The following is a 922,746-nucleotide window of genomic DNA, read 5'->3' as shown; positions in this document are numbered from 1 at the left end:
TCTCCCAGGGCTTTTAGTGCCCCGGCGGTCGGCTCTATGCCATTATTTTTTAGCGCCATAAAAGTTTCTTTGGCGGCCTCGAATCCCATAACCGGGTTATCCCTGGAAAACTGCAGCAGCCACCGGAAACGCTCTTCACCCTCCGCCGCTGTGGTATACATCGACTCAAGAGTGATCTTCGTATCCTCCATTTCCTTCGCGGTATGGACAAACTCGGCACCCAGTTCCTTTGCCATCTCTGCCCCTTTTTCAAAAGCGGACGACAGCAAATTCGCAGCGGTGATAGTTTTAAGAAGTGATCCCCGGGTACTTTCTCCATGATCTCCGATTTGCTGTAGCTGTTCATCGAATGCCTGGCCGCCACGGAGATCAGCCTGAAATCCAAGCGCATAGAGAAATTCATCAATTAAGGCCATAACTTTATTCCAGCTAAGGTTAGCCCCGGTCATAAACCGGGGTTATTCTTCATCCAAATCAGCCTGGCGAGCTTCATCAAACTCACCGATCGCGTCATGCAGAGCCAGCAAATCACTCAGCGTGTAGACGGTTTTCAGTTCGGTGAACGTGGCGAATCGTCGGACGACGGGTGTCCAGATGAGCCAGTCTGTGCCGGTTCCGTCTCCATCCCGGATAATGGGACTTCCCCCACCGCCTCCCGCGCCTTGTTCAGGAATTCCAGCACTGCCCCCATCCCCGGAAACAAACTTCCCAGCGTGGCGCGGATACCAGTAAAAAAATCCTCAAACTGATACAGAGCCCCCTCCACCAGCAACTGCGGGAGGTGTGCCCGCCAGGTATTGAAATGGGTTTCGGCCTGGTCCACCAGCTTAAACGGCATCGCGCCATCCGCTTTTACAACGGTGCTTTCCAGAACCATACGCTGAAGCTCCGCCAGTTCCTTACCGTCCATGACGGAGAACGCCAGCGCGATAGCCGTTGCCATCGAGCCATCGCCGCCGTTCATCATCTTACTGCGGCCAATGGCCCCCAGCATTTTCTGGAGATTGGCCCACCCCTGCACCGCGTTTACCGGCGTCATCACGTATTCCACCCCGTCGAGGGTGATAATTTTTCTGGATTCCATCAGTTATCAATCCCCGGCATCAGATTCATCGAGCCCGTTTCAAACGCGATAGTAAACACGTTCGCGTTATGCTGGGCGCCACGTGTGTACGCAGGCAACGCGGTAAAGAAGCCTCGCGAGCCTGTCGCCACATCGGCGTTCATCAGGTCGGTAATAATCAACGCCATTGGTGTGAAAGATTTCAAATCCTTTCGCTGTAGCGCCCGCTGCTGGCTCAGCCAGGCATTATCCGGGTGATGCTGTAACAGCCTGATCGTCAGAATCGTGGATTCGTTCGGGTTGGCAACAAATACCCCTGCGCCGTGGGCGCCGATAGCGTATTCCCCTGCGTCATTCGCATATTTGTAATCAATGGCGTTATTTTCGGAAGTAAAGCCGGTGATCACGCGCTCATTCAACATGAGGTGAACCTGTTTGATATCAAAACGTGACACGATTAACGCTCCGTATTTACTGTGATCTGCACCGAATGAATAGCACCAGCCAGAATCGCGCAGACTGTGATCGGCGGGCACTTACGATTTTTTTTATCGTCGGCTGACAGGGATGAAACCGGTTCGGCATAGATGTAATAGCCGTTTTCCAGGTAATCGCCGGTGGCAACCTCTCCGACTGCACCACCGGCCCATTCTCCGGGGCCGACCAGGCCATTATTCACGGCCAAGCGCATAACCTTATCGATATAGCCGCACACGGTAGCCACACCGGCATCGGAAAGCGGGATTTTTGGCAGAATTGCCAGCGCGTTAAACACGTTGGTCTGGATTTTATTCTGGAGCCAGTCCAGGCCGATTACCTCATCAGCCCAGTAAACCTGTCCCAGCATCCAGCCCTCGGCCAGCATCGACTTCGTACCGTAATCCGTGTAGTAGTTGATCCCCAGCGCATCGAGTTTCGCCGCAATCGACGAGGTAACACTGGTATCAGAGGTCACGCCAGGCAGGGATTTAAATTTCAGGGTGATCATGGAATTCTGCGCGCTGAAATTAATAGAGCACAGCAGCGCAGCGACAGACACCACACTTTGCACGGCTGGCGCTATTTTCGTACTGTCGGCCAGGACCAGAGTACGGTAATACTGCGTTTCGGCCAGCGTCTTAAACGACTCCAGCGCTTCGTCGCTGATATCGTTCAGCGTGATAGCCTGGATTTTCCCGGACGCCTGAATCCATGAACAGGCATCTTCAAGGTCCATACTGTCGAGCGATACCCCGACAGGCACGCCGCAGTACCATCCAGACCATTCGGCATTCAGGGTTTCATAGGCATCAGCCAGGGGGATCGGATCACCACTGGTGTCCGTGTCCCAGCGAGCAACGTACAAATATTGTGGGCGTGAAGTCTGCTGGAAAAAAATCTCGGCGGTTCCCGTCAGCGTATCCGACACTTCAGGAAAATCCGCCTGAAATGCCTTCAGAGAGCCGTACTTTCGGTACGTATCCCCGCCCAGCCTTTCCGATTCCGTTGTGAATAAAACCACCGTGCCAAAATCCGCAGCGGAAACCACATCCGCGGGCGGATTCACAATCACGGAAATAACGTCACTGATATTCAGGGACATGATTACCTCTCAATTTCAAAATTAATCGATCCCTCTGCGGTAGCAATACAGACGGGGACGGTTTCGATAATGGGTAGCGCTACGGCGTACCTGGCCGAGTATGTCAGGGTGATTTCCATAGCCGCCCGCTGTTCCCAACCGGACGGAACGGCACCGGAAATATTGCGCGGTAGCGTGCAGGTGGGTGAGCTGGTATCAATGGACGCCAGCGCCTCCATACCTGGCGTGGAGGCCAGCCAGGCCGACAGGGCATTGAGTACGGCCATTGCACCAGGGCCATAGGCCTGAGCGCTGACCAGTAGCTGGTTATGCTGGCGAATTTCCTCTTCGGTGTCTGAAATCTGGCGCCGCTCAGGAATCCCCAGTTCCACGCTGGAAATTTCCCGCAGGGTAATAAATGCCCCCTTCGGGATTTTGTGGCCAGTATCCCCGAGCAGCACATCAGAAATTCCCAAACCCTCCGCTATCAGGACTCGCAGGCGCTCCAGCTCGAACCGCGACCGCATAGTAATAGCCATAATCGCTGTAATCCTGTGCATGAGTTACGCGCCAGTTCTCGCCGTGCCAGGGCACCACATCGCCAAAACTCAGGCGACGGGCGGCCATAATCACGATCGCGTCCTGAATCCGCGTTCCTTCGGGTAAAAATTCCAGGGCGTCATTATCTGCAGGATGGATAACGCCCCGATTACTACTCTCTCCGCCGCTGCTCCAGTCATTCGTTCCCGGGTGGGTGACAGTGAAGCGTCGGCTCATTGGGCCGGTAACGACCCGTCGAACATCCGGTATCATCCGCTGCCCTCCCCGGTCAGAATGAACGTGATAGCCTGGCGCAGACTGCCGGTGTCAATCAGTGGCTTACTGGAGCCTTTACGCCGTATCGTCGAAGGCGCATTCGGCGTCATGTGTCCGTCAGTGAATGCCCCACGCAGTTTCCCCTGTGCATACGCCCCCAGACGATTTAATGCCGCATTCCGGGATATTTCCCCACGCATAACCTGACGCGCCAGACGGCGCATCTGCTGGTTAAAATATTTCTGCTGGTGGAATGTGTAACGGAAAACGGAACGCTCCGGGATCGTGATGGTGTGAGCCGGTATCAGGTGGAAGCTCTGAAAATTTCCCTTTTTCCGGAAACGGCCACTATAGGAAAACGAACCATCGGCACGGATTTGCCGGGTAATGGATGCCTGACGCGCTGGTACATTGATGGTCGCCCCGTACTCATGAACAGCCATCAACGCAGCATTCCCCAGTGGGGAATCATCCTGGCGTTTTCTGGCGTTCGCGGCGCGGGGAATTCCCACCCGAACCTCAGCACCACGCATTGAGGCCATCCGTTCCATCAGCGCGGCCAGTTTCTCCCTCCCCGGTCGGTCAGAATCCCCCACAACAACCTCCCCGGAATCCCGGCACAACCATCGCCCCCATCCCGGCCAGTTTTCGCAGCGCCAGGTACCGGAGGCCATAGGTTGACGTAGACAGCCAGGCATCGAATTCATCACCGCTGGTATTCGCTGGGGCCGCCGTCTGGAACGACACCTTTCCGGCTGTCTGCTGCGTCACCGGTAGTGTGCTGGCCGTTCCGCCCTCTCCGCTACCATCGTCACCGCTGGCCTGCGTCATACTCAGCAAAAAGGCAGCGGCCAGGTTGGCCCAGCCCTGCTCAAACGTGGCGCCGAACCGGCGTTTGTTCACCAGTGGGCGGGCGTCATCCATCGCTATCTGCACCATCTCATCCGGTGCAGCGCTGAATTCCGGGAATCGCGCCCGAAATCGTGAAATAGTCAAATCAGCCATAAGCCACCCATAAAAAAGCCCTCATTACGAGGGCTGTGATTATTTCTTCGTGTCTTCACCGGCTTTCAGGGCTTCCACGCGCTCCTGGCCTTCTTTGTTCAGCTTGAGGTTATAGGCTTGAGTAGCCGCCCCAAGAATGCCATCCACATACACGGCGGTGTACGGCTGAACAAATACCGCGCCAGTGCAAGCGAAACGCCCCGGCACTTTGATGTTAAAACCATCCCACTGAGGCGCGATAAAATCCAGGGCACGGGTCAGTGCCGCATAGATAAATTCCTCATTGTTGGAATAAAGCAGAGCACGGCCATTTTCGCCCGCAGTATCCAGACCGGGAGCGGCGCGGAACTTCAACGGCTTGCCAGACTGGAGCGTGGCGATATTATTTTTCGACACCCAGGACAGGATAGAATCGCTGGAGCCGTCGGAAATCTGGTCCCCCATCACAGAGAGCGCCGCAGTCGGCATAGGCATATAATCCGGCAGATAGGACACATCACCGCCGGTACGCTTCATGATGCTACCGATAGCCCGGTTAATGGTCCCCAGAATTGCCTTAGCGTTACCGGTGCCGTCTTCATTCAGCCAGCCCCCCGACGCTTTGACGACTTCAACATCCGGCGAGTTAAACAGGCCACAATAAGCGCGATCGTTCTTCTTGTTGCCCCAGCCGTAAAGCATGGTCTGGTTCATGCTCTGTTCGGAAACGGTACGCGCCGCTTTTGCACTGCGGGTATCAAGCTGACCGCCAAAGCGTGCGGTGGCCTCCAGTTCGTCCAGCGTGTAACTGTACGAAACGGTGTCTTTTTTCACCTGAATAGTTTCAGGCTCAAATTTCACCTGCACGCGGTTAATTGCCGATGCGCTGGAGCCTTCACCGGTATTTGAACTCCCGACCATTTTTGCGATGTGGAACTGAATGGCGTCAACACCAGGACGCTGGGTAGTGTTAATCGGCACCAGCTCACGGAACAGCAGCGGCATAACCGGCTGCTCATAGATTTTGGATTCCACATCAGTGAACAGATCCAGCATGGAATCCGCCCCGTACTGGCGCAGAACCTCGTTAGCACCCGTAATCTGAGACAGAACGGAATCAAACGCCGCCTTACGGGCAGCGTCAAAAGCATACTTAGGCATAATTTATCCTTGAAAAAAGAAACGCCCCGCAGGGCGCCAGGGGAAACGGGGAATTACAGGAGGATGCGGATCGGGACTTCTTCACCGGCGGCAGCATCGTCCAGAAAAATGCAGTTCGGGCCCAGTGCAAAATAGCTGCCGGAGGAACCACCACCAGATCCGGTTTCACCATCAGCCGCGCCAATTTTGCCGGTGGCGTCATAACCGACCAGATCGCCGGCAGTAACGTCCGTCTGCGCTACAACACAGATAAAACCGTCTCGTAGTACCGGGACAGGGCCAAACTGACGATATTTGCGCATTCCGGAACGGGCATCTGCCGTTACAATCCCGGCAATCGGAGTCTGGTCACTGAGTTCCTGCGCCGAGCGTCCGTTATAGCCACCTGCCGAATCGTCCGGCACTGTGCCAACCACAGTCCCCGGTTCGATCGTCTCATCCATCAGCATTCCATCGTTGTACTGGCCGCCCGCCTTCAGCACCATGCCAGCAAACATTTTTACTGAGCCATCGTTAAATTCAGTAATCATTTCGCACTCCGTTCAAAACCGTTGATATAGCTGTCGCGGGCCGATACGGTTTTTTCCGCATCGTTCGCCTGAGTAAACGCCTTGCCGAAATTATCCGGCTGTGTGTCGGTCGCTTTTTTCTGCTGTCCCTGCTTCCCCTTCACTCCCTGGGCATCCAGGACGCGCAACGCGGTACGAACGGCAGAAATATCGGCGTCCTCGGCTTTTTTGTCGCCGATCACCGCTTTAATCACCGAACCGGCCGCAGCATCCTTAGCCAGTTCAGCGAGACGGCTACGATCCGTTTTTTCTGCCGCCAGTTCGGTCGCTCGCTGTTCCAGGGCTTCATCACTGGATTTTGCTTTCAAATCGGCGACCTCTTTTTTCAGGCTGGCAATTTCCTGATCCGCAGCGGCCAGTTTTTGCGAACTGTCACCCACCTGCCCGATCAGTTTTTCCACTGCGGCGGCGGCCTGTTCTTCCATCTCGAACGGGATTCCGTCGATAGCAATTTTCATGAGGTGTTTTCCTTCTGGTGAATGGTCTGAAACTCGCACTGTCGGGCCAGCACGGCCCTTGCGCACCAGGGCAACATGATTACCCCGGATAGTGGTCTGGGCCGTGTCAGCGGCCACGCCCTGCGGATACTGATATTCAAAATCGAATTCGAACTCATAGCCGCCGGACAGCTCCCCCTTCTCGCCGCGCTCTATCGCGTCAATCGCGGTTTTGTCGGTAAACAGCAGGTCGGCGGCCACATAGTCACCATCACGGCGGGGATTCGAAACGTGACCGATGGCGTACTTTTTCCAGTTATCGGCCGTGACCAGTTCCCGGGGGTGATCGTTGGTAATGGGGACACCGTCAAACGACGCCAGCGCGTCAGTGGCGAAAACTTCATCCGGTGGCCGGTAAACCTTGATCACTTCGTTCGGGTTGCCGTCCAGGCCGAATTCCCGGCGGTAATACTCCTGTACGCCCGTCCGTGCTATCCGGCACGGCACGGATAAAAAACCCTGCGGCGTTTTCTTTCGTTGAGAGAAAACCGCATCCAGCGCGAAAAAATGTTTCATTGTCAGATCTCGATCAGCAGTCGCTTAACACAGCGGCATTGCACATCATGGCCGGGGTGGCCGGTTATCGGGGGCGGCGTATCAAGGCGAAAATATTTGAGATCGTTAAATGCATGCGTTTTGCGCACTCGTTCATCCTCAACCGTCCGCCACTGGTATTCCTCCACCCCCATATCCCGCCCGCGCACCAGATCCAGCGAATTAACCACTTTCTGCATCTGGTCACGGGCGATAACGCGACAGCGCCGACGGCTCTGGCCGTGGATTTTTTGAATTTCCCCTTCGATATCCGTCGCACGGTTGCCGGCACGAACGCCAGACATAACCACCCGCTCGACCTTGTCTAGGTACTGCGAGGGGATGGATTTAATCAGGCTGATGTTTTCTTCCAGTGCGACGGCCAGTTCGTCCTGATATTTTTTATCGAACGTCTGGCCCAGCAGCAGCGAAGAAACATCAACGCCGAACGTACTGCGGAACGCTTTACGCATCGCTGCGGATTCGGATTCCGAGGCGCCGTCGATAAACCGCCCTGCGGTGCTGCGGGCAAACCGTGCAATCTGCCCCGTAACGCTTTCCTGTAGCCCCTCGAACACGCTGCGTAGCATCCCCATCATGCCCGCATCATCCAGCGCTACACCGTCCGCTGCGCGCCGGTATCCGGTAGCAAGCACGGTATTAATTCGCTGTTCTGTCGTGGCGGCCAGGGTGTCGATATAGCGCTGCAGATCGCGCTGATAGGTATTACGGGGTTTAACTGAGGGCTTTACGAACCTAAGAAGTCGGGTCTTTGCTCCCGGCTTCTGGGTCAGGATGTAGCGGGCTATTTTCGTTTTGCCCCTCATCCCCGTCAGATGACCGGTTATCATCATTAATATCGTCCATCTCTTTAGCGGCCTGCTCGTCGTCTTTGCCTATCGTCGAGTAGGATTCTTTAGCGATCAGATCGCCGGTGACGGTCGCCACGCGCACGGCCCCCATATCAACGTAAATCTGGTCAGCCTGGGCGTTATTGAGTTTCGTCTGGGCCTCGTCTTTCGGGTCTGTTTGCCAAAGTGGGTGGAAATTAATATCCAGATCGTCCGGCGCCTTTCCGAACAGTGAGAGACACAACAGACGGTAAAAATGAATCAGGTGGGGCTTGAGGAAAATCCCCTGTCTGAATCCTATCATGTCGTAGTAATTACGCAGATCCGCCTCTCCGGTTGAGTTCATACCACCGGGAGACTGGCCGAAAAAACGGGTTAACGGGATATCGGCGGCCCCGGCAGTGTCACAGCGAAACGAAGTCAGAATGTCGTTGATACCGGCGAACGAGATGGCCTTGCGGTCATACTCATCGTTCGAATCCATCAGGAGCATATTTACCGTGCTTTTCATCAGTGCAGTCAGGGAAAAACGTTTCCTGATCGTCTTTTCGCCCTCTTCTGTTGACAGCATTTTTGTAAAATCTTTGATGCGCATTACATCGTTGTTCGACTCATGCAGCAGACTGTTAATAATTGTCGCCGCCGTGTCGTAACGCATAATCGCGTCCTGCGAATCCTGGTAAACCGAATCATGCCAGTAGCCGTTTTTCTGATACTCCTGGTACGGGAGCGCCTTACCAATAAACCCCATCATGCGGGAACGGTGCACTTTCACCATGGAGTTATTCAGGGTGTACAGCAGTGGCTCCCCGAACGTGGGCGAACCGGGGTCAGTATCAATCTGCGTCGTTTCCGGCGACAGCATTGTTTTATCCAGCAGGGCCAGCGCGAGCGTATCCCCGGTGCGAATTTCGCGTTCGTCAAACGGATCTTCGCGGTTGGTTTCCCCTGCCTTTCCGGCAAACAGGAAAGCACCGCCATAGGCACGCCCGAATGCGACGGCGTTCATGACCTTTTCCGGCAGCAAAAGGCGACTGGCGGCTTTGTTGATGTCGGCCACCTCTTTATCGCCCAAGGCGGCGCTTGAGATATACCAGCCTTCTCGCACCATATCCTCGCCAGGTATGCGCGCCATTTTGCCAGCGGCCCAGCTTCCTCGCATCATATTTCCGCATTTGTCATCAGTGAGGCGCGTCACTGTTTTATAGCGGGTGTGGGCCTGCTTATCCCCCAGCGTATTCAAACCGCTGATCAGGTTTTCCAGACCGTCAGATGCCACTTTTTTTTCAGTCGTTGCCGGTGCGCTATCCGCAGCACCCGACCAGAATTTTAGTTTCATGCCCAGCCGCTCCAGTCCGGCACAATAATCGGTGAAAAACACATGATCCCGGCGTCCGCAATGTTCGGTGACTTGATACCGCGTTTCGCCAGGTCGGGTTTGGCCTCAACCTTTACGCGCCCGTTGCCGTCGAAATCCCGCTTCGGCGTACAGAGTTCCGTGATTAATTTCTGGTAATACGGGATATTGCTGTCGATGCTGATCAACTGGTCGTCGCGATAAACGCCACGCCGATTATTTTTCACGGCGTCGAACGTATTGCGGAAACGGTCGGCCACACCCCACCAGGTTTGAGCCTTGAGGTTTGCGAACATATCCCCGTTAGTAATATCGTCCTGGTATATTTCGTCAGGCTCCCAGACGCCGCCCCCGGCGTTAAATTTCTGGTACTCGACTTTCCAGCCATCGGATGCCGCATTCAGTTCAGCGAATTTAGAGCCGCTACCGGCCCCCACGCCGATACTGTCGTAGGTGACCTGCGCGTGACGTTCGCGGGCCGCCCGCCATGTACGGGAGCAGCTTTTCATCAACTCATCCTCGCCAGCCTGCCATTCGTCAGCCCAGGAGATAACAGAGCCATGCGAATACACGTTCGCGCATTTGTCGTCGCCGCTGTCGGCCACATCGAAGCCGATGCGTTTTTTTCCTGACGGTTTGAAATCCAGTTTGATATGCGCATCTGTGGCCGCCAGTATCCAGGACATTTTGATAACAGAGCTATCGTCATTCGCCCGGGGGACGCCCAGATAAACGTGTTTGAAGTTTTCCGGGTCACGCATTTTTGCGGCCCTGATAACCTCCGTGGCTGTATTACTGAGAAACGGATTTTCGTCGAAATTTATTTTTCGTATCAGCGTGGACGGCGGCGGGTTGATCACAAAATTCTGCCAGACAAAATCCTGAATCATTCCCGGGTTGAAGATAAACCAGCACTCCGAACCCTCTTTACGGAAAGTGGGCTCCAGAACTTCCCATTGCGCCGCCGTTAAGCCGTGGGCCTCTTCACACCAGAGAATGTCGATACTCTCCAGCGATTTGATCTCATCCACATGCCGGTTCAGGCCGTAAAAGATAAACTCGCTGCCCGTCACCTTGTTGATGATTTTATTTTTCAGTATACGAAACCGACTTTGCAGCCCGAATCGCTCAATCTGGATTTTCAGCAGGGCATAAACCGATTCCTCGATTTTGTTCTGGATCTGACGAACGCACAGCACACGAATCCGATATTTGTTTGCAAGATAAATAGAGAATCCGGCAGCATCCCACGATTTAGAAGAAGCGCGGCCACCGTATAAAACCTTATTCCTCGCCTTCGTCATCCAGAAGTTTTTTAATGCCGGGTTCAGGCTCGGTCGAAATGTTGTCATCATAGAAATCATTAAACCCAGACGGGATATTTGCGTCGCCCTTGCGGAGCGCATCAGTACGGGTCAGAACCTGCAGCAGAGTCCGGCGGGCGGCGTCCTGGTCGTGCATCAGTACCTGTAATCCCTCTTTGGTCTGCTTCACGCCAGCAAACAGCCACCGGGCAGGGCCATCTATCATGCCTGTGTCAGCGATGAATACCTGGCCCCGCCCCTCTCCCGAACACTTGGGGCAATCGGGATTAGGTAGCGCGTTATCGACAAATCCCAGTCCGCCATATTCCGGCTCCGGGTTTCCTTCCTTTGTTGCCATAGCCGCCGCTTTGTCGTATTCGGCAATATCCCGCCACTGGTACAGATGGTTTTCGCCCCAGCAGTAACGACAGTTAACCCTGCGGTACTGTGTCAGCTCATTCGGATCTGCGGTGGCGATAGCCATTAGCTGGTGTACGAGTTCGTCCAGGTCAGCCGCGTGGCGTTTCTGGCGCCTGTCCCTGAGCCAGCGAATTGCACGGGATACCCTGGCATTTCTCACCAGCCGGCTGGCGATAGAATTTGCTGTCGCTCCCTGTCCTTCATATCCCGCAAACCGGTATGCCTCCGTCAGGTTTTTCCCCATAGCGACGTACTCAGCGAAACGAGCCTGTTGCTCAGAAATTCCGAATTCCTGCGGGTCCAGACTCAGGTCAGAAAAATTATCCGCAGATTTTTTTTCTTCCTGTTCTGATACCCGGTCATCGCGAATTTCCGGGGCAATTTTTTTTAGGGCAGATTTTTTTTTGCCCTCGTTTTTTTGCCCCGTTTTTGCCCCAGTTTTTTTCTGATTTTTTTTGGCCCCTTTTTTTCGTACCCAACCCATTTTTCCGGCCAGGTAACGTAGAGCCTTCAGCGTGATTCCGTACTTATCTGCAACAGCCTGTTGAGAAAGCACGCCAGCACAGTAATCACGCTCTATGGCTTTCTCATCCGGCTTGCTCATTAATCACTGTCCTGTTTTTCGCGCCTTACCAGTTCACTGTATGCTGCTGTGTCTCCGTTTCTGGCTCGCCGGTACAGCACACCGCGCAGTTCTGCTTCCCCTTTCGCCCTTCCCTTTCTGATAGCTTCACGGAAGCGCCGTATACGCTCCCTGTCGGTTTTCAGCTCGTCCAGGTCAATATCCAGTACGTCAGCTATCTGTTGCTCACTGAGACGGCGAGCGGCCAGCACCTGGATTTTTTCGGCGGGTAGGTTCATGCATGCCCCCGGTTTCTCGATTACGTAGCGTCATGCCGTAGTCGTTCGTTCCCTCGGGGAGAGTTACGCCATCGCGGAGCCGCAGGCGCAGATTTTTAAATGGCCGGTAATCAACGTAATGATGTACCCGGCCAAATCGGTACATCATGCGGGCAACGTCAGGATGCATCTCTGCCAGCATCCGGCTTTTGTTATACGTCCCCTCCTTTGCGTAAAACTCTGCCGTGTTGCCGCCTTTAATTTTTTGGGTATTGATTTTTTGTTGCAAAAACGCGTTGAACTGGATAGTGCACCACCCCGCCTTCAGCATACGCAGCGATAAATCCGTGTCCTCGTTGTACCGGCCGCGCCAGCGGAACGGTACATCGTTGCGTATCAGATTGCAGGAATAGATCCTGGTGTTGGTGATGAACGGCGGCAGCTTATCGCGCTCTGCGGCAAACATGGCATAGTTCGGGCCCGCCATCCCAACATTGGCATAGCGCAATACGAAATCTTCCATGCAGCGGAATACCGTCCCGTCTGCCACCATGTGGCGCTTATTGCAGTGGAGGCGCATAAAATGCCTGATGTTGTCATCCATCACCCAATGCCAGGCATAGCCACCAGCCACAGCATGATCCCAGGCGAAATTTCTGGCTGCGCCGGGGCCAACGCTTTTTTCCAACCCCAGATCGTCGCAGGTCTCATAATCGCGCTGGTATTTTTTATCGAGTACCAGGATTTTTTTTCGGTCAATGACCGCAGCGTACTGGCCGTATTCCTGTTCCTCTATCACGATGAGGAACGGCACCCGCATACTTTCCAGCGCTTTCGCCGTCAGACGTGAGTCAGCCCGCCCCTTGCTGACGATATACAGCGGGAATTCAGGATTCATCGCTCGCGTACACCTTGCTTTTCTTATCCTCCCGCTCTTTGGGCGGATACCAGATGTATTTGGTTTTGTCCGTGATTTTTGCCCCTACCAGCTCAGCAAAATTCTTCACGTCAGCGTCCGTCTCAAAATGTACGATCAACTGCCGGACTCCGTTTGCATCAGACTGGTCGAAATCAGGCATTCCGATCCAGTGATCCGCAGGGTTATCCGCTTCCGTTTCAAAAATTTTGCTCAACTCATAATCATTGAAGCCAAGCAGATCGATATTAAATCCCTCGTCCTGGAGCGTCTCCACTTCCAGCGCCAGCAATTCCTCGTTCCATCCGGCGTTCAGCGGCAGACGATTATCGGCCAGTCGGTATGCCCGCTTCTGGGCACCCGTCAGTCCAGCCAGGGTGATACAGGGCACGGTATCCATGCCCATTTCCTCAGCAGCCATCACGCGGCCATGCCCCGCGATAATCACACCGTTTTCATCAACCAGCACCGGGTTCGTCCATCCAAATTCCCGGATGCTGGCGATTAATTGCCCTACCTGCGCTTTATCATGGGTGCGGGCGTTCCTTGCATACTGCGTTAGCTCCGTTAGCTGTCTATAAACGATCTCCAGCTTTTGCATTACCAAACCCTCTCAGACTCGTTTAAAGGCGTAACTGTTTATCCCCTCCCGGCCCAGGCGGCTTTCTTCCCGGTTGCACTCGACACAGGCAAATCCCATGCGCTCAAACCAGGCGATCAGGCCTTCATGGGTGAAATACCAGATATGTTCATCAGGCCGGAAATGCCGCGATGACAGCACATCTTCCGCCCCCGAGAAAATCGGAATGGAAACAAAGACACATTCGCGCGCCCTGCTTACAGCCTCTTCGGGATCATCGATATGCTCCAGCGAATCCCAGAACGCCAGCGCGTCATATTCGCCTGCGTACAGATCCGCCCATTTGCCCCGCTCTTTCAGCCAGGCAATACCTGCGGCGTTAACGTCATATCCGAGGGTGTCAGGGCGGGAATCGACAAACTGGCCGGCACCAATCCCCACATCCAGCAATGACCCGGAATAATGGCGGGCAACCAGGGCAATGCGTGCTTTCGTCAACGCCCTTCCCATTTCGGTTTCTGCCATCCCCTGGTAGCGCAGGAAATAACCGTCATCATATGGCCGTTCAGGAGGCACCGGGTAGCGGCCAACACCGAGTTGCGGCAACCACACCAGCCCATCATTCATCGCCCTGGTAAAATCCCTCATGCCGCCACCCCTTTCGATATTCCAATGCGATCGATAAACGGCGTTATTTTTTCGGCCAGATCGCTAATCCGCTTATCGCAGTGATGTAGCATTTCCTGGCAGTGGCAGTAATTATCCGGGTAGACAAAAAGCGCACGGCTCAAATCGGAGCAGCGCAGATCGGTAATTTTGGTGTGATGGTTATTTCCGCCGTTTCCACCCTGAATGCAGATCATCGGCTTGCCGTATGCCATGGCCGCATGAAAAATAACGCAGGCGCCGGTCACAACGATGTCGGCCCGCTCCACCAGCGCCAGCATCTGAGTAATCGTCAGCTCGCCGTTGTGCAGCTTCTGATGGGCGAACGGCTCAATGTCCGGTATCCACTCCTGCCCTGGCTCACAATCAGCAATGCTCACAACGTGATATCCCCTGGCTGCCAGCATGCGCGCCGCCTCATCGATATAGATGTTCAGGGGGCCACGGCTGGCGTTATGCCATTCTGTACGCTCTATCGTGGGGCGCACGACGGCGATCGGTTTATCTGCCGGCAGACCAATATCGGGCAGACTAAAACTCGGGAGATCCATCTGTGCCGGCGCAATGCCGAACTGCGATTCCATCGCATCAAACACGCTGCCATTTTTTAAGTGCTGATTACCGTAAAAAATACGCTTGCGCGTGAAAGTGCTGAACGGCAGCGGCTCATATTTTATTTTTGTACGCTGCTCATTTTTTCGCTGAGTGCGCAATTTCGTATTGGCCCGAACAAAATGGACATTCGGAATACCTGCGTAGATTTCCGGTAGTGGCGTCCGTAACCAGATTTCATTCCCCTGTTCGGCCAGGGCCTTTATAAATGCGCGCTGGTTGATATTGTCGCCAATACCTTCCATGCCCTGGAAAAAAATTCTTTCAGGCATAAATTCATCTCAAGCAGGTTAACAGGTGAATCGCTCTATATCCCCTCTCGGGAAACAGGTTAATTCTGTATATCGTGAGCAGTTGATTATTTCCGCATTACCGGCCAGCCTGTCGGCCAGATCGGAAAATGCATGGCGCCAGCTTTCCAGCGCCTGAGGTGTCGGGTTCTTGAGGCTCCCCTCATGGCTGCCGTGCCAGTGCAGCCCATTCCGGGTACTGCAATCAAAACCCAGTAGCAGAACGCGGCGGGCACCCAGGTGATCAACGGCAAATTCAACAGACCGGGAGCCGGAGCAAAAGCCGTTGTAGTATCGGGGGCGGTAGAGATTTATTCCGTAGCGGTGGCTGGCAATTATTGACGTCGTCCACCTGCTCGCATTAACAGATATCTGATCGTGATTCGCCTCCCACCAGGCCAGATCAGACGCAAAAATAAACCGGCATCGTCTGGCTATCTGCCATGAGTTATTTATCGCGATAACAGGAAAACCAGAGGATGCCGCCAAATCACAATCTGAACGCGTCAGAGATGGGCCCGACGCAATACAGATCACAGTGTCAGCCGTCACCGGGGGATTTCGCCTGTTCCTGTTTAAGCCGCTCCTGTACCAGGGCCTATTTCCCATAATGTTTTCCTGTCAAAAAAAGAAGGCCGTCTTTCCGGCTGTCCGCACACCCCGTTTCACAACGCGAATAAATCGCGCAGAGGAGCATAAACTGATGCGCTGCGGCTGTTATTCAACGCCCCACCTGCCGCTGTGGGCGTCCTCTACCAAGAATTAGCATTATCGCGGCCACTCTTAGAATGGCCGCTGTAATACTGCTTACTGTCGTTTTTCGAGCTTATCCTGCAGCTCTTTCAGTTGCTGCACGATAGCGTCGCCCTGTGCCGAATGTTTGCGATACACCAGGGCACCGGCAATAACCCCGACAACAGCACTAATAACTGCGATAATTGCGTATTCCATTATTTTTTCTCTCTCACTGCATCATAGATTCGTTCACATGATTGTCCTGCGATAAAAGCTCTGTCAGCCTCTGTTGCATAGATACCCGCTCTTTTGCCAGATTCGCTAAGCAACTCGGCAAGCACTCTGGCGGTCTCTGCTTTTGCCTCGCTTGCGCTGGCAAGGGCGGAGAGGCGGCCGGTTTCACTCCGCCCGTATCTGGCTCGTATATCGGAGAGCTGCTGTTGCAAGCTGTAGCCAGCACGCCGAGCAGCATCAACATTGGCCTGAGCCTTCGCCAGTTCATCATCTGCACGTTTCTGTTCCTCGTTAATAACACTCTGGCGCCTCTGTTCCTCGGCCCGCTCTGATATATCCCGGTGCAGCGCAGCGGTTGAATCAGACAAGTCACGCTGCGCCCATCGCAGCTTCCATGCCGTATCTGCTGAGTTGAACCCGGTGCTGTACGAACGCCATAACAAAAAAGCCATCAGCAAAAATATCGCTAATGGCTTCCAGTATTTTTTCAGCAGAACCAGGAACGCGGTCATACCAGCACCGACTTCACTGTTTCGTAACGGTCCCGTCGGTCATTCAGACCGTTGGTGCCGCCGTTGATGATTTTCGTCACCGCCGCAACATCACCGCTGAGCTTCAGACACCCTTTTGAGGTATAAAACCACGCCGCCGAACGAGCCGCATATTCATCCTGCTCCAGCAACTGAGGAACCAGTAGTAAATCGGCACCCAGGCCAGCACCGCAATCCCGGTAATTGTCGTGCCCGGTAATCTGAATCAGGCCACGACCGCGATAATTCCAGCCGTCGCTTTCTGCGATATTCCCCATACGGTGTGCGTAAACAATATTTGCAATTGCTTTTTGATCCGCCGGATGATCAGCTGTGCGGCCGTATTGTTGAGCGGTGTCGCCGGGGAAATACTTTCCGAAAGTTGCTTTTAAGCCATCAGCAGAATAATTCAGGCTTTCCACCAGCCGAGTAAATCCTCCAGACTCATGCCCCACCTGAGCGATAAACATCGCCTGATCATCGGAGGAGGTTATGCCAAATTCACTCATCGCCGCATCAATTGGCTGAAACCAACGCGCAGCTAACTCGGCGCTGATATTAGCCGCCTTCTGAAACTGTGATTTATTCATCTTTACTTTTTCCTTCTTTTTCAATTTGCGTGTTGGTTCTCATGCTTGCGAACACGTTCATGATCGCCAGGCAGCGCTCAACACCAATGCCGCCGACAACCACGCCCACCAGCAGGGCGTGATCTTTATCCCAGCCAAAATATTCGAGGGAATTAATTACGCCGAGAGCAATCAGCAAGCATATGGCGCCCGATAAAATCGCTTTGCTCCACGATTTACCATCACGCAACGTAATCATCGTCGCCATGCCACACGCGGCCAGCGATCCATAAATTGAAGGGGCATTGGTTTTCACCCACAGCAGGGTGACCGTCCAGAATCCGGGCGGTAAGTGTTGGTTGTCCATCCATTCCGGCTCCGGTCTGGTGAGAATAAAAAATCCCCGAAAATCTAGGAGCGGAAACGGGGAAAGGCGTTGCACTAAATGACCTGTCAGCGGCCTTTGATACGAAAAAGCCCCGACAAAATGCCGAGGCCTTATTTTTGAGCACCAGAGACGACAAAACCCGCACAAAGGCGGGTTCTTATAACTCTGGCAAAATATCAGAATTGCATTAAATATGGATTATTTCGTTGCATTTTGCAATAGCGTCCATTCAACCTCTTCTGGAAGCACCTCACAATGGTGGTCAAGGGTATGCTGCAAAGCCTCTGTGTCCAACTCGTCGAATGCACGCTTGAAGTGGGCCCAATGAGGCGCATAGACGCGAAGCCATGTTGAAGGGTTTATACTCATTAACCTGGCTAACGCCGCTCCAGCGTACTCTTTGTATGTGTCATTGTTTCGAGTGGCGGCAACGTCCTGCGCGGCAAGCCAGATCAGCGAAATTAACCGCTTCTTAGTTTTATTCAACAGGCCTGACGGCAGATATTTTTGATGTCCGTTCCAGATTACTTCGCATATGAGCGTCTGATAACGGAACGTCAGATCGAAGCCGTAGCAATACTTTAGCCAAGCCTGCTCGTACTCTGGCAGGAAATTCACTGCGCGGCGCCACGGTGCTCCGGCAAACTCATAATCGTTAATCGGTGGTAATGGCCTGCGGCGGCTACGCGTCTCCAGCACGTAAACAGCACTATTTTCAGCTTTTACGCACTGAACCCCTCCCCGACCATTGTCCAGCTCGACGACATGAATCGGCTTGCGTGGGCTACGGTCTTTATCCGCAGGAGGATGCTCACAAAATGCCTGCAACTGCCCTTTTGTTTTACCTGAGTTATCCACTAATGCACGGGTTAGTTCTATACGGGCGTATTCGAGTAATTGAGGTGTCATTTCGTAATCACCTCATTCTGCCAGAGGGGTAAAGGCTCTTTACACCCTGCCCGGCGGATCCTTGACTTCGCGTTGCGCTCAATTTGGATAAGTTTTTCGATATTCTGGCGCCGCTGTTTTTCTTCACGGCGGAGATAATCAACGGTGTCTGCCAGTTGCACCTCTCGCCGAGCAATAGACAGCAGATAATCAAACGGATCCAATACGCTATCGCAACGACGGCAACGAACCTGTCGCTCGGACTCATTAACAAAGACACCGGGGTGAAAACATCGGACCTTTTCGCCCTCAGGCAAAAATTGTAGATCGCTTTTTTCCACCCCTTCTTTCGCCGGGAATGCCACAACGTTCAGCAGTTCGGTTTCTGTTTCAGTGCTCATAACTTGCCTTCACTTCTGAGAATTGATTGCGTACGGAAAACGGCTTCGGCGTGAAATAAGCGAAGCTCATCGCGGGAATAAGGTGTTTTTATGCGTCCATCGACAGCGGAATGACAGGCGTCGCAGCCCCACGCGCCCTGTGCATCATCAGGTTTACATCCGGTTCCACACGTGCCAGCAAGCCGGTAATGAGCCAGCACCGTAGTTTCCGGGTTGTGATTGCACACCGAAGGAATTCGTATTTGACACTCTCTCCCACGAGCTTCTTTTCTGAGATTTTTCATTCGATGTGCTCCCAGGTTTCCCCTCTGACAACACACCCAACAGCGCCACGACCAATGCAGAGAGCAGCAGCGATCGCTAATTGAGTCATTCCTCGTGCATGCATTTGCCTGATGTTGATAACATCTTCGCGGGTTAATTTGGCGTTATGATGCTTCTCCCCTTTGAGCGTTCTGCCATGTCGGGCTTTATCGTTCTCATTGTCCTGGTAACTTCCCCAGGCAAGATTATCCGCATGGTTATTGAGCGAATTACCATCCAAATGACGAACAACTTTTCCAGTACCGGCAACGAAGGCTTCAGCAACAAGACGGTGGATTGTTTTGGTCAACTCCACACCATTGTTACAGAGACAAACATTTTTATACGCGCCCTTGATTGAGATGGTTAATAGCCGCCCTTCACTCAACCGCCGCCCCTTGCCAAAATCAACCCAGCGGCTTACCGAACGTACTCGACCAAAATTACTAACTTCGTACAGCCCTTCGAAATTAACCACAGGACGCCAGCGCTCACTTTTTTCGCAAAAATTAATCATGCTGCCACCCCGACTAACTTCATCGCCGCCCGATGAATCTGAGTCAGGATCATGCGGCCTGTGGATTCAAGTTCTTCACGGCTGATGTAGCTTGTCGCCGGACCTGTCCATGTTTTATCGAATATCGCAATTGCCATACCGAAACCGGCAGAAGATTCAGACGGCTCTCCCTCTGCGGGAATGTACCAGTCAGGAAGGTCAAAGCTGATGCGGCCACGGACGAAGGCTATGTGATCAGCATTCTCCGGCCACCAGCTTTCACTCGTGGCGACTTTAATGAAAAACACATACCGGCCACCCTTTTCCCGCATCGCTGCGGCATGCTGCATGATTGGCACCATTCCGGTGATGTACTCGCCTTCGAATTGTTGAGCACGGCTGTATGGCGGGTTAGCGTACGCAGCACCACCGAGGACTCCGAGACGAGCGGACCAGTCCTGTGTTAATGCATTGTTTTCTGCCGTGTAATAAGCATCACATTTGGCGTTATGGTCGTCGGCAAACAGGTCGAGAGAGAACGGACCGTATTTTGCGTTAATGCCCCACCAAAGTGCTTCAGGTGTTCGCCACTGATCGCCAATTTCTTTAAGTTTGTGTGAGGGACGTTGCTGTAGTTCTGTCAACGCCCGACAATACGGATTAATTTTTGTTGGTTCAGGTGCGTCAAACTGCTCGTTCTCTCCCTCATCATCGTCATTGTAAATATCACAACTTTCAGAGCACGAGCCTGAGTCATACCCGCCGCCACCTTTGATAGTTGATGCAATATCTTCCCGGCTATGCTCAGAAAAAAGAGCAATAATGCTCTCCAGTGAGTTATTCCCCCTGTACATGATTTTATTTTCTTGCTGCCTGCGCTCAACGACTCGTACCGATGGATCATTAATAAGCTGCCAGAAGTCAGCGGCGAGCGCTGGCTCGTCGCGAGCGGCGAGCGCAAGTTTATTTATGCTTTTTTTTACACAGAAAACACAGTTGCCCAAGTGTCCCGGAATTTGCAGATCGAAGGGTTGCTCTTTCCACCAGTCCAGAACATCCTGTTTTTCGAATGGGCTGATATCAGCCAAGTAGCTTACGCCAGAACGATCTTTCAAGCGTTTTGGTTCATCAGCACGAATGCCAAGCCATGTGCGGTAGTTGCCTTTACCAAACATATCACGGCAATAACGCTCGAAAACTTCTGTTTTCATTGTTCGCGTACAGAAAGGGCCACCTAAGTACGGCGTACCATATTTTTCGCAAATATCTCGCCACGGCTTCAAATCCGGGCCAATTTCATCCACTGAAATAACCCGATAACTATTCCCCTGCCCCAATTCTGGATTGACAACAACACGCAAACAGATCAGCGGAATATCCCAATGTTTCACCATATCGCGAACAAACTGATAAGTGCCCGGATGCTCCGCTCCGGTATCCATAAAAAGAAAATGAATGTCTGCGCCTTTCAGTCGTTCCTGATTTTTCAAGTAGACCAGATGACCCGATGTACGCCCACCGGAGAAACTAATAACCTCAGGTATCTGAATCATGCGGCATACTCCAAAAGCTGAGCAGCGACATTTTCGACTTCGGCTGGCGATGAAAATTTACGGAACAGGATCCAGTTCCATAAAACATTCAGGGTGGATTTATAGAATTGCTGGAATTCAATTTCGTCCATTTTTGCAAAGGAAATCGACTTTGCCCGGCGGTTGCGACTGCCATCAGGGTAAATGTGCTCAGTGTAATAGCCAGCCTGAATAGTCACCCATTCGCGATAGGCTTCGAAGGATTTGAGCAGGGCAATATCACGCGTACGAATATGGGCTGCATCAGCGAGGTACTTTTCTGCGGCGTCGGAAAGCGCAACACTATGCTGCTGGCCCACCTGCCGGCAGAGAAAATCGACGAAGCCGTTAACCAGCTTTTGCTCTTCAGGAAGAATAGCGCCGCCGGTGGGTGTCCAGTAATCAAAGCCAAGCTGAAGGAGTTTGAAAAAGCGTTTGTGAAACTGGTAGTTGCGCACACGCTTAAAGTCAGCGTGAATCCACTCACCGATTTTGATGCGTTGCAGAAATTCGCTGGCCTCGGGCGTTGCCGGGATCAGGGTTTCGGGGCTAACTTTTTGTAGTTGAATCTGTGCCATCGGTTTTCTCCGGTGACACAGTGGTTTCTCAGCAGGTTGTTCAGACCTGTGTATAGATTATAGTGGATTATCAGCATCATCAACAGCCGATATTCCGGCAGTTTTCCGCGCTTCAGCCATCTGCTGCACACTGGTTACAAATTCATCAGGGCGCAGCACAAAGCCATAAACAACATCGCCGTATTCGTTCCTGTAAAGCACAACGGGTCTTGTGCTGTTGTTCAGGCCACGAATTAAGTGGTCAGGTATGATCATCACTTTGCTCCAGCATGTTTTTGGGAATCCTTTACTTTCCTTCGCGCGTCCCGATAGTTAAGCCGATGCATACGCTTATCTCAATCAACATGTCAGAGCTGTTTGAGATAAGTGGCATCAATATACTGTATATAAAACCAGTATCATTCTCCAGTACCTATCGATTTATTTTTGATCATGTCGATAAAAATCAATTAGTTGTGTGTTTTTCGAACAATGTAATAGAGAAACAGTGGGATAACGAATTACGCGACAGGATCAGGACTAAACGAGAGGGAATGGGTGCCTGGGAACGCCTCAGCTAAACACAGCGGTGGCGGGGATTTCTCCCCGCCGGTTGCCCTTACTGGTTGGACTCACAAGACATGACTGCCGCAACCTCCCTGCTACCGTCCCGTATTCGCAGTTCGTAAAGCGAATGGCGAGTCAACAGAGTGAATGCCAGTATCGTCAGACAGACGATAACAAGGCACCAGATAACAGGGTTTTGTGGCTTCATGGCTGCTTCTCCTTGACCTTTCGGTCTGTAAGAGGCTAACCTGTACGTGTCTAGCATACGAGGGGCCTCGGGTTGATTCATCAGCTCGGGGCTTTTCTCTTTCTGCTTCGTGTATGCCTGAAACAGAAAGTCTCAAGCACCCGGCATTATTCTCTTCCATCGCCGCATTTTTTCAAAGAGTTATCTTTCTCTGATACCAGCAGCAAAGCGCGATCACGTAATTCTTTCCAGATACCCATCTCATTCGCAGCCGCTTTAACCGCAGCGTGAAATGTTTCCTCGTTAGCATCACGCTTTCGTTGCTTCTCCAGCCTGCCCCTTATGTTGCGAGTTTCATTTCTTGCAACATTGAGTCTTTTGGCTGCGCGGTTGCGACGCTCACGAAGCAGCCTATTAAGCTGTGTAATATTTTTCAGCTTTCCCGCCTGACGGCGAATGATTGCGTCCTTACTCTCTGCCGTTCGGCGCATTTCATCCCGCAATTGCTCGCCTCTCTCAATAATCGACACCAGTTGTTTTGTGTCTACCATCCTCGCAAGTGCTCATCAATACGAAGTGCCATTGCAGATGCTATCCGCTTCACACGATCAATGCGCTCCTGATCTGCCGGGTACTTTCCACTTGAGAGTGATAACTCAGCATTCAAACGAAACAATGTCTCTTTTACATTTTCAAGAAGGGCTAAATCTTTGTTCTCAACATCCGAAGTCATTCTCATTTCCTCATTATCATTTTGATTGAATTTTGTGCATTCGCTTATGCAAATCATCCATCTTAAACCAGCCCGGCAGCCTTGCGCCGCTTGTACTCTTCCAGCAATAATTGCGCTGGCGTCGGACCAGATGGGTGCCGCGGTGCCGCTATCTGCTTTCTCACTGGGGGAATAGGCTTTCCCTCAGTCAGATGCTTTTCCCATTTCGCTAGTTGCCTTGCAGCCAACCCCTCCATCTCGCCCTGGGTCAGTTGTCGCTCAACACCTGTTCGGCGCATCTCCGTGCAAATCTGATACAGAACCGGATGCCGCCACGGAAAAGCCTCAGAGCTGTCATAGCGGTAAGATTCATTACGCCAGCGAGTATACTCAGCCATGATATCAGATGTTGTCAGCCCTAACCGCCCACCACCAGCATCAGCAACCAGCGCGACAAATTCAGCCAGGCTCGGAGGCCACGAATTACCACCCGCGCAGCGGTTTACCAGGGAGTTGCAAACGTTCGTCATTTGGTCGCTGGTCAGGCTGCCTATCTGTGCCATCCAGAGTTCGTCCGGTATGGCTCCATTCTTCGCAATCCACTGCTGGCCGTATATCTTGCCCATCACCTCCCAGAGCCTCCTCGCCGTCGCCCTGCTCCCAGCGGTCGAAGGCTTCGCGAATTTGCCTGGTAGCGTTTGATTCTCCGGTGTCCCGATCATGCTGAGGTTCTCCTGCGTTGAATTTCGCCGTCAGGGTGTCCCACTTCTCGCGGAGCTTTGACGGGCAAAGTACGTTGGTGCGCCAGAACTTATCCTGATTGGCATGCTTGAATAACTTGCAAATCTGCTTGTGGGTAAAACCGTCGATCTGGCGCATCAGCCGAATGTCATTCGCCCATGCCGTCCAGTTCGGCTCACGCTGTGTGGGGTTGATAATTTTCACCCGTTCAAAAATCCAGCCTGCGCAATCCAAATCACTTTGAGATCCCCATGACTTTCCGCTAGGGGTGTAAATCGCCGCGTCAGGATGAGCCGATAAAAATTTCCGCAAACGCTCGTCAGGAGATTCGGAAGAATTCCTGGACGAAAGGGTTTTAGTATTTTTGTATTTTGTAGTTTGTCTTTTGTGTTTACCTGATTCGGGTAAACTCTTTTTACCTGATTTGGGTAAACTTGCACTTTCAACATTACCCGAATCAGGTAATGTTGTGCTTTCACTAAAAGATTCATCTTTACCCAATTCAGGTAAACTTTCTTTACCTGATTCAGGTAATATTCCACCGTCAAAATTACCTGATTCGGGTAATGTTTCTTGGTTTTCAGCCTGCTGTTTATTACCCGATTTGAGTAAACTTTTCTTACCTGATTCGGGTAAACTTACCCATACGCTAATATCTTTATTTATCCCGATGGAACGTCCATCCTGAATAAATATGTGACGCTTGACCAATGCGCTTCTTGCCGCCGAGCACTTATGCGGCAAAATGCCTGTAAGTTGAGATAGCTGCTCATTACTGACCCAATCAGCTTTTTTATTAAAGCCGTATGTTTTTCGCATAACAGCCATGCATACCAGCAACTGATGCTGCGTTAATCCCGCCAGCATTACAGCCTCCAGAAGATCATTAGCAATGCGCGTATAACCATCTTCAATTTCTGCCACGCGAACCGCCTGTTACGTTGTAGAATTCACAAATGAATCAATGCACTTTGGACAGGACCACCGCCTGAAAAAAGTTCTGGTGAAATCCAGTTCTACGATTGCTCTCTTTAATGTCACACATAATATTCCCGATATACTTTTTGCGTATCAACACAACAAAGCGGCTCGATCACCGACTTCATCGCCATAAACGCAGATATAGCTTCGTTAATTTCTTTCAATGCAACGGCTGGTGCGGCGCGAAGGTGAACAGCATTTACCGCCTCAATACTTTCTTTTGCTGCGACCGTAGCCAACAGCGCAGGATCCCGAGGCGACTCAATACGGGCTCGCCGTGCGGCAGGCAATACGGACAACGCAACAGGCTTCAATTCGACCGCTAGCGATGCATAGCGAGGGCCATCAAATCCCCTGAAAATACGCTTTACACGCTGAATTGCGTTTCTAAGCCCGTCTCCGGTATTGACCGCCGGAAGAATATCGCCACCACCATCGGCGTGATATTGATCCGCTATGGCCATCCCGACCGCTTTCCAGCCATCTTCAAGCGCCCAAGCTTCCAGTTCAGATGCGACAACATCAATCGGAGGACTGATTTTCATGATTCAGTTCCCCTTCCCTTTTTGCTTTAGCATGACTGTCGTAGCATCTTGGGTCATAAACTAACGATCCATTGGAAGCTGTCTGGAGGCGCATCGCTCTACCTTCCGGAACGAGTTCACCCCATTTGTAAATTGATGGAAGTCTTACTCCTGCTGCTGATGCCAGCTTACTTTTACTTCCAAAAAACTTGAGCGCATCCCTTGTGTACATACTTCAACCTCATAAATTAGCCATAGCTAATAAGATATACACAAGCCATAACTTGATCAAGGGATATTAGTATTAGCTAACTATGACAATACAAGATATGACTATTGGAGAGCGTATTCGCTCTCGCCGCAAAAGCCTTGGTCTAACACAAAAATCCCTCGCAAAAGCCTTAAAGATCTCCGACGTTTCGGTATCTCAGTGGGAAAGGGATACCAGTGAACCGACAGGGAAAAACCTGCACGCGTTATGCAAAGTGCTAAGGTGCCCTGCTGCTTGGATTCTTTTTGGTGATGAGAGTAAAACCCCAGAGGAACCGAGTGACCAACTAGTCCAACTGGACGAACGCCAGCAGGAGTTGCTTGATCTGTTCAATGCGATAACTGATACAGAGCAAGATGAATTTCTTAACGAGCTTCGAGCCAGAGTCGTAAACAACCAAAATCTACTTGAAGAACTCTTAAAGGCGAAGAAACGCAGCCAAAAAAAATAACGCAATAACTTTCAATGCGTTATGTTTTTTTTCGTCTTTTTTTCAAGTTATAACTTAATTTTGTGTTGATCTAATTCTTAGCAATGGCTAATCTCATCCCATCGAAACCACACAGTGATTTCTCAGATAACACGTTCCGCCAGCCTGGCGACAAGGGCATAACACAGGAGATAGGCAATGGTTAAGCAATATCAGGATGTGAAAGTTAGCGATCTGCAATGTATCTACGAAATTCAGGGCGATGAAACCGTTTGTGATGCGGACAAACAGCAGGTGGTCATCAAGTCTTTAACCTACAAATGGTTAACAGGTGCTATATGACTGGTCCCCTGTTCGCTCTGGTGCTGACCACTTATCTTACAACCGGGGAAGTTCAGGAAAGCGTAATTGACATATTCCCGACTTATACCGAATGCATGAAAATTGCGGCTCAGCAAAAAATTGAAGGCAGTTGCTACCCAGTTGAAAAAATAATTCATCAGGGAGAAGAAAAACCAGCAGGATATTAATAATGGAAACCATATTAATAATTACTGGATTCATTTTTATCATTCTGTCACCAGTGTTAATTGGCGTTATTGTTCCATATATGCTTTTGGTAGATTTAAGCAGTTCTGACACAAACCGCGATTTATAGTTGTTAGTTTCATTTTTTAATATGCCGTTAATCCGGCAGGTAAATCCACAATCTTTTTCAGGAGTATCATTATGTTTAATTCCATCGAAGTTAAAACCACAGAAATAAAATTGTCAGAAATCAATCCCGACCTGGCATCATTTAAATGTAACTCAGCAGTATCAGGTTTTATTCATCTACCAAAGAAAAACGCGGTCACAGTAGTTCTTGATGGCGGCTATAAACTTGGTGCCTTTCATTGTCCAACCTGTGCCATTAAAGCAATTTCTTTCCTTTGTATTGAAGTTGAAGAAGCCGATAAGAAGTCTGGAATGAACTATCAGGCATATAAATCTGTTTTTAACGCAGGTTCGGCAACACGGATGCACTAATTGCAACGCCCCGTTAGTTCGGGGCATTAATTCAGTGCGTAATCTGTCAAGTGAGGAGCCATGAATTGGATATTACTCTCGCGTTCAAAAAGCTATCACTGACGAACGGTGATGAAATCACATTAAGCATTGCTCCAAGTGCAATGCAAAAAATGATTATCGAGTTAATCGCTCAGGGTTATCTCACCACAGAGGAAATGGCGACTTACGTAATAAGCCAATTAAAGATTTGCGATAAACAAAACCTTCCATACGTATTACCTGAAAACGTATTGAAAAAATTAAATGAAACTTATCAAACCGTAAATAACGGGGGTGAAAATGTCTAAATATGTTGGCTGTTGGTTTGGCCTTGAGGAAGCCGCTGAAGAAAATGGCGAAATGCGAATCGCCCATGCTTTTGAGGCCGTTAATGATAAGCAGGCGAAAGCGAAAGCTGCGCTTTTATTCATGGAAGCCTTTCCGGACGGCGACGATTCTCAGTTCGAATTTCGTATGTATGCCGAAGCGGACGGTATTCCCAGCCCTACCGAAGAATGGGATGAAACTTTTTTATTCGATTACGAATGGGACGACGATTTGGGCCACCCTGTGGCAAACGTCCAGACCAGCCCTGTTGATTTTGACAAACTACAGCCATCAGTGCGCGTCGCCGTACTGGTGAAATACAACACGACTGAAATCACCAGTGATCAGCTTGGTGCAGCGATTGAATTGCAGCAGGGCGACTCTTCAACGTTCGACAGCCATATTACCGATGCTATTTCCAAGATGCCGGCCATCGTGTCCATGTACCCGGAACGCATTCTGGAAGCTATCCAGTATGTCCGTGTTAACTGCGTTCCTAATAAGAAGTGGCCGGAAATTAAAGCGGCACTTGCTGGATGGCTGAAGAGTCACGAAGAAGAACGAAAAGAAGGTGCAATCGACGCCATTGATACAGATGTGGATGAATCATCTGCTGTCGTGGTACCGCGCCCCTACAAACACACGCATAGCACTCTGGACGTTGAAATTGCCACGGCACTTTGGGCGGGTGATGTAGATCCAAACGCCCCGCAACCCTCTGTAACACGTTGGGCGAATGGCATCATCAAAGAGGATCGCGAGGATTTTAAACGCTGGTCAATTCAGCTTCGCACCCAGGACAACATTCTCAAATACGATCGCCCTACTATTTTCGGCGTAGTTCGCAATGTGCCGGCAGTCGATACATACCGCTTCCCGGAATCACATAAACGCTACATCACCGAATACCTCAAAGCCCACGGGAAAATGGAGAACGGCAACGATGAAACCGAACAGAACACGGCGGCATCAACTGACCCACTGGAATCTAAATCGACAGAAACTTCTACAGTGGCGCCGCAACACTCTGATGATGTGCCAGCAACGGGGACGGTGGAAACTGCGCCACCTGTAGAGCGTACCGGGCCATTCTACTATCGCACTGCCGATGGTCAGCCAGGCCGTGCTAACAAGCTGGCAAAACTCGAAGCCGTTATTGAACAGGGCTGCATCGAGATCACGAAAGAAGAATATCAGGCGCTGAAAGAGGCACCGCCAGTTCAGCAGCCGACCAGCAGTGATCAACCCGGTATCAATAACCTCGGTAATGGCCGTTTCAGCATTGAAGGGCTGGCGCCAGAGCAGCCGCAAACCGATGAAAACAGCGCCTCAAATGAAGTTGAAAAAACGGAAGTAGTACCACAGGCAGCCCCAGATTCTGATGCTTTCGTGCTTCGGGCAGATGAGCTTGAAAAAGAACTCGGTGACAGCGAGAACCTTTCACTCTGGAAAAGCGTTATGCGCACCAACCCTCGTTACACGAAGGATATGGGCGACCTCGGGTTCGGTGGCACTTCCATTAATGCCGAATACATGTTTATGCGAGCCACCGAATCTTTTGGCCCTGCTGGCACCGGTTGGGGATGGACGATCCTCGAAGACAAAATGGTTGAAGGCGCACCACTTACAGAAAAAATCTTTGAGGGTACCAAGTTTGTTGGGAAACGCATTCTTCGTGATGCCGACGGCTCCCTGCTTTTCGAGCTGAACCACTATGTGCGCATCGCGCTTTGGTACATCAAAGACGGCGAAAAAGGGACGGTCGAAAACTTTGGCTCAACACCATACCGCCAAACCACCAAAAACGGCATTTATTGCGATAGCGAGGTGCATAAGAAGTCGCTCACCGACGCAATAAAAAAATGCCTGTCAATGCTCGGCTTCTCCGCTGATGTCTGGCTCGGTCTTTACGACGACGCCGCATATAAAGCTGAAAGCGTGCTTGAGTTCGGCATTAAGGATGCCGCGGAAAAAGCGGACGACTCCTCCCGGATCCGCGAGGAACTGGACGAGCGCTTTAAGCAGAACGTCGAAACGATGCGTAAAGCTGTTTCCCAGAATGAAGTTTCGAAAATTGCCAGCAGTCTGACCCGTACAGTTGGTATTCACCTGAAATCAGCCAAAGAAATCAACAATCAGGAATACGCCAAATATCTTGAGGGCCGTCTGCGCCGCCTCGAAGAAGTTAAATCCGAATGCCTCGCCAAATTGCAGGAGAAAGCAGCATGAGCAACCGTACTATCGATCTCGCTTTAGAGATCAGCAAGCTTGAATCCCTCGCCGCCGAAGGCGGGGATCTTACCCCCGAAATGATTGCTGACACGTTGGAAGGCATAGAGGGAATGCTGGAAGACAAATTCGATGCAGTAATGGCTAAAGTTCGTGAATTCGATACCAAAGCGGAAGCCTGCAAAAAAGAAGCAGCGCGGGTTAGCGAAAGGAAAAAGCACTGGGAACGCCAGGTTTACGCACTCAAAAGCTACTTACTGCAATGCCTGCAAGCCAGCAACCGTACCACCTTCAAAACCACTCTCAACACCTTTACGGCCCGCAAAGGCGGTGTGAGCCTGAAGATCGACAATGTGGATTTATTGCCAGATGAGTTTGTCGAGTCGCATACGGAGGTGGTCACAACCCCGAAGAACGACGAACTGAAAAAAGCATTGCAGGAGCTGGCTACCAAAATCGAAGCGGCCCGCGCTGCCGGCGAAGAACCAGACCCGGAATTGCTCAAATCAATACCCGGCGCTCACCTCGAAACAGGTTCACCAACTTTGCAGGTGCGTTAACCCGGATGCGGCCAGCAATGGCCGCTTACTGAGACAGAGATATGAGCGACGAATTCAACAGCCTTTTGTTCCCCGGGAGAACGGAACCCGATGACTTCAAAGACCACACCGCCGAAATTATCTGGCACATGCGGAACGGGTACCGGCGGCACCACGGAATAGTTGAGCAGCCCCCGGCAGTGATAAAGCGAAACGAACGCAACGAAATTAAAACGGATAGCAAAAAATGGCCTGTAACTGTTTTGAAAAAATAAGTAACGACTTTGACCAGCATTTTCGCGATGCGGTTAAAGAAAATTGTTCAGAAGTCGAAGAATCCGGCTTCCAAAATCAAGGTTTTATTCTTGTGCCTGGCGACTGGTCACCTGTTTCCCTGAAATACGTTTTCCGCTATCGCAAGGTAAAAAATAATGGTGATCCAGAAGTTCGGTGCACAAACCTAGAAAACAGTGTGCTGATGTCTTATTGCCCTTTTTGCGGCACAAAGTTTGAAGGGAAAAAGGAGTCCAGCGATGCCAAATAAAATTGAAGCATTAGAAGTTCAGCGTGACGAATATGGCTGTTGGACTCACCCTGAGTACGAAAAATTCTGTAATGGCCGTGAACACGTGCCGGATGAAGAATTTAACGATTGGGTTAAGGCTAAAGGCCTGGAATGGGATTACGAGCTTCACGCTGACTCGTTTGATTATTTAGACGATACACCGTACGACCCCGACTTTTCAGAATGGCAGCCAGAACCACCAGCAGGTGAAGGCTGGTTTATCGGTTCGATTCATGATTCCGAAGAGGGTCCAGTATGCATCTGGCTCCGCAATGCTGAAGGTGACGCTCATGAATAACCAAATCGTATTTGTTAACGGCAAATCAAAATGTGGCTGCGTTATGGAATATAGCGACGGCGGCGGTGAATATTCAGACGTTCACAAAATTACCCCATGTGCTGAACATTCCAGGCCTGAAGCATCGCTTCTTCAGCGCATAGCAGAACTTGAACGTAGCGAGACCCAACTCATAGGCGAGCGTGATAACGCCGAAGCTGCATTGGCTGATATGTATCAGGCCGCAACGGGTGAGCGTCCCGAGTGGAGCAACATGTTCGGTTTCGCTGATGCTGTTGATGCGGTGGAGGAACGACTTGGCGAACTGGAAGCCAGCCAAACCACACCTGAAGGTATGCAGTTTCTTACCGAGGCGATTGGCGCTCACGGCTACATCGTTGGTTGCTTACAGCAAAACAGGCCGGACTTAGCCCTAGAAGAATCACTGAAGTGGGTGCAAGTGATTGGACAAGCCGCTGACAGCATTAAAGGGAGTGAGTGATGTTGCGACACCATACCCAAACCATGATCACATTTACCAGAGAGCAGTTAATCGAACATGCGCAGAAACACATCGCGCATGGTGCATGGTTGAAGGAGAACTTTCCCGACGCTCATAAAACTCCAGCAACCGTAGATCTGGCGCGTATCGCGCTGGCTGCCATGCAGCAGGAACCGGTGGCGTGGGACTACGAATGGGCATCATGCATTACCTGCGAGGGGCCGCAAGACTTTAGGCGCATCATTGAGCGAGAAGCGCCTCCAGAATGGGCTATTGATGAAGGTCAGGCCCGGAACATCACCCCACTCTATCGTCATGCGCAGCCAGCGCCAGTAGTGCCACCAGAGCGCCCGGCTGATTCGTCGAACGGTGATGATGTCGAGGCATGGTTTGATGAGGAATGGAACGCCTGCCGCGCCGCAATGCTCAACGGGGGTGATCGTGGGTGAAGTTGCAGAAATCCTCTACGGAGAACTATCTGATGGAGCGTTTTTCGCCCCTGCATCCTCCGACCTGGTTGATTCCCTGATCGGCCAGTACAAGCAACTCCGGGCCGACATAGAAATGATGTCCGGGTTAATTAACACGCACCATTCATCCGTACACCATTTTCTGGAGGGTAACCAGGATCATGATCGCCGCCATTATTTCGGCGGCGTCAGCAACCTGTTCAAAATCGAAGGCGCTATAGCAAGTCTGAACTCAACATTCTGGCAAAAAGCCCTGAACATGACTGATGTGTACGAATACATGCCAAATAATCGCCGCACAGAGTGGGACGAACAGATCCGGGAAATGAAAACCCCAGATTTTGAAGAGGACACCGTGCGGGCAACAATCATGGAGCTTCTCAACTCACGACAGAAATTTTTCTCCGAGCGTGTGGACGGTATTTTCCGCGCTCTTTCCGGCGACCACGTTACCAACAGGCCGGAAGGTTTCGGCAAACGCATGATCCTTGCCCGGGTGTTCACCGATTACGGCATGACGAATCACGATATGAGTGGTTATATCCAGGACCTACGGCAGGTGATCGCGAAATTCATGGGCCGCGACGAACCCCGCTGGCGTGTAACCGACGACGCACTACAGGAAGCCCGCTGCCGACACGGTGAATGGCTGGTGCTGGATGGTGGAGCGTTACGTGTCCGGGCCTATCTGAAAGGTACAGCACACCTCGAAGTACACCCGGATATGGCCTGGCGGCTCAACTGCATTCTGGCGCACCTGTACCCGCTGGCGATCCCGCCACAATTCCGCCAGAAACCAAAGAAAAAGCTCAAAGATTTTGTGCTGATGAGCAAACCACTGCCGTTTGCCGTTCTGGAAGTGCTGGCGGGCTTAAAGGCAGAGCGTCACCTGCCGATTCAACGCAATCGATGGGACGACTGGACACAACCGCTCACCACCAACCCATTTAACCGCCGATTTGACTGGCGCGACGAAGATAAAGCGATCCGGGGCCAGGCGGGGAAAATACTGGAAACCATCGGCGGCGTGCTGATCAAAGCTGGCCCAAATAAGAATATCAATATCTGGGAGTTCGATTACGATCCTTCCCGGGTGCTGGGCGAAATTATCGCATCGGGCTGTATTCCTGACCATCAGTCACATCAGTTCTACCCCACTCCAGAATCACTGGCCGACTGGGCCGTATCCGAAGCTGACATTCAACCTGGCGATAAGTGCCTGGAGCCAAGCGCTGGCACAGGAAGTCTTGCCACTCTTATGCCAACAGAGCAGACCCTGTGCGTGGAAATCTCTTCACTGCATTGTCGGGTGCTTGAAGCTAAAGGTCTGGCAGTCGAACAGGCCGATTTCATCCAGTGGGCCCAAACCACCGCCAGCCGCTTCGACAAGATAGTGATGAATCCCCCATTCAGTGAAGGCCGCGCCCAGGCTCATTTAGTCGCTGCTGCTGAACTGGTTAAACCCGGCGGCCGTCTTGTAGCGATCCTGCCGGCAGGTATGCGCAAAAAAGCCATTCTGCCTGGGTGGGCCTGTAGCTGGTCGGGGTTAATCGATAACGAATTTGATGGTACCGGCGTTTCGGTAGTCATGCTGAAAGCCGACAGGAAGTGATTTTTAAGAATCAGTTTTAATTCGGCCTGCATCGTAAATTGCTGGCCGCAGTACGAGATATTGCGCATGTACGAATTGACACTATCACCGGCTGAAATTCAGGAGATAACTGGCTACAAACGATATACGGAGCAGCAGCACCAGTTGCGTTGCCACGGGATCCCATTTATTCCGGGGCGTAATAACGCGCCGATCGTTCTCCGGCGGAATTTACAGATGCCGGTAGAACCATTGCCGAACGTATCCGAATACGTATCTCCTGAGCCCGATTTTGGAGCACTGGACAATGGGAAGACCGAGAAAAAATCCTAAAGATAATCGCCTGCCGCCACGCGTCAGAGCCAATAAATACAGCTATGTCTGGAAGCCAAAAGGAACTACGGCCACCGTTACACTGGCGCCAATAAAAGGCACCAGCATGTCAAAGCTGTGGGAGAAATACGAAGCGGCGAAGGCGAAGCGCCACGATATCATGACGGTCGCTAAACTGTGGGGGCTATTTCTGGAGTCACCGGCGTTCACAGAACTGGCCCCCAGGACACAGAAAGACTATCTCCAGCAGCAAAAAAATTTAATTAAGGTGTTCGGGAAAATGCGGGCTGATGATGTGAAAACCGAGCAGGTTAGGGTGTATATGGATAAGCGTGGGCTGGAAAGCAAAACCCAGGCTAATCACGAACTGGCGAGCCTGAGCCGAGTGTACGGGTGGGGATACGAACGGGGATATGTGAAAGGGAACCCATGCAAAGGGGTGAGGAAGTTTCCGGCTAAGGCCAGAACCGTCTATATCACTGACGAACAATATGCGGCGATATATGCCGAGGCTATCCCGGCACTTCAGGTGGCAATGGAAATTTCCTATCTTTGCGCAGCGCGTCTGGGTGATGTTCTGGCGCTACAGTGGGATGAGATCATGGATAAGGGCATTTATATCGAACAGGGCAAAACCGGAACAAAGCAAATAAAGTCTTGGTCCCCTCGCCTGCGCTCTGCTATCCAGTTGGCGAGAAATACCCTGGCACAAATCGGCCCCCACGTTATCACAGGGAAAGACGGTTCGATAACCGCAAAAACGCTGAACACCTGGTGGAACAACGCCAAGCGGGCAGCAGAGCAAAAAGCCGGTATGCCGTTTGGGTGCAACTTCCATGATCTTAAAGCGAAGGCAATTTCTGACTATGAAGGTAGCAGCAGGGACAAGCAACTTTTCTCCGGACACAAGACTGAGAGCCAGGTTCTGATATACGATCGAAAAGTGAAAATTACGCCATCTCTGGACGTCCCGCTGATGGAGAAAACGGCCAGTTAATTACAAAAAATTCCCGTTTCGGCGGGATTTTTTTCGTTCTGGCGATGATGAAAGCAGCCCGAATATACCAAGTGAATATACCAACAGTATACCAACCGCCCCAAAAGCAAAGGGGCTGCCATTCGGCAACCCCTTGTTTTATATGGCGGAAGCGCAGAGATTCGAACTCTGGGAGGGTTTCCCCTCGCCGGTTTTCAAGACCGGTGCCTTCAACCGCTCGGCCACACTTCCTGATGACGCGAACTATAAACATCGCCAGAGTGGTTGTAAAGCCTTAGCGCTATCGTTTGACGTAAAAATCATCAATTCTCGCTCATATGACTGAAATGACAGCACTTTGTTTATAAAACCATCATACTAATGCTCATATAGGCCTTAAGATCCTGGCTTTTCCCAGGTTTCAGCTTAGTAAATACTGTCAAAGACGCTGAGGTTGACCAAAACTGCCTCGCTGATTTCCACTTTCCGCTTTTAATGTCCATAGCACTCTTTTTAATGCCGAAATTCTCTGCGCATTAGTTTATGAACAGTAACAAGGGGTCATCGCTTTTAACGAACGAGATTTCCGGAAGCATTACCCCGGCTTCTGAATCAGAATAAACTCGCTAAAAATTGATCTACTAATAATGGCATTATCAATGCATAAACCTATATAAAATAACATGTTACTAAAGAAGATAGCACTTTTTGCGTAAAGATGGGTAAACCACCTTCACCTCATTCATCCCTGTCTTTATGCTCGGTACTAACAATACCTGTAAATAAGAGAGTATGAATAATGGATCGTACTATTGTTTCTTCACGCGGCCATTCATCGCTATTAAGTTCGCACAAGGTGCTGCGCAATACCTATTTCCTCCTTGGTTTGACGCTGGCTTTTTCTGCCATTACTGCAACGGCCAGTACCCTACTCGCTTTACCTGCCCCCGGGTTTATTTTAACGCTGGTCGGCATGTACGGCCTGGTGTTCCTGACATACCGACTGGCTGACAAACCTCTTGGCATTTTGGCCGCTTTCGCTTTCACCGGCTTCCTTGGCTACATTCTGGGTCCGCTATTAAATAGCTTTCTCTCTGCGGGGATGGGAGATGCCATCGCTCTGGCGCTTGGCGGTACTGCGGTAGTTTTTTTCTGCTGCTCCGCTTATGTTTTGACGACCCGCAGAGATATGTCTTTCCTGAGCGGCATGCTGATGGCCGGTATAGTTATCGTGCTGGTTGGTATGGTGGCAAATTTATTTTTGCATCTGCCCGCGTTGCAGTTAGCCATCAGCGCATTGTTTATTCTTATCTCTTCTGGCGCCATTTTGTTTGAAACAAGCAATATTATTCACGGTGGTGAAACTAACTATATTCGCGCAACGGTGAGTTTATACGTTTCACTGTATAATATATTTGTCAGTCTGCTGAGTATTTTGGGCTTTACCAGCCGCGACTAATAGATTTCACGTTTAAATACCGTCTTCCTTTTTTACCGGCAAGGCGGTTTTAAATCAAAGCATAGAGACCTACTATAGGAATAATGCTAATTACATGCATCATTAACTGATATTCCCTATAGCTAGACGCCCATGTTTACACTATTAAATTCATATAATTATCATACAATTGACTTATATTAATTCATACCAAATAACGCTGAATTTGATTAGCAAAACGTCTTACAGGTATCTTTACAGATTATATTTAAGCTATCCCAAATCCGGCAGAGATAATATTTATGATATTTGATACTAAAATACCCACGACTGAAAGCCTGGCGCATATTAGTCACCTGTAATGCAACTATTTCATCATTAAGGCAATCCCAAAATATTAAATAAGTTTTGATAGCACCAATCATAGCGTCATACGCTTCAATGCATATGAGAGTGGCCCTATAAATCTAGCCGGCCGTCTTTTTTAAGAACTGCGCTTTTGTTACACTTTCTCTTTTCCTTCCTGGGGATCGCCATGCTCATATTTCAAGGCCGGGAAATTGAAACCGACGCCGACGGGTATCTTAAAGATAGCGCGGACTGGAGCGAAGCATTAGCCGAAGCCATTGCTATAAATGAAAATATTATTCTCACGCCCGAGCACCGTGAAGTTGTGCATTTTGTACGTGAATTTTATCTGGAATTTAATACCTCACCGGCCATTCGTATGCTGGTTAAAGCGGTAGCTAAAAAACTGGGCGAAGATAAAGGCAATAGCCGCTATCTGTACCGCCTGTTTCCCAAAGGGCCGGCTAAGCAGGCTACAAAAATTGCCGGCCTGCCTAAACCTGTAAAATGTATTTAGCGGCGGATCTCAAAGCGATCCCAGCGCTTATCCGAGTGATAGGGTTCGCTATCTACACGTTCAACGCGGGCGCTTGCGGGGCCACCGGCTTTGAGCCAGGCAATAAGCTGGTCGATTTGTTGTTTCTCACCGCAGGCCAGCACTTCAACACTGCCATCATCCAAATTGCGCGCATACCCGGTCACACCTAATCTTTGTGCCTCACGCTGGGTGCTATAGCGAAAACCAACCCCTTGCACCCGGCCATAAATCCAACTCATCATACTGTAAGCCATACACGCCTCCCACTCAGTCAGAGCGCCGTTGCTTTTCTTCAGGGAACTCGGGAGAATGGCGCTCCTTTTGTCATTCTCTTCGCAGCATAGCAAATTATGAGCGTACGTTTAGTGTTAGCCAAAGGGCGCGAAAAATCATTACAGCGCCGTCATCCATGGGTTTTCTCCGGAGCCGTCGCCCGCATGGAAGGGAAAGCCAGCCCTGGTGAAACCGTAGATATCGTCAGCCATCAGGGCGCCTGGCTGGCGCGCGCGGCGTTATCTCCCGCGTCACAGATCCGCGCCCGAGTCTGGACGTTCGATCCGACGGAATCTATCGATATTGATTTTTTTGAACGTCGTCTGCAGCGCGCGCAGCAGTGGCGCAGTGAAATCGCTCAGCGTGACGGACTGGACAGCTACCGGTTGATTGCCGGAGAATCAGACGGGCTGCCTGGGATCACTATCGATCGTTTTGGACAATTTCTGGTATTACAACTTTTATCTGCCGGTGCCGAATATCAGCGCCCGGTATTAGTCAGCGCATTACAAAAACTTTATCCAGAGTGTTCTATCTATGACCGTTCAGATGTCGCCGTGCGCAAAAAAGAAGGCCTGCCGTTAACACAGGGTTTAGTCTGCGGTGAACTGCCGCCAGAGTTACTGTCAATAGAAGAGCACGGAATGAAACTCTGGGTCGATATAAAATCCGGCCATAAAACCGGCTATTACCTTGACCAGCGTGATAGCCGTTTTGCGAGCCGACGTTATGCGCAGGATAAGCGCGTGCTAAACTGCTTTTCCTATACGGGCGGTTTCGCCGTCTCCGCATTGCTGGGGAATTGCCGTGAAGTTATCAGTGTAGACACCTCTCAGGAAGCATTAGATATTGCCCGCCGGAACGTCGAGCTTAATCAGCTTGATGTCAGCAAAGCCCAGTTTATCCGTGATGATGTATTTAAACTGCTGCGCCGCTACCGTGAGCAAGGCGAAACATTTGACGTTATTATCATGGATCCCCCGAAGTTTGTTGAAAATAAAAACCAACTGGCTGGCGCATGCCGTGGATATAAAGATATTAATTTATTGGCTTTCCAGCTGCTTAACCCGGGTGGAGTATTGCTAACGTTTTCCTGCTCAGGATTAATGAGCGGCGATTTATTTCAAAAAATCATCGCCGATGCCGCCGTGGACGCCGGTCGCGAAGTGCAATTTATAGAGCAGTTTCGCCAGGCTGCCGATCATCCGGTTAATGTCGCCTACCCGGAAGGGCTATATCTTAAAGGTTTTGCCTGCCGTCTAATCTAAACTGGCGCCCGTCTTGAAAAAAACGCTTTCGCCCATATATATACGGGCATAAAGCGTTTTTGGGAGGTCATATGATTACCAGCAAATTTAATATTGGACAGCAGGTCCGCCATCAGCTTCTTGGCTATTTGGGAGTAGTGGTAGATATCGATGCCGGATATGCGCTGGAAAAACCGTCAGCCGACGAACTTGCCGTCAGTGATGCCTTAAGAGCCGCTCCCTGGTATCACGTGGTGATGGAAGATGATGAAGGAAACCCCGTTCGCACGTATTTGGCCGAAGCCCAGCTGAGCGGAGAGATAGCGCAGGATCATCCGGAACAGCCTACGCTTGACGATCTTGCGCGATCCATTCAGCAGCAGCTTCAGGCTCCACGCCTGAGGAACTGATCTTTCGCCTCGCCAAAATATGTCTACGTCGGTGGCAAAGAAACTATTTTAGTCAGAAAAAGTGATTGATTACGCGCGTTAAGCGCTTCAGCTTAGCGCGCGTTTACTGATGAAAAATTTTGCCCCCACCGACGACAATATTTATCGCTCAGCTCTCAGAATATACGGCCTCCCATAGAAAAGATTGCGCGCGCGGCCAGTCTAAATTTATCGTTAAGCAAATCTGTCAAAAATCACAGTAGCCTAAAATACCCGCTTTTATGCTTCACAAGGGTGTATTAAAAAATAAATAGCGCTAACAGCGCCTTATACAGGCTTAACCCTATTTCGTTGAATAAACTTTTTTTTAAAATAGGGTTACTCAGAAATCTGGATAACGATTCGGCGGGCGCAGCTAATCAGCAGCAAGGGCGGGGTTTAATCCGAGTTTTGCTGGCTGCGCAATAATCGATTGCGCGGCCTAATATGCATTTGCGTTTTAAAAGACGGCCAATTACTCACGTTATGCTCGCGCTAAATTCAGGCGGGGGATTTCAATTGCGGGGCATCGGTCCATTACCACGCGCAAACCGGCATCTCGCGCCAGCGTTGCTGCCTGTTCATTAATCACCCCAAGCTGAAGCCAGAGTGTTTTCGCGCCGATGGCGATAGCTTCCTGCGCCACGTCCCAGGCAGCCTCGGCGTTACGAAATACATCCACCATATCGACAGGCTCAGGGATCTCCTCCAGGGTGGCATACCCTTTTTGCCCCAGGATATCGGTGTTTGCCGCTTTCGGTGATACCGGAATAACCCGAAATCCCTGCGCCAGTAAATATGCCATCACCCGATAACTGGCCCGGTCAGGTTTATCGCTGGCCCCGACTAAGGCTATCGTGTGCGTATTGGTTAAAATGTTGCGAATCTCACCGTCTTGCATCATTGTGTCCTCCTCAACGTCCTAATAATAAACCTATTGTATCCACTTCAACGCAATTAACTTAGTATGGCATTTTCCCCGCACTGCGTTATTGTTTGCAGTCTTGAAAGACTAAATTAGAATCCATTGGCCAATTCGTTACAGGAAATAATATGGAACTCACTACTCGCACTTTAGCGCCGCGAAAGCATATCGCTCTGGTTGCCCACGATCATTGTAAAACTATGCTGCTGCAGTGGGTTGAACGCCATAAAGAGCGTCTTTCTCACCATAAATTGTATGCCACAGGCACTACCGGCAATCTTATTCAGCGCGCCAGCGGTCTGGATGTTAAAGCAATGCTAAGCGGCCCGCTGGGTGGCGATCAGCAGGTTGGCGCACTGATTTCCGAAGGAAAAATCGATATCCTAATATTCTTCTGGGATCCGCTTAACGCCGTACCGCACGATCCCGACGTAAAGGCGCTGTTACGCCTGGCCACCGTTTGGAATATTCCTGTTGCAACCAATGTTTCAACCGCTGATTTATTAATTCAGTCGCCGCATTTTAAAGATAGCATGGAGATTATTATTCCAGACTACCCGCGCTACCTGGCTGAACGCCTGAAATAATCACGGTTTACGTAATACCGGCACACCGAGTTGCTTTAATGTATCGACAAAAATGGATGGCCGCTGCGAGTGATATAAAAGCCATACCCGATGCTTCGCACGCGTCAATGCCACATACAATAAGCGCCGCTCCTCAGCGTCAGGAAAATCTTCCTGCGGCGGCAACAATGCTTGTTCTATAACTGATTCACGCGTTTTTGCGGGAAAAGCGTCTGGTTCATTCTGCAACCCAAGAATAATGACATAATCAGCCTGTTGTCCTTTGCTGGCATGAATAGTCAAAAAATCAAGACAAAGCTTTGGCCAGCGCGTGGCAGCTTTGTCCAGCACGGCGGGGCGCAAATAGTGGTACCGCGCCAGAATTAGCACCCGCTGGCCATTCTCAACGTAGCCGCTAAGTTTATCTAATAGAGCCTCAAATTTATCCTCACCAAGCAGAGCCACCGCGTTTTTATCACCAAGTGTCAGGCTATTTAGTGGTTTTTCTAACTGGCCGGGATTTTGCTGAATAAAACGGCTAGCTATCTCCCCAATACGACGATTAAAGCGGTATGTCGTATCCAGCGCGACATAATCGCCACCGCCAAACGTTTGCTCAAATGCGGTCGTAAGCGATAATTCCGCGCCGCTAAATCGATAAATCGCCTGCCAATCATCGCCAACGGCAAACAGCGTCGTTTGCGTGTTTTGCCGCCGAAGCGCTTCCAGTAAAGCCGCGCGCTGAGGAGATATATCCTGAAATTCATCCACCAAAATGTGCTTCCAGGGGCTGATAAAACGCCCTTTATTCAGCGCATTAATCGCTTGATGAATAAGTCCCGAAAAATCGACTGCACCTTCTTCTTTTAGCGCACTTTTCCAGGCCTTCAGTAGAGGGGCCATTAATCTGATGCGTTTTTGGAAAGTCGCCCCGATCTCTTCCGGGCAATCGGCAATCATTACCGCCTGAGAACCACCGTGCATGCGCATCAACCCTAACCAACGCTCCAGACGTGGAGCCAGGCGGCAAGCAAGTTTTTCATCCTTCCAGAACTCACCCTCAGGCAACGCCCAACCCAATTCGTCGCTTAACCACTGTCGCCAGCCGACGGCCTGCGTTTTTTTATTCTGGCATTGCTGCTGCCAGGCCTCGATAAGGAGGTGCTGACGCGCAGCACTGCCTGTTTCGAGCTGGCTAATACGTGGGATCTTCCCTCCACTTTGCTGAAGAATATACAGCGCTAATGAGTGAAACGTCCGGGCCGTGATAGCCTCTGCGTGCAGGCGTTGGGCTATTCGCTCGTCTATTTCCCGCGCGGCATTGCGCCCAAAAGCCAACAGCAAAATTTGTTCAGGTAGTGCCTCCTGGCGCAATAAAAGCCAGCCGGCGCGCGCTACTAGTACGGACGTTTTTCCGCTACCGGCGCCGGCCAATACCAATAAAGAAGATTCACCGTTAACCACCGCCCGCGCCTGTGAAACATTCAACGGGGCGCTTTCTATCGTTTCAAAAAAATCACGGTGTTCCTGCAGCATTTGGTGCGTCCAGGCATCATTTTGCTGCTCCCGGTAAGTTTCGCCTTCCTTCAGCCATGCCTGGCACCGTCGCCACAGTGTTCGACAGTGTTCAAACTCATCAAGGCGCGCAGCTGGAAAAGGAAGCGCCTGGCAGGCCTCGCGAATACCGCCCTGTATTACCGCCAAATCCTCACGCCTTAGCCAATGCTGATTGCCTGCTATTAACGCTACAGCCTCCAGTTGCTGACGCAATACGCTGGCGGCAATTTCACTCATCTCTGCGCTCCAGCGCTGCCAGCATTGATTGAGATGATGGAAAAAACGCTGCGTGGCATTCCATTCCGTGCCATGCAGACGCACAACCTGATGCTGCGGCAGTTCAAACTCCAGCTCCCCCCATACCAACCCACGCTTACAGTGAATGGCTAATAGTTGATTGAAAGGAATAAGGTACTGATGCCGTTCGCCTGAAACTTCAACGCCTGCATTAAGCATACGCACGCGATTGTACGGATGTTGTGCTAAATGTTTGCCTATCGCGGTTGCTTTTAATTCCATGCCAGTCACAGCCCTGCCCGAGTGATTTTTTGAAATATTGAGTTTACCCGCCGTAGAACCCCCGCTCCAGACAAAAACACGGTACAATCATTTCTCTCATCGCTCCGGATACGTTTTATTATACTTGGGTAATTTATGCGCACCGTACTGAATATCCTTAATTTTATTTTGGGCGGTTTTTTAACCACCGCTTCATGGCTGTTGGCCACAATCGTCAGTATCATCCTAATATTTACATTACCGTTAACGCGTTCATGCTGGGAAATAACAAAGCTATCTTTGCTGCCCTACGGTAACGAAGCTGTTCATGTGGACGTTTTGTATCCCGCACGAAAGAATGCACTCATGAATACCGGCGGTACGCTGCTAAATATTTTGTGGGTTATCTTTTTTGGCTGGTGGCTTTGTCTACTCCACATTGGCGCAGGGATTGCCCAGTGCCTGACGCTAATCGGTATACCAGTCGGTATCGCCAATTTTAAAATAGCGGCAATTGCACTTTGGCCCGTAGGACGCCGCGTAGTGTCTATTGAAACGGCCCGCGCCGCCCGTGAAGCGAACGCGCGTCATTCTTTCTCCCAATAAGCGGTCAACCTGCGTGGTGAAACTTAGCCCATTGCTGCAACGCTATACCGGTAATAGCGCCTGGCTTTACAATGTTCGCATACTTATCGCTCTAAGCGGATGCGCAGCATTTCCCTGGTGGCTTAATGAAGTTAAATTGACTATCCCGCTAACGCTCGGCGTTGTTGCCGCCGCGCTGGCGGATTTAGACGATCGTTTAGCCGGGCGCCTGCGCAATCTCATTATTACGCTAATCAGCTTCTTTGTCGCTTCAGTGTCCGTAGAGCTGCTTTTCCCTATGCCAGTCTTTTTTACCGTGGGGTTAATGTTATCAACCAGTGGCTTTATTCTGTTAGGCAGCCTGGGACAGCGTTATGCAACTATTGCATTCGGCGCACTGCTGATTGCTATCTATACCATGCTGGGCTTTTCCTTATTTCATACCTGGTATCAACAGCCTTTGTTATTGCTTGCGGGGGCTATCTGGTACAATCTGCTTACCCTTGTCGGGCACCTCATATTTCCCATACGCCCGGCACAGGATAGTCTATCCCAAAGCTATGGCGAACTTGCGCATTATCTTGAGCTTAAGTCCCGGCTGTTTGATCCCGATATTGAAGATGATAGCCAGGCATTATTACTCGATCTGGCTATGGCTAATGGCCTTCTGGTCGCCACACTTAATCAGACAAAAGCGATTTTACTCACCCGCCTGCGCGGCGATCGCGGACAGCGGGGAACGCGTCGCGCGCTTCACTACTACTTCACAGCTCAGGATATCCACGAGCGGGCCAATGCCTCACATATCCAGTATCAGGCGCTGCGCGATAAATTTCGCCACAGCGATGTAATGTTTCGTTTCCAGCGGTTGTTATCAATGCAGGCCCAGGCTTGCCAGCAGCTATCCCGTGCAATTTTATTACGTACGCCATACCGCCACGACGCACGTTTTGAACGTTATTTCACGCATCTGGACACCGCGCTGGAGCGTTTATCCCCGCTTGATATAACCACCGCTGAACGCGAAGCTATTCGCTTTCTTATCAGAAATCTGCGAGCTATAGATACGCAACTCGCCACAATTGAGTCTGAGCAGTCTGCAATAGTTCAACGGGTTAGCGATCCTGAAAACCAGCTCGCAGATGATAGTTTAAACAGTATCCATGATATGTGGTTGCGAATAAAACATACGATTACGCCTGAATCAGCGCTTTTTCGTCACGCGGTGCGGATGTCTTTAGTGCTGTGTCTTGGGTATATTTTTATACAGTTAACGGGGCTAAAACATGGCTACTGGATATTGCTTACCAGCCTGTTTGTCTGCCAACCCAACTATAATGCAACTCGCCACCGTCTAAAACTGCGTATAATAGGAACGCTGCTTGGGGTAGCTATCGGCATTCCTATATTACTTCTGGTGCCTTCAATTGAAGGGCAATTACTTTTAATTGTTCTGAGCGGCGTCCTTTTTTTTGCATTTCGCAATATACAATATGCTCACGCAACATTATTTATTACCCTGCTGGTACTGCTGTGTTTTAACCTTCTGGGTGAAGGCTTTATTGTTGCAATACCGCGCATTATTGACACACTTATTGGATGTGCTATCGCATGGACTGCGGTTAGTTTTATTTGGCCAGACTGGCGTTTCCGGCGCCTCCCTTCGGTCGTTGAACGCGCCTTTCAGGCAAACTGCCGCTACCTCGATGCGATTATGGAACAATATCACCAGGGACGTGATAACCGTCTGGATTATCGTATTGCCCGGCGTAATGCTCATAATCAGGATGCTGAGTTCGCCTCTGTGGTATCTAATATGTCCACTGAACCCAATGTTAAACCTGAAATACGTGAAGCAGCATTCCGCTTACTTTGCCTGAATCATACTTTTAATAGCTATATTTCAACGCTGGGAGCTCATCGGGAAAAACTCTGCGATGCCGAAACGCTCACACTTCTGGATGAAACGGTATGCTATATCGATAGCACGCTAAATTTCAGCACTGATGTAAACAATGAAAATATTCAGCACACACTTAAAGCGATAATTCAACGCCTTGAGCACAGTGCTTTCCGGGTAGACAACAAAAAAACCCTGGTCATACAGCAGATTGGATTGCTGGTATCACTGATACCTGAACTATCTCAGTGCCAAAAACAAATTTGTCATTTGCCGGAATAATTATCATCCTGGTGCATTTGATCTGCCGCCCATTCCAGTAGCTCCTGCTTTAGCTGAGCCGGAAGCGCGGCGGCATGCTGCCCGGTTAAAGCGCCGGCAAGGGCCAGCAGAATTCTAATTCCCGCAGTTTTATTTATTTTGCGTAACCGTAACCACCCTTCGCGTGCGCCCGTCGCCCGTAAGGTTTCAACATCATGTATACCTGCCAGCCACAGCATATTTTCAAGACTATAATTGAGATTCGGTAAATCTTTCAGGCGGCCACCGGCGGCACGCTTTTGTTTTTCATTTTGCGCGCCTTCTAATGCCAGCTTTGAAAGTGATAATAATTGCTTTTCATCTTGCCAAAGCGCCTCATCAACTTTGTAATAATTCAGGCAAACATCACGACCATGACGAGTAAATGCCAATGCTGGTGCCTGGCGTTTACGAAAATATTCCACGCACTCTTCGCTTGCCCGTAAATAAAGTTCCCCCTTAGCGACCATCGCAAAAACAGTATCCTGCACGGCAAGGCTATATCCCCCAAATAGCGCTTTATGTTGGATATCACCTAATGGTGCAAGACAGGATCGCGTCTTATAAATTTTTGCGTAGCATGAGTCCTTCATATTTTTATCCTTTAAAATCAAATAATAGAAAACAGGCTTCATTGATGGTTCAGCTAACGGGAAAATAGGCAACTTCTTTGGAAAGCGCAATCGGAATTGGCACTTCATGATGACGCTTTTTGCAAACTGCGATGTGCTTTCAAAAATTGGGTTGATCTTTGCTCATGCAAAGGATACTGTACATTCATACAGTAATATTACGATGGAAGGCACTATGAACACACTCACTTATCGCCAACGCATGCCTCAATCTTCTCATCGCATTCACGGCACTCAAAGTTTTGTATGCGAGGCGCAATACGTACAGGGCATGATCAGCGAAATTGTTTATAGTGCAGAGCGCCCACAATTAACACAAATGCTGTTATTACCCTTATTACAGCAGCTTGGTTTACAATCTCGCTGGCAACTGTGGCTAACGCCGCATCAGAAATTAAATCGCCAGTGGGTAGAGGAAGCTGGACTACCTATCGACAAGGTAATGCAGGCAAACCACACCAGTTCAGAAACTATGGTAACAACCATGGCAAAAGCATTACAGACCGGAAACTATAGTGTGGTCGTTGGCTGGTTATCGCGAGAGCTTACATTGGCAGAACACCATTTGCTCGCATCCGCAGCAGAAACAGGGACTGGCGTTGGGCTTATTTTACGTCCAGTGGGTCACATAATTTCCTCATCCAGACCACGAAACGATATTAAAATTCACACAAGTTTGTATCATTAAGTAAATTTAGGATTAATCCTGGCATTTTTTTTTGAACTTCGCCAGGTTACTGGAAAAAGTGGTGAAACCTTGACTGGCTATGCTTCTCCAGCGTTACTGATAAAAGTTACTCGATGAAATTTTAAGCTTTTTTGTGACTAATTATGTCATCAATTCCTTTTTTTCTATGTATCTGATGGACTTCACACTTGTAAGTTTTCCACTACGTTGTAGACTTTAGCTCGCCGGGGTTGCTCACTATAAACCGCCTTAGCGGTAGAGTTACAACTGAGCACCTACCCGGATGAAGGATTTAACCGTGGGCTTTAATGGCTTTAAGGCCTGTGGCCTTTTTGGATGATAACGAGGCGCAAAAATGAAAAAGACAGCTATCGCGATTGCAGTGGCACTGGCTGGCTTCGCTACCGTAGCGCAGGCCGCTCCGAAAGATAACACCTGGTATGCAGGTGCAAAACTGGGTTGGTCCCAGTATCATGACACCGGTTTCTACGGTAATGGCTACGACTCTGGTATCGGCAATGGCCCGACCCACGAAAACCAGCTTGGCGCTGGCGCATTCGGTGGCTACCAGGTTAACCCATATGTTGGTTTTGAAATGGGTTATGACTGGTTAGGTCGTATGCAGTACAAAGGCAGTGAAGAAAACGGCGCATTCAAAGCGCAGGGTATTCAGCTGACCGCTAAACTGAGCTACCCGATTCTGGACGATCTGGATATCTATACTCGTCTGGGTGGTATGGTATGGCGTGCAGATTCTTCAGCGAAAAACGCATTGGGTAAGCGTCTGAAAGATCACGACACCGGTGTTTCTCCGGTCTACGCCGCAGGTTTCGAGTGGGCTCTTACTCAAGATATCGCAACTCGTCTGGAATACCAGTGGGTTAACAATATCGGCGATGCACACACCGTCGGCACTCGTCCGGACAACGGTATGTTGAGCCTGGGCGTATCCTACCGCTTCGGTCAGGATACTCCTGCTCCGGTTGCACCGGCACCGGCTCCGGCTCCTGAAGTACAGACTAAACACTTCACTCTGAAGTCTGATGTTCTGTTTAACTTCAACAAAGCTACGCTGAAAGCAGAAGGCCAGCAGGCGCTGGATCAGATGTATACTCAGCTAAGCAACTTGGATCCGAAAGACGGCTCCGTTGTAGTTCTGGGCTTCACGGACCGTATCGGTTCAGATGCTTACAACCAGAAACTGTCTGAAAAACGCGCACAGTCTGTTGTTGACTACCTGATTTCTAAAGGTATCCCGGCAGATAAAATTTCTGCACGCGGTATGGGCGAATCTAACCCGGTTACTGGCAACACCTGTGACAACGTGAAACGTCGCGCTGCACTGATCGACTGCCTGGCACCCGATCGTCGCGTAGAAATCGAAGTTAAAGGCGTTAAAGATGTAGTAACTCAGCCTCAGGCTTAAGTTATTACCTTTTAATGTTAAGACCCCGCTTAGGCGGGGTTTTTTTATATTTCCGAATGAATTAAAAACGCCTTCCGCCTTCCGCCTTCCGCCTTCCGCCTTCCGCCTTCCGCCTTCCGCCTTACAGCCCAATATAACTTCGCGCCGCTATAACAACATCAATTAGAAGTGCTTATCTATAGCAATCCTTCTGTAATTTAGGCAAATAGCAGAGAAGCAATATGGCTATAGTTAAAATCGGATAGCGTTAAAATGAATTATCTGCCGGACGATGAGGAAGTTAAATTCGGCACAAATAGGTATTTTCACTTATAAATAGTGCCATGGCATTTGTGGCAACCTTAATCCACGCCTGCGGCTATAGAAATATCGCAAACCGGCACCTGCCTTCCCGGTTATAAAGTTACACGGTTTCTCCGGAAAATAACCGGCCCGGATAGAATATTCACAGTTCTCAGCGCACCGCTATTTTTTACTTAACAGTGCCTGTATATCTTCTTTCAGGGACGACATCTGCGTTGCGTATTTTTCCTTGCGTTCTGCATCTTCAATCAGTTGTACAATAGTTTCCGAAAGCGTTTGGTTCCTGCGACGTGATAACCCGGCAAGGCGTTGCCACACCATAAACTCCAAATCAATGGACTTTTTACGCGTATGCTGGTGTTCTGCATTAAAATGGCGCTTACGGCGTGCTCGAATGGTCTGCTTCATTCGATTTTCCAGCGCAGGATTCATATGTTGCGCGATCCACGCCAGTACATTTACCGGTTCATTTTCCATCGTTAGCAGCAAATCAACGGCGCTCTGGGCTGCGCTGGCTTCCACATAGCGCGTGATCAGCTCCCCTTCGCGATGTTTTTTAACCAGATACTTCCATTTCCAGCCGCTTTCGAGATTTTTCAGTTGTTGATATTTCATAGTAATCTCAGTGTGACCGCGTAACATTATTCAGATTATCAGTTTTCCAGTGCATTACTGTAAGAGATTATCGATTCTTCCCACACCTTTTATGCACGATCTGTGTGAAGCGCAACGACATACTGTATAATCGCTCTTTTAATATTAAGCGATTGCAGATTATTTTGACCATAAATCAACTTCCATCGCATCACCTGGTGCCCGATGCCAGCCTGTTACAGGCACCTTCAGCCGCTTTATTAGAACACAGCGCCTCAGTCTTTGAGCGTGTTCAGCCGCGTTTATGTAATGGGCTTCAGCAATTAATGCAAGTTAACCCACCGGCGGATATTCTGCTGGTCAAAAATACGCAAACCTGGTCATCTTTAACCATGATTGGCGAGGCGCTGAAGGATATTTACGTATCGGGCTCATCGCTTTGCGGTGGTCATTATACTGTGCAGGGAAATCAGGTTGATTTACAGCCGGCAACTTCAGCGCAAGATAATTTTGCTGCTCAGGGAGATATCGTTATAGCCGACTGGGTTGAAGAACCGCAGCTATTCGGCTGCGTTCGTTTTCATCAGGATACACTAACGCTGGAACCAGGCCTTATTCATAAGGCCAATGGAGGCGTATTAGTGATGGCGTTGCGCAGCGTCTTATTACAACCCCGCCTCTGGCTGCGTCTGAAACAAATGCTGGCACAGCGGCGCTTTGATTGGCTATCGCCCGATGACAACCGCCCTTTACCCGTTTCCATTCCTTCTTTACCACTCTCCGTCAGGCTCGTTCTGAGTGGCGATCGAGAGGCGCTGGCCGACTTTCAGGAGCTAGAGCCTGAACTGTCTGCGCTGGCAATATACAGTGAATATGAAGACTGTTTGCAAATCAATACGCCGGAAGCAGCAGCGCTTTGGTGCAACTGGGTTAGCCACCTTGCTAAAACCCAGCGGCTACCCGCTATTCAGAATGACTTTTGGCCTGAGCTCATCCATGAGGGCGCACGCTATACGGGAGATAATCAAACTCTGCCGCTATCAAACGATTGGATTATTCGCCAACTAAAAGAAGCGGCGCTTTTTGGTAACGAAGACGCGATGGGCTCTGAGGCGTTTGCGCACATGGTAAATCAGCGACAGTGGCGAGAAGATTTTCTGCCAGAGCGTATGCGCGAGGAGATTCTATCCCGGCAAATTTGGATAGAAACGGATGGCGCACGTATCGGTCAGGTCAATGCCTTATCTGTCATCGAATTTCCCGGTCATCCGCGCACGTTTGGCGAGCCATCCCGGATAAGTTGTGTCATCCACTTTGGCGACGGCGAGTTTACTGACATTGAACGTAAAGCGGAGTTAGGCGGCAATCTTCACGCCAAAGGCATGATGATTATGCAGGCATTTTTACTGGCTGCATTAGATCTCGATCAGCAACTTCCTTTTACTGCCTCGCTCACCTTTGAACAATCTTATAGCGAAGTCGATGGCGATAGCGCCTCTATGGCAGAACTGTGTGCGCTTATTAGTGCGCTGGCAAGCGCCCCCATTAATCAAAGCATCGCCATTACCGGCGCCGTTGACCAGTTTGGGTATATGCAACCCATTGGCGGGGTCAACGAAAAAATTGAAGGGTTCTTCCACATTTGCGCTGCCCGCGGGCTCACCGGTCAACAGGGCGTTATCATACCCAAAACAAATATGCGTCATCTTGCCTTAGAGCGCGACGTCGTTAAGGCGGTTGAACAGGGTACTTTTTCTATTTGGGCTGTCGATAATGCCGCCGACGCGCTTACATTATTAACAGGACTCACCTGGAGCGATGATACTCAGGATTGTCTGTTAACTATTATGAAAGAACGCATTACCCAGGCTAACCAACAAGACTATCGTCACCGCTATCCGTGGCCGCTTCGCTGGTTGAACTGGTTTAACCACAACTGATCGGAGTTGTTGAGCGTACACGTGTAAGCTAATCTGCGTGCTTCACTAGAATAAGGCTTATTGTAGACATGGTTGATAAACGCGAATCCTATACGAAAGAAGATCTTCTTGCTTCCTCACGCGGAGAACTGTTTGGTGCCGAAGGCCCGCAGCTCCCCGCTCCTAATATGCTGATGATGGACCGCGTGGTTAAAATGACGGAAACCGGCGGCAATTTTGATAAAGGCTATGTGGAAGCCGAGCTGGATATCAACCCGGATATGTGGTTCTTTGGCTGCCATTTTATCGGCGATCCTGTTATGCCAGGCTGTCTCGGTCTTGATGCTATGTGGCAACTGGTCGGTTTTTACCTTGGCTGGCTTGGCGGTGAAGGAAAAGGCCGCGCACTCGGCGTTGGCGAGGTAAAGTTTACCGGTCAAATTCGTCCAACGGCAAAAAAAGTGACTTACCGCATTCACTTCAAGCGCATCGTTAATCGCCGTCTAATTATGGGGCTGGCCGACGGTGAAGTTTTAGTCGACGGGCGAGTCATTTACACCGCGAGCGATTTAAAAGTAGGTCTGTTTAAAGATACCTCTGCTTTTTAAAGCGTAAATCAACCCAATCAATTGAATGATATAGTAAAAATACTGTAACTCATTCGATTGGGCTGAACGCCATCGCAAAACCTCCGCAGGCGCGGAGGTTTCTTTTAAAGAGACACTATTAGGCGGTAAGCGCCCTGTCCTCCATGGCATCTCGCCAGCCTCCCATCCAGTGCGATCGTTGATTTAACGACTGATAGGGACACATTTCTTTAGAGCGCCCGGTAATACCCGCCTGATAACCTCGTTGATGAGCCCGTGACAGGCGATCGCGTTTTTGTCTCTTCATGCCTCGTTTCCCTCATTTTGATTTGTGGAAAAAGAAAACAGTGATTACAAAATGAGCAATCACCCCTAATCAATACCTGCTTCAACTGCGTCCGTCAAGCCAGAAAACGCGCATTTTTTCAGCATCTCAAGGTATGAAGGCGTTATTTTACTGATTGCTATCGCTTAATTTTTTCAAGCGCGGAGAGCGAATAAAAAGCCCGTAAAAGCGCTTTGTAAGCCAGAGAGACAAATTATTCGGCTATTGAAGACCTCGGCAGCAGCCTGTCTTCTATCTGCAAAAGATGGCAAACATAGTCAAAAGTATTGCTGTCGAATAATTAACGCCTGATTAATACCGCGCGCCAGCGTTATTTGTAGCACGCGTCGGGCCCACGGCAGCGCTCAGCTAACCCAGAACCCATAGTCGGTGCAGGAGAATGGCGGCAGAGATACAAAGCCATATAAAGGAAGCGGGCGTAGCCGTAACTACACCCGCGGGATAGGTAACGCCGGCGGTGCATCGAGATGATTCCGACGCGCCCCTATGCTTTAAGGTAAACGCTCAAGCTGTGCGGCTATCTGTGTCGCTGCCTGTTGCCAACCCTGAGCCAGTACTTTCACCATTGCGTCGTACCCGTCCTGCTGCTGCTTTAAATCAATATAGAAAGGTCGTTTAATTAATGTTCCCTGCTGATTCAGCAACCATTCGCCGCTAACGATAACGTGCCCATCGTAACGACCATAAAAATCCGTCACCTCCACGCTTAATACACTCTGCTCGTTGCCCAACGGCTGGGAAGAAACTATCCAGCCGGGCAGGCGGGCGCTCAAATTAGCCGCCAGCGTACTGCGCAATTGCTGATCCAGGGGGCTGGCCCAGAGATTTTGCGTTGCAATTGAGTATTGGACATCCGTGGTTTGGTATACCAGGCCATTCTCAGCCAGATAGTCAGGTATCCGAACCTGATCAATCCAAAGCTGAGGCGCCCCAGCCTGCGAAGCGCTTTGCAACACCGCCTGCACCGGCGTTGGCAATTGATAATACGTGAGTTCGCTTGTACTGCTGCAGGCGCTCAGCGCCAGCGCCAGGCACAGCGGTAGCCATTGTTTCATTGTTTCGCCCTCTTCGGCTGGGGATCCTTTTTGTCTTTCGCTTCGAACACCAGCGCATTACTTTTCGCATTCAGCGTGCGCAGGACTGGCTGTAATTCCCTCAGCACCTGATCGAGACGCTGCATATCCGCAACCATTTTGTTATATGCCGCCGAACCAGGCTGCAGCCCTTTCATGCTCCTGTTCAGTTCCTGAAGCGTTTTTTGCATATCTTCCGGCAATTGCTGCATCGATTTGCTGCCAGTAAACTGGTTGAGATTATTCAACGTTTTCTGCAGTTCCTGCATTGTCCGCTGGCTTTCATTCAGTGTATTAGTTGCCTGCTGAACCATCGGATTAAGCGGCAAATTATTGATTTTATCCAGCGTCTCCATCAGTTTTTGTTGGATTTGCGCCAAACCACCGGTCACCGTTGGAATAATGGTATAGCCACCAAAATTGCGGATACCTTTAAACGGCGGTGCTTTCGAATAAAAATCTAAGTCGACGTACAGAGCACCAGTCACGATATTGCCAGTCTTTAAGGAACCGCGTAGCCCGCGATCGAACAGCTCATCGAGGTGCGAACGAAGATCGGGGTCTTCACCCAACTGATCTTCTACCCGTTTAGGATCGATGCGAATCAGTACCGGTATCCGGTAATCGGTATTAAGTTTTTGGCTCAGGCCAGGAACCGAGAACGGCACCTGAGACACGCTCCCCAGGCGAATACCGCGGAATTCAACCGGTGCACCGGGTTTCAGACCGCCAACGGAATCTTTAAAGAACATCAAATAATCTACGTGCTGCGTATACAGCGAATCCTGAATGCTACGGCGATCGTTATATAAATGAAATTCGCTGCGGTTCTCCACTGGCTCGCCCCAGGTCGATCCTTCCGGCACATCAAAACTAACGCCGCCGCTAAACAGCGTAGTCAGCGATCCCATTTCCACCCGCATCCCGGATGACGACATATCGACGGCGATACCGCTATCCTTCCAGAAGCGCACGTTGCTGGTAACCAGCCGGTCATTCGGCGCGCTAATAAAAAGCTGATAATGAATTGAGCGGCTGGTGGCATCGAATTCGCTAGTTTCAACCGATCCCACCCGATAGCCGCGAAATAAAACCGGATCGCCGGGGTTAAGCTGCCCCGCTTTATCGCTGTCCAGCGTAATACGAATACCTTTGGCATCAGGCGGCGCCAGCGGCGGCGAGTCTAATAATTCATATCGCGCCGGCTTTTCACCTTTTTTCCCGGGCTGGAGTTCGATATACGCCCCGGACAACAGGGTGCTTAACCCCGTTACCCCTTCACGGCCAATCTGCGGCTTCACGACCCAGAAGACGGAATCATTGCGCAGAAGTTTATCCATACCCGAATTCAAACGCGCTTTGATTTCAACGTGATGCAAGTCATCGGTTAAGACTACGCTCTCGACTTTACCGACATCAACGCTGCGGCTTTTAATGGCGGTTTTACCGCCGACAATCCCTTCCGCATTTGTTGTAATCAGCGTAACCATTGGCCCCTGGTGGCTGTAATGATAAAACAGAATCCATGCGCCAATCAGCGCCGTAATAATGGGGAAAATCCAAACGGGGGACCAGCTTTTCACTTTTTTCACCCGGGCCTTTCCGCGCTCATTTTCCATGTCCATCAAACTCCTCATGGTTGTGTTCCTGCGCGCGATCCCAGGTTAAACGGGGATCGAACATCGACGCGGAAAACATCGTCACAATAACCACCAGCGCAAACATCAGCGCCCCCACTGCGGGATAAATACTCATTAACGCCCCCATACGCACCAGCGCAGAGAGTACGGCAATCACAAAAACGTCAATCATCGACCAGCGGCCAACGAATTCGACCACCTCATAAATCTTATGCATCCGTTCGCTATTTGCGCGCCCGTGCCCGTGCGCATCCCAACACAGCCAGCCGATAGCAATCATCTTAAGCGTCGGAACCATAATACTGGCCATAAAAATAACCATTGCGACGGGATATGACCCCTCGCTCCAGAGCAAAACGACTCCCGCCAGAATCGTAGACGGCATTTTGTCGCCTAACAGGTCGGTTATCATAATCGGTAATAAATTCGCGGGCAGATAAAGAATTATCGACGTAATAAGCAGCGATAACGTCCACTGCAGGCTATGTGGGCGCCGCGCGGCGCCATGAGTATGACAACGCGGGCATTCGCGCAGCTCTGCAGGAACTATCGCGGTGCAGCAGGAGCAGGAGCGCAGCCCCTGTCGAATACCAGCGATCCCAGCTTTCGGAAAATGCGGCAAGGCCGGCGCTGGCGCAATGTCATCCCACAGCCAGCGTCGGTCAACGCATTGAAATACGCGCAATTGCAGCAGGCAAAACAGGCACCAGGGTGCAAAACTGGGGCCAATGCCAATATCACCGTAGGCCATAAGTTTCACGAAACTCACCAGTACGCCCGCCAGAAAAATTTCCGCCATCCCCCAGCTTTTTAGCTGAAACAAAATGCGAGCCAGCACGCGAGCCAGCCCTGGCGTCATACGAACCCGATTAACCAAGAGCAGAATCGACACCAGGCAAAACGCGGGCACTAACTGAACAAATAGCAAAAAGAATGTTCCGAGACTCGCGTAATCTTCTGAAAACATTACTTTCGGGATTGCCAGCAGCGTAATCTCGCTGGTCAGGCCCGCCACTTTCATATTTACAAAGGGGAATAGATTAGCAAGAAACAGCATAAACAAAGCCGCCAGCGCATAGGCCGTTGGACGCTGGCGCGGCGCGCGCCACGCCGTGGTCAGCGTCGTTGAACAGCGCGGACAGCACGCTTTCTCGCCCGGCTTCAGATCGGGCAGCGCCACTGCCATATCGCACTGGGGACATAAGATATGCCGCGCGGCGCGGTGAGATTCACACATGCCGCTTTTCTCCTTTACCGACCATTTTTTTGCGACTCAAGATATTCCCAGCGCTCAAAAGCACTTTCAAGCCGCTGTTCCGCCGCAGCCAAATCGGATAACACCTGTTGCGTGCTATCATGCGGTTGATTGAAAAATGCGGGGTCGCCAACCTGTGCCTGCAGCGACGCAATTTCCGCCTCCAGCGTTTCGAGTTGCTGCGGCAATTGCTCCAGCTCACGCTGCAGTTTATAGCTGAGTTTCCCGCCGCCGGTGCGTTTCGTCACAGAAGCCGACGTGGTTTCCACCTCGGCTGGTACTTGCACCTTCGACGCAGCGGTTGTTTTTAGCGGCTGAGTCTGAGATTGCTGCTCACGTGCATCGTGATAACCGCCAATATAGCGGCCAATACGCCCCTGCCCTTCAAAAATCCAACATTCAGTCACGGTATTATCTACAAACTGCCTGTCATGGCTGACCAAAAGCACGGTGCCCTGGTAGTTATCGATAAGCTCTTCCAGCAGCTCTAGGGTTTCCACATCCAGATCGTTAGTCGGTTCATCGAGGATGAGCAGATTGCTGGGTTTTAAAAATAGCCGCGCCAGTAATAAACGATTACGCTCACCGCCGGATAAAGCACGCACCGGCGTCATCGCCCGCTTAGGATGGAAGAGGAAGTCCTGCAAATAGCCCAGCACGTGGCGCGGCCTGCCGTTCACCATGACTTCCTGTTTCCCTTCGGCTAGGTTATCCATCACCGTTTTCTCAGGATCGAGCGCCGCCCGGTGCTGATCGAAATAGGCGACCTCCAGTTTGGTACCAATGTGCACGCGCCCGCTATCAGGCGCTAAATCACCCAGCATTAACTTCAAAAGCGTGGTTTTCCCGCAGCCATTTGGCCCCACCAGCGCGATTTTATCGCCACGCTGCACCTGAGCGCTAAAATCCCGTACCAGCGGCCGGTCCTTCAACGCGTAGCTCACGTTCTCCAGCTCAAAGACAATTTTTCCGGAGCGGGTCGCCTCTTCAACCTGCATTTTGGCGCTGCCCATCACTTCTCGCCGCTCTCCTCGCTCACGGCGCATTGCTTTCAGCGCGCGTACGCGCCCTTCATTGCGGGTACGGCGCGCTTTAATTCCCTGACGGATCCACACCTCTTCCTGCGCCAGCTTGCGATCGAACTCCGCATTTTGCATCTCTTCAACCCGGAGCGCCTCTTCTTTCGCCACCAGGTAAGCATCATAATCGCCTGGCCACGAAACCAGTTTTCCACGGTCAAGATCGACTATCCGCGTTGCCATATTGCGAATAAAAGAGCGATCGTGGGAGATAAAAATAATCGTGCCGTTAAAGGTTTTGAGAAAGCCCTCCAGCCAGTCGATGGTTTCTATATCCAAATGGTTGGTCGGCTCATCCAATAATAGGACGTGCGGCGCACTAACCAGCGCCCTGCCCAGCGCCGCTTTACGTAACCAGCCACCGGATAGCGCAGAAAGCGCGCTATTCGCATCCAGGCCAAGCTGTAGCAGCACTTCGTTAATGCGGTTTTCCAGTTGCCATAGCCCCTGATGCTCCAAGGTTTCCTGAACCTGCGCCAGCCGGTCGAGATTCTTTTCGCTGGGATCGCTCATAACGAGCTGCGATAGCACATGGTAACGCTTTAGAATTTCAGCCTGTTCCTCAACCCCTTCGGCAACAAAGTCATAAACGGTGCCGGCCACATCGCGCGGAGGATCCTGCTGCAAACGCGCGACAATCAAATCTTGTTCATAGATTATACGCCCATCGTCCAGCGGTATTTCGCGGTTGAGGATCTTCATCAGCGTCGATTTTCCTGCCCCGTTACGCCCCACCAGGCAAACGCGTTCATTATCTTCAATGTGCAGTTCGGCGTTATCAAGCAAAGGAGCGTCGCTATAAGATAGCCAGGCGCCGTGCATACTGATTAATGACATTGCAAATTATTCCTCCACTGCGTGGGTGATGAGCCAGCAGTTATGTATTTGTCGGTTGCGGGCGAAATCCTGCGACAGGGTCTTTTGTGTGATCTCGCGGGCGCGAAGCCCAAGCGCCGCCAGACCATCAAGATCCATACGGAAGCCGCGCTTATTATTAGAAAACATGATAGTGCCTCCCGGGCGCAGCAGCCGCTTCAAATCGCGCATTAGCTGAAGATGATCGCGCTGAACATCGAACGCCGACTCCATACGTTTCGAATTAGAAAACGTCGGCGGATCGATAAAAATAACGTCAAAACGCTCTTCGCTTTCCTGTAGCCAGCTCAGGCAGTCAGCCTGTAGTAGCCGGTGCGCGCGCCCCGTCAGGCCGTTCAGGCGCAGGTTACGCTCAGCCCATTCAAGATATGTGCGCGACATATCGACGGTGGTTGTGGTACGCGCACCACCAAGCCCCGCATGAACGCTGGCGCTACCGGTATAGGCGAAAAGATTCAGGAAGTCCTTCCCGGCACTCATTTCCCCCAACATACGGCGCGCAATGCGATGATCGAGGAATAGCCCGGTATCCAGGTAGTCCGTTAAGTTCACCCACAGGCGCGCATTGTATTCGTGTACTTCGATAAAATCGCCTTTCTCCGCCAGCTTTTGGTACTGGTTTTTGCCTTTCTGCCGCTCGCGGGTTTTTAACACCAGCCGATTTGGCGCAATATTAAGCGTCGCCAGCGTCGCAGCGATAATATCAAACAGGCGCTGACGGGCTTTTTGCGGATCGATGCTTTTTGGCGGGGCGTATTCCTGAATCACAACCCAGTCCGCGTAGCAGTCGACCGCCACGTTATATTCCGGCAGGTCGGCATCATACAATCTCCAGCAGTCTATTCCCTGTTGGCGCGCCCATTTATCCAGCTTTTTCTGATTTTTGCGCAGCCGGTTAGCGAAGTCTTCGGCCATATCCGCAGGCGCGGTGTCTCCAGCATGCTCGGCCAACTGGTAGTTCTTTTGAACGCAGTCCAGCGGGCCATTTTTAGCTTTAAACTGCCGCGACGCACGCAATTGTAAACAGCTAAGCAACTCGGGCGATGCGCTGAATAGCGAGAGATTCCAGCCGCCAAAGCGCGATTTTAGTATGCGCCCTAACACTGAATGCAGCGCAATCAGCGCCGGTTCGCTTTCCAAACGTTCGCCATAGGGAGGATTACTGACGATAGTGCCACAGGGACCGTCCGCAACCGGATTGCTCAGTTGAGTAGCATCTCCAACGTCGAAACGAATTAATTCCGCCATCCCCGCGCGGCGTGCGTTATTACGGGCGCGTTCAATCACAATCGCATCGCAGTCCCTCCCCCAAAAGCGCGAGGTATAAGCCTGAGCACCAAGGCGCGCCCGGCGCTGCGCTTCTGTGACTACGGTTTTCCAGGCATCTCTGTCATGCCCTTGCCAGCCGGAAAATCCCCAGCGCGTGCGTCGTAAACCCGGCGCGCGGTCGGTGGCTATCATGGCTGCTTCAATCAGCAGGGTGCCGGAACCGCACATGGGATCGATAAGCGGCGTTCCCGGCTGCCATCCGGAGCGCAGAATAATCGCCGCAGCCAGGTTTTCTTTTAAAGGCGCCATACCTGCCGCTTCCCGATAGCCGCGCTGATGAAGTCCGTCTCCACTGAGATCTAATGCAATACTGGCAACCTCTTTGTGCAGCCATACGTTAATGCGCACATCAGGTTCATCCCGGCTTACATTTGGACGCGGCAGATTTTTGCGGGTGAATGCGTCGACGATTGCATCCTTAACTTTCAGCGCACCGTATTGCGTATTGCGTATCTCATCGTTCATTCCGCTGAAATGGACAGCGAACGTTGCGCCCGGCGCCATCAGCGTTGTCCAGTCGATGGCCTGAACGCCCAAATAGAGGTCGAGATCGCTATAGACATTGCACTCTCCCAGCGGCAGCAAGATGCGCGATGCCAGTCGGCTCCACATCAGGCTACGGTACATGAGCAGCGCATCTCCCTGATAGCGGACGCCACCGGGCACAATCTGGCAATCGTGGGCACCCAGGCGTTCAAGTTCAGATTTGAGCAGTTCTTCAAGCCCGCGTGCCGTGCTGGCGAACAGAGAATTCATAGTGTCACTTCATCATTACGGAAAATTGCCGCGCATTATAGCTAATCCGCACCGCATGTCATAAAGTTGCCGTGTATTTCCTCTGATGGCGGTTTCGTGTTTACGCTAACCCGGCTGCAAATTTATCCTGTAAAATCTATGCGCGGCATCGGTCTTTCTCATGGGTGGGCCGATACCAGCGGCCTGAGCGGCTATCGTATTTTTATGCTTACGGAGCCAAATGGCACATTTATTACAGCGCGCCGTTACCCGATGCTATTGCTATTTACACCCGCGTGAGTGCCTGACGGCGTGATTGTGAATGCCCCTGACGGCTCCGCCATGCTGATACGCTATAGCGATTTTCTCCCCACGCCGGCACCGCCCCAGGTGTGGGGCGACTGCTTCAGCGCATTTATTGCGCCAGATAATGTCAATCGCTGGCTCAGCGGCTATTTTAACGGCGAAGTCCAACTACGCTGGGCCGGCGTCGACAAAACGCGCAGTGTAAAACAGTATTCTTACGTACCGCCGGGGGCGCTGGCAGTCTTCCTTACCTGATGGTCACCGACGCTTCTCTGCGCGATATTCAACGCCGCTGCCCGCCAGGCGTAGATAGCACTCAGCTGCGCGCTAATTTTACCATTGCCGGCGCTCAGCCCTGGGAAGAAGACACCTGGCGTCTGATACGTATTGGCAGCGTGGAATTTGTCGTGGCTAAGCCCTGCAGTCGCTGCATTCTTACTACGGTTCATCCTTACAGCGGAAAGCCTCACTCTGGTGGGGAACCTATGCCGACGCTGCGTAACTTTCGCAGCACCGCCAGCGGTGATATCCATGTGGGGCTCAACTTAGTCGCCCGGAGTTCGGGACTAATGCGCGTCGGCGATCGCGTTCACATTCTGAAAAGCGGCAATGCACCTTCCCATGGCGCAGGGAGTTCTGTAGCGAATCACTTTCCTCGTTCAGACAAAAATCAAAGGCAGGTTGTGCTGTTATGGGAGGGGAAAAACTCACGGGAAATAATCAGGAAATAGTATTGGATCAACTGGAACACCACGGCATTCCCGTATCCTGGTCGTGTCGTGCAGGCATATGCGGCAGCTGCCGCGTTCGTTTACTGGAAGGTCGCGTGACGCCGCTGCGTCAAAATGCCGTCAGCCAGGATGGTACTATTCTTAGCTGTAGCTGCATTCCTGCCGGCCCACTGCGCCTGAGCGCGGTTTAATGCTAAACGGCCGCGCGCGTCAGCAGCGGCTGAGGCATGGGTTTTAGGCGATCGTTCATAATTTTTATCGCTTCCCCTAACTGCATCATTCGCCCGGCCAGGCATAGTGAAGGCTGTGCCAGCAGGCAAAGCGACGCGCTGTCTCCGGCTTCAATCACCAGAAGGTTTACCTGTTCACCGGACTCGCTGAGCCATACGCTCACGGCATCACCCGGTACCGGCAAATGCCCTTTTTCACGGTGGGTAATAAAGTGCCAGCTTTTTGGCATTTGCGGTTTTAGAAAACGAATAGCGACCAACGCATTAAGCACCAATTCAGCTCGCTGCTCGCCGCTTAATTCAAATTCACGGGCGCATTCATCAAAAGAGAAATAACACGCTGCATCATCTACGCAAAAATCCGCTTCATTGAATGCATCCGGCGTCAGCATCTTACGCGAAAAACGAGAGCGGAATATCATACCATCAGCTAAATCCAGCATCATACGATCGTGCTCATCGTCAAAATACCAACGCCAGTTATCGTCCGGCTTAATCCGCATAATCTTTAACCCTATCGTTTCGTTACTAACGTATTAACGTCCATGCTACGCTTCGTTTTTATTGCCCCATTAAGAAAAGACTATAATGTCTAAATAAGCAACAATTACGCAAAATATAAAACAAGCAGGGCTAAAAATAAAGCCCTGCGCTGCACGCCTGGTGAAAGTTCAGATATTGCTAATAATTTCTTTAATTAAACCGGGTCCTTTGTAAATAAATCCGGAATAAATTTGCACAAGTGTAGCGCCTGCAGCGAGCTTCTCGCGTGCAGCAATTACGGAATCGATGCCGCCTACGCCAATTATTGGCAGGCGCCCTTTTAATTCTTTTGCCAGTAGCCGGATAATTTCACTACTTTTATGCTGCAATGGGCGGCCGCTTAATCCACCTGCTTCATTACAATATTTCATTCCCTGAACTAAACTTCGATCTAATGTCGTATTAGTTGCGATCACACCATCAATATTATGGCGAACTAAACTGTCTGCAACTTGGATCAATTCCTCTATTGAAAGATCCGGCGCGATCTTTACCGCGATCGGAACATATTTATAATGTCGCCTTTCAAGTTCCTGCTGCTTATTTTTTAAAGCTGAAAGCAATTCATCCAGCGCATCGCCATACTGCAGCGTGCGTAATCCTGGCGTATTCGGAGATGAAATATTAATCGCGATATAGCCCGCGTATGGGTAAACTTTATCCATACAAATCAGGTAGTCATCTTTACCCTGCTCAACCGGAGTATCTTTATTCTTCCCGATATTAATTCCCAGTATCCCGTCGAAATGCGCTTTTTTCACATTCTCAATAAGATTATCCACACCCGCATTATTAAAACCCATCCGGTTAATTAGCCCTTCAGCCTCTACCAGACGAAAAAGCCGCGGTTTGTCATTTCCCGGCTGCGCGCGTGGCGTTACCGTTCCCACTTCAATCGCACCAAACCCCATCGCGCCAAGCGCATCAATACATTCACCGTTTTTATCAAGCCCGGCGGCAAGCCCCAAAGGGTTTTTAAACGTTAAGCCCATACAGGTCACCGGGTTAGCGGGGACATTTTGACGGATCAAGCGCTCAAGAGGCGTACCTGTAATGCGATGTAATTGCTGGAAAGTTAATTCATGCGCACGCTCAGGGTTGAGCTGAAAGAGCGCTTTACGAACGAAAGGATAGTACATGGATGCTCCCTGGTTCCCGGTATATATCAGCCGGAGCAGTATTATTCAGGATCTCAGTCTGAAAAGAAATTCACTGACAACAAAAAATGGTATCCGTTCTCATTTCTATTCCGCTATATCGCGGCCAGCCGCAGCGCTAATTTGCCTGATGGCTACAGGTGCCACACCCGCCGCAGTCTCCTTCAACGCTATTTTTCTTTCTTCTGTTAACGTTAGATTTCCTGAAAGGAGCTTTTGCCGCTCCCCCATGCCTTCTCTCTCAAATTAGCAAAACCAACGAACAGTAAAGATGCCCTTGCACCCGACGAACAAAGGCGCGGTAAACAGCGTAATTATTTGATTTTATGGTGGAAATATTATAAATGAAGGTAAAAAGGGAAAGCGTTTAGCTTTCCCTTTTTGATGTTCACAAAGTCAACCTGCCGATATACCGCCGCGCGTAGCATCTTATTAATGCAGACGGAGTTTTTACATCAGGCCAGCGCTTTTGTGATTTTCTCGTACAGGTCGCCGGAAAGCTTATTCAGCGCCTTAAGCTGCTCCAGCGCCTCCCGCATCTTTTGCTGGCGCTTTTCATCGTAGCGTTTGAAGCGAATAAGCGGCTCGATCAGGCGTGAAGCTACCTGCGGGTTCCGCTGATTCAGATCGCTTAATATTTCAACCAGGAAAGCGTAGCCACTGCCATCAGCGGCATGAAACGCCGCTGGATTTCCGCTGACAAACGCGCCAATTAGCCCACGGATGCGATTTGGGTTATTCATTGAAAACGCGCGATGCTGCATCAGACTGCGAACATTGTGCAATACGTTCGGTGCCGGACTGGTGGCCTGCAGCGCAAACCACTTATCCATCACTAACCCATCCTGGTACCACTTATTATCAAACTCGGCCATTAGTGCATCACGGCAAGGCAGGCCGGCCGCGACGGACGCCGAAAGCGCGGCCAGCGCGTCGGTCATATTATCCGCCCGCCGATATTGAGCACTCACCAGGATATCTGCCTGCTCCGGCGCACTGAACGCCAGATAGCGCAGGCACACATTGCGCAGCGCGCGCTTACCAATATCAGCATGCTCAATACGGTACGTAGCCTGCGCCATAGCGTGATATATAGCCAGAAATTCATCTTCAAGCTCAGTCGCCAGCGCGCGCGTTAACGCTTCGTGCACCGCAGCTATCGCCGCAGGATCGATAATTGAAAACAGTTCGGCCATTTCATTCTGCGTTGGTAGCGTTAAGATCTCCGCTGCCAGCGCAGGATCAATATGTTCATCCAGCAGGATAGCCCGGAAAGCGTCGGCGACGTGCTGCGCCAGCGACAGCGGCTGGCCCTGCTGATGGCGGGCCACGTTCAATTTTATCCAGATAGCCAGCAGGCTTTGCGCCGCGTCCCAGCGGGAAAAGTCATTGCGCGCATGGCGCATCAGAAACGCCAGTTGACTATCGCTCCAGGCATACTCAAGCTTCACCGGTGCCGAAAACTCACGCAGCAGTGAGGGCACCGGCTGAAAATAAACATTATCAAACACAAAGGTTTGCTCTGCCTGGGTGACATTTAACACATGATGTACAGGATGTCCGTCGCGCTGCAGTGGGATCGCATTGCCATCGTTATCGTAAAGTTCAATGTCGAACGGGATATGCAGCGCTGTCTTTTCCTGGCCGTCTGCGGTCGCCGGAGTGTACTGGCTTATTGTCAGGCGATATTCTTCGGTTTCCGGATTATAGTCATCGCGTACGCTGACTACCGGCGTGCCAGACTGACTATACCAGCGGCGGAAATGCGATAAATCAACGTTCGACGCATCTTCCATCGCCTGAACGAAATCATCGCAGGTGGCTGCGCTACCGTCATGACGTTCGAAATAAAGATGCATCCCCTTCTGAAAATTAGCTTCTCCCAGCAGCGTGTGCAGCATCCGGATCACTTCGGACCCCTTTTCATACACGGTTAGCGTGTAGAAATTATTCATTTCGATGACTTTGTCCGGACGAATGGGGTGCGCCATTGGGCTGGCGTCTTCGGCAAACTGCATACCGCGCATAATCCGAACGTTTTGAATACGGTTCACCGCGCGCGATCCTAAATCAGAGCTAAATTCCTGATCGCGAAACACCGTTAGCCCTTCTTTCAGGCTAAGCTGAAACCAGTCCCGACAGGTAACCCGGTTGCCGGTCCAGTTATGAAAATATTCGTGCCCGATTACGCGCTCTATATCGAGATAGTCTTTATCCGTGGCCGTGGCCGCACGCGCCAGCACATACTTTGAATTAAATACGTTGAGACCTTTATTTTCCATCGCCCCCATATTGAAGAAGTCCACCGCAACTATCATATAAATGTCGAGGTCATACTCCAGCCCAAAGCGCTGTTCATCCCAGCGCATGGCGCTTTTTAAAGAGGCCATCGCCCAGTCAGCGCGATCGAGATTTCCGCGATCGACATAGAGTTCCAGCGCCACGTCACGACCAGAGCGCGTAGTGTAGGTATCACGCAGCACGTCAAAATCACCGGCGACCAGCGCGAATAAGTAGCTGGGCTTTGGAAAAGGATCCTGCCACTGAACCCAGTGTCGCCCATCGCTTAAATCACCCTGACTCAGGCGGTTGCCATTAGAAAGTAAGAAAGGATAGCGCTGTTTGTCCGCAATGATTTTAGTGGTAAAGCGCGCTAATACATCAGGGCGGTCCAGATACCAGGTAATATGGCGAAAACCCTCCGCTTCACACTGCGTACATAGCGCCTCACCAGACTGATAAAGTCCTTCCAGCGCGGTGTTGGCCGCAGGATTAATTTCATTAATGACGGTAAGCGTAAAGCGATCCGGTACATTGTTAATGACCAGCGCCCCTGCTTCTTGCTGGTAATCCTGCCATGGCGTGCCGTCTATTTTTAACGCCATCAGGGTTAATTGTTCTCCATCAAGGCGCAGCGCAGAGGCGTGATTCCCCTGGCGTTGAACCTGACTTACGGCAGTTACCGTGGTTTTTTCAGCATCCAACTCAAAAGTGAGATCGATATCGGTTATCGAGAATTCCGGCGCCTGATAATCGCGACGGTATTTGGCCTGTGGCTGTTGAGTCATAAAAACCTTCTGTAGCGTCCGTAAGTTATCGCGAACCAGTCTATTCCTGTTGCCGTAATGTTGCCAGAGTACAGCGGTGCAATGTTCGCTTTTCCCGGTAATTTGCTACATTAAATTAACAGCGGCACAAAATGCTCTCGCATCATAGCTGCGGTTGTGTTGTGATTCTGGTTCAATAAACGGATAATCAGGTTATACTCCTGCGTCTTTATCTACATAAGCACTGATGGAAACGCTCCTGTGAGAGGATGCTGTTACGCACCATGACACGATACGCTTCCCCAATACTGCAAACGCTGCTAGACACCGATGCCTATAAGCTTCATATGCAGCAGGCAGTTTTTCATCACTATTATGATGTCACCGTTACGGCGGAATTCCGCTGTCGCGGCGACGATCTGTTGGGCATTTATGCCGATGCCATCCGCGAGCAAGTAGACGCAATGCAGCATTTGGCGCTGAGCGACGTCGAATTTAACTGGCTATCCGCCCTGCCATTTTTTAAACCCGACTATTTGGCATGGCTGCGCAACTTTCGCTACGACCCTACCCAGGTCGATATTCGCAATCACAACGGTAAACTGGATATTCGCCTCAGTGGTCCATGGCGTGAAGTGATTATGTGGGAAGTTCCGCTGCTGGCAGTCATCAGCGAGCTGGTCCACCGCTACCGCTCTCCGGACGCATCGGTTTCTCAAGCGCTGAAACATCTGGAACACAAGCTTGACTCTTTGAAAGCGCTGACCGCAAATCTGGATATGCACCAGTTTAAAATTATGGATTTCGGTACCCGTCGCCGCTTTTCCCGCGAAGTTCAGCAGGCAATCGTTGAGCGTTTACAGCAGGAGACCTGGTTCACCGGCACCAGTAATTATGATTTAGCGCGCCGTTTGAATTTAACGCCGATGGGCACGCAGGCGCATGAATGGTTCCAGGCCCATCAGCAAATCAGCCCGGATCTCGCCAATAGCCAGCGTGCCGCATTACAGGCATGGCTGGAAGAATATCCCGACAGGTTGGGAATTGCGCTGACGGACTGCATTACGATGGATGCTTTTCTACGCGATTTTGGTCCGGAATATGCGACTCGCTATCAGGGATTACGCCACGACTCAGGCGATCCGGTACAGTGGGGTGAAAAAGCTATCGCACATTACGAAAAGCTGGGTATTGATCCGCTCACGAAAACGCTGGTTTTTTCTGATAATCTCGACTTTCCAAAAGCCGTCGAGCTATACCGCCATTTCGCACCGCGAATTCATTTAGGATTCGGCATTGGCACACGGCTGACTTGCGATATTCCGGGCGTAACGCCTTTGAATATTGTTATCAAACTTATCGAATGTAACGGTAAACCTGTGGCTAAGCTCTCCGATAGCCCTGGGAAAACCATTTGTGAAGACAAAGCTTTTGTGCGGGCACTGCGCAAAGCCTTCGATATACCTCAGGTAAAAAAAGCCAGCTAGTATCAGCAATACTCATCCCCGAGCGCGGGGCTTGTCACATTTCCCCGCGCTTTCAAAACCCAATACAGCACGCGTTTTGGCACCGTTTGCAGTCTATTGGCGAATACCAACGTCACGGCATATCCCACTTTTTCATTTAAAATATGATTTCTTCTATTACAGAGGCGAATTCTGCTTGTCTGACGCCCGCCACCAGGTAACATAGATACCCTCCGTTAGGAGGGTAATTTATCGTTATTGACCACATAAGAGAGAAAAATATGAGCGTTGTGCCTGTCGTTGACGTACTCCAGGGCCGCGTCGCACTTGATAGTGAAGTCACGGTGCGTGGATGGCTGCGGACGCGTAGAGATTCAAAAGCCGGTATCTCCTTCCTCGCCGTTTATGACGGCTCCTGCTTTGATCCCGTACAGGCCGTTGTCAATAATACCCTGCCGAATTACAGCGAAGAGGTCTTGCGCCTGACGACCGGATGCTCTGTCATCGTTACGGGCAACGTGGTCGCCTCCCCTGGTCAGGGCCAAAGCTTTGAAATCCAGGCAACGCGCGTTGAAGTTGCCGGTTGGGTTGAAGATCCTGATACATACCCGATGGCCGCCAAAAGACACAGTATCGAATACCTGCGTGAAGTAGCGCATTTGCGTCCACGCACCAATCTTATTGGGGCCGTCGCGCGGGTGCGCCATACTCTGGCTCAGGCATTACATCGTTTCTTTAATGAGCAGGGATTCTTTTGGGTATCTACTCCGCTCATTACCGCCTCTGATACTGAAGGCGCCGGAGAGATGTTTCGCGTATCGACACTGGATATGGAAAATCTGCCGCGTAACGATAGAGGCGACATTGATTTCGACAAAGATTTCTTTGGCAAAGAAGCTTTCCTGACGGTTTCCGGTCAGCTTAACGCGGAAACGTATGCCTGTGCACTATCAAAAGTTTATACTTTTGGCCCTACCTTTCGCGCAGAAAACTCCAATACCAGCCGCCATTTGGCTGAATTCTGGATGCTAGAACCGGAAGTGGCTTTTGCCGCGCTTGACGATGTCGCCGCACTGGCGGAATCTATGCTGAAATATGTGTTCAACGCCGTTTTGGAAGAGCGTATGGATGACATGCAGTTCTTCGCCGAACGCGTTGACAAAGATGCAGTTGAGCGCCTGAAACGCTTTGTAGCCGCTGACTTCGCGCAGGTTAACTACACCGATGCTATCAGCATCCTGGAAAACTGTGGGGAAACCTTTGAGAACCCGGTTTACTGGGGAGTGGATTTAGCATCGGAACATGAACGTTATTTAGCGGAAAAACACTTTAAAGCGCCGGTCGTGGTAAAAAATTATCCTAAGGATATCAAAGCGTTTTATATGCGCCTGAACGATGACGGCAAAACCGTTGCTGCCATGGACGTTCTTGCGCCGGGAATCGGTGAAATCATCGGCGGCTCCCAGCGTGAAGAACGTCTGGATGTGTTAGACAGCCGTATGGAAGCACTCGGTCTGAAAAAAGAAGACTACTGGTGGTATCGCGATCTGCGCCGCTATGGCACTGTGCCCCATTCTGGCTTTGGTCTGGGGTTTGAGCGCCTGGTTGCCTACGTTACCGGCGTGCAAAATGTGCGTGACGTTATCCCGTTTCCACGCACGACTCGCAGCGCCAGCTTCTAAGTGCAGTAAATCTTCGTTTAAGCCGGCCAAAAGCCGGCTTTTTTCAACCCGTAATTTCTTAATACAACCGGCTTAATCAGGCGTCGATAGATTATATATAGTTAAAAGTCTGTGCTGCACTGCTGTACCAGCGTTAGTCCTCGCAGTCGCGAGACAATACCATTTTTACCAACCCGCCATTTATACCAGCACGCAAGGCAAGGCAAGGCAAGGCAAGGCAAGGCAAGGCAAGGCAAGGCAAGGCAAGGCAAGGCAAGGCAAGGCAAGGCAAGGTGACACTAACCGAAACGACTTGCCAGCTAAAAAAGCAGGCATTTAGCTATATGTAATTCCCTCTCTCTGTCCATACATAACCCCCCTCGATATCTACTTACGGATGACAACCTGTCCAGAAAATTCTTTTTTGCAAGAGAAAATAAAAATATGACGTAACTAATTATGTCCAAATAAGAAACATTTTTAAAACAATAACCCTAATATACGCTCTTAAATGACAACAAAAAATTAGCACGATTAATCAAAAAAATGCGTATGGAGATTTTTTTTCAAAACATAATTTCATTTTTATAAAACAGGATGCATATCACATCCACGAATAAAGATAAGATATAAAAATCATCTAAATCAAATGATTACTGGTTAAGTTTGTATGCTATAGCCACACTTTTTGCAAATTTTGAGGTACTTCACAAAGTTCCCCTAAATACACATAAAGTTTCTTATATTTTCATTTTGAAACATTTAATAGAGATATGTAGCATTTTCACGCTGGTAGAAGCCCCCTCAGGAATGGAAATATGCAGCCAGACATAGAAAGACACCAAACTTTCATCAAGCATTCTGTAAAGGATTATTGGCGGCAGTGGCAGGTGTCATAAAAATCTAATGAGGGTAATGAGTAATGATGAAGCGTAATTTCCTGGCAGTAGTTATCCCTGCACTGTTAGCGGCTAGTTCAGTTCATGCCGCAGAAATCTATAATAAAAACGGCAATAAGCTTGATCTGTACGGAAAAGTTGCAGCAGAGCACAACTGGATCACCAGCGGTGATACTACTAATGGCGACGGCACATACGCCCAGCTTGGTTTCAAAGGTGAAACCCAGATTAACGACCTGATGACGGGTTATGGTCAGTGGGAATACCGTATTTATGCCAATAAAGCTGAGCCGGAATCTGATGCGCGCACGCGCCTGGCTTACGCGGGTCTGAAGGTTGGAGAGTACGGCTCTCTGGACTATGGCCGCAACTACGGTATCGTCTATGATGTTGAAGCCTGGACCGACATGTCCCCCTCTTTCTCCGGTGAAACTTGGGCGGGCAACACTGATAACTTCATGACTAACCGCACCACCGGTGTTCTGACTTATCGTAACAGCGATTTCTTCGGACTGGTCGATGGCCTGCACTTTGGCGTGCAGTATCAGGGCAAAAATGAAGGCAACCACGACGGCGATAACGTTAAAAAACAAAACGGCGACGGCGTTGGCTTCTCTTTAGGATATGACTATCAGGGTTTTGGCATTATCGGCGCGTACAGCAAAGCCGATCGCTCTGACCTGCAGGCTCTGGACGGTAACGGCGATAATGCCGAAGCCTGGGCTACCGGTCTGAAATATGATGCCAACAATATCTACCTGGCAGCGGTTTACTCCGAAACTCGTAACATGACTTACGTATCTAACAGCACGAATTATACCGTTGCAAATAAAACCCAGAATATTGAATTAATCGCTCAATACCAGTTCGACTTCGGCCTGCGTCCCTCCTTCTCTTACGTGAAGAGCAAAGGAAAAGATCTGCCGGTGGGCCGTAATGGCTACAGCGACGCCGATCTGGCTGAATACATCACCGCTGGCGCCTCTTACTACTTCAATAAGAACTTCAGCGTCTATGGTGATTACCGCTTCAACCTGCTGGATGAAAGCGACTTCACGCGCACTTACGGCAGCTTTGTCGGCACCGACAATCAGGCAATGCTTGGTGTGGCCTACCAGTTCTAATTTTTATTATAACGATATGTTATCCACCTCATTTAACAGGGCTTCGGCCCTGTTTTTTATTGCCAACTGAAAACTACGTCCTGTGGGCGTGGTCATCAGCAGGTTTTGGCTCTGCCCTGTTGTTTTGGGATTCAAATCTCACAAGACTGGCGGAGACTTTTTTTAAGGAATTCGGTATGCCCCTCCGGGGCATCAAAGCAATGCCGCCTTCTATGAAGGCGGATTTTTACTTCGATAACACTCGAAGTTATTTGATATTCACCGCGCTTTTTCCCGCTAACGGTTGGCAATTTAATTTTCTACCGTTACTCTGGTTGTGAATCCTTTCTGCTTGCAATGGAACCTCGTCATGTTTGAAAACATCACCGCTGCGCCCGCCGACCCTATCCTGGGGCTGGCCGAACTGTTTCGTGCCGACGAACGCCAAAATAAAATTAACCTCGGGATTGGGGTGTATAAGGATGAAACGGGTAAGACGCCGATTTTGACCAGTGTCAAAAAAGCGGAGCAATACCTGCTGGAAAATGAAACGACTAAAAATTATCTGAGCATTGATGGCATTCCTGAATTTGGTCTTTGTACTCAGGAATTACTGTTCGGCAAAGGCAGCCCTATTGTAGAAGCAAAGCGTGCACGTACGGCACAAACGCCGGGCGGCACTGGCGCTCTGCGCGTAGCGGCCGACTTCCTGGCTCGTAATACCGCTGTAAAGCGCGTTTGGGTCAGTAACCCAAGCTGGCCAAACCATAAAAGTATTTTTAACGCCGCCGGGCTGGAGGTATGTGAATACACCTGGTACGACGCCCAGGCCCACGAGCTAGATATGCCAGGCCTATTAAGCAGCCTGCAAAATGCTCAGCGCGGTGATGTGGTACTTTTTCACGGCTGCTGCCATAACCCTACCGGCATTGATCCCACCCTGGAGCAGTGGCAACAGTTAGCCACTCTTTCTCAGGAAAAAGGCTGGCTGCCGCTATTTGACTTTGCCTATCAAGGATTCGCCCGAGGGCTGGAAGAAGACGCCGAAGGGTTACGCGCTTTTGCCGCTACTCACACCGAGCTACTGGTAGCCAGCTCTTATTCTAAAAACTTTGGTCTGTACAATGAGCGCGTGGGCGCCTGCACGCTGGTTGCCTTCGATGAAGAACAGGCAGGGTGCGCATTCAGTCAAATGAAAGCCGGGATCCGCGCCAATTACTCCAATCCACCGGCCCACGGCGCCTCTGTGGTCGCCGCTATTCTGAGTAATGACACGCTGCGAGCGATTTGGGAGCAGGAGTTGAGCGATATGCGGCAGCGCATTCAACGCATGCGCCAATTATTCGTTAATACCCTTTCAGAAAAAGGGGCCAGCCAGGATTTTGGATTTATCACTCGCCAAAACGGCATGTTTTCTTTTAGTGGATTAAGCAAAGATCAGGTCATGCGGCTGCGCGACGAGTTCGCCATCTACGCCGTCGCTTCCGGGCGCGTAAACATTGCCGGTATGACACCGGATAACATGTCCCCGCTCTGTGAAGCCATTGTTGCTGTACTGTAATCTCTTATTGCGCTGGCTGCTATTTGCACCAGCGCACCTCTCACTCATCTCTCCAAATACTCAATGTTTCGTATTTTGTAGGCCTGTTTTTTTGCTGCCAAAGCCTGTCGCGCGTTGTCTAATCCTTACGTTAAGACACTCAAGTTATACGCAGAGGCTAGCTACCCCGGCAACCGGCCTCTTCTGCCGTAAATAAATATCTTCATTAAAATCGAAAAATTAGGACATCATAGAGTAAGGGGAGAAAACGGCGGGCAAAACGCATGTAAGGGGTAGAAAGAATCACTGACCCCGTTCCGAAGAGGGGCCGATATTCAAAAACTACCCCTCTTGGAGGTAGCCTCGATATTTTTTAGCCGTCAAGCCGGGCATTATTCGGCCGACGTTAGCCCCTGTAAAAAAGGGTTGTGCCGACGTTCATCGCCCAGCGTTGAGTTCGGCCCATGGCCTGGGATAAAAATTACGTCATCCCCAAGGGGTAATAACTTATTGCAAATGGACTCAATAAGCTGCTGATGGTCACCGCGAGGAAAATCGCTACGACCCACTCCGCCTTTGAAAATCACATCGCCAGAAAACAGCAGCCGGGAATCGTCATGGAAAAACACGACGTGGCCGGGCGTGTGGCCTGGGCTGTGTAGAACGCGCAGCACAATATTACCCAGAGTGATCCTATCATCTTCGTCCAGCCAGCGGTCAGGCGTCAATGGCGGACAATGCGCCAGCCCAAACATTTGGCTCTGCTGTGGCAGCCCCTGAAGCCAGAACGCATCTTCTTTTTGCGGGCCAACAATAGGCACGCCATAGTGAGCCGCAAGTTCTGCCGCAGCGCCAACGTGATCAAGATGTCCGTGCGTCAATAAAATTTGATTAACGGTAACCTGCTTTTCCGCCACGACCTGCTGAATTCGCTCAGCATCACCACCGGGGTCAACCAGCGCCGCAAGACGGGTTGCATTACACCAGATTAGTGAACAATTCTGGGCAAAGGCCGTTACCGGAATGATGTGATAGTTCATAGAGCTCCTTTAATCTGGCTACGGCCACTGATTTATCTATTACCAGTGCCTGACAGGGCCAGTATCAATATGCACAAAGTTACTTCGTGGGTAATATCCTACACCACCGGCGCGCATAGACAGAGCGGCTTTGCGTATCTGCGTGAGCGCAACCCCTTCAATATGAAAATCCATCGCCTGCCCTTTCGTGTGATAACTATGTTTCGCCACACCCCGACTTTGGGAGCGAAGATGGCTATTTGTTACCGGCGAACGATAGCCTGAAATCAACTGAATTTGTTTACGGGTGCCTAATAAGCCCTGCAGGCGAAAAAGCTGATCAAACAGGCGGGGATCGATATTCCGGGTTTTATTTGCGCGAAAATCGCGGAAGAAATAATTCAGGCGGGCTAGCTCATCTTTAATATAGCGCTTGCCATCAAAGAACTCCGCCTTAATGATTTCGCCCGTATGAAGATTATTAAGCGTCAGGATACGCGGGCGTGGCGTAGAGAGCATTGCGAAAGACGGCGTTGGTAACATAGCCGCGCCCAAGGCCATTCCCCCCAGCGTCAAGAGTTTACGGCGGTTAGCGTCGAATTTATCCATGATAGTCAGGTCTGCAAGGTAAAATAGTCAAACTTCCCTTCACTCACTGCGAATACCCGGCGCTCATGGCGCGCGTAGCTCATAAAAAATCACTGAACGAAAGCATTCTTTGGCCGGTTTTACCGACTCAACAAGTGGCAAAGGTATAAATATGCACATCTGGCGCACTGTGCGAACATTAACCGCCAAAAAAGGATGCGTCAAGGCACGGCTGTAGGCCAGAATGCACGTTAATACATTATTCAACGTACATTCTGGACGACCATGTTGACGTTAATTATTTAGAATTACTACATTACTGAATGAGTTGCCCGGCTTTAGCCAATATTTTAACGCCGCTGCGGGCAGTGAGATCGTAATTGTAAATATCTGTACGATACTGTATCTGTCCGTCTTTACCGACAAAAGCAGTCAGGTAATAGAGGCTGACGGGAATATGCTGGCGTATATTCACATAGCGCGTATTCCCCTCTTTTAGCGTCGAAGAAATACGCGCATCATTCCAGCCGGCATCCTGCAATAAAATATTCGCTAAGTCCGAAGCTTTATTTACCCTGACGCAACCAGAGCTTAACGCCCTGGTACTTTTATTAAACAAATTATGATTTGGCGTATCGTGCAGATAAATAGCATCTGAACTGGGCATATTAAATTTATAGCGCCCCAGTGAGTTAGTCGGTCCAGGCGCCTGCTGAAAACGAAATGGTATATTGGTAGGGCTGATACTTGCCCAATCAACCCCCCATGGATTTACCGTATCGGCATTACTGCTCCAGCCGCGTAATACGCGATAATTATGGCGCTCCAAATAGCCAGGATCATTGCGAAGTTTCGGTAAAATATCGTTACGCGCCAGCGTCGGTGGAACATTCCACGGTGGATTGAGCACGACATTATTTAGGGCGCTGCTCATCATCGGCGTTTTACGGTCGGGCCTCCCGACAATCACGCGCGATGCCAGCGCCTGATTACCGTTTAGGTAATAGACCAGTGAAAAATCAGGAATATTTACCAAAATAGCGGTTTGCGTATTACCGGGCAGCAACCGTAAGCGCTGTATATTTAGCGCGATCAGTGCCGCACGCTCCTGGGGTGTAACATTAAGCCACTGGCGCGTGGAAGGGCCAATAGAACCGTCCGCGCCAAGTCCCTGCCACGCCTGAAAGCGCTTCACCCCCTCCACTAGCCTGCGGCTATAAACCTGCCGCCCCGGGGATGTAGTCTCGCTTTCACCGGGCAAAGCAATCGAATCCCCTTTTTCAAGCATGCCGGTACGTTGAAGAATTTCACGCAGTGCAGGTACATCCGCGCTAACCTGCCCGGGGCGCAAAGTCGCCGTTGCCCGCAGCATTGGCCATGGCCGCGTATCTGCAGCCAGCTCAAGCAATGACTGATGCAATGTCTGATATTGGGGATTTTGCGGTGCCAGCGTTGCGATAAACGCCGCCGCATTGCCGCGGTCGACCGCCAGCTGCCATTGATTAATCACCGCCAGCGGGGGCATTACAAGCGCGTAGGGCCGGGTGCTGTACAGCCAATTATTGCCGTGTACCGGCAATGCTGCCACGTACTGCAAATAACCCATCATTGCATCAGACAGCACGATATCACGCGCGATGCCGTTAATATTCGGATCGGTAAGTAACTCTACCCATCGGGAAAATTGCGGTTGAAACCCCGCTATCGCCACTTCCGCCAGTTGCTGCTGAAATGCGCGCACCGCATCGCGATCCTCCCACATAGGCTGCATATTGCGCGCGCCATAGAGCAGAGAAAGCGCGTTCATATAAACCGGCGTATATCCGGAAGGCAGCGAGGCTTGTAGCTGTGAACGACTCTGCGCGACGCCCATATTGCCTTCGGCAGGCGGCATACCAAACAGCGCCGCCATAGCAGGCGACGGCGCTTCTGGCTGCGCTAATCCTTCTGGCTGCGGCGATATGGTAGAAGCGCCATCGGCGGCAAGAGCGGCGGGTTCATCTGCCCACGTCAGCCCCGATAACGTGAGACTTAAAAGTACGCTCGCGGCTAGCGCCCGGCGTCGAAAACATCTTAATTTCGTAAGCAACATCCCTTGCCTCCTGGTATTTATAGTTGCTATATGCCAACGGGCGACTGCGGTATGAAGGCCTTATTCGCCCCCTTCACGGGACCGGTACAGTCTTCGCCACGGCGCTGTGCTTTTACGCACGTCCATGTACGCCAGGCTCATTTACGCCAGAGACGGCGTTAAAATTAGCGATAGCTAATAGTTACACCGTTTACTCCCAGTATATAAAAGAGAAAAAATCCGTGCCTGTGTAAGTGTAAAGAAAATTCAAACCGGAAAATCGTATTAAATGCGGTTAGCGCACTCACCTGCCACATCAGAGGGCACCCATGTGATTACGCACGGCTCGTGCTCAGAGCCAGCGACTCGCCGCTATTGCCGATGCGATATCCGTCAGATGAATAAAAAGTGCGCTGGGGCGATACTTAGCCTCAGCGCACTTTTCAAGAGAACTTACGCCCTCAGTGCACCGAACGTATATCAGGGTAAGGTCGCATCAGCGGCCTGGGTTTCGCCGCTGGTTACGCTGCCGGGAAGCGGCGGCGCGGCAAAACCGCGTAAACCCACAACGTGCACGTGTTCATGATTATTATGCACTTTACGCACCAGCTTGTAGGTAGTCCCTTTCTCGGGGCTGATATTTTCGGGCGCAGCGATAACCAACTGCATTTCAAGCCGCTCACACAGTTCGAACAGCGTATTAATAGAGCGTGCATCAAGGCGCGCCGCTTCATCAAGGAATAGCAGCCGACACGGCGAAATATCCTTTCCGCGCAGCCGATGCGACTCATCTTCCCACGACTGTACAACCATCACCAGGATAGACATCCCGGTACCGATCGCCTCACCGGTTGAAAGCGCGCCGCTTTCAGCCCGCAGCCAGCCGTCTGAACCGCGATTGACCTCAACCTCCATTTCCAGATAGTTGCGATAATCCAGCAGTTCTTCGCCGATAGTCTGTGGAGTGCGATTTCCCATATCAATCTGCGGATTCAGGCGCTGATAGAGCTTCGCCAGGGCTTCTGAAAAAGTCAGGCGCTGGCTGTTAAACAGATCCTGATGCTGTTCATGCTCCTCAGAGAGCACTTCCAGCAGCATCGCATGCGCTTCGCGTACATTAACGTTAAGCCGCACGCTTTTTACCTGTCCGAAAGAAACGCTTTGCAATCCCTGGTTGAGCATCCGAATGCGGTTCTGCTCACGCTGAATGGTTTTACGAATAATATTCGCCACGCTGCGCGAGCTGATAGCCAGCTTCTGCTCACGCGCAGTCAGCTCTTCCGTTAAACGATTAAGTTCAATTTCCATCTGCTCGATAGCTTCTACCGGGTCATCGGTACGAATAATATCCTGACGAATACGCTCGCGCAGATGCTGGTACACCGCGACAAAAAACTGGATTTTACGTTCCGGCCGTTTGGGATCTTCCGATAAACGCAGTACGTCACGCAGATGCTCGTTATCAGCCACCGCCAGACGCAGCGCACCCAGCGCTTTATCCGACATTGAGCGTAGATCGTCTCCTGACTGGTACGCCAGTTCGCGGCGATGCAAACGGCGCTCAACGCCATTTTCTTTCACCATGCGCATCACAGCGCACCAGCCCGCTTTCGATACCACTACCAGTTCGCGTTTCTCACAATATCCACGCTCAAGGCGCTTCAGTGAGCGGGTCAGGTTGTCCATTTCCGCTTCGCAATAAGTAAGCTGTTTTTCAAGCTGATTACGTCGGGCGCGATTATTACTGAGCATTGCATGTAACTCATCGCGCCGCATCCGGGCGCGTTCCTCTGCGCCAACATCGGCGCGAACGCCGATATCTTTTAACTCACGATGCAAATCCGCCAGCAGTTCGCGTTTGGTATCAAAAGAGCTTTTTAACGACGCCAGAAGCTGGTTTCCCTGATTAAGCTGCGCCACGTGGCCCCGCAGTGCATCGCGCGCGTGGGAGCGCTCCGTTTCGGCCTGCTCTAGCCGGCGACGAAGTTTTTCGTTCAAATCGCTATTGCCGCTGAGCATTTCGGCCGAATCCGTATAGCTGAAATGCGCGCGACGCTGTACGACTTCCGTCAGCGCAAAGGCCTGCTGGCGTGCTTCACGCTGCGCCTGCTGCGCCCAGGCATAATCCTGTTTAAGCTGCTCAAACTGTTCCGGATCGCTTTGCAGCACCGCAGCGATTTGCTCCAGTTTACTCAGGGAATTGCCGTGCTGCTGAATAAAGCGCGCATCTTCCTGCGCCTCATCGAGCCGCTCTCTCACTTCGTCACAGCGATCGGCCAGCGTTTCATCAGTAAGCAAATCCAGCCGCGGAAGCAGGCGGTTAAGCTGTGAAACGCCCTCTTTCGCCTGCTCATACTGGGCGCGCTGCTGCTGATTATCGCTTTCGTGCGTATTTAGCGCGCGCTCAATCTCGCTACGCCGCCCGTTAAGCTGACGTATCGCCGCTTCCGGATCGTCTTCAAAGGCGACCGACAAATGTTGGCCGATAAAACAGCTGAATGCCTGATGCAGACGCTGGGTTTTCTGTACGTCGAAAGAGAGCGTCGCATAGCGCTCCGCCAGCGTTTCGCGTTCGCCATGCAGTGATTCAATCCGGCTTTCGCGCGCCGCGCGCCCAAACAGCGGCAGCGCCGGGAAGCGCGAGTAACGCCACTGGCGATCGGCGACTTTCACCACCACCGCTTTCTCCAACTCTTCGGCGCTGAATACACTGTCATCAAACGACTGGGGATCGCCTTCAATTAAATAAAGATCTTCCGGGCAATCCTCCAGCCCCTCCAGCAGATCGCGAACCCGGGAAAGGTCAGGTACCACGATCGCATGGCGGGAAGGCCCGTATAGCGCGGAGTAGTAAGGCGCATCTTCCAGTCCGACATCATCGTAAATCTCAGATAGCAGCACTCCGCCAAAACGTTCAGCCAGCGCGCTCAGGCGCCCGTCCTCCGCGCCGCCGGGCTGGCTCAGCCGCTCAATTTCTTCATCTACAGCGCGCTTGCGGGCACCGACCTCATCGCGCTCGACCGTCGCTTCACGCTCGCGCTCCAGCAGCTGCTGCAAATACCCGGTCACTTCAGCGCCCGAAGAGAATGTTTCGCCGCTTTGCTCGCTAATCTGATTGAGGCTATTTTGGGCTGCAAGCCAGACCGGCGCACGTTGGGTGAGGGTTTTAATCGACGCCTGCAATTGCTCCAGTTCCTGACGCAGCGACAGACGCTGTTCGCTCGCCGCCGCAACATCGTCCTGCAGCGCGGCAATGCGCGCTTCAAGCTCACCGTGCAAGGCGTCAAGTTCATCTGGCAGGTAATCACGCCCTTGCCGCTTACAGAACTCGCTGAGCAGCCGCTCCGCATCCTGCTGTTCGCGCAGCCGCTGTTCAAGTTCGTTTAGTCGCGCCTGCAGCCCCTGAAGCTGCTGGGCGCTATGGCGCCTGTCGTTCGCCTCGCGCAGTAATTCGCGAGCGGTATTCCAGGCATCGCCGCGCGCCAGCGGGCCATTAATCGCCACAACGAGTTGATATGCCTCCTCAAAACGCGCATGCGCCGCCTGGGAGACATTCATTTTCTGCTCCAGCGACAGAAGATTTTCCGTCGCCTCACGCTCTTTGGTCTGGAAAGTATCCAGCCACTGCTCCGCGCTTTCCGCCGTTAAATCAGGCAGATGACAAAGCTCCCGCGCGCGCTCAAGCGCCTGCAGTGCCTGCTGGTATTGAATAGCTCGCGTCTGCTGCACATCCAGTGCCTGCTGATAGTCGGCAAGCTGGCTCTTTAGCTCGTCGACTTCCAGCTCCGCTGCCTCGGCGCGCGCTTCATTTTCTTCCTGCCGCTCCTGGGCTTCGGCGACGATTTCACTCTGCTCTTCAAGACGCATCTGCAGCTCTTCGAGGTCGCCCTCATAGCGCTCGATTTTTTCCTGCTGTCGCAGCGCCGTCTGCACCAGGTTCAGATGATCGCTGGCCGCCTGATAATCCGTTTCTAAATCGCTTTCTGCACCGGTGTGTTCAGACAATTCGCGGGCCATCTCTACGTGTTTAAACTGCTCAGAAGCCAGGCGCTGTCGGCCGGTAAATAGCTCACGGCGCAGCGCGATAGCCTCATCGAGATGGATGCGCCGCTCATTGGCGTGACGCATATAATCCGCGGCTACATAGTCCGTCGCTTCGGAGATCAGATGCTTAAACAGGTCGCGATCTGATTGCGTGACTCTGATAGCCTCAAGCGTCATGCGGTTTTCCCGCAGCGCTGCTTCCATATCCTGGAAGGCTTTGCGCACACCGCCGTTCTCCGGCAGCAAATAGTCGCGCAGAGAACGCGTTATCGCGCTGGAAATCCCGCCGTATAGCGAGGCTTCGATCAATTTATAGTATTTGCTGCGATCCGATGCCGAGCGCAGACGACGTGCCACCACGCCTAAATCGAACATCAGAGAGTGGTAGTCGGTGATGGAGTTAAACTGTTTGAACTGAACGCCCTCAATCGCCTCCGCTTTATCCTTCAATTCCTGCAGAGTTAATACACGCGCCTGACGTTCGTTTAGTGTTTCAGTGAGTAGCTGAGTCGGCAGTATCGCCGTCGGCAGCCCCTGAATAGCGAAAGGTTTGATATCGACTTTACGGTCGCGCCCCGCCACCTGCTGCAGCCGAACGCCAACCAGCACGCGCTGGTGCCGCGAGTTTACGACGTCGAGTACAGAGTAACAGACGCCCGCTTTGAGTTTACCGTGCAGCCCTTTATCGCGCGACCCACTGGTTGCGCCAGCTTCAGTCGTGTTACGAAAGTGCAGCAGGGTTAAATCCGGGATCAGCGCCGTAACAAACGCCGCCATGGTCGTTGATTTCCCGGCGCCGTTTCCGCCGGAAAGCGTGGTCACCAGTTCATCCAGATCAAACGTTCTGGCGAAGAAACCGTTCCAGTTAACCAGCGTCAGTGAGCGAAATTTTCCGCGTTCAATCATTATCGTCCTCGCCCTGTTCCTGGTGTGTATCGTCGTCGCTGTCTTCGTCGTTTAATTTCAAATGGCTTTCCACCGGCATCGCTTCACCATCGCGGATCATGCGCAGCTGCGCCTCACGCGCATCATCACCGGAGCGCACATCTGCGCCAAACCGGAACACCGACTCAGTGATTCTGAATTTACTACTGTCATGACCGGTAAACCACACCATGCCCAGCCGGCGCAAGCGGCTGAGTGAAGAGCGCATTTTTTCCTGCAGCTTTTGTCTGTCAAGGTCAGAGCCGGTAGAACGGTTATTCACCAGTTTCAATAATTTGCTTTCGTCCGCCAGCGCCAGCAGTTCATCGTACAGCTCCTGCTGGGTAAAAATACCTTCGTTCGCCAGGCGCTCCGGGCTGAGATAGAGATAACAGAGGATTTTTCCGACCATCATATCCAGCTCGGACAGCACCGAACGTGAAATTAATGTCGTAGAGCGCGGGCGCAGGTAAAAAAAGCCTTCAGGTGCGCGAATCAATTCGACGTTGTAACGCGCATAAAACTCTTCCAGCTGCTCCTGGAAGTCCATTAAAAAGGCATGGTTATCCAGCTCGTCCAGGCCAATATGGCGGCCCGCCCGAAGCTGACTATCGAGTGCCGGAAAAAGCGGGTTCGCCAGCGCCTGTGCCAGCTTTACCGGCATGATGTGTTCAATATTGGTCAATGACATGCGCCTGTACTCTGGCTCCGTAATCGTTTATGGGCTGCCACGGAGCGGGTAACCCAATGAAATCAGACTGCGCCACGCCCAGGCGTACCGCCTGGTCAACGATGATTCTCGCGACGTCAAAATGGCGCGCGCGGGGATATTCCACCAGATAATCGCGCATCACGATGCTTAAATCTAACGGCTTGTTCTGTGCCTTATAGTCCTGTAATGACATTTCAATGATGGCCGCAAGCTGTTCGCGAATCGCATTAAACTCTTCATACTCAAGCTCTACCGGCAGTTCGCCGGTAACTTCTTCATCGCGCAGCGCCATTTCTTCATCGCGCATATCCAGCAGGCGATCGGCGCTGGCGTGCGTTAGAGCCCACGGGGCATCAAAATAATTTTGCACCGATTGGCGCAGGCGCTGAGCGAAGACGCGGTTTTTATCCATATCAATCGCGGTACGGATAAATTTATGTACGTGGCGATCGTAACCGATCCACAGGTCGATAGCCTGCTGTCCCCAGCTAATAATGCGATCGAGTTTACTCTGTAAATCAAAAATCAGACGATCGATAAAATGCAAATCGTCCCTGCCAAGCAGCGTTTCCTGAATCAGTAGCAGATTTGCCTGCAGCTTATCGCCTGCCGCCTCCAGCGTATCCTGCAACTCTCGCAGCGTACCCGAAGTTTCCGACAACAGCACCTCACAGCTAGAAATCGCGGCGCGCCAGTCTTTATTCAGCAATTCAGCGATATCGTCTTTAACCTGCTGTTGCTGTTCATCCATGATGCGCTGCGTAATATCGATACTGTCGAAAATTTCCGCAACCGAGTATTTTAACGGCGCAAAAACATTGCGATGCCAGTGTAATTCATCGCCCCCTTCTTCCGCCGCGCTGGCGGCGCTTTTAAGTTCGCCGGCGACCACTGAAAGCTGCATTGACAGGCGCAGCGTTGAGAATTCCCGCTGGCGAATATAGTAGTCAGTGATCCCCATACCCAGCGGCGTAAGGCGATAAATGGAGTTGCCTTCCGTAATTTCGCTAGTAAAGCGATTTAGCAAGCGCTGGCGCACCATATCATTAATCGCATTATTGGCGCGCATCGCGATAGTTTCACTACTTTGTTCGTAGACATCGCTAACGTGGCGAAACGCATCGACCAGTTCGCCTTCGCTAAGCTCGCCGTCCAGCCGTTCGCCGTTAAGAGTGGCGATAGCCAGTAAAAACGCCAGCCTGTCTCCCGGCAGTGAGATCGAGAAATCATTTTTTCTGGCCCAGGCTACCAGTTCCGGCACCGTCTGGGAAAAATCGCTCATAACTTATCCTGATTCTCCGGCTTATGCGCAGTCACATGAATATAACGCCCAAGACTTATCCAGGGTTCCTGACGGCAGTAACGCGTTTCCAGCGCTAAGAGCTGGTCATAGTCATCCCGCTGGCGCTGCTTTTCGCGTAAATAATCGTGAAATACGCGCACGCCGGTTTTACCGGTGATACGCCCGCCAATTTGCTCCAGCCAAAGGTAAACCTGCTCTGGATGTAGCGGATTATCGGGCGATAGCGTCCGTTTTTTACGTTTAGGCATGCCCTGTTCGACATAGTCGAAATTCCCGGCCACCATATTATGCAGCAGCAGCCCGTTGGCATTGTAGAACATCAGCGACAACACGCCGCCGGGCGCCAGATGGTTCCAGAGCGAAGCAAGCGCCGCGCGCGGATCGCTTACCCATTCCAGCACGGCATGAAACAATATCAGATCTACCGGGCTTTCCAAATGCTCACCGAGCGCCTGTAGCGGAGAATGTACAAAATGCATACGTTCACTAACGCCGTTTTTATCGGCCGCCAGGCGCGCGCGCTCCACCATTTCAGCCGAAATATCGCACAATGTGACGTGGTGCCCCTGTTTTGCGAGGCGGCAGGCAATTTGCCCTTCGCCTCCACCGGCATCGAGTATTCTCAGCGGACGCGCTGGCAAAGCGGCCAACTCTCGCTCCAAATCCTGCCAGACAATCGCCTGTCGCAAACGGCCTTTACTGGTGCCGTAAATATTACGCGCGAATTTATCCGCTATATCGTCAAAATTACGATCGTTCATTGCCCTGAGTTCCGTTTGCGGCCAGGCACGATATCTGGCAAAGGCGCTATTTTGTCATACCCGGGCGTAGAAGGAACCCTTATGATGTAATATCAGAGCACTTTCTCCGCTATATGGTTAAAAAAGGAACCGAACGTCATGCTGTTCGCTTTAAAAAAATACGTCGGAGGCCTGATGATGCCGCTACCTTTATTGCTGTTGCTAACCGGTATCGGCCTTGTCATTTTGTGGTGCACTCGCTGGCAGCGCAGCGGGCGAATTCTGATAACCGTGAGTTGGTTATTACTGCTGTTATTGAGTCTTCAGCCTGTCGCTGACCGTTTACTGTATCCAATAGAAACGCACTACCCCACGTGGCAGGGCGGAACGCAGGTTAATAATATTGTGGTTTTGGGCGGCGGTTATACGTGGAACCCCGCCTGGGCACCCAGTTCCAATCTGGTGAGCAATAGCTTGCCACACGTAGCGGAAGGAGTGAGACTGTGGCGAGCAATGCCGGATGCAAGGATGATTTTTACCGGCGCGGCAGCACCGTCTAATCCGGTAAGCACCGCTGAGGCTGGCGCCCGCGTTGCGCAAAGCCTCGGCGTGCCGCGCAGCGCAATCATTACGCTCGATGCTCCCAAAGATACGGAAGAAGAAGCCGCTGCCGTTGCTGGTCTTTTGGGGCAACAGCCCTTCATTCTGATTACCTCAGCCTCCCATTTACCGCGCGCCGTACAATTTTTCCACGCCAGAGGCCTGCATCCTATTCCCGCGCCGGCTAATCAGTTGGCTATTACTTCCGCGCTCCAGCCGTGGGAATATGTGATACCGGCGCCGATATGGCTTATGCACAGCGATCGCGCGGTTTATGAACGCCTGGGCCGCCTGTGGCAATGGCTTAAGGGCATCTCATACGAGCCAGGGCAATAATTCACGCGCCGCAGCATCAAACGCGGGCGCGTTTATCGCGCCCGTCATCACCAGCCGTCTGGCTTCATGCCACAGTAGGTAAAGCCAGCGGCGGGCGACAAAAGCATCATCCACCGGCGCCCGTTTTAAATAAGCGCTCAATAGACTTGCTGGCGCACCGGCTTCCCACAATTGGAATAGTTCATATTCTCGCGGCGCCCATAGCATCACACCGGGGTTAAGAATAGCGGTGAGTTTATCGGTGCGCGTGTCTTTCAGCATATTACGTAGCGTAATATTGCCATGCACCAGCACACAGTCATTACTGAACCCGCGAAACAGCGCGTGCAGTCTGTCGCGGGAGCGAAATAGTACGCGCCGGCGCTCCATATTCATTTCACTGTTTTTCAGACGACTGATGGTGCTCCAGATCACTTCCACTCGCTGCTGGTACCAGTGCGGCCAACTATTTTCCTGTGTACTATCCACATCTCCCACACAGCCGTCACTGCCAACCTGATGCCAGGTTAATAGGGCCTCCACGATTTGATCATTGAGCGCCGCCCAGCGTTCCGGCGTACGCGCCGGCGCCTCGGTGGAAACACCGCGTAGCCGCTCAAGTAGCAGAACATCGCCGCCGTCTTTATCTTCATGTGTAATCACGCCATAAACATTCGGCATACGAACCGTGCTATAGCGCGCCAGCAGCGCTATTTTCCAGGCGATACGCGCCGCCACGCCCGGTGCGGTAAAGGTTTTTGCCAGCAGGGGAAGCGCGAGACCGCTTTTGTCATAGAGAGACCAGAGTGCCGTTTCTGGATGGGCGTTAACGCATTCCAGTCGGCTGAGGTTTTCTCCCAACAGATGACTTAGCTCCTTACGCAGACGTTCCATAATAACGATTCTCTTACACAATCCAGGCCTTTTATAATGCGCTACCCTTTCTTCGTTGTCATGCGCGATGGTACCCGGCAAAGAGGCTAAGTTATAATCCACTGCCCGAGTCCGTCTGTGTGAAATAAGCGGTTTGAGGAAGGTAAGGGAAAGAGCCTGCCGGCCGACAAAATTTAGGCGCCATATCAGGCCGTGCGTTATCGCGGCTCAAAAGCCTCGCCCAGGCATAATCAACTACCCGCGAAAATGGGCGAAATCAAATATCGCTGCCTGACGGAGAGACAGCCAGGCAGCAGAAAGGAAAAACCAGCAAAAATTAAGCGCTACTGCCCATTGCCATGCGCACGCGTTCGAGATCTTCCGGCGTATCGACACCGGTGCCAGGAACCTCTACGGCCACATCTACATGAATTTTTTCCCCGTACCATAACACGCGTAATTGCTCGAGTTTTTCGATATGTTCCAGCGGACCGGGCGCCCAACGCACATAGCGGCGAATGAACCCTGCGCGATAGCCGTAAATACCAATATGGCGCAAAAGGGTATCGCCAATCTCAGCCTTACTAAGCGCAAAGCGATCGCGGTCCCAGGGGATCGTGGCGCGTGAGAAATAGAGCGCAAACCCCTGCGCGTCACGCACAACTTTCACTGCATTAGGATTAAAAGCCTCCTCGGCATCGTGGATCGGTACGGCGAGCGTGGCCATACCGACCTGGCTGGTTTCCAGATTCGCGGCGACCTGGCGGACTATCGTCGGTGGGATCATGGGTTCATCCCCCTGGATATTGACAATCAGCGTATCGTCGGCAAAACCGCATTTTTCTACAACCTCTGCCAGCCTCTCAGTACCAGATTCGTGATCCGGGCGCGTCATACAGACCTCCCCGCCGGCCGCTTCTACAGCCCGAGCGACCTCCGGGTGATCCGTGGCAACAATGACGCGCTCTGCGCCGGCTTCCCTGGCACGCTCCAGCACGTGAACAATCATCGGCCTGCCATGAATATCTTTTAGGGGTTTACCCGGTAACCGCGACGACGCATAGCGGGCCGGAATAATCACAACAAAGCTCATGAGTTCATCTCTTCTGCATCAAGAGCGCGCGCCTCGCTTTCCAGAAGTACAGGAATACCGTCGCGCAGCGGGAAAGCGAGAGCATCTGGTTTGCAAATTAGCTCCTGGCTTTTTTGGTTAAACCAAAGTTTTCCATTACATACCGGGCAGGCAATAATTTCAAGTAAGCGGTGATCCACAAAAGCCTCCTGACAGGCCAGCTAAAAAAGAGCGTCAGCATAGCACAGAGGAATTGGGAATTTCCCACCCTTTCCCCCATTTCGCCGCCAGTTGATGCGGTAACCTGTTGATTCGAATGCGGCTGGCCCCCTGCCAACGCGCAAACGCATTTAACGCCTGCGCCAGGCCGTTTAGCATTCGGAGGCCTGGCTTAACGCCCTCTTCCAGCCACAGGTCAATAATTTCAAGTTCACCCGTTTTGCGGTGCATTTTGGCATCCATGCGCCCTATCAGAGCGCCGCAGTGCAGCAGCGGCAGCGCAAAGTAGCCAAACTGCCGTTTGGCGGCCGGCGTGTAGCATTCCAGCCGGTAGCGGAAATCGAAGAAAGCCTCGACGCGTCTGCGATCCCATACTAAGGGATCAAAAGGGGATAATACCGCTGTGTGCGTTGCGCGTAGTTGGTTTTTTTGAGCTGCCGGCAGTAAAGGAAGTAGAGAATGATGCAGCCACATTCGCCCCAATCGTTCAACTTCAACCGGCGTGATAACGCCTTCATGCTGCCATGCATCTAACTGCGGCCCGATGGTAACGTGCCGTAAACGGTAGTAGTCCGCCAGCCATTCAGCGCGAAAAATCCCCAGGCAGCGTGCACTGTTTGACAGCATAGCCAGTTCAGCCTGCTCTTTCGGCAACGCGTCTCGCGTATCACACCATTCTGGCATCACGCGCTCAGTGAGATCATAAATGCGCTGAAAGTTATGCCGCGCCGTCACCATGAGTTTACCGGCAGTAAACAGCCCCTCAAGATGACGCTTATGCGGTTTCCACTGCCACCAGCCGCCGGCTACACCGCGCGGCGTGCTAAGATCTGCGGCGCGTACCGGCCCTTTATATTCAATAACGTTCAGGAGTTCAGCAATTTGCTGGCGGTGCTCATCCATCCATTCAGCGCTGTATTTCCAGCCCATTTTTTCAGGCGCCTGCATGCGGTGGCGGACTAATGCAAAATCGGTACGAGGCAAAAAACAGGCCTCATGCGCCCAATACTCGATAAGTTCGCCGCGTGCCAGCGCTTCATCCAGCCACCGCTGGGGAAATGCGCCTAAGCGGCTAAACAGCACCAAATAAGGGCTGCGGGCCACCACATGAATAGTATCTATCTGAAGCAGGGATATGGACGCAACGGTCGCGGCAATATCTGCCGGAGAGGCGCGACGCCGGGGTTTACGTAGCAGGCCAAGAGCCGCTAAATGCAAATGGCGTGCGGCCCGCAGAGAAAGAGATAGAGTTTCTGCCACCACAAACTCCTTATTGATACAGAGATGCGCGGGTATTAGCGGCTATTGTCCGCTACCGGTGGCCAGTGCCTGCAAATCGTCCAGTAGCCGTTCAGCCTGCTTATCTTCAAAGTTGGCTTCTACCGGCAAGTACCACCAGTTTTCCTGCGCAACGGCGCGATACTTAACCGCATCTTTTTCCGTCATTAGCAGCGTTTGCCCCGGCTGGTACAGTTGGCTTAATTGCTGTACATCCAGTGTCTGATGATCGGCGAGCGGCACCGTTTTTTGCGGGGTAAGCCCAGACTGCTCCAGAGTAGTAAAAAAACGTGGAGGATGCCCGATACCGGCTATCGCGACCACATTTTGCAAGTCAGCAACCGAGCGTTTTTCACCGTTCAATAGGTTGACTGCCAGGCCCGGGCGCAACCGCATGCTAATTTCTCCGGACCGTGCCACTCCGCCATTCACGATAACGGCATCTACAGAGTTCAATCGCCCGGCTCGCTCGCGCATCGGCCCTGCCGGCAGCCACCACCCGTTGCCAAAGCGGCGAACGCCGTCTACAACTACAATTTCTCTATCCCGCGCCAGCGCATAATGCTGAAGGCCATCATCGGTGATAATTATTTGCGGTTTCCCCGCCGCCAGCAGCGCGCGTACTGCCGCACTGCGCTGCGGCGCTACTGCAACCGGCGTGCCGGTACGCTGAAATATCAGAACAGGTTCATCGCCTGCCTGCGCGGTTAGTGTTTTCGCATCTAATAATAGCGGATAGTGCGGCGCTTTCCCGCCATAGCCCCGTGAAACCACGCCTACACGCACGCCCCGCTGCTGCAGGCGCTCGACCAGCCAAATAACTACCGGTGTTTTACCGTTACCGCCCGCCGTCAGATTACCGACTACGACAACCGGCACCGGCGCTCGCCACGCTTTGCGCAACCCCACCCGATAGGCTAACTTTATCGCACCGCTCACCAGCCCGTACAGGAAGGAGAGCGGCAGCAGTAACAGCCACAGTGGGGATTGCCCGGACCAGATGCGTTCAATCATTGGCTAAATTGCATTTTGTGCAACTGTGCGTAAGCGCCATTTTGCGCCAGCAGTTCACTGTGGCTTCCGCGCTCAACAATGCGTCCATCCTCAACAACGACAATTTGATCGGCTTGTTCGATGGTGGACAGGCGGTGCGCGATAACCAGAGCGGTACGATTTTTCTGCAGTTCATCAAGGGCGGCCTGAATGGCGCGTTCAGATTCAGTATCCAGCGCCGAGGTAGCCTCATCAAGGATCAGGATAGGACAATCTCGCAACAGCGCGCGCGCAATCGCGATACGCTGCCGCTGCCCGCCCGATAGCAGAACGCCGTTTTCACCGATAACGGTGTCCAGGCCGTGGTCCATTTTCTCAATGAAGTCCATGGCATGCGCCATACATGCCGCTTTTTCAATATCTTCACGGCTATATTGTTCGGTGCGGGCATAAGCGATGTTATTGGCGATGGTATCGTTAAAGAGATGAACGTTTTGCGACACTAACGCCACCTGATTACGCAGTGATGCCAGCGAATAATCACGGATATCATGCCCATCCAGTACAATTTCCCCGCAGTCGATATCGTAGAAGCGCGTAATCAGACTGGCAATCGTGGATTTACCTGACCCGGAACGGCCAACCAGCGCCACCGTTTTACCTGCAGGAATTGAAAGATTTATCTCCCGTAAGGCGGGCGTATCCCTGCCAGGATAGCAAAATGTCACATTACGAAAATCAATATCGCCATTGGCGCGTTTAATCGTAAGCGTTCCACTGTCCTTTTCCTGTTCCGTATCCAAAATAGAGAACAGCGTTTGGCAGGCGGCCATACCGCGCTGGAATTGCGCGTTTACGTTAGTTAACGATTTCAATGGCCTCATAAGCGCAATCATTGACGAGAAGACAACGGTAATCGTCCCAGCGCTAAGATTGGCCATTACGCTTGGAAAGCTGGCGGCATACAGCACGAACGCCAGCGCCAGCGACGCAATCAACTGAATCAGGGGATCGGAGATGGAGGATGCAGATACCATTTTCATCCCTTGCAGACGCATGCGGTTGCTGACTTTGTCAAAGCGACCGGCCTCAACCTGCTGCCCACCGAACATCAGCACTTCTTTATGGCCTTTCAGCATCTGCTCTGCGCTGGTCGTTACCTGCCCCATTGTGTTCTGCATGCTTTTACTGATGCTGCGAAAACGCTTCGACACAATGCGGATCGCGACAGAAACAATAGGTGCTAACACTATCAGGATTATCGATAACTGCCAGCTATAGTAAAACATCATAATAAACAGGCCGATAATTGACGCCCCTTCGCGCACTACGGTAATCAGCGCGCTGGAAGAGGAGGACGCCACCTGCTCAGAATCATAAGTAATGCGTGAAAGCAGCGTACCGGTAGATTGTTTATCGAAGAATGATACGGGCATGCCCATCATATGGCCAAACAGACGGCGGCGCATCGTCATAACCACTTTGCCAGACACCCAGGAGATGCAATAGCTGGAGATATAACTCGTTACTCCACGTAGTACCATTAACCCAATAACTACTAGCGGCATCCACATCAGTACAGAACGGTCCGTCTTACCAAACCCGTCATCCAATAACGGTTTAAGAAGCGATAACATAAACGTATCGCTGGCTGCGTTGAGAATTAAGGCTACACCAGCCACGATCAGTCCCAGTTTAAACGGCGCGATCACCGGCCAAAGTCGGCGAAAGGTCTGCCAGGTGGAGAGATCTTTATCGTTATGCATTAAGTCGAACCAGCTTGTAAGGAAATAGCCGCATATTCTACCTGTTAACCGGGATGACGCCAAACCACTGATGGTACCAGCGAGGTGAAATCTGCGAGCGGAAGCCCAGCACTCTTCTCCTATCTCCATGAAATTCTATTGAAATTTGCCCATGTCTCGCCGTATCCAGCCATTGGATATTACTGTCAAAATAGCGGCGAACTATCCCTGTTGCAGGTAAACGCCATGGGTTATACCGCGCGACGGAGATCAACGCCAGGGACGGTGATACCTGATGAATCAGTGCGGGCGTGGATGAGGTTCGACTGCCGTGATGCGGAACGACCAGCGTTTGCGCATGCAGCGCACGCCCAATCTGACCAATCATCGCGCGCTCCGCTTTTGCTTCTATATCTCCGGTTAAAAGCACCCGGTGCAAACCATCTGATATTATTACTACGCAAGAGCGATTATTCCCCACTCCCTGCCAGTCTGGGGGAGGCCAAAGCGCGCGCACTTCCAAACCCTGCCATTGATAGTTCATCCCCTGCCGACAGGGAGCATGCCCTTTTTCTCCCAGCGAGCTGTCTATTTTTAAGCCAGGCCACTCAGATATCAGACTTTTCAGACCGCCAATATGATCGAGATGCTCATGACTGATAATGATGCGCTCTGGCACCAAACGATGCCAGCGTAGCCAGGGAATAATCGTCTGGCGTCCAGCGTCGCCGCCCGGCCAGGCATTACCGCTATCGTAAAGCAAAGCCCGCCCGTGACGTTCAACGACGATTGCCAGGCCATGCCCGATATCCAACAGGTGTAGCCGCCAGCTTACGCTGTTATCCATGCGCCAGAAAGGCACACTCAGCGCAACGAGCAGGCTTATCATACAACCGCCCCAGTAGCGCCATCCCTGAAATTGCCAGGCTATTAGCATTGCCCATGGTACCAGCGATACGCCTACAAACCGCGCATCCACCTCCAGCCAACCCGCAGGCAGCCAGCGTAGAAAAGTAAATACGCCTTCTAATGTTCCATCCGCCATCTTTAATAAGGTATGTGCAACAGGGCTTACGGATGTGAGGAGCATCGCGAAGAGAATGAGCGGTACGGTAATGAACGTGATGACGGGAACTGCCAGCATATTCGCCGGCAGTGATGTGAGGCTAACCCCATGGAATATCCATACCTGAAGAGGAAGTAGCAGCACCATCATCCCTGCCTGCAAATGCCCAAGGCCCACTATTTGACGAATAGCCCATTGGCGAGTTTTTAGCGTTACAGGAAACCACTGATACCAAAATAGCAGTCCGCCCACGGCAAAAACAGAAAGTAAAAAGCTGTCGGATAACACTGAAAGAGGGTCGAGAAAGAGCATAATCGCCACACACGATAACAGAATCTGCCAGCCGCTCCAGCGCTGGCCGCTGAGCTTAAGTATTCCACTGACTATTAATGCTGTTAATGTTCTGAATGCCGGAGGCTGTGCGCCTGCAAGCCAGGTGTAAATAGCCGCCATCATCAAACTAAATATCAGCGGGAAACGCCATCCAATATATCGTGCTGGCATAAGTCTCTGCAGCAGGCGAGCAAATGCCCATCCCATAATGGCGGACAGCCCAATGTGTAGGCCCGAAATCGCCATTAGATGCGCCGTTCCCGTATCACGCAATAGTTTGCGATATACATCATCCATACCGGCGCGCTCTCCAAATCCTAACGCCAGCAGAACCTCTTGCCATACCAGCCCTTCACTCTGCCGTCGAATATGTTTAATCAGATGCCAGCGTAGACTGCATGAAAGGTCCATCGGCTCCGCGCGTAAAATTCGTGCTCGCAAAGTAATGCCCTGAGCCAACATAAAACGTTGAGCATCAAATCCACCGTTATTGAGCTGCCCATGGATAGGGGATAAACGCAGCGTCATGCGCCAGCGCTGCCCCGGGCAAGTTTGCATACCGGGCGGGCTGTGAACTACCTGTACACGTAAAGGTGGAAATAGCCACTGTGAATGTATTTTTTGTATTAGAAGGTGGTATGGCTCTCCCTCTTTCTTTACCGATGCGATTTCCACGCTTTCTACATCTAAAGATTGATGAGACATAGTCTCCATCGGCAAAAGCATTTGTCTGGCGGCTAATAACCCCCAGCACAGCATACATAATGTCAGCGCAGCATAACGCAATGCACGTACACCGCGTAAAGCCAGCAGCAGTGCGATTATTAATAAGCATAGAATTGTTTTTATTGCCGGGATCTCCGGAAGCCATATCAACGGCGTGATACCGATTACCGTGGCCAAAGCGCTTCCCGTTAGCGAAAACATTCACTCCTCCCTATTTTTTGGTCAGTATGCGTAATCCTGGAAGTGAGGTCTTTGCCCTTTGCCGGTTATTAGGGATTGTGTTCAGTAATAACTCTCTTTGTTACGAAGCGTTGCGCCGCTGAACGTAACCGGATCGCATTTTTAAATTTGGAGTGTGAGTAATAAAATTAATTATCAAGCGGGTGGGAAATGACACCAAACTTAATGCCCGTATTGCCCATTTCTGCAAAAAGACGGTTCAAGAATCATTAAATATTGACCCGCAATATGTTTATCCAATCACTGGAGGCCAATACGGGCACTTTATCTACGTTAACAAGATATTGTTCACGCTATTAGATATGCATAAAGCCACAATCCGCTTTCCTTGTCAGAGGCGTTGATAAAGGCATATGTTATAAAAATTGAACTATTTTTGCCGGGGAAAGCATTAAAGCTGTAACTTCAACTTAGTCAAAAAATCCTTTGAATTTAATAGACTATTTAAGCCGTTAAGGGAGAATTTAACGCTCTAAAAGAACGTTGCCAATTCTTTATCTTGAACGCTAAAAATAATAAGGCTGAGCTAAAGGACAACGCTGTTTACATAATGCGGCCTTTTTGCAGTAAAAATCCGCCTTCATAAAAGTCGGCATTGATAACACCCTAAAGGGATGTACCAAATCCCTCAAAAAGAGGTCTCTGCCAGTCTTGCGAGATGTAAATCCCAAAACAACAAGGTAGAGCCAAAACCAGGTCGATAACAACGTCGTCCACAGGACGTGGTTTTCAGTTGGCAATAAAAACGGCGCCTAAAGGCGCCGTTCATCAGTTAAGTTAATAATAACTTAACCGTAAATATTGGCGCGATCGCGCAGCTCTTTACCAGGCTTAAAGTGTGGAACATATTTACCTTCCAGCTCAACTTTATCGCCAGTTTTCGGGTTACGGCCTACGCGCGGTGCCCGATAATGTAAGGAGAAACTACCAAAGCCCCGAATTTCAATGCGTTCGCCCTGGGCCAGGGTTGAGGCCATGTGCTCCAGCATCTCTTTCACCGCGTCTTCAACGGCTTTGGCCGGAACGTGCGACTGCTGGCTTGCAAGCCTTTCAATCAATTCTGACTTGGTCATGTTTCCTCCGGTTTCCTTAAGAAATAAATGCTTACGGCGCTCATCGAACAAGGGCGGCCGTAGCCGCCCTGATAACGTATCCTACAATGTAGGATTATTCGCCTTTAGCTGCTTTGAATGCTTCAGCCATTGCATTAGTGAAGTTGCCTTCTTCCTGTTTGTTATTAACAGTAGCAATAGCGTCTTTCTCATCAGCTTCGTCTTTCGCACGAACAGACAGGCTGATAGCACGGTTCTTACGATCAACACCGGTGAATTTCGCTTCAACTTCATCACCAACGCTCAGAACCTGAGTTGCATCTTCAACGCGATCGCGAGAAGCTTCAGAAGCACGCAGATAACCTTCTACGCCGTCCGCTAATTCAACTGTAGCACCTTTCGCGTCAACTGCAGTCACTTTACCAGTGATGATGGCGCCTTTCTTGTTCAGTGCAACCCAGTTGTTGAACGGATCTTCTGCCAGTTGCTTAACGCCAAGCGAGATACGCTCACGCTCTGCATCAACCTGCAGGACAACGGCTGCAATTTCGTCGCCTTTTTTGTACTCGCGAACTGCTTCTTCGCCAGCTACGTTCCAGGAGATGTCAGACAGGTGTACCAGACCGTCGATGCCACCGTCCAGGCCGATGAAGATACCGAAGTCAGTAATAGACTTGATTTTACCTTCAACGCGATCGCCTTTGTTGTGGGTTTCAGCAAACTGCTGCCACGGATTGGCTTTGCACTGTTTCAGACCCAGTGAGATACGACGACGTTCTTCATCGATATCCAGGACCATAACTTCCACAACGTCACCAACGTTAACAACCTTGGATGGGTGGATGTTTTTGTTAGTCCAGTCCATTTCAGAAACGTGTACCAAACCTTCAACGCCCTCTTCGATTTCAACGAAGCAGCCGTAATCAGTCAGATTGGTCACGCGTCCGGTCAGTTTAGTACCTTCCGGATAACGCTTAGCGATAGCGACCCACGGATCTTCGCCCAGCTGTTTCAGGCCCAGAGATACACGAGTACGCTCGCGATCGAATTTCAGGACTTTAACTGTGATTTCATCACCGACGTTCACGATTTCGCTTGGATGCTTAACGCGTTTCCAGGCCATATCGGTGATGTGCAGCAGGCCGTCTACGCCGCCCAGGTCCACGAAAGCACCGTAATCGGTAAGGTTCTTAACGATACCTTTAACTTCCATGCCTTCTTGCAGGTTTTCCAGCAGCTGATCGCGCTCTGCGCTGTTTTCGGATTCGATAACCGCACGACGGGAAACAACCACGTTGTTACGTTTCTGATCCAGCTTGATTACTTTGAATTCAAGCTCTTTGCCTTCGAGATGCAGAGTATCGCGCACCGGACGCACGTCTACCAGAGAACCTGGCAGGAACGCACGAATACCGTTTAGCTCAACAGTGAAGCCGCCCTTGACTTTGCCGTTGATGACACCGGTAACGGTTTCCGCTTCTTCGTAAGCTTTTTCCAGCATCAGCCACGCTTCGTGGCGTTTTGCTTTCTCACGAGACAGCAGGGTTTCACCGAAGCCGTCTTCTACTGCATCCAGAGCAACGTCAACTTCGTCACCAACCTGGATTTCCAACTCGCCGGCTGCGTTTTTGAACTGTTCTGCCGGGATAGCAGATTCAGATTTCAGGCCCGCATCAACCAGAACTACGTCTTTGTCGATAGCAACAACGACGCCACGAACGATGGAACCCGGGCGGGTTTCGATTTCTTTCAGGGACTCTTCAAAGAGTTGAGCAAAAGATTCAGTCATATTGATAATCTTAGGATTCTTCAATTTAACGTCCACCTGACCTCACTGTCGGATGGGGTTGTTTCACATGCCTGCTCACAATCCATTGCAGCAGGTACTACTAAAATCTGGCCTGTAATCAGGCGAATTAGCTCAGCGCTAATTTCTCGCGTGCATAGTGTAGCGCTTTTTCGATCACCTGCTCGATACTCATACTGGTTGAATCCAGAATTAACGCATCGACGGCGGGAACTAAAGGCGCTATCGGCCGATTACGGTCACGCTCGTCGCGCTCCACTATCTCGGCTAAAAGACGTTCAAAGTTAACATTAAAGCCTTTTTCCTGCAACTGCAGCATGCGGCGCCTGGCCCTTTCCTGTGCTGAAGCATCAAGAAAAATTTTCACGGGTGCATCAGGGAAAACAACGGTGCCCATATCACGCCCATCAGCAATCAGCCCCGGACTCTCACGAAATGCCCGCTGTCGGCGTAGCAACGCTTCGCGCACGCGAGGAAATGCGGCAACCTGGGATGCCGCATTAGCGACCTCCTGAGTTCTGATTTCACCGCTGACGTCCTCTCCCTCAAGGATGACTTCCAGTTCGAGAGAATTAGCAACAAAACGCACGTCAAGGTGTGCTGCCAAAGGTGCCAGCGCCTCTTCACATACCAAATCGACCTGGTGATGCAGCGCAGCCAGAGCCAGCACGCGATAAATAGCCCCTGAGTCAAGCAAATGCCAGTGCAATGTTTCAGCCAGCGCCTTGCATAAGGTGCCTTTGCCTGCCCCGCCAGGGCCATCGACTGTGATAACCGGAACGGTTGTCGTCATCGTTTTCTCCTTTTCGCCGCTTTTGCCAGCGAACAACATAGATAATCTCTTTCGTCATGGCTGAAGTGCACGCATTGTCGGCTGCTTATTACGCCATAACCCGAAAGAGTAAATGCGGCGCATTATACGCATCAACGTTCGGGACCGTTAACCTTGTATGAAAAAATTCACAGTCAGGAACACACGCCCACGTTGAGCTGGGATTTACGGTAATTGAGTATGGCACGTTAGCGGCGCGCCCGTTTGTGTAAAAAGGCGCGCCGAAGCAAACTTAGGCAGGAACGCTTAAACGCGCCAGTTGCTCAAAATAATCGGGGAAAGTTTTTGCGGTGCAGCCAGGGTCGAGAATCGTCACCGGCGTATCGGAAAGCGCGACCAGAGAAAAACACATCGCTATTCGATGATCGTTATACGTGGCAATTTTTGCCGGGGTTAAACGCTCAGGCGGCGTAATAGAAATATAGTCATGTCCTTCTTCAACCTGAGCGCCCACTTTGCGCAACTCTGTCGCCATGGCGAACAAGCGATCAGTTTCCTTTACCCGCCAATTATAAATATTGCGCAGGCTGGTGGTTCCCTGAGCGAAAAGCGCGGTAGTGGCAATCGTCATTGCGGCGTCCGGTATATGGTTCATATCCATATCAATAGCATTGAGTTCGCCGCAGGTGCAGGCAATATAATCATCACCCCAGGTAATCTCGGCGCCCATGCGCTCCAGCACATCGGCAAATCGAATGTCTCCCTGAACGCTGTTTCGCCCAATGCCTGTCACTTTTACCGTCCCCCCCTTAATGGCGGCAGCGGCCAGAAAATAGGACGCCGACGATGCATCGCCTTCAATGAGATAGGCGCCCGGAGAGCGATATTGCTGGCTACCGCGGACAAAGAAACGCTGATAGCCGTGATTATCTACCTTCACGCCGAAGTCTGCCATCAGGTGAAGCGTAATATCTATATACGGTTTTGATACTAAATCGCCGTCTATAACAATAGTAGTATCCTGCTCTGCAAGCGGAGCTGCCATTAATAGCGCAGTCAAAAACTGGCTGGAGACGCTACCGTCAACCGATATTTCGCCACCGACAAAGCCGCCCTGCAGGCGCAAAGGAGGGAAATCTGGCTGCTCCAGATAGTCAATTTTCGCCCCGCCTTGCCGCAGTGCATCCACCAAATGGCCAATCGGGCGCTCTTTCATTCTGGGTTCGCCGGTAAGCGTTACGGATATATCGCTTAAGCACAGCGCTGCCGCCAGCGGGCGCATCGCTGTGCCTGCATTTCCAAGAAACAGCTCAAGGGCTTTTGTCGCTCGCAGCGGCCCACCCAGTCCTGTGACTTCACAGCATCGGCGATCTTCCGACAACCGGTATGAAACACCCAGCGTCTGCAGCGCATTTAGCATATGGCGCACGTCATCGCTGTCCAGCAAGTTATTAAGCACCGTAGTGCCTGATGCCTGAGCAGCCAGAAGCAGTGCGCGGTTTGAAACGCTTTTTGAGCCGGGAAGATTGATGGTGCCTTCGATATGGGCAATGGGTGCCAGTGTCAGGGATTCCTGCATGTAAAAAATACTCTTTTTAGCAAAATGAACCGCGCTGCAGCGCGGCGTAATAAACATTAGCCATGTCGGCGTTCAAAATCGCGCATAAAATCAACCAGCACCTCAACGCCGGCCAGCGGCATTGCGTTATAAATAGATGCGCGCATGCCGCCTGCGACCCGATGCCCCTTCAAAGCGTGTAGACCTTCGGCAAAGGCCTCTGCCAGAAACACGTCATCCAGAGCGCTATCGGCAAGCTGAAAAGGCACATTCATACGCGAGCGATTGTCCGCGGCGACGTTATTCCGATATAAATCGCTATTGTCCACCGTGCTATACAGCAAATCTGCCTTTTGTTGATTCCGCTTATCCATTTCGCTAACGCCGCCCTGCGCTTTCAGCCATTGAAAAACCAGCCCGGAAAGATACCAGGCAAACGTTGGCGGAGTATTAAACATGGAGTCGTTTTTATTGAGTACCGTATAATCAAGAATGGATGGGCAGTAACGGCTGGCTTTCCCCAACAAATCCTCGCGTACAATCACCAGCGTTAATCCAGCAGGGCCAATATTCTTCTGCGCGCCAGCGTAAATTACGCCATAGCGACTCACATCAATCGGAGCAGATAAAATTGATGAGGAGTAATCGGCAACTACCACGGTTTCATCGCCAAATGCGGGCGTTTCATGCAGCGCCAGCCCATCGATGGTTTCATTGGGACAATAATGGAGATAGGCGGCCCCTGGCGTTAATTGCCATTCACTCATCGGTTTTAGCGCTCGCTTTCCTTCGCGCGTAATTTTTGCATCAATGGTATGTGGAGTCAGATATTTTTCGGCTTCTTTAATGGCGCTCGCCGCCCAATACCCCCCGTCCACATAATCCGCGCAGGCGCCCTTGCCCAGCAAATTCAGCGGCACAGCGGCAAACTGCCCGCGACCGCCGCCGTGGCAAAATAATACGCGATAGTTGGAGGGAATATGCATCAGATCGCGAAGATCCTGCTCTGCCTGTTCGGCAACCTGGATGAACGCTTTGCCCCGATGGCTTATCTCCATAACGGAGGTGCCAAGCCCATTCCAGTTTCGTAATTCTTGCTGCGCCTGCTGCAGCACATCGGCCGGCAGCATTGCCGGACCAGAGCTAAAGTTATAGACCTGCGTCATTTCCCTCACCACGCTTTATAAAAGTAAATCATTGTGATTACCGGTTTTATCACTCAGCAGAAGCACCTGCAATGGATAATCCCGATTGCCTCCCTCTTACGCCCGCCATCCAATAGAATATTTATCTAACACCAAAGTAATATGAGAAATTTATCGCTGTTAGTTCGCCCACTGCCTCCACTCGCGATTCTTCACTTCTTCCCTAACCGCCATCGCGGGTTTCCTACGATAACCTCATGCGCGACGATGGCGTACCTCTGCGAAAATCCGTATCATGCGCGCCTTAACGCACTACAAAAGTGAACAAAACATGAGCCAAACGTTTATTCCTGGTAAAGACGCCGCCCTGGAAGCCTCTATTGAACGCTTCCAGCAACAGCTCAACAATTTAGGTTTCCATATTGAAGAAGCTTCCTGGCTAAACCCTGTTCCAAACGTTTGGTCAGTGCATATTCGCGACAAAGAATGTGCGCTTTGTTTTACTAACGGGAAAGGTGCTACGCGCAAAGCGGCGCTGGCTTCTGCTCTTGGCGAATATTTCGAACGCCTGTCTACCAACTATTTCTTTGCCGATTTTTGGCTGGGTAAAGCACAGGCTGATGCGCCATTTGTACACTACCCTAACGAACGCTGGTTCCCTGTCCCTACTGACGACGCGCTGCCTGAAGGCATACTTGATGAACAGCTGCGCGAGTTTTACGACCCGGATGGCGAACTCCGCGCCAGTATGTTAATCGATCTGCAAACCAGCAATGCGGCGCGGGGCGTGTGCGCTTTGCCGTTTACGCGTCAGTCAGACAATAAAACGATTTATATCCCGGTCAATATTATCGGTAACCTTTATGTTTCAAACGGCATGTCAGCAGGTAATACCCGTAATGAAGCACGCGTTCAGGGTTTATCTGAAGTGTTTGAGAGATACGTAAAGAATCGGATTATTGCTGAATGTATCAGCTTGCCGGAAATACCCTTATCAGTGCTACAACGTTATCCGGCCGTGGTCGAAGCCATTGAGAAACTTGAAACGGAAGGTTTCCCTATTTTCGCTTATGATGCTTCTCTTGGCGGCCAGTATCCTGTCATTTGTGTGGTGCTGTTTAACCCAGACAATGGCACCTGCTTCGCCTCTTTTGGCGCGCACCCTGATTTTGGTGTCGCACTTGAACGCACCGTCACTGAATTATTGCAGGGAAGAAGTCTGAAGGATTTAGATGTGTTTACGCCACCGACGTTTGACGATGAAGAAGTGGCTGAACATACCAATCTGGAAACTCACTTTATTGACTCAAGCGGCTTGATTTCATGGGATCTGTTTAAACAAGACGCTGATTATTCGTTTGTAGACTGGAACTTTTCTGGTACGACTGAGGAAGAATTTGCCACGCTAATGGCTATTTTCGAAGACGAGCTCAAAGAAGTTTATATCGCTGATTACGAACATTTAGGGGTTTACGCCTGCCGGATTTTAGTGCCTGGTATGTCAGATATCTATCCGGCAGAAGATTTATGGTTGGCAAACAATAATATGGGCGGCCATTTACGCGAAACTATTTTTAACCTACCGGAAAGCGCCTGGGATAAAGCGGATTATCTGCAGCTTATCGAACAATTTGATGATGAAAGCCTGGATGATTTTACTCGCGTGCGCGAGCTACTGGGCCTGGCTACCGGGAAAGATAACGGCTGGTCAACGCTGCGCATCGGGGAGCTCAAGGCTATGTTAGCGCTGGCCGGGGGCGACCTGGAACAAGCACTTATTTGGACCGAGTGGACCATGGAATTTAATGGTTCAGTGTTTTCTCCTGAACGCGCGCGCTATTATCGCTGCCTGCAAACACTCCTGCTTCTGGCCCAAGAGCCAGATAGAAAGCCCGAGCAATACTACTATGCTTTTGTGCGTATGTTTGGCAAGGAAGCGGTGGAAGCTGCAAGCGCCGCAATAAGTGGAGAAGCACCATTCTATGGCCTGGTCGCGGTTGACGACGAATTCACCGCTTTCCCGGCGCATCGTGCGCTACTGGGCGCATGGCAGAAACTACAGCGCGCCAAATCTGCCGCACAAGAAGCATAGAATCAGCACAAATACCCCCTTAGGGTTAGCTTCTTTTTTTGATATATTTCGGGACAGCGCGTCCCGTTTTTAAATTAAAAATTAAAATCAACAATTGTCATAAATAAGTTAAATAATAGTAAATGCAATATTTTATATAAAATTTAATTGTTGATTTTATTTATTTAAAAACCGCTATTGATTAACTTATTCGGAGGTAAAAACAATAATAATTCAACTTAATCAATAAACTTTAAAATTTATTTTTTACATAAAAATCAATAAATTATTCTGGAGTAGGGTAAAAATCAAACTATTCCCAGGCCTATTAGCCAGGCGAGATATGATCTATATCAAATTCTCATCTATAATGCTTTGTTAGTATCTCGTCGCCGACTTAAATAAAGAGAGAGTTAGTGTGAAAGCTGACAACCCTTTTGATCTATTGCTCCCATCTGATATGGCGAAAGTCGCCGAAGAAGCGGGTGTCTATAAGGCAACAAAACATCCGATGACCACGTTTTATCTGGCCATTACGGCAGGCGTGTTTATCTCCATCGCATTCGTTTTTTATATTACCGCTACAACCGGTACTGCCGAGATGCCTTATGGTATCTCAAAACTTATCGGCGGTATCTGCTTCTCCCTTGGTTTAATTCTCTGCGTCATTTGCGGTGCGGATCTATTTACCTCCACCGTGCTGATTGTTGTCGCCAAAGCCAGCGGGCGTATTAGCTGGGGCCAACTGGCGAAAAACTGGCTGAATGTCTATGTAGGTAACCTGCTGGGTGCACTGCTTTTCGTGCTGCTTATCTGGCTGTCCGGAGAATATATGGTGGATAACGGTCTCTGGGGGTTGAATGTTTTACAAACCGCCGATCACAAACTTCACCATACCTTTATTGAAGCCCTGAGCCTCGGTATCCTGGCGAATCTTATGGTTTGCCTCGCCGTCTGGATGAGCTATTCCGGGCACAGCTTAATGGATAAGGCGTTAATTATGGTGCTCCCTGTCGGCATGTTTGTCGCCAGCGGCTTTGAACACAGCATCGCAAATATGTTTATGATCCCAATGGGGATTGTCGTACGCCACTTCGGCTCGCCAGAATTCTGGCACGCTATCGGCGCATCGCCGGAGCAATTTTCGCATCTGACCATTATGAATTTCATCACCGATAATCTTATACCCGTTACAATAGGTAACATTATCGGCGGCGGTATTTTGGTTGGATTGACATACTGGATTATTTACCTGCGCCGCAGCGACAAGCACTAATATTGTTGCCTAAGGCGCAGTAAATCGGAACTTCCACATTAGAAGGTAGGTGTTACATGTCCGAGCTTAATGAAAAATTAACCGCAGCCTGGGAAGGGTTTGCTAAAGGCGAATGGCAGGGTGAAGTCAACGTTCGCGACTTTATCCAGAAAAACTATAGCCCATATGAAGGCGATGAAACCTTCCTGGCCGGTGCGACCGACGCGACGAGCCGCCTGTGGGATAACGTAATGGAAGGCATCAAAATTGAAAACCGCACGCACGCGCCGGTTGATTTTGATACTTCTGTTCCTGCTACCATTACTTCACACGATGCCGGCTATATCATTAAAGACCTCGAAAAAGTCGTAGGTCTGCAGACGGAAGCACCGCTTAAGCGTGCTCTGATCCCGTTTGGCGGCATCAAAATGATCGTAAACTCATGTAAAGCTTACGATCGTGAAATCGATCCAGAAACGCTGAAAATTTTCACCGAATATCGTAAGACGCATAATCAGGGCGTATTTGATGTTTATACCCCGGATATCCTGCGCTGCCGTAAATCAGGTGTACTGACCGGCCTGCCGGATGCCTATGGCCGTGGTCGTATCATCGGTGACTATCGTCGCGTAGCGCTGTACGGTATCGATTACCTGATGAAAGATAAATTCGCTCAGTTCACCTCTCTGCAGTCAAAACTGGAAAATGGTGAAGATTTAGAAGCGACTATCCGTCTGCGTGAGGAAATTGCTGAACAGCATCGCGCACTGGGTCAGATTAAAGAAATGGCGGCTAAATATGGCTGTGATATCTCTGGCCCGGCAACTAACGCTCAGGAAGCAGTACAGTGGACCTATTTCGGTTACCTGGCCGCAGTTAAATCTCAAAACGGCGCCGCCATGTCCTTCGGTCGTGTTTCCAGCTTCCTGGATATCTACATCGAACGCGATCTGAAAGCCGGTAAAATCACTGAACAAGACGCTCAGGAACTGATCGACCACCTGGTGATGAAGCTGCGTATGGTTCGCTTCCTGCGTACTCCTGAATATGACGAACTGTTCTCCGGCGACCCAATTTGGGCTACAGAGTCTATCGGCGGTATGGGTTTAGATGGCCGTACTCTGGTTACCAAGAGCAGCTTCCGTTTCCTGAACACCCTGTACACCATGGGGCCGTCTCCGGAACCTAATATGACCATTCTGTGGTCAGAAAAACTGCCGTTGAACTTCAAGAAATTCGCTGCGAAAGTGTCTATTGATACCTCATCTGTACAGTATGAGAACGATGACCTGATGCGTCCGGATTTCAACAACGACGACTATGCTATCGCCTGCTGCGTAAGCCCAATGATAGTTGGTAAGCAGATGCAGTTCTTCGGCGCACGCGCCAACCTGGCGAAAACCATGCTGTATGCAATCAATGGCGGCGTGGACGAAAAACTGAAAATGCAGGTCGGCCCGAAAGAAGCACCTATCACAGACGACGTGCTGAACTTTGATACCGTAATGGCTCGTATGGATCATTTCATGGACTGGCTGGCTAAGCAGTATGTCACCGCCCTGAATATCATTCACTACATGCATGACAAGTACAGCTATGAAGCTTCTCTGATGGCGCTGCACGATCGCGATGTCATCCGTACTATGGCTTGCGGTATTGCTGGTCTGTCCGTTGCGGCTGACTCTCTGTCCGCAATTAAATATGCAAAAGTGAAACCTGTTCGTGACGAAAACGGTCTGGCCGTAGACTTCGAAATCGAAGGCGAATACCCGCAGTTTGGTAACAACGACCCGCGCGTTGACGATTTAGCCGTTGATCTGGTTGAACGCTTCATGAAGAAAATTCAGAAGCTGCATACTTATCGCAACGCAATTCCAACGCAGTCAGTGCTAACCATCACCTCTAACGTCGTTTATGGTAAGAAAACGGGTAACACTCCGGATGGCCGCCGCGCAGGCGCTCCGTTCGGCCCCGGCGCTAACCCGATGCACGGCCGCGATCAGAAAGGCGCAGTGGCTTCTCTGACCTCTGTTGCAAAACTGCCGTTCGCCTATGCGAAGGATGGTATCTCCTATACCTTCTCTATCGTGCCGAACGCGCTGGGTAAAGACGACGAAGTTCGTAAGACTAACCTTGCCGGCCTGATGGATGGGTACTTCCACCACGAAGCCAGCATTGAAGGTGGCCAGCACCTGAACGTCAACGTGATGAACCGCGAAATGCTGCTTGACGCGATGGATAACCCGGAAAAATATCCGCAGTTGACTATCCGTGTATCTGGTTACGCAGTGCGTTTCAACTCACTGACGAAAGAACAGCAGCAAGACGTTATCACTCGTACATTCACGCAAACCATGTAATTCACGATTTGCCTGAAAAAGCGTAGAATAAAGGCTCCACTTCGGTGGAGCCTTTTTACCAATTGTTCTCCTGTACAAGCCTGCTTTGTCAGTTATCTTTTTTATTAAGGCAACTGCTAAAACAGACTATCCGACACGGCCGCTGAGCTGTGCGCAAACAAGCTCGAAATGGGCAATATCTGGAGATAACACCGCAATGTCAGTCACTGGTCGTATTCACTCCTTTGAGTCTTGTGGCACCGTAGACGGGCCTGGTATTCGCTTTATTACCTTCTTTCAGGGCTGCCTGATGCGCTGCCTGTACTGCCATAACCGGGATACATGGGATACCCATACCGGTAAAGAAGTAACGGTTGATGAACTAATGGCAGAAGCCGTGACTTACCGTCATTTCATGAATGCTTCCGGCGGCGGTGTAACGGCTTCTGGCGGCGAAGCGATTTTGCAGGCAGAGTTTGTCCGTGACTGGTTTCGCGCTTGTAAACAGGAAGGTATTCATACCTGCCTTGATACCAATGGCTTTGTGCGTCGTTACGATCCGGTTATTGATGAGCTACTGGAAGTTACCGATCTGGTTATGCTTGATCTAAAACAAATGAACGATGAAATACACCAATTGCTGGTAGGCGTATCTAATCAGCGCACGCTGGAATTCGCGCGCTATCTCGCTCAAAAAGGTATTAATACCTGGATTCGCTATGTCGTAGTGCCGGGATGGTCGGACGACGACGACTCCGCGCACCGGTTAGGTGAATTTACCCGTGATATGGGCAATGTAGAAAAAATTGAACTGCTGCCCTATCACGAGCTGGGGAAACATAAATGGGTGGCAATGGGTGAAGAGTATAAATTGGACGGCGTAAAGCCGCCGAAAAAAGAGACTATGGAGCGAGTAAAATCCATCCTTGAGCAATATGGTCATAAAGTCATGTACTGATCGTAATGCGCAATCCCACCGAGAATCCGCCTCCATTATTTATTAGCCGGAGTGAGGTGGCCTAAGTGTTCATCGCTATATCTTAAGCCGCCCCACCCATCTCCTCGTCAAACGGCATCAGCAACCCGGTTCTCGCCATCAGGCGAATGTGTTTATAGCAGCCGGACATCTGAATAACATCAGCAAAAAGAAAGTATGGCATTGCCAAAGCATCCTCAAAAGAAGGTGTGGCCTTTTAGGTCATGAGCTTACAGAAAAAGAGAAGGTGCAACAAACCCTGCGCCGTTAATTGAGCCTGAACGCCCCAATTAGATTTTTCGGATTAATAAACAAAAACGCGGCCGGTAATAACCGACCGCATTGGAAAGTCCACCAGCGTGTATATCAGGCATGCGCCACTGGGGTTGGATGCTGTCCCGCTTTGCGCAGTAGCATCATGAGGTATACAAAAGAGACGCTGGCAATCATGATAAATAGCAAATTATCAGAGTAGCGCTGCATCAGCATTGATGTCAGCGACGGCCCGGCAAGGCTGCCGATAGTATAACTGAGCAACAGAGCCTGATTCATTGCAACCAGCTGATGGTGCCCGACTTTTTCGCAGGCCCAGGCCATAGCTACCGGATACAGCGTAAACCCGGCCGCGCCAAGGATAAACAGCGATGGCCCCATCGCCGCATTGCCTAGCATTGCAAGTGCCCCCAAAATCACAACAAACACCTGCACACGCAGAACCAGTAAACGCCCATAGCGGTCAGCAAGTCTGCCAATTGGCCACTGCCCCACAATTCCGGCACTAACCATTACCGCCATCCAGAAGCCAATATGCGCATCACTGATCCCCTGGTGATTTAACCAGAGCGGCATCAGGCCGTATAACGATCCTAAAACAATACCGGAAATAATACAGCCGTTAACACCCAGCCGAGCCTCACGCAGACGCAGCATACTCCACATATGCGTAGACTCATGACCCTCGCCGTGCATATTCACTATGTGGGTAAAAAGAAGCGGTAGAATTCCGGCAATCACCATACCACTTACCCACGGCAGAATATTCAGCAATTCCGTAGATACTTTACTGATAAGTAACTGCCCGGCGACGGTACCTAAATAGTAAACCATCATGTAGGCCGCCAACAGACGGCCGCGATTGCGCGATGTTCCGCTACTCATGAGCGCACTTTCGACAACAACCCAGATCATAGCGCAGCCAACGCCTGCGATAAATCGCCAGGCAAGCCAGCTCCAAAACCCTGTCATTATGCCAAGCCCAAGGCACGCCACCCCAAAAATCGCTGACGCCAGATAATAACTGCGATTAAAGCCCCACTTTTTAATCAATACTCCGGTAACCAGCGTTCCCGCCAGGTTGCCGGTAAAATAAGAGGAGCTTACCATCCCTACTTGCCAGGTTGGCAGTTGATCGTGGGCAAGCCACAGCGGCACTAATGTATTCATTACCGCGATAGCCAGAGTCAGCAAAAGTAGGCCACAGAGCAGAAAAAGCACTGGCCGGGTCCAGACAGACATGTATTTTTGAGCCGTTAAAGATGGTGGAAATTAAGCGCATCATGCCATTGGCAAAAACATTGTCAATCTACTCTTTTCGGGTATAAACACATTTTGCTACTCGTCGATTGACAAAACTAATCTATCCGCTTCGGGATATAAAGCAGGACAACGATAATCAATTGATTCTAAAAAAATTAAATTAAACCCCGCCGTCGCGTTTACGCTAAAAATTTCATCGATTATTTTATTTCCACACGGAGTCGCTCAGGGAAAAATATAATTTCTGTTCTTCGGATAAGTAAAATTTTTAATAAATGCAGTGAACAAATAACATTCAATTAACGCACGAAGAACATTATAAAAATGCTTTATTTTATTAACTCAATATAACTTATGTACACCAACCTTATATCAGAGTTAAAAATAGCTCTGTTAATAATTACGCAACACAACTAATCGATGACAATTCCCGGCTTAACCGTGGTGCAAAGCGGCGTTAATTCTCTCAGTCAGGAATATCCACTTCGATACAGCGAGGTGAATATTCAAAGACAACAAAATAGGATATAGCCTGTTAATGATTTAACTGTCAGTATAAAGTTTTCAGCGCCTCATCAAAGTAAGCGCATTTTAGAGAGCATTGCCTTCCCTCCAGGCACCGGCGGGTTTACTGTTTAAAAAAACATCGACCACCTTTGATGGATTTACCTGCAGAAGCGAATAGAAAAAATATCACCCATTGCCGATCGGGCCGATAGAAAGTGTCTCAGTGAACGATGCTGACACTCATATCAATGCGTACGAAGCCACTGTAATGGCCTTCCCCACACAGATTGCCTGAGAAACGTCAACACATAGAAAATAGGCGGGAAATATTTTATTCATGAGGCAATGCCGCACGCGGCAACGTGCGGCATTAAGATACAAAAGATTAGCCGGCAACCGCCATTCCAACGGTCATGTGCAATCCATAAAACACGCCACGGCCGATGAGCTCTGCCACAACGACAAGCACAAACGCACAGCTTAAGGTCGCCACCGCAGGCTGATTCCCTTTTAACTGCGGCCATGCCCAAAGCGCCAGCGCGCAGGCCAGTAGCACAATGCGCCATGAGGATAGCACACCGTAGCCAGGCACCAGCGCACTCGCCTGCTGGACCGAACTGTGAATATCAGGTAACGCAGCCCCCTGCATCACAATAGCGATTGCACTGACCAATACACCCAATAGCGCAATTACTGGCAGAAAGCCCGGTGCGCACCCGCGCACATCCGCATTGCGCAGCAGTATATAACCCAGAAGCGATCCGCCAATAAACATTGTCATAAAAAAGTTTAACGGCGTCCAGATGCTATACCAGGTTGGGACGGTGTCTATCGTGCTGTAAACCCGGCTCATCAGCCAGACAAAAACTATGCCCAGCGCCATAGTGACCACCAGCCAAATCTTACCCAACGCCGTCGGCATCTTTTTAACAACGCTAATTAACCACCAAAAACCGCCAACGGCAAAGAAAATTGAACCACCGGCAATTTCATTGCTCAACCCCGACTGCCCTATGCGATTCAGAGAATTAAATGCTCGCAGCGGCGACCCCAGGTGCATTATCGAAGCGATAAACGCAATCCCCATAAGAACCCACAGCACTATCATCGAAAGAGTCAGGCGATACCGCTTTTCTTCCGACATTTTGCCTGCCAGTAATGCGCCGCCAACAACCAAAACTGCACCGGCAACGCATTGTCCGAGGACGGTAAAAATCATTAACGGCCACTCATGCCATCCGCTGCCCATCTTAGACCTCCTTCGGATTTGCCAGACGGCCCGTGGTATCCCCGGTCGGGCGGCTATTGGCGTTAGGTTTAATTACAATATTGGGACGCGTAAAGTGCGAGGCCGGGAGCGGAGCTACCTGCGCCAGATCGCCATGACGAGCCCGAAGATCCTCAATTGGGCCAAAATCCAGCGCGCGCAGCGGGCAGGATTCCACACAAATAGGCTTATGCCCTTCTGCAACGCGCTCATGACATCCATCACATTTAGTCATATGGCCTTTTTTAGCGTTGTACTGAGGCGCGCCGTATGGACAAGCCATATGACAATACCGGCAACCAATGCATACTTCTTCGTTCACTACCACAAAGCCATCTTCGCGCTTGTGCATCGCCCCGCTTGGGCAAACTTTCGTACAGGCAGGATCGGCGCAGTGATTACAAGAAATAGAGAGGTAATAGGCAAAGACATTTTGATGCCAGACGCCATTATCTTCCTGCCAGTCCCCTCCGGCGTATTCATAAATACGGCGGAAACTGACATCCGGCGTGAGATCTTTGTAGTCTTTACAGGCCAGTTCACACGTTTTACAACCAGTGCAGCGACTGGAGTCAATATAAAATCCATATTGGGTTGTCATTTGTTACTCCTTACGCCTTTTCCACCTGGACAAGGTTGGTGTGCGATGGGTTACCTTTTGCCAGCGGCGAAGGGCGCTGCGTGGTCAATACATTAATACAGCCTGCGCGATCTATCCGCTGCTTATCCGGGTCATACCAGGCGCCTTCTCCCAGCGCTACAACGCCCGGCAAAATACGCGGCGTGACTTTTGCAGCAATGTGCACTTCGCCACGGTCATTGAAGATACGAATTGCATCACCATTTTTAATGTCGCGTTCGCGTGCATCGAGAGGGTTAATCCACATCTCCTGACGACAGGCAGCCTTCAGTACATCCACATTGCCGTAAGTTGAATGCGCGCGCGCTTTATAGTGGAAACCGGTAAGCTGCAGCGGGTATTTTTTCGCCAGAGGATCGGTGATATGTTCAAAACCGGGGCTATAGACCGGTAGGGGATCGATAACGTCATCCTTTTCCAGCGTCCAGGTTTTCGCTATTTCAGCGAGCTGGGCAGAATAGATTTCAATTTTGCCAGAAGGGGTTGTTAGTGGGTTTGCCGCAGGGTTTTCCCGGAATGCCTTATAGGCGATATGGTGCCCTTCCGGATCGCGTTGCTTAAAGATGCCTTGCTTACGGAATTCTTCAAAAGAAGGCAGCGCAGGGATAGCTTCACGCGACTGCTCATAAAGATGCCGGAGCCACCCTTCCTGAGTGCGCCCTTCAGTAAAGCGCTGCTCAACGCCCATACGTTTTGCAAGTTCACTGGTAATGTCATAGATATTTTTGCACTCAAAACGCGGCTTAATCGCCTGATCGGCAAAAATGACGTAGGCCATGTTGCCGCATGAAGCATCCAGAGCGAAGTCCATCTGTTCTGAAGCCGTGCAGTCCGGCAAAAGGAGATCGGCATATTTTGCCGAGCTGGTCATATGGTTATCAATGACCACAATCAGCTCACACTTCGTGTCATCCTGCAAAATATCATGCGTGCGATTTATCTGTGAATGCTGATTGATCAGACAGTTGCTGGCATAGTTCCAAATCATCTTGATAGGGACATCCAACTTCTCTTTTCCGCGTACGCCGTCCCGAATGCGAGTCATTTCTGGGCCGCGTTCAATAGCATCCGTCCACATAAACATAGAGATGCTGGTGGCAACCGGGTTTTCCAACGTAGGCATCCGCACAAAAGGTAGCTCGTAAGAACCTTCACGCGCACCGGTATTACCACCGGCGATACCTACATTCCCGGTAAGAATGGCCAGCATTGCTATCGCGCGGGACGCCAGTTCACCATTTGCATGGCGCTGCGGCCCCCAGCCCTGTGAGATACAGGCGGTTTTAGCACCGGCAATCTCCCGCGCCAGCCTGATAATCCGCGCGGCTGGAATGCCCGTGATTGCTGCGGCCCACTCCGGTGTTTTAGCCGTGCTATCAGCGCCCTGGCCCAGAATATAAGCTTTATAATGACCATTCGCAGGGGCACCAGCCGGCAATGTTTTCTCATCATAGCCGATGCAGTAAGCATCCAAAAACGCCCGATCAACGAGGTCTTCTTTGATCATCACCCAGGCCAGCGCCGACACCAGTGCCGCATCGGTGCCCGGGCGGATAGGGATCCATTCGTCTTCACGACCAGCGCCGGTATCGGTATAGCGCGGATCGATAATAATCATTCGCGCCTGAGAGCGTTCGCGCGCCTGCTCCAGATAATATGTGACGCCGCCACCGCTCATTCGCGTCTCGCCCGGGTTGTTTCCGAACAAAACCACCAGCTCACTATTTTCTATATCTGAAGGGCTATTGCCATCGGCCCAGCCGCCATAGGTGTAGTTAAGCCCCTCGGCTATCTGCGCCGTAGAATAATCGCCATAATGATTAAGGTAACCGCCACAGCAGTTCATCAGTCGCGCAATCAGGGTATTTCCCGGAGGCCAGGAACGCGTAATAGTGCCCCCCAGCGTTCCGGTGCCATAATTAAGGTAAATAGATTCGTTGCCGTACTCTTTAATCAAGCGCTGCAGGTTGGAAGCGAGTGTGTCGAAGGCTTCTTCCCAGGAAATACGCTCAAACTTACCTTCACCGCGTTTGCCAACGCGCTTCATCGGGTATTTCAGGCGATCTGGGTTATATACGCGCCGCCGCATTGAGCGCCCGCGCAGGCAGGCACGCACCTGATGCAGGCCTTCATAATCGTCATCACCGGTATTATCGGTTTCAACATATTTAATTTCACCGTCAACGACGTGCATCCGCAGCGGGCAACGGCTTCCACAGTTTACAGTGCACGCGCTCCAGACAACTTTTTCCGGAGAGGAGCCTGCGGCTTTTTCAGCGGCAAATACCTGGTGTGAGAAAGGTAAACTTAGCGCCCCGCTAGCGGCAGCAAGCCCGCACAGCGCTGTATTTTTAACCAGCGCTCTGCGACTTACCTCCGCAGCCAGTATTGCTTCGGGGGATTCTTTCATAAAAATCACTCATTGCTTATTTAATAAACGGCAGACTTGCGTCTGTACCGGAAAGCAGGAAGCTGTAAAACGTTTCACCTGAGGCGAATTATTGTAAAAAGCGGATATGTACTCCCTGGTAGCCAGAAGAATACTTATTTGGAAGTAATGAATATTGTCAGATGTCAAATGTGGGTAAGAAAACCGCCACTGGCAGTGATTTTGTTTAGGTGAGTATTCTCCCCTTCGGTAAGCGAAATGGCGCGTTTTTATCTTGTAAATATCATGTATTACCGCCTCTGCGCAGAATTTCACATGCCATTTTTATCGCCAGCGGGAATTGAACCTTTTGATGGAAAATATGCCGCCTGGCTGCCTTCGCTGTAAAATCTGGCGTTTAACAGCACCCGCCTCAAAGGCCGCTTTTGACTTGTAACTCTGATTAATATGCTTCTGCGCAGCCTGCAATATGAGCGACAATGGATTGTCCCGACTGTCGCATCAGGCTCGGCCAAAATAAGTACTACTGTACTCCAAAAGGAGGGTATCAATTTTCTAAAAGAAAGCCCCGGCAGATTACTTAACCCAGGAGCCGCATGCGCTTGAAGAGAAACGCTTAACTTTATCCTCTTAGTCGCATTCCATGGCTATCTCCCACGTATAGAGGTAGTGCGGTAACAGGCATGTCTACCGCGCCGAATTATTTTGATGATGGTTTCAACCTTATGATTTAGTCAGCGGCCAGGATATTCCTGGCGGATGGAATCGTCACAGAAATGCTCCGCAAAGTTTACCGGTCAAGCACGATCAGCGGTAAGTTATTGGATGAATCATTTAACACTGTGATATCGGCCCCGTAGAGCACGTTTAACGCCGACTGTTTCAATACCTCCAGCGGTCTACCATTATCAATAACTCTGCCTTTATCCATCAGCACTATGCGATCGGCGTAGCGTGCGGCAAGGTTGAGATCGTGCAGTACGCAGCAAACATTGAACTGCCGCTCGTTTACCAACTGGCGTAATAAACGAAAAAGATGCTGCTGGTGGTGAATATCCAGCGCAGAGGTCGGCTCATCAAGAAACAGCCACTTAGGTGAGGGGATGGTTTCCCACAGCTGGGCCAGTAAACGCGCTAACTGTACCCGCTGCTGTTCGCCGCCAGATAGCTGTCGGTAGTCACGAGAAGCCAGTTCCCGGCAATCGCACAACGCCACGATCTGCGCAATTTCATCATGGGGATGAGGTGTACGATGAGGATGCCTGCCCATTCGAATTACTTCCTGTACGCTAAACGGGAAGGCCATATGGCTGTTCTGACGCATCACCGCGCGGGTTTTTGCCAGCTCAGTGATTGACCATGCATTTAGCGGCCTGCCCAATAATGTGCATTGCCCGCTGTGTGGTTTCAGATACCCGGTTAACTGGCGTAACAGCGTGGATTTTCCTGCGCCATTCGGCCCTAAAATGGCCACAATTTCCCCGCCTGGAAAACTCAGCGAAACGTCATCCGTCAGGCGCCTTCCCCGGAGGCTATAAACTAAATTTTCAGCGCGGATCATAATATCCTCCGACTGCGTAAAATCAGCCACAGAAACCAGGGGCCGCCAATCAGACTGGTCAACAAACCCACGGGCATTTCGGCGGGTTGAACCAGCGTGCGGGCCAGAGTATCGGCAATCAGAAGCAAACAGGCTCCGGCCAGCGCGGAATATGGGATAAGCCAGCGATGATCGGCCCCGGTAGACATTCTGATGAGATGGGGGATAACCAGCCCGATAAAGCCGATAACACCGCTCACCGAAACCGCAGCGCCGACAAGAAGTGAACTGAGTAGCAGCAACTGCTGGCGTTTACGTTTTACATTTACACCGAGGTAATGCGCTTCTTCATCGCCAAGTTGCAGCAGATTCAACGTTCCGGCGAGATAAATTGTTACCGCAATACCCGGCAGTATAAATGAACTGGCGACCAGCAGCGTAGACCACTGCGCCTGGCCAAGATGTCCCATCATCCACAGGGTAAGCTGCCGAAGCTGCTGATCATCGCCAATATAGCTCAGCACACCAATTGCGGCGCCACACAGCGCGTTGATGGCGATTCCGACCAACAACAATTGCATCATACCGCCGTGACGATGGCGCTGGCCAATCAGGAAAATAATGGTGCAAATAACCATGCTGCCCGCAACGGCAAAAATCATCTGTTCATACAGCACCAGCACAACCGGCAGGGATAATGGGAGGACGATTGCCACCCCGACCATTAACGCAGAACCGCTGCTAACACCAAGAAGCCCGGGGTCAGCCATCGGATTGCGAAAAAGCCCCTGCATGATAGCGCCTGCCGTTGCCAATGCAGCGCCTACCAGTACTGCCAATAACACGCGCGGCAGACGAATGTTCAACCAGATGTCTCGATACTCTTTATCAAAAAGAGCGCTGAAGGTGATATTCAACGCCCCCTGACTGGCGCCGAGAAGCATCAGAGCAATTAGCAGGAGTGAAAGGCCCGTCAATATGCTGACGGAAGAGAGTGAATCCTTGAGCACGCAAGACTCCATTGCAACTTTGCGGCGCGGGTACCCCGCGCCGCGAGGGGATTACCCCGGATTAAGTTCAGGTTCAACCAGACTGTAGATCTGATTATTCAGGGCCGGCATATGAGCCAGTTCATGGATATGTGCAGCAACATCGGCACGTCGCACAAAGCCATGACACTCCTTATCTTGTATCCGCCGTGCTTTTCCTGTCGCATTACCATTGAGCAGCCCGCCAGGACGAAGAATGGCATATTCCAACCGGCTGGTTTGTAGCCAATTTTCTGCCAGCGATTTTTCTCGTACGGCTTGACCAAAAGCGGCTTTCGCACGCGGTGATAAAAAACGCCAGCTATCGCCGCAGCCCAGCGATGTCACCAGAATCATCCGCCTGAGACCCGCATTTTCAGCCTCATCAATGACGGTACGGTGTGCAAGATAGTCCCGATCGCCGCCCATAGAGGAGATGGCAATAGCATTAGGCCCAGCGGCACAACAGGCGCCGGCAACAACGCTGCTATTACATGCGTCGCCTTTGAAAACCCGTACGCCCTTTTTTTCCAGTTCAGCGGCAGCTTGCGCGCTGCGAACAATAGCAATCACGGGGCGTTTTTCCGCCAATGCCAGCTTAAGTGTTTCTGCGCCAACGCCGCTTCCGCCCGCACCGAAGAGTAGCCACGGCGTCATCGGGCATCTTCCTTAAGCGATGCGACCAGCGCGTGGAAAAGCTGAACCTGTTCACTCAGTAACTGACGGTGTTCATCCCGGCCCAGGAAAATTTTAAACATGGCGCTACCGGCTTTGTTAAAGAACAGAATAGATGCGGTGTCCATCCCCATAAATTTACGTTCAATCAAGGCGATATGTGTGCAGTTCTCGGCCTTGATGTGCCCCGTCATCCCTTTTTTACCCCGCAGATTGAAGTAGCCGTGGCGGTGAAATCCGGAAGGTAGCTCGCCGGTAAATTCGAGGATAACATCCGCGGTATGAACCAGCGTGGTTACCTTGCCCCACTCGCTGACGCTCTCCCATACGCGGTCAAACTTATCGCCCGAAACAACCGTTGGAGCGGGCAAGTTTTGTACTACATCCAGCAGCGTAGTGGTGTAGCGCTCGGCGATGGCTTCCAGCGTACCTTCCGGCTCAGTCTTCAAAAAAGCCTGTAAAGAGACATGACTCATAATTACTCCTGTTATGGTTTCTCAACCGCAATACACGGTGCGTTAAGTTCCTGAATCAGTTCATCAAGAGACTGCAAAATATTGCTTGCCCAGAAGCGGCCTTCATTGGTCAAACGCAGGCACGTTGAGGAATCCCTGGTCAATCCCGCCTGATGCCATTGGGACAGTAAAGGGGCTAATTTTTCGGCATGAGGCGTCAGTTCATCCAGCGGAATGCGCGCCGCTTCAACACCGGCCTGGAGGATATGCCGCCACTGAAAGCCAGCCTCAGCGGTGCGCATCATCATCATTAATGGCTTTTTCCCAACCGCGATTGCCTCATGCCAGGCAGTGAGGTTACGTTCAACCATCCAGGAATAGCCGTTCACCGAGCCGCCTGCTCCTGAACCAAATGCCAGACAGTCTGCCCCCTGTTTAATCAGGAGGTTATACAGGTTGCGCTCGCGCGTTGTACGCGCCCAGTGGCTGTTGCTGATACAGCGCCAGCCCGCCGCGTCCATAAAGTCACAGCCCTGAAGGTAGAGATCGCGACGCTCCGCCGGAGAAGGAACCTCCGCGCGTCCATTTTCTACGGCTTTGCCCAGCGGGGTATTGGGGAGCAGATTAAGGGCATAGAGGTCAACACCGTCGAGGCCAATATCACGCGCGATCGCCAGATCTTCGCCCCATAGTTTCGTATCTTGCCCCGGCAAACCAAAAAGGAGATCGCACACTACCGCCGCGCGATCTCTTTTCACCAGCCCTTGCATAAAAACCCTGGCCGTTGGGCCATCTGACGTTCGGGCCATCTTCTTACGAATTTTGCTGTTAAAGGATTGAATGCCAATGGAGAAACGATTTGCACCCGCATCCAGACAGGCGTCAATTCGATTATCGTCAAAGTTAAGAACCCGGCCTTCAATCGTTATCTCACAGTCCGGTGCCAGAGGGAGCCTGTTCTTTAGCACTGTGATTATCTTTGCCAGATCCAGTGCCGACAGCGCTGAGGGTGTACCGCCGCCAAAGTAAACGGCGTGAACAGGGGCTGACTGATGTAAAACGCTATCCGCTTCCATTTCGATTTCGCGAATTAGAGCGTCGGTGTAGCGGGTACAGTGGTCCTCCTTGAAAGGGTTTTGATAAAAACCGCAGAACGTACAATGCGTCGCACAAAAGGGAATATGCAAATACACCAGCCTTTTGCGAGAAGAGACGCACTGGCTGATGACACTTTGCCAGGTTTGCGACAGTTGCTCGTTGGCGACAGGGATCGCACCACGCCACGGCATCGTGGCACGGCGATCTTTAAATGGCTGATTTCCCTCCAGCGCGAAATGCGGAGTAAGATCCAGCGCGTTTTTTATATTCATAGGTCTACATCAAATCCATTTATTGGGGCAAAGAATTGCTGGTGCAGGTACTCAACCGCGTCAACAACGCGAGGCCCCATGCCCAGAATCAGTGCTTGATCTACGATAACAATGCGTTGATTTTTCCAGGCGGCGGTGTGGGTGATTCCGGCAATAGCGCGTAGACGATTCAGATCGCCATCCACCATCTGTGAGGTCACGACAATAAACTGCGGATTTGCTGCAATCAGCGATTCTGCGCTATAGCTTTGGTATTGCTGATGAGTTGCCACATTTTCCGCACCGGCGAAGCTCAAAATGGCATCAGCAACGCTGCCTTTACCGGCCACCTGCGGTGCACTGCCGCCAGCAGAGAGAATAAATAGCGCTTTTACCGGCGTATTTTTCGATTTAACGCTGCGTTGAACGCGTTCAAGCCGCTGATGTATACGACTCACCAGCGCATCGCCTTGCTCAGGGATCTGCAGCGTATTTGCCAGTTGACGAATGTTGGCATACATCTGCTCAACCGTCGCAGGAACGCGTGTCAAGGTCACAACGTTAACTTTTTGTCTACGTAGCTGATCCAGAACGAGCTGCGGCCCGGCGTCCTGCCAGGTGATAAAACCGCTCGGGTGCAGGGATAAAATGCCTTCGCTGTTCAGCTGCTTCCAGTAGCCAATGTGCGCGAGCGCGGCCGTTTCTGGAGGATAAGAGGTGGTTTCATCCACCCCAACCACGCGGTTGCCCGCCCCCATAGCAAAAATAAGTTCGGTCAGTGAACCACCTGCGACAACCAGCCTTTCGGTAGCCTGAGTACTGAAGGCACAGGTGAGAATGATTAAGCCCGCGATGAGTTTCTTCATTTTCAGAAATTCCATGCAAAACCTACTGCGGCGTTGAAGCCTGCTGCAGGAATAGATTCATGGGCGGTCTGGTAACGTTTGTCGGTCAGGTTATTCAGCGCAAGATTGACCTGATACCGATCCTGCGGGCCAAATTCAGTATTGAATGCGAGGTTGAGAGTCGCCCAGCCCGGATAGTTAATTTCTTTACTACCGGTTTTGTCTTTAGCGCTGGAGGCAGCGCGGATAAAGAAATCTGAGGTAATGTTGATGCTATTAAGCAGCTGCGTATGTTTCAGACCGGCTCTTCCTGTCAGGATAGGTTCTCCAGTATTCCAGGTTTTGATATCACCCCCTTCGTACTGGCGGCGGATAAGGTTGCCGCTAAGGTAAGGAGAGATAGCCCAGCCGTTGTACTCTGCGGTGAGTTCCATTCCCCAGTTTTTAGCCCGGTCAATGTTGTTATAGTAATAATATCCGCCCCGGGAAGAGGTGCGGTTACCCTGGCAAGCGGTTTGCCCGGCACAGGTCAGGCTGGCGATATAATCTTTGGCCTCGGAGTAGTAAATCGCGCCATCAATCAACCACATATTGCCATTGTAACGGGCACCTAGCTCATAGTTGTTGGAGTGTTCTGCCTTCAGGTTTGGATTGCCATAGGTAACGCTACCACCCGCAGAAGTCTGCATAAATAGCTGGGTCAACGTCGGAAAGACATATCCCTGGGCATAGGCGGCACGCAGTTCAATATCTTTGAAGCCGGAGTAACGCAGGCTGGTAGAGGTGACTAATTCATCATCATGCGCCGCATTCCTTCCGGATGACTGCCAGGCTGTACCACTCAGGCTATCGCTGCGGTTCAGTTTGGAAGAGAGCCAGTACTGACGTGCACCAGCGGCCCACGTCCAGTTATCAGCGAAGTGCCAGTCGTTTTGTGCAAATAGGGAGGCATTACTCTGTTCGGCCTCAATATGCGACAGGGTATTGGTTTGGGTATCAAAGAAGCCAGTGGCCGCAGTCTGGCGCGTACTACTTTTGGTATCCTGTTTTACTTTATCGTGCTGATACTGAGCTCCGATAACCAGCTCGTTATTCGCCGGAAGCGCGAAATTGTTCTGTAGCGTCACTCCCTGGGTATACTGTTTATCATTGGTATGAGTCTGATTGCTGACCGTCAGCGCCCGGATCAGCGGGCTGGGAATAACCTGGGTGGTTTTAACCCGGTTTTCAAATTTACGTTCAATGGTCTGGCTATAAGCATCAAGGTGGATTTTTTTCAGGTAATCCCCCCCTACATCATAATCATAGAAAATACCGACTTTTTCGCGCTCAAGTTTCGGAATACGGACGCTGAATTCGTCATACTGGTTGTCTGCATCACTGAGCCAGGTTTGCGTGGAAATCCTGTAACGATCGAGCGACAGACCCAGCTTATGGGGACCGAAGTTATAACCCAGCCAAACCCCCTGCCCGTTATTGCGGAAGCTGGTATCAGGCAACCGGCCATCCGGGGTGTCACGATTACCCTGGTCGGAGTAGCTGCCGTTGATTCGATAGTCAAAGTTGCCGATGCTGCCCCAGGCGGCGGCTGATTCCTCCCACCCGGCAGTAGCTGAGTTATAGACAGCCTTGATACTGCCCCCAAGCGGTTTATTTCCGCCTTTTTTGGTAATGAAGTTCACCACACCGCCAATGGCCTGCGAGCCGTAGAGAACCGAGTATGGGCCCTTTACAACCTCAATACGTTCCAGTGAAGACTCATCTATCAGCAAACCAGCGCCATAGTTCTGACCCGCACGCTGATAGCTGACAACCTGGCCGTCTATCAAAATCAGCACGCGTGAAGAGGCTTCACCTCGAATACGAATTTGTTTACGGCCCGCCAGCGAGTTGTCGGCAACCTCAACGCCAGGAATATCCTGCAAATCGTCGGCAATGGAAACGCTGGTTGAGTTTTGCAGAGTCTGACGGTCAATCACGTGAATTGTTGCCGGGCTTTCCCAAAGACTGCTCTCTGTCCGGTTGGCGGTAATGATTAACGTGTCATCATTAGAGGGTTTAGATTGCGCTGTGGTATTGGCTGCAGAAACAGCGCCCGATACACATAATGTCAGGGCTGAAAGAAAAAATGGTCTGTTGTTAGTCCGTATCAACATATGTAAAACCTTATGAGTGTGTAAATGATCATTATTATCATTCGCATTTATACAAGAGTTGTCTCCATAAGTTCAATATGAAAGATGTGGGAGCAATGCATTTTTTGATCTCTGTCAACCTGCCGACCAGCGTGAGTGCCATGCAATGCCTGCCAATTGCTTATGTAATAGTAACTATCTGTCTACTAAGCATATTTAAGTCACAGCTAAATATTTACGATTAAGCATGAATGCAGGAAGGGCTTGTTAAGAAGCCAATAATCTCTTAAAAAAGTCGGCCAGTGAATTTCAGTGATGACACCAGGTAATTAACCGATTTTTTATAAAGAACCGGTCACGGCCAGGGGAAGCAAGAAATTTACTGATGCAGAACATTCAGCGCATGAGTCAACCGCTTCGGGCAACTTGTATTGGATTACGGCGTTCGGGGGTCTCTCATCCGGCTGCCTGCGGCGCCGCCGCCTGAGCGGATTTCTGGATTTTTATCGTGGCAAAACAGCGCGGGCGTTACAGCTGTCTCTCGTAACGATTCTATCGCCTGGAAAACGATGCCCGTACAAAACGCCATCATCGATGGCGAGGCAATCAGCCGGTGGTCAACGCGCTTTCCGACATGGATTAAACCTCTACGCTGGCGGCAACTGTGGCGATAAAATGCGATACCTTGCCTCTGACAGAGCCATTTGTGGTGAAGCCGAACAAAAAGTTCCCTTCAAGGTTGAGTATAAAACTTCACGCCAAGCGGCCCGGTTACACCTCGGCGGCATTTCAGGGAGCGGCTGAAGGTTAACCTGCGTATTATCTCTATAGCCAGAAAAATGAAAATCCGATGCCAGCCGCTGGCGCGTACGGTGCTGGCGTGGCTAAATGCTTTTCTTTGTAGTGCCAGCATTATTTCTCTGCCAGCACAGGATGAGCGTAATGGCCTCTCTGCGTATAGCAATCAAGCAACAAGAACTCCGCTTCAGGGCATTCACGTAAAGAGAAGGCGGCTTTAAGCTCTCTCTATAGAGTGGGAAGAAAACCTTTGCCAATCAATTACAAATAAAACAATGAAACAGGCTAAGGGCCGATGGTAACCATACCCAATAAATAGGACGTAATTTTTAACAGGCAATAAAAAAAGCGCCCATTATATAGAGCGCTTTTTATAACATTATGCCGGTTAGCCGATATATTCGAGGCCGTTCATGTAAGGCCGTAAAACCTCTGGCACTTCAATTCGGCCGTCTGCCTGCTGATAGTTTTCCAGAACGGCTACCAGAGTACGACCTACCGCAAGCCCTGAGCCATTCAATGTATGAACCAGCCGCGGTTTTTTCTCTGTTTTACTGCGACAGCGCGCCTGCATACGGCGCGCCTGAAAATCGCCGACGTTAGAACAGGAAGAAATTTCGCGATAGGTATCCTGCGCGGGGAGCCATACTTCAAGGTCATAGGTCTTACAGGCTGAAAAGCCCATATCCCCGGTGCACAGCACAATTTTACGATATGGCAGGCCAAGTAATTGTAATACCTTCTCCGCATGGCCCGTCAGTTCTTCAAGCGACGCCATTGAGGTGTCCGGATTAGTTACCTGCACCATTTCTACTTTATCAAACTGGTGCATACGGATAAGCCCGCGGGTATCGCGACCATAGCTGCCTGCCTCGGAACGGAAACAGGGCGTATGCGCGGTCATGCGTAGCGGCAGCGCCTCTTCATCCAGTATTTCGTCACGCACCAGGTTAGTTAACGGAACTTCCGCCGTAGGGATCAGAGCATAGTTACTGCTATCGGCTTCTTCTTCCAGCGGACGCGTATGGAATAAATCCCCCGCGAACTTAGGCAACTGGCCGGTGCCATAAAGCGTTTCGTGATTAACAAGATAGGGAACATACGCCTCGCTATAGCCGTGCTGTTCGGTATGCAGGTCAAGCATAAACTGCGATAACGCGCGATGCAGGCGGGCAATTTGCCCTTTCATCACCACAAAGCGGGAACCTGTTAATTTAACCGCAGCGGCAAAATCCAGGCCGCCGTGCATTTCACCCAGCGTAACGTGATCGCGGATATCGAAATCAAATGCCCGTGGGGTGCCCCAACGGCTAACCTCAACGTTGTCACTTTCATCTTTGCCAACCGGTACGCTATCGTCCGGTATATTCGGAATGGTCAATGCATAGTCCCGAATTTCGGCCAATAGCGCATCAAGCTCGGTTTTCGCCGCATCCAGCTCTTCACCCAACTGATTCACCTGCTGGCGCAGCGGCTCAATATCTTCTCCGCGCGCTTTCGCCTGGCCGATGGATTTCGATCGCGCATTGCGCTCGGCCTGCAGATTTTCTGTTTTTACCTGGAGCACTTTGCGGCGCTCTTCAAGCGCACGTAATTTTTCTACATCCAGCGTAAAGCCACGGCGTGCCAGTTTTTCAGCGACTGCGTCTGGCTCATTACGCAGCAGATTGGGATCGAGCATGCTTGTCCTGTGCTTATCGAATTGAAACAGAAAAGCGGCCGCCTGAGCGCAACCGCGTGAAATTTACATTAACCCCGAGCCCTGGTTATGCTGCCAATACTTACCGACACGTGCATAAACGCGGGTTTACAGAGATAAGACTGCTAACCTTACCGCAACGCCTGGGTTATCGGTAGCGTTTTGTGGGGCTATTTTGATCCTGTTCGCTAAGCCAGGCGAGCTTTTCACCAATCTTACTCTCAAGCCCGCGCGATGAAGGATGATAGTAGCGAATTGGCCCCATCTCAGGCGGGAAATAGACTTCACCGGCCGCATACGCATTGGGCTCATCGTGCGCGTAGCGGTATTCATCGCCGTAGCCCATTTCTTTCATTAATTTCGTCGGCGCATTGCGCAAATGTGCGGGCACATCATAGTCCGGTTTGGTTCGGGCATCATTCAGCGCCGCCTTAAATGCAACATAGACAGCATTGCTTTTCGGCGCACAGGCCAGATATACCAAAGCCTGGGCGATAGCTCTTTCACCTTCTGCCGGCCCGACTCGGGTAAAGCAGTCCCATGCGGCAATAGCGACCTGCATGGCGCGAGGATCCGCATTCCCTATATCTTCAGAGGCAATCGCCAGGCAACGACGCGCGACATACAGCGGATCGCCACCAGCTGTAATGATACGCGCATACCAGTAAAGTGCCGCATCGGGTGAAGATCCCCGCACGGATTTGTGTAGTGCGGAAATAAGATCGTAGAAACGATCGCCTTTATTATCGAAACGCGCGCTGCGCTCGCCGGCAATTTCCGTCAACAGCGCCGGCGTCAATACGCGCATTCCGGCGTCATTTGTTTCCGCCATATCCGCCATCATTTCGAGCGTATTCAGCGCACGGCGCGCATCGCCGTTCACCAGCTCAGCGATTGCAAGCCGCGTCTCATCCGGCAATACAATATTCTGATTACCATAGCCGCGCGCAGGGTCCAGCATGGCCTGCGCCAGCACTTGCTCTATATCTTCAACGGTTAACGATTTCAGCAGGTAAACACGCGCTCTGGAAAGCAGAGCCGAATTTAATTCAAACGAGGGATTTTCTGTCGTGGCACCGATAAAGGTGATGGTGCCATCTTCGATATGGGGCAGGAAAGCGTCCTGCTGGCTTTTATTAAAGCGATGCACTTCATCGACAAACAGTACGGTGCGACGCCCGCCATCCCGCCGCTGGCGGGCTCGGTCTATGGCTTCACGAATCTCTTTTACGCCTGACGTCACCGCAGAAATGCGTTCCACCTCAGCGTCCGCATAACGCGCGATAACTTCTGCTAAAGTCGTTTTGCCAGTACCCGGCGGTCCCCACAGGATCATCGAGTGCAAATGCCCGGCCTCAATCGCTTTGGGCAGCGGTTTACCAGGCGCCAGCAGGTGCTGCTGCCCAATATATTGGGCGAGATCCGCAGGCCGCATACGCGCAGCCAGCGGCTGGAATTGATTATCAGAAAAATCGAGCGACAGGTTGCTCACTCAAACCTCTATTTGCGTTGATCGTCCACCGTCACGCCTTTCGGCGGCGTAAAAGTAAACTTACTCATATCAACCGCACCGTTCTGTTGAGCGGTAAGCTGATAGTTGCTGCGCTGCCCGTCTTGTTCGATAGCGCTAAACTGCCTGATAGTGCCGCTGGCAGTCACATCAATAGTAAATTGTTTGAGATTGCCGCCCTCTTTTTTAGGCGTCAGCTCAAAACTATCGCCCTGCTGGCGGATATCATATTGCTGCCAGTCTTTAGTTTGATTGCGGGCGATGAGCATAAACGGTGTATTACTGGTCGCCTCTTTAAGCCAGCTCGCGCTTACCTGTTCAACAAAAGGATTGTAAAACCAGAGCGTTTTACCATCGGATACCAGCACACTTTCGTCCGGCTGTGTCATATGCCAGTTAAACAGATCCGGGCGCTTAACCCACAGTTCCCCTTGCCCCTCCTGCACTGCTGCACCACCGGCATCGGTAACTTTTTGCGTGAAGCTGGCATGGAAGCTGGCAACCTTATCCAGACGACTTTTCAGCGCACTGGCACCATCGGCCCAAACCGGGGCAGCTATAACAGTAGAAACTAGCGCGGTGGCAAAAATGACCTTTTTCATCATGTTCCCTCAATGTAGCAGCCCTGATTCGGACCTGTATCGGTAACTGTGACCTGATGTCGCGAAATCGAACAGCAGAAAAAACTGATTCTGCATTAATTAATAATACATTATATACACAATGCGCTATTCAAACGGCGGTGGTGCCAGAACTTCGCGGTTACCGTTGTGACCCTGAGGGCTGACGATCCCCTGCGCCTCCATCTGTTCCACAATACGCGCAGCGCGGTTATAGCCGATTCTGAATTGCCGCTGCACGCCGGATATGGATGCCTTACGTTTTTCAACGACAAACGCGACGGCCTGGTCAAATAGCTGGTCGAGTTCTTCATCGCCGTCGATTCCCCCCGCGCCGCTTTCACCGCCTTCATCGGAGGTAATGCCTTCGATATATTGTGGGCGACCGCGCGCTTTCCAGTCCTGTACAACGGCATGGACCTCTTCATCGCGCACAAAGGCACCGTGAACCCTGACTGGAAGCGTGGAGTTTGGCCCTGAGTAAAGCATATCTCCCATGCCTAGCAGTGACTCGGCTCCGCCCTGGTCAAGAATAGTCCGCGAATCAATTTTGCTCGATACCGTAAAGGCGATTCGCGTAGGAATATTGGCTTTAATCAGGCCGGTTATCACGTCGACCGACGGCCGCTGTGTAGCAAGGACCAGATGGATGCCCGCTGCACGCGCTTTCTGCGCCAGGCGCGCAATAAGCTCTTCCACTTTTTTGCCGACTGTCATCATCAGGTCGGCAAATTCATCCACCATCACAACAATGTAGGGCAATTTTTCCAACACGGGATGCGTGGTGTCCATGCTATCCCCGGGTTTCCAGAACGGATCGGGAATCGGGCGACCCATGCGCTCTGCCTGGATAATACGTTCGTTGTAGCCCGCAAGGTTACGTACACCAAGCGCCGACATTAGTTTATAACGACGCTCCATTTCATTGACGCTCCAGCGCAGCGCATTTGCCGCGTCTTTCATATCCGTTACCACCTCGGTTAACAGATGAGGAATGCCTTCATAAACAGATAGCTCCAGCATTTTGGGATCTATCATAATAAAGCGCACCTCTTCCGGCGTCGCTTTATAAAGCATGCTGAGGATCATCGCATTGACCCCCACAGATTTACCTGAGCCGGTAGTCCCGGCGACCAGCAAATGCGGCATCTTTTGCAGATCGGCGACGATAGGATCGCCCGCAATATCTTTTCCTAATACCACCGTCAGCGGGGACGCGCTATCGCGGAATTTCTGACAATCAAGCACCTCTCGCAGATACACCGTCTGGCGTTTTTTGTTCGGTAATTCCAGCCCTACATAGGGTTTGCCAGGAATAACCTCCACTACGCGCACGGCCACCGTTGATAAAGAGCGCGCTAAATCACGGGAGAGGTTAGAAATACGCGCCGCTTTCACGCCAGGCGCTAAATTTAATTCAAAACGCGTGATAACCGGCCCTGGAGAATAATTCACAACATCGGCTTTAATGCGAAAATCGGCCAGTCGGGCCTCAACCAGACGCGCCATTTGTTCAAGCGCGAAAGTATCAACGGGTTCCACTTCTGACGGCGGAGCGGTGAGCAAATCAAGGGTCGGTAACGGCGTTGACGGTTTCGCAAGCGGGCGATGATCGCCGTTTCTCATCAGGAAAGGATGAATAAGGCTTTCTTGCTGAGCTGCACTCTGCTGTGTCGGTGCCTGAGGCGCATGCTGCGGATAATTACCCTGCGGCTGCGCCATATGCGGCGCTACCGGTGCCTGAGGCGCTTGCTGCGGATAATTGCCCTGCGGCTGCGCCATATGCGGCGCTACCGGTGCCTGTGGCGCTTGCTGCGGATAATTGCCCTGCGGCTGCGCCATGTGCGGCGCTACCGGTGCCTGAGGCGCATGCTGCGGATAATTACCCTGCGGCTGCACCATGTGCGGCGCTACCGGTGCCTGAGGCGCATGCTGCGGATAATTACCCTGCGGCTGCCCCGCGTGCGGCGCTACCGGTGCCTGAGGCGCATGCTGCGGATAATTACCCTGCGGCTGCCCCGCGTGCGGCGCTACCGGTGCCTGAGGCGCTTGCTGCGGATAATTATTCTGTGGCTGCGCCAAATGCGGCGCTACCGGTACCTGAGGCGCTTGCTGCGGATAATTGCCCTGCGGCTGCATGGCTGGCGGTTGTGTCACTTCGTGTTGATAATCGTTGCCATAACGCTGTTGCTGCGACGCGGCGAATTGACGCGCCAGTTCTGCCTGCTCTGCAGGCTCTTCATCTTCGGCAGGTTCAGCGTTACCGTAAACACTTTGCTCATTTTCATAAGCCGCACCGTAGCGTTCGCGCTGGGTATTCTCAAACTGGCGTGCCAGCTCATCCTGCTGGAGCGCCTGCGCGGCTTCGTCGTCTTCTGCTATAGAATGATATGCGTGACTCTGCTTTTGTAATGCCTCAGCGCGGGCGCGCTCTTCAGCCTCGCGCTGAGAAGGCAATTTAATTCCGTATGAGGCTAATTCGCGGCGGGTTGGAACCCTGACGCGGTTAGGACGCGGTAATTGAGGCCCAATACCTTCTTTAACCTGAGCTCGCGGGGCTTCTGTCGCTAAATCAAATATCGGCGCTGCGGTAGGTGCCACCTGCCCTGCGCCAGGGATCGCCGAAGCGGTCGCCAACCCATATGACGCGGCGCTATCTCCGAACGGAAGTGCGGTAGTAGAAGCAGAGGCAATCGCATCATCTGACGGAGCGGAGGGTGATAACGAATACTCGCCGCCCGGCTGCGCTGTTTCTCTGGGAAGCGGCGCTTGCTCAGCCTCCCATTGCGGGAATGAAGAATGATCAATCTCGGCCCTGCCATCTGCTACATTCTCTAATTCTAATGTAGATATCGCCTCAGAGCTGGATGATGCGGGTGCCGTCATGTCGTGTTCACGCCCGTGAGCAGGGAGGTTTTCGTAGCCACTTTCGGCATAAGGCGCCTCACTGGCATGCAGGCCCGGCCCATTATTTTCAGATACTGGCACGACACTATGAGTCAATGCATCAGACGCGTAGGGCTGCTGCTGGGGAATTCCTTCAGCCTGTGGCGCTAACGCTGGTTCTGCCGTCGTTGCCTCCGGCATGGGTTCCCACTGTACAGCGGGTGTTTCCGCCTCCGGTAGAGGAACGGTGATATTCGGGTCAGCAATGATAGCCTGCGCAGCGATTTCTTCAGACCATTCGGCGCCCATGGCCGGTTCAGCTATCGAAACCGTAGCTATACTGGTGCCATTGAGTAGCGGATCATTATAATCCTGACGTTCTTCCGTCACTCGCTGGCTGGAAAACAGCACGTCATCCGGATCAACGGCTTGCCCGTTAGCAAAAATCTGAGGTTCGTCATCCATACGCCTGCCGGAAAATAGCGCATCGTCCGTATGGCGCCCCACCGGATTAGAAAATTTTTCTGCGGCATGTCTGCGACGTAGCACCTTTTTGAATCGTGAAGGGTGAGCACTGGGCGCTTCATCGTCTTCTTCATCGCGCCAGGTATTGTCCCGACGCGTGCGATTGCTGGCAAAAGTCAATACGCTCAGGACGGCGCCGCCGATTTTTTCAGCAATATTCACCCACGACCAGCCGGTGAAGAGCGTTAACCCCGCAGCCCACACGCACAGCAGCGCGATAGTACCGCCGCTGCTGTTCAATAGCGGCATCATGGCGGTACTCAATAAACTGCCAATTACGCCACCAGAGGCGAAATACCAAATATCATCAGCGTTGATCGCCGCCAACCCGCAAGACGTAACAATAATTGCCAGCGCGCCAATCAGACGCAAAGATAGCGCGAAATAATCAATATAATCATCGTTTTCGCGACGCTGCCATGCAAACCAGCAGCCGCCGAAAATTATCACCGGCACGGTATACGCCATAATCCCAAAAATAAAAAATAGCGTGTCGGCAAGCCAGGCGCCCGGCGCACCGGCCAAATTATGGATAGGCTCATGCCACGCCGTTTGCGACCAGCTCGGATCGGAAGGGTTAAAGCTAAGCAACGCCACCATAAGGTATATGGCAAACAGCGAAATGAGGAGCAACAGCGCTTCATACAGACGGCTGCGGTTGCTAAGCCTTGTCAGTGTGATGTCTTTATCTTCGGTGTATTCCTGGCTCAAGAAAAACTCTCCAGGGTTTGGGTTGTATTCCACGGTAGCGCGCTACGGGGGACAATAACGGTTAACGGGCTCATCGCCAGACCTCTTCTGAACATTGTATAACAGTGCATACCCGGCACCTGCTTCAGAGATAATCGGCGTTATGATGCTCCGGATGACGTAATCATCGACGCAAAACGACGCGGCAGCCGCAGGCTTACAGCCTGATAATTAAACGGCAGCAGCATCGGTTCCCCGATCCTGCTGCTGTATGGATTAACAGGAGTGTAAACAAACTATATCGATTTTGCACCTGTTCCGTGTTTAGCGCGTTTTAATCACCAGACGATTGCTCTGTTTTACTTCTTCCATCACAACATAAGTACGGGTGTCGTTCACACCGGGCAAACGCAGCAGCGTTTCTCCCAACAACTTACGGTATGCAGACATATCAGGCACGCGGGTTTTCAACAGGTAATCGAAATCGCCAGAAACCAGATGACATTCCTGAATTTCTTCCAGCTTCTGCACCGCCGTATTGAATTGCTCAAATACATCCGGCGCACCGCGATTTAATGTGATCTCAACGAAAACCAGCAGGGACGCGTCGAGGTATTGTGGATTAAGCAACGCCGTATAGCCTTGAATAAATCCCTGTCGCTCCAGGCGACGCACGCGTTCCAGGCAAGGCGTGGGAGAAAGCCCTACACGCTTAGAAAGCTCAACGTTGGAAATGCGCCCATCCTTTTGCAGTTCATTCAATATATTTCGGTCAATGCGGTCGAGATCTTTACCCGGACGCTTTTTACTATCTACCATTATTATTGTCTCTCAGTATTCCTTCCTTCACTTGCCATCCCCCCGAAACGCTCACTGTTCCCGGGCACGCGTAAGTGGACCGTTACCAGCCGACAGCCACTGATATAACGCATGATGTCTGTCCACATCATGCCGGAATTCCATGGCCCGATAGTGCATTCGCTTTCATACCAGAGGACGTCGCTTTTGCACCTATCCCTGAAATGTTTTCGCAAATGCACAGGGGATTGTCAAAGTAAAACATCTTTTTTTAGTGAAACGTGCCAGATTCTTCTCATTAGCCCGATAATCCCTCATCATATCGGTTCCTGCAAACCCACTTTTTGCGAAGTTAATGCAGAATTTCCTTACTTAAAGAGAGCGCGTTTCATCGCGTTTATCTATCACACATATCGTTAACAAAATTGCCATCCTCTTTTTTTGCTGTCACAAATTCCCTACAATCCTGCAGATTGTCCGCCAATAAATTGTTGAGGAACTCATGGGTACGGCTAAACACACTAAGCTGTTAATTTTGGGCTCAGGCCCGGCGGGTTATACGGCCGCCGTCTACGCCGCACGCGCAAATTTAAAACCGGTGCTTATTACCGGTATGGAGAAAGGCGGCCAACTTACCACCACGACCGAAGTGGAAAACTGGCCTGGCGATCCGAGTGGGCTTACCGGCCCCTTATTGATGGAGCGCATGCATGAGCACGCCGCGAAGTTTGAAACGGAAATTATCGTCGACCACATTACCCAAGTTGATTTGCAGCAGCGCCCGTTCAGGTTGACCGGCGACAGCGGCGAATACACCTGCGATGCGCTGATTATTGCCACTGGTGCATCCGCCCGCTACCTTGGCCTTCCCTCGGAAGAGGCATTTAAAGGGCGCGGCGTTTCGGCCTGTGCGACATGCGATGGTTTTTTCTATCGTAACCAAAAGGTTGCCGTGATCGGCGGGGGGAATACCGCCGTTGAAGAAGCGCTTTATTTGTCGAATATCGCCTCAGAAGTTCATCTGATCCACCGTCGTGATACCTTCCGCGCTGAAAAAATATTGATTAAACGCCTGATGGATAAAGTTGAAAGCGGCAACATCGTGCTGCATACCCATCGCACTCTGGAAGAGGTTACCGGCGATCAAATGGGCGTAAGTGGGCTGACGCTGCGCGATGTTCGTTCGCCGGAGCATACGGAAAATCTGGACGTTGCCGGCTTATTTGTCGCCATTGGGCATAGCCCCAATACCGCTATTTTCGAAGGTCAGATCGCGCTGGAAAACGGCTACATCAAAGTTCAATCCGGCAGTCATGGCAATGCGACACAGACCAGCATTCCCGGTGTATTCGCCGCAGGGGATGTTATGGATCATATCTATCGGCAGGCCATTACCTCTGCGGGTACCGGCTGCATGGCCGCTCTGGATGCAGAACGCTATCTGGATGGGCTAACAGATAAACGCGATTAATCGCGATACCGCATTGCGAAGCGCTATTATCGCAATGCGGTTTCTGCTCTGGTACCACACTAACCGCCGGTCTTTACATCGCTCTAAAATTCCCGGACCGCGCTTTCACGGCAAAGATAACGTATTCCACGCCACCTCTGTTGCACTATTTTCAGAAACGGCACGCCCTTTCTACCAGAAGTTCGCCTTTCTTTTTCCTGCGAGGTAACATTGCGCTTAGCATCTTCCTTTTGAAGAGGCATACATCAACTCTTTGCATGGCTCGCAATGAATAAAACCCATCAACACGCGCTCTCTCGCTGGCTAAAACAACAAAGCGTCACCGCACGCCGCTGGATACTTTTTTCCCGTCTGCTAGGCATTATCAGCGGCTTACTCATTATCGCGCAGGCATGGCTACTGGCGAGTTTGCTTAATCATATGATCATGGAAAAAATTCCGCGTGAGGCGCTGTTGTTGCCTTTTGCGCTACTGATCCTGGTGTTTGTGCTGCGCGCCTGGGTAACCTGGCTACGCGAGAAAGTAGGGTTTCAGGCGGGAATGCTTATTCGGCAAGCGCTGCGCGCCAGGGTTTTGGATCGCCTCCATCTCGCAGGGCCTGCGTGGATTCAGGGGAAACCGGCGGGGAGCTGGGCGACGCTTGTGCTGGAACAAATTGAAGATATGCATGATTTCTACGCGCGCTACCTGCCACAAATGACGCTGGCGGCTACGGTGCCTGTCATGATTGTTATCGCGATTTTTCCCATTAACTGGGCCGCTGCGCTCATATTGCTGGTGACAGCACCGCTGATACCCTTATTTATGGCGATGGTTGGGATGGGTGCCGCTGACGCAAACCGGCGTAATTTCGATGCTTTATCGCGCCTGAGCGGACACTTTCTCGATCGCCTGCGCGGCATTGATACTTTACGCATTTTTCATCGCGGCGCTGCAGAAACTGCAAATATTGAGCACGCGTCACAAGACTTCCGTCAGCGTACCATGGAAGTCCTTAGGCTGGCGTTTTTGTCCTCCGCCGTGCTGGAGTTTTTCGCCTCATTATCGATTGCGCTGGTTGCGGTTTATTTCGGTTTTTCTTATTTGGGGGAGCTGAATTTTGGCCATTTTAGCGCCGGCGTTACTCTTTTCGCCGGTTTCCTCGCGCTAATACTTGCGCCAGAGTTCTTCCAGCCGCTGAGAGAGTTAGGCGTGTACTATCACGCTAAAGCGCAGGCTATCGGCGCTGCGGACAGCCTGCAGCGCTTTCTAAATGCTCCTCTCCAGGCACCTGAGCGCGGCACTTTATCGCTGAATAAAGAGGACAAGCTAGCCGTCACCGCGCGCGACCTGATAATTCTTTCGCCAGAGGGAATCCCGCTCGCCGGGCCGCTGACGTTTCAGCTTCCCGCCGGGCAGCGCATCGCGCTGGTTGGCCACAGCGGCGCAGGGAAAAGTTCATTGCTGCGCCTGCTGTCAGGCTTTTTACCTTATGAAGGCTCGCTGCTCATCAATGGCATTGAATTACGCGAACTGGCACCGGAAAGTCTGCAGGCTTCACTGAGCTGGCTCGGGCAAAACCCGCGGCTTCCTGCCGATACGCTACAAAGTAATATTCTGTTAGGCGCTTCCGCCAGTTCGCTTCAATTGGCCGAGGTTATCCGGCAGGCGCATTTGGATGAAGTCGTTAATCAGTTACCGGAAGGGCTGGATACCGCTATCGGCGAGCACGCTTCACGCCTCTCCGTCGGTCAGGCGCAGCGCGTTGCGCTGGCGCGCGCCCTTATCTCACCTTGCGCTCTGTTATTGCTGGATGAACCGGCAGCCAGCCTGGATGCTCACAGTGAGCGCCAGGTTATGCAAACGCTGGAACAGGCTTCCCGTCGCCAAACTACCCTGATGGTCACGCATCAGCTTGATATATTGAAAGAATGGGACGCTATTTGGGTGATGGAGTCCGGTAAATTGGTGCAACAGGGCGATTACACCACGCTATCACAAACGCCAGGCACGTTCGCCAATCTGCTAGGCCATCGCAGGAGGGAAATTTAAATGCGTGCGCTTAAACCTTATCTGGCGCTTTACCGTCGCCATATCGGCCTGATGACGCTCGGCATTGTCCTCGCGATTGTAACCCTGCTGGCAAGTATTGGGCTGCTCACACTTTCGGGCTGGTTTTTATCAGCTTCTGCACTGGCGGGCATCGCCGGATTATATAGTTTCAACTACATGTTGCCCGCCGCCGGGGTGCGCGGGGCAGCAATAATTCGCACCGCCGGACGCTATTTTGAAAGGCTGGTAAGCCATGATGCGACGTTTCGCGTCTTGCAACATCTGCGCGTATTTACTTTTCGCGGGCTGTTACCTCTTTTTCCGGCAGGATTAAAGCACTTTCGCCAGGCGGATTTACTGAATCGGCTGGTTGCTGACGTTGATGCCCTTGATCATGTATATCTTCGCGCCGTTTCGCCGCTTATTGGCGCGCTCGTCACCATCGTGGCTGTAACCTTTGGTCTTAGCTGGCTTAGCCTGCCGCTGGCGCTAATTTTAGGTGCTATCCTGTTACTGACGCTTCTCCTGCTCCCCCCTCTATTCTGGCGCGCCGGGAAACCTGCAGGAGAAGCATTAACTTATCAGAAAAGCGTCTATCGGCAGCAGCTCATTGGCTGGCTTGACGGTCAGGCCGAACTGGCCATATTCGGTGCAGAAAAAGCGTGGCGCGATCGGCTGGAACATACGGAGCGGCGCTGGTTTGCCGCCCAGCGAGCGCAGGCAGGCCTATCGGCGCTGGCACAGGCGCTGATGCTACTCATCTCGGGGCTGACGGCCGTTCTGATGCTGTGGCTGGCCGCAGGATACATTGACCTATCCAGCAATAGCGGAGCATTGATAGCTTTATTTGTTTTCTGCGCGCTAGCCGCGTTTGAGGCACTGACCCCAGTGACGGGGGCTTTCCAGCATTTAGGGCAGGTTATCGCCTCTGCTCAGCGTCTGACACAAATTCTTCAGCACCCGATAGCAATCACCTTTCCACAGCGAGGCGCGCCGCATTCCACTCACGTGACGCTTTCTTTACACGATGTTTCATTTAGCTATCCGGATGAATTCAGACCGGTGTTGCAGCATATTTCACTGCGCATTGCGCCCGGCCAGCGCATCGCCATTTTAGGCAGTACCGGCTGTGGAAAATCGACGCTGCTCCAGTTAGTCACCCGGGCCTGGGATCCAACAAGCGGCGTTATCATGCTTAATGAAACTCCGCTTTGCGATTACGATGAAGCGACTTTGCGCGCAATGATGACCCTGGTACCGCAGCGAGTACATCTGTTTAGCGCTACGCTGCGCGATAACCTGCGATTAGCAGCACCTCAGGCCAGCGACGCCGCCTTCCAACGGGCGTTAACCCAGGTCGGCCTGCAAGGGCTTTTAGAGAATAGCGGGCTGGATGCGTGGCTTGGAGAAGGCGGTCGCCAGCTTTCCGGCGGGGAACTAAGGCGAATTGGCCTGGCCCGGGCGCTTCTGCACGCTGCGCCTCTTATTCTGCTGGATGAACCCACAGAAGGTCTGGACGCTGAAACGGAAAGCCAGATTTTGGCGCTACTCCAGACGCTGGAAGCTGATAAATCGTTGATCATGGTTACGCACCGCCTGACCGGGCTTTCCCTGTTTGATAACATCATTGTGATGGACGACGGCCGCATTCTTGAACAAGGCAGTCATGACGCATTACGGCAGATTAACGGACGCTACGCGCAATTCTTGCAGCGCCTGTAATTTTATCGCTATGCTTAATGCACTGTGTTGCAGGAGAGCCTTTTAACTTATGCGTTTGACGCAGCTTTCGCGCCATTCTCTGGCGTTCCCGGCGCCGGAAACTGCGCTTAGTGAGCCTAATGGCCTTCTTGCGCTGGGGGGCGATCTTAGTCCTGAACGGCTGTTGCAGGCCTATCAGCACGGCATTTTTCCCTGGTATTCGCCGGGCGATCCTATCCTTTGGTGGTCGCCAGATCCCCGCGCAGTTCTCGATCCGAGTGAGTTTCACGTTAGCCGCAGTTTTGCGCGATTTCATCGCCGCTCTCCGTTCACCGTGACGATGAATAATGCGTTTGCTGACACCATCGCAGGCTGCGCGTCAATGCGTGAAGAAGGTACCTGGATTACCCGCGATGTCATTGCAGCCTGGTGCGAGTTGCATCAGCTAGGCTATGCGCACTCTGTTGAAGTCTGGCAAAACGACCTGTTGGTTGGAGGCCTGTACGGCGTGGCTATGGGCGCACTTTTTTGCGGAGAATCCATGTTTAGCCGCTGTGAAAATGCCTCTAAAACCGCGCTGATGGTTTTCAGCCGCCACTTTATAGCACAGGGTGGCAAGCTGATTGATTGTCAGGTTTTGAATCCGCATACGGCCTCGCTTGGCGCGAAAGAAATTCCGCGCAGCGACTATTTGCAAAAGCTTGGCGTCCTGCGTCAGCTTGCCTTACCGCCGCAGAGCTGGAAAGCCGGGACGTTATCTCATCCGGTTAAATAATGTTTTGCGCATCTGCGGGCGGTACATGCTATAATTGCGCCCGCAGAATGGCTGCGGCCAACTGCCTCTGCTGCCATGTGGGATCTGCCCGATAAACGCCCTACGCTTATCCGCCTTATTTCCCTGCTGTGTCGATAGCTGTCTGGATCCCATCCGGTTCCGGGCGTGCGGTATGCAGAAATGACGTTGTCAGCATCACGCCGGCAATTCTTTACATAATTCGTGAACTTCGGCATTATCTTGCCGGTTCAAACTATGGTAGTGATATCCCGAGGATTAGATGGCCAAAGAAGACAATATTGAAATGCAGGGCACCGTTCTGGAAACGCTGCCTAATACTATGTTTCGCGTAGAGCTGGAAAACGGGCACGTAGTTACCGCGCACATCTCCGGTAAAATGCGTAAAAACTATATCCGTATTCTGACGGGTGACAAAGTAACCGTTGAGCTAACTCCATACGATCTGAGCAAAGGCCGCATTGTCTTCCGTAGCCGCTAAGCGCATTATCAGCCGCCCGTAGCGGTACGCTGAGGCAGGGTCGGGATCTTTCCCGACCCGCTGGCATTCTGGTTCCTTTCCCGTATTTTCTATCGCTCACTCGCCAGTAATATCGCTTCCTGTCATCCAGTATTCACCGATATGCCACGGGGCTGATATTTTCATTGCCTGCGCTCACGCAGAATAGAATCCTGTTAAAAGAGAGTCTGCAAGCTTTCATCCCCGCAATGATGAAATGAGAAATCTCGTCAGAAGCTCTGTCACCCCGGCAGCTGTACCCGCATAGCGCCCGTTTTGCCAAAATGTTTAATTGCCGCGTCCGGTTGATATAATTTTAGCGGGACATAAGAAAGCGCCTTCATAAAAGTCAGCACGGCTTTTCCCCCACCGAGGCGCACTAAATGCTAACCCGCAGGATCTTCATTTCACATTCCATGCAGATTTATCGAGTTCTCTTCCGGCTCGCGTTTCTCTTGATACTTTAAGTATTTGCAGAGCATTTTTGCATTTATTCCTGCGGTACCGATGCGATATCCCTTCGCCCAAATGTGATTTCTCACAGTTTATGTTTTCTCAACCCCTGGAATTTATTGAATAGTAGTATCGCTTTTTTGTACCTTTAGGTGCCTCATCGCTTCCGATACCGGCAATCTTGGCGGGATATTTACCCGCAAATACGCATGGCTTTACCGAACATTTAGCTCCACAATTTCACTATGAAGCTGCTGACTTAATATTCCTGCATGTCTGTAAACTTCTTCCCTACGCTGTTCTTCACTGTTTGAGCAGGCGGATTAGCAGTGCCAAAGCGCATGCGAAGCTTTTTCTAACCGGCTCAGGGTAAAGTTCTTGTCCGTTATGGTGATAACAGATTGGGATTGGGATTGGGATTGGGATTGGGATTGGGATTGGGATTGGGATTGGGATTGTTTCATGAATAACATGACTGGCGGAGCCAAAATGCCGAAAACCACGCCCATAAATAGAATGTAGTCTTCAGTTAGAGGTAAAAATCCGCCTTCATAGAAGGCGGCATTGCTTTGATGCCCCAGAGAGGCATACCAAATTCCTTAAAAAAAGTCTCTGCCAGTCTTGTGAGATTTAAATCCCAAAACAACAGGACAGAGCCAAAACCTGTTGATGGCCACGCCCATAAATAGAATGTGGTCTTCAGTTAGAAGTAAAAAAACGGGCCTGCGACACCAGGCCCGTTATTAAAAAAATAACGCAAACACGAATCAGTGCGCGGCTTCAGGCTTGTGTTTCTGCGCCCCCTGGAAATCATATTCCAGACCATCTTGCGCCTGATTTAGCGTAACAATCACTTGCCCGCCGTTCACCAGGGAGCCAAAAAGCAGTTCATTCGCCAGCGGTTTTTTCAGGTTATCCTGGATAGCGCGCGCCATAGGGCGTGCGCCCATTGCGCGATCATAACCTTTCTTCGCCAGCCAGTTCCTTGCCTCCTGGCTAACCTCCAGCGAAACGCCTTTCTGGTCTAATTGAACCTGAAGCTCGACAATGAATTTATCGACAACCTGCTGAATAACCTCAGTGGACAGATGATCGAACCAAATAATATTGTCGAGTCGGTTACGAAACTCCGGTGTAAAGACCTTTTTAATCTCTTCCATCGCATCGGTGCTGTTATCCTGGTGAATAAGCCCAATGGATTTGCGTTCGGTTTCCCGGATCCCGGCGTTAGTCGTCATGACCAATACCACATTGCGGAAATCCGCCTTGCGCCCGTTATTATCCGTCAGCGTCCCGTTATCCATTACCTGCAGCAGCAGGTTGAAAACGTCGGGATGCGCCTTTTCGATTTCATCCAACAGCAGAACGGCATGGGGGTGTTTAATCACGGCATCGGTCAACAGACCGCCCTGATCGAACCCAACATAGCCCGGCGGCGCACCAATTAACCGACTGACGGTGTGGCGCTCCATGTACTCAGACATATCGAAACGCAGCAGTTCAATACCCAGCGCTTTCGCCAGTTGAACCGTTACCTCTGTCTTACCCACGCCCGTCGGCCCGGCGAACAGGAAAGAACCTACGGGTTTGCAATCGTGCCCCAACCCGGCGCGGCTCATTTTAATCGCCTCGGTCAGCGCCTCAATGCCTTTATCCTGACCGAATACCAGCATTTTCAGGCGATCGTTAAGGCTTTTCAGGGTATCCCGATCGCTGGCAGAAACGCTTTTTTCAGGAATGCGTGCAATACGCGCCACCACGGATTCAATATCCGCAACGTTCACCGTCTTTCTGCGCTTGCTGGCAGGCATTAAGCGACAGCGAGCGCCGGCCTCATCGATAACGTCAATAGCTTTGTCCGGCAAATGACGATCGTTAATATATTTGACCGCAAGATCAACGGCTGCACGCATCGCTTTCGAGGTGTAACGAACGTCGTGATGTGCCTCATATTTGGGCTTCAGCCCATTGAGAATTTGAACGGTTTCCTCTATGGAAGGCTCTGTAACATCAATCTTTTGAAAACGCCGCGCCAGCGCCCGGTCTTTCTCAAAAATGTTGCTAAATTCCTGATAAGTGGTGGAACCTATCACGCGAATTTTGCCGCCAGAAAGCAGAGGTTTGATCAAATTAGCCGCATCAACCTGCCCGCCTGAAGCCGCCCCGGCGCCAATAATGGTGTGGATCTCATCGATAAACAGAATGCTGTCGCTATCCTGTTCAAGCTGTTTCAGCAATGCTTTAAAGCGTTTCTCAAAGTCGCCGCGATATTTAGTTCCGGCCAGCAGCGAACCGATATCTAAAGAATAGATAGTGCAGTTGGCCATAACTTCCGGCACATCCCCGCGCACAATACGCCAGGCAAGCCCCTCGGCTATCGCCGTTTTCCCTACCCCGGACTCGCCCACCAGTAGTGGATTATTTTTCCGGCGGCGGCACAGAACCTGCACCGTGCGCTCAAGTTCCTTATCACGACCAATAAGCGGATCAATACCGCCCACGCGCGCAAGCTGGTTCAAATTGGTAGTGAAGTTTTCCATCCGCTCTTCACCCCCGGCAGACGGCTCCTCGCCGCTGGATGACGCGCCTTCTCCACTCTGCCCTGCATCCTCATTTTTACGCGTGCCGTGAGAGATGAAATTAACGATATCGAGACGGCTGACTTCATGTTTACGCAGCAGATAAGCAGCCTGGGATTCTTGTTCGCTGAAAATTGCCACAAGGACATTCGCGCCATTGACTTCACTTCGGCCCGAAGACTGAACGTGAAAAACCGCACGCTGCAATACGCGCTGGAAACTCAGCGTCGGCTGTGTATCGCGCTCTTCCTCGCTGTGCGGCAAAACGGGCGTGGTTTGTTCAATAAAGGCTTCGAGCTCCTGACGCAGTGCGACTAAATCGACCGAACAGGCTTCCAGCGCCTCTCGGGCCGAGGGATTACTGAGCAACGCCAGCAGCAAGTGCTCGACGGTCATAAACTCATGTCGGTGCTCGCGCGCTCTGGCGAAAGCCATATTTAAACTGATTTCCAGTTCCTGGTTGAGCATAGGCACCCCCTCAATTATCTGCCTGAATCAGGCTAATTCCAGCGTACACAGCAACGGATGCTCGTGTTCCTTTGCATAGCGATTAACCATCGCTACTTTTGTTTCAGCAACTTCGGCGGTAAAAACGCCGCAGGTCGCTTTTCCCTGGTAATGCACGGTAAGCATCAACTGCGTTGCACGCTCTACATCATAAGAAAAGAACTTTTGCAGCACGTCAATAACAAATTCCATCGGCGTGTAGTCATCATTCATTAATATAACTTTATACATAGATGGCGGTTTTAGCGCGTCACGCACCTTATCTGCCGCCAACTGGTCATCATCGAGCCAGTCGTTTGTCTTACCCATTGCCTGTTTTCATCGTTAGTGAATACTCTGACGGAACGCTTTCCGCCTCCGGAATACTGCTATTTTGCACTGCCAGCGCGGATCCAATATCTCTTTAAACCCTGGTTTTGACAGCGCTCAGATTATTTTCAATAGCGTTAACTGCTTCAAATTTTGATTCATTTCAAGCCCGCCGTCAGCGGCGGGGTCTTGACGCTATGGCGAATTTATCTACATTGTACAAACGTGAGTTGGCGAGATTTTAAGCACTCCTCGCTTTCTCATCGGTTCATTCCATCTTACTCAAATTAAGCGATGAAGGATGACGAAGCATGGAAACGGGTACTGTAAAATGGTTCAATAACGCCAAAGGCTTTGGTTTCATCTGCCCTGAAGGCGGCGGCGAAGATATTTTCGCGCATTATTCCACAATCCAGATGGACGGATACCGAACGCTTAAAGCCGGCCAGGCCGTTAAATTCGATGTGCATCAAGGCCCGAAAGGCAACCATGCCAGCGTAATCGTGCCCGTCAGCGCAGAGGCTGCGGCTTAGCGACATCCTGTAATTGTGTACACCCCCCAGTAAAATGCCAGCCCGCAGGCCGGCATTTTTATTACTGATTCTGCACGCGCCTCAATCAGCCGTTTAAACGCTGCCTAAGCGCATTCAGCGTGAAAATCCTCCCAACAGCAAAACTTCTTGTTTAACGCGGCTATTTCCAGAACGAAACCCCGGCCGCCTCGTTACCAGGGCGAAACTTTACTTCAGCCCGGGTAAGCTCAGCGCTATCGGCGCACTTTACGTTTCCGATACACAAAGCCTGGCCAACTCCCTTTGGGCGGAAACGCATTCTGCTCGTGCGTTACTCACGAGCCAGTGCATCGATAGGGTTCATCTTCGCTGCACGTCGTGCGGGCAGCCAACCAAACAGCACCCCGGTCAGCGTTGAGCACAAAAACGCCATTAACAACGCCATTGGGGAAAATCCTATCTCCCAGCCGGGTAAAAAAAGCCGCAGAGTGAAGGCAATCGTCAGCGTTAACATCATACCAATCGCGCCCCCAACGAGGCAGACCAAAACTGCCTCAATGAGAAACTGCTGAAGTACATCGCTGGCTCTGGCACCAACGGCCATACGGATCCCAATTTCACGCGTACGCTCTGCAACGGAGACCAGCATAATGTTCATGACCCCAATCCCTCCTACCAGCAGAGAAATAACGGCCACCAGCGTTAAAAAGAGCTGTAGTGTACCTGTGGTCTTTTCCGCCGTTTTCAAGAGCTCGTCCATGTTATAAGTAAAAAAGTCGCGCCTGCCGTGCCGCAATTCAAGAAGCTGCGTGAGCCGCTGTTCCGCCAGGGCGCTGTCAAAACCGTCATTAACGCGCACGGTTATGGTATCCAGCCAGCTCTGGCCGCTGATCCTGCCGGTGATGGTACTCCACGGCATCCAGACACTCAGCGTTTTGCTGCTGCCAAACATGGAGGATTTATCTTTAGCGACGCCGATAATCGTGGCCGGCGTATTGCCCACCAGCAGCACCTCACCCACCACCTGCGCTTTATCCGGAAACAGCTGGCGTCGGGTATTTTTATCAATAACCACTACCTGCGCGCGGCTGTCTATCTGGGTTTGATTAAATCCACCGCCTTCACTAAACGCCATTCCGTACACGCTAAAATATTGCCCATTCACCCCCGTAACGCTTGCCGCTGCGTCCCGGTTACCATAGCGCACGCGCAGGCTCTTCGAGATACGCGGGCTGGCGGAGTGCACCCACGGCTGATGCTCAATTGCCGTCATATCATCAAATTTCAGCGCCTGCCGGTATTGCGGTTCGTCATCGCCGAAATCTTTACCGGGATAAATATCGATAGTGTTTGTTCCTATCGCCCGAATATCCGACAGCACTTGCTCCTGCGCCGCTTCCCCCACAATCACAATGGAAGAAACCGATGCAATCCCAATAATAATGCCGAGCATCGTGAGCAATGTGCGCATTTTATTGGCCATCATTGCCAGCCCGGCCATGGTTAACGCCTCGCGAAAAGCGCCCAGTTTTTGCCGCCATGAACCAACGCGTTTTTCAGAAGGCCGCGTAAACGACTGTGCGGCCGGGTGCGATACCGGCGGAGGATTGCTAATTATCTCGCCATCGCGAATTTCAATGATCCGTTCAGCCTGTGCGGCAACGCTTGCATCATGCGTGACGATAATTACCGTATGTCCCGCAGCGCATAGCTGGCGCAGCGTCGCCATCACTTCCTCGCCGGAATGGCTATCCAGCGCGCCGGTGGGTTCATCGGCAAGAATCACCTGGCCGCCGTTCATCAGCGCACGCGCAATACTTACGCGCTGCTGTTGCCCGCCGGAAAGCTGCCCGGGACGATAGGTTAATCGCCCTTCAAGCCCTAGCCGCGACAGCAATTCACGCGCTCGCGCCTGCCGCCTTGCCAGCGGAATACCGGCATAGACTGCGGGCACCTCAACGTTCTGAGTGGCGCTGAGATGGGATAACAGATGATAGCGCTGAAAAATAAAGCCGAAATGCTCACGGCGCAGCTGTGCCAGCTTATCGCTGTTTAGCTGAGAGACATCTACCCCTGCGACGCGATAGCGCCCGGCGCTGGGTTTATCAAGGCAGCCAATAATGTTCATTAACGTTGATTTACCGGAGCCAGAGGCGCCAATAATCGCCACCATCTCACCGGCCTCAATCTGCAAACCGATCCCTTTAAGCACTTCGACCTGCTCATCGCCGGAGGGATAGCTGCGCCGGATATTTTCCAGCTCAAGCAGAGCGGCCATTAAGATGCACTCTCCGAGTCAGTCCCTGTCACTACTTCATCTCCTTCGTTCAAACCTTTGGCAACTTCTGCGTGCGTATCATTGCGCTGTCCCAGCACTATTTCCCGCTCGCGGGTCTCTCCGTTACGCAAGACTTTCACTTTATAACGGTTATCGCCAATGGGTTCACCCAGCGCACTCAGCGGGATCATCAGGACATTTTTCTTTCCGGAAAGCTGGATATGTACCTGCGCCGTCATTTCCAGCCGCAGGACGCCCTGCGTATTCGGCACTTCAAAGCGGGCGTTATAGAAAATCGCGTCATTGACTTTTTCCGGCGTAGGCAAAATATCCTTCAGCTTGCCCTCATAGCGCGTTAGCGGATCGCCCAGCACGGTAAACCAGGCCTTTTGACCCGGCTTAAGATGTATCACATCGGCTTCGGATACCTGAGCTTTAACCAGCATCGTACTGAGATCCGCCAAAGTGAGGATGTTTGGCGCCTGCTGGGCGGCGATTACCGTTTGCCCTTGCTGCGTGGTGATTTGCGTTACTTCACCGGCCATCGGTGCCACGATGCGGGTATATTCAAGGTTGGTTTTAGCGGTATCCAGCGTTGCCTGATTGCGCTGGATTTGAGCGTCGATGGTACCAAGCTGAGCGCGCTTCACGGCCAGCTCCGTGCGCGCGGTATCTAAATCCTGACGCGATACCGCCTGCGTGTTGGCCAGCGCCTGCTGACGCCCAAGCGTAATTTGCGCGAGCTTTGCCTGCGCCAGCGCCTGCTGACGCTGCGCCCGCAGCTCTTTAAGCGTCGCTTCCTGCTCTTTTATCTGATTCTCAGCCTGTTCAGGATCAATGACGCCTAAAAGTTGATCTTTTGTCACGCGATCGCCGATTTTTACTAACAGGGTTTTTAACTGACCGCTAACCTGCGCCCCCACATCTACTTTACTCAGCGCGTCCAGTTTCCCGGTCGCCAGTACGTTTTGCTCAAGATCGCCATGGCGAACAATAAGCGTTTGGTAACGCGGAGCTGGCGCACTCAAAACGCGCCACACAATAATGCCGAACACAATCACAATCGCCAGCAATAGCCAGTAACGCTTTTTAATCTTTCCCTTCATATCTTCTTTCCTGACTATTTATCTAAATCGTTTTTCAACAAGGTATAGAGTCTGCGCCGGGTAATCACCTCGTTGCAGCATGGTTGAAGTCGCCGATGTATTAATCGATATACGCTTAATTAATTCTGAGTCCATGCGATGCCCTATTCCATTCTTTCTCCATTACAGAACTGTGTACCGAACAGCGGCTGGTCCCTTTTTCAGGCGCTAAGCTCTGGGCTCTATCAACCGGGGCCAACCTGGCACAAAGCGGCCTGGCGCCGCAAGTTTATGCTACGCACACTGGCGATGCCACTGCCGACATTCCGATTGCTGCAGCGGCTGACGCGTTTACCTCATTATGATGCATTGCTTCACGCCCAGCCCTGCTTACCCTGCCGCCTGCATCGCCCGTGGCTGGCGCATCGCTTTTCGCGGCGCAGCGCCGCAGCTGCTATCCTGCAACATTATACGCTACTGCATCAGCAACTTTCCGCAGCGGCAATGCTGGGCTATCTTTCAGCATCCGGCTGGACCTTGGCATTTATTGATGGAAAAAATGACGCCCGGTATCAGCTAACGCTGCGGGCAGACTGCGATCTGGATAAAGAAGGCGAAGCCACTTTGACGCTTTATAACGCACAAAAAATCGCTCTTGGTCAACTTACCTTTACATTATTTGATTTTGACGGCGCAAGGACGCTGTTTATTGGCGGATTGCAGGGCGCAAAGGCGCGCATTTCTCATCAGGTGATTCAGGATGCCACCAAGGCCTGCCACGGTTTATTTCCTAAGCGAATATTGCTTGAGGCCGCGCGCCAGGTCGCGCAGCAACTGGGAGCATCTCGCATACTGGCCGTAGGCAACCGAACCCATATCTATCGTAGCTGGCGCTATCGTCTGAGTAAAAAAGATAAATTCCACGCCGATTACGATGCTTTTTGGCTAGAGTCAGGCGCCAAACTGCGGCACGACGACTATTTTGAATTACTTTGCCACTCACCGAGGCGGCCTCTGGAGGCCATTCCCAGTAAAAAACGCGCCGAATATCGGCGCCGCTATGCCCTACTGGATGCGCTATCAGTCCAGCTTGATCGGGAATTCAGAGCACATTAATCGGCGCGTTCCCGTGCCAGTTTCGTCACTCGTAAAAACATGTGCCGCAACTGTGCGGGAATCGCCTCTACGCCGCGTCGACCGGCTTCCATCGCTACCTCCAGCGCCAGGTCAGGCTTTGAAGTACGGTGAATAGCTTTCACGATAACGCGCCGCATAGTGATTTTAGCGTTTTGCGGAATTTGCGCCACGCGGTGATACACATCGGCAAAGCCCTGCCGGTACATGAAATGTTCCATATCCCGCGCCGGAAGCTGCGTCAATCGGGCGTGCTCGCTCTGCGTGCCCGCCAGGCTGCGCGCCGTGGCCGCATATTTTTTCCCCGCCTCGTCGCCATCGGTCAATACATGCCATTCAATCCCCATTCGTTGAGCAAACTTCACTAACGGACGCAGCCCGCACTGCGCAAACTCAATGACTTTGACGCCCTCGGCGTCAAAATGGTAGCCGCACTGACGCGCCAGTTCATTAATCACCCAGACTTCCGTTTCTCCTTCCACCAGCAGCCAGCAGCGCGCAAATAAAGAGGTCGGGCGGTTAAAGCGGATGTGAAAAGAGATGCGTCGGCTATCTTCCGCACTCATGCCCTGCGGCCCAAGGCGCCACGCTGTTACCCGATCGGGGCCACGTACCAGCCGACACACGCCTCCAACCGGCGTTAATGAAAGCAGTTCACCAGAATTGGTAGTAGTTATTTTTTGTAGAGGAAGCTGATTCAATAAATGCCAGGCAACCGACAGCATGATCGGATGTAAACGCGTTTCCGGATCTTCCACCAGCAATAGTGGACGCGCCTGTGCAGACAATGGTGTCGCACCCCGGCGCTGCAGTAACGACGCAAAAATAGCCAGCAGCAACAGCTGTCGCCCCCGGCCATGCGTTTTATCCAGCGTGCGATTAATTAAATCGAGATAGCGCCAGCTCCGCCCGTCGCCGTGTCGGCCATGTATCGACGCGCGCGGCTGAGCTTCCGTCATGCTTTGTTCGCTAAAGTAATGTTCCAGTAGCTGTACCATCGCCTCCAGCCCCTGCTGCAACCGGCCGTCTGTTAAATCTGGCTCGGGCGCGTCAAGCCGGCGAAACAGCAGGGCTAACTGGCGCTCATTGATCTGCGCGGATGGCGCAGTAAGCATACTTTTCTGCGAAAGCCGCCGCATAAAACGGGCGTCACGTAATCTCAATACCGGTTTTAAGCGGATAAGATGCCGCGCCAGCGCGTCAATATCGCTATCACTAAGCGCCAGCGGCTCGCCGCTGGCGCTTAAAAAACCGCGCTGCGTCGTTACCGTCCCATCAGCATGCAATATTCCCTGTACACAATAATTAACGCGCCGGTAGCCGTCTGGCGAGGCATCCCAGGCAGGTGCCAGCGCCTGATAGCGCCGGTGAATCACTTTTGCCGCCCTATATTCACGAAAGGTGAGTATCACCCGTAAACGATGACCTCCGGCACTTTCCGTTTGCGCCGGTACGTAAAAATCACCGGGCGTAAATGCATAAAGTTTCCCGTCGGGCGCGAGTATCAGGGTTAATACATCCAACAGGCTGGATTTCCCCCAGGCATTTTCACCAATTAAAACGGTATCTTGTTCCAGCATGAGTGAGAGGCGATTAATCCCCCGAAACCCAGCCACATCCACTTTTTCCAGAAACATTCGAGTTTCTCCGGCGAACGCATAACTATTCCAGGTGCAAGTATAGCGATGCACTTACATTTCGAGTAAGTAACCCTGCGCATCCAATAAGAATTAATACCATCGAGAACCGCGATTAATTACCGGTCAATCTCATGGTTTTTTCTGAATATAGTTTTTATTGAAACAGAAATAATCTTTCATCTTGACTTAATCCCTTCATTAATGACTCATTTATTATTGATTACAGACACAATTATCCATCTTTGCTATTTATTTTTTTCCAGCAAGATATTTTGTTGGTGCAAAATCTACGTTGCTTTAAAATACCGCGCTTTGTTTTATCGGGTGCTCTAAGCATCAAAAGCCCGAATATATAAACAATATCGATATATTTGCCGTGTCTTCATGCAATAAATTAATAATAGAGGGAACTTATGTTCAGGAAATTAGCGGCCGAATTCTTCGGCACGTTCTGGTTAGTTTTTGGCGGTTGTGGCAGCGCCGTGCTGGCGGCAGCCTATCCGCAACTGGGTATTGGATTCGCTGGCGTGGCGCTGGCATTCGGCCTGACGGTGCTGACTATGGCCTATGCGGTCGGCCATATTTCTGGCGGTCATTTTAACCCGGCGGTAACGTTAGGCCTGTGGGCAGGTGGACGTTTCCCCGCCAAAGATATTATTGGCTATCTCATCGCGCAGGTTATTGGCGGTATCGCCGCTGCGGCTATTTTATGGCTTATCGCCAGCGGTAAAGCCGGCTTTGACGCCGCCGCCAGCGGTTTCGCCTCTAACGGCTTCGGTGAACACTCCCCGGACGGTTATTCAATGCAGTCGGCTATTCTGATTGAAATTGTATTAACCTGCGGTTTCCTGCTGGTAATTCTCGGTGCCACGGATAAATTCGCAGCGGCAGGCTTTGCGCCTATCGCAATTGGGCTGGCGCTCACACTTATCCATCTCATCAGTATCCCGGTGACCAATACGTCCGTGAACCCGGCGCGCAGTACAGCCGTTGCGCTGTTCCAGGGCGGCTGGGCATTACAGCAACTTTGGCTGTTCTGGGTCATGCCAATTATCGGTGGTTTGCTGGGCGGCGTACTCTATCGCACGCTTCTTGAAAAACGCGCATAATTGCGCCCTCGGGAGCGACCCTGTGCGGTTCCGCTCCCATTTTCCCCAGAACAAAGCGTTCCCCCCCCACACAGTTAGCCCCGCCGCCAGCCCGTTGACAGCGCTTTGCCATGTCCAGGCTCCCTGCTGCCAGTCAGTTTTATCTCAACTGAATTTTCACCTTGCAGACGATGCCCCTTCGTTAACTTTATATCGCCGAAGTATAAGCACATAGCCAATTCAGCCAACGCATACCCACTGGCCCCTTTCAGACGCGGCCAGGACATAACTGCCTGATGAGCACCCCCTGATATTACCGCTTATTATTCACTCACGGCTTTCTACGCCACTGCGATTTCCCCACCAGAAACATTGAGATGGCTTTACTTGCGGCCGGGCTTTCAGTAGTGTCTTGGCGCCGTTTCGCCACAGCGCAAGGAGCGCCGCCATGTTATCCAGCCTATTGATTATTCTCGCACCGCTACTGATTGGCTATGCCATTGTGCTGCGTCAGCGGGGATTATTAGCGCGAATAAACCAGGCGCTCAGCGCGATGGTGTACCTTATCCTCTTTTTGATGGGGATAAGTCTGGCGCTGCTGGATAATCTTGCCACTAATCTGCTGACTATCCTGCATTATTCTGTAATAAGCATCATCACGATCTTGCTATGTAACGCGGGTGGTCTGGCGCTGCTGGAGCGCGTTTCACCCTGGCGCCATCCGCATCGCCAGCAGGCATTACCCTCCCGCTTAGCCATGGCGCTGGAGTCGCTCAAGCTGTGCGCGGTGGTTGCAGGTGGCTTCGCGCTGGGCCTGACGAAATTACCGTTACTGGAGTACGCGACCCGGCTGAGTGAATACACCCTGCTGCTATTGCTGCTGCTGGTAGGGCTTCAGCTTAGAAACAGCGCTATGACGCTGAAACAAATCCTCTTAAACCGTCACGGTATGCAAATCGCCATCGTAGTGGCGCTCACCTCACTGGCTGCTGGCGTAATTAATGCGCTGCTGCTGGGCCTGCCGGTAAAAACCGGAATGGCAATGGCCTCTGGCTTTGGCTGGTATTCTCTTTCCGGTATTCTGATGAGCGATGCCTTCGGCCCGGTTATCGGTAGCGCCACGTTTTTTAACGACCTCGCCCGGGAGTTGCTGGCTATTATGCTTATTCCCGCTCTGATGCAGCGCAGCCGTTCCACGGCGCTCGGTATTTGCGGCGCGACGTCAATGGATTTTACGCTTCCGGTGCTTCAGCGCAGCGGCGGGCTTGATGTAGTGCCAGCGGCCATCGTCCACGGGTTTATCCTGAGCCTGTTAACTCCTTTATTAATGGCGTTTTTCTCCGCATAACGGCGCAGCGCGTCTGCGCCTGGATGAAGTTAAAATTGCGCTAAATCAATTTCAAGTGAACTTATTATAGAAAGCGCTTTTCTCCCGGGCGACACAGTCTTACCCTTAAACATGTATATTAAATATAACTTTAAGGTGTGAACATGTTTTGCGTGCAATGTGAACAAACTATCCGCACTCCGTCCGGTAACGGCTGCTCTTATGCGCAGGGAATGTGCGGGAAAACGGCTCAAACCTCCGATCTGCAGGATCTGTTGATCGCCGCGCTGCAGGGGCTTTCCGCATGGGCGCTTAAAGCCCGGGAATACGGCATTATCGACCACGAAGTTGATAGTTTTGCGCCGCGCGCATTCTTTGCGACGCTGACCAATGTAAACTTTGATTCTCCGCGTATTGTCGGTTACGCGCGTCAGGCCATCGCCCTGCGCGAAGCAATGAAAGCGCGCTGTCTGGCGCAGGATGCCAGCGCGCACGTTGAACATCCGATGGCAGAACTACAGCTCGTCAGCGACGACCTCGGTGAACTTCAGCGCCAGGCCGAGGCTTTCACGCCTAACCGCGATAAGATGGAAATCGGTGAAGACCTGCTCGGCCTGCGCCTGCTGTGCCTTTATGGCCTGAAAGGCGCTGCCGCTTATATGGAACACGCGCACGTACTGGGCCAGTTCGATAACGATATTTATGCCCACTATCATAAAATGATGGCGTGGCTCGGCACCTGGCCTTCCGATATGAATGCGCTGCTGGAATGCGCGATGGAAATCGGCCAGATGAACTTTAATGTTATGCGTATTCTGGATGCCGGCGAGACGGGAAAATACGGCCACCCTACGCCCACTCAGGTCAATGTGAAACCGGTAGCCGGCAAAGCTATCCTCATTTCCGGCCACGATTTATTCGACTTATATAACCTGCTTGAGCAGACCGAAGGTACCGGCGTTAACGTGTATACCCACGGCGAAATGCTGCCGGCGCACGGTTACCCACAATTGCGTAAATTTAAGCATCTGGTCGGTAACTACGGCAGCGGCTGGCAAAATCAGCAGACGGAATTCGCCCGCTTTCCTGGCCCTATCGTAATGACGTCAAACTGTATTATCGATCCTACTGCTGGCGCCTATGATGACCGTATCTGGACCCGCAGTATTGTAGGCTGGCCGGGCGTTAGCCATCTGGAAGGGGATGATTTCTCTCCCGTCATCGCTCAGGCACAGCAGATGTCCGGCTTCCCGTATAGTGAAATCGAGCACAAGATCACCGTCGGTTTTGGGCGCCAGACGCTACTCAGCGCGGCGGACTCCCTGATAGACCTGGTGAGCCGCGAAAAATTGCGCCATATCTTCCTGATTGGCGGCTGTGACGGCTCCCGCGATGAGCGCAGCTACTTTACCGATCTTGCTACCAGCGTGCCGGATGACTGCCTGATACTGACGCTGGCCTGCGGTAAATATCGCTTTAATAAACTGGAATTTGGCGATATCGAAGGGCTGCCGCGGCTCATTGATGCAGGTCAGTGTAATGACTCCTATTCAGCCATTATGCTGGCCGTCACGCTGGCGGAAAAACTGGGCTGCGGCGTGAATGACCTGCCGCTGAGCCTGGTACTCTCCTGGTTTGAACAAAAGGCAATTGTGGTGCTGCTGACGCTGCTGTCACTGGGCGTGAAAAATATCGCCACCGGCCCAACCGCGCCGGGCTTCCTGACCCCTAATCTACTGGCCGTGCTTAACGAAAAATTCGGCCTGCACGCCATCACTACCGTAGAGCAGGATTTGCAGAACATGCTGGGCACCGCGTAAGGAGAAATAAACAGAATGACCATGCCAACGCCGCTGTGTCCGTATCGGATGCAGGTACATCATATTAAGCAGGAAACGCCGGATGTCTGGACCCTGTCTCTTTTTTGCCACGACGACTATCACTATGAGGCAGGGCAGCACGCGCTCATCAGCATCCGCAACGGCGCTGATACGCTGCGCGCGTATACGATATCTTCCACCCCGGGCGTAAGCCCGTTTATCACGCTTACCGTGCGCCGTATCTCAGGCGGCGCAGGCTCCGAATGGCTGACGCGGGAAGTAAAACGCGGCGATTATCTGTGGCTCTCAGAAGCACAAGGGGATTTCACCTGTACCGCGCATCCGGCAGGACGCTATTTATTTCTGGCCGCCGGCTGCGGCGTTACGCCAATCGCCTCCATGCGGCGCTGGCTGGCGAAATTCAGCCCGCTGACCGACGTCCAGGTCATTTACTGTGTGCGATCGCCGCAGGATGTCATTTTCGCCGAAGAGTGGCGCAATTATCCGGTAACGCTGATTGCGGAAAACGGCGCGGCGCCGGGCTTTATTCCAGGCCGCCTCACGCGCGAACAGTTAGCCGCTGTGCCCAATCTGGCCAACCGCACCGTCATGGCCTGCGGCCCGGCACCGTGGATGGAGTTTGTTGAGGAACAGTGCCGCGCGCTGGGCGTAAGTCGGTTCTGGAAAGAGAAATTCTTCACGCCCGCCGCTGCCCCGGCAGCCAGCGGCCTGAAAATTTCCACGCTCCAGCCGGTACGTGAATTTTACGCCCCGGCCGGCACCACGCTGCTTGAAGCGCTCGAAAGTAATCGCGTGCCGGTCAATGCGGCCTGCCGCGCGGGCGTGTGCGGCTGCTGCAAAACCAAAGTGCTGGCCGGTGAGTATTCTGTCTCCAGTACCGCCACGCTGACGGAACAGGAAATAGCCGATGGCTACGTGCTCGCCTGTTCCTGCCATCCCGAGAGCGATCTCACGCTCGCCTGAGTCTTTCTTACTATACGCCGCCTGCAGCCAGGCGGCGCTTTCTGCCCTTCGAACTCTCCGCAATCGTCTATGCTTGATGGCATATTTAAAACGAAACAAGGAGATGTGATGAAACAGACCGTTGCCGCATATATAGCCAAAACGCTGGAAGCCGCGGGAGTCAAACGCATTTGGGGCGTTACGGGCGATTCGCTTAACGGGCTAAGCGACAGTCTTAATCGCATGGGCACCATACAATGGATGCCGACGCGACACGAAGAGGTCGCCGCCTTCGCCGCCGGCGCAGAAGCGCAGCTTACCGGTGAACTGGCCGTTTGCGCTGGTTCTTGCGGGCCCGGCAACCTCCATCTCATTAACGGTCTTTTCGACTGTCAGCGCAACCGCGTTCCGGTCCTCGCTATCGCCGCGCATATTCCTTCCAGCGAAATTGGCAGCGGCTACTTCCAGGAAACACATCCGCAGGAACTGTTTCGCGAATGCAGCCACTATTGTGAGCTGGTCTCTTCACCCGAACAAATCCCCCAGGTTCTGGCAATTGCAATGCGTAAGGCCGTGCTTAACCGCGGCGTTTCCATCATCGTGCTACCGGGCGATGTCGCGCTAGACTCGATCCCGGACGGCGCCAGTACGCACTGGTATCCGGCGCCGCAGCCGGTTGTGATTCCTGAACAGGCGGAACTGGAAAAACTGGCGCAGGTTTTGCGCTACGCCACCAATATTACGCTTATGTGCGGCAGCGGCTGCGCTGGCGCACACGACGAACTGGTCGCCCTGGCACAAAAACTGAAAGCGCCGGTAGTACACGCGCTGCGCGGTAAAGAACACGTTGAATATGACAATCCCTATGATGTAGGCATGACCGGGCTTATCGGTTTTTCTTCCGGTTATCACGCCATGATGAACGCCGATACGCTGTTGCTGCTCGGCACGCAGTTTCCTTATAGGGCGTTTTATCCGGAAAATGCGAGGATCATCCAGTTAGATATTAATCCGGGTAGTATTGGCGCGCACAGTAAAGTGGATATGGCGCTCATTGGCGACGTGAAAGCAACGCTTAACGCGCTGTTACCGCTTCTGGAAGAAAAAACTAACAGCCAGTTCCTGGATAAGGCCGTTGATGACTATCGCAGCGCGCGCAAAGATCTGGATGCGCTGGCGCAGCCCAGTAATAAAGCCGTGCATCCACAATATTTAGCGCAGCAAATTAGTCGCCATGCCGGTGAAGACGCCATTTTTACCTGCGATGTCGGTACCCCAACCGTATGGGCGGCCCGTTATCTGGCCATGAACGGGAAGCGTCGCCTGCTTGGATCGTTTAATCACGGCTCAATGGCGAACGCCATGCCGCAGGCGCTAGGTGCTCAGGCCACCGCGCCGGATCGCCAGGTCATCGCCATGTGCGGTGACGGCGGTTTTAGCATGCTGATGGGAGACTTTTTGTCTATCGTGCAAATGCGCCTGCCGGTAAAAATCGTGGTGTTTAATAATAGTGCGCTCGGATTTGTTGCCATGGAGATGAAAGCAGGCGGGTACCTGACCGATGGCACCGAGCTGCATGCCACTAACTTTGCGCGGATTGCCGAAGCCTGCGGCATCCCCGGTATTCGCGTCGAGAAATCTGAAGACGTTGAGGCGGCGCTGCAACAGGCTTTCAGCACGCCAGGACCGGTGCTGGTGGATGTTACCGTCGCGAAAGACGAGCTGGCGATGCCGCCGCAAATTAAACTGGAACAGGCGAAAGGCTTTAGCCTGTATATGATGCGCGCGATAATTAACGGACGCGGTGATGAAATCGTGGAGTTGGCCAAAACCAATTGGTTCCGTTAACCTGCGCGCCGTTGCTAAATAGTCTCTACGGGCGCCCGCTACGCGCCCGTTTGTCTTTCAGTTTTTTCGCACACAATGCGCACTCCCCGCGCTGGTGCAGCTTGGTTATAGTCGCGATAATGCCGTTCACAGGACGTTACGCACTCGCCGATTATGCCGGCACCGCGCGTTTTACATGCCTACAGAGAGAGTGTGAATGGAAACACCGCAAACGATTTTAGTACTGGGTGCCAGCGGCTATATTGGGCAGCGCTTAACCCCGCGCCTGAGCGCCGCAGGGCATCGGGTTATTGCCGCCGCGCGCCGTAAATCCTGGCTCGAAAAGCAGCAGTGGCCTGGGGTACGTTGCCGCCACGTTGATTTACAGCGCCCGGAAACCCTGGAAGGACTGCTGGACGGCGTCGATACACTGTATTACCTGGTGCACAGTATGGGCGACGGGGACGATTTTATCGCCCGTGAACGCGAGTCAGCCTGCCATTTGCGTGACGCGCTGCGCCGACATCCGGTTCGGCAAATTATTTTTCTCAGCGCGCTTCAGGCCGCTGACGGCGATACCAGTTCCGATCATCTGCGGGCGCGACAAATTACCGGCGATATTTTACGCGAGGCCGCAGTCCCTGTGACCGAGGTGCGCGCCGGCATTATCGTCGGTGCCGGCTCAGCGGCCTTCGAAGTGATGCGGGATATGGTGTATAACTTGCCGGTATTAACTCCGCCGCGCTGGGTACGTTCGCGAACTTCCCCGATTGCGCTAGAAAATCTGCTGGTTTATTTACAGGAATTACTCACTCATCCCGACGCGGAGCACCGCATTTTCGAGGCAGCCGGGCCAGAAGTCCTGAGCTATCAACAGCAGTTTCAGCGCTTTATGGCCATTAGCGGCCGCCACCGTCCCTTGATCCCAATCCCGCTCCCGACTCGCTGGATTTCCGTGTGGTTCTTAACAATGATCACTTCCGTGCCGCCCACGATTGCGAAGGCGCTGATCCGGGGATTGAAACACGACCTGTTAGCCGACGATCGCCCTTTGCGCGCGCTGAGCCCACAAACACTTATCACCTTCGACGACGCCGTGCGCGCCACGCTCGATGAAGAAAAAGAGTTAGTTAATTCCCAGGACTGGGGATATGACCCACAGGCGTTTGCACGCTGGCGCCCTGAGTACGGTTACTTTCCAAAACAGGCGGGATTTTCAGTTAAAACCTCGGCTTCTCTGGCATCGCTCTGGGCGGTAATTAATGAAATCGGCGGCCCACGGGGCTACTTTTACGCCAATATTCTCTGGCGAACGCGGGCGATGCTAGATCTTCTGGTGGGTCACCGGCTGGCAAAAGGTCGCACTCAGCGCGCCTGGTTACAAAAAGGCGACTGCGTCGATAGCTGGAAAGTGATTGTGGTGGAGCCTGAAAAAGAGCTTACGCTGCTGTTTGGCATGAAAGCGCCCGGGCTAGGCCGTCTTTCTTTCACTCTCCAGAACGAAGGCGATGTTCGCCGGCTGGACGTACGGGCCTGGTGGCATCCCCATGGGACGCCGGGCCTGCTTTACTGGCTCCTAATGTTCCCTGCGCATTTGTTTATTTTTCGGGGTATGGCGCACCGTATTGCAAAGCTTGCTGAGCAGAGGCCAGGCAAACGCGCATCTGAGCGCTAATTGAAGCAGTTTTTCCATTGCATGCGTGGGCAATTCACGAAAGAATGCCCCGCGAAACAGTGATAGCAGGGTGAGTTAACATGAAAGTACTGGTCACGGGAGCCACCAGCGGTTTAGGTCGCAATGCGGTGGAATATCTGCGTCGACGCGGCGTTAGCGTGACGGCTACCGGGCCAAACGCGGCTATGGGCGAACTGCTTCGCAAGCTGGGCGCGGAGTTTATTCACGCAGATTTAACCAACCTGGTTTCCTCACAGGCCCGCGCCATGCTCGATGGCGTCGATACGCTGTGGCACTGCTCCGGGTTTACCGCCCCCTGGGGCAGCCGGGAAGCATTCGATCTCGCCAACGTTCGCGCCACGCGCCGCCTTGGCGAGTGGGCCGTTGCATGGGGGGTAAACACATTCGTGCATATTTCCTCGCCATCGCTCTACTTTGACTATCACCACCATCGGGACATACCGGAAACCTTCCAGCCGGTGCGATACGCTAACGAATTCGCACGCAGCAAGGCGGCAGCGGAAGAGGTTATCGGGCATCTGGCTCAGGCCAATCCACGTACCCGGTTCGCTATTTTGCGCCCGCAGAGCCTTTTCGGCCCTCACGATACGGTATTTTTCCCGCGTCTGGCCCAGATGATGCGTCATTACGGCAGTATTTTGTTGCCTCGGGGCGGCAGCGCGCTGGTGGATATGACCTATCAGGAAAACGCGGTATACGCGATGTGGCTCGCCAGCTTGCCGGAAAACGCACATTTGCCGTCAGGGCGCGCGTGGAATATTACCAATATGGAATCCCGCCCGCTGCGCGAAATTGTGCAGACGTTGATAGACGCGCTGGGCATTCGCTGCCGCATTCGCTCAGTGCCCTGGCCAATGCTCGATATGGTCGCCCGCAGCCTGGAGCGTCTGAGTCACCGCACCCATAGCGAACCCGCACTCACCCACTATGGCGTTTCCAAACTTAATTTTGATTTTACGCTTGATATCCGGCGCGCTCGCGAAGAGCTGGGCTACCAGCCGATTATCACGCTGGATGAGGGCATCGCCCGCACCGCCGACTGGCTGCGCGACCACGGGCGGCTGCGCCGCTGATGCTGCATAAGTGACTGGCAGAGGATACGATCCTCCGCGTTATTCTGGGCCGAAGCGCAGATAATAATTCTGCGCTTCGGCACGTTTATGCCGACCGCGCGCGAATCGACTAAAAATCACCCAGAATGTGTGCCTACTGCAGCGCCGCCGTCATGAAAACCAGCGAAATTCCCCTGCCGGGCTAATTTTGCCCGTATTTTTCCAACAGCGCTTCAGCGATAGCCTGCGTCTGCGCATCGGCTACGCCGTCATAGCGCGCGGGGCGAAAATGCATTTGAAAGGCGGCGATAACGCGCCGGCGCTGCGTTTGCGTCATATCCGGCGGCGTTTCATAGCCATAACGCGCCAGTAAATCCAGCACATCCGCTTCGTTAACCGGCGCATAGGGGTCGCGTCCGCTCAGATAAAATGCGACGCGTGCGGGCTCGGGCCAGGCACCAATCCCCGCCAGTGCAAGCTGGTGCCACGGAAATAGCGGGCCGGGATCGACTTTACGCTGCGGCGCGATATCCGCATGCGCGACCACATTCTGCGGCGCAATGCGGTGGCGCTGAATGATATCGCGAGCAAGAGGGATAAGCGCGGCTATTTGAGCGTGCTCAAAGGGATAATAGCGCTTTCCCATTCCTACCTTCTGATACCCCTGATTGACCAGTTCGATGCCAATGGACGTATCGTTCAGGCGCGAAGTTCCACGCCAAAAGCTTTTACCCGCATGCCAGGCTATCTGATTTTCCGGCACCAGCGCCCAAATCAATGGTTTATTGCGCTGCACCGGCGGGCGCTCAGGAAGCAGATAATGTACGCTCACATCGCGCCCGGTTAACATCGCCAGCGAGCCGTCGAACTCATCCGCAGTATAGTGAATCACTAAGAAGCGCTCGCGCGGAAAAGCGTTCGGCGCCCGCTGGCGCGTTTCTACCCGATAAGTTCCGCGATCGACGATCCCCGGCTGCGTGGCGCAGCCTGCAAGAAAAACGATTAATAACAGCCAAATCCCTTTCATTGCACACCGGATCCTTAGCGGGTTTTCACTGCGGTCCCGCTGACGCTTACCATCAACATGCTGCTATCCTTGCCAACGGTTTCATAATCAATATCGATTCCCACGATCGCATCCGCGCCCAGAGATTCCGCCTGCGCCTGAAGCTCCTGAAATGCTATTTCACGCGCTTTACGAAGCTCTTTTTCATAGGCGCCGGAGCGACCGCCCACGATATCGCGGATGCCGGCAAAAAAATCACGGAAAATATTGGCGCCCAGAATCGCTTCGCCGGTGACAACGCCGCAGTACTCCACAATGCTATGGCCTTCCAGAGTAGGGGTGGTAGAAAATTTCATCTTAAGCTCCTTTTTGTCGAACAATGCGTCAGGCAAACGCCCGAGAGCGCATTTTATTTTGTACCAGGCTATGCTAACGCTCTACTATAAGCGTAGTTATCCTGAGAAACATAAGGAAATCATCATGCGAAGCTCAGTCAAGACGCTGATAGCGTCATGCGCCTTACTCCTCAGCGCCTGCACCACTGTGACACCCGCCTACAAAGATATTGGCGTCCGCAACGGCCCATGCGTGAACGGCGGCCCCGATAGCGTCGCACAGCAGTTTTATGACTATCGTCTTGCCCACACCGGCCAGGACACCGCCGGTCTTCGGCCTTACCTGAGCGATGCTCTGTGGCAGCAATTAGAGCAGTCAAAGCGTAACAGTACGGCGCAGCAATTAATCCCGTTCGACAGCCACAGTAGTGGATTCGATAGCGCAAGCGTAAACAGCGCGTCAACCATTCCGAATACCGATGCACGTAATATCCCGCTGCGCGTCACGCTTAAAAAAGGCGATCGCCAGTGGCGTGATGAAGTACTCATGATCCGTGAGGGAACCTGCTGGGCGGTAGACGATATACGCCATCTGGACGCGGATGGCCAAACGCCTTCAGCGACCCTGCGTGAATCGCTGGCCGCAACGCGCTAACTCAACGATAGTGACGTGTTACGCGCAGGTTCAATCCTGACCTGCGCTTTTTATCGCCCACCGGTGGCGATATCTTGTGCTAAATTTAACCGGCGGCACCGCCCATTTTCAATTTTAACGCACTTATATTGCATAATTATTCCGCCGGGAGTACCATTTGCCCCTTCAAACGTTATCTAATGGCTTCGCATGAGTATTCAATTAGACGGCATTAATTGCTTTTACGGCGCACATCAGGCGCTGTTTGACATTACGCTCAATTGCCCTCAGGGAGAAACGCTGGTGCTGCTCGGGCCGAGCGGCGCGGGGAAAAGCTCCCTGCTGCGCGTGTTAAACCTGCTGGAAATGCCGCGCTCAGGAACGCTGAACATCGCCGGTAACCATTTTGACTTCACTAAAACGCCGGGCGATAAAGCCATCCGCGAACTGCGTCAAAATGTCGGCATGGTGTTTCAGCAATACAACCTGTGGCCGCATCTCACCGTAATGCAAAATCTGATTGAAGCACCCTGCCGCGTACTGGGGCTGAGTAAAGACGCCGCGCGCGATCGCGCCGTCAAATTACTTGAGCGTTTACGCCTTACCCCCTACGCCGATCGCTATCCGCTGCATCTCTCCGGCGGCCAGCAGCAGCGTGTTGCCATCGCGCGGGCGCTAATGATGGAACCTCAGGTGCTGCTGTTTGATGAGCCGACTGCCGCGCTGGACCCGGAAATTACCGCGCAAATTGTTAGCATTATTCGGGAGCTGGCAGACACTCACATTACGCAGGTTATCGTCACACATGAAGTGGAAGTGGCGCGCAAAACCGCAAGCCGCGTGATTTACATGGAAAATGGGCGCATTGTCGAGCAGGGCGATGCTGGCTGTTTCTCACAGCCGAAGACTGACGCATTTAAATCGTATCTTTCACATTAATTAAGCCGGGGTATATGACAATGAAAAAAGTAATTCTTGCCGCGCTTTTCGCCAGCATCAGCCTGTCCGCCAGCGCGGCGCAGACGCTGCGTTTTGCGACCGAGGCGTCCTACCCTCCGTTCGAATCGATGGATGCGAATAATCATATCGTTGGCTTTGATGTCGATTTAGCCAACGCGCTGTGTAAAGAAATGAACGCGACCTGCACATTTTCAAATCAGGCTTTTGATAGCCTGATCCCCAGCCTGAAATTTCGCCGTACAGACGCCGTAATGGCAGGCATGGACATCACGCCCGAGCGGGAAAAACAGGTACTGTTTAGCGCGCCGTACTATAACAACTCCGCGCTGTTTATTGGCGTGAAAGGCAAGTACGCTGAAATCAGCCAGTTGAAAGGTAAAAAGGTCGGCGTGCAAAACGGGACCACCCACCAGAAGTTCATTAATGATACGCACCCGGAAATTACTACCGTGTCTTATGACAGCTATCAGAACGCGCGCCTAGATCTGCAAAACGGGCGTATCGACGCCGTCTTTGGCGATACCGCGGTGGTCACCGAGTGGCTGAAAAACAATCCAAAACTGTCCGCCATTGGCGATAAAGTTACCGATAAGAGTTACTTCGGCACCGGTCTGGGTATCGCGGTGCGTAAAGGTAATACTGACCTGCAGCAGCAGCTTAACAGCGCGCTGGAGAAAGTGAAGAAGGATGGAACGTATGAAACCATCTACAGCAAATGGTTTCAGAAGTAATTAACCAATGAACGAAATTTTCCCCCTCGCCAGCGCCGCCGGAATGACCGTCGGCCTTGCCGTTTGCGCGCTGGTCGTCGGTCTGGCGCTGGCAATGTGTTTTGCGGTCTGGGAATCAGCGAAATGGCGCCCCATTGCCTGGCTTGGCTCCGGGCTGGTCACGCTGCTGCGCGGGTTGCCAGAAATTCTGGTTGTTCTGTTTATCTATTTCGGCGCTTCGCAGCTTTTACTGATGCTTGCCGATGGGTTTACGCTGCATCTGGGTTTGACTCAAATTCCGGTTCAACTGGATATTGAAAACTTTGACGTTAGCCCGTTTTTTTGCGGGGCGCTGGCTCTGGCGCTGCTTTATGCCGCTTATGCGTCGCAAACGCTGCGCGGCGCGCTGAAAGCCGTGCCACACGGGCAGCGTGAAGCGGGTCAGGCGCTCGGCCTCAGTAAAAGCGCTACCTTTTTTCGCCTGGTGATGCCGCAAATGTGGCGCCACGCGCTGCCCGGTTTAGGTAATCAATGGCTGGTGCTGTTAAAAGATACGGCGCTGGTATCCCTGATTAGCGTCAACGATTTAATGCTGCAAACCCGCAGCATCGCAACTCGCACGCAGGAACCCTTTACCTGGTACCTTATTGCCGCCGCTATTTATCTGGTTATCACCCTGCTTAGCCAGCTTTTGCTGACGCTAATTGACCGCCGGGCGACGCGCTTTGAACGGAGGGCGAGCTGATGATGGATTATTTCCCGGAATTGCTGAAGGGGTTACATACCAGTCTGACGTTGACGCTCGCTTCGCTGATTGTAGCTTTGATTCTGGCGCTCTTATTTACGGTTATCCTGACGCTTAAAACGCCCATACTTGCCTTTCTTGTACGCATCTGGATAACCTTATTTACCGGTACGCCGCTGCTGGTGCAAATATTCCTTATCTACTATGGTCCCGGGCAGTTTCCCTCTTTGCAGGCAATTCCCTGGCTATGGCACCTGCTTTCTGAGCCCTGGCTCTGTGCGCTCATCGCGCTGTCGTTGAACAGTGCGGCCTATACCACCCAGCTTTTTTACGGAGCGATACGCGCTATCCCGGACGGCCAATGGCAGTCTTGTCAGGCGCTTGGTATGAGCCGTAAAAGTACGCTGGCTATTTTATTGCCCTACGCTTTTAAACGTGCACTCTCATCGTATTCAAATGAAGTGGTTCTGGTATTCAAAAGTACGTCCCTCGCTTACACCATTACGCTGATGGAAGTCATGGGCTACGGACAGTTGTTGTACGGACGCACTTACGATGTGATGGTGTTCGGCGCAGCCGGCGTCATCTATTTGGTAGTAAACGGATTACTTACCTTAATGATGCGCCTAATTGAACGACGCGCGCTGGCGTTTGAGCAACGTTAGCCTGGCGGCACTATCGTTATTACCAACGGGCCATTCGGCCCGTTTTGCCTGTCTTTGCAAACAAACTGACTCTCTTTGCCACAGGCCATCTGACGCACATAGTGAGTAAGCGCATTTAACCACCCAACGCTTTCCTTATTATTTGCAAACCTGTCGATACCGATGATTAATTCGTTTCCAGCCGCTTATCCACTGCAAGGCCTCTGAGACTTATACCTCATCAAATCACTAATAAAAATGGCTAAAAGCGGCGCTTTTCTTTCTCTTTTCTCTGCCCTGAATCATTTCATCCCGGCTCTAAAACCGATTTACCGTTTAAGTTAAAAGTGGAAAAATGTTTATTTATGCTTTTTTATTGATTAAATATTCAATAAATGGCATGGTAATTCTTACGCCATAAACGGTATAAAAAAAGAATGACGACGGGAGCTCTGATGAAAAAGTTACTTTTAGCTGTGACCCTGGCCACAATCGCCTATAACGCCAGCGCGGGCGAAAAGATTCGATTTGCCTCTTCAGCCACCTATCCTCCATTTGAATCCATGAGTGCGAATAACCAGATTGTGGGTTTTGATATCGATGTAGCTAAAGCTTTATGTAAACAGATGCAGGCGGAGTGCACATTTACCAATCAGGCGTTTGACAGCCTGATACCAGCGCTTAAATTCCGCAAATTTGACGCAGTTATTTCGGGTTTGGATATCACGCCAGAGCGCAGTAAACAGGTGACGTTTACCAGCCCCTACTTCGCCAATTCAGCGCTGGTTATCGCTAAAAAAGGTGCCTTTAGCGACTTTAGCGCCCTAAAAGGGAAACGCATCGGGATGGAAAACGGAACTACGCACCAGAAATATCTGCAGGATAAACATCCGGAAGTGAAAACTATCGCCTACGACAGCTATCAAAACGCCATTATCGACCTGAAGAATGGGCGCCTGGACGGCGTTTTTGGCGATAGCGCCGTAGTCAGCGAGTGGCTGAAAACCAATCCACAGCTTGGCCCGGCAACGGAAAAGGTCACCGATCCCGAATATTTTGGCACCGGGCTGGGCATTGCCGTTCGGCCAGGAAATACAGCGCTACTCAATAAGCTGAACGCCGCGCTTGTCGAAATCAAAAAAGATGGGACCTATCAGAAAATCAGCGCCGCCTGGTTTTCGCAATAAACGCCTTTCCCAAAATAATCCAGGGCATTAACAGATGCGCATATCTACAGGCGCCTATTCTCTCTCTAGCAGCGCCAGCGTTTCATAATGCGCCGTATGCGGGAACATATCGAACAGGCGCATTCGCAGAATGCGCCATCCTGGAAGGCTGCGAATATCAACCGCCATCGTCTGAGCGTTACAGCTTGAATAAATAATATATCGCGGCGCCATGCGCGCCAAATATTCACACAGGGAGCTACCAATGCCGCGCCGTGGCGGGTTAACCAGAACTAAATCAGGGACTTCCCGCTGCGCCAGCGCAAAATCCGTGGAATCCAGAGCCTGAAACGCCAGCCGCTCAAGCCCGAGCGCCTCAGCGGAACGCCGCGCGCAGGCGATGGCCTGGGCCGATATTTCAATACCCGTCAGATGCATTTCCCGCGTCGCGCAGTGCAGCCCAAAACCGCCAACCCCGCAGAATAAATCCCACATGTGCTGTACCGGTAATTCCTGGACCCAGGCACGGGCCGTGGCATACAGCCCCGCAGCGACCTGCGGGTTGGTTTGAAAAAAACTACGCGGGCGCAGCCATAGCGGTACATCATTAAGGCGCTCTTCGAGAGTTTGGTTTTCCGTCAGTGGAATTTCCTGCTCGCCTTCAATAATTGCCATGGGTATCGGTTGAATATTAGCGGAAATACAGCTTAGCTGGGGTAGCTGTGCCTGTAGCCATGGCAGTGCCGCGCGCAACTGCGGCAATTTTCTCTCACTGCGTAACACAAAGCGCAGCATCATATTGCCGCTGGAACGGCTTTCCGTCAGCAGGATATATTTAAGCTCACCGCGCCGACGCTCAATGTGATACGGCGTAAGCCCGGCGCGCGCGATAAACGGCTTAAGAACTGAAAATACCGGCGCAAACGTTGAGGGATAAAGCGGACACGCGCACAAATCCACCGGCGTTCCGTCACGCTGTAGCATCCCCAGCACCGGGCGCTCAACGCTGCCGCTGACAACCATTTTCGCTTTATTACGAAACGCCTGCGCCGCGCCAGTATAGGGTTCCTGCCACTCATCTACAGCCAAACCGCTAAAAAGTTCGCGCAGGCCGGCCATTTTGGCTTCGATTTGCTGTGTTTCACAGAGCGTTATCCATTGGCAGGACTGACAGCGGCCAGCGTTATAAAGTGCGCATTGCATACAAAAACCTTAAGAAAAAAACGCGCTGATTGTATCACTCCAGGCCATTAACGCACTCGAAAATAGCGGCGACTTTTAGGCGGTATGAATAGCAGGCACAGCACCAGCGCATCCGGTAACTTTTGCAAAAATAAAGAGCGCAGAATGTCCCGCTTAGTATCGCCGGCGATACTAAAAAGTTCCGGATATCCCCAGCCGAGCGAAGCCAGCCATAAATAGCCCGTTATCGCTATCTGTATGCACAGATACAGCCAGCGTCCCCAGTTGCGACCGCGCACGATAGCAAAAGCACAGCGGAATTCAATAAACAGCAGCGCCAGGCTGATAAAAAAGATGAATGTCAGTGTCCAGGTTTGCGCGCTGCGGTGCAAAAAATCCACTATGCCGCGCATCCCCAGCAGATTAAAAAGCAGTAACAGATCGAGGCAGCGTATCGCTACAATCGCCGTGGCAGCAATAAGTACCAGCGTCGGCGCATTCAACCGTGCGTGAGAGATATCATGTCCACTTTGCATATCCTGTTAAAATCCCTGAATACCTGCCGCCTGGCCGTGCGGCTTTCGCCCTTTATGATGGCAGATTTCATCTTATTCAACCAGGTACGGGCGCTATTCAGTTTTTGCAGGAGGGCTACCCTGTCAGGAAGCGGTTATATCGCGCAGCTTCCGACGTTAATACCGCCGGTAAAATGGCAACAGCAGAACGAATAGCGGAGCGCTGACCTCGCTTCTGGCGCTGACGCCCGTGGGATTTATACGCTCAAAACAAGCAGGCGGGAGAAGAGAATCGATGCGCCATCTATGGCGCGCAGGCAATCAGCGGCGTGCGTTTCGACCCGCACGCCGCAATATGTTAATGCAGCGTCGTCGCCTGAGAGATGTTATCGCTGCGATCTTCACATTCCGGGGTATAGAGCAGATCCTGCGCCTGCGCTTCCAGAATAACCATCGATACCTGCTCTTCGCTTTGACGCAGGAACCAGGCAAACTGACTGGGCGTTATCCCCACACAGGCGGAAAGCGACTGGCATACCACCAGCTTCGGCAGATTATCGTCCTGAATATCGATAAACGCTTTAACGGTCAATGAACTGGCGTTAATCGCGGACAAATCAGCTCCCAGTGCCAGTAGCGCGGAAGGTTTAACTTCCGCCAGCGCGGAGAAAAGCAGTATGTTGTCCACTAAATCGATCTTCGCATCAAATACCCCGTTAAAATCCTGCATATGGGGTAAATGTAATGCCTGACACGTGTCGCACTCAAAAAAGCTGACGCTCAGCTCATCCAGCCAGCGGCGCAGCGTATCCAGCGAAGGGACGACGAGTGAATCCATAAAGAGCGATGCCTCTTAAACAATTTTATAAAGCGCATAGCTTACGCAAAAAGCATGCTGCGCACCATGTTGATGAACGGAAATCATTTTAGCCGCCGGTTTTCAGACAAAAGCCCGGTCTGGCATGCTGCTCTATCCAACGTATCATTTGCCCGGCAATATCAATACCGCTGGTCGTTTCGACGCCCTCAAGCCCCGGCGAGGCATTCACTTCCATCACCAGCGGCCCGCGCTGCGATCGCAGAATATCCACGCCCGCGACCTCAAGCCCCAGGGTTTCAACGGCTTTAAGAGCAACTTCGCGCTCGCGCGGGGTTATCGTGACGTTACGGGCCATGCCGCCGCGATGCAGGTTGGAGCGAAAATCCCCCTCTTTAGCCTGGCGTTCAATAGCCGCAACCACGCGATCGCCGATAACCAGGCAGCGAATATCGCGACCTTTGGCTTCTTTTATATACTCCTGCACCAGAATATGCGCTTTTAAACCGCGAAACGCATCGATGACGCTTTCCGCCGCCTGGCGCGTCTCTGCTAAAACAACGCCAATCCCCTGAGTTCCTTCTACCAGCTTCACCACCAGCGGCGCGCCGCCGACCATATCGATTAAATCGCTGGTATCTCCCGGCGAATGGGCAAATCCGGTAATCGGTAAGTCGATTCCCTGGCGCGCCAAAAGCTGCAGCGACCGCAGTTTATCCCGCGCGCGCGTAATCGCAACCGATTCATTCAGCGGCCAGCTGCCTAACATCTCGAACTGACGCAGTACGGCGGTTCCATAAAAGGTGATAGCCGAACCGATGCGCGGAATAACCGCATCATAATGGGGTAACCTGCGCCCTTTATCATGAACAGATGGGGATGCCGGATTAATATTCATATAGCAGGTTAGCGGATCGACAATATCCACTAAATGGCCGCGCTGGATGGCAGCTTCGCGCAGGCGCCGGCAGGACCAGAGCGAGGCATCCCGGGATAAAATCGCGATTCTCATCCTACACCTCGTAATAGACAGAGCAATCAGCAAGGCGCGCATCATAGCATCGCCGCAGCCGCAGAACGAGATATGCGATACGGATTTTAACGGGTCGCCCACCCTTGTTTATGCAGGTAATCGAGAATAAATGGCCGGCTCTCTTTTATCAGTGTACGGCGAATATGAGCGCTCCAGGTATCGCGCCGCGTGTGGGTGTCGCGCGTCAGGTAATAATCTTCCATTTGCGCGTCATAGCGCGCCAGCGCTTCGTCTTCGAGCGGGCGATAGCGATTTTCATGCAACACGATATCCATCGGTAAACGCGGCTTTAAATCAGGTGTTTCAGCGGGCCAGCCGAGGCACAAACCAAACAGCGGCAATACATATTTCGGCAACGCCAGGAGCGCTGTCACTTCTTCTATGTGATTGCGGATACCACCGATATAAACGCCCCCCATTCCCAGCGACTCAGCGGCAGTAAGCGCGTTTTGCCCCATCATCGCCGTATCAACCGCGCCCAGAAGCAGCTGCTCCGTCCATCCCAATTGCGCATCGGGGCAAATGTGAAAATGCCGATTAAAATCGGCGCAGAACACCCAGAACTCCGGTGCCTTAGCGACGTGTTGCTGCCCACCGGACAGCGTGACCAGCGCTTCGCGCTTCGCTTGTTCAGTAATACGAACAATCGCACTGCATTGTAAAAAGCTCGAACTTGAGGTTGCCCGGGCTGCGTTGAGAATTGCGGTACGCTGCGCTTCGCTAACCGAGCGCTCGGTAAAATGGCGAATAGATCGGTGGGCGCATAAGAGATCAATAGTCGGCGTCATCTTCAGTTTCCTTAATCACAAACCAGGCGTTCTCTCGCCAAAGTAATGAATGTGACAGAGGCCGGAATACTATCGCCCGGCGTTGATAGATTAAGCCGCCCGGAGCCTGTAAATCAGCCCTATTCCGACCCAGCGTCTGTCACCAACCGGCGAGTATATCTCAGGAAACCGCATATTGATTTAGCCAAAGCGGGTGCGATGACGACGGCAGCGGCGAACGTGGCGGCGCATCGCGCGTATAAATGGAACCAGTAAAGCACCAACGGAGCACCAAAATACCGCACTGCACAGCCAGGCCAACTCCTGAAACAGGGGGCGCGCAGGAAGAAGGTGAAGCTGGGCAACCAGAAAGCATACGGGCAGGGCCATAAATGCGCCTGCGAGCGAACGCGTTACCTGCCCGCGACGAGTTAACAGCCCCGCAATCATCCCCGGCAGCATAAACCAAAGCAGCCCGGGTTCAGCCTCATTGCCCTGCACAGGCTCGCTAACAAACGGTGATTTAAGCAAAAGGAAAACGGCAATAAAAAGTATAAAACAGCAGGCAACTCCGCTACATAACCGCCGATGTATCACCAGCACTCCCTCCCGACATAAGTACCGCCCGCGCAAATACACCCACTCAACGGGCTTTTGTCAGATATGCGTAAGGGTACTAACGGTTAAAACGACGTAGAATTTACCGGCTATTCTCGCTGGTCGTTGTTTATCAATATGATTAAACTGGCGGTTGGAATAGCAGTATTGTGGGTAATCTTTTTTTAATGCGGTAGAATTACCCTGAACGCTGTCTTTCTGTTCGGACAGTAACGCATAAAACCATCCTTTTCAATCATTTACTAGTAAACAAAAAGTTATCCTTCGTGAATATAAACGTCGCAGATTTGTTAAACGGGAATGACATCCTGTTATTATTTGTTGTACTTGCTCTAGGATTATGCCTTGGGAAATTACGACTTGGCTCAGTACAACTGGGTAATTCTATTGGTGTTTTAGTGGTTTCCTTATTATTAGGTCAGCAGCATTTCACGATGAATACCGATGCGCTGAACCTGGGTTTTATGCTGTTTATTTTCTGTGTCGGCGTAGAGGCGGGTCCTAACTTTTTTTCTATTTTTTTCCGAGACGGCAAAAATTATTTTATGCTGGCGCTCATTATGGTCAGTAGCGCGCTGGCGCTGGCGCTCATTTTTGGTAAAGTTTTTGGCTGGGGTATCGGCCTGACGTCGGGCATGCTGGCCGGGGCAATGACCTCCACGCCGGTACTGGTGGCCGCCGGCGATACGCTGCGTCATACCGGGCTGGCGCAACCGGAACTCGATCGTGCGCTGGATACGCTGAGTCTCGGCTATGCGCTGACCTACCTGATAGGCCTGGTCAGCCTGATTATCGCCGCGCGCTACATGCCGCGCCTGCAGCATCAGGACTTACAAACCAGCGCCCAGCAAATTGCTCGTGAGCGCGGGCTGGATACCGATAGCACCCGCAAAGTATTTCTCCCGGTGATCCGCGCCTACCGCGTTGGGCCTGAACTGGTCGCCTGGGCTGACGGTAAAAATCTGCGCGAGCTGGGCATTTATCGCCAGACCGGCTGCTATATAGAGCGCATCAGGCGCAATGGTATCCTGGCAACGCCGGACGGTGACGCGGTCCTCCAGATGGGCGATGAAATCGCGCTGGTCGGTTATCCCGACGCTCACGCGCGCCTCGACCCCAGCTTTCGCAACGGTAAAGAGGTCTTCGATCGTGACCTGCTGGATATGCGCATCGTCACCGAAGAAATCGTGGTGAAAAACCACAATGCCGTGGGCCGCCGCCTGACGCAGCTCAAGCTCACCGATCACGGCTGTTTTTTAAACCGCGTGATCCGAAGCCAAATTGAAATGCCGATTGATGACAATATTGTCCTTAACAAAGGCGACGTACTGCAGGTTAGCGGCGATGCGCGACGCGTTAAATCCGTCGCCGATCGCATCGGATTTATCTCGATTCACAGCCAGGTCACCGATCTACTGGCGTTTTGCGCCTTTTTTATCGTTGGTTTGATGATAGGGATGATCACCTTCCAGTTTAGCTCCTTCAGTTTCAGCATCGGCAACGCCGCCGGGCTGCTGTTCGCCGGCATCATGCTGGGCTTTCTGCGCGCAAACCATCCTACATTCGGCTACATCCCGCAGGGCGCTCTGACCATGGTAAAGGAATTCGGGCTAATGGTGTTTATGGCGGGCGTAGGGCTAAGCGCCGGCGTCGGCATCGGCCACGGTTTGGGTAATATCGGCTGGCAAATGCTGCTTTCCGGTATTGTGGTCAGCCTGCTTCCCGTCGCGCTCAGTTTTTTGTTTGGCGCCTGGGTGCTAAAAATGAACCGCGCGCTATTATTCGGCGCAATTATGGGCGCACGCACCTGCGCACCCGCCATGGAAATCATAAGCGACGCCTCACGCAGTAACATTCCGGCGTTAGGCTACGCGGGGACTTACGCGATTGCTAACGTGTTACTCACGCTCGCGGGAACGCTCACCGTGATCATCTGGCCGGGCGTGCACTGGTAACCGCTAATTCAATCGCTTTAAAAAAACAATGAACTTTCTTATCCGGGCACAGTCCTAAAGAATGCCACTGCTTTTCTTTGATGTCCCCAATTTGTGGAGCCCATCAATCACGCCGTTTCGGTTCAAGATTGATGGGTTTTTTATTGCCTGAAATTTATTACTCCCTTAATCGGACCGTTACGTAGCCTTTGTCCCTTAGATAGCGACAATGGAAATATGCTGGAAGACCAGACACTTAGCTACCATCTTTCGTTACTATGACTTTCAAAACTAACGCTGTTGGCATAACAAAAACCATCAATATCAGGAAAAAGTGTAAATTGCCTAATATCAAACACATTCTCCAGCAAGACTAGACATTCCTTTTTCAATTCAGGCGTGATGGCAATCATGTTGAGATGATTTGGACTCTCACATAAAATCAAGCTGCCAGTTCGTTCATCTGCGACTCTGCTATAGAGGAATTGTGCACTCTGCGCTGCGATCCTCCTGGTCAAGACTGGCGGCTGCCAGAGTCTAGGGAAATTCTCCAACTCGTCATCGGCATTGGGATCTCCTGAGCCAAATAGTTCATTATAAGTACGAAGTTCAGGCCTTCCTTCAAAACCCCTGACTCCTGCCCAGTACATACCTAACAACAAGCCTGTTTTATCACTCTCGGAGTTACAAGCAAACCATAGAGCTATAAGCATGTTCCTTGAAAAGTCCACTAGCCGCGTTGCTGCGCCATGATGTTGTAGCTTTGCCAAAAGTTCAAAGTCAGCGAGCGTACGTCCATTTTCGTAGTGGTAGCCTTGGTGTTTAGCGTTAAGTAGAAGTTCCCTCTCATAATCACGCATAGTCACTTCTGTAGGGGGGAGGTTTTGTCTTTCTTTAATCGTCTATAAGCCGAACTATGAATTGGCCAAGCTATATTGCCCTGTCCTCTCCATAGGTAGATATTTTTTGTTTCGCATTCCCCCATTGAAGCAAGTTCGATAATTTGCCAAAACTCATCTGGTGCTACTACAAAGCCGAATAAATCGGTTTCAAATATCTTCACTGATATCAATCACTCCCTTTGCCCTTGGTGGAGCAAGCGCTCCGAATTCAGATACTTAGAATATAACAGGTAGTAGCAAGACAGCATTTATCTTTCGCCACGAAGCTAACAGCCTCGTCAAAAAACACAGTCCGCCAGGTGAGGTTAAAAATACAGAACAGTAGCTTTAGATAAAACGCCGACTACCCGAGCGGCAATCAATCTCCGTTTTGCGATGGTTAGAGGCCGTGAGCCTGCACCGAATCTGCGAAGTTGCTGTACGCCGGGGCCGCCTGCCAGCGCCGGGCATGGAACGTTGCCGTGAGTGCATTTTATTCCCTCTTCGTTGAATTAACCGCACGGATATACGCACATCCCTTCAGACACCGCTCTACCGGGTGTACAAACGGCTTCGCGCCTGGTAGTGTTGCCATTCTTTTTTCGCGCATATTCCGGATTGTTATGACTGCTGTTTCGCCACGTAAGGCTTTGCTGTACCGCACATGGGCGCTATGCGCTTTCTTTTTCCTGCCAGGGCTACTGATGGCGTCCTGGGCAACGCGAACGCCCACTATTCGCGATATCCTGCAGGTTTCTATTGCCGAAATGGGCGTTGTATTGTTTGGGCTGTCTGTCGGTTCAATGGGCGGCATTTTGCTGTCCGGCTGGCTGGTTAAGCGTTTTAGCACTCGCCCGGTTATCTATGCCGGAAGCATGCTGGTGGTCGCCGGTATGTTGTTAATGAGCTTCGCGCTCTGGCACGCTTCTGCTGGCCTGTTCGCACTGGGCCTGGCCGGCCTCGGCGGCGGCATGGGCGGCGCCGAAGTTGCTATTAATGTCGAGGGCGCCGTAGTCGAGCGCCTGCGCCACAAAACATTACTCCCCATGATGCACGGTTTTTATAGCCTCGGCACGCTGGTCGGCGCAGGCATCGGCATGGCGCTAACGCGCGCGGGCGTTAATGCAGATATTCATTTGCTCGCCGCGGCGCTGGTTACCGTGATCCCAGCCCTAATCGCTATTCGGGCAATCCCGGGCGGAACGGGGCAGCGCTCAGAAGCGGCAGCCTCGCACTCGCTCCATCAACCCCATCCTCCTTTCTGGAAAGACGGTAAGTTATTGCTGATCGGTTTTATCGTGCTGGCCATGGCGTTTGCCGAAGGATCGGCCAACGACTGGCTATCGCTGCTGATGGTTGACGGGCACGGCTTTAGCCCCTCTTCCGGCTCGCTAATTTATGCAGGCTTCACGCTTGGCATGACGCTGGGGCGTTTTGGCGGCGGTTGGTTTATCGACAGATACAGCCGGGTGCACGTAGTGCGTGCCAGCGCGCTACTTGGCGCTATCGGCATTGCGCTGGTGGTTTTTGTTGATAGCGCTTTTGTTGCCGGAATGGCGGTCATTTTTTGGGGACTCGGTGCCTCACTCGGCTTCCCGCTAACGCTTTCTGCCGCCAGCGATACCGGGCCGGATGCGCCCGGGCGCGTTAGCGTAGTGGCCACAACTGGCTATATCGCCTTTCTGGTTGGGCCACCGCTACTCGGTTTTCTGGGGGATCGGTACGGCCTGCGCAGCGCCATGATGGTAGTTCTTACGCTGGTTGTACTCGCGGCGCTGGTCGCCCCCGCCGTGGCTAAACCGCCGCCAGAGGCCGTATAAAAATTTAACGCTGGCAGAATAGACTAAAAAGCAGTGAAAAAGGCGCTTAATCGGTAAGCGCCTTTTCTGATATACCGCTAAGGCTGCAGTTTGCCGCCTGTGCGTCTGTCTCGTAAAAAGAGCGCCACGAGAATTAGCCACAGCGCGCCGCCGGCCAGATTGAACAGGCTGAATAGCCCGTTGCCGCCCTGTTGCCAGGCGTGCTTACTTATCTCAATACCCGCCGTGTAAATAGCCATTTGCAGCATGCCCATCGCAGCGGAAACTGTCCCTTTACTCATTTCACTGGCGAACAGCGTCAAACGCACCAGCCCCGCATTCGAAATGCCAATACCAAACGCATAGAGACTCAGCCCGGCGGTCATCCACAGCCAGGCATGGGCAGATACTAATGTTGCCAGCGCGGCCAGTGCGAGCCCCAGAATAATCGGCCAGCCGCCCAGAATGATTAATGCCCGCACTGAGCGACGTGAGGTCAGACGCGCCAGGGTAAGGTTGCCGGCAATCAGTGCGCCGAAGACGGGCACTTGCAGCAGGCCATATTGATAACTGCTCAACTGCTCACCGCGGATAATAATGACCGGTGACTGGGCTATCCAGGCCAGTAGCGGCAGACTGGCAAAGCCCGTTGCCAGCGCGCCTGCCACAAAGCGCCCGTTTTTCAGCACGGCTAAATAGTCATGCCCTAACTGTTTCAGTGATAATTTTTCACCAATGCGCGTTGCAGTTTCTGGCATAGCGCGCCACAGGCCACCCAGAGAAATGAGCGCCAGCATCGCAAACAGCACAAACATGCTTTGCCACGGCGCGACGTGCACCCAACCGGCGCCCACTAATGGCCCTAATAGCGGCGCGATGAGCGCCACATTCGCCATTAGTGCGGTAATTTTGATGCATATCGCTTCTTCAAACGATTCCTGTATCGCCGCATAGCCAACGGCACCGATAAAGCACAGGCTCACCCCCTGTAAGAACCGCAGCGCAGTAAATTGCTCAATGTTTTGTGCCAATAAGATAGCAAGGCAGGTTACGATAAACCATATAACCCCCGCCAGCATCACGGGACGCCGCCCTATGCGATCGGAAAGCGGCCCCAGTAGCCACTGTAAAAACATACCCCCCGCCAAATAAGCGGTCATTGAGGTCGGTACCCACTCTTCACCAGCCTGGAATTGATCGACCACGGTCAACATTCCCGGCTGAATCATGTCATTGCCGATATATGTAGAAAATTCATACAGCACCAGGCAGAGAGGGAATAATAGCGCTCGGCGACCCAGCGGTTTTGCAGAAACGGTTTGCATGTAAAAACTCAATAAGAAAAGAACGCGCAGAGTGTAAAGAAATTGCCTGAAAGGACATAGCGAAATATCATGCCGCCTTTGTCTCGTTAGTGTAACGCTCAGGGCCTTTGTCCGCGTGATTTTTGCGCATTTGCGCGCATAAGAGATAAAACTCGGGAACCATTCGCTATTGTGGCCCTCAGAGTAATGACTCTTCGCCCCATGCCAGCTGCGATATCCCTGGATTTATCAGGAAACATCGTCGGAGTTATCTGAAAAGAAAGAAAAAATGTAGTACGAGACTGTGTATTACCGCAGGCTAATGTCTTCACCAAGCGACAATAGCGCAGGCCATTTAAACTGCGGCTGCGTTTATATCTAAGAAAGGAAAAGCTGTGACATGTTAGAAAGCCTGAATCGCATTTGGTTTTTGCTTATCAACGCCACCCCCGCCTCGCCTGAATGGCTGATTAATAGCGCATTATTTATTGCCCGGGATCTGATTTATATTATGCCGACGCTGGTCGTCGCGCTTTGGTTTTGGGGGCCGGAACGCGAAGTTGATGCCTGTCGTCATACGGTGATTAAAACGGCGATGGCGCTGCTGATAAGCCTTGCCATTTCCTGGCTACTGGGTGCACTTTTCCCACACGCGCGCCCGTTTGCAGAAGGCATTGGCCACCGGTTTCTCGCGCACGCGCCGGATAACTCTTTTCCAAGCGATCACGGTACCAGCAGTTTTACTTTTGCGCTGGCATTTTTATGCTGGTATCGGGTATGGTCCGGCGTGCTCCTGTTAATTACCGCGCTTTCCATAGCCTGGTCCCGCGTCTACCTCGGCGTGCACTGGCCGCTGGATATGGTCGGCGGGTTACTGACCGCTATGTGCGGCTGTCTTGCCACTCAAATGCTCTGGCACCACTGGGGAAAAGCGCTGCATCAGGCGCTCTCAAAAATCTATCGCTTTTGCTTCGCGATGCCCATCCGTAAGGGCTGGGTGCGTGACTAACCCTAATCCGGGCGGTACGCTATCCGTTATTGTATAAACCAGCGAACCGAGGCGCGTTATCTATGGTAACTCGTCGGGAAATGCGGGCAGATAAGCTGATGCAGGCTCTGCGCCAGAGCGATAGGCTGCATCTCAAAGAGGCCGCCGCGCTGCTCGGGGTTTCTGAAATGACCATCCGCCGGGATCTGCACGGCCAGCGCGCGCCGTTATCACTTCTCGGCGGTTATATCGTGCTCACGCGAAGCGCCAGTCCCCATTACCTCCTGAGCGATCAGCAACAGCGCCATGTGCATGAAAAGCGATGCGCCGCACGACTGGCGGCGGCAATCGTCGAACCACATCAAACGCTTTTTTTTGATTGCGGAACCACGACCCCGCTGGTGATTGAAGCGCTGGACGACGCGCTGCCGTTCACTGGCGTATGTTATTCGCTGAATACGTTTTTAGCCCTCAGGGAAAAACCCGCGTGCCGAGTTATTTTGTGCGGCGGCGAATTTCATGCCAATAACGCCGTATTTCAGCCGCTAAGTTTTCAGGAAACGCTGGGGAACCTTTGCCCCGATATTGCGTTTCTTTCCGCCGCAGGCGTGCATGCGCAGCAGGGAGCAAGCTGCTTTAATCTTAATGAGCTGCCGGTAAAGCAGTGGGCGCTCAAAATGGCTCAGCGACGCGTGCTGGTTATCGATAGCAGCAAATTCGGGCAGGTGCGTCCGGTATGCATGGGGCCGCTGGCATCATTTAACCTGCTAATCAGTAATGCCGCACCGCCGGCGGATATCATCCAGACTGCGCGCCTGAGCAATGTCGCGTTGCGGTATTAACCCCTGCGCCTTGAAAGAGATAAACAACCTCACAGCCGACGCGCGCGCGCCGGTCCCCTCCAGCGGCTATTATGACCGGCTGGCCGCTGCGAAAATACCGGCCTGCCTTTGCAGGCGCGCTGAAGAAACAGATCGCGGGTAACGTAGCGTAATTCTGGCGTCTCTACGCCCCATTAGTCGCTCATTTTTTCATCTGCATCCTGAACCTGTGCTAAAAATAATAATCCCGGCCCTTATCAGTGCCGTCCGCGCAAAAGCAGGAGAGGAGTAACCATTATCGTCGTTTGGGGTAGAAATAATTCAACGAATGTGAAAAAAGTGCTGTGGTGCCTTGAAGAGCTGGAGCTGCCGTATCGCTCAGTCGCGCTCGGCGGGCAGTATGGCGGCAATCAGGACGCCGACTACCTGGCGATGAATCCTAATGGTTTAATCCCCTGTCTGCGCGACGACGGTAGTGATTTAACCCTGTGGGAGTCCAACACTATCGTGCGCTATCTGAGCGCGCAGTATGGGCAAGCCACGCTGTGGCTGAGTGATGCCACCGCGCGGGCGCAGGCTGAAAAGTGGATGGACTGGACGCTGGGATTACAGGGAGAACCGTTTCGCGGCGTTTATCTTAGCCTGATGCGTACACCGCCCGAGCGGCGCGACCCGGCACTCATCGAGCGCTGCACTCAAACCTGCGACGCTGCGTTTGGTATCGTAGATAATGGCCTGGCACAGCAGCTCTGGCTGAGCGGAGAAACATGTGGCATCGCAGATATTGCTTTTGGCCCCGTTGCCTATGCGCTACTGAATTTAGAAATAGCGTGGACCCCGCGCCCGCATTTGCAGCGCTGGTACCAGCAACTTACCGCACGTCCGGCGTTTAAAAAAATAGTGATGATCCCACTCAGTTAGCGACCTACTGAATATGACCCGGACGGTCGCGCCGGGGCTTTATGCATTATAAAAAGCTGCAGCCAAAGTACCGGTACTGCGTCTATTCGCACCTGCCATCCTCACACCCGGCGCGGCTTTAGACAGCCGAAAACGGTTGATTTTGGCCGCAGGCGTGGCCGCTCCGCGCATTTTGCTTCATGTTTGAAATACCCACCGGCCCGGGCAAAACGCAAAGTTTGCGCACGCCGGTCTATTTCGGATATTTTTTCACCAATAAAGACAATAGCGGTGTCAATCGTCGCGCAATGCCATTAAAATCCGCCCCCATTGATGCAATGTGAGTAAATGTCGCTATGTCCCAAACCAAAACGCTATCTACGCCGCCAAAAATTGGCTTCGTTTCCCTTGGCTGCCCGAAAAACCTAGTCGATTCTGAACGTATCCTGACTGAGTTACGCACTGAGGGTTATGACGTCGTGCCCAGTTACGATAATGCCGATATGGTGATTGTTAACACCTGCGGATTTATTGATAGCGCGGTACAGGAATCGCTGGAAGCCATCGGCGAAGCGCTCAGTGAGAACGGCAAAGTCATCGTAACCGGCTGTCTTGGTGCGAAAGAAGACGCAATCCGCGAAGTGCATCCAAAGGTACTGGAAATTACTGGCCCTCACAGCTATGAACAGGTGCTGGAACACGTGCATCATTACGTGCCAAAACCCCGGCATAACCCTTACCTCAGCCTGGTGCCGGCGCAGGGTGTCAAATTAACTCCGCGCCATTACGCTTATCTTAAAATTTCCGAAGGCTGCAATCACCGCTGCACGTTTTGCATTATTCCGTCGATGCGGGGCGATCTGGACAGCCGCCCTATCGGAGATGTACTTTCCGAGGCCAAACGCCTGGCGGATTCTGGGGTTAAAGAGCTGCTGGTGATTTCTCAAGATACCTCGGCGTACGGCGTGGATGTGAAGCACCGCACCGGCTTTTACAACGGCGAGCCGGTTAAAACCAGTATGGTTAGTTTGTGCGAGCAACTGTCTCGTCTCGGTGTCTGGACGCGTCTGCACTATGTCTATCCCTATCCGCACGTAGACGACGTTATTCCGCTCATGGCCGAAGGTAAAGTCTTGCCCTATTTGGATATTCCGCTCCAGCACGCCAGCCCGCGTATTCTCAAACAAATGAAGCGCCCTGGCGCGGTAGAGCGTACGCTGGAGCGCATCAAACGCTGGCGTGAAATCTGCCCTGAGCTAACCCTGCGTTCGACGTTTATTGTCGGATTCCCTGGCGAAACCGAAGAGGATTTCCAGATGCTGCTGGATTTTCTGCGCGAAGCGCAGCTCGACAGAGTCGGCTGTTTCAAATATAGCCCGATTGAAGGCGCCGCCGCGAACGCGCTGCCAGATCAGGTGCCGGAAGAGGTAAAAGAAGAACGCTGGAATCGCTTTATGCAGCTTCAACAGCAGATCTCCAGCGACCGTCTGCAGCAAAAGATCGGGCGCGAGATTATGGTGATTATCGACGAGGTTGATGACGAAGGCGCCATTGGCCGCAGTATGGCCGACGCACCGGAAATCGACGGCGTAGTTTATCTTAACGGCGAGACGTCGCTGGCACCCGGCGATATACTGCGCGTGAAAGTTGAAAACGCCGACGAGTACGATCTCTGGGCAAGCCGGGTATAACACTACGGCGGCCGTCTCTCAGCCGGGAGATGGCCATAGTACGTTATCAGAACTCACGTCAGGCTGGCACCTCAACGTTATAGCTCTACTGCTTCGCCGCTGCCTGGCTCCTGCGCATAAATACCGACGCTTGGCGCATCACCCACGTATGCCATGGCGCGATACATCCCTGCGCAATTAAACGGCATTGCAATATTACCCTGGCAGTCTATAGCGATTAAACCGCCGCTGCCGCCCAGCGCCGGTATTTTTTCCATGATGACGCGCTCTGTCGCCTGCTGGAGACTCAACCCCCGATATTCCATCAGTGCCGTAATATCATAAGCGGCGAGCGTGCGAATAAACCAGTCGCCGGCCCCGGTACAGACTATCGCGGCGTTTGCATTATTGGCGTAACAGCCTGCGCCAATCAGTGCGGCATCGCCCCCCCTGCCCGACGCCCCGAAAGCGACGCTGCCTGCAGAAGAGGCGGCGGCCAAATTGCCCTGCATATCCAGCGCGACCGCGCCCACTGCGCTCAGCGCTGGCACCGCCAGACCTTCAGGCGTGGACATGGACGACGACGCTGTCACAGGCGTGCCCAAGTGTGCGGCAAATTGTTCCGCGCCCTGGCCCGTCAACAGCAGATGAGGGCTGTGCTCCAGTGCCAGGCGCGCCGCCAGCACCGGATTGCGCAGGCGATAAATATTGGCAACAGCGCCGGCTCGCAGCGTATTACCATCCATTATGCACGACTCCCGCGCAGAAAGTTCTGCCTGGGGATCACCCGTGCCAGCGCCGGCATGAAAAAGCGAAGATTCTTCCAGCAGACGCACGGCTTCCGTCACCGCATCCAGCGCACAGCCCTCTTGCGCTAACAGGCGCTGCCCGGCCTCGGCGATGTCCGACAGCGTTTGAATATAGTCGCGCTCTTGCTGCACGCTCATATGCTCGCGCGAAATCGCCCCTGCGCCGCCGTGAATAACGATCGCCGCTCTTGCCATAATACCACCACCTGATTAAAGGTTTTTCTATAGATATCATTAAGATGATTATACTTTCACCGTAATGACTATAGGAATGTACTTTTTCTTTGTAAAGCATCTCTGGCTTAGGGCTAATCGACGCTATCTATTGAGTACCCGTTCAGCCGCGCCCTATTCTCTGCCATAATAGCGGTTTCCACTGTTAGATCTCTGCGCAGGAGCTATTCATGAACTTTGCCGCCGGATTGCTGCCCCTCGATGCCGCGCTGGAACAAATGCTCGCCCAATTAACCCCCATCACCGATAACGAAACCATCCCGCTATTACAGGCGTTTGGGCGCGTTACCGCACAGGCGGTTATCTCACCGCTTGACGTGCCGGGATTCGATAATTCCGCTATGGATGGATATGCCGTGCGCTGCGCGGATGTGGCTCCGAATGTTACGCTGAGCATCGCCGGTAAGGCCTTTGCGGGCCAGCCATTTTGGGGCAACTGGCCCGCGGGTTCCTGCGTGCGGATTATGACCGGTGCGCCAATTCCTGAAGGATGCGACGCGGTGGTTATGCAAGAAGAAACCGAAGAGGTAGACGGCGGTATTCGTCTGGTCGCTGGGGTACAGACCGGTCAAAACATTCGTCGCCGTGGGGAAGATATTGGTAAAGGCAATTCCGTACTGAACGCCGGGTGTCGGCTTAGCGCCGCAGAGCTCCCCTTACTGGCATCGCTCGGCATCGCCGATATTTCGGTAGTACGCAAACCTCGCGTCGCCGTATTTTCAACCGGCGATGAGCTGCAGTTACCCGGCCAGCCGCTGGGCGCAGGGCAAATTTATGATACTAATCGTCTGGCAGTGCATATCATGCTGGAACAGCTTGGCTGTGAGGTAATAAACCTTGGGATTGTTCGCGACGATCCCACTGCCCTGCGTGAAACCTTCCGTCGCGCAGATAGCGAAGCCGACGTCGTGATAAGCTCCGGCGGCGTCTCCGTCGGTGAAGCGGACTTCACAAAACAAATCCTGGATGAACTGGGCGAGATAAGCTTTTGGAAACTGGCGATTAAGCCAGGTAAACCCTTTGCCTTTGGCCGCCTGGCGCAGAGTTGGTTTTGCGGGCTGCCTGGCAACCCGGTCTCCGCCGCGGCAACGTTTTATCAACTGGTGCAGCCGCTGCTAACGAAACTCAGCGGCTGCGCGGGCAGCGGCCTGGGCCCGCGCATGAAAGTCCGCTGTGCGCAAAACCTGAAAAAGACCTCCGGCCGCCTCGATTTTCAGCGCGGAATACTGCGCACCGGCGCTGACGGCCAGCCAGAGGTCGTGAGCACCGGGCATCAGGGCTCACACATTTTCAGTTCCTTTAGCCAGGGCAATTGCTTCATTGTGCTGGAGCGCGAGCGCGGTAACGTCGCCGCCGGGGAATGGGTCGACGTTGAATTGTTTAATCACTTATTCGGAGGCTAGCGTGGACATTGAACTCAGCGACGCTGAGATGCTGCGTTACAACCGCCAAATCGTGCTGCGCGGATTTGATTTCGACGGCCAGGAGCGTTTAAAAGGGGCGCGCGTGCTGGTAGTCGGGTTGGGTGGCTTAGGCTGCGCCGCAGCCCAGTACCTGGCCGCGGCGGGAATCGGTCATATGACGCTGCTTGATTTTGACACCGTCGCGCTGTCTAATCTGCAGCGCCAAATATTACATCACGATGCGGATATCGGGCGCCTGAAAGTCGATTCCGCCCGCGATGCGCTGGCGCGCATTAATCCTCACGTTTCGCTTTCAACGTTGGACAGCGCGCTGGACGACGATGAGCTGCAGCAGCAGGTTAATCATCATCACATCGTGCTGGACTGCACCGACAATGTGGCAATTCGGCTGCAGCTTAATCGCGCCTGCCACCGCGCGCGCGTTGCACTGGTATCCGGCGCCGCAATCCGCATGGAAGGCCAAATTTCAGTGTTTACCTGGCAGCCGAACGCACCCTGCTATCAGTGTTTAAGCCGCCTGTTTGGTGAAAATGCATTAACCTGCGTCGAGGCTGGCGTCATGGCTCCGCTAGTGGGTATGATTGGCGCAATGCAGGCAATGGAAGCGATTAAAGTCCTCACCGATTATGGAAAACCTCTTGCCGGGAAAATTTTACTGGTTGATGCGATGACGGGCCAGTTCCGAGAAATGGCGCTACCGCGCAATCTTCAGTGCCCGGTGTGCGGCGATAATGCTGAAGCTATGCGCTAGTGGATTAGGCCAATCGCATCGCGTTATCTCAGCGGTATACCCCGCTAAATTTGTCTATAAACCGCGCCTTCGGGCGCGTTTCTATTTATTCCCGACGTACTATTATTGATAAGAAATCATAATACGAAGGCGTGATTTGTAAGCCTGATGGCAGTGCCTGGCTGTTGCTGGATGGAAAATATTATGAAAAGCGGCGGCCGATCTTTACACTTTCAGCAATCTATTTCAGGGGCTTTCAGGACGGGCAAAGCCGCTCCGGGTAAAGTAATACCGCATAATTAAGAGTATCAGGCGTGACGGGCTATCCGCAGCCGGCTTCCTGCCGGCGAATTTTTATGGCTGAAGCGCCAGGGTTCTGGTTGTTGATATGCGGCCGGACGCAAGGTGAAACAGGTCTAACCATTTGAAAAAATCACATAAAATTCAGCATAACTCACCTATTAAGAAAAAAAGCACCGACGATGCAACCGTGCGGTGCTTTCTATCCCGTCCAATACGCGTTCAGCGTTAAGTCACCGGGGCCTAACTGACGGCATGTAGTCAGGTACAGGAGGTCAAATTAACTCAGGACTCAACGCCTTTGCTGCGCAGATAATCTTCATAACCGCCGCCAAAATCAGTGACGCCCTGCGGCGTGATTTCCAGTACCCGCGTCGCCAGAGAGCTAACAAAAGCCCGGTCATGCGAAACAAATATCAGCGTCCCCTGGTAGAGTTCCAGCGCCGAGTTCAGGGATTCAATAGATTCCATGTCCAGGTGGTTGGTCGGCTCGTCCATAATCAGGATATTCGGACGTTCCATCATCAACTTACCAAACAGCATGCGCCCTTTTTCGCCGCCGGAGAGTACCTTGACCGGTTTCTTGATATCTTCCTGACCGAACAGCAGGCGCCCCAGTACGCTGCGCACCGCCTGTTCGTCATCGCCTTCCTGTTTCCACTGGCTCATCCAGTCGAACACATTAAGCGGAGAATCGAATTCTGCCGCATGATCCTGGGCGTAATATCCGATGCGGGTGTTTTCCGACCATTTTACGCTGCCGCTGTCCGGCGTTAATTCGCCGAGCAGCGTCTTGAGAAACGTGGTTTTACCGACCCCATTGGTACCCAATACCGCAAGTTTCTCACCTACTTCCAGCAGCATTCCAACCCCGCTGAACAGCGGCGCTTCGCCAAATCCCTTACTTAACGCTTCGACTTCCAGCGCGTTGCGGAACAGTTTCTTTTCCTGCTCAAAGCGAATAAATGGATTCTGACGGCTGGAGGCCATCACCTCATCCAGTTTGATTTTGTCTATTTGGCGCGCGCGCGATGTCGCCTGGCGCGACTTGGAGGCATTAGCGCTAAAGCGGCTGACAAACGCCTGCAGTTCGGCAATTTGCGCTTTCTTCTTCGCATTATCCGCCAGCAGCCGTTCGCGGGCCTGAGTCGCGGCCGTCATATATTCATCGTAGTTGCCGGGATAGAGCCGCAGTTCACCGTAATCGAGATCCGCCATGTGCGTGCATACCATATTCAGGAAATGCCGATCGTGCGAAATGATAATCATGGTACTGTCACGCTCGTTCAGCACCTGCTCCAGCCAGCGAATAGTATCAATATCCAGGTTGTTGGTAGGTTCGTCGAGCAGCAGGATATCCGGATTAGAAAACAGCGCCTGTGCCAGCAGGACGCGCAGTTTCCAGCCCGGCGCTACGTCGCTCATCGGCCCATAGTGCTGTTCCAGCGGAATACCCACGCCAAGGAGCAACTCGCCCGCGCGCGATTCGGCGGAGTAACCGTCCATCTCGCCATACAGCACCTCAAGATCGGCGACTTTATAGCCATCTTCTTCACTCATTTCCGGCAATGCATAGATGCGATCGCGTTCCTGCTTCACATCCCAGAGCTCAGTGTGCCCCATAATGACCGTATCCAGAACCGAGTACTGTTCAAAAGCAAACTGATCCTGACGCAGTTTGCCGATCCGCTCATTAGGGTCGTAAGAGACATTTCCCGCGCTCGGCTGAAGATCGCCGCCAAGGATTTTCATTAGCGTCGACTTACCGCAGCCGTTAGCGCCGATAAGCCCATAGCGATTACCGTCGCCGAATTTAACGGATATATTTTCAAACAGCGGCTTGCTGCCGAACTGCATGGTGACATTGCTGGAAACTAACAAAGAACTACCCCGGTTATTGATGTGCGAAACCGCTCATTATGCCATAAGTGCGGCGGCAGATCGCTTCCCCTGTAAAAAGTCCTACACTTGAAATAGAGAAAGTTAAGATTTAAGCCACATCCGAATTCACTGTTGTCCGGATTGCACCTATAATGCGCTCCAGCATGATTATCAGATTTTTAACAAACGGCCTCCATGGCATATAACAAGTGCGCGACCCAACTATGAAATTACGTACGCTTTTACTGGCAGCCTTTTCCGTTATTGGTTTTTGTAAAACCGCCTCTGCTGTGACTTATCCACTTCCCAGCGACAGCAGTCGCCTGGTGGGGCAAAACCAGGTTATTACTATCGAAGAAGGCAGTAAGCAGCCGCTGGAATACTACGCGGCTAAATATCAAATGGGGCTTTCCAATATGATGGAAGCCAACCCCGGCGTCGATCCATACTTGCCGAAACCGGGAACAATTCTGAATATTCCTCAGCAGCTTATCCTGCCGGATACGCCGCACGAAGGCATTGTGATAAATAGCGCAGAGATGCGGCTTTACTATTATCCGAAAGACAGTAATACGGTGATTGTACTGCCTATCGGTATCGGCGAGCTGGGGAAAGATACTCCTATTAGTTGGACGACAAAAGTCGAACGTAAACGGGCAAATCCCACCTGGACGCCTACGGCGAAAATGCACGCGGAGTACGCTGAGCGCGGTGAGCGCCTCCCGGCGGTGGTCCCTGCCGGCCCTGATAATCCTATGGGTCTGTATGCGCTATATATCGGGCGCCTGTACGCTATTCATGGGACCAACGCTAACTTCGGCATTGGCCTGCGCGTTAGCCACGGCTGCGTGCGCCTGCGTAATGAAGACATTAAATTCTTGTTTGAGAACGTTCCCGTCGGGACGCGCGTTCAGTTCATTGATGAGCCGGTGAAGGCCACAACGGAAGCGGACGGCACGCGCTATATTGAAGTCCATAACCCGCTGTCAACGACGGAAGCGCAATTTAAAGGGCATGAAGCTGTGCCGGTAACGCTAAATGACAGCGTTAAAGCGATAACCAGCAGCGATGATGTAGATCAAGATGTGGTCTCTCAGGCCATTGAAAGCCGCTCGGGAATGCCGGTCCGTTTGAATTAATGCTGTTTAATTGACTATCAGAACAATAAGGGAGCCTCCATAAGGCTCCCTTTTTATTTGTAACTAAAATCTGCGTTCTGTGAGCGTTGTCATCAACAGGTTTTGGCTCTGCCTTATTGTTTTGGGATTTAAATCTCACAAGACTGGCAGAGACTTTTTTAAGGAATTTGGTATGCCCCACTGGGGCGTCAAAGCAATGCCGCCTTCTATGAAGACGGATTTTTATTTCTAACTAAAGCCCGCGTCCTGTGCACGTAGTTATCAAGCTGGTTTTGGCTCTGCCGGTAAAAACCTACCCATGTCAAAGCCCTTTTCGTTGTCCACGTAGCTGACAGGGAAATTAAATATGAGCGGGTTGCCAAAAACTTCTCGCATGCAATGGCATTGCTAATGCCACATAGTCCGTGGCCGATTAACATATTGAAAACCATGGAGGAACAGAAGATTACAAGTAAGTGCACATTAGACCTTCTTGCCATTGGGTTTTGGCCGTGGCCCGCTGCCTTCGCATTTACGTTTAACATCTGAACAAAGACTTGATTTAAGCGCTGAATAAGCTCCCGGCGGGTGAAATCTGGCCGCCCTCAATAAAGGCGGATTGTTATTGCTGGCTGCTCCGGCGTACGGTTTGATGTCAGCGTGAAAAAAACCACAGCGCCTGTCAGGACGCGCTGTCTCCCGGCTCCGCGCAAAACGCCCTGAATCGTGCCAGTGTCTCTTCGCTGACGTGGTGCTCCATACCCTCAGCGTCACGGCGGGCAATATCTGCAGGAACGCCTAGTGCCAGCAGAAAACTCTCTACTATTTGATGCCGTTCCCGGCTGGCTTGCGCGAGCGCTGCGCCTTCCGGGGTTAAAAAAACCCCGCGCCAGGGAATTTGTTCAATCACGCCCAGCGTGGCAAGCCGTTTGAGCATTTTTGCTACCGTTGGCTGCGAAACTCCGAGCCGGGCGGCCATATCAACCTGCCGGGCCTCACCCTGCTCGCGAATCAAATCATCAATAAGCTCGACGTAATCATCAATGAGTTCCCGACGATGTGCCTCTCTGACCTGACGAAACCCTTCAACGTGCTCTTCAACGTTCACCAGTGTTGTCGCTTTTCCGCTTCGGCGCCTGTTACCTGCACGTGAATTCATGCCTGGATCTCCCGGTATTATTTTGTGGGCCATTGTAAACCACTTGCCTGGTTCTACAAAAAAAGGAGAAATAGCCATAGCTAACAAACATAGCCTGTGCTATACCTGTATATATTACAGGCAAACGAATGGACGCCAGCGGGCGCTATAAGGTGTCTGAGAATGAATGAAATGAAGAGGTATATAACTATGCTAACTCGCTCTCCTTTACGGATCCGCTTAATGCTGCTGGATATACTCTGTGAAAAAGCCCGGCCGAAACGCCGCACTGAAGATAAATCTGACCGCTAACGCGCGAGGCAATACCTCGTGCGATTCCTTTTGCCCTAACCTTCCCGCCCTCTGCCTGCCATAAAGATAGTTTTCGCACCGTAAGCGTTTTATTTCTGGTTTCCCCCAACCAGGTTCTTTGAAGCTCCCTAACCTTAGTGATGCTAATTAAACGCCGCGCCCGTTTTTTACCCCTGGTTCTTCCTGCGCAAGACAAAAAAATCCGCCCCTAAAGGCGGATTTCATTTTTACCTTAAACGGAAAAATTAGAAGCGATAACCAACGCCGGCAATCCAGGTGCCAACGTCTACGCTGCGAATGCGGCTCTGCTCATAAGAGAAGTCCAAAGCAACATTTTCCATCGGGTTGAACTGAACACCGGCACCGTAGGCAACGCCAACGTCGCTGGTATCAGATTTGTTCGGATAATCGGTCTGCTGGAATTTACCCACGCCAAAACCGATTACGCCGTAGATGCTTGCCCAGTCGGTCAGACGATAAGCAGGGCCAGCGGTAAAGCCATAGTACTGACCTTTGTTGTAAACGCCTTCACCGGTAGTACGATTTTTTTCGGTGTAGGTAAAGGAGCCGATTACACCCAGCGGTTCGCCGTCAAACTCATAGCGATATTTCAGGTTGAAACCGTTAGCTTTGTTAGCAATACCCTGCATATCGCTTTGGGCATAACCACCGGAAACGGTAGCATCACCAGCGAAAGCGGAACCGGCAGAAACGGCCAGAACACAGGCCAGAGCTGAAAGACATGCAATTTTTTTCATAACCACCTCAAATGTGCTTCAAGTAAGTCCTAAGCGTTAAATATATCAAATAAATTTAAGAAACTCTGCGGAATTTGCGTTGTCTAAGGCGCCATTTCCTGTAACAGAACATTTCCAGAATTGACCATCCTTTATCACAAGACACATAAACTTGCAGGCGGATGGTCATTATGAACCCCATTTCAGCAGGCAAATATACAGAATAGTCCTAAATTCATTTTTATCAGGGAACTTCTTAATCGCCACAATAGTAACGTCTGAATTACCGCTTTTTTTCAACAAATGCTCAACCAGCCTTCGCTAATCCTTTAGACTTCTCCGTATTTTTCAGCCGCCTTCAATTTTCATAATGGGATGTTTCATGTCAGTACATTCATCTAAAGCGCCGGCCTGGGTGCCCGTATTACTTCTCCTTGTGGCAATGACCTCTATTCAGAGCGGCGCTTCGCTTGCGAAATCACTGTTCGCAGTGACAGGCGCTCCCGGCGTTACCGCCCTGCGTTTATTGCTGGGAACCCTGATTCTGGCGACCGTGTTCAAACCCTGGCGCCTGCGCTTTCGCCCTGAGCAGCGCGTGCCGCTGCTGTTATACGGCCTTGCACTGGGCGGTATGAACTATTTCTTTTATCTGTCGCTGAGCCGCATTCCGCTTGGCGTCGCCGTAGCGCTGGAATTCACCGGGCCACTCTGCGTCGCGTTATTTTCATCCCGTCGCTTGGTTGATCTAGTGTGGATCGCCCTCGCCACCTGCGGTCTGGCATTTTTATTACCCCTGCGCGCCGGCATGGGCCATATCGACCTGACGGGTGCCACGTGGGCGCTTCTCGCCGGCGCGTGCTGGGCCGTTTATATTTTGTCCGGCCAGCGGGCGGGCGAGGAACACGGCGCGGCCACGGTTGCATTGGGTTCCGTTATCGCCGCGCTGGTATTTGTGCCGCTGGGCGCGTGGCACGCTGCAGAAGGGTTATGGCACTGGTCCGTATTACCGCTGGGGTTTGCCATCGCCATCCTCTCTACGGCCCTGCCTTACTCATTGGAAATGATTGCACTAACCCGCCTGCCAACGCGCACATTTGGCACGTTGATGAGCATGGAACCCGGCGTGGCGGCGCTGTCCGGCATGCTTTTTTTAGGTGAACGTTTAACGTTGCCCCAAACTCTCGGCCTACTGGCGATTATCACCGCTTCAGTTGGCTCCACGCTCACTGTAAAACGCAAAGCGCGAATTAAAAAAGTCGATATATCCTGATGATATAATTTAAATTATTTTAATAATTATTCAGATGCGGCGAGTTGAGACTCGCCAGATGATTTTTAACACTCATCTATGCACTGCGCTGTATCTTATTCGTTGAAAACACAAGCATCTCTTTGTTTTACAAAAAATTAATCTAATTTGTTTCTTTCTATTTGACCGATAGGTAAGACCCTAAGCGGCAACTTTGTTATGCGGTGCTATACTTATTCGCGAAAAGTTAGCAGGACATTAACATCAAGAGGATATGAAACTATGAGTACCGCTAAGCTGGTGAAAACAAAATCTTCTGAACTGCTGTATACCCGTAATGACGTTGCGGAAAGTGAAAAGAAAGAGACGATTGAACTACTGAATCGCCAACTTATTCAGTTCATCGATTTATCTTTGATCACCAAGCAGGCCCACTGGAATATGCGCGGTGCTAACTTTATTGCCGTTCATGAAATGCTTGACGGCTTTCGTACCGCACTAACCGCGCATTTGGATACTATAGCCGAACGCGCCGTTCAGCTTGGCGGCGTTGCGCTGGGCACCACGCAGGTGATTAACAACAAAACGGCACTGCCAAGTTACCCGCTGGATATCCATTCCGTCCAGGATCATTTGAAAGCGCTCGCCGATCGCTATTCCGTCGTGGCAAATGATGTGCGTAAAGCCATCACCGAAGCGAAAGACGAAGATACTGCCGATATCTTTACTGCAGCCTCACGCGATCTGGATAAATTCTTGTGGTTTATCGAAGCGAATATTGAATAATTCGCTTTATCCCCCCGTGAGCGGGGGGATGTCTTTTCCTCTCCTGATATCGTTACAATCCGTTCTTAGGCGTTATCCACTTCCCCCGCCGCACTCCATTTGTCGCATCCGTGTCACACTATCTCTGTGATGCGTTATCACTTTCCAGAAACCTGGGCTACACAAGATAGAGACCGCTGTGCTGCGTATAAAACGCAATAGCATGACGTAAGCCACGGTCGCTCACTACATGAGGCCATCCTAGCCGGCCGCCCTTAAGGTACAGACGGCGCCGCCACGGGTGGCATTAAGACATAGCCCAGATTTTATTTCCGACAGGAAGGAAACCAACCCCATGAAAGCGACGTTGAAAACCGCACTGACCGCGCTCGCACTAGGCTTCGCACTGACTGCGTACGGCGCCAACGAAAAACTCACCGTTGCCACGGATACGGCCTTCGTTCCCTTCGAATTTAAACAAAATGGCCAGTATGTCGGTTTCGACATCGAGCTATGGGCGGCTATCGCCAAACAACTGAAGCTGGATTACACCTTAAAGCCGATGGATTTTAGCGGCATTATTCCCGCACTGCAGACCAAAAATGTCGATCTGGCGCTGGCGGGAATTACCATTACCGACGAGCGTAAAAAAGCCGTCGATTTCTCCGACGGTTATTATAAAAGCGGCCTGATGGTGATGGTAAATGCTAAAAATAATGAAATTCATGGCATCGACGACCTGAACGGGAAAGTTCTGGCCGTTAAAAGCGGTACCGGCTCGGTCGACTACGCAAAAGCGCATGTTAAAAGCAAAGCGCTACATCAGTTTCCTAACATCGATAATGCCTATATGGAACTGGGCACCGGCCGCGCCGATGCAGTACTGCACGATACTCCTAATATTCTCTACTTTATTAAAACCGCCGGGCGCGGGCAGTTTAAAGCCGTAGGTCAGTCGCTGGAGGCACAGCAGTATGGTATCGCGTTCCCAAAAGGCAGTGATGCGCTACGCGAAAAAGTGAATGGTGCATTAAAAACGCTGCGCGACAACGGCACTTACGACGCGTTGCATAAAAAATGGTTCGGCACAGATCCGCAATAACCGCGATACACCGCCGGTATTTTCCGGCGGTTTGTTTCACTTTTACCCGGGGTTACGCTTATGCAATTCGACTGGAGCGCCATCTGGCCAGCGATTCCGTTGCTGCTCGAAGGCGCCAAAATGACGCTGTGGATTTCGGTATTGGGGCTGGCAGGCGGTGTGATAATCGGGGGAGTTGCCGGCTTTGCCCGCGCCTTCGGCGGCTGGTTCAGCAGCCATGTCGCGCTGGTGTTTATCGAAATTATCCGCGGAACGCCCATTGTCGTACAGGTAATGTTTATCTATTTTGCTCTACCGATGGCGTTCCCCGGCCTGCGCATCGATCCGCTGACAGCGGCTATCACCACTATCGCTATCAACTCCGGTGCCTACATTGCCGAAATTACCCGCGGCGCGGTGTTATCGATACATAGCGGATTTCGTGAGGCGGGGCTGGCTCTCGGGCTGTCTCGCTGGGAAACAATACGCTACGTAATTCTACCGCTGGCCCTAAGACGTATGCTGCCACCGCTCGGCAATCAGTGGATAATCAGTATTAAAGACACGTCACTGTTTATTGTTATCGGCGTCGCAGAACTCACGCGCCAGGGGCAGGAAATTATCGCGGGTAATTTTCGCGCGCTGGAAATCTGGAGCGCGGTCGCCGTTATCTATTTGCTCATCACGCTGATATTAAGCTTCGTTTTACGTCGCCTTGAAACAAGGATGAAAATCCTGTGATTGATTTCAATAATGTCTCCAAAGCCTTTGGCTCCACTCAGGTGCTGCACAATATTAATCTGCATATTTCCCAGGGCGAAGTGGTCGTTATTATCGGCCCCTCCGGATCCGGGAAATCCACCCTATTACGCTGTATCAATAAACTGGAAACAATATCCGAAGGCGAGCTGACGGTTGACGGCATGAGTGTAAACGACCCGCAGCTCGATGAACGCCTGATCCGCCGCGAGGCGGGAATGGTGTTTCAGCAATTCTATCTGTTTCCGCATTTAACCGCGCTGGAAAACGTGATGTTTGGCCCACTGCGCGCGCGTAAAACCGGTAAAAAAGAGGCGCGCCGCCTGGCTGAGCAATTACTCGATAAAGTCGGGCTAAGCGCGCGGGCGCATCACTATCCGGCGGAACTTTCCGGCGGCCAGCAGCAGCGCGTCGCCATCGCCCGCGCCCTGGCGGTAAAGCCAAAGCTGATGCTCTTTGATGAGCCCACTTCGGCCCTCGACCCTGAGCTACGACATGAAGTGCTTACCGTTATGCAGGGGCTGGCGGAAGAAGGGATGACCATGGTTATCGTCACCCATGAAATCGGCTTTGCGGAAAAAGTGGCCTCTCGTCTGATATTTATTGATAACGGACGCATTGCTGAAGACGGGCCGCCGCGCGCGCTGCTCGAATCACCGCCCGGCCAGCGGCTGCGAGAGTTCCTGATGCACGTAGCATAGTGGAGAACATCGTGCTGCAAACAAATGCCCGCGCCACGCGTTGGCTACAGGCGCGAAGCAGCCCGCGTATAGCGCGAACCCCAGGACCGCATAATGGCCTCCGCAGCCGCACACGGTCTGAGCCCGTCGTGTGGGGGAGGAATCATTTTGATACTACTCGGACATACCTCAAGCAAGCCGACAACCTTTGACTGGCGCGGCATTGATCGAAATCTGGGGTTTGATACTCGTCGAGAAAAAATGATTCAAAACTGATTTTTTCGAACGGTATTTGATACTCGAATGATTTTGACTTGTGTGAGTTTGAACTGCGTTTAAATCGTTTTGAATTTAGTTTTACAAAGTGGCTAAGCTGTTGATCTGGCTCAATGTACGCATAAGCTTATGAAACTACATCTAACCGAAGCGCAGTCTATGATTACTTAGCCTACTTTCTTACTGGATGCTAGGCTCTGGGGGAGCGCTTGGCCAGGATTATCGGCACCACACTCTCTAGCCTCAGCGTTATCATGAGCCATATCCTCTGGCGTTCTAGGCTGAATGCCTAATATCTTCTCTTTCACCACACGATCCATCTTCAACAACTTAATATTATCTTCGTCAAGCAGATAAAGGGCTGTTTCAATGCCTTTACGGGCCAGAACCTCAAAGAGAGCCTGCTTTTCATCTGATGATAGCGTCCCAATCAGAGCTAGCAGCTTTAAATCAATATCGTTCACAAATGAGTTTTCACGTTCAATTTCTGAGTTCTTTGTGTTCAATTTTGGGGTATCACCTTCACCGCGAACCAACCAGCGAAAGCTAACCCCTTCGCGCTCCGCAATCTTCCTTAGTAGCATTTCTCTAGGCACAGGTGCCTGCTCTCTTCGCTTGTAATAATTTTGCAGGGTATTAATGTTTATCCCCCATGCAGCTGCCGCTTCTGCTCTGGAGCCATAACGCTCAACCAGCTTGAAAATTCTCTCAATGATAGGTTCTTTTGCATCATTCACAAAAGAACGTTCAAGTTCTTTACTCATGAAACGTTCCTTTCTTTCTATCCTATTGAATACATTCGGAAAAACAAAATGAACACAAAAACATAAAAAGAACGTTTGACAGGTTCTTTGTAAGTTCTTATGCTTTATCCGTAGAGATAACCACGCGGTTATCCGCACGAGTAACTTTTTAGGATAGATGAATGATGAATCGAAAAGAAGAGCGGGTTGTCGATTGGCACCCTGAAATCATCAAAGCGGAGATCCACCGACGCGGATTGTCGTTCCGTACTCTGTCTCTCCAGGCGGGTTACAGCAAAGATTCACTCAAAAGCGTTTTGCGCACGCCATGCAAGCCTTATCAGCAGATCGTCGCAGATGCACTGGGGGTGACACCGCAAGAGATCTGGCCCAGTCGTTACCAGACTGAAAGTTATATTCAGAGGGCTTCGTAACCATGTTTGTTGTTGCTAAAGAGTTAGTGGGCATCCCCGGACTTCCCGCAACAACCAAAGGGGTACGGGAAGCACTGTTTCGGTTATCCAGTGGCCATCCTGATTTTGTGCGAAAGCGTGAAGGCACTAAAGCCTTCGAGTACCACGTAGATTGCCTGCCGGACGCTGCACGTCAAGCCGTTCAGGCCCGTTTAGCTCGTCAGCTGCTGGCGCAGTCTGCTTCCCTTCCGGTCAAAGCGACCGCCAGAAGCGAGCTGGTAGCAGGAGCCGGTGGCGAGAAAGTGCAGCGCGAGCTGGCGCTGTACCGTAAATGCCCGGCCCTGCAGGAGAAGAAGCTGCGCGAGCTGACCGACAGCCAGAAAGCAGTCGGTGATGCGAGGATGGTGCTGGTTCAGGAGGTGTTACGCCTGATGGACAGCAGCGAAAATGGCGGTCTCAACATGAAGCGCAAACAGGCGGTCGAGTTTATTGCCGACGCTTCTGTCGCCGGGACGCTGCCAGATTATGTGCAGCGGGCCGCAGATATCGCCAATGCCCGCAAGGGTGCCACCCGCACCGGGGTAAGCGTGCCCACGCTTCAGCGCTGGCTCTCAGCCTGGATGGCTGCGGATACGGTGGGTGAACGCATGGTGCTGCTGGCACCTGGTAAGGTCAGCAAAAAAGAGGTATTCCAGTATTCATGGATGCCGGACTTCATGCGCTTCTGGCGCGATACCAATAAACCCACCGTTATGATGGCATACGAGAAGTTTGCGAAGTGGTGGGTTGAACAGTACGGAAACAACGAGATCATGTTATCCATGCTACCGAAGGTCGATACAGTACGCTATGCGCTGGACAAGCTGCCCGTAGCCGAGCGCGAGCGCGGACGTGCAACCGGCTCCGATTATAAGAAGTATCTGCCGTTCGTGCGCCGCGACTGGTCAGTTATCCCGGTTAACGGCGTGTGGGTCGGCGATGGTCACGGCATGAAGATGGAAGTGATTAACCCTGAGACAGGCAAGCCGTTTCGGCCTGAGATTACGCTGGTGATTGACGCCCGCACCCGCGTGGTGGTCGGCTGGAGTCTGGCCATGTCCGAGAGCCAGGTCGCCGTAGGCGATGCCATCCGTAACGCAGTATCACGCTACGGCGTACCGCTGATGTACTACTCCGATAACGGCGGTGGTGAAAAGAACGCGGTATTTGACGCCGATATTACCGGTATTTTCTCCCGCCTCGGTATTGAGCACCCCACAGGTATTCCGGGTAATCCACAGGGGCGCGGTATTATCGAACGTCTTAACCAGGAAATACCGAAGCGTGCCGCGATGGCCTTTGGCTCCTGGGTGGGTAAATCTGGTGACCGGGAGGCGCAACGTAAGTACCGAAAAGCGGTGGATTCAGCGGTCAATGCGCTGGAGAAAGGTAAGCCCCTGAATGAAGTACAGGCCTCAGCCATGCGCAAGGTGCCGACGATGGAGCAGCTGGTTGCAGAGATTGAGCGGCAGATAGAGCGGCATAATAATCGCCCCCACAGCAGCCTGCCAGAGCGTAACAACGGGCAGCACTGGTCTCCGCTGGCCTACCGTAATCACGTTATTAAGCAGGAAAAGGAAGAAATTCAGTTCCTGACCAATTCTGAACTGCATGAAATGTTCAGACCTGAGCAGATTTGTATAGCGCGACGCGGCGAAATTAAGCTGTTTAAAAATATCTATTTCAGCACCGAACTGGCCAGTGTCGAAGGCGAAGAGGTACGTGTCTGTTTTGATATTCATGACCCCCACAGCGTTATCGTGCGGCGTATGGACGGCACCTGGATATGTGATGCCATCTGGAACGGCAACAAAGTCGATGCCTTCCCGAAAGCCCGTATCGAGCAGCTTAAAGAGAAGCGCGTTAAACGCAGCGTCAAGAATCTGGAAGACAAGGTGCGTCGCAAGCAGGAAGAGCTGCGACCTGCGCTTGAACAGCGACCGGAGATTGACGTTACGATGTTCGCGCCAGTGCGAAATAATAACGAACCCGAAAAGGTTTATTTATTCGAATCGGAATTTGAAAGCGATTTAAAGAAAGCCAGTAATCATCAATAAGGTTATTTAAATGAACATCAAAGATAAATTAATCCACTTGCTGGAGGGGACTGGCTACACCCAAAAAAAGGTGGCCACTAAAACAGGGCTAAGTACTGCGGTTATTTCTCAGTATCTGAAAGGCGTCTATAACGGCAATATCAGTAATGTCGAGTCGGCTATCGCTGACTTTATCAGCCGCGAGGAAGAACGCGCCCGCCGCCGTGAAGTTAAAGAGCGTTTTGTTCAGACCCAACTGGCCGGGCTGGTGCTGGGCTTGATTAACAATACCCATATGGACGGCGATATTGGTGTGATCTACGGCCCGGCAGGCATGGGTAAAACAATGGCGCTGAAGCGCTATGTGGAGATGAATAAGGGCGCGATCCTGATTGAGGCTGACCCCGGCTACACCGCCAAAGTGCTGCTACAGGAGCTGTGCGCCCGCCTCGGCGTGAAGAAGAACGGCAATATCCATGAGTTAAGCGAGGAGTGCATACAGGCGCTGACGGGCACCGGCTGGGTTGTCCTGGTGGATGAAGCCGAACTGCTTCCCTACCGTGCGCTGGAAGTCCTGCGCCGCATCCACGACCGTTCTGGCGTCGCCATCGTGCTGGCGGGCATGCCACGCCTGCTGATTAACCTCAAGGGGTCTCGCGGTGAATTCGCACAGCTTTACAGCCGTGTAGGTATGGCGCTGGACCTTGAGGTGCATAAGGGGAAATCTGAAATTGATGATTTTAATGCCATTTTAGCCAGCTTATTGCCCACACATGACGGCAGAAACGTTATCTCAGCTCAGGGGGTCGCAGAGGCCTTTCTGAAATATTCGAAAGGTAATTATCGTCGAATGTTCAAACTGGCGCGAGGCGTGGTTCGCGCTAGCGCTATCGGTAATCAAGGTATCAGTGTGAAGCTAATTGAAACCTATGCACAAATGCTAATTCATTAATAGAGGGTAAAAATATGGATAGAACAGCGATGTCAGCGGCCCGCTCCCGCGCAAAAATGCAAATCCAGACCCACGGTGGGCGTGTTACTGGGTGGCACCGTCACCTACCGGTAGTGTACGCCTTACCCCCGCTCAACGGCCCTGTGTGGCCCGTCAGTGAGGTTTTGGAAGTTTCAGACGGTGTTCGACAAATGACTCGGACATCCTATATCGGCGGCTGTACGGTTATCTGGAGTTGAATAAATGGCTGTAAAATTAATTTTGACGCTTTCAAGTAATAATAATGGCATTAATTTTAATGCTGAAATCGACAATGCAAATAAAAATGAAGATATAGAAGAAACGCTCATTCAATGTTTATTAGCAGCCTGTTTGGGTGAGTTAAATCGTTTAAAAAAAGAAAGTCATGATGGAGATAGTTAAATGGCGATAGTGATGAAAGTCTTTATTGAGCAGGATGATACTGGTGTTGGTACGCTTATTCAAGCTAGTGGTCCCTGCACGGAACAGGAGGCGGCACATGCCGCATTTATTCACCAGTCAATACTGACCGCGATGGAAACGATGAACGGGTTTAAACATATCGACACCAGCATTTGTGAAACAAAAGAAATCATTAAATCCACTACAGAAGGAAATAAAAATGTCCATTAATAATCAAACTGCGGTTGTTCCTGAAGGTTATATGAAAGACCGTAAAGGTCGCTTGGTGCCGATTGAGCAGGTTTCTGATTATGATCGTGAAATGGATGCCTTTGTCCGTTCTCGTGTTGCTGAAGCTAAAGCAGAGAGCCAGCGTATAGCCACCTTTAAACATAACTCATTTGGGGATTGTTATGCGTGGTTGGAATTATGTGCTGAGAAATTCGGGCGTAAGCTAGGTGGCGTCAAAGGCAACGTGACCTTCTCAAGTTTCGATGGAAGTCAGCAAATTAAGATAGCCGTACAAGATAGGCTGACATTTGGTCCTGAACTGCAGGTTGCCAAGGATATGATAGATGACTGCCTAAAAGCTTGGTCTAAGGGCGCGGATGAGAAGCTACTGACGATTATTACTGATGCTTTCGATGTGGATAAGGAAGGCAAGCTGAATACGGGCCGTATTATTTCTTTACGCCAGCTTAATATTCAGGACGAACTCTGGCAGCAGGCGATGGAGGCGCTAAATAAAGCACTGGTCGTTTCCGTAACATCGACTTATATCAACTTCAAAGAGCAAGATGAAAACGGAAAGATGGTCAATATTCCTCTAGATATTGCTGGGGTATAAAAGATGAATATGAACGTCGAGAATGCCGCGCGTAATAACTATGGGCTGTATGCGGTTGGGGCGGGACGCGCAGAGCGTAACGGGGAATGGGGTAAGGCTGCTGAACTATGGCAATCCGCCCTGAGATATGCCCGCACCAGTCACTGTCGCCAGTGGGCTGAGACCCGTATCGCTTACTGTTCTAATGCTGCTGCACGCGGCTGGGGCGGGGTCAATGAAAGCTAAGGCTTTTAATCAGGCGCATGCGGTAGGAAGTCATTTTATATACCAGCCATGCAGAGCGCTCAGGGGCGGTTATCCGGTCAGAACCAGAGATAAAGCGCGGGATTTTAAATGTGGTTGTATTGTTGAAATAGATCGCGCTCCTTATTTTGTTAAAACAGAAACACTGACGCCTGCGGGCTGAATTTAAACCGAAATTAATCATCGTTTAATTATGGCGTAAACCGTCAGGGGACTGCTTACGCCTGAAACAAGGTAATTCATATGAAGATAGTTAATTCCGAATTCGCTGAATTTATTCAGGATTTAACGTCCTGGCATGAGCAAAAAGTCGCCGACCTGCAGCTCGTCCTGGCTAAACCTGATGCATCCATATCTTTAGGTAACGGGCTGCCAGATATTCAGGCCGGTAGCGAAAAAGCAAAGGGTGTTCGTATCGGTATTATTTTGGCATTGAGTGTATTAGGTGAACTGCCATTTTCATTTGATGAGGATGATGACGATGGCGATTACTAAACCGCAATGGACTGGTATCGAAAATACGCTTAAATCTGGTGCTCCTGTGCGCTTCCTGTATCAGGGGCATGAAATTGAAGTGATGAAAATCACCGTTCGCGAAACCAAAATGGCCTACATCGTCGCGGAGGGCGGCCATGCTCTGGTGGGTTTTCTGAAAAAGGATGATAAGGCTTATAACCCTCTTTCTGAGGTGTTTCTTCGCAAGAAACTGATTAACCCTCACGCGCGAATCACGCGGTCTATTGCTAAGGAGCGCGGCGGTAAGGCTTACCTTAAGCGCAAAGAGAACCGATATATGACGGAGAAAACGCTGGAGGTAACAGATACGTTCTTCCCTACGGCGCGGACGGTGGTAACACACTTTCGCAAAATAAAAGGGCTTGAGCTGGCTCCCGGTGGGTTCGTCAGCGCTGATGTAGTTAAGGGGGGCGATAGTGCTGCTTAGAGTCACCGAAGCAATTTACCCTCAGCCCGGCGAACGGCACGAGTATTGTCTTAATGATGGAAGTTCTGTCGTCGAGTGCCCGGCTCTGCCAGCCGTTTCGCGTTTGAGGTTCTACGACAACCGTAATCACCGGATTCTGAATAAAACAGTCCAGGCATCAATGAAGGCTGCTGTTAATCAGCACAAGAAAAGATGGGGTGGAAGTCATGGCCAGCGCTAATCCGTATGCTGAACACGTTAAAACCGCCCGCAGCCACCTGCGTCGTCTGGCGACGATCGAACGCCATTTGCTCGAAATGGCAGAGTGCTGGGGTGAGCTGGATACCTGGGTGATGTCACTGCTGGAAAGACAGTCGGAACAAATTGGTGAATTATCGAAAGAGCTGGACGGTTCAGTGGATGACTGGAAGCGCGGCACTGAATGGGAGGAAAGTTAATTATGGGTAAGGCTACTTATCTCGATGAACTAAATAAAGCGTGGCAGAAGGAATACCGTTTCCGCCGGAAACGTTGTCACTCCCCGTATAAAAATAGCGATAAAAACCGCTGGATTGAAGTCTGTAATGCGCATAATCGACGCGTTATGCGTAAAGCTCGCCGTTCGGTTGGTAAGTCCAATAAGCTTGGTTGCCGGAGAACGGTGCGAGGTATGTGCGCATTTCTCAATGAGATCCAGATGTGGTCGACAATATGCCGCCATAACCGCAAGGTGTCATCCGCTAAGGAGAACTGTCATGGGTAAAATGACGTTCGTGGTCGATTATCCTGATGGTCAGGAGCCACCAGTAAGCGCTGGTAGCGATATCTACGGTGGAACGTTGGTATCCGCGTCGTTTCATGATGCTATTGAGTCTGGGGATTATATCGCCTCGTTCTTGAGTTATCTTCAGGGCGGATTGTTTTGGCTTGAGGCATGGCTTGAGGTTGCAGAGGATAATGGCTGGAAATTCCAGGAGATTACCCGAAGTTACGCTAAAATCGTCGTCCCTGAGGATCAGGTCTGTAGCGTAGAGAAACTGGTCAAAGTCAGTGTCCCTGTTTTATTCCAGATGGATGTTGTAGCGTCGAAAGCACCTAGAATAGTGGAAAATTTCCGTTAATAGCATAATGGCCTTCTTCGGAAGGCCTTTTTTTGAGGGGTTTTTATATGTCTGATGGATTAAAAACGTTTAGAAATTGTGCGATTGGGGGCGTTCTTTTCTCGACCGTGACATCTATGATTCGTGGGGCTTTTGTCGAAAATCAGTTAGAGAGAATTGCCAACGGCATAGAACTTATAGCCGGAGTTGCCGTGGTGTGTGTGATTGTCTGGTTATACTCGCTAAAGTATCAATACCCTGAATTTTTCAGGAAAGCGGATAAAGCTCCTCGCTCGCACCTGACGCCCCCGAAACGTGAGCCGGAGCAGAAAACCCTATCAGCCGTTGAAAAGGCAGAAAATGCAGAGCTATGGGGCGGTAAAAAGTGATTCTGTTTAATTGACGCCATGCTGTTTTTGTGATCCAATCAAATTGTTAAAACTGTTCACCACAATTTGAAACTGGCTCAAGCCCCGCCCTGTGCGGGGTTTTTTCGTTTGAATCCCCGGAGAATTTCCCATGACCAACTATGCCAAACTCGGCGAGTACACCGCCTATAAAAAACAGGCTCAGGACGCGGCAGATCGTCGTCGCCTCAGTCTTGCCATGCTGGAACGTAAAGCCGGTGATTTGAAAAACCTGTGTGCTGTGACTATTGATGTGCCGGAATTGACCGCTCTGCAGCAGGATGCCGTCAGGGCTGAAGAGGAGATGCGGGCCGCAGTCGAGGCGGCTAATCAGGCTGCACCACTGTGCGGTGAGCACAAGATTGATCTCAAGCTTCTTATGGACATCTGACGGTTACGGGATACCAATGAAAGCAAATCTGATCCGCATTATTCACACAGGCAAATCATCCCTCGGCTGGGACGATGACACTTATCGCGATGTGCTGGCCCGCCAGACCGGCAAACGTTCGGCGCGTGACTGTACCACCGCCGAACTTGAAAAAGTGGTGCTGTACATGCGCACTCAGGGCTTTGCGCCGTCTTCCCGTGGTCGCCGTCCCCGCGTGGCGACGGGTCGTAAAGCTATGCTGGGTAAGATTGAGGCCATGCTGGCGGAGGCTGGCCGTCCGTGGGGTTATCTCGATGGTATTGTGGAGCGCATGCTGGGCGAGGCGAAGCCGGTAGAGTGGCTGAATGACGATCAGGTGCGTAAGCTGATGCAAATGCTGATTGTTGACGCGAAGCGTCACGGGAGGCTGTAATATGCGCGAGTTTGACCTTGAATCTCTCGAAGCGCTGTTGCCGGATACCGCCCGCCAGATAGCCGATGTGATTGGCTTCCCCGCCACGCAGCGGCTGATTGAACGCTTTGGCGGTGCCTGTTTCCCGGTCGGTCGCGGCCTGCGCGGCACTGGCGAGCGTCGTCTGGCCATGCTGCGGGAGGTTATCGGCGAAGAGAACACCCGCCAGCTGGTTAAGCGTTTCGGCGGTGACAGTTCGCTGGTGATCCCCCGCTGTGCCGACGCGCTGCGCGAGTGGCGCAACCGCTGTTTTCTTGCTGAGGTTGACAGCATGCTGGCTGATGGCGAATCATTGCGTATGGCGCTCACGGTACTCGGCCCCAAATACGGCATCGGTAACACCCGTGCATGGGCCATTGTGGCAAGCCGCCGTCAGGCTGTTTCTCCCCCGGCACAGGGGGCACTGTTCTGATGGTATACCGCTTCACCCCCGTATCATGCCCTGAGTTACGCCACCCATCACAATAACCCTCACAAACTTTGTGAGGGTTTTTTATGTCTTCTTTCCGCTTCAGTCAGCGCAGCGAATCCCGCCTGCAGGGTGTTCACTCTGACCTGGTGAAAGTGACCCGCCGTGCGCTGGAACTGTCTCCCGTTGATTTTGGTATCACCGAAGGCCTCCGCTCTCAGGAGCGTCAGAAACAGATGGTCGCTCAGGGCAGTAGCCAGACCATGAACAGCCGCCACCTTACCGGGCATGCGGTTGACGTGGTGGCGTATGTCGGTAGTGATATTTCGTGGGATATGCCGCTCTATCAGCAGATTGCGCAGGCGTTCAAACAGGCTTCAGTTGAGCTTTCCATCCCCGTTGAGTGGGGTGGCGACTGGAAAACGCTGAAAGATGGCCCGCACTTCCAGCTTCCCTTTGCACAGTATCCGGCTACAGCCGCGTGATGTTCCGGGGGATCGTACTGATGGCGCTCCTTAACCGTCTCGCTGAGTTAATCACTAATCCGCAGGGACGATTGTCCACCACCGATACGGCCACCATGGTGGCGTTGGTTGTCAGCTCGCTGGCGCTGCTTATCTGCGTGGTGATGGACAGGCAACCTGATGCTGCGTTGGGCCTGTATCTCGGTGCCTGGGTAACACATGCAGGCGTGCAGGTTCACCAGAAGCTGAAGGTGCCTGTTGCCCGGCCTGCGGGAGGCAAGGATGAATAGCGCAGCTAAATGGCTTTTAACCCGCCTTTTACCCGGCGTCGTGCTTTGCGCGGCGCTGGCCGGAGCAGGATGGTGGCTGCACAGCACCGGCTATGACTCCGGGCATAAAGACGCTAAGGCGGACGGTGATACCGCGCTGGCCAAAGAGAAACAGGCCCGTGCTGATGAACGCCAGCAACTGGCACAGGCCGGGCAGCAGGCGCTACTGCAGGCAAGAGATGACGAGCGCCAGCAGCGTGAGCGGGCTGACCGGCTTGCCCAGCAGCTGGCTGATAAAGAATTTGAGCTGAAGCAGACCAGCAGTCTGCTGCAGCTGAATATCAGTAAGGTGGTCAGCGATGACAATCAGGACAAGCAGACTTCTGGCTGTGGTTATAACGGGATTGGCCCTCACAGCCTGCGGCTCTACACCAAAGCCCTCGGATACCCCGGTGGTGGTAACGCCAGCGCCGGTGATAGTTCAGGACAGTAAACCACCGCGAGCGATGGTCACGGTAGCCCCGATGCCGCCCGCACCGTCAGCATATGCCGGTGGCTCACAGGGGCTACCCCCGGATGCCCTGTTGCGACATGCCACCGACTACGGTGCCTGGTGTCAGACGAACGCCGCAAAACTCAAGGCTCTTGAGGCGTTTTTCTGGCCAGGCAAGGAGGACCAATAAATGGACGCAGGACACATTGTGGAATTTTGGCAAACCGCGTTACTGGGCGTTTTTTCGTTCGGCTTTACTTTCTGGATAAAGAATCTGCACTCCACAATTAACCGCCTGTGGGAAGAGAACCGACAGATGTACACGGTGTTTCAGCTCAAATCAGATGCACTCCGCGATCAGGAGCAGATTATGACCATGCTCTCGGAAATTAAGCAGTCGATTGAGCGCATGAACGACCGTATAGACCGCCGCACCGATGCCACGGGGGGCCGCTAATGGCGCACCCGAAAGCGGTAAGGGATGCCGTCAGGCGCGATTACATTGCGCAGGGGATCGCCCCCGAAGTGCTGGGGCCGATGCACGGGGTCAGTGTGGCGTCGGTTATCCGCTGGCGGCGTGAGTCGCGGGAGAACGGCGACGACTGGGACAAACAGCGTGCGGCCCGTCGCCTGTCGTCCGGCGTGCCGGAGGATATCACCCGTGACCTGCTGCTGGAGTTCCTTGAGCACCATAAGCATGCGATGGAACAGCTGCGCAAGGCCCGTGAAGGTGCAGACGGTCAGGCCGCACTGCCAGCCGATGATTACGCCAGCCTGCTGGCAAAGCTGCAGGACGGCTTTAACAAGATGATAGCCGCCAGTAAGCGCATTTTGCCGGAGACCGACCGTCTGATCGTCGCGGCGGGCGTGGTGGAGGATTTAGCCGCCTTTCTCAGCGATAAGCACCCGGCGCTGATGGCGGGCTTTCTGGACGTATTACCTGAGTTTCAGCAGATAGTGGAGAAAAAATATGGCTAACCCAATGATTGAGCTTGATGATCGCCTCTCGGTTCGCGCCGGAGATATCACCCGCCTCATGCTCTCAGGGGCAAATGTTATCGTCACTCTCAATGGTTGTAGTGATTATTTCGTCTGTACGAAGGATGAAGCCGCTGCCCGTAAGGTGAAGTCCGGGATTATTGAAGCACTTAACCGCTGCCAGCCCCGAGAAATAGCATCAACCACCGTGGCCGATATGAAATGCGCCGCCAGAGCCTGCACAGAAAAAGCGCCGCTGGCCTATGGTCAGGCTCAGGTTAACCGGATTGTCGATTTGCTCCGGCAGGAGTTTGGCGACGGCCTGAAGCACACGGGGTTTATGGATGACCTGTGGGTGGCACTGCAGGTGGTATACGGCCCCGGTGGAGCCGTAGATTTCATTACCGATCGTCTGAATTACCGGCGATAGCCGTTTCCAGTGTTTGATAAATGTGCTGAAAGTCAGTCCGTATGTCGTGCAACTTTTGCTTCTCGACGGCGATTTCCAGCACATCGCTCGACATCTGGTTTGTTTCGGCTCTGCTTAGTTTTGCCGCTGAGTGATTATGCCCGGACTGGTATTCCGTCATATAAATCTCGGTCGCCAGACGGGCAATTTCAATCTTCTGTTCGATGGTGAGTTTTTCTGTATCAGACATAAAGCCTCTCTGTTTGAAGGGTCATTGTTGGCAGCAGTATCCTGGCACAGAGGGGCTTTCTTTTTAAGAGGTTAGTTATTTGTGGCATCAAAAACTTCGCTTAAAGCCTTTCGCGAGAAGATAGCCCGCATTCAGGGGGAACTGCGCGACCGCATAGAGAGCGCAAGCTGTGGTCTGGACAGCAGCCCGGAGGCGATACAGGCTCGCCGGTTACAGGTCAGCGATCCGGTGACCGGGTTTCGCTTCTTCGTAAACACCTACTTTAAGCATCACCTCCATCACCCGGAAACCAGTGCGCTGCACGAGTATCTGTATGAGCGCCTGCCGCAGATTGTCTCCAGCCCTGAGAGTGAGAATGACGTTATTGCCGCCCCGCGTGGTGAAGCAAAAACCACCCTCGGTCAGCAGCTGTTCGACCTGTGGTGCGTCGTCCTTGAGCTGAAGAAATTCATCATTATCGCCTTCGACACGTCCGCTCAGTCGGCGGAGTCTCTGGAGGTTATCAAGGCCGAGCTGCTCTATAACGCCGGTCTGGCGCTGGACTTCCCGGAGGCCTGCGGACAGGGCCGGGTGTGGCGTATCGGCTGCATTTTGACTGCGTCGGGCATCAAAATTGAATCGGCTGGTCAGGGGCAGAGTCTGCGTGGCCGTAAGCATGGCGCATATCGTCCTGACCTGGTTCACCTCGATGACCTTGAGAACGACGAGAACGTGGTAACGCCAAAGCAGCGTGACAAGCTGGAGAAGTGGCTTAACAGCACGGTGCTGCCACTGGGCGGGGCCGGGGTCAAGCTCGATGTTATCTATGTCGGGTCAATCCTGCACTACGATTCCGTGCTGGCCCGCACCATGAAAAACCCGCTGTGGAACGCGAAGCGCTTTCAGGCCATCCTCGCCTGGCCAGAGAATCTGGCGCTGTGGGATGAGTGGGAAGCGGTACTGCGTGGTAAGGGCAAGAATGCCGCGAAGGCGTTCTATAACCGCCATGAAAAAGCGCTGCTGAAAGGCTCCCGCGTTTCGTGGGCCGCTCGTCCACTGCTGGCGCTGATGTTGATCCGTGTGCGCGTCGGCACCCGCGCCTTCGACGCCGAATACCAGAACGACCCCGTCAGCGGCGAGCATGCCATCTTCCACGGCTGTATCCATGAGTGGCGGGAGCTTGAGCCTGACCTGATTTACTTTGGCGCCTGCGACCCGTCGCTTGGCAAACATAACAGCCGGGGCAACGACCCCAGCGCTCTGCTGATTGGCGGCTGGCACCGCATTAAAAAAGTGCTCAAGGTCGTCCGGGCTGATATCCGCGTGCGCCGTCCCAAAAAGATTATTACCGATGTTATCCAGCTGCAGCGCGAGTTCGGCTGCGTCGCGTGGGCGTTTGAGTCGGTGCAGTTCCAGGACTTCCTGCGCGAGACGCTGATAGAGGAGTCACTGAAAGCCGGTGTGCCCGTTCCGGCCCGTTCGGTTATTCCCTCGACCGACAAGGCCGGACGTATTGAGTCCCTGCAGCCCTTTATGGAGAGCGAGCATATTCTGATCGCACGTGCGCTGGCCACGTTGCGCGAACAGCTGATGCATTTTCCGATGGCCGATCATGATGACGGCCCGGATGCCCTGCATATGCTGTTTGCCATCGCGTCAACCAGCGTGGGCAACTTTGAATTTATTTCAGTCAGCCAGCTGGAGGCCGTGGAGTCTGACTCATCCACGCGCCGCAGGCATGACGATGATGACGACTACGGCTCTGACGGGTTCGGATCGGGAGGATGGTAAATGGACATTAAAACCGCGTTTAAACGCTTTTTCAGCCGCGATAAGACTCAGGACATGCAGAGCAGTGGCGATGATTTTCTCTGGAGTGATACCGCCAGCCACCCGTCCACCGGGCTGGATATTCAGCGGGTGTATGCCCTGTTCAGCGCTGCCGAACAGGGCGACATTCAGGCACAGAGCGACCTGTTTACCGATATGGAAGAGCGCGACGGCCACCTGTTCGCTGAGCTGTCCAAGCGTAAGCGTGCGCTGCTGACGCTGCCGTTTTCCGTCAAACCGCCCCCGGATGCCACCGGGGCGGAAAAAAAAGTTGCGGCGGAGGCCGACTGGTGGCTGCGCCATTTGCCGGGCTTCCGCGAGATGCTGATGGATATGCTGGATGCTATCGGCCACGGCTTTTCATGTATCGAGATCGAATGGGGCCGCAAAGGCTCGCTCTGGCTTCCGTCAGCGTTCCATAAGCGACCGGCGCGCGCCTTTACCATGCCGCAGACTGACCTGGACAGTATCCGGCTGAACCGGGGCAGCGTTGACGGCGAGGAGCTGTGGGACATGGGCTGGATAGTGCATAAGCACAAGTCCAAATCCGGCCCGGTGGCGCAGAGCGGCCTGTTTCGCGTACTGGTCTGGACATACCTGTTCAAGAATCTGTCCGCCCGCGACTGGGCGCAGTTCCTGAATCTCTACGGCCTGCCGTTCCGCATCGGTAAGTATGATTCTTCCATGACCGACAAAGAGCGCCTGAACCTGCTACGCGGTATCCGTATGTTGGCCCGTGAAGGCGGCGGCATCATTCCGTCTAATGCTGAAATCCAGCTGGTCTCTCCGTCCGCAGGCCAGAGCGCGCCCTTCTTCGATATGGTGAGCTGGTGCGAGAAGGTACAGTCAAAGGTCATTCTCGGCGGGACGCTGACCAGTCAGGCCGACGGCAAATCGTCAACCAATGCGCTCGGCAATGTACATAACGAAATCCGTCACGATCTCCTCGTCGGTGATGCCTGGATGTCGGCAGAAACGCTGACGCAGCAGCTGCTGTGGCCGGTGCTGGCAATGAACGGGCGTTTTAACCCGGAGCGGGCACCCTGCCTTGAGTTTGATACCCGCGAAGCGGTCGACCTTGAGCGTCTGATGAAAGTGGTGAACAGCGCCCAGCAGGCGGGCTTTGACATTACTGCTGACTGGGTCTCGGCGAAAAGCGGTATCCCGCTGCCTCAGGAGGGGCAGACCATCCTGAAACCGCTGGCCCGCCAGCAGGCTGGTGACGCCGCGCTGTCTCAGGTAATGCAGGCCCGCCTTGCTGCCCTCTCTGTGCCGCAGAGTGGAACTGACAACGTACAGTTGCAGCTGGATGCCGCTCCGCAGCTTCTGGCCATTCAGGCCACTGCCGCTGCTGAAGCAATGTTGAAACCGCTTATTTCGAAGGTTAAAGCCGCCCGAAGCCCGGATGAGGTTTACGAGCTTCTTGCAGCCAGCTATCCAGCGCTGGACGATATGGCCCTGCGCGAGCTGGTTGGTCAGGCGGTCTTTGTCGCAGACTTCATGGGGCAGCAGAATGCCTGAGATTAATGCAGGTTTTGCCATGACCCTGCCACCGGCGCGGGCGATAGCTTACTTCCAGTCAAAAGGGTTAACGCCCACCATGAGCTGGAAGGATATGCAGGACGAGGCTCACGCGGTAGAGTTTGCGGTGGCCGGCATCACAAAGCTGGATGTTCTCAGCGATATCCAGAACAGCCTGACGCGCTCGCTTACGGAAGGGATGAGCTTCCGCCAGTTCCAGGACGAACTGGAGCCGCTGCTGCAGCGTAAGGGCTGGCTGGGGCGCGGGCTGGTTGCCGATGATGATGGCGTGCTGCAGGGCAAAAAGCTGATGCCGTATCGGCTGGATACCATTTTTCGCACCAATATCCAGTCGGCGCATGCAGCGGGTCGCTATCAGTGGATGGTAGCGAATGCGAAAGAGCGCCCTTACTGGCAGTACAACGCCATCATGGACGGTCGCACCCGGCCTGCGCATGCAGCCCTGCACGGGCGTATATTCCGCTGGGACGATCCTATCTGGAATGTGCTGTTTCCGCCGAATGGCTATAACTGCCGGTGCTTTGTCAGGGCGCTCACGCAGGCTCAGGTTGATGCGCATCCGATTGGTATTGAATCCTCGGAAGCGTACATGACAACAATCCAGCAACCTTACGGCACTGACGGGGAAATGCGCCCGGTGACAGCGTTTCGTGATCCGAAGACCGGGCGGATGATGGTGCCGGATGCAGGTTTTAACCTCAATCCGGGGCGTGGGTATCTGGCCGGGCTGGGTCAGTCCCTCCTGGAGAAAAGCGTTGATGCCCCTCCACGCCTTGCCGCGCAGGCAGTGTATGAAACGCTGCGCAATAACCGGCTGGCCACGGCAATGAACCGCGATCTTGATAGCTGGGTGCGCTCGCTGCCTGCGCGACCCGGCAGGGATTTTCGCCGCGCCGGTGCATTATCACCGCTGGTGCTGGCGGCAATCAGTGACAGTGCGACTCTGCCGTCGCCGGTTATCACCTTACCGGCGCAAACGGCTGTCAGCCTGCGGGAAGCCGGTGCGTCGTGGCTTGGACGTCTGGCATCGGCATTTCGTTACCCGGTGGCCGTGCTGCAGCGCGGCGAGGCTCTGCTGATGGTGGTGGAGGATTTAGCCGGTTACAGCGTGGTCACGCTTGCCCGCAGCGCTGATGGCTTCGAACCGGTATCCTCGGTGCCGTGGTCACCTGCAGCCGTCGCACGCGCCCGCCTGATTGACGGTACGCTGCCGGAGGGGAATGCATGAAGCTCGATATCGATATTTCTGACGAGTTCCGCGACTGGCTCGACAAGCTGGCCGCACGTTGCCAGCACCGTGAGCCGCTGATGAATAAGGTCGCGGGTATCATGCTCGATGCGGTGGATGAGAACTTTGTTCAGGGCGGGCGTCCGGCGTGGAAGCCGCTTAAATATCGAGACGGCAAGCCGCTGATGAAGACCGGACGCCTGCACGGCTCAATTGAGCCGTTCGCCGATAACGATCAGGCGGTGGTGGGCACCAATGTGGTCTATGCCCGAATCCACCAGATGGGAGGGAAAACGCGCCCTCACATCATCCGCCCCCGCAACAAAAAAGCGCTGTACTTTAACGGACGCTTTGCGAGTCAGGTCAACCACCCTGGTTCAGATATTCCGGCCCGTCCTTTCCTCAGCCTGACGGATGATGATAACGACGCCATCCGCCAGGCGGTCATTGACCATCTTGGCGGGGAAGACTGATAAGCCCACAAAAGGCCGTTGTGGCGTTTTTTCGCTTTCGGGGGTAACGTATTACCCCTGCATTGTTTTAACGCCATTCTGCGCGATTTAAACGGGTTTTAAACGGGGTTGCGCCATGCAGCCACGGTGTTACTGTCTTAATCCCCTGATTCCTCCCCCTGTTATTACCGCTTCACCCCTGTAACTGTCGGGCATTTAGCCTGCCGCCTATCCTGTCCTCACTTTGACAGTTTCAGGACGCAATACACCGATGTGGAAGCTCGCCACCGCCTCACTTTCAGGCATCAACAAGGACAACACCGCCCGCATTCAGCTGTTTCCGGCTGGCTGGTTTGGTGCGCCGTCAGGTGGTCAGCGCTGGTTCCTGGACGCCTCACTGGCACAGCGTCTGATTGATGCCGCCAACAGCCGGGTGAATGACTACCAGTTTGACTATGAGCACCAGTCCCTGAATGCCCCACAGGCCAGTGGCCCGGTGCCTGCGTCAGGCTGGTTCAAGTCTCTGACCTGGGTGGAGGGTGAAGGCCTGTTTGCTGACGTAAAGTGGACTGAACGTGCCGCCTCGCTGATTCAGGCTGATGAATACCGCTATGTATCGCCGACCTTCCGCTATGACGAGCAGGGAAACGTGCGGGAGCTGGTCAACGCCGCGCTCACCAATATGCCGGTGCTGGACGGGATGCGTCAGGTGGCGGCGTCCTTAATGTTTTTTGATAACGGAGAAAAACCGATGAACGAAAATTTGCGTCTCGCCCTCTGCGCCATCATGGGGCTGAAGCAGGAGGCTGATGAGGCGGCTATTCAGACCGCACTGGAAGACCTGCAGAACAATCAGCTCAAAGAGGCCAACTGCTCCAGCATCGGTGCGCTGATTGACGCTCACAAGGCACAGCTGACCGCAAAAGACCAGGCCATTCAGGAAGGTCAGACGAAGATTGCCGCCCTGTCTGCCGCGCAGACCGGTGCGCCTGACCCCACCAAATTTGTGCCTGTGGCCGTGGTGGACGATCTCCGTAATGAACTGGCCTCTCTGTCCTCTCAGATTCAGGGAGACAAGGTCGAGACCCTGCTGACCGCCGCCCTGAGTGACGGGCGCGTGATGAAAGGTGCGGATGAAGACAACCTGCGCGAGCTGGGCAAGAGCAACTATGCGCTTATGGAAAAGATGATCGGCACCCGTAAGCCCATCAAGGCTCTGTCACAGCTGCAGTCTGACGGTATGACGTTTGAGGGTGGCCGGGACAATAGCGTCGAACTGAACGCCGAGCAGCTGGCTATCTGCAGCCAGTTCGGTAATACCGCTGAAGACCTGACCGGAGAGAAAAAATGACCGCTATCACTGAACCCCGCGACACGGCATGGCGCGACTGCATTCTGGTGCCGGTGCCCGTTGCCAAAGGCGAAGTTATCCCGATGGGAGCCATCGTCTGTGTAAACGCGACCGGCTTTGCCGTCAATGGCAAGGAGGATGCCACCCTGAAATATGCGGGCTGTGCCGACGAGTCCGTGGATAACAGCGCCGGTGAAGACGGGGCGCAGCTTATCAACGTTCGCGCCAACAAAGCGTTCAAGTGGGCCAGCGATGGCACCATCACTCAGGCCAGTCTGCTCAGCCGCGCTTACATCGTCGATAACCAGACGCTGTCTGCTGAAAACGGCGGTACGCCTGCTGAAGGCGAGACGCCTGCAGGTGAAGCGACACGCAGCAGCGCCGGGAAAATCATCCTGATCGAAAGTGACGGCGTCTGGATTTACTGATTTATAAGGAAAATATTATGGCTGCAATCAACAAAGCCAATCTCAGTGTGCTGTTTCTGAACCTTAAAAAGTCGTTTCAGAACGGTCTGACGCTGGGTAAACCCCAGTGGCAGCGCGTGGCAACCCGCATCCCTTCCACGGGGGCGGCGAACTACTACGCGTGGCTTGAGATGTTCCCCAAGATGCGCGAGTGGATTGGTGAGAAGCAACTGACCAAGCTGCTGAAACAGGACTTTACCGTACCGAACAAGGATTTTGAGGCCACGGTTGTCGTCAAGCGCAACCACATCAAGGATGACCAGCTGGGTATCTACGGCATTCAGGCTGCGGGTGCAGGTGAAAGCGCGGCGATGTGGCCGCATGAGATTGTGTTTGAGTTACTGACCAAAGGTTTCACCGAGAAGGCTTACGATGGTCAGCCGTTCTTCAGCGACAAACACGTTATTGGTGACAAAACCTACAGCAACATGGGCAAGGCACCGCTGTCCGTTGCGTCTCAGGCTGAAGCGAAAGCGTCCTTTGGTGCGGCCCGCACCAGTATGAAAAAGCTGAAAGACCGCCACGACCGTCCGCTGAACATCACCCCGGATGTACTGGTTGTCCCTCCGGCGCTGGAAGATGTCGCCAGGACGCTGATGACCGCTGAACGCCTGGAAGACGGTAAGCCGAACCTCTACAAAGGCTCTGCGGAAGTGCTGGTGATTCAGGATCTGAAAACCGACACCGAGTGGTATCTCCTCGACACCACCAAAGTGCTGAAGCCGCTTATCTTCCAGGAGCGTGAATCCCCGGACTTTGTCTCCCAGACCAATATGGACTCGGACGACGTCTTTATGCGGGCTGAGTATAAATACGGCGTTGAGTCTCGCGGTGCCGCTGCGTTCGGCTACTGGCAGATGGCTTACGGCTCCACGGGTAAAGGAAACTGACCATGAGCTACGCCACCCCGGAGGACTACAAAACCTATTTCACAGAGCGTGATGCGGTCAGCGTGTCAGCGCCATGGAACAGTGATGAGGCGGATGATGAGCGTCTCGCCCGCCACCTCCGGTCGGCGAGCGGCAGGATTGATGCGTATATCGGTGCCCGCTATCGCCTGCCGCTGCGGCAGGTGCCCGATGCGCTGCGTGATTACTGCTGTGATATCGCCCGTTACCTGCTGACCGGTAACGAGCATACCTGCAACGAAGTGATCCGCCTGCGCTACGAGGATGCTATCAGCTGGCTGGATAGTGTTTGATGTTCAGGCGCGTTCGATAGCGTTTCAAAAACGCCAGAATCTGACGCTAACCACCTGATATTGCATTTAATAGCTGTTCGATGCTGCTTCATGCCGTTTTATACGGTTTCATGCTTTATTGGGTATCAGAAACAAAAATACCCACTAATACCCAGTGAAAAAACGGGGTAAGGGCAAAAAAAATACCCATATTGACACCCTGCACACCCTCTCAGGCCACGGAATACGCGGCTTTCAGCGATTCGGTTAATACCCATAAAAAACCGGATTGAGGGCAAGGGTAATCCCTAACGGAGACTCATCATGTCACTCACAGACCGCAGAATACGCAGCCTGCAACCATCCGGTAAAACATACAAAGCCTATGACAAGGACGGCTTGCTTATTCTGGTAACACCGCAGGGAAAAAAGACGTGGTATTACCGCTATCTTATTGATGGTAAAGATAAAAGGATAAAAATAGGCGCTTATCCACTGGTATCACTGGCGGATGCCCGTGAGCGGGCAATCGACATGCGCCGCATGGTTCTGGCGGGGACTGACCCCATGACTCCACGGAGGGAGAAAAAGCAGCGCGAGGCCAGCGCCCGGATAAACACGCTGATGGCGGCGATTGAGGAGTGGGAGCGCCTGTACTGTGGCGAGATGGCGGAGCGCACCCGGCAGGCGCACGCCCGGAACATCCGTTACATCGGGGCTTACTTTGGAAACCGTCCGGTAGCGGAACTGACCACGCCGGAACTGTTTGAATTCATCGTCAGGGTGCGGGATAAGCGTGGCTCGCATGTTTCCGGGGCGGTGCTGTCCGTTCTCTCGCGCTCTCTGCAATGCGCCGTTCTGCGTGGTCTTATCGCGTTTAACCCGGCGCGGGAGTTATCTGGTGCAGTCCCCCGTCAGAAAGCAGTTAACCGCCCGGCGTTACCCGTGGGTCAAATCGGCGCGTTCCTGCGTAACCTTGAGCAGTACCGGAAAATACACACCTACACACGGCTGGCGCTGGAACTGCTTATGCTGACGTTCGTCAGACCGGGGGAACTGTGCGGGGCGGAGTGGGCGGAAATAGACCTGAAAGCGCGGCGCTGGGTTATTCCCGCTTCCCGCATGAAGATGCGGCAGGAGCACGTTGTGCCGCTGTCCTCGCAGGCGGTGGGGATTCTGGCGGCGTTACACAAGCTGTCAGGCCGTAACCGTTATGTGTTTCCCTCGTCGGGTAAGCAACGCTGTCTTGCGCCCAACACGCTTAATCAGGCCATGCACCGAATGTGTTACCGGGGTATCGCCTGTCCTCACGGATTCCGGGCGCTGGCAAGCTCCACGCTCAACGAGAACGGATTCAGGCCGGACGTGATAGAGCGCCAGCTTGCGCACTCAGAGACGAACAAAATCCGCGCCGCCTACAACCGGGCGGAGTACCTTGATGAACGGGCGCGGATGATGCAGTGGTGGGCGGACTTTATCGACGACCAACGCCGGAAGTGATTTTTTTTGTGCGTTTTATCAGGCCAGCTAAAAAGCTGGCCTTTTTCTTGCTACGCGCAGGCGCACACGTGAGAAAACCCGTATTGATGTGTAACCGTGTAACCATTGTATTTATTAAGAGATAACTTACTAATATATATAACTCTATTTTGGTTACACAAGCGGTTACACATTGGTTACACATGGTGGGTTATGTGTAACCATTTCCGCCCGGTGCTACACCCCTGTAGCTGTTTCATGCTGTCTGATGCTGTTTCACTGCGTTTCGTTACCCCACAGGAGACACGCAGATGAACACCACCTTCACCCTTCCCGAAACTGGCCTTGTCCGCGAGAAAGACGTACTCAGGCACATCGCCCCGGTTGCCCGCTCCACGCTCTGGCACTGGCGCAGACAGGGGAAATTCCCCGCCCCGTGCAAAATGGGCGACAACACCAACGGCTATCGCGTGGAAGACCTGCGCGGCTGGCTGGCGGGACTGGAGGCGGCGAACACATGAAAAACATCACCCTTGACGGTAACGCCCTGCGCCTGATGGCGGCACACCTGCCGGAAAGCGTCCAGCAGATGGCGGAGATTGTGGGCTGGGAGGCCACCGCCAGCCTGATAGCGCGGTTTGGCGGCTCCTGCTTCCCTGTGCCGCGCGGCCTGCGTCCGGGCGGGGATGAACGCCTGTCCCTGCTGCTGGAAGTGCTCACGCCTGCACAGATGCAGCGATTTATGCACACCTTCGGCGGCGAAAGCTCGTTTGTTATCCCCAAATGCGACCATGCCCGGCGCGAATGGCGTAACCGGCTCTTTATCCGCGACTTACAGGCGGCGATAACAGCCGGGGAATCCCGCCGCATGGCGCTGTCATATCTCTGCCCCCGCTACGGCATCGGCAACACATCCGCATGGAAAATCATCCGCGAATACGGGCTTTCGGGAGGCGACAAACGTGAATCTTTGCACTGATTTTCAAAAATCCGTTGACGGATGCGCGGCGGCAAATTATTTTGTTGTTGCTGACGCAAATTCGTCAGCCGGGTTTGACAGCCTGACAGATAGAGCGGGTAGCCGCTTATTTTCCGTAATAGCGGTATTTTTACGCCCGAAAACCATCCATACCCCCGATTTATGGTGGGACGTGGTGGGGAGGCTTAACGCCTGCTGGTTACTCTATCGCCAGTCTGTCAACCCCGCCACGTCTCGCCACCCATGTTTGACAGCATCTGGCGAGACTTCTCAATTCGATAGAGGAGTTGCCAGCATGACCAGCCTTTCCCTGTCTGCGCCGCAGACCTACGTTTTCAAATTTGCCGCATTCGACCGCAGCGCCGATGTTTTTCCTCCCGTTACCGTCTCCGTGATTGCCGCCAGTGAGCGCGAGGCACGCCGCGCGTTTGCCCGTGATTATCTGCTGCTCATGACCGCCCGCCTGCCGTTTGCGGACACTGCCAGCCGCCAGATTGCGGAGGTTTCTCATGCTGAATAATCCCGTTTACCCGGCAACCACCGTGATGGAACTCGCCAGCATGGCGGCGCGTGAACACACCGCAGGCAACCAGCGCAGAGCCACCACGACCAACGCCTATCTGCTGCTCAAGGGGCTGACCGATGCGATGGAACTTATCGCGCAGCTTGCCCCGCATGGTCACGCGTGGACGGCGGAGCAAAAATACCTGTACGGGAGTTTCAGCAAAGCCGCCAGCGAACTGGCGGACGGCCTGACCGATATTGTCAGTCTCACCACTGACGGGGAGGTGCATCATGCTGAGTGATCCAATTCGCGAAGCCTACACCACGCCCATGATTGACCTGCTCGCCCGCCTGATGGCGGAGGGAGACAGCGCCCTTGCCCGTGAGATTTTCGAAGAGGCCGACCAGTATTCCCGCGCCATGCTGGACAGTATCGCCGGGATAGGTCACATGATGGCGGGCGTGACCGACGACACGCCGATTGACCCCACGCCGGAGGAATGGCGCTCAATGGGTGACAGCCTGCGCAATCTGGCGGTGCTGGGTAAGGGGTTTTATGCCCTCACTGAGCAATACCGCTGGCGCTTAATCAACGGCGACCAGCCGATGCAGGCGGGGAAAAAACATGCGCAGCGATAACACCCGCGAGCGCGTCCGGGCGGTGCGTGCCGCCGCTGTCGGGCGCTGGGATGTGGTGCTTGCCCGTGTTGGCCTGCCTGAAAAATCCCTCACCAGACGTAACAAGCCCTGCCCGGTCTGTGGCGGTACTGACCGTTTCAGCTTTATCGACGACGGGCGCGGGGCGTTCGTCTGCCGGGGGCTGGACAGTCAGGGCGGGGACGGCTTCGCGTTGGTCATGCACTGGCTGGGCTGCGACTTCATGACCGCGCTGGATGCGGTGGCGGACGCGCTGGGGATGGGTGGCGCTGCGCCATCCTTTACCCCGGATATTCGCCGCCCGGCGATAGCCGAAACGCCGCGCCCGGTGCCACGCGAGAACGGCGGCGCACTGGCGGCATGGAGCAAGGGCAAGCCGCTGACGGAATGCAGCCCTGCCGGGCTGTACCTGAAACGCCGTGGCCTGCTGCTGCCGCAGACCGGTGAACTGCGCCACATCCGCATACTGAACTACTGGCATGAGGGCGCAGTGCTGGGGCGCTGGCCTGCCATGCTCGCCCGTGTCACCCGCGCCGATGGCGGTTTTGCGGGGATTCACCGCACTTACCTGAACCACGCCGGAAACAAAGCACCACTGTCGGACGGTGACGGCGTGGCGCTGCCCTGCAAAAAACTGGCGGTAGTCCGTCAGGGCATGATGCGCGGTGCGGCGGTACGGCTGTTCCCGCCTGAGTCCGGGCGGCTGGCGTTCGCGGAAGGTGTCGAAACGGCGCTTGCCGTGCGTCAGGGTTCCGGCCTGCCCGTGTGGGCGTGCGTCTCTGCTTACGGGCTTGAACACATCACCCCGCCAGATGGGGTACGGGATGTGTTCATCTTCGCAGACAACGACGCCAGCGGCACAGGGCAGCGGGCAGCGGAGCGTCTCAGGCGGCGCTTATTGCGCACAGGATGCGCCGTGCGCGTTTTCACGCCCTCAACGGCGGGTTGTGACTGGCTGGACGTGTTAAACGATTCTGGCGCGATTTAAACGGGTTTTAAACGGGGTTAAGCGTGAGCAACAAGACCACAAACGACACGGACACACTGAAACGCGCCGCCAGTGCGCCAGCGGAGCCGATGCGCCCGTACTATGACGTTGAAAACGGCGCTCTGGTGTACGTGGGCGTGATAACTGACCGCCGCAGCGGGGCGACCTCGTGGGCGGCTCCCCTGCGCCTGTGTGACGCGCTGGACGTCACCGGGCGCGGCGTGGACGATACCGGGATGCACTTTCGCGTGCTGCACTGGAAGGACTCGCGCAATGACGATGTCACCCTTGCCCTGCCTGCCGCAGACATTGGCGACCGGGAGGGCTGGCGCGTGCTCAAGGGGCGCGGCCTGTCCCTGTCCGCACAGCGCCACAGGCTGGAACTGCTGGCGGATTATCTTATGATGCACGGGAGTAAAAAACTCTGGCACATCACCCCCGCTGGCGGGTGGTGTAACGGGGCGTACATTCTGCCATCCGGGGAGATTATCGGCGAGCCGGAACGCCCGACACTCTACAACGGCGACCGCAGCCACGCCGCCAGCTACCGACCATCCGGGACGCTGGCAGACTGGCAAAACCACGTTGCGGCGCTGGCGCAGGGAAACAGCCGCGCGATGTTCGCCATTGGCTGCGCGTTCGCCGCCCCGCTGATGTGGCTGGCTGACCTTGAATCGGGCGGCTTTCACCTGTTCGGGGATTCCAGCAGCGGCAAAACGGGCGCTGCCGCCATCGGTGCCAGCGTGTGGGGCGAGCCGGACGGGCAAAAACTCAGCTGGGACAGTACACCCTTTGCGCTCACCAATGCCGCCGCCGCGCGAAATGATGGCCTGATGTGGCTGGATGAAATCGGTCAGGGGAAATCCTTTGATATTGGCCTTGCGGCCTACCGCCTGTTTAACGGCGTGGGACGTATGCAGGGCGCACGCGAGGGCGGCAACCGGGCAATGAGCCGCTTTCGCACGCTGGTACTGTCCACCGGGGAAAAGGCGGTCAACACCTTCATGATGGCGGACGGTCAGGCCATCCATGCCGGGCAGGAAGTCCGGCTTCCCGATGTGCCCGCCGATGCAGGCGCAGGCATGGGGGCATGGGAACACCTGCACGACCACGCCAGCCCCGGAGAGCTAGCCGAAGCCATCAACCGGGAGGCAAAACGCCACCACGGCACGGCGGGGCTGGCCTTTCTGGATGTTATCACCCGCAACCGCGAGGCCATCACGGAGGCCATCAACGCCACGCTGTACCGCTGGCGCGACAAGCTGCCCCCGGAAGCGTCCGGGCAGGCGCGGCGGGTCACGTCCCGTTTTGGTCTGGTTGCCGCCGCGCTGGAACTGGCAACCCGTCACGGTGTAACCGGATGGAAAGCCGGTGACGGTGAGCGGGCGGTGGAAAAGTGTTTCTCCGCATGGCTGGGGCGCACCGGAACGGGCAAACGTGAAGATTTGCGCATCACCGAGCAGGCGGAGGACTGGTTCGCCATCAATGCGCTGGGGCGCTTCATCCGGGAGGATGAATACAGGCGACTGGTTGGCGTGGTGGTGGCGCGGGAGACTGCCGGGCGGTACATTAAGCGCGAGGGCGCGGATATTTATTACGTGTTCCGGGGCGTGTTCAATGACGAGATAGCCGCAGGGTTTGACCCCGCCAAAGCCGCGCAGGTGCTGCACGATGCGGGAATGCTGGCGAAAGGCAGTGACGGACGTTTTCAGCGGGTGGCAAAGATGCCCGGTCATAATGGCGCGGTGCGCGTCTACGAGTTTCTCCGCACCACGCGCAGCGGTGACGAATCAGCGGAAGAGTAACCACAAAAAAAAGCGCCGGAGACTATCCGGCGCTCTGCACTTTGATAACGGTGGTAAAATAAAACCGTTCCTATCAGATCACGCGCTTAACACCCTGTCAAGCCCTGCCGTGTTCGCATCCCTGCGCGGCCTGTGACGAGGGTTAATCAAGATACGGCGTGACCCACACGTCAACCAGCCCGTAATTCGGGTTCGGAGCCTGCCCCGCCAGCGTTTGCGCCTGCGCGATATAAAACGCCGCCTCGCGGTTAGACTCGCCAACCAGCAGCACGGACGGCGCAATCCCCAGCATATTTCCCGCGCTGTTACGCTGGCTGACCATACGCTGACGCAGCATCGTGAAGTTGGCGGCGTTCAGTTCAAGATTGCTCATAAACGCCATCTGCCAGAAGCCGTAACCCATGCTGCCACGCCCGCGAATGCCGTAGAGATATTCATCCCGCATGAATACCTCATGGCTCTGCCGTGGGTCAGTCAGGGCATCAATGCGGTATTTTTCGCGCTCCTGCCAGATGAACGGGCGCAGGGCGCGGCTCAGGTCAAGCAGATACCACGGCGCTTTGGTGTCGTCCTTACTGGCGGCAAGCAGTGCATTACTCAGCGTACCGCTGGCGCTGGAGCCTTTCGCCACCCTGTGTTCACCAAAGAACGGAACGCCGTCATAGCCTTTCGCTGACGCACCGCTGCGCAGCAGTTCAAACAGCAACTGGTCAGGGTGCTGCGCCGCCTGCTGCCCCATTTCGGCGGTGATGTTGTTGTACATCGCAAGCTGATTATCCGCGATTTTATCTGCAGGTATCACAATCGTGGATTCGAACTTGCGGTTTTTAATCGCGTATTCGTATTCCGTGAGCTTGTGTAACTCCCTTTCGCCAATCCACTCCCGCACCGCAGGGAAGTCCGTCGCCCAGCCGTAGACCTCAGCGGCGGCGGTGGACGGTACACGGGTAGTCAGCGCCGGATAAAGCGGCTTAACGCCGTCAAAGGCGTTCTGAAAGGCTTTTTTCAGGCAGAGATACAGGACATCAAGATTCTGTTTGTTAACTTCAATGCTCATTAATTTTTACCTCGTCACAATGTTGTTACACACCCCGTCCGGGGATGCGGCGGGGTCAGTCCTGCCCCGCAACGGCATCATGAGGAAATCGCGCCCCGCGAATCAGTGTCAGGAGTGAAGCGGCAATGTGAGCAAAAAACAGGCTGGTTACACGAAAAAGGCCAAATGGTTACACATGATGGCGTTTTATGTGTAACCATTTTTTGTTATTTAAATCATAGTATTGCGCGAAAGGTTACACGGTTACACAGGTTACACGGATTTTTGGGGTCACAGGTGCGGGCGTGCGCGTGATACACCCATAAATAAAAACCGTCAATACCGGAAAGAAAATATATGCGGATTTTCATGCGGTGGCCGGGTCTGCACCCAAAAAATCATTGGGGTGGGGGTAAAGTCATTTTGGGGCAAAAATCGGGGAAAATGTGAACGTCATAATTTACACATTTAACACAAAATTAACGCAGTCTGAAAATGACCGGAAAATGATTTTTCTGGAATCAAAACTGACCGGAATGATTCGGGTTTAAATCATTCTGGCGGGGAAATAATTATTTTTGCGGTAACGAACAAAAAACCATCAAAGAAGCCGCATGGGATAAACGCCATTGGGACAGTTATGGGTATTACTTGCAAAGAGTGATTTGTATTTTCCTTTAAAAACATCGCGTTAAATAAAGATATTGCATTTGCTGGCTGAAGCTGGTTGCCAGCGGCAAAGCCGGTATCGGCTCAAACCCGGAGAACGGCGGCACCGTCGACGCCTCGACGCCGACCGTCGAGTTTTATTCCGGTGGCGACGATCTGTGGAGCCGTAACCGCACGGGTGGAGGGGCGTACTGATGATTACCACCATCGAAAAAGCGTTGTGTGAACGCCTGCAGCAGGGGCTGGGCCGGATGGTCAACAACCCTGTAGTGACATGGAACGTGCTGGCCACGGATATCGGCGTGGCCCTGCGGCAGCTACCCGGCGTGTGCGTGGTGTTTTCAGGCATCACTAACAGCCGGGCACATGACACCTCCCGCCGCCGCTTCCTCGTCACCGGTCGCTTCAGCGTCTTTGTCGTGGATTACAACCTGCGCAGCAATGAGGCGCTCCGCCACGGCGGGCCGGGGACTGAAGAGCCGGGATGCTATCGCCTCATTCGCAGCGTGCGCCGCCTGCTCACCGGGCAGGATTTGGGGCTGAAGATTGATTATCTGAAGCCTGAAGGCGTGCGCCCCGTAGCCGGGCAGGCGTTTAACGATAAAGGCGTGGCGGTCTACGAGTGCGTATTCAGCACGCAGTGGATGGAGGATGCACTGGATAACGGCCACTGGCCTGCACCGGAGCTGCCGACCGATGACGACGCTGACTTTGTTCGCTGGAAGGGGCGCATCGAAAAACCGCTGCCGTGGCATGAAAGCACCCGCATGGCCTACCTCCAGCCCGGCGTTGCTGACCCGGTCGCCGAAGATATCATGCACAACAGGACTGACAACGATGATTAAGGTAATTGCCCGCCAGGGTATTCAGGTGCCGGTGGAAGGCCGTCCTGACCGTTACATCACGGACAAAGAGGCTGTGGACGTACCGGAGACGGCCTACTGGCTGCGCCGTCTCAGGGATGGCGATCTGTTGCCGTATGCCGGGCCAGCTAAACCCGCTGAAACTGAGGCTGCTGACGCAAAACCGTCCGATAAAACCGCAGATAAACCTGCTGCTCCGGCAGCTAAGGCGGATAAATGACTATGGATATTACAACTATTCCGAACCCGATTTATAAGCCCGGCGCTTATTTCGCGTTCAACACTACGCTGGCCTCACGTGCGCTGGCCACCAACGACCAGAAGCTGCTGATTATTGCCCAGCGTCTGACGCAGACAACCGCTGCTGAAGTTCTCACGCCGGTGAATGTCTTCAGCGACGATGAGGCGGCGCTGTACTTCGGGCGTGGCTCACAGGCGCATCGTATGGCCCGCGCGGCGATCAAGGCAAACCAGTACATTCAGCTGACGGTAGTCGGGTTGGATGATGCTGAGGCGGGCGTGGCGGCAACCGGCTCGGTGGTGGTTAACGGCACCGCCAGCGGTTCCGGTCAGGTTCGTCTGGCTATCTGTGGCACCACCGTTGCTGTTGCTGTCAGCCAGGGAGACAAAGCCGATGACGTGATGGCCTCACTGGCCAGCGCAATAACGCTGCAGGACGATCTGCCCCTGAGCGCCACCGTGGGTGAGATTGATGGCCCTGACGACGGTGAAGGTAATCCCACGAAAATCAAGGCGCTGGTGCTGACCGCCCGCAACAAGGGCAGTACCGGTAATGAGTGCGGCCTGACCTGCACCATCACCGCCAGTGGTCTCACGGCCACGCTGACGCCTATGAGCGGTGGTCAGGGCGACCCGTCTCTCGATGCGGCATTCAGCGCGGTATTCGCCTCCGGGCACACGATGATTATGCTGCCGTATACCAGCGATGATGCGCTGGCGAAGCTGTCCGCGCATCTGGATAACGTCTCCGGGCCGCTTGAGCAGCGCGGGGCTGTAGGTGTTACCGGCTGGAACGGGACGCTTGCCAGCGGCACTACGCTGACCAGCAAGGTTAACGCAGCGCGTATTACCTGCGGCTGGCATGCCGGTTCGGCACTGCCGAACGGCGAGCTGGCGGCAATTTACGGTGCGGTGATGGCCAGTGAATCCGATCCGGCCCGCCCGCTGAACACCCTGACGTTACCGGGGCTGGATATCACGCCGCAGGACAACTGGCCGGGACGTACCGAGCAGGAAAATGCCCTGATGAACGGCCTGACGCCGTTTGAGGTGGACGGCAGCGTGGTGCGTATCGTGCGCGCGGTCAGCACCTTCGTGAAGAACGCCGCTGGCGTGACCGACCGGTCGCTTATGGATATCACCATTATCCGCTCGCTCGACTATGTGCGTCTGGCATGCCGCACCCGCTATACCCAGCGTTTCCCGCGAGAAAAGCTCACGGACGCCCGGCTGGCCCGCATCCGCTCCGAACTGCTTGATGTGCTGTATTCGCTGGAGCAGCTGGAGATTGTGGAGAACGTCGACGCGCTTAAAGACCAGCTTACCGTCACCCGCAGCCTTCAGGACGACACGCGGGCGGAGGCCACCATTCCGGCAGCAATCGTGCGGGGTCTGCATGTGTTCGCCGCCGTCATTTATCTGATGTAAGGAGACGACAATGGCCCTTGAATACGTAGGCTCGATTGTCCTGGACGTTAACAGCGTGGAGGTTGAGGTCACTGACTTCAACCCCACCGAGACAACCGGGAAAAAGCTGGTCAAGACCATGAACAGCACTGGCCGCGCGAAAGGTTATACCCAGGGTATCGCCACGTGGGAGCTGGCCATCACGGCAGTGGTGCCAAAGGATGCCACCGTCAACTGGGCGCAGATTGCCGGGGCAAAACTGACCCAGACGCCGCTCGGCAGCGGCAAACGCACCACCTATCAGGATGTGTTTGTCACGCAGGTCGGTGAGCAGTACACCGTGGATAACGAGGCGCGTATCAACATCACCGCCTTTGCACTTAACAAAATTGAGGAATAATGATGTCCGGGAACATTACCTGCACAGGTTCACTGCCGGTTGGCATTCTGTTTGATGGCAAGCTCCACCAGGACGTGGAGCTGGGTCTGGCAACGGTCGGAGACGAGATTGCCGTGATTGAAGACGGCGTCTCTGACGCTGGCGTGCCGATTGCGGTGCTGGCCCGCACGCTGACGAAGATTGGCGACATTCCCGCTGAGAGCATCACCTACCAGTTGCTCTGCGACAATCTGGTCTCCGAGGATTATGCCTACCTGCGCACCCTGCGCGATGAGGTGAAAAAAAAGCTCAAATCCATGAGCAGCGCTTTACCGAATACCGGTACACAGTCATCCGGCTCGGACGATACGGCATCAGAGAAGAGCAAATCCGACGCGCCAGCGCTGTAGAGCTGGCCGGATGGCTGGATGCCATCACCCGCCGGGAAAACCCCAAAGCCTGGCAGAAAAACCGCACCGTTATCAGCCTGCGTCGCCCCCGTAAAAGGGCACGCAGCGCTGCTTCCCGCTAAGAGGACTGCCCCGTGGCCCGTGATTTTGATACTCAGATTAAATTTGGCGTGCAGGATAACGCCACGCCCAAAATCCGGTCGTTGTCCGAAGAGTTCCGCCGCATGTCCAGCGCCCGTGAGTCGCTGGGAATACGCTCAGAGCATAACATCCAGCGGGAAATCAGCCGCACGGTCGCGGCCTATAACCGACTTGAGCGTAGCGGCGTTCTGTCGGTCAGGGAGCAGGAACGGGCTTACCAGCGCATGCAGTCAACGGTCTCCCGTCTGCGACAGGAGATGGGCGAGACGCTGCGTGTCCAGGAGAAGATGAACCCGGCCCTGCAGGAGTACCGCCGACAGGCGCAGGCCCGCGAAACGCTGGGTATTCGCTCCGAGCAGTCCATCCGCCGCGAGATTAACCAGACGCTGGCCGCGTACAACCGTCTGTCCCGCAGCGGCACCATGAGCGCCAGCGAACAGACCCGCGCATGGAACCAGACACAGGCGACCGTTGCCAGGCTCAAACGCGAGCTGGGCGAAACCGAGCGCAGCTATCAGCGCCTTGCCCGCGTGGGCAAAACCGTGGGTGCCATCGGGGGCGGTCTGGTTGCCGGTGCAATGGTGATGCGCAAGCCCATCGAGAATCAGATGGAGTACGATTCCGAACTGCGCAAGGTGGCCAACTTCGCTTACAAGCATGACAATCTGGCCGGACGACAGTCGGGGATGACAGATATCGACAGTGCGATCAAAGCCGCGTTGCGTGACGGTGGCGGCGATATCAATGGCGCTTTTCATGGTCTGGAGGTGATGCTCCGCTCCGGCACCATGACCAGAGAGCAGGCCTATCGGGCGTTGCCAGGCGTCATGAAGAACGCCACCGCAACCGAAACCGATGCGGCCTCTGTCGCCAGCCTGCAGTCCAGTGCGTTTAACTTCGGGCTTAACGAGAAGGATGCGCGAGCAGGCCTCAGTGTCACCACCACGATGGCGCAGAACGGCATGGTGGATGTGCCGCTGCTGGCCAAAGAGATGCCAAAGGCGCTGGAGTCTGCCAGGTCCATTGGCCTGCACGGTCGCACCGGCTTCTCACAGGTTGCTGCACTTTTTGAGGCGGCTGCACGCGGTGCTGGCTCCCCTGAAGAGGCGGCGACGTTCACCACCAACCTGATCTCTGAACTGTCCTCACCGACGCTGGCCAACAATTTCAAGCAAATCAAAGTCGGCAAGCGCGGCCTTGATATTCGGGCGCTGATGCGTGCCGACGCGGCGAAGGGGCTGACCCCGCTGGATACTGTCGACCGGGCCATTCGCAGCATGGACGAGCACGATCCTCAGTTCGTGGACCTGAACAAGCAAATTGCCCGGACGGCTCCCGGTGAAGCCAGATCGCAGCTGGAGGCACGACGCGACCAGATTCACGGCCAGAACGTGGGGAGAATCTTTACTAATGAATATTCCCGTATGGGCTTCCTGAACTGGGAGCGTAACAAGGACTACTACCACAAGCTTGTCGGCGAAGGTAACGAGCAGTTTGATATGCCTGCCGGGAAAACCTCTGCTGACCTTGACTTTGAGCTGGTGAAGGACAGCCCGGCATTTCAGGTCAACAAAGCCAAAAACGAAGCGGCCTTTTCATCCAATGATACGGCCTCACCTTTCACTAAGTGGGTCGGGGAAGCGGCTGATAAAGCGGCTGAGCTGGCGAAAGAATTTCCAAAACTGACCACCGCGATCAACGGGGCTTATTCCGCCATTCAGGGGATTGGTGCTGCAGGTGGGGCCGGGCTGGGGGCACTGGCGCTGGCGGGTGGCCAGAAACTGTGGAAGCGCTTCAGGGGCGGCGGCTCGGCAATTGCGGAAGAAGCTGCCGAAACAGCAGCAAAAGGCGGAGGTCTCCTGAGTAAAGGCGGGAGCCTGCTGGGCAAGGTCGTCCGCGCCCCACTGGCTGAAGGGTACATGGCTGCGGGCCAGTTTTACGATCAGTTCCTGGAGCGCGGTGACGATAAGATTAAAAGGCTGAAAGAGGATGGCTACAACATCCCGGACAACATGCCTAAGCCGGTTGGTTTTCTTGATGCCTTTGATGAGATCAAAAACTTTTTCTCGCAGAGCAACACAGCAAAACCCGCGCCTGCTGGTGCAAATGTTCCCTACGCGCCTCAGGGGCCGCAGCAACCGATTGTGGCTAATATCTACCTCGACAGCCGCGAGGTGGCAGATACGGTATTGCGCCGGATTGATGTTGATTCGAGGAGGAAATAGTGGCGGATACGATTAACGAGATTGCTGCAGCGCTGGGGGTAGACCTCCTGATGCCAGCCTCGTTCCGGGGCGTGGAGTTTGACTGTCTGTTCACCCGCGACACGCTGGCAAAGGACACCGTGACCTACGCTTACCCGTACCGGGACGGAGAAGAGGTGGAAGACCAGGGGCTGAAAGCGGTGAACTTCCGTCTGCAGGCCATCTTCTGGGGCAACCGCTACCAGACGCAGCTTAAAGCCTTTTTAAACGCCCTTAAAACGGCGGGCACCGGCGAACTGGTTCACCCGGTATATGGTTCTGTGCCGGACGTGCAGTTTCTGGAGGCCGGGGTATTCCATGAGGTGGAGCCGGTTAACGCTGTCACCGTCGACCTGGTCTTTGTGGAGAGCGGCAAGCCCGATACGCTGTTTGCCACCACCCATTACGAAGCAGACGGCGACAGTATTTTCGACAGCGCGATCAGCTGGTTCGGGGACGCAATGGACACGTTGCGTGATATTCAGCAGGATATTGCCCGCGTCACCAATATCATCGCCTCAGCGGAATACGTGGTAAACGCCCTTGCAAACGAGGTGCAGTCCACCATCGGCAGCGCCCTCGACTATCTGGACTATCCGACAGCCTTTATCTCAGACCTGAAGCACCTGACCGGCGCATTCACCGACCGGCTGTCACTGAGCGAAGCTTCCCGCCTGTCGGACTGGAACGCGCTGACCGGGCTGAAGGACACCATGCTGACGTTACCGGCGCAGCGTACCACCGCGCAGCAGACCATGTCTTCTGGCAGCGTGTTCGCCTCCACTCTGCGCCGTGCCAGCGTGATGCCGCAGAGCGATACGGAGATGATTAACCAGGCCATCCGCCTGGTGGCCGTGAGCGAAATGACCGACACGGCCAGCGATATCTTTGTGAATGAGACCGCCTCCCCGACGCTGTCCTCCACCGATATTGAGCGCATCACCGGCGACGTGCGCACCCTGATTGTGGAAGCGATAGCGGCCCAGCGGGCGTCCGTCTCGGCGCGTATGGCCACTGCCGTTCGCGAGCAGGCCGGTACGCCGGACACCCGTCAGGATCAGGCCATCATTGCCGCGCTGCAGGAAAGCGCCTGGCACCTGCAGGAGCAGGCTCGCGGGCTGATACTGGCGCTGCCACCGCTGGTACAGCGTCAGGTGACGCGCCGCTGTAATCTGCCCCTGCTGGCGTTTGAGTGGTACGGCGACGCCTCCCGCGCCACGCAGCTGGCCCGCCTCAATCCATCATTGCGTGAGTCAAACAACCTGAATCCGGGAGATGTGCTGTATGCCTGGGCAAGATGAGCAACGCCTGACGCTGCGTATCGGGGGCCGGTCGCACGACGACTGGGAGCGCTTTGAGGTGGATTCCGACCTGCTGACCCCTGCGGGTGGCTGGCAGTTGTCGGTCGGCACCGCTGAACCGGTGCTGCCCTCTAATGTGGAGGCCGGAGCCAGAGCCGAGCTTCGCTACGGCGACAGCACCATCATGACCGGCATGATTGATGAGCTGAGTCACGACGTGAGCCGTGGCCAGCACTGGCTTGAGCTGAACGGGCGCGACGCAGCGGCGGTACTGGTGGACTGTTCGGCCCCCATTTTTACCGCACAGGAAATGACGCTACAGGAGGTTGTCGCCCAGGTGATTAAGCCACTGGGCGTGACCGCCATCCGTATACAGGCTGAGAATCCCGGCAGCGTGAAGAAAGTCAGCATCGAGCCGGGCGACAGTGCGTGGGATGCGCTGAAGCGCGTCGCTGAGATGAGCGGCCTGTGGCCGTGGATGGCCCCGGACGGCACGCTGATTATCGGCGGGCCAGACTACAGCGCCGCGCCGGTGGACACGCTCATCATGCACCGTAACGGGCAGGACAATAACCTGCTCAGGCTGGGCAAGCGTACCGATATGAGTGGGCGTTACTCTCAGACCACGGTACTGGCGCAGGGCCACGGCACCGGGCATGAAGACGGAAAGGCCAACCGCAAATGCACGGTGAAAGACACCACCATGACGCTCTACCGCCCGCGCATCGTGGTGGAGGGTGACTCACAGAGCGATGAAGAAGTGCAGTTCCGCGCCCGCAAGCTGCAGGCAGATGCCAGGCTGAACGGTTTTGCTCTGTCGGCCACCCTGCGTGGCTTCACTACCGCGAACGGCACGCTGTGGGCACCGGGCCAGCGGGTTTACGTCAAAAGCGACGTTCACGGGCTGGATGACGTTTACTTCATTATGCGGCGGACCTTCCGTGGCGGACGTGGCCAGCGGCAGGAAACCTCGCTACTGCTGCGTGAGGACGGTATCTGGCTGCCGGATGCATATCCGAAGTCCGGCCATCGCAAGGGACACCGGCGCGGCAAAAAAGACAAGGGGCTGTGGACAACATGGGAGCAGGTCGACAATGCCTGATTTTTCTGGACTGGTGGATAAACGCATCCGTAAGGCGCTCAGCGGCATACGTCTGGCCTTTCGTGGCGTGCTGACCCGTATCACCACCACGGGGGGCGTACAGACCGCGCAGGTGGCCGGACTGGCCCCTGAGGGGCTGGAAGGCATTGAGATGTTCCAGCAGTACGGTTTCACTACCGTACCGCCAGAGGGTGCGATGGCGATTGTGCTGCCGCTGGGCGGACGAACCAGTCACGGGATCGTGATTGCCACCGAACACAGCAGCTACCGTCTGCAGGGGCTGGAATCCGGTGAGGTGGCCATCTATACCGATGAAGGAGCCAGCATCGTCCTGAAGCGTAACCGCATCATTGCTGTCACCTGCGACGACTGGGAGCTGAACTGCAAGCGCATGAAGGTTAACGCCTCGGAGTCTGTAGCGTTCACCACGCCGGAGCTGAGTACCTCGGAGAAGCTGACCGCACAGGGGCTTATCAGCGGCAACGGCGGTATGGCCATTAAAGGCGGTGACGGTGGCGTGACGGCCTCGTTTGAGGGTAATATCAGCCATACGGGCGGCACCATCACCTCGGTTGCGGTCACCATCAACGGTGTGCAGATTGGGACGCATATCCACGACACCCCGGATGGCCCGTCAGGTAAACCACGCAACTAGGATTTTTGCCGGGGCAGCATCGCCCCGGACTTAGCCGCTTCACCCCCGTACCTTCCTGCCTTACCGCCCCTGCGGCATTCTGCCCGCTATGGACGCCTATATCGATCACACCACCGGCGATTACACCGGAAAACGCTGTACCGACCTGCATAACGCGGTCTGGCTGCGTCTGCGCATCCGCAAGGGCACATACTGGGCTGACCCGCAGATGGGGTCTCGCCTGCACGAACTGGCCCGCGCGAAGGATACGCCGCAGACCCGCACGCTGGCCCGCCAGTATGCCGAACAGGCGCTGCAGCCACTGATTGATGACAAAAGGGCAACCGCTGTGAATGTGGACGTCTCCTCGCCGGAAACCGGCTGGCTGTGGCTTTCCATCACGGTCACCAGCGCGGGCGGGGATGTGCTGACCTTCCGCCATCCGGTCAAAGTGGTTTAAACGGGGAATTATGGCTCGCAGCGTACCGGCACTCGCCGACATTACTCAACAACAGCTACGGGATATCCGCAACCAGCTCCCGGATGCGGACGTCTCCGGTGACAGTGATTACGCCATCCGGGCGAACGCCGTCTCCGGCGTGGCGCAGGGTCTGTACAACGACCAGAGCTGGATACTGCGCCAGATATTTCCCGACACCGCCGATCATGACTGGCTGGTAATGCACGCCCGCTCACGTGGTCTTTCCCCTAAACCCGCCAGCGCGGCAAGCGGTCAGGTCACGCTCACCGGCTCTGCGGGCCTGAAGGTGGCCAGCGGTCTGCAGTTCCGTCCGCGCGGCGGCAATGTCCTGTACCAGACCACGGCAGAGGCCACGCTCAGCGATAAAGGCACCGTAACCGTGAGCGCCAGCGCCATAACTCCAGGCGTCGTGGGCAATCTCAGCGACAACACCATCGCCACGCTACTCAGTGCGCCGCAGGGCATCGACAGCGCGGTAACGATAAAAACCATGCGCGGTGGGACAGATGCCGAGAGTGATACCTCATTGCTTTCGCGTCTGCTGGAGCTGATGCGCCGCCCGCCAGCCGGGGGCAACAAATACGACTACCGCCGCTGGGGGATGGAGGTCAGCGGCGTATCGGAAGCTTACGTCTACCCCCTGCGCCGGGGCTATGGCACGGTTGACGTGGTGATTACCGCCAGCGGCGGTCTGCCGTCCGACGAGACACTCAAGGCGGTACAGACCCATATCGACGAACAGCGCCCGGTGACGGCAAAAGACACGCTGGTGATGGCCCCGGAGCCGGTGAGTACCGATATTTCTGTGAAAGTCAGCCTCGACGGGCTTTCGTTTGATGAGGCCAGGTCGCAGATAACCCAGGTGCTGACGGACTACTTCAGCCGTCTGGCTCCGGGGGAGATTGCGGTCAGAACCCAGATGGGAGCGCTTATCTCTAATATCACCGGCGTGGTGGATTTCGAGCTGGTGACGCCGACAGGCAACATTGTGCCGGTAGTGAGCGATAAAACCGTGCAGTGGATACGCCCAGGCACCATCACCGTGGACGAGCTGAAATGACCGGGAACGACTACCGCGAGCTGCTGTACCTGCTGCTGCCAGATGGATATGCACGCGATGGAAAGCGGCTGAACGCAGAGCTGCAGGCTGAGGGTAATACGCTGGCCAGCGTCGAGCGCAGCGCTCAGGACGTGCTGAACGGCGTGACACCCTTTACCGCTGTGGCACTGCTGTCGGACTGGGAGCGCGTGCTGGGTCTGTCTGTCAGCAACGGCATGACCATTCAGGCCCGCCGCCAGCAGATTATGGCGAAGCTGAACGAAACCGGGGGGCTGAGCCGCAGCTACTTTATCCGCCTGGCGAAGTCGCTGGGCTATGACGTCACCATCGACGAACCGGAACCATTCCGCTGTGGCCGTAACCGCTGCGGGGACAGACTCTGGATACCGGAAATTGTCTGGGTCTGGATCGTGAATATTAAGGACGGTCAGGTGCCGGTATACCGCTTCCGTTGCGGCAGCTCGGCCACGGGTGAGCGCCTGATGTCATTTGGCCAGAATATGCTGGAGAGCATATTCCGCGATTTAAAACCTGCTCACACGCAGGTTGTATTTAATTACGTGGAGAATAAGACGTAATGAAAGATATTATTGAGCCGGTCGATACCGACGACGGATTATTTCACGATGGCGACCCGTCAACCGGCGCGGAAGGCACCATCGTATACGCCAGAATCATGAATGCGCTTCAGGGGGGTATTATTGATATTCAGACCGAGAATAAAAATATTCTGGCTGAAGCTAAAATAACACCTGACCCTTCGAAAAATAATCAACTACTGACGGCCATAAAAGCTATTGCCACGGTGATTGCTGCTAACGCTGCATCTGTAGCCGTTCCCGTTGGCACGCCGCTGGCCTGGCCGACTACCACACCACCCGACGGTTACGCCATCATGCAGGGCCAGGCATTTGATACAGCTAAATACCCAAAGACAGCTGCTGCATATCCATCCGGTAAACTTCCCGATATGCGCGGGCAGACCATCAAAGGTGCGCCTGATGGCCGTGCGCTGCTGAGTCTGGAGGCAGATGGTATTAAATCGCATACACATGCGGCTACAGCAGCTGCAACAGACCTTGGCACCAAAAACACCTCGTCATTTGATTACGGAAATAAGACCACATCCTCAACTGACCTCGGGACAAAAAACACCTCGTCGTTTGATTACTCAACGAAAACAACAAACGCGCCGGATTTAGGTTCAAAAACTACATCTTCCGCTGGTAATCACAAACACCGAACTGGTACGCAAGGTACTCTTAATGGCGGCGGTGGCGTGACAACAGTCCCTCTATTCAACAATGGTACTGCCACTTATACAGATCAAACTGGTAACCATACTCATACTGTAGCAATAGGAACGCACGCACACACCGTCGCTATTGGCGCACATGCACACTCTGTGGTTATGGGGGCGCATGCGCATACCGTCGCTATTGGCGCTCATGTTCATTCTGTAGTGATGGGAACTCACACGCATAACATAACGGTAAATGCTGCTGGTAATGCAGAAAATACCGTAAAAAACATCGCATTCAATTATATAGTGAGGCTTGCATAATGGCTTTTGAAATGTCTGATAAGGCACAAACAATTAAGGTTTTTAATTTACGAGCGGATACCAGCGAATTTATTGGTACTGGTGATGCCTATATTGTCCCGCACACGGGTTTACCTGCAAATTGCACCGAAATAGCACCACCGGCTATCCCCGTCGACCATGTCGCTATTTTTGATGAAACAAAACAGACGTGGTCACTCACCGAAGACCATCGCGGCGTCACCGTCTACGATACTACCTCTGGGGCATCAACTGTTATCGATGCATTGGGGGCACTGCCGGAGAACGTGGTAACGATAGCGCCCTCCGGGCAGTATGATAAATGGAACGGGGAAGCATGGGTAAAAGATGAAGATGCGGAAAAAAACGCTTTGCTGGCTGAAGCAACAGCTCAGCAGAGTCAGTTAATTTCTCAGGCCCGCCTGGTAATCGGTGAATGGCAGACGTCGCTGACTCTGGGTACTCTCTCTGACGATAACAAAGCTAAATTACAGACCTGGCTGGACTATATCGAAGCACTCAAAAACATTGATTTGAACAATCCTGAATGGCCTGAAAAACCGTCTGAATAATTTATTGACTCGGAGCGAAAGGTATCATGAGTAAACCTTCATTCATGGCTTTTCCTCTGTTTAAATGATCTCCGCCAGAAATGGCGCTCCACTAACTCATAAATCAGGACTAAGAATATGACGTTTACACAAACTGTATTGCTTTATATTTGTACCGTAGTTTGCGCCCTTTATCTGGTGGCTGGCGGCTATAAAACCATCCGTGCATATATTAGAAAAAAAATTGACCAGGCCGCTGAAGCTAAGAATGCGGCTGCACAGCCTTAAGCCATACCCGCTACGGCACTGAGACTGAAGCGTTACGTTCGACTTCTTTAATATTGGATATAACGATCAATTACATGAAATTGATCGTTATAACAGATCATAAATTAAGGAAGGATAACAATGCCTAGTTCTATCATCCCCTGGCTCGGTGGAAAGCGGAAGCTCGCCAGACACTTGCTGCCCCTGTTCCCTGATCATACCTGCTACGTCGAGCCATTCTGTGGTGGTGCTGCACTTTTCTTTATGAAGCCCCCATCAAAAGTTGAGGTGCTTAACGATATTAACAGCGATATAGTTAACCTATATCGCGTTATTCAAAACCATCTCGAAGAGTTTATTAAGCAGTTTAAATGGGCTTTAACCAGCCGTGAAATATTCCGTTGGCTTAAAGACACGCCGCCAGAAACACTGACAGATATACAGCGAGCTGCCAGATTCTATTACCTTCAAAAACTGTCGTTTGGGGCTAAAGTTGATGGGCGTACATTTGGCATCAGTGCCACAGGGCCGTCAAAGCTAAACCTGCTGAGGCTGGAAGAAACGCTATCAGAAGCCTGGCTGCGGATGCACAGGGTAACAATAGAACATCTGGACTGGAAAGCGTGTATAACCCGTTACGACCGACCAGACACGCTATTTTATCTTGATCCACCCTACTGGCAGACACAGGGCTACGGTGTACCGTTTGGACTTGAGGAGTATGTTGCAATGGCGGAACTCGCTCACAGATGCCAGGGGAAGATGATTATTTCTGTAAACGATCACCCGGACATGCGCCGGGTGTTCAAAGGGCTGGAGATAGTAGCGGTTAATACCACTTATTCTGTAGGCAGTAATAACGGTCATAAGGCCGCAGAACTGGTAATATGCAACTTCAGGCCTATACCTGCATCGAAGCCTTAAACTCTTCAGATAGACACCACAGCCCGTTATTTTCAACGGCTATTTCAAATACCGCCATTTGCTCAAGTATAAAGCGGGTGGCGTGTTCTTGTTGTCCAGCTATGTATGCAAGAGCCTGTAAGGTCAGTGAGGTAGTTTGACTGAAGGCTGAAACAATGTCATACGCATCGTCAGTCATGGTCTGGCGAGTCTGATAAAAATTCATGGTCAATTCCTTCTATGCGACTAAGAAACCTACAGGCCTGTAGTGCGACGCACACTAACTCGACGTGATCGGACAGTCCAGCGGAAGGGAGTTCGGAAAATTTGAGAAGACCTTTATGGTCGAAAATCACACAAAATTGAAAGATATTTGATATTAACGGAATGGTAATGCAGTGAATCAAATACTCTTCAAATCAGTATCAAATAATTTTCGCGGCTACAGTCGCGCCTAATCTTTTATCCGGCAGGGCACATAATTATTCGCGAAGCGTGCGCGCGCGGCGCGCGGACTGGAAGCACCAGCCAATAATTCGGCTCTGCTTTTGCCCCTGGGCCATGGTTTTTTTTACTACGCGCTGAGCGCCCGCCTGCTGTAATGCCCGTAAAATAGTCGGCACATTATCGCTGCGCGAAACCAGCGTGGTAAACCACCCAACCTGGCGCGCATAGCGCTGGCTTTCTGCGATCGTTTGCAAAATAAACGCCACCTCTCCACCTTCACACCATAACTCCTGCTGGCGTCCGCCAAAGTTAAGCGACGGCGTGCGCGCATCCAGCCCCAGGTTACGCCGTTTGCGCTCACTGCCTGCACGCGCCGCCGCCTCCGAGTCGTGAAACGGCGGGTTACACATAGTCGCCGCGTAATATTCCCCCGCGTGGATCACACCTTCAAAAATCGCCGTGCGATTTTTCTGGCGCCGCAGACGTACTTTACGCCCCAGGTAAGGGTTTGCGCGGACTATTTCACCGGCATTACGCAATGCATCCTCATCTATATCGCTGCCGGTAAAACGCCAGCCATATTCAAACTGTCCAATCAGCGGATAAATACAGTTTGCGCCAACGCCGATATCAAGAATATCCGCCTGCTGCGGAATATGACCTTGATTATCCTCCGCGAGAATATCAGCGAGATAGTGCAAGTAGTCGGCGCGCCCGGGAATGGGGGGACACAAAAATCCTTCCGGCAAATGCCATTTCGTGATGCCGTAAAAATGCGCCAGCAGCGCCTGATTCAGTAACTTCACCGCGTCAGGATCGGCAAAATCAATCGTCAGCTCTCCGGCAGGGGAACGACGAACGTAAGCCGCAAGTTCCGTGCAGGCTCCCGTTAGCGCGGCGAAATCATAGCGGGAGCGATGGCGATTGCGCGGGTGAAGTACGTCTTTCGACGCGGAGCGGTTGTTCATAATGTCTCTCCAGTTATCGCGCGTAAGATACCCGCAGTTCGCCGACAGGTAAACTGACGCCTACTTCACGGCAAACTTACGGCCTGTACTATAGCGAAGAACGGGAACAAGACGCGTATAGACACCGGCAGGATAATAATAAACTCACGCGCCGGGTTTACCCGATGCAATTACTGAATCATTACGGACCACCACCAGCACTACGCATCAATAGTAAAAATTGAGACAGTATCCGTAAGCTGCCGGGCGTAGGTGTCCATACTTTGCGCAATTTCCGTCGACTCATCGACCAGCAGCGCATTTTTCTGGGTGGCAATATCCATCTCGTTCAGCGCCATCGCGGCCTGGATGACGCCTGAGCGCTGCTCTTCAGAAGCCTGAGCAATTTCCTGCATGATGGCGCTCACCTGCGACACCGCCTCCACAATATTTTCCATCTCTTTGCCGGCATCCGCCACCTGCGCCACGCCCTGACTAACGCTCTGCATTGATGCCTCGATAAGTTCGCCGATTTCACCCGCGGCGGTGGCGCTGCGTTTCGCTAAATTACGCACTTCCGTCGCCACAACTGCAAATCCGCGCCCCTGCTCGCCCGCACGCGCAGCTTCAACGGCAGCATTAAGCGCAAGAATATTGGTTTGGCTGGCAATGGCGTTAATCACATGGGTGATTTCAGCAATGCGCCGAGTGGTTTGCTCTATTTTATGCATTCCCGTCACTACATTGCCCATGACCAAAGCGCCTGATTGAGCCTTTTCATTAGCCTGAGCGGCCAGAGCATTGGCCTGACGCGCATTGTCGGTATTACAGGCAACGGTCGTTTTTATTTGCTCCATGCTGGAAGCCGTTTGCTGTAACGCGATTGCCTGCGCTTCGGTGCGTGCTAACAGCGCCTTATTGCCCTGGGTCATTTCCCCGGCAACTGACTTAATGTGAAACGCCGTATTTTTTATTGACCCGGTAATTCTTGTTAGCGACAACCGCATTTCATCCAGCGCCAAAGGAACGCCATTAACGTCTTCAGAATATTGAATCAATTGGTCTGTTAAATCGCCATGAGTAATTAATTGAATATTTTTCTTTATTGCATTAGTAACAGTCAGAAATTCCTTGCGCAACACCAGGCATAACAATCCGGAAATAATAAAAAACAGGACAAGGAAAAACGATATAATCACTACTGCCCAACGGTAAGACTTGTCAACATTTTGTTTTGCACCACGAACATCGTATTCAATAATCAAATCGCGAAACTCATTAGCTAATCGATTAAACGCCATAATATGAGTCACGTCAGGATCCCTCTGAATCTGCGCCATTGATTTTTTCAACTCATTCGTTTTTTTAATCCCACTCTCCGTTTTAACCGGCGCGACTTTAAGGAAGTGCTTGAAATTTTCCTGCGCCCTGGCCAGGCTTTGCTCTCTCTCACTGACCGAAAGCCCTTCAAACCTAAGCTCGCCGCTGGTCTTTGTTAACCAGTCATACTGATGAAAGCCTAAAACAAAACCATTAACTTTTTCTTCAATGGCAGATAGAAATGACAAAGAACAGATTGATAAAAACAGAAAGCATGAAAGTAGCAAAGCCAGAAAAGAAAGTACCGTAAGCTGTCCTTTTTTAATACTCATAATCGTCTCTTAGTGGATTATAAAAATAATATCCGCGCTAACTATTTTATACAATCACTGGCGAATATATTCAGGTACAGCACTCTGCACCGGGAAACAACCTTCACTTGTTACTTTATGTCTTCAGCTTCTAAGGATCAGGTTTATTTCCAGGATTCAAATAAAAAAGACTAAAATCGACAAACTGAAGATAAAATCATAAGTCGTAATATTTAATGCTTTTGCGGATACATAAAAAATGCACCATTGGTGATAACCGATGAAACAGCATGTGAATTTTAGTGATTTTAGTGATTTTAGTGAAAAAACCAAAAGCCCCGAATAGGGGTTATTCAAATTAAGGTTTTGACGAAACGAAATATTATGAAATTAGCGCCATACCGCCCCGCTGGCCGGTGACAGTTCGTCCCCCCAAAGCGCCGCAACCTCTTAAATGCTCCCATAATCCAGGGCTCAGGCACCGTTCTGCCAGGGAACAGGCCTGTTTTCCCGGCGGCGCTATCCGCCCACTGCGCGCCAGCCTTTATCATCTATCATCTGCTCCCATAGCAAACAGTTCGCTAAAACCATCCCCTGCGGCGCAGTAGCCGTATCGCTACCTTCTGATATTCACCGTTCAGTTTTTTTGAAGGCGTTGCTCAGAGATATTCAATTTTAACCGGCGAATAAAAGTGTGAACATAATCACATAAATCAGCAAATACAGTTAATCACTCTCAGGAAGCCGACAAATGAACATGATTCGCACCACGCTCTCAGCATTCATTATTCTCACCGCGCCATTGGGGGCATTTGCTGCCCAATCTCTGGATACAGCTCAAACACAACATCATGAAAAGATGGGCGTAATTTCGGCCTCAGGCGCCACTAACCTTAGCGACCTGGAACACCAACTATCAACCAAAGCGGACGCGGCCGGTGCCAGCGCTTATGAAATTACAGAAGCGTCCGGTAACAATCTGCTGCACGGCAGCGCTATCATCTATAAATAAACGTACCACAGCGCTTCGGTTATCACCCTCACCGAAGCCTTTTATTACCTAAAATTGTTACAGTTGCCCGCCGCTTGCGGCGGGCTTTTTTATGCGCCGGGAAATACGGTACCTACGCGCTGGTGCGCCTGTTCTGCGCTTTCACAGATACCTGAAGCGATAAGGCAGCAAATAAGCTGTGTGCGGATTGAGTCGGGAATCGGCTCTATACCCGCCAGGCAGCGCTGGGTCCAGCGGGCGGTAACGTCGGCTTCTTTCTCAGACGGAAGAATATCTACACTATTGGCCTCAGCCTGCCGCTCGTACAGTACGTTCACGCTCTGGCCGTCGATAAATGTGATTTGCGGGCAGCGCTGAGGATTCGCATAAACCTCCCCTTCGGTGCCGTGCATCAGCAGCGCTCGCCCGCCAATATCACGGAAAAACTGCGCCACCTTCGTCACATATTCAGGGTGTGAAACGCTGGAAAGCCGCAGAGCTGCATCTTCTTCAAACGGAGTAGCCAGTTTCGCCAGCGTATGCGCGCTGCTGCGCACGCCCATGCGCCAGCGTAAATCCAGCGCGGCGGCCATGGGCGGGCAAAAGGCGCTCACCGGCATATATACCGGCCGCTGTTCTTCCAGCTCCGCCTGCGCCTGCCCGGCGTGACGCGTAGCGTCAATCCCCATCAGAGCAAATATCGTTTCTGAGATCACCCGCCCGGGGTCATCGCTTACGCCGTGTACCAGCACGGGAAAACCTAACCGGGACAATAAAAACGCCAGCAGCGGGGTTAAATTCGCCTGTCTGCGCGCGCCGTTATAAGAGGGGATCACGATGGGGCGCGGCCGCCCTTCCGGCGGCATCAGGCGTATCGTATGCTGGCGCATCGCGGCATAAAACCCGCGCATCTCCGCTTCGCTTTCTCCCTTCACCCGCAGCGCCAGTAATATCGCGCCCAGTTCCAGTTCGGGGACTTCTCCGCTCAAAATATGAGAATATAATTCACGCGCGGTATCAAAATCCAAATCTCTGGCATGCAGTTTACCGCGCCCGATCTCTTTAATAATTTTACGATAATCCATAGTATTCATTCCTCAGCCTACGGCTATTTTGCTGCCTGATATACGTCAGTAAGCCCGCGATATTATTCAGCGCCCCGGCTTCTTCGCGCTGCGCCGCCGCCCGGAGCGACGCGGTGCGGCGTTTGGCACAGGTTTTTCCGTCATCGCCGGCACTTCGGGCTGGAGTAGCGGAAATATGGGAAGCGCCTCAAGAAGCCGCTTGCCGTAGGATTTTGTTAGCAGGCGTCTATCATAGATAATGATGTCACCGCGGCACCCGTGGCTGCGAATCAAGCGCCCGACCTGTTGAATTAAGGTAAATGAAGCGCTGGGCAGGCTCTGAACTTCAAAAGGATAGCGGCGCAGCGTTTTTAACCATTCACCTTCGGTGATCACAACCGGATTATCTACCGGCGGAAAAGCGATTTTGTGAATATGCACCTGCGTGAGCAATTCACCTTTTAAATCCAGCCCTTCGGCAAAAGACTGCAGGCCAATGAGCACGCTGACCTGCCCGTTGCGCACACGCTGGCGGTGCAGTTCGATTAAGCGTGAGCGCGGGCTGTCGCCCTGAACCAATAATTGTAAACGCAACTCACTGACGTAGCCTAAAAAAGTTTGCATAGCGCGCTGGCTGGTGAACAGAACCAACATGCCTTTATGGGTCTCTTTTTCCAGCTCAGCGCGGAAAAACGCCGCCATCTCCTGCAAATGCAGCGCTTCGTTTTCCAGACGCGGTTCATTGCGCATTTGCGGAATCAATAGCCGCCCCTGTTCTACGTGATTAAACGGGGAATCCAGCGCCAAAAATCTATCGCCGGCCTGAAGTTTCAGCCCGCTCATTTCCTGAAAGCGGGAAAAGCTGTTCAGGGAGCGCAGGGTTGCAGAGGTAATAATAATATGCGGCACGCTGCGCCAGAGCAGCTTTTCTAACTGCTCACTAACGCGGATCCCCGCGCAGTGCAAAAACCAATGTTGATGCCCCTCTCGCCGCTCTCGGGTTATCCATTTACAGACCGGCGCGCCGGACGCCTGTGCCATCGCGGCCAGCGTCCAAAGCCGGGTCTGTGTTTCAAAATACCCCAGCGCCCGGTTAAGCTGCAGGATCAAACGGTGCAGTCGCGCAATATCATACTGACCGGTTCTTTCGCTTAAATCATTAACCAATGCCTCTGCCAGCCCGCGTAATCCGTCGGTAAGTTTTGCCAGCCTCTGGGCGTGAACGGTTAATTCATCGGGCAATATTCCTAAAGCAAAACGATATTCAGCGTTCTCTTCTCCGGGCAATAATTGCGCCAAAATACGCACCGCTTCTGACAGTCGCTCAACAATCTCATCTGCGCATTGGGCGAGCCGTTCCGGCACCGCCAGCGGAGGAAGCCGCTTCGGGCGATGCAGCGCAAGACAGGAGGCAATCAGCTTAATGAATAAATCGAGCTGCAGTTTGGTAAACCCCGGCGTAATCTCCGCGCTAACCTCCAGCGCATCACGCGCGACTTCTGGCAAATGGTGCCCTTCATCAAGGACCAGCAGCATATTTTTTGCCGGCGGCAATACCGCATCACTTTCCAGCGCGGCGATCGCCAGCGCATGATTCGCCACAACGACTTCCGCTTCGCTGATTTCACGCCGGGCAATAAAGAAAGGGCAGCTTTTGAACCACGGGCAATTTACCCCCAGGCAGCTTGCTTTATCGGTACTAATCCGCGCCCAAAGCGCGTCTTCAACCTCCAGCTCAGCGCGATCGCGCAGACCATCCCAGCGCCCGCCGTCGAGCGCGGTTTTTAGGGTGGTACACAGTTTTTGCTCTGCCTGGCTTGCCGGCACTTCATCTTCGAGAAAATCCAGCAGCGTACGTTGAGCATTATCTTCCGGCGCCGCCAGCGCTGCCAGATTGCGGGGACATGCGTAGCGACGCCGCCCAAAGGCGGCGGTGAATTTTAAGCCAGGAATTATCGTGCTCAGGAGCGGCAAATCTTTGGTAAAAAGCTGATCCTGCAGAGCTACGTTCGCGGTACTGACCACCAGCGTTTTTTGCTCATCGCGCGCTATCGCAATGCCGGGAATAAGGTAAGAAAGCGTTTTCCCGACGCCGGTTGGCGCCTCTATCGCTAAATGGCGCCCTTCTTCGCCCGCCAGCGTTTTAGCCACTTCGGCTATCATCTGACGCTGGGGAGCGCGAGGGATAAAATCGGGGATTTGCTGCTGAAGCGCCTTATACCAGGCGCCAATTTGCGCCTTTTGCGCCGCCGAAAGTGCCATAGTGAACCGTAAATACTGTATAAACAGCCACTATTGTCCCACTTTTAAGCGGCATGAGATACCTTCTTTTTTATCGATAGGCGACATTACGGGCGTTATTGCGCGCCGCAGTCGGTCCGGGCAATAAAACAAAATTGCCTCCCGCAGGCGGCAAATAGCACATGGTTCGATGGCCGAAAATAACCGTCGTTATTGCGAATTGCCGCCAGAGCGGCGCGGACGGCGAGGTCTGTCACCTTCAGGGCGCGCGCTGCGCGATTGCCCTTCTGTGCGTGAACGCGGCGACTGAGCGCTGCGTTCCGGGCGTTTTCCCTGAGCCTGACCTCTTCCCGGCCCCTGCCCTTGTCCACGGCCGCCGCCACGTCCCTGACGGCCATTTTGGATAGGTTCCGCTTTAATCGACGGATCCGGCTCAAATCCCGGCAGGGCAATACGTGGGATCTCGCGCTTTAATAGCCGCTCAATATCACGCAGTAGTTTATGTTCATCAACGCACACCAGCGACAGCGCTTCGCCGGTTGCCGCAGCGCGTCCGGTTCGCCCAATCCGGTGAACATAGTCTTCCGGCACATTGGGCAATTCATAGTTCACTACATACGGCAGTTCTTCGATATCCAGGCCGCGCGCGGCGATATCGGTCGCCACCAATACGCGGATATCCCCGGACTTAAAGTTCGCCAGCGCCCGCGTACGTGCGCCCTGGCTTTTATTACCGTGGATAGCCGCCGCGGTGATTCCATCTTTACTTAACTGCTCCGCCAGGTGGTTTGCGCCGTGTTTGGTGCGCGTAAACACCAGGACTTGCCGCCAGTTTCCTTGTCCTATCATGAGTGATAACAGTTCGCGCTTGCGTTTTTTATCGACAAAATGGACGTGCTGAGTAACCTGTTCCGAAGCCGTGTTGCGGCGCGCAACGGCAACCTCCTCAGGATTGTGCAATAGCTTTTCCGCCAGTTGCTTAATCTCATCGGAAAAGGTGGCGGAAAACAGAAGATTCTGTCGGCGCGGAGGCAGCTTCGCCAGTACGCGGCGAATATCGTGAATAAATCCCATATCCAGCATACGATCCGCTTCATCCAGCACCAGAATCTCAATGCTATCAAGCTTCACCGCATTCTGATGTTCAAGATCGAGCAAACGCCCCGGTGTGGCTATTAATACATCAACCCCGCTGCGCAGTTTCATCATTTGCGGGTTAATACTGACGCCACCGAACACGACCAGCGAGCGAATATCTAAATATTTACTGTATTCACGCACATTCTCCCCTACCTGTGCCGCCAGCTCGCGCGTTGGCGTCAAAATCAGCGCGCGCACCGGACGGCGCCCTTTTTGATGCGGGGCTTTCTGCGACAGTAATTGAAGTAACGGCAGCGTAAAACCCGCTGTTTTTCCCGTGCCCGTTTGCGCGCTGGCCATCAGATCGCGCCCGCGCAGAACGACAGGGATCGCCTGACGCTGAATCGGCGTCGGCTCATGGTAGCCCTGTTCCGCTACCGCACGCAGGATATCAGCGTTTAACCCAAGAGAATCAAAAGACATAACAACTCCAGAACCGCCCTGACCGGGGGACCGGTGTAGTTTCCAGGGGGATATCGACAGCCGGAGAAAGCGGCTGATTAAAGGGGCACAAACCACAGTGCGTTATCAGGGACGCAGTGTATCAGTTTTTCCCCATCAGCGCATAAAGTCCCGGTATTCAAATGATGCTACGTAGGTAGCACCGGCTGGACAAGGTCACTTAAGCGCCATAAACTCAATCAATCGTTTGATTAATTGTATTTGCTATTTATGACTGAAGCGCTTCCCCAGCAAACTACGCGCGGCGAACAGGCCAAAAATAAACTGATTCAGGCTGCCATCGCTCAATTTGGTGAATATGGAATGAATGCCACCACGCGCGACATCGCCGCTCTGGCGGAGCAAAATATCGCGGCGATTAATTACTATTTCGGTTCTAAAGAGGCTCTATATCTTGCCTGCGCCCACTGGATCGCCGGATTTATCACCGAACGCACACGACTTCCTCTTCAGGCGAATAGTTCTGGCCATGATGTCAGACTTACGGATAAAACTACAGCGCGCCAGCGGCTTCATCAGCTTAGTCGCACTATGCTCCATTTGCTTACCGATGATGCCACGCTCAATATCAGTAAATTCGTTACCCGAGAGCAGTTTTCTCCGACGGAGGCTTACACTGTTCTTCACGAGCGCCTGTTTCTGCCGATGCATACTCAGATAGCCCATCTGGTAGCGCTCTATTCAGGATTATCTCCCGATGCCACGGACACGGTGTTACACACCCACGGAATACTGGGAGAAATTCTCGGTTTTCGGTTAGGGCGTAATACGCTTTTGCTGCGCTGCGGCTGGCAGCAATTTGACCCGGCCGGAACCGATCAAATTGCCCGCACTGTGGGGCAGCACATTGATTTTATACTGCAAGGATTATCCGCACAGCGAGGAGCGGTAAACGATGAAAAAAAGTAAACCTATTATTATCGCGCTGATTATCGCAGCGCTGGTTATTGCCATAGGGAGCTGGCTATGGCTTCGCAGCCAGCAACCTCAGCCGCTCACGCTGTATGGCAATGTGGATATTCGCACCGTTGAAATGAGTTTCCGCGTCGGTGGCCGGCTGGAATCCCTGGCGGTAGATGAAGGCGATAGCATTAAGGCAGGCCAGGTTTTGGGGCAAATTGATAAAGCCCCGTACGATAATGCGTTAATGCAGGCGCAGGCCAACGTGGACGCGGCTCAGGCGCAATATGACTTAATTACCGCCGGCTATCGTAGCGAAGAAATAGCCCAGGCCGCCTCAGCGGTTAAACAAGCGCAGGCCGCCTATGATTACGCGCAAAACTTCTGGCTGCGCCAGCGCGGACTGTGGAAAAGCCGCACCGTATCGGCCAACGAACTTGAAAACGCCCGCTCCGGGCGCGATCAGGCGCTGGCCAGCCTGAAGTCGGCCCAGGATAAACTGGCGCAGTATCAGAAAGGGAATCGTCCTCAGGAAATAGCGCAGGCGAAAGCGAAGCTGGAACAGGCAAGATCGCAGTTAGCGCAGAGCCAGCTTGATTTACAGGACACCACGCTACAGGCGCCGTCGAATGGAACTTTACTAACCCGAGCCGTGGAACCCGGCACCATGTTAAACCCCGGCAGCAGCGTACTGACTCTGTCGCTGTCTCACCCCGTGTGGGTGCGCGCCTATGTCAATGAAACGCATCTCAATGAAGCGCAGCCGGGCCGCGAAGTATTGATTTATACCGATGGCCGCCCGGACCAGCCCTGGCATGGAAAAATCGGCTTCATTTCTCCCACCGCCGAATTCACGCCTAAAACCGTGGAAACCACCGATCTACGTACTGACCTGGTCTATCGCCTGCGCATTATCGTCAGCGACGCGAACGCTGAATTACGCCAGGGTATGCCGGTTACTATTCGCTTCGCCGACAGGGATCAGCATGAACAGCGGTGAACGCACAATTGTTCTCTCGGAGGTAGCCAAACGCTTTCCCGGCATGCAAAAACCGGCCGTCGCACCTCTTAGCGTTACACTCCGCGCCGGCGGCGTTACCGGGCTGGTGGGGCCGGACGGGGCGGGGAAAACCACGCTGATGCGCATACTCGCCGGATTGCTCAGCCCCAGTGAAGGCAGCGTCAGCGTTATCGGTTTAGATCCTATTAAGGACGATACGCAGCTTCACGCCAGGCTTGGCTATATGCCCCAGAAATTTGGCCTTTATGAAGATTTAACGGTGCAGGAGAATCTCGACCTGTACGCCGATCTGCGCAGCGTCACCGGAGAGCAGCGGCGCGAGACATTTAAACGCCTGCTGGAGTTTACCTCACTTGCGCCGTTTACCGGCCGGCTGGCGGGCAAACTTTCCGGCGGGATGAAGCAGAAACTGGGGCTGGCCTGTACGCTAGTCGGCCAGCCGGAAGTGCTGTTGCTCGACGAGCCAGGCGTTGGCGTCGATCCTATTTCCCGGCGCGAACTTTGGCAAATGGTGCACGAACTGGCCGGTGAGGGGATGCTTATCCTGTGGAGCACCTCTTATCTGGATGAAGCCGAACAGTGCCGCGAGATTTTACTGCTCAATGAAGGCGAGCGCCTTTATCAGGGCGAACCTAAAGCTCTAACCGGCAAAATGGCCGGGCGGAGCTGGCTGCTCAGCAGCCCCCGTGAAAACAATCGCCGACTTTTGCAGCGTGCACTCAAGCTGCCACAGGTTAGCGACGGCGTTATTCAGGGGCGCTCCATCAGACTTATTTTAAAGCGTGAGGCCAGCCCGGATGTGCTAATGCAATCGCTATCGCTGGAGAGAGATCGGCTAACCGAAACCGCGCCGCGCTTTGAAGACGCGTTTATCGATTTACTCGGCGGCATTGATGAATCGGAATCTCCGCTGGGCGCGGTGCTGCACCAAATTAAGGGCCAGCCCGATGAAACGGTGATCGAGGCAAACATGCTGACCAAAAAATTTGGCGATTTTGCGGCAACGGATAACGTCAATTTTCAGGTGAAACGCGGCGAGATTTTTGGCCTGTTAGGGCCAAACGGCGCCGGGAAATCCACCACATTTAAGATGATGTGCGGATTACTGGTTCCGACCTCCGGCAGCGCGCAGGTATTGGGGATGGATTTAAAGACCAGCTCCGGGGCTGCACGCCAGCATTTAGGCTATATGGCGCAAAAATTCTCGCTGTACGGCAACCTAACCGTCGCGCAAAATTTACGTTTTTTCTCCGGCATATACGGCCTGCGCGGCCGGGAGCAGGCCGATAAAATCGCCCGTATGAGCGAAGCATTTAATTTCGGGCCCATTTTTAATCAAACGACCGATGACCTGCCGCTGGGGTTTAAGCAGCGCCTGGCTCTGGCGTGTTCACTTATGCATGAGCCTGATATTTTATTCCTCGACGAGCCTACTTCCGGCGTCGATCCTTTAACGCGACGTGAATTCTGGCTGCATATTAACAGCATGGTCGAGCGCGGAGTCACGGTGATGGTAACCACGCACTTTATGGACGAAGCGGAGTATTGCGATCGTATCGGCCTGGTTTATCACGGGAAACTTATCGCCAGCGGCACGCCGGATGATTTAAAAGCGCAGGCGGCGGATAGCCAACACCCCGATCCCACGATGGAGCAGGCGTTTATTTCGTTGATTCACGACTGGGACAAGGAGCATGCCAATGGCAACTAATTCTCTGGTGTCATGGCGGCGGGTGCGGGCGCTTTGCGTAAAAGAGACGCGCCAAATATTACGCGATCCCGGAAGCTGGCTTATCGCAGTAGTCATTCCGCTGCTGCTGCTGTTTATTTTTGGCTACGGAATTAATCTCGACTCCAGCCGCCTGCGCGTCGGCGTGCTGCTGGAACAGCAGAGCAAAGAAGCGCTCGATTTCACCCATGCTATCAGCGCATCGCCGTTTATCGATCCCACCGTGAGCGACAATCGTCAGCAATTGATTGAAAAGATGCAGGCGGGGCAGATCCGCGGGCTGGTCGTCATCCCGGTAGACTTCGCTTCACGCATGGCCCGAGCCAGCGATACGGCGCCGGTGCAGGTGATTACCGACGGCAGCGAGCCAAATACCGCCAACTTCGTACAGGGTTATATGCAGGGAATTTGGCAAATCTGGCAGGCGCAGCGCGCCGCCGACCGCGGCGAGCCGTTTGAACCCTTGATTAATATTCAGACAAGGTACTGGTTTAACCCTGCGGCTATCAGCCAGCATTTTATTATTCCCGGCGCGGTGACCATTATTATGACGGTCATCGGCGCTATTTTAACTTCGCTCGTTGTTGCACGGGAGTGGGAGCGCGGCACGATGGAAGCGCTGCTGTCTACGGAAGTGACGCGCGGCGAGCTGTTATTGTGCAAGCTCATTCCCTACTATTTTCTTGGCATGCTGGCGATGCTCATCTGTATGCTGGTATCCGTGTTCATTCTGGGCGTGCCCTGGCGCGGCTCGCTGCTGGTGCTGTTTCTCATCAGCAGCCTGTTTTTGCTCAGCACGCTGGGGATGGGGCTGTTAATTTCCACGCTCACGCGCAATCAGTTCAATGCGGCCCAGGTTGCGTTGAACGCCGCATTTCTCCCTTCCGTCATGCTGTCCGGTTTTATTTTTGAAATCGACAGTATGCCGGCGGCAATCCGCGCAATTACGTATGTGGTTCCGGCGCGCTATTTCGTCAGCACGCTGCAAAGCCTATTTCTCGCCGGAAATATTCCCATCGTGCTGGTGATTAATACCCTGTTCCTGATTGCCTCGGCGATACTGTTTATCGGCCTGACGGCACTGAAAACCCGGCGTCGACTCGACTGAGGAAAGGAAGTTATGCTGTATCGTTTATGGACACTGATTCGTAAAGAGCTACAGGCGCTGCTGCGCGAACCGCAGACGCGCGCCATTCTTATTATGCCCGTGATTATTCAGGTGGTGCTTTTTCCGCTAGCCGCCACGCTTGAGGTAAGCAATGCAACTATCGCGCTGTATAGTGAGGACAACGGCAGACACGCGATTGAATTAACCCAACGTTTCGCGCGCGCAAAAGCCTTCAGCCATGTCTTAATCCTGAAAAGCCCGCAGGAGATCCGCCCAACTATCGATACGGGTAAAACCCTGCTGCTGGTGCGCTTTCCCGATGATTTTTCTCGCCGCCTTGATTCCGGTCATCCGGCGCAAATGCAGCTTATTCTCGACGGACGGCGTTCAAACAGCGCGCAAATTGCGGCCAATTATCTGCAGCAAATCGTCACCGACTATCAGCAGGAATTGATGGCTCAGGCCGGGCATCCTAACCCCAATAATAGCGAACTGGTGGTCCGCAACTGGTATAACCCCAATCTCGACTACAAATGGTTTATTGTGCCGTCTCTCATCGCCATGATTACTACCATCGGCGTAATGATAGTGACTTCGCTGTCCGTGGCGCGCGAGCGGGAACAGGGCACGCTCGATCAGCTACTGGTTTCACCGCTGGCAACGTGGCAAATTTTTATCGGCAAAGCGGTGCCCGCGCTGGTTGTCGCCACTTTTCAGGCTTCCATCGTGCTGCTTATCGGGATTTTTATTTATCAGATCCCGTTTTCCGGCTCGCTGGCGCTGTTCTACCTGAGCATGATGCTGTATGGACTGTCGCTGGTAGGGTTCGGCCTGCTTATCTCTTCGCTGTGTTCAACGCAGCAGCAGGCGTTTATTGGCGTGTTCGTGTTTATGATGCCGGCCATTTTGCTTTCAGGCTACGTTTCACCGGTAGAGAATATGCCGATATGGCTGCAGCATTTAACCTGGATTAACCCGATTCGGCACTTCACGGATATCACCAAGCAAATTTATTTGAAAGATGCGAGTTTTACGATCGTGTGGAAAAGTTTGTGGCCGCTACTGGTCATCACGGCCACTACTGGGTTAGCGGCGTATACTATGTTTCGCCGGAAGGTCGCCTGAACGGCGTTTGTCTTTTATCAATAATGAAACCAGCGCCGGGCCTGCCAATAGCGCCAGCCCGGCCAGTGCCAATAGCACATTGTTGTGCAGCACGCGGGAAAGCAGCCAAATTGCTATTAGCGCCACGCCGAAATACCACGTTGTGGTCATCTCTTCCAGAAAATCGCCCAGCTCACGGCGCCAGCCCGCGTGGTAACGCTGGAAGGCCAGCATCAACACCAGAGTGACCGCGTACAATACGCACAGCCCCAAACCGACGCGCACCATTGCCTGGCTCATCCATCCCATCACCAGTAAAGCAACTACCAAAATATGCAGCATAATCTGCCAGCAACTTAGGCCTGTTGCGACACGAATACGTTGTTGCCATTTCATGTCATCGCTCCCTATGGTCTTTCTTACTGTATTTCAGAGTACCGTACTTTAAGGAAAATTCCGTATCACGCCAACTTTTTGTGACAAAGACTACACTTTACCCGCCTACATATGACAAAAACGGGAGGCGCATGACGAAATCCAGCGCTTTATTCTCACTGCGCATTTTAACCATTAACACCCACAAAGGATTCACCACATTTAATCGCCGCTTTGTGCTACCTCAATTGCGGGACGCGATACGCAGCGTCAATCCCGATATTGTCTGCCTGCAGGAAGTGCTGGGTGAACATGAGATCCACGCGCTCAATATCGCCGACTGGCCGCAGACCAGTCATTACGAATTTCTCGCCGACGCCGTGTGGCAGGATTATGCCTACGGGCAAAATGCCGTTTACAGTGAAGGGCATCACGGCAACGCCATTTTGTCACGCTATTCGATTATACGCAGCGAAAATAGGGATATCTCTATCCCCGGTCATGAAAAACGAGGGCTATTGCACTGTGAAATCGCGCTACCCGCCCCGTCGGCACACCCTCTGCATATTATTTGTGCGCATCTGGGATTAAGAGAACGCCACCGGCAAATCCAGTTGGGGATGCTTTCACGCTTTGTGAACACCCTGCCTGATGCGTGCCCCATCGTAGTCGCCGGTGATTTCAACGACTGGCGCCAGCGGGCAAACCCGCTATTACGCACTGGCGCTGGCCTTGAGGAAATTTTTACTCGCGATCGCGGACGGCCAGCGCGCACATTTCCGGCCCGTTTTCCACTGCTGCGCCTCGATCGCATCTATATTAAAAATGCTGCCGCCAGCGCTCCGCGTACGCTTTCTCTACGTGAATGGCGGCATCTTTCCGATCATGCGCCTCTGGCCGTGGAGATCGCTCTGTGACGCAACATGTATGCCGCTGGCGCGACGGTAACCGTATCGCGCTGCTGGAAAACGGTGAGGCATTCTTTCCCGCTGTCTTTAACGCTATCGCCAAAGCCCAGCAACATATCATTCTGGAAACCTTCATTTGGTTTGAAGACAATATCGGCTGGCAGCTAAGAGATGCGCTGCTAAATGCGGCGCAGCGCGGCGTGCACGTCGAGTGCCTGCTGGACGGCTACGGTTCCCCGCCGTTCAGCGAAGATTTTGTCAACCCGATGACCGCCGCAGGGATAGTTCTACGCTATTACGATCCGCGTCCGCTGCGCTTTGGGATGCGTACGAATATCTTTCGCCGCATGCACCGTAAAATTGTAGTAGTCGATCGGTGCATCGCCTTTATCGGCGGCATAAATTATTCCGCTGAACATATGACAAGCTTTGGTCCACAGGCAAAGCAGGATTATGCGGTACGCCTTGAGGGCCCCATCGTCGACGATATTTTTCACTATTCGCGCGCTACGCTTGCCGCCCGAGATACCGTCCGACGCTGGTGGGGACAAAACAGCGAAACCCTTTCTTATCAGGCAACAGCGCCCGGCGAAACCCAGGCGCTGTTCGTGTGGCGAGATAATGACAGCCACCGTGACGATATTGAACGCCATTACCTGAGAATGCTGGCGACGGCAAAGCGCGAAGTCATTATTGCAAACGCCTATTTCTTTCCCGGCTATCGGATATTGCATGCGATGCGCAATGCGGCGCGGCGCGGGGTGGCGGTCCGTCTAATAACCCAGGGCGAGCCGGATATGCCAATTGTCAAAGTTGGCGCGCGCCTGCTTTACCGGTACTTGCTGCGGGCCGGCGTCAGCATTTATGAATATCAGCAACGTCCGCTGCACGGCAAAGTCGCCGTGATGGATGATAGCTGGGCAACCGTCGGCTCCAGTAATCTCGATCCACTCAGCCTGAGCCTGAATCTGGAAGCGAATGTAATTGTCCACGATCGCGCATTCAACCAAACGCTGCATAGCCACTTAGAGACACTGATTCAGGTAGATTGCCAGCAAATCGATGAGACAAAATTGCCGCCTCGCCGCTGGTGGAATATTGGCAGCAGCGTGCTGGCGTTTCACTTTCTGCGCCATTTCCCCGCCATGGTCGGCTGGCTTCCTGCCCATACGCCGCGTCTGAAGCAGGTTCCCCTGCCGGCACGGCCGCAAATTGAAGCCGGCGATCGCCGGGAAACCCCGGAGATGTAGCAATGAAGCCCCATAAATCAAAAAAATGGAAACTGGCGAAGCGGCTCCTGAGCTGGCTTTTTCTGACGGTCACGCTGGCATTAATCATTTTTTACGCCCAGAAAATCGACTGGAAAGAGGTCTGGCAGGTACTACGCAATTATGACCGCCGCGCGCTATGGGCCGCCGCGGGTCTCACCGCCCTGAGTTATCTTATTTACGGCGGCTATGATCTTTTGGCTCGCGTCCAGTACCACCACCGGCTGGAGAAGCGCCAGGTGATGCTAGTCGCCTTCATTTGCTATGCGTTTAATCTTACGCTCAGTACCTGGGTCGGCGGCATCGGCATGCGATATCGGCTCTATTCTCAGCTTGGCCTGTCTAAAGGGATGATTACGCGCATTTTTTCTCTTAGCATTTCGACCAACTGGCTGGGGTATATTTTGCTGGGCGGGGTACTTTTTACCAGCGCAATGGTGCCTCTGCCCTCGCACTGGTATCTTAGTGAATCTACGCTGCAGTTACTTGGCGGTGTGCTACTGGCGATAATTATCGGCTATATCTGGTGCTGTGCACGGGCGAAAAAGCGCCATATCACACTCTTCAAGCAGCGATTTGAGCTACCAGCCTGGCGCTTTGCACTATTGCAGTTGACCCTCTCCAGCGTTAACTGGATGATTATGGCGGCCATCATTTGGCTATTGACTGACCAACAGGTGAATTACTTCTTACTGCTCGGCGTGCTGCTGGTAAGCAGCATTGCCGGCGTGATTATCCACATCCCTGCCGGTATCGGCGTACTTGAGGCTGTTTTCATTGCGCTTCTGGCGACAGAACCGGTATCTAAAGGCAATCTCATTGCCGCCCTGCTCGCCTATCGGACACTTTATTTCTTCATTCCGTTATTCCTTGCCGCACTGTGTTACCTGTGGATGGAACACCGCGCCAGGCAAAGCGCTGTCGGAAACCAAAGTGCCCCGAAGAGTATGGCACCGCGCATGCATCATACGCCTGAGCGCCAGCGTGGTGCCGACACAGGGCCGCGTTAACTGCCCCGCCAGGTTGAATAGCCATACTGGCTCAGCGGCAGAGGAACGCGCAGCGGTGAGTTCCCCGCCCGGCGGGAAATATAGCAACACGCCGGTTATGCCCCGACGCAGCGCCGGGGCGAGGCAGCATTAACTGCCCCGCCAGGTTGAATAGCCATACTGGCTCAGCGGTAGAGGAACGCGCAGCGGTGAGTTCCCCACCCGACGGGAAATATAGCAACACGCCGGTTATGCCCCGGCTCAGCGCCGGGGCGCGGTAGCGTTAACTGCCCCGCCAGGTTGAATAGCCATACTGGCTCAGCGGCAGAAGAACGCGCAGCGGTGAGTTCCCCGCCCGACGGGAAATATAGCAACACGCCGGTTATGCCCCGGCGCAGCGCCGGGGCGCGGCAGCGTTAACTGCCCCGCCAGGTTGAATAGCCATACTGGCTCAGCGGCAGAGGAACGCGCAGCGGTGAGTTCCCCGCCCGACGGGAAATATGGCAACACGCCGGTTATGCCCCGGCTCAGCGCCGGGGCGCGGTAGCGTTAACTCCCCCGATAGGTTGAATAGCCATACTGGCTCAGCGGCAGAGGAACGTGCAGCGGTGAGTTCCCCGCCCGACGGGAAATATGGCAACACGCCGGTTATGCCCCGGCTCAGCGCCGGGGCGCGGTAGCGTTAACTCCCCCGATAGGTTGAATAGCCATACTGGCTCAGCAGCAGAGGAACGTGCAGCTTCTGATTTTTCTCCGTTACGGTGAAAATAACCGGAATTTCAGGGAAGAAGCTACTCATATGCTGTGACTTAAAGTAATCGCCGGTGCGAAAGGTGACTTTGTAGGTGCCGGGCTGCATATCCTGAGCCGCCGGATAAAGCGAGCCGACTCTTCCATCCTGATTCGTTTTAGCCTGTGCAACCGAAACCCAATCGTCCCCGGTTTTCTTCGCCAATTCCACCGCGACACCTTCAGAAGGCCGCCCGGTTTGCTGATTAAGAATATGAACGCTTAATGTTCCCTGCGGGGCGGCCAGCGCTGCGCAGCTCAACAGACATAACCCCGAAATAATGGCTAATTTCATAATGATTCCTTGTTAGATAAATTTTAGACCTGTATGGAGCACTCACGCGACTAACTGACCTTACTCGCGGTTTATCACCAGCTATTATCTGGCATACAAGATCTGCCAGCGTTACAACTGTAGCAGCTAAAAAACGATTGCCCCGTTTCCAGGCACTTTTATAGGAGGTAAAGCCCTTGCGTTGAATCAGAGGGCAAGATTAACAGCGTAAGCACACTGTATTAACGAAGAGCATCGTGACAGAAACCGGGTAAACACATAGCCAAATTACCAACAAAGGGCATTCTGAAAGCATAAAAAAACGCCGCTATTGCGGCGTTTTGTCTATCTGAATGTGCATTAACGGCGATTGCCGAAAATACGCAGCAGCATCATAAACAGGTTAATGAAGTCCAGATACAGCGTCAGCGCGCCCATGATAGCATATTTGCGCATATCATCGCCGCTGCGGTTTTCCATTTGCTCGCCGATAGCCTTTAATTTCTGGGTGTCGTATGCCGTCAAACCAACGAATACCAGCACGCCAATATAGGTTACCGCCCACATCAGCGGATGTGCTTTTCAGCCAGATATTGACCAACGATGCCAGCACAATGCCTATCAGCCCCATAAACAGCAAGCTTCCGAAGCGGCTGAGATCGCGCTTAGTGGTATAGCCATAAAAGCTCATCGCGCCAAACATACCGCCGGTAATCAAAAAAGCGCTGGCGATTGAAGAATAGGTATATACCAGGAAAATACTGGCAAACGTTAACCCGGTTAGCGCTGAATAGAGCATGAACAGGCCGGTTGCCACACCCGGGCTAAGTTTGTGCACCATGCCAGAGAGTACGAATACCAGCGCCAGCTGCGCAATCACTAAACCGAAAAACGTCAGTTTACTGGAAAACACGAACATCATTACCGCCGGTGTATTCGCGGCAAACCAGGCAACAAACGCCGTTAATAAAAGCCCGCAGGTCATCCAGCCAAAAACCTGCGCCATATAAGTTTGCAGACGACTGCCGCTTTGTATAATCGACGAGCCGCCGGATTGTGGGTATCGATCCATGAAACATCCTCGTGGTTAGAAAACAGAGTTAGGTAATGACAAACGACTAACCCGCTGCGCGCCGAATGCCACTATTGGTCATTGCAATAAGACTACCACATTTTCACAGCACTCTGACTACCAGCGCTGCGCCGCCTCACGATCGCTATCGCGCGCTTCGACCCAGCGAGCGCCCTCATCCGTCGCCTCTCGCTTCCAGAACGGGGCGCGGGTTTTCAAATAATCCATAATAAACTGCGCCGCTTCGAACGCCTGGCTTCGGTGAGCGCCGGTGACGCCGACAAATACAATTTCATCCCCCGGCCACAGCTCACCGACGCGATGGATAACCGAAACCCGCTGCAGCGGCCAGCGCTGCCGCGCCTGGGCGACTATCTCTGCGAGCGCTTTTTCCGTCATCCCGGGATAGTGCTCCAGCGTCAGGGCGCTGACATTATCGCCCAGGTTATGGTTACGCACTTTGCCAGTAAACGTCACCACCGCCCCGTCTTCATCGCACTGGGATAGCCAGCTATATTCTTCGCCGACGTTAAAACCGGCTTCGCCAACGCGGATCCGCGTATCAGTCATTGCTTAACCTCCCGTAACGGGTGGAAAGAAAGCTACTTCATCGCCATCCTGCAAAGGATGCGTGAACTCCACCAGCGTCTGATTAACCGACGCCAGCAATTTCCCGCGCTCTAGCGCCAATGCCCAGCGTTCCCCGCGTTCGGCCAAATGCTGGCGCAATGCTTCTACATTTGAAAAGGTGGCGGGCAACGATACATTATCGCAGGCGATAAGTTCGCGCACCTGCGCAAAAAACAAAACATTAATCATGCGCTTTCACCTTAAAATCGCCAGATTTACCGCCGCTTTTTTCCAGCAGGCGCACCGGCCCAATCACCATATCTTTTTGAACTGCTTTACACATATCGTAAATAGTCAGCGCCGCCACCGATGCCGCCGTTAGCGCTTCCATCTCCACGCCGGTTTTCCCGGTTAAACGGCAGCGCGACTCAATGCGCACCCGATGCGCCTCACCATCTGCCTCTAACTGAACTTCAACATTGCTGAGTAATAATGGATGACATAGTGGAATCAACTCCCAGGTGCGTTTCGCTGCCTGGATACCGGCAATACGTGCTGTAGCAAATACGTCGCCTTTGTGGTGGCGGCCTTCAACGATCATCGCCAGCGTTTCAGGGCGCATCGTGACAAAAGCCTCGGCGCGCGCTTCGCGAACCGTATCCGCTTTTGCGGAAACATCAACCATGTGAGCTTCACCCGCCGCATTAATATGCGTCAACTGCGACATAACTCACCCCTTCAAATGTGGATGAAAATTACAAGGGCGCGTGCGCGCATCTAGCTGGGGCGCGATAATATTCTCCCAGGCAGTTCGGCATGCTTTCGTGGAACCGGGCATCGCAAAAATCAGCGTACTATTCGCTATGCCTGCTATCGCGCGCGACTGAAGCGTAGAGGTGCCGATTTCCTCGAAAGAAAGCATCCGAAATACTTCACCAAAGCCGGCGATCTCCCGGTCAAACAGCGGTGATAGCGCTTCTGGCGCGCAGTCGCCCTCGGTAAAACCGGTGCCGCCGTTGATTAAGATTGCCTGTACATCATCGCGCGCGATCCACTCTGAAACCTGCGCGCGAATAATGTAAAGATTCTCCGCGACTATCGCTTTCGCGACCACGCGGTGCCCCGCTTCCTGCGCGCTGTCTCGCAGGTAATGGCCAGAGGTATCGTCATCCTCACCGCGGCGGCTGGATATCGTCAGTACCGCAATGCGGACAGGTATAAATTCGCTGTTTGCCTGACTCATCGAATTCTCCTTATATCAAACGCCTCGCCGAACCGTTCACGTCGCCGGTGCGCGTATATATTTCATGTTTATAGTTGACCCACGCGTTTGTTGTCGCCCAGGCCGGAAGGTGCCCGACATCACATAACCAGAGAGAAGATGCCGCCAGCCGAGAGAGGGTTAACCGCCTATCCAGGAAAGATTTTGCGTAATACCAGTATCGCCATCATGGAGAAAATGCGTTTGTTTTTTATGGGAAAGCGCGCTGGCGATACGCGCCTGCAGCTCTGTCTGCTGCTCGTCATACGCCAGCAGATCGCGCAGCGGGATACCACCATTTCCGAAAAGGCAGAGGTGTAAATTCCCCACGGAAGAGACGCGCAGACGATTACAGCTAGCGCAAAAGTCCTTCTCATACGGCATGATAAGGCCGATTTGCCCGATGTAATCGGGATGAGTAAACACCTGGGCCGGACCATCGCTGCGCCCACGCAATTGGTGGATCCATCCACGCTGCAGCAGCGCATCGCGGATCACCGTGCCGGAGATATGATGTTTATGAAACAGCGCGCTGCCTTCACCGGTTTCCATTAATTCAATAAAGCGTAACTGTATCGGGCGAGACTTTATCCAGTGAAGAAAAGTGTCCAGTTGATGATGGTTAACATTGCGCATCAGTACCGTATTCACTTTTACGCGCTCAAAACCGGCCTCAAAGGCCGCGTCAATCCCCGCCATGACCTGAGTAAACTTATCCTGCCCGGTGATTGCGTGGAACTGGCGCGCGTCCAGGCTATCAACGCTGACATTAATCGCCGTTAACCCGGCTTCGCGCCAACGGGCGATGTCCCTCGCCATGCGATAGCCATTGCTGGTAACGGCAATATGGCGGATAGCTTCGTTTTCAGCCACGGCGGCAATGATATCGGTAAAATCGCGACGCAGAGAAGGCTCGCCGCCGGTAAGGCGCACTTTTTCCGTACCCATCGCGGCGAACGCGCGGGTTACGCGGCGGATTTCATCAAGTGATAAAAAACTCTTATTAGTTACGCCGCCCGGTTTATAACCGTCAGGAAGACAATATGTGCAGCGAAAATTGCACACATCGGTGATAGACAGACGCAAATAATAGAATTTGCGCGCAAAAGCATCGGTCAGTTGAGGAACCATATACACCTTTCCAATATCGGGAGATGCAGTCATTTCTTTCTGCACCCTGGTGACGCAAGGTCACGGCCGGGGCGCCTTATCCAGAGACGTAGGCGCCAGGGCTTGAGTGTTTGTGTCGTTTATCATTAAACGTCTTACAGGCGATGATAGCGTTAAGTTACCGGTTTCGCCAGGCGCACATTCCGCTATATAAACCACAACATAACGGCATGATGTCTAATTTTCGACACAGAATACGCAAAAATCGCGTTTTTGCCTTGATATGCGTCATTATCAAAGCGTCGATATCGTTTTTTAGCCGGTTTTACGCTAATTTGTCCGCCACGCTCCCTGATTTAAGGAAACCGATAATGCGTAGCCGCACGTTTGCCGATCTCGATCGCGTCGTTGCCCTCGGCGGAGGACACGGGCTGGGAAGGGTGATGTCTTCCCTCTCCTCGTTAGGTTCGCGCCTTACCGGCATTGTCACTACTACGGACAACGGCGGTTCTACCGGACGTATTCGCCGCTCAGAAGGCGGTATCGCCTGGGGAGATATGCGTAATTGCCTGAACCAACTCATCACGGAGCCGAGCGTCGCGTCGGCGATGTTTGAGTACCGTTTTAGCGGTAACGGCGAGCTTGCAGGCCATAACCTCGGTAATTTGATGTTAAAAGCGCTGGATCATTTAAGCGTTCGTCCACTGGAGGCCATTAACCTGATCCGCAATTTGTTAAAGGTTGATGCGTTTTTAATTCCCATGTCGGAACAGGCGGTGGATCTGGTCGCCACCGACGCGGAAGGCCATTTAATCTACGGCGAAGTCAATATTGATAATCTGCAGGCACCGCCTGCCGAACTGATGCTTTATCCCAAATGTCATGCCACGCGTGAAGCCCTGCAGGCTATCGCCGACGCCGATTTAATTATTATCGGGCCAGGCAGTTTTTACACCAGCCTAATCCCGCTACTGCTGCTCGACGATCTGGCTCAGGCGCTTCGCCGTACGCCTGCGCCGGTCGTTTATATTGGCAATCTGGGGCGGGAAGTCAGCCAACCGGCTGCCCGTATGACGCTGGCAGGGAAACTCGAACTGCTGGAACATTATGTAGGGAAACACTTTATTGATGCGGTTGTGGTTAGCCCGGATATTCAGGTTGCGGATCTTAAAACGCGAATTATTATTCAATCGCCGCTTAAAGCCCAGGATACGCCGTGGCGCCACGATCGACAGTTGCTGCACATCGCGCTGGAAAAAGCGCTTCAGGCGCTAGGTTAGCCCGCGCGGCCCTGAATCCTAACGCAGTTGCGCGCATGGCTTAGCATCAAACGTCTGGCAGGCGCCCGGCTCCCCCACCGTTATCGGTGACAGTCTCCCCCTTAATGCCCCGCTTCTGTTCGCTGAACAGGCCGGGGTTAGGCAAGGTGAGAAAGAGCCACAGCCCGCTAAATGCATCAAGCAATCATGCATCACTTCGTTTTGTACACCGGGCGGGCGCAGCGGCGTCAGGACGCCGCAATAAAAAGCTCACGCAATTGATGCAGCCGATCGCGCGCCTGCGCGGCCTCTTCAAACTCCAGATTACGGGCATGTTCCAGCATCTGCGCTTCCAGTTCGGCAATTTTTTGCTGCAGCGCCTTCGGCGACATCTCTTTGTCGATAGACGACGAGGAAGCCGCTGCGCGAGATTTGCCGCGCCCTTTTGCTTTGGTGTGCGCCAGGCTTTCACCAAGAGCCAGGATATCCACCACTTTTTTATTCAAGCCCTGTGGAACAATGCCGTGCTCTTCGTTATAGCGCTGCTGTTTCTCACGCCGACGCTCGGTTTCACCGATGGCCTTCGCCATTGAAGGCGTGATTTTATCAGCATACAAAATCGCCTTACCGTTAACGTTACGCGCCGCGCGTCCGATAGTCTGTATCAGCGAGCGCTCAGAGCGCAGGAACCCCTCTTTATCAGCGTCCAGAATCGCCACCAGAGAAACTTCGGGCATATCTAACCCTTCACGCAGCAGGTTAATGCCAACCAGCACGTTAAATTCCCCCAGTCGCAGATCGCGAATAATTTCCATACGTTCGACGGTATCGATATCCGAGTGCAAATAGCGCACGCGCTCGCCGTGCTCTTCCAGATATTCGGTTAAATCTTCCGCCATACGTTTGGTGAGCGTGGTAACCAGCACCCGCTCGCCAACCTCTACGCGCTTACGGATTTCAGACAGTAGATCGTCAACCTGCGTGGTTACCGGGCGTACTTCAATAAGCGGGTCAAGCAATCCGGTAGGACGCACCACTTGATCGATAATTTCTCCACCGGATTTCTCCAGTTCGTAATTGCCGGGCGTCGCGGAAACATAAATAGTTTGCGGTGCCAGCGCTTCAAACTCCTCGAATCTCAGCGGGCGGTTATCCAGCGCCGACGGTAGCCGAAATCCATATTCTACCAGCGTCTCTTTACGCGCTCTGTCCCCGCGGTACATCCCGCCAATTTGCGGTATTGTTACGTGAGATTCATCTACCACCAGCAGGCCGTCGGCGGGTAAATAGTCAAATAGCGTCGGCGGCGGCTCGCCCGGGCCGCGCCCGGATAAATAGCGCGAATAGTTTTCAATACCCGAACAGTATCCCAGCTCGTTCATCATCTCTAAATCAAACTGCGTGCGCTGCGTCAGGCGCTGCTCTTCCAACAGCTTATTGTTGGCCATCAGAACCTTTCGCCTGTCGACCAGCTCATCTTTAATCTCTTCCATCGCCTGAACGATGCGCTCACGCGGGGTAACATAGTGCGTTTTAGGATAGACCGTATAGCGCTGCACAGTGGAATCCACGTGCCCGGTTAAAGGATCAAATAGCGACAGGCGCTCCACCTCTTCGTCGAATAACTCAACCCGCAAAGCGATATCATCGGATTCGGCAGGGAAAATATCGATAACCTCACCGCGTACGCGAAAGGTACCGCGCTGAAAAGCCTGATCGTTACGGGTATATTGCAGTTCCGCCAGCCGGCGCAGAATCGAGCGCTGATCGATAATCATGCCATTGGTCAGATGCAGCATCATTTTCAAATACAGATCGGGGTCGCCGAGGCCGTAAATGGCCGAAACCGACGCCACGACCACCACATCGCGTCGTTCCAGCAGCGCTTTGGTGGCGGAAAGCCGCATCTGTTCAATATGTTCGTTAACCGAAGCGTCTTTTTCTATAAAGGTGTCGGAGCTGAGTACATAGGCTTCAGGCTGGTAATAGTCGTAATACGAAACGAAGTATTCCACCGCGTTTTCCGGGAAAAACTCTTTCATCTCGCCATAAAGCTGGGCCGCCAGCGTTTTATTCGGCGCCAGCACCATTGTCGGGCGCTGAAGATCTGCAATCACGTTCGCCACGGTAAAGGTTTTCCCGGAGCCGGTTACGCCGAGCAGGGTTTGGTGCGCCAGACCATCTTCCAGCCCCTCTTTCAGCCGACGGATAGCATTCGGCTGATCGCCAGAGGGTTGGAACGCGGAGTGCAATTTGAAGGCTTTACTCATGGGAAGACAACCTGATGCAAATGGATGAAGGCAACCGAAGCCATAATTCTACTCGCCTGCGTGCATTTTGCCAGCGCCCCTGATTAAATCCACAGTATTCCCGGCCATTATCTCCTTTGAAACCGCCATCACAGCGCTCGCGCGCCGCTTTTAGCGGTTTCGGTTAGGGTTTATCCCGTTTTCGGGGTTATCCCCAAATGCTTTTATTTTTTAACACTTGTCAACCTGCAGCGCGCAAGTTTTATATCAGAATCTTCACTGTGATTCACAGAGATTGATTTTACTTAACTGGTTGAATATCAAAAATAATAAAATTGAGACGGCTTTCGCGCCAATTCATCTGCGGCCCGCGTATTATCTCGCTTAACGCAGGTTTTCTAACTCTAATACACAAGGTTATCCACAGGAATAGTGGATAACTGTGTCCAGGCCGCAATACAGGCAGCATCGCGAAAATAGAATGCGGACCGCATTTTTATTAAAAAAAAGATCGGTGAATTTTTTTTACCTGCGCCAGGTCGATAATCTGGACAAAAATTCCGCTGAAACCGTGCAATATTGCGCCGCTTGAGCTACGGCCCGTTAATACCAATATTGGCGGTTTTCCGGCCTATAACACGCCTGCCTCTCCGCGCCTTTGGGCGCCATAACAACCAGCTAACAGAGTTTTATTAAAAATGGAACGCTGATTGATGCCGTACTAAGCCCGGTTGATACATAACTGCGCATTTTGCAGCCGCTTCTCCACCACGCTCATACTCGTTAATTATCATTTCCATAGCAAGAGTGCGCGCGGGCCCAGGAATTAACGCAAACTAACGCGATATAACGGATTTGAAATGCGTTATTCCAGCCCGGTGATTACACGGTGCCTTCTTACGTGAAAAATACGCCTTAATATGCGAGCATCCGTAGACTTAGCAAACGCAGGGGGCGATGTAGTGACGCGATATGTCGCCGTGATACAGGAAAGCCCGCGTAATAACAGCGGCGTATGGTATCAGGCGTTATTGCTATTTTATTTTCGCCGCACGGCGCGTTTGAATCACTATCCCGGTCGGTCGCCAGGCCAATAACTCCGTAAAAAAAACGGGCTATCCGACTGACTAATACGGCCGAGCCACCATTAAATAACAATTTTTTGCTGATTAAATCACCAAACTCTGTTCGACAGGCTAATCCAGAAAACCTTTCGGCAGCGTCAGCCAGTCGCCGGTGTGCTGAAGCTCATCACACGCGGGAAGCCACGGAATTTCACCCAAACAGGGGGCTGGCAGCGCCGCTCGTAACGTCGCGATATAAGGCGCATAAAAATCATCCGGTGGCTGAATTTGATTCGCTATCCAGCCTGCCAGCGTCAGGCCTGTCTGCTGCACCGCCAGCGCCGTCAAAAGCGCATGATTAATACATCCGAGCTTGATACCAACCACCATTAGCACCGGCAGCGATTCGCTCTTCACCCAATCGGCGAAAGAGTAGCGCGGGCCGAGCGGCGTGAACCAGCCTCCCGCGCCCTCCACCAGCGTGCGATCTGCGCGCGCTTCCAGCGCCCGCAGGCCTTCAGAGAGCCGACGCGGATCTATCTCTACGCCTGCCCTTGCGCTGGCGATATGCGGCGAGGTCGCCTCGCGCAGCGCATAGGGATTAATCGCGCTGTAATCCAGGCTCAGCGCGCTATAGCGCCGCAGCGCCAGCGCATCCTCGTTGGTTAACCCCTGTGCCCCCGCCTCACAGCCTGAGGCAACCGGCTTATAGCCCACCGCCGCACAACCCGCCCGCTGCGCTGCCTGTAGCAATACGCAACCGGCGAGCGTTTTTCCAACGCCGGTGTCCGTACCAGTAATAAACCAGCTTTTATTCACAGATAAGTACTCCATAAAAGAGACGGTACGTCAGCGGATACGCCGCCGTTTCTCGCGGCCAGGCTTGAGAAAGTTGCTGAAGCCGCGCCCGCGTAAGCGCGTGCCCCCCACGTCCGCTATGCAAATGCGTCGCCCCAACGCCTTTCAGGGAACGCATGGCGCTTAATGCACTGGTAAAATTCACCGTCAGTGGCTCGCAGGCGTACTCCACCAGTGCGCTGCCTGCGGCGGCAGTAACCTGCTGTGGCGTAAGAAAGCGATTAATGTGCGCCCGGTCATCCAGCGCCCGCCAGGCCTGACGCAATTCATACAATGAATCGGCGCACAGCGTACTAAACAGCACCAGGCCACCGGGGCGCACAGTGCGTTTTAACGCGCTCAGGCCGCCTTCCAGCGAAGCACACCACTGAACCGCAAGGTTACTCCACGCCAGGTCAAACGCCCGGTCGACCAGGGGCAAAGCCTCAATATCGCCCTGTAGATAAACCTGCGCAGCGGCATAGCGGCGCGCCTGGATTAGCATCTCGCGCGAAAGATCGAGCGCGACGACGCGCGCGCCGCGCTGCCGCCAGCGTCTGCTAAACGTTCCGGTGCCGCAGCCCGCATCCAGCACCGAAGCGGGGTGAGCGTCACCGGCGAATGTAAGTAAGCGCTCGCCGCACCGGCGCTGCAGCTCGGCATAGCTATCGTAATCTTTTGCCGCGCGCCCAAAGGCGCTGGCGACGGCGCGTTTATCGACTACAGGCATGCAGCGCCTCCAGCAACATGTTGATATCCGCAGGCGTATGCGCAGCGCTCAGCGTAATACGCAGCCGCGCAGAACCGCTCTGCACCGTTGGCGGGCGTATTGGCACCGTCCACACCCCCTTTTTGCGCAGTGCGTCAGACAGCGCCAGAGTGCGGTGATTGTCGCCGACAATAAGCGGCTGAATGGCCGATACCGAGGGAGAAAGTCGCCAGGCAAGCGGCGCAGCGCCAGCGCGAAAATGCTCAATGCGCGCCTGTAGCAACGCCCGCAGGGTATTGCCCTCATCGGAACGAACTATCGCCAGCGCGGCAGAAATGGCCTCAGCCTGCGCTGGCGGCATCGCCGTGCTGTATATTAGGTGGCGAGCAAACTGGAGAAAATAGTCACCGAGCCTGGTGCTGCAGAGTACGGCCGCCCCGCTTACGCCGAACGCCTTACCAAACGTGATGACTAAAATATCCGGGCGGATGTGCTGCATGGCGCAGCTCCCGCGCCCGGCATCGCCGACAGCGCCAGCACCGTGCGCATCATCAACTAAAAGCAGCGCCCCGGTTTCGTCGGCAATGCGCGCTATCTCCGCCAGCGGCGCGCTGTCACCATCCATACTGAATATCCCTTCAGTCACCACCATCTGCAGACCAGAGCAGCCTCGCGATAACTGACGCTTCAGTGACTCAATGTCATTATGAAGGAATCGCCGCAGCCGCCCAGGCGCCAGGTTTGCCGCCTCAAGCAAAGACGCGTGGCTTAACCTGTCGGCCACCAGCGCGTCTTTCGCGCCGGCCAGCGCCGTGATAACCGCCTGATTCGCCGCATAGCCAGAAATAAACAATAACGCGCGCGGATAGCCGGCCCACTCAGCCAGCGCCTGCTCCAGGCGCCGGTGCGCCTCACTATAACCAACTACGTGGCCGGAACCCCCGCTGCCCGTTCCGTAGCGGGCAGCACCCGCTTGCCAGGCCGCAATTACTTTAGGGTGGCGCGCCAGGCCCAAATAATCATTGCCGGCAAAATTACGCCAGCGCCCACTCTCACTTTCTAACCAGCGCCCTGCCCCGGCTGATACCGCTGCGCGCTGGCGCATCAGGCCCTGGCTTTGACGATCTTTTAGCGCTTCGTCGATACGCTGCTCCCAGTTCATTGCGCCGCCGCGTTGTACCAGGCATCGGTATCGGCGCTGAGTAACTGTTCCGCAAGCCGGGCCTGCATTTCAGTATCATCTGCCAATGCGCGGTGCCGCTGTGGGCGCAACCCGAGCTTTTGCAGCAACCGCTGGTCGCTATCCTGCTGCGGGTTTGGCGTCGTCAGCAGACGGCAGCCATAGAAAATCGAATTCGCGCCCGCCATGAAACAAAGCGCCTGAGTTTGTTCGCTCATTTGTTCGCGTCCGGCGGAAAGCCGCACTCTGGAGCGCGGCATCATAATGCGCGCTACCGCAACGGTTCGTATGAAATCAAACGGGTCGAGATCGTTATTATCTGCCAGCGGCGTGCCTTGCACTTTGACCAGCATATTGATTGGTACGCTTTGCGGCGGTTCCGGCAGATTCGCCAATTGAACTAACAGCGCAGCCCGATCGTCTGCGCTTTCACCCAGCCCGACAATGCCGCCCGAACAAACATTGATACCGGCTTCACGCACCCGGTTTAGCGTATCAAGCCGCTCCTGATAAGTACGAGTAGTGATAATTTCGCCGTAAAACTCTGGCGAAGTGTCCAGATTATGGTTGTAATAATCCAGCCCGGCCTGCGCCAGCCGGTGCGCCTGAGCGCCACTCAGCGTTCCCAGCGTCATGCAGGTCTCCATGCCCAGAGCCTTTACGCCACGCACCATTTGCTCCAGCGTCGGCATATCTCGATCGTGTGGGTTCTTCCACGCGGCGCCCATACAAAACCGCGTCGCGCCAGATTCTCGCGCCTGACGCGCTGCGGCCAGTACCTTTTCTACCGCCATCAATGCCTCTGCTGTTACACCGGTTTTATAACGCGCGCTTTGGGGGCAATACTTACAATCTTCCGGACAGGCGCCGGTTTTAATCGACAACAGAGTGCTGATTTGTATCTCAGCCGGATCGAAATACTGACGGTGGAGGCTTTGCGCCTCAAAAATCAGCGCCAAAAGCGGTTTATCAAAAAGCGCCCGCGCCATGGGCAGCGTCCAGTTAACCATTTTTACTCCGAGGTAGGATTTAACGTTAATTCTCGCTAGAATAGTAAACCTATACAATTGATAAAAAGTTTACAAGTGATCATAACCTCGGAAGACCTCGATTTCGACAGGCAGCATATTTGGCACCCTTATACGTCGATGAGCGCACCGCTGCCAGTATATCCCGTGAGCGGCGCTGCGGGCTGCGAACTTCAGCTAAACGATGGGCAGAGGCTGATTGACGGTATGTCATCCTGGTGGGCGGCGATTCATGGCTACGGGCATCCACAGCTAACCGCAGCGCTTTGCGAACAGGCGCAGCGAATGCCGCACGTCATGTTCGGCGGTGTGACGCACGCGCCCGCGATAGCCCTGTGCCGCAAACTGGTGGCAATGACGCCGCCTGCGCTTAGCCGCGTGTTTCTGGCTGACTCTGGCTCCGTGGCGGTTGAAGTTGCCATGAAAATGGCACTCCAGTATTGGCAGGCGCGCGGAGAAAACCGACGGCGCTTTTTAACGCTGCGGGGTGGGTATCACGGCGATACCTTTGGCGCGATGTCCGTGAGTTGCCCCGACAATTCAATGCACGGCCTGTGGCGCGGTTATATACCGGAACATTTATTCGCGCCTGCACCAACGTGCCGCTTTGAAGATACGTGGGACGCCGCACAAATAGCGCCATTTACGCAGCTAGTAGAAAAGCATCGTCACGCCATTGCCGCCGTCATCCTAGAACCTATTGTGCAAGGCGCGGGCGGCATGCGCTTTTATCATCCTCAATGGCTAAAAGAGATTCGCACGCTGTGCTACCGGGAAGGCATTTTGCTGATTGCCGATGAGATAGCGACCGGGTTTGGACGCACCGGTGAGCTTTTCGCCTGCGGCCATGCCGGTATCACGCCTGATATTTTGTGTCTCGGTAAAGCGTTAACCGGTGGCACAATGACTCTTTCTGCCACCCTGACGACGGGCGAGATTGCCAAAACAATCAGCGACGGCGAAGCCGGGTGTTTTATGCACGGCCCGACATTTATGGGTAATCCACTGGCCTGCGCCGCTGCAAACGCCAGCCTGGACATTCTGGAACAAGGCGCGTGGCGGCATCAGGTGCGCGCTATTGAGTGTCAGTTACGCAACGCGCTACTGCCATTACAAGATCATCCCCGAGTGCAGGATGTTAGGGTTCTCGGTGCCATTGGCGTAGTCGAAACCCGCACGCCGGTGAATATGGCGTCAATTCAGCGCGCCTTTGTCACAGCCGGCGTATGGATCCGCCCATTCGGGCGCCTTATTTACTTGATGCCTCCCTATATTATTACTTCGGATCAACTGGCCCGCCTGACGTCTGCTATCGCTGAGGTATTGACGCGGGATGACTGTTTTCAGTCATAGCCGCAGCTGCAATATCGCTTTCATTAAACACGGCTGCTATAAGTGGCCATGCCTGCAGCGCACAGAAAAACGGAACGCATGCGCCACGGCGAGAGTGCTAACAACCGCCTGGTCAGCGCTAATTACCACGGCGCTATAAGGCTGGCTCGCCTGCGCGCACCGCATATATATGCGCGCAATCACGGCCTCCCGCTTTCAACCGCAGCGTTTTTTGTTTACGACTATTTTCCCGGCCAGGATGTCACATCGTGCAATGCCAAATGCTTATTTTCGAGGCACCCCGAAAAAACGCCAGGCGTTCCCATTATGTCCTTCCCAAATTGGCAGGGAATAAGGTAAAACGGGACGCTGTGGTAAAAACCAGGCAACATCCTCAAATTTATCTGTTTTAAAGCCGTGGGATTACACCACCCCAGAAATCGATAGCCCATTTGCTGACAGGAGAAATAATGAAACTCACCAGTGAAGATATTCGTGACGGCGAGAAATTACCGGAACGCCACATTTTTAACGGTATGGGGTACCAGGGCGATAATATCTCCCCGCACCTGGCATGGAGCGACGTGCCCGAAGGAACGAAAAGTTTCGTTATTACCTGCTTCGATCCCGATGCGCCTACGGGTTCCGGCTGGTGGCATTGGGTGGTTGCGAATATTAGCGCCGATACGCGCCAACTCGCACAGGGGGCGGGTTCCGGGCTGGCTGCACTTCCTAAGGGCGCTTTACAGACGCGCACCGACTTTGGCGATGCGAAATATGGCGGAGCCGCGCCGCCGAAAGGGGAATCGCACCGCTATATTTTTACCGTGCATGCGCTGGACACGGCACAGCTTGACGTTACCGCCGACGCCAGCGGTGCAATGGTCGGATTCAACGTCCATTTTCACTCGCTCGGCAGCGCCTCCCTGACGACGCTCTATATATAAACGCGCCGGGATCGTGATTTATCTCAAAATCGGCTTCCCGTTTCACTTAAGTTAGTATAAAAAGGCAGGCGCCTGAACATATCGCCTGCCGAGGCTGGCTACCGCCTACTTCCCCCATTAAGAGACGGCCGCCCCCTCTTACCGGCAATCGTAACGCAGTACGGCTCGCTTTTACCCGTTAATTTGCTAAGCAAGGAGCACCCCTTGAAGAATTTTTCCATCGCCCGTTTAGGTTTGGCTTTAGCGCTAGGCGCGACGCTGACCGCATGCAGCTCAACGCCGGACGATAACCTCCCCCCTTCGGATCAACAGGCTCCCGGTAGTGAAAACCGTCCCGTGCTGTCCGCCCGGGAGGCAGAAAACTTTGTTCCAGCGCGCTGGTTTCTGTCGCTAAATAAAGAAGAGGCACCGTGGACGCCCGCCGACATCACGCTGCCACAGCAGCCTGATTTTGTCGTGGGGCCAGCCAATGGTGAAGGCGTTACGCATACCACATTGCAGGCGGCCGTTGATGCGGCAATCGTCAAACGCAGCTCGCGCCGCCAGTACATTGCCGTAATGCCCGGCGAGTATCCGGGAACCGTGTATATTCCAGCTGCTTCAAATAGCGTGACTATTTACGGTACCGGCGAGACAGCCGATGCCGTAAAAATCGGGCTGGCGCTGGATTCAGAAATTGATGTCAACACGTGGCGTCGCACGGTTAATCCGGGTGGCAAATACATGCCGGGCAAACCTTCCTGGTATATGTTCGACACCTGCCAGCGCCAGCGTAGCGCTACCGTCGGCATAATGTGCTCAGCAGCCGTATGGTCGCAAAATAATGGGTTACAACTCCAGAATCTGACCATTCAGAATACATTGGGGGATAGCGTTGATGCGGGCGATCATCACGCGGTTGCTCTACGCAGTGACGGGGATAACGTTCAGATTAATAAGGTAAATCTTCTTGGTCGCCAGAATACACTCTTCGTCACGAATAGCGATATCCGAAACCGCATGCTAGACGATCGCCTAACCCGCACGCTGGTGACGAATAGCTATCTCGAAGGAGATGTCGATATCGTAGCTGGCCGTGGCGCAGTGGTATTTAACAATGATACGTTCCGCGTTGTGCAAACGCGCACCCAGCGGGAAGGCTATGTATTTGCTCCGGCTACGCCCGCAGCGCTTTCTTTCGGTTTCCTGGCTGAAAACAGTCGCTTTATCGCAGAAGGCGACGGCGTAGCGAAGTTAGGCCGTGCCTGGGATCTGGGCGTTGCGGAAGGCAGCTATTCGCCCGGTCAGTCTCCTAACGGACAGGTGGTGATTCGTACCAGCACTATTAGCAAGAATTTTAACCAGAAACAGCCGTGGGGAGATGCGCTTGATTCAGGGCGTCCGTATGCCGGTAATATCGGTAACGGAACCAATGATAACAATGAACCTCAGCGCGACCTGAACGACCCTGCGTTTAATCGCCTGTGGGAATTCCACAATAGCGTACAAGACAGCGAGTAATGCGGTATCCCACCGTAATATGCCCTTGCGGTGGGGTCTCGCCTGGTTCATCCGGGTTAACGCTGTCTTTAAGCGCATGACGTGAGCTACCGTATATCGTACCAACGTGTTTTGTATCAATTCTGCAGGTTAACAAAACAGAACGACGAAAAGCCGAATAACCCGGAGCAGTCGGGCAGTCGGGCATTTTCGTCATATACCTGGCGCAGATGTCTATATTTAAAAGCACTACAAGTTAGGGCGTGGGCTCATCATTCAGCATGGCTCTGGCCGCTCAAACTACTTCCCTAAAGCGTTTACGTTATCACTCTGGTTTGCCGGAGACGAGCATACTCATCGATACCATCCCTGTGGGCGAGGTAAAATAGCGCCAAACGTGGAGGTAAGCAGGAATATACGCCAGGATTGGACAACCGCTCTTATGCTGTACACGGTCAACTCACCGCAATAATTTGCCATTGATCGGGTAACCCTGCGCTAACAATTTATCGCAAAAAAATACCGCCCTCGCGAAATGAAGAGAGCGGTATCGAGGGCGCTATCGCACGCGTAATTGCCGTCAGCAAAGATAATCTCTACCGTGCGTTAATTAGCACCCACATAGGGCCTTGCCCTACGGCATAGCGCCCCTGTTCCACTAATAGACCCGCAGGTTGAGTAATCTCATATACCGCAATGTGGTGAGACTGCTGACCCGCTGCAATTAAATAGCGCCCGCTATCATCAATATTAAACCCCCGAGGCTGAATTTCCGTTGGCTGCCAGCCTTCGAGCGCCAGCACACTGCCATCCTCAGATACGCTGAATACACTTAACTGGCTGGAGGTTCTGTCACAGGTATAAAGATGGCTCCCGTCGGGTGTGATATGAATATCTGCAGCCCAGCGCGTACCGGTAAACTCCGGCGGCATCATATCCAGCGTTTGAACGCAGGCGATATCACCGTGCGCATCCTCCAGCTCCCACACATCCACGGTGCTATTAAGTTCATTGACACAATAGGCGTATTGACGATTAGGATGGAAAACAATATGGCGCGGCCCGGCGCCTTCAACCGTCCTCACTTCCGCCGGGGTTTGCGGAATCAGTGCTCCATCATCGCTTAGTGTGAACAGACATATGCGGTCTTGTTTAAGCGCAGGCACCCATAAGGTGCGATTATCCGGAGAGATATTGGCTGAGTGACATCCGTCTAACCCATTAATAATATCAACCGCCGGCTGAGGCAGCCCGTTAATCAGCGGAGTTACGCTGACGCAACCGGCGTTATAAGAGCCGCAGAAGAGAAAGCGTCCGGTTTTATCAGTTGAAAGGTGCGTCGGGCTGCCGGGCAGCGCAGCGCGACCGGCTTCGGTCAGCGAACCGTCATCCGGAGCAATACGATAAGCGATTACGCTAAACTCCGGGCGCACGCCCACGTATAACCACTCTTTATCCGGACTAATAACCATCGGCTGAACCTGCGCCCCAACGTCTACCACCTGTTGTAGAACCAAATGACCGTTGCGCTCAAGTTGCCAGACGTGAATTTGCTGGCTTTCCGGGCTGGCGACATAAACAGTTTGTTTCATAAGAGACACCTCAGGATCGATAGGCCTTGGTCAGCACCTTTAGCAGGCCAGCGTGCACCTGCCAGTAGTACGCAAATCAATCGGTTAGTATAACCTTACGTCCCTAAAATTGCATTGTTCCTCCCTACGATATCCTGGTAAAAAACAGCGCAGGCAGGCGCTAACAGCCTGTTTTAAGATTTTCTCGTCTCTCACTATTCATACACAAAAAATGCGATACCCCATCACAAAGTGAGGGAATAGCATTTTTCCCCCGTCATCGTGCGTGGAATCCCGCTATTTTCGTGCGCGTTATTAACATACTAATAACTCAGTCATAACCGACCTTGTCGTAACGCGTATAAAAAATACTGACAGGATGATTTCATGAAGCATCGCGAAGATAATGCAGGGATCCCTTCCAGAAGACGTTTTCTCCAAAAAACGCTCACTCTTATTCCACTGGCCGCCGCAGGCAATAGTCTGATGACGACTACAGCCCGCGCAGACTCGCCTAAATCAGAAGGCGTTAGCGCACACTATGTTCCCACCTTTTTCAATCTTGATGAATGGCGCTTTATTCTGGCCGCTACTGATAGGTTGATCCCGGAAGATGCCAACGGGCCGGGCGCCGTCAGCGAAGGCGTACCGGTGTTTATTGATAAGCAAATGGAGCTGCCCTATGGCTATGGGCATCTATGGTATATGCAGCCACCGTTCGCCGATGCGGTTCCTGAACTTGGGTACCAGTCGAATCTGGTCCCCAGAGAAACCTACCGGCGCGGTATAAAAGCCATTAACGCCTGGTGCCAGCAACAGCATCAGCGCGTATTTGCCGATCTTGATCGCGCGCAGCAAGAAGCCATTCTTCATCAGCTTGAGAAAGGAAGCCTAAACCCAGACGGGCTTTCCGGCGCAATCTTTTTTACGCAACTGCTGGAGAATACCAAAGAAGGATGGCTTGCTGACCCTCTGCACGGCGGCAACCAAACGCTGGCATCGTGGAGGCTCATCGGTTATCCCGGAGCGCGCGCTGACTATCCGCAGGTATTAGATAACCCCAATCAACCCTACCCGCTGGGGCCGGTAAGTATTTCAGGAAAAAGGAGCACCTGATCATGACGATAAAAAAAGATCCCGTAGATATTGTCATTGTCGGGTTCGGCTGGACCGGCTCTCTAATGGCCAAGGAACTGGCAAGTACCGGTCTGAAAATCGTTGCGCTTGAGCGCGGTGAACAGCGCGATACATGGCCTGATTTTGCCTATCCGCGCATCACCGATGAGCTCACCTACGGCATTCGCCTGAAGCTGTTCCAAAACGCCGCAAAAGAGACGGTCACCGTGCGCCACCGGCCGCGTGATACGGCGCTGCCTTATCGCCGTTTTGGTTCTTTCCTTCCCGGCGATGGCGTTGGCGGAGCAGGCGTTCACTGGAACGGTATGCTGTGGCGCCCGCTGGAAGCCGACCTCAAAATGCGCAGCACCGTTATAGAAAAATACGGCGCGGACTTCATCCCGCAGGATATGACGGTCCAGGACTATCCTTTCACCAGCGAAGAGATGGAACCTTTTTTCGATAAATTCGAGAAAATCTGCGGCGTGGCCGGGCAGGCGGGGAATATCCAGGGTCAGAAAGTCGACGGCGGTAACCCTTTTGAAGCCCCACGGCAAAACCCTTATCCAACTAAGCCCCTTAAACAGCAATATGCCGGCATGCTATTCAGCAAAGCGGCTAAGTCGCTTGGCTACCACCCTTTTCCGGTCCCGGCCGCCAACTGCAGCGAGCCGTGGACAAATCCCTACGGCGTTCAGCTAGGCGTATGTAATTACTGCGGGTTTTGTGAGCGTTTCGGCTGTTTTAACTACTCAAAAGCGTCTCCCCAATCCTGCGTACTACCGGCGCTGCGCCAGCATGACAATATTGAACTACGCACCCACTCCCACGTATTGCGCATCAACACGGACTCAACGGGTAAAAAAGCGACCGGCGTGACTTACATTGACGCCAATGGTCAATTGGTTGAACAACCTGCGGACCTCGTTATTTTAAGCGCCTTCCAGCTTCATAATGTGCGTTTACTGCTGCTCTCCAACATTGGCAAACCCTACGACCCTGAAACTAACACCGGCGTGGTGGGGCGCAACTATGCTTATCAAATGAACGGCGGGATATCTCTGTTTTTCAATAAAGACAGTTGGTTTAATCCATTTGCCGCCACCGGCACCACCGGGATGTATATTGATGAATTCAACGCGGAAAACTTCGACCACTCTGCGCTGGGCTTTATCGGCGGCGCCACGATTTCCGCCACTACCACCGGCGGGCGTCCTATCCAACAGATGCCGCTTTCCGCTAAGGCGCCAACATGGGGAGCCGGCTGGAAACAGGCTATTAAAGACAGTTATCTCCACACCATGAATATCGGCTCATCCGGGTCGGTTATGCCCTATAAGCAGTGTTATCTTGACCTCGATCCTACCTATAAAGACGTTTACGGGCAGCCGCTATTACGCATGACGTTCGATTGGCAACCTAACGAACTGAAAATGACTCAGTTCATTGGCGGTAAGGCTGAGGAGATAGCCCAGCGCATCGGGCCAGAGCGCTATGAAATGGGCTTTAAAAAGGATGGCTCGCACTATGATGTCCGCCCTTATCAATCTACACACACCACGGGCGGTGCGGTGATGGGCGATAATCCGGCGACCAGCGCAGTGAATAAATATCTTCAGAGCTGGGATGTGCCTAATCTGTTTGTTCTCGGCGCCTGCTGCTTTCCGCAAAATCTGGCCTATAACCCGACGGGGATTGTCGGTGCGACGGCGCTGTTTGCCGCCCATGCAATCCGGACCCAATATCTTGCCAACCCCGGGCCGCTGGTTCAGGCATAACAGAGAGGGATATCTATGACTATCGGATGGAAAACGCTTTTACCGGCGCTGCCGCTGGCATTATGGGTAAGCACGGTCTGCGCGGCCGCATCGCCGTCACCTGCCGAACCCGGCGCACGGCTGGCAGCGGCTGGCGACTGTATTGCCTGCCATACGGCGCCGGGCGGCAAGCCCTTCGCCGGCGGCCTGAAAATGACCACTCCGGTGGGGGCCATTTACTCCACCAATATTACCCCGGACAAAGCCACCGGCATCGGCGAGTACAGCTATGATGATTTCGTCAAGGCAGTGCGCGAAGGGGTGGCAAAAGACGGGCATAATTTGTATCCGGCCATGCCGTATACCTCATTTATCAAAATTAACGATGAGGATATGCGCGCGCTGTACGATTACTTTATGGGGCTTAAGCCCGTCCATCAGAAGAATCACGATACGGATATTCCGTGGCCGCTCAGCATTCGCTGGCCGCTCGCCGTCTGGAATATGGTATTTCACAGCGATAAAACGTTTAAGCCTGACGCCGGGAAAAGCGCGCAGTGGAACCGCGGCGCCTATCTGGTTCAGGGGCTGGCGCACTGCGGTACCTGCCACACGCCGCGCGGAATCGGTTTTCAGGAAAAAGCGCTGGATCAAACCGCATCGGCGTGGCTTAACGGTGGGACTCTTGAAGGCTGGCACGCGCCGGATTTAACCGGTAACCCGCATGCCGGATTGGGTAATTGGACGCAGCAGGATATTGTCGATTTCCTCAAAAGTGGCAGGACCAAAAATGCCGTCGCGTTTGGAGCGATGGCCGACGTCGTCGCCAACAGTACCCAGCATCTGAGCGATGATGACCTGAGCGCAATTGCCGCTTACCTGAAATCGCTTCCCCCGTCGAAAAAGACAGCGGAGGAGGCGCCGGAAACCAGGCGCGACGCCACGACTCAGGCGCTGCTCAAAGGCGATGTCAGTACCCCAGGCGCCGAGGTATACATGGATAACTGCGCCGCCTGTCACCGGCTTGATGGTAGAGGCTATGCGCGCACCTTCCCCACACTGGCGGGCAATTCTGCGGTGCTAAGCGACGATCCGTCATCGCTTATCAGCATCGTCCTGCGCGGTGGAAAGGCGCCGGTCACCCAAGATGCCGTTACCGGCCTCGCAATGCCCGGCTTTGCCTGGCGTCTGGATGATAAGCAGGTAGCCGACCTGCTTACCTTTATCCGTAACGGCTGGGGCAACCGCGCCGCCCCGGTCACTCCGGACCAGGTCAAGGAGCTGCGCTCTTTGGTACCACCCGAACCGGAAGCGGCGCAATCGCGGTGACAAAAGCCTAGCTTTGCCTGGCGTCTGGATGATAAGCAGGTAGCCGACCTGCCTACCTTTATCCGTAACGGCTGGGGCAACCGCGCCGCCCCGGTCACTCCGGACCAGGTCAAGGAGCTGCGCTCTTTGGTACCACCTGAACCGGAAGCGGCGCAATCGCGGTGACAAAAGCCTAGCTTTGCCTGGCGTCTGGATGATAAGCAGGTAGCCGACCTGCCTACCTTTATCCGTAACGGCTGGGGCAACCGCGCCGCCCCGGTCACTCCGGACCAGGTCAAGGAGCTGCGCTCTTTGGTACCGCCCGAACCGGAAGCGGCGCAATCGCGGTGACAAAAGCCCGGCTTTGCCGGGCTTTATTCTTTGACGGTGCTCCACTCCGATTTAAATTATATTTGCCAGAAAACCGTTAACGCCGCGTCTTTACGCGGTTGTATCCGCACGGCGGGCAGGTAATATTTAACCCTTTCCGCTCCTTTATGCTTACAGGAATCTCTATGCGCAGGCGCATTATCGCCCTCGATCTCGATGGCACATTACTCACGCCACAAAAAACTATTCTCCCGGAATCGCTGACGGCTCTGCAACGCGCGCGCGCGGCGGGTTATCAGGTTCTGATTGTCACCGGCCGTCACCATGTGGCTATTCACCCGTTCTATCAGGCACTGGCGCTGGATACTCCCGCCATTTGTTGCAACGGTGCCTATATTTATTATTACGCAGCCGGAAGCGTTCTGGAGGGATCGCCGCTATCCCGGAAACAGGCGCGAGAAACCCTCAATTTGCTGGAAGCCTGGCATATTCACGCGCTCATGTATGTGGACGATGAAATGCTGTATCAAACTCCGGTCGGACACGTTGAGCGAACACAGCGCTGGGCACTTACGCTACCAGAACACCAGCGGCCTACGCTGCGCAAGGTCGATTCCTTATTCGCGGCAGTGGATAGCGCGCACGCTATCTGGAAATTCGCACTGACCGGCGAAGATATCCCCCGTCTACAGCAAATCACCCGGCAGATTGAAAGCGAACTTCAGCTTGCCTGCGAATGGTCGTGGCGCGATCAGGTCGATGTCGCCCGGCCGGGCACCAGCAAAGGTCATCGTCTCGCTCAATGGGTCGCCGCGCAGGGGGCGACGATGAATGAAGTAGTCGCATTCGGAGATAACTATAACGATCTTAGTATGCTGGAAGCGGCGGGGCTTGGTATTGCGATGGGCAACGCCGACGATGCCATCAAAGCGCGCGCCGATAAAACGATCGGCACTAACGAAGAAAGCAGTATCGCCGACGCTATCTATCGCTGGCTACTTTAATATCAGGTCGCTATTGAAACGCTTTTTATTTGCGCATACAGCCAAACGTCAGGGCGGATAGCCAGTTCGTCCCTGGCCCACGGGCTGATGCGCGCCCACAGCGTGCGCCCTTCGACATCAAGCTGAACCTCCACCTGCCCCTGATTGTCCAGGCATGAAACCACGCGGGCATGCAGCACATTACGAATACTGCTGTTTACCGGCGGCTGCAGCACCAGGGAAATATCAGAGGATTTAATACGAATTCGCAGCGAAGAGCGCGGCTCTGCGGACTGTTGATTAACCCAGAGCCGCTGTGCGCCTAACGCCAGCGCCGTCATGGTATAGTGCGTATGGTGCATAAGTACCGTCGCTTCCAGCACGCTACTCTGCTGATCTTCAGGCAGCCATGGATACATTACTTCACTGTTCCACACCTCTTCCAGCGGACCAAAGGCTTTCACGGCGCCGTTATCCAGCACCAGGATTTTTTCCGCCAGATGCAGGATCTCCTCCAGAGAATGACTAACATATAGCATCGGGATTTCGATTTCCCGCGCCAGGCGCTGCAGATACGGCAACACCTCACGTTTACGTGGAACATCCAGCGAGGCCAGCGGCTCATCTAGCAGCAGAAGCTGCGGTGCCGTTAGCAGCGCGCGGCCAATCGCCACCCGCTGTTTTTCGCCGCCAGACAGCGTCCAGGGAAAACGCCCAAGCAGCGGCTCAATACCTAACAAATTGACCAGTTTATCAAACTGGCCAGCCATCTCTTTCACCATCCCGTACTTAAGATTGCCCCGCACCCGATAGTGGGGAAACAGCCGGGCGTCCTGAAATACATAGCCAATGCGCCGTTTCTCCGGGGGTAAAAAAATATTTTTCTGCGTATCGCTCAGCACACGGTCGTTGAGCACAATGCGCCCGGACTGCGGGCGCGTCAGGCCGCTAATGGCATTAATCAGCGAAGTTTTACCTGCGCCGGAAACGCCAAATATCGCGGTAATACCTCGCCCCGGCAAATTTTCACTTACCGCCAGCCGGTGACCGCCGAGCGTCTGTTCAAAATCAAGCTCCAGCACCGGTTATCCCCCCACGCGCTGGCGGCTTTTACGCGCCAGCCATTCGGCAATCATTAAAGAAACAAGCGCCAGTACTATTGAGATAGCGCACAGGCGGGCAGCGGCGCTTTCGCCACCGGGCGTTTGAATTAGCGTATACATTGCAGATGGAATAGTACGCGTTTCCCCAGGGATATTAGATACAAAGGTGATCGTGGCACCGAACTCCCCCAGCGCACGCGCAAACGCCAGCACCGCGCCAACAATAATACCGGGCAGCATCAAGGGCAGCGTGATAGTGCAAAATACTCGCCAGCGCCCGGCGCCTAACGTGCGCGCCGCCTGCTCTAAGCGAATATCGACGCTCTCAAGCGCCAGACGTATTGCCCGTACCATTAAGGGAAAGGACATCACCGCCGCCGCCAGCACGGCCCCGCGCCAGCTAAACGCAAAACTAATGCCAAACCATTCATACAGTAACCGCCCTACCGGCCCGTGCCGCCCCATGGCAATCAATAATAAATATCCGACGACTACGGGCGGCAGTACCAGAGGGAGATGGATAATGCCATCAAGCAGCGTCTTTCCCAGGAAACGGCAGCGGACTAAAATCCAGGCGAATAAAATGCCGAAAGGCAGGCTTATCGCTACGGCAATTGCAGAGACGCGCAGGCTTAAAAAAACGGCCTGCCATTCAGGGCCACTTAATATCATAGGCGCGTAGTGAAACCGTAATGTTTAAAAATCGCTGCTGCTTCCGGCCCCTGCAAATAGCGATAAAACGCCTGGGTCGCGGTGGACGGGTTATCTTTAATCATTGCCATTGGATACTCGACCTTTTGGTGGGAGTCTTCCGGGAAGGTCGCGACGACTTTAACCCCTTTACTGGCAACCGCATCAGATCCATACACAATGCCCAGCGGGGCTTCACCGCGCTCAACCAGCGCCAGCGCCCCACGCACATCCTGCGCCGGAGCGAGTTTTGGCATAAGTGATTCCCAGGCCCCAAGGTGCGTCAGAGCCTCTTTGGCATAAATTCCTGCAGGGACATGATCGGGATCGCCAACGGCCAGCCGCCCTTCCTGTAATAGCGGCAGCCACTTCGTTTCTTTATTGATGGTGAAAGAGGGCTGTGCGCTGGCCTGCGGCGCTATCACGACCAGGCTGTTAGTCAACAGCGTAATACGCGAGTCGGTTTCAATGGCTTTCTTCCCGGCCGCATAATCCATCCACTTTTGATCGGCAGAGATAAACAGGTTTGCCGGAGCGCCTGCTTCTATTTGTCGCGCTAGCGTTGAGGAAGAGGCAAACGAAGAGACAACCTCAACCTGATGCGCTTTTTTATACTGCTGCGCGATATCCGATAGCGCATTAGTTAGTGATGCAGCGGCAAATACGGTGATTTTTTCCGCAGGTTCAGCCTGCGCCGCGATACTCAGTGACAGTGCCACTGCGCCCGTCGTAAGTCGTAACCATGAAATCGTCATTTTTATACTCCCGATAATACGCTGTGTAGGGCGTAATATAACGATAGCGCGGCGTTTTTCCTAGTAGAGAGAAGCGTTTTTAGCAAGGAGGGAGAAAAGAGAACGCCCGGCGTCGCCAGGCGTTAATAAAAGATTAATGATGCGTTCTGGACTCGTTGCGGCGCCCGACGCCTGAGAAAACGTTGAATACTTCTCCCAGACCGTAAATCAAACCGAGAATGACCGCCATCACCACGGGCACCATGATAACGGCGAAAACCAGACCTTTTAGCAACTCAAACATGGCGTGCTCCAGCGTAAATTGAGGGGGTATTCTAGCGTCGCGTGTAAAAAAGATATCGCCTTTTGTGCGAATTTGCCACTCCGGCTCCAATAAGAGAAAATAACCTTTTCGCGCACCAGGAATGACATTATGCAGGCAGAAATTTTATTAACGCTGAAGCTGCAGGACAGGCTATTTGCCGATCCGCGTCGTATTGCACTGCTAAAACAGATAGCAGAGACCGGCTCTATCAGCCAGGGAGCGAAATTGGCTGGCATCAGCTATAAAAGCGCCTGGGATGCCATTAATGAAATGAACCAGCTTACCGAACAAACTCTGGTCGAACGCACCACCGGCGGTAAAGGCGGCGGCGGTGCGCATCTCACGCCCTATGGCGAACGCCTGTTACAGCTGTATTCCCTGTTAGCGCAGATTCAGCAGAAGGCGTTTGATGTGCTTCGCGATGATAGTCTGCCGCTCGATAGCCTGCTCGCCGCCATATCCCGTTTCTCGCTACAAACCAGCGCGCGCAATCAATTATTCGGCACTGTGATGCACCGCGATGAGAGCGAACGAGTACAGCAGCATATCGATATTCTGCTGGCCGACGGACATACCCAGATTAAAGCGGCCATTACCCGCCAGAGCGCAGAACGGCTGGGACTTGGGAGCGGAAAAGACGTGCTACTGCTGATTAAAGCGCCGTGGATTGAGCTGGCGCAGGCGCATCACGTGGATAAACGCGCCGATAACCAGCTTAGCGGCACAATCAGTAGCATCGAGAGCGGCTCGCAGCACAGCGAAGTTTTAGTCACGCTGCCGGGAGGGCAATCGCTGTGCGCCACGGTGCCACAGGCGCAGGTGGCACAGGAAAATTTGAGCATTGGTACTGAAATCACCGCCTTTTTTAACGCCGACCGGGTAATTATCGCCACGCTCTGCTAACGCTTTCACGCCTATTGACTTTGCCTGCCAGAGCACGTATCCCTGTAGCTATTCACTGCAAAAAACGGGATACAGCATGTCAGCATTGCAAATTACGCAAGGCATATTTCATCTGAGTGAGACTACAGCGCTAAAAATCCCGGCGCTGACGCTGCGCGCCGGAGAAAGCTGGGCTTTTATCGGCGCTAACGGCAGCGGGAAATCGGCCCTGGCGCGCGCACTCTGCGGTGAAATGGCCCCCCAGTCCGGCGATTATCATTCGACATTTCAACGCATCGCCCGGCTGTCTTTTGAGCAATTGCAGCAATTGGTTGAGGCGGAATGGCGAAATAACAATACCGATATGGCTGACCCGGAAGAAACCGACACGGGTCGCACCGTAGCGCAGATTATTCAGCATGATATCGACGATGACGCGCGCTGTCAGTTACTGGCAAAACAGTTTGGCATCGGACATTTGCTCACCCGCCGCTTTAAATATCTGTCAACCGGCGAAACGCGTAAGGCATTACTGTGCCAGGCGCTGATGAAACAACCGGACTTATTGGTGCTTGATGAGCCCTTCGACGGTCTGGATTACGGCTCGCGCGACGCGCTGAGCGCGCGACTCGCCGACTTACACGCAGCCGGTATCACGCTGGCGCTTATCCTGAATCGTTTTGATGATATCCCTGCTTTTGTCGCCCAGGCGGGGGTACTGACCGAATGCGCTCTGGAACACACCGGCTCGCGCGAGTCACTTCTGGCACAAACGCTTATTGCCCAACTGGCGCACAGTGAAAAGCTGGCGACTTACCGTCTTCCCGACGCCGACGGCGACCATGCTCTTCCCGATGTAAATCAACCGCGGGTTCTTTTACGCAATGGCACCGTAACTTACGATGACCGCCCTATTTTGCATGGTCTGAACTGGTGCGTTTCGCCGGGCGAACACTGGCAAATAACCGGCCCTAATGGCGCTGGGAAATCAACGCTGTTAAGCCTGATTACCGGCGACCACCCTCAGGGATACAGTAACGATCTTACGCTATTTGGGCGGCGGCGCGGCAGCGGTGAAACGATTTGGGATATTAAAAAGCATATCGGTTACGTAAGCAGTAGTTTGCACCTGGAATATCGGGTCAGCGCTTCAGTATTGACCGTTGTGCTCTCAGGCTGGCATGACTCTATCGGGCTTTATTTGAACCCTGGCGATCGCCAGTTGAAGCTTGCCCATGAGTGGCTTGCGCTTTTGGGAATGGATAACCAGGCGGCTCAAACCCCTTTTCACGCACTTTCCTGGGGGCAACAGCGGTTGGTATTGATTGTTCGTGCGCTGGTCAAGCGCCCGGCACTGCTGATCCTCGACGAGCCGTTGCAGGGGCTTGACTCGCTTAACCGACAGCTTGTGCGCCGTTTTATCGATATTCTTATCGGCGAAGGGGACACGCAGTTGCTTTTTGTGTCGCACCACGCGGAGGATGCGCCGGATTGCATCACTCACCGTTTAAGCTTTATTCCCGAGGGAGAAGGTTTTCGTTACCAGTGCGATAAACTAAATTAATTTGCCGGTTAGCGACGCTCCCCTGCGCCGCTAACCCATCATGTCCCGCGTTTTCTGCGCTCTACTCCCTCGCTTTTCGGCAATATTTTGGCAGCTAAACGGAAATGACGATGTGGGCGACAACCTTTAGCGCAGCAGCAGGCTTTGATACCGGCAGCAGATCCAGCGCCTGTTATCGATGGTTTTAACGCGGGATGAAAAGCTATTTCAGTTGAGAGAGTAAGCGCATGACGCGATTACTTTTCACTGAAGTCGCTGACACGGCTCATTAACCGCCAGTGACCTTAGTCGCTGGTTAGCCTGGTACGTAATCCATCTGCTTCACCGCCGCCGTAAGAAAAAACTTTTCACTGCATCAGAATCTCAGGATAACCCCCCTTAGCGCGCCAGAAATAGCCGCTTACTGTCAATAACAGCGCTGACAAAAAATCGGTTAACAATCTGGAATACTCCCGAAATCACCAAGTGTAAACGATTCCACTAATTCTGTGCATGTCACACTTTCACGGCTTCTGATATGCTAAGTTAATGACATGAGCTAAGCCTAATGGAGCAAAAAATGAAAGTATTGGTCACGGGTGGTAGCGGTTACATAGGCAGTCATACCTGCGTGCAATTGCTACAAAAAGGGCACGAGGTTATTGTGCTGGATAACTTGTGTAACAGTAAGCGTAGCGTATTACCCGTTATTGAGCGCCTTGGCGGAAACGCACCGCTATTTATTGAGGGTGACATTCGCGATGCCGCCCTCCTCGGCCTTATCTTCCGTACACATGCTATCGACACAGTTATTCACTTCGCCGGCTTAAAAGCCGTGGGCGAATCGGTGAATAAACCGCTGGAATATTATGACAATAATGTCAGCGGCACACTGTGTCTCATTGAGGCTATGCGTAACGCGAATGTGACCAACTTTATTTTTAGCTCTTCGGCCACCGTTTACGGCGATCAGCCAATTATTCCTTATGTCGAAAGCTTTCCCACTGGCCACCCTACCAGCCCTTACGGGCGCAGTAAGCTAATGGTTGAACAAATCCTCTCGGATATCCAACAGGCGAATCCCGCGTTCAGTATTGCACTATTGCGCTACTTCAACCCGGTCGGCGCGCACCCATCTGGCGACATGGGGGAAGATCCTCAGGGCATTCCAAACAACCTGATGCCTTACATTGCCCAGGTCGCGGTTGGGCGCCGCGATTCGCTGGCGATTTTCGGTAATGATTATCCAACGGAAGACGGCACCGGGGTTCGCGATTATATCCACGTGATGGACCTGGCCGAAGGCCATATTGCCGCCATGCAAACTCTGGCAAATAAACCCGGCGTACACATTTATAACCTCGGTGCGGGCATCGGCAGCAGCGTACTCGACGTAGTAAACGCTTTTAGTCACGCCTGCGGCAAGCCCGTTAACTATCACTTTGCACCGCGACGCGACGGTGATTTGCCCGCGTACTGGGCCGATGCCAGTAAGGCCGACAGCGAACTGGGCTGGCGCGTAACCCGCACGCTTGACGAAATGGCTGCCGACACGTGGCGCTGGCAATCCCGCCATCCTCAGGGCTACCCGGACTAAGGACCGCACAATGGAAACGTTTAACCCGGTCGATCACCCGCATCGCCGCTATAATCCCCTGACGGGGCAGTGGATTTTGGTTTCTCCCCACCGCGCTAAACGCCCGTGGCAAGGGGCGCAGGAGAAGACATCGGACCATGTCCCACCCTCTCACGATCCCGCCTGTTATTTGTGTCCGGGAAATACCCGAGTCACCGGAGATAAAAATCCGAACTATACGGGAACGTATGTTTTTACCAATGATTTCGCCGCTCTGATGAGCGATACGCCGGACGCGCCGCAAAGCGACGATCCGCTCATGTGTCTGGAAAGCGCGCGCGGTACCAGCCGGGTAATTTGCTTTTCCCCCGATCACAGTAAAACGCTTCCCGAATTGAGTGTTCTGGCGCTGGAGGCCGTGGTGGAAACCTGGCAGCGCCAGACCACAGAACTGGGCCGCAGCTACCCCTGGATTCAGGTCTTTGAAAATAAAGGTGCGGCGATGGGCTGCTCCAATCCCCATCCCCACGGGCAAGTTTGGGCTAACAGCTTCCTGCCTAATGAAGCGCAGCAGGAAGATACCGCCCAGCGCGATTACTTTAACCGCTACGGCTCGCCGATGCTGGTGGATTACGTTCAGCGAGAACGGCAAGACGGCAGCCGCACCGTCGTTGAGACCGAGCACTGGCTGGCGGTGGTTCCCTGGTGGGCGGCCTGGCCGTTTGAAACACTTTTGCTACCGAAGGCGCACGTGCTACGGCTGCCGGATCTGAATGAAGCGCAAAGCCGGGATCTGGTCCTGGCGCTGAAAAAGCTGACCAGCCGCTACGACAACTTATTTCACTGTTCCTTCCCCTATTCTATGGGCTGGCACGGCGCGCCTTTTAACGGCGAAGACAATGCGCACTGGCAGCTCCACGCCCATTTTTACCCGCCGCTGTTACGCTCCGCCACGGTGCGCAAGTTTATGGTGGGCTACGAGATGCTGGCGGAAACTCAGCGCGACTTAACCGCAGAACAGGCCGCCGAACGGCTGCGTGCCGTAAGCGATATTCATTACCGCGAATCTGGAGAATAATAATGACGCTGAAAGACAAAACCCTTTCCCTGTTCGCCGATAGATTCGGCTACCCGGCAAGCCTCGTAATTCAGGCGCCGGGGCGCGTCAATTTGATAGGCGAACACACCGACTATAACGACGGTTTTGTACTCCCCTGTGCGATTGATTATCAAACCGTGGTTGCCTGCGCCGCACGCGACGATCGCAGGGTTCGCGTTATCGCCGCTGATTATGATAACCAGATCGATGAATTCTCGCTGGATGCGCCCATCCTGCCCCACGAAAAACAGCAGTGGAGCAACTATGTCCGCGGCGTAGTTAAACATCTGCAGCAGCGCGATAATCGCATCGGCGGCGCCGATTTGGTTATCAGCGGTAACGTTCCTCAGGGCGCGGGCCTGAGTTCGTCCGCCTCGCTGGAAGTCGCGGTGGGTAAGGTTTTTCAGCAGCTTTGGGATCTGGCTCTGGATGGCACTCAGTTAGCGTTAAACGGACAGGAAGCAGAAAACCAGTTCGTTGGCTGTAACTGCGGCATTATGGATCAACTTATTTCTGCCCTTGGTGAGGAAGGAAGCGCGCTATTGATTGACTGCCGCTCTCTTAATACAAAAGCGGTTCCGATGCCGCAGGGCGTCGCCGTAGTCATTATTAATAGTAATTTCAAACGCACCCTGGTTGGCAGCGAATATAATACCCGGCGCGAGCAGTGTGAAACCGGCGCACGATTCTTCCAGCAAAAAGCCTTACGTGATGTGTCTCTGGATCAATTTAATGCGGTCGCACATGAGTTAGATCCCGTGGTGGCCCGGCGCGTACGCCATGTCCTTACAGAAAATGCACGCACCGAGCAAGCCTCTGAGGCACTGGCTTGCGGCGACCTGCACCGTATGGGGGAGCTGATGGCGGAGTCTCACGCCTCTATGCGCGACGATTTTGAAATCACCGTACCGCAAATTGACACTCTGGTGGATATCGTGAAAGAGGTTATCGGCGATCGGGGCGGAGTCCGCATGACCGGCGGCGGTTTCGGTGGATGTATTGTGGCACTGGTGCCTGAATCGCTGGTTTCAGCGGTACAAGATGCGGTAAAAACGCAATATGAAGCGAAAACCGGCATCAAAGAGACATTCTATATCTGTAAGCCGTCAAAAGGAGCTGACGTATGCTAAAAGAAACGCTTCAGGTAGCGCCCGACGAACTCCCCTGGCGTATTTCCACACTGCGTAATGCCGGAGGTATGGTTGTTACATTAATGGACTGGGGCGCAACGCTATTATCCTGCCGCGTGCCACTCAGCAACGGCAGCGTTCGAGAAACGCTGCTCGGTTGCGCCAGCCCGGAAGCCTATCAAAATCAATCCGCTTATCTGGGCGCCACGGTTGGCCGCTATGCCAACCGCATAGCCAACGCCCAATTTACGCTGAACGGGCAGCAAATTACACTGGCTGCGAATCAGGGGCCGAATCAGCTCCACGGCGGGCCAGGCGGGTTTGATAAGCGCCGCTGGCGAGTTCTACAGCAAAATGAAAGTGAAGCCGTTTTCGCACTGGAGTCCCTCGACGGCGATCAGGGCTTTCCGGGAGAGTGCCGGGTGACAGCGCACTATCGCGTTACAGAAGATAACCGGCTGGAAATCGAATATCGCGCTCAGGTAACGCAGGCCTGCCCCGTCAATTTGACTAACCACGCTTACTTCAACCTGGACGATAACCAAAACGATGTGCGTGAACATGAGTTACAGGTGTTTGCCGATAGCTATTTACCGATAGATGCAAGCGGCATCCCCACTCAGGGATTATGCCCGGTAGAGAATACCGGTTTCGATTTTCGCCGCCCCAAGCCCATCATCCAGGATTTCCTGAAAGATGAAGGTCAGCAAATCGTTAACGGTTACGATCACGCCTTTTTGTTGACCGCACGGGGAGATGTTTCGCACCCGGCGGCGCAGGTATGGTCTTCGGATAAGCGGCTCAAAATGACGGTATATACCAGCGCACCGGCGCTGCAGGTATATACCGGCAACTTTCTCGCGGGCACCCCGGCCCGGGAGCAGGGTGAATATGCTAACTGGCAGGGGCTGGCGCTAGAAAGCGAGTTTTTGCCGGACAGCCCTAATCATCCGGAGTGGCCGCAGCCAAATGTTATGCTGGCGCCGGAACAGGAATATGTCAGTATCACCCACTACTGCTTTAGCGCCGCATAGCGCTTTTCGGCCTGACTTATAGTTTTGGTCAGGCCGGAAATTGCTCACCGGTTACACCAGTTTGCGCCTTAAAAACCACGCTGAGTTCACATCTGTCTTACACTTTCGCAGGATTTTCGCTATGTTAAGAGCAGAGGCATTGTCGCCGCCCCCGCGGCGGCAATATAATGAGAATCGTTATCAATCTCTCACGCTTATACAGGAGTAAGACAATGGCTACGACTAAACTCGTTCTGGTGCGTCACGGTGAAAGCCAGTGGAATCAGGAAAACCGTTTTACCGGCTGGTACGATGTCGATCTGTCGGAGAAAGGTAAAGGCGAAGCAAAGGCAGCGGGAAAACTATTAAAAGATGAAGGTTATAGCTTTGACTTCGCATACACTTCTGTACTGAAGCGCGCGATTCATACCCTGTGGAATATTATGGATGAACTGGACCAGGACTGGCTGCCCGTTGAAAAATCGTGGAAGCTGAATGAACGCCACTATGGCGCGCTGCAGGGGTTGAACAAAGCTGAAACCGCCGAAAAATACGGCGATGAGCAGGTAAAACAGTGGCGCCGCGGCTTTGCTGTAACCCCGCCGGAGCTGACCAAAGACGATGAGCGCTATCCGGGCCACGATCCACGCTATGCAAAATTGAGCGCGAGCGAACTGCCGGTAACCGAAAGCCTCGCATTAACTATCGATCGCGTTATTCCCTACTGGAACGAAACGATTTTACCTCGTCTGAAAAACGGCGAGCGCATCATTGTGGCCGCGCACGGTAACTCTCTGCGCGCGCTGGTTAAATACCTCGATAATATGAGCGAAGATGAAATTCTGGAGCTGAATATTCCAACGGGTGTACCGCTGGTGTATGAGTTCGACGAAAGTTTCAAACCCGTTAAACATTACTATTTGGGCAACGCCGAAGAAATTGCGGCTAAAGCGGCAGCGGTAGCGAATCAGGGCAAAGCGAAATAATTCTTAGCCATATAAAGACACTCCCTCTGCCGATACGCATCGGCAGAGCGCTTTATTCTCTTCCACACCGGTACGCCTGCGGCCTGCGAGCCTGTCTGTTCTGATTGAAGAAATGTAAAAAAGGGGCTTTCGCCCCTCTGTTGTGCCAGCGCCGACAGAATGCGTTAGGCGCGACGTGCTTTGACGGCCCGGGCAAGCTGGCGCAGCAGCGTATCCGTATCCTGCCAGCCGATACAGGCGTCCGTAATACTTTTACCGTATACCAGCGGCTCGCCGCTGTCCGGGTTTTGATTACCTTCAACCAGATGACTCTCGACCATAACGCCCATGATAGCCCGATCGCCGCCGGCGATTTGCGCGCATACGTCAGTACCTACGTCCATCTGCTTTTGAAATTGTTTACTGGAATTAGCGTGGCTGAAATCAATCATCACCTGCTGTCTCAGCCCCGCTTTCGCCAGCCCTTCTTTCACCTGCGCCACGTGCTGCGCGCTGTAGTTAGGCTCTTTACCACCGCGCAGGATGATATGGCAATCTTCGTTGCCCGCCGTATTGACGATGGCAGAATGACCCCATTTCGTTACGGAAAGGAAACAGTGCGGCGCACCGGCGGCGTTAATGGCATCGATAGCCACTTTTATCGTACCGTCAGTGCCATTTTTAAAGCCGACGGGGCAAGACAGGCCGGAAGAGAGTTCGCGGTGAACCTGAGATTCTGTGGTACGCGCACCGATGGCACCCCAGCTCATAAGATCGGCAACATATTGGGGCGTAATCATGTCCAGAAACTCGCCTGCCGCAGGCAAACCAGAATCATTGATATCCAGTAGCAGCTTGCGCGCAATGCGCAGGCCGTCGTTAATGCGGAAGCTGTTATCCATGTAAGGGTCATTAATCAGCCCTTTCCAGCCAACGGTGGTGCGCGGTTTTTCAAAATAAACGCGCATGACAATTTCAAGTTCATCATGCAATTCATTACGCAGCGCCAGTAGTCGGCTCGCGTACTCTTTCGCGGCTTTAGGATCGTGAATAGAGCATGGACCAATCACCACCAGCAGACGATCGTCCTCCCCTTTTAACAGGGTGTGAATTGCCGTGCGTGCCTGTGCGACGGTTTGCGCCGCGCGTTCCGTGGCGGGAAACTTTTCCAGTAATGCTACCGGAGGAAGAAGTTCATTAATCTCTTTAATTCGGGTGTCGTCGTTCTGATAGTTCATGTTGATTCCGTAGATGCTGAAAATTCTCTTTATTGCAAGCGATCCAATCTAACGCGTCCCTATGAAGGTGTAAACCATGTTTTACAGACGAGATAGATTATTCCGGGATATACGCTCAAATGAAGGGGTTTGTGGCGAAAGCAGAACAAGCAGCTACACTTTCTAACTGTTAATCATGAAATTAACGCCTGAAAAAAGCATGTCATGCTGACTATTGCATATGTATTTCTTTAGTGCGTTGAATTTATATTTTGGAGCTTACTCTTCTCACCGGTGGAACATCAGCCGGCCTAACCTCATATCCTATGGGAGTACGACGATGAAACAATCAATGCGCCTTATTCTGAGCCTGGCCTTCATGTTAAGTAGCGGAGCTGCTATGGCTGCTGCAAATAATAACGGCCAGCAGAATGCTGCGGCGGATGCCGGTCAGCCTGCTCCGGGCGCGCATGAAAACCTGCCCCCGCGCGACATCGACAATTCTCAAATTAACAATAGCGGTAGTTCATCGAACAGCGGCAGCACACTTTCCGGTGACGGAATGACAAGCGATGACGTGCATAAAAATACAATGTGTAAAGATGGGCACTGCCCGGATACCAATAAAAAAGTGCCGACGGGCGTAGATAGCCACAAAATCAATCCTAAAACCGATGGCACCACCCAGTAACTGAGAGGGGGCGACAGCCCCCTTATCGCAAAATAATCATTAACAATCTATTCTTTCGCAGGCAATAATAGTCCTTCATTAGGCTACCTACATAAACACTATGGCGCACTCTCACTCGCATCATTCAGATGCTCCAACGCACGGCAATACGCGTCGACTCTTCCTTGCATTCGCCATTACTGCCGCATTTATGGTGGCGGAAATTATTGGCGGCCTGGTTTCTGGCTCCTTAGCACTACTGGCTGACGCCGGGCACATGCTTACGGATGCGGCAGCGCTACTGGTGGCACTGCTGGCAGTGCACTTCGCGCGCCGCCCGCCAAATGCCAGCCATACTTTCGGCTGGCTGCGTTTAACTACGCTCGCTGCATTCGTTAACGCGATTGCGCTGGTGGTTATCACTATTCTTATTGTCTGGGAGGCGATCGCGCGCTTCTATCATCCCCAGCCCGTCGCCGGGGGGATGATGTTAATTATCGCTTTTGCCGGCCTTGTCGCGAATATATTCTCTTTCTGGGTACTGCATCATGATAACGAAGAAAGCAATATAAACGTTCGCGCGGCCGCACTGCACGTACTAGGCGATTTGTTAGGTTCTGTGGGAGCCATTGTCGCGGCTTTCGTTATTCTCTGGACCGGCTGGACGCCTATCGATCCCTTGCTTTCTATTCTGGTGTCGTGTTTGGTGCTGCGCAGTGCGTGGCGGCTATTAAAAGAAAGTGTGAATGAGCTACTGGAAGGCGCACCGGGCGCGATTGATATTACCGCGTTAAAGAAGCGCCTGAGCGGCACTATTCCAGAAGTGCGTAATATCCATCACGTTCATCTCTGGCTGGTAGGTGAACAGCCGCTAATGACGCTGCACGTTCAGGTTATTCCTCCGCACGATCATGATGAGCTACTGGAACGCATCCATCATTTTCTCGCCCACGAATATCAGATAGCGCACGCTACCGTGCAGATGGAGTATCAACCCTGCGGCGTTGAAGACTGTAAGTTAGGTACCAGCGCTTCTTCACCGCATCATCATCACTAATGATTCAGCGCGCGTGAACTATGTTCGCGCGCGCTTTTTATCCACACCCGACAGCCATTCAGAGCGATAAATAGAAGTATCAGATATTCCAGCGCCATTACCCACACGCCCTGCAAGGCAAAGATGCCGATGCTGATTACGTTAACTACCGCCCATAATAACCAATTTTCCACGTATTTACGCGTCATTAAAATCATAGCGACAATGGACAGTACCATCATACAGGCATCCCAAAACGGGAAAGCATCGGGTGCCAATACAGGTGCGGCAACGTTGATGCCAAAGGCATGCAGTATCGCCAGCGTAGCACGTGAAAGCCATGCAAAAAGAGGATCGATTCCTGTCGCCACCAGCGCAATGGCCAGTATGCTTCCGCCGCCCCATATCATCGCCGCTGGTCGTGATAACCAGCGAATTTTTAGGAGCGCCTGTTGCTGGCTCTGGCGCGACCACGCGTACCAGCCATAAACATTGGCACCAAAGAAAAAGAGCTGCAGCAGCAGGCTGGCATAGAGTTGGATCTGGAAAAATATGACGGCAAAAAGCACTACATTAATGATCCCAAACAGATAGTTGATTAACTTCTCGTAGCTCGCAAGCCAGATACAAATCAGGCCTGCCAGGGTACCAATAGCTTCAATCCACGAAACAGGATACCCACCGGCTCCTGGCGGAATGTTCAGCATAATATTTTGGGTACTAAAAAAATCCATATTGACCTCAGCGCCAGCGGTGTGCTTTAAGTTGGGAAAACGCCAATCATCTAACTGCGTACACGTGAAGCGAGCCGCGCTCGCCCATTTAGACCTGAATGGTGATTAACGCTCAGGTTGCAATGGCATTAAACTGTTAAGCGCGCTTCCCTGTATCTCATTTAAACAAATTATTTGCCACATGTTTATCACAGTAAACAATATTAAATATAAAAGCGTTTTTATACGGAATTTCTCTTACTAAGTTTTCTATAGAAAACCCGGCAGCGCAAATAAATTAACGCACACTCATACCGGGCGCGGCCGGAGTAAATATAGACTGAGCTCCCGCTGAGGTGGTACCCGGAATGTAGCTAAGGGGCAGACTGGCAGTAAATCATCCATTGCAACAATTCATGCAACTATTAGCGCGCGCTCAAGAAGCGATGGCAGGGTGATTAATCGGAAGGCAGTGCGGTAACGTCATACAAAATAATGGATAACCGGCTTGTGGGGCTTAACTAAAAATTTCCGCAGCGCCTTTAGGGCGCTTTTTTACACTGGTGGGTCGTGCAGGATGACTCGCTGCGCTCGCCCTTTGGGCCATCGCCGCAGGCGGCGATGTTGTCTCACTGCGCTCGACCCGAACCTGCTGCAGCTTCGAATCGTTACAAACTGCGCATAGTAAAAAAGCGCCTTTAGGGCGCTTTTTACATTGGTGGGTCGTGCAGGATGACTCGCTGCGCTCGCCCTTTGGGCCATCGCCGCAGGCGGCGATGTTGTCTCACTGTGTTCGACCCGAACCTGCTGCAGCTTCGAATCGTTACAAACTGCGCATAGTAAAAAAGCGCCTTTGGGGCGCTTTTTTACATTGGTGGGTCGTGCAGGATGACTCGCTGCGCTCACCCTTCGGGCCGTCGCCGCAGGCGGCGCCGTTGTCTCACTGCGCTCGACCCGAACCTGCTGCAGCTTCGAATCGTTACAAACTGCGCATAGCAAAAAAGCGCCTTTAGGGCGCTTTTTTACACTGGTGGGTCGTGCAGGATGACTCGCTGCGCTCGCCCTTCGGGCCATCGCCGCAGGCGGCGATGTTGTCTCACTGCGCTCGACCCGAACCTGCTGCAGTTTCGAATCGTTACAAACTGCGCATAGTAAAAAAGCGCCTTTAGGGCGCTTTTTACATTGGTGGGTCGTGCAGGATTCGAACCTGCGACCAATTGATTAAAAGTCAACTGCTCTACCAACTGAGCTAACGACCCAAAATACTACGCTAATTACAATATCGGGGGAGATTCAGTTAAGCATCCCAAAGAACTTCCGCAAAAGCGGTATATCTTTCATGGATTAGACTCGCTTTCCACCGCTGCGAGTGGTGGGTCGTGCAGGATTCGAACCTGCGACCAATTGATTAAAAGTCAACTGCTCTACCAACTGAGCTAACGACCCAACATACTATGCTAATTGCAATACTGGGGGAGATCAGATAAACATCCCAAAGGGCTTCCGCCAATGCGGTATATCTTTCACTGTTTAGACTCGCTTTCCACCGCTGCGAGTGGTGGGTCGTGCAGGATTCGAACCTGCGACCAATTGATTAAAAGTCAACTGCTCTACCAACTGAGCTAACGACCCAATGTGGTGGGTGATGACGGGATCGAACCGCCGACCCCCTCCTTGTAAGGGAGGTGCTCTCCCGGCTGAGCTAATCACCCACGGAACTGCTTTTGGTTGAGTGGTGGGTCGTGCAGGATTCGAACCTGCGACCAATTGATTAAAAGTCAACTGCTCTACCAACTGAGCTAACGACCCACTTTGCTACCGATCCCGCAATGGAATAACCCTCGGCAACGGCGGCATATATTACTGGTTTGAGATTTCAGCGCAACAAAAAAATTGCCTGGCCGTACTTAACCGGTCAGGATTCATGCGTTGCGCCCAGAAAAACGGCGCTCGCAAACCGAAACGAATCTCTTACAAAGCATCAATCCGCTTTTGCGCCATTTTTGCGCCGCTGCTGCCAGGATATTTTGCCATAACCTGTTGATAAACGGCTTTTGCTTTCGCTGAATCGCCTTTATCCTGCATGATGACGCCAACTTTATACATTGCATCCGAAGCTTTAGGCGACTTCGGCCAGTTTTTTACCACCAGAGCAAAATAGTGTGCTGCATCGTCTTTTTGCCCCTTGTTATAGCTAAGCTGGCCAAGCCAATAGTTTGCGTTAGGCTGAAAAGTTGAGTCAGGATATTTCTTTACAAACCCCTGAAAAGCGCTAATTGCCTCATCCTGGTGCGATTTATCCTGAACCAGTGCGAAGGCTGCATTATAATCTGCGTTCGCATCACCGCTTTGAATGGCGGTGCCAGCTTTGCTTTCAGGCGTTGCTGCCTGCGCGGAAGGTGCCTGAGCGCCTGCATCCGCTGGCGCATTCGGTTCTCCGTTTTTCCCGGTAGAATCCCCCGCTTTCAGGCTGTCCATTTGCAATAAGATTTGTTTCTGGCGCTCAACGACCTGGCTAAGCTGATACTGACTTTCCTGTATCTGCCCCCGAAGAGAATCAATATCTGATTGATTATCAGAAAGTTGCTGCTGAAGTTGCGTTAATAATTGGCTATGTGCATTTGAGATACGCTCAAGCTGCGTTACGCGATCTTCCGTTGATCCTGAACCTATGCTTCCAATCGCTGCCTGTGCATAAGCGGCCCAGGGGGCCGCTATGCCAACAAGCAACGTCAGACTCAATGCGTGATATCTGAAATTACCGCTCATACTTCTCTCTTAATAAACCAATACGGCACGACGGTTTTTCGCATACGCGGCTGCATCGTGACCCAATACTGCAGGTTTTTCTTTACCGTAGGAAACAATGGCCATTTGGTCGGCTGAAACGCCTTTGCCCTGTAGGTACATTTTAACGGCATTAGCGCGACGCTCGCCCAATGCGATGTTGTATTCCGGGGTACCGCGCTCATCCGCGTGCCCTTCGATGGTCACTTTGTAAGACGGATTGCTGCGCAAAAACGCCGCATGCGCATCCAGCATTGCCGCAAATTCAGAACTAACGTCGTAGCTGTCATAACCGAAATAGACGATGTTGTTCTGCTGCAGTTGCTGCATCTGCAGGCGCGCCTGTTCATCGGCAGACGTATTACCGTTGCCCGCGCCGCTCCCGTCAGCGCCCATTCCCGTACCTGCGCCCATCATTCCGCCGCCAGCGCCGCTCTGGTCATTGTCAGCGCTTTTATTGGAACTACAGGCCGCAATCGCCATTACAGGCAGCGCCAGCATCAACCCTTTCAGCACTTTATTCAATCGCATGTTTGGATCCTTAACTCATCACAGTATTGTTATCAGAGATACGGCGACCATGCCGGGAATTTAACCTGGCCATCAGTTGCCGGGAGACGCGCTTTAAAACGCCCGTCGGTTGAAACCAGATTCAGCACGGATCCCATCCCCTGAGAAGAGCTGTAGATAACCATTGTGCCGTTCGGTGCCAGACTTGGCGTTTCATCCAGCATCGTGGAGGATAACGTTTGTACGCCTCCCGTAGCCAGATCCTGTTTGGTAATATGCTGTTGCCCATTATTTGAGCTCACCATTACCATAAATTTACCGTCGCTGCTGACGTCAGTGTCCTGATTCTGGGCGCCTTCCCAGGTCAGACGCTGCGCAGCACCGCCGTTAACGTTGACTTTATATACCTGAGGACGCCCAGCCTGATCGGAGGTAAATGCCAGGTTCTGGCTGTCCGGGAACCAGGAGGGCTCAGTATTATTGCTACGTCCGTTAGTCACCTGTCTGATCTGTCCTGAAGCGATATCCATCACATACAGATTCAGGCTACCGGTTTTGGATAACGCAAAGGCGAGCTTCGAGCCATCAGGCGAGAACGCAGGCGCACCGTTGTGACGAGGGAATGAAGCCACCTGCCGCACGGCACCGTTAGACAACGTCTGGATAACCAGCGCGGAACGCCCGCTCTCAAAGGTGACATAGGCAACTTTACTGCCGTCCGGAGACCAGGCTGGAGACATAAGCGGCTGCGCGGAACGATGCACGACAAACTGATTGTAGCCATCGTAATCGGCAACGCGAAGTTCATAAGGAAACTGGCCGCCATTGGTTTGCACCACATAGGCGAGACGCGTCCTAAAAGCCCCTTTGATACCCGTAAGCTTTTGAAAAACCTCATCGCTTGCGGTGTGAGCGGCATAGCGCAACCACTGTTTGCCTATTTTATAGCTATTTTGTGACAGTACCGTACCAGGTGCACCGCCGGTATCGACCAATTGATAAGCTACCGTGTAGCTGCCATCCGGATTAGGTGAAATTTGCCCGACCACGACGGCATCAATACCCAACGCTGACCATTCCTGGGGCTGGACTTCCTGCGCATTACCCGGCTGCTGTGGTAAACGCGCGCGATCCAACGGGTTAAATTTCCCACTATTACGCAAATCAGCGGCAACAATATCTCCGATATCTTCAGGCGCCGCGCCCTGGCCCGCCCACTTAAAGGGCGCAACACCGATTGGACGCGCAGAGTCAACGCCCTGGGTGATTTCAATGCGTACTTCCGCATGCAGGACTGCAGCCCACAGCATCAGAAAACTTAATGCAATTCGTAATGCCTGCTTCATTTTATCTCCCTTACCCAGGCCAATAGCGGCCCCTGATAATGTTCAGCTTTACATCCCTGCGCGGATATCCGCGCCGACGCAATAACGACTAACAATACCGTATTCTGCAAGTCACTGGAGCAGTTATAGCAGAACCTCGAGCCCGGCGTGACAACCAAATGTGTAATCAGCCTCTTAAGTAACTTTAAACTTATCTACGGTTTAAAATCCAACGGCGCGTTTTTGAAGATTTCATATATGGCCTGAGTTGGAGGTTTCGGCATATGCGCCTGACGCGCCGCTGCCAGCGCGGCCTGGCATAGGGCAGCGTCTCCACCTTCTGACTGGATATTCAATAACAAACCATCCGGCGCCAGTTTAATGCGCAGCGTACAGGTTTTGCCCGCATAAGAAGAAGAGTCGTAAAATTTACTCTCAATTGCAGATTTAATTTGCGCTGCATAACTGTTTATCTCAGCGCCAGAAGCCCCGTTATTTTTTGCATTTCCCTGCCCGGCCGCTCCAGAATTATTCTGTTTCGTGCCACCGCCGCTTTTCGGCGCATTCTTACCCGAGCTAAGGTCTCCGAGCAAATCATCGACGCCCTGAGCGTCCGCTTTGGCGGCAGCCTCTTTTTCGGCAGCCGCTTTACTTGCCGCTGCTTTCTCTGCCGCCTTTTTCTCTGCGGCCGCTTTTGCTGCGGCTTTTTTCTCCGCCGCCGCTTTTACGGCAGCCGCCTTTTCCGCGGCCGCTTTTTCGGCAGCGGCTTTCTCAGCGGCTGCCTGTGCGATGGCTTTCTTTTCTGCTTCCTGGCTCGCTTTTTTTGCCGCCTCTTCCTGAGCTTTCTTTTGCGCCGCAGCGTTTTTAGCCGCCGCTTCTTCAGCCTGCTTTTTAGCCTGTTCTGCCGCAGCCTGTTTAGCTTTTACCTCAGCGTCAGCTTTCGCGCGGGCATCCGCCTCGGCTTTTTCTTTGGCTTCAGCCTGCGCCTTTGCTTCTGCCACCGCTTTTTCCTGGGCAGCTTTTTCCTGAGCGGCCTGTTCTGCCAGTTTTTGCTGCTGGAGCGCTTTCTCCTGCGCTTCCCGGCGCGCCTGCTCCTGCGCTTTTTGCCGCGCCTCTTCCTGTGCCCGCTGTTTGCTCTGCTCAGCGGCCTGGCGAGCGCTGGCCTGTTGCTTGCTTTCATACTGCTGAACAACAGCGCCAGAATCGACCATCACGGCATCAATGGCCGAACCGCCTCCGCCGCCAGCGGCTTCATCCATATGCTCGTCAAACGAGCTCCAGATAAGCAACGCAACCAGCAAGATATGCAGCACGGCCGAAATAGCTATCGCCCGCTTTAGCTTCGTATTTTCTTCGGTTGCCTTAGACACCCTGATTCCTCAAAACTGTTCGGCCCATCTTTAACGCCCTATATAGGCTGCGTCATTAACCCAACGGACTTCACCCCTGCCTGATGAAGCAGGTTAAGCGCTTTAATGACTTCATCATAAGGAACGTCTTTCGCTCCTCCGATCAGAAACAGCGTTTTCGGGTTCTCCTGGTGCCGCCGCTGCGCTTCTGCCGCGACCTGCTCCGCAGGCAACTGTTCCATACGCTCTTTGCCGATAACGATGCTGTATTGCCCAACGCCGGCCACTTCAACTATTACCGGTGGATTATCATCGGTACTGACCGTTTTGGAATCCGTTGCATCAGGCAAGTCCACTTCAACGCTTTGCGTAATAACAGGCGCCGTTGCCATAAATATCAGTAACAGCACCAGCAAAACATCCAGTAGCGGAACAATATTAATTTCAGATTTTAGCTCACGCCGCCTGCGACCCCGGGATCTGGCCATATTCACCCCTTGTTGGTTTCGCTGGTACTAAACGCCTGACGATGCAAAATCGCCGTAAACTCTTCCATAAAATTATCGTAGTCTTGCTCAAGCTTATTGACCCGCTGATTCAGTCGGTTATAAGCCATTACAGCAGGGATTGCAGCGAACAAACCGATCGCTGTTGCAATCAGCGCTTCGGCTATCCCTGGTGCCACCATCTGCAAAGTAGCCTGTTTAGCCGCGCCGAGCGCAATAAAAGCGTGCATGATGCCCCAAACGGTGCCAAATAAGCCGATATAAGGGCTTATTGATCCCACTGTGCCTAAGAAAGGAATATGCGTTTCCAGGCTTTCCAGTTCGCGATTCATTGAAATGCGCATAGCCCGGGAGGCACCTTCAACAATGGCTTCCGGCGCATGGCTATTCGCCCTGTGCAGGCGGGCAAACTCCTTAAAGCCCGCATAAAAAATCTGCTCCGAGCCGGTAAGGCTATCGCGCCGCCCTTGGCTTTCCTGATAAAGGCGAGAGAGATCTATGCCTGACCAGAATTTATCTTCAAATGCCCCGGCCTCACGCGAGGCGGCATTCAAAATACGCGTTCGTTGGATAATGATGGCCCAGGACGCGATGGAGAAACCAATTAACACCAGCATGATCAATTTGACCAGCAGACTTGCTTTCAAAAACAAGTCAAGGATATTCATGTCAGTCACTGCTTGAACTCCGCAACAATGGACTTAGGAAGCGCCCGGGGCTTCATCGTGGTCGGATCAACACAAACAATCAACACTTCAGCTTCATTAAGTGTTCTACCGTCTGCGTTAACGATTTTTTGCGAGAAAAGCATAGAAGTGCCACGCACCGCGGTTATCTGCGACTGGACTTCCAGCAGATCGTCGAGCCTGGCCGGTGCCAGATACTCTAGCGTCATTTTACGCACCACAAACGCCACACGCTCTTCTAATAGGGCATGCTGGTTAAAACGGCGATGCCGTAGTAGTTCGGTACGCGCCCGCTCATAAAAGGCGACATAATTGGCGTGGTAAACCACACCGCCAGCATCGGTATCTTCGTAGTAGACCCTAACCGGCCATCGAAATAGCGTTGTGCTCACTCTATATCCCGGTAATGTCAATAAACGTAGCTACTATACGCAAGCGATACAGGGTTGGGAATGGGACGAAGCCTGGGAATCGTAAAATATTTAAGGGCCGTAAAGGCCCTTGAAAAGAGTGGAATTATTGGCTAAAGCACGAGGATGACGAAAGCGGTCAGCAATACGATATCCGCCAGCATCGGGCAAAATATGCCTTGCCATAAAACGCGCCGGGGGCGAAACCCGACCCCATGTATGACGCCAGCGCACACCGCCCATATCATCAGAAATCCCTGCCAAACGCTAAACACGCCCGTTGCCGCAGCAAAGCGCGTGGGATCCCAAAAAATGGCACCCGCGAATGCCAGCGCCAGAATAAGGGAAAGAGCCCGCAGGGGGCTCTTATCCATAAACGCGTACAGCGATGCGATAATATGCGCCATCAGGCACTATCTTTCGCTTTATGGGTAGCTTCGGCCTGCTCAAGCGCCAGCGCGGTAACTATCCCAAAAGAGCAGGCCAGCAGCGTGCCCAAAATCCATGCAAAGTACCACATAGTGAACTCCTTACTTAGTACAGAGAGTGGGTGTTGCTTTCAATATGCTCTTTCGTGATGCGACCAAACATTTTCCAGTAACACCAAATGGTGTAAGCCAGTACGATGGGCACAAACACGATGGCGACATAGGTCATTAGATTCAGCGTCATATGGCTGGAAGTCGCATCCCACATCGTCAGGCTGGCGTTCAGCATGGTGCTGGACGGCATGACAAACGGAAACATTGCGATGCCTGCAGTTAAAATAACGCAGGCCAGCGTTAATGATGAGAACAGGAATGCCCAGGCGCCTTTTTCTATCCGGGAGAACAATATAGTCAACAGCGGTAATGCAACGCCCAGAGCAGGAACGGCCCATAGCGCTGGCATGGTTTGGAAATTGACCAGCCATGCACCGGCCTGACGAGCGACCTCTTTATTTAACGGGTTTGACGCCGCACGCGGGTCGATAGCCGAGGTTACAACATAACCTTCGATGCCATACATCACCCAAACGCCCGCCAGTACAAAACAAACCATCATGATAAGCGCGGCAATTTGCGCCGTTTTACGCGCACGCAGATGCAGTTCTCCCACGGTGCGCATTTGCAGGTAAGTTCCCCCTTGCGCCAGGATCATCGTCACACTCACTACGCCGGCCAGCAGCCCAAACGGATTCAGTAGCTGGAAGAAATTACCGGTGTAATAAAGACGCGAGTACTCATCCATGTGAAACGGTACGCCCTGCAATAAATTGCCGAACGCGACGCCAATCACCAGCGGCGGGACAAAGCTTCCGATAAAAATGCCCCAGTCCCACAGGGTGCGCCAGCGCATATCTTCAATTTTCGAACGGTAATCAAATCCTACCGGACGAAAGAAGAGCGATGCCAGTACTAAAATCATCGCGATATAAAAGCCTGAAAACGCAGCGGCGTAAACAATAGGCCATGCGGCAAATAATGCGCCACCGGCGGTAATTAGCCAGACCTGATTACCATCCCAGTGGGGCGCAATGCTATTTATCATGATACGGCGTTCAGTATCTGTACGCCCCAGGATGCGGGTTAACATCCCTACGCCCATATCAAACCCATCGGTCACGGCAAAACCAATCAATAAAATACCGATCAGCAGCCACCAGATTAAACGCAATACTTCATAATCGATCATGTCTCGACTCCTGTCTTAGCGTAGCGGCTGAGAAGCCGTGCCGGACTGCTCAAAATGATAGCGACCGGTTTTTAAACTGCTCGGCCCCAGGCGGGCAAACTTAAACATCAGATACAGTTCAGCCACCAGGAATAGCGTATACAGACCGCAAATCAACAGCATAGAGAAAATCAGATCGCCTGCCGTAAGCGTAGAATTTGCCACCGCGGTCGGTAGTACTTCACCGATGGCCCAAGGCTGACGACCGTACTCTGCAACAAACCAGCCAGACTCAATGGCAATCCAGGGCAGCGGGATACCGAACAGCGCGGCGCGCAGTAACCATTTTTTCTCGCCGACGCGATTACGTAGTACCGTCCAGAAGGACGCAGCGATGATAAGTAGCAGCAGGAAGCCACATGCCACCATGATACGGAAAGCGAAGTAAAGCGGCAGTACACGCGGCACGGAGTCTTTAGTGGCCTGTTGGATTTGCGCTTCCGTCGCGTCCGTCACGTTAGACGTGTAGCGCTTCAACAGTAGCCCATATCCCAGGTCTTTTTTCACCTGATTGAAGTCTTCGCGCAGCGCCGGATCTTTAGCACCACCGCGCAGCTGTTCTAGCAGGTGATAAGCTTTCATGCCGTTGCGAATACGAGCTTCGTGCTGCACCATCAGATCTTTCAGACCGGTAACCTGCTTGTCCACCGAGCGCGTAGCGATAAGCCCTAATGCATAAGGAATCTGAATCTGGAAATGGTTTTGTTGTTTATCCTGATCCGGGATACCAAATAGCGTAAACGACGCGGGCGCAGGCTGCGTTTCCCATTCCGCTTCAATCGCTGCGAGCTTGGTCTTTTGCACGTCGCCCATCTCATAACCGGATTCATCGCCCAGTACAATCACCGAGAGCACGGCAGCCATGCCGAAGCTTGCCGCGATGGCAAAGGAGCGTTTAGCAAACGCAAAATCACGGCCTTTCAACATATACCAGGCGCTAATGCCTAAAATAAACATAGTGCCGGTGACGTAGCCGGACGCGACAGTATGCACAAACTTAACCTGTGCGACGGGGTTCAGAACCAGCTCCGAAAAACTGACCATTTCCATACGCATGGTTTCAAAATTAAAGTCAGAGGCAACGGGGTTTTGCATCCAGCCGTTTGCGACCAAAATCCAGAGCGCGGAGAGGTTTGACCCTAGCGCCACAAGCCAGGTGACGGCCATATGCTGAACTTTACCCAGGCGATCCCAGCCAAAGAAAAACAGCCCGACAAAAGTCGACTCAAGGAAGAAAGCCATCAAGCCTTCAATGGCCAGCGGCGCCCCAAAAATATCGCCGACATAGTGTGAATAGTATGACCAGTTTGTTCCGAACTGGAACTCCATCGTCAGGCCGGTAGCGACCCCGAGGGCAAAGTTAATTCCGAACAACTTGCCCCAGAATTTGGTCATATCTTTATAGATTTGTTTACCCGTGAGCACATAGACTGTTTCCATAATTGCCAGCAAAAACGCCATTCCTAGCGTTAGCGGCACAAACAGGAAGTGGTACATTGCGGTCAAGGCAAACTGTAAGCGCGACAGTTCGACAATATCAAACATCTTGACTCCTTGCTCTTCGCATGAAGACGGCTGTGGCACCGTTTCTCTCCACAGCGTAAACCCCAACAGAAAGATATTTGCCTCTCTCCTGGTCAGATTTAACTCATGAAAAAAGAGAAATCTCACAAGGAAAGTTTACAAATACGTTAAAAAAATACCAACGAATGTTCCCGCAATTATATTACGCTGCAAAAACCCGGTAATAAACAGGTTTTTGTTGCGCTTTTTTTTGCGTTTCTTACGGAGAACAATATATAGCGAATTTAAGCAAAAAGAGCCAGTTTGATCTAAAGCAATTATTATCAAAACCTCGCTAACTCCCGGGAATCTCCTTGTATTTTCAGGCTAACTGATAAATACATGTTAATTTTATTGAGTAATTTAAGGAGGGGAAAATGATTAATGTTAAATAAATGTTTTTATATAATGCGTTATTTTATCATTCCCGCAACGCTACGCTTTTCCTTATTGAGGAATAAATCGCATTAAAGGATACGTTAATGACAATAAGATCCCAGAAATATACCGACATATGTCAGTAAATAATGGCTGATATTAGTTTTATAAGTATCTGGTTTACATAAATAATAAGAAACATACACTTTAAAATAAGATTTTTGCTCCAGGCAACGTCTTAAGCTAGGCTTTATGAGCTAATATTTCTACGACTAAAGTTACGTTAAAACTTTTACTGAGAAAGCCATTCCCGTAATAAATCCTTACCCATTTCCGCCCTCTTAACCATATGGGCGTCGATTTGTTACCTCCCACACCGTTAGCGATTATCCCGCATCGTAAAACCCCGCATAGCAGGCAGCGGGGCTAAGATATGTTTAAAAAATCTTTTCCTGTACGATAAAAATTATCGTATCGGGAAATAAGCTGAGAACCATTATCAATGGCACTCTTAGCAAAGCACAGCTTCAGCCAGCAAAAAAAAGCCACCTTACGGTGGCCTGAATGTGAGCGCGTTTCTGATTTACAACAAGCGGTTTTAGTTTATCCAATCACACTTTTTAACGCCTCACCAATATCCGCAAGGCTGCGCACGGTTCTGACGCCAGCGGTTTCCAGCGCCGCAAATTTTTCATCCGCCGTGCCTTTCCCACCCGCAATAATCGCGCCTGCGTGCCCCATTCGCTTGCCTTTTGGCGCAGTCACGCCGGCAATGTAGCCAACCACGGGTTTAGTGACATGTTCTTTGATATACGCTGCGGCCTCTTCTTCGGCGCTCCCGCCGATTTCACCGATCATCACGATAGCCTCTGTTTGAGGGTCGTCCTGAAAAAGCTTCAGAATATCGATAAAATTAGAGCCAGGGATAGGATCGCCGCCAATGCCAACGCAGGTAGACTGACCAAAGCCGTAGTCCGTGGTCTGCTTCACTGCTTCATAGGTTAACGTCCCGGAACGCGATACGATACCAATCTTCCCGGGTTTATGAATATGTCCTGGCATAATGCCGATTTTGCACTCCCCGGGCGTGATTACGCCGGGGCAGTTTGGCCCAATCATGCGAACGCCCGCTTCATCCAGTTTCACTTTCACCGTGAGCATATCCAGCGTGGGGATCCCTTCGGTGATGGTAATAATGAGTTTAATTCCCGCATCGATAGCTTCAAGGATGGAGTCTTTACAGAAGGGGGCCGGGACGTAAATAACAGAAGCGCTTGCACCCGTAGCATCAACCGCCTCGCGCACGGTATTGAACACCGGCAAACCTAAATGCGTGGTACCGCCTTTACCCGGCGTAACGCCACCGACCATTTGCGTACCGTATTCAAGAGCCTGTTCAGAGTGGAATGTGCCCTGGCTGCCGGTAAACCCCTGGCAAATGACTTTGGTATTTTTATCGATCAAAATGGACATTATTTCCCTCCTACGGCGGCGACGACCTGCTGCGCTGCATCGGTCAAACTTTGTGCTGCAATAATATTAAGGCCGCTATCCGCGAGTTTACGCGCGCCCAGCTCTGCGTTATTCCCTTCCAGGCGTACCACTACTGGCACATTAACGCCTACTTCCGCAACGGCGCCGATAATCCCATCGGCAATCAGATCGCAGCGCACGATGCCACCAAAAATATTCACCAGCACGGCCTTTACGTTGTCATCCGAGAGGATGATTTTGAACGCTTCGGTGACGCGCTCTTTGGTGGCGCCACCGCCCACGTCCAGGAAGTTTGCCGGTTGTCCGCCGTGCAGCTTAACGATGTCCATCGTGCCCATCGCCAGGCCCGCGCCGTTCACCATGCAGCCAATATTTCCATCCAGTGCCACATAGTTGAGTTCCCACTGTGCGGCATGAGCTTCACGTGAGTCTTCCTGAGAAGGATCGCGCATTTCGCGCAGCTCAGGCTGGCGGAATAGCGCATTACCATCGGCGCTCAACTTCCCGTCAAGGCACACTAAATCGCCCTGTGTGGTGATGACCAGCGGGTTAATTTCCACCAGCGCTAAATCACGCTCCAGAAACAGCGTCGCCAGTCCCATAAAGATTTTCGTAAACTGCTGAACCTGCTTAGCTTCCAGCCCCAGCTTAAATGCCAGCTCGCGTCCCTGGTAAGGCATTGGCCCGGTTAAAGGGTCGAGCGCGACTTTATGAATAAGATGAGGGGTTTCCTCAGCGACTTTCTCAATTTCCACCCCGCCTTCAGTCGACGCCATAAATACCACGCGGCGGGAACTGCGATCGACAACCGCTCCCAGGTACAGCTCTTTTGCGATATCTGTCGCTGCTTCAACCAGCACCTGGTTAATCGGCTGACCGGCCGCGTCAGTCTGATACGTAACTAGACGTTTTCCGAGCCACTGCTCAGCGAATGCGCGAATATCTTCTTTACTGTTCACCACTTTAACGCCGCCGGCTTTACCGCGGCCACCTGCGTGAACCTGGCATTTGACGACCCACGGACCCGCACCTATTTTAGAGGCGGCCTCTTCCGCTTCGCGCGGGCTGGTACAGGCATAGCCTACCGGAGCCGGCAAGCCATACCGGGCAAACAGTTGCTTCGCCTGATATTCGTGTAAGTTCATGTGTTCTGTCCATCCAAATAAAAGAGCGCAGACGCTCAGGGTACAGAGGTGTCGCCTCTCTGCGGAGGCGACGTTATAAGGCGGGCATAAAACCCTTATACGTCCAGCAGCAGACGCGTTGGATCTTCCAGCATCTCTTTAATCGCCACCAGATAACCTACGGACTCGCGCCCGTCGATTAGGCGGTGATCGTATGAGAGCGCCAAATACATCATCGGCAAAATTTCCACTTTGCCATCAACCGCCATCGGGCGATCTTTGATTGCGTGCATGCCAAGGATGGCGCTTTGTGGCGGATTGATAATCGGCGTCGACATCAGTGAACCAAAAACGCCGCCGTTGGTAATCGTAAAGTTACCGCCGGTTAGCTCCTCAACGGTCAATTTACCGTCACGACCTTTCACCGCCAGCTCTTTAATTCGTTTTTCAATGTCGGCCATGCCCAGCAAATCAGCGTCTTTCAATACCGGCGTCACCAGGCCGCGCGGCGTGGAAACCGCAATGCTGACGTCAAAGTAGTTGTGGTACACCACGTCTTCACCGTCAATGGAGGCGTTGACTTCCGGAAAGCGTTTCAGCGCTTCAACAACCGCCTTAATATAAAAGGACATAAAGCCGAGGCGCACGCCGTGACGCTTTTCAAACGCCTCACCGTATTGCTTACGCAAATCCATAATTGGCTTCATGTTGACTTCATTAAATGTGGTCAGCATAGCGGTAGAATTTTTCGCTTCCAGCAAGCGCTCCGCCACGCGCTTACGCAAGCGCGTCATTGGCACACGCTTCTCAGAACGATTGCCCGCCTGCACGGAAGCCACCGCTGCAGGCTGGGTCGCCGGGGCTTTATCTTGCGCTGCGAGGTGCTTTTCCACGTCTTCACGCGTTAAACGCCCGCCTACGCCCGTGCCTTTCATTGCCCTCGCATCCAGACCGTGTTCCGCCAGCAGGCGGCGAATAGCCGGGCTTAATGCATCGTTGCTCTGCTCTTCAAGGCTGGCGGAGTGGCGCTGAGCAGGCGTGGAATCTTTCTCCTGCGCTTTGGCGTCGCTCGCCTTACCGCCGCTATTCCCTTCTTTCAGACGCCCCAAAATCTGGCGAGAGGTTACGGTCGCGCCTTCATCTTCCAGTACTGCATCCAGCACGCCATCGGCCGCCGCCGGCACTTCCAGTACGACTTTATCAGTTTCGATTTCAACCAGAACGTCATCGCGCGACACCGTATCACCTGGTTTTTTGTGCCAGGTTGCCACCGTCGCATCAGCAACAGATTCAGGAAGATCGGGAACCAGAATATCTACGCTACTCATTTTTTATCCTTAGCTATTAATCGATGTTCAGCGCATCGTTGACCAGGTCTTTTTGCTGCTGCTGGTGAACGGACATATAACCCACGGCGGGCGAAGCGGATGCCGGACGGCCGGCATAGCGCAGCATCGCCTGGTCAGGCAGGGCTTCACGCAGGTGATGCTGGCTGCAGTACCAGGCCCCCTGGTTTAGCGGCTCTTCCTGACACCATACAAAATCACGCACGTGTGCATACGGCGCCAGCACATCCTGTAACGCTTTATGCGGGAATGGATAGAGCTGTTCTATACGGATGATGGCAACATCACGGCGCTCTGATTTCCGGCGCTGTTCCAGTAAATCGTAATACACTTTGCCGGCGCACAGCACGATGCGCCTGACAGCAGCCGGGTCAAGTTCATCCACTTCGCCAATCGCCGGCTGGAAAACGCCGCCAGCAAGTTCACTGATGTCAGAAACCGCCAGCGGATGACGCAGCAGCGACTTCGGCGACATAACAATCAGCGGGCGACGCATACCGCGCAGCGCCTGACGACGCAGCATGTGATAAACCTGTGCCGGCGTTGAAGGTACGCACACCTGCATATTCTGTTCAGCGCAAAGCTGCAGATAACGCTCAAGGCGAGCGGATGAGTGTTCCGGCCCCTGGCCTTCATAGCCGTGCGGTAACAGCATGACCAGGCCACACATTCTTCCCCATTTTTGTTCGCCGGAGCTAATAAATTGATCGATAACCACCTGAGCGCCGTTCGCGAAATCGCCGAACTGCGCTTCCCATATAGTCAGCGTCCTTGGCTCTGCGGTGGCGTAGCCATATTCAAAGGCCAGCACTGCTTCTTCAGACAGCACGGAATCCCATACTTTGAACTCCCCCTGCCCGTTGTGAACATGTGCCAGCGGTACCCAGGTAGAACCATTGGTTTGATTATGGATAACCGCATGGCGATGAAAGAATGTGCCGCGCCCGGAATCTTCGCCGGAAATGCGCACCGGAATGCCTTCATCCACTAGCGTCGCGTAGGCAAGATTTTCTGCCGCACCCCAGTCAAACGGCTTTTCGCCTTTTGCCATGGCCTGGCGATCGCTATAGATTTTCTCCACCCGCGACTGCATTTCGATGGTGTCAGGGACGCTACTGATGCGTTTTGCCAGCTCCTGCAGACGTTTCATCTCAACCACATGCGGATAAGTTTCATCCCAGTCATGGTTAAGGTAAGGCGACCAGGTGAAAGAGTGCAGGTTCATTGGGCGCCATTCTTCCACCACGCATTCCCCGGCATCCAGAGCATCCCGATACAGGTTGACCATTTCAGTGGCATCTTCCAGGGAAGCAACGCCCTTTTGTTCCAGGCGATCCGCATAAATTTTACGCGGAGTGGGATGCTTTTTGATTTTTTGGTACATCAGCGGCTGGGTTGCGCTCGGCTCGTCGGCTTCGTTATGGCCATGGCGGCGATAGCAGACCAGGTCGATAAAGACATCGCGTTTAAAGGTATTGCGGAAATCCAGCGCCAGCCGCGTGACAAACGCAACGGCTTCAGGATCGTCGGCGTTGACGTGAAAAATGGGCGCCTGCACCATTTTTCCAATATCCGTGCAGTAAGGCGTGGAACGCGCATCCAGCGGGTTAGACGTGGTAAAACCGACCTGGTTGTTAATGACTATCCGCACCGTGCCACCAACTTCATAGCCGCGGGCCTTCGACATATTTAGCGTTTCTTGTACTACGCCCTGCCCGGTAACAGCGGCATCGCCATGGATAGTAATTGGTAATACCTGGTTGATTCCCGGCTTATCCAGCCGATCGAGCCGCGCCCGAACAGATCCCATGACGACAGGGCTAACAATTTCCAGATGCGAAGGGTTAAACGCCAGCGCCAAATGTACTAAGCCGCCTTCAGTTTCAACATCCGAGGAAAAGCCCATGTGATATTTCACATCACCCGTGCCTAAATGCTCTTTGTGCTTACCGGCGAACTCATCAAACAGATCCTGCGGTTTTTTACCCAAGACATTGATGAGAACGTTCAACCGCCCGCGGTGAGCCATGCCGAGAACCACTTCCCGAGTGCCATTTTTCCCGCCGTGTCGAATCATTTCTTTAAGCATGGGAACCAGCGCATCGCCGCCTTCCAGCGAAAAGCGTTTCGCCCCTGGGAACTTCGCGCCAAGATAACGCTCCAGCCCTTCTGCCGCCGTTAACTCACTGAGAAAACGTTTTTTTTCCTCGGCGGTGAAGCTGGGCTGCCCCATCACAGATTCGATACGCTGCTGGATCCAGCGTTTCTCTTCTGTGTTAGTGATATGCATGTATTCTGCACCGATTGAGCCGCCATAGGTTTGCCGTAGCGCGACAATCAGATCGGCAAGTTTCATGGTGTCCCGGCCGATAGCAAACGATCCCACATTAAAGGTTTGCTGAAGATCGTTCTCGGTTAAATTATGAAATGCAGGGTCCAAATCCGGCACCACCTCCCGCTGCCATAACCCTAGCGGGTCCAAATTCGCCGCCTGATGCCCGCGAAAACGCCAGGCATTAATAAGCTGCAGTACTTTAACCTGGCGGGCATCCGTATCAGGGTCGTTAAGCGAGGAAGAGTAGCGAGATGCGTCTTTCGCCAGACTGCGAAAATAATCACGCGTTTTAGAATGGAATTGATCCGGCTTTACGCCGGTAACCGGAAGTTGCTGGAACATGGAGCGCCACTCGGCATCCACCGAATCAGGATCGGTTAAGAAGTCTTCATAAAGCTGCTCTATCCAGGACTGGTTCGCGCCAGACAAATAAGAAGAGTCCAGCCAGGCTTTCATTGCGCCGTTCTGCATCGTTGTCCCTTAAGCATTTGTTATGCTTATTTGGCCGTGGATAACTACTACGCATGCAACCGCATACGTGACCTGCGATCCCTGAGCGAGCACGTCTTTTGGCCCGCGAAGGAACCTTTAGAAACTGTCTGAAACACTGTGGCTATTTCGCCGATCGGAGAAGAATATGCGCTAACGGCACGGCTTCATCTCATTGCCTGTGACAGTTTTTAAAGGCTTCCTGCCTTTACTTTCATTCCATAAAAAGCCTGAACATACCGGCGGCATTTACTTGCCGCCATGAGCAGGGAAGCCTGATATTGCGATGTTGCAAGCTTCCCTTATACGCCGCGTATCACTCCCGTTTTTACGCGCTACGCTGCAGCAACATTGACTTGATATGCCCTATCGCGCGCGTCGGATTTAACCCTTTCGGGCACACGCTGACGCAGTTCATGATGCTATGACAGCGGAATACGCTGAAAGCATCGCTCAGGTCGTCAAGCCGGGCATCGGTTTGCGTATCACGGCTATCAATAAGGAAACGATATGCCGCTAATAGCCCTGCAGGCCCAATAAACTTGTCCGGATTCCACCAGAAAGAAGGGCACGAGGTTGAACAACAGGCGCATAAAATACACTCGTATAAACCATCCAGTTTTTCACGCTGCTCCGGCGACTGTAAATGTTCACGCGCGGGTGGATTTTGCCCATTATTCAACAGGTAAGGCTTAATCTTCTCATATTGAGCGTAGAATTGCCCCATGTCTACCACCAGATCCCGAATAACCGGCAATCCGGGTAAGGGTCGGATCACAATTTTTTTCTTTCCATTCCCTAACGTAGAAAGCGGCGTGATACAGGCCAGCCCGTTTTTGCCGTTCATATTCAACCCGTCCGAGCCACAAACGCCTTCACGACAGGAGCGGCGAAACGCCAGACTGGGGTCTTTCTCTTTAAGTTGGATCAGCGCATCCAGCAGCATCATGTCGCGACCGTCATCCGCGTCCAGCGTGTAATCCTGCATATGCGGCGCGTCGTCAACATCCGGGTTATAGCGATAAATTGAAAATTCGAGTTTCATCACCTGTGCTCCGCTATTAATAAGTACGTATTTTCGGCGGAAACGCCGGACGCAGTTTAGGTTGCATGTTGACATGACGCCGCGTCATGGTTTCACGCTGCGGCTGGTATAAGGAGTGACACAGCCAGTTTTCATCATCGCGTTCGGGGAAATCAAAGCGGCTGTGCGCTCCACGGCTTTCCGTGCGGAAATTAGCGGCTTGCGCAGTGGCGTACGCGGTTTCCATCAGGTTATCCAATTCCAGGCACTCTACGCGCTGGGTATTAAATTCCCGGGATTTATCATCAAGGCGCGCATTCTGTAAACGCTCACGAATCGCCTTAAGCTGCTCCAGCCCTTTCGCCATCGCATCACCTTCGCGAAAAACGGAGAAGTTGTGCTGCATGCACTCCTGAAGATCTTTGCGGATTTGAACCGGATCCTCGCCGCTATTGTTATTTTCCCAGCGATTCAGGCGTGTCAGCGATGCATCGATATCAGACTCACTGGCTTCGCGCAGCGCGCCCTGCTCCGCAATTGATTCCTGCAAATGCATTCCCACAGCGCGCCCAAACACCACCAAATCGAGTAGAGAATTCCCCCCCAGGCGATTGGCGCCGTGTACCGAAACGCAGGCGATTTCACCGACCGCAAATAAGCCTGGGATCGCGACATCTTCCCCATTTTCATTCACGGTCAAAGCCTGGCCGGTAACTTTGGTCGGGATACCGCCCATCATGTAGTGACAGGTTGGGATCACCGGAATAGGTTCTTTAACAGGGTCAACGTGCGCAAACGTGCGCGACAATTCCAAAATGCCCGGCAGGCGCGATTCCAGCACGTCTTTACCTAAATGATCGAGCTTCAATTTCGCGTGCGGGCCCCACGGCCCGTCGCAGCCGCGCCCTTCCCGGATCTCAATCATGATTGAGCGTGCCACGACATCACGACCCGCCAAATCCTTGGCATTAGGCGCATAACGCTCCATGAAGCGTTCACCGTCTTTATTCAACAAATAGCCGCCTTCACCGCGGCAACCTTCCGTTACCAGAACGCCTGCACCGGCGATGCCCGTAGGGTGGAACTGCCACATTTCCATATCCTGCACCGGTACGCCGGCGCGGATTGCCATGCCCACGCCGTCCCCGGTGTTAATGTGCGCATTGGTGGTTGACTGATAGATACGCCCCGCGCCGCCGGTGGCCAGCACCGTAGCGCGGGCTTTAAAATAGACGACCTCACCCGTTTCAATACAGAGAGCGGTACAGCCAACGACTGCGCCATCCTGATTTTTGACTAAATCCAGAGCGTACCATTCAGAAAAGATGGTGGTATGATTCTTAAGGTTTTGCTGATAGAGGGTATGCAACAGAGCGTGACCGGTACGATCCGCCGCCGCCGCGGTGCGCGCCGCCTGCTCGCCGCCAAAATTTTTAGACTGTCCGCCGAAAGGGCGCTGATAAATTTTTCCGTCTTCCAGGCGGGAAAACGGCAGGCCCATATGCTCCAGTTCCAGAATCGCTTCCGGCCCCGTTTTACACATGTATTCAATGGCATCCTGGTCACCGATATAATCGGAGCCTTTTACCGTGTCGTACATATGCCATTCCCAGTTATCCTCATGAGTATTACCCAGCGCGACGGTAATCCCTCCCTGCGCAGAGACCGTATGAGACCGGGTGGGAAAAACTTTGGACAGCAGGGCGCAGGTTTGGCCCGCCTGGGAAATTTGCAGCGCGGCGCGCATACCTGCACCACCGGCGCCAACAACAACAGCATCAAACTCTCTGACTGGCAAATTCATTACACACCCCACACCACAACAAATCCATAAATGACGTAAACCAGAAGCGCGACGACTATCGCCAACTGTAATATCAAACGTATAGCCACCGGCTTAATATAGTCAGTCAATACCTGCCACATCCCTATCCATGCGTGGATCAAGATGACGATTAGCGCCAGTAGCGTGAATACACGAGTAAATGGAAGGCTGAAAAAAGCGGTCCAGGATAACCAGGTGATTTCGTCACTGGCGACAAAAAAACCAATCATGTAGATAAGATAAAGGGTGATTACGATAGCGGTAGCGCGTACCAGCAAGAAGTCATGCACACCATTGCGACCCAGTGCGGAAGCATTGCTTACCATAGGAAAACTCCTGCGAGAATTGAAAGCACTGCGGTAATTGCGAACGAAATAACCGCCGAACGCTTACCTGCGGTAAACGTTTCTTCCAGGCAGCCGAAATCCATCAGCATATGGCGAATGCCCACGACGACGTGATACGCCAGAGCGGTGAGAATGCCCCACATAATAAACTTAATCACCGGGCTGCCCATAATAGAGGACGCGGTAAGAAACCCATCAGGTGAGGAGAGCGATAGCCCCAGAAACCATAGCAGGATGCCCACCGCCACAAAAGTTATTACGCCAGATACACGGTGGAGGATGGATGCGATTGCCGTTACAGGAAAACGAATAGTGGCAAGGTTCAAATTAACAGGTCTTTGCTTTTTCACATTTCTTATCATGAATAACGCCCACAATGCTGTTCTTATTTTGTTTCCTTCCTCCGGTTCTGCGGGCGGGTCAGACAGCGCCTGTTTCTATAACCCTGCGTCATATAAAAACAACTGCGCGCAGATGCTAATTTGACGGGTTACTACGCTGGGTGGCTCGGGATAGCAGAGTCTTCCGGAGACCTGGCGGCAGTATAGGGCGTTCACATTATCATTACAATTAACATACAATTACTTTGTCTTCTTTTAATTCAAACAGTGAGCAATATCACGATAACAACATTATTTTAAATTTCACCCATATGATTTGACTGAAGTTAAACATTTCTGTTACAAACATCAGCCATAAAAATATACAATGCAGAAAAGTTATGAGGTAATTTTTTTACCTGCTTATACGTTATGTAACAGAAAAGTATATTGACCAAAGCCGACAAGGCCAGTAATAGTGATCGTCCGGTACAAAACTTTAGCTGACAATCTATTTAATTATTAATTAGTTACCGAAATGATGCGTTGCCAGTGCGCCGCGCACTCTGTACCCCGGCTCTCCTTTGCCACAGAGCAAGCGCTCTACAACAATAAGGCAACATCATGAAGGTAACAAAACAGACAAGAGCGACGCTCCTGTCAATAAGGCGCTTAAGGAGACCGTAAATGGTTGATAAAAAAGCAACGCTCACCTGTAACGGTGATGCTATCGAGCTGGACGTGCTTCAGGGCACGCTAGGTCAGGATGTCATTGATGTTCGCACGCTAGGTTCGAAAAACGTTTTTACCTTCGATCCCGGGTTTACATCTACCGCCTCCTGCGAATCAAAAATTACCTTTATTGACGGTGACGAAGGCATTCTGCTCCATCGGGGCTTTCCTATCGATCAGTTAGCTACTGACTCTACTTATCTGGAAGTCTGTTATATCCTACTCTACGGCGAAAAACCGACGCAGGCGCAGTATGATGAGTTTAAAACTATTGTCACTCGCCATACTATGATCCATGAGCAAATAACCCGTCTGTTCCACGGTTTTCGCCGCGATTCGCACCCAATGGCGGTGATGTGTGGCGTAACCGGCGCTTTGGCCGCTTTCTACCATGATTCTCTGGATGTGAATAACCCGCGGCACCGTGAAATCGCCGCATTCCGCCTGTTATCAAAAATGCCCACGGTTGCGGCAATGAGCTATAAGTACTCTATTGGCCAGCCTTTTGTCTATCCGCGTAACGACCTTTCCTACGCAGGTAACTTCCTGAACATGATGTTTTCTACACCATGTGAAGATTACGAAGTTAACCCAGTGCTGGAACGCGCAATGGACAGAATTCTTATCCTGCACGCTGACCATGAACAAAATGCGTCCACGTCGACGGTACGCACGGCGGGCTCCTCTGGCGCAAATCCGTTTGCCTGTATCGCGGCGGGAATCGCCTCGCTGTGGGGTCCGGCGCACGGCGGAGCAAATGAAGCCTGCCTGAAAATGCTGGAAGAGATTAATTCTAAAGAGCATATTCCTGAATTCTTGCGCCGGGCAAAGGATAAAAATGACTCCTTCCGCCTGATGGGATTTGGGCATCGCGTGTACAAAAACTACGATCCTCGCGCTACCGTAATGCGCGAAACCTGCCATGAAGTGCTAAATGAGCTGGGTATGAAGGATGATTTATTGGAAGTGGCGATGGAGCTTGAGCATATCGCCCTGAATGACCCCTATTTCATCGAGCGTAAACTGTACCCCAACGTCGATTTTTATTCAGGAATTACCCTGAAAGCAATGGGCATCCCCTCTTCAATGTTCACCGTCATCTTTGCTATGGCACGCACTATCGGCTGGATTGCACACTGGAATGAAATGCATGATGACGGGATTAAGATTGCGCGCCCTCGCCAGCTTTATACGGGATACACGCAGCGTGAATTTAACTCCGTGGTGGATAAAAAATAATATTCATTTATTCATCCGTGCAACGTTAAAACCACCTTTTAATAAAGGTGGTTTTAAATAAATAAACATAATATACAGTTATTCCATTCCGGGTTAATCATTCGCATCCTGGCCCAATAACAATTAACACTTTTATTCACAATACATATAGATTAAATCATTCCCTTATAATAGCAACCATTACATGATAGATATTATCAAATCAATTATATGGATAAATAATAAATCGAAAAAAATAATTAAACGCTTCTGTAAAAAATAAAAGCCGCACCAAATTCACGGCGCGACTTTTATTTACCAAATAACTCTGTTAGCCAATAGTTATCAGTTATAGTGATAAAATAATAGCAATAATTAGTTACCCAGCACTTTATTAACCAGACCGCCGATAATAGGCAGATGGCTAAGCGTATTTTCAATCATACCGCCAATCTGGCCGCCTGCGGCCTTGCCAATTTGCTCACCCAGCGTTGGGAACAGAGAGCCAATAGAGATGGTTCCCAGTCCTGGAATCTTGATGCTTAGCGAATTGCTAACTACTTCATAGCCCAGATCACCTAATTTACCGCCAATAGCAGCCAGGCCATTTTGAATCCAGCCAGCGCCTGCAACATATTCCATTTCTACTAAAGTCAGCTCTTTCATTTCCGTATCTCCATGCTACTAATAATGTTTTTTAATTAAAAAGCATTAGTTTTTATGATAATTAACCAAAGAATAAAACACCATTGATAATAACTTCATAGCCAATATCATTATAGAAATTATAACTTTCAATTATCCCCTGGATTAAGATTCTTACGGTCTTCACCGCAGTGAGCACGACAGAATAGTTAATATCATCCTTCGTGGCTGCAAGGAAATAATATCAGTCAGATAAGAAAATTCAACTCTATGAAGATATAATCAATGACTTTATTAGCAAACCATAAAACAGACACGCATTATTTACTAACTCTTCATCAATTATGATATAGCGGATTAATATTACTAAACAGCTGCATCCGAAAAGAGCCCCTGACATTACCGATTTTAATATTCATAAGTATCCATGCATAATGTTTAACCTCGCTGGCATACAGGACACCAATAGAATGGCCGGGAGGAAACCAGTTTCTTCTCAATCAATGCAGCGCAGCGCTCACAGGGTTTTCCTTCCCGATGAAAAACATGAAATTGAAACAGAGCACCATGATGGCGGCTCTCATTCGGCTGACCGCGCGTTTGATAGGAAAGGCGAGGAATATCCAGGCAGGCTCGCGCCAGCTCATCTATTTGCCGCCCGGTGAGATCTACCGGTCGTAATTCTGGCGCCAGCCTGGCATGCCATAAAATTTCCACCCGCAGATAGTTTCCCAACCCGGCTAAAAAAGCCTGATCCAGCAATAATCCCCCCAGGCTGCGACGACAAAAGCGTGGCGATAATAATCGTGCCGTGACCTGCTCTACCGTCAATGACAGGTCTAAAACGTCCGGACCAACCCGCTTCAGAAACGGATGCTGTGCCAGTCCAGGCGCGTCCAGCATCTCGATATCAGAAGCGCTATACAGTGAAATTGCGCGATCCGCTGCAGCTAGCCTAACCCGTAAACTGCGCCGGGCATCCGGCTTTTCATCCGCAGAGGTAACGCGCCAGACACCATAAAGCTGATTGTGGCTATAGAGCGTCAGCCCCCCGGAAAAATGCGTCAACAGCGCTTTTCCCCGTGTTTCAATACGGCTAATGTGCTGACCAATAAGCAATAGCTGGTATGGATGCAATCGAGGGAAAGCAAACCAAACGTCTGTCAGCGTTTTACCAAGCATAGCCTGCTCCAGGCTATCTGCTGCACGGCGTATTTCCGGGCCTTCAGGCATAATTAGCTCCTAAAATAAAACGTTATATACGGCCCGACTCGCTCTGCCTGCGCCAGAGCACACTGAATCGTATCTTTAAGCCATTTAATTTTAATGCGCCAAAAATTGGCTTATAACAGGCGCAGAGTTATTAGGCAGGATTTGGAATGTCGACAAAAGTCACTGTGAGATCGGAAACTTCTGCTAACCATTCCCCCAGCGCCCGTACGCCGCCACGCTCGGTTGCATGGTGGCCCGCTGCGTAGAAATGTAATCCCTGCTCGCGGGCCGAGTGGATGGTTTGTTCAGATACTTCGCCAGTAATAAAGGCGTCAACGCCAAAACGCGCGGCCGCATCGATAAATCCTTGCCCACCGCCGGTGCACCAGGCCACGCGATTTACAACGGCGGGGCCAGTTTCGCCGCTCCATAGAGGTTTGCGACCAAGGCGTGCCTCAATCCATGACGCTAACTCCAGCCCGGATACCGGTATGTTCATCTCCCCCCACCACAGCAAAGGTTCAATTTCGCCCATAGCCGTAAAGCCAAGCAGCGCGGCGAGCTGCGCATTATTACCTAACTCCGTATGCGCATCTAACGGCAAATGCCAGCCGTACAAATTAATATCGTGTCCGAGAAGCGCTTTTAAGCGATTCCGCTTCATACCGCGGATCAGCGGCGACTCATTTTTCCAGAAATAGCCGTGATGAACGATAATCGCATCGGCCTGCAGACGAATGGCTTCGTCAATCAGCGCCTGACTTGCCGTAACGCCCGTTACAACATGATAAATATTGGTTTTCCCCTCAACCTGTAGCCCGTTAGGGGCATAATCGCTGAACCCTGCGCTATTTAATTTTTCATTAATAAGAATTTCAAGTTCGCTATTTTTCATTACGTTGAGTCCTTTTTCGAGCGCGTTGCCATGCGGCAAGCGTTAACTCTCGCTGTTGCCGGTGATCGACTATCGGGCCAGGATAATCAAGCGTCTTATTGTGCTGCCTGGCCCATTCGTGAGGAGCGTGAAGCGCGTTATCGGGTATCTCATTAAGCTCCGGGATCCAGCGTCGAATAAAGTCGCCTTTGGCATCAAATTTTTGCCCCTGAGTTGTTGGGTTAAAAATACGAAACCAGGGCTGGGCATCTGTTCCGGTAGAAGCGGCCCATTGCCAGCCACCGTTATTGGACGCAAAATCTCCATCAGCCAATTGTGAAATAAAATAGCGCTCTCCTTCTCGCCAGTCGATGCGTAAATCTTTTACCAAAAAACTGGCTACAATCATACGCAAACGATTATGCATCCAGCCGAGGGTATTTAGCTGACGCATAGCGGCATCCACAATGGGGAAACCGGTCATTCCCTGCTGCCAGGCTTTTAACCCGCCAGGGTCGTGCCGCCAGGAAATAGACTTAGTCCAGCCTAACAGCGGCTCTCCACGACATATTTCAGGATGCGCGACCATCGTATGTCGATAGAAGTCCCGCCATAATAGCTCTTTCAGCCACACGAAGCCTTCGCCGCCGCTCAGTGCGTCGGGGTATTTTGCCAACAGTTGCCAAAGACACTGGCGCGGCGAAAGAGCCCCAATTGACAACCAGGGTGAAAGTAAACTTGTACCTCGGATAGCAGGGAAATCTCTATAGTCATCGTATTTAACCACATCTTCCTGACAAAACGCCTTCAGGCGCTTCAATGCTTCCTCCTCGCCTGGAGGAAATAACTCTCGGTCGAGCGCCGTAACAGGGTAGGTAAATCGAGGCGTGTGGGTTATTGGTATGCCATCGCCCCGCGGATTTGGCACAGCGGCACAGGCGGGAATATCCTCCTGTAAGCGACGCAGGCAGGCTCGGCTAAACGGGGTGAATACTTTATACATGCTGCCATTACCGGTAGTCACGCTACCGGGAGCTAAAATAACTCCATCATCAAACCCCTGGCAAATCACGTCCTTTCCCAGAGCCTTCTCTACGGCCGCATCTCGATGTAGTTCATTTAGCGCATATTGGTAATGATAAAAAAGCTCATTAACTTGATGGTTACGGCAAAAGTCTTGCAGAAATGGAATGCAGGCGGCGTAATCACTGACCTCTTCAATAAAAAAGGGTATCCCCATTTCTGCAAGGGAAGCGGCCAGTAACTTAACATGCTCGCGAATGAACCAGGCCTGACGCGGTGCCATTGTATGCTGGCACCATTGTTCGGGGGTTACCAGGAAAAGTGCGATAACGCGCGCATTTTTATCCCGACAGGCGCTGGCAAGCGCATTGTTATCGTGGATACGTAAATCCTGCCGGAACCATACCAGGCGCGTAGCAGCCATATTATGACTCCAATAATTTCTTCAAAGTGGGCGGTAATGGCTGAAAATAGCGCTGCTGTGCCAGATAATCATTTGGGAATAATGTCAGGTAGTCCATCAGTAACGCCATTGGCGCATCGCGTTCTACCTCCGCACAGCGATAAGCTTCAATACATTGAGTCAAATCACGTTTCTGACTCTCGCTGAGATGTGGCCGAAAATACCCCTGCACGTGCATTAATGCATTGGTGTGATTACGGCGCGTCGCCGGTTGTGACAGCAGGAGCATGAGCCGTTGTCGATAATCGTAAAAGAATGCCTGCAGATCGCAACAGATGTTCAGCGTCGCGACGAAACGCCCCAATTCTCGGTATAAAGGCTGCGAATGCGCTAATAACAGCACTTTATAGCGGCTATGAAACGCGACAAGCGCTCCGCGACTTAACCCACTGCGATACAGTTGCAGCAATTCATGTAATGCGCCGACGCGAATAGCCGTATTTTCATCCAAAGTTAGCGTTTTCAGCACCGGCAACCAGGGGAATTTTTCCTGAATCTCCGAGAGGAAACCTGGCTGCTGACTAATCACGCCACACAACTCATCGGCATTGAGGGAGAGCGAGGCTGTCGATAGAGGGATAAATCTTAAATGTTTCTCGATGCCGGTAACTGCTACCGACGTTGCATCATCTATGCCAAATGTTATTGGGGAATCCATTACACCTCCAGAGTTTGCTCTTTAAGTGTAGACAGTGAACGATGCGTTGAAGCAGCTAATGGCCAATTCTAGTAAGCTGTTTACTATTACCGATGTTAGCAGATGAAACGTGTAGACTTGGGCTTGGATATTTTTAGAGTCAATATGAAGCAATTAACCCAAAGGTAGCTTTTTATAGTAATTAACCGGGATACGAAACGGGTGGGCTAGCAACTGGCACCGCTGCAATGAGGGAGAAACGGTGCCATACCGACAGGAGACGCTTTAAAAGAAAATACCCGCAGCCTGTTCTGACTCTTGTAACCATACCGGCTGTTCGCTAGTTTTTGACCATACGCGGTGCAAATAGCTGTAAAAGCGCGCCCGATCTTTCCAGAAAAGCATAACTGGTAGAGCGATAATGCCAGCTACAACGGCAAATATACGGCGCAGTATTATCAGATATAGCGGAAATTTTTTATAAATAGCCATTTTTTCTCCCATGCAAAATAGTTACGCAATAATGAAATTATCTGTGTTTTATAATACGCCCGCGAACAAAAAAATACTACTCATCCGACCAGAATTACGCGTATTTGATGCAAACTGATGCTCTTAATGGCCACATGTTAATACCTTGTTTTATTATTGTTTAATAATTGATTATATAAAGATAATTTAGTGATCTTGGCTAATCATACGTCACATTCGCTCTGCGCCCCTGATAAATGCGCTCGTATTTTCCTTAATACTCTTTTTGTTTTTTCAGGTTTTTTACACATTCGATGTCACACCTCTTATCAAAACAAAAATTTGCCTGAAAAAAGTAATAACCATCAGAAAACAGTGTATGAATATCACCAGGGGAATATGTAATAGCCTGCCAGAATATAACCCCGGCTTAATATAATGCTATTGATAGTACACCTTGCATTACTTCATTGTTATAATGGCGAAAATTAGTGGTAGTGCTTAACCCCCGAATATTATGTAACGGTAACTTCGTTATCTTTACGTCTCTGGTATTTTACGTAAGGACATGATTACAGATGCTAAGGTTGGCGGTAGTTTCTAAATGGTGGGTATAGAGATAAGGTTCTGACGCCCTCATTTGGCTGGTACCTGGTATTATTAATCCGACCGTATTTTAACGCATGCAAAACATAAATCACACAAGTCGCCAGTCAATATGCAAGATAAAAAGACTCACTTAACGTCTGGTCCTCACTTCATCGCAGGATCAATAGCCGAAATATTTAACAGGAAATAAATAATTATGCTAAAATTTCTTAATGTTAGCTATGGCGAGCTAAGCGAAATTCAATCAGAAGAGCTATATCAACTGAGAAAAAAAACGTTCTACGATCGCTTAAACTGGGAAGTTTCATGTCAGCATGAAATGGAAATTGATGAGTTTGATACGCCAGATGCCCGATATATTCTCGGTATTCTAAATGGCGATATTATCTGTAGCGTGCGTTTCCTGCAGTTAGCTAAGCCAAATATGATAACGCACACATTTAATAAAAACTTTTCAGACGTTCCCCTACCCGCAGAAGGCGTTGAAACCAGCCGTTTTTTTGTCGATAAGCACCGGGCTAAAGCCTACCTTGGCGATAAGTACCCAATCAGCAATGCTCTTTTGCTATCTATGATTAATTATGCCAGAAGTGAAAATCTTGCCGGTATTTATACTATCGTCAGCCGTGCGATGGTGACCATACTCAAAAGATCGGGGTGGCCAATTAAAATTCTTAAAGAATCACGTTTGAAAGCAGATGAATTTATTTATTTGCTGTATTTACCTACTGATACCAACAGTCAGAACATCATGGCACGTAAGGTTGCCGGCGTTCTTGATGCTTCGCCTGAAGAGCTTTCAAGTTGGCCGATGCACGTTCCTCTTATGCAGGATTTGGTGTTATAAGCCCCATTTCTACGCCCAGCCGGATAGCCTGCCGGGCGTTATTTACGCCTAGCTTATTAACTAAATTTCCCATATGAAATTTCACCGTTCTTACGGAAATACCATATATCGTACCAATCTCTGAGTACGTTTTCCCCATACTCGCCCAATAAAGGATCTGATTCTCTCTCTCAGTGAACATAGGAGCGCCAACGCCATCCGACGAGGTACGACCGGAACGGTGCCTCTGCGCTTTTATCATTTTGTTCATATGCTCATAAATTTCGATAAGCGCCATTTGTAAATTGGCCTTTTCGTTTTCAATGATATCTTCAACGGCTTCGTCTTTGTCGCTTTTAATAATAAAAGACAGCAAGGCAACATTATCTCTACAGTCATGCAACACAAACGTAAAGCCATTCAAAATATTATATTCCCGCGATACGGAAAAAATCTTTGAAAAACTAATTTCATTCGTCAGCGTTATATTTTCATCCCATGAGAAGGGCGCCGTACGCTTAAACGCAACCAGAACGACAGGATCAATATGCTGAAAGTGATTTTCCAGATACATATTCACCCATTCTTTAGGGTAGCTGGAGATGATTAGAATTTTTGATGGATTTTTTTTGTTAACGACGGTATAGGCATATTCGGGGGAACCGAAGCGCTTCAACTTCCGCTCAATATAATTTCTGAGTACAACGGTCAAAGACGGATTCTTCTGGAATGTAGAGTACATCTGCTCTCCTTTCTCTCTGCTTTTCCCATCCTGGCAGGGCTGCCTGTACTTTAGCACAGGTCACGAGTGCACTTTAGTACATTTTATGTTTATGGGTATTAAGGTACCTTATCGCCTGTTCTTTAAGGACAATTAAATATCTGGCCAAAGAGCCAGTCTTTGAATGTTTTTTGCCAGCACCAGGGAAATTTACGTTACACCAGGAAATTAAATAATAATTATACTGTAGTCTTCAAATGTGGCCAGGCAGTACATGCTGTTTACATGTCCTGTTCTCTGGCCCTTATTTGATTTGTTCTATGAAGTCATCTTTCTGTTGTCTAATCCCTTGCCACAGTGAAAAGATAATGTTGACTCAGGAACGTCAATATAAGTCTAAGTCAGCGGAGCGAAATGATTATCCACTGATACCCTACAAATTAGCCTGCTTATTTTAATTTGCCGTAACTTACCCTAATGGCCGTCTGGTTAAAGTGGGACATTTCACAAAATAGCGATTAACCGGTTGATATCTGATTCCAGCCCCACGTTCACCCTCTACGCCACCAAAATGAAGCGTCGGGAATGTTCTAATTTGCTATCATCACCAGAACGCACATAACAGCGTAAACCTGCTGCACGTTCTTCCGGAATTAACAGCTTATCCCTGACATTTTCTTATGAATACTTAAGGCAGCCTGGAGCTGCTTAATAATGGCCTAAATTCCGCCTGAAAGCTCCTTTTATTAAAGTCACAGTATGGGAAGTAACGTGCAAAATGCACAGCATGACTATCTTATATAAAGATCTCTACTACTTATAAAAAAACCACCCTCAAATAATGAGGATGGTTTTCCTTGAAAGGGAATAATTATCAATTAGCCCGCATTTTTCAGAACTTCACTTACAATCTCGACGGCTTCTTTTTCAATCCGCAAACGATGCTCATCGCCAAGGAAACTTTCACAGTAGATTTTATAAGCGTCTTCGGTGCCAGATGGACGCGCAGCGAACCACCCATTTGCAGTCATTACCTTAAGCCCGCCAATCGCCGCATTATTCCCCGGCGCGGCCGTCAAACGCGCAGTAATTTCATCGCCAGCAAGAGTATTGGCGCTCACCATCTCCGGAGACAGTTTAGATAGCGCCGCTTTTTGCGCTGAGGTTGCAGATGCCTGCAGGCGGTTATAGCTTGGTGCACCAAAGCGCTGCGCCAGCTCATCATAAAGCTGTTGCGGATTTTTACCTGTCACAGCAGTAATTTCAGCCGCCAGTAAGCACATAATGATGCCATCTTTATCCGTCGACCAGGGCGTCCCATCAAAACGCAGGAATGAAGCCCCCGCGCTCTCTTCCCCGCCAAAGCCCAAACTGCCTTCATGCAAACCATCGACGAACCATTTAAAACCCACGGGTACTTCCACCAGCTTACGCCCTAACTCATTAACTACCCTATCAATCATGGCGGAAGATACCAGCGTCTTACCTACTGCAACATCACTTCTCCACTGAGGGCGATGCTGGAATAAATAATTAATGGCTACCGCCAAATAGTGGTTTGGATTCATCAATCCGGCTGGTGTGACAATACCGTGCCTGTCGTAATCAGGGTCATTGGCAAAAGCCAAATCAAAACGATCGCGCAGCGCAAGCAACCCCGCCATCGCGCATTCGGATGAGCAATCCATTCGGATAGCACCGTCTTTATCCAAATGCATAAAGCGGAAAGTTTGATCTATCTGATCGTTAACAATTGTGAGATTAAGCTGATAGTGCTCGGCAATACGCTGCCAGTATGCAATTCCTGAGCCACCGAGCGGGTCAACCCCCAGCTTAAGCCCGGCGTTTTGAATAGCTGGCATGTCGATTATCGTCGCTAACCCTTCTACAAATGGCTGAATCAGGTCGACTTCATGCACATTACCACTGTGCATCGCCTGCGCCAGTGAAATGCGTTTTACATCTTTTAGCTTCGATGCCAGCAGTGCATTTGCACGATCTTCAATGACTTTCGTGACATTAGTATCCGCAGGCCCGCCATTCGGCGGATTGTATTTAATGCCGCCGTCTTCAGGAGGATTGTGTGAAGGCGTAATTACGATGCCATCGGCCAGCTTCTGATGTTTACGATTGTATTCAAGGATAGCGTTGGATATTGCGGGCGTGGGCGTATAACCATTGTCCTGCTGCACAATAACCTCGACGCCGTTAGCACTTAATACTTCCAGCACGGAGATAAACGCAGGCTCTGATAACGCATGGGTGTCTTTCCCAACGTAGCACGGCCCATCGATACCATTCTTACTACGATATTCGGCGATAGCCTGCGCGATAGCCAAAATATGAGGCTCATTAAAGCTATGCCGTGCCGCACTGCCTCTGTGGCCAGATGTACCGAACTTGACCGCATGTTCAGCATTTTCAATTTCTGGTTTTAATACATAATACTGCGCCGTTAACTGCGCGACGTTGATCAAATCACTCTGTTGCGCAGGCTGCCCTGCACGATTGTGTTTCGCCATTGCCTTATCCTTCTGACGCAAAATTAGATAGTGCCGCAAACTTTCTCAGTTAATTCTGCAGGAAACTGCATCGACTGCATAATGTGTTCAATCATGCCACGTTTACGGTGCGTATTAGTGTTGGTGATTACCCAATAAGGGGTTCCCGGTACCTGCTTCGGCTTCGTGTGATGGCCGCTTTGCTGCAAAGTTTGTTCATCGCCCGCAAAATAAATGCGGGTTCGCCCATGCAGCGATTCCGCCGCCTCAGCGAACATTGACGCATTAAGTGTATAGAGTGTGGAAAGCACCAACATGAAGCGATTAACGGCTCTCTTCTGTTCCGCGTACTCATCAGAAAGCAAAAGTTCGCGCACTGCGCGCACACGTTCACGCCCATTTTTCACAGCGCTACTACGCTTTTCATGCTCAGGCTCACAGGCGCCTTCAGGCGTCTCTGTTGGCAAAGGGGAAGTCATCGCGGGAGCCTGGACGGTGACGGAAAGTTTAAGCATACGCCGTAAAATATCAGACGCGCTCTCGCCAATATGCAACGTATGGCTGGCAATATAGCGATACAATTCGTCATCTACTTCAATCGTTTTCATCTTAATCCAGTGCAATATCATCTTTCTGAAGACAAGTCGTTGGGATTATAAAGTTAAATCGCAACGTCGAATAGCGCTCCACCAGGGAAGCGGCAAAAGTCAGAATTAACTGTCCTCTTGCCGCCGCGCAGCAGAATAGAGAACATAATACCCTAACCCGAGGCACTCAAAAAAAGAACTTTGCCATGAAACTTAATGCTCGCCTGCAAACTGCGCAATCCCCCTATTCATTAACGCCGCTGGTTCTTATCCATGGGCTTTTCGGCAGTTTGGATAACCTCGGCATGCTTGCCAGAGATTTAAGTCACACCCGGACAGTGCTGCAAATCGACTTACGCAACCACGGCGAGTCTCTACACAGTGATGAGATGAACTACGCGCTAATGGCAAAAGATGTGCTGGAAACGCTGGATGCGTATCATCTGCAATCAGTCATACCCATCGGCCATTCGATGGGGGGAAAAGTAGCAATGAAGCTTAGTAGCCTGGCCCCTCAGCGTGTCCCTCGCATGGGTATCATTGATATCGCACCAGTCGTTTATTCAACCCGACATCACGATACTATTTTCAAGTCAATTCAGTCCGTTAATGATGCCAGAGTAACGACACGTCAGGCCGCAGCGGAAATCATGCGCCATGACATTAAAGAAGAAGGCGTCATTCAATTTTTACTCAAATCATTTATCGATGGGCGCTGGCGTTTTAATGTCCCGGCGTTATGGCATCATTACAATGAGATAATTGGCTGGGAAACGCTCACACCTCAGCGGATTCCTACACTTTTTATACGCGGCGCCAATTCGCCGTATATACAAGAAAGCTACCGCGAGGCTATTTTGTCCCAATTCCCGGTGGCTCAGGCGCACGTTATCGCAGGCGCAGGCCATTGGGTTCACGCAGAAAAGCCCGAGGCAGTTTTACGGGTGCTGCATCGCTTTCTCGATTCTGATTAAAAACACATCGACTAAGCCTGCGAGTGCCCGAACGCATTGGCGCGCCAGAAGCCACTGATGTATGATGGCGCGCTGTAATACACCCAAGCACACGCTCTCGTAGCCTGTTCCCCTGTTACAACAAATCATGGCCAAAGAACAAACGGACCGCACCACGCTCGATCTGTTCTCGGACGAACGCCGTCCGGGTCGACCGAAAACAAACCCGCTATCACGCGATGAGCAATTGCGTATCAACAAACGCAACCAGCTTAAACGCGATAAAGTGCGTGGGTTAAAACGCGTTGAGCTTAAACTCAACGCCGAGGCTGTGGATGCGCTTAATGATTTAGCGCAGGCCCGAAACATCAGCCGTAGCGAGCTTATTGAAGAAATGCTGTTAGCCCAGCTACAGCACCTTCCGCAATAGCCTCCGCCGCTCATTGCGAATGTTGCATACTGTGCACCCAGTCAGCGTTAGCTGTTTTCGCCCCACGGCAGCTTCTGCTATGATTGCCTCATCTGTGGGCTTTTAACAGCCACCATACCTTATCCGTATCAAGAGGTTATTTTATCCATGGCAACCGTAGGCATTTTTTTTGGCAGCGACACCGGTAACACTGAAAATATCGCAAAGATTATCCAAAAGCAGCTCGGTAAAGATATCGCCGAAGTACACGACATTGCGAAAAGCAGCAAAGAGGATCTGGAGGCGTTTGATATATTGCTTCTTGGCATCCCTACCTGGTACTACGGTGAAGCTCAATGTGATTGGGATGACTTCTTCCCAAGTCTTGAAGAAATAGACTTCAACGGTAAGCTTGTTGCGCTATTTGGCTGCGGCGATCAGGAAGACTATGCGGAGTATTTCTGCGACGCGCTGGGAACTATCCGGGATATCATTGAACCCAATGGCGCGACTATCGTCGGCCACTGGCCAACCGAAGGTTATCACTTCGAGGCTTCAAAAGGGTTATTCGATGACTCTCATTTTCTGGGCCTGGCAATTGATGAAGACCGCCAACCCGAACTTACCGGCGAGCGCGTTGATAAGTGGGTAAAACAAATCGTCAGTGAGCTTAACCTTACGGATATCGCCGGCGCATAACAACCCGTCTGTCGGTGCGCCCTGCGCGCCGACTTTGAGCGATTGATAGATATCATCAATACAAATAATCGCTACATTTTTTTAACTTTATCCCACGAAGCTGTACAATGGCCCCTGCTTATTCGGGCTGTGTCGTTCATCCAATGCTATCACCGCTGTTTCCTGGTGTGTTTTTACCGGATGGCCGCAGTTTCCATTTAGTAACGTCGGCTCTATAATGAGACGCATTCATTATTGGGTAAATGCTATGCAAAGCTTCCTCACCTGAGGAAGTAAGTCATTAAGTAACAGGACATATTCCGCATGACTGACAATAATACCGCATTAAAAAAAGCAGGGCTGAAGGTCACGCTTCCCCGATTAAAAATTCTGGAAGTGCTACAGGGACCTGAAAACCATCATGTCAGCGCGGAAGACTTATATAAACGCCTGATCGATATGGGCGAAGAAATTGGGCTAGCCACCGTCTACCGCGTACTTAATCAATTCGATGACGCAGGTATTGTCACCCGCCACAATTTTGAAGGCGGCAAATCAGTCTTTGAACTCACCCAACAGCAGCATCACGATCATTTGATCTGTCTGGACTGCGGCAAAGTCATTGAATTCAGCGATGACTCAATTGAAGCCCGTCAGCGGGAAATTGCTCAACGTCATAATATTCGGCTGACTAACCACAGCCTTTATCTATACGGCCACTGTGCCGAAGGCGATTGCCGGGAAGATGACAGTGCTCACGATAACAACGCGTGACATGGATTATGCCGGGGTCTTCCCCCGGTACGTTTGTTTCTAACTCACCGCACGATAAGCAATCCCGCCGTCACATTTACTATTCCCCTCCAGCATATCCAGTCTGCCCAATAAAATTCCTGGCCCAAAAAAAAGCGCCGCAATCGCGACGCCTCTATCAATTGCCAGGAAATAGGCATTAAGCACCTATTTTGGCCCAAGTATCACGCAGCCCAACTGTGCGGTTAAATACCAGCTTATCGGCACTGGCGTAACGGCTGTCGAGACAAAAATATCCCTCTCGCTCAAACTGTAGCGCTCTTCCGGCTTCCGCTGTTTTCAAACTCGGCTCGGCATATCCCTGGCGAATAACCAATGATTCAGGATTAATCGTTGCCAGAAAATCGTCCGCAGCAGCAGGGTTAGGCACGCTGAATAGACGATCGTATAGACGAAATTCAACGGGTAAAGCATGCCCGGCACTCACCCAATGAATAACGCCCTTCACTTTGCGCCCGTCGGCAGGATCTTTGCTCAGTGTCTGCGGATCGTAAGTACAGCGAATCAGCGTGATATTTCCCTCTGCGTCTTTTTCTATGCTCTCCGCTTTAATCACATACGCATTACGTAACCGCACCTCTTTACCCATGACCAGGCGTTTGTATTGCTTATTCGCTTCTTCACGAAAATCAGCGCGATCGATCCAGATTTCGCCGCTAAAAGGAACCTCGCGGGCGCCCATTTCAGGATTATTAGGATGATTGGGCATAGATAGCATTTCAGCGCTGCCCTGCGGGTAATTTTCTATGACCAATTTTACCGGATCGATAACGGCCATAGCGCGCGGCGCATGTTCATTAAGATCGTCTCGAATACAGGATTCCAGCGCGGCCATTTCCACGTTGTTATCCTGCTTCGTCACACCGATACGCTTACAAAACTCACGAATCGCTGCAGCGGTATAGCCACGGCGGCGCAGCCCGGAGATAGTTGGCATGCGAGGATCATCCCAGCCTTCAACGACGCCGTCGGTAACCAATAAATTCAGCTTACGCTTCGACATCACGGTGTATTCAAGATTCAGACGCGAAAATTCATACTGGCGCGGATGAAGCGGAATAGAAATATTGTCCAACACCCAGTCATAAAGCCGACGGTTGTCCTGAAACTCCAGCGTACAAAGCGAGTGTGTAATCCCTTCGATAGCATCGGAAATACAGTGAGTGAAATCGTACATGGGATAAATGCACCATTTTTTACCCGTTTGATGGTGCTCTGCAAATTTCACGCGGTACAAGACCGGATCGCGCATGATAATAAACGGTGAAGCCATATCGATTTTCGCACGCAGACACGCTGCGCCTTCAGCAAATTCACCGCTGCGCATTTTTTCAAACAGGACGAGGTTCTCTTCAACGCCACGCTCGCGATAAGGGCTATTCTTACCCGGCTCAGTCAGCGTACCGCGATATTCACGGATCTGTTCAGGCGACAATTCATCAACGTAGGCCAGCCCTTTATTAATCAACTCCAGCGCATACTGATACAGTTGATCAAAATAATCAGATGAATAGTGAATATCACCGGCCCAGTGGAACCCCAGCCATTCAACGTCATACTTAATAGAATCGACGAATTCAATATCTTCTTTCGCCGGGTTAGTATCGTCAAAACGCAGATTACACTGCCCCTGATAATCCTGAGCAATACCAAAATTCAGGCAAATAGATTTCGCGTGCCCAATATGTAAATAGCCATTTGGCTCAGGAGGAAAGCGCGTATGCACCGCGCTATGTTTGCCACTTTTCAGATCTTCATCGATAATCTGACGAATAAAGTTTGTTGGGCGGGCTTCTGCCTCACTCATCTTTCATACCTCAAAGCATTTAATCTGGTTATCCCCGCATGTTCTTACAACCCGCGTCCAGAAACAACCTTTAGTTATTCAAAAGCCGGCGATTAACGATAAGTTATCTGATTCCTGCTTAATAAACCAAATAACCTGTGGTTTCTGTACCGAATATACTTATATCTGGATAGTGGGCTTCTCGTTCGCATTACCAAACCGGCATCTAACCTGACAAGACGACTAACCGATTTTGTGCTTCTAATAAGACTCATTCATTTTTTACCACCCTGTTTTAGCAGTGAAAATCCGCCTTCATAGAAGGCGGCATTGCTTTGATACCCCAGTGGGGCATACCAAATTCCTTAAAAAAGTCTCTGCCAGTCTTGTGAGATTTAAATCCCAAAACAACAAGGCAGAGCCGAAACCTGTTGATGACCGCGTTCACAGGACGTGGCTTTCAGTTGGCAATAAAAAACGGCGGAGATTATCTCCGCCGCTGGCTATCGCTTTTAACAAAAAACGTTTATTTACTTTTTATTTCATATAGCGCCGTCGTACCCGCGGTTACCGGCCCGCTGGCGACTATCGATATTCCACCAAAATCATCAACATTACTGCACACTACCGGGCTTATCATAGAGCGGGCGTGGGCATTGAGAAAATCGAGGTCCATTTCCAGTACCGGCTGACCCGCACTGACCTGCGCACCTTCTTCAACTAACCGCGTAAAGCCTTTCCCGTCGAGGGCGACAGTATCAATTCCCATGTGCACCACGATTTCAGCGCCTTCATTGGTTTCGAGGCAAAATGCATGGTTGGTATTGAATATCTTAACAATCGTTCCTGCCGCCGGGGAAACCACCCTTTTCTCAATCGGCTTGATGGCAACGCCATCACCAACCGCTTTACTGGCGAACGCCTCATCGGGCACATCTTCCAGCGCAATAATATCGCCAGTAACGGGAGAAACTAAGGTGACAACGACGCTACCGGAAGTATCAGGCGCGACCTGAGTTTGTGAAGGCGTACTTACCGGTGCCGTAGGCGCACTACCGGACGGCGCGGCGTCAACATGGCCGGTCGTCTTCATCGCATTTGCTATCTTCTCAGCAACAAAACCCACGATAATTTGTACGCTGGTTTTGTTCAAACGAATCACGCCGCTTGCGCCAAGCCGTTTCGCCAGCGCATCGTTCACCAGCGCCGAATCCTTAACATTCAGGCGCAGTCGGGTAATGCAGGCGTCGATCCCGGTTAAGTTATCAGAGCCCCCAATCGCAGCAATATATTGGCGCGCCAGCGTACTGGCATCCTGCTCGCCGCCGGAACTCACATTTTTATCCTCTCCGTCTGCTTCACTGCCCGCAACTGCCAGCTCGCGCCCCGGCGTCATCATATTGAATTTGATAATTGCGAAACGGAACACCACATAATAGATGACAAAGAACACCAGTCCTTGCGGAATGAGCATATACCAGTGCGTCGCAAGCGGGTTACGCGTTGACAGAAAGAGGTCAACTAAACCAGCGCTAAAGCCAAAACCGGCAATCCAGTGCATGCTTGCCGCAATAAATACGGAGATCCCGGTTAAAAACGCGTGAATCACATAGAGCGCAGGCGCCACGAACATAAAGGAGAATTCCAGCGGTTCGGTAATGCCGGTAAAGAAGGCGGCAAAAGCCCCCGCCATCATAATTCCCAGAACCTTCGCTTTATTCTCCGGGCGCGCACAGCGATAAATGGCCAGCGCAGCCCCCGGTAACCCAAACATCATAATGGGGAAAAAGCCTGCCTGATAGCGACCGGTAATACCCACCGTTGCTTTACCAGCGGCAATAGACTGACCGCCCCCGAGGAAATTCGGGATATCGTTAATACCGGCGACATCGAACCAGAACACGGAATTCAATGCGTGATGCAAGCCCACCGGAATCAGTAAGCGGTTAAAGAAAGCGTAAATACCCGCACCGATAGAACCCATTTTCTGGATATATTCACCAAAATGTACCAAACCATCAAAAATGATCGGCCATATGTACATCAGGATGAAAGCGACCACAATCATGACAAACGAGGTCAGGATTGGCACTAAACGGCGGCCACTAAAAAAGGAAAGCGCTTTTGGCAGTTCAACGCCGCTAAAGCGGTTGTAAAGCTCTGCAGAAATAATCCCCACCAGAATGCCAACGAACTGGTTATTAATTTTGCCAAACGCTGCAGGCACTGCTTCTGGTGGAAGTTTCTGAATCATCGAAACCGCCGCCGGCGAACAAAGCGTAGTCAATACTAAAAAGCCTACAAAACCGGTCAGTGCGGCTGCACCGTCTTTATCCTTAGACATGCCGTACGCTACGCCAATAGCAAAGAGCACGGACATATTATCGATTATCGCTGACCCTGATTTAATAAAAAACGCCGCCAGGGCATTGTCACCTCCCCAGCCAACGGGGTCGATCCAATAACCGACGCCCATTAAGATAGCGGCTGCTGGCAGCGTTGCCACTGGCACCATGAGTGCGCGACCAACGCGCTGTAAATAACCTAAAATGCTCACTTTATTCCCCCTATGAGACCCCGAAATGCAGAGAGTCGTAGCACTATTTTTATTGTATGACCCGGTAAATTCCGAGTAGTGACCGTATTACACCACGCAGTGAGTGTGTGGAAAATTAATTCGTATCGCAAATTAAATGGCTATCTTTTGTGATTTCAGTCACCAAATATCGCCCGAAAAACCTTAACCCACTGGCTATCATTAAAAACTTATTTTATCATTCAAAAAATCATGACGGATGGTGCACTTAACGCATTCATATGCGTTAATCTTAAGCAGTAAAAAATGCAATCCGCCAGCCGCTTTTAAACTAAAAATTGATGAGGTGTATAATGAGACTGATACCCCTGACAACGGCTCAGCAGGTCGGAAAATGGGCTGCTCGCCATATTGTTAATCGTATTAATGCATTTCAACCGACCGCAGATCGTCCTTTTGTACTGGGTTTACCTACTGGTGGCACCCCGCTTGAAGCCTATAAAGCCTTGGTAGAAATGTATAAAGCCGGTGAAATCAGTTTTAAACATGTAGTGACATTCAATATGGATGAATATGTTGGTCTGCCAAAAGAGCATCCGGAAAGCTATCATAGCTTTATGCATCGCAACTTCTTCGACCACGTAGATATCCCAAGTGAAAACATAAATCTCCTAAATGGAAACGCGCCAGATATCGATGCCGAATGTCGCCAATATGAGGAAAAAATCCGCGCCTACGGTAAAATTCACCTGTTCATGGGCGGCGTTGGTAACGACGGTCACATTGCCTTCAATGAACCCGCATCTTCGCTGGCATCACGTACACGCATTAAAACGCTGACTCACGATACCCGCGTGGCTAACTCCCGCTTCTTTGACGGGGATGTTAACCAGGTACCTAAATACGCACTGACCGTCGGTGTAGGCACGCTTTTAGATGCTGAAGAAGTTATGATTCTGGTACTCGGCCACGTTAAAGCGCAGGCGCTGCAGGCGGCCGTCGAAGGCAATGTCAATCATATGTGGACAATAAGCTGTCTGCAGCTTCATCCCAAAGCAGTAATTGTGTGCGATGAACCATCCACGATGGAACTAAAAGTCAAAACGTTAAAATATTTTAACGAGCTGGAAGCTGAAAACATCAAAAACCTGTAAGCAGGTTTAACCCGGGAGAATTTTATGTACGCTTTAACCCACGGCCGCATCTACACCGGTTTCGATGTTCTGGACGGTCATGCAATTATCATTAATGAAGGTCATATTGCGCGTATTTGCCCGCTGGCTGAGCTGCCATCCGACATCGAACAACGCGACGTGGGCGGCGGCATTATTGCCCCGGGTTTTATTGACGTACAGCTTAACGGCTGCGGTGGCGTTCAGTTCAACGACACCGCCGATGCCGTTTCTGTCAATACGCTGGAAATCATGCAAAAAGCCAATGAAAAGGCGGGCTGTACCAGCTTTCTGCCTACGCTCATTACCTGCAGTGATGAATTAATGATGCAGGGCGTGCGCGTGATGCGGGACTATCTCCGCACTCATCATAATCAGGCGCTGGGTTTACATCTGGAAGGACCGTGGATAAGCCTCGTTAAAAAAGGCACCCATAATCCGAAATTTATCCGCAAACCAGAAGCGAAACTGGTGGATTTTCTGTGTGAAAACGCGGATGTAATTACAAAAATCACGCTGGCACCAGAAGAAGTTGACGCAGAAATCATCCGTAAACTGGTTGCTGCCGGCATTATCGTCTCTGCTGGTCACTCAAACGCAACGCTGGCGCAGGCTAAGGCCGGCTTCCGCGCAGGCGCTTCTTTCGCTACGCATCTGTACAATGCAATGCCCTATATCAGCGGGCGCGAACCTGGGCTGGCTGGCGCCATCTTTGATGAACCTGATGTGTACTGCGGCGTTATCGCCGACGGGCTCCACGTCGATTTCGCAAATGTGCGTAACGCTAAACGCCTCAAAGGCGAAAAGCTATGCCTGGTTACCGATGCGACGGCGCCCGCAGGTGCAAATATTGATCGGTTCATTTTTGCCGGTAAAACAATATACTACCGCGATGGACTCTGCGTGGATGAAAATGGAACGCTCAGCGGCTCTTCTCTCACCATGATTGAAGGCGTTCGCAACCTGGTCGAGCACGTGCATATCTCACTGGACGAGGCGCTACGTATGGCATCGCTGTATCCAGCCCGAGCCATGGGCGTCGCTGACAGGCTCGGTACGCTTGAGGCAGGTAAAGTCGCGAACCTGACTGCATTCACGCACGATTATCACATCACTAAGACCATCGTTAACGGTAACGAGGTCGTAACCGGATAACAAGTAATGACGACTGGCGGACTGGCTCAAATTGGTAATGTCGATCTGGTAAAACAGTTAAATAGCGCTGCAGTCTATCGCCTTATCGACCAATTGGGTCCAATATCGCGGATCCAAATTGCTGAACAAAGCCAGTTGGCTCCCGCCAGCGTCACAAAAATTACTCGCCAGCTTATTGAGCGAGGTTTGATCAAAGATGTCGATCAGCAGGCCTCTACGGGTGGGCGGCGCGCGATATCAATCGTTACCGAAACCCGAGCCTTCCAGGCAATTGGTGTCAGGCTGGGTCGATACGATGCTACGCTGACACTTTTCGACTTAAGCGCGCGAGCGCTGGCGGAGCAGCACTATCCTCTTCCTCAACGTAACCAGCAGGCGCTTGAGCAAGCGCTCCTTGGCGCTATAGAAGATTTTATCCACCATTCTCAAAGAAAAATTAGAGAGCTACTGGCCATTTCCGTCATTCTCCCGGGTCTGGTTGATCCTGAAAATGGCGTGGTGCGCTATATGCCGCATATTGAGATTCAGGATTGGGGGTTGGTTACCGCGCTGGAAGAGCGCTTTAACCTGACCTGCTACGTGGGCCATGATATTCGCAGTCTGGCACTGGCCGAACACTATTTTGGCGCAACCCAGGATAGCGAGGATTCAATATTAATCCGCGTGCATCGCGGCACCGGCGCAGGTATTCTTTCCGGCGGCCAGATTTTCATTGGCCGCAATGGCAACGTCGGTGAAATAGGCCATATTCAAGTTGATCCCTTAGGAGAACGCTGCCACTGCGGCAACTTCGGCTGCCTGGAAACCATTGCCGCCAACGCCGCTATCGAACAGCGCGTGCGTTTACTACTTGAGCAGGGCTATCAAAGCCGCCTTTCACTTGATGCCTGTACAATTCAATCTATCTGTAAAGCTGCCAACAAAGGCGATGTTCTGGCAACAGAAGTTATTGAACACGTAGGCCGCCATCTTGGTAAAGCTATTGCCATCGCGATTAATTTATTTAACCCGCAAAAAGTGGCAATAGCCGGTGAAATTACCGCCGCACAAAAAGTTTTACTACCGGCGATAGCAGGCTGTATTAATGCTCAGGCGCTGGAAGCGTTCCGTCGCCATCTCCCCGTGGTATGCTCCCGGCTTGACGATCGTTCTGCCATTGGTGCTTTTGCATTAGTTAAACGCGCCATGCTGAATGGCTCCTTATTACAGAGGCTATTAGGCGATTAATCGTCAAAAAGACAGATACGATTTCTCCGGCTGCAGGCGAAACGAAATTTATTGCATGTAATTAGCGGTATCGCTGTCAAAAGTAAGGCCATCCATCGCCTCCAGGAAAATAGCTGCGGTAAATGTCTGTTTACTCATACTAAAACGGTGCCATTCGATACAGGCCCCCACCTGCAATCAAAGCCTGCGTTTACGCTGAAAACCCTGTAACATCAGCCTATCGTTAATGTTCGAAGTGTGTAATGCCAGAATAAATCAACCGGGCAAAGTATTGATTACTTTTACCCTATTCGTATTAGCTGTGGAACAGGGGTGCGAGACGTCCTCTACTAAAAACAATATTCCTATTGTCTTAATTCTGTATTTCAGGGCACATAGTGCACAACCGGGCAGATGGTAAATAAACGATGCCAGTGGCCCTATTCGGATGCGCATTTTTGCTGAATATTACAGCAAGCTGTTCGCAAGCTGGTCAAACGAGCAGGAATCCCTTAATTTCGTCAAAAAAGGTGTTGACGCTGCCAGGTCCAATACGCATAATGCGCCCCGCAACGCCGATAAGGTAACGCAAAAGATGGCTACGTAGCTCAGTTGGTTAGAGCACATCACTCATAATGATGGGGTCACAGGTTCGAATCCCGTCGTAGCCACCACAATGCGGGAGTGGCGAAATTGGTAGACGCACCAGATTTAGGTTCTGGCGCCGCAAGGTGTGCGAGTTCAAGTCTCGCCTCCCGCACCATTTTAGCGTTGTTACGGGTGGGGTATCGCCAAGCGGTAAGGCACCGGTTTTTGATACCGGCATTCCCTGGTTCGAATCCAGGTACCCCAGCCATTTTTTTTATAGCAGCTGCGGCTGTTAATCGCTGAAAAGTCAGTTAGTAATCAGCGGTAAAGCTCTCTTGGGGTGTCGCCAAGCGGTAAGGCACTGGATTCTGATTCCAGCATTCCGGGGTTCGAATCCCTGCACCCCAGCCACTATTAGATGTACATCGTTAAGAAATCTTTGGCTACGTAGCTCAGTTGGTTAGAGCACATCACTCATAATGATGGGGTCACAGGTTCGAATCCCGTCGTAGCCACCATATTTGTGAAATTGCAATTTACACAGTACATCTGTGGTAAGCAGGCGCCATTAGCATTGCATATTGGAAAGTAAATTATTGTTACTTTTCAATTAATAGAGACACTATTGGGGTGTCGCCAAGCGGTAAGGCACTGGATTCTGATTCCAGCATTCCGGGGTTCGAATCCCTGCACCCCAGCCAATTTAATATAATAGTTAATAAGACACCGTTGGGGTGTCGCCAAGCGGTAAGGCACTGGATTCTGATTCCAGCATTCCGGGGTTCGAATCCCTGCACCCCAGCCAACTTATAAAAAGGCCTGCTAAATAAGCAGGCCTTTTTGCTATCAGGATTCATCTACGCATTCGTTCATATCAAAGCCCCAGCGCCCTTCGTAAAATACGAGGCTAACTGCATCACAGACGATGAGCGAATACGTATGAACTCACAGTCCCAGCGCGTACTTCAATGCACGGCGCTTAAGCGGCCCCGCTCGCTCTGCCGCCATCAACCCTAGATTTCGCAATACGCGTACCGGTGCCAGTGGGTGACTGAACCCGGCGTAAAAGAGATCCATGCCACTTTGCATCACATAATTATCAGGCATCCGGCGATGTTGATAGCGTTTTAAAATGGAATACTCGCACCAGACCTCACCGCGATCCCGCGCCCGGGTTAGCGTATCCAGCAGCGCCAGCGCATCGCGATAACCCAAATTCACTCCCTGCCCGGCTAAGGGATGGATGGTATGCGCGGCATCCCCCACTAAAGCTACGCCCGGGGCCACATATTGCAAAGCATGCCGTCGAGTTAGCCCAAATGCACCTGTGGCCATTGGTGTTATCGGGCCAAGCCGCGCGGGGAACGTGGCCATGATTTCATCTTTCAACTGGGGTAATTTAAGCGCCTGCAACTGCCGGATGCGATCTGGAGCGTCATACCAAACCAGCGAAGCCCAGCCGTCAAACAAAGGTAAAAATGCGTGCGGCCCGGAAGGCGTAAAATGCTGCCAGGTCGTTTCACCGGCAGGCGCATCGCAGCGAACGGTAATCAGCATACAAGACTGCCGATATTGCCAGGCGTGCGTACCGATGCCCACCCAATCACGGACCTGAGAGTTAGCGCCATCGGCGCCAATAATTAGCGCTGCCGATAATCTGTCACCATTTTCAAATACCAGCTCACATTCAGCACCGCTTTTACGTCGAAGCGAAGTTACCCGCGCAGGGCAATAAAGTGTGACCTGAGAGTGCGCAGACAAAGCATCCCACAGCGCGCGCTGTAACACATGATTCTCGACCATGAACCCCAATTCCGGCAGCGCCAGTTCCGCCGCATCGAAAATCACGCGTGCGCTATCCCACTCCCAGGTTTCCAGTTTCCGGTATGGATGGCAGCGCATGGCGCAGGCCTGTTGCCAAACCCCCAGCTGCTCCAGAAAATCTACCGATGCCCGGCTAATAGCGGAAACGCGCACGTCTGGCGCCGCGCCAGCGTCAAATACCGGCGGCGGTTCACGCTCAATGACACTAACCTGAAACCCGCGCTGCGCCAGCCCAAGGGCAACGGCCGCGCCAACCATCCCGCCGCCAACCACGGCAACCTCAGTGCGCTGATGCGTCATACTTTATTATCCTCACAGCCTGTTACACCCGGCGTACCAACGATGTTGATGCTCTTAATAAGAAACATCCCGCCGCAAACCGGAGCGCACAAAAGAAAATATCTTGCCTGGTGCTTCCAGTTAACAGCGAAATCGCCCGCCAGGCCAGATGGTTAATTAAGCCCCTTGTGAGTGTACCGGTTTTTTTACCCAAGCGGGACACAAGCGCGCTCTGGTCACAACCTCATCAAAGCATTACAATACGCGCCCTGCATTCTCGATCTGACTCAAGCATGGCTACACTGATGACAAAAAAACTGCACATTAAAACCTGGGGCTGTCAGATGAACGAATATGATTCATCTAAAATGGCTTCCCTGCTGGAAACGACGCACGGCTTAACGCTTACCGACGTCGCAGAAGACGCGGATATTTTATTGCTAAATACCTGTTCAATCCGCGAAAAGGCCCAGGAAAAGGTTTTCCATCAGTTAGGCCGCTGGAAAATGCTTAAGGAAAAGAACCCGAACCTGATTATCGGCGTAGGCGGATGCGTCGCCTCCCAGGAGGGCGACCATATACGCCAGCGCGCCCACTATGTCGATATTATTTTTGGGCCGCAAACGCTGCACCGTCTCCCTGAAATGATTAATCGCGTTAGCGGCGATCGTAGTCCGGTAATGGATATCAGTTTCCCGGAAATCGAAAAATTCGATAGTCTGCCAGAGCCGCGCGCCGAGGGTCCTACCGCGTTTGTCTCTATTATGGAAGGCTGCAATAAATATTGTACCTACTGCGTAGTGCCCTATACCCGCGGGGAGGAAGTCAGCCGCCCGCTGGACGATGTGCTCTATGAAATTGCCCAGCTTGCCGAACAAGGGGTGCGTGAGGTTAATCTGCTAGGGCAAAACGTGAACGCCTGGCGCGGCGCTACCTTCGATGGTGAAATAAGCTCTTTTGCCGAGCTGCTGCGCCTTGTCGCCGCCATTGATGGCATTGACCGTATCCGTTTTACCACCAGCCATCCTATCGAATTCACCGATGATATTGTCGAGGTCTATCGAGATACGCCGGAACTGGTAAGCTTCCTGCACCTGCCGGTGCAAAGCGGGTCAGATCGGGTACTAAACATGATGGGACGCACGCATACCGCACTGGAATATAAAGCTATTATTCGTAAGCTACGTGAAGCGCGCCCGGATATTCAAATAAGCTCTGATTTCATCATCGGCTTCCCGGGGGAAACTCAGGAAGATTTCGAACAAACCATGAAACTCATTGCAGACGTAAACTTTGATATGAGTTTTAGCTTTATTTTCTCCGCGCGCCCGGGTACGCCCGCGGCCGATATGGTTGACGATGTGCCGGAAGAAGAGAAAAAGCAGCGCCTGTATATCCTGCAGGAACGCATCAACCAGCAGGCCGGTGCATGGAGCCGGCGTATGATGGGTTCCGTGCAGCGTATTTTAGTTGAAGGCACTTCGCGGAAAAACGTGATGGAGCTGTCCGGGCGGACTGAAAATAACCGCGTGGTCAATTTCGAAGGCACACCCGATATGATAGGTAAGTTCGTCGACGTTGAAATTGTTGATGTCTTCCCAAACTCGCTGCGCGGCAAAGTTGTGCGTACAGAAGCAGAAATGGGGCTGCGCGTCGTGGAAACGCCCGCCGCAGTCATCGCACGAACCCGTAAAGAAAATGAACTCGGCGTCGGTTTCTATCAGCCATAATAGGTGGATTAAGCGCTCTCTGTCTCTGAACGCCGCTTATGCGGCGTTCAGAGTTTATAACCCTTGTATTTCCACGCCGACACCCAAATATCATTCTCGATGCTTGCGCGCCCGCGTTACGCCATAAATACTTTATCCAGGCCTGCAAGCAGGCGCCGTCATTCACGCTCACCGCCCCGGAAGGGGTCAAGAGGAAAAGTTTGAATACTGAAACACGCGAACTCACGCTGGAGCCGGCAGACAATGCGCGTCTGCTCAGCCTGTGCGGCCCCTTTGATGACAATATTAAGCACCTGGAGCGCCGGCTCGGCGTAGAAATTAATCGCCGCGACAATCAATTCACGCTGACCGGCCGGGCGCTTACGGTGAATGCAGCAGCGGATATCCTGCGCCATCTGTATGTCGACACGGCACCGCTGCGCGGGCAAATTCAGGATATCAACCCGGAGCATATTCACTTAGCCATCAAGGAGTTCCGCGTACTGGAACAGGCTGCTGAAAGCGTCCCGGACTACGGCAAAGCGGTCAATATCAAAACGAAGCGCGGCGTGATTAAGCCCCGCACCCCAAACCAGGCGCAGTATATCGCGCATATACTCGATCATGACATTACCTTCGGCGTAGGTCCGGCAGGGACCGGTAAAACTTATCTTGCCGTCGCTGCCGCCGTGGACGCCCTAGAGCGCCAGGAAATCCGGCGCATTCTGCTCACCCGTCCGGCGGTTGAGGCCGGTGAAAAGCTGGGATTTCTGCCTGGCGATTTAAGTCAGAAAGTCGATCCTTATCTGCGTCCACTCTACGATGCCCTGTTTGAAATGCTCGGTTTTGAGCGCGTCGAAAAACTGATTGAGCGCAATGTCATTGAGGTCGCCCCTCTCGCCTACATGCGTGGGCGTACCCTTAACGATGCGTTTATTATTCTCGATGAAAGTCAAAACACGACTATCGAGCAGATGAAGATGTTCCTGACCCGCATCGGCTTCAATTCTAAAGCCGTTATTACCGGCGATGTGACGCAGATTGACCTGCCGCGAAATACCAAATCAGGGCTGCGCCACGCCATCGAGGTGCTCGCCGAAGTCGACGAAATCAGCTTTAATTTCTTCCACAGTGAAGATGTGGTGCGCCATCCCGTGGTGGCTCGTATCGTTAATGCGTATGAAGCCTGGGAAGAAGCCGAGCAAAAGCGTAAAGCGGAACTTGCCGCAGAGCGTAAACGTGAAGCTCAGGCCGTGGCCGGAAACCTTCAGGAGCCGTCATGAGTCAGGTGATACTCGATTTACAGATAGCCTGCGATCCCCACCCGGCGCTGCCGACGGAGGCGCAAATCCAGCGCTGGCTCGATGCCGCCATCCTGCCTTTTCAGAAAGAGGCCGAAGTGACGGTGCGGCTGGTCGATGAAGCAGAAAGCCATGAGTTGAACCACACCTATCGCGGCAAAGATAAATCGACCAACGTGCTGTCTTTTCCCTTTGAAGCACCGCCGGGCATCGAATTACCGCTGCTCGGCGATCTTGTGATATGCCGCCAGGTCGTGGAGCACGAAGCGCAGGAACAGGATAAACCGCTGGAAGCACACTGGGCGCATATGGTTGTGCACGGCAGCCTGCATCTGCTGGGCTATGACCACATTGATGACAATGAAGCCGAGGAGATGGAAGCGCTGGAAACAGAGATAATGCTTGCGCTCGGCTACACCGATCCGTACATTGCCGAAAAAGCCTGATGGTTGCGGCGGCCACGCTGCCGCATCATTTAGCCAGAATCGCTGCCGCATAAAACCAAACGGGCAGCACCGAATTCACTAACAAGGAACCCCATTCCATACGCCATGAGCGACGATAATTCACACAGTAGTGACACGTCAGGTAAAAAGGGATTTTTCTCCCTCCTCCTCAACCAGCTTTTTCACGGCGAGCCTAAAAACCGTGAAGAACTCCTGACGCTAATCCGTGATTCAGAACAAAATGAGCTTATCGATCAGGACACCCGCGATATGCTCGAAGGGGTTATGGATATCGCCGACCAGCGCGTGCGCGATATCATGATTCCCCGCTCACAGATGATTACGCTGAAACTTAACCAGCCTCTGGACGAATGCCTTGATGTCATTATCGAATCTGCGCACTCCCGTTTTCCGGTCATCAGTGAAGACAAAGATCACATTGAAGGGATTCTTATGGCGAAGGATTTGCTGCCATTTATGCGCAGCGATGCCGAGCCATTTAGCATGGAAAAAGTGTTACGTCCTGCTGTCGTCGTGCCTGAAAGCAAGCGCGTGGACCGTATGCTGAAAGAGTTCCGCTCCCAGCGTTACCATATGGCCATCGTCATTGATGAATTTGGCGGCGTATCAGGCCTGGTCACCATCGAAGATATTCTCGAACTTATCGTGGGTGAAATCGAAGACGAGTATGACGAAGAAGATGATATCGACTTCCGTCAACTTAGCCTTCACGCCTGGAGCGTGCGGGCGCTGGCGTCGATTGAAGATTTCAATGAACACTTCCACACCCAGTTCAGCAATGAAGAAGTGGATACTATCGGCGGGCTGGTTATGCAGGCATTCGGCCATCTTCCCGCACGCGGGGAAACCATCGATATCAACGGTTACCAGTTCCGCGTCGCGATGTCAGACAGCCGTCGTATTATTCAGGTTCACGTACGTATCCCCGACGACTCGCCGACGCCCATACAGGAAGGGTAATTATGGCGCTCCGCTCACTGCTTCAACGCCAGTCAATACGTTTACCGCTGGCGCTACTTTTTGGCGCCAGCGGCACGCTGGCTTTTTCGCCCTATGATTTCTGGCCAGCAGCGCTAATAGCGCTTATCGGGCTGCAGGGATTAACGCTTCATCGCCGCCCGGCGCAGAGTGCTGCCATCGGCTTTGCCTGGGGAATGGGGCTGTTCGGCAGCGGCGTGAACTGGGTGTACGTCAGTATCGCGCAATTCGGCGGCATGCCTGGCCCGGTGAATGTATTTCTCGTCGTGCTGCTAGCGGCCTGGCTATCACTTTATACCGCGCTATTCGCCGGCGTATTAGCTCGTTTCTGGCCGAAAACCTCACTGTGGCGGCTCGCGGTGGCGGCCCCGGCGCTCTGGCAGGTGACTGAGTTTTTACGCGGATGGGTCCTGACCGGTTTCCCCTGGCTTCAATTCGGGTATAGCCAAATCGATGGGCCGTTAAAAGGTCTGGCGCCGCTGCTGGGCGTTACCGCGATTACGATGCTGCTCATGGCGATCGCAGGCCTGTTCACGCTGGGCATCGCGGCCCGCCGCTGGCCTGTTTTTATTGTTGCGCTATTGCTGCTGGCGCTCCCCTGGCCGCTGCGTACCCTACAGTGGTTTCAACCGCAAAACGCACGCAAACAAACCGTAACGCTGGTTCAGGGGAATATTCCCCAGTCGATGAAATGGGAAGAGAGCCAGCTAATTAATACGCTGCGCGTTTATCTTGATTTAACGCGTCCGCATATTGGTCGTTCTGGACTGATTATCTGGCCTGAATCTGCAATCCCAGACCTGGAAATCAATCAACAGCGCCTCCTTACCCGCCTCGATGGTGAGCTGCAGTCTCAGCGTAGCGCGCTGATTACGGGTATTGTCGATGCGCGCCCAAACAGTGTGAGTGCGCGCCAGAATGGGGCGAAAGAGTATGATGTTTACAATACGATAATTACGCTGGGCGCTGGCAATCCTTACGGCTATCAGTCAGTCGATCGCTATCAAAAAAATCATCTGGTGCCTTTTGGCGAATTTGTGCCGCTGGAATCCATTCTGCGCCCGCTGGCGCCGTTTTTCGATTTACCCATGTCTTCATTCAGCCGCGGGGCGTATCGCCAGTCGCCGCTCAAGGCAAACGGTAATACGCTAACCGCAGCAATTTGCTACGAAATTATTCTTGGCCAACAGGTGCGGGATAATTTCCGTCCAGATACCGATTATTTGCTAACGATTTCTAATGATGCCTGGTTTGGGCACTCTATTGGCCCCTGGCAGCATTTTCAAATGGCGCGCATGCGCGCACTGGAACTCGCCCGGCCGCTACTGCGTAGCACCAATAACGGTATTACGGCAATTATCGCTCCCAACGGAGATATCCAGGCTTCGCTACCGCAGTTTACGCGCCAGGCATTAACCGCTCAGGTTACGCCAGGCCGTGGTCTGACACCCTACGCCCGGTTTGGCGATCTGCCGGTATGGATAATTACATTCGTGATGGGCGGTCTGGCGCTGTACACCGCCTGCCGTCGGCGCCAACCCCGCTAACACCTGACTGCGTCTTTATTCCCCCAATAATAGGGTTAAAGACGCGGTTTGGCACAAACATTGCTACTCCCCTCCAGACGCATTTAAAAAAGCGATTTACGGCGCCCAGAGCGCACTTGCACCCGAACGCTCAGCAATATGTGCACGAATAGAGTGCAAGGTTCGGCAGCAGTGCACTTTCACGGTGCGGCACACTTCGCAAATATAAACATTTTATTATCAATATATTTACAATAAACCAAACTAAATGATAATTGATTGGGCGTTATCTTTGCTGCGAAAGCGCAGTGAATCGCCAATAACCATCGCACACGCAAGCGCAAGCCCGCGCATCGCGAATAGGAGTGGATATGCAAATACGTAAACTGGCAGCAGCAATAGCCTTGTTGAGCGCGGGCGCTACGCTCGCACAAACGGCCCAGGCCGCCGGAACGCTGGAAAAAATCGCAGCAAATGGCGTTATTGTGGTTGGCCATCGCGAGTCATCGGTCCCCTTCTCCTATTACGACAACCAGCAAAAAGTGGTTGGCTACTCTCAGGATTATTCAAACGCCATTGTGGCTGCGATTAAAAAGCAGCTTAATAAGCCCGATCTCAAAGTAAAACTGATCCCAATCACCTCGCAAAACCGCATTCCACTATTGCAAAACGGCACCTATGATTTTGAGTGCGGCTCGACGACAAATAATCAGGAACGCCAAAAGCAAGCCGCCTTTTCCGACACGATTTTTGTCGTCGGCACACGCCTGCTCGTGAAAAAAGGCGGCCCTATTCACGATTTCCCCGATCTAAAAGGGAAAACGGTCGTCGTGACTTCCGGCACCACTTCCGAAGTACTGCTGCACAAACTGAACGATGAGAAAAAGATGGGAATGCGCATTATCAGCGCTAAAGATCACGGGGACTCGTTCCGGACCCTGGAAAGCGGGCGCGCCTTTGCATTTATGATGGACGACGCGCTGTTAGCCGGGGAACGCGCCAAAGCGAAGAAGCCTGATAGCTGGGAAATCACCGGTACGCCGCAGTCAAAAGAAGCCTACGGCTGCATGCTACGTAAAGACGACCCTGAATTTAAAAAGCTTATTGATAATGCTATTGCCCAGATTCAAACCAGCGGCGACGCGGAAAAATGGTTTGATAAATGGTTTAAAAATCCCATTCCGCCAAAAAATCTCAACATGAACTTTGCGCTTTCAGAGGATATGCAAGCCCTGTTTAAATCACCAAACGATAAAGCCCTTAACTAAAATAATCGCTCGGCCGCATTACGCCGCGACCCCGCGCCGAATGAAAACGGTGCGATCCGGCATAGCGGCGTTAAGAGCGTCAGACCAACGTCCGTAAGCAGGACAGACAGCATGGCGGTCGGCCGTTCCCCGGCTGCCATGGTAAATCGCTTAGGGTCGGTCATTTCAGGCGGTATTACCGCCCTTTTAAGTCTGGCTCGCGCTGACGTTTCACGCCTGCCACCTTACATGCATCAAATGCATGCTAACAGGCCTGACGCGTGAGCCAGACTGCTATTTTTAGGGAGCTATCTATGTCTATAGACTGGAACTGGGGCATTTTTTTACAGCCAGCCCCCTTTGGCGGCACAACTTATCTGGGCTGGCTATGGAGCGGTTTTCAGGTCACTGTCGCCCTGTCAGTCTCTGCCTGGGTTATCGCTTTTATCATCGGTACTTTCTTTGGCATCTTACGCACGGTACCCAATCGCTTTCTGGCGGGCCTTGGTACCTGCTACGTTGAGTTATTCCGCAATGTGCCGCTTATTGTCCAGTTTTTTACCTGGTATTTAGTTATCCCGGAATTGCTGCCGGAAAATATCGGCATGTGGTTCAAAGCAGAGCTGGCGCCAAATATACAGTTCTTTGTCTCTTCTATGCTCTGCCTCGGATTATTTACCGCCGCGCGCGTTTGCGAGCAGATCCGCGCTGCGATTCAATCCCTGCCGCGTGGGCAACGCAGTGCGGCGCTGGCGATGGGACTGACCCTACCGCAAACTTACCGCTATGTGCTGCTCCCTAACGCGCTACGCGTGGTGATACCGCCAATGACCTCCGAAATGATGAATATGGTCAAAAATTCAGCCATCGCTTCGACCATCGGCCTGGCAGATATGGCGGCTCAGGCAGGAAAACTGCTGGATTATTCGGCGCACGCCTGGGAGTCATTTACCGCCATCACGCTCGCCTACGTATGTATTAACGCGCTGATTATGGGGATGATGCATATTATCGAGCGCAAAGCGCGCCTGCCGGGCAATATAGGAGGGGGCAATTAACATGTATGAGTTCGACTGGAGTTCAATAGCGCCAGCGCTACCCTATCTACTTGATGGAATGGTCATTACGCTGAAAATTACCCTGATAGCCATTCTGGTAGGCATACTTTGGGGCACTATGCTCGCCGTAATGCGGCTATCAAAGCTGCGTATTATCAGCCTCTTTGCCAGCGCCTATGTGAATATCTTCCGTTCTGTGCCTCTGGTGATGGTTTTACTGTGGTTCTATCTGATTGTACCCGGTTTTTTACAGCAGGTATTAGGGGTTTCCCCCAATACGGATATTCGTCTTATCTCAGCAATGACCGCCTTTGCATTATTCGAAGCTGCGTATTACTCAGAGATTATTCGCGCGGGCATTCAAAGCGTATCACAAGGGCAATCCGGCGCCGCGCTTGCGCTAGGCATGACCCACTGGCAATCAATGCAACTGGTGATATTACCGCAGGCATTTCGCGCCATGGTGCCGCTGTTACTGACTCAGGGGATTGTTCTATTTCAGGACACTTCATTGGTGTATGTCCTGAGCCTGGCAGACTTTTTCCGCACCGCGTCTACTATCGGTGAACGGGACGGCACCCAGGTTGAAATGATTCTGTTTGCCGGCGCCGTCTATTTTGTAATTAGCCTCTGCGCCTCTCTTATTGTTAGCTGGCTGAAAAAAAGGACCGTCTCATGATTTCCCTAAAAAATATTTCTAAATGGTATGGCCACTTTCAGGTGCTAACCGACTGCTCGACTGAGGTAAAAAAAGGCGAAGTCGTGGTGGTTTGCGGCCCGTCCGGGTCGGGCAAATCAACGCTAATAAAAACCGTTAACGGACTGGAGCCGGTGCAGGCTGGCGCAATTACGGTTAACGGCACGCGTGTGAATGATAAGCGCACTAATTTGGCGCAGCTCCGTTCCCACGTCGGAATGGTATTCCAGCACTTTGAGCTGTTTCCCCACCTCTCTATTCTTGAAAATTTAACCCTGGCGCAGGTTAAAGTGCTTAAACGCGACAAAAAAACCGCGCGACAAAAAGGCGCCGGGTTACTTGAAAGAGTCGGGCTTTCCGCGCACGCCAATAAATATCCAGCCCAGCTTTCCGGCGGCCAGCAGCAGCGAGTCGCCATTGCCCGAGCTCTGTGTATGGACCCTGTCGCCATGCTTTTCGACGAACCCACTTCGGCGCTCGATCCTGAAATGATTAACGAAGTGCTCGATGTAATGGTGGAACTGGCTCACGAAGGTATGACGATGATGGTGGTCACGCATGAAATGGGCTTTGCGCGTAAAGTTGCTGATCGGGTGATTTTTATGGATGAAGGGAAAATTATTGAAGACTCGCTGAAAGATGATTTTTTTAATAGCCCGCAATCCGCGCGTGCCAAAGACTTCCTGGCCCGTATTCTGCATTAAGACGGGCGCGTTCAGACGTTGCACTTACAACCGTTTCCACGGCGGAGACGGTTGCCCTTCGTTTCGAGTCTATCCAATAGAGACGCTTTCTGTTGTTTCGCCCGGCGGATTAGCAACAACATTAATACTGCCCCTTTCAGCAAAGTCGGACTTACCTCACCGGGCAACCGAACGTTACACTGCGCGCCAGCGCCGGATATTAAGGCTCAAACGGGCGCCGCTGAAACTGGTCGTGTCCGCATTTTGGGCAGCGCGGGAGCACTTCTGGCGTGTAAAAAGCCATAGGATGATGGCACTTCTCGCACACCAAATTTCCCAGCCCCACAACTTCCCCGCTGTGATAAACGCCGTGATGATTAAGGTCCTGAAATACCTCTCGCCATTCCAGTTGCGTTTTATCAGTAACATCAGCCAACTCTTGCCATAGGCTTTCTTTAATAACGCGCATGAAAACACTGTCGCTCTCATCGCGACTTTCCTGGTAGCTCACGGCGAACTCCTCAAGATCGCGCCGTACTGCGCGCGTAATCTCACCGATTTCTGTACGGGTGAGTTCACCGGCATTTGCCATGCGCTGACGCGCGCTTTCAACCAGTGCATCAATATCCCGCTCCCCATTGCGTAACCGCTCGCTGAGCGACGCCACCAGTTCACGATACTGCTGAGCCACTTTTCCCATCGCTTTCCCTCCGAAGTTTGCCAATGCTTGTTAAGCATAGCCGTTAATTCCGTTACTTTGTGTCCGCCTTGCCGTCATCCTGCCCGGCCGCACGCTATAAGGCCGCTGCGCACAATTACCGCGTTCAACGTTTGAAAGGCTGTTGTGGCGCGCATGAATCGGCTATGCTATGGCGATCTACGTTATATACCGTCAACGCTACATTTGTAGCTGTATTCACCACAGGACTACTGGCTGCCATGCAAGAGCAATATCGCCCGGAAGAGATAGAATCTGACGTTCAGCTTCACTGGCAAGAGAAGCGGACATTTGAAGTTAAAGAAGATGCAAGCAAAGAGAAGTATTACTGCCTGTCGATGCTTCCCTATCCTTCCGGCCGACTCCATATGGGCCACGTTCGCAACTATACCATTGGCGATGTTGTCGCTCGTTATCAGCGGATGCTGGGGAAAAATGTATTGCAGCCTATCGGCTGGGACGCATTTGGCCTGCCGGCAGAGGGGGCGGCGGTAAAAAATAATACCGCACCGGCTCCCTGGACGTATGACAACATTGAATACATGAAGAACCAGCTCAAAATGCTGGGCTTCGGCTATGACTGGAGCCGCGAGCTAACGACGTGCAAACCAGAATATTATCGCTGGGAGCAAAAGTTCTTCACTGAACTGTATAAAAAAGGATTGGTTTACAAGAAAACCTCCGCAGTCAACTGGTGCCCTAACGACCAGACCGTACTGGCGAATGAACAGGTTATCGACGGATGCTGCTGGCGCTGTGATACCAAAGTAGAGCGTAAAGAAATCCCCCAGTGGTTTATTAAAATCACCGCTTATGCCGATGAATTATTAAGCGACCTGGATAAACTGGATCACTGGCCAGATACGGTTAAGACTATGCAGCGCAACTGGATTGGGCGCTCTGAGGGCATAGAAATCACCTTCAATGTCGACCGCTACGCTGATACGCTCACCGTCTATACCACGCGCCCGGATACGTTTATGGGCTGCACCTATCTCGCCGTAGCGGCGGGGCATCCGCTGGCGCAGCAGGCGTCTGCTAATAATCCTGAGCTGGCGCAATTTATTGAAGAATGTCGTAATATCCGGGTCGCTGAAGCGGAAATGGCGACCATGGAGAAAAAAGGCGTGGATACCGGCTATAAGGCTATCCATCCGCTCACCGGTGAAGCTATTCCGGTATGGGCTGCAAACTTCGTATTAATGGAGTATGGCACCGGCGCGGTGATGGCCGTACCGGGCCACGATCAGCGTGACTACGAATTCGCCACAAAATACGCGCTGAATATTAAACCGGTTATCCTGGCGGCGGATGGCTCAGAGCCGGATCTCTCTACGCAAGCCCTCACGGAAAAAGGGGTTTTGTTTAATTCAGGCGAATTTGACGGTCTGGACTATGAGGCCGGTTTCAACGCGATCGCCGATAAACTGGCCTCTATGGGCGTTGGCGTGCGTAAAGTGAATTATCGCCTGCGCGACTGGGGCGTTTCCCGCCAGCGCTACTGGGGCGCGCCTATCCCGATGGTCACGCTTGAAGACGGCACAGTAATGCCGACGCCGGACGACCAACTGCCGGTTATCCTGCCGGAAGATGTCACGATGGATGGGATAACAAGCCCTATCAAAGCCGATCCTCAATGGGCGAAAACCACCGTTAATGGTCAGCCTGCGCTGCGTGAAACGGATACTTTCGATACCTTTATGGAATCCTCATGGTACTACGCGCGCTACACCTGCCCGCAGTACCATGAAGGCATGCTGGATCCCAACGCGGCGAACTACTGGTTGCCGGTGGATATCTATATTGGCGGCATTGAACACGCGATAATGCACCTGCTTTACTTCCGTTTCTTCCATAAGCTGCTGCGCGACGCGGGGCTGGTAAACTCCAGTGAGCCAGCGAAGCAGCTGCTGTGCCAGGGAATGGTGCTGGCGGATGCATTTTACTATGTGGGCGATAATGGCGAACGCAACTGGGTATCTCCGGTTGACGCTATCGTTGAGCGCGATGAGAAAGGCCGCATCACTCAGGCGCACGATGCAGCGGGCCATTCGCTGGTTTACACCGGCATGAGCAAAATGTCGAAGTCGAAAAACAACGGTATTGACCCGCAGGTTATGGTTGAACGCTACGGTGCCGACACCGTACGTCTGTTTATGATGTTCGCAGCACCGGCGGATATGACGCTGGAGTGGCAGGAATCAGGCGTAGAAGGCGCTAACCGTTTCCTGAAGCGCCTGTGGAAGCTGGTCTACGAACATACTCAGGGCGGAGCGGCTCCCGCTCTGGATTTAGCTACGTTAAATGATGCACGCAAAGCGCTGCGCTGCGATCTTCATAAAACCATTGCTAAAGTTACCGACGATATTGGCCGCCGCCAGACATTTAACACCGCAATTGCCGCCATCATGGAACTCATGAATAAGCTGGCAAAAGCGCCTCAGCAGGAAGAGCAGGACCGCGCGCTTATGCGGGAGGCGCTGATTGCCGTAGTGCGTATGCTCTATCCGTTTACGCCGCATATCTGCTTTGCGCTATGGCAAACGCTGGGCGGCGAAGGGGATATTGACAACGTTCTCTGGCCGCAGGCTGATGCTCAGGCGATGATCGAAGATACTCGTCTTATCGTGGTGCAGGTTAACGGCAAAGTGCGTGGAAAAATTACCGTCGCGGCGGATGCGACTGAAGCACAGGTTCGTGAGCGTGCAGGCCAGGAGCCGCTGGTTGCAAAATACCTTGACGGAGTTACCGTACGCAAAGTGATTTATGTACCGGGCAAGCTATTGAATCTGGTCGTAGGCTAAGCACAGGAGGAAGCGTGCGCCATTTATTCTCATTAATACTCTCCCTGGCGGTGCTAAGCACCGCCAGCTGTGGACTCCATTTGCGCGGTAACGAACAGGTTCCGCATCAAATGCAGACGCTGATTCTGGACTCGGGCGATCCCTACGGTCCGCTAAGCCGCGCTGTACGCAATCAGTTACGCCTGAGCGGCGTCCAGGTCGTGGAAAAAGACCCTTTGCGCCAGGATGTGCCGTCGCTGCGCCTTGGCGGTGCCAGCATCGGCAAAGATACGGCGTCAGTCTTCCAGGACGGTCGTACTGCCGAATACCAAATGGTGATGACCGTCAGCGCGAAAGTATTGATTCCCGGACACGATATTTATCCTATAAAAACTAAAGTGTACCGCTCTTTCTTTGATAACCCACTGGCAGCGCTCGCTAAAGACGCTGAGCAAGATATGATAATCAAAGAGATGTACGAAAAAGCGGCAGAGCAATTAGTGCGTAAACTGATGGCCGTACACGTTGCCGACGTTCGTCAGACGGAACAGGCGGAAGAAACGCAGGCACCTGCAGATGCATTACCTGGCTCAGACGCTGCTGGCCGCAACGGCGATACGTCAGATTCTGCCGCAGCCGATGATTCTGCCAATACGCCTTTACTGAACGGCTCGCCGACCGGACGCTAATGCTAAAACTGTGGCCGGAACAGCTTCGCGCGCAGCTTAATGAAGGGCTGCGCGCGGCTTATCTACTGCTGGGAAACGATCCGCTACTACTCCAGGAAAGCCAGGACTACATTAGACAACAGGCTCAAAGTCAGGGCTTTTCGGAATACCACGCCTTTCAGGTTGATGTTGCTACCGACTGGGATCCCCTTTTCTCACTCAGCCAGTCGCTGAGCCTGTTTTCCAGCAGACAGATTCTCGCGCTGACGCTACCGGACAACGGCCCCACGGCACCGGTGGCCACTCAGCTAGATAAACTGGTCGATTTACTGCACGAGGATTTACTGCTTATCGTTCGCGGCCCCCGTTTGTCGAAAGCCCAGGAAAATGCGGCCTGGATAACAAAATTACGTCAGCGCGCAATTCAGGTTAATTGCCAGACGCCTGAACAGGCACAGCTTCCCCGCTGGGTATCCACGCGCGCTAAACAGATGCGGTTAGACATCGACGAACCCGCCATCCAGTTGCTGTGCTATTGCTATGAAGGCAATCTGCTGGCGCTCAATCAGGCGCTGGAGCGGCTATCCCTGATATGGCCTGAAGGTAAACTCACGCTACCGCGCGTGGAGCAGGCGGTGAATGATGCCGCACACTTCACGCCTTTTCACTGGGTTGACGCGCTGCTTGCCGGAAAATGTAAGCGTGCGCTACATATCCTGCACCAGTTACGACTTGAGGCCTGTGAGCCGGTAATTCTGATGCGCTCAGTGCAGCGCGAGCTTCTTCAACTGGTCACCCTGAAGCGAGAATCTGCCAATACCCCGCTACGCACGCTTTTTGATAACCAGCGCGTGTGGCAAACCCGTCGACCGCTGTTAACCGACGCACTCACTCGGCTCTCCGATAAAGCACTCTGGCAAGCGGTACATTTACTGTATCAAACTGAACTCACCGTTAAGCAAGACTATGGCCAGTCGGTCTGGAGTGAACTGGAAAGCCTGACGCTATTGCTTTGCCACGGCGCTCTGGCGGATATTTTTATCGATGATTAATGACGCCCTTGCGCCCCTGCTTGCCGTATACGGCGGCACTTTTGATCCCGTGCATTATGGTCATTTACGGCCCGTTGAGGCGCTAGCGCAACTGGCTCAGTTATCCCGAGTAATTATCATGCCGAATAACGTTCCGCCGCACCGACCACAGCCGGTGGCGAACAGCCTTCAGCGTAAAGAGATGGTTGCGCTGGCCATTGCCGACAGACCCCTTTTTGAACTTGATGAACGTGAGCTGCGGCGGTCAACGCCGTCTTATACCGTGGATACGCTAAACGCCATTCGTCAGGAAAAAGGAGCACGACAGCCGCTGGCGTTTATCATCGGCCAGGATTCACTTCTGACGCTCCCGCAGTGGCATCAATATCAGCGTCTGCCGCAGCTATGCCATCTTCTGGTGTGCCGTCGGCCAGGCTACGCGCTGACTATGTCGCAGCCCGAACATCAGGTCTGGCTTAATCAACATCTGACCCAGGATATCCACGAATTGCACCGCAGACCCGCTGGCTGTATCTATCTTGCTGATACGCCGCTGTGGGATATTTCGGCAACGCTTATTCGCCAGCGCCTTGAACAACATCAAACGTGCGACGATTTACTGCCGCCTGCGGTGGCCGACTATATTCAGCGTCAGGGTCTGTATCAACATACAGCAAACGCCTGACCGCTCTGTTATGTCCCATTGACACCACCTCTCAGGCTGCTATTCTCCGCAGCCATAGCGCCGCCGACGGCTTTCATTCTGATAGCGTGTTACAATAATGGCGATGCATTCCCGTGCTCACGATGGGATGATGCATCTCGCCAGCGCGCGGCCTCATACACAGTTACCGACCCAGGGGGAAGACTTGCAGGGTAAAGCACTTCAGGATTTCGTCGTTGATAAAATCGATGACCTTAAAGGGCAGGATATCGTTACGCTGGATGTGCAGGGGAAGTCCAGTATTACCGACTGCATGATTATTTGTACCGGTACCTCCAGTCGCCACGTTGTCTCTATTGCCGATCACGTTGTGCAAACCTCTCGCGCCGCGGGGCTGATGCCGCTTGGCGTTGAGGGCGAAAGCGCCGCGGACTGGGTCGTCGTCGACTTAGGCGACGTGATCGTTCACGTTATGCAAGAAGAGAGCCGTCGTTTGTACGAGCTTGAAAAACTCTGGAGCTAACGCGTGAAGCTCCAGCTCGTGGCCGTCGGCACCCGAATGCCAGACTGGGTGCAAACGGGATTTACCGATTATCTGCGCCGATTTCCAAAAGATATGCCGTTTGAGTTAACGGAAATCCCCGCAGGTAAACGCGGCAAAAACGCGGATATCAAACGTATCCTGGATAAAGAAGGTGAGCTTATGCTCGCCGCTACAGGAAAAGGCAATCGCATCGTTACGCTGGATATTCCAGGGAAGCCCTGGGATACACCGGCGCTGGCGCATGAGCTGGAACGCTGGAAACAGGATGGTCGCGACGTCAGTTTGCTTATTGGCGGCCCGGAAGGCCTCGCCCCCGCCTGTAAAGCCGCAGCCGAGCAAAGCTGGTCTTTGTCTCAATTGACGCTGCCCCATCCACTGGTGCGCGTTTTGGTCGCAGAAAGTCTGTATCGGGCATGGAGCATTACAACTAACCACCCCTATCATCGGGAATAAAGGTAACCAGGCAGATACCACAGCGGATGAAATTACAGAACTCTTTTCGCGATTATTCAGCCGAATCTGCGCTTTTTGTGCGGCGGGCCGTGGTCGCCTTTGTCGGCATATTAATGCTCACGGGCGTGCTTATCGCCAATCTTTATAATCTTCAAATCCGCCGGCACGAAGATTACCAGACGCGATCTAACGAGAACCGCATTAAACTCGTCCCTATTCCGCCAAGCCGTGGGATTATTTACGATAAAAACGGCATTCCCCTGGCGATGAATCGCACCATTTATCAACTGGAAATGATGCCGGAGAAAGTGGATAGCGTGCAAAATACGCTAGACGCGCTGCGCAGCGTGGTCGATTTGTCGGATGACGACATCGCCGGTTTTAAAAAAGAGCGCGCTCGGTCGCATCGATTTACCTCAATTCCGGTAAAAACTAATCTCACCGAAGAGCAGGTTGCCCGCTTTGCGGTTAATCAATACCGTTTTCCCGGCGTGGAAGTGAAAGGCTATAAGCGCCGTTTTTATCCGTTCGGTTCTGCGTTAACCCACGTTATCGGCTATGTTTCAAAAATTAATGACAGAGACGTTACCAGGCTGGAAAAGGAAGGAAAACTGGCCAACTATGCCGCGACCCGAGATATTGGGAAGCTGGGCATCGAACGCTCTTACGAAGAAGTTCTGCACGGGCAAACCGGCTATGAAGAAGTAGAGGTCAATAACAGGGGGCGCGTAATCCGTCAGCTTAAAGAAGTTCCCCCGCTGGCTGGCCACGATATCCAGCTTACTATCGATCTCAAGCTACAGCAGTATATTGAAACCCTGCTGCAGGGAAGCCGCGCCGCCGTTGTGGTGACCGACCCGCGCGATGGTTCGATTCTGGCAATGGTTTCCATGCCGAGCTACGACCCTAATTTATTTGTGAATGGGATTTCCAGCAAGGATTATTCCGCCCTGCTAAAAGATCAGAATACGCCATTGGTTAACCGCGCTACCCAGGGGCTCTATCCGCCCGCTTCTACCGTTAAACCCTACGTTGCCGTCTCCGCGCTCAGCGCCGGCGTTATTACGCGCAATACTTCACTGTTCGATCCCGGTTGGTGGCAGTTACCCGGCTCGGAAAAACGCTATCGCGACTGGAAGAAATGGGGTCACGGGCGTTTGAATGTCACAAAAGCATTAGAAGAATCAGCGGATACCTTTTTCTATCAGGTTGCCTACGATATGGGTATCGACCGGCTCTCAAGCTGGATGGGGAAATTCGGCTACGGCCACCCGAGCGGCGTAGATATTTTTGAAGAATACTCAGGCAATATGCCAACCCGCGAATGGAAGCTTAAACGTTATAAAAAACCCTGGTATCAGGGCGATACCATTCCGGTGGGAATAGGCCAGGGCTACTGGACTGCAACACCGATGCAAATGAATAAAGCGCTGATGACGCTGATTAATGACGGCGTGGTCAAAGTGCCCCATTTCCTGATGAACACAACGATTAACGGCAATAAAGTTGCCTGGCAGCAAACGGATACCACGACGATTGGCGATATCCATTCCGGCTTTTGGGAAATCGCCAAAGACGGGATGTACGGGGTCGCCAACCGCCCAAACGGCACTGCGCATAAATACTTCCAAAGCGCGCCGTATAAAATAGCGGCTAAATCTGGCACCGCGCAGGTCTTTGGCCTCAAGGCAAACGAAACCTATAACGCACATAAAATCGCAGAGCGCCTGCGCGATCATAAATTAATGATTGGTTTTGCGCCGTATAACGCCCCGCGGGTTTCAGTGGCGATGATCCTGGAAAATGGCGGCGCCGGCCCGGCGGTCGGTACCATCATGCGCCAGATCCTCGATCATATTATGCTTGGGGATAACAATACGGACTTACCGGATGCAACGCCGGCAGAAGCCGCGGCAGGGGACCATTGAGATGACTGATAACACCTCAAAAAGAACGTTCTGGGAAAAGATACATATTGACCCTCTGTTTCTGGCAACAATTTTAGCGCTGCTGCTTTATAGCGCACTGGTTATCTGGAGCGCCAGCGGCCAGGATCCGGGAATGACCGAGCGAAAAATTGGCCAAATTATTATGGGGCTGGCAGTAATGATCGTGCTGGCCCAGGTTCCTCCCCGAGTTTATGAAGGCTGGGCACCCTGGCTTTATATCGTCTGTATCATATTACTCGTGGCGGTAGATGCCTTTGGCGCGATTTCTAAGGGCGCGCAGCGCTGGCTAGATTTGGGGATTGTGCGTTTTCAGCCCTCAGAAATCGCTAAAATCGCCGTGCCGCTAATGGTTGCGCGTTTTACTAACCGCGATGTCTGCCCCCCAACCTTTAAAAATACGGTTATTGCGCTATTTCTCATCGTAATGCCGACGCTTCTGGTGGCCGCACAGCCCGATTTAGGCACTTCCATCCTGATCGCCGCCTCCGGCCTGTTCGTGCTGTTTCTTTCGGGCATGAGCTGGCGCCTCATCGGCATCGCAGTATTATTAGTGGCGGCGTTTATCCCCATTCTCTGGTTCTTCCTGATGCATGACTACCAGCGCCAGCGCGTAATGATGCTGCTTGACCCGGAGACCGATCCGCTAGGCGCGGGCTATCATATTATTCAATCTAAAATTGCTATAGGCTCCGGCGGCCTGCGCGGTAAAGGCTGGCTGCATGGCACGCAGTCACAGTTGGAGTTTTTGCCCGAGCGCCACACGGACTTTATTTTTGCCGTGCTGGCTGAAGAGCTGGGATTGGTCGGCGTACTGGTACTGCTCACGCTCTATCTGCTGCTGATTTTACGCGGCTTATGGATAGCCGCCAGGGCGCAAACCACCTTTGGACGCGTTATGGCCGGCGGTTTAATGCTCATATTATTTGTCTATGTTTTTGTTAATATCGGCATGGTGAGCGGTATCTTACCCGTAGTCGGCGTACCATTACCGCTAATTAGCTACGGCGGGTCGGCGTTAATCGTATTGATGGCAGGGTTCGGTATTGTGATGTCAATCCATACCCACAGGAAGATGTTGTCGAAGAGCGTATAAGAGGTAGACGATGCAAAAGCAGTGGATCGGCGTTTGCGTGGCCGCAGGCCTACTCGCCGCTTGTAATACCCCAAATCCGGTGAAACAAGCGCAGGTACCCCCACAACCCGCAGTATGTAACGGACCTGCGGTAGAAATCACCGGGGCTGAGCCACGCTACGAGCCGTTAAATGCCAGCGTCAACCAGGACTATCAGCGCAACGGTGCGACATGGCGTATCGTGCAAAACCCAGCTACCTTTAGCGAAGTCGGGCTGGCAGCGCAATATAGCGAAGCGTTTGATAGTCACGCGACGTCAAGCGGCGAAGCGTATGAAAGTACGCAGCTTACCGCAGCACACCCAACGCTGCCAATACCGAGCTATGCGCGCGTTACTAACCTTGCTAATGGGCGCATGTTAGTGGTACGCATTAACGATAGGGGCCCCTACGAAAGCGGGCGCATTATCACGCTTTCCCAGGCGTCGGCAGACCGGCTGAATACCTCCAACAATACCCGCGTACGAATCGATCCTATTATCGTTGCTCCAGATGGTGCTCTTTCCGGTCCCGGCACCGCATGTACCACTATTGCGAAGCAGACTTACGCGCTTCCGGCACGCCCCGATCTAAACGCCGGGCTGGGCAGTGCGTCCTCCGCGCCCCAGGCTCCACGGCCACAGGGGGAAACGCATGCGATAGACAATGCGTCATTAACGCCAATTATTTCTAATGAAACGCAGACGCCAGTCGCGCAGGCATCATCAACTGCGCCCGTGCAGGCAAACGCTGACCAGCATGCTCCGATGTCAGCCACGCAAAGTGCACCACAGGCCCAAAGCGGTGCACCAGCGACCGCAGCTCCTGACGCAAGAGAAAGCGCAGCATCTGACGGGAGTTATCACGTTCAGGTCGGTGCCGTTAGCGACGCTTCACGGGCAGAGAAATGGCAGCAGGAGCTTAGCCAGCGCTTTTCTATCCCGGGCAGCGTCACGCCAAACGGGAATGTTTACCGCGTGCGCCTTGGGCCTTTTGCCAGTAAAGCCCAGGCTGCGGCGCTACAGCAGCGCCTGATGCACGAGGCGCAACTGCCATCGTTTATTACAGGAAATACAGCGCAATAATCGACCATCCGGCTTTGTGTCAAGTTGCGTAAGTGTTTGTCACAAATACTGCGCAAAGTCGGGTGTCAGCCTATAGCGCATTTGCTATAGTAAATTACTTTTTTCATTCTTATCACGGACGTCGCTTGTTCAGACCATGAGAAACTTTCTTTCATTTCGCCTAATAAAACCCTTAACGTTCACTGCTGCCGTTACGCTTAGCATCGCTGCTCAGGCAGACGATCTGAATATCAAAACCATGATCCCAGGCGTACCGCAGATCGATGCGGAATCCTATATTCTTATCGATTACAACTCCGGAAAAGTGCTGGCTGAGCAAAATGCCGACGCGCGGCGCGATCCGGCTAGTCTGACAAAGATGATGACCAGTTACGTTATCGGGCAGGCGATGAAAGCCGGGAAGTTTAAAGAGAGCGACGCTGTGACTATTGGTCAGGACGCGTGGGCCACTGGCAACCCGGTTTTTAAAGGTTCTTCTCTAATGTTCCTGAAACCGGGTATGGAAGTGCCCGTATCTCAACTGATCCGCGGCATCAATCTACAATCCGGCAATGATGCCTGCGTCGCAATGGCTGATTATGTTGCAGGCAGTCAGGATGCATTTGTCGGGTTGATGAACAATTACGTTTCAGCATTGGGGCTGAAAAATACGCACTTCCAGACCGTGCACGGACTGGACGCTGATGGTCAGTACAGCTCGGCACGCGATATGGCGCTAATTGGCCGCGCGCTTATTCGCGATGTTCCGGAAGAGTATGCAGTTTATAAAGAAAAAGAGTTTACGTTCAACGGGATACGTCAGCTTAATCGTAACGGCCTGCTGTGGGATAAAAATCTGAATGTGGATGGTATAAAAACCGGACATACCAGTAAAGCGGGCTATAACCTTGTCGCCTCTGCAACCGAAGGGCAAATGCGTCTGGTTTCCGCCGTAATGGGCGGACGTACTTTTAAAGGGCGCGAAACGGAAAGTAAGAAACTGCTGACCTGGGGTTTTCGTTTCTTCGAAACGGTGAATCCACTGCGCGCGGGCAAAGAGTTCGCTTCTGAGCCGGCCTGGTTTGGTAATAGCGATCGCGCCTCTTTAGGGGTGGATAAGGATGTTTTCCTGACTATCCCTCGCGGACGAATGAAAGATCTGAAAGCCAGCTATGTATTAAATAACAGTGAATTACATGCACCTCTTCAGAAGAATCAGGTGGTCGGCACCATTAACTTCCAGCTTGACGGGAAAACCGTAGAACAACGCCCGCTGGTCGTACTGCAGGACATTAAAGAAGGCAATATTTTTGGACGTATCGTCGATTATATAAAGCTTATGTTCCATCACTGGTTTGGCTAAATAGTATCCCCCTTGAAAAGGCAACGATCGCCCTCATATACTTCTTAATCCAACAACTCCTGCCTTGTGCAGGAGTTAACTTTTATGTCATGCCGGAGCAACCATGAAAACCAACCTGAAAGACTTGCTTGAGTTCCCCTGTTCTTTTACTTACAAGGTTATGGGTCTGGCGGAGCCGGAGCTGGTTGACAGAGTGATTGAGGTTGTACAACGTCACGCTCCCGGCGATTATTCGCCTGAGGTGAAGCCCAGCGCAAAAGGAAACTACCACTCTGTTTCCATCACTATTAACGCAACCCATATTGAGCAGGTCGAAAAACTCTATGAAGAGCTTGGCGACATCGAGATTGTTCGCCTGGTGCTATAACGCTTTTTACCCGGCGCTTGCCGGGTAATTCCCTCTTCTTTCCTGTATCATACTTTCGAACCAACCTCCTGTTGCCGGAGAAACCGTTTTGTCGCAGGATACTATTCTCATCCGCCAGTTTGGGCTGCAGCCTTACGCCCTGGTCTCCCAGGCCATGCATGAATTCACTGAAACGCGCGACGCGCAAACGCCCGATGAAATCTGGCTGGTCGAACATTATCCGGTATTCACTCAAGGCCAGGCCGGTAAAGCGGAACATATTCTGTCCCCCGGCGATATCCCTGTAATCCAAAGCGACAGAGGCGGACAGGTTACCTATCATGGACCGGGGCAGCAAATCATGTATGTTTTACTCGATTTGAGGCGCCGACAATTAGGCGTGCGGGAACTGGTTACGCTTCTTGAAGACACCGTCATTAATACCCTGACGGCGCTTGGTATTACGTCCCATGCTCGCCCTGATGCGCCTGGCGTATACGTCGATAAGAAAAAAATCTGCTCGCTGGGGCTGCGCATTCGTAGAGGGTATTCATTTCACGGCCTTGCGCTCAATGTCGCCATGGATCTCTCCCCCTTTCAGTGCATTAATCCCTGCGGTTACGCGGGAATGGAAATGACGCAGGTCAGCGAACTAAAACCAGGCGTTACGCCTGCCTTGCTACAGCCCGTGCTATTAAAAAATGCGCTCACTTTGCTGGGAGAGCCTGACTATCAGGTGCTTTCTACTGCGTCAGCAAATATGCCCGGTTAAAGATGTCACGGCCCGATTTGCCGCAGGCACAAAATAACAAATAGTTTACACTTTTTTGCTGTTTCCCTCGCCCGGCGGCTGCTTTCCACTTTTCATAAATGATATACTGCGGTAAATAAATTCAAAAATAGTTGATAAATACGATTACAGTTTTATTTCATACTGTTTACCGCCTGCAGCTCTGCCTGCCTTTTTCGCCACTATTTTTGAGTATCCACGTACACTTTTACTATCCATAACGGGAATACGTACGCTATGAGTAAACCTATCGTCATGGAACGCGGCGTCAAATACCGAGACGCCGACAAAATGGCTCTCATCCCGGTTAAAACCGTGGCGACCGAGCGTCAGGAGCTACTTAGAAAGCCGGAGTGGATGAAAATCAGGCTGCCAGCGGACTCAACGCGGATCCAAAGCATCAAAGCCGCAATGCGTAAAAATGGCCTGCATTCTGTCTGTGAAGAAGCTTCTTGCCCAAATCTGGCGGAATGTTTTAACCACGGCACCGCCACCTTTATGATTCTGGGCGCCATTTGCACCCGTCGTTGTCCGTTTTGCGACGTCGCGCACGGCAGGCCCGTCGCGCCAGATACCGGTGAACCGGCTAAACTTGCACAAACCATTGCTGACATGGCGCTGCGCTACGTCGTCATTACTTCTGTCGATCGGGATGATTTACGTGATGGTGGCGCCGCACATTTTGCCGAATGTATTCGCGCGATTCGTGAGAAAAGCCCGCAGATTAAAATCGAAACGCTGGTGCCGGACTTTCGCGGGCGTATGGATAAAGCGCTCGCATTTCTTAATGAAATACCTCCGGATGTGTTTAATCATAATCTGGAAAACGTCCCGCGCCTGTACCGTCAGGTGCGCCCCGGCGCGGATTACGCATGGTCCTTAAAATTACTGGAGCGCTTTAAAGAGCTGCATCCAGAGCTGCCTACCAAATCAGGATTGATGGTTGGACTTGGGGAAACGAATGAAGAAATTATCGAGGTGATGCGCGATTTGCGTCGGCACGGCGTCACAATGTTAACACTGGGACAATATTTGCAGCCTAGCCGCCATCATTTACCGGTGCAGCGTTACGTCAGGCCAGAAGAGTTTGAAGAAATGAAGTCAGAGGCACTGGCGATGGGTTTTACTCACGCAGCGTGCGGGCCTTTTGTTCGTTCTTCTTACCATGCAGATCTGCAGGCAAAAGGTCTGGAAGTCAAATAACGCAAGTAATACCTGGTAACAGTTCATTGGCTTCGAAAAGAAAAAACCGGCTCAGTGGCCGGTTTTTTTACGGAAAATCGCGTCTGAGTGTTTACTCTTTATGAGTAATACGCTCTGCTGGCACGTCATTATTCGACGCCGTTTTTGCTGCGTCATCGTCGTTCATGGCTTTTTTAAAGCCCTTGATAGCCGCGCCTAAATCGCCGCCAAGTGAACGTAACTTCTTAGTACCAAATAACAATACAATCAGCACGCCAACCATCAGCAGCTTAGTAATACTAATCTCGCCCATACTTACCTTCTTAATCAAAATCGACCAAAAATAACACTGCGTTTATTAACGGTCATTACAGCTCGCGACACAATAGCAATCTGTAACAAGGTTAATCAAGCGCTGTTGAAAAAAACATCACATTAATTGAGGTGGCGCAAATCGCCGGTGTTTAAGCACCGGCAATTGCGCACGGACTTCGCTGATACGATCTGCGCTTAACTCTGCGGAAATCAGCATGGGGCCTTCGCACGCTCCGGCAAGCGTAATACCAAATGGGTCAATAATTCGGCTATAGCCAATATTTTTTTCACCACACTCACCGGCAGCAATGATATAGCAAGTTGAATCCAGCGCGCGCGCCGCCAGCAGTGTTTCCCAATGCTGCTCTTTATGTTGACCGCGCAGCCATGCGGCGGGCAGCGCTATCGCCTGTGCGCCGGCGAGCGCTAAATGTATCGCTAAATCTGGAAACCGCAAATCATAACAGGTCATAAACCCCACCCGCATATCCGCAATATCCAGAAGCGGCGGCAGTGCCTGGCCGGCGTCAACCTGCGCCGACTCTCGGGCCGTAAAAGCGTCATAGAGGTGTAATTTCTGGTAGGTAGCGATAATCTCACCGTTACGCAAAACAACCAGAGTATTAACCGCCCGCCCTTCAGAGGTGGGCACATGCAGGGTAAATACCGTCGTCAATGGGCTACCCTCACTGGCTCTCAGAAGCAGCTTCATGAAGTCGCCGTCAAAAGTCTGAGCAGCACTCACAGCATGCAGAGGGTTATTATTATCCCGCGCAAGAACCGCTTCGGGTAACACCAATAAATCAGCCCACTGAGCCTGCTCCATTAGTGCTACACAGCATCGTGCATTATGCTGCCAGTAAGGTGTGACTATAAATTGTCCGACGGCGGCCTTCATTGCTCCCCTCCTGTTCGCTGTACTGTATATCGAGCGTTTCACACTTCATTATCTGCCGGTAGAGAAATAATGAAAATGAATGCGCATTTTACCTAAGCTTAACGTTTACCTTAGCGCAAGAAAATCGCCTAGTGCCTTCTTCATGAAGATGGACACCTCTGTTTTCTCTTTCGCCAGCCGGCGTTGATTTCACAGGCTGCTGCCGCAAACTGTTTTAGTATGCCTGGCTAATAAGCCGAATTACTGCCATAGAGCACAGCTAGCATGCTTACTTGCGGGGATCGGGCCGGGGGAAATAAGCCAACGTATTAAACGCCGGGGGGCGCTGTAATCACGCCTGCCAGACGCTTCTATTAGGGGAAACTGCTCGCGTTATACTGCTTTTAGAGGAAAAGCATAATGGCATTATCAGATATTTATTGCCGATGGCATAGCAACCTTAACCCCGGCTATGCGCAAATATTGCGAAACTGAACAACATTAGCAACGCCAGTCAGCAATACCGGCCAGCAACGGCTTCCTGCATTACATCTATATTAGGTCTAATCGCGTGATAAAATCGCATTAAAAGTAAGAAGTATAAAAAACAAAAAAACCCGCCAGTAGCGGGTTTTGAAAATTCGGCTGTAACTTACAGAGCGATAACGTTAGCAGCAGAAGGGCCTTTGGCACCGTTAGTGATTTCAAACTCAACGCGCTGGCCTTCAGCCAGGGTTTTGAAACCATTGCTCTGGATCGCAGAGAAGTGTACGAACACGTCTTTGCTGCCATCTTCCGGAGTAATGAAACCGAAACCTTTGGATTCATTAAACCACTTAACGTTACCTTTAATCTTAGACATCAAAATTACCTTTACATGAAAAAACGACACAAATGCTGTGTCGTGCATCAGTACAACAATTGTGGTGGCATTTGTCCAGCGCTTATTTACGAAAAAGTGATAAAAGTCGCTAACTTTCTCACGCCTCGCTACTTTCTCCTTATTTTACAAGGAGGCAGAAAATTACGTATATCGCGCTTAAATCTGGATACGCAGCCACGCGAAGTAAACATTACCGTTATTGTAAGTTCCAGGGATATAGGTCATCTGAAAAGTCGCTGGCCCATAGCCAATTGACGCCAGCGGCAATAAAACCGGAATGGGGATATAGCGCCAGTTGTCACGGGCAGTGACGCCAACCGTATACCCAGCCCCTAAGCGAAAGCGCTTATCGGATAATGGGCACCACGTACTTTCCCAGCCGTATCCCGCAATAGGTTCAAGTTTATTAAAGGAATCTTTAAACGCCATCGCATATAAGCCGTGCCAGTTGCCCTTTTCATCCCAGCGAGACATCCCAAAGCCGCCTCCCCACGGGCGCTCATTATATTTATCGATGTGCTCGCGGTCATATGCAAAGCGCGCATGCCAGGTTATGGCGGGTACATAAATATCGGCGCGCTGAGGCTGATGCCATGTCATTTCAATATTATGTGTCACGCCAGACAAAAACGTATTCCTGTTACCGGGCTGGTCAGCCGCAGCGACTCCCTGGAACATATTTCCCAAAACCAACAAAAAAAGAGAAAGAATAAGGCGGTTAATAAGAAAGCTCACAGTCTAAATTACCCTCAGTGAAAAACTGCGGTAATTCTATCGTAAGTTAACTGAATCGAACCTGAACAGAAAACTGAAAGTTCATTACTGATAAAATCCCACTGAATTATTTTTCAGTTAACGATTTTTGGTAAAAAATAACATTACACATTCATACAATTTAATTTACATCGTTTAATAACGCTTCTCATTGCGTCATATGTTAGCGCCGATTCAATATAATAACCAATGAAACAACCAATAAAAAATTCAATATAAATAAAACGTTAGTATTAACGACCAACTTATATAATATTAAGGTTTCACCTTTTGTTTACCTGTAGACATTCGTAATCCGCACGTTTTACCAACACTAATAATTCACCAAACAGTAATTAATAATGGTATTTCGCGCAAAAGCATTCTTTACCCCACTTCTCTGCGATAAGCAATGCTACCGTAGCGACTGTTTCACGCTATGATAATCATCATTAACCGTTTTTTGGATGAACATGAATGAAAAATAGGATTGCCGCCATCTTATTCAGCGTATTGCTTCCCTGGGGTGCGCTTCACGCAGAATATTTACAGCCTACTCAGTATGGCGATTTCGACAGTTATGTACTCGCACTTTCATGGCAGCCCGGTTTTTGCCAAAACCTGCACCAACGCGGACGCAAAATGCCAGATGAGTGCCAACAGCAGCAGGAAAGCCGCGATAAAACCCAATTTCTTTCGGTGCACGGCCTCTGGCCGGGGCTGCCTGCCTCTATCGCCGCCCGCGGGGTGGATAACAAGCGCTGGATGCGCTTTGGCTGTGCCACACGCCCCTTGCCCAACATGCCCGAAGCGCGTGCCTCCCAAAAATGCGCGGCCCCAGCGCCTCAGCTTGATGCCCAGCTTGCGGCTAAGCTCAACGAGGCTATGCCCGGCGCAGGCGGTCGCTCCTGCCTTGAACGCTATGAGTTCTCCAAGCACGGTGCGTGCTTTGGTTTTTCGCCGAATGCGTATTTCGCAACGATGATTCGCCTTAATCAAACGCTGCGTCAAAGCACTCTTGGCCATTTTTTAAATGCGCATTATGGGCAAACCGTCACTCGCAAAGCCTTTAACCAGGCGCTGCGCCAGCAGTTCGGTGATACCAGCGTTAAAGCGGTAAAACTCACCTGTAGCGGAAATCCTGGGTGGCTGACGGAAATTCAAATCACGTTAAATGCCGAAACCATTAATCAACCGCTCGATGCAAAAAGCTTTCAGTCTCAGCCCCATCCCGGTAACTGCGGCGCTAAATTTAGGCTCGATGCGGTGGGGTATATGCAATAACGGGTACCAGTCGCCCTGTGATATAGCGCCGCGTTAACTGCCATATCCAGAAAGCGTGTTTGAAATCGCTCGCTGGCAATTGCTTTTGATGCCCGATACTATTAGGTCAGCCCCTGATGGTTATCCGGCAGGGGTTTTCTTTTAGTTGAAACGAATACGCGGCTACCGCTGCCTTTGTCACAGGGAGTGACCATGCCCAGACCTAAAATTGTCATCAGTTCCCTGGATGCTGAGCGACTAGACAACCTTTTAGAACGGCCAGACTACGCTAATTTACCTGCTGCAGAAGCGCTATATAATGAGCTGGATCGCGCCGAGATTCTGTCCTCTGACGCCATGCCTCACGATGTGGTGACTATGAATAGTCAGGTCAAGTTCCGCTACCTGCACAGTGACGAAACATTCACACGCACGCTAGTTTATCCTGCCGCGCTGGCGGACAGCAACCAACAAATATCCGTGCTGGCGCCAATCGGGGCCGCGCTCCTGGGCTTACGTATAGGTGATAAAATCGACTGGCAATTGCCCGGTGGCCAAAATGCCCGGATTGAAGTTCTGGCACTGCTATATCAGCCGGAAGCCGCAGGGGAGTTTCATCGCTAAATCAGCGCAGGAGGGCTATCTTTGCTGTTTTAGCAGGTAGCCTACTTTCTTTTTTTGATGAGAAGCCCCATAAAAATCCCATTAATCAATACCGTCGGGTAAAAATTCAAATCCCGGAATGGAAGTAACGCCGCGCCAGAAAAACGCATTTTGCTCCCGAATTACTACCGTAAATAAGGGCTAACAGACAGCAGCGCAAAATATCGCTCACCGCGATCTGTAAAGTTATCTTCCTGCCGATGATGAAAACCTTCTGGTATAACGACTGCGTTAATTGTATTCGACGAGAGCAGAACAGCGATGCTAAAAAATAGCTGTTATCCGTTTGTAACGCTTTATTCTCAATAAATATGAGGGCCAAGTCCCGTTTTCTCTATGTAAAAGGCCACCTTCTAAGAAGGTGGCCTTTGAGAATGCCCCTGTAAGGGAAATATTGTCACCTTCCGCTTACTACTCTGGCAATTCCATCTGCTGTTCATGTGCTTGTTCCGTTTTCTCCTGATGTCGCACATATCTTCTGATTATTTCTTCGTTCACATCGACCGTATCTACAAACTACCCTCGGGGCCAAAAATGGTTTCCCCAGCGCGTCTTCCTGATGTGTGGAAAACGATTATAGAGCCTGATGGCACTGCGACCTTTCAAATGACACATTCGCGTTGATATTGAGATTTTAGGTAGGACGATGACCACCAGATGTACATGAGCTGACTGAACATTTAACGCCTAAACTTCACAATCCTTTATTCCGCATAGAATGTAGATTGTCCGGTAAAGCACCTTGCCCGGCCTGTCTTTAAGGATCCTGAGTCGATACGTTGGCGTCCAGACTGTGTGGTATTTGCAACGCCAATATACCTGTGATGAACGCCTGTAAAGCCCCGTGTTGATTTGTCTCCTTTTACTTGCGGTGAGTAAGCAGAGCTATTTCGGCATGGGCATTCTTCAGGCTCTAGCCTTACAGGAGCAATCACCCCCTCCCCAAGAGGGGGGGTTTAGGAGTGACAATAAAAAAGAGGCGCCATTAGGCGCCTCAACTTGCTGTGCATCTTCTTTGCCGCATCAGGGTTATTCTTCCCCTCTTAGGCAACGCGCTATTACGCGCTTTTTGTTCTAATCAGGTAATCAAACGCGCTGAGAGAAGCTTTCGCACCTTCTCCGGTCGCGATGATAATCTGTTTGTACGGCACCGTAGTGCAATCCCCTGCGCCGAAAATACCTTTCACGCTAGTTTCACAGCGCGCATCAATGATAATTTCACCCATTCGATTACGTTCAACGGCGCCTTCCAGCCAGCCGGTGTTCGGCAATAGCCCAATTTGCACGAAGATCCCCGCGAGCGGCAGACTATGCTCTGCGCCGGTAGCGCGGCAGCGATAATCAATACCGGTTACTTTTGCCCCGTCGCCTTTCACTTCGGTCGTCTGTGCATTCAAAATAATATCGACGTTGGCCAGGCTGCGCAGTTTATCCTGCAGCACCCGATCGGCTTTCATCTCTGGTGCAAACTCAAGCAATGTGACGTGTTCGACGACGCCGGCAAGATCAATAGCCGCTTCTACACCGGAGTTACCGCCACCGATGACCGCCACGCGTTTACCTTTGAATAGCGGACCATCGCAGTGCGGGCAATAAGTGACGCCGCGGGTACGATATTGCTCCTCACCGGGAACGCCCATATTGCGCCACTTTGCGCCGGTAGCAATAATAATGCTGCGCGCTTTTAATACCGCACCAGAAGCCGTCTCAATCTGATGCATTCCGCCCTCAACCGAAGCCGGAACCAGACGCGTCGCGCTCTGCGTATCAATCACGTCGACATCATAATCATCAACGTGCGCTTTTAACGCACCGGCCAATTTTTGGCCCTCTGTTTTAGGTACAGAGATATAGTTTTCAATATCTACCGTATCCAAAACCTGGCCGCCAAAACGCTCGCCCATTAGGCCAGTGCGGATACCTTTACGCGCCGAATATATCGCCGCAGCGGCTCCAGCCGGGCCAGAACCTACAATCAATACATCGTAAGCATCACGCTTATTCAACGCATCTGCGGCGCGTTTTTCCGCATTGCTGTCCACTTTTCCGACAATTTCCGCCAGCGTCATACGCCCCTGGCCGAATTCTTTACCGTTCAGAAAAACGGCGGGAACCCCCATAATATTTCTGTCGGTAATTTCATTCTGATAGGTACCACCATCAATCGCAGTATGTTTGACGCGTGGATTCAGCACCGCCATTAAGTTCAGCGCCTGTACGACATCCGGGCAGTTATGGCAGGACAGCGAATAATAGGTTTCAAATTCAAAATCGCCATCAAGGTGACGAATTTGCTCCAGCAAATCCTGCGCTTCTTTGGAGGGATGGCCGCCGGTCCAGAGCAGCGCCAGCACCAGCGAAGTGAATTCATGCCCTAACGGGGAACCGGCAAAGCGCGGCCCCTGCGTTGAGCCAGGGTTGGTTATCAGGAACGACGGCTTGCGCACGGCCAGACTATTATCTTCTTTAAACGTGACCTGAGAAGACAGTGAAGCTATCTCAGTCAGCAGTTCCTTGATTTCCGTTGATTTTGCGCTGTCATCCAGCGTTGCAACCAGCTCAACCGGTTTCGTCAGCTTCTCAAGATAGGCCTTGAGTTGGTTTTTCATGTTAGCGTCGAGCATTGTTATCTCCTGCATAAAAACATCATCATACAAGCCGCCCATCGCGGGTAGCGTTAAGCCGCTTGTATCATGATGCTGGAAAAAACGGGCGCCTGAAGCACCCGTTGATAAGGATTAATTTCCGTATTTTTTACGCCTGGCAGTGGATCTGCTCACATCATGCCAGCGAAATATGCAGCCACATGAGAGACGACTTACGCCTGCACGCATTGCGTAAAAAGTGTCGAAAATTTAGATCTTGCCGACCAGGTCCAGAGAAGGAGCCAGCGTTGCTTCGCCTTCTTTCCATTTAGCCGGGCAAACTTCGCCAGGGTGTGAAGCAACGTACTGGGCAGCTTTAATTTTACGCAGCAGGTCGGTTGCATCACGGCCAATACCTTCAGCGGTCACTTCAACGGCCTGAATGATGCCCTGCGGGTCGACCAGGAAGGTACCGCGATTTGCCAGGCCTTCATCTTCACGCAGGATCTCAAAGTTACGAGACAGCGCCGCAGTCGGGTCACCGATCATGGCATATTTGATTTTACCGATAGTATCGGAGCTGCCGTGCCACGCTTTGTGCGTGAAATGCGTATCGGTAGAAACAGAATAAATATCAACGCCCAATTTCTGGAATTCGTCGTGATGGTCGGCCAGGTCGCCCAGTTCGGTCGGGCATACGAATGTAAAGTCAGCCGGATAGAAGAAGAAGACGCTCCAGCGGCCTTCAGTGTCTTTCTCAGTCACTTCAACAAATTCGCCGTTTTTGAATGCCTGGTTTTTGAAAGGTTTAATTTTGGTATTAATCAAGGACATCTATACTTCCTCCGTGTTGCGTTGGGGTATAAGTTATCGAACTTTTCTCGGTTCAGCTAATGCATTTGCATTATCAAATCAATAAGCGATAGCTAACAACTATGGTCTAACGAGGCTACTGATAATAAAGAAACCTCTGCCAATCCGTTTTAAGGCCAGTAGACAGATCGGCTTGCGCCTTAACAGATGTTATAACACGTCACTCAAACGGACATAAATCTCCGCCGGATTTAAGCACTTACCAAGATTGAGGGTCAATGAGGCAGCCAAAGGTATTACCTATGGCTGTAAACGGTCAAATCTATCCTTACAGTAACGCCTGTTATAACACACGTCATCCATTGTGCGCGGTACTGGCATACGCATCGCACTTTTACTTCATAAAACGAGTTTACCCGGCATTCACACCGCCTGCATTCACAGGCATAGCGAAGCTGATGCTTTCATAAAGCCTTCGCGCAGCGCATTGACCGGCAAATCACGTCCGATAATGACCAGTCGCGAGCGCCTTTCTTCACCGTCAGACCACGGCGCACCGTAATCAAAACCCGCGACTTTATGCACGCCCTGGACAATCAGCCGCTGCGCGCCGTCGGCAATCGCCAATACGCCTTTATACCGCAGCATATCGTTACCGTATTGTTCAATACAGCGCTCCATAAATGCGCCAACGCGATGGAGATCTAACTCGCCGGCCTCAAAGACATGCGCCTGAATCGCATCATTCCACGCGGGTTTCTGTGATAAGGCGGCCTGAAATGGCACAAAATTCGTAGAGCCAGCCCCAGGGCACACCTGATAATAACCGGTACTGATAAAATGAGTATCACTGAGCGTGAACGCATTGATATCGAGCCAAAGCTCGGCCGGGCATATTCCCTGAGTGACATGAAAGAGAGAGGCTTTACGGTTAATACGGTGGATCCGCTCCCGAACTTCAGCCTGCTGCTGCTCATCGCATAAATCCGCTTTCGTCAGCAATATGCGATCGGCAAAGCCAATTTGCGCCGCTGCAACGGGGTACTCATCCAATTGCCGCTGAATATGGTGACAATCCACCAGCGTAATGACGGCATCCAGCCGCATCTCTTCACGCAGGCGCTCATCGACAAAAAAGGTCTGGAGCACCGGCGCAGGGTCGGCAAGGCCCGTCGTCTCCACAATGAGCCTGTCGAAATGCATATCTCCCCAGGCCCGCCGGTCCAATAGCGCGTGCAGCGCCGCGGAAAACTCTCCGCGCACGCTGCAGCACACACAGCCGTTAGATAACTCAACAATATTGACGTTTTCTCCGGCAGCCAGCAGCGCACCATCAATATTGACCGCGCCAAACTCATTTTCCAGGATTGCTACCGACGCATCGCCGTGATGGGCCAGGAAATAGTTCAGCAGCGTCGTTTTCCCTGCCCCCAAAAAGCCGGTTAATAACGTTACTGACACCGCATCTTGCATCGTATTTCTCCTTTAACAGCAGCGCATACCGCCTTTACCGCCATAGCGGGCATCCTGGCGCTCACGAAAGAATTCCTCATATGACATCGGGGCCTGCCCGGGATGGTTCAGTCGCATATGCTGAACATAATTATCATAATCCGGCACGCCGACCATCAATTTTGCCGCCTGCCCCAGATATTTCCCGGCTTTCGCCAGCGAATCAAACATGGTGCTTTCTCCTGGCTCCGGCGTATTTGCCGGAACCGCTGTTTTTGATTATTAATGCGGTATTTTCGTCGGTGTGACCGGCTCTGAAATGGCGGTATAGGGCGTTTCATTCACCGTAGGCGCACTACTCTTCAGCCCCGCGCGCGCGGTACGCAGAGCAAACAGCGCCAGCACAACCACCACCACCATAAAAAAGATAGTTAGCCCAGCATCAAGGCGATTATTGAATACCAGCTGGGCAAGCTGGACCTGAGAGTACTGAGCCGGAATAGCATCGTTATCCAGCATCGCCTGAAACTTATTAGCGACGGCCAGAAATCCAACTTTAGGATCGTCGCTAAACGCTTTTTGCCAGCCAGCGCTCAGTGTGCAGACCAATAGCCAGGCAGTAGGCACAAGTGCGACCCACGCATAGCGCTGTCGCTTCATTTTGAACAGTACTGCCGCGCACAGTAAAAGTGCCATCCCTGCCAGCATCTGGTTAGCAATACCAAATAGCGGCCAGAGTGTGTTAATGCCACCGAGCGGATCGACCACGCCCTGGTGCAGAAAATATCCCCACGCCAGCACGCATAACGCGGTAGCGAATAAATTTGCTGGCAAAGAGTCGGTGCGCTTAAGCGCGGGCGATACCAGCCCCAGCAAATCCTGCAGCATAAAGCGCGCCGAGCGAGTACCGGCATCAACTGCGGTTAAAATAAATAAGGCTTCAAACAGAATGGCGAAATGATACCAAAATGAAACGTCCATCATTCCTGCCAGCGCGCCGTGCAGAATATACGCCATTCCCACCGCCAGCGTCGGTGCACCGCCGGCGCGCGATATAATGCTCTGTTCGCCGACTTCGTTAGCAATGCGAGTTAATGTTTCCGGAGTGATATGGAAGCCCCAGCCGCTAACCACCTGCGCGGCGGAAGCCACCGCGTCGGTGGCACCAGCGGGTGCCAGTACCGCCAGTGGACTATTCATCGCAAAATAGACGCCGGGATCGATAACGCAGGCGGCGACCAGCGCCATAATCGCGACAAAAGATTCCATCAGCATGCCGCCATAGCCGATAAAGCAGGCCTGATTCTCATTGGCCAGCATTTTAGGGGTCGTACCAGAGGCTATCAGCGCATGGAACCCTGATACCGCACCGCAGGCAATAGTAATGAAGAGGAAAGGAAACAGACTCCCTGACCACACCGGCCCGCTGCCGTCGATAAAGCGCGTCAGCGCGGGCATCGTCAGCGTCGGGCGCATAATCAATATGCCGATAGCCAGGCCGACAATAGTGCCGATTTTCAAAAAGGTGGACAGATAATCGCGCGGTGCCAGCAATAGCCAAACCGGAAGCACCGCCGCCACGAAGCCGTAACCCACTAAAATCCAGGTAAGCTGGATACCGTTAAAATCAAACCAGGCTGACCAGACGGGGTTCTGGGCCACCCAGCCGCCGGAAATAATGGCAAACACCAGCAGCACCAAGCCAATCACGGATACTTCACCAATGCGTCCGGGGCGCAGATAGCGAATATACACGCCCATAAAAAGCGCCAGCGGAATAGTAAATGCCACGGTGTACGTACCCCAGGGGCTATGGGTCAACGCTTTCACCACAATCATTGCCAGCACCGCCAAAATAATCACCATTATCATAAAGCAGGCTATCAGCGCGATAAATCCGGCGACATTCCCCATCTCCGCTTTCACCAGTTCGCCCAGTGAACGCCCGTCGCGCCGCGTTGAGACAAATAGCACCATAAAATCCTGCACCGCCCCTGCCAGCACCACGCCTGCCAGAATCCAAATCATACCGGGCAAATAGCCCATTTGCGCTGCCAGCACCGGCCCCACTAACGGTCCGGCACCGGCGATAGCGGCAAAGTGGTACCCAAAAAGCACCTTTTTATCGGTCGGCACATAATCAAGCCCATCGTTATAGCGTATGGCTGGCGTCATGCGGGTTGCATCTACCGAGAGCACCCGGCGGGCAATATATAAGCCATAAAAACGGTAAGCAATGAGATAAACGCATACCGATGCAACCACTATCCATAGCGCATTTATTTGCTCACCGCGATTGAGAGCGACATAACCAAGCGCGCCCGCTCCCAACAGCGAAATTGCGCCCCATATGAGGTATTTCCCTGAATTATTCATTGTTTTTTCCGGTATCAGCATCTGAGTTGAATAAAAACGTTCATCTCAAATTATCTATAACACCGGGCTTAACTTAACAACCTTGAAACATAAGAAATCTCGCCGGTAAGTAAGTATTTACATAACATTGCAGGCGGGATCACTTTCACCGGTAAGTTAAGTGCATCAATGTCATAAATCCAGGTAGGAATAGCGGCTTCATCCGCCAATATTTCGAGGCAATACGTGTCGATAGTGGAACGCTCCTCAAATAAAAGGCGCATACTTAAGGGGATTATCTGACGCATGATAATGCGTATCCGCATACCGATCGGCATTTGCGCCCCATATGTCGGGCGTAGTATTGACTGCGTACAAAACCGTACTGACCCACGGCCAGCGCTTTTGCTGACCTGGATTATTCACCCTAAGACACACCGCGCGGGAAGCGCGCGCAGCCCCGCAGTAAATAAACCGCGCCTCGGGTCTGGATGTACCACAGCGCGTGATGCCATAACGGCTAACGCACATCGCACTAGCACTGTTAATCGGCACGCCGTTTGGCGTTAGCGACGTAACCTCCAGCCACTGCCAGATGGGCGAATCGCTAAGCCTATCCTTTTACCCGCGCCTGCTTATGGAAGCGATAAAACAGATTAGGCTCGCTGACCACATAAATATTTCCCAGTTTATCGACTGCGATGCCTTCAGGCTGTGGAATATCATGCGCCAGTGACGCCCACCCTTGCTGCAAATGCAGTCGGTCCAGCACATTATAACCGGCATCCATTTCCATAATCACGCGCGAATCGTCAGATAATACCAGCAGCGTTTGCGAAGCCGACGAATACGCCAGCCCGGAGATATCTTTTACCCCCTTCAGGCGATCGCCTGAAACTCGCTGAAACCCGGGATTACTGTCACTCATCGTGACTTCAGTTATCGACGGGGGACGCTTCTCTTTGGCCACGTAAAGGGCTTCGCGCTGCGGGTTCCACGCAATCCCCTCAATACCGTCATTTCGCCCCTGCGCTAAATCGGCAAAAGAAATCGACGACAGTATTTTCACGCCGTGGGCGCGCCTGTCCAGGCGCACGCGATAGACTTTACCCTCCCGTTCGCTGGCAAGATAAAACTCATCGCCGTGAATATGTTCAACCGTTTCCGGATCGGGAATCCGCTCTATCTTCATCCGATCGAGAACCTGCCCCTCTTTATTTAACTGGAGTAATTCAGGTGGGTTGTTAACCGTGGCAAAAAGGCTATCGTGATAATCAGAGTAGGTGAGTCCAGACAAATTACGCGTAACGCCTTCTACTTTTTGTGCCTGCACCTCGGCATCATAGCCTCGTAAATATAATGATGAGGAAACATCCTGCGCCATCCTCACTAGTTTTATAATATTCGCTATATCCTGCTTCGCGTAAAATACTATCGCGCCCAAAATTAACAAAACTATCGATATTCGCATAATAAATTTAAATGCTCGATTCACAATAACATCCCTATATTGTATTTATTACCGGGCAAGCAAATTCTCTCAGCCAACGCGGGCATTCCTGCCCGCATTTATCATTGTTTTAATTTGCTCACTATTTTAACTTTCCAGCATACTAGCGGGCTTTTTTAATAATCTGCTTCACATCTATTTCAACTGAGTTCCAGTCTTTATCGACCTCCCCCTGAATTTCAACTACATCCTGAGGAGAAATAGTTTGTCCGCGCCAGTATTTATCATCAATATCCACATTAACCATACCGCTGGCATCGCGAAACTGATAAAGGTCATCAGAAATACGCTGGGTAATATTCCCATGCAGCGTAACCCAGGTATCATCCCGTAGCGTTTTAGCGCGCTCAACGGTGGTGACACTTCCATTCGGCCCAACAAACCCGCCAGCATTATCCGGGCCGCTAAAACCACCGTTCCCCTTGGCAAATACCGGCAGCGCGCAAAAGCTGGCAAGGCTCAAAGCTAAAAGATATTTTTTCATGATGTTTCCCTTTATCTATGGCGTTTTGAAGGATTACATCAGATAAATATTAACGGATGCTTAATTTATAAAAAAAATAAAAAGACTGTACATTATCCCCCGCTCTGCGTTATTACCTGAGCAAAGACAATATCAGGGATAATAAGCAATGCGTATTTTGCTCATTGAAGATGATTTATTAATCGGCGATGGAATCAAAGTCGGGCTGACAAAATTATGTTTTACGGTTGACTGGTTCACACACGGTGTGGAGGGCAGAGAAGCGCTATATTGCGCTCCCTATGACGCGGTAATTTTGGATCTTACGCTACCGGAAATCGACGGACTGTCGTTATTGCAATCCTGGCGCGAACAGGGGCGATGCGAGCCGGTACTGATCCTCACCGCGCGGGATGCGCTGGATCAGCGGGTGGAGGGACTGCGCCTTGGTGCCGATGACTATCTATGCAAGCCATTCGCCCTCATTGAAGTCGCTGCGCGGCTGGAAGCACTCATCAGGCGCGCCCAAGGCCAGCCAATACAGACGTTACAACACCGTGGCGTTACGCTCGATCCTACGGCCATAAGCGTGACGCTGAACGGCGCGCCCCTGTTGCTGAAACCTAAAGAGTTTGCCCTGCTTGAATTGCTAATGCGCAATGTCGGGCGCGTGTTACCACGGCGCTTAATTGAAGAAAAACTATACGGCTGGAGCGATGATATTGCCAGTAACACGATTGAAGTCCATATCCATCATCTGCGACGTAAACTGGGCGGCGGTTACATTCGCACCGTGCACGGCGTCGGCTACACGCTGGAGCCTGCCACCTGATGCACCTGACCAGTTTACGCCTGCGCCTAACCCTGTTTTTTATTCTGTTAACGGCGCTGACATGGTGCTGCGCAAGCCTTATCGCCTGGCACTACACGACCAAAGAGCTTAATAAACTTTTTGACACCCAGCAGATGCTATTCGCCAAGCGCCTTAGCGTCATGTCATTTGATGAAGCCGCATCGCCGCCCGCCCTGGCGCCTACCAAAAAAATGCTGCGTCACCATCGCGGTAAGCAGGACGACGACGCGATGGCGTTCGCTATCTTCGATATCCACGGCAAAATGCGACTTAACGATGGCGATAACGGGCGTGATATCCCCTGGCACTATTATCGCGACGGATTCATCGATGGTTATCTACCTGATGACGACGATGAATGGCGTTTTCTGTGGCTCACCAGCAGCGATGGGCGCTTTCGCATCGTCGTCGCGCAGGAGTGGGAATATCGCGAAGATATGGCAATTGATATTGTCACCAGTCAGCTCTATCCCTGGCTGGTGGCTTTACCGGGTATGATCCTGATATTGATGCTGCTGCTACACCGTGAACTTCGTCCGCTCGGGCGACTGTCCCGGCAACTGGCAACGCGCCTCCCGGACTCACCGGAGAGTCTGGACACCGCGCAGATCCCGGGGGAAGTGCGCCCGCTGGTATCAGCGCTGAATCAACTTTTCGCGCGTACGCATCACACCATTGAGCGCGAAAGACGATTTATTTCAGATGCAGCCCACGAAATACGCAGCCCGCTGGCGGGTTTAAAAGTGCAGGCAGAAGTCGTCCAGCTTGCCGGAGACGATAAAATCGTTCGCGAACAGGCCCTCACCCAAATGCAGGCGGGGATTACCCGGACCACCAGGCTGGTCGAACAGCTTCTCACGCTCTCCCGACTGGATGCGCTGGATAATCCCGAAGACAGCGTCCCTGTTAGCCTTAACGCGCTATTGCAGGACGCCGTCGCTGATATCTATCCCTGCGCCAGCGCACGACAGATAGAAATTCAGCTTCATCTTACTCAGCGGCAAATCTGCCTGCGCGGGCAAGCGCTGCTGCTGAGCTTACTGGTGCGCAACCTGCTGGATAACGCGGTGCGATACTGCTCCCCCGGCTGTACCGTAGAGCTAACGCTGGATGACCACTCGCTTACCGTAGCGGATAACGGTCCGGGGATGAGCGATGATACGCTTGCACGCGTGGGAGAACGTTTCTGGCGCCCGCCGGGCCAAAAACAAACGGGTAGCGGGCTGGGGTTATCGATTGTGAAACGTATTGCCGCCCTGCATCGCATGACGGTCGCTTTGCAGCACGCGCCCGGCGGCGGCTTTCAGGCAACGATACGATTCCCATCCACCAAACGTTAAGCCATTGAGCGCTCAGGCTCAGCAACTTTATTCGGTTGATTTCAACTAGTAGCAGCGGGCGCGGGCGCATTTCTTAATAACCGCCGGCCGCGCTTAGCCGCTGGGCGCATATTTGTAGCCGGTAAATCAGCGAGGCAGCCAGGTCTGGAGCCGTTCAGCGGGAGAATAGTGCGGTTCGCATCATCGGCCTTAAAGTACAGGCTTCTGCTTACACAGACAGTTCGGGAGCCAATTTAACCCCTGCCCCCGAATGCCGGTATTGCGGTATTGCGGTATTGCGGTATTGCGGTATTGCGGTATTGCGGTATTGCGGAAGATTAAAAATCGTAACCGTTTATCGTATCCAGTACCGCCTTACTATCGCGGTACTTGCCGCGCAGCACTTCCTGCTGTGCTTTGGCCTTCGGGCAAACCTCAGATATCGTCTTTTCAAGCTCTTTCTGGCGCGGTGCCGGCAGGGTTGAATCCCACTCCCCGGCCAGATACTGGCAATCATCCGCCTGCTTTATAAATTCTTCGACATCTTTTGGATACTGCGCGCTAGCGTTTGCGCAGGCCGTCAGGATAAAGGCAGAAAATAATAACGCGTATTTATTCATGTTATCGACCATCCGTTGACCAATGTGGTTTATCGTTAGTGCCGCCGTGATACTTTATCACGCCAAAGGTTTTTCCCACTTTATGTAAGGCCGTATTCATACCATCCCGCGGTAAAGAGTCAATTACAACGTCCTCGCCCGCCTTATTTTTTATCGTCAGCGTGCCGGCCCAGCGAATATCCATATCGATAGCATTTCCCTGCGTATGACGGCTATTTAACGCCGGTGCCACGCGCAAATTTTGCATTCCGTAAGCGGCAGCCATTTCTCGCGCAGCCTGACGGCTTTTCTCACGATCGTAGCTGCCATCTATTTTGGTATGCACCCATTCAATATTTACGCCGCTCTTTCCCGGTACTGCATTTGGCTCCGCCAGCCCACGCGCGATTTTCCAGGACCAGTGCATCAAATAGGCTCTTTCCGGCGGTCTTAAGGTAGCAGAAATAGTAATTGCCGCCCCCCCATTCCTCAGGCTGGCTAAAAATGCGTTTACGTTCGATTTAAACGTTAAACTCAACGTATCAGTTATCGTGCTGCCCTGAAAACGTGAAACCCATTTTTTACCGCTCAGTTCTTTCATCATTGCTTCCCTGTATCTTATTCATCGCAACCGAAATAAGATGCATCGTCACCATAGTTTTATCCATAAAATTAAGTGGTTAAGTATCGCAATGATTCACTTTTGAGAACTCTGCGCATTCAACAATCTTAAAATCATATACTCAGCGCAGCTTTTTGATGCCGCTATTCGGCAAATGAAGGAAACGGGCGGGGATTAAACATCACCTAATATCGTCACCGTGACGCGCGCATGCTCATTAATTTAACTTTCCCCACAGGATAAACTTGACCTGCATCTTACATAATCCGTTCATCCGGTGCGGTCACGAAATAAAGCGCTTATTGCGATACCCGGTTTCTGACGAACGTCCACGAAGCGTAGGGAGCGTTTGCCGCTTAGTTACCGTGGGTGCTGGCCGTACTGCCCCCACCCGCGGCGGCAAGTAATCGGCTCAATTCCTCAATAACCCGGCGGGCGCGCCGTGAAAGCGGCCATTCGCTCCGATGCACCAGCCATAAAGTGTCGACAATACGCGGATCGCCGTCCACCACCGCAATTTCATTCTGGCGTGGAAAAGCCCGTCGGGCATATTGAGGAATAACGGTAAATCCCAGGCCACGCGCAACAAACTCCAAAATTAACCCGACTTGATTACTGAACCCACGCACCGGTAGATGGCGAGCGCCCGGGTTGCCCGGAAAGCGGCGGCTTAATAAACGCGTTGCCATAGGCAAACCATCGGGATGGTCGATGAAGCCCAGCCCGGTTAACGCAGACCAGCTATCGCCGCTACGCCCGGCCGGCACCACCAGCTCCAGCGGCTCTTCCGCAAACCAGGCTGCGGCAATGCGCGGATCGTCTGGCCGATAGCTCATTAGCCCCATTTCAAAACGATTTTGTGCAATTGCGTCATGCACTTCGTAGTCTGGCGCAAAACGGTGGCGCACCACCAGCGCGGGGTTGGCAACCTGCATCGCCAGCAGATGAGGGAAAATTGTTAACCCGATACTCCCTGGCGTGATAATGCTCACTTCCCCTCCGTCGGTATCGCTTTCGCTAAGACGCAAATGCAAACGCCGCTCGGCCTTATCCAACTCCAGGCAATATTCCAGTAGCGCTTTCCCCTCAGGGGTTAAATCAGGCTGGCGCGCTTTACGCACCAACAGCGGCCCGAGCCGCTTCTCCAGATGACGAATATGCTGGCTCACAGCAGCCTGTGTGATGCCAAGACGCTCTGCGGTGCGGGTAAAACTGCCTTCTTCCGCCAGAGTGCGAAATGAAAGTAGCCAGTGAGGATTAAACATAATGAATTCTTATAATCACGATAATCAATTGTCTATTTTCATTATACCTTTTTCACGACAACATGTTGGAATTACCACTTTTTTGCCAGGCTATCCGGCTTTCTGCGGTTTTTAGTCGGCCTCTGTGCGTTTTTTCATGCTTTCAGGAGTTGTTATGAACGAAATTTATCGGGTGTGGACAGGTACCGGACAGGCCTCACCGCTGAGCCTCACGCTAAATACCGGCACGCTGCCGCAGCCGGCTGAAGACGAGGTACTGGTACGCAATCTCGCTATTGGGCTAAACCCGGTTGACTGGAAATTACTGGACACTCAGGCCGGTAAGGCGCCGGGCGTGGACGGCGCAGGCGTTGTTATTGCCGTCGGCGCAAATATCACCAGCGACTGGCTGGGCGAACGCGTGACCTGGCATCAAAGCCTGAAACGCCACGGCAGTTTTGCCACACACACGCCGCTAAGCGCCAGCGCGCTAATGCGGGTACCACCCGGGCTCGATATTGTCGATGCCGCAGCGTTCCCCTGCCCTGCGCTTACGGCCTGGCAGGCGCTGGAAAAAATCCCCTCCCGTCGCAAAGAGCGCTTACTCATTAGCGGGGCGGGCGGCTCCGTCGGCCACTGGCTGGTGCAGTTTGCACGCGAGCGCGGTTTTATTATCGATGTTATGTGCAACGAGCGACATCGCGACCGCTTGCTGGCACTCGGCGCCGCTGGCTGGTACCCAGGGCCATTGGCCGACGAAGAACCGCTCCCGGAAGCACTGCGGACACGCTATTACGCCGCCTTTGATGCGGTCAGCGGCGCACACGGGCTACAGCTGAGCGAGACGCTGAGCGCCAATGGTCATCTTGTTACCATTCAGGATCGCGTTGAACGGTGGCCCAACCCTGCTTTTGGCCGCGCTCTGTCGTTACACGAGGTCGCACTCGGCGCACTGCATTTTCACGGTGACGAACGCGACTGGCGCCAGCTCACCCGCAGCGGCGAGCGTCTTCTCGATGCGCTGGCGCAAGGCACGTTTTGTAGTGAAACCCTACTGGTGAGAGATTTCAATTCACTGCCTGAACATTTACAGGCGTTAAAAAACCGTAGTTTCAGCGGTAAGCTGGTTATCACGCTGTAGCTTGCCTGCGGCTATCGCCGGGCGTTGGATACAGGCCGGCGCTGGTAAAAATAATATCCGCATGCCGTCGCTCGCATGGCTGGCTGGCTGGCTGGCTGGCTGGCTTTGCAGATATTAATTCTGGCTCACGCTGAGCCAGAATTAATATCGAAAATAGACTGAAAGCGAACACATAAGCGTCGCTGCGGGCTTTCACCTGCGTCCAGCGCTGCGTCTCACCTTTTGACAGGCACAGGCGCGCGGTTCAAATCAGTACGCGTCTTTACCTTAAGACGTCATAGTCCACGTATCGCGAATGGCTTCCAGAAACTGGGTAAGGACGGGCTGCGCGATTTGCCCCGGCCGCCAAAGCGCCACCAGGGGATGGGCCAGCCCGTTATCACCTACCTCGGTTTCCACTCGCACAATATCCGGCCAGCGTTCAGGGCGCATATGGACAGGTAGAAAGGCCCAGCCCGCACCGGCACACAGAAGTTCACGCAGCATTTCTGCATCGTTAATTCGCTGAACGTCATCGGCAATTTGCAGGCGCAGTTTGAGCCATTCCGGCAGCTCGCGGAACGGCATAAGCTGCGTTCGCGACGCCAGGTTGAGTAACGATACCGTGCCTTCATCAAAAAAGCCGCGCCGGGCGTAAACCGCAAGAGAAATGCTACCAACTGAGCGCCACTGCAGGCTTTCATTAATCGAGCGATTCAGAGCCTGAAATATGCCAACGTCAACGCTCCCTTCCGCCAGCCAGCGCTGAGCATCGCCGCGCTCACCGAGCAGCAGATCGACGCGGATCTGCCGCATCGCCAGCGCGCCCTGCAAGCGCAAAAGAAAATCTCGCGGGGTAAACGGGTCATAGCACAGGGTTAAACGCGCACTAAGATGTTCCGGGATCTGGCGCGCCACCTGAGAAAACATTTGCGCTTCATGCAGAAATAATTGCGCCTGCCGCCAAAGCCTTTCACCCGCTTCCGTCAATTTTAGCGGCCTGCTGCTGCGATCGAACAGCGCATACCCCAAATCCATTTCCAGATACTCCACCAGCTCGCTAACGGTAGTGCGATCTTTTCTGAGTTTTTTCGCCGCGTGCGTGAGTGTGCCGGTTTCACATACGCAGGCGAAAGCCTCAATCTGCGCCAAAGTAAAATTAAGCGGATTCATACGCCCCTCCGTCATGTGCGCCGATTTTTCCATATTCTTCTGGCTCTGTCGCGCGGTGTTTTGCCCGGTGGCAGTGCGCCTGAAGGCGGGCTCATTATCAGAAGCAGGCAAAGAAAAGCAGTGCCAGAAGGTATTAAAACTATCGGCCCTGCTCGGCTATTCTTACGAGCCCCGGTTACCGTGGCCTTTTTAGTCGCTGACACTGTCTCGATACGAGCGCAACGTTTGGCCCGACGGGCGCTAAATAAACGCAGGCCGCCGATAGCGCTCGCGGATTTACCGCGCTGAAATTATTCATCGTGACCAGATAAATCACTATCGCAATCGGGGGTCTGGAGCATTCTGCAGCCCAAACCGGAGCGGCACAGCCAATAATGGCGCTCGTGCAAAGTAATAACGTCAACAACCCCACCGCTGCATACCCAGCGCAGGCGCTCTGGCTCGCGGTTAACCGGCGGGCAGGCTAAGTAATAAACTCATCAATTGAGTATGTGATTTACAGCCGGTCTTTTCCATAATGAGCCTTTTATGATAGCTCACTGTTTTCACCGAACGCTTAATTGCACGTGCAATATCCACCGGATTCATTCCACAACGCATCAGGTCCAGCACCGTCCGCTCGCATTCAGAAAACTGCACTAAACGATGGCTGCGGCTATCCTCCTGTCGCAGCAGGCCCGGCAGCGCTTCAGGGCGCGTATTGAGCGGAATGAGCACCCGGCGCAGAAATGGATAACAATAATTAATGTGGCGCAATACGTCGTCATCGGCCATCAAATAAATCGTTGCACCATGATTTCCTTTATCAATCATCTGGAAAAATTTTTGAGGTGCAATGATATGCAGTGAGAATTTTTTAACGCAGCGACCGGTAAATACGCCCCACACGCCGTCGCGTAAATAATTATCGCGCGTAATGAGATAAAAATGATTATCCATAGGCTATCGTATCCTGGATACCCAATTTCTTGTTACATAACGCGTTATACACTAAAGAAATAAGGGTATCTCTATTGCTGTTTTATCTTCTAAAATCCTAAAGCATATCATTCTATAAATACCGCACCGGGAATATGAAATGCGCAAAAGAGTTAACCTCTACGTTACGCACGAATAGATAATAAACCGTCACTGTATCTTTTTTATTTCCCGCTTATGTAAGACTATGTATTTACAACAAGATGAAAATAATTTTTTGTCAGGCTATGTAAGAAAGCGACTTTTACCCTAATATAAGGCATTAGTATCAGTAATTTTAGCCATTCAGTTACTACGAAGGGATGCCGCTCACTGCGCTCTATTGCCTACTCAGAATTCTTATCGGCTCGTAGAAAATAACAACTTACAGCATCGATGACGTGAACTATTGTCCCAACATTAATAGATCTAATTTAATATGCGAATTATTTTTATTATAAACAACGGCGCTTACTCCTCCATCTGCCAATCGAGCCATTAATGATAACTGAGATTTATAAGTAAAGTTTCACGTCATAAAATCACAACTTAGTAACAATGCTCAAATTATTTATAACCGACTAACGAAAATGAGTAAGTCGGATGAAATACTAAAAGCAAACGACCTCACCCATACAGCATGAAAAATCTTACTTTATTGACTTATATTTATTCTCGAAGCAATAATGTCAAAATATGAAAAAATGTATTAGATTAATTCTTCTTTATAATCACTCCTGATTAATACCATCCAACACAAATACTCCATTAGAAGTATCAATGAGGTGAATCTTCCTCTCCTTTGATTTTGCGCAATATGATTTTGCCCATGATTGTTATTTTCGCCGACCACACCGATTTTATAAAAAAGAGGAAGCAATGGACGTCAGTCGCAGACAGTTTTTTAAAATCTGCGCCGGCGGCATGGCAGGAACAACGGTAGCGGCTCTTGGCTTTGCGCCCAAAATGGCGCTCGCGGAAGCGCGCAATTATAAATTGCTACGCGCGAAAGAAACCCGAAATACCTGTACTTACTGTGCCGTTGGTTGCGGTTTATTAATGTATAGCCTGGGAGACGGTGCAGGAAATGCGAAATCGTCTATTTTCCACATCGAAGGAGACCCGGATCACCCGGTCAGCCGCGGCGCACTTTGCCCTAAAGGTGCTGGCTCTCTCGATTACATTAACAGTGACAGCCGCCTGAAGTACCCCGAATATCGCGCGCCAGGTTCTGATAAATGGCAGCGTATCTCCTGGGATGAAGCCTTCACTCGCATTGCGCGCAGGATGAAAGATGACCGCGATGCTAACTTCGAAGAAACCAACGCTCAGGGCGTAAAAGTTAACCGCTGGCTCACCACCGGTATGCTATGCGCCTCCGCTGCCAGTAATGAAAACGGCGCGCTGACGAATAAATTTGTACGTGCGCTGGGCATTCTCGGCGTGGATAACCAGGCGCGCGTCTGACACGGACCAACGGTAGCAAGTCTTGCTCCATCATTTGGTCGCGGTGCCATGACAAACCACTGGATTGACATGAAAAATGCCAACGTTATCGTCGTTATGGGCGGTAATGCGGCAGAAGCACATCCCGTTGGTTTCCGCTGGGCGCTTGAAGCGCAAAAAAACAACGATGCGAAAATCGTCGTCGTCGATCCTCGATTCACCCGCACGGCTTCCGTGGCGGATGTGTATGCGCCGATCCGCTCTGGTACGGACATTACCTTCCTGCTGGGCGTTATCCTGCATCTGGTGACTCACAATAAAATTAACGCTGAGTACGTTAAGCATTACACCAATGCCAGCCTGCTGGTACGCGATGACTTTAGCTTTGACGACGGTTTGTTCAGCGGTTTTGACGCCGAAACGCGCCAGTACGATAAAACAAGCTGGAACTATCAGTTCGACGCCGAGGGCGTTCCGCTGCGCGACGATACGCTCACGCATCCGCGCTGCGTCTGGAATCTGCTGAAAGAGCACGTGTCCCGTTACACGCCTGACGTCGTCGAAAATATTTGCGGTACGCCGAAAGAAGATTTCCTAAAAGTCTGTGAGATTCTGGCCTCGACCAGCGCCGTCGATCGCACTGCCAGTTTCCTGTATGCGCTGGGCTGGACGCAGCATACCGTAGGTGCCCAAAACATCCGCTCTATGGCAATGATCCAGTTGCTGCTTGGTAACATGGGGATGCCTGGCGGTGGTGTAAACGCGCTGCGCGGGCATTCAAACGTTCAGGGCATGACCGATATCGGGCCGCTGGCGACAACGCTACCGGGCTATCTGGCGCTGCCAAACGATAAGCAGGCCGATCTTCAGGCGCATCTTGACGCCAATACGCCGAAAGCGCTGATCCCCGGGCAGGTAAACTACTGGAGCAACTATCCTAAGTTCTTCATTAGTATGCTAAAGCACCTTTACGGTGATGCGGCAACCCGTGAAAACCAGTGGGGATACGAATGGCTGCCCAAATGGGACCAGCCGTACGACGTGCTGAGATACTTCGATATGATGCACCAAGGGAAAGTGAACGGCTATATCTGCCAGGGCTTTAACCCTATTGCATCAACGCCGGATAAGAACAAGCTGATAGCCTCGCTCAGTAAGCTTAAATATCTGGTCGTTATCGATCCACTGGAAACAGAAACGTCTAACTTCTGGCAAAATCACGGCGAGATGAACGACGTTAACCCGGCGGATATCCAGACTGAAGTCTTCCGGTTGCCTTCCACCTGCTTTGCAGAAGAAGACGGCTGTATCATTAACTCCGGGCGCTGGATGCAGTGGCACTGGAAAGGCGCCGATGCGCCAGGCGAAGCCCAGACCGACGGACAAATCGTCGCCGGCCTGCTGTACCATCTGCGCGAGCTTTACAGCAAAGAAGGTGGCAAGGGCTATGAGCCGTTAATGAATATGAGCTGGAACTACGATCGTTTCCTCCATCCGACCTCGGAAGAAGTCGCGAAAGAGAATAACGGTTATGCGCTGGCGGACCTTTATGATGACAAAGGCACCCTGCTGCGTAAAAAAGGCGAGCTGCTGGACTCTTTCGCACAAATGCGCGATGACGGCACCACCGCTTCAGGCTGCTGGATTTACGCCGGTAGCTGGACGGAAGACGGCAACCGCATGGCAAACCGCGATAACGCCGATCCTTCTGGATTAGGTACTACGCTGGGCTGGGGTTGGGCATGGCCGATGAACCGCCGCGTTCTGTACAACCGCGCCTCCGCGGATCCTCAGGGGAAACCGTGGGATCCGAAACGTCCGCTGATTCAGTGGAACGGGAAAAAGTGGGTTGGCTACGATGTGCCGGACTACACCAATGCACCGCCGGAAGCAAACGTTGGACCATTTATCATGCAGCAGGAAGGCATGGGCCGTCTGTTTGCGCTGAATAAACTGGCCGAAGGCCCGTTCCCTGAGCACTACGAACCTATTGAGACACCGCTGGGCACCAACCCGCTGCATCCAAATGTGGTATCAAACCCAGTGGTACGTATGTTCGAGGCCGACGCGAAGCGGGTAGGCACCCATAAGGACTTCCCGTATATCGGGACCACTTATCGTCTGACCGAGCATTTCCATACCTGGACCAAGCATGCGCGACTCAATGCCATTGCCCAGCCAGAGCAGTTTGTGGAAATCAGCGAAGCGCTGGCGAAAGCGAAGGGCATCGTCAATGGCGATACCGTAAAAGTCAGTAATAAGCGCGGCTTTATTCGCGCGAAAGCGGTAGTGTCCGCGCGTATCCGCACGCTGAACGTACACGGTCAGCAGGTGGAAACCGTCGGTATTCCGCTGCACTGGGGCTTTGAAGGGAGAGCGCAAAAAGGCTATTTAGCCAATACGCTGACGCCCGCTATCGGCGATGCAAACTCGCAGACGCCTGAATTCAAAGCGTTTCTTGTCAACATCGAGAAGGCGTAAGGGAGCGAACCTATGTCAATGCAAACTCAGGACATTATCAAGAGTTCAGCAACCAACGGCCTGACGCCGTCTCCGCGAGCGCGTGATTATAAAGAGGAAGTCGCGAAACTTATCGACGTGTCTACCTGTATCGGCTGCAAGGCCTGTCAGGTCACCTGTTCAGAGTGGAACGATATTCGCGATGAAGTCGGGCACTGCGTTGGGGTTTATGATAACCCCACCGATCTGAGCGCTAAATCGTGGACCGTGATGCGCTTTAGCGAGGTTGAACAGAACGGTAAGCTGGAATGGCTCATCCGCAAAGATGGCTGTATGCACTGTGAAGATCCCGGCTGTCTGAAGGCCTGCCCGTCATCGGGTGCTATTATTCAGTATGCCAATGGGATAGTCGATTTCCAGTCCGAGCACTGTATCGGCTGTGGCTACTGCATCGCAGGCTGCCCGTTCCACGTGCCGCGCCTGAATCCGCAGGATAATCGGGTCTATAAATGTACGCTGTGCGTCGATCGCGTCAGCGTCGGCCAGGAACCGGCCTGTGTGAAAACCTGCCCTACCGGCGCCATCCATTTTGGTACCAAAAAGGATATGCTGGATCTGGGCGAACAGCGCGTAGCGCAGTTGAAGAAACGCGGCTATGACCACGCTGGCGTCTACAACCCGCAGGGCGTTGGCGGCACGCACGTGATGTATGTGCTGCATCATGCCGACCAGCCAGAACTGTATCACGACCTGCCCAATGAGCCGAAAATAGACGTTCCGGTTAATCTGTGGAAGGGCATTCTGAAACCGCTTTCTGCGGCGGGCTTTATCGCGACATTCGCCGGGTTAATCTTCCATTACATCGGCATTGGTCCGAATGAGGAAGTGGACGACGACGAAGATGAGGAGGCGCGCCATGACTAAGAAGAGCAACATGATAGTCCGGACCAAATTTATTGACCGGGCCTGCCACTGGACCGTGGTTATCTGTTTCTTTATGGTTTCGCTGTCCGGGATAGCCCTGTTTTTCCCGACGCTGCAATGGCTAACGGAAACCTTTGGCACACCTAAAATGGGGCGCATTTTGCACCCCTTCTTCGGCGTAGTTATCTTTATCGCACTGATGTTTATGTTCATCCGCTTTGTTAAGCACAATATCCCGGACCGTCACGACTGGCCGTGGATAAAAGGCATTATCGAAGTGCTGAAAGGCAATGAACATAAAGTCGCTCAGGTGGGTAAATATAACGCCGGGCAGAAGATGATGTTCTGGACCATTATGAGCATGATTTTCGTGCTGCTGGTCACCGGCATTATCATCTGGCGCCCTTATTTCGCGTCGTATTTCCCTATTAAGCTGGTGCGCTGGAGCCTGCTTATTCACGCCACATCGGCCATTATCCTGCTGCACGCTATTTTGATTCATATGTATATGGCGTTCTGGGTAAAAGGCTCGATTAAAGGCATGATTGAAGGCAAAGTCAGCCGCCGCTGGGCGCAGAAACACCATCCGCGCTGGTATCGGGACGTTGAAATTAAGGAAGCCCGGGACGAGTCGCGCGGCGTGTAAACGCGGTTTGCTATTTCCTGTAAAAACCGGTGGCTTACGCCTCCGGTTTTTTATTTCCAACTGAAAACCACGTCCTGTGGCATGGTCATTAACGGGTTTTGACTCTGCCGTATTGTTTTAGGATTTAAATTCTCACAAGCCTGCCAACGCCTTCTTTTTAAGGGATTTGGTCCCCTCCTTTGGGGGGAATTCATGCTGCCTTCTATGAGGGCGGATTTTATTTGCGCCTCCCCCAGCGCCGCTGGCCTATCACGAATATATTTGGTTTACCGCGCCGCCTTCAGATTTAAACTGCGCTCACCCGGCAGGGGCTGATTATGAAAAGTATGTTCTTATGGATGCACTCACGTTGCCCGCGGAGTATCTGATTTTCCTGGTGTTATACTCCCTGGCGGACTGCAATGCGCATATTATCGACTATGGGCGAAACGCAAATAGTCGCAGTGGAGCCTCACAGAATAGCCCGGAATTATTAACCTCAGGTTTACTGGTAAACAGTGATATAAAAACGCTCGGGGAGCGCCCCAAACCGACATCCGGAACGTTAAAACCAGCGCCGACTGCCGTCTCTTACTGTGCTAAAGCACGTTCCGGAGGCCGACTACCAGCATCTCTTCGTTTTTATTTTTAGCCCGGACCACCTAAGAGGCCGTTTTCGGCATCGCCGGCGTATTCCTGGCACCGCGACTAATAGTAACGTCAGTAACAGGTTTGTGTAGCGCTTTATTGTCACTTTCAGGCTGCTATATAAAAGTTTACTTTACGATAGACGCACATTTTCACGGTTGGTACAGAGCCCGCGTTAACGCCTCGATATCCTTTTCCGCCGGGCTATTTGCGCTTTGAACCTGGTCAGAATAGGGTTCCTCTTGCTAACCGGATTCATTTTCACTGTTTTCAGCAATGCTCTGCTATTTACTGGCAGGAATTAACACCATTTCCTTAATTTCACCCGGCCTGATATCTTCACTCTGGGTGGCAGCAGCGCTTTTCTCTGCCGACGGCTCAGTAGTATCTTTCCGGTCGCTTTCCGCGTCTTTATCAGGCACCAGCGGCATAAACTTCAGACGAACAATCGCACCTTCGGTCGGTACTGCTTCAACTTCATCATTATCAGCGCGCATCCCTTCAGGCAGCGAATAGCTGTCCATCGTCACGCGATTCACGCGCCACGGAGTCAGGTAGCTCACCAGCAAATCCCCATTGCCGTTGGTAGTGCTGCCAAACTGGTTGTAGAAACCAATATCCGGTGTCCCTGGAACCTGCACCAGCGCGGCGGTGCTTCCCAACGTTTGCCCCAGTGCCACGCCACCGCTGTGTACCAGCACGCTACCATTGACGCCTGCGTGATAATGGCGCTGTGCGCTGCCTCTATCCATACTGACGCTCATCTCTCCGGCATTGTATTGATAGCGCAGGCTGGCATTAAGTCTGTCATCTTCGTGAATCACATGCTGCGCCGTAACATCGTAATTCAGGCTATAATCACTCAGCGCCGTACCGTATATATTTATCCCGTGGCTATCAGGCCCCTGGCTGTTCATCTCCGAAACATAGCCGACGTTGGTGGTATAGCTCCCGAGCGAGAAAGGTATACTGATGTTGACTCCGACCGTGGTTTCCGCTTTGCTGACGTTACTGCGCCTGTAGTCGCTGTACAGGCTCACATCCATATCCCACCAGTTAGCGCTCACGCTCATGGTTAACGAATTATCGATACCGCCGCCGCGCCGCGCTTTGCCCCATTCCCAAACCAGAGCAAGGCTACTGTCCTCGCCGAAATTTTGGTTTACTTCCAGCCGACTCGCCCACGCACGCTTGTCCTGCGAGTCTTCATCGCGGCTATCAAGCCACCACCATGATTTCAGATTTTCTGCACGAGAAATCCGCTCGGAAAAAGAGCGATAGCGGCCATTAGACGGATACCAGCGAAGCTGAGCGTTAATACTGGTTTCTGTCTGGAAGAATGCTTTGGCGTAGCGAAGTTTCCACATACTCCCGCGCAGGTGCGAATCCTCAATTGTATATTGCGCCTGGCTGACATCGAACGACAGTGCGCCATAGCGCCCTAAGTTACCGCCGACGCCCACCACCTGGCTGGCGTAATCCTCAGCTTGCTGCACTCCGGCAAACAGCGTGGTTTTTGGGGCGATGCCCCATGAACCTGTGCTTTGGAAAAAGCGAGAGTGCTCCTGAAGGCTTTTCTCTTTTCCCATGCGGTACGGTTTATAGTGCCCGGCAATCAACTCATAGCTGAACATCCGGTGCTGTACCAGATTAGGCATAACTGAATACGGAAGTTTACGCTTACGTTCCGTACCATCGTTTTCCTGGATAGTCAGTTCCAAATCGCCATCCGGATTTGGCGGATAGAAATCACGAATAGTAAAAGGACCGGGCGGCACATGGATACGGTAAACCCGTTCGCCATTTTGATAAATGAAGACTTCGGCTTCGGTACGCGCATAACCGTTTATCCACGGCGCATAGGGACGCCAGCTATCCGGGAACATCGCCTCGTCGCTGCCCAGCGCGGCGCCGCGATAGGTAAAGCTTTCAAACATATTGGCCGAGGTATAGCCATCCCCGAGCGTCAGACGCGAGCGCATTGACGCAATGTTGCGCCACAGAGACGTTCCGTTGCTATATGAACCTCGCAGTCCTTCCCGATCGCGCCAAAAGTTATTTTTCTGGCGCAGACGCCACGGCCCAAAGTTAATTCCGCTATCAAGATTTAGCGCGCCTTCCGTGCCGGAAGGATCCCAGTCGCTTTGGGTGCGATATTTATCCACGTCCAGTTGATAGTTAACAAATAACGCATTAATTCCGTTGTCCCAGCGGCTGGTGCTGATGCCATTTTGCTGGGCGTTAATGGCGGGTTCCGGGAAAAGCAGCGTCAATAACTGAGCGTCGGGTCGATACCAGTATTTCAGTTCGAAGGTTTTTGCAGATCGCGCGGTCAGGCAACCATTGTCATCCCATTCAAGTTTCTTCAACAGCGGAGGGAATACGCCCCACTCTTCCATTAGCGGGCGCCGCAGACAGGGTTCGTCTCCGGTAAAATCCAATTGAATAGCGCCTTTATAAGCGTTGTTCAGAATCACCCACGTTTTTTCGCGCGCTTCGGCGCAAAAAGAGAGGGGTAGCGTAACGAGAAGAAATAGCGGGATACGGGATATCATGACAAACAGCAGGCCGGCGCGAAGTGAATCAGGCGGGAAGAAAACGGGGAGAGAAAATCTCCCCCCATATGCATTCAGACAACGCGTTTATCGCCTGAAAGGGATTAATGCTTATTTCAGGCCAGCAAGCTCAGAACGAGCGCGGTTCAGGTCAGCCTGGATTTCACGCAGGTCAGCCTGCTTCTCAGCCAGTTTACGCTGATATTTGATAACTTTATCAGCTTTGCCTTTAGCCTGTGCTTCACGCAGGTCAGCCTGAACTTCAGCGATATCCTTACGTTTTTCAGCCAGTTTCTTCTCAAGCTTAGCAACTTGTTTCTGAGCATCAGCCAGAACGCTTGCGTTAGAGCAATGAGCTTTAACTTCAGCCAGTGCTTTTTTCAGGCCAGCAACTTTGTAGTAGTTACCGTACTGCTGAGCGATACGGATTTCTTTCTGCAGAGCAGCTTCTTTAGCGGCGCAGCTTTCAGCAGCCTGTGCAGTAGTAAATGCGCCCAGTGCGGCTACAACAGCCAGAATTGAAATTACCTTTTTCATCAAATTATCTCCTTTGTTGATACATACCGGACTCTCAACTGTCCGGCTTATTCCTGCGAGCCAAAGAATAGCGCGATAAGCGGTGTCGTTACGATAGTGAAACGTCCTCTTATTGCTGTAGGATGGTCTCTCCAGGCTGTAGTCCCGTCTCCCGCCAGCGGTTTAGCGCCCGGCGCAGCGTCAGTAACTCCTGTTCGAGTTGCGACATTCCCTCAATATCCGCCGCAATTTCTTGCTCTCGACACAGGGCTTCCAGTTCGTGAACGCCCAGCAATTGTATGCCGCCACGTAAACGATGTAATGCTTCGCGAGTTGGGGTCTCGGGCGCTTTGCGCCAGCGGGCGATAAATGCCAGCGTTTCATCCAGCACATCAACCTGTAAAGAGAGAAAAGTGGTTAAATTTTCGCCTTCCAGCAGCGTGGCAGGTAGCGCATCAGATAGACGTAACACCATTTCTTCTGTCGCATCCGTTGGGAGCGATGAAAAAGGAGCCAGTACATCCTGCAGCATGGTCAGGGTAATAGGCTTAAATAAGCAATTATTCATTCCTGCCTGGCGCGCTTCATCACGCACGGCTTCGCGGGCATCGGCCGTAACGCCAAATAGCGGCATATCCGGAAAGCGCTGACGTAACTCACGCGCCAGCGCATATCCGTTCATGCCAGGCATATTACAATCGCTGATGACGACGTCAAAGACCGCATGCCCGACTTTTTCAAGCGCGGCTTCAGCGTTTTCACAGCTATCAACCCGGTGCCCCAGCCAGCCGAGCTGCTGGCTCATTAAAAGTCGCCCTACCGGATTATCATCGACCACGAGGATGCGTAGCGTTCGACGGCGAGCGGGATGATCCCCATTTTGCCCCAGTGCCGTCGCTGGCAGCGCCGCCATTGCAGGCAGGCGAAGCGTAACGGTAACGCAGGTACCTTCGCCCGGCTGGCTGCTCAGCGCGATATCTCCGCCCATCATTGCTGCCAGCGTGCGGCAGATATAGAGCCCCAGCCCGCTGCCCTGCGCCATTCGGCGGCTTTCTCCTTGCTCAAATGGACGAAACAGGCGCTGACGCGTCTCTTCATCAATGCCTTCTCCGGTATCTTCCACTTCAAGGCGCAGCGTCAGGCAATCGCTCTCTTCGCGTTCAGGGAGAGCGCGCAGCGTTATCTGCCCGCTTTCGGTAAATTTAATTGCGTTACCTACCAGGTTAACGATAATTTGCCGAAAGCGCATGGTGTCAATCAGGACATCGTCATTTAAACCCGCGTCAATTTCCAGCATAAAGCGCAGCCCTTTTTGCGCCGCAAGGCCATCAAATAGTATGGCGCTGGACTCAATCAGCGTGCGCAGCGAGGCGCGCTCAGGGCGTAATACCAGCCGGCCTGATTCAATACGGGATACATCAAGGATATTGCCAATGAGCAGCAGTAAAGACTGTGCGGCTTCCCAGGCAATGCGCACAGACTGACGATTTTGCTCTGTGTCTCCGCGCCGACGCATCACCAGCTCCAGCATGCCGATAATGGCACTGATCGGCGTGCGGATCTCATGGCTCATCGTCGCCAGAAATACGCTTTTAACCCGGCTGGCGCTGTCCGCTTTACGTTTTGCCGTGCGCAGAGCCTGAATCATCTGACTCTGACGCGTTACATCCAGCCAGCCGCCAATAAGATAGCGCTGCCCTTTTACCGGCGCATGCCAGAGCTGCAATACCCGATCGGCGTAGCGAATTATCTGGGTATCTCCGCTATTATGCTCCTGAACACCGGGCAGCCAGGTCACTAATGGTTTACCGCGTAACGCTGCAGAATCGGTTCCCAGCGCCTTCTGCAGCGCCGGATTCCCGGCAATAAGCCGACCACGGCGATCGCTTAGCCAGGCAGGCGTTGGAATAACGTCCAGCGCCCGCAGTAATACCGCACGGCGACGGACATAAAATACAATGGCCACAAATATTGCCGCAAGGGCAATAAGATAGGGTAAATAGAGGCTGATGCTGCCCGGCTGCCCGCTACGCACGGACGTAAAGGCGTTACCTGCATAGCCGCTACGCGTTAAGGCATGTAAATCTTCGGGGGGAATATTAATTAGTGCTTTATTGAGGATGGTGACCAGAGGAAAAGAGTTACGCGAAGCGCCAAAAGCGAAGCGCATAGGCTCAGTATCAATACTGGCGACAATGCGTAGCGAGGAAAAAGCGGGCTGTGAAAGCTGAGAGTTCGCCACAATGAGCGGCACTATCATCATATCACTGTCACCGCGAGCCACCCGTCGCAGCCCCTCAAGCCAGGAATCAACGCTTTCCGTTTCGCCTATTCCCTGCCGGCGCAGCCAAGCCTCCGGTGCCTCGGAGCGTAAACTGACCACGCGCTGTGATTGCCCGCTGGTCGCATAGTTTTCACGACCTACCATTACCCATGAGTTATACAGCCAAGTGCGCGTTGTCAGCAGATTTGCCTGCCAGACGCCTTCCTGCGTCGCCCCTGCCACAAGATCGCTCTGCCCTCGTTTGACCGAGTCCATCGCGTCTTTTAAAGAGGGATAACGCTGAATATCAAAGGTAAAACCGGTTCGGGTTCGCAGCGCTGTCAGGATATCGGCGATGATGCCGCGCAGCTGGCCTGCTTCATCAAAAAACGCAATAGGCGCCTGATCTTCTGCCACTGCAACTCGAATATGCGAATGTTCCGCGATCCATTTATGCTCCAGCGAGGTGAAAATCGGTTTTTGCTCGCTAAGAGATAATGGGATACCGCCGTTCCAGCGACGATGTATTTCAACGTTGGCACTTTCCGGAAAAGCAGTGAGCATTTTATCCAGAATATCTATCCAGATTTTCATTTTGGGGATCGCGGCAAATGAAAATCCTGCGCTATGCAGCGCCGGCAGAACAGGACGAATGCTGAGGTTACTGAGGTTGGACTGACTCACCAGATAGCGTGCGGTTATCGCATCGCAGAAAAATAAATCAATATTACGAAACGCCAGCGACTCCATAGCATGACGCACGGTAGAGAACTCAACGACGTGGGCGTTTGGATAGCGGGCCAGCACCTTGTCGGGGTCGTAAACCGGCGCTATCGCAATGGTCCGCACTCTGGCATCCGGCAGTTCATCTGCGTTAACAACTTCAACCGCAACATTCTTGCTGTAAGGTTTACTTAGCAGCAGCCCCTGCCTTTCCTGGTTATCGCCCGCCTGCCCAATAAAATCAGCTTTTTTACTGCGCAACGCATCCAGTGCTGCGTCATAGTCCGGATAGAGCTGGACCTCTATTTCTATATTTAAGTTGTCCGCAATGAGCCCAAGAAAATCCGCGTTGATACCACCGTAATCATTCAGCCCGGTAGTAATATCATAGGGTGGCGACATTGGCTGCCATACGGCCAGGCGAATTTTTTTATGCTCCCGCAGCCAACGCCATTCTGCAGCGTTTAACCCAGGTTCAATGACCTCTTCCCGACCGCGGGATAGCAGTTGCAATAACTTCATCGCTTCCGTAGCATGCACTGGCGCAACCGCACTACACAGCATAATAAAAAGTAAAAACCAGATTCTCACGAGGAATTCTCTTCATCCAGCAGTAAAAATAACTGTTCTAAGTCATCAATACCGCTCTTCTTCATAATTCGCGCCTTATAGGTGCTGATCGTTTTATTACTTAACATCAGGCGATCGGCAATCTCTTTATTGGTCTTTCCTTGCTTGAGGTAATTCAGCACCGCAATTTCGCGATCGGAAAAACGCGCCAGTACCTGCTGAGCATCTTGCCCAAGGTAAGGCTCGTTTAATTCCGCCATTACGCCATTAGGGAAACACTGATATCCGGCGAGAATAAGGTGACACAGCGACTCAACCATAGGCAGCGGGAGACTTTTATTAATAAAGCCATCGGCGCCAGCCTGCAGGGTGCGTGTCGCATAAATATGCGCGGGCTGATTCGTGAAAATTAAAACTTTTAGCGAGGGGTAATGGTGCTTTATGCGAGGCAATAGATCCAGTCCATCGGCACTTTTAAGATCCAAATCCAAAATTAGCAGTTCTGGCGTATCCCGATGAATTTGTGCGAGGAGGCTCTCCCCGGATGAGCTCGTTACGGCAAAATCTCCGTTCTGTTCGAGCAGCACCTTGAGTGCAAAACAGATGGCCGGATGGTCGTCAACAAGCAATACTGAATTCATATCGTCCCTTCTCACTTCACTTGCACAGTATTCCCTGTATTGCGCAGATAGACTGTATTTTACCAGAATTTGAACTCTTGTTCCGCGAGATAGACTCCCTCAATAGAACGCGTTCACCAGGCGCACGGACAGGAATGGAATGTTACTCAGGGCGTTGTCTTCACCCCCGCGCATACCGATAACATAAATTTTACTCAAAAAATTGTTTTTAAAGTTCATTAATTCAATCAGTTGTGCTAAAACGGCGCTTAGCCATCGGCGGCGGTAAAGTATGCCGGATATGCCCCTGACGTTAAAAGCAGATTTATCCTGTTAACACTCCCTGAGCAATAATACATCGTCTGCTTACAAGTTCCCTATTAGGCACTTGAATTCCTTAGTTAACCCAGTCGGCCAATACTCAGTTTTCTTACATGTCAGGCATACAGTAAATGTATGCTCTGCTTATTCCGCGCAGCCAATCATCCAGCGGGGGTGCCTAATGTGTTTTTAAACGACCGGCCCAGATTCTGAGGCAACACGCGTAGATAATGCGCCAAAGGTTACCTTACTTTATGTTGGAATATTATCAGTAAAGAGCGGCTTCGCGATCTAAATAGCATTTTCAGATTTTTAGAGGAATATACCACAGACTCTATTCCAAATGATGTTTATTTCTATTATGAATAAGATTCTACGCATGCTTTGAGGCACCTTAGTTTTATCATTTAATGAAGTAAACGCGCCTCTCATTAATATTAATTAAACAAATAACAGATATTGCATAACATCAACCTGAGATAATAATTACTATATATAGCACCCAAAGATTCTCCCTAAGATGTTTAACAACTATTTTTATAAAGTTAAGGAGCCACACCTTATGGGCACTATGGTGCGTTCTTGCAAGCCGCCAAGGGAATCCCTGGGGCAGGTAATGGCACAATGCATCCCTGGATTACCGGGATGCTGACCCAAAAGAAAATCCATCATCTAGGGTATTTCGCATTAACCCACCGTTATTCACATAACTCATTTCATTAGAAATTTTAAACATTATGAAATCGCGTTGTTTAAGATTATTTAAGATAAAATAAGTAAGTTGAGCTTATTTAGCTCAAGTAAAATAAGCTCATCTCTCACTTCATTGGTTCATTTCAGGTAGGGAATGCTTTTCTAACAAAACCACACCTTCACTCAGAGTCATTGATTACGCGGCAAATGCTATCGCCGGGTCGCCCTGCCCTGCGTTTTCACTATTCATATATTGTCAATTTCATGCAGGCACCAATACCCTATCAATCAGGAACGGCATGTGCAGGCATTTAAGCACAAAACTAATCAAAAACGGATCGGGAAATTCGCTTCCGTAGGCGAAGAGAGATTGATGCATTTCCTGCGTATTAATAGCAAATTTAACAGGCTTGAAAATTTGAGTCCAAACGTCCCCTTAAGTATCAATACCCTGACGCAATAGCGTTTCTTCAAAACGCAAAACCTGTTTGGTATCATCGCCCGCGCTGGTTACGGGAATACGGGCTTACTCGAAAAGATACTGTTTATGCCTGTGAGTACACTTGCAGTATTCTTCACAATCGCTCACCTTCAGCGCGCATTGGTAAGTACCCCCAGTGATAATTCAGGAACGGTAATAACAACCATCTCTTTATTATTACCGTAATAAAAAAACAAATCCTCCTGCGGCATCCGCCGACATACTGTATGTGGAAGCGTGGGCTAAGGGGCGAGTGAGAATGACACAATCGAGAGTTATATAGGGGAAAAGCGAACTGTTTTCAGCGGCTCATATCAAAACATATGATTTTATTGTACTTTCACCCTATGCAATGAGAAGCGAACGCTCATTTTTATTGATATAAGCAGCTATAATAAGCATGCCAATACTGCATTTCGGATCGTCACTATGAATTGGCAGGCTTTTCTGGCAATTTTTGTATCGCATTGGGAAAATAATAATTTATAAAGCTCGCCGATAGCTCTTCGTGCCAGCCAAAATAGCATTTTTGGCTCGGTAATAATACGAGTTACTAGTAGTAGTGTACTGCACATCGTTTTCATTTATTCACTAAATATCTAACAATAAAATAAATCAGGTAATGCATTCCTATATACAAAAATAATCCAGAAGGCCACGTAATATATTATCCTTTAATTTGCTTACCACCCGGCCAGGATACAAGCATCACTATTACTCACCAGCTCAGCGATTATCGGTGATTGCTGGCAGGCTGCCCCTTATTTTCGTAAACGAAATAACGCTTATTTCTACAGCCGCTAAATTTAAATCAATACCAAAGGTACTGGTTTAATAACTAAGGAGCAGCGTGCAGAGATTATCTGTCAAAATAAGAAATCATACACGTAGAGCCGGACCACTATATTTAGAAAAAAACCGCCAGCGCCTCTGAATTTTATGTTTTGTAATACCATAATGGCGGATGCCCTTACGCATTCGACCATCCGCCAACGTCAGGCTTATTCGACCAGACGCAGTGGGGCGCGCTGCACCTCACCTTTTTGCAGTAGTGCATGACAGGCTTTCCAGTAAAGCAGTATTTTTTCCTCATCTTCTTCATGCTCTGCTTTTTCTCTAATAAGCATTGCCAAAGTATCCCTACCAATTTCTCGGTTTTTCGTGATTAATTCGAGGAGCGCTTCACCAAATATTGATGTTACAGTTGCACGCTTTTCATCTGTCATTCTTCTCCTCCTTTTATTGCTCACGCTATAAATAACTATAGCAGACGCAATCCTTATCCATCATTGAGCCAGACAATTAGATTAATTACTCTTATCAATAGAGAAAAAGCGCCGATTAATAATTTCACGCATATTTAATCGGGTTATTGCTGGATAAATCACTACAAAACAGTTAGCTAAAATTTATTCTCTACAAGGGTAATGGTCAAAATAAAACCCCTCATTAATTCATGTTATAAAGTTTATCACGTTAAAAGATTGCTGGAAAAATTTTAAGAATAAAGCACATATTCATCACAATATCTTGCACATTATTAACACATCGAGTTTCTAAAAGAGCGCAGGCAGGCAAAGACATAGTTTAAAGGAGTTGAAAATTTGATAACGCTACAAAGAAATTGGTGGTGTAAGCCTACGCTAAACATCCAGAATGGACACAGCGCGATCAAAAACATTATGAATAATTCACCATTGAATTAGTTCTTTATTATCAAATAGATAGATTAAATTTAATATTGAAATTAGTAATAAAGATGCAGCTATCGCCGGACAAATTTTACTTTTTAGAACGCATGCAGTATTTTCACTTAAATGCAAAAAAGCTGATTACAGAGAACATTAATGACAAAACAAGGACAAATACTAAAAGTCGCACAGCGCTCCAATAAAATGCTCCAGGCGTTGACCGATCAGATCAATTTGCAAAAAGAAGAGCTTCAGGAAAATAGATTCTATCAGGTATATGCCAAAGCCGCCGTCGCTAAACTCCCTAAACTGACTAAAGCAAGCGTAGACTATGCAGTGAGTGAAATGGAAGCTCAGGGCTATCATTTTGGGAAACGCCAGGCGGGAAGTACCACTAAGTATGCTATGTCTTTACAGAATATCATCGATATATACCGACACCGTGGTGTTCCCGGATATAAGGATCGTCATTCAGAGGCATTCACGGTATTCATTGGGAATTTAAAAGGTGGTGTATCAAAAACGGTATCGACTGTCTCGTTAGCGCACGCACTACGAACGCATCCTCATTTACTTTACGAAGACCTACGTATTCTTGTGATCGATCTCGATCCACAATCATCAGCAACGATGTTTCTAAATCATATGCGCGCCATCGGCATTGTGGAGATAACTTCTGCGCAGGCAATGCTACAAAATGTCTCACGGGAAGAATTACTAAATGATTTTATCGTGCCTTCCGTAGTACCAGGCGTGTCCCTGTTGCCCGCTTCTATCGATGATGCATTTATCGCGTCCAGTTGGTCCGAATTATGCGCCACGCACCTTCCCGGCCAGAATATCCACGCGGTGCTCAAAGAAAATGTGATTAACAAGCTGCGTGGCGACTATGATTTCATCTTTGTGGATAGCGGCCCACATCTTGATGCTTTCTTAAAAAATGCTCTTGCTGCCTCCGATTTATTGCTCACTCCGATCCCCCCGGCCCAGGTTGACTTTCACTCCACGCTAAAATATTTAACCCGCCTGCCAGAATTAATTGGGATTATTCAAGAATCTGGAGCTTCATGCCAAATTTTGGGAAATATTGGTTTTATGTCCAAGCTATTGAATAAAGCCGATCACAAAGTATGCCACAGTCTGGCGAAAGAAATTTTTGGGGGTGATATGCTGGATGCCACCTTACCGAGACTGGATGGATTTGAACGCTGCGGTGAATCTTTTGATACCGTGATTACTGCGAATCCTGCTACTTATGTAGGTAGCGCAGAGGCGCTAAGAAATGCAAAAGCCGCCGCTGAAGATTTCGCCAAAGCCGTTTTTGATCGCATCGAATTTATTCGTACTAACGGAGCATATTAATGGGTACCCGCAGAACAACTATCGGTAGAACACTCTCTTCCGCGCTCCCCTCAATGGATAATGAGATATATTCGCGTACTTTTACGTTACATTCTGGTTGTCAGGCAAGTTTTTCTTTGCAAACCATTCCGGCTGAAGAAGTTGCAATAAAAACAAGGGTGGATGCAATGATCAATGGTCGCGATCAATCATCCCTCACCCCTGATTCCTTGCGAGATATCGTTCAAACGCTAAAAATTCAGCAGTTTATTCCGGCAATTGGTGTACGCCGAAATGACGACAGCATAGAAATTTTGGATGGCTCCCGACGTCGTGCTGCCGCATTAATTTGCCAAAAAAGCCTTGAGATACTGGTTACTGACAGCGATATTACTCCAGAGGATGCGCGCTATTTAGCACGAGAAATTCAAACTGCGCGTGAGCATAATCTTCGAGAGATAGGACAACAGATCCAGCGGATGAAAGATTCAGGCCTATCACAAAAAGAGATTGCTGATATTCAAGGTTTATCTCAGGCGAAGGTCACGCGTGCATTACAGGCGGCTATGGTCCCCCAACCATTAATCGCTTTATTTCCAATAGTGGCGGAACTCACTCATCCGGACTACAAAACACTCCTTGATATAGCGTCATTATTAGAGAGCCAGCATATAAATTTAGGGAGTTTTGTTCTCGACATAGCGGAAAAAATAGCAGATTTGCAAGCCAACTCCTCACTCGCCGCTGATGAACAAAAATCTCAAATTATGGCTATGATACGAAAAGCTACATCTCAAGGCGAAAGTGGGAAAGCTGAAAAAACGAAAACCACCGCACTGTGGCAATTTGACGACAAAGATCGCTTTGCCAGAAAAAAACAAAAAGGAAGATCGTTTTCATATGAGTTTAATCGACTACCCAAAACGGTACAGAAAGAGTTAGACGATGTTATAGCTGAAACTTTAAAGCGCCATTTTTCAATGCCCTGAGTCCGCAATACGGATGCGAATGCGTTCCACTTACTGAGAATATAATAAAATCTTTTGGCCTGCCCACACTGTTCGGGATAATTTCAGCCTGAAATCGCCAAACCCAAGGGAATGTGACAACAATGCCGTTTGTAACATTTAACTTATATTTCAGGCTGAAATCGCCAATTTTAACTGGCTCAAAATACATCAGGTACCCGGCTGCAAAACGATCACTAACATACCGGTTACAGCAATTGAAGCTCCCGTAACATCCCATCGCGTTAATGGGACGCCATCGATGAAGCGTAACCAAAAAAGTGCCACGCAAATATATATACCGCCATATGCGGCATAAGTTCTTCCAGCCGATGCAGGGTGCAGCGTGAGCAGCCACGAGAATAAAGCAAGGCTAAAAGCAGCAGGAACTAATAACCACAAACTTTTATTTTGTTTAAGAATCAAATAAGGCAACCAACAGCCCAAAATCTCGGCAAATGCGGTAACAATGAAGAGTAATATTATTTGTAAGGTGGCCATTCTGATATCCAGCGCTCCATGGCAAGGAATCCATAACATTTACATGTCGAGTATACGCACTAAGATGAGCCTGGAACAAAAGTAATGTGATCAATGGTGTCTATTAACAATTTAAAAGAAAGCGCCCACATTGGACGCTTTAGTGTTCAAGGAAATTATTTACTCACAACGATAAGTTTATGGTTAGTGAATTCTTTGATACCAATATCTGCAAGCTCCCGACCATAGCCTGAACGTTTAACGCCTCCAAACGGCAGTTCAGGCGTCGTATCTGTTAATGAGTTAATATACACCATACCAGTTTCAATAGAGGACGCCAGACGCTTAGCTCGATCAATATTTTGGCTAAATATGGCACCGCCTAAGCCATAGTGTGAATCATTAGCTAACGCTATGGCCTGGTCATCATTTTCAACAATATAAATCTGAGCCACCGGGCCAAAGAATTCCTCAAACCACGCCGGATTATCGCGTGTTATCTCGGTTAAAATAGTCGCTTCAAAAAAGTTACCCTCATGCTGTATTGCTTTACCACCATACAACACACGGGCACCGTGCTGGATAGCAGCATCGACCTGCTTCTGCAGCTTTTGAACAGCGCCTCTGGATGAAAGTGGCCCCAAAGTCGTGCTTTCATCTAAAGGATCGCCAATTTTTACTTCAGAAAAACGCTGAGTTAATTTCTTAATGAAAGAATCCGCTATGCTTTTCTGCACTATAAATCGTTTAGCTGCGGTACAAACTTGGCCTGCATTATTTAAACGCGCCTGAGCACCAACTTTTACCGCATCCTCAAGGTCACAATCATCAAGGACAATAAAAACGTCATTCCCACCTAATTCCAGAGTAGATTTTTTTAACATTTTGCCAGCCTGAGCGGCAACGGCGCTTCCTGCATTTTCTGATCCAGTTAGTGCAACACCCTGAATACGAGGATCGGCAATGATATTTGCAACTTGTTCGGTTGAGATAAATAAATTGGTATATGCCCCTTGAGGCGCCCCCGCTTCAAGAGCAAGTTTTTCGAATGTTTCTGCACAGCGAGGAACAATACCAGCATGTTTAACAATAACAGGATTCCCAACAGCAAGCGCTGGCGCGAAAACTCGCATCAGCTGATAGAAAGGAAAGTTCCATGGCTCGACCGCCATTAATATGCCTATCGGGTGATGCTCAACCCAAGCTTCACCAAGTTCAGAGTCATAGGCCTGCGGAGCTAACAATCGCTGGGCATTTTCAGCATAATAGCGGGCTATTTTCGCACATAATAGGATCTCTCCCCTGCTCTGCTCGATAAGTTTCCCCATCTCCTCACTGATTAAACGAGCCAATGAATCCGCACGCTGTTCTAACAAATCTGCAAAGTTATTTAATGCCGGGAGTCTTTGTGTGATATCGCCTCGCGACCAGTGAGAGTGATAAAGGTCATTAGCTTTTGTGATAGCGGATTCAATATCTTCCACAGTATGAGAAGGGTATTCTTTGATAAGCTGATTGGTAAAAGGATTTATCGTTTGGTATGACATCACAACCTCCACGCAAGCATGAGTTTATAAGCCTGGCAGAGGATAACGATTCTCTCTCCCCTAAAAGCACCAATAGTTAAATACAGGATGGTTTGTTGAGAGAATTATTAGCGATTATTTAGTAATAGGTGACTAAACAATCGCTTAAAACCCATCATATATCAGAAAGATAACCGCAAATAATAGCAATCGTCCTCATAGCTTACGGGTAACATTTTCTCAGATATAACTTGGTTTGAAAGACAAGATAAATAAATGCAACGGCGCAGAATATCTAAACATCATGGCCTCAAAGTTATAAGCCCCGCATGGCCGGCCTTAATAGAAAAGCGCCCCATTTTAGAGGCGCAATTATATAAATCTGGACTATCAATAATATTATCGAGAATACCCGGGATCTATAGATCGACCAGCGGGTGCGCTTTCACCCGGACGCAATTGTCCATTTTGATGTTGATTAAATCTCGGATCGAGATTACCTGCAGCGCCAGGCGCCTTACGATTATATCCTGGATCAATATCTTTACCGCCGTTCGACGGAGCGCGAGAAAAACCCGGATCAACCTGTTTACCTGCAACCGAGCTTTCACCAGGCCTTAGCTGGCCGCTTTGTGCATGGTTATACCCAGGATCTACTTCTGGAGTATTGCCAGAAGGCTGGCGAGAATAACCAGGGTCAGTGCGATGATGGTTGTTATCTGAAGGCTGACGGGAGTATCCCGGGTCAATATCTCGTTGGCTATCATCAGGGCTGATAATACATCCCCCTAAAGAGAGAAAAACGATAGCAGCGGGAATAATAGCGAGTGTTTTCATACTATCCTTCTATATCAGTGCATTTATAAACAAAAAAACTACTCAAGGAGGCCTATTGTAGTATTTAAATCCAAACATTTCCCTATAAACAGACTATTTTATCTACGAGATACGCATATTAAACATATTTTATTTATTTTATCTCATTCGCACGGTCGATTATGCAGGATCTCCTAAGAGTCTTAGCGTTGGCAGCAATACCGGATCTCAGCAGATTCTCTGGCTTTCGAATTTCACAAGCCCTTAGCTGGATTACAATAAATAGCGACGGGACTACAGAGTTTTGAGGAAGTCCGACCTTAGTTTTTAGGATGCACTCCCTGTTACTCTGTAACTCGACCAAGGTTTCCTACAATTATCAGTAAGGATATGTGATGATTAAGTCTGCAAAAATCGTACTCCCTCTATTCTTTTTTGGCTACGTAGCTGCAGGCCACGCAGCGGCATTTGATTGCGAAGCTAAACGCATAGAAGTTGAAAATCTTATTGAAAAAGCCACTGATGAAGACTCAGCCGGTTTACATACTGCACTTCAGGAATTGCGCGCTCATTGCAGCAATAATGAATTGCTGATGCATGCGCAAAAGAAAGTAGAAAAATTACAGCGCAAAATCGATGATAAGCAAAGCGATATTGAAGAAGTCAAAGCCGATCTTCAGGAATCTCAAGCAAAATCTGATACAGCGAAAGTCGCAAAATATACGCGTAAAATTTCAGAAAAGCAGGCTGACCTGGAAGAACTTACCGCTGAACTAAAAGAGCAACAAGAAATTGTTGATGCATTAAAAAATACAAAATAAATATCTTAAATAGATTTATTCAACCCAATATTTTAGACGCAATAGTTTTATATCGCTTTTTGCATTAAACATCAGAAAGTAATATTTCTTATCTGTAATTATTCAATAATAATGTCCCTTGTACGGTACTTCGTACAAGGGACATGTATTTGGTTCTGAATAGGCTATCGCCAATAGGTTCTGATTTTCATGGTGCCGAGGTGACAACATATTTTTCAATTAATGCATATAAAACAGCGGCGGTTTCAACATCTAGAACACCATCATAATTTTCCGGGCGAAAGTGAAGCTGAAAAGCGCGCAATAATAATTGAAACCCGGTCTTATCATTTGCCTCAGAGATATCATATCCATATAAACTAAGCTGGTTAATAATCTCACCTTTTGCTGGTAGACCTTCACAGACAAAGCGCCTACAAAAATGTTCTTTCACGCACTCATCATACCAGGCTCCAATGCCAGCATCGTATAGCGCTTGCCAAGGAAAAGCCGGCCCAGGATCGCTTTTACGTCCAGGTGAAATATCAGAATGCCCAATTATATTTACAGGGGATATATCAGGGTATCTTTGCAAAATATTTTTTGAAAGTGTAATAACCGCTTCAATCTGCTGAGGGTGATAGGTAGGAAATATCATCGTACCATTATCATCTGCCGCTAAATTGACCATTTCAATGCCTATCGCAGTATCATTTAGATTGCTACGGTTCCCCCACGCGCTGATGCCAGCATGCCAGGCTCGGTCCTGCTCATCCACCATAGCGAATATATTCATATCCTTGTAACCCTCAGCCTTATAGGTAGCATCATCTGGGTCGGGAATCAGGTAGTGAATACTTACATTATCACCGGTTAGCGATCGAACTGAGTCTGAAAAATTCTGCGCCGTATAGTGCAGAACTAAATAACGGACACGCTGATTAAAACCTTTTATCGAGCGATAAGCATTATATCGTATTGGGAACACTTGAGACTCTCCAGATTATCAATATATGTAAGGTAGATATGACTTCATCTGGCCATGATAAAATATTAAACCAGAATTGGTTATACTAATTCCAGCAGCCACCATCAGCCATAAATAAGAGCAAAAACCTTTACTATAGCTAACTTTTATTAAAAATTAATTTTAACAACTAAATAAGGAGAGACATAAAGCAATGTTTATAGAATGAATTTATATTTATAAACAATAAAACATTAAAAAAGTAAAATAGCAGCAAATTGGTGATGGATGAGTATTATAAATATTTTATATTAATATCACCAATTAGAATAAAAAGTTGAATTTCGCATAAAACTACTGAGAAAAAGGTGTACTCAGCACCTCTTTTCGATAAAAAAGGGGGATGAGATAATTAACTGCTAAATGATTTAAGAAACCAAGGTATAGGTCTTAGCCGGAAGTCATTGAGCTTCCAGCTAATAGCCTCACCAACCACAGACATCATTTTCGCCTTCGGTGTCATAGGCACGGACAGTATTTACTAACTCTTTAACTACCTCAGCGGCAACGTCCGGAATCAATAATGCCATCGGAGTCTCTGTTTCATAATCAACTGAAACACCATTACTATTATTCGTTACAGTAATCGTATAGGTTGCTTTGCTCATTTTATACCTCGCGGGTAATCAATACTTGTCCAATTCCAGATCCTGTTAATACCACCGCAGGATCAACAAAAAAATCGAGATTGAAATAGACACCCTCAGAAAATGCATCCATTTCATACCAGTTTTCCGGTTTTAAAACAAAAAACTCACCGGCCTTAACCACCCATATCTCTTCTGAAGTGCCCGGCTGCGTAGCAGAAAAAACGCGGCCTGTAATCTGCCCCTGCATCACGCATATTCGGCCATATACGCTAGGCTTTGTGGTATATCGGCCTGATAATTTTTCCGGTATAGAACAGGAATCCCAGAAGGGCGTTGAACGGGTATGGACATAATTTTCAGGAATAATTGGCATCTTATGTCTCCTTAAGTCACCACTCACAGTGTTTTAAGCACGTCAGGTTCGACAAAAAAATCGATATTGAAGAGGGTATCGTGCGTCATAACTTCAATATAATGCCACTTCTCCGGGGGAAATACGCCAAAATGTCCGGTGTGGATAATCAATTCGCTATCCGGTTGTGCAGTGTGCTCATCAGCAAATCCCAGATACCGAACTGCCCCCTGAATCACAGAGAGCCGCGGATAAACTCCTGGCCGCGTTCCTTTATCTAAATGACGTTTAAAGATTCCCACCGGCGCCGAGTCTTTATTCCAGAACGGCGTAGAGCGCGTGTGAATGCAGCTTTGCGGGATACGCAGCATACAAACCCCCTTGCGGTTAACAATGAATTTGTTCGGAATCCGAACAATCAGGCATTCAATCGTATGCCTGATAACATGCATTATAAATAGAACTTTATAGGTAGATTGAGGGTATTACGCACGCATAGAAACTGGAGCAACGTCATTATCTGCCTGAGAAAATCATAATCTCATCTAAAACAATGCATTCGGAAGTGGCGGAAGACAATATATTTACCCTCTATGACCCAGAATCGTTATCAGCTACCTCTTTTATTAAAAGATTTAGTCACCGCGGCCGATATTACTTCTATCGTTTGTATTTCGCAGACGACTATTCATTGCATATCAAGGAAAAATTATGGATTCAGCTCAGATTGCATCTCTTTCTACCGCACTTAGCAATATGCAAACAGGCAGCGCCGTTGGCACACTAGTACTAAAAAAAGCGCTCGACACCCGTGACACAATCGCAAGCGAAATGATTCAGTCTATTCCGCAATTGCCAGCTAACCCGGCCATCGGCCGCAATATTAATGTTGCTGTCTAATCAACCGGCGCCATTAATGTAAACCCGCCTTGTGCGGGTTTATCTCAAAATCTCCCCAGATTCAGCTAGTTTCAGGTTTATATGCCCGGTGTGCAATGCTAAAGGTCACCTCGTCAATATCATTCCTAAACAGGTAATGATTGATAAAGGTCATTACTGGTATTCCAGAACCCAGAACCCAGAACCCAGAACCCAGAACCCAGAACCCAGAACCCAGAATCCAGAATCCAGAATCCAGAATCCAGAATCCAGAATCCAGAATCCAGAATCCAGAATCCAGAATCCAGAATCCAGAATCCAGAATCCAGAAAGATATAACAAGCAGAGCGTACTTTACCCAAGTTGCTTATTAAAATTTAAGCTATCTTCGACATATCATACAGATGGAAGACAATCCACGATGATATCAGAGCAGAGCTTAGCCTATGCGCTAGTTATACTGACAGCCTGCAATTGGCCATTTTTAAAACAGCATAATGCTACATTAGCCAGAAAATTCTCTCATAATTTAAATAACTATTATTTAAATTTAGTAAGTACAAAAATCTTGATTACCACAAGAAGGATCGGTATGGATATCATCATAAAATGTCGCATCAATTTTATATACCCGTTCCTTACCATTTAATTGATGCGCTCTCTTTCTTACAGATTCTTCGTAATCAGAGGTAAGCTGGCTGGGATAATAATTTACCGCTTCCATTTTTTTATCAACATCAATTGGATAATCGAATATACTTAACTTAAGTCGCGCAGTTAGCTGATTAATGATGTCTTTACTGCCTGCTTCGTTATTATTGTAATAAGGTAAATCTTCGCCGATATAAACTTCACATGCGAGTTTTTTTGTTCCTAAATCATGGACTGCCTTCAGCGTTGCCTCACGCAGTAAAAAATGATTGAAGTGAGGCAAACCTTGAGGATTCGGCAAGGCAGCATTAACAAAAAATGCACATGTTTTTCCTTCCAGTGAAGCCTGTTCCATTAAATTAGCTATTTGTGAATATGCATTATTGAAATCTACTATTGCCTGCGCATTAAAGCTAGAAAAATCTGCATCGCGCATATTTATCAGCGGGGCATCTTTTTCATTTAAAGCAGAATAGGTATAATGCCTTATTCCATCTGGTGATGTAAGCAAAAAATCATAAGCATTAATATCCTCAAGATGCCTAAGCCCCGTCACTCCAGCTAGCGAATTTTCATCGCCGTTAACTACATACTGACTTAAATTCGCAAGAACGGTATAATGTATTTTCCTTGTATCAAAACGATTATCAATATTACCTAGCATACCGCCAAAAGTTAAAATGCCGTCATCCGGATGTGGGCTAAGTATATACACATCATCATAACCAGGAAATATCTGCTTAGCTGCAGCGTTAAAAACCGCCATTGCTGACATCCAAAAAGCGAAAAACAATGATATTAGTTTATTTTTCATGATAACCTCCAATAATCAAAATATTACTTTATACAATTTACCAATTGATAATCTTGCTAATTTCCGTTAATCATTACCCTTGCATTTCTATAGGAATTAAGCTCCCTACCAAACCCTGGTTTTAAAATTTTATTATTATAAAAAAGGGTCTCTTCTTAATACCGGGGCAATAACTTTTACAGTACATATACACAGAATGCTTACTCATAATACACAGAGGATTTTAAGTTCCTACAATAGGTTAAATTGACCTATACAGAAAACCATTAGGTAAACCGCTATGTTTATGATTGCAAATCCATAAAATACCCCTTTCATTTAAAAATTTCTTATCGATAATATAAGCAGCGTAGTTTCTGTTTTTTTATTTCAAGGAGGTGTCACCTACGCCTCTTCTTTTTTAACCCAATTTAATATTGATTAATTATTCGCCTACTGTTGGTTCCAATACCTTTTTCTACTAGCCATTGTGTCGCGGGGTAAAATTGAATACAGCGAGGTTAATATATTACCCAAATGAGCGTCCCACATATCTACCGATAACACCTCAGTACTATCCTGCATTCAATATCATAGTATTAAACGGCTTTTTTCAACTAAACCGCCGCTGACGGCGTGCTTATCTTCAGGCCTAAACGCGCATTTTTGCTAAACTGAACTTTGAGTCTTACCAATGCCGAGATTACTTATGCTACTTGCCGTTCTCCCACTTTGCCGGGGCCGTAATCATCGGCCGTATTCCACGAATTCCCCTCTTCCCCCTAAATACGGCTTTCTAAGAAGTATTCCATAATCAAGTACCGCCTCCTCTAAGGTTAATAACAGCGTGCAGGCGCTTTAACACCAGTTTATGATAATTAGCGCTATCATTTTTTTCAAAGAGGAACTGGTATTTTTAGACGAAATTTATTCTAAAATAACCGACTAATATAATTAATAAAATATTAGTACATACCCAATTCATATAACTTCCATATGATAATAGTAATCTGATACCTCTTTTCTTAGGGTTAGTGGCCATTATAATAAAGTGCGCGGTATTACTTTCTCCCCGAAATATTGCCTGACTTTTGGCCAGAAGCCTTACGTTCAAAGAGAGATATTACCTTTCTCCGGATACGTTCAACGCCTACAAAACCAATAGAAGCCCCGACGAAGGTGACTGAATGCCCAGGTAATCCAAATAGCTCTAAAGAACCCGCTATTGTTAGCGCCAGAATTCCGCATGATAGCGCACCGGTAACGGTTTTAATAATTGGACGCCCATCATACACGCTCATTAGTGCAGAAATGAGTGTCGCGGCTCCAGAGGCGCAGAGAGAGGGCAGATACTCATATAACGTTTGCCCAATCATGCCAGTAAATGCATTCATATATTTGTCCCTCCTTAATATAAATTCAGTGCATCAGCAGATAAGTAAAATTAATGGTGAGGTCAGCGGTCACCATTTTTATAGCTGCGAGAAACTTCAGTCTCATCGATAAGTTACACTCTAGCATTTTCTGTAAGTAACGCATTATGGGGAATATCATAATTTATATACCCATTATGTTTATTCTAAAAATAAATCATTTCCCCCAAACCATCTTTTTAGAACTATTAAGCCACCGGATAAATCCCAGGAACCATCCGCATACACGCCATACTTAATCACCATCTAGTGGAGATATATATCTAAAATTCCTACCATGATTGTGTACATCATCCTGATTTTTAACAAGGAAATGCCCTCTTTATTATGACATTCAATTTCTAACGTTTTCTCATGATATAGAACATCACATAAACGTAGATGTCCGCTAATCCTTGCCATAGGCATAAGTTATTTTGTTTCTTTATCTATTTCCAGTCGCTGATTATTCATATCGATGCCAGCCCTCATCTTGTAAGCCGCTGAGACAGCGTCAGTTATTGTGGGTCTGATTAAATTAAATTCACATTATTACTATTGATAGAATTTACACTACCCTCCATAACAGAGAACGATATTACACCTAAGACTAATAAGCCTGAAATACTATTTCTCATCATGCGCCTCATCTGATTGACTAGTTTCAATTCATAGCCGTATTTAGATGCACGGTTACCATGAACAATTAGGTTATAGAGTAATAGAATATTCTACCGTGATGGGCGCACTATTTTTACCTTCGTTCATATTGAATGATATCGCCACTTTTATTCCTCAAATTCTCACATCCAAATCAAAATCGATAATTTATCGATTTTAAACGATTGCATATATTTATGTATACTGACATTTCCTCTTGGGGAAATAACTAGACCAATAACCCCGCCCTGCACATAAAACGCACAACTCGCAAGAAATTACCTAGGTTTACATCCAGGCTCTGCCCAGTAAATATATCGGCGTAATTATGTTTAATAGTGAAAATTAGTGGGTCGATTAATTACTATACCGAATATTAATATCATCACTGGCAAACACTTACAATATTCAGCAATATCGTAAAGTAACTTCATATAGGGTTGGGAGAGATCGATATATATCTTCGATAATCGTGGAGGCATTGATTGCGGAAGCCTACTCTCAACGGGTAAGCCGGAAAAATTACAAGATCTGGTCATTAAATATACTTTGGTAGAAGTATACCGAGCTATGCTAAAAAGTATTACTTGAGAAATAAGACAGATTATCTAAACGTTAAACGTTCTTATTACTGACACATCAAACTCAAAAGCATGGACATTATTTATGATATACCTGATAACCGTAAAGAGCCAAAAGCTGGGATGGGTTTCTTGAGATAGGAATACCGGTGTATTATCTCCGGTTCGATTTACGTAAAACAACCTGAACACCAGATCGATATTCAGGTTGTTTTATCAAGTTACTTATCTGAATCTGCATAATCCAGCGGAGAGCCAGTATCACATCATTCAGTGCACAAATAGAGCTATCAAAATGATGATAGGAATTGGCACACCTAAAAAGAAAAGTAGTATTGAGCGCATTGTTTTCTCCGTTTTAACAATATTACAGGTCGCGTTGACGGCCACCTAAGGTCGCACTAAAGCTGGCAGTAAAAGCGCCGATCAGTAATGAAATGAAAGTCCATAATGTTATATAACTGCTTGCTTTTCTGGCTTTCTCAGCGGCCTGCTGCGCCTTAACTTTAGTCTCTTTAATTGCAGCCTGAGCCTTGTCATAGCCAGTCTGGACGCGCTGTTCTGCTTCTTGTTGGGAAATACCGGTGCGCTGAGAAATGAGCCGCGCCACATACTGACGATCTTCTGAAGGCAGTGTTCCTGAGCTAATGGCATGAGCGAAAATTCCGGTAACCTCTTTCACCTGTTCAGGGGAAACATCCTGACGCGGGGCGGGTTGACCGGTGGTCACTGGAGTGTCCATGGCTTGAGAGTTGGTTTCAGTGGTAGCCCGGTCATCGGTTCTGAATAAAGACCGAATAAAATAGTTGGTTGAGGAATCGGAAACTGATGCCTCCTTATCCATGCTTGACAAGCCAGCTACGGTAGTAGCCGCTGCCCCGCCGGCGACAGAGCCAACCACCTTTGCCCCGCCTCCTACGATAGCCCCAATCGTCGTCGTTAACAGTACTGCCGAAACAATTAGCGCAACGGCCCAGGTAAGGAATCCATGCGCCGTATCGCGAAAATAAATTTCATCAATTTTTGTATCAACCCATTTAGTCCTCAGCCGCCCGGCTATATATCCTCCCATTCCCGAAGCGGCAATCTGAGTAAATGCCATCCAGACGATAGCCACAATACCCACAGTTCCGGCATCAAGCCCCTTATTCTCCCATGGCGACACGGAGGTTAATCCAAGACCAGCACCTAGCATAAGTAGCATTAATGCCAAAGATGCAGTGGCGGCAGCACCTGCAAAAATTGCCCCCCATGATACTGCACTGGGGTTGCTTAATGCAGAAACAGGCAGTCGTCCGTCGGGATAAAGCTTTTTATCATTCAGTTGTTCAGATGGTTCATAAATATGAGTCATTTTTTTGTCCTGAATATTCAATTTCGGGTACAAATAGATTACCTAAACAAAATCCAGGCTGTAATACGCCCGAGTTTATGTAATTAATGGTGCAATAAATTAATTTATTTGCACTGATTATAACTTTAGTACATTGTGAGTGATTGACAATTATTGACAAAAAAATATTTAACTATCTCAATAATAAAGATTTATCTACCTGCTTTTGGAAAAATTATTCTGGGCACATAAGGAAAATATATTAATAATGAAAATATGCCGCCATCGATACATTGCTCGGTACGGTAAACCTTGATGGAGGTCCTCTAAGCTACATTGTTAGTTTTGCCGTGGCCGATGCACCGACCTATTTTAGTTCATCATTCACACTAGCAATCTAACAGCAACAAGCAAGGGCTTCATATCCCTGCCAGGGAATACTTATAACCCCTCTATACGACATCTATCAGAGGGCAATCGCACATATATTGAAAGATATAAAACAGTTTATCAGTCATTTCAGGAGTATCAGGATAACCTTTTACAACATGGGGATTAGTATTGAGCATATTGCCCATACATTTTTACCTGGAAAATCATAAAGTAAAAAGCCCGGCATTACCGGGCTAATTCAGCTCATTTCCTGACTGGGTCATGAGGGCTTTCAGGATCATCCATATTGTCATCATCTATATGATCCGGGTCTGGCATAATTTTTTCCGGATCGTCATAGTCAGGTTCGAGAGGTTCTTTTGGGTCAATGGCATCTTGGTGCTGAGACATAGTACCTCCAAAGATAATGGATCAGTTATTTGCCCTTTTTATCCTGATTAACATGCTTGTCTTTATGGTCACCTTTTAATTTGCGATCATCTTTTCCTTCATCATGCTTGTCCTTATCATCGTGCTTTTCTTTATTAGGCATTGCAGACTCCAGCAGTTTTTATCAGCTTATTGCTGAAATTCAAGTATAGGCTAAGCATAAGAAAACTTATTCCTTACGAGAAAAAAACATCGCCATAAAATCGAAATTCTAACTAAATGAAATTTCTAATATTTTAAATCTTATTTTGCTAAATAGGCTGAATTGTAACTATATTTATATAACTGCTTGAAGTAACGCTCTTAACAGCCGTGCAGCAGATGCCACGCTCAGCCCAAACTTCGATTCTTTTTATAACACGTCTTCTATCAGAGAGAAGTTATGTATATTTAGAAATATATTGTGAACTCGTTGCTACTTTTTATGCGTTGAGTCTCAACGACAACTAGTCGCCATCAATTGGGATGTAGCGAAGTCTTTTATATCACTGCCAATATATTAAAGGCGCTCGGCTTATCGCCAACTCTGGATTAGTATATTCCATTTTCACCGCATCTTTGTACGCGCCAGATAAATCTCCTCACGCATCGATCATCCGTCAGATACATTTTACGTTTCTTTACAGCTACCTGGATAGCGTGACTCATCGATTCATTAGCACTCGTGGTGCACATGGCCCGGCCTGCCGGACATCCGGCAGCCGACATAAGAAAGTATTCAGATTTACCCGGTGAGTATGCCAGCTTTTGAGAATTTGCGAATATTTGTCGCCCCCAGATTTTCACAAACGTATCCAGCGCCATCGACGGCGCCTCATCTATCAAGGATGATACCGCGTTGGCTTATAGTCCTTCCGGAACATGTATTTCACACCGTTATCTCCCCTGCGGATGATACGCTGCTAACCACGCCTGTGATAAATGGAAAGTCGCTTTTTTTACCGGCATACCGGTACTTCATGCACCAATATCTGGAATCAGTAGGGTTTACGCGAATATAAGACGCACCGGCAAATAGCTTGTACGATTTACCATTCGCCTACAGGTGCTAACCGTTAGCTTCTTTTGCGAATATCTTACGTCCTTGAACCTGTCGATACCCTTGAATATATCCCCCTACTTGAGCGTAGACAGACTTAGTTGTGAGTAGACGCTGGAGTCACGTTTTTTAACTATAATCTTTGTGGAAACTGGAGTTTGTAGATTTTGAAAAGCATTGGGAGAGATCCAGCTGGCGCGCCCTGCAGGATTCGAACCTGCGACCCACGGCTTAGAAGTTCCTGGAACTACCTGAGCTAACAACAACTTACCCCATCACTACGGCGCTCACACGTCCCATCTTGGTAAAACATGCAAAGCCTTGCAAACCGATGCAAAGCTTTGTGTGTCCCATTTCTGTCTCACATCACCGGGCAATCATCAAACTCACCAGAACGCGCATCGTTGATGATGTACGTGATTACCCCGAATATTGGTAGCGCCCCACTGATGCCCTCGTCGTTACCAGGCAGCCTCTCCTTTCTCCCGTTCGCCACATTCTCAAGATGCGGCTGCGGATATGTGCGATACCTCTTTACTTTGAACTCACCGTTGCAGTCACAGATAAGCAGTGAGCCGTCACACGGCTTAAGCGACGAATCAATCACAAGCAGCGCATCCTTCATGATGCCGCAGCGGTAGATAGTCTCACCCGCGCGCATGTAGTACGTGGCAGCAGGTTTCTGGATAAGCGCCTCATCAAGTGAAAGACGCGTTTCAACGTAATCAGCAGCTGGACTCGGGAATCCCATAAATCACCTCCGATAGTTACTGTATATGCATACAGTATTATCGATCGGCGATATCGATCAAGTAGTGTTTTAGGGCTATTTAGCTGCTACTATTGGGTTTATTATTGTTTTCAGACACATATAAGATTTAGGATTCTGATGAACAAACTAACAGAAAATCAACACGTATCCCTTGAATCCATGAGAGGGATAGCGGCAATAACTGTTGCTCTTGCCCATGCCGTGCAATTTTACATAGTAAGGTTTTACCCTGAGGCGTTCATTTATATAACTTTTGCTGCGCAGTCAAGTGTAATGGTATTTTTCTCGATGTCAGGTTTCCTAATTGGAAAATCGATTCAAAGTAATACAGCAAAACATGGAGTATTTAAGCTATCAATTTATGCGGAAAGCAGATTCAAAAGAATCTACCCACCTTTAATCCTTTCCATATTACTTGTGGCAATCTTTAGCTTTATTGCTCCACATGTATTTGATGCATTCAATGCATTGTTCTCATCTGAAGGAAAGGGAACACTGGGAAGTAAATTTAATTTCCAACCAGCTCAAATTCTATCTATATTAACATTTACCAATGGCATATTAACTCCGGCCATTCCATTTAACCAGCCATTATGGAGCCTGCCTCTAGAGGTATGGTATTATGCAATAGCTGGGCTTCTATTCACAAAGAAACCTTTATCTATATTATGTGCTGTGGTTATTTTCTTATGCATTTCGTCATTTAAATTTGGATTTTTAATGTACTCATTAGTTTGGTTTTCGGGGTTGCTTGCATCATATGCACCTCCAGCGAAAGGCTTCTCAAAAGGTTTAGTGATGTCTATTGTTGTAGTCTTGGCATCCTTATCAATATATTTCGGATTTCTGTTTGCAGATAAAAGGATAACTTTAGAGTATTACAACGCATCCTTTGGCGTTTTCTTTACTGCTTTCATGTACGTATTTTGGTTTTATATAACAAGCGCATGTCTCTTCTGAATAATACATCCAAGTACTCTTATACACTTTACATAACACATTACCCAATTTTCTATTTCATACTTGGGATGTTTGAGGTTTTAGTTGTTGATAGCCTGTGGGTTTCTTTATTGGTTGGAGTTGCATCTTTATCATTTGTTCTAGCATTCTCATTTTACATTTCAAAGATATTTGAGAATAAAAGATGCATAGATGTGATTATGTGATGTTATGTAACTTTGGACTGACCCCACCCCGGTAGACGATCCTGATGTATAGTTTGAGCATAGGAGGACCGTATGGGCACACCACGATTTACCCCTGAATTTAAGGAAGAAGCCGTCCGTCAAATTACGGAACGCGGTTATTCCGTCGCAGAAGTTTCCGACCGACTGGGTGTCTCTGCGCATAGTCTTTACAAATGGCTGCGGGCCATCAAACCCGATAACAGCGAGCAGCATGCGCGTGATTTACTGGAAGCCAAAAGCGAGATCCTCAAGCTTCGGTCTCAGCTGAAGCGCACCGAAGAAGAGCGGGACATCCTGAAAAAGGCCGCGCGGTACTTTGCAAGGGAGCCCGACTGAAGTACCGCTTTATCAATGAACACCGCTCCGTATGGGGTGTCATGACAATGTGTCGGGTACTGAATGTCGCCCGGGCCGGGTTCTATGCGTGGCTGCATAATCCAGTTTCCGCCCGCGATAAAGATAACCAGCGTCTGCTGGCGCTTATCCGTGATTCGTATTCCCTCAGCGGTGGCGTATATGGCTATCGCCGGGTTCATGGCGATCTGAATGAAATCGGGGAAACCTGCGGTAAAAACCGGGTGAGCCGTATTATGCAACTGAACCGGATCAAAGCGGTGCGCGGCTATAAAGCGCCACGTCGTATCGCCGGCAGGCCTTCAGTGGTTGCGCCTAATCGCGTGCAGCGGCAGTTTACCGTTGTCCGGGCTAATCAGGTCTGGGTGACCGATATTACCTATATCCGCACCTGGCAGGGCTGGCTGTATCTGGCGGTGGTCATTGATCTCTTCGCCCGTAACGTGGTGGGCTGGTCGATGAAACCGACGCTGTCACGTGAACTGGCGCTGGATGCGCTGATGATGGCAGTATGGCGTCGAAAACCGGACAGAGAGGTAATAGTACATAGCGATCAGGGCAGCCAGTACGGCAGCGAGGACTGGCGGCGCTTCTGCCGGGCCAATAATCTGGCGCCCAGTATGAGCCGGCGTGGCAACTGCTGGGATAATGCAGTAGCGGAATCGTTCTTCAGTTCACTGAAAAAAGAGCGTATCAGGAAGAGAATATACAAAACCCGGGCTCTGGCCCGGGCGGATATCTTCGATTACATTGAAGTGTTCTACAACCGGGTCCGACGCCACAGCCATCTCAGCGGCGTCAGTCCGGAGGCCTTTGAACAGGCCTCGTCGTGAGGACAGAATTTGTCTACTGTCACGGGGTCAGTCCAATTATACGAAAAAGTTCTTAACTGACAATACCGCCTTCAGGATTTCAGATGCATGTGTATCAAGAATCCCGGACCATATGAAGCTGGCTCATGAATATCGGGTATTAATAAAACCAATCAGGCCTTAAATTTACCTATTACGATCCGGATAAATATTTCTTTGATCATAACGTGGAGCACTATCTAATCTAATCGGTTAGCTCCACTAAGTTCGGATTTATTGAGAATTTTAATGTTCACTTTCGCGATGAATATCTGAACACGAGATTGTTCAACGGTATAATAGCACACAAAAAAACCATTAATAACTGACTGCAGAATTGTAATGAATATATTTCGCCTTTAGCACTTCTGATGTTATAAAAATAGTAAAGCAAGCAAACTAATATTATTAGCTAACGGCCATTCAAAATATTATGAGCTAAAGAAATATAAAAATTTAACTAGTAAATAGCCTCCTTGAAACATACTCAAACTAACTAAGCCATTAGTTCACTATCGTGAAATACAGGAAAATTCGCCTTCATATCGAGGTATTAGACGTTAGCTTTTATAGTAAAATATCTTTAATGGTAAAATAGAATCATATACATGATAATAATTCTCATTTATATACATAAATAATAATTTAGGACTGTAAAAAATGTTCAATATCTCTGAAATATATAAAACTACCAATATTAGAGGAGAACTATTACCAAATTTTAAAGATAGTGTAATAATAAATTACAAAAATAATTGCCCACATTTATTTTATGATTATATTACAAAACTCTTTAATCCAGCCATATGCCCTAAAGCCGGAAAAAGATTTTTTTTCTTAGGACACCGATTTCGTGATTTAATTTTTTCCCTACCTAAAGAAGAAGTTTGTATAATTGGAGGACCAGCTCAACTTGCATTTTGCTTAAAATATTCTATTGATTATATTCCAAGCGGTACTCTCTGGAGGGATGTTTATACGGGTTTCTTGAGAAAAAATGATAATAGAATTATAAAATCGAGTAATAAATTATTAGAAACATTATCCACATTAAAGATTAATAACTCTATAATGATTGTCGATAAAGATTCTTTACCTATTGGAAACATTCTTTGCCAAATAGCTAGTAACGCTAACATCCGCACTGTTTGCATCCAGCATGGAATATTTTTATCCAGCTCATCTCAGTCAATTACTGATGGAATGATATGCGATATATCACTTTGTTACGATGAGATACAACGGAGAATACTTATTGAATCCGGTCAGGAACCGGAAAAGGTACAAATAGGAGGATTTTATAGGAAAATAAAAAAAAGTACGCCAAGAGTTATAAATAGGAAAATCTGTTTCTTAGGTCAACCTTGGTTTAAATATAATAAAAATCAACATGACATTTATTTATCTCTAATAATGAAAATTCAAGAAGAATTAGCTTCAATTGGATATCAAATCTCCTATAAGCCACATCCATGGGAGAAAGGTGCTGCTTATCTCGAGCTATTTCCTATTATATGTAACGAAGAAATTAATGAAGTTATTGAAGAATATGATATCTTTCTGTCGTTCACCTCAACTGCTCTAATAGAGGCATCTCTGGCAGGAAAAATAGCAATCCAAATTCATGATGTAGCTTTTAATGCAGATCGATTTGATGATCTTGGATATTCTTACTGTATTGATTCTAGTGATATAGAGAATAGTCTCATTGGTTTTTTAGATCAAGAACCATATCCAATAAAAATGGATGAATTTTATTCTCTCGCAAAAAAAATATCTAATATATGATTTACCATTGAGGGCATATACATATCAAGAATATTTTTCTTTAAAAAATATGCCCAAAATCAGATGGATTTTTAAAAATAATATTACACTTAATCGGGATTATATTTTAACTTGACACTTACCAATACTTAAAACACTCTTTCCGATTATAAATTAACTTTCTATAATGAAATAAAAGATTAAGCCAGAATACCTAATCTTCTAATAACGCATCTAACATACTAAGATCAAAGCAATTTATACCCAATTGGTTATAAACCTCTTCTCGTTCCTGAAAAGAGTCATCTATAAATATCGAATTTTCATCTTTAATAAAATCAGACTTCCTTTCACCGTTAGTCAAATGAATTACTTTTTCAAAAACATCACTTAATCTCCAGTATTTTAATTTACCAATTATATCCCCATAATGACGGGTTATTAAATAACAAGGTATGTTATTATTAATGCATTGAAAGATGAACTTAATCAATGGAAGCCAAAGCTTCCCTTTAACAACTAATGTATCATCAAAATCTATATACACACTTGTATATTTAATATCAATTTTAAATTTATTTGATAAAGCTCGGCTTATCCTTACGTTCTTATTAAGATAACGAATTTTTACTGGAATATTACTATGCTCATACAGTGATAATAACGGAAAATTAATCCCTCTAATACGATTTACGGCCATTGTCCCAGCTATACGAGGAGCCACTTCAAGTAAGGTCAATACATTTTCTGTAGATTTTTTTAATTGAAAAAACCATGCTCCAAATAAATTTAATTCATCAGAAATCTTTTGCGCTAACTGTTTAATACCAGCCAGTTCTATAGTTTTGGAACCCATAGATATTCCTGCGCGAACTCTCTCTCGCGTCCTGGCCTGAGAGTAAATAACCTTACCATTACGCTGACTAAAACAATCTACTGTATATTCATCGCCTGGGAGATAATCACTAATAATCAAACCATCAATACACTTAAGGTGGTTTTCCAAACCAACCTTATCATAAAAGATAGCTGTACCTTGAGAGCCCTGTCCACGATCCGGTTTCACAAAAACAGGCCACTTCTCAATCTCATCAATAGATAAATAGACCCGAGGCACAGCAATGACACTTTCTAACTTTTTATAAGTAAGGCTTTTAAAGCGAGTAATCTCACAGCAATCAAGATCTGGAGAAATTATTTTTGCACCAATTTCATGTTCATGTCTTTTATATTCTAATAAAACATCATCATGAGCAGGAAATATATATTCTATAGAATATTTCTGAACAAAATAATTTAAAGTATCAACCCATCCAGCTTGGTCTATATGGGGCAAGACATAATATTCATCATTATAATATTGAGCATGGTTATCATAATCAGAACCAGCAAGGAATAACTTAATTGATTTTTCATGCCGTAGTGAAAACCAAATTTCTCTACCAATCTCCGTTCCTGCTGGAACGATTAATACATTAATCATTACAAAGCCCATTAAAGATAAATTTACCAAAAGCAATCACATTACAAAACCCAGTATAAATCACAACTATTAAAATATAGCTAGACTCTTTCCTGGTTTGTTAATAAGTTGACAAATAGTCATCTGTTCATTATGTAAAAGTTGTGGGTAAACCGGGAGGCATAATATATTATCGGCTATGTGATTTGCCTCTGGATATTTTTCTGATACAGAGCGATACATCGAGAAATCACTAATCAAGGGATAAAAATACCGTCTCGTCAGGATGTTGTTATTTTTAAGATGTTGATAGAGTGCGTCCCGGCTTAAAGGATACTCTTTTGTCACTAATACAGGAAAATACGATGAATTCCATTCAACCTGTTCCGGAATAGAAAAACATTTAATACCGGGGACGTCGCGTAGCGCATCGCGATAATAATCTGTTACCCGATGCCTTTCCTGAATCGCTTTATCAATATGTTGAAGCTGTAAAAGCCCAAACGCCGCCTGCACTTCATTCATTTTTCCGTTAATGCCGGTCGCCACAACGGTGGTTTCATTCGCAAAGCCAAAGTTTTTAAGATAATCAATTCGCTGCTTTGTTTTTGCATCCGGACAAATAATCGCGCCACCTTCAATGGTATTAAAGACTTTAGTAGCGTGAAAACTTAATATTGATAAATCACCATACCGAAGGATACTTTCACCGTTTAGCTTTACGCCAAATGCATGGGCAGCATCGTAAATCACTTTTAGGCCATACATATCCGCAATCTGCTGAATGCGTTCAACCTCACAGGGAATACCATAACAATGCACAGGCATAATCGCAGACGTTTGTGGCGTGATAGCCTGCTCTATTTTTTCAGGATCGAGATTACAGGTAGTAGGGTCGATATCAACAAAGACGGGCGTTAATCCATTCCACATTAACGAATGCGATGTCGCGACAAAAGAGTAAGGCGTGGTAATGACTTCCCCGGTTATGCGCAGCGCCTGCAGGGCCGTGAGTAGCGCCATCGTGCCATTATTAAATAGGCAAAGATGTTCAACGCCGAGGTAATCCGCCAGCGCCGACTCCAATTGCTGATGAAAAGGCCCATTATTGGTGAGCTGTTTGTTTTCCCAGATTTTTTCTAAATAGGGAATGAACTCCTCCAGAGGAGGAAGGAGCGGACTGGTGACGGTAATTGGTTGGGTCATCGCAAACTCTTGGAGCAATAATCCGGATATCGTAACAATTAGATATGCCAGACAAATAGCGGAATAATTGACCTTATGCTAACGCTATCAGTCTGCGCTAATTGATAAAACAGCCGCCATTTTTAGTGCTTATTTGATAATGAAGCAATTTAGCTTATCGGCAGGGAAATTGTGCAGAGGAAATAGTAAGGAGATGCTGCCCGGATAGCCGTAATGGGCTGCTATCCGGACAGTATTAACCGCAGATTATTCAGGTAACCAGGCGTTTACCCAGCGAGCCAAATTCTCTTCCCGCAGCATCCAGCTGTTGTTGAGTGCCTGATAAAGCGCCTCCCCCTGGGCCGCGCTGGCGTCAGAATCGCTCAGATGCATTCGTATCGCTTCACGCCAGGCTTCCGGCGTATTGGCAACACGCGTAACCGGTAGCTGGCCGATCCGATAGCAGGCTATGTCGCTACAAATCACCGGAATGCGGCATGCGGCAAATTCCAGAAGACGGCGATTCCCCGCCCGTGCGTTAAACGGCGTATCTGCTGCCGGTGCCAGCGCCAGATCGAGATTTAAAGACGCCAGCTTTTGTGCATACACATCAATATCAATGAATGCATGAACTTCATGGACATAAGGACGGATCTCTTCCGGGCAGACGCCAAAGAAAATCCATTCCACCTCGCTTGCCATAGTTTTCATTACGTCGGCAATCGCCTTGATGTCATTCGCCTGGAAGGCGTCGACTACGCATCCTACGCGCGGTTTGCTCCCCTGCTGCCGCAGGCTACGCAGATTGTGCCAGGATTGAACCGGCAGATAATCCGGCAGCACCAGAATATTATCATGCATACCTGCCCACGCCTCAGCCTGCGCGTCTGTTGCAACCACCAGCCGATGGATATTCCTGAAACTGTGCCGTAACTGCCCAAGATCGCTGTCTAAAGATAAAGAATGCAGCGGATGTTTAAGCGGGGCATCAGGAAGATAACAATCCAGCTCATACACTTTAAACGCGTTATTAAATTTCCCACACTTACGCAGCCAGTCGTGAAACTGACGGCTATTGCGATGCTGAAACACCATGCTATCAGGCGCTAAATAAGCCAGTTCGGTGATATCAGGCAGCGTTTGTGACAGATAACCATCAATACGCGTTGCCTGCAGCATGGCGTGGAAAGGCTCGGCAATACGCAGGAATCCGCTATTTCCACCTTCATCTGGGTTGATGCAGGGCAGTATGACGGGTAGAGGGCGCCAGGAAAGAGGCTGCCAGCTTAGCTGCGTATCTTCGCGCACGTCAAATGTCATCCCCGAGCGCGCCAGATTTACGTTATAGGCAGGGTCCTGGCTTAATAGCGGCATCCAGCGGCTTAAAAGCAGATGCTCATCCATCTCCTGTCTCACCGCGCTTCCTTCAGGTTTACCCTGCCCGCAAATCCCGCGGACATAGGGAGTCCATACCGTTAATAGCCCTTGCTGGCGCATTCGCAGACAAAAATCAACGTCATCATAATTTGTCAATTCGGTATCAAAACCGTCAATCGCAAACGCCGCATCTTTACGTACCATCATCAGATCGCCAGAGACCGCTGAATAGTTTTGATCCGCATGCAAACGCCCCATATAAGCGCTCATGCTGTCATCCATACCATAAAAGGCGTCAAAAACCACGCCCTTGAAGCCCAGGATATAGCCGCCGTGACGAACCAGATTCTTTTTATTCACCTGCTTAGCGCCCACGATGGCCACCTCTGGCCGCAGAGCGTGATTAAGCAATTTTTCAATCCAGTCGCCTTCGCTCAGGGTAATACTACCATCAACGAATACAACGTACTCGCCTCTGGCGCTCATTAACGCCGCATTGGCCATCGCAGCATGCTGCTGAGTATCGATACGCTGTACGCGAATTTTTTCCGGCATCGCACTTTGCGCCTTGCGTAACCAGGTTTCTTTCTCCGGCTGCGCCTGGCTTTCTGCCACTATAACCAGCTCATAGTGAGCGTAACAGGTATTCTCCAGGATACCCGTCACACACTGCATTAAATCGCTCAGCTCCCCGCCCAGCACGGCAACAGTGACCAGCGGTTTGGCCGCATGCCGGTATATCAACTGATATGGGCCCTCATGCGTGATACGAACATCGGCCTGGGAATAGCCACGGCGGTGGAGGTGCTGCAGAATAACTCCGGCCTCCTCCTGCCGCGCACGAGGAATTGTGTGATTCATCAGCAGAGGCTCCGCCAGATGTCCTATTGCCCCGGCCCCCTGAGTTTCAATTAAGCGTAAAATTAACGCCATTTCATATGACTGAGTGCAGCCCGCGTCCAGCACCGCGTTTTCCAGAATCCACTGGCGCCGAAATAGCCAGTGCCGGGCCATTTTCGCCGGATTGCTTAACAGCAGATCAAGGTTAAAATCTGGACGAAACGCATTGCCTAAGGGCTTACCGTCGATAGCGTAGAACTCATCGGCGTATACAGCCTGGCAATGTTCCGCCTGACTTAGCCCAGCGGCCAATGCTATGGCGCCCGAGCGTAAAATCTCACTACCGCTGGTAACGAACAATACCCAGTCACTGCTTAAGTTCGCCAGTTTTTCGTTAAGTTGCTCCAGCCCCATTTTCCCTTTCAGGCGCACACACTGGGTTCCCGGTGGGAGGTAAGGCGCGTCTTTCTCCGTTAGAGCAATGATGCTCCAGGACAACCCTGCTACGGGCATCAGGCTATCAACCGTACGTTTCCACTCCTGCGCGTTGCCGTGGCGTACATCGATAAAAACTGTACAAACTGCACTTTTTCCATGGCTGGAAAAATAATCCTCAGCAAGCGGAAGCTGCTCTGGCAATAACTGACGCGGCGCCAGCCACTCACTCAAGCGCGCCGAAGCCAGCGAGCAATATAGCCCCTGTAAAATATTGTATTGCGTAAAATGCGTAGGCGCGTTTAAAGGCGCTACGCGCATATGGCCTTTTGGCAGCGAATCGTCATACCAGCCAAGTTGCTTAATTACTTCCGGTAAACGGCGGAAGGACTGAGCGACAATATGAGCTTCATCTTGACCTTGATGGCAACGCTGTAACAATGAAATACGATATTCAGATAAGGGTTCACAAACATAAGCCAAATGCCCTAAGCGTAATAACTTAATATACATCGTTAGATCGCCAATAAAAGCCAAGGCTATTCCACCTAAAGTGTTTATAACTTCACCGTTATGTAGAATATCTTGCAGCGCCTTAGCTTTAACTAATATGCTACTTGGCTCACCGATAAAATTCATGACCCGATCAGCTAATACAGTTGCAATATCCGGCCCATAAAGAACGCTATCTGAATTTATTGGTACCGCAAAATCGATATATTCACGGTGGAGGTAAGTTTTCTTTTTATTGCCATTTGCGTCTATGCGAATCCGTGAAGCAGTTGCCATCACAATTTGTGGATGACACTCAATGGCTTTCACAAGTTTACTTATACAATTTAACTTTAATACATCATCATCATATAAAAACTTAACATATTCCCCACGAGAAATACCTATACATGAAGTAATATTACCCGCCTCCCCTAGCGCCGGGCTATTACGCTGATACTTAATAGGGAAAGGCGACTCACTGCGTAGTTTCTCAATAATATGGAAAATATCATCGTTTGGGCTGTCATCACCGATAATAATTTCACAGTGTGGGTAATCCTGCTGGATGGCGCTGCGCAACGCGGTTTCGAACCAAAAGCTTTTGTAAGCGGGAATAAGAATGCTAACGAGTGCCTGCCCGGCCATAACGAACCCTATAAGTTGTGTCACCGGTATAGACCCGGAAACGCTGAAAAGTATTAGCGTGTCACTCTAACAGGGGCGTTAATCAGCAATCGGCCAAATTTGAGTACAAAAGCGGGGTATATTGCGGTTTCGGGCCTGATCCTCATGCTAAGAAGATCGGCTTTGGCAAGGAATATAGGGTGGCTGGCCTACAAGGGAGTATCAGCCCTAATTGATGTACCAGCAGGGGCATTCAAGCCCTCATGCTGCTAATCTGGTTCCCAAATGTGATTTCGTAAAGTGAAAGAGTGTAGGTATGCCATTGGCTCAGGGCTTCATGATGTCAAGTAACGCCGCGCGCCACTCGGGGCCATACATCACCGACCCTACTGGGATCTTGTGCTCAAGCGCATCGCTGATACGAACCACCCATTCAGGGCCGAAGCCGCCACAAATCTCAATTGTCTGAACGCCTTCGTGGTACAAAGTTTTTGCAACCTCAAGAATCGATCCGTCATGCTTTGCTGAAGGGTCAAACCCGACGGTGATAAAAGTACAACTTTCATCAGCATTCGTTTGACGAGTAGTGTGAGTCTGTGGCGAGAAATCGGGAGAAATATAAAAAAAAGCCCATTTTTTTAAATTAGGAAACATATTTTCTCCTTAAAAAGGAATCGCACAGGCCTGAGCGATAACCAATATATCAATAGGAAGTTAATGATTATGACGAACATAACAAAATCATTATGTTGAATCTAAAATAAAACAGGCCTTAAGCGGCCTGTTTAGCAGATAAAAGCCGATGATACTACTCAGATATGCGGCTCTTTAAATTATGAGCCCCCTCTTTTGTCTTATCCCAGGCTTTTTCGCTGCCTTGCTTTGTTTTGTCCCACGTTTTCTCAGTCCCTTCTTTCGTTTTATCCCAGGCTTTCTGAGAGCCTTCGCTTATTTTACTGCCCGTACTATCGCGTTTTCCTTCAACCGAGTGTTTGGTTTTAAGCTGCAGTTCTTCACCGCGATGCTGCGCGTGATGCAGTTTTTCCTTAGCATGGTCCGCATTTTGATGTGCCTGCGTCACGGTTTCATCCGATGCATGAGATAGCGCGTTGGCTAAAACCGGAGTAGATAAAGCCAGAGCAGATAGTGCGATAATTGTTTTCTTCATCATTTCCCTCTCATTGCAATATCACTAAATGTAAAACACAAGTTAATGATAACACAAATTATCGTTACTGGAGTATAGGAAAAGACTGTAATTACTCTCTCTGCGTTAACCTTTAATGTAATAACTTACATAAATCTATACTTAATCCCCGGACTTTTATAGTTTAAGCGGAAATACAATTACCATGTAATATTATATTGATAAGTAAATTTCCGACCATCAATTACATTGAAATAAAATAATTTAGATAATTTAATAATTCATGCAATAAATGATTACATTTATTTCCCCTAGCTAAGCTAGTTGCACAATCTCACACCCACATCCCGTTATAAAATGAAATTTGGCCCTTTACGATTGCCGGAGGAAATTCATAAACTAACATATGCTCATCATGTCAATCGTCATGATGGTTATACAGAAAATAAATTATCAAATTAAAAAGTAATTAATTATGCGTAATTTAACCACGAATGAATTACAAACGGTTTCCGGCGCTGGCTTCTTCACCGATCTGGGTAGCAAAATAGGCTCCACGATTGGTAATATTGTTGCTAATGATTATGCTTCACGCGGTGTTAAAGACCCTGATGGTCTGACTGTATCCGCAGGGACTACTTTGGGTCGCGGTATTGGTGAAATTGTTGATAATATTTTTAACCCGCTGCATTGGGGTGAAACCATTAGCGATATGGCAAACGGCATTCAGCTTATCGTTCAGTCTCGCAGAAATGCGAAATCTCAGCTTTCTTAATCATTAAATTCTAACGATATGTTACCGCACTTAATTAATGCGGTAACATATATAACTAATATATTATTTTAAAACATATCTAAGCTATTCTACACCATAGGTTTAGTTACTAATTCTATCATTGCAGTAAATAACTGCATCACATTTACCAGCCTGTCATTATGAATAATTAGAATAAGAAATTCACAACGCGATTACGAGATCTTATTTTAAAGAAATTCAGCATTAAAACCCTTTCTTCCCATAAGATTATTAATATATGCCATTAAGAATAATGAAATAATCTAATTACAATCAACAATAAATATAGAAAAATTTATTGCCCCATAAAACTAATAGCAAAATCTATCTCGCAGAAAACAGTTTATATTTTTCCTCATGTAGAAGGAAATTAAAAGAACAGGGAAGAATACCGCCAGTTTTGGAGAATTAAATAGCCAAGTTCATAAGGTAACGATGTTCACCACCTCTGCAGGGCGTAGGTTTTATCTGGCAGTAAAAATGCGCCTTCATAGAAGGCGGCTTTGCTTTGATGCCCCAGAGGGGCATATCAAATTCCTTAAAAAAGTCTCTGCCAGTCTGTCTTGTGAGATTTAAATCCCAAAACAACAAGGCAGAGCCAAAACCCGTTGATGACCACGTCCATAGGACGTAGTTTTCAGTTGGCAAAAAAAAAGCCCGCTAGCCGTGCGGGCGAAAGTTATCTCTGTATGAACTGTTCTTCAAAAAGACTTTATTTACTTTGTTTGATGTGCTTAATCAAACGCTTACGCTTTCGCATCTGCGTGGGGGTAAGCGTATTACGTTTATTCGCGTAAGGGTTCTCACCCTCTTTAAACTGGATGCGAATAGGCGTTCCCATGACATTGAGCGAGCGGCGGAAATAATTCATCAGGTAGCGTTTATATGAATCCGGCAGATTTTTTACCTGATTGCCATGGATTACAACGATAGGAGGATTATAGCCTCCGGCATGGGCATATTTCAGCTTTACTCGGCGCCCGCGCACCAGCGGTGGCTGGTGGTCATCAACTGCCATAGTCATAATACGCGTCAGCATTGAGGTTCCTACACGCCGCGTTGAGCTATCATAAGCTTCCAGCACGGACTCAAATAAATTGCCAACGCCGCTGCCGTGCAGCGCAGAAATAAAATGTACGCGAGCAAAATCAATAAATCCAAGACGGAAATCCAGCGTCTCTTTCACCTGCTCTTTTACTTCCTGGCTCAGGCCATCCCATTTATTCACCACAATTACAAGTGAGCGCCCACTATTAAGAATAAAGCCTAATAGCGATAAATCCTGATCGGAAATGCCCTCACGCGCATCGATGACCAGTAACACAACATTGGCATCTTCAATTGCCTGCAGCGTTTTGATCACGGAAAATTTTTCTACCGATTCGGTAATCTTGCCGCGCTTACGTACCCCCGCGGTATCAATCAGTATATATTCACGCTCATCACGTTCCATAGGAATGTAGACGCTATCGCGGGTGGTACCCGGCATGTCATACACGACGACGCGATCCTCTCCCAGAATCCGATTAGTAAGCGTCGACTTACCTACGTTCGGCCGCCCAACGATAGCGAGCTTAATAGGAAGATCCTGCGGGTTAAATTCAGCCTCGGCTTCTTCTTCTTCCGGCGCCTCACCGTGTTCTTTCGCAAACTGCGCCCAGTATGCCGCGTCATCATCCTGCTCTTCTTCCGGCGCGGTTTCTTCCATCCAGGGCAGTAGTACGTGTTCCAGAAGGCTGGTCACTCCGCGCCCGTGCGATGCCGCTATCGGATAGATTTCCCCGAGGCCCATGGAATAAAAATCGGCCACGGCCTGATCGGGATCCAGGCCATCGGTCTTGTTGGCGACCAGGAACGTCGGCTTATCACGCATACGTAAATGACTGGCAATCGCTTTATCGGCTGCCATTAATCCCGCGCGCGCATCTACCATAAACAGTACGACATCGGCCTCTTCTATCGCCAGAAGTGACTGAGCCGCCATCCGTGTTTCAACGCCCTCTTCCTCGCTTCCATCGATACCGCCAGTGTCAATACAGATAAACTCGCGCCCCTCCACTTCAGCACGGCCGTATTTACGATCGCGAGTCAGCCCAGGAAAATCCGCCACCAGCGCATCGCGCGTGCGAGTTAATCGGTTAAACAACGTGGATTTTCCAACGTTAGGGCGCCCGACAAGCGCGACCACTGGTATCATTATTAATGCCTCTTACTATCTAACGAATTATCGACAGCGCCATAAAGCGCTGCGACTAAAAACAGGAAAACGGCCCCAGCTATACGCTCAGGGGGCCGTTTTCATTGGCTGTCAGCTGTTAGCGCGTAATCGCGTACAGCGTGCCGTCTTTCGCCTGAATTAACAGTTTGTCATTTGCAACGACCGGCTCCGTACGGAATCCGGAACTGTCCACTTCCTGCTGTGCCACGAACAATCCGTTGGTGGTATCAATCCAGTGCATATAACCTTCACTGTCACCTACAACCAGATAACCATTAAATAGCGCGGGCGCCGTAAGGTTGCGATGCAGTAAATCATTTTGAGTCCAGAGCGTAACGCCACCGTCGGCGGATAATGCCAGGACGCGGTCGCTTTGATCTACCAGATAGATACGCCCGGCGTCGACGATGAAATCGTTGACGGAACCCAGTTCACGTTTCCACATAATTTGCCCGGATCGTAAATCTAACGCGGTAAGGTTACCGTTCCAGGCTAGCGCGTAGACTACGCCGTTAACCACTACCGGCGTTACATCCACATCGCCCAGACGATCGATTTCTGTTGCGCCTACCGCCTGAGAAATACGCTGCTGCCAAATCATTTGCCCCTGATTTAACAGCACGGCGCTCACGCGTCCGTTATCCCCGCCAACAACCGCAGCGCCATAGGCAACAACCGGCGCAGACTCTCCGCGCAGTGAAAGCGTTGGCATATCCAGGTTTACAGTCCATTTAACCGCGCCGCTATTTTCATCCAGCGCCTGTAATTGCCCGTTACTGGTATGCACCAAAACCACACCGTCACTCACTACCGGCCGTGATAACGCCTCACCCGCAACGCGGGTCTGCCAGGCAGTAGTGCCATCGGAGGTATTCAGCGCATATACCTGCGCTTTCTCGCTACCGACGTATACGTGCCCGCCCGAAACTGTCACACCACCGGAGAGTAAGGCTGGGCGATTAGCAGAGAAAAAGCCCGTTTTTTCCGCTAAATTAACGCTCCAGACTTCTTTACCAGAATTCGCATCAACCGCTTTAACCTTGCCAAAACGATCTGCTGCATAAACAACGCCATCCTGCGCGGCAGGATGTAGATTAGAGTAGAATTCGCCAATACCATCGCCAACCGAGGTTTTCCACGCTTTCTCCGGAGAAAATTGGTTCTCAACTTTCGGCAGCGGGGACATTTTAACCACATCCTCTTCACTACTGAATAAAGAGCAGCCGCTGAGCAATGCTAGTGAAATAAGGCCAGGCACAAATAATTTACGCAATTGCATCGGGTCCCTCTTAGCTGGATAAGTTATTGATTTTCATCTGCATCATTTCGCGCAGGGCCGGAGAAGCTCCGCTATTTACGCCCTGACTCCAGGCTTCACGCGCGCCCTGCTTATCTCCCTTGCTGAGCAGCGCTTCACCGCGCATATCGGCGACCATCGCAGTCCAGCCCTCACCTTTAATGGTTTCAAGCGTTTTTAGCGCGGCATCAGCCTGTTTTTGTTGAACCAGGACGCGCGCCAGGCGCAGATTTAATAGCGCCTGTAGTTGGCTATCTTTAGTGGCCGTAACGCCTTTTTGCAGCGTCGCCGCCGCTTTATCCAGCGCCTGAGTATCCACATACTGCCGGGCAAGATTTAACGCAGCCAGCGCGCCGTAATTGTTCTGGTTTTCATCGACGAATTTATCGACAGCTTCCAGCGTCGCGGGTTTTTCTGCGCTAATAGCAGAAATAGCCTTATCGTACACCAGAGAGGTAGTACGCGCCGATTCAGATTGATGGCTATTCCAGTACCGCCAGCCTAACAGAGCGCCAATCCCTAGTACTACGCCAACGGCAAGCGCTTTACCATTCTCGGCAAAAAAACGCTTTATCGCGTCGACCTGTTCATTTTCGTTGTCATATATTTCCACGCGGTCCTACTCCTTCACGCCGGGCTATTCAGGCTAATTAGCCCAGCAATGTCTGCAATTGGGCGGCCACATCACGCTGAGCAACCTTTAACTGCTCACCGGAACGCAAATCCTTCACCACCACTTGTTCATGAGCCACTTCATCCTCGCCGAGGACGAGCGCCACGCGGGCGCCCCATTTATCAGCGCGACTGAACTGTTTTTTGAAATTGCCACCACCGTAATTCGTCATCAACTTACGGTCTGGCAATGCATCACGCACCCGTTCTGCCAGTAACATTGCCGCAGTTTGCGTGCCCTCTCCGGAGGAAACCAGATAGATATCAACGGCGGAGTCAGCTTTAAAACTCGGGTTCACGGCCTGCACCAGCAGAATAAGGCGCTCAAGCCCCATCGCAAAACCCACGGCTGGCGCCGCGCGCCCGCCCAGTTGTTCCACGAGACCATCATAGCGCCCGCCGGCACACACTGTACCCTGCGAGCCGAGGCTAGTCGTTACCCACTCAAAAACGGTGCGATTATAATAATCTAACCCGCGAACCAGCCGCTGATTAATCGTATAGGGAATGCCGACGGCGTCCAGATTGGCACACAAACCGGCGAAGTGCGCTCGCGATTCTTCATCAAGATAGTCACCCAGTTTAGGGGCATCATCTAACAAAGACTGCACGTCCGGATTTTTCGAATCCAGCACGCGCAGCGGATTGGTATACATACGACGTTTACAGTCGTCATCCAGCCGCTCTTTGTATTGCTCCAGATAGGCAACCAGCGCCTCACGATATTGCGCGCGGGATTCGAGCGAGCCTATGGAGTTCAGCTCCAGTGAAACGTGCTGGTCGATGCCCAGGGCACGCCACCAGCGCGCTGTCAGCATAATCAGCTCGGCGTCAATGTCCGGGCCTTCCAGGCCAAAAACTTCCACACCCATTTGATGAAACTGGCGATAGCGCCCTTTCTGTGGGCGTTCATGGCGGAACATTGGCCCGATATACCACAAACGCTGTTCCTGATTGTACAGCAGACCATGCTCAATGCCGGCACGCACGCAGCCCGCCGTCCCTTCAGGACGCAGGGTCAGGCTATCGCCATTGCGGTCCTCAAAGGTATACATTTCCTTTTCTACGACATCGGTCACTTCACCGATCGCGCGCTTAAATAACGGAGTCTGCTCTACAATCGGCAAACGGATTTCACTGTAACCGTAGCTTGCCAGCACCTGTTTTAAAATACGTTCGACACACTGCCAAAGCGCGGTATCTCCAGGCAGGTAATCGTTCATACCACGGATAGCTTGAATATTTTTTGCCACGTCGCTTCTCTGTTGTCTCAACAAAAATGAACCCGGCGTTGATTTTCACGACGCCGATATCCTTAGTGGGTTCAATCATACACGGGAAGCGCGATGCTTCCCAGCCTGCGCTATTTTTCGAGTTGTTGTACCTCAATACGCTTTTTTTCGTCCAGCATGGCCGCTTTCGCGCGGATTTTTGCTTCCAGTTGCGCAATCATATCGTCGTTATCCAGTCTGTCTGTGCGCTCGCCTTCTTCATAAAATCCGCTCTTCCGGCTGCCACCGGTGACGCCGAGCGTCGACACCAGCGCTTCACCGGGGCCGTTAACCACACATCCAATAATCGAAACATCCATCGGAGTAGTGATATCTTCCAGCCGCTGTTCGAGAGCGTTAACCGTACCAATCACATCAAATTCCTGGCGCGAGCAGGTTGGGCAGGCGATAAAGTTGATCCCACGGGCCCGGATGCGCAGCGACTTGAGAATATCAAAGCCAACTTTGATCTCCTCTACGGGATCGGCGGCCAAAGACACGCGCAGCGTATCGCCAATTCCCTCAGACAACAGCAGCCCTAATCCAATAGCAGACTTCACTGCGCCACTGCGCGCACCGCCCGCCTCGGTGATCCCCAGATGCAAAGGCTGATCGATAGCTTTCGCCAGCAGACGATATGCATCAACTGCCAGAAAGACATCGGAAGCTTTAACGCTAACTTTGAACTGATTGAAATTAAGTCGATCCAAGTGATCGACATGACGCATTGCTGACTCCAGCAGCGCCTGTGGCGTCGGTTCACCATATTTTTCCTGGATATCTTTTTCCAGCGATCCGGCGTTTACGCCAATGCGAATAGGAATATTTTTATCACGCGCGCAGTCAACGACCTGACGAATACGTTCCTCATTTCCGATATTACCGGGGTTGATCCGCAGGCAGTCAACGCCGTATTCGGCAACTTTCAGCGCAATGCGGTAATCAAAGTGGATATCAGCCACCAGCGGTAGGCTCACCCGCTGCTTAATGAGCTTAAACGCCTCAGCCGCATCCATTGTAGGAACGGATACCCGCACAATATCGGCACCTGCACGCGCCAATGCATTAATTTGAGCAACCGTCGCATCAACATCAGTTGTGCGCGTATTCGTCATCGACTGTACGGCGATGGGAGCACCATCGCCAATGGGAACGTTACCTACATAAATGCGCGTCGATTTTCTACGCTGGATAGGGGATTCGTGATTCATACTACTTCTCTGCTGGTTATCGACCGGCGCATTATTCTGCGTTCAGCGTCAGGCGTGCAACCTGGTTAGTTCTGATAAAGCGGCTCAGGTCCACAGGTTTACCCTGGAATTGAACCTGAACGGCTGCCGGAGCGCCAATTTTCAAACGATACGGCGGCTGCCCTGCCAGATTCAGACTGCCATCTTTACGCTGCATCCCACTAAACAGTTTTTTCCCGGTTGCATCACGAACTTCAAGCCAGCAGTCGGCGTTAAAATTCATTACTAGCGCGTTAGGATCGGCAAGGGGCTGCGTCACACCGGCCTGGTCAGTTGGCAATTGCCCGTTACTGGCATCATTCACAGCCGGCGGGTTTACCTGCGGCTGCGCTGGCTGTGTACTGTCAGTATTCGACTGACCAGACGCCAGAGAGTCTGGCTGAGCTGCGGCGTTTCCAGCCGTAGAAGAGTCTGGCGTCGACGTATTTTGTTCAGCAGTACGCGGAGCTTGATCGACCGCGGTAGGCTGAGCATTATTAGTATCGGCGTCTGTAGCCACAGAATTACTTCCATCGCGCGCCTGAGTGCCGGTATCAATACCGCCTAACGGAACTGACTGCGCGCCATTAGCGCTAACTTCCGAGCTATCCGATGCGCTACCTGCCATCGTATTAATTTCTTCCTGCTGCGCTTTATGGTTTTGCCACCACCAGGCCCCCGTCAGGCCAACGACGACAAAAAGTATCAGCCAGGTAAAACTCATTAACCAGCCGTCGCGCTTTTTGCGCCGCTTACCCAGGGAAAAACTTTGCATGGGCTGCACTTTGGCTGCCTTCACAGGCGCCTGTTTTTCCATGCCGGGTAACAGTTCTTCTTCAGGAATATGCACCAGACGCGCATAGGAACGGATATAGCCGCGCAAAAAGGTGGAAGCCAAATCAGCAGGCGCGTTATCTTCTTCGATATCACGCACCGTCGAGACTTTCAGGCAAAGCCGTTCCGCCACCGTTTGCTGGCTAAATCCAAGTTTTTCGCGGGCGATCCGCAAACGTTCGCCCGTGCTTAATGCTGTATTTTGATCGTGAGTGGCTTCAGTATTCATTGGCGACAATTGCTGGTACTGTTTCTATGAATTAATAAGCGTCAGCCATTAAACGCGCTTTTCGCGCTGTGCCTGCGCCGCGAAAGAATCTCTGCAGGAAGCGAATCGGTATCGCGATGCTCAACCCGAAGCTGTAACCTTACCTTCAGCCCCAAGACATTTAATTTCCCGGTATTTAAACCATAGACAGCTTTTCGGCCGTTGTCCGGTCTTTACGCCGTAACTCTTATCCGCTTCGCAGAGCTAACCCGTTGTAGTTCCTTTACATACTGCCTTAAAGCATAAAAAAACGCACCGTAATTATTGCATTTACGCAATAATAGGAAACACCCGGAAAGCACTGTATCGTCTTTTCCAGGCGTCGCTGCGCGCTATATCGCCTTAACGTCAATGGCCTCGCCCTGTAAGCGCTTACCCAAGGTACGCCGCGTGCGATCGATAACTTCGCCCGCTAACTGCCCACACGCAGCATCAATATCATCACCGCGGGTTTTACGCACAATAGTCGTAAATCCATATTCCATTAACACTTTAGAAAATCTGTCTATCCGGCTATTTGAACTACGCCCATAGGGTGCGCCGGGGAACGGATTCCAGGGAATTAAATTGATTTTGCAGGGCGTATCTTTCAGACATTCCGCCAGCTGATGCGCATGCTCGGTACCGTCGTTAATGTGATCGAGCATGACATATTCAACGGTGACTCGCCCCTGATTCGCGTTAGATTTATCCAGATACCGTCTAACCGAGCCTAAAAAAGTCTCAATATTGTATTTTTTATTGATAGGCATAATCGCGTCGCGGATATCATCCGTCGGGGCATGCAAAGAGATAGCCAGCGCGACGTCAATCATATCGCCAAGCTTATCCAGCGCCGGCACTACGCCCGATGTCGAGACGGTAACGCGCCGTTTAGAGAGACCGAAACCAAAATCATCCAGCATGATTTCCATTGCCGGCACCACATTATTCAGATTTAACAGCGGTTCGCCCATCCCCATCATCACAACGTTTGTGATTGGGCGCTGGCCGGTGACTTTCGCGGCGCCGATAATTTTCGCCGCCCGCCAAACCTGACCAATAATTTCTGACACGCGAAGATTGCGGTTAAAGCCCTGCTGCGCCGTAGAGCAAAACTTACATTCCAGCGCGCAGCCTACCTGAGAAGATACGCACAGCGTCGCGCGATCGTCTTCGGGTATGTACACTGTCTCTACCCGCTGGCCGGCAACCAGGATAGCCCATTTGATTGTGCCATCCGAAGAACGCTGCTCTTCCACGACCTCCGGCGCACGGATCTCCGCCATCTCTTTCAGGCGAGCGCGCAGCACCTTATTAATGTCGGTCATTTCATCAAAGTCATCGCAGCAGTAATGGTAAATCCACTTCATTACCTGATCGGCGCGAAAGGGCTTTTCCCCCATGTCGAGGAAAAACTGGCGCATTTGCTGACGCGTAAGATCCAGCAGGTTAATCTTTTCGGGTATCGCGGCGGTTGCACTCGCCGTAGAGGTAGCTAATTGCTCTGACATAATCGTATTCCGGCCTCGTTGTTACACGTTATGGCCCCAGGAGGGTTAATAACAAAACGCCTTCAGAGAAGTCATCTCTAAAGGCGCAACATTGTACAAATTATACGGCGCAGATACCACGCCTTAATTGCCCGATAAGCCGCGATAACGTAAATAACCGCTGAAAACCCGGCGCACGCTCATCGCCGATGGCAATTTTGGTAGCAGCGCATACATCGACTCGGTGAGTTACTCCCATCCGGCGGAGAAAAACCGGTTAACGAGTACGAGAACACACTTCGCCTTCACCGAAGAAATAGGCAATCTCACGCGCCGCAGATTCAGCAGAATCCGAGCCATGGGTGCCGTTTTCCGTCAGGCTATCCGCATAATCAGCGCGCAGCGTGCCAGCAAGCGCATTAGCGGGATTGGTTGCTCCAAGAATTTCACGGTGGCGACGAACGGCGGACTCGCCCTCCAGTACTGAAACGACAATCGGCCCGGATGTCATAAATGCCACCAGCCCATCAAAGAAGGCCTTCCCCTCATGCTCTGCATAAAAACCGCAGGCCTGTTCGGCGGTCAGATGCACCATTTTCGTTGCAACAATAGTCAATCCTGCCGTTTCAAAACGCGCAAAAATATTGCCAATCACATTTTTCGCCACCGCATTGGGCTTAATAATGGAAAAGGTACGTTCGATTGCCATTGATAACCTCTAATTATGTCTTGTTTATAGTTAGCGCATTCCGCCCGTCCCGCCGCCAGCAATTAGCAAAGACCGCGGGTCAGGCATGTAAACCACTGTTCGCCCCAGTTATTGCACTGATACTGTTTCTGTAAGCGTGATGATACAGGCCGCCGTAAGTAAGCGTGGCGCCGATTATAAAGAGGCCTGCTCCACTTGCCTATGGCGCTAAGTAACATTTTTTTAAAAAATGATATTAATAAGCAACACTTGATAATCACAGATTTTATTTCTCCGCAGGCTATAGCCCGTAATTGCTGCTATTCTGAGCCATCATTGGCGTCCTGCAGCGCCGGACAATGACAATAACAGGGAGCCTTTTATGTCCACTTTTTTTGTTGCCGGCGACTGGCTGGCAGAACACCTTAACGATCCGCAGGTACAAATCCTTGATGCCCGAATGGCGCCGCCGGATCGGCCACAAAGAGATATCCTCGCGGAATATTATGCCGGTCACCTGCCAAATGCGGTTTTTTTTGATATTGAAGCGCTGTCAGATGCGAATAGCCCTTGGCCACATATGCTGCCGCGCGCAGAACGCTTCGCCGTCGCTATGCGCGAACTTGGCGTACAGGAAAATAAACATTTGGTGGTTTACGATGAAGGTAACCTCTTCTCCGCGCCCCGCGCCTGGTGGATGTTGAAACACTTTGGCGCACAGAACGTCTCTATTCTGGCCGGCGGTCTCACCGGCTGGCAGCGGGAAAATGCTCCGCTTGAAACCGGGCCGGTCACGCTTAAAGAAGGGCGATTTGAGGCGAATGAATGCCCGAACGAAGTCACAAATGTCACGGCGGTGCTGGTAGCAAGCCATGAAAGAACGGCGCAGCTTATCGACGCCCGCCCGGCCCCGCGTTTTGAAGGCCACGTCGACGAACCCCGTCCCGGCCTGCGACGCGGACATATCCCGGGCGCGCTGAATGTGCCCTGGACCGAAATAGTGGAAGATGGGCATTTGAAAGATAGCGCCGCGCTAAGAGAGATCTTTTCCCGGCGCGGCGTAGACCCGAAGCGCCCTACTATCGTTAGCTGCGGCTCAGGCGTCACCGCCGCGGTGGTTATCCTGGCACTGCGCGCGCTGGGCGCCCCGGATGTCACACTCTATGACGGTTCCTGGAGCGAATGGGGCGCCCGCGACGATCTCCCCTTAGAGTCTGCTTAAGAGCCCGGGAAGACATCCCTGCGCTTACAGAATCCGGTTTTGCTTAAAGTCGCGTAAGAAACTGCCCCACCGGCGCTCATAAAACGGCGTCAGGTGGGCCAGCATAAAGTGGCTGATCCCCCTTTCCCCTTCGGCGATAAGACAGATATCCAGCGCGCTATCCTCCGGCAGGGTATCCATCGCCACGCTGCCTGCGGCCTGAATAATCGAATCGATTAATGCCTCATCTCCGCTCGCTTCAATGCCGATGAGTAAAACGGGCGCGTCGTCGGCGCGCTCTTTTAACGTGCAAATAAACGCTCGCTTCACGGTATTGAATGTTCCGAATAACGTCGTGAGCGACGCTATCAACTGCGCGGGAGGCTCGCTGATTTCCGAAAGCAGCAAAGCCTCCCCGCCCTCTACAATCGAATGCTGGCTCAGCGCATCGCCATCTTTTCCCAACAGGCGGGTAATTTCCCGCGGCGTGAAGAGTTTCCCGGTCGGAAGCTTCGCATTCAAAAACAGCGTTTCTCCGAGCGTCATTTCAAACAGCGCGCGGGTCGGCATAACGACAAACGGCTGCTCTGTTTCAACCGCAGATTCCAGCGCCTGCAGCGAGGTAAAAAATGGAATAACCGAGGAGTCGTCTTCACGCTCCCAGTGCTGCAACTCGACGGCGTCGTCACCGACAGGTGCGCCTTCCCGCGCCGCCTTGCCCGGCACCCACACGCTTGCATCCATCAGCGCGCGGAAAAACGCGGGGCGATAGGCAGGCTCGGTAGCAGCCTGTGCAAGCAGACTTTCGAGATCGTGGTCGTGGTCGTGGTCGTGGTCGTGGTCGTGGTCGTGGTCGTGGTCGTGGTGATTATCGGTCATACGGTTTCACAAAATAAAGGCCAGCGTCGGGCCAGAATAGCACGACGCCGGAATCACAGATATCCGGCGTATCAAAAGGTAACGCCAGCCATCAGGCCAATAGCAAATTCGCCAGTGTGCGTACGCCAATACCGGTTGCGCCTGCCGACCAGAGATCGACCGCGCTTTTACGGTAGGTGGCCGAACAGTCAATATGCAGCCATCCGTGACGATAATTCTCGACAAAATGGGACAGGAAACCCGCTGCCGTACTCGCCCCCGCGGGGCAGGCGGCGCTGCCAGTGTTATTCAGGTCGGCAAAGTTCGACGGAAGCTGATGGCGATGGAATTCCGCCAGCGGCAGGCGCCAAAACGATTCACCCTCGGCCGCTGCGCTGCGCTGCAAACGTTCAACCAGCGCATCATCGAAACTCAATGCCGCATGGTAATCATTGCCGAGCGCCGTTTTCGCCGCGCCGGTCAGGGTAGCGCAATCAATAATCATCTCTGGATTCATTGCGCTGGCGTCAATCAAGCCATCCGCCAGCACCAGTCGCCCTTCCGCATCCGTGTTCATGATTTCAACGCTTTTCCCGTTGCGATAGCGAATGATATCTCCCAGCTTAAAAGCGTTGCCGCTGATAAGATTATCCGCACAGCATAAAATCAGTTTCACCCGCCGCGTTAAACCGCGCGACATGGCAAACGCCAGCGCGCCGGTAACCAGCGCCGCGCCGCCCATATCCGATTTCATAGAATCCATAAACGCGCTTTGTTTGATGCTATAACCCCCGGAATCAAAAGTGATACCTTTTCCGACCAGGCAGGCATAAACCGGCGCGTTGGCATCTCCGCTGGGGTTGTAGTCGAGCGTCAGTAGCGCAGGGGAACGGCTGGAGCCGCGCCCAACGGTATAGATTCCCATATAATTTTGTTCACGCAGATCTTCCCCGCGCACAATACGATACGAAACGCTATCGCCACCACACTGGCTTAGCAGATCGACCGCGCGCTGCGCCAGCTCCGCCGGGCCTAAATCTTCCGCAGGAGCATTAATCGTGTCACGCACCCAATCGATAATGGTCAGGCGCTGCTGCAGTTCCCGGGATTCAGCATCATTTAGCGTCGGCCATTCAACGTGACGCTCGCCCTTCGGTGCCCGGAACCCCATCCAAAAGGCCCAGCATTTTTCCAGAGTCCAGCCTTCCCCGGCGAGGCGAACGCGTTTAAAACCAAGTCCGTCAATTTTACGCGCCGCGCGCTGAATAAGAGTTAGCGGCTCCTGCGCGCCAGGATGCAGGGTTATGCCCTCAGGCTGAATGCTCCAGGCGCTTTTCTCCCCCCAGCGCGCGTCTGCCGGCTGGGTAGAAAGAGTAATGTTCATCGTTTCACTCATCGATCTGTACTCCTGTTAAATTCGATAGATGAAAATTATGGCGATCGGTTTGTGCCTCCGTTCCGCCAGGCGAGCGGCAACCAAACTGGCACAGAATGCGCCCGAAAGGGAAAGAGGGAAAACGCGATGTTTTCCCTCTTTAATTGACATGGCATACCGGCGGTTTAGCGACGGCTAGTCCGCCTCGTCAAGCCATACCAAAAGGATCGCTTCAAGAATTTTTTCACTGGACGCGTCCGGATCGTCATCAAAATTATCCAGCTCGCAAATCCAGCGATGCAAATCGGTAAAGCGCACCGTTTTCGGATCGGTATCCGGGCGGCTATCGTAAAGCGCTTCGCCAATTTCCCGGCTGTCAGTCCACTTCAGGCCCATATACGCCCCCGTCAATGCTCACGCGCGTGATTGATAGTGTAGCGAGGGATCTCTACCACTAAATCTTCGTCGGCCACGCGTGCCTGACACCCCAGACGGCTTTCCGGCTCCAGCCCCCAGGCTTTATCCAGCATGTCATCTTCTTCTTCTGAGCTTTCCGCCAGCGAATCAAACCCTTCACGCACCACGCAGTGACAGGTAGTACAGGCGCAGGATTTCTCACAGGCGTGTTCAATCTCAATCCCATTACGCAGCGCCACGTCCAGAATGGTTTCACCGCTTTGCGCTTCCAGTACTGCGCCATCCGGGCATAAATCCTGATGGGGCAAGAAAACAATTTTAGGCATACTTAAACCTCGTCCACGGACTGACCAGTCAGCGCCTGGCGGATAGAAACATCCATACGGCGTGCGGCAAAATCCTGGGTTTGTTTGTCTATAGTTTTAATGGCTTGTTTGATGTCTTCAACGTTATCCCGTTCGGCAGCCTGCTGCAATATTGCGGCACTTTGCTCGATCGTCTGACGTTCGTTATCGCTTAATAAGTTGCCATCTGCGTTTAGCGCGCTGCGCACGCTTTCCAGCACGCGCGCCGCTTCCACTTTCTGTTCGGCCAGCATTCGCGCCTGAACGTCAAGCTCGGCGAAACTCATTGAGTCCTGAATCATAGAGGCTATCTCGCCGTCGGACAGGCCGTAGGAGGGTTTCACCTGAATTGAAGCCTCAACGCCCGTTGATTTCTCCATCGCCGTGACGCTTAACAATCCATCCGCATCCACCTGGAACGTAACGCGAATATGTGCACCTCCTGCCGGCAAGGGCGGGATATCCCGCAGCGAAAAGCGCGCCAGAGAGCGGCAATCCTGCACCAGCTCACGCTCACCCTGCATGACGTGGATAGCCATCGCCGTTTGCCCGTCTTTAAAGGTAGTAAATTCTTGAGCGCGGGCGACGGGAATAGTCGTATTGCGCGGGATGACCTTTTCCACCAGCCCGCCCATGGTTTCCAGACCGAGAGACAGAGGAATGACGTCCAGCAGCAGCATTTCACTGTCTGGTTTATTGCCAACCAGGATATCCGCCTGAATCGCAGCGCCCACGGCCACGACTTTATCCGGATCGATGGTAGTTAACGGTGAACGGCCAAAGAAATCACCCACGCGCTCACGCACCAATGGCACTCGGGTAGAGCCACCGACCATCACCACGTTCTGAACCTCGCCTGCCTCGACGCCCGCATCTTTCAATGCCCGGCGGCAGGACAGTAAGGTACGCTTGACCAGCGGAGAAACCAGCGCTTCAAACTGCGCGCGCGTTACCGTTCCCTGCCAGCCAGCAACCTCAACCGCCGCGCTATCCGTCTCGCTCAGCGCAATTTTCGCGCCGATAGCCGCGTCCAGTAATTCCCGCTGCACGCGATCGTCATCGCGGTCTGCAATGCCTGCCCGCTCGCGCAGCGAGTCTGCCAGCAGATGATCGAAGTCGTCACCCCCGAGCGCAGAATCACCGCCGGTGGCCAATACTTCGAATACGCCGCGGCTCAGGCGCAAAATCGAAATATCAAAGGTACCGCCGCCTAAATCGTAAACCGCGATGATACCTTCCTGCCCTGAATCCAGACCATACGCGATCGCCGCCGCCGTAGGTTCATTCAGTAATCGCAGCACGTGCAAGCCAGCTAGCCGGGCCGCATCTTTCGTCCCCTGCCGCTGGGCGTCGTCAAAATAGGCAGGTACGGTGATCACAACACCGTCCAGCTCACCGTCCAGCGCCGACTGCGCGCGCTGCGCCAGTTGCTTTAGAATATCGGCTGAAATACGCACCGGATTGAGCAGACCCGCGGGGGTGTCAATCATTGGCAGGCCGTTTTCACTTGCCTGCAGCCGATAAGGAAGATGGGGATACCGGGCCTGGATATCAGCAAGCGAACGCCCCATTAAGCGTTTAACGGAACTGATGGTGTTTGCCGGATCGGATGCCGCGCGCGCGCGCGCTTCAGCGCCGACGGTATGCGATTGCGCCTGATAATGCACTACGGAAGGCAGCAAATGCCTGCCCTCTGTGTCGGGCAAGGTTTCCGCCTTACCGCTGCGCACGGTTGCTACCAGCGAATTGGTGGTACCGAGGTCAATACCGGCAGCCAGCCTGCGCTGATGCGGCGCGGCGCTCATGCCAGGTTCGCTTATTTGTAATAAAGCCATAGTCGCGTCCAGAATTAAAAATCGAGCAGCTTTTCTTCAAGCTGTTCCGCAGCGCCGTACAGCTTATCAAGAAACCGCAGCTTACGTACGGTGTCGGCAGCCTGTTCCCAGGCTTCATCGTTAAGCAGCTGCACCATATGCGCGCTGCGCTGCTGCATAATGTTTTTAACGCGCTGCATAAACTCCACCAGCTGCGCCTCGTCCTGCTTCTCGCCGATGGATTCCAGCTCTTCGCGCAGCGCCAGTTGCTCCATTAAAAAGGACGTATCGCGCACCGTTTGCTGTTCATTAGCCAGGTCATACCCGTGAAGCGAAAGGAGGTATTCCGCGCGAGGCAGCGGATGTCGTAGCGTATTCCAGGCCTGATTAATCGTCGCTGATTGCTGTACAGCCTGAAGTTGCTCGGCCTGTGGACGGCTGGCATAGTTATCGGGATGGAACTGACGCTGCAGATCCTGATAGCGAGCGGCCAGCAGAGCCGTATCGAGTTCGAAGCGCACAGGCAGATTAAAGAGAGTGAAGTAATCCATAGCGTTCTCAGACGTGCATGATAAAGCAATGCTCCACGCGCCGGGCCGGCGGTGGAGCAGTCACAACAAAGCGGAATTAAACGTTGAAGCTTTCGCCGCAGCCGCACTCATCTTTTACATTAGGATTCGTAAATTTAAATCCTTCGTTCAGGCCTTCCTTAACGAAGTCCAGCTGAGTGCCGTCCAGAAACTGCAGGCTTTTGCCATCGACTACCACCTTCACGCCTTTGTCTTCGAACACCACGTCTTCCGCCGCCGGCTCGTCGACAAACTCCAGCACATACGCCATACCGGAACAGCCGGAAGTACGCACGCCAAGACGCAGACCAAACCCCTTGCCGCGATTGGCCAGGAAGGTATTTACACGCGCAGCGGCGGAGTCGCTAAGGGTAATCGACATATCACAACCTCTAATTATTTCACTTCACGTTTGCTTTTATAGTCCGCAATGGCGGCTTTAATGGCGTCTTCCGCCAGAATAGAACAGTGAATTTTCACCGGCGGTAGCTCCAGTTCTTCCGCGATATCGGTATTCTTTATCGCCTGAGCTTCATCCAGACTTTTGCCCTTCACCCACTCGGTGACCAGCGAGCTGGACGCAATGGCGGAACCGCAGCCATACGTCTTAAAGCGCGCATCTTCAATAATGCCATCATTGTTGACTTTAATCTGTAGCTTCATCACATCGCCGCAGGCCGGTGCGCCGACCATGCCACTACCGATGTTGTCATCGCCGTTGTCAAAAGAACCGACATTACGTGGATTCTCATAGTGATCGATAACTTTATCGCTGTATGCCATGATATGTTCTCCTTCCGTCCGGTGCCTGTTAGTGGTGCGACCACTCAATGCTGTTTAAATCCACGCCCTGCTTAAACATCTCCCAAAGCGGAGACAAATCGCGCAGGCGCCCAATAGATTTACGCACCAGATCAATGGTGTAATCGATCTCCTCTTCCGTGGTAAACCGACCCAGAGAGAAGCGGATTGAACTGTGCGCCAGTTCATCGTTCATGCCCAGCGCGCGCAATACATAGGAAGGCTCAAGGCTGGCGGAAGTACAGGCCGATCCCGAGGAAACGGCCAAATCTTTCAGCGCCATGATGAGAGACTCACCTTCAACGTAGTTAAAGCTGACGTTAAGAATATTAGGGGCGCCCTGTTCCAGACAGCCATTCAGATAGACTTCTTCAATATCTTTCAGGCCATTCCACAGGCGATCGCGCAGCCCGCGCTGACGCGCCATTTCACTCGCCATTTCTTCTTTTGCGATGCGGTAAGCCTCACCCATCCCGACAATCTGATGCACGGGCAGCGTGCCGGAGCGCATGCCACGCTCATGGCCACCGCCGTGGATCTGCGCTTCAATGCGTACCCGCGGTTTACGGCGCACGTACAGCGCACCAATGCCTTTCGGTCCGTAGATTTTATGGCCGGAGAACGACATCAGGTCAACTTTCAGCTGGCTCAGATCGATAGGCAATTTGCCTACGCTCTGAGTGGCATCAACGTGATAGATAATCCCGCGGGCGCGGCACATTTCGCCGATCGAGGCAATATCCTGTACTACGCCTATCTCATTATTGACGTGCATGATGGAGACAAGAATCGTGTCGTCGCGCATCGCGGCTTCTAGTTCTTTCAGATCGATAATGCCATTGCGCTGCGGCGCCAGGTAAGTAACGTCGAAACCTTCGCGCTCTAACTGACGGCAGGTGTCCAGCACCGCTTTATGCTCAGTTTTGCTGGTGATGATGTGCTTGCCTTTCTTCTGATAGAAATTGGCAGCGCCTTTAATCGCCAGGTTATCCGACTCAGTCGCGCCGGAGGTGAAGACTATCTCACGAGGATCTGCACCGACCAGCTCGGCAATTTGGTTACGCGCGATATCTACCGCTTCTTCCGCCTGCCAGCCAAACCGGTGTGAACGGGACGCCGGGTTACCGAAAGTCCCATCCATCGTTAAAAATTGCATCATCTTCTCCGCGACGCGCGGATCGACCGGCGTTGTCGCAGAGTAGTCGAGGTAAATCGGTAGTTTCATTGCTCTAAAGCTCCGTACATCACTTTAATGCGTTAGAAGCGAGCGCGTTTTAATACGCCGCTCGCATTCAACTATGGCGTTATGGCAACGGCTTATTATGCGCGCAGTTTTACGTCAATCGCGTCCTGTGCGCGCGAAGAGCGCTGGCTTTCGCCGTGCTGGCGATCGGAAACATCCTGAACTTCCTGATTGTGCATCAGTTCGCCGAGCGTAATATTATTCAAAAAACCGGTCAGGCGATCGCTAAGATCGCGCCAAAGAGCGTGCGTTAAACATTTATCGCCCCCCTGACAACCGCCTTTCCCCTGACAGCGAGTCGCATCCACTGACTCATCTACGGCGCTTATCACTTCACCAACTGCGATGCTTCCTGCATCTTTGCCCAGAAGATATCCGCCACCGGGGCCACGTACACTGGCTACCAGGCCATTTTTGCGTAAACGGGAAAATAGCTGCTCCAGATAAGAAAGCGAAATACCCTGACGTTCTGAAATATCAGCCAGCGGTACCGGACCCGCTTCTGAGTTAAGTGCAACATCCAGCATTGCGGTAACGGCGTAGCGCCCTTTCGATGTCAGTCTCATGTCTTACTTAACCTCAAAGATGCCCCTCGACCCGGGGGTTTATGTTAAACAATGTTTTACATAGCAACCGCAAGTCTGACATTCCTGAGTATTTTAGTCAACTATTTATCCCTGTATTTTACTCAACTATTACCGACTGCCCTTTTTGGTCTTACTGTCTTCACTGAATGAGGAGAGCATGCCGCGCAAAATGTTCAACTCCTGGCTTTCAGGGCGCGCGCGCGTAAATAGACGACGCAGCTTATTCATCACCTGGCCGGGATGGCTGGCGCGGATAAACCCGCTGTCCAATAGCGCCTGCTCTAAATGTTGATAAAAACGCTCAAGGTCGTCCACCAGCGGATAAACGGCTTCTTCATGCGCTTCAGGCGCATCCTGAGCCGCCAGATACGCCATCCGCACTTCATAAGCGATGACCTGAACCGCCATGGCCAGGTTAAGCGAGCTATATTCAGGGTTGGCCGCAATGGCGACGTGATAGTGGCATTTTTGCAGTTCGTCATTGGTTAACCCAACGCGTTCACGCCCAAATACTAGCGCAACGTCCGCATGACGCGCTTCATCGACGCTCTTCACTCCGCATTCACGGGGATCCAGCATCGGCCATGGCAGCGTACGGGAACGCGCGCTGGTCCCGACCACCAGGCTGCAGCCCTGAAGCGCTTCATCCAGCGTATCAACGATATGCGCCTGGCCGATGACATCGCTGGCGCCCGCGGCTAACGCAATGGCCTGAGAATCCGGTTTCACCAGCGGATTTACCAGCCAAAGATTCGTCAACCCCATCGTTTTCATTGCGCGAGCCACGGAGCCCATATTTCCGGTATGCGAAGTTTCGACCAGGACAATTCGAATATTCTGTAACATAGCGTCTTCAACAGGGGGAATTTACCCGGCATGCTACCATAAATCTGAGACACATTCCGAACTCTCTGCTATACTCTGCGCCGTTTTTCCCGTTCTTTAACATCCAGTGAGAGTAACCATGCATCCGATGCTCAACATCGCCATACGCGCCGCGCGTAAGGCGGGCAACTTTATCGCTAAAAACTATGAAACGCCGGACGCCGTTGAAACCAGTCAAAAAGGTAGCAACGACTTCGTCACCAATATTGATAAAGGTGCGGAACGCATCATTATTGAGACGATTCATAAATCTTATCCCCAGCACTCAATCATCAGCGAAGAAGCCGGTGAGCTACCGGGGGAGGATTTGGATGTACAATGGGTTATCGATCCACTGGATGGCACCACTAACTTCGTAAAACGCCTGCCGCACTTCGCGGTCTCTATTGCCGTGCGCATTAAAGGAAGAACCGAAGTCGCGGTGGTTTACGATCCTATGCGTAATGAATTGTTCTCTGCGGTTCGTGGCCAGGGCGCTCAGCTTAACGGCTATCGCCTGCGCGGCAGTAGCGCGCGCGATCTTGAAGGGACGGTGCTGGCGACCGGCTTTCCGTTTAAAGCCAAACAGCATAGCGCGGCCTATATGGCAACCGTGACGAAATTTTTTACCCGCTGCGCCGACTTCCGCCGCACCGGCTCCGCCGCGCTGGATCTCGCCTGGCTTGCGGCAGGCCGCGTTGACGGCTATTTCGAAATCGGCCTGCGCCCGTGGGATTTCGCCGCGGGTGAACTGCTGGTGCGCGAAGCTGGCGGCCTGGTCTGCGACTTTACCGGCGGCCATAATTATCTGACCAGCGGCAATATCGTAGCCGGCAATCCTCGCGTGGTTAAAAACATGCTTGCTGATATGCGTGAATCACTGAGCGAAGCGCTAAAGCGCTAGCAAATACGCTATTAGCGCCCCCGCCACGCGGGGGCGTTTTGTCTGCACGTTGCCGCACCTGATTCGCCCGCCGTACAGCAGCACCTAATCAACGCCCCCATTTCTGTGAGCCAGCCGTAATTCCCGCTAAAACGCCCGCTTAACCCACGTCGGTATTGTCAAGTATTGACTATGCTCATAGCTTAAAAGCGATAACGGGAAATACTCTGGATGACGACGCATAGCCTGCCAGTCCCCCCGACGCTTTCCGGCCCGCAGCGTCTGTGCCATCAGCTATTAATGCTCTGTTTGACAGCCGATTTATCGCCTGCCGCAGACGGTAACATGCCGGAGATAACGCCCGCGGATAAAGCTGAGATATCTGAAACTGTGTGCCGTTATTCGTCGCTACAGCTTATTGAGCGTCCCGGTGGAAAATGCGGGCTTGAAGGCCCAACGTTAAGCCGCCGTCTTTGCCTCGTGCATACCCTGCATCAGGCGCTGCGGCTGTGCCCGGAGTCAGTGCGGGACTATTTTACCCCAGCGCTCAGGCGTATTCTGCAGGCACAAAATGTGCCCCGGGCGCTTTATGACGATTGCAACCTTAATGCGCTAATTGCGCTTTGCGCCCGCAGCCTGGGGCGCCAGTTTAGCGCCAGGGACGCCCATTATCTGCGCCTTGCGTTTCAATATGCTCTGGCACAGCAAACGGCGCCCTCCGCGCCGGAATTTGACGATCCCCAGCGCCGCTGGATAGAGGCCAGCGAAGAGGCCCCTACGGCTAACCTCATTTTTCGCCTCTGGCAGCGGCGAGCCATCGCACCGCTGCACCATCATGAATGCTTATTTATCTCTTTGCTGTTAAGAAGATTATGCATACCGGACCCTTTGCGAGACAGTCAGCCGCATGCACAGCGCCTGCACCGGGCGATTTTACGGCTTACAAATCAGTTTCAGTCGCTGGCAGGGGTAACATTTCATAACCAACACCACTTACAGCAGCGCCTGTATATGCATTTGGGGCAAGCGCTGGAGCGCGCTATTTTTAATATTGGTATAGAGAATCATTTGCCCGAAGATATTATGCGACTATACCCACGCCTGAGCCGAACAACGCACAGCGCGATTGGCCCTCTCGAAAGCGAATACCAGATTACGTTTTCTCAGGCGGAAAAGGCGCTGGTTACCATTATCTTCGGCGGCTGGCTAATGCGAGAAACTGACCTACAGGAAAAGCAGATACTTCTGTTAACCAATAATCATCCTGCCCTGGAAGCAGATTTAGCACAGGCGCTGCGTGAAGTGACGCTATTGCCACTCACTATTTGCCATCAAACGCTGCAGGACTTTCAGCGCAACGGCCCGGCGCCGGACATAGCGCTGATTGTCACGCCCTGGGCCACCTCACTACCGCTTTTCTCTGCGCCAATCCTGCAAATAGCACCACCGCTGAACGAGCTGCAGCAGCGGCGCATCCGTGACATTCTGGAACAGCCCTAAACTTACCCTCGCGGTTCAAAAAGTTTACAGCTGACGCGGGACACCCACGGCGGCTATAAGCAAGCAATACCGGCGCGATGGCGTTAATCTTTTTGAGAATAGTAGGTGGTGGTGTAACGGATCTGCTGGCGTTCCTGCGCAGTTTTACCGCCGTCCTGAGTCTCGACAATATTGGCGCATTCCAGCGGATTTCCGACATCATCATAGCGGCATTTTTTTGCCGCCAGATAAAAAAGCCGCCCGTTATCCAGGCCGCGTGTCAGAAAATCCCAAGGTTCCTCCAGCTTACGTTTAGGCTCCGTCGCCATTAATACATCATGCTGCTCACCATACATCACCATGGTATTCGGCATGCCTTCAGGAGTGTAGAAATACTCCTTATAAACCCATGCATCGCGGGTATCTTTGACTTTCACTAATAGGCCGTCGCGATATAAATAGCGTCGGTGCTCCACGCCAGGAGAGGTAATGGAGACAATCTGACAATGCTTATCTAACACCACCGTATTGCGCTTATCCAGAGCAGACACCAGCGTATCACTACCCGCCTGGCGAATCAGGTGCATCGATTCACCTCCGCGCTCACTGCGTTCATACTCCACCAGGCAACCTGATTTATCAAAGCGTCCTTTAGCCACCATTAATGGTAGCGAATCTTCACCGTAAAGGATTTGCTCAAAGGTTTTCACTCGCCCGCGCAGTGCGTCAAACGCCAGCTCGTTCGACAAACTCGCCATCGCCGGCGCAAATGGCAACACCTCGGGTGCCTGAGCAGCTTCGCCGGTTAGCGGCAGCAAAATTAAACACAGTAGCGTTTTTTTCATAAATTCCCGGTTTACTACCCGGCTCCTGCGCCGGGAATAACAGTATAGAAGATACGCGGCTCTGACTGGGAGCCAGCATGTACGGCCTCTACTATATTTCATTTTAAAAATCCCGGCACGCATCCGGGCACACGGGATAAACCCTCGCCATTTTTTATGCACGCATGGCGGCGTTAACATTCATGTATTAGGTTTAAAAAGCCTTTTTCATTATGCAGAGATTACGGAATATCCCGCGTGCCCTGACCTGCTTTGTACGGTAACAGGCCGGCATCTTGCTCCCTTAAGCTCTGCTCGGCATTGCTAATAAACCACTCATTACCTGTATAAGAGATAATTATGAACAAGTTACGCTATTTGGAATTAGGTTCATCCCGGCATGCGGTGTTACTCATTGCGCTGGTATTATTATTCCTGATTTTCGGCTATCCCAAGCTCATGGGATTCAGCGGTACCGTACAATATATGGCATCCGTTAGCGCCCCGCTGCCCGTGTTGTCTGCGGTTATCGCGGTCGTAATGGAAGTACTGGTAGCGATTCTTATTATATTAGGATTTTATACGCGGCCTCTGGCGCTTGTTTTTATGCTCTATACCTTAGGCACCGCGATAATAGGGCATCACTACTGGAATATGCCTGCCGATGCGGTTACGCCAAATATGATTAACTTCTATAAGAATATCAGTATTGCCGCCGCTTTTCTGTTGCTCGCAGCGTGCGGGCCTGGAGCCTACTCTCTCGATAAGCGTTAATTACCCTAAGCTTATGCGCCAGAAGCGCGCTACACATTAGGGGCCATAACAATAAATTATTTCCGGCGAATAATGCTTCATTGGGTGTAAAAACACATTGGTCGATAGGTTTGTGCTAAGAGCTCAACACATCTTTCCGGGCAGGCTATCAATCCGGAGATAGCCTCTTTACACGGCGTTGACCACGAAATTTGCGGGGTAAGAGAAAGGAACATTGAACGCCGGTTATCTCCAGCGCTCAGAGGCGGTGCTTTAGCCCAGAAAACTAACAGCGCCCGGCGGTGTGTCGGGCGCTTTTCACAGTCACCATCGCCCCCTCCGGGCTGGATAAGCGCTGTTTAACAGGCTTAAAAGCGTTTACCGGGGGGAGCCGTTCCTGCAGCGTCTCGCCAGCAGGAACTCCTGGCGCTTATGCGTAAACAGGAAAGCGCGCGCAGATGTCCAGCACCTGCTTTTTAACGCGACCAATCACGGCTTCATCATGCAGATTATCCAACACATCACACATCCAGCCGGCCAGTTCGCGAACCTCCGCTTCTTTAAAGCCGCGGCGAGTTACAGCGGGCGTACCGACGCGTATGCCTGATGTGACAAACGGGCTTTTCGGATCGTTCGGCACACTATTTTTATTTACGGTAATATTCGCGCGCCCCAGCGCAGCATCAGCGTCTTTCCCGGTAATATCTTTATCCACCAAATCCAATAGAAACAGGTGATTATCGGTAGAGCCAGAAACCACGTTATAGCCGCGATCGAGGAAGGTCTGCACCATCGCTTTCGCGTTTTTCACTACCTGCTGCTGATAGTCGGCAAACGCGGGTTCCATCGCTTCTTTAAGCGCCACCGCCTTACCGGCAATAACGTGCATTAAAGGTCCGCCCTGCGCGCCCGGGAACACAGAAGAATTCAATTTTTTATACAGCTCTTCGCTACCGCCTTTTGCCAGGATTAATCCCCCGCGTGGACCAGCCAGCGTTTTATGGGTCGTGGTGGTAACAACGTGAGCGTGCGGCACCGGGTTCGGGTAAACACCAGCGGCTACCAGCCCGGCTACGTGAGCCATATCGACAAACAGATAAGCACCGACGCTATCGGCAATTTCTCGCATTTTAGCCCAGTCAACCACGCCGGAATAGGCAGAAAAACCGCCGATAATCATTTTTGGTTTGCGCGTTTGCGCCAGTTTTTCCAGCTCGCTGTAATCAATCCGACCGCTATCGTCTATTCCATAAGGGACAATATTGTAGAATTTGCCTGAGAAATTCACCGGCGAGCCGTGCGTCAGATGCCCGCCGTGCGCCAGGTTCATCCCTAAAACCGTATCTCCAGGCTCAAGCAGCGTCGTATAAACAGCGAAATTAGCCTGAGAACCGGAGTGCGGCTGAACGTTTGCATAGTCAGCGCCAAACAGCGCTTTTGCGCGATCTACAGCCAATTGCTCGACCACATCCACATATTCGCAGCCGCCGTAATAGCGCTTGCCTGGATAACCTTCCGCATATTTATTCGTGAGCTGAGAGCCCTGAGCCTGCATAACGCGCGGGCTGGTGTAGTTTTCGGAGGCGATAAGTTCAATATGCTCTTCCTGACGCAGGTTCTCCTGCTCCATTGCCTGCCATAATTCGGCATCATAATCGGCAATGTTCATTTCTCGCTTTAACATTCGCACCTCCTGACTCAGCTAACGATATTAGGACTGCCCGTATTGGGCGACGGCCCACAGTATAACTGATTCCCCCTGCGAAGACAGATACAACGACAGGTTTTTACGCAAACGTTTGGCATTAATAAAATCAGACAGTAAAAAATTACTTTTAAGCATCCTATCGCTAATTGCGTTCCAAAATACAGCTTAAAAAACCGCAAAAAATATTCGCTTGTGATAGGACGTTCAATGCTTAAAGCTTAAGGCTGAATCAAGAACCGTTCACCAAATCCGTAAAACGCGGTATTAAGGGAGCGATAACGTGGCTAATTGCGCTGGCGATTAAAGCAGTATTTTCTTACATCCCTTACCTTATTTTTCACCTTTTGTTTTACATGCCTTTACAGTGAAGCAACATCAAAATAAGATGCATTAAAAATACATCATATAAACTACATGAAGGAACATTCCATGCTTGATGCCAATACCATAGCAACCGTTAAGTCTACTATCCCTTTACTGGCCGCTACCGGCCCCAAACTCACCGCCCATTTCTACGATAGAATGTTCCAGCACAATCCGGAATTAAAAGACATCTTTAACATGAGTAATCAGCGCAACGGCGATCAGCGCGAAGCGCTGTTTAATGCAATTTGCGCCTATGCAACGCACATTGAGGATTTACCGGCAATATTGCCCGCCGTTGAGAAAATCGCCCAGAAACACACCAGTTTCCAAATCAAACCAGAACAGTATCAAATCGTCGGCACGCATCTGCTAGCCACTCTGGACGAGCTGTTTCATCCAGGCCAAGAGGTGCTGGACGCGTGGGGGCAGGCGTATGGCGTGCTGGCGCAGGTATTTATTAACCGTGAAAACGAAATTTACCAGTCTCACGCCAGCCAGCCCGGCGGCTGGAGCGGTACGCGCGCGTTTCGTATCGTGGAAAAAAAGCCTGAGAGCGCATTAATCACCAGCTTCGTTCTTGAGCCCGTAGATGGCGGCGCGGTAGCAAATTTCCATCCCGGACAATATTTAGGCGTTTGGCTAAAACCCGATGGCTTTGCGCATCAGGAGATCCGTCAGTACTCCCTCACCCAGAAACCCAATGCAAAGCGCTACCGAATTGCCGTTAAGCGTGAGGATAACGGGCTGGTTTCCGGCTGGCTGCACCGCCATGCGCAGCAGGGCGACATCGTACAGGTTGCCGCTCCGGCGGGGGATTTCTATCTGAACGTTACGCCGAACACACCGATCGCGCTCCTTTCCGGCGGCGTCGGACAAACGCCGCTGCTCGCCATGCTTGATGCGCTGAGCGAACGTCAGCATCCAGCCCAGATAAACTGGTTCCACGCAGCCGTGAACGGCAGCGTTGACGCCTTCAGCGATGAGGTCGCACGCTTAGGCGCCGGCCTGCCGCGTTTTTATCAACATATCTGGTACAGCTCGCCGGAAGAAAAAGACGGCTATGATAGCGTAGGGTTAATGGAATTAGCCCCGCTGGAAAGCCGCCTCAGCGATCCGGCGATGCACTTTTTCCTGTGCGGTCCGATTGGTTTTATGCAATTTATCGCCCGACAATTAGTGGCACTGGGCGTAACGCAGGAGCGTATTCACTACGAGTGCTTTGGCCCGCATAAAGTCCTGTAACCGGTGGTGCGGCAGTGCAAACCTAAAGGCGCATGAACGTCTATTCAGGTCCGTAAATAGCGGGCCTGATTTCCCGCTAATTTCCACTCACCTCTGCGTCGTACATAAGCCTTCGAAAGAATCAACATTCACTTCAATTTATGTGCTTCAGGCTGCTCGAACCGGGATTATTGCGCTTTGTTTCCTGTCGTATATTAATGAACTACCGAAGACATCGCATGATTAAAGGCCAGATAAACTAAATAGCCGCATCGTCTTCTTCACCGGTACGGATCCGCACCACGCGCGCGACATCAAACACAAAAATCTTACCATCGCCGATTTTCCCGGTTTGCGCAGTGCGAATAATCGTATCCACACAGGTATCGGCAATATCATCGGGAACAACGATTTCAATCTTTACCTTCGGCAAGAAATCCACCATATATTCCGCGCCCCGGTATAATTCAGTGTGCCCTTTCTGGCGCCCAAATCCCTTCACCTCGGTGACCGTCATCCCCGTAATCCCGACTTCCGCCAGCGCCTCGCGAACATCATCCAGCTTGAACGGTTTAATAATCGCATCGATCTTTTTCATGAAATATCCTGTCCTCAAGTCAACGCCGCGACCGGCTTGCCCGGCAACCGGCGCTCTTCAATGCGGCCGTGCGCGCCAGCGGCAAAATTACAGTTTGAAATCATTAGCATCCAGTTCATGGCGTGCCAGGAGTTTATAAAATTCAGTGCGATTTCGCCCGGCCATACGCGCCGCCTGAGTGACATTTCCCCGGGCGATTTGTAATAATTTACGCAAATAATTGACCTCAAACTGACTGCGCGCCTCGGCAAAAGTAGGCAGTACGGTACTTTCACCTTCCAGCGCCTGCTGTACCAACGCTTCATTAATTACCGGCGCCGGGCTTAGCGCCACGCACTGTTCTATCACATTCACGAGCTGCCTGACATTCCCAGGCCAGCTTGCCGCAATCAGGCGCTTCATCGCATCCGTTGAAAAACTGCGCACGTGCGCATTATGCCGCCCGGCGGCCTGCCGTAACAGATGATTTGCCAGAAGTGGAATATCTTCCGCGCGCTCTTGAAGCGCCGGCAATTTCAGGCTTAGCACATTCAGGCGATAAAACAGATCTTCGCGAAACTCCCCTCGCTGCATTGCTTTGGGTAAATTGCGATGCGTCGCGGATAAAATACGCACATCGATAGCAATATCCTGATTACTGCCCAGCGGCCTGATCCTTCGCTCCTGAAGAACGCGCAATAGTTTTACCTGCAAAGAAAGCGGCATATCGCCGATTTCATCCAGGAACAGCGTGCCGCCCTGAGCCGCCTGAAACAACCCTTCACGGCTACTTACCGCGCCGGTAAACGCTCCTCGCGCGTGGCCAAACAGTTCAGATTCCAGCAATTGTTCCGGTAAAGCGCCGCAATTAATAGCCACAAAGGCATTATTCGCTCGCGGGCTGGCGCGATGAATCGCGCGCGCCAGCACTTCCTTCCCGGTTCCGCTTTGCCCATTAATCAGTACGCTCACATCCGACTGAGCCACCAGACGCGCCTGCTCCAACAGCCGGTGCATCGCCGGGCTGCGCGTGATTATCTCATCATGCCAGCGTTCATCACCGCTCGGAGCCGCACGAGACAGGGCTTCATTAATTGCCTGATAAAGCGCATCTTTATCTACGGGTTTGGTCAGAAAACTGAACACACCCTGCTGCGTAGCAGAGACCGCCTCCGGGATCGAGCCGTGCGCGGTAAGAATAATTACCGGCATCCCCGGATGCCGCTTTTGGATTGCAGCGAATAACTGCATGCCATCCATTTCATCCATACGCAGGTCGCTAATGACGAGCTGAATATTCTCCCGCAGCAGGATACGTAACCCTTCCTGACCGCTACCGGCGGTGATGACATCGTATCCCTCGCTGCGCAAACGCATCCCCAAAAGCTTTAATAAGCCCGGGTCGTCATCCACCAATAAAAGTCTGGCGGTCGCCTGCGACGTCATGGTTTCACCTCGTTAATTGAAGTACTTCCGGCGGAGCCGGACGGTAATGCGCCCGCATCGGGAACCCGCTCGCGATCGCCTGCGGCAGAAGCCGGCTCAGACGAAAAATTATCGCTGGATTTACGGCTGGAAAGCTGGCGCTCAATATCCATCAGGTTTTGTAACTGATGCCGCGTACGCGCCAGCTCGGCGCTCAATTTTTGATGCTGGAGACGCAGCGCATCCAGCTCCCGATCGCTATGCTGCTGAAGCTGATTACAGCGCCCACGCGCTTCAACCAGCCCGAGCTCAAGCGCCTGCTCATCGCGCCACATTTGATAAAGTGGGCGCACGCGCACCGGAATCTCCGCGCTCAGGGTATCCAGGCGATCGACATAGTAGCGCCGCTCGTGCGGCGTTATCCTTGCTTTCGACAATAAAATGCCCTGACGAAAAGCGGACTGCCAGCGCATCTCACCCCAGCCCCGGGCTAACGCGCGCGCGCGTTCGGGCGCCAGGCGGGTAGCGCAGTCCATGCCACGCAGCCAAAATAACGGATTGTTATCTACTTGCTCACCTTTAAGCGCCCAGATAGCCTCACAGTCGGTCCCTAAATAATCCGCCAGCGACTGAGCCGGCGGCGCAGAGAGCAATGTCAAAGCAGGAATCCCCTGCGGAGCCTGAGAAACACAGCCGGTAAGCGCCATCGGCGCGAACGCAACCGCAGCGCCGATCGTGCGGGAAAAACCACAATGCAACAGCCGAACGACCCGGCGTTGCAGCGACTTCACAATACAATACATCATGGATGATGGCTTCCGATAACCACGGGCAGCTCAATCCGAAAGCAGACATCAGCCTCCTCGCACTCAACCAAATCCAGCGTCCCCTGCATACGCCGCACGCAGTCAAGGGCAATACTCAACCCGAGACCGCTGCCTTTAACAGCGCCTTTACGTTGCAGGCTTCCCTGGAAGAAAGGTTCGAAGATAGTGTCGCGTTCGCTTTCAGGAATACGCGGGCCCGTATTTGCGACATCAATCGCCAGTTTTCCAGCGTCAGTCACATAACTTTTAAGATAAATGTTACCGGATTCAGCGCCATAGTGCACCGCATTGGAGTAGAGATTATCCAGCGCACTAAGCAATAATCCTGGATCGGCCACGCAATCCTCTGGCGCCAGTCGCATTGTCACTCGCATACGTTTAGCGCGCGCGGGCAAACCGTGCGCCGCAATAATATTCTCTAGCATTGGCGCAAGCGCAACCCGTACCGCGCTCGCGCCGCTGTCGGCCAGTTTTCGGTTATAGTCCAGTAGTTGCTCAATTAATTTTTGAAGATTGCGGCTGCTGGTATCCAGTATGGCAACCACTTCATCCTGTTCAGCGGTGAGCGGGCCGGCGACCCTGTCCACCAGCAGTTCTGTTCCCTCACGCATGCTGGCCAGCGGCGTTTTTAACTCATGGGAAATATGGCGCAGGAATTGGTGCCGCTGAGCCTCCAGCCAGGATAACCGCTCGCTCAGCCAAATGATGCGCTGCCCAACCGATCGCAACTCACTCGGGCCGCGAAACATACGCAACTCTCCCGGATCGCGTCCGGCGCCCAGCCGATTAATCATGCGCTCCAGGACCTTTACCGGGCCGATAATCATGCGCGTTAGCAGTAACACCAGCGCCAGAGTCACCAGAAACAGCGCCAGCGCCTGCCAGCCAAAAAACCGGCCACGGGCGGCAATTTCCTGCTGAACCTGCTGCCCGCGCTGAAAAATAGCGGTACGCGTGGTCTGTACCATCTCGGCATTCGCGTGAGAGAAATCATCCAGCCGGGTCAGCGCAATCGCGTCAGGGCTGCCGCTGTGGCATTTTAATGTCGCCAGTGCGGTAAGGTCGTCATTTAAACGGCGCACCAGCGCGGGCTCAGACAACACCGTTGCATGAATAGCCAGCATATCGGCATAGCGTTTACGCTGGCGCTGGTAAACCTTTGCCAGCGTCGGGTTATCCAGTACGCAGTACTGTCGATAGCTGCGCTCAATCTCCAGCGCAGTATTCGCCATCGCTTCCCCTCTGCGAGCATCAATAAGCGTGCTGCGATTCACCTGTGCGGCCCGATCGCTTAACGCATTGAGGCTCTGCCATGCCTGCCATGCCAGCACGAGTAGCGGCAATAGCACCAATAAAAACGCCATCATTACTAATTGTCGTAATGAGCGGGGAAAGAAAGGCCAACGTTTCAAGGATGTGTCTCATTGAATAACGAATGCATAATGCTAGCGGAGTGCACGGCGCCTGAAAAGCGCGGCGTAGAAATGATAAAGGCAGAGCCTGCGCTCTGCCTTTATTCGGAATCAGGCGGTGCCTAACTCAACGTTTCGCCCGATGGCTGATAGGCAACCGAAGTTACGATTATCAGGAGTTGGACGGCAGGCACCTTTGAGTGCGTCATTCGATGTGTTATGTAGCACAACCTAAGCGGGGCTGACGTAACGAAGTGAATGAGCCACTGCAATATCACTTGCAATCTCCGTGCCAATATTGCTAAGTCAGCCTTTTTCGCTGCATTATCCGGGTGTTATTGTTTGTTAAAATGATTAAAGCAAAGTAATAAAAAATCATCAATTCGTCTTCCATAAGCGACATATTATTACGTTAAAATACATTAAGTAATAAAATCAATGAATTATATGTCTCTATACGGAGACGCTCTGATTATTCCTATGTCGCTATTATGCGACGTCGTAACGTTTCCTGCCGTAACAATAAAAATATTATCACTTATAGCTGTGCGCCCGTTTGGCGCACGCAGATAAATGACCGCCGTTCTATAAACCGGAACACCCTAAAGTCTCATTGTTGCTAACGGCATATCGCAACACCGCTGACGCCCTGCCTGCATAAGTCGTCTAATACGAACAGTCTCACATACCGGATGCCGGGCTCACGAGGTTCGCTTTGTGGAGTGATTAGATGATTCGGGACGCGAGCAGCGCCAGGTAAGCAGCCAAAAAGCGTAAAATCGTTTTAATCCTCCGCGACCGCGCAACGCTTTGGCTGGCATTCAGGCAGTAATGCCGTTAACAGTACGGCATATATTTTGTTTTATCGACAACACGAAACTATGACCTTAGTAATTCGTCATATAGCACAGCAAACAACGGCTATACGCGATTTAGCGTAAAAACCGCTGATAACCGTTTCTCTCCCACATCATTTTTGCGCCAGATAATCACTCGTGAATATTTATATGGAGCACCAGCCTGGTGGAATAACGTTTCATTTACCCTGCACCCCGCCTGGCAGCGGGCAGCCATTGGAGGCAGATTTTTCTTATCACGCATTATAATCAACGGGTTAGAAAAACCATCCTCCAAAGGGAAGTTCCTGCGCACCATTTATTCATTAAACGCCAAATTAGAAATGGTCGCGTCAGTACCGCCTGCACGACAGACGGCACTGATAACGTTTTAAAAAACGCCTCCGCCGCTGGCAGCTCCGGCGGCCGCCTCTCTCAAACGGGCAGGTAAGTCGGGCATCGCTCACAAGAAGTAAGTACGCAGGTTAGCCTTCTCCGCACCGCGTATTCAACCTTGTATACCACTCAGCCAAGCTGGCGGCGAGCATTACGGAACAGGCGCATCCAGGGACTATCTTCTCCCCATTCCTGCGGATGCCACGAGTGAGTAACGGTTCGGAAAACGCGCTCCGGGTGCGGCATCATTATAGTGACGCGCCCGGATTCATTTGTCACAGCGGTAACACCGTTGGGTGAACCATTTGGGTTTGCCGGATAGCGCGCCGCAGTGCGCCCGTAATTATCAACAAAGCGCATGGCCACCTGCTTTTTCTCTTCCAGAAGAGCCAGATGCGCCTCATCGCGCAGTTCCGCGCGCCCTTCTCCGTGTGAAACAACTATCGGCAGCCGCGCGCCGGCCATGTCGGCTAACAGCAGAGACGGACTGTCCGCCACTTCTACCAGGCTCAGGCGCGCCTCAAAGCGCGCCGAGCGGTTACGAACAAAGCGCGGCCACGCTTCGCTACCGGGAATTAGTTCACGCAGCGCGGAGAGCATCTGGCAGCCGTTGCACACCCCAAGCGTCAGCGTCTGTGGGTGCTCAAAAAACGAACTAAAAGCATCCCGCAGAAGCGAATTAAATAAAATCGATTTCGCCCATCCCTCCCCGGCGCCTAATACGTCGCCATAGGAGAAACCGCCGCAGGCGACCAGCGCCTGCGCATTCTGCAGGGAATAACGCCCGGCGATTAAATCACTCATGTGCACATCCACCGCGTCAAAACCCGCCCGATGAAACGCCGCGGCCATCTCTGCGTGTGAATTAACGCCCTGCTCGCGCAATACCGCGACAACAGGCCGTATTCCGCTCGCAATATAGGGCGCGGCAATATCCTCTTCGGTATCCCAGTGCAGCTTCACATTTAAGCCGGGATCGGTCACATCGGCCCTGCTCTCATGCTCTTCATCGGCGCAGGCCGGGTTATCACGCCGCCGCTGCATTTGCCAGCTTGTCTCCCCCCACCATTGACGCAACACCGAACAGTGTTCGCGATACACCGTCTCCTCGCCTGCGGTGATAATAAATTCATCGCCCGGCACCGCGCGCCCCAGATAATGTACACAGTCTGCCAGACCGAATTCTGTAAACGTTGCCATCACGGCGTCATACTCAGCCACCGCTATTTGGATTACCGCGCCCAATTCCTCATTAAATAACGCTGCCAGCGCGTCCTCACCCAATCCTGCGATATCAACATTCACCCCGCAGCGCCCGGCAAACGCCATTTCGGCCAGCGTTGCAAGCAATCCGCCGTCTGAACGATCGTGATAGGCCAGTAACCGCCGCCAGGCGAGCAGCGTCTGAATAGCCTCAAAGAACCCCTTGAGCTGTGCGACGTCGCGCACATCCGCGCTGCTATCGCCCAATTGCTGATACACTTGCGCCAGCGCGCTCGCCCCCAGCGCGCACTTCCCTTTGCCTAAATCCACCAGCAGCAGCGCATTCTCCTGCAGGCTAAGCTGAGGCGTCACGGTCCGCCGCACATCTTCTACGCGTGCGAAAGCGGAAATAATCAGCGACAGCGGCGAGGTCATTTCCCGCTCCGTTTCACCCTGTCGCCAGCGCGTTTGCATTGACATCGAATCTTTCCCAACCGGGATAGTCAATCCGAGCGCCGGGCACAGTTCTTCCCCTATCGCTTTCACTGCGGCATATAACCCGGCGTCTTCGCCGGGGTGGCCCGCTGCGGCCATCCAGTTCGCGGAAAGCTTTACGCGCCGCAAATCGCCGATGTGCGCAGCGGCGATATTGGTTAGCGCCTCGCCCACCGCCAGCCTTGCCGATGCGGCATAATCAAGAAGCGCTACTGGGGTGCGTTCCCCAATGGCTATTGCCTCGCCGTAATAGCTATCAAAGCTGGCGGTAGTCACCGCGCAGTCTGCTACCGGCACCTGCCACGGGCCAACCATTTGATCGCGCGCGACCATACCGCCGACAGTGCGATCGCCGATAGTTATCAAAAATGTTTTTTCCGCCACTGCGGGCAGCTGAAGCACGCGCTTTACCGCTTCCTGTAACTTAATTTCTTCACGGGCCAGCGGCTGAGTGCAGACCTGCAGGCGCTCAACGTGACGCTCCATGCGCGGTGCCTTCCCGAGCAGCGTATCCAGCGCTAAATCAATCGGTTGATTGTCGAAATGTGCGTCTGTCAGCGTAAGCCGCTGCGCCCGCGTCGCTTCACCGATAACGGCGAACGGCGCCCTTTCCCGGTGGCAAATCGCACTGAATTCAGCGAGACGCTGCGGTGCGACCGCCAAAACATAGCGCTCCTGCGACTCGTTGCACCATATTTCCAGCGGACTCAGGCCGGTTTCATCAACGGGAATATCGCGCAGGGTAAAGCGTCCGCCGCGCCCGCCGTCATTGATTAGCTCTGGCATAGCGTTGGATAGCCCGCCCGCGCCGACATCATGAATAAATAGAATCGGGTTATTCGCACCCTGCTGCCAGCAGCTATCGATGACCTCCTGGCAGCGGCGCTCCATTTCAGGGTTATCGCGCTGCACGGAGGCAAAATCCAAATCCGCGTCCGATTGCCCCGAGGCCATAGACGACGCTGCACCGCCTCCCAGCCCAATATTCATGGCCGGGCCGCCTAACACAATAAGCTGCGCACCGGGCGGGATTTCCCCTTTTTGCACGTGCTCCGCGCGAATATTGCCTACCCCGCCCGCCAGCATAATCGGCTTATGATAGCCGCGTAGCTCAGTGCCGTTATGGTTCACCACCCGGGCCTCATAGGTACGAAAGTAGCCATTAATCGCCGGGCGGCCGAATTCGTTATTGTAAGCGGCCGCGCCCAGCGGCCCTTCCGTCATGATTTCCAGAGCGGAAGCGATTCGCGTCGGTTTGCCAAAATCCGTTTCCCAGGGCTGCTCAAAACCGGGGATACGTAAATTGGAGGTTGAAAAACCAATCAGCCCGGCCTTTGGCTTCGCGCCGCGCCCGGTGGCGCCTTCATCACGTAGCTCTCCGCCAGAACCCGTAGCCGCGCCGGGCCACGGCGAAATCGCCGTTGGGTGATTGTGGGTTTCCACTTTCATCAAAATATGTACTGGCTCGTGGGAATAACGGTAGCTACCGGACGTAGGATCGGCAAAGAAACGTCCGGCATCTGAGCCTTCCATAACTGCCGCATTATCTTTATAGGCAGACAGCACATAATCCGGAGTTTGCCGGAAGGTATTTTTAATCATGTCAAACAGCGAATGCGGCTGTTTTTCACCGTTTATGGTCCAGCGTGCATTAAAAATCTTATGCCGACAGTGCTCGGAATTCGCCTGCGCGAACATGTATAACTCAACGTCGGTTGGGTTACGGCCTTCCCGCGTAAAAGCATCGAATAAATACCTAATTTCATCTTTCGCCAGCGCCAGCCCCAACCTGACATTCGCCTCTTCAAGTGCAGATATCCCTTGCGTCAACATATCTATATGCTGTGCGGGCGCTGGCGCCCGGTGTGTAAACAGCGCATGCGCGTCCTGCATGCGGGTAAACGCTGCTTCGGTCATACGATCGCACACGATGTCTATCGCCGCGCTTATCTGCGCCTCGCTCAGCGGTTCGCCGGCCAAATAATAGGCAATACCGCGCTCCAGACGCGTTACCTGGGGCAAACCACAGTTATGGGCGATATCAGTCGCTTTTGAAGACCAGGGCGAGCGCGTTCCCGGACGCGGGGTGACCAGAATAAGCTGCCCCATTGGCTCGCTCTCACGGGCAGTGGGGCCATAGCATAACAGGCGCACCAGCCGGGCATGGGAATCGCTATCCAGGCCATGCGCTAAATCGGCAAAATGCACAAATTCAGCGTGAATCTCCACTATCGGCAGCCGCCGCTCGGCGAATTGGGTCAGAAGTTTTTGGATCTGAAAGGGCGATAAGGCGGGGGAACCACGCAGAATTTCCATCATAAGGTCTCTCGTTTGCGAAACGTCCTGACGCCGCGAAAAGTGGCGCCACGCTGGAAAACGAGAGCCATTATAGAGAAACCCCGACGCTGACGAAACCGTTTGCGTCAAAATAAAAACCGCGGACTGGCCGTAACAAACTGTGCACAAATAACGTACTCAGGTTGCCAGCACCGGGATTGTTGAGCAAAATGCAGCTCTCAAAAAACAACTTCCCCTTGAGAACATTACGGCTTTTGACTCGCGCTTAGGCTATTGCAGAGATTTAACTTATTGAAAAAACTAAAGCTTAACTATCTGCTGATCGGCGTTGTCGCGCTATTGCTGGCCGTCGCACTCTGGCCTACCGTGCCCTGGACCGGCGGCACGGAAAACCGTATCGCTGCGATTAAAGCGCGCGGCGAACTGCGGGTAAGCACGATTGCCTCACCGCTCACCTGGAGTCGAATCAATAATGAAGAAACGGTGGGGCTGGATTACGAACTGGCCCGCGAGTTCGCCGATTATCTGGGGGTAGAGCTTAAAATTACGGTTCGTTCGGGCATTGATAAACTTTTTGATGATTTAGATACAGGCGCTGCCGACATTCTGGCCGCCGGACTAGTTTATAACAACGCGCGCAGTAAAAATTACCAGCCCGGCCCCGCCTACTATTCCGTCTCGCAGCAAATGGTGTATCGCATGGGGTCTCCCCGCCCCAAAAGCCTTGCAGGAATCACCAGCGAAAACCTAACTATCGCCGCCGGGCTGGCGGTACTCAACGATTTAAATACGCTCAAACAGGAAAAGTACCCGCACCTTGAATGGCGGGTCGACGCCACGCGCAACAGCACCATGTTATTACGGAAAGTTCTGGATGGGACACTGGCCTATACGATCGCCGACTCGGTGGCGATAGGGCTTTTCCAGCGCATCCACCCTCAGCTCGCCGTCGCGCTGGATATCACGGACGAGCAGCCGGTTACCTGGTTTACTCCGCGCGATAGTGACGACAGCCTGTCCGCCGCGATGCTCGATTTCTTTGCCCGCGTTAACGCCAACGGCACCCTATCGCGGCTGGAAGAAAAATATCTGGGCCACGTCGGCGCGTTTGACTATGTGGATACCCGTAGCTTCCTGCGGGCCGTCGACAATATTCTGCCCTCACTGCTACCGCTATTTAAGAAATACGCAACGCGCATCGACTGGCGCCTGCTGGCGGCCATCGCCTATCAAGAATCGCACTGGGATACCCATGCGACATCGCCAACCGGCGTTCGGGGGCTAATGATGCTCACCAAAAATACGGCGCAGAGTTTAGGCCTGACCGATCGGTTGAATGCAGAACAGAGTATTCGCGGCGGCGCGCGCTACCTGAACGATATGCTCGAAAAAGTGCCAGATTCTGTGCCGGAAGGCGAGCGCATTTGGTTTGCGCTGGCCGCGTACAACATGGGCTACGCGCACATGCTGGACGCCAGAGCGCTAACCGCAAAGCTGCGCGGAAACCCCGATAGCTGGAGCGACGTGAAACAAACCCTGCCGTTGCTCAGCCAGAAAAATTGGTATAAGAAAACGACCTATGGCTACGCGCGCGGCCATGAAGCGCTGGCGTATGTAGAAAATATTCGCAAATACCATATGAGCCTGGTGGGATATCTAATGGAAAAAACGCATCAGAAAATGCTGCACCAGCGCCTGGCGCAAAGCTACCCGGTGGTGAAACCGCCGGAGGTGGCTCAGCCGCGCATGGAGCCAGCGCTGATGACGCCCGTCCCCGACACCGATGAGGATACGTCTTCAATCTCCACAAACTCTCTAATGCAGATGCTTACTCATTAGCCGCCTGCGCACCCGCTTTTCTCTACTATCAGGTTGTTATTTAGCAACCCACACGGCGCATAAAAGCCGCGTTAATATGCAGCGTAAATAGGTCTGACGTTCAGTGGTTTAATTATCTCCTTCATCGACCGTAACTGGGTTAAAACGGCCCCATAATACCCTTCTATTTTTATTGTTATTTTTAAATTATCATAGTCAGATTTTTAGAATTACTACCTTTTTTAATCAGAGAATAAATGAATATTAATTACTCCCGGATAGCAAAATTATTATTAATCTCTTCTGCAGGATTCATGCTTTCTGGCTGTTTCAGCATAATGCTGGCAACAAACTCCGGATATAAAAATAAGTTAGAGCATTGGAGAAATGACACAATCATTGGTTTATCGCTGGCACAGAATACCGAAGGAAAGAAGAGATATGTTTTTGTCGGGGAGATCTTTGACTACCTACTCCTGGAAGGCGGCGATGAGGTAGTTAAGATGCTTATGGACCCTCGTATCGACCGACATACTATGAACGTTAACCATCCGGCAAAATTCACGCTCAATTATGATAAAAAGCAATTTACGGGTGAATTAACGCTCAAATATCAGATAAAAACCGAGGAAGAAAGGCAGGCCGCAATAAGTTACAATTTTTACTGCTCGGGAAATGACTGCACAAAAAACATTTATAAATTGAAGGGAAGCATTCATAAGAAAAATAATAAGCAGAACTATTCAAAGGAGCTCAAATTCTATCACTCATTTTACGTTGCATTTTATAAATATAAAACGTCCGGTATTTCATTCGGGGCAGCGAAAGCATTACGGCCGGTAGCCATGACGCTTGATATCGTCACTTCACCGCTACAGTTGGTGGGGTTTGGTATTATTGGAGGCATATTAAATAGTAATTAATTCAGCAAAATGGAAACCTGTAAGGCCTTTCGTAGAATGAGAGGCTTTCAAAAAGCAAGTATTTCCATAAAGCTAAACCTACAGGAATGATTTTAATATCTGCTTTTTCATGGTAACCATTCTAATTATCACGCTCCATATCGCTTAAAAATCATCATCGTGCCTCTGCAATATGCTTTCGAGGAAATGTCACTCAGGCAGCGCTTATGGCTGGGCGAAATCAAATCGCACTGAATTTTATAAACTCCTGGCACGCCATGAACTGGATGCTAATGATTTCAAACTGTAATTTTACCACTGGCGCGCACTGCCGCACTGAAGAGCGCCGGTTGCCGTGCAAGCCGGTCGCAGCGTTGATTTGAAGTCAGGATATTTCATGAAAAAGATCGATGCGATTATTAAACCGTTCACGCTGAATGATGTTCGCGAGGCGCTGGCGGAAGTCGGAGTTACGGGATAACGGTCACCGAGGTGAAGAGATTTGGGCGCCAGAAAGGGCACACTATCCTCACAAAAGGAAGGTTAATCATTACTTCATATTCCTTTTTGGGTTACGGCCATTGGGTGATATGTGTTCTTAGATATTTGGGCGCCAGAAAGGGCACACTATCCTCACAAAAGGAAGGTTAATCATTACTTCATATTCCTTTTTGGGTTACGGCCATTGGGTGATATGTGTTCTTAGATAGCGCCTTCACACTTAAGGCGCGTTACGCTCCGCCGGACTCCACTTTGCGCTGCGCTTTATGCTGGCGGCGACGCTCGCGAAAAAAATCGCTTAACAGCGAAGAGCACGCCTCCGCCAGCACGCCTTCAGTGACCTGTACGCGGTGATTCATTCCCGGATGAGCCAACACATCGAGCAGCGAGCCGGCTGCGCCCGTTTTCGCATCACGGGCGCCAAACACCAGCCTGCCGATGCGGCTGTGTACTATGGCCCCCGCGCACATCACGCACGGTTCCAACGTGACGTAGAGCGTGCTGTCCAGTAAGCGATAATTCTGTAACACCGCGCCGCCCTGCCGCAGCGCCATAATCTCAGCGTGCGCGGTAGGATCGTGGCGGCTGATAGAGCGGTTCCAGCCCTCGCCGATAGCGCACCCGGCGTGCACCAGCACAGCGCCAACGGGGACTTCGCCTTCGTCCCACGCGCGCTGAGCCAGCGCCATGGCGTGACGCATCCAGTATTCATCATCATTGGCATGTTCTGACACACGGCTCTCCATGGAGGTAAATGCGTCGCGCATTATACACAGCGAAAAGCCTTATTCCAGTTGCTGCAGTTCGCCGCGCGGCGTTACGCGCCAGCGGTGCTGGCAAAACCACAGTAACGGGTTGTCCTGGCTGCTGTCGCTATAGCCGCTCCACAGGCATAACGGCGAACCGATACGCTGCTCCAGTTGGATAACTTTTTCCGGCCCCAGGCAGCGCAGCGTCAATACCCATCCGCCCCAGCGCCGCTGGATTTGACTGGCGATAAGATTAACCTCACTAAACCAGCGACGATCGCCGTAAACCTGCTCCACCAGCGGCTGCGGCGAGCCGGTAATCAACCACACATCAACATCATCATGAGCCAGATAGTCGTCCAGCCGCGCCTGTACGCCAGGGAAACCGGTAACCCGGCTGCGAAACCAGGCGACGAAATCGCGCTCCAGTTGCCGGAGGCGAGCCTCGCGATGCCCGAAGGTGCAGCCCCAGAGCAACGCGCTCATCGGCCAGCGGGCCGCGCGCCCCCAAACCAGCAAACCAAGCAGCACCAGCGGCAATATCAGGACCACCAGCACCATATTCTGCGGCTGACGGCGAAGCAGCCAGCGCAAAAAACAACCAAACATATCTTGCTGATGCAACGTCCCGTCAAGGTCAAAGAAAACTACGCGTCGCTCGCCTGCGCTCAAACCGTTACTCCTGTGGATCGCGAAAACCTAATAGCCAGGTAAATACAAAACCGGCGACAACCGCCGCTAAATACCCTATCAGATATAGCATGACTTTCCCGGATACGATCGTCAATGCCAGCGGCAAACCTGAAATACCGAAGGTAATCACCGTCGCCACGCCCCAATAGCTCATTAGCGCGCCGCCGACGGCGCCGCCCAGACAGGCAGCGATAAACGGCCGCCCGAGCGGCAGCGTGACGCCAAAAATAAGCGGTTCCCCGACCCCGAGCAGCCCGGCGGGCAGCGCGCTGGTAATAACGCGCCGAAGCCGCACGCTGCGGGTTTTCGCCAGTACCGCCAGCGCGGCGCCTAACTGCCCGACGCCGGCCATTGCCAGGATGGGAAACAGCGCGTTGTAACCATAGGCCTGGATAAGTTCCACGTGGATAGGGACCAGCCCCTGATGCAGGCCGGTCAACACCAGCGGCAAAAAAGCGCCGGATAAAATCGCGCCCATTAACAGCCCGCCGTGTTCAACCGCGAGCATAGCGCCGTGCGCAATAGCATCCGACATCCATCCGCCCAGCGGTTGCAGCGCGACGATTGCCGCGGTACCGGCAATTAATGTCGTTAGCAGGGGATTAAGAATTAATTCCAGCGCCCCGGGCAGCAGAGCACGCAGACGCTTCTCAATCCAGCACATCAGCGCCACTACCAGCACCACCGCAATCACGCCGCCGCGCCCCGGCTGCAGCGGTTCATCAAACAGGGTAATTTGCGCCAACTGAGGGCTGGAGAGGATCCCGGCCATCACGCCGCCCATCGCCATCGATCCGCCGAAAATTTTGGCGGCGTTAACGCCAACCAGAATATTCATGATCGCAAACACCGCGCTGCCAAAAATACCTAATAGCCCCAGCGCGTTGGGCCAGTGCGCGGCAAAATCGCCGACGAGATCCGGGCGCTTCAGGATATTAATAATGCCGGTAATTAACCCCGAGGCGATAAACGCGGGAATGAGCGGGATGAAAATATTCGCGAGCTGGCGCAGCGCATCGCTCACCGGCGTTTTATAGCGCGCGCTGACGCGGGCTTTTGTGCGCGCCGCCGCGTCTTGTTCCGCAGCGTGCGGCCGCATTTGCTCGCGCATGGCGTCTACAATTTGCGCCGCGCGCCCCGGCCCGGCGATCAATTGATGCTGCTCGCCCTGCTTCACGTAGCCGCTTATCTTCGGCAGCGCTTTAAGCGCCTCCGGCGCCATCCGCGACGCATCGTGAACTTCGATGCGCACGCGGGTCATGCAATTTTCCAGGCGCAGGATATTATCCTCGCCGCCCACGCCCTGAATAATTGCCCGCGCCAACGTCCGTGTATCCACTGTAGCCTCCTTATTCGCCGCGCAGCGCCGCACGCAAATAGCCCTGATGTTCGGCAAGCCGCGCACGCGCCGTATCAGCATCCACGCCGCCCAGCAGCATAAGGATAGCGGGCTTAACGTCATACTCGGTCTGCTTTAGCGCTGCCTCCGCTTCTTCGCGGGGGACGCCCGTTGCCTCAACCACGATGCGGCAGGCGCGATCGATAAGCTTCACGTTGGTCGCCTTCATATCCACCATCAGGTTTTGGTATACCTTGCCAAAGCGCACCATCGCGCCGGTCGAAATCATATTCAACACCAGCTTTTGCGCCGTACCGGACTTCAGGCGGGTAGAGCCGGTCAGCGCCTCCGGGCCGACCAGCGGTGAAATGGCGATATCCGCCGCCTGCGCTATCGGGGAGTCGGGATTGCAGGAGATAGCCACGGTGCAGCAACCGCAGCGCCGCGCGTACTCAAGGCCGCCTATCACGTAAGGGGTGCGGCCCGATGCCGCCAGCCCAATCACCAGATCCCGGGCTTCAAGCCGCAGCGCATTAAGATCTTCTTCGCCCAAACGAGAATTATCCTCCGCGCCCTCCACCGCTTTCAGAATCGCCCCCGGCCCACCGGCTATCAAACCAATAACCCTGTCCGGTGCCACGCCGAAGGTGGGCGGGCACTCTGCCGCATCCAGCACGCCCAGGCGCCCGCTGGTGCCCGCGCCCATATAAATAATGCGCCCCCCCGCCCGCAGCGCCTGCGCGGCGGCGTCCACCGCCTGCGCCACCTGCGGCAGCGTCGCCTTAACCGCTGGCGCGACCAGCGCATCCTGCTCGTTAAAACGCGTTACCATATCCAGCGAGGAAAGAGAGTCGAGATCCAGCGTGTGGGGATTACGGGTCTCAGAAAGTAAAGCGCCGAGATTCATACCGATTCCTTTGAATAATTTATTCACAAAAGTGCGCCAATGATGGAATATAAAATTCAAATTCGCGAGTAGAAAAGCCCCAATCTTTGGTAACGATCACGCGAAATAACGATAACAGGAGACAGGCAATGAACTGCTTAACCACGCTGCGCCAGCGCTATGACAACCTGACGCCGGGCGGGAAAAAACTGGCGGACTACGTACTGGACGACCCTGCCAGAGCGCGCCATCTCAGTTCGCAGCAGCTGGCGCAGGCCGCGGGCGTTAGTCAGTCCAGCGTGGTGAAGTTCGCCCAGCACCTGGGCTATAAAGGCTTTCCCTCGCTGAAGATAGCCATCAGCGACGCGCTGGGGAGTTTTGCCCCTGCCCGGAAGTTGCACAATCATATTCTGGCAGACGATCCTTTGCGCCTCGTGGGCGAGAAGCTGATTCAGGAGAAGACGGCGGCCATGCGCGCCACCCTAGAGATGAACGATGAGGCGACTTTACAGCAGGCAATCACGCTAATTACCAACGCCAAACGCATCCTGCTCACCGGCATTGGCGCTTCCGGGTTAGTCGCGAAAGACCTGGCCTGGAAGCTCATGAAAATAGGCATTCACGCCGGCGCTGAGCAAGACATGCACGCGCTGCTGGCCGCCAGCCAGGCGATGCGTGAGGGCGACCTGCTGCTGGCCGTTTCCAGCTCCGGCGAGCGCCGGGAGATTAACCTTGCCGCGCAGGAGACCCGGCGCGCCGGCGCCCAGGTGCTGGCAATTACCGGCTTTACCCCGAACACGCTGCGCCAGTGCGCCAGTGCGTGCCTGTTTACCGGCGCAGACGATCGGGCAACCCGCAGCGCCGCTATCTCCTCCACCAGCGCACAGATGATGCTCACCGATTTGCTGTTTATGGCGCTGATTCAGCATCACCCGGATCACGCTGCAAAATATATTCGTCACAGCGAGGCGCTGGTGAGGCGGTTGGGGGAGTAGAGTCTGGAGCTATAACCAACAGCGGCGCGCCTTTATTTGTTATGAAGCGGATGATAGAATCTTACTAATAATTTTAACAGCGCAGATAATTCATCATGATAATAAGCTACTATTTAACTTTATTATGTAAAACAATATCTCCCCGCCGGGCAGTAATGATTTTCAACTCTACCAAGCTATCCAGGCGACAATATACTTCAATGTTTAAAAAAGCCGGAATAGTATTAAATAATAGCTATTTAACCAAGCCTATTTATTTTTGTTCAGGTAAAACCTCCTTTGACGAGGGAACTTACATCAATACGGATTGTAAGTTTATTGATAATGATTATATTACCATTGGTAAAGGTTGTGCCTTAGGCCCGGGCGTTCATATATATACCGCGACTCACCCGTTAAATTACCAGGACAGAGTTAACACCCGGCGAATAACCGCTCCCGTAACTATTAAAGATAAAGTATGGATAGGCGGAGGAACCATTATTCTTCCGGGTGTTTGTATTGAGGAAGGCGCCGTTATAGCTGCAGGTTCAGTAGTAACAACAGATATTCCGCCTTATTGTTTATATGCCGGAAACCCTGCCAGGTTTAAAAAATATATTGAATAGATTTTAAGAAATACGGTACCACCCCATTAATTTAATAAAGGTATTTATTACCGATATCGCAGATCCAGAACCGGTGTTAGCCGTGGTTCCTGAGAGGGTGTGAGTATGTGCTCCCATACCAACCGTATGCGAGTGAGCGCCAATGGCCACAGTGTGAGCATGAGCGCCCGCAGAACCACTTTTTCTTCCTGTACCGGGCTGTAAAGAGGTATGGCTTGCATCACCATAAAATGATTTCATGTCTGCGCCTACATCATGGGTGTGAGCGCCTGTGTTGTTAGTAGATTTAGTTCCATAATCGAAACCGCTGGTAGTTTTCGTTCCATAGTCAAAACTGCTGGTTGTAGCTGAAAACGCATGGCTATGCGCAGGAAGATTTCCCGCTGCCAGTGTCACAGAATCGGCGCCCCCCACCGTCATAACATCGGCACCGGTCGCTGCGGCTAATCGTATTGTTTTATTTTCTCCAATATATTTCCATACCGTGCCGGGGAATAGCTTATTGGGGTCTTTATTCTGCGCGAACCACACCACTATGCCGACCGGATATATACCATCAATACTTACTTTACTGGCAATATCATATGCAGCTTTAACGGCCCTGGGTGTTGCTGCCATCGTTTCATCATTGCTATCAATAGCGCTACTTAACTTAGTAATCCCGGCCACCGTTCCCGATGCGGCTGGTATTGTATTGCTAACATGTTTGGATAGCGCATTGATGAAATTTGCTTTTAAAGCTTCAACATCACCATTATCAATAATATCATTATCCATGGTATCCGAAATAAACTGCGCAACCACATGAGAAATGACCGATGACTGTCGCCAAACAGTATTCAGCTCCTTTGATCGTGCGACACCAGCGCTAAACCCACTGTTTCGAGATAATAATTTTGCATATTCTTCTGTGGTTAGTACGTTCGCCCCATCTGCGATAGCAAATGGTAAAAATTCATTCTTAGCCATCATTTATTCCTAAAGTGTTATTGCCCAACTTCCAGAATCAAATCCGGAAACCAAGCCGTTATCAACATCAAAACCATAAATCCCAGAATTCTCTTCAGAGCTTATTTTATTATTTATACGCACACCCAATGACTTAACATTTAAATACCCTTGCTTAAGCAAGGCTTTAATTGCTTCAGGTATAATGCCGCCGGTCAAATAAACATCTATAGACATATCCTGATTATCAATAAAAAAGAGATTAATGGACTTCCCTAAAGCCATGCTCTTATATATATCAACTAACTTTTCGTAAGTGCCATTCCATTGGTTAGCCAATGTTTTAGCTCTTAACATGGCGATATAAGATTCATCATCCAGATCAGTGACGCCATCATCAGGATCAAACTCCCTTTTCCAGCTACCCTGCTCCCACCCCACGCCTTCAGTATCAAACGCGAAATAAACATCCGTTAAGGGGGTGGTGATTCGCCGCCCGCGCCCAATCCATAGCCCCAAAATATCCAGTTGCTTGCCAGCGGCGCTATCCAAATCAAATGCAGGCACCAGCGCGGCGCTGGCCGCCTGCTGCGCGCTGAAGGCATCGCCAAGCGCGCTGACGGTGGCAAAAAACTTTTTTCCTTCACGCTGGGCTGACGGAATTAACCTGTCATATTTATTCATGCGTTCACCGTCGTGATGGCTATATTTTCAGGCGCGCTGACCACCATCTCATTAAAGGCGATATCAATATTGCCGGCGCTTAATGCCTGTGAGTCGATACCAATGTCCAGCGATAAAATTTCATAGGTATTTCCCCCGGCGCTGGCGCTCAGGCTGGCGGGCTTGAACAGGCGCGAACAATACAGCGTGTCACCAATGGTCAGCGTATTGATATAGTTACTGACGGCATTCGCGACGCCATTGCCGATTTCAGTGGTGTAGCCCGCAAGCGGCTTCAGTTTAATTTCCGCATAAACCGGGATGCGGGTGGGGCGAAAGAAGTTGATCGTGCGTGCGATGCCCCAGGCATCCGTGACCGTTTCCTGGGTGGTTCCCCAGGTCGGCACGCCGGGCGTTTTTTTCAGGGCGATGGTTTGCGCAATACTCTGCGAATCACCGCCGTCAATCACCACGGCAATACTGTGCGCGGGGATACCGTTAGCATCCGTTTCGGAAGTATCGTTATCCAGCGCCCGCACCCGACGCACGCCGGTCAGGTTCGCCAGCGCGCCGTGCAGCCCCTCCATAATCGAGCGCGACGGCAGCGCCACGGAAAGCGCCTGCCGCTGGCGCAGTTCGGCATCGGTTTCTACCGGCCGCCCTTCGGTTGCCGCCGCCGGATTGGTGGCGCCATGCCAGCCCTGGGTCGGGGTAGCAATTTCGCTCACTTCGCCGGGTAAAGCGCCGATGGCGCCAATGGTCTGGCAGGTCGCCGTGGCCGTGGCCTGCCCGTGTAAGTCAAGGGTCACCACCTCGGGCAGCGACCACACATTGCCGGCCAAATCCCGCACCTGCCCGCCGTGGATAACCGTCCCTACTCGCCCGCTCAACAGCAGATCGACCGTTGAATAACTCGCCGCTTTGCGGGCAATACCGTTAATTTTTACATTGCGCGATAGCCCTTCACCGACACCCGTCGCCGGGCTGAATGAGTTCCAGGCGGCAAGCGTGGCGTTATTACAGCCGTGCATGGCATAGGCGATAAGCGAAAGCAGCATGCCGTCTTTGCTGTCCGGTTCAATGTAAATATCGCTGCCGTAAATATCTCTGAATAGCGATTGCCACAGCCCCAGGATGGTTTGAAAATCCGGCGCCGTCATGCCTGCCTGCCCTATTGTCGGCAGCATTTTGTCGATCACCTCTTCATACATCGACCGTTACCTCCCCGTACACGGTGTCCAGCGTCGCTGAATACACCAGGCGACGCGTTTGACTGTCATTTTTTGTGGTAAAACTCAGCAGGGTTTTGACGCCGGGGGTACCGGTTATGCGTTCCCGCACCGCCAGCGCATACAGCGCCGGTGGCTGCTTGCCTAGTACGGCGTCCTGCCACGGCGTGCCTTCTGTGTTATCCAGAAACCATTCTCCGCGCCATAGCCGCAGGCGCGTGCGCACCGCCTGGGCCACGGCCTGCGGCGAATTCTCCAGGAAGCCCGCGTCCCCGGTACCAAAGACGTAATCGCCGTGAATTTCTGTGCGATATTTCATTATTGAGGTGCTCCCGTATTGTTCGGCCCGCTCATTACGCCAGGGTGCGTGTGCGTGACCAGGCTTATCCCCTGCGCCGTTGCATTTTTGGCCACCGTCAGGTTTCCCTGAATAGTGACATCGCCGCTAAAGGAGACCGTCGGCGATGTCACATCGACACCGCCATCGGCTTTAACGCTGACCTTACCCGGCGTTTCCACCCGGATATCGTGAGCGGCAGCGACTTCGATAAAGGCCGCGCCGTCATCGGTACGAAGCTGCGCGCCGGTGGCGCTGATTTCAGGGATGCGCCGCGCCTGCGACTGAGGGCCGGGCACCACAAAGGCATCGGACAGCGAATGCTGCCGCGCCGCCGTAGTCTCCTGCGTGCTGCCGTTTTGCCACCAAAAATCAATGGCCCTGTCAGCGAAGAGCAGCAGGCATTCGTCGCCTTCGCGCAGTGGGAAGGTGAGCGTACACCCGCCTCCGCGCGGGAAGATAACCGGTACATCGACCAGTAAGGGATAATCCAGCGATGCCACTTCGCCACCGCTGTCCATGCTCCGCCCTTTCACCGATGGCTTCACCACGCAGGTAACGCTTTCAGAGTCGAAGGACTGGATAATGCCGGGCAGCGCCACGTGAAGTTCACTGCCAATTGCCGCCGCCAGCGATGAAAACGCCTCAAGCGCATCAGCGCTGAGGTTTTCTGTTTGTAATGCCATAAAAACTCCTGACCAAAAATCTGCCTTTCAGGAAGGCGCCATTAACCCCGCTCCGGCAATCAGGGCAGATATCCACGCCGCTAAGCCCTTATTTCAGGCCGCGGGGCAGCGTCTTCAGGCGAGGTTTTGTTGCCTGCCATATCCGCATACATCGGCGTTCGCCACGGATAAAAAAAGCCCGCCGGAAAGGCGGGCTGTAGGGCGAATAAGCTCAGACAGGGCGTAGCGTAACGCGTAATCGCCGGACAATAACGCTCCCCACGGATTGTGATAAGCAGGCGAATCAGCGCCGGCGGATATACCGCGCTTTATCCCTACTTCTTCTGTTCGGTGGTGGGCTCGCGCGTGTCGCCGCGCGCCTGGCAAATCAAATCCATTTTCCACTCCGGGCCGTGGGTATTACCGCTGTAAGTGATCCCACGCACCACATACACCCCGTCTCCGGCAAGTGACGCCGGCGGTTCATCGATTCCCCACAGGGAATAATCGCCGTTGGCCTGTTTCGTTAAAATGGTGCTTTGCCGGTAAGCGTCGTCTTTGTCGGTGGACAACAACGCCTTATCGCTGAGCGCCTGCATTTGGATAGCGCGACGATCGATGTGCACCAGCCCGTTTATGCGGATCGCTGGGTTGAGTAAACTGGCGGCCATAATCGCCGAGCCGGTGGTGCGCTGGGGCGAGCCGAGCAGCCCGGTGGCCGCATTCAAAACGATAGCCTGGTTGACGATAGTGGCATCATTGAACATTTCCAGCCGACCGTCTAAAAACTGCCAGTGCGCCTGACAGTTTTTCGCCAGTTCATCCAGATACCCGGTAATGCTGCCATTAAAGGTTTTCCCGCGCGGATATTTATGCGCCGGGAAAGGAACCGTTTGCCCGCGCACGATGCCATACTCTTTTTCCAGCTTTTGTTGCAGCAGGTTATACACATCTGCTTCGGTATAGCCTTTGGCGAGCGTCGCGGAAATGCGCGCATAGCTGTAAGCTTCAAAGCCGTCCAGCGCCTGAATTTTTACCCAACTGTCCGTGCCGCTGTGGCCGTCGATAACAATACGGATATCACCGCTGAAAATTGTGCCATATTGCGTGGCGTCGCTGACTGTGTGTGCTTTCCCCACCTCGCTGGCATCGACAACCTCTGCGCCGTCAAAATAACCCGCACCGGTGCCGTAATACCCCGCAGAGAGCCGTATTTTGGCAAACTCATGGGCTAACAGGCGGTTTACCGTATTCGCGCTCAGATTGTGAACCGTGATGGTGGCAATACGCGGCGTGTTGGTCTGTTTCCAGCTAATGGTAAATTCCACGCTAAAATCCGACAGAATAATACCGGAGCCGTCCTCTTTTAATAGTTCAAGTTCAAAACGCCGCCGCCAGAATTTCCCCATATCTCCTCCTGACCTTATGCGCTGATGTACCACAGATGGTGGCGCGCGCCGAGGCTGGTTTTCCCCGGCGCCGGTTGCCCGGGATCGTCGGCAATCACGTGCAGCTCTCCGCGCAGGCCGAGGTGGCGATAAGGTGCCAGTAAGTCACCACCGGTTACCAGCGGCAGGCCGCTCAGCAGCGGCATATCGTTCTCATCGCGGATGTCAGCAAGCCATCCGGCCTCGTCGCGCCACTGCAGCGTAAAAGACAGCTGCTGACCGCCGAGCTGGATAGAAAAGCGCTGGTTATCCGCCGTTAATGGGATCTCGCCTATCGTCATACTGCCCCCTGGCGCAACGCCATTTTTTTGCCGCTGTCCTGCACCGGCCTGACGCTTTTCATTCCGGCGTTTTGTAGCGCCGAGGTCGATACTCCCTGCGTCATGTTGGTTTTCGGTGCCGCGCTTTTTTGCTGGCTCTCCACCAGCACGACTTCTTTTAACTCCAGGTCGCACGTTAGGTTGTGCTCATCGCCCTTTGTCGTGGAGGTAGCTATCGAAGTCAGCAGCATATTTTCATAGGTCCGCTTGCTGGTGACGACCCTGATAAGCGCCGCGCTTTTTTGCAGCGCAATCAGGCTGTCGAGGGTTTCCGCCGGGCTAAGCCCGGACTTTATCTGCCAGCCGGTGGTATCTATAAAATTCAGCAGCGAGCCGCCACCGGCAAACCCACACTTCATTGTTACCGCCGCCGGTTCCACCCAGGCGTGATCGCTAATACTGGCACCACGCTCAACCGGTAGCGAAGTGACGTTCAGCTTGTGCGCGTGGGTCTCCACTGTTACCACCGTCGGTACCAGGGTGCCGATGCGGTGACCGTAGGCGGTAAATATTGCAGAAAGAATATCCATTACACCCCCCTTGGCCTGAGGATTTGATCGATACGTGAGAAGTTACCCATAATTTTCTCAGACAAAATATCCGCCGTGGCGCGCGGGTCTTTCGCACCGTTAATATAAAACTGATTAGTTTGCTGGATATTGTTAGTTACCGGGGCGGGTGTCGGCATCATAAACATCGAATTATTAATACCGGTACGATTCATGCCAATTAAAGCGGGATTAAATTCACCGGTTAATTTCGCACTCATCGGGCGCATTATTGCAATACAGGTTTCTGTGAATTTTGATAATACCTCTGAAAGACGATTACACGCTTCAAGGTATGCGGCAGAGAGGTCCGGTGATGCGTTACCCGACTTACTTTTGCTCCATATATCGTATCCCAGCGAAATAGCATTAACGGCAATACCAACCGGCCCGCCTAATAACGCAGATCCGATCCTCAGCGCTGGTTTTGCTACTTTCCATGCCTGTGCCACCACCGGTGCTGCTCGCGTAAAGCCTTTCATCGCCAGGCTACTTATATTTTTAAAAGCGCCCCCTAATTTTTGCCGCCATCCGGTTTTAACCGCGGATGCTGGCAAAGCCACCGGTGGTTTTTTTACCGAAATCGGTTTTGACTTTGGCACCGGTTTTGCCGAAGGCGTATTCGCTTTGCCCGCTTTCCGTTTATTTTTTGCCGAAGGTTTATGCCCGGAACGAACAGTGCGATTTTTGGTTCCTGATTTTTTACTTCCACCACCTGCCATATCCGCTAAAAAACCCAGCGTTTTTTTCCCGGAAACACCCAGTCTGGCAAATGCCCCTAAAATCCCTAATAGCCATTTTCCTGCGATAAAGATGAGAATCGAATTAAATACACTATTCCATCCTCCCATCAGATCTTTGACTGCAATGATCTGATTAATTAACCCCGGTAATTTATCGACTGCAAAATTCGCCAGATAGCCAATTTTATTAATAAAGCTGTCCATCGCCGCGTCGATTTCCGGCATATTCGTCAAAATCAGATTGATAAATTTTTCGAGCGGCCCGCTTAGCGCATTACCCAGACGCGCGCCGTATTTGCTGCCGAGAATGCTCCCCAGCTCATTCAGTTTATTAAATGCGGTAAAAAATGGCTGGCTCTGTTTTTCCGCAAGGCCAGGGTCAAAATGCGTTTGCGCGGTTAACTGCTGATACTGCGTTTGGTTATCCGCCAGACCGCGCTGCATGCTGATGCGTGCGTCATCGCCAATACCGATTTTTTGCGCCAGCGCTCTTGCCTGCGCGTCGGGCAGCTCTGCAATCCGCTTACTGAGATCGCTAAATATCGCATAGGTATCCCGCGCCTTCCCCGACGCGTCTTTGGTGGCTATGCCCTGCTGGCGTAGCACGCTGCGGTTGTTACTGTTTTTTAAGAACTGACCCAGCGCGCTAAACGCCTGCAGCGTACCGGTTATCGAACCGCCCACCTGCTTCGTGGCGTACAGCAGCGTCTGGTATTGCCCCAGTTTCATGCCGGCAAGCTGGCTGGCACGGGATATGCTCTGTAATTCAGACGCCACTTTTTGACTGAATGTTAGTAGCGCATTGTTAAATTTTACCAGCGACGCGCTGAGTTCATTGATTTTCGGCGTCTCGTTGGCAAGGTATGTAATGACGCGCGAGTAGCGCCCCTCGCTGGCGCTAGCTCCTGCAGTTTTACTCTTAGCCATGTTCCTCTCTCCAGCGCTCAATCCGGGCCTGATTGTCCATCTGCATTGCCAGGTAGTCGTTCATGAGCGCGATGTCATATAAGTCCACCGCGCCGTTTTTAAGCGACTGCCAGTCGAGATGAAAAACTTCTGCCGGGCGCAGAATAAAATCTTCTCCGTCCGGCAGCGTATCCAGAATCAGGCCGTTAGCGGGCCGGGTATCTCCGCGCCGGGGAGTTCGTGCAAAAAATTTCCCAGCGAGTCGGCCACCACCCGGGCCACGAGCTGCAGCATGGTCATCAGGTCGATATCATCAAACGCCAGCGTGCCGTGGCTAAATACCGGTACCCAGGACTGCATATGCTCACGGGAAACCACCCCCAGGCAGGGGTGGAGAATAGCGTCGCAATCTTCATCGCTAATGCTGCTAATAGCCTCAGCGATTTTTGGCAGCAGGTCGCCCATGGCGGTTTCGGAGGCGCCCTGCGCCTCCTGGAATTCAGCGGCCAGCTCCGCCAGCACCGGGAGTAGCTTACGCGCAACCCTGAGCTGTTCGAAAACGCCGAGCTTGGCGATGCGGTAATTCGCGTCTTTAATCGTTAGCTCCATGGTTTAAAACTCTCCCAGCACCTGGTCGATTTTGCCGCAGTCAAATTCCCAGGAAACCGCGCCGCCTTCTTTGCCGTTTTTATATTCGGGTAGCTGTTTAAAAGCGACTTCGCGCGCGGTTATCGTATCGCCAGACACTGAGTTGCGAATGACAATGACATTTTTGCCCCAGGTGGCAGAAGACTGAGTTTGTGCGTTATAGGCCAGAGAGAGCTTTTTATTCACCGGCGACGTTTTCATCAGGCTGACGGTAACGCTGCCGGTTTTACCCGGCACCATGCTGTGCATGACTTCACCGTCAATGCCTTCGGTCATGGTGTTTTTCGCCCCGGTCATTTTTACGCTAATGCCCTCTTCCGCGTTAGCGGAGCCGGCGCCCAGGTCGATAACGCCGGTCGGGCCGGCGAGAGAAGCGGTGACATCCAGAAAAGAGTAAGTACCCATAATATTATTGCTCCTTATCGTACAACGTTAATTTCAACATCGGCGTAGTGCACCGCACCCGCCAGTTTGCATGCCACCTGAATCACCGGCGCGCGGCGCGCTTCCCGGTCAGCCTGTGCCTGGCTGGCTACCGCCGGGGCATAGACGTAATAGCCTTTGGTCAGCGTATCACCCGCCATCAGTTCACCAATATCGCCGCCGTTCCAGACTCCCGGTGCCACCAGGCCATTAACCACGGCCTGATCCATCGATTGCTCCACATTGCTCAACAGACGCGTTACGCCTGCATCGGTCTGCGGGATTTTTGTGGTGCTGGTGTACAGCAGGTTAAACAGGTTGTTTTGCACATAGTTTTGCAGCCAGTCGAGGCCGTGGCGTTCATCAAAGAAGTCGCCGTTGCACATCACGCCTTCCTGAATAATGGCGGTGTCGTTGTTGTAGTTAACAAATACGTTGCAGTTTTTCGCCTGCAGCGCTTTGGCCTGGCTCTGAGTCAGCGTTTCGGCGCGGATCCCCGGTTCACGCTTGAATTTAAGCGTGATCGTGGTGTTATTTCCGTTGAAGTTAACGCTAAAAGCGCGACCAAACAGGGAGGCGGCCGCAAAAGGCGAAGCGCTGGAGTACTGAGTAAAAGTACGGCTGTAATTCGCCGCTTTCAGCTTCGAGGCGATATCGTCTTTGGTATCCGAGGCCAGTACGCTGGTGCTTTGAACCGTATGGCCGAAACAGCGCGAGGTCGAATCCGCTTCAATAAACGCAGCCGCTGCCAGTACCTCGTCATCGCTGAGCTGCTCATCGGCAATGACTACGCCGTACCAGTCGCCGGAAGCGGCAGACAGCGCGGCCAGGCAATCGGCGATACTTTCTTTCGACTTACCTTCCACTGGCTGCGCGCCCGCTTCCTGTGTCAACCCCATCAGGGTTGCCAGGTCGCTGCCTTCTTTCGGCGCGGAGGCATAGCCCACCGATGAGCCCTCACCGTTAGTAATTGACTGCACGCTAAAGCGCGCGTTGGCGGCGTCCCAAAATACGGTCGAGCCTTCCAGCGCGTCCTGTAAACGCCCGGCGACGCCATTAAGAGAAGTTTCCGCACTTAAATCGACGGCGCTGACCTGTTTTTCCTGGCCATCGAGGGTAATGGATAATGCACCGTCTTTGATGGCGGTAAAGCGCGCCATTTGCTGGGCGTCTTCCGCCAGCGTAGCGCCGCGCAGCAGCGCCGCCGATTCCGTTTTCAGCCAGCGACCAATCAAAATATCAACCGGGCGCGGTGACTGCTGGTAATACAGGCTTGCCGCCTGATATTCCGGCATATCCATCCCAAAATCGGCGCTTACGCCTTCCATATCTGAATAGGCGCGCAAACGCTCGCCGCCATCAATAACGTCACTACCGCCGACGACCAGCAGCGCACCAAAATTGCGTGCCTGCGCCGCGCGGGCGGCCATATTTACCGTAACGTTTACCACATTAGAAACGGGCAACCCTTGTGACATAACTTATTCTCCTGTGAAGAAAGTGACGGGGGCCTGAGTCAGCGACATTACGCCGTACTCACGCGCCACCGTGCGATAAAGGCGCAGCGTCACGTCATAACGCTTTACCCATTGGTTATTAATTTGTTTGGCAACGCCGATTAGCGCCCCATGACCGCCGAAGGCGAAGCCCAGCGCGCGCAGTTCATCCTGGTTCTGGGCAACCAGTACGCCGTCAAGGAATCGCGCGGCGTAACGCTGGCCGAGCGGCCCCCAGAACCACAGACGACAGGAAACGGTCTCGCCCCGCTTTAGCGTGACCAGCTCCTCTTCCTGCGCCGTACAGACGGCATTCGGGTCACGCCCGATAAATACCGCCGCATATTCACACCAGTTCTCCACCTTCGGCGGTTCCTGCCCCTCATTACGCATCGGGATGACCGCCTGTGACGACAGCCCGGAAACACCGGTAATCCAGCCGGCGATAAGTTTATCCAGCTCGGCGTCATACGCCGGGTCATCGTTCCGGGGCGTCAGCCACCCCGGTGCGTTGCTACTGTTAGTCACATCCCCTCCTTTAATGCGCGATTACCGCAGTAGGCGCGCATAAAAAAGCCCCGAAAGTTCGGGGCTTTAAATCGATGAAATTGAAAAAATGTGCGGCTGGCGAAACAAAGCTAATAGCTGAACGCCGGTTACCGCCAGGTTTAGCCTCACCCAAAAAGGCGGTGGTGCGTTTATCGTACCGTTAATGCGTCATAACTGGCTTCACAGGCTCGGCCTCGCCGCCAGGCGTCGTCAGCAAACGCTGCCAGTTGTTGATTGCGCGCGACAGATTGCGCGAACAGCCGGGCAAGCATATCGCAGGCGGTTTTGGCTGACGCGCCTGCACCGCAAGCCCCGGTATCGCAGGAGGCGCCGGCGTCGTGCCGATATCGCCTGAGCTGAGCGTGCAGGCGCTGAGCAGCAGAGCGGGCATCAGCGGCATCGCGATTCGCATTAGCCAGTTGTTTTTCCACACGGTCTGTCACCTCCTTTACCGCCTGATTTCTGCGCTGTTCTTCGACCCGGAACTGCGCCTGTTGCCGCGCCAGCGTTTGTGCCTGCTTTGCACTGTACTGCGCCCATTGCGCCTGCCATTTTTCCTGCGCGCGCTGATACCCAATCCGATAGCCAAAGGCACCAGCGGCAATAAATGCAAAGACAGGAAGAAACTTCAACATGGCTGTTCCCCAGTTTCCCATTATTATGTTGACCACGCTGTTTATTGGCTGAGGCTTAACGCGCCGTACAATTAAATAAATATGCTCAGCGCGTAATAGCCCGCCGGTTAGTAATAATAGCGCTGTTATTCAGCCCCGATAAAACCTGTTAACAGGCCATTAATTACATCACTCACCGGCGATAAATATAACCAGAAGAGAAAATTCAATTATTAATAGCATTTACTTTCTTACAGTTCGCTATCGTATTATTTGAAGACGCATACTGAAAATTTACCCAGGCAGCCTGTTTTTCTCACTGAGAAAAGTGATAATCTGGGCGAGTAACATATTCTTTATACAATGATGTCGCTCACAGAAATATCCTGTTAATTCTGCGTTTATTTCCCCGATGACTTTCTAATTTCACTGCCAGGTGAGCGCCGATTAAAGATTGTCAGCGCTTTATCTCGAACCTTTTCTGCACCAACAAACCCAATAGTCGCCCCTACGAATGTTACCGCATTTGCCGGTAAGCCAAATAACTCCAGTGAACCGGCTATGGCTAGCGTCAGAATGCCACACGACAGCGCACCGGTAACCGTTTTTACTACTGACTTTCCATCATATATGCTCATTAACGCAGAGATACTACCGGCTGCGCCAGCGGCTAATAATGACGGGAGATAATCATTCACCCATTTCATGCTTTTATCTGTAATCTCATGAATATTGTACACCGTACTTCTCCGGATACGCCCGAAGATCTCAACTATCTCCCTCCGCCCGTTTATTATTAAAATAGCTATTTTGCGTCAAACGGCGTTGGTATCATGCCGCGCGATAACTACTTATCCGGCGCTAATAAATAATAAAAACGAGTCAGCAATATACTAAGTAACCAGGCGAAACCTAAATAGCGTCCATGCATTATGACAGATGAGCATCTTATTAAAATTGAATCACGGCGCGGTAGATTTGCCGTATGTTTATATGGCCGGCTATGCTGCGGAAAGAAAATAGTCCTGCTCTGCCCGGCGGCGCCTGACCAGGCCGGGCATCGACTCCCCGCCAGCCCATGTCCAGCGCAAAAATTGCTGCGCGGCGCCCTGATAATTGCCCTGATTCAATTTCTGAAGTAGCAGCGAGGTGGAAAATGCGCGGGTACCAATATTCCAGGCCAGGCTAACTAGTGCATCAAACTGATTTTGGCTCACCGGGACTTTAAGCAAACGATTCACCGCCTGTTCATAGCTCACCAGCCCACAGCGCAGGAGCTGTTCGGCTTTATTACGCGTAATTTTCATGTCTTTATGAACCGGAACGCCATCAACGGGCCGCGTCCATCCGTAGCCAATACTCCAGGGGTCGCCGCCCGTGGCGGGATCGGGATAAGCTTCAAGGCGACATCCCTCAAAGTTTTTAATAAGGGCTATTCCTTTTTCACTAATATTCATACTGTTTAAACCTGATTATTATTCTATATTCCAGATAGATTGAATTGCTGTGTCAAATCGTTCACTTACGTTAGGAAATAAAAAAAGCGCCTTTCAGCGCTTTATTAACCTATTGTCAGTATAAACAGCTTAGCCGCTTTTCTGCGGACCGCGCAAGCGTCTATTTCACTTATTTATATTAAAAGTAATAAAGCGCCTTTTGGCGCCTTATTAACTTATCGCCAGTGTAAATAGCTTAGCCGCATTTTTGCGGACCGCGCAAGCGGTTATTTCACTTATTTATATGAGAAATAGAAAAAGCGCTTTTCAGCGCCTTATTAACTCATCGTCAGTATAAATAGCTTAACCGCATTTCTGCGGACCGCACAAGCGGTTATTTCACTTATTTATACCAGAAGTAGAAAAAGCGCTTTTCAGCGCCTTTTATATATATTGAGATTATAAATAAATAATAACCTACGATGCGTAGCATTTAATATCACCGCAAAAAAGTGAGGCTATGAATACAAATTAATTTACGCGCCGTTACGCAAACATCGCAACGCGGCGGCGACTGTGCTCAGGCGCCTTTTTTATTTCTATTTCAACTTCGGGGTCCATTTCCAGGCGCGCATTTAGCATACTCAGGCATCCATCGATAAACCCCTCTGCAACCTGTAACTGCACCCGCACCGTTTTCTCATCCTGTTTAAGCAGGCGCGCCAGCGTTCTTTTAGATGCACCATAGACATAATGTGCTACCACAAGGTCGAATTCCCCCGTTTGCCTAATCTGGCGCAGTCTTGCCACACAGGCATCAATGACCAGACCATCATCATCACAGCAGCACGGGCGCGAAGAGCGCGGTGCAGTGATTAATCCTTTGAATCCCGCAGCGACCGGTGACCATCCTAGTCCGTGATTATCCCGGGCGGCCCAGCCCCCCCAAAGCTCCAGCACTCGCTGAATATTTCGCATTCTTTCTCCCCCCTCTCATCACCGTTCGCCTTGAAGCCGCATGTTACCGCGTCTGCGATGCCAATGTTGCCTACTGCCTACCTTTACTTACTTAACATAGCCATTCCGTCGGCATGATGAGAAATCCGTTTCCGTATAGCTCCAAACTGAGATTATCCATAAATGCATTAAACTGCAATCCATAAACGAATTGAATCGTGCTTTTTTTTATGCGAATATGCATGGATTGAATCGCCGTTTGAAATAGCGTGGAACTCATGGCCGACACTTTAGAGAGAAATATCAAATACCTTATGGATAAAGCCGGGATCTCTAGCGTTACTGGCCTGGCGCGGCAGCTTAAAATGCAGCAGTCTACTCTGCACCGCATGTTAACCGGAGAGGTGCGCGATCCCAAGTACACCACGCTTAGCCACATCGCCAGCTTTTTTGGCGTGTCACCGGTCGATCTGATTGAGCGGGATCTGAAATATATGCCGGAGAATCCCGACGGCGATAAACCCGCGCTGGCTAATGAACCCTGCCAGTTTCACGCGCGCGGCGTGCCGGTGCTTGGCAATACGCAGCTTGGGCACGGCGGCTACTGGAGCGATATGGAATATCCGGTCGGTGCCGGTGACGGCTATTTGCGCTGGCCTTCCAGCGATGAGGAAGTCTATGCGCTGAAATGCGTAGGGGATTCAATGATGCCGCGTATTAAAGAAGGGGAATTCGTCATTATTGAGCCCAATCATAATTTTCATCCCGGAGATGAAGTGCTGGTGGTCACGCACAATGGCGAAGTCATGGTGAAGACGTTTTTATTTGAGCGGGATGGTTTTTATCATCTCCTGCCGGTTAATGAAGATCATGCGCCTATCCGTCTTGCAAAAAGCGATGTGGCGAAAATGCAGTACGTAGCAGGGATTGCCAAATCAACGCTTTGGGCACCTTGATTGCATTCTATGCAATAATGCATAAATATCGATCTGCAACCAAAAGATAATTCAGCGTATAATGCCGCCCCCTGTGAGAGCGATGAGAACTGCCCCATGGCGTTATTAATTACCAAAAAATGCATTAATTGCGATATGTGCGAGCCGGAATGCCCGAACGATGCCATCTCCATGGGGGAGAACATTTACCAGATTGACAGCGATCGCTGCACCGAGTGTATCGGCCATTACGATACCCCGACGTGCCAGAAAGTCTGCCCAATCCCGAATACGATTATTGTCGATCCTGCTCATCAGGAAACGGAAGAGCAGCTTTGGGATAAATTTGTGCTGCTCCACCATGCGGATAAGCTATAGCGCCCCTCAATGATTACCGTCGCACAGGCATAGCGCCGCTCATCGGCGAGCGAGACGTGAACTGCGCATACGCCCATGCGCCGGGCCAGTTCACCGGCCGCGCCGTGAAAGCGTAATTGCGGCTTACCGGGTTCATCGTCGATCGCTTCAACAAATTGCTGGTGAGATAAATTTATCCTGCTCCACCATGCGGATAAGCTATCGCACTCCCTCAATGATTACCGTCGCACAGGCATAGCGCCGCTCATCGGCAAGCGAGACGTGAACTGCGCATACGCCCATGCGCCGGGCCAGTTCACCGGCCGCGCCGTGAAAGCGTAATTGCGGCTTACCGGGTTCATCGTCGATCGCTTCAACAAATTGCTGGTGAGATAAATTTATCCTGCTCCACCATGCGGATAAGCTATCGCACTCCCTCAATGATTACCGTCGCACAGGCATAGCGCCGCTCATCGGCAAGCGAGACGTGAACTGCGCATACGCCCATGCGCCGGGCCAGTTCACCGGCCGCGCCGTGAAAGCGTAATTGCGGCTTACCGAGTTCATCATTGATCACTTCAAATTGCGCGAAGGCGAGTCCGTTACGGATCCCTGTTCCAAATGCCTTGGCAGCGGCTTCTTTTACCGCAAAGCGTTTGGCTAAAAAACGGGCTGGCTGCTGGTGACTCTTATAACGCGCGAATTCTGCTTGCGCCAGGATGCGGCGCGCCAGTTTATCACCGGAGCGTGCCAGCACCGCCTCAATCCGGCATATCTCTACAATATCGGTACCTAGCCCTAAAATCGCCATTATTGCCGGGCTTCCAGCATTAAGCGCTTCATATCTGCCACCGCATCCCGCAGCCCGCAGATGACCGCCTGCCCGATAATGGCGTGGCCAATATTAAGTTCATGAATTTCCGGCAGCGCCGCAATCGCCTTCACGTTATGGTAAGTCAGGCCGTGGCCGGCATTCACTTTTAACCCCTTCTCTGCCGCCCGGCCTGCGGCGCGGGCGATACGGGACAGTTCCTGCATCCGCTGCGGTTCATCTTTCGCATCAGCGTAAGCGCCGGTGTGCAGCTCAATATAGGGCGCACCGGCTTCACGGGCAGCATCGATTTGCTCAAGTTCCGGATCGATAAACAATGAAACCTGAATCCCGGCCTGCGCCAGTCTGTGGCAGGCCGCGCGGATATTCTCCAGATTACCCAGCACATCCAGCCCGCCCTCAGTCGTAACTTCCCGTCTTTTTTCCGGCACCAGGCAGCAAAAATGGGGCTGAAGTTCACAGGCGATATCCAGCATTTCATCGGTCACTGCCATTTCAAGATTCATACGCGTGTGCAGCGTCTGGCGCAGGATACGCACGTCGCGGTCAGTGATATGGCGGCGATCCTCACGCAGATGGACGGTGATGCCATCGGCGCCGGCCTGCTCGGCGATAAACGCCGCCTGCACCGGATCGGGATAGCGCGTCCCGCGCGCATTACGCAGCGTGGCGATATGATCGATATTGACGCCTAATAACAATTCAGTCATAGGGTTACCTTACGTTGTCAGCGGGGATGTAGAGCCGCAGTTTACACTGGGATGAGAGCGCCTGACTATGCTGCGATTCGTGTTTATGAGTGCGGTACAGGCCGCGGCTTTTTAGGGACAAACTGGCGGAACAGTTCACGGCTTTTGAGGGGGCGCCCGCCCAGATAGGGTTTGAGCGCAATACGCGTAAAACGCTTAGCGGCTTTTAACGTTCCAATATCCGGAAACTCCCGACAGGATAGCGCCCGCAGTTCTCTTCCGGTAAAGCTGTAGTTATCCGTGACCAGGCTCGCGATAAAGCCTTTCTCAGCACGATATCGGTAGGTCATAGTATCGCTAACTTGCTCGCCGCTGCCGGCGCAGTGTAAGAAATCTACGCCGTAGCCAAGGTGGCCCAGTAACGCCAGTTCGAAGCGACGCAGCGCCGGCTCCGGCGATAGCTGACCACAGGCAGAGGCCAGAGCCTGAAGGCAGTGAAGATAATCGAAAAACAGATCGGAAAATGACGTTTCTGGCTCCAGCACCCGGGAAACCAGCTCATTAACATATAACCCGCTATAGAGGTGAATCCCACTAAGCGGTAGCGCGAGTGATACAGCCTCCGCGCCGCGCAGGGTTTTAACTTCACCTCGGCCGCCCCAGCGCGCCAGCAGCGGAGTAAAGGGCTGCAGCGCCCCTTTCAGATTAGAACGGCGCGCCCGGGCGCCCTTCGCCACAATGCGCACCCGGCCCGTTTGCTCTGAAAACAAATCGAGCATCAGGCTGGTTTCGCTCCATGGGCGAGCGTGCAGTACAAAGGCGCGTTGCCAGCCTTCCATGATGGTTGTTCGCCGCTACATATCGTCGCCGTAGCCAAGACTGCGCAGCGCGCGTTCATCATCGGCCCAGCCAGACTTCACTTTCACCCACAGTTCGAGGTGTACTTTCGCATCGAACATCTCTTCCATGTCTTTGCGCGCCTCGATACCAATGGTTTTTATTTTGGTGCCTTTATTGCCAATGACCATTTTCTTCTGGCCTTCACGCTCAACCAGAATCAGGCCGTTGATGTCATAACCGCCGCGTTCATTGGAAATGAAGCGTTCGATTTCAACGGTAACGGAATACGGTAATTCCGCGCCCAGAAAGCGCATCAGCTTTTCACGGATGATTTCTGAGGCCATAAAACGCTGAGAGCGATCGGTGATGTACTCTTCAGGGAAATGATGAATTGCCTGCGGGAGATGCTTGCGCACGATGCCTGCAACGGTGTCAACGTTCATGCCGGTTTCCGCAGAGAGCGGCACAATGTCGAGAAAATTCATTTGCGCGCCCAGAAATTGCAAATGCGGCAATAGCTCGGCTTTGTCGACAACGTTGTCGACTTTATTAACCGCGAGAATTACCGGTGCCTTACTGCCACGCAGTTTATTCAGCACCATTTCATCGTCAGCCGTCCAGCGTGTGCCTTCGACCACAAAAATGATTAACTCTACGTCGCCAATAGAGCTGCTGGCTGCGCGATTCATCAGCCGGTTTATCGCCCGTTTCTCTTCCATGTGCAGCCCGGGCGTATCCACGTAGATAGCCTGATAAGGGCCTTCCGTGTGGATCCCGACGATGCGATGGCGCGTCGTTTGCGCTTTGCGCGATGTGATGGAGATTTTCTGCCCCAATAATTTGTTGAGCAGGGTCGATTTCCCTACGTTCGGGCGCCCGACAATCGCGACAAAACCGCACCAGGTCAATTCACTCATTCCAGCTCCAGCACTTTCAAGGCCTGTTCTGCGGCAGCCTGTTCCGCTTTACGACGACTGGATCCCATACCTATAACGGGCTCTTGTAACCCGCTTACCTGGCAATGGATCGTAAATTCCTGATCGTGCGCCTCGCCCCGTACCTGAACCACTAAGTAGGCCGGCAGCGGTAAATGCCGCCCCTGCAAATATTCCTGCAGCCGCGTTTTCGGATCTTTTTGCTTGTCACCCGGGCTGATCTCATCCAGCCGGGTTTGGTACCAGGCGAGGATAAGCTGCTCAATTGTTTGAATATCGCTATCAAGGAAAACGCCGCCGATCAGCGCCTCAACCGTATCGGCGAGAATAGATTCACGGCGGAAACCGCCGCTTTTCAGCTCGCCAGGCCCTAAGCGCAAACATTCGCCCAGTTCAAATTCACGAGCGATTTCCGCCAGCGTATTTCCTCGCACCAGCGTTGCGCGCATGCGGCTCATATCGCCTTCGTCCACGCGTGGGAAGCGATGATAAAGCGCATTGGCAATGACATAACTCAGAATGGAGTCGCCTAAAAATTCCAGACGTTCGTTGTGTTTGCTGCTGGCACTCCGATGGGTTAACGCCTGCTGCAACAGCTCCTGATGTTGGAAAGTATAGCCCAGCTTACGCTGAAGCCTGTTTATTACGATGGGGTTCATGTGATACCAGTTTATGGATGCGACGATAATTCAGCACACCAAACCCTTCTGGCGCATTCAGCGTGCTTTGGTATACAGCGGCTCCCTGTACTCAGGGAGCCGCGGCAAAACTCGGTGGGATATTCTATACGCAACGACGGGGGATGTCGTTACTTGATTGATGGATTTATTACTTGATGCTGCCGATGCGATTTAATCGCACGCCGGTAGGCCAGGCGCCCTGCTGTTTCTCAAAGCTCATCCAGATAACCACCGCTTTACCAACCATGTTTTTCTCCGGCACAAACCCCCAGTAGCGACTATCCGCACTGTTATCGCGATTATCGCCCATCATGAAGTAATGCCCAGGCGGCACAATCCAGGTCGCCGCCTGCTGGCCGCCCTGGCGATAATACATTCCCACCTGATCCTGCGCGATGGGCACGGTCAGGATACGGTGTGTCACATCGCCGAGAGTTTCATTACGCTGGTCGAGACGCACGCCACCGTCTTTATCTTGCCCCTGCGGCAATGGCCAGAAGCCGCTGGTGCTCTGCCCGCCGTTGCTGAAGGTTTGCACAAAACCACTGGGTTCAACGTTACTGTAAGTGATTGCCAGGTCTTTACCGCAGGCCTGCCCGGAACTGCAACCAGGCGTAACCGTTACTTCTTTTTCAACCGGGTCATAAGTTACCCGATCGCCCGGCACGCCGATAACGCGCTTGATGTAATCCACAGAGGGGTCTTTAGGATACTTAAATACGGCAATGTCGCCGCGCTTAGGATGTCCCGTATTAATCAGCGTATTTTGATACAGAGGGTCTTTAATGCCATAGGCAAACTTTTCAACCACAATAAAATCGCCAATCAGTAGCGTCGGCATCATCGAGCCTGATGGTATCTGGAACGGCTCATACAGAAACGAGCGTACTATCAGTACCACCGCCAGCACCGGAAATACCGAGGCGCCGGTCTCCATCCAGCCGGGCTTCGGGGCCAGCTTTTTAGCGTCCGGCTCAGCTTGCTGCACCTCATGACCTGCGATTCCGCTCGCCTTTTGGGCGCGCCGCTTAGGCGCAAGGACGCATTTCTCCAGCAGCCACATGATGCCGGTAACCAGCGTCGCGATGACCAAAATGACGGCAAACATATTCGCCATGCCAACTCCTTAAGTTATTTGCTCTCTTTCCCAACGTGCAGAATGGCGAGAAACGCTTCTTGCGGCAGCTCAACGTTACCCACCTGCTTCATTCGTTTCTTACCTTCTTTCTGCTTCTGAAGCAGTTTCTTTTTACGACTCACGTCGCCGCCATAGCATTTCGCCAGTACGTTTTTACGTAATTGTTTTACCGTTGAACGGGCAATAATGTGGTTGCCAATCGCCGCCTGGATAGCAATATCAAACTGCTGGCGAGGAATCAGCTCTTTCATTTTCTCGACCAGTTCGCGGCCGCGATACTGCGCATTATCCCGATGCGTGATCAGTGCGAGGGCGTCTACGCGCTCACCGTTGATCAGTACGTCCACCCGCACCATGTCTGAGGCCTGAAAACGCTTAAAGTTATAGTCCAGAGAAGCATAGCCGCGGGAAGTAGATTTCAGACGATCGAAGAAGTCCAGAACCACTTCGGCCATTGGGATATCGTAGGTTAACGCTACCTGATTGCCGTGATAAACCATATTAGTCTGTACGCCGCGTTTCTCGATGCACAGGGTAATCACATTGCCTAAATATTCCTGTGGCAACAGCATATGACATTCAGCAATCGGCTCGCGCAGTTCTTCAATATTATTGAGCGGCGGCAGCTTTGACGGGCTGTCAACATAGACAACTTCCTGTGAGGTGGTTTGAACCTCGTAGACTACCGTAGGCGCCGTAGTAATCAGATCCAAGTCGTATTCACGCTCCAGGCGCTCCTGGATGATTTCCATATGCAGCAAACCAAGGAAGCCACAGCGAAAGCCAAAGCCTAACGCGGTGGAGCTTTCAGGCTCATAAAACAAAGAAGCGTCGTTGAGGCTCAGTTTACCAAGCGCATCGCGAAAGGCTTCATAGTCATCAGAACTGACCGGAAACAGCCCGGCGTAAACCTGAGGTTTGACTTTTTTAAAACCCGGCAGCGCTTTTTCTGCCGGCGCACGTGCGGTAGTCAGCGTATCGCCCACCGGCGCGCCCAGGATATCTTTAATCGCACAGACCAGCCAGCCTACTTCGCCGCAGTTCAAAACGTCCCTATCGACGCGCTTCGGCGTGAAAATCCCAATGCGATCGGCGTTATAAATCTGGCCGGTGCTCATGACCTTAATTTTATCGCCTTTACGCAGCGTACCGTTTTTAACGCGAACTAAAGAAACAACCCCGAGATAGTTATCAAACCAAGAGTCGATAATCAGCGCCTGTAGCGGCGCATCGGGTGAGCCCTCCGGGGGGGGAATATCGCGCACTAGCCGTTCCAGCACTTCAGGAACGCCTACGCCGGTTTTAGCCGAGCAGCGCACGGCATCGGTCGCATCAATGCCCACGATATCTTCAATTTCTTCCGCTACGCGCTCAGGATCGGCCGCAGGCAGGTCGATTTTATTCAGGACCGGCACCACTTCCAGATCCATTTCAATTGCGGTATAGCAGTTCGCCAGCGTCTGCGCTTCCACGCCCTGCCCGGCGTCAACCACCAGCAGAGCCCCTTCGCAGGCAGCGAGGGAGCGAGACACTTCATATGAAAAATCGACGTGCCCCGGAGTGTCGATAAAGTTTAGCTGGTAGGTTTCGCCATCTGTCGCTTTATAATCCAGAGTTACGCTTTGCGCCTTGATGGTAATACCGCGCTCGCGCTCAAGTTCCATCGAGTCGAGTACCTGAGCGGCCATTTCACGGTCCGACAGGCCACCGCAGATCTGGATAATACGGTCAGACAGCGTCGATTTACCGTGGTCAATATGTGCGATGATAGAAAAATTTCTTATGTTCTTCATAAATATGAAAAATTAACTCTGCATAAGGATAAATTATTGTGGTAGGCCCGCCTGTAAACGCGCAGAGAAATCCATCCACCTTCAGTTAGCTGTGCATCTTACACGACTGCCCTTTACCCGTCAGCAAAAGGCAGCGAAAACTGGCACCGTTGCAATGTGAGACAGAACCCGGATTTTACGTCCTGGCGGCGATGGGCTGGCCGCTATCGTTCGTCGATAATCGCCAGCCTGCAAATTCAAACCTCAGCGGCTCACGCAGCGAACAACCGGTCATCGATTTAGTGGCCGCAGGCGAAGGCTCCGCGTTTCCTTTATCTGCCAAAATGCCTTATGCATCCCTGGCCACGACTTTTTCATATTAGGCAAAATGAGAAAGTAAATCTGACAGATACTTAAGCCGGCATTTAATAATGTGCTTCTTTATCCCGGCGTCGACAGTGGGCGCAATATTGCTACATTAAGCTGATAGCAATAAACATCATCGCGAGGCAAAGTCGTTAATTTGCAATATCTGAACGGAGTGAAATAGAGTAATTTGCTGAGGGCGACGGGGATCTATTCATCTTTGCTATCGCCAATAAATATAAAGTTATACTGGCGATTACGCTCCCCCACTCTTACCAACAGCGCGCATTATTCTTGTTCAAATCGGGAAGACTCGCGTGCAGAGGACTGCCCGATAATTATCCCGACATTCAGGATAACCGGCTGCCATTTGGCACGCCGACTTAAATACGGCGCATAGAGACGCGCAGCCAGAAACCCGAGCCCACCGCCGAGAATTGCCCCCAGAATAGCTGCGCTATCGGAGCTCCATATCGCCTGAAACAGGGATGCCAGCGCGAATAGCCCCAATAGCGGAGCCATATATACCAGCACCGCGGAGCCAAGAAGACTTTGCTCCGCCACGCCAAGTTCTACTTTTTGCCCCGGAGTGAGTTCACGGTCGTAGGGCACGACCAGCGTATGGGCAGCCCGTGGACCTAACTTATTCAGGATACGGCTGCCGCAGCCAATGCGCGATGCACAGCTACCGCACGATGATGTCGTTTCGCAGCGCACCAGCGCCTCGCCGTTTTGCCAGGATACTACCGTAGCCCATGCGGTAATCATGGCGCGTTCCGAAACTTCACACTTTCTGACACGCGTTTTGCGGTAGGCGGGGGTAATTCGCCTACTACCGTAATTTCCGTATTGCTACGCACTCGGGTACTAACGGTACGGAGCCCGGTACGAAACATCTGTTCGCCATTAACCGCCTGCGTGCGGTTAATGTTAATAGAGAAGCTGAACAACCCATCAGAATAGAGTCGCGACTCTACGGGAATACCAATTGTCGGCAACGGTCGCTTACTGCTGGAGACCTCTTTGAACCCCTGCGGAAGCCACTGGGGAGCCCAGTTTAATTGGGTTTTATCACCGTCAGGAATCGAAAGCAAAGGCGGTAAGTTCGCATTCACCAATGCCCCCATCTCTTTAGCCACCGGCTCGCCCACGCTCACATCAACAACGCGGAATTGCTCCAGCGTCTCCCCATCGCGATCGAGTAAATCTATACGCATGGGCAGCTTAGTACCAGAATCCAGCCAGACAATATAGCTGTAGCGGGTGCCATCGCGCGCGACTACGCGAATAACTTCACACAGGCGATCGGCAATGCGCGTTTTTCCTACGGAGATGAAATCGTAGTAAGGTGCCAGCCGTTTGAAATCGGTATAAACGATAGAGGGCATCGAATCGACGATGTAGTCCCCCGTAAGCGTAAAAGGTTCCAGCCCGGGTTCGAAATAACTGATTTCATTACCGCGCTGCAATACTTCTCGCCGGGGACCATCAAGCTGTAAAAGCTGCGCCAGCGCTTTATTCTGCGCGCGCGCATGGCGATAACGCAGCGACTCAACGCCAAGCTTGTTGATAGTGATAAATGAGAGTTCGTAATCGAGTGACTGGCTGGCCATACTCATCTGCTGCAACAACGCCCCGGAGGAGGAGTCCGCCGAGGCGCTGGAGAAGAAAAGACAACCCGTCACAATGGAGAGCGCACACCAAAGCTGCTTCATTACTGCGACTGGTTTCCTAAAGTTTGATTGCCTGGTACCTGGAGCGCCGCCTGCTGGCTGCGCGCCTGACCAAACTGGAGCTGTTCGGCATGCAAACGACGCTGCAGTTCGTAATCCTGCAGCATTGCGTTAATGCGACGACGCTGTTCATGTACCTGCTGCTGCCCTGAATTGCCGGACGGGGCGCTGTCTGCAGAAGGCACACCCAAACTCACGGGGCTGGCCTTACCCATCATAGGCAGCGTGTTAAATACCGGTGATTCAGGCTGCGCGCTATCGCCGTCCGCCGAACCGCCATTATAATGCTGAACGCCAACAATAACGGCGAGTGATACGCAAGCAGCTACGCCGATTTGAGTAATTTGCGCAGTCCAGGGACGCAGCTTTTTCCAGAAGGGCATTTTTTGCCACTGATGCGGCGCTGGCTGAGATTCCTGGTGCATAGAAACAGTCTGGCGCGCAGGCTCACCGGCTATTGCCGCCATCACGCGTGAAGAGACGTCAATCTGCAGGACATCATTATTAACTTCGCCGCGCAGCGTATCGCGGATCAAATGATAATGTTCCCAGGACTGCCGTAAAGCCTCGTCTTTCGACAGCGCCTCAATTAGCTGGTGGTCCAGTGACTCCCCATCCATCAAAGCGGAAAGCGTTTCTTTCTGCATGCCTAAATACCTTTTAGTATCCCGCTATCTTCAGCGCCTGATAAGCGGTTGGACTTTATTATCGATAGCTTCTCGCGCCCTAAAAATCCGGGAACGCACTGTCCCGACAGGGCAATCCATTATGCCTGCTATTTCTTCATAGCTCAGGCCGTCCAGCTCCCTAAGTGTGATAGCCATACGTAAATCTTCCGGGAGCGACTCTATGGTGCGAAACACTATCTGTTTCAGCTCTTCAGACAACATTAAGTTCTCAGGGTTCGAAATTTCTTTTAACGCCCCGCCGCTTTCGAAATTTTCCGCCTCAATGGCATCAACATCGCTGGCAGGCGGCCTGCGCCCCTGAGCTACCAGATAATTTTTTGCCGTATTAACCGCAATACGATAGAGCCAGGTGTAAAAGGCGCTGTCGCCGCGAAATGAATCCAGCGCACGCCACGCCTTAACGAAAGACTCCTGTACCACATCCGGGACATCACCCGACGGTACATAACGCGAGACCAGGTTCGCCACCTTGTGCTGATAGCGGACCACCAGCAAATTAAATGCACGCTGATCGCCCCCTTGCGCTCTTTCAACCAGGATCCGATCCGTTAACTGCTCGCTCATCCGAGGTAATATCTCCTCAAATCTGATTTCCACGCGTAATCAAAAGTCACCCGAACTCTGCAATATGAGCAAGCAGACGGTTAGAGTGCCGGTTGCCCGATAAGTTCCATTATAGCGCCAATGTTCTGTCACTCATTTTCTACGGAATTTCTTTATTACTTCATTGTTAATTCCGCGCCGATAAGTCACATTGCTTCGTCGTCTGGCGTAAAACTGGCCCCGCCAGAGTAGCGCATACATGCTTTTTTTTCATCCTAAAATCCTTTGAGGCCCACCTTTGGGACTTTACGTCGAATATCCATGGCGCAATGACGCTATATATTTCAGGCTCCAGCGGTTTCATCGCCCTATAAAACGCGCGATGCTGTGACACAGGGCGCTACATAAATAGATAAAAATCCTGCGTTAGTGCGCACCATGCCTCAGAATATTGATTATCCGCTCCGCGTAACAGTAAACGCTCCGCAAAGCATTCACCGGGGGAAGGAGAAAGCCCCAATAAAATGCGGTGCGGCAAACGCGTTTCACTTTCTGCAATATCTGTGCGATAGCGGCAGTGCCATCCCTCTTTTTCTGCAATGCTTATAAATACTTCGCCGCAAGACTCAGGCAAAATTACGCAAAAAATGCCGTCCTCAGTAATCAACTGCGCCGCGCTGGCTAATAATTGGGAATGTTCAAGCGTTGCGGTTGAACGGGCTATTGTTCGCGCTTTATTGCCGCAGGCAGGCCCGGACGGATAGTAAGGCGGGTTACTGACGATTAACTGGTAACGCTGTGTTTGTTGATGCGTCCACGACAGAATATCCGCGCGATGGATGTGAATACGAGACGCCCAGGGCGAGGCCAAAATATTTTGCTGCGCCTGGCTTACCGCATCCGGCTCAAGCTCAACGGCATCAATAAGCACATCAGGCGCGGTTCGCTGCGCCAGCATTAATGCCAGTAGTCCACTGCCGGTACCAATATCCAGAATACGCGTTGTATTTGCTATCGGCGCCCATGCGCCTAGTGCAATAGAGTCTGTCCCGACTTTCATTGCACAGCGGTCGTGAGCCACAAAAAATTGTTTGAAGGTAAAACCGCCGCGCGGCAGCCCGTTTTTCTGTTGAAACATAGCGGATCCCTGAGATAGTCAGCGGTGGTAGCATAGCGTAAAAAGTCCTACACGCAGAAGGGGATGAAGATCGACGGCGTAAAGTCTATAATCAGCGCCCCACACAGAGGTAGACCATGACCGTAACCACTTTCTCCGAACTTGAACTTGATGATAGCCTGCTAAATGCGCTGGATACGCTCGGCTTTGATCGCCCAACCGCTATTCAGGCGGCAGCTATTCCACCCGCGCTGGACGGCCATGATATTTTAGGCTCAGCGCCAACCGGCACCGGCAAAACCGCGGCGTATTTACTTCCCGTTCTTCAGCATCTGATCGATTTTCCACGTAAAAAATCCGGGCCGCCGCGTATATTGATCCTCACACCTACGCGTGAGCTGGCGATGCAGGTTGCTGAACAGGCTAGAAAATTAGCGGCTAATACGCATTTGGATATCGCCACTATTACCGGCGGTGTCGCTTATATGAATCACGCCGAAGTTTTCAGTGAAAACCAGGATATCGTGGTCGCCACTACTGGGCGCCTGCTGCAATATATTAAAGAAGAAAACTTTGACTGCCGCGCCGTTGAAACACTTATCCTTGACGAGGCCGATCGCATGCTTGATATGGGATTCGCTCAGGATATCGAACACATTTCCGGTGAAACCCGCTGGCGTAAGCAAACCATGCTTTTTTCCGCCACGCTGGAAGGCGACGCCATTAAAGATTTTTCCCGCCGTTTGCTTAATGAGCCGGTTGAAGCAAGCGCTACGCCTTCTATTCGCGAGCGGAAAAAGATTCATCAATGGTATTACCGGGCGGATAATCTCGAACATAAAACCGCATTGCTGACGCACCTGATTAAACAGGACGATGTTCAGCGCGCCATCGTTTTTGTGCGCAAGCGCGAACGACTCCATGAGCTTGTAAAATGGCTGCAGGAAAAAGGCATTCACTGCGCCTGGCTTGAAGGGGAAATGGTACAGGCAAAGCGCAACGACGCTATCCGTCGCCTTACCGAAGGGCGCGTCAAGGTATTGGTGGCTACCGATGTCGCCGCGCGCGGTTTGGATATTCCTGATGTTACCCACGTATTCAACTACGACTTGCCGCGCACTGCCGATACTTATCTGCACCGGATTGGTCGCACCGGGCGTGCGGGACGTAAAGGTACCGCGATCTCCTTGGTTGAAGCTCACGATAATACCCTGTTAGGTAAAATCTCCCGCTATATTAATGAGCCGCTAAAGGCGCGGGTGATTGATGAACTGCGGCCTGTGACGCGTGCGCCGAGCGAGAAATTAAAAGGTAAGCCGTCTAAAAAGACGCTCGCTAAGCGCGAAGAGAAAAAGAAAGAGCAGGATAAAACCAAAACGCGGGTTAAAAAACGTCATCGTGATACGAAAAATGTCGGTAAGCGTCGCAAACCCAGCGCAGAAACGCCGTTAAAAAATGAGGATGCGTAATTCTCCCCTCGCCGGCGCCCGCCGGCGTTGTTTTCTGCGCATAACATCGTGAGCGCGCCTGCGCGGCCAATGAATCCGCGTATAGAGTAAAAAGCATGGTCACTTGTAGACGCCGTTTACCCGATTTCACTTAATATTTGCAACGTCATACCCTTCGGCCGCTATCTGCCGGTACCCTGCCAAAATCGGCAGCGGCGCCGTCGCGTTTAAAGTTTGCGGAAAACCCACCGTCAGACGGAACGCCGCCATCGCGGCGAGAGTAGCAACTAATTAATTCAACAAGGGAAAGCGCTGGCTAAATGCCAGGCCATTGAGCCATCGGCAATGGAAAAATTATATACCGTTAACGGGGGTAAACTTAAAACTGAGCGAGGAAAATTCTGAGGAAGTATCACTTATCACGTTATTTATATGATACGCCTACTTCTTAAGCACAGCGATAGCTGTCGCTGATGAAAAAAAGCCGCCGGATAACCGACGGCGCAAACAAACGCTATATTACAGACTTTCAGTGAAAGTACGCGTAATCACATCGCGCTGCTGTTCCGGGGTCAGAGAATTAAAGCGCACCGCATAGCCAGAGACGCGGATAGTTAACTGCGGATATTTTTCCGGATGTTTAACCGCATCTTCCAGCGTTTCGCGACGCAGTACATTTACGTTCAGATGCTGGCCACCTTCAACGCGAACTTCAGGGCGCAGCTCCATTGGAATTTCGCGATATTCGATTTCACCCAGTTTACTTACCGGAACGATATCGTCTTCTGCATAACCCGCTTTCGCACAAACGCAGCGCGCTTCGCCTTTTTCGCTGTCCAATAGCCAGAATGAGTTTAACAGTTCGTCGTTTGCCGCTTTTGTAATTTGGATACCAGTAATCATAAGTGCCTCCCTATGGGCTTCTTGCTCTGCAATTTTCAGCCAGCCCTCTGGCCAATTGGTAAAACCTTTGTTGCTCTAATGTTTATATACCAGCCGGACTCGCGACATTCTTTGATTTTAATCAAATAATCTCACCACCTTGCTATAAGCTCACGCGCTTTTATTTGTTTTACATCAACTTACACCAACACTAAACCTCAACTATTTTTTATTATTTTTCAAATTTTTTTGTAGCCCCCGTCTCACACTATTGCCACTTTATTTTGTACTGTTGAAATAAGAGGTTAAGCTAAGCGCACGCAATTTTCAGGAGACTGGAATGACAACCACACTGACCTGGCACGATGTGCTGGCGGAAGAGAAAACGCAGCCCTATTTCGTCAATACCCTGCGTACCGTTGCAGAAAAGCGCGCAGCGGGCATCACTGTCTATCCGCCACAAAAAGATGTCTTTAATGCGTTTCGTTATACCGAGCTTGGCGATGTAAAAGTCGTTATTCTTGGGCAAGACCCATATCACGGGCCGGGGCAGGCTCATGGGCTCTCTTTTTCCGTGCGTCCAGGGGTCGCACCGCCACCTTCCCTGCTGAACATGTATAAAGAGATGGAAAGTTCTCTGCCGGGTTTCATCCGCCCACAGCATGGTTATCTGGAAAGCTGGGCACGACAGGGCATTTTACTCCTTAATACGGTGCTCACCGTAGAAGCGGGGCGCGCGCATTCACATGCCAGTCTGGGTTGGGAAACATTTACCGATAAAGTTATTTCTTTGATTAATACCCACCGTGAAGGCGTCGTATTTTTACTGTGGGGTGCGCATGCGCAGAAAAAAGGACAAATTATTGACAGGAAACGTCACTGCGTTTTGCAGGCACCGCATCCGTCTCCGCTATCGGCGCATCGCGGTTTTTTTGGATGCGATCACTTCGTCAAAACAAACCGCTATTTAGCCGAACGCGGAAGCAGCCCTATCGACTGGCAGCCAACGCTTCCGGGAGACGCGGTGTAATACGGTGTTACAGGTCGCAGCATGTACCCATACTGCGACTCACCTCAGATTCACACGTACATCTGATATAAATGAATGCCGCCAATTGTCGGCAACGCGCCGCTCGTGTATCCCATTCGCAGCGCTGTACCGGGGTCGCGCCGATAACTTCCGGCTGCTACTGACAATTTTGGCGCCACCATTCCCCTAAAAGAATACCCGTCGCCACGGACACATTCAGGCTCTCAACATTTTCTGAACCATCGATGCGAATACGCAGATCGGCGTCGGCAAACGTTGTGTCACTTATACCGTCCTGCTCCTGCCCTAATACCAGCACCATTTTTTTAGGCAGCGCAGTCTGAAATAACGGCGCGCCCTGGTGGCTGGAAGTCGTCACAATGGAATATCCTGCGGTGCGAAAACGCTGCAGCGCCTGCGGGAAACTGCCATCGCTAATGGCTTTGACAAATTCAGCGCCGCCCGCGGCCGTGCGCACGGCCGCCCCAGATTCCAGCAGGGCCGGATCCTGCACCAGCAATCCCTGAACATTAAAGTGAGCGCAGGTACGCATAATGCCACCGAGGTTATGCGGATTTCCAATATCTTCCAGCGCCAGCACACAATCCTGCTCACGCGGCGTTTCGAGCCACTGCGCTACCGTAGTTCCTGCGCGTTTTTTAATTAAAAAACATACGCCACCGTGATGCTCCGTGCCGGATGCTTTCACTAGCTCGGCGTCATCCACCACGTGATAGGCCTTACGGTTTGCAGCCATCCAGCGCAGCGCCTCTTTAAACCGTGGAGTAACGCTTTGAACAAACCAGGCGCGAACAATCGACTCTGGCCGGTGAGAAAACAGCGCCTGGCAGGCATTTTCACCATAAACGCGCGTTTCTTCCGCGCGTTGACGGCGCAGCACCTCCGGATCGATAACACTTTTTCCACTGATGCCACCGTGATCGGGCGTCGGCGTGCTTTCACTGCCCGGCGCCCGGCTTACCGTTCTCCAGGGCGACGTTTCGCGCCGTGGCTCGCGCCCGCCGCGGTGATCTTCACGCGCGGGTCGGCGTTTATCGCCACGAGCAGGAGCTTTCCCCCCGCCTTTACCGGTTCTGGGATTTTGCCCACGCTTCTCATTATCGTCGCCGCTGCGGACATACATCACTTTGACTTTGCCGCTTTTATTTTTTTCGTCACTCATGTTTTTTCCTCCACCAGCTCTGCGCGAAGCGCGCAGATTACCCGATGTTCCCCGACTTAGCCACGATCTTTCACGGAGGTTTCATCCTGCGACACACGTTAACTATTTATTGGCGCTGGCTGAGGCTATTACATCCATCGGATAAACCACATTGTCGGCCCACTTTATTAAGGGAATAATTAACATTCATGAAACATACAGCCGCAGTTTACTCGCTGAGAGCGCTGACCTCCGAGGTTTATTATGAATACTGTTTGTGCCCATTGTCAGGCAATTAACCGGGTCCCGCATAATCGTTTATCCGACAACGCAAAGTGTGGGCGCTGCGGACAGTCTCTGTTTAACGGCAATGTCACCGATGCCACCAGCCACACATTGAATGCGCTATTAAAAGATTCCCTTCCGGTTGTTATTGATTTTTGGGCGCCGTGGTGCGGGCCTTGCCGTAATTTCGCCCCCATTTTTGAAGAAACGGCCAGGGAGCGCCGCCACGGCCTGCGCTTTTTGAAAGTAAATACGGAAGCGGAGGCCGCGCTCAGTGCGCAATTTCGCATTCGCAGTATTCCCACACTGCTGTTCTTTCACGATGGAAAAGTGATTGATACGCTCTGCGGCGCGTTACCGAAGGGTCCGTTTAATGAGTGGCTGGACGAAAATATCGCCAGCCTCACACCTTGTCTCGATGAGACGCCTCTGTAAGAATAGCGCTTTTTAACCGCCGCTAATGACTAAAAACGCCGTTCTCACGCTGCGCGCTGAACGCCTGGCGCGCTCAACCCGCCCGTTCCTCGCGCGTGGAAATCGTATTCGCCGCTGCCAGAATTGCCTGCTGCCTCAAACACAGTGCCTGTGCGATACCGTCACGCCTATACCGGCCCATAGCCGTTTTTGCCTGCTGATGTACGATACTGAACCGATGAAGCCCAGTAATACCGGACGCCTAATTGCCGATATTCTTCCTGACACGCTGGCGTTCAACTGGTCACGTACCGAAGCGCCATTGCCTTTGTTAACACTCCTCAATAGCCAGCAATATCAACCGCTGGTGGTATTTCCCGCCGCCTATGTCAAAAACGAAGAAAGGGCGGTAGTTCATCATTTAGCAAACCATAAGCCTCCTCTGTTTATTATGCTGGATGGTACCTGGCCTGAAGCACGGAAAATGTTCCGTAAAAGCCCGTGGCTAGACGCATTCCCGGTCATCTCCGTTAATCTGGAACGTTTATCAGGCTATGGTTTACGCGAAGCGCATGCCGGATATCAATATTGCACGGCAGAGGTGGCCGTTGCGCTGCTGGAAATAGCGAGCGATTTACCCGCAGCGCAGCAGCTATATGCGCACTTTACTCTTTTTCGTGAACGTTACCTGGCAGGAAAGCCCCATCATCAACCCGGCGTCACAGCGGAATTTCAGAAAACCGATTAATATCAGTTATTCGTTTGTCTGAAGGAGTGCGTATTACTATGAGCCAACGCGGTCTGGAAGCCTTGCTGCGCCCGCGTACTATCGCAGTTATCGGCGCATCGATAAAAACCGGGCGCGCAGGCAATATAATGATGCGTAACCTGCTTGGCGGTGGATTCTCCGGCTCCATCCTGCCCGTTACACCGGCTTACAGCGCCGTGTGCGGCGTGATGTCGTGGTCAGACATTAAAGCGCTTCCCTGCGCACCCGATTTGGCGATTATTTGTACTCATGCGGATCGAAATATTGCGCTATTAAACGCGCTAGGCGAAAAGGGTTGCAAAAGTTGTATTGTACTTTCGTCTCCGCCAGAACAACACGACGCGCTGCGGGCGAGCGCCGCCCGCTGGCAAATTAGGCTACTTGGCCCTAACAGCCTCGGATTACTGGCTCCATGGCAAGGCCTCAACGCCAGTTTTTCTCCGGTCCCAATTTATCCGGGACGCTTGGCTTTTATTTCGCAATCGGCCGCCGTTTCTAACATCATACTCGATTGGGCGCAGCAGCGTGAAATGGGGTTTTCATGGTTTATCGCGCTGGGCGATACGCTGGATATCGATATTGGTGAACTTCTGGATTTTCTGGCGCGAGACAGTAAAACCAGCGCCATCCTGCTGCATCTGGAGCACCTCAGCGACGCCCGGCGATTTGTTTCTGCCGCCCGCAGCGCATCGCGTAATAAGCCAATACTGGTGATAAAAAGCGGCCGCAGCGCCCGTGCGCAAAAACTGTTATCGGCGCCAACCGGTCTGGACGTCGCCTGGAACGCAGCGATCCAGCGCGCTGGTTTGCTACGCGTGCGGGATACCCATGAATTATTCTCGGCGGTAGAAACGCTCAGCCATATGCGCCCGCTGCGCAGTGAAAAGCTTATCATTATTAGTAACGGTGCCGCCCCGGCCGCACTGGCGCTGGATGAACTAGAAATGCGTGGTGGCAGGCTCGCCGTACTAACGGATGAAATACGCGAACAGCTTAAGAGCCTTTTGCCGGCGGGAGTCCATATAGATAATCCTCTGGATTTGCGTGATGACGCCACATCGGAACATTTTGCTCAAACGCTGGATATTTTATTAAACAATACTGTCACAGATGCAATTTTGTTTATTCACGCACCCAGCGCTACCGCCCCCGGTGCCGAGACGGCGCATCGATTAATCCAGAAACTAAAGCTCCACGCAGCGGGACGCTACGCCACTTTATTGACAAACTGGTGTGGAGAGCACTCATCGCTTGAGGCGCGGCGCCAGTTTAGCGATGCGGGAATTCCCACCTATCGAACACCGGAAGGCGCCGTCACCGCATTTATGCATATCGTGGAATACCGTCGTAATCAGAAACAATTACGGGAAACCCCGGCGCAGCCGGCGGGGCTAACGACGAATGCGCGCGAAGCGCATCAGTGTATTCGCAGCGCGTTAGCGGACAGCGTGACGCAGCTGGATACCTATCAGGCTCAGTCTATTCTCCAGGCCTACGGCCTGAATATATTACCGGCCCTGGCTGCGGAAGATAGCACTCAGGCAATCCATCTCGCTGAGCGTTTGGGTTACCCGATTGCACTTAAACTCCGCTCAGCGGATATTTCCCATAAATCAGACGTGATGGGCGTTATGCTGGCGCTGAGAACGCCGGAAGACGTTAAGCAGGCGGCTAACGCCATTATTGAGCGGGCAAAGCTTAACAGGCCGCAGGCGGCTATTCAGGGATTATTAGTCCAGAAAATGGCCGATCGGGCGGGCGCGCTGGAGCTGCGTATTGTCGTTGAACACGATCCGGTTTTCGGGCCACTCATTATGTTAGGTGAAGATGGCGCCGACTGGCATCCTAATGAACAGGCCGCCGCAGCCCTCCCACCGCTGAATATGAACCTGGCTCGCTATTTAGTTATTCAGGCCCTTAAATCACGGCGGATCAGAGAGCGCAGGGATACTAAGCCACTGGACATCTCTGGATTAAGCCAGGTGCTGGTTCAGGTTTCACACCTGATTATCGACTGTCCGCAAATCTATCGTTTAGATATTCACCCACTGCTGGCAAGTGGAAATACATTCACGCTGCTGGATATCTCCCTTGAACTCCGGTCTTTTGACGGTGACGGTGACGCGCGCCTTGCCGTACGCCCTTATCCGCAACAGCTTGAAGAAAGCGTCATTCTTAAAAATGAGACGCGCTGTCTGTTTCGCCCAATATTACCGGAAGATGAACCGCAATTACGCCGCTTTATAGGCCGCGTCACAAAAGAGGATCTTTATTATCGTTATTTTAGTGAAATCAATGAGTTCAATCATGAAGATTTAGCGAACATGACACAGATCGACTACGATCGAGAGATGGCGTTCGTCGCCGTTCAATCAGACGCCGGGACAGATATCATTCTTGGCGTTACGCGCGCTATTTCTGACCCTGACAATCACGATGCCGAGTTTGCGGTGCTGGTCCGTTCAGATTTAAAAGGGATTGGACTTGGTAGGCGCCTGCTGGAAAAACTCATTGCCTACTCCAGGGCTCAGGGGACGCGTCGGTTAAACGGGATTACTATGCCGCATAATCAAGGCATGATTGCGCTGGCCCGCAAGCTGGGTTTTCAGGTGGAGATTGCGCTTGAAGACGGCGTTGTTAACCTGTCTCTTCCATTAACCTAAGCGCATAAGTCATGATAGCCGCCAGGAAAACCTCACTATATGCCCGGTAGTAATGTTATGATTGCCAGCTTCTGTCATTTATATGCAACAGAAGGCCATCTATGAATAGAGAAGAATTGCACTGTGATGTTGTCTAAACTTAAACGTAACAAACATCAACAACACCTTGCCCAATTACCGAAACTGTCTCAGTCAGTTGATGATGTAGAATTCTTTTATGCCCCCGCAGATTTTCGGCAGGCACTGCTACAAAAAATCGCCGAAGCTACGCGGCGGATTTGTATCGTCGCCCTCTATCTTGAGCAGGATGATGGCGGGAAGAGTATTCTGACAGCATTATACGATGCCCTAAGGCGCCGTCCTGAACTGGAAGTCACTGTCCTGGTTGACTGGCATCGCGCGCAGCGCGGGCGTATTGGCGCTGAAGCCTCGGATACCAATGCCGACTGGTATCATCGGCTTGCCCAGGCTAATCCAGGGATTATCATCCCCGTTTACGGCGTGCCGATTAATACTCGTGAAGCGCTGGGCGTACTCCATTATAAAGGCTTTATTATTGATGACAGCGTGCTCTATAGCGGAGCCAGCCTGAATGATGTTTATCTCCATCAGCATGAGAAATATCGCTACGATCGCTATCAGCTAATTCGTAACCCACAGCTCGCCGATATTATGTATGGTTGGATTCAGCGATATCTGATTAACGGAAGCGCCGTGCATCGTCTGGACATCGCCGAGCGCCCCAAAAGCCCGGAGATTAAAAACGAAATCCGGCTTTATCGGCAGTCGCTGCGTAACGCCATCTACCGCTTTACGGGAAATGCCGGTAATAACGAATTGTCCGTCACGCCGCTGGTAGGATTAGGGAAAACAAGCCCGCTTAATAAAACGATTACCCATCTGATGCCATGCACCCGGCATAAATTGACTATCTGTACGCCATATTTCAATTTACCCGCAGGGCTGGTGCGTAACGTCATCCAGCTTTTGCGCGACGGCAAACAGGTTGAAATTATCGTCGGGGATAAAACCGCCAACGATTTTTATATACCAGAAGATCAGCCTTTTAAGATTATTGGCGCCCTGCCCTATCTCTATGAAATTAATCTGCGTCGCTTTTTGAGCCGTCTACAATACTATATGAACAACGGCCAACTCGTAGTGAGATTATGGAAGGATAACGATAATAGCTATCATTTAAAAGGCATTTGGGTCGATGATGAGTGGATGCTATTAACCGGAAATAACCTTAACCCTCGCGCGTGGAGACTGGATTTGGAAAACGCGATTCTTATACACGATCCCCGGCACCAGCTCGCCGCTCAGCGTGAGCACGAACAGTCGCTTATCCGTAAGCATACTACGGTGGTGCGCCATTATCGGGATCTACAAAGTATTGCCGAGTATCCGATTAAAGTGCGTAAGCTGATCCGCCGTCTGCGTAGGATCCGGATCGATAAGGTTATTAGCCGAATCCTTTAGTGCCTCAAGGGCTTTATTTGCAGGAAGCCCATCTTCGGGAACACTCTACAATGCGCGCTTTAGCTCTTTTGGTTGTGATATTACTCACGAATGGTTGCAGTCATGCGGCAAACGATGACTGGTACGGAAAAGATAAAGCGCAGCATTTTATGCTTTCTGCAATAGCCTATGCTGCCGGGCATGAGATGGTTAACAAACGGCCGGTGTCTACCGGGCGCTCTGTTCAGGCTGGCTTTTTATTTTCTTTAAGCCTGGGCGCAGGGAAAGAACTATGGGACAGCAGAGCCGCCGGCAGCGGCTGGAGCTGGTACGATCTCGCCTGGGATATTGCGGGAGCCAGCGCCGGCTACGCTATTTGGCAACTGGCAGATTAAAGCACCATACCCTTATCCTTACGATGCAGCATTAGCGACACAAAAAATGCCAACGCCCCCATCCCTGAAACATACCAAAAAAAACCACTCTCTGAGCCAGCCGCTTTCAGGGATAAGGCAACATACTCAGCCGAGCCGCCAAACAGCGCATTCGCTATCGCATAAGAAAGGCCGACCCCGAGCGCTCGCACCTGTGGAGGGAACATTTCCGCTTTAAGGATCCCGCTGATAGAGGTGTAAAAACTCACAATAAGCAGCGCTATCATTACTAGCCCAAAGGCAGCATAAGGCGAAGTTACGCTTCGCAATGCATTCAGCACAGGCACGGTCCCTACTGCTGACAGTAGGCCAAAACACAGCATAGCCGTGCGGCGCCCTATCTTATCTGAAAGCGCACCAAAAAGAGGCTGTAGCAGCATGAAGAGAAAAAGCGCCAGTGTCATAATTATGCTCGCGGTAGCGGCTGGCATGCCCGCCGTATTTACCAAATATTTTTGCATATACGTTGTGAACGTATAAAAGCAAAGCGACCCGCCGGCGGTAAAGCCAAGAACCATCAGAAAAGCGCGCCTGTTGCGCCATAACTCTTTTAATGAGCCCGCATCTTTTTTCTTGCGGATGTCGGCGTGCGAAGTTTCGCTCAATGAACGCCGGAGCCGCAGCGCCACGAGAGCAAGCATAGCGCCAATTGCAAACGGAATACGCCAGCCCCAGTCATGTAATTCTCTCTCAGTCAGGATATTCTGTAAAATGACTACGACTAATAGCGCCAGTAACTGTCCCCCAATCAGGGTGACATACTGAAAAGACGCATAGAACCCTTTCCGCCCTTCCACGGCAACTTCACTCATATACGTTGCGCTCGTTCCATACTCTCCGCCGACAGAAAGTCCTTGTAGCAACCGAGCCGCTAAAAGAAGTACCGGGGCCCAGACGCCTATGGTGTTATATCCAGGTAAACAGGCTATGGCTAAAGAGCCTATGCACATTAAATAAACCGATATAAGCATTGATGTTTTACGCCCACGCTTATCGGCAATACGCCCAAATAACCAGCCTCCAATTGGGCGCATGAGAAAACCAGCAGCAAAAATGCCGGCTGTCTGTAAAAGCTGGGTAGTTGTATTTCCCGATGGGAAAAAAATATGCGCAAAATAGAGTGAACAAAATGAGTACACATAAAAATCAAACCATTCCACCAAATTGCCAGAAGAAGCGCCAACTATCGCCCATACTCTGCGGCGCGTATCGCCAGAATTCAATGCTAATGACGGTCCCGGTGTGGTGGTATCGGCCATGAGATGCTCTCCTGTCTTATAGCGGATTAGCGCGGCTCTATCTAAGTTAAAAGTTCAATATCTACATCGTCTCAGCTGGCAGAAAGTATAAGTGTCATTACATGCAATGTATAAATAATGTTAATAATTTATTTTATTCTTATGGGTTGAACTCTTTGTAGCAAAAGTTAGAGATGCTCGTAAACCAAACTCTTTTGATATCTATTACTCAAATAGCGGTAAAACATTTTCCGGCGAGGGTTAACGGGGAATGCACGCCCCTTTTAGAGGCACCAATAATCGGTGACTAATCAACACTCGTTTTCAAACGGAAAAGTTTAAGTGACTACAGCACCGCAGGGCGGATGGTAAAAGTAATAACAAGCCGCTAAGCAAGCACGCTACTGCGAGTAATCATTTTAGATCGGTGAGTTAGCGACTCAATATTCGAACTATCAATGAGGATCAGGACTATGTTTGGTAGCTGAACCGCCTGCTCTGACGAGATAGGCTAAAATTTAACCGAATAACCGGCCTGTATCATCGCCGTACCATCGTGGATGATATCGACCCATCTCCTCATTGGTCGGGAACGCGGTCCTCTCTCCGGCACTTCTGACGAGTGGATCATGGCTGCCGGCCCGTCGAGCAGAGCAGTGCCCGGCGCCCCATCCCACTGACGGATTACGCAGAGACATCTGCCGCGTAGTGGCACAGGAAAATCTGGCAACCGGATTGAAAGGGTTATTTCACCCCAACGCCACGGCGCAGAGAAACAAAGTCCCGCATATGGCATGTGAGACGCGCGGCCGGGCGCGTGACGTTATGGTGCCAGGCATTCAGTAAAGGCCGCAGGGCCTGCGACAGCGGTCGTTCCGCTGGCTCGGCAGAATAAAGCCGCGCGTCCGCTGCGGGGAAACCGCCCCGGGGCGCCTCTCCCGCAGCCTGTCCGCAGCCGGTAAACACTGCGCGGGCCGGCGGGCGGTTACCCAGGCAAAGCCGCGCCCGGCGCAAACACGCGGTGATATTCTGGCTCATTGCGACGGCGTCAGGCTAAAGCATTACGGCGGCGGGCCGGCGCCGCAGGCGTCAGGGGGCAGATATTATTTTACCCTCAGACGCGGTCAGTGGCAGGGCAAACAGGATAAACAGGATAAACAGGATAAACAGGATAAACATAATCCGGCGCAGTGATAACCGGCCAGTGCGGCTACCGGCCGCGGGGCTTACGGCGTGAGCCTGTCCGGATGTGGCCGGGCCCGGTATCGCGCTGTTTTTCGCATAAAAAAACCCCGGCCAGATGACCGGGGTTCTTCCTGTATAAAAGCCTGGCAGTTCCCTACTCTCGCATGGGGAAGCCCCACACTACCATCGGCGCTACGGCGTTTCACTTCTGAGTTCGGCATGGGGTCAGGTGGGACCACCGCGCTGTCGCCGCCAGGCATATTCTGTCACCCGCCGCCGCACTCTCGCGCCGCCACGGGTCTTATCCGTCACAAACTGAAAATACTCTCAACCCCTCAAAACACCTTCGGCGTTGTAAGGTTAAGCCTCTCGGTTCATTAGTACCGGTTAGCTCAACGCATCGCTGCGCTTACACACCCGACCTATCAACGTCGTCGTCTTCAACGTTCCTTCAGGAGACTTTAAGTCTCAGGGAGAACTCATCTCGGGGCAAGTTTCGTGCTTAGATGCTTTCAGCACTTATCTCTTCCGCATTTAGCTACCGGGCAGTGCCATTGGCATGACAACCCGAACACCAGTGATGCGTCCACTCCGGTCCTCTCGTACTAGGAGCAGCCCCCCTCAGTTCTCCAGCGCCCACGGCAGATAGGGACCGAACTGTCTCACGACGTTCTAAACCCAGCTCGCGTACCACTTTAAATGGCGAACAGCCATACCCTTGGGACCTACTTCAGCCCCAGGATGTGATGAGCCGACATCGAGGTGCCAAACACCGCCGTCGATATGAACTCTTGGGCGGTATCAGCCTGTTATCCCCGGAGTACCTTTTATCCGTTGAGCGATGGCCCTTCCATTCAGAACCACCGGATCACTATGACCTGCTTTCGCACCTGCTCGAGCCGTCACTCTCGCAGTCAAGCGGGCTTATGCCATTGCACTAACCTCCTGATGTCCGACCAGGATTAGCCCACCTTCGTGCTCCTCCGTTACTCTTTGGGAGGAGACCGCCCCAGTCAAACTACCCACCAGACACTGTCCGCGACCCGGATTACGGGCCTGCGTTAGAACACCAGCCATTAAAGGGTGGTATTTCAAGGATGGCTCCGTGCAGACTGGCGTCCACACTTCAAAGCCTCCCACCTATCCTGCACATCAAGGACCAGTGTTCAGTGTCAAGCTATAGTAAAGGTTCACGGGGTCTTTCCGTCTTGCCGCGGGTACACTGCATCTTCACAGCGAGTTCAATTTCACTGAGTCCCGGGTGGAGACAGCCTGGCCATCATTACGCCATTCGTGCAGGTCGGAACTTACCCGACAAGGAATTTCGCTACCTTAGGACCGTTATAGTTACGGCCGCCGTTTACCGGGGCTTCGATCAGGAGCTTCTCGCAACGCGATAACCCCATCAATTAACCTTCCGGCACCGGGCAGGCGTCACACCCTATACGTCCACTTTCGTGTTTGCAGAGTGCTGTGTTTTTAATAAACAGTTGCAGCCAGCTGGTATCTTCGACTGGCTTCAGCTCCGTCAGCAAGTGACTTCACCTACGCACCAGCGTGCCTTCTCCCGAAGTTACGGCACCATTTTGCCTAGTTCCTTCACCCGGGTTCTCTCAAGCGCCTTGGTATTCTCTACCTGACCACCTGTGTCGGTTTGGGGTACGATTTGATGTTACCTGATGCTTAGAGGCTTTTCCTGGAAGCAGGGCATTTGTTACTTCATCACCGTAGTGACTCGTCATCGTGCCTCAGCGTTAAAGCAGACCGGATTTGCCTGGTCCACACGCCTACACACTTAAACCGGGACAACCGTCGCCCGGCTAACATAGCCTTCTCCGTCCCCCCTTCGCAGTAACACCGAGTACAGGAATATTAACCTGTTTCCCATCGACTACGCCTTTCGGCCTCGCCTTAGGGGTCGACTCACCCTGCCCCGATTAACGTTGGACAGGAACCCTTGGTCTTCCGGCGAGCGGGCTTTTCACCCGCTTTATCGTTACTCATGTCAGCATTCGCACTTCTGATACCTCCAGCAGACCTCACAGTCCACCTTCGACGGCTTACAGAACGCTCCCCTACCCAACAACACTTAGTGTCGCTGCCGCAGCTTCGGTGCATGGTTTAGCCCCGTTACATCTTCCGCGCAGGCCGACTCGACCAGTGAGCTATTACGCTTTCTTTAAATGATGGCTGCTTCTAAGCCAACATCCTGGCTGTCTGGGCCTTCCCACATCGTTTCCCACTTAACCATGACTTTGGGACCTTAGCTGGCGGTCTGGGTTGTTTCCCTCTTCACGACGGACGTTAGCACCCGCCGTGTGTCTCCCGTGATAACATTCTCCGGTATTCGTAGTTTGCATCGGGTTGGTAAGCCGGGATGGCCCCCTAGCCGAAACAGTGCTCTACCCCCGGAGATGAATTCACGAGGCGCTACCTAAATAGCTTTCGGGGAGAACCAGCTATCTCCCGGTTTGATTGGCCTTTCACCCCCAGCCACAGGTCATCCGCTAATTTTTCAACATTAGTCGGTTCGGTCCTCCAGTTAGTGTTACCCAACCTTCAACCTGCCCATGGCTAGATCACCGGGTTTCGGGTCTATACCCTGCAACTTAGCGCCCGGTTAAGACTCGGTTTCCCTTCGGCTCCCCTATTCGGTTAACCTTGCTACAGAATATAAGTCGCTGACCCATTATACAAAAGGTACGCAGTCACCCTCCATAAAGGAAGGCTCCCACTGCTTGTACGTACACGGTTTCAGGTTCTGTTTCACTCCCCTCGCCGGGGTTCTTTTCGCCTTTCCCTCACGGTACTGGTTCACTATCGGTCAGTCAGGAGTATTTAGCCTTGGAGGATGGTCCCCCCATATTCAGACAGGATACCACGTGTCCCGCCCTACTCATCGAGCTCACAACAGGTGCATTTTCATGTACGGGGCTGTCACCCTGTATCGCCGGACTTTCCAGACCGTTCCATTAACACACCCGCTGATTCAGACTCTGGGCTCTTCCCCGTTCGCTCGCCGCTACTCAGGGAATCTCGGTTGATTTCTTTTCCTCGGGGTACTTAGATGTTTCAGTTCTCCCGGTTCGCCTCATTAACCTATGGATTCAGTTAATGATAGTGCAACGAATTGCACTGGGTTTCCCCATTCGGACATCGTCGGTTATAACGCCTCATATCAGCTTACCGACGCTTTTCGCAGATTAGCACGTCCTTCATCGCCTCTGACTGCCAGGGCATCCACCGTGTACGCTTATTCGCTTAACCTCACAACCCGAAGATGTCTTCGGACTGCAGGCTTGAGAGACCCATTAAACGGTTATTCCGTTTATGGATTTTCAATTTTCAGCTTGTTCCGGATTGTTAAAGAGCAAATATCTCAGACCTGACTCCGCCTTCACGGCAAAATCAGCTTTGAGATACAGTGGCCGGTGACTTTCACTCACAAACCAGCAAGTGGCGTCCCCTAGGGGATTCGAACCCCTGTTACCGCCGTGAAAGGGCGGTGTCCTGGGCCTCTAGACGAAGGGGACACGAAAATTGTCTGTCACACATTGTGTGACATTTTCGTGTAGGGTGAGCTTTCGTTAACAGAAAGCGAACGGCTATATCCCGCCCTTACTCACGCCCAACGCGTAAACGCCTTGCTTCTTTTCTTTCATCAGACAATCTGTGTGAGCACTGCAAAAGACCGTATCTTCAGGTAAGGAGGTGATCCAACCGCAGGTTCCCCTACGGTTACCTTGTTACGACTTCACCCCAGTCATGAATCACAAAGTGGTAAGCGCCCTCCCGAAGGTTAAGCTACCTACTTCTTTTGCAACCCACTCCCATGGTGTGACGGGCGGTGTGTACAAGGCCCGGGAACGTATTCACCGTGGCATTCTGATCCACGATTACTAGCGATTCCGACTTCACGGAGTCGAGTTGCAGACTCCGATCCGGACTACGACGCACTTTATGAGGTCCGCTTGCTCTCGCGAGGTCGCTTCTCTTTGTATGCGCCATTGTAGCACGTGTGTAGCCCTGGTCGTAAGGGCCATGATGACTTGACGTCATCCCCACCTTCCTCCGGTTTATCACCGGCAGTCTCCTTTGAGTTCCCGACCGAATCGCTGGCAACAAAGGATAAGGGTTGCGCTCGTTGCGGGACTTAACCCAACATTTCACAACACGAGCTGACGACAGCCATGCAGCACCTGTCTCACAGTTCCCGAAGGCACTTCTCCGTCTCCGGAGAATTCTGTGGATGTCAAGACCAGGTAAGGTTCTTCGCGTTGCATCGAATTAAACCACATGCTCCACCGCTTGTGCGGGCCCCCGTCAATTCATTTGAGTTTTAACCTTGCGGCCGTACTCCCCAGGCGGTCTACTTAACGCGTTAGCTCCGGAAGCCACGGTTCATGACCACAGCCTCCAAGTAGACATCGTTTACGGCGTGGACTACCAGGGTATCTAATCCTGTTTGCTCCCCACGCTTTCGCACCTGAGCGTCAGTCTTCGTCCAGGGGGCCGCCTTCGCCACCGGTATTCCTCCAGATCTCTACGCATTTCACCGCTACACCTGGAATTCTACCCCCCTCTACGAGACTCAAGCCTGCCAGTTTCAAATGCAGTTCCCGGGTTGAGCCCGGGGATTTCACATCTGACTTAACAGACCGCCTGCGTGCGCTTTACGCCCAGTAATTCCGATTAACGCTTGCACCCTCCGTATTACCGCGGCTGCTGGCACGGAGTTAGCCGGTGCTTCTTCTGCGGGTAACGTCAATCTGATGGCGTATTAAGCCACCAGCCTTCCTCCCCGCTGAAAGTACTTTACAACCCGAAGGCCTTCTTCATACACGCGGCATGGCTGCATCAGGGTTTCCCCCATTGTGCAATATTCCCCACTGCTGCCTCCCGTAGGAGTCTGGACCGTGTCTCAGTTCCAGTGTGGCTGGTCATCCTCTCAGACCAGCTAGAGATCGTCGCCTAGGTGAGCCTTTACCCCACCTACTAGCTAATCCCATCTGGGTTCATCCTATGGCGTGAGGCCCGAAGGTCCCCCACTTTGGTCTTGCGACATTATGCGGTATTAGCCACCGTTTCCAGTGGTTATCCCCCTCCATCGGGCAGATCCCCAGACATTACTCACCCGTCCGCCGCTCGCCGGCAAAGAAGCAAGCTTCTTTCCGCTGCCGCTCGACTTGCATGTGTTAGGCCTGCCGCCAGCGTTCAATCTGAGCCATGATCAAACTCTTCAATTAAAGTTTGATGCTCAAAGAATTAAACTGTTAGTTCGTAATGAATTAACTGTTGTTCACTCTTGAGACTTGATAATCATTTTTCGTCCGAAGACGTTGATATCAGTGCTTTCGAGTGCCCACACAGATTGTCTGATAAATTGTTAAAGAGCAGTTGCGCCGGGCTTTCGCCCCGGTCGCGAGGTGGCGTATATTACGCTTTCCTCTTTCAGAGTCAACCCCATTTTTCAGGCGTTTTCTCTTTCGGCCCGGCCTTCACTTTCGTCTGCGCCGTGTCGATGGAGGCGCATTATAGGGACTGCTGCGTCCCTGACAAGCAAAAATTAAGAAACTTCGCTCAACCGCTCAATTTACGAGCAAAGTCGATGCTAACGTCTCCGGAAGTGACAAAAAGCATACAAAAAAGGGCCTGACAGGCCCTTTTTTACTTTTTATAAAGCGCTTACTGCGTGGCAATGATGCGATCGTCTTTCACTGTAAGCTCTATAGGTTTACCAGGAAGCAACTCGCCAGACAGTATTTGCTGCGCCAGCGGGTTTTCTATCTGCTGCTGTATCGCTCTTTTTAAAGGGCGAGCACCATAAACCGGATCGTAGCCATTCTGACCCAGCAATTTAAGCGCCTCTTCGGAAACGTTTACAGTGTAACCGCGGTCTTCAAGACGCTGATACAAACGCTGAAGCTGAATTTGCGCAATAGAAGCAATATGGCGCTCGCCCAAGGGATGAAAGACGACAACTTCATCGATACGGTTAATAAATTCAGGGCGGAAGCTGTGGCTCACAACGCCGAGAACCAACTCTTTCATTTCGCCATAATCCAGGTTGCCAAATCGTTCCTGAATAATGTCCGATCCCAGATTCGAGGTCATAATTACAACCGTATTTCTGAAATCGACCGTGCGCCCCTGCCCATCAGTTAAGCGGCCATCATCCAGAACCTGCAGCAAAATATTAAATACATCTGGATGCGCTTTCTCTACTTCGTCCAGCAAAATGACAGAATAAGGACGACGACGAACCGCCTCCGTCAAATATCCCCCCTCTTCATACCCTACATAGCCGGGAGGAGCACCCACCAGACGTGATACAGAGTGTTTCTCCATAAATTCAGACATATCGATGCGCACCATGGCATCGTCGCTATCAAACATGAAGTTCGCCAATGCCTTGCAAAGCTCGGTTTTACCAACCCCGGTAGGGCCAAGGAACATAAATGAACCAATAGGCCGATTCGGATCAGCAAGCCCGGCCCGACTACGACGGATCGCATTCGATACTGCTTCAACTGCTTCATTCTGGCCAATGACTCGCGTATGAAGTTCCTGCTCCATCCGCAGCAGCTTGTCGCGTTCGCTTTCCATCATGCGTGAAACCGGAATGCCCGTCCAGCGCGCCAGTACCTCGGCAATCTCAGCATCAGTGACGCGGTTACGCAACAGGCGCATTGTTTTCCCTTCCGTCTGCGTTGCGGTTTCAAGCTGTTTTTCTAAATCAGGGATTGTGCCATATTGCAGTTCAGACATACGCCCAAGATCGCCGATACGCCGGGCCTGCTCCATCGCAATTTTCGCCTGTTCAAGCTCGGCTTTAATTGTCTGCGTACCAGACAAAGAAGCCTTTTCCGCTTTCCATTCTTCCTCTAAAGTCGAGTATTGACGCTCTTTGTCAGATAGCTCTTCGTTTAGCATATCCAGCCTTTTTTTGCTGGCCTCGTCCGACTCTTTTAATAATGCCTGTTGTTCAAGCTTGAGCTGAATAATACGCCTGTCTAATCGATCTAACTCTTCTGGCTTGGAGTCAATCTGCATACGGATACTTGACGCTGCCTCATCAATTAAATCGATGGCTTTGTCCGGCAATTGCCTGTCAGCAATGTAGCGATGCGACAAAGTGGCCGCCGCAACAATAGCTGGGTCAGTAATTTGAACGTGATGATGCAATTCATAGCGTTCTTTCAAACCGCGCAAAATCGCAATCGTATCTTCTACCGTCGGCTCCGCTACAAATACTTTTTGGAAACGCCGCTCTAACGCTGCATCCTTTTCAATGTACTGGCGATATTCATCAAGTGTAGTTGCACCGACGCAGTGCAGCTCGCCGCGCGCAAGGGCGGGTTTAAGCATGTTTCCGGCGTCCATTGCGCCGTCTGCTTTACCGGCTCCAACCATAGTATGTAATTCATCGATGAATAGAATGACATTACCTTCTTGTTTTGCCAGGTCGTTGAGCACGCCTTTTAAGCGCTCTTCAAATTCACCGCGATATTTAGCACCTGCCACCAGCGCGCCCATGTCAAGCGCCAGCACGCGGCGTCCTTTCAGCCCTTCCGGAACTTCGCCGTTAATAATTCGCTGCGCCAGCCCTTCAACAATGGCAGTCTTGCCGACGCCGGGTTCCCCAATTAATACTGGGTTGTTTTTTGTTCTACGCTGGAGAACCTGAATTGTACGGCGTATTTCTTCGTCACGGCCAATCACCGGATCCAGCTTGCCCTGCTCTGCCCGCTCGGTCAGATCTACAGTGTATTTCTTAAGCGCCTGCCGCTGATCTTCCGCCCCTTGATCGTTCACGCTTTCACCTCCACGCATTTTTTCTATGGCCTGAGAAATATTCGCCGCGGTCGCGCCAGCGGATTTTAAGAGGTCGGTTAATGAGCCATGCGACTCCAGCGCCGCCAGTACAAACAGTTCGGAAGAAATAAAATTATCGTTGCGTTTCTGTGCCAATTTATCGCACAGATTCAATACCCGAATAAGATCCTGCGACGGCTGGACATCGCCACCCGTACCCTCAACCTGCGGTAAACGACTTAATGCCTGCTCTATGGCCGTACCCAATTGTCCGGCATTTATGCCAGCCGAGGTCAACAGGGGCGCAACGGAACCTCCTTCTTGCTTTAATAAAGCGCTCATAAGGTGAAGAGGTTCGATAAATTGATTGTCGTGCCCAAGTGCAAGAGACTGGGCATCGGCGAGGGCAAGCTGGAATTTATTAGTAAGACGATCCAGACGCATAACTCCTCCCATGAATAGGTCAAAATTGCTACTGGAGATTAAATGAGGCCATCCCTTAATTATTCAAGGTTAACCCCGCAATAAATATGCTAAGAACGTAATATTTGCCGGGGCGCCTGCGGCCATGATTTATATCAGCCAAATAAAGCTTGCCATCCGACCGGTTGTTCCATCACGACGCCAGGAAAAAAATGTTCTTTGTTCCGTATAGGTACAGCGCTCTCCGCCATACACTTGCCGCACGCCAATATTAGCTAACCGCTGGCGTGCAAGAAGATAGAGATTACCCAGAAATTTATCGCCTTTCGTATTAAACGCAGATTCCGCCTCGGGAGCCTGCGCCATAAAAGCTGCGCGCACTTCGGCTCCCACTTCAAAGGCCTGCGGCCCAATAGCCGGCCCCATCCAGGCAATGATATTTTCAGGTTTATCATTAAAACAGGCGACCGTTGACTCAAGCACGCCTGCACACAATCCGCGCCAGCCGGCATGTGCTGCTGCGACTTCAGTGCCATCAGCATTACAAAAAAGCACCGGCAGGCAGTCCGCCGTCATAACGGCACAGATAGTTCCTGGCCTATTCGTCCAACTGGCATCCGCCTTGCAATCGGCGGGCACCGTCCCGTCCAGTTTTAATACTCTAGTTCCGTGCACTTGTTCCAGCCAGACAGGAGCATTCGGCATATGCGCGGCTTTGCACAAACGGCGCCGATTTTCTTCAACATGGCCACTTAGATCGCCGCAGCGATCGCCTAAGTTAAGTGAATCCCAGGGCGCAGCGCTGACCCCGCCGTTTCGGGTAGAGCTGCAAGCTGCTACGCCGGATGGTAAAGGCCATTGAGGAATGATTAATGGAGTCATAGCCAGTCAACCCGATCTTTATGCTCTTCAAAATCAGCGCGCAGCGCATCAATTAAATCCACCATATCCTGTGGGATTGGCGCATGCCACTCCATCTCAATGCCGCTAATAGGATGGTATAGACGCAACATAGTGGCATGTAATGCCTGGCGATCGAATTTCCTGAGCGCTTCAATAAACTGTTGTGAAGCCCCTTTTGGCGGGCGAGGGCGGCCGCCATAAACTTGATCGCCCACCAGCGGATGGGTGATGTGCGCCATGTGAACACGGATCTGATGAGTCCGCCCCGTTTCCAGACGCAAACGTAAACGGGTATGAATGCGAAAGTGCTCCATAATACGATAGTGCGTAGTAGCCGGTTTGCCCATGGGATGGACCGCCATATGGGTTCGTTTCGTTGGATGACGGCTAATTGGTTCATTGACCGAGCCACCTGCGGTCATATGCCCAATCGCCACAGCTTCATATTCGCGCGTAATTTCACGTAACTGCAGTGATTCCACCAGCCGCGTCTGCGCCGGTATGGTTTTCGCTACTACCATCAGTCCCGTAGTATCTTTATCCAAACGGTGCACAATGCCGGCGCGCGGTACATCCGCAATCGGTGGATAATAATACAATAGCGCATTCAGCACCGTTCCGTCCGGGTTACCCGCGCCCGGATGAACCACTAAATCCCGTGGTTTGTTAATAACAATAATATCGCTATCTTCATAAACGATATTCAGCGGGATATTTTGCGGCTCAAAGCGAGCATCCTCTTCAATTTCTGCCTGAATAGAAACCTGCTCACCGCCCAGCATCTTTTCTTTTGGCGTTGTGCACACGTTCCCGTTAACCTGTACCCGCTGGTCCAAAATCCATTCTTTAATACGAGACCGGGAATAATCCGGAAACAATTCGGCCAGAGCCTGATCTAAACGCTGCCCGAGCTGCGATTCGGACACCGTTGCGGTAAGTTGTATCTGTTGCGACATAGATAGCTTCTTCGTTAACGTTGGGTTTTCCGGCTTCGCCGGTTAATATAGTGTGCTATTGTAGCTGGTCTTTATCGGGAGCTTCACGGAGAGTCTCCCTGAATAACATTCTGAGGAAAGTCAAAACGTCATGACGCGCATGAAATATCTGGCGGCAGCCGCCATGCTGAGCCTGGCTCTAGCCGGTTGCTCCAGCTCAAAAGATGAGGTTCCTGACAGCGCCCCTTCTGAGATCTACGCGACGGCTCAGCAAAAACTGCAGGACGGTAACTGGAAAGCAGCGATAACGCAACTGGAAGCGCTGGATAATCGCTATCCTTTCGGCCCCTATTCACAGCAGGTGCAGCTTGATCTTATCTATGCGTACTACAAAAATGCCGATCTGCCTTTAGCCCAGGCGGCGATCGATCGCTTCATGCGCCTGAATCCCACCCATCCCAATATTGACTATGTATTGTACATGCGCGGCTTAACCGATATGGCGATGGACGATAGTGCACTACAGGGTTTCTTTGGCGTCGATCGTTCAGATCGCGATCCTCAGCACGCCCGCGACGCTTTCAATGATTTCTCGAAGCTGGTACGCGGCTATCCTAATAGCCAATATGCCACGGATGCGACAAAACGTTTGGTCTTCCTTAAAGACCGCCTGGCAAAGTATGAACTTTCCGTTGCGGATTACTATACGCGTCGCGGTGCATGGATTGCAGTAGTTAATCGCGTTGAGGGCATGCTGCGCGATTTTCCTGATACGCAGGCGACACGAGACGGTCTGAAGCTGATGGAAAACGCGTATCGCCAATTACAGCTTGATGCTCAGGCTGAAAAAGTAGCCAAAATTATCGCGGCAAATGGCAATCACGTGAAAGACTAAGGCGCTCCGGTGAGAGGCCTTATTTTTGTCTCTCACCGCTTTCGCAGACGACCCGATACAGGGTTGTCGCCAGCCGCTTAGTGACTCCGCTCGTCTTTGCTACCCTGCCTCTTCGCGTAATTATCCCCCCACGTTGCCCTCCCCGCAGGGGAACCCGAAACGTTTGCGCCGTACCTCATTTCACGGCACTGAATCTGCCTGGTGAAAATTGACATTCGCCCACTGTGATACGCATTACTCACTTCATCACTAGAATTTAGCAGCGTGCGCGCTTTTAAGCGCAAAAAGTATTCATTGACAAAAAGTGACAAAAGAACGTGATATTAATCACGCATTTTAACATTTATCGCGCTATGCTGGGATGACCATGACGGGAAGACAAGAGGTAAATTTATGACAATGAACATTACCAGCAAACACATGGAAATCACCCCGGCAATCCGCCAGCATGTCACAGACCGTCTTACTAAACTGGAAAAATGGCAAACTCATCTAATAAATCCACACTTTATTCTGTCTAAAGAGCCGCAGGGATTTATCGCCGACGCCACAATTAATACGCCAAACGGTCAGCTTGTCGCCAGCGCAAAACATAGCGATATGTACACAGCGGTTAACGATCTTATCGCCAAACTTGAGCGACAGCTTAATAAAGTACAGCACAAGGGTGAAGCCCGCCGTGCAGAAGCGTCCGTTAAAGATATTTTGCCTGAAGAAGATGCTGATGAGTGAGTAATAGCATTAGCTGGCATAACGCGCCCACGGGCGCGTTTTTTATTGACAGAGTGAAAAGAGAGCAGGTACTTTAAAACACCCTTTATTTAGAGTTTTCATAAAAATGCGATTACCATTTTTCTTTGCGTTCTTTTTTACCTTCCACTAATCGGGAGGCTATCGTCATATTAAGAAATAACGCAAAGACGAATTGACAGGCCTCCCGGAAGGGAGGCCTTTTTTTATGATAACAACAAAGGTAGCACTATGAGCGATAACCCCTTGCTGGCGCTGCGCGATAAAATCAGCGCTCTGGATGAGAAGCTACTAACGCTGCTGGCTGAGCGACGCCTGTTAGCCATTGAAGTTGGTAAAGCCAAACTGGAGTCACACCGCCCGGTACGCGACATCTCTCGCGAAAGAGATCTACTGGAGCGCTTAATCACCCTGGCTAAACCCCATCATCTGGATGCACACTACATTACCCGCCTCTTTCAGCTGATTATCGAAGATTCAGTGCTAACGCAGCAGACGTTACTGCAGCAGCATTTGAACAAAACAACCCCCCAATCGGCGCGCATCGCCTTTTTAGGGCCGAAAGGCTCATACTCACACCTCGCGGCGCGCCGCTATGGTGCCCGGCATTTTGAGCACTGTATCAAAAGCGGCTGTCAAAAATTTCATGATGTTTTTCATCAGGTTGAAACAGGTCAGGCAGACTATGCCGTGCTTCCTATCGAAAATACCAGCTCGGGGTCAATCAATGAAGTTTATGATTTACTGCAACACACTAGCCTCTCAATTATTGGTGAATTAACGCTGCCAATCGATCACTGTGTGCTGGTTTCCGATACAACAGCATTGGCGCAGATAAAAACGGTTTATAGCCATCCACAGCCTTTTCAACAGTGCAGCCAGTTTCTGCAAAAATGGCCTGAATGGAAAATTGAGTACTGCGAAAGCACCTCAGCGGCTATGGAAAAAGTCGCACAGGCAAATTCCCCCGACGTCGCGGCATTAGGGAGCGAAGAAGGAGGTGCTCTTTACGGCCTGCAGGTACAGGAACGTAACCTGGCTAATCAAAGTCAAAATATCACTCGCTTTTTGGTACTGGCGCGTAAGGCCGTCAGCGTTTCTCAGCAAGTGCCGGCAAAAACAACGCTACTCTTTGCCACCGGCCAGCAAGCCGGAGCGCTGGTAGAGGCGCTACTGGTGTTGCGTAACCACAAACTAGTGATGAGTAAACTTGAATCCCGACCTATATATGGTAACCCCTGGGAAGAGATGTTTTATCTGGATATCCAGGCAAACGTGCAATCACCTGAAATGCAGCGTGCATTACAGGAATTAAATGATATAACGCGTTCCCTAAAAGTTCTTGGCTGTTATCCGAGCGAAAATGTCGTTCCTGTAGAAACTGGACTGACCCCGTGACAGTAGACAAATTCTGTCCTCACGACGAGGCCTGTTCAAAGGCCTCCGGACTGACGCCGCTGAGATGGCTGTGGCGTCGGACCCGGTTGTAGAACACTTCAATGTAATCGAAGATATCCGCCCGGGCCAGAGCCCGGGTTTTGTATATTCTCTTCCTGATACGCTCTTTTTTCAGTGAACTGAAGAACGATTCCGCTACTGCATTATCCCAGCAGTTGCCACGCCGGCTCATACTGGGCGCCAGATTATTGGCCCGGCAGAAGCGCCGCCAGTCCTCGCTGCCGTACTGGCTGCCCTGATCGCTATGTACTATTACCTCTCTGTCCGGTTTTCGACGCCATACTGCCATCATCAGCGCATCCAGCGCCAGTTCACGTGACAGCGTCGGTTTCATCGACCAGCCCACCACGTTACGGGCGAAGAGATCAATGACCACCGCCAGATACAGCCAGCCCTGCCAGGTGCGGATATAGGTAATATCGGTCACCCAGACCTGATTAGCCCGGACAACGGTAAACTGCCGCTGCACGCGATTAGGCGCAACCACTGAAGGCCTGCCGGCGATACGACGTGGCGCTTTATAGCCGCGCACCGCTTTGATCCGGTTCAGTTGCATAATACGGCTCACCCGGTTTTTACCGCAGGTTTCCCCGATTTCATTCAGATCGCCATGAACCCGGCGATAGCCATATACGCCACCGCTGAGGGAATACGAATCACGGATAAGCGCCAGCAGACGCTGGTTATCTTTATCGCGGGCGGAAACTGGATTATGCAGCCACGCATAGAACCCGGCCCGGGCGACATTCAGTACCCGACACATTGTCATGACACCCCATACGGAGCGGTGTTCATTGATAAAGCGGTACTTCAGTCGGGCTCCCTTGCAAAGTACCGCGCGGCCTTTTTCAGGATGTCCCGCTCTTCTTCGGTGCGCTTCAGCTGAGACCGAAGCTTGAGGATCTCGCTTTTGGCTTCCAGTAAATCACGCGCATGCTGCTCGCTGTTATCGGGTTTGATGGCCCGCAGCCATTTGTAAAGACTATGCGCAGAGACACCCAGTCGGTCGGAAACTTCTGCGACGGAATAACCGCGTTCCGTAATTTGACGGACGGCTTCTTCCTTAAATTCAGGGGTAAATCGTGGTGTGCCCATACGGTCCTCCTATGCTCAAACTATACATCAGGATCGTCTACCGGGGTGGGGTCAGTCCATCCATACATCAGGATCGTCTACCGGGGTGGGGTCAGTCCATAGCGCTGGCGAAACCGTCCACATTAACAAAGGCGAAATTATCAGAGCTTCATTGGCGTTATCAATGCGTTGTAGCACCACTCGGAATACCTGTTGATAAAGCTGCGCTGCGGGCGCGGTATCACGTTATGTATAACTAATAAATTGTCCATACGCCCGCTTTCGGCGTGAGCACCATCGCTTGCATATGCTCATGAGTGCATCGCGGACATAGCATTTTAGCTCCCATTTCTGCCCTATTAGCGCCATCGGTTTCTCAATCCACTGCGCGGTCTCGGGTAAATTTTTAACCGGCTGACTATAGTTGACCACGGTTATCCGGCGTTGCCTGTATTGCCGCGTCAATAATTAGTTTATCGGTAATTCCCGCCGTGCTGGAGCAGGACCAACGCCGAAAGTAATGCCAAAAACGTAATCTCCCGACGAGCCGCCTCGTTACCCGCCGGGAGAATATATTATCTAAATCCGATTATCGTTTGCCTGACGTAACAGCGTGCTACTTTCGCGCTGAAAACGCCGCGCATAGTCTCCGAACCAGTGTTCAACATTGCGAAAGCTCTCAACAAACGCTTGCTTATCCTGCTGCTCCAGTAGCGTGATGGCTTCCCCAAAGCGCTGATAATAACGCTTAATTAGCGCCAGATTTTCTTCTGATGCCATAATAATATCCGCATAAAGCTGGGGATCCTGAGCAAACAAACGCCCCACCATCGCCAACTCCAACCGATATATAGGAGAAGAAAGCGCCAGAAGCTGCTCCAGGTCCACGTTTTCTTCGGCAAGATGCATACCGTACGCAAACGTCGCAAAGTGGCGCAGCGCCTGAATGAAAGCCATATTTTGGTCATGTTCGATAGCGCTAATACGATGTAAGCGCGCGCCCCAAACCTGAAGTTGCTCTAAAAACCACTGATAGGCTTCTGGTTTTCGCCCGTCGCACCAAACGACCACCTGCTTAGCCAGACTCCCGGTATCCGGGCCGAACATAGGATGAAGCCCTAATACCGGGCCGCTATGCGCAGCCAGCATCGCCTGCAGGGGCACATTTTTGACTGAAGCCAAATCCACCAGAATGCAGTCGTCCGGCAATGCTGGCAGGCGTGCTATCACGGCTTCGGTAACATGGATAGGCACGCTCACAATAACCATGCCCGCATCGCTGAGCAATGCATCGGCCTTTGGCCAATCCTCCTGTTCTAAAATTCGTACCTGATAGCCAGAAAGCTGTAACATCCGCGCAAATAGCTGCCCCATTTGTCCGCCGCCACCAATAATTGTGACCGGGCGCAGCGCGGGGCACAGGGTTTTAAAGCCTTTGTCTTTTTCACTGCTGTAGGATTCGCGCATCACTCGCCGCAAAATGTCTTCGATTAAATCCGGCGGAACGCCAAGATCTGCGGCTTCTTTGCGACGGGAAGCTAGCATTGCGGCTTCGCGCTCGGGAACATAAATGGGCAAACCATAGCGGCTTTTCACTTCCCCAACATTTGCCACAAGTTCAAGTCGTCGCGCCAGTAGCGCCAAAAGTGACTTATCCACATCATCAATTTGATCGCGCAGGGCGGTTAATTCCGCGGCCATATCATCTCCTCAGGCAAAACGCGTTGCCAATTGCCCCTGCAAGTCACGATGGATCTCTCGCAGAAGCGTCTCCGTCGTCTCCCAGCCGATGCAAGCATCCGTCACCGAAACACCGTACTTCATTTCGCTGCGCGGCTGTTCGGAAGATTGATTCCCTTCGTGAAGATGACTCTCTATCATTAAGCCTGTGATTGAGGTGTTACCGTCCTTAATTTGCGCAATCGCAGATTCAGCCACGCCCGGCTGGCGGCGATAATCTTTACTAGAGTTCGCATGGCTGCAATCAATCATTAGCGAAGCGCGCAGCCCTGCCTTTTCCATCTCGATTTCACACTTCGCAACCTCTTCCGGCCCATAATTTGGCGCTTTGCCACCGCGTAAAATAACGTGGCCATCCGGATTCCCTTTGGTTTGAAGCAGGCAAACCTGTCCGGCCTGGTTTATCCCAACAAACCGATGCGGCATCGCCGCCGCGCGCATGGCGTTAATCGCGGTCGCCAGGCTGCCATCAGTACCATTTTTGAAGCCGACCGGCATTGAAAGGCCGGAAGCCATCTCACGGTGAGTTTGTGATTCAGTGGTGCGTGCGCCAATGGCCGACCAGCTAAATAAATCTCCGAGGAACTGAGGGCTATTAGGATCCAGCGCTTCCGTAGCCAGAGGGAGCCCCATCTCGACCAACTCCACCAGCAAACCGCGCGCTATTTTTAGCCCCGCTTCAACGTCGAAAGAGCCGTCCATATGCGGATCGTTAATCAACCCTTTCCATCCAACCGTTGTACGGGGTTTTTCAAAATAGACGCGCATAACCAGGTAGAGGCTATCGCCAACCTCTTCTGCTAACGTTTTAAAGCGGCGGCCATATTCCAGCGCCGCCTGAGGATCGTGAATTGAACAGGGGCCACAAACAACAAGTAAGCGCGGATCGCGCCCGGCAATAATATCGCTAATGACGCGCCTCGACTGGGCTATCTGAGACTCCAGCCTCGCACTCAGTGGGAATTCAGCCTTTAGCCGCTCCGGCGTAATCATAATTTGTTCATCGACGATATTAATATTATTTAGCGCGTCTTGTTGCATGTCTGCGATCCTTTAATGGTTTATGGACGATAGCCTCTTCTCCGGAAGAGAAACCCCACCATACAGTTAAATGGTAAAGTTATCAATCCAATTGACGTACACTTATATTTACACACACGCCTTAATCTTTCCTGTTAGGCAAAAAAAGTATCAAATCGTACCAATATCTTTACACTCACAAACCAGGTAATTTATCACCTATATGCAATCTGAGATTCCTTCCTGGTAAATAATCTTAGTACGGGCATGTGGTAAAGCATACAAAAACCTGCACCGCCAGCCTGTTTTACTTATTGAATTTACTAGTAAAATTTTGGCAATTTCGATCAGAATCGAGATTTGTATTACCGACTTTCTGCACGTGCATCAGGAGAAGGAGAAAACTTAGCGCATAAGGAGAGGTGCTAAAACTGGAATAAGGTAAGGCGTCTTTATTAGCCGCCCTGACATAGACAGCAAAATATAGACAGCAAATAGCATTAACGTAAAAAGGGCCGGCAAAGCCGGCCCTTTTTCAGGATGTCGCTTTCGCGAACGCTTATTTAGTCAGGCGCTCTTTGATACGCGCTGACTTACCAGTACGTTCACGCAGGTAGTACAGTTTAGCTTTACGAACGGCACCACGACGCTTAACAGCAATGCTGTCAACAACCGGAGAGTGAGTCTGGAAAACACGCTCAACGCCTTCGCCGTTAGAAATTTTACGAACAGTGAATGCAGAATGCAGACCGCGGTTACGAATAGCGATAACCACGCCCTCGAATGCCTGCAGACGTTTTTTGGAACCTTCAACTACCCATACTTTCACTTCCACGGTATCACCCGGACGGAAGGAAGGTACGTCCTGCTTCATCTGCTCTTGTTCAAGCTGTTTGATAATGTTGCTCATAATTTAATCTCTTATCCTGGGTAAACTGATATTGTTGGTGGACGACCTACGCGCCGCTTCCATCATATTCCTGCTGCTGATATTCCTGTTGGAACTCTGCCAGCAGTCTTGCTTGCTCTTCAGTCAGAGCCAGGTTTTCCAGAAGTTCAGGTCTTCTAAGCCAGGTTCGGCCCAGCGACTGCTTCAGGCGCCAACGTCTGATTTCAGCATGGTTTCCCGACAATAATACCGGCGGTACTTCCATCCCTTCCAGTAGTTCAGGGCGAGTATAGTGCGGACAATCCAGCAACCCATCAGCAAACGAATCCTCGACTGCCGATGCCTCATGACCCAATACTCCCGGAACGAACCGGGAAACAGAATCAATGAGCGTCATTGCGGGCAACTCCCCACCGCTCAACACGTAATCCCCGACTGACCATTCTTCATCAATTTCGGTTTGAATTACGCGTTCATCAATCCCCTCATAGCGACCACACACCAGAATCAATTTCTCGCTGAGTGCCAGTTCACTGACGCCGCTCTGATCGAGCCTGCGTCCCTGAGGCGAAAGATAAATCACCTTTGCGCCTTCACCCGCCGCGGCTCTGGCTGCATTGATGGCATCCCGTAACGGTTGCACCATCATCAACATCCCGGGTCCACCGCCGTAAGGTCTGTCATCAACCGTACGATGGCGATCGTGCGTAAAATCGCGAGGACTCCAGCACTGGATGTCTAGCAGGCCATTTTTTACTGCCCGACCAGTTACCCCGTAATCGGTAATTGCACGGAACATTTCAGGAAACAGGCTGACTATACCAATAAACACAAGCCAATCCCCACTGCGCCGTTTGGCTACCGCTAATCCGGAGGTTAAAAACCAGGATCCCAATCCACTTCGATTGAACGAGTGGCAAGATCGACTTTCTTGATAACCTGTCCATCTAGGAACGGAACCAGCCGCTCCTTGACTCCAAATGCATCTTTCAGGTTAGCTTTAATAACGAGAACGTCATTTGACCCGGTTTCCATCAGATCGCTGACTTTACCCAGATCGTAGCCCGTGGTGGTGACGACCTGGCAACCAATAAGGTCTTTCCAGTAATAGTCACCGTCTTCCAGGGCTGGAAGCTGCGATGCGTCAACCATTATCTCACTATTGGTGAGCTGGTTTGCCGAATCGCGATCGTCAACGCCTTTCAGCTTGATGATCAAATCCTGATTATGATGGCGCCAGCTTTCTATCTCTAGCTGTTGCCACTGACCACCGCGCTGGATAAACCAGGGCTGATAGTCAAAAATGCCTTCGGACTCTTCGGTGGAGGAAAACACTCTGAGCCAACCACGTATCCCGTACGGCGAGCCAAGTTTCCCTAATACAACCGGGTTCGTTGGCGCTTCAGCGGCGTGTTGCTTGCTCATCATGACCACCGTGGCAGATTAAGCTGCTTTTTTTGCTGCTTTGATCAGCGTTGCAACGCGATCGGAAATCGTTGCGCCCTGCTCTACCCAGTGACCGATACGATCCAGATCCAGGCGTACGCCTTCTTCTTTCTCATTTGCGATCGGGTTAAAAAAGCCTACACGCTCGATAAAACGACCGTTGCGGGCATTACGGCTGTCTGCAACGACAACCTGGTAGAACGGACGCTTTTTAGCGCCGTGACGTGCTAAACGAATAGTTACCATAACATCCTCTTTAGTGAATAAAACAACCGGGCCCCATCGAGGAACGGAGCCCGGCGTCATATTAAAGCCCGAAAATTTTACTGATTTTTGCGTAGAAAGCAATGCAAATTAGCCGCACGCGCCGTGCAATATCACGCACAACACACTCTGTAACGCGCTCAAGCTATATACAGCGTGCCTCGGCAACAGACGCACACGCTTCTTCTTTAATTACGGCCTGAATTACACTCCGGGAAAATGTGGAGACGTAACTAGCGTACAGTCCGACTGCACGCTAATTCTTTGTTAGCGGCCGGGGAAGCCAGGCGGCATCATTCCCTTCATGCCGCGCATCATCTTCGCCATACCGCCTTTCTTCATCTTCTTCATCATGCGCTGCATATCGTCAAACTGCTTTAAAAGACGATTCACATCCTGCACCTGCATTCCGCTACCCGCTGCAATTCTACGTTTACGCGATCCTTTAATAATTTCTGGTTTTTCGCGCTCTTTGAGCGTCATCGAATTAATAATCGCTTCCATACGCACCAGGATTTTATCGTCCATTTGCGATTTCACATTATCGGGTAACTGCCCCATCCCCGGCAGTTTCCCCATCAGACTCGCCATACCGCCCATGTTTTTCATTTGACGTAGCTGATCCAGAAAATCATTCAGGTCGAAGCCGTCGCCTTTTTTAAGTTTATTCGCCAGCTTTTCAGCCTGCGCGCGGTCAACTTTACTTTCAATGTCTTCAATCAGCGATAATACATCGCCCATACCGAGAATACGTGATGCGATTCTATCCGGATGGAACGGTTCCAGCGCCTCCGTTTTCTCCCCAACGCCGAGGAACTTAATCGGTTTACCGGTAATATGGCGGATCGAGAGCGCTGCCCCGCCCCGCGCATCGCCATCGACTTTCGTTAAAACCACGCCGGTCAGCGGCAGCGCTTCATTAAACGCTTTCGCCGTATTTGCCGCATCCTGGCCGGTCATCGCATCTACAACAAATAGCGTTTCAATGGGATCTAAAGAAGCGTGTACCTCTTTAATCTCATTCATCATTGCATCATCAACGTGCAAACGCCCGGCGGTATCCACAAGCAACACGTCGTAAAATTTAAGCTTCGCTTCCTTCAATGCCGCATTGACGATATCGACCGGTTTTTGCTGTGCATCGGACGGGAAGAAATCCACACCAACCTGCTGGGCCAGCGTTTCCAGTTGTCTGATTGCCGCCGGACGATAAACGTCAGCCGACACCACCAGCACTTTCTTTTTATGCTTTTCGTGTAAAAACTTCCCAAGCTTGCCTACGCTGGTTGTTTTACCGGCGCCTTGCAGACCCGCCATAAGTACGACAGCCGGTGGCTGAGCCGCCAGGTTGAGCGCATTATTTTCTTCGCCCATCGCCGCGACCAGCTCATCGCGCACAATCTTGACGAATTCCTGGCCCGGAGTAAGACTTTTATTCACTTCATGGCCAACCGCTTTCTCTTTCACGCGGTTAATAAATTCGCGAACCACGGGCAGCGCAACGTCTGCTTCCAGCAGCGCCATCCGCACTTCGCGCAGCGTATCTTTAATGTTTTCTTCGGTGAGGCGTCCGCGGCCGCTAATATTGCGCAGCGTGCGCGACAATCGGTCAGTTAAATTATCAAACATGGTCTCTTGCCTGAAGTGGTAACTAAAAGGCCGCCGCAGCGACGCATTTCTGAATAGCGCGCAGTATAACATGAAGGCGCCGCCATGTGATGCAACCAACGGTTGGAGCGAAAGGCGCGTAACGGTATACTAGCGTATCTTTTTCTGGCCCATAGGCTGACACCTGCATATGCCTGTTTTTGCCTTATTCGCGCTTATCGCATACTCCATCAGTTTGGCGCTGATCGTACCCGGGTTGCTGAAAAAGAACGGTGGCTGGCGCCGTTCTGCTCTGATATCAGCCGTTATTGCACTCTTGTGTCACGCCATCGCACTTAAGTTACGTATCTTCACACCGGATGGCGGCCAAAACCTAAGCCTGCTCAACGTGGGCTCGCTCGTTAGCCTGCTTATCTGCACCGTGATGACTATTGTCGCCTCACGCAACCGAGGCTGGTTACTATTACCAATTGTGTATGCCTTCGCGCTTATCAATTTGGCGTTAGCGACATTTATGCCAAATGAGTTCATTACTCACCTGGAAGCCACGCCGGGCATGCTAATTCATATCGGGCTATCGCTATTTTCTTACGCCACGCTCATTATCGCCGCCCTATATGCGCTACAGCTCGCATGGATCGACTATCAGCTAAAAAATAAACGTCTGGCGTTTAGCAACGATATGCCGCCATTAATGAGTATCGAACGTAAAATGTTTCATATCACGCAAATCGGCGTGGTGCTTCTCACTCTCACGCTTTGCACCGGCTTATTTTATCTGCACAACCTTTTTAGCCTGGAAAATATGGATAAGGCCGTACTCTCAATACTGGCCTGGTTTGTCTATATCGTTCTGCTTTGGGGGCATTATCATGAAGGGTGGCGCGGCCGGCGCGTAGTCTGGTTTAATGTCGCCGGCGCCCTATTATTGACGCTGGCCTATTTCGGCAGCCGCGTGTTGCAAAACATACTCGGCTAATTGTTTACCTGGCATTAAGGAGAAATCCCCTGGAACATATTTCCACCACCGCGCTCATCATTACGCTCATCGTTATGGTGATAATTTCCGCCTATTTCTCAGGCTCAGAAACCGGCATGATGACACTGAATCGCTACCGTCTACGCCATCTGGTGCGCCAGGGAAATCGTGCTGCAAAGCGTGTGGATAAGCTTTTACGTAAGCCAGACAGGCTAATCAGCCTGGTATTAATTGGTAACAATCTGGTCAATATATTGGCTTCATCGCTTGGCACCATTGTTGGGATGCGTCTTTACGGCAATGCCGGCGTAGCTATCGCTACCGGCGTGCTCACTTTCGCCGTACTTATTTTTGCAGAAGTTTTACCTAAAACCATCGCCGCTCTTTACCCGGAAAAAGTCGCGTTTCCCAGTAGCCTGCTTCTTGGTCCACTGCAAATCCTAATGATGCCGCTGGTGTGGCTCCTGAATACCATCACGCGCCTATTAATGCGCATGGTCGGGATTAAAACCGATCCGGTCGTAAGCGCAGCGCTAAGCAAAGATGAACTACGCACCATTGTGAATGAATCGCGCTCTCAAATCTCACAGCGCAACCAGGACATGCTGCTATCCGTGCTGGACCTCGAAAAAGTCAGCGTTAACGATATCATGATCCCCCGCAACGAAGTCGTCGGTATTGATATTAACGATGACTGGAAATCTATCATTCGTCAGCTCACGCACTCGCCGCACGGGCGTATTGTGCTATACCGGGAATCTCTTGATGACGCTATTGGTATGCTGCGCGTGCGCGAAGCCTACCGCCTCATGACTGAAAAAGGGGAATTTACTAAAGAGGTGATGCTACGGGCCGCCGACGAAGTTTATTTTATCCCGGAAAGCACGCCGCTTAGCGTCCAGCTCGTGAAGTTTCAGCGTAATAAGAAAAAAGTCGGGCTGGTAGTAAATGAATACGGCGATATTCAGGGATTAGTCACCGTCGAAGATATTCTGGAAGAGATAGTCGGTGATTTCACAACGTCTATGTCGCCAAGCCTCGCTGAAGAAGTCAGGCCGCAAAACGACGGCTCTGTGCTCATAGAAGGCAGCGCAAACGTGCGGGAAATTAATAAAGTCTTCAACTGGACATTACCGGAAGATGAAGCGCGAACCATAAACGGCATGTTACAAGAAGTACTGGAGGATATCCCCGTTCCCGGCACGCGTATGCGCGTTGGGGAATATGATATTGATATTCTCGACGTACAGGATAACGTTGTTAAGCAGGTTCGCATTATTCCTGTCACGCCGCTTCGTAGCAGTGTGGATAAATAGCAGCGTGGATAAATAGCGTATTCCCCTCCCTGTCAGCATGGGAGGGGAGATGAGCCAAAAACCGTAACTACGCTTTAGCCTTTGCTACCGAAACCATCGCCGCGCGAATGGTACGCCCGTTAAGCGTATAACCTTTCTGCATCACCATTAAGACGTGATTCGGGCTGACTTCATCAGACTCCACCATAGCAATTGCCTGGTGAACGTCAGGATTAAACGGCACATTAACATCGCCGACGACTTCAACGCCGAATTTACGTACCACATCCAGCATGGATTTACGGGTCAACTCGATACCTTCAACCATAGCGGACATATCAGCATTCCCCTTGTCGGCCACTTCAAGGGCGCGATCCAGGCTATCTAATACCGGTAGCAATTCGTTGACGAACTTTTCAAGTGCGAATTTATGCGCCTTTTCTACATCCTGCTCAGTGCGTCGGCGCAGATTTTCCATATCGGCCTTCGCGCGCAGCAGATGCTCACGCTCCCGCGTTTCGGCTTCTTGCAATTGCGCCTCAAGACTGGCGATACGCTCATCGCGTGAATCACTTCCCCCGGTGGCTCCAACGGATTCCGTTTGCTCAACGCCGTCCAACTCACGCGGCTCGGCTACGCTTTCTGCGCTGGGCTGATCGTTCGACTGTTTCTGTTCTTCATTACTCATGAAATTCTCCGCGTTTCTTTAGCATTCATCTCGCTGGTTCGCTTATTATGGGGATCGGTTTTCGGGTTTCAAGGGAAGCCGAGTGATTATGGAACCGCGCTCCACGTTTGAGGACCATCGGGAAAATGAATAAACATTTCAACTGTATCGGCATTGTCGGCCACCCTCGTCATCCTACCGCACTAACCACGCACGAAATGCTGTGGCGCTGGCTAAGCGAGGCAGGCTACGACGTTATCGTGGAGCAACAAATTGCTCAGGAACTCCAGCTCAATCACGTATGCACCGGTACGCTATCGGAAATAGGTCAGCGGGCCGATCTTGCCGTCGTGGTCGGCGGCGACGGAAATATGCTGGGTGCCGCCCGCGTGCTAGCGCGCTACGATATCAAAGTTATTGGCATCAACCGCGGTAACCTTGGCTTCCTCACCGATCTCGATCCAGATAATGCGCAGCAACAGCTTGCCGATGTTCTGGAAGGTCACTATATCACTGAACGCCGTTTTTTGCTGGAAGCGCAGGTCTGCCATAAAAATAATCAAACCAGGAGCAGCACGGCTATCAATGAAGTAGTGCTTCATCCGGGAAAAGTAGCGCATATGATTGAATTTGAAGTTTATATTGATGAGCGCTTCGCATTCTCCCAACGCTCAGACGGCCTGATTATTTCCACCCCGACCGGTTCAACCGCCTACTCGCTCTCCGCCGGTGGCCCTATCCTTACCCCTTCTCTGGACGCAATCGCTCTGGTACCGATGTTCCCCCATACGCTTTCCGCCCGCCCTTTAGTTATAGACAGCCACAGCTCGATTCGCCTGCGCTTCTCACATATGCGCGGAGACCTTGAAATAAGCTGCGACAGCCAAATTGCACTTCCTATCCAGGAAGGCGAAGATGTATTAATTCGTCGCTGCAATTACCACCTCAATCTGATACATCCAAAAGATTACAGTTATTTCAATACATTAAGTTCAAAGCTCGGCTGGTCGAAAAAATTATTCTGAATTAAGCCTGAAAGACTTTACTGTATATAACCACAGGATATACTGTATACAATTACAGTTATCTTTTATCTGCAGGAAAGTGGCTATGCTGACCCAACTCACCATCAGTAACTTTGCTATCGTTCGTGAACTGGAAATAGATTTTCATCGGGGCATGACGGCGATTACTGGCGAAACCGGCGCCGGAAAATCTATCGCCATAGACGCACTCGGGCTGTGCCTGGGTGGGCGGGCAGAAGCAGATATTATTCGTCCTGGAGCGGCGCGCGCCGACTTATGTGCCAGGTTCTCTTTAAAAGATACTCCTGCTGCCCGCCGCTGGCTGGAAGATAACGAACTTGAGGACGGTAGTGAGTGCCTGCTTCGCCGCGTTATTAACGCAGACGGACGTTCGCGCGGTTTTATTAACGGTACGGCAGTGCCACTGTCTCAGCTACGCGATCTGGGGCAGCGTTTAATTCAAATTCACGGGCAGCATGCGCACCAGCAACTTATTCGCCCGGAACAGCAGCGGCAATTACTGGATGCCTATATAAACCAAACCGATCTGCTACAGCAAATGCAAACCAGCTATCGTCAGTGGCATCAAAGCTGCCGCGATCTGGCAAGCCACCAACAATTAAGTCAGGAACGCAGCGCACGCGCTGAACTCCTGCATTATCAGCTAAAAGAACTCAATGACTTTTCGCCCATCACCGGTGAATATGAACGCATTGATGAAGAATATCGATTGTTGGCTAACAGCGGCCAGCGCCTCTCCTCAACTCAGCAAGCGCTAACTGTTCTGGCAGATAACGAAGAGCATAATTTGCGTAGTTACCTGTATAGCGCGCGTCAGATAGTTGCCGAACTCGCCGGCATGGATGACTCTTTATCCAGCGTGCTGCAAATGCTGGAAGATGCCGCTATCCAAGTCGATGAAGCCAGCGAAGAATTGCGTCATTACTGCGACAGAATGGAGCTCGATCCTAACCGCCTCTTCGAACTGGAACAGCGCATCTCACGCCAAATGATGCTGGCACGTAAACACCATATCTCGCCAGAAGAGTTACCGGCGCTGCATCAGCAGCTACTGGAAGAGCAACAGCGAATTGAAACTCAGGGCGATGCTCAGGATCTGTTGGCGCTTCAAGTGGAGCGTTATCATCAACAGGCGCTGGACATTGCACGGCGCCTCCATACGCAGCGGACGGCAACCGCCCTTGAACTGGCTCAGCGCATTACTGCTAGTATGCGTTCACTATCAATGCCTCATGGTGAATTTATTATTGATGTTGCCTTCAACGAATCCCATTTAACGGCTGACGGTGCCGATCGCATCGAATTCCGGGTTTGCACTAACCCCGGACAACCCTTACAACCTCTGGCTAAAGTCGCCTCCGGCGGTGAGCTTTCACGGATCGCATTAGCGATTCAGGTTATTACGGCTCAAAAAATGGAAACTCCCGCACTCATCTTCGATGAAGTCGATGTAGGCATTAGTGGCCCTACGGCCGCTATCGTGGGCAAACTGCTTCGTCAGCTTGGAGAGTCAACACAGGTAATGTGCGTTACGCACTTACCTCAGGTCGCCGCATCTGGCCATCAGCACTTCTTTGTCAGTAAAGAAACCGACGGTGAGGTTACTGAAACGCGTATGCAACCACTGAATAAACGTGCGCGACTACAGGAACTGGCAAGGCTTTTAGGCGGAAGTGAAGTCACGCGCAGCGCGCTGGCTAACGCCCGAGAACTCCTCGCCGCCTGAGTAAGCATTAGCTATGCAGGTAATCATAGTAATCACTAAAAGGTTAAGCCCGCGTAAAATTATGCGGGCAGATTTCAACTTTTTTCGTTCCGCGGAGCCACAGTGAGCGCCTTTAAGGTTTTAAACTGCTTAAAGGTTTATTATCATCAGTGTATTAATGAAGCGCCACATACCGTCTGGCCCGAAAAGGAATCAAAACACTATGCGCTGTAAAACGCTGGCTACTGCTGCGGCCGTTGTTTTAATGTTAACCGCAGGCTGCTCCACTCTGGAGAGAGTGGTATACCGCCCGGACATTAATCAAGGTAACTATCTGGCTCCCAATGATGTCGCAAAAATTCATACTGGCATGAACCAACAGCAGGTTGCTTATGCGCTGGGTACGCCAATGATGACCGATCCTTTTGGCAGCAACACTTGGTTCTATATATTTCGCCAACAGCCGGGGCATGAGGACGTAACGCAGCAAACTCTCACGCTCACATTTGATAGCAGCGGTGTTTTAACCAACATTGATAATAAACCTGCGCTACAAAAGTAGCGGGTTAATGCTTTGTACTAAGGCGCCTGCGTGGCGCCTTTTTTACGTTGATTACTGAATAATTCCCTGTGGAAGAGCGAAAGATGATTGAACCTACAAAGCTATAACCGAAAGTAGGTCCATGCCGTAATATCGCTGCTTACGACTCTGTAGATAAGATACGGCAGGGTAAACGAGGAAATAATCGAGCGGCATATGAGACATCATGAGAAAACGGAACAACTACATTAGCAGCAGATGAAATTGCAGGAGTAATACGTGGAAAGCGACATTAGCCCCTCTAACAGGAAGCATTCTTAAAAGTAACTGCCTCAGAAGGCGGTGTTTTACTTCTCTTAGTATTTATTGCTCCAAATTATCCGCCCACATTTAGCTTAAAAGAAGCGCAGCACGGAAGGCTTTCGGTCAGAAGAAGCATTAACGAATATTATTAGCCAGCGTTAAACGACCAGAGTTATCTTCCCAGAGGCATAACCTCCACAGAAATTCCTAAAAAAGCACTCCCCTCCATAGCATCAACCCCTTACGGGAAGTTGATACAGAAGGCAACTCGATGGTGAAAAAATTGAGATATGCCGCGCCACCAATTCCCTGACATACAAGGGTCACATTTCGCCGGAAGCTATATTGTTAACGAGTGGAGCGAATAAAGACTACTTCTTCAAGGATTGCGCTGCCTTTTGGCGGCGAAGCAATTTAGGATCGGCAACCAGGGGGCGATAAATTTCAACGCGATCGCCGTCCTGAAGTATATCCGTCAACGCTGCGGGGCGGCTATAAATCCCCACCTTATTTACGTTAAGATCGATATCCGGCCATAAATCCAGTATGCCAGATGCCGCGATGGCCTGTTGCAGCGTCGCACCTACGGATAATGTCACTTTACGCAAATACTGTTTCTCAGGCAGCGCGTAAACCACCTCCACCTGAATTTCAGACGACACTATAGACCTCTTTCGCCCGGCTGGTAAAAGCCTGAACCATGCTAGCCACTAAATCTTTAAAAATCCGCCCAAACGCCATTTCAATCAGCCGATTTGTAAACTCAAAATCGAGATGAAACTCAATTCGGCATGCCTCAGGCGACAGCGCCGTAAACTTCCAGCCCCCCATTAGCGTTTTAAAGGGTCCGTCGACCAGATGCATCAAAATACTTTGATTTCGCGTTAACACATTTCGCGTAGTAAAGGTTTTACTGATCCCTGCCTTAGAAACATCTACCGCCGCCGTCATTTGTTCCGCACTGGCATCTAGCACGCGGCTACCCACACACCCCGGCAAAAACTCGGGATATGATTTAACATCATTCACTAACTGATACATTTGTTCGGCACTAAACGGCACCAGCGCAGTACGACTAATTTGCGGCATATCTGTTCCTGAATTCAACTTAACTACAGAATAATAACATTTATCATTCATCAAAGAAAAACGCCGCCGCAAGCCATGCTAATATAATTGTCTTCTCCTACCCGGGGATGCGTTTTACAAGCGGATTACGTATACTGAGCGCCATTATGACAAAGAAAAAAGCACACAAACCGGGCTCTGCCACTATCGCGCTAAATAAACGCGCGCGTCACGAATATTTTATTGAGGACGAAATTGAAGCAGGTCTAGCCCTACAGGGTTGGGAAGTTAAATCGCTACGCGCCGGTAAAGCCAATATCGGCGACAGCTATGTCATTATGAAAGAGGGTGAAGCCTGGCTATTTGGCGCCAACTTTACGCCTCTCAATGTGGCCTCTTCGCACATCGTCTGCGATCCTACCCGTACGCGTAAGCTCCTGCTGAATCAACGCGAACTTGATAACCTTTATGGCCGCATTAACCGCGACGGCTATACCGTTGTGGCACTTTCTCTGTACTGGAAAAATGCCTGGTGTAAAGTCAAAATCGGCGTGGCAAAAGGGAAAAAACAGCATGATAAGCGCACCGATTTAAAAGAACGTGAATGGCAGCTTGATAAAGCGCGTATTATGAAAAATGCAGGCCGTGGTTAACCGTAATTCTTTCTGGTAACAACTGCCGCAAACGGCCTTTACCTCATGTAAATGTACGAATCGCATGATTAATCGCCATATCGCTTTACGAACATGTTACGCCATTAATTTTATGGTATACTCTGCGAATGCTTGGGGCTGATTCTGGATTCGACGGGATTCGCGAAACCCAAGGTGCATGCCGAGGTGCGGTAGGCCTCGTTAACAAACCGCAAAAAAATAGTCGCAAACGACGAAAACTACGCTTTAGCAGCTTAATAACCTGCTCAGAGCCCTCTCTCCCTAGCCTCCGCTCTTAGGACGGGGATCAAGAGAGGTCAAACCTAAAAGAGATCGCGTGGATGCCTTGCCTGGGGTTGAAGCGTTAAAACTAATCAGGCTAGTCGGTTAGTGGCGTGTCCGTCCGCAGCTACCCGGCGAATGTAAAGACAGGACTAAGCATGTAGTACCGAGGATGTAGGAATTTCGGACGCGGGTTCAACTCCCGCCAGCTCCACCAAAATTCTCCATCGGTGATTACCAGAGTCATCCGATGAAGTCCTAAGAGCCCGCACGGCGCAAGCCCTGCGGGCTTTTTTGTGCCCTCAATTTGTCCCGCGAAGTCCGAAGAGAACTAATTAAATCCGAACCTTTTAGGCCAACGAAAAGCGCTATTGTTTTCGTTGGGCCTAAACGCATGGAGACTCCCCATGGCAAGAAAAACCAAGCCGTTAACCGATAAGGAAATCAAAGCCGCCAAACCAAAAGATGCCGATTACCAGCTGTATGATGGTGATGGGCTTACTCTGCTAATCAAATCCAGCGGTAGTAAGCTCTGGCAGTTCCGTTACTATCGGCCTCTGACCAAGCAGCGAACCAAACAGAGCTTCGGAGCCTACCCTGCCGTCTCGCTTTCTGATACACGTAAACTCAGAGCCGAATCTAAAGTTTTGTTGGCGAAAGACATTGATCCCCAAGAATAAAGAATATCAGAAAGAACAGGCGAGAAATTCTCAAGAGGCCAAAACCAATACTTTCCTGTTAGTTGCCGAGCGTTGGTGGAATGTAAAGAAAGCAAGTGTGACTGAGGACTACACAGAGGATATCTGGCGCTCGCTTGAGAGAGATATTTTCCAGCAATCGGTGATATCAGCATCACTGAGATTAAAGCTCATACTTTGGTTAAAGCAGTTCAGCCGGTTCAGGCCAGAGGCGCGTTAGAAACTGTTCGCCGCCTTTGTCAGCGTATTAACGAAGTGATGATTTATGCGCAGAACACAGGCCTGATTGATGCGGTTCCCAGCATAAACATCGGGAAAGCATTCGAGAAACCGCAAAAGAAAAACATGCCAAGTATTCGACCGGATCAACTTCCACTGCTAATGCAGACTATGCGCACGACAAGTATCAGCTTGTGCACACGATGCCTGTTCATGTGGCAAATTCTCACCACGTATTAGCTCAGACCTGATCTGACAGCTACCGATTATTTTTCCATCAGATGACTAAAAATAATAATGCGTCAGTTTATTGCACACCAATAATATCTTATTAAGCCTTTACTTATTCAAGTTAACATTCACAGAATAAATATTAACATTAATTCAAAATACACAGATTAAAATATACGGTTTCCGTAAAATTCTCACGTAACGTACAATTAACACCCTAAAATCGGCTGTTTTTAATACAATATATATCTTGATTTCCGCATCTGGAGTGTATAAATTTTGCACCTCCTTAGAACACTTATTGAGCAGATATCATATTACATGTCCCTAAGATTATTAACTTCCGTATTTGTACTTATATCTGGAATATGCTTCGCCCCTTTTTCCGGAGCCTATTTACTTCAGCCCCGAATAGAGAAAACGCACCTTATATATAATCATCATCTACCCGCTGCCAGCACAGAGGTTAAGAGTAAAATTCTCGATCAGTACAAACACTGGCAGGGAGTCAAATATCAATGGGGCGGTAGCAATATGCGTGGGATAGATTGCTCAGCGCTGATGCAAAAGATCTTTTCTGGCGCGCTGGCAAAGCGGCTTCCTCGCACCACTGCCGAACAAATAAAGTCTGGCTCTGCGGTTGCTATTTCGTCGTTAAAACCGGGGGATTTAGTATTCTTTCAGACGAAAAGAACGGTACGCCACGTCGGCGTATATATTGGAAAGGATAAATTTATTCACGCTTCAAGTTCGCACGGCGTAACCATTTCCGAACTACATAATAGTTATTGGATAACGCGCTTTGAAGCAGCCAGAAGAGTTGTTATTTAATTATAAAAATTAATAATAGTGTCACCAATTTCACATGGATGTCCTCTCTCAATGATAAATGCTATACAGGCGCATTACCTTTTTATAGCGGACTCCTTTTTTAAATAAACGGCGCTTTCGCCCGGCAACCTGCATATTTTTAGCGTTATCATCATTCAAATCAGGCTATAAATAACTGACTTTTTATTGAAAAGCACTCCACTCCAGCGCTCAACTCCTGTTACAGGGTAATTATTATTGGATGGCAATATAGGTATCAACGGCAGAAATTACCTGAGCCAGAGAACACCTTCGTGAAGTGAGCGCCCGTTACTCCGCCTGGCGCTTCAAGGTACCTCAAAATACGCCGTATTGCGGCAAGCCTTTGGCCTGTTACTCCGCCAGCCAGTTCAGTAAAATTCCCGCGTTATACATAATCGCCAGGTTCCCAACATACCCGTCAAAACGGTTATTAATTGCCGAGATCTGATTATTAAAATGGTCGCTTTCAGCCGTTAATACATCCAGCAGCGTTCTCTTGCCAAGGTGATACCACTGTTCATAAAACATCAGCCTGACCTTATCGGTTTCCACGCTCAAACGCTCGTAATCACCGGCGCGCTTTATAGATGAATCGCGCGTTTCCAGCATATTTTGGATTTGATATTCCAGCTCCAGACGCGACGTTTGCGTTTTCTCACGCGCGGCCCGTGCCTTCGCCAGCGCGGCCTGCCTGGCCGCGCGCTCAGAGCCGCCGCTAAACGCGCTCCACTCTACGTTAAGCCCGGTATACCAGGCATCCTCTTCTCCGTATGAGTCCTTCGCCGTGCTTTTTGATACTACCCAGTTAAGTTGAGGCAGCCCGGCGGCCTTAATTGATTCCGCCTGCGCATCGGCGGCGCGAGCCTCCGCCTCATTGCGTAAAAGCGTCGGATGCACCGCCAGTGCGTCAAGCGCCGTTTTTCCGGCAATCATACCGTCATTCCAGTGCAGCCCGGCAGGCGTCTCGGGTCGCCCCCCTAACAGTCTCACCAGCTTAATCATGGTCGCATCATATTGATGCTGTAGCTGATCGCGACTGGCCAGCGCCGAAAGCAGGCGCGCCCGGGCCTGGGTCAGTTCACTGGCGCGGCCCCTGTCCGCATCCGCAATCTGCGACAGCATATTGACCAGCTCGTGCATGCGATCCGCGTATTTCGATGCCACGCGCAGGCTCTCGCGGTAGCGGCTCAGATTCAGTAATTCTGTAGTCGTGCTATACGCTATTTGCTCCCGCGCTTCTTTTACCGCCAGCGCCGTAGAGTTTAGCGATTCTTTCGCGCTCTTCAGGCCGGCGCGTATTTTCCCCCAGTCAAATACCGGGGTTGAAACGGACACCGACAGGCTACTGTCGCTGGGCGATTCATTATGCTGGTAAGTCCGGCCGCTGCCAAAAGTATCAAAAGGTGAGGTAATGCCAAGCTTTACCTGCGGATAACGCTGCCCGCCAATTTGCTTCACATTCCAGTTAGAGGCGTCCATCTCGGCCAGCGCGCCGCGAACTTCAGGACTATGGTTGAGCGCCTTTAGCACCATGGCCTGAAAATAAGCGTGCGAAGAGCCATAAGGCGCGGGGTTTCGCGGGCGTGCGCGGAGCTCCGCTGCAATGGGAGCAGGCCGCCGCTTGTGCATCCCGGCACCGGTAAAGTCAGGAAGCGCAGTAAACGCCAGGGGCGGCTTCTCTGACGGGCGCAGCGCAGGCTGCTTTGTCCTTTCAGACGTCTGGCTTTGCAGGTGCTTCTGCATCCGCCCGGCAGGCATCTCACCGACGGGCGTAAACTGTAACATCCGCTCCTGGCCATACGCCGTTGAAAAAAATGCGCTGCTCGCCAGCGCCGCGTTGACCATAAACGCCAGCGGGCCGCCGACTAAGTAAATAATAAATAAAAATAAAATACAGAAAGGAATATCCGAGAGCGTCGATAGCGTCACCGAAGTGATAAAATCTCTGACCGACTCGAACTCCCGAAGCTGGTTAGCAAAAGAACCGGCCGAGCGCGGTTTAAACTCCAGCTTAACCGCCATCATTTGCCGGAATAATGTAGTGCCGAGAATCAAATCGGCTTTTTTACCGGCGATATCAATAAGCCAGGCCCGAACCTGGCGGGACGCAAATTCAAAAATGATGGCAAGCGTAACGCCAATTGCCAGCGACCACAGAGTCGCATAGGCCTGATTGGGCACCACGCGGTCATACACATTCATAGTAAAGAATGTGGTCGCGAGTGTCAGAATATTTGCCAATAGTGCAGCAGCGGCAGCGCTATAGAAATAGCGGCGATAACGCCAAAGCGTTGAAAAAAGCCAGTGGCCTTCACGATTAATTTCTGGCAAAAACCGATCATTATGATAACGGTTCAGCGAGGGCTTACGATTTGCAAGCAGCGCATAGCCAGAATAAATATGATTAAGCTCCTGCTCACTCAGCGTTAATTTTCCACCGGTTTCCGGTACAATAATATCAAAGCAGGTTTGATTATTATCGTCCGTATCTCGTGAATATAAATTGCGCCTGTCCATCCGTCACTGCTGGAACAGGATGATAAATCAACTTCGCCGCCGAACTCGCCGACGGTGCCTCTTCTTTTGCCACACCGGCCGCGCTGTACAGTAAAAAACCTAATGTAATTATGCGCGCCGCAGCGCCGGTTGTTCTCTTCATATCCATTCGGGTAACTCCATCCTGAAAAGCAGTATTTTCAATACTTAGAAACCACCGCTTTCCCTATACGTTTGCGAGAAATTATTTATCTTTCGCGTAAATTCGATCGCGTATGTACCTGGTTGTCAGATACCGTCTCTTATTTATCGAATACACGCATTAAATACACGCTTTCAATTCTTAACAGGCTTTAAATTCATCTCATTCAAATAACCGCGCTGCCGACGAGAAATATTGCACTACGCCGCACAATTATTATTAAGAAATGATTTATTACCTTCCACGCCATAAACCTGGCAATACCGTTCAGGCACCCCATTTGAGCGAAAAACCGCCACACTGGCTGAGTCTCCAGCCTGGCGTTGCAAAGCTAAATATTACCGATTTCACTCAGATTAAAATTATCTGGTGAGCATCATCAATAACGGTATCAGTAATAATGCGGCTATCAGAGATAACAATGATGAACTCCTTTTACTTAATAGCAGGTTAACGCCACATTCCCGGAGCGCTAATCGGTAACTTCCGATATATCTTTTAGCAACAGCAGGTATTAGCAGCATTCCTGACAAATAAGGAGGGGTTTCCCCCTCCTTATGGGCACAGGTTAGCCAAGGGTTATCTGATGGTTGGCTAATAATGTCTCTAAATCGACGTTGGTATTATTTAACGTCACGACAGAGGTCATCCCGAATTCTCCGCCGTGCCCATCCCGGTCGATACTAATAATCGTATCATTACCGCTATGGGTTACCGACAGGTAATCCTGAATATTATCGCCAGCGTCAATAGTCGCCTTGCCATTAATATAATGCGCGGCGCCGTCGGCATCAGCGTGATAGCCAATCAGCATATCTTTAATATCGACAATATCCGCATTAGGGGTTGCCTCAATAGTACCGACAAAGAACCCATCCACCGTATCGTGGCCGTTACCGCCGCTATTGGTGGCCGACAGCACTTTGTACATCAGCGTATCCTGCCCACCGGCGGTAAGGTCGAACACATCCTCTCCACCGCGTCCTTCAAAGATGTTGTTGGCCTGATTGCCGATAAAGGTATCATTGCCGTTTCCGCCAGCTAAACCTTCGATATTAACGAACTGCGCGCTACCAAAACCGGTGTCCTGCATTTCGGTCTTATTCAGATCGATATGTAGAGACGTATTCCCAGCCAGTTTGTAATCCACGATGTCCATACCGCCGGTTGAACTCCAGGATTTCACGCCTGAGATAGTGGTAGTACCGCCACCGCCGTTGTACAGATCGTTACCCAGTTACCGCTGGCGTCCGCCGTGGTACTGCCCAGCAGGGTGCCGTTGTCGTACACCCGGACCACCAGACCGGCACCCGCCGAGCCGTGCAGCGCCGGGGTGCTGTCATCGGTGATTTCGCCCTTCTGCAGCGGACCGGTGTGCGGGCCTTCATTATCAATTAAGGTATTAATGCTTGGAGCCGCCGGGCCACTGGCGTACACGGTAATGGTGTAATCACCGGATGTCGTACTGTTACCAGCGACATCTTTTTCAACCGCAGAGAACGTGTTCTCGCCCGCAAGCAAATCGTTTTCAATCTGAATAGACCAGTGACCGCTGTTATCCACCGTAGCCCGCCCAATTTCATGCTGGCCAGATGCATCCGTGGTGTACAGGATGATGGTATCCCCTGCAGTGCCGGTACCAGAAATAACGGGTCGGGTGTCATCGGTTTTTCCACCGGTAGGAATGTTTCCAGTAATTTCGCCGACATCATCGGCAACGCCGGTGATTGACAATGCTCCAGCATCAGGCGGGGTGGTATCCACGGTGATGTCGAGGCCCGGCGACGGTTCGCTGACGTTGCCCGCCGGATCGGTTTCCGTGGTGGACAGGCTGTGATCGCCGTCCGCCAGCGGCTGGTCCGGGGTCCACGTCCAGTTGCCGTCCGGATCGACGGTTGCGGAGCCGATTTTCTCGCCGTTGTCCCACACGTCCACGGTGTCGCCCGGGGTGCCCCTGCCGTTCAGGGTCGGGGTGCTGTCGCCGCTGTGGATCGGGCCCTGTTTATCGCCCGCGTTATCGCTGGCCACGGCGCGTCCGGGGTGGCCGGAGGCTGCGTGTCCACGGTGATGTCGAGGCCCGGCGACGGCTCGCTGACGTTGCCCGCCGGATCGGTAACGGTGGTGGAGAGGCTGTGGTCACCGTCCGCCAGCGGCTGGTCCGGGGTCCACGTCCAGTTGCCGTCCGGGTCAACGGTTGCGGAGCCGATTTTCTCGCCGTTGTCCCACACGTCCACGGTGTCGCCCGGGGTGCCCCTGCCGTTCAGGGTCGGGGTGCTGTCATCGGTGACGTCGCCGCTGTGGATCGGGCCCTGTTTGTCGCCCACGTTATCGTGAGCGTCAGGAGCTGGAGGAGTCTGCGGCGCAGTGGAGTCAACGGTAAGGTCAAATCCTGGAGATGGTTTGCTGATATTCCCGGCAGCATCTCGTTCCGTTGTAGTTAATGTATGGTCACCATCTGCCAGCCGATTGTCAGGCGTCCAGCGCCAGTTGCCGTTGCGATCAACGTTGGTCTCACCAATTTTTTTGCCGTTGTCATAAATTGTGATGGTGTTACCCGGCTCTCCGCTACCGCTCAGCTGTGGATGCGTTTCATCGGTGATATCACCACTTTTTAATTTTCCGGTGATAGCGCCAGTATTATCCAGAGCAGAATCGATTCCCTTACTTACCGGAGGCGTTATATCTACCGGGTCATGGTGGTGATGGCCCTTAGTATTGTGTTCGTGAAGGGCAACCCCGGCGCCAATAGCCCCCGCTGCGGCAAGCAGACCAAACAGCAGTGGGTATAAATTAGAGTTGGAGTCATCACTTTCGAAATAAGGCGCGCCTGGCCCCAATGTTTCGCCACCGAGCGCCGCCGCAACTAATTCGCTGTCAGTTATGAGGTAGCCTGCGTCATAGCCAACGTCGCTAACAGGAATATATTGGTAAAGCTGGCCGTCTTCCGCCATCCCTAACAATAATGGAGATGCATCATCACCGTATTCAAAATAGTCTTTAAGAGTCAGGGATGGCTTTTCATCACCTTCCTGCATTACTTCTAAATCATTCCCATTACGCTTTAATGTAATATTTTCAGGAGCAAAGTTATCTCCTTCATTCTTCAGCAAATAAAGATAACCCGATTTTATTTTTACCTTGGCTGGGTTTTCCTGACTGACGGATACGTTTTCATTTTTTCCATCCGCATGTCTTGTAACCAGTATGATTTTCTTACTCATACAATCTCCTGAATTGCTATAACTTTCCTTCCCGGAAAGCTAATCATCCAATGAATAATTTCCAATGTTTACCCGCTTATTTTATTTATCCGGTAAAGACAAAGATACTGCGGTCAAATATCATCCAACCATGAACTAAGAAGACTACGCCGGTCGATTCATCATAAACCATTGATATACAAAAATAATAAAAAACAAAACCGTAAATAAAATTTAAAATAGATAATAAAAATAAGTATATTTAAGCAACTGAGCTAATCCTTTATGGTGTGGTAGTGAGATATCTAAAATTTATACTTAAATAAATAAAACCATATTTTAGAAGGTGAAAGTATTATCTTATTTTTAACTGCCATCCTTTCATGCCCAGCTTTCTCAAGATATTATATTTATGTGCACTAATTGTTTTTTCACTACGCGATAACTTTATAGAAATTGCTTTATTGGTCTCTCCGGCAAGACAAAGTTCAAGGATCTCTCTTTCCCTGCGAGTTAGGCCTGCTTTCTCATACATTTTTTCATTTAGTCCGCCGCGTATTCCATTAAATGATCCAAAGACGCTCCATGAATAGCAGTACCCTCCGTCCATGACTACATTGATCGCTTTAATAAAGAAGTCAGCGTGGCCGTTGCGATTTACCATTCCACGCAGACCTGGTATTTCCTGATGAAGCTGTTTTAAAAAATTTTCATGTGCGGCCAGTGCCAGCAGGGGCACTTCGGTATCTCTGAAACAACCAATAACTTCATCAAGGCAGGAATCAATACCTTCACAGTCAACAATTACAACATCACAATATTCTTTATTGAGTGGTATATGAGCATTTTTTATCGTTGAAAAAAGTACCTGATCTTCAGGGAAACAGCTTTCCAAAATATAATATATCCCTTTGCAACTTAGGTTATCATTCCCTAGATAGGCTATTTTCATTGCTAGTCCCTTTGCTCGATAATCTGATTAAACACATTGAAATCAATATATCGCCCTCCTTTTCACCTCAGTGAATGTGAGCAAAACTAAAATCCATTGTTAACTCAATGAGGATATGGATATATTTTATTAAGAAACCACCTAGGAGAATTAAAGTCAATGCGAGGTTACTTAAACTTAAATCATATCCACTTATATACACTTAAAAATACAGAAAAAGACTTAGGTTACGGGCTGATAACTCTTTCTTACTCTCATCGCGCAGGTATAAATTCCCCCAATGTTTTAGTGAGGACGCGTATAGCAGAGAATAATAACTTCCTAATGTCGAGTTTTATTTCCCACCATGTCTCTCCGTTTCGTCAATGGCTTGATTCCAGATATCATCAATCAGCAAGCATCTATGTACAAAAAGGGTCGTTTCCCCCAGGGTAACAAGATGAACAATTTCAATTCTATTACTAATAAAAATAATTCATTTACATTATAAAACCTTTTTTATTCAGCCAGTGACTTATCTCACACACTTTTTTTCAAAAAGCTTCACTATCCTCATCGCCCTCTTTCTTACCGGGTAATACATAGAGTGCGACGGCAGATAGCCAACAGAAAGCGCATAATCTGCCTTCAGCCCATCCTCATAGTAGAAAAAACCGCCTTAAATGAGGGTTAAGAGAATAACTCTAGAAAATGCGTAAAACATAGATATTTTATACATGTTAATCTATAGATTAAGTAATAAACAATACAATATGCTTATTGATGATCATGAATATTACTGACAGATAACGGAAGCATATATTAATTAATTGTAGGGAAAAATATTAATCACCGAAATAAACCAATAATTCTATTAGTTAGTATTAACACTACAACCGGCATAAACACAGTTAGCAAGCCGCCCCCCGTAAATTGCTCATCTTAATATCGCAACATAAATACAATAAATGATGTTAATATTGTCATGGAGCACTATCAGAATATGAATTTTTTATTCCTTAAAGATTACAGAGCACTAATATAGATTAACTTATACTAAATTAGAAAAGTATTAGAAGAGTGTTGACTTTAGGTTTAGTTAGTGATGTCATAGGCACATACTTATTAGAAATATATGGGACATACGTCAGCGGAAGACGATTATATTCTAAGAACTCCTCTTCTGTCGTATTGAAATATAGATAACGTCATGAATTCACCTTCATGACATCATCAATTATGAGAGTCAGATGAAAGTATTATTCTTGGGCGCGGATAACTTGAGTTGCCACGGTGTTTCTTATTTATTAGGCATGCATTTTGATAAGGAAAGCGTCAAGCTTCTTGCCCCCGAAAATGCGGCTCATGAACTTTATCGCCATCAATATGATATTGTTATTGTAGATTATGAAAGCGCTGAAAAAAACCTGAGCGACGTTGCTCATGCGCTGAACGATATTACTATTCCAGTCCTCATATTAGCTACCCGTAAGCATAATCCGGAATGCCTGCATAAGCAATTTCCTTTTTTACAAGGCATTGTTGACAGGGATAGCAATGCTGATTTCTTTATTAAAGCCATACATATTATTGTTGCCGGCGGCTACTGCTATTCTTGGGAGGTTTTTTCCCAGCGATCTTATCCCTCATCAAACCTGAATGACGAGGCGTATAAAAACGCAGGATTAACGGCGCGCGAACGTGAGATCCTTGATATGTATCTTGCAGGTGAAACCAATAAATCTATTTCTGTGCGTTTATCTCGGAGCGAGAAAACAATTAGCGCCCATAAATCCAATATACTCAAAAAGCTGGGTATGAAACGCTGGCAATTAGGTATTCATTAATTTAGCAGGGTAGCTTTTAGATTATTACGCGGCATATCCCTTATGCCGCACGCGGATTATGCGCGCTCTTATTCCCAAAGCTATAACAGTTTCTACTTCCCCAAATTAACCTCACCGCCCGCTGAAACCCTCTGGTGATACCGGCTATTGTGCCGATGATGCAACGGAAATCATGGGGCGTTCATAATGTTCAATGACCGCCAGCGCCAGCCCTTGAGCAGGATCGATATGTTCGCGTAAAAAATGCAGGCCTGTGCGCCGGGAAGTAAACGTCAATGCGCTCACTGCCGAGCTTGTTCGCACCGTTTCCACAAACCCGCTATGGATGTTCCACGGGCAATCAATTACGATATCCGCCGGATTAAGCAATAACATAATCTGCCCTAGCGCATTTCCTAATAATTCGCCGATTTGCCTCATTACCGCATCGACAATTTGGGGTGCACTCGCCCTGTTTTGCCAGCTTAACCCCGGCGCGTGTCGCGCTAACTGGCGCTGCACGGCGGGTATGCTAATTACCGTCTCCAGGCAACCTTTGCGCCCACAGGTGCATTTTTCTCCCGCGGGTTGCACGATAAGATGCCCTACTTCTCCGGCGGTCCAACTACTGCCGGTATACACCTCCCCGCGCTGTATCAATGCCCCACCCACGCCTTCCGCCACGCGCAGATAAAAGCGATCGGCGGCAGTCTCCGCCGTCGTAGCGCGTTGAACGCCCAACAGCGCCGCCGCTTTCACGTTATTCATGACCCAAAGCGGTAGGGTGAGCATCGCCTGGAGAGGGGAAAGAATATCAACGTCGCGCCAGCCCAGATGTGAGGAATGATGCATCCAGCCGCGCTGGGGATCGATAATGCCAGGAAACCCGATAGCGATTCCCAGCAGCGCCGGGTAACTGTGCGTAAGGAGCTGACAGCGCAACCCGAGTTCGTTAAATAAGCTGGCGGGATCGCGCGTTTGCGTACTCCAGGTCTCCTCTTTAAGTACGCGGGAGAAATAATCGCACACTCGCAGGTGGATCTGCTGGCGCTCAATCATAATCCCCGCGCTAAGCAGACGATCGGGCCGCAGCGCAATTTCAATTTTCCGACGCCCGGCGGCGTAAGAGGCCACGGGCCCGCGTTCTTCAATTAATCCCGCCTCAATTAATTCATCAATGATTAGTGAGACTGTATTTTTACTTAGCGCCAGATAACGAGAAAGATCCTGACGCGAGGTAACCTGCAGACGGCGCAGGGCCGCCATTACCCGCTTTTCATTATTTAAACGCAGGATGGCGGGCCCTTTCCCTGTTTCTTTCATGAGCGACTCAGCTAACGGACTTAACAATATTAGTCTATCAGTATCTTATTGTTCGTCATCCCAAACTTTTCTCCCGCTCTTCCAGCAGGTTAAAAGATGTACGCCACCGTTAGTCTGTTCACGTAACGTAATGATATCGGCGGGTGCGCCAACGGCCAATCCCTGCTGCTGCGGGAGATTAAGGCAGCGCGCCGGGCGCAGCGAAGCCATCTCAACGGCCGTTGCCAAATCAGCCAGACCGTTTTGCAGCACAAAATTCACGCCGTCCAACAATCCACGCGCCGAGCCGGCTAACAGACGCGGATTGTCGGTCATTGAAAGACGCCCGTTGGCGCTAAGCGTCACCCGCCCGCCGATGGGAGCCTGATAATCGCCCGGCGCAAGCCCGGCAAAGCTCGTGACGTCGCTAACCAACAGCGCCTGCTCCCCTTTTGCGCGCAGGAAGACCTTCAGCACGGCGGCTGGGAGATGCTCACCATCCGCAATTAATGTACAGCTCAGCCTGTCTTCCGCCAGTTGCTGCCAGATGTAATTGGGATGACGCGCTAACTGAAGATGAGCGCCGTTTCCTAAGTGCGTCGATAAGCGTGCACCAGCGTCAGCGGCCTGCGTAATTTGCTCCGGCGTGGCGGCGGTGTGACCGATGGAAAAGAGTACCCCGCTCCCTCGATAATGACGGATGAAAGCCGCGCATTCAGGCCATTCTGGAGACAGCGTGATTATCTTGATGAGCCCTTTGGCGCAGCGCTGCCACTCGTCAAACAGCGCGCTGTCGGGCGCTCGTACCGCCTCTTTAGGATGTGCTCCGCGCGGGCCATCTTCGGCTGATAAAAACGGCCCTTCAAGGTGGAAACCGGGTACCGCCTGCCGTACGATTTCCCGCTGTTCACAGGCCTCGGCCAGCGTTGACATCGCCTTACAAATAGTTGGCGCTGGTGCGGTAATCACGGTTGGGAGCCAGCTCGTCACCCCCTGTTTCCACAGCAGGCGCACGGCCTGTTCAACCTGTTCACCGCTAAAGGGGAAGTGGTTAAAGTCGATGCCGTGAAAGCCGTTAATCTGTAAATCCACCAGCCCGGGGGCAATAATGGGCAATGCGGTGTCCGTGGCGATGGGCTCAACGGCAGTAATTTTTCCTTTATTCAGGCGTAACAATACCGGACGCAGCGTCCGGTAATCACGCCCCTGCAGGACTTGCTCAGTCAATGTTTACCTCCGGGCAGGCCTGCGCATCAGTAAACAGCGTGCAGCCGTAATGCCGGCGCAGTATCGTCGCCGGGCAAGCCGTAGAAACAGGATCGTGCAGCGTACGGGTTACAGCCTGGCGTTTAGTTGCGCCGGGTACGATGCAAAATAGACGTTCAGCCTGTAATAGCGTCGGAACGGTGAGCGTAAGCGCATGCGTTGGCACCTGCTCCAGGCTGGCGAAGCAGCCATCATTTACCTGCTGCTGACGGCAGGCGGCATCCAGCGCCACCGGTTTGATAATTTCAGGATCCTCAAAATCAGCCACCGGCGGATCGTTAAAGGCCAGGTGACCATTTTCACCGATCCCCAGACACACCGCATCGATGGGCGCTTCGGCAATCAGAGCCCCGTACTCCTGGCAAATTTGTTCAGGACTGCCCTGCGATGGGATCAGATGCACCTTGCCAGGTTGCACTTTATCAAACAGAGCTTCACGTAAAAAATGGCTGAAACGCTGAGGCGCATCGGCTGACAGCCCAATATATTCATCCATATGAAAAGCCGTGATGCGCGACCAGTCGATATCCTCGGCCTGAGCGAGCGTCGACAGAAACTCATTTTGCGAAGGCGCGGCGGCAAAAATAACGCGCACGCCTTCCTGAGACGCCAGACGAGCACGCAGCCATTCTGCGGCGACAAGTGCAGCATCCTGCCCCATTTCCTGACGGGTCGCGTAGCGACGCACTTCAAGGTTTTCGATAACTACGGTCTGAAAATCATCCATCATCATTAAGCCTCCTGTGATGTTGTTATTCCCTGTGCTGACGCCGCTTCAGCATCGGTGTTCAACGCAGCGAGCAGCGCTTCAACCTCCGGGCGCACCGGCGTCGGCCTCAACCAGCCAATGGCGATGTAGATTATCAGCGAGGAAAGTACCGGTGCTGCAACCGTCATCGCTGCGCTGGCATCGGTTAATACAAATTTGACGGTAAAAAAGGCTCCCACTCCCACCGCCCAGCTTATCAGCGCGGCGATGCTGCCGCTGCGTTTAAACCAGGGAAGCAGCCCTAATAGCATAGGAATCGATATCGGGCCTACCAGCCCGCCAAACCATATTACCAGTAGCGATAATACTCCACCAAAGCGGCTGGCGTTCAGGGCAATTATCAAGGTGGTGGTAATAAACAGAAATGCCGTAATCCTTGCTACAACCAGCGATGTTTCCCCACGTTTAAAACGCTGAGGCAGCATCACCGGCAATATATCCCGCGTTACCACGGCGGTAATGGCATTAGCATCAGAGGACGTCATAGATAAGGTATGGGTAAACATGGCTATCAGCACAAGCCCAATAAGCCCGTTCGGCAGCAATTCCATCGCCATAATCGAGTAGGAGTGCGAAGGATCGCTGATATTAGGGTAGATGAGCGGTGCCGCCCACATCGGCCAGAACAGAACCAGTGGCCAAATTAGGTATAACACCGCCGATAGCAGCGCGGCTTTTCGCGCCTCCCGCCCTCCTGGGGCGGCGATGAAGCGCTGCGCCAGGTTCCACGTACCCCCGTTGTAACTAAGCGTATAGATGACGAAATAAGCCAGGATGAAACCGAGCGTATAGGGTTCCTGAACAATTTGAGTATGATTAGCCGGCAGGCGATCCCAAATGGTAAATAGCTCGCCGAATCCTCCCAGATGCACGGCTACGGCAATCACCATCACAATAGCGGCAATAAACTGAACAATAAATTGCCCGAAGTCGTTACAGGCATCGGCCCATAGCCCGCCCATCACGGTATAAAATAAACTGAGCGCGCCGGAAACCAAAATCCCTACGGCGGGGTCAAGCCCGGTGAAAACATTGATGATAATGGAAATGGCCGCCCATTTAGCCCCCACATCAAACGTTTTCAGTAATACCCCGCTCCATGCTAATACCTGCTGAGTAGGCACATTGTAGCGCGTCGCCAGATATTCCATCGGCGATTCAATATTCATATGAATTCGCAGCCTGGCCCAGCGCGGCGCAAAAACCCAGGCGCCAATTAATACGGCAATAGCGATGGGGAAGGCCCACCAGAAATAAATGGTAATACCATAATGGTAAGCAACGGCAGCATAAGCAACAAATACGGCCGCGCTATAGCCTGACATATGATGAGAGACGCCTGATAGCCACCAGGGCATCTTGCCGCCGGCCGCAAAAAAGTCCCGCGTGCTGTCTACACGCCGCATAGCCCAGAGAGTAATAAAAATAATCATTAGCGCATAGAGCGCCATGACGATGTAATCCAGTACATTCATACCAAACTCCGCTAAATGGTTCGTTTATCCCACTGGCGAGGGCATTGGAACGACTTCGCCCAATTAGTCCTTAATTAGGACAAATTGAATGTGACAGAATTAAGCACTCACTTATGTGATTTTTTTCTCGTTATTGAAGAAAAAATGGTCAGGCCATGAAGAGGAAATGCCTTTAGCGATGAAATTTTATCTGGGTAAAAACGAGGTTTTCAGAATAAAGCCCAAATCAAGAGCCCATGTTGCAATGTAATTAATTACACATTCAATAATAATTACAATAAAACCCCATTTCACTAATTGACAATATGCGGGCAGATCGGCAAATTAATAACGTTACTAAATTAAATAGCTTTTATATCAATCATTCACCGAGGGGCATTAATGAAATTCATTGCAATCGCGCTATCCGCTCTGGCTGTTACCGCCTGCAGTTCCCAGCAAGATCAACACCCTGCTAAAAAAATCGGCATGCCAAACCCGGCTTCAGAGTGGTGCATCTCTAAAGGAGGAAAGCTAGAAATGGTCAATACACCTAAAGGAACTGTAGGTTACTGCGTGCTGCCAGGCGGCGAGCGCATTGAAGAGTGGGCGCTTTACAGGCGCGATCATAGCGCAAAATAGGGTTCACTCATCGGCTATATCAAAAAGAGAGTACGCGATCAGCGCTCTCTTTCTTTTTTCGTTTAAGCCCAATATGGATAAACATATTCTGCCGCAAATAGGCTTAGAAAAGATGCAGAGCTTATCTCGCTGTTATTGATACTGCCTTCAGCTAATGTTAACAAATAGCAGTGAATACGCTAATACAGTTATTTTAGACCAGTTTAGCGCTCAGATTCTTTATCAACTTCTTCTTAACTGAGACAAAACCTCGGGCTGGCGTTTATTCCCGCTTAAAAGACAACATTGAATATCTTGCCTGTTGCCCCTCTTGAGTACACCGAATAAAGCGCCACTATCGTGAATAGCGGAAAAATGTACAACGTTATCCTGAGTAATAAGCCCGGTAATAGCAGTAACAATTCATTAGCTAAACTGGCACTGGCCCCGCCTGAAACTCATCTATGAGCGTCTATACTTAATTCACCGATCCTAAAAAGGAGTAAGACATGTTTCATATAGGTGACATTGTACAACCACGGGTTGGCGGCCCCAAAATGGCCATTACCGCTATTTATTACGACCGGGTGATCGTGACGCCGGTTCATGGCGATAAGCGCGATAAAATAACATTGAAAATTGAAGATATTACACCTTATCAGGAAGATGGCGATTTCGGTGTTTGTTAAATAAAAGGGGGAGAATGGCGGGCAATAATTATTTCCTTACCATACTCCCCTGCTTACCAGATATTAGAACAGAGAAAAGCTTATTATTTGTCTTATTTATACTTTACGGATGGATAAGAAAATCGTCCATTGTCTGCCCGTTTTTTAATGCCAGCGAGATTGCCTTAGGCGTTCTCCCTTGTCCGGTCCACGTTTTTGGAGAGCCATCAAGGTCGATATACTGATATTTTGCCGGGCGAACGGCGCGCTTACTTATCACCGTTTCTTCGCCGGGATTAAGTAATTCATTTAGCTCAATGCCTTCGGCTTCCAGCATTTTAAGCCAATGCTTCATCTTTTCTTCGCGCTCAGCTAACCCTCGCTGTAACTCAATTTGCTCAGCCCGTTTCTCTTCTGTAACAATACGCATTTTATCCAACACTTCCTCAAGAATTTCAGTTGAAATTTCCCGAGCCATTGCGCGTAATGTACGAATATTATTAATATTTTGTAAAATTAATGCCATGAAAACAATCTCCTGGTGGTAATAAAAAAAACAATCTTCTAAAATAATTGATAATGCCACTGATTACCAGATGGTCATATTTAGCTGCATATATTTTCAACGTAAATTAAAAGCGATGACTTCACAAGACAAAAGTCTACAAATTACTTGAAATAAGACAATACTTAATTGAAACAAAATATATTCAACCCCTGAATGGATGGTTTACCCCTCACTCTGGAATCCAATAGCATTGAATAATGATATTATTTTTATTGCAGAGAGACATTATACGTTAAAAACGGTATTTGCACATTTATAACGCGGAAAACACCCCGGTTTACCTGCAAGTAATGGCTCATATGGCGATAATAAATACTAAATGACTCTTTAGCACCCTCTGCTCTGAGAATTGTAATACCAATGGCGATTAACAATAGAGCCATGCGGTTTTATCCGTGGCCGGTTCGTTTTTACACAGGAGATATTCAGTTTGCTTTATAATAGGCGCACGGCAGCCCGTTCACCGGGAAATAACATTATTTTAAACACGGCAGGCAAATCGGAGCCGTGAATCTCTCACGGCGTACTTCTGGGGTAATTAATTAATATCGCCAAACAGACCGGCAAGATAGCGCTCCAGCGCAATACGAGAGCTAAAACCGTGCGGAATACCGTAATGCTCCTGCGCATCGCCGCCGAGCCACAAGGGAAATTGATGATAATGATTACACGTTTTCATCTCGGACGCCGGCTCTGCAAGCGTCTGGCTACGCTCTCTCAGCGCGGGGTGAATCACCAGCGCGGTACGCCCCATCCGCGCTTCACGATTGACGTAAACATAATTGTCGGCGCGACGATAACCATAAGCCTTTTGGGTCACTGCATCCATAATGAAACCGGCTTTTTCCAGAACGCGCGCTACCTCATCGGGTCGTAAATACATAGTTTTTCCTCATCCTCTTCTACCGCAATGCTTTAACTGCCTGGCAACCTTACATGATGCCTATAGGCCCGGCTTTCAGAAAAATCCAGATTGAAGAAGCGATACTACCGACCTCATTCAGTCTGACGAGTATCGTCTACACTCATTAGTGATCGTAATCACAGGAGATTGCCATGTTTTACAAAACGGATCGAAAAAACCGGCCCAATGACGTCAGCGACAGCATTAGTAAGCTTACTCAGGCGCTGGAATCAATGATAAACGACATGGGGCAACAGGCGACAAAACAGAGTAAGGCAGCGCGCCGCGAAGCAGAATCGTTACTTAAAGAAACGCGGGCGCAGCTCAGCAGCAGCAATTGTCCGGTAAACCGGGCCGCATGCGATGCTGCAGCCAGCGCCCAGGAATGGATCCGCGAGCGCCCCTGGTATACGCTGGGAATATGCGCTGCTGCGGGTATTGCGCTGGGCGCATTACTGGCATCACGCCGTTAACTGTCTCCCGGCAACGGGCCTGACTCCCTTCAGGGCAGCCCGCCAGACGGGGCATTTTTCTGCCGTCTGGCATTATATAGCCGGGCTGCCCGCACAAGGCCGCAGGTGTCGCTATGCTGAACGTGATAAAACGCTATGCCTCCGCTTTATCCATCTCACGCAATTTTGCCACTGATTTAAGACGCTAGAGTGGCCCCGCCAACGGCTATATATCCTGCTTTTCATGACATAACGTTTGGGTCGACGGCAGATGGCGGTTTCGTCAGGCAAACCAATTTCATCGATGCTTAAAATCCCTACATAGCGCGTCATTGAATTTCACGCTCTCTATATTTAGTATTAGGCTTTATGCAGTACTATTGGCAATGCACTATTTAGCGGCCTGCTCCGCCAATAAACAGGAATGCAAATCATGAACATTATCATTTACAGTCGCAAAAACTGCCTACCTTGCTATGCAACAAAACGGGAGATGGAAAAGCGCGGATTCCGCTTTACCCTCATTGATATTGAACAAAACCCCAGCACCGCCGCTAAGTTACGCGCCGCCGGACATTCCCAATTGCCGGTGGTGATTACAGACGATATGTGCTGGAGCGGATTTCGCCCGGATATGATTAATCGTCTACCCCGGCCCGGTGCGCGCGTGAAAAATGCATAATGTGAAAGCCGCACTCCTCGCGTTCACGCTCCCTCAGCGTCCTGTAAGCCGCTGGTAGTGGATGGGCGTTAACAATTGCGATTCCAGGCATCCTGTAAAACCCGCTGTCTGCCTTAGCGGAGCTTATTGCTGAACCCTGCCTGCCGCCGTATTGCCTACAGAGACATAAAGCGCTAGCAAGTAAGATATTGGCCGCGGCTCGTTCCTCTAATATGAGTTCTAATAGTGACTAAAGCACTACGTTCTATGCCGGACAGCAGTTATCACCAATGGATTTATTAAAATAAAAATTTTGCGCCGCAAAGAGGATACTTTACGCGGGTAGAATTTAAATAGTAGCTTCATCCAAACCAATATAGATGGAATTACCTCACGCATCAGAAAAACAGTCCGCAAGCCGGTATATATTCCGCACTCTCAGGTATTACCCGGTTCATAAATACCTATCTCAGCAAAGTGAAATTAAACTCTTTGATGATAATTCGTGAAATCAAAAAGCGCCCTTTCATCATACCTCCTTCTATGCACCTCGCAGAGACATACACAACCACTTGAAATTAGTATGGATATATAATTTAAATAATATTAAGCCACGGTCATAATACATTATAAAAAAAACAAAAAAGACACCCAAAGACATCATTAAAATAAGGGTTGTTTGGATTTTGTTACTATGCCAGGGTATACCCAGATTTTATTTCACAAGGAACCATATCGATAACAGCTTACACAGGAAAAACTGTATTTCATGACAATTAAACTAGAAGTAAAAAATCTCTATAAAATATTCGGCGAGCATCCAAATCGCGCTTTTAAATATATTGACAAAGGATTTTCCAAACAAAAAATACTGGAAAAAACGGGACTTTCTCTTGGCGTAAAAGATGCCAGCCTGGCCATTAATGAAGGTGAAATTTTTGTCATTATGGGACTTTCCGGCTCCGGAAAATCCACCCTGGTACGCCTGCTTAATCGCCTGATTGAACCTACTCGCGGGCAGGTTCTGATTGACGGTGAAGACATTGCAAACATATCGGATGCCGCGCTACGCGATGTACGGAAAAAAAAGCTCGCAATGGTCTTCCAGTCGTTTGCTCTGATGCCGCATTTAAATGTTCTGGACAATACGGCATTCGGTATGATGCTTTCCAGCGTCCCTGCCTCTCGCCGCCGGGAAAAAGCGCTCGATGCACTACGACAGGTAGGGCTGGAAAATTACGCGGACGCCTGGCCGGATGAACTATCCGGCGGTATGCAACAGCGCGTAGGTTTGGCCCGTGCGCTGGCTATAGATCCGGATATTCTATTAATGGATGAGGCGTTTTCCGCGCTCGACCCGCTTATCCGCACCGAAATGCAGGATGAGTTGGTTAAGCTTCAGGCAAAACATCAGCGTACCGTCGTTTTTATTTCCCACGATCTTGATGAAGCAATGCGAATCGGCGATCGCATCGCCATCATGCAAAACGGCGAGGTGGTGCAGGTCGGCACGCCCGACGAAATTCTCAATAATCCCAGCAATGATTATGTCCGCACTTTCTTTCGCGGCGTGGATATCAGCCAGGTTTTCAGCGCCAAAGATATTGCGCAGCGCACTCCGCGCGGGCTCATTCGTCGCACTGCCGGCGTTGGGCCGCGCTCGGCGCTGAAGTTACTTCAGGATGAAGCGCTGGAATTTGGTTATGTCATTGAACGCGGTCAGAAATTTATTGGCATTGTTTCCATCGACTCTTTGAAAAATGCGCTAGCGCAGGGGCTGGGGCTGGAGGAAGCGCTTCTGAAAACACCGGGACCTGTCGCTGCCGACATGCCGCTCAGTGAAGTGTTAACCCCCGTTGGTCAGGCGCCCTGTGCTTTACCTGTTATTGACGATGAGCAGCATTATCTCGGCATTATTTCCAAAGGCGTTTTGCTCCAGGCGCTGGACAGAGAGGGGATGAACAATGAATAAAGCACCGCAGACGACGCAGCCTGACGCAGCGAATAGCGCAGGAGATGCCTGGAATTCCGCCGGAAGTCCGCTACCGCAAAACGCGGCGCCACGACATGATGCCGCTGGCAGCGCGGATGCCTGGAGCGGCAGCGCAACGCCTGACGCTCAGTCCGGCGGAGCAAACGACTGGCTGCATGCCGCCCCGCCGCCACAGGAGCAACATTTCAATCTGCTGGACCCTTTTCACCATACTTTAATCCCACTGGACCGATGGGTGACATTAAGTATCGACTGGGTTGTCACTCATTTTCGCCCGCTGTTTCAGGGCATCCGCGTGCCGGTCGACTATATTCTCAGCGCTTTTCAGCAGTTTCTACTGGGGATGCCAGCGCTCGCGGCCATCGTAATATTCGCCCTACTTGCCTGGCAAATAGCCGGCCCCGCCATGGGTATTACCACGGGCATTGCGTTAATCGTCATTGGCGCAATTGGCGCCTGGTCGCAGGCAATGATCACGCTGGCGCTGGTACTCACTGCGCTACTGTTTTGTATGTTAATAGGCCTGCCGCTAGGCATCGCACTCGCCCGCAGCCCGCGCACAGCCCGAGTCATCAGGCCAATACTAGATGCAATGCAAACGACGCCAGCGTTTGTCTATCTGGTGCCTATCGTAATGCTATTCGGCATCGGCAATGTGCCGGGCGTGGTAGTGACAATTATTTTTGCGCTACCGCCCATCGTACGTCTGACCATTCTTGGGATTAATCAGGTGCCCGCCGATTTGATTGAAGCCGCGCGCGCTTTCGGCGCCAGCCCGCGCCAGCTTTTGTTCAAAGTGCAGCTCCCACTGGCAATGCCGACCATTATGGCGGGAGTAAACCAAACGCTGATGCTTGCCCTGTCGATGGTGGTCATCGCCTCAATGATTGCAGTCGGCGGTTTAGGGCAAATGGTTCTGCGCGGTATTGGTCGCCTGGATATGGGGCTGGCTTCTGTCGGCGGCGTAGGCATTGTGTTGCTCGCCATCGTACTCGATCGCCTGACGCAATCTTTCGGGCGCGATACGCGTAGCCGCAGCGGCCGCCGCTGGTATAACACCGGCCCGCTGGGGCTGATATTGCGCCCTTTTCGCGCTAGCGCGCCGCGTCAGGCTTGATGTCAGGCGAGATATCTCATTAATTAAGGAGTTAACATGCGACATTCCATTCTCTTCGTTACCGCCTTTGCAACCCTTGCCTCAGCGCCAATACTGGCAGCTGAACAGCCCGGTAAAGGCATTACCGTCAAGCCGGTACAAAGCACGATTTCAGAGGAAACCTTTCAAACGCTGCTGGTAAGCCGCGCACTGGAAAAACTGGGATACAGCGTCGAAAAACCCAGCGAGGTCGATTACAACGTGGCCTATACTTCGCTGGCTGCGGGAGATGCAACCTTTACCGCCGTGAACTGGAAACCCCTGCATGATGATATGTACGCCGCCGCCGGTGGCGACGCGAAATTCTATCGTTCCGGCACCTACGTTTCTGGCGCCGCGCAGGGATATTTAATCGATAAGAAAACAGCCGAAAAGTATCACATTACCAAAATAGACCAGCTGAAGGATCCGAAACTTGCGAAGTTATTTGACGCGAACGGCAACGGAAAAGCGGATCTCACCGGGTGTAACCCCGGCTGGGGCTGCGAAGCGGTCATCAATCACCAATTGAAAGCTTACGGGTTAAGCAAAACGGTAGAGCATAACCAAGGAAATTACGCGGCAATGATGGCCGATACCCTAACCCGCTATAAAGAAGGAAAACCGGTTCTGTATTACACCTGGACGCCTTATTGGGTGAGCGACGTACTGAAGCCGGGTAGAGATGTCGTGTGGCTGCAGGTTTCCCATTCGTCGCTGCCAGGCAAGCAAAAAAATGTAGACACAAAACTGCCGAATGGCGCTAACTACGGCTTCCCGGTCAATACGATGCATATCGTCGCTAATAAAGCCTGGGCGCAAAAGAATCCGGCGGCAGCGCAGCTTTTCGCCGTGATGAAACTCCCCATCGCCGATGTTAATGCGCAAAATGCCCTGATGCATGAAGGGAAGTCATCAGAAGAAGACATTCAAAACCACGTGGACGGCTGGATAAATGCCCACCAGGATACATTTAACGGCTGGCTCGACGCAGCCCGCAGCGCCGCGAAATAATGTTTTATTTACGGCATGGATGCCGGCACGTTTTATCCCGGCCGCAAACACCGCTTATTCGCTGGCCCGAAGCGCAGTGAATATTACCTTACGCCACCAGATCTGAAGCCAGGCGCGCCAGCAGGATATGCGACATGATAACCGGCATTTCCAGCGTTTGATGTAGCATGTCCCGATGCCGTTTGGCATATTCCGGGCCATCCAGCACCAGGACCTCAGCGCCGCGCTGCCTGAGAGCATCGCCGGCAGCAATCAGCGTAGCGTTATCATCCAATGGTGCAGCAGATGCATACAGCGGCGGTATCTTCAGGCACTGCCATTTTTGCTGCCGATCGGGCATAAATTCCGAGTGCGGGAATAAAATACCGGCCCGATGGTCGCCAACGACCGGGGCGATCAGCGGCGGGATAATGCGATCCGCCACCAGTAACGTTGCATGGCCTGCGTGCAAAGAAGAAAATTCACCCACCGCCAGCACAACGATCGCCGCAGCGCCTTGCTGGTCAAGAGTCTGCACCACGCTTTGAAGCGCCTGCTCTACTCTGGTGTACGAAAGTTCTAACAGCGTTCCGTCGTCCCACTGTGCAAGATATGGCCTGTCGCCGGGCCGCAGCCCATAATTACCAATAAATTCCTGTTTGGTCTGTTTCTCTGTCAAGCTAGTGTGTGTCATTAACGGCGCTGAAATATAATCGGCTAATAGCGCGTTAAATTCGCTATTCTCCATTGCGCCGACAGAAATAATCGCCAGAGCTGGATTCATTTTTATTATCCGTCTATCCGGTGGCCCGGCGTCCCCTCAGGCTAATACCAAAATGAGTGGACGCAAATAAACCCGTAAGGTTATCAGGAAGGGTGTTTCTCACCGTTAAAAAGCGTATCGAAATATCACGAAACTTATGCGACTACGCCGCGAATCAATAATGACTCAGGCGCCAGCGGATAGCTGCGGCAAAACCGCCAGAATGTGTGCGACAACCTGTTCCGGCGGCTGAGCGGCGTCAACGATATAGTGCGCGCTTTGCCGGTAAAGCGATTCTCGTTCAGCCAGCACTTCTGCAACTTCTTCATTAATTGCACGGCCCGTTAGCGTCGGGCGTAACCCTGATTCAGGCTCGGCTTCAAGACGCTGCGCCAGTACTTGACAGGGCGCCTGCAGGTAAACGACTTTACCGTGCGCGCGCATAAAATCCCGATTAGCTTCGGCAAGCACAATTCCGCCGCCGGTAGCGATGACGGTAGATGCTGCGGTCACCGCCTGCAGCGCCTCGCATTCGCGCTGACGAAATCCATCCCAGCCCTCACGCTGGACAATTTCCGCCACGCTCATGCCTGCCTCAGCCTGCAACCAGCGATCGGAGTCCGCGAACTGGAATCTTAGTGCATTCGATAGCGCTTCGCCCACCGTCGTTTTCCCACAGCCGCGCGCGCCTACAAGAAACAGCGGCATCGTTACAGAGACCTGCTTTTGTTCTGTATCCATTTATTTAATCAGCTCATGTTCGGCCGCTAAGGGTGCCGCGATAATATCAAAAACGCTGGTGCGGTTAAAATCCGCGTATCCAGTTTCATAGACACGCTTTTTTCATTCCGCCCCGGCTCGGTGAAAAAATAATGATAAAAGTGCAAGAGGCGCTAATACTTAGCGCCTCATTTACCTGCCGCCAGGGTTGTAACCCGTTTCGTAGTAGATAGCGAGCAAACCTGCAGCGCCCCGGCGTACGGGGGGCAAGCATAACCCAACGCGTTAACGGGCCAGTAGTCCGCAACACTCTCACGGACCCTGCAGGCATCGCGATGCCAGCACCTAATAGCGAACCCGAAAATTGCTCTTACTTTTGATGTTACAGGCGACCCCGATTCACCGAATACTCGAACAAACCGACAAAGCGCTCTTTATTCACTACTTGCGCCGTATCTTTTCACAAAACGCGCTGATTAACTCATTTCACAGGCAATTGCGGCGATATGCCGCGCGCTGGATTTTACTCACCGGATCGAGTCCGCGCAGCGTGTAACCATTTGTCCAGCTCCGCGGCAAATTGCTGCCGATCGCGCTGGCTCAGGGCGGAAGGGCCGCCTGTCTGTACGCCGCTTGAACGCAGCGTCTCCATGAAATCGCGCATCACAAGGCGTTGTTTAATAGTATCCGGCGTATAGCGCTCGCCGCGCGGATTCAGGGCCAGCCCCCCCTTTTCAATCACTTCAGCGGCTAGCGGAATATCAGCAGTGATGACCAGGTCTCCCGCTTCACAGCGCCGCACTATTTCGTGGTCGGCCATATCAAAACCGGCAGCGACCTGCAAAGTATGAATGTAGGGAGAAGGCGGCGTTCTGAGCGCCTGGTTTGCCACCAGCGTTACAGGGATTGTTGTGCGCGCCGCAGCGCGGTAAAGCGTCTCTTTAATCACGTTCGGACACGCATCTGCGTCAACCCAAATTTGCATAATCATTCCAGCCCCGGGGAGATAAACCCGCAGATTGTCGCTGCGGTTCACGGTCATTGCAATAAAAGGTCTGCGTTTTCTCGCATCGGCCCTTATCCCTGGACGCAAGGCGCGTTACTCTATGAAGCAACACTTGTAGCGAATATGGAGTAACGCGATGGATAAAAAAATCGGTTTTATCGGCTGCGGCAATATGGGGAAAGCCATTCTTGGCGGGATACTGGCCGATAAGAACATCGCCCCCGAAAGCATATGGGTTTATACGCCGAATGCGAGTACCGTGCAGGTAATAGTCGATGAATACGGAGTTTGCGGCGCCTCCAGCGCCCAGGCAGTGGCGCAGACCGCAGATATCATCTTTGCCGCAGTCAAACCCAACATTATTCTGAAAGCGCTGGGCGATATTGCGTCACATCTGGATAAAAATACGCTGATAATTTCGATCGCGGCCGGCGTTACGTTAGAAAGCCTGGCCTCCGTTCTCGGCCACGATCGCAAAATTATTCGCGCTATGCCTAACACTCCATCGTTAGTTAACGCGGGAATGACGTCGATTACGCCAAATGCGCTGGTCACGCAAGACGAACTGCACGCAACGCTTGCCCTATTCCGCAGCTTTGGGAAAGCCGAAAGCGTTCCCGAGGAGATTATCCACCCCGTCGTCGGCGTCAGCGGATCGGCGCCCGCCTACGTGTTTTTATTTATCGAAGCACTGGCAGATGCTGCGGTGCTGGGGGGAATGTCCCGTAAGCAGGCTTATCAATTCGCCGCACAGGCCGTTATGGGTTCTGCAAAAATGGTGCTGGATACAGGGTTACATCCCGGTGCGCTAAAAGATATGGTGTGTTCACCCGGCGGCACGACGATCGAAGCCGTGCGCGTTCTGGAAGAAAAGGGGTTACGTTCTGCCGTAATGGAAGCCGTCGCAGCCTGTATGGAAAAGTCCCGACAAATGGGAAAACAGTAAGCATTGCTAAATAATTTCAGGCGGCCCTAAGGCCGCCTGATTCACTGACTCTGAGCGTCAGGATTACTTTTTCAGACAGCTGCTCATAAACGTTTTACGCGCTTCGCCCTTCAACGCCTGACTTTTAGCATTGGCATTACAGTCGCGCATTTTCTGCTGCTGCGGAGTTACCGCTTTCCCGGCTGGTACCGCGGCCTCTTTTTTCAGGCAACCGCTCATAAAGGTTTTACGTTCATCGCCTTTGAGCGCTTTCGCACTGGCTTCATGGCTGCAGACCGTCATGCGCTGCTGCTGCGGAGTCGCCGTTCTTTCCACCGCCTGAGCGCTTGCCATCCCAATAAAACCCATCATTACTGTCGTCAATAAAACTGTTTTCATAGCGATAATCCTTTTTTATTGTGCGTAATAATAATGAGCCGCACGGCTAAAAAACGCCAATTTAATTTAATTCGTTAATTAAAGTTAAGTCGATAACTTATCTGTGGCCGGATTTCATAATGCAGACTGAATAATGTAATAATTAGTTCAGATAATTAATGTACTTTAATGAGCGTTATAAAAAGAATTATGCTGCAACCCATTTACATAATCACTGTAGCTGATTAAGCAATTTGTTAAGATAAATATGCAACATTTCCCTATTCCCATCGGTATTGTCTGGCGAATATGTCGTGGAAAAATGGCAATGTTCAATATCATCAATAACGCTATGACGTACCATCGCATTGGTATTTTTTAACAACGAGGCCAGCATAATTTCTAATGCCTGAACGCGTGCCTGTAGCGCTTCTGTCTCAGCCTCTTTTTCAGCAATCTTGAGCAATAGCTCGGCAATTAAATTCTTCATATTCGTGTTTCCGCTGGCTTATGTTTAACGCCAAATTAACATTCACCGTACATAAAACCTATCGTTTTCTATTTTATTTTTCTTTTTATTCCCTTATCGGTCGCGCAAAAGAGATATTTAATCGCCAGCGAAACGTTTTTATAATGCGATAATTAAGATAACGCGCTTTTTCGCTGGTGCTGCAAAGCGCGCCTTAATTGCCAGATATTTAGAAGCACCACCAGCGCCGTCGCCGCAAAAACCCAGCGATATCCCGCAAGTGCCGACACCCCTGCGCCCATTAACGGCCCCGCCACATTACCCAGATACATAAATGATTGGTTATACCCCAATATTCGCCCGGTCACCCGATCGCTGGCCTGTTTGACTAACAGTGTTTGCACAGCCGGCAGCATTGCGCCGTCGGCAAAGCCAAGTAAAAAACGCAGTATCGCCAATTGAAGCGGAGAGGTGACAAACGACATGGCAAAAAATAACGCTACGGCGATCGCAAGCGTCGCCACCAGCACGCGAGCCGTACCGATGCTATCTCCCAAACGCCCAAGCCGTGGCGCAGAAAGCAGTGCAGATACCCCAGGCACCGCGGCAATCATGCCGCTTAGAAATGCAATATTCGTGCTGCCGTGGGTCATTTCTTTAATATAGAGCGCGAGGATAGGGCCAATAGAGCCATTCGAAAGCTGGATAACCAGCGTGGTGACAAAAAGCGCAATCGCCAGTCGTGGGGCTTTCAGCGTGGCAAAGACGGCTTTTGTATTAAGCCGCTCCGCCTTTGTGGCTGCCGGGCGCGCAGACTCTTTAATGAAAACAAGCGTAACTAAAAAACTCACCATCAGCAGAGATGATGTGACCAGAAAAACCGTACGCAGCCCCAGGCGATCCGCCATCGCGCCACCCAATAACGGCCCAATAATTACTCCGCTAATTTGAGCGGTAGATAATGTACTTAATGCCCAGCCGCTGCGGTCTCGCGGCACCTGTGAAGCGACTAACGCCATTGCATTGGGGATATATCCCGATGTCAGCCCCATTACACCGCGCAAAATGAAGAGTTGCCACACATTAGTCGCCCAGGCCTGTAGCAATATAGCTATCGCCATGCCCAGCGAGGCGCGCAGCAGCATCAGCTTGCGCCCTTTACGATCGGCAAGACTTCCCCACAAAGGGGAAACAATCGCCGAGACTAAAAAAGTGATGCTAAATGTTAACCCTGACCACATTGAAAGCGCTTGATGCGAGCTAACCCCCAGCTGAGAAACATAAAGCGGTAAAAACGGTAATATTTGGCTAATGGCCAGGCCGGTAAAGAAACAGCCGAACCAGACCGAAATAAGATTAATTCTCCACTTTTCCATGATAATCGCGTTATTTATTCGCTGGTGATACGTAGTTTATCAGATACCCGTTTTTGCACAGGCACACGTACTGCTCCGCGCACCGGGCACCTCCCGTTTTCCGCCATCGCTTACTCAGCGCGTACCATTATTATGCGCTGATATTAGCAGCGCGGCACGCAGCGCCCATGAAGCTGACCCCGCACAGTGTCGAACGGTATATGCGGAGCAGCAGACCGCGCCGCCGGGATAAAAACGGCGGCGCAGACGGCGCACGCCAGGCAGAAAGCAACCAGCCGCGCACCCAACGGATGTACACAGCGCGACGGCATGCTATGTTGTCCTCTTTTAAGATGTTTTTTGAAGGTGACAACATGGCAAAACTGCGCGTGGGTATCGTATTCGGCGGCAAGTCGTCGGAGCACGAGGTCTCCCTCCAGTCGGCAAAAAATATTATTGATGCACTCGACGGCTCTCGATTTGACCCTATTCTGCTGGGTATGGATAAACAAGGGCGCTGGCAGCTTAACGACGTGCAGGAGTGGTTATTAAACGCCACCAACCCGGCTGATATGGCACTTAAACCATCCGCGCAGCATATTGCGCTATGCCCCGGCTTGCCGCAAGAAGCTCTGCTTAATATCACACAAAACGCCGCACTGAACGTCGACGTGATTTTCCCAATCATCCATGGCTCGCTCGGCGAAGACGGCTCTTTGCAGGGGCTGCTGCGGATGGCTAACCTCCCCTTCGTCGGCTCCGGCGTTCTCGGGTCGGCGGCCTGTATGGATAAAGATATTACCAAACGACTGCTGCGCGACGCCGGGCTGTCTATTGCCCCGTTTATTACGCTACGTTCCAGCACGCGTGACGGGACGCCATTCAACGAGCTGGAAGCGCGATTTGGCCTGCCTTTGTTTGTGAAACCAGCGCGCCAGGGCTCCTCGGTTGGCGTAAGCCGGGTTAGTAATGAGGCGGAGTATCGCGCTGCGCTAGACCTGGCCTTTCGGTATGATACCAAAGTTATCGTCGAGCAAGGCATTACTGGCAGGGAAATTGAGTGCGCCGTATTGGGCGATGAAACGCCCGAGGCCAGCGTATGCGGCGAAGTGATAGTCAGTAGCGACTTTTACAGCTATGACGCGAAGTATATTAGCGATAATCAGGCGCGCGTGACCATTCCTGCCGAACTGGAGCCACACGTTAGCGAGCGTATTCGTCAGACCGCAATCAAAGCCTGGCAGGCGCTTGAATGCTACGGCATGGCGCGTGTGGATGTTTTTCTTACGCCGCAAAATGAGGTGGTAGTTAACGAGGTTAATACCCTGCCCGGCTTCACTAATATCAGCATGTATCCCAAACTTTGGCAGGCTAGCGGCCTGAGCTATAGCGATTTAATAACGCGCCTGATCGAGCTGGCGCTAATGCGGCATCGCGAAGAAAACGCGCTGGAAACGGCGATCGCGCCCTGCTCCAGCGTAATTAACGGGCTCCAGTCGAGGTAACAACTTAACCGCTACCAATGCGGCCGCTGCGGTTATTCCTCCTTCCGCAGCGCGCCTTATCGTCATACCTGAAAGTAATCTGGCCGTGTCGGATGCCTGGCTTTATTAAAACGATACTCGTCGCCTGATAAAACGCGCTTATAAACGGATCCCTTCGGCGGAAAGCGCGTTTTTATTGCCGACTGAAATTACGGCCTGTGAGTGTGGTCATCAACAGGTTTTGATTTTGGCTCTGCCTTATTTTAAATACCACAAGGCTGCAAGACTGGCAGAGGCTTCCTATTAAGGGGTTTGGTACCCCCTTTAGGGTGAAACCATTGCCACCTTCTGGAAAGCGAATTTTTATCCGTGGCAATACCCCCAAAGGCGCTTTGCGCTAAGCCGCCGTACACCAGACTCACCGTGGCAGGAGCGCCGCTGCGATGTTCGCCAGGTGCGTCAGCAGATGATAAACAGCGCACAATTCAAAGCAAATATTGCGCTACGTAAAACCGCGCTAGCCCAGGCACAAAGCGATTTACAGCGCCGAATTCCCTTAGGTAACTCAAATCTGATTGGCCGTGAAGAGTTACAGCATTCCCGCGATGCGGTCGCCAGCGCCCAGGCACAACTGGATGTCGCCGTACAGCAATATAATGCCAATCAAGCCATGATTCTGGATACCAGTCTGGAGCAGCAACCGGCGGTTCAACAGGCTGCAACAGCGGTGCGCAACGCCTGGCTTTCGTTGCAACGTACTCAGATTGTCAGCCCTATGACCGGATACGTTTCACGCCGTTCTGTGCAAGTGGGGGCGGAAATCGGTACGACTACGCCGCTTATGGCGATAGTGCCATCCAGCAACTTATGGGTAGACGCGAACTTTAAAGAAACGCAGCTGGCCCATATGCGTATTGGCCAGCCGGCGACTATTATCAGCGATATTTACGGCGATGATATTGAATATAAAGGAAAAGTCATCGGCCTTGATATGGGCACAGGCAGTGCTTTCTCGCTGCTACCCGCGCAGAATGCAACCGGAAACTGGATTAAAGTCGTACAGCGTTTACCGGTGCGTATTGAACTTGATGCACAGCAGCTTGAGAAACATCCGCTGCGCATTGGCCTCTCTACTCAGGTAAAAGTAGACACCAGCAATCGCGATGGCGGCGTGCTGTCCACCCAGCAGCGTACAACTCCCGCCTATCAAAGTAACGCACGCGAATTGAACCTAACGCCGGTAGATCGGTTGATTGCCGATATTATCCGGGCAAACGCTGGCTGATGCGGCGGAGATAGTGATGCAACAACAAAAGCCGCTGGAAGGTACGCCGCTGGTCATTATGACCATCGCCCTGGCACTGGCCACTTTTATGCAGGTGCTGGATTCAACGATAGCGAATGTCGCCATCCCTACCATCGCGGGAAACCTGGGCTCATCACTGAGCCAGGGGACATGGGTGATAACCTCATTCGGCGTTGCCAATGCGATTTCTATCCCTCTTACCGGGTGGCTGGCAAAGCGCGTGGGAGAGGTAAAACTCTTTTTATGGTCAACGGCAGCCTTCGCCGTCGCCTCCTGGGCCTGCGGCATCTCCAACAGCCTCGGAATGCTTATTTTCTTCCGTGTTATTCAGGGGATTGTTGCAGGTCCATTGATTCCTTTATCTCAAAGCCTATTACTGAGTAATTATCCACCGGCCAAGCGCAGTGTCGCCCTGGCGCTGTGGTCCATGACTGTTATTGTTGCGCCCATATGCGGGCCAATTTTGGGCGGCTGGATCAGCGATAATTACCACTGGGGCTGGATATTCTTTATTAACGTTCCTATCGGCATTGTGGTCGTGTTGATGACACTGCAAACGTTACGCGGCCGCGAAACCAGAACCGAACGGCGGCGCATTGATGCCGTCGGGCTGGGGCTATTAATTGTTGGCATCGGCAGCCTGCAGGTCATGCTCGATCGCGGTAAAGAGCTTGACTGGTTCAATTCCTCAGAAATAGTTATTTTAACCATCGTTGCGGTCATCGCGATTAGTTTCCTCATCGTATGGGAATTAACGGATAAAAACCCCATCGTCGATCTTTCACTCTTTAAGTCGCGAAACTTCACGATTGGGTGTTTGTGCATCAGCCTGGCCTATATGCTGTATTTCGGGAGTATCGTGCTGCTGCCGCAGCTTCTCCAGGAGGTTTTTGGCTATACGGCAACCTGGGCCGGGCTGGCTTCGGCGCCCGTAGGCATTATTCCCGTCATTCTATCGCCGCTGATTGGGCGCTTTGCCCATAAACTGGATATGCGACGGCTGGTGACATTTAGCTTTATTATGTATGCCGTATGTTTCTACTGGCGCGCATGGACATTTGAACCCGGCATGGATTTCGCCACTTCCGCATGGCCACAGTTTATCCAGGGGTTTGCGGTTGCCTGCTTCTTTATGCCATTGACTACCATTACGCTATCCGGATTGCCATCTGAACGACTCGCGGCGGCTTCCAGTTTGTCTAATTTTACGCGTACGCTCGCAGGCTCTATTGGTACTTCGATTACCACCACACTCTGGACTAATCGGGAGGCAATGCACCACGCGCAGTTTGCGGAGTCGGTCACGCCTTATAATCCGAATGCGCAAGCCATGTACGATAGGCTTCAGGATATGGGCATGAGCCAACAGCAGGCGTCGGGCTGGATAGCGCAGCAGATAACCGATCAGGGGTTAATCATCTCCGCCAATGAGATTTTCTGGGCTTCTGCCGGCGTATTCCTGTTAATGCTGGGAATGGTGTGGCTGGCTAAACCTCCTTTCGGTGCCGGCGGCGGTGGCGGCGGTGCACATTAATCATCGGCATCACTCAAGGCTTATAGAGTAGCAATGCGTTAATATGGCCTCCGAAAGGGGGCCTGACATTTCTTTATCAACATGCTGCAGTTTCTTCTGGCTTCAGTCTGCCATCCCATCTCTCATCAATCGCTCTATGTTGGACACCGGCTATCGCTCTTTACCACATAATACGCTTTCTACAGGCGGCTTTAACGCTGGCGTTATCAGGGAAGATGTTAACCCCGCGGTATGTTAACAAAAGGATGTGCGACCGGAACTAGCGTCATGCCAGCACAGAGCTCCGCTTTATAAGTCTCTTAAAATAGGCAGTAAAAATCCGCCTTCATAGAAGGCGGCTTTGATTACGCCCCAGAGCGGCGCTCTAAGTTCGGGCTCATAGAGCCCTCCCTTCACACTTCATATAGCGATAGCTGTGTATCATCCACTTCATGCTTTTCCTGATACTTTACGTATTTACGGATCATTTCTGCATTCACACCTACGCTGTCTACGCAGTATCCCTTTGCCCGGAAGTGATTTCCTCATAGCTTATGCTTACAAACTTACTGAAGAGCCTTATTGCTGTCCTGCCCTTCAAATGGCCCATCACTTCTGATACTGCTGACAGTCTCGGCGGTATTTTCATCAGAAGATGCACATGCTCTAACCGTAGGTTTAATTCAATAATTTGGTTCTTCAGCTGCTCACTGAGTATCCCTATCTGTCGGTACACTTCCTTCCCAACATTGCCTTTGAGTATTCCGAAACGGCACTCAGGCGCCCAGACTATATGATATTGACAATGCCACAGTAGGTGGGAAGCGCTTTGGAACCTGCTCCTGTTTAATTTCCCTACAAGTTGTGCGGACAACAGACAGAGATTTTGGCATGGGGAGGTTTTTACAGGCAGAGCTAAAACCGAGTCGATAACCACGTCCACGGGACGTGGTTATCAGTTAAGAATAAAAAGCCGGTCACAAGACCGGCATTTTGGGTGAGGGAAACATTTCCTGCGCATCTGGCAGATGCGAGATTAAACGTGCAGCGCCTGGAGTTTGTCCTCAGGCAGCGCAAGCTCTTCATTACTGTTTACGCTGATGCCGCGCTCAATGATATGACGGGCGATGTCCTGCGCTTCACTCAACGAGTGCATTTGATAGGTACCGCACTGATAAACGTTGAGCTCAGGGATTTTACTTTGGTCCTGAACTTTCAGCACATCGGCCATCGCCGCTTTCCATGCTTCTGCCACGCGGCGCTCATCCGGCTGGCCAATCAGACTCATATAGAATCCGGTACGGCAGCCCATTGGAGAAATATCAATAATTTCTACGCCATCGCCATTAAGATGATTCCGCATAAATCCTGCAAAAAGATGCTCCAGAGTATGGATGCCTTTTTCCGGCATAACTTCCTCATTCGGGATACAAAATCGCAGGTCAAAAACAGTAATCGTATCGTTATGCGGCGTATGCATCGTTTTAGCAACCCGCACCGCAGGCGCCCCCATACGCGTGTGATCGACAGTGAAACTATCCAGTAATGGCATCTGGTCACCTCCGATAAGTGATTTTTTACAATAAGAGTGAACTATTCATTACGCGGCGAGTCTGAATCTATGAAAGACGCGCATTTGTTATCATCATCCCTGTTTCAGAGATGAAAATTTGGCCACACTGATGTGGCCTTTTTCTTTTGTTTTCATCCCTGGCGCTTGAGCCATGACTCAAACGGCTCGCTGTCCGACGCTTCAATTTCTCGCTGCCGCGCGAACGAAGCATCGCGTTCCTTACAAAAATCATCTTCACTTAGTATAGATAACGGCTCTTCCACCAGCATTGCCTGATATTGCTGAGCAAGCTGGCGGCCAGTCCCCACAATGCCCTCAGCTTTCATCGTTTGCAAGATGCGTGCGGAATAGGTTAACGACGAATCGTCAAAACATTGGTTTAATGCATCGCAAACATCGCGATATGCAGATCCACCAGAAATGCCATCCAATGTTTCAGCCACTCTGCGTAAATCGCGAAACAGATTTTTGCCGACGGTGCTTAAGGGGTACTGCGCCGTTTCGCAACCGATACCCAGCGTTAAGCCGGGTTTTCGCCCTTCGAGAATCACACGATTCCAATTCACACGCGTACACTGAAGTTCCGCGCTGCTCATTTCAGGCGCCTGCGCCAGCGCACACCAAATCATAAACAAATCGAGAAAGCGCACCTGCTGCGCATCAACGCCAATGGGTGAAAAGGGATTAATATCCAGCGAGCGTACTTCAATATATTCTACACCACCGCGCAGTAGTGCATCTGAAGGCGTTTCGCCTGAATGAGTAACGCGTTTCGGGCGAATAGGCGCATACAGTTCATTCTCAATTTGTAAAACGTTGGTATTGAGCTGTAATGCTTTACCGTCCTTATGCAGGCCAAGCGCAGCGAATTCTTCCGACGGCGTATGAATAGCGCGCTTCAGACCTGCCACATAGGTATCCAGGTTGTTAAACGTTATCCCTAGCTGGCTTTGCGATTTATTGGTGTAGCCTAAATCGCTGAGACGTAGCGAAGTTGCATACGGTAAATAGTACATACCGCATTCCGTTTTCTCGAATGGCAAAGAGCTAGGATTGCCCTGAAGAAACGAAGAGCAGATCGCCGGGGAGGCGCCAAATAAATATGGAATGACCCACCCAAATCGATAATAGTTACGAATCAGTCGAAAATAACCGTCCGAGATAGCAGCTTTGCCGCTTTCAGCATCACTCACCCCGCAGCGCGCCTGCCAAAAGCTAAGCGGCAGTGAAAAATTGTAGTGTACGCCAGAGATAGTTTGCATCAATGCGCCGTACCGGTTTTTCAACCCTTCGCGATATAGCGTTTTCATCCGCCCTATATTCGACCTGCCGTATTGCGCCAGTTCTATACGCTGCCCATCGTCTATAAAGCAAGGCATACTTAGCGGCCACATGCGTTCATCACCCAATTCTCGGGCAGTATGACGATGCAAGTCGCGCAAAAAGGCCAGCATATGATCGACGTCGCCATCGACGGGAGTGATAAACTCCAGCAGCGCCTCAGCAAAATCCGTCGTTATCCATTTATGGGTCAGCGCCGCACCTAAAGATTGAGGGTGCCCTGTTGTTGCAAGATGGCCTTCTTTAGTAACGCGCAGCGTCTCGCGCTCAAGACCGCGATGAATTCCCTCTACCGCGTGAGGATGGGCTTCCAGCCAGGCTAACGCCTGTGATACATCCGGGATCAATGTGACCTCCGCCTGTCAAATACGTTTTCATTTAGCATAATTGCCATCGTCGACCATAACGAGAACGGCTCCATTATCGGTCATAGCGTTAATGCGTGTTATATAGCGAAGAAATAGTCAGACGCCTCTTTAAGCGCAAGCTTAATTCAGGCGTACATCTATGGCATCCATACCCGCTTTATGCGCGGCCTGTAATCCTAAATCCCCATCTTCGAATACGACGCATTTCGCCGGCGCAACGCACATTAATTGCGCGCAGCGTAAAAAAGTATCGGGAGCGGGCTTCGGATGCAAAACCTGGTCGGCACCCACCACGGCCTCAAAGTATTGCCGCAAATTTAAATGCGTTAACAGGGATTCCGCCAGCGCCGTTTCACTGCCCGTTCCCACAGAGAGCGGCCGATGTTTGTACCAGTGTTTTACCACGTCCAGCGTCGGCAGTGGACGCACGCTATCAAACAGCATTGTCTTTATCAGAGCCGTTTTCTCACGAGCAATAATAGCAGGATCGATATCCAACCGGTTTTGTTCAACGATATGCCGGGCAATATGCCATACAGGAGCGCCATTGAGCGCTATCATAGCGTTTTCATCAAAACCGCAGCCGTAGCGCCCTAACACTTCACGCCAGGCCTGACGATGGGTTGGTTCTGTGTCCAGAATTGTCCCATCCATATCAAATATCAGCCCACTGTAACTCTCGTACATCTGGCCTCCGCAGACGCAATATCCCGATGTGTTACTTTATCGTAAACGGCTTACAATGTCGCTAATTGCAACTGGAATAATCACTATCGTGATGAAAATATAGACAGTCTAATTCTATATTTCCGTATATTAAAGACGCGATAACTTGCGCTTAAGCAACGGCGATAGTGGGAGATATCGGCAAGGTAAAACCTGGTAACTGTAAGGCAAGGATAAAGCCAGGAAGAGTGAATCGTGTGCGGTAAATTAGGGAAAATTAAATCTGTGAACATTTAGTGAGAAAGCCAGGCATCTTATCTAACTATACCGTGGTGCACTTGCCAGTCAGGCAGTCAGGCAGTCAGGCAGTCAGGCAGTCAGGCTGTCAGGCTGTCAGGCTGTCAGGCAGTCAGTCAGCATTTCACGTGTCTATGATGAAAAAAGTGGGCTGTTGTTGAAGGAAAGCATTATCAGGAGATGGTGCATCCGGGAGGATTCGAACCTCCGACCGCTCGGTTCGTAGCCGAGTACTCTATCCAGCTGAGCTACGGATGCATTGGAATCTTATAGTATTCGTAATCATACGCGATGATTCAAAACATAAAGATGGGTGACAAACAGTATTTACAACATGACTCTAATAAGATGGTGCATCCGGGAGGATTCGAACCTCCGACCGCTCGGTTCGTAGCCGAGTACTCTATCCAGCTGAGCTACGGATGCAATAAAATCTTATAGTACTCATCATCAGTGATGATATTCAGGAAGCAAAAGCATTACCTTTTGCAACTTCGCGCTGCCGCTCCTGGCAACACAGGGAATATGGTGCATCCGGGAGGATTCGAACCTCCGACCGCTCGGTTCGTAGCCGAGTACTCTATCCAGCTGAGCTACGGATGCAAATGGCGGTGAGGCGGGGATTCGAACCCCGGATGCAGCTTTTGACCGCATACTCCCTTAGCAGGGGAGCGCCTTCAGCCTCTCGGCCACCTCACCACACGCCTCTTTACGAGTGCGCCTTTGTTATTACTACTCATCGGCGCTGCGTGGCGCACATATTACTTTCTACGACTTATAAGTCAAACAATTTTTCCTGACGCGATATCGTTTGAACACTTCACACACAATCCGGCTGCAATAACAACAAAACGCACGCTTTATCAACGTATAACCCTAACGACGCCGCAGGGTATATCGAGAAATACTCTCTCCGTCAGGCAGTCAGGCAGTCAGGCAGTCAGGCAGTCAGGCAGTCAGGCAGTCAGGCAGTCAGGCAGTCAGGCAGTCAGGCAGTCAGGCAGTCAGATCTGAAAGGAAAATACAATAGTAAAAAAACGAACGCCTTGCCGCACAGCGGCGTCAAGGCGCGCATGCCTTAGTAACTAGATTGCTGGGATTTTTCAGCCTGGATACGCTGGTAGATCTCTTCGCGATGTACAGATACTTCTTTAGGGGCATTCACACCTATGCGAACCTGGTTGCCCTTTACCCCTAATACTGTCACGGTGACTTCGTCCCCAATCATGAGGGTTTCACCAACTCGACGAGTCAGAATCAGCATTCTTTGCTCCTTGAAAGATTGAAAGAGTCGGGCTCTGTATCCCGGCATATCCATCGTATAACGTTAAACGATACTCTGTGTTCGCGCTCGAACTATATCTCTGCTCACTGTTATACCTAAGTTTAGCCGATATACACAACTTCAACCTGACTTTAATTATATAGATACATGAGATAAGAAAACGCCATAACGCAGCGTTATGGCATCTTATCGCGATTATAGTTTTTTACTTACAGCCTGGACGCTACCCAACTTTCAACGCTGGCGAGCGCGCCTGGCAAGGCTTTCGCGTCGGTACCACCGGCCTGAGCCATATCCGGGCGTCCACCACCTTTGCCTCCAATTTGCTGGGCAACCATTCCGATCAGTTCACCCGCTTTAACGCGATCGACTAGATCTTTGGATACCCCAGAAATCAGAGAAACCTTATCTCCCGACACAGTTGCCAGAACGACGACTGACGATCCCAACTGGTTCTTCAGGTCGTCAACCATAGTCCGCAGTAGCTTGGGATCTACTTCGCTCAACTCGCTAACCAGAACCTTAACGCCTTTAATCTCAACCGCGCGGCTGGAAAGCGTGGCGCTTTCCTGCGCGGCATTCTGAGATTTAAGTTGCTGCAGCTCTTTTTCCAAATGACGGGAGCGTTCCAACATCGCACGGACTTTCTCTGTCAGACTCTGTGCATCACCTTTCAACAGCGAAGCTATCTCATGCAGGCGATCGCTTTCGGTATGAACTAATGCGATAGCGCCTTCACCGGTTACGGCTTCAATGCGACGCACACCAGCAGCAGTACCTGACTCTGCGGTAATACGAAATAGCCCAATGTCACCGGTCCGCGATGCATGCGTACCACCGCACAGCTCTGTTGAAAAGTCACCCATGCTTAATACGCGAACGCGTTCATCGTACTTTTCGCCAAACAACGCCATAGCCCCTTTCGCTTTAGCGGCGTCAAGGTCCATGATTTGGGTTTCAATCAGAAGATTACGACGAATTTGCGCATTGACAATATCCTCAACGGCGCGGACTTCTTCCGGCTTCATCGCTTCAAAATGGGAGAAATCGAAACGTAACCCTTTATCATTTACCAAAGAGCCTTTTTGCGCGACATGGCTTCCCAATACCTGACGCAGCGCGGCATGCAATAAATGGGTTGCGGAGTGATTCAAACGAACGCGGGCGCGTCGCGCTTCATCTACCTGCGCACTAATGCTATCCCCAACGCGTAGCGTACCTTTTGAAAGATGCCCACTGTGGCCAATGGCCTGACCGTATTTCTGGGTGTCTCGCACGTCAAAACTGGCATCGTTATTGGCTAATAAACCTCGATCGCCAACTTGACCGCCAGATTCAGCGTAAAAAGGCGTTTCATCCAGTACAATTACAGCGTCCTGGCCCGCCGATACGCTATCGACTGCGCTTCCGTTGACAAATAGCGCGCTAATTTTAGCGCCTAAATGTAAACTGTCGTAGCCTTTAAACTCGGTGGCGCCGTCAACGCGAATCACGCTATTGTAATCGGCGCCAAAGCCGCTTGATTCGCGCGCGCGGCGACGCTGCTCTTCCATAGCCGCGTCAAACCCGGCTTCATCAACTTTGATATTTCGCTCGCGGCAAACATCCGCAGTTAAATCTACCGGAAACCCATAGGTATCGTATAAACGGAAAGCGGTTTCACCATCCAGCGTATCGCTTTTAAGCTGCGCCAGTTCTTCGTCCAGCAGCGCCAGCCCACGCTCCAGCGTGCGAGCAAATTGCTCTTCTTCCGTCTTCAGCACCTGTTCTACCAGCTGCTGCTGGCGCTGGAGATCTTCCCCTGCGCTTCCCATTACATCAATTAACGGCGCAACCAGCTTGTAGAAAAACGTTTCTTTTGCACCCAGCATATTGCCATGACGCACCGCCCGGCGAATGATGCGGCGCAGTACATACCCACGCCCTTCATTGGAAGGCGTAACGCCATCTGCAATAAGAAATGCGCAAGATCGGATATGATCTGCGATAACGCGCAGCGACTTATTACTTAAATCCGTAGCCCCTGTTACTTTTGCAACTTCGGCAATCAACGCGCGGAATAAATCAATATCATAGTTAGAATTTACGTGCTGCAGTACCGCCGCGATACGCTCCAGACCCATGCCGGTATCGACAGAGGGCTTCGGCAGAGGCGCCATCGTTCCATCACTCTGGCGATTAAACTGCATGAAAACGATATTCCAGATTTCAATATAGCGGTCGCCATCTTCTTCCGGGCTGCCCGGTGGTCCGCCCCAGATATGATCGCCATGATCGTAAAATATCTCGGTGCACGGGCCGCAAGGGCCGGTATCTCCCATCTGCCAAAAGTTGTCAGATGCGAAAGGCGCGCCTTTATTATCACCAATACGGATTATGCGTTCACGCGGAATGCCAATTTCTTTAGCCCAAATGTCATAGGCCTCGTTATCGGTTTCATAAACCGTTACCCACAGGCGGTCTTTAGGTAAGTTGAACCACCGCTCACCGGTCAATAATTCCCAGGCAAAGGAAATAGCATCCTGCTTGAAATAGTCTCCAAAACTAAAATTACCCAACATTTCAAAAAAGGTGTGATGTCGGGCGGTATAGCCTACGTTTTCCAAGTCGTTATGCTTCCCGCCCGCGCGTACGCAGCGCTGCGCAGTCGTTGCGCGGCTATAGTTGCGTTTGTCCACGCCCAGGAAGACGTCCTTAAACTGATTCATCCCGGCATTGGTGAATAATAGCGTCGGGTCGTTATGCGGAACCAGCGAGCTACTGGCAACAATCTGGTGCCCCTTGCTCTGGAAAAAATCGAGAAACGCCTGACGGATCTCAGCGGTGCTCTTGCTCATATTTATCCTGAAATCAAGCTAACGAATCGTTATAAACCGACTATGATAAACGGTTATCTACCGCTTTGTCTGGTTTAACTGAAAAAAGTGGGGAATAAGATATGTTTTATCACCAGGGATGTAAAACCCCAGAATGCGCTAATCAGAGAAATTTCGGTAAATAGTCTGGATATCTTCCGTAGAAAAACCGCGATATAACAAAAAGCGCTGTAACTTCGCTTTTTCAGTATATTCTGCGGGCAGCGGCTGGCCAAAACGACGCACTGCCTGTTCCCATGCAATCACTGCCCAATCGATATCGCTGGCGCTTAGCGCCCGATCAACCAGCGTCCGCTCAATGCCTTTTCCCTGAAGCTCCTGCCGAATACGCAGCGGGCCATATCCCTTTCTTCCACGGCCGGCAACATAGCGCTCAGCAAAGCGCGCATCGTCCAGCCAGTGCCGTTGAATACAATAAGTTAATACCGCGTCAATATCTTCAACGGTAGGGGCCTCATCCTCTGTACGCGACAATAAATTAGCCAACTTACCCCTTAGTTCTTGTTCACTGTGATCGCGCAGCGCCAGAACGCGCACTGCCCGTTCAAGAAGCCGAGTCTGCGGTAATATTTTTGATGATGAAGACATAATTTGCATATCCGGGTGTACGAAATTCACTGACGTAAATAAACATGACTATTCCTGAACCAAGGCCAAAATCTTAACAATGATAGGCGGCATTTTTATCAGGAAACAGAAATACGCTATTTACTGTATGAGTAGAATTCCTTCGGGAACCAAACAGCCCGCCAGGAAAAGCTAAAATCGCTACGCAGAGGTGATACTTTTGTTAGCTTATCAGACCAGCCTATTTAACTCTCCTCGTCAAAAGGAAGAGAGTAGCAGCACAGCTTATTTGACGATATGCCGATTTATTTCTAACGATAACAGAAACAAAAAAGCCGGTAGCGCAATGCCACCGGCTTTCTCACATTCCGGATTAGAAATCCTGCTGAGGCTCGGTAACATCCTCATTTAATTCGGCAACCGGGAAATCAGGCAGGCCATCCTGATTATTCAACAGCAACTCGCGAAGCTTCTTCTCAATTTCTGAAGCGATAGCCGGATTTTCTTTCATATAGCTACTGGCGTTGGCTTTGCCTTGACCAACTTTATCACCGTTATAGCTATACCAGGCGCCTGCTTTCTCAATCAGCTTATGCTTCACGCCCAAATCAACCAGCTCACCGTAGAAATTAATCCCTTCGCCATAGAGGATTTGAAATTCAGCCTGTTTAAACGGCGCAGCGACTTTGTTTTTAACAACTTTAACGCGCGTTTCGCTTCCAATAACGTTATCCCCTTCTTTCACCGCCCCAATACGGCGAATATCGAGGCGCACAGATGCATAGAACTTCAGCGCGTTACCACCGGTAGTTGTTTCAGGGTTGCCGAACATCACCCCAATTTTCATACGAATCTGGTTTATGAAGATAAGCAGCGTGTTGGACTGCTTCAGGTTACCGGCCAGCTTACGCATTGCCTGGCTCATCATACGAGCGGCCAAGCCCATATGCGAATCACCGATTTCACCTTCAATTTCCGCTTTCGGCGTCAGCGCCGCGACGGAGTCAACTACCAGCACATCTACCGCGCCAGAGCGCGCCAGCGCATCGCAAATCTCCAGCGCCTGCTCACCTGTATCTGGCTGAGAACAAAGAAGATTATCAATATCAACGCCAAGTTTACGCGCATAAACCGGGTCCAGCGCATGCTCCGCATCGATAAAAGCACAGGTTTTCCCTTCACGCTGAGCGGCAGCGATCACCTGTAGCGTCAGCGTGGTTTTACCGGAGGATTCAGGACCATAGATTTCAACGATGCGCCCCATCGGCAAACCGCCCGCACCAAGCGCGATATCCAGAGACAGAGAACCGGTAGAGATGGTTTCTACATCCATTGTGCGATCTTCACCCAGACGCATGATGGAGCCTTTACCAAATTGTTTTTCAATCTGGCCCAGCGCCGCCGCTAACGCCTTCTGTTTGTTTTCGTCGATAGCCATTATTACTCCTCATGCAGGGAGAAGCGCAGTCACGCTACTCACGCGTATCACAATATGATGATGATTCAGTTGCTGTAATTATACTGTATGATTGTACAGTATCAAGCATTTTGTAGAAATTGTTGCCACAGCGTTTTTAACGCGAATGCAGTGGCCTGCATTCTAATCGCTTCCCGATCGCCGCTGAAGCACTTACGGTATGTCAATATACGGTTTTCCTGCGTCGCAAAGCCAAACCAAACGGTACCGACCGGCTTTTCGACGCTACCGCCATCGGGTCCGGCAATGCCACTAATCGCTATCGCATAATCAGCTTTCGCCGCCAGCAATGCTCCCTGTGCCATTTGGCGAACCACCGGTTCACTAACGGCGCCAAATGCCGATAGCGCGTCGAGGGAAACACCCAGCATCTGCGCTTTAGCATCATTGCTATAGGTCACAAAACCGCGTTCAAACCAGGCTGAACTACCGGCGATATCGGTGAGCACTTTCGCCACCCATCCGCCAGTACAGGACTCCGCCGCCGTCACTGTTTGGCTGCGTCGGCGCAGCGCTTCTCCCAGGCTCTGACTCAGCGCCATAAGTTCACTATCGTTCATGCCAGCTCCCGTGAAATGAGGCAGTAAACAATTACGATATCATTTTCTTAAAAGGAAAAAAGTCACTGATGAGCAAAGCGGAAGATAGGTTCACGATTGTGATGCACTATATTGAAAATAGAGCGCCGGTCCACCTTACGCGGAGGAATTAATGCATCGCCGATAAAAAGCGCGCAAACCCATTGCGCGCCTTTCTGGATCTCCATGCGTAGCGCTTACCTGCGTGCCTGAGCAACAGCCAGCCCAAGTTGCCACACAGCCATCGCATAATGGGTGCTGTGGTTATATCGGGTAATAGCATAGAAATTCGGCAAGCCATACCAATACTGATAGCCAGTACCTATATCCAGGCGCAGCAGGCTAACCTGCTGATGATTCCCCGGCGATTGCTGTGGGGTCAGTCCTGCGCTTGCCAAATCGCTAATCTGATATTTGGTGTTATACCCGGTAGCCAGCCCGGGCGTTTGTCCAATCGCCTGCACGGCAACGGCATCGCCTTTAACCCAGCCGTGCGCCTTAAAGTAATTCGCCACGCTGCCTATCGCGTCTTCTGGGTCCCATAAATTTATGTGCCCATCATGGTTAAAATCAACGGCAAACTGCTTAAACGACGACGGCATAAACTGCCCATACCCCATAGCCCCTGCAAAAGATCCCTTTAATGCCAGCGGATCATCGCTTTCATTACGCGCCATCAGAAGGAAAGTTTCCAGTTCCCCGGCGAAGTACGCCGCGCGGCGCGGGTAATCGAACGCCAGCGTCGCAAGCGCGTCAATAATCCGCGTTTTTCCCATCACGCGCCCCCAGCGCGTTTCTACGCCGATAATGCCGACAATAATTTCAGGCGGCACGCCGTACTGCGCCCAGGCGCGGTCTAATGCGCTTTCATATTGATCCCAAAAGGCGACACCGTTTTGTACATTATCCGGCGTAATGAATTTAGCGCGATAGCGCAGCCACGCCCCGTTTGGCCCCGGTGGCTGCGGAGTGGTTGGCGCCTGACGATCCATCAGACGCAGCACATAATCAAGCCGCTTTGTTTGAGAGAAAATCGCATGTAGCTGCTGGCGATTAAATCCATGCTCTCTGACCATTTTATCAATGAATTTTTCCGCTTCAGGATTCAGCGCAAAATCGCCACCCAGGCGAGACTGGTTATGCTGTGGCGTCATTAAAAAACCGCCTTTGGGCGCCGCAACCAGGCCGCCCGCCTGCGTCTCACTGCCTGAAGCCGCAGACGTCGTTTTTGGCTGGCTACTGCATGCAGAAAGCAAAAATAGCAGTGGCAAAATGGGGGTATAGCGTCGATAAAGCATATGATATCCCTAAAGCTAATCGCAAAAATCAGTGGCGCATATGGTAAAACGTTAGCAGCGAATATGGAAAGGCGCACCGCTTTTTCCAAACGGCGCGCCTGTTTTAGCAAATCTGCCACCGCGACTCGTCATTCCGGCGCGCAGCGCTCCTCTTCTTTCATAAAGGCACGCGCTGGTTTCTGGCTCGACGCAGCGACCTTTTCTCGCATTTCCTTCCACCACGCTTCCCACAATGGTGCGATGGCGTCCCAGTGAAAACGCGCCGCGCTGCGTAAAGCCTCCTGCCGCAGTTGCTCCGGAGCATCTGAGGTTAATACTTCAATCAGCGCCTGCGCCAGCGCCTCTTCATTTCCCGGCTCCACCAGCCGACCTGCCTGGTAGTGTTCCAGCAAATCTCTCGGCCCATAATTTATGGCGAAACTCACCAGCGGCGTGCCAAAACTCAATGCCTCAAGCGCAAACAGCGAAAAACCCTCCTGCAGAGAGCTTAGCACCGCGCAGGCGCTGTCCCGCTGCGCCCGGGCTATGTCATTGGTCACGCTGTGAATCACGATGCTGCCGGATAACCCGGCTGCCGCCACCTGTTTTTCCAGCGCATCGCGCAGCGGCCCGGCTCCCCAGGTGTGCAGCTCGGCATCGGGAAGCTGGGTTAACACGCGCTTAAATGCGCGAATTAACAACGCGTGCTGTTTTTCCGGCGCGTAGCGCGCCATATACAGCACCCGCCGGGCGCTTTTTTTATCGGGCTGAGCGCGCGTCTGAAGCGTTGTAATATGGTGCGGTATTGCGGTAATGCGCTGCGCCGGAAATCCTTCATCGACCAGCGCATCTCGCTGCTCATGCGTAAGGACAAGAATGCGATCGCAATGCTGCGGCTGCTCGATAAGATGCGCATAAGTTTGTTTCAGGCGCCCATCCGATAGCCGGTGCGTGGAGTGCAAGGCCGTAGTTAAGGTTGCTTTGAATCTCGACTGGGGGCGTGACAGCACAAAATCACGCCACGGCGCATTCTTATCCACTAAAAAATGCCACTCTGTTTCCGGTGCCAGCCCTGCCTCCAGCACCGCCGCGCAAAACTCAGAATCCCGGGTAAACGTCCGCAGTCCGGACGAGCGGGTATGCAGCGTAATATCCAGCAACCGCGCTTTTCCGTCGCTAATCTGCCAGCGTTTACGCAGTAAAATTTGCCCTTCACTATTGATAAAATCATCGCAGCGTAAGTTATCAATGATATTCCCTGCGATGCGCGAAAGCCGCCCTGGGCCGCCCGGGCCGCGCGCCTCTGCTATTCCCAGCGGCAGTATTTGCCCGCGCGCCAGCAGCCGGTGCAATCTATCGTAGATGCTTTCCACCCGCACGCTTTCCGGCAGTTCGCCGCTGGCGCGCCAGGCCTCGGCGTTTGCCGCAAGTCCGGTGTTCCACGCTGCCGTAATAATGCGCGGCGTGATATTTAACCGGCGGGCAAAAAGCGTCGCGCGACGCAGGGTCGCATTTTCAATACCGTTCCCTACCCGGCGCATATCCCCGCCTAAAAACACTAACTGCGGCTGGGTTTCCTGCGCGTCGAGCGCGCGCTGTTTTAGATATTTACTGTATGCGACATACCCGGACAAGTAGTGCTCCACATCGTCGATACGCACGCGAAACCCGTGGTGACGAATAAAAAAACTGCCAACGATTCGCGCCGGATTTTTAAAAAACATCGCCAGTTCCGGCCAGAAATAACCGTTCAATAAATATCGCGCCCGAGCCTCCAGCGCGTGATAAAACGCCTCAACGTCGAAGTCATCCAACAGATGCCGGTAAGGCGAATCCGCCAGCCGGGTTATCATGCGCTGGGCGGCCATCATAAGCTCCAGCAGCGTGGGATAAGTGGTTATTCGATTTTCAACAAAATCCAGATGATCGCGCACATTATCCAGCCCAAACCGGTAATACTCTTCTTTCGGTCGCCAGCGCGTGAGTTCATTTACGCAGTAGCTCAACCAGTGGTCATGCGCCTGCCAGTGCTTTTCTGCGATAAAGTAGCCGAACGCGCGCTCAACAATATCCAGCCAGCGCTCTTCAAGCGTCAGCGCATACAGTCTCATCAGCGCAAATGCCGCCTCGCCGTCGTAATAAATAATCCGGCGCACCTCTTTTACCCGCAGATCGGGCGAATGAAGGACGTGCACAAAGCTCCCGCTGGTAGCGTCCTGCATAAAAGCGATGCCGTGCGCCAGGCGGCGCATGTTCGGCACATAGCGCCGATCGCCGGTCAGTTCGGTATATTTGGCCAGCGCCAGAATACACACCGCGTTGCCGCCGAGTTTAATTTCATCCCCCACGTCCACCAGAAAATCGGCGCGGGTGCCGTCGGGTAGCATATGGGGCCGAATTAGCTCTTCCGTCAGCCTCACCAGCGCCCGCTCTATCGCCGCACGCTGCGCCGGCGCCTGCGTCAGTTCCCAGCCCTCAAGTAACGCATAGGTCGAACTGGCGTGGCGCAGCGCATTATAAGAAGGAATGCGTCTGTCAAAGCAGGGAAACCAGCCGTAATAATATTCGCCGCTTTTACGCACCTGGTGCGCCAGGTATTCAGAAGCGCTGGCAATCGCGGCGGGAAGCTGTGTTTCCTGCCAGTCAGGCACCTGTCGATACCCGGCGTGGCGCCCGGTGTGTTCAATGGGGTAAAGCCCGCTGTTATCGCAAAACAGCGCGCGGGTGGTAAAACAGCCGATTTGCTGCTGCGGCGTTTCCGGCCAGTTTAGCGTCTCGCCAAAACGCATCTGACTGTAGCGCGCCAGGTTGCCCTCATTTGGCACCGCCACGCTGGAATCCCCCTGATACAGCAGCGCATTCCCCTGCAGCTCTTGTTCCAGCATCGCGTGATTAAAAGCGACGTCCAGCGTTAGCCCGTAATGGAAGTAATTGCGTTTCGTGGCGGCCATCCGCTGACGCAGCGCTTCCCAGCTTAATGTCTCCACGCGGTCAACAACATCAATACGCAGCCAGCAAATATCCCGACGCTGCCGTTTACGCCAGCGCTGCAAATGGCGCGCGCCATCAAGCCACGCGTGCGCAAAATTGCTCCCGCGGCCAATCAACACCGTCGCGCGCGATGCGCCGTCGCTCACGCTAAAGAAAATAACCTGAGCGGGCCAGGGAGCGGGTAAACTCTCTGGTGCATAGCGTTCTGCCTGGCGACGCGCCTGCTCCAGAAAATGGTTCAGCGGCATGAGGTCTCCTTGTTTAAAAATGGCTTGCGCGCGTTAGCGATGACGCCGGTAAAGGCGGTCTGCGCCGGCAACGGGGGCGCTAATCTGGCCCACCGGCGGTGAGCAACAGCACACTGTGCCAGCGTACAAACCCGCGTCAGCATAGTTCCACCTGTCAAACCGACCGGCTTTCGCGCACCGCCGTCGCCCGCGCGCTGCCTACAGCTTGTCGAAGCGATGTACGCACCGAAATAATCTGGCGAAAGCGCCAGGCTCCGTTTAAAGGATGCATTTTTCCCAAAACAGAAACCGCCGCTTAAAGGCGAGTCATCAGGCCGGGAGCCGCATCGCAGATGTCCCGGGTTACCCACACACCGCGCGCCTGATAATGAGCAAGGATTAACGTTCACGCAGCGCCTCTTTAACCCGGTTAAACGGCTTGATTAAGTAGTCGGCAATGGTTTTCTCACCGGTTTTGATATCGACCGAGGCAATCATGCCGGGCGAAATATAAAAACGCCGCCCCGCTTTGTTTTGCAGATAATCATTGCCGGTACGAATAAACACCCGGTAATAGTAATTTTCCGGTTTTACTTCATCCTGAATAGTATCCGGAGAGATGCCTTCAACCCGGCCGCTCAGCCCGCCGTAAATCGCGAAGTCATAAGCGGTAATTTTGACCAAAGCCTCCTGACCCGGATGAATAAATGCGATATCCCGCGGCGAAATGCGCGCCTCAATCAGCAGCCGATCGTCAACCGGCACGATTTCCATTAACTCGCCGTTAGGCGGAATAACGCCGCCAATAGTGGTGACTTTGATATTTTTTACGATACCGCGCACCGGCGAGCGCACCGTCATGCGATTGACCGAATCTGAACGACCGCGAATAATTTCCGACAGGGAATTGACCTCTGCGCTGGCTTTCGCCAGCTCTTCACGCGCCTGAACGTAATATTGAGAACGAATATCGATGAGTTTCAAATCGAGATCGGATTTTTGGCGCTGCAGCCGCAAAACCTCCACCTGGCTGGACGCCCCGGAAGCCGCCAGCCTGCGGGTGATGTTTAATTCATGCGTTACCGCCGCCAAAGACTCTTTCAGACGCGCCTCGGTATCAGTGAGCTGCGCGCGGCGCGCTTTATATAGCCGCGTCTCCGCCGCTATCAAAGCAGGCCAGGGTACCAGGCTGGAGGGGAAACTGAGCGGCAGATCGTTCACCTCCGCCTGTAAACGCGCGCTGGCCGCCAGCGACGCGCGATAGCGCGCCGCGCTTTCTCCCACGTTCGACTCGGAACGCGTGGGATCCAGGCGCGCCACAATTTGCCCCGCTTCAACGCGCGCGCCTTCCCGCACGTTTAACTGGGTTATGACCCCGCCGTCCAGCGATTGCAGCACCTGTTCACGGGAGCTAGGGATCACTTTGCCTGTGCCGTTAGACACTTCATCCAATATACCAAACCAGGCCCATATCGCAGCCACCGCCAGCAGCAAAAACGATGCCATGACTATCCGCGAAGAGCGCGCGGTTTCGCTGTCACCTTCTTCCTCCCAGCGCGCTTCGTCGCGCCGACGATGGCGCCCGAGCGCCTGCATCCATTCAGCTTTCATTGGCCGCCTCCTGGCGTTCACTGGCGCCGGCGGCGCGATTCACGGCTTTTTCTTTCGGCGCATCCATTGCCAGCGCGCCGTCTTTAAGGACTAATACACGGTCCACCAATTCCAGCACCGCCGCGCGATGCGTTGCCACCACAAGAGTGCGACCTGCCAGCCACGCTTTTAACCGCAGAATGAAATCCCGTTCCGTGTGTTCATCCAGCGACGCCGTGGGTTCGTCCAGCAGCACAATGTTGGGGTCGCGCAGCAGCATGCGCGTAAGCAAAATAGACTGTCGCTGCCCGCCGGAGAGACCCGTCCCGCCCTCCATCACCTGATGATTCAATCCCTGAGGCAGGCGCCGGATAAAATCCGCCGCGGCGCAAACCTCAAGCGCGTGAAAGATTTCATCGTCGCTGGCCTGCGGTGCGCCCATGGTCAGATTATCTCGCAGCGTGCCGCAAAACAGGCGGGCGTTTTGCGTCATTAATCCGATATTGCGCCGCACATCCGCCACGTCGATATGCGGCAGGCTCAGAGCATCAAGACGTAATTCCCCGCTGCTCAACGTCACACCGCCAATCATTGCCTGCAGCAGCGTCGATTTCCCCGCGCCGTTGCGGCCAAGAACCGCCACCCGCTCGCCGGGCTGGATCTCAAGCCTGGCGATGTGCAGCGGCGGCTGCCCGCTATCCGCCCGGTACTGAAATACCGCATCATTAAATTGGTAATGACCGTAGAGCACCGCGCGGCGGACTTTTTTATCCTCCGCGCCGTTTTCCACCGGCAATTTCATCAGCTCATCAAGACTCAGTTTCGCCGCTTTTACCTGCTGCCAGCGCGCCAGCACGCCGCACAGCGCGGTGATGGGCGAAATCATACGTGAGGACAGTAGCGAGGCGGCGACCATGGCCCCGGTCGTCATATTCCCTTCAATAACCTGAGGCGCGCCGATCACCACCACGCTGGCGTACACCAGATTCTGGATAGTCATCCCCCAGGCTACCAATCCCTGGGTCAGTTTACGCGTGCGCACTCCGGACTGGGCGGCAACGCGAATATCCCGATCCCACTGTTGGGTAAACCGGTTTTCTGCCTGTAACAGTTTGATATCTTCCAGTCCCTGCAAACTCTCTACCAGTACCGCGTTGCGGCGCGTGCTCTCTTCCGTGCTTTGGCGCGCAAGGGCGGCCAGTTTCTTTTGCAGCAGCAGGCCTGGGATAACCATCAGCAGCGCGGCGGCGGGCGCTATCCACGCGAGCTGAGGCGACACAATCGCTAACACCAGTAAGAAAAGAAGAAAGAACGGCATATCGACGATGACGGAGACGGTCGTCGACGTCACCATTTCACGAATCTGCTCAAGATCGCGCACCTGGGAAATAAAGTTACCGGTAGAGCGCGGAACCGCGCTACTGCGCAGCCTGAGCGCGTGGCTAAATACGCGGTTGGAGACGCGAATATCCGCCTGCTTACCCAACAGGTCGGTGATATGGCTGCGCAGTAGCCGCAGCCCAAACGAAAACGCCACGGCGATTAATACGCCGATAAACAGCACATACAGCGTCGGGAATGACTGAGCCGGGATCACCCTGTCGTACACCTGCATGGAAAAAATAATGCCCGCCAGCGCCAGCACGTTAACAATCAGCGACGCCAGCATCACGTGCCACCACGGCTTCAGGCGGCGCAGGATCGTACGGCGCAGCCAGTCAGGATGCCAGGGCGCGCCTTCCTCACCGCTATCATCTAACTGAATTGCCGCCGGGCGAAACGCGGCGACATAGAGTATCTGCGGGAGTAGCGCGCTAAACGCTAGCGTATTGATCAGCGCATTATCGCGCATCAGGCGCACGCCCACGCTATCCTCACCGTCATAGCTTTCAATGATACCGACCTGACCATCGGTAAACTGCACGACAAGCGGCAGACGCCAGAGGGATAAATCGCCGTGCTCGCCGGCAAGGATTCCGCCGCGCAGGCCCGCTAAGCGCGACAGATTGCTTAGCGCCTCGTCCAGCGTTTTATCCTGCTGCCAGCGCGCGGCAGCTTCCAGCGTTCCGGCGGAATAATCGAGCTGATAGCGGCGGGCAAGATGCGCCAGTGCCGCAACCCAGGGAACCAGAGCGCCCGCCGTCACAACGGCGCTCTGCGCAGGAGCGTTATCCTGAGAAGTCATGGCTGAACCTCCACGCCCTGAATGGCGTGCCTATCGAGCGCGAATGCGGTACGCATCCTTCCCGTGTTGTACAGGCAGTCCAACTGCAGCGTACGCAGTCGGGTCTCGGTTTGCTGCAGGGTAAAGCGGGTCTGATAGATTTCCTGCTCAACGTTCAATACGTCCAGCAGCGGCCGCGATCCAAGTTCCAGATACTGCATTTGATACAGCTCGCGCGTTTCTTCACCGAGGCTGCGCTGGCGGCGCTGGATTTGCAGCGCCTGCTGCAGGCCTGTCGCTTCATCCCGCGCCTCATGTAATTGCTGACGCGCCTTAAGCTGGGCCGATTTTACGCCGGCGCTTGCTGCTTCCAGGCTATGACGGGCGGCATCGCGAGAGGCAGACAGCCCGCCGCCCTGGTAGAGCGGCATTTTGACGCGTACCCACGCGGAATACTGAGTCCTGTCCAGCGTCCGGCTATTTGCGTATCGGTTATTAAGGTAGTGCGTGACTTCCGGCTCCAGCGAGATAGTAGGCAGCATTTGTGCATTGGCGTTATCCAGCTGCGCGGAAGCCTGGTTCGCCTGCGCCCAGGCAGCAAGAACGGATGGCACCAGGCGATCGTCTACTTTATCGGTCTGACAGGCATTCAGCAGTCCAGACGGAAAATCATTGCTGATATCGCCAACGCTCTGCCAGCCAAGCCAGGTGGCGAGAGACGCGCGCCAGCGATCGAGGCTTGCCTGGTATTGGGTTAACGTGGCCTGTGCGCCTTCGATACGGGTCTGCGTTTGCACCACATCAGATCGCGAGCTGGCGCCTTCGCTATTACGCATATTAGCCAGCCCGGCGATGTGATTCAGCGCCTCAAGCTGCTGGCGCGAGATATCGACCAGCTGCTGGTAGCCCTGAACCTGCACCAGCGCCGCCGCCGCATCGTGAGCCACCATATCGATACTGACTAATACATTGGCCTGCTGCTGTGCGACTGCGGCATTAGCCTCGCGCACGGAACTGGCCACTTTGCCGAAATCATAAAGCATTTGAGAAAGCGACAGCACTAGAGACGGGCTGTAGCCGTGATCGGAATAGGAGTTGGTAATTCCGCTATCAAAGCCGCCGTTGACCTGAGGGTAATATTTGGCCTCGGCGATATTAACCTTTTCCGCTTCGGCAAAAAGTTTACCCACTTCGGCGCCGATATCAGGATGCCAGCGCACCGCGCGCTGAACCGCCCGGTTAATATCCAGCATGCCCGTCGGCGGTGCGAGAGTATCGCCGCCGTCGCTGCCGGTCAGGCTGGGAAGTGCGGATTGCTGCGCCAGGTTTTGTGCGCTGATAGATGTACCCGTTGTTGCTGATTCCGCCGCGAATGCCGGCGTAATACCCGTAATGCTATAGGCCGCGATCAACACCAGCGGCACGATAAGGCAATGAACTCCGGGTTTGCCCGGAATGTGCTGTTTCATAGGTAATCCTGCGCGTCTTTATGCGACGACTATTGTTATGTTTACCTCTCAGGCGGCGGTCAAAAGCAATTGCCCTATAAAATGTTCCGCGCCCGCACTACTCCTTTATGCCAATATCCGGCACATCCCTGTGCCGGTTTTTTACTTACCCAATATCTTGTGCATTATGGTGCTGCAACAATTCCTCCAGCGTTGCGTGCGTGTCCTCCAGCGTAATTAGCTGCGTTGAGTGATACTTACTCCCCTCACCGTCGCGGTCGATGGAGACAACGGTGTCACCATTTTTGTAACTGACCGAGAGGTAATCACCCACATCACTGCTGGCGTTAAACCCGGAGAGCAGGCTGTTAACGTCAATGTGATCGCCCTGTGCCGCGGAGAAATCGGTCCAGATATTGCCGGTACCGTTACCGCCGGTCGCATCGCTGGCGTTGAGCAGATGGAACATCACCGTATCGCCCGACGCCCCTAACGTGTAGGTATCGTCATAGGCCGTACTGGTCGCGATATCCGCCTGCGCGCCGCCTTTGATAGCCAGATGCATATCAACGGTCAGGGTCGCATCCGCCGTGGCACCGCCGCGCGCGGCCAGATGATAGTCAAACGTCTCTTTACTGGTGATAGAGGCGGTATCAACGCCGCTATTTAAAGAGTAGTTGTAACTACCGTCATTGTGCAGCGTCAGCACGCCGTACTTACCATTGATCGTCACGGAGTCAGGGCCGCTGGTGTGCGACAGCGTATGCGCATGACCGCTCGCATCGTTGATGGAAAGCGTGGTGTAAAGTGACCCAACATTATCTGCAGTGCCGTGCGAGCCGCTGCCGTCCAGGATATTGCCGTTAACGTGTACGCCAGCGCCGGTATGGAAGCTATCCAGATCCACTTCCTTCCCGCTAATGGCTGAGGTAATGGTTATCGTGGAGACAGAAAGCGCGCCCACTTTGCCCTGCAGCGTCATGGTGTAAGTCCCTTCATGCAGCGTCAGGCCGTCCAGTGAAATTGTTGGATTGCTGCCCAACAGTGAACTGCCATTTACGGTTGCCGTTTTCAGTACGGTGCCGTTTGCATCCATGATGCTATAGATAACGCTGATACCCGTTAGCGCCGCACCTGAGATATTGAACCCAAGGTGCACATCTTTCAGGACCGTGCCATCCGCGACGTCAAAGTGGGTGCTAACTACCGAGCTGCTGGTCGCACTCAGCAGTGCCGACTTCCAGCTTACGGTAGAGCCGGTTTCGTCATAATCTTCCACCACCTGATCGGCGTTCGCGGCCAGATTAACCACATCGTCTGCTGCACTGACGCCGTGTACGGCAACGTCAATATTCAACTTCGCGCTGCTGGAAGCCCCATTCACACCGGTAATGATGTAGGTAAAGCTTTCAGGCCCGGTTATCGACGACGGCGGAATCCCCTGGTGAAGCGCATAGGTATAGTTGCCATGTGCATCAATAGTGAGCGTGCCGTATTTACCTTCGATTTCCGTGGTGCCGCTACGGGCGATAGCCACATCGTTTACTTTGGTTACCAGACTTCCTGCCGGACCATTATCAGCCCCGTGTCCGGTGTCATCGCCGTTAATCAGATTACCGTTAACGTGGCCCGCTTCGGTTTGAACGGCGTGAGTGACATCCGATAGCATATGCAGCGTATATCCAGTCGCGACTGATACTCCGCCATCCGCCTGCAGCAGGAAGATGTAATTGCCCGCAGGCAGCGTCAGTGTCAATGCGTCAGATTTACCGCCCAGCAGCGGTACGCGCAGCCAGTTATCCACAAACTTATACTGTTCGTAGTGCCCGGTTTCAGCGTTGTATTGATAGATATACAGATCAAAGGTGGAAGCCACCGACACGCCGCCCGCCGTTGCCTGAATCGTCACGGTTCTAACAGAATCATCCGCCACAGAGAGCTGCGCCTGGTTTTGCAGATCCAGCAGGCTGGCATCCAGTACTTCGCCAAGCCCAATGTTCGCCAGTAGAATGCCCGTCTTCGCCGAGGCGCCGTGATCGATATCCTCAACGGTAGTACCCACATTCAATTGAGCGTGATCGTCCACGGCTTTCAGGTCCGGAATACCGGGGTTGACGGTTAATGTCGCCGAGCTGGTTGATCCGTTAGGCGCGGTAAGCGTATAGGTAAAGTTCTCGTTTTCCTTGAGATCTGACGGTGACAGCCCATCGCGCAAGGTGTAGGTATAATTCCCCTCGGAATCGATAGACAGCGTGCCGTACTTACCTTCAATTTCGGTATGCCCCTCACTCGCCACGGCCACGCCATTCACATGGCTTATCACGGTACCTTGCGGCGCGGTATCCGCTCCGTGGGTTTCATCGCCGGCGACAACATTGCCGGTGGCTGAAGTTTCCGTGGTATGAACCGTCGTGGTCACGTCAGATTTCACGTTTAGGGTATAACCGGTTAATACGGACAGGCCGTTATCCGCTTGTAGCAGGAAGACATAATCCCCCTGCGGCAGCGTCAACGTCAGCTCATCCGACCGCCCGCCCAGCAACGGCAGGTTCAGCCAGTTATCCACCACCTTATATTGCTCATACTGCCCGGTCGAAGCGTTGTACTGATAGATATACAGGTCAAAAGTGGATGCAACGGCTAGTCCACCTGCGTTGGCCTGGATAGTCACCGTGCGCGTGGCGTCATTGCCTACCGACATCTGGACCTGATTTTGTAGATCAATCAGCGAGACATCCAGCACATCGCCCAGCCCAACGTTCGCCAGTAACACCCCGGTGGCAGAAGACGCGCCGTTATCCGTTTCTGTCGTCGTGGTATTCACTTCCAGTGAGATGTTGTCATCCACGGCAATCGGCGCATCGGCGTCCGCATCCGAATCGGCATCGCTGTCCGCATCTGCATCGCTGTCTGCATCCGCATCGCTGTCGGCGTCTGCGTCGCTATCGGCGTCAGAATCGCTGTCCGCATCCGCATCACTATCGGCGTCCGAGTCGCTGTCCGCGTCTGCGTCACTGTCAGAATCTGAGTCGCTGTCCGCATCCGCATCGCTGTCTGAGTCTGAGTCGCTGTCCGCATCCGCGTCGCTGTCTGAGTCCGAATCGCTGTCAGAGTCCGAATCGCTGTCAGAATCCGAATCACTGTCCGCGTCTGCGTCGCTGTCTGAGTCCGAGTCGCTGTCTGAGTCCGAGTCGCTGTCCGCATCCGCGTCGCTGTCAGCATCCGAATCGCTGTCCGCATCTGCGTCGCTGTCGGAATCCGAGTCGCTATCCGCATCCGCATCGCTATCAGAATCCGAGTCGCTGTCCGCGTCTGCGTCGCTGTCGGAATCCGAATCGCTGTCCGCATCCGCGTCGCTGTCAGAATCCGAATCGCTGTCCGCATCTGCGTCGCTGTCGGAATCCGAGTCGCTATCCGCATCCGCATCGCTGTCTGAGTCTGAGTCGCTGTCCGCATCCGCGTCGCTGTCTGAGTCCGAATCGCTGTCAGAATCCGAATCGCTGTCCGCATCCGCGTCGCTGTCAGAGTCCGAATCGCTGTCAGAATCCGAATCACTGTCCGCGTCTGCGTCGCTGTCGGAATCCGAATCGCTGTCCGCATCCGCGTCGCTGTCAGAATCCGAGTCACTGTCCGCATCCGAATCGCTGTCTGCATCTGCGTCGCTGTCCGCATCCGCATCGCTGTCGGAATCCGCGTCGCTGTCTGAGTCCGAGTCGCTGTCCGCATCCGAATCGCTGTCTGCATCTGCGTCGCTGTCCGCATCCGCATCGCTGTCCGCATCCGCGTCGCTGTCAGAATCCGAGTCACTGTCCGCATCCGAATCGCTGTCTGCATCTGCGTCGCTGTCCGCATCCGCATCGCTGTCGGAATCCGCGTCGCTGTCTGAGTCCGAGTCGCTGTCCGCATCCGAATCGCTGTCTGCATCTGCGTCGCTGTCCGCATCCGAATCGCTGTCAGAATCCGAGTCACTGTCCGCATCCGCGTCGCTGTCAGAGTCCGAATCGCTGTCTGAGTCCGAGTCGCTGTCCGCATCCGCATCGCTGTCGGAATCCGAGTCGCTGTCCGCATCCGCATCGCTGTCCGCATCCGCATCGCTGTCCGCATCTGCGTCGCTGTCAGAATCCGAATCGCTGTCAGAATCCGAATCGCTGTCCGCATCCGCGTCGCTGTCTGAGTCCGAATCACTGTCCGCATCTGCGTCGCTGTCGGAATCCGCATCGCTGTCTGCATCCGCATCGCTGTCGGAATCCGCGTCGCTGTCCGCGTCTGAGTCACTGTCGGAATCCGAATCGCTGTCCGCATCTGCGTCGCTGTCCGAGTCCGAGTCGCTGTCGGAATCCGAATCGCTGTCCGCATCCGCATCGCTGTCGGAATCCGAATCGCTGTCCGCATCCGCATCGCTGTCAGAATCCGAGTCGCTGTCCGCATCCGAATCGCTGTCCGCATCCGCATCGCTGTCAGAATCCGAGTCGCTGTCCGCATCCGCATCGCTGTCCGCGTCTGAGTCACTGTCGGAATCCGAATCGCTGTCCGCATCTGCGTCGCTGTCTGAGTCCGAGTCGCTGTCGGAATCCGAATCGCTGTCGGAATCCGAATCGCTGTCAGAATCCGAGTCGCTGTCTGCATCTGCGTCGCTGTCGGAATCCGAGTCGCTGTCTGAGTCCGAGTCGCTGTCCGCATCTGCGTCGCTGTCGGAATCCGCGTCGCTGTCCGCATCCGCATCGCTGTCGGAATCCGCGTCGCTGTCCGCATCCGCATCGCTGTCGGCGTCCGAGTCGCTGTCGGAATCCGCGTCGCTGTCCGCATCCGCATCGCTGTCGGCGTCCGAATCGCTGTCCGCATCAGCGTCGCTGTCGGAATCCGCGTCGCTGTCCGCGTCTGCGTCGCTGTCGGAATCCGAATCGCTGTCCGCATCCGCATCGCTGTCAGAATCCGAGTCGCTGTCCGCATCCGAATCGCTGTCCGCATCAGCGTCACTATCGGAATCCGAGTCGCTGTCCGCATCCGCGTCGCTGTCGGCGTCCGAATCGCTGTCCGCATCCGCGTCGCTGTCAGAATCGTCATCCGGATCGGGCTTGTTTACTACAGGCCCGCCGGGAGGATGCCCATTGCCACGGTCATCCGGATCCCGCTCTTCTTCCTGAGAGTGATTGCGATTATCATGGGCATTTGCTCCCATAAGCAAACCTGCGGCCAGCGCGGCCGCTCCCATAATTAATGGGGCTGCATAACCTGAGCCAGAGACGCTTTCCGCGCCTTCTGCGCCCAAAACGTCCAGAGATGAGAGGGGATCGGCATGAAAACCTGTGCCAGGTTCTTTGATCCACCATAGTGCGCCGCTCGCGGGATCTTCAACGACTAAATCGCTGATATTCCCCTGTGCGTCGGCGACGAAGAAATTTTTGATAACAACTTTTCCACCCGACTTCAGCTCTATAATCAGGTCGTTCCCAGAACGCTCTGTCGTAGAAATAGATTCAGGGCTAATTTTGAGTTTTACGATTGAGGACGATGATAGCGATAACTCTCTGGTTCCAGCACCAGTCGCCTGCCCACCGCTCATATCAACAACAGTTATATCTTTCATGTGCACGCACCATTAGCATGGGTTATCGTTTTTATCTGGGCGCCTAAACGCGCCCATTGTTTTTTTGCCGTACGTTGCAAAAAAAGCACGCACGGCGTCTCCTTACCGTTCCCTGTACAGAAACAGTAATTGCAGGAGTCAGCGTTTTAATAACGCCTTCCAGAGGGATACAAACGAACAATCACTCATGACTTATGCCGCAACAAATAGCGTGTTTTATGACACCCGTATCGCTGGCATAGCTTCATGCTGTCCTTATAAGAAGCGCCTCACCGTCTGCCGATGAGGCGTAAATCAGGAGATAACTGTTATTGAAGAATAGGGTTTAATCGTCGCGCACTCACTTAATCACTTTACTGTTAGAGATGTTGTTTTTATTTACTCAGAGGTATGTTTTAAAAGCGTAGACGCGCGCCATAAAAAAACCAGCATCCGGCGCGCATTTTCATAATAAAAAAATGCATATTTATTTTTTTCTAAAAACTATTTCTCTGCCAACGTTAATAAGTTCCAAATAATATTATTAATAAAGGTAGGGATTACCTGAAACATAATATTTAGCATTAATAATTCAAATAAAAACAATATAAAAAACCAATTTCCACCGCTAAAAATCGAATATTAAACCACCTAAAAAGGGCTGTTAGCCTAAATTTTCTAATTAAAACAATAATAATAAATGTCTTCATTACCTTCGCTGGTAAGTTAGTTTTTTTATAACGACGCTCTGAAAAATACGACCTTTATCACATAAATGATTCGCCGCACTCTCGGACAGTGTCGTCAGAATAAGTAGCAGGTTCTCTGCCCTTGCCGCCTTCTTCCCTGCACCCTGATGCAGATCGGATGAATCCATATAGCGCTCAATGGTAAGATAAACATCAACCGGGTCGGGCAGCCAAGGCCGCTATTATCAGGCTGAACTCAGCGTTTAAGCGGCCTCACCCTTCATGCATTCCCGCAGGCGTAGCGCATACCCTGAAGCGACGTTATAGAAGCGTTTTGAGCCGGGATGCCTTCATCACAGCACTTAACAACGAGTAACATCAATATGACAGAGTCTGTTGACAAGGATTTCTCCCACCACACCCCAATGATGCAGCAGTATCTGCGCCTTAAAGCTCAGCATCCTGAGATTCTCTTGTTTTACCGCATGGGCGATTTTTACGAACTGTTTTATGACGATGCCAAACGCGCTTCGCAGTTGCTGGATATCTCACTAACTAAACGCGGCGCTTCGGCGGGCGAACCGATCCCAATGGCAGGAGTACCGCACCACGCGGTAGAAAATTATCTGGCAAAGCTGGTTAATTTAGGTGAATCCGTCGCTATCTGTGAGCAAATTGGCGATCCGGCAACAACTAAAGGTCCGGTCGAACGTAAAGTGGTCCGCATTGTCACTCCCGGTACGATCAGCGACGAAGCCCTACTCCAGGAGCGACAGGATAATTTGCTGGCGGCTATCTGGCAGAGCGGAAAGAAATACGGTTACGCCACGCTGGATATTAGTTCCGGGCGTTTTCGACTCAGCGAACCTGAAGATAGCGAAACGATGGCCGCTGAGCTACAGCGCACCAATCCGGCAGAGCTGCTCTATCACGAAGATTTCCCCGATATGCGCCTTATCGAAGGTCGGCGCGGTCTGCGCCGTCGCCCGCTGTGGGAGTTCGAACTGGAGACCGCGCGCCAGCAGTTGAATTTGCAGTTTGCTACCCGGGATTTAACGGGTTTTGGCGTGGAAAATGCCGTTCAGGGGCTTTGCGCGGCGGGATGCCTGCTGCAATACGTTAAAGATACGCAGCGTACTTCGCTGCCGCATATTCGTTCCATCACCATGGAGCGCCAGCGGGACGGCATCATCATGGATGCGGCAACTCGCCGCAATCTGGAAATCACGCAAAATCTTTCCGGCGGTAGCGAAAATACGCTGGCCTCGGTGCTGGACTGCACGGTAACCCCAATGGGCAGCCGCATGCTAAAACGCTGGCTGCATATGCCACTTAGGGATGTCAAAGTATTAACCCGCCGCCAGCAGACCATCGCTGCATTACAGGATTACAGTGCGGATCTGCAGCCGGTGCTGCGCCAGGTGGGCGATCTGGAGCGTATTCTGGCCCGGCTTGCCCTGCGCACCGCAAGGCCGCGCGATCTGGCGCGCATGCGCACCGCTTTTCAACAATTGCCGGAACTAAACCAGCGGTTAGCGAGCATTGACGTCGAACATATTCAGGCTTTACGCCAGCAGATAGGCGAATTCAGCGAGCTGCGTGAATTGCTGGAAGCGGCGATCATAGAAGCGCCGCCGGTGCTGGTGCGCGACGGCGGCGTCATTGCTCCGGGCTATAACGCCGAACTGGATGAATGGCGCGCGCTGGCGGATGGCGCAACGGATTATCTCGACAGGCTGGAAATTCGCGAACGCGAACGGCTGGGCATTGATACGCTGAAAGTCGGTTTTAATGCCGTCCACGGCTACTATATTCAGGTCAGCCGCGGCCAGAGCCACCTGGTGCCGATAAATTATGTGCGCCGGCAAACATTAAAAAACGCCGAGCGCTATATCATTCCTGAGCTGAAAGAATATGAAGATAAGGTGCTGACCTCCAAAGGAAAGGCCCTGTCTCTTGAAAAACAGCTTTATGACGGCCTGTTCGATCTTCTGCTACCTCATCTCGCGGCTCTGCAGCAAAGCGCCCACGCGCTTTCGGAGCTGGACGTATTGGCGAATCTGGCGGAGCGCGCCGCCACGCTCAACTACACCTGCCCGACGTTTTCTGAGCACCCGGGCATTCACCTGGAAGGCGGGCGACATCCCGTAGTCGAGCGCGTACTGCGCGATCCCTTTATTGCTAACCCACTGCAGCTTTCTACCCAGCGTCGAATGCTAATCATTACCGGGCCGAATATGGGCGGAAAAAGTACGTATATGCGCCAGACCGCGCTGATTGTGCTTATGGCATGGATCGGCAGTTTTGTGCCCGCTCAGCGTGCCGAAATTGGCCCGGTTGACCGTATCTTTACCCGCGTTGGCGCCGCAGACGATCTGGCATCGGGGCGCTCCACATTTATGGTGGAAATGACGGAAACCGCCAATATTTTGCATAACGCCACCGAGCAAAGTCTGGTGCTGATGGATGAAATCGGGCGTGGAACATCCACCTATGACGGCCTTTCTCTGGCGTGGGCGTGCGCGGAGACCCTGGCTAATCGCATCAAGGCTTTGACGCTCTTCGCCACACACTATTTTGAACTCACCACACTGCCCGAAAAAATGGAAGGTGTCGCCAATGTGCACCTTAATGCGGTAGAGCACGGAGACACTATTGCGTTTATGCACAGCGTGCAAGACGGTGCTGCGAGTAAAAGTTACGGGCTGGCCGTCGCTGCGCTGGCCGGGGTGCCGAAAGATGTGGTGAAACGTGCGCGGCAAAAACTGCGCGAACTGGAGCAGCTATCCGGTAACGCATCGGCAACGCAAATTGATGGCACACAAATGTCGCTACTTTCCGTTCCCGAAGAGACTTCTCCGGCAGTTGAAGCGCTGGAGAATCTCGACCCGGATACGCTGACGCCGCGCCAGGCGCTGGAGTGGATTTACCGATTAAAAAGTCTGGTGTGATGAACGGGAATTCTCCCGGCTGATGGCCTTTTAGGGACTATTTTCTCTGCTAAGCCAGGCATCGTTGTCAACGCTATCCAGACTGTGTCAACGTGATGCAAACACCGCCTTCCGCGCGAAGGCGGTGGAGTTACCACGTTGAAGGATGGCGCGATAACGCGCGAAAGACACATTCGTCCATTAATTGAATTTAACGCTAAAAAACCCAGCAATTACTTCATATCCCGATAGGGGTTTTTAGCTGACAGTAAAAAACCACCTTCTTAGATGGTGGCTTTTGAGAAAGCCCCCTGGGGCTATTGTCACCTTCCGGCAATTCCATCTGCTGTTCATGTGTTTGTTCCGTTTTCTCCTGATGTCTCACATATCTTCTGATTATTTCTTCGTTCACATCGACCGTATCTACAAACTACCCTCGGGGCCAAAAATGGTTTCCCCAGCGCGTCTTCCTGATGTGTGGAAAACGATTATAGAGCCTGATGGCACTGCGACCTTTCAAATGACCCATTCGCGTTGATATCGAGATTTTAGGTCGGACGATGACCACCAGATGTACATGAGCTGGCTGAACATTTAACGCCGGAACTTCACAATCCTTTATGCCGCATAGTCCGCATAGAATGTAGATTGCCCTGTAAAGCCCCTTGCCCGGCTTATCTTTACGGATCCTGAATCGATACATTGGCGTCCAGACTGAGTGGTATTTGCAACGCCAATATACCTGTGATGAACGCCTGTAAAGCCCCGTGTTGATTTGTCTCCTTTTACTTGCGATGAGTAAGCAGAGCTATTCCGGCATGGGCATTCTTCAGACTATAGCCCTACAGGATAAATCACCACCTCCCCAGGAGGTGTTTAGGGGTAACAGTAAAAATCCGCCTTCATAGAAGGCGGCAATGCTTTGATGCCCCACTGGGACATCCCAAATCCCTTAAAAAAGTCTCTGCCAGTCTTGTGAGGTTTAAATCCCAAAACAACAAGGCAGAGCCAAAACCCGTTGATGGCCACGCCCATAGAACGTACTTTCAGTTGGCAATAAAAAAAGCCAGCCGATAGCGGCTGGCCTGGTTAATTCAAAGTCGATTATTCACGGAATAGCGCCTCGATATTCAACCCCTGCATTTGCAATATTTCACGTAACCGGCGCAGCCCTTCAACCTGAATCTGCCGAACGCGCTCACGAGTCAGGCCAATCTCACGGCCTACGTCCTCAAGCGTTGCCGCCTCATAGCCAAGCAGACCAAAACGGCGCGCCAGCACTTCACGCTGTTTCGCATTCAACTCAAATAGCCACTTGACGATGCTTTGCTTCATATCGTCGTCCTGCGTGGTATCTTCCGGACCGTTGTCTTTTTCATCGGCCAGAATATCCAGCAGCGCTTTCTCTGAATCGCCGCCGAGAGGCGTATCCACCGATGTAATGCGCTCGTTTAAACGCAGCATACGGCTAACATCATCAACCGGTTTGTCTAACTGCTCGGCTATCTCTTCCGCACTCGGCTCATGATCGAGTTTGTGCGACAGTTCACGTGCTGTCCGCAAGTAGACATTTAATTCTTTAACAATATGAATTGGTAAACGAATGGTACGCGTCTGGTTCATAATGGCCCGTTCAATGGTTTGACGGATCCACCAGGTAGCGTAGGTTGAAAAACGAAAGCCGCGCTCCGGATCGAATTTTTCCACGGCGCGAATCAGCCCCAAATTGCCCTCTTCAATCAAATCTAACAGAGCGAGGCCGCGATTACTGTAGCGACGGGCGATCTTCACCACCAGACGCAGGTTACTTTCAATCATACGCTTGCGGGAAGCAATATCCCCGCGCAGCGCCCGACGAGCGAAGAAAACTTCTTCTTCAGCCGTTAATAGCGGAGAAAAACCGATCTCACCCAAATACAACTGAGTGGCATCAAGAACACGCTGCGTCGCTCCCTGCGCTAGCAGGTCTTCTTCCGCATGGTCTTCGTTATCACCGGGTTCCTCTTCAACTAAAGTTTTCTCGTCGAAAACTTCGACTCCGTTCTCATCAAACTCCGCATCTTCATTTAAATCATGAACTTTCAGCGTATTCTGACTCATAAGGTGGCTCCTACCCGTGATCCCTGAACGAAGCCGCCATCAGACACAATCACCCGGGCCGAAAAGCATCCTGCCCGGGTAAACGGTTTTAATAGCGTACTCCGCCGTGATTATCGCTGCGGTAAATAGCGCAGCGGGTTTACGGATTTCCCCTTGTAACGAATCTCAAAATGCAAACGTGTAGAACTGGTTCCGGTGCTACCCATAGTAGCTATCTTCTGCCCCGCCTTCACTTCCTGTTGTTCCCGAACCAGCATTGTATCGTTATGGGCGTAGGCGCTCAGGTAGTCATCATTATGTTTGATGATTATCAGATTTCCGTAACCGCGCAGAGCGCTGCCAGCATAGACGACGCGCCCACTGGCGGTAGCCTGAATAGCCTGGCCTTTCGAGCCTGCGATATCAATCCCTTTGTTTCCCCCTTCGGAGGCGGAAAAGTTCTCGATAATTTTACCATCTGTTGGCCAGCGCCACGCTGAAATAGGGGAGCTGGTCGACATACTGCTGGCTGTCGGTTCGGTGGTGCCAGTCGCGGGTGCCGTTACGGGTGACGAAATAGTTCCCGTCCCACCGCCGTTTGGCAACACTTTATTAGCACTCTGTTCACCTGAAGTTTCAGAATACGTAATTGTTGGTTTAGAAGCAACAGCAACGTTAGGATTTTGTGCAGGAACTGTTGCCGGTGCGTTCTGCTGCGCGCTGGCATCAGCCTGAGTAATCGCATTGCCGCCGGTGATTGGCGCGCCCGAAGCACTGCCTACCTGCAGCGTTTGCCCAACGTTCAGCCCGTAAGGAGCGGCGATATTATTCCGCTGGGCCAAATCACGAAAATCATTTCCGGTTATCCACGCGATGTAAAACAGGGTGTCGCCGTGTTTGACCGTATAGGTACCGCCGCCGTCATAGCTGCCTTTTGGAATATTGTCATAATGGCGGTTATACACAATCCGCCCATCCTGCATTTGGACCGGCTGAGCCTGTTGCCCCTGCGGCACAGAGGGTGTGACCGCCTGCTGCTGCACAGGCACATTGTTCACCTGCGGCGCCTGCGAGCTCTGCACCGGCGGCGGCTGCGTCACCAGCATACCGCCGCTGCCGCCGTTATTCCCACCGACGGAGCTTATTGGTGCCTGTGGATTATCGCTGGAACAGCCTGCCAGCCAAAGGCTGACCAGTGACAGAGTTGCGATTCGACGTAAAGTAAAGTTAGGGCTTCCCGCGCTCATTTTTCCCCCGGCGATAACGGTATATAATTTGCGCACTTCATTTAAGTAAAGGCGCCATTGTTTCAACGGCCTGCGATCGCTTTGCAGGTCGGGTAAAGTAGCGAATCTTTAACGAGAAAAGATTCGCAGCGTGCCGCGACACATAATCCTGGTGTATAAATCCCAATATTTCACTACCTTACGCAAAAAACAGTCGAGGGATAGAAGAAATATCCAGGTTTCAGGCAAGTTCGCCTTTTACTAAAGGAACGAAGCGCACGCTCTCAATAGTATCAATGCTATATTCACCCGCCCGTCGGCGGATGCGCTTAAGGTACTGACTGTCTTCTCCCACCGGCAACACCAGCACCCCCCCCTCATCAAGCTGCGCCATTAGCGCCGCGGGAATTTCCGGCGGCGCCGCCGTCACAATAATCGCATCAAACGGCGCTCGCGCTTTCCAGCCCTGCCAACCATCGCCGTGGCGGGTAGAGACATTATGCAAATCCAGTTGTTTCAGGCGACGCCGCGCCTGCCATTGCAAACTTTTAATCCGCTCGACGGAGCAAACGTGATGAACCATATGCGCCAGAATAGCGGTCTGATAACCCGAACCGGTGCCGATTTCCAGCACCCGAGACTCCGGCGTCAGCTCCAGTAATTCGGTCATCCGCGCTACGGTATACGGCTGAGAAATCGTCTGCCCCAGCCCAATTGGCAGCGCGACATTATCCCAGGCTTTATGCTCAAAAGCCTCATCGACAAATTTTTCCCGAGGCACGCTGGCAATTGCCTCCAGTACCCGTTCGTCGCCAATACCCTGCGTTCGCAATCTGGCGAGCAGCGCCTCTACACGTCCGCTTACCATGATTTATCCACCTCCACGTCGGCCAGCCACTGGGTAACGACTTCCTGAGCGCCGCGTGCGGTTAAATCCACCTGTAACGGTGTCACAGAAACATAACCCTGTTCCACTGCGGCAAAGTCCGTATCCGGCCCGGCGTCGCACTTTTCACCCGGCGGGCCAATCCAGTAAAGCGTATTCCCGCGCGGGTCCTGCTGCTCAATAACGCTTTCAGCGGGATGGCGGCTCCCGCAGCGCGTCACGCGAATGCCTTTAATCTCAGCCAAAGGAAGATCGGGAACGTTGACGTTAAGAATTCGCCCAGTACGCAGCGGCTCGCGCATCAGCGCGCGTAAAAGCGAACACGCGACCGCGGCGGCGGTCTCGTAATACTGATGGCCGTTTAGCGACACCGCCAGCGCGGGAAAGCCCAAATGACGGCCTTCCATCGCAGCGGCCACTGTACCGGAGTAAATCACATCATCGCCAAGATTAGGCCCGGCGTTAACGCCGGATACAACAATATCCGGTCGGGGGCGCATTAACGCATGCGCGCCCAAAAATACGCAGTCGGTAGGCGTACCCATTTGTACGGCGATATCGCCGTTCGCATGCTGGAAAGTCCGCAGCGGCGATTCCAGCGTCAGTGAATTCGACGCGCCGCTGCGATTTCGGTCTGGAGCAACGACCTGCACCTCGGCAAACTCACGTAGCGCGCGCGCCAACGCCTGAATGCCCGGCGCATGAATACCGTCATCGTTACTCAGCAATATTCGCATAATCACCCGTATTGATTAATTCCCTGACCACGCTGGTTGCAAAGCTGCCGGCCGGCAGCCAAAAAGTGAGTTCCAGCGTTACATCATCCCACCAGCTCCACGTCATTTCCTGGGGGTAAAGCAGCATCGCGCGCCGCGCGGCATCCACTTTTTCCCGTACAGGCAGCGCCTGTAAGTCGGGTTCGTCTGCTACCGCCTGCCGCTCAAAGGCTAAGGCGTCGCGCTGGGTGCCCCATTCGCCGCATCCCGGCAGCGCGGCGGTAATCATCAGTTCTTTATTCTCCACGCGGCGCTGCAGCGTTTCCCGTTCGTCATCCGTCGCGACAAACCAGCTGCCGCGTCCCGCTAGCTGTAGCGCATCGCCGTCAATCACCTGATTCAGCGCCATTTTTTCCAGACGCTCGCTGACAATCTGATTAAACAGCGCGCTGCGCGCCGCCGAAAGCCAAAAGCTGCGTTTATTGCGATCGCGCACCGGGCCGCCGTTCTGCGCCCAGCGGCGGGCCTGATGCAGGTTATTGCCGCCAACGCCAAAGCGCTGGGCACCAAAGTAGTTAGGCACCCCGCGCTGCAAAATAGCGCTAAGCCGCGCATCAATATCATCACGGTGCGTCAATTCGCGCAGTATCAGAGTAAACCGATTGCCGCGCAGCGCGCCAATGCGCAGCTTACGACGATGGCGCGCATATTCAAGTATTTGACACCCTTCCAGCTCAAAGGCCGACAGATTTGGCATCTCTTTGCCCGGCAGGCGAACGCAAAACCACTGCTCGGCTACGGCGTGTTTATCTTTTTGTCCTGCAAAGCTGACTTCCCGCGCGTGAACCTTTAGAAATTTAGCCAGCGCATCGGCGACAAAACGCGTATTGCAGCCCGTTTTCAACACCCGCACCAGCAGATGTTCACCCTCGCCGTCCGGCGTAAAGCCCAAATCTTCCGTCACCACGAAATCTTCTGGCCCGGCTTTCAGCAAACCGCTCCCGGCTGGCCGCCCGTGCAGCCACGTTAACTCATCCCACGACTTCACGCCGGCGTCAGCAGCAGCGCCACCGCCTCCGTCGCGATGCCTTCGCCGCGCCCGGTAAAACCCAGTTTTTCCGTCGTCGTCGCTTTGACATTAACAGCGTCAATATGACAACCGAGATCCTCGGCGATAAACACGCGCATCTGTGGAATATGCGGCGCCATTTTCGGCGCCTGCGCGATTATCGTAATATCCACATTTCCTAACCGGTAGCCTTTTTCCTGAATACGCCGCCAGGCTTCCCGCAGCAGCGCGCGGCTATCCGCGCCCTTAAACGCGGGATCGGTATCGGGAAACATCTTCCCGATATCGCCCAGCGCCGCCGCGCCCAGCAGCGCATCGGTCAGCGCGTGCAGCGCCACGTCGCCGTCAGAGTGGGCCAGTAACCCTTTCTCATAAGGAATGCGCACGCCGCCAAGTACGATCGGGCCATCGCCGCCAAACGCATGAACGTCGAAACCGTGTCCGATTCGCATTACATTTTCTCCGGGGTATTTAATCGATTAAGGTAAAATTCGGCCAGCGCCAGGTCTTCCGGCTGCGTGACTTTGATGTTGTCCGCGCGGCCGCGCACCAGCTGCGGATGAAACCCGCAATACTCCAGCGCTGAAGCCTCATCGGTCACGGCAGCGCCTTCGTTTAGCGCGCGTATCAAACAATCGCGCAGTAAAACCAGCGGGAAGAGCTGCGGCGTCAGCGCATGCCAAAGATCGTCGCGATCGACCGTGTGCGCAATGCGCGACGCGCCGGGCTCCGCGCGCTTCATGGTATCGCGTACCGGCGTAGCCAGAATACCGCCGGTTTGGCTTACCTGCGCAGCTGCCAACAGGCAAGCCAGATCGTCAGGATGCAAACAGGGGCGCGCCGCGTCGTGCACCAGCGCCCACTCAGCGTCTTCGGCCGCATGCAGTCCCGCCAGCACAGAATCCGCCCGCCGGGCGCCGCCGGTCGTTTTTATCACCTGAGGATGTTTCGCCACCGCCAGCGCGTCAAACCAGCTATCATGCGGGCTGACGGCAACTATCACGCGCGAAATCCGCGGGTTGCGTAGTAACCCGGCCACCGCGTGTTCGAGAATGGTTTTGTCGCCCAGAGTGAGATACTGTTTGGGGCGTTCGGCCTGCATCCGGCTGCCAATGCCGGCGGCCGGTACAATGGCGACGATGCGCCCGGAGGAACCTGCCATGTCGTTGTCTGAATCCGCTTACTGATTTTGATTATTGGATCGGTTACCCGTATCGCGACGGGAGCCATCGGGGACGAGACGGTAAAACGTTTCCCCCGGCTTTGTCATCCCCAGCTCATTGCGAGCGCGCTCTTCAATCGCCTCAATCCCGCCGTTAAGATCGTCGATTTCCGCAAAGAGTTGATCGTTACGCGCTTTGAGCTTCGCGTTGGTCGCCTGTCTGGCCTGAACGTCCTTATTCACTTTCGTATAGTCATGAATGCCGTTTTTGCCAAACCACAGCGAGTACTGTAGCCAAACCAGTAACGCCAGCAATAGTAGCGTTAGCTTACCCATTGCGCCCCCTGAAAAACGGCGCTTTCATCCTGTTGCTCACCTACGGGCTCCGTTGGGTTACTCAAACGTTAAAGAGGACAAAATGTATCACACAACGCGCGCTAATGCGCACAGCGCCGTATTACGCACGCTAAAGAGTATGTCAGCTACTCAGCCAAAGAAAAAGCATTCCCACCATAACCATCACGGTAAATAGCGTAGCAACACAGCTATAGCGTAATCGGCTGTCCAGCAGTGAATGCAGGGCAATGCCGATCATCACGGCGACGGGCATCAGCGCCAAAAAGAAAGGCCAAGTATAGAGGAAGAAAAAAAGCGTATTGGATCCATACAGTAAGAATGGCAGACCCAGCGCCAGCAGCCACGACAAAAAGCCCACGATCCCGCCAGGTAAAGACCAGGTGGTTTCTTCGGGCCGCGTGCCGCCGTCTGCCTGAGTAAATGAAATGGGTGTACCGTTACGCATAGCCAGTCCTGTCAATCGCCCAGCACAATGGTTCCAATGCTGTCTTTAAGGATCAGATAATATCGTCCCGGCGCAGCAGGTCTAATACCTGCGTCGTCAAATTTGTTACTAATTGTTCACCATTCAGATTTAGCGCTGGGTTTTCCGGGGCTTCATACGCGGCGTCGACCCCGGTAAAATGCGCCAACTTTCCCGCACGCGCTTTTTTATATAACCCTTTTGGATCGCGGGATTCACACACCGTCAGCGGCGTATTGACGAACACTTCACGAAAACGCGCCTCCCCAACCAGCTCACGCACCATCTGGCGCTCCGCACGATGCGGCGAGATAAACGCCGTTAATACCACCAATCCGGCATCGGCCATCAGATTTGCGACTTCACCGACGCGACGAATATTCTCGCGCCTGTCATCGTCGCCAAACCCCAAATCGCGGCACAGACCGTGGCGCAGGTTATCGCCATCCAACAAATAGGTGCTCACGCCCAGCGCGTGTAATTCATGCTCTAGCGCCCCGGCGAGCGTAGATTTCCCCGAACCAGACAGGCCGGTAAACCACACCACAGCGCCAGCGTGGCCGTGCAACCGCTCCCGTGCCTGGCGCGTAACAGGATGCGCGTGCCACACCACATTATCATCGTGCTGCGCCATTTATGACGCTCCCGGCAGCGCCCGCGCCTGCCAGTGTGGAAAATGGCGGCGCACCAGCGCATTCAGTTCGCGCTCAAACGCGCTATAGGTTTCAGGAGTTTGCGAAGCGAGCGACGCCAGCGGTTCAAAAACCATGCCCGCACCTACGGTGACATTGCTAAGCCTGTCAATAAAAATCAGCCCGCCGGTCACCGGATTTTCCCGATACGGATCGAGCGCCAGCGGTTCGTCAAACGTCACTGAGATGCGCCCAATACCGTTTAACGGCAAGGCTTCCGTATCGTGCAGCGCCAGAGTATTGATCTCCACCTGGTGCGTAATCTCATCCACTACTGCGCGATTTTTCTTGCCGCCAATTTTAACGTCGTAGCGCTGACCTGCACGCAGCGGCTGCTCTGCCATCCAGACCACATCGAGCGCGGCTCGCTGAACCACGGCGGGCGGCGCGTCGGCGGGAACCAGAACATCGCCCCGGCTGATATCAATTTCATCACGTAATACCAGCGTCACGGCATCACCCGCCCGCGCCTGCGGTAAATCGCCGTCAAAGGTGACAATACGCGCCACCGTTGAACGCACGCCGGACGGTAGTACCTGCACGGTGTCACCGGGGCGCAGCCGCCCGGATGCTACGGTGCCGGCATAGCCGCGGAAGTCCAGATTCGGTCGGTTAACATATTGCACCGGAAAGCGCAGCGGCTGCGCTTCAACGTCGCGCTGGATCTCTACTGACTCAAGGAGTTCCAGCAGCGTCGGGCCGCTATACCAGGGCATCTGCGCCGAAGGGCCGGCGACGTTATCGCCTTCCAGCGCGGAGAGCGGCACAAAGCGGATATTCACCCCCTGCGGCAACTGCGCGGCAAAGGTCAGGTAATCCTCGCGGATCTGTTCAAACGTCTCCTGAGAAAAGGCCATTAAATCCATTTTATTGACCGCCACGATCAAATGTCGGATCCCCAACAGCGTTGAAATAAAGCTGTGGCGGCGGGTTTGATCCAGCACGCCTTTACGCGCATCGATTAATAAAATCGCCACATCGCTGGTGGACGCGCCGGTCGCCATGTTGCGCGTGTACTGCTCATGCCCTGGAGTATCAGCGATAATAAATTTCCGCTTCTGGGTCGAAAAATAGCGATAGGCGACGTCAATAGTAATACCCTGTTCCCGCTCTGCCTGCAGGCCGTCAACCAGCAAAGCGAGATCCAGCTTATCGCCCTGCGTACCGTGCCTTTTACTGTCATTTTGCAGCGAAGAGAGCTGATCCTCATAGATTTGCCGGGTATCGTGCAGCAATCGGCCAATTAGCGTGCTTTTACCGTCATCGACGCTGCCGCAGGTCAGGAAGCGCAACAGGCTTTTATCCTGCTGCGCGTGCAGCCATGCTTCAACGCCGCCATAGCTGGCAATTTGCTGCGCGACTATCGTATTGGTGGTCATAACACACTCCTCAAAAATAGCCCTGGCGTTTTTTCAACTCCATCGACCCGGCCTGATCTTTATCGATAACCCGCCCCTGCCGCTCGCTGCTGGTGGAAACCAGCATCTCTTCGATAATTTCAGGCAGGGTTTGCGCGTGAGATTCCACGGCGCCGGTAAGCGGCCAGCAGCCCAGCGTGCGGAATCGCACCATTCGTTTCTTAATCATTTCGCCAGGCTGTAAATCGATGCGGTCATCATCCACCATCATCAGCATACCGTCACGCTCCAGCACCGGCCGCTCGGCGGCCAGATACAGCGGCACAATATCTATCTTTTCCAGGTAGATGTACTGCCAGATATCCAGCTCGGTCCAGTTAGAGAGCGGAAAAACGCGAATGCTTTCGCCCTTGTTCACCTGCCCGTTGTAGTTATGCCACAGCTCCGGGCGCTGGTTTTTCGGGTCCCAGCGGTGGAAACGATCGCGAAACGAATAGACACGCTCTTTAGCGCGAGACTTTTCTTCATCGCGCCTGGCGCCGCCGAACGCGGCATCAAACCCATACTTATCAAGAGCCTGCTTTAATCCTTCGGTTTTCATAATGTCCGTATGCTTCGCGCTACCGTGATCGAAAGGGTTGATCCCCAGAGCCACCCCTTCGGGATTGCGATGCACTAATAATTCACAGCCAAGCTCCTGCACGGTGCGATCGCGAAACGCGTACATTTCGCGGAATTTCCAGCCGGTATCCACGTGCAATAGCGGAAAAGGCAGCGTGCCGGGCCAAAATGCCTTACGCGCCAGATGCAGCATCACCGAGGAATCTTTACCAATCGAATACAGCATGACCGGGTTAGCGAACTCGGCCGCCACTTCACGGAAAATATGGATACTTTCTGCTTCAAGCTGCCGCAGGTGAGACTGTGTTTCGAGATCCATAACGCTCCTTCGGCCAGAGTGCGGACTGGGCTATACCACCTCACGCGCGCAGCGCGCTGGCACATCAATGATTGCGAATCTCTGGACTATACGGCGCGCGCTTAGGCGTTATGAAATGCCGAATTGGAATGATTAGTTCCCCAAAGGAATAACGCACCTAATTGCAATGCCTCCATTTTGGGGAAATAAGAGCAATCAAGATTGCCCGCGCCGCGCCGGGAACGCATACTGACGCCGCACATTGCCTCAACGTTCAGAGACTAAGGATTTCTCTATGCTTTCCATACTGCGCCGCTGCCTCGGCGCACTGGCTATCAGTCTGGCCATAACGTCGGCGGCCCAGGCTCAACTCCCCGCTCTCGGGGCTATCGCTAATCAGCAGGCGCGCCGGCTAGCCACGCTTTATCCTGGCCGGATGACCGGCTCACCGGCGGAAATACTCGCGGCAGATTTTATTCACCAGCGTCTACAGCAGTGGGGCTACCAGAGCGACATTCGCCGCTTCCCGGCGCGCTACGCGTATCAGGGGCCAGGCCCGCGCCAAACCTGGCGCAGCGTGACGGGCAGTTCGGTGATTGCCGCCCGGGAAGGGCGCGAGCCAAAACAGATTGTGATTGTGGCGCACCTGGACACTTACGCTGCGCAAAGCGAGCGAGACGACGCCGCTAATCTCGGCGGTTTAACGCTGCAGGGCATGGACGATAATGCCGTTGGGGTTGGGGTATTGCTGGAGCTGGCGGCGCGTTTTCAGGCGATCCCGACTCGCTACACGCTGCGCTTTATCGCCACCAGCGGCGAGGAAGAAGGGCAACTGGGCGCGAATAATATCCTACAATATATGGATTTGCAGCAGCAGAAAAATACGCTACTGGTAATTAACCTTGATGAGCTGGTTGGCGGCACCCGGCTGTATTTTACCAGCGGCTTGCACACGCCAGCGGCGGAACGCAAACGCACGCGCGACCGCGCGCTGGCCCTGGCGCGTCGATATGGTATTCCAGCCTCAACGCCGCCGGCAAAAGCGCAGCATGCGCTGGATAACAGCGATGCGCAGCCGTTTGACCAGGCGGGGCTGCCGGTGTTAAACGTCAACGCCACCGACTGGGCGCTGGGCAATAAAGACGGCGTGCAGCAGCGCGCAAAAAGCCGGGCCTTTCCGGATGGTATTGTTCGCCACTACGCCCAGCGCGACAGCCAGCAATATCTGGACACCCAGCTGCCGGGCCGGATAGCCCAGCGCTGCCAACAAACCGTGCAAATACTGCTGCCGCTGATTAAATCGCTGGCGCAGGCAGAGCGCACATAAATCGGTCTGCCCGGGCGGGAAGCTCATACTCCTTTAATTAAATGGATATAGCGTACCGCTCGCGCGAGAGGCCGATGTACCCTGCAAGAGCACCGTGCTGGTAATACGGCATCCCCACTTGTGTGGGGAACACGTTATAAATATTTTATGGATATTCAGGCCGGGCGGTTTATCCCCACTCGCGTGGGGAACACGGCGGTATTGTCTCCCGATGAAATAAGTATCGCCGGTTTATCCCCACTTGCGTGGGGAACCCGTAATGTATAGAAATCAATATGTTGAAGAGATCGGTTTATCCCTACTCGTGTGGGGAACACTGTTTGTATTGCCAGTACACACGCCCGGTACGTGGTTTATCCCCACTTGCGTGAGGAACGTTCATCAGCCAGCTCATAGGGATAACCAGCCATCGGTTTATCCCCATTCGCGTGGGGAACACATACTGAATGAATGTGCGCCCGTAGCTGGCCGCAGTTTATCCCCACTCACGCGGGGAACACGCCAGTCAGTTAAAACCGTCATATTTGTTGTAGCGGTTTATCCCCACTCGCGTGGAGAGCACAAGGCGATGGCTAAAGCTGAGATGTTTTTGAACGGTTTATCCCCACTTGCATGAGGAATCCGTAATGTAAATAAATCAATATGTTGGAGAGATAGGTTTATCCCCACTCGCAAGAGGAACCCTCAGACATGGCGCCCTCGGCTGGGCAGCGATTCGGGTTAACCCTACGCTTCGGGCAATGCCTTTTGTAGTTCCCCTCACCGGCCCGCCACCAAACCGGGCACGTTTAGAATATCAAGCTATTGATTCTCAACAGGAAGGAAAGAGACCAGCCGCAGGCCATCCAAATCTACCGGCACGCGTCTGTTTTCCCCGAAGGTTTGAAAATCAAATCCCGACTCGGTATTCGTAGCCCAGGCCATCACCACATTGCCCTCGTCGGCAAACGTTGAGATCTGCAGCCAGATGGTCTCGCGCACCCGGCGGGAAACATCGCCGATGTAGACGCCCGCCCGAATTTCCAGCAGCCAAACCGCCAGCCTGCCGCGCAGGCGCGGCGGCACATTTTCCGTCACCACAACTAACATACTCATGGATTATCCCCGATGCCCGCCGTCACCTAATGGAACCGGCTCCGGAATGGCGGGCGGCTGCGCGTCGGCGAACGGTTCAGGCAGCGGGATCTCCCCCGCCGCCAGCACCTCTTCAATCAAAGGGATGAGGCGCGCCAGGGTTTTCTGGCTGCGAAAAATATCCCGGCACGCCAGGCGCACGTCTTTGTCCGGGCGCAGCGGATGACGGGCGGCAATTTGAAAAGCGGCGGGCACCACGCCGTCGAATTTAATGATATCGGCGATATCATAGACAAAAGACAGCGGCTTACCTGAATGTACAAAACCGATGGCCGGGGCATAACCTGCCGCCAGCACCGCCGCCTCGGTGATACCGTATAAACAGGATGTTGCTGCGCTCACGCACTGGTTGACCACGTCGCCTTTTTCCCAGTCTTTAGGATCATAGCGGCGCCCCTGCCACTTCACGCCATAGCGTTTAGCCAGCAGTTTATACGTCTCGCGCACCCGCGCGCCTTCAATGCCGCGCAGTTGCTCCACGGAACGGCGGGCGGGCGCGGGTTCGCCGAAGCGTAGCTCGAACATTTTACGCACGACTTTCAGGCGCAAATCTTCATCCAGCGCCAGCCGGGCCTGGTACAGCAGCCTGTCGGCACGCGCTCCGCCGGGCTGGCCGCTGGCGTACAGGCGCACCCCGGCCTCCCCGACCCAAACCAGCAGCGTGCCCGTCATTGCCGCCAGCTTAATCGCCGCGTGCGACACCCGGGTGCCCGGTTCCAGCATAATGCAGGCAACTGACCCGACCGGGATGTGGGTGCGCACGCCGTTTTTATCGACCAGTACAAACGCGCCGTCAATGACGTCAACCTGCCCATATTCGAGAAAAATCATGGAAGTACGATCTTTCATCGGTAACGGGCTTAAAGGAAGCCAGCCCATTAGCGCGCCCTTTTCACCATGAGCAGGCCGCAGCCCAGCGCTTTACTTTTCCCCAGCCCGCCCGCCAGCGCCTGTTCAAACAGAGACACATCGGTAACGCGCAGCGTGCCGGCAAAATCTACGCTGCTAAACGTAATCGGCGCGTCCTGATTGCGGCGGATGAAGCTATGCTGCTGGCAGGTTTTCACGCAGGCCGTCTCCGCGGGCGGTTCGCTAAGCGCCTCGCCGGCCCACAGCGCCAGCGCGTCTGGCTCCGGTGCCATCAGGCAAAAGCCGTGACGTTCTCCCTGGGTTTCCAGCCACCGGGCCGCCGCCTGTTGCTGAAGCGCCCACCACTGCTGCTGGGGTATGCCCTGCACTTTGGCGTGATACTTCGCATCCATCATCACGTCGCTGCGCTTCTTATTACGCGTGACCACCGGGTTAGCGCGCAGTTGGAAATCAAGGATCATTCCCGGAGCAAGCTGGGGGTTAAAGGACTTAGTCTCAACCTTAAACAGCGCGTGTTGCTCGACCGGCGGGGTGGTGGATAGCATAAAAAACTGGCCGTGCGCATCCAGCCGAAACAGAAACGGGCGGGTAGACTGCTCAGGGAATAGCTGCCATAGCCACTGGTGGGCCGCATACGGGGTTGCGGAATGCCATTTTTCCAGCATGCCCGGCAACAACTTATTGAATTGAAGCTTAATCCGAGACAGATACATTATTTGCCCTCCTGCAGCGTGCCGCAAAAGCGAATATAGCGGCCGAACTGCCAGCGTTTACGGCTCAGCGGCTGGTTGTTTTCGTGCAGTTTTTGCTGCCATGTCAGGCTGGATTCTTCGGGGTCGTCCCAGTAACACGCGCCATCGGCGCTGAAAAAGCTCTCCCGCCCGCACGCAATAAGCTGCTGCTGCGTGCGCTGTGAAGCTTCGGGGTCCGCGGTGGAAAAAAGCGCTTCCGCCGTTGCGGACAATAGCGCCTGCGCCGCCTCGGTAAACACCTCTTTTAGCGTCCCCGACCTGACTTCAGGCTGCATGGGCAGTGCCAGCGGGCAGGATTTACGCCCTAAATAGAGCGGGAAGTGCGGTTCCAGCAGCGCCTGCCGCAACTGTTCCAGCGAATAAGGCGCCTGCGCGGTAGCGCTAACCGCAATATGCCAGTAGCCGTCGCAGCGGTATTCTCGCTGCGAGACAATCGTTCCCACCTCTTCCGGCGCCTGGCAAAGTTCATCCCGGCGCGTGTAGTAGCGGCGCTTTTTATTCTCACGCGGCGCGCTAACGGTATGATAATCGCGCAGCCAGCGGGTTTGGGTCGCGAGGTCGTGTATCGCCAGATGGTAGTGCTGATTAAACGCGTTAAGCCGCTCCTCTTCGTCCCGGCGGATGCCAAGCGCAGCGGCAAGCAGCCCCAGCAGCGCCGAGCGCGTCGGCACCGTCGCAGAAGGGCGAATTTCGCCCGGCGCAGCCTCTCCCCAGGAGGCAAGCGGCGCGTAGAGCCGAAAAACCAGATATTCCTTCATCGTTTATCCTTACTGGCTGACGAAGGCCAGCAGCTCTTCCAGCGAGGCCGCAGAGTTGTCCGCCACGTTCAGCGTTTTGCTCTGTTCGCATTTGCCGTATACGCGATCGAAGTTGTCACGCTGGGCTTCCAGTTCCTGGATGGCGGCGCCGATTTGGTCCACGGCGCGCACCGGGCGGAAAAACGCAGCGGCCAGCGAGCGCGGCTGCCGGCTGCCGATTTCCGCCAGCGCATAAGAGGCATACGCCCGCGAGGCATAGCTGTTCTGTTTGCCGGTGGGCGATACGGTGAGCGCCGTTTCCGTTAGCGCAGCGATGGCCCGCTTCGCCAGCGTCTCATCGCCGCCGAGGTTTTCTATAAGCAGGTCGCGGCTGATGCAGATATAGGTATAAAACAGCGCGGAGGCAAAGCCCTGCTCCCCCATATGCGCTGAACCGGTGTCTTCATCTTTATTTAAATCGTCTACCGCGGTAAAAAAATCGTCTTCTACCGTAACGGCGCTGACGCCCAGCGCGTGCGACACCTGGCAGGCGGCCTCAACGCCAAACTCCGGCGACGAGGCCAGCATACGGCCAAACAGCGCCATATCCACGCTGCGCTGCTCTTTGCGTAACAGCTTCAGTTCATCTTCCGTTGGATCTCGGTTATCGGCGATAAGCGTCGCCACCAGTTGGTGAATCAGGTTGATTTCATGCTGGCTAACGTGAATGATTTGCTCTGTTTCAAAGTTTTTACGCTCGTCTTTGGGATTTTTATCGCTTTTTACTTTGCCAAACACCGCGGCTATTTTTTCCGCCGAGGTCTTCGCGACTTTAGGGGAAACCCCGGCCTTAATCATGGGGTCATACACATAATCCACGCCGATGCGCTGCGTGCGCTTGCCCATATGGCCCGCCATCGCCGCCTCAAAATTATCCGACGTGCGCCATACGCGCTTCAGGCTCTGGGAGGAGACGCGCAGGCGCTCTACGCCGCCCATAATCGCAGTTTTAGGGCGTCCTGCATCATCGCGGTTAAGATTGGAGGGAGCGTAGGCGGTTAAAAAGTGCAACTGGATAAACGTGGTCATTTTCAAATCCTTCTGGAAATTATTATTTAATAAGTAACGTGGAAAGGTATTCATTGGCCCAGCGGATATGAATACGTTCATAGGGGCTACCGGTTTCCGGCTGGTGCTCGACGCGTCTGTGCCACTCTTCTACCCACATGAAAATGCCGTCGGCTAGAGAAACCAAATTAACGCCCGCATTACCGCGAATTTTTACCGCTCGAATTAGCAGGTTGCACAACACTGCCGGATCATTGGCTTTTAGAATGCGTTCAAAGCGAATTTTACTGACGCAGGGACGATCGCCTTTTAGCTTTTGCCCCAGTTGAGCGGCAAAGCTAATGACTTTTTGCTCCTTTTCCTCTGTTTTCTCTTCCTGCTCCGTTTCCTCTGAATTCTTAGCGGTACTGCTGTACTTTTTAACGTGTGCTGCCACGCTGGCAAACAGCGCCAGCGCCATTAACTGAACGGGCGTTAGCGTCATATGCTCTGACAGCCGCTGACGCAGAATAACGAAGCCTTCGCACATCATTGCTCCCCAGGGGGGGTCTACCCGCTTTAACTCCGCGCGCCAGGCGCGACCATTAAGGCGTTTGGGTGGTTTATTATTTTCCTCTTTTCCATAAACTCCACGTTCAGATAAATCATCAAACCACTGCAATAAAACCTGCTGTGCATCTTTATTCTTAATTTGCATCGGTACAGCGGTTACAAACTCCTTAAACATGCGTCGTCTCCTTTTTCTCCAGGGCAAGCGCCAGCAGCGCGTTACGCGTTTTTGACTTAATGTAAGTGCCTTCCAGCATTCTCCGGGCATTTATCTGACGTAGCAGAATATCTGCCGGGCAATCCACATTGGTGAGCACATCGCGGTCAAACGCGTGAAGCAAATAACGGTGCAGCGCCCGCTCCCAGTCGCGCAGCGCCCGGCGCGTATCGGCGCTGGTGGTGCGCGGCTCGGCGATTAAAGCCTCCAGCAGGGTACGAAAATCCCTCTCGGTTTCCTGCCAGAAGGCGATATCCAGCATGCTGAAATCGGCTTTGGCTTCTTTGGGATATTCAAACCAGGCGCTTTTGAACGCGCTGCGTAAAATGGAAAGCGCCTCAGACGCCAGCGGTAAAATCAGCTTCAGCACGTCGGTGAATGCTTCGTCGTGGGCAACGCGCGCCAGAGGAATACGGTGTTGGTACCAGCAGCGCGCCTTTGCGTTATCCATATCCCAGGCAAAACACCACAGGCCGACCGGCACCTCGACGCTGTCCCTGTAGAGCTGGCGCACCACGGTGGCGGGCAGGATTTTATTAAAGCGATCGTCGGCTTCCAGCATTAACCCCAGCCAGTCTTTATAGCTCAAGCCGCCGGGCTGGCCTTTCAGCGCCAGCCAGGGCGCGGCGCTGTCTTTCAGCGCCTGACGATAAGGGGAGAAAGGATGCAACCAGCCGTCATACTGCACGCCGTAGTTTTTAGAACGCATGTCACTCAGTAACCGCGGGTGCGGTTCGCCGCACAGGTCGCACTGGCCGGCCTGGGTGCGGGCAAAATCTATCTCGATGCGGCGCGGCATGCCCCAGTAGGCCTGCAGAGGATGGGCGTTTTCCTCCGTTACGATATTGCCGGGCTTTTCACTGGTTTTGGTCGGCGCCAGCCAGGGGAAGATAAGCGGGTAGTGAGCCGGACTGGGCGCTTCTTCCTGCACCAGTACGTTGAGCCACAGCTTTTTCCACAGCGGGAACGCATCCTCCTGGCGCGGCACGACCAGCGTGGTCAGCGGCCCGCCGCCGCGCATCCCTACCCGGTAGCCCGCGCCCCCGGCCGGGGAGTTGGTTTGCACCGCAAACAGCGCCATCACCGCGCAGTGCGGGCAAATACGCTCCACGCCGCCGCGCTTCACAAAGTGATCTTTATTGAGTTTTAACGTGTTGCCGCCGGGGGCGTCGATCAGTAACCCGGCAATCGGGCCGCTCTCGCTATCCAGGGTCTCAAAGCTTTGCAAAAAGGCGGGCTTTTGCTCCCCGAACTGCAGGGCTGGTGCCAGCGCGCGCAGCCCCTGCGCCCAGGCTCCCGGGTCAATGCCGCTATTCCAGCGCTCCTCCCAGTCATCGCCGCTGGCGGGCGCGACGGCGCACTGCAGCAGGCCAATTAACATTTGCCAGGCCGCCCCCTGAAAATCCGCCCGGGGGTAATCCACATCGGCAATATCATCATCCAACAGTTCGGGCAGGGAGACTTTTTTCCTTGCGCCGCTAAAGAGTAAAACGGGAAGCCATTTTTCCTGGGTTAAATCCATATTAGCAAGCTCCATAAAAGCAGGCTCCAACGGGAGCCTGCCGGACGTTAATGCATTAGTGTCATTAACGAAAACGCTAAGATCAGCGTTTCAATATTGAGGTTAAAAGTTACATTGAACACCATGTTCGGCATGACAACGGTTTCCATTTCATGTTGCTTATACTGAAGGCATCCATTTAAAATACGGTTGCTTATGTCGTTTTCAGTTTTGGTTGCCCTCTCCTAAGAGGGTCCATAGTTTCCAGCCCCTCATTGATAAATTATATTAATGAGTTACCGCCAACTACGCAATAAAAAAGATAGTTAGATTATAAAAACACAACACGCTCTTCATAGTTGAAAAGATGTATGGTTTTTATTGAGTCTGATAAACTTCCTTTATTCCCTTTAACTAAAGGGGATAAACCTATAGTGAGATCATACTCAGATTTCATAAGAAGCACCGTTCCCCGCGCGAGCGGGGATAATCTCCCCCGCCTGTTCGCGCCGCCAATAACCATGCCACCCTCAGCATAAATTTCGCCAGCCATCACAGCGGGTTAGTTCACGTTCGCTGTAAAATTCCACATTATATCTACGGCTTTGGATGGAAAGGATGATTGCGTCGACAGTTTCTACAGTTCAGGATTTTTTATCATATTGGGGGAAAACTAACCGCTCGGGCAGACCCGGCAACGACCCCTATCATCTGCTGGCCTGGCACTGCCTGGACGTCGCCGCCTGCGCCCTGATAATAGTTAAACGCAATCAGTTCGGCATTAAAGACGTGTTAGCAGCCTGCGGGCTAACCGGTAAAAACGCCGAAAACTGGATAGCCTGGCTATTTGCCTGCCACGATATCGGCAAGTTTGCGCGCGGGTTTCAGCGCTTCGCTACCTTCCCCGGCAGCCCGCTGGTGCCTGCGCTGGCTGGCGTCGCCACCTCTCAGCGCCATGATGCATTAGGTTTCTATCTCTGGAGCACACTCACAAAGCGCTGGCGTGAAAAAGAGAGCGAGAACGAAATATTTAGCGATATTCCTTTAGCCGCGCGCACAAAACTGAAAAAGGCACTCGATGTCTGGATGTCGGTCAGCACCGGCCATCACGGCATCCCGCCCGATACCCACGCGTCCGGGGGTTCGCTGGCCTTTGATGACGCGGATATCACGGCCGCAGAACATTTCCTCGCGGCGCTAAGTCAGTTATTTCCGGTTACCCTGCCCGCCGCCTGGGAAACCCAGGAAGGCACGCAGGCGCTCAGGGAGCACAGTTGGTTTTTCGCCGGTGTAATGACCCTTGCCGACTGGATGGGCTCGGATGAAACCCAGTTTCCGCTAATAAGCGCGCCCATGCCCATCGCCAACTACTGGTCTCAGAGCTGTGAAAAAGCCCGGCGCGCGGCGGCCCGGCTCCCGGCCCACGCCGCCCACAGCGCGTGGCGCTCCCCGCAAACGCTGTTCCCTTTTATCGACACGCTCACGCCGCTGCAGCAATTGGCTACCACGCTGGATATCTCCGCCCCCGGCCCGCAGCTTATTATTATGGAAGACGTGACCGGCGCGGGGAAAACCGAAGCCGCGCTGATCCTCGCCCAGCGCCTGCTGTCTGCCGGCAAAGGCCAGGGGCTTTACGTGGGGCTGCCGACGATGGCGACCGCCAATGCCATGTATCAGCGGCTGGCCGGCGCATACCGCGCGCTGTTTGTGGATGACGCCAGACCATCGCTGATTCTGGCGCACGGCGGGCGCGACATGTCATCGCTATTTCGGGAGTCCGTCTGGCAGCCGGAGAGCGAAACGGCGGAAAATTATAGCCAGGACGACGCCAGCGCCACGGCGGAGTGCCACGTCTGGTTCACCGACTCGCGCAAAAAGGCGCTGCTGGCGGACATCGGCGTCGGCACGCTGGATCAGGTCCTGATGTCCGTGATGCAGTTTCGCCACCAGTCCCTGCGTTTACTCGGCATGCACAATAAAATCCTGCTGCTCGACGAAGTTCACGCCTACGACGGCTATATGGTGAGGCTACTGGAAGGGCTACTGCACTTTCACGCCGCCAGCGGCGGCAGCGCGATCATCCTGAGCGCCACCCTCCCCGCCTCGCTGCGAGAAAAGCTGCTCGCCGCCTTTCACCAGGGGGCCGGTTTTAGCGCGCCGCTGCCGCCCAAAGAGGCCGAATACCCCTGGCTGTCTCACCTGGCGGCTACGGGGCTTGACACGCCGCCGCTGGAAACCCAGCGCGAGGTAAAGCGCCGGGTCGCGGTGGACTGGATATATACCTGCGACGACGCGCTGGCGCTTATCTGGCAGGCAGTTGAAGCCGGCCAGTGCGTATGCTGGATCCGCAACACCGTTGATGACGCCATCGCCGTCTTCCTGCGCCTGCTGAAAGATGGCAGACTGCCCGCCGAGGATCTGCTGCTGTTTCACAGCCGCTTCGCGTTTGCCGACAGAATGGCGATTGAAGAACAGACGCTAAACTGGTTCGGCAAAAGCGCACCGGGGAATATGCGCCGGGGCAAAGTGCTTATCGCGACCCAGGTCGTAGAACAGAGCCTGGATCTTGATTTTGACGTAATGATTTCCGATCTCGCGCCGGTTGATTTATTAATCCAGCGCGCCGGGCGCTTGCAGCGCCATATTCGCGACGCATGCGGGCAATGTAAAACCGAACTTCCCGATGAGCGCCCGTCACCGGTGTTACACATTCTGGCTCCGGAATGGCAGCCCGACGCGAAAAATGGCTGGCTGGGTGAGGCGCTAAGCGGCACCGGCTACGTTTACCCGGATCACGCCACGCTGTGGCGCACCCAGGCGCTGTTGCGCTCGCATGGGGTAATCGATATGCCCGGCAACGCCAGAGCGCTGATCGACGGCGTATATGAGCAAAAAATTACGGCGCCGGACACGCTGCAGGACATCACCGAGCTCACTTTCGACTTAAGCGAGAATAGCGCGCATCAGCCGCCCGGCGGCGTTTCTCCGCCAAAAATCGAGATGTCCGATACGCTGCAGAAAAGCGCCAATGCCGCTTACGGCAAAAACCTCGGTAAGCGCGCCGAGGCCGCGCAATTTCTGCTACAGCGAAATAAGGGCTACTGCCGGAAGGCCAGCAAATTGTTATGGGAAAAGGACGTGGAGTTTTCTACCCGCCTCGGTGAAAAAACCGTCGACGTTTATCTCGCCTGCCAGGATGAAGAAATGCGGCTGCGCCCTATCGTCAACGACAGCGATTTCGGCTGGGAAAAGAGCCGCCTTTCCGTTCGCCTCACCTGGTGGCAAAAGCACGCTGCGGCGCTTAACTGCCCGGACGAAGCTACTCTCGAACAATTCCGCCACCGCATACGGCGCCCGGCGGCGCTGGTAATTATGGTTTCGGCGCAGGGAGAAGCCCCGTATTACAGCAAACGCTTTGGGCTAACCGGTAATACGCCAGTGGCGGAGTGACCTGAATTAAAACGCAGCTTGCCGCCATCGGGCGTCGGCGCGATTACACCGGGCGAGCGCCCCGGCGCGATGGTTACCGCCATTGGGCGTCGGCGCGGTTACGCCGGGCGGGCGCCGCAGCGCGGTGATTGCCGCCCAGAGGCGCCCCAACCGCAACAGGCGGCGCATTTAGACATCCGGGCGCGGCTAACGCAGGAGCGCGGCTTTCATCAAGACAGCCAGCCTGTGCGCCCGGCAGCGGCGGTACGGCACTTTCTTTTGTACAGCCGCTTTAGCAAACATCCAGCCTTAAACGCGCCCGGTTAGCCCCCATCCATATCGTTCAGGCACGGGAAAGTATCTCTTTGCCAGCCCTGAGCTTATTTGCAGGCTGTTCTGCCAGGCTTTTTTTGTGAATATTTATGCTGAGAATCGCCTGCCCGTAGTTTATTCCACCACTCCACCCTATCAATATGTGCGCTATTTAAGGCCGGTTACTGGACTTTATCTCCCATTGGATATCGCATAAAAATACGCGCCGGGCGATTGTCATCCGGCACTTAAGTATTGTGGCGAAACGATAACGTTATGAAATAGCAATAAGGTGATTAATCCGAATAAAAATACCCTAAAACCTCAAAATACCCCCTCACTCATCTTTACTTACCGGCCAAGAATAACCGGTTTTTGAAGTAAAAATTCATTTAAGAATAGTCACCTTGTAAAGTTATCCTTATAAAACAAAAGATTAACACACAAACAATAAAGTGACTTTTCTTAAAGGTTTTATTCGGTATTTTCTTTATCAATCCAGTAAGTACTATCTCAAACCAGAGGGAGCAAATAGGAAGCCCCTTTTTCACATCAACGGAAGATATTCAACACCGGGAAAACAGGAGTTGTAAGATGTTTAGTAAAGGGAAAATTATCGCCGCCGCCGCTCTGGCGCTGGCAGTGAACAGCGCAATGGCCGCTGATAGCGTTGACGTTAAAGTTATCGGTACTATTGTTCCCGCAGCCTGTACTCCAGCGCTGGAAGGTGGTGACACCATCGATTACGGCACGATTAAAGCTGATACCCTCGCTCAGGATGATTACACCGTATTAGCGGAGAAAAACCTAAACTTCTCCATCAAATGTGATGCTGCCGCAAAAATTTCTATTCATGGCATCGATGCCAGAGCGGATAGCATTATCAGACCTGTAGGAAAAACCTTTGGCAGTACGACCATTACAGGTACGTCAAAAATGTTTGGTCTGGGTAAGGCTGACAGCAAGGGAATTGGCAGCTACTTAATGTGGATTGAGCCAGATACCGTATCATTAGATGGTACCACGGGTGCGGATGCTATTTTTACCCGCACTCAGCCAACCTCCACGGCCAAGTGGGAAAAAACCGATGTTAAGGGCGTGCGTCCTACCCAAGGCTATTACTACTCATGGGCCAAAGCTGGCTCTCTACTACCCGTCGCCTTTAAGACCATGACGGGCGCGCTTTCCGTACAGGCCGCCATTAATAAAGGCTCTGAGCTCGATCTGACTAAGGCCGTGCACCTCGACGGTATGTCCACCATTGAAGTGTACTATCTGTAATCACTGCTTCTGTCGTTGATTCATTCCTTATGTGTGAAGGCCCAAAGTTTAGGTCTTATTTACACTGTTAAATGCCGACTAATACTTATCTTGCTTTATATAACTGAATCATATTTAGCACCATGGGAAACAGGAGTTTCATCATGTTCAGTAAAGGGAAAATTATCGCCGCCGCCGCTCTGGCGCTGGCAGTCAACAGCGCGATGGCCGCTGATAGCGTTGACGTTAAAGTTATCGGCACCATCGTCCCAACGGCCTGCACTCCGGCACTGGCCGGCGGCAACACCATCGATTACGGCACCATCAAAGCCAGCAATATCGCACCGGATGACTATACCGTGCTGCCGAAAAAGCTTGTCAATTTTACTATTACCTGTGACGCACCGGCAAAAGTCGCTCTTAAGACCATTGATGCGAAAAGCGACTCATTGGTCCGACCTATTGGCAAAACGATACTGACCGTGGGCGTCGATGATTCCACCCCTATGCAGGGGCTGGGTATGAACGGAACTCAAAAAATTGGCGCTTATCGTATGTTACTCAGCGCGGTTAGCGTCGATGGCGGGACTCCCGTCAAATATCTTCTGTCTAAGGATAATGGCGCTTCCTGGCTTAAGCCGCTTTATGTATGGCTAAGCCCGGGCTCTATAGCCACGGTCGGTACGCTTGACGGCGATAATGCACCGCTGGCTTTCACTACCTTAAATGGAACTTTTCAGCTGCAGGCCGCCATCAATAAAGGCTCTGAGCTGGATCTGACAAAGGCGGTGCATCTCGACGGTATGTCCACCATCGAGCTGTATTATCTGTAATTGTTGCTTTATTCGTTTATTGCTTGCTTGTGCGTTAAGGCCCAGAACCTGGGCCTTATTTCCGCTGCCGAATGCAGGCTAAAACTCACCTTATTTTATGTATAAGAATGATACTTAGCACCGTGGATAACAGGAGTTTTAAGATGTTGGGTAAAGGGAATATTATCGCCGCCGCCGCTATTTTGCTGGCCACCAATGCCGCGATGGCCGCTGATAGCGTTGACGTTAAGGTTATTGGCACCATTGTACCAGCGGCGTGTAAGCCCGCGCTGGCCGGCGGTGACACCATCGATTACGGCACCATTAAAGCCAGCGCCATTAATATGGATGATTACACCTCGCTTCCGATAAAAACCGTCGAATTCTCAATTAAATGCGACGCTCCCAGCAAAGTAGCGATACGCTCCATTGATTTACAAAAAGACAGCAGAGTTATCCCCGTTGGCCAGAAAGCCCTGGATGGAAAAACGTATACTGCTACGTCGAAATATATTGCCGGATTAGGTTCCGATAATGGAAAAAAAGTGGGCGGCTATGGAATGATATTGATTGGTACCGATGTCACTATTGACGGAAGCATCACGCCGGGGGTGATATTTTCTGATAACAACGGCGCATCCTGGAACGGCGGCACCTCAAACTTTGGCGCCTGGATTACGCCAGGAACCAGTAACTACACTTACAGCTTCTCAAAAGATGGTGAAAATACTCCGTTAGCGTTCACCACTTTAACCGGAACACTGCAAACCCAAGCCTATATTAATAAAGGTTCTGAGCTGGATCTCACCAAAGCTGTGCACCTTAACGGGCAAACCACCATCGAACTATATTACCTGTAATTAAATTACACATTCCTCGATCGCTCCTTTGTATAAGGCTCCGCGCGTCGGAGCCTTATTTTTTGAGGTTGCTGCTAACAAAACAGAGAATTAATCCGGCGCAGGTTCACGCAGCCGCGGGCACTTTTTCTATATTTGCTCACAAAATGTGAGCAACATGAAAATTAGTCGGCGCTGCCCGTCTGTTAGCGATATAAGGCGAACGGGCTCACTTAGATGAGCCGACTATCATCCAATTGATTTTTATGTAATATTTTCTCTATTATTCCTTTAAATTGTCTATCTGATGTGCTCAAAACGGTGCGTTTTTGTCAGACAGGCACTCACTCACGCGTTAAGAAATCGCGTATGACGCGCCCCCACTTCCGGATAACAATCTTTCCCTCTACTCTGAAAAACCGGGGCGTAAATGGTGAGTTAGCCCCAGGCACGAGGACCACGCTGGGTTATGGCACGGCATTCCTTAGCGGGTCGGTTTATCCCCGCTTGCGCGGGGAACACTATCAACCGCACCACCATGACGCGATAGTTGCCGGTTTATCCCCGCTCGCGCGGGGAACACTGTCGCAGGGTCAGGCTGCATTCCGGGTGCTGCGGTTTATCCCCGCTCGCGCGGGGAACACCGCGTGGAGAGGATAAAAAAATCTAAAAAATGCGGTTTATCCCCGCTCGCGCGGGGAACACGATGATGGGCATCATCCCCAACAACACAGGCGGCGGTTTATCCCCGCTCGCGCGGGGAACACGCCAACGCTGCCACTGTAATTAATAACCGCTACGGTTTATCCCCGCTCGCGCGGGGAACACCTCACCAGTCAAAACCAGACTGCGACAACATGCGGTTTATCCCCGCTCGCGCGGGGAACACATCAATGTCCACGAAGTCAGGACGCACTACCGCGGTTTATCCCCGCTCGCGCGGGGAACACGTTCTGACGTTGACCGAGTGGATCTCCTCAACCGGTTTATCCCCGCTCGCGCGGGGAACACCCTTAGCGTAACTAGCTGTTTAATATACTATTTATTGGCAAATAAAATCCCACCAAAAAATCGCTCAAAAAAACAGCATCACAAAGAGCGCTAACCGTATGATTTTAAAGAAATAGAAAATAGAGGATAGGGTTGATATCACATTCTACCGAAAAGATGCCTCAAAAATCTTCGCAATGGGGCGTAAACCTCAGCCTTCGTGCAGGCCGCACTCCCGCTTTAAGCCGAAAAAGCGCGTTTCCTCTTCGCTCATGCCCGGTTCCCATTTGCGGGTTGTGTGCGTATCACCGACGGATAAATAACCCTCATCCCACAGTGGGTGATAAGACAGCCCGTGATGCTGCAGGTATTGGTAAACTGCGCGGTTATCCCAGTCGATAATCGGTAGCACCTTAAATATCCCGCGCGCTATCGCCAGTACAGGTAAATGCGCACGGCTGGCGGACTGTTCGCGCCGCAGGCCGGCAAACCAGGTTTGAGCATTTAATTCGCGCAGGGCGCGATCCATCGGCTCAACTTTATTAATTGCATTATATTTTTCAATGCCGTCAACGCCTTGCTCCCAAAGCTTCCCGTAGCGGGCCTCCTGCCAGGCCGCGCTTTGCGCTGCGCGGTACACTTTCAGGTTCAACTGGAGTTTGTCGCTTAGCATATCGATGAAGCGATACGTTTCAGGGAACAAATAGCCGGTATCGGTCAGGATCACCGGGATACCCGGTGCGACCTGGTTGACTAAATGCAGGCACACGGCCGCCTGAATGCCAAAACTTGAGGAAAGCACGTGTTCACCAGGCAAGTGCGCCAGCGCCCACGCAACGCGCGCTTCGGCGCCAAGGGAAGCCAGCCGCTGATTGTCGTGCGCCAGCGCCTGCTCGCGTTCGGCCTGCGGCTGCGCATTTAACGTATTAAGACAGAATTCAGACATCGTTACCTCGTTTATCAGCCTGCCGGAAGTACGCCGGAAACCCGGCGCGTGCGCTACGCCCAAAAATCGCTGGCAGGATCGACGACCGGGCGAATAATACCCGCTCGCACCGTATAATCGCCTAATCCCTCGCCGTCTTGTCGATCCTGCGCCCAGCGGCTAATCAGCTCATCCATAATTTTAATAATTTCCGGCTCGGTGATGTTCTCACGGTACATTCGCGGAATGCGCGTGCCGCTCCGGTTGCCGCCTAAATACAGGTTGTAGCGCCCCGGCGCTTTACCCACCAGCCCCACTTCCGCCAGCAGCGCGCGGCCGCAGCCGTTCGGGCAGCCGGTCACCCGCAGAACAATATGCTCGTCGCGCATGCGATGGGCGGCCATTAGGCCATCGATTTTGTCGATAAAGGACGGCAGAAAGCGTTCGGCTTCCGCCATCGCCAGCGGACAGGTGGGGAATGACACGCAGGCCATCGCGTTTTCGCGCTGAGGCGTCACCGCATTCATTAGCCCGTGTTCCTGCGCCAGCTTTTCAATGTTCAGCTTCTGGCTCTCCGGCACGCCCGCCACAATCAGGTTTTGGTTAGCCGTCAGGCGAAACTCACCGCCGTGAATTTGCGCAATCTTGAGCAGCCCGGTTTTTAACGGCCGGCCCGGGTAATCCAAAATACGCCCATTCTCAATAAATAGCGTCAAATGCCAGCGGTCATCGATGCCTTTTACCCAGCCGATGCGATCGCCGCGCCCGGTAAATTCATACGGGCGAACAGGCGCGAAGCGTAACCCGGCCCGGCGCTCCACTTCAGCCTTGAACGCGTCAACGCCCACCCGCTCCAGGGTATATTTAGTTTTCGCGTTTTTACGATCGGTACGGTTGCCCCAGTCGCGCTGAGTGGTCACCACCGCTTCCGCTACCGCAAGAGTGTGCTCCAGCGGTAGATAACCGAACTCACTGGCAGTGCGGGAATAGGTTTTTTTATTGCCGTGTTCGAAGGAAAGCCCGCCGCCGACCAGTAAATTAAACCCCACCAGCCGGCCGTTTTGTGCAACCGCGACAAAGTTCATGTCATTGGCGTGCAGGTCGACATCGTTTTGCGGCGGGATAACCACGGTGGTTTTGAATTTACGCGGCAAATAGGTCTGGCCGAGGATCGGCTCCTCGTCCGTGGTGGCAATTTTTTCTCCGTCGAGCCAAACCTCCGCATAAGCGCGGGTGCGCGGCAGCAGGTGCTCAGAGATTTTTTTCGCCCACGCATAGGCCTGCGCGTGCAGTTCAGACTCATAAGGGTTTGAGGTGCACAGCACATTACGGTTCACGTCGTTCGCGGTCGCCAGCGAATCCAGCCCGACCGAATGCAGCATCTGATGCGCCGACTTCAGATGCTTTTTCAGAATACCGTGGAACTGGAAAGTCTGACGGTTAGTGAGTCTGATGCTGCCATAGAGCGTATTTTCAGCGGCGAAGCGGTCGATTGCCTGCCACTGTGCCGGCGTTATCACACCGCCGGGCAGGCGGCAGCGCAGCATCATCGCATGGCGCGGCTCCAGCTTTTGCTGGGCGCGCGCGGCGCGGATATCCCTGTCGTCCTGCTGATACATGCCGTGAAAGCGGATCAGCAGAAAGTTATCACCGTTGAATCCACCGGTCAGGCCATCGTGCAAATCTTCCTCAATGGTGCCGCGCAAATAGTTGCTTTCAAGCTTCATGCGTTCGGCATCGGCTAACTTACCGTCGACCACTAAAGGGCCTGGATGTTTGTCGCTCATTAGTAGACATCTCGCTGATAGCGGCGCTCAATGCGCAGCTCGCTTAAATATTCATCCGCCGCATCACGGTCCATGTCGCCAAAATCTGCAATCACGTCCAGCAGCGCCTGTTCCACGTCTTTCGCCATACGGGCAGCGTCGCCGCACACGTAAATATGCGCGCCGTCACCGAGCCAGCGCCAGATTTCCGCGCCCTGCTCGCGTAATTTATCCTGTACGTAGATTTTTTGCCGCTCGTCGCGGGACCAGGCAAGGTCAATTCGGCTGAGTAGTCCTTCTTTGTAGTAGCGCTGCCATTCCACCTGATACAGAAAATCTTCAGTAAAGTGCGGGTTGCCGAAAAATAGCCAGTTTTTACCCGTTGCACCTTCTGCCGCACGCTGCTGCATAAAAGCCCGAAACGGCGCAATGCCGGTGCCGGGGCCAATCATGATAATTGGCGTCTCCGGGCTGGCGGGCAGGCGAAAACGATCGTTATGCTCGATAAATATGCGAACTTCACCGTCTTCTTCAAGCCTGTCGGCAAGGAAACCGGATGCGCCGCCCGAGCGCGCCCGACCTTCGATGTGATAGCGCACGGCGCCGACGGTGATATGCACTTCGTTACCGACTTCCGCCTGCGCAGAGGCGATGGAGTACAGGCGCGGCGTAAGCGGGCGCAATAGTTCAGTCAGCGCCTGAGCGTCTATTTGCGCCGGAGAGAAACGTACCATATCGACAATCGGCGTGGCGGCCGCATAGCGCTGCAGCTTATCGCTATCCCCCACCAGCGGCAGTAGCGCTTCGCTGCGGGTCAGCGTGGCGTAGTTTCCCACTATACCGGCGGTGTTTACCGTGAGTTCAAAGCGCCGCTGCAGGGCTTCGGCCAGCGGCAGCGTTTGCCCGCCGACACTCACCGCGTCGTCTCCGTTGAGCCACAGTAGCCCGATTAACTCCTGCACCAGCGCCGGGTCGTTTTGATACCAGACGCCAAGCGCATCCCCCGGCTGATAGCGCAGACCGGAATCCCCCAACTCAATTTCAATATGGCGCACGTCTTTCTCAGAATCACGCCCGGTTATTTTTTGATTCAGCGCCAGCGTCGCCGTCAGCGGCGCCTGTTTGCTGTAAGGGCTGGAATGTACCTCATTCACCGCGCCGGTTACCGCAGCCCCGGAGGTGGGCGGCTCCCCCTGCGCCACGCGTGACGCCAGCGCCGCAGCAACCCGCGCGCGCCAGGCATCGGCGGCGGCCTGATAGTCCACGTCGGCATCCACGCGGTCTAACAAGCGCTCCGCGCCCAGCTCCGCCAGCCGGGCATCCAGCGCTTTCCCGGCCTGGCAGAAGAATTCATAGGAACTATCGCCGAGGCCAAACACCGCGAACGCGGTGCTATCCAGGCGCGGCGCTTTTTTCGAAAACAGATATTTATGCAGCGCTACCGCTTCTTCCGCGGGTTCGCCTTCTCCCTGGGTTGAGGCCACAACAATCAGCCACTGCTCCGCAGCGATAGTCTTAAATTTATACTCTCCGGCGTTGACCAGGTTAACCGTCAGTTTCGCTGCCAGCAGATCATCGCGCAGGGATTCAGCAACGCGCCTTGCATTCCCGGTTTGGGAAGCGGAGATAAGCGTAATCGCCGGTGCGCCGTGAGTCACCTGCGGCACGGCGCTGGACGCACCGGGCTGAGCGTTCAGCGCGCCCCAGCAATAGCCTGCCACCCACGCTAACTGCGTGGGCGAAAGATCGGACGTCGCCGCCTGCAGCCGCGCGAGCTGCTCCGGGGTGAGCGGCAGCGCCGGCGTAAAGGAGCCTGTGTTGTCATGCGTTATTTTTTCCTCAACCTGCAACCACCCAAACGCGGATTTCCGGCTCTGGCAATCCGATAATCCGTAAATAGATGCCAATAGCGCAGGCGATCGTTTCAGGGTAAACCGACGGCCAGAGAGCCTTAATCGCGGCTTACGTTCAGGTCTGCACCGGGTTTTAACATCAGGGGATAAGGTAACTCAGTGAAAGAATGCGTATGAAAGAAAGGATGGCAATAACAAATAACTAAATGCGCTAACCGCTTTTATAGGTACTGAATATCGCTGAAAGCGGTTATCTATGTTGCTGATTATTAATTAGAAATTCAGATAGCATCGGGCAGGAAATAACTGAAGGGCAAAATTCTCGCACGCGGTGAAGCGGCATTATTTTATTACCGCCGCTGCGTACCCTTTGGATGCCTAATCGGAGACCGCTGTCAGGGAGCGTGCTGACTGAGGGGAGCCGCGAAGTCTATTTCCTGATACGGCATCGATACTGGCAAGAATAAAATGAGTCAATATAAGTAAAATAGGGATAACCCAAAGGCAGCGCTCTGGAATAGCTACGAGCGGCTAACTCGGTATAAACCGGGCCGCTCATCAATTGTGGGTTAACATAGCTGACGATTATGCGTGAAGGCTAGTAACTGGCGATAAAACGGGAGCTGATAGCCCTATCCAGGCCCCACGGCCCGCAGCCTTGTATAATCAGCATAATACAAATAAGGATATAAGACGGCTCGGGTAAATAAAACAGCCAGCTATACCAGGTCAGTATATTCAGGCCGCCCGGTATATGGTGCAAACCCACGGTAAATAGCGCCACAGTGTTGATAATAATGAGCACCAGCGCACCTGGTCGGGTCAGAAACCCTACGGCGACCAGCAAACCGCACAGCATTTCGCACAAAGCCACAAATACAGCCATAAACGTTGGGAAAAATATGCCAGCCTGAATCATAGTTTCCAGCATCAACGCCTGGTTTTCAGGCACAAACACTTTATTAAAACCTGAAGCGAAAAAGAATAAACCCAGAGCAATGCGCATTAACGTCAGCGGTAAATATTTAGCGTTTCCCGGCGAGTTAAGCAGAGGTAACAGGATCTTCGGCATAATGACTCCGAATTTATTAAAGAATACGCCATCATAAGTTCTGCCAAAGTGGCAGTCCAGCCGCAAATAGAACCACTTTGTAGCCAGGCAGAATAAGCAGCCAGTTTAAACCAGCTTTAACATATTTATGTAATATAATGATTTTTAACTTAATCAATAATATATGCTCCAGTGTATTCTCCTAAAAAGCTCCAATTTATAGGCTTCCAATCACCGGTCTCAACGCCGGCTAATTTTAAAAACGCTGGACATCGCTTAAATAAACCCGATGGCACTATTCTTTAAAGTATCCCCGCCGGGTTTAATTAAATGGCAGCACGTTGTTATTTATTAAGGCAGAACGCATATATTTCACTTGCCTGATATTTCGGGGATAGCAATCCCCCTTACTGGCAGCTATGAAAATAACGATTTGCAGGAAGTGACTAATAGATTACAAAAATCGCCTTTCCTGCAGACCAGAACTTCGCTTATCGCAGCCGCATAACACCGCCGCAACCGCCGGCTTTAGCCTACCCGACAACGATGCAGCCAGCGTCGCCGCGTGAAATTTCGGGCTTTAATTAATGCTAAAAAACGTTAATTCCTGTACCCTACGCCGGTTTTTTTGCCATTTTTGCCACTCTGCGAGTCTGTTATGCCAACCGTACTGTTTAAAGATTTCACTTTCGAAGCTGCTCACCGTCTGCCGCACGTGCCGGAAGGCCATAAATGCGGGCGCCTGCACGGTCACTCTTTTATGGTGCGCCTGGAAATTACCGGGGAGGTCGACCCGCATACCGGCTGGGTGATGGACTTTGCAGAGTTGAAAGCCGCGTTTAAACCCACGCTGGATAGCCTCGATCATTACTATTTGAACGACATCCCCGGGCTGGAAAATCCTACCAGCGAAGTACTGGCGCACTGGATTTGGCAGCAAATGAAACCCAATTTACCTCTGCTGAGCGCCGTGCTGGTAAAAGAAACCTGCACCGCAGGCTGCGTCTACCGCGGCGACTAATTCCCGCCTTTGCGGCAGGCATCAAACTCCCCTTTAAACCGCCATGTTAGGGTTGTGCCCTCAGGAAGAGAGGAGCACAGATGGCGGACGACTACGACGTAATTATTATCGGCGCCGGGGTTGCAGGCAGCGCCTGCGCCCTGCTCTGCGCCCGCGCCGGGCTTTCGGTACTGCTTATCGAGCGCGGCGAGCAGCCCGGCAGTAAAAACCTCTCCGGCGGCAGGCTTTACGGCTACGCGCTGGCGGACATCGTTCCCGATTTTCAAACCAGCGCCCCGCTGGAGCGGCACATTACCCGCGAGAACTTCTCCCTGCTCACCGCCGATGGTGATACTACGCTAAGCGGCAACCACCCGGTGAACGAGTCGTGGAGCGTGCTGCGCGCCCGGTTCGATCCCTGGCTGGCGGCCCGGGCCGAAGCGGCGGGAGCGCAGCTACTGTGCGGCGTGACGGCTGAGCGCTTGCATCAGCAGGGAGCGCGCATCGCGGGCGTAGTCTGCGAAGGCGAAGCGCTGACGGCACGGGTAGTGGTGCTGGCGGAAGGGGCAAACAGCGAACTGGCGGAACGCAGCGGGCTGCGCCCGGCACCGGCGCTGGAAAGTATGGCGCTGGGTATTAAAGAGACGCTCGCGCTCGATCCGGCGCTTATGCAGGCGCGCTTTCGGCTGGAAGAAAATGGCGGCCTCGCCTGGCTGTTCAGCGGGCATCTGTTCGGCAGCCAACCCGGCGGCGCTTTCTTATATACCAACCGGCATACGCTGTCGCTGGGGGTTGTCGCGCCGCTCTCTTCGCTGCGCGACGGCCCGGCGGCGGCGGCGACTTTGCTAGGCGCCCTAAAAAATCATCCGTCGGTGCGCCCGCTGGTGCACGGCGCAGAGACGCTGGAGTACGGCGCACATCTGGTGCCGGAAGGCGGCCTACACGCCCTGCCAGCCCGGCGCGCCGGCGCGGGCTGGCTGCTCATCGGCGACGCGCTGGGCACCTGTATTAATACCGGGCTGACGGTGCGCGGCATGGATATGGCGTTACTGAACGCGCAGGCGGCGGCAGAAACGGTCATCGCCCATATCCGCGGCCCGGCTTCGTCACTGCCCGCACTTTACGCCAGCGCGCTGGAAGGCAGCCCGCTGTGGCAGCAGCTCCGGCGCTATCGCCATCATCCTGCGCTGCTGCAAAGCAGCGTCTGGTATCAGCAGGCGCCGGTTTTCTGTCGGGATGTGCTGGCCGAGATGAGCCGCGCCGACGCGCAAGTTTCTCCGTCCCTTTGGCGAACGCTGCTGCGCCACGGCCACCGCGCGGGCTTACGGCGGCTGTCGGCTACTTTACTAAGGAGCTTGAAATGTCTGTAAATGAAAGCCTCGCCCGCAATAGTTACGCTGCGGCGGGGCAGTCGCATATTGTATTGGCGGAAAACATCAGTGAGGCGCAGTTCGCACTGCTGGAAAAAGTCTGCCCCGCCGGGCTGTTTCAGCGCAACGCGGCGGGCGTGGCGATGATAAACTATCGCGGCTGTCTGGAGTGCGGCTGCTGTCGAGTGATTGCGGGCTCTTCAACGCTAAAACAGTGGCGCTATCCGGCATCGGGTTGCGGAATAGCGCTGCGCTTTGGTTAATTAACGTAAGGATCTCTGCGTGACGCTACTTCGCCTGTTGAGACAACATCCCATTATTGCTGCCGTAAAAGATAACGCCAGCCTGCAGCTTGCTATTGATTCCGAGTGCCAGTTTATTTCGGTGCTGTATGGCAATATCTGTACCATCAGCGCGATAGTCCAAAAAATTAAACAGGCCGGAAAGATAGCCTTTATTCATGTCGATTTGCTGGAAGGCGCATCAAACAAAGAAGTGGTGATCCAGTTTCTTAAGCTGGTGACCAATGCCGATGGGATAATCAGTACTAAAGCCAGCATGCTGAAGGCCGCCCGCGCCGAAGGCTATTTTTGCATTCATCGGATCTTTCTCGTGGATTCCATCTCTTTTCACAATATCGACAAGCAGGTCGCCCAGTCGAACGCCGACTGTATCGAGATCCTGCCGGGCTGTATGCCGAAGGTTCTGAGCTGGGTAACGGAGAAGGTGCGCCAGCCGCTGATCGCCGGCGGGCTGGTCTGCGATGAAGAAGATGCCCGCAATGCTCTGGCCGCAGGCGTCGCCGCGCTCTCTACCACCAATACGGATGTCTGGGCGCTGGCAAAGAATCTCAATCGCTAACGCTGCGGCATGCCGCCAGCGCCTGCAGCACCTCTTCCGCATCCCCTACAATTCCCACATCCGCAGCGGCGAACACCGGCGCTGCGGGATCGGTATTAATCGCCACGATAAACTCGCTTTGATTCACTCCGGCCATAAACGCCGCCGCACCGGAAGCGCCGGCGATAATACAGACGGCCGGTGCCACTGCCTGGCCGGAAACGCCCAGCATACGCTGCTCGTCGCAGCCTCCGCACATTATCCGCTGGCGGGTAAACCCGAGTTCAGCCTTCAACGCGTGCGCCAGTTCGGTGAATACAGGCGCACTGGCCCCCTGCCCGGTAGCCAGCACGGCGCGTGCAGATTGTAATGGATGCATAGGTCGTTCAAGACACTGCGGCGGCGAAAGCGCGGCGCGCAGCGGGTGCGGTACGACATTTTCTTCGCTCTCCGGCATTAGCGGATATGCCGCATGCACGGTGGCATCTCGCGCCACAGAGATACACAGCGGCAGCGAACTGTAGGCCAGCATCGCCGTCAGCGCACTGCCATAAGCCGCCTTCACTACGGTTTTATCCGCCACGCTGCACTGGCTGACGCGGCACGCGGCGCTGCCCTGCAGCCGCCAGGCGAGGCGGGTTGCCAGTTCATCGCCCTGCGGCGAACCGGGGAACAGCAGTAGCGTAGCCGGTTGCTGTTGGCATAGCGCCTCAAGCGGTGCCAGCAGCTGCTCCGCCATGAAAAAAGCGCCAGATACCCGCCACAGTATCTGCGGTTGATTCTCCAGCCGATTATTGGCCAGGAAGGCGGCAAGCTCCCGTTCATCGCCCGGCTGCAAAACAATCATTGCGATGGTCATCAGCGCATCCTCCGGCTCAGATAGGTTTCCCAGAGCCGCTGCGCGCTCTCTCGTGCGCTGTCGGCGGCGATAATCTCGCCAGCCCGCTGCGAGGCTGGCCTTGTTAGCGCCGTGCAAGAGAGCGCCGGCGCGCGGCAATCACAGAACGCAACGCGGTCAACCGTTGCATTCGCCGCCGCCAGCCTGGCGCGCATCCCCGGCACCCGCAGCGCCATTTGGCCGCGGTTTTGCACTATTAATACGGCTGACCCGCTCAGCCGCCACTGGCAGCGCTGACTAAGCGTGTCACACTGCGCCGTAAAGCCGCCCGTCTGTGGGTCTGCCTCTAACCCGGTGACGCCACCGAGGCAGGGCCAGCCGAGCATTTCCGCCAGCAGCCAGCCGGTCTGGCCGTTCTGCCCTTCACTGCTTTGGCTGCCCAATAACACCAGCGAAATTGCCTCATCGTTAACCCGCTTGGCAATTTGATGGGCCACTAATGCCGGAGCAAAACGCACATCCGGCGCGCCGGTCACCAGCGAGCGGTGGGTAAACCCCAGCGCCGCTAAATGCCGCAGCAGCGGGATTGCGCGCTCGTCGCCAATCGCGATAGCGCTCAGGGACAGCAGTGGATTATGCTCTTTTGCCTGGAGCATTAGTTCCGCCGCTCCCTGTTCATCATTTCCCATTGTCACGCGCATTAATTCCGGCGTCGGCCCGCTATTCCCCTGTGCCGCCGTCTGCCAGTCAGCCTCACTCAGCATGCCGAGATCCGGCTCGGCTTTAAATGCCAACAGAATGTTCATTGTCTCTTCCCTGCGCCGCTGGGCCGCCGTCGGCGGCATCAACCAGCGATAAATTTTTAGTTTCCGGCGCCCACAGCATCGACACCACCAGCCCGCCCAGCAGTACGCCAACCAGCAGCAACAGCGTGGTGCGCATGCCCCAGTTTGCCAGCGCTACCGGTAGCAGGCCGGTGCTGATTGCCGCACCCAGCCGGCTCATGGATGTCGCAAATCCGACGCCAAGCGAGCGAATATCGGTAGGAAAGCTTTCCGCTGGCAGGATGCCCACCAGGTTGCTGGCGGCGGAAATTGTCATGCTAAATAGAGTAAACAGCAGCAAAATCGCCGGTCCGTGCGCCGGTGGGGTGAACGCCAGCGCGGTAAGCGTAATCGCCAGCAGCAAAAAGCTGCCGATTAAAAATTGCCGCCGGGAGAGTAGCCAGGTGAGTACCAATCCCAATACGGCGCCTACAATAAGCAGCATATTCAGTATCAGGCTGGCGGTTAGCGCATCTTCCAGACCGATGGTTTTCGCGATGGCCGGTAGCCAGGTGTAAATCACGAACCACGGCACTACCAGGCAGATAAAAAACAGGCTGTTGAAGGCCGTGCGCCGCCAATAGCGGGCGGAAAACAGCGTGCTGATGCGACGAGTGGTAGCGACAGATATTTCATCCCCCGGCAGGACATTGGCGCCGAGAAAGCGCCGCACAATATCGTGCGCCTCGCTGATACGCCCCTGACGCATTAGCCAGCGCGGCGACTCCGGGGTACCAAGCCTCATAAGTGTAATAATTAATGCCGGTAGCGCGGTCGAGGCTAGCAGCCAGCGCCATGCACCGGGCGCGCTTTCAATCCACGCATGGCCGGCGACGCTCGCCAGCACGTAGCCGATGGTCCAGACCACGCTGAACATCCCAAGCAGCATGCCGCGATAGCGTTTGGGGGAAAACTCGGCCAGCAGCGTATGGCCAACCGAATAGTCGCCGCCCAGACCAAAGCCTATCAGGATGCGCAGCAAGATAAGCTGCTCGGGTGAGACGACAAAAAACTGTAAAAACGAGGCCAGCGTGATGAGCATAAAACTGAAGGTAAAAATCCGCTGGCGCCCAATACGATCCGAGATCCAGCCCAGGATCAGGCTGCCGAGAAACAGGCCGAATAGCGCAGAACTGCCAATTAGCCCTTCCTGAATTGGCGTGAGCTGCATTTGCGGCTGAAGTGAAATCATGGCGTAACCGATAACCCCCAGCACATAGCCGTCGGTCAGGTGCGCGCCAAACGTCAGCCCGGCGATACGCCAGTGAAAACGGGTAAGTGGAAGGTCGTCCATACGTACCGGTGACGCGTTCATCGTTCCCTCCCTTGTACGAAGAATGGCTTCCCTGCCGGGAAGCCATTAAGACGGTTATTTCTCAATTGGATAGATAGTGCCGGTATTCATTATGCCGTTCGGATCGAACTGTTTCTTCAGCCCTTCCAGCAGCGGCCAGGCGGTGCCGTGCTCCATTTTCGACCAGTGTACGCGGTGTTTGCCGATACCGTGATGGTGCACCATGGAACCGCCAAGATTGATCGTCTCTTCACAGATAATTTTGTTCAGCGGGTTGTGGTATTTGTCTATCTCTTCTTCCGGTTTGCAGTCCACGACGTTGTAGTCATACACGAAGTACATGTTGGTGCCGTTAATGTAGCTATGAGAAGAGTGACCGCCCAGCATCGTGATGTCATCCGCATACGGGAATTCTGTACGGATACGGTGAATAACGCGCTCATAAATTTGGTGGATGCAGCTCCAGTCGCCGGAGACTTCGGTCGTGAAACCCATGTTGCCAGTTTTCAGGATTTGTACCCGCTCGGCGGCCACTTTTTCCGGCCCCCAGTTCAGGTTATTGAACCAGTTTTCAATTAATTTGCTGTCTACGCGCTGGCACTCAGGATAGCGGGCAACGATGTCCGCGATGCCTTCCCCGGTCGCCTGTGCAATACGCGGGTTACCTTCTGCCATAAAGATCAGCACGCATTTACCGTCGGCGAAGTGAGTAAAGTGCTGGGAGCCGTCTTCTGCATCGTACAGGCGGGCGATCGACGGACGATATCCCTCCACCATCACTTCGCGCAGAATGTCGAAACCGAGCTTCATGTCATCCAGGATATAACCGTAAAACAGGTTATTTTCCGGCATAAATTTAAAAATTTTTACCGTAACTTCGGTGATGTAGCACAGCGCCCCTTCGTTACCGATGATGATATGGCGAATATCCGGCCCGGCGGCGCGGCGCGGCACGTTTTTAATGCGGGTGACGGTGCCGTCTGCCAGTACCGCCTCCAGCCCGACCACCATATCTTCAATCGCGCCGTACAGCGTGGAAAATTGCCCGATGCTGCGGGTCGCCACCAACCCGCCCATTTGTGCCAGCGGTTTTGACTGAGGCGAGTGGCCGGTGGTGTAGCCTTTAGCACGCAGCGCATTTTCTAATATTTCCAGCGGTACGCCGCACTGGGCGGTGGCCTGCATATTCTCAATATCAATATCGATGATTTTGTTCATGCCAGAACCGTCAAGAACCAGCGAGTTTTTTACCACGGTTTCCAGCCCGCCTTCGGTGGCAGATGCTCCAGTGCGCGGAACGCCGTTGATTTTGTGCTGATTCATGAACGAAAGCACCCGGGAAACCTGCTCGGTCGAACCTAGTTTCACTACCGCCGCCGGCAAAGGCAGGGTAAAGACGCCGTGAATATCGGCATATTTTCTGAAGCGATCGACGCTGTTTTTCTTCAGTACATTTTCATCGGTAACGACACGCTCAGGGCCGACGATTTCTTTGACCTGTTCAACAATTGCTTCGCGGGATAAAGACATAGTATTTCCTTCCTGATTTAAGAGTAAATATGCAGCAGAAACCGCCCAGTTTCGTTTTCAATATGTTTAAAGGCCCGGAAGAATTAACGGACTAAATATCCGCCATCGACGACCAATAAATGCCCATTCACGTAATCTGATGCGCGGCTGGCGAGAAATACCATGGCCCCCATTAAATCCTGAGTATCTCCCCAACGATTAGCGGGAATATGATCGAGCACGCGTTGATTGGTTTCCGGATTACTGCGCGTGGCGGTAGTAATATCCGTTGCGTAATAGCCGGGCGCAATACCATTAACCTGAATATTATATTGTCCAAGTTCATCACAATAAGATTTCGTTAGGCCAGCAAGAGCGTGCTTGGTTGCTGAATAAGCCGGAGACCACTGGCCGCCCAAATAAGAAAAAAGAGAGCAAATATTAATAATTTTACCGCTCTGCTGGGGGATCATTATTTTTGCCGCTTCATAACTTAATTCAAACGCGGCGGTCAGGTTAACGTTAATCATTGGGTCCCAGTCCGCACGACCAAAATCCAACACTTTATTAAGCTTACAAATACCGGCGTTATTCACCAGGATATCCACGCTGCCGAATCGTTCACAGCAGGCGGCGATAATATCGCGCGGGGCGCCGGGGGCGGTGATATCCACCTGCATAAATTCAACCTGAACGCCCTGCTGTTCAATTAGCTCGCGGGTTTCGCCGTTATCCATAATAAAACTTGGGATAAATAGGTTAGCGCCTGCTTTCGCCAGCGCCAGCGCAAATGCCTGCCCGAGGCCGCTGTTGCCGCCGGTCACAATAGCGGTTTTGCCCTTTAGCGAGAAGAAATCCATTGAAAACGCATTGAGAGATTCGATTGACATAGCTGGCTCCGTATTCCTTTAAGCAAAAAAAAGAAAGGCGACTTCCCCCAAAAGAGGGAAGTCGCCTTTCTCATATTCTCTGGCAACTGAGCGCAATTTTTAACACAGCCACCAAGCATTGAACGTGACGAGAATCACAGCGTTTTATCGCACATATTTTAATTCAGTAAAAGAGAGAAGCGTGATTATTCTCACATCGTCATTATCATCGACATGCTATTTGTAGTCGCCATTACTAGAGACGATGAGAAAAGTAATCTGCCCCACAAAGGGCGGCTTACTTTTCTCTTTTTTTTGCTCAATAAAAACGGGAATATGCTATGCAACAACACTCATATAGACGCTGGATAACGCTCGCCATTATTAGTTTTAGCGGCGGCGTCAGCTTCGACTTAGCTTATTTGCGTTATATCTATCAAATACCCATGGCAAAATTCATGGAATTCAGTAATACCGAAATCGGCCTAATTATGAGCACGTTCGGCATTACCGCCATTATTTTATATGCACCAAGCGGTGTTATTGCCGATAAGTTTTCACACCGCAAAATGATTACCTCTGCGATGGTGATTACCGGGTTACTTGGACTTATTATGATGACCTATCCACCGCTGTGGATGATGCTTATTATTCAGGTCGCGTTCGCCGTCACTACTATCCTGATGCTGTGGTCGGTCTCGATTAAAGCCGCCTCGATGCTCGGCTCGCATAGCGAACAAGGGAAAATTATGGGCTGGATGGAAGGGCTACGCGGCGTGGGCGTCATGTCGCTGGCGGTATTTACAATGTGGGTTTTCTCACGCTTCGCCCCGGATAATCCCAATAGCCTGAAAACCGTTATTTTTATTTACAGCGCTGTTTATCTTCTGCTGGGGATCCTGTGCTGGTTTTTTGTTAGCGATGGCGATAGTCGGCAGCATGAGGCCGAGAGCAGGCATAGTAAAACGTTTCAGATTGGCGATATCCTTTCCGTACTGCGCATTGGTACCACCTGGTATTGCAGCATGATTATCTTCGGTGTGTATACGATTTACGCCATCCTGAGTTACTCCACCAATTATCTTACCGAAATGTACGGGATGTCGCTGGTCGCCGCCAGCTATATGGGCATCGTGATTAATAAAATCTTCCGCGCGATTTGCGGGCCGCTGGGCGGTCTGATTACAACTTATAGCCGGGTGAAATCCCCCACGCGCGTGATTCAGATTCTGGCGACCATTGGCGCGCTAACGCTTATCGCCCTGCTGGCAACGAACCGCCATCCCCAGTCTGTCGCCATTGGTATTACGCTCATCCTGCTGCTTGGCTTCACATGCTATGCCTCGCGCGGCCTCTATTTTGCCTGCCCCGGAGAAGCGAAAACCCCAACCTTTATTATGGGCACCACGGTAGGAATTTGTTCCGTTATCGGCTTCTTACCTGACGTATTTGTCTACCCGATTGTTGGCCGCTGGCAGGATACGCTGCCCGCCGCGGAGGCCTATCGCAATATGTGGCTGATGGGACTTGCCGCAATGTGCATGGTGATTGTTTTTACTTTTTTGCTATTTAGAAAAATACGCGCGGCAGGCGCGCGCGATAGCCAGACCGAGACGACGCCTCCCCCGGCGCGCGAAACCGCATGACATCACAGGCATAAAGGAGAAATGGCGATGTCCAAAAAATACATCATTGGCATTGATGGCGGCAGCCAAAGCACGAAGGTCGTCATGTACGATCTCGATGGAAACGTGATTTGCGAAGGTAAAGGAGCGCTCCAGCCGATGTACACGCCGGATGCGGACACCGTCGAGCACCCGGATGACGATTTATGGACCTCCCTGTGCTGCGCCGGGAAAGATCTGATGCGTCAGTTTACCGGCGATCCTGCTGATATCGTCGGCATCGGGCTGGGTTCTATTCGCTGCTGCCGCGCGCTGCTTAAAGCCGACGGTACACCGGCCGCGCAGCTAATTAGCTGGCAGGATGCCCGCGTGACGCGCCCGTATGAGCACGCCGACAGTAGCGTTGCCTGGGTTACCTCGTTTTCCGGGTATTTAACCCATCGCCTGACCGGGGAGTTTAAAGACAATATCGCTAACTATTTTGGGCAGTGGCCGGTGGATTACCAGACCTGGGACTGGAGCCGTGACCCGCAGGTTATACGCAAGTTTCAAATCCCCAGAGAGATGCTATTTGACGTACAGATGCCAGGCACGGTGTTAGGGAAAATTACCTCACAGGCCGCGCAGGTTACGGGCTTTCCCTGCGATTTGCCGCTGGTATGTACTACCAGCGATAAGCCGGTAGAAGCGCTGGGCGCAGGGCTATTAGATGATAAGACCGTGGTCATTTCGCTGGGCACCTATATCGCACTGATGATGAACGGTAAAGCCCTGCCGACCGATCCGGTTCACTACTGGCCGATTATGTCTTCCATTCCGGAAACCTTGCTGTACGAAGGCTACGGCATCCGCAGAGGAATGTGGACCGTGAGCTGGCTGCGGGACATGCTGGGCGAATCGCTGTTAAAAGAAGCGGCGGCCAGCGGCGTATCGCCGGAAGATTATCTTAATCATAGGGCCAGCGCGGTTTCCCCGGGCTGTGACGGCCTGATGGCGGTGCTGGACTGGTTAACTAACCCCTGGGAACCCTATAAACGCGGAATTTTTATCGGCTTTAATGCCACTATGGACTATGCCTGGATGTATCGGGCAATACTCGAAAGCATTGCGATGACGCTGAAGAATAACTACGACAGTATGGCGGGCGAGATGAACCATTACGCCAGCCGGCTTATTGTTACCGGCGGCGGCTCTAACAGCGACCTGTTTATGCAGATTTTCGCCGATGTTTTCAATTTGCCAACCCAACGTAATACCATCAATAGCTGCGCAAGTTTGGGCGCCGCGATTAATACGGCCGTCGGGCTGGGGCTTTATCCTTCTTACGAAGACGCTATTCGTAAGATGGTACACGTCAAAGACATTTTTGAGCCTGTGCGGCAAAATGTCGAACGCTATGCGGCGATAAACCAGGGAATATTTAAAGAGCTCCCCCGCTATACCGATCCGATTTTGAAAAAGTCATATGCTATTTTTCACGGAGAGGTTAACGAGGAAGAGAGCATTCAAAGCTGGTCTAATGCCTGACACAGTAAGCCGGTAGCGATTCGCGCCGGCGGCTTCTTTTAGGCGATGTTTAAATACTTGTGCGTCTGCATCGACAGGCGCCAGTTTCTCGCAATGCAGGTGTCAATGCACAGCCTGGTAGCCTCTTCTTTCTGGCTAATAGGCTGAAGCGCAATTACGCGCGGCTTATCGTCGGTAAGCGTTTCCAGCAGCTCATCCAGCGCCTCGATATCGCGCGCGCGCCCCACCGGATGTTTAATTTCATTAGCGCGATGAAGCGCCTGAGACAGTACTTCATAACCACCGCGCATATTAACCTTTGGCGAGACGGTGACCCAGGTATCGTGAGAGCAGCGTACTTCATGCGTGCCGCTGGTTTCAATCTGGCAGCGATAGCCATTTTGCTCCAGTAAATGGGTCAATGCCGTAAGATCGTGAATGCAGGGCTCGCCGCCTGTAATAACGATATGGCGCGCCGTCCAGCCCTGACGCGCGATAGCCGTAAGCAGCTCTTCCGCCGTTGCCGCTCCCCATTTATCGCTCTCTTTGGTTTTCGCCAAAACGCTGAATAGCGACACTTCCCTGTCAGCAAGCTTGTCCCAGGTATGTTTGGTGTCGCACCAGGGGCAGCCGACCGGACATCCCTGTAGCCGAATAAAAATGGCGGGCACGCCGGTAAAATAACCCTCGCCTTGTAGGGTCTGGAACATCTCGTTGATGGGGTACTGCATAATTATCTCTGTTGAAGAACAAACGGTAAGTATCGCAGATTAAGCGCAAACGATCAGCCCGGATTGGCGCGGTATATCGCACCCGGCTAACCGCAGGGCAAAAAAATACCGGCCAAATGGCCGGTATTCGTAATTCAGGAAAGACGATTACGCCTGACCTTTAATCTCTTTACGACCGTTATACGGCGCTTTTTCACCCAGAGCTTCTTCGATACGAATCAGCTGGTTGTACTTAGCAACGCGATCGGAACGGCTCATGGAACCGGTTTTGATCTGGCCAGCCGCAGTACCTACCGCCAGGTCGGCGATAGTTGCGTCTTCAGTTTCACCGGAGCGGTGAGAGATAACAGCGGTATAGCCCGCGTCTTTCGCCATCTTAATAGCAGCCAGAGTTTCGGTCAGAGAACCAATCTGGTTGAATTTGATCAGGATGGAGTTAGCGATGCCTTTCTCAATACCTTCTTTCAGGATCTTGGTGTTAGTAACGAACAGGTCGTCGCCAACCAACTGGATTTTGTCGCCCAGTACTTTAGTCTGGTAGGCAAAACCGTCCCAGTCAGACTCATCCAGACCGTCTTCGATAGAAACGATCGGATACTGCTTGGTCAGATCTTCCAGGAAGTGAGTGAACTCTTCAGAGGTAAACGCTTTGTTGCCTTCGCCGGCCAGCACGTATTTACCGTCTTTGTAGAATTCTGAAGCCGCGCAGTCCATCGCCAGAGTGATGTCTTTACCTAACTCATAGCCTGCAGCTTTTACTGCTTCAGCGATAACGGCCAGCGCTTCTGCGTTGGAACCCAGGTTCGGTGCATAGCCGCCTTCGTCGCCAACGGCCGTGTTCATGCCCTTAGACTTCAGGACCTTCGCCAGGTGATGGAAAATTTCAGAGCCCATACGGATGGCTTCTTTCACCGTCTTCGCGCCCACCGGCTGGATCATGAATTCCTGGATATCGACGTTGTTATCCGCATGCTCGCCGCCGTTGATGATGTTCATCATCGGAACCGGCATTGAGTATTTACCCGCAGTGCCGTTTAGTTCAGCAATGTGCGCATACAGCGGCATGCCTTTAGAAGCAGCGGCAGCTTTAGCGGCGGCCAGAGAAACGGCCAGGATAGCGTTCGCGCCGAATTTAGATTTATTTTCGGTACCATCCAGATCAATCATGATCTTATCGATGTTAGCCTGGTCTTTCGCGTCTTTACCCATCACAGCTTCAGCGATTGGGCCATTAACCGCCGCAACGGCTTTGGTTACGCCTTTGCCCAGGAAACGTGATTTGTCACCGTCACGCAGTTCCAGCGCTTCACGGGAACCCGTTGAAGCACCTGACGGGGCCGCAGCCATACCTACGAAACCACCTTCCAGATGAACTTCTGCTTCAACAGTCGGGTTACCACGAGAATCGATGATTTCACGACCGATGACTTTAACGATTTTGGACATTAGGTTTTCCTCAAGTCACTTAGTTAAACTAAAACTCCGTATTAACAGCGCGCCGACCGTACTTTCATATTACCGCCATTCCGGCTTGCCTCTTTGGCGCTCTCACCAACTCGTTGAGTCAGGCTGCGCTGAGACTGGCGCATGGCTGCGCGCTGTCAGTATTAACTATCTTACTTCTCTTGCCGCTTCTGGTATTCACTGGCCGCTTTGATAAAGCCGGTAAACAGCGGATGCCCGTCGCGCGGGGTTGAGGTAAATTCCGGGTGAAACTGGCAGGCGACAAACCACGGGTGATTAGGCACCTCAATGATTTCAACCAGCTTATCGTCCCCGGAACGACCCGCGATCCTCAGGCCGGCCGCTTCAATTTTATTCAACAGCAGATTGTTAACTTCATAGCGGTGACGATGGCGTTCCACAATGGTCGGCGAACCGTACATCTGGCGCACCAGACTATCGTCAGAGAGCTGGCACTGCTGGGCACCAAGGCGCATTGTTCCGCCAAGATCGCTCTCTTCCGTACGCACCTCAAGTTCACCGTTCTCATCACGCCATTCGGTGATTAAGCCTACCACCGGATATTTACAGTCTGGCACAAATTCAGTTGAGTTGGCGCCTTCCATCCCCACTACGTCGCGGGCAAATTCAATAAGCGCCACCTGCATTCCCAGGCAAATGCCCAGGTAAGGAATATTGTTTTCACGCGCATAGCGCGCGGTAGCCACCTTTCCTTCTACGCCGCGATAACCAAAGCCGCCAGGGATCAGGATAGCATCCAGCCCTTTTAGCATTTCGACGCCGCGGGTCTCAACGTCCTGCGAATCAATCAGGCGGATATTCACGGTCTGGCGATTCTTCAGGCCCGCGTGTTTTAACGCCTCAATAACCGATTTATAGGCATCGGGCAGTTCAATGTATTTCCCCACCATCCCAATGGTGACTTCACCCGCCGGATTCGCCTCTTCATAAATGACCTGCTCCCATTCAGACAGATTTGCCTCGGGACAGTTCAAGCTGAATCGTTTACAAATATAATCATCCAGGCCCTGGGATTTCAACAGGGAAGGAATTTTATATATGGAATCGACGTCTTTCAGAGAAATCACAGCTTTCTCGGGAACGTTACAGAACAGCGCGATTTTCGCGCGCTCGTTAGCAGGAACGACGCGGTCAGAGCGGCAAATCAATATATCCGGCTGGATGCCAATCGAGAGTAGCTCTTTTACGGAGTGCTGGGTCGGCTTAGTTTTTACTTCACCGGAAGCAGCCATATAAGGCACCAGCGTCAGGTGCATATACAGCGTATGCTCGCGACCAACTTCTGCCGCCATCTGACGAATGGCTTCAAGGAAAGGCAGTGATTCAATATCGCCGACCGTTCCGCCAATTTCGACCAGAACCACATCGTGGCCTTCGCCGCCTTCAATGATGCGTTCTTTGATGGCGTTGGTGATATGCGGAATAACCTGCACCGTCGCGCCCAAATAATCGCCGCGACGCTCTTTGCGCAGTACATCGGAGTAAATACGCCCAGTGGTAAAGTTATTACGGCGCGTCATGCGGGTGCGAATAAAGCGCTCGTAGTGACCCAGATCCAGATCGGTTTCAGCGCCGTCTTCGGTCACGAATACTTCCCCGTGCTGGATAGGACTCATGGTACCCGGATCGATATTGATGTAGGGATCCAGCTTCATGATGGTCACATTGAGGCCACGCGCTTCAAGAATAGCTGCGAGGGAAGCTGCGGCAATGCCTTTGCCCAGAGAGGAAACGACCCCGCCGGTCACAAATATATAGTTCGTTGTCATGCTGAACCTGAGAAGTTAGGTTTAAGGACGATGGAATAACCAAGACGGGAAACTAGTATACCCGAACAGCAAGGCTCCCACAAACATTCCTTCTTCGCCGCTTACCCGGCACAGCCGCAGCGCGAAACCAGAGAAATTAATGATTATGGGAGAAATGTTTTTGATGTAAATCAACGAGTTGTTCCCCACGATTGATAATAGTTCCATCTGGATATAAAAAGACGTTATATATCATATTCCTGACGTTTAACCTGCTGCCAGGCGTCTTCCATTTGCGCTAATGAAGCCTGCTCCATTTGCAGCCCCTGACTGGCAATGATTTGTTCAACCTCGCGGAAGCGGCGTTCAAATTTATGGTTAGCCTGCGCCAGAGCCATTTCTGCTTTAGTGCCTAAATGTCGCGCCAGGTTCACCGTTGCAAATAGCAGGTCGCCCACTTCTTCTTCAAGCTTACGCTCATCGACGACGGCCTGCGTCGCTTCATACATGACTTCATCCAGCTCTTCATGGATTTTATCCACTACCGGCCCTAGGGTAGTCCAGTCGAATCCGACGGCGGAAACCCGCTTTTGAATCTTTTGCGCGCGCATCAGCGCCGGCATCGCTTCAGGAATATCATCCAGCGCGGAGAATTGTGCTTTTTCAGCGCGTTCGGCGCTCTTAGTCTGTTCCCAGTTCGCCAGTATCGCTTCAGAGTCAGTAAACGATGCCGTACCAAAGATATGCGGATGGCGGCGCTCCAACTTGTCGTTTATTGCCGCACAAATATCATTAAAATCAAAGTGGCCCTGTTCCTGAGCCATCTGTGCATAAAATACTACCTGAAAAAGTAAATCACCCAGTTCACCGCGTAAGTCCACATAATCTTCGCGTGCTATCGCATCCAGCACTTCATAGGTTTCTTCCAGGGTATGGGGCGCTATCGATGAAAAGGTCTGCTTTTTGTCCCATGGGCAGCCGATTTGCGGATCGCGCAGGCGCTGCATAATGCCAAGAAGACGTTCTATTTGATTCATATGATTCCCTGACTTTACTGTCTCGTCCATGGCACGGTGCGCCTGACGAGCCGGAAATATCAGCGCCAAAACGCTATTGCCGCGCCGGCGCCGCTGATTTTTATCCGCCGTGCAAGCGCCGCGCATCAATGATATCCGGCACCTGATTCAATTTACTTAATACGCGCCCCAGCACCTGCAAATTATAGATTTCAATAGTCATATCAATGGTCGCTATCTGCTGCCTGGTATCGCTACGGCTGGCGACGCCCAGTACATTCACTTTTTCATTAGCGAGAATGGTGGTGATATCACGCAGTAATCCGCTGCGATCGTTGGCGCTGACGCGCACAACCAGCGAATAACCGGCGGAATAGCTCTCCCCCCAGACGGCGTCCACAATACGTTCTGGCGCATGCGCTTTAAGTTCGCTTAGCTGGTCACAGTCGGCGCGATGAATTGAAATCCCGCGCCCCTGGGTGATAAACCCCACAATCTCATCGCCCGGAATCGGCTGACAGCAGCGTGCGATGTGGTGCATTAAGTTACCGACGCCTTCCACCACAACCCGCCCATCTTCTTTAGACCGCTGCTGCGACGCATAGGTTTTTTGCTGCAATTGCCTTAGCGCAGCGGCATCCTGCTCTTCAGCGCTGGGCTTATTAAACTGCGCCTGCAGGAAATTAACCATTTGATTCAGACGAATATCACCGCCGCCGATTGCCGCCAGCAATTCATCCATCTCATTAAAGTTGTAGCGCGGTAGTAGGTGTTTTTCTGCCTCTTTGAGGCTGATGCCCAAATGCGCCAGCTCATCATCAAGAATTTGCCGCCCTGCCAGAATATTTTTGTCACGATCCTGTTTACGAAACCAAGCGTGAATTTTCGAGCGCCCCCGGCTGGTAGTGATATATCCCAGATTAGGATTTAGCCAATCACGGCTCGGATTCGGCTGCTTCTGAGTGATAATTTCAACCTGATCGCCCATTTGCAGCTGATAGGTAAATGGCACGATGCGCCCGCTAATTTTCGCGCCAATGCAGCGGTGCCCGACATCGCTGTGAATGTGATAGGCAAAGTCGAGGGGGGTCGAGCCTGCGGGTAAGTCCACCACGTCACCCTTTGGCGTAAATACATAAACTCTGTCGTCAAAAACCTGGCTGCGCACTTCATCCAGCATTTCGCCCGAGTCAGCCATCTCTTCCTGCCAGGCAATCAGCTTGCGTAGCCAGGCAATGCGATCTTCATAGCCGGAACGAACGCCCGCGACACCGCCTTCTTTGTATTTCCAGTGCGCGGCAACGCCCAGTTCGGCCTCTTCATGCATTTGTTTGGTACGAATTTGTATCTCGACCGTTTTACCGGCCGGACCGAGCACAACCGTATGAATAGACTGATAACCGTTGGGCTTAGGATTAGCTACATAGTCATCGAACTCATCCGGCAGGTGGCGATAGAGCGTATGCACAATTCCCAGTGCCGCATAGCAATCTTGCAATCTTTCAGCCACGATACGCACCGCGCGCACATCAAACAACTCATCAAACGACAAATGCTTTTTCTGCATTTTGCGCCAGATACTGTAGATGTGTTTTGGTCGCCCGTAGACTTCCGCTTTCACACCTTCTTCTTTGATGGTCTGGCGCATGCGGGTTACAAATTCATCGATGTAATGCTCGCGATCAATGCGCCGTTCGTGCAGCAGCGTTGCGATACGTTTATATTCGGTAGGCCGCAGATACCGAAAGCAGTAGTCTTCCAGCTCCCACTTTAACTGCCCGATACCCAGACGGTTAGCCAGTGGCGCATAAATATTGGTGCACTCTTTCGCCGTAAGTACCCGTTCATCTTCAGGCGCGTCTTTCACTTCGCGCAGATGCGCTATGCGCTCGGCCAGTTTTATCACTACACAGCGAAAATCATCCACCATCGCCAGCAGCATGCGCCGAACGTTGTCTACCTGTTCAGAAGAGACCGCATCGTCGGTATGCGTCGCTTTAAGCTGGCGGATAGCGTCCATATCGCGCACGCCGTGAATAAGGTGGACCACCTGTTGCCCGACGCTTTCGAGCAGAACTTCTTCAGTAACCGCACCGCCGTCCACCAGCGGGAAAAGCAGCGCCGCGCGCAGAGTATCCGTATCCATACTCAGCGTTGACAGAATTTCGACCATTTCGACACCGCGCCATAGCAGCAGAGATGCCTGCGGATGCCCCTTAATTTGTTGTTCGCAATAATGCCAGGTTTCAGTTAAGCGTTCGCACGCCTGGGCGTTGATTCCCAGGCTTGATACCCATTTATCAGGAACAAATTCACCCGCTGTATTGAGATGTGCACTTCTTACCGCAACCATTCTTTTCTCCTTCCAGGCATTCCAGGAGCCTTTAATCTCAGCCCTGGCCGGCGATTTACCGCGCCGATATCCACCTGAGCTGCTTTTACCTTCTCCCGCAAACTGCGTATGCGTAACGTCTATCCAGACAACTGAACAGACAAACTATCTCCCCTGGGAAGGTGACAATTTATTTCAGCACCTTTCAAAGAGCGCCATAGACTCCAGATGCCCGGTGTGAGGAAACATATCCAGCATTTTTAATTCCATTAGCCGATAACCTGAACTGCACAATTCTGCGCTATCGCGCGCCAGCGTACTGGGGTTGCAGGAAACATACACCACGCGCGACGGTGCCAGCGCGGCAATCTGCCGCATGACGCCTGCAGCCCCTGCCCGCGCAGGATCGAGCAGTACTTTATCAACGCTCTGCCTCGCCCACGGCTGATGAACGGCATCCCGATCCAAATCTTCTAGCCAGAAGCTGATATTTTCCAGGTTATGGTAACGCGCATTATGACGCGCGCTGGCCACCAGCGCCGATACGCCCTCCACCCCAGTCACCGTTGCGACATGCCGCGCAATGGGTAAAGTAAAATTACCCATACCGCAAAATAAATCGAGTACGCGATCGTCTGGCGTCAGCGCCAGCCAGTCAATGGCCTGCGCGACCATTTGCTGATTCACCGCATCGTTAACCTGGATAAAGTCTCGCGGACTAAACTGTAAACGTAGCCCCTGTGAGACATACCAAGGCTGGTCTCCGTAAAGGCATTCGAGGGTATCACTCCCACCCGCCAGAAAAAGCGCGACATCGTGTGTTTGCGAAAAACGTTCCAGTTTTTCTTTATCATGCGCACTTAAAGGCTGAGTGTGGCGCAGTACCATCAGTATTCCGCTATCTGCCTGCACTAATTCAACGTGGCCCAAACTTCGCGCGCCCTGCAGGGCATCGAGGCAGATACGCAGCGGGGCCAGTAATGCCTCAAGACCGGGCACCATAATAGGGCAACAGCCTATATCGACCAGTTCATGAGAATTCGTTTTCCGAAACCCCATTTGCAGTTTTTTCTCTGGCGCAGAATACTTCAGGCTCAGGCGTACCCTGCGTCGATATCCCCAAGGCTGAGCGTCAATAATATGACTGACCTCATGTTTCATCATTCGTTCCAGCGCGCGCTTTTTACTAACCTGCTGTAACGCCACGCTGGCATGCTGCTGCTGGCAACCGCCGCATACGCCAAAATGCGGGCAGCGGGGCGCAACGCGCTCGGGGCTATCGTTCAAACGGCGTTTAACCGTACCCAGACTATAATTACGTTTTTCTTGTGTAAGACAGACGTCCGCCGTTTCTCCCGGCAAGGCGCCGGAAATAAATAGCGTCTTGTTCTGATAACGTGCGACTCCCTGACCAAAAACATCCAGGTCAGTAATCTCAACAGTTATGATCTTGCGCGTCGTCACGCGACGCTTTGCAGAGTAGAATTGCGCCATGATAAAAAGCTGAATCACCCGTTAATATTTGCTTAATTGTCCCATATCGGAACCCCATGACCAACTACAGCCTACGGGCACGTATGATGATACTGATTCTGGCACCGACGGTTCTCATCGGCCTGCTACTCAGTATTTTTTTCGTGGTACATCGCTACCACGATTTACAGCGTCAGCTTGAAGACGCTGGCGCCAGTATTATTGAGCCCCTGGCGGTATCCAGTGAATATGGTATGAGCTTTCATAACCGGGAATCCATTCGCCAACTGGTGAGTGTGTTGCACCGCCGTCACTCGGATATTTTACGCGGTATTTCAATTTACGATGAAAATAACCGGCTTTTTGTTACCTCCAATTATCAATTGGATCATTCGCTGCTGCGCCTGCCGGACGGCGCACCGCTGCCGCAAAGCCTGACGATTACTCAGCGCGAAGATAGGTTAATAATGCGCACGCCTATCATCTCAGAACGCTATTTCCCCGACGAGTCTGAGGTAACCGAAGCAAAGCCGGCGGATAATACAATGGGCTATGTCGCACTGGAGCTTGATCTTAAATCGGTGCGTCTGCAGCAATATAAAGAAATATTTACCTCCACGCTGCTGGTCTTATTTTGCGTATCTATTGCGCTTATTTTCGCCTGGCGTTTAATGCGCGACGTCACCAGCCCCATACGTAATATGGTTAATACCGTCGATCGTATTCGCCGTGGCCAGCTTGATAGCTGCGTTGAAGGTTTCATGCTGGGCGAACTGGATATGCTGAAAAACGGCATTAATTCTATGGCAATGTCGCTGACAGCCTATCATGAAGAGATGCAACACAATGTTGATCAGGCGACGTCAGATCTGCGCGAAACCCTGGAACAGATGGAAATTCAGAATGTAGAACTGGATTTGGCGAAGAAAAAAGCGCAGGAGGCGGCCAGAATTAAATCTGAATTTTTGGCCAATATGTCTCATGAGTTGCGCACGCCGCTTAACGGCGTGATTGGCTTTACGCGCCTGACGTTAAAAACCGATCTTAGCCCTACGCAGCGCGATCACCTGAATACCATCGAGCGTTCAGCCAATAACCTGCTCACTATTATTAACGACGTGCTCGACTTTTCTAAACTTGAGGCCGGTAAACTTATTCTGGAAAGTATTCCCTTCCTGCTGCGCACCACGCTGGACGAAACGGTGTCGCTGTTGGCGCACTCCGCGCATGATAAAGGACTGGAACTGACGCTGGATATTAAAAACGATGTCCCTGATAACGTGATTGGCGATCCGCTTCGTTTCCAGCAAATTATTACCAACCTGGTGGGTAACGCGATTAAATTTACCGAAAACGGCAATGTGGATGTCATTGTTGGAAAACGGGCTATCAGCAATAACAAATTACAAATTGAAGTGCAGATCCGCGATACCGGCATTGGTATTCCGGAAAAAGATCAGTCACGCCTGTTCCAGGCCTTCCGACAGGCCGATGCCAGTATCTCACGCCGCCACGGCGGCACCGGACTGGGACTGGTTATTACGCAGAAGCTGGTCAATGAAATGGGAGGCGATATCTCCTTCCACAGCCAGCCAGGGCACGGTTCGACTTTCTGGTTTAACATTAATCTCGATCTCAATCTGAATGCCGTGCCGGATATGTTTTCGCAGGAGGCGCTGGCGGGAAAACATATCGGCTACGTTGAGGCTAACCCTACGGCGGCCCAGGGAACGCTGGATATGCTGAAAGGGATGTCGATGCATATTACTTACAGCACCTCGCTATCGGCACTGCCGGAAGACCGCTATGACTGTATTTTGCTAGGTGTTCCGGTAACGCTGCGCAATCCACAGACCACGCTGATGTCCAAAATAACTAAAGCCGCCACCATGACCAACTGTCTGCTACTGGCGCTACCGAGTCAGGCTCGCGTAAATACCGAGTTGCTCAAACGCGATGGTGCAACGGCCTGTTTACCAAAACCGGTAACGCCCACGCGCCTGACGCCGCTGCTGTTGGAACACTGCGCCTCTCTGGCTACTCCGATTATCGATCGCGGCGTGCGCGACGCGCGGCTATTGATGACGGTGATGGCGGTCGATGATAACCCGGCGAACCTGAAACTCATCGGTGCGCTGCTGGAAGACAAAGTGCAGAGCGTTGTCCTGTGTGAAAGCGGGACGCAGGCGCTGGAAAGCGCACGCCAGATGTCATTCGATCTTGTCTTAATGGATATACAAATGCCGGATATGGATGGAATTCGGGCCTGTGAATTGATCCATCAATTGCCACAGCACCAGCATACGCCGGTTATTGCGGTGACTGCCCACGCCATGGCCGGCCAGCGAGAGAAATTATTAAGCGCGGGTATGAACGATTATCTGGCAAAACCCATTGAAGAGAAAAAACTTCATACGCTGCTAATGCGTTACCAGCCCGGCGGCGGTATCCCCATGATTGCAGAGGAGCCGACAGCGCCAGTGGTCAATCACAATGCGACGTTTGACTGGGATCTGGCGCTGTATCAGGCCGCCAATAAACCGGATTTAGCCCAGGACATGCTGCATATGCTGCTGGCATTTTTACCTGATGTACACAGCGAGGTTGAAGCACAGCTGGAGGGGAAATCCCCGGCAAGGCTAGTGGATATGATTCATAAGTTGCACGGTAGCTGCGGCTACAGCGGCGTGCCGCGCCTCAAAAATCTTTGTCATCTACTGGAACAGCAATTGCGCAGCGGCATCGCGCCGGAAGACTTAGAACCAGAGCTGCTGGAGTTACAGGATGAAATGGAAAATGTGGCCCGGGAAGCGCGAGCTCTCCTGAAGGCGCAATAAAACAGATTCTGGCGGGATTAGCTGGCGCACTGGCAGGAGTTGCTCGCGGGAGGACCTCCTGCTTCCGAAAATGAAACCCGCGGGTACGCAACCGTAGTTAATTTCCCGGTTTCACCTGCCAGATAAGGAGTTACGCCGGTGATTACTGTCCCAGGGACTGACCAATCGCCAGGATTTGTGCAATATTCTTTGCCGCATTGCGAATATTTATAGCCGCATCATCCAGCGCCTCTTCCAGTGTGACTATGCGTGCTAAGACGCTAAACATAGCGTCTACACCGCGCTGATAAACCCTATCCGCATCCTGTTCCAGGCTACCGCTGAGGATGATAACCGGTTTCGCATATCGCTTTGCGAGCTCCGCCACGCCGGCCGGTACTTTTCCACAGGCCGTTTGGCCATCGGTTCTTCCCTCGCCGGTAATAATAATATCGGCGTCGCGCAGCTGCGTTTCCAGGCCAAGGGCATCCATCACCATGTGAACCCCTTGGCGTAATGTTGCACCACAAAATGCGCTTAACGCGGCGCCCATTCCGCCTGCAGCGCCGCCGCCGGGTAGCGACAGTACATCAATTGCCATATCGCGCTGAACAACCTGCGCAAAATGCACCAGCGCGGCGTCCAGTTGCGCAACCATTTCCCGCGTAGCGCCTTTTTGAGGGCCAAATACCGCAGATGCGCCTTTTTCCCCGGTAAGGGGATTATCAACATCGCAGGCGACCTCAATAATGCATGAAGCCAGGCGCGAATCGAGCCCTGAGGTATCAATGCGTTCCAGTTGAAGCAAAGCCGCACCGCCGGATGGCAGCGCTTCTCCGCGCTTATCAAGGAGCCGTACGCCCAGCGCCTGTAGCATGCCAGCGCCAGCGTCATTGGTGGCACTACCGCCAATCCCGAGAATAAATTTGCGCGCGCCGGCATTTAGCGCCGCGAGAATAAGCTCCCCCGTCCCTCGCGACGTAGCAACCATAGGATCCCTGTCCTTTTTATTCACCAGTGCCAGCCCGCTGGCAGCGGCCATTTCAATAAAAGCGCAATGTCCGTCGTCGGAAAGCCCATAAAACGCCGCTACGGGCTTTCCCTCCGGCCCGGTAACACTTACCGAAACCAGGCGCCCCCGCGTCGCCTCCACCAGCGCTTTAACCGTGCCTTCACCACCATCGGCCATTGGCAGCAGTGCGTATTGCGCGCCAGGAAATACTTGCCGCATACCGTCAGCAATATTACGGGCTACATCCATTGCGCTCATACACTCCTTCCAGGAATCAGGGGCAATCACGATTTTCATGGCATCTCCTTTATCATCACTTCGCCGGATGCCTTGCTTAAACAGACGCAAAATTTTGAGCATATATGGCGCAATGATTTCATTTGGACAACGGCAGCAATGAGCGTAGCACCGCAGTCACCGTACTGTTATGAATAATAGAAGACAGGTGCTGCAGGCAAAGTGAGGAAATAAAAATCAGAGCAGGGGCAGGTTCGCCGGGGCAGCGCCCGGCAGCCATGGCGCATTCATTCAGTCTGACAAACTGCTCGCCCAGGCCTCTAGCCAGGGAATGGCTATCATTTCTGGCTCAGGATGCTCTGTTGCATCTATCGTCAGTAGTTCACCAATGCGCGACGCGCCCTGTTCCTGCAGTAGGGCGTCGAACTGTTTCCCCGCCTGACAGAACCGCTCATAGCTACTGTCGCCCAGAGCTATTAGGCCGTAGCGCATGGTCGGTTGCCATCCCGCATCCTGCAAAGCGGAAAATAGCGAACGAATATTATCTGGCAGATCGCCCTGCCCCGTGGTTGACGTTACAATCAGCGTATAAAGTCCGTCATAGCGCTGCCAGTCCTGGAGCGACGGCTCTTCAAACACGGTGGACTGATGCCCTTGTTCGCTCAGAATTCGCTGTGCCTCTTCTGCCACTAATAGCGAATTGCCATACACTGTACCAACGAATATGCCTATCTCCGCCACTGTTTATCTCTCCCTGCCATCGGCTATCGTGATGTCATCCTGAAGATTCATTTGTGGAAACGCAACCCTTTCTATTTCGGGGATAACGCCAGACCAGCCAAAATGGGATATTGCCTGCATCCACGGCCAGTCTAGCCCGGCCTGTAGCTGCAATGGCTTGCCGGTCGCTGGATGAATTAATTGCATTTCACTGGCGTGTAGCATTAAACGATCGCAGCCAAAATGCAGCGCCGCAGCGCGATTTTGCCGCAGATCGCCATGTTTGGTATCGCCGATGATGGGGTGACGCAGGTGCGCCATATGCCGACGCAGCTGGTGACGGCGGCCGGTTTTAGGCATGAGTTCTACCAGGCTATAGCGGGCGCTGGAATAGCGCCCTACTGCAACAGGCATTTCACTCGTCGCAAGCCCCCGGTACTGCGTCAAGGCAGGCTGGGCTGCTTTGTCCTGGCGCGCATATTTGTCTGCGATTTTGTCCAGCTCTTCAACGAGGGGATAATCGAGTTCAGCTCCATCCTGTAGCCAGCCGCGCACAATCGCGTGATAGCGTTTTTTAATACGATGTGTTTCAAACTGCTGTGCCAGCTCGCGCCCCATCTCGCTCGACAGGCCCATGAGCAATACGCCTGATGTTGGGCGATCAATGCGGTGTGCGGTGAAGACATGGCGCCCAATCTGATCCCTCACCGTTTGCATGACCACTACCTTTTCATGGCGGTCGAGCCAGCTACGATGCACCAGCCATCCGGAAGGTTTATTAACCGCCACTAGCCATTCATCCTGATAGATAATTTCTATCATGGGTTTTCACCGTCAAATAGCGCATCCAGCTCCTGAAGCGCTTCCAGTATTGCTTCACGCTCGGGATTACTGACATCCAGCGCCATTTCAAAGTAAGGCGATACGGCAAAAGCAACGGGGAGTGGGCGATCGCCATCCAATAATGCGTGCATTCGGGGCAGCAGTACCCACTGCAGCCATTCGTGCGGGGTGAGCGTGTCCATACAAAACGGCTGATCGCTATTTAGCGCTTCGATGCCCGGCGCTTCCCCTTGCCAAAGCTGACGCTCACGCAGAACGTGCTCTACGTGTAACAGCCGCTGACGCACTTCGTTATGGCGATTCATAAGACCTCGCTACATTTTACTGGCGACATGACGCATAAGTATCCGAGACTTGAGAAGTGTTTCGGCATTTGCGTCAACAGGAATAACGCACAGGATAACATGCCCTCGAAACGGCCTGAATACCGATAAAAAAAGGGAGGGCGCTGAAAAATCAGCGCCCTCCGGTTTCGTTTTGCAGCAATCCAGCTACCTTCAGTGCTCCCTGCTCATCCGTGACAACTTTTCCTTTGACCTTCCTGGCTCGCTGTCCTTCGCACTTGCTTCCTGCTCATCATCCTGATGTACGTTACGCCATCCTGACGCACGTTGTGATCTTCATGATCCGCCTTCTGTCCCGTCCGGCTCTCATTCTCCATCCTGGAGGTGTCCTTTAACGCTTATCCCGCGCTGTTCCTTCGCTTCATCCTGAAGCACTTCCCTGCAGCGCCACTCCGGCGTGGTCCTTTCAGAAGAGACATCATCCTGATATCTGCTTGCTGTTCAACGCTCCGTGTCGATGGGCATAGATTCGCTGATATCCGCCCAACTTACAATACACTCAGATAACTCTTACCAGCCGCACTATCTGTCAACTACGGACATTATTTTTTAATCTATTGATATTAAATGGTAAAGTTGAACACAGTTAAGAATAAGCCCCTAAAGTAAACAGCGATATCCCACAGTGGCTGTGAGAGATATCTTACAATCGATAGGGGTAAAAACTGCCATGAATCGCCGGGGCTGCGAGAAGGCATGTACATAGAGAGAAAAGATAGATTTTAAGTGCATTTTTTCAGAGCGCCTGCATTCTGTCAACAACCAAACTGCCCCATAAAAAAGGGAGGGCGCTGAAAAATCAGCGCCCTCCGGTTCGTTTTGCAGCAATCCAGCTACCTTCAGTGCTCCCTGCTCATCCGTGACAACTTTTCCTTTGACCTTCCTGGCCCGCTGTCCTTCGCACTTGCTTCCTGCTCATCATCCTAATGTACGTTACGCCATCCTGACGCACGCTGTGATCTTCATGATCCGCCTTCTGTCCCGTCCGGCTCTCATTCTCCATCCTGGAGGTGTCCTTTAACGCTTATCCCGCGCTGGTCCTTCGCTTCGTCCTGAAGCACTTCCCTGCAGCGCCACTCCGGCGTAGTCCTTTCAGAAGAGACATCATCCTGATATCTGCTTGCTGTTCAACGCTCCGTGTCGATGGGCATAGATTCGCTGATATCCGCCTGCCTTACAAGGTACCTGAAATAAGTTCATTTAAGGCTTACGGCCTGGGAACATAGAAATAACAACATAATTATATGATATTTATATAAAAAATATCTAAAGCATAGAAATATACCGGCTCCGTGGACAGCTATTTCCCACATACAGTGTAAGAGATCTCCTACACAGTTAAGGTGGAAACTCTGTCAGCAAACTATGGGGACAAGTAACGATAAGAAAAGTGCCAGCGTGGGGGCGAGTATTATTCGCTGTGCTGTTCCTGGTTTTTCAAGGATAACCTCTCCGGTGAGGTTTGATAGAGACACGATTTCCATATCATCTTCCGTTGTCGCAAGGAAGACCGTCGGCGTTTGTTTCAAACGACGCTGCATTACTAAATGCCCAATCAGGTTTTCCTGCACCCGTCGGAAATCATCTTCACTCCATGTCTGCAGCAGCGTAATCGCCCGTCCGTCCAGGCTGACCTGCATATCGCCGGCAAACTGAGTAGAGTAAAAATTCTGCGCATCCTCCTGAAGCTGGATATCAATAGCGCGCTCTACCGCATCAAGGCCTGGCCGTATTGAAAAAGGCTGAGGCAGCCAGAATACGCCGCGCTCATCCTGGCTTACTGTACACGGTGAAGGTATGCCAAGCAGCGCTTCACTATAAGGACCGCATCCATTATGGCGACGCCATGCGTCACAGTAACGCTCAGTTAAATCGGACAATGCCCGCTGCGTATCGTTCAATTTCTCTCTCCTGACCGGGTAAGCTACACTACGCGCCAAGTGTACCCGCTTTTATAAGGTGAAACATGGCCGAATATGATAACCATCTGACTCTGAATTCTCTGACGCTCGGAAAGCACACCGAGTATCGCGATATTTATGATGCGACGCTGTTACAGGCAGTCCCACGAGCCTTAAACCGCGATCCGCTGGGATTGCAAGCCAATAGTCTGCCATTTCACGGCGCGGACATCTGGACGCTGTATGAACTTTCCTGGCTCAATACGCACGGTCTGCCGCAGGTCGCCATTGGTCACATTGAACTTTGCGCCGATAGTCAGAATTTGATTGAGTCTAAAAGTTTCAAGCTTTATTTGAATAGCTTTAATCAGACGCGCTTCGCAAGCTGGGAAGAGGTGCAAATCGCGCTGGAGCGTGATTTACAGGCCTGCGCACAGGGCGAGGTACGCGTTACGCTACAGCGATTACAGGATATTGAGGGAAGCCCGCTGGCCGCTTTTGCTGGCGAAATTATCGACGATCGGCCAGTCACAATCGACGATTATACCTTTAATGCCGACCATCTCTCCGGAGCCGGCGACAACCGCTTGATTGTTAATGAAACGCTTGTGAGCCACCTATTGAAATCAAACTGTTTGATAACACATCAGCCCGACTGGGGTTCGGTTCAAATACAGTATCGCGGCCCGCGCATTGACAGGGAAAAGCTGCTCCGCTATTTGGTTTCTTTCCGCCATCACAATGAGTTTCATGAACAGTGCGTCGAGCGTATCTTTATGGATATTCAGCGTTTTTGTAACCCGGAATCGCTCAGCGTTTATGCACGCTACACGCGTCGCGGCGGGCTGGATATCAACCCCTGGCGTAGTAATACCGACTTTACCCCGGCGCCCGGCAGGCTGCCCCGACAGTAACAATGTGCCATTTTTTAAAGCAGCAGGTTGTTAAATAAGGCTACGCGAAGCTATTGTAACTCCAGCGGGCGCGCATTTTCGCCCCATAAGGAGTCTACTTGATTACACATATCAGCCCTCTTGGTTCCATGGATATGCTATCGCAGCTGGAAGTCGATATGCTCAAGCGCACCGCCAGCAGCGATCTGTACCAACTGTTTCGCAACTGTTCTCTCGCCGTTCTAAATTCCGGCAGCCAGACCGATAGCAGTAAAGAGCTGCTATCGCGTTTTAAAGACTTTGATATTAACGTGCTGCGTCGTGAACGCGGGGTAAAACTGGAGCTGATTAATCCTCCGGAGAAAGCCTTCGTTGACGGGCGCATCATCCGCTCGCTCCAGGCTAACCTGTTCGCCGTACTGCGTGACATTTTGTTTGTTAACGGTCAGATTTCATCCGCAGGGCATTATCAGCATCTGAATCTGGAAAACAGCATTCATATCACCAATTTAGTGTTTGCCATTATGCGCAATGCGCGCGCGCTTCACGTAGGCGAGGCTCCGAATATGGTGGTCTGTTGGGGCGGACACTCCATTAACGAACACGAATATTTATACGCTCGCCGCGTGGGAAATGAACTTGGTCTGCGCGAGCTAAATATTTGTACCGGCTGCGGCCCCGGCGCGATGGAAGCGCCAATGAAGGGCGCCGCCGTTGGCCATGCTCAGCAACGCTACAAAGACGGACGTTTTATCGGGATGACAGAACCGTCGATTATCGCCGCCGAGCCGCCTAATCCACTGGTTAATGAATTAATCATCATGCCTGATATCGAGAAACGCCTTGAGGCGTTTGTCCGCGTCGCCCACGGCATTATTATCTTCCCGGGAGGGGTTGGTACCGCGGAAGAACTGCTTTATCTGCTGGGGATTTTAATGAACCCACATAACCAACATCAGGTATTACCGCTGATCCTCACTGGCCCTGAAGAAAGCGCCGATTACTTCCGCGTGCTGGATGAATTTGTGGTGAATACTCTTGGCGAGCAGGCCCGGCGCCACTACGAAATTATTATCGACGATCCGGAAAGCGTGGCGCGTAAAATGAAGAAAGCGATGCCACAGGTGAAAGAGAACCGTCGCGAAACCGGAGATGCCTACGGTTTTAACTGGTCGCTACGTATTGCGCCGGAACTGCAGATGCCGTTCCTTCCAACGCATGAAAATATGGCGAATCTTAACCTTTACCCAGACAGACCTGCAGAAGAGCTGGCAGCCGACCTGCGCCGAGCGTTTTCGGGCATCGTGGCAGGCAACGTTAAAGAAGTGGGCATCCACGCCATTGAGCAGTTCGGCCCGTATAAAATTCACGGAGATGCGCGTTTAATGCAACGCATGGACGATCTACTGCAGGGCTTTGTCGCTCAGCATCGTATGAAACTCCCCGGTAGCGCCTATATTCCCTGCTACGAAATTTGTACCTAATTGATATTTCGTCAGCGGCTCCTCCGACGGGGCCGCATTTCACATTTATGCTGACTTCCACGCCCTGCGCCAGTATTTTCCTCCACCAGGCGAACAGGGTTACACAACAGGTAACCTCCTCTTCAGAGCGTACTTTTTTGTAAAGAAGCGTCATTTCATATCAAAATGTATAAAATATGCGTATTTACCTCTTTTCTCTTTCAATACCATATTTTCACATAATTACTCTACTAAATCGCATACACTGCGCGTTTTCAGCGGGTTAAATACAATAAATAATTATGTGTAAGAGCTATTTTCTGAGAGAAGGGGAACAAATTTAGAACAAAATACCAACAATCACGGGGTAAAAGGTATATTAAAGCATTTGAGATCGAGATCACTGATAGTTTTACGACGAGTCGGTATCTTTCCGCCCGTTAATAGTTACGGGTAAAAATTACAATAATCCCGCTTAACGCAGCATTTCATTTTATGGTCACGCATATTTTTACTGTGATTAACTAATACCAGGTAATATTCGCTCTTCTGGAGAACGACAATGGATACCACTCAAACTGGCACAATTACCGCCGTTGAAACACAGCGCTCCTGGCGTAAAACGGACACTATGTGGATGCTGGGCCTTTACGGAACGGCAATTGGCGCAGGCGTACTTTTCCTGCCAATTAACGCGGGTGTCGGCGGCCTTATTCCGCTCATCATAATGGCTATCCTTGCCTTTCCGATGACCTATTTCGCGCATCGTGGCCTCACCCGGTTTGTCCTTTCGGGTCAAAATCCCGGCGAAGATATTACCGAAGTCGTGGAAGAGCATTTTGGCGTCGGCGCGGGCAAGCTCATCACCCTGCTTTACTTCTTCGCTATTTATCCCATCCTGCTGGTGTATAGCGTAGCGATCACCAATACAGTTGATAGCTTTATAACGCATCAATTAGGGCTACAGTCTCCGCCGCGCATAGTGCTCTCTTTGATCCTGATTGTGGGAATGATGACTATCGTGCGCTTTGGCGAACAAATGATTGTTAAAGCCATGAGTGTTCTGGTTTTCCCGTTTGTCGCGGTACTGATGCTGCTGGCCTGCTACCTTATTCCTCAGTGGAGCAGCGCGGCTTTGGATACTTTATCTCTGAGCAATAGCGCCGCATCGGGCAGCAGCGGCCTGTTAATGACGCTGTGGCTGGCGATTCCTGTTATGGTCTTTTCCTTCAACCACTCGCCGATCATCTCTTCTTTTGCAGTTGCCAAGCGTGCAGAATATGGCGAAGGCGCAGAGAAAAAATGCTCCCGCATTTTGGCCTACGCGCACATCATGATGGTATTAACCGTGATGTTCTTCGTCTTTAGCTGCGTACTCAGCCTGTCACCGGCGGATTTAGCGGAAGCAAAAGCGCAAAACATTTCGATTCTGTCGTACCTGGCGAACCATTTTAATGCACCGGTTATCGCCTGGATGGCACCGATTATCGCGATGGTAGCTATCACTAAATCCTTCCTTGGACACTATCTGGGCGCGCGTGAAGGTTTTAATGGGTTAGTGATTAAATCGCTGCGCGGTCGCGGTAAGAGCATCGAAACCCACAAATTAAACCGTATTACCGCGTTGTTTATGCTGGTTACGACCTGGATCGTGGCTACGCTGAACCCCAGCATCCTTGGAATGATTGAAACCCTCGGTGGCCCGGTTATTGCGATGATTTTGTTCCTGATGCCGATGTACGCGATCCATAAAGTTCCGGCAATGCGCAAATACAGTGGCCACATCAGCAACGTATTTGTCGTCATCATGGGGCTTATCGCCATCTCCGCCATCTTTTTCTCACTGGCTAATTAATCATCCCGGCGCTGCCCATAAGCAGCGCCGCTATTCGATCCTGCATGACAGATATCCCGGAAGCACCATGATCAGCGTTTTCGATATTTTTAAAATTGGTATTGGGCCATCCAGCTCGCATACCGTCGGTCCAATGAAGGCTGGCAAACAGTTTACTGACGACCTTATTAATCAGGGACTCCTGCAGAGCGTTACGCGCGTTGTCGTCGACGTGTATGGCTCGCTCTCTCTGACCGGCAAAGGGCACCATACGGACATCGCCATTATTATGGGTCTCGCGGGTAATCTACCGGATACGGTAGATATCGACGCCATTCCTGGGTTTATTCAGGATGTTGAAACCCGCGGCAGGTTAATGCTTGCCAGCGGCCAGCGTGAAGTGGAATTTCCGCTCGATAACTGTATGAATTTTCATGCCGACAATTTATCGCTGCATGAAAACGGTATGCGCATTACCGCACTGAGCGGCGAGCGCACCGTTTATAGCCAAACCTATTACTCAATCGGCGGCGGGTTTATCGTTGATGAAGCACACTTCGGCGAGGTTAACGCCACCCAGGCTCACGTACCTTATCCCTATTCCAGCGCCGCCGATCTTCAGCGTCACTGTCGCGAAACCGGATTATCGCTTTCGGGACTGATGATGAAAAATGAGCTGGCTCTACACACAAAGGAAGAGCTGGACGCCCATCTGAAGCAGGTTTGGGAAGTGATGCGCGGCGGCATCTCGCGAGGAAGCGCAACAGAAGGTGTGTTACCCGGTAAAATGCGCGTTCCGCGCCGTGCGGCGGCTTTACGCCGAATGCTGGTGAGTAGCGATAAAATCAGCGCTGACCCCATGAGCGTCGTCGACTGGATTAATATGTTCGCGCTGGCGGTCAATGAAGAGAATGCCGCCGGCGGGCGTGTAGTGACTGCGCCAACGAACGGCGCCTGTGGGATAGTCCCTGCCGTCCTTGCCTACTACGACAAATTTATACGTGAAGTTAGTCCTAATTCTTTGGTCCGCTATCTGTTAACCGCCGGCGCGATTGGTTCACTGTATAAAATGAACGCGTCGATTTCAGGCGCCGAGGTAGGCTGCCAGGGAGAAGTCGGCGTGGCTTGCTCCATGGCGGCGGCCGGTCTGGCGGAACTATTAGGCGCCAGCCCTGCTCAGGTTTGCATTGCGGCCGAAGTCGGTATGGAGCATAACCTAGGATTAACCTGCGATCCGGTCGCAGGACAGGTACAGGTGCCCTGTATTGAACGGAATGCAATTGCCGCAGTAAAAGCGGTTAACGCCGCCCGTATGGCGCTGCGCCGCACCAGTGAACCGCGCGTTTGCCTGGATAAGGTAATTGAAACTATGTACGAAACAGGGAAGGATATGAATGCCAAATACCGAGAAACTTCACGCGGTGGCCTGGCAATGAAAATAATCGCCTGCGATTAATTCACCCTTTACCGCTGAAACCGCCGGGCGATGCGGCGGTTTCAGCCATTCTCTTATCGCTCATATCAGGCAGCCTCATTCAACAAAACATAAAAATATTGGCTATCCGCTGGACTCATTTCACGTTTGCTGCGGGCGAGAGAAATCTTCACTACGTCGTAGAGCAAGAAGTACCTTCAAGACTGGCGCTTGCGGGCATTTATTTAGCCGTAGACCTGGCGCTATCTCACCGTTTAGCCTTAATCACTACAGTCCTGGTCAATACGAATAAAGCGTTCATTATAAACAATGTATTTTTGCCCTTTCTGGCGTAGCGCTGAGTTTCTTAGGGTTTCCCCCGGGCGTAAATAAAATGCCGGGCTCTCCTCATCGGTACTATCGCAGCCGGGCTTCAATAACAGCTTAAAATAGGTATTGCCCACATTTTGCAGCGTGCCGCGCTGCTTATCCCATCGCCAATCGAAGTGAACTGTACGCGGACGCACAACGAGGATCGTTTCAATTGTTACAACGGGATCCATGCGCATCATGTCACCGCGAGAGTTCTGTTTTGCCCGGGCGCTAACGGGAATTTCACGAAACATTACCCGATAGTAGCGCTCGCGGCCATCCTGCGGGCCATGATAATAAAATTTAGCAAGCTCAGTTTGCCCGGGCTGTAATACCCATTGACGAGGAGTAAACAGCAGCTCTCCGTCCGCCGGGCGTATCTGAACTTCTTTATCTCCTGGCCTGTCTATCCCCGTCACGTTCACCTGATATAAACGCGCCTCCTGATTGTTATTCAGCACCCTTTTCGCAATCAGCGTTTTTTCAGCAGGCAAAGAGAAGGTCAGATTCCCGACGTTAATCGCCGCAGCGTAGCGACTTATCACGATGAGCGCGATAAGCAGCAGGTATTGCTTAATCAATATTCCTCCAGGTCGCTTTTACGTGGATTTCCCCGGAAGCGCTGACATCACCATACCAGGAACTTTTGTCTACGGTAAACTGCGACACCGGCGCGTTCATAGGAATACTAAAAGTGAGGTGGGTTTTATTCATTACGCCGCCTTCGCCAGAGATATCCTGCCAGGGCGTGTTGCCCCAAAGCGCGTCCGTCATATCATGCCAGACATCATCGCAGCCGGCATCGAAGCGGCGCTGCCCGCCAGCGCTGGTCGTAAAGGAGAGTTGTGCAGGAAAAGGCACTTTCGCCACACCATCTTCTGAAGAAAAAATGCAGTACCAGCGCCCACCGATTTCCTTTCCTGGCCCAGACACCTTCACTAATACTTCATCTGCCGCAGTTTTTCCGCTAGTAGTAACGACATATCCAAAGTTAAGCGGCAGTTCATCCGCTCCTACGTGCCCATGACGCTTGGGCGCATTATTGTAATCATCAGAAATAATACTGATGCCAAAGTCCCGGGGTTTGATAATTAACTGGTTGGAGGTGGAAAACTCATACCAGCCCGACTCAGGAGAAATGGTGTTTTGAAAGCGAAAATTGATAAGCGTCCTGGTATCGCTATCGCTGATCCCAAGGAGTATCACCTGTTTAAAAAAATTACTCGAAAAGAAAATATAAACGGCATTCGACTCTTTCAAATCCTCAAACGTATAGTAATAAGTCGTGCCAGAAGTGTTGCGCCATTTGTTGCCATCGAGGCTAAACATCACATCGCGCATAGACACCGCAGAAGCCAACGCCGGATTCATAATGGCAGGAAAAATGTGAATCGACTTACTGCCAGCCCCTGCAACCATATCGAGCGTATAGTCAACCATCTTACACATTACGCCGGATTTGGTGCCAATCGTCATCATTTTACAGGCATTGTTCCCTTCGCCAATTATAGGAACGCCATCGCTATTAACAAAGAGTTCAGTCATGGCATTCGTGTTCATTAAACGCAATTGCGCTGCTTTAACATGCGTTATTTTTCGCCCATACCAAGCCCCCGTATCCTGGTCCTGGCAGCGTTCTCCGGCTGCGGCATTGTATTTCGCAGGCGTCTGGCATCCATTCATTTCCATTGTTAATCGGCCGCCAACCGGCATTTGCGATAAATACTGATAGAACGACGGAGACAGCAGCCCGTGCATCCACTTTTGTCCCCCCGATGTGACAATTGCGCCATAGAAACCCTTTTCATCGGTAGCTTGCGGTTCAATCAGGCTAGTATCTATACTGCAGCCGGAATACCAATTAATACAGCGCAGCCCTACAAAAGGATGCTTTTATCGGCGCTCCCTCAAGCCACATATCAAACGAGTTGCCAGAGGTAAGCGGGGTGTTATAACCGTTGTCCGCGTATCCGAGACTTTGCTGATAATGGGTACCACCGCCACCGGCATATTTTAGTCCGGTCCACTTACTTGCACCTGTTAAACGTGGGTTAAGAGTACCTTCGGGCGTAACAAAGAAATTATCATCCGCATTATTCTCTACCAGGATAAATTGTACTTCTGGCGCATCCGCCCTGACTTTTTTTGTCAACGCACTGGCCGCCGAACTTATGCACAACGCTATCGCCACCAGAGCGATATACCAGGTTTTACCCTTCATGCCTATTACCCTTTTCATCTAAATTGCTCGCATAGGAAGGCAGGCCACGGCAAATCACATCACCAACCCATACCGCCCCGCGCGCTGCGCTAAGATCCAGCTGTGCTTCACAGCGTTCATCGCCTTTGCCACTGAAATCAATGGTGGGGAACGCCTTATCAATATCCATCACGAATGCGCCTTCACCATCCGTACGCGTGCGCCCAATGTGATTATTCACCGCAGCATCAGTCAACAGGGAGCCATCTTCAGCGTGAAGGCGCCCGAAAACGGTCACCATTTGTTTGATTTCCGGCGTGATGACGGCAACGTTGCCAGGATAAAGGGTCAGGCGATTACGGCGTCCGCCGACAATATCGTAGCTTTCAAATGAATCGGGGTTATTCAATAACTCCACGTCATAATGCCCGTATGGGCTAACGGGAATATAGCTACGCTTCCCTTTTAAGGTGACGGCCTGTCCGTTCACTTTTGCGCTCAACAGACCGCTATCTTCAAGCCCGGTTTCAAAAATAATGCCGGCATTTCCATCGTTGCGCCCGCTTAATGCAATATGTTTACCCTGCCAGCCGAGGCTACCGCTGGCGGTCATATTGCTATTCAGTGAACCATCGGCCGTCGTCGCAACATTCAGCGTGCCGTTTGCATAGCGGGTATCGAACTGCGCCCAACCGCCGCCGCTAAGCGTATTGTCCGGCCCGGTATTACCCGATATAGCCCGGGAAAGATTCGCTCCCGCACTGCGTATCGCACCGTCACTGAAGTTTTTACGCACCGCTAAATTCGCCAGCGTATAGCCATTTTGGCTACTTACGCCGGCGCTAAACCAATTTCCTAACGGCAGCGAAAGATCCAGTGCAACATATTTCCCGGTGCTACTGCTATATCCATTATTGCTATAACGCTGCATGCCCAGCCGCAGCCCTATCGATCCGTAGCGCCCCGTATAAATATTTTGCTGATAGTTCGTCGTATAGTAGCGACTCCCGTTTTTACGATCGTCGCTATAGCTAACGCTCAGCGATCCCAGTGGCGACCAGAGCGATGAGAAATTTAGCGTTCCGCCGATTGAGCGATTATGACTTGAGCTTTGACGCAGGCGATCGCCGATTGCCGAGCGTTCCTGATTAACCCAGATGCTGCTAAAGCCCCCGGGTAGAGTCGCGCTCATATTCATTACATTACGCCAGGAGCTATCGCTTGCAGCCATACTTTGCAGATTAAACGTAACCCGTTCTGTTACTGGCAGCGTAATCCGTGCTTCCACCAGCGCCATATTGTCATAGCCATATCCGGTAGCAGCCCAGCCAATTGGCCACCAGTTGCCGCTTGCCGAAACGCCAGCCAGCCAGCTTTTGCGCGCACTTTGTTCGCCACCGCGCTCGCGGTGCCAGGCATCCATATCGACAGAACCACCCCAGAATTGCCAGCCGAGAGGCGCATTCGCGCCGCGGCCTGCGGTAAACAGTTTATTAACGCGCTGAACTCGCCGCTCCGCCGTCTTTCCGTTAATCACCACATCAACTTCCACGTCATATATGCCATAGGGCAAGGTATGTGTGTCCAGTTCATGATTACCCATTTCAAACGCTTGTACGCTGAGTAACCTGCCGTCGCGCTTAATATGCGCCTCACCTGCTGCCGGGAAGAAAGCCACAATCGGTGTCGCAGACTGGCTGTTATCAAAAACCGTTGAATCAGCCTGATTACCCAGGGAAAAACCGTAGACTTTCGCGGAAGTCATACCGGTTAATGGACCGAGTGACTGAAGATTCCAGCTATCCAGCATGCCGGTTGCAAATCGGTACCCTCCAAAATCCCGCTCATACATCACTTTATATAGGGTACCGCTACGATCGCTGCCGCCCAGGCCGTATAGCGAACCATTAACGACAACGTGATGTTCACGCAGCGCGGTAACGTTATTCAGAGAGAGATAACTGGAAGTGGTATTTTCGCCGTGGCGCGGCCGGTTATTGTAGACACCGAGATTATAATCCAGCGTACTGCTCAGCGACGTTACGCTGGATTCGCCAATATCTTTACTACGGGCAATATGTGCAGTGCCTAGCGCTGATTTACGCACAACTAACTGTAAAATCAGCTTTTTAAAGTCAAACTGCAGCCATACCTCGTCATCCAGCTCAATTCGGAGCCGATCATTAAAATCAACGTCTTTGAGCGTGGTTAACTGCGAAACGACGGTGGGCAACAGCGTCGCCACATGTTCATTTTCTTCCCGTTGAATCCTGCGCAGCTTAAGCCCATCGCCTTCCAGCCAGATGAAGGCATTTCCCAAACGCTGATCGCTATCAATACCGGTATTCCCTTCCAGATGCAGGAACAGCGGAATGCTCATCCCGCTTCTTAGCGCACCGGCAAAAGTGGGAGGAACGAAGACATGACCAACGCGAACACCAGAAACAGTGGGAATTTGTGCGGAATAACCAATTAACGGGAGCGATGAAAGAAAGGCAACGGAACTGAAACCTACTATCTCTTTGACGATAACTTCCCTGTATCCTGACATGCCTGGTCACTCCCATACCTTCTTGTCTTATCCGTATAACAGGCTGCAATTGAGGTTTTATTTCACCGGAATAAATTTCTCAGCCTGCCAAACTGCGAGATGGCCTTTTTTATCCGCGACATTGACGCGCGCTAAAGTGCGCGCATAGCCAGGCAATAAATAATAATTTTCTTTACAATCTTCGCCTTCTTTAGCCTGCAGGCAGGTGCCATAAGCCACCACGCGCAAAGTGGCATTACCCGTATTTTTTATCGTGCCGTTCGCATATTCGTAATCGTATCGGGCTTTTCCTGGCGCCACGACCAACAGGGTGCCGATGCGAGCAGATGCCGTTGCTACCGCGTTCCGAGGCGAAGCCGCTTCTTGCGCGTCGCTCAGCGCCTGATCAAACCAAACAATGCGATAATAGCGTTCAATCCCATCGTCCGGCCCTTTATAAAAAAAGCGGATAACATCGCTGCTGTTCGCGGGCATTAATAAACTTGCCGGAGTGAGCAATATCTCATCCGGGCGTTCCATTGGAATAACTTTACCGTTCTCTAACGGCGAGTTTATTTTCTCTACTTTAATATTAACCAGGCGACCAACATTGGTAGTGTTTTTCACTTCTTTACTTACAAACTTATTCCCGCTGTAAATAAAGGTTGTAATATCCCCCACATTTAATGCGCTGGCGGAAGATATTCCCAATATATACAAGGCCAGCAGCAAAGTTATTTTTCTCATTTCATCATCCTGAATAAATAAAGAAAATAGGGTGAGCAATATTGCCCACCCTGAAAACAGAAATTAATTAGCTCGTCCAGGTTGCATCGAACTGAACGCTAACGTCACCGCTCCAGATACCTTCCGGCAGGGTGCTAAAATCAGATACTGCAGTCGAGCCGTCTGACGTTGCAGAAATAATCGAGAATTTAAATTTATCCTGAGCGCTGGTACGCCCTGCTGCATTGAAGCTGTTTGACAAGGTACTCAGATTTCCGCCCAGAACACCGCCAGCGGTATCGATCATGACGGTATCCGCCGTTTTATCTACGTCCTGGCCGTTATAGGTTACGCCAACGCTCAGCGTTGAACCGGAAGAGTCCAGTTGAGTCAGCGTATTGGTAACCAGACGTGAAGTCAGTTTAAAAGCGGTAGCCGTGCTATCACCTTCAATAGTGACATCAAACAAACCATCCTGCGTATTAAAACCTTTCACGCCAGCGGCATAATCAAAATTTAAACTGCCAAGCGGAGTAACGACCAGCTTGCTGGTAGTATCTTTCTTTGCCGTGGCAGACCAGGTCGCCAGCGCTTCAGCGGTTACATCGGCCGCCTGTGCAGCACCCATCATCCCTGCGAAAGAAACTGCTGTAGCCAGTGCTAAAATACCCTTTTTCATTGAAAACTCCCTTCGTCCTATTATTAAGTAACTGCGTCCTTTCTCAGCGGCATGTTCGGTAGCAGCGCATGTTGTAAAGCAATCCGGCCTTCAGTTCAGGAAAACCTGTTTTTGAGCTAACCGCTGAGACATATACAGACTAACCAAGGAAATTCTCAATTACATTATTAACCTTAGAAATCATAATATACAAAATAAAAAACTGGATTAATGCAAATGAATCACATTAAAAACCAGAATTAACGGCTACAGATAGATGATTATGGAACTTTCGCATTGAGCCCTGATTATCATTAAGCAATACTCAGGATTGAGACAAACCCTACTTAGTGGAATCCAGACAAATCTCCATCTGGCTCTCACGATAACTACCGCATCGCATCAAATAGAGTCGCGACATGTTCGACATAAACCGATGTATACGCCGATCGTCTATCACCAATAAGTATTCATTTTTCGCGCAGGGCACCGGGTGTCTTTCCGCAAAGCTTCGCACGGTATCCGTAATCATCTTTTCCCTGCCTTTTGCTATCGCATCATGATTCAAGAACACTTTGCAGCCGCTCATTTCACCAAGAAATGTTTCGCCCTGCCTGTCAGTGGTGAGCGCAGACCATGCCGCCCATCCCGCCAGCGCAACGATGCATAACGTGGCCAGCATGATGACCAGCCAGCGTAAACGAAACCACGATAGCCGGGCCTGTGACTGCGGCGTTACAGGCAAACGACCAGGATTTTCATTCTGTGCCAAAACCGCGCGATCAACGGGCGTCGGGCAAGCCATAGTTATGTCCGCAGCGCCTTCTTTTGCCGTCTCATTATTTTCACCGAGCCTATCGATGCAGATTTCCTTGCGGAGCATAAAACCTTCACGCGGCACCGTTGCAATCACCTCATCTTCCAGGCCTAAGGTTTTTATCACGCGACGTAATTTGCTAACGCAATGATTTAGGTTGTTATTACTTGAGACCATACCAAAGTCATCCCAGACCTTCTGAAATATCTCATTCCGGGTAACTGTTTCACCGTGGCTTTCAATTAATAATGCCAGTAATCTCTTGGTAGGATTAGAGATAACAATGTTATCTTCCGAGTTAACAATTAAGGAAAGGCTATTAAGATCCGTATCAAAAATAATGCATTCATTGAGCATGTACTTCATGCCGTGCCCACCTTTTTCTTTCCATGAAATTGATACTTTGGCGTAAAAACACACAGCAATGTGTTTTTACATGGCGTTTATGTAAACAGTTGCAAGAGGCGCCTGCTGCTAACCATTTAATTCAATTACTTATAAAAAATTCAGTTAACGCAGGGGAATAAATATTTTTATCATCATCATAACGCGATTTGATAAATAAACATGCCCTTAAGGTAAAGGCCGACATATTAATAAAAAAATTATCTCCAGCAACAAAAACACATATATCAAATCAATAGTAATTTTCTTACTAAATAAAACCATTTAAGTAATTCCTATAAATTTCTAAGAGCATTCCAGGCGTAAAAAGATAAATATTATCTTTTAAAAATAAAACAAGATAGCCAATACACGGCCAATACCTTTTTCTTAACAACAAGCATCAGTGTTATTATCTAAAACATTTCTTAGCCGACAATCGTGACAGGAACCGGGAATGCCCGCTCACTTACTGATAATCGACGCATTAAATCTTATCAGGCGCATCCACGCAGCGCAGGGCGCTCCCTGTGCTGCCACTTGCCTACGCGCACTGGAACAAATAATCACCAATAGTCAACCAACTCATGCCGTTGCCGTGTTCGATGATGAAGGCCGACATCAGGGCTGGCGACATCAACTGCTGCCCGACTATAAAGCCGGACGAGCAGCCATGCCCGACTCCCTGACTAAGGAACTACCAGATCTGCGGGATGCATTTGCGCATAAAGGGGTTTCCTGCTGGTCGGCGCCGGGACAGGAGGCGGATGACCTGGTCGCCACGCTCGCAGTCAAAGTCGCCAGCGCGGGGCAGCGGGTCACTATCGTGTCAACGGATAAAGGGTATTGCCAGCTTCTTGCGCCGGGGATCGCTCTGCGGGATTATTTCCAAAAACGCTGGCTGGATGCCACGTTTATTGCCCGGACGTTTGGCGTAGAACCCAAACAATTGCCCGATTATTGGGGGCTGGCGGGTATTAGCGGCAGTAAAATTCCGGGAGTGACGGGTATTGGCCCTAAAAGCGCCGCCCAGCTTATTCAGCGCTGGGGTACGCTTGAAAATATTTATCAGACGCTGGATTCACTGGAAGAGAAATGGCGAACAAAGCTGGCGGCGCAGCAAGAGACCGCATTTACTAGCCGAGAAGTTGCGACTTTGCGCGCCAACCTTACGCTGAACGGGAACTTACAGCAGTTAAGACTGACGCGCGAACATCATTAACGTTCGTCGCGTCGACCGCCAACGGCGGCCCACCAGCGGCGAACGTGCACGGTGACTTCTTCCCGGTCATGATAAAGCTGCCGCGCCTGAATTTCAGCATTCACACCAGCGGCCGCCAGCTTATCCCGAATGAATGTCAGATTTTGCGATACCTCTTCATAGCGCTTTTTCATTGGCAGTTTAAGATTAAAAATCGTTTCCCGGCACCAGCCGTTAACCAACCATTCGGTCATCAGCGCTGTCACCTTGGCAGGTTTTTCGACCATATCACAAACCATCCATGAGATATTGTTCCGCGCCGGACGATAGCGAAACCCGTCTTCGCGCAGCCACGTCACCTGCCCGGTATCCATCAGGCTCTGCGCCATAGGCCCATTATCAATGGAGTAAACCCACATATTGCGTTTTACTAACTGCCAGGTCCAGCCGCCGGGACAGGCACCTAAATCCACTGCGTACATTCCATTCGCCAGGCGTTCATCCCACTCATCGGCCGGAATAAAAACGTGAAAAGCTTCTTCCAGTTTAAGCGTAGAACGGCTTGGCGCATCGGACGGGAAACGCAAACGCGGGATCCCCATATAAAAGGGCGAATTATTGGCGCTATATGAATAACCTGTGTAGCAACATCCCGGTGCGATAAAAAAGACATGCACTACCGGGCGCGTCGCGCTGTCATTCTGCGCCAACACGCCCGCGCTACGCAGAGCGGCGCGCAGCGGAACTGTGAATTTACGGCAAAACTTCATCAACTCTTTGCTTTCATTCGTATCCGCGACTTCTACCCGCAAATCACCGCCCTTTTCTACCACGCCCTGCAGCATTCCGATAATTGGCGTTATACGATCTTCGGGCGGTAAATCTTTGAGCAATTCACCGGCCACAAACATCTGGCGCGCAAAGATCAGAGAGCTAAATGGCAGCTCACGCGCTAACTTATCGGCGTCTTCCATCTGGTAACATTCGAAAATGACATAACCGCTGTTATCTTTTACCCGGGCGAAACCATATATCGCCATTTGTCCGGCCTTGTCGGTGATTTCCGCCGCACACTCTTTCTCAAACCCTTGACGGCAATACAAAATCACCTTATTCATTAACAATTACCCTTATGATTCAGGCGCACAGCGCCCGTTAACATGAATAGCCACCCGGTTAAAAAACTGACGCCGCCGACCGGGGTTACAAACGCCCACATTTTTAAGTGAGAAAGCGCCAGGCAATACAAACTGCCGCTAAATAACAGAGTGCCTAACGCCAGAAACACGCTACTCCAGTAAAACCAAATGCTGGTGCGTCGCTGCATCGCTAACGCCAGCCCAAAAATCGCCAGCGTATGAAAAGCCTGATATTCAAGCCCGGTATGTATCCAGCCCATCTCAATAATGCCCAGCGACTTACTCAAAACATGCGCGCCGAATGCACCCAAGGCGACATAGATAAAACCGCTCACGGCGGCGAAAATGAACATGAAACGGCTGGTCATAGTGTTATCCCAAATCATCGCGTGCCGCGCACGCAAAATCATTTAAGTTGGTTCATAGCGAAAGCGAAATTTTTCCTGCTCGCTCGCTGCTTTAGACAGGATCCATTGCCGAAAAGCGGCTATTTTACCCTGTTCAGCCTGGCTGTCATGACAGACCAGATAAAATGTATTTTTACTAACTAATACATCATTAAACGGACACACCAGGCGCCCGGATTCAATTTCGGACTGCGCCATGACGTTATTCGCCAGCGCCACGCCTTGCCCATGAATTGCCGCCTGCAGCACCATCGCACTGTGGCTAAAAATAGGTCCCTGTTGCACATTAATTTGATTGAGGCCCAACTGGCGCACATACGTTTGCCAGTCCCGACGCGAGGCGTCATGCAGCAGCGTAAACCGGGCCAGATCCTCCGGCGCTTTAAGCGGATGTTCGCCAGATAGCAATTGCGGCGCACATACCGGCAGCAAATACTCCGTATAGAGTTTTTCCACCCGCAGCCCCGGCCAATTGCCGCGTCCGTAAAAGATAGCCACATCTACATCGTCTGACAGCTTATCTTCTTCCCTGTCGACCGCCTGAATTCGCACATCAATACCAGGCCATTCAGCGTTGAAACTGGACAAACGCGGCACCAGCCAGTGAATGGCGAAGCTGGGTAACAGGCTCACCGTCAGAGCACCTCTGGCGCTACGCGCCTGTAATTTACGCGTCGCTTCATTTAACTGCGAAAAGATTTCTTTAATATCCTGAAAATAGCTTTGCCCTTCCTCTGTTAACAGCAGAGAACGATTACGCCGACGAAATAATTTCAGCCCCAAAAAATCTTCCAGCGATTTAATCTGGTGACTCACCGCAGCCTGAGTAACAAACAGCTCTTCTGCCGCCTTAGTAAAACTAAGGTGACGCGCCGCAGCGTCAAACACGCGTAATGCATTAAGGGGAGGTAATCGTTTGGACATGGCTATGCTTGCTGATTGTTAAAATTATAAACATAAAGGCAAAGTCATTTACCTATTAGTTTTTTTTATCTGAACCATTATAAATTGTCCGTTGAGCGTGCGCCAGCAAATACCTATAGTGGCGCCACTTCCTAAGCCGGAACGAAAAGTTGCCTGGATAACTCTGGGGGGCTTTTGGCTTGCGGTTGTGATGTTGTGTTGTTGTGTTTGCATTGGGTCTATAGATTCAGACCCGCGGTAGCAGGGCTACCCTTTTCACTTTCTATACATTTACCCTGTCTGTCCATAGTGATTAATGTAGCACCGCAAAAAGCGGTGCTTTTTTTTATGTACATTATTTCAGTTCTGTCATCTCCCTGACTTCACTGCGATTGATTTGCTGCTCATTGCCGTTAGCATCTTTATAGCTAATCATACCGGTAGAATCGTCGGTATTGGGCTTGCCTGAAGAAACAATACTGCGCCCGTCTGTTGTGTGCATCACATAGTTCGAAGAGCATGCCGCCAGGCTAAATACGGCCATGCAGGCTGCCAAAAACATCGTCATTTTATTCATAATATCTCTCCTTGTAGCGTTTAATGCTGATAAATTATTTTCCCAACGTCAGGCCAGAATAAAAGCCCACTATGTACAGCATAACCTGCTTCCTTACTTTTTCCAGCCGCCGGCGCTACGCCCGCTCTGCACACCTTGCCGTTAACGTAAAAATACGTCACGATCGGGTAATTCAGCGAGGTCTCCATGACAACTTTTAACCCCGCCCGCTTCCGCGAGCAATTCCCGGCGCTGGCCGATGCCGGTGTCTATCTCGACAGTGCAGCCACGGCGCTAAAACCGCATCCGGTCATTGATGCCTGCGCCCAATTTTACGCCATCAGCTCTGGTAGCGTACATCGCAGCCAGTACGGCGCAGCTCGTCTCCTGACGGAGCAGTATGAAGCCGCGCGCGATAAAGTCGCGGCGCTAATAAACGCCCCGGAATCGCGCAGCGTAGTCTGGACACGCGGCGCTACGGAAGCCATTAACATAGTCGCCCAGTGCTATGCGCGCCCGCGTCTGACGGCAGGCGATGAGATAATCGTCAGCGAAGCCGAACATCACGCCAACCTGGTCCCCTGGCTGATAGTCGCGCAGCAAACCGGCGCGCGCGTTGTTAAGCTGCCGCTCAGCGCAGACTATTTACCTGACCTGACCCTACTTCCCGCGCTGATCAATTCGCGAACCCGTATTTTAGCGATGGGTCAGATGTCCAATGTCACCGGTGGAATGCCCGATCTGGCTTATGCCACCAAGCTGGCGCATGCGGCAGGCGCGGTGGTGGTGGTTGACGGCGCTCAGGGCGTAGTCCACTGCCCACCGGACGTACAGTTACTGGATATCGATTTTTACGCTTTTTCAGCCCATAAGTTGTACGGCCCTACGGGGATCGGCGCGCTATGGGGAAAAGCCCACCTTCTGGAAGAAATGACGCCCTGGCTGGGCGGCGGAAAAATGATCGAACGCGTCTCTTTTGAAGGCTATACGCTACAGCCTATTCCCTATCGTTTTGAAGCGGGGACGCCTAATATCGCGGGCGTAACCGGTCTTAGCGCTGCGCTAAGCTGGCTTGAAACCGTGAATATTCATCAAGCGGAATCCTGGTGCCAAAGCCTGGCAACGATGGCGGAAAATGCGCTCAAACGCCGTCCCGGTTTTTGCAGCTACCGCGCTCAGAATGCCAGCCTGCTGGCATTTAATTTCACACATATTCACTATGCGGATATGGCGACTTTGCTGGCGGAATACGGTATCGCGCTTCGCGCCGGGCAGCACTGTGCACAGCCGCTGCTGGCTGCACTCGGTGTTGAAGGCACGCTGCGCGCCTCTTTCGCGCCGTATAATACTCAGGAAGATGTCGAACAATTTATCGATGCGGTTGACCGCGCTCTGGCGTTGTTACAGGACTAAATGAATGAGCAGCGAACATCCTTTTGGAACCACGATTACCGCAGATAGCCTGCGCGCTATTTTTCAGCCGCTTCAGCAGTGGGAAGAAAAATATCGCCAGTTAATACTGCTCGGGAAAAAATTGCCGGTTCTTGATGAGGCATTTAAAACACAGGAAAGTGAAATATCCGGCTGTGAAAACCGCGTCTGGTTAGGCTATCGTGTCGCCGCCAACGGCGCATTGCACTTTTTCGGCGACAGCGAGGGCCGTATTGTACGCGGTTTGCTGGCCGTGTTACTGACGGCAGTAGAAGGGAAAAGTGCGGCCGAACTACGAGCGATGAACCCGCTGGCGCTGTTCGATGAGTTAGGGTTGAGTATGCAGCTAAGCGCTTCGCGCAGTCAGGGTCTGGCGGCGCTTGCAGAGGTGGTTAACCACGCTGCAGGCGGCTAGCACAGTGAAAAATTTGGCCCGGGCCAAATATATCAAGATAGCAAAACGCCTGATGCCCGTCGGGCGCTTCACATCCCAACATCAATGCCGCTCGCGTTCCGCTTTCGCCAGCATTTTCTTCAGCACGTGCGACACCGCGACAAAACCGAAACTGGCGGTCACCATGGTTGCCGCGCCAAACCCGGACGCACAGTCCATTCGCTTTGGCCCTTCCGCGCTCTGCTTTGCAGCACACACTGAGCCATCTGCCTGGGGGTACACCAGCGGCTCGGTTGAAAACACGCAGTCAACGCCCAGTTTACCTTTACTGTTTTTCGCCACGCCGAAATCGTGCTTTAATCGTTCGCGCAGCTTCGCCGCCAGCGGATCCTGAATCGTTTTCGCTAAATCGGCGACCTGAATTTGCGTAGGATCCTTCTGCCCTCCTGCTCCACCGGTAGTCACTAGCGGAATTTTATGCCGCCGACACCACGCAATTAGCGCGGCTTTAGGACGCACGCTATCTATAGCGTCAATGACATAGCTATACGGCTGCTGCATCATCTGCGCGACATTTTCTATGGTAACGAAATCGTCGATAACTGTTACCCGACATTCTGGATTAATCTGGCTAATCCGGGCTGCCATCACTTCCCCTTTTGCCTGACCAATGGTATCGCGCAGCGCATGGATTTGACGGTTAGTATTCGTAACGCAAACATCGTCCATATCAATAAGCGTAATTGCACCAATGCCGGTACGAGCCAGCGCCTCAGCGGCCCAGCTACCCACCCCACCAATACCCACCACACACACGTGCGCCGCAGCAAAAAGGGTGAGTGCATCCTGCCCGTATAAACGGGCCGTACCGCCAAAGCGCTGCCGCCAGGCATCAGAAAGGGTTACTGACATGAACAAAACCTCAAAAAAGAAAAAGCGGGCCAATTATAGCGCCCGCCTCAGAGAAACAGAACGATGAAGATTAGCCGCTAAAAAGAGAGTTCCCGGCACCGGGCGCCGTTTTAAGTACCCAAACGCGCCCATAATGATTGTACCACCCGGCGCGATGCCCAGCCTCGGCACCGATCCCCTGGTATATATCAAAGTGCTGCCCCTTAATCGCCCCACCGACGTCAAGCGCCACCATAACACGCAGCTCATACTGCCCGTTAAATTTGCCGTTATTATCTAAAAGCGGTACCTCAGCAAGCAGCGTCGTCCCCGGTGGAATGATACTGCGATCGGCGGCAACGGATGCGCGCCCAACCAGCGGTACAGCGCTGGCACCCTTCACCGGTGCGAACGACTCGGGCTTAAAGAAAACAAAAGAAGGATTTTGTTCAAGCAGTTCGCGAACTTCATATTCGCTGTGCGTTGCGGCCCAGTGGCGGATGGCCTGCATCGACATATCTTCGCGCTTCACTTCCCCACGATCGATAAGCACCTTGCCGATGCTGCGATACGCATGCCCGTTTTTGCCTGCATAGCCAAAAAACACCAGCGGTGAGCCGTCGCCAAAATCCACATAGCCGCTCCCCTGCACATCCATAATAAAATTATCAATCAGCGAATTGCTATAACCCAGCACGTAGCTTTCACTCAGCGCTCCCGCATAAATATCTGCCCGAGAAGGCAAACGCCCACGCTTCGGCGGCATACGATAAAGGGGGTATTGGAACGCGCCCTGTCGGGTATGACGCGCCTGAATGACCGGCGTATAGTATCCGGTAAATTGCACGTTTCCGTAATCATCTGTGCCTTCCATTTGCCAGGCATCCAGCCCGAAGCGCGCCAGCGTGCGTGTATCTCCCCCCGAGCGCAGCCACTCCTCTACCGCGCTGAAAACCGCACTCTGATTTTGATACATACGCGGTGAGGCATTGCGAATTTCACCGATCTGATGAGTGAAATCACCGGCGTTGTTCGGCGCGCCAACCGCATCGGGTTGATTAACCAGCGAGAAAGGTTGTTTAAACTTGCCGTCTTTATACTGCTGGCCCCGATCGGTGGGTTTAGAGCTACAGGCAGCCAGCATCACCAGCACGGCGCTTGTTAAGATTGTTCTGACCCAGGTTCCTTTCATTACATTCTCTTTATTAATAGTTACCGCGGCATGCTTCAGCAAGATAGCAAACGCGACTTGTGATGGAAATGCGTAAGCCAGTTACAGCCTATTAACGTACAGAAAAAAAGCGCTCCTGGGGGTTATTTAAGCAAACGCAAAGGAAAACCCGCAGTTCCTTCAGAAAAGGGTTGCATCAATGCGTCAGGAGAGTATATTGCGCATCCACGGACGCGGGGTGGAGCAGCCTGGTAGCTCGTCGGGCTCATAACCCGAAGGTCGTCGGTTCAAATCCGGCCCCCGCAACCAATTAAGCGCATTAGCGCGAACAATATAAGCAGTAATGACGGACGCGGGGTGGAGCAGCCTGGTAGCTCGTCGGGCTCATAACCCGAAGGTCGTCGGTTCAAATCCGGCCCCCGCAACCAACGTCAACAACAGGCACCCCATCGGGTGTTTTTTTGTTCTTGCGCCCGTTATTTCCCGGCCATCGGCGCTTCCCTGCGCCGCATATATTCTCTTTAACTTCTACGTACGCGCGCGGCGCCGCTGGCAAAATAGGCTTTTATTCCTTTTAATATTGATTCCGCCACCTGCTGCTGAAACGCGGCGGTACGCAGCTTGCGCTCTTCTTCTACGTTACTAATAAACGCAGTTTCAACAAGAATAGACGGTATCTCCGGCGCTTTCAGCACCGCAAAACCAGCCTGCTCGACGCTGTCTTTATGCAGGCGATTAATCCCACCCATATGATCCAAAACCGCTTTGCCAAACTTTAGGCTATCGGTGATAGTCAGCGACTGAACCATATCGAACATCGTGTGATCCAAATAGCGATCCCCGCTGCGGCTCACACCGCCGATAAGATCCGACGCGTTCTGCGTCTTCGCTAAATACCGGGCGGCGGTACTGGTCGCTCCTTTAGTGGACAACGCGAACACGGACGAGCCGTGCGCTGAACGATCGGAAAACGCATCCGCGTGAATGGATACAAACAGATCGACACGCTGCTTGCGCGCTTTTGCAACCCGCACTCCGAGAGGAATAAAAACATCTTCATTGCGCGTCATGTAAGCCTGCATATTCGGCTCTTGCTCAATAAGCGCTTTTAGGCGGCGGCCAATTTTCAGCACCACGTCTTTTTCATGGGTTTTATATTTGCCCGTCGCGCCAGGATCCTCACCGCCGTGACCGGGGTCTATCATAATACTGATTGGCCGGTCGCGCCCGGCTTTGCCCGGCTTAGGCCCTTGTTCAGCCTGAGGAATTTTATCCAGCGACCCCTTATTATAATCTTCCAGCAGAGCCAATAATGGGTCTTTCTCACTGTCGCTATTCGCAGGATACAAATCCATCACCAGGCGTTCTTTGAATTCAGCAACGGGTTTGAGCGCAAACAAATGCGGTGCGACATCCTGCTTCAACTCAAATACCAGGCGCAGCGTCTGCGGGCTAAATTGCCCGACCCGAGCCGATTTAATGTACGGATCGTCCGGATGGACAAGATTTCCCAATTTCTTTAACACGGAATTTAACTGTACGCCGTCAATATCCACCACCAGCCGCGCGGGGTTACTTAACGCAAACTGTCGATACTTAAGCTGATGCGTGGATTCCAGCGTAACGCGCGTGTAGGTTGACGCAGGCCATACGCGCACAGCAATAATTTGGCTATCCGCGGCCAGACCAAGCGGGCTGACGCTTAATAACCACATGGCCCCCGCTCCCTGCAACAAACGGCGACGGCTAAACGAACTGGCTTCCGACATGCTTCTCCCGAGGAAACGATAAGAAATAACAATAATAACTTCAGAATAGCGACCGAAAACTTTAACCAAAGCCGGGCACACTGTCACCCGCAAAAGGGTAAACATCCAATAATGTGTGGAAAAAAACGTGTTAATAATACGTTAAACATGATGAAAACTTTCGCTTGCACCCACCCCTAAAAAAGAATAAAAATACAAATATTATGAATATTAATTCAACAGGCACGCATCATGCTGGAGAGAAATACCGAGCTAGTAGAGGGTTTTCGCCATTCAGTCCCTTATATCAACGCTCATCGAGGCAAAACCTTCGTTATCATGTTAAGCGGTGAAGCCATAGAGCATGAAAATCTATCATCAATCATTAGCGATATAGGATTATTACATAGCCTCGGCATCCGCCTTGTCGTGGTTTACGGCGCTCGCCCGCAAATCGACGCTAACCTGGCGGCGCACGGCTATAATCCTGTTTACCATAAACACACGCGGGTTACGGATGGCAAAACCCTGGAGCTTGTCAAACAGGCGGCGGGATTATTGCAGCTAGAAATTACGGCGCGTCTCTCAATGAGCCTGGGCAACACACCGCTGCAGGGAGCGCATATTAATGTAGTCAGCGGCAATTTCATTATCGCTCAGCCCTTAGGCGTGGACGACGGCGTGGATTACTGCCACAGCGGACGCATACGTCGTATCGATGAAGACGCTATCGCTCGTCAACTGAATAATGGCGCCATCGTTCTGGCCGGCCCTGTCGCCGTTTCCGTTACTGGCGAAAGCTTTAATCTAACTTCTGAAGAAATCGCCACCCAGCTTGCCATTAAACTTCGCGCAGAAAAAATGATTGGGTTCTGTTCCTCTCAGGGCGTTACCGACAGCGACGGACGTATACTCCCCGAACTTTTTCCCAATGACGCCCAGCAGCATGTCACTCGGCGTGAGGCCGAAGGCGATTACCACTCTGGCACCGTGCGTATGTTACGGGGTGCCATTAAAGCCTGCCGCAGCGGCGTCAGACGCTGCCACTTAATAAGTTACCGTGAGAACGGCGCACTGCTTCAGGAACTGTTTTCCCGGGATGGCATCGGTACCCAAATCGTGATGGAGAGCGCGGAGCAAATTCGCCGGGCAACCATCAATGATATCGGTGGAATACTGGCGTTAATCCGTCCTCTGGAACAGCAGGGCATTCTGGTACGCCGCTCGCGCGAACAGCTGGAAATGGAAATTGATAACTTTACTATTATTCAGCGCGATGGCATGACAATTGCCTGCGCGGCGCTTTATCCTTTTAGTAGTGAAAAAATTGGCGAAATGGCCTGCGTCGCGGTGCATCCGGATTATCGAAGCTCCTCACGCGGCGAACTTTTGCTAGAGCGTATCGCCGCCCAGGCAAGAAACCAGGGCCTGGAGCGCTTGTTTGTACTCACTACGCGTAGCATCCACTGGTTCCAGGAACGCGGCTTCGCGCCGGTAGAGATTGATTTACTGCCGGACAGCAAAAAACGGCTCTATAACTACCAGCGTCGCTCTAAAATCCTGATGGCTAATCTGAACTAATTTCGGCGCTGGCAAACGTATTGAGTAAACCGCTGCGCCGTTCGGTACGCGTGTTAATCGCCTGTTTTAATACGCTGGCATCAGCGTACAGGGCCAAAAACGCGCGCGCGCGCGTAATCGCGGTATACACTAACTCGCGGGTGAGCGGCGCAGCGAAGCGATCGGGAAGGACCAGCGCAACGCTCTCAAACTCCGAGCCCTGAGATTTATGCACCGTCATTGCCCATGCGGTCTCATGCTCGGGCATCCGCCCCGGCGGCACGGACTTTAAGGTACCGTCAGGCATTTGAAACCACACGCGCAATCCTGACTCATCGCGCAGAACAATACCGACATCGCCGTTAAACAACCCGAGCGCGCTTTCGTTTCGGGAAATCATCACTGGCCGCCCGTGATACCAGCGTCCGGCCAGTTCACCAGGCGCAATATGCCCGTGCCGAACCAGCAATTGCTCAACGCGCCGGTTCAGCCCCGCAACGCCGAACGGCCCGGCGCGCAGCGCGCATAAAAGCTGGAATTCGTTAAAGGCTTCCAGTCGCTCATCCGGCGTCGCACCTGGAGACTTCAATGCAGCAAGATAGCGGGCGTAGCCTTTAAGCGTGTCGGCAAGCGCCGCTGCATAATCGTCTCGCGAACGCAGGGGGTGATAAACGATATCTGCATAATCGCCATTCAGCGCAGTCATTGCCATAGGGACATCACCACGATTAACCGCCACCGCCAGTTGACCAATCCCTGACGTTCCATCAAAGCGATAGCTCTTTTGCAGCAAGCACAGTGCGTCGCATAGCATCGGCATCTGCTCGCACTCACCGGCCGACACAGGATTGCCGGTCAAATCACTCAATTCTGCGGCCCGCTCCGGGCTGAAGCCAAAGCGCAGAAAGTGGCAAATATCGCCTAACACCGCGCCCGCTTCTACGGATGCAAGCTGATCGCGATCGCCCAGAAAAATAACGCGCGCATGAGCGGGCAACGCGGCTACAAGCCGCGCCATCATCAGGAGATCCACCATAGAGGCTTCGTCCACCACCAGAACATCCAGATGCAGCGGGTTATCCGCGTGATAGCGAACCTGCTGGCTCCCTGGCTGTACGCCAAGCAGGCGGTGCAGCGTCGTTGCTTCCTCAGGTAACAGCATTTTCTGCTGTGGGGAAAGCGACAAATGACTCAGGGCTTTTCCCAAAGATTCCGTTAATCGTGCCGCAGCCTTGCCCGTCGGCGCGGCCAGGCGAATACGCAGGCGCTCCGGGGTTTCAAGCTGAATAAGCGCGGTCAGCAGTTTTGCTACCGTGGTGGTTTTCCCGGTTCCCGGGCCGCCAGATATCACTGAGATTCGCCGCGTGAGTGCAACCGCTGCGGCAACTTTTTGCCAGTTAACCTCCGATTCACCCGAGCCAAAGAGCGCATCCAGCACCACATGTAACCGCGTGGCGTCCTGCGCTATCCGGCGATTCTCCTGTAAAAAAAATGCCGCAACCCGGCGCTCATTGTAAAACATGCGATTCAAATAGAGACAATTGTCAGCCAGCTTTAGCGGCGTCGCCGCCGCACCGTCATCGCTAACGGCCTGTGACGCAAGAAGCGCATCGTGCCAGCCTCCAGAAGGCGCCGCATAGTCAAATAGCGCCTGCGCGAGGCCAGCGTGGCGCGCCGGGAAGGCCATCTCGGGCGTTAAACGGTCTAAGGGCAGGCAGACATGCCCTTCTCCGGTATCCCGGCTTAACAGCGCCGCCGCTAGCTGCGCCGCAGGAGCGTTTTCCTCCACCAGCATGGTAGCGAAACGCGCATCCAGCGGACGCAAGAGCTTTAGTGCTACCGCCTGCTGCAGTAACTCAGCCATCTTCATGCGCTCATATCCTCACTTTGTCCGGCAAACAGGGCATCCATCTCTTCTACCAGCCGCTCATCCGGGCGAGTCATAAAGACCCCTCTTTCAGGAGCCTCGCCCGCCATACCGCGCAAAAAGAGGTAAATTACGCCGCCAAAATGCTCTTCATAGGCGTAATCGCGTATTCGCTGGCGTAAATAGCGGTGTAGAGCCAGGGTATAAAGTTGGTATTGCAAGTCATAACGATGCTCGCACATGGCGCGCTCCATCGCCTCACGCGTGTAGGCCTGCGCATCAGCACCCAACCAGTTCGACTTATAGTCCAGCAGGTAATAACGCCCGCGCCAGCGGAACACCAAATCGATAAATCCTTTCAGCATGCCCTGCAACTGTGAGAAATCAAGCGCCGGACAGCGTGCAGAAAGCGGGTCGTAGCGATGCGCGATTTTATCTAACGCCGCCGGGGTCAACGTGGCGTTAACCGGCAGCCAAAAAGCCATCTCGACCAGTTTATCCGCATTGGAAATGCGGCTCAGCGCAGCTCCATCGTTCCCGAGCGGGGTATGTAAAATATCGGTAAGCCAGGCGCACAGGGCTGGCTGCCAGGCGGGATCAAATCCGCCTAATGAAAGCTGTTCTGCTACCCACGCTGCGTCAACCGGCTCGGTAAAATCGATGCGCTCGAATAATGCATGCAAAAAAGTGCCAGGCGACGCCCCTTTGGGAAAGGCATGCGGAGTAAGTAACTGCTCACTTTCCCGATCAAATTTCCCTGCGGCATCAATATCCAGCGTTGGCAGCAGATCCTGGGCGATGTGACCATGCCGCTGTAATCCGCTATAGCTGGTCACCCGCCAGCGCACGCCGGACGCTAACGCATATTCGCGTGCCGCCAGCAGTATTTCCTCACCGGCTGCGGGCTGCCAGGGCCGGTTATCGCCATCTGGCGCAACCGGCTCCAGCACCATATTTTCATCACACAAAGAGATTAATGCCTGCCGCAGCCCTTCCGCGTCCATAGGCTCCCCGCGCTGAATAAGCCAGCCTGGGGCGCTGAGATGCAGATCGCTAACGCCTTTTTTTGCCCGCCCGCCGCGAAATATGGGTGCAATACCGAGGCAGCAGTGCCACTGTGAGCGCGTCATCGCCACATACAGCAGTCGCAAATCTTCCGCCAGGCGCTCTTCTTCTGCCAGCCCAAGGCTTTCTGCATCATTGCTCAGATCCAATAGCGCTTCAAATGACTGCCGGTCGTGATAAAAAGCCTGTTTTTGCGGCCTGAAACCGGCGATAAACGGCAGGCAAACCAGAGCGTATTCCAGTCCTTTAGATTTATGAATCGTGACTATCTGGACTAAATGACGGTCGCTTTCCAGACGCAGCTGCTGCGAGTCGGCTCGGTTATCCGGCTCTGCAATTTGCTGCGCCAGCCAGCGAATTAGCGCGGGTTCGCTATCCAGCCTGGCGGAGGCTTCCTGAAGCAGCTCGCTGAGGTGCAGCAGATCGGTCAAACGACGTTCACCGCCAGGGGTAGCCAGCATATTTTCCGCTATGCGGCGCGCAGCCATCAGCCCTTTCAGCATGGGCATTACCCCGCGCTGTCGCCATAGCATCCGCCAGCCGTCAAACTCTTCAACCAGCTTATCCCACGCCTGTTCATCCTGATTTAGCGCATCCAGCATCGCCGCGTCCAGCCCCAGAATCCCTGTCGCCAGTGCGCTGCGCAGCGCGCTATCTTGCCCCGGCGTGAGTACCGCCTGCAGTAACCAGAGCAGCTCGCTAGCCTCTCGGGTTGCAAAAACGCTATCCCGGTTAGAAAGATACACGGAAGGAATATTGAGCGTGCGCAGCGCGTCGCGTATCAGCGCCGCTTCGGCGCGGCTGCGTACCAGAATAGTGATGTCGCTTGCCTGCACCGGTTTCGACTTCGGCTGCCCGGACTCGTCACGCCACAGTAACGCACTGCCGCGCTCTCCGCCTTCCAGCCACTCTCGCACCTGAAGTGCGCAGCGCTGCGCCATCAGTTGTTGGTACTCACTTACGCTAACCCCTTCGCCGGGCACCAGCCAAAATGTCAACGCTGGCTGCGTGGCCTCATCAACGGTAAAACGCATACGGGCGTTTCGCGAGGCTGGTTCAACGGGAAGAAAAGGAATTTGCCGGAATAAAAAAGGGTTACTTTGATGCGCAAACAGGCGGTTAACGCTCTGCACCATGCCCGGGGCCGAACGCCAGTTGGTCCCCAGCGTATAGTGGGCGCTTACCTCTGAGCGCGCGCGCATATAGGTAAAAATATCCGCGCCGCGAAAAGCATAAATCGCCTGTTTGGGGTCGCCAATTAATAACAGTGCCGATTCGGGTTGGCGTAGCCAGATACGTTTAAAAATACGATATTGCTGAGGGTCGGTATCCTGAAACTCATCGATCATCGCAACCGGGAAACGCCGACGAATGGCCTGCGCCAGCGCTTTGCCTCCCGGCTGGCGCAGCGCTTCATCAAGCCGGCTTAGCATGTCATCAAACCCCAGCTCTCCGCGACGCTGTTTCTCTCGCGCCACGGATGTGCGAATTTCATCTATAGCGCGCGCAATGACCAGATCGCGCAGCGAAAGCGGTTCATCCAGCAATGCTTCAATGACATCGAAAAGCGTATGTCGGGGAGGCTCCCCTTTTTTTGTTTTCTGTACCAAAAACGAGGTGGAAAATTTACTTAGCGCCTCCGGCAAGCAATAAGACGTGGTTTCACTAATTGCCCATTCATTAACTTTTGTAAGCCAGACTGGCAGGTTTTTGCTGCTGAAACTGCGTTTATCAACGCCGGATTGGGCAATTAGCCCTTCCAGCTCTGGCGCCGCATCCCGCCACTGAGCTTTTACGGCGTCGATGCGCGCAATAATGCGCTCATGGCGTTCCTGAAGCGTCTCTTCAGAAGGCGGGCATCGTAGCTGCGGCGCTTCACCCGACAGCCATGCCTTTATTTCACGCAGCAGCGCCTCCGGCCCGGACCATATATCACTTACGGCCTGCGCTACTGGCCGTGATAACGGATAACAATGCCGACGCCAGAAGTCGGCGCACGCCTGGCGCTGCAGCAGGCTCTCATCCTCAATAAGTTTCTGCTCAAACAGCATGCCGGACTCAAACGCATTCAGACTCAGCATACGCTGACAAAAACCGTGGATGGTGAACACGGCGGCTTCATCCATTTGCCGCTCGGCAAATCGCAGCGTGCGAGCCGCCTGCGCCCAGTCGGGAATTTCATTGAGTAATCGCGCCATTAGCGGATGTTCGCTATGCCCGCGAATGCAGGCGATACGCAATGCGTGAATATTTTCCCGAATACGTCCGCGCAGCTCTCCGGTCGCCGCTTCAGTAAACGTGACGACTAACAGCTCCTCCACGCTGAGCGCGCGCACCGGCGCAGCATCCCCACCCAGCCCTAGCAGCAACCGCAAATAAAGCGCTGCGATGGTAAAGGTCTTTCCAGTGCCGGCCGACGCTTCGATTAGCCTGTCTCCATAAAGAGGCAAACATAATGGATCGAGTGACTGTGCGGCTATCTCACTCATAGCGTGCTCATTGAGGTTCTTGTCTTAACGGAAAACTGTGCTGCAATCGGCTGACGTCATCTTCAGGCTGCCAGCCACGAGGCCGAGCGAACAGAGTCTTTCCACCCTGGCTGCCGGCAATTTGCGATAAAATTGCAGCCCCGCTATGGGCTATCACAGCCTGATGGAAGTAATCGGCCAGCTTCTGAGGAGACAGCGTTTTAATATAGGCAATAACATTGTCACGGGAGTCAAATGCCAGATTGCCCCGATCAAAATCTTTGCTATAGCGCGCCGCTTCTTCACCCATGGTTTGCGGAGCCTGTAACATTTCCCCGATCACACCCCGTTGAATACGTGAGAAATCAACCGCGGAAAGCCGACGCAAACGCGATTCAACGCCCGGGAAAAAGGCCTGGTAACGCTGCCAAAGCGCCGCGGGCTGTTTATCGCTACTTTGCAGCAAAAACCCAATACCCCACTGTCGTCCTAATGCCATAGGGAAGGCGAATACCGCGTAACCTAACTGTTCCTGCGTGCGCAACTGATTGTAAAACCAGGGCTGGACGATTTGCGCCAGCATCGCGCTATAGGCAGCGCTCTGCGTCTCATCGTACCCAACAGGGACAAAAACCGCCGCTAGCGCTGAGTCTGTGCTTTTACCTTTTTCCTGCATCACAATGCGGCGGGATTTATCAACCAGGATGTCCTGAGAGCGGCACCATTCCCCCCCTTCAAGCTGAAGCTGGCGCTTTATCTGGCGCGCCAGAGAGGTTGAAGCTTCCGGTGTCATGTTGCCGAGCACAAAAAATTCCGGTTTAGCACCGCGTCTCAATGTCTCACGATAGCGCAAGACATCGTCCATAGTGATTGAAGGCAGCAGCGCACGGCGCGTTGCGCGCTGGAAGTAAGGCACCTGTGAAAGCATTTGTACAGGCATAATTGCCTGCTCATAAGGCTTCCCTTTTTCAGCAGAATCAAGCATACGAATATACCAGGCTTTTGCCTGCTCAAGCCAGGCGGACTGCGGCTCATAGTTAAAATAACCGTCAATCAATCGGGTAAATAATTGCGGCAGGCGCTGCGTGTATCCGCTGGCATTAACCATTAACCCGCTGTTGGCACTGGTCGAGAAACTGATCCCCCCCACGGAAGCCTGATTCCCCAACTCATCCAAAGCGGCACCTGCCATATAATCATTTAGCGCGAACAACACCTGATTTCGGGCGCTGTTCATCGCCCGTGGATTTCTGAACACCGCAGTAATATCCGCTCGCGGCTCGCTGGCAAAATGCTGGCTTGGCATATAAAACACGCGCAGCCCCGCCTCGTTCACCAGCAGCGACGGATGCGAATATGCCTTTTGCGGTGCGATCAGGGTAAAGTCATCCGGAATATACGGATTGAGCGCCGGCAGAGCCAAATGGATCTTCTGAGCGGCGTCGCGCCACCGCGCCAGGCGCGACGGTGTGATTTTATCAACCTGATAGGGCGCATTAACGAAGTACGCCATTTTGTTATGAGGTTCATCCGGGCTGATGAACCAGATGCGCGCATTGTCTGGCGTCATCATCGCCAGACGCATTTGTATCGCCTTAGGATCGTAGCGATCGGCAATATTCGCCGCATCCAGAATATGGGGCACAGGAACCTGAAGCATGGTATCTGCCAGCCATTCAACATAACTCATATCACGCGTTATCGTCGGATAGCGGAAGTCCAGATCCAGCACATTGGCCAGTTCATCAAAATAGCGTTTATCGATGCCCTTTTCACGCAGCAGCGATAAATAGCTAAATATCGCCGCCACTACGCGATCCCGATTTTGCAGACCTTTGTCTGTTAAAGAAACGGCTATCGAAAACACGCCGCCGTTTCCGCTGGTATTCGGATCGGCGCTGGCGCGCACGTCTTCCGCCAGCCCCTGTTTTTGTAACCAGTCGGAAAGCGTATTTTCGCTACGGTTGCCTATCAAATAGCTAATTAACTCGTCCGATTTGCTTCGGAACGCCGCGCTGTTGTTTTCAATGCGGAATTCAACGCGGATGACCTTACGCGGCTGTGCGGGAATGTAATGAATAATCTCGCCTTTTTGTGCATCAGTGACTACCGGCACCGTTATCGCAGGAGCGGCGATATTGCGGTTCTCAATACGTCCGTAGCTTTGGGCGGCGATATTGGCCAGTTGTGGAAGAGGCTGTTTGCCATAAATAACCGCCTTCATCAAATTGGCGGAATACCAGCGCTGGCGGAAGGCCAGCAGCGCATCGTGTAATTTACTGCCGGGCTTGTCTTTAAGCGTTTCCAAATTGCCGCCAGAAAAGCGCGAGCCAGGATGCGCCGGATTTAGCGTTTCAGCGCTAACCTGCGCCATGCGCATGCCATCCCGGGTGCGCGCCATAGTGAGTTCTGCGTTAACGGCGTTGCGCTCACGGTTGGCAAACTCGGCCAATAAATTAGGGGCAGCAATCGCATCCGCAAGCCTGTCGACAGCCGGTGCCAGCGCATCGTTTTCAACCTCAAGATAATACGCCGTCCGATAAGGGGCTGTGCTGGCGTTGTGGCTGCCGCCGTGCATTTTTAGAAATTCAGCCAGGCTATCAGGTTCAGGATATTTGTGAGACCCCATGAGCGTCATATGTTCAAGGTAGTGCGCCATGCCTAAATGCGCGTCAGGATCCTGCAGCGATCCCACTGGCACAATGAGCGCAGAGAGTGATTTCACCGCCTGTGGATCGGAAACCAGCAGCACAACCATGCCATTATTCAGGCGAATAGCCTGATACTCTCGGGCATCTTTTTCGCTTTTATGAATCGTTTCCTGAATAGGCTGCCAGCCGCTATCTGCATAACTTATTGGCATCCAAATCACGGCCATGAAACAACAAATCTTTAACCAGGCACCGCATTTACGCATTCATTAACCTCATTGATTACGGCTTCTGTGCCGCGAAGTGTCGTATTACATCCATTTATTCTACGTGTAACAGGCCTTTTATCGCCTTCCCGACGCTCTAAGACCGCTGGCTATGTTGAAACATCGGTAATAACCAGCGCTGCGCTTCACGTACTATCGTTTCATAACGTTGCTGGTCGAGATACTGCCATAAACGCTGTAGCCAGATATCTTCACCTTCTCCCGCAACGATAGGGTTTCCTTCCCACGCCTGGATGACTTTGCTCTGCGCCTTAAGCTGCGCTGCATCATCCCAGTGAATATCTCTCAGATTTGCGTCATAGCAGGTTTTTATCCAGGCGCCGGCGCAGGCGGGAAGCAACATTAGCGGCTGATTTAACCCCCGAAGGTAGCCGTCCATATAATCGCCTAAGATAGCCTGCGCCTGCGGCGGTTCCAGTGCGGGAAAATGCCACTGTGAATCAAGGCGCCCCAATAATCGGCTTTCACCCTGTCCGCCGCTGGCACAATAGACAAGATGCTCAAGCCAAAGTTGCAGGCCGTGCCTTTCTGTGAGTATGGAAGGGCGCCAGCGCAATAGTCCATCGGGCTGAACGTCCGTCAGCCATCCGGTAAGATGAAGCCCGTTTAAAGCGAGATCGATTTCTCTGTTCTCTCCCTGCTGGCGCTGTTCCAGCACCCGCCCGGCTAACTGCTGCATTTCCTGAAGCTGCGACTCCCACCAGATATCGCCGAAAGCGCCGTAGGGCAGTTCCCCCGCCGCACGATATCTCTGATAAAGCAGCCCTGCATCCAGCTCTCCCACCAGCGTATTCAACAACTGATGATTAAGATGGAAGCGGTGCAGCGCATCAAGCGTGAACGGTTCTTCATCCGGGAGTTCCGCATCTTCGACAGAAAAGTTAACGCGCAAACGCATCTGGAAAAAAGCGCGCACCGGATGTTGCCAGAAACGCTGTAACTGACCAACCGTTAGCGCATCAACGGTTAAAGGCGCTAACGGTTGGACGAAATCAGGTATTTCGATGCCCTGTTCGCCAGCCGCCGGGAGCCACTCTTTTGCAAAGCTTTGGTGCTCCTCGCCGGGCAGAAATCCTCGCGCGTCAAACGGCGTGCGCGGATGCTGGCAGGCAATATGCTGCGCCACTCGCTCCGCGCTTTCATCGCAGTTACATTCCTCATCACCGGGTAAATAGTGACTATTGGCGATATAATTGAGAAGTTCCTCTACCAGCACCGACGGATAGCGTTCGCTATTATCCTGAATGGATCGCCCAATATAGCTTATCCACAGGCGCTGCTGCGCAGAAAGCACCGCTTCAAGAAAGAGATATCTATCGTCGTCCCTTCGGCTGCGATCGCCCCGCCTGGGTTTTTCGCTCATTAAATCAAACCCTAACGGGGAAAGCGCTCGCGGGTAAACGCCGTCATTCATGCCAAGCAGGCAAACCACTTTAAATGGAATGGAACGCATAGGCATGAGTGTACAAAAATTGATAGGCCCCGCCAGAAAGCGCTGGCTGATACGCTCCTGATCCAGCCGACGCGTAAGCTCGTCTCTTAAGAGTGTGACGGGAACTGTTTCCTGATAGGCGGCGTCGATTCCCTGGCTTATAACGTTTTGCCACTGCTGCTCGATAAGCGTTATCACCGCTTCCGTGTCGGTATCCGGTAAAAAGCATGCATCGAGCATTTCACGACAAACCGGCAGCCACTCGGCCAGGACACGCGCATCCGCCAAAATTTCGCGCCACTTGCTTAAGCACATTAATAAATCGGCAAGATGGCCGATAAGCGTCGCAACCAGCCCGGTAGATTCATCATAGGGTAAAACTGAATGCCAGGCGCCGGCCCGGCTTTCCATGGCGTATCCCAGCAGCATACGCGTTAAACCAAAACGCCACGTGTGCTGCCCGGTAGCAGGCAGGCCCATGTCCCGCACGCTGTCATCGTCTAATCCCCAGCGAACGCCAGATTCACTCACCCACTGCCGTAAATAGCGCAGACCGTCTTCATCGATATTGAAACGCGCGGCCAGCGTCGGGACTTCAAGCAATGCCAGGACGTCCTGCGCGGAAAAGCGGCTATCGGGCAGCGCCAGGAGTGAGATAAAGGCCTGAATAACCGGATGTGCCTCCCTGGCGCGCCGATCGGATATTGCAAACGGAAGCTTGCGCTCATCGTTTACGCTGCCAAACACCGCCTGGATAAACGGGCTGTAGCTGTCGATGTCCGCCACCATCACAATAATATCGCGCGGAGTCAGGGCGGGGTCCGCCGCCATCATTGCCAGCAGGCTATCGTGTAAAACTTCCACCTCGCGCTGAGGGCTATGACACACATGCAGTGAAATGCTGCGATCCTCGGGCATAAGTAGGCATTTTTTATCACTTCGGGCGAATTCCTTAGCATTTAGCCCAACCACCTCACGATTGCGCAGCTCCAGCAAATCGCCCTGCACCCGCTGCAATAAATTATCCGGAGGTATATCGACAAACGCGTCCAGCTCTTCTGTATGCTCCAATTCAGAGAGTAAATACAAATAATCGCGCCCAAGCTTCCCCCACGAGGCCAGTAGCGGGTTGCCGAGGTCTTGCTCTCCCTGTTCATTAAAGCGCAGCGCTGCATTCCGGGAGTCGGGAAACAGGGGCAAGCGCCGATCGCTACCTGCAATACGCCGCTGCCGCCCCAATAATCGGGCTAAAAACGCAGGATCTTTTATGTCCCCCCAATAGCCACGGCAGGGATTGGTGAAAAATAGATGAACTTCAATATGCTGCCCAAGCGCCTGTAATGCTTCCAGATACACGGGAGGCAACGCTGAAATACCGCAAATAAAGATGCGCGCAGGCAATCCGTCCGGTGGAGTATCCGCATTTTGCAGCGTCTGGATAAAGCGACGATATAAATTAGCGCGATGCCAGGGCGCCTGCCCCAGCTGTTCGGTTACAGAAACCAGCCCGCGCCAGAGCGCAGCCTGCCAGCGCTGAGCGTCACTCAAACCGTCAACTTCTTTGTTCGCCTCCCAGCGGAGCAGCCAGTCAGGACGATAGACCAAATATTGGTCAAACAGATCCGCAACGCGATTGGCTAACTGAAACAATTTGCGTTTGTCATTATCCTCTGACAGATAATGCCGCAGCGCCTCAAATTCCGGCAGATCCAGATATTCGGGCAACAGGCTCATTAACTTCCAGCCCATGCTATTCTTGTTAAATGCGCTTTCCTTAGGCATTTCGGGCAGCACACGTACAAACATTTCCCAGATAAAGCTGGACGGCAGCGGAAACCGAATATTGGCGGCAATTTGAAAACGCTGAGCCAGCGTCATTTGCAGCCACTGCGACATACCTACGCTTTGTACCAGAATCACTTCCGGCTCAAACGGATCTGCCAGCGGCTGCTGCCCAACAATAAACTCCATCATTTCTTCCAGCACGTCGAGCCGGTTGGAGTGATAAACTCTCAGCATAATGTTTTCCGACGGTTCCAGTCTGCATCTACGAATTTAGCCCACTGCATTATGGTGACTATGGCGACGATGACGATAACAAGTTTGGGCAACGCTCGCGCCGTAAAGGCTGACCGCTTCCATGCATATCAGGCACAAAGAGGGTGATGCTGACACATCCGTGCAATAAAGTCTCGCTTTGTACCGGTAGCTGGTCCGGAGAAACCAGCGGCCATTCCTCAAGCCGTTTTACGTTCGCCCGCCAGTGATTCTCCAGCGCACGCTGAGCGACAAAGCCCTGAATTAGCGAGCGCTGCCAGCCGCTTAATGTCGCAGCAAAAATGGTGAAAAGAAGTAGCGCTATCAGCGTTCCCGCCAGGCTAAATCCCCTTTGCCCTGAATCGATGGCAGTTCGCATTCATCCTCCGGCGTGTACGGGCAGAAGTCGCTCCATCCGCGGGAATGGAAGTGAACTTTACCGTTGCTATAAGCGCCACGGCGCCAAAACCGCAGTCTCTCCTGAGCGTCAACGCCCACAATAAGTAAGTTATCTCCCGGCATCATTTTCACACAGGCTCTTCCGCCGCCGCGTGCCTGCTGGCACTGCCACTCGGTATGCGGGGACCACGCCAGCGAAGCGCTCTCATCAAGAGCCGATAGCGCCTGCAATGTCATGCGCAGATACTGTATTTCAGTATGGACACCGGATAAGCGTGAAATATAAAGCTGATTCATTCCCCAGAGTAACTGCGTCGCCAATAGCATCAGCACAGCCAGCATGAGCCAGACGACGTTACCGCGCTGCGCGTTCATCACAGGTTAAAGCCGCTTATAGCCGACTCGGCGCTTAAGGAAAATGCGTTTCGACCGCCTGAGCGCGCCTCCAGACGCAGCGTCAATAGCGGCGGCCAGGGCAGACGCTCTTTGCGAACGACAGTAAAACGCGTAATGGTGAGTTCCACAGGATTAGTCATTTTCTCCCAGCCTTTACCCACGCAGGAAAGCGTATCACCATGCGTTTCCAGGCTCCCTTGTTTTAGCCGGTAACCTATTCGCTCCCGCCCGTCACCGGATCGCTTATCTCGCTGTATTAACACACAGTTTTCATGTTCCTGAATACGCAGCCCCTCAAACGCGCAGACCTTGCGACAATAACCCGCGCGCTGGAGCGATTTTCCGATGGTTAACGCCAGGCGCTGCATATCTTCTTCCAAGCCTTGCTTATAGAAAATACGCAGCGATGCGTGCTGCAATGCGCTAATAAGCTGCCCGGCTCCCAGCATAATGAGGGCTCCTAATGCCGCTGACATTAGCGCTTCTGGCATGACAAATCCGCGTGACGATTCAATTAACATGCGCGCTTACCCTCAAGACACAGGCGAATACGCCCCCAACTGGAAATAATAATACGCCAGCGGCCGCCTGCATTCCCGAGCGACAGATGCCCGGCCCAGGCCGTATTACGTAAGCCATAGAAATGAATATTACTTGCATCGCCCTCCAGCCAGATATCCGGCACGGTGGGGCGCCAGATATGCCGACTTTGGGGAGAGCACGCCGCCCCTGAATTCGCGCAGGCGGTAAGCGCCCACTGTTTGTTCTGCTGCGTAAGCCGAATATGAAAATCCCTGTTAGTCGCATTCGCTTCATCGCGTATTTGCTGTAACCAGGCCCGCAGCAATAGCGCATTTTGCTGTAAACGCTGTTGCTGCTGCCAGTGACGCCAGCCGTAAAGGCCACCAACGCTGAGCGAGGCCACAATGCCCATTACCAGCACCAGCTCAATCAATGTAAAACCCTGCTTTGTCTGATTCATGAAGGCTATTGTGCTTATTGATACGGCTACCGCCAGCCTAATTTAGGCTGCCTGCGCGCTGGCTCGCACACGCATTGACTTCGTTGCCAGTGGTTACACTATCCTGGAAGATGATACGCAAATCAGTCAGGCTCTGTTACGGGGGAGTATCTCTTTAGGGGGAACTTCGCTTCGGTGAGCCGCTCTTTTGTCGATAACGCTCTTTTTACGCCGAAGCTCGGTATCCAACGCAAGAAAACGCCAGCGCGGGTATAGCATTTTCCACCGGCAGGCGCCCGATAATGAGCTAACCAGAAGTGAGGCAGAGTAGGGAGTGAAAGCCAGGCGCAGAGACCAGGATAAAGCCGTATATAACGTTACGTTATCCTGACTTCTGGCGGGCGCAGCGCCGTGGGAAAAACACCATGATGCTAATGCCGTAGCGCGGCGCCCGCTAACGATAATACTAAAGAAGCCGCGCGATTAAATTGCTACCGGTGCTTTGATAGCCGGATATGGATCGTAGCCTTCAATTTCAAAATCATCGAAGCAATACTCAAACAGCGAATCAGGCTTTCGCTTAATGACGAGCTGCGGCAAGGGACGCGGCTCACGCGTTAATTGCAGACGGGTTTGCTCCAGATGATTACTATATAAATGCGTATCTCCGCCGGTCCACACGAAATCACCGGCCTCCAGATTGCACTGCTGGGCTACCATATGCACCAGCAGCGCATAGCTGGCGATATTAAACGGCAGGCCAAGGAAAACATCGCATGAACGCTGGTATAGCTGGCAGGACAGCCGCCCATTTGCTACGTAAAACTGGAAGAAGGCGTGGCAAGGAGCCAGCGCCATCTCATCCAGCTCGCCGACGTTCCACGCCGACACGATAATTCGCCGTGAATCCGGGTCGCTTTTAAGCTGTTCCAGCACTTTTGCGATTTGATCTATTGAGCGCCCGTTAGGGGCGCCCCAGCTACGCCATTGTTTACCGTACACGGGCCCCAGGTCGCCGTTTGCATCGGCCCATTCATCCCAGATAGTGACATTGTTATCATGCAAATAGGCAACGTTGGTATCGCCTTTCAGGAACCACAGCAGTTCATGAATGATGGAGCGAAGATGGCAACGTTTCGTCGTCACCAGCGGAAACCCCTTGCTGAGGTCAAAACGCATTTGATGTCCGAAAATCGAGAGAGTGCCGGTGCCGGTGCGATCGTTTTTTGGCGTCCCTTCGGCTAACACCTTTTTCATTAAATCAAGATACTGTTGCATATGTCCTCAAGATACCTGCGGCTGACGGCGGCGATAGGCCCAAATCATCATGACAAGCCCGGCAACAATCATCGGAATTGAAAGGATCTGCCCCATACTGATGTACTGCACCCATGCCCCGGTAAACTGCGCATCCGGCTGGCGGAAAAACTCAACGATGATGCGAAAAGCGCCGTAGCCAATAAGAAAAAGCCCGGATACCGCCCCGGTTGGGCGCGGTTTGCGAATAAACAGGTTAAGAATGATAAACAGCACGATGCCTTCAAGAAAAAGTTCGTAGAGCTGTGAAGGATGGCGCGGCAATACGCCGTAGGTGTTAAGCAATGCCTGCCATTGGGGGTGTGAAGGCAAAAGCCCGATATCTTCACTGCGGGAGCCGGGGAATAACATGGCAAAACGAAACCCGGGATCGACGCGCCCCCACAGTTCTCCGTTGATAAAATTGCCTAAACGCCCGGCGCCTAAGCCAAACGGAATCAGGGGCGCAATAAAATCGGAGACCTGGAAAAAGGTGCGCTTTGTGCGATACGCGAAAATCAGCATGACGCAGATAACGCCGATAAGCCCGCCGTGGAAGGACATTCCCCCGTCCCACACCCGAAATAAATACAGCGGATTATCCAAAAATAGCGGCAAGTTATAGAATAAAACGTAGCCAATACGCCCACCGAGGAACACGCCCAGGAAACCGGCGTAGAGCAGATTTTCCACTTCGTTTTTCGTCCAGCCGCTTCCCGGTCGATTAGCGCGCCGCACCGCTAGCCACATCGCAAAAACGAATCCCACCAGATACATAAGCCCGTACCAGTGAAGTGAAACCGGGCCGATGGAAAAAATCACCGGATCGAAGTTAGGGAAACGCAAATAGCCACTGTTCATCTGTCACCATAAAGCTGTTTATCCCGCCCGCGCGTTGGGCGGATTGATACGTTACGCGCCCTCACCGGACGCTCCCAAAGCAGCGGATCATAGCATAAAGCCCTGGCAGGAAACGTCGCGAAGATGTAAAAGAACGCGAGAAACGCCGTTCCTCAGCGCCCGCCGCGTATTAAACCACCCACGCCGCGCCGCTCCATAAAGGCGGCAATTTGATGCCGCACTTCGGTCACAAGCTGCGCCTCCAGGCTGCGCTGCGCCAAAGCCTGCGCCTCTTCCAGAGTAATATGCCGCAGCAGGTATTTAACCCGGGCCACAGAGCGCGCATTCATTGAAAGATGATGGTATCCGAGGCCGACGAGCACCGCGACGCACATCGGGTCGCCCGCCATTTCACCGCAAAGCCCGATATCCAACCCGGCGCTTTGCGCATCCCGGGCAATCACCGACAGCGCCCGGAGCATTGCCGGATGCAGGCTGTCATAAAGCCCGGCAACGCGAGTATTATTTCGATCGACCGCCAATAAATACTGCGTCAGATCGTTTGATCCTATTGAGATAAAATCTACGCGCCCGGCAAGCTGCGGCAGCATAAAGATCATGGAAGGTACTTCCACCATCACGCCAATACGCGGTGTGGGAATGGCATAGCCCAGCCCGTCCTCTACTTCGCGCCAGGCGCGGTCGATAAGCCGACGCGCCTCATCCACTTCATCAAGGCTGGTTATCATCGGCAGGAGGATACTGAGATTGCCGCTGGCGGCGTTGGCGCGCAGCATGGCGCGCACCTGGATCAGGAAGATCTCTGGCTGATCCAGCGTGATACGCATGCCCCGCCAGCCGAGACTGGGATTTTCTTCGCTGATAGGCATGTAGGGCAATTGTTTATCGGCGCCCACGTCCAGCGTACGCAGCACCACAGGCTTATTGTAGAACGTTTGCAGCATGCCCTGATATTGGGCGACCTGCTCTTCTTCCGAGGGAAAACCGCTCTGTAGCATAAACGGAATTTCTGTGCGATACAGGCCGATGCCGTCTACCCACGCTCCCTGCTTTTCTTCAAGCTCCGGGCTAAGACCGGCATTAAGCATCACCTGGATACGCTCACCGCTTTTCAGGCGCGCGGCCTGAGTCGCCTCTTCTTCTGCCAGCTGACTGAGCGCATTTTCTTCGCCAATTACCCGCTGATATTCCGTTATCAGCGTCGGCCCCGGATCGACCAGCACCTCCCCCCGATAGCCATCAACAATGAGCATTCGCTGATGCAGCATCTGCGGCTGGATATCCGCGCCCATAACGGTGGGAATGCCCATCGCTCTGACCATAATCGCCGCGTGCGAATTGGCCGCGCCGTCGCGAACCACAACGCCTGCCAGACGCTCCGTCGGTACTTCAGCGAGCGTGGCGGCCGATAGCTCATCGGCAACCAGAACAAAGCGGGCAGGCCAGGTATTTGGCCCCAGGATCGTATCATCAAGCTGGAATAGCAGGCGCTGACCCAAAGTGCGTAAATCAACGGCCCGCTCTTTAAGATAACCGTCATTAAGCCTGGCAAAGCGTGCGGCGAATTTTTCAATTACTTTTCTGACGGCCCATTCGGCAACGGCACCCTTTTCAATCTCTGCGTATAACTCACGGCGCAGGTTAACGTCAGACAGCAGGTGGATATACAGATCGAAAATCGCCGCGGTCTCTTTTTGCGCGCCTGCGGCAAAGCGTTTACTGAAGCGCCGAAACTCCGCAGAAGCCTCTTCCAGAGCAGAAGAAAGGCGCTCGCGCTCACGGGCGACATCCAGCGTAGAGGCCTCCGGCACCTGCTCAATCAGCGGCATCGTGGTATCCATCCACCCTTCTGCCACCGCCACGCCGGGTGAGGCCGCAAGTGCGCGCAGGCGCGTTTGCCGATATTGCCCGAACAGCGCGGTTAATTGCGACTGAGAGAGAATGGCGGCCATTTGCGTTGCGAGCGTGACGAGGAAAGATTCTTCGCTCTCATCGAACTGCCGCTGTTCACGCTGCTGGACCACGAGAATACCGAGCAACTGACGGCGCTGGATAATAGGCACGCCCAGAAAAGCACGAAAGCGTTCTTCTTTTACGGCGGGGATAAATTTAAAGCTCGGATGTTTTTGCGCGTCGGCTAAGTTAATAGGCTCGGCCAGACGGCCCACTAGCCCTACCAGGCCTTCATCAAACGCTAGGGTAATGGTGCGACCGCGCGGCTTTTTAAGGCCCCGCGTCGCCATTAGATAGTAACAGCGCCGTTCATGGTCGGCGAGATAGACCGAACAAACCTCCGTATCCATTGCGCGGCAAATGTCATTGACCAAAATTTCCAGCGCCTCGCTAAGACGGGGAGCGCTGGCAACTTTTTCGACTATCTCTCGTAGCGGAGTAAGCATATTACGCGTGGCCTAGCCTCTTTTTCGCCGCCAGTGGGGCGATGAATGCCGCTGAGAGCCTGGCTCCTGCATCGGCATTACCACGCTGGCGAACTCTTTCATTACGCGACGATAGACATCGCGTTTAAAAGACACCACTTGCCGAACCGGATACCAATAACTCACCCAGCGCCAGCCATCGAATTCGGGCATACCGCTGGCCTGCATATTAATATCGCTATCGCTGCCGGTTAATTGCAGCAGAAACCACTTCTGTTTTTGCCCAATACAGACAGGTTTTGTATCCCAACGCACCAAACGCTTTGGTAATTTGTACCGTAACCAGTTGCGGGTGGAGGCTAAAAGGCGCACGTCTTTGCGCTGTAACCCCACTTCCTCATACAGTTCCCGGTACATTGCCTGCTCAGGGGACTCTCCGGGATTAATTCCTCCCTGAGGAAACTGCCAGGAATGTTGCCCAAAACGTCTGGCCCACATAACCTGCCCCTGACGATTACAGATAACAATTCCAACGTTTGGGCGGTAGCCATCGTCATCAATCACCGGACTACCTCAAAATAAATCTGGATGGCGTCGATTGTTTCATACTCCCGTTGGGCGGTAAACCACTCTCTCGCGTTGTTGAAAAGGTATAACCATTGAATAACTCACAGTAAAAGCTCAAGTTATAAACAGACATCGGCTTTTAGCGCGAGTTTATTCACTTTTTCTGTGGATATCGCTGTGTAGAAGTGAGGAATTAACGCGGGAAAACTCTGTACAGCGTTTTGAACCCCTCAGCGGGAATATCTTAATATTCCTTATATATCAAAAAATTAAATAAATAATAATGAGGATTCACGGGGCCTATATCCCCAGTTACCCACTAAAGATCCGCAAGCTGACGTTTTTTTATACACAGTCGATTTTATCCACAGATTGTGCCAATAAGTTAGTCATAATTGGGTGGAATATCGCAAATATGGCATTCGTCAAGCCTGTAAATGGAAACAGTAGTCGTCATTTCCCCCAGTTATCCCATTATTCTGTGGATAACCGGGGGGAAGATCCTGTTCATTGCCAGTGTTCAGAAAGGGAAAAGCTTTTATGCCAGCGAATACCCAACAAATTACGCTAATAAAATATACGGAAAATCATAACGTTGGTATTTTTACTCAGGGCAGGTACACTTTATTCACCGCGCCTGCCATCAGGCGGCGATTTTTTAACCACTGATAACGAGCAATGGAATTACTACGCCCTTTTCTGCAACCTCCCGCAAGCGAGGCACAGTTAATTGACCAGGCGCACCGGCTGGCAGGTTACACATTGGGCGAGCTGGCAAGCCTCGCAGGGCTGCCTATTCCTCAAGATTTAAAGCGAGATAAAGGCTGGACAGGTTTACTGCTGGAACACTGGCTCGGAGCCAGCGCTGGCAGCAAGCCAGAACAGGATTTTGCGGCACTCGGTATTGAGCTTAAGAGCATTCCGGTCGATGCCCACGGCCGACCGCTGGAAACCACTTTCGTTTGTGTCGCACCTTTAACGGGCAATACGGGAATTACCTGGGAAAGCAGCCATGTGCGCTATAAATTGCGCCGGGTGCTATGGATTCCCGTTGAAGGCGAGCGCAGTATCCCCTTATCAGAACGCCGCGTCGGTAGTCCACTACTTTGGAGCCCGTCGCCTGAAGAAGATGAACAGCTACGTCGCGACTGGGAAGAGTTAATGGATTTCATTGTGTTAGGGCACGTTGAACGTATTACCGCCCGGCACGGCGAAGTTTTACAAATACGTCCTAAGGCGGCTAACGCTCGGGCGCTGACGGAAGCCATCGGGGAACACGGGGAGCCAATTTTAACCCTCCCACGCGGATTTTATCTAAAAAAAGCCTTTACTGCCGCTCTGCTGGCCCGCCATTTTCTCCTGTAAACGGCATTTTGCCGACGCGCAACATAGCCTATACTACGCCTTCTTTTTGAGGGTATTTTCGTCACAGGCTTGCTTAACCGGCCCGACATTTTTCTTTTTTAGCAGGATAGTCAATGTTGCTTGCATGGATAACAGATCCCAGCGCGTGGCTGGCGCTTGGCACGCTCACGCTTCTGGAAATCGTACTGGGTATTGATAACATCATTTTTCTTTCGCTGGTGGTGGCGAAACTACCGCCGCATCTGCAAAACCGCGCGCGGCGCGTGGGGCTTAGCGCGGCGATGCTCATGCGCCTGGCGCTGCTGGCCTCTATCGCCTGGGTAAGCCATCTGATCCAGCCGTTATTTACCGTTTTTGGCCACGCGATTTCCGTGCGCGATCTGATTCTGCTGCTCGGCGGCCTGTTTTTGGTAATCAAAGCGAGTAAAGAGATCCACGAGTCTATTGAAGGCGATGAAAGCGCTCAAGAGACCCACGTCCACTCATTTTGGGGTGCAATCTTACAAATTATGCTGTTGGATATTATTTTCAGCCTTGATTCCGTAATTACCGCAGTCGGCCTTTCCGGGCATTTAATCATTATGATGGCGGCAGTGGTCATAGCCGTGGGGGTAATGATGTTCGCCGCGCGCCCCATTGGCGAGTTTGTCGACAGGCATCCTTCAGTAAAAATGCTGGCGCTGGCGTTTCTGATTCTGGTGGGACTGACGCTTATTTTGGAAAGTATCGATATCCATGTTCCCAAGGGGTATATCTACTTCGCCATGTTCTTCTCTATCGCCGTTGAAAGCCTGAATCTGTTACGCAGCAAAAAACATCGCAGCTAACCGTGCCCCCTCTGCCAGGGGGTTTTGTGACAGAAATATCCTTTTTTCAGACTTCATAGCTTTCTTCTTTGGTAAGTGTAGGTTATTAATAAATAAAGTTCTGGCTGATGACGTCGATGGCCTGGCCGGCTCTTTCGGCTACTCAGCGTGAAAAATCGCTATATCTCGACGCTATACGCGCTTATCGGAAAATGCCCTGCCTCACGGTCGTTTACTTATCGATCGGTTAGGGTAAATGCTTATCAGTAGTCACGAACGGAAAGAGGGAAGAAAATGAAAAAATGGGCTGTCGCCATTTCCGCCGTAGGATTGGTCTTTGCCGTATCAGGATGCAGTAGTGATTATGTTATGGCCACAAAAGACGGGCGAATGATCCTTACGGAAGGCAAACCGCAGATAGATGATGATACCGGGCTTGTCAGTTATCGGGACATCCAGGGAAACGAGATGCAGATTAACCGCGACGATGTTTCACAAATTATCGAACGGTAAGGTATAAAAATCGGCCCTGGGCCGTTTTTTTTCGCCTGAGGAGTGCTTTTCGCAGCGCCATTCGGGCGATAAAAAACTACCGGGCATCCAATAAAAATACGTTCACTACAGACCCAGAGTTTATGACCCTGAAATACAGGCCGTTATCCGCAGCAATACCGCAGCGAGCTGGCTCACCGGCAACGCCGCCATCACGGTGCCAAACTCGCTCTTCTCAGGCTAAATCAACTCATAATAAATAAGGAAACCGGCATGCATTACCACCGTATTCCACACAGCTCGCTGGAAGTTAGCGCACTTGGGCTTGGAACGATGACATTCGGCGAACAGAACAGTGAGGCGGATGCGCAGGCGCAGCTTGATTACGCCGTCAGCCAGGGCGTGAACTTAATTGATACCGCAGAAATGTATCCGGTTCCACCCCGCCCGGAAACCCAGGGGCAAACAGAGCGCTTTATTGGCAACTGGCTGGCGCAACGCGGTGGCCGAGAAAAACTGATTATCGCCTCAAAGGTTATCGGCCCTGCGCGCAATAACGACAGCGAGATTCGCCCGAATCAAAAGTTGGATCGCAAAAATATTCGCGATGCGCTGGATGCCAGCTTGAAGCGCCTGCAAACTGATTATCTGGATCTTTATCAGGTCCACTGGCCGCAGCGTAGCACTAACTGCTTTGGGCAGCTTGGCTACCGCTGGGACGACAAAGCGCCAGAAATAACGCTGCTTGAAACACTGGAAGCCCTTGCCGAATGTCAGCGCGCTGGGAAAATACGCTACATCGGTGTCTCCAATGAAACGGCATGGGGTGTAATGCGCTACCTGGCGCTGGCCGAAAAGCACGATCTGCCGCGTATAGTCACGGTGCAAAACCCTTATAGCTTACTAAACCGCAGCTTCGAAGTGGGACTGGCGGAAGTAAGCCGCTACGAAGGCGTCATGCTGCTGGCTTACTCCTGCCTCGCCTTTGGCGTATTAAGCGGGAAATATCTTCACGGAGCACAGCCGGCTAAAGCCCGCAACACGCTATTTAGCCGGTTTACGCGCTATAGCGGTGAACAGGCCGGTAAGGCAACCGCCGCATATGTCGCTCTTGCGCAACGCCACGGGCTTGACCCGGCGCAAATGGCGCTGGCGTTCGTTCGCCAGCAGCGTTTTGTTGGCAGCACGCTTTTAGGCGCGACCTCACTTGAACAATTAAAAATTAATCTCGACAGTCTGGATATCACACTGAGCGACGAACTGCTCGCCGAACTGAACGCTATTCATCAGGTGTATACCTACCCGGCCCCCTGACTGCGACTGAGAAAGTAATTGGTTGCATTCACAGACAAAAGGCCTGCCCGCGCGGCGCGCAGGCAGGCCTGATATCAATAATGGTAAGGTTCAGCGACGATGCTGCCATATCCACAAACCGGCAATCGCCAGCGCAAATACAACGCCAAATCCGAGGCCGATGCCCTGCGCCGAAAACCCTACCTTAACCGCCAAAGAATAGGCACCGAGCATCAGTAACATCGCCGTATTTTCGCCCAGATTTTGCACCGCAATCGCATTTCCCGCGCCGACGGAACGCTTACCACGCTCTTGCAATAGCGCATTAAGCGGTACGACAAAAAAGCCGCCCAGAATACCAATCAGCAGTAGCAATCCATAGGCAGGTAGCAGGCTATGCTGCACGGCAAAGAAAGCCACTACTACGCCTATCAATATTCCCGCAGGCATACAGCGCCCGACCGTTTCAAGGGTCACTAACCGCGCGGCGGCCCCGGCTCCGGCAACAATCCCAATCGCCACCATTGCGTTGAGATAGGTTGGCGTCGCGTTATCGGTAATACCTAATGCCGCTGGTACCCAAAGTACCAGCAAAAAGCGCAGCGTGACGCCGGCTCCCCAAAACAGGCTGGTGCCCATTAATGAAAACCGCGTTTCACCATCGCGCCACAGCGCCCGGCAGGCATCTATAAAGCGATGAATCATACGCACCGGATGCCATGTCTGGCCGGGGCGGGCGGCCGCCAGCGATGGGATCATAACGTTTGCGGCTACCGCCGCCGCATACATTAATGCGCAGGCGATAAGCGCCGCCAAAACGTGCCAGTCGGCCAGCATACCGCCGACCACAGAGCCAAGTAAAATAGCGGCGATCGTTGAAGATTCCATAAGACCGTTCGCCTTCACCAGCCGGTCTCCGGTAGTGAGTTCGCCGAGGATGCCATACTTCGCGGGTGAATACGCGGCGGCGCCGATGCCAACCAGCGTATAACCCAAAAATGGGTCAAACCCCAGGCAAATGACCATCGCTCCGGCCAGTTTCATGGCGTTCGCCACCATCATAACGCGGCCCTTACCAAAGCTATCGGCCGCCTGGCCGACAAACGGCGCGCACAGGATATAGGCTCCCACAAAAACCATCTGTAAAACCGGCTGGCTCCACTGGGGGTAGTGCAGCGTTTTCAGGAGCGCCAGCGTCGCGAACAGTAGCGCGTTGTCGCCAAACGCCGAGAAAAATTGCGCAATAACCACAGCGCCCATTCCACGCGACCACAGCGAAGCGTCTGCGTTATTTGTGCTCATTGTCACTTTCCGTCTCATCGATCGTGTTTTTCAGGGTGACAAAATCTGGCTTACCGCTGCCCAGCACCGGCAATTGTTTGAGATAGCGAATATCGCGCGGCACCGCCAGCTCCGGCACACCGCCTGAGCGGGCCTGCTGCTGCAACCGATCGCGCGCCATATCTGGGTCGGTAGTAAACAGCACCAGCGCTTCACCTTTCGCCGCATCGTTTTTCACCACAACCGCGTGCATTTTTTCCGGGGATACCGCGAGCGCCAGCTGTTCTACGGTTTCCAGCGACACCATTTCACCTGCGATTTTGGCAAATCGTTTTGCCCGCCCCTGGATTGAACAAAAACCCTGTTCATCAAACAGTACGATATCGCCAGTGTCATACCAGCCATCTTCCATAACGCCCTGCTCGTTTTCGGCAGCGGGTTTTTCCAGCACGCCTGGTTTCTCAATACGCAGATAGCCGTTCATGATATTTGGCCCTTTCAACTGCAAACGTCCCCCCTGCGCTATGCCAGGCACGCTCATCAATCGCGCATCCATCCCCGGCAATAAACGCCCTACGGTACCGGGCTTGGCCGCCATAGGAACATTAATCGACACCACCGGTGCGCATTCGGTTACGCCATAGCCTTCAAGAACCCGTAGCCCAAATTTATCCTGCCAAAGTTGCCGCGTGCTATCCTGCAGTTTTTCCGCACCAGCGACCACATAGCGCACGCGGTAGAAATCGTAAGGATGGGCAAAGCGCGCGTAATTGCCAAGGAAAGTCGAGGTGCCAAAAATCACCGTACAGTTACGGTCATACGTTAACTCCGGCACGATGCGATAATGCAGCGGGCTGGGATACAAAAAGACCTCCGCGCCGGTGAAAAGCGGCGTAAACAGCCCGACGGTTAGCCCGAACGAGTGAAAAAGCGGCAGCGCCGACATAAATTTATCGTCCGCCGTAAAGTCCGCAACGCAGCAAATCTGCTCCACATTCGCCAGCAGGCTCTTATGGCTATGCACCACGCCCTTTGGGCTGCCTTCCGAGCCTGATGTGAATAGCACCAGCGCAGCATCTTCCGGCTTCTGCGGTACTTCAGCCAGGTGCGGCATCATCATATGGGCAAAAATCCACAGCTTATCGCGCAGCGTGACTTCCGATTTTAAATCTTCAAGAAACACCCAGCGAACATCGGTAATTTGCTCCGGCAGGTGCCAAAGCTTGCCTTTATCCAGAAACTGACGCGAGGTAAAAATCGTCTTGATTTGCGCCGATGTCACCGCACAGGTTAGCCCTTTAACGCCCGCCGTATAGTTCATCATTGCCGGCACGCGCCCGCGCGATATCGCGCCGAAAATCACCGCGGCGCTAATGGCGGCATTCGGTAACATCAGACCAATCGTTTCTCCCGGGCGGCTATAGTGATTCAGTACGCGGCCAACAAAGAGCGTCTTCATGAGCAGTGAACGGTAAGTGTCCGGCTTAAAGTTAATATCTTCGATGCAGCGTTTACGCTCGCCATAGCGGTACTGGGCGCGCAGCAGTGCTTGAAACAGGGTTTCGCGCGGCCTTGAAGCCATTCGCGCTTCCATCATAATGTGATGCAGAGCCTCCCCCGCCAGGCGGCGCCTGTCGCGCGCGCGCGGCGCTTCCGGCATAGCAACGCGCGTTGGCGGCAGGACGTGCAGTGAAATGCGGGGGAACAATCGCCGCTTTACCTTCCCCTTCAGGCGACTGAAAAATGTCAGTTCCGCCCCCTCAATGCGCAGCGGCACCACGGTTGCCTGCGTCTTCGCCGCAAGGAATCCCGCACCATCGTATATTTTCATCAGCGAGCCGGTGGTGGATATACGCCCTTCCGGGAAAATAACCACCGGGCGCCCCTGCTCAACTAACCTCACCAGCTGTTTCATCGACATCGGTTTTGTAGGATCCAGCGGCACAAAATCGATAATCGGCGTTAACCAGCGCATAAACCATTGAGAAGTAATAGAGCTGTAAACGGCGAAAACCGGACGCACCGGCATGAAAAGCGCCACAATTATGCCGTCAATAAATGAAACGTGGTTCGGGGTAATTAATACCCGCTGCTCACGCAATGCGTTGAGATCGCCGGTAACTCTGACCCGAAACAGGATGCGAAATAAGGCGCGAAAAAATCCAAACACAATTTCAACTCCATTTGGGTGCGCAAAATTCGTGCGCTTAACGTTTTATCTGCCGCCGTGCGGAGCAACGTAAGCGCCCGCGCATAACAGGAAAAGTGGATTAAGTGTAGCGGATGCAGAATACATGAGACGACGTGGAAGCGCGACGATGGAAGAAAAGAGAATAAAAAAAACCTGCGCATCCGCGCAGGTTGGTGTAACTGTTGCAATCGACCTTGCGGACGATGCCACCTATCAATACCTCTGGGATATCAACTGTAACAGCGCAAGGATCGCCTGCGCCATGAAGGAATCGCAACAGCCCTTCGCAAAATGTAACTAAAGGTTTGCTCTGAAATCATTGAAAGGCCTTTCTTTTTCTGCGCGTCCCTGACCTCATATGCACTTCGGGTCAATTCACTGCTAAAGAAAATGTTAACGCCTTCATATAGGATTTTTGCCATAGTCAACGGGACGTATCAGGACAATACCTTGAACTAACGTGATTTTTCCGTAAGACTGCGGTGTAAACGCTTTCTCTGCCAGAGGTGAACAATGGCGACTATTAAAGATGTCGCGCGGCTCGCAGAAGTTTCCGTCGCGACAGTATCACGCGTCATCAACAACTCTCCTAAAGCCAGTGAGGCCTCACGTAAAGCAGTGACCAGCGCGATGCGTACGCTTAATTATCATCCTAATGCCAATGCGCGAGCGCTGGCGCAGCAAAACACTGAAACCATTGGGCTGGTGGTCTCAGACGTCGCGGACCCTTTTTTTGGCGCAATGGCAAAAGCGCTGGATCAGGTGGCCTGGCGCACGGGTAATTTTCTGCTGATTGGTAACGGCTATCACAATGCTGAGAAAGAACGGCAGGCAATTGAGCAACTTATACGTCATCGCTGCGCGGCGCTGGTGGTCCACGCCAAAATGATCCCCGATAACGAACTGGCCGATTTAATGCGCCAAATCCCCGGCATGGTTCTGATCAACCGCCATTTACCTGATTTCTCTGAACGCTGCGTGGCGCTTAATGACCGCTATGGCGGCTGGCTGGCAACGCGCCATTTGATACAAATGGGGCATCGGCATATCGGTTTTATCTGCTCAAATCACCCTATTTCTGACGCAGAGGATCGCCTGCTCGGCTATTACGACGCCCTGAAAGAGTATGCTATTCCCTGCGATGAGCGGCTGGTGACCTTCGCCGAGCCGGATGAAAGCGGCGGTGAGCAGGCCATGACGGAACTACTAGGGCAAGGGTGCGCCGTTAGCGCCGTCGCATGTTACAACGACTCGATGGCGGCCGGAGCAATGGGCGTTCTGAACGATAACGGAATTGAAGTTCCTAAACGCATTTCGCTGATTGGTTTCGACGATGTCATCGTGTCACGCTACGTGCGGCCACGCTTGACCACCATCCGCTACCCTATCGTTACTATGGCGACCCAGGCCGCAGAGCTGGCGCTGGCGCTGGCTGAAAACCGCCCGCCCCCGCCAACCACGCATCTGTTCAGCCCGACGCTGGTGCGCCGCCACTCGGTGTTTTCTCTGGAGAGTTAGCCGCGCGCTACACTTCTTCCAGCGCCAGCAGGTCCTGGATAGTTTGACGCCGCCGAATCAGGCGCGCTTCGCCGTTATCCAGCAACACTTCTGCCAACAGCGGTCGGCTGTTGTAGTTAGACGACATCGACGCGCCATACGCGCCGGTATTGTGTATCACCAGATAATCGCCGGGGTGTAACTCCGGCAGGCGGCGCGTCTCAACGGTACCGCCCTCCTGCTGGGTAAACACATCGCCAGACTCGCACAGCGGCCCGGCCACGACGTAATCCTGCGGCCTGCCGTTTTCCAGCGCCCGTCCGTCACCCGCCAGCGCGGAAATAGGGTGATAACTGCCATACATCGCCGGGCGCATTAAATCATTAAAACCGGCATCGGCCAGCGCAAAATGGCGCGACCCCATACGCTTCACGCTGCGCACCTGAGTAAGCAACGCGCCGGCTTCCGCAACTAAAAACCGCCCGGGCTCAATCTCAAGCATAACGGGATGCCCAAGGTGCAGCGCGATTTTTTCCCGCGCGGCGTTCCACAACCCGTAGTAGTGCCCGGCATTTATCTCCCGCTCCCCGTCGCGATAAGGCACCGACAGGCCGCCGCCTGCGGAAATCGCCTGAATGTCCTCACCGGCGGCAATGGTTTGTTCCACCATCGCCCCGCATACGCGTTCCAGATGGCCATAGTCGACGCCGGAGCCAATATGCATATGCAGCCCAATTAACCGCAGTCGATGGCGCTTAACCGCCGCCAGCGCTAAGTGAAGCTCTGCAAACCAAATCCCGTGCTTGCTGTTCTCACCGCCGGTGTTGGTTTTTTGGCTGTGCCCGTGGCCGAAGCCGGGATTAATACGCAGCCAAACTTCATGCCCCGGTGAAACGGCGCCCAATTGATCCAACATATCAATGGAGCCCGCGTTAACGGCAATGCCCAGTTCAGCCACCCGTGCCAGCGTAGCGTCATCAATAACGTCAGCGGTAAATACAATATCCTGCGCCTGATATCCGGCCACCAGCGCGCGTTCAATTTCCCCCAGCGAAACGGCGTCAACCTTTACTCCCTGCTCACGCATAAGCCGTAAGATTTGCGTGTTGGAGCAAGCCTTCTGCGCAAAGCGGATAACATCAAACTGGCGCAGGCGCGCAATTTGACGCCGGATAACCGCAGCATCGTAAACCCAGAGCGGATGGCCAAACCGGGCTGGCAGCGCAAGAAGGCTGGCATCTGAAAACGCACCGGAAGCAGAAGATATAGCACAAGACATTAGCGACTCCCCGTTTAATGAAAGCCTATTACGCCATACTCTTTTTCAGGGGAAAAATATCTCTTTCAGGGCATTCTATGCATTTATGATATAGCTTAAGATATATCATCTGGATATAGTTCCCCAACCTACGGCGAGAACCAATGCCCGCGCTGACATTACGCCATATTGAAGTCTTTCATGCGGTGATGACCACCGGCAACGCAACGGAGGCCGCCGCGCTGCTCCACACCTCCCAGCCAACCATAAGCCGCGAACTGGCGCGCCTGGAAAAGTTAATAGGGTTTGCGCTGTTTCAGCGCGTGCGCGGGCGCCTGCAGCCAACGGCGCAGGGGTTGCATCTGTTTGAAGAAGTTCAGCGCTCCTGGTACGGGCTGGAGCGTATACGCAGCGTAGCGCAGAATTTACGTGATTTTCGCGAGGGCGAATTATCTATTGCCTGTTTGCCCGTATTTTCTCAGTCATTGCTTCCCGCACTGCTACAGCCTTTCTTAGCCCGCTACCCGCAGCTTAGCGTGAGTATCATTCCTCAGGAATCGCCGTTACTCGAAGAGTGGCTTTCCGCACAGCGCCACGATATCGGGCTAACGGAAACCGTATCAGCCCCTGCGGGTACCGAACAACACACGCTGCTCACCCTGAACGAAGTCTGCGTTCTGCCGCCCGGGCATCCTCTCGCCGAAAAGCCGCGCTTAACGCCCATGGACTTTGACGGGCAGCCGTTTATCAGTTTGTCGCGCACCGACGCCTACCGGCAACTGCTTGACTCCCTGTTTCAGGAGCATGGGGTACGGCGACGCATGGCGCTGGAAACCCACAGCGCCGCCTCGGTATGCGCGCTGGTGCGCGCCGGTGCCGGACTATCAATCGTTAATCCGCTCACGGCGCTGGACTATGCCGCCAGCGGCGTCGCGGTACGCCGCTTTACGCTCGATGTGCCTTTTACCGTCAGCCTAATCCGGCCATCACACCGCCCGGCATCCATGATAGTCGACGCATTTTGCGATCATCTGCACCGCGGCATGTCGGGCTTTGAACGCAGCCTGGACGCCCTGCTTACGCCTGAGAACCCAGCATAAACGCAACCGCCGCATCCGCGTGCAGCACGGCAGTATCAAACACCGGCACCGGGCAATCCTGCGGCTGTAACAGCAGGCCTATCTCCGTACAGCCAAATATCACGCCCTGCGCTCCCCGCGCCACAAGCTGAGTAATCGCGCTCTGGAAGATACGTTTTGACTCCGGGTTAAACGCGCCAAGGCATAGCTCTTCAAAAATAATGCGGTTGATGCGCGCGCGCTCTTCAGCCTCGGGGATCAGCGTTTCAATCTCAAAATCGGCCTGCAAACGACCGCGATAAAAATCCTGCTCCATAGTGTAGCGCGTTCCCAGTAGCGCCACCCGCGACAGCCCCTGCTCGCAAATAGCCTGCCCGGTGGCATCAGCGATATGCAAAAAAGGCAGCCGACATCCGGCTTCGATAGCCGGCGCTACGCGGTGCATAGTATTGGTACATAGCACGATACCCTCGGCGCCCGCCTGCGCTAAACCGCACGCCGCCTGGGTTAACAGCTCCCCCGCTTTATCCCATGCGCCGGTTGCCTGGCACACTTCAATTTCATGGAAATCGACGCTGTGTAATAAAATACGCCCGGAATGTAACCCACCCAGCCGCGATTTAATTCCTTCATTTATTAGCCGGTAATAAGGGATTGTGGACTCCCAGCTCATGCCGCCCAGCAGACCAATGGTTTTCATCTTTTTCTCCTGATAATCATTAAGCGAACATTAACTTTGCCCGTTAGTTACGCTCAACGAAAGCGTTAAGGTAAAGAGCCAGGCCCGCCCGATGTTAATAGCGCAGCCAGATTAGCGTATCCGTTGATTGATGCGCAAAAACCGGAGTCTACGCGCGCTGGATGAGAGTTTCGAGCGTAGCGCAGTTTAAAATAGCGGCCGACGCAGCGTAAAGACGCATGCGCTGCCCGATAATAATCTATAAACTACGCGGTTCTCTTTATTTGCAGGAACAGTTCCGGTGAAGCGATTTATTTTTCTCGATCGCAGGAAAAATAGACGCTTCCGGTTGCGGAAATTCCCAATTTTCGTATAGAAATAAAGAAGGAGTACGCCATGATGTTGCGACATCCCGCATGATATCAGGACACACACATGCAAGATATGCTTTCGATATGGGAATGGATACGTTCAAATCAAATCGCCTTTTCGCTATTGGCGATCCTCATAATGCTGTTGTCAGGCTTTATTTCAGCCGTAGTTTGTAAGTATTTCCTGCTGGGCATCGTGCGCCGCTTTATTTTGCATACCAATAAAAAGCCCGACCCGCTGGATAAAGATATGCGCATTTCGCGTCACCTGGCTAACATTGTGCCTATCGTGACGGTCTATGTGCTTTCCCAAATTCTCCAGGGCTTGCCTGAAGGATTGCTGGATGCGATTCGTACCATTTGCGGCGTGCTTTTCATTATCAATATCACCATGTTGATCAATGAATTACTGGACACAACTAACAGCGCGTACATTCGTAAAAACGGGGTTAAATCGCATTCGATTAAAGGCTATATACAAATCGCCAAAATTGTCGTGTCGTCAATAGCGACTATTCTGGTGGTCGCCACGCTGTTTAACCGCTCGCCGACGATAATTATTTCCAGCCTTGGCGCCGTTGCCGCCGTACTGATGTTTGTTTTTCAGCATACCCTGATTTCCCTGGTGGCGAATATTCAGCTCTCCTCCTCAAACGTGATTCAACTGGGGGACTGGATTGAGATGCCGCAAATGAATATTAGCGGCGAAGTCACCGATATCGCACTGCACACCATAACCGTTCAAAACTGGGATAACACCGTTTCACGCGTGCCGACCAAAAATTTTATAACCGAGCCTTATACCAACTGGCAGCCTATGTTTTCCTCGGGCGGGCGGCGAATTAAGCGCAGTTTCTTTATCGATCAATCCAGCATTATTTTCGCCACCGTCGATCTTCTCGACAGGCTGCGCGTTATGTCGCCGGAAAAATATCAGGGTATCGCCAATTATCTGACCAGTAGAATTACCGGCATTAATGACGATCAGCTTATTCACCACGGTATTACCAACCTCGGCCTGTTTCGAAAATACGTGCTGGAATATTTAAAACAGCGCGATGATATTCGCACAGATATGTATCTGGTGGTACGCCAGTTAAGCCCCACGTCCGAAGGCCTGCCTATCGAAATTTATTGTTTTACGTCTAACGTTTTTTGGGCGGATTACGAAGACACGCAGTCTGAAATTTTTGAATATATGTACGCTATTGCACAATATTTTGCGCTGGGGATTTATCAGCAGCCTTCAGGCAGCGATATGAGCAATATGCTGGCAAAACGCAACCGCCGTTCTGAAATGGCTCCGCGCCCGTAGCGGGGAGCCACTGAAAACGTTAATCGTGGCGCAGCGTCCCGTGCGCCAGCGGCAGGTAGCGTAACGAGAAAAACACCCGGTCTTTACCGCACGGCGGCGTGCGCGCGAGCTGCTGGCGTATTGCGCTATCCGGCATCGGTTGCGCACGAAACGTTTTCCCGGGCAGCACGCTAAACAGTTCATAGACAATGCCCTGAGCGGCGCCGGCCGTTTCGCAACTTACGCTGGCGTCCAGATAAAGCGCGCGCTGCGCGGGGCTTAATTTCGCCACCCCGGCACCGTCCTGTACCCATACACGCACCCCGGTCGTACTTATATCCGCCATCAGTGCCTGATACGACTGCGGCGCCATATTACCGGCAAAGAAACTGCTGATATACACCGGTTTGCCGCCGCGTCGCTGCAGGCGCTGCCGGGTTTGCGTCAGCCAGTGCGTCAGCGCAGCGCGCATTTCAGGGCTGCGCCAGTTGAGATCGTCTATCTCGGCGCTCATGTACCAGCCGTCTATTGCCTCAGCCCCAATACCTTTGAGCCAGCCATCCGCCTGAAACACATCCTGATTTCCGAGCCGCGTCAGATAGCGCTCCAGCGAAGCCTGCGGCTGACGCTGGCGGGTGAAAAATTCGGGGTCGCTATTCAGCCCGACGATAAGCTTTAATCCCGCGCCGCGCGCCGCAAGCGCTCGTTTAAACAGCGCCTGCTGCTGCTGCACATCGTTAAACGCCTCGCCGTAGCGCGTCCACTGCAGCACAAGCGTGTCGAACCCCTGCTGGTGCAGCTTGACCATTAGCGCCTGCCACTGCGCCTCGCCCAACTGCGCGTCGCGCGCCTGAGGCTGCCAGATAACGGCGTTCATCGCCTGTGCCCAGCCGCTCATCAGCATTATTCCCAGTAAAAAATAGCGTAACTTACTCATTTACCAGCGGACTCCCAAAGTAACGAACGCGTTATTCCGCTCGCCGGCGCTCTGATTGACGGTATGGAACGTGCGTTGATATTCCAGCCCCAGGCTCACTTTATGCGGCCAGGCGTTATAGCGGGACTCTCCCGTCCAGATATTCCAGCGAACGCCTACGCCGCCCAATTGCGCGCCGCGCGTTTGCTCATCGCGATAGCCATTGACCTGCACGTGCGCATAAGGCTCCAGCGTTTGCCCGTGGGCGACCTTCTGATGCCAGCTGGCGCGATAATCGGCGGTCCACGCCTGGTTGTTCTGGCGAAGATACTGCGCCGCATCCAGATACAGATTATTCGCGAACCAGCCCGCGCCGTTCGGATGCCATTCATCGCTGTATTTCCCGGAGTTCAGGAAAGACGCGCTGGCGCGCAGCATGGTGTCAGATTCACCGCGCCCGCGATCGAGCGGGATCTGCTGCTCCAGCGCCAGGAAAAACACATAATCACGCAGTGGTTTCCAGCGCACGCCGGCGCCAAGCATCGGGTTTTTCACCGGCAGCACCACGCCGCTGTCGCCGCTGCCGGCGAATACGCGGCTGTAGGCGGACAGCAAATCGCCATCCACCAGGACATTGCGGCCAATTCGGTACTCGGCTTCTAGCTGACCGTAGCTGCGATAAGATTGCCCGGGGCTGGAGCCACCAACGTTGTTGTTGGTAGAACTGACGGCACCGGAGCGCAGCCCCACCGTAGAGTCCAGGCTAAACGTCCAGCGCCGCCCCATATCTTCATGCAGACGCCGAAAGTCAAAGCGCTCCTGACGCTGAGCGGCATTCAACCTTGCCGCCTGCGCTTCATTATTCAAATCGTCCACCACCAGCCGCGCGTATCGCTGCGCCTTAGGAATATCATCCAGCCGTTGATTCACAAAGGCGAGCTGGCGGATCAGCGCCGGATCGTCCGGCAGCATCGCGTGGGCTTTTTCCAGCGCCGCCTGCACAGCCGCATTATTTGGGTCCAGCCGCAGCGCATTTTGGTAATCACTTACGGCTTTTGCCGTCTCGCCGCGCTGGCGATACAGGGCCGCGCGCGACATATAGGCGCGCACCGTCGGCGCGTATTCGAGCGCGCGGTTATAATCCGCCAGCGCCGACGCCCACTGCGCCGGACCGTACCGCCGCGCGTGAAGCCACCAGTAATTTTCGCTGTTATCCATACCGCGCACCCGGGCTTCATCCAGCCAGCGCGCCAGCGCATCGGTATCGTTCGCCGCCTGCGCCGTATCCGCCGCCGCCATCACGTCCTGATTGCTCATATCCGCGATCCTCAGCGTTTTCCAGACGTTGAGGGCGGTAGCATAATCCTGCACCTGATAGGCCTGATACGCGACGGTTCGGCTGTTATACGCATCCGGCTGGCGCTGCCTGGCCTGCTGATACGCATACAGCGCCATGCCAGGCAGCGATTCGCGGTAGCAATCGCCAAGGGAGCGCCAGGTGGTCGCATCATAGGCCGGCGACAGGTCACCCAGAATTTGACCGGTGCGTTCGCAGGAGGCGTTATTGCCCGGCAATCGCGCCTGGAACATCCGCTGTTCGGCATCCGGCAAAGGCTGGCTCAGGCGCACCACCTGCGCCGGCGTGGCCCACTCCGGATGCGATTGCAGCAGCCCGGCAAGCCGCTGCATTAGCGTTTGCGCCGTCGCGCGTCGCCCGGGGAACGGATAGCCTTTCAGCAGCAAATCCGCCGCCGCACGCGGCTGCCCCATCTGAGTTAATTGATAACTCAGCGTTTCTAGACGCGCGCTATCCCGTGGATGTGCCGCATAAATTTGGCGCGCCAGACGCACGCTTTCCGCGCTATTGCGCTGCGCGACGCTGACGGCCAGCCGCTCATCCAGTAATGTGTTGCCCGGTAATTCATCAAGAATACGCTGCGCCGCAGCATAATTGCGGGCCTTGAGCGCCGCCGGTAGGGTTTCACCCGCGACATAGCGACGATTTTCCGGGAATTTCGCCGTAAAACGCGCCAGCGCTTTTTCAGGATCTGCGCTATAGCGAGATAGCAGATAAAGCCAGCTTTTTTCCTGCTCCGGCGCGGTAAATGCGGGCGGAGACTGGGCTAACCAGGCCTGCAGCGCCGGGGTATCGCCGCGCCGCGCCAGCGCATCCGCATACGCCAGCCGGGACGGAGCATCGTTGAACGCGCCCTGCGCCCGCAGTGCGTCCAGCCGTGAATCCAGCCGCCCGGCCAGCAGCACCTCGAACCACTGCTGTCGTTGCTCATCCGTTAGCGCGTTTTGTCGCTGCAAACGCGCAAAGAGGGTATCGGCCATCGCCCACTGTTTTAAATAGATAGCCCGCTGAAGGATTCCATTTTGCAGCGCCAGCCCCTGAGAAGACGCTGCGAATGCACCGTCTTCCAGTTGCTTCAGCGCGCTTTCCAGCTCCCCAAGGCGCAGCGCGTTCTGGCCTACCTCGCTGCGACAGCGGGCAGACGGCGCGGCATCACAGCGCCGCTGCTGCGCGCGCAGCTGCTCGATGGTGGTCACAGATTCAGGCTTCACGGGAATGGCATCTAAAGCCCGCGCCAGCCGGGCGTCCCCTGGATGCTTCTTCAACTGTTCTGACAACACGCGGCTCGCTTTGTCATTGTGACCAAAGGTGCGATAGGCCTCCGCCAGATAAAGCGTCAGCGGCACATTATCCGGCGCCTGGCCGTGAATATGCTCAAATTCCTGCAGCGCCGTCGCCTCATCCCGCTTTTTTTGCGCGGCGAGGGCTTTTTCAAGGTGAGGGTAAATAACAAAGTAGCGATAATCGCTGAGCCCCATTTTCTGCGCGCCGACATCCGTCGTTTCGCCCAGCGCTCCGGCGCTCAATACCGAGGCGACCAATAAACTTAGCAGCCGAGGGCTGTATCGGGTAGCCATACTCATGCCGGCTCCTGCTGTAAATCAGTGAGTTGTTCTGAAGACAGGCCCGCATCGCTCAATAACGCCGTCATTGAAACCTGTAGTTCTTGCTGCAGCCCAAGAGCGCGAGCCAGCGTCTCGCGGCTAATCACGCCTTCTGCCACCAGAAATTCACCAAGCGGAAGACTGCTGCGCTCATGGCGCAGCAGCAGCGCGTTCATGGCCGAACTATTAATGTCCCCAAGAGAAGTTAGGATCTCAGCAAACAATAATTGCCTTGGTTCGTATTGCGCCCAAATGGCAGCGGCCTGCTCCTCTCTTAGCCAGCCGTGGGTAACGGCGCTGCGCAGCATCTCCCGATCGTCCACGCCGCGCCTGCGGGCGTACCAGTGGCGCAGGCCGGTCACCACCTGCCCGCGCGGTACAATCACGTAGCGAATTTGTTTTTTTACTTTACGCGCCAGCGCGGCCAGCGAGACGGGATCGATGCCATTTTCACTGGCGACAATCAGCGTATCGCCTTCAACCCGCAGCGGCAGCACCGCGTAATGCAGCGCCACAGAGGCAGGCATGAATGCAATGGTTGATTCAGACAGCATCCAGGCGTCTATCGATTCCGCGCTAACCCGATTTTGTTCCGCCAGCGCCTCGGCAAGCTGACGCGAGGTGACCAGGCCCAAATGCAGCAGCGTGCCGCCCAGACGCTGCCCGGCGATGCGCTGCGTCAGCGCCTGTTCTAACTGGGCTTCATCAATAACCTGCCGCTCTACCAAAATTTGCCCCAGCGGGCGCAGCGCCCGGTTTTGACCGGTGACGCTCGGGAAATCATGCGTGGTTTTGTCCCACGCCACGCGGCGCGGATCGCCGTGCTGTAGCACCGCGCCAGTTGGCCATAAAGTTAATCAGGTTGCCCCAGAACAGACGCAGCACCGAGAGCATTCCCTGCGCCAGCCCGTAGTAAACCGTCACAAAAATAACCCGCTGAATAATACGGTTGGTCATTAATGCAAAGTTGATCCACAGCAGCGTGGCCAGCCAGTAGCCGCCGGTAAAAATAGACATAAACTGCCAGGCGTCCGGCCACAGCCGCTGATAAGCCAGCAGCAGCAGTAGCTGGAGCATAACCAGCATCGCCAAAAAGCTGAGGAAGTTACTGATGGCCCCTTTCCGATCGCGCCACAGGAAATAGTTCAGCTTAAAGTTGCGCGTCCATTTATGGGTTTTAAAACCCTGAAAAACAATGCCGATAATCCAGCGCGATTTTTGCCGCACCGCGGTGGTAAAGGTGTCCGGGAAATACTCGCGCACGCAAATAACGTTTGAGGAGCGTTTACGCTGTAAAAAACGCCCTTTAGCTTCTTCGTCCATCACCACCGGGAAACGGACAAAGATCTCCGTCATTCCTTTTTCTTTCAGGCGGAAGCCGATGTCGTAATCTTCCGTCAAACTTTGCACGTCAAACGCGATACCGTCGCCGTCTGCCAGCAGCGCCAGCACGGCGCGGCGGCTAAAGCATGTACCAACGCCCGCGCTGGGCACCTGCCCGGCAATAGCCTCACGCACCGGAACGTCCTTCCCGTGCAGCTCGGCAAATTCGTCGATGTAAGTCATGCTGGTAAAGTGCGTCCACTCACGCTCGAAGGGATAGACGGGAATTTGAATAAGATCTTTTCTGTCCACCAGAAAATTAAATAACCGCAGTTCCATCGGTGAAACTACGTCTTCCGCATCGTGCAGAATAAACCCGGCAAAGGTAAAGTTAGCGTCGCGCTCAAATTGGGTTATCGCATCGAGAATATTATTCAGGCAATCTGCTTTACTGGTTGGCCCCGGGCGGGCGCAAACCACTTTGTGCACGTTGGGGAAACGCGCGCAGACTTCATCTACATCGCGCTGGGTGTCCGGATCGTTAGGATAAGTACCGACAAAAATATGGTAGTTTTCATAATCCAGCGTAGTCGCCGCCAGCTCGGCCATATGCCCGATAACGCCCGTCTCATTCCATGCAGGGACCATAATCGCCAGCGGTTTTTCATCAGGCTTATACAGCTCGCGGTAACTCATATAAGCGTGGCGGCGATAAACCGTAAAAAAGCGGCGCGCACGACGAAACCAATAAACGATATCAATAAATAGGTCATCCAGACCGCTAATCAGCATTAGCGTAGCCAGTGTAATGGCTATCACCTTTATCCCATACAGATAGGTAGCAAACGCATCTACCATCCAATTCATACCACACCTCGGGAAAATGGGAGGATCTACGGTGAAAACAGTCCGTGCAAAACCACGATTTTATTTCGTATTAAGAAAATAAAGGCGGAGAGCAAAATGGCCATACACCCTCAACAACAGCATATCGCATACCGATAACGCTATTCGGCGTTGCCCTGCCCGGAAATAATAAAGCAGCATAAAAACACAAGCGCAGCAGTATACTCTTATCAAATATCTATAATAAGCACATTTTCCTAACGGTTAATCCCACATAAAAAATGAGTGGCAACATTAAATATTAATAGCAGTAATTATGACTCGCGTGGCCAGGACCGCCCGCTGTCTGAGTATAGACGCTATCTGCCACATAACATGGCGGCAAATAACGATTTTTTGCGCAAGTTAACTCTACTCACTATCGGTTACGCGGCCTGTTTCTGAATACATAAAATTAAAAAATCTTATCAACAACCTGCGTTGAAATGCCCTGACTGGCCGCCAGGCCAGTTATTAACACGCCCATTTAGCTCGGCTTACCCTATTGGTTCAGCGTGCGGCCGATCACAACATTTCACGCCGATTACGGCGCCACCGCGTAAAATAAACGTCTGCCTGTGATATAACTGGCGGGCCGGTTACCAAGGATGTCCGTCATGACAGAAGAACTTCTTCCCAATATCGTCTCTTTCCTGCACGCCATTCCGCCTTTCGATCGCTTACCTTCAAAAGTGCTTCAGAAGATAGCCGCTCAGGTGGATATTTTATGGCTGGATAAAGGAATGCCCCTGAATACTCAGGCCGAACCGCCCGGGTGCCTTTATATTTTACGCACCGGCGCCGTTGAGCAGCGGCATCTGGACGGCACGCTGCGCGCCCGCCTCGGCGCAGAGGATATTTTTGGCTTTAGCCTTCTTCACGCACTGAAGGAACAGCGCGTGGAATATCACACTCTGGCGCTGGAAAATACGCTGCTATATCGGCTGGCATACGCACCGCTGCAGGACAGTATCTCCGATTATCCCCAAGTGCTGACGCAATTAGCGCTGAGCGCCTGGCGCCGCCTACATTCTGCGCTAAACGTACAGTGGTCAGAGCAGGATAAAGGTATCTTCTTTCGCCTCGCCGGAGATGTGGCAAATCGCAGCATCGCCATAGCGGCACCGCACATGTCGGTGCAGCAGGTCGCTACGCTCATGAGCCTTGAGATACGCACATCCTGCGCCTTTATCGTTAACGATAAAGGAACGCTGATTGGCATGATGACCGATAAAGACATGACTAAGCGAGTTATCGCGCCGGGCAAGGATAGCCAGGTACCGGTGACAGAGGTGATGACCGACAATCTGCATACCGTATTTGAGGACGAACTGGTCATGCGGGCCGTCAGCCTGATGATGAGCCACAATATTCGCAATATCCCGGTTATTGATCGGGAGTTTCGCCCCATTGGGCTGCTAACGCCCCAGCAGCTCATCCAAAAAAACAGCGTGCAGGCAATTTTCCTGATAGAGCAAATCAGCCGCGCCGCTTCTATAGACGCGCTGGTTAATCTCACGCCGGTGCGCCAGGCTATTTTCGAAACACTGCTCGACGGGAACGTCGCTCCGCATATTGTCGGCCTGGTACTGACCATGATTTATGATGCCGTCACTCGCCGCCTGACCGAGCTGGCCATCGACTATTTAGGCGAAGCGCCGTGCGCATGGTCCTGGATGGCGGCAGGCTCCCACGCGCGCCATGAGGTACACCTGGCCTCCGATCAGGATAACGCGCTGTTGCTCGCCGATAGCGCAACCGCTACCGATCGCCAGTGGTTTAGCCACTTTGCCATGTACGTGTGTAAAGGGCTTGCCGCCTGCGGCTATCCTCTGTGTGAAGGGCGCTTTATGGCGGCGACGCCCGCCTGGTGCCAGCGGCTAACGGTATGGAAAGACTATTACCGGAAATGGGCGTCTAATCCGGAATATGATGGCCTGCTGAAGTTAAACGTATTTATTGAGATTCGCCACGTGGCCGGCGATGAAGCGCTGTTTGCCACTCTGGACGCCTGGCGCCAGCAGGTCATCAATCATAATCCCCGCCTGCTGAAAGCCCTGCTGCGCAACGCGCTGAAAATACGCCCACCGCTGGGGATTTTTCACAATCTGGTGCTGGAAAAAGACGGAAATAAAGAAAAAATCCTCAATATTAAGCGCGCGGCGATCCACGGCGTGGTCGACATAGTTCGCCTGCATGCCCTGAGCGCGGGTATACCTCAACAAAATACGGAAGAGCGTATCCAGGCGCTGCTGCAACAGTGCGCGCTGAACGACGCCTCCGCCCAGGATATGTTGGGGACATGGCGCTACGTCACGCAACTGCGTTACTTGCACCAAAGTCATGCGCTGCAGCGGGGTGAAGAAGCCGATAACAGTATCAATCCCGAGCGCTTTGGGAGCCTGGAACGCCAGCATCTGAAAGATGCATTTCGCATGCTTTCCGGCTTCCAGGATGCAGCAAAAATGGCGTTTGGCGGTTAACAATGCGCTTTTCTTTTTTTAGCCGGGATCCGCTGCGCGGACTGGAGAAACGCCGCCGGGCGCTGCTGCGCCATGGCGGCTTAGGCTCCGGCGCCCTGAGCGCGCTGCTCAAGTTTCCGCTGCCGGCGGCCGACCGGGATATCCGCGAGCTGCCTATTTTAATTCTCGATTTCGAAACCAGCGGCCTTGATGCCGACAGCGATCGCATTATCAGTATGGGCTGGGTAGAGATGCAGGAAGGCGTGATTGCGCTGCGCAGCGCGCGCCATTTACTGATTCACAGCCGGGATGATGCGCCCTCTGCCGCCGTTACGCTGCATCACATTATGCCGGAAATGCAGCGCACCGGCTGGGCCATCGACGCGGCGTTTGAACAACTCTGGCTGGCGCTTGGCGGCAAAGTTTTACTGGTACACGGCGCCGTTATCGAGCGGCGCTTTATCCAGAGTTACCTGGCGCAACGCGGCCTGCCGGAACCGCCGATTATCTGGCTTGATACATTACGAATTGCACGCAATACGCCGCAGCCGGGCGCGCCAGAATATGGGGCAAGCTGCCGGTTATCTGACCTGCGGCGCGCCTATCATTTGCCTGATTACCCGGCGCACCATGCGCTGGTAGACGCAATAGCGACCGGTGAGCTGCTGTTAGCGCAGCGCCAGCGCCTGTTTGGCAGCGCCGCTTCGCCGCTGGCGGCCTTTATTCGCGCATCGCGAGCGGGGCGTTAAAATGCTACGTCTACCACCAGCGTATCGCTATAATTGCCCGGCGGCGGCGTCGCCTGCCCGGACAAGATGCGCGCCGTATACGCATAGGTGCGCAGTAAACCATCGCTACTCTGGGAGGTCGATGCGCCGCTGGGCCAGCGTTCATTCCCACTAACGCCCCAGCGATCGTTACCGGTGCCTTTGTAAATCTCATAGCGTAAACGAGAGCTGCCGTTCGCTAAATTCCGTGCGCCGCCGCTGGCGTAATTGCCATTATTGATACCGACCGTGTAAACGCTGCCTTTGGTGCAGGTAATGGAAATGGTCTGGCGTACATCACTGAACCCTGAAACCAACGCCGCGCTGCCAAAATCCAGTACGGGCGTGGTCAACGTTGAGCAATCGTTAGTCACCACGAGCGTGACCGTAATACTTACGGTTGAACTACCGGTTTGAGCTGCCAGGCACACCGCCACGCCCAGCGAGCAAATACTCCAGTTTACGTTCAGCGAAAGAGTCGTCTGCCAGGTTCCGGCGCTGACCGACTGACCGGGCACGGTACGCAGGTAAAGTGGCAGACTATAGCGCTTGCTGGTTAATAGCCCCAGCAGCGTATTACCGCTCCAGGTGTAAATTCCAGAGATATTTAGTTCACTGCCACAGCCCGCAACAGCGCACAGCATCACCGGGATTGTGCTTTGATCCGAGCTCGTGGTATTTCGCAGTACCGCGCGCGTTCCGCTTGACGATGACGCCCCGGCATAGGTCACTCGCACAAAATCGGAGGTGAGTAAATTCAGAACGGTATCGCAATCCAGCTGCAATCCTGCGCTGGTGTTTTGCGCGCTGGCGTTAACGGCAAATGAAGAGACTTGCCCAAATACGGCATTAGTTCGGCTTAGCGTACATTCTGCCTGCGCCAGCCCGCTCAACCCCATCAGCAAACATAGTAGTAACAGGCGTATCGCTCTCACCGCGCCTCCTGCCAACGGCATTCCAGCGGCCCGTAAGTGTGTATACGCCCGCCATCCGATGCCGGCAGCGCCAACTGAACCCGACAGCGTCGCCCATCCGGCGCCGTTACCGTTAACGCATTACGTCGTTCCAGGCCGGTAAGCCAGGCAATTCCCTCATATCCTACAATCGCATCGCCCCCGGCCACGCCGCTTACGCGGCTGGAAAGCGGCACGGCCTGCCCGGCGCTATCGTGCAGGATAATATTGGCGGCCCGCTGGCGCTTAAGCGGAAAGCGTAGTACATAACCGCCGTGGCGCCGCAGCGCCAGCCGCTGTTCCGTTTTCTTAACCGCTATATCCACCGGTAGGTTTAACGCATCGATGCTATACAGCCCGGGATACGAAGAAGCAACGCCGCTGACCAACAGGTATCCTTTATTATCCGTTATCCCAACCGGCTGATGCTCATAATTCACCTTCACGGCCGGCTCGCCGTCCGTGCTAACCACCACAAATGCATCGTTGATTTGGTTAGCCGTAAACAGACGGTTGTCCATGGCGACCAGCGCGCCGGACATCTCTCCCCACTGCGTATAGGCACCACGCTGACCGTAAACCCCACCCTGAAGCTGTATATGGTTATTACGCCAACGTAGCGTACCCTGCTGATAATTTGCAGTAGCCTCCTGCCGCGCCAGCGCTACATCCCAGCCCAGGCCGCCGTCGGTTGGCATCGCGCGGCTATAATTCACGCGCTGAGTATCTCCAGAGGCGGGCGTGTGCTCCATAGTCACCGCAACGCTATCGCGTATACCCGGCGACAGTTGTATGACCAGTGCCATGTTCCATCCTCCTGTTCCTGACTCCCGTCCACCGGAAAGATACAGGCTACTATTGCCCCACAGCGTTTTACTCCATGACAGATTCATCAGCCGGGTCCGCGACGCATCAAAACCCTGCACGTCTATCCACGCTGCGCCCAGGCTACCGTATCGCTTAAGGTTTAACGACAGCGAATACTGTGAGGCGCTGCGACTCAATCCGACCAGCGGTACACCAGTGTCTGCCGCACGTACGGTTTCGTAGCGCGCAAGATTGCCGTATGTTCGCTGACGGCGGCTATGCTGCGTCGCCAGGGAGAATGACTGCGTCGTATACTGCCAGCCCCAGTTTGTTTGATGCCCCGCCTCGCCGCGCATATCGCTGTAGGCCAACGCTCCGTTTGCTATTCCCCAGCGGCCTAATTTGACTCGCGATCCCAGACCACCAAGCGCCAGAGATGGTGCGCCCTCAGCGTGAGTTTCCAACGTCCATGACGGCGTTACGCCATAGCGCCAGCTACCGCTTCCCCCCATCGCCCCGTAGTCAAAATTTGCCACGCCATACCGGCGCCGCAGCGCGCCCAGGGAAACCATGCCATCGCTAAGGCCGGGGCGCAGTAGGTCGCTCGCCACATAAAAAGGCAGCGTCGTAGATACCTGGCGGCCCAGCGTATCGGTCGTTACTAATACAGCCTCCCCTGCGCCGTTAACATAGGGGAGATTGGTTAGGGTAAAAGGGCCAGGCTGGAGGCGCGCGCCGCCGTTGCGGTAGCCATTGATAAAAATATCGACCGACGAAGGCAGCGCGGCCTCACCGGAAAACGCAGGCAGCGGGTAGGTCACTATATCGGGGCGCAAAGAAAAATCACGTCCGTATGAAACGCCGCCCATACGCACACTATTACTCCAGCTCAGCGCATCGGTGACTACATCACCGACTGACCAGCGAATGGCTCGTTCATCATCGGTAGAAGTAAACCACGTATCATAGCGTCGATATCCCTCACCTCCCTGCCCACCGCCGTCACGGCCGCTTAACGTCCCGGTCGCGTTAAGCGTTCCTGAGGGAGCAAACATGCGCGCCTCATGCCAGGCGGAAATCCGGGCGTCGCCATTCCGGGCCCGACTGGCGTAGATATCGTAATTCAGCAGCGCTCCCCGGCCGCTAACGGAATGATAACGAGGGCGGGATTCGCCCAGCGCAACCTGGCGATGGGGCAGCCAGGATTGAGGAACGGTGAGCAACAAACGCTGCCCGGGCGCATCATATTCGCTTCGGACTCCCACAATGCTATCGGGGTCTATGTTCCCGTTGGGAATATAGCGGGCAGGAATGCCGGCCCGCTGCAAGTCGGCCGAGCGTAAATAAAAACGCCCATTGCGCCGCGTCGCCTCGGCGATAATGCCGCTGTCTCTGTAATTGACGAAAAGCGCCAGATGATAAAGCGCCTGAGCCGCAATCGCCCGCGCGTCGGGCGGCGCAGGAAGGGGATCATCTCCCGTTTGCGCCTTCCCTGCGCGATTAACGGCCAGTAGCATGAGAACCGTCAGCGCGATGGCGTAGCGTGCCATTGCTCATGCGTTGCATTAATCGTGGCGGTAAGTTTAGCGGCCGAGCGAAACGCAGAAGGCAGCGGCCAGCGCCGTTCGCTTCCCGCCAGCACATAGCCCAACAGCCCATCGGCCAAAATATTTTTACCGGATGCGCCTTCCAGAGAAACCTGGCTGAGCCTGACATGCACGTTATCACGGTTACGTACCCACAGCAGGCGCTGGCCGGCTTCCTCCATTACACCCCACGCCAGTTTTGAGGCATCAACGCTTACGTGGTTGGCCGCATCGCGCTGCGTAGTCCGCCCTACCCCATAAACGAATAAAGGAATGGAATAGCGCATTTGTAATTTGACGCCCAGATTCGCCGCCGAACCGGCCTCCGATGGCTGGGGAATTTCATCCACCACAATGCGATAGGCCCACTCCTGCCCCGCGGGGACAGCGGTTTGTTTCATCAGACGTACCAGTTGTTTATTCTGCGGCTCCACGCGAATAACCGGGGGGCTGGCCGCAACATCCTGCTGGGAACTATAGCGCTCCCTGCCTGTTTCCTGTCGCCAGCGCACGATGCGCACCTGCAAAGTAACCGGTGTCTTACCCTGGTTTTCAAGCCACAGCGGAGTCGCATTATCATTGGCCGTCAGGATAGGATCGATAGGCCATATCAGTAAATTCGCCGCGGCCTGCGATATGCGCCAGGGCAGCAGTAATAATAAACATCCACAAAACGCCAGATTCAAACGCGACATCAAAACTCCTTTACTTACCACGATAGCGTAACGGTAAGCCGATCGCTGTAACCCCCGGCCGGACTATTTCCCGTCAATTGCGCTACGCCATAAATTGGCAGCAAAATGTTATTGCCATTGCCTGCGCTGATAGCAACGGTTTGACCCACCGTAATTTCATTCGCCGCCGTCGTTGTACTGCTGCGGTATAAGCGATAAGAGACGCTCTGCGCACCGCCGCCGCGAATCATGCGGCGCACGGTGGTGTAATGCTGTCCGCCGTCTATTTGCATATTCAGGGTGACCCCCGGCGTACAGGCAATACTAAGCGAGCCATTGGGAACAAAAGCGGCGTTAACGTCGGCGGTTGCCACACCGCTGTGTATGCCAAAATCCAGCGTGCCATATTGCCCGCCGCCGCCGATAATACATCCAGCCACAATGGCCGCGCGGACGGGGAATGACTGGGACGTCAATGCCAGCATATCCTGCGATACCAGCATTAACGATAGCCCGACAACCGGGAGCCACCGGCCATTCCCCCGTCGAAGCCGGAGAAAAATGCTCAATAGGTCACGCTAACATTTATCGTATCGGTATATATGCCGGGTTGTACGGTCACGCTATTGCCACCGCCCTGTATTCGCCCATACAGGGTGTAGCTGCTGATGCCATTCGCCGTGGAGGTTGCAGGAATATCCGCATTATTTAGTACTTCGTTATTAAAGGCGCTATCGCTATAAACACTGTAGGCAACCCCCTGCGTCGCGCTGGTGGTGCTGACCAGATAACGAGGCTCGGCACCCGCAGTACCGGCTGCCGTTGTCGGGGCGGTATTGGCGCTCCCGGTAATCTGTACGGCGTAGGCAGCCCCGTCCGTACACTGCACGGTAAAACTGTTCCCGCCTGAGGCACCGCTTAGCTGCGCTGTCAGCGTAGAAAATGTCGCCGGATGAGTGCCAAAATCGAGCGTACCGAAATTGATACCGCTTTGTGCCGGTGCACCGTTAATTAAACAGCCATTCGTGAGCGTTAACGTTGCGGCAATCGTGCCGCTGCTGGTAACGGCGTGGCCGGATGCAGAGAGCGCCAATAGCCCTGCGCCTGCACAAAGAGTAATAAAACGTCGTTTTTGCATAATGACCTCACCCGTTATTCGGTCAGCCAATAGGGCACGGCGCCTGCCGCCGTTAATATTTTGAAATTTAGACAAACATTGTAAAACTACAAATGGCAGTCAAGGCGAGGAGGTTTCTTCGGGGAGAATAAAATAAACCTCATTTTCAATAAATTAGATAAAATAATGGCGCTTTATAAGAAGTAACATAAAAAAATATGTGCTGGTTACATGAAAAGGATCACAATCATTTATTTATTGCTTTGACTGTCTCTTACTTTTCTCCTTATCCCTTACATCTGGTGGATAATTTAGTTTACACCTTAAAAAACCAAATAAGATTCTGTTAAAAAGGCCTGTTAAGTGCCCCATAAACCGGAAGATGTAATAGCGCCCGTTCCCCCGCTCAGTGCCTTTCTCCTGACATTACTTCAGGCACCCGTTATTATCCCACCCACGTTTGTACGTTCTTATGCTGGCACACGCAGGGCTGCCTCAGCGTACGAAGGATTACACAAAATTAATATAGCCCCCGTTTATTGATTGCTCCCCCGGAAAGTAAGCGCCTCTTTTTTCTCTTCTGGCCCAACACTCGTCCTGTATTTCACCAGGATGCGATCGACAGCATATTGTCATGCAGGCACAGTCTGCATTTGACCATTTTTAAATTGCTTGTCCACTGGCTGACGCTATCGTCAGCGCTTAATTTCAACTAACTCGCTGATAATAATTTGATATTTTCTTCAAAACTGGTGCCACATACCCAGGCTTCGCCAGAGGTTTTACCGCCCCACTGATAGCCTTTTTGAAATAGATAGTTTGCTACCGAAAATAGCTGCTCTGTAGCTTACGCTGCCCGAAAGCGGCGTGCATGAACCTGCCATCAAACAATACCCTCGTGCGGGTTACTTTTAAAAAACGCGGTAAAATGCGTCTTCCCATCCTGCTTTAATATATCCAATTCGGCCAGGCACCGCCCTAAGCAGAGGAATAAACAAAATTCCTGAACTAACCCAGCGCGGCCAGGCAAGCGCTATTGGCCTGCATCGAGTTTTTTTCCTGATAAATACCGCATAATTCTGTAGCGGCCTGAATTAACGGCGCCTGGGCTAACGCCGCATCAAAATCTTTTGCGCTGGCAGTGAATACAACAAGCCCGATATTTTGGGCTGGAATTAATCTCCCCGGGGAAATGTTCAGCAGAACACGTTGCGGCGCTTTAAGCGGTTCTTGCGCGTTAAATACGGCGGTGAGCATATCGTTCTACGGGTTTTAAGACAGACAAAAGGCATCGCTTCCGGCGCAGGCTTTATCCGTTAGCCCGGTAGATAACTGCCACCAATATCCGCATGCATGTAGAAATAAATCTCTTCCACACTGCGCCGGGATAATAGCCAGCGGTTAACAAAAATTGTCGAAATATCAATCTGAAATTATTTTTCCTTATACTTCTGTGAAACCTAACGTGACACCTACTATTGCCGAACTATCTGACGCTCATCGCTAATTCACAACATAAAAGCCTGCAAAGTGGAGAGTTTGCGGGGGCGTCTTTTGCTGGCAGCCGCCGGGACTATTGCGTGCTCTCTCGTATAATCAGCCATCCGGCTACGCATAACCTTATTAATCAGATGGGTTTTTATACCCTCTCGCCGATCCTGAACTAAGCTGAATGTTTGACAAATAACACTGACGCTGGAGAAACAAATATGAGCAATTCTGATAATAAGCCGACAACCACGGACGCTGGCATTCCGGTAGCCAGCGATGAACATTCGTTAACCATTGGTCCTGATGGTCCGATTCTTTTGCAGGATCACTATTTAATCGAACAGATGGCCAATTTTAACCGGGAGCGCATTCCGGAACGTCAGCCACACGCCAAAGGCAGCGGCGCGTTTGGGCATTTTGAAGTCACGGAAGATGTCAGCCGCTACACTAAAGCGGCGCTGTTTCAGCCGGGCGTTAAAACCGATGTGCTTATGCGCTTTTCTACCGTAGCCGGCGAGCGCGGCAGCCCGGATACCTGGCGCGACCCGCGCGGTTTTGCGATGAAATTTTACACTCAGGAAGGTAACTACGATCTGGTGGGTAATAACACCCCCGTCTTTTTTGTTCGCGACCCTATGAAGTTCCAGCATTTTATTCGCTCACAAAAGCGCCGGGCGGATAATAACCTGCGCGACCACGATATGCAGTGGGATTTCTGGACGCTCTCGCCAGAGTCGGCGCACCAGGTCACCTGGCTGATGGGCGATCGCGGCATTCCGAAAAGCTGGCGCCATATGAACGGTTATTCCAGCCATACCTATATGTGGGTGAATGCGCAGGGCGAGAAATTCTGGGTGAAGTATCATTTCAAAACCGATCAGGGCGTGGAATGCCTGACTCAGGAAGAGGCCGATAAGCTGGCAGGCCAGGATAGCGATTATCACATGCGCGATTTGTATAACGCGATTGATAAAGGCGAATTTCCGAGCTGGACGCTGTATATGCAAATTATGCCGTTCAATGAGGCGGAAACGTATCGTTTCAACCCGTTCGATCTTACCAAAGTATGGCCACACGGCGACTATCCGCTGATCAAAGTAGGTAAGCTTCAGCTAACTACTAACCCGACCGACAACCACGCACAGATAGAACAAGCGGCGTTCGAGCCGAATAATCTGGTGGCAGGTATCGGCCTAAGCCCGGACAAAATGCTGCTGGGCCGCGTGTTTGCCTACGCTGACGCTCACCGCGCGCGCCTTGGCGTCAACTATAAGCAAATCCCGGTCAACGCACCCAAAGTACCGGTGAACAGCTACAGCAAAGACGGCGCCATGCGCATTAATAGCGTTTCTGACCCGGTATATGCGCCAAACTCAAAGGGAGGCCCGAAAGCAGACGGCACGCGCCATCCTGAAGATGCGACGTGGTCCGCCAGCGGCAATATGGTGCGTGAAGCCTATACGCTGCGCAAAGACGATGATGACTACGGGCAGGCTAATACGCTGGTTAATCAGGTGATGGACGACGCGGCGCGCGACAGGCTTGTGAATAATGTGGTTGGCCATTTACTGGATGGCGTACAGGAGCCGGTGCTATCCCGGGCGTTTGAATACTGGCGTAATATTGATGCAGCGATTGGCGCGCGCATCGAGCAGAAAGTGAAAGCCGCACGCGCGAATCAACCCTGACCCCTGGGGCGTAAACGCTAATTAAAAAAAGGCCTCTTCGCAGGCCTTTTCTCATTCATAAAGCAGGCGGTTTTGTACAACACCTCCGCCGAAAAAACCAACCCGCGTCGCGGCTCGCGCGCTGTTGCTACCCGGACGCAGCCGATTTCGCCTGCGGGTCACGTTTATTTCCAGAGCGCGTGTATTTCAAAAGTGCATGGCACCGGCACGCAAAATAAAACCGCAAGCATCCACCTGCGTTGCCAGCCGCTATTAAGAACGCTCAGGCAGAGCTGGTCCTGCCCTGGGCCTGCCTTTGAAATCGGGCGATGCTCATTCAGTAATAATGAACGGGGCGGTCTAAACAGGGGGACCTTCAGGCGCAGTTTGCGCCCCATAAAGATAACCCCCGGCTTCACAGAAGCTAGGGGCCATAGAATGTATTGGGCTGGTGCATCCACCGGCAGCGTTGAATAACAACGTTGGACCCTTACTGGAACTGCAAGCCTGATGCTTCCACCGGCAGCGAACCCGCGTCGCTGAACCTGCATTAACAATTATATTACAATAAAATTGATCGAAATCAACTTTAATATCAAAAAAACTACCTCGAAAGCGTTAATAAATTCGTATCAGGGACTTATCGTATCCCTGAGCAGGCGTAAAAACGGCTACTCCAGATAAAACCATCAACACTGCCATTAAGGATAGACGACTTTTTACCCGTCAGCGGGAAGTTTGTCAGAAAAGGCGTAAAGAAAAGAAATACGCTGGCGGTTACCCGGCGGCCCCTGGTGAAACGCAATAGTATGATATTGAGTAACGCCAGCGTATTGAAAACAAAAAACGCTTCGAAAGCTGCTTCCGTGCAGAAATCGTGCTCCCTTTCTTTCTTATTATTTCAGGCAGGCCTGGCAGCCCGCCTGCTTACTCCTTTAGAAGTTAAGTTTACCGCCGAGCATGGCTGTGCTATCGGAATATCCGCTATCGCCAACTCGAACCCCCACGTTGCCCCACAGGTTGAAGCGCGGCGTTATCTGCCCTTCCAGGCCTACTTTCACCTCGCCCAAATTGCGCGCACCGTCCTGGCTGACGTTGACACCATCCATTTTGGTAGCAAAACTGCGCGTATTATGCAGCCAGTTCATTTCAATAAACGGCTGGAACTGGCGCTGCAGATCGGCGTCATCGGCGTGATGCCCGGCAATCCAGGTTTTTACCCCTAACCGCGTCATCAGGTTACCATCGCCTACTCCCTGCACGTGCGTGCCATTTACCTCCGTATGATCGTCTGCTCTGACGCCCATCCAGATAGCCTGCGCCTGCGGCTGCACATACCAGGTATTAACGCTGCCACGACTACCGGTAAAAGCGCCCGTTCGCCAGGTATAGCCCGTCTCCAGCGAGGCGGTAATGCCGTGAGAATCATAGGATTCCCGCGCCTGCTTCTCGCCTTTTACGCTGTTGGTAAACCAGCTATATTGCATCCAGCTATCCAGATAAGCGCCAGTCATATCAGCCGCGTTAGCATACCAGGTCGCATAACCGCCAACGCTGTAACCATTAATGGTACCTTTTGAGCTAAAACCGCTCACATGATTACGCGTGTTGCTATGGCTATTGGCATAGCCCGCCATAAAACCCAGATGCCAGCGATCGAGGCCATCCGCGCTCCACTGTGCGACATCGCCCCCCATCTGCACCGTATAGCTATTACTTTGCGTACCCAGCTGGCCGCTGGCGTCATGCCAGCGGTTATGGCCGCCGACCTGGCGCATCCACAGACTGGTGACTTCCGGCTGCGCGTTTAACGTCTCAACGAACTGCGGCTCGCCCAGCCTGTCGTGTAGCGTCATGGCGAATAGCGTATTCGCTGCGGCAAGGTTCGCCGTGTAGCTTCCGCCTTCCGGGCGCACAATGGGCGGGCGCTTCGGCGTAGGTTTCGGCTCCGGCGTAGGTTTTGGATTTGGCTCCGGAGAGGGATCGGGCGTCGGCTTAGGATCCGGGGTCGGGTCTGGGGTCGGCTTAGGATCCGGCTGCGGCAGTGAACTGGTCAGGTACCAGTTTTCACCCTTTTTAACCAAATCATAATCATAGGCTCCTGCCACGATTCTATCCTGCTTCGTAAAGCCGCCTATGGAGGTGCCCCCCACGCTAACTAATTCAATCCCCTCAACGGTTTGCGCGCCGTGACCACCAAGGTTATTCACCGCTACCCGCGTGGTGCCCTGCGCGACATCTCCGCCAATGACAAGCTTATTGGCTGGTGAATTATCATCGCCCAGTACCCCATTCATCACCAGTAGTCCGCCGCTGCCCGCATAATCACCGGTCACGGTTAACGTATCGAATTTACTGGTATCGGAGAAGGCGATGGTGCCACTGTGCGTGAGCGTTCCTACCACCGAATTATTATTGATATTCCACGTACTGCTACTATCCAGCGTCAGCGCAGAGGCGTTAGTCACCGCGCCGGTCAGTATCGTACCGGACAGCAAATTCACCGCCGTGTGATTACGAATATCATCCACCGCAATATCACCGTTCAGCGCGCTATTTTCCGCGGTGAAATCCAGCGTGCTGTAGAGATTATTCGCCGGATCGAGCGTGTCTTCCGTATGGGCGACCGTAATAAGCTGCCCATTGCCGCCGGTCAGCGTCGAGTCCTTAACCGTCAGCGTTAAATTGGCGGTGCTGACATTTATCGCCTCAGCCTGTTTCGTCGCAACGGTAACATTATCCAGCGTCACCTGCCCCGCGTCGTTACTACTATCGCTGGCATAAATTCCGGCGGCCCCGACGCCGTTGGTCACAATATCGCTATTACTGACATTCAGCGTTCCGGCGCGGCTCCACAGGCCAAACGCATTCATGCCCGATGTTTCAATGCGCACGCTGTCGGCGGTAATCTGTGAGCCGGGATAAGCGACTATTCCGCTAGCCTCATCGCCCGTGGTGGTAATAGTGCTATGGGTCAGCGTCCCCTGCCCACCCAGCGCGGCAAACATCCCCACGCCTCCGGCACCGGAGGTATTAATAGTCAGGTTGTCGCCATTCAACTGATTTTCGGTATATAACGCATACGCGTTTTTACCTTCAGTCGTCAAAGAGCTATTGGTTATTGTCGCAGTTCCTTTCTGCGCATTCACGGCAATCGCCCGTTCACCGGCGGTGGCAATCAGCGCATTGTTTACAGAAACCGTTGCATCTGATGACGCAGTCCAAATCGCAGAGCTGCGCGTTCCCTGGGTGGTGAAGCTGCCGCCCTCAATGTGGATATCCGCCGCTCTATTCGCATTCAACGCATAAACGTTATCGCCAATAGTACTGGCTGACACATTATTTAATGTCAGGTTACCCTGAGTAACAATAATGGCATCTCCATTGGTAGTGTGAATATCGCTATCGCTTACTACCGCCGTAGACGTTGCAGACGGACTGGACCACGAACCGTCCAGCGCGAGTCCAATTGCGCTGTCCTCACCGGTTATTGTGATATTTTTAAGCGTTGCATTACTTGCATTCGCCAGATAAAGGCCCGTTGCGGATTTTCCTGTTACATTTATTTTCAGGTCTGTTCCATTCAATTGGCTATTATCGATCCATGCACCGCCGCCGCGAATACCAGAACTGTTTAAAACTAACTGGCTGGCATTAAATTCCGCGCCATTAAGCGCCTGAATGATAAATGTGCCATTAACGCTATTTTCCAGAGTCAAATTATCAATTGTGCGCTGAGTACCATCAGCAATAATAGTGTCATTATTCGCGGCAAAACTGTATGAGAACGAAGCTAAAAATACCGGTAATGCATACAGTGGACTGGCGGCAAATATCCTAACACCCCATTTGTTATTAGGGCGGTCATCCATAATTAAATCCTTTTAGGCAAATCTGTTAAAGGCACAGAGTATTTCTTTCATCCCTTCCGCAATTTGCTATAAATGAAGCGTAGCGATAAAACTCTGCTCTGTTAGCAGCCCCCATCTTACGACTCGCATTTCGATAATGAGTGCTGATTGTTTTCCTCGATCGATTTAGTATTTTTGATATGTCCGTACTATTATATCCTCTCCCTATTAATAACATCACGTCGTTTTCACTATCCGATAACTGTGAGTATTTCTTCAAACCAAAATACCAATACGCGCTCTCTTTATTGATTAAGACGTTGTAATCAGCGCAAGCTATAGCCAGTATCTTTCTAATTTTTGTTGAAATCTCATTGAGCGTATGTTTCCTGGATAAGAATGGAACATGAATAGTTATTTTTTCTTTTCTGGGAGTATCGCTACTACCACGAATACGTCGTTTGTTAAAAATATTAATCGTCACCATATCATTACGGAAAACGATATTGGGTTCATCCGTGTGCTCTTTAGCAGACGGTAATAAAAAGCATACATCTAAATGCTCATCAGAAAGCTGCTCGTAGATTAAAAGGCTCAGACCGAACATCTGATAATAGTTAGAATCTATCAGTAATATTTTTAACATACTTCACACCCATTTGTTGCGATCACAAGACGTTGTGATTACCTCCAGACACAGCGGACGCTGCCTGGAACAGACCAAAGTGAAGAAATGGAAACAACTTAAATAGCCGTAGAGTTATGGCACTGCCATATAATAACCTAAGCTTTCCATACTCAAATCCCATACGGCAAACCCGAAATATATCTGTCCCACCAGATAACAGGTTAATGCCGGGCTTTCCTGAAATAATCCCTAATGTAATTAGTTTCTGTTTTAGACCTCCATACAAAGGATAACCTTGGCTGAATAGCCAGTAATATATCCAACACATGCTTTATTTATAAAGCGGGGAAAAGGTCAATAGGTCCAATAAAACGAGTAGCGATGAAGAAAATCACCTTCATTTATCTCTATAATCAGAATCTCCCCGTTCTTTTTCCCGCATTCTATAACCGATATATAGAACAGTCAAATTTACTAAAAAAAAGAATTTACAGTAAAATATCCCATTGAAAACAGAATAAAGTAGATGTTTTAGCCTAATTCAGAAGAAAAAACGCACAGAAAGAAAGACAACCAAATAAGACTATCCTCAATAAATCTATAAAAATAAATTGTATTTTTATTTTGGGATAAATGACCAGGAACTCAGCCCGAGCCATTATCCCAGAAGTTAAGATATGAGATTACGTTCAGAAAAAATTTGTAGCTATGTATATGTCATCATTGATGTCACAAAATTCTTAAAGAACCTTTAGCTCCACCTTCTCTGATTCAATGTCATAACGACCATTCATGCACAAATCTATTGGCTTTGGATTCCAGTAAATCAACCCTCTAATCTCGAATATGATCAGCGCATGTCGGGTAAGATGCTCCTTTTCCTGTAAAGAACGTACCAGTAAGGTCTCAGGAATAATACGCGGCTCGAAGCGCAAAATAGCCGTGCGAATTGTTTTTTCGATTATGTTCCAGCTATGTCGATTCTCATGTGAACCTATCAAAGCGGGAACGCCATAATTCACCACCGACGCCAGAGTAACTTTATAACGTTGCTCATCCAGCGCATCTTCAATATTAGTATGATTAAGAAGATTAGCGAGATCCCGCTGTACCAGACTGCGCATTCCTTTAATATCTATCGGTCTATCACGGTCATACTTACTTTTAGGTTCATCATCCTGCAATCTGTCTAACAGCGTGGGAAGGTACTGGTGTTTACGCTCCATCACGATTATCCAAAGGTAATATTGCCGACTTCCAGAATAGAATGTTCGCTCATATCAGTAACCAAAACTTTACGACCGCTACCCTGGGACAGCATATCTGAAATAGAGGCCCACTCGGTTTTAGAACCCAGCTTAATCGTCTGGTCATCTTCGGCGGAGATTGGATAGCGCGCAGGGACAAAGCCATACCAGGTATTATCGCCAGATTTGAGAGTAGCCGGCGCCCATAACAAATCCAGTAGCCCCTGAGGTGCGGATACCTCCAGGCTCTGAATATCGGAAAACGCCACCCAGCGATAGCCGCCTGCGCAGATAAACTCACATACCGGCCCTAAGCGGCCATCGCTATCCGCAATCCACTCAAACTGCCCAAGCGTATCGCTGCAACCGCTTGCGCACTCAGCCAGATTAAACGCTTCGCCGCGCTGCTCCTCGGCTTGATCCCCTTTTCCCTGATATTGCAGCACATTCGCCTGATGCAATACCTCCATCCAGTGTGGAAAAGTGCCGTCCAGCGTTGCCGCCTGCCGCTCACCCGCCAGCACCTGAGCGCGCTGCATCTCGCTAAATACCAGGTTTTTATAAAGCTCGGTTTGTTTTTTTAATTCTTCATCCATTAACGCCATGGTCTGTAGCTGCAGCAGTGCCTTATCCCATACGCCGTCAACGCAATACAATTTAAATAACACATCGCGTATCTTCAGATCTTCGGGGTTATTTTTTACCCGCTCCAAAGTTTGTTGGAATAATTCATTAAGCGAAGAGTTTTTTAACATCTGAGTAAGAGAAATTGTATCCTGCATTTTTTATGCTCCTTAAATTAATAGTGACTATCCAAACCCACTTTATAAAAATCCTGAAACACCAGTTCGGGAAGCTTATTTTTCCCTTTGCTGACAAAGTGTTCAGGAGACAGCGCTTCCAGAATGTCGTGCTTCTCATCGTCAACAAAAATATCATCAGGCAGGCGGTCTACATTCAGTTCAGGCCATACCTTCTCCATCAAAAATGGTTTGTCGATAATGCATTCCGTTAAGGTTTTCCCCTTTATTTGCTCTCTAATAGCGTCAAAGCGGAGATCCGTTTTTAGAATATGGTTATCCTGGTGATTCAGTGCGGTATATGAAGCGCCTTCCTGCTCGCGCCAGATGAGGAAACGTTTGTATTCCACTTCAAGAGTTTTCAATACATCGTTGCCGCGATCCTGCGCCAGGACGACATCATTGAAATAGCGCAGGTCATTAATAATATTTCCGCCGTTAGGGAGGATCTCTTCAACCTCAGGGACTTTGTCAGCGCGCTCCCATGATTTATCCGGATAAATGAGGCGGTAAAAACTCTGTTCATCCGCCGCTTTATCGCCGTTAACGACCACGGACAGCTTAAAATGTCCGGCCTGGATCTCATTACCATGATGTAACGGATGCGTGCGACCATAAGCAATCTCAACGCCATCCAGGCAACACAGGCGTTCAGCGCACAAATTCAGCAATACGGCCCGGTTCATATGCCGGTAAAAAACAATAACGTCCCGCGCTTCCTGCGGAGTATGGGGTCCGAAGACCCCATTATTCACATTCAGAGCAAGCGCATTATCCTCAGTCAGGCTTTCATCAAGCACTATTCCCGGGCGGGATGCGGGCCACTCAAAATGGATTTTCACGCTGTTTATCCTATAAAGACATCGCCGGAACCCGAGACAATGACGGCGCCGCAGCCGGTAACATCACCGAGCCGCGCGGCCGGAAGCCCGTTAATAAATACGCTTCCGGAGCCGCTGGCAACGGGAGCAGCCCCGTGCCCAATCGCACAGGGCGCCACGCTCGCGCCCATCATGCCCGCAGGTAACCCATTAATGAAAACGTCCCCCGATCCGGAGCACAGGCAACCGCCGTGCGCCGTTGCATCCCCCACTCTGGCTGCATTTTGCATAGATAACCCTCACTTATTTGTTTGATTCCATTGCAATAAAACCTTCTCCCTTCGGCAACGACTAGGGCGGGAATGTTACGCTCCCGGTCGGTGTTTCCGTCGGTGTTTCCGTCGGTGTTTCCGTCGGGGTTTCCGTCGGGGTTTCCGTCGGGGTTTCCGTCGGCGTCTCCGTTGGGGTTTCCGTCGGCGTTTCCGTCGGCGTTTCCGTCGGCGTCTCCGTTGGGGTTTCCGTCGGCGTTTCCGTTGGGGTTTCCGTCGGCGTTTCCGTCGGTGGCTGCGTTGGAGTTTCGGTCGGTGACTGCGTTGGTGGCTCCGTCGTCGGAATCGGAGGCAGCGGGATCACGACGCCAAACAGCGCAACGATATTTGGCAAGCCAGGCAGGCCAATCATGCCGCCACCACCGCCGCCGCCGCCGCCACCGCCGCCGCCGCCACCGCCGCCGCAGTTATCGCCGCAGCAATCGCCTGGGTTAATATCGACTTCGCCGCCCTGAATCACGACCTTACTCTTGCCAATAATCTTGATGGTATCGGAGCACAGTACGAGCTCCCCGCCGGCGACAATATTCATACAGCCGCCGCTCACCATCGTCGTTGCGCCGCCCACGGCGAGTGAATGGTATCCCCCTACGTTAACCTGATAGGCTCCGCCAACGGACAGCGAGGTATATCCCCCCACCGCCGTCATCGCGGCACCGCCCACATTCAGACCGTACGCACCGCCAACATTAACGCTTTTCGCTAACGCGACGGTTTCACTGTTACTACCGCCAATCTCCAGAGCCACCGCACCGCCAATCAACGCGCTGTTGTTGCCGATAACGTTGGTCATCTGATTCGCACCAACGAACAGGTTGCGAGATAAGCCCACGTTAATATTGGAGTTCATCCCAATAGTTTGTTCTTCATTTTGCTTAGTCAGGCGCGTCATATTGCGTTCGGCCTGCTCCCAGTACTGCTCAATACCGGGCTTATCTTCAAAGCGAATACCGTTATAGTTGCTGCGCCCGCCGCCGACGGTACGGCTTATCAGGCCACTCTGCGTAGCGTTATTCGGCAAATCCCAGGGGGGCATAGTGGTATTGTTGTACAGGCTGCCGATAATCAGCGGCCTGTCCGGATCACCGTTAATGAAATCAACGATAACTTCATGACCAACACGCGGGATATAAATGCCGCCAAAGTTATTCCCCGCCCAGGCCTGACTCACGCGCAGCCAGCAGGAATCCGATTCCCGGTTTTTCCCGTAGCGATCCCATAAAAAGCGTACTTTCACGCGACCGTATTCATCCGTCCAGATATCTTCACCCGGCGGACCGACGATAATGGCGGTTTGAGGACCGCTGGTTTTGGGTTTTGGCACCGTCATAGGATGACGGTAGATTTTCGTGGTAGGCTGCACGGTAAAATCGCAGTGGTAACGAAACTCATCCTGGCTGGCCAGCTGATCGATTTCCTCAACCGACAGGTGACTACGCAGAATCATATATTCGCGGTTCGCCTTTTCTACCGGATAATCCACCAGTTCAAAAACCGTGCCGCACATAATCCCGCGTAACTCGCCGGAGCCTTCGCAGCGAGAGCCGAGCGCACCGCGTTCTTCCATTCGCACGCGCGCAAGCTGCTCACCTATCTCCGGCTGCTCATAGTCGCCAGGCCAGTGGAACACTTCCATTTGGTTGAAGCTGGTTTTCCGCGGCTTGCTGTCCAGCGCCATAATATCCGCGCGCGACTTGGTAAAATCATAGTCATTGGTCACCCAGCGCCCGGAAGTGATCATTTCCTGGAAGTGGAACTGGCTGATGTACTCTTCATCCAGCTTCGGTCGGTCTGAAGAGTACTTAAGAACGTGATAGGCTTCGCTCGGGGTGCGGCGGTGCGCGCCTACGCTATCAACCAGAATGAGTTTGTGTTTTTGTTCCGCATGCTCGAAGAACCAATAAATTCCCCACTCTTCCATTAACCGTTCAATAAAATTGAAATCGGTTTCGCCGTACTGTACCTGGAAGTCCAGCAGCGGATAACTGCCCGCCAGCCGTTTCTCAAACGGGAAGTTATAATCGCCTAACACTTCTTCAATAATATCCACCACCGTTTTTTGCTGGAAAATTTTAAAGTCGGTGGTTAACTCAGCCAAATGCAGCCAGGGCCGGATAATAATTTCATACAGCGCCTGATTGGCGTCGCGCCCGATATAACGCGCTTTTTGAACAATACCTGATATTTCCCGGGTTCCCTGGCCAAGGCCAATAATATCCCCGAGCCCGTTACCGTCCAGTTCAATTTCGACGGTCATCTCTTTACCGATTAAGGCTTTAAGATCGACATTCGAAGCCGCCTGCCAGGGTATTAGCGGATTGGCCGGCGTTTTGGCAGTAATCACGTAGGAATAGAGCGAGGAGAATGCCTCCTCACCATCCAGTTTTGAGATTACCAACGCCGGCTCTCCAAGTAGCAGCGGCATAGCCGAACTACTTAATTTAATAGTACGTGACATATCATCACCTGATGCGTTGTGAGTATCTTAAAATGATGCGTCAGGCCCTTCAGCCTCAGCGCGTTGTAATGGAATTCTCTGCGAATCCAATATTTTCCTGTGTCGGCTTTGCCGCCATAGCCAGATACAGGCCTCTCCCGCTAAACAGTCAGGCCAGTTCTTCCACGGCATAATCTCGACACCATCGCTATCCCGAATGCGATAGTCCTCCTGTGACCCCTCCCTGAGTAAAACCTGAGAGCGATTCTTGAAACGGAAATTAGGCGTCAGGGCAAAAGACTCCCAAAACGGCGAATATGCCCGCCGCAGCGCCCTGACCCATTCCCGCAAAGATCGCCAGCTCCCGTTTGAAAATTCATTTTTCCGCACGTAATGATTCAGAACTCTCGTCATCCAGAACGTCACGGGAAACGCCGATGACAAATCCTTTTTCAGCCAGCCATAAGACACTGAGGTATAGATAACGGCGGCAGACTTCTCCCCCTGCGCCGTGCGAAATACCATCAAGGCGCCCGCGTAATAACGGCTGCCTTTTTTGGATGCGGGCGAAGGCATAACAAAACACCACGGATAACTTTCTGATAAATAGTCATCCGGCACAGAGGAGGCCATATAAGGGAGGATCGCCTGCTGGAGACGGGCGCGCAGACGCGCTTGCTCCCTGCGACGCCAGCCCAATCGGCCTGTGCTTAATTCATCGATAAGTAAATACAGACGCACCGATATCTTTCCTCTGGTGTTTGGTTTGCACCGTTTAATAAGCGCCAGGACAGCGGAAATCCCTGAGCAAATCAGACGCAAGCGCTCCGTTTACCGTCAGTCCCGTGGCTTCGATATCCACCCGACGCTTATCCAGGGAATAAATCAGTTCCGTTTCCCCGGAATCCGGCACCACAATTTTCCGCGTGCTATCCAGCCAGCGGAATAATGCCCACGGGCCGGTAAACAGCGCCGACGAACCGGCGGCGATACGCGGCATCGCATTCAGTGTGATACGCGATCCCTGCCGGGCGCCGGGCCACGTTAGCGAAACCGGCGCTATCGGGCCGTGCGCGTAATTCACCTGAGTACCGTCGAAATTCATATTGAGCTGAATCACCGAAGGATCCATATAAGGCACGGAGATACCGAACTTCAGAGCCATGCGGCGCCCGCCTTCGCCCTGGAAAAACGCATCGCGGATATCCGCCGCGCGCTCAAACACCGCCAGCTCACCGTTATCGCTTTCCCCGGCGTCGCCTTTATAGCGCCAAGGGTGCGCTGAGGTATCCACTTTGTCAGCCAGATTTTTTTGGTAATAGTCATCCACCAGACCGCCGGCCGCGAAAAAGCGTTCAAAATCGGCCAGCTTCACCTCTTCTTCGCTGTCGGCAAACGGATAGCGCCCCGCCAGAGTCCTGCGGCAAATGCGCCCTAAATGCTCTTCAATGCCTTCGTTATCCTGCGCGATAGCCTCATGATTCGCTCGCCGATACGAACCATCCAGCAGCGGACTAATTAAATTACTCAACGGATCGGGCCAGGTTTGGGACTCGGCGCTCAGCTTCTGCGCGGTATTGGAAAGCGTCACGCTATTGCCGCTTTTTAGCGCGTCGTTATAAATCACAAACAGGGTGTACTGCTCATTCAGCGCCCCCATTAATTTACTCAACTCTGTACTGGCAACCGCGCCAGGCCGGGCGTCCGCTACGATTTGGGGAGAACCGGTAACAAACTCGCGCAGCGGCGCGAAGTGGCTATCAACCCGCTCCCAAAGCAGCTTTTTTTCCAGCGCCGCATAGGCCAGACTCACCTTCATCGCCGCGTTTAATATCTGGCCTTTATTACTGACATTATCCAGCAGCGATTTTCCTTCCGGCTCGGACAGCGTGGTTTCCGCTACGGCGCGCTGCACCAGATTGGCTAGCGGAGAATCCGGCGCTGCCAGCGTTCTCAGGATATAAATATCCGATGCCATGCCGGCGCTGCCGGAGTCCAGTGGCAGCACATCCGTTTTAATACGAATGTTGCGCAAAAACGCCTGCCAGCGCTGGGTGTATTCATCCAAATACAGCGCCAGAATCTGTTTCTGGACCGGATTTATCAGCGCGCCGTTGCGCGCCACGCCCACCTTTGGCAATGGGTTATCCTTCTCCTTTCCCATTACCCAGCCGTCTTCACGCTCCAGCCCCATCAGCCCGAGATCCATTTTTTTTTTAAACAGGGAGTGATACCCCGCGCGCGTAAACAACCCAGGAATAGAGGTCGCCTCAGAATCTTCCCCAAGTGAAAACAGCTCCCCACCCCGGCTGCGCGTCATTGCGCTCAGCGTCAGATCTGCGGGGGCGTCTGCCGCCGCTGCGTCCTTAATACGGCGATACAGGCGGCTGGCCAAATCATCCCGATCCAGCAGCGCGCGCGCATATTTCACCAGCCCCGCGTCGGCAGGCTGACCAAAGCGACGCCACGTAGGCGACTGAAGCAGCGTATTGAGGTGGGAAATAAATATCTGTCGCTCTTCATAAGGCTGCAGCTTGCCGGTCTCTTCCCACAGACGGGTTACACTGTCGACGATATACGCGCTATCAAATTTGCCCTGTCCGTACACCATGAGATACAGCTTCAGATAGCTATAGATCTGCTCCGGATTATCGGTGTCAATAGCCTGCTGCAGCGCCAGCGTAACCTGACGTTCAATTTGCGGTAGCAGTAGCCGCTCAAGGAAATACTGATACAGCGACTCCGACGCGTTCACTACATCCTTCCCGGTATACAGCCCGTAACGCCAGTTCAGCCCGGGGCTATAAACATTCAGAGTGCCGTACTCGGGTAAATACTGCGACAGCGTGAGAAGCTGCGGGATAAGCCCTTCATTCGTCGTTTTCGAAAAGCGGTTAACCTCATCGCCGAGCGTCGCGGCTTTGTTATCCACCACGTGCAAATAGCGGCTGTTATTAAGATAACTGTTATGGAAACCGTTTAGCAGGAACACCGCCGCCAAAATGGCAACCGTGTGACCGAGGAAGCGCTGCAGGCGATATTTCGACTCATTAGCCAGGTTATAGCGCGCTAAATCGAGGTCTTTAACGATAACATCGCTGAACAGCTGTTTTAGAAAATACTGGCGCCCATAGGAAACATCGCTCACCAGAAAATCGCGCTCGGCGGGCTGTTCAACGACGGACGCCGTAGTCGCCGGGTTCTGATTATCCACATAGTTAGACCATTTGCGCACAATAGTCTGATTATTCAGCAGGCTAAAATCGACCGGCTGATGGCTACTGGAAAAGTAGATGCCGCGCAGCGTGGTATAGCTCTGGGTTTCATCGTAGCGCGAGGCAAAAAAGATATTCTGCACCACTTCGGCCATCAGAACGGACAGCGCGTGAAAATCCTGGGGCAGCGCGTACATTTTTTTGCGATCCCGATGATCGTACTCTTCCTGCTGACGCACGATCATTTCCCGATCAACGCGCCGCTCCAGCAGAGTAAACTCTTCCCGGATACGCTCAGACAACTCGCCCGGCGCGCCTTTCATCGCATCCCCGTAAGGGAAAGTAACGCCCCAAACCTGCTCGCGCTCCTGTTCGGTTAGGATACGGAAGTATTCAGCGAAGCCCGGAAGCTGGTCGAGTTTGGTAACCAGCACGTAGGCCGGGAAACGCACGCCCAGCGTCTGGCGCAGCTCTTCCAGCCGCGCGCGCATACTGGCCGCCAGCTCAAACAGTTCCGCCTGGGTACGTCCCATAATATCCGCTGCGGAAAAGGTAATAACTGCGCCGTTGATCGCTTTAATCGGGCGATATTTTTTTAACGCCTTTAACATCGCCTGCCATTCCGGCAAATGGCTTTCCGCTGCGCTGATATATTTACCGGCCGTATCCAGATACACGGCGTCATTGGTAAACCAGCATTCACAGTGGCGCGTTGGCTGCCCCTGTTTCCCCACCTGGTTAAGCTGTTCCGGCAGCGGAAAACTCTGCCCTGAGGCTAAAATCGCCGAGGTTTTACCGGAATCCTCGGTGCCCAGCATAATGTACCAGGGCAGCGTATCCTGCGGCCTGCGCGCCAGGATCACGCGCTGAAAAAAAGAGAGACTGCCGCGGCTTTTATTCACATAGTCCACCGCGTTGCGGATAACCGCCACCACCTCAGAGGTATCGTTTTCCGGCGCGGTCTCTTTCTTCATAAACCGTTCTAACAGCGCGGGATTATCTTTTAACGCCAGCAGCAGCCGCCATGCGCCGTACAGCAGCGCACTAAATAAAATAGCGGCGATAATGCCCAGCCGCACGCTCACCGGTGCCAGCGGGTAATTGTCCCCGATTAACAGGAACGGCCCGAGCACCCAAACAATCACGCACAGCGTAGCCACCGCGACGATAAACACCGGCCAGCGCAGCCAAAAGCTCACCAGACAGAAAACAGCCAGAACTATAAAAATGATTCGGGATTCCACGCTTTCCAGCGGGCGCGTTTCTCCGAACCCAAAAAACGGCCCCAGAAACCAGATGGCCGCAATTAGCAGCGCAATACAGCAGATAATGAGCAGTGTCTTCATAAACCGCGCGGCGAAGACTCTATTTAAATAAGACATTATTTATCCCGTTTAATACGTGACAAAAAACTCGACGCGGCGATTCTTCGCCCGTCCCTGCGGCGTTTTATTCGTCGCCAGCGGCTGGCTGTCGCCCACGCCTTCAACTTTCACCTTGCTTTCAGGCACTCCGGCGGCAATAAAGTAGCGGGCCACATCTTCAGCGCGTTTTTCAGAAAGCACGGTATTGTTCGGCAGCTCAGGGCGGTGAATCGGCGTCGCGTCGGTGTGGCCGACAATCACGATATCGCCGTTGACGCGCCGCACCTCATGCGCGATGCGTTCAATAACGTTCACCATCGCAGGCTGCACCGTCGTCGAACCGGAACTGAACAGGGTGTCGCCTTTAAGCACCACTTTGCTCTGCGCCTGGGTTTCATCAACGCTCAAAAGCTGCTGTTTGATTTCATTGCGTAGCAAAATGGCCAGCCGGAGACGCGTTTTCACCTGCGGCAGCGTGACCTTCAGGTTTTCCATCGCGTTAATGTCGGAGGTAATACGTACGCTGCTGTTTAACAGCCAGTATTTACACCAGATGAAGGATGAAGCGATGAGTACGCCAGCGCACAGGGCCGTCAGCCTCACCGGCACCACCAGACGCTCCCGGCGCGCCGGGCCGTGCGGCTGTAGCCCGTGCGGCGACAGCGCCGGCTGCGTGGTATCGCGCGTGCTTTGCACGATGGTAAGCAGGCGCTGACGGATTTTCGTTAACTGCCTGTCGCCATCTTCAATGATGCTGTAACGGCCTTCAAAGCCCAGCCCCAGAATGCGCAGCAGCACTTCCAGCACATCGGCGAACTCATTGGGATTCATAGACAAACGCCCAATCAGCAGGAAGAATTTATTGCCGCCGTCGTTGTCCCCTTCAAAATGGTTAAGCAGGTTACTCTGAGACCAGCCGGATTCCAGCCCCCAGGGCGCCGTATGCGCGGCCTCATCCAGCGCGGTGCAAATGCAGTAGCGCACGATAGCCATCTTTTTCCACGGAATATTCACCTCTTCGCAGACGATACTGAATACGTTGATTTCACTCTTCAGCGTATTTTTCAGGATCTCAACGTGGGCGATGTCCTCAATTTTTTCGGGCATATCGCTCAGCGCCCGCAGCAGCGGCTGGGTTGCTTCCAGCAGCGCATTTTCCGCCGCTGAGACTTTCAGCACCCGCTGCTGCACACTTTCGCTTTTCATTGTGCGGCCGTGCCCGCTTGCGATACCGGCCGCGGCGCGCTCGGCGCGCGTACGCGCCGCGGGTTCCGGCTCCTGAATCCAGTCACCGTGTTCGTCCAGGAGGAATTTCCCCAGCGCCTGGGGCGAGCCGTCATCCTCCGGGACAGGAGAGCTGTCCACCGCGTGGAGTGCTTCCTGGTTTAAATCGTCTTTCATCAGTTCCTGATTCCCCAGAGTTCCATTTTCAGGCCGGGGAATTCACCTGCAACGTGGAGCGCCAGCGCGCCGGTACCTGAAATTTTTTCCCAAAACGGACCGCTTTTTTGTAATTCAAAATAGACGTATCCCGCGCTATACGGGATCTGGCGCGGCGGCACAGGCAGCCCCTGTAACACCAAGCCGGGCAGGTGCGAACGTACCAGCTCATGGAGCTGCTGCGGGGCGCTGATTTTGGCCTGCGCGTGAAATTGCTGCTGCAAGACATCCATCGGCAGCTGGGCGTGCACCGCCAGCACCATATTGGAGAACGACCGCAGCTCGGCGGGAAGCACGGAAGCCGACCACACGCCGTTGCCCCGAGAGTGCAAATCGATAAGCTGGCCCGCGCGCACCAGAATTTGGTTAAGTAAATCATGCACATCGTCGACTAACGGGCGGATTGAAGGGTACAAACGGGCATGATCGTAACCCGGCGCGCGCTTCGGGCGCCGGGTTTGAGTACGGATAAACGTCGACAGTTCGCCGGCCAGTTTGGCCAGCTCTTCATACAGCACGATCGGCGGCAGTTCCGGAATATGACGCAGATGATCCAGAATCGGCTCGTATTTATTAAAGATTTGCAGCAGCAGATAATCGACCACTTCAGCGCTGGCGCTGGCTTTACCGTCCGTGGATGACAGCCGATTTGCCAGCATCTCGGCGCGCATTTTGACAAGGCCGTTCAAATGCGTCAGCCATTCGCTTAATAGCGGGTTAGCGGCATAGCCGGTAACCGGCGGAATATAGTCATCAAAGTGCAGCAAAACGCTGCCGTCAGGCTGGATAGCCTTCACGCGCATCAGCGGCAGGCCAATCCACGACTCCGTCATTTCCGTCTCGGACACCAGGCGTAAACGCAACTTCGCCAGCTGTACCGGCTTCGGCCCCTGGCGGATTGAGTTGGTGTCGCACAGTTCGGCTTCTTCAGCGCGAAAACGCGCCAGCGAACTGGACTCATGCTGGTTAAAAATCGTTTCATCGCTGTTATCCAGGCGCAGCGGGACCGCCAGATAAATCATTTTTCCCAGATGTTCGGGCAGGATAGTCAGCGGTTCAGGCAAATCAGCGTGATCGGGGATATCAAACGGCGTGCCGTCAGGCAAGACGCCGCGAGCGGTGCGCAGCACCAACTTGCCATAAGAAAGGGCTTCGCGATCGATTTCATACTGAGAAAATCCCCAGAAAAACGGGCTCAGCGTTGATGCGCGCTTATGGGCATAGTATTCAAAATAACGTTCTTGCTGTTGAAAAAGCTGCGGGCGCAGGAACAGCCCTTCACTCCACACGACTTTATTCGTTCTCATGGTTTAACCCATTTTCTTAATTGTAATTGCTGCTTTTTGAAAATGAACATTCAACGCAATTGGATCGTCGTTAAAAATTCGCTTCCACCACGATACTTTTTTCCTCTCGGGTAAATCCCACGTAATTACCCATGCTGAATTCTGAATATCACGATAAGCACCGACGAAGCCCAGCGCCTTAGTGTCACTGTCCGGTTTAACCTTAATAGTGCGCGACTCTCCGGGCTGTAAAATAGCCTCATAGACTTTCGAGGACGCGTCTTGTATTTGTTTATTATTGCCTTCGGTTATTTCGAAGAAGTCACCATTATTAAAAACATCGGCAACTTTTACGTTGTACACAAATAGATTCAGAGGCGCTGGCTGACCACGCTCATTAGGATTGATATCTTTATCGGCAATTAACGTTAACTTTACTTCTCCTTTGCGCGCATCAGACGATCGACTGCCTGAGCATGAAGCAACAAAAATAATTAAAGCAATACTCAATATTATTTGAGATATGCGGGTTATATATTTTTTTATTTCTGCTGTGCAAAACATATTTCCACCAAAGCTATCGTTATTTTTTGAATATCATTTTGCCAGTCAATCGGCTTGTTATATTTAAGGCTATCTGGCGCACCTCTAAAATCTGTCCAGAAAAGGTCTGCCGCCGAAGCGGCAAACCTTTATTTGCTTCCAGGCAACAAAATTAGCTGCGCAGGTTAGCTTTAACGTCGTAGCTGGTAGAAATAACGCCAGATTTAGCGCCTTCTGCGTTCTGCATCACGTAATCCTGAGTCAATTTCGTGAAGGCGAAGGTGACGCGCTCGCGCGGACGAGTTTCATCCTCAGCAGAACCCGCAGTTTCTACGCGAGTAATAATGACGTCGGTAAATTTGATGGTCAGATATTCCAGCGGATCGCCGCCGGCTTTACGTACCACAAACTGGACATCTTTGATGTGCTTACCAGACAGACAGTAGCTCAGCAGGTTGGTGCTGGCTTTGTCTACATAGTGTTCAAAACAAAAGTCTTCTACGGTCGCCTTACCAGAACCACCGCCTGAACCGCTGTGCATATTAGAATGCTGAATGCTTGCCCAATGCCATGACAGCACTTCAATTTCATTCTTATGAGTAGCATCCAGAGACTCACCTTCGATGCCGTCAATTTTAATAAACATATCTTGAGCCATAATAATTTCCTTCTTCAGCTCTTATTTATAAAGTTACACACCGTGTAACGACCAAATACAGATAACGTTTTTATTAGTAATAAATAAAAACCGCCCCTGATTTTGCGGTAAGTTAAAACCTATTAACTTCACCGCGGTTAAAAAGAAGAAAGTCTTCATGACTAACTTCTTAATTCATGCCTAATTAGGCAACATCTTTAAGTGAAGGCAGTTTAGCCACCATACGCAGTGATACGGTGAGACCTTCTAACTGGAAATGCGGGCGCAGGAAGAATTTCGCCTGGTAATAACCCGGGTTACCTTCCACGTCTTCAACGACAACTTCAGCGGCAGCCAGCGGGCGGCGAGCCTTGGTTTCCTGTGAAGAGTTAGCCGGATCGCCATCGACATAGTTCATCACCCAGTTATTCAGCCAGCGCTGCATATCTTCACGCTCTTTAAAAGAGCCGATTTTGTCGCGCACGATGCATTTCAGGTAATGCGCAAAGCGGGAACAGGCGAATAGATACGGCAGGCGCGCGGACAGATTCGCGTTCGCGGTAGCGTCCGGATCGTAATATTCCGCCGGTTTTTGCAGCGACTGCGCGCCAATGAATGCCGCATAGTCGGTATTTTTACGATGCACCAGCGGGATGAAACCGTTTTTAGCCAGCTCCGCTTCACGACGGTCAGAAATCGCAATTTCCGTCGGACATTTCATATCGATGCCACCGTCGTCGGTCGGGAAGGTGTGGCAAGGCAGATCTTCTACCACGCCGCCGCTTTCAACGCCGCGGATCATGGTGCACCAGCCGTAATGTTTGAAAGAACGGTTAATATTCACCGCCATCGCATAGGCGGCGTTAGACCATACATATTTGCTGTGATCGGCACCGTCCGTGGTCTCTTCAAAGTTGAAGTCATCCACCGGATTGGTGCGAATGCCATACGGCAAACGCGACAGGAAGCGCGGCATCGCCAGACCAATGTAACGGGAATCTTCAGACTGGCGCAGTGAGTTCCACGCCGCATATTCCAGGTTCTGGGTAAAGATTTTCGTCAAATCGCGCGGGTTGGCCAGCTCCTGCCATGACTCCATCTGCAGCACAGATGGCGCAGCGCCGGTGATGAACGGCATGTGCGCAGACGCGGCCACTTTACCGATGGAAGACAGCAGGTCCACGTCCGGCGCGCTGTGGTCAAAAAAGTAATCCGCCACCAGGCAACCGTAAGGCTCACCCCCGAGTTGACCGTATTCTTCTTCATAAATCTGCTTAAACAGCGGACTCTGATCCCACGCTACGCCTTTATAGCGTCTCATATTCCGGCGCAGTTCATCCTTCGAAAGGTCCATAAAGCGCAGTTTTAGTTTTTCATCGGTTTCGGTGTTATTCACCAGATAATGCAAACCGCGCCACGCGCTTTCCAGCGCCTGAAACTCCGGATGATGCAGAATAAGGTTAATCTGCTCGGATAATTTATTATCTATTTCAGCGATGAACGCGGCGATATTTTTATACGCATCGTCGGCCATGGTAATAGAACTTGCCAACGCCTGTTCTGCCAGCGTCTTCACCGCCATTTCAACGGCGGTTTTCGCCTGCTGCGATTTGGGTTTAAATTCGCGCGTTAATAAAGCATTAAAATCGCTTTGTGTTTCAACCTGAGTGGCGGCTTGTTTATTTTTTTCTGCTTGAATTGCCATAATAATCTCTCTCTAAATCACTTTTGGTTCGCTGATTCTTTATCCGCCGAATTGGATTTCGGCGAAGCGGCCAGCGTATTCAGCAGCGACTTGTCATTCAGCACTTTCATTACCAGCCCTTCCGCACCGGCTTTACCATCCATATACGTCTGGAGGTTAGCTAGCTGGGTGCGCGCTTCCAGAAGCTGCGATAAAGAATCGACTTTGCGAGCGATAGCATCCGGCGAAAAATCATCCATGCTTTCAAACGTCATATCGACCATCAGCTGACCTTCGCCGGTAAGCGTATTGGGCACCGCAAACGCAACGCGCGGCTGCATGGCCTTCATGCGCTCATCAAAATTATCAATATCGATGCTCAGGAATTTCCTGTCGGCAACGGGAGGAAGCGGTTCCAGCGGTTTACCGGAAAGATCGGCCAGAACGCCCATCACAAACGGCAGTTCTATTTTCTTTTCGCTGCCATAAATTTCGACGTCATATTCAATCTGTACGCGAGGCGCACGATTGCGTGCAATAAATTTCTGCGAATTACTTTTGCTCATAATTATGATTACTCTTTAATAACCGTTATAAATAAAATCGTCGTTCGCGTGATAGCTAAATATTAAATAATTACTGCCAGTCCCCGTCAGCTCCTCCTGTTATTTATAAACAAGCACGACCCCTGCCGCCGCATGGACTTTTCCAGCCGTCACAGCAGAATTCCCCTTTGCGTAATAACTCGCAGTGAACCGGTGGGTTAAAGGATCACCCGCAGACGAAATAATATATTCTTGTCCGGTTGCATCATTATCAATAACCACTTGCGAACTATCTTCTTTACGCAATCTGATTTGTACGTTATTACTAAAAACCGAACCGGTATCATTAATTAAATTACCGGTAGTCGTATCCGCCGGAGAAACATTACTTTTAAAAGTAACGGCAATTTTTCGGCTTGCGGGACAATCTTTTAGCGTAATATCAAAAGGGCGGCTTCCGGCCTCAGCGGCATTCATCTGGAGCGTCGCTATTGAGACTTTAGGCAGCGTAATAGTTTCATTGTTACTGGCATTATTGATAATAACATTACAGGTTTCATCGGTATATTCGCCAGTAAAAAGAACTTTTATTTCGCAATCCGCACTGCTGCTACAGGCATGCACCTGGGAAAAACATTGCCCTACTAATAAAGCCACAAATACGCTATTAAAGACAAGCTTGCTGACAGGTCTATTATTCTGAATTAATGGCATACCACACCTACCTGTGTAATTGCGCCAGATGAACGAGCAATTTTATCGGCTATCGACTTATCTGCATAAATCGTACATATACGCGCACCGGAAGCATCTTTAACATATAAACTGTCTTTATCTGCATGCCATCCGCGAATATAGGCCATTCCGCCCTGCCCAATTAGCCCCTGACTGGTATTATGCATATCCATAATATTGGCGCCGATGGGTAAATAATTACCTTGTTTATCGCGAATAATCAGTACAGCGGGTTTACCGATTAGCGTTTTCATGGTTACCGGAATGGCCGCGCCCATTCGTGGAATAACCGTACTTTCACTTTCCAGTACATCTACCGTATCCGGCAGGCCTTCAGTATTAATCGCTATCGTATTTTCACGATAAGGGGTTAGCGACGGCATCACCGCATAACCATTGCCGTCGATACGCGAACCATATCCGTTCAGCATACGCGCGCCTTTTGCTCCCTCCGCGTGGATCAATGCGAAAGGCGCATCTCCGAGCCGTGGCCCCAGCGTTAACCCTCCGCTATGTGCGATGACGCTGCCGTTAGCGGTAAACGAAAGCTGGCGCGAGCGGCTGCCGAGCGAGGCGGTGGAACCAAACTGCCCCCACGGGGAGTTGTAGTTCATATTGCCGTTGAATTCGCCCTGGGTATTATCGTTCCGGCTTTTACTCACCGTCGTCCCAACACCGTAAGACAGTTCGCTCTGGTCGCCCTGGCTGCCGATGGCGTTAACCTGCGCGCTGGTTCCACCGTCGTTGTCATGCATGGCGGTGGTATACAGCGTATTAAACAGCGGCCTGTCAACGATACTGGCCTGGCCCAGCGGCACGCTGAATGACAGCATCACGCTATTAATATCCCGCCCGTCGCTATCGAATGCGCGCGAAGCCGATATCGCCCACGAAAAATAACGCTCCGATTTGTTATAAGACACCATGTATTGCTTCGATGAACCGCGCTCATCCCAGTAGCTATAAAAATTACCGGAAACGTTAATCCGCGCCCCGTTCCACAGCGGCTGACCGACGTTGACGGTAAAACGCTCTCGGGTTCGGTAATCCACCATATAATGGTCGTCTCGCGCTCCGGAGCGCTCCGCTATCGCATCCCGCAGGCTATAAAATCCCTTAGACGAGTAGCGATAGGCGGCCAGCGTGATATCCGTTGACGTGGAATCCAGGAACTTACTAAAACCAATGTTAAAGCTATTGCCCGTCGAGCTTCTTCCGTCTTTTAACTCACTGCGCGCACGCGTGATATCCATTGACACCCCGCCGAGCGGGGTATTGAATGCGTGACCAAAACCCACGGCGCCGTAGTTATCGGAAATTTGCCCTCCGCCATACAGGGTGTACAAACTGCCTAGTCCGTACTGATAAAACCCCTGCGCCATTCCCGGATGTGTCTTTAAGGTATCGTCCTGCAACTGCCCGACCGTTACGCCAAAGCGCGAAACGCCTTCATGTAACAGCATGGGCGGAGCGGAAAACGGAATCACCTGGGTGCGCTGTCGACCATCGGCTTCGATGATAGTCATCTGCAAATCACCGCCATACCCCATGGCCCCAACGTCGCTTAAGGCAAACGGCCCCGGCGGAACGGTAGTTTCATAAACCGTTTGCCCGCGCTGGGTAACGCGAACCCGAGCATTACTTTCCGCAATCCCTCGCAGAACCGGCGTGTAATACCGCAGCCCTTCCGGCAGCATACGATCGTCGGACTGTAGCTGGATCCCGCGTACCGTTAGGCTATCAAACAGATCGCCGCTGGTGGTGCTATCACCCAGCGTTAGCTGGCTTTTCAATACAGGAACGTCTCGCTGAAGATACGTAAATAGATTTTGCGTATGCGTAGACGAACGGCTATCCCAGCTTGTATTAATACGTTTGCGCAGGCGCCAGCCGTAGAAGTTTAACCCGGCCATCAACCCCACATTGCCGCTAATATCGTGCCCGCCGTCGCTGCGAAAATCGCGGGTATTTTGGCGAGTATAAAAGTTGCTGTTATAGTCGAGCAGCCCTACCGTGGTCCCCGCCTCCCAGGTATTAGGGTCGGTATAACCGCGCGGATACTCCACCGTCCATGCCTGCGGCACCACCAAATTCAATTGAAAATCGCCGGCGTTATAATGTGCCGCACTCCCGGTGACCCACTGCTCCAGCCTGGCGCACTGCTTTGCCGCACCTTTGCCTGACCTCTCAGGTGCGTTCATGATTTTGATGCCGTAGCCGTCAAGCTCTTCCGGGGTAAAACACGGCTGGGCGCTGACGCTATTTTTTACCGGAACAAACAGCACTTTATGCTGCCCCCGATTAAGGCCATTCACCAGTACCTGCACTACAAACTCACCGGCCGGATTAGGGTTCCCCTGCTGGTAGTGAGAGACATCTACGCTGGCACCGTGAATAAAGGCGCTGTTAAACCTGACCGTTTCCGGCGGTGACGCAGGCTCTGCGACAGGCTCTGGCCGTATTCCGCTACTTAATGCCAGTACGGGGAATCCGGCACCGACAGATGCGATTAAAATATGCCGTATCGCATGCGACAATAATGTTTCGCGGTTTATAAAATGCCGACATCTGTATAGTTCTGAAGGTTTCACTTCCCTGACTCCCTATTCAAAACCCTGTGGCCATACATAAACTAGCGGCTCACGTTGGAATATGTCCCTGTTCTTTGCTACATAATTATTTTTTTATCGCCAACCCTTTACCACCAGAAGAAATCAAATAGATATTATTAACCGTTCCATAATCGTTAATAAGACCGAGACGGATATCTTTAATCCCACCTGGAATAGAACCCTTATTAGCCAGCGTGAATTCCATATTACCGAACGGCGGAACCATATCTACTTTTAAAGGCAGTTTATTTCCTGCAAAATTTACTTCAGCTGAATCAAAAGAAAAGTAATAGGGCGTAGGGTTTGTCACTTTAATTCCGTTGCCCACCGTTTCCCAACGTAATTTATCCGCGTTGTCTGCGCTGCTACTGGTGATTAAACTCTTTGGCCGATAAAATAATTTAATGCGCGTTCTGAATGCCAGCTCTAAATGATCGCCCTGTTTTACTTTTTCATCGACCGGCGGGATCTCCAGTAAATTAAACCAGAACACCGATTCTCTATCCTGTGGCAGCGTCATGCCATTATAAATAAGACGCAGGCTTTGCCCTTTACCCGGTTCTACGCGATAAACCGGCGGCGTGGCGGTAAACGGTACTTTTGCCGCATTAATATCCTGGTTCTTTTGCCCATCATCAATCCAGACCTGTACCAATGCAGGCATTGTCCCTTTATTGGTAGTTCGTACAGTTCTTTCCCGCTCCCCACCAGGGAAAATAATACGCGTTCCTGAAATGGTTACACTAGCAGCGGCTATCTGGGAAGTTAATACCAGCAATAACGCTGCCTTCTTTAATGTCAAACCGATTACACTTTGATATTTTATTGCCATATCCCGCACCCGTTAATTCCGTCCTGTCATCGTCAGGGAATACTTCCTTAATGCGGGGCGGCGCAATACCGCCCCTATCCATCTTATTAATAAGAAGGGTAAATTACGGGTAAACCAGGGTGTACTGCGCTTTAGCATTAACTTTACCGGCAGTGGTTGCACCCGTTGCATAGTAACCACCGTAGTAACGCAGGGTTGCTTTACCATCAGCATCAACCGGGAACGGATTACCTGACTCACCCAGCTTCAACTGTTTTTCGTCAGAGTTGTACAGACGTACTTCAACTTCTTTTGCGCCGCTAGCATCTGTATTCGTCAGGTTACCCGTTGCGCTATCCACGCCGCTGCTGCCAATCGCTTCAAAGTGCGCAGCAACCTGAGTCACCGTAGACGGGCATTTTTCGACGTTCAGATCGAATCCTTTAGAACCCGCTGCATCACCCGCTTTTGCCAGCGTCTGAGTAGACACTTTCGGCAAGGTAACGATGCGATTTACAGACTCATCAACGATTGAGCAGGTATCAGCTACCAATTCACCGTTAAAGGTTACGGTACCCTGAGTAACTTCGCCTGCCGCCAGTGCGGAAGCAGAAGTTGCAGTCAGTGCCAGAGCGCATAAAGCCAGTTTAAAATTACGCATAAATAATATTCCCTATAGTCCTGTTTAATTCAAAATAACGAGTGATGTATCGATTACGTATTTCCCTAATTCCTTGTAATTTATTTCTTCAATAAACCCTCCCTATTACTCCACAACAATCTCTATCCCTTTTTCTTCCATGAACGTTACGCGCATTGTCTTGTTATCAATCGCTGCACTATCCATATTTAAAACAGCGCTACCAATCCTCGGTAAGATATTCTTTTCAATAAACCGAATAAGCATTCTGGCGCCGGTTTCCGCTACCGTGCAGCTATCTACAACGTGTTGTACTAATTCATCACTATATGTGAGCGTTATTTCGTGGTGCTCTTTCGCCCGCTGCGCGATACGATTCATATGGATCCTGACGATATGCTGCAGCGATCCGTGTTCCAGCGGTAAATAAGGAATCACGCTTACGCGCCCTAAAAACGCCGCCGGGAATACCTTCAACAGTTCTGGCTGCAACAGCGCCTGTAGCCTTTCTGCGTCGGGGGTGGTTTCCGGATCGGCGCAGGCGCTGCTTAAAATATCGCTGCCCACATTACTGGTGAGCAAAATCACCGTATTGCGGAAATCAATCTGGCGCCCTTCCCCATCTTCCATACTGCCTTTGTCAAATACCTGGAAGAACAGTTCGTGTACGTCCGAGTGCGCTTTTTCAACTTCATCCAGCAGTACCACGCTATAGGGCTTACGGCGCACGGCCTCGGTCAGCACCCCACCTTCGCCATAGCCTACATAGCCCGGCGGTGAGCCTTTCAGCGAGGAAACGGTATGCGCTTCCTGATACTCGCTCATATTGATAGTTATCAGGTTCTGCTCGCCGCCGTACAGCTGGCTGGCAATGGCCAGCGCAGTTTCCGTTTTCCCTACGCCGGATGGTCCCACCAGCATAAACACCCCAAACGGCTTCTGCGGGTCCGCCAGCCCGGCGCGCGCGGTCTGAATGCTTTGACTCAAACTGTTCAGAGCATAAGGCTGACCGATAACACGCTCCGCCAGCCGCTGCGGCAGCTCCATGACGGCGCTGATATCGTCTTTCAATACCTGCCCAACCGGAATACCGGTCCAGTTCGCCACGATCGATGCCACAACGCCGGCGTTGACTTCCGCCTGCACCAGCGGCTGCTCATGACGTATTTCGCGCAGTTGCTGTTCCAGCGAATTTAGGCGATCCTGCAGCGGGCGCACCTGCTCCGCCGTCTCTTCTACTGCACTTTCCGAGGTCGCGGCCAGAAGCTGCTGGCGCGTCTCGACAATGCTCGCCACCAGCTCACACTCCTGCGACCAGCGTTTATCCAGCTGTTCGGCTTCTTTAGCATTGTTCTTGATAGTTGACTGGATCTCTTCCGCGCGTTTACCGTCCTCTTTGCCGAAATTCATCGCTTTTTCCAGCAGCGAAAGCTCCGTCTGCGCAGACTGAGTGCGGAATTTCAGTAACTGAAGCTCGGTCGGAGGCGCGTGCTGAGCTACGGCAACCCGGGCACAGGCCGTATCCAGCAGGCTAATGGCTTTATCGGGTAACTGGCGCGCCGGAATATAGCGGTGAGAAAGCCGCACCGCAGCGCGCAGCGCTTCATCCATAATCCAGACGCCGTGATGCTTCTCAAGCACCGGCAGCAGGCCGCGCAGCATCGCCGTCGCCAAATCTTCTGAGGGTTCTTCCACCTGCAATACCTGGAAACGACGCGTCAACGCAGGGTCTTTTTCAATATGCCGTTTGAATTCACTCCAGGTGGTGGCACCTATCGTACGCAGTTGCCCGCGCGCCAGCATCGGCTTCATCAAGTTAGCCGCGTCGCCGGTACCGGCATTGCCACCGGCACCCACCAGCGTATGTACTTCGTCGATAAATAGAATTACCGGGTCGGCTGAGTTAACCGCCTCCTCAAGAACCGCCTTGAGGCGCGCTTCAAATTCGCCTTTCATACTGGCGCCGGCCGATAACGCGACCACATCCAGCGATAAAAGACGAACGTTTGCCAGCGACGGCGGCACTTCGCCTGCGGCAATGGCCAGCGCCAGCCCTTCCACCACCGCGGTCTTACCCACGCCGGCTTCACCGGTTAATAAGGGGTTGTTTTGACGACGGCGCAGCAGAATATCCACCATCGTATTGATTTCTTTATCGCGCCCCAGTACCGGGTCGATTTTGCCTTCCCGCGCCAGCGCGGTGAGATCGGTAGAGTATTGCGACAGGCCGCCGCTCTGCGCGCTGCCAATCGCGTTACTGGCTTCGCCGGGAATACCCGCGTCACCCAATACCGACGCATCGCTGGCAAGCTCATCCTGTTCGACGGATTCGCGAATGATATAGCCGAAATCTTTACTTAGCTGCTCCAGCGAAATTTTCTCAAACGCGGAAGACAGGCCGAACAGCGTGCGGCGCAGTTCCATTGTAGTCAGCAGCGCCATCAGCAAATGCCCGCTGCGGATACAATTATTGTGGCACTCAAGGCTTGCAAACACCCAGGCGCGTTCAATGGCCAGTTCAATATGGTAAGAGAAATCAGAAATTGAACTGGCACCGGTTGGCAGGCGCGTCAAAGCCTGAGCGAAATCACGCTCAAGTGCCCCAGCGTCTACTTCAAAATGACGAATAATATGACGTAAATCCGTATTATCCTGCTGGTAAAGCTGATTCAGCCAATGCACCAATTCAACGTATGGGTTGCCGCGTAATTTACAAAGCGTAGTCGCACTTTCAATGTTTTTGAATAACGTAGTATTCAGTTTGCCAAATAGGTTCTTTCTCGTTATCGCCACGGTAGAATTCGCCCTAATTTAATTAAAATTTTTATTTTTATTCACTTCACTAATGAAGCTTAGTCATCCTGACTATGAGGAAGACGTTTGATAACGTGTGATTGCTAAGAATAGTAATTAACTAAAATAAAAATAAAAATAGCCATAAACGTTAGCCACCTGTTTTAAGATTACTGCTCGAAACGCATTCCTAAATTCGCAAATGTATTTCATGCATACATCGTAAATTTCATTTTTACTTTTAGAATCGCATTACAAAGGGAGAGGAGCCAGCTCAAGACGGAATTATTGAGCAATATTCCTGATATCAGACTGACGCCTCCTGAGAGAAACGGTTCTTATCTCGAATATAACTAACAGGGCTGCAAGTGGAACATAACTTTCTTGACTACTATAATCGGGAACTAACCTTCATCCGGGAAATGGCACGCGACTTTGCCGAACGTCATCCTAAAATCGCCGGTCGATTAGGGATGCACGGTATTGAAATTGCCGATCCTTATGTTGAACGTTTAATTGAGGCCTTTTGTTTCTTATCTGCCAGAACGCAGATAAAACTTGATGCTGAATTTCCGAAATTTACACAGCGATTACTGGATATTGTTTATCCGAATTATAATTCTCCCACCCCATCAATGGGAGTTGTCCAGCTCAAACCCAATCTAAGTGAAGGTGATTTAACTCAAGGTTATAAAATACCTAAGAATAGCGCGTTCTATAGCAAGATATTACCCGGCGAAATGACCCGCTGTGAGTTTCGTAATAATCAGGAAGTTACACTATGGCCTCTGGAGATAGTAGAAGCACGGTTAACTTCAGTACCGCCAGATATTCCCAACCTTGAGGATTATCGCATTCACCATCGCCGCCTGAAGGGCGCTTTAAGAATTAAACTGAAGTTACAGGTTGAAGGCGTTATTTTTTCCGCATTAAAAGGATTAAATGAACTTCCCTTTTATATTCAGGGTGACGAACGCGTTGTTTCACATACGTTTGAATTATTACACGGCAGCCACGTTGCAATGGTAATCCGCTCCGGCGGTGAGAGTAATTCAAAATATCATGTGGTAAGTAAACACCCACTTAAGTTCGAAGGTCTGGATCCTGACCAAAGTCTTTTACCGCTACAGTGGAATATGTTCCACGGCAACACATTAATTCAGGAATATATTTGCTGTAGAGAGCGGTTTTATTTTTTCACGCTCACTCAGTTGGCAGACGCACTCGCGGGAAATGATTCTGATGAAGTAGAGATTATTATTCTACTGGATAAACTTCCCCAGGATTTGATTCCTCATTTGGACGCCTCACGGTTTCTCCTTTTCTGTACGCCGGTTATCAATCTATTCCCTAAAAGAGTGGACAGAATTGAAGTGAACCGCGCGCTAAACAGTTTTCATATTGTTCCCGATCGCAGCCGCCCTCTGGACTATGAAGTATTTTCGGTCAATAAAGTATTGGGGCTGCAGGCAGAAACCAGCGAAGAAGTGGTGTTTAACCCGCTTTATCAAACCCGGCACAGCGACTCCGGGAATTTTGGCCGCTATTTTTCCGTACAGCGAGAGGTGCGTAATAACGAAGGATCGCGGCGTAAATATGACACCCGAACCCCGTACAACGGCACTGAAATTTTTATCTCTTTGGTCGATCAACAGGAAGCGCCCTACGGCGAACATATTCGCTACCTGCTGGTGGACGCCATGGTCACTAACCGCGATCTGCCGCGTTTACTGACCAGTACCGGCAGTTTCAATCTCACAATGACGGATTCAGTCCCAATTACCGGCGCCTGTTTCGTTAGCACACCCAGTGCGCCGCGCCCGCCGTTTGCGATTGGGGAGTCTACGTGGCGTCTCATCCGCCAGCTTAGCTTCAACTATTTGCCGCTGTCGGATATGGAGCATTCTCAGGGCGGCGAATCGCTGCGTAATATGCTGCGCCTGTTTACCACCTCTGCCGACCTGGAATCCGTGGCGCAAATTAACAGTCTGGTGGGCTGTAAAACTGAGCCGGTAGTACGCCGCCTGTCTAACGAAGGCCTGCTGGTTTACGGGCGCGGTGTGCGCTGTAGCCTGACCGTCGATGAAGAAGGATTTTCCGGGATCAGCCCGTATCTGTTTGGACTAATTATGGAAAATTATCTCTCTCGCCATGCGGCCATCAATATCTTCACGGAAACTGAACTGCACTCTATGCAGCGCGGGCGCATCGCCCGCTGGGAAGCCCGGCCCGGGCGGCGAGGCGCACTATGATTCAGCATGACGCACCGCACGCCGCCCCGCTGGAAATTGATAACTGGTTCGATCCCGATACCCCCTGGGAGGCCGGTTTTATCAGTACGATGCGCGCCATTGCCGCCCGCACGCCGCAGCTGCCGGCGCCGGGCAAAGCCACGCTGCCCGCTCAGGAGCGCTTTCGTCTGGGGCAAGTAGCCAGCATGACGTTCTCTCCGCGCGAGGTCGCACGCATCGGCTGGCAGGACGACAAAGTAAAACTGCAGCTTTTTGGCTTGGGTATTTGGGGCGCGCAGGGCGCCATGCCGCTGCACCTGTCAGAACTGGCGTATTCGCGCTACGAGCAGCACGATAAAACGCTTATCGATTTCGCCGATATTTTCCACCACCGGGCGCTGTCGTTGCTCTACCGGGCCTGGTTCTTATCGCAGGATACCGCCTCGCTCGATAGGAAAGATGACGAACGTTTTTCATTTTACGTCGGTAGTCTGGTGGGGCTGGACCCTGCCGAATTGTCCTCTGAGCCGCTGCCCATCCACGCACGCCTGGCATCTTCTGCCCACCTGATCCGCGAGGCGCGTAATCCGGACGGGCTGCTCGGCTCGATGCAATATTACTTTCAGGTGCCGGTGCGCATGGAAGAGTTCGAGCTGCAGTGGATTTATCTGGAAGGCAAAGACCAAACCGCGCTGGGAGATGATAACTACGCCACGCTGCTGGGCGACGGCGCAATCCTCGGTAATACCGTGCTGGATCGCCAGCACAAATTCAAATTGGTCATGGGGCCGCTCACTCTCACGCAATACACCCGCTTTAGCCCGTGGGGCAAAGATATGCCGGTGGTGCGTGAATGGGTGCGCAATTTTATCGGCTTTGAATACGCCTGGGACGTTCAGTTGGTACTGGCCGCCGATCAGGTTCCCCACGCCTCGTTAGACGGCTCGCACCAGTTGGGGTACGCCTCATGGCTGGAGCGTGAAGCGAACGACACGCCGGTATTCGGGATGAGCTTTGAACCAGAGACGTATCAGTACTGAGGCCTGGCCCGGTACAGACACCTAACATAATAACGAGAATGGCAAGTCAATTTATGAGTGAAATACACGGCCTTAGCTGCTCTGACTATTACCGGTCCACGCTGGACCCGATTGCTGACGACGCCCCGTGCGGCGAGAGTCTGGATTATGACCCGGGCTTTATCATGCTGCAGTCCAAACTGCAGCCCAGGCTGGACGTAGAGTACGGCAGTTTTGTCGAAGCCGCCGAACCCGTTAACTGGGCGGAAACCGAGCGTGAATGTCAGGCGCTGCTGCAAAAAAGCAAAGATGTGCGGTTAATTATTGTACTAATGCGCTGTCGGCTGCGGAAAATCGGCCTTCCGGCGCTCAGTGAAGGGCTTGAAGCGCTGAATGTTCTGCTGCACCGATGGCCGGACGAGTTACATCCCCAGCTTCTGGATGAAGGTGAGTTTGCGCCAATGCTGCGCGCGAACGCCTTCGCGGAGCTGGAAGACACGCACGGGCTGCTGGCGGATATACGCAACCAGCCTCTGCCGCGGGCCTCCGGCCTGCAAATCACGCTCAAAGAGTTTGAAAAGGCGCACGTAGTGCCGCGTGAAGAAGGCGCCCTTTCCGAAACCACGGTTGCCGCGCTCATCCACGAATGGCACATCAACGCACGAGAAGAGATAGGCGTACTGACGCTGGCGCGCGGCCATCTACTGGAAATCAAAGCCGCGCTGAATGATGCCCTGGCGCACGAAGCCCCGGAACTCAGCGTGCTGGATAGTTTGCTGCGCCTGTTTTCCAGCGAATTTGGCGATGTTTCGCCGTCAGCGGGCAACGCGTCCTCCGCACTGCCCGGCGAACCGGAAACTCAGGCTCAGGCGGCGGCCGGCGCGCCGAACGATCCGGCAATCCCTCAGGAGAGCGTAATGGAAGCGCCATCCTGCGGCGTTGCCGCTGCGCCCGCTGCGGCCCTCGCACCCCAGCGCGGCATTGGCAACCGCGCCGAGGCGCTACACCGCCTGCAGGAAATCCGCAGTTGGTTTGCCATGACTGAACCCAGCAGTCCGCTAACGCTGATGCTGAAGTATGCCGAAGAGAGCATCGGCAAAAATTTTGCCGACCTCATCAAAATGTATCCCCCAGAAATTATTGCAATGCTGAACCAGGAAAAGGAATAAAACCTATGTTAAGGATACTCACGCTATTACTGGCCGTTTCTGGCTTTTTATTGTCCCCCGGCGCGTCCGCGGTGTGTACGCTTGCCCGCGGCACGCCCACTACACTGAATATCCCCGCGCAGGTGATTCATCTGGCGGCCGACGCGCCGGTCGATACCTCAACGCCTATTGCCGGAGCAACCTACGACAGTAACGCGTTAAGCGCGGTCATTGGTTACGATAACTGCCAGGAAGGGACGCCAATCGGCAAACGCCCCATGAACCTCGGCCCTCAGAATACCTCGACCAAAATATATCCCACCAATATTTCAGGGTTAGGGGTGAAACTATTGTTTAGTAATGGCTCAATGACAGACTTTGGCGATTTCCCTTCAAACACCACTATTCATTTTAACGATGGCAAACCCATCGGTACCTCGGATTTTAATCCCGGCCCCTTCTTTCGCATCGAATTTTATAAAACCGGGAAGCGGATTAATTTAACTAACCCGGCGGGCGATACGGTGTTACCCGCCGGCGAGCTTGGCTATTACTTTATTATTGCGGCCAACCCTGCAAACTATGTGATGAAGTTAGCCATCGGAGAGATCAAAGTTGTCAGTACGCCGGCCTGCACGATGAGTGGCACGCAGACCGTTGATTTCAATGAAGTAACCCCATCGTTATTGAAAGCGGGCGTCACCCGCCCGCTGGACTTCCAGATTACCTGCCAGAGCGACTACGGCGCTTATTCCGTCAAAGCCTCGATGACCACTAACACCCCCTCCTCTGACGCTAGCTATATTCGCGCTAAAGATGCCAATGGGAACCTCGACAGACTGGGCATCAAAATTACCGACACCAAAGGAAATCCCATAAAGGTGAATGGCACTAATACAGAAGACCGCCCCAACGTTACCAGTATGGGCCCGGCGGAATACGCCTGGAACGCCGAACTGGTTCCCGGCGCCAAAGCAACGCCCGCGGGCGGCACGTTCAGCGCCGAAGCCGAGATTGTGTTTGATATTCAGTAACGCGGATGGAAATGGACCAGGGAATTATGAAACACGTACCTGATATTTTTATCAGCATGGCCAGTTATCGCGACCCGGAGCTTATTCCAACGCTGCACAATATGCTGGAACAGGCGGCTCATCCTGAAAACCTGCATATTGCTATTAGCTGGCAGGACGACGAAGACCTGAGCGTTTTTGAGCGCGCAGGCCTTAAACCCGACGGCATACGCAGCGTCGCCGGGCGCCAAATTAATGCCTTTCGTTATTTCGGCACCCGGGTCGATATTATCAACCTGCACTATTACCAAAGCCAGGGCGCCTGCTGGGCGCGCAATCTGGCGGAAACGCTATTTGAAGGAGAAGCCTATTTTCTGCAAATAGACTCCCACTGCCGCTTTGTGCCCAACTGGGATAGCGAAATGATAGCCATGCTATCCCAGCTCCAGCGGAAAACCGCAAAGCCAATTATTTCAAGCTACCCGCCGCCTTTTACCCCCGGAGAGGACGAAGAGGCCAGTAAAAAACGGTATGTCAGCCGCCTGACCTTCCGGGAATTTAGCCAGGAAGGGCTGCCCATGCTCAGCTCCGTTCCGTTTACCAGCGAGGAACCGGTGCCCGGCAGCTACCTGGCGGGCGGGTTTATTTTCTCCACCGGCGATTTTATTAAGCAGGTGCCCAACGATCCGCACATCTTTTTTGCCGGTGAAGAGATAGCGATGGCCGTGCGCGCGTTCACGCACGGGTATGACATTTTTCACCCGCACAAAATTCTGCTCTGGCATTACTACCAGCGCCAGGAGTGCCGCAAGGTGTGGGGCGATCACACCAATGAAGCAAAAGCCGAAGGCACCATCGCTAAGGCCTGGTGGGAATGGGATAAAGTTTCCAAGCTGCGAGTGCGTACGCTATTAGGGCTGGAAGAGACATCGCATGAAGCGCTTGCGCCGTGGGCGCTGGGCCATGAGCGAACGCTTCGACAGTTCGAATATCAGGCGGGGATTTACCTTAAAAACGGCACCGTACTGCCTGAGGTGATGGCACCGGAGCATAAAACCTTCTTCAGCGAATGGCCCGCGGATGAAGCGCAGTGGTTAGAGCGCCAGTTCGCCTACCACAAAAAAACGCTCACCCTCAGCAAAGCGGAGTACGACACCCGCGATCCGGCCTTCGAAAGCCTGCACGTTAGCGTCTACACCCCGCAAAACGTCCTGCTATACAAAAAAACGCTGGCGTCGTCCGAGCTGGAAACGCTGCGCGCCAATTCTAACAATGATGATATAGCCATTTCTTTCGAATTTAAGACTCACGCTGCGGCAACGCCGAAATTCGTAAGAATATGCCCGTGGTCCGCCGATAGCGGCTGGGGTACGGTGACGGAGAAAACATGGTGAAAAGCGAAGCCCTTTTTAACAGCATCCTGAGTATTGATACGCTCATCGCCTTTGATGGCGTCATTCCTTCTCTGGGCGATTTTCAGCTCAAACTGATTTCGCTAATTGAGCAGTTTAGCCATGCGCTAATCGCTGAAAATCATGCCCAGGAAGAGAGCGAAATGCTCTGTCATATTCTCTGCGACTATTTCGATAAGCGCATCTCGACCAGCCAGTCTGGCAGTACCGCCGCCTGGGAGCGCTATTCGTTAATTCGCTATTTTTACGGCTATGACGAAGGCGACACCCCGGTGATGGATCAGCTTGAAACGCTGCTTACCAGCGAAAATGACGCGATTTTTCTCTTCGCGCGCAAGCTGTTAACGTTAATGGCTCAGGTTATAGGGCAGAGCGAAAAACTGGTCGCGCTGCGCACCGCCTGCCAGGGCAGGCACATTGCACGCGCGCAATATTACGCAGCACAGCCGGAATCAGAAACCCCGGTGGTTGTTTCGGAAACGCCGCGGCTAATGGTGTTTATTATTGGCCCCTTCGCCCGAAAATGGTTTAACCAGTCCGATTTAGCGTTAAGTAATGACAATGCCATCGTCTGGTCATCCGCACCGACTGCGGCAGCGCTGGCTGGCCGCCTTGAACATTTGAAACAAAACCGAAACCCGATAGAGACCATCGCTTTTTTCCCGGTGCTGGCGGACGGCTTTGAAAATAACGCTGTCCTTATCGAGCAAATCGCCGAATGGCGCTATGCGTTTTCTACCACGCCTATTCCCCGGCGCCTGCCCTGCCTGCTCGGCCTGTACTCGCGCCTGAGCGCGGAGCGCAGCGCCCACGATCCCGATAAAGCCATCTGGACCGGGCGTCTTAATACGCGCTCAATGTCCAGCGTCAATCTGGAGGCGTGGCTTACCGCGCTGGAGGCGGAACTGGAAGCCCACGATGACGGGAAAAATGTGTATGCCATGCAGCGTCACGCGCTGGGCAGAACGCTGTTTTCCTGGATGGCGGAAAGCCGGGTGATGCGCACGCTGCAAAACCTGTTTGATACGACGCAGCTCGATCTCACCGGTATTACCCTCGCCGATCACGGCCCCGGTATGACGCGCCACGGCGCATGGTCTACCTGGCTTTCTGAACGCTACGGCATTCTGCCTGGCCTTTCTTCAGCCATCTCCATGCCCCCACTGCCGTTTATTCATTTACCGCCGCTGTCGGAAAAGGCGGCGGCTGCTCTAAGCGGGAGCGCGCGGGAAGATATTCTGCCAGAAGAGCCTGTAATTCATATGCAGGTACGCCGCCGACGCCGCTGGCCGGCGATCGCCGCCGCGCTGATCCTTGGCGTATGTGCGCTGGGCGCTTTTTTCTTTTATGGGGATAGCGACTTTTCCCGCCTGCCGGAGCAAATAGCCCAGACCGCGCCGTATAACTTACTCAAAGCAAAACCCGGTGATATTAAAACCTTTACCTTCACCGGCATCATGCCGCTGTTTGAAAACGGCAGCAGTACGCTAATGCCGGACAGCGAAGAGGAGCTGAATAATATCGCACCGCAAATCGCCGCGCTGCCTAATCAAATATTTCTGATTATCGGCCACTCCGATAATACCGGCTCCGCCGCCGTCAATTTAGCGCTTTCTGCCGAGCGGGCGCGCGTGATTCGCGACTGGCTGGTCGCCCATACCGGCTTGCCCGCCAGCCATTTCATTATTGAAGGTGCTGGCAATACGCTCCCCGTTGCCAGCAACGACACCAAGGAAGGACGCGCGCAAAATCGCCGCGTTGAAATCATACCGTTATCTGCCCAACGCAATAACCATTGAGAGAGAACGTTTACAATGAGCAAGAAAGCCATTACTTACCCCCTAAATGAAGGCGCGTTTATGACGCTGGTACCACAGCAGGATCAGTCCATTAATATCCTGCGCTATACGGATGCGGAAGATAATCCCTATAACATTATTATTAACCGCGCCGCGCTGGAGCCAGAGCAGACCGTCGATGACTTCTGTGAAAAACAGTGGGAAAGGATGAAGCGTTCCGTGCCGGGATTTGAAGTAGAAGGAAAAAATTTAAAGCATGAGATAGGCCCGGCGAAACTACCGGTACTGCAAACTGCCAATAAATTTCTGGAGGACGGAGCGTGGGTAAAACAGGTGACGTCGATTATCACGCTGCCGCAGCATCCGGTCCTGAATCCTGGTGCCCGTAAGCTGCTGGTTTTCACGCTCGCCACTAACGGCGATTTCACCGAAGAGCAGCGTAAACACTATGTGCGCATTATCAATAGCTTTATGCCGGCTGAAATGCCGCTGAATGTAGAAGATTAATCGCGCACCTCGCCGCCTGCGCGGCGGCGAGACAATAGCGTTTCAGAAACAGGTCCGTTAGCGGGCGGCGTTACGCTTCACTAACGGCGATTTCACCGAAGAGCAGCGTAAACACTGTGTGCGCATTATCAATAGCTTTATGCCGGCTGAAATGCCGCTGAGTGTAGAAGGTTAATCGCGCACCTCGCCGCCTGCGCGGCGGCGAGACAATAGCGTTTCAGAAACAGGTCCGTTAGCGGGCGGCGTTACGCTTCACTAACGGCGATTTCACCGAAGAGCAGCGTAAACACTGTGTGCGCATTATCAATAGCTTTATGCAGGCTGAAATGCCGCTGAGTGTAGAAGGTTAATCGCACACCTCGCCGCCTGCGCGGCGGCGAGACAATAGCGTTTCAGAAACAGGTCCGTTAGCGGGCGGCGTTACGCTTCACTAACGGCGATTTCACCGAAGAGCAGCGTAAACACTGTGTGCGCATTATCAATAGCTTTATGCCGGCTGAAATGCCGCTGAATGTAGAAGATTAATCGCGCACCTCGCCGCCTGCGCGGCGGCGAGACAATAGCGTTTCAGAAACAGGTCCGTTAGCGGGCGGCGTTACGCTTAGTCCCAGCGCCCGGCAATAATTGCATCAATTTCCCCCGGCCGCAGGCGGAGCTCAGCGGCGCGGCGATGCCCCTGCATCCCTTCAGTTCGACTCTGGCGTACCGCCGGCTCCGCAATTGCGGCGATCCCTTCACTATCAATCCACTGGTGAGTACAGGTTTTCACATACGCGCCGACCCACAGACCGCCGGTATAGCGCGCTGCCGCCATGGTCGGTAGCGTATGATTAGTCCCGCAGCATTTATCTGAGAAAACTACGCTGGCGTTTTGCCCGATGAACAGCGAACCATAATTACGTATTTTCGCCGCCGTAGCGTGCGGATCGCGGGTATGCACCTGTAAGTGTTCCGTCGCCATATAATCCGCAAATGCCACCAGCTCCTCTTCATCGCGACACAGAACTATCTCGCCCTGCCGCCGCCAGGCTTCCCCGGCGGTGGCAGCGGTCGGCAAGCTGGCAAGCTGGCTTTCGATTTCATGCAGCGTTTCACGCGCAACACGCTCACTGGTGGTAGCAAGCCCCACGCGGGTTCTCACGTCATGCTCCGCCTGCGCCAGCAGGTCGGCGGCCAGAATCCGCGGATCGGCGCCGTCGTCCGCGACGGTGAAAATTTCACTTGGCCCGGCCAGCGCATCAATACCAACGCGCCCAAACGCCTGGCGCTTCGCTTCATTCACAAAGGCGTTGCCCGGCCCAACGATTTTATCAACCGCCGGAATGCTTTCCGTGCCCCACGCCATGGCGGCAATCGCCTGCGCACCACCGACTTTAAAAATACGCCGGGCGCCGGCCAGGTGGCACACGGCAATCATCGCCGGGTGCGCACCGGGCGGCAGGCAGGCAATAATGTTTTCACATCCGGCAACCGTGGCAGGCACAATCGTCATGACCGGCGCAGAGAGGATAGGATAGCGACCGCCGGGCACATAGCAGCCCACCGTCTGAATGGGGATAATCCGGTGGCCAAGGTGAACGCCAGGCAGCGTTTCTACATCTAACGGCGTCATGGTCGCAAGCTGAGCCTCGGCGAAGCGCCGTACCTGCGCAATCGCGAATTCGCTGTCGCGGCGAGTCTGCGGGTCCATAGTTTCCAGCGCAGCCTGGATTTCCGCCTCAGACACTTCAAATTGTTCGGGAATCACGTTATCAAAACGCTGAGAATAATCGCGCAGCGCCTGGTCTCCCCGCTCCCGCACCTGCTCGATAATGGCGCTCACCGTATCGGTGAGCGAGCGATCGGCCTGTGCGTCATTCGCCTCCGCGCGTTTAACCCACGTTACCCGGTCGGCAATGGTTTTAGAGGTCGTCATTATTGTACTCTCCCCATCTGGCCAAGCTTAATTTGCGCCAGTAGCGCCAGGTGATCGTAAACCACCCATTCATCGACGATTTTACCGTTCACGATATGATAATGAGACATACCCATAACAAACAGGCGCTCGCCGGTGGGTTTGCCCAGTTCCCCAAAGCCCAAATGGTGGCCTTCCATTACCCAGCGCACGGCGACTTTGGTGCCGCCTTCGTCACAGGGGTTGGAGCAGATATGCTGCGGCATCCACGCGCCGTCCGGAATCATACCGATAAGCGCCAGCGTCTGGTGCGTTACCGCCGCAGAGCCGTACAGCTCTTTCATTAACGGGCCGTGCCACTGCACGTTCGGGGCATAGACTTCTTTGATTTTTCCCAGCATACGGCGGTTATAGATTTCATGCAGCCAGCCCAGGCACTCGGCCTCGGTGTCGGTATGGGCGATGGATACATCGCATTCCGACTGCGGCGGATACTGGCCCAGCAGGCGACAGTTTTCCCCAATATCCGTTACCCGGAACCCTTTATCAAACTGCTCTTTTGCCATATCCCACGCTACGGCATCGGTATCCAGCCCCAGTTGCTTCATGAGCGACATATTGTCGCTGACTACCCACTCCCGATAGATTTTGTTTTCATGGATCATACAATCCGCCACGGTACGAGTCACAAAAGTGCGGTTAGTCGGGCTGCCTAAATGGCTAAACTGGGTATGGCGCCCGGTGCCGGTCACCAGATGTGAGGTATAAAAACCGTCGATGTCGTTACCGTTCCACACCACCTGCGTTGCCATACCGCGCCGCTCGGGAAACGCCACCAGCCGCTTTAAGGTATCCTGCACCACCTGCTCGCGGTCATACAGCGTACCCAGCGCGTTATACAATACGCAGTTGTGGGTGTAGTGGGTGTAAATCAGGCCGACGTCGCGCTCATCCCAAATTTTATGGGTACAGCGCACGATGTAATCGACAATATCGGTATAGCAGTCGTCAAACCCTCTCAGCGACTGCGCGCGCGGGCGTTTTTCCGGCACCAGATCGATAAAATCCCGGCGCTCCACCTGTAATACCGGTTCATCCCTTTGACTTTGAGACCTCGCATTACTTTTTTCAGGTACCGCTGGCGCTTTATGGGTTGCTTCTGTTGAAGACATAGAACCTCCTGCTTTTAGGTAATAACAGCCCCTCATCACAGCGGGATGATGGCGTAATCGGACAATAGAATCCCAGGGTAAATAACGCTATTTACCCGGCAGTCACGACGTCATGTGTCGTTAATAAAAGAGCGCCAGCTGGTATATCCGTGCGGCACTGAAATAACTTTCTGTATTAATCGTCCGGCCTTATCAATAATATGTTTAAGCCATCAGGCGCGGGCAATGTGCGTAAACCAAAGCATACGCAAGACTGATAGTCGCACTCCTGCTTCAAAAAAGTCAGTCTTACGCGCTTAGTAATTAATATTAGCGCCAGCGCTCTAGTTAATTAAAAGCGCAATAATAAAAATATTGGGCCAGTAAATTAATTAAATATTTGCGACCAAATAGCTAATTCATCAATACCCAAATATTCCCGAATAATTAATCCATCGCGTAATTCAAGCTGGCTAATTCCATTTATTGCGATGGGCCTGCGCGTGGGCGCACCGAATTTTCCGTAGCCGTCATGCCAGGTCAGCAGCGACCAGCGCAGCGAGATACGTATCGGTTCATTTGCATCTTTGCGCACAATCAAATGATGAAGCCGGGTCTCGCTATCGGCAAACGAAGCGCGATAGCCGGATAGCCAGGCCGAAATTTCCTGTGCCCCCGTGCAGGCGCAGTGCCCAGGGCCGTGCAGCGTCGCGGCGGGATGGTACAGTTCCGGCACAATCCCACTATTGCCCCCGGCCCACATGGTCAGGTAGCGCTCCACGACGCCGGCAAGCGGCCCTTCTACGTCATCGCCCTCCGGCCCGCCTGCCCAGCGGGCATCGATCTGTTCGGCGCTTTCCACCTCCAGCCCTAATTCACGGCGCGTTTGCGCCAGCCCATGGGCGAATTCCCGCACGTCCAGGCCGATCTGCGCGGCAATCGCCGCCCTGTCCTGCAGCAGCCATTCCTGACGCACCGCGCCGTCAGCGCAAAGCCGGTCGGCCCAGGTACGAACCCATACGGTTTTCCCGGTCGGCGGGCCAAAGAATCCCTCTCCCTGATGTTGAATACAGGCCACGGTGCGCTGCGCCGCATAGTGTTCTAATTCCTGACTGTGGCTACATAAAATATCTTCCGTCAGCACCGAGCGCTGAGGAAAGCTGTGCATCGCCTCCAGCGTCAAACGCATAAACTGCGAAAGGTCGGAAAGCTGCTTTTCCGGCGTCATAAATACCACCGGGTTGGAATAGAAATCCGCCAATTGGCCAATATCTTTCTGCTCCCAGACCACGTGCGTCAGGGTCAGAATAAACTGCTGAATAGAGTCGAATTGTGGGCTAAAGCCCGGCAGCCTAATCATCAGACCTCCTGAGACTGAAACAGCGTAACGCCTTCGCTTTCCGTCGGCTCGTGGCGCACCTGGCGGGTCGAGCGCCGCACAATGAGCGCGGCGGGCAGAGTAATTTGCTCCGGTTCGATAATCCCGCTATCGATTTGCTTCATCAACAGAGCGACCGCCGCATCTACCATCTCATCAACGGGCTGCGCGGCCGAGGTGAGTTCATAAGATGGCCAGCTTGCAGGCGCGGTATCGTCATAGCCCACTACCGACACATCTTCGGGGATGCGCAGCCCGAAGGTGGAGCGCGCCACGTCCATCACCGTCATCGCCATATGATCATTCGCGGCAAACACTGCGTCCGGCGGCGGCGTAGAGGAAAATAAAGCGCTGGCGACGCGCTGGGTTTCCTGGGTGTCGTAATTGCCGTGCACCACCCGAATATCGTTGACTCCGTGCCGGGCCAGCGCCTCAACAAAGCCTTTTTGCCGCGCCTGGCTGGAAGAAGAGTCCGCCAGACCGGAGACAAACGCAAAGCGCTGATGCCCCGCTGCCAGTAAAAACTCGGCAATCTGACGCGCCGCATTTTCATTATCGCTGTTGACGCTGGACGCGGTGCCGCTCTCCTCCCGGCGGTTAAACAACACCACCGGGATACCGGTTGCCAGGCACTCGCCGGAAAGCTCGTGGGAGAGCGTGGTCGAAGCCAGCACAATACCGTCAACGCGATATTGCATGATCTGGTCGAAGATACGATCGACATCGCTGTCGCTAACAAACAGCAGCAGGTGGTAATTGAGTGCATCCAGCCGATGAGCCAGCGCTTCCAGCACCTGCGGATAAAACTGATTATCAAAGTAGGACATCACAACGCCAATAATTCGCGATCGCGACGTATTCAGCGAACGTGCAATCGCATTCGGGCGATAGCCGAGCTCCCGGGCCGCTTTTAGCACTTTTTCACGGGTCAGCGGTGAAATACTGGCTCCCGGCGTGAAAGTGCGCGACACCGCCGACTGAGAAACCCCCGCCAACTGCGCAACCTGCAAAGATGTCACTGCCGCAAATACCTTACGTTTCATGCCCTTCAATTCCTTATCTGCGCGCTGTAGCCGCACGCAGCATATCACTGGAAGGCGTCGAAATGCCTGCCGGTCTCACGCCAGCGAGGCTGACGATGAGCGTTTTTTAATACTTACACCATCCTTGCATGCGTATGCAACTCCCTGCAGTGAATTTTTTACACCAATGCAAAGTTACTTTACAAATCGGAAACTTTTTCATAACTTCAAATTTGAATACGTATGCATGTCAACATAACAAGCGCCAATACGACCGGCTCGATTGAGCAGTATTCAAGGGAATGTACCGGTAACCGCCGCACGTGATTGGTTATAACTCACGCGAAATTAAGAGGTTTGCCACTATGTTCCGTGCCTTATTTCAGCGCCCCGAAGCCAGGCTTTTTTTCGTTATCAGTGTGCTGTTTTTTATCTGTATTCACAGCATTGACGCCTTCCTTGCTCCGATGATGATAGAGCAGGGCATTCAGCCACAAGTGATGGGGCTGATAATGGGCGCTAGCGGTCTTGCCACGCTGCTGGTACGCTTCCCACTCGGCATCATTTCTGATGTGGTAAAAAGTCGTAAAATTTTCATTCAAATCAGCCTTTTACTGCCGATAATTTCCTGGCCACTGGCCTGGCTTGAGCCTAACGCCCTGACGCTGTATCTGGCGAAAGCCGCAGACGGCGTTACCGCCGCAACCTGGGTGTTATACAACGTACTTTTCATTCGTTATTTCCCGCGCGATGAGGCGCCCGCCGCCGTCGCACTGCTGGCGCTGGCCGGCCCGATTGGCGTTTTTGTCGGCAATTGCGTCGGCGGGATATTAATTCACTATTTTGCGAACAACATCGCATTTTTCGTTTCTTGTATCTCCGCGCTATTGGCACTGATACTCACCACCCGCATTCAGGATGTGCACGACGCGGTGCAGGCGCCGTCGCTCAAGGCCTGTCTGACCGGAGCGCGCCGCCAGCTCGCGGATCGTTCCATTTGGTTTATCGGGCTGCTGGCCACCGTGGTGATATTAGTGCCGTTTGCCACCCGGGATACGCTGACGCCGATTTACGCGGAACATCTCGGTGCCAAAGCCGGTATTTTGACGCTGCTGAGTAACCTGCATCTTATCTTTTATGCGCTGGCCATCGCCCTGTGCAGCACGGTGTTTTATAAACGGCTGGGGCTGGCAAAAACCGCGATTCTGGGGATTTTGCTGCAGGTTATCTCAACGCTCGGCATGCCGTTTACCCACAATCTTTATTTGATTTGCCTGCTTCAGTCCCTCGCCGGCTTTTCTTTCGGAATGGCGTTCGCGGTGTTTATGTCGCTGAGTATCGTCAATACCGTGCCGCACGAGCAATCCACGCGCATGGGGTTATTCCAGACTATTTATTCCTGCGGCATGTTTATCGGGCCGGTCATTATTGGCGTCATGCTGCAGCACATTAATTTATCGTCCGGCTACTTCCTGATTGCCGCGCTATCACTGCTTTCCGCGCTGGCCACGCCGCTGGCTATCCGCTGGGTCGGGCAGCGGCGGGCCTACGGGCAAACTCCCGCCCGCTCGGCTCCCGCTTTAGCACCGGCGCGAAATCGTTAATCCAGGCCGCACCCCGCTGCGGCGGGGCTAACGCTGACTTCTCACCTACCAGTACAAGGATAATTTATGGCTCGCTACCTAAAAACCAGTAAACCGGCCGCCGAGCGCCAGCAGGCGAACAGGCAAATCAGAGATACCGTAGAGCACATCCTTGCCGACATTGAAGCGCGCGGAAATCAGGCTATTCGGGATCTGTCGATTAAGTTCGACAATTATGACCGCGACGACTACCGGTTATCGAATGCGGAAATCGATCGCTGCATTAACCAATTAAGCCGCCAGGATATCCGCGATATCGAATTCGCCCAAAGCCAGGTGTTTAACTTTGCCAGCGAACAGAAAAAATGTTTACGCGATCTGGAAGTAGAAACCCGGCCCGGAGTTATTCTCGGCCATAAAAATATCCCAATTAACGCCGTGGGCTGCTATGTCCCCGGCGGCAAATATCCGCTGCTCGCCTCGGCGCACATGTCTATTATTACCGCCAACGTAGCGGGCTGTTCGCGCATTATTAGCTGCGCACCACCGTTTAACGGCGCGCCTGCACCGGCGATTGTGGCGGCGCAAAAAATGGCGGGTGCCACCGAAATCTACGCGCTGGGCGGTATTCAGGCTATTGGCGCCATGGCGCTGGGCACGGACTCAATGGCACCGGTGGATATGCTGGTCGGGCCGGGCAACGCCTTTGTCGCCGAAGCTAAACGCCAGCTCTTTGGCCGCGTGGGTATCGACCTGTTTGCCGGGCCGACTGAAACGCTGATCGTCGCCGACGAAACCGTGGATGCGGAAATGTGCGCTACCGATCTGCTAGGCCAGGCGGAACACGGCGTCACGACGCCCGCCATTCTGCTGACTAATTCTGAGGCACTGGCCCGGGAAACTCTGCAGGAAGTCGAGCGCCTGCTGACGGTGCTACCTACTGCGGATATCGCCCGCCAGTCGTGGCGCGATTACGGCGAAGTGATTATGTGCGACAGCTATGAAGAGATGCTACAGGAAGCCGATCGTATCGCCTCTGAGCACGTGCAGGTGATGACCTCGCGCGATGACTGGTTCCTTGAGCGCATGACCAACTACGGCGCGCTGTTCCTCGGCCCGCGCACCAACGTAGCCTATGGCGATAAAGTCATCGGCACGAATCACACGCTGCCGACGCAAAAAGCGGCGCGCTACACCGGCGGCCTGTGGGTCGGGAAGTTCATGAAGACCTGTACCTGGCAAAAAGTGCTTAGCGATGAAGCAACCACGGAAATCGGGAGCTACTGCTCGCGGCTGGCGCATCTGGAAGGGTTTGTCGGGCACGCTGAGCAGGCAAACATCCGCGTGCGCCGCTACGGCCAGACCGATGTCCCTTACGCAACGCCGGTAAGCGCGACGCCCGAAGAAAAGGCCGATGTATGACGCTGCCGCAAACCCCTTCTTTTATGTTAACCGGCCAGCGCGCGCTGGTGACCGGCGGCTCGAAAGGCATTGGCTTCGCCATCGCCGTGGCGCTGGCGCGCGCCGGGGCTGAGGTGTGGATTATCGCCCGGCGTGAAGAGGCGCTGCGCGACGCCGCGGCGCTTGCCGATGGAGAAGGGCTAAAGCTTCATCCCGTCGCTCTTGATATTACCGACTCCGTACAAATGGCGCAGGCGCTGCGCGCGCTGCCCGCCTTTAATGTACTGGTCAATAGCGCCGGGCTGGCCCGCCACCAGCCGTTTCTGGAGGTCAGCGAAGAGAATTATAACGCGGCGATGGCGCTGAACGTGCGCGCAACGTTCTTTGTTAGCCAGCAGGTGGCGCGCCGCATGCGCGAAGACGGAATTGCCGGTTCTATTATTCACGTGTCGTCACAAATGGGGCACGTTGGCGGCCCTCAGCGCAGCGTGTACTGCGAGTCTAAGTTCGCACTGGAAGGATTAACCCGCACCATGGCGCTGGAATTGGGCGCTGACGGCATCCGGGTTAACACGCTGTGCCCTACGTTTATAGAAACGGAGCTATCCCGCGAGGCGCTGCGCGAGCCGGAGTTCCACCGCTATGTACTGGACAACATTAAGCTCGGCCGCCTCGGCAAGCTCGAAGATGTAATGGGCCCGGCGGTATTTCTCGCCTCGAAGGCCTCCGCCATGGTGACCGGCACCTCGCTGCTGGTTGACGGCGGCTGGACGGCGACGTAAGGAAAAAGATGACAAGCTTCCTGCAGCTCTATTATCACCGCCCTTCAGTAGCGGCTTCGCCACGCGCGACAAGAGGTGCGCTATGACGCGACTTCCCTTGCTGGACAATACCGACATCCCGCTGGTACTGCTGGGCGGCACCCTGTGCGACGCCGCGCTGTGGCAGCCGGTACTGCAGCGCCTGAACCTGACGGCAACGATGTGCATTACTCCATGCGGTGCGGATTCCGCGCCGGAAACGGCTCAACGGTTATTACGCGCCCTGCCACCCCGCTTCCGGCTGGCGGGATTTTCACTGGGAGCCATCGTGGCGCTACAAATGGTCGCCGATGCCCCTCAGCGACTCGACGGCGTCGCGCTACTGTCGGTGAACCCGCTGGCAGACGCGCCTGAAAATGCCGATTCCCGCCGGGAAGCGGTACGTCAGGCACAGGCGCAGGGGATCGGCGCGTGGCTCACCCACCACTTATGGCCGCGCTACGTTGCCCCGCACCGGCTGGATAATGCGTCCCTGCATCACACTATTATCAGTATGGCGCAGAACTTCACGCCCGAGGCCTTTGCCCGGCAAACCGAGATTGCGATTACCCGCCGCGACAACCGCGCCGCGCTGGCATCATTCGCTGGCCCAATTCTAATGATGAACGGCGCTGCCGATGTCATTTGCACGCCCCGGCATCATCAGGCGTTACAGGAGTGCGTGCCGCGGGCGCGCTGGCTGACCGTTAACCACAGCGGTCACTTCCTTCCTCTTGAAGCGCCCGACGAGGTCGCCCGGGCGCTTCATCAATGGTTAACAGAGAGCCCTTCATGCGAAACAACAGTGTAAAAACCGCCTTGCACGCCCGGGAGAACATCATTAACGGCTGGCTGGCAATCCCGTCCGCCTATAGCGCCGAGATAGCGGGCCACCAGGGCTACGACGCCGTCACCGTCGATATGCAGCACGGCATGATTGATTTCGCCAGCGCGGTCACCATGCTGCAGGCGCTGTCGTCTACCCCGGCAATACCGCTGGTGCGAGTGAGTGAGAATGCACCGGCGCACATCATGCAGATGCTGGACGCCGGCGCATACGGCGTGATTTGCCCGATGATTGACAGCGCCGAGCAGGCCCGGCGCTTTGTTGCCGCCTGCCGCTACCCGCCGCTGGGAATTCGCTCCTACGGCCCGGCCAGAGCGCTGCTGTACGGCGGGAAAGATTATCCCCGGCACGCCAATGATGAAATTCTGACGCTGGCGATGATTGAGACCCGCGCCGGGCTGGCACAGCTCGACGCTATCCTCGATACCGACGGGCTGGACGGCATTTTTATCGGCCCTAACGACCTGTCCCTCGCGCTGACCGGCAGCGCCAGCGCGGAGTCCACGCATCCGGATATGGTTAATGCCCTTGAGCACGTGCTTAGCCGCTGTCGCGCCCATCAAAAAATCGCCGGCATATTTTGCACCTCTGGCGATGCGGCCGCGCAGCGCCTGGCGCAGGGATTCAACCTGGTTACGCCAGCCAATGATGTGATGCAGCTCGGACGCGCTGCGCGGGAAGCCATCGCCAGCGCGCGCGGCGTCAGCGCTCCGCCGAGCGGCGCGTCGGGATACTGATCGTTGCCCGGCGGGTGTCAGCGCCGAACATAACGCCCGCGCGCTATGCTCGCTTATCCCTATCGCGCATAGCGGCAAAACTGCCGGCTGCGCACTTAATCAGCAACAGGAGAACGCCATGAAGACAAAGATAATCAGTGCAGAAGAGGCTCGCAAGCGGCTGGTCGCGCCGGAAGATATGGTGTCATGCAGCGTGGCATTTATTGACTGTAAGTTGCCAGGCTCGCACCTGAAACAGAACTATTCATTTATTGGCCCCGGCGTCACGCAGTCCTCGTCTCAGGTAGTCAATATTCCTGAGCCGCACGGTTTTAATATCGGCGCCGCCGCCATGCCGAAGGGCGTCACCAACAATTTGCACCTGCACTTTACCGCCGAAGTGTTTTTGATTCATGAAGGTACCTGGCGTTTTCGCTGGGGGCCGAACGGAGAAAACGAGGCGGATTTCAGCGCGCCTGCGATCCTCTCAATTCCCACCTGGATCTTCCGCGGGTTTACCAACGTCAGCCCGGAAGATACCTGCGGCATGGTGTATACCGTTCTCGGCGGCGATAACACCGGCGGCATCATCTGGCACCCGTCTATTCTGAACGCCGCCCGGGAATACGGCCTGTATTTGAGCAAAGACAATATGTTGATTGAAACGGCACCCGGCGCGCCGGCCCCTGATGAAAGCGAACTACTCACGCCGCTGGCACCGGATGAAATTGCCGCCCTGCGAGAATGGACGCCGGATGAAATGCGCGCCCGTGCGGTCACCGGCGAAGAACGCCGCTGGTCCAAAGACGCGCTGCTGGATGCCATTTTGCCCGGCCACGGCGGTGAAATAGCGCCGGTTATTGGCTACGGCATTTCTCAGGACCGCAACGCCGCGCCCGCACTCACCGATCCGCACGGGTTTTCCGTCGAATGGCTGCGGCTGGCGGATAACCATTTGATGGGACGCCATTTATGTCAGGACACTCAGGTATTGATGGTGTTTAAAGGCACGCTGGAGATTAGCTGGAATCTGGACGGCGAAACGGTTACCCAAACCGCTACCGAGCGCTCGGTGGCGTCGATACCGGCCAACTGCTGGCGCAGCTATCGCGCCGTCGACGGCGAAGCCGAGGTGATTATCACCACCGCCGGCGACCAGCGGAAGCGTATCTGGTGGGACCCGGCAATTTGCCAGCAGGCGCGCCAGCATGACCGCTGCCTGGACCCGGACGGTTACGTCGCCAAAGCCAGCATTCTGCCGATCACGGCCCGACGCGCAGGCGCCGCGCTGGAAACGCTACCGCTGTAGCTGGCGACAGTTGGATATTGGTCTTGTAGAGCCGCGCAGTGCGCAATCTTTACGCCTGCGCTTGCTGACTCCTGGCAGCCCGAAACTGATAACGGCATCGCGCTGCTCGGGCGTGCCTTGCTCCCCCTTCCTGCATAAATGCGCCCGTCGCCAGTCACCAGGCGCTGCGTCGGAAACACTACCGCTGTAACTGGCGGCAGTTGGATATTGGTCTTGTAGAGCCGCGCAGTGCGCAATCTTTGCGCCTGCGCTTGCTGACTCCTGGCAGCCCGAAACTGATAACGGCATCGCGCTGCTCGGGCGTGCCTTGCTCCCCCTTCCTGCATAAATGCGCCCGTCGCCAGGCGCTGATAGTAGCTCCTCCCAGACGCGCTATTTGCAGGAGAAACGTTATTCCACCAGCACATGCCGCTTTATCTCTACGCTGAGCGCATTTTCACAGGCCAGCGCCAGAACTAACAGCGCATGTTCATCCGGTCGTGGCGTTAATAGTTCCAGCCCAACCGGCAAACCGGACGACGCAATGCCGCAGGGTAAGGTTAGCGCCGGCCAGCCGCTAATGGCGGCAAGCTCCGGCGCCAGCCCCGGCGGCATTTTAGCCAGACTTACGGGCTGCTGGCGCACCGTAGGATAGACAAAGGCGTCCAGGCGCCGGGCGGCGGCGGCCCCGGCAAGCGCCTGGCGCAGTAGACGCTGAAAGCGGCGCTCTTTTTGCCACAGGGGCTGCTTCAGGTGCGAAAAAGTGAGTAAATGCTGCAAAAAATCGTTAAATTCCGGGAGAAATGCGCCCGAGCGATAAATATTTTCCAGGCCCGAGGGCGCGTTTTTCTGCACGGATAACCAGCGGTCAATAGCCGTGCGAAATTCGTACACGCTCAGGCACGTTGCCGAGGCAAGCGCTTTTTGCTCTGGCAGCGCGGTTTCAATCAGAATAGCCCCGGCCTGCCGCAGTGTATCCAGCGCCGCTGTCCAGACTTTTCGCTGGACCGGGCAATCGCCCGCTAACGCCGGGAATACGCCCAAACGCGCGCCCCGCAGCGTTCGCACCGCTAGCGGCTGCACGGGTATCCCGTGAATAATCGCGTGCAGGAGCGCCGCATCCTGTACGCCGTGCGCCATGGGGCCAGCCGTATCTTTGCTCAGCGAAAGCGGCGCAATCCCAGCCAGCATCGCCCGCCGGAAGCGCGGCCTTAACCCCACCAGCCCGGTATAGCTGCACGGAATGCGCACTGAACCGCCGGTATCGGTCCCGATTGCGCCATCCGCCATACCGGCAGCCACGGCGGCCGCACAGCCGCCGCTGGAGCCGCCCGCCGTGGTTTCCGGCATCAGCGGGTTACGCACATCGCCACCGAGCGAGCTTCGGGAACGCACATCAAACGCAAATTCCGACATATTCGCGCGCGCCAGAATGATCGCCCCGGCGGCCCGCAACCGGCTGACTACCAAAGCATCGGTCTGCGCCCGAACCCCGCTGAGCGCCCGGCACCCGAGCGTAATTGGCAGTGAAGCGCAGGCAATATTGTCTTTGATAATCAAAGGAACGCCGTGCAGCGGCCCCTGAATATTGCCGCGACGTAGCGATCGATAGCACTCTTCAGCACGCTGACTCGCCAGCGGGTTAACGCCCAGAACCGCGCCTAAATCGCGCTGGCGTTCAATCACAGACAGGCGATAAGCCACTTCTTCGCGGCTATCCGCCGGCGGTGTCAGGCGCAGAGTTTTCATGAGTATCCTTCAGAAATTGATGTTCACAGCGGGTGAGCAGGGAGCAAATTGCGCCTTCGCCCCTGCCGGAAGAATTAGCGCGAACGCCATGTGAATACGTATGCAGATAAGATAATAGTTATAGATGAAAACAGGAGTAATTAAGGCAGACCCGGCTGGCGGATTATCAGGACGTGACGCGGCTCTCACCCTGCGGCTGACAAAGCGTATGGGATGCATGACAATAGCGCTGCGGCTGGCGGTTTTCCAGGCGCAGGCCTGTGTTGTCGCAAAGGCAAACTTTATTAGTGCCAGAGATTATTATTAACTCTTCTGGTGCAGGAAGTTATCAGGCACAGCAGCGATCGCTCCATGAATCGCGATAGATAATATTACCGTCTGTATACTTCCAGGTAATCGCCTCATAGCGTAATTCAAGCGTTTCAAAATGCGTACTACACATACCGCCAGGCGCCAGATAAGGCGCCACGGTTGTGAATTTGACGTTTTCCAGAATGATATTGAAATACTCGGCCTCGATGCCGATTCCAGAATACGGTACATCTTAATTGTCGCCTTCTTCAGGGTTCGCCCTTCGCAGACAGCGCGGTACAGGAGTGGGGTTGTCCGATCCAATTCTTCCACTATCGTGATAGGGCGGTGAACGCGCGTACCGGTAAATTTCCCCTGGCTTGGGTCAATCGGAACAGTGACGCCGTGGAAGAATGATTTTAACTCGATAGAGCCAAGGCGCAGTGGCATTAGGCAACTGCCGATAATCGGCGAGCCGTTTTCATCTCCAAGCCATAAATGTGCTGGTGTGGACATATTATTTCTTTATCAATAATCATTACGATAATGTTTACGTTTGTGAGTTACCATTTTACATATCGATAAAAAATAACAATTACGAACACGGCAAACACTGGAATAAGCCAGATTGAGCTATCTGGAAATAACATCCCCTGAACCAAAGCGAATATTATTGTCAGTACGGCAGGACCATACATTGAAACCAGTGACCGAAATACCCGTCTGAAAAACCTTTTTATAAGATTAATCATAGTTATCGAATCATCCTGGATACGGGAGAAGCTATGTAAATTCTTATTTGTAAAAATCTAGCAAGGATTAGTCATTTTATATGATCACCATTTCATGTAACGGCCAAAAATAAATAGCATACATATGAGAAAAATGGGCACAGGCCATATAGGGCTATCAGGAAAAAATGTACTAAGATGAGTGTGAATATGAACGTTAACAATGCAGGTCAGTACATTGAAAATAATGACCTGAACAATCGCTTAAAAAATTTTTTAACAAGATTTATCATGTCTTACCCGATCATCTTGATGATGATGTCTGCAATACCACTATCCGTTATTCATTGTGCTTTAAGTGCCTCAGCCCTCTCAAACAGTGGTTCGATCAAAAAATATATCATTTCCAGCTCTTGAGCATATAACGCTGCATAGTAAGCGGGGTACGTAAAGTGAAGGAGATGTGCGCTATCCGCCGCTTTCCGGACGACACCATAGACATCAACTGATGCTATTCCCCTTGATGCCCGGTTGACGAACGACGCACTGATTTCAAGACTTAAATTCATACCTACAGAGACGGAGGATGCTGTTGCTAAAGCAAACCCAACGTGTGTGAGAGAACTTGCGGCTATATTCACATTAACCGCCATAAGCATCTGTTTATTTGTTTAATACGTTTAAGATGCTCCGATGATTTATATTTACATATTTCTTCGAAATATAGTTTGAGCATGTCATACACAACGTTGCCATGTCGAAGAAGATAAATGACACCGTTTTTAAATCGAATGTCTTCAGTTTTTTGTTTCTGCCATACGTCCTGATATTCATCAGTAAATCAGGGCGTATAATACAGGCCACGCGTTGCACCTGCGCCAATCGTTTCAAGCTGATTTGATATCGCTTTTCCAACGCCCGTCAATGTGCAGTCGAGTTTTAACGTCAGAATCTTATTGGCCTGCAAATAATGGATAGCTTCATTGCTGTAGTGCAGCATCGCTTCCTACGAATTTATATTAGGTCTGTTTTCACTAATTCCCGCTGAAAGCGTGCAGTCAATCGCGGAAGGGGAATGGATAATCATTCGCACAGATTGCTGATTGAATACTCACCGTTTCCGTGCATCCTGAACAGCTTAGGTGATTTAGCCCGGCTGTCTCAACGTTTTTGTTTGCCGCTGAGTCGCCCCTGCGCTGAGAATGCCTGCCATCGGGTATCAGTAATGACAAGCCCAGGGCCAGTGGAAGGGATAAATCTTTACCCGCGGGCGCTAAGCCGCGTTTTTTCGCTATCTAACCGCCACAAACAATCGTACTATTGCGCGCTTTGTTAATAGTTCACCGCGTGAGTATTTATGAGTTTTCTGTTCCCCCTTTTTGCCGTGCTTATCTGGTCAATCAACGCGATTGTCACCAAGCTTTCTGCCGGCGCTATTGACCCCGCAGCCATCTCATTTTACCGCTGGTTTATTGCGCTGGTGGTACTGACGCCGTTTGTCCTGCCCGGCGTATGGAAAAACCGACATCTGGTGCGCAGGCAGTGGTGGAAGCTACTGATTTTAGGGCTGCTCGGTATGGTGATGTATCAAAGCCTGGCCTATTACGCCGCCCACAGCGTTAGCGCGCTGTTTATTGGTATTTTGAATGCCCTTATTCCATTACTGACGGTTATCCTGAGCGTATTCATTCTGCGCCTCGCGCCGACAATTGGCATTATTCTCGGTACCGTGCTCTCTTTTAGCGGGCTGATTTGGTTAATCAGCCAGGGCCATCCTCAGCAGCTATTACACCACGGACTGGGGCGCGGCGAATTAATGATGTTCATTGCGTCTGCGTCCTACGCGCTCTACGGGGTGCTGACTAAACGCTGGGCTATCGATTTGCCAGGCTGGCAGAGCCTGTACGTTCAGATTTTTTTAAGCGTATTACTGCTCACCCCTAATTTCATCTCAACGCCAGACATCGCGCTGAATCCAGGAAATATACCGCTTATTCTGTTTGCCGGTATTCCGGCCTCAATTATTGCGCCTTTCTTATGGATAAACGGCGTGATGCGCCTGGGTGCCAGTATTGCCAGCATCTTTATGAATCTAACCCCCATATTTACCGCCATCATCGCCGTGCTGTTTTTGCATGAGCAGCTTCACAGCTACCACTATATTGGCGGCGGAATTACCCTTCTCGGCGTGCTCATGGCACAGCGGATAAAAACGCCGCTGCGCCGCCCGATAAAGGGCACTTCGCAATAAAATAGCCGGCGCGGCAGTGTCTTTATATATTGCCGCGCGCGAAGCATTAGGCCACGGTGTAGGGTGAAGGTCGGGTTCATAAAAGAAAAAATAGATTTAGAAGAGAAAAAATAGAGTTTTAAATCTCAGAGATGGCTCGCAGTCACTACAAATGGACGGGTTTAACACTTTATATCTGAATAAAACTCCCTCAGCGCTTCCGTTCTCTGGAAATATAAAACCGCCTTTCAGGGCGAAAAGGCGGTTTAAAGACGCTACGATAACGCTGCAATATAACGTTTGAATTCACTAAATGTCTTAGTAAATCAAGCGCCCTGGCGCGTGGCGGCAAGTACAATTTCGCGCACGCAGACATAGGAAGGCTGTGAATAAGCATAATCGATAGCGTTCGCGACATCATCCGCGCTCAGCACTTTGCCACCCATCTCTTTTTTCCACGCCTGATAGCCCGTTTTGATATCTTCATTGGTGGTATGGCTCAGAAGGCTGGTCTCAACCGCGCCGGGAGCGATAACGACAACCCGGACATCATGCGCCGACAGCTCTTCACGCAGGTTCTCTGAAAGGCCGTGTACCGCGAATTTAGTGCCCACATACGCCACATGATTGGGGAATGTTTTTCGGCCTGCAACGGAGCTGATATTGATAATCGTGCCAGCCTTACGCGCAATCATTCCTGCGGTAACCGCATGGATACCATTCAGCAGACCTTTTACGTTAACATCCAGCATGCGATCCCACTCAGCCGGATCCTGGGTTTCAATGCTCCCAAGTAACATAACGCCCGCATTATTCACCAGCGCATCCACGGGCCCAAACTGCGCTTCCGCTTCTTTAATCGCGGCGCTGAATGCTTCCCGATCCGTCACATCAACCGCACGGCACAGGGCATTTGGCAAATTCAGCGCCGTCATTTTATCTAACCGGCGCGCCAGCAGCAGCAGCGCATGCCCGCGTGACGAGAGCAGTTTCGCCGTTGCAAGGCCGATGCCTGAACTGGCGCCTGTGATAACAACTAAAGGTTTGGATGCCGCGCTCATGGTAGTTCCTCATTCGTTAAAATAATGGCAAAAGCCGAACGTTCACTTTACGACCCGGGCGAAACGGTTAGAAATGGTTTATTTCTTTCGCCGACATAAAATAATATTATGCCTCAAAGATAACCGCCGGAGGTTTATCCACTCTGTGCAAAGTGTAAACGGATCAACTGACCGATAAGTCTGACACAGGGCGCGTAATGCGCCACACGAACCAGGCAAAAATATGCATATGCAAAGCAGCGCTCACATAGCTATCCCTGGTCGCTATCAGGACGCCACCGCACTAAATCCCCCATCAGCGCCGATGGTATTTTTAAGTTATTCTTACTAGCGGCTCGACAAGCGCCATTCCGATTCGAAAGATATTGCTCATAATTAAATAAAAATGATGGGAAATTATTACGAGAAATAAAGTTTGTGCAAACAGTATCATGCTACTAATGCTTATAAAACAAACACGGCTTTATCGAAAAGATCTCATTAGATATAAAATCCGTATCACTTCCTATCATCAGTTATCTATTTACATCAACAATCAATTACCACCCAATCAATATCACCAACGTTTAATCTACGTGAATAAATTTTTGATCTATTACCAGAACCCCAGTATATCGCCAGGTATAGTTCCTATAACACCTGAATAATAAAGGATATTCCCATGAGCGATAAAATTTATGCCTTACAGCAACATGAATATATTTCCGTCATCTCTAAATCTCAGCTTGAAGTGACCGATTACTTCAGTTTCGGCAGCGAAACGCAGTTATACGATATGGTAATTTACGCCGAAAACAGGGCAATTATCCTGTGCCATAAAGACTCCGATGCAATAATGCTGGACGTCGACCTGGCGGAGGTAACATCCGACGAGATATTTCGACTGACCGTCGGTGAATATCAAAAAGACAGTATCGTAATCGCCGTTTCTTTAGACGAAGAAACGGTGGTTTTAAATACCCACCATATGATTTATGCCGTAGACAGAATTAGCAAATCACTTATTTATCAGTCTCCTGAAGAAATAGCCTATGAACGTTATTTTCACACGCCAGAACGCTTTGAAAACGCGACTCTTCCAGTTCTTATCGCGATGGATATTACTGATGGGAATCCTGCAAAATCACTGTTCCTTGATCTTAATACCGGCATTATTAATGAACAGGAAACGTATAATGCAATAATATTTAACCGAATTGGTCTTAGCCAGGACAAAGGGCGACTCTACGCGATTGGCATTAACGGTCTTAATAATGACAGTATTATTCTCTCAATGAATCCAAATAACGGGAGCGAGCAGAGGGTGACAGAAACAGAAGCGCCGTTACAAATGAGAGCAACGGGCTGGCAATGGACGGATATAGGGCTTATTACGGGAATAGAAGCCGGAGCAGAAGTACTTATCGTTTCTCACGATGGGCCAATATTGGAGATGATAAATACCGCTATTATCAGCCCTCACGCCTTTTATGACGGACGCGCTCTATTCACCGTTGGCGCTGATTTTTATGCGCCCGATAAAATTAGAATCAATAAGTACAGCGATGCGACGAATATCAATAACGTTGTTTCTGAGTATTTAGACAGACCGGAGGATGGCAGTATTATCATCAAACTAGTGGGTTAAACAGAGGCTGGTTTCCCCGCTATGGCTGCCGCTGCCGCCTTAGCGGGCCAGCGCCACCCCGCGTGCAAGCAAGGGTATTAAGCAACGTTTTACTTTCCTTTTGATTCAATAATCATCCCTGCCCGCAACGTTGTGCCTGAGGAAATTAAGGCATGATTCATTCACCGGGCTTTAAAATTCGGCCGCTTTGGTGAAGAATAGGCGGCTACTCCCCGCAGGCATCAAGAAAATCTATGGATAAGCGCCAACTCAACGCCTTTATTTGTGTTTTTGAGGAACGCAATATTACCCGCGCCGCTGAACAGCTCAATTTAACGCAGCCTGCGCTATCAGCGACCATCAAAGCGCTCGAAGAGTCCCTTAGCACGCGATTATTTATACGAAAGCCGCGCGGCGTCGAGGTGACTGAAGACGCCCGCGCGCTCTACCCGCATGCGAGGCGCATGCTGGCCGATATGGCGGCGTTGACCTCTCGCTTTCGCGAACGCCAGAAGGGACTACCGCTCAGCATAGGTATTGAAGACGATGTGGCAAGCACGCATCTCATCGGACTGCTGGAAAAAACGCGCGGCGCGCTGCCGGACATTCGCATCACGCTGGAGGTCGGCTGCACCGGCGATATTCGCCTCGGCTGTGAGAGCCTGCGCTGCGAAGATGAGCTGTTTATTCCCCTGTTTGATGAAAATTATGTACTGGTTTATCCGCCCGAGCACCCATTAGCACAGGCTAACTCTCTCACCCCGGAGCAGCTTCACGGGCAGCCCTGGATAACATTCCCCTCACATGAATCCCATCAGCGTTTTCTGCCGTTTTACGGCGCCTCGGCCAGCGCGCCGTGCGCCATTGCCGGTAGCTTCACTTTAGCGCTGCATTTAGTAGAAGCGGGGTTAGGCATCGCCATCGTCCCCGAGCCATTAATAGCGGCGCACAGTAAGCTTACCTGCCGCGCCCTGCCCGGATATCCCTTAACGCGTCGGCTGGGTATTTGCTACGCCATTCAGTCGCAGGCAACGCCCGGCGTTGAGAGTTTTTTAGGTTTTGTGAATGGATTGTCGCTCTCCCAGAATAATGACTGACACAGGAGTAAGGCTGATACCAGTACTGTTGTTCACCTTTAAAAGTTTGGCGATTACCGCTCGCGTATGCTCTGTCATTTTTTATTGGCTTAAGTCAGCACCGTGCCTGACAAAAGCTGTAATAGGCTTAGCTCAGCTTTCCCGCAAGAATAAAATGTTCAGAGGGTTAGAGTTACGGTTAATGATATTCGCAATATGAAAAATTACTATTCATGACTGACGGGGGCTGAAAGAACTCTCTGGAGCGGGCGAAGGGATTAGAACAAATAACTGATTAAATTAAATTGAATTAAAAAATTTATTAAGTTACGAGTAAATTTACACCCCACACATACCCCCAAAGCAAGGATTCTTGAAATGCAACCTGTTACCGCACGTTGATAAATCAGCAGATAGCGTGATGATAGCAAAATGCCTTGATACTCAAAGGTAGAAATGCAATTGCTCCAGGCTAGCTATCTGGGCTGCCCCCACCCAGGACAATATGAGAGCTAACAGGACGGTTGAAGATATAACAATTAAGGAAGCTAACTGAGTGGTAAAGGCATAGAGGATTTTAATGCCACAACTTTACTACTTAACTGAAGAATATCATTTATGGGCATTCTTCAGGCTATAGCCTTACAGGATCAATCCCCCCAGGAGGGGGTTTAGGGGTGACAATAAAAATAATTTTTATTTCAGCAATTATATGAAAATCAATTATTCCACGCGCATGTTAGCAAGATCATCAATCAGACCGGGGCCGACAGGTTTCCAGCCCAATTGTGACTGTGTCCATGCGCTCGAGGCGATCAAATCCATTTCAGAAAACAGGGCGAACCAGCCAAAGTAGGCGGCGGCATCTTCTGAAGTCAGCGATACTAACGGCAGGCTGAGTCTTTCACTGACGGCCAGCGCAATCGCGCGCGCCGGAACACCCTCTTCGGCTACCGCGTGGTAGCGTTTGCCCTTTTCACCTTTATTCAGCACCAGAACGTAGAGTTTCGCCACATCGCTGACGTGCGCCGCCGACCAGCGATTTGCGCCTTCATCGACATACGCGACTGCCCCTTTTTGGCGGGCGATCTCCACCCATGAGGAGATCAGCCCCTGGCGGCGGGTATCGTGAACCTGCGGAAGCCGCACAACGCGCACGTCCACGCCTTCCTCCAGCAGCCGGGCGCCTTCTAGCTCAGAGGCCACACGCGGGTTGATATTTTCAGGTTTGAAGACCTGTTCAGTAGCGGGTTGACCCTCGCCGGCATCGCCCATACCGACGCCGGAGGTTATCAATAATGGGCGGTCACTGCCTTTTAAAGCATCGCCGAGGATGCGGATAACCCGGCGATCTTTCTCACAGTTGGCGACAAAATTCGTAAAATCATGATCGAACGCGGTATGGATCACGGCGTCGGCGCGAGCGGCACCGTTGCGCAGCGATTCAGGGTTGTCCAGCGTGCCGCGATAGACTTCCGCACCCAGCGCTTCAAGGATTTTTGCACTGATGTCCGAGCGGGCCAGGCCCGTTATCTGATGCCCGGCGGCAATCAGTTCAGGAATGATTCGGGAACCGATAAAACCCGTTGCTCCGGTTAAAAATACGCGCATAACACCCTCTCGTCTGTTTGACCTGTATAGGCTTAAGAGTGTATGCCAGGATGTATACTATAAAAGTAGTGAATTTATCATGGTATAAGCATTAACAGGAAAACGATGGCAAAGCCCGCTGTACCCAACGATCTCGGTAATTTTTTGCGCAACCGCCGTATGCGGTTAGATCCAGCCACCTTCGGTTTTATGGCGGGCCGGCGGCGCACGCCGGGGCTTCGCCGTGAAGAGGTGGCGCAGCTCGCCAGCATCAGCCCCACCTGGTATACCTGGCTGGAACAAGGGCGAGGCGGTTCACCGTCACGGGAAGTGCTTAGCCGCATCGCCAGCGGCCTGATGCTCACCGAGCCGGAGCGTGAACACTTGTTTCTGCTGGCGTTTGGCCACCCGCCGGAACACCGTTATCAACCAACCGAAAGCATTACGCCACGTTTGCAGGGCGTGCTTGACGCGCTGCCCTACAGCCCGGCAATTATCAAAACCGCGCTATGGGATGTTGTAGCGTGGAACCCTGCGGCGACGGCAATACTGATGGATTATGCGCGGCTTGCGCCGCCCCAGCGCAATGTTTTGCGACTGCTGTTTACCGATGAGCGGGCGCGCAATGTTCAGGAAGACTGGAACAGTATGGCGCGCTTTGTGGTCAACGCGTTTCGCGCCGATGTGACGCGAGCGGGCAGTTCCGACGAAGCGATGGTGCTGGTGGAGGAGCTGTCTGCGGCCAGCCCGGAGTTTGATGCATTCTGGCGGAGCAACGATGTTACGCATCATACGGAAGGCATTAAGCGGCTTCGCCACCCGGCGCTTGGGCTGATTGCGCTGGAATTTTCCACCTTTGTGCTCGACGGGCGGCCGGATCTGCAACTGCTTGTTTTTAATCCGGCAACCCCGGAGAGCCGAAAGGCGATTGAACATCACCTGATGCAAAAGGCGGATTAACCTGCGGTTTCTGCCTGCGCAGCGTTGAGCCAGGCGATCAGCATATTGGCCAGCGCATCGGAAAACAGACGAATATCATCGTCGCTGTGCGGGTGAGTGGAATAACTGCTGCCCACGGAGCCTAGCGTTGTCGTGAGCAGTTCAAAAGCGATGCGGCGCTGCTCCGCACTCGACTCCGGCAAAACCTCAGCAATAAACTGTTCGTAGATGGCGTCGCCCATCGCACTGCTCTCTTTGGCTTCCGGTGCGTCCCGGTAGAGCGGAGCGGCGTCGTTCAGCGCCTGACGCAGCGTCGCCTCTTCACATTCGGATTTAATAAAGACCTGCACCAGCGTGCGTAATCTTTCCATTGGCTGAATCTGAGTATTTCCCAGAATCTCCGCCAGCGTTTCGAGGGTTTGTTGCCACTCATCGCTTTGCAGGCGGAACAAAATAGCGGCTTTATTCGGGAAATACTGATACACCGACCCGACGCTAACGCCAGCCTTCTCCGCCACCCTGGCCGTGGTAAAACGTGCGGCCCCCTCCTTTTCAAGAACCTGAATAGCCGCCTGCACAATGGCGGAAACCAGCTCTGCCGAACGCGCCTGTTTAGGCTCCTTTCTTGAGGAAATCAAAGGTTTAATTTTAGCTGGCATCGGTGGTCCTGTGCCTATCTGAACGCGAATAGTTTATGCGACGAATTCGTCGTATTCTTTAAAAAATTGACGAATCAGTCGCATTTTAGGCTTCTCTTGTCACCCGTTCAACCTTTAAGGATTTACTATGTCGACCACTCTGACAACCGCACCGCTGGCAGCGTTACTGGATTCACTTTTTGAGCAGGCAAACAGCGCGGCGAGTTCGTCTCTCGCTATGATCCCACGTAGCGACCGGGAACGCATGATGACCAGTAAGACGGAATATCGTGAGCTGTACGGCCATCTGAAAGATCTCTGGCTTCCGGTGACGCGTGAGACCGGCACGCTGCTTTATATGCTGGCACGTACCCTTCGCGCTGAACATATTATTGAATTTGGCACATCATTCGGTATTTCCGCGCTGCACCTGGCGGCAGCGCTTGAGGATAACGGCGGCGGTTTGTTGATAACCAGTGAATTTGAGCCAGGGAAGGTCGCGAAAGCACGCGAACATATTCATGCCGCCGGGCTGACGGCGCGGGTCAATGTACGCGAAGGCGACGCCTTGCAAACGCTGGCGAGGGATCTGCCTTCCACCATCGATATGGTGCTGCTGGACGGTGCAAAAGCGCTTTATAAGGATATTCTGGCGCTGCTGGAGCCACGGCTGCGCCCCGGCGCACTGATTATTGCCGACAACGCCGATTACAGCCCGGACTATCTGGAATATGTGCGTAACCCGCAGAACGGTTATTTATCCGTGCCGTTTGCAGAGGATGTGGAATTAACGTATCGCGTTGTCTGATCCCTTCCGCTTTATTTCTTACGGATCCCTCGGGGCGTTCTGCCCCTTTTTTAAATCTGGCTATCTGATTAAAAATTGCGTTATGTCTGAACAAAACAATCAACTTCCACAAAGTAATCATGTCTTTCTGACGTTATTACCCGGCGTTCTCGCCATCTTTATCGGCTTTCTGATTATGGGAATGCAGCTTCCGGTGTTGCCGGTGCATCTGCATGACACCCTGGGATCAAGCACGCTGATGGTTGGCGTCGTCATTGGCTCCCAGTTTGCGGCGGCGCTGCTGTCCCGCGCCTGGGCCGGGAACTTCGCGGATATTCATGGCGCAAAACGCGCGACGGTGATAGGTCTGCTGACGATCGCTGCTTCCGGTATCTTTTATCTGCTGTCGCTGCTGTTTTTGCGTACACCTTCGGCGTCAGTCGGTGCGCTGCTGGCGGGGCGCATCGTGCTGGCGCTCGGTGAAAGTCTGCTGGTGACGGGTGTGATGGGGTGGGGGATTGGCCAGGTCGGTACGCATAACGCCGGGAAGGTGATGTCCTGGAACGGGATTGCGATGTATGGCGCTTATGCGCTGGGCGCGCCGCTCGGCATTGCTTTTAACGCCTGGGGCGGCTTCTTCGGGCTTTCGCTTGCCGCGTTGCTGGTGCCATTCCTCGCGTTGCTGATTATCGCCCGCGTACGCGGAGTGGCACCGGCTTCAGCGACTAAAACGCCGTTTTACCACGTACTAAGCGCGGTCTGGAAACCGGGGCTTGGGCTGGCGCTGTGCAGCGTAGGGTTTGGCGTTATCGAAGCGTTTATCGCGCTGCTGTTTACTGCTCATCACTGGGGTAACGCCTCGCTGGCCTTTACCGCGTTCGGCCTCGCGTTTATTGTGGCGCGCCTTTTCTTCGGCCATCTGCCGGATAAACTCGGTGGCGCGAAGGTGGCGCTGATATGCGTGGTCATTGAAGCTCTGGGGCAACTGCTTATCGGGCAGGCGGACACCGCATCCCTCGCATATCTCGGCGCGGCGCTGACCGGCTTCGGCTATTCACTGGCATTCCCGGGCTTTGGCGTGGAAGCAGTACGCCGCGCTCCGCCGCAAACCCGCAGCCTGGCAATGGGCGCATATGTGGCATTCCTTGACATTTCGTTAGGGATCACCGCACCGCTTGCGGGCGCGCTGGCAGAAAAGTGGGGTATCAATGCGGTGTATCTGGCCAGCGCCGTGGCCGTCGCACTGTCAGCCATTATGGCGCTGGTTTTAATGACAGGACGCAAAAATCAGGCCGGGGAAGCATAATTGAAATATGCGTACTCATAAGACTTTCTGTTAATTCAGGGTATTCGCCAAAGGCAGAGAAAAGCGCGGTTACAGTAGCGTATTACTGAATCACGCAACTGAAGAGCAATGGTAATTAAATAAATTAGCAGAGAATATTATTGAATCCCCAGAATAATGCATTTGCGTACAATATGTCCCAGCAGTATAGCTATGAGAGTATATATCTATATGATTACTTTATAGACCCGATAGTCTTGGTCCGCGCCATCGAGTGATTTGAGCTTGACCCAGGGGAAGCATAATTGAATTCAATAGAGTAATAGAATGTTATAAATGCTAGTTTATAAAGGAAAAATTGAGACTGGTAGACTTCAGAAGACTTGAGTCTGGAGCGGGCGAAGGGAATCGAAGTATCGAAGATAATCAGCCGTTAACCATTTGTTTCCTAAAGGATGATGAATCCTTGTGGTTACAGTTATGGTTACACATTGAGTGATCTCTGGTCAAGGCTGTAGGGCTGTAGTACTCCCAAAAGAGAAATAGCACAAACAACTTTGATGATTCAAATATATGACAGGATACCTCCTTCGGTTTCTGGACAACTTCTGGAGGTATATGGGGGAATGTTGCAAGGTTATTACTATTAGATAGACGCTGAGATTTTTGTGGGAAATTTTAAATGAAGAGAGACATAACTCAACGCCACCAAGCACTACCACCGACGGCATAGTGAAAACCAGTAAGTACCAGAGCGACTACGATTGTCACGCAGAAAAGAATACCGCACACGGTCGACAACCGGTTAAAAATAACACGGTATATTATGCCAGAAATGAATAAAGCTCCTGAGGCCCACCAAAACGCCTTAACGGCTCTACCAACTGCGTAATAGGTAGACCACGGGATACCGCCGTAAATGTAACCAGCCATACATCCCGCAGCCAACAATAGTACAGCCATAGTAATAAACGACCCTACACCTCTTATCATAATGATTCTCCTAGAGTAATCCATTCAGTGACTGACGGTAGGATAGCCTGATTGCAGCCATCATGCGATCGTTTGTCTCGATCGGTAGCATGAAATTGATCGCTTATATCTATCTTGATCGAAAGCCATCATAAATTCCGTGTTCGGGCGAACCAGACGCTGCTGCGAGAAATCATGGATAACCCTTGGGATTTCGCCAGATTACCGTGAAGCACAGCCTTGTAGATGCGCTCAGGCTTCACACCGTCAACACGTTTACCAATTTTGTTAAGGGTCTGCATAGCTTCCCTGTAGTCGTCCTTATGACGTTCCAATAACTCAGCTTCAGTATGATAGCCAAGCTCGACCATCTTATTAGCAATGACCGTAGCAACTTCAGGCATCTCAAGGATAGATTCAAAGGCCGCATAAACCATGTCCTCGAAATCTTCAGAGACCCATCCGGCATACTTGAGGGTAGCCTGTTTGTCAGCGTAGGTTATGCTTTCAATACCACTCTTCTCGACGTGCATTTTTTGCATGTCGGTTAGCCTCTTTGTTACCTTGCCGCGCCACTGAGAGGGTAGCTTATTGTTAGGTAATCCGAGGATTTTCCATATTTCTGTAAGGTTCCACATACCATTCTCATTAGACTTAAAGCTGTGGCCTTTAATAATGATAATATGACCTGCATGTTTATGTTTATTACTCATTGCTTAGTTACCTTTTAAATATGCACTCTAAACCGCCCCCTACTGACCCACTCAAAGTCCCCAAGCGAAGGGAGACCAGCAGGACAAAAGGATGCAAACAGAATGACTTTGAGATTGAATGAATGACGATGATTGTGTCGTAGCTGTGCGGAGCTACTGTATGGTGAAGCGCGAGAGGTGGAACTTTGAGAGACACGTGGTGAGTGGTTCGGAGTGTGTCTCCTATTAGTAAGTCGTATTGATTCGTATTGATTCGTATTGATTTACTACTGGGAGGGTCTCTGAGCCACGCTAGGCATCAGGCCATACGAAACTACATGGCATCCTAAAGAATGGCGTACAGGGCCGTACAGGGCCATACAGGACCATACAGGGCCATACAGTTAGCTTCTGGGGGTAATGCCTTGAGGAGACCTATAGGTTTGGTGATTGATTGTTATAAATATCATCACCTCTTAAGGTATTCCCTTAGAGTTAATCTTTAATTGCGTCTTTAAGTAAACTATAAGTTAATACTATAAGTTAATCTTTAATTGTGTCTTTAATTAAATCTTTTATTTAATACTATAAGTTAATCTTTAATTGTGTCTTTAAGTTAACTTTAAGTTAAGCCCCTGTAGGGTAGAGACCATATTTAATATGATGTCTATTGCTATTCACTTATCGACTGACCCAGAGCACACAGGAAGCATTCACTTTAAGTAGAACGCTTGGTGTCTGTAATTGGTCATCCCGCCCCTGAAGGATGCGATAAGTTACGGTTAGAGTTAGAGTTAGAGCTACCTGTAGTAGTAGTAGCAAGTGTCCTAGAAGAGAGAGAAAGAGAGAAAACTTTTTGTGTCCCTTCTCCCTATAGTGAGTCGTATTAAAAATCCTTGACAAGTAGCGAAAACTGTGGGTCAAAAACATGACCACACAGGCCTGTAGCAAGTGTCATCATAGAGAGGAACTTTTTGTGTCCCTTCTCTCTATAGTGAGTCGTATTAGAAATCCTTGACAAGTAGTGAAAACTGTGAGTCAAAAACATGACTACACAAGCCTGTAGCAATATGGTCATCGACTATGGTCATCCTCAAGGCAAATCTCCCCCGGGGGTTGACAGCTTGGTTACCCCACAATCTCCTTATAAACATCAGCCATCACATTGACCAGCCTATCAACCTCAACCTCTTTAGCATAACGGTCGTAAGTAATAGACCCTGAACTATGCCCCATGATCGCCTGTGCATACGCCAACTCGACCCCATGTTGTTTTAACTGGGTCGCAACTGTATGTCTAAACGAGTGAAACGCTAAGCCGCTACGGTCTGCGAGGACTTTAGGCAACAACGTCCGATTAAACCATTTACTCACCTGCTCACCGTAACCGTTCTTCATGAGGCGAAGACCATCGAACACCATAGCGTCATCACCATCAGCGCCTCTACGGGTCTCAACCAACCTCATAAAGTCAGCCAATATAAAACCATAGGCCCCATCGACCAGAGGCACACAGCGGTCACTATGAGCGTTCTTGATGCTCTTACCGGGTAGACTACTATCGTCTTCATTGATATGAATATAAACGGTTCCCGCCTCAGTGGTCCTGACGTCTTTGACCTGTAGTTGGGCTATTTCATTGAGTCTCGCCCCAGTGATAGCAGCCAAGGCGGTAACATAATAATGATATGGCTTACCAGAAGGTCTCTGTGAGTAAACTTGGGCGGCAGCCAGTAGTTGTCCTACCTGCTCCGTAGAGAAAGCATTACGCGCCTCAGAGGCTTTACGCTGGGGAACCTTAAGCTCTAGCCCTTCTGTCATATTCTTTTTAATCAGGTCATTACGCACGGCCCACTTGAAAACAGCCGCCATCTTAATGAGATATTTATTATTGATGGTAACAATATCCAGACAATCGGTTTTATCCTCACGACCTAGCAGGTCAACCAACGGAACATCTTTGAAACGCTGCTTACGATTCTTCGGCAATTGCTGGAGGATATCCCGAACCCTAAGCATATCCGCACGAGCTAACACATTGGCGTCAGCATTGAGGCCCAGATAATCAAAAACTTCGATTAACGCAGCATGAGAAGCTTTGTTTTCTCGTAATGTTGCTGGCTTCCAGTTCTGGGCGTTTTCCTGCTCGTACTGCTCAAAGAGAGAAGCAACGGTTACGCAGTGTTTGCCTTCAGTAATGCTTGTTTTTTGGGGAGCACTAACAGATAGAGTTGCAGAGGCTTGGTCATTAGCCCCAGCAGCAGCATCAAATCCATCTATATAATCTATAAGTGGCTGGCTATCTCCCGCTTCAATGCGCTTCATGCAGGCCTTGAGTACATTAAGAGCCTCATTAATATAGCGATGCTGGTCAATAGTCAGTGGCTCGCTTGCCAGAGCATGGACAAGATTCTCTCCCACTTCCCCATACTGGTCACGGTATAGATCTCTCATATCTGGCTCGAAGAGGTCTGAACGACCTGTAGACAACTCCCACTCTGCGATGTCCCTCAGGTGTTCCCTCATTTCCTCATAGGAGGCGTTGGGTCTGTCTGCATGGATTGCCCTAAGTGCTGCCTTGATATGCCGTGAGTAAGCCATAGCTGTACGTCTATCCTTAGTCCGTAGTGATACTGACGCTATTTTATAACGGTTATGGGAAGGATGTGAAACGGTCAGGCGATCTGTGGACTTCATCCTGAGGCGGATATAAAAGACGCCATTGCGCTGATAAAGATAGGTTTTTGAGTTGAGCATGTACTGAGATCTTAAGTCTGCTCACTATTTCAACAAATTTAGTTACAGTGTTGGTTACAGTGAGTAAAACTGTCGGAAGGCTTAAAGCCGTATCCCTTAGGATTCAGTAAGTTAGAATACTTTAAGAAAGGTTATGGAGCAGGCGAAGGGAATCGAACCCTCGTATAGAGCTTGGGAAGCTCTCGTTCTACCATTGAACTACGCCCGCATCCCAAAGAAGCGAATGCATTATAAACCTTCATGCACGGCTGACAAGCCCCGGCAGGGTTAACTGCCGGTATTTTAGGCGCCGGTCACTTTACTATCTCCGGCGCGGCTTCACTTACAGGCGGGAGGTAAGTACCACTGTGGGTCGATGGCGGTGGCTTTATAGCGAATCTGAAAGTGCAGGCGCACTGAATTGGCGCCGCTGCTACCCATGGTAGCGATTTTCTGCCCGGCGACCACTTGCTGCCCATCGCGCACCAGCAGCGTCTCATTATGCCCGTAGGCCGTAATATATTCTTCGCTATGTTTCAGCAAAATAAGATTGCCGTAACCGCGTAGTTGATTCCCGGCATAGACCACCCGCCCACTGCCGGCCGCATAAATAGGCTGCCCGCGCTTACCGGCGATATCAATCCCTTTATTGCCGCCCTGGCTGGCAGAGAACGTCTGCACAATGTTCCCCTGCGCCGGCCAGCGCCAGCAGCGCGATGTCGGCGGCGTGTGCTGTGCGATCGCTGTAGACGGCGGGCGCGCCGGGGGCGTAGTTTTACGTGAAGGGGGACGTTTAACCGGCTTACTAACCGCTTTTTTCGTTGTTTTTATCTTCAGCTTTTGGCCAACGGCCAGCGTATACGGCGCGGAGAGCGAGTTCAGTCGCGCCAGTTCGCTAACGCTGCGCCCGCTCATATGCGCGATGCGCCATAGGGTATCGCCTCGTTTTACCGTATAAGTGGTACCGTTATAACTGCCTTTCGACGGCACCGATTTATTGCTGGAGCAGGCGCTAATCAGGAAACAAAATGCCAGGCACGCCGCTGTAAAATACCCTTTTATGCCAGGGTGTCCTTTGCTCACACTCCATCCTCTCTGGCCGAATTAAAAACGCGGGTATAGTAGCATCGCCCCGCTGGCGCTGTAAAAGCGGGCAGGCGGTGGTTTTAACCATGCCTGATACGCGCTTCGCAGGCAGCGGTAAACGGTCAATACTTTTTGTGGTGCAGTAACTTCAGGTAGCAAAAACCTTGCAGACGTGAGTACATACATACTTCATCATCGGCACCCCGCCCGGAAACTTTATGATGCTGGCTTATTTAGGGCCGCCGCGCGCCTGTCTGGTAACAGTTGAGTTCAGACCTATTCACTTTTCTGCGCGCAACGTTTGGGAGCTGCCTGCCCGCACGGTTTTCCGGCCAGGCTGCGAATAATAGGGGCGCTATATTCTCGCCGGTCATCATCATGAGAATATCCCGAGTGGAGTTGATGTATTGCTTCGTAGCGTCGCTTTAGTTAGCGGGTAATCGTGGCCGTAATAATGCCCTTTATTTTTGTCGCGGTTCACAGTGTATCGCCCGATAGCCGATAGCCGATAGCCGATAGCCGATAGCCGATAGCCGATAGCCGATAGCCGATAAAATAATAATGCGGGCGTAAAAAAACGCCCGCTTATGGCGGGCGTTGGAGAGAACCAGAAAGCGCTTATTTAAGCGGGCGCATCGCTGGGAACAGAATAACATCGCGAATGGTGTGGCTATTGGTAAAGAGCATCACCATACGGTCAATGCCGATACCTAAACCTGCGGTAGGCGGCATGCCGTGCTCCAGCGCGGTGACGTAGTCATCATCAAAAAACATCGCTTCGTCGTCGCCTGCGTCCTTCGCAGCAACCTGATCGGCAAAGCGCTGCGCCTGATCTTCCGCGTCGTTCAGCTCCGAGAAACCGTTACCAATTTCACGACCACCGATGAAAAACTCAAAGCGATCTGTGATTTCAGGGTTCACGTCGTTACGGCGCGCCAGCGGAGAAACTTCCGCCGGATATTCAGTGATAAAGGTTGGCTGGATCAGGTGACTTTCCGCCACTTCCTCGAAAATTTCCGTAACGATGCGGCCCAGACCCCAGCTTTTCTCAACGTTGATGCCAATCGTTTCAGCAATGGCTTTCGCGCTGGCATAATCGTCCAGATCGGCAAGATCGGTTTCCGGGCGATATTTCTTAATTGCTTCGCGCATGGTCAGTTTTTCAAACGGCTTACCGAAATCAAACGTCTCTTCGCCATAAGGCACCAGCGTGGTACCCAGAACATCCTGCGCCAGCGTGCGGAACAGCGATTCGGTCAGCTCAATAAGATCACGATAATCCGCGTACGCCATATAGAGTTCAATCATGGTGAACTCCGGGTTGTGACGCACAGAAACCCCTTCATTGCGGAAGTTACGGTTAATTTCGAATACGCGCTCAAAGCCACCTACCACCAGGCGCTTCAGATAAAGCTCCGGCGCGATACGCAGATACATATCTAAATCCAGCGCGTTATGATGAGTGATAAACGGCCGCGCAGACGCACCACCGGGTATTACCTGCATCATCGGCGTTTCTACTTCCATAAAATCGCGCTCGACCATGAACTGGCGAATACCGGCCAGGATGCGTGAACGCACGATAAAAGTATGGCGCGACTCTTCATTAGCAATAAGATCCAGATAGCGCTGGCGATAGCGCGTTTCCTGGTCGGCCAGGCCGTGGAATTTGTCCGGCAGCGGGCGCAGCGCTTTCGTCAGCAGGCGCAGCTCGGTGCAGTGGATAGACAGCTCGCCGGTTTTGGTTTTAAACAGCTTACCGCGTGCGCCGACGATGTCACCGAGATCCCACTTTTTAAACTGTTCGTTATAGACGCCTTCCGGCAGATCGTCACGCGCCACGTAAAGCTGGATGCGACCGCCGATGTCCTGCAGCGTAACAAACGAAGCTTTACCCATAATACGGCGCGTCATCATGCGCCCGGCCACGCGCACTTCAACATTCAGCGCTTCCAGCTCTTCATTTTCTTTAGCATCAAATTCAGCGTGCAGTGCGTCAGAGGTGCGATCGCGACGAAAATCGTTTGGGAACGGAATGCCCTGCTCACGCAGCGCGCTCAGCTTTTCGCGACGATTTTTTAATTCATTATTAAGCTCAAGCGCTGCTTCGCTGCCCTGTGATTGTTGTTCAGACATGTTGATTCCTCATAGCCCTGCTTTCAAACTTGCTTCAATAAATTTGTCGAGATCGCCATCGAGCACGGATTGGGTGTTGCGGGTTTCCACTCCGGTGCGCAAATCTTTAATACGTGAATCATCCAGCACGTAAGAGCGGATCTGACTGCCCCATCCAATATCGGATTTACTGTCTTCCATGACCTGCTTTTCGGCATTTTTCTTCTGCATCTCCAGCTCGTACAGCTTCGCCTTCATCTGCTTCATCGCCTGGTCTTTGTTTTTATGCTGAGAACGGTCGTTCTGGCACTGCGTCACAAGGCCGGTGGGAATGTGCGTAATACGCACCGCGGACTCCGTACGGTTAACGTGCTGCCCGCCGGCGCCGGAGGCGCGGTAAACATCGATACGTAAATCTGCGGGGTTGATTTCAATATCAATATCGTCATCCACTTCCGGGTAAACAAACGCTGAACTGAATGAGGTATGACGGCGACCACCGGAATCGAACGGGCTTTTACGCACCAGGCGATGTACGCCGGTTTCCGTTCTTAGCCAGCCGTACGCATAATCGCCCATAATTTTGATAGTGGCGGACTTCAGGCCAGCAACTTCGCCGTCCGACTCTTCAATCATTTCGGTCTTAAAGCCTTTATCTTCCGCCCAGCGCAGATACATACGCACCAGCATACTGGCCCAGTCCTGCGCTTCCGTACCGCCGGAGCCGGCCTGAATATCCAGATAGCAATCGGCGCTGTCGTATTCACCGGAAAACATGCGGCGGAACTCCAGCTGCGCCAGCTTGGCTTCCAGCTCGTCCAGCTCCGCGACCGCCTCGTTAAAGGTCTCTTCGTCTTCGGCTTCAACCGCCAGATCGAGCAGGCCTGAGACATCTTCCAGCCCCCGACTCATCTGATCCAGCGTATCAACAACGGCCTCCAGCGAGGCGCGTTCTTTGCCTAACGCCTGAGCGCGCTCGGGCTCATTCCAGACATCCGGCTGTTCCAGCTCGGCGTTGACTTCTTCAAGACGTTCTTTCCTGGCATCATAGTCAAAGATACCCCCTAAGAACGGCGGAGCGTTCAGTAAGGTCCTGGATGCGATTTTTTACCGGATTGATTTCAAACATGGTCTATGAATTCTTTTTGTGGACTGTGGTCAGAGTCGGATCGTTAAGAGCGGAAGTTTACCGGATCCGTGCTGTTTTTTATAGCACTGGTTATCCGGCATCGAGAACCTGCGCTCGGGCAGCAGAACGGGCTGAAAAGCGCGCTGGCGGGCCGCAGCTGCCCGCCAGGCGTAAGGAGAGACTTAGAGAGGCCAGATTTTATCAATCAGAAGTTGCACGCTGCGATTACCGCGAAACTCATTCACGTCCAGCTTATAGGCAAGCTCCACGTCGCGTATGCCGTTATCCGGCCAGCGGGTGGTATCAATATTAAACGCAATGCCATCAAGCAGCGGCCCACCGCCTACGGGTTCAACCATCACTTTTAAATGCCGCTCGCCGACAATACGCTGCTGTAATAGCCGGAATTTGCCGTCAAACAGCGGCTCAGGAAACATCTGCCCCCACGGCCCCGCGTCGCGCAGCATTTCTGCCGTTTGCAGCGTCATCTCCTGCGGCGTCAGCGCACCGTCGGTCCAGATCTCGCCCTGCAGCATTGCCGGGTCTAACCATTCTGCCACCAGCGCGGCGAAACGCTCGCGGAATTCGTCAAAGCGATGCATTTCGAGTGACAGTCCCGCCGCCATCGCATGCCCGCCAAACTTGAGCATCAATCCCGGGTGGAGCGTATCAATACGCTCCAGCGCATCGCGCATATGCAGCCCCTGAACGGAACGGCCAGAGCCTTTCAGGATGCCGTCTCCAGCGGGAGCAAAGGCAATTACCGGGCGGTGAAAGCGCTCTTTAATGCGTGAAGCCAAAATACCCACCACCCCCTGATGCCATTCGGCATGATAGAGCGCCAGCCCGGCAGGCAGGCTCTCACTTTGACGCCCCAGCGACTGACACAGCGCCATGGCCTCCGCCTGCATGCCCTGCTCGATTTCTTTACGGGTTTGATTTAGCGCATCCAGCTCGTTCGCCAGCACGCGCGCCTCTCCCAGGTTATCGCACAGCAGCAGTGAAACCCCGACGGACATATCATCGAGCCTGCCCGCCGCATTAAGGCGCGGGCCGAGGGCAAAACCGAGATCGCTGGCGCTCAAACGTCGCGCATCCCGATTAGCAATTTCCAGCAGCGCGCGAATGCCAGGCCGACACTGCCCGGCTCTAATGCGGCTCAGGCCTTGCCAGGTCAGGATGCGATTATTGGCATCCAGCGGCACCACGTCGGCAACCGTACCCAGCGCAACAATATCCAGATAGGTGGCAAGATTGGGTATCGCAATTCCCCGCTCTTCAAACCACCCCGCTTCGCGCAGATGGGCGCGCAGCGCCAGCATCAAATAAAATGCGACCCCGACTCCCGCCAGCGCTTTTGATGGAAACGGGCAGTCGGCCAAATTCGGATTAACGATGGCCGCCGCCTCGGGCAGGCTATCGCCCGGAAGGTGGTGATCCGTAACCAGAACGGGGATGCCCAGCGTTCGAGCTTTTTCGACGCCCGCATGCGACGAAATACCGTTATCCACGGTCATGATAAGCTGCGCGCCGCGAGCGTGCGCCTGCTCAACCACTTCCGGGCTTAAACCATAGCCGTCGTCAAAACGGTTGGGCACCAAAAAATCAACCCGGTGGCCGCCTAAATCGCGCAGTGCCAGCACGCTGAGCGCCGTGCTGGTCGCGCCATCGGCGTCAAAATCGCCCACTACCATAATATGCAGACGCTGACGCAGCGCTTCGTGTAGCAGACGAACCGCGGCCTCAACGCCGGTAAGCTGGCTCCAGGGCAGCATCCCCTTCACGCTACGCTCCAGCTCTTCTGCGCCGCGCACGCCGCGGCTGGCATACAGCCGCTGCAACAGCGCCGGGATCTCCGGCGGAAAAACCACTGAATTATCGCTCTCCCGGCGCCGAAGCTGAGTTTTATCTTCCACGCGTTACTGCCCGTTCGCTTTCGTCATCTGCTGATGTTTATCCAGAAATGTTTTCATTTCCTGCGGCCCCTGATAGCCCGGAATAACGGTGCCATCATTCAGCACAATCGCCGGCGTTCCCTGAACGCCAAACTGCAGCCCTAGCGCATAGTGTTTTTTAATGTCTATAGAGCAACTTGCCGCCGGGACTTCACCGCCTTTCATCGCCGCATCAAAAGCTTTATTACGATCTTTCGCACACCAAATAGACTTCATATCGCTCTCCGCCTGGCTTTGCAGCCCCTGGCGCGGGAATGCCAGGTAGCGCACGGTAATACCCAGCGCGTTATAGTCGCTCATTTGCTCATGCAGCTTGTGGCAGTAACCGCAGGTGATATCGGTAAAGACGGTAATGACGTGTTTTTCCTTTGCCGCTTTATACACAATCATTTCGTTTTTCAGCGCATCGATTTTATTCAGCAACAGCGAGTTAGTAACGTTAACCGGCTGCGCACCGCTGACGTCATAAAGCGGCCCCTGCAGTAAGTGCTTACCGTCGTCGCTAATGTACAGAACGCCGCTCTCGGTCAGTACCGTTTTTAAACCACTCACCGGCGCATCCTGCACCTGAGCGTCAGTCAGCCCAAGCTTCGCTATAGTTTGTTTTACCGCAGCATCATCGGCGCTGGCGGTGAAAGAAAGAGAGGCCGCAATCCCCGCAGCGCACAGTAGTAAGACTTTTTTCATATCCATTCCTTAAAGTTACGCACTCACGCCCTGGGGTGGTGCTGTTGATGCAACTGGCGCAATCGCTCGGTCGCCACATGCGTATAGATTTGCGTAGTAGAAAGATCGCTATGGCCCAATAACATTTGGACCACGCGCAGATCGGCGCCGTGATTGAGCAAATGCGTGGCAAAAGCGTGCCGCAATACGTGCGGCGACAGCTTATCACCGTCAATACCGGCTAGCGCGGCATAATGTTTAATCCGATGCCAAAAAGTCTGGCGCGTCATTTGCCGCCCGCGCTGACTGGGAAATAGCACATCACTCGTCTGGCCATTCAGTAGCCACGGCCGCCCGTGCTCCATGTAAGTTTCGACCCAGTAGACTGCTTCTTCCCCTAACGGTACTAATCGTTCTTTGTCGCCTTTCCCAATAACGCGAACGACGCCCTGGCGCAGGCTAATATCGCTTAACTGTAACCCGACAAGCTCAGAAACGCGCAGCCCGGTTGCATACAGCACTTCCAGCATGGCTTTGTCGCGCAGTTCTAAAGGCTGTTCCGTTACGGGCGCCTGAAGCAAGCGTTCAACCTGCGCTTCACTCAAATCCTTTGGCAGGCGCTGCGGCAACTTAGGGGATGAGAGGCACGCGCAGGGATCGTCACTGCGTATTTTTTCACGGTACAAATACTGGAAAAAACGGCGTAGCGCACTAAGCAAGCGCGCGGAGCTGGTCGCTTTGTATCCACCGTCCAGGCGTTCCGCCAATAGCGCCTGCAGATCGTCACTTTGTGCCGTAGCCAAACCGGCGCCGTGATGATGCAGCCATGCCGCTACACCGGTTAAATCACGGCGATAAGCGCTAAGCGTATTTTCCGCTAAGTTTTTCTCAAGCCAAAGCGCATCCAGAAACTGCTCTATACGCGCTACATCCTGTTCCACAGCCACCTCTCATTTCCGGGCCAGGGCGTATTATGCCCGATTGTGGATGCATTCTGATACACTTGCGCATCGCCCGTTTACTTACCATGAGCCTTCACCGCTATGAAGATTGGCCTTTTTTACGGTTCCAGTACCTGCTATACGGAAATGGCAGCGGAGAAAATCCGCGATATTATCGGTTCACAACATATCACCCTACATAATTTGAAAGACGTCGCGCCAGCCCTGATGGAGCAGTACGATGCGCTGATTTTAGGAATACCTACCTGGGATTTCGGTGAGCTACAGGAAGACTGGGAAACGGTTTGGCCGCAGCTTGACGCGCTGGATTTGAAAGGAAAGCCCGTCGCGCTTTACGGCATGGGCGATCAGCTAGGTTACGGAGAGTGGTTCCTTGACGCGCTAGGAATGCTGCATGAAAAGCTGACGCCCAGCGGCGCGCATTTTATTGGCTATTGGCCTACCAGCGGCTATGAATTTTCCAGCCAAAAACCGCTCATCGCCGATGGCACTCAATTTGTTGGCTTAGCGCTGGATGAAACGAATCAGTATGATTTAAGTGAAAAGCGAATTCAGCGCTGGTGTGAACAAATAATGCGCGAAATGACGCTGTCGCTCGCCTGAAGACTTGAAGAATAGCGCGCGCGTTCGTTAGCGTGGCTTGCAGCGCGCCATAAGTAATAGCCTGCGCAAATCACGCCACTCCCGGGCGCTAAGGCTATCTGACGCCAGCCACAGGCGCTGTTGCTGAGTAGATGCCTGGTCGCGCAGCCGCAAGAGCATGCCGCCTGGCAGCATTAGCGGCGCGCGGGCTAACGTCCAGTCCCGGCCCTGCCACTTCACCCGATAATCATCCAGCAGCGCAAACTCACCGTGGCGAGCATAGATTCGCCGCTGGCTACGCACGCAATCAAAGACCACCAGGGATAACAACAGCATCCACAGCGGCATATAGCTTAGCGGCCAGGGCAACAATAAAATAACTGTCGCTGCGATACCGTGCACCAGCAGCGAATGCCACTGCGCGCGCCAGGAGATACGTAAATCAGATTGCCACAGGACCACGTTCGCGATTCCGCCGCTGAATTAACTGCACCATACGCCCCAGTTCAGAATCAGTCGGCGCTCCGTGGTTCATAAGCCAATTGAAAAGATCGGGGTCATCGCACTCAAGAAGTCGCACAAACAGACGCTTATCGTCGTCATTGAGCGCATCATAGTCATGTTCAAAGAAAGGCATGATAGAAATATCCAGTTCACGCATGCCGCGTCGGCAGGCCCAGTGGATGCGGGCTTTATTACTGATATCCATACTCTCTTTCCTGCTAACAGACCGTGGGGAGACGAGCGCTATTGTAACCGTTTTTTTATGAATTCCATTGCAGAATGTTGCATTTGCGAAAGATTCCCACAAAACATTCTTTTTTTGTTTTTTAATTGCAAAAATTTGCGTATCACTACGCGACTTCACGCCTGAGGCACAATTCGCCCCACTAAACCACTTGCATTGGCGCATGTCTCTTTTACCATTAACCATCATTCAACTGCGATTATCCGGAAAATAGCTTATGGCTTTCACTCCATTTCCACCCCGCCAGCCTGCCGCCAGCGCGCGTTTACCCTTAACGCTCATGACGCTTGACGACTGGGCGCTGGCGACTATCAGCGGCGCCGATAGTGAAAAATATCTGCAGGGTCAGCTCACTACAGATGTCGCGTTACTGGCTGATAATCAACATGTCCTTACCGCGCACTGCGATCCTAAAGGAAAAATGTGGAGCAACCTGCGTCTGTTTCGCCAGCCGGAAGGATTCGCCTGGATAGAGCGTCGCAGCCTGCGCGATACGCAGCTTACCGAGCTTAAAAAATACGCTGTCTTCTCAAAAGTCACCATCGCGCCCGATGATGACGCTGTTTTACTGGGTGTTGCAGGATTCCACGCTCGCGCCGCGCTGGCCGGGCTGCTCGGTGCGTTACCCGATGCCGAAACGCCATTAACGCACGCGGGCGATACGACGCTGCTTTGGCTGGCGCTGCCGGAAGAACGCTTTATCATCATCACCAATAAAACTGAGGCGCAGCGGCTAACAGACGCTCTGCGTGGGGAAGCGCAATTGAACGATAGCGCCCAGTGGCTGGCGCTGGAAATAGAGAGCGCTTTCGCGGTTATCGACGCCGATAATAGCGGGCAGTTTATTCCCCAGGCGACTAACCTGCAGGCGCTGGGGGGGATCAACTTTAAAAAGGGATGCTATACCGGCCAGGAAATGGTAGCGCGTGCGAAATTTCGCGGCGCGAACAAGCGCGCGCTTTGGTATCTGGCGGGTGAGGCTGAATCCCTGCCAGCCGTGGGGGACGGGCTGGAATTAAAAATGGGCGAAAGCTGGCGACGCACCGGCGCCGTTCTGGCCTCTGTGCGCCTTGAGGATGGCAGAGTGTTAATTCAGGCCGTGATGAATAACGATTTGGATAGCGATGCTATTTTTCGCGTGCCGGGTGAGAACGGCGAAGGAAAGCTCGCAATTCAGCCGCTGCCCTATTCGCTTGAAGAAGCCTGAACGGATAAAGCCCGCGTTGATAAAAAGTGAACCCCAGTTATTGGGCGCATTGGGCACTTTATCCGGCGGCTGTCATGGCCAGGGTTCGGTGCTGTACCGGGCTCAGGCCGTTTAGTTTCTTTTTAATACCTTCGTGATTGTAATAGTGGATATATTCATCCACCGCTTGTTTTAATCGCCCGGTATCTTCGTATTTCTCATTGTGCCAACGGATGCGATAGCTGTTGCTATACGCTATCGCATCGCATCGCATCGCATCGCATCGCATCGCATCGCATCGCATCGCATCGCATCGCAGAGGATAATAGCGACCGCTGGCGCGGCGGCTAACCATTTTCATTTAGCCTGGAGCTCGATAGAGTAAAGCGCGCCGGTACGCGCTATTTTACATAGAAATAAATCGCTAAAAAGTGGCACACGCTGCCGCCCAATACAAAACCGTGCCAAATAGCATGGTTGAACGGAACGCGCCGACTCACATAAAAAATAACGCCCAGCGAATAAACAATACCGCCAAGAGCCAGCAGAGCCACGCCACCGGCCTCCAGCTTAATCGCTAACTGATAAATAACGATAAGCGAAAGCCACCCCATGACCAAATATGTCGCCACTGAGAGAATTTTAAAACGATGAGCGATGGTCAACTTAAACAAAATGCCTAATAGCGCAAGGCCCCAGATAACTATCATTAACCCGCGCGCCAGCGGCGAGTTCAGCCCCACCAATAAAAAGGGAGTATAAGTGCCGGCGATGAGCAGGTAGATAGCACAGTGATCGACTTTTTTAAGCCAGCGTTTGGCGCGCGGCTGAGGAATAGCGTGATACAGGGTCGAAGCCAGGAACAGTAAAATCATGCTCCCCCCATACAGGCTATAGCTGGTAATCACTATTGCACCGGCGTTTAGCTCCCCGGCCTGCACCAATAACAGCACAAGGCCGACAATACCAAACACCAGCCCAATACCGTGGCTAACGCTATTCGCGATTTCCTCCGCCAGAGAATATCCTTTAAGCATTAACGGTTTACTGACCATTCTCTTTTATCCTGGATAACTAATATCGGCTTCAGCGTAACTGAGAATGATTCCAGTGAACACATGTACACTCAAAAAATTGTGTGTACTCTTGTAAACAACCGGTACTTAGACAGGAATGGCCGCTATAGCGCCAGTCGGCATAAGCGCGGCCCGTATCCACCCGCGTTCCAACGATTGAGCTAGCATGTTCATATCGCCTGCTCACCCAATTTTGGCAGTGAGGGTTAGCCTGGAGAGAAACATTCCCAACGTGACATAATATAATGCGTTGACGGCTTTTCGATACGCGGAGTTATCTCTCATGTATAATATAAGGATGGCGCCGTTAGCAATACGAAGAACCTGATTACACTTAATTTTATCTGCTCAGGGAGCGTGCCATAAACTATGTTCACTCATGATGCTATCAGTAGCCTGAATCATCTCGAAATGGCGGTTTATCATTACGCTGTGCGCCATCCTGATACCGTAAGTTACATGACTATTCGTGAGCTGGCGGAATGCGCGGGCGTATCCACAACCACCGTGCTGCGCTTTTGCCGCAAACTAGGGTGCGACGGTTATGCCGAATTTCGCGTACATTTCCGTCTTTGGATTGAAGGTGGCAATACATCACCCGATAATTTCGGGGCTGGCGAAATTATCCACTTCTTTAATGCAGTCAATAATAATGAATTCGAATGCCGCCTCGACGCCGCCGCCAGCGTCATCCGCGATGCTAAACGCGTTATTTTTATCGGCACAGGAACCTCAGGTGCTATCGCCAAATACGGCGCTCGCTTTTTTTCTAATGTTGGGAAATTTAGTAACCATATCGACGACCCTTGGTTTCCGGTTACGCAGGACTTAACCCAAGATGCGCTGGCGATAATTCTTTCCGTTTCAGGCGAAACCCCAGAAATTCTCCAGTTCGCCAGTCAGTTTAGCCTGCATCGCTGCACCCTATTATCAATTACCAGCCACGCGGGTTCTTCTCTGGCCAAACTTTCTGATCTCAATATCTCCTGGCATATTCCTCAAACGCGCATTCAGGGTAAATATGACATCACTACACAAATCCCCGTCGTCTATATTTTAGAAGCACTGGGCAGACGCCTGGTGAAAAATACCGCATAAAAAAACACGCTGTTTTATATATGTAACAATTCCCTTATAGCGTAATTTGTTATCACGTGACATTTAATTATCATTTGTTAGACTCACCGTTATTGCAGCATATTTATTTAACACCGTTCACCTCACTTTAATTAAATATCACTCAGCGGCAGGAATAATGACAATGAAAAAATGTTCACTTCCAGACACCTTTTTATGGGGCGGTGCCGTTGCGGCACATCAGGTCGAGGGCGCCTGGAATAACGACGGGAAAGGGCCTAGTATTTGCGATGTATTAACCGGCGGCGCGCACGGCGTGCCCAGAGAGATAACGGATACCGTAGTCCCCGGGAAATATTATCCAAACCATCAGGGCGTAGAATTCTACCATCGCTATAAAGAAGATATAAAGCTCTTCGCTGAAATGGGTTTTAAATGTTTTCGGACTTCTATTGCATGGACGCGTATATTTCCTCAGGGCGATGAATTAGAACCTAATGAAGCCGGGCTCCAATTTTACGATAATTTGTTTGATGAGCTTCTAAAATACAATATTGAGCCGGTTATAACGCTTTCGCATTTTGAAATGCCATTACATTTAGTTAAGGCGTATGGCGGCTGGGCGGATCGCCGCGTGGTAAATTACTTTGCCCGCTTTGCAGAAGTGGTTTTCGAACGCTATCAGCACAAAGTTAAGTACTGGATGACGTTTAATGAAATCAATAATCAGCGCAACTGGCGCGCTCCGCTATTTGGCTATTGCTGCTCCGGCGTAGTCTACACAAATCACGATAATCCTGAACAAACGATGTATCAGGTTATGCACCATCAGTTTGTCGCCAGCGCCCTGGCGGTAAAAGCCGCCCGCCGCATTAATCCCGAAATGAAAGTGGGATGCATGCTGGCAATGGTGCCGCTTTATCCCTGGTCCTGCCACCCTGACGATATCATGTTTGCTCAGGAGGCCATGCGACAGCGGTATGTGTTCACCGATGTTCAGCTACGCGGCTACTATCCCTCCTACGCGTTGAACGAGTGGGCGCGCCGTGGTTTTCACATCGAAATGGCCCAGGGCGACGCACAAATACTTCGCGAAGGCTGCTGCGACTATCTTGGCTTTAGTTATTACATGACTAACGCCGTTAAGGCCGAAGGCGGCTCCGGCGATGCGCTGTCCGGGTTTGAAGGCAGCGTGCCTAACCCACACGTCAAAGCGTCGGACTGGGGATGGCAAATCGATCCGGTCGGCCTGCGTTACGCGCTGTGCGAGCTTTATGAACGTTATCAAAAGCCGCTGTTTATTGTGGAAAACGGCTTCGGCGCCTTCGACACCGTGGAAAAAGACGGCGCAATTAACGACGATTATCGCATTGACTACCTGCGCGCCCACATTCAGGAAATGCAGCGGGCCGTAAGCTGGGATGGCGTGGAGCTTATCGGCTATACGCCGTGGGGCTGTATCGACTGCGTCTCTTTTACCACGGGCCAGTACGACAAACGCTATGGCTTTATTTACGTTAATAGGCACGATGACGGCAGCGGCGATATGTCCCGCGCCCGTAAAAAAAGTTTTTACTGGTACCAAAAAGTCATCGCCAGTAACGGCGAAGTACTGTGATCTTTAAAAATCAGGCTCATCTTCCCGTTCAAAATTATCCTCATGATAAATAAGGAAATCCTGACATTTACCAAAGCTATCATAACGATAGCTTTTACCTGTCAGCTTCTTTGATACCTATCAACGCCCGCCCCGCCGTTCATCGCCACCATGTGGGCGTCGCGGGTGCGCGACGCTTGGTCTCTGGAAGGGATAACATAAAAATGAATAAGATAATGAAACTGGGTACCGCCGCTGTAGCGATTGCCGCCGTCGGCTACTTCGGGTTGGTAGGTTATGTCTGGTATCATGATACGCAGCGCCGTACCGCGGCTCCTGTGCAGAAATCTACCTCAGCGTTTAATAATAAGGTGTTAGGCATTATTCAGGAAAAAGGATGCAATTATTGCCATACGCAGTCTGGCGATCTGCCGTTTTATGCCAAATTTCCTATAGCCAAACAGCTTATGGAATACGATATGGCGCAGGGTTATAAATCGTTCAGCCTGGAAGGTATTGAGCGCAGCCTGCGGGAAGATAGGCCGGCCGAACAAAGCGATTTAACCAAAGTAGAGTGGGTGCTTGAGCATAATACTATGCCGCCCGGGCGCTATGTCGCCCTGCACTGGGCCGGCAATATCAGCGATGATGAACGCACCACGCTGCTGTCGTGGATACGGGATAATCGCCGCAAATACTATGCAACGGAAGATATGGCGGAACAGCATCGCAATGAGCCGGTACAGCCTATCCCCCGCTCGCTGCCGGTTGACCCAGAGAAAGTCGCGTTAGGCATGCGTTTGTATCACGATCCGCGCATTTCTGCGGATAACTCCATTTCATGCGCCCATTGCCACCAACTCGGCAAGGGCGGCGTCGACGGCAGAAAAACCTCTCTCGGCGTTAATAATCAGGTTGGGCCAATCAATGCCCCGACGGTGTTCAACGCGGTATTTAATGTTGAACAATTTTGGGACGGTCGCTCAGCCGATTTGAAAGCACAGGCCGGGGGGCCGCCGCTCAATCCTATCGAAATGGCCTCTACTTCGTGGGCGCAAATCGTCGGCAAACTGGATAAAGACGCGACGCTGGTTCGCGATTTTACCGCCGTGTATCCGCAGGGGTTATCCGGCGATACCATCACCGATGCCATCGCCGAATTTGAAAAAACGCTCATTACTCCCGACTCCCCATTCGATAAATATCTGCGCGGTGACGATAGCGCGCTTAACTCCCGGCAAAAACGCGGCTGGCAATTATTTAAAGATAATCGCTGCGCCACCTGCCACGGCGGCAAAATTCTCGGCGGTCGCTCGTATGAGCCTTTGGGGCTGCGTAAAGACTATTCGTTTGGAGAACTCACCCCGGCAGACGTAGGGCGCATGAACGTAACCCGCGATGTTCGCGACCGTTTACGCCAGAAGGTACCGACGCTGCGCAACGTTGCGCAAACGGCGCCGTATTTCCATCGTGGAGATGTCGCTACGCTGGACGAGGCGGTAAAACTGATGCTGCGCTATCAGGTCGGCACCGATCTACCGCAGCAGGACGTTGATGATATCGTCGCTTTCCTTGACAGCCTGACCGGCACCTATACGCCCTATCCGAATCATTAAGTCTTCCTCCTCATCCCCGCCCGGGGATGAGGCGTTTAGATTGTCGGCCACTCGCGCTGGCGGAGAACGGCAGTACAATTCTCATCTAATAGAATTCACCCTGAATTTTACCCGCAAAAAACTATTAAAAATCATCAAAAAACCGTTGCCAGCCGGTTGAATTTAAAACTATTAAGGTATGATGCTTTGATTTTATAACCATTTCATCATGAGGGATTATGACAACGGGATTTTTTCTGTATCACCTGGATAAAACAACCTGTGGCGGACGAATTCTTTCCGGTGCACCTGATGATACCTACGAAATTGGCGGCATTGAACGAGAGCAGGTCCGCGTAGGCGATCCGGTAACCTGCGGAAAGCACAAAGGGCGATTCCGCGTTTGTGGCGGCATGGGAGACACCTATGAAGTCAATGGCGCTCCAAAAGAGTGGGCCGGTTCTCTGGACAGCTACAGATCCTGCCCGTGCCGCGCCCGTTTTATCCCGTCAGTCCAGACGCACACCTATGAGCGTGACAGCAATGCAGGACGGGCGGCCGAGCGTGCGCAGGCCGCGGAGAAAAAGGCGCTCCAGTCAGACCCCGAACAGCGTGCCCAGACCGCGAAAAAGAAACGGGAAATCACGCTAACCATCGGCGTGTTCTTCGACGGTACCGGCAATAATGCGAATAACAGTACAGATCGTCAGGTCGCCTGCTCCGGTGAACATTACGGGATGAATGATGCAGACGCAGGATCTGCATATTCCCAGTGTGTCCAACTAAAACGTAATTACAGCGATACTGCCGCAGGGAGTTATCTCGGTTATTACACCAATGTGCATTGGCTCCAGACGTTATATAGCCAGAAGCTGATGCCTGCGACGGGAGTTGGCCAGTATGCCATTTATATCGAAGGCATCGGTACGGAGGATGGGATCGGCGACAGCACTTACGGGATGGGCACCGGCCGGGGCGATACCGGCGTTGTGAAAAAAACGGATAAAGCCGTGGCGTCACTCTCTGCCGGTATTCAGGGATATTTCAATAGGCATGTCGATGCCCGCACCTGCGTTATCAAAGAGCTGCAGTTTGATATTTTTGGCTTCAGTCGCGGGGCCGCAGCGGCGCGCCACTTTGCCAACCGGGTATTTAACCAGGACAGCACGATTGTATCGGCGATTAAGGCGGGGCTGGACGGGGTTGAGTTTGCCGGAATGCCCGGCGGCAAAACCCGCTTCCTGGGAATATTTGATACGGTGGCGGCCATCGGGACACCGATTAACGGCCTTAACCCGCACAGCGCGGACACCGGGGAGGTAAACCTGGTGCTGCGCCCGGGCGTAGCAGAGAAGGTGTTCCATATCACCGCCCAGCACGAATGCCGCTTTAACTTCGCACTGAACAGCGTGAAACCGGCGTGGCCGGAACTGGCCCTTCCCGGCGCGCATTCAGACATTGGCGGCGGCTATAACCCCAACGAGCACGAAGCCTATTTCCTTACCCGACCAATGTTTGAAACGGTGCCCCTTTCCACCCCGAATACGCAAACACAGATTTACCGGCAGACCTGTGCGCAACTGAAAGCGATGGATAGCTATCCTTCCATTGCGCCGCTGCTGAAGGTGGTAGAGGTAAATATCGATACCTGGCATGACGAGAGAATGCCCGCAGACCGTTACGGAACGCTACAGAAACGCAGCGCTGCCGCGCTGGTGATTGACCGCCCCACGCGTAATGACTGGTCGAAAGTGGTACTGAGGGTGATGCTTGATGCAGCACAGGATGCGGGTGTGGCATTCGATCCTATTCGAGATACAAATGCAGAATTAAGACTTCGGCCAGAACTCAACAGTCTTTGTGAAAAAGCGATTGTGATGGGCCGTGCCGCCCGCAGCGGTCAGCCTGCCAGCGGGTTTACTACGCCGGAAATCCTGATGCTGGCTGAAAAATATATCCACTGCTCGGCCAACTGGAACAGCGTGATGAAAGACGGTCGGGGAGTTATCCGCGGGGCGGTCAAACCGGCGAAGCTGGTGACTTTCACCAACCGGCCGGACGAGCGCTGGCAGCGTACAGTTTATGATATGGACGGGAATAAAATATGGAAATGATCCGCGTAGCCTGGCTTCTTCCGTTACTGGCGCTGACGGCCTGTCAGGGGAAACCTTTGCCCGGTGCCGCTGCGCAAAGTGATATGCCGAAAGAGTGGACCTTTGACTTTTTCACCCCCAAAGCACTGCCCGCGCTGGTGACGTTCGCGGCTATCCTTGATGCAGATGGCAGAGATTATCGATTTAATACGTTAAACAGTACACCTGATTTACCTATGGTTATGGGCGAGTGGAACGATCGGGATCGTACTCCTGGTGGCTACTGGAATCATGTTAATAGCCCTCCCCGACATATTATTTTTTGCTGGGACTCGATTATTGATAAGAGGGTGTATGAAACCCACCTGACAATCCCTAAACCTATTCTGGAAAAAATGCGTCGGCCCAGTGAGTTTAAAGATTATCGGGGAAAGACGGCCTATTACGACAGAGTACAAATCGGGCTGGCTCCGGAAGGGAAAGTAGCAGTCTGGTTACAGGGAAGTGGTTCTGAGCCTAATTATCGCGTCACTCTGTCAGTACTGAAAACGGTATCCGGGGATAAATTAGCTATTTGCAAAGGGGTGACAAAAAGCGATTTCTCCTATGGCTACGACAAAGACATAAAAGACTTTATCAAAGGGAAAAAATATCCATACGGAAGCTGGTGACCTTCACCAACCGGCCGGACGAGCACTGGCAGCGTACGGTCTACGATATGGACGGGAATAAAATATGGAAATGATCCGTCTGGCTGGTCTGATCCCGGTGCTTGTGCTAACGGCCTGCCACGGTACTGACCAGCCCAATATCTCAGTCAAAAATGATGTGCCGACGCAGTGGAAATTTAACTTTTTCACGCCAAAAGCATTGCCCGCAGTGGTGACGTTCGCGGTTATTCTTGATACAGACGGAGGAGCATCCCGGTTCGTTACGCTGAACAGCACCCCGGATATGCCCAATATGGTAGGAAGATGGAACGACCGGGATCGGGCACCGGGAGGACACTGGAACCACGTCAAGCATCTACCCAGGCAGTTTTTTTTCTGCTGGGATTCGGTGATAGATAAAAAAGTGTATGAAACTTACCTGACCCTGCCTGATGACATTGTGGAAAAGATGGGCAGCCCCAGCGGGAAAAGCGATCCGTACCATAGCGCCTATGACACCGTGCAAATTGGTTTGGCCCCGGAAGGTAAGGTTGCAGTCTGGCTTAATGGTATCGGATTTGAACCTAATTATCGCGTCACTCCGTCAGTACGAAAACGGTATCCGGGGATAAATTAGCTATTTGCAAAGGGGTGACAAAAAGCGATTTCTCCTATGGATACGACAAGGACATAAAAGACTTTATCAAAGGGAAAAAATACCCATATGGAAGCTGGTGACCTTCACCAACCGGCCGGACGAGCGCTGGCAGCGTACAGTTTATGATATGGACGGGAATAAAATATGGAAATGATCCGCGTAGCCTGGCTTCTTCCGTTACTGGCGCTGGCGGCCTGTCAGGGAAAACCTTTGCCCGGTACCGCTGCGCAAAGTGATATGCCGAAAGAGTGGTGGTTTAATTTTTTCACACCTAAAACACTTCCTGCAATCGCGACATTTGCCGTTGTTCAGGACGCTGACGGTAAAGTTTATGAGTTTAATACTCTCGACAGCACTAAAGCACTTAATGGTGTAATGGATAAATGGAACGATAACGCCCGAACGCTCAACGGGCACTGGAATCACGTTAGACGCCCTCCCAGGCATATTATTTTTTGCTGGGACTCAGTTATCGATAAAAAAGTATATGAGACTGCGCTGACTATCCCTAGACCCCTCCTTGATAAAATGTTGATGCCAGGCCATAAAGACCATCAGGGCAATGAGAAGTATTATAACGCCATACAAATTGGCTTGGCTCCAGAAGGAAAAGTGACCGTCTGGTTAAGCGGCGTATCCCGAGGAGAGCCTAATTATCGCATCACTCCGTCAGTACTGAAAACGGTATCCGGGGATAAACTGGAGCTTTGCAAAGGGGTAACGCGATTTTCTAACGGCTATGAATACGGAAAAAATACTGAAGACTTTATCAAAGGGAAAAAATACCCATATGGAAGCTGGTGACCAACCCATTACTCCTGGAGAAGTTTCCTAAGAGCTTTTGAGGCTTAATGGATATTTAATAACCTCCGTTTCCCAAACAATCCAAAGGGCGCTATGCGCCCTTTTTATAATGCTCATCCGCCGTCAGTTACTGATATTCGCTAATTGGTACACAGGCACAGAACAAGTTACGATCGCCATACACATCATCCAGCCGTTTCACCGTCGGCCAGTATTTATTTTCTGCGCCACCAGGGAATACGGCCAGCTTCCGTGAGTACGGATGATGCCACTCCGCTACTAGTTCCTGCTGCACGTGCGGCGCATTCACCAGCGGATTATCTTCTAATGGCCATTCCCCCTGTACGACGCGATCAATCTCTGCCCGTATAGCCAGCATCGCCTCAATAAAGCGATCCAGTTCGACCAGGCTTTCCGATTCGGTGGGTTCTACCATTAATGTTCCCGCCACGGGGAATGACATCGTCGGCGCATGAAAACCGTAATCGATAAGGCGCTTAGCAATATCTAGCTCACCGATCCCGGTCGCCTCTTTCAGGGGGCGAATATCGAGAATACATTCATGGGCAACGCGCCCGTCACGGCCGCTGTACAGTACGGAATAGGCATTCTGCAGCCGGCAGGCGATGTAGTTAGCATTCAGAATGGCGACCTGGCTGGCTTTTTTCAGCCCCTCAGTGCCCATCATACGAATATACATCCAGCTAATCGGTAATATGGACGCGCTGCCGAACGGCGCGGCGGAGACCGCGCCCTGCGTCGTGAGTATATCCTCGATCTGCACCACGCTGTGCCCGGGAACAAACGGCGCCAGATGTGCCTTCACGGCTATCGGCCCCATGCCGGGGCCGCCGCCGCCGTGCGGAATACAGAATGTTTTATGCAGATTAAGATGGGAAACATCCGCTCCGATATAGCCAGGCGTGGTGATCCCCACCTGAGCATTCATATTGGCGCCGTCCAGATAAACCTGCCCGCCGTAGCGGTGGATAATGTCGCACACCTCGCGAATCGTCTCTTCATACACGCCGTGCGTCGAGGGATAGGTCACCATCACACAGGAAAGCCGGTCGCCCGCCTGTTCAGCTTTATCCCGCAGATCCGCCACATCAATATTGCCCTGCCTGTCGCAGGCGACCACCACCACCTGCAGCCCCGCCATTTGCGCCGATGCGGGATTAGTGCCGTGCGCCGAGCTGGGGATCAGGCAAATATCGCGCGCGGTCTGGTTAAGACTTTCATGATACCGCCGGATAGCCAGTAACCCGGCGTACTCGCCCTGCGCTCCGGAGTTTGGCTGCATACAAAGGGCGTCGTAACCGGTGATCTGTATCAGCCATTCAGAAAGCTGGGCTATCATCGCGCGATACCCCTCCGCCTGTTCAGGCGGGCAGAACGGATGCAACTGGGCAAACTCGGGCCAAGTAATCGGGATCATCTCCGCCGCCGCGTTTAACTTCATCGTGCAGGAACCAAGCGGGATCATCGCCTGATTCAGCGCCAGGTCTTTACGCTCCAGGCTATGCATATAGCGCATCATTTCGGTTTCGCTGTGATAGCGCAGGAAAACCGGGTGCTGCAATATTGCATCGCTGCGCCGCATCGCCGCAGGCAGCGAGCAGCTATCCAGCGCAACGTCTTTATCCAGCGTATCCGGGTTAAGCCCGTGCCCTTCGCCGAGCAGAATATCAAACAGCGTGATAATATCCGCCCGCGTTGTGGTCTCATCCAGCGTAATACCCACCGCGCCGGGTAAATCGCTGCGTAAATTAACCCGCCGCGCCTGGGCGCGCGCCAGCACGCTGGCCTTATCGGCAACCTCAACGCACAGCGTATCAAACCAGCTCGCGTGCCTGAGCGTGAGCCCCTGTTGCTGCAAGCCCGCCGCCAGAATATCCGCCAGACGATGTACTCGCTCAGCGATGCGTCGTAATCCTTCCGGCCCGTGGTACACCGCATAAAATCCGGCAATGTTAGCCAGCAACACCTGCGAAGTGCAGATATTCGAATTCGCTTTTTCACGGCGAATATGCTGTTCACGCGTCTGCATCGCCATTCTCAGCGCGGTATTCCCCGCAGCATCACGCGAAACGCCGATGATGCGGCCAGGCATCGAGCGCTTATAGGCGTCGCGCGTCGCAAAGAACGCAGCATGCGGGCCGCCATAGCCCATAGGCACGCCAAAGCGCTGCGCTGAGCCGAAAACGATATCAGCACCCTGGTGGCCTGGTGCGGTTAATGTGACCAGCGCCAGTAAATCCGCCGCCACGCTGACCACAATCTGGCGAGCTTTTAGCTCTGCAATCAGCGCGCCGTAATCGTGAATTTCGCCGCTGCTGCCCGCCTGCTGTAGCAATACGCCAAAGAGGTTTGAATGCTCGCAGGCCTTATTCGCGTCATCCACTACGACCTCAAAACCAAATGTGGCCGCGCGGGTACGCACTACGTCTATGGTTTGCGGATGTACGTCCTGCGCAACAAAAAAGCGGCTCGCGTCTTTCACTTTGCTTATGCGCTTCGCCATCGCCATTGCTTCGGCCGCAGCGGTCGCTTCATCCAGTAGCGAGGCAGAGGCAACATCCATGCCGGTTAAATCAATCGTCGCCTGCTGGAAATTCAGTAGCGCTTCCAGTCGCCCCTGAGACACTTCAGGCTGATAGGGCGTGTACGCCGTGTACCAGCCGGGGTTTTCCAGCATGTTGCGCAAAATTACCGGCGGTGTATGTACCGCGGCGTAGCCCATCCCAATATAGGTTTTAAAACATTGGTTGCGGGCGGCGATGGCTTTAAGCTCCGCCAGCGCCGACTCTTCCGTCGCCGCTTCCCCGGTCTGGGGTGGCTGGGCGAGTTGAATATCGGCGGGTACGATTTGCGCTATCAGATCGTCAAGCGACGCAGCGCCTACCGTGTCCAGCATCTGCTGGATCTGTTGCGGGGAAGAACCAATGTGTCTTACAACAAAAGCATCGCTATTTTCTAACTGGCGTAGAGTTTGAGTCATGGCGAACATCCAGGTAACCGGGTATACAGACGTAAAACGAAAACCGGACGCCTGTCGCATCCGGTTTCCCGTATTATTCGTTATCGAGCAGCGCCTGATAGGCTTCAGCGTCAAGCAGTGCCGCTATTTCGCTTTCATCGCTGGCTTTAATTTTGAAAATCCAGCCGTCATCGTACGGAGCGCTATTTACACGCTCCGGCTCATCGTTCAGCGCCTCATTCACTGCCACAATTTCCCCGCTGACCGGCGCATAGATATCCGAAGCGGCCTTTACTGATTCAGCGACGGCGCAATCAGCGCCCGCGGCTACCGTGGCGCCAGGCTCAGGTAAATCGATAAAAACCATATCGCCGAGTAGCTGCTGTGCGTGCTCAGTGATACCAACGGTATAACTGCCGTCAGCTTCCTTACGCAGCCATTCATGTTCACGGGTATATCTCAACGTATCTGGCAGATTACTCATGGCAGTCTCCTGAAGTTAAATTAGCGGGCCACCGGTTTACCGGCGCGAACAAAAATAGGTTTGGTAACGGCAACCGGCATTTCCCGATTGCGAATTTGTACGATGGCGGTATCACCGATATCCGGGGGAACGCGCGCCAGCGCAATGCTATAGCCCAGCGTAGGGGAAAACGTGCCGCTGGTGATAACCCCAGCCTGCTGATTGCCATGTGCATCTGAAAAATGTACCGGTAAGCCACCGCGCAGAACGCCTTTGTCCTTCATTACCAGCCCGACCAGTTTTTCGGTTCCGCGCTCGCGCTGCGATTCCAGCGCCTCGCGGCCAATAAACTCACGATCGGCGGGTTCCCAGGCAATTGTCCAGCCCATATTCGCTGCCAGCGGCGATACGCCTTCGTCCATATCCTGACCGTAAAGATTCATTCCCGCTTCGAGGCGCAGCGTGTCCCGCGCGCCAAGTCCGCAAGGGGTAACGCCAGCCGCCAGCAGCCGCTGCCAAAGCGCGGCCGCTAGCTCATTCGGCAAAGCGATTTCATAGCCGGGTTCACCGGTATACCCCGTGGTAGCAATAAATACATCGCCGCTTTGCACGCCAAAAAATGGCTTCATGCCCTCAATGGCTTTACGCTGCTGTTCAGTCAATACGCTGGCTGCCTTTTGGCACGCATTCGGCCCCTGAACGGCAATAAGCGCTAAATCGTCGCGCACGGTAATGTCGATATCGTAAGATTCCGCATGTCGGGTAATCCAGGTGAGATCTTTTTCCCGCGTCGCAGAATTGACCACCAACCGGAAAAAGTCTTCCGCCAGAAAGTAGACAATCAGGTCGTCAATCACTCCACCGGAGGCATTAAGCATACCGGTGTACAGCGCTTTCCCAGGCAAGGTCAGCTTCGCCACATCATTTGCCAGTAAATAACGCAAAAATTCACGCGTGCGGCTGCCGTGTAAATCAACGATCGTCATATGCGAGACATCAAACATGCCAGCGTCATTTCGCACAGCATTGTGCTCATCAATCTGTGAGCCATAATGCAGCGGCATCATCCAGCCGTGGAAGTCCACCATGCGCGCGCCGCACTGGGCATGCTGTTCGAACAAAGGGGTCTTTTGAGTCATGAGGTCCTCTTTATAAAACCTGTCCTGGTCGGCCATGGTATTACCCGCAAAAACGGTTTACTTAACTGATGCGCCGCGCGATAAATGTGTCCATTTCCGTGAGATAAATGGCATCGCAGCGGCGTTTCAATCTGTGTAAAAGAATTACATCCAGTGGACTTCGCGTATCAGACCATCGCAGCTGTAAACTTGTTGTCACCTCATGACCGGCTTCTGTTCCCTTGGATCAAGCCATCGGCATTCCCGTTAATTTTCATATACTGACTAACCCGTATTGCTGGTTTTTCTACACAGACATGACAAAACCACGACAGAATTAGCAGTATCATCAGGAGGACAGAAGCGTAGGCGAAAAGTGTTGAATCTGACATTCCTCTGTAAAAAATAAATTTTTGGAAATACGCAAAAGATACGCCGTGCAGAAGATACAAGGGGTAGGACACATCGCCTAAAAACTTCAGCACAACATGAACATACCTCACTGACAGCAGGTTGCCGATCAAGAAAAAAACGGCGCACAACAGTACCGTAAGCAAAACAAACACCAACTTGTTAGTGCCTGTGACAATATTTATCTGGTTACCTGTTACAGGATAAAGCGTAAAGACAAGCGCTAACCCCATAACTGCCACAAACAACAGCCCTTTTCTTCTACCCACATAGGGGAGCAGGAGTTTAGCCAGTATCACTCCTGCGATAAAAAAGTAAATTTGGTTCATTGGATTGATATAGTCTGGCCACTGGCTGGCGAGGGTTTGATGAGAATCCAGGAGAAAGAAGGCGCTATGGATGAGAGTTACTATCAATAGCCCCCCCATCAGTACAAGTGACGACACCCATTTTGTAGCAAGAATAAACACTGGAAACAGCAGGTAAAAAACGACTTCGTTTCCTATAGACCATCCCCCCATGATTATGTATTCCGTTGGGTTCGTGATTCCAAAGATCAAAAGTACATTTTGTGTGTACTTCCAGACATCTATAGAGAAGCCGTTTACGAAGAGCACACCGAATGCGGTAGCGAAGACAAGCGCAACCCAATAGGTTGGGGCCAACCTAAAAAATCGTCTGACGAGAAACTTCAGATACTGACCAGCACACCATTTGTCGCGCTGATGTGCGAGATAAAGGGCCATGCCGCTAATTATATAAAATGCAGACACGGCGTAAATACCCAGGCGTCCCAACAAAGTGCCAGAATCTGTCACCCCCCAATCAGTAAACTGATAAATAAAATGATAAAAAACAATACTAAGTGACATAGCGCCACGTAAGTAGTCTATTGATTGGATACGCATGTCTTCCCCTCAGGTTTTGTGCGCGAAAAGTAGCAAATTACGGGGTGACAGTAAATTTTAAGCTTGTGGTTTTTCAGGCCAATTCACGTCAGGAGCGTTTGATGTATCAGTCCTGTTAACCAGAACCCGATATTTTTTCCAGCTTGTCAGTTTCTTCACTTCATCATCAGTTGCTATTCCAAGATCAACCGCATCTTGTAATGGAGCGATTGCTGATGTGGCTTCACTCAGAAGGCTCTCCCTCATATTTTCTGCGTCAGCAATTCTCTCTGATTTTGGAGGTAATACCTCTTCGGGCGGTGAAAATACGCCATTGAGATAAGTCCCGCCTATGACACAAGGCCCATTACCTTCGTACAGGACTGTATTCATATCCTCTGGCTTGTCCCATTTTGACTCACCATCCCAGATAATCGTATTCACTACGATCCCGTCATTGTTAACAATGGCATAGGTACTCATTACGCATACTCCCAAACAATCACAACACCATCGGCACCGCGGCCACCCGCATATGCGATATCAGTCCCGTTAAAGGACCAACTTTTTGCACCACCACCACCAGAACCAAACGCATTGGCATCTGGTCCTGTGCCTATCGCTGTATGAGATCCTCCACCATCACCAAACGCAGAGCGTCCCCCCATCCCGGCCACTGCACTGATAATACTGGATGCTCCCAATCTGACGGCAAAAACAAATGTTCCGGCGTAACCACTCGAATAGAGATTGGCACCAATAACTACAGGTCTTTCGTTAGATGGTGCATTCAGACCAGTCGTGACTGCTGTTGAACCACTTGGTAAAGTTGCTCCGCCAAAACCACCGCCAGCTGACATTAAATCTCCAAACGTTGTTATGCCTCCAGCACCGCCTCCCGCACCTTGAACGCCCACTCCTCCAGCGCCAATTGAAATGGAATAACTATCTTCTAAGTCAGTAAAAATAGATTTTCCATAGCATCCTTCAGCCCCACCGGCGCCAATACTACAATTTCCTGCGGTTACAGCCTGGCTGCCACCTCCAGCACCTCCAGCACCCTGAACCTCAACGACTATTTTTTTTGTGCCAGGTGTTGGAATATAAACCTGGCTGGTGGTAATGACCTTAATATTCACAAGACGGCCTACAACCCCATTATTCATTAGTCCAAGGTTTTGAAGAAAAGTAGTCTTGTCGGGAATATCCGCCCCATTCTGATCCTGTGACAGCTTGCCCGCAACGGTGTTAGCCAGAGCCGATATATTTTTAGCCACAAACTCCGTCGTCGCCAGCTTCTTGCTGTTATCGCTATTTGCAGGCGTGGGCGCTGTTGGCGTGCCGGTGAATGTCGGGCTGGCTTTCGGTGCGTACTGTGTATGCGGGTCTGCTGCCGCGATGTGTTTCGCAAGGTCTGTACCGCCTTTTTCAACCTGTTGTTTCAGGTACAGCGTGCGGCTGGCCAGTTGTTTACCCTGACGGTTAGAAATCCCGTCAGGCCCGCCCAGAACGGGGTCAGAGACCTCAATCTGATAGATGCCGTCTTCCCACTGCGGGGTTTCAGGTAGGTTTGCCATAATTAACTGCTCCCGTGGTTATAGCTGCCGTCGTAGTTGACGGTGTTGTTGTAGCGAATGGCGACAGACTGATACTCAAGGCTCGCCAGATGGCAGCGGGCCGGAGCAAAAGCAGCGAGCGTCTTACGTAACAGTGCCGCCTGATCGTTAGTAATGGGCTGTTGAAGGATGACTCGATAGACCGCCCAGGCTTCCACATCGCCATGGACGAAAAGCCCGTTGTAAGTGTGTTTGCCGTCGTAGCCGATCTGGCCAGTGCCTTCAATCAGATCCACTTCGCCGAAGCCGAAACGGCGGATAATTTCCCGGATTGACCACGGCGTCCCTTTGTAGCGGTGCAGCTCGATAGCGGATTTGATAAGCATGCGGCGTACATCGTCCGATTCCGCCAGCTCCCAGCCATCGCCGAACAGCGAGAACTGTTCGCCCAGCCATGGCAGTGCAGAGCTGTCGACGATATCAACCAGATAAACCATCAGTACGCTAAGGTTAATGCTGTTCATTCGTGCGGCCAGACTTCCCAGCGTTCTGAAACTGATATCACTCTCAAGAGAAGGCGGCAGTTGTAGTGGATTAATCATCGGATACACCAGTAATATTCAGGGTGATGGCAGTACAATTTGCCCATTCGTTTTCCGCTACAACTCGCAAAGCCGGTGTTATTAGTTCGACCTGATACACCCCTTCAACCGACAGCACACTGATAATTTGGCTGGGGACGATATCGCGCCCCAGTGTGGCGGCGCGGGATGCCACCCAGTTCTGTATAGCGCTACTGGCGGCATTCTTGACAGAATTAGCATCCTGGTCGCGATAGATAGTAATATTGGCCGCTATGGTATAATCCACCTGAAGGGGGGAAATAACTTTTACCGTATCCGTGAGTGGCCGGACCTTCTCATCGGAACAAAAGCTATAAACAGCCTGAAGAATTTCTGCATCAGGCAAGCCTGTGCTGAGTAACGGATAAAGAAGCACCACTCCGGGTATTATATTTTTCGGGACGGCAACATCTACAATGCTGGGATGTACTGACATGGCGTGAAAACGATATGCCATCCGGCTTCCGGCATTGGTGTATGACTCTGGGGCCAGCCTGATGCGCTCACGCAGCCGGTCATTGTCTTCCTGCTCCGAGCCACCAGAACTGGCCGCCAGATTGCTTACCTGCAGGTCGACGCTGTCAATCTCATCCAATAGCTGGCTGACCTGAGCCACCTGCCAGCCGTTGCCTGCATCGCCGGGTTCGGTACAGGTCGCCGTGGCGTTGACCAGCAGAAGCCCCGCCTTCAGCACCACGTCGGCATCGGTGGCAAAAATGACGCTGTTGGAGGCGCTAACGCGAGTGCCAGCCGGTATCAGCACATCCATTTCCAGTGGATCATCGACGGCGAACTGGAGCGTAGTGGAGGCAGGTTGCGCGGCCAGACGGTATACGCCTACCAGCTCACCGAGGTAATCAATCATCGGCTCACGGGCAAAGGCGACCAGATTCTGTTTGGCGGCTTCCTGCACGGCTACTCTGACCAGCATTTCGCGGTAGGCCCACAGGTCAATCAGCAAACGTTCCGCCTGTGCCGGATACAGCGTCTTGCCTGTATCAGCCTCATACTTCGCAATCATTTCAGCCGTGATTTTATCGGCATCGCGTTCAATAAAGTCGGGTTCTGTCAGCGCCATAGCAGTTCCTGAGTCCGGGGTTGTCCGTCTGAGCCTTTCCAGCTCACCCGGAGCGTAAGATGCTCGCCATCGACGGCGGGTTTAACCGACATAAGCTGGCAACGAGTCTCCCAGCGACGGATAGCATCGACTGACTCGCGCACAACGTGTGGAATAGCCCGTTCAACGGGCCAGTCGATATAAAGATGCAGGTTGCTGCCGAACTCCGGGCGGTGCGGGTCGCTGCCGCGAGGAGTGCGCAGAATGATTTGAATGGCCTGCCAGATATCATCCAGCCCCTGGACGATTTCGCCAGGGGCCTGCAGGGCCGGTTGCCAGAATACGGAGGTTGTTTTCATAGGGGCAGTATTGCCCCTACTCAGGAACGCCGATATTAAAGGCGTTTAGGAACAGTTACTGGTGCGATAGCCTGCTCTATAGAGAGTTGAAATGGTGAAAAAAGACCTAACATCTTGTAGGCATGCATTTTAAAAAGGAGTTTTTATGAAGAAAAAAATGTTTCAGCTGACGAACAAAAATCATTTTATTAACCCTGATCACATTGTTGAAGCTCGCTGGGAACCCGTCAGTGGCAGATTCACGATAACACTTACAACGGGTAAACAAATTCCGCTTGATGAGAGTGACGGTCTGTATCTAAAAGATATATTTGATTTTGAAAGACCTCTCTGAATCTTGTTGATGAGGCCGCGCAATGCGGCCTTTTCTTTAGTCACAATTAATGTGAATGGTGGTTAGAGTTTTTTCCGCCAGCGAGGATATCGCCTGTAGCCTGGACATTGCCAGTGATAGCAACGTTACCCGTTATCTGCACATTGCCCTCAATTGCTGTGCTCTCTGCCGTCACGCTGACGTTTTTTGTCGTCAGAGAAACGTTAGTGGCCACAGATATCACGATATGCTCAATACCGCCGTTGATCGTTAGCGTATGAGTGGCCCGGTTGTAGCTGAAGCTAGCTTCATCATTATATCGAGTGCCGCGCACGTCTTTGTCGCTGAACGATGGTTTATCAACGTCAGAATAGACTGCGCCGAGAATCACACCATCCTCGCCATTCTCATCCAGCAGCACCTTGACCTGTTCGCCCACATCCGGGAGCCAGTAATCCTTGTTGTTCTGGGTATTACGCTGCAGTACGTCCAGCCAGTTGGTGCGCATATTGTCGCACTCCGGCAGCCTGACGCGGGCCTTCACGCCAACGGCATCTACGGCACTGACTGTGCCGGTCTGCAGGGTTACGCCTGTCATTTTTTCTTCTCCTTTATTACCGTGGATGTACTGCCGTCCGGCTTGTAGACGGTGAGCGTCTGGGGCTTGCCGGTTTTGTTGCCTTTCTTCGCCTTGCCCCGTGTCACAGGCCCGCGCGCGACGTCCAGCTCGGTCACGTAGCCGCTGTTTCGGTCGAGGGTGTGGCGGGCGGTGGTTATCAGCCACGGCCCGGACAGCTGGCCAAAGTCGGACAGATCAATTTTATTGCCCGCTATCAGCTGAGATACCCCCATCAGGGTCAGGGAGCCGCTTTGCTGGTATTCATTGTGGCGAGCCAGGGCGGAATCGGCCTTAATGCGGGCGCTGTCCGGGTCACTGACACGGCTGTTGACCTGCAGCCTGTCGGCGCTAGTGACCTTGCCGCCTTTGAGCTGCTTGCCGCTCTCACTGGTTCCGCCATCAGCCTCATACACAATCAGTTTTTTCGTGCTGCTCTTCTGATGCTTGACCCTTGCGGATTTGTAGACGCGGTTGATGGTGTCGCGCAGCGAGTAACGGGCCACATCCTGCGGCTTCAGCTGCTTAATCGGCTCCTGACTGCGAAGTGTGGCCAGATGCGAAAATATCAGCTGATCGCTGACAATCTTCACCACATACCCATACTCACTGGCGAGGCGGTGCAGGAAGGCCACGTCGGTCTCGGCGTACTGCGTCACCCGGTCAATTTTGATGACCTCAATGCTGCCCACCAGTTTCAGCTGATGCTTTTTGGCAATGCGCCCGGCAATGGCCGCAAGCGTTGTGCTCTCAAAACCCCTACTTGATTTCGTCCTTAATGCGCTGTTGACCGAAGTAGCCACGCCCCGGATGGAGACCACGGACGCGGGCGAACTGACCTCTATCTCGTCAATAGAGAAGGTGCCGCAGGACAACAGCTTCTCCCCCTGGTAGCCGACCTTCAGGGTCAGTGTGTCGCCTTTGCCCGGATACCACGCATCCAGCCAGCGGCCATCGGTGTCATCAAGTTCCACCTCAATGGTGTCGGACTCATTTTTGATGTTATCGCTGTAAGTAATGCGGGTGACGTAGGGGGTAATATCGCTGGTGATATTCTTTTTCAGATACCAGAGGGTGAACACCGGCGACAGTACATCGCTGACGCCGGTCAGGGCAGATGATGCCTGCGTGCTGCTTACCTCAGCCATGGCGGGGTATCCTCTTCTGTCGTGGCTTCTTCAGCCTCAATGACCGGGATAAGCAACAGCAGCCCGGAGGGAAGCACTGGCGTGATGGCCACGTGCGGGTTAGCGGCAATAATCCGGGGATAGCCCATCGGGTCACCGTAGTACTGCCATGCCAGAGAATCCCAGCGTTCCCCCTCACGGGTGACATGCTCAAGAAACATCACACGCTCCTCGCCAGAATGCTGGCTGCCATGGTGCTTAATCCCGGCGACATGCGGGTAAAGGTGGTACTGGCGGAGTTCAGCTGACCGGAAACCGCATCCAGCGCCGCCGCAATATTGCTGCCGTCGACGCCGTTCAGCGAAGACTGCGCCTGCTGAACATACGAGGCGGCCTCACTGGTGGCCCGCGCCAGACTGATGGCATCCGGCATGGAATCGGCCAGTGCATTGAACGCAGGAACGCTGCTCCCCAGCGAACCGGAGATATTGCCAAGACCGCTCAGCAACCCCGGCACGCGGGTCAGTGCGACGGTGGGGTTATCCTTCATTTTCTGGGCAATACGCACCGCGCTGATGGTGGTCTGGAGCGCAGATTGCGCCTGTTTTGCATAGTTGACGCCGTCGCGGACGTACTGCGCCACACCGGAAGGCGACGGAACCGCAGCAGATACCGCGCCGGTGCCCGGTACCTGTGTACGGATAGCAGGTGGCTTCAGTGGGTTTTTAGGGTCACCGATGTACTCCCGGAGCGATGCAGTAGCGTTGACCGCCAGCACGTTGCCGGTGCTGTCGGTCTGCTCACTGGTTGCGGTCACATCGGTAATCACAAACCAGCCGCGATAGTCACCGTTACCAAACACCATCGCCAGTGCCTGATGGGCTTTCATCGCCGTTCGCAGACGCGCCAGCTCGACGTCGGGCACGCAATAGTGCTGGTGAAAGACCAGGCTTATCTGGATCTCGTCCAGCTTGTCGCCGATGAACTGCAGGCCGGGTTTGCCCTCGATACGGGCATGCTCGGCGTAATCAACACCGAACGTCGCCTCGAAGCCGTCCCAGTAGGTAATCAGTTCGAATTCAATATCACCCAGAACCGCAAACATCAGCTGTACCTCCGGCGTTGTTGCTGTGCCAGCAGGCGTTCCAGCATTTTCTCAAGCTCATGCACGCTCATATTCAGCGCACCGGTTAACCCGGCAGGCGTCGAGGCCTCTTTGCCGTTAAGGTAGAACTGGGGATTAAAATTGACCTGTATACCGCCTGACGCACCACTTCCGGCAGCAGCACCTGCACCCCGGCCAGTATACCCTGCGGCCATAATCTCAGGTGACGGCAGACGGGGAACGTCAGGCGTCATCTCTTCTGCCAGCTTCTGCCCGGCGAGCGCCGCAAGCGGAGTGGTTCGCTGCAGGCCAATAGCGGCACCCTGCGCGATATTGTCACCAAAGCCCATAAACACCCGGCTCGGCGAGTGAATACCCAGCTTTTCTTTAAACCAGCCGCCGACGCTGTCGCCCATATCGGTAACAGTGGTTTTGAGCGATTCCCATTTATTTTTGATGCCGTTAATCAGGCCGTCGATAAGATGGCCACCGAAGTCAGTGAACTTTGCTGGCAGATCAACGCCGAGATATTTCAGCGCGGCCGCAAAAGCTTTATAGAGCAGGCCCATCGGCGACCAGTTAATCAGTAGCTTACCAATCCCCACAATACCGCCGTTAAACGCCGTTTTAATGTCAGCCCAGCGCTGCTTAAACCAGCCGCTCACCGCGCCCCAGTTGCGGTAGATAAGGTAAGCCGCTGCCGCGACGGCGGTGATGGCCAGACCGATGGGATTCATCAGCAGCGCACGGCCAATAAAGAGAACGGCACGTCCGGCGAGCATGATGCCGCGAACGAGGCTACCAGACAGCACGCGGCCCAGCGTTGCAGCTCCCTTCGCAACCGAGCTGAAGCCGGTCACCAGCCAGCGGAGTTTGCCACCTTCAGCCAGAGCAACGTTCAGACGCAGCCAGTTGGTTCGCAATAAAATGACGTTTTTCCAGACGCTGGTTAAGGGAGAGAACAACAGGTTCAGCCCCAGCTTAAGGCCGATGGTGGCCATCTTAAATGCGAGCAATGCGCCGACCACTTTGATAGTACCGCTGACCAGCTGTGGATGCGCCGCAATCCATTTGCCAACGCTGTTCATTAAGGGGATGAAGGTTTCCCCCAACTGAACCAACGCTGGGCGTAAGGATTGCCCGATGCTGATGGCTGAGTCATTAAAACCAATCTGCGTTCTGCGCCAGCGGCCTTCAAGCGTATCATTCTGCTTTGCGGCATCCTTATCCAGCGTGGACATTGCAGCTGGCGTGTTCATTTCCTTTTTATTGGACTGATATTTATCCCAGCCCTGACGCATTGCCAGCAGATGGTTCACGGTCTGAATATCAGTAAAGACTTCCGCCAGCCCAAAGGATTCCATCAGCTTCTGTTGGCCCTCCTGATCGCCTCTTGAGCCTGCAGCTTTCCACTGTTGTAAAAACGCTTTACCTTTACCGTCAACAAAACGGTTAGCAATCATGAGAGAAGCTTCGTACTGGGAAAATCCCTGGGCGACATAGTTCTGCATCGAACCCTGATAATCCACCCCAGCTTTTGCGTACTTCCCGATGGTATCTCCGCGCCCCATAGCGGCCAGCCAGTTGGACATATTGGTTACAGCCTCTTCAGCGGAGCCGCTGCCTTTGCCGACTTCAAGACTGGCAACAATCTGGGTAATCGCCTCCTTACCGTAAATCCCACGGGCTGCAAAGGCTTTGGCCATACCAGGCAACGCTTTTGCCATGTCTTTCAGCTCAAATGAACCGAGTTTTGCCCCAGTAGCCGCTATACCGAACGCCTGCTCCAGCTCTTTCGCATCGGTAATTTTGAGCGCATCACTAAACGCAAAGGTCATTTTGGCAAGGTCAGTCATATCGGCCTTTTCTGCCGTGGCGGCCTTACCCAGTAGCCCCGCAAATTTTGCGGCTTGCTCCGGGTTCATACCATCGGCAACTAACTGGCCAACGCCGCCCAACAGCGACTCCTGCAGCTGGTTAACCCTGAGCGATGCCTGACGAATAGCGGTGCCGATAGCCTGTTCCTGCCGGGCATCCAGATCGCCGGTGACGCTGATATCGCGCAGTTGAGATTCAAAGGAGGCATATTGCCTTACGGATGCCATAACTGGCGCTCCGAGGGTTCTACCGATAGCGTAGGTTTCCGCTCCCTGACCATAGAGCGCCATGCGGTTAGCCTTCAGCGCATCACTGGTGGCTGAGGCTGCCGACAAACGGCGTTGCTGCCGCTCAACCTGCTCCATAGTCCGGCCCACCCTCAGCAGGGCATTGTTCAGGTTCTGCATGGAGGAGGTGCCAAGGTGGCCATAGCGGGCAATTCTTTGGGTCAGATTGTCCTGGCGTTCCTGCAGGCGGCGGGAAGTATCATTGAGGGAATCAAGGGCGCGTCGGGTACCGCTCATCGCAGAACGGAAGGTGCTGCCAATCATGCCACCAATAACAACGCCGACGGAAAAGTTACTGGCCACGATGGATATCCTCCGGGTCGGTATGTAAAAGAAGAAAGGTCAGGAAAGTGCTGAAGGGATACTGAAAGGAGGAAGCAGCCGCTATCCGGCTGCTGTCATACTTAATCAAAATGGTCAGTCTCTGTCGCCGTACTCGCTTTTGATTTGCTCTTCAGCCTGCTCCAGCCACATTTCCAGATCGTCAATATCGAGAGCGGCAATTTCCCCCGGCTGAAACCGGAACCACCTCGCCAGCAGCCCCTGTGCTTTCGTTATCGCTGTCGGGCTTTTTGCCCAGCCCTGTGATTTTCTGAAATCGGGTCTGCAGCTCCAGATAATCGGCAAGGTCCATATTGTCCAGGTCTTCAGGCAGCAAGCCGGTGCTGCGGGAAATCAACGGTTCGTCCCAGTCAGCCGGGTCTTTATGGGTTTTCTTGACCTGCTTGAGGTCTTTAACCGTCAGTCGTTTAAGTGCTAGCTGAGGAACGGAATTACCTGCAGCCGTGGTGAAAGGAAACTGCAGGACAAAGATTTCGGCTTCGGTTTTGGTCTGTGACATGGTCATGCTCCTGTGTGATTTCAGGGCAGTATGTCCGGTGACGGGGAAAACAGATATTAAAGGGGATTAAGAAGAAAGGGGCCGAGGCCCCTTTGGTATCAGCGAGTGCGAAAACCTTTGCAATTGCGCAGGAACTCGATGAGAAGTGCTTTTCCTTCTGCTTTACGGATGCCGGTAAACCAGTGGTCTGGGGGGTCCCATGCCTCAATCAGGTCAGCCAGCTTCCGTGCTTTGGCGCGGGTGCAGTCAATCGGGTCATTGGTTTTTTGTGTATTAAAAAGGTTTTCCACCCCCGGAATATCAAGGAGGGTAAACCAGGTGCCATTCGCCATACCAATCGAGCCGCAGTTCCCGCCTTTGTCTTCAATCTCAACGGTCATCGGACTTCCCCGATGCCAGCTGCGACTTCAGCTTGTAACCCTCAAACTGCCACAGCGCTTCAGTCGCATTGTGCTGCGCTTTAGCGATGGCCACTTTCCTTCCCGTCTCTTCGTCAAACAGCCCCGGATGCGCCGTGGCGCTGAATCCACTGCTGACCATAAAGCCATCGGGCATCAGCGCGACAGCAATGGTCAGGGTAGTGCCCGGAAAGTGATGGGTCTGGTAATTCAGCGACGCCACCAGGTCATCTATCGTCTTACGCTCAACTTTGGGTACCACCATGATCACCCTCCGATATTGACGCGGTAATCAGTCAACTGGTCAACACCGCCGACGCGGAAGATGTTGGCCAGATAGTCCAGATCCAGCAGTTCCTCGCCGTCGAGCACCTGTTTGATGTACGTGCAGGTGAAGCTGCTGGAGAACTCGGCATTCTCATGTTGTTTGAAGCTCCCCAGCGGGTTCTTCTTGAACATGATCGTCAGGAAGGTGACCAGCGGAATTTCGTCAATCAGCCCCTGAGAACTGTAGCGCTGAACGCTGGAACGGCACTGCAGCGCCAGAGCCTTATACGGGTTCGCGGCAGACAGCATGGCATCGCGATAAAAGCTGTTCCACTTGATCTCGCCCTCCAGCTTGTCGAAGCCTGCCGGGAGTTCCACCTTGCCCACCATCCCCAGCGCTTTATGCTCCTGCATGGTCATGGAGACGTCGGGGAGTTTGACCTCCTCGGCCCGACCCAGCAGGTTAGCGCCATCCAGGTAGATGTTGGCATTGGTGATGCGGTTAATCTCAATCTTTGCCATCAGCTATTCCCCTTCAGGGTTAACAGGTATTCCGAGGTGATCTCGGTCTCATACGTCAGTCGCTCCATTGGCGGTGGTGGCGTGTATTTGTAGCTCAGCAACAGGTGACCGGCGGCCAGCTCCGTCTCTTCGTTGCGGGCAGGATCAAACCAGCAGCTGAAGCCCAGCAGCGCACCGTCGCCAATCAGCTTGCGCCCGTAGGCGTTGACCGACTCCGTCAGCGCGTCAATCAGCGCCTGGGTGATCGGCATGTCGATGTACTGCTGGCTGAAATACCGCAGGGACTCATTGATCACATCACCGGTACGGCGAACGTTCTCAAAGTTGCGCATATGCGTCACCGTTGGCCATGCCGCCATACGGTTGCCCCACAGACGCAGACCGCTGCCGTAGCTGCTGAAGACTGTGGTGATGCCCTGTTCGTTGAGCAGGTTCACCTCGCTCTGCGGGTCGTCAATCATGGCCGACAGCTGGCGCTCTACGCCGGTAATGCCCAGAATCTCCTGATTGGAGGACGACCACCAGTAGCCTTTGTCCAGGTCGACTTTGGCACGCAAACCTGCAGCACGCTGGCTCAGCGGCTCCAGTCGCTCACTGTTGGTGGCCGCGTCGTACACTTTGACATGCGGATAGCACAGGCGGACGCGGTCGGAGCTGGTATTGAAGTTAATGGTGCCTTCCGGCCCACGCCCTGCCAGCGCCTGCGCAAAGGTGGTACCGATTGGCGCATCGATGTAGGTCACCGCACCCAGCTTTTCAGCCATGGCGATAAGTTCCACCGAGACGCTGTTCTGGGTACAGAACACCGGAGCAATCAGGATTTTGGCGAAGTAGCCGAACAGGTTGAAGCTGTCGGTAAGCAGCTTCATCCCGGTACGATTACCTGCGGCGTTCACCGCCCCGATGATATCAGCCGGAGTAACTTTGGTCGGGTCAGCATAGTTATAGCTGGCCTTCACCGTTGCATCTGCGGCAATGCTCTTACCAAGGTTGGTAATCTTCCCGGACTGTGCATCGAGCAGATAGTCTTCACCTTCGACATAAGGCTGTCCGTCGCTGTCTGGCTTCAGCACCAGCTGCGCGACGACGGGATTAGCCAGCTGTGCCTTGCCTGTCGCTTTGTCGAATGCCACGTCTTCATCAGGAACAGCGGTTTTATGTGTGGCCGGATCAAGCACGTTAATGACCAGAACGGTGCCAGCACCATGGTCATAGATAGCATCCAGTGCCTGCGGAATGGTAAAGCCGGTAAGCTGGCTGCCAAACGCGGCGGCATCCTTCTCGGACAGGCACTGCACCAGCGTATTGACGTCACCCATCGGGGCGGTACCAATCAGGCCAATGACGGCAGACTTCACCGTTTTTACCGGGCGGGCACCGTTTTCCACCTCAATGGTTTCGACGCCATGCAGATAATTAGCTGCCATGGGAGTCCTCCGTTTTCACATCGCTGTCGCCGCCGTTCCTGCGCTTTGGCAACTGCGGAGCGGGCGTGCTGGCGGGTTTGGCTTCTTCAGATACCGGCGTCAGATGCTTCAGCGCCACCAGTACCTTCACATAGTCATGCTGCTCTGGCAGGGAGACATTCTTCCCTGGCCAGAGCAGGATTTCGGTTCCGTCCGACAGCGTGACGCCGCTGGCCGGGCCGGAATAGCGGTATTTTTTCATCACTCGCTTTCCTCATAGTTCACTTCGGTTAACAGCGGGCCGGAGGGTAAATCGCTATCTTCGATAAAGACGGTTTCAGTGGCGAAGTCGAGGGCGTACTGCCACAGCCCCTTGACCTCCCCGATAAACACCTCACGGGTCAGCCAGATACGACGGCGGCAGTTCGGCGGCGTGTAGCCACCGAGAATGCGGCGGACAGCATCCAGAACGTCAATTGCGCCTCTTTTACCGTTAAGCTGGCGGAAGACCACCGTGACGCAGAGCTGAACCGTCTGGGGCTGGATCACCGCACCAATATCATCGGGCTTGTCGAAGCGTGACGCGGCATAGCTCAGCAGCAGTGCCCCAACCGGATGATTGAGACGATATTCAGATGGCTTCTCCGGGAAGTACTCCACCTGTAGTTGCGGCAGCTTCTCGCGTAACCGGGCCAGTACAGCATCGAGGACGGGCAGAACGTTCATCAGTACTTCTCCAGTAAGCCGTCGCGCCCGCCAAAGGTGGGGCGGCGTGCCCGTGCCCGGATTTCACCGGACTCAGGCACATCCTTCTGAGTGGACTGCAACCCCAGCGTCAGTTTCCCGTCGCGGATAGCCTCAAGCTGACGCCTGGCCTCTTTGTTGTCGTCCTTGACGGTGTCAGGCAGATCACCTTCAGGACGACGGACATACAGGCGGTAACGCACCAGCGTGATGGCAATATCCCGCAGAACGGTAGGCACTTCTGCCAGCGGCAGGGTATAGCGGCCACGCAGATGGGCATCAATCAACTCCCCGGCGTAGCGAATACAGCTGTCCACAACCGTCACATTCACCGTGGCGGGCGTGTCAAAATCCACGACCTCGTTAGTGAGCTGAATCAGCGTTGACTCAGGCACTTGATCCTGTAAATCCGCCAGGGTGCAGTACATGTCACACCCCGCGCAGGATGCGGATAACGTCGCCTTCGGCCAGCGCCTCATCCAGCGCAATCCCGGCTGAAATCCCCGCAGGGGCATCTTCCGTGGCGGCTGTCTGAGGAACGGCGCAGGCATTGGCATCCGACTGAACGTTAAGTCCTCTGGCAATCGCAGCACCCGCTTCGACGGCAACAATACCCAGTACGTTGACCGGCGTTACATCACCGGCTGCGGCGTCCACCTCTGCCACGCCGAGCGCGACGGCTCCGGCCTGACAGGGGGCGTTATCGGCACCGACAAAGCGCTGCTGGGTCAGCGCTGCACTTGCCGTCACGGTGGTGGTCAGAATGACCTGTTGAGTGGCACCCATGGTCTTCTCCTTATTTCACTATGTTGGTGACGAGATACCCGGCATCGCCACCGACCACGGCGACTTTGTAGATATCGGTATAACGGCAGTACTTCACCTTGCCGCCGACGCCGTCGTATTTGTCCGCCACCGGCATCCCTTTACGACGCAGGGTGTAACCGAAGGACGGCTCGTTTTCATCTGCGCTGTCGGTGCCCGGCTGCGGCTTGCTGACGTAGTGCAGCATCAGGTTGTCGGCCCAGATATCGGTCGGGACTTTGTCCTTGTCCTGTGCGTCTTTCATGGAGGCCATGGAGACCGGTTCGCCGATCAACACATCGTCCAGCTGGAAAAGGTCTTTCAGAATTTCGATAGTGATACGCTTGCGCTCGTTAGCACCAATCGCGGCCTGAATCGCCGGGTGGAACTTCAGCAGCGACATGACGCTGGCCCCCATGGTCATCAGGTTCGGACGCAGACCAGTGGCGTTACGTACCTTTTCAATCCCGCCTTCAATGATGCCAATCGGGTCACCTTTGCCACCGACCCAACGGTCACCCGCAGCCAGTGCTTTGACGTTAGCGGCGAGGTAGACGTTTTTATCCTGGGCCAGACGGGCTGCATACAGCTCACGCCGCAGATTGACGCCGTTGGTCACACGGCGAATGGCTTTAGACTCTTCGTTAAACATCGACTCTGCCTGCTCGCGATAGTCCACCGGCGCGGCCAGATCGTGTTCGTTAAGAACCAGGTCCAGCTTGCCGGTTTTTTCACGAACCAGAACGTTACTGTCAGCCCCCACGGCACGCTCGGTGTCGTACTCCACAAAGGCCGACTTCCCGAAGGTCGGAACGGAAACGCCTTCCTTATCGGTCAGTACGATCGGGAAGATGCGCTCACCGATGAACGCGGCATTTTTATAACCGCGAGCAATGCTGGTCAGCACCGGGTCAACAACGCGCTTACCCTTTAAATAGTCAGACATGTTCTCTCCTTAATTACAGGCAGCGGGAGACAGCAGCGTCGTAGCTGATGCCTTCTTTTTTCGACAAGGCCAGCGCTTTCTGATGCAGCGCCAGACGGTCCGGGTCGGCCTCAGCAAACTCTGCTGACGTCGTTGAAATATCCGTGTCCACGCGGTCTTTGGTCGCATGCTCACCGAAATCCAGCACCGGAGCGGTACCGTCCAGCAGCGACTTAAACGCCGTGGCCAGCGGGGTGCGGGTATCGCCTTCGGCGAACTCAACCGGCTTGTCACCACCGGCTACCGCATCAAGAATAGCCACCACCACCGGCTTTGCTGCCGGAGTCAGACGCCCCGTGCCGACCAGCTTCTCGGCAAAGGAGACGTTGTCCGCGTGGAGCGCGTCCTGTTTGTTCTTCGCTTCCAGCTCAGCTCGCTGGTTCGCTTCGGCTTTCAGACGGGTGTTTTCCGCCTGAAGCGCCTTGATTTCGTCTTCGGTCATAGTGCTGTTCTCTTGTTGAGGGTTGGGATTATGTTCACTGAAGTCCGGTTCAGACTTCCCGGTGTCGCGGTAAGCCTCTTCGCGCAGGGAGTCCACCTGCCATGACGGCAGCACTTTGTCGGTCTCATCCAGACCGAACTGGGCAATCAGAAAATCACGCAGACGCCCCCACAGGGAGGCATTGGTGATATCACCCCAGTCGGCGAACTCCACGACGCCTTCCTCTTTCTCACCAAACGACACCTGCTTCAGCCCCTTAATGGAAGGAGGTTGCGCTCCCAGAAAACCGACATGACGCAGATACAGCGTGCCGGGCTTTGGGTTGTTCGGTGAATCAGGGAGGTAAAACGACGCTGAGATTTTCTTCCAGCGTCCGGCAGCGACCATTTCGGCGAACTCCGGGTCGACCTGACCCGGCTCAGCATTCAGGTTGGAGCCATCCAGTGACAGGGATTTCACCCAGCCCCAGGCCGGGTCTTCCGTCTTCGGATGGCCAATAACCAGCGGCGCTTCATGAATGGTCGGATCGTAGGCTTTGACGCAGGCGGCAAGATCGCTCTGCGTAAACGGCAGTTTCGTGCCGTGCATATCGGTATGGGTACCGGCTTTAAAAATGTGAATGGCTGACATTTTGCTGTCCCGCGTTACGTTGTCGGAGACAGTCTGCGGAAAAGCGGTCAATGGCGCTTTTAATCTGCTTTAGAAAAAAACGAGGGGGAGAAGTACAGCGAAGGGAAACAGGGATGATTAAAGCGGTAAACGAAGGGGCTATAAACCTTTATAAAGGCTCCGGGGCGGGTAACGCGCTAAATCACCCGACCAGGAGGCTTAAATTCAACGGTGGGCCGCAGATTCAAGATGCCGGACAACCGTATCCAGAACCGATGTTTCGGCCTCCGGTTGCAGTTCACCATCGGCGGTCAGCGGCAAATAAGGGCGGGCTTCCAGCTCAACGGACTGATTACGTCCGGCCTCGCCACCGAACTGGTGGATCGGGCCATACACTTTATTGGTACCAGCCATCGCCTGCCTGGCATCATAATCGGTGGTAATACTTCCTTTCAGACCACCGGCGTTCCCTTTGTCCTGCAGGGTCATGCCATCCCGCTCCTGCGCAGCCAGCGAAGGAGTCCAGGCCGGACGGCCTTCATCTTCGAAGTTCAGCAGCGTCTCCGTCAACAGGGTCCCGGCGATTTTGCGCATCGCGGGCGTGAGGTCTGTCGCCGCCAGTTCAAGCGCGTGGAGGCTCTGGCGCAGCGACTTGTCGTTAATGGTGATGTTGACCAGGTTGTCTGAAGCCATCGTTATCCTCTCAGTTTCTGCTGTGCCAGTGGCTGAAGCGTGCCCTGATAGCGGGCAAGGTCAGGACGGTATGCCGCACCCGGCGCGTATGACCAGCCGACGTCGGTGGCCACTTTGGTGGTGCCGGTGTTGAAGGTGGCGACGTTCTGCATCTCGCCCGTCTTCTCTGATACCAGCTTCAGCTCCCACCCCATGGCAGAACCTGAATTCGTCACCTTCAGGCCACGGGCGCGAACCTCGGCGGCGCTCAGGGCAATGACCCCACAGCGACAGCGCCAGCCGTTCGGCGGGTAGAACGCCTGCCAGAACGGGTCGTCCCAGGGCAACACCAGACCATGCAGAACCAGGTGGCTTTTACGGGTGTGACTGTCATTGATGCCGGTGTACATCCAGTACGGCCTGTCGTCGACGTTCTCCATCTGTTCGGCCCAGCGCCCGGCGCTGTAAAGCACAGACATATTGGTGCGAAAGATGGTATCGAGTCGCCACGGGCTGCCCTGCTGGATGGTGACGGGTTCACCGGTGACCGGGTCGGTGGTATCACGCGGCCCCCACCATCCCTTGCGCTGCAGCTCCGGCTCCAGCTGCTGGCGGAACCAGCGGTCAGTCTTGCCTTCATCCAGCACCTGCTGCAGGGCGCTCCTGATATCTTCCAGAATATCCAGCCGGGTCACTTTGGCAACGGTAAAGGCGCGGGCATGGGCCTCCTGCCACATCTCCTCCCAGTCCCAGGTGAAGCTATACCCTTTGGACTTCAGATAGCCGATCGCCCGTTTCGGCGGCAGCGTCATGCAGTACGCCAGCTCAGCCGTGGTTACGCTCATGCAGACGCCCCCAGATAGCAGCAACAAACATGATACGGGCCAGCCGTTCCTGCAGGTCATCCGCATTCATCTGCGGGTACAGTTCAGCCAGCGCCCCCAGCAGCTCAGACGGGTTAACGCCGTCTTTCACCTGGTTAAAGATCGGCTCCAGCACCGGCGCAAGTACGCCGTTTAAGGTGCCACCGTTCATCAGAATATCCAGCGCATCATCGAGGTCCTGCTGGGCCTGTATATCGGCATCAATGGCCTCGGCGAACGACAGCGGCAGCGTGTTCTTCTTGCGCTCTGACGGTGGTGTCTCGTCAATATCGCCGTCCTGCAGCTGGTACTCACGTTTGAAATATTGCGGGGTGAAGACCACACCGGCGCGGCTGAGTTTCTCGTCGCGGGTTGCCTGGGTATCGTCGACCGTACCCTGTTCCCACATCTTCCAGACGGGGCTGGCCACATCGCCAAAATTCATCGAGACCGCCATTCTGATGGCCTGATTCACCGCGCTTTCCACGATATCAGCATCCGCGTCGCGGATATCGTCGGTCACCTCCAGTCCGGCCTGTGCGGAGGCGCGGTTGCTGTTGGCCTCGGTGGTCTGGTTCTGCCCCAGCAACGCGATGGAGATTTCGCTGCGGGCCAGCGTAATCAGGTTCTGATAAATGTCGCTGCTGTCGGCTTTACCTGCGGCCTCTTTGATTTCAATGGAAGAATCGTCAGGGATGGCGGCCACTGCGTCTTCGACCATCGACTCCATGGAATCCAGCAGCAGGTCAATCTCGCCCTGCGCTGTCCCGCGCGGATGCTTGCCAATGACCCACGGTGAGCCGTACTTCTCGGCAAAGCGCACCCAGAACTTCATACCGCCTTTTTTGAAGGTCACGGGCCAGAAGCACATGGACAAATCAGGGAAGCCATACGGGTTGTCGTAAGTGGCGTCCTGACGCGGCACCACAAACTTATTCAGCGGTACGGCTTCACCCTCCAGCCCGGCATCTTTGGCCCGAAAGCGCAGCAGGTTGTCGTTGTCGAACTGGAACCACTCAGGGGGTTTGCCCACGATATCGCTGATGGCCCAGGACTTCACTGAACGTCCCCACATGATCTCACAGGGCTGATATCCGTAGAGCACGGCATCGCTCATCTCGCCAATGATGCGGGCCAGATCCAGATCGTCCAGCATATCCCGGATGAAGCTGAACACCCGCGCCGGGGCATGGCCGCGCTCAAGACCACGCTCCAGTGATTTTACCGCCGCTTTGCGTCTGCGGATGCAGCCACCGACCAGCGGGTCGGTACGTAGCTCACGATAGATGCGGATATCCCGGCCCTGAGATTTCAGAATAGGGTCTGGATTGGGCAGATACATCCCCAGTCCAAAGAAATCGATGGAACGGCTGCGCGAGGCGATCTGTTCCGTCAGCGTTTTAGTGGGTTCGGCAAATGAGACAAACTCACTGGGTGAAACCCAGAGACCTCTTGGCATCAGAATCCCTCCAGCATACGGGCAGCCCGGCGACGACGGCGTGAACTCGCCTTCACCGGTCCTTTGTTAATTTCACGGCTGGCAAAGTACGCCAGCGCCAGCGAGACAGCCGAGTCCCCGTGGCGCTTGTCACTGTCGGACTTTGCCTTTGACCGCTGTTCCGGTACGCGGGGGACACCGTTCACGACCTGAACGGCCCGCAGGTCGTCCAGCGTGTCTTCATCCTTTGGCAAATCTACCAGATTACCGTCCTCCAGCGCCGCCTTGACCGGTGGCATATGCTCCCTGTACCAGCCTTCGGTGGGCATAACCTGCTTAACCCGGCTGGAGCCGTAGCGCTGCATGGCGTATTCCGCCAGATAGGAGCCGTTACCACGGGCATCAAGCGCCGCCCCCATCAGGTTGGGCAGACCGTCCATCAGATACCAGGTGATTTGCTCCTGCTGTTTAAACGGCACGTTACGCAGCTCCATCACGAACGGCACGCGGCGGACCAGGTTCTTTTGCTGCAGTAAGGGATAGTCAACCGACAGGTCACCGCTGCGGCCAAAGTCACGGCCCAAAAACGAGCGGGCATCGGGAGGCAACGCATCCAGCAGCGGCTTCAGGTTCTCTTCCAGCCAGTCCTGCGTCTCACTCCAGCGGACCTCGTCGGATTTCAGTTCGTAACCCTCCGGGCAGGTCAGACGCAACACCGGTGTGTCAGCCGACATGCGGGACTCAATCAGGGCGCGTGAGAGCCATGCTCCACCGCCGTTCGCCGGAATACAGTCAAGCTCCTCAGAAGCCCCGGTCCCGTAGAATTTGTACACCGACGCCATCCAGGCATCTTCTGCGCTCTGTGACCATGCCTTCCCGGTACGCAGGCAGACGCGGCGGAACAACCCTTCAGAGACGGCCTCTTTGAATGGAATACGCTGCACGCTGCCGCCCTGACGCCCGGCCCGGATATCGCCGATAAGCGTATTGAACGGGTTATCGTCACCGTCATGGGTGGAGATAACGCGCACTTTACCGCCCCAGATAAGCATCGCCAGCGCCGCTTTCAGCAGCTCGTCCAGTTGTTCGTGGAACGCGGCCTCGTCGATAACGATGATGCCCTGACGGCCACGCAGGTTAGATGGGCGACTGGAGAGCGCGACGACGCGGAAGCCGGAGTCGGGAAACTTGATGGTGTAGGTCTTGATGTGCTTGTCGTCTTCGTCCTCTTCCCAGAAGCCTTCCTCGATTTCGCTGGCGGCATAGTTGAACATACGCGCCCACATCGCGCAGGCCTGGATATATTCGACGGTCATGTCCTGGTTGTAGGCGATGTAATAGACATTCATTCCTCCGGCAGTCACCGCTGACGCAGCTGTCAGAACGTTATCGGACGCCTCGGCCCAGGTGATGCCGGTACGGCGGCTCTTCTCAATAATCTTCAGAGGAGAGGTATCGGCCACCCATCGCTGCTGATAGGGCATCAGGACAACGGGAACATCGGAGGCTGAGGTGTCGGGTACGACTGGTGGTAACAGATTCACGATGCGATCCCCAAAATTTCACGGCGTATGGCCTGCGCGGCTTCATGAGACAGGCCGCCCTTACGGGCTATTTTCTCGGCGTTGCTGGCCGCCTGCTGCGCTCTGGAACGGACTTCGGTCTGGAACTCCTTCAGATTGACCGAGGCGCGGGACAGTGTGGCCACGTTTTTGGCAACCTTGGACAGTAGCGTTACGCGTTCTTTGGGGTCGATTTCGCCTTCCTCGGCCTCCTGCAGCTGGACAATACTTTCGAACAGTTCGGTCTGAATCAGAGCGATCACCGCCTCTGAACGTGCATCCTGATCGTCAGCAGCCCCTTCGGTCAGCATGCGGGCCGCTTCTGTGGCCGCACGGATGGCACCATAGCGGCGCTCAATCTTCTGGCCATAGCGATGGATCGCCGATTTGCTGATGACATATCCCCGATCGCGCAGCAGGGTCTCCAGTTCGGTATACCCGCTGAAGCCGGACTCGTTCAGCGCCCGCTCAAGCCAGCGGCGCACGTCTTCCGGCAGCTTGTCTATTGTGCTGCGTCTGGCCATCATTCACTCCAGTACTTTTCCGGGCGGGCAATGCCGGGGCCGCATTCCACGGTGTATTCCACCAGGTCGACGCCGAGTCGGGTCAGGTCGGCAAACCAGTCCCCGGAGGGTTTCTTCTCCAGATCTACCATCCTGCGGTCAGACAGATAATCCAGCTCACGGCGCAGCTCCAGCGGCGTGGTATCCGGGTAGATGGCGCGGGCCACGTCCAGCAGTAACGTTTCGCTGGCGGTGTACGGGCGGGTTTTGTTCAGAGCAACCAGCAGACTCCAGCGCAGGGATTCCCGGCGCACGCGAGTGATATCAACCATTACGACCTCCTGTATGACGGTACTGCTGTACCAGTTCCAGCTTGTTGTAGAGTGCGTCCAGCTTTGCTTCGATGACCGTCTGGCCCCGGATGTAATCCTCTCGTCGGACGTAGTTCAGCGGTAAATCTGCCTTAAACCGCATAAATTCTTTTTCCAGCTCGCCCCAGTTGGAGGCGGAGTGCTGCAGCGACTGCTCAAGAGAGGCGAACCGTGCCGCCTGACGCTCTTCCGCTTTACTGAATAGCCACTTTGCTATCCCGCCGACAAAGCTCATAAAGGTGATGAGAAAGCCCACCACCGTCCAGAATTCAACCTGCAGCGTCATTTCTGTAATCCTTCCCGTTCGTCCAGCAGTCCGTTTATCTGGCTACGCCAGATGCGGCACTGTTTCGCGTTGTCGATGATGTTGGCGAGGACGTCACGCTGGGAGACGCCTGAGTTGCGTAGCCGGGTGTCAGCGGCTTCAGGTTGCCCGGACGCTGCGCCAGCACCGGTGCCAGCGGTGGTAGTTGTGCCTGAATGACCGGTGTCGACGGATGCATCGTCGTATCCGAGGGCGGTGTTGTACTGGCGCACGAAGCCGCGAGTAAACACGCACTCAATGGGATGGCTCTTGCCTTTTTCATCAATCCAGCGCTGTGTGACATCGTTAATTTGCCCCTGTAGTTGTTTGTTCTGGCTCTCAAGCTGAGCGATTTGCTCAAGGTAACTGGCTTCGGCCTGATGGCCTGCGGCAACCTGATCCTGATAACGTTTTGCCCAGGCCCGCAGCGCGGCGTTCTCAAGCGTCGTCTGTTCGGTTTTGTATTTATCAAACGCTGACTGCAGCCGACTGAGCGCTGCGTCACCGTCACGTTTTGCGTCCTCAGAACCGTCGTGATAGCCCCAGCGGTTCAGCCCATAAAGAGCAGCCACCAGAACAAGCGCCAGCAGCATGCCGCGCCACGGTAGTCTTTTAACCAGGTTCCACACAGCTGCTGCCTCCCCAGATGAGATAGCGCGGTGCCAGCTCCCGCAGGATGCGCTGCGGATAATGGCGGTTCTCACGCCAGCTGGCGGCGCTGCGTCCGGCATTCACCGTCGCGACATGACCAAACCAGCGGGCACTGTCCAGCCCCTTCTGTGAGGCAAGCCGCTTGTCACGCTGGACCCAGCCCAGACCGCCGTTGTAGCCCGACAGCGCCATGGCCATGCGCTCGCAGCTGTCGGTAGCGCTGACGCGCTGCCACAGCCATCGGTCATAGCTGACCAGCGCACGGATAGCCCATGCGGGGTTAAACGGCTCCCGGCTGTTCAACGCAGGCATCACCTGACTTATCCAGTCGGCGGTAGAGGGCATAAACTGCGCCAGCCCCTGAGCACCAACCGGCGAGACCGCATCGGGTCGCCAGCCACTTTCCTGGTGCAGCTGCGCGGCGAAGTCTGCCACCGGCGCTGACATTCCCCACTCAAGTCGGGCATTGCGGATCACATCACTGCGATACTGCTGTGCAGCCTGCGGAGGCTGAGCCGCTCTGGCCTGACTGAAAAAACCGCCGCACCAGAGGAGCCAGGCAATCAGCAGGCTGCCCGCAAGCTGCAGCCAGAAGTTGTGTTTGTCATTACGCGGCTCGCCATGCTTTGCCAGGATGATGCCCAGAGAGAGCACTGTCAGTACCACCCAGACGATTTGTGGCCATTGCATATTCATCATCACAACCCCGTCGCCACAGCCAGACAGACGGCGGCCACAATCAGCGCACGGCGGATTAGCGAAGCAGAAAACACCAGATGAAGTCCGGTCTGAACGGGGAAGCGGCCATCAGCCATCAGCTTTTCATCGTGCTTCAGGTACTGGCCGGGGCGGGCTTTGGGGAAAAGCGAACGGTCAAGCCAGTAGCCCAGCACAGCCGCCAGCGTGATGAGCGACAGCTTGTAGACAACCACCGGTAGCTGCTGGGGCGAGACCAGACCGATGGTGCCGAGCAGCACAGCGGCGGTCAGCAGCCAGCCACTGAGGCGGGGCTTTTTAACAGGGGGAATTAATTTTTTGATGTTTTTCATGGTGCGTCTCCTTGTGTAGTGGAGACAGCATCACAAATGCAATGGGAAATGGATTTTAAACAGCGTTAATAGTGAGTTGGTGTGCCTGAACCGCATGATGGCTTTGAAAGAACGGCCAGCCCGGTGCGCTAACACCGGACTGGCCATCAACCCACAGGTATGCACTGTGAGCCAACCAGGGTTCAGTCAGTCTCGCGAGACCGGACTAGCCTGACATATTTTCGCTACTTGTAAAAGGCTTACGGATAATGAAAGAACAATCTTTGCCCATCGTCCCCTGGATTGGGGGTAAACGTCGTCTGGCTAAACACATTCTGCCTCTGTTCCCGGCCCACACCTGCTACGTGGAGCCGTTCTGCGGAGCAGCTGCGCTTTATTTCCTAAAAACACCCAGCAAGACCGAAGTCATCAACGATATCAACGGCGAACTGGTGAACCTCTATCGGGTGGTAAAACATCACCTGGAAGAGTTCGTCCGCCAGTTCAAGTGGGCGCTGGTCAGCCGTCAGATATACAAGTGGCTGCAGGATACGCCAGAAGAAACGCTCACTGACATTCAGCGGGCGGCCCGGTTCTACTACCTGCAGAAACAGGCGTTTGGAGGCAAGGTCGCCGAGCACACGTTCGGTACATCCACCACCAGTGCTCCGCGCTTCAACCTCCTGCGCATTGAGGAAGAACTGTCGATGGCACACCTGCGCCTGTCCAGAACGCTGATAGAGCATCTGGACTGGCACCAGTGCATAGAGCGATATGATCGCCCGCATACGTTGTTCTACTGTGATCCCCCATACTGGGGAACGGAAGGCTATGGTGTGGAGTTCGGGCTGGAAAACTATGATCACATGGCAGATTTGGCACGCAGGATCAAAGGGAAGATGGTTATATCGGTGAACGATATCCCGGAAATGCGGCAGGTTTTTAACGGTCTGAACATTCACAGTGTGGAGATCAACTACAGTCTTGCAGGAAAGGGAACACCACGGCGTGAACTTATTATAAGTAATTTAGAGTAGGTTCAGAAGGAGGCAAGTAGTCTCGCATAACAATGCACCAGATGGTGCATTGTTATGATATCACTTTGATAATGTTGAATAATCGCCTACCGGTTTGTAATAAACACAACATAGACATGACAACAAGCCCGATGAGAATAGCGGCTACAATCTCTTGATGTCTACTTTGCAGCATCAGCCCAATCAAACATGTCAGCACCAACACTAGCAGAACCAAGCAAGTATCGAATGCATCAGTCATCAGGCGCCTGTAATGCCCGGTTTTTTGCATGTTTTTAAGTAACGGTTTATCAAGCAATGATGCGAGTAGTGCAATTGCTGTAATAATAAAACCTAACAACGTTGCAAAGACACTGGATAATGTGGTCATGAAGTTTGGGATTGCGGCTACTGGCATGTGGGGCAACTTGAACCAGTAGAGAAAACCAATCCCACATCCAATCAACAACCTAAGCAATAGGGCCGAGTTCATCTTCTCCAATATATGCATTGATACTCTCCCGGTTTTCAGCATACGCAGTATCGATTAGACGGTACATGGTTTCGGCTGGAGGGAAACGAGCGTCAGTAACCACCGATTGATAGGACGAAATACGCTCGGCGATCAAATCCACAGGATGGACAACACCATCAGCATCGAACACATCAATTACTGCCTTTTTAGCCCCAAACTCGACTAACTCTTGCATAGCAAATTTTATATTCTGCTTAAGCTTACCGTCACTATCGCCACGGCGAGTATTAATCCCCATTACAATTTGCATTGTATCAGCCCCTGCATCACCAAGCAGTTGTAGTGTTTTTTGGCTGAAATCAGTATCAGGGTAAAGCTCAGGGTTACGCGGGCGAGGAATCGTCAACTGAATTTTTTTCATTCTGACATCTCCCCTCATAAGCCTAGCAATTGCATCTTTTTCCAGCAAAGGTGCGGGCTTAACCTTTGAACCAAAGATAGTTGAAAGAAATGCACTAAAACGGCTTATACCACAAGCCATATGGTTATAGTGCCAACCTACAACATTGATTCGGGGGTAGAATACAAAGAAATTGCGCTCAATGATCCCTTCATCCTTGGCAAGTGGAATGGGGGTAGACTGCTTTCCTGGTGCACCTTTATCCGGGATGTTCGAGTTGCGAAATTTCCTCAACTCTCCACTAAAAGAACCATCCGCGCGTTTTTTCAACCCCCAAATTTCTCTGGTAAAACCCTCATGATTTGAAGAGGAAGGTGTCTGTTTATCAACTACAGACTGAAAAGCATATCCGAGATCTGCCAGCTGTTCTGTGGCCTTAAACGATAGCTGATGAAACTCAATACGATAATTTCTTACATCACCACTCATACGATTAATCCTTAACGCGGAAAGTTCAAATGGTTAGCGCAAACAGCAAATCCTACTGTTTAAACCAGCACGCATAACGAAGAGGGTTGATAACCCTGTCAATTGTTCCCCTTAGGAACAAATTAACCCACATTTTTTAACCGCTCAATCGTTGCGGATAATTCCTTCAGTTGTTTTTCCATCTCAATCACACGCTGTTTTTCTTCAGCGCCTCGCATGAGATCTCGTCGAACTTCAGGATCTAACTGGTTTAAAAGTTCAAGCATTTTAAGGTCCGCTTGACTGAAGATTTCAGTTGCTGGTTCAACATTCGATACCTCTTCTTCTCCCTTACCCGTGAGTAACCAGTCAAGAGAGATCCCTCTCTCCTCAGCAATGTTTATGCAAATTGAATAAGGTACAGAGTCTCGCTTTCTCCAACTGGCTAAAGTCTGTCTGTTAACGTTTAGCGCTCGAGCCAACTCACTGTCGCTATCAACGTTAAACAGTGACATGAGGCGCAGGAGCACTGCATCAACGGACTTTTTATTCATTTCAAATAAATCCCACTTGAGTTATTCATATTGAATAAGTACACTTATTCATATTGAGTACATCATAACCCAATAGGAACACGGTGCATATGAACAAACAACAAGTTCGGGCACGACTGGTTGAACGGGGCAGCAGCCTGCGCCAGTTCGCGCTTAACGCGGGCTATGAGCCACGAACAGTCACTCAGGCGGTAAGCCGCTGGGCTGGCAAAAATGAACTTCCTCGCGGACGTCTGACGTATCGCATTCTGCGCGATTTGTCAGTCGTGATCGGCAAAGAAGTTACACCAGGCATTCTTCAGGAGGCGTCATGAGCAAAGCAAATGTATCCAGTTCTGGGTCCCGCATTCTGCGCGTTCTTAAAGCTCTGCGTGGGCACGCTCTGAACGGTGTTTCTAACGGTGAACTGGCATCAGCTCTGGACGAGTCCCCGGCGAATATCAATCGGGCGCTCAATACCCTTATAGAGGAAGGACTGGCGCTGAAACTGGATAACGGACGTTTCGCCCCTGGAGTCCAGCTCTTACAAATAGCCATGGCGCATAGCAATGAGATGGCGCGGGCACAGGATCGTATCAATGAAATTAACCAGCGTGTTATGGCTGGCAGTCGCTAAGGAGTTGAAATGGGACGCACAAAATCACAACCAGTTGAACTAGTGGAAGATGCACCGCTGACCGATGGTCTCAGTGTCAATCTTAATGCTATGTCCGAACATCGCCTCGAAATCATGCAGCAGTTTGGTGATGGGCTGCCGTATGAACGTGATCGTATTGTCCATGAAACACGTTTTTACATGGCTCAGAGTGCTGAAGCCATGCTGGAGGCCGGTAAGCGACTGGTAATTCTCAAAGAAAATGAACCGCATGGTGACTTCATCGACATCGTCGAGTCTCAGTTATCCCTGTCCAAACGTACCGCGCAGGTGATGATGCAGGCATCACTCAAATACTTGTCTCCCAAGCTTGAACCAAAAGCGCAAGCGCTTGCGCTTTTGGGTAAAACAAAGCTGTTTGAATTGATGACGGAAGATGACGAAGACCTAGTCGAATTAGCCGATGGCGGCACGATTGCTGGTATGAATCTCGATGATATTGATCGCATGACCAGCCGCGAACTGAAGGCAGCCCTACGTGAAGCGCGTGAAACCAACGCAGCACAACAGCGCGTGCTCGCCGACAAAAATGAGAAAATCGACTCTCTCTCCACCAAACTGGAGAAGAAATCCCGTATTCAGCCACCCAAGCCTGACGAAGAAGTGAAGAAGTTACGCGCGGAAGTGACGGCGTTAGCGGTTGAGGCGGAATCTGCCATCGCGGTTCGACTGTCCAGCGCCTTTGAGACCCTGTGCGCATACTGCGCTGAAAACATGATTGATACCCCCAGAGACTTTATGGCCGGTCTGGTCTGCCAGCTGGAAAGCACCGCGCGTAGCCTGCGCTCCACATTTGACCTGCCGGATGAGCCGACAGGTAACGCCGCCCCTTCATGGCTGACTGACCCGACGCCACAGATTAACGGGCAGGAGGCATAACCGATGAGTGCCGCCCTGACTGAACGACTGGTTTATGTTGCCCGCGCGGCACGTGACGCGGGGCATGGTAAGCGCGGTGCGATATACGACGCCGCCTGCGCTGAACTGGGCATGTCCCGCGCCACCCTGCTGCGCAAGCTGAAGGAGGTATCAGTGACTGATAAACGCAAAAAACGCGCCGATGCCGGGCGCAGCGCCCTGAGCCGCGACGAAGCCGCGTTGATATCTGCCACGCTGCGCGAGGCCACCCGTAAGAACGGCAAACGCCTCTACTCCATCGCGGATGCGGTGGAAACCCTGAGGTCAAACGGCTTTATCACCGCAGGCAGAACGGATGAGGCGACAGGCGAGTTTTTCCCGCTGTCCGAGGACACCATCAGCCGCGCCCTGCGTAACTATGGCCTGCACCCGGAACAGCTTGACGCACCGGCTCCGTCGTCCGAGATGGCCAGCCTGCATCCCAACCACGTCTGGGAGATTGATGCCTCACTTTGTACGCTTTACTACCTGAGCAACGGCCATAAAGGGCTGCAGGTGATGGACAGCGCGAAGTTCTACAAGAACAAGCCCGCCAACATTGCCCGCATCGCCAGTGACCGCGTGTGGAGTTACGAGATTACCGACCATACCAGCGGCTGGATTTACGTTGAGTACGTGATGGGCGCGGAATCCGGCGAGAACCTTTGTTCTGTTCTTATCAATGCGATGCAGGAACGTGGTGGCGCCGATGTGCTGCACGGCGTACCGAAAATACTCTACCTCGACCCCGGCTCTGCCAACACCGCCGGTATGACGAAAAACATGTGCCGCTCGCTGGGCATCAACCTGATAGCGCACAAGCCGCATAACGCGCGCGCCACCGGGCAGGTGGAAAAGGCGCGTGACATTATCGAACGCAAGCTGGAGCCGGGTCTCAAGTTCCAGCCGGTTCACAGCCTGGAAGAGCTGAACGCGCTGGCGGTGAAATGGCGCAGCCACTTTAACGCCACGGCTGTTCACAGCCGCCACCGTAAAACCCGCACGGATATCTGGCTGAAGATTACTGCTGACCAGCTGAAAAAAGCGCCATCCGTTGAGGTTTGCCGCGAACTGGCGGTGGCCGCACCGGAACTCCGTAAAGTCACGCCAAAACTGCGCGTCTCGTTCCGGGGTACTGAGTTTGACGTTTCGACGGTACCGGGCGTACTGGTCGGCGAAAAACTGATGATTACCCGTAACCCGTGGCGCAGCGATGTGGCTCAGGTGGTACTGACCGGTGAGAACGGCCACGAGACGTTCTTCCTGGTTGAAGAGGTCAGAAAGAACGAGTTCGGCTTTGCCGAAAGCGCGGCGGTATTTGGCGAAAACTACAAAGCCCTCCCGGAGACCCCGGCGCAGACGGCTGCAAAAGAAATCGAAGAGCTGGTCACGGGCACCGATAACGCCGCCGATGCAGTTGCTGCACGCAAGGCGAAGGCGCTGCCGTTCGGCGGGCGACTTGACCCGTACAAACATATCGACGACACCACGCTTCCGGCCTATATGCCGAAGCGCGGTCAGGCTTCAGACGTGCGCGGGCCGCGCATTGAGCAGCGTCCGCTGACCCATGTGGAGGCGGCGAAAGCCCTGCGCGAGAAGTTTGGCGCTAACGGCCATGCCTGGACGCCGGAACATTACCGCCAGTTAACGACGCAGTACCCGGATGGCGTACCGGAAGCCACACTGGATGAGGTGATGGTCACCCTGACCACCCCGGCCCGCAGCAGCGTTATCAGCATCGTTAACGGCAACTGAGGAGGAAAACATGCTGGTACTGAAGCAACAACTGAAAGAGGCCCGCATCCCGCAGGCGGTGGTGGCAAGAGCCGTCGCCGTTTCCGAGGCCACGCTGGCCCAGATTGTGAACCATAACGAGTGGCCCCGCACCAGCCCGGAGGCGGTGCGCCAGCGTCTGGCGTCCTGGCTGGAAAGTCAGGGGATTGATACAGCGAAGAGTTTTGATGCTGTACAGGGCGCAGCCACGCCCCGTACAGCGGGTACTACCGATAAAACCAACCTCAGCGAGGCAGAGAACATGTTACTCAAAAAGCAGGTGTTATTTCCAGCAACCAAAAAAGCGTTTGGCCTTTTCCGTGACCCGTTCGCCGATGAGGCCATGCAGGGCGCGGACGATGTGTTCACCACGCCGGATATCCGCTACGTGCGTGAGGCACTGTTCCAGACCGCCCACCATGGGGGCTTTCTGGCGGTTATCGGTGAGTCCGGCGCGGGTAAATCCACGCTGCGCCGCGACCTGATTGAACGCGTCAACCGCGAGAACGCGCCGGTGATTGTTATCGAGCCATACATCATCGCCATGGAAGACAACGACGTGAAGGGCAAAACTCTGAAGGCAGCGGCTATCGCCGAAGCCATTATCAGCACCATCGCGCCGCTGGAGAGTATCAAGCGCAGCCAGGATGCCCGCTTCCGCCAGTTGCACCGCGTCCTGAAGGACAGCAGCCAGGCGGGCTTCAGCCACGTTCTGGTGATTGAGGAAGCACACAGTTTGCCCATTCCGACCCTGAAACACCTCAAACGCTTCTTTGAGCTGGAATCGGGCTTCAAAAAACTGCTGTCCATCGTGCTGATTGGCCAGCCTGAGCTGGCGGACAAACTGTCCGAACGCAACATGGAAGTCCGTGAGGTCGTCCAGCGCTGCGAGGTTGTTGAACTGCTGCCGCTGGACAACAGCCTGGAAGAGTTTCTGGCGTTCAAGCTGCAACGTGCCGGTAAGCAGCTGGCCGACATCATGGACGCCAGCGCAGTGGAAACCATCCGCGCTCGCCTGAGCAATCTGGGCAGTAACCGTAAAAGCATGGTCAGCCTGCTGTATCCGCTGGCCGTCAGTAACCTGGTGATAGCTGCCATGAATCTGGCCGCTGAAATCGGGGTTCCGCAGGTCAACGCCGACGTCGTCAAGGGGGTTTAATTATGAAATCCATCGCCGATATCAATCAACAGATGAGTAAGGTGCAGTCCGCCATTATGGCGCTCAACGCCATGAACACTACCGTGCAGAGCGTCATGATTGCGGGCAGTAAGCCGGTTATCCGTATCGCCCGCAACGGGCACTGTGCCCGCCTGCTGGAGCAGGGCAAAGCGAGTTATACCCATGTTGGTCATGACGGCTCAGGGCGCTTTCGTCAGGGCGTCTTTGAACTGCATGGCTGCCGTATTACCTGGTCAGAGTCATTACATTAACCATAAGGTGAACAGAGATGAGCGAAGTAAATAAAGAAGACTACATGAAAGACCGCAAGGGGCGTCTGGTGCCGGTTGACCAAGTGTCTGACTATGACCTTGCGATGGATTCTTTCGTTAAAGAACAGGTTGCCGCTGCGAAGGTTAAACACGACGAACTCAGCGACTTCAAGCGTCGAGCCTTTGACGAGTGCTATGCCTGGCTTGACCTTGTGGCCGAGAAGTACGGCAGAACGCGCGGCGGTGCCAAAGGCAACGTGACCTTCAGCAGCTTCGACGGTGCCCAGCAGATCACCATCCGCGTGCAGGAAACCCTGACCTTCGGGCCAGAACTGCAGATTGCCAAAGACCTGATAGACGAGTGCGTCACCGAGTGGTCGGAAGGCGCGAACGCCAACCTGCGGGCCATCATCAGCGATGCTTTTCAGGTGGACAAAGAGGGTCAGCTTAACACCGGGCGTATTCTTTCTCTGCGCCGGGTCAAGATTCAGGACGAGCGCTGGAACCGGGCAATGGAGGCCATATCAGAATCACTGCAGGTGGCCATGTCCAAAACTTATATTAATTTCCGGGAGAAAGATAAACACGGGAAGCTAATTAATATTCCGTTAGATATCGCTGCCATTTAATTTTAATTCAATTTCTTTTTTATTTCGGCGTCAGCGCCGTGGGCTTCTGCACGCCGAAAACAGCATTGAGGAATAAATCATGTCCATCAAATGTTCCAATTGTAAGAAAGGTATCACCACTCTGAAGTTCAGCGACGCCAGCGTCATTACCTCTGGCAAATACCATGTTCCAGCCGTCCTCATCACGCTGGTATGCCCGCACTGCAGCCAGCATTACTACACCGAAGTCCCGGCCATGGAGTTCATCCCCTGCGAGGCAAAACAATGAAAGGCATGAAATTATATAACCGTTCGACGATCTACAATCTGGCCCTGAAAACCTTTGGCCCTGAAGCACAGGCGCTGAAGCTAATTGAAGAAGCCGCTGAACTGGCCGCTGCTGCCGCCCGCAACATGAACGGACTGGGCAATGAAGTTGATCTGGCTGCTGAACTGGCTGACGTTGAAATTATGATTGAACAGTTCCGCCTCAACGGGATGGGCCTGATGATTGACTTTCATAAGCAGAAAAAGCTGGAACGTCTTGCCGAACGCATGGGGGTGACTTATGCCGCAGAATAATGAAAAGCTGCTGGAGAAGTTAAAAAAGCTGCTGGCGCTGGCTAAATCCGACAACCCTCATGAAGCTACACTGGCCCTGCAACGCGCCCAGAAACTGATGCAGGCCTCTAACATCACCCAGGCTGAACTCGCACTCAGTGATATTGATGAAAGCGTCAGTCACTACTGGGCTGCAGGTAGCGTTAATCCGCCGCGTTATATGCTGGGTCTGCTGGATATTATCCAGGTGGCATTTGGCGTTAAGTCTATTATTCACTCCGGCTTTAAACCCAGCGTTGGCTTTTACGGTAATAAAGACCGGGTTGAACTGGCCTCATATACATGGGAGGTACTGGCCAGACAGTTAATCATGGCCCGTAAAAACTATATCCGGCAGCAGAATAAAAGGATCAAAAACACGACCAAGACCAGCCGTGGTGACAAATTTGCCGAAGGCTGGGTTCTGGCCGTGCGCAGCGAGGTTCATTTATTTGCTATGTCCCGCGAAGAACGTGAGCTGGCAAGCCTCTGGCTTGAACAAAAATATCCTGATTCAGGAACAACCTCTGGCCGCAAAGCCGGTAAATCCCGTGACGCGGACATGTCCCGCCACATCGGTTACAGAGAAGGGGAAAACGTCCGCCTGCATCAGCCTGTCAGCGGGCAGGAACAGCATAAACTGAGGGCTGAAAGATGATGTTATCGCGTAAGAAGAAAGCACCGAACCCTTGTCGTACAGCTGCTAAATATCTTTTTGCTCGCGCTTTTTTTAAGAACGTAAGGCCCGGCATTCAAATTGGCGTTATTGCTGGACGAGAGCAGGTTAAAAATTACATGTCAGGTGCATGGTGGAATAACGATCCGGTTACTACAGCCCGTAACATTCATATTAACTGGGGTGGGATTCATTATGATGGCTGAATCAATTGTATGTGCCCGGTTCTGGTATGGTTTCGTGGGGTGGTGTACCGCTGAACTGCACCGCCGTTCAGGATTTTACTCACGTTACAGCGGTGCCGGACACTGGATCAGTTGGGCCGTTATGTTCCTGTGCTGGCCTGTCGCGCTTCCTTTATATGTCGACTATATCGGTGGCGCAGGTAAAAGGAGTGGCGATGATGACTAAGCAGCGTCTTATTCAACTCATTCATATTGCCCGCAGCGACCTCCAGATGGATGAGGACACCTACCGCCAGATGCTACAGGGGCTGACCGGCAAAGCCTCAACCAAAGGGATGGATACCCCACAGCTAAACCGTGTGCTGGAATCCATGAAAAAGAAAGGCTTTCACATTAAGCCTGCTGGGAAAGCCAGGTTCGGTTTACCGCTGGATAGCCATCCGCAGTCAAAGAAAATCCGTGCGTTATGGCTTGAAATGGCTGCTGCAGGCATCGTCCGTGACAGTTCAGAGCAGGCGTTGGCGCTTTGGGTTCAGCGGGAAACTGGCATCAGCGCGTTACGCTGGCTCAGCAATGAGCAGGCAAGTAGCGTTATTGAGAAACTGAAGAAGTGGCAGCGCAGAGCTGCGGGAGTGAAGCAATGAGCGACCTGAATCAGTTTCGTAGTAAAGGGCCGGAACTGTTGGTGGAACTGGCACAGCACACTTCTGAGACCGTCCGCGAGATTATTGATATCGAACCCGCAGTTGCCGACCAGATTGGTCAGGCTGTCGCGAACCGTATGATGCAGGTCTGGGGTGGGCAAAACGTCTATTTTCCGATGGGCATGGTCTGGAAGGTCAGCCAGCGCGACCGGGAAATCTTCCTGGAGTTTGACGGACGCAACCATCACGAACTGGCCCGCAAATTCGGTGTTTCGCTACAGTGGGTTTACAGCGTGGTGAAGCGGGTCAGAAAAGAAGAACTGGATCGGATGCAGGGCAAACTGTTTGATGGTGAACCCGATGTCGATACGGGGAAAAAGGAGTAACATCTGCAATCAGGCTGGCGCGAGTTCTATTTTTTTCGGGCCGGTCTGATTTTCACATACTGAAACGTTATTGCATATCCCATCCAGTCTCTTCCCATGTTGACCCAGTTCTTCCCATAATTATCTCACTTATTCCCTGTCATTTATATCAAGTCTAATCACTTAACAGCAAAACCCGGACACTGGCATCCGGCTGATAAGCGCTGAAACAACCTAAAGCGCAAGCGTCAATAATGCGCCAGCGCGCACTACGGCAAAAATCGCATTGACGCAAACGTTATCTTCCCCTGAACTTAACACCGAATCAGGCGCCAAACCACCCAATGCCCGGGAGTTATCACATTAGCTACACTCAGGCTGAGCTTCCCGTACTCCTGGCGTAAGGCTACTTTCACGGCGTCAAACAGCGGGCATAATCGCGTAAATTCCCAGCAAAAAACCGGAATAAGATAACAATTTCGATAAAAACAGAAACAAATTCACTACATGAACGTAAACGCTGAGATGAATAAAAATAATGCGAAAATGACGGTAAGATTAGAATATTTCAATAATGCAGAATATTGCGCCTCTGAAAGAACAGAGGCGCAAAGAGTAGTTAGCGTAACCAGTCTGGAAGGTCGTGCACGCCCATGGCCTGGCGAATAAGCCGTAGCTTAACGCCCGGCAAGGTGTCGGCCAATTTCAGGCCGATATCGCGCATCAATTTTTTAGCCGGATGGCTGCCTGCAAACAGCTCCCGAAATCCCTGCATCCCCGCCAGCATTAACGCGGCGCTATGCTTACGGCGCCGCTCATAGCGCCGCAAATATAAATGCTGTCCAATATCTTTGCCTTGCGTATGTAAGCGTCTAATCTCTGCAATAAGCTCCGCCGCATCCATAAAACCCAGATTCACGCCCTGCCCGGCCAGTGGATGAATAGTGTGCGCCGCGTCGCCAAGGAGCGCCACGCGATGCCCGGCAAACTGACGAGCGTATCGGCCAGTTAGCGGGAAGGTTTGACGGTCACTCTCAACGTGGCACAGCCCGAGGCGCATATCAAAAGCGGCTGACAGCGCCCGGTTAAACGCGTCCGGTTCTGTCTGCCGCATCTGCTCTGCCTCATTCGGTGCCAGTGACCAGACGATTGAGCAGAGGTGAGGGTCACATAGCGGGAGAAAAGCAAGGATGCCGTCACCGTGAAACACCTGCCGCGCCACGCCCTGATGCGCTTCAGCCGTGCGTACCGTGGCAATTAGCGCATGGTGACCGTAATCCCATGTTGTTAGCGGAATATCCGCTCGCTGGCGCAGCCAGGAGTGCGCGCCATCGGCACCAACCACCAAACGTGCGGTTAACATTGCCCCATCATCCAGCGTCAGAAAGGCCTCATTTTCACCCCAGGCGATTTGTTGAATGCTAACCGGTGCGGCCAGCGAAATACCGTCGCACGATAGCGCTTTTTCCCACAGCGCCTGATGGATAACCGCGTTCTCGATGATATGCCCTAACCGGTTAAACCCCAGCCGACTGCCATCGAACGCGATGCGCCCAAAACTGTCGCGATCCCACACTTCCATGCTGTGATAGGGGCTAAGGCGCAGCGCTTCTATTTTCTCCCATGCGCCAACCCGGCGCAGCAGCGCCTCGCTGGCACCGTTAATCGCAGAGACCCGCAGCTTAGGCGGCTCCTGAAGATTGAATGATTCAGGGCTTTGCTGTTCCAGCACCGTCACGCGTAGGCCACTGCCCTGCAGCCCGCAGGCTAACGCCAGCCCTACCATGCCGCCGCCAACAATAGCCACATCAACGTTTTGCACTTTGCCTCTCCTGTTAACGCGCGACCCAGCCGAGGGTGCGGTATGCCAGCGCGTCGCGCGCTGGCCCAATCAAATCTATCGCCATTAACCCTGCGTTACGTCCAATAACCAGCGGCCACCCGCGATTAGCAAAAAGCTGGACCAGCCCATCGGTCACGCCGATAGTTGCGGCTTTATCCGGCGCGCGCCTGGTTTGCCAGGCGGATAATGTCGCCCAATTGCCGGGATCGGCACCGTCGCGCCACGCCTGCGCCACGGATTCCGCCAGGGACATGACATCGCGCATGCCCAGGTTAAACCCCTGCCCTGCGATAGGATGCAGGGTTTGAGCCGCATTGCCCACCAGCGCCAGCCGGTGGGTGGCGGTACGCACAGCGCGCGTGAGCGTCAGCGGATAGCCTGCACGCTTACCCGCCTGGAGAATGCGCCCGAGACGCCAGCCAAACGCACGCTGTAATTCATCGCAAAACTGTGCGTCATCCCAGGCTAACACCTTTTCGCCGTCGCTTAGCGGGTGGCACCATACCAGCGAGCAGCGATTATTCGACATGGGCAGCATCGCCAGCGGACCGTGTTCGGTAAAACGCTCCCACGCCCGACCGCCGTGAGGGAGTTGGGTCACCACATTCGCAATAATGGCGGTTTGGTGATAAGCCTGCCGCTGCCAGCGAATGCCGCAGGCGGCAGCCTGCGGAGACTGCGCGCCGTTTGCAGCCACTAACAGGCTCCCGGTTAGCGTGTTTCCGCTTTCAAGCTCAACGGAAACCTGTGTTTGGGTTCTGGACACTTCGCGAACGCGATCCGGGCAGTGTAGAGTCACGCCCGGCGCCTGGCGCAAAAGTTTAAATAAACGCAGCCCAATCTCATGCAATTCAACGACATGACCTAAAGCCGGGATGTGATAATCGCTCGCACTGAGCGTAACGGCTCCCGCATGCCCGCAATCGCTCACATAAACCGTATTGATAGGAGTTGCACAGTTTGCCAGCGCGCCCCAGATACCGATGGCCGCCAGCTGCTCGCACGTCCCTTGCGCCAACGCGATAGCCCGAGCATCAAAACCCGGATGATCTGCCGCCGCGGGCGCAACGGCTTCAACCAAATGCACCGGCAGTTGCCCATTGGTCAGAGAGGAAATCGCCAGCGCCAGCGTTGCGCCTGCCATCCCTCCGCCGATAATAATAATGCTCATGGACGCGCCGCCGCCATAAGCGCTTCGATATCTTCAGCGCGTTTTACGACACCCGCCGTAAGGTTTTCGTTGCCGCTATCAGTAATGACAATATCGTCTTCGATACGGATCCCAATACCGCGATATTCCAGCGGCACGTCAGCGTCCGGCGCGATGTATAATCCTGGCTCTATCGTCAGCACCATGCCAGGCTCCAGCGCGCGCGAACGATCGGGGCCATAGTTTCCGACATCATGCACATCGAGCCCCAGCCAGTGACTTAAACCGTGCATAAAGAAAGGGCGATGGGCATTGTCAGCAATTAACTGTTCTTCTTCGCCATGCAAAATACCCAGCTTGCACAGGCCGTGTACCATGATGCGCACTACTTCCTGCGTCACCGCTTGAATGGAAGTGCCGGGGCGATAAAGCGCCAGCGCTTTTTCCAGCGAAGCCAGCACGATGTCGTAAATAGCGCGCTGAGGCGCGGTGAATTTCCCGTCAACCGGGAAAGTGCGGGTGATATCGCCGGCGTAGCCCTGATATTCACAGCCCGCATCTATTAGCACCAGCTCACCGGCGCGTAGTTCGCTTTCATTTTCCGTATAATGAAGAATGCAACCGTTATCTCCGCTGCCGACTATCGTGTTATATGAGGGAAAACGCGCCCCGTGGCGGTTGAATTCATAATGGATCTCCCCCTCAAGATGATATTCAAACAGGCCCGGACGGCAGGCCTGCATTGCCCGCGTGTGCGCCAGCGCGCTAATTTCTCCCGCGCGCCGCAAAATGGCGATTTCTTCCGGCGACTTAATCAGCCGCATTTCATGCACCCAGGGGCGCCAGTCTGTTAGCGTCGCGGGAGCCACCAAATTTTGCCGCGTTCCTGCCCGCAGTTTTTCCAGCGCCGCGAAAACCAGCTTATCCGCACACTCATAAAGCCCTTGGGCGTGATAAATGACATCCAGCCCGTTGAGTAGCGGCCAAAGCTGCGCATTAATCTCACTCCACGCCAGCGCACGATCCACGGCCAGTTTTTCCGGGGCGGCATCTTGCCCTAACCGACGCCCAAACCAGACTTCGGCGTTCTTATCGCGAACCCGGTTAAACAGCACGGTATGGCTGTGGTTTTCATCTTTTTTAATCAATACCAGCAGCGCCTCAGGCTCGTTGAAGCCAGTGAAGTACCAAAAATCGCTATTTTGCCGGTAGGGGTATTCACTGTCGGCACTGCGCACCGCCTCGGGAGCGGCAAAAATCAGCGCGGCGCTGGCAGGTGCCATTTGCGCTAACAGCGCGCGGCGGCGGCGAAGAAACTCTTGCTGTGTCATGGCACCTCCTGAGTCTGGCAATCAATTAATGTAACGTAGGTTTTCTCACCTCCGGGGCCGTGGGCGCCGGGCGGGTAAACATTTCATGACACAGAAGCGCCGCGACGCGCACATATTCGGCAACCTCCTCCAGCGACATTTCCAGCTCTTCCTGATCTTCATCTTCGTCATACCCAAGCTGAGCGATGTTGCGTAGGTCATCAATAGCTTCCCCCGCATCGCCGGTCACGGCGTCCAGCTTCGGTTGCATCACGCCAAGCCCCAGCAGGAAATGGTTTACCCACCCCGCAAGCGCATCAGCGCGCGCAAATATACCGGCGTCTTCATTTGGCAAAAAAAGTTGAAACAGAAAACCATCATCGTCCAGCGCATCGCTCGCTACGGCATGCATTTGCTGCAGGGCATCCGAAAGGTTTTTGCTAAACGCCAGACCTTCATTCGTCAAATCATGCAACAGCGCCTGCCAGCTGCTATCCGCGCTGCCACCGCAGAGCATACCGCTGATAAGGCCGTGCATTTCCGCAGGCGTTAAACCCACGCCCTGTTGGCTGAGAAGTTGACCGACAGCGTCGTAGCTGGGCATCGTGTTGTTCTGTATAGACATGCGCATTCGTCATCGTTGGGAGGAAGAGTTCATGTTATGCTACCATCATGAACCCCGGAGATACCAGAAAAGGGCTTGTATCTTCATTTTAGGGTGGCTATAGTGGCGCCCCTTCGCAGCCAGGAGCGGCGGTGAAAGGCTGGCGAATTAACAGCAGGAAGGTGGTATGTCTGCACAACCAGTCGATATCCAGATATTTGGGCGCTCTTTGCGGGTAAATTGCCCGCCAGAACAGCGCGAGGCGTTGAATAACGCAGCGCAGGCGCTTGAACAACGGTTGCAAGAGCTTAAAGTCCGAACCCGAGTCACAAATACAGAACAGCTTGTTTTCATCGCGGCGCTCAATGTTTGCTATGAGCTGGAGCAAGAAAAAGAGAAAACCAGCGACTATGCCGCCAGCATGGAACAGCGCATTCGTCTGCTTCAACAAAGCATCGAACAGGCGCTTCTGGAGCAAGGGCGTACCCCCGAAAGAATGGGTGCGAAGTTTGAATAACGCTTCAGGGTCAGCTATGGTAAAATGACCGTGAAGGAAAAAATTTCTCTGAGATGTTCGTCTGCGGGCCAGTCCCCTGAGCCGATATTTCAAACCACAAGAATGTGACGCTCTGCAGCCGGTGTGCATGCCCGGTTCGTCCGGGAAGCCTGAAGGCTGCGACGAAGCATTCACCTTGAACCACGGGTTCAAGGGTTACAGCCTGCGACGGCATCTCGGAGATTCCTCACGTATAACAGCGTTCAATCTGCATTCTTTGCGCCGCAGCCATCTTAGCTCTAGCACTCCCCATGAACAGCTTAATATCGCCTCAAGACGGCTTATGATAACCCCCAATAGACTCCAGCCACGCCGGCATATACGCCACACTATCAGGCAACGCAGGCGCTTGCTTACCGATGAAGTACAGCGTAGTGAAGCTCAGCGCGCCGCCAGCCGGGCGCTCACTTTTACGCCGCTGGCAACTGCGCAGCGGGTTGCTTTATTTCTCTCTGTTGATGGCGAAATCGACACACAGCCGTTAATCAAAGCGCTATGGCAGCAGGAACGGGAGCTTTTTTTGCCGGTATTACATCCTTTCAGTCACGGGCAGCTTCTGTTTTTACGCTATACCCCAACCACAGCGCTGATTATAAATCGATTTCAAATTCCAGAACCTCCGCTTGATGTGCGCACGGTCTTGCCCCTTGCACAACTAGACGCTCTGATTGTCCCGCTGGTCGCTTTTGACGCACAGGGGCAGCGGCTGGGCATGGGAGGCGGCTTTTACGATCGCACTTTAATGCACTGGCAGCGCTATAATTTTACTCCCATAGGGTACGCTCATGATTGCCAGCAAGTGGGCACATTGCCCGCTGAACGTTGGGATATTCCACTCCCCGCTATTGTGACACCATCTCGTCTGTGGCGCTGGCCGTAGGGCTCATTAGTGTAACCAGTGACTGAGCCGCTTTTTGCAGCGGCTGATGTTTGCGCCAAATGAGATGTACCGGCAACCGTAAAGCATTTTCTGTATTACGAAAGGTTAAACGTACCAGTGATTTTTCCTCCAGCAAGGGCGTTACGACCGACGAGGGGAAATTGCCCCATCCCAGACCAGCACTCACCATTTCCAGCGCCATTGAAAAACTATTGGTGTACCAGCAGTCCTGGGCTACCTGAGGGCGAACATCAGCTAACGGCCGCTCTCGGCTGGCGACGGCTATCTGGCGAACATTAATCAAATCTTCCAGATAGCGCGGCGACTGTGTCAGGCTTAACGCAGGATGGTGCGCAGCAAGCACAGCGATAAGAGAATCTTCAGCAACCCACTGAAATTGGGTGTGGGAATCCACCTGCAAACCTCCCCACGCCAGACACAGACTGACCCGCCCTTCCAACAGCAAATGCAGCGCGTCATCCTGCGGTACCCGGATGATTTCAATTTCCAGCTGTGGCCAACGCAAGCTTATCTGTCGCGCGGCGTCCAGCAGCGCCTCACTATTAATATCCGATACCAGGGCAATGGATAATTTGCTTTCCAGCCCCTGGGAGAGTTCCAGCGCGTGAACCTGCAGTGCATTCAAACGATCCGCAACCAGCCGCGCGTGCGGTGCCAGCGCCAGCGCGCGTGCGGTTGGCACCGGCTCTCTGCGGCTACGATCAAAGAGCGCAAAGCCCAGTTCGGCTTCCATATTCGCAATCGCCATACTTACCGCCGAGGGTACGCGACGCAGGGCGCGCGCTGCCGCAGAAAACGAGCCATGTTCAAGCACCGCGAGAAACAGCTGAATATTTTCACCAGAGAGATGCATGCGATCGCTTATCCTGTCAATTTTATTGATAGCTCCTGACTTTTTCTGTCAGGTGTACTGACGTTATCCTAGTGCTTTACTTACCCGCCGTCACGTAATCGCAGGCGTTTTGAGAGATGAAGAATAAGGAGAAGCATGCAGGGGATTAAACGTAAGCTGGTCTACGTCACTGCCTATGAATTGACGGGAATGGCTATTTCAGCGCTCGGGCTGGCGCTGCTTTCCGGCAATACACCGTCGACTACCGGGCCGCTGTCGGTGATTATCACCACCATCGCCGTATGCTGGAATCTGATTTACAACACTCTATTTGAACTATGGGAAAGCCGGCAGCCGTCCCGTACACGCACCATTCGCCGTCGTATTATCCACGCCGTGGGCTTTCAATTGACTCTCATTGTCTACCTGATCCCGCTCATCGCATGGTGGATGAACGTATCACTGGTTCAGGCGTTTCTACTGGATGTAGCGCTTATCATCATTATTCCTTGCTATACCTTTGTGTATAACTGGGCTTTTGACAAAATTTTCGGCGTGCCAGCCTCCGCGATGCCAGTGCAAGAAAACGCCTGACCAGGTTTTCACTCACGGCGGCCTGGTTTTGGGCTGTTGCAAGGCTGGCACACTTCACTAAGCCCCCAGCCGCTAATTTTGCTCCGCGACTAGCAGCGCGTAAGTATCCGGCTCCAGCGCCTTAAATAGATGCTCCCGATCGGCGGGATAACACATATAATCGCCCGGTCCCAGTTCTACGGGGGATTCCGTCAGCCCGACCAGTGCGCGCCCCTGAGTCACTACGATATGTTCTACCGACCCGGGCGGATGCGGCAGCGAAAGGCGATCCGCACCTGGCTGCGTTATCAGTAAATAAATATCGCGACGCGCTCCCGGCGGGCAGCTCGCTAATAATATCGCCTGATAATTGGCGTATTCAGCCGCCATGTTAATTCCTTCCCCGCGCCGGATAACCTGGGTGCTATTCTCCACCGGCTCCAGCAGCCTGGCGAAAGGGATATTTAACGCCACGCATAATGCCCACAGCGTTTCAAGGCTCGGATTCCCCTGCCCAGACTCCAATAGCGATAATGTCGACTTCCCAATTCCCGCGCGCCTGGCCACCTCGGCCAAAGAAAATCCTGCACGCTCACGCTCGCGCGTCAGGCTGCGCGCCACGGCCATCATCGGCTGTTTCATAATTAGTTACCGTTTGCTATTAAAACGAATAGTTATGCTTGATGAGCATATTGTAATCGTTCATTATAATAGACATTTCGTCCATTTAGTGAAACGCTCATGTCACATTCGTCCCATCTTCGGTTGCCGGCGGACACTTACAAGGCCATTTTTCTTGTGTGCTTTGCCGTAGGTATCGTCGGCCTGTCCTACGGCTCGCTTGCTATGGCCTATGGCTTTCCACAATGGTTGCCGCTCATTTTGTCGCTGGTTGTGCTGGCCGGTACCTCAGAGTTTATGTTCATCGCCATCATCGCCAGCGGCGGAAGCCCTATCGCCGCCGCGCTTGCCGGTTTACTGGTGAATGCGCGCCATTTCCCATTCGGTATCGCCGTGCGCGAACTCGTGGGCTCGGGGCTGAAGGCAGTGGTAGGCAGCCATATTATGAATGACGAAAGCGTCGTTTTTGGGTTATCGCAGAATACGCCGGAAAAACGCCGCGTCGCCTACTGGCTCTGCGGTATCGGCGTCGCTATTTTCTGGCCGATTGGCACCCTGGTGGGTACCACCATCGGTCGCTATCTTCCTTCGCCGGAAACCATTGGTCTGGACGCTGTTTTCCCCGCTCTGCTACTGGCGCTGGTAGTCCCGGCCCTAAAAAATCGTCTGACACTCTCTCGCGCCTCTGCCGGCGCCGCACTATCGCTTATCGCCGTGCCTTTAACTCCTCCCGGCGTTCCCATCCTGCTTTCACTGTTCGGTACTTTAGTGAGGAGAAAATCATGACCTCCGTTCCTGTCGTCATAGGCGGCATCATTATGCTATCTGTCGGAACCTGGCTAATGCGCTTTGCTGGCGCGCGTTTAGGCAACCGGTTACCCCTTACTGAGCGCCATAAAATGTTACTTAACGACGCGGCGACTACGCTGCTATTTTCCGCCGCGCTGGCCGCCACTTTTTATGAAGACACGCATTTTTCGGGTGTCGCACGCGTCGCTGGCGTTTTGGTCGGGATAGTATTGGCCTGGCGCAAAGCCCCACTAATGGTCGTTCTGGTATGCGCTGCGCTGGTCACCGCAGGGCTGCGCTTCGCAGGGGTTACCTGAGCGCAGGTATCAGTTACGGCTGGTTTTTTTGGCCTGCGCCTTTTTACGTGATAGTGCCAGAATGTGTACAGCCACCGCGTTTTCCAGCCAGAAGAACTCTCTTAAGAAATTAATGAATCGAGAAGAGCAGCGAAAATAACGCATCCCCCAGTCGCTGTCCTTACCGTGTGGACAGCCATGACGCGCCAGACATGCTCCTGGCAATGCGCCATGGCGTTCATCGCAGTAGATTAATAAAACATACGGGCGCGTATTGTTCCCGGTATCGCTTTCATCGCCTGAAGCGCGTCGTTGGCGATATGCTCCGGCGCATCAATATCAATAACCACATAGCCAATATGCGGCGTGGTTTGTAAATACTGCCCGGCAATATTGACCCCTTTTTCAGCAAAAATCTGGTTAATCGCCGTCAGAATACCGGGGCGGTTTTCGTGGATGTGCAGCAAACGGCTGACATGCTGACTGTGATGCGGCAAAGATACTTCGGGGAAGTTTACCGCGGATAATGTCGAGCCGTTATCAGAGTATTTAATCAGCTTACCGGCAACCTCTAGCCCAATATTCTCCTGCGCCTCCTGCGTGGAGCCGCCAATATGCGGCGTTAATAGAACGTTATCAAACTCACACAGCGGTGAAGTAAAAGGATCGCTATTGGTGGCCGGTTCTGTCGGGAAGACATCGACCGCAGCGCCGGCAAGGTGCTGGCGCGCCAGCGCATCGCACAGCGCAGGAATATCTACCACCGTACCGCGAGAAGCGTTGATCAGGAGCGAGCCTGGCTTCATTAGCGCCAGCGCGGCAGCATCAATCATATTTTTAGTACTGTCGTTTTCCGGCACGTGCAGACTCACGACATCGCTCATATTCAGCAAATCAGATAAATGCTGTACCTGCGTCGCATTGCCTAACGGCAGTTTATTTTCGATGTCGTAGAAGAAAACGTGCATGCCCAGCGCCTCTGCCAGGATGCCAAGCTGAGTACCAATATGTCCATAGCCAATAATGCCCAGCTTTTTACCACGCGCTTCATAGCAGCCTGCTGCCTGCTTATTCCATTCGCCCCGATGCGCGCGGGCATTTGCCGCAGGTACGCCGCGCAGCAGCAGCAATAATTCGCCAATAACCAGCTCTGCTACCGAGCGCGTATTGGAAAATGGCGCATTGAATACCGGAACCCCGCGCTTCGCCGCTGCGGTTAAATCGACCTGATTGGTCCCGATACAAAAGCAGCCAACGGCCACCAGTTTCTGCGCTGCCGTGAAAATCTCCTCGGTTAAGTGAGTACGGGAACGCAGACCGATGAAATGCGCATCGCGCACGGCGGCCTTCAGTGCATCGGTATCCAGCGCGCCTTTGTAATATTCAATATTGGTATAGCCTGCAGCTTTAAGGCTATCGAGCGCTTTTTGATGCACGCCCTCAACCAGCAGGAATTTTATTTTCTCTTTTTCCAGCGATACTTTTGCCATTTCCCTACCCTGTTCTTTACGTCATGTTGTTGTGTCTGGACGCGATGCCGCATCTCGTATTAGATCAACATATCAAAATTTGCGTGTCCGGCAATACGCAGCGCTTACAGGTCTGTGTGGCGCAGGGATCGTGCAAAAATAAAAATCAGGACAAAACGCCAGACTCCGGAAAAATAACAGGAGAAAACTAAAGCAAACAGAACAGGTGTGATAGATGTCACTAAAAAAACGCAGAGGAAATTTTTAAACTGACCCGGAAAGCCATTATTCCAGGCCAGTGGGTTTTATCCGACGAGGGTCTCAACGCCTTCCGGAGTGCCAATCAGCGCAATATCCGCACCGCGTCTTGCGAACAGCCCAACGGTGACAACGCCAGGAATAGCGTTAATCGTATCTTCCAACGCAGCGGGATCGAGAATACTCAGACCGTGAACGTCCAGAATAACGTTCCCGTTATCGGTAACCACGCCCTGCCGATATTCCGGCTGACCACCAAGAGCCGCGAGGCGCCGTGCCACCGCGCTGCGGGCCATTGGGATAACTTCCACAGGCAATGGGAAAGCGCCCAAAATATCGACTTTCTTGGACGCATCGGCAATACATACAAAGGTTTTTGCGACGGAAGCGACGATTTTTTCTCGGGTCAGCGCCGCGCCGCCGCCTTTGATCATCTGCATACGCGCATTTATTTCATCGGCACCATCGACGTACACCCCAATCTCATCAATATTATTAAGGTCGAAGACCGGAATACCCAGCGCCGTTAGCTTTGCCGTAGATGCATCTGAGCTGGAAACCGCGCCTTCGATTTGGTGTTTCATCGTCGCTAACGCATCAATAAAGTGCGCGGCCGTTGAGCCAGTGCCAACGCCTACGATAGTGCCTGGCTCCACATATTTTAGCGCCGCCCAGCCGACCGCTTTTTTCAATTCATCCTGTGTCATGATTGTTTGCCTGTGAAGAGAGATGTGCCGCGCATTATAAAGCATCTCTCTTTATAAAGCGGCGATCCGAATACGATTATCGCCAGACTGATTCAGCGACGAAAGCTGTAACTCCCTAAAGTTTATGTCATAGTGCTACTCATGAGAAAAAAGGAGCCTTCGACTCAATGAAACGCCCGGACTACAGAACGTTACAAGCGCTGGACGCCGTGATACGCGAACGCGGCTTTGAGCGCGCCGCTCAAAAGCTGTGCATTACGCAATCAGCGGTATCACAGCGAATCAAGCAACTGGAAAATATGTTCGGGCAGCCCCTGTTAGTCAGAAGCGTCCCACCGCGCCCCACGGAACAGGGGCAAAAATTATTGGCGCTTTTACGGCAGGTTGAGTTGCTGGAAGAAGAGTGGCTCGGCGACGAGCAAACCGGTTCGACCCCGCTGCTATTGTCACTCGCAGTCAACGCCGATAGCCTGGCGACTTGGCTGTTACCGGCGCTGGCACCGGTGCTGGCCAATTCGCCGATTCGCCTGAATTTGCAGGTCGAAGATGAAACTCGCACTCAGGAACGCCTGCGGCGCGGCGAGGTGGTCGGCGCAGTCAGTATTCAGCCCCAGGCGCTGCCCAGTTGCCTTGTAGATAAACTCGGCGCGCTGGATTATCTGTTTGTTGGCTCGAAAAGTTTTGCCGATCGCTATTTTCCCCGGGGCGTCACGCGCTCCGCGCTGCTAAAAGCGCCCGCCGTGGCCTTCGACCACCTGGACGATATGCACCAGGCGTTCCTGCAGCAAAATTTTGATCTTCCGCCGGGAAGCGTGCCATGCCACATCGTCAATTCATCCGAAGCATTCGTACAACTGGCGCGCCAGGGGACAACGTGCTGCATGATCCCCCATCTGCAAATTGAAAAAGAGCTGGCCTGTGGTGAGCTTATCGATTTGACGCCAGGCCTCTTTCAGCGCCGTATGCTGTACTGGCATCGTTTTGCGCCGGAAAGCCGAATGATGCGCCACGTTACTGATGCGCTCATCGCATATGGGCACCGCGTTCTGCGCCAGGATTAGATAAACCCGCCGACCGGGGCCGCGACATTTCTCGGAAGCGCCGCTCTGGCAACGCTCCACCTATCTCATCGCGCTTCCTGTTACCCGCCCCACCCATAACGCATTAAACTGCGAATTATTTAGCCCCTATCCAACGTCACAGCGCGTTAAAACGACGCACAAATTTTGTGTCAGCGCTGGTTCCGGCTCACTCTTATCATTAAATTACTAATAATCTCTGAATAAACTATTAATAACTCTTCCACTCATAAATAAGCATTTATTATGTCGTTCAAAAAAGCGCTTTATGTTTAAAAAAATTACCCAAATAAATCGACCAGATTAGACTTGACATGAAATAGTATGAATAATAAATGACTACGCCTAAGGAAAATAAAAATAATGACTTTTTTCATACCACACTTATTCTGATGAATTATCAAATTTATTGATAAAAATCACATTTATTTCAGTTCACTAAACTGACATCCAATTTAAAAATACAATCACCCTACCCTTTTCCCTTACATTATTATCGTTGCGCCTTAATATCACCGAGTTATTTGCCAAGATGGAGCAGGCTATTGATGGCAACAAATTCGCCTCAACACGATAGCGAAAACCCCGTGTTTTAGCCTAACTCATTCATTGCATGATATTCTTGGGCAGTTTTATCCGCCTGAACTACGCTTTCAATGTATGGCATTACCCAATATGAATGTTCCGTACCGTTTCAGCACGGTACATGGAACGGAATCTATTACTAATCAAGGAATATCTCATCGTTTGATGGTGTCTACTATGAAGAAAATAAAACTCTCCGCGCTATCTCTGGCCATCACATTAGTGCCTGGCGTTGCGCTATCCGCTCATGCAGCAGAATCTAAAGCACAGCCTGTCTCTGTAACCACACCGTTTAAATCCAGCGTGCTTACTACCGATCTCGCTTATCCCTGGGATATGGTGTGGGGGCCGGATAACTATATTTGGGTGACAGAGCGTCAGGGAAAACGTATTACACGCATCGACCCTGCTACCGGTAAGAAACAGGTTGCGGCAACGCTTGATGCGGTACATATCGGCCCGCAGCATGAAGGGCTGCTAGGTCTCGCTCTGTCGCCGACGTTTATGCAAAAAGAGGGCGATAATTACGTTTATGCCGCTTATACCTACATGGAAGGCGAGCAAGAACACGCAAAAATCGTGCGTCTGGAATATTCGCCAGACACGCATAAGCTAAGCAATGAAACGACCGTTCTCGCTGGCTTCCCGGCCGGCTCTGACCACAACGGTGGGCGGCTGAGATTTGGGCCGGACGGTAAATTGTACTATTCCATCGGCGAACAGGGCCACAATCAGGGCGCTCACTGGTGTGAAGAAATTCAGGCGCAGCGCACGCCCACTCAGGATGAGCTGGGGAAAAAAGATTATTCGTCTTACGCCGGCAAAGTACTGCGTTTAAATACGGATGGCTCGATACCGGACGATAACCCCACTATCGAAGGCGTAAAAAGCCATGTATTTACCTACGGGCATCGCAACCCGCAGGGGCTGGTCTTTGTGGGTAAAAACTTATATTCCACGGAACAAGGTCCGTCATCCGATGATGAGCTCAATAAACTGGAAGCCGGCGGCAACTACGGCTGGCCGCATGTAGCAGGTTTCCGTGATGACCAGGGCTACGCTTACGCAAATTACTCAAAAGCGGCAAACTGTAAGGCGCTAACCTATGACGCAAATTACATTCCTGATGGCGTTCCGGTACAAAAAGAAACCGACTGGAACGCACCTAATTTCAAAGCCCCGCTCAAAACTTTCTATACCGTTCGCAGCGGCTACAACTTCCGCGACGCACAGTGCGATAAGCTTAGCTACCTGTGCTGGCCTACTATTGCACCTTCCAGCGTCGGTTATTATCCGGCTGACGGGGTTATCAAAGAATGGCGAAACTCGCTGCTGATAACGTCGCTGAAAAACGGTGCGTTATATCGCGTGCCTCTGAATGCGGATCGGCAAGGCGTGCAGGGCGATGAGGCGAAATACTTCCGCAGCGTAAACCGCTATCGTTCAGTATTGGTCAGCCCGGACACGAAAAAAATCTTTATCGCAACCGACCCGGGCGGCAATGCGCTGACGCTTGAGAATACGCCGGCGAAACAGCTAAGCAATCAGGGACAAATTCTGGTCTTTGAATACACGGGTAAATAATTATTCGGCAGGCGTCGCCCGACGCCTGTTTTTTTTCTGAATGACTTACTTATACTCTTCCCTTTTTATGGAATGAATGGCTACAGCGCGGTGAATATTATATGAGGCTATTACTCGTGAGCGCGCCGCTGGCGCTGGGAATCGCGCCGTGCGCGAATGGGGCTTCTACCGTTTCGGAACCAACCATGGTCATCACGGCCACGCCTGAGGAAGCCTTGTCACCCTTAACGTCGCCAGGTTCAGTTAGCACTGTTGATGGCAGCGATCTGCGCACCGCCGCACCGCAAATAAATCTCTCAGAAGGGCTCGCTGCAGTTCCCGGTTTACAGGTTCAAAACCGCCAGAATTACGCACAGGATCTTCAAATCTCAATGCGCGGATTCGGCGCGCGTTCCGCTTTCGGCGTACGCGGTATGCGTATTTATCAGGACGGTATTCCATCTACCATGCCAGATGGACAAAGCCAAATCTCAAACGTAGATTTGAATTCAGTCGACCACATTGAAGTCTTACGCGGCCCCTTTTCCGCGCTCTATGGCAATGCTTCTGGCGGCGTGATTAATATGGTGACCAAAACAGGCCATCGTCCTAATACGCTGGAGACCAGCAGCTATTATGGCAGTTTCGGTAGCTGGCGCAGCGGTATTCAGGCCAGCGGTGCCACGGGTGAAGACGACGCGCCCGGCGTCATGAATTACACCTTATCGACGTCTCGCTTTTCAACCCACGGCTTTCGCGAGCGCAGCAGCGCGCATCGGGATTTAACCAACGCAAAACTCGGCGTCGCTATTGACGATAGCAGCAGCCTGACTTTCACTGTTAATCACGTCAATATTAAAGCCAACGATCCGGGTGGGCTAACGCGCCAGGAGTGGCGGGAAAACCCGCGGCAGGCGCCGCGCGCGCGGCTCTACAATACGCGCAAAACGGTGAAGCAAACCCAGGCCGGGCTGCGCTACCAGCGCGCGCTGACCGACAGCGATGATTTCAGTATTACCGCCTGGGCGGGGCTGCGGGAAACCGTACAATACCAGTCGATCCCCTATTTCGTGCAGCAACGTAGCCGCGGTCATGCGGGCGGTGTTATCGATCTTACCCGGCATTATCAAGGGATAGATACACGCTGGACGCATCGAATATCAGAGGGGCCGCTGCCGGTGACGTTCACGGCAGGGCTGGATTATGAAACCCTGACGGAGCAGCGCAAAGGCTTTGAGAATTTTGTCGAAAATAGCGGCCAATACGCATTAGGGGAAAAAGGGCGCCTACGCCGTAACGAACGCAATTTGATGTGGAACCTCGACCCTTATTTGCAGAGTTCCTGGCAGCTTTCTTCTCGCCTCACGCTGGATGCGGGAGTCCGCTATAGCGCAATTTGGTTTGATGCTAACGACAGGTACATCGTCCCCGGTAACGGCGACGACAGCGGAAGCGCCAGTTACCATCACTGGCTGCCAGCCGCGGCATTAAAATATGCCATTCAGCCGGACTGGAATTTCTATCTTTCAGGAGGTCAGGGTTACGAAACACCAACCATCAACGAGCTCTCCTATCGCAGCGACGGCGCCAGCGGACTCAATTTCGCATTAAAACCATCGACCAGTCGCACGCTGGAAATCGGCAGCAAGAAACGGGTCGGTGTAGCGGTTCACAAAAAGCGCGAACGCGATTCAAAAAAGATGCGACAACCTGAATTGTCGCATTTTAACTGAACTACACCACTACAACCGGTTCAGGTTTCGGGTATGGCTGAACGTGAAATAGCTTCGTGTTTAGTCGCTTTCTTGCTCGCTTATTGATAAATCGGACGTATCTAAACTGCTTAAATTTGTGCACCGTTGCACGCTCTCGGTTAGCCCTCAGATGCCGCCCACGCTGACCTGAGCGATTCACAGCATTCATTGCTATCTCGTGATACCATTCGCCGTCCAGCTCATAAAACTTCGTGTAGTGGCTTCCTACGAATTCAAAATTTGACGCCTGGTAGACGACGCCAGCACGCCCGCAACGCTCATCTGCGAATGATTGTATCCACTGGACAGATGGATGGAGTTGCTTTATCGCCTTTATCGCGTAGCTGATTGCCCGTGACTCAGAGTTGCGAGGCATACAATCGTGTAGCCACATCCGGTTGAGCTCCATATATTCCTTATTGCCCGTTCCCAACACCACACGGCGCCCGCTGCTTGGGTTCATGGCGTAACCGAATTGCAGCACTCCAACCAGATCCCGTCCGGAGAAGACCCCCAGATGCAGGTATGAGTTATTAACGAACCGACCAGAATAGTGCTTTGCGACGACAATAGCCCTTGCCAGCCAGCAGGGGATAGTTTCAACTCTAAGTTCGTGCGAGCCGTAGCCAACGACCTGGCCGTCATACATGATCGGCTCAGGTTTTGTTAGTACGCGTGATTTGTTCTCTTTTCCCACTATTTAGCTCCGTGGGATACTCTGCGGCATTCGAGATTGATATAAGGCGTTTACAGCGTGGACACTTGACTTCAACGCGATTAAAAACACCTTTGAACAGTAGTTTATTGCAGTTCTTACAGCGGATTTCTTGCATTTTTGACCCCCGTTATGACTTAATGGAGGTCATTTTATTTACGCCTGTTATTTGGTGGGGTTTACTACGGCATAATTGATCGATATTACCGATCGATTATCGCATTATCGATCGACAGAGGCGTTTTGCTCGGGTATTTCGGGCCACTCAATGTCCGGGGCTTTACTAGTGTCTACCCGATTCAGCAATACCCGGTATTTTTTCCATGCCGCCAGCAACGCAGTTTCTTCGCCCGTGGCAATGTCGAGGTCTACAGCATCCTGTAGCGGTGCAATAGCCATCGCTGCCGCCGCCAGCAGGGACGATTTTTTAGATTCAGCACTCGCTATCAATTCATCCTGTGTGGGTGCTGGCTGGCCCCCCCACGCTGGTAGCCCATCGTCCCCCGTCACCATGATTTTTCCTGGCGGCGCAGGATTGGCGCCAAATTCCTGGTAGATTTCGTCACTAACAGGTTTGGCATCATCAGGCCACATCCCGGTATCATTGTAATCGTCAAAAAGTGACTCAGGGAATAATAGGTTTTTTGATGCGCTGTAGTAGTACTGTTCCATAATTAATATCCTGTAGCCTCAAAATAAACGCCACTTATGCCGTGATTATCCCAGTTAGCACATGCTGCAACACGCATTTGTGAGTTGCTGATGGCTTTACCATACGCAGAAATTATTTCTGCGGATGAGTTAGCGGCCTGAGAAATCGGCGTCACATTCATTGATGCGCAAGCGCCCGGAAATGGAATGGGAAAGTTTGCTGTAACAATGGCATTGTCCGTGACATTAACTATTCCCCACTGTCTGATAATTCCTGTTGACGAATCTTTATGCCAGCCGTTGATAGCTTTTGAGGCAGTATTTTTTAAGTTATAACGCCCATCAAATGTATTAAAACTGGTTGGATTCAAATCCCCCTGTACACGAATAGTCGCGGTTGATGATCCCCCGTTAATTCGGACACTTCCGTCATCCAGAATCTGGACACTGGTTCCACCAACATAATTCGATAGCGCAACTCCTGTATTACCTGGGCGCCCGACATTCCAGTCGCTGGAGCCACTAAGGTTTCGTCCCAGAATATAAGAGACTCTGCCTGTGGCGACTGGCTTCAGTACCAGTCCGGCATCGTTATTATTTATTGTCAATAACCCGGTCATGGTGTCACCGTTTTTCGCTACTGCTCCGGTGTCTTCTGCCGTGGGTTTGTTTGCCGTATCATATTGTTTCGCCCATTCTGACCAGACACCACCGTATAACGCCCTGATATAACTTCTGGAGTTGCCATAAAGTCGATATATCTGGGTAATACCAGCATGTTTATAGATTTCCAGAGAACCCGCCTGCGCCTCGGGATAATTCTTTCCTGTCTGCGCCTGCGAGTTCTGTGGCTGGTAATACAACCCCGGCGTGGTATAGATGTTCAGGTCAGCAGCATTTCCAATTCCAACCGCCTGCTTGTTAAAAATATCCTGTGACGTGACATTAACATTCCCTGTCAGCGAATGGCCATTAACGGTCGTGGTTTTCGGCACGCCATTAAGATTATCCAGAGCAGTTTTCTGCGCCGATGCACCTTTCTCCTTAATCTCACTCAGCAGGTTATCGCGCATCAATGCGTTTTTATTGACGATGGACTTAATCGCTGCGGCTAACTGATTAAGCTGCGTTTTGACCGGTGATACACCGCCCTCAGTCAGAACGTTCAGCAGCTCCGCCTGAACGATATTAAACCAGTCCTGGCCCGGCCAGCTCGGAGCCTGATTACCGGCCCCCTCAGTAAACCAGCGCGTGGTGTTATCCTGCATAGCGCCGATAGCGGGCATTGATGAAACGCCGCTGTTATTGTCCAGGTGAAACATAATTATTCCTCGTCGGGATAAATAAACTTAAAAATCTGGTGAGCCGGTTTATATTTTTCCAGCAGACATTCCAGCGCGCCGGAGTCATAAACCCGCAGCGGCGTTAAACAGTTATCCAGCACGGTAGCATTGCGGTAGCTGACGCCGTTTTTAATATTGACGTTGGTGGTATATTGCCCCTCGTCAGAATCCGTTAATTCAACGTCATAACCATACTGCGCTGCCAGTTCCTCATAGAACGGTCGGCACAGGCTACCCACCATTTTCAACTTGTTATCTGCCGCAAGCTGGCGGGTGTTTATCGTGCCGGTTTCGCTTGTGCAATCTGGTAGCCCCAGAAACCGCTCCCAGTCCGCAAGCAGCAGCGTTGACGTTATCGGAAACCGTTCATCCAGCATCCGGGTAGCCACACTATCGGCGGTTTTCAGCGAGTCAGACAGCGCTCCGGCCAGCGCGGCCAGCCTGCCGGATGGCGCCTTATTCCATGCCCGACCCACCGGCAGCAGTTGCAGAAACGCAGTCTGATACGGCGTCAGGTATTCAGCCTGATCGCGTTCATCAATCTGCATATCGTTATCTACAGCCATGTGATATCACCCACGGTCAGCAGTTCGGTTGCTTCGGAATACAGCACATCATCAGCGGGTGCGCGCAGCTTAAAGTCGGTCAGGCCCGAAACTTTAGCGATAGCCCGAATAATATGAGACTGTGCGAGAGAGCCGCCCGGCTCCGATTCATTATAAAACAGCGATACCAACGCGCTTTTTACGGCGCTTTGCATGGCTTCGGTATTCGGCGAAATTAATATTTCCATATCCACCGGTTTAGGCGTGGCTGCAAATACCGTAATAATAATACCGTCCGGCGCACCGACAATTAACCCTGTTACCGGGTCTTTGTGTGAATAGATATATTCCGCAACGCGGGTAATATCCGCCGCCTCGGGAAATATGTTGTCGTTATTATCCATAACGAACGTCACGCCCACCGTGCCGCCGCCTTTCCAGGTTGGCAGGCACCAGGCGCGGGTCACGCCGGTGCATTCGCGCGCCCAGCGCACATAATCGTATTTGTTGCCACCGAACGGCGGATACTGGACACGAAATTCCAGCCGGGCCAGCAGCTCGCCAACGCTTTCAATATCCGCACCACCGACGATCCCCGCAGTGGTGATACCCTGCGCGATAACGTATTCCAGCGGTGTGACCAGTGTCAGCGCCGTGCCAGCAGCAAGGTTGCCACCGGCACCGGCATTAATCGCCGTGAGAACGACATCCAACGTTCCGGCAGCACCTGCGCTTGCTGCTTCGGTGTTGATATACAACTCGCCGTCAGCGCGCTGCCAGCGCGTATTAGCGGGGATGGTGACGGCATCCGTCACTGTCATTGTGACCGTGCCACTGGCCGCGGTCGCCTGCTTACGGCGCACACCCCAGTGCTGGCAGTGTTTCAGCAGTTCGGCCTCGTCGGCATCACTGGCGATAATCTGGCGGCTGACCCATGCAACATGCTCATGAACGCCCGCCGCCAGCCCGGCGTTAGCATAGGCCAGCGCCCCGAGGGTCGTTTCATTGGCCTGCGGCCAGGTGCCCGGCAGGCGCTGCTGAATGTTCTGTTCGGTGCGGGCAATCATGTCAGTGAGGCCCGGCGCTTTATACGGCATTTAAACCCCGCTAAAAGTTGCTTTAAACGTAAACGGATGGATGGCCCCATCAGGGAGCGTTAACTCTACTTCCAGCAGCAATATTTCCTGTCCGTTCTGTCGGACACGGCTCGCGTATACCGCGATTTTTGTCACACGCCCGGCACTTTTCAGCCACTGCAACGCCTCCAGTGCGTACGCCGCCGCTCTGCCCAGAACGGACTGGAGCGTCTTCTCACGCGAGAGCAACCACAACCGTGACCCGATTGGCCTGTCGCGATAGCTGTCACCCCACCACCCGCGACGGTCGCCGTCTGTACCGGGCAGCTCGTCTGAATCCTGCGCCCTGCGGTCAGTAAACAGCGAAATAATTACCGCCGTCGTCAGCGTGTTGTCGGTGAGCATATCAATACCATCCGGCACGATATCCCCGAGCCCGTTGTCCCAGACGATTGCAATATCTGTCGTCATTGCATCGGCCCCGTTGTGCCGCCGCTGTCGCCCTTGTGGGTGTGCTTGTCGGTCGATTTGCCGTTAATAATCGCGTCAGGCGCCGTGATATTGCTCTTAAACTGGCTCTGGCCCGTGACGGCCAGTCCTTTCTGAATCTCCACGTCGCCGGTAATGACGGTTTTCGGGGTATCCAGCGTCACGCTCTCGTCGGCGTACACCTCGACGGTTTTACAGGTAATAATCAGCCGCCCGTCCTTTGTCAGGCGCAGCCTGTGACCTTCGTAGTGATAAAGACCAGTGTCGCCTGCTTCCAGCCCCACAGGGCGATAGCGGCGGTCTTCAACAACCAGGGCGACGGCATGGTCGCGGTCAGCCCCGACACAGCCAATAATCGCCTCAGCCCCGGCGAGCGGGACGCTAATCAGCCCGTAGTTCTGGAGGCGCTCAACATCGTCCGGGGTTTCGTCATCGAGCATCGACACCTGCACGTTCTGCGCTTTCAGCGAATCATTGACCATATTCACCACGGCGCGGCCCAGCATCAGGCGTACACGGCGCATAACCGGGGCCAGCATACGACTCAGAGTCATATCATTCATGGGCGTTTCTCCGGGTGTTTGCGGTAATATTCTTCGACCAGAGCATCAACGCCGCCGCTGGACTCCGCTTTTTTGTTCTTACGGCCTTTGCTGTCCGGCTCAACCGGCACCAGGTACGCATCACGCGGCCCGAGGGTAAGTGTGGTTGTCAGACCGTCCCGATCGTCGAGTGACAGCACGGCCTTGCTGACCAGCAGCGGGCCGGTTGCGATGCCGAATTTTGATGCGTCGATATCAACCAGCACATTAGGCAACCAGATACTGTCGTCCCGGCGCTGCCAGCCATCCACCTTTGCCTCAAATTCAATCGACTTTGCCAGGCGGCGACGCTGCTCACGAACAGCGCGGGCGGTGGCCGTCTGCCCGGTGGTTTTGCTGTCAGCCAGAATAATTGTCGGGCGGTAGCGGGTAACCTCCGGGTCAGTGGTGCTACCTTTCTGACTGGCGATAGCGGCGGCTGTCTGCGTGTCGCCGGTTTTGCCACTGGCACGCCCGTGACCGACCACCCGGTACTCGCTGAACCGGTCACGAAAATCCTCGTTATAGTCCAGCTCCAGCAGGTTCTCGCCCAGCACCAGGGTATCGCTGTACGCCGCATCGGCATGGGTGAAAACCAGATCGCCTGCGGCATTGGTTGTCATCAGTACGCCACGGGCACGGGCAGCACGCCCCAGCGCCTCGTAAACCGTCTCTGAATAATCCAGGGTGAATGACGGAAACGGGGCCGCAGATTCGCTGTCCGTCAGATCCCAGCGCACAGCAACGCCGTAGGGCGCGGTCAGGTCGCTGGCTATCTGCTGCAACGTCCGGTTCTTCCACTGACCGCCTTTGTAGACAGCAGCGCAGTCCACCAGGTCAGCGGTTTTATCGCGACCGGTGATGGTGATTTTCATGCTGTCTGCCTGCATCTGGCGACGGCGGCCATCGGTGTAACCTGTAATAACCACGCGATCGTCAATCGTCAGCGTGAACGGCTTACCCGGCGCCAGTGACGACAAATCCGTTTCGACCTGAACGTTAACGCCCAGGTCGAAATAGCCGCTCAGGGACTCAATCGAGCGGTTGATCGTAATCGACGTCCACCCGGTAAAAATTTTGCCGTCCACGCGCAACGCAACGTCATTCATCAATCACCTCGATATCCACACCACCCGGCACAAACAGCGGATTATCCACACCGTTACGCCGCGCCAGCCGCTGCCACTGCTGCGCGCTGCCGGTCTGACGGTACAGCGTCACCAGCGCGGGTTCAGTTCGGGCCAGCCGGACAGAACTCACACCTGACAGGCGTAGCCCGCGATGGCGTAAATCCTGCACCGTCAGCAGGCGCAGGCGGGTAATTGCAGCGCTGTCTGTCGCATAACCGGAATCTGCCGCCGTCAGTGCCGCCGCATCGAGGGCGTTACCGATATCCACGGCGACCCGCTCAATATCAGTCCGGCTTTCAAACTGCGGCCAGTCGCTTTCAATCACGCTGCCGGTACTCTCTGAGGTTACCGCCGTTGAGCTGGTCGCTGGGATTATTACGTCTGACACACTGGCAGCAGAGGCGACCGAGCTGGCCGTGGTAGCGTCAGCGGTCAGTTGCGGCGCATGAGGGGTAACGTCCACGCTGTCGGCATCGATGGCCTGCGTCAGCACGCCAGAGGCCGCTGCCGCCTGTCCGGCCAGCGCGCCGGTACTGGCAACGTGGAACAACACGGCCACATTGCTGACGGCTGCGTCAGGGATATGGCTGACATCAACAGAGGCCTGGCGTTTGTTGAGGTGCACGCCCAGGCGCTCGTAGGCACGGAACGCATTTGAGGCGTCGCAGATACCGGACAGACCATCGAGCGCGCCGAGGACGTTTGCCGCCAGCAGCGCGGGGGCGTTCAGCATCCCTTCGGCGGAGCCTTTTACCGCCGCCACGGCGCCCAGCAACTGATTGACGTCATCGAGCACGCCGATATTCTCCACGGCATCATAAATATCATCAAAAACGCCGGTGATGGCGTTCAAAACGGCGGTGGCACCGGCTGTACCTTCCTGCACGGTTTGCCAGGCGCCGGTCAGCGTATCGCCCAGGCTACCAAACAGAGAATCTTTCTGGTTGGCGACGGCGTTTGCCGTGTTCTGCGTGGCCTGCGGTGCGTTGTCTGTCGCCGCAGGGTATACGGTGATCGTAAACTCATAAATATTCAGTTCGTCGGCGCTGCTGCGGCATTCGAACGAGTCCACCATCACCTGCTGAGTGCCAAATTCCGGGTGCACCAGTTCGGCGCTGCCCGCGCCCTCCAGCGCATCAATCAGGGCGTCGCGCTGCGTGCTGGCGCTGTTGCCGAGTACAACGGCGGTAAACGTCCGCTCACGCAGTTTGCGCCCCAGGTCGTTGGCGCCGCCGGTATCGCGCAGCGGGTACTCTCGTTTAACGATGCGCCGCCCGCCGCTTTGCTTCTGCTCGCGGTACACCAGGAACGGCACCCCGCGCAGGCTACCGGTGCCGGTGACAGCCCCCCGCAGACCGAGGGAATCACGGGCGCTGTTAATCGTGGCGACTGTACTTTCAAACATACGTTAAAACCCCGGAATAAAATTGGAGCCGGTGTAGACATTCAGCCCCATCCCTGACTCGTTAACGGTCGTGCTGGTCAGGCGCAGACCATCAGCCAGCTCGACCTGAAGCCGGGCATTTGCCTCGACTTTCTGCTCCTGTGGTGGTGGCGGTGTCTGGTCTTTGCTGTCCCATTTGCTGTACATGTCAGCCACAAAACCACCGAGATAGTCACCCACGACGCCGCCCAGCGTGGCACCGGCGACCGTTCCCAGCGGCCCGGCCAGAGAGCCGATAGCACCGCCCACCCAGGCGCCCGCTGTACTGCCCACGGCACCGCCTTTGTCGTGAAGACTGGTATTCTCATCGAGCAATGTGGGGGCCAGCATTGCAGCACTGAGCGCAGGGCCACCCAGACGGCGGGCCAGACCGCCGCCCGCCTTGCCGAGCCAGCCCAGCGCCTTACCACCTTTTGATGCAATCCGGCCCACAGCCGTACCGCCCAGCCACTTACCCGCAGAGCCGAGCCAACCGCCCACAGACTTACCCGCACCGGACAGCACATTCCCCGCACCACTTAACATCCGGGAAAAGATCCCCGCTTTCTTCGGTACAGCGGCAGGGAGTGACGGCGATACCGGAACGCGACGGGGTCTGTTTCGTCCCGGGCCGCGCTTACGTTTCCCTTCGCCTGTGTAAACATCACCGCCACCCATACCACCAACAGGCCAGTTAGTGACAAAAACCTGCTGTACTAACTGAGGATTGGGAATCACACCCGGCAGGCCCGGAGCACTGCCGCCATTACGGCGGTTACGTAGCCATTTGTAGCCACGATACGGGGATGTAGCGACGCTCCACGTCGGGCGCACAATGGCGGCACCCATGCGTGCCGCTTTGTTCGCAAGCCAGATACCGCCGATAACTGCCGCCAGTTTTTTGAGACTGACGATGTTATCGTCCACCCACGCCAGCGCTTTTCGTCCCGCACCCAGGGCGCTCCAGGCTTTACGGGCGCCGCTCTGAATCGCGTCAAACGTTGCGTTAAATCTGGCGGCCAGGCGGTCGGTGATGCGGTCGAGTTCGCTGATTCCATGGACGTCTGGTTTGCTGATACGGTCATACCAGGCCAGCACGCTGCGTAACTGGCCCTTGAGGCGCTCAAACGGCCCCTTGTTCATCAGCTTGTCGGCGAAACCTTCCCAGACGTCGCCCATCTGGGCTGTCAGGCCCGTCCAGGAGTTCATGGCGTTAGCCTGAGCGCCTTTGGCTTCTTCGGATAACGCGCTGAACAAATCCATGATGGACTTGGTGCCGAGTTTTCCTTTCTCGCCTTCTTTCATGACCTGTTTGACATCCTTGCCCCATCGGTCGGCCAGCACCTTGTAAACGTTGATGCCGTATCCGGTCAGCAGGCTGGCGTCAGCTGCAGTAATTTTCTGACGGGAAAACATCTGCTTCAGCTGCAATGAGGCGCCCTGGGCGGCGCTCAAATCCCACCCTTTAAGCGCGCCCTGGTCTTCCAGCATGGTGATAAAGTCCTGAGTGCCTTTATCCGTCATGCCGAACGCTTTGGATGACGTGAATTCCTGCATCACACCCGTTAAACCCCAGGTGCTGTCCTTCGCGTTCTGGATGGCCCAGGCCATCATCTGTCGGGCATGAGCCTTGTCGCCCTTATATAGCGAGTTCAGGGCGATATTTTGGTTTTCGCGGGTTGACGCGATATCAATGAACGCCTTTTTCGCTGTATAACCCGCTCCGGTCAGCCCCAGCGCACCGGCAACAATGCCTTTAAATGCGCCGGTGGCTTTAGCGCCGAGACGGTCAATCGACCCCGACACGCTGGAAACGGTAGACTGGAGACCACGCAGCGCGCTCTGGCTGCTGCGTGTCATAGAAGAAATGTTATTACCGAACTGGCGGGAGCGCTGGGCGATGTTGCCCATCAGGTCGATAATGATTGATGCGCGTAGGTTTCGCCCGGCCATTTTATTTACTTTCCTTTGGTGATTTTTTCAGCCTGCTGGCAGTACCGGAAAAGCCGCGACAGGGGCTGGGCCATCGCCCACTCGGGGCCACCCCTCATGATGACCCCGACCGCTATCGCGGCCCGCTCGACATCATTCCGATACCGCAGCCACTCGCCCCCGTTCTGACGCCAGCTTTGTCGCCGCTGCGGAGTCTTTCATCTCGGACGCGATGGTCAGACGCTCAAAATCGCCGGTTGACAGCCTCTTGAGCATGACTACCGACAGCGGCCCCTTGATGCAGCCCACGCTGCTAATCTGGCGGCGTAGCAACTCGACGCCCATTTGCGCCGCGCTGGACACCAGTTGCGGGCCGTTGCGGGTTTCAACCACACGTTCGGATGCGAGCTGCGCGTCGATGATGTCGCCCGCCGTCAGTTCGCGAAACGTGACGTCATACTGCATTTCGGCGTCATCACCGGTGCCATACGGCAGGCCATCCGCCAGGCGAAAACCGCCGTTTTTAAGCTGCTCCAGAATTTCCTGCTCCAGCATTACTGCTTCATCCCGTTGTGACATGGTTTCCCCTTATGCGATGCGCTTACTTTCTTTTGCGGTAAATGAAATGGAGATTTCGCCCCCATCGTTTTTCGGCTCGTCTGACTGCCAGGCATTCGCCATGAGCCAGGTTTCGCCCGTATCCGCCTGGAATTCGACGGTGACGTTATCCCAGGCGATCACTTCATCCAGCCCGATATCCCCGCCGCCAGGAATTTTGCATTCCACTTTTGCGGCACGCGGTTTGCCTTTCCAGCCATAGACACGGGAGCCAATAACATCCTCGCGGGTGGTGCCGGACGGGGTGAATGACGCCCCCTCCATTGTTTCCAGTTCGCGGCCATTCACTCGGATGAACGCAACGCCCTGGCGCTGATTTCCTGCCATAAAAAATCCTCCTACAGGATGAAGCGGAGCTGTTCCGCGAAAATTCTGAACTGGTTAATCAGGTTCGGCCCGGCCAGCACATCGACGCGGTTACGGTCGCTGCTGTTGCGCGTGACCAGCAACTCGTCCTTGTACGTGTCGAAGTCTTCAACCAGCCCGGCAAGCTCCCATTCCTGGAACAGGGCCAGCAGCTCAGTCCTGATAATGGACGGCGTAACAACTGCCTGACCCGGCGCAAAGTTCGTTCCGTCATCGGCCAGCTTGTGACGCGGGAATTTCTGGGTGATGCGCACGCGGGTTGAGTAACGCAGATAACTGAGCGTGGCGATGGTGTTCACGTCTAAGTATGACGGGTCAGGGTCGCCATAGCTGTTGGTGCGGTACATCGTTATCAGACGCTCAATCTGCACCTCGCCACCGTCATTCACGGTGAACGTTGAGATGCCGTCGAACAGCAGCGAATTACGCTCTACCCACGTAAAGCGGTCTTTCAGCTCAGGCGGCATCAGGCCCGGAATCGTCAGCGTCTGGAGCGGGCGCGCCGGGTCAATCGTGAGCGACGCAGCAGCCACTGCGCAGAGACTGGCGCACCAGACGTACTGCGGCTGTGGTGTGGCCGGAACGCCCAGGCAGCAAATCAGGTGATCGTTACGGCTCAGGCCAAAATTTGTCAGCCCGCCGAGGGTGCCGTGGTACGAGGTCACCGCGAAGCCATCCGCCTGATTCACCGGTCCCCAGCGGTCCTTCAGTTCGGTGCGTAGCAGGTTCAGGTTCGGCTCGTCGAGGTACGGCATGACGATATATTTGTACTGCTGCTCGCCCATGTTCGCGACAGCCGCCGCAATGCTCGGGTTATCCGTTGTACCGGCAGGATACGTAACACTGGCATTAATGCCGCCCGGCAGCGCCTCGCCGCTGTAGTAGTTCCAGCGGACGTCCGTTGGCGCCGAACGCCCGGCAAATTTTGCCGTCAGCACGATATCGGCGTGTGTATCATCGCCATCGTCGCCCCCGGCATCCGGCACGACTTTAGCCGTTACCGGCAGGTCTGAGGTGCCGTTTATCAGTTCTGCCAGCGCATCGGCAATCTGAGCGCCGGTATCCTCTGCCAGCACCGACACCGCCAGGCGCGTACCACCAACATAGGTCACCAGCACACCACTACCGGTGGCCGTACCGTTCAGATTGATGGTTGCCGCCTCTGCGCCGCTGCCGTCGCCCTGCGGGATGCACCACAGCTCCGCCGTGCGGTTGATATCCAGAAACGACTGGCACATCAGGTGCATCATGGAGCCCTGGCCGAATGCCGCCGACGCCTGAGACGCGGAATAGATGCGCAGGGGCTGGTCGTTAATCGCCGAGCCAACCGGCTGGCCGTCTTTGGTTGCGCGCTGGCCGAACATCAGCACGCGCTGGCGCGGCTGCGGCGTCCCGGTTACCGCGTTGCTGTTATCGAATTCGATGTAGGCGAGCGGGACACGCAGGTCACCGGCACCGGGGATTTCATTGAAAGAGATATCACTCATTTCGCTTTCGCCTTTTTGGTTTTCTGCGTGGACTCAATCACCACCACATCACCGGCAGCGGCACGGCGCAGCCAGTACGCATTGCGTGGTTTGCTTGTCCCGTCTTTTGGGAGCAGCTTCATCGTGCGCGGGTCACGGACAGATCGCCCCGGCGCTGGCTTGATGAAAAACAGGTCTTCAGCCATCGTTATTCACTCTCTCGTTTACGTTGATATGGGCTGCAAATTCCGGGGTGCCGTCCGGGAGTCGCCACGTCTGCCAGTGCCGTTCGAAATCATCGAGCGAGCTGGTATCTGTGTCATCCGGTAACGGTGTCCGGGCACTGAAATACAGACCGTACAGCGCAACGCCTTGATTGCCCTGAGTGTCCGTATACAGGTTCTGTGCTTTGGTCAGCGTCATGCCCGTTGACTGTCCGAATGAACCGCCATTCACACTGGCGACCAGACGTTCGACAATCTGATACACGCCGAGCCGATCAGCCTCTCGCCCGTTTAGCATCTCGGCGGCAACGTAGAACACCCAGCGGCTTTCCACCTCGCGGCGGGTGCGCCCCTCACCACAGCCGAGCCAGGCCAGATAGACCGCAGGCGGCGACATCAGAATCCGGCGAATATCAATGTCCGACCAGGTGCCGGGGTGAGTATCCACCTGGCGCAACGTGGCGCCGAATACATCACGAACGCGGGCCAGCAGGGCGGTTTCCGTTTCCCCAATCATCAGATAAACCCCCGTTGCTTACGTGAGAACACCAGCGGGTCGGCCACCACCTGCGCCAGATTTTCACTGTCCGGCGCGGTGGCCGTGTCAGCATCAACACCAAGTGGGGTTTTGCCATCACGGACGCTTTCGAGCCAGCGCACCGCGTCTTTGTAACGCTGCGTGGCCTGCTCGGTGGCGCGCATGTCGTTAAGGTAATACCAGGCAATGACGCAACACTGCTGTGCCAGCGCGCCGGGCACCACGGACAGCGGCAGCGTGTAGCGGGCGGAGATATAGCTGTCAATCAGGGCGCTGGCGTCATTCAGCGCGTTCTGAATAATCGCGTCATCAGGCTGGCCGTCCTCGGTCTTGCTACTGGTGAGCAGGTCGAGGTTGCGGCGCTGGTAACGCAGGCACATATCGCTGACCGTGGCGTACATGATTAACCCTCGTTGGTTCCGGCCAGAGCAGCTTTCAGTTGCTCGCTGGTGATGGTTTCACCCAGCGCGTCACAGACCGCCGCCACGCGCGGGGCGCCCGCCTGGGTATAGTGGTCGGGGTTGTCCTTATCCAGTGTTGCCACCGCATCGCGGATACGGTCATTCAGATCGCCCACATCCAGAACACCCAGCCCCCTCGACTCACCATCCGGCGACGCTGGCGTTTCAGATACCACAGCGACAGTGAGTACCGGGTCGGCCCTGAGCACGGCGAGCTGTTGAGCAGTGACACCGTCCAGGGTGTTTTTACCGCGAACCAGTGAATAACCCGCGCGGCGGTAGACCGGGCGCGGACATTTGACTTCCACACAACAAAGCGCTGCGCCGCTTTCCTGAATCCCATCGCCAGCATTGCCAGCACTGTTTTTAATTTCGTCAGACATGACACAGATTTCTCCTTTAAACAGGGATTAAAGGCGGCGTGAACCGCCTTTAAATGGGCTTACAGGTAGTCAGCAACGACCAGTTTCAGCTTGCCTTTCATCTCGTTAGAGACGGTGGTATTGCCTTCTGCGAACAGGTCACGGTTCAGCAACTGCGTGGCCTGTTTTTCCAGACCAGTCGGCACAACAAGGTGCGTTGGTTTCAGGCCCAGCTTTTTGCCGCCATCACCTTCAAAACCGCGCATCATCTGCCAGCCCCCCCAGAGATTGTCCAGGGTCAGATCGCCTTTGACCGCAACGGCCATCTGCCAGAAAGAAAAACCGGCTGCACGGCGGGCACTGGCGCCGAACAGGAATTCGTTTTCCATGAAGACGTGATCGTCGGTTACGCTGGTTTTCGTAATGAGCTCAGGCTTGCGGCGCTCCTGGAAAATCAGCGGCTTGACGGCGCGGGAGCAGTCCAGCAGATAGAACGGCAGACCATCCCACGGCACATCGTTACCCTCACTGTCTTTACCCGGAGCCTGAGTCAGGATGTTGGAGACACTGACCGCCGCACCTGTCCCATCCACGTTCGGGTAAACCGGGTGCTCATCATCAAAGAAGTTCTGACCGTCATAGCAAAGCTGACTAAATCCATCTTTCAGCAGCGCAAACACCAGCTCATCCGGCTGAACACCCGCAGCACGCCCCATCTCTTCAAATACAGGGCGGTAAACACCGAGGTTGTCGTCTTCAAAATCATCGCGGGGGATGCCGACGGTGCCCTGGTAGGTTTTGTTGGTGATGGTGTAGCCATGCGCCTGCATCTGCTGGATGGTGCGCTTACCAACCCACTCGACCAGCGACGGGAATTTACCCAGCCAGCCGTAGGTGTTGGATTTAGATGATGACGGTACTGTCATCGCAATTTCTGCATACTGCGACGGGGCATCGCCCAGACCGCCCTGAAAATCCTTGCGGTAGGTGGTCATCAGTGCAGAGATTGAGGCCGGGGTAATAATCATGCCTGTTCACCCTCTTTAAGTTTCTGATACTCCGCATCAGTGATGCCGAGCGCTTTAGCTGCCGCTTTCTCATCCGCAGAAAGCGCTGCCAGCCGCTCTTTCTGCGACTGCTCCACGCCGGGCGTGGTGACGGTCTGCATGGCAGACAGCGCGGCGATGGGTTGTTTCTGGTCGAGCTGCGCCGAGAGCGCGGCAACGCCAATCTGCCCGCCGAGTTGTTCAAAGTAGGTGCGCTCGCATTTGAAAATGCGACCTTCCTGCTCGGCCTTATCCAGCACGGCGGACAGCGTGGCGGTGGAGTGCTGGCCGCTTACCTCCGCCAGTTGCTTACGCACGGCGTTGTAGGCCTCGACCGGGACATACTTCGTCAGGTCAACGGCACCCGCTGGCGCGGCTTTAGCGGTTTCCAGTTCGGCAGAGAGCGCCGCGACCTTGTCCGCTTCAACCTTGACGGCATCGAACGCGGACAGCGCAGCCGCTGCCTGCTCGTCAGTGATTTCCGCGGTTTCGGGCACGTTGATACCCAGGCGCGCCAGCAACTGACGCAGCTTTTCGTTCATGGGGTGGTTCTCCTGTTGAGGTGAATCGTCGGGGAATTTCGCCGCCAGCGCCGCCAGGCGTTTCATGCCTGTAGCGCCGGGGTCGTTAGTCAGCGCAGCCATGCGCAACGACGTTGGCTCGCCGTTAGCGGCATAGGGGAATACAGCGGAGAGATAACCAAACTCCCCGTTGTCGATACGCTGGCGGGCAGCGGGCGTCCAGCGGGGCTTGATGAACAGCCCCTCGTTTTCACGCCACTGCATTTCGTCAGCGTTAAACCAGCCCGCCGCCGCCAGAGACTCCGGAGGGAGCGCAATATCCTTCTGCATTTTGCGGAGCTGGTTGTGTTCGTAATCAATCAGCACGTCCTGACCGAGAGCACGTACGCCAGCAATCAGCCGGGCGGCGATATCGGCATTCATCAGCCAGCCTTCCGGCACGTCTTCCGGACGGCCATCGCGGGAACGGAACCGACCGGCAGGCAGCAACTGATACCAGCCATCATCAACGGCGGTCGCTGTCAGCATGGCAATACCGACAGGGGCTTTTTCTGCTCCGGCGTTCAGAATGGCGACGGCGATAGCGTTTTTGTTCATGGCCTGCTCATGTAAGTGACTGAGCGGCCATTTTCAGCGGTACGCGTGAGGGGATGGGTTTATTACGTTTGACTACTGACAGAGGGGAAAACAGCGAAAAAATGGGAAACGGGGCGGGAGAGTGTCGCGGGTCGCGTTCAAACCCCGTTTAATTCGCTCTGAGAGCGTTTAAAAGATTGTGGGCGCCTCATTGCGCGCCCTGAATCGTATCATGCCCCTGTGGCGCGTTCAGCGCGTTTTTTGATGGCGTTGAAGATATCCGCCTCGCCAGGCTTATCCAGCCCCATATACGGACGCGCAGGAACCGCTGCCGGGCCGGGGGGCATTCCGGCAGTTCCCCCCCACTGGTGGATGGCGGCGTATACCTTCGGCGAACCAATCAGGGCATAGTCCGGGCCGTAATCGGTTGTAATGCTGCGGGCCAGGTCACCGTTCAGCGTCAGGATTTTCCCCGGAGTGTGGCCGTGCTGCTCACGCCATGCCAGATACGGGTCGCTCCATGATGACCAGTGCTGCCCGGTTACCGGGTCGGCTTCATTTTCGAATGCCTGTTCGGTGGATGACAGCAGCGCCCCGGCAGCGACGCGGGGAATCTCCCGGTCGTTCGCCATTGCGCCCAGCCTGACAAAAGCCGCCTGAATGCGGCGGACATCCACAACAACCGCTAAGTCTATGCTCATTTACTGACCTCCTGAGGTGTCGTATACTGGTTGTAAGCCGGTATACGCTTAACGGTAAAGCGGTGTGCTAACAGGCGCATGTATGCGGGTTCGATTCCCGTTACCGGCTTAATCAACACTTCCCTCCAGCACTTCCAGCCAGCCCCCGGCAATATCGGTTTTCAGGCTCTGCACTTCAACACGATAGGCGTTAATCAGCACATCCAGCGTATCCGGCACCCGTTTAACGGACTGCGCCGCGTTCACCGCCACTTTGGCCGCGCCATCGCTGCTGGTGACGATGTACAGCAGATTATTGTGCCGTTTGTCCCACAGCACGGCCTGCGGTGCCGCCATCAGCGTGGGCAACAATTGCAGGTCTTCCGGCTGGAGCGCCACGCCAGTTTTATGGTGCTTCGCGCTATCGGCGTGCATCAGGCTTTTCTCGCTCACGACCAGCAGGCGTGACGGCTCCTTCCCTGTGCGCTGACGTACCGCGCTGGCGATTGTTTCCGTCATAAAGCCGAGGGTCTGTACTCCGTGACCGGCGCGCCGGGTATCCATCAGGCGACTGGCCCAGAGTGAAAACGACAACTGACGCTCGCGGCTGTTGTTCAGCGACTGGACAACCTGCTCGCGCAGCTGTGCGTCGCGGGTTTCCACCACCTTACGAATCAACGCCGCATCCGTGCCGACCGCTGCCGAACCGGGGTTGTATGACCAGCCCACATCCGGGGTCATTTTCACGCGGCCATTATCAAACGTGGTGGAGGTGGTACGGAACAGTTCACCGGTTGTCTCATCCATGCCTGCGTCCACTTCATGGGTATGAATGAACGAGGCGCCATAGCTGACTTTAAGGCCCAGCGCTTTCATACGCGCAGCGGACAGCGCACGCACACGACAACGGCAGCTCCAGCCGTTAGGCGGGTAATGCGTTTTCCAGAACGGATCGTCGTAACGAAATACCATCAGATGCAGCTTTGCATGTTCTGGTCGGGTTCTGCTGTCCATGATTGCCACGTACTGCCAGAACGGAAACTCCTCCGCCGTATTCATCATCTGGGCGTAGCGGCCAGCGTTATACGCCGTGCGTGTATTCACGTTGTAGATGGTGGCAAGACGGCGCGGACTGCCGAGCTGGATCTCTTTCGCGTTGCCGTCACCATCAACGACGATCTGCTTGCCCCACCAACCGAGCTTTTGCAGGCGCGGGGCCAGAGTGCGGGTAAATTCGCGCTGCGTGATGCCATCGTGAATCGCCCGGTCAACTTCATCCCTGATGGTATTCAGAACATCCAGACGCGCAGCCTTTGCGACGGTAAAGGCGCGGGCGTGCGCTTCGGTCAGTTGCTCGTACCAGTTCCAGGTGACGTTATGACCTTTTGCCCGGAAGTATGCGACGGCCTCTTTGGGGGGCAACCGGGCGGCATAGGCCAGGTCAACGGTCTGTGGCATCGATACGCCCCCACAGGTCAGCGACGAAAATGGCACGGGTCAGCAGGTCAATCAGGGCGCTGTCGTCCAGCTCGCTGTAAAGCGTGCTGGCCTGCTTTAATGCTTCCTCCGGGCCATCTTTAATAATGGCCGCAATGACGGGTTTCAGCATAGGGTCAACGGCCTGTTGCATCTCTGACGCAGTGATTCCTGCTGCCATGTCGTCGGGCGCATCTGTAACGCCGTCCTGTGGTAGTGCTGACAGTGCGGCCTGACCTGACGGAACCGGGACGCCGCCCTCCGGCGCGGCACTCTGCATGCTGAATACCGGCTCATCATCGGCGGGCTGGGGGATATTCAGTTTTGACTGAATCCAGGACACCGGCACCGGCATACCCACCGCCAGTTTCGGGATCGCATCCGCGAAAATGGCGATATCCTCAGCCTCGCTGGTATCAAAATCCATACGCGGCAGGCGGCGCGGGTCTACCGGACTGCGGCTGTTGAGCGCCAGCATCGGGAACAGCAGATCGCGACCGATGGTGCGTTCAAGCTGGCGCACGTCTGCGTTGCGAATTTCATGGCGCACCTCATTGTGTACCTCACCCAGCGAACGGGCGCCTTTATCACCCGCCTCGGTGGTGAGCGTACCGCCGAGAATCGCTTTGGACATCGCTTTTTCGGCCCAGCCCATCATGGCTATAAACGGGTCTGCCTGGCCGTTAGCCGCGCTCTGAAAGTCCAGCGTCATCCCCATTGGAATAATCCCGCCAGCACGGCGACCAATATCCATGACGGCCTGCATTAACGTTGCCTTTTCGCGGGCCGTGGCACCGGTTGGGTATTTACCGACGCGCATCGGCAGGCCGTACACCTCCAGAAATTCGGCAAAGTCGCGCACGCTGTAGTTTTTGAAGATGAACGGCCAGACCAGCGTTCTGACCAGCCCGTGGGTGCCCACGTAGCCGGAACGTGATTTTGCCTGGTGCCGGAACCAGCCAAACGGCTGTAGCTGTACCCCCTCATAGCTGCCGTCACGTAACCGCAGCTCGTTCAGGTTGTCAGGGTTGGCACAGAACAGCGCGGCGTCACGATGATGCAGGGCGACCGGCACACGCATTTTACCCAGCCAGCCCCATTCGATTTCCTGCATTGAGTAGCCTTTGAGGATGGCATCACCGGCATCAAAAATGCCGTCCTCAAACCAGGCCGCGTCGCGCAGCAGCTCGTCCAGCATTTCCGCATCCCGCTTTTCCTGTGCGCTGGCGTTCTTCGGCGGCTTGATGCTCCATTCCAGCCCCTGAATCGCCAGACGGCGCTTGCTCAGTTCAGAGAACAGATGCGTGTCTTTCTCTTCCATGTCAAAGGCGAGGTCTGCCTGCGCGGACAGGTCACCGCGTTCTGCATCGCGGAGTAGCTGCGCGGCGCGGTTTGGTGTAATACCGCTCGACGGGTGCTCCTGCGTGCGCTTCATCACCAGCGCCAGCGCTTCGTGTTCTGTCTGCAATTCGTCGTCAAAGTCGAACGGCTGACCGGTTAAATCAACAATCTGGCCCATTACCAGCACCCCCGCTCATATTCATGGTATTCGTCGTTATATTCGTCATCGCTGGCACTCTCATGCCGTCCGGGAATGGCCCGGACGCTGTCTTCATCAATCACAAATCCGTTCATATACGATGCCCGGACAGCCATACACAAAGCGACGGCGCTGTCGCCGTGGCGGCTGTGCCTGCCGTCAGAGTCTTTTGTTCGGCCTTTATCAATCTGTGGCACGCCTTTGGTGACCTTGATTTGCAGCAGGTCGTCCAGCGTGGTCTGGTGGCGTGCGATGGTGAGGTTCTGGGCTTCAAACTCGCCCTTAAGTTTTGGCATCCACTCCTGATACCATGCGGTGGTGAGATGAACGCAATCAATCATCTCCGGGCCGTAGACCAGCCGCGCCGCCTCTGCCAGATAGCCACCGTTACCGGTGGCGTCGAATGCAGCGCCAATAAACCGGGGGAGACGCGCCAGGATGAACAGCATAATCTGGCGTTGCTGGTCATAGGTCAGATTGCGCAGCTCGACCCTGAAACATTCGCGCTTGCGCAGGTCTTCGGTAATCTCCAGCGGGATAAATACGCTCAGGTCGCCGCGTCGGGCAAAGTCCTCGCCGAACGCGTGTTTGTGGTTCGGATTCAGCGCGGCCAGCAGCGGCGCCAGCTCATTATTGCACCAGTCGGACACGATGTTTTCACGCGTCGCCGGTGACAGCGATTCGAAGTCGTCCGGGGCTTCAAACCGGCAGATTGGAATATCGCGGGCCTGCGTCATCGCTGCTTCAATCAGCACGCGGGACAGGTAGGCGCCACCGGATTTTTTCGGCACGCAGCCGTATTCTTCGTCGGCGGACTCTTTATCCGGCGCGTTCCGGTACAGGTCGTCGCGCCATTTTTTTTCGGCATCCGGCGACCATTCCTGACCGGTTACATAGCAGATACGCTGATACAGACCATCGGCGATCGCATCGTCCAGGGTGATGCGGTGTACGCTGTAGTCTTTGCGTCCCTCGCGTGAATCCTGAATGTACTGATTAAACAGGTTATCGACGCCGTTGTGCGTGGAGATAATACGCACGCGGGCGCCCCACATCGTGAGCGCCATTGCTGCTTTGAGCAGCTCGTCCAGCGATTCATGGAATGCCGCTTCATCAATCACCACGTCGCCCTGGAGGCCGCGCAGGTTAGAGGGGCGAGAGGACAGCGCCTGGATTTTGAAACCGCTGTTCGGAAAGCGAATCATGTAGGTCAGGATTTCTTCGCTTTTGTCGCTGTCCCAGAATGTCTGCTCATAGACGTCAGCTTTCGCCAGTTGGTTGAACGCCCTGGCGAACAGCGCGCAGGCGGCGATGTATTCCAGCGCCATTTCCTGTTTGGAGCCTACGTAAAACACGTTACGGCCACCACGGCGACGTGGCTTCGCCGCCGTCATTACGTTGCGACCCGCTTCAGCCCAGGTTAAACCAGTACGGCGTGACTTTTCAGCGATACAAATCTGGCTTTCGTCTTCGAACCACCTGCGTTGATAACCGAGGAAGACTGCCTCGTTAGCTGGCTGGGCGCTGGCAATATCGGTAACAATATCGACGCCGAGTTTTGTCGCCTCTTCCTGAAGATCAATCTGGCGGGGTTCAGAAAGCGGCTTCAGGCGTTTTAGTTGTGCTTTTGCCATCGCATTACCTGTGAAAAAACAAGCCTCTTTGATAATGTGTCGTGGCTTTTACACACCCAAAAGAGGCTCAAATGAAAGAAAAACTCACCATTGACCAGAAGATTCAAATTGCTCAGATCGCAGCAACATTGACGCAAGCTACAATAAACAACGCGCATAAAATCCCTGTTCAAAATGCGCTATCTATCGATACTGGTGGCCCATACAATGACCAACTATTTCTGACGCTATTTGATATCGTTGCTAAAAAGATCACCGATGGACCTGAGAACTACTGATTACCTGGCCCGCTGTAAACGGGCCATCTACCAACTGCATAAGCTGATACAGAGCAATAACCATAACGCCGGATCTGACCCGCGGGTCTCCATCAATCATGCTCTTAATCACGGGGTAAAGTTCCAGCGCCAGCTCCGTTGAACTTTTATATTCAATTTTTTCTTCAGCCATTTTTCATCTCTCTTTCAGTCAGATAAGTAAAATCTTCCAGGGTAAGACCATCATTGATCGCCTGAGTAACCAGACGACGAAAGCGGTCCGTGACCAGCGGCGACAACACAGCCACTCTGAACGTATTCGCATGGGACTGGTTAAGCCATGTTTGCCAGTTTTGTTGCATCGTTCCTCCTACGCTTTGCCCAGCAGCACATTGCGGATGCGCTGCTCCAGCTCCTCACTCATCCCGTCCTGCCCGCGAAGTTCGTCACTAACTGCGTTAGCGGCTTCTTCTGCGAACGCCTGGCGAATCTCTTTCTCGCGCTTATGGCTGGACATTGCCGTTGCCTCAAGCCGTTGCGCGGCCAGCATGGCGTTTTTCAGCATGTCAATATCAACCTGCATATCAGGGTTATTGACCTGTGACATAAACAGTTTGAACAACTGCCCACGGGCCATTTCGAGAATAAGTTTGGTTGTGTCGCCCATTGGTTTGTCGCCGAGATCAGCGGTCAGTTGCGACGTCGCCTCGCGTAGCTGTCGCATACTGTGACCGACCTGTTCGACGCTTGTCGCATAGCGGTTCAGCCCGGAGCGTGACAGTTTCATATCTTCCGGCAGACCGGCGTCTTCAATCAGCTCGTTAATCTCTTCAAGGATCTGCGCCTGCGGAAGGGCCTTATCACGCAGCATTTCATGCAGCGTTTTACGCACGTTTTCTGGCAGTAAATCCACTTTTGAAGCCCGGCCACGGGTGGGTTTCTTTTCCATCAGATCTCCTTAGCGTGCTCGCGGGCGCTTCACGCCGGAAACCTTTGCACGGCCTTCGGCAACGTCCTGACCACGCCCGGTAATGGTAACGACATAAAAGCCGCTCAGGCTCTCAACGGTGACCAGCCCTTGCTCAGCCAGCCAGTCAATCAGCCCCCGAACCAGGTCACGCGAAATGTTATGGCCGTAGGCATCCAAGCAGTCCTGTAAAATCGACTCATTCGCCTCGTTATTGCAGTCCAGCAGAGAACGCAGAATGACCAGGCGGCGGTCTTCGGTCAGAATGTCGTTAATCATCGTTTGTTTCCGTTCACAGCGTTTTCGAGTAACAGTTCAAGCTGGTGTGAAATGGCTTTCATCGTGCTGCCCAGCACCTTCACTTCGCCGCTCATATCAGCCATGCGCAGGCGCATCTCATGCATGTCCTCCGCGCCGGGCATGTTGGCGTAACGTGTTTCCATTTCGGTCAGGCGGTTTTCCAGTCGCTCGACCCGCTCCGTGCTGGCGAACGTGCGACGCAGCGCCCACCAGGCGATACCTGCAACGGCACTCAGGAGCGCCAGCGCACCGGTCAGCACCGGGTAAAAATCCATATCAGCCCCCTGAGCGGCAGTAATGACAGTGGGTAGCCATCGGCTGAACGGTCAGCACGGACGGCGCTATTGGCCTGCCACAACCGGCGCAGGCGCGGGGCGAATCAAACGGTGCCCTCTGTGGGGTAGAATACGCACACCCCTGTTGTTGCCAGATATCACGGAGCAGGCTGTCCAGCTCCGGGGTCTGGTCGTCCATAAATTCGTTTCCTCTGTTCGTCCTGCTGGCGCGCCGCCACCTTATCGCGGTTGCACTGCCCGAGCGCCGTCAGCAGGTCGGCATTCCACAACAACGAGCTGCGCCACAGGAGCGGCACCGGCATAGCCGGAACCGGCGTGGGGGCCAGCAGATCTGCGTCAATCTGAGGTGATAAAACCACTGGCGGCGCGGGTAGCGCGTTCGAGTCTTTGCAACTCACCAGCAGCAGCGGCAGGCACGGGGCCATTACCGCAAACGTCAGCCGTTGCAGCGGTGATTTTTTGTTTTGCTTCATCACGTTGATTCTCATCTGCGGCGCGGGCAGCGATGTTTGCGGCCCTGATAGCGGAAAAAACCTGCATAGCCTGCATCTGGTTCTGTAGTAACCATTCGGCGGTGTTACGGGCCTGAGTCTGCGACTGCAAGTCCCGCCGCAGTGTGGCGTTGTCACTGCGCAGGTTATCAATCCAGTGAGTGGCAACGACCAGACTGATTGCTGCGGCTACACCGGCGCCCATCAACAGATAGTTACTTAAGATCATCCGGCCCCCTGACATTCCAGATCGCCATTTCGACGTCGCGCCGGTTCATCAGTCCTTTCCACTTATGACCCGCAGCGAATACCCAGCGGGCCATCTGGTCACGGGCTCCGGCAAAATCACCGGCGTTCAGCCGTTTCAGGAGGGTAGATTTGGCAAATGCTCCGGTGCCGGTGTTGAAGACGAACGTCGCCAGCGCGGTGCGCTGGTACGGCGTCAGGGAAACGGTAACGAGGCGGTCAATCGCGGCATAAACCGGCTTTAAATCCTGGTCGAGCAGAGTCATACACTCAGCGTGGGTATAGCGTCGCATCTGGATATCCGGCCCGGTGTGGCCGACGCAGACCGTCAGCACTCCGGCGACATCGCGATACGGCTCATATGCGACGCCCTCCAGATGTACCAGCGTTTCGCGGGTCATTTCGTGGTAGCCGCCCCCGGCCAGCACTATAGCCAGTAGCGACGCACTCAGGGTTTTGGGGAGCTTTGAGGCCATCGGTTTATTCCGTAAGAATTTAAACCGAGGATAAAAGTCAGGCGGTTAGTTGTGGGTTTCTTATGCAATATGACAACCCGCGCTCTCGAGCGCAGCCGGTTGCAGGGATGGGTCAGGCGAACATGTCAGGCTGGCGGCGTCGGGTATGCAGGCGGCGCTGCTGGGCCAGAATGTTGTAGGTCTGGGGCTGGGACAGGGAGTATTTGCGGCGCAGATGTTCGATGTTGCGACCATCAAACTCGCAGTAAATCATATCATCGCGGATAGCGTTCAGCATCCGGACGCCGGTCGGCAGGTAATAGGCGCGGCCACCCATGTAGTGGCTCATTGCCACCGCCAGCTTGCGCGCTGCGGCGCGTGGGTCACCCGTGACACCCTGGCGGGTTAACTCTGCCTCCATCACATCCACCAGGTCAACGAGAGACTGAGGCCACGCCGCCTCAAGCTCTGCTGCCGGGATTTTGTCGATATGCCCGAGTACCTGCTCCAGTTGCGGGTCATTATCGAACATGTCTGTCTGCTGCTCTGCCATGCTGCACCTCCTGATCGTTTGTACAGTGAGTATACAGTATACAAAAAAAATCCCGCAAATCAGCGGGATTTATTCGGATAACCGGGCGGATTACTTGTCTCGCTTGCAGCGATATACTTTGTAATATTTAAGGTCATCACGCATATAGAGATTTTTGCCCGTTTTATCCACGACAAAAAGTTTCATAACCGCCGGGTTTTTAGTCCAGGCATAGAGATAGTCTGTTCCCTTTACTTTCTCGTCCTTATCTGCTGGATCAACTGGTGATGGATCTTCTGTTCGAGTGAACATATCGCCGGTATCAAGATTAGTCCACGATACCATGTTTACACCCATGTGCAGCCGGATGCCATTACAAGACCAGAAACCAGACGCAGGGTCAGCCTTTACCGTTTCTTCATCGGGGTTACTGGCGTCAGCCGCCGCAGCCATCATGCTGCACGTTGCCAGTAAAACCCCCGCTATCCACCTGGTGTTAATCACGTTTTCGTTCCTCCTCCCCCGTCAAATGCGGCCATTATCCATCAGAGCGCGCCCCTCGCATTGACGGAGCGCAACCCCTGTTAACGTATCGTTTTTTTGTACAGTTCGCAGACTCGCTCATAGGTACGGCGGATACCTGTATCTGGCAATCGCTCCAACATACAACGCATGTGCCAGCGTTTCAGGCTTTCCAGAACGACAGAAGCCTGCTCGCCGCGCAACCATGCCAGGCGAGCAACACCAGCGCCGCCGTTCTTAACGCGGGTGGTACGCTGGACAAAGGCATCCAGCGCTTTGTCGCTGCCATCTGTCACGTGCCCTTCGCGGTGCATGATGCGCCATATCACCCGGATTTTATCTGTAACGCCTGCGGGAGCCGTGCGTGATGGCTGGCGCCGCTTAAATCCCTGTTCCTGCATGGCATGCAACACCCGTTCAAGCTCGGCAGGCTTCAGGTCGCGACAGCTTGTTTTGCCCGGAACCACGCGACCAATCATTACGCGATAGGTATCGTCATCAAGCGCCAGCGCACGACGGGCAACGTGGATCAGCCTGATAAGATTAGCGCGGTTCGTCATCACGCCCCCCCCCGGCCACAGGCTCTACTAGCTCCAGCCCATCGATTTTACGGAACTGGCGCACAAGGGATGATGCCGTGTTGAAACAGCAGTCCCAGTATTCAAACACTTTGTGCAGGTCTGCATGTTCTTTACTCTTTAGAATCCGCTGGCCCTGCTTGGTTTTTGAGAGTCGTCGAATAATGGGTGCCCCTGGTTTAAAGGTTCTGCGGCGCCAGATTTGCCGGGTCAGAGTGCGAAATTCATCATGATCGGGCCAACCCCAGGCGGTGCTGCGCTTACCGTCTATCCAGACAATAAGTGCCATCTTATTTTCTGATACCGGCGATTTCTGGACGGTGATTTCTTCACCAGACGGCATTTTGAATTTCACCACCTCAAAAAAGCCATTTTTGAGAGTGTTTTCAATACCGCTCCATTGCTCACGACTTATCATAATGCGCCTCCGTTACGAGCAGAAGGCGTGGTGTCTAAGGGCATATAGCGCAGCACATACCGGTCTACAATCTCACCTGTTGAAAGGCACTTAAAACAGCCTAACCGGACATCAATACTCGCGAAGATAAAGCTGGGCCATCCTTGTTCCTGCTTTATTGAATTGAGTTCGACAACAACATCAATGGATTCGCACGTCCTCGGGCCTCGGGCCAGGCGATAAACCCAGCCAGGCAGGGCGCACCCTTCAATCCAGTTGAAAGACTGGCGTCGCGATTCTGTGGAGAGCAGGTCATAAAATCCGTTGCGCTCTGACAGCGCCATGCGATCGACGGCATTACGCAGAACGGGAATAATATCGCGGGGCTCCGCATTAACCGCCGCTGCAATATCGCGGCAGGTAGCCGGACCGTTGGCCCGGATAAACGATTTAATCTCAGTAATAATGCTCATAACATCACCGCCAGTTTATAGACCAGGAACGAACTGCCAACGAACAACAGCCACAGGAAAGCCTGCGCGGATGGGGTATATTTCATCGCCGCGCCTCCGCCCGCTGCTGCTCGCTAATCATCGCCTGAGCGGCGCGCATGAGCAGACCGATTGCCATCCGAGCCTGAGCAGCCGAAAGGCGCTTACTGGTTCCTGAGTCGAGATACAGCGCTTCAGCCATTTCAAACTGTTCCCGCGCTTCTGCAAGCAACTCACTGACTGCTGGTGCGAACGGGCTAACGGGTTCGGATTCAATGCCAACACGCTGGGCGAGGCGGGTGAGTTTCCGGGCTTTTTGCTGCTCAATCATGTCATTCATACCGTTGTGCCGTAGCTGTTCAATCATGATCTCAACGTCCGCAGCCTCTTCTGCGACGGAGTTTCCGTTAGCTTTGTGGTTAACAAAACGTGTGCAGGCTGCGGCCAGTTCGCTGCATTCTTCCGAGACTGTTAACACCTGAGCATCAAACCCCCAGCGGGCCAGAGCTGCATCGTAAATCCGGGATTTATTCATCGCCTTCATCCTCCGCGTCGTCATCAACTTGTTTCATGGTGACAGGGAATGGCTTGAATTGAAGAAGGGCCAGTTGAACACCGATTCTGATAAAGCGGGCTTCTTTAGTGTGAGCACCGAATTCCAGCACCTGGTTATCGCCTAAATCACCCATATGCAAACAGATATCAGCATCCCTGTTATCAATAATCATCTGACATTTATCGACACGGTTCTGGTGCCATGACTGAAGGTCGATAATCATCGAAATTAATTCTTGTTCGTTCATGAAATGTTCCTTTTGCTGTATTCGGCGCGAACGAGTCCCCGACGCGCTGCGCCGAATAAAATCTAAAATTGGTTTTTTATTAATTCAGACTGATTTAAATATCTGCCGTTTGCTCAAACGGAATAATAGAAAAGTCCTCAATGCCCGAATTAACTTTAATACCTGCCACTCCAACAACTGCTTTCGGTTCGTTCAGGATGGCCTCTTTATTGATTTCCTCTTTGGTGCGAATAAAACGTTCAAGCTTCAGTCGCTTCAGAGTCTCCATAACTGAGTCCATGCCACGAATGGTGACGGATGGCGGGCGAGTTCGCCAGCAGACATCACCTGTCACCAGATTTGCTGACTTAACTTTTCCATTGTTCGTCAGGTCATCGCGGTTAGCTTCACACCAGCTTTGAATGCCTGCTGAAAGCATTTTGAAGTCGTCTTCAAGCGGTTTCATTTGCTCCGCATAGACCTCCGTAATAGCGGCGATTTTGTCGTTCATTTCCGTTTGCATACGGGCCACAGTACGCTGAACATCGCCAAGCTTACGGATATCGCGAACAACATCCTCGCGGCTTTGCGGAACATACAGCGCCGCAGCGTTTTTAATGCGTTTCGGTTTACTGGCCATAATTAAAACTCTCTCAGTCTTTTTGCGAATCGGGATAAGGCCTTTACGGCCTCGTTCTGGTCTGCCGCTTCGGGTACTCCCGGCACCAGCAGATCGTCATTAGTGCGGGAATGGCGTGCCAGGACGCTTACCGCAGAGCGCACTTCTTTATTGTCACCAACCAGAACGGGCAGCGCGCCGTCCGGGCATGATTTACCGAATTCGATTAAGCCTGACGCCCAGGCGTAAGCAACGATTTTCATTAGTGCAAACCTTTTTTAGATTCAGGAGAATAAACTCCACAACTGGCTACCTTCCCATTAGCGCGAAGGTACTCTACGACTTTTTCCATTGCGAAGGCGCAAATTTCCTGTCGGTGATTTGCCATCATGGTAATAACGGCACCACATGGCGTATTTTTATCATTGTTAAATTCAACATTGACCTTTACATTTAATCCATCAAGAACACCGTCTTTTAACTCATGAGAAAAATCACTGGTTAGTTCAAAAGTCACTTTAGCCATTATTCATGTCCTCTCAGCGCCAGATAATCTGGCAATCATTCAGGCTGGCAATCCACACGGAGCGGGTGCCGGTTTCACAACGTTCAATAATTCGGGTGGCGCGCTGCACCAGTTCCGCAGGCGGGCAGGCAATCTCAAGCAGCGGGCGGCGCATAAAAACGCGAATATCAGTTACCCGGCTACCGCGCTGGCGCAGCCAGTCCTGCGCCGCTTCTGCCATGCTGATATGTTCAGCTATTTTTTCGATAATCATCTTTATCCCCTCAACAAAGAGCCGATATCAACGTCCAGATCTAAATCCCTGAATGCATCACGCAAATAAACTTCGTTAATACGTTCACCTTTACCGTGAGCCGTCATAGCAGCCAGTCTCAGGGCATGGTTCAGAATGCGCAGCGCTCCAGGCTTTTGAGCAATAGCCTGTAATAACTGGCGTTCGCTATCGCCGGTAATCTGCCAGGCGTCAGCAATTGCGTTAACATCCGCTTTTTTGGTCTTATTTATCGCTGTGCGTTTTGCGATACGAGAAAATAAGCGGGCAAATTCAACAGTGCGGTTACCACCGGTCATATTGGAATAAACACGGTGATTCCCCATCAGCACCAGGCCGATTCCTGCTGACTCCTGGAGTAAACGCAGTTCCTCCAGTGCTTCGATTTGCAGGTGGTCAGATTCGTCGATAATAACTAACCCCTGCGTACCATCCAGGCGGCGGCGCAGGGCGCGGGACAGCGGGCCTTTGCGGCGAGGGGCATCATTCATCCCCAGCGTATACGCCAGCTCTGTCAGGCATTCCAGAACGCTGGCACAGGACGGGGTGATCGTAATCATCCACACGTTGTCGTTTGAGCGGCAATATTCGCGGGCGGCGGCGGTTTTGCCCACGCCGGGGTTGCCACAAATAACCGCAATGCTCTCAGTGAGGCGGGCAAAGCGCATGGACGTCCAGATTTGCTTCGCTGTCTGAGTTTCGATAAAGCGTGGCGGCTCCGGCAGCTCTGAGGCGGCGTTCTGGTTTTCAATCCAGCGGGACAGCGTGATAGCAACGCGCTCATTGTCGCCATTATATTTATCATTCATGAAACCGCTGATTGTGCCGGAGCTTATTCCGGTTTCACGGGCCACCTGAGCGTAAGTGGTGCGACCGGCATCAACGAGCGTGCGCAGGCCTGCGCGAATATCGGTAATATTCACCATAATTAACTCCAGTTATTTAAATTCGGTTTAAATAATGTCTTTGCGTTTATTTAATTCGAGAATATCCAGCGAATTATTCAGATATTCGTCGTTATCAGGCAGTGATTCCTCGTCAACTGCGTGCGCTATTGCGGTATTGCCGTGTGTCTGGGGGCGGAATACAGCAACAACACGGGATTCCGGCGCTTCCGGCTCGGCCAGACGGGGCATCAGCTCGGATATCTCCAGTGCGTCTTTCTGCTTCTGGGCTGCAATAGCGGCGCCAGTTGCCTTTTTAAGCCGTTTTTGCTGGCGGGAGTGTTCACGCCCGGCCTGAGTGTCATTAAACGCTACAGGCGTGATACAGGCGGCCTCACAGATAAATTTGCCGTCCAGTGTGTAGCAGAAAACGTTGCCATGCAGGTTCTGCGGGTCGAAGCGCACGACCACTTTTCGGATGTCTGCATTCATCAGCGCCATATTGTGGTAAACGTTTTTGGCGCCGCGCAGCGTGCCGCCTGCGGTAAGGCTGAACTCGCCCTTGCGGTTGACTGTAACGGCCTCCGCTGGCAGCAGGAACAGGCGCAACTGCTCTGCCGTAGGCTTGCGAACGATGGTTTTTGGAAATTCACGCTCGAAAGCCTGGTCGAAGGAAAACTGACCTGCGCACATTTCAGTCTGACGCCCGACCTTCGCATTGAACATCGCCACGCCCTCGGCCAAAATATCCAGAAATTGCTCGGCCTCAATTACCCGAGAGCCGTAATTATCCGGCTTCGCCATGGGATTCGGGCCGGTGTACGCACCGGACAGCGCCGGATGCTTATCAACGTATTCCTCCATCCCACCAACACCGAACGCGCGCTCGATGGGTTTTGCCTGGCCCCAGCCCTTGCCCGCGACAACGCTTGTCCAGTGGATTGTGGCGCCAATCAGCGGGAAAAGCCCGGTCGGGTCGTCCTCACGCACTTTAAAGCGGTAGCGATTTTTAACGCCGCCAGTCAGCCATTTGTTAGCCGCTGCGCGGGTGTTATCGATGGTGATGTGAAAATCCTCAGGAATGCCATATTTTTTAATGACATCCATAAAGCTCAGGCGAATGGAGTCAGTGTTTTCGCTCACATCACAACGGAAACCAACGATTTTCCTCGTTTTAACGTCCTGCCAGAACCAAGTTTTAGGACGTAATACCTCACCGTTAAACCAGCGCACAAAGACGTTATGCTGGTAGCCATCGCCGTTAATCCATTGCAGGGCGTTCAGGTGTTCCACTGTGCGGCGTTGGGTCGGGAGCAGGTGCATCAGGGCGTGCTCGCCCTGGCGACAGGCCACGGCCATTGTTTTGTCCACGTTTTGCTGTACACGGCGGTACGCGGTGGAATACGAAGGAATATTCCAGCCGTGCTCACGGGCGGCAAGCTCCAGACGCTCATAGCATTTGCGGAATGCCGGTTGCTCGGGTCGGAGGTAATCGGCAAGCAGAAACTGCCAGGCGTCTTCGTCGAAGCCGACCTGTTTTGATTCGTGCCGGGCGCCACCGCGCCGGTCAATCAGGACAGCAACCCAGTCCTGCTTTGCGTATTTTTGTACCCGGTAATACTTATCACGCAGCGACGCCGCGCTAACATCATAGCGGCTGGCCGCAGTCTGAAATGCGGTTTTTGCGGTGATGCCGCTCGCGATCAGTTCGTCGGCCAGCATAACCACAGGGTGCCAGCGTTCAGCGAGCTGACGCTGTGAATCACTGGCCGCATCCCAGCGTTGCCACAGTGCACGCCGCTCAGAGTCAAGGGCGGCTGACGCCGGGCGGGCAAGTTCAACAATGCCCTGGCTGGTTTCAACAGCACCCTGCTTGAGCAGCAGTTCGGCGCGGGCCTCAACGGGAAGGGCATCAAGGCGATACTCCACGGCTTTTGAGCCCTGGCGTTTGCGGAAAAGTTCGTTACGACCACAAACCAGATTTTCAAGCTTGCGACGGATATTAGCCGGGCTGACAGGGAAACCAGATAACCCCACGCACTCCTGTACTGTTACCCATTGAGTTGTCTGCATTTCCCTACCTCCGAATACCGACTCGGCCAAATAAGAGCCGGTGATACTTCCAGATAATTTGCAATGATCGCCTCGTAACGAGGGATATGGCAGCGGAGCACATTACGCATGGTGTCAGGGCTTAACCCGGCTTCGCGAGATAATTGTGCGAGCGTCTTACCTTTCATGCGAATGGCGGCTTTTACCTGCTCCGCGTGCCAGTCTTGATCTTGGTTTTTAACTGACATCGTGCAATCCTTATTAGTTACCGCTATCGGTAGCCGTTAACGGTTACCGGTTCGAGCATAAGATATCGCCTTAAAGTTCGAATGTAAACAAGAAATCGAATTTTATTTCGAGGTGGTATTGTCGAAAAAAATAGCGCTTTATTTCTATTTAAACAGCAAGTTAGCCTTAAAATAGGTTGTATTATGAGCAAAAAAGCAAATCAAACTTTTCGTTCTGGTGAGATAGTTCACTTCGGTGAGAGGCTTAGAGAGGCTATGGATGGTGAGTCCAATTCAGCGTTCGCTAAAAAGTGCGGGCTTTCTGAAACAGTAATTCGAAATTATCTGGCAGGTAAAAGCTATCCAGGGATTGATAAGCTTCCGGCGATTGCAGAGGCTTCTGGTCGTTCCATTGAATGGCTGGTGACGGGAGAAGAGCCTCAAGATGAACGCGCTACCACAGCGACTCAGGCCGAGTTAGAACAATGGTGGGGAATGATTCGAAAATCTCTGTCAGGGCATGAACTAGCTGCTATTGTAAGAGCGTTCCAAGAGAATGGTAAGAAAGCCCTATTAGGGGGCAAAGAAGCCGGTATGCAGGCCATCCCGGAGCTTTCTCAGTCAGCTATTAATACCGCCATAATGTTTGAAGCTCTTCCCGAAGAAGAACGTAGAGAGATTTTGGCTAAGCACGGCATCGCTAAACAGGGTGGCCCTGTAGCGCCAGAACAGGAACCACATAAGACACAGAAAAAGGCTGGTTAACAGTGAGGATAACAGGCTACACCACGAATACCCCTAACGAGTTAATAAGTGGCATGTAAAATGCATCTTTTTGATGGGTGTTTTTTGACCGGCGTCAGGCTAGCGAATCGCCATTGTTACCAGCCTTGAAGTGTTTTTAAACGGTATTAAAGCGCGTATGAAGTTTCTTTAAAAAGTCGCGCATAAAGTGAATCAAATCCCTGATTGTTGAAATTTGTCGTATTTCATCGCTGAGCTGCAAATTCCAGGCATCTGAGCGGCCCAGGCCCCACCAGCCCTACGTCCCACCAGTTCCCGTAACCTCCAACCTGATCCCGGTTTAATGTCGTACCTCTAGTGAATCAATACAGCCGGTTCTACAAATTGTGCCGCCAGCCAGCGTAATTTGTCATCATCCAGCGTGCCGGCATAAAAATGCAGGGAAACCCAGGCTAATAGCCAGTCATGCCGCGCCCGGGCCAAATCAGAACGCACATTATAAAGCTGTGACCAGGCATTCAGAACATCCAAATTAATACGCTCACCGCCGATAACGCTTTTCCGCGTCGCATCCACTAACACACTCGCCGCATTCTCAGCCTGTTTGTAGGCGGCGATTCTGGCTGGCAGGCGCGTGAGTATAGTAAAATGCTGGCGCAGCGCCACGGCAATAGCGTCGGTCTCCCGCGTTTTTTCCCACGCGGTCCGCTGATACTGCGCCTGTGCCTGACGCGTAGCCGCCGCCACCGCACCACCGGAAAATAAAGGCACGCTGACCTGAATCCCTAGCGTACCGGTATCATAACGCTGTTTATAATTACTCTCATTTTCAGAATGTGAGTTACGCCGGTTTGCAACCAGGCTCATTCGCGGGAAATGCCCCGCTCGCTGGCGTTCAATATCATATTTAGCCACCGTAAGCGTCTCATCAAGCCGCTGTAATTGGGCATTATGCTTGACTGCCATCGTTAACCAATACTGGAAATCATTGTGAACCAGAGGCTTAGGATGAAAACCGTCGCGCAGCGCGCCCGGTAATGCCG

840 protein-coding genes, 22 tRNA genes, 3 rRNA genes, 6 other RNA genes, 23 pseudogenes, 1 CRISPR repeat array, 1 riboswitch and 1 other annotated feature (2 of these 897 only partly in view) are annotated in these 922,746 nt (G+C 52.4%); of the genes and pseudogenes, 339 read left to right on the top strand and 555 right to left on the bottom strand.

Features of this window, described 5'->3' with window-relative positions; all coding sequences use genetic code 11:
- From SFA31_RS13220 to SFA31_RS13035, 38 genes and pseudogenes are all read right to left on the bottom strand, one after another.
- Positions 1 to 416, bottom strand: partial view of a hypothetical protein gene (locus SFA31_RS13220; protein ID WP_322838400.1) — the beginning only. It extends 1,402 nt beyond the left edge of the window; only the first 416 of its 1,818 coding nucleotides appear in the window; its start codon is at positions 414 to 416; its stop codon lies off the left edge, out of view.
- Between the two features lie 134 nt (positions 417 to 550).
- On the bottom strand, positions 551 to 1,084 hold the full coding sequence (locus tag SFA31_RS13215; RefSeq protein WP_322838399.1) for a phage tail assembly chaperone: 534 nt from the start codon (positions 1,082 to 1,084) through the stop codon (positions 551 to 553).
- Positions 1,084 to 1,518: a phage protein gene (locus SFA31_RS13210; RefSeq protein ID WP_322838398.1), complete on the bottom strand. Its 435-nt coding sequence runs from the start codon at positions 1,516 to 1,518 to the stop codon at positions 1,084 to 1,086. Before SFA31_RS13210 ends, SFA31_RS13215 begins: the two co-directional genes overlap by 1 nt.
- A 2-nt stretch (positions 1,519 to 1,520) precedes the next feature.
- A complete protein-coding gene (locus SFA31_RS13205) occupies positions 1,521 to 2,645 on the bottom strand; it encodes a DUF3383 family protein (RefSeq protein WP_322838397.1) in 1,125 nt (374 codons plus the stop codon).
- A gap of 2 nt (positions 2,646 to 2,647) precedes the next feature.
- Positions 2,648 to 3,163 (bottom strand): LIC_12616 family protein, encoded by a 516-nt coding sequence (locus SFA31_RS13200; protein ID WP_322838396.1) that lies wholly within the window; start codon positions 3,161 to 3,163, stop codon positions 2,648 to 2,650.
- Positions 3,087 to 3,437 carry a hypothetical protein gene (locus SFA31_RS13195; RefSeq protein ID WP_322838395.1) on the bottom strand — a complete coding sequence of 117 codons (351 nt, stop codon included), beginning with the start codon at positions 3,435 to 3,437 and terminating at the stop codon, positions 3,087 to 3,089. The genes SFA31_RS13200 and SFA31_RS13195 overlap by 77 nt, the downstream gene beginning before the upstream one ends.
- Positions 3,434 to 4,036 (bottom strand): hypothetical protein, encoded by a 603-nt coding sequence (locus SFA31_RS13190; protein WP_322838394.1) that lies wholly within the window; start codon positions 4,034 to 4,036, stop codon positions 3,434 to 3,436. Before SFA31_RS13190 ends, SFA31_RS13195 begins: the two co-directional genes overlap by 4 nt.
- Positions 4,023 to 4,445, bottom strand: a complete 423-nt coding sequence (locus SFA31_RS13185) for a DUF4054 domain-containing protein (protein ID WP_322838393.1) — start codon at positions 4,443 to 4,445, stop codon at positions 4,023 to 4,025. Before SFA31_RS13185 ends, SFA31_RS13190 begins: the two co-directional genes overlap by 14 nt.
- Before the next feature lie 39 nt (positions 4,446 to 4,484).
- The gene (locus SFA31_RS13180) at positions 4,485 to 5,585 is read right to left on the bottom strand and encodes a major capsid family protein (RefSeq protein WP_322838392.1); all 1,101 of its coding nucleotides are present in this window, start codon (positions 5,583 to 5,585) and stop codon (positions 4,485 to 4,487) included.
- Between the two features lie 53 nt (positions 5,586 to 5,638).
- Complete coding sequence (locus SFA31_RS13175) at positions 5,639 to 6,115, bottom strand: hypothetical protein (RefSeq protein ID WP_322838391.1); 477 nt, start codon at positions 6,113 to 6,115, stop codon at positions 5,639 to 5,641.
- Entirely contained in the window at positions 6,112 to 7,167 is a 1,056-nt protein-coding gene (locus SFA31_RS13170) for a DUF2213 domain-containing protein (protein WP_322838390.1), read from the bottom strand. Before SFA31_RS13170 ends, SFA31_RS13175 begins: the two co-directional genes overlap by 4 nt.
- A 2-nt stretch (positions 7,168 to 7,169) precedes the next feature.
- On the bottom strand, positions 7,170 to 8,039 hold the full coding sequence (locus tag SFA31_RS13165; protein WP_322838389.1) for a phage minor head protein: 870 nt from the start codon (positions 8,037 to 8,039) through the stop codon (positions 7,170 to 7,172).
- A complete protein-coding gene (locus SFA31_RS13160; protein ID WP_322838388.1) occupies positions 7,942 to 9,375 on the bottom strand; it encodes an anti-CBASS protein Acb1 family protein in 1,434 nt (477 codons plus the stop codon). Before SFA31_RS13160 ends, SFA31_RS13165 begins: the two co-directional genes overlap by 98 nt.
- Positions 9,372 to 10,754 carry a PBSX family phage terminase large subunit gene (locus tag SFA31_RS13155; RefSeq protein WP_416208356.1) on the bottom strand — a complete coding sequence of 461 codons (1,383 nt, stop codon included), beginning with the start codon at positions 10,752 to 10,754 and terminating at the stop codon, positions 9,372 to 9,374. The genes SFA31_RS13160 and SFA31_RS13155 overlap by 4 nt, the downstream gene beginning before the upstream one ends.
- Positions 10,678 to 11,721, bottom strand: a complete 1,044-nt coding sequence (locus SFA31_RS13150; protein WP_322838386.1) for a terminase small subunit — start codon at positions 11,719 to 11,721, stop codon at positions 10,678 to 10,680. The genes SFA31_RS13155 and SFA31_RS13150 overlap by 77 nt, the downstream gene beginning before the upstream one ends.
- Positions 11,721 to 11,978, bottom strand: a complete 258-nt coding sequence (locus tag SFA31_RS13145; protein ID WP_322838385.1) for a hypothetical protein — start codon at positions 11,976 to 11,978, stop codon at positions 11,721 to 11,723. Before SFA31_RS13145 ends, SFA31_RS13150 begins: the two co-directional genes overlap by 1 nt.
- Entirely contained in the window at positions 11,926 to 12,855 is a 930-nt protein-coding gene (locus SFA31_RS13140; protein WP_322838384.1) for a hypothetical protein, read from the bottom strand. Before SFA31_RS13140 ends, SFA31_RS13145 begins: the two co-directional genes overlap by 53 nt.
- Positions 12,845 to 13,474, bottom strand: coding sequence for a ParB/Srx family N-terminal domain-containing protein (locus SFA31_RS13135; RefSeq protein WP_322838383.1), 630 nt, complete (start codon positions 13,472 to 13,474; stop codon positions 12,845 to 12,847). Before SFA31_RS13135 ends, SFA31_RS13140 begins: the two co-directional genes overlap by 11 nt.
- A 12-nt stretch (positions 13,475 to 13,486) precedes the next feature.
- A complete protein-coding gene (locus tag SFA31_RS13130; protein WP_322838382.1) occupies positions 13,487 to 14,101 on the bottom strand; it encodes a methyltransferase domain-containing protein in 615 nt (204 codons plus the stop codon).
- A complete protein-coding gene (locus tag SFA31_RS13125) occupies positions 14,098 to 15,003 on the bottom strand; it encodes a hypothetical protein (protein WP_322838381.1) in 906 nt (301 codons plus the stop codon). The genes SFA31_RS13130 and SFA31_RS13125 overlap by 4 nt, the downstream gene beginning before the upstream one ends.
- 825 nt (positions 15,004 to 15,828) lie before the next feature.
- Positions 15,829 to 15,972, bottom strand: a complete 144-nt coding sequence (locus tag SFA31_RS13120; RefSeq protein ID WP_322838380.1) for a hypothetical protein — start codon at positions 15,970 to 15,972, stop codon at positions 15,829 to 15,831.
- Positions 15,972 to 16,502 (bottom strand): DUF2514 domain-containing protein, encoded by a 531-nt coding sequence (locus SFA31_RS13115; RefSeq protein ID WP_322838379.1) that lies wholly within the window; start codon positions 16,500 to 16,502, stop codon positions 15,972 to 15,974. Before SFA31_RS13115 ends, SFA31_RS13120 begins: the two co-directional genes overlap by 1 nt.
- Positions 16,499 to 17,110 (bottom strand): glycoside hydrolase family 19 protein, encoded by a 612-nt coding sequence (locus SFA31_RS13110; RefSeq protein ID WP_322838378.1) that lies wholly within the window; start codon positions 17,108 to 17,110, stop codon positions 16,499 to 16,501. Before SFA31_RS13110 ends, SFA31_RS13115 begins: the two co-directional genes overlap by 4 nt.
- Positions 17,103 to 17,456: a phage holin family protein gene (locus tag SFA31_RS13105; RefSeq protein ID WP_322838377.1), complete on the bottom strand. Its 354-nt coding sequence runs from the start codon at positions 17,454 to 17,456 to the stop codon at positions 17,103 to 17,105. Before SFA31_RS13105 ends, SFA31_RS13110 begins: the two co-directional genes overlap by 8 nt.
- Positions 17,457 to 17,675: 219 nt before the next feature.
- Positions 17,676 to 18,386 (bottom strand): bacteriophage antitermination protein Q, encoded by a 711-nt coding sequence (locus tag SFA31_RS13100; protein ID WP_322838376.1) that lies wholly within the window; start codon positions 18,384 to 18,386, stop codon positions 17,676 to 17,678.
- Positions 18,383 to 18,766, bottom strand: a complete 384-nt coding sequence (locus SFA31_RS13095) for a hypothetical protein (RefSeq protein ID WP_322838375.1) — start codon at positions 18,764 to 18,766, stop codon at positions 18,383 to 18,385. Before SFA31_RS13095 ends, SFA31_RS13100 begins: the two co-directional genes overlap by 4 nt.
- The gene (locus SFA31_RS13090; protein ID WP_322838374.1) at positions 18,763 to 19,050 is read right to left on the bottom strand and encodes a DUF1364 domain-containing protein; all 288 of its coding nucleotides are present in this window, start codon (positions 19,048 to 19,050) and stop codon (positions 18,763 to 18,765) included. The genes SFA31_RS13095 and SFA31_RS13090 overlap by 4 nt, the downstream gene beginning before the upstream one ends.
- A complete protein-coding gene (locus tag SFA31_RS13085; RefSeq protein ID WP_322838373.1) occupies positions 19,047 to 19,586 on the bottom strand; it encodes an NUMOD4 domain-containing protein in 540 nt (179 codons plus the stop codon). The genes SFA31_RS13090 and SFA31_RS13085 overlap by 4 nt, the downstream gene beginning before the upstream one ends.
- Positions 19,583 to 21,118, bottom strand: coding sequence for a phage N-6-adenine-methyltransferase (locus SFA31_RS13080; RefSeq protein WP_322838372.1), 1,536 nt, complete (start codon positions 21,116 to 21,118; stop codon positions 19,583 to 19,585). The genes SFA31_RS13085 and SFA31_RS13080 overlap by 4 nt, the downstream gene beginning before the upstream one ends.
- Positions 21,115 to 21,714: a DUF1367 family protein gene (locus SFA31_RS13075; protein WP_322838371.1), complete on the bottom strand. Its 600-nt coding sequence runs from the start codon at positions 21,712 to 21,714 to the stop codon at positions 21,115 to 21,117. The genes SFA31_RS13080 and SFA31_RS13075 overlap by 4 nt, the downstream gene beginning before the upstream one ends.
- Before the next feature lie 57 nt (positions 21,715 to 21,771).
- Positions 21,772 to 21,969 (bottom strand): hypothetical protein, encoded by a 198-nt coding sequence (locus tag SFA31_RS13070; RefSeq protein ID WP_016192912.1) that lies wholly within the window; start codon positions 21,967 to 21,969, stop codon positions 21,772 to 21,774.
- A gap of 343 nt (positions 21,970 to 22,312) precedes the next feature.
- On the bottom strand, positions 22,313 to 22,468 hold the full coding sequence (locus SFA31_RS13065) for a type I toxin-antitoxin system Hok family toxin (RefSeq protein WP_322838370.1): 156 nt from the start codon (positions 22,466 to 22,468) through the stop codon (positions 22,313 to 22,315).
- A gap of 146 nt (positions 22,469 to 22,614) precedes the next feature.
- Positions 22,615 to 22,998, bottom strand: coding sequence for a hypothetical protein (locus SFA31_RS13060; RefSeq protein ID WP_322838369.1), 384 nt, complete (start codon positions 22,996 to 22,998; stop codon positions 22,615 to 22,617).
- Complete coding sequence (locus SFA31_RS13055) at positions 22,992 to 23,180, bottom strand: hypothetical protein (RefSeq protein ID WP_322838368.1); 189 nt, start codon at positions 23,178 to 23,180, stop codon at positions 22,992 to 22,994. The genes SFA31_RS13060 and SFA31_RS13055 overlap by 7 nt, the downstream gene beginning before the upstream one ends.
- 62 nt (positions 23,181 to 23,242) lie before the next feature.
- On the bottom strand, positions 23,243 to 23,689 hold the full coding sequence (locus tag SFA31_RS13050; protein ID WP_322838367.1) for a replication protein P: 447 nt from the start codon (positions 23,687 to 23,689) through the stop codon (positions 23,243 to 23,245).
- 331 nt (positions 23,690 to 24,020) lie between these two features.
- Positions 24,021 to 24,824 (bottom strand): annotated as a pseudogene (locus SFA31_RS13045) (replication protein); the annotation flags it as partial.
- 113 nt (positions 24,825 to 24,937) lie between these two features.
- Positions 24,938 to 25,426 carry a toxin YdaT family protein gene (locus tag SFA31_RS13040; protein WP_322838366.1) on the bottom strand — a complete coding sequence of 163 codons (489 nt, stop codon included), beginning with the start codon at positions 25,424 to 25,426 and terminating at the stop codon, positions 24,938 to 24,940.
- A complete protein-coding gene (locus SFA31_RS13035; RefSeq protein ID WP_322838365.1) occupies positions 25,404 to 25,637 on the bottom strand; it encodes a Cro/CI family transcriptional regulator in 234 nt (77 codons plus the stop codon). The genes SFA31_RS13040 and SFA31_RS13035 overlap by 23 nt, the downstream gene beginning before the upstream one ends.
- Positions 25,638 to 25,719: 82 nt before the next feature.
- On the opposite strand from SFA31_RS13035, the gene SFA31_RS13030 reads away from it, so the two are divergent.
- From SFA31_RS13030 to SFA31_RS12965, 14 genes and pseudogenes are all read left to right on the top strand, one after another.
- On the top strand, positions 25,720 to 26,127 hold the full coding sequence (locus SFA31_RS13030) for a helix-turn-helix domain-containing protein (protein ID WP_150037984.1): 408 nt from the start codon (positions 25,720 to 25,722) through the stop codon (positions 26,125 to 26,127).
- A 177-nt stretch (positions 26,128 to 26,304) separates the two neighbouring features.
- On the top strand, positions 26,305 to 26,448 hold the full coding sequence (locus SFA31_RS13025) for a hypothetical protein (protein ID WP_322838364.1): 144 nt from the start codon (positions 26,305 to 26,307) through the stop codon (positions 26,446 to 26,448).
- Positions 26,445 to 26,636, top strand: a complete 192-nt coding sequence (locus tag SFA31_RS13020) for a DUF1482 family protein (RefSeq protein ID WP_322838363.1) — start codon at positions 26,445 to 26,447, stop codon at positions 26,634 to 26,636. Before SFA31_RS13025 ends, SFA31_RS13020 begins: the two co-directional genes overlap by 4 nt.
- A 199-nt stretch (positions 26,637 to 26,835) precedes the next feature.
- Positions 26,836 to 27,135 (top strand): hypothetical protein, encoded by a 300-nt coding sequence (locus SFA31_RS13015; protein WP_322838362.1) that lies wholly within the window; start codon positions 26,836 to 26,838, stop codon positions 27,133 to 27,135.
- 65 nt (positions 27,136 to 27,200) lie between these two features.
- On the top strand, positions 27,201 to 27,464 hold the full coding sequence (locus tag SFA31_RS13010) for a hypothetical protein (RefSeq protein ID WP_006118878.1): 264 nt from the start codon (positions 27,201 to 27,203) through the stop codon (positions 27,462 to 27,464).
- Entirely contained in the window at positions 27,457 to 29,712 is a 2,256-nt protein-coding gene (locus SFA31_RS13005) for an exodeoxyribonuclease VIII (RefSeq protein WP_322838361.1), read from the top strand. Before SFA31_RS13010 ends, SFA31_RS13005 begins: the two co-directional genes overlap by 8 nt.
- Complete coding sequence (locus tag SFA31_RS13000; RefSeq protein WP_322838360.1) at positions 29,709 to 30,272, top strand: siphovirus Gp157 family protein; 564 nt, start codon at positions 29,709 to 29,711, stop codon at positions 30,270 to 30,272. Before SFA31_RS13005 ends, SFA31_RS13000 begins: the two co-directional genes overlap by 4 nt.
- 226 nt (positions 30,273 to 30,498) lie before the next feature.
- The gene (locus SFA31_RS12995) at positions 30,499 to 30,795 is read left to right on the top strand and encodes a hypothetical protein (RefSeq protein WP_322838359.1); all 297 of its coding nucleotides are present in this window, start codon (positions 30,499 to 30,501) and stop codon (positions 30,793 to 30,795) included.
- On the top strand, positions 30,785 to 31,114 hold the full coding sequence (locus SFA31_RS12990; protein ID WP_322838358.1) for a hypothetical protein: 330 nt from the start codon (positions 30,785 to 30,787) through the stop codon (positions 31,112 to 31,114). The genes SFA31_RS12995 and SFA31_RS12990 overlap by 11 nt, the downstream gene beginning before the upstream one ends.
- A gap of 133 nt (positions 31,115 to 31,247) precedes the next feature.
- Positions 31,248 to 31,595: pseudogene (locus tag SFA31_RS12985) on the top strand (ead/Ea22-like family protein); the annotation flags it as partial.
- 2 nt (positions 31,596 to 31,597) lie between these two features.
- Complete coding sequence (locus SFA31_RS12980; RefSeq protein ID WP_322838357.1) at positions 31,598 to 32,044, top strand: hypothetical protein; 447 nt, start codon at positions 31,598 to 31,600, stop codon at positions 32,042 to 32,044.
- Complete coding sequence (locus tag SFA31_RS12975; RefSeq protein ID WP_322838356.1) at positions 32,037 to 33,677, top strand: DUF4942 domain-containing protein; 1,641 nt, start codon at positions 32,037 to 32,039, stop codon at positions 33,675 to 33,677. The genes SFA31_RS12980 and SFA31_RS12975 overlap by 8 nt, the downstream gene beginning before the upstream one ends.
- A gap of 66 nt (positions 33,678 to 33,743) precedes the next feature.
- Positions 33,744 to 33,989, top strand: coding sequence for a DUF4224 domain-containing protein (locus tag SFA31_RS12970; RefSeq protein WP_322838355.1), 246 nt, complete (start codon positions 33,744 to 33,746; stop codon positions 33,987 to 33,989).
- A complete protein-coding gene (locus tag SFA31_RS12965) occupies positions 33,964 to 34,986 on the top strand; it encodes a tyrosine-type recombinase/integrase (RefSeq protein WP_322838354.1) in 1,023 nt (340 codons plus the stop codon). Before SFA31_RS12970 ends, SFA31_RS12965 begins: the two co-directional genes overlap by 26 nt.
- A gap of 143 nt (positions 34,987 to 35,129) precedes the next feature.
- On the opposite strand, the gene SFA31_RS12960 is transcribed toward SFA31_RS12965, so the two are convergent.
- Positions 35,130 to 35,217: transfer RNA gene (locus tag SFA31_RS12960), tRNA-Ser, on the bottom strand.
- 547 nt (positions 35,218 to 35,764) lie between these two features.
- Between SFA31_RS12960 and yccA the strand changes: the two genes are divergently transcribed.
- Together yccA and tusE are read left to right on the top strand one after the other, a co-directional pair.
- Positions 35,765 to 36,424, top strand: coding sequence for an FtsH protease modulator YccA (yccA, locus tag SFA31_RS12955; RefSeq protein WP_322838353.1), 660 nt, complete (start codon positions 35,765 to 35,767; stop codon positions 36,422 to 36,424).
- Between the two features lie 514 nt (positions 36,425 to 36,938).
- Entirely contained in the window at positions 36,939 to 37,268 is a 330-nt protein-coding gene (tusE, locus tag SFA31_RS12950; protein ID WP_322838352.1) for a sulfurtransferase TusE, read from the top strand.
- On the opposite strand, the gene yccX is transcribed toward tusE, so the two are convergent.
- Entirely contained in the window at positions 37,265 to 37,543 is a 279-nt protein-coding gene (yccX, locus tag SFA31_RS12945; RefSeq protein WP_322838351.1) for an acylphosphatase, read from the bottom strand. The genes tusE and yccX overlap by 4 nt on opposite strands.
- A gap of 96 nt (positions 37,544 to 37,639) precedes the next feature.
- On the opposite strand from yccX, the gene rlmI reads away from it, so the two are divergent.
- On the top strand, positions 37,640 to 38,830 hold the full coding sequence (gene rlmI / locus SFA31_RS12940; RefSeq protein WP_322838350.1) for a 23S rRNA (cytosine(1962)-C(5))-methyltransferase RlmI: 1,191 nt from the start codon (positions 37,640 to 37,642) through the stop codon (positions 38,828 to 38,830).
- Between the two features lie 71 nt (positions 38,831 to 38,901).
- Complete coding sequence (gene hspQ / locus SFA31_RS12935; RefSeq protein ID WP_322838349.1) at positions 38,902 to 39,219, top strand: heat shock protein HspQ; 318 nt, start codon at positions 38,902 to 38,904, stop codon at positions 39,217 to 39,219.
- A 502-nt stretch (positions 39,220 to 39,721) separates the two neighbouring features.
- Here hspQ and SFA31_RS12930 read toward each other — a convergent pair.
- On the bottom strand, positions 39,722 to 40,138 hold the full coding sequence (locus tag SFA31_RS12930) for a CoA-binding protein (RefSeq protein WP_322839365.1): 417 nt from the start codon (positions 40,136 to 40,138) through the stop codon (positions 39,722 to 39,724).
- Positions 40,139 to 40,290: 152 nt separating this feature from the next.
- Between SFA31_RS12930 and mgsA the strand changes: the two genes are divergently transcribed.
- A complete protein-coding gene (gene mgsA, locus SFA31_RS12925) occupies positions 40,291 to 40,749 on the top strand; it encodes a methylglyoxal synthase (RefSeq protein WP_322838348.1) in 459 nt (152 codons plus the stop codon).
- On the opposite strand, the gene helD is transcribed toward mgsA, so the two are convergent.
- Positions 40,750 to 42,804, bottom strand: coding sequence for a DNA helicase IV (gene helD / locus SFA31_RS12920; protein ID WP_322838347.1), 2,055 nt, complete (start codon positions 42,802 to 42,804; stop codon positions 40,750 to 40,752). It lies immediately after the preceding gene.
- 135 nt (positions 42,805 to 42,939) lie between these two features.
- Between helD and SFA31_RS12915 the strand changes: the two genes are divergently transcribed.
- Positions 42,940 to 43,389, top strand: coding sequence for a YccF domain-containing protein (locus tag SFA31_RS12915; RefSeq protein ID WP_322838346.1), 450 nt, complete (start codon positions 42,940 to 42,942; stop codon positions 43,387 to 43,389).
- Positions 43,390 to 43,402: 13 nt separating this feature from the next.
- Positions 43,403 to 45,550 carry a YccS family putative transporter gene (gene yccS / locus SFA31_RS12910; RefSeq protein ID WP_322839364.1) on the top strand — a complete coding sequence of 716 codons (2,148 nt, stop codon included), beginning with the start codon at positions 43,403 to 43,405 and terminating at the stop codon, positions 45,548 to 45,550.
- Here the strand turns inward: yccS and SFA31_RS12905 are convergent.
- Positions 45,535 to 46,161: a TfoX/Sxy family DNA transformation protein gene (locus SFA31_RS12905; RefSeq protein WP_322838345.1), complete on the bottom strand. Its 627-nt coding sequence runs from the start codon at positions 46,159 to 46,161 to the stop codon at positions 45,535 to 45,537. The genes yccS and SFA31_RS12905 overlap by 16 nt on opposite strands.
- Positions 46,162 to 46,375: 214 nt before the next feature.
- Between SFA31_RS12905 and sulA the strand changes: the two genes are divergently transcribed.
- Positions 46,376 to 46,888, top strand: coding sequence for an SOS-induced cell division inhibitor SulA (gene sulA / locus SFA31_RS12900; RefSeq protein ID WP_416208355.1), 513 nt, complete (start codon positions 46,376 to 46,378; stop codon positions 46,886 to 46,888).
- A 355-nt stretch (positions 46,889 to 47,243) separates the two neighbouring features.
- On the top strand, positions 47,244 to 48,314 hold the full coding sequence (gene ompA, locus SFA31_RS12895) for a porin OmpA (protein WP_322838343.1): 1,071 nt from the start codon (positions 47,244 to 47,246) through the stop codon (positions 48,312 to 48,314).
- A 465-nt stretch (positions 48,315 to 48,779) separates the two neighbouring features.
- Here ompA and matP read toward each other — a convergent pair whose 3' ends face one another.
- On the bottom strand, positions 48,780 to 49,232 hold the full coding sequence (gene matP / locus SFA31_RS12890) for a macrodomain Ter protein MatP (RefSeq protein ID WP_322838342.1): 453 nt from the start codon (positions 49,230 to 49,232) through the stop codon (positions 48,780 to 48,782).
- A 164-nt stretch (positions 49,233 to 49,396) separates the two neighbouring features.
- On the opposite strand from matP, the gene SFA31_RS12885 reads away from it, so the two are divergent.
- Positions 49,397 to 51,151, top strand: a complete 1,755-nt coding sequence (locus SFA31_RS12885) for a Lon protease family protein (RefSeq protein WP_322838341.1) — start codon at positions 49,397 to 49,399, stop codon at positions 51,149 to 51,151.
- Between the two features lie 68 nt (positions 51,152 to 51,219).
- Complete coding sequence (gene fabA / locus SFA31_RS12880) at positions 51,220 to 51,738, top strand: bifunctional 3-hydroxydecanoyl-ACP dehydratase/trans-2-decenoyl-ACP isomerase (protein WP_322838340.1); 519 nt, start codon at positions 51,220 to 51,222, stop codon at positions 51,736 to 51,738.
- A 118-nt stretch (positions 51,739 to 51,856) separates the two neighbouring features.
- Here the strand turns inward: fabA and rmf are convergent, their stop codons facing one another.
- From rmf to rlmKL, 6 genes are all read right to left on the bottom strand, one after another.
- Complete coding sequence (gene rmf, locus SFA31_RS12875; RefSeq protein ID WP_322838339.1) at positions 51,857 to 52,024, bottom strand: ribosome modulation factor; 168 nt, start codon at positions 52,022 to 52,024, stop codon at positions 51,857 to 51,859.
- Positions 52,025 to 52,554: 530 nt separating this feature from the next.
- Positions 52,555 to 53,118: a membrane integrity-associated transporter subunit PqiC gene (gene pqiC, locus SFA31_RS12870; protein WP_322838338.1), complete on the bottom strand. Its 564-nt coding sequence runs from the start codon at positions 53,116 to 53,118 to the stop codon at positions 52,555 to 52,557.
- Positions 53,115 to 54,755 carry an intermembrane transport protein PqiB gene (pqiB, locus tag SFA31_RS12865; protein WP_322839363.1) on the bottom strand — a complete coding sequence of 547 codons (1,641 nt, stop codon included), beginning with the start codon at positions 54,753 to 54,755 and terminating at the stop codon, positions 53,115 to 53,117. The genes pqiC and pqiB overlap by 4 nt, the downstream gene beginning before the upstream one ends.
- Positions 54,745 to 56,013 (bottom strand): membrane integrity-associated transporter subunit PqiA, encoded by a 1,269-nt coding sequence (gene pqiA, locus SFA31_RS12860; protein WP_322838337.1) that lies wholly within the window; start codon positions 56,011 to 56,013, stop codon positions 54,745 to 54,747. The genes pqiB and pqiA overlap by 11 nt, the downstream gene beginning before the upstream one ends.
- 14 nt (positions 56,014 to 56,027) lie before the next feature.
- Complete coding sequence (locus SFA31_RS12855; RefSeq protein WP_322838336.1) at positions 56,028 to 57,947, bottom strand: ABC transporter ATP-binding protein; 1,920 nt, start codon at positions 57,945 to 57,947, stop codon at positions 56,028 to 56,030.
- Positions 57,948 to 57,953: 6 nt separating this feature from the next.
- Positions 57,954 to 60,071 carry a bifunctional 23S rRNA (guanine(2069)-N(7))-methyltransferase RlmK/23S rRNA (guanine(2445)-N(2))-methyltransferase RlmL gene (rlmKL, locus tag SFA31_RS12850; protein WP_322838335.1) on the bottom strand — a complete coding sequence of 706 codons (2,118 nt, stop codon included), beginning with the start codon at positions 60,069 to 60,071 and terminating at the stop codon, positions 57,954 to 57,956.
- Between the two features lie 96 nt (positions 60,072 to 60,167).
- On the opposite strand from rlmKL, the pseudogene SFA31_RS12845 reads away from it, so the two are divergent.
- Positions 60,168 to 61,278 (top strand): annotated as a pseudogene (locus tag SFA31_RS12845) (YcbX family protein).
- A gap of 2 nt (positions 61,279 to 61,280) precedes the next feature.
- Here SFA31_RS12845 and SFA31_RS12840 read toward each other — a convergent pair.
- The 3 genes from SFA31_RS12840 to pepN form a co-directional block, all read right to left on the bottom strand.
- Positions 61,281 to 61,820, bottom strand: a complete 540-nt coding sequence (locus SFA31_RS12840) for a cell division protein ZapC (protein WP_322838334.1) — start codon at positions 61,818 to 61,820, stop codon at positions 61,281 to 61,283.
- Positions 61,821 to 61,988: 168 nt separating this feature from the next.
- Positions 61,989 to 62,999 (bottom strand): quinone-dependent dihydroorotate dehydrogenase, encoded by a 1,011-nt coding sequence (gene pyrD / locus SFA31_RS12835; protein WP_322838333.1) that lies wholly within the window; start codon positions 62,997 to 62,999, stop codon positions 61,989 to 61,991.
- Between the two features lie 473 nt (positions 63,000 to 63,472).
- Complete coding sequence (pepN, locus tag SFA31_RS12830; protein ID WP_322838332.1) at positions 63,473 to 66,085, bottom strand: aminopeptidase N; 2,613 nt, start codon at positions 66,083 to 66,085, stop codon at positions 63,473 to 63,475.
- A 263-nt stretch (positions 66,086 to 66,348) separates the two neighbouring features.
- On the opposite strand from pepN, the gene pncB reads away from it, so the two are divergent.
- From pncB to SFA31_RS12810, 4 genes are all read left to right on the top strand, one after another.
- Entirely contained in the window at positions 66,349 to 67,551 is a 1,203-nt protein-coding gene (gene pncB / locus SFA31_RS12825; protein WP_322838331.1) for a nicotinate phosphoribosyltransferase, read from the top strand.
- Positions 67,552 to 67,811: 260 nt separating this feature from the next.
- A complete protein-coding gene (asnS, locus tag SFA31_RS12820) occupies positions 67,812 to 69,212 on the top strand; it encodes an asparagine--tRNA ligase (protein WP_322838330.1) in 1,401 nt (466 codons plus the stop codon).
- 901 nt (positions 69,213 to 70,113) lie between these two features.
- The gene (locus tag SFA31_RS12815) at positions 70,114 to 71,214 is read left to right on the top strand and encodes a porin (protein ID WP_322838329.1); all 1,101 of its coding nucleotides are present in this window, start codon (positions 70,114 to 70,116) and stop codon (positions 71,212 to 71,214) included.
- 349 nt (positions 71,215 to 71,563) lie between these two features.
- Positions 71,564 to 72,754: an amino acid aminotransferase gene (locus tag SFA31_RS12810; RefSeq protein ID WP_322838328.1), complete on the top strand. Its 1,191-nt coding sequence runs from the start codon at positions 71,564 to 71,566 to the stop codon at positions 72,752 to 72,754.
- A gap of 371 nt (positions 72,755 to 73,125) precedes the next feature.
- On the opposite strand, the gene SFA31_RS12805 is transcribed toward SFA31_RS12810, so the two are convergent.
- From SFA31_RS12805 to cmoM, 7 genes are all read right to left on the bottom strand, one after another.
- Complete coding sequence (locus tag SFA31_RS12805; protein WP_322838327.1) at positions 73,126 to 73,773, bottom strand: MBL fold metallo-hydrolase; 648 nt, start codon at positions 73,771 to 73,773, stop codon at positions 73,126 to 73,128.
- Positions 73,774 to 73,812: 39 nt separating this feature from the next.
- Positions 73,813 to 74,361, bottom strand: coding sequence for a YcbK family protein (locus SFA31_RS12800; RefSeq protein WP_322838326.1), 549 nt, complete (start codon positions 74,359 to 74,361; stop codon positions 73,813 to 73,815).
- Positions 74,362 to 74,656: 295 nt separating this feature from the next.
- Positions 74,657 to 76,432: a L,D-transpeptidase gene (gene ldtD, locus SFA31_RS12795; protein ID WP_322838325.1), complete on the bottom strand. Its 1,776-nt coding sequence runs from the start codon at positions 76,430 to 76,432 to the stop codon at positions 74,657 to 74,659.
- A gap of 459 nt (positions 76,433 to 76,891) precedes the next feature.
- Positions 76,892 to 81,361, bottom strand: coding sequence for a chromosome partition protein MukB (mukB, locus tag SFA31_RS12790; RefSeq protein WP_322838324.1), 4,470 nt, complete (start codon positions 81,359 to 81,361; stop codon positions 76,892 to 76,894).
- Complete coding sequence (gene mukE / locus SFA31_RS12785) at positions 81,354 to 82,070, bottom strand: chromosome partition protein MukE (RefSeq protein ID WP_322838323.1); 717 nt, start codon at positions 82,068 to 82,070, stop codon at positions 81,354 to 81,356. The genes mukB and mukE overlap by 8 nt, the downstream gene beginning before the upstream one ends.
- The gene (gene mukF, locus SFA31_RS12780) at positions 82,051 to 83,373 is read right to left on the bottom strand and encodes a chromosome partition protein MukF (protein WP_322838322.1); all 1,323 of its coding nucleotides are present in this window, start codon (positions 83,371 to 83,373) and stop codon (positions 82,051 to 82,053) included. Before mukF ends, mukE begins: the two co-directional genes overlap by 20 nt.
- The gene (gene cmoM / locus SFA31_RS12775; protein WP_322838321.1) at positions 83,370 to 84,155 is read right to left on the bottom strand and encodes a tRNA uridine 5-oxyacetic acid(34) methyltransferase CmoM; all 786 of its coding nucleotides are present in this window, start codon (positions 84,153 to 84,155) and stop codon (positions 83,370 to 83,372) included. The genes mukF and cmoM overlap by 4 nt, the downstream gene beginning before the upstream one ends.
- A gap of 138 nt (positions 84,156 to 84,293) precedes the next feature.
- Here cmoM and elyC point away from each other — a divergent pair, with 138 nt between their 5' ends.
- The gene (gene elyC, locus SFA31_RS12770; protein ID WP_322838320.1) at positions 84,294 to 85,070 is read left to right on the top strand and encodes an envelope biogenesis factor ElyC; all 777 of its coding nucleotides are present in this window, start codon (positions 84,294 to 84,296) and stop codon (positions 85,068 to 85,070) included.
- Here elyC and SFA31_RS12765 read toward each other — a convergent pair.
- From SFA31_RS12765 to serC, 12 genes are all read right to left on the bottom strand, one after another.
- Positions 85,050 to 85,943 (bottom strand): YcbJ family phosphotransferase, encoded by an 894-nt coding sequence (locus SFA31_RS12765; RefSeq protein ID WP_322838319.1) that lies wholly within the window; start codon positions 85,941 to 85,943, stop codon positions 85,050 to 85,052. The genes elyC and SFA31_RS12765 overlap by 21 nt on opposite strands.
- Before the next feature lie 316 nt (positions 85,944 to 86,259).
- On the bottom strand, positions 86,260 to 87,015 hold the full coding sequence (gene kdsB, locus SFA31_RS12760; protein WP_322838318.1) for a 3-deoxy-manno-octulosonate cytidylyltransferase: 756 nt from the start codon (positions 87,013 to 87,015) through the stop codon (positions 86,260 to 86,262).
- Complete coding sequence (gene ycaR, locus SFA31_RS12755) at positions 87,012 to 87,194, bottom strand: protein YcaR (RefSeq protein ID WP_322838317.1); 183 nt, start codon at positions 87,192 to 87,194, stop codon at positions 87,012 to 87,014. Before ycaR ends, kdsB begins: the two co-directional genes overlap by 4 nt.
- 34 nt (positions 87,195 to 87,228) lie before the next feature.
- Entirely contained in the window at positions 87,229 to 88,473 is a 1,245-nt protein-coding gene (locus SFA31_RS12750; protein ID WP_322838316.1) for a winged helix-turn-helix domain-containing protein, read from the bottom strand.
- A gap of 42 nt (positions 88,474 to 88,515) precedes the next feature.
- Complete coding sequence (gene lpxK / locus SFA31_RS12745) at positions 88,516 to 89,505, bottom strand: tetraacyldisaccharide 4'-kinase (protein WP_322838315.1); 990 nt, start codon at positions 89,503 to 89,505, stop codon at positions 88,516 to 88,518.
- Positions 89,502 to 91,250, bottom strand: coding sequence for a lipid A ABC transporter ATP-binding protein/permease MsbA (gene msbA, locus SFA31_RS12740; protein ID WP_322838314.1), 1,749 nt, complete (start codon positions 91,248 to 91,250; stop codon positions 89,502 to 89,504). Before msbA ends, lpxK begins: the two co-directional genes overlap by 4 nt.
- A 37-nt stretch (positions 91,251 to 91,287) precedes the next feature.
- The gene (locus SFA31_RS12735; protein WP_322838313.1) at positions 91,288 to 93,555 is read right to left on the bottom strand and encodes a DNA internalization-related competence protein ComEC/Rec2; all 2,268 of its coding nucleotides are present in this window, start codon (positions 93,553 to 93,555) and stop codon (positions 91,288 to 91,290) included.
- An 827-nt stretch (positions 93,556 to 94,382) separates the two neighbouring features.
- Positions 94,383 to 94,667: an integration host factor subunit beta gene (gene ihfB / locus SFA31_RS12730; RefSeq protein WP_322838312.1), complete on the bottom strand. Its 285-nt coding sequence runs from the start codon at positions 94,665 to 94,667 to the stop codon at positions 94,383 to 94,385.
- Positions 94,668 to 94,761: 94 nt separating this feature from the next.
- On the bottom strand, positions 94,762 to 96,435 hold the full coding sequence (rpsA, locus tag SFA31_RS12725; RefSeq protein WP_322839362.1) for a 30S ribosomal protein S1: 1,674 nt from the start codon (positions 96,433 to 96,435) through the stop codon (positions 94,762 to 94,764).
- A gap of 127 nt (positions 96,436 to 96,562) precedes the next feature.
- Positions 96,563 to 97,246, bottom strand: a complete 684-nt coding sequence (gene cmk, locus SFA31_RS12720; RefSeq protein ID WP_322838311.1) for a (d)CMP kinase — start codon at positions 97,244 to 97,246, stop codon at positions 96,563 to 96,565.
- Positions 97,247 to 97,517: 271 nt separating this feature from the next.
- Entirely contained in the window at positions 97,518 to 98,804 is a 1,287-nt protein-coding gene (gene aroA, locus SFA31_RS12715) for a 3-phosphoshikimate 1-carboxyvinyltransferase (protein ID WP_322838310.1), read from the bottom strand.
- Between the two features lie 56 nt (positions 98,805 to 98,860).
- The gene (serC, locus tag SFA31_RS12710; protein ID WP_322838309.1) at positions 98,861 to 99,949 is read right to left on the bottom strand and encodes a 3-phosphoserine/phosphohydroxythreonine transaminase; all 1,089 of its coding nucleotides are present in this window, start codon (positions 99,947 to 99,949) and stop codon (positions 98,861 to 98,863) included.
- Positions 99,950 to 100,259: 310 nt separating this feature from the next.
- Between serC and ycaO the strand changes: the two genes are divergently transcribed.
- From ycaO to pflA, 4 genes are all read left to right on the top strand, one after another.
- Positions 100,260 to 102,020 carry a 30S ribosomal protein S12 methylthiotransferase accessory factor YcaO gene (gene ycaO / locus SFA31_RS12705; RefSeq protein ID WP_322838308.1) on the top strand — a complete coding sequence of 587 codons (1,761 nt, stop codon included), beginning with the start codon at positions 100,260 to 100,262 and terminating at the stop codon, positions 102,018 to 102,020.
- A gap of 397 nt (positions 102,021 to 102,417) precedes the next feature.
- Positions 102,418 to 103,275: a formate transporter FocA gene (gene focA, locus SFA31_RS12700; RefSeq protein ID WP_322838307.1), complete on the top strand. Its 858-nt coding sequence runs from the start codon at positions 102,418 to 102,420 to the stop codon at positions 103,273 to 103,275.
- 56 nt (positions 103,276 to 103,331) lie between these two features.
- On the top strand, positions 103,332 to 105,614 hold the full coding sequence (pflB, locus tag SFA31_RS12695) for a formate C-acetyltransferase (protein WP_322838306.1): 2,283 nt from the start codon (positions 103,332 to 103,334) through the stop codon (positions 105,612 to 105,614).
- 196 nt (positions 105,615 to 105,810) lie between these two features.
- Positions 105,811 to 106,551 carry a pyruvate formate lyase 1-activating protein gene (gene pflA / locus SFA31_RS12690; RefSeq protein WP_322838305.1) on the top strand — a complete coding sequence of 247 codons (741 nt, stop codon included), beginning with the start codon at positions 105,811 to 105,813 and terminating at the stop codon, positions 106,549 to 106,551.
- Between the two features lie 384 nt (positions 106,552 to 106,935).
- Here the strand turns inward: pflA and SFA31_RS12685 are convergent, their stop codons facing one another.
- The 16 genes from SFA31_RS12685 to lrp form a co-directional block, all read right to left on the bottom strand.
- Positions 106,936 to 108,084: an MFS transporter gene (locus SFA31_RS12685; protein WP_322838304.1), complete on the bottom strand. Its 1,149-nt coding sequence runs from the start codon at positions 108,082 to 108,084 to the stop codon at positions 106,936 to 106,938.
- Positions 108,085 to 108,997: 913 nt separating this feature from the next.
- Positions 108,998 to 109,861, bottom strand: a complete 864-nt coding sequence (locus SFA31_RS12680; protein ID WP_322838303.1) for a dimethyl sulfoxide reductase anchor subunit family protein — start codon at positions 109,859 to 109,861, stop codon at positions 108,998 to 109,000.
- A gap of 1 nt (position 109,862) precedes the next feature.
- Entirely contained in the window at positions 109,863 to 110,480 is a 618-nt protein-coding gene (locus SFA31_RS12675; protein ID WP_322838302.1) for a DMSO/selenate family reductase complex B subunit, read from the bottom strand.
- A 10-nt stretch (positions 110,481 to 110,490) separates the two neighbouring features.
- Positions 110,491 to 112,929 (bottom strand): dimethylsulfoxide reductase subunit A, encoded by a 2,439-nt coding sequence (dmsA, locus tag SFA31_RS12670; protein WP_322838301.1) that lies wholly within the window; start codon positions 112,927 to 112,929, stop codon positions 110,491 to 110,493.
- Positions 112,930 to 113,698: 769 nt separating this feature from the next.
- The gene (locus SFA31_RS12665) at positions 113,699 to 114,469 is read right to left on the bottom strand and encodes a heme ABC transporter ATP-binding protein (protein ID WP_322838300.1); all 771 of its coding nucleotides are present in this window, start codon (positions 114,467 to 114,469) and stop codon (positions 113,699 to 113,701) included.
- A complete protein-coding gene (locus SFA31_RS12660) occupies positions 114,466 to 115,458 on the bottom strand; it encodes an iron ABC transporter permease (protein WP_322838299.1) in 993 nt (330 codons plus the stop codon). Before SFA31_RS12660 ends, SFA31_RS12665 begins: the two co-directional genes overlap by 4 nt.
- A 51-nt stretch (positions 115,459 to 115,509) precedes the next feature.
- Positions 115,510 to 116,133, bottom strand: a complete 624-nt coding sequence (locus tag SFA31_RS12655) for an SDR family oxidoreductase (RefSeq protein ID WP_322838298.1) — start codon at positions 116,131 to 116,133, stop codon at positions 115,510 to 115,512.
- On the bottom strand, positions 116,130 to 116,627 hold the full coding sequence (gene hutX / locus SFA31_RS12650) for a heme utilization cystosolic carrier protein HutX (RefSeq protein WP_322838297.1): 498 nt from the start codon (positions 116,625 to 116,627) through the stop codon (positions 116,130 to 116,132). Before hutX ends, SFA31_RS12655 begins: the two co-directional genes overlap by 4 nt.
- Positions 116,628 to 116,638: 11 nt before the next feature.
- A complete protein-coding gene (gene hutW, locus SFA31_RS12645; RefSeq protein ID WP_322838296.1) occupies positions 116,639 to 117,976 on the bottom strand; it encodes a heme anaerobic degradation radical SAM methyltransferase ChuW/HutW in 1,338 nt (445 codons plus the stop codon).
- Positions 117,973 to 118,836 carry a heme/hemin ABC transporter substrate-binding protein gene (locus SFA31_RS12640; protein ID WP_322838295.1) on the bottom strand — a complete coding sequence of 288 codons (864 nt, stop codon included), beginning with the start codon at positions 118,834 to 118,836 and terminating at the stop codon, positions 117,973 to 117,975. The genes hutW and SFA31_RS12640 overlap by 4 nt, the downstream gene beginning before the upstream one ends.
- Positions 118,824 to 120,956 (bottom strand): TonB-dependent receptor, encoded by a 2,133-nt coding sequence (locus SFA31_RS12635; protein WP_322838294.1) that lies wholly within the window; start codon positions 120,954 to 120,956, stop codon positions 118,824 to 118,826. Before SFA31_RS12635 ends, SFA31_RS12640 begins: the two co-directional genes overlap by 13 nt.
- A gap of 1,165 nt (positions 120,957 to 122,121) precedes the next feature.
- Positions 122,122 to 123,414: a serine--tRNA ligase gene (gene serS, locus SFA31_RS12630; RefSeq protein WP_322838293.1), complete on the bottom strand. Its 1,293-nt coding sequence runs from the start codon at positions 123,412 to 123,414 to the stop codon at positions 122,122 to 122,124.
- A 166-nt stretch (positions 123,415 to 123,580) separates the two neighbouring features.
- Positions 123,581 to 124,924 (bottom strand): replication-associated recombination protein A, encoded by a 1,344-nt coding sequence (locus SFA31_RS12625; RefSeq protein ID WP_322838292.1) that lies wholly within the window; start codon positions 124,922 to 124,924, stop codon positions 123,581 to 123,583.
- Between the two features lie 8 nt (positions 124,925 to 124,932).
- Positions 124,933 to 125,547 (bottom strand): outer membrane lipoprotein chaperone LolA, encoded by a 615-nt coding sequence (gene lolA, locus SFA31_RS12620; protein ID WP_416208329.1) that lies wholly within the window; start codon positions 125,545 to 125,547, stop codon positions 124,933 to 124,935.
- A 123-nt stretch (positions 125,548 to 125,670) separates the two neighbouring features.
- On the bottom strand, positions 125,671 to 129,684 hold the full coding sequence (locus SFA31_RS12615; RefSeq protein WP_322838291.1) for a DNA translocase FtsK 4TM domain-containing protein: 4,014 nt from the start codon (positions 129,682 to 129,684) through the stop codon (positions 125,671 to 125,673).
- A gap of 303 nt (positions 129,685 to 129,987) precedes the next feature.
- Positions 129,988 to 130,482: a leucine-responsive transcriptional regulator Lrp gene (gene lrp / locus SFA31_RS12610; RefSeq protein ID WP_322838290.1), complete on the bottom strand. Its 495-nt coding sequence runs from the start codon at positions 130,480 to 130,482 to the stop codon at positions 129,988 to 129,990.
- Positions 130,483 to 130,963: 481 nt separating this feature from the next.
- On the opposite strand from lrp, the gene trxB reads away from it, so the two are divergent.
- The 5 genes from trxB (at position 130,964) to infA (ending at position 136,938) form a co-directional block, all read left to right on the top strand.
- The gene (gene trxB, locus SFA31_RS12605) at positions 130,964 to 131,932 is read left to right on the top strand and encodes a thioredoxin-disulfide reductase (RefSeq protein WP_322838289.1); all 969 of its coding nucleotides are present in this window, start codon (positions 130,964 to 130,966) and stop codon (positions 131,930 to 131,932) included.
- A 267-nt stretch (positions 131,933 to 132,199) separates the two neighbouring features.
- A complete protein-coding gene (gene cydD, locus SFA31_RS12600; protein ID WP_322838288.1) occupies positions 132,200 to 133,963 on the top strand; it encodes a heme ABC transporter permease/ATP-binding protein CydD in 1,764 nt (587 codons plus the stop codon).
- Positions 133,964 to 135,685 carry a heme ABC transporter ATP-binding protein/permease CydC gene (gene cydC, locus SFA31_RS12595; RefSeq protein ID WP_322838287.1) on the top strand — a complete coding sequence of 574 codons (1,722 nt, stop codon included), beginning with the start codon at positions 133,964 to 133,966 and terminating at the stop codon, positions 135,683 to 135,685.
- Positions 135,686 to 135,734: 49 nt separating this feature from the next.
- Positions 135,735 to 136,439 carry a leucyl/phenylalanyl-tRNA--protein transferase gene (gene aat / locus SFA31_RS12590; RefSeq protein WP_322838286.1) on the top strand — a complete coding sequence of 235 codons (705 nt, stop codon included), beginning with the start codon at positions 135,735 to 135,737 and terminating at the stop codon, positions 136,437 to 136,439.
- 280 nt (positions 136,440 to 136,719) lie between these two features.
- Complete coding sequence (gene infA / locus SFA31_RS12585) at positions 136,720 to 136,938, top strand: translation initiation factor IF-1 (protein ID WP_001040187.1); 219 nt, start codon at positions 136,720 to 136,722, stop codon at positions 136,936 to 136,938.
- 1,238 nt (positions 136,939 to 138,176) lie between these two features.
- On the opposite strand, the gene clpA is transcribed toward infA, so the two are convergent.
- Both clpA and clpS read right to left on the bottom strand, forming a co-directional pair.
- Positions 138,177 to 140,456, bottom strand: a complete 2,280-nt coding sequence (clpA, locus tag SFA31_RS12580) for an ATP-dependent Clp protease ATP-binding subunit ClpA (RefSeq protein WP_322838285.1) — start codon at positions 140,454 to 140,456, stop codon at positions 138,177 to 138,179.
- 27 nt (positions 140,457 to 140,483) lie between these two features.
- A complete protein-coding gene (clpS, locus tag SFA31_RS12575; protein WP_322838284.1) occupies positions 140,484 to 140,804 on the bottom strand; it encodes an ATP-dependent Clp protease adapter ClpS in 321 nt (106 codons plus the stop codon).
- 311 nt (positions 140,805 to 141,115) lie between these two features.
- On the opposite strand from clpS, the gene cspD reads away from it, so the two are divergent.
- Positions 141,116 to 141,337, top strand: coding sequence for a cold shock-like protein CspD (gene cspD / locus SFA31_RS12570; RefSeq protein WP_322838283.1), 222 nt, complete (start codon positions 141,116 to 141,118; stop codon positions 141,335 to 141,337).
- Between the two features lie 310 nt (positions 141,338 to 141,647).
- Here the strand turns inward: cspD and macB are convergent, their stop codons facing one another.
- A complete protein-coding gene (gene macB / locus SFA31_RS12565) occupies positions 141,648 to 143,594 on the bottom strand; it encodes a macrolide ABC transporter ATP-binding protein/permease MacB (protein WP_322838282.1) in 1,947 nt (648 codons plus the stop codon).
- Positions 143,594 to 144,700: a macrolide transporter subunit MacA gene (gene macA, locus SFA31_RS12560; RefSeq protein WP_322838281.1), complete on the bottom strand. Its 1,107-nt coding sequence runs from the start codon at positions 144,698 to 144,700 to the stop codon at positions 143,594 to 143,596. The genes macB and macA overlap by 1 nt, the downstream gene beginning before the upstream one ends.
- Before the next feature lie 138 nt (positions 144,701 to 144,838).
- On the opposite strand from macA, the gene SFA31_RS12555 reads away from it, so the two are divergent.
- Positions 144,839 to 145,795: a VirK/YbjX family protein gene (locus SFA31_RS12555; RefSeq protein ID WP_322838280.1), complete on the top strand. Its 957-nt coding sequence runs from the start codon at positions 144,839 to 144,841 to the stop codon at positions 145,793 to 145,795.
- Here SFA31_RS12555 and SFA31_RS12550 read toward each other — a convergent pair.
- Positions 145,792 to 147,450 carry an ATP-dependent endonuclease gene (locus tag SFA31_RS12550; protein ID WP_322838279.1) on the bottom strand — a complete coding sequence of 553 codons (1,659 nt, stop codon included), beginning with the start codon at positions 147,448 to 147,450 and terminating at the stop codon, positions 145,792 to 145,794. The genes SFA31_RS12555 and SFA31_RS12550 overlap by 4 nt on opposite strands.
- A gap of 416 nt (positions 147,451 to 147,866) precedes the next feature.
- Between SFA31_RS12550 and aqpZ the strand changes: the two genes are divergently transcribed.
- The 7 genes from aqpZ (at position 147,867) to SFA31_RS12515 (ending at position 157,247) form a co-directional block, all read left to right on the top strand.
- The gene (gene aqpZ / locus SFA31_RS12545; protein ID WP_322838278.1) at positions 147,867 to 148,562 is read left to right on the top strand and encodes an aquaporin Z; all 696 of its coding nucleotides are present in this window, start codon (positions 147,867 to 147,869) and stop codon (positions 148,560 to 148,562) included.
- A 427-nt stretch (positions 148,563 to 148,989) separates the two neighbouring features.
- On the top strand, positions 148,990 to 149,889 hold the full coding sequence (locus SFA31_RS12540) for a lysine exporter LysO family protein (protein ID WP_322838277.1): 900 nt from the start codon (positions 148,990 to 148,992) through the stop codon (positions 149,887 to 149,889).
- 143 nt (positions 149,890 to 150,032) lie between these two features.
- Positions 150,033 to 151,688 (top strand): hydroxylamine reductase, encoded by a 1,656-nt coding sequence (hcp, locus tag SFA31_RS12535; protein ID WP_322838276.1) that lies wholly within the window; start codon positions 150,033 to 150,035, stop codon positions 151,686 to 151,688.
- Positions 151,689 to 151,703: 15 nt separating this feature from the next.
- A complete protein-coding gene (hcr, locus tag SFA31_RS12530; protein WP_322838275.1) occupies positions 151,704 to 152,672 on the top strand; it encodes an NADH oxidoreductase in 969 nt (322 codons plus the stop codon).
- A gap of 108 nt (positions 152,673 to 152,780) precedes the next feature.
- The gene (gene poxB / locus SFA31_RS12525; protein WP_322838274.1) at positions 152,781 to 154,499 is read left to right on the top strand and encodes a ubiquinone-dependent pyruvate dehydrogenase; all 1,719 of its coding nucleotides are present in this window, start codon (positions 152,781 to 152,783) and stop codon (positions 154,497 to 154,499) included.
- A 196-nt stretch (positions 154,500 to 154,695) separates the two neighbouring features.
- Positions 154,696 to 156,153 carry a DUF2867 domain-containing protein gene (locus SFA31_RS12520; RefSeq protein ID WP_322838273.1) on the top strand — a complete coding sequence of 486 codons (1,458 nt, stop codon included), beginning with the start codon at positions 154,696 to 154,698 and terminating at the stop codon, positions 156,151 to 156,153.
- Positions 156,154 to 156,233: 80 nt separating this feature from the next.
- Positions 156,234 to 157,247 carry an NAD(P)-dependent oxidoreductase gene (locus tag SFA31_RS12515; protein ID WP_322838272.1) on the top strand — a complete coding sequence of 338 codons (1,014 nt, stop codon included), beginning with the start codon at positions 156,234 to 156,236 and terminating at the stop codon, positions 157,245 to 157,247.
- A gap of 181 nt (positions 157,248 to 157,428) precedes the next feature.
- Here SFA31_RS12515 and SFA31_RS12510 read toward each other — a convergent pair whose 3' ends face one another.
- Together SFA31_RS12510 and SFA31_RS12505 are read right to left on the bottom strand one after the other, a co-directional pair.
- Positions 157,429 to 158,253: an N-acetylmuramoyl-L-alanine amidase gene (locus tag SFA31_RS12510; RefSeq protein ID WP_322838271.1), complete on the bottom strand. Its 825-nt coding sequence runs from the start codon at positions 158,251 to 158,253 to the stop codon at positions 157,429 to 157,431.
- A 14-nt stretch (positions 158,254 to 158,267) separates the two neighbouring features.
- On the bottom strand, positions 158,268 to 158,588 hold the full coding sequence (locus SFA31_RS12505) for a heavy metal-binding domain-containing protein (protein ID WP_322838270.1): 321 nt from the start codon (positions 158,586 to 158,588) through the stop codon (positions 158,268 to 158,270).
- A gap of 124 nt (positions 158,589 to 158,712) precedes the next feature.
- Between SFA31_RS12505 and SFA31_RS12500 the strand changes: the two genes are divergently transcribed.
- The 6 genes from SFA31_RS12500 to artJ (SFA31_RS12475) all read left to right on the top strand — a co-directional run bounded on the left by SFA31_RS12500 (position 158,713) and on the right by artJ (SFA31_RS12475) (position 163,447).
- A complete protein-coding gene (locus tag SFA31_RS12500) occupies positions 158,713 to 159,222 on the top strand; it encodes a lipoprotein (RefSeq protein ID WP_322838269.1) in 510 nt (169 codons plus the stop codon).
- A 189-nt stretch (positions 159,223 to 159,411) separates the two neighbouring features.
- A complete protein-coding gene (gene artP, locus SFA31_RS12495; protein WP_322838268.1) occupies positions 159,412 to 160,140 on the top strand; it encodes an arginine ABC transporter ATP-binding protein ArtP in 729 nt (242 codons plus the stop codon).
- Between the two features lie 20 nt (positions 160,141 to 160,160).
- Entirely contained in the window at positions 160,161 to 160,892 is a 732-nt protein-coding gene (gene artJ / locus SFA31_RS12490; protein ID WP_322838267.1) for an arginine ABC transporter substrate-binding protein, read from the top strand.
- A gap of 7 nt (positions 160,893 to 160,899) precedes the next feature.
- Positions 160,900 to 161,616, top strand: a complete 717-nt coding sequence (gene artQ, locus SFA31_RS12485) for an arginine ABC transporter permease ArtQ (RefSeq protein WP_322838266.1) — start codon at positions 160,900 to 160,902, stop codon at positions 161,614 to 161,616.
- Entirely contained in the window at positions 161,616 to 162,281 is a 666-nt protein-coding gene (gene artM, locus SFA31_RS12480) for an arginine ABC transporter permease ArtM (protein ID WP_322838265.1), read from the top strand. Before artQ ends, artM begins: the two co-directional genes overlap by 1 nt.
- A gap of 434 nt (positions 162,282 to 162,715) precedes the next feature.
- Complete coding sequence (artJ, locus tag SFA31_RS12475; protein ID WP_322838264.1) at positions 162,716 to 163,447, top strand: arginine ABC transporter substrate-binding protein; 732 nt, start codon at positions 162,716 to 162,718, stop codon at positions 163,445 to 163,447.
- Positions 163,448 to 163,501: 54 nt separating this feature from the next.
- Here artJ (SFA31_RS12475) and rlmC read toward each other — a convergent pair whose 3' ends face one another.
- The 6 genes from rlmC to ybjM form a co-directional block, all read right to left on the bottom strand.
- On the bottom strand, positions 163,502 to 164,629 hold the full coding sequence (rlmC, locus tag SFA31_RS12470; protein WP_322838263.1) for a 23S rRNA (uracil(747)-C(5))-methyltransferase RlmC: 1,128 nt from the start codon (positions 164,627 to 164,629) through the stop codon (positions 163,502 to 163,504).
- A gap of 47 nt (positions 164,630 to 164,676) precedes the next feature.
- Positions 164,677 to 165,144 (bottom strand): YbjO family protein, encoded by a 468-nt coding sequence (locus SFA31_RS12465; RefSeq protein WP_322838262.1) that lies wholly within the window; start codon positions 165,142 to 165,144, stop codon positions 164,677 to 164,679.
- Positions 165,145 to 165,481: 337 nt separating this feature from the next.
- Complete coding sequence (locus tag SFA31_RS12460) at positions 165,482 to 165,961, bottom strand: YbjN domain-containing protein (RefSeq protein WP_322838261.1); 480 nt, start codon at positions 165,959 to 165,961, stop codon at positions 165,482 to 165,484.
- Positions 165,962 to 166,049: 88 nt separating this feature from the next.
- Complete coding sequence (gene rimK / locus SFA31_RS12455) at positions 166,050 to 166,952, bottom strand: 30S ribosomal protein S6--L-glutamate ligase (protein WP_322838260.1); 903 nt, start codon at positions 166,950 to 166,952, stop codon at positions 166,050 to 166,052.
- Between the two features lie 86 nt (positions 166,953 to 167,038).
- Positions 167,039 to 167,761, bottom strand: a complete 723-nt coding sequence (gene nfsA / locus SFA31_RS12450) for an oxygen-insensitive NADPH nitroreductase (RefSeq protein ID WP_322838259.1) — start codon at positions 167,759 to 167,761, stop codon at positions 167,039 to 167,041.
- A gap of 180 nt (positions 167,762 to 167,941) precedes the next feature.
- Entirely contained in the window at positions 167,942 to 168,337 is a 396-nt protein-coding gene (ybjM, locus tag SFA31_RS12445; protein ID WP_322838258.1) for an inner membrane protein YbjM, read from the bottom strand.
- Between the two features lie 287 nt (positions 168,338 to 168,624).
- Here ybjM and SFA31_RS12440 point away from each other — a divergent pair, with 287 nt between their 5' ends.
- Positions 168,625 to 170,313, top strand: a complete 1,689-nt coding sequence (locus SFA31_RS12440) for an aspartate:alanine antiporter (RefSeq protein WP_322838257.1) — start codon at positions 168,625 to 168,627, stop codon at positions 170,311 to 170,313.
- 239 nt (positions 170,314 to 170,552) lie between these two features.
- Here the strand turns inward: SFA31_RS12440 and SFA31_RS12435 are convergent, their stop codons facing one another.
- Complete coding sequence (locus SFA31_RS12435; protein WP_322838256.1) at positions 170,553 to 171,152, bottom strand: FRG domain-containing protein; 600 nt, start codon at positions 171,150 to 171,152, stop codon at positions 170,553 to 170,555.
- Positions 171,153 to 171,154: 2 nt separating this feature from the next.
- Positions 171,155 to 171,355, bottom strand: coding sequence for a hypothetical protein (locus tag SFA31_RS12430; RefSeq protein ID WP_322838255.1), 201 nt, complete (start codon positions 171,353 to 171,355; stop codon positions 171,155 to 171,157).
- Between the two features lie 300 nt (positions 171,356 to 171,655).
- Here SFA31_RS12430 and SFA31_RS12425 point away from each other — a divergent pair, with 300 nt between their 5' ends.
- Positions 171,656 to 172,993: an MFS transporter gene (locus tag SFA31_RS12425; protein ID WP_322838254.1), complete on the top strand. Its 1,338-nt coding sequence runs from the start codon at positions 171,656 to 171,658 to the stop codon at positions 172,991 to 172,993.
- A 77-nt stretch (positions 172,994 to 173,070) separates the two neighbouring features.
- Here SFA31_RS12425 and SFA31_RS12420 read toward each other — a convergent pair whose 3' ends face one another.
- The gene (locus tag SFA31_RS12420) at positions 173,071 to 174,297 is read right to left on the bottom strand and encodes an MFS transporter (protein ID WP_322838253.1); all 1,227 of its coding nucleotides are present in this window, start codon (positions 174,295 to 174,297) and stop codon (positions 173,071 to 173,073) included.
- Positions 174,298 to 174,676: 379 nt separating this feature from the next.
- Here SFA31_RS12420 and ybjG point away from each other — a divergent pair, with 379 nt between their 5' ends.
- The 4 genes from ybjG (at position 174,677) to rimO (ending at position 178,676) form a co-directional block, all read left to right on the top strand.
- Positions 174,677 to 175,285 (top strand): undecaprenyl-diphosphate phosphatase, encoded by a 609-nt coding sequence (ybjG, locus tag SFA31_RS12415; protein ID WP_322838252.1) that lies wholly within the window; start codon positions 174,677 to 174,679, stop codon positions 175,283 to 175,285.
- Between the two features lie 62 nt (positions 175,286 to 175,347).
- A complete protein-coding gene (gene deoR / locus SFA31_RS12410; protein ID WP_322838251.1) occupies positions 175,348 to 176,106 on the top strand; it encodes a DNA-binding transcriptional repressor DeoR in 759 nt (252 codons plus the stop codon).
- A gap of 273 nt (positions 176,107 to 176,379) precedes the next feature.
- Positions 176,380 to 177,006, top strand: a complete 627-nt coding sequence (locus tag SFA31_RS12405) for a glutathione S-transferase family protein (protein ID WP_322839360.1) — start codon at positions 176,380 to 176,382, stop codon at positions 177,004 to 177,006.
- Positions 177,007 to 177,341: 335 nt separating this feature from the next.
- Positions 177,342 to 178,676: a 30S ribosomal protein S12 methylthiotransferase RimO gene (gene rimO, locus SFA31_RS12400; protein WP_322838250.1), complete on the top strand. Its 1,335-nt coding sequence runs from the start codon at positions 177,342 to 177,344 to the stop codon at positions 178,674 to 178,676.
- 77 nt (positions 178,677 to 178,753) lie between these two features.
- Here the strand turns inward: rimO and SFA31_RS12395 are convergent, their stop codons facing one another.
- Entirely contained in the window at positions 178,754 to 179,659 is a 906-nt protein-coding gene (locus tag SFA31_RS12395; protein ID WP_322838249.1) for an isoaspartyl peptidase/L-asparaginase, read from the bottom strand.
- Between the two features lie 209 nt (positions 179,660 to 179,868).
- Between SFA31_RS12395 and moeA the strand changes: the two genes are divergently transcribed.
- Entirely contained in the window at positions 179,869 to 181,101 is a 1,233-nt protein-coding gene (gene moeA, locus SFA31_RS12390; protein WP_322838248.1) for a molybdopterin molybdotransferase MoeA, read from the top strand.
- A 1-nt stretch (position 181,102) separates the two neighbouring features.
- Positions 181,103 to 181,873 carry a molybdopterin-synthase adenylyltransferase MoeB gene (gene moeB / locus SFA31_RS12385; RefSeq protein WP_322838247.1) on the top strand — a complete coding sequence of 257 codons (771 nt, stop codon included), beginning with the start codon at positions 181,103 to 181,105 and terminating at the stop codon, positions 181,871 to 181,873.
- Positions 181,874 to 182,437: 564 nt separating this feature from the next.
- Here the strand turns inward: moeB and SFA31_RS12380 are convergent.
- Entirely contained in the window at positions 182,438 to 184,033 is a 1,596-nt protein-coding gene (locus SFA31_RS12380) for an ABC-F family ATPase (RefSeq protein WP_322838246.1), read from the bottom strand.
- A gap of 224 nt (positions 184,034 to 184,257) precedes the next feature.
- Here SFA31_RS12380 and ldtB point away from each other — a divergent pair, with 224 nt between their 5' ends.
- Positions 184,258 to 185,172 carry a L,D-transpeptidase gene (gene ldtB / locus SFA31_RS12375; protein WP_322838245.1) on the top strand — a complete coding sequence of 305 codons (915 nt, stop codon included), beginning with the start codon at positions 184,258 to 184,260 and terminating at the stop codon, positions 185,170 to 185,172.
- 661 nt (positions 185,173 to 185,833) lie between these two features.
- On the opposite strand, the gene mntR is transcribed toward ldtB, so the two are convergent.
- Positions 185,834 to 186,310, bottom strand: a complete 477-nt coding sequence (mntR, locus tag SFA31_RS12370) for a manganese-binding transcriptional regulator MntR (RefSeq protein WP_322838244.1) — start codon at positions 186,308 to 186,310, stop codon at positions 185,834 to 185,836.
- A gap of 162 nt (positions 186,311 to 186,472) precedes the next feature.
- Between mntR and mntS the strand changes: the two genes are divergently transcribed.
- Positions 186,473 to 186,601 carry a manganase accumulation protein MntS gene (mntS, locus tag SFA31_RS12365; RefSeq protein WP_322838243.1) on the top strand — a complete coding sequence of 43 codons (129 nt, stop codon included), beginning with the start codon at positions 186,473 to 186,475 and terminating at the stop codon, positions 186,599 to 186,601.
- A gap of 245 nt (positions 186,602 to 186,846) precedes the next feature.
- Here mntS and ompX read toward each other — a convergent pair whose 3' ends face one another.
- Entirely contained in the window at positions 186,847 to 187,359 is a 513-nt protein-coding gene (gene ompX, locus SFA31_RS12360; protein ID WP_322838242.1) for an outer membrane protein OmpX, read from the bottom strand.
- A gap of 361 nt (positions 187,360 to 187,720) precedes the next feature.
- On the opposite strand from ompX, the gene rhtA reads away from it, so the two are divergent.
- The 5 genes from rhtA (at position 187,721) to glnQ (ending at position 191,893) form a co-directional block, all read left to right on the top strand.
- Positions 187,721 to 188,608 carry a threonine/homoserine exporter RhtA gene (rhtA, locus tag SFA31_RS12355; protein WP_322838241.1) on the top strand — a complete coding sequence of 296 codons (888 nt, stop codon included), beginning with the start codon at positions 187,721 to 187,723 and terminating at the stop codon, positions 188,606 to 188,608.
- Positions 188,609 to 188,869: 261 nt separating this feature from the next.
- Positions 188,870 to 189,373 (top strand): DNA starvation/stationary phase protection protein Dps, encoded by a 504-nt coding sequence (dps, locus tag SFA31_RS12350; RefSeq protein ID WP_322838240.1) that lies wholly within the window; start codon positions 188,870 to 188,872, stop codon positions 189,371 to 189,373.
- Positions 189,374 to 189,707: 334 nt separating this feature from the next.
- On the top strand, positions 189,708 to 190,454 hold the full coding sequence (gene glnH, locus SFA31_RS12345) for a glutamine ABC transporter substrate-binding protein GlnH (RefSeq protein WP_322838239.1): 747 nt from the start codon (positions 189,708 to 189,710) through the stop codon (positions 190,452 to 190,454).
- Between the two features lie 60 nt (positions 190,455 to 190,514).
- Complete coding sequence (glnP, locus tag SFA31_RS12340) at positions 190,515 to 191,174, top strand: glutamine ABC transporter permease GlnP (protein ID WP_322838238.1); 660 nt, start codon at positions 190,515 to 190,517, stop codon at positions 191,172 to 191,174.
- Positions 191,171 to 191,893 (top strand): glutamine ABC transporter ATP-binding protein GlnQ, encoded by a 723-nt coding sequence (gene glnQ / locus SFA31_RS12335; RefSeq protein WP_322838237.1) that lies wholly within the window; start codon positions 191,171 to 191,173, stop codon positions 191,891 to 191,893. Before glnP ends, glnQ begins: the two co-directional genes overlap by 4 nt.
- Before the next feature lie 422 nt (positions 191,894 to 192,315).
- Here glnQ and SFA31_RS12330 read toward each other — a convergent pair whose 3' ends face one another.
- The gene (locus SFA31_RS12330) at positions 192,316 to 192,912 is read right to left on the bottom strand and encodes a hypothetical protein (protein ID WP_322838236.1); all 597 of its coding nucleotides are present in this window, start codon (positions 192,910 to 192,912) and stop codon (positions 192,316 to 192,318) included.
- Between the two features lie 164 nt (positions 192,913 to 193,076).
- Here SFA31_RS12330 and SFA31_RS12325 point away from each other — a divergent pair, with 164 nt between their 5' ends.
- From SFA31_RS12325 to SFA31_RS12215, 22 genes are all read left to right on the top strand, one after another.
- Positions 193,077 to 193,325 carry a helix-turn-helix domain-containing protein gene (locus tag SFA31_RS12325; RefSeq protein ID WP_141114729.1) on the top strand — a complete coding sequence of 83 codons (249 nt, stop codon included), beginning with the start codon at positions 193,077 to 193,079 and terminating at the stop codon, positions 193,323 to 193,325.
- 2 nt (positions 193,326 to 193,327) lie between these two features.
- A complete protein-coding gene (locus tag SFA31_RS12320) occupies positions 193,328 to 195,400 on the top strand; it encodes a Mu transposase C-terminal domain-containing protein (RefSeq protein WP_322838235.1) in 2,073 nt (690 codons plus the stop codon).
- A 10-nt stretch (positions 195,401 to 195,410) separates the two neighbouring features.
- Positions 195,411 to 196,331 (top strand): AAA family ATPase, encoded by a 921-nt coding sequence (locus SFA31_RS12315; protein ID WP_322838234.1) that lies wholly within the window; start codon positions 195,411 to 195,413, stop codon positions 196,329 to 196,331.
- Between the two features lie 243 nt (positions 196,332 to 196,574).
- On the top strand, positions 196,575 to 196,754 hold the full coding sequence (locus SFA31_RS12310; protein ID WP_322838233.1) for a hypothetical protein: 180 nt from the start codon (positions 196,575 to 196,577) through the stop codon (positions 196,752 to 196,754).
- Positions 196,755 to 196,985, top strand: a complete 231-nt coding sequence (locus SFA31_RS12305; RefSeq protein WP_322838232.1) for a hypothetical protein — start codon at positions 196,755 to 196,757, stop codon at positions 196,983 to 196,985.
- The gene (locus tag SFA31_RS12300; protein WP_004088898.1) at positions 196,975 to 197,601 is read left to right on the top strand and encodes a DUF3164 family protein; all 627 of its coding nucleotides are present in this window, start codon (positions 196,975 to 196,977) and stop codon (positions 197,599 to 197,601) included. Before SFA31_RS12305 ends, SFA31_RS12300 begins: the two co-directional genes overlap by 11 nt.
- Before the next feature lie 3 nt (positions 197,602 to 197,604).
- Positions 197,605 to 197,826: an ANR family transcriptional regulator gene (locus SFA31_RS12295; RefSeq protein WP_322838231.1), complete on the top strand. Its 222-nt coding sequence runs from the start codon at positions 197,605 to 197,607 to the stop codon at positions 197,824 to 197,826.
- 261 nt (positions 197,827 to 198,087) lie between these two features.
- Positions 198,088 to 198,339: a hypothetical protein gene (locus tag SFA31_RS12285; RefSeq protein WP_322838230.1), complete on the top strand. Its 252-nt coding sequence runs from the start codon at positions 198,088 to 198,090 to the stop codon at positions 198,337 to 198,339.
- The gene (locus tag SFA31_RS12280) at positions 198,326 to 198,787 is read left to right on the top strand and encodes a hypothetical protein (RefSeq protein WP_322838229.1); all 462 of its coding nucleotides are present in this window, start codon (positions 198,326 to 198,328) and stop codon (positions 198,785 to 198,787) included. Before SFA31_RS12285 ends, SFA31_RS12280 begins: the two co-directional genes overlap by 14 nt.
- Before the next feature lie 206 nt (positions 198,788 to 198,993).
- Entirely contained in the window at positions 198,994 to 199,224 is a 231-nt protein-coding gene (locus SFA31_RS12275; RefSeq protein WP_141177817.1) for a hypothetical protein, read from the top strand.
- 2 nt (positions 199,225 to 199,226) lie between these two features.
- Entirely contained in the window at positions 199,227 to 199,529 is a 303-nt protein-coding gene (locus SFA31_RS12270; protein ID WP_141177816.1) for a hypothetical protein, read from the top strand.
- Positions 199,522 to 199,887 carry a hypothetical protein gene (locus SFA31_RS12265; protein WP_141177815.1) on the top strand — a complete coding sequence of 122 codons (366 nt, stop codon included), beginning with the start codon at positions 199,522 to 199,524 and terminating at the stop codon, positions 199,885 to 199,887. Before SFA31_RS12270 ends, SFA31_RS12265 begins: the two co-directional genes overlap by 8 nt.
- Positions 199,888 to 199,934: 47 nt before the next feature.
- Entirely contained in the window at positions 199,935 to 200,255 is a 321-nt protein-coding gene (locus SFA31_RS12260; protein WP_322838228.1) for a hypothetical protein, read from the top strand.
- A 130-nt stretch (positions 200,256 to 200,385) separates the two neighbouring features.
- A complete protein-coding gene (locus tag SFA31_RS12255; protein ID WP_322838227.1) occupies positions 200,386 to 200,664 on the top strand; it encodes a hypothetical protein in 279 nt (92 codons plus the stop codon).
- Between the two features lie 16 nt (positions 200,665 to 200,680).
- Positions 200,681 to 201,076, top strand: coding sequence for a regulatory protein GemA (locus SFA31_RS12250; protein WP_322838226.1), 396 nt, complete (start codon positions 200,681 to 200,683; stop codon positions 201,074 to 201,076).
- A gap of 1 nt (position 201,077) precedes the next feature.
- Positions 201,078 to 201,527, top strand: coding sequence for a hypothetical protein (locus tag SFA31_RS12245; RefSeq protein WP_141114711.1), 450 nt, complete (start codon positions 201,078 to 201,080; stop codon positions 201,525 to 201,527).
- Positions 201,528 to 201,610: 83 nt separating this feature from the next.
- Positions 201,611 to 202,009, top strand: a complete 399-nt coding sequence (locus tag SFA31_RS12240) for a M15 family metallopeptidase (protein WP_322838225.1) — start codon at positions 201,611 to 201,613, stop codon at positions 202,007 to 202,009.
- Positions 202,010 to 202,029: 20 nt separating this feature from the next.
- The gene (locus SFA31_RS12235) at positions 202,030 to 202,278 is read left to right on the top strand and encodes a DUF2644 domain-containing protein (RefSeq protein WP_254082134.1); all 249 of its coding nucleotides are present in this window, start codon (positions 202,030 to 202,032) and stop codon (positions 202,276 to 202,278) included.
- Positions 202,271 to 202,750 carry a hypothetical protein gene (locus SFA31_RS12230; RefSeq protein WP_322838224.1) on the top strand — a complete coding sequence of 160 codons (480 nt, stop codon included), beginning with the start codon at positions 202,271 to 202,273 and terminating at the stop codon, positions 202,748 to 202,750. Before SFA31_RS12235 ends, SFA31_RS12230 begins: the two co-directional genes overlap by 8 nt.
- A 190-nt stretch (positions 202,751 to 202,940) precedes the next feature.
- The gene (locus SFA31_RS12225; protein WP_141114708.1) at positions 202,941 to 203,207 is read left to right on the top strand and encodes a hypothetical protein; all 267 of its coding nucleotides are present in this window, start codon (positions 202,941 to 202,943) and stop codon (positions 203,205 to 203,207) included.
- Entirely contained in the window at positions 203,207 to 203,728 is a 522-nt protein-coding gene (locus SFA31_RS12220) for a DUF1804 family protein (RefSeq protein WP_141114707.1), read from the top strand. The genes SFA31_RS12225 and SFA31_RS12220 overlap by 1 nt, the downstream gene beginning before the upstream one ends.
- Positions 203,721 to 204,158 carry a hypothetical protein gene (locus tag SFA31_RS12215; RefSeq protein ID WP_322838223.1) on the top strand — a complete coding sequence of 146 codons (438 nt, stop codon included), beginning with the start codon at positions 203,721 to 203,723 and terminating at the stop codon, positions 204,156 to 204,158. The genes SFA31_RS12220 and SFA31_RS12215 overlap by 8 nt, the downstream gene beginning before the upstream one ends.
- On the opposite strand, the gene SFA31_RS12210 is transcribed toward SFA31_RS12215, so the two are convergent.
- Positions 204,130 to 204,387 carry a hypothetical protein gene (locus tag SFA31_RS12210; protein ID WP_322838222.1) on the bottom strand — a complete coding sequence of 86 codons (258 nt, stop codon included), beginning with the start codon at positions 204,385 to 204,387 and terminating at the stop codon, positions 204,130 to 204,132. The two genes, SFA31_RS12215 and SFA31_RS12210, sit on opposite strands and share 29 nt — an antisense overlap.
- Positions 204,388 to 204,468: 81 nt before the next feature.
- Between SFA31_RS12210 and terL the strand changes: the two genes are divergently transcribed.
- The 16 genes from terL to SFA31_RS12130 all read left to right on the top strand — a co-directional run bounded on the left by terL (position 204,469) and on the right by SFA31_RS12130 (position 218,828).
- On the top strand, positions 204,469 to 206,157 hold the full coding sequence (terL, locus tag SFA31_RS12205) for a phage terminase large subunit (protein WP_322838221.1): 1,689 nt from the start codon (positions 204,469 to 204,471) through the stop codon (positions 206,155 to 206,157).
- Positions 206,158 to 207,717, top strand: a complete 1,560-nt coding sequence (locus tag SFA31_RS12200) for a DUF935 domain-containing protein (RefSeq protein ID WP_322838220.1) — start codon at positions 206,158 to 206,160, stop codon at positions 207,715 to 207,717.
- On the top strand, positions 207,710 to 208,966 hold the full coding sequence (locus SFA31_RS12195) for a phage minor head protein (RefSeq protein WP_322838219.1): 1,257 nt from the start codon (positions 207,710 to 207,712) through the stop codon (positions 208,964 to 208,966). Before SFA31_RS12200 ends, SFA31_RS12195 begins: the two co-directional genes overlap by 8 nt.
- Positions 208,963 to 209,439, top strand: coding sequence for a phage virion morphogenesis protein (locus SFA31_RS12190; protein ID WP_322838218.1), 477 nt, complete (start codon positions 208,963 to 208,965; stop codon positions 209,437 to 209,439). The genes SFA31_RS12195 and SFA31_RS12190 overlap by 4 nt, the downstream gene beginning before the upstream one ends.
- A 250-nt stretch (positions 209,440 to 209,689) precedes the next feature.
- Entirely contained in the window at positions 209,690 to 210,769 is a 1,080-nt protein-coding gene (locus SFA31_RS12185; RefSeq protein WP_322838217.1) for a phage protease, read from the top strand.
- The gene (locus tag SFA31_RS12180) at positions 210,766 to 211,197 is read left to right on the top strand and encodes a hypothetical protein (RefSeq protein WP_141114705.1); all 432 of its coding nucleotides are present in this window, start codon (positions 210,766 to 210,768) and stop codon (positions 211,195 to 211,197) included. Before SFA31_RS12185 ends, SFA31_RS12180 begins: the two co-directional genes overlap by 4 nt.
- Positions 211,198 to 211,214: 17 nt before the next feature.
- On the top strand, positions 211,215 to 212,126 hold the full coding sequence (locus tag SFA31_RS12175; RefSeq protein ID WP_088208042.1) for a Mu-like prophage major head subunit gpT family protein: 912 nt from the start codon (positions 211,215 to 211,217) through the stop codon (positions 212,124 to 212,126).
- Between the two features lie 2 nt (positions 212,127 to 212,128).
- Positions 212,129 to 212,437 carry a DUF1320 domain-containing protein gene (locus SFA31_RS12170; protein ID WP_322838216.1) on the top strand — a complete coding sequence of 103 codons (309 nt, stop codon included), beginning with the start codon at positions 212,129 to 212,131 and terminating at the stop codon, positions 212,435 to 212,437.
- 303 nt (positions 212,438 to 212,740) lie between these two features.
- Positions 212,741 to 213,916, top strand: coding sequence for a tyrosine-type recombinase/integrase (locus SFA31_RS12165; protein ID WP_322838215.1), 1,176 nt, complete (start codon positions 212,741 to 212,743; stop codon positions 213,914 to 213,916).
- 290 nt (positions 213,917 to 214,206) lie between these two features.
- Positions 214,207 to 214,416, top strand: a complete 210-nt coding sequence (locus SFA31_RS12160; protein WP_322838214.1) for a helix-turn-helix transcriptional regulator — start codon at positions 214,207 to 214,209, stop codon at positions 214,414 to 214,416.
- Positions 214,413 to 214,874, top strand: a complete 462-nt coding sequence (locus SFA31_RS12155; protein ID WP_322838213.1) for a hypothetical protein — start codon at positions 214,413 to 214,415, stop codon at positions 214,872 to 214,874. The genes SFA31_RS12160 and SFA31_RS12155 overlap by 4 nt, the downstream gene beginning before the upstream one ends.
- Entirely contained in the window at positions 214,858 to 215,394 is a 537-nt protein-coding gene (locus SFA31_RS12150) for a host cell division inhibitor Icd-like protein (protein WP_322838212.1), read from the top strand. The genes SFA31_RS12155 and SFA31_RS12150 overlap by 17 nt, the downstream gene beginning before the upstream one ends.
- Positions 215,384 to 215,680, top strand: coding sequence for a hypothetical protein (locus tag SFA31_RS12145; protein ID WP_322838211.1), 297 nt, complete (start codon positions 215,384 to 215,386; stop codon positions 215,678 to 215,680). The genes SFA31_RS12150 and SFA31_RS12145 overlap by 11 nt, the downstream gene beginning before the upstream one ends.
- Positions 215,670 to 216,017, top strand: coding sequence for a hypothetical protein (locus SFA31_RS12140; RefSeq protein ID WP_322838210.1), 348 nt, complete (start codon positions 215,670 to 215,672; stop codon positions 216,015 to 216,017). The genes SFA31_RS12145 and SFA31_RS12140 overlap by 11 nt, the downstream gene beginning before the upstream one ends.
- Complete coding sequence (locus tag SFA31_RS12135; RefSeq protein ID WP_322838209.1) at positions 216,004 to 217,023, top strand: toprim domain-containing protein; 1,020 nt, start codon at positions 216,004 to 216,006, stop codon at positions 217,021 to 217,023. Before SFA31_RS12140 ends, SFA31_RS12135 begins: the two co-directional genes overlap by 14 nt.
- Positions 217,024 to 217,046: 23 nt before the next feature.
- Positions 217,047 to 218,828 (top strand): DUF927 domain-containing protein, encoded by a 1,782-nt coding sequence (locus tag SFA31_RS12130; RefSeq protein WP_322838208.1) that lies wholly within the window; start codon positions 217,047 to 217,049, stop codon positions 218,826 to 218,828.
- Positions 218,829 to 218,970: 142 nt separating this feature from the next.
- Here the strand turns inward: SFA31_RS12130 and SFA31_RS12125 are convergent, their stop codons facing one another.
- Positions 218,971 to 219,885 carry a Mu-like prophage major head subunit gpT family protein gene (locus tag SFA31_RS12125; RefSeq protein WP_322838207.1) on the bottom strand — a complete coding sequence of 305 codons (915 nt, stop codon included), beginning with the start codon at positions 219,883 to 219,885 and terminating at the stop codon, positions 218,971 to 218,973.
- Positions 219,886 to 220,727: 842 nt separating this feature from the next.
- Between SFA31_RS12125 and SFA31_RS12120 the strand changes: the two genes are divergently transcribed.
- The 16 genes from SFA31_RS12120 (at position 220,728) to SFA31_RS12045 (ending at position 234,100) form a co-directional block, all read left to right on the top strand.
- The gene (locus tag SFA31_RS12120; protein ID WP_322838206.1) at positions 220,728 to 221,378 is read left to right on the top strand and encodes a phage protein Gp37; all 651 of its coding nucleotides are present in this window, start codon (positions 220,728 to 220,730) and stop codon (positions 221,376 to 221,378) included.
- On the top strand, positions 221,371 to 221,616 hold the full coding sequence (locus tag SFA31_RS12115; RefSeq protein ID WP_322838205.1) for a DUF2635 domain-containing protein: 246 nt from the start codon (positions 221,371 to 221,373) through the stop codon (positions 221,614 to 221,616). Before SFA31_RS12120 ends, SFA31_RS12115 begins: the two co-directional genes overlap by 8 nt.
- The gene (locus SFA31_RS12110; protein ID WP_322838204.1) at positions 221,613 to 223,064 is read left to right on the top strand and encodes a phage tail sheath C-terminal domain-containing protein; all 1,452 of its coding nucleotides are present in this window, start codon (positions 221,613 to 221,615) and stop codon (positions 223,062 to 223,064) included. The genes SFA31_RS12115 and SFA31_RS12110 overlap by 4 nt, the downstream gene beginning before the upstream one ends.
- A gap of 10 nt (positions 223,065 to 223,074) precedes the next feature.
- Entirely contained in the window at positions 223,075 to 223,443 is a 369-nt protein-coding gene (locus SFA31_RS12105) for a phage tail protein (RefSeq protein ID WP_322838203.1), read from the top strand.
- 2 nt (positions 223,444 to 223,445) lie between these two features.
- Complete coding sequence (locus SFA31_RS12100; RefSeq protein ID WP_322838202.1) at positions 223,446 to 223,832, top strand: hypothetical protein; 387 nt, start codon at positions 223,446 to 223,448, stop codon at positions 223,830 to 223,832.
- A 134-nt stretch (positions 223,833 to 223,966) separates the two neighbouring features.
- Positions 223,967 to 226,198 (top strand): phage tail tape measure protein, encoded by a 2,232-nt coding sequence (locus tag SFA31_RS12095; protein ID WP_322838201.1) that lies wholly within the window; start codon positions 223,967 to 223,969, stop codon positions 226,196 to 226,198.
- Positions 226,199 to 226,248: 50 nt separating this feature from the next.
- The gene (locus SFA31_RS12090) at positions 226,249 to 227,517 is read left to right on the top strand and encodes a DNA circularization protein (RefSeq protein ID WP_322838200.1); all 1,269 of its coding nucleotides are present in this window, start codon (positions 226,249 to 226,251) and stop codon (positions 227,515 to 227,517) included.
- The gene (locus SFA31_RS12085; RefSeq protein WP_322838199.1) at positions 227,501 to 228,619 is read left to right on the top strand and encodes a phage baseplate assembly protein; all 1,119 of its coding nucleotides are present in this window, start codon (positions 227,501 to 227,503) and stop codon (positions 228,617 to 228,619) included. Before SFA31_RS12090 ends, SFA31_RS12085 begins: the two co-directional genes overlap by 17 nt.
- On the top strand, positions 228,612 to 229,274 hold the full coding sequence (locus SFA31_RS12080; protein ID WP_322838198.1) for a phage baseplate assembly protein V: 663 nt from the start codon (positions 228,612 to 228,614) through the stop codon (positions 229,272 to 229,274). The genes SFA31_RS12085 and SFA31_RS12080 overlap by 8 nt, the downstream gene beginning before the upstream one ends.
- Positions 229,275 to 229,362: 88 nt before the next feature.
- Positions 229,363 to 229,713: a phage GP46 family protein gene (locus SFA31_RS12075; protein ID WP_322838197.1), complete on the top strand. Its 351-nt coding sequence runs from the start codon at positions 229,363 to 229,365 to the stop codon at positions 229,711 to 229,713.
- Between the two features lie 10 nt (positions 229,714 to 229,723).
- The gene (locus SFA31_RS12070) at positions 229,724 to 230,794 is read left to right on the top strand and encodes a baseplate J/gp47 family protein (protein ID WP_322838196.1); all 1,071 of its coding nucleotides are present in this window, start codon (positions 229,724 to 229,726) and stop codon (positions 230,792 to 230,794) included.
- A complete protein-coding gene (locus SFA31_RS12065; protein ID WP_322838195.1) occupies positions 230,791 to 231,372 on the top strand; it encodes a YmfQ family protein in 582 nt (193 codons plus the stop codon). The genes SFA31_RS12070 and SFA31_RS12065 overlap by 4 nt, the downstream gene beginning before the upstream one ends.
- A complete protein-coding gene (locus SFA31_RS12060) occupies positions 231,372 to 232,358 on the top strand; it encodes a phage tail protein (protein WP_322838194.1) in 987 nt (328 codons plus the stop codon). The genes SFA31_RS12065 and SFA31_RS12060 overlap by 1 nt, the downstream gene beginning before the upstream one ends.
- On the top strand, positions 232,358 to 232,930 hold the full coding sequence (locus SFA31_RS12055; protein WP_322838193.1) for a tail fiber assembly protein: 573 nt from the start codon (positions 232,358 to 232,360) through the stop codon (positions 232,928 to 232,930). The genes SFA31_RS12060 and SFA31_RS12055 overlap by 1 nt, the downstream gene beginning before the upstream one ends.
- Before the next feature lie 117 nt (positions 232,931 to 233,047).
- On the top strand, positions 233,048 to 233,197 hold the full coding sequence (locus SFA31_RS12050; protein ID WP_322838192.1) for a DUF1378 family protein: 150 nt from the start codon (positions 233,048 to 233,050) through the stop codon (positions 233,195 to 233,197).
- A 120-nt stretch (positions 233,198 to 233,317) separates the two neighbouring features.
- Positions 233,318 to 234,100, top strand: a complete 783-nt coding sequence (locus SFA31_RS12045; RefSeq protein WP_322838191.1) for a DNA adenine methylase — start codon at positions 233,318 to 233,320, stop codon at positions 234,098 to 234,100.
- On the opposite strand, the gene SFA31_RS12040 is transcribed toward SFA31_RS12045, so the two are convergent.
- From SFA31_RS12040 to SFA31_RS12030, 3 genes are all read right to left on the bottom strand, one after another.
- On the bottom strand, positions 234,078 to 234,305 hold the full coding sequence (locus tag SFA31_RS12040) for a hypothetical protein (protein WP_322838190.1): 228 nt from the start codon (positions 234,303 to 234,305) through the stop codon (positions 234,078 to 234,080). The two genes, SFA31_RS12045 and SFA31_RS12040, sit on opposite strands and share 23 nt — an antisense overlap.
- A 256-nt stretch (positions 234,306 to 234,561) precedes the next feature.
- Positions 234,562 to 235,494: a 23S rRNA (adenine(1618)-N(6))-methyltransferase RlmF gene (gene rlmF, locus SFA31_RS12035; protein WP_322838189.1), complete on the bottom strand. Its 933-nt coding sequence runs from the start codon at positions 235,492 to 235,494 to the stop codon at positions 234,562 to 234,564.
- A 200-nt stretch (positions 235,495 to 235,694) separates the two neighbouring features.
- Complete coding sequence (locus tag SFA31_RS12030; RefSeq protein ID WP_322838188.1) at positions 235,695 to 237,125, bottom strand: methyl-accepting chemotaxis protein; 1,431 nt, start codon at positions 237,123 to 237,125, stop codon at positions 235,695 to 235,697.
- Between the two features lie 730 nt (positions 237,126 to 237,855).
- Here SFA31_RS12030 and bhsA point away from each other — a divergent pair.
- Entirely contained in the window at positions 237,856 to 238,116 is a 261-nt protein-coding gene (gene bhsA, locus SFA31_RS12025) for a multiple stress resistance protein BhsA (protein ID WP_322838187.1), read from the top strand.
- Positions 238,117 to 238,205: 89 nt separating this feature from the next.
- Here the strand turns inward: bhsA and ybiB are convergent, their stop codons facing one another.
- From ybiB to rhlE, 3 genes are all read right to left on the bottom strand, one after another.
- On the bottom strand, positions 238,206 to 239,180 hold the full coding sequence (gene ybiB / locus SFA31_RS12020; protein WP_322838186.1) for a DNA-binding protein YbiB: 975 nt from the start codon (positions 239,178 to 239,180) through the stop codon (positions 238,206 to 238,208).
- Positions 239,181 to 239,246: 66 nt separating this feature from the next.
- Positions 239,247 to 241,421: an ATP-dependent DNA helicase DinG gene (gene dinG, locus SFA31_RS12015; protein WP_322838185.1), complete on the bottom strand. Its 2,175-nt coding sequence runs from the start codon at positions 241,419 to 241,421 to the stop codon at positions 239,247 to 239,249.
- A gap of 189 nt (positions 241,422 to 241,610) precedes the next feature.
- Positions 241,611 to 242,963, bottom strand: a complete 1,353-nt coding sequence (rhlE, locus tag SFA31_RS12010; RefSeq protein ID WP_322838184.1) for an ATP-dependent RNA helicase RhlE — start codon at positions 242,961 to 242,963, stop codon at positions 241,611 to 241,613.
- A 249-nt stretch (positions 242,964 to 243,212) separates the two neighbouring features.
- Here rhlE and cecR point away from each other — a divergent pair, with 249 nt between their 5' ends.
- From cecR to SFA31_RS11985, 5 genes are read left to right on the top strand one after another with little or no spacing between them, the layout of a single operon-like run.
- The gene (cecR, locus tag SFA31_RS12005; protein WP_322838183.1) at positions 243,213 to 243,911 is read left to right on the top strand and encodes a transcriptional regulator CecR; all 699 of its coding nucleotides are present in this window, start codon (positions 243,213 to 243,215) and stop codon (positions 243,909 to 243,911) included.
- The gene (gene hlyD, locus SFA31_RS12000; RefSeq protein WP_322838182.1) at positions 243,898 to 244,902 is read left to right on the top strand and encodes a secretion protein HlyD; all 1,005 of its coding nucleotides are present in this window, start codon (positions 243,898 to 243,900) and stop codon (positions 244,900 to 244,902) included. The genes cecR and hlyD overlap by 14 nt, the downstream gene beginning before the upstream one ends.
- Positions 244,889 to 246,634, top strand: a complete 1,746-nt coding sequence (locus SFA31_RS11995) for an ATP-binding cassette domain-containing protein (protein WP_322838181.1) — start codon at positions 244,889 to 244,891, stop codon at positions 246,632 to 246,634. Before hlyD ends, SFA31_RS11995 begins: the two co-directional genes overlap by 14 nt.
- Entirely contained in the window at positions 246,624 to 247,760 is a 1,137-nt protein-coding gene (locus SFA31_RS11990) for an ABC transporter permease (RefSeq protein ID WP_322838180.1), read from the top strand. Before SFA31_RS11995 ends, SFA31_RS11990 begins: the two co-directional genes overlap by 11 nt.
- A gap of 12 nt (positions 247,761 to 247,772) precedes the next feature.
- Positions 247,773 to 248,885, top strand: a complete 1,113-nt coding sequence (locus SFA31_RS11985; protein WP_322838179.1) for an ABC transporter permease — start codon at positions 247,773 to 247,775, stop codon at positions 248,883 to 248,885.
- Here SFA31_RS11985 and SFA31_RS11980 read toward each other — a convergent pair.
- Positions 248,847 to 249,260, bottom strand: coding sequence for a YbhQ family protein (locus SFA31_RS11980; protein WP_322838178.1), 414 nt, complete (start codon positions 249,258 to 249,260; stop codon positions 248,847 to 248,849). The genes SFA31_RS11985 and SFA31_RS11980 overlap by 39 nt on opposite strands.
- A 131-nt stretch (positions 249,261 to 249,391) precedes the next feature.
- Here SFA31_RS11980 and SFA31_RS11975 point away from each other — a divergent pair, with 131 nt between their 5' ends.
- From SFA31_RS11975 to SFA31_RS11965, 3 genes are read left to right on the top strand one after another with little or no spacing between them, the layout of a single operon-like run.
- Positions 249,392 to 250,156, top strand: coding sequence for an endonuclease/exonuclease/phosphatase family protein (locus tag SFA31_RS11975; RefSeq protein WP_322838177.1), 765 nt, complete (start codon positions 249,392 to 249,394; stop codon positions 250,154 to 250,156).
- Positions 250,153 to 251,397 carry a cardiolipin synthase ClsB gene (clsB, locus tag SFA31_RS11970; RefSeq protein WP_322838176.1) on the top strand — a complete coding sequence of 415 codons (1,245 nt, stop codon included), beginning with the start codon at positions 250,153 to 250,155 and terminating at the stop codon, positions 251,395 to 251,397. The genes SFA31_RS11975 and clsB overlap by 4 nt, the downstream gene beginning before the upstream one ends.
- Before the next feature lie 2 nt (positions 251,398 to 251,399).
- Positions 251,400 to 252,425, top strand: coding sequence for a YbhN family protein (locus SFA31_RS11965; protein ID WP_322838175.1), 1,026 nt, complete (start codon positions 251,400 to 251,402; stop codon positions 252,423 to 252,425).
- Between the two features lie 528 nt (positions 252,426 to 252,953).
- On the opposite strand, the gene SFA31_RS19090 is transcribed toward SFA31_RS11965, so the two are convergent.
- From SFA31_RS19090 to moaA, 8 genes and pseudogenes are all read right to left on the bottom strand, one after another.
- Entirely contained in the window at positions 252,954 to 253,037 is an 84-nt protein-coding gene (locus SFA31_RS19090; protein ID WP_416208354.1) for a hydroxyisourate hydrolase, read from the bottom strand.
- A gap of 49 nt (positions 253,038 to 253,086) precedes the next feature.
- Positions 253,087 to 253,488 carry a hydroxyisourate hydrolase gene (uraH, locus tag SFA31_RS11960; RefSeq protein WP_322838174.1) on the bottom strand — a complete coding sequence of 134 codons (402 nt, stop codon included), beginning with the start codon at positions 253,486 to 253,488 and terminating at the stop codon, positions 253,087 to 253,089.
- A 339-nt stretch (positions 253,489 to 253,827) separates the two neighbouring features.
- Positions 253,828 to 254,539, bottom strand: a pseudogene (locus SFA31_RS11955) (Bax inhibitor-1 family protein).
- A gap of 117 nt (positions 254,540 to 254,656) precedes the next feature.
- Positions 254,657 to 255,109 carry a molybdopterin synthase catalytic subunit MoaE gene (gene moaE, locus SFA31_RS11950; RefSeq protein WP_322838173.1) on the bottom strand — a complete coding sequence of 151 codons (453 nt, stop codon included), beginning with the start codon at positions 255,107 to 255,109 and terminating at the stop codon, positions 254,657 to 254,659.
- 3 nt (positions 255,110 to 255,112) lie between these two features.
- A complete protein-coding gene (gene moaD / locus SFA31_RS11945) occupies positions 255,113 to 255,358 on the bottom strand; it encodes a molybdopterin synthase sulfur carrier subunit (RefSeq protein ID WP_322838172.1) in 246 nt (81 codons plus the stop codon).
- Positions 255,351 to 255,836: a cyclic pyranopterin monophosphate synthase MoaC gene (gene moaC / locus SFA31_RS11940; protein ID WP_322838171.1), complete on the bottom strand. Its 486-nt coding sequence runs from the start codon at positions 255,834 to 255,836 to the stop codon at positions 255,351 to 255,353. Before moaC ends, moaD begins: the two co-directional genes overlap by 8 nt.
- A gap of 3 nt (positions 255,837 to 255,839) precedes the next feature.
- Positions 255,840 to 256,352 carry a molybdenum cofactor biosynthesis protein B gene (moaB, locus tag SFA31_RS11935; RefSeq protein ID WP_322838170.1) on the bottom strand — a complete coding sequence of 171 codons (513 nt, stop codon included), beginning with the start codon at positions 256,350 to 256,352 and terminating at the stop codon, positions 255,840 to 255,842.
- Between the two features lie 159 nt (positions 256,353 to 256,511).
- A complete protein-coding gene (gene moaA / locus SFA31_RS11930; RefSeq protein ID WP_322838169.1) occupies positions 256,512 to 257,501 on the bottom strand; it encodes a GTP 3',8-cyclase MoaA in 990 nt (329 codons plus the stop codon).
- Positions 257,489 to 257,622, bottom strand: a riboswitch (molybdenum cofactor riboswitch). (Overlaps the previous gene by 13 nt.)
- Positions 257,623 to 257,851: 229 nt before the next feature.
- Between moaA and yvcK the strand changes: the two genes are divergently transcribed.
- Positions 257,852 to 258,760 carry a uridine diphosphate-N-acetylglucosamine-binding protein YvcK gene (gene yvcK, locus SFA31_RS11925; RefSeq protein ID WP_322838168.1) on the top strand — a complete coding sequence of 303 codons (909 nt, stop codon included), beginning with the start codon at positions 257,852 to 257,854 and terminating at the stop codon, positions 258,758 to 258,760.
- A 227-nt stretch (positions 258,761 to 258,987) separates the two neighbouring features.
- On the opposite strand, the gene uvrB is transcribed toward yvcK, so the two are convergent.
- The 5 genes from uvrB to bioB form a co-directional block, all read right to left on the bottom strand.
- Entirely contained in the window at positions 258,988 to 261,009 is a 2,022-nt protein-coding gene (gene uvrB, locus SFA31_RS11920) for an excinuclease ABC subunit UvrB (protein WP_322838167.1), read from the bottom strand.
- A gap of 1,175 nt (positions 261,010 to 262,184) precedes the next feature.
- Complete coding sequence (gene bioD, locus SFA31_RS11915) at positions 262,185 to 262,871, bottom strand: dethiobiotin synthase (RefSeq protein ID WP_322838166.1); 687 nt, start codon at positions 262,869 to 262,871, stop codon at positions 262,185 to 262,187.
- Entirely contained in the window at positions 262,864 to 263,619 is a 756-nt protein-coding gene (gene bioC, locus SFA31_RS11910) for a malonyl-ACP O-methyltransferase BioC (RefSeq protein WP_322838165.1), read from the bottom strand. The genes bioD and bioC overlap by 8 nt, the downstream gene beginning before the upstream one ends.
- Positions 263,603 to 264,760: an 8-amino-7-oxononanoate synthase gene (gene bioF / locus SFA31_RS11905; RefSeq protein ID WP_322838164.1), complete on the bottom strand. Its 1,158-nt coding sequence runs from the start codon at positions 264,758 to 264,760 to the stop codon at positions 263,603 to 263,605. Before bioF ends, bioC begins: the two co-directional genes overlap by 17 nt.
- Positions 264,757 to 265,788 carry a biotin synthase BioB gene (gene bioB / locus SFA31_RS11900; RefSeq protein ID WP_322838163.1) on the bottom strand — a complete coding sequence of 344 codons (1,032 nt, stop codon included), beginning with the start codon at positions 265,786 to 265,788 and terminating at the stop codon, positions 264,757 to 264,759. The genes bioF and bioB overlap by 4 nt, the downstream gene beginning before the upstream one ends.
- Positions 265,789 to 265,869: 81 nt before the next feature.
- Here bioB and bioA point away from each other — a divergent pair, with 81 nt between their 5' ends.
- The 3 genes from bioA to SFA31_RS11885 all read left to right on the top strand — a co-directional run bounded on the left by bioA (position 265,870) and on the right by SFA31_RS11885 (position 269,585).
- Complete coding sequence (gene bioA, locus SFA31_RS11895; RefSeq protein WP_322839359.1) at positions 265,870 to 267,159, top strand: adenosylmethionine--8-amino-7-oxononanoate transaminase; 1,290 nt, start codon at positions 265,870 to 265,872, stop codon at positions 267,157 to 267,159.
- A gap of 449 nt (positions 267,160 to 267,608) precedes the next feature.
- Positions 267,609 to 268,085 (top strand): kinase inhibitor, encoded by a 477-nt coding sequence (locus SFA31_RS11890; protein ID WP_322838162.1) that lies wholly within the window; start codon positions 267,609 to 267,611, stop codon positions 268,083 to 268,085.
- 204 nt (positions 268,086 to 268,289) lie between these two features.
- Positions 268,290 to 269,585 (top strand): putative acyl-CoA thioester hydrolase, encoded by a 1,296-nt coding sequence (locus SFA31_RS11885; protein WP_322838161.1) that lies wholly within the window; start codon positions 268,290 to 268,292, stop codon positions 269,583 to 269,585.
- A gap of 575 nt (positions 269,586 to 270,160) precedes the next feature.
- Here SFA31_RS11885 and pgl read toward each other — a convergent pair.
- Entirely contained in the window at positions 270,161 to 271,156 is a 996-nt protein-coding gene (gene pgl / locus SFA31_RS11880) for a 6-phosphogluconolactonase (protein ID WP_322838160.1), read from the bottom strand.
- A 366-nt stretch (positions 271,157 to 271,522) separates the two neighbouring features.
- Here pgl and SFA31_RS11875 point away from each other — a divergent pair, with 366 nt between their 5' ends.
- The 4 genes from SFA31_RS11875 to SFA31_RS11860 all read left to right on the top strand — a co-directional run bounded on the left by SFA31_RS11875 (position 271,523) and on the right by SFA31_RS11860 (position 276,650).
- Positions 271,523 to 272,251 (top strand): gluconate 2-dehydrogenase subunit 3 family protein, encoded by a 729-nt coding sequence (locus SFA31_RS11875; protein ID WP_322838159.1) that lies wholly within the window; start codon positions 271,523 to 271,525, stop codon positions 272,249 to 272,251.
- Positions 272,248 to 274,029: a GMC family oxidoreductase gene (locus SFA31_RS11870; RefSeq protein WP_322839358.1), complete on the top strand. Its 1,782-nt coding sequence runs from the start codon at positions 272,248 to 272,250 to the stop codon at positions 274,027 to 274,029. Before SFA31_RS11875 ends, SFA31_RS11870 begins: the two co-directional genes overlap by 4 nt.
- A gap of 15 nt (positions 274,030 to 274,044) precedes the next feature.
- The gene (locus tag SFA31_RS11865) at positions 274,045 to 275,337 is read left to right on the top strand and encodes a cytochrome c (protein WP_322838158.1); all 1,293 of its coding nucleotides are present in this window, start codon (positions 274,045 to 274,047) and stop codon (positions 275,335 to 275,337) included.
- Positions 275,338 to 275,831: 494 nt separating this feature from the next.
- Positions 275,832 to 276,650: a pyridoxal phosphatase gene (locus SFA31_RS11860; protein ID WP_322838157.1), complete on the top strand. Its 819-nt coding sequence runs from the start codon at positions 275,832 to 275,834 to the stop codon at positions 276,648 to 276,650.
- Positions 276,651 to 276,652: 2 nt separating this feature from the next.
- Here the strand turns inward: SFA31_RS11860 and modC are convergent, their stop codons facing one another.
- The 4 genes from modC to SFA31_RS11840 all read right to left on the bottom strand — a co-directional run bounded on the left by modC (position 276,653) and on the right by SFA31_RS11840 (position 279,460).
- Entirely contained in the window at positions 276,653 to 277,711 is a 1,059-nt protein-coding gene (gene modC, locus SFA31_RS11855) for a molybdenum ABC transporter ATP-binding protein ModC (protein WP_322838156.1), read from the bottom strand.
- Between the two features lie 3 nt (positions 277,712 to 277,714).
- Complete coding sequence (gene modB / locus SFA31_RS11850) at positions 277,715 to 278,404, bottom strand: molybdate ABC transporter permease subunit (protein WP_322838155.1); 690 nt, start codon at positions 278,402 to 278,404, stop codon at positions 277,715 to 277,717.
- Entirely contained in the window at positions 278,401 to 279,177 is a 777-nt protein-coding gene (gene modA / locus SFA31_RS11845) for a molybdate ABC transporter substrate-binding protein (protein ID WP_322838154.1), read from the bottom strand. The genes modB and modA overlap by 4 nt, the downstream gene beginning before the upstream one ends.
- 133 nt (positions 279,178 to 279,310) lie before the next feature.
- On the bottom strand, positions 279,311 to 279,460 hold the full coding sequence (locus SFA31_RS11840) for an AcrZ family multidrug efflux pump-associated protein (protein ID WP_322838153.1): 150 nt from the start codon (positions 279,458 to 279,460) through the stop codon (positions 279,311 to 279,313).
- A gap of 129 nt (positions 279,461 to 279,589) precedes the next feature.
- On the opposite strand from SFA31_RS11840, the gene modE reads away from it, so the two are divergent.
- The 7 genes from modE to gpmA all read left to right on the top strand — a co-directional run bounded on the left by modE (position 279,590) and on the right by gpmA (position 287,710).
- Positions 279,590 to 280,384, top strand: a complete 795-nt coding sequence (gene modE, locus SFA31_RS11835) for a molybdenum-dependent transcriptional regulator (RefSeq protein ID WP_322838152.1) — start codon at positions 279,590 to 279,592, stop codon at positions 280,382 to 280,384.
- Positions 280,385 to 280,460: 76 nt separating this feature from the next.
- Entirely contained in the window at positions 280,461 to 281,927 is a 1,467-nt protein-coding gene (gene modF / locus SFA31_RS11830; protein WP_322838151.1) for a molybdate ABC transporter ATP-binding protein ModF, read from the top strand.
- Positions 281,928 to 282,486: 559 nt separating this feature from the next.
- The gene (galE, locus tag SFA31_RS11825) at positions 282,487 to 283,503 is read left to right on the top strand and encodes a UDP-glucose 4-epimerase GalE (protein ID WP_322838150.1); all 1,017 of its coding nucleotides are present in this window, start codon (positions 282,487 to 282,489) and stop codon (positions 283,501 to 283,503) included.
- A gap of 10 nt (positions 283,504 to 283,513) precedes the next feature.
- Entirely contained in the window at positions 283,514 to 284,560 is a 1,047-nt protein-coding gene (gene galT, locus SFA31_RS11820; RefSeq protein ID WP_322838149.1) for a galactose-1-phosphate uridylyltransferase, read from the top strand.
- A gap of 2 nt (positions 284,561 to 284,562) precedes the next feature.
- Positions 284,563 to 285,711: a galactokinase gene (gene galK / locus SFA31_RS11815; RefSeq protein ID WP_322838148.1), complete on the top strand. Its 1,149-nt coding sequence runs from the start codon at positions 284,563 to 284,565 to the stop codon at positions 285,709 to 285,711.
- Complete coding sequence (gene galM / locus SFA31_RS11810) at positions 285,705 to 286,745, top strand: galactose-1-epimerase (protein WP_322838147.1); 1,041 nt, start codon at positions 285,705 to 285,707, stop codon at positions 286,743 to 286,745. The genes galK and galM overlap by 7 nt, the downstream gene beginning before the upstream one ends.
- Positions 286,746 to 286,957: 212 nt before the next feature.
- Positions 286,958 to 287,710, top strand: a complete 753-nt coding sequence (gpmA, locus tag SFA31_RS11805; protein ID WP_322838146.1) for a 2,3-diphosphoglycerate-dependent phosphoglycerate mutase — start codon at positions 286,958 to 286,960, stop codon at positions 287,708 to 287,710.
- Positions 287,711 to 287,874: 164 nt separating this feature from the next.
- Here the strand turns inward: gpmA and aroG are convergent, their stop codons facing one another.
- Complete coding sequence (gene aroG, locus SFA31_RS11800; RefSeq protein WP_322838145.1) at positions 287,875 to 288,927, bottom strand: 3-deoxy-7-phosphoheptulonate synthase AroG; 1,053 nt, start codon at positions 288,925 to 288,927, stop codon at positions 287,875 to 287,877.
- 319 nt (positions 288,928 to 289,246) lie between these two features.
- Between aroG and SFA31_RS11795 the strand changes: the two genes are divergently transcribed.
- Together SFA31_RS11795 and zitB are read left to right on the top strand one after the other, a co-directional pair.
- Positions 289,247 to 289,597, top strand: a complete 351-nt coding sequence (locus tag SFA31_RS11795) for a YbgS-like family protein (RefSeq protein WP_322838144.1) — start codon at positions 289,247 to 289,249, stop codon at positions 289,595 to 289,597.
- A gap of 100 nt (positions 289,598 to 289,697) precedes the next feature.
- Positions 289,698 to 290,633: a CDF family zinc transporter ZitB gene (zitB, locus tag SFA31_RS11790; RefSeq protein ID WP_322838143.1), complete on the top strand. Its 936-nt coding sequence runs from the start codon at positions 289,698 to 289,700 to the stop codon at positions 290,631 to 290,633.
- Here zitB and pnuC read toward each other — a convergent pair.
- The 29 genes from pnuC to sdhC form a co-directional block, all read right to left on the bottom strand.
- A complete protein-coding gene (pnuC, locus tag SFA31_RS11785) occupies positions 290,630 to 291,346 on the bottom strand; it encodes a nicotinamide riboside transporter PnuC (RefSeq protein ID WP_322838142.1) in 717 nt (238 codons plus the stop codon). The two genes, zitB and pnuC, sit on opposite strands and share 4 nt — an antisense overlap.
- A gap of 540 nt (positions 291,347 to 291,886) precedes the next feature.
- Positions 291,887 to 292,020: non-coding RNA, RtT sRNA (locus tag SFA31_RS11780), on the bottom strand.
- Between the two features lie 21 nt (positions 292,021 to 292,041).
- A non-coding RNA gene (locus tag SFA31_RS11775) (RtT sRNA) lies at positions 292,042 to 292,175 on the bottom strand.
- Positions 292,176 to 292,197: 22 nt separating this feature from the next.
- Positions 292,198 to 292,331, bottom strand: a non-coding RNA gene (locus SFA31_RS11770) — RtT sRNA.
- A 22-nt stretch (positions 292,332 to 292,353) separates the two neighbouring features.
- Positions 292,354 to 292,487: non-coding RNA, RtT sRNA (locus tag SFA31_RS11765), on the bottom strand.
- Between the two features lie 21 nt (positions 292,488 to 292,508).
- A tRNA-Lys gene (locus SFA31_RS11760) sits at positions 292,509 to 292,584 on the bottom strand.
- Between the two features lie 111 nt (positions 292,585 to 292,695).
- Positions 292,696 to 292,771 (bottom strand) — tRNA-Lys (locus SFA31_RS11755).
- 110 nt (positions 292,772 to 292,881) lie between these two features.
- Positions 292,882 to 292,957, bottom strand: a tRNA-Lys gene (locus tag SFA31_RS11750).
- 4 nt (positions 292,958 to 292,961) lie between these two features.
- Positions 292,962 to 293,037: transfer RNA gene (locus tag SFA31_RS11745), tRNA-Val, on the bottom strand.
- A gap of 21 nt (positions 293,038 to 293,058) precedes the next feature.
- Positions 293,059 to 293,134 (bottom strand) — tRNA-Lys (locus SFA31_RS11740).
- A gap of 162 nt (positions 293,135 to 293,296) precedes the next feature.
- Positions 293,297 to 294,094, bottom strand: a complete 798-nt coding sequence (cpoB, locus tag SFA31_RS11735; protein WP_322838141.1) for a cell division protein CpoB — start codon at positions 294,092 to 294,094, stop codon at positions 293,297 to 293,299.
- A 9-nt stretch (positions 294,095 to 294,103) separates the two neighbouring features.
- Positions 294,104 to 294,643, bottom strand: coding sequence for a peptidoglycan-associated lipoprotein Pal (gene pal / locus SFA31_RS11730; protein WP_322838140.1), 540 nt, complete (start codon positions 294,641 to 294,643; stop codon positions 294,104 to 294,106).
- Between the two features lie 32 nt (positions 294,644 to 294,675).
- Positions 294,676 to 295,968 (bottom strand): Tol-Pal system beta propeller repeat protein TolB, encoded by a 1,293-nt coding sequence (tolB, locus tag SFA31_RS11725; RefSeq protein WP_322838139.1) that lies wholly within the window; start codon positions 295,966 to 295,968, stop codon positions 294,676 to 294,678.
- Positions 295,969 to 296,162: 194 nt separating this feature from the next.
- Positions 296,163 to 297,317, bottom strand: coding sequence for a cell envelope integrity protein TolA (gene tolA, locus SFA31_RS11720; RefSeq protein ID WP_322838138.1), 1,155 nt, complete (start codon positions 297,315 to 297,317; stop codon positions 296,163 to 296,165).
- A gap of 38 nt (positions 297,318 to 297,355) precedes the next feature.
- A complete protein-coding gene (gene tolR / locus SFA31_RS11715; RefSeq protein ID WP_322838137.1) occupies positions 297,356 to 297,784 on the bottom strand; it encodes a colicin uptake protein TolR in 429 nt (142 codons plus the stop codon).
- A gap of 2 nt (positions 297,785 to 297,786) precedes the next feature.
- A complete protein-coding gene (tolQ, locus tag SFA31_RS11710) occupies positions 297,787 to 298,479 on the bottom strand; it encodes a Tol-Pal system protein TolQ (protein ID WP_322838136.1) in 693 nt (230 codons plus the stop codon).
- On the bottom strand, positions 298,476 to 298,880 hold the full coding sequence (gene ybgC, locus SFA31_RS11705; RefSeq protein WP_322838135.1) for a tol-pal system-associated acyl-CoA thioesterase: 405 nt from the start codon (positions 298,878 to 298,880) through the stop codon (positions 298,476 to 298,478). Before ybgC ends, tolQ begins: the two co-directional genes overlap by 4 nt.
- Positions 298,881 to 299,011: 131 nt before the next feature.
- Positions 299,012 to 299,305: a cyd operon protein YbgE gene (gene ybgE / locus SFA31_RS11700; RefSeq protein WP_322838134.1), complete on the bottom strand. Its 294-nt coding sequence runs from the start codon at positions 299,303 to 299,305 to the stop codon at positions 299,012 to 299,014.
- Positions 299,305 to 299,418 (bottom strand): cytochrome bd-I oxidase subunit CydX, encoded by a 114-nt coding sequence (gene cydX, locus SFA31_RS11695; protein WP_322838133.1) that lies wholly within the window; start codon positions 299,416 to 299,418, stop codon positions 299,305 to 299,307. Before cydX ends, ybgE begins: the two co-directional genes overlap by 1 nt.
- Before the next feature lie 14 nt (positions 299,419 to 299,432).
- Positions 299,433 to 300,572, bottom strand: a complete 1,140-nt coding sequence (gene cydB, locus SFA31_RS11690) for a cytochrome d ubiquinol oxidase subunit II (RefSeq protein WP_322838132.1) — start codon at positions 300,570 to 300,572, stop codon at positions 299,433 to 299,435.
- A gap of 15 nt (positions 300,573 to 300,587) precedes the next feature.
- Positions 300,588 to 302,156, bottom strand: a complete 1,569-nt coding sequence (cydA, locus tag SFA31_RS11685) for a cytochrome ubiquinol oxidase subunit I (RefSeq protein ID WP_322838131.1) — start codon at positions 302,154 to 302,156, stop codon at positions 300,588 to 300,590.
- Positions 302,157 to 303,155: 999 nt separating this feature from the next.
- Positions 303,156 to 304,025: a succinate--CoA ligase subunit alpha gene (gene sucD, locus SFA31_RS11680; RefSeq protein WP_322838129.1), complete on the bottom strand. Its 870-nt coding sequence runs from the start codon at positions 304,023 to 304,025 to the stop codon at positions 303,156 to 303,158.
- Positions 304,025 to 305,191 carry an ADP-forming succinate--CoA ligase subunit beta gene (gene sucC / locus SFA31_RS11675; RefSeq protein WP_322838128.1) on the bottom strand — a complete coding sequence of 389 codons (1,167 nt, stop codon included), beginning with the start codon at positions 305,189 to 305,191 and terminating at the stop codon, positions 304,025 to 304,027. The genes sucD and sucC overlap by 1 nt, the downstream gene beginning before the upstream one ends.
- Before the next feature lie 95 nt (positions 305,192 to 305,286).
- On the bottom strand, positions 305,287 to 306,498 hold the full coding sequence (odhB, locus tag SFA31_RS11670; protein WP_322838127.1) for a 2-oxoglutarate dehydrogenase complex dihydrolipoyllysine-residue succinyltransferase: 1,212 nt from the start codon (positions 306,496 to 306,498) through the stop codon (positions 305,287 to 305,289).
- Positions 306,499 to 306,514: 16 nt separating this feature from the next.
- Positions 306,515 to 309,322: a 2-oxoglutarate dehydrogenase E1 component gene (gene sucA / locus SFA31_RS11665; protein WP_322838126.1), complete on the bottom strand. Its 2,808-nt coding sequence runs from the start codon at positions 309,320 to 309,322 to the stop codon at positions 306,515 to 306,517.
- Between the two features lie 346 nt (positions 309,323 to 309,668).
- A complete protein-coding gene (locus SFA31_RS11660) occupies positions 309,669 to 310,385 on the bottom strand; it encodes a succinate dehydrogenase iron-sulfur subunit (RefSeq protein WP_322838125.1) in 717 nt (238 codons plus the stop codon).
- Positions 310,386 to 310,401: 16 nt separating this feature from the next.
- Positions 310,402 to 312,168 carry a succinate dehydrogenase flavoprotein subunit gene (gene sdhA / locus SFA31_RS11655; protein ID WP_322838124.1) on the bottom strand — a complete coding sequence of 589 codons (1,767 nt, stop codon included), beginning with the start codon at positions 312,166 to 312,168 and terminating at the stop codon, positions 310,402 to 310,404.
- Positions 312,168 to 312,515 (bottom strand): succinate dehydrogenase membrane anchor subunit, encoded by a 348-nt coding sequence (gene sdhD, locus SFA31_RS11650; protein WP_322838123.1) that lies wholly within the window; start codon positions 312,513 to 312,515, stop codon positions 312,168 to 312,170. The genes sdhA and sdhD overlap by 1 nt, the downstream gene beginning before the upstream one ends.
- Positions 312,509 to 312,913: a succinate dehydrogenase cytochrome b556 subunit gene (gene sdhC, locus SFA31_RS11645; RefSeq protein WP_322838122.1), complete on the bottom strand. Its 405-nt coding sequence runs from the start codon at positions 312,911 to 312,913 to the stop codon at positions 312,509 to 312,511. Before sdhC ends, sdhD begins: the two co-directional genes overlap by 7 nt.
- Positions 312,914 to 313,543: 630 nt before the next feature.
- Between sdhC and SFA31_RS11640 the strand changes: the two genes are divergently transcribed.
- Positions 313,544 to 314,827: a citrate synthase gene (locus tag SFA31_RS11640; RefSeq protein ID WP_322838121.1), complete on the top strand. Its 1,284-nt coding sequence runs from the start codon at positions 313,544 to 313,546 to the stop codon at positions 314,825 to 314,827.
- Positions 314,828 to 315,181: 354 nt separating this feature from the next.
- On the opposite strand, the gene SFA31_RS11635 is transcribed toward SFA31_RS11640, so the two are convergent.
- From SFA31_RS11635 to SFA31_RS11610, 6 genes are all read right to left on the bottom strand, one after another.
- Positions 315,182 to 315,472, bottom strand: coding sequence for a hypothetical protein (locus tag SFA31_RS11635; protein WP_322838120.1), 291 nt, complete (start codon positions 315,470 to 315,472; stop codon positions 315,182 to 315,184).
- Between the two features lie 417 nt (positions 315,473 to 315,889).
- On the bottom strand, positions 315,890 to 316,684 hold the full coding sequence (gene nei / locus SFA31_RS11630) for an endonuclease VIII (RefSeq protein WP_322838119.1): 795 nt from the start codon (positions 316,682 to 316,684) through the stop codon (positions 315,890 to 315,892).
- A gap of 130 nt (positions 316,685 to 316,814) precedes the next feature.
- On the bottom strand, positions 316,815 to 317,558 hold the full coding sequence (locus tag SFA31_RS11625; RefSeq protein WP_322838118.1) for a type 2 GTP cyclohydrolase I: 744 nt from the start codon (positions 317,556 to 317,558) through the stop codon (positions 316,815 to 316,817).
- A complete protein-coding gene (gene phrB / locus SFA31_RS11620) occupies positions 317,548 to 318,984 on the bottom strand; it encodes a deoxyribodipyrimidine photo-lyase (protein WP_322838117.1) in 1,437 nt (478 codons plus the stop codon). The genes SFA31_RS11625 and phrB overlap by 11 nt, the downstream gene beginning before the upstream one ends.
- A gap of 1 nt (position 318,985) precedes the next feature.
- Entirely contained in the window at positions 318,986 to 319,681 is a 696-nt protein-coding gene (locus tag SFA31_RS11615; RefSeq protein ID WP_322838116.1) for a YbgA family protein, read from the bottom strand.
- A 264-nt stretch (positions 319,682 to 319,945) separates the two neighbouring features.
- Positions 319,946 to 320,152: a YbfA family protein gene (locus SFA31_RS11610; protein ID WP_322839357.1), complete on the bottom strand. Its 207-nt coding sequence runs from the start codon at positions 320,150 to 320,152 to the stop codon at positions 319,946 to 319,948.
- 784 nt (positions 320,153 to 320,936) lie between these two features.
- Here SFA31_RS11610 and SFA31_RS11605 point away from each other — a divergent pair.
- Positions 320,937 to 321,587, top strand: coding sequence for an acyl-homoserine-lactone synthase (locus SFA31_RS11605; protein WP_322838115.1), 651 nt, complete (start codon positions 320,937 to 320,939; stop codon positions 321,585 to 321,587).
- Here the strand turns inward: SFA31_RS11605 and SFA31_RS11600 are convergent.
- The 3 genes from SFA31_RS11600 to seqA form a co-directional block, all read right to left on the bottom strand.
- Positions 321,565 to 322,308 carry a LuxR family transcriptional regulator gene (locus SFA31_RS11600; protein WP_322838114.1) on the bottom strand — a complete coding sequence of 248 codons (744 nt, stop codon included), beginning with the start codon at positions 322,306 to 322,308 and terminating at the stop codon, positions 321,565 to 321,567. The two genes, SFA31_RS11605 and SFA31_RS11600, sit on opposite strands and share 23 nt — an antisense overlap.
- Positions 322,309 to 323,165: 857 nt before the next feature.
- Positions 323,166 to 324,809 (bottom strand): phosphoglucomutase (alpha-D-glucose-1,6-bisphosphate-dependent), encoded by a 1,644-nt coding sequence (gene pgm / locus SFA31_RS11595; protein WP_322838113.1) that lies wholly within the window; start codon positions 324,807 to 324,809, stop codon positions 323,166 to 323,168.
- A 23-nt stretch (positions 324,810 to 324,832) separates the two neighbouring features.
- Positions 324,833 to 325,396, bottom strand: a complete 564-nt coding sequence (seqA, locus tag SFA31_RS11590) for a replication initiation negative regulator SeqA (RefSeq protein WP_322838112.1) — start codon at positions 325,394 to 325,396, stop codon at positions 324,833 to 324,835.
- 185 nt (positions 325,397 to 325,581) lie between these two features.
- Between seqA and ybfF the strand changes: the two genes are divergently transcribed.
- The 4 genes from ybfF to fur all read left to right on the top strand — a co-directional run bounded on the left by ybfF (position 325,582) and on the right by fur (position 328,189).
- Positions 325,582 to 326,349 carry an esterase gene (gene ybfF, locus SFA31_RS11585; RefSeq protein ID WP_322838111.1) on the top strand — a complete coding sequence of 256 codons (768 nt, stop codon included), beginning with the start codon at positions 325,582 to 325,584 and terminating at the stop codon, positions 326,347 to 326,349.
- A gap of 127 nt (positions 326,350 to 326,476) precedes the next feature.
- Positions 326,477 to 326,758: a LexA regulated protein gene (ybfE, locus tag SFA31_RS11580; protein ID WP_322838110.1), complete on the top strand. Its 282-nt coding sequence runs from the start codon at positions 326,477 to 326,479 to the stop codon at positions 326,756 to 326,758.
- Positions 326,759 to 326,905: 147 nt separating this feature from the next.
- Complete coding sequence (gene fldA, locus SFA31_RS11575; protein WP_322838109.1) at positions 326,906 to 327,436, top strand: flavodoxin FldA; 531 nt, start codon at positions 326,906 to 326,908, stop codon at positions 327,434 to 327,436.
- A 303-nt stretch (positions 327,437 to 327,739) separates the two neighbouring features.
- Positions 327,740 to 328,189: a ferric iron uptake transcriptional regulator gene (fur, locus tag SFA31_RS11570; protein WP_322838108.1), complete on the top strand. Its 450-nt coding sequence runs from the start codon at positions 327,740 to 327,742 to the stop codon at positions 328,187 to 328,189.
- 178 nt (positions 328,190 to 328,367) lie between these two features.
- Here fur and glnS read toward each other — a convergent pair whose 3' ends face one another.
- Both glnS and nagE read right to left on the bottom strand, forming a co-directional pair.
- A complete protein-coding gene (gene glnS / locus SFA31_RS11565) occupies positions 328,368 to 330,035 on the bottom strand; it encodes a glutamine--tRNA ligase (protein WP_322838107.1) in 1,668 nt (555 codons plus the stop codon).
- Between the two features lie 505 nt (positions 330,036 to 330,540).
- A complete protein-coding gene (nagE, locus tag SFA31_RS11560; protein ID WP_322838106.1) occupies positions 330,541 to 332,571 on the bottom strand; it encodes an N-acetylglucosamine-specific PTS transporter subunit IIBC in 2,031 nt (676 codons plus the stop codon).
- Positions 332,572 to 332,903: 332 nt separating this feature from the next.
- On the opposite strand from nagE, the gene nagB reads away from it, so the two are divergent.
- From nagB to SFA31_RS11510, 10 genes are all read left to right on the top strand, one after another.
- A complete protein-coding gene (gene nagB / locus SFA31_RS11555; protein WP_322838105.1) occupies positions 332,904 to 333,704 on the top strand; it encodes a glucosamine-6-phosphate deaminase in 801 nt (266 codons plus the stop codon).
- A 24-nt stretch (positions 333,705 to 333,728) separates the two neighbouring features.
- Positions 333,729 to 334,877, top strand: coding sequence for an N-acetylglucosamine-6-phosphate deacetylase (gene nagA / locus SFA31_RS11550; RefSeq protein WP_322838104.1), 1,149 nt, complete (start codon positions 333,729 to 333,731; stop codon positions 334,875 to 334,877).
- Between the two features lie 6 nt (positions 334,878 to 334,883).
- The gene (gene nagC / locus SFA31_RS11545; protein ID WP_322838103.1) at positions 334,884 to 336,104 is read left to right on the top strand and encodes a DNA-binding transcriptional regulator NagC; all 1,221 of its coding nucleotides are present in this window, start codon (positions 334,884 to 334,886) and stop codon (positions 336,102 to 336,104) included.
- A gap of 576 nt (positions 336,105 to 336,680) precedes the next feature.
- Positions 336,681 to 336,757 (top strand) — tRNA-Met (locus tag SFA31_RS11540).
- Between the two features lie 4 nt (positions 336,758 to 336,761).
- Positions 336,762 to 336,846: transfer RNA gene (locus SFA31_RS11535), tRNA-Leu, on the top strand.
- Between the two features lie 18 nt (positions 336,847 to 336,864).
- Positions 336,865 to 336,939 (top strand) — tRNA-Gln (locus SFA31_RS11530).
- Positions 336,940 to 337,007: 68 nt separating this feature from the next.
- Positions 337,008 to 337,082, top strand: a tRNA-Gln gene (locus SFA31_RS11525).
- A gap of 30 nt (positions 337,083 to 337,112) precedes the next feature.
- Positions 337,113 to 337,189, top strand: a tRNA-Met gene (locus tag SFA31_RS11520).
- Positions 337,190 to 337,297: 108 nt separating this feature from the next.
- Positions 337,298 to 337,372 (top strand) — tRNA-Gln (locus SFA31_RS11515).
- Between the two features lie 29 nt (positions 337,373 to 337,401).
- Positions 337,402 to 337,476: transfer RNA gene (locus SFA31_RS11510), tRNA-Gln, on the top strand.
- A 140-nt stretch (positions 337,477 to 337,616) separates the two neighbouring features.
- Here SFA31_RS11510 and ubiF read toward each other — a convergent pair.
- Complete coding sequence (gene ubiF / locus SFA31_RS11505) at positions 337,617 to 338,795, bottom strand: 3-demethoxyubiquinol 3-hydroxylase (protein ID WP_322838102.1); 1,179 nt, start codon at positions 338,793 to 338,795, stop codon at positions 337,617 to 337,619.
- Between the two features lie 284 nt (positions 338,796 to 339,079).
- Here ubiF and miaB point away from each other — a divergent pair, with 284 nt between their 5' ends.
- From miaB to SFA31_RS11460, 9 genes are all read left to right on the top strand, one after another.
- Positions 339,080 to 340,504, top strand: a complete 1,425-nt coding sequence (miaB, locus tag SFA31_RS11500) for a tRNA (N6-isopentenyl adenosine(37)-C2)-methylthiotransferase MiaB (protein ID WP_322838101.1) — start codon at positions 339,080 to 339,082, stop codon at positions 340,502 to 340,504.
- A gap of 200 nt (positions 340,505 to 340,704) precedes the next feature.
- A complete protein-coding gene (locus tag SFA31_RS11495; protein ID WP_322838100.1) occupies positions 340,705 to 341,766 on the top strand; it encodes a PhoH family protein in 1,062 nt (353 codons plus the stop codon).
- Positions 341,763 to 342,230, top strand: coding sequence for an rRNA maturation RNase YbeY (ybeY, locus tag SFA31_RS11490; RefSeq protein ID WP_322838099.1), 468 nt, complete (start codon positions 341,763 to 341,765; stop codon positions 342,228 to 342,230). The genes SFA31_RS11495 and ybeY overlap by 4 nt, the downstream gene beginning before the upstream one ends.
- Before the next feature lie 105 nt (positions 342,231 to 342,335).
- Positions 342,336 to 343,211, top strand: a complete 876-nt coding sequence (gene corC, locus SFA31_RS11485) for a CNNM family magnesium/cobalt transport protein CorC (RefSeq protein WP_322838098.1) — start codon at positions 342,336 to 342,338, stop codon at positions 343,209 to 343,211.
- Between the two features lie 2 nt (positions 343,212 to 343,213).
- Positions 343,214 to 344,776, top strand: a complete 1,563-nt coding sequence (gene lnt, locus SFA31_RS11480; RefSeq protein WP_322838097.1) for an apolipoprotein N-acyltransferase — start codon at positions 343,214 to 343,216, stop codon at positions 344,774 to 344,776.
- A gap of 350 nt (positions 344,777 to 345,126) precedes the next feature.
- On the top strand, positions 345,127 to 346,023 hold the full coding sequence (locus SFA31_RS11475; protein ID WP_322838096.1) for a glutamate/aspartate ABC transporter substrate-binding protein: 897 nt from the start codon (positions 345,127 to 345,129) through the stop codon (positions 346,021 to 346,023).
- 293 nt (positions 346,024 to 346,316) lie between these two features.
- Positions 346,317 to 347,060: an amino acid ABC transporter permease gene (locus tag SFA31_RS11470; RefSeq protein ID WP_322838095.1), complete on the top strand. Its 744-nt coding sequence runs from the start codon at positions 346,317 to 346,319 to the stop codon at positions 347,058 to 347,060.
- A 1-nt stretch (position 347,061) separates the two neighbouring features.
- Positions 347,062 to 347,739: a glutamate/aspartate ABC transporter permease GltK gene (gene gltK / locus SFA31_RS11465; RefSeq protein WP_322838094.1), complete on the top strand. Its 678-nt coding sequence runs from the start codon at positions 347,062 to 347,064 to the stop codon at positions 347,737 to 347,739.
- Complete coding sequence (locus SFA31_RS11460; protein ID WP_322838093.1) at positions 347,736 to 348,461, top strand: amino acid ABC transporter ATP-binding protein; 726 nt, start codon at positions 347,736 to 347,738, stop codon at positions 348,459 to 348,461. The genes gltK and SFA31_RS11460 overlap by 4 nt, the downstream gene beginning before the upstream one ends.
- Positions 348,462 to 348,660: 199 nt before the next feature.
- On the opposite strand, the gene SFA31_RS11455 is transcribed toward SFA31_RS11460, so the two are convergent.
- Positions 348,661 to 349,140 (bottom strand): zinc ribbon-containing protein, encoded by a 480-nt coding sequence (locus SFA31_RS11455; RefSeq protein WP_322838092.1) that lies wholly within the window; start codon positions 349,138 to 349,140, stop codon positions 348,661 to 348,663.
- A gap of 239 nt (positions 349,141 to 349,379) precedes the next feature.
- Between SFA31_RS11455 and leuS the strand changes: the two genes are divergently transcribed.
- From leuS to lipA, 13 genes are all read left to right on the top strand, one after another.
- Complete coding sequence (gene leuS / locus SFA31_RS11450) at positions 349,380 to 351,962, top strand: leucine--tRNA ligase (RefSeq protein ID WP_322839356.1); 2,583 nt, start codon at positions 349,380 to 349,382, stop codon at positions 351,960 to 351,962.
- A 14-nt stretch (positions 351,963 to 351,976) separates the two neighbouring features.
- On the top strand, positions 351,977 to 352,630 hold the full coding sequence (lptE, locus tag SFA31_RS11445) for an LPS assembly lipoprotein LptE (protein WP_322838091.1): 654 nt from the start codon (positions 351,977 to 351,979) through the stop codon (positions 352,628 to 352,630).
- Complete coding sequence (holA, locus tag SFA31_RS11440) at positions 352,630 to 353,661, top strand: DNA polymerase III subunit delta (RefSeq protein WP_322838090.1); 1,032 nt, start codon at positions 352,630 to 352,632, stop codon at positions 353,659 to 353,661. Before lptE ends, holA begins: the two co-directional genes overlap by 1 nt.
- A complete protein-coding gene (nadD, locus tag SFA31_RS11435) occupies positions 353,654 to 354,325 on the top strand; it encodes a nicotinate-nucleotide adenylyltransferase (protein ID WP_322838089.1) in 672 nt (223 codons plus the stop codon). Before holA ends, nadD begins: the two co-directional genes overlap by 8 nt.
- Before the next feature lie 184 nt (positions 354,326 to 354,509).
- Positions 354,510 to 354,827: a ribosome silencing factor gene (rsfS, locus tag SFA31_RS11430; RefSeq protein WP_322839355.1), complete on the top strand. Its 318-nt coding sequence runs from the start codon at positions 354,510 to 354,512 to the stop codon at positions 354,825 to 354,827.
- 3 nt (positions 354,828 to 354,830) lie between these two features.
- On the top strand, positions 354,831 to 355,301 hold the full coding sequence (gene rlmH / locus SFA31_RS11425; RefSeq protein ID WP_322838088.1) for a 23S rRNA (pseudouridine(1915)-N(3))-methyltransferase RlmH: 471 nt from the start codon (positions 354,831 to 354,833) through the stop codon (positions 355,299 to 355,301).
- A gap of 26 nt (positions 355,302 to 355,327) precedes the next feature.
- Positions 355,328 to 357,229, top strand: a complete 1,902-nt coding sequence (gene mrdA, locus SFA31_RS11420; RefSeq protein WP_322838087.1) for a peptidoglycan DD-transpeptidase MrdA — start codon at positions 355,328 to 355,330, stop codon at positions 357,227 to 357,229.
- 1 nt (position 357,230) lies between these two features.
- Positions 357,231 to 358,343, top strand: coding sequence for a peptidoglycan glycosyltransferase MrdB (gene mrdB / locus SFA31_RS11415; protein WP_322838086.1), 1,113 nt, complete (start codon positions 357,231 to 357,233; stop codon positions 358,341 to 358,343).
- A 10-nt stretch (positions 358,344 to 358,353) separates the two neighbouring features.
- Complete coding sequence (rlpA, locus tag SFA31_RS11410; protein WP_322838085.1) at positions 358,354 to 359,445, top strand: endolytic peptidoglycan transglycosylase RlpA; 1,092 nt, start codon at positions 358,354 to 358,356, stop codon at positions 359,443 to 359,445.
- Between the two features lie 136 nt (positions 359,446 to 359,581).
- The gene (dacA, locus tag SFA31_RS11405) at positions 359,582 to 360,787 is read left to right on the top strand and encodes a D-alanyl-D-alanine carboxypeptidase DacA (RefSeq protein ID WP_322838084.1); all 1,206 of its coding nucleotides are present in this window, start codon (positions 359,582 to 359,584) and stop codon (positions 360,785 to 360,787) included.
- 103 nt (positions 360,788 to 360,890) lie between these two features.
- Positions 360,891 to 361,154 (top strand): DUF493 family protein YbeD, encoded by a 264-nt coding sequence (gene ybeD / locus SFA31_RS11400; protein ID WP_322838083.1) that lies wholly within the window; start codon positions 360,891 to 360,893, stop codon positions 361,152 to 361,154.
- Between the two features lie 88 nt (positions 361,155 to 361,242).
- Positions 361,243 to 361,905: a lipoyl(octanoyl) transferase LipB gene (gene lipB, locus SFA31_RS11395; RefSeq protein WP_322838082.1), complete on the top strand. Its 663-nt coding sequence runs from the start codon at positions 361,243 to 361,245 to the stop codon at positions 361,903 to 361,905.
- A gap of 255 nt (positions 361,906 to 362,160) precedes the next feature.
- Positions 362,161 to 363,126: a lipoyl synthase gene (lipA, locus tag SFA31_RS11390; protein WP_322838081.1), complete on the top strand. Its 966-nt coding sequence runs from the start codon at positions 362,161 to 362,163 to the stop codon at positions 363,124 to 363,126.
- A gap of 91 nt (positions 363,127 to 363,217) precedes the next feature.
- Here lipA and tatE read toward each other — a convergent pair whose 3' ends face one another.
- From tatE to pagP, 4 genes are all read right to left on the bottom strand, one after another.
- The gene (tatE, locus tag SFA31_RS11385; RefSeq protein WP_322838080.1) at positions 363,218 to 363,418 is read right to left on the bottom strand and encodes a twin-arginine translocase subunit TatE; all 201 of its coding nucleotides are present in this window, start codon (positions 363,416 to 363,418) and stop codon (positions 363,218 to 363,220) included.
- Positions 363,419 to 363,535: 117 nt separating this feature from the next.
- Positions 363,536 to 364,318: a deaminated glutathione amidase gene (locus SFA31_RS11380; protein WP_322838079.1), complete on the bottom strand. Its 783-nt coding sequence runs from the start codon at positions 364,316 to 364,318 to the stop codon at positions 363,536 to 363,538.
- A 631-nt stretch (positions 364,319 to 364,949) separates the two neighbouring features.
- On the bottom strand, positions 364,950 to 365,159 hold the full coding sequence (gene cspE / locus SFA31_RS11375; RefSeq protein ID WP_002439184.1) for a transcription antiterminator/RNA stability regulator CspE: 210 nt from the start codon (positions 365,157 to 365,159) through the stop codon (positions 364,950 to 364,952).
- Positions 365,160 to 365,336: 177 nt separating this feature from the next.
- The gene (gene pagP / locus SFA31_RS11370; protein WP_416208353.1) at positions 365,337 to 365,903 is read right to left on the bottom strand and encodes a lipid IV(A) palmitoyltransferase PagP; all 567 of its coding nucleotides are present in this window, start codon (positions 365,901 to 365,903) and stop codon (positions 365,337 to 365,339) included.
- Positions 365,904 to 366,410: 507 nt separating this feature from the next.
- Here pagP and SFA31_RS11365 point away from each other — a divergent pair.
- Positions 366,411 to 367,217, top strand: coding sequence for a ribonuclease T2 family protein (locus SFA31_RS11365; RefSeq protein WP_322838078.1), 807 nt, complete (start codon positions 366,411 to 366,413; stop codon positions 367,215 to 367,217).
- 192 nt (positions 367,218 to 367,409) lie between these two features.
- Positions 367,410 to 367,820, top strand: coding sequence for a nucleoside diphosphate kinase regulator (gene rnk / locus SFA31_RS11360; protein WP_322838077.1), 411 nt, complete (start codon positions 367,410 to 367,412; stop codon positions 367,818 to 367,820).
- A 450-nt stretch (positions 367,821 to 368,270) separates the two neighbouring features.
- Here rnk and tnpA (SFA31_RS11355) read toward each other — a convergent pair.
- The 9 genes and pseudogenes from tnpA (SFA31_RS11355) to SFA31_RS11315 all read right to left on the bottom strand — a co-directional run bounded on the left by tnpA (SFA31_RS11355) (position 368,271) and on the right by SFA31_RS11315 (position 377,058).
- A pseudogene (gene tnpA, locus SFA31_RS11355) lies at positions 368,271 to 368,711 on the bottom strand (IS200/IS605 family transposase).
- Between the two features lie 206 nt (positions 368,712 to 368,917).
- Positions 368,918 to 370,483, bottom strand: a complete 1,566-nt coding sequence (ahpF, locus tag SFA31_RS11350; RefSeq protein ID WP_322838076.1) for an alkyl hydroperoxide reductase subunit F — start codon at positions 370,481 to 370,483, stop codon at positions 368,918 to 368,920.
- A 231-nt stretch (positions 370,484 to 370,714) separates the two neighbouring features.
- Positions 370,715 to 371,278, bottom strand: a complete 564-nt coding sequence (ahpC, locus tag SFA31_RS11345) for an alkyl hydroperoxide reductase subunit C (protein ID WP_322838075.1) — start codon at positions 371,276 to 371,278, stop codon at positions 370,715 to 370,717.
- A 417-nt stretch (positions 371,279 to 371,695) separates the two neighbouring features.
- Positions 371,696 to 372,730: a GTP-binding protein gene (locus tag SFA31_RS11340; protein WP_322838074.1), complete on the bottom strand. Its 1,035-nt coding sequence runs from the start codon at positions 372,728 to 372,730 to the stop codon at positions 371,696 to 371,698.
- Between the two features lie 12 nt (positions 372,731 to 372,742).
- Positions 372,743 to 372,940 (bottom strand): YbdD/YjiX family protein, encoded by a 198-nt coding sequence (locus SFA31_RS11335; protein ID WP_322838073.1) that lies wholly within the window; start codon positions 372,938 to 372,940, stop codon positions 372,743 to 372,745.
- A gap of 51 nt (positions 372,941 to 372,991) precedes the next feature.
- On the bottom strand, positions 372,992 to 375,085 hold the full coding sequence (cstA, locus tag SFA31_RS11330; RefSeq protein ID WP_322838072.1) for a pyruvate/proton symporter CstA: 2,094 nt from the start codon (positions 375,083 to 375,085) through the stop codon (positions 372,992 to 372,994).
- A 68-nt stretch (positions 375,086 to 375,153) separates the two neighbouring features.
- The gene (locus tag SFA31_RS11325) at positions 375,154 to 375,402 is read right to left on the bottom strand and encodes a hypothetical protein (RefSeq protein WP_322838071.1); all 249 of its coding nucleotides are present in this window, start codon (positions 375,400 to 375,402) and stop codon (positions 375,154 to 375,156) included.
- A 275-nt stretch (positions 375,403 to 375,677) separates the two neighbouring features.
- On the bottom strand, positions 375,678 to 376,559 hold the full coding sequence (locus SFA31_RS11320) for an SdiA-regulated domain-containing protein (protein WP_322838070.1): 882 nt from the start codon (positions 376,557 to 376,559) through the stop codon (positions 375,678 to 375,680).
- Between the two features lie 118 nt (positions 376,560 to 376,677).
- Entirely contained in the window at positions 376,678 to 377,058 is a 381-nt protein-coding gene (locus SFA31_RS11315; RefSeq protein WP_322838069.1) for a YgiW/YdeI family stress tolerance OB fold protein, read from the bottom strand.
- A gap of 148 nt (positions 377,059 to 377,206) precedes the next feature.
- Here SFA31_RS11315 and qseB point away from each other — a divergent pair, with 148 nt between their 5' ends.
- Positions 377,207 to 377,869: a quorum sensing response regulator transcription factor QseB gene (gene qseB, locus SFA31_RS11310; RefSeq protein WP_322838068.1), complete on the top strand. Its 663-nt coding sequence runs from the start codon at positions 377,207 to 377,209 to the stop codon at positions 377,867 to 377,869.
- A complete protein-coding gene (gene qseC, locus SFA31_RS11305) occupies positions 377,869 to 379,230 on the top strand; it encodes a quorum sensing histidine kinase QseC (protein ID WP_322838067.1) in 1,362 nt (453 codons plus the stop codon). Before qseB ends, qseC begins: the two co-directional genes overlap by 1 nt.
- 317 nt (positions 379,231 to 379,547) lie before the next feature.
- Here the strand turns inward: qseC and SFA31_RS11300 are convergent, their stop codons facing one another.
- The 3 genes from SFA31_RS11300 to SFA31_RS11290 all read right to left on the bottom strand — a co-directional run bounded on the left by SFA31_RS11300 (position 379,548) and on the right by SFA31_RS11290 (position 381,695).
- On the bottom strand, positions 379,548 to 379,829 hold the full coding sequence (locus tag SFA31_RS11300; RefSeq protein WP_322838066.1) for a hypothetical protein: 282 nt from the start codon (positions 379,827 to 379,829) through the stop codon (positions 379,548 to 379,550).
- Between the two features lies 1 nt (position 379,830).
- Entirely contained in the window at positions 379,831 to 380,412 is a 582-nt protein-coding gene (locus SFA31_RS11295) for a peptidoglycan-binding domain-containing protein (RefSeq protein ID WP_322838065.1), read from the bottom strand.
- Positions 380,413 to 380,786: 374 nt separating this feature from the next.
- A complete protein-coding gene (locus tag SFA31_RS11290; protein ID WP_322838064.1) occupies positions 380,787 to 381,695 on the bottom strand; it encodes a LysR family transcriptional regulator in 909 nt (302 codons plus the stop codon).
- A gap of 154 nt (positions 381,696 to 381,849) precedes the next feature.
- On the opposite strand from SFA31_RS11290, the gene SFA31_RS11285 reads away from it, so the two are divergent.
- Positions 381,850 to 382,815 carry an alcohol dehydrogenase catalytic domain-containing protein gene (locus SFA31_RS11285; RefSeq protein ID WP_322838063.1) on the top strand — a complete coding sequence of 322 codons (966 nt, stop codon included), beginning with the start codon at positions 381,850 to 381,852 and terminating at the stop codon, positions 382,813 to 382,815.
- 267 nt (positions 382,816 to 383,082) lie between these two features.
- Here the strand turns inward: SFA31_RS11285 and SFA31_RS11280 are convergent, their stop codons facing one another.
- Positions 383,083 to 383,967 carry a LysR family transcriptional regulator gene (locus SFA31_RS11280; RefSeq protein WP_322838062.1) on the bottom strand — a complete coding sequence of 295 codons (885 nt, stop codon included), beginning with the start codon at positions 383,965 to 383,967 and terminating at the stop codon, positions 383,083 to 383,085.
- 447 nt (positions 383,968 to 384,414) lie between these two features.
- Positions 384,415 to 384,906, bottom strand: coding sequence for a helix-turn-helix transcriptional regulator (locus tag SFA31_RS11275; RefSeq protein WP_322838061.1), 492 nt, complete (start codon positions 384,904 to 384,906; stop codon positions 384,415 to 384,417).
- Positions 384,907 to 385,803: 897 nt separating this feature from the next.
- Between SFA31_RS11275 and fdnG the strand changes: the two genes are divergently transcribed.
- The 3 genes from fdnG to fdnI are packed head-to-tail and all read left to right on the top strand — an operon-like array spanning position 385,804 to position 390,400.
- The gene (gene fdnG, locus SFA31_RS11270) at positions 385,804 to 388,851 is read left to right on the top strand and encodes a formate dehydrogenase-N subunit alpha (protein ID WP_322838060.1); all 3,048 of its coding nucleotides are present in this window, start codon (positions 385,804 to 385,806) and stop codon (positions 388,849 to 388,851) included.
- A gap of 12 nt (positions 388,852 to 388,863) precedes the next feature.
- Positions 388,864 to 389,754 (top strand): formate dehydrogenase subunit beta, encoded by an 891-nt coding sequence (gene fdxH / locus SFA31_RS11265; protein ID WP_322838059.1) that lies wholly within the window; start codon positions 388,864 to 388,866, stop codon positions 389,752 to 389,754.
- The gene (gene fdnI, locus SFA31_RS11260) at positions 389,747 to 390,400 is read left to right on the top strand and encodes a formate dehydrogenase-N subunit gamma (protein ID WP_322838058.1); all 654 of its coding nucleotides are present in this window, start codon (positions 389,747 to 389,749) and stop codon (positions 390,398 to 390,400) included. The genes fdxH and fdnI overlap by 8 nt, the downstream gene beginning before the upstream one ends.
- 911 nt (positions 390,401 to 391,311) lie before the next feature.
- Here the strand turns inward: fdnI and SFA31_RS11255 are convergent.
- From SFA31_RS11255 to SFA31_RS11235, 5 genes are all read right to left on the bottom strand, one after another.
- Positions 391,312 to 393,582: a fimbria/pilus outer membrane usher protein gene (locus SFA31_RS11255; protein WP_322838057.1), complete on the bottom strand. Its 2,271-nt coding sequence runs from the start codon at positions 393,580 to 393,582 to the stop codon at positions 391,312 to 391,314.
- A gap of 111 nt (positions 393,583 to 393,693) precedes the next feature.
- Positions 393,694 to 394,119, bottom strand: coding sequence for a DUF1090 domain-containing protein (locus tag SFA31_RS11250; RefSeq protein WP_322838056.1), 426 nt, complete (start codon positions 394,117 to 394,119; stop codon positions 393,694 to 393,696).
- Between the two features lie 109 nt (positions 394,120 to 394,228).
- Positions 394,229 to 397,675 carry an ATP-binding protein gene (locus SFA31_RS11245; RefSeq protein ID WP_322838055.1) on the bottom strand — a complete coding sequence of 1,149 codons (3,447 nt, stop codon included), beginning with the start codon at positions 397,673 to 397,675 and terminating at the stop codon, positions 394,229 to 394,231.
- Positions 397,672 to 398,295, bottom strand: a complete 624-nt coding sequence (locus SFA31_RS11240) for a response regulator transcription factor (protein WP_322838054.1) — start codon at positions 398,293 to 398,295, stop codon at positions 397,672 to 397,674. Before SFA31_RS11240 ends, SFA31_RS11245 begins: the two co-directional genes overlap by 4 nt.
- 2,475 nt (positions 398,296 to 400,770) lie before the next feature.
- Positions 400,771 to 400,995: a DUF2767 domain-containing protein gene (locus SFA31_RS11235; RefSeq protein WP_322838053.1), complete on the bottom strand. Its 225-nt coding sequence runs from the start codon at positions 400,993 to 400,995 to the stop codon at positions 400,771 to 400,773.
- Between the two features lie 621 nt (positions 400,996 to 401,616).
- Between SFA31_RS11235 and SFA31_RS11230 the strand changes: the two genes are divergently transcribed.
- Together SFA31_RS11230 and SFA31_RS11225 are read left to right on the top strand one after the other, a co-directional pair.
- Positions 401,617 to 402,822 (top strand): AAA family ATPase, encoded by a 1,206-nt coding sequence (locus SFA31_RS11230; RefSeq protein WP_322838052.1) that lies wholly within the window; start codon positions 401,617 to 401,619, stop codon positions 402,820 to 402,822.
- Positions 402,822 to 403,790, top strand: coding sequence for a ParB family protein (locus SFA31_RS11225; RefSeq protein ID WP_322838051.1), 969 nt, complete (start codon positions 402,822 to 402,824; stop codon positions 403,788 to 403,790). Before SFA31_RS11230 ends, SFA31_RS11225 begins: the two co-directional genes overlap by 1 nt.
- Before the next feature lie 189 nt (positions 403,791 to 403,979).
- Here the strand turns inward: SFA31_RS11225 and SFA31_RS11220 are convergent, their stop codons facing one another.
- From SFA31_RS11220 to SFA31_RS11210, 3 genes are all read right to left on the bottom strand, one after another.
- Complete coding sequence (locus SFA31_RS11220) at positions 403,980 to 404,309, bottom strand: YnfA family protein (RefSeq protein ID WP_322838050.1); 330 nt, start codon at positions 404,307 to 404,309, stop codon at positions 403,980 to 403,982.
- Between the two features lie 155 nt (positions 404,310 to 404,464).
- The gene (locus SFA31_RS11215) at positions 404,465 to 405,835 is read right to left on the bottom strand and encodes an NAD-dependent succinate-semialdehyde dehydrogenase (protein WP_322838049.1); all 1,371 of its coding nucleotides are present in this window, start codon (positions 405,833 to 405,835) and stop codon (positions 404,465 to 404,467) included.
- 378 nt (positions 405,836 to 406,213) lie between these two features.
- Positions 406,214 to 406,651, bottom strand: a complete 438-nt coding sequence (locus tag SFA31_RS11210) for a hypothetical protein (protein ID WP_322838048.1) — start codon at positions 406,649 to 406,651, stop codon at positions 406,214 to 406,216.
- 374 nt (positions 406,652 to 407,025) lie between these two features.
- Between SFA31_RS11210 and SFA31_RS11205 the strand changes: the two genes are divergently transcribed.
- Positions 407,026 to 407,451 (top strand): DUF1090 family protein, encoded by a 426-nt coding sequence (locus SFA31_RS11205; protein ID WP_322838047.1) that lies wholly within the window; start codon positions 407,026 to 407,028, stop codon positions 407,449 to 407,451.
- Positions 407,452 to 407,638: 187 nt separating this feature from the next.
- Here SFA31_RS11205 and SFA31_RS11200 read toward each other — a convergent pair whose 3' ends face one another.
- The 4 genes from SFA31_RS11200 to SFA31_RS11185 all read right to left on the bottom strand — a co-directional run bounded on the left by SFA31_RS11200 (position 407,639) and on the right by SFA31_RS11185 (position 409,770).
- Positions 407,639 to 408,418 (bottom strand): N-acetylmuramoyl-L-alanine amidase, encoded by a 780-nt coding sequence (locus SFA31_RS11200; RefSeq protein WP_322838046.1) that lies wholly within the window; start codon positions 408,416 to 408,418, stop codon positions 407,639 to 407,641.
- A gap of 464 nt (positions 408,419 to 408,882) precedes the next feature.
- Positions 408,883 to 409,065 (bottom strand): DUF1869 domain-containing protein, encoded by a 183-nt coding sequence (locus SFA31_RS11195; RefSeq protein WP_322838045.1) that lies wholly within the window; start codon positions 409,063 to 409,065, stop codon positions 408,883 to 408,885.
- Between the two features lies 1 nt (position 409,066).
- Entirely contained in the window at positions 409,067 to 409,420 is a 354-nt protein-coding gene (locus tag SFA31_RS11190) for a DUF1971 domain-containing protein (RefSeq protein WP_322838044.1), read from the bottom strand.
- 23 nt (positions 409,421 to 409,443) lie between these two features.
- On the bottom strand, positions 409,444 to 409,770 hold the full coding sequence (locus tag SFA31_RS11185; protein WP_322838043.1) for a DUF1971 domain-containing protein: 327 nt from the start codon (positions 409,768 to 409,770) through the stop codon (positions 409,444 to 409,446).
- Between the two features lie 340 nt (positions 409,771 to 410,110).
- Between SFA31_RS11185 and SFA31_RS11180 the strand changes: the two genes are divergently transcribed.
- Positions 410,111 to 410,299, top strand: coding sequence for a YjfB family protein (locus tag SFA31_RS11180; RefSeq protein ID WP_322838042.1), 189 nt, complete (start codon positions 410,111 to 410,113; stop codon positions 410,297 to 410,299).
- Between the two features lie 529 nt (positions 410,300 to 410,828).
- Here SFA31_RS11180 and SFA31_RS11175 read toward each other — a convergent pair.
- From SFA31_RS11175 to SFA31_RS11155, 5 genes are all read right to left on the bottom strand, one after another.
- Positions 410,829 to 411,743, bottom strand: coding sequence for a hypothetical protein (locus SFA31_RS11175; RefSeq protein WP_322838041.1), 915 nt, complete (start codon positions 411,741 to 411,743; stop codon positions 410,829 to 410,831).
- A 1,040-nt stretch (positions 411,744 to 412,783) separates the two neighbouring features.
- Complete coding sequence (locus SFA31_RS11170; RefSeq protein ID WP_322838040.1) at positions 412,784 to 413,116, bottom strand: phage holin family protein; 333 nt, start codon at positions 413,114 to 413,116, stop codon at positions 412,784 to 412,786.
- 1,626 nt (positions 413,117 to 414,742) lie between these two features.
- Entirely contained in the window at positions 414,743 to 415,729 is a 987-nt protein-coding gene (locus SFA31_RS11165; RefSeq protein WP_322838039.1) for a hypothetical protein, read from the bottom strand.
- Positions 415,730 to 416,344: 615 nt separating this feature from the next.
- A complete protein-coding gene (locus SFA31_RS11160; protein WP_322838038.1) occupies positions 416,345 to 416,491 on the bottom strand; it encodes a hypothetical protein in 147 nt (48 codons plus the stop codon).
- Positions 416,492 to 417,930: 1,439 nt separating this feature from the next.
- Complete coding sequence (locus SFA31_RS11155; RefSeq protein WP_322838037.1) at positions 417,931 to 418,320, bottom strand: S24 family peptidase; 390 nt, start codon at positions 418,318 to 418,320, stop codon at positions 417,931 to 417,933.
- A 138-nt stretch (positions 418,321 to 418,458) separates the two neighbouring features.
- On the opposite strand from SFA31_RS11155, the gene SFA31_RS11150 reads away from it, so the two are divergent.
- The 3 genes from SFA31_RS11150 to SFA31_RS11140 all read left to right on the top strand — a co-directional run bounded on the left by SFA31_RS11150 (position 418,459) and on the right by SFA31_RS11140 (position 422,521).
- A complete protein-coding gene (locus tag SFA31_RS11150) occupies positions 418,459 to 419,301 on the top strand; it encodes an acyltransferase family protein (RefSeq protein ID WP_322838036.1) in 843 nt (280 codons plus the stop codon).
- A gap of 278 nt (positions 419,302 to 419,579) precedes the next feature.
- Positions 419,580 to 420,715 (top strand): IS3 family transposase gene (locus tag SFA31_RS11145; RefSeq protein ID WP_322836662.1). Its coding sequence is split into 2 segments (ribosomal slippage): positions 419,580 to 419,826 and positions 419,826 to 420,715, totalling 1,137 coding nucleotides; the frame shifts between segments, so codons are not numbered across the junction.
- Positions 420,716 to 421,393: 678 nt separating this feature from the next.
- Complete coding sequence (locus SFA31_RS11140; protein ID WP_322838035.1) at positions 421,394 to 422,521, top strand: hypothetical protein; 1,128 nt, start codon at positions 421,394 to 421,396, stop codon at positions 422,519 to 422,521.
- Positions 422,522 to 422,714: 193 nt separating this feature from the next.
- Here the strand turns inward: SFA31_RS11140 and SFA31_RS11135 are convergent, their stop codons facing one another.
- From SFA31_RS11135 to SFA31_RS11115, 5 genes are all read right to left on the bottom strand, one after another.
- Positions 422,715 to 423,983: an ATP-grasp domain-containing protein gene (locus SFA31_RS11135; protein WP_322838034.1), complete on the bottom strand. Its 1,269-nt coding sequence runs from the start codon at positions 423,981 to 423,983 to the stop codon at positions 422,715 to 422,717.
- A gap of 69 nt (positions 423,984 to 424,052) precedes the next feature.
- A complete protein-coding gene (gene vioA / locus SFA31_RS11130) occupies positions 424,053 to 425,168 on the bottom strand; it encodes a dTDP-4-amino-4,6-dideoxy-D-glucose aminotransferase VioA (RefSeq protein WP_322838033.1) in 1,116 nt (371 codons plus the stop codon).
- Between the two features lie 246 nt (positions 425,169 to 425,414).
- The gene (locus SFA31_RS11125) at positions 425,415 to 428,963 is read right to left on the bottom strand and encodes a glycosyltransferase (protein ID WP_322838032.1); all 3,549 of its coding nucleotides are present in this window, start codon (positions 428,961 to 428,963) and stop codon (positions 425,415 to 425,417) included.
- A gap of 282 nt (positions 428,964 to 429,245) precedes the next feature.
- Positions 429,246 to 429,572, bottom strand: coding sequence for a DUF6506 family protein (locus SFA31_RS11120; protein WP_322838031.1), 327 nt, complete (start codon positions 429,570 to 429,572; stop codon positions 429,246 to 429,248).
- A 154-nt stretch (positions 429,573 to 429,726) separates the two neighbouring features.
- Positions 429,727 to 430,086: a hypothetical protein gene (locus tag SFA31_RS11115; RefSeq protein WP_322839353.1), complete on the bottom strand. Its 360-nt coding sequence runs from the start codon at positions 430,084 to 430,086 to the stop codon at positions 429,727 to 429,729.
- 454 nt (positions 430,087 to 430,540) lie between these two features.
- On the opposite strand from SFA31_RS11115, the gene SFA31_RS11110 reads away from it, so the two are divergent.
- A complete protein-coding gene (locus tag SFA31_RS11110) occupies positions 430,541 to 430,840 on the top strand; it encodes a hypothetical protein (RefSeq protein WP_322838030.1) in 300 nt (99 codons plus the stop codon).
- A 733-nt stretch (positions 430,841 to 431,573) separates the two neighbouring features.
- On the opposite strand, the gene der is transcribed toward SFA31_RS11110, so the two are convergent.
- From der to ndk, 8 genes are all read right to left on the bottom strand, one after another.
- Complete coding sequence (der, locus tag SFA31_RS11105) at positions 431,574 to 433,058, bottom strand: ribosome biogenesis GTPase Der (RefSeq protein ID WP_322838029.1); 1,485 nt, start codon at positions 433,056 to 433,058, stop codon at positions 431,574 to 431,576.
- A gap of 118 nt (positions 433,059 to 433,176) precedes the next feature.
- A complete protein-coding gene (gene bamB, locus SFA31_RS11100; RefSeq protein WP_322838028.1) occupies positions 433,177 to 434,358 on the bottom strand; it encodes an outer membrane protein assembly factor BamB in 1,182 nt (393 codons plus the stop codon).
- 10 nt (positions 434,359 to 434,368) lie between these two features.
- Positions 434,369 to 434,989, bottom strand: a complete 621-nt coding sequence (locus tag SFA31_RS11095) for a YfgM family protein (RefSeq protein WP_322838027.1) — start codon at positions 434,987 to 434,989, stop codon at positions 434,369 to 434,371.
- A 37-nt stretch (positions 434,990 to 435,026) separates the two neighbouring features.
- Positions 435,027 to 436,301, bottom strand: a complete 1,275-nt coding sequence (gene hisS, locus SFA31_RS11090; RefSeq protein ID WP_322838026.1) for a histidine--tRNA ligase — start codon at positions 436,299 to 436,301, stop codon at positions 435,027 to 435,029.
- Positions 436,302 to 436,411: 110 nt separating this feature from the next.
- A complete protein-coding gene (gene ispG / locus SFA31_RS11085) occupies positions 436,412 to 437,530 on the bottom strand; it encodes a flavodoxin-dependent (E)-4-hydroxy-3-methylbut-2-enyl-diphosphate synthase (RefSeq protein ID WP_322838025.1) in 1,119 nt (372 codons plus the stop codon).
- 31 nt (positions 437,531 to 437,561) lie between these two features.
- The gene (rodZ, locus tag SFA31_RS11080) at positions 437,562 to 438,611 is read right to left on the bottom strand and encodes a cytoskeleton protein RodZ (RefSeq protein ID WP_322838024.1); all 1,050 of its coding nucleotides are present in this window, start codon (positions 438,609 to 438,611) and stop codon (positions 437,562 to 437,564) included.
- A 371-nt stretch (positions 438,612 to 438,982) separates the two neighbouring features.
- The gene (locus tag SFA31_RS11075) at positions 438,983 to 440,143 is read right to left on the bottom strand and encodes a bifunctional tRNA (adenosine(37)-C2)-methyltransferase TrmG/ribosomal RNA large subunit methyltransferase RlmN (protein WP_322838023.1); all 1,161 of its coding nucleotides are present in this window, start codon (positions 440,141 to 440,143) and stop codon (positions 438,983 to 438,985) included.
- A 256-nt stretch (positions 440,144 to 440,399) separates the two neighbouring features.
- Positions 440,400 to 440,831, bottom strand: a complete 432-nt coding sequence (ndk, locus tag SFA31_RS11070; RefSeq protein WP_322838022.1) for a nucleoside-diphosphate kinase — start codon at positions 440,829 to 440,831, stop codon at positions 440,400 to 440,402.
- Positions 440,832 to 441,192: 361 nt separating this feature from the next.
- Between ndk and sseA the strand changes: the two genes are divergently transcribed.
- Complete coding sequence (gene sseA / locus SFA31_RS11065; protein ID WP_322838021.1) at positions 441,193 to 442,032, top strand: 3-mercaptopyruvate sulfurtransferase; 840 nt, start codon at positions 441,193 to 441,195, stop codon at positions 442,030 to 442,032.
- A 24-nt stretch (positions 442,033 to 442,056) separates the two neighbouring features.
- Here sseA and sseB read toward each other — a convergent pair whose 3' ends face one another.
- The 11 genes from sseB to trmJ form a co-directional block, all read right to left on the bottom strand.
- Positions 442,057 to 442,890, bottom strand: coding sequence for an enhanced serine sensitivity protein SseB (gene sseB / locus SFA31_RS11060; RefSeq protein ID WP_322838020.1), 834 nt, complete (start codon positions 442,888 to 442,890; stop codon positions 442,057 to 442,059).
- Between the two features lie 91 nt (positions 442,891 to 442,981).
- Positions 442,982 to 444,265 carry an aminopeptidase PepB gene (gene pepB, locus SFA31_RS11055; protein WP_322838019.1) on the bottom strand — a complete coding sequence of 428 codons (1,284 nt, stop codon included), beginning with the start codon at positions 444,263 to 444,265 and terminating at the stop codon, positions 442,982 to 442,984.
- A 174-nt stretch (positions 444,266 to 444,439) separates the two neighbouring features.
- Complete coding sequence (gene iscX / locus SFA31_RS11050; RefSeq protein WP_322838018.1) at positions 444,440 to 444,640, bottom strand: Fe-S cluster assembly protein IscX; 201 nt, start codon at positions 444,638 to 444,640, stop codon at positions 444,440 to 444,442.
- Positions 444,641 to 444,651: 11 nt separating this feature from the next.
- The gene (fdx, locus tag SFA31_RS11045) at positions 444,652 to 444,987 is read right to left on the bottom strand and encodes an ISC system 2Fe-2S type ferredoxin (protein ID WP_322838017.1); all 336 of its coding nucleotides are present in this window, start codon (positions 444,985 to 444,987) and stop codon (positions 444,652 to 444,654) included.
- 2 nt (positions 444,988 to 444,989) lie between these two features.
- Positions 444,990 to 446,840, bottom strand: coding sequence for a Fe-S protein assembly chaperone HscA (gene hscA, locus SFA31_RS11040; protein WP_322838016.1), 1,851 nt, complete (start codon positions 446,838 to 446,840; stop codon positions 444,990 to 444,992).
- 14 nt (positions 446,841 to 446,854) lie between these two features.
- Positions 446,855 to 447,370: a co-chaperone HscB gene (gene hscB / locus SFA31_RS11035; RefSeq protein ID WP_322838015.1), complete on the bottom strand. Its 516-nt coding sequence runs from the start codon at positions 447,368 to 447,370 to the stop codon at positions 446,855 to 446,857.
- A 76-nt stretch (positions 447,371 to 447,446) separates the two neighbouring features.
- On the bottom strand, positions 447,447 to 447,770 hold the full coding sequence (gene iscA, locus SFA31_RS11030; RefSeq protein ID WP_322838014.1) for an iron-sulfur cluster assembly protein IscA: 324 nt from the start codon (positions 447,768 to 447,770) through the stop codon (positions 447,447 to 447,449).
- Between the two features lie 14 nt (positions 447,771 to 447,784).
- Positions 447,785 to 448,171: a Fe-S cluster assembly scaffold IscU gene (gene iscU / locus SFA31_RS11025; RefSeq protein WP_322838013.1), complete on the bottom strand. Its 387-nt coding sequence runs from the start codon at positions 448,169 to 448,171 to the stop codon at positions 447,785 to 447,787.
- Between the two features lie 28 nt (positions 448,172 to 448,199).
- Positions 448,200 to 449,414 (bottom strand): cysteine desulfurase, encoded by a 1,215-nt coding sequence (iscS, locus tag SFA31_RS11020; RefSeq protein ID WP_322838012.1) that lies wholly within the window; start codon positions 449,412 to 449,414, stop codon positions 448,200 to 448,202.
- Positions 449,415 to 449,509: 95 nt separating this feature from the next.
- The gene (gene iscR / locus SFA31_RS11015) at positions 449,510 to 449,998 is read right to left on the bottom strand and encodes a Fe-S cluster assembly transcriptional regulator IscR (RefSeq protein WP_322838011.1); all 489 of its coding nucleotides are present in this window, start codon (positions 449,996 to 449,998) and stop codon (positions 449,510 to 449,512) included.
- A 129-nt stretch (positions 449,999 to 450,127) separates the two neighbouring features.
- Positions 450,128 to 450,865, bottom strand: a complete 738-nt coding sequence (gene trmJ, locus SFA31_RS11010; RefSeq protein WP_322838010.1) for a tRNA (cytosine(32)/uridine(32)-2'-O)-methyltransferase TrmJ — start codon at positions 450,863 to 450,865, stop codon at positions 450,128 to 450,130.
- A 118-nt stretch (positions 450,866 to 450,983) separates the two neighbouring features.
- Between trmJ and suhB the strand changes: the two genes are divergently transcribed.
- Positions 450,984 to 451,787, top strand: coding sequence for an inositol-1-monophosphatase (suhB, locus tag SFA31_RS11005; RefSeq protein ID WP_322838009.1), 804 nt, complete (start codon positions 450,984 to 450,986; stop codon positions 451,785 to 451,787).
- A 210-nt stretch (positions 451,788 to 451,997) separates the two neighbouring features.
- On the top strand, positions 451,998 to 453,266 hold the full coding sequence (gene csiE, locus SFA31_RS11000) for a stationary phase inducible protein CsiE (protein ID WP_322838008.1): 1,269 nt from the start codon (positions 451,998 to 452,000) through the stop codon (positions 453,264 to 453,266).
- 83 nt (positions 453,267 to 453,349) lie between these two features.
- Here the strand turns inward: csiE and SFA31_RS10995 are convergent, their stop codons facing one another.
- On the bottom strand, positions 453,350 to 454,090 hold the full coding sequence (locus SFA31_RS10995; protein ID WP_322838007.1) for a YnfC family lipoprotein: 741 nt from the start codon (positions 454,088 to 454,090) through the stop codon (positions 453,350 to 453,352).
- A 339-nt stretch (positions 454,091 to 454,429) separates the two neighbouring features.
- On the opposite strand from SFA31_RS10995, the gene SFA31_RS10990 reads away from it, so the two are divergent.
- Positions 454,430 to 454,843, top strand: a complete 414-nt coding sequence (locus SFA31_RS10990; protein ID WP_322838006.1) for a DoxX family protein — start codon at positions 454,430 to 454,432, stop codon at positions 454,841 to 454,843.
- 409 nt (positions 454,844 to 455,252) lie between these two features.
- Here SFA31_RS10990 and glyA read toward each other — a convergent pair whose 3' ends face one another.
- Positions 455,253 to 456,506, bottom strand: coding sequence for a serine hydroxymethyltransferase (gene glyA, locus SFA31_RS10985; protein ID WP_322838005.1), 1,254 nt, complete (start codon positions 456,504 to 456,506; stop codon positions 455,253 to 455,255).
- Between the two features lie 438 nt (positions 456,507 to 456,944).
- Here glyA and hmpA point away from each other — a divergent pair, with 438 nt between their 5' ends.
- Positions 456,945 to 458,138, top strand: a complete 1,194-nt coding sequence (hmpA, locus tag SFA31_RS10980; RefSeq protein WP_416208328.1) for an NO-inducible flavohemoprotein — start codon at positions 456,945 to 456,947, stop codon at positions 458,136 to 458,138.
- A gap of 238 nt (positions 458,139 to 458,376) precedes the next feature.
- Here the strand turns inward: hmpA and glnB are convergent, their stop codons facing one another.
- The 5 genes from glnB to purL all read right to left on the bottom strand — a co-directional run bounded on the left by glnB (position 458,377) and on the right by purL (position 467,607).
- Positions 458,377 to 458,715: a nitrogen regulatory protein P-II gene (glnB, locus tag SFA31_RS10975; RefSeq protein ID WP_322838003.1), complete on the bottom strand. Its 339-nt coding sequence runs from the start codon at positions 458,713 to 458,715 to the stop codon at positions 458,377 to 458,379.
- Between the two features lie 87 nt (positions 458,716 to 458,802).
- A complete protein-coding gene (gene glrR, locus SFA31_RS10970) occupies positions 458,803 to 460,140 on the bottom strand; it encodes a two-component system response regulator GlrR (protein ID WP_322838002.1) in 1,338 nt (445 codons plus the stop codon).
- On the bottom strand, positions 460,137 to 460,925 hold the full coding sequence (qseG, locus tag SFA31_RS10965; RefSeq protein ID WP_322838001.1) for a two-component system QseEF-associated lipoprotein QseG: 789 nt from the start codon (positions 460,923 to 460,925) through the stop codon (positions 460,137 to 460,139). The genes glrR and qseG overlap by 4 nt, the downstream gene beginning before the upstream one ends.
- A complete protein-coding gene (locus SFA31_RS10960) occupies positions 460,922 to 462,358 on the bottom strand; it encodes a HAMP domain-containing sensor histidine kinase (RefSeq protein WP_322838000.1) in 1,437 nt (478 codons plus the stop codon). The genes qseG and SFA31_RS10960 overlap by 4 nt, the downstream gene beginning before the upstream one ends.
- A gap of 1,361 nt (positions 462,359 to 463,719) precedes the next feature.
- On the bottom strand, positions 463,720 to 467,607 hold the full coding sequence (purL, locus tag SFA31_RS10955) for a phosphoribosylformylglycinamidine synthase (protein ID WP_322837999.1): 3,888 nt from the start codon (positions 467,605 to 467,607) through the stop codon (positions 463,720 to 463,722).
- Between the two features lie 270 nt (positions 467,608 to 467,877).
- Here purL and mltF point away from each other — a divergent pair, with 270 nt between their 5' ends.
- The 4 genes and pseudogenes from mltF to SFA31_RS10935 all read left to right on the top strand — a co-directional run.
- Positions 467,878 to 469,425, top strand: coding sequence for a membrane-bound lytic murein transglycosylase MltF (gene mltF / locus SFA31_RS10950; RefSeq protein WP_322837998.1), 1,548 nt, complete (start codon positions 467,878 to 467,880; stop codon positions 469,423 to 469,425).
- Between the two features lie 236 nt (positions 469,426 to 469,661).
- Positions 469,662 to 470,327, top strand: a complete 666-nt coding sequence (locus SFA31_RS10945; protein WP_322837997.1) for a hypothetical protein — start codon at positions 469,662 to 469,664, stop codon at positions 470,325 to 470,327.
- A 179-nt stretch (positions 470,328 to 470,506) separates the two neighbouring features.
- A pseudogene (locus SFA31_RS10940) lies at positions 470,507 to 470,616 on the top strand (hypothetical protein); the annotation flags it as partial.
- A gap of 87 nt (positions 470,617 to 470,703) precedes the next feature.
- Positions 470,704 to 470,846, top strand: a pseudogene (locus tag SFA31_RS10935) (P-II family nitrogen regulator); the annotation flags it as partial.
- 191 nt (positions 470,847 to 471,037) lie between these two features.
- Here SFA31_RS10935 and tadA read toward each other — a convergent pair.
- Genes tadA through murQ form a run of 4 tightly spaced genes read right to left on the bottom strand, consistent with a single transcriptional unit; the run spans position 471,038 to position 474,495 of the window.
- A complete protein-coding gene (tadA, locus tag SFA31_RS10930) occupies positions 471,038 to 471,574 on the bottom strand; it encodes a tRNA adenosine(34) deaminase TadA (RefSeq protein ID WP_322837996.1) in 537 nt (178 codons plus the stop codon).
- Between the two features lie 18 nt (positions 471,575 to 471,592).
- On the bottom strand, positions 471,593 to 472,228 hold the full coding sequence (gene yfhb / locus SFA31_RS10925) for a phosphatidylglycerophosphatase C (RefSeq protein WP_322837995.1): 636 nt from the start codon (positions 472,226 to 472,228) through the stop codon (positions 471,593 to 471,595).
- Between the two features lie 4 nt (positions 472,229 to 472,232).
- Positions 472,233 to 473,588, bottom strand: coding sequence for a PTS transporter subunit EIIC (locus tag SFA31_RS10920; protein WP_322837994.1), 1,356 nt, complete (start codon positions 473,586 to 473,588; stop codon positions 472,233 to 472,235).
- Positions 473,589 to 473,598: 10 nt separating this feature from the next.
- A complete protein-coding gene (murQ, locus tag SFA31_RS10915) occupies positions 473,599 to 474,495 on the bottom strand; it encodes an N-acetylmuramic acid 6-phosphate etherase (RefSeq protein ID WP_322837993.1) in 897 nt (298 codons plus the stop codon).
- 128 nt (positions 474,496 to 474,623) lie between these two features.
- On the opposite strand from murQ, the gene SFA31_RS10910 reads away from it, so the two are divergent.
- Both SFA31_RS10910 and SFA31_RS10905 read left to right on the top strand, forming a co-directional pair.
- Positions 474,624 to 475,469, top strand: coding sequence for a MurR/RpiR family transcriptional regulator (locus SFA31_RS10910; RefSeq protein ID WP_322837992.1), 846 nt, complete (start codon positions 474,624 to 474,626; stop codon positions 475,467 to 475,469).
- A gap of 200 nt (positions 475,470 to 475,669) precedes the next feature.
- Positions 475,670 to 476,077 carry a DapH/DapD/GlmU-related protein gene (locus SFA31_RS10905; RefSeq protein ID WP_322837991.1) on the top strand — a complete coding sequence of 136 codons (408 nt, stop codon included), beginning with the start codon at positions 475,670 to 475,672 and terminating at the stop codon, positions 476,075 to 476,077.
- Positions 476,078 to 476,080: 3 nt separating this feature from the next.
- Here SFA31_RS10905 and SFA31_RS10900 read toward each other — a convergent pair whose 3' ends face one another.
- The 18 genes from SFA31_RS10900 to SFA31_RS10820 all read right to left on the bottom strand — a co-directional run bounded on the left by SFA31_RS10900 (position 476,081) and on the right by SFA31_RS10820 (position 490,028).
- A complete protein-coding gene (locus tag SFA31_RS10900) occupies positions 476,081 to 477,049 on the bottom strand; it encodes a phage tail protein (protein ID WP_322837990.1) in 969 nt (322 codons plus the stop codon).
- A gap of 6 nt (positions 477,050 to 477,055) precedes the next feature.
- On the bottom strand, positions 477,056 to 477,709 hold the full coding sequence (locus tag SFA31_RS10895; RefSeq protein WP_322837989.1) for a DUF2612 domain-containing protein: 654 nt from the start codon (positions 477,707 to 477,709) through the stop codon (positions 477,056 to 477,058).
- Positions 477,706 to 478,899 carry a baseplate J/gp47 family protein gene (locus tag SFA31_RS10890; protein WP_322837988.1) on the bottom strand — a complete coding sequence of 398 codons (1,194 nt, stop codon included), beginning with the start codon at positions 478,897 to 478,899 and terminating at the stop codon, positions 477,706 to 477,708. The genes SFA31_RS10895 and SFA31_RS10890 overlap by 4 nt, the downstream gene beginning before the upstream one ends.
- The gene (locus SFA31_RS10885) at positions 478,892 to 479,236 is read right to left on the bottom strand and encodes a hypothetical protein (RefSeq protein WP_322837987.1); all 345 of its coding nucleotides are present in this window, start codon (positions 479,234 to 479,236) and stop codon (positions 478,892 to 478,894) included. The genes SFA31_RS10890 and SFA31_RS10885 overlap by 8 nt, the downstream gene beginning before the upstream one ends.
- A complete protein-coding gene (locus SFA31_RS10880) occupies positions 479,236 to 479,940 on the bottom strand; it encodes a Gp138 family membrane-puncturing spike protein (RefSeq protein WP_322837986.1) in 705 nt (234 codons plus the stop codon). The genes SFA31_RS10885 and SFA31_RS10880 overlap by 1 nt, the downstream gene beginning before the upstream one ends.
- A 314-nt stretch (positions 479,941 to 480,254) precedes the next feature.
- A complete protein-coding gene (locus SFA31_RS10875) occupies positions 480,255 to 481,328 on the bottom strand; it encodes a hypothetical protein (RefSeq protein WP_322837985.1) in 1,074 nt (357 codons plus the stop codon).
- A gap of 14 nt (positions 481,329 to 481,342) precedes the next feature.
- On the bottom strand, positions 481,343 to 481,648 hold the full coding sequence (locus SFA31_RS10870) for a phage baseplate plug family protein (protein WP_322837984.1): 306 nt from the start codon (positions 481,646 to 481,648) through the stop codon (positions 481,343 to 481,345).
- The gene (locus tag SFA31_RS10865) at positions 481,645 to 482,217 is read right to left on the bottom strand and encodes a phage baseplate protein (protein ID WP_322837983.1); all 573 of its coding nucleotides are present in this window, start codon (positions 482,215 to 482,217) and stop codon (positions 481,645 to 481,647) included. Before SFA31_RS10865 ends, SFA31_RS10870 begins: the two co-directional genes overlap by 4 nt.
- Positions 482,217 to 483,905 carry a hypothetical protein gene (locus tag SFA31_RS10860; protein ID WP_322837982.1) on the bottom strand — a complete coding sequence of 563 codons (1,689 nt, stop codon included), beginning with the start codon at positions 483,903 to 483,905 and terminating at the stop codon, positions 482,217 to 482,219. The genes SFA31_RS10865 and SFA31_RS10860 overlap by 1 nt, the downstream gene beginning before the upstream one ends.
- On the bottom strand, positions 483,898 to 483,969 hold the full coding sequence (locus SFA31_RS19085; protein ID WP_416208352.1) for a DUF6889 family protein: 72 nt from the start codon (positions 483,967 to 483,969) through the stop codon (positions 483,898 to 483,900). The genes SFA31_RS10860 and SFA31_RS19085 overlap by 8 nt, the downstream gene beginning before the upstream one ends.
- Before the next feature lie 113 nt (positions 483,970 to 484,082).
- Complete coding sequence (locus tag SFA31_RS10855; RefSeq protein ID WP_322837981.1) at positions 484,083 to 484,493, bottom strand: phage tail assembly chaperone; 411 nt, start codon at positions 484,491 to 484,493, stop codon at positions 484,083 to 484,085.
- Between the two features lie 3 nt (positions 484,494 to 484,496).
- Positions 484,497 to 484,937, bottom strand: coding sequence for a phage structural protein (locus tag SFA31_RS10850; protein ID WP_322837980.1), 441 nt, complete (start codon positions 484,935 to 484,937; stop codon positions 484,497 to 484,499).
- 14 nt (positions 484,938 to 484,951) lie between these two features.
- A complete protein-coding gene (locus tag SFA31_RS10845) occupies positions 484,952 to 486,433 on the bottom strand; it encodes a DUF3383 domain-containing protein (RefSeq protein ID WP_322837979.1) in 1,482 nt (493 codons plus the stop codon).
- Positions 486,434 to 486,436: 3 nt separating this feature from the next.
- Positions 486,437 to 486,979 (bottom strand): hypothetical protein, encoded by a 543-nt coding sequence (locus tag SFA31_RS10840; RefSeq protein WP_322837978.1) that lies wholly within the window; start codon positions 486,977 to 486,979, stop codon positions 486,437 to 486,439.
- Positions 486,980 to 487,149: 170 nt separating this feature from the next.
- Positions 487,150 to 487,635 carry a DUF2514 family protein gene (locus SFA31_RS10835; RefSeq protein ID WP_322837977.1) on the bottom strand — a complete coding sequence of 162 codons (486 nt, stop codon included), beginning with the start codon at positions 487,633 to 487,635 and terminating at the stop codon, positions 487,150 to 487,152.
- Positions 487,636 to 488,015: 380 nt separating this feature from the next.
- On the bottom strand, positions 488,016 to 488,354 hold the full coding sequence (locus tag SFA31_RS10830) for a phage holin, lambda family (RefSeq protein WP_416208327.1): 339 nt from the start codon (positions 488,352 to 488,354) through the stop codon (positions 488,016 to 488,018).
- Positions 488,355 to 488,615: 261 nt separating this feature from the next.
- Positions 488,616 to 489,071, bottom strand: coding sequence for a lysozyme (locus tag SFA31_RS10825; protein ID WP_322837976.1), 456 nt, complete (start codon positions 489,069 to 489,071; stop codon positions 488,616 to 488,618).
- Between the two features lie 525 nt (positions 489,072 to 489,596).
- Positions 489,597 to 490,028 (bottom strand): antiterminator Q family protein, encoded by a 432-nt coding sequence (locus SFA31_RS10820; protein ID WP_322837975.1) that lies wholly within the window; start codon positions 490,026 to 490,028, stop codon positions 489,597 to 489,599.
- A 257-nt stretch (positions 490,029 to 490,285) separates the two neighbouring features.
- Here SFA31_RS10820 and SFA31_RS10815 point away from each other — a divergent pair, with 257 nt between their 5' ends.
- Both SFA31_RS10815 and SFA31_RS10810 read left to right on the top strand, forming a co-directional pair.
- Positions 490,286 to 490,963 carry a helix-turn-helix transcriptional regulator gene (locus SFA31_RS10815; protein WP_322837974.1) on the top strand — a complete coding sequence of 226 codons (678 nt, stop codon included), beginning with the start codon at positions 490,286 to 490,288 and terminating at the stop codon, positions 490,961 to 490,963.
- 96 nt (positions 490,964 to 491,059) lie between these two features.
- Entirely contained in the window at positions 491,060 to 491,320 is a 261-nt protein-coding gene (locus SFA31_RS10810) for a YfhL family 4Fe-4S dicluster ferredoxin (protein ID WP_322837973.1), read from the top strand.
- A 2-nt stretch (positions 491,321 to 491,322) separates the two neighbouring features.
- Here SFA31_RS10810 and acpS (SFA31_RS10805) read toward each other — a convergent pair.
- The 14 genes and pseudogenes from acpS (SFA31_RS10805) to trmN form a co-directional block, all read right to left on the bottom strand.
- Positions 491,323 to 491,499, bottom strand: a pseudogene (acpS, locus tag SFA31_RS10805) (holo-ACP synthase); the annotation flags it as partial.
- 19 nt (positions 491,500 to 491,518) lie between these two features.
- A pseudogene (locus tag SFA31_RS10800) lies at positions 491,519 to 491,689 on the bottom strand (hypothetical protein); the annotation flags it as partial.
- Between the two features lie 34 nt (positions 491,690 to 491,723).
- Entirely contained in the window at positions 491,724 to 492,110 is a 387-nt protein-coding gene (acpS, locus tag SFA31_RS10795; RefSeq protein ID WP_322837972.1) for a holo-ACP synthase, read from the bottom strand.
- Positions 492,110 to 492,841: a pyridoxine 5'-phosphate synthase gene (pdxJ, locus tag SFA31_RS10790; protein ID WP_322837971.1), complete on the bottom strand. Its 732-nt coding sequence runs from the start codon at positions 492,839 to 492,841 to the stop codon at positions 492,110 to 492,112. Before pdxJ ends, acpS (SFA31_RS10795) begins: the two co-directional genes overlap by 1 nt.
- An 83-nt stretch (positions 492,842 to 492,924) precedes the next feature.
- Positions 492,925 to 493,659 (bottom strand): DNA repair protein RecO, encoded by a 735-nt coding sequence (gene recO, locus SFA31_RS10785; protein WP_322837970.1) that lies wholly within the window; start codon positions 493,657 to 493,659, stop codon positions 492,925 to 492,927.
- A 15-nt stretch (positions 493,660 to 493,674) separates the two neighbouring features.
- The gene (gene era / locus SFA31_RS10780) at positions 493,675 to 494,577 is read right to left on the bottom strand and encodes a GTPase Era (protein ID WP_322837969.1); all 903 of its coding nucleotides are present in this window, start codon (positions 494,575 to 494,577) and stop codon (positions 493,675 to 493,677) included.
- Complete coding sequence (rnc, locus tag SFA31_RS10775; protein WP_322837968.1) at positions 494,574 to 495,254, bottom strand: ribonuclease III; 681 nt, start codon at positions 495,252 to 495,254, stop codon at positions 494,574 to 494,576. The genes era and rnc overlap by 4 nt, the downstream gene beginning before the upstream one ends.
- 169 nt (positions 495,255 to 495,423) lie before the next feature.
- Positions 495,424 to 496,392 (bottom strand): signal peptidase I, encoded by a 969-nt coding sequence (lepB, locus tag SFA31_RS10770; protein WP_322837967.1) that lies wholly within the window; start codon positions 496,390 to 496,392, stop codon positions 495,424 to 495,426.
- Between the two features lie 14 nt (positions 496,393 to 496,406).
- The gene (gene lepA / locus SFA31_RS10765; protein WP_322837966.1) at positions 496,407 to 498,206 is read right to left on the bottom strand and encodes a translation elongation factor 4; all 1,800 of its coding nucleotides are present in this window, start codon (positions 498,204 to 498,206) and stop codon (positions 496,407 to 496,409) included.
- Between the two features lie 633 nt (positions 498,207 to 498,839).
- Positions 498,840 to 499,319, bottom strand: a complete 480-nt coding sequence (gene rseC, locus SFA31_RS10760) for a SoxR-reducing system protein RseC (protein ID WP_322837965.1) — start codon at positions 499,317 to 499,319, stop codon at positions 498,840 to 498,842.
- A complete protein-coding gene (gene rseB / locus SFA31_RS10755) occupies positions 499,316 to 500,266 on the bottom strand; it encodes a sigma-E factor regulatory protein RseB (protein ID WP_322837964.1) in 951 nt (316 codons plus the stop codon). Before rseB ends, rseC begins: the two co-directional genes overlap by 4 nt.
- A complete protein-coding gene (rseA, locus tag SFA31_RS10750; RefSeq protein ID WP_322837963.1) occupies positions 500,266 to 500,931 on the bottom strand; it encodes an anti-sigma-E factor RseA in 666 nt (221 codons plus the stop codon). The genes rseB and rseA overlap by 1 nt, the downstream gene beginning before the upstream one ends.
- A 30-nt stretch (positions 500,932 to 500,961) precedes the next feature.
- On the bottom strand, positions 500,962 to 501,537 hold the full coding sequence (rpoE, locus tag SFA31_RS10745) for an RNA polymerase sigma factor RpoE (protein WP_322837962.1): 576 nt from the start codon (positions 501,535 to 501,537) through the stop codon (positions 500,962 to 500,964).
- Positions 501,538 to 501,916: 379 nt separating this feature from the next.
- Positions 501,917 to 502,654, bottom strand: coding sequence for a tRNA(1)(Val) (adenine(37)-N(6))-methyltransferase TrmN (gene trmN, locus SFA31_RS10740; protein WP_322837961.1), 738 nt, complete (start codon positions 502,652 to 502,654; stop codon positions 501,917 to 501,919).
- 116 nt (positions 502,655 to 502,770) lie between these two features.
- Between trmN and srmB the strand changes: the two genes are divergently transcribed.
- Entirely contained in the window at positions 502,771 to 504,102 is a 1,332-nt protein-coding gene (gene srmB / locus SFA31_RS10735) for an ATP-dependent RNA helicase SrmB (RefSeq protein ID WP_322837960.1), read from the top strand.
- Between the two features lie 498 nt (positions 504,103 to 504,600).
- Here the strand turns inward: srmB and grcA are convergent, their stop codons facing one another.
- Positions 504,601 to 504,984 (bottom strand): autonomous glycyl radical cofactor GrcA, encoded by a 384-nt coding sequence (gene grcA, locus SFA31_RS10730; protein ID WP_322837959.1) that lies wholly within the window; start codon positions 504,982 to 504,984, stop codon positions 504,601 to 504,603.
- Positions 504,985 to 505,303: 319 nt separating this feature from the next.
- Between grcA and ung the strand changes: the two genes are divergently transcribed.
- Complete coding sequence (gene ung / locus SFA31_RS10725) at positions 505,304 to 505,993, top strand: uracil-DNA glycosylase (RefSeq protein ID WP_322837958.1); 690 nt, start codon at positions 505,304 to 505,306, stop codon at positions 505,991 to 505,993.
- Positions 505,994 to 506,150: 157 nt separating this feature from the next.
- Here ung and SFA31_RS10720 read toward each other — a convergent pair whose 3' ends face one another.
- Positions 506,151 to 507,176 carry a tRNA/rRNA methyltransferase gene (locus tag SFA31_RS10720; RefSeq protein ID WP_322837957.1) on the bottom strand — a complete coding sequence of 342 codons (1,026 nt, stop codon included), beginning with the start codon at positions 507,174 to 507,176 and terminating at the stop codon, positions 506,151 to 506,153.
- Between the two features lie 243 nt (positions 507,177 to 507,419).
- On the opposite strand from SFA31_RS10720, the gene trxC reads away from it, so the two are divergent.
- The 5 genes from trxC (at position 507,420) to SFA31_RS10690 (ending at position 513,142) form a co-directional block, all read left to right on the top strand.
- The gene (trxC, locus tag SFA31_RS10715; protein ID WP_322837956.1) at positions 507,420 to 507,875 is read left to right on the top strand and encodes a thioredoxin TrxC; all 456 of its coding nucleotides are present in this window, start codon (positions 507,420 to 507,422) and stop codon (positions 507,873 to 507,875) included.
- A gap of 25 nt (positions 507,876 to 507,900) precedes the next feature.
- Positions 507,901 to 508,602 (top strand): tRNA-uridine aminocarboxypropyltransferase, encoded by a 702-nt coding sequence (locus tag SFA31_RS10710; RefSeq protein ID WP_322837955.1) that lies wholly within the window; start codon positions 507,901 to 507,903, stop codon positions 508,600 to 508,602.
- Between the two features lie 38 nt (positions 508,603 to 508,640).
- The gene (locus tag SFA31_RS10705) at positions 508,641 to 511,286 is read left to right on the top strand and encodes a bifunctional acetate--CoA ligase family protein/GNAT family N-acetyltransferase (protein WP_322837954.1); all 2,646 of its coding nucleotides are present in this window, start codon (positions 508,641 to 508,643) and stop codon (positions 511,284 to 511,286) included.
- A 126-nt stretch (positions 511,287 to 511,412) separates the two neighbouring features.
- A complete protein-coding gene (gene pssA / locus SFA31_RS10695) occupies positions 511,413 to 512,768 on the top strand; it encodes a CDP-diacylglycerol--serine O-phosphatidyltransferase (RefSeq protein ID WP_322839351.1) in 1,356 nt (451 codons plus the stop codon).
- Between the two features lie 50 nt (positions 512,769 to 512,818).
- On the top strand, positions 512,819 to 513,142 hold the full coding sequence (locus SFA31_RS10690) for a YfiM family lipoprotein (protein WP_322837953.1): 324 nt from the start codon (positions 512,819 to 512,821) through the stop codon (positions 513,140 to 513,142).
- Here the strand turns inward: SFA31_RS10690 and SFA31_RS10685 are convergent.
- The 9 genes from SFA31_RS10685 to rluD all read right to left on the bottom strand — a co-directional run bounded on the left by SFA31_RS10685 (position 513,139) and on the right by rluD (position 525,701).
- Positions 513,139 to 514,440, bottom strand: coding sequence for an MFS family transporter (locus tag SFA31_RS10685; RefSeq protein ID WP_322837952.1), 1,302 nt, complete (start codon positions 514,438 to 514,440; stop codon positions 513,139 to 513,141). The genes SFA31_RS10690 and SFA31_RS10685 overlap by 4 nt on opposite strands.
- Positions 514,441 to 515,163: 723 nt before the next feature.
- Complete coding sequence (locus SFA31_RS10680) at positions 515,164 to 515,457, bottom strand: hypothetical protein (protein WP_322837951.1); 294 nt, start codon at positions 515,455 to 515,457, stop codon at positions 515,164 to 515,166.
- A gap of 288 nt (positions 515,458 to 515,745) precedes the next feature.
- A 5S ribosomal RNA gene (gene rrf, locus SFA31_RS10675) occupies positions 515,746 to 515,861 on the bottom strand.
- Positions 515,862 to 515,960: 99 nt separating this feature from the next.
- A 23S ribosomal RNA gene (locus tag SFA31_RS10670) occupies positions 515,961 to 518,871 on the bottom strand.
- Between the two features lie 190 nt (positions 518,872 to 519,061).
- Positions 519,062 to 519,137 (bottom strand) — tRNA-Glu (locus SFA31_RS10665).
- A 171-nt stretch (positions 519,138 to 519,308) separates the two neighbouring features.
- Positions 519,309 to 520,850: ribosomal RNA gene (locus SFA31_RS10660) — 16S ribosomal RNA — on the bottom strand.
- The 16S, 23S and 5S rRNA genes sit together here with 1 tRNA gene alongside, the layout of an rRNA operon.
- A gap of 439 nt (positions 520,851 to 521,289) precedes the next feature.
- The gene (gene clpB, locus SFA31_RS10655; protein ID WP_322837950.1) at positions 521,290 to 523,863 is read right to left on the bottom strand and encodes an ATP-dependent chaperone ClpB; all 2,574 of its coding nucleotides are present in this window, start codon (positions 523,861 to 523,863) and stop codon (positions 521,290 to 521,292) included.
- Positions 523,864 to 523,992: 129 nt separating this feature from the next.
- Entirely contained in the window at positions 523,993 to 524,724 is a 732-nt protein-coding gene (gene yfiH / locus SFA31_RS10650) for a purine nucleoside phosphorylase YfiH (protein WP_322837949.1), read from the bottom strand.
- On the bottom strand, positions 524,721 to 525,701 hold the full coding sequence (rluD, locus tag SFA31_RS10645; RefSeq protein ID WP_322837948.1) for a 23S rRNA pseudouridine(1911/1915/1917) synthase RluD: 981 nt from the start codon (positions 525,699 to 525,701) through the stop codon (positions 524,721 to 524,723). The genes yfiH and rluD overlap by 4 nt, the downstream gene beginning before the upstream one ends.
- A 130-nt stretch (positions 525,702 to 525,831) precedes the next feature.
- Here rluD and bamD point away from each other — a divergent pair, with 130 nt between their 5' ends.
- The 3 genes from bamD to pheA all read left to right on the top strand — a co-directional run bounded on the left by bamD (position 525,832) and on the right by pheA (position 528,723).
- On the top strand, positions 525,832 to 526,575 hold the full coding sequence (bamD, locus tag SFA31_RS10640) for an outer membrane protein assembly factor BamD (RefSeq protein ID WP_322837947.1): 744 nt from the start codon (positions 525,832 to 525,834) through the stop codon (positions 526,573 to 526,575).
- Between the two features lie 393 nt (positions 526,576 to 526,968).
- On the top strand, positions 526,969 to 527,307 hold the full coding sequence (gene raiA, locus SFA31_RS10635; protein ID WP_322837946.1) for a ribosome-associated translation inhibitor RaiA: 339 nt from the start codon (positions 526,969 to 526,971) through the stop codon (positions 527,305 to 527,307).
- 102 nt (positions 527,308 to 527,409) lie between these two features.
- Positions 527,410 to 527,534: a sequence feature (Phe leader region), on the top strand.
- Between the two features lie 22 nt (positions 527,535 to 527,556).
- Positions 527,557 to 528,723 (top strand): bifunctional chorismate mutase/prephenate dehydratase, encoded by a 1,167-nt coding sequence (gene pheA, locus SFA31_RS10630; protein ID WP_322837945.1) that lies wholly within the window; start codon positions 527,557 to 527,559, stop codon positions 528,721 to 528,723.
- Between the two features lie 19 nt (positions 528,724 to 528,742).
- Here the strand turns inward: pheA and SFA31_RS10625 are convergent.
- From SFA31_RS10625 to ffh, 10 genes and pseudogenes are all read right to left on the bottom strand, one after another.
- A protein-coding gene (locus SFA31_RS10625) for an IS3 family transposase (RefSeq protein WP_322836662.1) occupies positions 528,743 to 529,878 on the bottom strand; the annotation gives its coding sequence in 2 pieces (ribosomal slippage) (positions 528,743 to 529,632 and positions 529,632 to 529,878; 1,137 coding nt in all).
- A 51-nt stretch (positions 529,879 to 529,929) separates the two neighbouring features.
- A complete protein-coding gene (locus SFA31_RS10620) occupies positions 529,930 to 530,058 on the bottom strand; it encodes a hypothetical protein (protein ID WP_322837944.1) in 129 nt (42 codons plus the stop codon).
- Positions 530,059 to 530,205: 147 nt separating this feature from the next.
- Positions 530,206 to 530,356 (bottom strand): annotated as a pseudogene (locus SFA31_RS10615) (phenolic acid decarboxylase); the annotation flags it as partial.
- Between the two features lie 80 nt (positions 530,357 to 530,436).
- Complete coding sequence (gene tyrA / locus SFA31_RS10610; RefSeq protein ID WP_322837943.1) at positions 530,437 to 531,558, bottom strand: bifunctional chorismate mutase/prephenate dehydrogenase; 1,122 nt, start codon at positions 531,556 to 531,558, stop codon at positions 530,437 to 530,439.
- A gap of 9 nt (positions 531,559 to 531,567) precedes the next feature.
- On the bottom strand, positions 531,568 to 532,638 hold the full coding sequence (locus SFA31_RS10605; protein WP_322837942.1) for a 3-deoxy-7-phosphoheptulonate synthase: 1,071 nt from the start codon (positions 532,636 to 532,638) through the stop codon (positions 531,568 to 531,570).
- Positions 532,639 to 533,176: 538 nt separating this feature from the next.
- Positions 533,177 to 533,527, bottom strand: a complete 351-nt coding sequence (rplS, locus tag SFA31_RS10600) for a 50S ribosomal protein L19 (protein WP_322837941.1) — start codon at positions 533,525 to 533,527, stop codon at positions 533,177 to 533,179.
- Between the two features lie 46 nt (positions 533,528 to 533,573).
- Complete coding sequence (trmD, locus tag SFA31_RS10595; RefSeq protein WP_322837940.1) at positions 533,574 to 534,338, bottom strand: tRNA (guanosine(37)-N1)-methyltransferase TrmD; 765 nt, start codon at positions 534,336 to 534,338, stop codon at positions 533,574 to 533,576.
- A 44-nt stretch (positions 534,339 to 534,382) separates the two neighbouring features.
- Positions 534,383 to 534,931 carry a ribosome maturation factor RimM gene (gene rimM / locus SFA31_RS10590; protein WP_322837939.1) on the bottom strand — a complete coding sequence of 183 codons (549 nt, stop codon included), beginning with the start codon at positions 534,929 to 534,931 and terminating at the stop codon, positions 534,383 to 534,385.
- An 18-nt stretch (positions 534,932 to 534,949) separates the two neighbouring features.
- On the bottom strand, positions 534,950 to 535,198 hold the full coding sequence (gene rpsP / locus SFA31_RS10585; RefSeq protein ID WP_322837938.1) for a 30S ribosomal protein S16: 249 nt from the start codon (positions 535,196 to 535,198) through the stop codon (positions 534,950 to 534,952).
- Between the two features lie 285 nt (positions 535,199 to 535,483).
- Entirely contained in the window at positions 535,484 to 536,845 is a 1,362-nt protein-coding gene (gene ffh, locus SFA31_RS10580; RefSeq protein WP_322837937.1) for a signal recognition particle protein, read from the bottom strand.
- A 169-nt stretch (positions 536,846 to 537,014) separates the two neighbouring features.
- Here ffh and SFA31_RS10575 point away from each other — a divergent pair, with 169 nt between their 5' ends.
- Both SFA31_RS10575 and SFA31_RS10570 read left to right on the top strand, forming a co-directional pair.
- The gene (locus SFA31_RS10575) at positions 537,015 to 537,803 is read left to right on the top strand and encodes an inner membrane protein YpjD (RefSeq protein ID WP_322837936.1); all 789 of its coding nucleotides are present in this window, start codon (positions 537,015 to 537,017) and stop codon (positions 537,801 to 537,803) included.
- A gap of 29 nt (positions 537,804 to 537,832) precedes the next feature.
- Complete coding sequence (locus SFA31_RS10570) at positions 537,833 to 539,119, top strand: HlyC/CorC family transporter (protein WP_322839350.1); 1,287 nt, start codon at positions 537,833 to 537,835, stop codon at positions 539,117 to 539,119.
- A gap of 67 nt (positions 539,120 to 539,186) precedes the next feature.
- On the opposite strand, the gene grpE is transcribed toward SFA31_RS10570, so the two are convergent.
- Positions 539,187 to 539,786 (bottom strand): nucleotide exchange factor GrpE, encoded by a 600-nt coding sequence (gene grpE, locus SFA31_RS10565; protein ID WP_322837935.1) that lies wholly within the window; start codon positions 539,784 to 539,786, stop codon positions 539,187 to 539,189.
- 125 nt (positions 539,787 to 539,911) lie between these two features.
- Between grpE and nadK the strand changes: the two genes are divergently transcribed.
- The 3 genes from nadK (at position 539,912) to bamE (ending at position 543,078) form a co-directional block, all read left to right on the top strand.
- A complete protein-coding gene (gene nadK / locus SFA31_RS10560; RefSeq protein ID WP_322837934.1) occupies positions 539,912 to 540,790 on the top strand; it encodes an NAD(+) kinase in 879 nt (292 codons plus the stop codon).
- 85 nt (positions 540,791 to 540,875) lie between these two features.
- Positions 540,876 to 542,537 (top strand): DNA repair protein RecN, encoded by a 1,662-nt coding sequence (gene recN / locus SFA31_RS10555; protein ID WP_322837933.1) that lies wholly within the window; start codon positions 540,876 to 540,878, stop codon positions 542,535 to 542,537.
- A 202-nt stretch (positions 542,538 to 542,739) separates the two neighbouring features.
- Positions 542,740 to 543,078 carry an outer membrane protein assembly factor BamE gene (bamE, locus tag SFA31_RS10550; RefSeq protein ID WP_322837932.1) on the top strand — a complete coding sequence of 113 codons (339 nt, stop codon included), beginning with the start codon at positions 542,740 to 542,742 and terminating at the stop codon, positions 543,076 to 543,078.
- A gap of 653 nt (positions 543,079 to 543,731) precedes the next feature.
- On the opposite strand, the gene SFA31_RS10545 is transcribed toward bamE, so the two are convergent.
- Both SFA31_RS10545 and SFA31_RS10540 read right to left on the bottom strand, forming a co-directional pair.
- The gene (locus tag SFA31_RS10545) at positions 543,732 to 544,022 is read right to left on the bottom strand and encodes an RnfH family protein (RefSeq protein WP_322837931.1); all 291 of its coding nucleotides are present in this window, start codon (positions 544,020 to 544,022) and stop codon (positions 543,732 to 543,734) included.
- A complete protein-coding gene (locus SFA31_RS10540; RefSeq protein ID WP_322837930.1) occupies positions 544,012 to 544,449 on the bottom strand; it encodes a type II toxin-antitoxin system RatA family toxin in 438 nt (145 codons plus the stop codon). Before SFA31_RS10540 ends, SFA31_RS10545 begins: the two co-directional genes overlap by 11 nt.
- Before the next feature lie 146 nt (positions 544,450 to 544,595).
- Here SFA31_RS10540 and smpB point away from each other — a divergent pair, with 146 nt between their 5' ends.
- The 4 genes and pseudogenes from smpB (at position 544,596) to SFA31_RS10520 (ending at position 547,342) form a co-directional block, all read left to right on the top strand.
- On the top strand, positions 544,596 to 545,081 hold the full coding sequence (gene smpB / locus SFA31_RS10535; protein ID WP_322837929.1) for an SsrA-binding protein SmpB: 486 nt from the start codon (positions 544,596 to 544,598) through the stop codon (positions 545,079 to 545,081).
- A gap of 134 nt (positions 545,082 to 545,215) precedes the next feature.
- Positions 545,216 to 545,580, top strand: a transfer-messenger RNA (tmRNA) gene (gene ssrA / locus SFA31_RS10530).
- Between the two features lie 190 nt (positions 545,581 to 545,770).
- A pseudogene (locus tag SFA31_RS10525) lies at positions 545,771 to 546,511 on the top strand (integrase domain-containing protein); the annotation flags it as partial.
- A 321-nt stretch (positions 546,512 to 546,832) separates the two neighbouring features.
- Positions 546,833 to 547,342 (top strand): NlpC/P60 family protein, encoded by a 510-nt coding sequence (locus SFA31_RS10520; RefSeq protein ID WP_322839349.1) that lies wholly within the window; start codon positions 546,833 to 546,835, stop codon positions 547,340 to 547,342.
- A gap of 372 nt (positions 547,343 to 547,714) precedes the next feature.
- On the opposite strand, the gene SFA31_RS10515 is transcribed toward SFA31_RS10520, so the two are convergent.
- The 5 genes from SFA31_RS10515 to SFA31_RS10495 form a co-directional block, all read right to left on the bottom strand.
- A complete protein-coding gene (locus tag SFA31_RS10515; protein WP_322837928.1) occupies positions 547,715 to 549,880 on the bottom strand; it encodes a TolC family protein in 2,166 nt (721 codons plus the stop codon).
- Positions 549,881 to 550,629: 749 nt separating this feature from the next.
- Positions 550,630 to 551,220, bottom strand: coding sequence for a type I secretion C-terminal target domain-containing protein (locus tag SFA31_RS10510; protein ID WP_322837927.1), 591 nt, complete (start codon positions 551,218 to 551,220; stop codon positions 550,630 to 550,632).
- Between the two features lie 23 nt (positions 551,221 to 551,243).
- Entirely contained in the window at positions 551,244 to 552,089 is an 846-nt protein-coding gene (locus tag SFA31_RS10505; protein ID WP_322837926.1) for an Ig-like domain-containing protein, read from the bottom strand.
- The gene (locus SFA31_RS10500; protein ID WP_322837925.1) at positions 552,023 to 553,282 is read right to left on the bottom strand and encodes an Ig-like domain-containing protein; all 1,260 of its coding nucleotides are present in this window, start codon (positions 553,280 to 553,282) and stop codon (positions 552,023 to 552,025) included. The genes SFA31_RS10505 and SFA31_RS10500 overlap by 67 nt, the downstream gene beginning before the upstream one ends.
- Before the next feature lie 334 nt (positions 553,283 to 553,616).
- Positions 553,617 to 554,213, bottom strand: a complete 597-nt coding sequence (locus tag SFA31_RS10495; protein WP_322837924.1) for a response regulator transcription factor — start codon at positions 554,211 to 554,213, stop codon at positions 553,617 to 553,619.
- 1,229 nt (positions 554,214 to 555,442) lie between these two features.
- On the opposite strand from SFA31_RS10495, the gene SFA31_RS10490 reads away from it, so the two are divergent.
- Entirely contained in the window at positions 555,443 to 556,039 is a 597-nt protein-coding gene (locus SFA31_RS10490; RefSeq protein WP_322837923.1) for a response regulator transcription factor, read from the top strand.
- Positions 556,040 to 556,183: 144 nt separating this feature from the next.
- Here SFA31_RS10490 and SFA31_RS10485 read toward each other — a convergent pair whose 3' ends face one another.
- From SFA31_RS10485 to SFA31_RS10470, 4 genes are read right to left on the bottom strand one after another with little or no spacing between them, the layout of a single operon-like run.
- A complete protein-coding gene (locus tag SFA31_RS10485) occupies positions 556,184 to 557,341 on the bottom strand; it encodes an ROK family transcriptional regulator (protein ID WP_322837922.1) in 1,158 nt (385 codons plus the stop codon).
- Positions 557,342 to 557,386: 45 nt separating this feature from the next.
- A complete protein-coding gene (locus SFA31_RS10480) occupies positions 557,387 to 558,547 on the bottom strand; it encodes an N-acetylglucosamine-6-phosphate deacetylase (RefSeq protein WP_322837921.1) in 1,161 nt (386 codons plus the stop codon).
- Complete coding sequence (locus tag SFA31_RS10475; protein WP_322837920.1) at positions 558,540 to 559,319, bottom strand: glucosamine-6-phosphate deaminase; 780 nt, start codon at positions 559,317 to 559,319, stop codon at positions 558,540 to 558,542. The genes SFA31_RS10480 and SFA31_RS10475 overlap by 8 nt, the downstream gene beginning before the upstream one ends.
- Positions 559,319 to 560,830, bottom strand: a complete 1,512-nt coding sequence (locus tag SFA31_RS10470; protein ID WP_322837919.1) for a sodium:solute symporter family protein — start codon at positions 560,828 to 560,830, stop codon at positions 559,319 to 559,321. Before SFA31_RS10470 ends, SFA31_RS10475 begins: the two co-directional genes overlap by 1 nt.
- A gap of 381 nt (positions 560,831 to 561,211) precedes the next feature.
- On the opposite strand from SFA31_RS10470, the gene SFA31_RS10465 reads away from it, so the two are divergent.
- The gene (locus SFA31_RS10465) at positions 561,212 to 561,451 is read left to right on the top strand and encodes a DUF333 domain-containing protein (protein ID WP_322837918.1); all 240 of its coding nucleotides are present in this window, start codon (positions 561,212 to 561,214) and stop codon (positions 561,449 to 561,451) included.
- Positions 561,452 to 561,939: 488 nt separating this feature from the next.
- On the top strand, positions 561,940 to 562,119 hold the full coding sequence (locus SFA31_RS10460) for a hypothetical protein (protein ID WP_322837917.1): 180 nt from the start codon (positions 561,940 to 561,942) through the stop codon (positions 562,117 to 562,119).
- Between the two features lie 103 nt (positions 562,120 to 562,222).
- Here the strand turns inward: SFA31_RS10460 and SFA31_RS10455 are convergent, their stop codons facing one another.
- Together SFA31_RS10455 and SFA31_RS10450 are read right to left on the bottom strand one after the other, a co-directional pair.
- On the bottom strand, positions 562,223 to 562,624 hold the full coding sequence (locus SFA31_RS10455) for an H-NS family nucleoid-associated regulatory protein (protein ID WP_322837916.1): 402 nt from the start codon (positions 562,622 to 562,624) through the stop codon (positions 562,223 to 562,225).
- A gap of 580 nt (positions 562,625 to 563,204) precedes the next feature.
- On the bottom strand, positions 563,205 to 563,549 hold the full coding sequence (locus SFA31_RS10450) for a DUF2002 family protein (RefSeq protein ID WP_322837915.1): 345 nt from the start codon (positions 563,547 to 563,549) through the stop codon (positions 563,205 to 563,207).
- A 173-nt stretch (positions 563,550 to 563,722) separates the two neighbouring features.
- Here SFA31_RS10450 and SFA31_RS10445 point away from each other — a divergent pair, with 173 nt between their 5' ends.
- The 5 genes from SFA31_RS10445 (at position 563,723) to proX (ending at position 568,825) form a co-directional block, all read left to right on the top strand.
- Positions 563,723 to 564,043: a glycine zipper domain-containing protein gene (locus tag SFA31_RS10445; RefSeq protein WP_322837914.1), complete on the top strand. Its 321-nt coding sequence runs from the start codon at positions 563,723 to 563,725 to the stop codon at positions 564,041 to 564,043.
- A 412-nt stretch (positions 564,044 to 564,455) separates the two neighbouring features.
- A complete protein-coding gene (locus SFA31_RS10440) occupies positions 564,456 to 564,704 on the top strand; it encodes a glutaredoxin domain-containing protein (protein ID WP_322837913.1) in 249 nt (82 codons plus the stop codon).
- A gap of 748 nt (positions 564,705 to 565,452) precedes the next feature.
- A complete protein-coding gene (gene proV / locus SFA31_RS10435) occupies positions 565,453 to 566,655 on the top strand; it encodes a glycine betaine/L-proline ABC transporter ATP-binding protein ProV (RefSeq protein WP_322837912.1) in 1,203 nt (400 codons plus the stop codon).
- Positions 566,648 to 567,793, top strand: coding sequence for a glycine betaine/L-proline ABC transporter permease ProW (gene proW, locus SFA31_RS10430; RefSeq protein ID WP_322837911.1), 1,146 nt, complete (start codon positions 566,648 to 566,650; stop codon positions 567,791 to 567,793). Before proV ends, proW begins: the two co-directional genes overlap by 8 nt.
- Positions 567,794 to 567,829: 36 nt before the next feature.
- Positions 567,830 to 568,825, top strand: coding sequence for a glycine betaine/L-proline ABC transporter substrate-binding protein ProX (gene proX / locus SFA31_RS10425; RefSeq protein ID WP_322837910.1), 996 nt, complete (start codon positions 567,830 to 567,832; stop codon positions 568,823 to 568,825).
- A gap of 88 nt (positions 568,826 to 568,913) precedes the next feature.
- Here proX and SFA31_RS10420 read toward each other — a convergent pair whose 3' ends face one another.
- The 3 genes from SFA31_RS10420 to SFA31_RS10410 all read right to left on the bottom strand — a co-directional run bounded on the left by SFA31_RS10420 (position 568,914) and on the right by SFA31_RS10410 (position 571,272).
- The gene (locus SFA31_RS10420) at positions 568,914 to 569,588 is read right to left on the bottom strand and encodes an AroM family protein (protein WP_322837909.1); all 675 of its coding nucleotides are present in this window, start codon (positions 569,586 to 569,588) and stop codon (positions 568,914 to 568,916) included.
- 165 nt (positions 569,589 to 569,753) lie between these two features.
- The gene (gene aroL / locus SFA31_RS10415; RefSeq protein WP_322837908.1) at positions 569,754 to 570,308 is read right to left on the bottom strand and encodes a shikimate kinase AroL; all 555 of its coding nucleotides are present in this window, start codon (positions 570,306 to 570,308) and stop codon (positions 569,754 to 569,756) included.
- A 502-nt stretch (positions 570,309 to 570,810) separates the two neighbouring features.
- Entirely contained in the window at positions 570,811 to 571,272 is a 462-nt protein-coding gene (locus tag SFA31_RS10410; protein WP_322839348.1) for a YaiI/YqxD family protein, read from the bottom strand.
- Between the two features lie 157 nt (positions 571,273 to 571,429).
- Between SFA31_RS10410 and proC the strand changes: the two genes are divergently transcribed.
- On the top strand, positions 571,430 to 572,239 hold the full coding sequence (gene proC, locus SFA31_RS10405) for a pyrroline-5-carboxylate reductase (RefSeq protein ID WP_322837907.1): 810 nt from the start codon (positions 571,430 to 571,432) through the stop codon (positions 572,237 to 572,239).
- A gap of 63 nt (positions 572,240 to 572,302) precedes the next feature.
- Here proC and SFA31_RS10400 read toward each other — a convergent pair whose 3' ends face one another.
- From SFA31_RS10400 to SFA31_RS10390, 3 genes are all read right to left on the bottom strand, one after another.
- The gene (locus SFA31_RS10400) at positions 572,303 to 572,617 is read right to left on the bottom strand and encodes a PsiF family protein (protein WP_322837906.1); all 315 of its coding nucleotides are present in this window, start codon (positions 572,615 to 572,617) and stop codon (positions 572,303 to 572,305) included.
- 211 nt (positions 572,618 to 572,828) lie between these two features.
- A complete protein-coding gene (locus SFA31_RS10395) occupies positions 572,829 to 573,086 on the bottom strand; it encodes a sigma-S stabilization anti-adapter protein IraP (protein ID WP_322837905.1) in 258 nt (85 codons plus the stop codon).
- Between the two features lie 152 nt (positions 573,087 to 573,238).
- Positions 573,239 to 574,441, bottom strand: a complete 1,203-nt coding sequence (locus SFA31_RS10390) for a multidrug efflux MFS transporter (RefSeq protein WP_322837904.1) — start codon at positions 574,439 to 574,441, stop codon at positions 573,239 to 573,241.
- 353 nt (positions 574,442 to 574,794) lie between these two features.
- On the opposite strand from SFA31_RS10390, the gene ddlA reads away from it, so the two are divergent.
- From ddlA to emrB, 3 genes and pseudogenes are all read left to right on the top strand, one after another.
- Positions 574,795 to 575,925: a D-alanine--D-alanine ligase gene (ddlA, locus tag SFA31_RS10385; protein ID WP_322837903.1), complete on the top strand. Its 1,131-nt coding sequence runs from the start codon at positions 574,795 to 574,797 to the stop codon at positions 575,923 to 575,925.
- Between the two features lie 424 nt (positions 575,926 to 576,349).
- Positions 576,350 to 577,189, top strand: a pseudogene (locus SFA31_RS10380) (HlyD family secretion protein); the annotation flags it as partial.
- Positions 577,190 to 577,205: 16 nt separating this feature from the next.
- Positions 577,206 to 578,744 (top strand): multidrug efflux MFS transporter permease subunit EmrB, encoded by a 1,539-nt coding sequence (emrB, locus tag SFA31_RS10375; RefSeq protein WP_322837902.1) that lies wholly within the window; start codon positions 577,206 to 577,208, stop codon positions 578,742 to 578,744.
- A 392-nt stretch (positions 578,745 to 579,136) separates the two neighbouring features.
- Here the strand turns inward: emrB and tnpA (SFA31_RS10370) are convergent.
- The 19 genes and pseudogenes from tnpA (SFA31_RS10370) to SFA31_RS10280 all read right to left on the bottom strand — a co-directional run bounded on the left by tnpA (SFA31_RS10370) (position 579,137) and on the right by SFA31_RS10280 (position 605,035).
- Positions 579,137 to 579,597 (bottom strand): annotated as a pseudogene (tnpA, locus tag SFA31_RS10370) (IS200/IS605 family transposase).
- Between the two features lie 162 nt (positions 579,598 to 579,759).
- Positions 579,760 to 580,275 carry an S-ribosylhomocysteine lyase gene (gene luxS, locus SFA31_RS10365; protein ID WP_322837901.1) on the bottom strand — a complete coding sequence of 172 codons (516 nt, stop codon included), beginning with the start codon at positions 580,273 to 580,275 and terminating at the stop codon, positions 579,760 to 579,762.
- 152 nt (positions 580,276 to 580,427) lie between these two features.
- Entirely contained in the window at positions 580,428 to 581,984 is a 1,557-nt protein-coding gene (gshA, locus tag SFA31_RS10360; protein ID WP_322837900.1) for a glutamate--cysteine ligase, read from the bottom strand.
- Between the two features lie 141 nt (positions 581,985 to 582,125).
- Positions 582,126 to 582,692, bottom strand: a complete 567-nt coding sequence (gene yqaB, locus SFA31_RS10355; protein ID WP_322837899.1) for a fructose-1-phosphate/6-phosphogluconate phosphatase — start codon at positions 582,690 to 582,692, stop codon at positions 582,126 to 582,128.
- Between the two features lie 457 nt (positions 582,693 to 583,149).
- A tRNA-Arg gene (locus SFA31_RS10350) sits at positions 583,150 to 583,226 on the bottom strand.
- 91 nt (positions 583,227 to 583,317) lie between these two features.
- Positions 583,318 to 583,394 (bottom strand) — tRNA-Arg (locus SFA31_RS10345).
- Between the two features lie 100 nt (positions 583,395 to 583,494).
- Positions 583,495 to 583,571 (bottom strand) — tRNA-Arg (locus SFA31_RS10340).
- A gap of 3 nt (positions 583,572 to 583,574) precedes the next feature.
- Positions 583,575 to 583,667, bottom strand: a tRNA-Ser gene (locus tag SFA31_RS10335).
- Positions 583,668 to 584,046: 379 nt separating this feature from the next.
- On the bottom strand, positions 584,047 to 584,232 hold the full coding sequence (gene csrA, locus SFA31_RS10330; protein ID WP_000906486.1) for a carbon storage regulator CsrA: 186 nt from the start codon (positions 584,230 to 584,232) through the stop codon (positions 584,047 to 584,049).
- A gap of 230 nt (positions 584,233 to 584,462) precedes the next feature.
- Entirely contained in the window at positions 584,463 to 587,090 is a 2,628-nt protein-coding gene (gene alaS / locus SFA31_RS10325; RefSeq protein ID WP_322837898.1) for an alanine--tRNA ligase, read from the bottom strand.
- 138 nt (positions 587,091 to 587,228) lie between these two features.
- Positions 587,229 to 587,717, bottom strand: coding sequence for a regulatory protein RecX (locus tag SFA31_RS10320; protein ID WP_322837897.1), 489 nt, complete (start codon positions 587,715 to 587,717; stop codon positions 587,229 to 587,231).
- Positions 587,718 to 588,069: 352 nt separating this feature from the next.
- The gene (gene recA, locus SFA31_RS10315; RefSeq protein ID WP_322837896.1) at positions 588,070 to 589,134 is read right to left on the bottom strand and encodes a recombinase RecA; all 1,065 of its coding nucleotides are present in this window, start codon (positions 589,132 to 589,134) and stop codon (positions 588,070 to 588,072) included.
- 101 nt (positions 589,135 to 589,235) lie between these two features.
- Positions 589,236 to 589,733, bottom strand: coding sequence for a nicotinamide-nucleotide amidase (pncC, locus tag SFA31_RS10310; RefSeq protein ID WP_322837895.1), 498 nt, complete (start codon positions 589,731 to 589,733; stop codon positions 589,236 to 589,238).
- 215 nt (positions 589,734 to 589,948) lie between these two features.
- Positions 589,949 to 591,049, bottom strand: a complete 1,101-nt coding sequence (mltB, locus tag SFA31_RS10305) for a lytic murein transglycosylase B (RefSeq protein WP_322837894.1) — start codon at positions 591,047 to 591,049, stop codon at positions 589,949 to 589,951.
- Positions 591,050 to 591,177: 128 nt separating this feature from the next.
- The gene (locus SFA31_RS10300) at positions 591,178 to 594,267 is read right to left on the bottom strand and encodes a glycosyltransferase (protein ID WP_322837893.1); all 3,090 of its coding nucleotides are present in this window, start codon (positions 594,265 to 594,267) and stop codon (positions 591,178 to 591,180) included.
- A 378-nt stretch (positions 594,268 to 594,645) separates the two neighbouring features.
- On the bottom strand, positions 594,646 to 595,752 hold the full coding sequence (locus tag SFA31_RS10295; RefSeq protein ID WP_322839347.1) for an HlyD family type I secretion periplasmic adaptor subunit: 1,107 nt from the start codon (positions 595,750 to 595,752) through the stop codon (positions 594,646 to 594,648).
- Positions 595,753 to 595,846: 94 nt separating this feature from the next.
- The gene (locus SFA31_RS10290; protein ID WP_322837892.1) at positions 595,847 to 598,021 is read right to left on the bottom strand and encodes a type I secretion system permease/ATPase; all 2,175 of its coding nucleotides are present in this window, start codon (positions 598,019 to 598,021) and stop codon (positions 595,847 to 595,849) included.
- A complete protein-coding gene (locus SFA31_RS10285; protein WP_322837891.1) occupies positions 598,018 to 599,469 on the bottom strand; it encodes a TolC family outer membrane protein in 1,452 nt (483 codons plus the stop codon). The genes SFA31_RS10290 and SFA31_RS10285 overlap by 4 nt, the downstream gene beginning before the upstream one ends.
- 145 nt (positions 599,470 to 599,614) lie before the next feature.
- The gene (locus SFA31_RS10280) at positions 599,615 to 605,035 is read right to left on the bottom strand and encodes a BapA/Bap/LapF family large adhesin (RefSeq protein ID WP_322837890.1); all 5,421 of its coding nucleotides are present in this window, start codon (positions 605,033 to 605,035) and stop codon (positions 599,615 to 599,617) included.
- 1,051 nt (positions 605,036 to 606,086) lie between these two features.
- On the opposite strand from SFA31_RS10280, the gene mutS reads away from it, so the two are divergent.
- Positions 606,087 to 608,654 (top strand): DNA mismatch repair protein MutS, encoded by a 2,568-nt coding sequence (gene mutS, locus SFA31_RS10275; protein WP_322837889.1) that lies wholly within the window; start codon positions 606,087 to 606,089, stop codon positions 608,652 to 608,654.
- Between the two features lie 313 nt (positions 608,655 to 608,967).
- Here the strand turns inward: mutS and tnpA (SFA31_RS10270) are convergent.
- The 3 genes and pseudogenes from tnpA (SFA31_RS10270) to nlpD all read right to left on the bottom strand — a co-directional run.
- A pseudogene (gene tnpA, locus SFA31_RS10270) lies at positions 608,968 to 609,408 on the bottom strand (IS200/IS605 family transposase); the annotation flags it as partial.
- Between the two features lie 329 nt (positions 609,409 to 609,737).
- Positions 609,738 to 610,733 carry an RNA polymerase sigma factor RpoS gene (gene rpoS, locus SFA31_RS10265; RefSeq protein ID WP_322837888.1) on the bottom strand — a complete coding sequence of 332 codons (996 nt, stop codon included), beginning with the start codon at positions 610,731 to 610,733 and terminating at the stop codon, positions 609,738 to 609,740.
- A gap of 110 nt (positions 610,734 to 610,843) precedes the next feature.
- On the bottom strand, positions 610,844 to 611,908 hold the full coding sequence (gene nlpD, locus SFA31_RS10260) for a murein hydrolase activator NlpD (RefSeq protein WP_322839346.1): 1,065 nt from the start codon (positions 611,906 to 611,908) through the stop codon (positions 610,844 to 610,846).
- On the opposite strand from nlpD, the gene SFA31_RS10255 reads away from it, so the two are divergent.
- Positions 611,826 to 612,008 (top strand): hypothetical protein, encoded by a 183-nt coding sequence (locus SFA31_RS10255; protein ID WP_322839345.1) that lies wholly within the window; start codon positions 611,826 to 611,828, stop codon positions 612,006 to 612,008. The genes nlpD and SFA31_RS10255 overlap by 83 nt on opposite strands.
- Positions 612,009 to 612,179: 171 nt before the next feature.
- On the opposite strand, the gene SFA31_RS10250 is transcribed toward SFA31_RS10255, so the two are convergent.
- From SFA31_RS10250 to cysD, 10 genes are all read right to left on the bottom strand, one after another.
- Complete coding sequence (locus SFA31_RS10250) at positions 612,180 to 612,806, bottom strand: protein-L-isoaspartate(D-aspartate) O-methyltransferase (protein WP_322837887.1); 627 nt, start codon at positions 612,804 to 612,806, stop codon at positions 612,180 to 612,182.
- Positions 612,800 to 613,561, bottom strand: a complete 762-nt coding sequence (surE, locus tag SFA31_RS10245) for a 5'/3'-nucleotidase SurE (protein WP_322837886.1) — start codon at positions 613,559 to 613,561, stop codon at positions 612,800 to 612,802. Before surE ends, SFA31_RS10250 begins: the two co-directional genes overlap by 7 nt.
- On the bottom strand, positions 613,542 to 614,588 hold the full coding sequence (gene truD, locus SFA31_RS10240; protein WP_322837885.1) for a tRNA pseudouridine(13) synthase TruD: 1,047 nt from the start codon (positions 614,586 to 614,588) through the stop codon (positions 613,542 to 613,544). Before truD ends, surE begins: the two co-directional genes overlap by 20 nt.
- The gene (gene ispF, locus SFA31_RS10235; protein WP_322837884.1) at positions 614,585 to 615,061 is read right to left on the bottom strand and encodes a 2-C-methyl-D-erythritol 2,4-cyclodiphosphate synthase; all 477 of its coding nucleotides are present in this window, start codon (positions 615,059 to 615,061) and stop codon (positions 614,585 to 614,587) included. Before ispF ends, truD begins: the two co-directional genes overlap by 4 nt.
- Positions 615,061 to 615,771 (bottom strand): 2-C-methyl-D-erythritol 4-phosphate cytidylyltransferase, encoded by a 711-nt coding sequence (gene ispD, locus SFA31_RS10230; protein WP_322837883.1) that lies wholly within the window; start codon positions 615,769 to 615,771, stop codon positions 615,061 to 615,063. Before ispD ends, ispF begins: the two co-directional genes overlap by 1 nt.
- Positions 615,772 to 615,789: 18 nt before the next feature.
- A complete protein-coding gene (ftsB, locus tag SFA31_RS10225) occupies positions 615,790 to 616,107 on the bottom strand; it encodes a cell division protein FtsB (protein ID WP_322837882.1) in 318 nt (105 codons plus the stop codon).
- Between the two features lie 142 nt (positions 616,108 to 616,249).
- The gene (locus tag SFA31_RS10220; protein ID WP_322837881.1) at positions 616,250 to 616,573 is read right to left on the bottom strand and encodes a DUF3561 family protein; all 324 of its coding nucleotides are present in this window, start codon (positions 616,571 to 616,573) and stop codon (positions 616,250 to 616,252) included.
- A 52-nt stretch (positions 616,574 to 616,625) separates the two neighbouring features.
- Positions 616,626 to 617,225, bottom strand: a complete 600-nt coding sequence (gene cysC, locus SFA31_RS10215) for an adenylyl-sulfate kinase (protein ID WP_322837880.1) — start codon at positions 617,223 to 617,225, stop codon at positions 616,626 to 616,628.
- A complete protein-coding gene (gene cysN / locus SFA31_RS10210) occupies positions 617,226 to 618,662 on the bottom strand; it encodes a sulfate adenylyltransferase subunit CysN (protein WP_322837879.1) in 1,437 nt (478 codons plus the stop codon).
- Positions 618,663 to 618,672: 10 nt separating this feature from the next.
- Positions 618,673 to 619,581, bottom strand: coding sequence for a sulfate adenylyltransferase subunit CysD (cysD, locus tag SFA31_RS10205; RefSeq protein WP_322837878.1), 909 nt, complete (start codon positions 619,579 to 619,581; stop codon positions 618,673 to 618,675).
- A gap of 274 nt (positions 619,582 to 619,855) precedes the next feature.
- On the opposite strand from cysD, the gene SFA31_RS10200 reads away from it, so the two are divergent.
- Positions 619,856 to 620,887 (top strand): aminopeptidase, encoded by a 1,032-nt coding sequence (locus SFA31_RS10200; protein WP_322837877.1) that lies wholly within the window; start codon positions 619,856 to 619,858, stop codon positions 620,885 to 620,887.
- A gap of 801 nt (positions 620,888 to 621,688) precedes the next feature.
- Here SFA31_RS10200 and cas2e read toward each other — a convergent pair.
- Genes cas2e through casA form a run of 7 tightly spaced genes read right to left on the bottom strand, consistent with a single transcriptional unit; the run spans position 621,689 to position 627,736 of the window.
- Positions 621,689 to 621,982, bottom strand: a complete 294-nt coding sequence (gene cas2e, locus SFA31_RS10195; RefSeq protein ID WP_322837876.1) for a type I-E CRISPR-associated endoribonuclease Cas2e — start codon at positions 621,980 to 621,982, stop codon at positions 621,689 to 621,691.
- A gap of 3 nt (positions 621,983 to 621,985) precedes the next feature.
- Complete coding sequence (gene cas1e / locus SFA31_RS10190; RefSeq protein ID WP_322837875.1) at positions 621,986 to 622,900, bottom strand: type I-E CRISPR-associated endonuclease Cas1e; 915 nt, start codon at positions 622,898 to 622,900, stop codon at positions 621,986 to 621,988.
- Positions 622,900 to 623,604 (bottom strand): type I-E CRISPR-associated protein Cas6/Cse3/CasE, encoded by a 705-nt coding sequence (cas6e, locus tag SFA31_RS10185; protein ID WP_322837874.1) that lies wholly within the window; start codon positions 623,602 to 623,604, stop codon positions 622,900 to 622,902. The genes cas1e and cas6e overlap by 1 nt, the downstream gene beginning before the upstream one ends.
- Entirely contained in the window at positions 623,604 to 624,401 is a 798-nt protein-coding gene (gene cas5e, locus SFA31_RS10180) for a type I-E CRISPR-associated protein Cas5/CasD (protein ID WP_322837873.1), read from the bottom strand. Before cas5e ends, cas6e begins: the two co-directional genes overlap by 1 nt.
- A gap of 9 nt (positions 624,402 to 624,410) precedes the next feature.
- Positions 624,411 to 625,469, bottom strand: a complete 1,059-nt coding sequence (gene cas7e, locus SFA31_RS10175; RefSeq protein WP_322837872.1) for a type I-E CRISPR-associated protein Cas7/Cse4/CasC — start codon at positions 625,467 to 625,469, stop codon at positions 624,411 to 624,413.
- Positions 625,470 to 625,491: 22 nt separating this feature from the next.
- A complete protein-coding gene (gene casB, locus SFA31_RS10170; RefSeq protein WP_322837871.1) occupies positions 625,492 to 626,175 on the bottom strand; it encodes a type I-E CRISPR-associated protein Cse2/CasB in 684 nt (227 codons plus the stop codon).
- Positions 626,168 to 627,736 carry a type I-E CRISPR-associated protein Cse1/CasA gene (casA, locus tag SFA31_RS10165; protein ID WP_322839344.1) on the bottom strand — a complete coding sequence of 523 codons (1,569 nt, stop codon included), beginning with the start codon at positions 627,734 to 627,736 and terminating at the stop codon, positions 626,168 to 626,170. The genes casB and casA overlap by 8 nt, the downstream gene beginning before the upstream one ends.
- 597 nt (positions 627,737 to 628,333) lie before the next feature.
- Between casA and cas3 the strand changes: the two genes are divergently transcribed.
- The 4 genes from cas3 (at position 628,334) to SFA31_RS10145 (ending at position 634,388) form a co-directional block, all read left to right on the top strand.
- Positions 628,334 to 631,165, top strand: coding sequence for a CRISPR-associated helicase Cas3' (cas3, locus tag SFA31_RS10160; protein ID WP_322837870.1), 2,832 nt, complete (start codon positions 628,334 to 628,336; stop codon positions 631,163 to 631,165).
- A gap of 885 nt (positions 631,166 to 632,050) precedes the next feature.
- Positions 632,051 to 632,737 (top strand): DUF1120 domain-containing protein, encoded by a 687-nt coding sequence (locus SFA31_RS10155; protein WP_322837869.1) that lies wholly within the window; start codon positions 632,051 to 632,053, stop codon positions 632,735 to 632,737.
- A 143-nt stretch (positions 632,738 to 632,880) separates the two neighbouring features.
- A complete protein-coding gene (locus SFA31_RS10150) occupies positions 632,881 to 633,549 on the top strand; it encodes a DUF1120 domain-containing protein (RefSeq protein WP_322837868.1) in 669 nt (222 codons plus the stop codon).
- Between the two features lie 143 nt (positions 633,550 to 633,692).
- A complete protein-coding gene (locus SFA31_RS10145) occupies positions 633,693 to 634,388 on the top strand; it encodes a DUF1120 domain-containing protein (RefSeq protein ID WP_322837867.1) in 696 nt (231 codons plus the stop codon).
- A gap of 472 nt (positions 634,389 to 634,860) precedes the next feature.
- A CRISPR array of direct repeats spans positions 634,861 to 635,378; the repeat unit is 29 nt; unit sequence CGGTTTATCCCCGCTCGCGCGGGGAACAC.
- A gap of 190 nt (positions 635,379 to 635,568) precedes the next feature.
- Here the strand turns inward: SFA31_RS10145 and cysH are convergent.
- The 4 genes and pseudogenes from cysH to SFA31_RS10125 form a co-directional block, all read right to left on the bottom strand.
- Positions 635,569 to 636,303 (bottom strand): phosphoadenosine phosphosulfate reductase, encoded by a 735-nt coding sequence (gene cysH / locus SFA31_RS10140; RefSeq protein ID WP_322837866.1) that lies wholly within the window; start codon positions 636,301 to 636,303, stop codon positions 635,569 to 635,571.
- Positions 636,304 to 636,356: 53 nt separating this feature from the next.
- Positions 636,357 to 638,069, bottom strand: coding sequence for an assimilatory sulfite reductase (NADPH) hemoprotein subunit (gene cysI / locus SFA31_RS10135; protein WP_322837865.1), 1,713 nt, complete (start codon positions 638,067 to 638,069; stop codon positions 636,357 to 636,359).
- Positions 638,069 to 639,873 (bottom strand): annotated as a pseudogene (gene cysJ, locus SFA31_RS10130) (NADPH-dependent assimilatory sulfite reductase flavoprotein subunit). The gene cysI and the pseudogene cysJ overlap by 1 nt, the downstream one beginning before the upstream one ends.
- 626 nt (positions 639,874 to 640,499) lie before the next feature.
- On the bottom strand, positions 640,500 to 640,973 hold the full coding sequence (locus SFA31_RS10125; RefSeq protein WP_322837864.1) for a DoxX family protein: 474 nt from the start codon (positions 640,971 to 640,973) through the stop codon (positions 640,500 to 640,502).
- Between the two features lie 637 nt (positions 640,974 to 641,610).
- Between SFA31_RS10125 and queD the strand changes: the two genes are divergently transcribed.
- The 4 genes from queD (at position 641,611) to SFA31_RS10105 (ending at position 644,183) form a co-directional block, all read left to right on the top strand.
- Entirely contained in the window at positions 641,611 to 641,973 is a 363-nt protein-coding gene (gene queD / locus SFA31_RS10120) for a 6-carboxytetrahydropterin synthase QueD (RefSeq protein WP_322837863.1), read from the top strand.
- Between the two features lie 80 nt (positions 641,974 to 642,053).
- A complete protein-coding gene (locus SFA31_RS10115; protein ID WP_322837862.1) occupies positions 642,054 to 643,322 on the top strand; it encodes an FAD-dependent oxidoreductase in 1,269 nt (422 codons plus the stop codon).
- The gene (locus SFA31_RS10110) at positions 643,313 to 643,585 is read left to right on the top strand and encodes a ferredoxin family protein (RefSeq protein ID WP_322837861.1); all 273 of its coding nucleotides are present in this window, start codon (positions 643,313 to 643,315) and stop codon (positions 643,583 to 643,585) included. The genes SFA31_RS10115 and SFA31_RS10110 overlap by 10 nt, the downstream gene beginning before the upstream one ends.
- A gap of 19 nt (positions 643,586 to 643,604) precedes the next feature.
- On the top strand, positions 643,605 to 644,183 hold the full coding sequence (locus tag SFA31_RS10105) for a glycerol-3-phosphate responsive antiterminator (RefSeq protein WP_322837860.1): 579 nt from the start codon (positions 643,605 to 643,607) through the stop codon (positions 644,181 to 644,183).
- On the opposite strand, the gene SFA31_RS10100 is transcribed toward SFA31_RS10105, so the two are convergent.
- The 5 genes from SFA31_RS10100 to SFA31_RS10080 form a co-directional block, all read right to left on the bottom strand.
- Positions 644,173 to 645,021 carry an FAD-binding protein gene (locus SFA31_RS10100; protein WP_322837859.1) on the bottom strand — a complete coding sequence of 283 codons (849 nt, stop codon included), beginning with the start codon at positions 645,019 to 645,021 and terminating at the stop codon, positions 644,173 to 644,175. The genes SFA31_RS10105 and SFA31_RS10100 overlap by 11 nt on opposite strands.
- Positions 645,021 to 645,806, bottom strand: coding sequence for an electron transfer flavoprotein subunit beta/FixA family protein (locus tag SFA31_RS10095; RefSeq protein ID WP_322837858.1), 786 nt, complete (start codon positions 645,804 to 645,806; stop codon positions 645,021 to 645,023). The genes SFA31_RS10100 and SFA31_RS10095 overlap by 1 nt, the downstream gene beginning before the upstream one ends.
- Entirely contained in the window at positions 645,784 to 647,163 is a 1,380-nt protein-coding gene (locus SFA31_RS10090) for an MFS transporter (protein WP_416208351.1), read from the bottom strand. Before SFA31_RS10090 ends, SFA31_RS10095 begins: the two co-directional genes overlap by 23 nt.
- 30 nt (positions 647,164 to 647,193) lie before the next feature.
- Positions 647,194 to 648,648, bottom strand: a complete 1,455-nt coding sequence (locus tag SFA31_RS10085; protein ID WP_322837856.1) for an FAD-binding oxidoreductase — start codon at positions 648,646 to 648,648, stop codon at positions 647,194 to 647,196.
- Positions 648,649 to 648,731: 83 nt separating this feature from the next.
- A complete protein-coding gene (locus SFA31_RS10080; protein ID WP_322837855.1) occupies positions 648,732 to 649,517 on the bottom strand; it encodes an SDR family oxidoreductase in 786 nt (261 codons plus the stop codon).
- Between the two features lie 320 nt (positions 649,518 to 649,837).
- Here SFA31_RS10080 and SFA31_RS10075 point away from each other — a divergent pair, with 320 nt between their 5' ends.
- Together SFA31_RS10075 and SFA31_RS10070 are read left to right on the top strand one after the other, a co-directional pair.
- Positions 649,838 to 651,142 carry an MFS transporter gene (locus tag SFA31_RS10075; RefSeq protein ID WP_322837854.1) on the top strand — a complete coding sequence of 435 codons (1,305 nt, stop codon included), beginning with the start codon at positions 649,838 to 649,840 and terminating at the stop codon, positions 651,140 to 651,142.
- 27 nt (positions 651,143 to 651,169) lie between these two features.
- A complete protein-coding gene (locus SFA31_RS10070; RefSeq protein ID WP_322837853.1) occupies positions 651,170 to 652,648 on the top strand; it encodes an FGGY-family carbohydrate kinase in 1,479 nt (492 codons plus the stop codon).
- Positions 652,649 to 652,686: 38 nt separating this feature from the next.
- Here SFA31_RS10070 and queE read toward each other — a convergent pair whose 3' ends face one another.
- The 6 genes from queE to rlmD all read right to left on the bottom strand — a co-directional run bounded on the left by queE (position 652,687) and on the right by rlmD (position 661,433).
- On the bottom strand, positions 652,687 to 653,358 hold the full coding sequence (gene queE, locus SFA31_RS10065; RefSeq protein WP_322837852.1) for a 7-carboxy-7-deazaguanine synthase QueE: 672 nt from the start codon (positions 653,356 to 653,358) through the stop codon (positions 652,687 to 652,689).
- Between the two features lie 147 nt (positions 653,359 to 653,505).
- Positions 653,506 to 654,804, bottom strand: coding sequence for a phosphopyruvate hydratase (eno, locus tag SFA31_RS10060; RefSeq protein ID WP_322837851.1), 1,299 nt, complete (start codon positions 654,802 to 654,804; stop codon positions 653,506 to 653,508).
- A gap of 170 nt (positions 654,805 to 654,974) precedes the next feature.
- The gene (pyrG, locus tag SFA31_RS10055; RefSeq protein ID WP_322837850.1) at positions 654,975 to 656,612 is read right to left on the bottom strand and encodes a glutamine hydrolyzing CTP synthase; all 1,638 of its coding nucleotides are present in this window, start codon (positions 656,610 to 656,612) and stop codon (positions 654,975 to 654,977) included.
- A 224-nt stretch (positions 656,613 to 656,836) separates the two neighbouring features.
- On the bottom strand, positions 656,837 to 657,628 hold the full coding sequence (mazG, locus tag SFA31_RS10050) for a nucleoside triphosphate pyrophosphohydrolase (RefSeq protein ID WP_322837849.1): 792 nt from the start codon (positions 657,626 to 657,628) through the stop codon (positions 656,837 to 656,839).
- Positions 657,629 to 657,728: 100 nt separating this feature from the next.
- Entirely contained in the window at positions 657,729 to 659,960 is a 2,232-nt protein-coding gene (gene relA / locus SFA31_RS10045; RefSeq protein WP_322837848.1) for a GTP diphosphokinase, read from the bottom strand.
- A 174-nt stretch (positions 659,961 to 660,134) separates the two neighbouring features.
- The gene (gene rlmD / locus SFA31_RS10040; protein ID WP_322837847.1) at positions 660,135 to 661,433 is read right to left on the bottom strand and encodes a 23S rRNA (uracil(1939)-C(5))-methyltransferase RlmD; all 1,299 of its coding nucleotides are present in this window, start codon (positions 661,431 to 661,433) and stop codon (positions 660,135 to 660,137) included.
- Positions 661,434 to 661,489: 56 nt separating this feature from the next.
- Between rlmD and barA the strand changes: the two genes are divergently transcribed.
- Positions 661,490 to 664,249, top strand: a complete 2,760-nt coding sequence (barA, locus tag SFA31_RS10035; protein WP_322837846.1) for a two-component sensor histidine kinase BarA — start codon at positions 661,490 to 661,492, stop codon at positions 664,247 to 664,249.
- 142 nt (positions 664,250 to 664,391) lie between these two features.
- On the opposite strand, the gene SFA31_RS10030 is transcribed toward barA, so the two are convergent.
- From SFA31_RS10030 to syd, 5 genes are all read right to left on the bottom strand, one after another.
- Positions 664,392 to 665,537: a glycerate kinase gene (locus tag SFA31_RS10030; RefSeq protein WP_322837845.1), complete on the bottom strand. Its 1,146-nt coding sequence runs from the start codon at positions 665,535 to 665,537 to the stop codon at positions 664,392 to 664,394.
- 231 nt (positions 665,538 to 665,768) lie between these two features.
- Positions 665,769 to 666,218, bottom strand: a complete 450-nt coding sequence (locus tag SFA31_RS10025; RefSeq protein ID WP_322837844.1) for a flavodoxin — start codon at positions 666,216 to 666,218, stop codon at positions 665,769 to 665,771.
- A gap of 3 nt (positions 666,219 to 666,221) precedes the next feature.
- Positions 666,222 to 667,019 (bottom strand): tRNA pseudouridine(65) synthase TruC, encoded by a 798-nt coding sequence (truC, locus tag SFA31_RS10020; protein ID WP_322837843.1) that lies wholly within the window; start codon positions 667,017 to 667,019, stop codon positions 666,222 to 666,224.
- A complete protein-coding gene (locus SFA31_RS10015) occupies positions 667,016 to 667,345 on the bottom strand; it encodes a YqcC family protein (protein WP_322837842.1) in 330 nt (109 codons plus the stop codon). The genes truC and SFA31_RS10015 overlap by 4 nt, the downstream gene beginning before the upstream one ends.
- 1,394 nt (positions 667,346 to 668,739) lie before the next feature.
- Positions 668,740 to 669,285: a SecY-interacting protein gene (gene syd / locus SFA31_RS10010; RefSeq protein ID WP_322837841.1), complete on the bottom strand. Its 546-nt coding sequence runs from the start codon at positions 669,283 to 669,285 to the stop codon at positions 668,740 to 668,742.
- Between the two features lie 65 nt (positions 669,286 to 669,350).
- On the opposite strand from syd, the gene queF reads away from it, so the two are divergent.
- The 4 genes from queF to SFA31_RS09990 all read left to right on the top strand — a co-directional run bounded on the left by queF (position 669,351) and on the right by SFA31_RS09990 (position 674,931).
- Complete coding sequence (gene queF, locus SFA31_RS10005) at positions 669,351 to 670,199, top strand: NADPH-dependent 7-cyano-7-deazaguanine reductase QueF (protein WP_322837840.1); 849 nt, start codon at positions 669,351 to 669,353, stop codon at positions 670,197 to 670,199.
- A gap of 98 nt (positions 670,200 to 670,297) precedes the next feature.
- A complete protein-coding gene (gene ppnN, locus SFA31_RS10000) occupies positions 670,298 to 671,662 on the top strand; it encodes a nucleotide 5'-monophosphate nucleosidase PpnN (RefSeq protein WP_322837839.1) in 1,365 nt (454 codons plus the stop codon).
- Between the two features lie 541 nt (positions 671,663 to 672,203).
- Positions 672,204 to 673,496, top strand: a complete 1,293-nt coding sequence (locus SFA31_RS09995) for an HAAAP family serine/threonine permease (protein ID WP_322837838.1) — start codon at positions 672,204 to 672,206, stop codon at positions 673,494 to 673,496.
- A 67-nt stretch (positions 673,497 to 673,563) separates the two neighbouring features.
- Complete coding sequence (locus SFA31_RS09990) at positions 673,564 to 674,931, top strand: L-serine ammonia-lyase (RefSeq protein ID WP_322837837.1); 1,368 nt, start codon at positions 673,564 to 673,566, stop codon at positions 674,929 to 674,931.
- Positions 674,932 to 675,170: 239 nt separating this feature from the next.
- On the opposite strand, the gene SFA31_RS09985 is transcribed toward SFA31_RS09990, so the two are convergent.
- The 6 genes and pseudogenes from SFA31_RS09985 to SFA31_RS09960 form a co-directional block, all read right to left on the bottom strand.
- Positions 675,171 to 675,842 (bottom strand): fimbria/pilus periplasmic chaperone, encoded by a 672-nt coding sequence (locus SFA31_RS09985; protein ID WP_322837836.1) that lies wholly within the window; start codon positions 675,840 to 675,842, stop codon positions 675,171 to 675,173.
- Positions 675,835 to 677,482, bottom strand: a pseudogene (gene ecpD / locus SFA31_RS09980) (fimbrial adhesin EcpD). Before ecpD ends, SFA31_RS09985 begins: the two are co-directional and overlap by 8 nt.
- Positions 677,472 to 680,012, bottom strand: coding sequence for a CS1-pili formation C-terminal domain-containing protein (locus SFA31_RS09975; RefSeq protein ID WP_322837835.1), 2,541 nt, complete (start codon positions 680,010 to 680,012; stop codon positions 677,472 to 677,474). The pseudogene ecpD and the gene SFA31_RS09975 overlap by 11 nt, the downstream one beginning before the upstream one ends.
- 57 nt (positions 680,013 to 680,069) lie before the next feature.
- On the bottom strand, positions 680,070 to 680,738 hold the full coding sequence (locus SFA31_RS09970) for a hypothetical protein (RefSeq protein ID WP_322837834.1): 669 nt from the start codon (positions 680,736 to 680,738) through the stop codon (positions 680,070 to 680,072).
- Positions 680,739 to 680,805: 67 nt separating this feature from the next.
- Positions 680,806 to 681,396, bottom strand: coding sequence for a common pilus major fimbrillin subunit EcpA (ecpA, locus tag SFA31_RS09965; protein ID WP_322837833.1), 591 nt, complete (start codon positions 681,394 to 681,396; stop codon positions 680,806 to 680,808).
- A 322-nt stretch (positions 681,397 to 681,718) separates the two neighbouring features.
- Positions 681,719 to 682,558 carry a winged helix-turn-helix domain-containing protein gene (locus SFA31_RS09960; RefSeq protein WP_322837832.1) on the bottom strand — a complete coding sequence of 280 codons (840 nt, stop codon included), beginning with the start codon at positions 682,556 to 682,558 and terminating at the stop codon, positions 681,719 to 681,721.
- 475 nt (positions 682,559 to 683,033) lie between these two features.
- Here SFA31_RS09960 and xni point away from each other — a divergent pair, with 475 nt between their 5' ends.
- Positions 683,034 to 683,798 carry a flap endonuclease Xni gene (gene xni, locus SFA31_RS09955; protein WP_322837831.1) on the top strand — a complete coding sequence of 255 codons (765 nt, stop codon included), beginning with the start codon at positions 683,034 to 683,036 and terminating at the stop codon, positions 683,796 to 683,798.
- Here the strand turns inward: xni and rlmM are convergent.
- From rlmM to SFA31_RS09935, 4 genes are all read right to left on the bottom strand, one after another.
- A complete protein-coding gene (gene rlmM / locus SFA31_RS09950; protein ID WP_322837830.1) occupies positions 683,795 to 684,895 on the bottom strand; it encodes a 23S rRNA (cytidine(2498)-2'-O)-methyltransferase RlmM in 1,101 nt (366 codons plus the stop codon). The two genes, xni and rlmM, sit on opposite strands and share 4 nt — an antisense overlap.
- The gene (locus tag SFA31_RS09945) at positions 684,895 to 685,284 is read right to left on the bottom strand and encodes a DUF423 domain-containing protein (protein ID WP_322837829.1); all 390 of its coding nucleotides are present in this window, start codon (positions 685,282 to 685,284) and stop codon (positions 684,895 to 684,897) included. Before SFA31_RS09945 ends, rlmM begins: the two co-directional genes overlap by 1 nt.
- A 42-nt stretch (positions 685,285 to 685,326) precedes the next feature.
- On the bottom strand, positions 685,327 to 686,247 hold the full coding sequence (locus SFA31_RS09940) for a transcriptional regulator GcvA (protein ID WP_322837828.1): 921 nt from the start codon (positions 686,245 to 686,247) through the stop codon (positions 685,327 to 685,329).
- Positions 686,248 to 686,581: 334 nt separating this feature from the next.
- Positions 686,582 to 686,803, bottom strand: a complete 222-nt coding sequence (locus SFA31_RS09935; protein ID WP_322837827.1) for a YgdI/YgdR family lipoprotein — start codon at positions 686,801 to 686,803, stop codon at positions 686,582 to 686,584.
- A 186-nt stretch (positions 686,804 to 686,989) separates the two neighbouring features.
- On the opposite strand from SFA31_RS09935, the gene csdA reads away from it, so the two are divergent.
- On the top strand, positions 686,990 to 688,195 hold the full coding sequence (gene csdA, locus SFA31_RS09930; protein ID WP_322837826.1) for a cysteine desulfurase CsdA: 1,206 nt from the start codon (positions 686,990 to 686,992) through the stop codon (positions 688,193 to 688,195).
- 4 nt (positions 688,196 to 688,199) lie between these two features.
- Positions 688,200 to 688,628, top strand: coding sequence for a cysteine desulfurase sulfur acceptor subunit CsdE (gene csdE, locus SFA31_RS09925; RefSeq protein ID WP_322837825.1), 429 nt, complete (start codon positions 688,200 to 688,202; stop codon positions 688,626 to 688,628).
- An 81-nt stretch (positions 688,629 to 688,709) separates the two neighbouring features.
- Here csdE and tcdA read toward each other — a convergent pair whose 3' ends face one another.
- Positions 688,710 to 689,519, bottom strand: coding sequence for a tRNA cyclic N6-threonylcarbamoyladenosine(37) synthase TcdA (gene tcdA, locus SFA31_RS09920; RefSeq protein WP_322837824.1), 810 nt, complete (start codon positions 689,517 to 689,519; stop codon positions 688,710 to 688,712).
- Between the two features lie 70 nt (positions 689,520 to 689,589).
- Entirely contained in the window at positions 689,590 to 690,690 is a 1,101-nt protein-coding gene (gene mltA / locus SFA31_RS09915) for a murein transglycosylase A (RefSeq protein WP_322837823.1), read from the bottom strand.
- A 211-nt stretch (positions 690,691 to 690,901) separates the two neighbouring features.
- Between mltA and SFA31_RS09910 the strand changes: the two genes are divergently transcribed.
- Together SFA31_RS09910 and SFA31_RS09905 are read left to right on the top strand one after the other, a co-directional pair.
- Positions 690,902 to 690,978 (top strand) — tRNA-Met (locus tag SFA31_RS09910).
- A 42-nt stretch (positions 690,979 to 691,020) separates the two neighbouring features.
- A tRNA-Met gene (locus tag SFA31_RS09905) sits at positions 691,021 to 691,097 on the top strand.
- Positions 691,098 to 691,190: 93 nt separating this feature from the next.
- Here SFA31_RS09905 and amiC read toward each other — a convergent pair.
- Positions 691,191 to 692,438, bottom strand: a complete 1,248-nt coding sequence (gene amiC, locus SFA31_RS09900; protein ID WP_322837822.1) for an N-acetylmuramoyl-L-alanine amidase AmiC — start codon at positions 692,436 to 692,438, stop codon at positions 691,191 to 691,193.
- Positions 692,439 to 692,666: 228 nt separating this feature from the next.
- Between amiC and argA the strand changes: the two genes are divergently transcribed.
- Positions 692,667 to 693,998 carry an amino-acid N-acetyltransferase gene (gene argA / locus SFA31_RS09895; protein WP_322839343.1) on the top strand — a complete coding sequence of 444 codons (1,332 nt, stop codon included), beginning with the start codon at positions 692,667 to 692,669 and terminating at the stop codon, positions 693,996 to 693,998.
- Here argA and recD read toward each other — a convergent pair.
- From recD to rppH, 12 genes are all read right to left on the bottom strand, one after another.
- A complete protein-coding gene (gene recD / locus SFA31_RS09890) occupies positions 693,985 to 695,847 on the bottom strand; it encodes an exodeoxyribonuclease V subunit alpha (protein WP_322837821.1) in 1,863 nt (620 codons plus the stop codon). The genes argA and recD overlap by 14 nt on opposite strands.
- Positions 695,844 to 699,398 carry an exodeoxyribonuclease V subunit beta gene (gene recB / locus SFA31_RS09885; RefSeq protein ID WP_322837820.1) on the bottom strand — a complete coding sequence of 1,185 codons (3,555 nt, stop codon included), beginning with the start codon at positions 699,396 to 699,398 and terminating at the stop codon, positions 695,844 to 695,846. Before recB ends, recD begins: the two co-directional genes overlap by 4 nt.
- A 7-nt stretch (positions 699,399 to 699,405) precedes the next feature.
- Positions 699,406 to 702,294 (bottom strand): pitrilysin, encoded by a 2,889-nt coding sequence (gene ptrA / locus SFA31_RS09880; RefSeq protein ID WP_322837819.1) that lies wholly within the window; start codon positions 702,292 to 702,294, stop codon positions 699,406 to 699,408.
- 97 nt (positions 702,295 to 702,391) lie between these two features.
- A complete protein-coding gene (recC, locus tag SFA31_RS09875) occupies positions 702,392 to 705,766 on the bottom strand; it encodes an exodeoxyribonuclease V subunit gamma (RefSeq protein WP_322837818.1) in 3,375 nt (1,124 codons plus the stop codon).
- A gap of 58 nt (positions 705,767 to 705,824) precedes the next feature.
- On the bottom strand, positions 705,825 to 706,163 hold the full coding sequence (locus tag SFA31_RS09870; protein WP_322837817.1) for a hypothetical protein: 339 nt from the start codon (positions 706,161 to 706,163) through the stop codon (positions 705,825 to 705,827).
- A complete protein-coding gene (locus SFA31_RS09865) occupies positions 706,109 to 706,558 on the bottom strand; it encodes a DUF2509 family protein (protein WP_322837816.1) in 450 nt (149 codons plus the stop codon). Before SFA31_RS09865 ends, SFA31_RS09870 begins: the two co-directional genes overlap by 55 nt.
- Complete coding sequence (locus tag SFA31_RS09860) at positions 706,558 to 707,100, bottom strand: prepilin peptidase-dependent protein (RefSeq protein WP_322837815.1); 543 nt, start codon at positions 707,098 to 707,100, stop codon at positions 706,558 to 706,560. Before SFA31_RS09860 ends, SFA31_RS09865 begins: the two co-directional genes overlap by 1 nt.
- Positions 707,094 to 707,561 (bottom strand): prepilin peptidase-dependent protein, encoded by a 468-nt coding sequence (locus SFA31_RS09855; RefSeq protein WP_322837814.1) that lies wholly within the window; start codon positions 707,559 to 707,561, stop codon positions 707,094 to 707,096. Before SFA31_RS09855 ends, SFA31_RS09860 begins: the two co-directional genes overlap by 7 nt.
- Positions 707,562 to 708,023: 462 nt before the next feature.
- Entirely contained in the window at positions 708,024 to 708,818 is a 795-nt protein-coding gene (gene thyA, locus SFA31_RS09850) for a thymidylate synthase (protein ID WP_322837813.1), read from the bottom strand.
- A gap of 6 nt (positions 708,819 to 708,824) precedes the next feature.
- Positions 708,825 to 709,697, bottom strand: a complete 873-nt coding sequence (lgt, locus tag SFA31_RS09845) for a prolipoprotein diacylglyceryl transferase (protein WP_322837812.1) — start codon at positions 709,695 to 709,697, stop codon at positions 708,825 to 708,827.
- A 152-nt stretch (positions 709,698 to 709,849) separates the two neighbouring features.
- Positions 709,850 to 712,096 (bottom strand): phosphoenolpyruvate--protein phosphotransferase, encoded by a 2,247-nt coding sequence (gene ptsP / locus SFA31_RS09840; RefSeq protein ID WP_322837811.1) that lies wholly within the window; start codon positions 712,094 to 712,096, stop codon positions 709,850 to 709,852.
- A 12-nt stretch (positions 712,097 to 712,108) separates the two neighbouring features.
- Positions 712,109 to 712,639 (bottom strand): RNA pyrophosphohydrolase, encoded by a 531-nt coding sequence (gene rppH, locus SFA31_RS09835; protein ID WP_322837810.1) that lies wholly within the window; start codon positions 712,637 to 712,639, stop codon positions 712,109 to 712,111.
- A gap of 681 nt (positions 712,640 to 713,320) precedes the next feature.
- On the opposite strand from rppH, the gene mutH reads away from it, so the two are divergent.
- From mutH to SFA31_RS09815, 4 genes are all read left to right on the top strand, one after another.
- Positions 713,321 to 714,007, top strand: a complete 687-nt coding sequence (gene mutH / locus SFA31_RS09830; protein WP_322837809.1) for a DNA mismatch repair endonuclease MutH — start codon at positions 713,321 to 713,323, stop codon at positions 714,005 to 714,007.
- 113 nt (positions 714,008 to 714,120) lie between these two features.
- Complete coding sequence (locus SFA31_RS09825) at positions 714,121 to 714,834, top strand: TerC family protein (RefSeq protein WP_322837808.1); 714 nt, start codon at positions 714,121 to 714,123, stop codon at positions 714,832 to 714,834.
- A gap of 273 nt (positions 714,835 to 715,107) precedes the next feature.
- On the top strand, positions 715,108 to 715,326 hold the full coding sequence (locus SFA31_RS09820; protein ID WP_322837807.1) for a YgdI/YgdR family lipoprotein: 219 nt from the start codon (positions 715,108 to 715,110) through the stop codon (positions 715,324 to 715,326).
- Positions 715,327 to 715,578: 252 nt separating this feature from the next.
- Positions 715,579 to 716,619, top strand: a complete 1,041-nt coding sequence (locus SFA31_RS09815; RefSeq protein WP_322837806.1) for an NADP(H)-dependent aldo-keto reductase — start codon at positions 715,579 to 715,581, stop codon at positions 716,617 to 716,619.
- A 90-nt stretch (positions 716,620 to 716,709) separates the two neighbouring features.
- Here SFA31_RS09815 and lplT read toward each other — a convergent pair whose 3' ends face one another.
- The gene (gene lplT / locus SFA31_RS09810; RefSeq protein WP_322837805.1) at positions 716,710 to 717,900 is read right to left on the bottom strand and encodes a lysophospholipid transporter LplT; all 1,191 of its coding nucleotides are present in this window, start codon (positions 717,898 to 717,900) and stop codon (positions 716,710 to 716,712) included.
- Complete coding sequence (aas, locus tag SFA31_RS09805; protein ID WP_322839342.1) at positions 717,887 to 720,052, bottom strand: bifunctional acyl-ACP--phospholipid O-acyltransferase/long-chain-fatty-acid--ACP ligase; 2,166 nt, start codon at positions 720,050 to 720,052, stop codon at positions 717,887 to 717,889. Before aas ends, lplT begins: the two co-directional genes overlap by 14 nt.
- 145 nt (positions 720,053 to 720,197) lie before the next feature.
- Here aas and SFA31_RS09800 point away from each other — a divergent pair, with 145 nt between their 5' ends.
- Both SFA31_RS09800 and galR read left to right on the top strand, forming a co-directional pair.
- Positions 720,198 to 720,371 (top strand): hypothetical protein, encoded by a 174-nt coding sequence (locus SFA31_RS09800; protein ID WP_322837804.1) that lies wholly within the window; start codon positions 720,198 to 720,200, stop codon positions 720,369 to 720,371.
- Between the two features lie 212 nt (positions 720,372 to 720,583).
- Positions 720,584 to 721,588: an HTH-type transcriptional regulator GalR gene (gene galR, locus SFA31_RS09795; RefSeq protein WP_322837803.1), complete on the top strand. Its 1,005-nt coding sequence runs from the start codon at positions 720,584 to 720,586 to the stop codon at positions 721,586 to 721,588.
- Between the two features lie 7 nt (positions 721,589 to 721,595).
- Here the strand turns inward: galR and lysA are convergent, their stop codons facing one another.
- A complete protein-coding gene (gene lysA, locus SFA31_RS09790; protein WP_322837802.1) occupies positions 721,596 to 722,846 on the bottom strand; it encodes a diaminopimelate decarboxylase in 1,251 nt (416 codons plus the stop codon).
- A gap of 143 nt (positions 722,847 to 722,989) precedes the next feature.
- Here lysA and SFA31_RS09785 point away from each other — a divergent pair, with 143 nt between their 5' ends.
- A complete protein-coding gene (locus SFA31_RS09785) occupies positions 722,990 to 723,925 on the top strand; it encodes a LysR family transcriptional regulator (protein WP_322837801.1) in 936 nt (311 codons plus the stop codon).
- On the opposite strand, the gene SFA31_RS09780 is transcribed toward SFA31_RS09785, so the two are convergent.
- A complete protein-coding gene (locus SFA31_RS09780) occupies positions 723,903 to 724,604 on the bottom strand; it encodes an amino acid racemase (protein ID WP_322837800.1) in 702 nt (233 codons plus the stop codon). The two genes, SFA31_RS09785 and SFA31_RS09780, sit on opposite strands and share 23 nt — an antisense overlap.
- A 414-nt stretch (positions 724,605 to 725,018) precedes the next feature.
- Between SFA31_RS09780 and SFA31_RS09775 the strand changes: the two genes are divergently transcribed.
- Positions 725,019 to 726,269 (top strand): mechanosensitive ion channel family protein, encoded by a 1,251-nt coding sequence (locus SFA31_RS09775; protein WP_322837799.1) that lies wholly within the window; start codon positions 725,019 to 725,021, stop codon positions 726,267 to 726,269.
- Between the two features lie 19 nt (positions 726,270 to 726,288).
- Here the strand turns inward: SFA31_RS09775 and SFA31_RS09770 are convergent, their stop codons facing one another.
- From SFA31_RS09770 to nrfB, 3 genes and pseudogenes are all read right to left on the bottom strand, one after another.
- On the bottom strand, positions 726,289 to 727,185 hold the full coding sequence (locus tag SFA31_RS09770) for a DUF4434 family protein (RefSeq protein WP_322837798.1): 897 nt from the start codon (positions 727,183 to 727,185) through the stop codon (positions 726,289 to 726,291).
- Entirely contained in the window at positions 727,186 to 730,104 is a 2,919-nt protein-coding gene (locus SFA31_RS09765) for a phage receptor (RefSeq protein ID WP_322837797.1), read from the bottom strand.
- Positions 730,101 to 732,315 (bottom strand): annotated as a pseudogene (nrfB, locus tag SFA31_RS09760) (cyclic di-3',5'-guanylate-activated glycosyltransferase NrfB). Before nrfB ends, SFA31_RS09765 begins: the two are co-directional and overlap by 4 nt.
- A gap of 635 nt (positions 732,316 to 732,950) precedes the next feature.
- Between nrfB and SFA31_RS09755 the strand changes: the two are divergent.
- Together SFA31_RS09755 and SFA31_RS09750 are read left to right on the top strand one after the other, a co-directional pair.
- A complete protein-coding gene (locus SFA31_RS09755) occupies positions 732,951 to 734,816 on the top strand; it encodes a DUF294 nucleotidyltransferase-like domain-containing protein (RefSeq protein WP_322837796.1) in 1,866 nt (621 codons plus the stop codon).
- A 2-nt stretch (positions 734,817 to 734,818) separates the two neighbouring features.
- Positions 734,819 to 735,544: an exonuclease domain-containing protein gene (locus SFA31_RS09750; protein ID WP_322837795.1), complete on the top strand. Its 726-nt coding sequence runs from the start codon at positions 734,819 to 734,821 to the stop codon at positions 735,542 to 735,544.
- Here the strand turns inward: SFA31_RS09750 and SFA31_RS09745 are convergent.
- The 6 genes from SFA31_RS09745 to SFA31_RS09720 form a co-directional block, all read right to left on the bottom strand.
- The gene (locus SFA31_RS09745; protein ID WP_322837794.1) at positions 735,541 to 736,518 is read right to left on the bottom strand and encodes a spore coat U domain-containing protein; all 978 of its coding nucleotides are present in this window, start codon (positions 736,516 to 736,518) and stop codon (positions 735,541 to 735,543) included. The two genes, SFA31_RS09750 and SFA31_RS09745, sit on opposite strands and share 4 nt — an antisense overlap.
- Complete coding sequence (locus SFA31_RS09740; protein ID WP_322837793.1) at positions 736,494 to 738,872, bottom strand: fimbria/pilus outer membrane usher protein; 2,379 nt, start codon at positions 738,870 to 738,872, stop codon at positions 736,494 to 736,496. Before SFA31_RS09740 ends, SFA31_RS09745 begins: the two co-directional genes overlap by 25 nt.
- On the bottom strand, positions 738,848 to 739,603 hold the full coding sequence (locus SFA31_RS09735) for a molecular chaperone (RefSeq protein WP_322837792.1): 756 nt from the start codon (positions 739,601 to 739,603) through the stop codon (positions 738,848 to 738,850). The genes SFA31_RS09740 and SFA31_RS09735 overlap by 25 nt, the downstream gene beginning before the upstream one ends.
- Before the next feature lie 14 nt (positions 739,604 to 739,617).
- Complete coding sequence (locus SFA31_RS09730; protein ID WP_322839341.1) at positions 739,618 to 740,085, bottom strand: spore coat U domain-containing protein; 468 nt, start codon at positions 740,083 to 740,085, stop codon at positions 739,618 to 739,620.
- A gap of 62 nt (positions 740,086 to 740,147) precedes the next feature.
- Positions 740,148 to 740,720 carry a spore coat U domain-containing protein gene (locus SFA31_RS09725; protein WP_322837791.1) on the bottom strand — a complete coding sequence of 191 codons (573 nt, stop codon included), beginning with the start codon at positions 740,718 to 740,720 and terminating at the stop codon, positions 740,148 to 740,150.
- A 987-nt stretch (positions 740,721 to 741,707) separates the two neighbouring features.
- Positions 741,708 to 741,956, bottom strand: coding sequence for a hypothetical protein (locus SFA31_RS09720; protein WP_322837790.1), 249 nt, complete (start codon positions 741,954 to 741,956; stop codon positions 741,708 to 741,710).
- 452 nt (positions 741,957 to 742,408) lie between these two features.
- On the opposite strand from SFA31_RS09720, the gene SFA31_RS09715 reads away from it, so the two are divergent.
- Entirely contained in the window at positions 742,409 to 743,878 is a 1,470-nt protein-coding gene (locus SFA31_RS09715; RefSeq protein WP_322837789.1) for a catalase, read from the top strand.
- Positions 743,879 to 744,792: 914 nt separating this feature from the next.
- Here SFA31_RS09715 and SFA31_RS09710 read toward each other — a convergent pair.
- The 20 genes from SFA31_RS09710 to tssH all read right to left on the bottom strand — a co-directional run bounded on the left by SFA31_RS09710 (position 744,793) and on the right by tssH (position 772,275).
- Positions 744,793 to 747,729 (bottom strand): autotransporter outer membrane beta-barrel domain-containing protein, encoded by a 2,937-nt coding sequence (locus SFA31_RS09710; protein ID WP_322837788.1) that lies wholly within the window; start codon positions 747,727 to 747,729, stop codon positions 744,793 to 744,795.
- A gap of 25 nt (positions 747,730 to 747,754) precedes the next feature.
- The gene (locus SFA31_RS09705) at positions 747,755 to 748,354 is read right to left on the bottom strand and encodes a helix-turn-helix transcriptional regulator (protein WP_322837787.1); all 600 of its coding nucleotides are present in this window, start codon (positions 748,352 to 748,354) and stop codon (positions 747,755 to 747,757) included.
- 722 nt (positions 748,355 to 749,076) lie between these two features.
- Positions 749,077 to 749,562 (bottom strand): type VI secretion system baseplate subunit TssE, encoded by a 486-nt coding sequence (gene tssE / locus SFA31_RS09700; protein WP_322837786.1) that lies wholly within the window; start codon positions 749,560 to 749,562, stop codon positions 749,077 to 749,079.
- 5 nt (positions 749,563 to 749,567) lie between these two features.
- Positions 749,568 to 750,365, bottom strand: coding sequence for a type VI secretion system accessory protein TagJ (locus tag SFA31_RS09695; RefSeq protein ID WP_322837785.1), 798 nt, complete (start codon positions 750,363 to 750,365; stop codon positions 749,568 to 749,570).
- 17 nt (positions 750,366 to 750,382) lie between these two features.
- On the bottom strand, positions 750,383 to 751,225 hold the full coding sequence (locus SFA31_RS09690) for a TagK domain-containing protein (protein WP_322837784.1): 843 nt from the start codon (positions 751,223 to 751,225) through the stop codon (positions 750,383 to 750,385).
- A 5-nt stretch (positions 751,226 to 751,230) separates the two neighbouring features.
- A complete protein-coding gene (locus tag SFA31_RS09685) occupies positions 751,231 to 751,494 on the bottom strand; it encodes a PAAR domain-containing protein (protein ID WP_322837783.1) in 264 nt (87 codons plus the stop codon).
- Between the two features lie 61 nt (positions 751,495 to 751,555).
- Entirely contained in the window at positions 751,556 to 753,958 is a 2,403-nt protein-coding gene (locus SFA31_RS09680; protein WP_322839340.1) for a type VI secretion system Vgr family protein, read from the bottom strand.
- Between the two features lie 60 nt (positions 753,959 to 754,018).
- Positions 754,019 to 754,711 (bottom strand): T6SS protein Cts1T, encoded by a 693-nt coding sequence (locus SFA31_RS09675; RefSeq protein ID WP_322837782.1) that lies wholly within the window; start codon positions 754,709 to 754,711, stop codon positions 754,019 to 754,021.
- 34 nt (positions 754,712 to 754,745) lie between these two features.
- Positions 754,746 to 758,567, bottom strand: a complete 3,822-nt coding sequence (gene tssM / locus SFA31_RS09670) for a type VI secretion system membrane subunit TssM (protein ID WP_322837781.1) — start codon at positions 758,565 to 758,567, stop codon at positions 754,746 to 754,748.
- Between the two features lie 12 nt (positions 758,568 to 758,579).
- Positions 758,580 to 759,950, bottom strand: a complete 1,371-nt coding sequence (gene tssL, locus SFA31_RS09665) for a type VI secretion system protein TssL, long form (protein ID WP_322837780.1) — start codon at positions 759,948 to 759,950, stop codon at positions 758,580 to 758,582.
- The gene (gene tssK / locus SFA31_RS09660) at positions 759,950 to 761,296 is read right to left on the bottom strand and encodes a type VI secretion system baseplate subunit TssK (RefSeq protein WP_322837779.1); all 1,347 of its coding nucleotides are present in this window, start codon (positions 761,294 to 761,296) and stop codon (positions 759,950 to 759,952) included. The genes tssL and tssK overlap by 1 nt, the downstream gene beginning before the upstream one ends.
- Before the next feature lie 3 nt (positions 761,297 to 761,299).
- Positions 761,300 to 761,839 (bottom strand): type VI secretion system lipoprotein TssJ, encoded by a 540-nt coding sequence (gene tssJ, locus SFA31_RS09655; protein WP_322837778.1) that lies wholly within the window; start codon positions 761,837 to 761,839, stop codon positions 761,300 to 761,302.
- Positions 761,840 to 761,990: 151 nt separating this feature from the next.
- The gene (locus SFA31_RS09650; protein WP_322837777.1) at positions 761,991 to 762,476 is read right to left on the bottom strand and encodes an Hcp family type VI secretion system effector; all 486 of its coding nucleotides are present in this window, start codon (positions 762,474 to 762,476) and stop codon (positions 761,991 to 761,993) included.
- A 184-nt stretch (positions 762,477 to 762,660) separates the two neighbouring features.
- Complete coding sequence (tssC, locus tag SFA31_RS09645) at positions 762,661 to 764,160, bottom strand: type VI secretion system contractile sheath large subunit (RefSeq protein WP_322837776.1); 1,500 nt, start codon at positions 764,158 to 764,160, stop codon at positions 762,661 to 762,663.
- Positions 764,161 to 764,177: 17 nt separating this feature from the next.
- Entirely contained in the window at positions 764,178 to 764,708 is a 531-nt protein-coding gene (gene tssB, locus SFA31_RS09640; RefSeq protein WP_322839339.1) for a type VI secretion system contractile sheath small subunit, read from the bottom strand.
- 96 nt (positions 764,709 to 764,804) lie between these two features.
- The gene (locus SFA31_RS09635; RefSeq protein ID WP_322837775.1) at positions 764,805 to 765,398 is read right to left on the bottom strand and encodes a fimbrial protein; all 594 of its coding nucleotides are present in this window, start codon (positions 765,396 to 765,398) and stop codon (positions 764,805 to 764,807) included.
- Positions 765,389 to 768,010, bottom strand: coding sequence for a fimbria/pilus outer membrane usher protein (locus SFA31_RS09630; protein ID WP_322837774.1), 2,622 nt, complete (start codon positions 768,008 to 768,010; stop codon positions 765,389 to 765,391). Before SFA31_RS09630 ends, SFA31_RS09635 begins: the two co-directional genes overlap by 10 nt.
- 85 nt (positions 768,011 to 768,095) lie before the next feature.
- Positions 768,096 to 768,863, bottom strand: coding sequence for a molecular chaperone (locus SFA31_RS09625; RefSeq protein WP_322837773.1), 768 nt, complete (start codon positions 768,861 to 768,863; stop codon positions 768,096 to 768,098).
- Positions 768,864 to 768,966: 103 nt separating this feature from the next.
- Entirely contained in the window at positions 768,967 to 769,503 is a 537-nt protein-coding gene (locus SFA31_RS09620; RefSeq protein WP_322837772.1) for a fimbrial protein, read from the bottom strand.
- 105 nt (positions 769,504 to 769,608) lie between these two features.
- Positions 769,609 to 772,275, bottom strand: a complete 2,667-nt coding sequence (gene tssH, locus SFA31_RS09615) for a type VI secretion system ATPase TssH (RefSeq protein ID WP_322837771.1) — start codon at positions 772,273 to 772,275, stop codon at positions 769,609 to 769,611.
- A gap of 368 nt (positions 772,276 to 772,643) precedes the next feature.
- On the opposite strand from tssH, the gene tssF reads away from it, so the two are divergent.
- The 7 genes from tssF to SFA31_RS09580 are packed head-to-tail and all read left to right on the top strand — an operon-like array spanning position 772,644 to position 781,404.
- Positions 772,644 to 774,527 carry a type VI secretion system baseplate subunit TssF gene (gene tssF / locus SFA31_RS09610; RefSeq protein WP_322837770.1) on the top strand — a complete coding sequence of 628 codons (1,884 nt, stop codon included), beginning with the start codon at positions 772,644 to 772,646 and terminating at the stop codon, positions 774,525 to 774,527.
- On the top strand, positions 774,524 to 775,546 hold the full coding sequence (gene tssG / locus SFA31_RS09605; RefSeq protein WP_322837769.1) for a type VI secretion system baseplate subunit TssG: 1,023 nt from the start codon (positions 774,524 to 774,526) through the stop codon (positions 775,544 to 775,546). The genes tssF and tssG overlap by 4 nt, the downstream gene beginning before the upstream one ends.
- Positions 775,547 to 775,599: 53 nt before the next feature.
- On the top strand, positions 775,600 to 776,694 hold the full coding sequence (locus tag SFA31_RS09600) for an ImpA family type VI secretion system protein (protein ID WP_322837768.1): 1,095 nt from the start codon (positions 775,600 to 775,602) through the stop codon (positions 776,692 to 776,694).
- A gap of 5 nt (positions 776,695 to 776,699) precedes the next feature.
- Positions 776,700 to 777,707: a fimbrial protein gene (locus SFA31_RS09595; protein ID WP_322837767.1), complete on the top strand. Its 1,008-nt coding sequence runs from the start codon at positions 776,700 to 776,702 to the stop codon at positions 777,705 to 777,707.
- Positions 777,708 to 777,733: 26 nt separating this feature from the next.
- Positions 777,734 to 779,080 carry a GlcNAc-transferase family protein gene (locus SFA31_RS09590; protein WP_322837766.1) on the top strand — a complete coding sequence of 449 codons (1,347 nt, stop codon included), beginning with the start codon at positions 777,734 to 777,736 and terminating at the stop codon, positions 779,078 to 779,080.
- The gene (locus tag SFA31_RS09585) at positions 779,074 to 780,897 is read left to right on the top strand and encodes an OmpA family protein (protein WP_322837765.1); all 1,824 of its coding nucleotides are present in this window, start codon (positions 779,074 to 779,076) and stop codon (positions 780,895 to 780,897) included. Before SFA31_RS09590 ends, SFA31_RS09585 begins: the two co-directional genes overlap by 7 nt.
- Positions 780,898 to 780,912: 15 nt before the next feature.
- Complete coding sequence (locus SFA31_RS09580) at positions 780,913 to 781,404, top strand: DcrB-related protein (RefSeq protein ID WP_322837764.1); 492 nt, start codon at positions 780,913 to 780,915, stop codon at positions 781,402 to 781,404.
- A gap of 601 nt (positions 781,405 to 782,005) precedes the next feature.
- Here SFA31_RS09580 and hisD (SFA31_RS09575) read toward each other — a convergent pair.
- The 4 genes from hisD (SFA31_RS09575) to SFA31_RS09560 all read right to left on the bottom strand — a co-directional run bounded on the left by hisD (SFA31_RS09575) (position 782,006) and on the right by SFA31_RS09560 (position 786,870).
- Positions 782,006 to 783,319: a histidinol dehydrogenase gene (gene hisD / locus SFA31_RS09575; RefSeq protein ID WP_322837763.1), complete on the bottom strand. Its 1,314-nt coding sequence runs from the start codon at positions 783,317 to 783,319 to the stop codon at positions 782,006 to 782,008.
- On the bottom strand, positions 783,319 to 784,470 hold the full coding sequence (locus SFA31_RS09570; protein ID WP_322837762.1) for an ester cyclase: 1,152 nt from the start codon (positions 784,468 to 784,470) through the stop codon (positions 783,319 to 783,321). The genes hisD (SFA31_RS09575) and SFA31_RS09570 overlap by 1 nt, the downstream gene beginning before the upstream one ends.
- A gap of 367 nt (positions 784,471 to 784,837) precedes the next feature.
- Positions 784,838 to 785,809, bottom strand: a complete 972-nt coding sequence (locus tag SFA31_RS09565; protein ID WP_322837761.1) for a nuclear transport factor 2 family protein — start codon at positions 785,807 to 785,809, stop codon at positions 784,838 to 784,840.
- Positions 785,809 to 786,870, bottom strand: a complete 1,062-nt coding sequence (locus tag SFA31_RS09560; RefSeq protein ID WP_322837760.1) for a LacI family DNA-binding transcriptional regulator — start codon at positions 786,868 to 786,870, stop codon at positions 785,809 to 785,811. Before SFA31_RS09560 ends, SFA31_RS09565 begins: the two co-directional genes overlap by 1 nt.
- Positions 786,871 to 787,214: 344 nt before the next feature.
- On the opposite strand from SFA31_RS09560, the gene SFA31_RS09555 reads away from it, so the two are divergent.
- The 6 genes from SFA31_RS09555 to SFA31_RS09530 all read left to right on the top strand — a co-directional run bounded on the left by SFA31_RS09555 (position 787,215) and on the right by SFA31_RS09530 (position 793,505).
- Positions 787,215 to 788,453: an MFS transporter gene (locus tag SFA31_RS09555; protein ID WP_322837759.1), complete on the top strand. Its 1,239-nt coding sequence runs from the start codon at positions 787,215 to 787,217 to the stop codon at positions 788,451 to 788,453.
- A gap of 66 nt (positions 788,454 to 788,519) precedes the next feature.
- Complete coding sequence (hisD, locus tag SFA31_RS09550) at positions 788,520 to 789,854, top strand: histidinol dehydrogenase (RefSeq protein WP_322837758.1); 1,335 nt, start codon at positions 788,520 to 788,522, stop codon at positions 789,852 to 789,854.
- Positions 789,851 to 790,615, top strand: coding sequence for an SDR family NAD(P)-dependent oxidoreductase (locus SFA31_RS09545; protein WP_322837757.1), 765 nt, complete (start codon positions 789,851 to 789,853; stop codon positions 790,613 to 790,615). Before hisD (SFA31_RS09550) ends, SFA31_RS09545 begins: the two co-directional genes overlap by 4 nt.
- An 82-nt stretch (positions 790,616 to 790,697) precedes the next feature.
- The gene (locus SFA31_RS09540; RefSeq protein WP_322837756.1) at positions 790,698 to 791,444 is read left to right on the top strand and encodes an alpha/beta hydrolase; all 747 of its coding nucleotides are present in this window, start codon (positions 790,698 to 790,700) and stop codon (positions 791,442 to 791,444) included.
- Entirely contained in the window at positions 791,426 to 792,217 is a 792-nt protein-coding gene (locus tag SFA31_RS09535) for an HpcH/HpaI aldolase family protein (protein ID WP_322837755.1), read from the top strand. The genes SFA31_RS09540 and SFA31_RS09535 overlap by 19 nt, the downstream gene beginning before the upstream one ends.
- Before the next feature lie 118 nt (positions 792,218 to 792,335).
- On the top strand, positions 792,336 to 793,505 hold the full coding sequence (locus SFA31_RS09530; RefSeq protein ID WP_322837754.1) for a cupin: 1,170 nt from the start codon (positions 792,336 to 792,338) through the stop codon (positions 793,503 to 793,505).
- A 390-nt stretch (positions 793,506 to 793,895) separates the two neighbouring features.
- Here the strand turns inward: SFA31_RS09530 and SFA31_RS09525 are convergent, their stop codons facing one another.
- From SFA31_RS09525 to SFA31_RS19080, 3 genes and pseudogenes are all read right to left on the bottom strand, one after another.
- Positions 793,896 to 795,233 carry an amidase gene (locus tag SFA31_RS09525; RefSeq protein WP_322837753.1) on the bottom strand — a complete coding sequence of 446 codons (1,338 nt, stop codon included), beginning with the start codon at positions 795,231 to 795,233 and terminating at the stop codon, positions 793,896 to 793,898.
- A gap of 328 nt (positions 795,234 to 795,561) precedes the next feature.
- A pseudogene (locus SFA31_RS09520) lies at positions 795,562 to 796,040 on the bottom strand (Hcp family type VI secretion system effector).
- Between the two features lie 559 nt (positions 796,041 to 796,599).
- Positions 796,600 to 797,252 (bottom strand): annotated as a pseudogene (locus SFA31_RS19080) (hypothetical protein).
- 360 nt (positions 797,253 to 797,612) lie between these two features.
- Between SFA31_RS19080 and SFA31_RS09510 the strand changes: the two are divergent.
- On the top strand, positions 797,613 to 798,506 hold the full coding sequence (locus SFA31_RS09510) for a DMT family transporter (RefSeq protein WP_322837751.1): 894 nt from the start codon (positions 797,613 to 797,615) through the stop codon (positions 798,504 to 798,506).
- 305 nt (positions 798,507 to 798,811) lie between these two features.
- Here the strand turns inward: SFA31_RS09510 and SFA31_RS09505 are convergent, their stop codons facing one another.
- Complete coding sequence (locus SFA31_RS09505) at positions 798,812 to 799,546, bottom strand: SDR family oxidoreductase (protein WP_322837750.1); 735 nt, start codon at positions 799,544 to 799,546, stop codon at positions 798,812 to 798,814.
- 661 nt (positions 799,547 to 800,207) lie between these two features.
- On the opposite strand from SFA31_RS09505, the gene SFA31_RS09500 reads away from it, so the two are divergent.
- The gene (locus SFA31_RS09500) at positions 800,208 to 801,173 is read left to right on the top strand and encodes a hypothetical protein (RefSeq protein ID WP_322837749.1); all 966 of its coding nucleotides are present in this window, start codon (positions 800,208 to 800,210) and stop codon (positions 801,171 to 801,173) included.
- A gap of 233 nt (positions 801,174 to 801,406) precedes the next feature.
- On the top strand, positions 801,407 to 802,249 hold the full coding sequence (locus tag SFA31_RS09495; RefSeq protein ID WP_322837748.1) for a LysR family transcriptional regulator: 843 nt from the start codon (positions 801,407 to 801,409) through the stop codon (positions 802,247 to 802,249).
- A 702-nt stretch (positions 802,250 to 802,951) separates the two neighbouring features.
- Here the strand turns inward: SFA31_RS09495 and SFA31_RS09490 are convergent.
- A complete protein-coding gene (locus tag SFA31_RS09490; RefSeq protein ID WP_322837747.1) occupies positions 802,952 to 803,839 on the bottom strand; it encodes an SDR family oxidoreductase in 888 nt (295 codons plus the stop codon).
- 105 nt (positions 803,840 to 803,944) lie between these two features.
- Between SFA31_RS09490 and SFA31_RS09485 the strand changes: the two genes are divergently transcribed.
- Positions 803,945 to 804,778: a helix-turn-helix transcriptional regulator gene (locus SFA31_RS09485; protein WP_322837746.1), complete on the top strand. Its 834-nt coding sequence runs from the start codon at positions 803,945 to 803,947 to the stop codon at positions 804,776 to 804,778.
- Here SFA31_RS09485 and SFA31_RS09480 read toward each other — a convergent pair.
- Positions 804,775 to 805,416: a TetR family transcriptional regulator gene (locus tag SFA31_RS09480; protein ID WP_322837745.1), complete on the bottom strand. Its 642-nt coding sequence runs from the start codon at positions 805,414 to 805,416 to the stop codon at positions 804,775 to 804,777. The genes SFA31_RS09485 and SFA31_RS09480 overlap by 4 nt on opposite strands.
- Before the next feature lie 127 nt (positions 805,417 to 805,543).
- Here SFA31_RS09480 and SFA31_RS09475 point away from each other — a divergent pair, with 127 nt between their 5' ends.
- Positions 805,544 to 806,203 (top strand): O-methyltransferase, encoded by a 660-nt coding sequence (locus SFA31_RS09475; RefSeq protein WP_322837744.1) that lies wholly within the window; start codon positions 805,544 to 805,546, stop codon positions 806,201 to 806,203.
- An 82-nt stretch (positions 806,204 to 806,285) separates the two neighbouring features.
- A complete protein-coding gene (locus tag SFA31_RS09470; RefSeq protein WP_322837743.1) occupies positions 806,286 to 807,488 on the top strand; it encodes an arabinose transporter in 1,203 nt (400 codons plus the stop codon).
- Between the two features lie 1,100 nt (positions 807,489 to 808,588).
- Here SFA31_RS09470 and SFA31_RS09465 read toward each other — a convergent pair.
- The 9 genes from SFA31_RS09465 to xerD form a co-directional block, all read right to left on the bottom strand.
- Positions 808,589 to 809,152, bottom strand: a complete 564-nt coding sequence (locus SFA31_RS09465) for a KilA-N domain-containing protein (RefSeq protein ID WP_000066189.1) — start codon at positions 809,150 to 809,152, stop codon at positions 808,589 to 808,591.
- Positions 809,153 to 810,259: 1,107 nt separating this feature from the next.
- Positions 810,260 to 811,888: a site-specific integrase gene (locus SFA31_RS09460; protein WP_000935083.1), complete on the bottom strand. Its 1,629-nt coding sequence runs from the start codon at positions 811,886 to 811,888 to the stop codon at positions 810,260 to 810,262.
- A 134-nt stretch (positions 811,889 to 812,022) separates the two neighbouring features.
- A tRNA-Gly gene (locus SFA31_RS09455) sits at positions 812,023 to 812,096 on the bottom strand.
- Between the two features lie 110 nt (positions 812,097 to 812,206).
- Entirely contained in the window at positions 812,207 to 812,950 is a 744-nt protein-coding gene (locus SFA31_RS09450) for a peptidoglycan DD-metalloendopeptidase family protein (RefSeq protein ID WP_416208326.1), read from the bottom strand.
- Between the two features lie 621 nt (positions 812,951 to 813,571).
- The gene (gene lysS, locus SFA31_RS09445; RefSeq protein ID WP_322837742.1) at positions 813,572 to 815,089 is read right to left on the bottom strand and encodes a lysine--tRNA ligase; all 1,518 of its coding nucleotides are present in this window, start codon (positions 815,087 to 815,089) and stop codon (positions 813,572 to 813,574) included.
- Between the two features lie 9 nt (positions 815,090 to 815,098).
- A protein-coding gene (gene prfB, locus SFA31_RS09440; RefSeq protein ID WP_322837741.1) for a peptide chain release factor 2 occupies positions 815,099 to 816,197 on the bottom strand; the annotation gives its coding sequence in 2 pieces (ribosomal slippage) (positions 815,099 to 816,121 and positions 816,123 to 816,197; 1,098 coding nt in all).
- Positions 816,198 to 816,379: 182 nt separating this feature from the next.
- Positions 816,380 to 818,113, bottom strand: a complete 1,734-nt coding sequence (gene recJ, locus SFA31_RS09435; protein ID WP_322837740.1) for a single-stranded-DNA-specific exonuclease RecJ — start codon at positions 818,111 to 818,113, stop codon at positions 816,380 to 816,382.
- Between the two features lie 3 nt (positions 818,114 to 818,116).
- Positions 818,117 to 818,839, bottom strand: coding sequence for a bifunctional protein-disulfide isomerase/oxidoreductase DsbC (dsbC, locus tag SFA31_RS09430; RefSeq protein WP_322837739.1), 723 nt, complete (start codon positions 818,837 to 818,839; stop codon positions 818,117 to 818,119).
- 23 nt (positions 818,840 to 818,862) lie between these two features.
- The gene (xerD, locus tag SFA31_RS09425) at positions 818,863 to 819,759 is read right to left on the bottom strand and encodes a site-specific tyrosine recombinase XerD (RefSeq protein WP_322837738.1); all 897 of its coding nucleotides are present in this window, start codon (positions 819,757 to 819,759) and stop codon (positions 818,863 to 818,865) included.
- Positions 819,760 to 819,861: 102 nt separating this feature from the next.
- On the opposite strand from xerD, the gene fldB reads away from it, so the two are divergent.
- Positions 819,862 to 820,383, top strand: coding sequence for a flavodoxin FldB (gene fldB / locus SFA31_RS09420; protein WP_322837737.1), 522 nt, complete (start codon positions 819,862 to 819,864; stop codon positions 820,381 to 820,383).
- A 27-nt stretch (positions 820,384 to 820,410) separates the two neighbouring features.
- Here fldB and SFA31_RS09415 read toward each other — a convergent pair whose 3' ends face one another.
- Positions 820,411 to 820,824 (bottom strand): protein YgfX, encoded by a 414-nt coding sequence (locus SFA31_RS09415; protein WP_322837736.1) that lies wholly within the window; start codon positions 820,822 to 820,824, stop codon positions 820,411 to 820,413.
- Complete coding sequence (sdhE, locus tag SFA31_RS09410; RefSeq protein WP_322837735.1) at positions 820,805 to 821,071, bottom strand: FAD assembly factor SdhE; 267 nt, start codon at positions 821,069 to 821,071, stop codon at positions 820,805 to 820,807. The genes SFA31_RS09415 and sdhE overlap by 20 nt, the downstream gene beginning before the upstream one ends.
- A 256-nt stretch (positions 821,072 to 821,327) precedes the next feature.
- Here sdhE and ygfZ point away from each other — a divergent pair, with 256 nt between their 5' ends.
- Complete coding sequence (gene ygfZ / locus SFA31_RS09405) at positions 821,328 to 822,317, top strand: tRNA-modifying protein YgfZ (RefSeq protein WP_322837734.1); 990 nt, start codon at positions 821,328 to 821,330, stop codon at positions 822,315 to 822,317.
- A 58-nt stretch (positions 822,318 to 822,375) separates the two neighbouring features.
- On the opposite strand, the pseudogene SFA31_RS09400 reads toward ygfZ, so the two are convergent.
- Both SFA31_RS09400 and trhA read right to left on the bottom strand, forming a co-directional pair.
- Positions 822,376 to 822,525: pseudogene (locus tag SFA31_RS09400) on the bottom strand (IS3 family transposase); the annotation flags it as partial.
- Positions 822,526 to 822,697: 172 nt separating this feature from the next.
- Positions 822,698 to 823,351: a PAQR family membrane homeostasis protein TrhA gene (gene trhA, locus SFA31_RS09395; RefSeq protein WP_322837733.1), complete on the bottom strand. Its 654-nt coding sequence runs from the start codon at positions 823,349 to 823,351 to the stop codon at positions 822,698 to 822,700.
- A gap of 390 nt (positions 823,352 to 823,741) precedes the next feature.
- Here trhA and SFA31_RS09390 point away from each other — a divergent pair, with 390 nt between their 5' ends.
- The 7 genes from SFA31_RS09390 (at position 823,742) to SFA31_RS09360 (ending at position 831,846) form a co-directional block, all read left to right on the top strand.
- The gene (locus SFA31_RS09390) at positions 823,742 to 824,470 is read left to right on the top strand and encodes a MurR/RpiR family transcriptional regulator (RefSeq protein ID WP_322837732.1); all 729 of its coding nucleotides are present in this window, start codon (positions 823,742 to 823,744) and stop codon (positions 824,468 to 824,470) included.
- A 163-nt stretch (positions 824,471 to 824,633) separates the two neighbouring features.
- Positions 824,634 to 826,067: a 6-phospho-beta-glucosidase gene (locus SFA31_RS09385; protein ID WP_322837731.1), complete on the top strand. Its 1,434-nt coding sequence runs from the start codon at positions 824,634 to 824,636 to the stop codon at positions 826,065 to 826,067.
- Positions 826,068 to 826,270: 203 nt separating this feature from the next.
- Entirely contained in the window at positions 826,271 to 827,662 is a 1,392-nt protein-coding gene (locus SFA31_RS09380; RefSeq protein WP_322837730.1) for a cytochrome c peroxidase, read from the top strand.
- Positions 827,663 to 827,880: 218 nt separating this feature from the next.
- The gene (locus tag SFA31_RS09375) at positions 827,881 to 829,755 is read left to right on the top strand and encodes a phospholipase effector Tle1 domain-containing protein (RefSeq protein WP_322837729.1); all 1,875 of its coding nucleotides are present in this window, start codon (positions 827,881 to 827,883) and stop codon (positions 829,753 to 829,755) included.
- Positions 829,746 to 830,405, top strand: coding sequence for a DUF2931 family protein (locus tag SFA31_RS09370; RefSeq protein WP_322837728.1), 660 nt, complete (start codon positions 829,746 to 829,748; stop codon positions 830,403 to 830,405). Before SFA31_RS09375 ends, SFA31_RS09370 begins: the two co-directional genes overlap by 10 nt.
- Before the next feature lie 64 nt (positions 830,406 to 830,469).
- A complete protein-coding gene (locus SFA31_RS09365) occupies positions 830,470 to 831,021 on the top strand; it encodes a DUF2931 family protein (protein ID WP_322837727.1) in 552 nt (183 codons plus the stop codon).
- Between the two features lie 165 nt (positions 831,022 to 831,186).
- Positions 831,187 to 831,846 carry a DUF2931 family protein gene (locus SFA31_RS09360; RefSeq protein WP_322837726.1) on the top strand — a complete coding sequence of 220 codons (660 nt, stop codon included), beginning with the start codon at positions 831,187 to 831,189 and terminating at the stop codon, positions 831,844 to 831,846.
- A 127-nt stretch (positions 831,847 to 831,973) separates the two neighbouring features.
- Here the strand turns inward: SFA31_RS09360 and gcvP are convergent, their stop codons facing one another.
- The 9 genes and pseudogenes from gcvP to SFA31_RS09315 all read right to left on the bottom strand — a co-directional run bounded on the left by gcvP (position 831,974) and on the right by SFA31_RS09315 (position 841,300).
- A complete protein-coding gene (gene gcvP, locus SFA31_RS09355) occupies positions 831,974 to 834,847 on the bottom strand; it encodes an aminomethyl-transferring glycine dehydrogenase (RefSeq protein ID WP_322837725.1) in 2,874 nt (957 codons plus the stop codon).
- Between the two features lie 73 nt (positions 834,848 to 834,920).
- Complete coding sequence (gene gcvH, locus SFA31_RS09350; RefSeq protein WP_322837724.1) at positions 834,921 to 835,310, bottom strand: glycine cleavage system protein GcvH; 390 nt, start codon at positions 835,308 to 835,310, stop codon at positions 834,921 to 834,923.
- Positions 835,311 to 835,330: 20 nt separating this feature from the next.
- Positions 835,331 to 836,428, bottom strand: coding sequence for a glycine cleavage system aminomethyltransferase GcvT (gene gcvT / locus SFA31_RS09345; protein WP_322837723.1), 1,098 nt, complete (start codon positions 836,426 to 836,428; stop codon positions 835,331 to 835,333).
- A 200-nt stretch (positions 836,429 to 836,628) separates the two neighbouring features.
- On the bottom strand, positions 836,629 to 837,726 hold the full coding sequence (locus tag SFA31_RS09340) for an acyltransferase (RefSeq protein WP_322837722.1): 1,098 nt from the start codon (positions 837,724 to 837,726) through the stop codon (positions 836,629 to 836,631).
- 57 nt (positions 837,727 to 837,783) lie between these two features.
- Positions 837,784 to 838,017 (bottom strand): annotated as a pseudogene (locus SFA31_RS19075) (tail fiber assembly protein); the annotation flags it as partial.
- A gap of 854 nt (positions 838,018 to 838,871) precedes the next feature.
- Positions 838,872 to 839,282 (bottom strand): annotated as a pseudogene (locus SFA31_RS09330) (phage tail protein); the annotation flags it as partial.
- 2 nt (positions 839,283 to 839,284) lie between these two features.
- The gene (locus tag SFA31_RS09325; protein WP_322837720.1) at positions 839,285 to 839,863 is read right to left on the bottom strand and encodes a phage tail protein I; all 579 of its coding nucleotides are present in this window, start codon (positions 839,861 to 839,863) and stop codon (positions 839,285 to 839,287) included.
- Positions 839,856 to 840,962 carry a baseplate assembly protein gene (locus SFA31_RS09320; RefSeq protein ID WP_322837719.1) on the bottom strand — a complete coding sequence of 369 codons (1,107 nt, stop codon included), beginning with the start codon at positions 840,960 to 840,962 and terminating at the stop codon, positions 839,856 to 839,858. The genes SFA31_RS09325 and SFA31_RS09320 overlap by 8 nt, the downstream gene beginning before the upstream one ends.
- Complete coding sequence (locus SFA31_RS09315) at positions 840,953 to 841,300, bottom strand: GPW/gp25 family protein (protein ID WP_322837718.1); 348 nt, start codon at positions 841,298 to 841,300, stop codon at positions 840,953 to 840,955. The genes SFA31_RS09320 and SFA31_RS09315 overlap by 10 nt, the downstream gene beginning before the upstream one ends.
- 145 nt (positions 841,301 to 841,445) lie before the next feature.
- Here SFA31_RS09315 and SFA31_RS09310 point away from each other — a divergent pair, with 145 nt between their 5' ends.
- Positions 841,446 to 841,634 carry a hypothetical protein gene (locus SFA31_RS09310; protein WP_322837717.1) on the top strand — a complete coding sequence of 63 codons (189 nt, stop codon included), beginning with the start codon at positions 841,446 to 841,448 and terminating at the stop codon, positions 841,632 to 841,634.
- 46 nt (positions 841,635 to 841,680) lie between these two features.
- Here SFA31_RS09310 and SFA31_RS09305 read toward each other — a convergent pair whose 3' ends face one another.
- The 26 genes from SFA31_RS09305 to SFA31_RS09175 form a co-directional block, all read right to left on the bottom strand.
- A complete protein-coding gene (locus SFA31_RS09305) occupies positions 841,681 to 842,211 on the bottom strand; it encodes a phage baseplate assembly protein V (protein WP_322837716.1) in 531 nt (176 codons plus the stop codon).
- On the bottom strand, positions 842,208 to 843,377 hold the full coding sequence (locus SFA31_RS09300) for a phage late control D family protein (protein WP_322837715.1): 1,170 nt from the start codon (positions 843,375 to 843,377) through the stop codon (positions 842,208 to 842,210). Before SFA31_RS09300 ends, SFA31_RS09305 begins: the two co-directional genes overlap by 4 nt.
- Positions 843,365 to 843,577: a tail protein X gene (locus SFA31_RS09295; RefSeq protein WP_193160868.1), complete on the bottom strand. Its 213-nt coding sequence runs from the start codon at positions 843,575 to 843,577 to the stop codon at positions 843,365 to 843,367. The genes SFA31_RS09300 and SFA31_RS09295 overlap by 13 nt, the downstream gene beginning before the upstream one ends.
- On the bottom strand, positions 843,577 to 844,461 hold the full coding sequence (locus tag SFA31_RS09290) for a phage tail protein (protein ID WP_322837714.1): 885 nt from the start codon (positions 844,459 to 844,461) through the stop codon (positions 843,577 to 843,579). The genes SFA31_RS09295 and SFA31_RS09290 overlap by 1 nt, the downstream gene beginning before the upstream one ends.
- Positions 844,461 to 846,929 carry a phage tail tape measure protein gene (locus SFA31_RS09285; protein WP_322837713.1) on the bottom strand — a complete coding sequence of 823 codons (2,469 nt, stop codon included), beginning with the start codon at positions 846,927 to 846,929 and terminating at the stop codon, positions 844,461 to 844,463. The genes SFA31_RS09290 and SFA31_RS09285 overlap by 1 nt, the downstream gene beginning before the upstream one ends.
- Positions 846,930 to 847,110: 181 nt before the next feature.
- Entirely contained in the window at positions 847,111 to 847,467 is a 357-nt protein-coding gene (locus SFA31_RS09275) for a phage tail assembly protein (RefSeq protein ID WP_322837712.1), read from the bottom strand.
- A 98-nt stretch (positions 847,468 to 847,565) separates the two neighbouring features.
- Positions 847,566 to 847,847 (bottom strand): hypothetical protein, encoded by a 282-nt coding sequence (locus tag SFA31_RS09270; protein ID WP_322837711.1) that lies wholly within the window; start codon positions 847,845 to 847,847, stop codon positions 847,566 to 847,568.
- Positions 847,837 to 848,130 carry a Gp49 family protein gene (locus SFA31_RS09265; protein ID WP_322837710.1) on the bottom strand — a complete coding sequence of 98 codons (294 nt, stop codon included), beginning with the start codon at positions 848,128 to 848,130 and terminating at the stop codon, positions 847,837 to 847,839. Before SFA31_RS09265 ends, SFA31_RS09270 begins: the two co-directional genes overlap by 11 nt.
- A 2-nt stretch (positions 848,131 to 848,132) precedes the next feature.
- A complete protein-coding gene (locus SFA31_RS09260) occupies positions 848,133 to 848,657 on the bottom strand; it encodes a phage major tail tube protein (RefSeq protein WP_322839336.1) in 525 nt (174 codons plus the stop codon).
- Positions 848,654 to 850,081 carry a phage tail sheath subtilisin-like domain-containing protein gene (locus SFA31_RS09255; RefSeq protein WP_322837709.1) on the bottom strand — a complete coding sequence of 476 codons (1,428 nt, stop codon included), beginning with the start codon at positions 850,079 to 850,081 and terminating at the stop codon, positions 848,654 to 848,656. Before SFA31_RS09255 ends, SFA31_RS09260 begins: the two co-directional genes overlap by 4 nt.
- Complete coding sequence (locus tag SFA31_RS09250) at positions 850,071 to 850,322, bottom strand: hypothetical protein (protein ID WP_322839335.1); 252 nt, start codon at positions 850,320 to 850,322, stop codon at positions 850,071 to 850,073. Before SFA31_RS09250 ends, SFA31_RS09255 begins: the two co-directional genes overlap by 11 nt.
- The gene (locus SFA31_RS09245) at positions 850,322 to 850,786 is read right to left on the bottom strand and encodes a Gp37 family protein (protein ID WP_322837708.1); all 465 of its coding nucleotides are present in this window, start codon (positions 850,784 to 850,786) and stop codon (positions 850,322 to 850,324) included. The genes SFA31_RS09250 and SFA31_RS09245 overlap by 1 nt, the downstream gene beginning before the upstream one ends.
- A complete protein-coding gene (locus tag SFA31_RS09240; protein WP_182928902.1) occupies positions 850,786 to 851,232 on the bottom strand; it encodes a gp436 family protein in 447 nt (148 codons plus the stop codon). Before SFA31_RS09240 ends, SFA31_RS09245 begins: the two co-directional genes overlap by 1 nt.
- 1 nt (position 851,233) lies before the next feature.
- Positions 851,234 to 851,590: a DUF2190 family protein gene (locus SFA31_RS09235; protein WP_182928901.1), complete on the bottom strand. Its 357-nt coding sequence runs from the start codon at positions 851,588 to 851,590 to the stop codon at positions 851,234 to 851,236.
- Between the two features lie 10 nt (positions 851,591 to 851,600).
- The gene (locus tag SFA31_RS09230) at positions 851,601 to 852,554 is read right to left on the bottom strand and encodes a hypothetical protein (protein ID WP_322837707.1); all 954 of its coding nucleotides are present in this window, start codon (positions 852,552 to 852,554) and stop codon (positions 851,601 to 851,603) included.
- 13 nt (positions 852,555 to 852,567) lie between these two features.
- The gene (locus SFA31_RS09225; RefSeq protein ID WP_322837706.1) at positions 852,568 to 853,665 is read right to left on the bottom strand and encodes a peptidase; all 1,098 of its coding nucleotides are present in this window, start codon (positions 853,663 to 853,665) and stop codon (positions 852,568 to 852,570) included.
- A 204-nt stretch (positions 853,666 to 853,869) separates the two neighbouring features.
- Positions 853,870 to 854,337 (bottom strand): phage virion morphogenesis protein, encoded by a 468-nt coding sequence (locus tag SFA31_RS09220; RefSeq protein WP_322837705.1) that lies wholly within the window; start codon positions 854,335 to 854,337, stop codon positions 853,870 to 853,872.
- 2 nt (positions 854,338 to 854,339) lie between these two features.
- A complete protein-coding gene (locus tag SFA31_RS09215) occupies positions 854,340 to 855,161 on the bottom strand; it encodes a phage minor head protein (RefSeq protein ID WP_322837704.1) in 822 nt (273 codons plus the stop codon).
- Positions 855,142 to 856,638, bottom strand: a complete 1,497-nt coding sequence (locus SFA31_RS09210; protein ID WP_322837703.1) for a DUF935 domain-containing protein — start codon at positions 856,636 to 856,638, stop codon at positions 855,142 to 855,144. Before SFA31_RS09210 ends, SFA31_RS09215 begins: the two co-directional genes overlap by 20 nt.
- Positions 856,638 to 858,161 carry a hypothetical protein gene (locus tag SFA31_RS09205; protein WP_322837702.1) on the bottom strand — a complete coding sequence of 508 codons (1,524 nt, stop codon included), beginning with the start codon at positions 858,159 to 858,161 and terminating at the stop codon, positions 856,638 to 856,640. Before SFA31_RS09205 ends, SFA31_RS09210 begins: the two co-directional genes overlap by 1 nt.
- On the bottom strand, positions 858,158 to 858,703 hold the full coding sequence (locus tag SFA31_RS09200; RefSeq protein ID WP_322839334.1) for a DUF3486 family protein: 546 nt from the start codon (positions 858,701 to 858,703) through the stop codon (positions 858,158 to 858,160). The genes SFA31_RS09205 and SFA31_RS09200 overlap by 4 nt, the downstream gene beginning before the upstream one ends.
- Positions 858,703 to 859,014: a hypothetical protein gene (locus SFA31_RS09195; protein WP_048822605.1), complete on the bottom strand. Its 312-nt coding sequence runs from the start codon at positions 859,012 to 859,014 to the stop codon at positions 858,703 to 858,705. Before SFA31_RS09195 ends, SFA31_RS09200 begins: the two co-directional genes overlap by 1 nt.
- Positions 859,007 to 859,339 carry a hypothetical protein gene (locus tag SFA31_RS09190; RefSeq protein ID WP_322837701.1) on the bottom strand — a complete coding sequence of 111 codons (333 nt, stop codon included), beginning with the start codon at positions 859,337 to 859,339 and terminating at the stop codon, positions 859,007 to 859,009. Before SFA31_RS09190 ends, SFA31_RS09195 begins: the two co-directional genes overlap by 8 nt.
- Positions 859,336 to 859,986: a hypothetical protein gene (locus tag SFA31_RS09185; protein WP_322837700.1), complete on the bottom strand. Its 651-nt coding sequence runs from the start codon at positions 859,984 to 859,986 to the stop codon at positions 859,336 to 859,338. The genes SFA31_RS09190 and SFA31_RS09185 overlap by 4 nt, the downstream gene beginning before the upstream one ends.
- On the bottom strand, positions 859,970 to 860,698 hold the full coding sequence (locus tag SFA31_RS09180) for a transglycosylase SLT domain-containing protein (RefSeq protein ID WP_322839333.1): 729 nt from the start codon (positions 860,696 to 860,698) through the stop codon (positions 859,970 to 859,972). Before SFA31_RS09180 ends, SFA31_RS09185 begins: the two co-directional genes overlap by 17 nt.
- Before the next feature lie 8 nt (positions 860,699 to 860,706).
- Positions 860,707 to 861,057: a putative holin gene (locus SFA31_RS09175; RefSeq protein ID WP_322837699.1), complete on the bottom strand. Its 351-nt coding sequence runs from the start codon at positions 861,055 to 861,057 to the stop codon at positions 860,707 to 860,709.
- Between the two features lie 248 nt (positions 861,058 to 861,305).
- Here SFA31_RS09175 and SFA31_RS09170 point away from each other — a divergent pair, with 248 nt between their 5' ends.
- The gene (locus SFA31_RS09170) at positions 861,306 to 862,073 is read left to right on the top strand and encodes a DNA adenine methylase (protein WP_322837698.1); all 768 of its coding nucleotides are present in this window, start codon (positions 861,306 to 861,308) and stop codon (positions 862,071 to 862,073) included.
- A gap of 52 nt (positions 862,074 to 862,125) precedes the next feature.
- On the opposite strand, the gene SFA31_RS09165 is transcribed toward SFA31_RS09170, so the two are convergent.
- The 3 genes from SFA31_RS09165 to SFA31_RS09155 all read right to left on the bottom strand — a co-directional run bounded on the left by SFA31_RS09165 (position 862,126) and on the right by SFA31_RS09155 (position 863,949).
- A complete protein-coding gene (locus tag SFA31_RS09165; protein WP_230608010.1) occupies positions 862,126 to 862,470 on the bottom strand; it encodes a hypothetical protein in 345 nt (114 codons plus the stop codon).
- A gap of 52 nt (positions 862,471 to 862,522) precedes the next feature.
- A complete protein-coding gene (locus SFA31_RS09160) occupies positions 862,523 to 863,416 on the bottom strand; it encodes a hypothetical protein (RefSeq protein WP_322837697.1) in 894 nt (297 codons plus the stop codon).
- A 122-nt stretch (positions 863,417 to 863,538) separates the two neighbouring features.
- Positions 863,539 to 863,949 (bottom strand): helix-turn-helix transcriptional regulator, encoded by a 411-nt coding sequence (locus SFA31_RS09155; RefSeq protein WP_322837696.1) that lies wholly within the window; start codon positions 863,947 to 863,949, stop codon positions 863,539 to 863,541.
- An 89-nt stretch (positions 863,950 to 864,038) separates the two neighbouring features.
- Between SFA31_RS09155 and SFA31_RS09150 the strand changes: the two genes are divergently transcribed.
- The 14 genes from SFA31_RS09150 (at position 864,039) to SFA31_RS09085 (ending at position 871,804) form a co-directional block, all read left to right on the top strand.
- Positions 864,039 to 864,263, top strand: a complete 225-nt coding sequence (locus tag SFA31_RS09150; protein WP_032636378.1) for a phage-associated protein, BcepMu gp16 family — start codon at positions 864,039 to 864,041, stop codon at positions 864,261 to 864,263.
- Positions 864,260 to 864,565 carry a helix-turn-helix domain-containing protein gene (locus SFA31_RS09145; RefSeq protein ID WP_322837695.1) on the top strand — a complete coding sequence of 102 codons (306 nt, stop codon included), beginning with the start codon at positions 864,260 to 864,262 and terminating at the stop codon, positions 864,563 to 864,565. The genes SFA31_RS09150 and SFA31_RS09145 overlap by 4 nt, the downstream gene beginning before the upstream one ends.
- Before the next feature lie 9 nt (positions 864,566 to 864,574).
- Positions 864,575 to 865,483, top strand: a complete 909-nt coding sequence (locus tag SFA31_RS09140; protein ID WP_322837694.1) for a DUF3102 domain-containing protein — start codon at positions 864,575 to 864,577, stop codon at positions 865,481 to 865,483.
- 3 nt (positions 865,484 to 865,486) lie between these two features.
- Positions 865,487 to 867,256 carry a DDE-type integrase/transposase/recombinase gene (locus tag SFA31_RS09135; protein ID WP_322837693.1) on the top strand — a complete coding sequence of 590 codons (1,770 nt, stop codon included), beginning with the start codon at positions 865,487 to 865,489 and terminating at the stop codon, positions 867,254 to 867,256.
- A 10-nt stretch (positions 867,257 to 867,266) separates the two neighbouring features.
- Positions 867,267 to 868,433, top strand: coding sequence for an ExeA family protein (locus tag SFA31_RS09130; RefSeq protein ID WP_322837692.1), 1,167 nt, complete (start codon positions 867,267 to 867,269; stop codon positions 868,431 to 868,433).
- A 2-nt stretch (positions 868,434 to 868,435) separates the two neighbouring features.
- Positions 868,436 to 868,705: a hypothetical protein gene (locus tag SFA31_RS09125; RefSeq protein WP_023214064.1), complete on the top strand. Its 270-nt coding sequence runs from the start codon at positions 868,436 to 868,438 to the stop codon at positions 868,703 to 868,705.
- Between the two features lie 17 nt (positions 868,706 to 868,722).
- Positions 868,723 to 869,334 (top strand): DUF3164 family protein, encoded by a 612-nt coding sequence (locus tag SFA31_RS09120; protein WP_023214065.1) that lies wholly within the window; start codon positions 868,723 to 868,725, stop codon positions 869,332 to 869,334.
- A gap of 79 nt (positions 869,335 to 869,413) precedes the next feature.
- Positions 869,414 to 869,602 carry a hypothetical protein gene (locus SFA31_RS09115; protein ID WP_023214066.1) on the top strand — a complete coding sequence of 63 codons (189 nt, stop codon included), beginning with the start codon at positions 869,414 to 869,416 and terminating at the stop codon, positions 869,600 to 869,602.
- Positions 869,599 to 869,895, top strand: a complete 297-nt coding sequence (locus tag SFA31_RS09110; protein WP_322837691.1) for a hypothetical protein — start codon at positions 869,599 to 869,601, stop codon at positions 869,893 to 869,895. Before SFA31_RS09115 ends, SFA31_RS09110 begins: the two co-directional genes overlap by 4 nt.
- Positions 869,882 to 870,571, top strand: coding sequence for a DUF2786 domain-containing protein (locus SFA31_RS09105; RefSeq protein WP_322837690.1), 690 nt, complete (start codon positions 869,882 to 869,884; stop codon positions 870,569 to 870,571). Before SFA31_RS09110 ends, SFA31_RS09105 begins: the two co-directional genes overlap by 14 nt.
- Positions 870,568 to 870,795 carry a hypothetical protein gene (locus tag SFA31_RS09100; RefSeq protein ID WP_057060307.1) on the top strand — a complete coding sequence of 76 codons (228 nt, stop codon included), beginning with the start codon at positions 870,568 to 870,570 and terminating at the stop codon, positions 870,793 to 870,795. Before SFA31_RS09105 ends, SFA31_RS09100 begins: the two co-directional genes overlap by 4 nt.
- Positions 870,785 to 871,000: a hypothetical protein gene (locus SFA31_RS09095; protein ID WP_322837689.1), complete on the top strand. Its 216-nt coding sequence runs from the start codon at positions 870,785 to 870,787 to the stop codon at positions 870,998 to 871,000. Before SFA31_RS09100 ends, SFA31_RS09095 begins: the two co-directional genes overlap by 11 nt.
- Positions 870,990 to 871,418: a regulatory protein GemA gene (locus SFA31_RS09090; protein WP_322837688.1), complete on the top strand. Its 429-nt coding sequence runs from the start codon at positions 870,990 to 870,992 to the stop codon at positions 871,416 to 871,418. Before SFA31_RS09095 ends, SFA31_RS09090 begins: the two co-directional genes overlap by 11 nt.
- Positions 871,415 to 871,804 (top strand): Mor transcription activator family protein, encoded by a 390-nt coding sequence (locus SFA31_RS09085; protein ID WP_226321157.1) that lies wholly within the window; start codon positions 871,415 to 871,417, stop codon positions 871,802 to 871,804. The genes SFA31_RS09090 and SFA31_RS09085 overlap by 4 nt, the downstream gene beginning before the upstream one ends.
- Before the next feature lie 598 nt (positions 871,805 to 872,402).
- On the opposite strand, the gene ubiI is transcribed toward SFA31_RS09085, so the two are convergent.
- The 4 genes from ubiI to SFA31_RS09065 are packed head-to-tail and all read right to left on the bottom strand — an operon-like array spanning position 872,403 to position 876,711.
- The gene (gene ubiI / locus SFA31_RS09080; RefSeq protein ID WP_322837687.1) at positions 872,403 to 873,605 is read right to left on the bottom strand and encodes an FAD-dependent 2-octaprenylphenol hydroxylase; all 1,203 of its coding nucleotides are present in this window, start codon (positions 873,603 to 873,605) and stop codon (positions 872,403 to 872,405) included.
- Between the two features lie 13 nt (positions 873,606 to 873,618).
- Positions 873,619 to 874,797, bottom strand: a complete 1,179-nt coding sequence (gene ubiH / locus SFA31_RS09075) for a 2-octaprenyl-6-methoxyphenyl hydroxylase (protein ID WP_322837686.1) — start codon at positions 874,795 to 874,797, stop codon at positions 873,619 to 873,621.
- Entirely contained in the window at positions 874,794 to 876,107 is a 1,314-nt protein-coding gene (pepP, locus tag SFA31_RS09070) for a Xaa-Pro aminopeptidase (RefSeq protein WP_322837685.1), read from the bottom strand. Before pepP ends, ubiH begins: the two co-directional genes overlap by 4 nt.
- Before the next feature lie 25 nt (positions 876,108 to 876,132).
- A complete protein-coding gene (locus SFA31_RS09065) occupies positions 876,133 to 876,711 on the bottom strand; it encodes a YecA family protein (RefSeq protein WP_322837684.1) in 579 nt (192 codons plus the stop codon).
- A gap of 166 nt (positions 876,712 to 876,877) precedes the next feature.
- Here SFA31_RS09065 and zapA point away from each other — a divergent pair, with 166 nt between their 5' ends.
- The 3 genes from zapA (at position 876,878) to SFA31_RS09050 (ending at position 878,126) form a co-directional block, all read left to right on the top strand.
- Positions 876,878 to 877,207 carry a cell division protein ZapA gene (gene zapA, locus SFA31_RS09060; protein WP_322837683.1) on the top strand — a complete coding sequence of 110 codons (330 nt, stop codon included), beginning with the start codon at positions 876,878 to 876,880 and terminating at the stop codon, positions 877,205 to 877,207.
- Positions 877,208 to 877,249: 42 nt separating this feature from the next.
- Positions 877,250 to 877,433: non-coding RNA, 6S RNA (gene ssrS, locus SFA31_RS09055), on the top strand.
- Between the two features lie 96 nt (positions 877,434 to 877,529).
- The gene (locus SFA31_RS09050) at positions 877,530 to 878,126 is read left to right on the top strand and encodes a 5-formyltetrahydrofolate cyclo-ligase (RefSeq protein WP_322837682.1); all 597 of its coding nucleotides are present in this window, start codon (positions 877,530 to 877,532) and stop codon (positions 878,124 to 878,126) included.
- On the opposite strand, the gene SFA31_RS09045 is transcribed toward SFA31_RS09050, so the two are convergent.
- Positions 878,089 to 879,000: a LysR family transcriptional regulator gene (locus SFA31_RS09045; protein ID WP_322837681.1), complete on the bottom strand. Its 912-nt coding sequence runs from the start codon at positions 878,998 to 879,000 to the stop codon at positions 878,089 to 878,091. The genes SFA31_RS09050 and SFA31_RS09045 overlap by 38 nt on opposite strands.
- A gap of 135 nt (positions 879,001 to 879,135) precedes the next feature.
- On the opposite strand from SFA31_RS09045, the gene SFA31_RS09040 reads away from it, so the two are divergent.
- Positions 879,136 to 879,573: a PACE efflux transporter gene (locus SFA31_RS09040; RefSeq protein ID WP_322837680.1), complete on the top strand. Its 438-nt coding sequence runs from the start codon at positions 879,136 to 879,138 to the stop codon at positions 879,571 to 879,573.
- A 72-nt stretch (positions 879,574 to 879,645) separates the two neighbouring features.
- Here the strand turns inward: SFA31_RS09040 and SFA31_RS09035 are convergent, their stop codons facing one another.
- On the bottom strand, positions 879,646 to 880,194 hold the full coding sequence (locus SFA31_RS09035) for an XRE family transcriptional regulator (RefSeq protein ID WP_322837679.1): 549 nt from the start codon (positions 880,192 to 880,194) through the stop codon (positions 879,646 to 879,648).
- Between the two features lie 99 nt (positions 880,195 to 880,293).
- Here SFA31_RS09035 and SFA31_RS09030 point away from each other — a divergent pair, with 99 nt between their 5' ends.
- Together SFA31_RS09030 and SFA31_RS09025 are read left to right on the top strand one after the other, a co-directional pair.
- Positions 880,294 to 880,959, top strand: a complete 666-nt coding sequence (locus SFA31_RS09030) for an AzlC family ABC transporter permease (protein WP_322837678.1) — start codon at positions 880,294 to 880,296, stop codon at positions 880,957 to 880,959.
- Positions 880,956 to 881,279 (top strand): AzlD domain-containing protein, encoded by a 324-nt coding sequence (locus SFA31_RS09025; RefSeq protein ID WP_322837677.1) that lies wholly within the window; start codon positions 880,956 to 880,958, stop codon positions 881,277 to 881,279. Before SFA31_RS09030 ends, SFA31_RS09025 begins: the two co-directional genes overlap by 4 nt.
- 230 nt (positions 881,280 to 881,509) lie before the next feature.
- Here the strand turns inward: SFA31_RS09025 and serA are convergent, their stop codons facing one another.
- Positions 881,510 to 882,748 carry a phosphoglycerate dehydrogenase gene (gene serA / locus SFA31_RS09020; protein ID WP_322837676.1) on the bottom strand — a complete coding sequence of 413 codons (1,239 nt, stop codon included), beginning with the start codon at positions 882,746 to 882,748 and terminating at the stop codon, positions 881,510 to 881,512.
- Between the two features lie 284 nt (positions 882,749 to 883,032).
- Positions 883,033 to 883,692 carry a ribose-5-phosphate isomerase RpiA gene (gene rpiA / locus SFA31_RS09015; protein WP_322837675.1) on the bottom strand — a complete coding sequence of 220 codons (660 nt, stop codon included), beginning with the start codon at positions 883,690 to 883,692 and terminating at the stop codon, positions 883,033 to 883,035.
- A gap of 167 nt (positions 883,693 to 883,859) precedes the next feature.
- On the opposite strand from rpiA, the gene argP reads away from it, so the two are divergent.
- The 3 genes and pseudogenes from argP to SFA31_RS09000 form a co-directional block, all read left to right on the top strand.
- Complete coding sequence (argP, locus tag SFA31_RS09010) at positions 883,860 to 884,753, top strand: DNA-binding transcriptional regulator ArgP (RefSeq protein WP_322837674.1); 894 nt, start codon at positions 883,860 to 883,862, stop codon at positions 884,751 to 884,753.
- A gap of 780 nt (positions 884,754 to 885,533) precedes the next feature.
- Positions 885,534 to 886,940 (top strand): glucose/sorbosone family PQQ-dependent dehydrogenase, encoded by a 1,407-nt coding sequence (locus tag SFA31_RS09005; protein ID WP_322837673.1) that lies wholly within the window; start codon positions 885,534 to 885,536, stop codon positions 886,938 to 886,940.
- A gap of 101 nt (positions 886,941 to 887,041) precedes the next feature.
- Positions 887,042 to 888,580, top strand: a pseudogene (locus tag SFA31_RS09000) (TonB-dependent receptor domain-containing protein); the annotation flags it as partial.
- A gap of 73 nt (positions 888,581 to 888,653) precedes the next feature.
- Here the strand turns inward: SFA31_RS09000 and SFA31_RS08995 are convergent.
- The 21 genes from SFA31_RS08995 to SFA31_RS08895 form a co-directional block, all read right to left on the bottom strand.
- Entirely contained in the window at positions 888,654 to 889,370 is a 717-nt protein-coding gene (locus tag SFA31_RS08995) for a protein mom (protein WP_322837672.1), read from the bottom strand.
- Entirely contained in the window at positions 889,330 to 889,506 is a 177-nt protein-coding gene (locus tag SFA31_RS08990) for a Com family DNA-binding transcriptional regulator (RefSeq protein WP_322837671.1), read from the bottom strand. Before SFA31_RS08990 ends, SFA31_RS08995 begins: the two co-directional genes overlap by 41 nt.
- Positions 889,507 to 889,610: 104 nt before the next feature.
- Positions 889,611 to 890,060: a tail fiber assembly protein gene (locus tag SFA31_RS08985; RefSeq protein ID WP_322837670.1), complete on the bottom strand. Its 450-nt coding sequence runs from the start codon at positions 890,058 to 890,060 to the stop codon at positions 889,611 to 889,613.
- A 2-nt stretch (positions 890,061 to 890,062) separates the two neighbouring features.
- Positions 890,063 to 891,361 carry a pyocin knob domain-containing protein gene (locus SFA31_RS08980; RefSeq protein WP_322837669.1) on the bottom strand — a complete coding sequence of 433 codons (1,299 nt, stop codon included), beginning with the start codon at positions 891,359 to 891,361 and terminating at the stop codon, positions 890,063 to 890,065.
- A gap of 2 nt (positions 891,362 to 891,363) precedes the next feature.
- A complete protein-coding gene (locus tag SFA31_RS08975; protein ID WP_322837668.1) occupies positions 891,364 to 891,948 on the bottom strand; it encodes a YmfQ family protein in 585 nt (194 codons plus the stop codon).
- Positions 891,939 to 893,024, bottom strand: coding sequence for a baseplate J/gp47 family protein (locus SFA31_RS08970; protein ID WP_322837667.1), 1,086 nt, complete (start codon positions 893,022 to 893,024; stop codon positions 891,939 to 891,941). The genes SFA31_RS08975 and SFA31_RS08970 overlap by 10 nt, the downstream gene beginning before the upstream one ends.
- Complete coding sequence (locus tag SFA31_RS08965) at positions 893,025 to 893,474, bottom strand: phage GP46 family protein (RefSeq protein ID WP_322837666.1); 450 nt, start codon at positions 893,472 to 893,474, stop codon at positions 893,025 to 893,027.
- Positions 893,471 to 894,055, bottom strand: a complete 585-nt coding sequence (locus tag SFA31_RS08960) for a phage baseplate assembly protein V (RefSeq protein ID WP_322837665.1) — start codon at positions 894,053 to 894,055, stop codon at positions 893,471 to 893,473. The genes SFA31_RS08965 and SFA31_RS08960 overlap by 4 nt, the downstream gene beginning before the upstream one ends.
- The gene (locus tag SFA31_RS08955; RefSeq protein ID WP_322837664.1) at positions 894,052 to 895,182 is read right to left on the bottom strand and encodes a phage baseplate assembly protein; all 1,131 of its coding nucleotides are present in this window, start codon (positions 895,180 to 895,182) and stop codon (positions 894,052 to 894,054) included. The genes SFA31_RS08960 and SFA31_RS08955 overlap by 4 nt, the downstream gene beginning before the upstream one ends.
- Positions 895,175 to 896,608, bottom strand: coding sequence for a DNA circularization protein (locus SFA31_RS08950; protein ID WP_322837663.1), 1,434 nt, complete (start codon positions 896,606 to 896,608; stop codon positions 895,175 to 895,177). Before SFA31_RS08950 ends, SFA31_RS08955 begins: the two co-directional genes overlap by 8 nt.
- A gap of 3 nt (positions 896,609 to 896,611) precedes the next feature.
- Positions 896,612 to 898,579, bottom strand: a complete 1,968-nt coding sequence (locus tag SFA31_RS08945; protein WP_322837662.1) for a tape measure protein — start codon at positions 898,577 to 898,579, stop codon at positions 896,612 to 896,614.
- A gap of 132 nt (positions 898,580 to 898,711) precedes the next feature.
- Positions 898,712 to 899,137 carry a phage tail assembly protein gene (locus SFA31_RS08940; protein ID WP_322837661.1) on the bottom strand — a complete coding sequence of 142 codons (426 nt, stop codon included), beginning with the start codon at positions 899,135 to 899,137 and terminating at the stop codon, positions 898,712 to 898,714.
- A gap of 9 nt (positions 899,138 to 899,146) precedes the next feature.
- A complete protein-coding gene (locus SFA31_RS08935) occupies positions 899,147 to 899,503 on the bottom strand; it encodes a phage tail tube protein (protein ID WP_160621622.1) in 357 nt (118 codons plus the stop codon).
- An 11-nt stretch (positions 899,504 to 899,514) separates the two neighbouring features.
- Entirely contained in the window at positions 899,515 to 901,029 is a 1,515-nt protein-coding gene (locus tag SFA31_RS08930) for a phage tail sheath subtilisin-like domain-containing protein (protein ID WP_322837660.1), read from the bottom strand.
- Positions 901,026 to 901,214: a DUF2635 domain-containing protein gene (locus SFA31_RS08925; RefSeq protein WP_322837659.1), complete on the bottom strand. Its 189-nt coding sequence runs from the start codon at positions 901,212 to 901,214 to the stop codon at positions 901,026 to 901,028. Before SFA31_RS08925 ends, SFA31_RS08930 begins: the two co-directional genes overlap by 4 nt.
- Positions 901,207 to 901,749: a DUF1834 family protein gene (locus SFA31_RS08920; RefSeq protein ID WP_322837658.1), complete on the bottom strand. Its 543-nt coding sequence runs from the start codon at positions 901,747 to 901,749 to the stop codon at positions 901,207 to 901,209. Before SFA31_RS08920 ends, SFA31_RS08925 begins: the two co-directional genes overlap by 8 nt.
- Entirely contained in the window at positions 901,749 to 902,174 is a 426-nt protein-coding gene (locus SFA31_RS08915) for a gp436 family protein (protein WP_322839332.1), read from the bottom strand. The genes SFA31_RS08920 and SFA31_RS08915 overlap by 1 nt, the downstream gene beginning before the upstream one ends.
- Entirely contained in the window at positions 902,174 to 902,614 is a 441-nt protein-coding gene (locus SFA31_RS08910) for an HI1506-related protein (protein ID WP_322837657.1), read from the bottom strand. Before SFA31_RS08910 ends, SFA31_RS08915 begins: the two co-directional genes overlap by 1 nt.
- Positions 902,615 to 902,673: 59 nt before the next feature.
- A complete protein-coding gene (locus SFA31_RS08905) occupies positions 902,674 to 903,621 on the bottom strand; it encodes a Mu-like prophage major head subunit gpT family protein (RefSeq protein WP_322837656.1) in 948 nt (315 codons plus the stop codon).
- Complete coding sequence (locus SFA31_RS08900) at positions 903,618 to 904,757, bottom strand: phage protease (protein ID WP_416208325.1); 1,140 nt, start codon at positions 904,755 to 904,757, stop codon at positions 903,618 to 903,620. Before SFA31_RS08900 ends, SFA31_RS08905 begins: the two co-directional genes overlap by 4 nt.
- A gap of 209 nt (positions 904,758 to 904,966) precedes the next feature.
- Positions 904,967 to 905,437, bottom strand: a complete 471-nt coding sequence (locus tag SFA31_RS08895; RefSeq protein ID WP_322837655.1) for a phage virion morphogenesis protein — start codon at positions 905,435 to 905,437, stop codon at positions 904,967 to 904,969.
- 36 nt (positions 905,438 to 905,473) lie between these two features.
- On the opposite strand from SFA31_RS08895, the gene SFA31_RS08890 reads away from it, so the two are divergent.
- Positions 905,474 to 905,546, top strand: a tRNA-Val gene (locus SFA31_RS08890).
- Here the strand turns inward: SFA31_RS08890 and SFA31_RS08885 are convergent.
- Genes SFA31_RS08885 through SFA31_RS08875 form a run of 3 tightly spaced genes read right to left on the bottom strand, consistent with a single transcriptional unit; the run spans position 905,546 to position 910,066 of the window.
- A complete protein-coding gene (locus SFA31_RS08885) occupies positions 905,546 to 906,874 on the bottom strand; it encodes a phage minor head protein (protein ID WP_322837654.1) in 1,329 nt (442 codons plus the stop codon). The genes SFA31_RS08890 and SFA31_RS08885 overlap by 1 nt on opposite strands.
- Positions 906,858 to 908,411 (bottom strand): DUF935 domain-containing protein, encoded by a 1,554-nt coding sequence (locus tag SFA31_RS08880; protein ID WP_322837653.1) that lies wholly within the window; start codon positions 908,409 to 908,411, stop codon positions 906,858 to 906,860. The genes SFA31_RS08885 and SFA31_RS08880 overlap by 17 nt, the downstream gene beginning before the upstream one ends.
- Positions 908,411 to 910,066 carry a hypothetical protein gene (locus tag SFA31_RS08875; protein ID WP_322837652.1) on the bottom strand — a complete coding sequence of 552 codons (1,656 nt, stop codon included), beginning with the start codon at positions 910,064 to 910,066 and terminating at the stop codon, positions 908,411 to 908,413. The genes SFA31_RS08880 and SFA31_RS08875 overlap by 1 nt, the downstream gene beginning before the upstream one ends.
- A 71-nt stretch (positions 910,067 to 910,137) precedes the next feature.
- On the opposite strand from SFA31_RS08875, the gene SFA31_RS08870 reads away from it, so the two are divergent.
- Positions 910,138 to 910,344: a hypothetical protein gene (locus tag SFA31_RS08870; RefSeq protein ID WP_322836150.1), complete on the top strand. Its 207-nt coding sequence runs from the start codon at positions 910,138 to 910,140 to the stop codon at positions 910,342 to 910,344.
- Here SFA31_RS08870 and SFA31_RS08865 read toward each other — a convergent pair.
- The 22 genes from SFA31_RS08865 to SFA31_RS08760 all read right to left on the bottom strand — a co-directional run bounded on the left by SFA31_RS08865 (position 910,319) and on the right by SFA31_RS08760 (position 920,980).
- The gene (locus SFA31_RS08865; RefSeq protein ID WP_322836151.1) at positions 910,319 to 910,516 is read right to left on the bottom strand and encodes a hypothetical protein; all 198 of its coding nucleotides are present in this window, start codon (positions 910,514 to 910,516) and stop codon (positions 910,319 to 910,321) included. The genes SFA31_RS08870 and SFA31_RS08865 overlap by 26 nt on opposite strands.
- Positions 910,509 to 910,685 (bottom strand): hypothetical protein, encoded by a 177-nt coding sequence (locus SFA31_RS08860; RefSeq protein ID WP_322836152.1) that lies wholly within the window; start codon positions 910,683 to 910,685, stop codon positions 910,509 to 910,511. The genes SFA31_RS08865 and SFA31_RS08860 overlap by 8 nt, the downstream gene beginning before the upstream one ends.
- An 8-nt stretch (positions 910,686 to 910,693) precedes the next feature.
- Positions 910,694 to 911,272, bottom strand: a complete 579-nt coding sequence (locus tag SFA31_RS08855; RefSeq protein ID WP_322836153.1) for a DUF3486 family protein — start codon at positions 911,270 to 911,272, stop codon at positions 910,694 to 910,696.
- Between the two features lie 9 nt (positions 911,273 to 911,281).
- On the bottom strand, positions 911,282 to 911,569 hold the full coding sequence (locus SFA31_RS08850; RefSeq protein WP_322836154.1) for an ArsR family transcriptional regulator: 288 nt from the start codon (positions 911,567 to 911,569) through the stop codon (positions 911,282 to 911,284).
- Positions 911,566 to 911,865 carry a DUF2730 family protein gene (locus SFA31_RS08845; protein WP_160621609.1) on the bottom strand — a complete coding sequence of 100 codons (300 nt, stop codon included), beginning with the start codon at positions 911,863 to 911,865 and terminating at the stop codon, positions 911,566 to 911,568. Before SFA31_RS08845 ends, SFA31_RS08850 begins: the two co-directional genes overlap by 4 nt.
- Before the next feature lies 1 nt (position 911,866).
- Positions 911,867 to 912,064 (bottom strand): hypothetical protein, encoded by a 198-nt coding sequence (locus SFA31_RS08840; protein ID WP_322836155.1) that lies wholly within the window; start codon positions 912,062 to 912,064, stop codon positions 911,867 to 911,869.
- A gap of 158 nt (positions 912,065 to 912,222) precedes the next feature.
- Positions 912,223 to 912,606 (bottom strand): DUF2570 domain-containing protein, encoded by a 384-nt coding sequence (locus SFA31_RS08835; RefSeq protein WP_322836156.1) that lies wholly within the window; start codon positions 912,604 to 912,606, stop codon positions 912,223 to 912,225.
- Positions 912,593 to 913,099: a lysozyme gene (locus tag SFA31_RS08830; protein WP_322836157.1), complete on the bottom strand. Its 507-nt coding sequence runs from the start codon at positions 913,097 to 913,099 to the stop codon at positions 912,593 to 912,595. The genes SFA31_RS08835 and SFA31_RS08830 overlap by 14 nt, the downstream gene beginning before the upstream one ends.
- 112 nt (positions 913,100 to 913,211) lie before the next feature.
- The gene (locus SFA31_RS08825; protein WP_322836158.1) at positions 913,212 to 913,631 is read right to left on the bottom strand and encodes a Mor transcription activator family protein; all 420 of its coding nucleotides are present in this window, start codon (positions 913,629 to 913,631) and stop codon (positions 913,212 to 913,214) included.
- 90 nt (positions 913,632 to 913,721) lie between these two features.
- A complete protein-coding gene (locus tag SFA31_RS08820; RefSeq protein WP_322836159.1) occupies positions 913,722 to 914,114 on the bottom strand; it encodes a hypothetical protein in 393 nt (130 codons plus the stop codon).
- An 80-nt stretch (positions 914,115 to 914,194) separates the two neighbouring features.
- Positions 914,195 to 914,692: a regulatory protein GemA gene (locus SFA31_RS08815; protein WP_322836160.1), complete on the bottom strand. Its 498-nt coding sequence runs from the start codon at positions 914,690 to 914,692 to the stop codon at positions 914,195 to 914,197.
- Positions 914,676 to 915,128 (bottom strand): hypothetical protein, encoded by a 453-nt coding sequence (locus tag SFA31_RS08810; RefSeq protein WP_322836161.1) that lies wholly within the window; start codon positions 915,126 to 915,128, stop codon positions 914,676 to 914,678. Before SFA31_RS08810 ends, SFA31_RS08815 begins: the two co-directional genes overlap by 17 nt.
- Positions 915,125 to 915,580 carry a hypothetical protein gene (locus SFA31_RS08805; protein WP_322836162.1) on the bottom strand — a complete coding sequence of 152 codons (456 nt, stop codon included), beginning with the start codon at positions 915,578 to 915,580 and terminating at the stop codon, positions 915,125 to 915,127. Before SFA31_RS08805 ends, SFA31_RS08810 begins: the two co-directional genes overlap by 4 nt.
- An 82-nt stretch (positions 915,581 to 915,662) precedes the next feature.
- Positions 915,663 to 916,133 (bottom strand): hypothetical protein, encoded by a 471-nt coding sequence (locus tag SFA31_RS08800; protein ID WP_322836163.1) that lies wholly within the window; start codon positions 916,131 to 916,133, stop codon positions 915,663 to 915,665.
- Positions 916,126 to 916,401: a hypothetical protein gene (locus SFA31_RS08795; RefSeq protein ID WP_322836164.1), complete on the bottom strand. Its 276-nt coding sequence runs from the start codon at positions 916,399 to 916,401 to the stop codon at positions 916,126 to 916,128. The genes SFA31_RS08800 and SFA31_RS08795 overlap by 8 nt, the downstream gene beginning before the upstream one ends.
- Before the next feature lie 94 nt (positions 916,402 to 916,495).
- Entirely contained in the window at positions 916,496 to 917,020 is a 525-nt protein-coding gene (locus SFA31_RS08790; protein ID WP_322836165.1) for a host-nuclease inhibitor Gam family protein, read from the bottom strand.
- A 2-nt stretch (positions 917,021 to 917,022) separates the two neighbouring features.
- Positions 917,023 to 917,262 carry a host nuclease inhibitor protein gene (locus SFA31_RS08785; protein WP_160621598.1) on the bottom strand — a complete coding sequence of 80 codons (240 nt, stop codon included), beginning with the start codon at positions 917,260 to 917,262 and terminating at the stop codon, positions 917,023 to 917,025.
- Positions 917,262 to 917,525, bottom strand: coding sequence for a hypothetical protein (locus SFA31_RS08780; protein ID WP_322836166.1), 264 nt, complete (start codon positions 917,523 to 917,525; stop codon positions 917,262 to 917,264). The genes SFA31_RS08785 and SFA31_RS08780 overlap by 1 nt, the downstream gene beginning before the upstream one ends.
- Before the next feature lie 13 nt (positions 917,526 to 917,538).
- Positions 917,539 to 917,778, bottom strand: a complete 240-nt coding sequence (locus SFA31_RS08775) for a hypothetical protein (protein ID WP_160621597.1) — start codon at positions 917,776 to 917,778, stop codon at positions 917,539 to 917,541.
- A gap of 2 nt (positions 917,779 to 917,780) precedes the next feature.
- On the bottom strand, positions 917,781 to 918,719 hold the full coding sequence (locus SFA31_RS08770) for an AAA family ATPase (RefSeq protein WP_322839259.1): 939 nt from the start codon (positions 918,717 to 918,719) through the stop codon (positions 917,781 to 917,783).
- Between the two features lie 30 nt (positions 918,720 to 918,749).
- Positions 918,750 to 920,753, bottom strand: coding sequence for a transposase domain-containing protein (locus SFA31_RS08765; RefSeq protein WP_322837651.1), 2,004 nt, complete (start codon positions 920,751 to 920,753; stop codon positions 918,750 to 918,752).
- Positions 920,732 to 920,980, bottom strand: coding sequence for a helix-turn-helix domain-containing protein (locus SFA31_RS08760; RefSeq protein ID WP_322837650.1), 249 nt, complete (start codon positions 920,978 to 920,980; stop codon positions 920,732 to 920,734). The genes SFA31_RS08765 and SFA31_RS08760 overlap by 22 nt, the downstream gene beginning before the upstream one ends.
- 183 nt (positions 920,981 to 921,163) lie before the next feature.
- On the opposite strand from SFA31_RS08760, the gene SFA31_RS08755 reads away from it, so the two are divergent.
- Positions 921,164 to 921,724, top strand: a complete 561-nt coding sequence (locus SFA31_RS08755; RefSeq protein WP_160621593.1) for a helix-turn-helix domain-containing protein — start codon at positions 921,164 to 921,166, stop codon at positions 921,722 to 921,724.
- A gap of 333 nt (positions 921,725 to 922,057) precedes the next feature.
- Here SFA31_RS08755 and SFA31_RS08750 read toward each other — a convergent pair whose 3' ends face one another.
- On the bottom strand, positions 922,058 to 922,746 hold the 3' portion of the coding sequence (locus SFA31_RS08750) for a TolC family outer membrane protein (protein WP_322837649.1). The gene runs 667 nt beyond the window's last position; only the last 689 of its 1,356 coding nucleotides appear in the window; its start codon lies beyond the right edge, outside the window — the gene reads right to left on this strand; its stop codon occupies positions 922,058 to 922,060.

Origin of the sequence: Erwinia sp. HR93 (genome assembly GCF_034555055.1) — a bacterium.
Lineage (GTDB): Bacteria > Pseudomonadota > Gammaproteobacteria > Enterobacterales > Enterobacteriaceae > Apirhabdus > Apirhabdus apintestini.
This window is presented reverse-complemented; position numbering and strand designations above follow the sequence as displayed.

Excerpts from the sequence above, each read along its gene's own strand:
- SFA31_RS13215 (WP_322838399.1), bottom strand. The coding sequence starts at position 1,084 with ATGGAATCCAGAAAAATTATCACCCTCGACGGGGTGGAATACGTGATG.
- SFA31_RS13205 (WP_322838397.1), bottom strand. The coding sequence starts at position 2,645 with ATGTCCCTGAATATCAGTGACGTTATTTCCGTGATTGTGAATCCGCCC.
- SFA31_RS13200 (WP_322838396.1), bottom strand. The coding sequence starts at position 3,163 with ATGGCTATTACTATGCGGTCGCGGTTCGAGCTGGAGCGCCTGCGAGTC.
- SFA31_RS13195 (WP_322838395.1), bottom strand. The coding sequence starts at position 3,437 with ATGATACCGGATGTTCGACGGGTCGTTACCGGCCCAATGAGCCGACGC.
- SFA31_RS13185 (WP_322838393.1), bottom strand. The coding sequence starts at position 4,445 with ATGGCTGATTTGACTATTTCACGATTTCGGGCGCGATTCCCGGAATTC.
- SFA31_RS13180 (WP_322838392.1), bottom strand. The coding sequence starts at position 5,585 with ATGCCTAAGTATGCTTTTGACGCTGCCCGTAAGGCGGCGTTTGATTCC.
- SFA31_RS13175 (WP_322838391.1), bottom strand. The coding sequence starts at position 6,115 with ATGATTACTGAATTTAACGATGGCTCAGTAAAAATGTTTGCTGGCATG.
- SFA31_RS13170 (WP_322838390.1), bottom strand. The coding sequence starts at position 7,167 with ATGAAACATTTTTTCGCGCTGGATGCGGTTTTCTCTCAACGAAAGAAA.
- SFA31_RS13165 (WP_322838389.1), bottom strand. The coding sequence starts at position 8,039 with ATGATGATAACCGGTCATCTGACGGGGATGAGGGGCAAAACGAAAATA.
- SFA31_RS13160 (WP_322838388.1), bottom strand. The coding sequence starts at position 9,375 with ATGAAACTAAAATTCTGGTCGGGTGCTGCGGATAGCGCACCGGCAACG.
- SFA31_RS13150 (WP_322838386.1), bottom strand. The coding sequence starts at position 11,721 with ATGAGCAAGCCGGATGAGAAAGCCATAGAGCGTGATTACTGTGCTGGC.
- SFA31_RS13145 (WP_322838385.1), bottom strand. The coding sequence starts at position 11,978 with ATGAACCTACCCGCCGAAAAAATCCAGGTGCTGGCCGCTCGCCGTCTC.
- SFA31_RS13140 (WP_322838384.1), bottom strand. The coding sequence starts at position 12,855 with ATGAATCCTGAATTCCCGCTGTATATCGTCAGCAAGGGGCGGGCTGAC.
- SFA31_RS13135 (WP_322838383.1), bottom strand. The coding sequence starts at position 13,474 with ATGCAAAAGCTGGAGATCGTTTATAGACAGCTAACGGAGCTAACGCAG.
- SFA31_RS13130 (WP_322838382.1), bottom strand. The coding sequence starts at position 14,101 with ATGAGGGATTTTACCAGGGCGATGAATGATGGGCTGGTGTGGTTGCCG.
- SFA31_RS13125 (WP_322838381.1), bottom strand. The coding sequence starts at position 15,003 with ATGCCTGAAAGAATTTTTTTCCAGGGCATGGAAGGTATTGGCGACAAT.
- SFA31_RS13120 (WP_322838380.1), bottom strand. The coding sequence starts at position 15,972 with ATGGAATACGCAATTATCGCAGTTATTAGTGCTGTTGTCGGGGTTATT.
- SFA31_RS13115 (WP_322838379.1), bottom strand. The coding sequence starts at position 16,502 with ATGACCGCGTTCCTGGTTCTGCTGAAAAAATACTGGAAGCCATTAGCG.
- SFA31_RS13110 (WP_322838378.1), bottom strand. The coding sequence starts at position 17,110 with ATGAATAAATCACAGTTTCAGAAGGCGGCTAATATCAGCGCCGAGTTA.
- SFA31_RS13105 (WP_322838377.1), bottom strand. The coding sequence starts at position 17,456 with ATGGACAACCAACACTTACCGCCCGGATTCTGGACGGTCACCCTGCTG.
- SFA31_RS13100 (WP_322838376.1), bottom strand. The coding sequence starts at position 18,386 with ATGACACCTCAATTACTCGAATACGCCCGTATAGAACTAACCCGTGCA.
- SFA31_RS13095 (WP_322838375.1), bottom strand. The coding sequence starts at position 18,766 with ATGAGCACTGAAACAGAAACCGAACTGCTGAACGTTGTGGCATTCCCG.
- SFA31_RS13090 (WP_322838374.1), bottom strand. The coding sequence starts at position 19,050 with ATGAAAAATCTCAGAAAAGAAGCTCGTGGGAGAGAGTGTCAAATACGA.
- SFA31_RS13085 (WP_322838373.1), bottom strand. The coding sequence starts at position 19,586 with ATGATTAATTTTTGCGAAAAAAGTGAGCGCTGGCGTCCTGTGGTTAAT.
- SFA31_RS13080 (WP_322838372.1), bottom strand. The coding sequence starts at position 21,118 with ATGATTCAGATACCTGAGGTTATTAGTTTCTCCGGTGGGCGTACATCG.
- SFA31_RS13075 (WP_322838371.1), bottom strand. The coding sequence starts at position 21,714 with ATGGCACAGATTCAACTACAAAAAGTTAGCCCCGAAACCCTGATCCCG.
- SFA31_RS13070 (WP_016192912.1), bottom strand. The coding sequence starts at position 21,969 with ATGATCATACCTGACCACTTAATTCGTGGCCTGAACAACAGCACAAGA.
- SFA31_RS13065 (WP_322838370.1), bottom strand. The coding sequence starts at position 22,468 with ATGAAGCCACAAAACCCTGTTATCTGGTGCCTTGTTATCGTCTGTCTG.
- SFA31_RS13060 (WP_322838369.1), bottom strand. The coding sequence starts at position 22,998 with ATGGTAGACACAAAACAACTGGTGTCGATTATTGAGAGAGGCGAGCAA.
- SFA31_RS13055 (WP_322838368.1), bottom strand. The coding sequence starts at position 23,180 with ATGACTTCGGATGTTGAGAACAAAGATTTAGCCCTTCTTGAAAATGTA.
- SFA31_RS13050 (WP_322838367.1), bottom strand. The coding sequence starts at position 23,689 with ATGACGAACGTTTGCAACTCCCTGGTAAACCGCTGCGCGGGTGGTAAT.
- SFA31_RS13040 (WP_322838366.1), bottom strand. The coding sequence starts at position 25,426 with ATGAAAATCAGTCCTCCGATTGATGTTGTCGCATCTGAACTGGAAGCT.
- SFA31_RS13035 (WP_322838365.1), bottom strand. The coding sequence starts at position 25,637 with ATGTACACAAGGGATGCGCTCAAGTTTTTTGGAAGTAAAAGTAAGCTG.
- SFA31_RS13030 (WP_150037984.1), top strand. The coding sequence starts at position 25,720 with ATGACAATACAAGATATGACTATTGGAGAGCGTATTCGCTCTCGCCGC.
- SFA31_RS13025 (WP_322838364.1), top strand. The coding sequence starts at position 26,305 with ATGGTTAAGCAATATCAGGATGTGAAAGTTAGCGATCTGCAATGTATC.
- SFA31_RS13020 (WP_322838363.1), top strand. The coding sequence starts at position 26,445 with ATGACTGGTCCCCTGTTCGCTCTGGTGCTGACCACTTATCTTACAACC.
- SFA31_RS13015 (WP_322838362.1), top strand. The coding sequence starts at position 26,836 with ATGTTTAATTCCATCGAAGTTAAAACCACAGAAATAAAATTGTCAGAA.
- SFA31_RS13005 (WP_322838361.1), top strand. The coding sequence starts at position 27,457 with ATGTCTAAATATGTTGGCTGTTGGTTTGGCCTTGAGGAAGCCGCTGAA.
- SFA31_RS13000 (WP_322838360.1), top strand. The coding sequence starts at position 29,709 with ATGAGCAACCGTACTATCGATCTCGCTTTAGAGATCAGCAAGCTTGAA.
- SFA31_RS12995 (WP_322838359.1), top strand. The coding sequence starts at position 30,499 with ATGGCCTGTAACTGTTTTGAAAAAATAAGTAACGACTTTGACCAGCAT.
- SFA31_RS12990 (WP_322838358.1), top strand. The coding sequence starts at position 30,785 with ATGCCAAATAAAATTGAAGCATTAGAAGTTCAGCGTGACGAATATGGC.
- SFA31_RS12970 (WP_322838355.1), top strand. The coding sequence starts at position 33,744 with ATGTACGAATTGACACTATCACCGGCTGAAATTCAGGAGATAACTGGC.
- SFA31_RS12965 (WP_322838354.1), top strand. The coding sequence starts at position 33,964 with ATGGGAAGACCGAGAAAAAATCCTAAAGATAATCGCCTGCCGCCACGC.
- yccA (WP_322838353.1), top strand. The coding sequence starts at position 35,765 with ATGGATCGTACTATTGTTTCTTCACGCGGCCATTCATCGCTATTAAGT.
- tusE (WP_322838352.1), top strand. The coding sequence starts at position 36,939 with ATGCTCATATTTCAAGGCCGGGAAATTGAAACCGACGCCGACGGGTAT.
- yccX (WP_322838351.1), bottom strand. The coding sequence starts at position 37,543 with ATGGCTTACAGTATGATGAGTTGGATTTATGGCCGGGTGCAAGGGGTT.
- rlmI (WP_322838350.1), top strand. The coding sequence starts at position 37,640 with ATGAGCGTACGTTTAGTGTTAGCCAAAGGGCGCGAAAAATCATTACAG.
- hspQ (WP_322838349.1), top strand. The coding sequence starts at position 38,902 with ATGATTACCAGCAAATTTAATATTGGACAGCAGGTCCGCCATCAGCTT.
- SFA31_RS12930 (WP_322839365.1), bottom strand. The coding sequence starts at position 40,138 with ATGCAAGACGGTGAGATTCGCAACATTTTAACCAATACGCACACGATA.
- mgsA (WP_322838348.1), top strand. The coding sequence starts at position 40,291 with ATGGAACTCACTACTCGCACTTTAGCGCCGCGAAAGCATATCGCTCTG.
- helD (WP_322838347.1), bottom strand. The coding sequence starts at position 42,804 with ATGGAATTAAAAGCAACCGCGATAGGCAAACATTTAGCACAACATCCG.
- SFA31_RS12915 (WP_322838346.1), top strand. The coding sequence starts at position 42,940 with ATGCGCACCGTACTGAATATCCTTAATTTTATTTTGGGCGGTTTTTTA.
- SFA31_RS12905 (WP_322838345.1), bottom strand. The coding sequence starts at position 46,161 with ATGAAGGACTCATGCTACGCAAAAATTTATAAGACGCGATCCTGTCTT.
- sulA (WP_416208355.1), top strand. The coding sequence starts at position 46,376 with ATGAACACACTCACTTATCGCCAACGCATGCCTCAATCTTCTCATCGC.
- ompA (WP_322838343.1), top strand. The coding sequence starts at position 47,244 with ATGAAAAAGACAGCTATCGCGATTGCAGTGGCACTGGCTGGCTTCGCT.
- matP (WP_322838342.1), bottom strand. The coding sequence starts at position 49,232 with ATGAAATATCAACAACTGAAAAATCTCGAAAGCGGCTGGAAATGGAAG.
- fabA (WP_322838340.1), top strand. The coding sequence starts at position 51,220 with ATGGTTGATAAACGCGAATCCTATACGAAAGAAGATCTTCTTGCTTCC.
- rmf (WP_322838339.1), bottom strand. The coding sequence starts at position 52,024 with ATGAAGAGACAAAAACGCGATCGCCTGTCACGGGCTCATCAACGAGGT.
- pqiC (WP_322838338.1), bottom strand. The coding sequence starts at position 53,118 with ATGAAACAATGGCTACCGCTGTGCCTGGCGCTGGCGCTGAGCGCCTGC.
- pqiB (WP_322839363.1), bottom strand. The coding sequence starts at position 54,755 with ATGGAAAATGAGCGCGGAAAGGCCCGGGTGAAAAAAGTGAAAAGCTGG.
- pqiA (WP_322838337.1), bottom strand. The coding sequence starts at position 56,013 with ATGTGTGAATCTCACCGCGCCGCGCGGCATATCTTATGTCCCCAGTGC.
- SFA31_RS12855 (WP_322838336.1), bottom strand. The coding sequence starts at position 57,947 with ATGTCATTAATCAGTATGCACGGCGCCTGGCTATCTTATAGCGACGCT.
- rlmKL (WP_322838335.1), bottom strand. The coding sequence starts at position 60,071 with ATGAATTCTCTGTTCGCCAGCACGGCACGCGGGCTTGAAGAACTGCTC.
- SFA31_RS12840 (WP_322838334.1), bottom strand. The coding sequence starts at position 61,820 with ATGCGGATTAAGCCGGACGATAACTGGCGTTGGTATTTTGACGATGAG.
- pyrD (WP_322838333.1), bottom strand. The coding sequence starts at position 62,999 with ATGTACTATCCTTTCGTTCGTAAAGCGCTCTTTCAGCTCAACCCTGAG.
- pepN (WP_322838332.1), bottom strand. The coding sequence starts at position 66,085 with ATGACTCAACAGCCACAGGCCAAATACCGTCGCGATTATCAGGCGCCG.
- pncB (WP_322838331.1), top strand. The coding sequence starts at position 66,349 with ATGACACGATACGCTTCCCCAATACTGCAAACGCTGCTAGACACCGAT.
- asnS (WP_322838330.1), top strand. The coding sequence starts at position 67,812 with ATGAGCGTTGTGCCTGTCGTTGACGTACTCCAGGGCCGCGTCGCACTT.
- SFA31_RS12815 (WP_322838329.1), top strand. The coding sequence starts at position 70,114 with ATGATGAAGCGTAATTTCCTGGCAGTAGTTATCCCTGCACTGTTAGCG.
- SFA31_RS12810 (WP_322838328.1), top strand. The coding sequence starts at position 71,564 with ATGTTTGAAAACATCACCGCTGCGCCCGCCGACCCTATCCTGGGGCTG.
- SFA31_RS12805 (WP_322838327.1), bottom strand. The coding sequence starts at position 73,773 with ATGAACTATCACATCATTCCGGTAACGGCCTTTGCCCAGAATTGTTCA.
- SFA31_RS12800 (WP_322838326.1), bottom strand. The coding sequence starts at position 74,361 with ATGGATAAATTCGACGCTAACCGCCGTAAACTCTTGACGCTGGGGGGA.
- ldtD (WP_322838325.1), bottom strand. The coding sequence starts at position 76,432 with ATGTTGCTTACGAAATTAAGATGTTTTCGACGCCGGGCGCTAGCCGCG.
- mukB (WP_322838324.1), bottom strand. The coding sequence starts at position 81,361 with ATGATTGAACGCGGAAAATTTCGCTCACTGACGCTGGTTAACTGGAAC.
- mukE (WP_322838323.1), bottom strand. The coding sequence starts at position 82,070 with ATGTCATTGACCAATATTGAACACATCATGCCGGTAAAGCTGGCACAG.
- mukF (WP_322838322.1), bottom strand. The coding sequence starts at position 83,373 with ATGAGCGATTTTTCCCAGACGGTGCCGGAACTGGTAGCCTGGGCCAGA.
- cmoM (WP_322838321.1), bottom strand. The coding sequence starts at position 84,155 with ATGAACGATCGTAATTTTGACGATATAGCGGATAAATTCGCGCGTAAT.
- elyC (WP_322838320.1), top strand. The coding sequence starts at position 84,294 with ATGCTGTTCGCTTTAAAAAAATACGTCGGAGGCCTGATGATGCCGCTA.
- SFA31_RS12765 (WP_322838319.1), bottom strand. The coding sequence starts at position 85,943 with ATGGAACGTCTGCGTAAGGAGCTAAGTCATCTGTTGGGAGAAAACCTC.
- kdsB (WP_322838318.1), bottom strand. The coding sequence starts at position 87,015 with ATGAGCTTTGTTGTGATTATTCCGGCCCGCTATGCGTCGTCGCGGTTA.
- lpxK (WP_322838315.1), bottom strand. The coding sequence starts at position 89,505 with ATGATTGAACGCATCTGGTCCGGGCAATCCCCACTGTGGCTGTTACTG.
- msbA (WP_322838314.1), bottom strand. The coding sequence starts at position 91,250 with ATGCATAACGATAAAGATCTCTCCACCTGGCAGACCTTTCGCCGACTT.
- SFA31_RS12735 (WP_322838313.1), bottom strand. The coding sequence starts at position 93,555 with ATGTTTTCGCTAACGGGAAGCGCTTTGGCCACGGTAATCGGTATCACG.
- ihfB (WP_322838312.1), bottom strand. The coding sequence starts at position 94,667 with ATGACCAAGTCAGAATTGATTGAAAGGCTTGCAAGCCAGCAGTCGCAC.
- rpsA (WP_322839362.1), bottom strand. The coding sequence starts at position 96,435 with ATGACTGAATCTTTTGCTCAACTCTTTGAAGAGTCCCTGAAAGAAATC.
- cmk (WP_322838311.1), bottom strand. The coding sequence starts at position 97,246 with ATGACGACAACCGTTCCGGTTATCACAGTCGATGGCCCTGGCGGGGCA.
- aroA (WP_322838310.1), bottom strand. The coding sequence starts at position 98,804 with ATGCAGGAATCCCTGACACTGGCACCCATTGCCCATATCGAAGGCACC.
- serC (WP_322838309.1), bottom strand. The coding sequence starts at position 99,949 with ATGACGCAGGTCTATAACTTTAGCTCTGGTCCGGCAATGCTGCCGGCC.
- ycaO (WP_322838308.1), top strand. The coding sequence starts at position 100,260 with ATGAGCCAAACGTTTATTCCTGGTAAAGACGCCGCCCTGGAAGCCTCT.
- pflB (WP_322838306.1), top strand. The coding sequence starts at position 103,332 with ATGTCCGAGCTTAATGAAAAATTAACCGCAGCCTGGGAAGGGTTTGCT.
- pflA (WP_322838305.1), top strand. The coding sequence starts at position 105,811 with ATGTCAGTCACTGGTCGTATTCACTCCTTTGAGTCTTGTGGCACCGTA.
- SFA31_RS12685 (WP_322838304.1), bottom strand. The coding sequence starts at position 108,084 with ATGTCTGTCTGGACCCGGCCAGTGCTTTTTCTGCTCTGTGGCCTACTT.
- SFA31_RS12680 (WP_322838303.1), bottom strand. The coding sequence starts at position 109,861 with ATGGGCAGCGGATGGCATGAGTGGCCGTTAATGATTTTTACCGTCCTC.
- SFA31_RS12675 (WP_322838302.1), bottom strand. The coding sequence starts at position 110,480 with ATGACAACCCAATATGGATTTTATATTGACTCCAGTCGCTGCACTGGT.
- dmsA (WP_322838301.1), bottom strand. The coding sequence starts at position 112,929 with ATGAAAGAATCCCCCGAAGCAATACTGGCTGCGGAGGTAAGTCGCAGA.
- SFA31_RS12665 (WP_322838300.1), bottom strand. The coding sequence starts at position 114,469 with ATGATCCGCGCTGAAAATTTAGTTTATAGCCTCCGGGGAAGGCGCCTG.
- SFA31_RS12655 (WP_322838298.1), bottom strand. The coding sequence starts at position 116,133 with ATGACGCCGTGGCTACTCTTCGGTGCGGGCGGAAGCGGCGTTGGCGCA.
- hutX (WP_322838297.1), bottom strand. The coding sequence starts at position 116,627 with ATGAGTCATGTCTCTTTACAGGCTTTTTTGAAGACTGAGCCGGAAGGT.
- hutW (WP_322838296.1), bottom strand. The coding sequence starts at position 117,976 with ATGAATATAAAAAACGCGCTGGATCTTACTCCGCATTTCGCGCTGGAG.
- SFA31_RS12640 (WP_322838295.1), bottom strand. The coding sequence starts at position 118,836 with ATGGAATTTCTGAAAATGAAGAAACTCATCGCGGGCTTAATCATTCTC.
- SFA31_RS12635 (WP_322838294.1), bottom strand. The coding sequence starts at position 120,956 with ATGTTGATACGGACTAACAACAGACCATTTTTTCTTTCAGCCCTGACA.
- serS (WP_322838293.1), bottom strand. The coding sequence starts at position 123,414 with ATGCTCGATCCCAATCTGCTGCGTAATGAGCCAGACGCAGTCGCTGAA.
- lolA (WP_416208329.1), bottom strand. The coding sequence starts at position 125,547 with ATGATGAAAAAGGTCATTTTTGCCACCGCGCTAGTTTCTACTGTTATA.
- lrp (WP_322838290.1), bottom strand. The coding sequence starts at position 130,482 with ATGGTAGATAGTAAAAAGCGTCCGGGTAAAGATCTCGACCGCATTGAC.
- trxB (WP_322838289.1), top strand. The coding sequence starts at position 130,964 with ATGGGTACGGCTAAACACACTAAGCTGTTAATTTTGGGCTCAGGCCCG.
- cydD (WP_322838288.1), top strand. The coding sequence starts at position 132,200 with ATGAATAAAACCCATCAACACGCGCTCTCTCGCTGGCTAAAACAACAA.
- cydC (WP_322838287.1), top strand. The coding sequence starts at position 133,964 with ATGCGTGCGCTTAAACCTTATCTGGCGCTTTACCGTCGCCATATCGGC.
- aat (WP_322838286.1), top strand. The coding sequence starts at position 135,735 with ATGCGTTTGACGCAGCTTTCGCGCCATTCTCTGGCGTTCCCGGCGCCG.
- infA (WP_001040187.1), top strand. The coding sequence starts at position 136,720 with ATGGCCAAAGAAGACAATATTGAAATGCAGGGCACCGTTCTGGAAACG.
- clpA (WP_322838285.1), bottom strand. The coding sequence starts at position 140,456 with ATGCTCAACCAGGAACTGGAAATCAGTTTAAATATGGCTTTCGCCAGA.
- clpS (WP_322838284.1), bottom strand. The coding sequence starts at position 140,804 with ATGGGTAAGACAAACGACTGGCTCGATGATGACCAGTTGGCGGCAGAT.
- cspD (WP_322838283.1), top strand. The coding sequence starts at position 141,116 with ATGGAAACGGGTACTGTAAAATGGTTCAATAACGCCAAAGGCTTTGGT.
- macB (WP_322838282.1), bottom strand. The coding sequence starts at position 143,594 with ATGGCCGCTCTGCTTGAGCTGGAAAATATCCGGCGCAGCTATCCCTCC.
- macA (WP_322838281.1), bottom strand. The coding sequence starts at position 144,700 with ATGAAGGGAAAGATTAAAAAGCGTTACTGGCTATTGCTGGCGATTGTG.
- SFA31_RS12555 (WP_322838280.1), top strand. The coding sequence starts at position 144,839 with ATGCCCTATTCCATTCTTTCTCCATTACAGAACTGTGTACCGAACAGC.
- SFA31_RS12550 (WP_322838279.1), bottom strand. The coding sequence starts at position 147,450 with ATGTTTCTGGAAAAAGTGGATGTGGCTGGGTTTCGGGGGATTAATCGC.
- aqpZ (WP_322838278.1), top strand. The coding sequence starts at position 147,867 with ATGTTCAGGAAATTAGCGGCCGAATTCTTCGGCACGTTCTGGTTAGTT.
- SFA31_RS12540 (WP_322838277.1), top strand. The coding sequence starts at position 148,990 with ATGTTATCCAGCCTATTGATTATTCTCGCACCGCTACTGATTGGCTAT.
- hcp (WP_322838276.1), top strand. The coding sequence starts at position 150,033 with ATGTTTTGCGTGCAATGTGAACAAACTATCCGCACTCCGTCCGGTAAC.
- hcr (WP_322838275.1), top strand. The coding sequence starts at position 151,704 with ATGACCATGCCAACGCCGCTGTGTCCGTATCGGATGCAGGTACATCAT.
- poxB (WP_322838274.1), top strand. The coding sequence starts at position 152,781 with ATGAAACAGACCGTTGCCGCATATATAGCCAAAACGCTGGAAGCCGCG.
- SFA31_RS12520 (WP_322838273.1), top strand. The coding sequence starts at position 154,696 with ATGGAAACACCGCAAACGATTTTAGTACTGGGTGCCAGCGGCTATATT.
- SFA31_RS12515 (WP_322838272.1), top strand. The coding sequence starts at position 156,234 with ATGAAAGTACTGGTCACGGGAGCCACCAGCGGTTTAGGTCGCAATGCG.
- SFA31_RS12510 (WP_322838271.1), bottom strand. The coding sequence starts at position 158,253 with ATGAAAGGGATTTGGCTGTTATTAATCGTTTTTCTTGCAGGCTGCGCC.
- SFA31_RS12505 (WP_322838270.1), bottom strand. The coding sequence starts at position 158,588 with ATGAAATTTTCTACCACCCCTACTCTGGAAGGCCATAGCATTGTGGAG.
- SFA31_RS12500 (WP_322838269.1), top strand. The coding sequence starts at position 158,713 with ATGCGAAGCTCAGTCAAGACGCTGATAGCGTCATGCGCCTTACTCCTC.
- artP (WP_322838268.1), top strand. The coding sequence starts at position 159,412 with ATGAGTATTCAATTAGACGGCATTAATTGCTTTTACGGCGCACATCAG.
- artJ (WP_322838267.1), top strand. The coding sequence starts at position 160,161 with ATGAAAAAAGTAATTCTTGCCGCGCTTTTCGCCAGCATCAGCCTGTCC.
- artQ (WP_322838266.1), top strand. The coding sequence starts at position 160,900 with ATGAACGAAATTTTCCCCCTCGCCAGCGCCGCCGGAATGACCGTCGGC.
- artM (WP_322838265.1), top strand. The coding sequence starts at position 161,616 with ATGATGGATTATTTCCCGGAATTGCTGAAGGGGTTACATACCAGTCTG.
- artJ (WP_322838264.1), top strand. The coding sequence starts at position 162,716 with ATGAAAAAGTTACTTTTAGCTGTGACCCTGGCCACAATCGCCTATAAC.
- rlmC (WP_322838263.1), bottom strand. The coding sequence starts at position 164,629 with ATGCAATGCGCACTTTATAACGCTGGCCGCTGTCAGTCCTGCCAATGG.
- SFA31_RS12465 (WP_322838262.1), bottom strand. The coding sequence starts at position 165,144 with ATGCAAAGTGGACATGATATCTCTCACGCACGGTTGAATGCGCCGACG.
- SFA31_RS12460 (WP_322838261.1), bottom strand. The coding sequence starts at position 165,961 with ATGGATTCACTCGTCGTCCCTTCGCTGGATACGCTGCGCCGCTGGCTG.
- rimK (WP_322838260.1), bottom strand. The coding sequence starts at position 166,952 with ATGAGAATCGCGATTTTATCCCGGGATGCCTCGCTCTGGTCCTGCCGG.
- nfsA (WP_322838259.1), bottom strand. The coding sequence starts at position 167,761 with ATGACGCCGACTATTGATCTCTTATGCGCCCACCGATCTATTCGCCAT.
- SFA31_RS12435 (WP_322838256.1), bottom strand. The coding sequence starts at position 171,152 with ATGCGTGATTATGAGAGGGAACTTCTACTTAACGCTAAACACCAAGGC.
- SFA31_RS12420 (WP_322838253.1), bottom strand. The coding sequence starts at position 174,297 with ATGCAAACCGTTTCTGCAAAACCGCTGGGTCGCCGAGCGCTATTATTC.
- ybjG (WP_322838252.1), top strand. The coding sequence starts at position 174,677 with ATGTTAGAAAGCCTGAATCGCATTTGGTTTTTGCTTATCAACGCCACC.
- deoR (WP_322838251.1), top strand. The coding sequence starts at position 175,348 with ATGGTAACTCGTCGGGAAATGCGGGCAGATAAGCTGATGCAGGCTCTG.
- rimO (WP_322838250.1), top strand. The coding sequence starts at position 177,342 with ATGTCCCAAACCAAAACGCTATCTACGCCGCCAAAAATTGGCTTCGTT.
- SFA31_RS12395 (WP_322838249.1), bottom strand. The coding sequence starts at position 179,659 with ATGGCAAGAGCGGCGATCGTTATTCACGGCGGCGCAGGGGCGATTTCG.
- moeA (WP_322838248.1), top strand. The coding sequence starts at position 179,869 with ATGAACTTTGCCGCCGGATTGCTGCCCCTCGATGCCGCGCTGGAACAA.
- ldtB (WP_322838245.1), top strand. The coding sequence starts at position 184,258 with ATGAAATTACGTACGCTTTTACTGGCAGCCTTTTCCGTTATTGGTTTT.
- mntR (WP_322838244.1), bottom strand. The coding sequence starts at position 186,310 with ATGAATTCACGTGCAGGTAACAGGCGCCGAAGCGGAAAAGCGACAACA.
- mntS (WP_322838243.1), top strand. The coding sequence starts at position 186,473 with ATGAATGAAATGAAGAGGTATATAACTATGCTAACTCGCTCTCCTTTA.
- ompX (WP_322838242.1), bottom strand. The coding sequence starts at position 187,359 with ATGAAAAAAATTGCATGTCTTTCAGCTCTGGCCTGTGTTCTGGCCGTT.
- rhtA (WP_322838241.1), top strand. The coding sequence starts at position 187,721 with ATGTCAGTACATTCATCTAAAGCGCCGGCCTGGGTGCCCGTATTACTT.
- dps (WP_322838240.1), top strand. The coding sequence starts at position 188,870 with ATGAGTACCGCTAAGCTGGTGAAAACAAAATCTTCTGAACTGCTGTAT.
- glnH (WP_322838239.1), top strand. The coding sequence starts at position 189,708 with ATGAAAGCGACGTTGAAAACCGCACTGACCGCGCTCGCACTAGGCTTC.
- glnP (WP_322838238.1), top strand. The coding sequence starts at position 190,515 with ATGCAATTCGACTGGAGCGCCATCTGGCCAGCGATTCCGTTGCTGCTC.
- SFA31_RS12330 (WP_322838236.1), bottom strand. The coding sequence starts at position 192,912 with ATGAGTAAAGAACTTGAACGTTCTTTTGTGAATGATGCAAAAGAACCT.
- SFA31_RS12325 (WP_141114729.1), top strand. The coding sequence starts at position 193,077 with ATGAATCGAAAAGAAGAGCGGGTTGTCGATTGGCACCCTGAAATCATC.
- SFA31_RS12320 (WP_322838235.1), top strand. The coding sequence starts at position 193,328 with ATGTTTGTTGTTGCTAAAGAGTTAGTGGGCATCCCCGGACTTCCCGCA.
- SFA31_RS12315 (WP_322838234.1), top strand. The coding sequence starts at position 195,411 with ATGAACATCAAAGATAAATTAATCCACTTGCTGGAGGGGACTGGCTAC.
- SFA31_RS12310 (WP_322838233.1), top strand. The coding sequence starts at position 196,575 with ATGGCTGTAAAATTAATTTTGACGCTTTCAAGTAATAATAATGGCATT.
- SFA31_RS12305 (WP_322838232.1), top strand. The coding sequence starts at position 196,755 with ATGGCGATAGTGATGAAAGTCTTTATTGAGCAGGATGATACTGGTGTT.
- SFA31_RS12300 (WP_004088898.1), top strand. The coding sequence starts at position 196,975 with ATGTCCATTAATAATCAAACTGCGGTTGTTCCTGAAGGTTATATGAAA.
- SFA31_RS12295 (WP_322838231.1), top strand. The coding sequence starts at position 197,605 with ATGAATATGAACGTCGAGAATGCCGCGCGTAATAACTATGGGCTGTAT.
- SFA31_RS12285 (WP_322838230.1), top strand. The coding sequence starts at position 198,088 with ATGAAGATAGTTAATTCCGAATTCGCTGAATTTATTCAGGATTTAACG.
- SFA31_RS12280 (WP_322838229.1), top strand. The coding sequence starts at position 198,326 with ATGGCGATTACTAAACCGCAATGGACTGGTATCGAAAATACGCTTAAA.
- SFA31_RS12275 (WP_141177817.1), top strand. The coding sequence starts at position 198,994 with ATGGCCAGCGCTAATCCGTATGCTGAACACGTTAAAACCGCCCGCAGC.
- SFA31_RS12270 (WP_141177816.1), top strand. The coding sequence starts at position 199,227 with ATGGGTAAGGCTACTTATCTCGATGAACTAAATAAAGCGTGGCAGAAG.
- SFA31_RS12265 (WP_141177815.1), top strand. The coding sequence starts at position 199,522 with ATGGGTAAAATGACGTTCGTGGTCGATTATCCTGATGGTCAGGAGCCA.
- SFA31_RS12260 (WP_322838228.1), top strand. The coding sequence starts at position 199,935 with ATGTCTGATGGATTAAAAACGTTTAGAAATTGTGCGATTGGGGGCGTT.
- SFA31_RS12255 (WP_322838227.1), top strand. The coding sequence starts at position 200,386 with ATGACCAACTATGCCAAACTCGGCGAGTACACCGCCTATAAAAAACAG.
- SFA31_RS12250 (WP_322838226.1), top strand. The coding sequence starts at position 200,681 with ATGAAAGCAAATCTGATCCGCATTATTCACACAGGCAAATCATCCCTC.
- SFA31_RS12245 (WP_141114711.1), top strand. The coding sequence starts at position 201,078 with ATGCGCGAGTTTGACCTTGAATCTCTCGAAGCGCTGTTGCCGGATACC.
- SFA31_RS12240 (WP_322838225.1), top strand. The coding sequence starts at position 201,611 with ATGTCTTCTTTCCGCTTCAGTCAGCGCAGCGAATCCCGCCTGCAGGGT.
- SFA31_RS12235 (WP_254082134.1), top strand. The coding sequence starts at position 202,030 with ATGGCGCTCCTTAACCGTCTCGCTGAGTTAATCACTAATCCGCAGGGA.
- SFA31_RS12230 (WP_322838224.1), top strand. The coding sequence starts at position 202,271 with ATGAATAGCGCAGCTAAATGGCTTTTAACCCGCCTTTTACCCGGCGTC.
- SFA31_RS12225 (WP_141114708.1), top strand. The coding sequence starts at position 202,941 with ATGGACGCAGGACACATTGTGGAATTTTGGCAAACCGCGTTACTGGGC.
- SFA31_RS12220 (WP_141114707.1), top strand. The coding sequence starts at position 203,207 with ATGGCGCACCCGAAAGCGGTAAGGGATGCCGTCAGGCGCGATTACATT.
- SFA31_RS12215 (WP_322838223.1), top strand. The coding sequence starts at position 203,721 with ATGGCTAACCCAATGATTGAGCTTGATGATCGCCTCTCGGTTCGCGCC.
- SFA31_RS12210 (WP_322838222.1), bottom strand. The coding sequence starts at position 204,387 with ATGTCTGATACAGAAAAACTCACCATCGAACAGAAGATTGAAATTGCC.
- SFA31_RS12200 (WP_322838220.1), top strand. The coding sequence starts at position 206,158 with ATGGACATTAAAACCGCGTTTAAACGCTTTTTCAGCCGCGATAAGACT.
- SFA31_RS12195 (WP_322838219.1), top strand. The coding sequence starts at position 207,710 with ATGCCTGAGATTAATGCAGGTTTTGCCATGACCCTGCCACCGGCGCGG.
- SFA31_RS12190 (WP_322838218.1), top strand. The coding sequence starts at position 208,963 with ATGAAGCTCGATATCGATATTTCTGACGAGTTCCGCGACTGGCTCGAC.
- SFA31_RS12185 (WP_322838217.1), top strand. The coding sequence starts at position 209,690 with ATGTGGAAGCTCGCCACCGCCTCACTTTCAGGCATCAACAAGGACAAC.
- SFA31_RS12180 (WP_141114705.1), top strand. The coding sequence starts at position 210,766 with ATGACCGCTATCACTGAACCCCGCGACACGGCATGGCGCGACTGCATT.
- SFA31_RS12175 (WP_088208042.1), top strand. The coding sequence starts at position 211,215 with ATGGCTGCAATCAACAAAGCCAATCTCAGTGTGCTGTTTCTGAACCTT.
- SFA31_RS12170 (WP_322838216.1), top strand. The coding sequence starts at position 212,129 with ATGAGCTACGCCACCCCGGAGGACTACAAAACCTATTTCACAGAGCGT.
- SFA31_RS12165 (WP_322838215.1), top strand. The coding sequence starts at position 212,741 with ATGTCACTCACAGACCGCAGAATACGCAGCCTGCAACCATCCGGTAAA.
- SFA31_RS12160 (WP_322838214.1), top strand. The coding sequence starts at position 214,207 with ATGAACACCACCTTCACCCTTCCCGAAACTGGCCTTGTCCGCGAGAAA.
- SFA31_RS12155 (WP_322838213.1), top strand. The coding sequence starts at position 214,413 with ATGAAAAACATCACCCTTGACGGTAACGCCCTGCGCCTGATGGCGGCA.
- SFA31_RS12145 (WP_322838211.1), top strand. The coding sequence starts at position 215,384 with ATGCTGAATAATCCCGTTTACCCGGCAACCACCGTGATGGAACTCGCC.
- SFA31_RS12140 (WP_322838210.1), top strand. The coding sequence starts at position 215,670 with ATGCTGAGTGATCCAATTCGCGAAGCCTACACCACGCCCATGATTGAC.
- SFA31_RS12135 (WP_322838209.1), top strand. The coding sequence starts at position 216,004 with ATGCGCAGCGATAACACCCGCGAGCGCGTCCGGGCGGTGCGTGCCGCC.
- SFA31_RS12125 (WP_322838207.1), bottom strand. The coding sequence starts at position 219,885 with ATGAGCATTGAAGTTAACAAACAGAATCTTGATGTCCTGTATCTCTGC.
- SFA31_RS12120 (WP_322838206.1), top strand. The coding sequence starts at position 220,728 with ATGATTACCACCATCGAAAAAGCGTTGTGTGAACGCCTGCAGCAGGGG.
- SFA31_RS12115 (WP_322838205.1), top strand. The coding sequence starts at position 221,371 with ATGATTAAGGTAATTGCCCGCCAGGGTATTCAGGTGCCGGTGGAAGGC.
- SFA31_RS12110 (WP_322838204.1), top strand. The coding sequence starts at position 221,613 with ATGACTATGGATATTACAACTATTCCGAACCCGATTTATAAGCCCGGC.
- SFA31_RS12105 (WP_322838203.1), top strand. The coding sequence starts at position 223,075 with ATGGCCCTTGAATACGTAGGCTCGATTGTCCTGGACGTTAACAGCGTG.
- SFA31_RS12100 (WP_322838202.1), top strand. The coding sequence starts at position 223,446 with ATGTCCGGGAACATTACCTGCACAGGTTCACTGCCGGTTGGCATTCTG.
- SFA31_RS12090 (WP_322838200.1), top strand. The coding sequence starts at position 226,249 with ATGCCAGCCTCGTTCCGGGGCGTGGAGTTTGACTGTCTGTTCACCCGC.
- SFA31_RS12085 (WP_322838199.1), top strand. The coding sequence starts at position 227,501 with ATGCCTGGGCAAGATGAGCAACGCCTGACGCTGCGTATCGGGGGCCGG.
- SFA31_RS12080 (WP_322838198.1), top strand. The coding sequence starts at position 228,612 with ATGCCTGATTTTTCTGGACTGGTGGATAAACGCATCCGTAAGGCGCTC.
- SFA31_RS12075 (WP_322838197.1), top strand. The coding sequence starts at position 229,363 with ATGGACGCCTATATCGATCACACCACCGGCGATTACACCGGAAAACGC.
- SFA31_RS12070 (WP_322838196.1), top strand. The coding sequence starts at position 229,724 with ATGGCTCGCAGCGTACCGGCACTCGCCGACATTACTCAACAACAGCTA.
- SFA31_RS12065 (WP_322838195.1), top strand. The coding sequence starts at position 230,791 with ATGACCGGGAACGACTACCGCGAGCTGCTGTACCTGCTGCTGCCAGAT.
- SFA31_RS12060 (WP_322838194.1), top strand. The coding sequence starts at position 231,372 with ATGAAAGATATTATTGAGCCGGTCGATACCGACGACGGATTATTTCAC.
- SFA31_RS12055 (WP_322838193.1), top strand. The coding sequence starts at position 232,358 with ATGGCTTTTGAAATGTCTGATAAGGCACAAACAATTAAGGTTTTTAAT.
- SFA31_RS12050 (WP_322838192.1), top strand. The coding sequence starts at position 233,048 with ATGACGTTTACACAAACTGTATTGCTTTATATTTGTACCGTAGTTTGC.
- SFA31_RS12045 (WP_322838191.1), top strand. The coding sequence starts at position 233,318 with ATGCCTAGTTCTATCATCCCCTGGCTCGGTGGAAAGCGGAAGCTCGCC.
- SFA31_RS12040 (WP_322838190.1), bottom strand. The coding sequence starts at position 234,305 with ATGAATTTTTATCAGACTCGCCAGACCATGACTGACGATGCGTATGAC.
- rlmF (WP_322838189.1), bottom strand. The coding sequence starts at position 235,494 with ATGAACAACCGCTCCGCGTCGAAAGACGTACTTCACCCGCGCAATCGC.
- SFA31_RS12030 (WP_322838188.1), bottom strand. The coding sequence starts at position 237,125 with ATGAGTATTAAAAAAGGACAGCTTACGGTACTTTCTTTTCTGGCTTTG.
- bhsA (WP_322838187.1), top strand. The coding sequence starts at position 237,856 with ATGAACATGATTCGCACCACGCTCTCAGCATTCATTATTCTCACCGCG.
- ybiB (WP_322838186.1), bottom strand. The coding sequence starts at position 239,180 with ATGGATTATCGTAAAATTATTAAAGAGATCGGGCGCGGTAAACTGCAT.
- dinG (WP_322838185.1), bottom strand. The coding sequence starts at position 241,421 with ATGGCACTTTCGGCGGCGCAAAAGGCGCAAATTGGCGCCTGGTATAAG.
- rhlE (WP_322838184.1), bottom strand. The coding sequence starts at position 242,963 with ATGTCTTTTGATTCTCTTGGGTTAAACGCTGATATCCTGCGTGCGGTA.
- cecR (WP_322838183.1), top strand. The coding sequence starts at position 243,213 with ATGACTGAAGCGCTTCCCCAGCAAACTACGCGCGGCGAACAGGCCAAA.
- hlyD (WP_322838182.1), top strand. The coding sequence starts at position 243,898 with ATGAAAAAAAGTAAACCTATTATTATCGCGCTGATTATCGCAGCGCTG.
- SFA31_RS11995 (WP_322838181.1), top strand. The coding sequence starts at position 244,889 with ATGAACAGCGGTGAACGCACAATTGTTCTCTCGGAGGTAGCCAAACGC.
- SFA31_RS11990 (WP_322838180.1), top strand. The coding sequence starts at position 246,624 with ATGGCAACTAATTCTCTGGTGTCATGGCGGCGGGTGCGGGCGCTTTGC.
- SFA31_RS11985 (WP_322838179.1), top strand. The coding sequence starts at position 247,773 with ATGCTGTATCGTTTATGGACACTGATTCGTAAAGAGCTACAGGCGCTG.
- SFA31_RS11980 (WP_322838178.1), bottom strand. The coding sequence starts at position 249,260 with ATGAAATGGCAACAACGTATTCGTGTCGCAACAGGCCTAAGTTGCTGG.
- SFA31_RS11975 (WP_322838177.1), top strand. The coding sequence starts at position 249,392 with ATGACGAAATCCAGCGCTTTATTCTCACTGCGCATTTTAACCATTAAC.
- SFA31_RS11965 (WP_322838175.1), top strand. The coding sequence starts at position 251,400 with ATGAAGCCCCATAAATCAAAAAAATGGAAACTGGCGAAGCGGCTCCTG.
- uraH (WP_322838174.1), bottom strand. The coding sequence starts at position 253,488 with ATGAAATTAGCCATTATTTCGGGGTTATGTCTGTTGAGCTGCGCAGCG.
- moaE (WP_322838173.1), bottom strand. The coding sequence starts at position 255,109 with ATGACTGATACGCGGATCCGCGTTGGCGAAGCCGGTTTTAACGTCGGC.
- moaD (WP_322838172.1), bottom strand. The coding sequence starts at position 255,358 with ATGATTAATGTTTTGTTTTTTGCGCAGGTGCGCGAACTTATCGCCTGC.
- moaC (WP_322838171.1), bottom strand. The coding sequence starts at position 255,836 with ATGTCGCAGTTGACGCATATTAATGCGGCGGGTGAAGCTCACATGGTT.
- moaB (WP_322838170.1), bottom strand. The coding sequence starts at position 256,352 with ATGAGTCAGGCAAACAGCGAATTTATACCTGTCCGCATTGCGGTACTG.
- moaA (WP_322838169.1), bottom strand. The coding sequence starts at position 257,501 with ATGGTTCCTCAACTGACCGATGCTTTTGCGCGCAAATTCTATTATTTG.
- yvcK (WP_322838168.1), top strand. The coding sequence starts at position 257,852 with ATGCGTAGCCGCACGTTTGCCGATCTCGATCGCGTCGTTGCCCTCGGC.
- uvrB (WP_322838167.1), bottom strand. The coding sequence starts at position 261,009 with ATGAGTAAAGCCTTCAAATTGCACTCCGCGTTCCAACCCTCTGGCGAT.
- bioC (WP_322838165.1), bottom strand. The coding sequence starts at position 263,619 with ATGCCTGTAGTCGATAAACGCGCCGTCGCCAGCGCCTTTGGGCGCGCG.
- bioF (WP_322838164.1), bottom strand. The coding sequence starts at position 264,760 with ATGAACTGGGAGCAGCGTATCGACGAAGCGCTAAAAGATCGTCAAAGC.
- bioB (WP_322838163.1), bottom strand. The coding sequence starts at position 265,788 with ATGGTTAACTGGACGCTGCCCATGGCGCGGGCGCTTTTTGATAAACCG.
- SFA31_RS11890 (WP_322838162.1), top strand. The coding sequence starts at position 267,609 with ATGAAACTCACCAGTGAAGATATTCGTGACGGCGAGAAATTACCGGAA.
- pgl (WP_322838160.1), bottom strand. The coding sequence starts at position 271,156 with ATGAAACAAACTGTTTATGTCGCCAGCCCGGAAAGCCAGCAAATTCAC.
- SFA31_RS11875 (WP_322838159.1), top strand. The coding sequence starts at position 271,523 with ATGAAGCATCGCGAAGATAATGCAGGGATCCCTTCCAGAAGACGTTTT.
- SFA31_RS11865 (WP_322838158.1), top strand. The coding sequence starts at position 274,045 with ATGACTATCGGATGGAAAACGCTTTTACCGGCGCTGCCGCTGGCATTA.
- SFA31_RS11860 (WP_322838157.1), top strand. The coding sequence starts at position 275,832 with ATGCGCAGGCGCATTATCGCCCTCGATCTCGATGGCACATTACTCACG.
- modB (WP_322838155.1), bottom strand. The coding sequence starts at position 278,404 with ATGATATTAAGTGGCCCTGAATGGCAGGCCGTTTTTTTAAGCCTGCGC.
- modA (WP_322838154.1), bottom strand. The coding sequence starts at position 279,177 with ATGACGATTTCATGGTTACGACTTACGACGGGCGCAGTGGCACTGTCA.
- SFA31_RS11840 (WP_322838153.1), bottom strand. The coding sequence starts at position 279,460 with ATGTTTGAGTTGCTAAAAGGTCTGGTTTTCGCCGTTATCATGGTGCCC.
- modE (WP_322838152.1), top strand. The coding sequence starts at position 279,590 with ATGCAGGCAGAAATTTTATTAACGCTGAAGCTGCAGGACAGGCTATTT.
- modF (WP_322838151.1), top strand. The coding sequence starts at position 280,461 with ATGTCAGCATTGCAAATTACGCAAGGCATATTTCATCTGAGTGAGACT.
- galE (WP_322838150.1), top strand. The coding sequence starts at position 282,487 with ATGAAAGTATTGGTCACGGGTGGTAGCGGTTACATAGGCAGTCATACC.
- galT (WP_322838149.1), top strand. The coding sequence starts at position 283,514 with ATGGAAACGTTTAACCCGGTCGATCACCCGCATCGCCGCTATAATCCC.
- galK (WP_322838148.1), top strand. The coding sequence starts at position 284,563 with ATGACGCTGAAAGACAAAACCCTTTCCCTGTTCGCCGATAGATTCGGC.
- galM (WP_322838147.1), top strand. The coding sequence starts at position 285,705 with ATGCTAAAAGAAACGCTTCAGGTAGCGCCCGACGAACTCCCCTGGCGT.
- gpmA (WP_322838146.1), top strand. The coding sequence starts at position 286,958 with ATGGCTACGACTAAACTCGTTCTGGTGCGTCACGGTGAAAGCCAGTGG.
- aroG (WP_322838145.1), bottom strand. The coding sequence starts at position 288,927 with ATGAACTATCAGAACGACGACACCCGAATTAAAGAGATTAATGAACTT.
- SFA31_RS11795 (WP_322838144.1), top strand. The coding sequence starts at position 289,247 with ATGAAACAATCAATGCGCCTTATTCTGAGCCTGGCCTTCATGTTAAGT.
- zitB (WP_322838143.1), top strand. The coding sequence starts at position 289,698 with ATGGCGCACTCTCACTCGCATCATTCAGATGCTCCAACGCACGGCAAT.
- pnuC (WP_322838142.1), bottom strand. The coding sequence starts at position 291,346 with ATGGATTTTTTTAGTACCCAAAATATTATGCTGAACATTCCGCCAGGA.
- cpoB (WP_322838141.1), bottom strand. The coding sequence starts at position 294,094 with ATGAGCGGTAATTTCAGATATCACGCATTGAGTCTGACGTTGCTTGTT.
- pal (WP_322838140.1), bottom strand. The coding sequence starts at position 294,643 with ATGCGATTGAATAAAGTGCTGAAAGGGTTGATGCTGGCGCTGCCTGTA.
- tolB (WP_322838139.1), bottom strand. The coding sequence starts at position 295,968 with ATGAAGCAGGCATTACGAATTGCATTAAGTTTTCTGATGCTGTGGGCT.
- tolR (WP_322838137.1), bottom strand. The coding sequence starts at position 297,784 with ATGGCCAGATCCCGGGGTCGCAGGCGGCGTGAGCTAAAATCTGAAATT.
- ybgE (WP_322838134.1), bottom strand. The coding sequence starts at position 299,305 with ATGGCGCATATTATCGCATCGCTGTACGCGTTTATGGATAAGAGCCCC.
- cydX (WP_322838133.1), bottom strand. The coding sequence starts at position 299,418 with ATGTGGTACTTTGCATGGATTTTGGGCACGCTGCTGGCCTGCTCTTTT.
- cydB (WP_322838132.1), bottom strand. The coding sequence starts at position 300,572 with ATGATCGATTATGAAGTATTGCGTTTAATCTGGTGGCTGCTGATCGGT.
- cydA (WP_322838131.1), bottom strand. The coding sequence starts at position 302,156 with ATGTTTGATATTGTCGAACTGTCGCGCTTACAGTTTGCCTTGACCGCA.
- sucD (WP_322838129.1), bottom strand. The coding sequence starts at position 304,025 with ATGTCCATTTTGATCGATAAAAATACCAAAGTCATTTGCCAGGGGTTT.
- sucC (WP_322838128.1), bottom strand. The coding sequence starts at position 305,191 with ATGAACTTACACGAATATCAGGCGAAGCAACTGTTTGCCCGGTATGGC.
- odhB (WP_322838127.1), bottom strand. The coding sequence starts at position 306,498 with ATGAGTAGCGTAGATATTCTGGTTCCCGATCTTCCTGAATCTGTTGCT.
- sucA (WP_322838126.1), bottom strand. The coding sequence starts at position 309,322 with ATGCAGAACGGCGCAATGAAAGCCTGGCTGGACTCTTCTTATTTGTCT.
- SFA31_RS11660 (WP_322838125.1), bottom strand. The coding sequence starts at position 310,385 with ATGAAACTCGAATTTTCAATTTATCGCTATAACCCGGATGTTGACGAC.
- sdhA (WP_322838124.1), bottom strand. The coding sequence starts at position 312,168 with ATGAATTTGCCAGTCAGAGAGTTTGATGCTGTTGTTGTTGGCGCCGGT.
- sdhD (WP_322838123.1), bottom strand. The coding sequence starts at position 312,515 with ATGGTAAGCAATGCTTCCGCACTGGGTCGCAATGGTGTGCATGACTTC.
- SFA31_RS11640 (WP_322838121.1), top strand. The coding sequence starts at position 313,544 with ATGGTTGATAAAAAAGCAACGCTCACCTGTAACGGTGATGCTATCGAG.
- SFA31_RS11635 (WP_322838120.1), bottom strand. The coding sequence starts at position 315,472 with ATGAAAGAGCTGACTTTAGTAGAAATGGAATATGTTGCAGGCGCTGGC.
- nei (WP_322838119.1), bottom strand. The coding sequence starts at position 316,684 with ATGCCTGAAGGCCCGGAAATACGCCGTGCAGCAGATAGCCTGGAGCAG.
- SFA31_RS11625 (WP_322838118.1), bottom strand. The coding sequence starts at position 317,558 with ATGAAAAATAGCGAACTTGAAATTCTTATTAATGAAAAATTAAATAGC.
- phrB (WP_322838117.1), bottom strand. The coding sequence starts at position 318,984 with ATGGCTGCTACGCGCCTGGTATGGTTCCGGCAGGATTTACGTATCCAC.
- SFA31_RS11615 (WP_322838116.1), bottom strand. The coding sequence starts at position 319,681 with ATGGATTCCCCAATAACATTTGGCATAGATGATGCAACGTCGGTAGCA.
- SFA31_RS11610 (WP_322839357.1), bottom strand. The coding sequence starts at position 320,152 with ATGGCTATTTATAAAAAATTTCCGCTATATCTGATAATACTGCGCCGT.
- SFA31_RS11605 (WP_322838115.1), top strand. The coding sequence starts at position 320,937 with ATGCTAAAATTTCTTAATGTTAGCTATGGCGAGCTAAGCGAAATTCAA.
- SFA31_RS11600 (WP_322838114.1), bottom strand. The coding sequence starts at position 322,308 with ATGTACTCTACATTCCAGAAGAATCCGTCTTTGACCGTTGTACTCAGA.
- pgm (WP_322838113.1), bottom strand. The coding sequence starts at position 324,809 with ATGGCGAAACACAATCGTGCAGGGCAGCCTGCGCAACAGAGTGATTTG.
- seqA (WP_322838112.1), bottom strand. The coding sequence starts at position 325,396 with ATGAAAACGATTGAAGTAGATGACGAATTGTATCGCTATATTGCCAGC.
- ybfF (WP_322838111.1), top strand. The coding sequence starts at position 325,582 with ATGAAACTTAATGCTCGCCTGCAAACTGCGCAATCCCCCTATTCATTA.
- ybfE (WP_322838110.1), top strand. The coding sequence starts at position 326,477 with ATGGCCAAAGAACAAACGGACCGCACCACGCTCGATCTGTTCTCGGAC.
- fldA (WP_322838109.1), top strand. The coding sequence starts at position 326,906 with ATGGCAACCGTAGGCATTTTTTTTGGCAGCGACACCGGTAACACTGAA.
- fur (WP_322838108.1), top strand. The coding sequence starts at position 327,740 with ATGACTGACAATAATACCGCATTAAAAAAAGCAGGGCTGAAGGTCACG.
- glnS (WP_322838107.1), bottom strand. The coding sequence starts at position 330,035 with ATGAGTGAGGCAGAAGCCCGCCCAACAAACTTTATTCGTCAGATTATC.
- nagB (WP_322838105.1), top strand. The coding sequence starts at position 332,904 with ATGAGACTGATACCCCTGACAACGGCTCAGCAGGTCGGAAAATGGGCT.
- nagA (WP_322838104.1), top strand. The coding sequence starts at position 333,729 with ATGTACGCTTTAACCCACGGCCGCATCTACACCGGTTTCGATGTTCTG.
- nagC (WP_322838103.1), top strand. The coding sequence starts at position 334,884 with ATGACGACTGGCGGACTGGCTCAAATTGGTAATGTCGATCTGGTAAAA.
- ubiF (WP_322838102.1), bottom strand. The coding sequence starts at position 338,795 with ATGACGCATCAGCGCACTGAGGTTGCCGTGGTTGGCGGCGGGATGGTT.
- miaB (WP_322838101.1), top strand. The coding sequence starts at position 339,080 with ATGACAAAAAAACTGCACATTAAAACCTGGGGCTGTCAGATGAACGAA.
- ybeY (WP_322838099.1), top strand. The coding sequence starts at position 341,763 with ATGAGTCAGGTGATACTCGATTTACAGATAGCCTGCGATCCCCACCCG.
- corC (WP_322838098.1), top strand. The coding sequence starts at position 342,336 with ATGAGCGACGATAATTCACACAGTAGTGACACGTCAGGTAAAAAGGGA.
- lnt (WP_322838097.1), top strand. The coding sequence starts at position 343,214 with ATGGCGCTCCGCTCACTGCTTCAACGCCAGTCAATACGTTTACCGCTG.
- SFA31_RS11475 (WP_322838096.1), top strand. The coding sequence starts at position 345,127 with ATGCAAATACGTAAACTGGCAGCAGCAATAGCCTTGTTGAGCGCGGGC.
- SFA31_RS11470 (WP_322838095.1), top strand. The coding sequence starts at position 346,317 with ATGTCTATAGACTGGAACTGGGGCATTTTTTTACAGCCAGCCCCCTTT.
- gltK (WP_322838094.1), top strand. The coding sequence starts at position 347,062 with ATGTATGAGTTCGACTGGAGTTCAATAGCGCCAGCGCTACCCTATCTA.
- SFA31_RS11460 (WP_322838093.1), top strand. The coding sequence starts at position 347,736 with ATGATTTCCCTAAAAAATATTTCTAAATGGTATGGCCACTTTCAGGTG.
- SFA31_RS11455 (WP_322838092.1), bottom strand. The coding sequence starts at position 349,140 with ATGGGAAAAGTGGCTCAGCAGTATCGTGAACTGGTGGCGTCGCTCAGC.
- leuS (WP_322839356.1), top strand. The coding sequence starts at position 349,380 with ATGCAAGAGCAATATCGCCCGGAAGAGATAGAATCTGACGTTCAGCTT.
- holA (WP_322838090.1), top strand. The coding sequence starts at position 352,630 with ATGCTAAAACTGTGGCCGGAACAGCTTCGCGCGCAGCTTAATGAAGGG.
- nadD (WP_322838089.1), top strand. The coding sequence starts at position 353,654 with ATGATTAATGACGCCCTTGCGCCCCTGCTTGCCGTATACGGCGGCACT.
- mrdA (WP_322838087.1), top strand. The coding sequence starts at position 355,328 with ATGAAATTACAGAACTCTTTTCGCGATTATTCAGCCGAATCTGCGCTT.
- mrdB (WP_322838086.1), top strand. The coding sequence starts at position 357,231 with ATGACTGATAACACCTCAAAAAGAACGTTCTGGGAAAAGATACATATT.
- rlpA (WP_322838085.1), top strand. The coding sequence starts at position 358,354 with ATGCAAAAGCAGTGGATCGGCGTTTGCGTGGCCGCAGGCCTACTCGCC.
- dacA (WP_322838084.1), top strand. The coding sequence starts at position 359,582 with ATGAGAAACTTTCTTTCATTTCGCCTAATAAAACCCTTAACGTTCACT.
- ybeD (WP_322838083.1), top strand. The coding sequence starts at position 360,891 with ATGAAAACCAACCTGAAAGACTTGCTTGAGTTCCCCTGTTCTTTTACT.
- lipA (WP_322838081.1), top strand. The coding sequence starts at position 362,161 with ATGAGTAAACCTATCGTCATGGAACGCGGCGTCAAATACCGAGACGCC.
- tatE (WP_322838080.1), bottom strand. The coding sequence starts at position 363,418 with ATGGGCGAGATTAGTATTACTAAGCTGCTGATGGTTGGCGTGCTGATT.
- SFA31_RS11380 (WP_322838079.1), bottom strand. The coding sequence starts at position 364,318 with ATGAAGGCCGCCGTCGGACAATTTATAGTCACACCTTACTGGCAGCAT.
- cspE (WP_002439184.1), bottom strand. The coding sequence starts at position 365,159 with ATGTCTAAGATTAAAGGTAACGTTAAGTGGTTTAATGAATCCAAAGGT.
- SFA31_RS11365 (WP_322838078.1), top strand. The coding sequence starts at position 366,411 with ATGAAAAATAGGATTGCCGCCATCTTATTCAGCGTATTGCTTCCCTGG.
- rnk (WP_322838077.1), top strand. The coding sequence starts at position 367,410 with ATGCCCAGACCTAAAATTGTCATCAGTTCCCTGGATGCTGAGCGACTA.
- ahpF (WP_322838076.1), bottom strand. The coding sequence starts at position 370,483 with ATGCTCGACGCTAACATGAAAAACCAACTCAAGGCCTATCTTGAGAAG.
- ahpC (WP_322838075.1), bottom strand. The coding sequence starts at position 371,278 with ATGTCCTTGATTAATACCAAAATTAAACCTTTCAAAAACCAGGCATTC.
- SFA31_RS11340 (WP_322838074.1), bottom strand. The coding sequence starts at position 372,730 with ATGCAAGATGCGGTGTCAGTAACGTTATTAACCGGCTTTTTGGGGGCA.
- SFA31_RS11335 (WP_322838073.1), bottom strand. The coding sequence starts at position 372,940 with ATGTTTGATTCGCTGGCGAAAGCCGGGAAATATCTGGGGCAGGCGGCA.
- cstA (WP_322838072.1), bottom strand. The coding sequence starts at position 375,085 with ATGAATAATTCAGGGAAATACCTCATATGGGGCGCAATTTCGCTGTTG.
- SFA31_RS11325 (WP_322838071.1), bottom strand. The coding sequence starts at position 375,402 with ATGCCGATCGGTATGCGGATACGCATTATCATGCGTCAGATAATCCCC.
- SFA31_RS11315 (WP_322838069.1), bottom strand. The coding sequence starts at position 377,058 with ATGAAAAAATATCTTTTAGCTTTGAGCCTTGCCAGCTTTTGCGCGCTG.
- qseB (WP_322838068.1), top strand. The coding sequence starts at position 377,207 with ATGCGTATTTTGCTCATTGAAGATGATTTATTAATCGGCGATGGAATC.
- qseC (WP_322838067.1), top strand. The coding sequence starts at position 377,869 with ATGCACCTGACCAGTTTACGCCTGCGCCTAACCCTGTTTTTTATTCTG.
- SFA31_RS11300 (WP_322838066.1), bottom strand. The coding sequence starts at position 379,829 with ATGAATAAATACGCGTTATTATTTTCTGCCTTTATCCTGACGGCCTGC.
- SFA31_RS11295 (WP_322838065.1), bottom strand. The coding sequence starts at position 380,412 with ATGATGAAAGAACTGAGCGGTAAAAAATGGGTTTCACGTTTTCAGGGC.
- SFA31_RS11290 (WP_322838064.1), bottom strand. The coding sequence starts at position 381,695 with ATGTTTAATCCTCACTGGCTACTTTCATTTCGCACTCTGGCGGAAGAA.
- SFA31_RS11285 (WP_322838063.1), top strand. The coding sequence starts at position 381,850 with ATGAACGAAATTTATCGGGTGTGGACAGGTACCGGACAGGCCTCACCG.
- SFA31_RS11280 (WP_322838062.1), bottom strand. The coding sequence starts at position 383,967 with ATGAATCCGCTTAATTTTACTTTGGCGCAGATTGAGGCTTTCGCCTGC.
- SFA31_RS11275 (WP_322838061.1), bottom strand. The coding sequence starts at position 384,906 with ATGGATAATCATTTTTATCTCATTACGCGCGATAATTATTTACGCGAC.
- fdxH (WP_322838059.1), top strand. The coding sequence starts at position 388,864 with ATGTCAATGCAAACTCAGGACATTATCAAGAGTTCAGCAACCAACGGC.
- fdnI (WP_322838058.1), top strand. The coding sequence starts at position 389,747 with ATGACTAAGAAGAGCAACATGATAGTCCGGACCAAATTTATTGACCGG.
- SFA31_RS11255 (WP_322838057.1), bottom strand. The coding sequence starts at position 393,582 with ATGATATCCCGTATCCCGCTATTTCTTCTCGTTACGCTACCCCTCTCT.
- SFA31_RS11250 (WP_322838056.1), bottom strand. The coding sequence starts at position 394,119 with ATGAAAAAGGTAATTTCAATTCTGGCTGTTGTAGCCGCACTGGGCGCA.
- SFA31_RS11240 (WP_322838054.1), bottom strand. The coding sequence starts at position 398,295 with ATGAATTCAGTATTGCTTGTTGACGACCATCCGGCCATCTGTTTTGCA.
- SFA31_RS11235 (WP_322838053.1), bottom strand. The coding sequence starts at position 400,995 with ATGACAGATGAAAAGCGTGCAACTGTAACATCAATATTTGGTGAAGCG.
- SFA31_RS11230 (WP_322838052.1), top strand. The coding sequence starts at position 401,617 with ATGACAAAACAAGGACAAATACTAAAAGTCGCACAGCGCTCCAATAAA.
- SFA31_RS11225 (WP_322838051.1), top strand. The coding sequence starts at position 402,822 with ATGGGTACCCGCAGAACAACTATCGGTAGAACACTCTCTTCCGCGCTC.
- SFA31_RS11220 (WP_322838050.1), bottom strand. The coding sequence starts at position 404,309 with ATGGCCACCTTACAAATAATATTACTCTTCATTGTTACCGCATTTGCC.
- SFA31_RS11215 (WP_322838049.1), bottom strand. The coding sequence starts at position 405,835 with ATGTCATACCAAACGATAAATCCTTTTACCAATCAGCTTATCAAAGAA.
- SFA31_RS11210 (WP_322838048.1), bottom strand. The coding sequence starts at position 406,651 with ATGAAAACACTCGCTATTATTCCCGCTGCTATCGTTTTTCTCTCTTTA.
- SFA31_RS11205 (WP_322838047.1), top strand. The coding sequence starts at position 407,026 with ATGATTAAGTCTGCAAAAATCGTACTCCCTCTATTCTTTTTTGGCTAC.
- SFA31_RS11195 (WP_322838045.1), bottom strand. The coding sequence starts at position 409,065 with ATGAGCAAAGCAACCTATACGATTACTGTAACGAATAATAGTAATGGT.
- SFA31_RS11190 (WP_322838044.1), bottom strand. The coding sequence starts at position 409,420 with ATGCCAATTATTCCTGAAAATTATGTCCATACCCGTTCAACGCCCTTC.
- SFA31_RS11185 (WP_322838043.1), bottom strand. The coding sequence starts at position 409,770 with ATGCTGCGTATCCCGCAAAGCTGCATTCACACGCGCTCTACGCCGTTC.
- SFA31_RS11180 (WP_322838042.1), top strand. The coding sequence starts at position 410,111 with ATGGATTCAGCTCAGATTGCATCTCTTTCTACCGCACTTAGCAATATG.
- SFA31_RS11175 (WP_322838041.1), bottom strand. The coding sequence starts at position 411,743 with ATGAAAAATAAACTAATATCATTGTTTTTCGCTTTTTGGATGTCAGCA.
- SFA31_RS11170 (WP_322838040.1), bottom strand. The coding sequence starts at position 413,116 with ATGAATGCATTTACTGGCATGATTGGGCAAACGTTATATGAGTATCTG.
- SFA31_RS11165 (WP_322838039.1), bottom strand. The coding sequence starts at position 415,729 with ATGACTCATATTTATGAACCATCTGAACAACTGAATGATAAAAAGCTT.
- SFA31_RS11160 (WP_322838038.1), bottom strand. The coding sequence starts at position 416,491 with ATGTCTCAGCACCAAGATGCCATTGACCCAAAAGAACCTCTCGAACCT.
- SFA31_RS11155 (WP_322838037.1), bottom strand. The coding sequence starts at position 418,320 with ATGGGATTCCCGAGTCCAGCTGCTGATTACGTTGAAACGCGTCTTTCA.
- SFA31_RS11150 (WP_322838036.1), top strand. The coding sequence starts at position 418,459 with ATGAACAAACTAACAGAAAATCAACACGTATCCCTTGAATCCATGAGA.
- SFA31_RS11140 (WP_322838035.1), top strand. The coding sequence starts at position 421,394 with ATGTTCAATATCTCTGAAATATATAAAACTACCAATATTAGAGGAGAA.
- SFA31_RS11135 (WP_322838034.1), bottom strand. The coding sequence starts at position 423,983 with ATGATTAATGTATTAATCGTTCCAGCAGGAACGGAGATTGGTAGAGAA.
- vioA (WP_322838033.1), bottom strand. The coding sequence starts at position 425,168 with ATGACCCAACCAATTACCGTCACCAGTCCGCTCCTTCCTCCTCTGGAG.
- SFA31_RS11120 (WP_322838031.1), bottom strand. The coding sequence starts at position 429,572 with ATGTTTCCTAATTTAAAAAAATGGGCTTTTTTTTATATTTCTCCCGAT.
- SFA31_RS11115 (WP_322839353.1), bottom strand. The coding sequence starts at position 430,086 with ATGAAGAAAACAATTATCGCACTATCTGCTCTGGCTTTATCTACTCCG.
- SFA31_RS11110 (WP_322838030.1), top strand. The coding sequence starts at position 430,541 with ATGCGTAATTTAACCACGAATGAATTACAAACGGTTTCCGGCGCTGGC.
- der (WP_322838029.1), bottom strand. The coding sequence starts at position 433,058 with ATGATACCAGTGGTCGCGCTTGTCGGGCGCCCTAACGTTGGAAAATCC.
- bamB (WP_322838028.1), bottom strand. The coding sequence starts at position 434,358 with ATGCAATTGCGTAAATTATTTGTGCCTGGCCTTATTTCACTAGCATTG.
- ispG (WP_322838025.1), bottom strand. The coding sequence starts at position 437,530 with ATGAATCACGAATCCCCTATCCAGCGTAGAAAATCGACGCGCATTTAT.
- rodZ (WP_322838024.1), bottom strand. The coding sequence starts at position 438,611 with ATGAATACTGAAGCCACTCACGATCAAAATACAGCATTAAGCACGGGC.
- SFA31_RS11075 (WP_322838023.1), bottom strand. The coding sequence starts at position 440,143 with ATGTCAGAGCAATTAGCTACCTCTACGGCGAGTGCAACCGCCGCGATA.
- ndk (WP_322838022.1), bottom strand. The coding sequence starts at position 440,831 with ATGGCAATCGAACGTACCTTTTCCATTATTAAGCCCAATGCGGTGGCG.
- sseA (WP_322838021.1), top strand. The coding sequence starts at position 441,193 with ATGTCCACTTTTTTTGTTGCCGGCGACTGGCTGGCAGAACACCTTAAC.
- sseB (WP_322838020.1), bottom strand. The coding sequence starts at position 442,890 with ATGACCGATAATCACCACGACCACGACCACGACCACGACCACGACCAC.
- pepB (WP_322838019.1), bottom strand. The coding sequence starts at position 444,265 with ATGAGTGAAACGATGAACATTACTCTTTCTACCCAGCCGGCAGACGCG.
- iscX (WP_322838018.1), bottom strand. The coding sequence starts at position 444,640 with ATGGGCCTGAAGTGGACTGACAGCCGGGAAATTGGCGAAGCGCTTTAC.
- fdx (WP_322838017.1), bottom strand. The coding sequence starts at position 444,987 with ATGCCTAAAATTGTTTTCTTGCCCCATCAGGATTTATGCCCGGATGGC.
- hscA (WP_322838016.1), bottom strand. The coding sequence starts at position 446,840 with ATGGCTTTATTACAAATAAGCGAACCTGGCATGAGCGCCGCGCCGCAT.
- hscB (WP_322838015.1), bottom strand. The coding sequence starts at position 447,370 with ATGGATTACTTCACTCTCTTTAATCTGCCTGTGCGCTTCGAACTCGAT.
- iscA (WP_322838014.1), bottom strand. The coding sequence starts at position 447,770 with ATGTCGATTACCCTTAGCGACTCCGCCGCTGCGCGTGTAAATACCTTC.
- iscU (WP_322838013.1), bottom strand. The coding sequence starts at position 448,171 with ATGGCATACAGCGATAAAGTTATCGATCACTATGAGAATCCACGTAAT.
- iscS (WP_322838012.1), bottom strand. The coding sequence starts at position 449,414 with ATGAAACTACCGATTTACCTCGACTACTCTGCGACAACGCCGGTCGAT.
- iscR (WP_322838011.1), bottom strand. The coding sequence starts at position 449,998 with ATGAGACTGACATCGAAAGGGCGCTACGCCGTTACCGCAATGCTGGAT.
- trmJ (WP_322838010.1), bottom strand. The coding sequence starts at position 450,865 with ATGTTACAGAATATTCGAATTGTCCTGGTCGAAACTTCGCATACCGGA.
- suhB (WP_322838009.1), top strand. The coding sequence starts at position 450,984 with ATGCATCCGATGCTCAACATCGCCATACGCGCCGCGCGTAAGGCGGGC.
- csiE (WP_322838008.1), top strand. The coding sequence starts at position 451,998 with ATGACGACGCATAGCCTGCCAGTCCCCCCGACGCTTTCCGGCCCGCAG.
- SFA31_RS10995 (WP_322838007.1), bottom strand. The coding sequence starts at position 454,090 with ATGAAAAAAACGCTACTGTGTTTAATTTTGCTGCCGCTAACCGGCGAA.
- SFA31_RS10990 (WP_322838006.1), top strand. The coding sequence starts at position 454,430 with ATGAACAAGTTACGCTATTTGGAATTAGGTTCATCCCGGCATGCGGTG.
- glyA (WP_322838005.1), bottom strand. The coding sequence starts at position 456,506 with ATGTTAAAGCGAGAAATGAACATTGCCGATTATGATGCCGAATTATGG.
- hmpA (WP_416208328.1), top strand. The coding sequence starts at position 456,945 with ATGAAGGAACATTCCATGCTTGATGCCAATACCATAGCAACCGTTAAG.
- glnB (WP_322838003.1), bottom strand. The coding sequence starts at position 458,715 with ATGAAAAAGATCGATGCGATTATTAAACCGTTCAAGCTGGATGATGTT.
- glrR (WP_322838002.1), bottom strand. The coding sequence starts at position 460,140 with ATGACGTCGCAGGCGACCGCCAGACTTTTATTGGTGGATGACGACCCG.
- qseG (WP_322838001.1), bottom strand. The coding sequence starts at position 460,925 with ATGATGTATTGTATTGTGAAGTCGCTGCAACGCCGGGTCGTTCGGCTG.
- purL (WP_322837999.1), bottom strand. The coding sequence starts at position 467,607 with ATGATGGAAATTCTGCGTGGTTCCCCCGCCTTATCGCCCTTTCAGATC.
- SFA31_RS10945 (WP_322837997.1), top strand. The coding sequence starts at position 469,662 with ATGAATATTAATTACTCCCGGATAGCAAAATTATTATTAATCTCTTCT.
- tadA (WP_322837996.1), bottom strand. The coding sequence starts at position 471,574 with ATGCGCGACGCATTTACCTCCATGGAGAGCCGTGTGTCAGAACATGCC.
- murQ (WP_322837993.1), bottom strand. The coding sequence starts at position 474,495 with ATGAATCTCGGCGCTTTACTTTCTGAGACCCGTAATCCCCACACGCTG.
- SFA31_RS10910 (WP_322837992.1), top strand. The coding sequence starts at position 474,624 with ATGAACTGCTTAACCACGCTGCGCCAGCGCTATGACAACCTGACGCCG.
- SFA31_RS10905 (WP_322837991.1), top strand. The coding sequence starts at position 475,670 with ATGTTTAAAAAAGCCGGAATAGTATTAAATAATAGCTATTTAACCAAG.
- SFA31_RS10900 (WP_322837990.1), bottom strand. The coding sequence starts at position 477,049 with ATGATGGCTAAGAATGAATTTTTACCATTTGCTATCGCAGATGGGGCG.
- SFA31_RS10895 (WP_322837989.1), bottom strand. The coding sequence starts at position 477,709 with ATGAATAAATATGACAGGTTAATTCCGTCAGCCCAGCGTGAAGGAAAA.
- SFA31_RS10890 (WP_322837988.1), bottom strand. The coding sequence starts at position 478,899 with ATGTATGAAGAGGTGATCGACAAAATGCTGCCGACAATAGGGCAGGCA.
- SFA31_RS10885 (WP_322837987.1), bottom strand. The coding sequence starts at position 479,236 with ATGAAATATCGCACAGAAATTCACGGCGATTACGTCTTTGGTACCGGG.
- SFA31_RS10880 (WP_322837986.1), bottom strand. The coding sequence starts at position 479,940 with ATGGCATTACAAACAGAAAACCTCAGCGCTGATGCGCTTGAGGCGTTT.
- SFA31_RS10875 (WP_322837985.1), bottom strand. The coding sequence starts at position 481,328 with ATGGGGAAATTCTGGCGGCGGCGTTTTGAACTTGAACTATTAAAAGAG.
- SFA31_RS10870 (WP_322837984.1), bottom strand. The coding sequence starts at position 481,648 with ATGACGATAGGCGAGATCCCATTAACGGCGGATAACCAGCGCTTTTCT.
- SFA31_RS10865 (WP_322837983.1), bottom strand. The coding sequence starts at position 482,217 with ATGGATATTCTTTCTGCAATATTTACCGCCTACGGTCACCGCATCGGC.
- SFA31_RS10860 (WP_322837982.1), bottom strand. The coding sequence starts at position 483,905 with ATGGCTAAGAGTAAAACTGCAGGAGCTAGCGCCAGCGAGGGGCGCTAC.
- SFA31_RS10855 (WP_322837981.1), bottom strand. The coding sequence starts at position 484,493 with ATGGAGCTAACGATTAAAGACGCGAATTACCGCATCGCCAAGCTCGGC.
- SFA31_RS10850 (WP_322837980.1), bottom strand. The coding sequence starts at position 484,937 with ATGGGTACTTACTCTTTTCTGGATGTCACCGCTTCTCTCGCCGGCCCG.
- SFA31_RS10845 (WP_322837979.1), bottom strand. The coding sequence starts at position 486,433 with ATGTCACAAGGGTTGCCCGTTTCTAATGTGGTAAACGTTACGGTAAAT.
- SFA31_RS10835 (WP_322837977.1), bottom strand. The coding sequence starts at position 487,635 with ATGTTGAAGTTTCTTCCTGTCTTTGCATTTATTGCCGCTGGTGCCTTT.
- SFA31_RS10825 (WP_322837976.1), bottom strand. The coding sequence starts at position 489,071 with ATGAATATTAGTGAAAAAGGAATAGCCCTTATTAAAAACTTTGAGGGA.
- SFA31_RS10820 (WP_322837975.1), bottom strand. The coding sequence starts at position 490,028 with ATGCGAAATATTCAGCGAGTGCTGGAGCTTTGGGGGGGCTGGGCCGCC.
- SFA31_RS10815 (WP_322837974.1), top strand. The coding sequence starts at position 490,286 with ATGGCCGACACTTTAGAGAGAAATATCAAATACCTTATGGATAAAGCC.
- SFA31_RS10810 (WP_322837973.1), top strand. The coding sequence starts at position 491,060 with ATGGCGTTATTAATTACCAAAAAATGCATTAATTGCGATATGTGCGAG.
- acpS (WP_322837972.1), bottom strand. The coding sequence starts at position 492,110 with ATGGCGATTTTAGGGCTAGGTACCGATATTGTAGAGATATGCCGGATT.
- pdxJ (WP_322837971.1), bottom strand. The coding sequence starts at position 492,841 with ATGACTGAATTGTTATTAGGCGTCAATATCGATCATATCGCCACGCTG.
- recO (WP_322837970.1), bottom strand. The coding sequence starts at position 493,659 with ATGGAAGGCTGGCAACGCGCCTTTGTACTGCACGCTCGCCCATGGAGC.
- era (WP_322837969.1), bottom strand. The coding sequence starts at position 494,577 with ATGAGTGAATTGACCTGGTGCGGTTTTGTCGCGATTGTCGGGCGCCCG.
- rnc (WP_322837968.1), bottom strand. The coding sequence starts at position 495,254 with ATGAACCCCATCGTAATAAACAGGCTTCAGCGTAAGCTGGGCTATACT.
- lepB (WP_322837967.1), bottom strand. The coding sequence starts at position 496,392 with ATGGCGAATATGTTTGCCGTCATTTTGGTCATCGCGACGCTGGTTACC.
- lepA (WP_322837966.1), bottom strand. The coding sequence starts at position 498,206 with ATGAAGAACATAAGAAATTTTTCTATCATCGCACATATTGACCACGGT.
- rseC (WP_322837965.1), bottom strand. The coding sequence starts at position 499,319 with ATGATTACCGCATGGGCTACGGTAGTATCCTGGCAAAACGGCGAGGCG.
- rseB (WP_322837964.1), bottom strand. The coding sequence starts at position 500,266 with ATGAAGCAGCTTTGGTGTGCGCTCTCCATTGTGACGGGTTGTCTTTTC.
- rseA (WP_322837963.1), bottom strand. The coding sequence starts at position 500,931 with ATGCAGAAAGAAACGCTTTCCGCTTTGATGGATGGGGAGTCACTGGAC.
- rpoE (WP_322837962.1), bottom strand. The coding sequence starts at position 501,537 with ATGAGCGAGCAGTTAACGGATCGGATCCTGGTTGAAAGAGCGCAAGGG.
- trmN (WP_322837961.1), bottom strand. The coding sequence starts at position 502,654 with ATGTTTCAACAGAAAAACGGGCTGCCGCGCGGCGGTTTTACCTTCAAA.
- srmB (WP_322837960.1), top strand. The coding sequence starts at position 502,771 with ATGACCGTAACCACTTTCTCCGAACTTGAACTTGATGATAGCCTGCTA.
- grcA (WP_322837959.1), bottom strand. The coding sequence starts at position 504,984 with ATGATTACTGGTATCCAAATTACAAAAGCGGCAAACGACGAACTGTTA.
- ung (WP_322837958.1), top strand. The coding sequence starts at position 505,304 with ATGACAACCACACTGACCTGGCACGATGTGCTGGCGGAAGAGAAAACG.
- SFA31_RS10720 (WP_322837957.1), bottom strand. The coding sequence starts at position 507,176 with ATGAGTGACGAAAAAAATAAAAGCGGCAAAGTCAAAGTGATGTATGTC.
- trxC (WP_322837956.1), top strand. The coding sequence starts at position 507,420 with ATGAATACTGTTTGTGCCCATTGTCAGGCAATTAACCGGGTCCCGCAT.
- SFA31_RS10710 (WP_322837955.1), top strand. The coding sequence starts at position 507,901 with ATGACTAAAAACGCCGTTCTCACGCTGCGCGCTGAACGCCTGGCGCGC.
- SFA31_RS10705 (WP_322837954.1), top strand. The coding sequence starts at position 508,641 with ATGAGCCAACGCGGTCTGGAAGCCTTGCTGCGCCCGCGTACTATCGCA.
- pssA (WP_322839351.1), top strand. The coding sequence starts at position 511,413 with ATGTTGTCTAAACTTAAACGTAACAAACATCAACAACACCTTGCCCAA.
- SFA31_RS10690 (WP_322837953.1), top strand. The coding sequence starts at position 512,819 with ATGCGCGCTTTAGCTCTTTTGGTTGTGATATTACTCACGAATGGTTGC.
- SFA31_RS10685 (WP_322837952.1), bottom strand. The coding sequence starts at position 514,440 with ATGGCCGATACCACCACACCGGGACCGTCATTAGCATTGAATTCTGGC.
- SFA31_RS10680 (WP_322837951.1), bottom strand. The coding sequence starts at position 515,457 with ATGAGCCAGAATATCACCGCGTGTTTGCGCCGGGCGCGGCTTTGCCTG.
- clpB (WP_322837950.1), bottom strand. The coding sequence starts at position 523,863 with ATGCGTCTGGATCGTCTTACTAATAAATTCCAGCTTGCCCTCGCCGAT.
- yfiH (WP_322837949.1), bottom strand. The coding sequence starts at position 524,724 with ATGACTCCATTAATCATTCCTCAATGGCCTTTACCATCCGGCGTAGCA.
- rluD (WP_322837948.1), bottom strand. The coding sequence starts at position 525,701 with ATGTCGCAACAGATACAACTTACCGCAACGGTGTCCGAATCGCAGCTC.
- bamD (WP_322837947.1), top strand. The coding sequence starts at position 525,832 with ATGACGCGCATGAAATATCTGGCGGCAGCCGCCATGCTGAGCCTGGCT.
- raiA (WP_322837946.1), top strand. The coding sequence starts at position 526,969 with ATGACAATGAACATTACCAGCAAACACATGGAAATCACCCCGGCAATC.
- pheA (WP_322837945.1), top strand. The coding sequence starts at position 527,557 with ATGAGCGATAACCCCTTGCTGGCGCTGCGCGATAAAATCAGCGCTCTG.
- tyrA (WP_322837943.1), bottom strand. The coding sequence starts at position 531,558 with ATGGCCGCGGAATTAACCGCCCTGCGCGATCAAATTGATGATGTGGAT.
- SFA31_RS10605 (WP_322837942.1), bottom strand. The coding sequence starts at position 532,638 with ATGCAACAAGACGCGCTAAATAATATTAATATCGTCGATGAACAAATT.
- rplS (WP_322837941.1), bottom strand. The coding sequence starts at position 533,527 with ATGAGCAACATTATCAAACAGCTTGAACAAGAGCAGATGAAGCAGGAC.
- rimM (WP_322837939.1), bottom strand. The coding sequence starts at position 534,931 with ATGAGCAAGCAACACGCCGCTGAAGCGCCAACGAACCCGGTTGTATTA.
- rpsP (WP_322837938.1), bottom strand. The coding sequence starts at position 535,198 with ATGGTAACTATTCGTTTAGCACGTCACGGCGCTAAAAAGCGTCCGTTC.
- ffh (WP_322837937.1), bottom strand. The coding sequence starts at position 536,845 with ATGTTTGATAATTTAACTGACCGATTGTCGCGCACGCTGCGCAATATT.
- SFA31_RS10575 (WP_322837936.1), top strand. The coding sequence starts at position 537,015 with ATGCCTGTTTTTGCCTTATTCGCGCTTATCGCATACTCCATCAGTTTG.
- grpE (WP_322837935.1), bottom strand. The coding sequence starts at position 539,786 with ATGAGTAATGAAGAACAGAAACAGTCGAACGATCAGCCCAGCGCAGAA.
- nadK (WP_322837934.1), top strand. The coding sequence starts at position 539,912 with ATGAATAAACATTTCAACTGTATCGGCATTGTCGGCCACCCTCGTCAT.
- recN (WP_322837933.1), top strand. The coding sequence starts at position 540,876 with ATGCTGACCCAACTCACCATCAGTAACTTTGCTATCGTTCGTGAACTG.
- bamE (WP_322837932.1), top strand. The coding sequence starts at position 542,740 with ATGCGCTGTAAAACGCTGGCTACTGCTGCGGCCGTTGTTTTAATGTTA.
- SFA31_RS10540 (WP_322837930.1), bottom strand. The coding sequence starts at position 544,449 with ATGCCGCAAATTAGTCGTACTGCGCTGGTGCCGTTTAGTGCCGAACAA.
- smpB (WP_322837929.1), top strand. The coding sequence starts at position 544,596 with ATGACAAAGAAAAAAGCACACAAACCGGGCTCTGCCACTATCGCGCTA.
- SFA31_RS10520 (WP_322839349.1), top strand. The coding sequence starts at position 546,833 with ATGTCCCTAAGATTATTAACTTCCGTATTTGTACTTATATCTGGAATA.
- SFA31_RS10515 (WP_322837928.1), bottom strand. The coding sequence starts at position 549,880 with ATGGACAGGCGCAATTTATATTCACGAGATACGGACGATAATAATCAA.
- SFA31_RS10510 (WP_322837927.1), bottom strand. The coding sequence starts at position 551,220 with ATGGACATCGTGGATTACAAACTGGCTGGGAATACGTCTCTACATATC.
- SFA31_RS10500 (WP_322837925.1), bottom strand. The coding sequence starts at position 553,282 with ATGAGTAAGAAAATCATACTGGTTACAAGACATGCGGATGGAAAAAAT.
- SFA31_RS10495 (WP_322837924.1), bottom strand. The coding sequence starts at position 554,213 with ATGAAAATAGCCTATCTAGGGAATGATAACCTAAGTTGCAAAGGGATA.
- SFA31_RS10490 (WP_322837923.1), top strand. The coding sequence starts at position 555,443 with ATGAAAGTATTATTCTTGGGCGCGGATAACTTGAGTTGCCACGGTGTT.
- SFA31_RS10485 (WP_322837922.1), bottom strand. The coding sequence starts at position 557,341 with ATGAAAGAAACAGGGAAAGGGCCCGCCATCCTGCGTTTAAATAATGAA.
- SFA31_RS10475 (WP_322837920.1), bottom strand. The coding sequence starts at position 559,319 with ATGATGATGGATGATTTTCAGACCGTAGTTATCGAAAACCTTGAAGTG.
- SFA31_RS10470 (WP_322837919.1), bottom strand. The coding sequence starts at position 560,830 with ATGAATGTACTGGATTACATCGTCATGGCGCTCTATGCGCTAATGATT.
- SFA31_RS10465 (WP_322837918.1), top strand. The coding sequence starts at position 561,212 with ATGAAATTCATTGCAATCGCGCTATCCGCTCTGGCTGTTACCGCCTGC.
- SFA31_RS10460 (WP_322837917.1), top strand. The coding sequence starts at position 561,940 with ATGTTTCATATAGGTGACATTGTACAACCACGGGTTGGCGGCCCCAAA.
- SFA31_RS10455 (WP_322837916.1), bottom strand. The coding sequence starts at position 562,624 with ATGGCATTAATTTTACAAAATATTAATAATATTCGTACATTACGCGCA.
- SFA31_RS10450 (WP_322837915.1), bottom strand. The coding sequence starts at position 563,549 with ATGTATTTACGACCCGATGAGGTAGCGCGCGTTCTGGAAAAAGCCGGT.
- SFA31_RS10445 (WP_322837914.1), top strand. The coding sequence starts at position 563,723 with ATGTTTTACAAAACGGATCGAAAAAACCGGCCCAATGACGTCAGCGAC.
- SFA31_RS10440 (WP_322837913.1), top strand. The coding sequence starts at position 564,456 with ATGAACATTATCATTTACAGTCGCAAAAACTGCCTACCTTGCTATGCA.
- proV (WP_322837912.1), top strand. The coding sequence starts at position 565,453 with ATGACAATTAAACTAGAAGTAAAAAATCTCTATAAAATATTCGGCGAG.
- proW (WP_322837911.1), top strand. The coding sequence starts at position 566,648 with ATGAATAAAGCACCGCAGACGACGCAGCCTGACGCAGCGAATAGCGCA.
- proX (WP_322837910.1), top strand. The coding sequence starts at position 567,830 with ATGCGACATTCCATTCTCTTCGTTACCGCCTTTGCAACCCTTGCCTCA.
- SFA31_RS10420 (WP_322837909.1), bottom strand. The coding sequence starts at position 569,588 with ATGAATCCAGCTCTGGCGATTATTTCTGTCGGCGCAATGGAGAATAGC.
- aroL (WP_322837908.1), bottom strand. The coding sequence starts at position 570,308 with ATGGATACAGAACAAAAGCAGGTCTCTGTAACGATGCCGCTGTTTCTT.
- SFA31_RS10410 (WP_322839348.1), bottom strand. The coding sequence starts at position 571,272 with ATGCAAATTTGGGTTGACGCAGATGCGTGTCCGAACGTGATTAAAGAG.
- proC (WP_322837907.1), top strand. The coding sequence starts at position 571,430 with ATGGATAAAAAAATCGGTTTTATCGGCTGCGGCAATATGGGGAAAGCC.
- SFA31_RS10400 (WP_322837906.1), bottom strand. The coding sequence starts at position 572,617 with ATGAAAACAGTTTTATTGACGACAGTAATGATGGGTTTTATTGGGATG.
- SFA31_RS10395 (WP_322837905.1), bottom strand. The coding sequence starts at position 573,086 with ATGAAGAATTTAATTGCCGAGCTATTGCTCAAGATTGCTGAAAAAGAG.
- SFA31_RS10390 (WP_322837904.1), bottom strand. The coding sequence starts at position 574,441 with ATGGAAAAGTGGAGAATTAATCTTATTTCGGTCTGGTTCGGCTGTTTC.
- ddlA (WP_322837903.1), top strand. The coding sequence starts at position 574,795 with ATGGCAAAACTGCGCGTGGGTATCGTATTCGGCGGCAAGTCGTCGGAG.
- emrB (WP_322837902.1), top strand. The coding sequence starts at position 577,206 with ATGCAACAACAAAAGCCGCTGGAAGGTACGCCGCTGGTCATTATGACC.
- luxS (WP_322837901.1), bottom strand. The coding sequence starts at position 580,275 with ATGCCATTACTGGATAGTTTCACTGTCGATCACACGCGTATGGGGGCG.
- yqaB (WP_322837899.1), bottom strand. The coding sequence starts at position 582,692 with ATGTACGAGAGTTACAGTGGGCTGATATTTGATATGGATGGGACAATT.
- csrA (WP_000906486.1), bottom strand. The coding sequence starts at position 584,232 with ATGCTGATTCTGACTCGTCGAGTTGGTGAAACCCTCATGATTGGGGAC.
- alaS (WP_322837898.1), bottom strand. The coding sequence starts at position 587,090 with ATGAGCAAGAGCACCGCTGAGATCCGTCAGGCGTTTCTCGATTTTTTC.
- SFA31_RS10320 (WP_322837897.1), bottom strand. The coding sequence starts at position 587,717 with ATGTCTTCATCATCAAAAATATTACCGCAGACTCGGCTTCTTGAACGG.
- recA (WP_322837896.1), bottom strand. The coding sequence starts at position 589,134 with ATGGCTATCGACGAAAACAAACAGAAGGCGTTAGCGGCGGCGCTGGGC.
- pncC (WP_322837895.1), bottom strand. The coding sequence starts at position 589,733 with ATGAACGATAGTGAACTTATGGCGCTGAGTCAGAGCCTGGGAGAAGCG.
- mltB (WP_322837894.1), bottom strand. The coding sequence starts at position 591,049 with ATGCTTTATCGACGCTATACCCCCATTTTGCCACTGCTATTTTTGCTT.
- SFA31_RS10300 (WP_322837893.1), bottom strand. The coding sequence starts at position 594,267 with ATGCCGCTGAACCATTTTCTGGAGCAGGCGCGTCGCCAGGCAGAACGC.
- SFA31_RS10295 (WP_322839347.1), bottom strand. The coding sequence starts at position 595,752 with ATGGCATCGTTTTTGCTGCTGGCGGTGGCTGCGATATGGGCCTGGTTT.
- SFA31_RS10290 (WP_322837892.1), bottom strand. The coding sequence starts at position 598,021 with ATGACTTCTCAGGATAACGCTCCTGCGCAGAGCGCCGTTGTGACGGCG.
- SFA31_RS10285 (WP_322837891.1), bottom strand. The coding sequence starts at position 599,469 with ATGAAACAGCACATTCCGGGCAAACCCGGAGTTCATTGCCTTATCGTG.
- SFA31_RS10280 (WP_322837890.1), bottom strand. The coding sequence starts at position 605,035 with ATGAAAGATATAACTGTTGTTGATATGAGCGGTGGGCAGGCGACTGGT.
- mutS (WP_322837889.1), top strand. The coding sequence starts at position 606,087 with ATGACAGAGTCTGTTGACAAGGATTTCTCCCACCACACCCCAATGATG.
- rpoS (WP_322837888.1), bottom strand. The coding sequence starts at position 610,733 with ATGAGTCAGAATACGCTGAAAGTTCATGATTTAAATGAAGATGCGGAG.
- SFA31_RS10250 (WP_322837887.1), bottom strand. The coding sequence starts at position 612,806 with ATGGTAAGCGGACGTGTAGAGGCGCTGCTCGCCAGATTGCGAACGCAG.
- surE (WP_322837886.1), bottom strand. The coding sequence starts at position 613,561 with ATGCGAATATTGCTGAGTAACGATGACGGTATTCATGCGCCGGGCATT.
- ispF (WP_322837884.1), bottom strand. The coding sequence starts at position 615,061 with ATGCGAATCGGACACGGTTTCGACGTTCATGCGTTTGGCGGCGATGGC.
- ispD (WP_322837883.1), bottom strand. The coding sequence starts at position 615,771 with ATGGCAGGTTCCTCCGGGCGCATCGTCGCCATTGTACCGGCCGCCGGC.
- ftsB (WP_322837882.1), bottom strand. The coding sequence starts at position 616,107 with ATGGGTAAGCTAACGCTACTATTGCTGGCGTTACTGGTTTGGCTACAG.
- SFA31_RS10220 (WP_322837881.1), bottom strand. The coding sequence starts at position 616,573 with ATGCGTAACGGTACACCCATTTCATTTACTCAGGCAGACGGCGGCACG.
- cysC (WP_322837880.1), bottom strand. The coding sequence starts at position 617,225 with ATGGCGCAGCACGATGATAATGTGGTGTGGCACGCGCATCCTGTTACG.
- cysN (WP_322837879.1), bottom strand. The coding sequence starts at position 618,662 with ATGACCACCAATACGATAGTCGCGCAGCAAATTGCCAGCTATGGCGGC.
- cysD (WP_322837878.1), bottom strand. The coding sequence starts at position 619,581 with ATGGATCTCGAAACACAGTCTCACCTGCGGCAGCTTGAAGCAGAAAGT.
- SFA31_RS10200 (WP_322837877.1), top strand. The coding sequence starts at position 619,856 with ATGCTTTCCATACTGCGCCGCTGCCTCGGCGCACTGGCTATCAGTCTG.
- cas2e (WP_322837876.1), bottom strand. The coding sequence starts at position 621,982 with ATGAGTATGTTAGTTGTGGTGACGGAAAATGTGCCGCCGCGCCTGCGC.
- cas1e (WP_322837875.1), bottom strand. The coding sequence starts at position 622,900 with ATGGGCTGGCTTCCTTTAAGCCCGTTACCGATGAAAGATCGTACTTCC.
- cas6e (WP_322837874.1), bottom strand. The coding sequence starts at position 623,604 with ATGTATCTGTCTCGGATTAAGCTTCAATTCAATAAGTTGTTGCCGGGC.
- cas5e (WP_322837873.1), bottom strand. The coding sequence starts at position 624,401 with ATGAAGGAATATCTGGTTTTTCGGCTCTACGCGCCGCTTGCCTCCTGG.
- cas7e (WP_322837872.1), bottom strand. The coding sequence starts at position 625,469 with ATGACCACGTTTATCCAGTTGCACTTTTTAACCGCCTACGCTCCCTCC.
- casB (WP_322837871.1), bottom strand. The coding sequence starts at position 626,175 with ATGTTTAAGGAGTTTGTAACCGCTGTACCGATGCAAATTAAGAATAAA.
- casA (WP_322839344.1), bottom strand. The coding sequence starts at position 627,736 with ATGGATTTAACCCAGGAAAAATGGCTTCCCGTTTTACTCTTTAGCGGC.
- cas3 (WP_322837870.1), top strand. The coding sequence starts at position 628,334 with ATGATTGCGTCGACAGTTTCTACAGTTCAGGATTTTTTATCATATTGG.
- SFA31_RS10155 (WP_322837869.1), top strand. The coding sequence starts at position 632,051 with ATGTTTAGTAAAGGGAAAATTATCGCCGCCGCCGCTCTGGCGCTGGCA.
- SFA31_RS10150 (WP_322837868.1), top strand. The coding sequence starts at position 632,881 with ATGTTCAGTAAAGGGAAAATTATCGCCGCCGCCGCTCTGGCGCTGGCA.
- SFA31_RS10145 (WP_322837867.1), top strand. The coding sequence starts at position 633,693 with ATGTTGGGTAAAGGGAATATTATCGCCGCCGCCGCTATTTTGCTGGCC.
- cysH (WP_322837866.1), bottom strand. The coding sequence starts at position 636,303 with ATGTCTGAATTCTGTCTTAATACGTTAAATGCGCAGCCGCAGGCCGAA.
- cysI (WP_322837865.1), bottom strand. The coding sequence starts at position 638,069 with ATGAGCGACAAACATCCAGGCCCTTTAGTGGTCGACGGTAAGTTAGCC.
- SFA31_RS10125 (WP_322837864.1), bottom strand. The coding sequence starts at position 640,973 with ATGCCGAAGATCCTGTTACCTCTGCTTAACTCGCCGGGAAACGCTAAA.
- queD (WP_322837863.1), top strand. The coding sequence starts at position 641,611 with ATGCCAACCGTACTGTTTAAAGATTTCACTTTCGAAGCTGCTCACCGT.
- SFA31_RS10115 (WP_322837862.1), top strand. The coding sequence starts at position 642,054 with ATGGCGGACGACTACGACGTAATTATTATCGGCGCCGGGGTTGCAGGC.
- SFA31_RS10110 (WP_322837861.1), top strand. The coding sequence starts at position 643,313 with ATGTCTGTAAATGAAAGCCTCGCCCGCAATAGTTACGCTGCGGCGGGG.
- SFA31_RS10100 (WP_322837859.1), bottom strand. The coding sequence starts at position 645,021 with ATGACCATCGCAATGATTGTTTTGCAGCCGGGCGATGAACGGGAGCTT.
- SFA31_RS10095 (WP_322837858.1), bottom strand. The coding sequence starts at position 645,806 with ATGAACATTCTGTTGGCATTTAAAGCCGAGCCGGATCTCGGCATGCTG.
- SFA31_RS10085 (WP_322837856.1), bottom strand. The coding sequence starts at position 648,648 with ATGTCTTTATCCCGCGAAGCAATTGTTGAACAGGTCAAAGAAATCGTC.
- SFA31_RS10080 (WP_322837855.1), bottom strand. The coding sequence starts at position 649,517 with ATGTCAATCGAATCTCTCAATGCGTTTTCAATGGATTTCTTCTCGCTA.
- SFA31_RS10075 (WP_322837854.1), top strand. The coding sequence starts at position 649,838 with ATGCAACAACACTCATATAGACGCTGGATAACGCTCGCCATTATTAGT.
- SFA31_RS10070 (WP_322837853.1), top strand. The coding sequence starts at position 651,170 with ATGTCCAAAAAATACATCATTGGCATTGATGGCGGCAGCCAAAGCACG.
- queE (WP_322837852.1), bottom strand. The coding sequence starts at position 653,358 with ATGCAGTACCCCATCAACGAGATGTTCCAGACCCTACAAGGCGAGGGT.
- eno (WP_322837851.1), bottom strand. The coding sequence starts at position 654,804 with ATGTCCAAAATCGTTAAAGTCATCGGTCGTGAAATCATCGATTCTCGT.
- pyrG (WP_322837850.1), bottom strand. The coding sequence starts at position 656,612 with ATGACAACGAACTATATATTTGTGACCGGCGGGGTCGTTTCCTCTCTG.
- mazG (WP_322837849.1), bottom strand. The coding sequence starts at position 657,628 with ATGAATCAAATAGAACGTCTTCTTGGCATTATGCAGCGCCTGCGCGAT.
- relA (WP_322837848.1), bottom strand. The coding sequence starts at position 659,960 with ATGGTTGCGGTAAGAAGTGCACATCTCAATACAGCGGGTGAATTTGTT.
- rlmD (WP_322837847.1), bottom strand. The coding sequence starts at position 661,433 with ATGGCGCAATTCTACTCTGCAAAGCGTCGCGTGACGACGCGCAAGATC.
- barA (WP_322837846.1), top strand. The coding sequence starts at position 661,490 with ATGACCAACTACAGCCTACGGGCACGTATGATGATACTGATTCTGGCA.
- SFA31_RS10030 (WP_322837845.1), bottom strand. The coding sequence starts at position 665,537 with ATGAAAATCGTGATTGCCCCTGATTCCTGGAAGGAGTGTATGAGCGCA.
- truC (WP_322837843.1), bottom strand. The coding sequence starts at position 667,019 with ATGATAGAAATTATCTATCAGGATGAATGGCTAGTGGCGGTTAATAAA.
- SFA31_RS10015 (WP_322837842.1), bottom strand. The coding sequence starts at position 667,345 with ATGAATCGCCATAACGAAGTGCGTCAGCGGCTGTTACACGTAGAGCAC.
- queF (WP_322837840.1), top strand. The coding sequence starts at position 669,351 with ATGGCCGAATATGATAACCATCTGACTCTGAATTCTCTGACGCTCGGA.
- SFA31_RS09995 (WP_322837838.1), top strand. The coding sequence starts at position 672,204 with ATGGATACCACTCAAACTGGCACAATTACCGCCGTTGAAACACAGCGC.
- SFA31_RS09990 (WP_322837837.1), top strand. The coding sequence starts at position 673,564 with ATGATCAGCGTTTTCGATATTTTTAAAATTGGTATTGGGCCATCCAGC.
- SFA31_RS09975 (WP_322837835.1), bottom strand. The coding sequence starts at position 680,012 with ATGTCAGGATACAGGGAAGTTATCGTCAAAGAGATAGTAGGTTTCAGT.
- SFA31_RS09970 (WP_322837834.1), bottom strand. The coding sequence starts at position 680,738 with ATGAGAAAAATAACTTTGCTGCTGGCCTTGTATATATTGGGAATATCT.
- ecpA (WP_322837833.1), bottom strand. The coding sequence starts at position 681,396 with ATGAAAAAGGGTATTTTAGCACTGGCTACAGCAGTTTCTTTCGCAGGG.
- SFA31_RS09960 (WP_322837832.1), bottom strand. The coding sequence starts at position 682,558 with ATGAAGTACATGCTCAATGAATGCATTATTTTTGATACGGATCTTAAT.
- xni (WP_322837831.1), top strand. The coding sequence starts at position 683,034 with ATGCCCGCTCACTTACTGATAATCGACGCATTAAATCTTATCAGGCGC.
- rlmM (WP_322837830.1), bottom strand. The coding sequence starts at position 684,895 with ATGAATAAGGTGATTTTGTATTGCCGTCAAGGGTTTGAGAAAGAGTGT.
- SFA31_RS09945 (WP_322837829.1), bottom strand. The coding sequence starts at position 685,284 with ATGACCAGCCGTTTCATGTTCATTTTCGCCGCCGTGAGCGGTTTTATC.
- SFA31_RS09940 (WP_322837828.1), bottom strand. The coding sequence starts at position 686,247 with ATGTCCAAACGATTACCTCCCCTTAATGCATTACGCGTGTTTGACGCT.
- SFA31_RS09935 (WP_322837827.1), bottom strand. The coding sequence starts at position 686,803 with ATGAATAAAATGACGATGTTTTTGGCAGCCTGCATGGCCGTATTTAGC.
- csdA (WP_322837826.1), top strand. The coding sequence starts at position 686,990 with ATGACAACTTTTAACCCCGCCCGCTTCCGCGAGCAATTCCCGGCGCTG.
- csdE (WP_322837825.1), top strand. The coding sequence starts at position 688,200 with ATGAGCAGCGAACATCCTTTTGGAACCACGATTACCGCAGATAGCCTG.
- tcdA (WP_322837824.1), bottom strand. The coding sequence starts at position 689,519 with ATGTCAGTAACCCTTTCTGATGCCTGGCGGCAGCGCTTTGGCGGTACG.
- mltA (WP_322837823.1), bottom strand. The coding sequence starts at position 690,690 with ATGAAAGGAACCTGGGTCAGAACAATCTTAACAAGCGCCGTGCTGGTG.
- amiC (WP_322837822.1), bottom strand. The coding sequence starts at position 692,438 with ATGTCGGAAGCCAGTTCGTTTAGCCGTCGCCGTTTGTTGCAGGGAGCG.
- recD (WP_322837821.1), bottom strand. The coding sequence starts at position 695,847 with ATGAAGATGGCTGAGTTACTGCAGCAGGCGGTAGCACTAAAGCTCTTG.
- recB (WP_322837820.1), bottom strand. The coding sequence starts at position 699,398 with ATGAGTGAGATAGCCGCACAGTCACTCGATCCATTATGTTTGCCTCTT.
- ptrA (WP_322837819.1), bottom strand. The coding sequence starts at position 702,294 with ATGCGTAAATGCGGTGCCTGGTTAAAGATTTGTTGTTTCATGGCCGTG.
- recC (WP_322837818.1), bottom strand. The coding sequence starts at position 705,766 with ATGCTGAGAGTTTATCACTCCAACCGGCTCGACGTGCTGGAAGAAATG.
- SFA31_RS09870 (WP_322837817.1), bottom strand. The coding sequence starts at position 706,163 with ATGCGAACTGCCATCGATTCAGGGCAAAGGGGATTTAGCCTGGCGGGA.
- SFA31_RS09865 (WP_322837816.1), bottom strand. The coding sequence starts at position 706,558 with ATGAACGCGCAGCGCGGTAACGTCGTCTGGCTCATGCTGGCTGTGCTG.
- SFA31_RS09860 (WP_322837815.1), bottom strand. The coding sequence starts at position 707,100 with ATGTTAATTGAATCGTCACGCGGATTTGTCATGCCAGAAGCGCTAATG.
- SFA31_RS09855 (WP_322837814.1), bottom strand. The coding sequence starts at position 707,561 with ATGAATCAGACAAAGCAGGGTTTTACATTGATTGAGCTGGTGCTGGTA.
- thyA (WP_322837813.1), bottom strand. The coding sequence starts at position 708,818 with ATGCAACAGTATCTTGATTTAATGAAAAAGGTGTTAGCCGAAGGGACG.
- lgt (WP_322837812.1), bottom strand. The coding sequence starts at position 709,697 with ATGAACAGTGGCTATTTGCGTTTCCCTAACTTCGATCCGGTGATTTTT.
- ptsP (WP_322837811.1), bottom strand. The coding sequence starts at position 712,096 with ATGCTTACTCCGCTACGAGAGATAGTCGAAAAAGTTGCCAGCGCTCCC.
- mutH (WP_322837809.1), top strand. The coding sequence starts at position 713,321 with ATGGAATTACTACGCCCTTTTCTGCAACCTCCCGCAAGCGAGGCACAG.
- SFA31_RS09825 (WP_322837808.1), top strand. The coding sequence starts at position 714,121 with ATGTTGCTTGCATGGATAACAGATCCCAGCGCGTGGCTGGCGCTTGGC.
- SFA31_RS09820 (WP_322837807.1), top strand. The coding sequence starts at position 715,108 with ATGAAAAAATGGGCTGTCGCCATTTCCGCCGTAGGATTGGTCTTTGCC.
- SFA31_RS09815 (WP_322837806.1), top strand. The coding sequence starts at position 715,579 with ATGCATTACCACCGTATTCCACACAGCTCGCTGGAAGTTAGCGCACTT.
- lplT (WP_322837805.1), bottom strand. The coding sequence starts at position 717,900 with ATGAGCACAAATAACGCAGACGCTTCGCTGTGGTCGCGTGGAATGGGC.
- SFA31_RS09800 (WP_322837804.1), top strand. The coding sequence starts at position 720,198 with ATGGAAGAAAAGAGAATAAAAAAAACCTGCGCATCCGCGCAGGTTGGT.
- galR (WP_322837803.1), top strand. The coding sequence starts at position 720,584 with ATGGCGACTATTAAAGATGTCGCGCGGCTCGCAGAAGTTTCCGTCGCG.
- lysA (WP_322837802.1), bottom strand. The coding sequence starts at position 722,846 with ATGTCTTGTGCTATATCTTCTGCTTCCGGTGCGTTTTCAGATGCCAGC.
- SFA31_RS09785 (WP_322837801.1), top strand. The coding sequence starts at position 722,990 with ATGCCCGCGCTGACATTACGCCATATTGAAGTCTTTCATGCGGTGATG.
- SFA31_RS09780 (WP_322837800.1), bottom strand. The coding sequence starts at position 724,604 with ATGAAAACCATTGGTCTGCTGGGCGGCATGAGCTGGGAGTCCACAATC.
- SFA31_RS09775 (WP_322837799.1), top strand. The coding sequence starts at position 725,019 with ATGCAAGATATGCTTTCGATATGGGAATGGATACGTTCAAATCAAATC.
- SFA31_RS09770 (WP_322837798.1), bottom strand. The coding sequence starts at position 727,185 with ATGAGTAAGTTACGCTATTTTTTACTGGGAATAATGCTGATGAGCGGC.
- SFA31_RS09765 (WP_322837797.1), bottom strand. The coding sequence starts at position 730,104 with ATGAGTATGGCTACCCGATACAGCCCTCGGCTGCTAAGTTTATTGGTC.
- SFA31_RS09755 (WP_322837796.1), top strand. The coding sequence starts at position 732,951 with ATGACAGAAGAACTTCTTCCCAATATCGTCTCTTTCCTGCACGCCATT.
- SFA31_RS09750 (WP_322837795.1), top strand. The coding sequence starts at position 734,819 with ATGCGCTTTTCTTTTTTTAGCCGGGATCCGCTGCGCGGACTGGAGAAA.
- SFA31_RS09745 (WP_322837794.1), bottom strand. The coding sequence starts at position 736,518 with ATGCCGTTGGCAGGAGGCGCGGTGAGAGCGATACGCCTGTTACTACTA.
- SFA31_RS09740 (WP_322837793.1), bottom strand. The coding sequence starts at position 738,872 with ATGGCACGCTACGCCATCGCGCTGACGGTTCTCATGCTACTGGCCGTT.
- SFA31_RS09735 (WP_322837792.1), bottom strand. The coding sequence starts at position 739,603 with ATGTCGCGTTTGAATCTGGCGTTTTGTGGATGTTTATTATTACTGCTG.
- SFA31_RS09730 (WP_322839341.1), bottom strand. The coding sequence starts at position 740,085 with ATGCTGGTATCGCAGGATATGCTGGCATTGACGTCCCAGTCATTCCCC.
- SFA31_RS09725 (WP_322837791.1), bottom strand. The coding sequence starts at position 740,720 with ATGCAAAAACGACGTTTTATTACTCTTTGTGCAGGCGCAGGGCTATTG.
- SFA31_RS09720 (WP_322837790.1), bottom strand. The coding sequence starts at position 741,956 with ATGCTCACCGCCGTATTTAACGCGCAAGAACCGCTTAAAGCGCCGCAA.
- SFA31_RS09715 (WP_322837789.1), top strand. The coding sequence starts at position 742,409 with ATGAGCAATTCTGATAATAAGCCGACAACCACGGACGCTGGCATTCCG.
- SFA31_RS09710 (WP_322837788.1), bottom strand. The coding sequence starts at position 747,729 with ATGGATGACCGCCCTAATAACAAATGGGGTGTTAGGATATTTGCCGCC.
- SFA31_RS09705 (WP_322837787.1), bottom strand. The coding sequence starts at position 748,354 with ATGTTAAAAATATTACTGATAGATTCTAACTATTATCAGATGTTCGGT.
- tssE (WP_322837786.1), bottom strand. The coding sequence starts at position 749,562 with ATGGAGCGTAAACACCAGTACCTTCCCACGCTGTTAGACAGATTGCAG.
- SFA31_RS09695 (WP_322837785.1), bottom strand. The coding sequence starts at position 750,365 with ATGCAGGATACAATTTCTCTTACTCAGATGTTAAAAAACTCTTCGCTT.
- SFA31_RS09685 (WP_322837783.1), bottom strand. The coding sequence starts at position 751,494 with ATGCAAAATGCAGCCAGAGTGGGGGATGCAACGGCGCACGGCGGTTGC.
- SFA31_RS09680 (WP_322839340.1), bottom strand. The coding sequence starts at position 753,958 with ATGCCGCTGCTACTTGGAGAGCCGGCGTTGGTAATCTCAAAACTGGAT.
- tssM (WP_322837781.1), bottom strand. The coding sequence starts at position 758,567 with ATGTCTTATTTAAATAGAGTCTTCGCCGCGCGGTTTATGAAGACACTG.
- tssL (WP_322837780.1), bottom strand. The coding sequence starts at position 759,950 with ATGAAAGACGATTTAAACCAGGAAGCACTCCACGCGGTGGACAGCTCT.
- tssK (WP_322837779.1), bottom strand. The coding sequence starts at position 761,296 with ATGAGAACGAATAAAGTCGTGTGGAGTGAAGGGCTGTTCCTGCGCCCG.
- tssJ (WP_322837778.1), bottom strand. The coding sequence starts at position 761,839 with ATGTTTTGCACAGCAGAAATAAAAAAATATATAACCCGCATATCTCAA.
- SFA31_RS09650 (WP_322837777.1), bottom strand. The coding sequence starts at position 762,476 with ATGGCTCAAGATATGTTTATTAAAATTGACGGCATCGAAGGTGAGTCT.
- tssC (WP_322837776.1), bottom strand. The coding sequence starts at position 764,160 with ATGGCAATTCAAGCAGAAAAAAATAAACAAGCCGCCACTCAGGTTGAA.
- SFA31_RS09635 (WP_322837775.1), bottom strand. The coding sequence starts at position 765,398 with ATGCCATTAATTCAGAATAATAGACCTGTCAGCAAGCTTGTCTTTAAT.
- SFA31_RS09625 (WP_322837773.1), bottom strand. The coding sequence starts at position 768,863 with ATGGCAATAAAATATCAAAGTGTAATCGGTTTGACATTAAAGAAGGCA.
- SFA31_RS09620 (WP_322837772.1), bottom strand. The coding sequence starts at position 769,503 with ATGCGTAATTTTAAACTGGCTTTATGCGCTCTGGCACTGACTGCAACT.
- tssG (WP_322837769.1), top strand. The coding sequence starts at position 774,524 with ATGATTCAGCATGACGCACCGCACGCCGCCCCGCTGGAAATTGATAAC.
- SFA31_RS09600 (WP_322837768.1), top strand. The coding sequence starts at position 775,600 with ATGAGTGAAATACACGGCCTTAGCTGCTCTGACTATTACCGGTCCACG.
- SFA31_RS09595 (WP_322837767.1), top strand. The coding sequence starts at position 776,700 with ATGTTAAGGATACTCACGCTATTACTGGCCGTTTCTGGCTTTTTATTG.
- SFA31_RS09590 (WP_322837766.1), top strand. The coding sequence starts at position 777,734 with ATGAAACACGTACCTGATATTTTTATCAGCATGGCCAGTTATCGCGAC.
- SFA31_RS09585 (WP_322837765.1), top strand. The coding sequence starts at position 779,074 with ATGGTGAAAAGCGAAGCCCTTTTTAACAGCATCCTGAGTATTGATACG.
- SFA31_RS09580 (WP_322837764.1), top strand. The coding sequence starts at position 780,913 with ATGAGCAAGAAAGCCATTACTTACCCCCTAAATGAAGGCGCGTTTATG.
- hisD (WP_322837763.1), bottom strand. The coding sequence starts at position 783,319 with ATGACGACCTCTAAAACCATTGCCGACCGGGTAACGTGGGTTAAACGC.
- SFA31_RS09570 (WP_322837762.1), bottom strand. The coding sequence starts at position 784,470 with ATGTCTTCAACAGAAGCAACCCATAAAGCGCCAGCGGTACCTGAAAAA.
- SFA31_RS09565 (WP_322837761.1), bottom strand. The coding sequence starts at position 785,809 with ATGATTAGGCTGCCGGGCTTTAGCCCACAATTCGACTCTATTCAGCAG.
- SFA31_RS09560 (WP_322837760.1), bottom strand. The coding sequence starts at position 786,870 with ATGAAACGTAAGGTATTTGCGGCAGTGACATCTTTGCAGGTTGCGCAG.
- SFA31_RS09555 (WP_322837759.1), top strand. The coding sequence starts at position 787,215 with ATGTTCCGTGCCTTATTTCAGCGCCCCGAAGCCAGGCTTTTTTTCGTT.
- hisD (WP_322837758.1), top strand. The coding sequence starts at position 788,520 with ATGGCTCGCTACCTAAAAACCAGTAAACCGGCCGCCGAGCGCCAGCAG.
- SFA31_RS09545 (WP_322837757.1), top strand. The coding sequence starts at position 789,851 with ATGACGCTGCCGCAAACCCCTTCTTTTATGTTAACCGGCCAGCGCGCG.
- SFA31_RS09540 (WP_322837756.1), top strand. The coding sequence starts at position 790,698 with ATGACGCGACTTCCCTTGCTGGACAATACCGACATCCCGCTGGTACTG.
- SFA31_RS09535 (WP_322837755.1), top strand. The coding sequence starts at position 791,426 with ATGCGAAACAACAGTGTAAAAACCGCCTTGCACGCCCGGGAGAACATC.
- SFA31_RS09530 (WP_322837754.1), top strand. The coding sequence starts at position 792,336 with ATGAAGACAAAGATAATCAGTGCAGAAGAGGCTCGCAAGCGGCTGGTC.
- SFA31_RS09525 (WP_322837753.1), bottom strand. The coding sequence starts at position 795,233 with ATGAAAACTCTGCGCCTGACACCGCCGGCGGATAGCCGCGAAGAAGTG.
- SFA31_RS09510 (WP_322837751.1), top strand. The coding sequence starts at position 797,613 with ATGAGTTTTCTGTTCCCCCTTTTTGCCGTGCTTATCTGGTCAATCAAC.
- SFA31_RS09505 (WP_322837750.1), bottom strand. The coding sequence starts at position 799,546 with ATGAGCGCGGCATCCAAACCTTTAGTTGTTATCACAGGCGCCAGTTCA.
- SFA31_RS09500 (WP_322837749.1), top strand. The coding sequence starts at position 800,208 with ATGAGCGATAAAATTTATGCCTTACAGCAACATGAATATATTTCCGTC.
- SFA31_RS09495 (WP_322837748.1), top strand. The coding sequence starts at position 801,407 with ATGGATAAGCGCCAACTCAACGCCTTTATTTGTGTTTTTGAGGAACGC.
- SFA31_RS09490 (WP_322837747.1), bottom strand. The coding sequence starts at position 803,839 with ATGCGCGTATTTTTAACCGGAGCAACGGGTTTTATCGGTTCCCGAATC.
- SFA31_RS09485 (WP_322837746.1), top strand. The coding sequence starts at position 803,945 with ATGGCAAAGCCCGCTGTACCCAACGATCTCGGTAATTTTTTGCGCAAC.
- SFA31_RS09480 (WP_322837745.1), bottom strand. The coding sequence starts at position 805,416 with ATGCCAGCTAAAATTAAACCTTTGATTTCCTCAAGAAAGGAGCCTAAA.
- SFA31_RS09475 (WP_322837744.1), top strand. The coding sequence starts at position 805,544 with ATGTCGACCACTCTGACAACCGCACCGCTGGCAGCGTTACTGGATTCA.
- SFA31_RS09470 (WP_322837743.1), top strand. The coding sequence starts at position 806,286 with ATGTCTGAACAAAACAATCAACTTCCACAAAGTAATCATGTCTTTCTG.
- SFA31_RS09465 (WP_000066189.1), bottom strand. The coding sequence starts at position 809,152 with ATGAGTAATAAACATAAACATGCAGGTCATATTATCATTATTAAAGGC.
- SFA31_RS09460 (WP_000935083.1), bottom strand. The coding sequence starts at position 811,888 with ATGCTCAACTCAAAAACCTATCTTTATCAGCGCAATGGCGTCTTTTAT.
- lysS (WP_322837742.1), bottom strand. The coding sequence starts at position 815,089 with ATGTCTGAACAACAATCACAGGGCAGCGAAGCAGCGCTTGAGCTTAAT.
- dsbC (WP_322837739.1), bottom strand. The coding sequence starts at position 818,839 with ATGAAAAAAGTCTTACTACTGTGCGCTGCGGGGATTGCGGCCTCTCTT.
- fldB (WP_322837737.1), top strand. The coding sequence starts at position 819,862 with ATGAAGATTGGCCTTTTTTACGGTTCCAGTACCTGCTATACGGAAATG.
- sdhE (WP_322837735.1), bottom strand. The coding sequence starts at position 821,071 with ATGGATATCAGTAATAAAGCCCGCATCCACTGGGCCTGCCGACGCGGC.
- ygfZ (WP_322837734.1), top strand. The coding sequence starts at position 821,328 with ATGGCTTTCACTCCATTTCCACCCCGCCAGCCTGCCGCCAGCGCGCGT.
- trhA (WP_322837733.1), bottom strand. The coding sequence starts at position 823,351 with ATGGTCAGTAAACCGTTAATGCTTAAAGGATATTCTCTGGCGGAGGAA.
- SFA31_RS09390 (WP_322837732.1), top strand. The coding sequence starts at position 823,742 with ATGTTCACTCATGATGCTATCAGTAGCCTGAATCATCTCGAAATGGCG.
- SFA31_RS09385 (WP_322837731.1), top strand. The coding sequence starts at position 824,634 with ATGAAAAAATGTTCACTTCCAGACACCTTTTTATGGGGCGGTGCCGTT.
- SFA31_RS09380 (WP_322837730.1), top strand. The coding sequence starts at position 826,271 with ATGAATAAGATAATGAAACTGGGTACCGCCGCTGTAGCGATTGCCGCC.
- SFA31_RS09375 (WP_322837729.1), top strand. The coding sequence starts at position 827,881 with ATGACAACGGGATTTTTTCTGTATCACCTGGATAAAACAACCTGTGGC.
- SFA31_RS09370 (WP_322837728.1), top strand. The coding sequence starts at position 829,746 with ATGGAAATGATCCGCGTAGCCTGGCTTCTTCCGTTACTGGCGCTGACG.
- SFA31_RS09365 (WP_322837727.1), top strand. The coding sequence starts at position 830,470 with ATGGAAATGATCCGTCTGGCTGGTCTGATCCCGGTGCTTGTGCTAACG.
- SFA31_RS09360 (WP_322837726.1), top strand. The coding sequence starts at position 831,187 with ATGGAAATGATCCGCGTAGCCTGGCTTCTTCCGTTACTGGCGCTGGCG.
- gcvP (WP_322837725.1), bottom strand. The coding sequence starts at position 834,847 with ATGACTCAAACTCTACGCCAGTTAGAAAATAGCGATGCTTTTGTTGTA.
- gcvH (WP_322837724.1), bottom strand. The coding sequence starts at position 835,310 with ATGAGTAATCTGCCAGATACGTTGAGATATACCCGTGAACATGAATGG.
- gcvT (WP_322837723.1), bottom strand. The coding sequence starts at position 836,428 with ATGACTCAAAAGACCCCTTTGTTCGAACAGCATGCCCAGTGCGGCGCG.
- SFA31_RS09340 (WP_322837722.1), bottom strand. The coding sequence starts at position 837,726 with ATGCGTATCCAATCAATAGACTACTTACGTGGCGCTATGTCACTTAGT.
- SFA31_RS09325 (WP_322837720.1), bottom strand. The coding sequence starts at position 839,863 with ATGATTAATCCACTACAACTGCCGCCTTCTCTTGAGAGTGATATCAGT.
- SFA31_RS09320 (WP_322837719.1), bottom strand. The coding sequence starts at position 840,962 with ATGGCGCTGACAGAACCCGACTTTATTGAACGCGATGCCGATAAAATC.
- SFA31_RS09315 (WP_322837718.1), bottom strand. The coding sequence starts at position 841,300 with ATGAAAACAACCTCCGTATTCTGGCAACCGGCCCTGCAGGCCCCTGGC.
- SFA31_RS09310 (WP_322837717.1), top strand. The coding sequence starts at position 841,446 with ATGAAGAAAAAAATGTTTCAGCTGACGAACAAAAATCATTTTATTAAC.
- SFA31_RS09305 (WP_322837716.1), bottom strand. The coding sequence starts at position 842,211 with ATGACAGGCGTAACCCTGCAGACCGGCACAGTCAGTGCCGTAGATGCC.
- SFA31_RS09300 (WP_322837715.1), bottom strand. The coding sequence starts at position 843,377 with ATGGCTGAGGTAAGCAGCACGCAGGCATCATCTGCCCTGACCGGCGTC.
- SFA31_RS09295 (WP_193160868.1), bottom strand. The coding sequence starts at position 843,577 with ATGTTTCTTGAGCATGTCACCCGTGAGGGGGAACGCTGGGATTCTCTG.
- SFA31_RS09290 (WP_322837714.1), bottom strand. The coding sequence starts at position 844,461 with ATGTTTGCGGTTCTGGGTGATATTGAATTCGAACTGATTACCTACTGG.
- SFA31_RS09275 (WP_322837712.1), bottom strand. The coding sequence starts at position 847,467 with ATGTCACAGACCAAAACCGAAGCCGAAATCTTTGTCCTGCAGTTTCCT.
- SFA31_RS09270 (WP_322837711.1), bottom strand. The coding sequence starts at position 847,847 with ATGACCGTTGAGATTGAAGACAAAGGCGGGAACTGCGGCTCGATTGGT.
- SFA31_RS09265 (WP_322837710.1), bottom strand. The coding sequence starts at position 848,130 with ATGGTGGTACCCAAAGTTGAGCGTAAGACGATAGATGACCTGGTGGCG.
- SFA31_RS09255 (WP_322837709.1), bottom strand. The coding sequence starts at position 850,081 with ATGGCAGCTAATTATCTGCATGGCGTCGAAACCATTGAGGTGGAAAAC.
- SFA31_RS09250 (WP_322839335.1), bottom strand. The coding sequence starts at position 850,322 with ATGAAAAAATACCGCTATTCCGGCCCGGCCAGCGGCGTCACGCTGTCG.
- SFA31_RS09245 (WP_322837708.1), bottom strand. The coding sequence starts at position 850,786 with ATGAACGTTCTGCCCGTCCTCGATGCTGTACTGGCCCGGTTACGCGAG.
- SFA31_RS09240 (WP_182928902.1), bottom strand. The coding sequence starts at position 851,232 with ATGTACTGCACCCTGGCGGATTTACAGGATCAAGTGCCTGAGTCAACG.
- SFA31_RS09235 (WP_182928901.1), bottom strand. The coding sequence starts at position 851,590 with ATGGGTGCCACTCAACAGGTCATTCTGACCACCACCGTGACGGCAAGT.
- SFA31_RS09230 (WP_322837707.1), bottom strand. The coding sequence starts at position 852,554 with ATGTCTGACTATTTAAAGGGTAAGCGCGTTGTTGACCCGGTGCTGACC.
- SFA31_RS09225 (WP_322837706.1), bottom strand. The coding sequence starts at position 853,665 with ATGTCAGCCATTCACATTTTTAAAGCCGGTACCCATACCGATATGCAC.
- SFA31_RS09220 (WP_322837705.1), bottom strand. The coding sequence starts at position 854,337 with ATGGCTTCAGACAACCTGGTCAACATCACCATTAACGACAAGTCGCTG.
- SFA31_RS09215 (WP_322837704.1), bottom strand. The coding sequence starts at position 855,161 with ATGAGCGTAACCACGGCTGAGCTGGCGTACTGCATGACGCTGCCGCCG.
- SFA31_RS09210 (WP_322837703.1), bottom strand. The coding sequence starts at position 856,638 with ATGCCAAGAGGTCTCTGGGTTTCACCCAGTGAGTTTGTCTCATTTGCC.
- SFA31_RS09200 (WP_322839334.1), bottom strand. The coding sequence starts at position 858,703 with ATGGCCAGACGCAGCACAATAGACAAGCTGCCGGAAGACGTGCGCCGC.
- SFA31_RS09195 (WP_048822605.1), bottom strand. The coding sequence starts at position 859,014 with ATGGTTGATATCACTCGCGTGCGCCGGGAATCCCTGCGCTGGAGTCTG.
- SFA31_RS09190 (WP_322837701.1), bottom strand. The coding sequence starts at position 859,339 with ATGACGCTGCAGGTTGAATTCTGGACGGTGGTGGGCTTTCTCATCACC.
- SFA31_RS09180 (WP_322839333.1), bottom strand. The coding sequence starts at position 860,698 with ATGCAATGGCCACAAATCGTCTGGGTGGTACTGACAGTGCTCTCTCTG.
- SFA31_RS09175 (WP_322837699.1), bottom strand. The coding sequence starts at position 861,057 with ATGAAAAACATCAAAAAATTAATTCCCCCTGTTAAAAAGCCCCGCCTC.
- SFA31_RS09170 (WP_322837698.1), top strand. The coding sequence starts at position 861,306 with ATGAAAGAACAATCTTTGCCCATCGTCCCCTGGATTGGGGGTAAACGT.
- SFA31_RS09165 (WP_230608010.1), bottom strand. The coding sequence starts at position 862,470 with ATGCCAGTAGCCGCAATCCCAAACTTCATGACCACATTATCCAGTGTC.
- SFA31_RS09160 (WP_322837697.1), bottom strand. The coding sequence starts at position 863,416 with ATGAGTGGTGATGTAAGAAATTATCGTATTGAGTTTCATCAGCTATCG.
- SFA31_RS09155 (WP_322837696.1), bottom strand. The coding sequence starts at position 863,949 with ATGAATAAAAAGTCCGTTGATGCAGTGCTCCTGCGCCTCATGTCACTG.
- SFA31_RS09150 (WP_032636378.1), top strand. The coding sequence starts at position 864,039 with ATGAACAAACAACAAGTTCGGGCACGACTGGTTGAACGGGGCAGCAGC.
- SFA31_RS09145 (WP_322837695.1), top strand. The coding sequence starts at position 864,260 with ATGAGCAAAGCAAATGTATCCAGTTCTGGGTCCCGCATTCTGCGCGTT.
- SFA31_RS09140 (WP_322837694.1), top strand. The coding sequence starts at position 864,575 with ATGGGACGCACAAAATCACAACCAGTTGAACTAGTGGAAGATGCACCG.
- SFA31_RS09135 (WP_322837693.1), top strand. The coding sequence starts at position 865,487 with ATGAGTGCCGCCCTGACTGAACGACTGGTTTATGTTGCCCGCGCGGCA.
- SFA31_RS09130 (WP_322837692.1), top strand. The coding sequence starts at position 867,267 with ATGCTGGTACTGAAGCAACAACTGAAAGAGGCCCGCATCCCGCAGGCG.
- SFA31_RS09125 (WP_023214064.1), top strand. The coding sequence starts at position 868,436 with ATGAAATCCATCGCCGATATCAATCAACAGATGAGTAAGGTGCAGTCC.
- SFA31_RS09120 (WP_023214065.1), top strand. The coding sequence starts at position 868,723 with ATGAGCGAAGTAAATAAAGAAGACTACATGAAAGACCGCAAGGGGCGT.
- SFA31_RS09115 (WP_023214066.1), top strand. The coding sequence starts at position 869,414 with ATGTCCATCAAATGTTCCAATTGTAAGAAAGGTATCACCACTCTGAAG.
- SFA31_RS09110 (WP_322837691.1), top strand. The coding sequence starts at position 869,599 with ATGAAAGGCATGAAATTATATAACCGTTCGACGATCTACAATCTGGCC.
- SFA31_RS09105 (WP_322837690.1), top strand. The coding sequence starts at position 869,882 with ATGCCGCAGAATAATGAAAAGCTGCTGGAGAAGTTAAAAAAGCTGCTG.
- SFA31_RS09100 (WP_057060307.1), top strand. The coding sequence starts at position 870,568 with ATGATGTTATCGCGTAAGAAGAAAGCACCGAACCCTTGTCGTACAGCT.
- SFA31_RS09095 (WP_322837689.1), top strand. The coding sequence starts at position 870,785 with ATGATGGCTGAATCAATTGTATGTGCCCGGTTCTGGTATGGTTTCGTG.
- SFA31_RS09090 (WP_322837688.1), top strand. The coding sequence starts at position 870,990 with ATGATGACTAAGCAGCGTCTTATTCAACTCATTCATATTGCCCGCAGC.
- SFA31_RS09085 (WP_226321157.1), top strand. The coding sequence starts at position 871,415 with ATGAGCGACCTGAATCAGTTTCGTAGTAAAGGGCCGGAACTGTTGGTG.
- ubiH (WP_322837686.1), bottom strand. The coding sequence starts at position 874,797 with ATGAGCATTATTATTATCGGCGGAGGGATGGCAGGCGCAACGCTGGCG.
- pepP (WP_322837685.1), bottom strand. The coding sequence starts at position 876,107 with ATGACACAGCAAGAGTTTCTTCGCCGCCGCCGCGCGCTGTTAGCGCAA.
- SFA31_RS09065 (WP_322837684.1), bottom strand. The coding sequence starts at position 876,711 with ATGTCTATACAGAACAACACGATGCCCAGCTACGACGCTGTCGGTCAA.
- zapA (WP_322837683.1), top strand. The coding sequence starts at position 876,878 with ATGTCTGCACAACCAGTCGATATCCAGATATTTGGGCGCTCTTTGCGG.
- SFA31_RS09050 (WP_322837682.1), top strand. The coding sequence starts at position 877,530 with ATGATAACCCCCAATAGACTCCAGCCACGCCGGCATATACGCCACACT.
- SFA31_RS09045 (WP_322837681.1), bottom strand. The coding sequence starts at position 879,000 with ATGCATCTCTCTGGTGAAAATATTCAGCTGTTTCTCGCGGTGCTTGAA.
- SFA31_RS09040 (WP_322837680.1), top strand. The coding sequence starts at position 879,136 with ATGCAGGGGATTAAACGTAAGCTGGTCTACGTCACTGCCTATGAATTG.
- SFA31_RS09035 (WP_322837679.1), bottom strand. The coding sequence starts at position 880,194 with ATGAAACAGCCGATGATGGCCGTGGCGCGCAGCCTGACGCGCGAGCGT.
- SFA31_RS09030 (WP_322837678.1), top strand. The coding sequence starts at position 880,294 with ATGTCACATTCGTCCCATCTTCGGTTGCCGGCGGACACTTACAAGGCC.
- SFA31_RS09025 (WP_322837677.1), top strand. The coding sequence starts at position 880,956 with ATGACCTCCGTTCCTGTCGTCATAGGCGGCATCATTATGCTATCTGTC.
- serA (WP_322837676.1), bottom strand. The coding sequence starts at position 882,748 with ATGGCAAAAGTATCGCTGGAAAAAGAGAAAATAAAATTCCTGCTGGTT.
- rpiA (WP_322837675.1), bottom strand. The coding sequence starts at position 883,692 with ATGACACAGGATGAATTGAAAAAAGCGGTCGGCTGGGCGGCGCTAAAA.
- argP (WP_322837674.1), top strand. The coding sequence starts at position 883,860 with ATGAAACGCCCGGACTACAGAACGTTACAAGCGCTGGACGCCGTGATA.
- SFA31_RS09005 (WP_322837673.1), top strand. The coding sequence starts at position 885,534 with ATGAAGAAAATAAAACTCTCCGCGCTATCTCTGGCCATCACATTAGTG.
- SFA31_RS08990 (WP_322837671.1), bottom strand. The coding sequence starts at position 889,506 with ATGCAAGAAATCCGCTGTAAGAACTGCAATAAACTACTGTTCAAAGGT.
- SFA31_RS08985 (WP_322837670.1), bottom strand. The coding sequence starts at position 890,060 with ATGGAACAGTACTACTACAGCGCATCAAAAAACCTATTATTCCCTGAG.
- SFA31_RS08980 (WP_322837669.1), bottom strand. The coding sequence starts at position 891,361 with ATGTTTCACCTGGACAATAACAGCGGCGTTTCATCAATGCCCGCTATC.
- SFA31_RS08975 (WP_322837668.1), bottom strand. The coding sequence starts at position 891,948 with ATGGCTGTAGATAACGATATGCAGATTGATGAACGCGATCAGGCTGAA.
- SFA31_RS08970 (WP_322837667.1), bottom strand. The coding sequence starts at position 893,024 with ATGCCGTATAAAGCGCCGGGCCTCACTGACATGATTGCCCGCACCGAA.
- SFA31_RS08965 (WP_322837666.1), bottom strand. The coding sequence starts at position 893,474 with ATGACGACAGATATTGCAATCGTCTGGGACAACGGGCTCGGGGATATC.
- SFA31_RS08960 (WP_322837665.1), bottom strand. The coding sequence starts at position 894,055 with ATGAATGATATGACTCTGAGTCGTATGCTGGCCCCGGTTATGCGCCGT.
- SFA31_RS08955 (WP_322837664.1), bottom strand. The coding sequence starts at position 895,182 with ATGAATGACGTTGCGTTGCGCGTGGACGGCAAAATTTTTACCGGGTGG.
- SFA31_RS08950 (WP_322837663.1), bottom strand. The coding sequence starts at position 896,608 with ATGTTTGAAAGTACAGTCGCCACGATTAACAGCGCCCGTGATTCCCTC.
- SFA31_RS08945 (WP_322837662.1), bottom strand. The coding sequence starts at position 898,579 with ATGGCCGGGCGAAACCTACGCGCATCAATCATTATCGACCTGATGGGC.
- SFA31_RS08940 (WP_322837661.1), bottom strand. The coding sequence starts at position 899,137 with ATGTCACAACGGGATGAAGCAGTAATGCTGGAGCAGGAAATTCTGGAG.
- SFA31_RS08935 (WP_160621622.1), bottom strand. The coding sequence starts at position 899,503 with ATGGCAGGAAATCAGCGCCAGGGCGTTGCGTTCATCCGAGTGAATGGC.
- SFA31_RS08930 (WP_322837660.1), bottom strand. The coding sequence starts at position 901,029 with ATGAGTGATATCTCTTTCAATGAAATCCCCGGTGCCGGTGACCTGCGT.
- SFA31_RS08925 (WP_322837659.1), bottom strand. The coding sequence starts at position 901,214 with ATGGCTGAAGACCTGTTTTTCATCAAGCCAGCGCCGGGGCGATCTGTC.
- SFA31_RS08920 (WP_322837658.1), bottom strand. The coding sequence starts at position 901,749 with ATGATTGGGGAAACGGAAACCGCCCTGCTGGCCCGCGTTCGTGATGTA.
- SFA31_RS08910 (WP_322837657.1), bottom strand. The coding sequence starts at position 902,614 with ATGTCTGACGAAATTAAAAACAGTGCTGGCAATGCTGGCGATGGGATT.
- SFA31_RS08905 (WP_322837656.1), bottom strand. The coding sequence starts at position 903,621 with ATGATTATTACCCCGGCCTCAATCTCTGCACTGATGACCACCTACCGC.
- SFA31_RS08900 (WP_416208325.1), bottom strand. The coding sequence starts at position 904,757 with ATGAACAAAAACGCTATCGCCGTCGCCATTCTGAACGCCGGAGCAGAA.
- SFA31_RS08895 (WP_322837655.1), bottom strand. The coding sequence starts at position 905,437 with ATGAGCATAGACTTAGCGGTTGTTGTGGATGTCCGCCGCATTCAGGCG.
- SFA31_RS08885 (WP_322837654.1), bottom strand. The coding sequence starts at position 906,874 with ATGCCACAGACCGTTGACCTGGCCTATGCCGCCCGGTTGCCCCCCAAA.
- SFA31_RS08880 (WP_322837653.1), bottom strand. The coding sequence starts at position 908,411 with ATGGGCCAGATTGTTGATTTAACCGGTCAGCCGTTCGACTTTGACGAC.
- SFA31_RS08875 (WP_322837652.1), bottom strand. The coding sequence starts at position 910,066 with ATGGCAAAAGCACAACTAAAACGCCTGAAGCCGCTTTCTGAACCCCGC.
- SFA31_RS08870 (WP_322836150.1), top strand. The coding sequence starts at position 910,138 with ATGAAAGAAAAACTCACCATTGACCAGAAGATTCAAATTGCTCAGATC.
- SFA31_RS08865 (WP_322836151.1), bottom strand. The coding sequence starts at position 910,516 with ATGGCTGAAGAAAAAATTGAATATAAAAGTTCAACGGAGCTGGCGCTG.
- SFA31_RS08860 (WP_322836152.1), bottom strand. The coding sequence starts at position 910,685 with ATGCAACAAAACTGGCAAACATGGCTTAACCAGTCCCATGCGAATACG.
- SFA31_RS08855 (WP_322836153.1), bottom strand. The coding sequence starts at position 911,272 with ATGGAAAAGAAACCCACCCGTGGCCGGGCTTCAAAAGTGGATTTACTG.
- SFA31_RS08850 (WP_322836154.1), bottom strand. The coding sequence starts at position 911,569 with ATGATTAACGACATTCTGACCGAAGACCGCCGCCTGGTCATTCTGCGT.
- SFA31_RS08845 (WP_160621609.1), bottom strand. The coding sequence starts at position 911,865 with ATGGATTTTTACCCGGTGCTGACCGGTGCGCTGGCGCTCCTGAGTGCC.
- SFA31_RS08840 (WP_322836155.1), bottom strand. The coding sequence starts at position 912,064 with ATGGACGACCAGACCCCGGAGCTGGACAGCCTGCTCCGTGATATCTGG.
- SFA31_RS08835 (WP_322836156.1), bottom strand. The coding sequence starts at position 912,606 with ATGATCTTAAGTAACTATCTGTTGATGGGCGCCGGTGTAGCCGCAGCA.
- SFA31_RS08830 (WP_322836157.1), bottom strand. The coding sequence starts at position 913,099 with ATGGCCTCAAAGCTCCCCAAAACCCTGAGTGCGTCGCTACTGGCTATA.
- SFA31_RS08825 (WP_322836158.1), bottom strand. The coding sequence starts at position 913,631 with ATGGCAGAGCAGCAGACAGACATGTTCGATAATGACCCGCAACTGGAG.
- SFA31_RS08815 (WP_322836160.1), bottom strand. The coding sequence starts at position 914,692 with ATGACGAACCGCGCTAATCTTATCAGGCTGATCCACGTTGCCCGTCGT.
- SFA31_RS08810 (WP_322836161.1), bottom strand. The coding sequence starts at position 915,128 with ATGATAAGTCGTGAGCAATGGAGCGGTATTGAAAACACTCTCAAAAAT.
- SFA31_RS08805 (WP_322836162.1), bottom strand. The coding sequence starts at position 915,580 with ATGAGCATTATTACTGAGATTAAATCGTTTATCCGGGCCAACGGTCCG.
- SFA31_RS08800 (WP_322836163.1), bottom strand. The coding sequence starts at position 916,133 with ATGAATAAATCCCGGATTTACGATGCAGCTCTGGCCCGCTGGGGGTTT.
- SFA31_RS08795 (WP_322836164.1), bottom strand. The coding sequence starts at position 916,401 with ATGAACGAACAAGAATTAATTTCGATGATTATCGACCTTCAGTCATGG.
- SFA31_RS08790 (WP_322836165.1), bottom strand. The coding sequence starts at position 917,020 with ATGGCCAGTAAACCGAAACGCATTAAAAACGCTGCGGCGCTGTATGTT.
- SFA31_RS08785 (WP_160621598.1), bottom strand. The coding sequence starts at position 917,262 with ATGAAAATCGTTGCTTACGCCTGGGCGTCAGGCTTAATCGAATTCGGT.
- SFA31_RS08780 (WP_322836166.1), bottom strand. The coding sequence starts at position 917,525 with ATGGCTAAAGTGACTTTTGAACTAACCAGTGATTTTTCTCATGAGTTA.
- SFA31_RS08775 (WP_160621597.1), bottom strand. The coding sequence starts at position 917,778 with ATGATTATCGAAAAAATAGCTGAACATATCAGCATGGCAGAAGCGGCG.
- SFA31_RS08765 (WP_322837651.1), bottom strand. The coding sequence starts at position 920,753 with ATGCAGACAACTCAATGGGTAACAGTACAGGAGTGCGTGGGGTTATCT.
- SFA31_RS08760 (WP_322837650.1), bottom strand. The coding sequence starts at position 920,980 with ATGTCAGTTAAAAACCAAGATCAAGACTGGCACGCGGAGCAGGTAAAA.
- SFA31_RS08755 (WP_160621593.1), top strand. The coding sequence starts at position 921,164 with ATGAGCAAAAAAGCAAATCAAACTTTTCGTTCTGGTGAGATAGTTCAC.